This is a genomic window from Flammeovirga sp. SubArs3 (genome assembly GCF_947387565.1).
In the GTDB taxonomy this organism is placed as follows: domain Bacteria; phylum Bacteroidota; class Bacteroidia; order Cytophagales; family Flammeovirgaceae; genus Flammeovirga; species Flammeovirga agarivorans.
The window spans coordinates 230686-1153431 of sequence record NZ_CANDOA010000002.1; the positions used below are offsets into that span (position 1 = coordinate 230686).

Annotated in this window: 738 protein-coding genes, 4 tRNA genes, 3 pseudogenes and 1 riboswitch (2 of these 746 cut by a window edge); of the genes and pseudogenes, 405 read left to right on the forward strand and 340 right to left on the reverse strand. The window is 34.2% G+C overall.

Annotation, left to right across the window (positions count from 1 at the left end; translation table 11 throughout):
* The 6 genes from QL232_RS05485 to QL232_RS05510 all read left to right on the forward strand — a co-directional run.
* Positions 1-2749, forward strand: the 3' portion of a protein-coding gene (locus QL232_RS05485; protein WP_281613372.1) for a starch-binding protein. It extends 1250 nt beyond the left edge of the window; the window shows 2749 of its 3999 coding nt (coding positions 1251-3999); its start codon lies beyond the left edge, outside the window; its stop codon occupies positions 2747-2749.
* Positions 2750-2985: 236 nt separating this feature from the next.
* Complete coding sequence (locus QL232_RS05490) at positions 2986-3411, forward strand: HPP family protein (RefSeq protein ID WP_281613373.1); 426 nt, start codon at positions 2986-2988, stop codon at positions 3409-3411.
* Positions 3386-4606, forward strand: coding sequence for an NO-inducible flavohemoprotein (gene hmpA / locus QL232_RS05495; RefSeq protein ID WP_281613374.1), 1221 nt, complete (start codon positions 3386-3388; stop codon positions 4604-4606). The genes QL232_RS05490 and hmpA overlap by 26 nt, the downstream gene beginning before the upstream one ends.
* Positions 4607-4961: 355 nt before the next feature.
* Positions 4962-6599 carry a DUF6377 domain-containing protein gene (locus tag QL232_RS05500; protein ID WP_281613375.1) on the forward strand — a complete coding sequence of 546 codons (1638 nt, stop codon included), beginning with the start codon at positions 4962-4964 and terminating at the stop codon, positions 6597-6599.
* 277 nt (positions 6600-6876) lie between these two features.
* Positions 6877-9021: a glycoside hydrolase family 97 protein gene (locus QL232_RS05505; RefSeq protein WP_281613376.1), complete on the forward strand. Its 2145-nt coding sequence runs from the start codon at positions 6877-6879 to the stop codon at positions 9019-9021.
* Positions 9022-9240: 219 nt separating this feature from the next.
* On the forward strand, positions 9241-10011 hold the full coding sequence (locus QL232_RS05510) for a DUF2807 domain-containing protein (protein WP_281613377.1): 771 nt from the start codon (positions 9241-9243) through the stop codon (positions 10009-10011).
* Positions 10012-10582: 571 nt separating this feature from the next.
* Here the strand turns inward: QL232_RS05510 and QL232_RS05515 are convergent.
* On the reverse strand, positions 10583-11242 hold the full coding sequence (locus tag QL232_RS05515) for an HD domain-containing protein (protein WP_281613378.1): 660 nt from the start codon (positions 11240-11242) through the stop codon (positions 10583-10585).
* 43 nt (positions 11243-11285) lie between these two features.
* Here QL232_RS05515 and tpx point away from each other — a divergent pair, with 43 nt between their 5' ends.
* Positions 11286-11861 (forward strand): thiol peroxidase, encoded by a 576-nt coding sequence (gene tpx / locus QL232_RS05520; RefSeq protein WP_281613379.1) that lies wholly within the window; start codon positions 11286-11288, stop codon positions 11859-11861.
* Positions 11862-11993: 132 nt separating this feature from the next.
* Here tpx and QL232_RS05525 read toward each other — a convergent pair whose 3' ends face one another.
* Positions 11994-13328, reverse strand: coding sequence for a hemolysin family protein (locus QL232_RS05525; RefSeq protein ID WP_281613380.1), 1335 nt, complete (start codon positions 13326-13328; stop codon positions 11994-11996).
* A gap of 138 nt (positions 13329-13466) precedes the next feature.
* Between QL232_RS05525 and QL232_RS05530 the strand changes: the two genes are divergently transcribed.
* Positions 13467-14543, forward strand: coding sequence for a branched-chain amino acid aminotransferase (locus QL232_RS05530; RefSeq protein WP_281613381.1), 1077 nt, complete (start codon positions 13467-13469; stop codon positions 14541-14543).
* 108 nt (positions 14544-14651) lie between these two features.
* Here QL232_RS05530 and trmD read toward each other — a convergent pair whose 3' ends face one another.
* The gene (trmD, locus tag QL232_RS05535; RefSeq protein ID WP_281613382.1) at positions 14652-15386 is read right to left on the reverse strand and encodes a tRNA (guanosine(37)-N1)-methyltransferase TrmD; all 735 of its coding nucleotides are present in this window, start codon (positions 15384-15386) and stop codon (positions 14652-14654) included.
* 189 nt (positions 15387-15575) lie between these two features.
* On the opposite strand from trmD, the gene QL232_RS05540 reads away from it, so the two are divergent.
* The 9 genes from QL232_RS05540 (at position 15576) to QL232_RS05580 (ending at position 25116) form a co-directional block, all read left to right on the forward strand.
* On the forward strand, positions 15576-15710 hold the full coding sequence (locus QL232_RS05540) for a hypothetical protein (RefSeq protein WP_262889511.1): 135 nt from the start codon (positions 15576-15578) through the stop codon (positions 15708-15710).
* A gap of 286 nt (positions 15711-15996) precedes the next feature.
* Positions 15997-17130: a DNA polymerase III subunit delta gene (locus tag QL232_RS05545; protein ID WP_281613383.1), complete on the forward strand. Its 1134-nt coding sequence runs from the start codon at positions 15997-15999 to the stop codon at positions 17128-17130.
* Positions 17131-17312: 182 nt separating this feature from the next.
* Positions 17313-17990, forward strand: a complete 678-nt coding sequence (locus QL232_RS05550) for an ATP-dependent Clp protease proteolytic subunit (RefSeq protein ID WP_168880457.1) — start codon at positions 17313-17315, stop codon at positions 17988-17990.
* Positions 17991-18223: 233 nt separating this feature from the next.
* Positions 18224-19459 (forward strand): ATP-dependent Clp protease ATP-binding subunit ClpX, encoded by a 1236-nt coding sequence (gene clpX, locus QL232_RS05555; RefSeq protein WP_168880458.1) that lies wholly within the window; start codon positions 18224-18226, stop codon positions 19457-19459.
* A 93-nt stretch (positions 19460-19552) separates the two neighbouring features.
* Positions 19553-19882: a YbaB/EbfC family nucleoid-associated protein gene (locus QL232_RS05560; RefSeq protein ID WP_168880459.1), complete on the forward strand. Its 330-nt coding sequence runs from the start codon at positions 19553-19555 to the stop codon at positions 19880-19882.
* A gap of 65 nt (positions 19883-19947) precedes the next feature.
* Positions 19948-20982 (forward strand): glycosyltransferase family 2 protein, encoded by a 1035-nt coding sequence (locus QL232_RS05565; RefSeq protein WP_281613384.1) that lies wholly within the window; start codon positions 19948-19950, stop codon positions 20980-20982.
* A gap of 460 nt (positions 20983-21442) precedes the next feature.
* Entirely contained in the window at positions 21443-23245 is a 1803-nt protein-coding gene (locus QL232_RS05570) for a tetratricopeptide repeat protein (RefSeq protein WP_168880462.1), read from the forward strand.
* 305 nt (positions 23246-23550) lie between these two features.
* On the forward strand, positions 23551-24531 hold the full coding sequence (locus QL232_RS05575; RefSeq protein WP_168880463.1) for a pyruvate dehydrogenase complex E1 component subunit beta: 981 nt from the start codon (positions 23551-23553) through the stop codon (positions 24529-24531).
* Positions 24532-24651: 120 nt separating this feature from the next.
* A complete protein-coding gene (locus QL232_RS05580) occupies positions 24652-25116 on the forward strand; it encodes a GNAT family N-acetyltransferase (RefSeq protein ID WP_281613385.1) in 465 nt (154 codons plus the stop codon).
* A gap of 1 nt (position 25117) precedes the next feature.
* On the opposite strand, the gene truA is transcribed toward QL232_RS05580, so the two are convergent.
* The 4 genes from truA to QL232_RS05600 form a co-directional block, all read right to left on the reverse strand.
* Complete coding sequence (gene truA, locus QL232_RS05585) at positions 25118-25879, reverse strand: tRNA pseudouridine(38-40) synthase TruA (RefSeq protein WP_281613386.1); 762 nt, start codon at positions 25877-25879, stop codon at positions 25118-25120.
* A gap of 85 nt (positions 25880-25964) precedes the next feature.
* Positions 25965-26037 (reverse strand) — tRNA-Trp (locus QL232_RS05590).
* 205 nt (positions 26038-26242) lie between these two features.
* Positions 26243-27892 (reverse strand): Zn-dependent hydrolase, encoded by a 1650-nt coding sequence (locus QL232_RS05595; RefSeq protein WP_281613387.1) that lies wholly within the window; start codon positions 27890-27892, stop codon positions 26243-26245.
* A gap of 74 nt (positions 27893-27966) precedes the next feature.
* Entirely contained in the window at positions 27967-28758 is a 792-nt protein-coding gene (locus tag QL232_RS05600; RefSeq protein ID WP_281613388.1) for an endonuclease/exonuclease/phosphatase family protein, read from the reverse strand.
* Positions 28759-29288: 530 nt separating this feature from the next.
* Here QL232_RS05600 and ccoS point away from each other — a divergent pair.
* The 10 genes from ccoS to QL232_RS05650 all read left to right on the forward strand — a co-directional run bounded on the left by ccoS (position 29289) and on the right by QL232_RS05650 (position 39799).
* Positions 29289-29471 carry a cbb3-type cytochrome oxidase assembly protein CcoS gene (ccoS, locus tag QL232_RS05605; RefSeq protein ID WP_168880468.1) on the forward strand — a complete coding sequence of 61 codons (183 nt, stop codon included), beginning with the start codon at positions 29289-29291 and terminating at the stop codon, positions 29469-29471.
* Positions 29425-31587 (forward strand): cytochrome-c oxidase, cbb3-type subunit I, encoded by a 2163-nt coding sequence (gene ccoN, locus QL232_RS05610; RefSeq protein ID WP_281613389.1) that lies wholly within the window; start codon positions 29425-29427, stop codon positions 31585-31587. The genes ccoS and ccoN overlap by 47 nt, the downstream gene beginning before the upstream one ends.
* Positions 31588-31641: 54 nt before the next feature.
* Positions 31642-31842 carry a hypothetical protein gene (locus QL232_RS05615; protein ID WP_168880470.1) on the forward strand — a complete coding sequence of 67 codons (201 nt, stop codon included), beginning with the start codon at positions 31642-31644 and terminating at the stop codon, positions 31840-31842.
* 40 nt (positions 31843-31882) lie between these two features.
* Positions 31883-32071: a hypothetical protein gene (locus QL232_RS05620; RefSeq protein ID WP_281613390.1), complete on the forward strand. Its 189-nt coding sequence runs from the start codon at positions 31883-31885 to the stop codon at positions 32069-32071.
* Between the two features lie 35 nt (positions 32072-32106).
* Positions 32107-32988: a cbb3-type cytochrome c oxidase N-terminal domain-containing protein gene (locus QL232_RS05625; RefSeq protein ID WP_168880472.1), complete on the forward strand. Its 882-nt coding sequence runs from the start codon at positions 32107-32109 to the stop codon at positions 32986-32988.
* A gap of 124 nt (positions 32989-33112) precedes the next feature.
* A complete protein-coding gene (locus QL232_RS05630) occupies positions 33113-34726 on the forward strand; it encodes a 4Fe-4S dicluster domain-containing protein (RefSeq protein WP_281613391.1) in 1614 nt (537 codons plus the stop codon).
* A 17-nt stretch (positions 34727-34743) separates the two neighbouring features.
* The gene (locus QL232_RS05635; protein ID WP_168880474.1) at positions 34744-35184 is read left to right on the forward strand and encodes a FixH family protein; all 441 of its coding nucleotides are present in this window, start codon (positions 34744-34746) and stop codon (positions 35182-35184) included.
* Between the two features lie 33 nt (positions 35185-35217).
* On the forward strand, positions 35218-35928 hold the full coding sequence (locus QL232_RS05640; protein WP_281613392.1) for a sulfite exporter TauE/SafE family protein: 711 nt from the start codon (positions 35218-35220) through the stop codon (positions 35926-35928).
* A 146-nt stretch (positions 35929-36074) separates the two neighbouring features.
* Positions 36075-36284 carry a cysteine-rich CWC family protein gene (locus tag QL232_RS05645; protein WP_168880476.1) on the forward strand — a complete coding sequence of 70 codons (210 nt, stop codon included), beginning with the start codon at positions 36075-36077 and terminating at the stop codon, positions 36282-36284.
* A 383-nt stretch (positions 36285-36667) separates the two neighbouring features.
* Positions 36668-39799 (forward strand): M4 family metallopeptidase, encoded by a 3132-nt coding sequence (locus QL232_RS05650; RefSeq protein WP_281613393.1) that lies wholly within the window; start codon positions 36668-36670, stop codon positions 39797-39799.
* A 77-nt stretch (positions 39800-39876) separates the two neighbouring features.
* Here QL232_RS05650 and priA read toward each other — a convergent pair whose 3' ends face one another.
* The 3 genes from priA to QL232_RS05665 all read right to left on the reverse strand — a co-directional run bounded on the left by priA (position 39877) and on the right by QL232_RS05665 (position 44042).
* A complete protein-coding gene (gene priA / locus QL232_RS05655) occupies positions 39877-42360 on the reverse strand; it encodes a primosomal protein N' (protein WP_281613394.1) in 2484 nt (827 codons plus the stop codon).
* A 56-nt stretch (positions 42361-42416) separates the two neighbouring features.
* Positions 42417-43091 carry a tRNA (adenosine(37)-N6)-threonylcarbamoyltransferase complex dimerization subunit type 1 TsaB gene (gene tsaB, locus QL232_RS05660; protein ID WP_281613395.1) on the reverse strand — a complete coding sequence of 225 codons (675 nt, stop codon included), beginning with the start codon at positions 43089-43091 and terminating at the stop codon, positions 42417-42419.
* 183 nt (positions 43092-43274) lie between these two features.
* A complete protein-coding gene (locus QL232_RS05665) occupies positions 43275-44042 on the reverse strand; it encodes a peptidylprolyl isomerase (protein ID WP_168880480.1) in 768 nt (255 codons plus the stop codon).
* A 242-nt stretch (positions 44043-44284) separates the two neighbouring features.
* Here QL232_RS05665 and QL232_RS05670 point away from each other — a divergent pair, with 242 nt between their 5' ends.
* From QL232_RS05670 to QL232_RS05680, 3 genes are all read left to right on the forward strand, one after another.
* Positions 44285-47044, forward strand: a complete 2760-nt coding sequence (locus QL232_RS05670; RefSeq protein WP_168880481.1) for a TonB-dependent receptor — start codon at positions 44285-44287, stop codon at positions 47042-47044.
* A gap of 91 nt (positions 47045-47135) precedes the next feature.
* Positions 47136-48350 carry a hypothetical protein gene (locus QL232_RS05675; protein WP_281613396.1) on the forward strand — a complete coding sequence of 405 codons (1215 nt, stop codon included), beginning with the start codon at positions 47136-47138 and terminating at the stop codon, positions 48348-48350.
* A gap of 212 nt (positions 48351-48562) precedes the next feature.
* The gene (locus QL232_RS05680) at positions 48563-49138 is read left to right on the forward strand and encodes a hypothetical protein (RefSeq protein WP_281613397.1); all 576 of its coding nucleotides are present in this window, start codon (positions 48563-48565) and stop codon (positions 49136-49138) included.
* 52 nt (positions 49139-49190) lie between these two features.
* Here the strand turns inward: QL232_RS05680 and fabG are convergent, their stop codons facing one another.
* Positions 49191-49937 (reverse strand): 3-oxoacyl-[acyl-carrier-protein] reductase, encoded by a 747-nt coding sequence (fabG, locus tag QL232_RS05685; RefSeq protein WP_168880484.1) that lies wholly within the window; start codon positions 49935-49937, stop codon positions 49191-49193.
* Positions 49938-50140: 203 nt separating this feature from the next.
* On the opposite strand from fabG, the gene pepT reads away from it, so the two are divergent.
* Positions 50141-51367, forward strand: a complete 1227-nt coding sequence (gene pepT, locus QL232_RS05690) for a peptidase T (protein WP_281613398.1) — start codon at positions 50141-50143, stop codon at positions 51365-51367.
* Positions 51368-51419: 52 nt separating this feature from the next.
* Here the strand turns inward: pepT and QL232_RS05695 are convergent, their stop codons facing one another.
* Positions 51420-51677 (reverse strand): hypothetical protein, encoded by a 258-nt coding sequence (locus QL232_RS05695; RefSeq protein ID WP_168880486.1) that lies wholly within the window; start codon positions 51675-51677, stop codon positions 51420-51422.
* Positions 51678-51831: 154 nt separating this feature from the next.
* On the opposite strand from QL232_RS05695, the gene QL232_RS05700 reads away from it, so the two are divergent.
* Positions 51832-52215: an AAA family ATPase gene (locus tag QL232_RS05700; RefSeq protein ID WP_168880487.1), complete on the forward strand. Its 384-nt coding sequence runs from the start codon at positions 51832-51834 to the stop codon at positions 52213-52215.
* A gap of 13 nt (positions 52216-52228) precedes the next feature.
* On the opposite strand, the gene QL232_RS05705 is transcribed toward QL232_RS05700, so the two are convergent.
* Both QL232_RS05705 and QL232_RS05710 read right to left on the reverse strand, forming a co-directional pair.
* Positions 52229-53974 (reverse strand): DcaP family trimeric outer membrane transporter, encoded by a 1746-nt coding sequence (locus tag QL232_RS05705; protein WP_281613399.1) that lies wholly within the window; start codon positions 53972-53974, stop codon positions 52229-52231.
* 30 nt (positions 53975-54004) lie between these two features.
* A complete protein-coding gene (locus QL232_RS05710; RefSeq protein ID WP_281613400.1) occupies positions 54005-55759 on the reverse strand; it encodes a DcaP family trimeric outer membrane transporter in 1755 nt (584 codons plus the stop codon).
* A 141-nt stretch (positions 55760-55900) separates the two neighbouring features.
* Here QL232_RS05710 and QL232_RS05715 point away from each other — a divergent pair.
* From QL232_RS05715 to QL232_RS05730, 4 genes are all read left to right on the forward strand, one after another.
* Positions 55901-55973: transfer RNA gene (locus QL232_RS05715), tRNA-Arg, on the forward strand.
* A gap of 120 nt (positions 55974-56093) precedes the next feature.
* On the forward strand, positions 56094-56657 hold the full coding sequence (locus tag QL232_RS05720) for a Crp/Fnr family transcriptional regulator (protein ID WP_281613401.1): 564 nt from the start codon (positions 56094-56096) through the stop codon (positions 56655-56657).
* Between the two features lie 70 nt (positions 56658-56727).
* On the forward strand, positions 56728-58161 hold the full coding sequence (locus QL232_RS05725; RefSeq protein ID WP_281613402.1) for a hypothetical protein: 1434 nt from the start codon (positions 56728-56730) through the stop codon (positions 58159-58161).
* Between the two features lies 1 nt (position 58162).
* A complete protein-coding gene (locus tag QL232_RS05730) occupies positions 58163-58882 on the forward strand; it encodes a VOC family protein (protein WP_281613403.1) in 720 nt (239 codons plus the stop codon).
* Between the two features lie 85 nt (positions 58883-58967).
* Here QL232_RS05730 and QL232_RS05735 read toward each other — a convergent pair whose 3' ends face one another.
* Positions 58968-60350, reverse strand: a complete 1383-nt coding sequence (locus tag QL232_RS05735; RefSeq protein WP_281613404.1) for a hypothetical protein — start codon at positions 60348-60350, stop codon at positions 58968-58970.
* A gap of 255 nt (positions 60351-60605) precedes the next feature.
* On the opposite strand from QL232_RS05735, the gene QL232_RS05740 reads away from it, so the two are divergent.
* The 8 genes from QL232_RS05740 (at position 60606) to QL232_RS05775 (ending at position 67203) form a co-directional block, all read left to right on the forward strand.
* Complete coding sequence (locus QL232_RS05740; RefSeq protein ID WP_281613405.1) at positions 60606-61940, forward strand: caspase family protein; 1335 nt, start codon at positions 60606-60608, stop codon at positions 61938-61940.
* Between the two features lie 26 nt (positions 61941-61966).
* Positions 61967-62857, forward strand: a complete 891-nt coding sequence (locus QL232_RS05745; RefSeq protein ID WP_281613406.1) for a WYL domain-containing protein — start codon at positions 61967-61969, stop codon at positions 62855-62857.
* A 310-nt stretch (positions 62858-63167) separates the two neighbouring features.
* Positions 63168-63380 (forward strand): DUF6140 family protein, encoded by a 213-nt coding sequence (locus QL232_RS05750; RefSeq protein ID WP_281613407.1) that lies wholly within the window; start codon positions 63168-63170, stop codon positions 63378-63380.
* Positions 63381-63427: 47 nt separating this feature from the next.
* A complete protein-coding gene (locus QL232_RS05755) occupies positions 63428-64054 on the forward strand; it encodes an EcsC family protein (protein ID WP_281613408.1) in 627 nt (208 codons plus the stop codon).
* A 60-nt stretch (positions 64055-64114) separates the two neighbouring features.
* Positions 64115-64246: a hypothetical protein gene (locus tag QL232_RS05760; protein WP_281613409.1), complete on the forward strand. Its 132-nt coding sequence runs from the start codon at positions 64115-64117 to the stop codon at positions 64244-64246.
* 39 nt (positions 64247-64285) lie between these two features.
* The gene (locus tag QL232_RS05765; RefSeq protein ID WP_281613410.1) at positions 64286-66061 is read left to right on the forward strand and encodes an NERD domain-containing protein; all 1776 of its coding nucleotides are present in this window, start codon (positions 64286-64288) and stop codon (positions 66059-66061) included.
* Positions 66062-66640 carry a hypothetical protein gene (locus tag QL232_RS05770; RefSeq protein WP_281613411.1) on the forward strand — a complete coding sequence of 193 codons (579 nt, stop codon included), beginning with the start codon at positions 66062-66064 and terminating at the stop codon, positions 66638-66640. It begins immediately after the preceding gene.
* A 2-nt stretch (positions 66641-66642) separates the two neighbouring features.
* Complete coding sequence (locus QL232_RS05775) at positions 66643-67203, forward strand: hypothetical protein (protein WP_281613412.1); 561 nt, start codon at positions 66643-66645, stop codon at positions 67201-67203.
* Between the two features lie 9 nt (positions 67204-67212).
* Here the strand turns inward: QL232_RS05775 and QL232_RS05780 are convergent, their stop codons facing one another.
* The 7 genes from QL232_RS05780 to QL232_RS05810 all read right to left on the reverse strand — a co-directional run bounded on the left by QL232_RS05780 (position 67213) and on the right by QL232_RS05810 (position 74259).
* The gene (locus QL232_RS05780; protein WP_281613413.1) at positions 67213-67596 is read right to left on the reverse strand and encodes a hypothetical protein; all 384 of its coding nucleotides are present in this window, start codon (positions 67594-67596) and stop codon (positions 67213-67215) included.
* Between the two features lie 337 nt (positions 67597-67933).
* Positions 67934-68356, reverse strand: a complete 423-nt coding sequence (locus QL232_RS05785) for a hypothetical protein (protein WP_281613414.1) — start codon at positions 68354-68356, stop codon at positions 67934-67936.
* A gap of 185 nt (positions 68357-68541) precedes the next feature.
* On the reverse strand, positions 68542-69990 hold the full coding sequence (locus QL232_RS05790; protein WP_281613415.1) for a hypothetical protein: 1449 nt from the start codon (positions 69988-69990) through the stop codon (positions 68542-68544).
* A 101-nt stretch (positions 69991-70091) separates the two neighbouring features.
* Positions 70092-72194, reverse strand: coding sequence for a molybdopterin cofactor-binding domain-containing protein (locus QL232_RS05795; protein ID WP_281613416.1), 2103 nt, complete (start codon positions 72192-72194; stop codon positions 70092-70094).
* A 2-nt stretch (positions 72195-72196) separates the two neighbouring features.
* Complete coding sequence (locus tag QL232_RS05800) at positions 72197-72658, reverse strand: (2Fe-2S)-binding protein (protein WP_168880507.1); 462 nt, start codon at positions 72656-72658, stop codon at positions 72197-72199.
* A 19-nt stretch (positions 72659-72677) separates the two neighbouring features.
* Positions 72678-73259 (reverse strand): nucleotidyltransferase family protein, encoded by a 582-nt coding sequence (locus tag QL232_RS05805; RefSeq protein ID WP_281613417.1) that lies wholly within the window; start codon positions 73257-73259, stop codon positions 72678-72680.
* Complete coding sequence (locus QL232_RS05810) at positions 73252-74259, reverse strand: XdhC/CoxI family protein (RefSeq protein WP_281613418.1); 1008 nt, start codon at positions 74257-74259, stop codon at positions 73252-73254. The genes QL232_RS05805 and QL232_RS05810 overlap by 8 nt, the downstream gene beginning before the upstream one ends.
* A 165-nt stretch (positions 74260-74424) precedes the next feature.
* Here QL232_RS05810 and QL232_RS05815 point away from each other — a divergent pair, with 165 nt between their 5' ends.
* Positions 74425-75954 (forward strand): MFS transporter, encoded by a 1530-nt coding sequence (locus QL232_RS05815; protein WP_281613419.1) that lies wholly within the window; start codon positions 74425-74427, stop codon positions 75952-75954.
* Positions 75955-75985: 31 nt separating this feature from the next.
* Here QL232_RS05815 and QL232_RS05820 read toward each other — a convergent pair whose 3' ends face one another.
* A complete protein-coding gene (locus QL232_RS05820) occupies positions 75986-76378 on the reverse strand; it encodes a DoxX family protein (protein ID WP_281613420.1) in 393 nt (130 codons plus the stop codon).
* Between the two features lie 180 nt (positions 76379-76558).
* Here QL232_RS05820 and QL232_RS05825 point away from each other — a divergent pair, with 180 nt between their 5' ends.
* The 4 genes from QL232_RS05825 (at position 76559) to QL232_RS05840 (ending at position 80114) form a co-directional block, all read left to right on the forward strand.
* Positions 76559-77017, forward strand: a complete 459-nt coding sequence (locus tag QL232_RS05825; protein WP_168880512.1) for a MarR family transcriptional regulator — start codon at positions 76559-76561, stop codon at positions 77015-77017.
* Positions 77018-77176: 159 nt separating this feature from the next.
* Positions 77177-78349 (forward strand): PatB family C-S lyase, encoded by a 1173-nt coding sequence (locus tag QL232_RS05830; protein WP_281613421.1) that lies wholly within the window; start codon positions 77177-77179, stop codon positions 78347-78349.
* Between the two features lie 103 nt (positions 78350-78452).
* Positions 78453-79805, forward strand: a complete 1353-nt coding sequence (locus QL232_RS05835; protein ID WP_281613422.1) for an MATE family efflux transporter — start codon at positions 78453-78455, stop codon at positions 79803-79805.
* A 51-nt stretch (positions 79806-79856) separates the two neighbouring features.
* Complete coding sequence (locus QL232_RS05840; RefSeq protein ID WP_281613423.1) at positions 79857-80114, forward strand: hypothetical protein; 258 nt, start codon at positions 79857-79859, stop codon at positions 80112-80114.
* Positions 80115-80176: 62 nt separating this feature from the next.
* On the opposite strand, the gene QL232_RS05845 is transcribed toward QL232_RS05840, so the two are convergent.
* On the reverse strand, positions 80177-80746 hold the full coding sequence (locus QL232_RS05845; RefSeq protein ID WP_281613424.1) for an NAD(P)H-dependent oxidoreductase: 570 nt from the start codon (positions 80744-80746) through the stop codon (positions 80177-80179).
* 74 nt (positions 80747-80820) lie between these two features.
* On the reverse strand, positions 80821-81597 hold the full coding sequence (locus QL232_RS05850; protein WP_281613425.1) for a hypothetical protein: 777 nt from the start codon (positions 81595-81597) through the stop codon (positions 80821-80823).
* A 203-nt stretch (positions 81598-81800) separates the two neighbouring features.
* On the opposite strand from QL232_RS05850, the gene QL232_RS05855 reads away from it, so the two are divergent.
* Positions 81801-82541 (forward strand): hypothetical protein, encoded by a 741-nt coding sequence (locus QL232_RS05855; protein WP_281613426.1) that lies wholly within the window; start codon positions 81801-81803, stop codon positions 82539-82541.
* Positions 82499-84745: an NAD(P)-binding protein gene (locus QL232_RS05860; protein WP_281613427.1), complete on the forward strand. Its 2247-nt coding sequence runs from the start codon at positions 82499-82501 to the stop codon at positions 84743-84745. Before QL232_RS05855 ends, QL232_RS05860 begins: the two co-directional genes overlap by 43 nt.
* 63 nt (positions 84746-84808) lie before the next feature.
* Here QL232_RS05860 and QL232_RS05865 read toward each other — a convergent pair whose 3' ends face one another.
* The 10 genes from QL232_RS05865 to QL232_RS05910 all read right to left on the reverse strand — a co-directional run bounded on the left by QL232_RS05865 (position 84809) and on the right by QL232_RS05910 (position 95822).
* Positions 84809-84988, reverse strand: coding sequence for a hypothetical protein (locus tag QL232_RS05865; RefSeq protein ID WP_168880520.1), 180 nt, complete (start codon positions 84986-84988; stop codon positions 84809-84811).
* A 146-nt stretch (positions 84989-85134) separates the two neighbouring features.
* A complete protein-coding gene (locus tag QL232_RS05870) occupies positions 85135-85890 on the reverse strand; it encodes a class I SAM-dependent methyltransferase (protein ID WP_281613428.1) in 756 nt (251 codons plus the stop codon).
* Between the two features lie 113 nt (positions 85891-86003).
* Positions 86004-86327 (reverse strand): DUF6686 family protein, encoded by a 324-nt coding sequence (locus QL232_RS05875; RefSeq protein WP_168880522.1) that lies wholly within the window; start codon positions 86325-86327, stop codon positions 86004-86006.
* A gap of 137 nt (positions 86328-86464) precedes the next feature.
* On the reverse strand, positions 86465-87808 hold the full coding sequence (gene creD / locus QL232_RS05880; protein WP_281613429.1) for a cell envelope integrity protein CreD: 1344 nt from the start codon (positions 87806-87808) through the stop codon (positions 86465-86467).
* Between the two features lie 172 nt (positions 87809-87980).
* Positions 87981-89447, reverse strand: a complete 1467-nt coding sequence (locus QL232_RS05885) for a radical SAM protein (RefSeq protein ID WP_281613430.1) — start codon at positions 89445-89447, stop codon at positions 87981-87983.
* Positions 89448-89494: 47 nt separating this feature from the next.
* Positions 89495-89785, reverse strand: a complete 291-nt coding sequence (locus tag QL232_RS05890) for a transcriptional regulator (RefSeq protein ID WP_168880524.1) — start codon at positions 89783-89785, stop codon at positions 89495-89497.
* Positions 89782-90387, reverse strand: a complete 606-nt coding sequence (locus tag QL232_RS05895; RefSeq protein WP_281613431.1) for a hypothetical protein — start codon at positions 90385-90387, stop codon at positions 89782-89784. Before QL232_RS05895 ends, QL232_RS05890 begins: the two co-directional genes overlap by 4 nt.
* A 491-nt stretch (positions 90388-90878) precedes the next feature.
* Positions 90879-92054 (reverse strand): PepSY-associated TM helix domain-containing protein, encoded by a 1176-nt coding sequence (locus QL232_RS05900; RefSeq protein WP_281613432.1) that lies wholly within the window; start codon positions 92052-92054, stop codon positions 90879-90881.
* A 143-nt stretch (positions 92055-92197) separates the two neighbouring features.
* The gene (locus QL232_RS05905; RefSeq protein ID WP_281613433.1) at positions 92198-93490 is read right to left on the reverse strand and encodes a PepSY-associated TM helix domain-containing protein; all 1293 of its coding nucleotides are present in this window, start codon (positions 93488-93490) and stop codon (positions 92198-92200) included.
* Between the two features lie 4 nt (positions 93491-93494).
* Positions 93495-95822, reverse strand: a complete 2328-nt coding sequence (locus QL232_RS05910; RefSeq protein WP_281613434.1) for a TonB-dependent receptor — start codon at positions 95820-95822, stop codon at positions 93495-93497.
* Between the two features lie 365 nt (positions 95823-96187).
* Here QL232_RS05910 and QL232_RS05915 point away from each other — a divergent pair, with 365 nt between their 5' ends.
* From QL232_RS05915 to QL232_RS05945, 7 genes are all read left to right on the forward strand, one after another.
* Positions 96188-97711 carry an aspartate aminotransferase family protein gene (locus QL232_RS05915; RefSeq protein WP_281613435.1) on the forward strand — a complete coding sequence of 508 codons (1524 nt, stop codon included), beginning with the start codon at positions 96188-96190 and terminating at the stop codon, positions 97709-97711.
* Entirely contained in the window at positions 97711-99066 is a 1356-nt protein-coding gene (locus tag QL232_RS05920) for a SidA/IucD/PvdA family monooxygenase (RefSeq protein WP_281613436.1), read from the forward strand. The genes QL232_RS05915 and QL232_RS05920 overlap by 1 nt, the downstream gene beginning before the upstream one ends.
* A gap of 23 nt (positions 99067-99089) precedes the next feature.
* Positions 99090-100262: an MFS transporter gene (locus QL232_RS05925; protein ID WP_281613437.1), complete on the forward strand. Its 1173-nt coding sequence runs from the start codon at positions 99090-99092 to the stop codon at positions 100260-100262.
* Positions 100259-100846, forward strand: a complete 588-nt coding sequence (locus tag QL232_RS05930; RefSeq protein WP_168880532.1) for a GNAT family N-acetyltransferase — start codon at positions 100259-100261, stop codon at positions 100844-100846. The genes QL232_RS05925 and QL232_RS05930 overlap by 4 nt, the downstream gene beginning before the upstream one ends.
* Before the next feature lie 21 nt (positions 100847-100867).
* Complete coding sequence (locus tag QL232_RS05935) at positions 100868-102676, forward strand: IucA/IucC family siderophore biosynthesis protein (RefSeq protein WP_168880533.1); 1809 nt, start codon at positions 100868-100870, stop codon at positions 102674-102676.
* A gap of 3 nt (positions 102677-102679) precedes the next feature.
* Entirely contained in the window at positions 102680-103777 is a 1098-nt protein-coding gene (locus QL232_RS05940) for a heparan-alpha-glucosaminide N-acetyltransferase domain-containing protein (RefSeq protein ID WP_281613438.1), read from the forward strand.
* A 443-nt stretch (positions 103778-104220) separates the two neighbouring features.
* Positions 104221-104424, forward strand: a complete 204-nt coding sequence (locus tag QL232_RS05945) for a hypothetical protein (RefSeq protein WP_168880535.1) — start codon at positions 104221-104223, stop codon at positions 104422-104424.
* Between the two features lie 77 nt (positions 104425-104501).
* Here the strand turns inward: QL232_RS05945 and QL232_RS05950 are convergent, their stop codons facing one another.
* The 5 genes from QL232_RS05950 to QL232_RS05970 form a co-directional block, all read right to left on the reverse strand.
* Positions 104502-105641, reverse strand: coding sequence for a PepSY-associated TM helix domain-containing protein (locus QL232_RS05950; protein WP_281613439.1), 1140 nt, complete (start codon positions 105639-105641; stop codon positions 104502-104504).
* Between the two features lie 123 nt (positions 105642-105764).
* Positions 105765-107000, reverse strand: a complete 1236-nt coding sequence (locus QL232_RS05955; protein WP_281613440.1) for a DUF4374 domain-containing protein — start codon at positions 106998-107000, stop codon at positions 105765-105767.
* 25 nt (positions 107001-107025) lie between these two features.
* On the reverse strand, positions 107026-109359 hold the full coding sequence (locus QL232_RS05960; RefSeq protein ID WP_281613441.1) for a TonB-dependent receptor: 2334 nt from the start codon (positions 109357-109359) through the stop codon (positions 107026-107028).
* Positions 109360-109377: 18 nt separating this feature from the next.
* A complete protein-coding gene (locus tag QL232_RS05965; protein WP_281613442.1) occupies positions 109378-110340 on the reverse strand; it encodes a helix-turn-helix domain-containing protein in 963 nt (320 codons plus the stop codon).
* Between the two features lie 228 nt (positions 110341-110568).
* A complete protein-coding gene (locus tag QL232_RS05970) occupies positions 110569-111516 on the reverse strand; it encodes an AraC family transcriptional regulator (RefSeq protein WP_281613443.1) in 948 nt (315 codons plus the stop codon).
* A 261-nt stretch (positions 111517-111777) separates the two neighbouring features.
* Between QL232_RS05970 and QL232_RS05975 the strand changes: the two genes are divergently transcribed.
* From QL232_RS05975 to QL232_RS06000, 6 genes are all read left to right on the forward strand, one after another.
* Positions 111778-112728 (forward strand): CbiX/SirB N-terminal domain-containing protein, encoded by a 951-nt coding sequence (locus tag QL232_RS05975; RefSeq protein ID WP_168880541.1) that lies wholly within the window; start codon positions 111778-111780, stop codon positions 112726-112728.
* A gap of 81 nt (positions 112729-112809) precedes the next feature.
* Positions 112810-114237, forward strand: a complete 1428-nt coding sequence (locus tag QL232_RS05980; protein WP_281613444.1) for an FMN-binding protein — start codon at positions 112810-112812, stop codon at positions 114235-114237.
* Positions 114238-114249: 12 nt separating this feature from the next.
* The gene (locus QL232_RS05985) at positions 114250-116448 is read left to right on the forward strand and encodes a TonB-dependent receptor (RefSeq protein WP_281613445.1); all 2199 of its coding nucleotides are present in this window, start codon (positions 114250-114252) and stop codon (positions 116446-116448) included.
* Between the two features lie 51 nt (positions 116449-116499).
* A complete protein-coding gene (locus tag QL232_RS05990; RefSeq protein WP_281613446.1) occupies positions 116500-117231 on the forward strand; it encodes an HmuY family protein in 732 nt (243 codons plus the stop codon).
* Positions 117232-117369: 138 nt separating this feature from the next.
* A complete protein-coding gene (locus tag QL232_RS05995) occupies positions 117370-118248 on the forward strand; it encodes a ChaN family lipoprotein (protein ID WP_281613447.1) in 879 nt (292 codons plus the stop codon).
* A 247-nt stretch (positions 118249-118495) separates the two neighbouring features.
* Complete coding sequence (locus QL232_RS06000) at positions 118496-119344, forward strand: AraC family transcriptional regulator (RefSeq protein ID WP_281613448.1); 849 nt, start codon at positions 118496-118498, stop codon at positions 119342-119344.
* On the opposite strand, the gene QL232_RS06005 is transcribed toward QL232_RS06000, so the two are convergent.
* On the reverse strand, positions 119341-120168 hold the full coding sequence (locus QL232_RS06005; protein WP_281613449.1) for an alpha/beta hydrolase: 828 nt from the start codon (positions 120166-120168) through the stop codon (positions 119341-119343). The genes QL232_RS06000 and QL232_RS06005 overlap by 4 nt on opposite strands.
* A 242-nt stretch (positions 120169-120410) precedes the next feature.
* Between QL232_RS06005 and QL232_RS06010 the strand changes: the two genes are divergently transcribed.
* Positions 120411-122594 carry a hypothetical protein gene (locus QL232_RS06010; RefSeq protein ID WP_281613450.1) on the forward strand — a complete coding sequence of 728 codons (2184 nt, stop codon included), beginning with the start codon at positions 120411-120413 and terminating at the stop codon, positions 122592-122594.
* A gap of 387 nt (positions 122595-122981) precedes the next feature.
* Here QL232_RS06010 and QL232_RS06015 read toward each other — a convergent pair whose 3' ends face one another.
* The 3 genes from QL232_RS06015 to QL232_RS06025 all read right to left on the reverse strand — a co-directional run bounded on the left by QL232_RS06015 (position 122982) and on the right by QL232_RS06025 (position 126815).
* Entirely contained in the window at positions 122982-124043 is a 1062-nt protein-coding gene (locus tag QL232_RS06015; RefSeq protein WP_281613451.1) for a hypothetical protein, read from the reverse strand.
* 313 nt (positions 124044-124356) lie between these two features.
* Positions 124357-125361, reverse strand: coding sequence for a hypothetical protein (locus QL232_RS06020; protein ID WP_281613452.1), 1005 nt, complete (start codon positions 125359-125361; stop codon positions 124357-124359).
* Between the two features lie 896 nt (positions 125362-126257).
* On the reverse strand, positions 126258-126815 hold the full coding sequence (locus QL232_RS06025; protein ID WP_281613453.1) for an NAD(P)H-dependent oxidoreductase: 558 nt from the start codon (positions 126813-126815) through the stop codon (positions 126258-126260).
* Positions 126816-127041: 226 nt separating this feature from the next.
* Here QL232_RS06025 and QL232_RS06030 point away from each other — a divergent pair, with 226 nt between their 5' ends.
* A complete protein-coding gene (locus tag QL232_RS06030; RefSeq protein ID WP_281613454.1) occupies positions 127042-127632 on the forward strand; it encodes an SRPBCC family protein in 591 nt (196 codons plus the stop codon).
* Between the two features lie 86 nt (positions 127633-127718).
* Here the strand turns inward: QL232_RS06030 and QL232_RS06035 are convergent, their stop codons facing one another.
* Together QL232_RS06035 and QL232_RS06040 are read right to left on the reverse strand one after the other, a co-directional pair.
* The gene (locus QL232_RS06035) at positions 127719-128510 is read right to left on the reverse strand and encodes a T9SS type A sorting domain-containing protein (RefSeq protein ID WP_281613455.1); all 792 of its coding nucleotides are present in this window, start codon (positions 128508-128510) and stop codon (positions 127719-127721) included.
* A gap of 11 nt (positions 128511-128521) precedes the next feature.
* Positions 128522-130015 carry an SUMF1/EgtB/PvdO family nonheme iron enzyme gene (locus tag QL232_RS06040; protein ID WP_281613456.1) on the reverse strand — a complete coding sequence of 498 codons (1494 nt, stop codon included), beginning with the start codon at positions 130013-130015 and terminating at the stop codon, positions 128522-128524.
* 293 nt (positions 130016-130308) lie between these two features.
* Here QL232_RS06040 and QL232_RS06045 point away from each other — a divergent pair, with 293 nt between their 5' ends.
* Positions 130309-131484 (forward strand): BamA/TamA family outer membrane protein, encoded by a 1176-nt coding sequence (locus QL232_RS06045; RefSeq protein ID WP_281613457.1) that lies wholly within the window; start codon positions 130309-130311, stop codon positions 131482-131484.
* Between the two features lie 85 nt (positions 131485-131569).
* Here QL232_RS06045 and QL232_RS06050 read toward each other — a convergent pair whose 3' ends face one another.
* Positions 131570-137644 carry an Ig-like domain-containing protein gene (locus QL232_RS06050; protein ID WP_281613458.1) on the reverse strand — a complete coding sequence of 2025 codons (6075 nt, stop codon included), beginning with the start codon at positions 137642-137644 and terminating at the stop codon, positions 131570-131572.
* Between the two features lie 402 nt (positions 137645-138046).
* Between QL232_RS06050 and QL232_RS06055 the strand changes: the two genes are divergently transcribed.
* From QL232_RS06055 to fabV, 4 genes are all read left to right on the forward strand, one after another.
* A complete protein-coding gene (locus QL232_RS06055; protein ID WP_281613459.1) occupies positions 138047-138874 on the forward strand; it encodes a DUF2490 domain-containing protein in 828 nt (275 codons plus the stop codon).
* Positions 138875-139012: 138 nt separating this feature from the next.
* On the forward strand, positions 139013-141238 hold the full coding sequence (locus QL232_RS06060) for a helix-turn-helix domain-containing protein (protein WP_281613460.1): 2226 nt from the start codon (positions 139013-139015) through the stop codon (positions 141236-141238).
* Between the two features lie 240 nt (positions 141239-141478).
* Positions 141479-141691, forward strand: a complete 213-nt coding sequence (locus QL232_RS06065) for a hypothetical protein (RefSeq protein ID WP_168880559.1) — start codon at positions 141479-141481, stop codon at positions 141689-141691.
* A 232-nt stretch (positions 141692-141923) separates the two neighbouring features.
* Positions 141924-143111 carry an enoyl-ACP reductase FabV gene (gene fabV / locus QL232_RS06070; protein WP_168880560.1) on the forward strand — a complete coding sequence of 396 codons (1188 nt, stop codon included), beginning with the start codon at positions 141924-141926 and terminating at the stop codon, positions 143109-143111.
* Positions 143112-143185: 74 nt separating this feature from the next.
* Here fabV and QL232_RS06075 read toward each other — a convergent pair whose 3' ends face one another.
* From QL232_RS06075 to QL232_RS06090, 4 genes are all read right to left on the reverse strand, one after another.
* The gene (locus QL232_RS06075) at positions 143186-143647 is read right to left on the reverse strand and encodes a hemerythrin domain-containing protein (protein WP_281613461.1); all 462 of its coding nucleotides are present in this window, start codon (positions 143645-143647) and stop codon (positions 143186-143188) included.
* Between the two features lie 75 nt (positions 143648-143722).
* The gene (locus QL232_RS06080; protein WP_281613462.1) at positions 143723-145618 is read right to left on the reverse strand and encodes a carbohydrate porin; all 1896 of its coding nucleotides are present in this window, start codon (positions 145616-145618) and stop codon (positions 143723-143725) included.
* A gap of 220 nt (positions 145619-145838) precedes the next feature.
* Positions 145839-146333, reverse strand: a complete 495-nt coding sequence (locus tag QL232_RS06085) for a GNAT family N-acetyltransferase (RefSeq protein ID WP_281613463.1) — start codon at positions 146331-146333, stop codon at positions 145839-145841.
* Positions 146334-146370: 37 nt separating this feature from the next.
* A complete protein-coding gene (locus QL232_RS06090) occupies positions 146371-147621 on the reverse strand; it encodes a peptidoglycan DD-metalloendopeptidase family protein (RefSeq protein WP_281613464.1) in 1251 nt (416 codons plus the stop codon).
* Between the two features lie 686 nt (positions 147622-148307).
* On the opposite strand from QL232_RS06090, the gene QL232_RS06095 reads away from it, so the two are divergent.
* The 11 genes from QL232_RS06095 to QL232_RS06145 all read left to right on the forward strand — a co-directional run bounded on the left by QL232_RS06095 (position 148308) and on the right by QL232_RS06145 (position 172031).
* On the forward strand, positions 148308-157802 hold the full coding sequence (locus tag QL232_RS06095; protein WP_281613465.1) for a T9SS type A sorting domain-containing protein: 9495 nt from the start codon (positions 148308-148310) through the stop codon (positions 157800-157802).
* A 178-nt stretch (positions 157803-157980) separates the two neighbouring features.
* The gene (locus QL232_RS06100; protein ID WP_281613466.1) at positions 157981-161766 is read left to right on the forward strand and encodes a GEVED domain-containing protein; all 3786 of its coding nucleotides are present in this window, start codon (positions 157981-157983) and stop codon (positions 161764-161766) included.
* Positions 161767-161839: 73 nt separating this feature from the next.
* On the forward strand, positions 161840-163027 hold the full coding sequence (locus QL232_RS06105) for an SAM-dependent methyltransferase (RefSeq protein ID WP_281613467.1): 1188 nt from the start codon (positions 161840-161842) through the stop codon (positions 163025-163027).
* Positions 163028-163158: 131 nt separating this feature from the next.
* Complete coding sequence (hflX, locus tag QL232_RS06110) at positions 163159-164421, forward strand: GTPase HflX (RefSeq protein WP_168880568.1); 1263 nt, start codon at positions 163159-163161, stop codon at positions 164419-164421.
* Positions 164422-164625: 204 nt separating this feature from the next.
* Complete coding sequence (locus QL232_RS06115; protein ID WP_281613468.1) at positions 164626-165054, forward strand: nuclear transport factor 2 family protein; 429 nt, start codon at positions 164626-164628, stop codon at positions 165052-165054.
* 20 nt (positions 165055-165074) lie between these two features.
* Positions 165075-165803: a bacillithiol biosynthesis deacetylase BshB1 gene (gene bshB1 / locus QL232_RS06120; RefSeq protein WP_168880570.1), complete on the forward strand. Its 729-nt coding sequence runs from the start codon at positions 165075-165077 to the stop codon at positions 165801-165803.
* A 184-nt stretch (positions 165804-165987) separates the two neighbouring features.
* The gene (locus tag QL232_RS06125; protein ID WP_168880571.1) at positions 165988-166347 is read left to right on the forward strand and encodes a hypothetical protein; all 360 of its coding nucleotides are present in this window, start codon (positions 165988-165990) and stop codon (positions 166345-166347) included.
* A 92-nt stretch (positions 166348-166439) separates the two neighbouring features.
* On the forward strand, positions 166440-168047 hold the full coding sequence (locus QL232_RS06130; RefSeq protein ID WP_281613469.1) for a S1C family serine protease: 1608 nt from the start codon (positions 166440-166442) through the stop codon (positions 168045-168047).
* Between the two features lie 89 nt (positions 168048-168136).
* Positions 168137-169693 (forward strand): S1C family serine protease, encoded by a 1557-nt coding sequence (locus QL232_RS06135; protein WP_281613470.1) that lies wholly within the window; start codon positions 168137-168139, stop codon positions 169691-169693.
* A 164-nt stretch (positions 169694-169857) separates the two neighbouring features.
* Complete coding sequence (locus QL232_RS06140; RefSeq protein ID WP_281613471.1) at positions 169858-171618, forward strand: arylsulfatase; 1761 nt, start codon at positions 169858-169860, stop codon at positions 171616-171618.
* Positions 171619-171785: 167 nt separating this feature from the next.
* The gene (locus tag QL232_RS06145) at positions 171786-172031 is read left to right on the forward strand and encodes a hypothetical protein (protein ID WP_168880575.1); all 246 of its coding nucleotides are present in this window, start codon (positions 171786-171788) and stop codon (positions 172029-172031) included.
* Between the two features lie 111 nt (positions 172032-172142).
* On the opposite strand, the gene QL232_RS06150 is transcribed toward QL232_RS06145, so the two are convergent.
* From QL232_RS06150 to QL232_RS06205, 12 genes are all read right to left on the reverse strand, one after another.
* On the reverse strand, positions 172143-172673 hold the full coding sequence (locus QL232_RS06150; RefSeq protein ID WP_281613472.1) for a hypothetical protein: 531 nt from the start codon (positions 172671-172673) through the stop codon (positions 172143-172145).
* A 121-nt stretch (positions 172674-172794) separates the two neighbouring features.
* Positions 172795-173334 carry a hypothetical protein gene (locus tag QL232_RS06155; RefSeq protein WP_281613473.1) on the reverse strand — a complete coding sequence of 180 codons (540 nt, stop codon included), beginning with the start codon at positions 173332-173334 and terminating at the stop codon, positions 172795-172797.
* Between the two features lie 208 nt (positions 173335-173542).
* Positions 173543-174019: a hypothetical protein gene (locus QL232_RS06160; RefSeq protein ID WP_168880578.1), complete on the reverse strand. Its 477-nt coding sequence runs from the start codon at positions 174017-174019 to the stop codon at positions 173543-173545.
* A 250-nt stretch (positions 174020-174269) separates the two neighbouring features.
* Positions 174270-174794: a hypothetical protein gene (locus tag QL232_RS06165; RefSeq protein WP_281613474.1), complete on the reverse strand. Its 525-nt coding sequence runs from the start codon at positions 174792-174794 to the stop codon at positions 174270-174272.
* Positions 174795-174892: 98 nt separating this feature from the next.
* Complete coding sequence (locus QL232_RS06170) at positions 174893-175417, reverse strand: hypothetical protein (protein ID WP_168880580.1); 525 nt, start codon at positions 175415-175417, stop codon at positions 174893-174895.
* Positions 175418-175667: 250 nt separating this feature from the next.
* Positions 175668-176420, reverse strand: a complete 753-nt coding sequence (locus QL232_RS06175; protein ID WP_168880581.1) for an ATP-binding cassette domain-containing protein — start codon at positions 176418-176420, stop codon at positions 175668-175670.
* Positions 176421-176422: 2 nt separating this feature from the next.
* On the reverse strand, positions 176423-177154 hold the full coding sequence (locus QL232_RS06180; protein WP_168880582.1) for an ABC transporter permease: 732 nt from the start codon (positions 177152-177154) through the stop codon (positions 176423-176425).
* Between the two features lie 135 nt (positions 177155-177289).
* On the reverse strand, positions 177290-178267 hold the full coding sequence (locus QL232_RS06185; protein WP_281613475.1) for a calcium/sodium antiporter: 978 nt from the start codon (positions 178265-178267) through the stop codon (positions 177290-177292).
* Positions 178268-178357: 90 nt separating this feature from the next.
* The gene (upp, locus tag QL232_RS06190) at positions 178358-179011 is read right to left on the reverse strand and encodes a uracil phosphoribosyltransferase (RefSeq protein WP_281613476.1); all 654 of its coding nucleotides are present in this window, start codon (positions 179009-179011) and stop codon (positions 178358-178360) included.
* 410 nt (positions 179012-179421) lie between these two features.
* Positions 179422-179673, reverse strand: a complete 252-nt coding sequence (locus QL232_RS06195) for a hypothetical protein (protein ID WP_168880585.1) — start codon at positions 179671-179673, stop codon at positions 179422-179424.
* 4 nt (positions 179674-179677) lie between these two features.
* Entirely contained in the window at positions 179678-180226 is a 549-nt protein-coding gene (locus tag QL232_RS06200; RefSeq protein WP_281613477.1) for a redoxin domain-containing protein, read from the reverse strand.
* 1 nt (position 180227) lies between these two features.
* On the reverse strand, positions 180228-182384 hold the full coding sequence (locus QL232_RS06205) for a mechanosensitive ion channel family protein (RefSeq protein WP_281613478.1): 2157 nt from the start codon (positions 182382-182384) through the stop codon (positions 180228-180230).
* Between the two features lie 6 nt (positions 182385-182390).
* On the opposite strand from QL232_RS06205, the gene QL232_RS06210 reads away from it, so the two are divergent.
* The 4 genes from QL232_RS06210 to QL232_RS06225 all read left to right on the forward strand — a co-directional run bounded on the left by QL232_RS06210 (position 182391) and on the right by QL232_RS06225 (position 185938).
* Positions 182391-183365, forward strand: a complete 975-nt coding sequence (locus QL232_RS06210; protein WP_281613479.1) for a glycosyltransferase — start codon at positions 182391-182393, stop codon at positions 183363-183365.
* Between the two features lie 26 nt (positions 183366-183391).
* Positions 183392-184135, forward strand: a complete 744-nt coding sequence (locus tag QL232_RS06215) for a tetratricopeptide repeat protein (RefSeq protein WP_168880589.1) — start codon at positions 183392-183394, stop codon at positions 184133-184135.
* 12 nt (positions 184136-184147) lie between these two features.
* Positions 184148-185506, forward strand: coding sequence for a sigma-54 dependent transcriptional regulator (locus tag QL232_RS06220; protein ID WP_281613480.1), 1359 nt, complete (start codon positions 184148-184150; stop codon positions 185504-185506).
* An 87-nt stretch (positions 185507-185593) separates the two neighbouring features.
* Positions 185594-185938, forward strand: a complete 345-nt coding sequence (locus QL232_RS06225; RefSeq protein ID WP_281613481.1) for an Hpt domain-containing protein — start codon at positions 185594-185596, stop codon at positions 185936-185938.
* Positions 185939-185995: 57 nt separating this feature from the next.
* On the opposite strand, the gene QL232_RS06230 is transcribed toward QL232_RS06225, so the two are convergent.
* On the reverse strand, positions 185996-186937 hold the full coding sequence (locus QL232_RS06230) for a TM2 domain-containing protein (protein ID WP_281613482.1): 942 nt from the start codon (positions 186935-186937) through the stop codon (positions 185996-185998).
* Between the two features lie 106 nt (positions 186938-187043).
* On the reverse strand, positions 187044-188615 hold the full coding sequence (locus QL232_RS06235; protein ID WP_281613483.1) for a hypothetical protein: 1572 nt from the start codon (positions 188613-188615) through the stop codon (positions 187044-187046).
* A gap of 207 nt (positions 188616-188822) precedes the next feature.
* On the opposite strand from QL232_RS06235, the gene QL232_RS06240 reads away from it, so the two are divergent.
* Positions 188823-189977, forward strand: coding sequence for a 2-isopropylmalate synthase (locus QL232_RS06240; RefSeq protein ID WP_168880594.1), 1155 nt, complete (start codon positions 188823-188825; stop codon positions 189975-189977).
* 554 nt (positions 189978-190531) lie between these two features.
* Here QL232_RS06240 and QL232_RS06245 read toward each other — a convergent pair.
* Positions 190532-191281 (reverse strand): STAS/SEC14 domain-containing protein, encoded by a 750-nt coding sequence (locus QL232_RS06245; protein ID WP_281613484.1) that lies wholly within the window; start codon positions 191279-191281, stop codon positions 190532-190534.
* Between the two features lie 145 nt (positions 191282-191426).
* Here QL232_RS06245 and QL232_RS06250 point away from each other — a divergent pair, with 145 nt between their 5' ends.
* The 4 genes from QL232_RS06250 (at position 191427) to QL232_RS06265 (ending at position 194410) form a co-directional block, all read left to right on the forward strand.
* On the forward strand, positions 191427-192677 hold the full coding sequence (locus tag QL232_RS06250; protein ID WP_281613485.1) for an NAD(P)/FAD-dependent oxidoreductase: 1251 nt from the start codon (positions 191427-191429) through the stop codon (positions 192675-192677).
* A 51-nt stretch (positions 192678-192728) separates the two neighbouring features.
* The gene (locus QL232_RS06255) at positions 192729-193295 is read left to right on the forward strand and encodes a DUF2911 domain-containing protein (RefSeq protein WP_168880597.1); all 567 of its coding nucleotides are present in this window, start codon (positions 192729-192731) and stop codon (positions 193293-193295) included.
* Positions 193296-193500: 205 nt separating this feature from the next.
* Positions 193501-194148 carry a hypothetical protein gene (locus QL232_RS06260; RefSeq protein ID WP_168880598.1) on the forward strand — a complete coding sequence of 216 codons (648 nt, stop codon included), beginning with the start codon at positions 193501-193503 and terminating at the stop codon, positions 194146-194148.
* Between the two features lie 10 nt (positions 194149-194158).
* On the forward strand, positions 194159-194410 hold the full coding sequence (locus QL232_RS06265) for a hypothetical protein (protein ID WP_168880599.1): 252 nt from the start codon (positions 194159-194161) through the stop codon (positions 194408-194410).
* Positions 194411-194435: 25 nt separating this feature from the next.
* Here the strand turns inward: QL232_RS06265 and QL232_RS06270 are convergent, their stop codons facing one another.
* From QL232_RS06270 to QL232_RS06290, 5 genes are all read right to left on the reverse strand, one after another.
* A complete protein-coding gene (locus tag QL232_RS06270) occupies positions 194436-196574 on the reverse strand; it encodes a T9SS type A sorting domain-containing protein (protein ID WP_281613486.1) in 2139 nt (712 codons plus the stop codon).
* Between the two features lie 45 nt (positions 196575-196619).
* Positions 196620-196910 (reverse strand): ribbon-helix-helix domain-containing protein, encoded by a 291-nt coding sequence (locus QL232_RS06275; protein WP_281613487.1) that lies wholly within the window; start codon positions 196908-196910, stop codon positions 196620-196622.
* Positions 196911-196921: 11 nt separating this feature from the next.
* Positions 196922-197695 (reverse strand): AAA family ATPase, encoded by a 774-nt coding sequence (locus QL232_RS06280; protein WP_168880602.1) that lies wholly within the window; start codon positions 197693-197695, stop codon positions 196922-196924.
* A gap of 75 nt (positions 197696-197770) precedes the next feature.
* Positions 197771-198424, reverse strand: coding sequence for a TMEM175 family protein (locus tag QL232_RS06285; protein WP_317169929.1), 654 nt, complete (start codon positions 198422-198424; stop codon positions 197771-197773).
* Positions 198425-198449: 25 nt separating this feature from the next.
* Positions 198450-199058 (reverse strand): TetR/AcrR family transcriptional regulator, encoded by a 609-nt coding sequence (locus QL232_RS06290; RefSeq protein ID WP_168880604.1) that lies wholly within the window; start codon positions 199056-199058, stop codon positions 198450-198452.
* Positions 199059-199253: 195 nt separating this feature from the next.
* Here QL232_RS06290 and QL232_RS06295 point away from each other — a divergent pair, with 195 nt between their 5' ends.
* The 5 genes from QL232_RS06295 (at position 199254) to QL232_RS06315 (ending at position 202454) form a co-directional block, all read left to right on the forward strand.
* The gene (locus QL232_RS06295) at positions 199254-199889 is read left to right on the forward strand and encodes a DUF4251 domain-containing protein (protein ID WP_168880605.1); all 636 of its coding nucleotides are present in this window, start codon (positions 199254-199256) and stop codon (positions 199887-199889) included.
* Positions 199890-199905: 16 nt separating this feature from the next.
* Positions 199906-200637, forward strand: coding sequence for a gliding motility-associated ABC transporter permease subunit GldF (gldF, locus tag QL232_RS06300; protein ID WP_168880606.1), 732 nt, complete (start codon positions 199906-199908; stop codon positions 200635-200637).
* Between the two features lie 17 nt (positions 200638-200654).
* Entirely contained in the window at positions 200655-201635 is a 981-nt protein-coding gene (locus QL232_RS06305) for a polyprenyl synthetase family protein (protein WP_281613488.1), read from the forward strand.
* Between the two features lie 164 nt (positions 201636-201799).
* Entirely contained in the window at positions 201800-202099 is a 300-nt protein-coding gene (locus QL232_RS06310; RefSeq protein ID WP_281613489.1) for a hypothetical protein, read from the forward strand.
* A 67-nt stretch (positions 202100-202166) separates the two neighbouring features.
* Entirely contained in the window at positions 202167-202454 is a 288-nt protein-coding gene (locus QL232_RS06315; protein ID WP_168880609.1) for a hypothetical protein, read from the forward strand.
* Between the two features lie 114 nt (positions 202455-202568).
* On the opposite strand, the gene QL232_RS06320 is transcribed toward QL232_RS06315, so the two are convergent.
* The 5 genes from QL232_RS06320 to QL232_RS06340 form a co-directional block, all read right to left on the reverse strand.
* The gene (locus QL232_RS06320; RefSeq protein WP_168880610.1) at positions 202569-203168 is read right to left on the reverse strand and encodes a superoxide dismutase; all 600 of its coding nucleotides are present in this window, start codon (positions 203166-203168) and stop codon (positions 202569-202571) included.
* Between the two features lie 182 nt (positions 203169-203350).
* Positions 203351-203725: a n-acetylglutamate synthase gene (locus QL232_RS06325; RefSeq protein WP_168880611.1), complete on the reverse strand. Its 375-nt coding sequence runs from the start codon at positions 203723-203725 to the stop codon at positions 203351-203353.
* A 54-nt stretch (positions 203726-203779) separates the two neighbouring features.
* On the reverse strand, positions 203780-204841 hold the full coding sequence (locus QL232_RS06330) for a hypothetical protein (protein WP_281613490.1): 1062 nt from the start codon (positions 204839-204841) through the stop codon (positions 203780-203782).
* An 84-nt stretch (positions 204842-204925) separates the two neighbouring features.
* Complete coding sequence (locus QL232_RS06335) at positions 204926-207349, reverse strand: AAA family ATPase (RefSeq protein ID WP_168880613.1); 2424 nt, start codon at positions 207347-207349, stop codon at positions 204926-204928.
* Between the two features lie 214 nt (positions 207350-207563).
* On the reverse strand, positions 207564-207989 hold the full coding sequence (locus QL232_RS06340) for a (4Fe-4S)-binding protein (RefSeq protein ID WP_168880614.1): 426 nt from the start codon (positions 207987-207989) through the stop codon (positions 207564-207566).
* A gap of 153 nt (positions 207990-208142) precedes the next feature.
* Between QL232_RS06340 and QL232_RS06345 the strand changes: the two genes are divergently transcribed.
* Positions 208143-209594 carry a TIGR00341 family protein gene (locus tag QL232_RS06345; RefSeq protein WP_281613491.1) on the forward strand — a complete coding sequence of 484 codons (1452 nt, stop codon included), beginning with the start codon at positions 208143-208145 and terminating at the stop codon, positions 209592-209594.
* Positions 209595-209657: 63 nt separating this feature from the next.
* Here QL232_RS06345 and QL232_RS06350 read toward each other — a convergent pair whose 3' ends face one another.
* The 3 genes from QL232_RS06350 to QL232_RS06360 form a co-directional block, all read right to left on the reverse strand.
* Entirely contained in the window at positions 209658-210176 is a 519-nt protein-coding gene (locus tag QL232_RS06350; protein WP_168880616.1) for a hypothetical protein, read from the reverse strand.
* Between the two features lie 211 nt (positions 210177-210387).
* Positions 210388-211611 (reverse strand): solute carrier family 23 protein, encoded by a 1224-nt coding sequence (locus tag QL232_RS06355; RefSeq protein ID WP_281613492.1) that lies wholly within the window; start codon positions 211609-211611, stop codon positions 210388-210390.
* A gap of 197 nt (positions 211612-211808) precedes the next feature.
* Positions 211809-213080 carry a metallophosphoesterase gene (locus tag QL232_RS06360; protein ID WP_281613493.1) on the reverse strand — a complete coding sequence of 424 codons (1272 nt, stop codon included), beginning with the start codon at positions 213078-213080 and terminating at the stop codon, positions 211809-211811.
* A gap of 451 nt (positions 213081-213531) precedes the next feature.
* Between QL232_RS06360 and QL232_RS06365 the strand changes: the two genes are divergently transcribed.
* From QL232_RS06365 to QL232_RS06395, 7 genes are all read left to right on the forward strand, one after another.
* A complete protein-coding gene (locus QL232_RS06365) occupies positions 213532-216489 on the forward strand; it encodes a TonB-dependent receptor (protein ID WP_281613494.1) in 2958 nt (985 codons plus the stop codon).
* A 98-nt stretch (positions 216490-216587) separates the two neighbouring features.
* Positions 216588-218057: a RagB/SusD family nutrient uptake outer membrane protein gene (locus QL232_RS06370; RefSeq protein ID WP_281613495.1), complete on the forward strand. Its 1470-nt coding sequence runs from the start codon at positions 216588-216590 to the stop codon at positions 218055-218057.
* Positions 218058-218275: 218 nt separating this feature from the next.
* A complete protein-coding gene (locus tag QL232_RS06375) occupies positions 218276-219208 on the forward strand; it encodes a PKD domain-containing protein (RefSeq protein WP_281613496.1) in 933 nt (310 codons plus the stop codon).
* 67 nt (positions 219209-219275) lie between these two features.
* Positions 219276-221585, forward strand: a complete 2310-nt coding sequence (locus QL232_RS06380; protein ID WP_281613497.1) for a T9SS type A sorting domain-containing protein — start codon at positions 219276-219278, stop codon at positions 221583-221585.
* 191 nt (positions 221586-221776) lie between these two features.
* The gene (locus QL232_RS06385) at positions 221777-224347 is read left to right on the forward strand and encodes a glycoside hydrolase family 2 protein (RefSeq protein ID WP_281613498.1); all 2571 of its coding nucleotides are present in this window, start codon (positions 221777-221779) and stop codon (positions 224345-224347) included.
* Between the two features lie 96 nt (positions 224348-224443).
* The gene (locus QL232_RS06390) at positions 224444-225418 is read left to right on the forward strand and encodes an aldose 1-epimerase family protein (RefSeq protein WP_281613499.1); all 975 of its coding nucleotides are present in this window, start codon (positions 224444-224446) and stop codon (positions 225416-225418) included.
* Between the two features lie 38 nt (positions 225419-225456).
* On the forward strand, positions 225457-228303 hold the full coding sequence (locus tag QL232_RS06395) for a discoidin domain-containing protein (RefSeq protein ID WP_281613500.1): 2847 nt from the start codon (positions 225457-225459) through the stop codon (positions 228301-228303).
* Between the two features lie 75 nt (positions 228304-228378).
* On the opposite strand, the gene QL232_RS06400 is transcribed toward QL232_RS06395, so the two are convergent.
* Both QL232_RS06400 and QL232_RS06405 read right to left on the reverse strand, forming a co-directional pair.
* Complete coding sequence (locus tag QL232_RS06400) at positions 228379-230043, reverse strand: DUF6377 domain-containing protein (protein ID WP_281613501.1); 1665 nt, start codon at positions 230041-230043, stop codon at positions 228379-228381.
* An 85-nt stretch (positions 230044-230128) separates the two neighbouring features.
* Positions 230129-231190, reverse strand: coding sequence for a metal-dependent hydrolase (locus QL232_RS06405; protein ID WP_281613502.1), 1062 nt, complete (start codon positions 231188-231190; stop codon positions 230129-230131).
* Positions 231191-231409: 219 nt separating this feature from the next.
* Here QL232_RS06405 and QL232_RS06410 point away from each other — a divergent pair, with 219 nt between their 5' ends.
* Both QL232_RS06410 and QL232_RS06415 read left to right on the forward strand, forming a co-directional pair.
* Positions 231410-231616, forward strand: a complete 207-nt coding sequence (locus QL232_RS06410) for a hypothetical protein (RefSeq protein ID WP_281613503.1) — start codon at positions 231410-231412, stop codon at positions 231614-231616.
* 318 nt (positions 231617-231934) lie between these two features.
* Positions 231935-234418 carry a TonB-dependent receptor family protein gene (locus tag QL232_RS06415; protein WP_281613504.1) on the forward strand — a complete coding sequence of 828 codons (2484 nt, stop codon included), beginning with the start codon at positions 231935-231937 and terminating at the stop codon, positions 234416-234418.
* A 60-nt stretch (positions 234419-234478) separates the two neighbouring features.
* Here the strand turns inward: QL232_RS06415 and QL232_RS06420 are convergent, their stop codons facing one another.
* The gene (locus tag QL232_RS06420) at positions 234479-235267 is read right to left on the reverse strand and encodes an enoyl-CoA hydratase/isomerase family protein (RefSeq protein WP_281613505.1); all 789 of its coding nucleotides are present in this window, start codon (positions 235265-235267) and stop codon (positions 234479-234481) included.
* Positions 235268-235385: 118 nt separating this feature from the next.
* Between QL232_RS06420 and QL232_RS06425 the strand changes: the two genes are divergently transcribed.
* Positions 235386-237056 (forward strand): formate--tetrahydrofolate ligase, encoded by a 1671-nt coding sequence (locus QL232_RS06425; RefSeq protein ID WP_281613506.1) that lies wholly within the window; start codon positions 235386-235388, stop codon positions 237054-237056.
* A gap of 56 nt (positions 237057-237112) precedes the next feature.
* Here QL232_RS06425 and QL232_RS06430 read toward each other — a convergent pair whose 3' ends face one another.
* The 7 genes from QL232_RS06430 to QL232_RS06460 all read right to left on the reverse strand — a co-directional run bounded on the left by QL232_RS06430 (position 237113) and on the right by QL232_RS06460 (position 243467).
* A complete protein-coding gene (locus QL232_RS06430) occupies positions 237113-237730 on the reverse strand; it encodes a TerD family protein (RefSeq protein ID WP_168880631.1) in 618 nt (205 codons plus the stop codon).
* Between the two features lie 41 nt (positions 237731-237771).
* Entirely contained in the window at positions 237772-238338 is a 567-nt protein-coding gene (locus QL232_RS06435) for a TerD family protein (RefSeq protein WP_168880632.1), read from the reverse strand.
* 84 nt (positions 238339-238422) lie between these two features.
* Positions 238423-239163 (reverse strand): hypothetical protein, encoded by a 741-nt coding sequence (locus QL232_RS06440; protein WP_281613507.1) that lies wholly within the window; start codon positions 239161-239163, stop codon positions 238423-238425.
* Between the two features lie 28 nt (positions 239164-239191).
* Complete coding sequence (locus QL232_RS06445) at positions 239192-240001, reverse strand: patatin-like phospholipase family protein (RefSeq protein WP_281613508.1); 810 nt, start codon at positions 239999-240001, stop codon at positions 239192-239194.
* Positions 239985-241349, reverse strand: coding sequence for a 1-acyl-sn-glycerol-3-phosphate acyltransferase (locus tag QL232_RS06450; protein ID WP_281613509.1), 1365 nt, complete (start codon positions 241347-241349; stop codon positions 239985-239987). Before QL232_RS06450 ends, QL232_RS06445 begins: the two co-directional genes overlap by 17 nt.
* A gap of 12 nt (positions 241350-241361) precedes the next feature.
* Positions 241362-242201, reverse strand: a complete 840-nt coding sequence (locus tag QL232_RS06455) for an exonuclease domain-containing protein (RefSeq protein ID WP_281613510.1) — start codon at positions 242199-242201, stop codon at positions 241362-241364.
* Between the two features lie 159 nt (positions 242202-242360).
* Positions 242361-243467: a T9SS type A sorting domain-containing protein gene (locus tag QL232_RS06460; RefSeq protein ID WP_281613511.1), complete on the reverse strand. Its 1107-nt coding sequence runs from the start codon at positions 243465-243467 to the stop codon at positions 242361-242363.
* A 314-nt stretch (positions 243468-243781) separates the two neighbouring features.
* On the opposite strand from QL232_RS06460, the gene QL232_RS06465 reads away from it, so the two are divergent.
* Together QL232_RS06465 and QL232_RS06470 are read left to right on the forward strand one after the other, a co-directional pair.
* Entirely contained in the window at positions 243782-244036 is a 255-nt protein-coding gene (locus tag QL232_RS06465; RefSeq protein WP_168880637.1) for an autorepressor SdpR family transcription factor, read from the forward strand.
* A gap of 5 nt (positions 244037-244041) precedes the next feature.
* Entirely contained in the window at positions 244042-244698 is a 657-nt protein-coding gene (locus tag QL232_RS06470; protein ID WP_281613512.1) for an SdpI family protein, read from the forward strand.
* Between the two features lie 137 nt (positions 244699-244835).
* On the opposite strand, the gene cysS is transcribed toward QL232_RS06470, so the two are convergent.
* On the reverse strand, positions 244836-246341 hold the full coding sequence (cysS, locus tag QL232_RS06475) for a cysteine--tRNA ligase (protein WP_281613513.1): 1506 nt from the start codon (positions 246339-246341) through the stop codon (positions 244836-244838).
* 280 nt (positions 246342-246621) lie between these two features.
* On the opposite strand from cysS, the gene QL232_RS06480 reads away from it, so the two are divergent.
* Positions 246622-247314, forward strand: a complete 693-nt coding sequence (locus QL232_RS06480) for a diphthine--ammonia ligase (protein ID WP_281613514.1) — start codon at positions 246622-246624, stop codon at positions 247312-247314.
* 12 nt (positions 247315-247326) lie between these two features.
* Here the strand turns inward: QL232_RS06480 and QL232_RS06485 are convergent, their stop codons facing one another.
* Together QL232_RS06485 and QL232_RS06490 are read right to left on the reverse strand one after the other, a co-directional pair.
* Complete coding sequence (locus QL232_RS06485; protein WP_168880641.1) at positions 247327-248205, reverse strand: NAD(P)H-binding protein; 879 nt, start codon at positions 248203-248205, stop codon at positions 247327-247329.
* A 236-nt stretch (positions 248206-248441) separates the two neighbouring features.
* Positions 248442-251375 (reverse strand): FAD-binding and (Fe-S)-binding domain-containing protein, encoded by a 2934-nt coding sequence (locus tag QL232_RS06490; RefSeq protein WP_281613515.1) that lies wholly within the window; start codon positions 251373-251375, stop codon positions 248442-248444.
* 261 nt (positions 251376-251636) lie between these two features.
* On the opposite strand from QL232_RS06490, the gene QL232_RS06495 reads away from it, so the two are divergent.
* Complete coding sequence (locus QL232_RS06495) at positions 251637-252182, forward strand: hypothetical protein (protein ID WP_281613516.1); 546 nt, start codon at positions 251637-251639, stop codon at positions 252180-252182.
* 43 nt (positions 252183-252225) lie between these two features.
* On the opposite strand, the gene QL232_RS06500 is transcribed toward QL232_RS06495, so the two are convergent.
* A complete protein-coding gene (locus tag QL232_RS06500) occupies positions 252226-253170 on the reverse strand; it encodes a hydrogen peroxide-inducible genes activator (protein WP_168880644.1) in 945 nt (314 codons plus the stop codon).
* A gap of 299 nt (positions 253171-253469) precedes the next feature.
* Between QL232_RS06500 and QL232_RS06505 the strand changes: the two genes are divergently transcribed.
* From QL232_RS06505 to QL232_RS06520, 4 genes are all read left to right on the forward strand, one after another.
* On the forward strand, positions 253470-253880 hold the full coding sequence (locus tag QL232_RS06505) for a 6-carboxytetrahydropterin synthase (RefSeq protein ID WP_168880645.1): 411 nt from the start codon (positions 253470-253472) through the stop codon (positions 253878-253880).
* Entirely contained in the window at positions 253840-254571 is a 732-nt protein-coding gene (gene folE, locus QL232_RS06510; RefSeq protein ID WP_168880646.1) for a GTP cyclohydrolase I FolE, read from the forward strand. Before QL232_RS06505 ends, folE begins: the two co-directional genes overlap by 41 nt.
* A 160-nt stretch (positions 254572-254731) precedes the next feature.
* Positions 254732-255271: a hypothetical protein gene (locus QL232_RS06515; protein WP_168880647.1), complete on the forward strand. Its 540-nt coding sequence runs from the start codon at positions 254732-254734 to the stop codon at positions 255269-255271.
* 36 nt (positions 255272-255307) lie between these two features.
* A complete protein-coding gene (locus QL232_RS06520; protein ID WP_281613517.1) occupies positions 255308-255823 on the forward strand; it encodes a hypothetical protein in 516 nt (171 codons plus the stop codon).
* Positions 255824-256278: 455 nt separating this feature from the next.
* Here QL232_RS06520 and QL232_RS06525 read toward each other — a convergent pair whose 3' ends face one another.
* The 4 genes from QL232_RS06525 to QL232_RS06540 form a co-directional block, all read right to left on the reverse strand.
* Entirely contained in the window at positions 256279-257583 is a 1305-nt protein-coding gene (locus QL232_RS06525; protein WP_281613518.1) for a hypothetical protein, read from the reverse strand.
* A 52-nt stretch (positions 257584-257635) separates the two neighbouring features.
* Positions 257636-258838 carry a hypothetical protein gene (locus QL232_RS06530; protein ID WP_281613519.1) on the reverse strand — a complete coding sequence of 401 codons (1203 nt, stop codon included), beginning with the start codon at positions 258836-258838 and terminating at the stop codon, positions 257636-257638.
* A 56-nt stretch (positions 258839-258894) separates the two neighbouring features.
* On the reverse strand, positions 258895-259599 hold the full coding sequence (gene radC / locus QL232_RS06535) for a DNA repair protein RadC (protein WP_281613520.1): 705 nt from the start codon (positions 259597-259599) through the stop codon (positions 258895-258897).
* Positions 259600-259737: 138 nt separating this feature from the next.
* Positions 259738-260352 (reverse strand): hypothetical protein, encoded by a 615-nt coding sequence (locus tag QL232_RS06540; protein WP_168880658.1) that lies wholly within the window; start codon positions 260350-260352, stop codon positions 259738-259740.
* A gap of 1064 nt (positions 260353-261416) precedes the next feature.
* Between QL232_RS06540 and QL232_RS06545 the strand changes: the two genes are divergently transcribed.
* Positions 261417-262358, forward strand: coding sequence for an arginine deiminase-related protein (locus QL232_RS06545; protein WP_281613521.1), 942 nt, complete (start codon positions 261417-261419; stop codon positions 262356-262358).
* Here the strand turns inward: QL232_RS06545 and QL232_RS06550 are convergent.
* The 7 genes from QL232_RS06550 to QL232_RS06580 all read right to left on the reverse strand — a co-directional run bounded on the left by QL232_RS06550 (position 262331) and on the right by QL232_RS06580 (position 271993).
* Positions 262331-263605, reverse strand: coding sequence for a hypothetical protein (locus tag QL232_RS06550; RefSeq protein ID WP_281613522.1), 1275 nt, complete (start codon positions 263603-263605; stop codon positions 262331-262333). The genes QL232_RS06545 and QL232_RS06550 overlap by 28 nt on opposite strands.
* Positions 263606-263669: 64 nt before the next feature.
* Positions 263670-264629: a methylenetetrahydrofolate reductase [NAD(P)H] gene (gene metF / locus QL232_RS06555; RefSeq protein WP_281613523.1), complete on the reverse strand. Its 960-nt coding sequence runs from the start codon at positions 264627-264629 to the stop codon at positions 263670-263672.
* A 202-nt stretch (positions 264630-264831) separates the two neighbouring features.
* Complete coding sequence (locus QL232_RS06560) at positions 264832-265533, reverse strand: phosphatase (protein ID WP_281613524.1); 702 nt, start codon at positions 265531-265533, stop codon at positions 264832-264834.
* A gap of 9 nt (positions 265534-265542) precedes the next feature.
* Positions 265543-266559: a transaldolase family protein gene (locus QL232_RS06565; RefSeq protein ID WP_281613525.1), complete on the reverse strand. Its 1017-nt coding sequence runs from the start codon at positions 266557-266559 to the stop codon at positions 265543-265545.
* 51 nt (positions 266560-266610) lie between these two features.
* Complete coding sequence (gene kdsA, locus QL232_RS06570) at positions 266611-267444, reverse strand: 3-deoxy-8-phosphooctulonate synthase (protein ID WP_168880663.1); 834 nt, start codon at positions 267442-267444, stop codon at positions 266611-266613.
* A gap of 121 nt (positions 267445-267565) precedes the next feature.
* Positions 267566-268321, reverse strand: a complete 756-nt coding sequence (gene kdsB / locus QL232_RS06575) for a 3-deoxy-manno-octulosonate cytidylyltransferase (protein ID WP_168880664.1) — start codon at positions 268319-268321, stop codon at positions 267566-267568.
* 126 nt (positions 268322-268447) lie between these two features.
* Positions 268448-271993, reverse strand: coding sequence for a S8 family serine peptidase (locus tag QL232_RS06580; protein ID WP_281613526.1), 3546 nt, complete (start codon positions 271991-271993; stop codon positions 268448-268450).
* 399 nt (positions 271994-272392) lie between these two features.
* Between QL232_RS06580 and QL232_RS06585 the strand changes: the two genes are divergently transcribed.
* Positions 272393-273613 carry an Nramp family divalent metal transporter gene (locus QL232_RS06585; RefSeq protein ID WP_281613527.1) on the forward strand — a complete coding sequence of 407 codons (1221 nt, stop codon included), beginning with the start codon at positions 272393-272395 and terminating at the stop codon, positions 273611-273613.
* Positions 273614-273622: 9 nt separating this feature from the next.
* Positions 273623-274507: a cation diffusion facilitator family transporter gene (locus tag QL232_RS06590; RefSeq protein ID WP_281613528.1), complete on the forward strand. Its 885-nt coding sequence runs from the start codon at positions 273623-273625 to the stop codon at positions 274505-274507.
* On the opposite strand, the gene QL232_RS06595 is transcribed toward QL232_RS06590, so the two are convergent.
* Entirely contained in the window at positions 274504-275187 is a 684-nt protein-coding gene (locus tag QL232_RS06595) for a PD-(D/E)XK nuclease-like domain-containing protein (protein ID WP_281613529.1), read from the reverse strand. The two genes, QL232_RS06590 and QL232_RS06595, sit on opposite strands and share 4 nt — an antisense overlap.
* Positions 275188-275386: 199 nt before the next feature.
* On the opposite strand from QL232_RS06595, the gene QL232_RS06600 reads away from it, so the two are divergent.
* The gene (locus QL232_RS06600) at positions 275387-276454 is read left to right on the forward strand and encodes a hypothetical protein (protein WP_168880669.1); all 1068 of its coding nucleotides are present in this window, start codon (positions 275387-275389) and stop codon (positions 276452-276454) included.
* A 42-nt stretch (positions 276455-276496) separates the two neighbouring features.
* Here the strand turns inward: QL232_RS06600 and QL232_RS06605 are convergent, their stop codons facing one another.
* The 6 genes from QL232_RS06605 to QL232_RS06630 all read right to left on the reverse strand — a co-directional run bounded on the left by QL232_RS06605 (position 276497) and on the right by QL232_RS06630 (position 281420).
* Positions 276497-277018 (reverse strand): gliding motility lipoprotein GldH, encoded by a 522-nt coding sequence (locus QL232_RS06605; RefSeq protein ID WP_281613530.1) that lies wholly within the window; start codon positions 277016-277018, stop codon positions 276497-276499.
* Positions 277011-278468, reverse strand: coding sequence for a regulatory iron-sulfur-containing complex subunit RicT (ricT, locus tag QL232_RS06610; protein WP_281613531.1), 1458 nt, complete (start codon positions 278466-278468; stop codon positions 277011-277013). The genes QL232_RS06605 and ricT overlap by 8 nt, the downstream gene beginning before the upstream one ends.
* A gap of 147 nt (positions 278469-278615) precedes the next feature.
* Complete coding sequence (gene coaD / locus QL232_RS06615) at positions 278616-279080, reverse strand: pantetheine-phosphate adenylyltransferase (protein ID WP_168880672.1); 465 nt, start codon at positions 279078-279080, stop codon at positions 278616-278618.
* Positions 279077-279955, reverse strand: a complete 879-nt coding sequence (locus QL232_RS06620; RefSeq protein WP_168880673.1) for a DUF3822 family protein — start codon at positions 279953-279955, stop codon at positions 279077-279079. Before QL232_RS06620 ends, coaD begins: the two co-directional genes overlap by 4 nt.
* Positions 279956-279957: 2 nt before the next feature.
* Positions 279958-280569: a hypothetical protein gene (locus QL232_RS06625; protein ID WP_168880674.1), complete on the reverse strand. Its 612-nt coding sequence runs from the start codon at positions 280567-280569 to the stop codon at positions 279958-279960.
* A gap of 212 nt (positions 280570-280781) precedes the next feature.
* Positions 280782-281420 (reverse strand): peptidylprolyl isomerase, encoded by a 639-nt coding sequence (locus tag QL232_RS06630; RefSeq protein WP_281613532.1) that lies wholly within the window; start codon positions 281418-281420, stop codon positions 280782-280784.
* 36 nt (positions 281421-281456) lie between these two features.
* On the opposite strand from QL232_RS06630, the gene QL232_RS06635 reads away from it, so the two are divergent.
* Positions 281457-281891: a VanZ family protein gene (locus QL232_RS06635; protein WP_281613533.1), complete on the forward strand. Its 435-nt coding sequence runs from the start codon at positions 281457-281459 to the stop codon at positions 281889-281891.
* A 95-nt stretch (positions 281892-281986) separates the two neighbouring features.
* Here the strand turns inward: QL232_RS06635 and QL232_RS06640 are convergent, their stop codons facing one another.
* Positions 281987-283993: a hypothetical protein gene (locus QL232_RS06640; RefSeq protein WP_281613534.1), complete on the reverse strand. Its 2007-nt coding sequence runs from the start codon at positions 283991-283993 to the stop codon at positions 281987-281989.
* 441 nt (positions 283994-284434) lie between these two features.
* Here QL232_RS06640 and QL232_RS06645 point away from each other — a divergent pair, with 441 nt between their 5' ends.
* On the forward strand, positions 284435-287638 hold the full coding sequence (locus QL232_RS06645; RefSeq protein ID WP_281613535.1) for a SpoIIE family protein phosphatase: 3204 nt from the start codon (positions 284435-284437) through the stop codon (positions 287636-287638).
* Between the two features lie 3 nt (positions 287639-287641).
* On the opposite strand, the gene QL232_RS06650 is transcribed toward QL232_RS06645, so the two are convergent.
* From QL232_RS06650 to QL232_RS06665, 4 genes are all read right to left on the reverse strand, one after another.
* Complete coding sequence (locus tag QL232_RS06650; RefSeq protein WP_168880679.1) at positions 287642-287932, reverse strand: KTSC domain-containing protein; 291 nt, start codon at positions 287930-287932, stop codon at positions 287642-287644.
* 110 nt (positions 287933-288042) lie between these two features.
* The gene (gene rsgA, locus QL232_RS06655; protein WP_281613536.1) at positions 288043-289032 is read right to left on the reverse strand and encodes a ribosome small subunit-dependent GTPase A; all 990 of its coding nucleotides are present in this window, start codon (positions 289030-289032) and stop codon (positions 288043-288045) included.
* 109 nt (positions 289033-289141) lie between these two features.
* Positions 289142-290389 carry a glycosyltransferase N-terminal domain-containing protein gene (locus QL232_RS06660; RefSeq protein ID WP_281613537.1) on the reverse strand — a complete coding sequence of 416 codons (1248 nt, stop codon included), beginning with the start codon at positions 290387-290389 and terminating at the stop codon, positions 289142-289144.
* A 54-nt stretch (positions 290390-290443) separates the two neighbouring features.
* On the reverse strand, positions 290444-290956 hold the full coding sequence (locus tag QL232_RS06665) for an RNA polymerase sigma factor (protein ID WP_168880682.1): 513 nt from the start codon (positions 290954-290956) through the stop codon (positions 290444-290446).
* Positions 290957-291170: 214 nt separating this feature from the next.
* On the opposite strand from QL232_RS06665, the gene QL232_RS06670 reads away from it, so the two are divergent.
* From QL232_RS06670 to QL232_RS06695, 6 genes are all read left to right on the forward strand, one after another.
* Positions 291171-292052 carry a zinc dependent phospholipase C family protein gene (locus tag QL232_RS06670; protein ID WP_281613538.1) on the forward strand — a complete coding sequence of 294 codons (882 nt, stop codon included), beginning with the start codon at positions 291171-291173 and terminating at the stop codon, positions 292050-292052.
* A gap of 60 nt (positions 292053-292112) precedes the next feature.
* Positions 292113-293678, forward strand: coding sequence for an NFACT RNA binding domain-containing protein (locus tag QL232_RS06675; protein WP_281613539.1), 1566 nt, complete (start codon positions 292113-292115; stop codon positions 293676-293678).
* A gap of 75 nt (positions 293679-293753) precedes the next feature.
* Positions 293754-293981: a DUF3098 domain-containing protein gene (locus tag QL232_RS06680; RefSeq protein WP_168880685.1), complete on the forward strand. Its 228-nt coding sequence runs from the start codon at positions 293754-293756 to the stop codon at positions 293979-293981.
* Between the two features lie 35 nt (positions 293982-294016).
* On the forward strand, positions 294017-294832 hold the full coding sequence (locus QL232_RS06685) for an undecaprenyl-diphosphate phosphatase (RefSeq protein ID WP_168880686.1): 816 nt from the start codon (positions 294017-294019) through the stop codon (positions 294830-294832).
* Positions 294833-294853: 21 nt separating this feature from the next.
* Positions 294854-295558, forward strand: a complete 705-nt coding sequence (truB, locus tag QL232_RS06690) for a tRNA pseudouridine(55) synthase TruB (protein ID WP_281613540.1) — start codon at positions 294854-294856, stop codon at positions 295556-295558.
* 82 nt (positions 295559-295640) lie between these two features.
* Complete coding sequence (locus QL232_RS06695; RefSeq protein WP_281613541.1) at positions 295641-296582, forward strand: bifunctional riboflavin kinase/FAD synthetase; 942 nt, start codon at positions 295641-295643, stop codon at positions 296580-296582.
* A gap of 2 nt (positions 296583-296584) precedes the next feature.
* Here the strand turns inward: QL232_RS06695 and QL232_RS06700 are convergent, their stop codons facing one another.
* The 3 genes from QL232_RS06700 to QL232_RS06710 form a co-directional block, all read right to left on the reverse strand.
* Positions 296585-297967 (reverse strand): alpha/beta hydrolase, encoded by a 1383-nt coding sequence (locus QL232_RS06700; protein ID WP_281613542.1) that lies wholly within the window; start codon positions 297965-297967, stop codon positions 296585-296587.
* Positions 297968-298384: 417 nt separating this feature from the next.
* Complete coding sequence (gene dinB, locus QL232_RS06705; protein ID WP_348646731.1) at positions 298385-299467, reverse strand: DNA polymerase IV; 1083 nt, start codon at positions 299465-299467, stop codon at positions 298385-298387.
* A gap of 11 nt (positions 299468-299478) precedes the next feature.
* Positions 299479-300069, reverse strand: a complete 591-nt coding sequence (locus tag QL232_RS06710) for a hypothetical protein (RefSeq protein ID WP_281613543.1) — start codon at positions 300067-300069, stop codon at positions 299479-299481.
* Positions 300070-300482: 413 nt separating this feature from the next.
* Here QL232_RS06710 and QL232_RS06715 point away from each other — a divergent pair, with 413 nt between their 5' ends.
* The 3 genes from QL232_RS06715 (at position 300483) to QL232_RS06725 (ending at position 301661) form a co-directional block, all read left to right on the forward strand.
* Positions 300483-300776, forward strand: coding sequence for a hypothetical protein (locus tag QL232_RS06715; RefSeq protein WP_281613544.1), 294 nt, complete (start codon positions 300483-300485; stop codon positions 300774-300776).
* A gap of 111 nt (positions 300777-300887) precedes the next feature.
* Positions 300888-301115: a hypothetical protein gene (locus tag QL232_RS06720; protein ID WP_168880692.1), complete on the forward strand. Its 228-nt coding sequence runs from the start codon at positions 300888-300890 to the stop codon at positions 301113-301115.
* 192 nt (positions 301116-301307) lie between these two features.
* Positions 301308-301661 (forward strand): hypothetical protein, encoded by a 354-nt coding sequence (locus QL232_RS06725; protein ID WP_281613545.1) that lies wholly within the window; start codon positions 301308-301310, stop codon positions 301659-301661.
* Positions 301662-301715: 54 nt separating this feature from the next.
* On the opposite strand, the gene QL232_RS06730 is transcribed toward QL232_RS06725, so the two are convergent.
* Positions 301716-303932: a two-component regulator propeller domain-containing protein gene (locus QL232_RS06730; RefSeq protein ID WP_281613546.1), complete on the reverse strand. Its 2217-nt coding sequence runs from the start codon at positions 303930-303932 to the stop codon at positions 301716-301718.
* 180 nt (positions 303933-304112) lie between these two features.
* On the opposite strand from QL232_RS06730, the gene QL232_RS06735 reads away from it, so the two are divergent.
* Together QL232_RS06735 and QL232_RS06740 are read left to right on the forward strand one after the other, a co-directional pair.
* Positions 304113-305993 carry a glycoside hydrolase family 13 protein gene (locus tag QL232_RS06735; protein ID WP_281613547.1) on the forward strand — a complete coding sequence of 627 codons (1881 nt, stop codon included), beginning with the start codon at positions 304113-304115 and terminating at the stop codon, positions 305991-305993.
* 164 nt (positions 305994-306157) lie between these two features.
* Entirely contained in the window at positions 306158-306883 is a 726-nt protein-coding gene (locus QL232_RS06740) for a DUF2807 domain-containing protein (RefSeq protein WP_281613548.1), read from the forward strand.
* Between the two features lie 47 nt (positions 306884-306930).
* Here QL232_RS06740 and QL232_RS06745 read toward each other — a convergent pair whose 3' ends face one another.
* Positions 306931-307893, reverse strand: coding sequence for a response regulator transcription factor (locus QL232_RS06745; protein WP_281613549.1), 963 nt, complete (start codon positions 307891-307893; stop codon positions 306931-306933).
* Positions 307894-308075: 182 nt separating this feature from the next.
* On the opposite strand from QL232_RS06745, the gene QL232_RS06750 reads away from it, so the two are divergent.
* The 4 genes from QL232_RS06750 to QL232_RS06765 all read left to right on the forward strand — a co-directional run bounded on the left by QL232_RS06750 (position 308076) and on the right by QL232_RS06765 (position 312557).
* Positions 308076-308723: a CoA pyrophosphatase gene (locus QL232_RS06750; protein WP_281613550.1), complete on the forward strand. Its 648-nt coding sequence runs from the start codon at positions 308076-308078 to the stop codon at positions 308721-308723.
* 221 nt (positions 308724-308944) lie between these two features.
* Positions 308945-309940 (forward strand): AraC family transcriptional regulator, encoded by a 996-nt coding sequence (locus tag QL232_RS06755; protein WP_168880699.1) that lies wholly within the window; start codon positions 308945-308947, stop codon positions 309938-309940.
* A gap of 486 nt (positions 309941-310426) precedes the next feature.
* Entirely contained in the window at positions 310427-311422 is a 996-nt protein-coding gene (locus QL232_RS06760; RefSeq protein ID WP_281613551.1) for a helix-turn-helix domain-containing protein, read from the forward strand.
* Between the two features lie 145 nt (positions 311423-311567).
* Positions 311568-312557: an SDR family NAD(P)-dependent oxidoreductase gene (locus QL232_RS06765; protein ID WP_281613552.1), complete on the forward strand. Its 990-nt coding sequence runs from the start codon at positions 311568-311570 to the stop codon at positions 312555-312557.
* A gap of 119 nt (positions 312558-312676) precedes the next feature.
* On the opposite strand, the gene hemN is transcribed toward QL232_RS06765, so the two are convergent.
* Together hemN and QL232_RS06775 are read right to left on the reverse strand one after the other, a co-directional pair.
* Positions 312677-314041 carry an oxygen-independent coproporphyrinogen III oxidase gene (hemN, locus tag QL232_RS06770; RefSeq protein WP_281613553.1) on the reverse strand — a complete coding sequence of 455 codons (1365 nt, stop codon included), beginning with the start codon at positions 314039-314041 and terminating at the stop codon, positions 312677-312679.
* Positions 314042-314176: 135 nt separating this feature from the next.
* Positions 314177-314965: a PhzF family phenazine biosynthesis protein gene (locus tag QL232_RS06775; RefSeq protein ID WP_281613554.1), complete on the reverse strand. Its 789-nt coding sequence runs from the start codon at positions 314963-314965 to the stop codon at positions 314177-314179.
* A 219-nt stretch (positions 314966-315184) separates the two neighbouring features.
* Between QL232_RS06775 and QL232_RS06780 the strand changes: the two genes are divergently transcribed.
* Positions 315185-315673 (forward strand): DM13 domain-containing protein, encoded by a 489-nt coding sequence (locus QL232_RS06780; protein WP_281613555.1) that lies wholly within the window; start codon positions 315185-315187, stop codon positions 315671-315673.
* 51 nt (positions 315674-315724) lie between these two features.
* On the opposite strand, the gene feoB is transcribed toward QL232_RS06780, so the two are convergent.
* On the reverse strand, positions 315725-317836 hold the full coding sequence (feoB, locus tag QL232_RS06785) for a ferrous iron transport protein B (RefSeq protein ID WP_281613556.1): 2112 nt from the start codon (positions 317834-317836) through the stop codon (positions 315725-315727).
* A gap of 6 nt (positions 317837-317842) precedes the next feature.
* The gene (locus tag QL232_RS06790; RefSeq protein WP_168880706.1) at positions 317843-318067 is read right to left on the reverse strand and encodes a FeoA family protein; all 225 of its coding nucleotides are present in this window, start codon (positions 318065-318067) and stop codon (positions 317843-317845) included.
* A gap of 170 nt (positions 318068-318237) precedes the next feature.
* Here QL232_RS06790 and QL232_RS06795 point away from each other — a divergent pair, with 170 nt between their 5' ends.
* The gene (locus tag QL232_RS06795; RefSeq protein ID WP_281613557.1) at positions 318238-319164 is read left to right on the forward strand and encodes an alpha/beta fold hydrolase; all 927 of its coding nucleotides are present in this window, start codon (positions 318238-318240) and stop codon (positions 319162-319164) included.
* A 38-nt stretch (positions 319165-319202) separates the two neighbouring features.
* Here QL232_RS06795 and QL232_RS06800 read toward each other — a convergent pair.
* The 5 genes from QL232_RS06800 to QL232_RS06820 all read right to left on the reverse strand — a co-directional run bounded on the left by QL232_RS06800 (position 319203) and on the right by QL232_RS06820 (position 327251).
* Positions 319203-319276: transfer RNA gene (locus tag QL232_RS06800), tRNA-His, on the reverse strand.
* Positions 319277-319445: 169 nt separating this feature from the next.
* Positions 319446-321596: a glutamine synthetase III gene (locus QL232_RS06805; RefSeq protein ID WP_168880708.1), complete on the reverse strand. Its 2151-nt coding sequence runs from the start codon at positions 321594-321596 to the stop codon at positions 319446-319448.
* A gap of 290 nt (positions 321597-321886) precedes the next feature.
* Entirely contained in the window at positions 321887-323014 is a 1128-nt protein-coding gene (locus tag QL232_RS06810) for an outer membrane beta-barrel protein (RefSeq protein ID WP_281613558.1), read from the reverse strand.
* Positions 323015-323226: 212 nt separating this feature from the next.
* Positions 323227-324525: an ammonium transporter gene (amt, locus tag QL232_RS06815; protein WP_281613559.1), complete on the reverse strand. Its 1299-nt coding sequence runs from the start codon at positions 324523-324525 to the stop codon at positions 323227-323229.
* A 338-nt stretch (positions 324526-324863) separates the two neighbouring features.
* Complete coding sequence (locus QL232_RS06820; RefSeq protein WP_281613560.1) at positions 324864-327251, reverse strand: type IA DNA topoisomerase; 2388 nt, start codon at positions 327249-327251, stop codon at positions 324864-324866.
* 322 nt (positions 327252-327573) lie between these two features.
* On the opposite strand from QL232_RS06820, the gene QL232_RS06825 reads away from it, so the two are divergent.
* Entirely contained in the window at positions 327574-328386 is an 813-nt protein-coding gene (locus QL232_RS06825; RefSeq protein WP_281613561.1) for a hypothetical protein, read from the forward strand.
* 50 nt (positions 328387-328436) lie between these two features.
* Here the strand turns inward: QL232_RS06825 and QL232_RS06830 are convergent, their stop codons facing one another.
* On the reverse strand, positions 328437-328673 hold the full coding sequence (locus QL232_RS06830) for a hypothetical protein (RefSeq protein WP_211093177.1): 237 nt from the start codon (positions 328671-328673) through the stop codon (positions 328437-328439).
* 264 nt (positions 328674-328937) lie between these two features.
* Between QL232_RS06830 and QL232_RS06835 the strand changes: the two genes are divergently transcribed.
* From QL232_RS06835 to QL232_RS06845, 3 genes are all read left to right on the forward strand, one after another.
* A complete protein-coding gene (locus QL232_RS06835) occupies positions 328938-329621 on the forward strand; it encodes an ABC transporter ATP-binding protein (protein ID WP_168881222.1) in 684 nt (227 codons plus the stop codon).
* 6 nt (positions 329622-329627) lie between these two features.
* The gene (locus tag QL232_RS06840; protein WP_281613562.1) at positions 329628-332069 is read left to right on the forward strand and encodes an ABC transporter permease; all 2442 of its coding nucleotides are present in this window, start codon (positions 329628-329630) and stop codon (positions 332067-332069) included.
* A 116-nt stretch (positions 332070-332185) separates the two neighbouring features.
* Positions 332186-333523: a hypothetical protein gene (locus tag QL232_RS06845; protein ID WP_281613563.1), complete on the forward strand. Its 1338-nt coding sequence runs from the start codon at positions 332186-332188 to the stop codon at positions 333521-333523.
* 65 nt (positions 333524-333588) lie between these two features.
* Here the strand turns inward: QL232_RS06845 and QL232_RS06850 are convergent, their stop codons facing one another.
* Complete coding sequence (locus tag QL232_RS06850; protein WP_281613564.1) at positions 333589-336363, reverse strand: TonB-dependent receptor; 2775 nt, start codon at positions 336361-336363, stop codon at positions 333589-333591.
* A gap of 488 nt (positions 336364-336851) precedes the next feature.
* On the opposite strand from QL232_RS06850, the gene QL232_RS06855 reads away from it, so the two are divergent.
* Positions 336852-336980, forward strand: coding sequence for a hypothetical protein (locus tag QL232_RS06855; RefSeq protein WP_281613565.1), 129 nt, complete (start codon positions 336852-336854; stop codon positions 336978-336980).
* Between the two features lie 74 nt (positions 336981-337054).
* On the opposite strand, the gene QL232_RS06860 is transcribed toward QL232_RS06855, so the two are convergent.
* Both QL232_RS06860 and QL232_RS06865 read right to left on the reverse strand, forming a co-directional pair.
* Positions 337055-338353, reverse strand: coding sequence for a transglycosylase SLT domain-containing protein (locus QL232_RS06860; protein ID WP_168880717.1), 1299 nt, complete (start codon positions 338351-338353; stop codon positions 337055-337057).
* 164 nt (positions 338354-338517) lie between these two features.
* The gene (locus tag QL232_RS06865) at positions 338518-341475 is read right to left on the reverse strand and encodes an insulinase family protein (RefSeq protein ID WP_281613566.1); all 2958 of its coding nucleotides are present in this window, start codon (positions 341473-341475) and stop codon (positions 338518-338520) included.
* A 295-nt stretch (positions 341476-341770) separates the two neighbouring features.
* Between QL232_RS06865 and QL232_RS06870 the strand changes: the two genes are divergently transcribed.
* The 5 genes from QL232_RS06870 (at position 341771) to QL232_RS06890 (ending at position 346566) form a co-directional block, all read left to right on the forward strand.
* Positions 341771-342697, forward strand: a complete 927-nt coding sequence (locus QL232_RS06870) for a glutaminase (RefSeq protein ID WP_281613567.1) — start codon at positions 341771-341773, stop codon at positions 342695-342697.
* Positions 342698-342788: 91 nt separating this feature from the next.
* Positions 342789-343343, forward strand: a complete 555-nt coding sequence (locus tag QL232_RS06875; RefSeq protein WP_168880719.1) for a chromate transporter — start codon at positions 342789-342791, stop codon at positions 343341-343343.
* 1 nt (position 343344) lies between these two features.
* Positions 343345-343938, forward strand: a complete 594-nt coding sequence (locus QL232_RS06880) for a chromate transporter (RefSeq protein ID WP_281613568.1) — start codon at positions 343345-343347, stop codon at positions 343936-343938.
* A gap of 221 nt (positions 343939-344159) precedes the next feature.
* On the forward strand, positions 344160-346409 hold the full coding sequence (locus tag QL232_RS06885) for a DUF4493 domain-containing protein (RefSeq protein WP_281613569.1): 2250 nt from the start codon (positions 344160-344162) through the stop codon (positions 346407-346409).
* A complete protein-coding gene (locus tag QL232_RS06890) occupies positions 346396-346566 on the forward strand; it encodes a hypothetical protein (protein ID WP_168880722.1) in 171 nt (56 codons plus the stop codon). The genes QL232_RS06885 and QL232_RS06890 overlap by 14 nt, the downstream gene beginning before the upstream one ends.
* A gap of 105 nt (positions 346567-346671) precedes the next feature.
* Here the strand turns inward: QL232_RS06890 and QL232_RS06895 are convergent, their stop codons facing one another.
* From QL232_RS06895 to QL232_RS06950, 12 genes are all read right to left on the reverse strand, one after another.
* Positions 346672-347247 carry an outer membrane beta-barrel protein gene (locus tag QL232_RS06895; protein WP_281613570.1) on the reverse strand — a complete coding sequence of 192 codons (576 nt, stop codon included), beginning with the start codon at positions 347245-347247 and terminating at the stop codon, positions 346672-346674.
* A 113-nt stretch (positions 347248-347360) separates the two neighbouring features.
* Entirely contained in the window at positions 347361-348113 is a 753-nt protein-coding gene (locus QL232_RS06900; RefSeq protein WP_281613571.1) for a LytTR family DNA-binding domain-containing protein, read from the reverse strand.
* Complete coding sequence (locus QL232_RS06905) at positions 348094-349143, reverse strand: histidine kinase (RefSeq protein ID WP_281613572.1); 1050 nt, start codon at positions 349141-349143, stop codon at positions 348094-348096. Before QL232_RS06905 ends, QL232_RS06900 begins: the two co-directional genes overlap by 20 nt.
* Positions 349144-349257: 114 nt before the next feature.
* Positions 349258-350427, reverse strand: a complete 1170-nt coding sequence (locus QL232_RS06910) for a hypothetical protein (protein WP_281613573.1) — start codon at positions 350425-350427, stop codon at positions 349258-349260.
* A 61-nt stretch (positions 350428-350488) separates the two neighbouring features.
* Complete coding sequence (locus tag QL232_RS06915) at positions 350489-351160, reverse strand: ABC transporter ATP-binding protein (protein WP_168880727.1); 672 nt, start codon at positions 351158-351160, stop codon at positions 350489-350491.
* Between the two features lie 58 nt (positions 351161-351218).
* Positions 351219-352430, reverse strand: coding sequence for an FtsX-like permease family protein (locus QL232_RS06920; protein WP_281613574.1), 1212 nt, complete (start codon positions 352428-352430; stop codon positions 351219-351221).
* A gap of 12 nt (positions 352431-352442) precedes the next feature.
* A complete protein-coding gene (locus QL232_RS06925) occupies positions 352443-353660 on the reverse strand; it encodes an FtsX-like permease family protein (RefSeq protein WP_281613575.1) in 1218 nt (405 codons plus the stop codon).
* An 18-nt stretch (positions 353661-353678) separates the two neighbouring features.
* A complete protein-coding gene (locus tag QL232_RS06930; protein WP_281613576.1) occupies positions 353679-354446 on the reverse strand; it encodes an outer membrane lipoprotein-sorting protein in 768 nt (255 codons plus the stop codon).
* Between the two features lie 2 nt (positions 354447-354448).
* Complete coding sequence (locus QL232_RS06935) at positions 354449-355042, reverse strand: TetR/AcrR family transcriptional regulator (RefSeq protein ID WP_168880731.1); 594 nt, start codon at positions 355040-355042, stop codon at positions 354449-354451.
* 130 nt (positions 355043-355172) lie between these two features.
* Positions 355173-356267, reverse strand: a complete 1095-nt coding sequence (locus QL232_RS06940) for a hypothetical protein (protein ID WP_281613577.1) — start codon at positions 356265-356267, stop codon at positions 355173-355175.
* Between the two features lie 137 nt (positions 356268-356404).
* Positions 356405-357595 carry a hypothetical protein gene (locus QL232_RS06945; RefSeq protein ID WP_281613578.1) on the reverse strand — a complete coding sequence of 397 codons (1191 nt, stop codon included), beginning with the start codon at positions 357593-357595 and terminating at the stop codon, positions 356405-356407.
* A 207-nt stretch (positions 357596-357802) separates the two neighbouring features.
* Complete coding sequence (locus QL232_RS06950; protein ID WP_168880734.1) at positions 357803-358654, reverse strand: lysophospholipid acyltransferase family protein; 852 nt, start codon at positions 358652-358654, stop codon at positions 357803-357805.
* A gap of 402 nt (positions 358655-359056) precedes the next feature.
* Here QL232_RS06950 and rplU point away from each other — a divergent pair, with 402 nt between their 5' ends.
* The 12 genes and pseudogenes from rplU to QL232_RS07010 all read left to right on the forward strand — a co-directional run bounded on the left by rplU (position 359057) and on the right by QL232_RS07010 (position 372367).
* Positions 359057-359368: a 50S ribosomal protein L21 gene (gene rplU / locus QL232_RS06955; protein ID WP_168880735.1), complete on the forward strand. Its 312-nt coding sequence runs from the start codon at positions 359057-359059 to the stop codon at positions 359366-359368.
* Positions 359369-359405: 37 nt separating this feature from the next.
* Entirely contained in the window at positions 359406-359666 is a 261-nt protein-coding gene (rpmA, locus tag QL232_RS06960; protein ID WP_168880736.1) for a 50S ribosomal protein L27, read from the forward strand.
* Between the two features lie 233 nt (positions 359667-359899).
* Positions 359900-360088 (forward strand): annotated as a pseudogene (locus QL232_RS06965) (DnaA N-terminal domain-containing protein); the annotation flags it as partial.
* A 222-nt stretch (positions 360089-360310) separates the two neighbouring features.
* On the forward strand, positions 360311-361984 hold the full coding sequence (gene dnaA / locus QL232_RS06970) for a chromosomal replication initiator protein DnaA (RefSeq protein ID WP_281613901.1): 1674 nt from the start codon (positions 360311-360313) through the stop codon (positions 361982-361984).
* 93 nt (positions 361985-362077) lie between these two features.
* Complete coding sequence (locus tag QL232_RS06975; RefSeq protein ID WP_281613579.1) at positions 362078-364801, forward strand: hypothetical protein; 2724 nt, start codon at positions 362078-362080, stop codon at positions 364799-364801.
* Between the two features lie 97 nt (positions 364802-364898).
* A complete protein-coding gene (gene lptC, locus QL232_RS06980) occupies positions 364899-365447 on the forward strand; it encodes an LPS export ABC transporter periplasmic protein LptC (RefSeq protein ID WP_168880738.1) in 549 nt (182 codons plus the stop codon).
* Positions 365448-365462: 15 nt separating this feature from the next.
* Entirely contained in the window at positions 365463-365693 is a 231-nt protein-coding gene (locus tag QL232_RS06985) for a hypothetical protein (protein ID WP_281613580.1), read from the forward strand.
* Between the two features lie 203 nt (positions 365694-365896).
* A complete protein-coding gene (locus QL232_RS06990) occupies positions 365897-366664 on the forward strand; it encodes a hypothetical protein (protein ID WP_281613581.1) in 768 nt (255 codons plus the stop codon).
* Between the two features lie 157 nt (positions 366665-366821).
* Positions 366822-368918 carry a vWA domain-containing protein gene (locus QL232_RS06995; RefSeq protein WP_281613582.1) on the forward strand — a complete coding sequence of 699 codons (2097 nt, stop codon included), beginning with the start codon at positions 366822-366824 and terminating at the stop codon, positions 368916-368918.
* 348 nt (positions 368919-369266) lie between these two features.
* Positions 369267-370784 carry a TonB-dependent receptor gene (locus QL232_RS07000; RefSeq protein ID WP_281613583.1) on the forward strand — a complete coding sequence of 506 codons (1518 nt, stop codon included), beginning with the start codon at positions 369267-369269 and terminating at the stop codon, positions 370782-370784.
* Between the two features lie 157 nt (positions 370785-370941).
* Positions 370942-371517, forward strand: a complete 576-nt coding sequence (locus tag QL232_RS07005; protein ID WP_168880743.1) for a sigma-70 family RNA polymerase sigma factor — start codon at positions 370942-370944, stop codon at positions 371515-371517.
* 1 nt (position 371518) lies between these two features.
* A complete protein-coding gene (locus tag QL232_RS07010; protein ID WP_281613584.1) occupies positions 371519-372367 on the forward strand; it encodes a hypothetical protein in 849 nt (282 codons plus the stop codon).
* 3 nt (positions 372368-372370) lie between these two features.
* Here the strand turns inward: QL232_RS07010 and QL232_RS07015 are convergent, their stop codons facing one another.
* On the reverse strand, positions 372371-373993 hold the full coding sequence (locus tag QL232_RS07015; RefSeq protein WP_281613585.1) for a hypothetical protein: 1623 nt from the start codon (positions 373991-373993) through the stop codon (positions 372371-372373).
* Between the two features lie 157 nt (positions 373994-374150).
* Between QL232_RS07015 and QL232_RS07020 the strand changes: the two genes are divergently transcribed.
* Positions 374151-374621, forward strand: coding sequence for a hypothetical protein (locus QL232_RS07020; RefSeq protein WP_281613586.1), 471 nt, complete (start codon positions 374151-374153; stop codon positions 374619-374621).
* A gap of 682 nt (positions 374622-375303) precedes the next feature.
* Here QL232_RS07020 and typA read toward each other — a convergent pair.
* Positions 375304-377073 (reverse strand): translational GTPase TypA, encoded by a 1770-nt coding sequence (typA, locus tag QL232_RS07025; RefSeq protein WP_281613587.1) that lies wholly within the window; start codon positions 377071-377073, stop codon positions 375304-375306.
* A 278-nt stretch (positions 377074-377351) separates the two neighbouring features.
* Here typA and QL232_RS07030 point away from each other — a divergent pair, with 278 nt between their 5' ends.
* A complete protein-coding gene (locus QL232_RS07030) occupies positions 377352-377597 on the forward strand; it encodes a hypothetical protein (protein ID WP_168880748.1) in 246 nt (81 codons plus the stop codon).
* Between the two features lie 191 nt (positions 377598-377788).
* A complete protein-coding gene (locus QL232_RS07035) occupies positions 377789-378034 on the forward strand; it encodes a hypothetical protein (RefSeq protein ID WP_168880749.1) in 246 nt (81 codons plus the stop codon).
* A gap of 67 nt (positions 378035-378101) precedes the next feature.
* Here the strand turns inward: QL232_RS07035 and QL232_RS07040 are convergent, their stop codons facing one another.
* The 3 genes from QL232_RS07040 to purD all read right to left on the reverse strand — a co-directional run bounded on the left by QL232_RS07040 (position 378102) and on the right by purD (position 383900).
* Positions 378102-381335 (reverse strand): WG repeat-containing protein, encoded by a 3234-nt coding sequence (locus QL232_RS07040; protein WP_281613588.1) that lies wholly within the window; start codon positions 381333-381335, stop codon positions 378102-378104.
* An 88-nt stretch (positions 381336-381423) separates the two neighbouring features.
* Positions 381424-382542: a 5-(carboxyamino)imidazole ribonucleotide synthase gene (locus QL232_RS07045; RefSeq protein ID WP_281613589.1), complete on the reverse strand. Its 1119-nt coding sequence runs from the start codon at positions 382540-382542 to the stop codon at positions 381424-381426.
* 86 nt (positions 382543-382628) lie between these two features.
* Positions 382629-383900, reverse strand: coding sequence for a phosphoribosylamine--glycine ligase (gene purD / locus QL232_RS07050; protein WP_168880752.1), 1272 nt, complete (start codon positions 383898-383900; stop codon positions 382629-382631).
* A gap of 165 nt (positions 383901-384065) precedes the next feature.
* Between purD and QL232_RS07055 the strand changes: the two genes are divergently transcribed.
* The 5 genes from QL232_RS07055 to QL232_RS07075 all read left to right on the forward strand — a co-directional run bounded on the left by QL232_RS07055 (position 384066) and on the right by QL232_RS07075 (position 389007).
* Positions 384066-384962, forward strand: coding sequence for a DUF5675 family protein (locus tag QL232_RS07055; protein ID WP_281613590.1), 897 nt, complete (start codon positions 384066-384068; stop codon positions 384960-384962).
* A gap of 910 nt (positions 384963-385872) precedes the next feature.
* Positions 385873-386226, forward strand: coding sequence for a hypothetical protein (locus tag QL232_RS07060; protein ID WP_168880754.1), 354 nt, complete (start codon positions 385873-385875; stop codon positions 386224-386226).
* 437 nt (positions 386227-386663) lie between these two features.
* Positions 386664-386996, forward strand: a complete 333-nt coding sequence (locus QL232_RS07065; RefSeq protein WP_168880755.1) for a hypothetical protein — start codon at positions 386664-386666, stop codon at positions 386994-386996.
* 266 nt (positions 386997-387262) lie between these two features.
* A complete protein-coding gene (locus tag QL232_RS07070) occupies positions 387263-388189 on the forward strand; it encodes a hypothetical protein (protein ID WP_281613591.1) in 927 nt (308 codons plus the stop codon).
* A 155-nt stretch (positions 388190-388344) separates the two neighbouring features.
* Complete coding sequence (locus tag QL232_RS07075) at positions 388345-389007, forward strand: phosphatidylserine decarboxylase family protein (RefSeq protein ID WP_281613592.1); 663 nt, start codon at positions 388345-388347, stop codon at positions 389005-389007.
* Positions 389008-389066: 59 nt separating this feature from the next.
* Here QL232_RS07075 and QL232_RS07080 read toward each other — a convergent pair whose 3' ends face one another.
* The 3 genes from QL232_RS07080 to QL232_RS07090 form a co-directional block, all read right to left on the reverse strand.
* Positions 389067-389837 (reverse strand): MBL fold metallo-hydrolase, encoded by a 771-nt coding sequence (locus tag QL232_RS07080; RefSeq protein WP_281613593.1) that lies wholly within the window; start codon positions 389835-389837, stop codon positions 389067-389069.
* Between the two features lie 6 nt (positions 389838-389843).
* Complete coding sequence (locus QL232_RS07085; protein WP_281613594.1) at positions 389844-390134, reverse strand: hypothetical protein; 291 nt, start codon at positions 390132-390134, stop codon at positions 389844-389846.
* Positions 390135-390205: 71 nt separating this feature from the next.
* Positions 390206-390580, reverse strand: coding sequence for a response regulator (locus QL232_RS07090; RefSeq protein ID WP_168880760.1), 375 nt, complete (start codon positions 390578-390580; stop codon positions 390206-390208).
* Positions 390581-390851: 271 nt separating this feature from the next.
* Here QL232_RS07090 and QL232_RS07095 point away from each other — a divergent pair, with 271 nt between their 5' ends.
* The 7 genes from QL232_RS07095 (at position 390852) to ftsZ (ending at position 401057) form a co-directional block, all read left to right on the forward strand.
* A complete protein-coding gene (locus tag QL232_RS07095) occupies positions 390852-391382 on the forward strand; it encodes a DUF6702 family protein (protein WP_281613595.1) in 531 nt (176 codons plus the stop codon).
* Between the two features lie 169 nt (positions 391383-391551).
* Positions 391552-394482 (forward strand): gliding motility-associated C-terminal domain-containing protein, encoded by a 2931-nt coding sequence (locus tag QL232_RS07100; protein WP_281613596.1) that lies wholly within the window; start codon positions 391552-391554, stop codon positions 394480-394482.
* A gap of 129 nt (positions 394483-394611) precedes the next feature.
* Positions 394612-395730, forward strand: a complete 1119-nt coding sequence (murG, locus tag QL232_RS07105) for an undecaprenyldiphospho-muramoylpentapeptide beta-N-acetylglucosaminyltransferase (protein ID WP_168880763.1) — start codon at positions 394612-394614, stop codon at positions 395728-395730.
* A 1-nt stretch (position 395731) separates the two neighbouring features.
* Positions 395732-397105: a UDP-N-acetylmuramate--L-alanine ligase gene (gene murC / locus QL232_RS07110; protein WP_281613597.1), complete on the forward strand. Its 1374-nt coding sequence runs from the start codon at positions 395732-395734 to the stop codon at positions 397103-397105.
* A gap of 6 nt (positions 397106-397111) precedes the next feature.
* Positions 397112-397885 carry a hypothetical protein gene (locus QL232_RS07115; protein ID WP_168880765.1) on the forward strand — a complete coding sequence of 258 codons (774 nt, stop codon included), beginning with the start codon at positions 397112-397114 and terminating at the stop codon, positions 397883-397885.
* Positions 397886-398059: 174 nt separating this feature from the next.
* Entirely contained in the window at positions 398060-399409 is a 1350-nt protein-coding gene (gene ftsA / locus QL232_RS07120) for a cell division protein FtsA (RefSeq protein ID WP_168880766.1), read from the forward strand.
* Between the two features lie 196 nt (positions 399410-399605).
* Positions 399606-401057: a cell division protein FtsZ gene (gene ftsZ, locus QL232_RS07125; protein ID WP_281613598.1), complete on the forward strand. Its 1452-nt coding sequence runs from the start codon at positions 399606-399608 to the stop codon at positions 401055-401057.
* 61 nt (positions 401058-401118) lie between these two features.
* On the opposite strand, the gene QL232_RS07130 is transcribed toward ftsZ, so the two are convergent.
* Positions 401119-401973 (reverse strand): DMT family transporter, encoded by an 855-nt coding sequence (locus QL232_RS07130; RefSeq protein ID WP_281613599.1) that lies wholly within the window; start codon positions 401971-401973, stop codon positions 401119-401121.
* Between the two features lie 139 nt (positions 401974-402112).
* Between QL232_RS07130 and QL232_RS07135 the strand changes: the two genes are divergently transcribed.
* Complete coding sequence (locus QL232_RS07135; RefSeq protein WP_281613600.1) at positions 402113-404542, forward strand: heavy metal translocating P-type ATPase metal-binding domain-containing protein; 2430 nt, start codon at positions 402113-402115, stop codon at positions 404540-404542.
* Positions 404543-404606: 64 nt separating this feature from the next.
* Here the strand turns inward: QL232_RS07135 and QL232_RS07140 are convergent, their stop codons facing one another.
* Positions 404607-405293 (reverse strand): head GIN domain-containing protein, encoded by a 687-nt coding sequence (locus tag QL232_RS07140; RefSeq protein ID WP_168880770.1) that lies wholly within the window; start codon positions 405291-405293, stop codon positions 404607-404609.
* Between the two features lie 224 nt (positions 405294-405517).
* Between QL232_RS07140 and QL232_RS07145 the strand changes: the two genes are divergently transcribed.
* From QL232_RS07145 to QL232_RS07165, 5 genes are all read left to right on the forward strand, one after another.
* A complete protein-coding gene (locus tag QL232_RS07145; protein WP_281613601.1) occupies positions 405518-406852 on the forward strand; it encodes an ATP-dependent 6-phosphofructokinase in 1335 nt (444 codons plus the stop codon).
* Between the two features lie 84 nt (positions 406853-406936).
* Positions 406937-408124, forward strand: coding sequence for a BamA/TamA family outer membrane protein (locus QL232_RS07150; RefSeq protein WP_281613602.1), 1188 nt, complete (start codon positions 406937-406939; stop codon positions 408122-408124).
* A gap of 210 nt (positions 408125-408334) precedes the next feature.
* Positions 408335-409345, forward strand: coding sequence for a sugar phosphate nucleotidyltransferase (locus tag QL232_RS07155; protein ID WP_168880773.1), 1011 nt, complete (start codon positions 408335-408337; stop codon positions 409343-409345).
* Positions 409335-409919, forward strand: a complete 585-nt coding sequence (locus QL232_RS07160) for a class I SAM-dependent methyltransferase (RefSeq protein WP_281613603.1) — start codon at positions 409335-409337, stop codon at positions 409917-409919. Before QL232_RS07155 ends, QL232_RS07160 begins: the two co-directional genes overlap by 11 nt.
* Entirely contained in the window at positions 409912-410667 is a 756-nt protein-coding gene (locus QL232_RS07165; RefSeq protein WP_281613604.1) for an SDR family NAD(P)-dependent oxidoreductase, read from the forward strand. Before QL232_RS07160 ends, QL232_RS07165 begins: the two co-directional genes overlap by 8 nt.
* 44 nt (positions 410668-410711) lie before the next feature.
* Here QL232_RS07165 and QL232_RS07170 read toward each other — a convergent pair whose 3' ends face one another.
* A complete protein-coding gene (locus QL232_RS07170; RefSeq protein WP_168880776.1) occupies positions 410712-410921 on the reverse strand; it encodes a hypothetical protein in 210 nt (69 codons plus the stop codon).
* A 145-nt stretch (positions 410922-411066) separates the two neighbouring features.
* Between QL232_RS07170 and QL232_RS07175 the strand changes: the two genes are divergently transcribed.
* Positions 411067-412527, forward strand: coding sequence for a SpoIIE family protein phosphatase (locus tag QL232_RS07175; protein ID WP_281613605.1), 1461 nt, complete (start codon positions 411067-411069; stop codon positions 412525-412527).
* 64 nt (positions 412528-412591) lie between these two features.
* On the opposite strand, the gene QL232_RS07180 is transcribed toward QL232_RS07175, so the two are convergent.
* Positions 412592-413857, reverse strand: coding sequence for an adenylosuccinate synthase (locus tag QL232_RS07180; RefSeq protein ID WP_168880783.1), 1266 nt, complete (start codon positions 413855-413857; stop codon positions 412592-412594).
* A 51-nt stretch (positions 413858-413908) separates the two neighbouring features.
* Positions 413909-414265 (reverse strand): STAS domain-containing protein, encoded by a 357-nt coding sequence (locus QL232_RS07185; protein ID WP_168880784.1) that lies wholly within the window; start codon positions 414263-414265, stop codon positions 413909-413911.
* A 166-nt stretch (positions 414266-414431) separates the two neighbouring features.
* Between QL232_RS07185 and aroC the strand changes: the two genes are divergently transcribed.
* Together aroC and QL232_RS07195 are read left to right on the forward strand one after the other, a co-directional pair.
* Complete coding sequence (aroC, locus tag QL232_RS07190; RefSeq protein ID WP_281613606.1) at positions 414432-415523, forward strand: chorismate synthase; 1092 nt, start codon at positions 414432-414434, stop codon at positions 415521-415523.
* Positions 415524-415626: 103 nt separating this feature from the next.
* A complete protein-coding gene (locus QL232_RS07195; RefSeq protein ID WP_281613607.1) occupies positions 415627-416196 on the forward strand; it encodes a cytochrome b/b6 domain-containing protein in 570 nt (189 codons plus the stop codon).
* 66 nt (positions 416197-416262) lie between these two features.
* Here QL232_RS07195 and QL232_RS07200 read toward each other — a convergent pair whose 3' ends face one another.
* The 4 genes from QL232_RS07200 to fbaA all read right to left on the reverse strand — a co-directional run bounded on the left by QL232_RS07200 (position 416263) and on the right by fbaA (position 422745).
* Complete coding sequence (locus tag QL232_RS07200; protein ID WP_281613608.1) at positions 416263-417294, reverse strand: tyrosine-protein phosphatase; 1032 nt, start codon at positions 417292-417294, stop codon at positions 416263-416265.
* A gap of 85 nt (positions 417295-417379) precedes the next feature.
* The gene (locus QL232_RS07205) at positions 417380-420232 is read right to left on the reverse strand and encodes a TonB-dependent receptor (protein WP_281613609.1); all 2853 of its coding nucleotides are present in this window, start codon (positions 420230-420232) and stop codon (positions 417380-417382) included.
* 178 nt (positions 420233-420410) lie between these two features.
* Positions 420411-421499 carry an AraC family transcriptional regulator gene (locus QL232_RS07210; RefSeq protein WP_281613610.1) on the reverse strand — a complete coding sequence of 363 codons (1089 nt, stop codon included), beginning with the start codon at positions 421497-421499 and terminating at the stop codon, positions 420411-420413.
* A 160-nt stretch (positions 421500-421659) separates the two neighbouring features.
* Positions 421660-422745: a class II fructose-bisphosphate aldolase gene (gene fbaA / locus QL232_RS07215; protein ID WP_168880790.1), complete on the reverse strand. Its 1086-nt coding sequence runs from the start codon at positions 422743-422745 to the stop codon at positions 421660-421662.
* A 395-nt stretch (positions 422746-423140) separates the two neighbouring features.
* Between fbaA and accD the strand changes: the two genes are divergently transcribed.
* On the forward strand, positions 423141-423983 hold the full coding sequence (gene accD / locus QL232_RS07220) for an acetyl-CoA carboxylase, carboxyltransferase subunit beta (RefSeq protein WP_168880791.1): 843 nt from the start codon (positions 423141-423143) through the stop codon (positions 423981-423983).
* 157 nt (positions 423984-424140) lie between these two features.
* Positions 424141-425418, forward strand: coding sequence for a rod shape-determining protein RodA (gene rodA / locus QL232_RS07225; protein ID WP_281613611.1), 1278 nt, complete (start codon positions 424141-424143; stop codon positions 425416-425418).
* A gap of 65 nt (positions 425419-425483) precedes the next feature.
* Here the strand turns inward: rodA and QL232_RS07230 are convergent, their stop codons facing one another.
* The 3 genes from QL232_RS07230 to QL232_RS07240 form a co-directional block, all read right to left on the reverse strand.
* Positions 425484-427880: a patatin-like phospholipase family protein gene (locus tag QL232_RS07230; RefSeq protein WP_281613612.1), complete on the reverse strand. Its 2397-nt coding sequence runs from the start codon at positions 427878-427880 to the stop codon at positions 425484-425486.
* Positions 427881-427950: 70 nt separating this feature from the next.
* Positions 427951-429234 (reverse strand): methionine adenosyltransferase, encoded by a 1284-nt coding sequence (gene metK, locus QL232_RS07235; protein WP_281613613.1) that lies wholly within the window; start codon positions 429232-429234, stop codon positions 427951-427953.
* Positions 429235-429257: 23 nt separating this feature from the next.
* A complete protein-coding gene (locus QL232_RS07240) occupies positions 429258-429839 on the reverse strand; it encodes a hypothetical protein (RefSeq protein ID WP_281613614.1) in 582 nt (193 codons plus the stop codon).
* Positions 429840-430021: 182 nt separating this feature from the next.
* Positions 430022-430131: riboswitch (SAM riboswitch) on the reverse strand.
* 209 nt (positions 430132-430340) lie between these two features.
* On the opposite strand from QL232_RS07240, the gene QL232_RS07245 reads away from it, so the two are divergent.
* The 8 genes from QL232_RS07245 to QL232_RS07280 all read left to right on the forward strand — a co-directional run bounded on the left by QL232_RS07245 (position 430341) and on the right by QL232_RS07280 (position 441300).
* Complete coding sequence (locus QL232_RS07245) at positions 430341-432797, forward strand: TonB-dependent receptor (RefSeq protein WP_281613615.1); 2457 nt, start codon at positions 430341-430343, stop codon at positions 432795-432797.
* 87 nt (positions 432798-432884) lie between these two features.
* Positions 432885-433565 carry a response regulator transcription factor gene (locus QL232_RS07250; RefSeq protein ID WP_168880797.1) on the forward strand — a complete coding sequence of 227 codons (681 nt, stop codon included), beginning with the start codon at positions 432885-432887 and terminating at the stop codon, positions 433563-433565.
* Positions 433566-433569: 4 nt separating this feature from the next.
* Complete coding sequence (locus tag QL232_RS07255) at positions 433570-434847, forward strand: HAMP domain-containing sensor histidine kinase (RefSeq protein ID WP_168880798.1); 1278 nt, start codon at positions 433570-433572, stop codon at positions 434845-434847.
* 208 nt (positions 434848-435055) lie between these two features.
* Entirely contained in the window at positions 435056-436516 is a 1461-nt protein-coding gene (locus tag QL232_RS07260) for a M20 family peptidase (RefSeq protein WP_281613616.1), read from the forward strand.
* Between the two features lie 31 nt (positions 436517-436547).
* On the forward strand, positions 436548-438944 hold the full coding sequence (locus tag QL232_RS07265) for a DUF5686 family protein (RefSeq protein ID WP_281613617.1): 2397 nt from the start codon (positions 436548-436550) through the stop codon (positions 438942-438944).
* Positions 438945-439019: 75 nt separating this feature from the next.
* A complete protein-coding gene (locus QL232_RS07270) occupies positions 439020-439610 on the forward strand; it encodes a hypothetical protein (protein WP_281613618.1) in 591 nt (196 codons plus the stop codon).
* Positions 439611-439669: 59 nt separating this feature from the next.
* Positions 439670-440440 carry an MBL fold metallo-hydrolase gene (locus QL232_RS07275; protein ID WP_168880802.1) on the forward strand — a complete coding sequence of 257 codons (771 nt, stop codon included), beginning with the start codon at positions 439670-439672 and terminating at the stop codon, positions 440438-440440.
* Entirely contained in the window at positions 440437-441300 is an 864-nt protein-coding gene (locus QL232_RS07280; protein WP_281613619.1) for a DUF1295 domain-containing protein, read from the forward strand. The genes QL232_RS07275 and QL232_RS07280 overlap by 4 nt, the downstream gene beginning before the upstream one ends.
* A 66-nt stretch (positions 441301-441366) precedes the next feature.
* Here QL232_RS07280 and QL232_RS07285 read toward each other — a convergent pair whose 3' ends face one another.
* Both QL232_RS07285 and QL232_RS07290 read right to left on the reverse strand, forming a co-directional pair.
* On the reverse strand, positions 441367-441924 hold the full coding sequence (locus QL232_RS07285) for a hypothetical protein (RefSeq protein WP_168880804.1): 558 nt from the start codon (positions 441922-441924) through the stop codon (positions 441367-441369).
* 276 nt (positions 441925-442200) lie between these two features.
* On the reverse strand, positions 442201-443721 hold the full coding sequence (locus tag QL232_RS07290) for a CotH kinase family protein (protein ID WP_281613620.1): 1521 nt from the start codon (positions 443719-443721) through the stop codon (positions 442201-442203).
* Positions 443722-444207: 486 nt separating this feature from the next.
* Here QL232_RS07290 and gcvP point away from each other — a divergent pair, with 486 nt between their 5' ends.
* Positions 444208-447108 (forward strand): aminomethyl-transferring glycine dehydrogenase, encoded by a 2901-nt coding sequence (gene gcvP, locus QL232_RS07295; protein WP_281613621.1) that lies wholly within the window; start codon positions 444208-444210, stop codon positions 447106-447108.
* Between the two features lie 113 nt (positions 447109-447221).
* On the opposite strand, the gene QL232_RS07300 is transcribed toward gcvP, so the two are convergent.
* The 3 genes from QL232_RS07300 to QL232_RS07310 are packed head-to-tail and all read right to left on the reverse strand — an operon-like array spanning position 447222 to position 449501.
* Positions 447222-447650 carry a hypothetical protein gene (locus QL232_RS07300; RefSeq protein WP_281613622.1) on the reverse strand — a complete coding sequence of 143 codons (429 nt, stop codon included), beginning with the start codon at positions 447648-447650 and terminating at the stop codon, positions 447222-447224.
* Positions 447651-447661: 11 nt separating this feature from the next.
* The gene (locus tag QL232_RS07305) at positions 447662-448225 is read right to left on the reverse strand and encodes a GDYXXLXY domain-containing protein (RefSeq protein ID WP_281613623.1); all 564 of its coding nucleotides are present in this window, start codon (positions 448223-448225) and stop codon (positions 447662-447664) included.
* Complete coding sequence (locus QL232_RS07310; RefSeq protein ID WP_281613624.1) at positions 448218-449501, reverse strand: DUF2157 domain-containing protein; 1284 nt, start codon at positions 449499-449501, stop codon at positions 448218-448220. Before QL232_RS07310 ends, QL232_RS07305 begins: the two co-directional genes overlap by 8 nt.
* A gap of 377 nt (positions 449502-449878) precedes the next feature.
* Here QL232_RS07310 and QL232_RS07315 point away from each other — a divergent pair, with 377 nt between their 5' ends.
* Positions 449879-457990, forward strand: a complete 8112-nt coding sequence (locus QL232_RS07315) for a T9SS type A sorting domain-containing protein (RefSeq protein WP_281613625.1) — start codon at positions 449879-449881, stop codon at positions 457988-457990.
* Between the two features lie 78 nt (positions 457991-458068).
* Here QL232_RS07315 and QL232_RS07320 read toward each other — a convergent pair whose 3' ends face one another.
* Both QL232_RS07320 and QL232_RS07325 read right to left on the reverse strand, forming a co-directional pair.
* Positions 458069-458983, reverse strand: coding sequence for an alpha/beta hydrolase (locus QL232_RS07320; protein WP_281613626.1), 915 nt, complete (start codon positions 458981-458983; stop codon positions 458069-458071).
* Between the two features lie 84 nt (positions 458984-459067).
* Complete coding sequence (locus QL232_RS07325) at positions 459068-459616, reverse strand: YfiT family bacillithiol transferase (RefSeq protein ID WP_281613627.1); 549 nt, start codon at positions 459614-459616, stop codon at positions 459068-459070.
* A gap of 170 nt (positions 459617-459786) precedes the next feature.
* Here QL232_RS07325 and QL232_RS07330 point away from each other — a divergent pair, with 170 nt between their 5' ends.
* The 4 genes from QL232_RS07330 to QL232_RS07345 all read left to right on the forward strand — a co-directional run bounded on the left by QL232_RS07330 (position 459787) and on the right by QL232_RS07345 (position 463929).
* Positions 459787-461427: an ABC-F family ATP-binding cassette domain-containing protein gene (locus tag QL232_RS07330; protein ID WP_281613628.1), complete on the forward strand. Its 1641-nt coding sequence runs from the start codon at positions 459787-459789 to the stop codon at positions 461425-461427.
* A gap of 82 nt (positions 461428-461509) precedes the next feature.
* On the forward strand, positions 461510-461737 hold the full coding sequence (locus QL232_RS07335) for a hypothetical protein (protein WP_281613629.1): 228 nt from the start codon (positions 461510-461512) through the stop codon (positions 461735-461737).
* 102 nt (positions 461738-461839) lie between these two features.
* Entirely contained in the window at positions 461840-463210 is a 1371-nt protein-coding gene (locus QL232_RS07340) for a glutamate decarboxylase (RefSeq protein WP_281613630.1), read from the forward strand.
* A 74-nt stretch (positions 463211-463284) separates the two neighbouring features.
* Entirely contained in the window at positions 463285-463929 is a 645-nt protein-coding gene (locus QL232_RS07345; RefSeq protein ID WP_281613631.1) for a hypothetical protein, read from the forward strand.
* Between the two features lie 20 nt (positions 463930-463949).
* On the opposite strand, the gene QL232_RS07350 is transcribed toward QL232_RS07345, so the two are convergent.
* From QL232_RS07350 to QL232_RS07360, 3 genes are all read right to left on the reverse strand, one after another.
* Positions 463950-466238, reverse strand: a complete 2289-nt coding sequence (locus QL232_RS07350; protein WP_281613632.1) for an FdhF/YdeP family oxidoreductase — start codon at positions 466236-466238, stop codon at positions 463950-463952.
* Between the two features lie 69 nt (positions 466239-466307).
* Positions 466308-467105 (reverse strand): alpha/beta hydrolase-fold protein, encoded by a 798-nt coding sequence (locus QL232_RS07355; RefSeq protein WP_281613633.1) that lies wholly within the window; start codon positions 467103-467105, stop codon positions 466308-466310.
* The gene (locus QL232_RS07360) at positions 467105-468220 is read right to left on the reverse strand and encodes a Zn-dependent alcohol dehydrogenase (protein ID WP_281613634.1); all 1116 of its coding nucleotides are present in this window, start codon (positions 468218-468220) and stop codon (positions 467105-467107) included. The genes QL232_RS07355 and QL232_RS07360 overlap by 1 nt, the downstream gene beginning before the upstream one ends.
* 199 nt (positions 468221-468419) lie before the next feature.
* Here QL232_RS07360 and QL232_RS07365 point away from each other — a divergent pair, with 199 nt between their 5' ends.
* The 4 genes from QL232_RS07365 (at position 468420) to QL232_RS07380 (ending at position 472404) form a co-directional block, all read left to right on the forward strand.
* Entirely contained in the window at positions 468420-469265 is an 846-nt protein-coding gene (locus tag QL232_RS07365) for an AraC family transcriptional regulator (protein WP_168880819.1), read from the forward strand.
* A gap of 282 nt (positions 469266-469547) precedes the next feature.
* Positions 469548-470735: a cytochrome P450 gene (locus QL232_RS07370; RefSeq protein ID WP_281613635.1), complete on the forward strand. Its 1188-nt coding sequence runs from the start codon at positions 469548-469550 to the stop codon at positions 470733-470735.
* Positions 470736-470823: 88 nt separating this feature from the next.
* Positions 470824-471132, forward strand: a complete 309-nt coding sequence (locus QL232_RS07375) for a 2Fe-2S iron-sulfur cluster-binding protein (protein ID WP_281613636.1) — start codon at positions 470824-470826, stop codon at positions 471130-471132.
* Between the two features lie 9 nt (positions 471133-471141).
* Entirely contained in the window at positions 471142-472404 is a 1263-nt protein-coding gene (locus QL232_RS07380; RefSeq protein WP_281613637.1) for an FAD/NAD(P)-binding oxidoreductase, read from the forward strand.
* Between the two features lie 38 nt (positions 472405-472442).
* Here QL232_RS07380 and QL232_RS07385 read toward each other — a convergent pair whose 3' ends face one another.
* The 3 genes from QL232_RS07385 to QL232_RS07395 form a co-directional block, all read right to left on the reverse strand.
* Positions 472443-474338, reverse strand: a complete 1896-nt coding sequence (locus tag QL232_RS07385) for a M23 family metallopeptidase (RefSeq protein WP_281613638.1) — start codon at positions 474336-474338, stop codon at positions 472443-472445.
* A 129-nt stretch (positions 474339-474467) separates the two neighbouring features.
* Positions 474468-475295, reverse strand: a complete 828-nt coding sequence (locus tag QL232_RS07390) for an energy transducer TonB (RefSeq protein ID WP_168880824.1) — start codon at positions 475293-475295, stop codon at positions 474468-474470.
* A 227-nt stretch (positions 475296-475522) separates the two neighbouring features.
* Positions 475523-476602, reverse strand: a complete 1080-nt coding sequence (locus tag QL232_RS07395) for an aminotransferase class V-fold PLP-dependent enzyme (protein WP_281613639.1) — start codon at positions 476600-476602, stop codon at positions 475523-475525.
* 158 nt (positions 476603-476760) lie between these two features.
* On the opposite strand from QL232_RS07395, the gene QL232_RS07400 reads away from it, so the two are divergent.
* From QL232_RS07400 to QL232_RS07435, 8 genes are all read left to right on the forward strand, one after another.
* Positions 476761-477585 carry a queuosine precursor transporter gene (locus QL232_RS07400; protein ID WP_281613640.1) on the forward strand — a complete coding sequence of 275 codons (825 nt, stop codon included), beginning with the start codon at positions 476761-476763 and terminating at the stop codon, positions 477583-477585.
* A 161-nt stretch (positions 477586-477746) separates the two neighbouring features.
* On the forward strand, positions 477747-478091 hold the full coding sequence (locus tag QL232_RS07405; protein WP_281613641.1) for a hypothetical protein: 345 nt from the start codon (positions 477747-477749) through the stop codon (positions 478089-478091).
* 140 nt (positions 478092-478231) lie between these two features.
* The gene (locus QL232_RS07410; RefSeq protein ID WP_168880829.1) at positions 478232-479254 is read left to right on the forward strand and encodes a pseudouridine synthase; all 1023 of its coding nucleotides are present in this window, start codon (positions 478232-478234) and stop codon (positions 479252-479254) included.
* Between the two features lie 101 nt (positions 479255-479355).
* Entirely contained in the window at positions 479356-480699 is a 1344-nt protein-coding gene (locus QL232_RS07415) for an NAD(P)/FAD-dependent oxidoreductase (protein ID WP_281613642.1), read from the forward strand.
* Between the two features lie 162 nt (positions 480700-480861).
* Positions 480862-483663, forward strand: coding sequence for a phosphoenolpyruvate carboxylase (locus QL232_RS07420; RefSeq protein WP_168880832.1), 2802 nt, complete (start codon positions 480862-480864; stop codon positions 483661-483663).
* A gap of 126 nt (positions 483664-483789) precedes the next feature.
* Positions 483790-484626: a transporter gene (locus QL232_RS07425; RefSeq protein ID WP_281613643.1), complete on the forward strand. Its 837-nt coding sequence runs from the start codon at positions 483790-483792 to the stop codon at positions 484624-484626.
* Positions 484601-485293 carry a DNA alkylation repair protein gene (locus tag QL232_RS07430; RefSeq protein ID WP_281613644.1) on the forward strand — a complete coding sequence of 231 codons (693 nt, stop codon included), beginning with the start codon at positions 484601-484603 and terminating at the stop codon, positions 485291-485293. The genes QL232_RS07425 and QL232_RS07430 overlap by 26 nt, the downstream gene beginning before the upstream one ends.
* 60 nt (positions 485294-485353) lie before the next feature.
* Positions 485354-486037, forward strand: coding sequence for an energy transducer TonB (locus tag QL232_RS07435; RefSeq protein WP_281613645.1), 684 nt, complete (start codon positions 485354-485356; stop codon positions 486035-486037).
* On the opposite strand, the gene QL232_RS07440 is transcribed toward QL232_RS07435, so the two are convergent.
* From QL232_RS07440 to QL232_RS07500, 13 genes are all read right to left on the reverse strand, one after another.
* The gene (locus tag QL232_RS07440; RefSeq protein ID WP_281613646.1) at positions 486034-487125 is read right to left on the reverse strand and encodes a BamA/TamA family outer membrane protein; all 1092 of its coding nucleotides are present in this window, start codon (positions 487123-487125) and stop codon (positions 486034-486036) included. The two genes, QL232_RS07435 and QL232_RS07440, sit on opposite strands and share 4 nt — an antisense overlap.
* An 8-nt stretch (positions 487126-487133) precedes the next feature.
* Positions 487134-487706 carry a DNA-3-methyladenine glycosylase I gene (locus QL232_RS07445; protein ID WP_281613647.1) on the reverse strand — a complete coding sequence of 191 codons (573 nt, stop codon included), beginning with the start codon at positions 487704-487706 and terminating at the stop codon, positions 487134-487136.
* A gap of 70 nt (positions 487707-487776) precedes the next feature.
* On the reverse strand, positions 487777-489384 hold the full coding sequence (rny, locus tag QL232_RS07450; protein ID WP_281613648.1) for a ribonuclease Y: 1608 nt from the start codon (positions 489382-489384) through the stop codon (positions 487777-487779).
* Between the two features lie 95 nt (positions 489385-489479).
* Positions 489480-489767 carry a cell division protein ZapA gene (locus tag QL232_RS07455; RefSeq protein ID WP_281613649.1) on the reverse strand — a complete coding sequence of 96 codons (288 nt, stop codon included), beginning with the start codon at positions 489765-489767 and terminating at the stop codon, positions 489480-489482.
* A 170-nt stretch (positions 489768-489937) separates the two neighbouring features.
* Entirely contained in the window at positions 489938-490495 is a 558-nt protein-coding gene (locus QL232_RS07460; RefSeq protein WP_168880845.1) for a hypothetical protein, read from the reverse strand.
* Positions 490496-490558: 63 nt separating this feature from the next.
* Positions 490559-492985: a phenylalanine--tRNA ligase subunit beta gene (gene pheT, locus QL232_RS07465; RefSeq protein ID WP_281613650.1), complete on the reverse strand. Its 2427-nt coding sequence runs from the start codon at positions 492983-492985 to the stop codon at positions 490559-490561.
* A gap of 156 nt (positions 492986-493141) precedes the next feature.
* Positions 493142-494200, reverse strand: a complete 1059-nt coding sequence (locus tag QL232_RS07470) for a GAF domain-containing protein (protein ID WP_281613651.1) — start codon at positions 494198-494200, stop codon at positions 493142-493144.
* Between the two features lie 12 nt (positions 494201-494212).
* On the reverse strand, positions 494213-494800 hold the full coding sequence (locus tag QL232_RS07475; RefSeq protein ID WP_281613652.1) for a methyltransferase domain-containing protein: 588 nt from the start codon (positions 494798-494800) through the stop codon (positions 494213-494215).
* Between the two features lie 70 nt (positions 494801-494870).
* Entirely contained in the window at positions 494871-495464 is a 594-nt protein-coding gene (locus tag QL232_RS07480; RefSeq protein ID WP_168880853.1) for a glutathione peroxidase, read from the reverse strand.
* 99 nt (positions 495465-495563) lie between these two features.
* Complete coding sequence (locus QL232_RS07485) at positions 495564-495974, reverse strand: hypothetical protein (RefSeq protein WP_281613653.1); 411 nt, start codon at positions 495972-495974, stop codon at positions 495564-495566.
* Between the two features lie 13 nt (positions 495975-495987).
* Entirely contained in the window at positions 495988-496974 is a 987-nt protein-coding gene (locus tag QL232_RS07490) for a M28 family peptidase (protein ID WP_281613654.1), read from the reverse strand.
* A 22-nt stretch (positions 496975-496996) separates the two neighbouring features.
* Positions 496997-497716: a hypothetical protein gene (locus QL232_RS07495; protein WP_281613655.1), complete on the reverse strand. Its 720-nt coding sequence runs from the start codon at positions 497714-497716 to the stop codon at positions 496997-496999.
* A 73-nt stretch (positions 497717-497789) separates the two neighbouring features.
* Positions 497790-499607, reverse strand: coding sequence for a DUF885 domain-containing protein (locus QL232_RS07500; RefSeq protein WP_281613656.1), 1818 nt, complete (start codon positions 499605-499607; stop codon positions 497790-497792).
* A gap of 620 nt (positions 499608-500227) precedes the next feature.
* Between QL232_RS07500 and QL232_RS07505 the strand changes: the two genes are divergently transcribed.
* The 3 genes from QL232_RS07505 (at position 500228) to QL232_RS07515 (ending at position 505990) form a co-directional block, all read left to right on the forward strand.
* Positions 500228-502117, forward strand: coding sequence for a glycoside hydrolase family 36 protein (locus QL232_RS07505; RefSeq protein ID WP_281613657.1), 1890 nt, complete (start codon positions 500228-500230; stop codon positions 502115-502117).
* Positions 502118-502433: 316 nt separating this feature from the next.
* Positions 502434-505145 (forward strand): D-alanine--D-alanine ligase, encoded by a 2712-nt coding sequence (locus QL232_RS07510; RefSeq protein WP_348646725.1) that lies wholly within the window; start codon positions 502434-502436, stop codon positions 505143-505145.
* A gap of 2 nt (positions 505146-505147) precedes the next feature.
* Complete coding sequence (locus tag QL232_RS07515) at positions 505148-505990, forward strand: PASTA domain-containing protein (RefSeq protein WP_168880866.1); 843 nt, start codon at positions 505148-505150, stop codon at positions 505988-505990.
* A gap of 69 nt (positions 505991-506059) precedes the next feature.
* Here QL232_RS07515 and QL232_RS07520 read toward each other — a convergent pair whose 3' ends face one another.
* The 3 genes from QL232_RS07520 to folP all read right to left on the reverse strand — a co-directional run bounded on the left by QL232_RS07520 (position 506060) and on the right by folP (position 508786).
* The gene (locus QL232_RS07520) at positions 506060-506941 is read right to left on the reverse strand and encodes a hypothetical protein (protein WP_281613658.1); all 882 of its coding nucleotides are present in this window, start codon (positions 506939-506941) and stop codon (positions 506060-506062) included.
* 111 nt (positions 506942-507052) lie between these two features.
* Entirely contained in the window at positions 507053-507871 is an 819-nt protein-coding gene (gene cdaA / locus QL232_RS07525; protein ID WP_168880870.1) for a diadenylate cyclase CdaA, read from the reverse strand.
* 81 nt (positions 507872-507952) lie between these two features.
* Positions 507953-508786 carry a dihydropteroate synthase gene (gene folP / locus QL232_RS07530; RefSeq protein ID WP_281613659.1) on the reverse strand — a complete coding sequence of 278 codons (834 nt, stop codon included), beginning with the start codon at positions 508784-508786 and terminating at the stop codon, positions 507953-507955.
* A gap of 72 nt (positions 508787-508858) precedes the next feature.
* On the opposite strand from folP, the gene QL232_RS07535 reads away from it, so the two are divergent.
* From QL232_RS07535 to QL232_RS07550, 4 genes are all read left to right on the forward strand, one after another.
* Positions 508859-509407: a DUF1599 domain-containing protein gene (locus QL232_RS07535; protein WP_168880872.1), complete on the forward strand. Its 549-nt coding sequence runs from the start codon at positions 508859-508861 to the stop codon at positions 509405-509407.
* Between the two features lie 75 nt (positions 509408-509482).
* Positions 509483-510643 carry a BT_3928 family protein gene (locus tag QL232_RS07540; RefSeq protein WP_281613660.1) on the forward strand — a complete coding sequence of 387 codons (1161 nt, stop codon included), beginning with the start codon at positions 509483-509485 and terminating at the stop codon, positions 510641-510643.
* Positions 510644-510648: 5 nt separating this feature from the next.
* Positions 510649-511704: an ABC transporter permease gene (locus QL232_RS07545; protein WP_168880876.1), complete on the forward strand. Its 1056-nt coding sequence runs from the start codon at positions 510649-510651 to the stop codon at positions 511702-511704.
* Between the two features lie 10 nt (positions 511705-511714).
* On the forward strand, positions 511715-512221 hold the full coding sequence (locus tag QL232_RS07550) for a shikimate kinase (protein ID WP_281613661.1): 507 nt from the start codon (positions 511715-511717) through the stop codon (positions 512219-512221).
* A 45-nt stretch (positions 512222-512266) separates the two neighbouring features.
* On the opposite strand, the gene QL232_RS07555 is transcribed toward QL232_RS07550, so the two are convergent.
* Positions 512267-513133, reverse strand: coding sequence for a DUF3108 domain-containing protein (locus QL232_RS07555; RefSeq protein ID WP_281613662.1), 867 nt, complete (start codon positions 513131-513133; stop codon positions 512267-512269).
* A gap of 152 nt (positions 513134-513285) precedes the next feature.
* Between QL232_RS07555 and QL232_RS07560 the strand changes: the two genes are divergently transcribed.
* The 7 genes from QL232_RS07560 (at position 513286) to QL232_RS07590 (ending at position 518289) form a co-directional block, all read left to right on the forward strand.
* Positions 513286-514065 (forward strand): TatD family hydrolase, encoded by a 780-nt coding sequence (locus QL232_RS07560; protein ID WP_168880882.1) that lies wholly within the window; start codon positions 513286-513288, stop codon positions 514063-514065.
* A 7-nt stretch (positions 514066-514072) separates the two neighbouring features.
* Positions 514073-515158 carry an asparaginase gene (locus tag QL232_RS07565; protein WP_168880884.1) on the forward strand — a complete coding sequence of 362 codons (1086 nt, stop codon included), beginning with the start codon at positions 514073-514075 and terminating at the stop codon, positions 515156-515158.
* A 259-nt stretch (positions 515159-515417) separates the two neighbouring features.
* Positions 515418-516230 (forward strand): MotA/TolQ/ExbB proton channel family protein, encoded by an 813-nt coding sequence (locus tag QL232_RS07570; protein ID WP_281613663.1) that lies wholly within the window; start codon positions 515418-515420, stop codon positions 516228-516230.
* Between the two features lie 60 nt (positions 516231-516290).
* Positions 516291-516638: a hypothetical protein gene (locus tag QL232_RS07575; RefSeq protein ID WP_168880887.1), complete on the forward strand. Its 348-nt coding sequence runs from the start codon at positions 516291-516293 to the stop codon at positions 516636-516638.
* A gap of 2 nt (positions 516639-516640) precedes the next feature.
* Positions 516641-517189 (forward strand): biopolymer transporter ExbD, encoded by a 549-nt coding sequence (locus QL232_RS07580; RefSeq protein WP_168880889.1) that lies wholly within the window; start codon positions 516641-516643, stop codon positions 517187-517189.
* A gap of 55 nt (positions 517190-517244) precedes the next feature.
* Entirely contained in the window at positions 517245-517706 is a 462-nt protein-coding gene (locus tag QL232_RS07585; RefSeq protein WP_168880891.1) for a biopolymer transporter ExbD, read from the forward strand.
* Between the two features lie 70 nt (positions 517707-517776).
* Complete coding sequence (locus QL232_RS07590; protein WP_281613664.1) at positions 517777-518289, forward strand: NAD(P)H-dependent oxidoreductase; 513 nt, start codon at positions 517777-517779, stop codon at positions 518287-518289.
* Positions 518290-518321: 32 nt separating this feature from the next.
* On the opposite strand, the gene pulA is transcribed toward QL232_RS07590, so the two are convergent.
* Positions 518322-520346 carry a type I pullulanase gene (pulA, locus tag QL232_RS07595; RefSeq protein ID WP_281613665.1) on the reverse strand — a complete coding sequence of 675 codons (2025 nt, stop codon included), beginning with the start codon at positions 520344-520346 and terminating at the stop codon, positions 518322-518324.
* A gap of 712 nt (positions 520347-521058) precedes the next feature.
* Here pulA and QL232_RS07600 point away from each other — a divergent pair.
* The 10 genes from QL232_RS07600 to QL232_RS07645 all read left to right on the forward strand — a co-directional run bounded on the left by QL232_RS07600 (position 521059) and on the right by QL232_RS07645 (position 532691).
* The gene (locus QL232_RS07600) at positions 521059-521640 is read left to right on the forward strand and encodes a GNAT family N-acetyltransferase (protein ID WP_168880896.1); all 582 of its coding nucleotides are present in this window, start codon (positions 521059-521061) and stop codon (positions 521638-521640) included.
* Between the two features lie 29 nt (positions 521641-521669).
* Positions 521670-522881 carry an argininosuccinate synthase domain-containing protein gene (locus QL232_RS07605; protein WP_168880898.1) on the forward strand — a complete coding sequence of 404 codons (1212 nt, stop codon included), beginning with the start codon at positions 521670-521672 and terminating at the stop codon, positions 522879-522881.
* A gap of 125 nt (positions 522882-523006) precedes the next feature.
* On the forward strand, positions 523007-523996 hold the full coding sequence (gene argC, locus QL232_RS07610; RefSeq protein WP_168880900.1) for an N-acetyl-gamma-glutamyl-phosphate reductase: 990 nt from the start codon (positions 523007-523009) through the stop codon (positions 523994-523996).
* A gap of 24 nt (positions 523997-524020) precedes the next feature.
* Positions 524021-525160: an aminotransferase class III-fold pyridoxal phosphate-dependent enzyme gene (locus tag QL232_RS07615; RefSeq protein WP_168880902.1), complete on the forward strand. Its 1140-nt coding sequence runs from the start codon at positions 524021-524023 to the stop codon at positions 525158-525160.
* Positions 525161-525194: 34 nt separating this feature from the next.
* A complete protein-coding gene (locus QL232_RS07620) occupies positions 525195-526148 on the forward strand; it encodes an N-acetylornithine carbamoyltransferase (protein ID WP_281613666.1) in 954 nt (317 codons plus the stop codon).
* Positions 526149-526217: 69 nt separating this feature from the next.
* Positions 526218-526994 (forward strand): acetylglutamate kinase, encoded by a 777-nt coding sequence (gene argB, locus QL232_RS07625; RefSeq protein ID WP_168880904.1) that lies wholly within the window; start codon positions 526218-526220, stop codon positions 526992-526994.
* 150 nt (positions 526995-527144) lie between these two features.
* Positions 527145-528224, forward strand: coding sequence for a M20 family metallo-hydrolase (locus tag QL232_RS07630; RefSeq protein ID WP_281613667.1), 1080 nt, complete (start codon positions 527145-527147; stop codon positions 528222-528224).
* A gap of 88 nt (positions 528225-528312) precedes the next feature.
* Positions 528313-529608 (forward strand): argininosuccinate lyase, encoded by a 1296-nt coding sequence (gene argH / locus QL232_RS07635; RefSeq protein ID WP_281613668.1) that lies wholly within the window; start codon positions 528313-528315, stop codon positions 529606-529608.
* A 256-nt stretch (positions 529609-529864) separates the two neighbouring features.
* Positions 529865-531874: a TonB-dependent receptor gene (locus QL232_RS07640; RefSeq protein ID WP_281613669.1), complete on the forward strand. Its 2010-nt coding sequence runs from the start codon at positions 529865-529867 to the stop codon at positions 531872-531874.
* Between the two features lie 223 nt (positions 531875-532097).
* Positions 532098-532691, forward strand: coding sequence for a hypothetical protein (locus QL232_RS07645; RefSeq protein WP_168880908.1), 594 nt, complete (start codon positions 532098-532100; stop codon positions 532689-532691).
* 18 nt (positions 532692-532709) lie between these two features.
* On the opposite strand, the gene QL232_RS07650 is transcribed toward QL232_RS07645, so the two are convergent.
* The 3 genes from QL232_RS07650 to QL232_RS07660 are packed head-to-tail and all read right to left on the reverse strand — an operon-like array spanning position 532710 to position 534912.
* Complete coding sequence (locus tag QL232_RS07650) at positions 532710-533231, reverse strand: ATP-binding protein (protein WP_168880909.1); 522 nt, start codon at positions 533229-533231, stop codon at positions 532710-532712.
* Entirely contained in the window at positions 533200-533778 is a 579-nt protein-coding gene (gene pnuC, locus QL232_RS07655) for a nicotinamide riboside transporter PnuC (protein ID WP_281613670.1), read from the reverse strand. The genes QL232_RS07650 and pnuC overlap by 32 nt, the downstream gene beginning before the upstream one ends.
* 3 nt (positions 533779-533781) lie before the next feature.
* Entirely contained in the window at positions 533782-534912 is a 1131-nt protein-coding gene (locus QL232_RS07660; RefSeq protein ID WP_281613671.1) for a hypothetical protein, read from the reverse strand.
* Positions 534913-534941: 29 nt separating this feature from the next.
* Between QL232_RS07660 and QL232_RS07665 the strand changes: the two genes are divergently transcribed.
* Positions 534942-535949 (forward strand): AraC family transcriptional regulator, encoded by a 1008-nt coding sequence (locus QL232_RS07665; protein ID WP_281613672.1) that lies wholly within the window; start codon positions 534942-534944, stop codon positions 535947-535949.
* A gap of 304 nt (positions 535950-536253) precedes the next feature.
* On the opposite strand, the gene QL232_RS07670 is transcribed toward QL232_RS07665, so the two are convergent.
* The 4 genes from QL232_RS07670 to QL232_RS07685 all read right to left on the reverse strand — a co-directional run bounded on the left by QL232_RS07670 (position 536254) and on the right by QL232_RS07685 (position 539981).
* The gene (locus QL232_RS07670; RefSeq protein ID WP_281613673.1) at positions 536254-536403 is read right to left on the reverse strand and encodes a hypothetical protein; all 150 of its coding nucleotides are present in this window, start codon (positions 536401-536403) and stop codon (positions 536254-536256) included.
* Positions 536404-536488: 85 nt separating this feature from the next.
* Positions 536489-538408: an STN domain-containing protein gene (locus tag QL232_RS07675; protein ID WP_281613674.1), complete on the reverse strand. Its 1920-nt coding sequence runs from the start codon at positions 538406-538408 to the stop codon at positions 536489-536491.
* Positions 538409-539386 (reverse strand): FecR domain-containing protein, encoded by a 978-nt coding sequence (locus QL232_RS07680; protein ID WP_281613675.1) that lies wholly within the window; start codon positions 539384-539386, stop codon positions 538409-538411. It abuts the gene before it with no gap.
* Between the two features lie 46 nt (positions 539387-539432).
* Positions 539433-539981 (reverse strand): RNA polymerase sigma-70 factor, encoded by a 549-nt coding sequence (locus tag QL232_RS07685; protein WP_281613676.1) that lies wholly within the window; start codon positions 539979-539981, stop codon positions 539433-539435.
* Between the two features lie 128 nt (positions 539982-540109).
* On the opposite strand from QL232_RS07685, the gene QL232_RS07690 reads away from it, so the two are divergent.
* The 7 genes from QL232_RS07690 (at position 540110) to QL232_RS07720 (ending at position 544513) form a co-directional block, all read left to right on the forward strand.
* Positions 540110-540889 carry a hypothetical protein gene (locus tag QL232_RS07690; protein WP_281613677.1) on the forward strand — a complete coding sequence of 260 codons (780 nt, stop codon included), beginning with the start codon at positions 540110-540112 and terminating at the stop codon, positions 540887-540889.
* A gap of 116 nt (positions 540890-541005) precedes the next feature.
* Positions 541006-541359, forward strand: coding sequence for a 50S ribosomal protein L19 (gene rplS / locus QL232_RS07695; RefSeq protein WP_168880918.1), 354 nt, complete (start codon positions 541006-541008; stop codon positions 541357-541359).
* Between the two features lie 125 nt (positions 541360-541484).
* Positions 541485-542228 (forward strand): UDP-2,3-diacylglucosamine diphosphatase, encoded by a 744-nt coding sequence (locus QL232_RS07700; protein ID WP_168880919.1) that lies wholly within the window; start codon positions 541485-541487, stop codon positions 542226-542228.
* Positions 542194-543009 (forward strand): hypothetical protein, encoded by an 816-nt coding sequence (locus tag QL232_RS07705; RefSeq protein ID WP_281613678.1) that lies wholly within the window; start codon positions 542194-542196, stop codon positions 543007-543009. Before QL232_RS07700 ends, QL232_RS07705 begins: the two co-directional genes overlap by 35 nt.
* 2 nt (positions 543010-543011) lie before the next feature.
* Complete coding sequence (locus QL232_RS07710) at positions 543012-543500, forward strand: YkgJ family cysteine cluster protein (RefSeq protein WP_281613679.1); 489 nt, start codon at positions 543012-543014, stop codon at positions 543498-543500.
* A gap of 142 nt (positions 543501-543642) precedes the next feature.
* A complete protein-coding gene (locus QL232_RS07715; protein WP_168880922.1) occupies positions 543643-544029 on the forward strand; it encodes a hypothetical protein in 387 nt (128 codons plus the stop codon).
* A 115-nt stretch (positions 544030-544144) separates the two neighbouring features.
* Positions 544145-544513, forward strand: a complete 369-nt coding sequence (locus QL232_RS07720) for a hypothetical protein (RefSeq protein ID WP_281613680.1) — start codon at positions 544145-544147, stop codon at positions 544511-544513.
* 58 nt (positions 544514-544571) lie between these two features.
* Here the strand turns inward: QL232_RS07720 and QL232_RS07725 are convergent, their stop codons facing one another.
* From QL232_RS07725 to QL232_RS07740, 4 genes are all read right to left on the reverse strand, one after another.
* Positions 544572-545231 carry a hypothetical protein gene (locus QL232_RS07725; protein WP_281613681.1) on the reverse strand — a complete coding sequence of 220 codons (660 nt, stop codon included), beginning with the start codon at positions 545229-545231 and terminating at the stop codon, positions 544572-544574.
* Between the two features lie 127 nt (positions 545232-545358).
* Positions 545359-545934: a hypothetical protein gene (locus QL232_RS07730; RefSeq protein ID WP_281613682.1), complete on the reverse strand. Its 576-nt coding sequence runs from the start codon at positions 545932-545934 to the stop codon at positions 545359-545361.
* A gap of 237 nt (positions 545935-546171) precedes the next feature.
* A complete protein-coding gene (locus tag QL232_RS07735; protein WP_281613683.1) occupies positions 546172-546558 on the reverse strand; it encodes a hypothetical protein in 387 nt (128 codons plus the stop codon).
* A gap of 128 nt (positions 546559-546686) precedes the next feature.
* Positions 546687-547175, reverse strand: coding sequence for a thioredoxin family protein (locus QL232_RS07740; protein ID WP_281613684.1), 489 nt, complete (start codon positions 547173-547175; stop codon positions 546687-546689).
* A gap of 21 nt (positions 547176-547196) precedes the next feature.
* Between QL232_RS07740 and QL232_RS07745 the strand changes: the two genes are divergently transcribed.
* Positions 547197-547406: a YgjV family protein gene (locus QL232_RS07745; protein ID WP_281613685.1), complete on the forward strand. Its 210-nt coding sequence runs from the start codon at positions 547197-547199 to the stop codon at positions 547404-547406.
* Between the two features lie 2 nt (positions 547407-547408).
* Here QL232_RS07745 and QL232_RS07750 read toward each other — a convergent pair whose 3' ends face one another.
* Positions 547409-548854: an arginine deiminase family protein gene (locus QL232_RS07750; protein ID WP_281613686.1), complete on the reverse strand. Its 1446-nt coding sequence runs from the start codon at positions 548852-548854 to the stop codon at positions 547409-547411.
* Between the two features lie 583 nt (positions 548855-549437).
* Here QL232_RS07750 and pckA point away from each other — a divergent pair.
* Both pckA and QL232_RS07760 read left to right on the forward strand, forming a co-directional pair.
* A complete protein-coding gene (pckA, locus tag QL232_RS07755; protein WP_168880929.1) occupies positions 549438-551048 on the forward strand; it encodes a phosphoenolpyruvate carboxykinase (ATP) in 1611 nt (536 codons plus the stop codon).
* Positions 551049-551410: 362 nt separating this feature from the next.
* Positions 551411-552703 carry a porin gene (locus tag QL232_RS07760; protein ID WP_168880930.1) on the forward strand — a complete coding sequence of 431 codons (1293 nt, stop codon included), beginning with the start codon at positions 551411-551413 and terminating at the stop codon, positions 552701-552703.
* A 64-nt stretch (positions 552704-552767) separates the two neighbouring features.
* Here QL232_RS07760 and QL232_RS07765 read toward each other — a convergent pair whose 3' ends face one another.
* From QL232_RS07765 to QL232_RS07775, 3 genes are all read right to left on the reverse strand, one after another.
* On the reverse strand, positions 552768-553382 hold the full coding sequence (locus QL232_RS07765) for a hypothetical protein (protein ID WP_281613687.1): 615 nt from the start codon (positions 553380-553382) through the stop codon (positions 552768-552770).
* 127 nt (positions 553383-553509) lie between these two features.
* Positions 553510-557085: a M1 family aminopeptidase gene (locus tag QL232_RS07770; protein ID WP_281613688.1), complete on the reverse strand. Its 3576-nt coding sequence runs from the start codon at positions 557083-557085 to the stop codon at positions 553510-553512.
* A 16-nt stretch (positions 557086-557101) separates the two neighbouring features.
* Positions 557102-557986: an ABC transporter ATP-binding protein gene (locus QL232_RS07775; protein ID WP_168880933.1), complete on the reverse strand. Its 885-nt coding sequence runs from the start codon at positions 557984-557986 to the stop codon at positions 557102-557104.
* Between the two features lie 192 nt (positions 557987-558178).
* Here QL232_RS07775 and QL232_RS07780 point away from each other — a divergent pair, with 192 nt between their 5' ends.
* From QL232_RS07780 to QL232_RS07795, 4 genes are all read left to right on the forward strand, one after another.
* Positions 558179-559132 carry an aldo/keto reductase gene (locus tag QL232_RS07780; protein ID WP_281613689.1) on the forward strand — a complete coding sequence of 318 codons (954 nt, stop codon included), beginning with the start codon at positions 558179-558181 and terminating at the stop codon, positions 559130-559132.
* A 221-nt stretch (positions 559133-559353) separates the two neighbouring features.
* Entirely contained in the window at positions 559354-559734 is a 381-nt protein-coding gene (locus QL232_RS07785; RefSeq protein ID WP_168880935.1) for a hypothetical protein, read from the forward strand.
* A 12-nt stretch (positions 559735-559746) separates the two neighbouring features.
* A complete protein-coding gene (locus tag QL232_RS07790; protein WP_168880936.1) occupies positions 559747-560238 on the forward strand; it encodes a sigma-70 family RNA polymerase sigma factor in 492 nt (163 codons plus the stop codon).
* Entirely contained in the window at positions 560220-560855 is a 636-nt protein-coding gene (locus tag QL232_RS07795) for a hypothetical protein (RefSeq protein WP_281613690.1), read from the forward strand. The genes QL232_RS07790 and QL232_RS07795 overlap by 19 nt, the downstream gene beginning before the upstream one ends.
* Positions 560856-560898: 43 nt before the next feature.
* Here the strand turns inward: QL232_RS07795 and QL232_RS07800 are convergent, their stop codons facing one another.
* Positions 560899-562245, reverse strand: a complete 1347-nt coding sequence (locus QL232_RS07800) for a DEAD/DEAH box helicase (RefSeq protein WP_281613691.1) — start codon at positions 562243-562245, stop codon at positions 560899-560901.
* Between the two features lie 161 nt (positions 562246-562406).
* Here QL232_RS07800 and QL232_RS07805 point away from each other — a divergent pair, with 161 nt between their 5' ends.
* The 6 genes from QL232_RS07805 to QL232_RS07830 all read left to right on the forward strand — a co-directional run bounded on the left by QL232_RS07805 (position 562407) and on the right by QL232_RS07830 (position 567524).
* Positions 562407-563600 (forward strand): thioredoxin family protein, encoded by a 1194-nt coding sequence (locus QL232_RS07805; protein WP_281613692.1) that lies wholly within the window; start codon positions 562407-562409, stop codon positions 563598-563600.
* A gap of 11 nt (positions 563601-563611) precedes the next feature.
* Positions 563612-564145: a DUF1697 domain-containing protein gene (locus tag QL232_RS07810; protein WP_281613693.1), complete on the forward strand. Its 534-nt coding sequence runs from the start codon at positions 563612-563614 to the stop codon at positions 564143-564145.
* Positions 564146-564287: 142 nt separating this feature from the next.
* Positions 564288-564716 (forward strand): MarR family transcriptional regulator, encoded by a 429-nt coding sequence (locus QL232_RS07815; protein WP_281613694.1) that lies wholly within the window; start codon positions 564288-564290, stop codon positions 564714-564716.
* 1 nt (position 564717) lies between these two features.
* Positions 564718-565266: an NAD(P)H-dependent oxidoreductase gene (locus QL232_RS07820; protein ID WP_281613695.1), complete on the forward strand. Its 549-nt coding sequence runs from the start codon at positions 564718-564720 to the stop codon at positions 565264-565266.
* The gene (locus QL232_RS07825) at positions 565244-566062 is read left to right on the forward strand and encodes a pirin family protein (protein ID WP_281613696.1); all 819 of its coding nucleotides are present in this window, start codon (positions 565244-565246) and stop codon (positions 566060-566062) included. The genes QL232_RS07820 and QL232_RS07825 overlap by 23 nt, the downstream gene beginning before the upstream one ends.
* Positions 566063-566129: 67 nt before the next feature.
* The gene (locus QL232_RS07830) at positions 566130-567524 is read left to right on the forward strand and encodes an MATE family efflux transporter (RefSeq protein ID WP_281613697.1); all 1395 of its coding nucleotides are present in this window, start codon (positions 566130-566132) and stop codon (positions 567522-567524) included.
* Positions 567525-567571: 47 nt separating this feature from the next.
* Here the strand turns inward: QL232_RS07830 and QL232_RS07835 are convergent, their stop codons facing one another.
* Positions 567572-567973 (reverse strand): hypothetical protein, encoded by a 402-nt coding sequence (locus QL232_RS07835; RefSeq protein ID WP_281613698.1) that lies wholly within the window; start codon positions 567971-567973, stop codon positions 567572-567574.
* Positions 567974-568083: 110 nt separating this feature from the next.
* On the reverse strand, positions 568084-568668 hold the full coding sequence (locus QL232_RS07840) for a Crp/Fnr family transcriptional regulator (protein ID WP_168880946.1): 585 nt from the start codon (positions 568666-568668) through the stop codon (positions 568084-568086).
* 137 nt (positions 568669-568805) lie between these two features.
* Here QL232_RS07840 and QL232_RS07845 point away from each other — a divergent pair, with 137 nt between their 5' ends.
* Positions 568806-569672, forward strand: coding sequence for a lysophospholipid acyltransferase family protein (locus QL232_RS07845; protein WP_281613699.1), 867 nt, complete (start codon positions 568806-568808; stop codon positions 569670-569672).
* Between the two features lie 88 nt (positions 569673-569760).
* A complete protein-coding gene (locus QL232_RS07850; RefSeq protein WP_281613700.1) occupies positions 569761-570195 on the forward strand; it encodes a hypothetical protein in 435 nt (144 codons plus the stop codon).
* Here QL232_RS07850 and QL232_RS07855 read toward each other — a convergent pair.
* Entirely contained in the window at positions 570192-571535 is a 1344-nt protein-coding gene (locus QL232_RS07855) for a sulfatase-like hydrolase/transferase (protein ID WP_281613701.1), read from the reverse strand. The two genes, QL232_RS07850 and QL232_RS07855, sit on opposite strands and share 4 nt — an antisense overlap.
* A gap of 217 nt (positions 571536-571752) precedes the next feature.
* Here QL232_RS07855 and QL232_RS07860 point away from each other — a divergent pair, with 217 nt between their 5' ends.
* From QL232_RS07860 to QL232_RS07875, 4 genes are all read left to right on the forward strand, one after another.
* Positions 571753-572289 carry an FKBP-type peptidyl-prolyl cis-trans isomerase gene (locus QL232_RS07860; RefSeq protein WP_168880950.1) on the forward strand — a complete coding sequence of 179 codons (537 nt, stop codon included), beginning with the start codon at positions 571753-571755 and terminating at the stop codon, positions 572287-572289.
* Positions 572290-572415: 126 nt separating this feature from the next.
* Complete coding sequence (locus tag QL232_RS07865; protein ID WP_168880951.1) at positions 572416-572937, forward strand: FKBP-type peptidyl-prolyl cis-trans isomerase; 522 nt, start codon at positions 572416-572418, stop codon at positions 572935-572937.
* Position 572938: 1 nt separating this feature from the next.
* Positions 572939-573145 (forward strand): YwbE family protein, encoded by a 207-nt coding sequence (locus QL232_RS07870; protein ID WP_168880952.1) that lies wholly within the window; start codon positions 572939-572941, stop codon positions 573143-573145.
* Positions 573146-573230: 85 nt separating this feature from the next.
* Positions 573231-574517 carry a DEAD/DEAH box helicase gene (locus tag QL232_RS07875; protein ID WP_168880953.1) on the forward strand — a complete coding sequence of 429 codons (1287 nt, stop codon included), beginning with the start codon at positions 573231-573233 and terminating at the stop codon, positions 574515-574517.
* Between the two features lie 299 nt (positions 574518-574816).
* On the opposite strand, the gene hpt is transcribed toward QL232_RS07875, so the two are convergent.
* The gene (gene hpt, locus QL232_RS07880) at positions 574817-575362 is read right to left on the reverse strand and encodes a hypoxanthine phosphoribosyltransferase (RefSeq protein WP_168880954.1); all 546 of its coding nucleotides are present in this window, start codon (positions 575360-575362) and stop codon (positions 574817-574819) included.
* Between the two features lie 286 nt (positions 575363-575648).
* Here hpt and QL232_RS07885 point away from each other — a divergent pair, with 286 nt between their 5' ends.
* Genes QL232_RS07885 through QL232_RS07895 form a run of 3 tightly spaced genes read left to right on the forward strand, consistent with a single transcriptional unit; the run spans position 575649 to position 577743 of the window.
* Entirely contained in the window at positions 575649-576311 is a 663-nt protein-coding gene (locus tag QL232_RS07885; protein WP_281613702.1) for a hypothetical protein, read from the forward strand.
* Between the two features lie 17 nt (positions 576312-576328).
* Positions 576329-577183, forward strand: coding sequence for a hypothetical protein (locus tag QL232_RS07890; RefSeq protein WP_281613703.1), 855 nt, complete (start codon positions 576329-576331; stop codon positions 577181-577183).
* Between the two features lie 8 nt (positions 577184-577191).
* On the forward strand, positions 577192-577743 hold the full coding sequence (locus tag QL232_RS07895; RefSeq protein ID WP_281613704.1) for a hypothetical protein: 552 nt from the start codon (positions 577192-577194) through the stop codon (positions 577741-577743).
* Here the strand turns inward: QL232_RS07895 and QL232_RS07900 are convergent.
* The 7 genes and pseudogenes from QL232_RS07900 to QL232_RS07930 all read right to left on the reverse strand — a co-directional run bounded on the left by QL232_RS07900 (position 577740) and on the right by QL232_RS07930 (position 584688).
* Positions 577740-578627, reverse strand: a complete 888-nt coding sequence (locus QL232_RS07900) for a DUF4249 family protein (RefSeq protein ID WP_168880957.1) — start codon at positions 578625-578627, stop codon at positions 577740-577742. The genes QL232_RS07895 and QL232_RS07900 overlap by 4 nt on opposite strands.
* A gap of 8 nt (positions 578628-578635) precedes the next feature.
* Positions 578636-581278, reverse strand: a complete 2643-nt coding sequence (locus tag QL232_RS07905) for a TonB-dependent receptor (RefSeq protein ID WP_281613705.1) — start codon at positions 581276-581278, stop codon at positions 578636-578638.
* A gap of 37 nt (positions 581279-581315) precedes the next feature.
* Positions 581316-582839 (reverse strand): helix-turn-helix domain-containing protein, encoded by a 1524-nt coding sequence (locus tag QL232_RS07910; protein WP_348646726.1) that lies wholly within the window; start codon positions 582837-582839, stop codon positions 581316-581318.
* A gap of 347 nt (positions 582840-583186) precedes the next feature.
* Complete coding sequence (locus QL232_RS07915) at positions 583187-583537, reverse strand: hypothetical protein (protein WP_168880960.1); 351 nt, start codon at positions 583535-583537, stop codon at positions 583187-583189.
* 83 nt (positions 583538-583620) lie between these two features.
* A pseudogene (gene hisE, locus QL232_RS07920) lies at positions 583621-583881 on the reverse strand (phosphoribosyl-ATP diphosphatase); the annotation flags it as partial.
* 250 nt (positions 583882-584131) lie between these two features.
* On the reverse strand, positions 584132-584371 hold the full coding sequence (locus QL232_RS07925) for a hypothetical protein (RefSeq protein ID WP_281613706.1): 240 nt from the start codon (positions 584369-584371) through the stop codon (positions 584132-584134).
* Positions 584371-584688 carry a thioredoxin family protein gene (locus tag QL232_RS07930; protein WP_168880963.1) on the reverse strand — a complete coding sequence of 106 codons (318 nt, stop codon included), beginning with the start codon at positions 584686-584688 and terminating at the stop codon, positions 584371-584373. Before QL232_RS07930 ends, QL232_RS07925 begins: the two co-directional genes overlap by 1 nt.
* A 177-nt stretch (positions 584689-584865) precedes the next feature.
* Between QL232_RS07930 and QL232_RS07935 the strand changes: the two genes are divergently transcribed.
* From QL232_RS07935 to xerD, 3 genes are all read left to right on the forward strand, one after another.
* Positions 584866-585474 carry a hypothetical protein gene (locus tag QL232_RS07935; RefSeq protein ID WP_281613707.1) on the forward strand — a complete coding sequence of 203 codons (609 nt, stop codon included), beginning with the start codon at positions 584866-584868 and terminating at the stop codon, positions 585472-585474.
* A 91-nt stretch (positions 585475-585565) separates the two neighbouring features.
* Entirely contained in the window at positions 585566-585871 is a 306-nt protein-coding gene (locus tag QL232_RS07940; protein WP_168880965.1) for a hypothetical protein, read from the forward strand.
* Positions 585871-586776, forward strand: a complete 906-nt coding sequence (xerD, locus tag QL232_RS07945) for a site-specific tyrosine recombinase XerD (RefSeq protein ID WP_281613708.1) — start codon at positions 585871-585873, stop codon at positions 586774-586776. Before QL232_RS07940 ends, xerD begins: the two co-directional genes overlap by 1 nt.
* A 75-nt stretch (positions 586777-586851) precedes the next feature.
* On the opposite strand, the gene QL232_RS07950 is transcribed toward xerD, so the two are convergent.
* Positions 586852-587229 carry a DUF1987 domain-containing protein gene (locus QL232_RS07950; protein WP_168880967.1) on the reverse strand — a complete coding sequence of 126 codons (378 nt, stop codon included), beginning with the start codon at positions 587227-587229 and terminating at the stop codon, positions 586852-586854.
* Between the two features lie 11 nt (positions 587230-587240).
* Positions 587241-587798: a SiaB family protein kinase gene (locus QL232_RS07955; RefSeq protein ID WP_168880968.1), complete on the reverse strand. Its 558-nt coding sequence runs from the start codon at positions 587796-587798 to the stop codon at positions 587241-587243.
* 288 nt (positions 587799-588086) lie between these two features.
* On the opposite strand from QL232_RS07955, the gene QL232_RS07960 reads away from it, so the two are divergent.
* The 4 genes from QL232_RS07960 to QL232_RS07975 all read left to right on the forward strand — a co-directional run bounded on the left by QL232_RS07960 (position 588087) and on the right by QL232_RS07975 (position 592568).
* On the forward strand, positions 588087-589187 hold the full coding sequence (locus QL232_RS07960) for a DUF1573 domain-containing protein (RefSeq protein ID WP_168880969.1): 1101 nt from the start codon (positions 588087-588089) through the stop codon (positions 589185-589187).
* Between the two features lie 9 nt (positions 589188-589196).
* Positions 589197-590108 carry a hypothetical protein gene (locus QL232_RS07965; RefSeq protein WP_281613709.1) on the forward strand — a complete coding sequence of 304 codons (912 nt, stop codon included), beginning with the start codon at positions 589197-589199 and terminating at the stop codon, positions 590106-590108.
* A gap of 2 nt (positions 590109-590110) precedes the next feature.
* Positions 590111-590902, forward strand: a complete 792-nt coding sequence (murI, locus tag QL232_RS07970) for a glutamate racemase (protein ID WP_281613710.1) — start codon at positions 590111-590113, stop codon at positions 590900-590902.
* Positions 590903-591017: 115 nt separating this feature from the next.
* Positions 591018-592568, forward strand: coding sequence for a M20/M25/M40 family metallo-hydrolase (locus QL232_RS07975; RefSeq protein ID WP_281613711.1), 1551 nt, complete (start codon positions 591018-591020; stop codon positions 592566-592568).
* 82 nt (positions 592569-592650) lie between these two features.
* Here the strand turns inward: QL232_RS07975 and QL232_RS07980 are convergent, their stop codons facing one another.
* From QL232_RS07980 to QL232_RS07995, 4 genes are all read right to left on the reverse strand, one after another.
* Entirely contained in the window at positions 592651-593220 is a 570-nt protein-coding gene (locus QL232_RS07980) for a redoxin domain-containing protein (RefSeq protein ID WP_281613712.1), read from the reverse strand.
* Positions 593221-593258: 38 nt separating this feature from the next.
* Positions 593259-594167 (reverse strand): gliding motility-associated ABC transporter ATP-binding subunit GldA, encoded by a 909-nt coding sequence (gene gldA / locus QL232_RS07985; RefSeq protein WP_281613713.1) that lies wholly within the window; start codon positions 594165-594167, stop codon positions 593259-593261.
* A gap of 114 nt (positions 594168-594281) precedes the next feature.
* Positions 594282-595922 (reverse strand): FAD-binding oxidoreductase, encoded by a 1641-nt coding sequence (locus tag QL232_RS07990; protein ID WP_281613714.1) that lies wholly within the window; start codon positions 595920-595922, stop codon positions 594282-594284.
* 31 nt (positions 595923-595953) lie between these two features.
* Positions 595954-596223: a SelT/SelW/SelH family protein gene (locus tag QL232_RS07995; protein ID WP_168880976.1), complete on the reverse strand. Its 270-nt coding sequence runs from the start codon at positions 596221-596223 to the stop codon at positions 595954-595956.
* Between the two features lie 111 nt (positions 596224-596334).
* On the opposite strand from QL232_RS07995, the gene QL232_RS08000 reads away from it, so the two are divergent.
* Positions 596335-597402, forward strand: coding sequence for a lactonase family protein (locus QL232_RS08000; RefSeq protein ID WP_281613715.1), 1068 nt, complete (start codon positions 596335-596337; stop codon positions 597400-597402).
* Between the two features lie 68 nt (positions 597403-597470).
* Here QL232_RS08000 and QL232_RS08005 read toward each other — a convergent pair whose 3' ends face one another.
* Positions 597471-598472, reverse strand: coding sequence for an META domain-containing protein (locus QL232_RS08005; RefSeq protein WP_281613716.1), 1002 nt, complete (start codon positions 598470-598472; stop codon positions 597471-597473).
* Between the two features lie 233 nt (positions 598473-598705).
* On the opposite strand from QL232_RS08005, the gene QL232_RS08010 reads away from it, so the two are divergent.
* The 6 genes from QL232_RS08010 (at position 598706) to QL232_RS08035 (ending at position 603387) form a co-directional block, all read left to right on the forward strand.
* Positions 598706-599077 carry a hypothetical protein gene (locus tag QL232_RS08010; RefSeq protein ID WP_281613717.1) on the forward strand — a complete coding sequence of 124 codons (372 nt, stop codon included), beginning with the start codon at positions 598706-598708 and terminating at the stop codon, positions 599075-599077.
* A gap of 217 nt (positions 599078-599294) precedes the next feature.
* Positions 599295-600203 carry a PfkB family carbohydrate kinase gene (locus QL232_RS08015; RefSeq protein WP_281613718.1) on the forward strand — a complete coding sequence of 303 codons (909 nt, stop codon included), beginning with the start codon at positions 599295-599297 and terminating at the stop codon, positions 600201-600203.
* An 89-nt stretch (positions 600204-600292) separates the two neighbouring features.
* Positions 600293-600958 (forward strand): TatD family hydrolase, encoded by a 666-nt coding sequence (locus QL232_RS08020; protein WP_281613719.1) that lies wholly within the window; start codon positions 600293-600295, stop codon positions 600956-600958.
* 34 nt (positions 600959-600992) lie between these two features.
* The gene (locus tag QL232_RS08025) at positions 600993-601712 is read left to right on the forward strand and encodes a tRNA threonylcarbamoyladenosine dehydratase (RefSeq protein ID WP_211093191.1); all 720 of its coding nucleotides are present in this window, start codon (positions 600993-600995) and stop codon (positions 601710-601712) included.
* A 124-nt stretch (positions 601713-601836) separates the two neighbouring features.
* The gene (locus QL232_RS08030) at positions 601837-602430 is read left to right on the forward strand and encodes a 1-acyl-sn-glycerol-3-phosphate acyltransferase (protein WP_281613720.1); all 594 of its coding nucleotides are present in this window, start codon (positions 601837-601839) and stop codon (positions 602428-602430) included.
* A gap of 138 nt (positions 602431-602568) precedes the next feature.
* Entirely contained in the window at positions 602569-603387 is an 819-nt protein-coding gene (locus tag QL232_RS08035) for a serine O-acetyltransferase (RefSeq protein WP_168880983.1), read from the forward strand.
* 84 nt (positions 603388-603471) lie between these two features.
* Here QL232_RS08035 and QL232_RS08040 read toward each other — a convergent pair whose 3' ends face one another.
* The 3 genes from QL232_RS08040 to QL232_RS08050 form a co-directional block, all read right to left on the reverse strand.
* Positions 603472-604008, reverse strand: coding sequence for a hypothetical protein (locus QL232_RS08040; RefSeq protein ID WP_168880984.1), 537 nt, complete (start codon positions 604006-604008; stop codon positions 603472-603474).
* Between the two features lie 154 nt (positions 604009-604162).
* On the reverse strand, positions 604163-604993 hold the full coding sequence (locus QL232_RS08045) for a PspA/IM30 family protein (RefSeq protein ID WP_281613721.1): 831 nt from the start codon (positions 604991-604993) through the stop codon (positions 604163-604165).
* A 6-nt stretch (positions 604994-604999) separates the two neighbouring features.
* Positions 605000-605431: a J domain-containing protein gene (locus QL232_RS08050; RefSeq protein WP_168880986.1), complete on the reverse strand. Its 432-nt coding sequence runs from the start codon at positions 605429-605431 to the stop codon at positions 605000-605002.
* Between the two features lie 412 nt (positions 605432-605843).
* Between QL232_RS08050 and QL232_RS08055 the strand changes: the two genes are divergently transcribed.
* From QL232_RS08055 to QL232_RS08065, 3 genes are all read left to right on the forward strand, one after another.
* Entirely contained in the window at positions 605844-607541 is a 1698-nt protein-coding gene (locus QL232_RS08055) for an AMP-binding protein (protein ID WP_281613722.1), read from the forward strand.
* Between the two features lie 81 nt (positions 607542-607622).
* Positions 607623-608288, forward strand: coding sequence for a hypothetical protein (locus tag QL232_RS08060; protein ID WP_281613723.1), 666 nt, complete (start codon positions 607623-607625; stop codon positions 608286-608288).
* Positions 608285-608875 carry a phospholipid scramblase-related protein gene (locus QL232_RS08065; protein WP_168880989.1) on the forward strand — a complete coding sequence of 197 codons (591 nt, stop codon included), beginning with the start codon at positions 608285-608287 and terminating at the stop codon, positions 608873-608875. Before QL232_RS08060 ends, QL232_RS08065 begins: the two co-directional genes overlap by 4 nt.
* Here the strand turns inward: QL232_RS08065 and QL232_RS08070 are convergent, their stop codons facing one another.
* Complete coding sequence (locus tag QL232_RS08070; protein WP_281613724.1) at positions 608876-609778, reverse strand: RluA family pseudouridine synthase; 903 nt, start codon at positions 609776-609778, stop codon at positions 608876-608878.
* Between the two features lie 300 nt (positions 609779-610078).
* Between QL232_RS08070 and QL232_RS08075 the strand changes: the two genes are divergently transcribed.
* The 7 genes from QL232_RS08075 to QL232_RS08105 all read left to right on the forward strand — a co-directional run bounded on the left by QL232_RS08075 (position 610079) and on the right by QL232_RS08105 (position 616963).
* The gene (locus tag QL232_RS08075) at positions 610079-612094 is read left to right on the forward strand and encodes a T9SS type A sorting domain-containing protein (protein ID WP_281613725.1); all 2016 of its coding nucleotides are present in this window, start codon (positions 610079-610081) and stop codon (positions 612092-612094) included.
* Positions 612095-612127: 33 nt separating this feature from the next.
* Positions 612128-613165 carry a bifunctional diaminohydroxyphosphoribosylaminopyrimidine deaminase/5-amino-6-(5-phosphoribosylamino)uracil reductase RibD gene (gene ribD / locus QL232_RS08080; RefSeq protein WP_281613726.1) on the forward strand — a complete coding sequence of 346 codons (1038 nt, stop codon included), beginning with the start codon at positions 612128-612130 and terminating at the stop codon, positions 613163-613165.
* 12 nt (positions 613166-613177) lie between these two features.
* On the forward strand, positions 613178-613885 hold the full coding sequence (locus QL232_RS08085; protein ID WP_281613727.1) for a DNA alkylation repair protein: 708 nt from the start codon (positions 613178-613180) through the stop codon (positions 613883-613885).
* 23 nt (positions 613886-613908) lie between these two features.
* A complete protein-coding gene (locus QL232_RS08090) occupies positions 613909-615177 on the forward strand; it encodes a folylpolyglutamate synthase/dihydrofolate synthase family protein (protein WP_281613728.1) in 1269 nt (422 codons plus the stop codon).
* A gap of 254 nt (positions 615178-615431) precedes the next feature.
* Positions 615432-615788, forward strand: a complete 357-nt coding sequence (locus QL232_RS08095; RefSeq protein ID WP_281613729.1) for a hypothetical protein — start codon at positions 615432-615434, stop codon at positions 615786-615788.
* 8 nt (positions 615789-615796) lie between these two features.
* The gene (locus QL232_RS08100) at positions 615797-616132 is read left to right on the forward strand and encodes a hypothetical protein (RefSeq protein ID WP_281613730.1); all 336 of its coding nucleotides are present in this window, start codon (positions 615797-615799) and stop codon (positions 616130-616132) included.
* Positions 616133-616336: 204 nt separating this feature from the next.
* Positions 616337-616963, forward strand: coding sequence for a DUF4251 domain-containing protein (locus tag QL232_RS08105; RefSeq protein WP_168880996.1), 627 nt, complete (start codon positions 616337-616339; stop codon positions 616961-616963).
* 53 nt (positions 616964-617016) lie between these two features.
* On the opposite strand, the gene QL232_RS08110 is transcribed toward QL232_RS08105, so the two are convergent.
* On the reverse strand, positions 617017-618582 hold the full coding sequence (locus QL232_RS08110) for a PepSY domain-containing protein (RefSeq protein WP_281613731.1): 1566 nt from the start codon (positions 618580-618582) through the stop codon (positions 617017-617019).
* A gap of 364 nt (positions 618583-618946) precedes the next feature.
* Between QL232_RS08110 and QL232_RS08115 the strand changes: the two genes are divergently transcribed.
* Positions 618947-619393 carry an Rrf2 family transcriptional regulator gene (locus tag QL232_RS08115; protein ID WP_235958251.1) on the forward strand — a complete coding sequence of 149 codons (447 nt, stop codon included), beginning with the start codon at positions 618947-618949 and terminating at the stop codon, positions 619391-619393.
* Here the strand turns inward: QL232_RS08115 and QL232_RS08120 are convergent.
* On the reverse strand, positions 619390-619914 hold the full coding sequence (locus QL232_RS08120; protein ID WP_281613732.1) for a hypothetical protein: 525 nt from the start codon (positions 619912-619914) through the stop codon (positions 619390-619392). The two genes, QL232_RS08115 and QL232_RS08120, sit on opposite strands and share 4 nt — an antisense overlap.
* Positions 619915-619935: 21 nt before the next feature.
* Entirely contained in the window at positions 619936-623355 is a 3420-nt protein-coding gene (locus tag QL232_RS08125; protein ID WP_281613733.1) for an AAA domain-containing protein, read from the reverse strand.
* Positions 623356-623628: 273 nt separating this feature from the next.
* Between QL232_RS08125 and QL232_RS08130 the strand changes: the two genes are divergently transcribed.
* Both QL232_RS08130 and QL232_RS08135 read left to right on the forward strand, forming a co-directional pair.
* Positions 623629-625335 (forward strand): hypothetical protein, encoded by a 1707-nt coding sequence (locus tag QL232_RS08130; protein ID WP_281613734.1) that lies wholly within the window; start codon positions 623629-623631, stop codon positions 625333-625335.
* Between the two features lie 33 nt (positions 625336-625368).
* A complete protein-coding gene (locus tag QL232_RS08135; protein WP_281613735.1) occupies positions 625369-626769 on the forward strand; it encodes a DUF5723 family protein in 1401 nt (466 codons plus the stop codon).
* 60 nt (positions 626770-626829) lie between these two features.
* On the opposite strand, the gene QL232_RS08140 is transcribed toward QL232_RS08135, so the two are convergent.
* Together QL232_RS08140 and QL232_RS08145 are read right to left on the reverse strand one after the other, a co-directional pair.
* Positions 626830-628128 carry a pyridoxal phosphate-dependent aminotransferase gene (locus QL232_RS08140; RefSeq protein ID WP_281613736.1) on the reverse strand — a complete coding sequence of 433 codons (1299 nt, stop codon included), beginning with the start codon at positions 628126-628128 and terminating at the stop codon, positions 626830-626832.
* A 179-nt stretch (positions 628129-628307) separates the two neighbouring features.
* The gene (locus tag QL232_RS08145) at positions 628308-629762 is read right to left on the reverse strand and encodes a caspase family protein (RefSeq protein WP_281613737.1); all 1455 of its coding nucleotides are present in this window, start codon (positions 629760-629762) and stop codon (positions 628308-628310) included.
* Between the two features lie 149 nt (positions 629763-629911).
* On the opposite strand from QL232_RS08145, the gene ppk1 reads away from it, so the two are divergent.
* Together ppk1 and QL232_RS08155 are read left to right on the forward strand one after the other, a co-directional pair.
* Positions 629912-632032, forward strand: coding sequence for a polyphosphate kinase 1 (gene ppk1 / locus QL232_RS08150; protein ID WP_168881004.1), 2121 nt, complete (start codon positions 629912-629914; stop codon positions 632030-632032).
* A 98-nt stretch (positions 632033-632130) separates the two neighbouring features.
* Complete coding sequence (locus tag QL232_RS08155; protein ID WP_281613738.1) at positions 632131-632613, forward strand: regulatory protein RecX; 483 nt, start codon at positions 632131-632133, stop codon at positions 632611-632613.
* A gap of 1 nt (position 632614) precedes the next feature.
* Here the strand turns inward: QL232_RS08155 and QL232_RS08160 are convergent, their stop codons facing one another.
* Positions 632615-634645 carry a M13 family metallopeptidase gene (locus tag QL232_RS08160; RefSeq protein WP_281613739.1) on the reverse strand — a complete coding sequence of 677 codons (2031 nt, stop codon included), beginning with the start codon at positions 634643-634645 and terminating at the stop codon, positions 632615-632617.
* Positions 634646-634674: 29 nt separating this feature from the next.
* Entirely contained in the window at positions 634675-636009 is a 1335-nt protein-coding gene (locus QL232_RS08165; protein ID WP_281613740.1) for a hypothetical protein, read from the reverse strand.
* Between the two features lie 109 nt (positions 636010-636118).
* On the opposite strand from QL232_RS08165, the gene QL232_RS08170 reads away from it, so the two are divergent.
* The 3 genes from QL232_RS08170 (at position 636119) to QL232_RS08180 (ending at position 639267) form a co-directional block, all read left to right on the forward strand.
* Positions 636119-636994, forward strand: a complete 876-nt coding sequence (locus tag QL232_RS08170; RefSeq protein WP_281613741.1) for a prephenate dehydrogenase/arogenate dehydrogenase family protein — start codon at positions 636119-636121, stop codon at positions 636992-636994.
* 67 nt (positions 636995-637061) lie between these two features.
* The gene (locus QL232_RS08175; protein ID WP_281613742.1) at positions 637062-637823 is read left to right on the forward strand and encodes a tetratricopeptide repeat protein; all 762 of its coding nucleotides are present in this window, start codon (positions 637062-637064) and stop codon (positions 637821-637823) included.
* A gap of 253 nt (positions 637824-638076) precedes the next feature.
* Positions 638077-639267, forward strand: a complete 1191-nt coding sequence (locus QL232_RS08180) for an RluA family pseudouridine synthase (protein WP_235958252.1) — start codon at positions 638077-638079, stop codon at positions 639265-639267.
* Positions 639268-639348: 81 nt separating this feature from the next.
* On the opposite strand, the gene QL232_RS08185 is transcribed toward QL232_RS08180, so the two are convergent.
* A complete protein-coding gene (locus tag QL232_RS08185; protein ID WP_281613743.1) occupies positions 639349-639939 on the reverse strand; it encodes a YtfJ family protein in 591 nt (196 codons plus the stop codon).
* Positions 639940-640195: 256 nt separating this feature from the next.
* On the reverse strand, positions 640196-640402 hold the full coding sequence (locus tag QL232_RS08190) for a hypothetical protein (protein WP_168881011.1): 207 nt from the start codon (positions 640400-640402) through the stop codon (positions 640196-640198).
* Positions 640403-640661: 259 nt separating this feature from the next.
* Here QL232_RS08190 and QL232_RS08195 point away from each other — a divergent pair, with 259 nt between their 5' ends.
* The 5 genes from QL232_RS08195 to QL232_RS08215 all read left to right on the forward strand — a co-directional run bounded on the left by QL232_RS08195 (position 640662) and on the right by QL232_RS08215 (position 648936).
* Entirely contained in the window at positions 640662-641600 is a 939-nt protein-coding gene (locus tag QL232_RS08195) for an ATP-binding cassette domain-containing protein (RefSeq protein ID WP_168881012.1), read from the forward strand.
* Positions 641593-642897, forward strand: a complete 1305-nt coding sequence (locus QL232_RS08200) for an ABC transporter permease (RefSeq protein ID WP_168881013.1) — start codon at positions 641593-641595, stop codon at positions 642895-642897. The genes QL232_RS08195 and QL232_RS08200 overlap by 8 nt, the downstream gene beginning before the upstream one ends.
* A 153-nt stretch (positions 642898-643050) precedes the next feature.
* The gene (gene nqrF / locus QL232_RS08205; protein WP_168881014.1) at positions 643051-644361 is read left to right on the forward strand and encodes an NADH:ubiquinone reductase (Na(+)-transporting) subunit F; all 1311 of its coding nucleotides are present in this window, start codon (positions 643051-643053) and stop codon (positions 644359-644361) included.
* A 388-nt stretch (positions 644362-644749) separates the two neighbouring features.
* Entirely contained in the window at positions 644750-648211 is a 3462-nt protein-coding gene (locus tag QL232_RS08210; protein WP_281613744.1) for a CHAT domain-containing tetratricopeptide repeat protein, read from the forward strand.
* Positions 648212-648318: 107 nt separating this feature from the next.
* Entirely contained in the window at positions 648319-648936 is a 618-nt protein-coding gene (locus QL232_RS08215; RefSeq protein WP_281613745.1) for a hemolysin III family protein, read from the forward strand.
* Positions 648937-648979: 43 nt separating this feature from the next.
* Here the strand turns inward: QL232_RS08215 and QL232_RS08220 are convergent, their stop codons facing one another.
* The 6 genes from QL232_RS08220 to QL232_RS08245 all read right to left on the reverse strand — a co-directional run bounded on the left by QL232_RS08220 (position 648980) and on the right by QL232_RS08245 (position 656220).
* On the reverse strand, positions 648980-649543 hold the full coding sequence (locus QL232_RS08220; protein ID WP_281613746.1) for a hypothetical protein: 564 nt from the start codon (positions 649541-649543) through the stop codon (positions 648980-648982).
* Between the two features lie 118 nt (positions 649544-649661).
* The gene (locus QL232_RS08225) at positions 649662-651920 is read right to left on the reverse strand and encodes a SpoIIE family protein phosphatase (protein ID WP_281613747.1); all 2259 of its coding nucleotides are present in this window, start codon (positions 651918-651920) and stop codon (positions 649662-649664) included.
* A gap of 108 nt (positions 651921-652028) precedes the next feature.
* Positions 652029-652598 carry a hypothetical protein gene (locus QL232_RS08230; protein ID WP_281613748.1) on the reverse strand — a complete coding sequence of 190 codons (570 nt, stop codon included), beginning with the start codon at positions 652596-652598 and terminating at the stop codon, positions 652029-652031.
* 93 nt (positions 652599-652691) lie between these two features.
* Positions 652692-653627: a bifunctional methionine sulfoxide reductase B/A protein gene (locus QL232_RS08235; protein WP_281613749.1), complete on the reverse strand. Its 936-nt coding sequence runs from the start codon at positions 653625-653627 to the stop codon at positions 652692-652694.
* Between the two features lie 255 nt (positions 653628-653882).
* Positions 653883-654590, reverse strand: a complete 708-nt coding sequence (locus tag QL232_RS08240; protein WP_168881020.1) for a response regulator transcription factor — start codon at positions 654588-654590, stop codon at positions 653883-653885.
* Positions 654583-656220 (reverse strand): HAMP domain-containing sensor histidine kinase, encoded by a 1638-nt coding sequence (locus QL232_RS08245; protein WP_168881021.1) that lies wholly within the window; start codon positions 656218-656220, stop codon positions 654583-654585. The genes QL232_RS08240 and QL232_RS08245 overlap by 8 nt, the downstream gene beginning before the upstream one ends.
* Before the next feature lie 551 nt (positions 656221-656771).
* Between QL232_RS08245 and QL232_RS08250 the strand changes: the two genes are divergently transcribed.
* Positions 656772-656849: transfer RNA gene (locus QL232_RS08250), tRNA-OTHER, on the forward strand.
* A gap of 123 nt (positions 656850-656972) precedes the next feature.
* Here QL232_RS08250 and QL232_RS08255 read toward each other — a convergent pair.
* From QL232_RS08255 to QL232_RS08275, 5 genes are all read right to left on the reverse strand, one after another.
* On the reverse strand, positions 656973-657647 hold the full coding sequence (locus QL232_RS08255) for a DUF6515 family protein (RefSeq protein WP_281613750.1): 675 nt from the start codon (positions 657645-657647) through the stop codon (positions 656973-656975).
* Between the two features lie 153 nt (positions 657648-657800).
* Positions 657801-658511: an SDR family NAD(P)-dependent oxidoreductase gene (locus QL232_RS08260; protein ID WP_281613751.1), complete on the reverse strand. Its 711-nt coding sequence runs from the start codon at positions 658509-658511 to the stop codon at positions 657801-657803.
* 8 nt (positions 658512-658519) lie between these two features.
* Entirely contained in the window at positions 658520-659500 is a 981-nt protein-coding gene (locus QL232_RS08265; protein ID WP_281613752.1) for a YpdA family putative bacillithiol disulfide reductase, read from the reverse strand.
* Positions 659501-659502: 2 nt separating this feature from the next.
* Positions 659503-660612: a hypothetical protein gene (locus tag QL232_RS08270; protein ID WP_281613753.1), complete on the reverse strand. Its 1110-nt coding sequence runs from the start codon at positions 660610-660612 to the stop codon at positions 659503-659505.
* A 121-nt stretch (positions 660613-660733) separates the two neighbouring features.
* The gene (locus QL232_RS08275; protein ID WP_168881026.1) at positions 660734-662977 is read right to left on the reverse strand and encodes a UvrD-helicase domain-containing protein; all 2244 of its coding nucleotides are present in this window, start codon (positions 662975-662977) and stop codon (positions 660734-660736) included.
* A 296-nt stretch (positions 662978-663273) separates the two neighbouring features.
* Here QL232_RS08275 and QL232_RS08280 point away from each other — a divergent pair, with 296 nt between their 5' ends.
* The 14 genes from QL232_RS08280 (at position 663274) to QL232_RS08345 (ending at position 689802) form a co-directional block, all read left to right on the forward strand.
* Positions 663274-663846 carry a YqgE/AlgH family protein gene (locus QL232_RS08280; RefSeq protein ID WP_281613754.1) on the forward strand — a complete coding sequence of 191 codons (573 nt, stop codon included), beginning with the start codon at positions 663274-663276 and terminating at the stop codon, positions 663844-663846.
* A gap of 95 nt (positions 663847-663941) precedes the next feature.
* A complete protein-coding gene (locus QL232_RS08285) occupies positions 663942-665981 on the forward strand; it encodes a M3 family metallopeptidase (RefSeq protein ID WP_281613755.1) in 2040 nt (679 codons plus the stop codon).
* A gap of 81 nt (positions 665982-666062) precedes the next feature.
* A complete protein-coding gene (locus QL232_RS08290) occupies positions 666063-666389 on the forward strand; it encodes an iron-sulfur cluster assembly accessory protein (RefSeq protein ID WP_168881029.1) in 327 nt (108 codons plus the stop codon).
* 102 nt (positions 666390-666491) lie between these two features.
* Complete coding sequence (locus QL232_RS08295) at positions 666492-668396, forward strand: 7TM diverse intracellular signaling domain-containing protein (RefSeq protein ID WP_281613756.1); 1905 nt, start codon at positions 666492-666494, stop codon at positions 668394-668396.
* Positions 668397-668709: 313 nt separating this feature from the next.
* Entirely contained in the window at positions 668710-671832 is a 3123-nt protein-coding gene (locus QL232_RS08300; RefSeq protein WP_281613757.1) for a TonB-dependent receptor, read from the forward strand.
* A gap of 18 nt (positions 671833-671850) precedes the next feature.
* On the forward strand, positions 671851-673497 hold the full coding sequence (locus tag QL232_RS08305) for a RagB/SusD family nutrient uptake outer membrane protein (protein WP_281613758.1): 1647 nt from the start codon (positions 671851-671853) through the stop codon (positions 673495-673497).
* Positions 673498-673516: 19 nt separating this feature from the next.
* Positions 673517-675028: a PKD domain-containing protein gene (locus QL232_RS08310; RefSeq protein ID WP_281613759.1), complete on the forward strand. Its 1512-nt coding sequence runs from the start codon at positions 673517-673519 to the stop codon at positions 675026-675028.
* Between the two features lie 114 nt (positions 675029-675142).
* Complete coding sequence (locus QL232_RS08315) at positions 675143-677515, forward strand: glycoside hydrolase family 3 N-terminal domain-containing protein (protein WP_281613760.1); 2373 nt, start codon at positions 675143-675145, stop codon at positions 677513-677515.
* A 73-nt stretch (positions 677516-677588) separates the two neighbouring features.
* On the forward strand, positions 677589-678422 hold the full coding sequence (locus QL232_RS08320) for a glycoside hydrolase family 16 protein (protein WP_168881035.1): 834 nt from the start codon (positions 677589-677591) through the stop codon (positions 678420-678422).
* Positions 678423-678466: 44 nt separating this feature from the next.
* Positions 678467-680275, forward strand: a complete 1809-nt coding sequence (locus tag QL232_RS08325) for a family 16 glycosylhydrolase (RefSeq protein WP_281613761.1) — start codon at positions 678467-678469, stop codon at positions 680273-680275.
* A 410-nt stretch (positions 680276-680685) separates the two neighbouring features.
* Positions 680686-683799, forward strand: a complete 3114-nt coding sequence (locus QL232_RS08330) for a TonB-dependent receptor (RefSeq protein WP_281613762.1) — start codon at positions 680686-680688, stop codon at positions 683797-683799.
* Between the two features lie 11 nt (positions 683800-683810).
* On the forward strand, positions 683811-685463 hold the full coding sequence (locus QL232_RS08335) for a RagB/SusD family nutrient uptake outer membrane protein (RefSeq protein WP_281613763.1): 1653 nt from the start codon (positions 683811-683813) through the stop codon (positions 685461-685463).
* A gap of 92 nt (positions 685464-685555) precedes the next feature.
* On the forward strand, positions 685556-687907 hold the full coding sequence (locus QL232_RS08340; protein WP_281613764.1) for a glycoside hydrolase family 3 N-terminal domain-containing protein: 2352 nt from the start codon (positions 685556-685558) through the stop codon (positions 687905-687907).
* Positions 687908-688020: 113 nt separating this feature from the next.
* The gene (locus QL232_RS08345) at positions 688021-689802 is read left to right on the forward strand and encodes a histidine kinase dimerization/phosphoacceptor domain -containing protein (protein WP_281613765.1); all 1782 of its coding nucleotides are present in this window, start codon (positions 688021-688023) and stop codon (positions 689800-689802) included.
* 149 nt (positions 689803-689951) lie between these two features.
* Here QL232_RS08345 and infB read toward each other — a convergent pair whose 3' ends face one another.
* From infB to QL232_RS08370, 5 genes and pseudogenes are all read right to left on the reverse strand, one after another.
* Positions 689952-693188: a translation initiation factor IF-2 gene (gene infB / locus QL232_RS08350; RefSeq protein ID WP_281613766.1), complete on the reverse strand. Its 3237-nt coding sequence runs from the start codon at positions 693186-693188 to the stop codon at positions 689952-689954.
* A gap of 645 nt (positions 693189-693833) precedes the next feature.
* Positions 693834-695078, reverse strand: a pseudogene (gene nusA / locus QL232_RS08355) (transcription termination factor NusA); the annotation flags it as partial.
* Positions 695079-695117: 39 nt separating this feature from the next.
* The gene (locus tag QL232_RS08360) at positions 695118-695588 is read right to left on the reverse strand and encodes a ribosome maturation factor RimP (protein ID WP_168881043.1); all 471 of its coding nucleotides are present in this window, start codon (positions 695586-695588) and stop codon (positions 695118-695120) included.
* Between the two features lie 235 nt (positions 695589-695823).
* Complete coding sequence (locus QL232_RS08365; protein ID WP_281613767.1) at positions 695824-696468, reverse strand: cytochrome c; 645 nt, start codon at positions 696466-696468, stop codon at positions 695824-695826.
* 126 nt (positions 696469-696594) lie between these two features.
* Positions 696595-697716, reverse strand: coding sequence for an FAD-dependent oxidoreductase (locus QL232_RS08370; protein WP_281613768.1), 1122 nt, complete (start codon positions 697714-697716; stop codon positions 696595-696597).
* A gap of 114 nt (positions 697717-697830) precedes the next feature.
* Here QL232_RS08370 and QL232_RS08375 point away from each other — a divergent pair, with 114 nt between their 5' ends.
* Both QL232_RS08375 and QL232_RS08380 read left to right on the forward strand, forming a co-directional pair.
* On the forward strand, positions 697831-698406 hold the full coding sequence (locus tag QL232_RS08375; protein WP_281613769.1) for a TerD family protein: 576 nt from the start codon (positions 697831-697833) through the stop codon (positions 698404-698406).
* A 188-nt stretch (positions 698407-698594) separates the two neighbouring features.
* Positions 698595-699803 (forward strand): NAD(P)-dependent oxidoreductase, encoded by a 1209-nt coding sequence (locus QL232_RS08380; protein ID WP_281613770.1) that lies wholly within the window; start codon positions 698595-698597, stop codon positions 699801-699803.
* 55 nt (positions 699804-699858) lie between these two features.
* Here the strand turns inward: QL232_RS08380 and QL232_RS08385 are convergent, their stop codons facing one another.
* From QL232_RS08385 to QL232_RS08400, 4 genes are all read right to left on the reverse strand, one after another.
* The gene (locus QL232_RS08385) at positions 699859-701598 is read right to left on the reverse strand and encodes a glycoside hydrolase family 3 protein (protein WP_281613771.1); all 1740 of its coding nucleotides are present in this window, start codon (positions 701596-701598) and stop codon (positions 699859-699861) included.
* Positions 701599-701756: 158 nt separating this feature from the next.
* Complete coding sequence (locus tag QL232_RS08390; protein WP_281613772.1) at positions 701757-704135, reverse strand: glycoside hydrolase family 3 N-terminal domain-containing protein; 2379 nt, start codon at positions 704133-704135, stop codon at positions 701757-701759.
* Between the two features lie 93 nt (positions 704136-704228).
* Positions 704229-705866 (reverse strand): RagB/SusD family nutrient uptake outer membrane protein, encoded by a 1638-nt coding sequence (locus tag QL232_RS08395; protein ID WP_281613773.1) that lies wholly within the window; start codon positions 705864-705866, stop codon positions 704229-704231.
* 19 nt (positions 705867-705885) lie between these two features.
* Entirely contained in the window at positions 705886-709017 is a 3132-nt protein-coding gene (locus QL232_RS08400; protein ID WP_281613774.1) for a TonB-dependent receptor, read from the reverse strand.
* Between the two features lie 858 nt (positions 709018-709875).
* On the opposite strand from QL232_RS08400, the gene QL232_RS08405 reads away from it, so the two are divergent.
* The 10 genes from QL232_RS08405 (at position 709876) to QL232_RS08450 (ending at position 724419) form a co-directional block, all read left to right on the forward strand.
* Positions 709876-711510, forward strand: a complete 1635-nt coding sequence (locus QL232_RS08405; protein WP_281613775.1) for an MFS transporter — start codon at positions 709876-709878, stop codon at positions 711508-711510.
* 37 nt (positions 711511-711547) lie between these two features.
* Positions 711548-714031 (forward strand): hypothetical protein, encoded by a 2484-nt coding sequence (locus QL232_RS08410; RefSeq protein WP_281613776.1) that lies wholly within the window; start codon positions 711548-711550, stop codon positions 714029-714031.
* Positions 714032-714227: 196 nt separating this feature from the next.
* Positions 714228-715775, forward strand: a complete 1548-nt coding sequence (locus QL232_RS08415; protein WP_281613777.1) for an ammonium transporter — start codon at positions 714228-714230, stop codon at positions 715773-715775.
* 538 nt (positions 715776-716313) lie between these two features.
* Entirely contained in the window at positions 716314-716667 is a 354-nt protein-coding gene (locus QL232_RS08420) for a hypothetical protein (protein WP_168881054.1), read from the forward strand.
* 245 nt (positions 716668-716912) lie between these two features.
* Complete coding sequence (locus QL232_RS08425; protein WP_281613778.1) at positions 716913-718229, forward strand: alginate export family protein; 1317 nt, start codon at positions 716913-716915, stop codon at positions 718227-718229.
* An 83-nt stretch (positions 718230-718312) separates the two neighbouring features.
* Positions 718313-719716, forward strand: coding sequence for a CmpA/NrtA family ABC transporter substrate-binding protein (locus QL232_RS08430; RefSeq protein WP_168881056.1), 1404 nt, complete (start codon positions 718313-718315; stop codon positions 719714-719716).
* Between the two features lie 91 nt (positions 719717-719807).
* Positions 719808-720899 (forward strand): ABC transporter permease subunit, encoded by a 1092-nt coding sequence (locus QL232_RS08435; protein WP_168881057.1) that lies wholly within the window; start codon positions 719808-719810, stop codon positions 720897-720899.
* Positions 720900-720911: 12 nt separating this feature from the next.
* On the forward strand, positions 720912-721796 hold the full coding sequence (locus tag QL232_RS08440) for an ABC transporter ATP-binding protein (protein ID WP_168881058.1): 885 nt from the start codon (positions 720912-720914) through the stop codon (positions 721794-721796).
* Between the two features lie 52 nt (positions 721797-721848).
* Complete coding sequence (locus tag QL232_RS08445) at positions 721849-722673, forward strand: ABC transporter ATP-binding protein (protein WP_281613779.1); 825 nt, start codon at positions 721849-721851, stop codon at positions 722671-722673.
* An 81-nt stretch (positions 722674-722754) separates the two neighbouring features.
* Complete coding sequence (locus QL232_RS08450) at positions 722755-724419, forward strand: type IV pili methyl-accepting chemotaxis transducer N-terminal domain-containing protein (protein ID WP_281613780.1); 1665 nt, start codon at positions 722755-722757, stop codon at positions 724417-724419.
* Between the two features lie 103 nt (positions 724420-724522).
* Here the strand turns inward: QL232_RS08450 and QL232_RS08455 are convergent, their stop codons facing one another.
* The gene (locus QL232_RS08455; protein WP_281613781.1) at positions 724523-726049 is read right to left on the reverse strand and encodes an arylsulfatase; all 1527 of its coding nucleotides are present in this window, start codon (positions 726047-726049) and stop codon (positions 724523-724525) included.
* A 165-nt stretch (positions 726050-726214) separates the two neighbouring features.
* Positions 726215-727213: an aldo/keto reductase gene (locus tag QL232_RS08460; protein WP_281613782.1), complete on the reverse strand. Its 999-nt coding sequence runs from the start codon at positions 727211-727213 to the stop codon at positions 726215-726217.
* A 563-nt stretch (positions 727214-727776) separates the two neighbouring features.
* Between QL232_RS08460 and QL232_RS08465 the strand changes: the two genes are divergently transcribed.
* The 4 genes from QL232_RS08465 to QL232_RS08480 all read left to right on the forward strand — a co-directional run bounded on the left by QL232_RS08465 (position 727777) and on the right by QL232_RS08480 (position 737514).
* Positions 727777-728499, forward strand: a complete 723-nt coding sequence (locus QL232_RS08465) for a DUF1707 domain-containing protein (protein ID WP_281613783.1) — start codon at positions 727777-727779, stop codon at positions 728497-728499.
* A gap of 121 nt (positions 728500-728620) precedes the next feature.
* Complete coding sequence (locus tag QL232_RS08470; RefSeq protein WP_281613784.1) at positions 728621-734095, forward strand: Ig-like domain-containing protein; 5475 nt, start codon at positions 728621-728623, stop codon at positions 734093-734095.
* A 23-nt stretch (positions 734096-734118) separates the two neighbouring features.
* Positions 734119-735039: a type IX secretion system membrane protein PorP/SprF gene (locus QL232_RS08475; RefSeq protein ID WP_168881065.1), complete on the forward strand. Its 921-nt coding sequence runs from the start codon at positions 734119-734121 to the stop codon at positions 735037-735039.
* A 6-nt stretch (positions 735040-735045) separates the two neighbouring features.
* The gene (locus tag QL232_RS08480) at positions 735046-737514 is read left to right on the forward strand and encodes an OmpA family protein (protein WP_281613785.1); all 2469 of its coding nucleotides are present in this window, start codon (positions 735046-735048) and stop codon (positions 737512-737514) included.
* A 77-nt stretch (positions 737515-737591) separates the two neighbouring features.
* Here QL232_RS08480 and QL232_RS08485 read toward each other — a convergent pair whose 3' ends face one another.
* Together QL232_RS08485 and QL232_RS08490 are read right to left on the reverse strand one after the other, a co-directional pair.
* Positions 737592-741059 carry a CHAT domain-containing protein gene (locus QL232_RS08485; RefSeq protein ID WP_281613786.1) on the reverse strand — a complete coding sequence of 1156 codons (3468 nt, stop codon included), beginning with the start codon at positions 741057-741059 and terminating at the stop codon, positions 737592-737594.
* 126 nt (positions 741060-741185) lie between these two features.
* A complete protein-coding gene (locus QL232_RS08490) occupies positions 741186-745142 on the reverse strand; it encodes a two-component regulator propeller domain-containing protein (RefSeq protein WP_281613787.1) in 3957 nt (1318 codons plus the stop codon).
* A gap of 327 nt (positions 745143-745469) precedes the next feature.
* Between QL232_RS08490 and QL232_RS08495 the strand changes: the two genes are divergently transcribed.
* The 8 genes from QL232_RS08495 to QL232_RS08530 all read left to right on the forward strand — a co-directional run bounded on the left by QL232_RS08495 (position 745470) and on the right by QL232_RS08530 (position 761192).
* Complete coding sequence (locus QL232_RS08495; RefSeq protein WP_281613788.1) at positions 745470-747608, forward strand: SusF/SusE family outer membrane protein; 2139 nt, start codon at positions 745470-745472, stop codon at positions 747606-747608.
* 76 nt (positions 747609-747684) lie between these two features.
* A complete protein-coding gene (locus QL232_RS08500) occupies positions 747685-750693 on the forward strand; it encodes a TonB-dependent receptor (protein ID WP_281613789.1) in 3009 nt (1002 codons plus the stop codon).
* A gap of 23 nt (positions 750694-750716) precedes the next feature.
* Entirely contained in the window at positions 750717-752300 is a 1584-nt protein-coding gene (locus tag QL232_RS08505; RefSeq protein ID WP_281613790.1) for a RagB/SusD family nutrient uptake outer membrane protein, read from the forward strand.
* Positions 752301-752390: 90 nt separating this feature from the next.
* Positions 752391-755540 (forward strand): glycoside hydrolase family 2 TIM barrel-domain containing protein, encoded by a 3150-nt coding sequence (locus QL232_RS08510; protein ID WP_281613791.1) that lies wholly within the window; start codon positions 752391-752393, stop codon positions 755538-755540.
* A 72-nt stretch (positions 755541-755612) separates the two neighbouring features.
* Entirely contained in the window at positions 755613-757202 is a 1590-nt protein-coding gene (locus QL232_RS08515) for a glycoside hydrolase (RefSeq protein ID WP_281613792.1), read from the forward strand.
* A gap of 1 nt (position 757203) precedes the next feature.
* Positions 757204-758985, forward strand: a complete 1782-nt coding sequence (locus QL232_RS08520) for a GDSL-type esterase/lipase family protein (protein WP_281613793.1) — start codon at positions 757204-757206, stop codon at positions 758983-758985.
* Between the two features lie 111 nt (positions 758986-759096).
* On the forward strand, positions 759097-760293 hold the full coding sequence (locus QL232_RS08525; protein WP_281613794.1) for an acetylxylan esterase: 1197 nt from the start codon (positions 759097-759099) through the stop codon (positions 760291-760293).
* A gap of 2 nt (positions 760294-760295) precedes the next feature.
* Positions 760296-761192: an alpha/beta hydrolase gene (locus tag QL232_RS08530; protein ID WP_281613795.1), complete on the forward strand. Its 897-nt coding sequence runs from the start codon at positions 760296-760298 to the stop codon at positions 761190-761192.
* A gap of 84 nt (positions 761193-761276) precedes the next feature.
* Here QL232_RS08530 and QL232_RS08535 read toward each other — a convergent pair whose 3' ends face one another.
* Positions 761277-761642 carry a hypothetical protein gene (locus QL232_RS08535; RefSeq protein ID WP_281613796.1) on the reverse strand — a complete coding sequence of 122 codons (366 nt, stop codon included), beginning with the start codon at positions 761640-761642 and terminating at the stop codon, positions 761277-761279.
* Positions 761643-761913: 271 nt separating this feature from the next.
* Here QL232_RS08535 and QL232_RS08540 point away from each other — a divergent pair, with 271 nt between their 5' ends.
* The 12 genes from QL232_RS08540 to QL232_RS08595 all read left to right on the forward strand — a co-directional run bounded on the left by QL232_RS08540 (position 761914) and on the right by QL232_RS08595 (position 776566).
* Positions 761914-762834 (forward strand): hypothetical protein, encoded by a 921-nt coding sequence (locus tag QL232_RS08540; protein ID WP_281613797.1) that lies wholly within the window; start codon positions 761914-761916, stop codon positions 762832-762834.
* Positions 762835-762878: 44 nt separating this feature from the next.
* On the forward strand, positions 762879-763673 hold the full coding sequence (locus tag QL232_RS08545; RefSeq protein WP_281613798.1) for a thymidylate synthase: 795 nt from the start codon (positions 762879-762881) through the stop codon (positions 763671-763673).
* 124 nt (positions 763674-763797) lie between these two features.
* Positions 763798-764691 (forward strand): LD-carboxypeptidase, encoded by an 894-nt coding sequence (locus QL232_RS08550; RefSeq protein WP_281613799.1) that lies wholly within the window; start codon positions 763798-763800, stop codon positions 764689-764691.
* 132 nt (positions 764692-764823) lie between these two features.
* A complete protein-coding gene (locus QL232_RS08555; RefSeq protein WP_281613800.1) occupies positions 764824-765441 on the forward strand; it encodes a hypothetical protein in 618 nt (205 codons plus the stop codon).
* On the forward strand, positions 765441-766139 hold the full coding sequence (locus QL232_RS08560) for an SDR family NAD(P)-dependent oxidoreductase (protein ID WP_281613801.1): 699 nt from the start codon (positions 765441-765443) through the stop codon (positions 766137-766139). The genes QL232_RS08555 and QL232_RS08560 overlap by 1 nt, the downstream gene beginning before the upstream one ends.
* 502 nt (positions 766140-766641) lie before the next feature.
* Complete coding sequence (locus QL232_RS08565; protein WP_281613802.1) at positions 766642-769653, forward strand: TonB-dependent receptor; 3012 nt, start codon at positions 766642-766644, stop codon at positions 769651-769653.
* Positions 769654-769677: 24 nt separating this feature from the next.
* Positions 769678-771285 carry a RagB/SusD family nutrient uptake outer membrane protein gene (locus QL232_RS08570; protein ID WP_281613803.1) on the forward strand — a complete coding sequence of 536 codons (1608 nt, stop codon included), beginning with the start codon at positions 769678-769680 and terminating at the stop codon, positions 771283-771285.
* 71 nt (positions 771286-771356) lie between these two features.
* The gene (locus QL232_RS08575) at positions 771357-773360 is read left to right on the forward strand and encodes a SusF/SusE family outer membrane protein (RefSeq protein WP_281613804.1); all 2004 of its coding nucleotides are present in this window, start codon (positions 771357-771359) and stop codon (positions 773358-773360) included.
* Positions 773361-773442: 82 nt separating this feature from the next.
* Entirely contained in the window at positions 773443-773937 is a 495-nt protein-coding gene (locus QL232_RS08580) for a GNAT family N-acetyltransferase (protein ID WP_281613805.1), read from the forward strand.
* Between the two features lie 154 nt (positions 773938-774091).
* The gene (locus QL232_RS08585; protein WP_168881087.1) at positions 774092-774724 is read left to right on the forward strand and encodes a peroxiredoxin; all 633 of its coding nucleotides are present in this window, start codon (positions 774092-774094) and stop codon (positions 774722-774724) included.
* A 156-nt stretch (positions 774725-774880) separates the two neighbouring features.
* Positions 774881-775726: a hypothetical protein gene (locus QL232_RS08590; protein ID WP_281613806.1), complete on the forward strand. Its 846-nt coding sequence runs from the start codon at positions 774881-774883 to the stop codon at positions 775724-775726.
* A 345-nt stretch (positions 775727-776071) separates the two neighbouring features.
* Positions 776072-776566, forward strand: coding sequence for an Lrp/AsnC ligand binding domain-containing protein (locus QL232_RS08595; protein ID WP_168881089.1), 495 nt, complete (start codon positions 776072-776074; stop codon positions 776564-776566).
* A 93-nt stretch (positions 776567-776659) separates the two neighbouring features.
* Here the strand turns inward: QL232_RS08595 and QL232_RS08600 are convergent, their stop codons facing one another.
* The gene (locus QL232_RS08600; protein ID WP_281613807.1) at positions 776660-778369 is read right to left on the reverse strand and encodes a hypothetical protein; all 1710 of its coding nucleotides are present in this window, start codon (positions 778367-778369) and stop codon (positions 776660-776662) included.
* A gap of 4 nt (positions 778370-778373) precedes the next feature.
* Positions 778374-780941, reverse strand: a complete 2568-nt coding sequence (locus QL232_RS08605) for an AAA family ATPase (RefSeq protein ID WP_281613808.1) — start codon at positions 780939-780941, stop codon at positions 778374-778376.
* Positions 780942-781079: 138 nt separating this feature from the next.
* On the opposite strand from QL232_RS08605, the gene QL232_RS08610 reads away from it, so the two are divergent.
* The 3 genes from QL232_RS08610 to QL232_RS08620 are packed head-to-tail and all read left to right on the forward strand — an operon-like array spanning position 781080 to position 784229.
* Positions 781080-782456 carry a TIGR00366 family protein gene (locus QL232_RS08610; RefSeq protein WP_281613809.1) on the forward strand — a complete coding sequence of 459 codons (1377 nt, stop codon included), beginning with the start codon at positions 781080-781082 and terminating at the stop codon, positions 782454-782456.
* A complete protein-coding gene (locus QL232_RS08615; RefSeq protein ID WP_281613810.1) occupies positions 782450-783349 on the forward strand; it encodes a lysylphosphatidylglycerol synthase domain-containing protein in 900 nt (299 codons plus the stop codon). The genes QL232_RS08610 and QL232_RS08615 overlap by 7 nt, the downstream gene beginning before the upstream one ends.
* Positions 783350-783362: 13 nt before the next feature.
* Positions 783363-784229 (forward strand): histidinol-phosphatase, encoded by an 867-nt coding sequence (locus QL232_RS08620; protein ID WP_281613811.1) that lies wholly within the window; start codon positions 783363-783365, stop codon positions 784227-784229.
* Here QL232_RS08620 and QL232_RS08625 read toward each other — a convergent pair.
* The gene (locus QL232_RS08625; RefSeq protein ID WP_168881095.1) at positions 784219-784767 is read right to left on the reverse strand and encodes an NUDIX hydrolase; all 549 of its coding nucleotides are present in this window, start codon (positions 784765-784767) and stop codon (positions 784219-784221) included. The genes QL232_RS08620 and QL232_RS08625 overlap by 11 nt on opposite strands.
* A 253-nt stretch (positions 784768-785020) precedes the next feature.
* On the opposite strand from QL232_RS08625, the gene QL232_RS08630 reads away from it, so the two are divergent.
* From QL232_RS08630 to QL232_RS08645, 4 genes are all read left to right on the forward strand, one after another.
* Positions 785021-787297, forward strand: a complete 2277-nt coding sequence (locus QL232_RS08630; RefSeq protein ID WP_168881096.1) for an NADP-dependent malic enzyme — start codon at positions 785021-785023, stop codon at positions 787295-787297.
* Positions 787298-787491: 194 nt separating this feature from the next.
* On the forward strand, positions 787492-789609 hold the full coding sequence (locus tag QL232_RS08635) for a HEPN domain-containing protein (protein WP_281613812.1): 2118 nt from the start codon (positions 787492-787494) through the stop codon (positions 789607-789609).
* 82 nt (positions 789610-789691) lie between these two features.
* Positions 789692-790462: a uroporphyrinogen-III C-methyltransferase gene (cobA, locus tag QL232_RS08640; protein ID WP_168881098.1), complete on the forward strand. Its 771-nt coding sequence runs from the start codon at positions 789692-789694 to the stop codon at positions 790460-790462.
* 208 nt (positions 790463-790670) lie between these two features.
* Positions 790671-791249 carry a bifunctional precorrin-2 dehydrogenase/sirohydrochlorin ferrochelatase gene (locus QL232_RS08645; protein WP_168881099.1) on the forward strand — a complete coding sequence of 193 codons (579 nt, stop codon included), beginning with the start codon at positions 790671-790673 and terminating at the stop codon, positions 791247-791249.
* Between the two features lie 60 nt (positions 791250-791309).
* On the opposite strand, the gene QL232_RS08650 is transcribed toward QL232_RS08645, so the two are convergent.
* A complete protein-coding gene (locus tag QL232_RS08650) occupies positions 791310-792686 on the reverse strand; it encodes an alpha/beta fold hydrolase (RefSeq protein WP_281613813.1) in 1377 nt (458 codons plus the stop codon).
* 788 nt (positions 792687-793474) lie between these two features.
* A complete protein-coding gene (locus tag QL232_RS08655) occupies positions 793475-795460 on the reverse strand; it encodes a hypothetical protein (protein WP_281613814.1) in 1986 nt (661 codons plus the stop codon).
* A gap of 117 nt (positions 795461-795577) precedes the next feature.
* On the opposite strand from QL232_RS08655, the gene QL232_RS08660 reads away from it, so the two are divergent.
* Positions 795578-795967, forward strand: coding sequence for a response regulator (locus QL232_RS08660; RefSeq protein WP_281613815.1), 390 nt, complete (start codon positions 795578-795580; stop codon positions 795965-795967).
* Between the two features lie 32 nt (positions 795968-795999).
* Here QL232_RS08660 and QL232_RS08665 read toward each other — a convergent pair whose 3' ends face one another.
* Both QL232_RS08665 and QL232_RS08670 read right to left on the reverse strand, forming a co-directional pair.
* Positions 796000-796434: a BLUF domain-containing protein gene (locus tag QL232_RS08665; protein ID WP_281613816.1), complete on the reverse strand. Its 435-nt coding sequence runs from the start codon at positions 796432-796434 to the stop codon at positions 796000-796002.
* A complete protein-coding gene (locus tag QL232_RS08670) occupies positions 796431-800342 on the reverse strand; it encodes a CheR family methyltransferase (protein WP_281613817.1) in 3912 nt (1303 codons plus the stop codon). Before QL232_RS08670 ends, QL232_RS08665 begins: the two co-directional genes overlap by 4 nt.
* 153 nt (positions 800343-800495) lie before the next feature.
* On the opposite strand from QL232_RS08670, the gene QL232_RS08675 reads away from it, so the two are divergent.
* Positions 800496-801053, forward strand: a complete 558-nt coding sequence (locus QL232_RS08675; protein WP_168881105.1) for a hypothetical protein — start codon at positions 800496-800498, stop codon at positions 801051-801053.
* On the opposite strand, the gene pgeF is transcribed toward QL232_RS08675, so the two are convergent.
* The 5 genes from pgeF to QL232_RS08700 all read right to left on the reverse strand — a co-directional run bounded on the left by pgeF (position 801037) and on the right by QL232_RS08700 (position 805551).
* Complete coding sequence (gene pgeF / locus QL232_RS08680; protein ID WP_281613818.1) at positions 801037-801825, reverse strand: peptidoglycan editing factor PgeF; 789 nt, start codon at positions 801823-801825, stop codon at positions 801037-801039. The two genes, QL232_RS08675 and pgeF, sit on opposite strands and share 17 nt — an antisense overlap.
* A gap of 52 nt (positions 801826-801877) precedes the next feature.
* The gene (gene hisA, locus QL232_RS08685) at positions 801878-802612 is read right to left on the reverse strand and encodes a 1-(5-phosphoribosyl)-5-[(5-phosphoribosylamino)methylideneamino]imidazole-4-carboxamide isomerase (protein WP_281613819.1); all 735 of its coding nucleotides are present in this window, start codon (positions 802610-802612) and stop codon (positions 801878-801880) included.
* A 1-nt stretch (position 802613) separates the two neighbouring features.
* A complete protein-coding gene (hisH, locus tag QL232_RS08690; protein ID WP_281613820.1) occupies positions 802614-803201 on the reverse strand; it encodes an imidazole glycerol phosphate synthase subunit HisH in 588 nt (195 codons plus the stop codon).
* A 159-nt stretch (positions 803202-803360) separates the two neighbouring features.
* Positions 803361-805232, reverse strand: coding sequence for an alpha-amylase family protein (locus QL232_RS08695; RefSeq protein ID WP_281613821.1), 1872 nt, complete (start codon positions 805230-805232; stop codon positions 803361-803363).
* An 82-nt stretch (positions 805233-805314) separates the two neighbouring features.
* Positions 805315-805551, reverse strand: coding sequence for a hypothetical protein (locus QL232_RS08700; RefSeq protein WP_168881109.1), 237 nt, complete (start codon positions 805549-805551; stop codon positions 805315-805317).
* A gap of 277 nt (positions 805552-805828) precedes the next feature.
* On the opposite strand from QL232_RS08700, the gene QL232_RS08705 reads away from it, so the two are divergent.
* Positions 805829-806314, forward strand: a complete 486-nt coding sequence (locus tag QL232_RS08705) for a histidine phosphatase family protein (RefSeq protein WP_168881110.1) — start codon at positions 805829-805831, stop codon at positions 806312-806314.
* A gap of 2 nt (positions 806315-806316) precedes the next feature.
* Here the strand turns inward: QL232_RS08705 and QL232_RS08710 are convergent, their stop codons facing one another.
* Positions 806317-807093 carry a TIGR01458 family HAD-type hydrolase gene (locus tag QL232_RS08710; RefSeq protein ID WP_281613822.1) on the reverse strand — a complete coding sequence of 259 codons (777 nt, stop codon included), beginning with the start codon at positions 807091-807093 and terminating at the stop codon, positions 806317-806319.
* 216 nt (positions 807094-807309) lie between these two features.
* Here QL232_RS08710 and QL232_RS08715 point away from each other — a divergent pair, with 216 nt between their 5' ends.
* Both QL232_RS08715 and hisC read left to right on the forward strand, forming a co-directional pair.
* Positions 807310-808290 (forward strand): kelch repeat-containing protein, encoded by a 981-nt coding sequence (locus tag QL232_RS08715; RefSeq protein ID WP_281613823.1) that lies wholly within the window; start codon positions 807310-807312, stop codon positions 808288-808290.
* A gap of 35 nt (positions 808291-808325) precedes the next feature.
* Positions 808326-809387 (forward strand): histidinol-phosphate transaminase, encoded by a 1062-nt coding sequence (gene hisC / locus QL232_RS08720; protein ID WP_348646728.1) that lies wholly within the window; start codon positions 808326-808328, stop codon positions 809385-809387.
* 73 nt (positions 809388-809460) lie between these two features.
* Here the strand turns inward: hisC and QL232_RS08725 are convergent, their stop codons facing one another.
* The 5 genes from QL232_RS08725 to QL232_RS08745 are packed head-to-tail and all read right to left on the reverse strand — an operon-like array spanning position 809461 to position 813663.
* Positions 809461-810291 (reverse strand): aminotransferase class IV, encoded by an 831-nt coding sequence (locus QL232_RS08725; RefSeq protein ID WP_281613824.1) that lies wholly within the window; start codon positions 810289-810291, stop codon positions 809461-809463.
* A gap of 12 nt (positions 810292-810303) precedes the next feature.
* Positions 810304-810771: an SsrA-binding protein SmpB gene (gene smpB, locus QL232_RS08730; RefSeq protein ID WP_168881114.1), complete on the reverse strand. Its 468-nt coding sequence runs from the start codon at positions 810769-810771 to the stop codon at positions 810304-810306.
* A 2-nt stretch (positions 810772-810773) separates the two neighbouring features.
* Positions 810774-811490, reverse strand: coding sequence for a 2-phosphosulfolactate phosphatase (locus tag QL232_RS08735; RefSeq protein WP_281613825.1), 717 nt, complete (start codon positions 811488-811490; stop codon positions 810774-810776).
* 2 nt (positions 811491-811492) lie between these two features.
* The gene (locus QL232_RS08740; protein ID WP_168881116.1) at positions 811493-812344 is read right to left on the reverse strand and encodes a hydroxymethylglutaryl-CoA lyase; all 852 of its coding nucleotides are present in this window, start codon (positions 812342-812344) and stop codon (positions 811493-811495) included.
* An 8-nt stretch (positions 812345-812352) separates the two neighbouring features.
* The gene (locus tag QL232_RS08745; protein WP_281613826.1) at positions 812353-813663 is read right to left on the reverse strand and encodes an APC family permease; all 1311 of its coding nucleotides are present in this window, start codon (positions 813661-813663) and stop codon (positions 812353-812355) included.
* 150 nt (positions 813664-813813) lie between these two features.
* On the opposite strand from QL232_RS08745, the gene QL232_RS08750 reads away from it, so the two are divergent.
* Positions 813814-814626, forward strand: a complete 813-nt coding sequence (locus tag QL232_RS08750) for an alpha/beta hydrolase (protein ID WP_281613827.1) — start codon at positions 813814-813816, stop codon at positions 814624-814626.
* A gap of 96 nt (positions 814627-814722) precedes the next feature.
* Here QL232_RS08750 and gdhA read toward each other — a convergent pair whose 3' ends face one another.
* The 5 genes from gdhA to QL232_RS08775 are packed head-to-tail and all read right to left on the reverse strand — an operon-like array spanning position 814723 to position 820070.
* The gene (gdhA, locus tag QL232_RS08755) at positions 814723-816066 is read right to left on the reverse strand and encodes an NADP-specific glutamate dehydrogenase (RefSeq protein WP_281613828.1); all 1344 of its coding nucleotides are present in this window, start codon (positions 816064-816066) and stop codon (positions 814723-814725) included.
* Positions 816067-816112: 46 nt separating this feature from the next.
* Complete coding sequence (locus QL232_RS08760; RefSeq protein ID WP_168881120.1) at positions 816113-817339, reverse strand: PP2C family protein-serine/threonine phosphatase; 1227 nt, start codon at positions 817337-817339, stop codon at positions 816113-816115.
* A gap of 20 nt (positions 817340-817359) precedes the next feature.
* Complete coding sequence (locus tag QL232_RS08765) at positions 817360-818634, reverse strand: ABC transporter permease (protein ID WP_168881121.1); 1275 nt, start codon at positions 818632-818634, stop codon at positions 817360-817362.
* A 22-nt stretch (positions 818635-818656) separates the two neighbouring features.
* Entirely contained in the window at positions 818657-818911 is a 255-nt protein-coding gene (locus QL232_RS08770) for a hypothetical protein (protein ID WP_281613829.1), read from the reverse strand.
* 46 nt (positions 818912-818957) lie between these two features.
* Positions 818958-820070 (reverse strand): glycosyltransferase, encoded by a 1113-nt coding sequence (locus tag QL232_RS08775; protein WP_281613830.1) that lies wholly within the window; start codon positions 820068-820070, stop codon positions 818958-818960.
* A gap of 76 nt (positions 820071-820146) precedes the next feature.
* Here QL232_RS08775 and bcp point away from each other — a divergent pair, with 76 nt between their 5' ends.
* The 11 genes from bcp to QL232_RS08830 all read left to right on the forward strand — a co-directional run bounded on the left by bcp (position 820147) and on the right by QL232_RS08830 (position 831258).
* Positions 820147-820596, forward strand: a complete 450-nt coding sequence (bcp, locus tag QL232_RS08780; protein ID WP_281613831.1) for a thioredoxin-dependent thiol peroxidase — start codon at positions 820147-820149, stop codon at positions 820594-820596.
* A 69-nt stretch (positions 820597-820665) separates the two neighbouring features.
* Positions 820666-821508 (forward strand): transketolase, encoded by an 843-nt coding sequence (locus QL232_RS08785; RefSeq protein WP_168881125.1) that lies wholly within the window; start codon positions 820666-820668, stop codon positions 821506-821508.
* A gap of 213 nt (positions 821509-821721) precedes the next feature.
* Positions 821722-822849, forward strand: coding sequence for an ATP-binding protein (locus tag QL232_RS08790; protein WP_281613832.1), 1128 nt, complete (start codon positions 821722-821724; stop codon positions 822847-822849).
* A 153-nt stretch (positions 822850-823002) separates the two neighbouring features.
* Complete coding sequence (locus QL232_RS08795) at positions 823003-824019, forward strand: ABC transporter ATP-binding protein (RefSeq protein WP_281613833.1); 1017 nt, start codon at positions 823003-823005, stop codon at positions 824017-824019.
* A gap of 131 nt (positions 824020-824150) precedes the next feature.
* On the forward strand, positions 824151-825371 hold the full coding sequence (locus tag QL232_RS08800; protein WP_281613834.1) for a TlpA disulfide reductase family protein: 1221 nt from the start codon (positions 824151-824153) through the stop codon (positions 825369-825371).
* Positions 825372-825504: 133 nt separating this feature from the next.
* The gene (locus QL232_RS08805) at positions 825505-826107 is read left to right on the forward strand and encodes a ribonuclease HII (protein WP_281613835.1); all 603 of its coding nucleotides are present in this window, start codon (positions 825505-825507) and stop codon (positions 826105-826107) included.
* Complete coding sequence (locus tag QL232_RS08810) at positions 826104-826826, forward strand: carboxypeptidase-like regulatory domain-containing protein (protein WP_168881130.1); 723 nt, start codon at positions 826104-826106, stop codon at positions 826824-826826. The genes QL232_RS08805 and QL232_RS08810 overlap by 4 nt, the downstream gene beginning before the upstream one ends.
* 5 nt (positions 826827-826831) lie before the next feature.
* On the forward strand, positions 826832-827812 hold the full coding sequence (locus QL232_RS08815; protein WP_168881131.1) for a DUF2027 domain-containing protein: 981 nt from the start codon (positions 826832-826834) through the stop codon (positions 827810-827812).
* On the forward strand, positions 827812-828396 hold the full coding sequence (locus QL232_RS08820) for a hypothetical protein (RefSeq protein ID WP_281613836.1): 585 nt from the start codon (positions 827812-827814) through the stop codon (positions 828394-828396). Before QL232_RS08815 ends, QL232_RS08820 begins: the two co-directional genes overlap by 1 nt.
* A gap of 89 nt (positions 828397-828485) precedes the next feature.
* Complete coding sequence (mmuM, locus tag QL232_RS08825) at positions 828486-829385, forward strand: homocysteine S-methyltransferase (RefSeq protein WP_281613837.1); 900 nt, start codon at positions 828486-828488, stop codon at positions 829383-829385.
* Positions 829386-829611: 226 nt separating this feature from the next.
* Positions 829612-831258 carry an AMP-binding protein gene (locus QL232_RS08830; RefSeq protein ID WP_168881134.1) on the forward strand — a complete coding sequence of 549 codons (1647 nt, stop codon included), beginning with the start codon at positions 829612-829614 and terminating at the stop codon, positions 831256-831258.
* 415 nt (positions 831259-831673) lie between these two features.
* Here QL232_RS08830 and QL232_RS08835 read toward each other — a convergent pair whose 3' ends face one another.
* A complete protein-coding gene (locus QL232_RS08835; protein ID WP_168881135.1) occupies positions 831674-832240 on the reverse strand; it encodes a YceI family protein in 567 nt (188 codons plus the stop codon).
* 95 nt (positions 832241-832335) lie between these two features.
* The gene (locus QL232_RS08840; protein WP_281613838.1) at positions 832336-832503 is read right to left on the reverse strand and encodes a hypothetical protein; all 168 of its coding nucleotides are present in this window, start codon (positions 832501-832503) and stop codon (positions 832336-832338) included.
* A gap of 322 nt (positions 832504-832825) precedes the next feature.
* Between QL232_RS08840 and QL232_RS08845 the strand changes: the two genes are divergently transcribed.
* A complete protein-coding gene (locus QL232_RS08845) occupies positions 832826-834385 on the forward strand; it encodes an arylsulfatase (RefSeq protein ID WP_281613839.1) in 1560 nt (519 codons plus the stop codon).
* A 70-nt stretch (positions 834386-834455) separates the two neighbouring features.
* Here QL232_RS08845 and QL232_RS08850 read toward each other — a convergent pair whose 3' ends face one another.
* Positions 834456-835154: a DUF2490 domain-containing protein gene (locus QL232_RS08850; RefSeq protein WP_281613840.1), complete on the reverse strand. Its 699-nt coding sequence runs from the start codon at positions 835152-835154 to the stop codon at positions 834456-834458.
* Positions 835155-835978: 824 nt separating this feature from the next.
* On the opposite strand from QL232_RS08850, the gene QL232_RS08855 reads away from it, so the two are divergent.
* From QL232_RS08855 to QL232_RS08890, 8 genes are all read left to right on the forward strand, one after another.
* Positions 835979-836560, forward strand: a complete 582-nt coding sequence (locus QL232_RS08855) for a TetR/AcrR family transcriptional regulator (RefSeq protein ID WP_281613841.1) — start codon at positions 835979-835981, stop codon at positions 836558-836560.
* 16 nt (positions 836561-836576) lie between these two features.
* Positions 836577-837062 carry a DUF417 family protein gene (locus QL232_RS08860; RefSeq protein WP_168881140.1) on the forward strand — a complete coding sequence of 162 codons (486 nt, stop codon included), beginning with the start codon at positions 836577-836579 and terminating at the stop codon, positions 837060-837062.
* A 56-nt stretch (positions 837063-837118) separates the two neighbouring features.
* Positions 837119-837472: a carboxymuconolactone decarboxylase family protein gene (locus QL232_RS08865; RefSeq protein WP_281613842.1), complete on the forward strand. Its 354-nt coding sequence runs from the start codon at positions 837119-837121 to the stop codon at positions 837470-837472.
* A 160-nt stretch (positions 837473-837632) separates the two neighbouring features.
* Complete coding sequence (locus QL232_RS08870) at positions 837633-838991, forward strand: glutamine synthetase family protein (RefSeq protein ID WP_281613843.1); 1359 nt, start codon at positions 837633-837635, stop codon at positions 838989-838991.
* Positions 838992-838993: 2 nt separating this feature from the next.
* Entirely contained in the window at positions 838994-840154 is a 1161-nt protein-coding gene (locus QL232_RS08875; protein ID WP_281613844.1) for an iron-containing alcohol dehydrogenase, read from the forward strand.
* Entirely contained in the window at positions 840147-840887 is a 741-nt protein-coding gene (locus tag QL232_RS08880) for a gamma-glutamyl-gamma-aminobutyrate hydrolase family protein (protein ID WP_281613845.1), read from the forward strand. The genes QL232_RS08875 and QL232_RS08880 overlap by 8 nt, the downstream gene beginning before the upstream one ends.
* Before the next feature lies 1 nt (position 840888).
* The gene (locus QL232_RS08885; RefSeq protein WP_281613846.1) at positions 840889-842259 is read left to right on the forward strand and encodes an aldehyde dehydrogenase family protein; all 1371 of its coding nucleotides are present in this window, start codon (positions 840889-840891) and stop codon (positions 842257-842259) included.
* A gap of 30 nt (positions 842260-842289) precedes the next feature.
* A complete protein-coding gene (locus QL232_RS08890; RefSeq protein WP_281613847.1) occupies positions 842290-843471 on the forward strand; it encodes an OsmC family protein in 1182 nt (393 codons plus the stop codon).
* 43 nt (positions 843472-843514) lie between these two features.
* On the opposite strand, the gene QL232_RS08895 is transcribed toward QL232_RS08890, so the two are convergent.
* The 7 genes from QL232_RS08895 to gltX form a co-directional block, all read right to left on the reverse strand.
* Complete coding sequence (locus tag QL232_RS08895; RefSeq protein ID WP_281613848.1) at positions 843515-844159, reverse strand: hypothetical protein; 645 nt, start codon at positions 844157-844159, stop codon at positions 843515-843517.
* Between the two features lie 239 nt (positions 844160-844398).
* Entirely contained in the window at positions 844399-845028 is a 630-nt protein-coding gene (locus tag QL232_RS08900) for an NAD(P)H-dependent oxidoreductase (RefSeq protein ID WP_281613849.1), read from the reverse strand.
* A gap of 82 nt (positions 845029-845110) precedes the next feature.
* A complete protein-coding gene (locus tag QL232_RS08905) occupies positions 845111-846220 on the reverse strand; it encodes a DUF819 family protein (protein WP_281613850.1) in 1110 nt (369 codons plus the stop codon).
* A 115-nt stretch (positions 846221-846335) separates the two neighbouring features.
* Positions 846336-849176, reverse strand: coding sequence for a glycosyl hydrolase family 18 protein (locus QL232_RS08910; RefSeq protein WP_281613851.1), 2841 nt, complete (start codon positions 849174-849176; stop codon positions 846336-846338).
* A gap of 241 nt (positions 849177-849417) precedes the next feature.
* On the reverse strand, positions 849418-849600 hold the full coding sequence (locus QL232_RS08915) for a hypothetical protein (RefSeq protein ID WP_168881151.1): 183 nt from the start codon (positions 849598-849600) through the stop codon (positions 849418-849420).
* Between the two features lie 325 nt (positions 849601-849925).
* Positions 849926-851635, reverse strand: a complete 1710-nt coding sequence (locus QL232_RS08920; RefSeq protein WP_168881152.1) for a glutamine--tRNA ligase/YqeY domain fusion protein — start codon at positions 851633-851635, stop codon at positions 849926-849928.
* A 65-nt stretch (positions 851636-851700) separates the two neighbouring features.
* A complete protein-coding gene (gene gltX / locus QL232_RS08925; RefSeq protein ID WP_281613852.1) occupies positions 851701-853245 on the reverse strand; it encodes a glutamate--tRNA ligase in 1545 nt (514 codons plus the stop codon).
* Between the two features lie 283 nt (positions 853246-853528).
* Here gltX and QL232_RS08930 point away from each other — a divergent pair, with 283 nt between their 5' ends.
* Positions 853529-854167: a hypothetical protein gene (locus QL232_RS08930; protein ID WP_168881154.1), complete on the forward strand. Its 639-nt coding sequence runs from the start codon at positions 853529-853531 to the stop codon at positions 854165-854167.
* 72 nt (positions 854168-854239) lie between these two features.
* Here the strand turns inward: QL232_RS08930 and QL232_RS08935 are convergent, their stop codons facing one another.
* The gene (locus QL232_RS08935; protein ID WP_281613853.1) at positions 854240-855229 is read right to left on the reverse strand and encodes a beta-ketoacyl-ACP synthase III; all 990 of its coding nucleotides are present in this window, start codon (positions 855227-855229) and stop codon (positions 854240-854242) included.
* A gap of 245 nt (positions 855230-855474) precedes the next feature.
* Positions 855475-857931: an endopeptidase La gene (gene lon, locus QL232_RS08940; RefSeq protein WP_281613854.1), complete on the reverse strand. Its 2457-nt coding sequence runs from the start codon at positions 857929-857931 to the stop codon at positions 855475-855477.
* Between the two features lie 303 nt (positions 857932-858234).
* On the opposite strand from lon, the gene QL232_RS08945 reads away from it, so the two are divergent.
* Together QL232_RS08945 and rocD are read left to right on the forward strand one after the other, a co-directional pair.
* Positions 858235-860313 (forward strand): OmpA family protein, encoded by a 2079-nt coding sequence (locus QL232_RS08945; RefSeq protein WP_281613855.1) that lies wholly within the window; start codon positions 858235-858237, stop codon positions 860311-860313.
* Between the two features lie 125 nt (positions 860314-860438).
* Positions 860439-861680, forward strand: coding sequence for an ornithine--oxo-acid transaminase (gene rocD, locus QL232_RS08950; RefSeq protein WP_281613856.1), 1242 nt, complete (start codon positions 860439-860441; stop codon positions 861678-861680).
* Between the two features lie 116 nt (positions 861681-861796).
* On the opposite strand, the gene QL232_RS08955 is transcribed toward rocD, so the two are convergent.
* Complete coding sequence (locus tag QL232_RS08955; protein WP_281613857.1) at positions 861797-862528, reverse strand: SDR family oxidoreductase; 732 nt, start codon at positions 862526-862528, stop codon at positions 861797-861799.
* A 120-nt stretch (positions 862529-862648) separates the two neighbouring features.
* Here QL232_RS08955 and QL232_RS08960 point away from each other — a divergent pair, with 120 nt between their 5' ends.
* The gene (locus tag QL232_RS08960; protein WP_281613858.1) at positions 862649-863488 is read left to right on the forward strand and encodes a LysR family transcriptional regulator; all 840 of its coding nucleotides are present in this window, start codon (positions 862649-862651) and stop codon (positions 863486-863488) included.
* On the opposite strand, the gene QL232_RS08965 is transcribed toward QL232_RS08960, so the two are convergent.
* From QL232_RS08965 to QL232_RS08985, 5 genes are all read right to left on the reverse strand, one after another.
* Entirely contained in the window at positions 863485-863730 is a 246-nt protein-coding gene (locus QL232_RS08965; RefSeq protein ID WP_281613859.1) for a hypothetical protein, read from the reverse strand. The two genes, QL232_RS08960 and QL232_RS08965, sit on opposite strands and share 4 nt — an antisense overlap.
* A 118-nt stretch (positions 863731-863848) precedes the next feature.
* Positions 863849-864247: a hypothetical protein gene (locus QL232_RS08970; RefSeq protein WP_168881161.1), complete on the reverse strand. Its 399-nt coding sequence runs from the start codon at positions 864245-864247 to the stop codon at positions 863849-863851.
* A gap of 150 nt (positions 864248-864397) precedes the next feature.
* Positions 864398-866938, reverse strand: a complete 2541-nt coding sequence (locus QL232_RS08975; RefSeq protein ID WP_281613860.1) for a family 20 glycosylhydrolase — start codon at positions 866936-866938, stop codon at positions 864398-864400.
* A gap of 274 nt (positions 866939-867212) precedes the next feature.
* Positions 867213-867566 (reverse strand): hypothetical protein, encoded by a 354-nt coding sequence (locus tag QL232_RS08980; RefSeq protein ID WP_281613861.1) that lies wholly within the window; start codon positions 867564-867566, stop codon positions 867213-867215.
* 213 nt (positions 867567-867779) lie between these two features.
* Entirely contained in the window at positions 867780-869504 is a 1725-nt protein-coding gene (locus tag QL232_RS08985) for a phospho-sugar mutase (RefSeq protein ID WP_281613862.1), read from the reverse strand.
* A gap of 213 nt (positions 869505-869717) precedes the next feature.
* Here QL232_RS08985 and QL232_RS08990 point away from each other — a divergent pair, with 213 nt between their 5' ends.
* Both QL232_RS08990 and QL232_RS08995 read left to right on the forward strand, forming a co-directional pair.
* Positions 869718-870896, forward strand: a complete 1179-nt coding sequence (locus tag QL232_RS08990) for a DnaJ domain-containing protein (RefSeq protein WP_281613863.1) — start codon at positions 869718-869720, stop codon at positions 870894-870896.
* Positions 870897-871587: 691 nt separating this feature from the next.
* Positions 871588-873078, forward strand: a complete 1491-nt coding sequence (locus QL232_RS08995; RefSeq protein ID WP_281613864.1) for a hypothetical protein — start codon at positions 871588-871590, stop codon at positions 873076-873078.
* 42 nt (positions 873079-873120) lie between these two features.
* Here the strand turns inward: QL232_RS08995 and QL232_RS09000 are convergent, their stop codons facing one another.
* The 3 genes from QL232_RS09000 to QL232_RS09010 all read right to left on the reverse strand — a co-directional run bounded on the left by QL232_RS09000 (position 873121) and on the right by QL232_RS09010 (position 881009).
* Positions 873121-874944: an ABC transporter ATP-binding protein gene (locus QL232_RS09000; RefSeq protein WP_281613865.1), complete on the reverse strand. Its 1824-nt coding sequence runs from the start codon at positions 874942-874944 to the stop codon at positions 873121-873123.
* An 87-nt stretch (positions 874945-875031) separates the two neighbouring features.
* Complete coding sequence (locus tag QL232_RS09005; protein ID WP_281613866.1) at positions 875032-878661, reverse strand: SpoIIE family protein phosphatase; 3630 nt, start codon at positions 878659-878661, stop codon at positions 875032-875034.
* A gap of 194 nt (positions 878662-878855) precedes the next feature.
* Positions 878856-881009, reverse strand: coding sequence for an FUSC family membrane protein (locus QL232_RS09010; protein ID WP_281613867.1), 2154 nt, complete (start codon positions 881007-881009; stop codon positions 878856-878858).
* 307 nt (positions 881010-881316) lie between these two features.
* Here QL232_RS09010 and QL232_RS09015 point away from each other — a divergent pair, with 307 nt between their 5' ends.
* The 3 genes from QL232_RS09015 (at position 881317) to QL232_RS09025 (ending at position 884431) form a co-directional block, all read left to right on the forward strand.
* Positions 881317-881859: a DUF4625 domain-containing protein gene (locus QL232_RS09015; protein WP_281613868.1), complete on the forward strand. Its 543-nt coding sequence runs from the start codon at positions 881317-881319 to the stop codon at positions 881857-881859.
* A 169-nt stretch (positions 881860-882028) separates the two neighbouring features.
* Positions 882029-883486, forward strand: a complete 1458-nt coding sequence (locus tag QL232_RS09020; RefSeq protein ID WP_281613869.1) for an MBOAT family O-acyltransferase — start codon at positions 882029-882031, stop codon at positions 883484-883486.
* 6 nt (positions 883487-883492) lie between these two features.
* The gene (locus QL232_RS09025) at positions 883493-884431 is read left to right on the forward strand and encodes a hypothetical protein (RefSeq protein WP_281613870.1); all 939 of its coding nucleotides are present in this window, start codon (positions 883493-883495) and stop codon (positions 884429-884431) included.
* Here QL232_RS09025 and QL232_RS09030 read toward each other — a convergent pair.
* From QL232_RS09030 to QL232_RS09050, 5 genes are all read right to left on the reverse strand, one after another.
* Positions 884424-885440 (reverse strand): cytochrome c peroxidase, encoded by a 1017-nt coding sequence (locus tag QL232_RS09030; protein ID WP_281613871.1) that lies wholly within the window; start codon positions 885438-885440, stop codon positions 884424-884426. The genes QL232_RS09025 and QL232_RS09030 overlap by 8 nt on opposite strands.
* Positions 885416-886201, reverse strand: a complete 786-nt coding sequence (locus QL232_RS09035; protein WP_168881175.1) for an MbnP family protein — start codon at positions 886199-886201, stop codon at positions 885416-885418. Before QL232_RS09035 ends, QL232_RS09030 begins: the two co-directional genes overlap by 25 nt.
* Position 886202: 1 nt before the next feature.
* Entirely contained in the window at positions 886203-886739 is a 537-nt protein-coding gene (dcd, locus tag QL232_RS09040) for a dCTP deaminase (RefSeq protein WP_168881176.1), read from the reverse strand.
* A 207-nt stretch (positions 886740-886946) separates the two neighbouring features.
* A complete protein-coding gene (locus QL232_RS09045; protein WP_281613872.1) occupies positions 886947-888137 on the reverse strand; it encodes a class I SAM-dependent rRNA methyltransferase in 1191 nt (396 codons plus the stop codon).
* Between the two features lie 27 nt (positions 888138-888164).
* Positions 888165-888959 carry a glycosyltransferase family 2 protein gene (locus tag QL232_RS09050; protein ID WP_281613873.1) on the reverse strand — a complete coding sequence of 265 codons (795 nt, stop codon included), beginning with the start codon at positions 888957-888959 and terminating at the stop codon, positions 888165-888167.
* Between the two features lie 167 nt (positions 888960-889126).
* On the opposite strand from QL232_RS09050, the gene QL232_RS09055 reads away from it, so the two are divergent.
* Together QL232_RS09055 and argS are read left to right on the forward strand one after the other, a co-directional pair.
* Complete coding sequence (locus tag QL232_RS09055) at positions 889127-889306, forward strand: hypothetical protein (protein WP_168881179.1); 180 nt, start codon at positions 889127-889129, stop codon at positions 889304-889306.
* Positions 889307-889499: 193 nt separating this feature from the next.
* Entirely contained in the window at positions 889500-891416 is a 1917-nt protein-coding gene (gene argS / locus QL232_RS09060) for an arginine--tRNA ligase (protein ID WP_281613874.1), read from the forward strand.
* A 93-nt stretch (positions 891417-891509) separates the two neighbouring features.
* Here argS and yciA read toward each other — a convergent pair whose 3' ends face one another.
* On the reverse strand, positions 891510-891917 hold the full coding sequence (gene yciA, locus QL232_RS09065; protein ID WP_168881181.1) for an acyl-CoA thioester hydrolase YciA: 408 nt from the start codon (positions 891915-891917) through the stop codon (positions 891510-891512).
* 387 nt (positions 891918-892304) lie between these two features.
* Between yciA and QL232_RS09070 the strand changes: the two genes are divergently transcribed.
* The 4 genes from QL232_RS09070 to QL232_RS09085 all read left to right on the forward strand — a co-directional run bounded on the left by QL232_RS09070 (position 892305) and on the right by QL232_RS09085 (position 897418).
* Positions 892305-892649 carry an RNA-binding protein gene (locus QL232_RS09070; RefSeq protein ID WP_168881182.1) on the forward strand — a complete coding sequence of 115 codons (345 nt, stop codon included), beginning with the start codon at positions 892305-892307 and terminating at the stop codon, positions 892647-892649.
* 154 nt (positions 892650-892803) lie between these two features.
* Positions 892804-894492 (forward strand): mechanosensitive ion channel family protein, encoded by a 1689-nt coding sequence (locus tag QL232_RS09075; protein WP_281613875.1) that lies wholly within the window; start codon positions 892804-892806, stop codon positions 894490-894492.
* 146 nt (positions 894493-894638) lie between these two features.
* On the forward strand, positions 894639-896426 hold the full coding sequence (locus QL232_RS09080; protein WP_281613876.1) for a mechanosensitive ion channel family protein: 1788 nt from the start codon (positions 894639-894641) through the stop codon (positions 896424-896426).
* 2 nt (positions 896427-896428) lie between these two features.
* Positions 896429-897418, forward strand: coding sequence for a hypothetical protein (locus QL232_RS09085; protein ID WP_281613877.1), 990 nt, complete (start codon positions 896429-896431; stop codon positions 897416-897418).
* A gap of 116 nt (positions 897419-897534) precedes the next feature.
* Here the strand turns inward: QL232_RS09085 and QL232_RS09090 are convergent, their stop codons facing one another.
* Positions 897535-897708: a hypothetical protein gene (locus tag QL232_RS09090; protein ID WP_168881186.1), complete on the reverse strand. Its 174-nt coding sequence runs from the start codon at positions 897706-897708 to the stop codon at positions 897535-897537.
* Between the two features lie 216 nt (positions 897709-897924).
* Between QL232_RS09090 and hemB the strand changes: the two genes are divergently transcribed.
* The 3 genes from hemB (at position 897925) to QL232_RS09105 (ending at position 902047) form a co-directional block, all read left to right on the forward strand.
* A complete protein-coding gene (gene hemB / locus QL232_RS09095) occupies positions 897925-898899 on the forward strand; it encodes a porphobilinogen synthase (RefSeq protein ID WP_281613878.1) in 975 nt (324 codons plus the stop codon).
* 59 nt (positions 898900-898958) lie between these two features.
* Positions 898959-900596 carry a M61 family peptidase gene (locus QL232_RS09100; RefSeq protein ID WP_281613879.1) on the forward strand — a complete coding sequence of 546 codons (1638 nt, stop codon included), beginning with the start codon at positions 898959-898961 and terminating at the stop codon, positions 900594-900596.
* 134 nt (positions 900597-900730) lie between these two features.
* Positions 900731-902047: a hypothetical protein gene (locus tag QL232_RS09105; protein WP_281613880.1), complete on the forward strand. Its 1317-nt coding sequence runs from the start codon at positions 900731-900733 to the stop codon at positions 902045-902047.
* 541 nt (positions 902048-902588) lie between these two features.
* Here QL232_RS09105 and QL232_RS09110 read toward each other — a convergent pair.
* The 20 genes from QL232_RS09110 to rfbB form a co-directional block, all read right to left on the reverse strand.
* Complete coding sequence (locus tag QL232_RS09110) at positions 902589-903719, reverse strand: MraY family glycosyltransferase (RefSeq protein ID WP_168881191.1); 1131 nt, start codon at positions 903717-903719, stop codon at positions 902589-902591.
* Between the two features lie 155 nt (positions 903720-903874).
* Positions 903875-904819, reverse strand: coding sequence for a GDP-L-fucose synthase (locus QL232_RS09115; protein ID WP_281613881.1), 945 nt, complete (start codon positions 904817-904819; stop codon positions 903875-903877).
* Positions 904820-904908: 89 nt separating this feature from the next.
* Positions 904909-906021 (reverse strand): GDP-mannose 4,6-dehydratase, encoded by a 1113-nt coding sequence (gene gmd, locus QL232_RS09120; RefSeq protein WP_281613882.1) that lies wholly within the window; start codon positions 906019-906021, stop codon positions 904909-904911.
* A gap of 19 nt (positions 906022-906040) precedes the next feature.
* Positions 906041-906781, reverse strand: coding sequence for a glycosyltransferase family 2 protein (locus QL232_RS09125; protein WP_281613883.1), 741 nt, complete (start codon positions 906779-906781; stop codon positions 906041-906043).
* Between the two features lie 12 nt (positions 906782-906793).
* Positions 906794-907744, reverse strand: coding sequence for a UDP-glucuronic acid decarboxylase family protein (locus QL232_RS09130; protein WP_281613884.1), 951 nt, complete (start codon positions 907742-907744; stop codon positions 906794-906796).
* On the reverse strand, positions 907744-908301 hold the full coding sequence (locus tag QL232_RS09135; protein ID WP_281613885.1) for a WcaF family extracellular polysaccharide biosynthesis acetyltransferase: 558 nt from the start codon (positions 908299-908301) through the stop codon (positions 907744-907746). The genes QL232_RS09130 and QL232_RS09135 overlap by 1 nt, the downstream gene beginning before the upstream one ends.
* Before the next feature lie 4 nt (positions 908302-908305).
* Positions 908306-909424, reverse strand: a complete 1119-nt coding sequence (locus tag QL232_RS09140) for a glycosyltransferase (protein ID WP_281613886.1) — start codon at positions 909422-909424, stop codon at positions 908306-908308.
* On the reverse strand, positions 909417-910394 hold the full coding sequence (locus QL232_RS09145; protein ID WP_281613887.1) for a glycosyltransferase family 1 protein: 978 nt from the start codon (positions 910392-910394) through the stop codon (positions 909417-909419). Before QL232_RS09145 ends, QL232_RS09140 begins: the two co-directional genes overlap by 8 nt.
* The gene (locus QL232_RS09150) at positions 910391-911590 is read right to left on the reverse strand and encodes a hypothetical protein (RefSeq protein ID WP_281613888.1); all 1200 of its coding nucleotides are present in this window, start codon (positions 911588-911590) and stop codon (positions 910391-910393) included. The genes QL232_RS09145 and QL232_RS09150 overlap by 4 nt, the downstream gene beginning before the upstream one ends.
* A 234-nt stretch (positions 911591-911824) precedes the next feature.
* A complete protein-coding gene (locus QL232_RS09155) occupies positions 911825-912817 on the reverse strand; it encodes a glycosyltransferase (RefSeq protein WP_281613889.1) in 993 nt (330 codons plus the stop codon).
* Positions 912817-914061 (reverse strand): hypothetical protein, encoded by a 1245-nt coding sequence (locus QL232_RS09160; RefSeq protein ID WP_281613890.1) that lies wholly within the window; start codon positions 914059-914061, stop codon positions 912817-912819. Before QL232_RS09160 ends, QL232_RS09155 begins: the two co-directional genes overlap by 1 nt.
* Positions 914058-915197, reverse strand: a complete 1140-nt coding sequence (locus tag QL232_RS09165) for a glycosyltransferase family 4 protein (protein WP_281613891.1) — start codon at positions 915195-915197, stop codon at positions 914058-914060. Before QL232_RS09165 ends, QL232_RS09160 begins: the two co-directional genes overlap by 4 nt.
* Before the next feature lie 101 nt (positions 915198-915298).
* The gene (gene wecB / locus QL232_RS09170; RefSeq protein WP_281613892.1) at positions 915299-916429 is read right to left on the reverse strand and encodes a UDP-N-acetylglucosamine 2-epimerase (non-hydrolyzing); all 1131 of its coding nucleotides are present in this window, start codon (positions 916427-916429) and stop codon (positions 915299-915301) included.
* Between the two features lie 118 nt (positions 916430-916547).
* Positions 916548-917690, reverse strand: coding sequence for a glycosyltransferase (locus QL232_RS09175; protein ID WP_281613893.1), 1143 nt, complete (start codon positions 917688-917690; stop codon positions 916548-916550).
* Between the two features lie 76 nt (positions 917691-917766).
* On the reverse strand, positions 917767-918657 hold the full coding sequence (locus QL232_RS09180; RefSeq protein WP_348646730.1) for a glycosyltransferase: 891 nt from the start codon (positions 918655-918657) through the stop codon (positions 917767-917769).
* Between the two features lie 9 nt (positions 918658-918666).
* Positions 918667-919206: a hypothetical protein gene (locus QL232_RS09185; RefSeq protein WP_281613894.1), complete on the reverse strand. Its 540-nt coding sequence runs from the start codon at positions 919204-919206 to the stop codon at positions 918667-918669.
* Positions 919207-919214: 8 nt separating this feature from the next.
* Complete coding sequence (locus tag QL232_RS09190) at positions 919215-920294, reverse strand: DegT/DnrJ/EryC1/StrS family aminotransferase (RefSeq protein WP_281613895.1); 1080 nt, start codon at positions 920292-920294, stop codon at positions 919215-919217.
* 4 nt (positions 920295-920298) lie between these two features.
* Positions 920299-921756, reverse strand: coding sequence for a lipopolysaccharide biosynthesis protein (locus QL232_RS09195; protein WP_281613896.1), 1458 nt, complete (start codon positions 921754-921756; stop codon positions 920299-920301).
* A gap of 55 nt (positions 921757-921811) precedes the next feature.
* Positions 921812-922690 (reverse strand): glucose-1-phosphate thymidylyltransferase RfbA, encoded by an 879-nt coding sequence (gene rfbA, locus QL232_RS09200; RefSeq protein ID WP_281613897.1) that lies wholly within the window; start codon positions 922688-922690, stop codon positions 921812-921814.
* A gap of 4 nt (positions 922691-922694) precedes the next feature.
* On the reverse strand, positions 922695-922746 hold the 3' end of the coding sequence (gene rfbB, locus QL232_RS09205; protein ID WP_281613898.1) for a dTDP-glucose 4,6-dehydratase. It continues 998 nt past the right edge of the window; the window shows 52 of its 1050 coding nt (coding positions 999-1050); its start codon lies off the right edge, out of view — the gene reads right to left on this strand; the stop codon is at positions 922695-922697.

Genomic DNA, 922746 nt, shown 5'->3' on the forward strand with positions numbered 1-922746 from the left:
CGATTGGAATAAAAGGTATGGGGGAACAGATGAGAACCTTGCAGCATGTCTGAACTTTATGTTTACATGGAGAGGTATTCCTATTGTATACTATGGTACAGAAATGCGCTTTATGTCTGGAGCATATGCAGATATCCATGATGCAGAAGGAATCAAGAAGTCGATCAATGAAACAGGTAGAGCATATTATGGTAATGTAATGGACCAAGCGCCAAGTCATAAAATCTATCAACATATCAAAAAATTAAACGCTATGCGTAAAGCTATTCCTGCATTACAAAAAGGGGAATGGCGATGGAATGGCGATAACGGTGGAAATGGCGTAGGTTACGTTAGAGTTTACGGGGATAGTGAAGTAGCTGTAGGCTTAGCAAAAGACGGAGCAGCAACTTTCAACTTTACAGGCTTAACAAATGGCGTTTATAGAGATGCTGTTACAGGAGCAGAAGTTGTGGTCGCCAATGGAACTTTAAACTGTACTGTAGAGTCTGCTTCAGCAGCAGTATTTGTATTAAACGGCCCTGGTATGATTGGAGGAAATGGTTTAGGTTACTTCCAACCAGGTGTTGGTGGACCTTCGCTACCATTTGTAACCGCTTCCCCTGAACCAAAAAGGTATTTAGATCCTGTGAATGTATCACTTTCAGCAACATTGGGAGCAGGCGGACCTTACAGTATATATTATACAACAGATGGTAGTACTCCTACCACTTCATCACAAAAGTATACATCAACGATTGCTGTTACTGAGGATACAGAGATTAGAGCGTTAGCGATAGATAGCGATGGAAATACATCTTCAGTCACATCATTTAATTATAGAATTGGAGAAGTTCAGGGCTTAGAAGTGTACTTTAAAAAACCTTCTAATTGGGGGAATGTCAATGTACATTATTGGAGTGAAACCCCTGCAGGAGCTTTAGCACCTAGTAACTGGCCTGGACCAAGTATGGAACAATATGATGGAGATTGGTATAAATATGTATTTGAAGAAACCGAATCTGTAAATCTATTATTCAGTGATAACGGTTCAAATAAAACGGATGACTTGTCTAGAAGTAGTAATGGTTGGTTTGATGGCACTACATGGCATAACCAATGCCCAGATTGTGGACCTCAAACGGAACAACCTCCTGTTTTAAGTAGCTCTTTAAATGGAGCACAAGTATCATTATCGGCAACAAATAATGGAGTTATTTATTATACGTTAGATGGTACCAATCCTTCATCTACATCACAGCAGTATACCTCATCGATTACTTTAACTGGTGCAGAAGGAGAGACGATTATTTTAAAAGCCATAGCGATTAATTCTGCAGGCCAATCAGAGATAGAAATGATCTCTTATACTGTACCTGAAATTCCTGTAATAGAAGGAGGAATGACAGTATATTTTAAAACGGAATGTGCTAGTCCTGCGATTTACTTCTGGAATGTTGATGGGAATGATGCTACAACTTGGCCAGGAGAATCTATGTATGTTTCTTCGAAATACCCTGGTTTTTACGAATATACTATTGATGGTACTTGTACCAACTTGATTTTACTTTGTGATGGAAACAAAGTGACAGGTGATGAGATGAATATTTGTGGAGATGTTTGGTATGATAACGGTTGGATAGATGAACCAATCACCTCACCGGATGTCACTTCACCTACAGTAAATATTTCTCCAAGTGGAGCTGAATTTACAAATAGTGGCACTGTATCTATTTCGGCCTCTGATGATCGCCAAGGTTTACTAACTATATATTACACTACCGATGGAAGTACTCCAACTACAGCTTCTTTATCATCAACTCAAAATGTGAGTTTAACAGTTACTGAAAACACTACCGTTTCAGCAATAGCTGTAGATGAAGCAGGAAATAGTTCTGCAGTAAGCGTTGCGAACTTTACAGTAGTTGAGGTAGAACAACCAGTTGAAGGATTTACAGTTTATGTAAAAGGCTATTCTAATATCTACCATTGGAATGCATTCCCTTCAGGAAGTATAGCAAATGCGACTTGGCCAGGAGTATCTATGGCTCAAGAAGGAAATTGGTATAGCTTTACTTTCCCTGCTGAAGTAACATCTACAAGCCTAATATTCAATAATGGTAATGGAGACCAAACAGGAGATTTAACTAGAGGAAAAGATGGCTGGTATGAAAACGGTCAATGGTACGATAGTAATCCTGATTTTGGAGATCACCCTGTTCCAGGTCTAACAGTTCATTTCAAAACAGATTGGTCTAACGCTTCACTTCATTATTGGGGAGCTTCAGATGGATCAAGTTCAAATTGGCCTGGAGTTGCAATGTCAAACGATGGCAATGGATGGTTTAGTTACACTATTCCAAACATAATTTCTACGAACCTTTTATTCCATGATGGTAATGGAAATCAGACAGTGGATCTAACAAGAAGCCAAGAAGGTTGGTATATGAATGGTCAATGGTATGATACGGACCCTGAATTAAGTGGTAGTAGAGTGACTTCATCATTAGATTTGGAAAGAGATATCATGATCTATCCTACGCTTATTCAAAATAATTTTTATATCACTTTGCAACTGCCGACAGCTTCTGAAGTAGGAGTACAAATTATTAATCTTAGTGGTCAGGTGGTACATCCATATCAAGAGTTTAAAGTTTCATCAGGTATTCATAACCTAAAAGTATCAGATTTAAACTTGAAAGCAGGAATGTATCTTGTGAACCTAAAAGTAGGGGAACAGAAAACGGTACGTAAGCTGATCAAGCAATAATATGTTTTAAATAGTAGTTCAATATAGAATCGTAGATTCAATAACATTAGTCAGTCATTTATTTATATAAGTGGCTGGCTTTTATTTTCTGATATATATCAGGTTTTGGATAGAATATTAGCAAGAATTAAAGTATACCGCTCTTTCATCTTTGTACTGTAGGTAATCAGGAAAAGATGAAAAATTATAAAACAGCAATTCAATCAGGTACATATAGTTTTATCGGAATAAGCATTTTGGCTTTACTTAATTCATATTTTGATCAACAGTCTGTACTGCTAACAGGAGCTTTTGGTGCAACTGCTGTTTTATTGTTTGCAGCTAGTGATAGCCCTTTGGTAAAGAGAAAGAATATGTATTTAGGACATCTTTCTTCTGCATTTATTGGGGTCAGTAGTTATTCTCTTTTTTACTCAATTAGCCCACAAATAGCCGTTGCATTAGCGGTCGGTATATCAATCGGAGTGATGGTATTTTTCGATATCGTTCACCCTCCCGGAGGTGCTACCGCTTATATCGCAGTTTATGGAGGACAAAAAATTCACGCATTAGGGTATGGATATCTATTTTTTCCAGTCCTCATAGGAGTGATAATTCTTGATATAATTAAAACAATCCAACCAAATAAAAAACATTATGAGTATAAATCAGAAAACTATTGATATAGTAAAAGCAACAGCCCCTGTCATTCAAGAACATGGTGTTGCCATCACTTCACATTTCTATAAGTTGATGTTTCAACATAACCCTGAATTAAAAAACGTATTTAATATGGCTCATCAAGCCGAAGGTACTCAACCCAAAGTATTGGCAGGGGCAATATTGGGTTATGCGACTTATATCGATAATTTACCTATGTTATCGGCAGCAGTAGAGCGTATTGCTCAAAAGCATGCAAGTTTAAGTATTCAACCAGCTCAATATACTATTGTAGGAAAACACCTTATTCAAGCAATAAAAGATGTTTTAGGCGAAGCAGCTACTCCTGATATTATAGAAGCATGGACAGATGCTTACGGTATTTTAGCCAGTGTATTTGTAAAAAGAGAAGGAGATATTTACAATGAAAAAATCAGTGAAGATGGAGGCTGGGTAGGTTTCCGTGATTTTACTGTAACTAAAAAAATAGAAGAGTCAGACGAGATTACTTCTTTCTATTTACAGCCTGTTTCCGGACAATTATTACAATTTAATCCTGGCCAATATATTGCTGTAAAGTTAAAGGGTGAAGAACATAGCCATGTGAATATGAGAAACTACTCTCTAAGTGATGCCCCAGGAAAAGAGTATTATCGAATTTCAGTGAAAAGAGAAGTAGGACAGGGAGATAAACCCAATGGTATTGGTTCGAATTTTCTTCATGATCATGTATTGGAAGGTGATATCATAGAGGTGGGTATACCCGCTGGCGATTTTTATTTAAATGAGAAATCCAATAAAGATGTAGTTTTATTAAGTGGTGGAGTTGGAGTAACCCCAATGTTATCGATGTTGGAGCATTTAGTAGCTACTCATTCTACTCGAAAAATCAATTGGATCCATGCTGCAAAATCAAGTAAATCACATGCATTTAAAAGTGAGGTAAATGAGCTAACAAGAACACATTCCAATATCTCATCTACTTATATATATTCAGACAACTTACCTGAGGATAAAATGGAAAGAAAAGGATTGGTAGATGCAGCATTAATTGCAGAACTAGTAGAAAATTATTCTGAGGCAGAATATTATTTCTGTGGTCCAAAACCTTTTATGAAAGCAGTGCTAAATGCATTGACTGTATTGGGAGTAAAAGAGGGGCAAATCAATTTTGAGTTTTTTGGTCCATCAGAAGAATTAACAACAGTAGAACACTAATAATTGGATGAAATAGTGATTTTTTTATAGAAAACGGGTGTCATTTTATGAAGTGGCACTCGTTTTTTGTGTACTGACACGCTAGAAACGCAATTTCCCTCTATTATTGTTTAACAGTGAATATGGAAATGAAATAGATACGATTATTATTATTGACATTGTACTTTGGTTCAAAACGGACATTACGAACCTGGAGAAAAAAGTAATAAGGAGGTCTCACTGATACTCCATTATTAAGTAAAGTAAGAAAAACATTAATGAAGGTTAGCATAACCATTTGGAAAAAGAGATTCTATAAGGAGTCTCTTTTTTTGTGCCCTAAATTTTTAACTTTGTACTAGCAAATCGATACCATATGAATACTTTCAAATATATATTCTTTCTAGTTTTTGTTATCCTTTTAGGTCTTCCTGTAGTAGCTGATAATGAGTTTTCAAAACTCGATGAGTTACTAGAAGAAAGAGACGTTTACCTTCAAAAGAGAATTGAAAGTATTAAGCAGCTAAAAATTACATTACGTTCAGTAAAAAATAAAAAGGACCAGTTTGATGTATTATATCAGATAACCCAACAATATCTTCCATACAATTCGGATTCATCATTGACTTATGCTTTAAAAGTGGATGATATAGCGAAAGAGATAGAAGATAAAAACTATCAAATTAAAGCAGATATCGTACTTGCTCAGTCCTATGCTCTTGTGGGCTTATACCATGAAAGCATGATGATTTTGAATAGATATAAAGATGAAGACTCGTTAGGGAGCAATGTGATCGATTATTATTCTATCAATGCTCATCTGTATAATACTCTAACGCTATTAAATCTGGATGATAATATCACTAAAGTATATAGAAAACGATGGAGGTATTTTGAAAATGGTATCAAAAATACAGCATCTCCGAACAGTATTTCTTACTTATTGTCTAAAGCTGAGCTCCTAAAAGATGAAGGTAAGCTTAATGAAGCTATTGTAGTTCTAAATAAATTACTTTCAAGTGTACAACAAGATGATAGAATTTTTGCACCTACAGCTTATACACTAGGAGATACATACGGGCGATTGGGAGATGTGAATAAAAAGATACATTACCTAATTCTATCTACAGAATCAGATGTATTAAATGGAGTAAAAGAACATGCTTCATTAAGAGAACTTGCAGTAGAGTTATATAAGCTTGGAGAGATTAAAAGAGCTTATAAATACATAAAAATAGCCTTAGATGATGCATTAGAAAGTAATACGCAACTTAGACGCTATGAGGTACTTGAAATTCTGCCCTTAATCGATACTTCTTATCAAGCCAATAGAGATAAAGTAAGTCAGATCATGAGATGGTTTGTTACGGTAAGTTCTATTTTACTATTGATTACTTTTTCTTTATTGTTTTTCTTTTTGAAACAGAAGAAAAAGTTAGAGCATTCAAATCAGGAAGTGAGTGATAAAAACAGTCAGTTGAGTGAATTGAATGAAGAGCTACAAACCAATAAAGAGCAAGTAGAGGCTATCAATGATCAATTGCGCTCTTTTAATTTAAGACAAGAGGAGTCAATTACCAGGTATCTAAAACTATGTTCAATGTACATCGGGAAAATGGATGATTACAGAAGAACATTATTAAGGAAGGCCAACAAAAGCCCAAAAGAAGAAGTTTTGAAGCTTCTAAAATCTAAAGATGTTGTTGATACAGAATTGAAAGTTTTTTATAAAGATTTCGATGAATCCTTCTTGAAATTATATCCCCATTTTGTGGAAGATTATAATCAATTAATGATTGAAGATGCTCAGATTACTTTAAAGAAAAATGAACTTTTAAATACCGAACTTAGAGTATTTGCTTTAGTAAGGTTAGGCATTGAGGAAAGTTCTCAAATAGCGGAGTTCTTAAGGTATTCAATTACTACAATCTATAACTATCGAACAAAAGCAAGGAACAATGCTAAGGCAGGAAGAGACCAATTTGAAATAGAATTAATGAAGATAGGTGGATAAATGAAACTAAATCAAAGTGATAACAAAAAATACCATTTTACACTTATTTAATCTGTTTGCTATTGAATTTACCCCATGAAGTAGTGATGTTTGCCTTGTTTTTATAAAATATCAACTACTTTTTATGCTTTTTTTATATATATTAAAATGTTGTTATTCAGTATTTTGTGTTTTTAATTTAACTACTTTCTAACAACTTTGCCATTGTTGTGTGTAATCAATACACTAGTTTTGCAGTGTTGGAAATGAACAAACAATTAGACTTATTATTATAGATATGAAAAAGCAGATCATTACTTTACTAATTGCTGTCTTTGCAGTTTCATTCTTGAATGCTCAGACATTAAAGTCTCCAAGTGGAAACTTTACAATGGAGTTCAAGTTAGACGCTAAAGGAACACCTACTTATCAATTACAAATGGATGGTGAGCCTATCGTTAAAGAGAGTAAACTTGGTTTATCATTAATCAATGAAGATAATTTAATCGAAGGGTTCAAAGTTGTAGATACAGCAGAATCAACGTTCGATGAAACTTGGACACCAATCTGGGGTGAGTTCAAGGAAATTAGAAATCACTACAATGAATTATTAGTATCATTAGATCAAACATCTACGAACCGTAAAATGAACATTCGTTTCAGGTTGTTCGATGATGGTTTAGGTTTCCGTTATGAGTTTCCTGAACAATCTAGCTTAGTATACTTTGTCATTGAAGAAGAGCATACAGAGTTTGCGATGACTGGGGACCATAAAGCATGGTGGATTCCAGGTGATTACGATACTCAGGAGTATGACTATACTACTTCTAAGCTTTCTGAAATCAGAGGTTTAATGAAAAATGCATACACTGGAAACGTTTCTCAAGAAGGTTTCTCAGAAACAGGTGTTCAAACGTCATTAATGTTGAAATCAGATGATGGTATTTACATCAACCTTCATGAAGCTGCTTGTGTGGAATATTCTACAATGCACTTAGATTTAGATGATAAAACTTTTGTATTCGAATCGCACTTAACTCCAGACGCTCAAGGTGTAAAAGGTTATATGCAAGCACCTCGTTCTACTCCTTGGAGAACTGTAATTGCTAGCCGCAATGCAGGTGATATCTTATTATCAAGCATCACATTAAACTTAAATGAGCCAGTAGCTATCGAAGATACTTCATGGATTAAGCCAGTAAAATACATGGGTGTATGGTGGGAAATGATTACAGGTATGAGCTCTTGGGCTTACACTGATGATGTTCACTCAGTACATTTAGGTGTTACAGATTATTCTAAAACTAAGCCAAATGGCAAGCATGCAGCAAATACAGAGAATGTAAAAAGATATATTGACTTTGCTTCAGAGCATGGATTCGACGCTTTATTAGTAGAAGGTTGGAACGAAGGTTGGGAAGACTGGTTTGGTAAATCAAAAGACTATGTTTTCGACTTTGTAACTCCTTACCCTGATTTTGATGTTGAAGAAATCAGAGACTATGCAAAATCAAAAGGTATCAAAATGATGATGCACCATGAGACTTCAGGTTCAGTAAGAAACTACGAACGTCATATGGATCAAGCTTATCAGTTTATGGTAGATAATGGTTATAACTCAGTAAAATCTGGTTATGTAGGACCAATCTTACCAAGAGGTGAACACCACTACTCACAGTGGATCAATAACCACTACTTGCATGCCGTTAAAAAAGCCGCTGATTATAAAATCATGGTTAATGCACACGAAGCTGTACGTCCAACAGGTCTTTCAAGAACGTACCCTAACTTAATTGGTAACGAATCTGCAAGAGGTACAGAATATGAAGCGTTTGTAGGAAACAATGTAGATCATACTACGATTCTTCCATTTACAAGATTAATTGGTGGTCCTATGGATTACACTCCAGGTATCTTTGTAACAGATATCAGTGAGTACGATCCAAGCAGAACTTCTTATGTACGTACTACAATAGCTCGTCAATTGGCACTATATGTTACTATGTACTCTCCATTACAAATGGCTGCAGACCTTCCTCAGCATTATGAGAAGTTTATGGATGCTTTCCAATTCATTAAAGATGTTGCTATCGATTGGGATGAGACATTAGTATTGGAAGCTGAACCAGGTGACTTTATCACTTACGCTCGTAAAGAAAAAGGTTCTTCTAGCTGGTTTGTAGGTAGAACAAACGATGAAGAAAAGCGTACATCAAATATCAAATTTGATTTCTTAGACGCTGATAAAAAATATATCGCTACAGTATATAGCGATGCGAAAGATGCTCATTACAAAGACAATCCTCAAGCGTATGAGATTAAGAAATATGTAGTGACTTCTAAATCGAAATTATCTCAATTCTGTGCTCCAGGTGGTGGTTATGCAATCAGCATCGTAGAAGCAAAAGACAAAGCAGAATTAAAGGGATTGAAGAAATTATAAGAGACATTCATTTCATATAAAATTTTGTTTTAGTTACACTAAAATATAATACGATAAATTAGACGAAAGCCTAGAGGTACATACTTCTAGGCTTTTTTATTTTGTTGAAATTCAGAGAGATAATAAGATTTTGAAAGTTGTAATATTCGTTAAATAGATCATCTAACTACCTAAGTATTTACGTATTAGTGAATGTTTAACGATATAAGATTACGATTCATGAAAAATTTTTTAATTCTACTATTCTCATTTTTTGCATTGGTATCATGCAGAGATAAAGGTACCTATAATACATCCCCAATTCCTTACTTCAGTAAAGTGATAGTAAAAGACAATGTAAAATTAAGGTTAGCATACTCCGAACAACAAAAGTTTTTTGTTGAGGGCGATGATAGCTTATTTACAATTAATCATTCAGTGGAAGACGGGATATTAATTCTTGATAATTCAGGTAGTGAAGATATTGTTGTAGCCAATCTTGGTAGTGGCGAGTTAGATTCTATTGTTGTAGAAGGATCTGGAGAAATTGAGTTCACAAAACCTTTTGTTTTTTATAAAGGAAAATTGAATCTGGTACTTAAAGACAATGGAATTATGTATTCAGATTATATTATGGAAGGCCATGTTTTAAATGTGGAGATGAAGGATAAAACGGAATTGTCATTAAGAGACCTTGATATTGTTAACTTATATATTGATCAGAAAGATCAATCATTAGTAACTATGGAAGGCACTGCAGATAAACAGTATATATCTTTAAAAGACAAATCTCAATACAATGGTATTAATCCATTAGGAGAAGCTTTTGAACCAATAATAGGGAAAGTAATTGATATTGAAACGAACAATTCTGCAAATGCTTGGGTGAATGCAACTGATACTTTAAAGGCTCAGGCAAAAGATAAAAGCACCATTACATTTATTGAAAATGAAAAAACTGTAGTGAAGAAAAGTGGAGAGTCTATGTCTATTACAGCTACTAAAAAGTAGAGTCTAGAAAAAAAGCAATAAAAATAGCCTATGAAGAATCATAGGCTACATTGCTTTGTAATAGGGAAAGTTAGTCAATTTTGATGCTGAATCTCCAACTTCCTTTTTTACCACATTTTTTGTAAATACGTCGCTTAAATGCCTAAGTATATAGTCAGTATACTTTGGAAATACTTAAAAGTCGATTTTTAAGATAAACCTAAAAAGGAGAATGTAATTGGAATGATACTTTGCAAAGAGCCTAGTTATAACATCAAAAAATATTGTGGTCTGATACCGTAAAAAAAGTGTAACATTAGTTTATCGAATTTAATTTACGATTACAGATTATATTTTCAAAAATATAGTCGATCAGACTAGTGTATTTGTTAATATTATATCAAAATACTGCAGGTTTATGTTAAAATAGTGCTATTTTGATGTAAGGAAATTAACTTTTATGTAAAGAAAATTATCTCTATTACAGAAAAGTGATAAATGATTATTTTTTCTAATTTCCAGTATAATTAGAAAAAATAACCTTATAAAATCTCCTTGGTAAAAAACTAATCTTATTGATTTTTAAGATCTTCTATTTCTTTCCTTCCCATTCACCATAAAACTGTTGTAAGAAGTCTTCCATCACGCGATGACGCTGTTCAGCGACCCGTTTTGCAGTATTAGTATGCATCCTGTCTTTTAACAAAAGTAACTTCTCATAGAAATGTGCAATTGTCGATGACTCGTTTTTATGATAAGCATCAAAAGTATCATGCATTTCATAATTTTCTTCTGGATCATAAAGTAAGCGGTGTTTGCTGCCGCCATAAGCAAATGCTCTAGCAATACCGATGGCACCAATGGCATCTAATCGATCTGCATCTTGAACTACCTTACCTTCAATCGAAGGCATTTCGTCTTTTACTTTAGCTCCTTTAAATGATACTCTTTTAACAATGTCAGCTACCTTAGAAATAGTATCTTCATCTGCTCCTAAATCAGTTAGTAGTTGGGTCGCTTGTCTACTACCTTCTAGTAAATCACCATCATAAAACTTATGATCAGCGATATCATGTAATAATGCTGCAAGAGAGACAATATATGGGTCACAATCTTCTGTTTTCGCGATATTTTCAGCTGATTTCCAAACTCTATATATGTGGTGCCAATCATGGCCAGTACCTTCTCCTTGGAATTTATCTTCTATAAACTGCGCTGTTTTATTAACGATTTCTTGTTGAGTAGTATTCATTTATGGTAATGTTATATTAACTTGCTTATAGTGTGATTTAATAATGATTGATCAAAAGATTGATGTCTTTATTAAAGAAGCATCGAATATAAACTATTCTCAAAAAATTCTACTAATTCAAATGGCAGAAATTACATTAAAAGGAAACCCGATTCAAACGGTAGGAGAGTTACCAGCAGTAGGTACTCAGGCTCCTGATTTTACTCTTGTTAAAGCAGATTTATCTGAAGTTAGTCTTTCAGATTTAAAAGGAAAAAAAGTCATTTTAAATATCTTCCCAAGTGTAGATACAGGTACTTGTGCTATGTCTACAAGAACGTTCAATTCAAAAGCATCTTCTTTAGATAATACTGTTGTAGTATGTGTATCTAAAGATTTACCATTTGCTTTCGGACGTTTCTGTGGTGCTGAAGGTATTGAGGATGTAATTACAGGTTCTGCTTTCAGAGATACTTCTTTTGAAGATAGCTATGGATTAAAAGTAATTACTGGCCCATTGAAAGGCTTGTGTTCAAGATCTGTTGTTGTGATTGATGAAGAAGGTAAAGTAGTTTATACTGAGCAGGTGAAAGAAACTGTAGATGAACCAAATTATGAAGCAGCTATAGCAGCATTATAATCGTCCAAATCATCCAAATAAAAAGAGACCCTTCTGTGAAATTTGAGAGAGCTTGCACAGAGGGGTCTAATTTTTTTGTATTACTAATATAGGTATTTTAACATTGATTAACCTAATAAATGTCTGATTATTTTAATGGTCAAGAGCTTCATTCTCATCTTCATCTTCTTCATTCTCTGTTGAGAACTCTAATCTGACCATATCAATTCTAGCTCCATCCATGGTGACAATTGTGAAAATGAGGTCATCAATTTCAATAATATCATCTACCACTGGGATGTTTCTATGATGGTATAAAATAAATCCTCCTAAAGTATCGTACTCGCCTTCTTCTAAGTTCCAACCCTTCTTTTCATTCAACCAATCAATCTCATGTCGGGCAGTTAAAAGGAAAATATTATCTTCTTCCTCAAAGAAAGGTAAATCTTCCTCGTCATGTTCATCTTCAATTTCACCTACAATCTCTTCGGTAATATCTTCTAATGTAACAATACCGGCAGTTCCACCATATTCATCAATGATACATACCATACTTTTTTTCTCTTCCATCATAAAAGTCATGATCTCATCAGCTGCAGCGGTTTCAGGCCTTGAAGGCATGACATGAAGAATATCCTGAATCTCTTTAGGCTTTTTGAAAAGTTGTCTTGCATGGCAATATCCAACGATATCGTCTAGGTCTTCTTTATATATAGGTATTTTTGAATGACCGCTTTCAATAAAAAGTTTGGTCAATGCATCGATATCTTCTTCAATATCCAAAGCAACAATTTCTTTTCTAGGGATCATTACATCTCTAGCTCTGACCTCTTTAAACTCTAAAGCGTTTTCTAAGTATTTTTTATCAATAATATCTCTTTCATTATCATCGTCATCCTGAGAAGCGACATCTATGTCATTAATATATTGTCCGAGGTCAGTAAGGTTAAAAGTAGTTTCTTCCTCTTCGTCTTTAATTCCCATTAAATAACGAATAGTAAATTGTGATAGCTTTTCTACTGTCCAAGTGATAGGGTACATTAAAGAATAGATCACATTCATTGGTGGAGAAGCGATATTCAGGAACGTATCCGGATTAATCATGGTTAAGCTTTTAGGTAAAAACTCAGCGGTGATTAATACCACAACGGTAGAAATAACAGTTTGCGTTAATAGGACGGCGACTTCCAAAGAGTTCGGATCCAAAGCAGGTACATTTTGTAGATAAAAAGCCTGAAGAATTGGATCTAAAACATTGGATACAAATACACCATACATTACTAGTGCAGAAGTGTTACCAATTAGAATAGTGGTAATAAAAGTCGACTTATGTTCAAAGAATTTATTGATCAGTCGGCTTACCATTGAATTCTTTTGTCTTTGTACTTCGATGTGTAATCTGTTAGCAGATACGAAGGCAATTTCGGTTGCTGAAAAGAATGCCGAAAAAAGTAGACAAAGACTTATATATATTAGGTTTTCGTTCATATTCAGTTTGAATTTCTTACCAAATATCAAAAAAAGTAGTTTAGAGTTACACTATTTTTGAAAATATTCCTCACAATAGTACAAATGTATCTATATTTATGACACGTTTCACATCGCAAAAAAAGTTAGTGGATTAATATGAAAGATTTGGCTTTAGATATCAGAGTAGAAAAGGCTCAACAATCTCGCATAAATGAGGTTGATTTCAATAATATCACATTTGGTAAAACAATGTCTGACCACATGTTTGTGGCTGACTATCGCGATGGGAAATGGCAGGATCTAAGAATTGTACCTTACAATTCATTTAGTTTATCTCCTGCAACTTCTTCATTGCATTACGGGCAATCAATTTTTGAGGGATTAAAAGCATTCAGAAATGTTCAGAACCCAGAGGAAGTGCTAGTATTTCGTCCGCAAGAAAACGCCAAAAGACTAAATGTATCGGCAGAACGTATTTGTATGCCAAGTATTCCTGAAGAAATCGTCATGGCAGGTCTACACAAACTATTAGAAATCGATAAAGATTGGGTACCAAGTACTCCTGATAGTTCACTGTATATCCGTCCATTTATGTTTGCTACAGACGAGTTCCTAGGAATGCGCCCTTCGGAAACATATACTTTTGCTATCATTACTGCACCAGCAGGTGCGTACTATTCGAAAGCTTTAAATGTTAAGGTAGAAAAAGAATTTAGTAGAACAGCTCCAGGAGGAACAGGTTTCGCTAAAGTGGCAGGTAACTATGCTGCTTCTTTACTTCCTGCAAAATTAGCTGCACAACAAGGTTACGATCAGTTACTTTGGACTGATGCAAAAGAACACAAGTACATTGAGGAATCTGGTACAATGAACGTCATGTTTGATATTGATGGTACATTTGTAACAGCACCAACAATTCCAGTAGAAGATACAATTCTACGTTCTATTACTCGTTTAACAGTTATCGAACTGATTGAGGACATGGGACATAAAGTAGAAGAACGTCATATCTCTGTGGATGAAGTGATCGAGTCTATCAAAAATGGTAAAATGAGAGGTGCATTTGGTATTGGTACAGCCGTAACAATTGCTCCATTTGCAAAAATTGCCAATGATGGTGTCGATTATGAACTACCAGCAGATTATACATTCTCGACAGAGTTGAAAGCGAAATTCCAAGGTATCCAAAAAGGAGAAATTGAGGATACTAAAGGATGGACATATAAGATTTAATAAGATCTCTCATCAAAGAATGAAGTATATAGTTCGAGAGAGCTACTGCAACATTGATTCAAATAAAAAGAGCGATTATCCTAGTGGTAATCGCTCTTGTTGTTTATACTATTTCTTTTTTCCTTTTTTCTTTTTTGAGGTCTCCTCTGGGTGTGACTCTAAATATTTTTGCCAAAGATCGGGGCGTCTTTCCTGAGTTCTTTCCATAGATTGCTCTAATCTCCATTCATCAATCTTAGATTCATGACCTGATAATAGAATATCAGGGACTTTCTTTCCTTTCCAGTCTGCAGGTCTTGTATACACCGGTGGAGCCAAAAGACCATCTTGGAAAGAATCCGTTAATGCTGAAGTTTCATCACCTAATACCCCAGGAAGTAAACGGATAATTGCATCAGCAACTACTGCAGCAGCAAGTTCGCCACCTGATAAAACATAATCACCGATACTGATTTCTCTCGTAACAATTTCATCACGTATTCTCTGGTCGATACCTTTATAATGTCCACAAAGGATAATGATATTTTCACAAGAAATAGAAAGATGGTTGGCAATTTGTTGATTGAAAACTTCGCCATCAGGAGTCATATATATAACTTCCTGATACTCTCTTTCTTTTTTTAGATCATTGATAATATTAAAAATTGGTTCAGCCATAAGTACCATGCCGGCACCATGTCCGTATGCGTAATCATCAATATGTCCATGCTTATTGATGGAATATTCTCTTAGATCATGAACGTGAACCTCAGACAATGATCTGTCATTTGCTCTTTGTAAAATAGAGTGAGAAAATGGACTGTCTAATAATTTAGGAACACAAGAAATTATATCTATACGCATAAAAATTGTATCAATTGAAATATTTTAAATCGGCACAAAGATAAGCAGATTGAAGTAAAATGTGATTTTATAAAGGAATGATATTCACTTATATTGGATAACTTTTGATAAAGTTGTAAATAATTGTTAAGTTTACATTATAAGGAAGTCACGCTCCTTAGAAACAACACACGATTAACTTTTACTACCATGAAATATATAAAGATATTGTTATTGATTGGTTTTACAGTTTCTTTAATAGGATGTACGTCTTATAAGCATCATGTAAAGGCAGGATATAACCCTAACGATACTGATAATGTGTACCACTTAGTACACGAATAAAATATTCAAAGCTTTTTTAGTATGATATGAAATGATTTTACCCATAAAGATCTCATTGCTATAACATGAGATCTTTTTTTTTATGCCCATTTTTTGAGGATCCATCTTTTCCTATCAATTCACTTGTATATTTTTAAAGATGAATTAGTAAAAACAGCTTCTTGTTTTCTAAATGTTGTTTAAGCATCATCTATCTTTTTAAAAATCTCTTAGTTATTTATTACAGAATTTGTATTAAAGGTGGAAACATAGAATCTTTGCTGAAGATTCAACTAAACATAATTTCATGCTTTTCGCACAAGTACCTGGAGCTTCAGACGTAAAAAAGATTTTAATCCATGCCGCTCAGCAAAATAAGGTGGCACATGCACAACTTTTTATTGGAAAAGAAGGCGGTGTTCAGCTTGCATTGGCTCTGGCTTATGCGACTTATTTAAACTGTGAAAATCCCTCAGATGAAGATGCTTGTGGAGAATGTAGATCTTGTCGAAATGCAGAGAAATTAATGTACCCAGATTTACATTTCGTTGTTCCTACAGTACTTACTAAAAAAGTAACAAAAAGAGAGGATGCAACTTCTGAAAAGTTTCTTCCAGAATGGAGAACCTTTTTAAAGGAAGAGAATGGACTATATAAAAATGTAGCTGATTGGGTAGACTATATAGGCGGGGAGAATAAGCAAGCACTTATTACAAGACAAGAAAGTCGTCAGATTGTAAAAGCCTTATCCGTTAAAGCACATCAAAATGGTTTTAAGATAGTATTAGTATGGATGCCAGAACTAATGCAAGCCCCAGCAGCCAATGCAGTTCTAAAAATCTTAGAAGAACCGCCAGCAAAAACGTTGTTTTTTATGGTAACCAATGATCCAGAAAAACTAATTGTAACGATTTTGTCCCGCACACAAAAAATATATGTACCCTCACCTTCTGATCAAGATGCATTAGCTTTTTTGACACAGCAAGGAATTGAGGAGGAAAAAGCCAAAAGGGTAGCCTTCCTGTCTGATGGTAACATTAGAGAAGCCTTACGTATTGCTGCTGATGTTCCTGACCAGAGCGAGGATCTGTTTAAATCGTGGATGAGAGCATGTTTTAAGAGTAATTACACTGAGATTATCACCAAATGGTCGGAGGAGTTTAATAAACTTGGCAAAGAAGGTCAAAAAAGTTTCTTCAAATTTGGCTTAACTCTATTGAGAGAAGCCATGTTAATCAAGAATGAGGCAGACAACGTAGTTCGTCTAGATGAAGAGGCACATAATTTTGCGAAAAACTTTTCTACAGTACTTACAGACAAAAACTTACCAGCATTGGTCAATCATTTTAATGATGCTTTTTATTTCATCGAAAGAAACGGAAATCCCAAAATTATATTTGTGAGCCTATCTATCAAAGTTGGAAAAGCGTTCGGTAGATAATTCTCGAATTCCTAAGATTTTAAGCAAAAAAAAACGTATTCAAGGTAAAAAAGTTCTTTTCTCGTAAGCGTATTCTTTTATATTTGTATAGAGAACTAGATGAACAATCCCATTTGTCCCTTAACTGAAAAGATAAACAGGATCTAGTACTGATAAGCAGAAACTCAAAAAAATCATTACATATGAACTTTAAAGAAGAATTCAAGAAGTTTGCCTTGAAAGATCAAGGAATTTCAAGCTTGCACACTGATGCATTTATCAGTAGCATCGAAAATACAACACCTTACGTCATCGAAGAAAGAGATCGTAACTTTAGACAAATCGATGTGTTTTCTAGATTAATTGCCGACCGTATTATTTTTATGGGTACTCAGGTGGATGATCAAGTAGCAAATATTGTAGTTGCTCAGTTGTTATTCTTGGAGTCATTAGATGCGAAGAAAGACATTTTAATGTATATCAATAGCCCGGGTGGTTCAGTATATGCTGGTCTAGGTATGTATGATACAATGCAGTATGTACGTCCTGACGTGGCTACAATTTGTACAGGCTTGGCTGCATCTATGGGTGCGGTATTGTTAGCAGGTGGCGCAGCAGGTAAAAGAGCAGCACTTCCTCACTCAAGAATTATGATTCACCAACCATTAGGTGGTGCTCAAGGTCAGGCTTCTGATATCGAAATTACAGCAAGAGAGATCCAGAAATTAAAGAAAGAACTTTACGAAATTCTTTCAACACACACAGGTCAACCATACGACAAAGTATGGCAAGATTCTGATCGTGATTACTGGATGCGTGCACAGGAAGCTAAAGAGTATGGTTTAGTGGACGAAGTACTTGCTCGTAATAACCAAGGCTAATAATTCTCACTATTTTGGAGTTATGTAACAGTAATTTATCTTAAAATAGTGTAAATGATAAGGTTAGGGAGGGAAATGATTGTACATTTCCCTCTTATACATTGTATAAAAGTGTAATTAAATACGTAACTTGCACTTTCAACTATATATTGGAATTGTCTCATTGTGAGGCGATCAGAGAAGAGAAGAATTTTCTTCCAACTTTAAGAAGAAAAATAGGCAAGGAGAGATAAATGAAAGGTAATTTCTGTTCGTTTTGTGGCGCACCAAAAGATACGGTGGAATTAATGGTTTCTGGTCAGAACGCCCAAATATGTAATAACTGTATTGAGCAAGTTCATCAGATCTTGATGGAGGAAAGAAAGCCTCGCAAGAAAGATGCTGAAGCATCAAGCTTTGATCTGAAAACACCTGCAGAAATGAAAAAGCATCTTGATGAATATATTATTGGTCAAGATAAAGCAAAACGCGTATTATCTGTAGCAGTGTATAACCACTACAAGCGTTTAAACCAACAAGTAGATAATGATGATGTTGTGATTGAAAAATCAAATATTATCATGACAGGTAATACAGGTACGGGTAAAACGTTATTGGCTAAAACTTTAGCAAAGGCATTACAAGTTCCTTTCTGTATTGCAGATGCAACTGTAATTACTGAAGCAGGTTATGTGGGTGAAGATGTTGAAACAATTTTAACACGTTTACTACAAGCTGCAGATTACAATGTAGAGCAAGCAGAACGAGGTATCGTCTATATTGACGAAATAGATAAAATTGCTCGTAAATCTGATAACCCATCAATTACAAGAGATGTAAGTGGTGAGGGTGTTCAGCAGGCATTATTAAAATTATTAGAAGGATCTATCGTTAACGTTCCACCTCAAGGAGGTAGAAAGCATCCAGAACAAAAGCTTATTTCTGTCAATACAGAAAATATTTTGTTTATCTGTGGTGGTGCATTCGCAGGAATCGCAGATATGATTGCTTCTCGTTTAAATACACGTCCAATTGGTTTTGCTGGTAAAGAAAATGATCTACCAGAATTGGATAAAGAAGAATTACTAGAGTTTGTTACTGCGCAAGACCTAAAACGTTTTGGTATTATTCCAGAACTTATTGGTCGTTTACCATTGGTGACTTATTTGAAGCCATTGGATAAAGATGCACTTCGTAACATTCTTACGGAACCTAAAAATGCATTAACTAAGCAGTACAAAAAGCTATTTATGATGGAAAATATCGAGCTTGACTTCGCTGATGGAGCACTTGATTACATTGTAGAAAAAGCTTTAGAGTATGATCTTGGAGCAAGAGGTTTACGTTCTATCATGGAAGCGATTATGTTGGATGCAATGTATGAGATTCCTTCTAGTGATGAGAAAGTAGAGAAATTTACAGTGGATAGAGAATATGCTCAGCTAAAATTTGAAAGTTCTTCACACGCTAAGAACTTGAGAGTGGCTTAGTCTATCACTTTAAGATATTTAATAAACAAACAGCAAAACACTATTATTGTGCTTTGCTGTTTGTGTTTAACCACATCAATAAAAATAATCAAAATGGATTTCAGTAATATGTTTGGACAGTTAAAGCAAGTCCAAGAAAAATTAAAAGAAGCACAAGAAGAATTAGTAAATGTTAGAGCAGAGTCTGATGCCGGTGGAGGTATGGTACGCTGTGTTGCTAATGGAAAAAAACAAGTAATTAGCCTTGAAATTGATCCATTATTATGCAAAGAAGAAGATAGAGAAATGCTTCAAGATTTAGTGATTGCAGCTGTGAATAAAGCAATTGCTGAAGCAGATCAAAAAGGACAGGAACATTTAATGAAATCAACTAAAGGTATGATGCCGAATATTCCAGGGATGAACTTTGGAAATATGGGCTAACCAGAGAACAAGGAGTGTTAATTCTACTCCTTGTTTACTACTTCTTACTTCAAAAATCAATATATATGCTACCCTACGAACAAGTAGCGATCGTTATACTAAACTACAACGGTAAACACTTTTTAGAGAAATTTTTACAATCAGTTATTGATAGTAGCCAAGGAGCAAGAATTATTGTAGCAGACAATGCATCTACCGACGACTCTGTATCATGGTTAGAAGCAACTCACCCAACAATTGAAACCATTGTTTTAGATAAAAATTATGGTTTTACAGGAGGATATAACAGAGCGTTGTTTCAAATTGATGCAAAGTATTTTGTATTACTCAACTCAGACATTGAGGTTCCTTCTCAATGGCTCACTCCCTTACTTTCTTTGATGGAATCTGATGAATCCATTGCAGCATGTCAACCAAAAATAAAACTGTATTCTGATAAGAAATACTTTGAACATGCAGGAGCAGCTGGGGGATTTATGGATTACATGGGATACCCTTTTTGCAGAGGTAGAATCATGGATACGCTCGAAGAAGATTTAGGTCAATATGATGACACAAGAGAGATTTTTTGGGCAACGGGAGCCTGTTTATTTGTAAGGGCAGATCTATACAAAGAGTTTGGTGGTTTGGATGAACGTTTCTTTGCACATATGGAAGAGATAGATTTGTGTTGGAGACTGAAATCTTCTGGGTATTCAATAAAAACCGTTGGGAATAGTGAAGTATATCATGTTGGGGGAGGAACGTTAAGTAGAGATAACCCCAAGAAAACATACTTGAACTTTAGAAATGGTTTATTCTTACTCTTCAAAAACTTACCCACTTCAAAGTTATTCCCAGTTATCTTTTTCCGAATGGTTTTAGATGGAATAGCAGGATTAAGATTTTTATTTAAAGGAGAAACAGCTAATTTGTTCGCTGTTTTAAAGGCACATAGGGATTTCTACCTCGCTTTTCGCTATTTAATACGACAGAGAGGCAAAGTTCCTATAAAGAGTGTGAACTTTAACGAGGTATATAAACGTTTATTGGTTTCGGAATACTTTTTAAAAGGAAGACATAAATTCTCTCAACTACATGAGTTGAGGAACTTAAAATAGCTTCTCTCTAACATTAGAAGACTGACGTATGTATTTTCTGATGTTGATAAAAAAATGTAAGGAAAAGTAAAGAATTATGGGAGATCCGAAAGTGAAAAGTGATGCGTAAACAAAGTACAAACGTATACTGTTTGTGGAGATATGTAATTTATTTCCAATGTGATTGCACACACCAAACGCTTTCTTTTCGATGAACCTCTGTATCAATTTTGGTTTCATAGTCTTTAATTATGTTAATCATATGAAAATAAAAATTTACAGATATAGAACATACTTTCAAAATTGATTATCTTCGATTAATGAAAGTAAATATCCCTAAAATGCTAAATTTACTTTTGTTTACTTGCTTTTAGTAGATATAAATTCTAAAAAAAGTTAAGATTTGTACTGTGAATATGTAATTTGCCTAATTGACAGGTAAATTGCGAAATCTAGAAATAGAAAAATTTGGATGACGATTATGAACAAATACACTAGTGCTTTGTCTACTGTACTTGCAGCAGGCACATTATTCTTCACGAACTGCTCAAACGTAGACGTGAATCAAATGGCTGAAGAGCAAGGAATGACAATCAACCCATCGCCGTTAGAATTACACGGTGATTCTGTAGTCTTTGATATTGAGACTAAACTTCCTCCTAAGTTATTAAAGAAAGGTTACACTTACGACGTTGTTGTACAATACAACCCTAACGATGCTGAGCCAATTGAAGTTGGTGTTGTATCTTTCAACGGGGATGATTATGCTGATGCTCCAGAGGCAACTCCTGCATTAAGCGAGCGTATGGCGTTTGCTTACGAAGATAAGTTCGAAAGAGGTCAGTTAGAGTACTTAGGTCGTGCTACTAAAGTGAAAAACCAAAAAGTAAAAGAATCTAATGACGGTGCTTTTGCTGCTATGCCAAACGGTTTAGGTCAAGGTGTTATCACAACGGCTAAAAATTACCAACCTGTATTTATTGCTAACTATGCTGACCATGGTTACAATGATTCAGAGGAGTATATCCCAACTAATGTTGAGTTCTACTTCACTCAAGGTTCATCAGTATTACGTTCTTCTGAGAAGAGAGGTGATCAAGGTAAAGTGTTAACAGAGTATGTTTCTGCTAACAACCCTACAAGAACTGTAACTATTACAGGTTCTCACTCTCCTGAAGGTTCAACTGAGGCGAACACAAAATTAGCTAATAAGCGTCCAGAGGCTGTTGAGTCATACTACCAGTCTTTGATGAAAAAATATAAAGTTGAGGAAGATCAAGCTCCTCAATTCGTAACTAAGCCAGTAGTAGAAAATTGGTCTGCTTTCAAGGCTATCTTGAAAGATTCAGACAAGTTTACTGATGCTGAGAAAGATGAAATCATGTCTGTAGTTAACGGTTCAGGTGATTTCGTTTCTAAGCAATTAAAGTTACAATCTTTAGCTTCTTACAAGAAGTTATTCCGTTACGTATACCCACCATTACGTAATGCTAACTCTGAGATCTTACAGATCAAAGACAAGCTAGATCCAGAAGTTATCAAATCTCGTGCTGCTAGCATCGCTGATGGTCAAATGGCATTAGATTCGTTAACTACTCCTGAGTTATTATACGCTGCTCACTTCGCTACTGATTTAGACGCTAAAGTTAAAATCTACGAAGCTGCAATCAGAAAAGACGATTCTCCAATCGCTCATAACAACTTAGGTGCAACTTATTTCGCTCAAGCTAAAGCTGGTGGTGACGCTGCTGCATTAATTGACAAAGCAATTCCTCACTTCGAGACTGCTGCTAAGTCTAACAACATGCCAGAAGCTTACGCTAACTTAGCTGGTGCTAAATTAACAAAAGGTGACGTTGCTGGTGCTCAAGCGGATATCGCTAAAGCAAACTCCAGCAACCCATCAGTAGCTGCTACAGCAAACGCTGTAAAAGGTTATGTTGCTTTATCTGAAGGTGATTACGATGGTGCTATCCAGTACTTATCATCTGCAGGTGACGACGCTACTGTTGTTTATGACAAAGGTTTAGCTTACTTGTTGAAAGCTGAAAAATCAGGTGCTTCTGATTTCTCTCAAGCTTCTTCAGCATTCGGTGAGTCTATCTCTGCTCAAGACAACGCGTGGGCACACTATGGTTTAGCTATCGTTGCTGCAAGACAATCTAAAGCAGACGAAGCAATCAAAGAAATCAAAGCTGCTGGCGACTTGAAAACTAAAGCGGCTCAAGATCTTGAGTTCTTCGCTTTATGGGAAAATGCAGATTTCCAAGCTGCTACTAAGTAGTTTGTAAACATACAATCCTAACAAAAAGGACTTACTTCTTCGGAGGTAAGTCCTTTTTTATTTTATCTCTATTGTATTTTTAGATCGTTTAGAATATTGGAGCCAAAAATGCTTTCTTTTTATTGAAAAGTAGGCTTCCGATGAAGATTTTATAATTATCTATCGTCAATTATCAATTTTTAATGACGAATGTTCTTTTTTCCTCGAATCCTTTACCCTTAACTATTAAAAAATAGGGGAAAACTTATTATCTTGGCATCCGAAAACGAAAATACTGATATAATTAGCAGAACTTTTAATAAGTAATGAGAGAAATTCAATTCAGAGAGGCTCTTAGAGAGGCAATGCAAGAAGAGATGCGCCGTGATAAAGACGTATTTATCATGGGTGAGGAAGTTGCAGAGTACAATGGAGCATATAAAGTTACTCAAGGTATGTTGGACGAATTTGGTCCAGACCGTGTAATCGATACTCCAATTGCAGAGCTTGGTTTCGCTGGTATCGGCGTAGGTGCTGCAATGAATGGTATTCGTCCGATCGTAGAGTTCATGACATTTAACTTCTCATTGGTAGCTATTGACCAAATTATCAACAGTGCGGCAAAAATCTTGTCTATGTCTGGTGGTCAGTATTCAGCTCCAATGGTATTCCGTGGACCAACTGGTAATGCGGGTCAATTAGGTGCTCAGCACTCACAAAACTTTGAAAACTGGTATGCAAACACTCCAGGTCTTAAAGTTGTTGTACCATCTAATCCTTATGATGCAAAAGGTCTTTTAAAGGCTTCTATTAGAGATAACGATCCAGTTATCTTTATGGAATCTGAATTGATGTATGCTGACAAAGGTGAGGTACCTGAGAGCGAGTATATCATTCCTCTAGGTGTTGCTAACGTCATTCAGGAAGGTACTGACGTAACTTTAGTTTCTTTTGGTAAAATGGTTCACGTAATCACAAAAGCAGCTGAGCAGTTAGAAAAAGAAGGTATCTCTGTTGAAGTAATCGACTTACGTACTGTAAGACCAATCGATTATGAAGCAATCCTTAAATCAGTGAAGAAAACAAACCGTTTAGTAGTGGTAGAAGAAGCTTGGCCATTAGCGTCAATTTCATCAGAAATTTCTCACCACATCCAACTTCACGCATTTGATCACTTAGATTCTCCAGTAGTAAGAGTGGCTTCTAAAGATGTTCCACTTCCATATGCACCAACATTGATCGAAGAGATCTTACCAAATGTTGAGCGTACTGTAGATGCAGTGAAAAAGGTAATGTACAGAAAGTAATCTAGGTTATATACTTTAGGTTATCTAGAACATAGAAAAAGCCTCTTATATCAATTAAATTTGAGATAAGAGGCTTTATTCTTTTATAAAGCGGCTAAGAAACTAATAATATCTCTTGATATGACCACAATTAACCAATATACAATTCGATTAAATGATATAACGACCATAGATGAAGTAGATTTTCTTTGGAAGAAATTATATGCACATCATCATTTTCTAAGACACCAAATACATATTGAACCCTCAGATTCTGATTGGGTAAGACGAAAGAACAAGCTAAAGGATAAAGCTTGTGATCTAATCGTTTTAACTGTAAAGACAGAACTACAGCTCTTAGGGTATTTGATTGCTAGTGTACACAGGTTAGACCCTAGTGTTGGTGAAGTAGAATCACTTTATGTAGAAGAAGAGTATAGAGGAGAGGGACTTGGTACACAATTAATGCATGAGGCCATGAGTTGGTTCAATTATAAAAATGTAAAAGTCCGAAAATTAGCGGTGGGTATCGAAAATGAAACGGTTGTTGAATTTTATAGAAAGCAAGGTTTTATACCCAAGTCAATCATTTTAGAAATGGGATAGCTTAGTCATAGATTTCTCTAATAAATGTATCCTCAGGATAAATAACTTCTGATAAGAATAACCCTTGCCCAGGAGCTAAATATTTGGCAGCTCTCTTACGGTCTTTTAAGGCTAATGTTTCACGCATATAGTCGATCGACATTCTACCCATTCCTACTTCCATCATATTTCCAACAATGATACGTATCATGCCTCTAAGGAAGCGGTTGGCTGTGATATGAAACGATAAATTATTCCCTTCTTTTGTCCATGATGAAGACATAATATCACAAATGTGCGTATTTACATCTGCATGCATTTTTGAAAAAGCAGTAAAGTCTTCAAATTCTAATAATACCTTTGCAGCTTCTTGAAGTTTATCAAAATCGGGTTGTCTGAAATACTGCCAAATCAGTCCTTGTTTAAAAGGCGATTTTTCCAAAACGATATCGTATCTATAGCTTCTTTTGACAGCATCAAAACGAGCATGAGCATCTTTTTTTACTTCCCATAGGCTTTTTATGGCAATGTCATTGTTTAGGAATGAGTTGGCTCTATGTAGGAAGTTTTTGCCATTTAAATCCTCGTCAATATCAAATTGAGCGTATTGTTGGGCACAGTGTACGCCTGTATCTGTTCTACCACTTCCAATAGTATTGATTTCTGTTCGCAACAATTTGCTTAGTACAAAGTCTAAATCACCTTGAACTGTTTTGGCATTTGGTTGAACTTGCCATCCGTGGTAATTGGAACCTAAGTAGGCGATTTCTGCGAAATATCTCATAGGATAAGTGGATTAATTAGAACGAATACCAATTTAATTTTTTGATATAAAAAAACCGCAAAACCTCGAAAGATTTTGCGGTTAGCACGGGCAGTAGGATTCGAACCCACGACCTGCGGTTTTGGAGACCGTAACTCTACCAGCTGAGCTATGCCCGTGTGTCATTAAGACGTTGCAATATTAACGGGATTCTGATTTTAATCCAAATAATACTATGAAAAAAATAAACGATTAGTAGTAACCGATTCATTATGAGGAATAAAAAAACGGCGTTAATAGTGTCATTAACCCCGTTTTTTATGATTTCATCGTTTGATTTAAAGAAAATACTACTTCAGTCAAAATGATGATAAGTAATTTACTTTACAATCCTAAAACTTCAACACCTTGGTTAAAGATCACATCTGTAGGAATGTTAGCATCGTCAATTCTATCTAGGTCTTTTTGTAAATCGTAAGTGATTTTACCATGAGATTGTACTAACTCAGCGACCCCTTGGTAATCACCATTTCCTTGTAGTGTAAGGATTTTTGCTGAAAGGGCGTTCATCGCTTCTTCCATCTTCTCATAGTTTACCATGTAGTAACCTGAAGCCTCGTTATATTGGAAAGCACCATGTTCTTTAAAGAAATTGAAACGAATCATATTTGCTACACCATGAGCGGAAGCTGCACCGAAACGAACTGAACGGAAAATACCTGCTAAGAAAGTAGTATAATAATCTTCCATTTTACCATCGATCTCCCCTTTCTTATGTAATTGAGAAACCATATACAGGCCTAAAATATCAGCTTTACCTTCTTCTAATGCTGAAGCATGTTCTTTTAAAGCTTTACGAACTGTACCTCTGCCGTTGATAGTACCTTTGATACCTAAACCATGAGCAACTTCATGGAACATAGTATTTGCAAAGAATGCATCAAAAGTGATGTGTTGACGTTGAGATGGGTCAATCAAAACTTCTGAGATAGGTACAAGTATTTTTTCATACTTCGCTCTCATGGCATTTTTTAACTGAAGACGACGAGAACCTTTCTGTTCTTGTACACGCTCATCATTTGGTAAGTTGATAGCGATAGTCTTTGAGCCTGCATTACAATCTCCTGCATAATACACAACATCGTATGCATTCAGTTGAGAATCTGTACCCGGTAATTCTGTTTTATATTTGTTTTCTACAGGAAGACCTTTCTGTAATTCTGGTAAGAAAGAAGCAAACTTTTCTAGTTTCTTCGACCATTCCATATCCTTTATCAATACATACCCTTCAAAAGAGGTTTTATAGCCATAAAGTTTATCTTCGTAGTTTTCGATAGGACCCACTACAAAATCAATTGGGTTGGTTTTCATATCCATCCAAGCTAGATCAGATTGGAAATAATCGTTAGATAAGAACGCTTTTGCTCTTAACTCAAGATATTTTTTTAGCCCTGGATCTTTTGCTAATTGAGCACATTCTAAAAGTAATGAAGATGCTTTGTCAAGCTCTGCTTTATACTCTTTTGAGTAAGGTACTACTTTTAGTTCACCTCTAGAATCTCTGATCACAACAGTATATAAACTTGACTTCTCCTGATTTTGAAGTTTAGAGAACTCCTCCTTCGTCATATCTTTTGGATAGAAATTGGCTCCAATTGGTTTTGTGCCTACGCCATCAACAAAAGGACGGTTGTCTTGCAATCTATCCCAAGGTCCGTAGTTGACCTCAGCGTACCTTTTAAGTTCTGGCGTTTTTAATGACTCAATAAATGAGTTTTTGTCACCGTAGGCTTGTTTCCAGAAAATGTTGTCCATGATTTCACTTACCTGAATCATTTTCTTGATCATCTTCTTTTGGTTAGAAGATAACTTGGATAAATCTGCTGTTAGTGTGAAATCAGTGTAGTCTACCAAATGATCTACTTTTGGAACAGAAGCTACCTCTTGTTTCTCTCCATGTTGTTCTGAAGTTGCACATCCTGTAAAAAAGGACGCACCAAAAGCTAAACCTACTAATAGAGTAGTTTTCTTCATTGCTGTTATATGTTTTGTATTTATATGATTCTATTGAATACGCGAATATAAGGTGAAATCCTGTTTCTTAGATGTTATTCATAGGTGATTCTTGTTCTTATAGGGTAGTGATCAGATAATTTATTTTCTGAAAACACTTTGAAATCAATACTTTTCAATTGTGATGTGGAATGAAAAACTTGATCAATTCTAAAGGGTAAATCTCTTAAAGTATAGCCTAAACCTTGTCCAGCGTTATTAAATGAGTTAGTCAACTTTTTATTAATTAAACTATATCCGTAAGCAGAAGGAGGTTCATTAAAGTCTCCACAAACGATCACAGGATACGGACTATTGAGTATGTTCTGATATAAAAGATTGAATTGTTGTTCTCTTAATAAAGTACCTAAGTAGATCTTTTTTAATGTTTTTATTCCTTTATCTAAAATAGATGTATACTGGTTTTCTCCATTATCAAGAACGATTGATTGAAAATGACAGTTAAATACCCGGATCACTTTTTGAGAGTCGACTTTTATATCACAATAAATTATTCCATTGGTTTCTGAGCCACCTATTTCTTTAAAAGGAATAGCTGCTTGATGTATAATAGGATATTTTGAAAATATGCCAAGTCCAAAAGTTGCCTTGATATGGTTCGTTAAAAATGGGGGAGTGTAAGAATAATATCCTTTATCTTTCCCTAACCTTTTATTTGTTTGAAAGAGTGAGTTTTCTTTTTTGGTGATAGAGTCGCTATTATAATATTCTTGAAAACAATAAATATCTGTTTGATCTTTCTCTAACCATTGAATTAACTCCTTGGATTCTTTGTAGTCATGATTGAGATATTTATAAGTATTAAAAACAGATACATTATAACTCATGATACTGACCGATTGATCTAAATTTTTTGTGGAAGAAATGTTCCATGTTATGTCAGATTTCCATAACAGAATTATTGTATAGATACCTATAAAAATAAAGTATCCCTTTTGTTGTTGAGTGATTTCAATAAGACATACAACAAAAAGAAAAAGTAGTAAAATAGGTGTTCCTAATGCTAGAAATATAGAAAATGGGAATATACTAGTAGATACATTAGTTAGTAAGAGTAATATTAGAAGCAAAACGCCTGATAATCTTATCATTCGCCGCGAAAAAAAACTTGAATACCTGTTATTTGTCACCTTTTGAATCAATTTCATTTTTTAAATTACTAATGTATTACGGAAAGATAATTCAAATATGACATAAGTCATGTTTGAGGTGTATATATTTAATCCATTCATGTTTAAACACATATCAAAACATTGACTAAAGTCAGCTTTTTATGTTGATAACCGTCATGCACTGACCTTACAGTTGACAATTATCTTTGCGTAATATTAAAGGAACTCTTTTATTTTAAATATCTATGAGTGCAATCGTTGTATTGATCGGAATTAGTCTTATAGTAGCACTAACATTTCTGGCAGTTTTTATCTGGTCGGTGAAGTCCAATCAGTACGAGGATACGTACACTCCAAGCATCCGAATATTATTCGAAGAAGATGATCGACAAGGAACAGCAACACAAACCGGAAGCGACGAAAGCTAATTTAGAGCATTTCTCGTACGACAACGTAATTGTAAAGAATTTTGCAATTGCGACAATGTTTTGGGGGGTAGCCGGTATGGTCGTGGGACTATTAGTAGCTTTACAGCTTGCCAACCCTATTTTCAATTTTGATACGTCGTTTTTGACGTTCGGTAGACTTAGACCACTTCACACCAACGCCGTAATTTTCGCTTTTGTTGGTAATGGTATGTTTGCCGGTATCTATTATTCATTACCAAGATTGCTAAAAGCAAGAATGTACTCAGATCTTTTGGGTAAGATACATTTTTGGGGATGGCAATTAATCATTTTAGCCGCATTAATTACATTACCTTTAGGTTTTACTCAAGGTAAAGAATATGCAGAGTTAGAATGGCCAATTGATATTGCCATTGCAGTCATTTGGGTAGTTTTTGGTTTAAATATGATCATGACAATGATCAAGCGTCGTGAGCGCCACTTATATGTAGCTATCTGGTTCTATATTGCCACTTTTGTTACAGTAGCGGTACTTCACATTGTAAACAGTTTATCATTACCATTATCATTCTTTAATTCTTATTCTGTTTTTGCAGGTGTTCAAGATGCATTAGTACAGTGGTGGTACGGTCACAATGCCGTAGCATTCTTCTTAACCACACCTTATTTAGGTTTGATGTACTACTTCGTACCTAAAGCAGCAAACAGACCTGTTTATTCGTATAGACTTTCGATCATTCACTTCTGGTCATTGATCTTTATCTATATCTGGGCAGGACCTCACCACTTATTATATACAGCATTACCAGATTGGGCTCAATCTTTAGGTACAGTATTCTCAGTTATGTTGATTGCTCCATCTTGGGGTGGTATGTTGAACGGTTTACTTACACTTCGTGGTGTTTGGGACAAAGTTCGTACTGAGCCAGTATTGAAGTTTATGGTGGTTGCTCTTACTGCATATGGTATGGCAACATTTGAAGGTCCAATGCTTTCTTTCAAAAATGTTAATGCAATTACTCACTATACAGACTGGACAATTGCTCACGTTCACGTTGGTGCATTAGGTTGGAACGGTTTCTTAACATTCGGTATGTTATACTGGTTGTTCCCGAAAATGTACAGAACAAAATTACACTCATTGAAGTTGGCAAACGTTCACTTCTGGTTAGGTACATTAGGTATTGTATTCTATGTAGTACCAATGTATTGGGCAGGTCTAACACAATCATTAATGTGGAAAGACTTTACTCCAGAAGGATTCTTAAAGTACCCGAACTTCCTTGAAACAGTAACTCAGATTGTACCAATGTATATGCTTAGAGCATTGGGTGGTGCATTATATGTAATCGGTGCTTTAGTAGCAGTTTATAACTACTACATGACAGCTAAATCAGGTTCTTTACTAGAACAAGAAGAAGCTTCAGCTCCAGCATTACAAGGTTCTCACAAAGTAAAAAGATGGCATGAGTGGATTGAGGCTCGTCCGATCCAAATGACCATTTTATCAACAATTGCAATTTCAATTGGTGGTTTGGTAGAATTCTTACCTACTTATTTTGTAGAGTCAAATACTCCAACAATTACAACAGTAAAACCATATACTCCTTTAGAGTTAAAAGGTCGTGATATTTATATTAGAGAAGGCTGTTACTTATGTCACTCTCAAATGATTCGTCCTTTCCGTTCAGAAACTGAACGTTATGGTGACTACTCTAAATCAGGTGAATTTGTTTATGACCATCCATTCCAATGGGGTTCTAAACGTACTGGTCCAGACTTAGCAAGAGTGGGTGGTAAATATCCAGACTCGTGGCACTATAGCCATATGTTGGATCCAGGTTCAATGTCTCCTGGTTCAATTATGCCATCATACCCTTGGTTATTGGAAGACGAAATTTCTGTGGACGATGTTCCTGCTCAAATTAATTTGATGAGAAATTTAGGTGTTCCTTACGAAGAAGGATATGAGGACAAAGCATTAGCCGATTTAGAGAAACAAGCAAAATCTATCACAGAGAGCTTGTCTAAAGATGGTGCTGAATCTGCACCACATAAAGAAATCGTAGCCTTGATTGCTTACTTACAACGCTTAGGTGTTGATGCAAGTAAAGCATCAGAAGTTCCATTGAAATAATAATAAAGTAGTGACTTCTGCTTTGGTAGAAGTCACTCTTTTAAAAATATTGTTATGTATAAAGATGTACTTAGATCTATAGAAGATATCGAGATATTTCCAGTGATTGGTTTTATCATCTTTTTCACTTTTTTCATTGCTTGGAGTGTGTACGCATTTCGTATGAAAAAAGAATCTATTGCTGAATTATCCAGCTTGCCTTTAGATCTAGACGATGATACTGAAAATAATAACAGCACAAATGAATTTAAGTAAACTTTCGAGACACCTAATGACCCTAGTGATGACGCTGGGTATGATTCTGCTAAATGCACCGTCAACATTTGCTCAGTCATCAACAGAGAGCATGTTGCAATCAATGAATGCAAGTGAGTGGGCAATCACTTTACTAGGTTTTGCAATCGTCATTTTCTTTTTGATCTTCCTAGTATTGGCATTGGTGTTTTATACGGTTGTTGTTACAAAAAACCAGACAGATCAATAGCAGTTTTGCTTTGACTCTCAAAAATGAATTGAATCATGAAATCTGCAAATAAAAAAATATTAGCGTTAGCTGTACTAGCCCTGACAGGGCATTCTGCTTTTGCCGAAGGAGAACAGCTAATCTACGGCATAGATAACTTTGACGCATTAGTTTTTGCATTAGTAACAATCTTAGGATTATTATTCCTAGCGATTATGATTGTTGCTTTAGGGTTGTTGTTTGTAGTAAGACAAAGCCTTAAAACGTTACCAAAAACTGAGGAAGATATCGCTTTCGAAAAAGAAGGAGAAACAGGTTGGTGGCAGTTCTTCTGGCAGAAGATGAACGCTGCAAAACCATTGGCCTTGGAAGCAGACATCTTAATGGACCATAATTATGATGGTATCCAAGAATTAGATAACGATCTTCCACCTTGGTGGAAAGCCTTATTCTATATTTGTGTACTAAGTGGTTTTGTTTACTTAGGTGTTTATCACTGGTGGGCAGAAGACGATGGTGAACCAGTTTCCATTGCGGAGTATCACGCAGATGTAGAAAGAGCTGAGATTGCCAAGAAGGAATATCTTGCAACAATGGCCAATGCTATTGATGAAACAAATGTCGAAGCATCGACAGATGCAGGAGACTTAGCTGAAGGTAATACGCTGTTCCAAGCCAACTGTAAAGCATGTCATGGTGGAGCAGGTGAAGGTGGCGTTGGTCCAAACCTTACAGATGAGTATTGGTTACATGGTGGAGATATAGCAAGTATCTTCAAAACAATTAAATACGGTGTAACTGAAAAAGGTATGTTAGCTTGGGAATCGAAGTTAACACCTCAACAAATGCAACAAGTATCAAGCTATATTTTAAGCTTACAAGGAACAAATCCTCCAAACGGAAAAGCTCCTCAAGGTGAAAAAGTAGCTGCTGAATAAAACAATTAAATAGTGATAAGGGTAGTCTATATGATAGGTTACCCTTTTCACCTTATTTATATATTAATATATCATCATATATTGATGAAATACCTGAAAATCTGATTTCATTCCTTCATTAATCATGAGACAAGACCTGCATTCACAAGACCCAGATTCATTTAGAGACAGTATTTCGACTGTAGATGAGCATGGAAAAAGAGTTTGGCTATATCCTAAAAAGCCTAGTGGTAGGTATTATAATGCTCGTAAGTGGGTAGCATACATTCTGATCGCATTATTTTTTGTAGGTCCATTTGTTAAAATTGATGGGCAGCCTTTCTTTATGATGAATATCCTTGAGAGAAAATTTGTCATTTTAGGACAGCTATTTGTACCTCAGGATTTCTTTGTGTTTGTATTAATCATGATATCACTGATCATCTTTATTGTACTATTCACTGTAGTATATGGAAGAGTTTGGTGTGGATGGACTTGTCCTCAGACGGTATTTATGGAAATGGTTTTCCGTAGAATTGAATATTGGATTGAGGGGGATGCCAATCAGAAAAGAAAATTAGATAAGGGACCTTGGACAAAGGAGAAGTACCTTAAAAAGATATCGAAGCATACCATCTTCATTATTTTCTCATTAGCGATTGCTAACATGGTATTGGGCTATATTATTGGAGGAGATGAGTTGGTACAAATAGTATCTCATCGTCCAAAAGAAAATTGGCCTGTATTCTTGGCACATATTGGATTTGCTGCAGTATTCTATTTTGTCTTTGCAAGGTTTAGAGAACAAGCTTGTACCCAAGTGTGTCCTTATGGTCGATTGCAAGGAGTTTTCTTAGACAAAGATTCGATAGTTATTTCTTATGACCATGTAAGAGGTGAACCAAGAGGAAAACTGAAAAAGAAAAGAGCAGCTTCGCCTTCTGGATGTGGTGGTTGCGGTTCTGCAGAAAGAACAGAAACCAAAAAGATTGTTGGAAGAGCAAAACCAAAAAGAGCTCCACTTCCTGAAATAAAAGCACCAGATACTCAGGAGATTCCTAAACAGGAAGAAAAGAAAGAGGAAGTTCGTAAGATGACTTTAGAAGACGTTAATGCTTCTATCACAGAAGAACAGCCACAAGGAGATTGTATTGATTGTAAACTATGTGTTCATGTTTGTCCAACAGGTATTGATATTAGAAACGGTACTCAGTTAGAATGTGTCAATTGTACTGCATGTATTGATGCATGTGATGAAGTGATGGATAAAATTGATAAGCCAAGAGGCTTAATCCGTTTTGCTTCTGCCAATGACATTGAAAAAGGACAACCATTTAAGTTTACTACTAGAATAAAAGCATACACAGCAGTACTTTTAGTGTTAGTTGTTGCGGTAATGTATGCTTTAGTAGCTAGAAATGATATTGAAACAACTGTGCTTCGAGCGCCAGGTATGCTTTACCAAAAAGCAGAGAATGGAGACATTCGAAACCTGTATACCATTAATGTGATCAATAAATCAAGTTTTGATTATAATGACTTGAAAGTAGAATTAATTGATCCTGAAGGAAAGATCACTATCGCAGGTGGGCAGATGATTCTAAAACAAGGAGGTAAGCTAGATGGAGCCTTCTTTATAGATATTAACCCAAATGATCTTGATGGTATGAAAAACAAGATTAAATTAAGAATTATCAATGGAGATCAGGTATTGGATGAAGTGACAACCAATTTCTTGGGTCCCATTAAGAAGAAATAGATAAACTAAATAATACGATGAAATTAAATTGGGGTTGGGGAGTTGTGATCGCATTTGTGGTCTTCGGAACCTTTATCATTGCTATGGTAATAAAGATGTTTACTGTACCTGTAAATATGGTATCAAAAGACTATTATGCCGAAGAGCAATTGCATGAAATACATCAGAAACAAAAGGAAAATATCAATACCTTATCAGAAGCTCCTGTTCTTACCTTGAATATGGAGGATGGAAATATTGATGTTATTCTTCCACCAGAATTAAAAAGTGTAAAAGGTCAAATCAGGTTTTTTAGACCATCTGACAATAGATTAGATTTCAACGTTCCTTTAAAATTAAATGAAGATAATGCTCAATCTATTGATGCAAGTAGGATCATGAAAGGACGATGGATATTAAAAATGAGTTTTTCTGCCAATGGCAAAGAGTACTTATTTGAAAAAGCATTGGTGATTTAGTAATACTACTTATCATCTCATAATTAGCAACAAATGAACGAGTTATATATCACTGCATTAGGTATGGGTTTCGCTGGGAGTTTCCATTGCTTGGGAATGTGTGGGCCTATAGCTTTAGCGATTCAAGGAGGGAAATCTCAAGGACCTCAACAGATCTTTGATCGATTATTATATAATTTTGGACGAGCGACTACTTACACTTTATTAGGTGGGTTTGCAGGTTTATTAGGACAAGGACTCTCTTGGTTAGTTGGGTATCAGGTGTATTTAACAGCTTTTCTTGGAGTAATGATGTTGGCCTTTGGGGTATTTGCTGTAAACCCTGATAAGTTATTGAGCTTTATTCCTTTTTTAGGAGGGTGGTTTCAATTTGTAAGGAAACAACTCGGTAAATTCCTTAGAAATGCAAAGTGGTATAACTTCTTTTCCATTGGAATAATGAACGGTTTCTTGCCTTGTGGATTGGTATATATGGCTATGATAGCAGCATTATCTACAAGCAGCATTTCTGAAGGTATGAGTTATATGTTTATGTTTGGCTTAGGAACTATACCTATGATGTTTGCTGTTGCAGTTGCTGGTCAGTTTATCGAAACAAAAGTCAGAAATCAGGTACGTCGTATTTATCCAGTGCTGTTTTTAGCAATGGGAAGTTTACTGCTATTGAGAGCATATAATATTCACCAATCTTCTCAACAAATGACTGATAAGCCAATGGAAGAGGTAGAAATGAAGTGTCACTAATCTTCTTTTGATTTATCCTTTTTTAAAGGAAAGACTATAAGAAATTCCTAAAAAAATTGTATATTTATTAGAGGTAATAAATGATTATATTCTTAATAGACCTAAGCGGATTTACCGCATACTAACCATAAATTTATCTTTTCGTAATGCCAAAACACGAGATCAAAACTTGCCAGCGTTGTCAAAAAAACTTCGAATGTAAGGTAGGGAATATCACTCAATGCCAATGTTACGAAGTAAAAATGACTTACGAAGAAACGCAACGTATGCATCAAGAGTATGAAGAATGCTTATGTGCAGCATGTATGTTGGAATTACAAATCCAGTATAGAAAAGAAGAATTAGTTGATAAGTAAAAACCGAAACTTTATATATCTACCAAGCCATAGGAATCTTTATTCTTATGGCTTTTTCATTTTTTTTAAATTTTTTTTCGATTGTATAATCCCTAGTTTTCTTATGGAGAAAGTAGATAAGAAATAGGATTGACATGTCACAGAATAGTTAAATACGACCATTTAGAGTTATTATTTGTTTGAACATTTTTTAAATTTTGAATTATTGGATTATATCAATACCGTTGTGTTGTACCTACTCCTTGTTGGATAACAGGTAGTTGTTTTTATGAAATAACCTTCAATATATTTGTGCAGCTATTAATTGTTTGATCAATCTAATTACTAACACTTAAATAAGCCTCACGACAGGCACAAATCCAATTCAATAATTTAACTACAGAATGAAAACTCAACTACTCTCGGTGATTCTTATTGGAATCATCACGGTAAGCTCTTACGCTCAAGAACTTATCTCTTTCGATCAGTCCAATGGTCGAAAAACAATCTCCCTTCAACAAACAGAAAATGTATTACGACAGAAACTACAACTCAAAACCGCTACTAGTTTTCGACAAGTTGATACTAAAGTTGATGACCTTGGTATAAGTCACAGACGTTTTCAAGAATTCTATCAGAATGTAAAAGTAGAGTATGGAGGATATACTCTAAATTTTAAAGGAGAAAAGCCACTTTCTATCGTTCATCATGTAACTCCAATTGCCTTGGAGACTATTGAGCCTTCTATTTCTGAAGAGGAAGCTTTGTCGCTTGCAATTAAAAATGTTGGAGCTTCAAAATACATGTGGCAAATGCCAAATCAGGAACAAATGGCAAAGAAAATGACCAATGGAAAATTGGCGACCTTTTATCCAAAAGGAGAGCTTGTGATTGTTCCAAATTATGAAGCTACAGATAGAGAAACCCGCTTAAAACCTGTTCTAGCATATAAGTTTGACATTTATGCTGAGGAGCCAGTAAGCAGATCTTACATTTATGTGGATGTGAAAACCGGAGATATTGTACATATCAATCCAATAATTAAACATGCAGAGGTGAATGGATCATTGTCTACAAGATACTCAGGGTCAAGAGCATCAAAAACAGATTCATATAACGGAAGCTACCGATTAAGAGATTACACAAGAGGTAATGGTATCGAAACTTACGATATGAACACAGGTACTAATTACAACAGTGCTGTAGATTTTACAGACAATGATAACAATTGGTCATCAAGCGAATGGAACAATAGCCAAAAAGACAATGCAGCATTGGATGCTCATTGGGGTGCACAGATGACTTACGATTACTTTATTGCATCACATAATAGAAATAGTTGGGATGGTAATGGAGCAACCATAAAAAGTTATGTTCACTATGATAAAGCTTATGACAATGCATTTTGGAATGGATCGGTAATGACTTATGGAGATGGTAGTGATACATATTTTGATGCACTAACTTCTTTGGATGTTGCTGCCCATGAAATTGGACATGCAATCTGTGAAACAACTGCAAATCTAGTCTATCAAAGAGAATCGGGAGCTTTGAACGAAGGCTTTTCCGATATTTGGGCCGCTTGTGTTGAACAATATGCAGCTCCGGAAAAAGATATTTGGTTAATCGGAGAGGATATTGAACGAAGATCAACGAGTCAAGCTTTACGATCTATGAGTGATCCTAACAGCGAAGGACAACCGGATACTTATGGTGGATCTTATTGGAAGAATCCAAATTGTGGCACTCCAACTCAGAGTAATGATTATTGTGGAGTACATACAAATAGTGGAGTACTAAACCATTGGTTTTATATTCTTACCGTAGGAAAAACGGGATCTAATGATATCGGAAGTAGTTATTCTGTATCTGCTATAGGTATCGAAAAAGCAGCAAAAATAGCTTATAGAACAGAAGCTGTTTATCTATCTTCTACTTCCACTTTTGCAGATGCAAGAACTTTTTCGATACAATCTGCTATTGATTTATATGGGTCGGGTTCAAACGAAGTGGTTCAAACCACAAATGCTTGGTATGCTGTTGGAGTAGGTAGCGAGTACGGAACAATCGCATATTGTGCTTCAAAAGGTAATGATGCATCTTATGAGTGGATTGCCAATGTAACAGTGGCCGATCTTGTGAATACTACAGGTACAAATGGCGGATATAATGACTTTTCATCGTCTAAATCGGTATCATTAGCAGCAGGTAATTCCTATAATGTTTCGTTATCTCCAGGATTTTCGAATTCATCTTATGATGAGTATTGGAAAATATGGATAGATTTTAACGAAGACGGAGACTTTGAAGATGCCAATGAACTTGTTTTTGATGCAGGAAGTTTAAGTTCAACAACTGTAACAGGAAGTATTACAATTCCTGCTTCAGTAGGACCAGCATCAACAAAAATGAGAGTTTCGATGAAGTACAACGCAAGTCAGACTGTTTGTGAAACATTTGATTATGGTGAAGTAGAAGATTATGCGGTGGAAATCACAACCGGTTCTCCATTAGTTTGTGATGTACCTTCTAATGTATCGGTAAATAATACTACTTCTACAACAACAGATATTTCATGGTCTGCAGTATCAGCAGCGAATGATTATACATTAAGAATAAGAGAAAGTGGTGGAACTTGGAGTCAATATACTGCAACAAGTGAAACAGCTACATTAACTGGACTATCAGCGTCAACTAATTATGAGATACAAGTTTCTTCAAATTGTACTTCTGGTTCATCGTCGTTCTCGGCTACCAGTACATTTACAACAACAAGCGGTAATGGTGGTTCATTGAGTTACTGTGCTTCAAATGGAAATAACGATACTTATTTCTGGATTGACAATGTTTCTTTTGGTGGCTTAAATAATAGTACTAATAAAGATGCTGGTTATGGTGATTATACAAGTTTAGCTCCAGGAACGTTAACAAGAGGAGCAAGCGAAACCATAGATTTTAGTGCAGGATTCAGAGGTACGAGATATACTGTATATTGGTCAATATGGATTGATTACAATCAAGATGGAGATTTTGAAGATGCTAATGAGCTGTTTGTTCAAGGTTCTTCAAGTAGTGCAGGCAATTTAACGTCAACGCAGACAATACCAGCTACAGCGGTTCTTGGTACGACAAGGATGAGAGTAGCAATGAAGTACGGAGCAGTTTCCACACCATGTGAATCGTTTACGTATGGAGAGGTAGAAGATTATAGTGTAACCATTACTTCTGGAAGTACAATTAATGCTCCATTGGTATCCATAGGCCGAAAGTCTGTAGAAACTTTAGAAAGTGAATTGATGGTCCGAGACTTTAGTATTTATCCAAACCCAGCATCGTCGATGCTAACTATTAATGCGAGTTCATTTGTAGGGAATGGCACAATGAATATTTACAGTATAAACGGGAAAAATATTCTTACGATTCCTGTTACGGAGTCAAATACAAGATTACCACTTCAGCAATTAAAGAAGGGGATGTACTTGATCAAAATAAACAATGAACTTGAATCACAAACGAAGAAGTTTATTGTAGAATAACTGTCCTATAATGTTAGTAATTAGAAGATAATCAATAATATAGTGAAGCTACTCTAAGATTCTTGGAGTAGCTTTTTTTAATTAGGGTCAACATCAATCGTTACCCATACTCTTTTGAAGTTCTTTTCCTCTTTAAGTTGAAGAATGGCATGGTGTATATAATTCTTCGCTTTTTTAAGGTCAAAATTCTCTCTTTCCAATTTGATGAGAATTTCAGAAAGGAAATAGTTTCTAATCTTGTTAATATTAGGTTCTTGAGGTCCTAAGATCCGTTTTCTACCTAACCAGTTGACTAAACGGTTGCCTAACCATTGTGCAGATTCTTTAGTGAGTTCCTGTTTTTCACTCCTTATAGTTAATTTAATAAGTCGAGTGAATGGAGGGTAATGATATTGTTGTCGTTCTGCTATTTCTTTTCGGTAGAAATTACGGTAATCATGCCTCGCTACTTTAGCAAATAAGGTTTCATTTGGAGTAGTTGTTTGTAATATTACTGTTCCCTTTTCACCTCTTCGCCCAGCTCTTCCACTCACCTGAGTTAGAAGTTGAAAAGCACGTTCATGTGCTCTGAAATCTGGGAAATACAATAAGCGATCTGCATCTAATATTCCTACTACTCTTACATTACTAAAGTCTAAACCTTTAGTCACCATTTGTGTACCTACTAAGACATCGATATGACCGTGTTCGAAGTCTGTCAGAATCTGTTCATAACTATGTTTTCGTCTAGTGGTGTCTAAATCCAAACGTCCAACTCTTAAATCAGTGAGGTAATCTTTCAGTCCTTCTTCTACTTTTTGTGTTCCTAATCCGACAGTTTTAATTTCTGTACTACCACAGGAAACGCAAGTATTTGGTACATGTTCTTTATGACCGCAGTAATGGCATCTCAATTCATTTTTATAGATATGATATGTGAGATTTACATTACAACTTGGGCAAGTGGGAACCCAACTACATACATTACAAGTAACATAAGGGGAATAACCTCTTCTGTTTTGAAAAAGGATTGCCTGATGTCCCTCTTCGGTCGTTTGATGTAAAGTCTGAAGAAGATCATCAGAAAAATCATCCTTCATCTTCTTTTGCTTTCTTTTAGACTTTATATCAATAATTTTAATTTCTGGTAGTTGAGCATCACCATACCTTTCGCTTAATCCTGCGTAGGCATATTTTTGTTTGGCAGCAAGATAAAAGCTCTCTAGAGATGGAGTAGCAGAACCTAAAACTACTTTGGCATGATGAAAATGAGCCAAAACTAAAGCTAAATCACGTCCTTGATATCTTGGGGCTGGGTCATGTGCTTTATAGGATGAATCATGTTCTTCATCAACAATAATTAAGGAAAGATCTGAAAACGGTAAGAATAAAGAAGATCGAGTACCAACGACTACTTGAAAACGTCCTTCTTGAACACCTTTCCAAGTTTCAACTCTTTCATTATCCGAAAATTTTGAATGATAAATACCAAGTACATCACCAAAATAAACTTTTAGTCTTCTTACTAATTGAGAGGTTAAAGCAATTTCTGGAATCATAAAAAGGGCTTGTTCTCCATTCTGGATTACCCCTTGTATTAATTGTAAATAGATTTCAGTTTTGCCACTTCCTGTCACTCCATGTAAAAGACAAACATTTTTTTCTTCTAGCCCTTTTATTGTTTTTTGTAAGCATTCATTTTGTGCATCAGATAATTGTGGAGTGGGTTGCATCTTATCTGAAGCTGTTAATTCATAGCGAGGTATTTGACGCTCAAACTCTTCAAAAATGCCATTTTTTGTCATTGTACCCACAGAACTTGGAGATAATGCTCTTCCACTGTGGACAAAGTCTTTTTTTGCTACACCATGGTAGTTGCTTAAATGATCTTCATGTACAGGTACTAGCGTAAGGTATTTAAGCAGAGCATCTTCTTGTTTCGCTTTCTTGCCAAGTTGTTCGAAAAGTTGATCCAAAGCCTCTGGGTTTTCAGCGTATTGTTCAGTTAATCGAATACGTTTTTCCATCTTGGGCTTATACTTTTCTTTTATCTGCTCAATTAACAGAATTGCTTCTTTGGCAATAAGGTCTTTAATGGTTTTATATGGACTCTTTAGCTGGATGATATTCCCTACCTGAGTATATGGAATAGTCTGTTCCTTTTCTAAATGAGACAATAAAGTAAACTCCCGATCATTTAGTATCTCAAGATTATCTTGAATAATAAAATGTGGATGTAATTGTATATATGATTGACTACTGAGTTTTAACCCTGAAGGTAATGCTACATTTAAAACTTCACCAATAGTACACATATAGTAATCAGCGACCCATTTCCAAAGTTTTATTTGTGATGGGTTTACACTGGGTTCTACTTCCAATACCTCTAAAATAGGTTTGGGTTCGTACTTATCAGGATGTTTATCATGAATTTCAGAAACAATACCCGTATACATTTTTCTGTTTCCAAACTCAACCAGTACCCTGTGACCAACCACTATAGCCACATCCATCATTGGTGGGATACTATAGCAGAAACTTTTTGGTATAGGAACAGGAAGAATTACTTCAGCAAACTTCATATATAATGGTATTGACTAAAAATCGTAAAGAGATAGAAAAAGTGTAATACTAATTATTACAGTCTTTTTCTTGGAGTTGTTGCTTGGAACTCTTTTAGGTATTCAGGTTCCCAATAGGCAACATCTTTGAATTCCTCTTTTTGGAAACTTTCTAGTGCCAGTTCTCCTATATATTGTGCAGAAGGAACGATGTTTTTAATAATTTTGGACGGTTTGCTAGCCAATAACTCTTGACATTTATCTGCTCCATTTCCAAAATATACTAGTCTGCCAGAAATATCACTTAAACTATTTTCATCCATGATCATTGGCTGAGGGGCAAGAATTTCTTTCATATCAGCTGTAAATAATGCTGTGTATACTTCCATTCTTCTAGCATCAATCATAGGACAAATAATATCCTCCGATTCTGCATAATAAGAAACTTGCAATGCCATAGAAGCCAATGTACTTACTCCAATAAGAGGAATGTCTAAAGTATAGCATAATCCTTTTGCAGTAGCGGCTCCAATTCGAAGACCAGTATAAGAACCAGGTCCTTCTGAAACAGCAACAGCTTTTAAATCAGTCATTGCAATACCTGCGTTGTCAGTAATATTTTTGATCATTACAGAAAGGTATTCTGAGTGTGACTTATCAATATGCTGCTCATAATAAGACAACAATTCACCTTCTAATGTATGTAATGCTACTGAACAAACAGTAGTGGAGGTATCAATGCTTAAAATCATGGATGATTTAAGATTTAAAATTTATGATATAAGAGATCTCGACATCTCTAGGAATAGTACTGCAAAAGTAAAAATACTATTTCAGTTTGATCTTATCGGTTAACAAATAATTTGACACCCCAGTACAATGCGATAAATTATAATGGAGATAGGGGGTGACAAACCTTGTTTACTGATACTTATTTATTCAATAACTTTTGCATTAATAAATATAGGATCTAATGGCCATTCACCTTCAGTAGGAACAGCACAAATCTTATCTACTACATCCATTCCTTCTATTACTTCACCAAAAACAGTGTGTTGACCGTCTAAATGTGGATCGCCACCTATTGTTCTGTAGATATTTTTTTGCTCCTCTGTATATTCTAGACCATTTTCCTGTTCAGATGCTTGCAAGTCGCCTTCTGTTACCTCTCTTCCTTGAACAATAAAGAAATCGAAAGGTGTAGATTGTCGAGTAGGGTTGTTTTTATAAGCTCTAGCAGCTGAAAGTGCACCTCTCTTATGAAAAAAGCGTCTAGGATCAATTTCATTTGGAACATGATACTTCCCGACCTTTCTTTTCTTTACTCTAAAATCAGGTTCGTCAGAGTCTCCACCTTGAGCAATGAAATTAGGTACAACTCTATAAAATTGAGAATCGTTAAAGTACCCTTTCTTTGTTAGCAAGATAAAAGAGGCTCTGTGTTTCCATGTTTCTTTATAAAGCTTAAGCTTAATATTACCGTATTTGGTTTCGATCAATACAATTGTTTCTTGGTTTTCAGGACCATACCAGTCCAATACTTTCATAATATTGGTGTCATCTAACTTCGGTATTGTTCTGTTGACTTTAGTTTTCTTTTCGTACTCCTGTTTAGTGTATTTATTACTATTATTTTCATTACAAGAATATGCAATAAAACCAAGAATAAGTATGAATAATTTGAGTTTGAAATTTCTTAACATTGGCTGTCTGTATTAAAAAAGTTTACTCAAATGTATAGAATCGCAGAAAAATAACAATTCTTGAGGCGTGTATATTTTGTTTATAACGAATTTTTAGATTCTATGTAACATTGAGTTAACAGAAAACCTTTTTTAATTAACACCAAGTTTAAGATTTCTAAAATAATACAACATAGACCACTCCTACATTTGCAACGTGATTTGGTTAACACAGTTTTAGTATTTAAGAATTTAAACAAACAATGAAACAATTTTTCATTTCATTTACGCTAATTATTCTTTCAATCTCAGCCTTTGCTCAGAAGGGGCTTATCAAGGGTAACGTAAAAGACGCAGATACAGGTGAAGATGTAATCGGTGCGAGTGTTTCTTTATCAGGAACAACAACTGGTGCATCAACTGATATTTTTGGTAATTTCCAATTTAACGCTCCTGTAGGTAATTATACTTTAGTAGCTTCATTTATCGGTTACAAAAAAACAACTCAAGAAATTTCAGTAGTAGAAGGAGAAGAAGTTGTAGTTAACTTTTCTCTTCCTTTAGATGCACAAGAGCTTGAGGCTGTTGAAATCGTAGCGAAAGCAAATACAGAATCAGCAGGTGCTTTAATGGTAGAGCGTCAGAATTCTGATGTAATGATCCAAGCAATTGGTGCTGAAGAGATGTCAGTAAAAGGTATTTCAGATGCTGAAGACGCTGTAGCCAATGTAACAGGTGTTACTAAGGTAGAAAGTAGAGGTCTTTTCGTTAGAGGCTTAGGTGATAGGTATAACAACGCAACAGTTAATGGTTTAGTAGTTCCTTCTACAGACCCTAACAAAAAAGTAATTGACTTGGGATTGTTCTCAACAGACGTTGTTAGAAATATTGATATTAACAAAACATTTAATCCTTCTTTATATGGTGATTTTGCAGGTGCAACTGTAAATATTGTTACTAAAGACTATCCAGATGAAGGATTTTTCACAATAGGCTTATCAGGAGCTTATAACTCTATCGCTACTGGAAATGGTTTTAAAACGTTTGCAGATGGTGATATGGAAATGTTAGGTTTCTCAGGTAATGGTAGAGCTTTACCTACAGAAATGTACAATAGAGAAGTTCCTAACTCATATGACAACTCATTCTCACCAACATATAAAACGGCAGGTCCTAACATGAGCTTTAGTGCTGCAGGTGGTAACCTTTACGAATTTGGTGACGAAAGTGCTTTCGGTTTTATTGCATCCGCTTCATTTGATAACGAATATGAAATTAGAGAAGGTGTAAAAAGAACTTACAGAGCAGAAGGTACTACAATTAACAACTACGACTCAAAAGAATATATCTACTCTACAAACACAACTGCAATGGGTAATATGTTCTACAAGATCAACAATAAGAATCAGATCTCATTCAATAATATCTTCATCAATGAGTCAGCTAACAGCGTGTTAGACTTACAAGGTAAGCATGAAGAATTAGGTAGAGAAGAGCCGATCTTTAGAGAGCGTAATACTTATACTCAAAACACAGTAAATATTCATCAATTACTTGGTGATCATAAATTCGGCGAAAACGATCGCTTAACAGTATCATGGGGTGCTGGTTACTCTAAATCAAGATCACAAGAGCCTGATAGACGTCAGTTGACATACAGAGATCTTGAGTATGAAAATGGTGAATTTACAGGTAAACTATTCGCAAATGCTCCAGATGACTCTCATAGATTCTGGTCAGATATGAACGAGAATACTTGGTCAGCAAGAATCGGAGCAACTTACGGTCTTGGTGAGTACAATGAATACAATGATACTTACAGAAGTAATTTATCAGTAGGTTACAACGGATCATTCAAAGACAGAACATTCGAATGGTGGATGTCTACATTAAGTATCCAAGGTGTTCCTCCAAGAATCGATATTGATAACCCTCAAGAAGATCTAGATCAAAACTTTGCAGATGGTACTTTAACTTACAAGCCAATTGTTCGTTACGATACTAAATTTAATGCAGTGATGAATGTAAATGCATTCTACGCAGATTATGGTTATGAGATCGTTCCTGAAAAATTAAAAATGAATGTTGGAGCTCGTTTCGAGCAAGGTTACCAAGAAGTAGCTTACAAAGACGAAGGAACTACAGATCCTAATGCTCCAGACAATTTAAATATCAAAGAAACTAGTAATTTCTTACCATCATTAAGCTTCAAATACTCGCTTAATGAAAAGTCAAACATCCGTTTAGCTGCATCACAAACTCTTATTCGTCCAATGATGTCAGAGTTAATTCCTTTCCGTTTCACTTTTGCCAACGGTCAGAAGATTGTAGGTAACCCGAACTTGGAAAACTCAGATGTATTGAACTTCGATCTTAAGTATGAGATCTTCCCTAACTCAGGTGAATTATTCTCAGTAGGTGTATTTGCTAAGCAAATTGACAATACAATCGAGTTAGTAACAAAAGCGTCAGCGATTACAGAATTTACTTATGTAAACGCAGGTACTTCGCATGTTGCTGGTGTTGAAATCGAATTAAACAAAAGATTATCAAATATCTTCCAAAATGGAGGAGAGTGGTTATCTAGATCAAATGTTGGATTCAATACTACATTATTAACTTCACAAACAGACTTAAGCGGTTCTGCTGGTCAGTTTACAAACGAGCAAAGAGCAATGTACGGAGCATCTCCTTACATGGTGAATGCAAACGTATCACACGAAGCAAACATTTTTAGTGATAATGTAACTTCAATCTTCACTGTAACTTACAACACATTCGGTGATAGAATTGTAGCAGCAGGTTCACAAGGTGCTGGTGATATCTACGAAAGATCTTATGGAACACTAAACTTTGTTTGGAAGAATAAAATTGGTGAAAAAATCAGCTTAGACTTATCAGTGAAAAACATCTTAAACCCAGACATTACTCTTGAGCAAGAGTTCACAAACGGAACACAAGGTGTTGTTGAAACTTATAAGAAAGGAGTTGATGCTAAGTTAGGCTTCAAATACAGTTTTTAGCATAAAAAAAAAGAGGAAGTAAATGGAACTTACGACCTCTCCTTTAAAAATTAATATTTTAATTCTCGAGACAAATTTACAACTTTTAATTATGAAAAAGCAATTTAAAACAGCTGCATTTATCGCATTAGTTGGTTTATTCACAATATCATGTGATTCTGATGATGTAACAGGACCTATCGATGACAACATTAACGGAGATACTCCTGCAGATTCAACTGGTACAGATGATGATGCTAGACTTCAAGATCAAGCATTAGCAGCAGGTAAAATTGTATCGAATGGTGCAGGTACAGGTGCTGGTGATTTACCATCATGGGCAAAAGGTACTGATTACGCAGGTACTTCGGTTTCTGGTGATTTTGATTTAACAATCACTGCTGGAGATTTAGCTGACAATCAATTATCATGGTCAGGTAATGTTTCTATCTCAGGTGCTGTTAAAGTTCCAGCTGGTAAAACTTTAACTATTGCTGAAGGTACAGTAATTGAAGCACAAGCATCAGATTCATATTTAATGGTCTTACAAGATGCAAAAATTGACGCGCAAGGTACAGAGGAAAACATGATCGTTTTCACTTCTAAAGATAAAACTCCAGGTGCATGGGGTGGTTTATTACTTAACGGTAGAGCTACAATTAATAATGGCGATGCTAACGGTGAAGCTTCTCCAGAAGTTGATTCAAACGTTACTTATGGTGGTACAAACGATTCTGATGATTCAGGTATCTTAACTTTCGTAAGAGTTGAATTCTCTGGTTACAAATATGGTGATGAGTCAGAGCACAACGCATTTACTTTCTCAGGTGTAGGTTCAGGTACTGAATTATCAAACTTACAAGCTTTCAAAGGTACTGATGATGGCCTTGAGTGGTTCGGAGGTACTGTAAGTGGTGAGAACTTAGTTTCAGTTGGTTGTGAAGATGATTCATTTGACTGGGCACATGGTTACGTTGGTTCATTAACGAACTTATGGGTAATTCATGATGCTTCAAGATCTTTCGATAAAGGTTTTGAAATCGACAACAACTCTAAAAACAACTCAGCTGAGCCTTACACTAAAGCTACAGTTACTAACGTAACAGTTGAAGGTGTTGCTGGTGAAACTACTGCTTTCAGAGTTAGAGAAGGTGCTAAAGGTAACTTCATCAATGTAAAAGTTGTAAACGCTAAGAAAGGATTTGACGTTCACAATGATGTTACAATCAACAACGTAATGAACAACGAATTAACAGTATCTGCTTACACAGCTGAGTCTGTTGATACAGAAGTTGCTTATGTTGATGACTGTGAAACTTGTGAGTAAGTCATAGATGATATACAAAAAGGTATAGCATAATTACCCTAAGCTAATACTAAAAACTCGCAAAGACCAAATCAGTGAGTACCCTAGGTTAATAGAATTAGCCTAGGGTTTTTTATTGAATAATTTTACGGAATAATTGTATTTGGTAAGTAATAACTATCTGAAAAATAGTTGTTTATTGTGATGCAGTGAACGAATAGTTAAGTTATAGTATGAAGAATAACCAATACTATTACTTAATTATCATCACTATATTATTAACAACTACATCGATTAATGCACAGGTTTATCTTGGAATTAGTGGAGGAGCCTCACTTATTAATCAAAACGATATTGAATTTTGGCAGCAAAGATATGAAGTAGAAGGAGTGTCTACCACTCGTAAACTTTTTATTGGATATCAATTTAAATATTTAGGATTTGAGTTAGGCAACCGTTTCTTGGGGAATGTTTCAGAACAAACCGATTTATATGTTTTAAATGCTGATAAAAAGGGATGGGATTTTACCGGAATTGGACGTTATTCCTTTGGGAAGCTTTCGGCTTTTGTTAAAGCTGGAGTAGTGTTTCTTAGCCATCGAAACTACTATACTTTAATTTATGAAAATCATGTAAACACATACCTTAATAAGGTAAAATCTCAGGATGTATTATTGGGAGTGGGCAGTGATTTTAGTGTTACAAATTTTCTTGCTTTACGTTTAGAGTATGAAGGAATTATGTTACAAGAATCAAATAACTATCATTCCATTACGCTTGGTACATTATTTAAAATTCGTCATAAATAAAAAAAGGCTGTCTTTTTTACGAGACAGCCTTTTTTGATATATATAATAAAGATTAACTCTTCATTGCACCAGTCAACTGAATAGTTTGTCTAGTGATATATGTAGACATATCAGAAGCTAAGAATACGCAAAGATCTGCAACTTCCTCTGGCTTACCACCTCTTTTCATAGGGATATCAGCCAACCATTCGTCTTTAATTTTTTGATCTAAAGTAGCTGTCATTTCAGTTTCGATGAAACCTGGAGCAACAGCATTAACACGAATATTACGAGGAGCCAATTCTTTAGCTACTGACTGTGTGAAACCAATAATACCTGCTTTTGATGCAGCATAGTTTGCTTGACCAGCATTACCATAAACACCAACAACAGAACTCATATTAATGATTGAACCGCTACGTTGCTTTAAGAAAGTTCTAGTAGCTGCTTTAGTCATATTGAATACAGAGTTTAAGTTAACTCTGATTACATCATTGAATTGTTCTTCAGACATACGCATTAAAAGTGTATCTCTTGTAATACCTGCGTTGTTGATAAGCGCATCCAATGAATCGAAATCTGATGTGAAATCAGCAATTAATTTTTCAGCCGCTTCCATTTGAGATGCATCTGAACGGTAACCTCTAGCTTTGATGCCATAAGCCTCAAGCTCAGCTACTAATGCCTCACCTTTTTCTACACTTGAAAGGTAAGTGAAGCCTATATTTGCGCCATGCTCCGCGCAACGAATTGCGATTGCGCGTCCAATACCCTTAGACGCACCAGTAATCAAAACGTTTTTGCCTTCTAGCAGTTTCATGGTGTGTGTTTCTAGTTTATAGAATTAATTCAGTCCGCAAGATACAAAAAAGATATAATGAACAAGTTTTATTACCATTTATCATACGATTAATTACACTTTTTTTCCTGTTTTTAGAACAATGACATTTTCTAACAACTAAAACGAACAAGTATTCACTTTGAATTGTATCTTTGGTGCGGTAAAAATGAAATATTACTTCCATGGAAAAATTATTAGAGAGATTCTTAAGATACGTAAAAATTGATACTGAATCTGTTCCGGGTGTGGAGCAAATTCCGAGTACAAAAAAGCAGTTTGACTTAGCGAATTTGTTGGTTGAGGAATTGAAAGAAATAGGTTTAGAAGAGGTAACTATTGATGAGAATTGCTATGTGATGGCAACTTTACCATCGAACGTAGATAAAGAAGTTCCTACCATTGGTTTTGTAGCCCATGTAGACACAACTCCCGATCTTACAGGTAAAAATGTAAACCCTCAGGTATGGGAAAATTACGATGGAGAAGATATCGTTTTAAATAAAGAAAAAGGTATCGTTTTATCTACTGAAGAATTTCCAGAAATCAAGCAATATGTTGGTCAAACGATTGTTACCACTGATGGTACAACGCTTTTAGGAGCTGATGATAAAGCAGGTGTAGCTGAAATCATGACAGCCATGGATTACTTGGTGAAAAATCCTGAAATAAAGCATGGTAAAATCAGAATTTGCTTTACTCCAGATGAAGAAGTAGGTAAAGGTGCTGATCTATTTGATGTTGATAAATTCGGTGCAGAGTGGGCTTATACTATGGACGGTGGTCCAATGGGTGAGTTTGAATATGAAAACTTTAATGCAGCATATGCCGAGGTGACTTTCAGAGGGCAAAATGTACACCCAGGTACTGCAAAAGGTAAGATGGTGAACTCAATGAATATTGCGGCTAAGTTTGCAACAAAATTTCCAGATAGTGAGACACCAGAAACGACTGAAAAGTATGAGGGTTTCTATCACTTATTAACGATGACAGGTAGTGTAGAAGAATCGAAACTTCAATACATTATCAGAGATCATGATAGAACAATTTTTGAGGCAAGAAAAGACCATATGAAAGCACTTGTTGGTACATTCAGAAATGAATACGGTATGAATAGTGTTGAATTGAATATGGTAGATCAATATTACAATATGAAAGAAAAGGTAGAGCCTAACATGCATATTGTAGATCTTGCATTAGATGCAATGAAAGCCTTGGATATTGAGCCTGATGTGAAAGCAATTAGAGGCGGTACTGACGGTGCTCGTCTATCATTTATGGGATTGCCTTGTCCTAATATTTTTGCTGGTGGACATAACATGCATGCCCGTTATGAGTATGTTCCTGTTCCAACAATGAAAGCAGCAACGAAAGTAATTGTAAAAATTGCTGAGTTGGTAGCAACGAAGTAAAAGATATAATCAATCTTAAAACTACCTTTTTAATAGTATTGAAAAGGTAGTTTTATTTTAAGAACTTTTTCCAATCTATTTTAGGACAAAACGGTATTAGTTTGTCGTATTCAATGATCGATTCAATCTCGTTTTCTAATAAGTTATCTGTTTTATATTGTACCTGAATATAAGTCCCATCGTAATTGTATAGCTCATATTTTTTTCCTAATTGATTCATGGTACTCAGCAGGTCGGAAAAGTATTGTACAATCTCAGCCTTCTGTATCAGCGAGAGTTTATTGAAAGTGATGTGCTGGAGGTTGATCATATTTAAAAAGTATAGGTATTCGATTAAATTTGGTTCTGGGGTTGTCGTGGTTAGAGAAATCAAATAAAACAGAAATAACTGTCCATCAATATTCTCCAATTAAAGTTAAAGGTTATATTGATAAATAGTAAGAATTCAATGTTATTTTTTAGTTATGGGAAGATTACTACTATTGAGAGGATTACCGGGTTCAGGTAAAACAACATTAGCGGAATCGTTAGGAGGTTCTATTGAAGCAGATGATTTTATGTTGAATGAGAAAGGAGAATACGAGTTCAACCCATCTCAGCTCAGTAATGCACATAAAAAGTGTAAGGAAATGACAGAGTACTGTATGCGAAGAGGACAAGAGTTAGTGATTGTTTCGAATACTTTTACAACTGAGGATGAAATGATTCCGTATTTCGAATTAGCAGAAAAGTACCAATATATCGTTAGTACTCTGATTGTCGAAAACAGACATGGTAGTCGATCTACGCATAATGTTCCTCGTCAAAAAATGGATGAAATGGCCAAGAGATTTGATATACTTTTATAGTATTGTGACTCTCTTAAATATCATATCTCACATAAAATTGAAATCGTTGGGCATGTCCTTTTTGACCGTCTTTATTGAAACGTTGCCCTTGTACATAACTCCCTCCAACACGCATTCTATCAAACGGAAACCAGAAACCATTTAAGCTATTGTAATAACTTTTTTCGAAGGTTTCTCCGGGTTGAAAATCGGCATTGTCTATCCATGAAAATCCTGAGACAATATTCATCATAAACTTCTTTGTGAAGTAATGTTCCAATGCGATATATCCACCCATACTCAATGGAATATACAATTCACCGTTGGGATTGGGTACCGCGTCTAACTGATAATTAGAGAAGGCAGAAACATACCTTGTGATTCCTTTTCCTCCTAAAGCTTGCCAATAGATATGGTTGTTTTTATTGTATAGATTAAGGTTGACTTTTCCACTGACCATCATACCAAATCCAGGTTTTGTTACGATGTCTTCATTCATATTATAACTAGATATAAAACGAAGAATTGAGGCAATTTGCAATGAAGAGTGACGTAAAACGAACTTGTATCTTCCTGCAAAATCAGGGTACTTCTGTCTTCTGTCTATAGCGATGGAGTCTGTAAATGTCCTTGTTGGTGTTTCTATACTTACACCGAATTCATTTTCTGTATTACCAATTTTCTTTTCATATCTGATTAATCCTTGTCTTGTCGAAGAACCTGTACTTGGTCCTTCATTATCGACAGTTAATGGGGTAGTTGCAAGATCATTAAACGTGGACCACGTTTGTCCTACAGTTAAATATCCGTAGCTAACATAAGCATGTCGAAGTCGCATGTAATTTATTCCTGTTCCGCCTCCTGCAAAATCACCTTCTACATAGAAACGAATAAACCCTTCTTTGGTTTTTATACGAGAGGACATACCTATTCTTGATTGTCTTGCATCTAAGTGAAATCCGGGTTGTTTGTTACTGGCATCTCCCACAGGGATATTATAAGGAGCAAATCCTCCAACTCCTGTTAATCCGTTAAAGTCATATAATCCATTTAATTTTACATAACCACGAATTCCAAGTAGAGTAGTAGCTTTTTCTAAGTCTTGAGGGTGCTTATTATCAACAATTTTAGTGGAATCCACTTTTAGAAGTTTCGCTACTTGGATCACTTCATTGTGATGTTGCTCAACGACAACAGTATCTCTTTGGTGAAAAATAGGTTCAATATCAGCGATGATGACATCTTCTGTTTCTTCAATCTTGAGTATATTTTCACTGCTATCATGCAATACAATATTTCCCCAAAAGGGTAATGCTCCATCTCTATAGGCCCAAAAACCGTGTTCACCTTTTTTTAATGATAAACGTACTGCTTCGTAAGCTTTTAAAGGATAGGGAATAAGATCGATCTCAACAATAATGGATTCTCCGGTTTCATTTTCTACTCTTACCGAAGCTCCATCTCTATTTTCAGACCTTTTATTGGTGGTGTCTTCAAGTGTTGCTTTAGCTAGAGTATCAATTAATGTGATATCATTTTTATATACATATCCTCTTTTTCCTGAGATGTAATCCCAAGTTCTAATATAAGTTTCGGCAGAGTCTAAAGGCAAAGTAAGAATATCTCTTCCTTTTTCTAACCTCAGTAATGCAGGGCTATCGATGTAGGTAGATCCTTTTAAGTAGGTTGTGCGATCCACAGATGTTCGCATCCACTGTGCTTCAGCAACAAAGCTCAATAGGATTAGAAATAAAGTGAATATATTAGAAAATGATCGCATAAATCGAAAGATCAATAAAGTATTACAAAGTTAGATGTCGTATCTGATGTACATTTGAAAACGAGAAGCATAACCTCTTTCGTTATCCTTGTTTCTCCTCACACCATAAATGTAGCCAAGCCCCAATTGCATTCTATCAAAAGCAAACCAATAGCTATTGAAACTACCATAATAACTGCTTTGGTAGGCATTGTCTTCTTGCCAATTGGCTGTTTCTAACCATGTTACTCCTGCAGTAATATTACTAAATAGCTTTTTTGACCAATGATGTTCCAAAGAGAAATATCCACCTGCAGTCTGAGGAATAAATATATTTCCTTCTGGACTAAAAAATGCATCAAAATTATAGTTTCTAAACCCTCTGACATATCGACTAATCCCTTTTCCATAAATCCCTTGAAAATACAAGATGTTATCTTCATTGGCAGTGAGGTATTGTTTTCCACTTAGATTGATACCGTAGCCAACCTCACTGTTTACATTGTCATTTTTATTGGTGTAAGAAAGCAATCGAAACAATCCAGAAACTTGTAGGTGTCCATCAGCATAAGTCCATTTGTATCTTGAAACCACATCAGGAGCTAGTTGCCTTTGATCGATTGCTACAGAATCGGTAAATAAGATAGTTGGACTCTCTACAGCAACGGCAAAAACATTTTGGTTGTCACCTACTTTCTTTTCATATCTGATCATTCCTTGTCGGATAGCCACACTACTATTTGGGCCTTCTCGATCTACTGTTAAAGGAAGTGCTTCTAAGTTTGAGAAAGTCGTCCATGTTTGTCCTACTGTAAGATATCCGTATTCTGCATAGGCTTGTCGTAACCGGAAATACATTTGACTGGTATTTCCTCCAGCGAAATCACCTTCAATATATAAATTGAGATACCCCGTTTTTGCTTTTACTTTTGATGAGAACCCTAGTCTTGACTGTCTGGCCCCCATATAAAACCCTCTATCTTGTGTGTTCCTAACATCACCCACAGGTATTTCTACAGGAACAAAACGATCCACATCAGAAAGTCCATTAAAGTCAAATATTGAATTGAGTTTTACGTATCCTCTCAACCCTACAGTAGACTTTGCTTTTTCCAGATCTTGAGGGTGTTTATTGGTAACAATTCTTGCGGTATCAATTTTTACTTTAGGAGTGATATTTACCGTATCGACATGATGAAATTCCATCCGAACGGTATCTTGCATGCTATAGATTGGTTTTAATTCACTTACTAAAACATCTTCTTCGTTCGCAATTTTCAAAACATATTCAGCACTGTCTGCTAAACCAAGGTTTCCCCAAAAAGGGAAAGCACCATCTTTACTAATCCATATGCCATGATCTCCACTTTTTAGTCTTAGAGTGATCTCTTGATAAGGCATTAAAGCATAAGGAACTTGATCTATTTCAACATGTACATCTTGCTTTTCAGTATTTTCAATATGCAGCGTAGTACCACCTCTTTTTAATGAACCTTTCACTTCCAAGTTGGTGAGGTCTCCCTTAACCAAGGTATCAATAAGGGTGATATACTTATTGTAGGCATAGCCTCTTTTACCCGTTTGGTAGTCCCAAATACGTATATAGACATCATCTTTACTAATTGGAAGGGCTAAAAGACCGCGACCTTTTTCCATAGACATAATGATTCTGCTGTCTTTATCGGCATAATCTCTTAGGTAGACGTCCTGATTTACCTCAGCTCTCATCCATTGTGCATTAGTTTGCAGTGTAGAAAGAAAAAATAGTAAAAAGAGTAATGTATAGTTCTTAAAATCAAATGTCATTGATAACGAGAGTCTTTCTCAGAATAGAATATTAAACTTGAAGAAGTTTCAATTAAAAATACTTCATTTTCTTTAGAAATAGAAAATTTGATGGTTGTTACTATGTAAAGGAGGTAGTATATTCGCAAAACATAAAAATATGGCTCCATAGTACAACGGATGAGTACGTAAGCTTCCGGCGCTTAAGATCTGGGTTCGATTCCCGGTGGGGCTACATTTCACACCTTACTAAAACTGATTAAAATAATTCGATTCTTAATCAGTTTTTTTATATTCAAGCTCAATTACTAATTTGATTAGGCACTCATCATTTTCTTTAATATAACTACATTAAATGCTTACTCTTCTTCAAAAAATTGGACAAAAGACAGCGATTGATCAAGCACTGGAATTACGAATAAAAGAAGATTTTGTAAAGATTGAAACTCAAAAGTCTGAGATATTATTGGAGGTAAACCAGAGAGCAAAGTATCTGTATTATGTGGAGAAAGGTGTTTTGCACAATTTCTATTATCATGATGGTAGACAAGTAAGTTCGTGGTTTTATATCGAAGATATGTTTATTACGTCATGGTATAGCTTCTATACTCAGCAGCCAAGTTTTGAAAATATTGAAAGTTTGGAAGATTGCACTTTATATAGAATTAGCTATGAAGATTACCAAAAACTAATTTATGATTTTCCCACTTTTGGGAATTTTGCAAGGCTATTGTCAGAAGAAATCTTGTCAATTTTGGATCAGTTTTCTAAGAGTTGGTCATTTTTATCTGCAAAAGAGAAATATGAGATTTTAGAAGAGTACTTTCCAAAAATAGAACAGCGTATTAAATTAGGTCATATTGCCTCCTTCTTAGGTATATCACAAGAGACGCTAAGTAGGATTAGAGCAGGAAAATAAGATTTTGATCTATATCAAAAGATGTCCCAAAAGATTACTAGACATTTGTAGTTGAACATCAATTAAAACTATGAATCTAAATAAAATTATTATCTCTTCAGCTTCATTGCTTTTTATCATTATCGCTGCATGTAAAAGCGTTGAAACTTCATCTATTGATCCCGATATATCGATAGCTGATATATCTTATAATGGTACGATAAAGCAAATTATTAATAGCAACTGTATTGTATGTCATTCCGGTAAGCGACCTTCAGGAAACTTGTATCTAACCAATTATGAAAATGTGGTCAATGCAGTAAAGACAAGAGATCTTGTGAAACGCATCAATAATGAAGCTGATCCTATGCCAACAACGGGGTTAATCGAAAAGGAAGAACGGTTGGCTATTCAACATTGGGCAGAGAATGGTTTTCAGTTAGAAATTACAGATGCTGAGAAGGCACTAAATACTATTGATACTACCTCAACAGCTTTTGTAGCACCAGATTTACAAGCAATCAATATTGATGTAGAAGGGTTTGACTTTCTAGAAAAGATGCAAGGGCATTGGGTAGGAAAAATACATCTATTAGGCAGGGATATTCCATGGTTTGCTTTTGATTTTAGAGCAATAAATAGTTCACAAGTTCATGGACTTTTTGAAGGGGGAAGTATGGGTAACTTATTCAATACTTTCTTTGTCGCAGAGTATAAAGGCGAAAAAACAATTATGCTTAGAAATGGAGGAATTTTAGGTGGAATTTATCGAACCAGTTATTTTGTATTAACTGAAGTGGATAATAACGAGTATGTCTTTGTTGATGCTTATGGAGGAAAACAGATTATGTGGGTGAAAATCTCCTTTACTAAGGATACCATGAAGATGTTGACGTATACTAGCAAAATGGGATTGAAATCTCCAAGCAAGCACATTGAATTTGAAGGGAAAAGGGAACATCAGGATTTGGCAAACGATGCTGCTGCTAAATATAATTTTCCGAGTAAAGAGGTAGTGAAAAAGTTTCCAACAGGAATGCCTTTACAGGATTGGGGAGAGGCTTACCCTATCGTTACATCTGCTAGTTATATGATGGAAAACGAAAACTTTGATTACGCTTTATTGGGTGAAATGGCTGGAGATCCCATACAAATTTCGGATATAAAAAACATCGCATCCTTACAGCTGAAATTTAAAAGAAAAGACCTAAGTGCTGATAAAAATATTCAGGTGTATTTATCTAGAGTTCCGTTGACAAATAAGGATGGTTCGTTCAAATCTGTTTATGGGTATATTGAACAGACTGTTATGGATGAAGTACTCCTTTTCCCTGAAATTGATTATAGAGATCAGGAGTTTACTCTTACATATCTGCACCAAGGTAAATGTTATATCACTTTTGTGGTAGATAACAACGAAGATATGGTACCAAGCTCTGGAGATTATTATAGTGTGAGTAAAGAATTAAATCTTTCAGGCGCTTCTGTATTAAAAGTAGATAACATCACTAAAACTATCCAATAACATGCAACCCAATCATTTTATTTTTGCTGACTTATCGACGTATGATCCCAATAAGTCAATGGAATTCTATGCTTCTATTTTCAACTGGAAATTCAAAAACGAATATGATTACCAAACTGCCTATTTAGGGAACCAGCCTGTGATAGGGTTATATGAAACACCAGAGAAGTTTAAACAATTAAAGATGCCTCATTTTTGGATGTCCTATATCCAAGTAAATGATGTAGAAAAGACGGTATCTTTAGCTAGAACATTAGGAGGAATTATTGAGCTAGAACAAGAGTTGGATTATTTTGGTAAAGTTGCCTTAATTCGGGATCCACTGGGAGCAGGTTTTACAGTTTATGAAGGAAATTACTTAATGAATACTCGGACTAAGGCTAAAGAAAATACATTGGTATGGAATGAATTGCATGTCTCAGATGCGAAAAAAGTTCTTCCTTTTTATCAAGGTATTTTTAATTGGCAGCTTCATAAAATTAGTAATGATACTTATCATATTTTTGATGATAAGGAAAGACATATTGCTGATATATTGGAAGTACCCAACTTCTACAAAGGAAAGTACGAATATTGGGTATGTACTTTTGGGGTAAGAAGTTTGTCTAAAGTGAAACAACAGGTATTAGATCAAGGGGGCACAATAATCCACACCGAAGATCATCGAGTATTAGTAAGTGATGATTCAGGCGAAGCTTTTTTCTATTTGAAAGAGGTGTAGATCTATAATAAAAACTCCCCATACCCTTTATATTTTACAAAAAAGAGAAGGGGAGTTATTCAACTTTATTCCATGGGAAATGAACCTAAATTACAATGGCAGTAATGCTTTGTTTGGGTAGTGTGATTTTCTTCGTTTCTCCTTGAAGATGGATTCTAAAAGTAGAATCATTGTTGTCTGTATTCTGTATTAAAATTTTAATATTTCCGTCTTGGTCTTTTACCGTAATCATTGGCTTTTGACTATTCGAAGCTATACGAACATCTCCTGGCTTGATAAAATGACTGATGATATACATCGCATTATAGTCCGGATTGTATTGTATCGCCTTTGTTTCTCGATCGATATTTATTAATGAGTTTTGTGGCCATTCCCAACCACTCTCAGTTGTTTCGTTGAGTATCATATTCCAATAGCAAAAATTACTTACACCACTATTGATATATTGGGCAACTTCTTCTAAACGATGCTTTGCTTCTTCTGTACTATTTTTACCATTATAACAATGTCCTTCAGTATGAAACATCTTAAGCTGTGGTTTCATCTTAATGGCATCTGTGATGATAAAGGGAGAAGTATATTGAATACCCACACCTTCAAATTGGTCTACTTTTTCTAAAGTTAAAAGCTCAATTAAATCTAACTTTTCTGCCGTTCTAAAAGTACCAGCGTACACCTTAGTAGATATTTGTTCTTTCTTAAATAAAGGTAGAATATGGTCTGTAGTAAGCTCTTGCATTTGTGATGAAGGCATCACACAACTAGGGTATTTTGTATTGGCGTCATTTTCATTCTGTACACACATTCTATCAATAAAGATCCCTTCATTCTGATATTCCTGTAAGTACTTTGCAAAGTATCTGGCGTAAGCTTCATAGATTTTTTTATCTGCTTTTAGTGCGTTTTCTTGTTCTGTTAAGCCAGTAATAGAATTATTGATTTTCATCCATGCAGGAGGACTCCAAGGGGAAGCAAATAGGGTTAAATTAGGGTTGATTTTGAAAGCAGCTTTGAGATAAGGTAGAACATATTTCTGATCTCTTTCGATAGAAAATTCCTTCATTTTATAATCACCTTCTTTATTGGAATAGCTATAAGCATCTAAACCAAAATCACTAGAGCCAATTGCGGTACGGCAAAAAGTAAACCCTGCTTTATCAGAAGAAAAAAGCTGATCGATCACAACGTCTTGTTGCGTTTTGCTTAAGCTTAGTAATGCTTCTCCTCCAATTTCATTAAAAGCCCCACCTATACCTTCTATCACTTGATATTCAATTTCGGGGTATAAAGTAATTTCATGTCCCCATTTTACCTTTTGATCTTTTACTTCAACCGCTAATTCTTTTAGAGGTGATGCCTCACCTTTCTCTAGAGTAACAAACTGAACTTTTAATTGAGAAAGGTCCTGAGCGAATACAAAGTTTGATGCTAATAAGAAACTAATTAGAAGGAGACGTAAATTATTCATTTTGATCTTTCATTGATATTTTGTGAATGATCCTCGAATGTATTTAAAAAGTGAAAAGTAAATGGGGAAATAATTTTTTATCAATTAGTAGGAAGAATTTCTCCCCATATTTTCATAGGATTTCTTTCAATCCAAGGTTTATCACATCTTTTGATAAGATACTTTATGAAAGATGAAAAATGTGTTGATTCTATCCGTTCAATAAGTTTATTTTTGTGAAGGACTATATTAAAATAAACTTCATTCCATACTAAAGTGAAATTATTACAACTTACAATAATTCTGATCCCCTTTATGATTCTTACCTCATGTGGTTCTTCACAATCACAACAAGAGAAAACAGACTATATTTCTAGAGGATTAGAGATTAAAGACTTCGACTTAAAGCAAGCATCCGAAGGAAAGAAATATGCTCTTTTAATAGGAGAAGATAGTTTTGAGAATTTCCAAGATTTAAAGAACCCGTATAATGATGCATTTACTATAGGTAAGTTGTTAGAAGATAAATACGCCTATTCTGTTGAAATTTATCATGACTTAAAGTTCGAAGAAATAGCAGAAAAGGTAATTAGTTTTCAAGACAAACTAGGACCCAATGATCGTTTTATCTTTTATTTGGCAGGGCATGGAATTTTTGATGAAAAGGTATTTGGTGATGGCTTTATTGTGGCATCAGATTCAAAAACTTTGGAAGAAGATAAGAGTCGCTCAACTTTTATTGCTTATTCAAAAATGAGGAATATCCTAGACAACCTACCTGCAAAACATGTTCTTGTGATATTGGATGTCTGTTTTGGAGCCGCTTTTAATGAAGATTTTGGAAAGTATAGAACTATATATGAACCTAAAAAGTCTCAAGAGTATATTCAAGAAAAGCTGTCAATAACAACCAGAAAAGTAATTACTTCTGGAGGTCTTGAAGTCGTACCTGATGGATATTCCGGACATCATTCCCCTTTCGCTTCGTCACTAATAGCCTATTTAAATGATAACAGTTTACCGTATGTCAGTAGTCTGAATTTATATACTACTTTAGTAAAAGAGGTGTCAGGTGCTACTCCTAACATTGATGACTTTGGGGAAAATAAAAAGGGAAGCGATTTTATAATTGGTACACATATCAACTCTAATTTAACCGATCAATCTGAGAAGACTCATTCTTCAAGTTTAGAAAGAACACTAAGTGATGAAGTGTACGATATCTTATATGAAAGATATGCTTTGATTGAAACTTTAGTAGGTAGTTACGAAAGTTTTGAAAAGAGTAAGAAAACCGCAATGGACCTGGAGCAATTGGAGGCCAATAAGCAACATTATTGGAAAGAGTTACAAGAATGGAATCGTAAACATTCTTCTTTTGGTAGAAGGTTGAAAAGACAAACGGATACTTTACAATACGATAAGTATATTGACTTGAAGCAAGAGTTTAAAGAGTTAGCACAAGATATTAAAGCAACACATGATGCCTTAGAATCAAAAGATCCAGAAAAAATTTCTTCTGTCCGAACTTATGCGGATATCATTAAAGACTTGGAAGTAATGGGGTTTGATTTAGAAAAATATGCGGACACTATAGGTGGGAGTAAATAACTGAAGTAGTAGTTAAATATTGAATTATGAACCTGAAACATCAAAGGAATCTTTTCGAACTAGTCAACTTACTATCAAAAGAGGGTAGAAGGTACAATAGAAGAGAACTATGTAGAATTTTATCAATAGATAAACGTACACTGATCAATTATAAAAACGAATTGTTATCAGACTTTCATATTGAAGTAATTATCGATTCGAAGGATTACACTTATTCGATTTCTAAAGAGACTATGTTGGATAGTGATCTTTTTGGATGGATGGCTAGAGGTATCGAAAGTACAGTATTATCTAAGGCAGATAATAAGAAATTTCTTTTGTTAGATTCCTCCAATGATGATAAAAGTAATAATGTTCAATTTCTTCCTTTACTACTAGAAAGTTTACATCAATCCAAAGGTATTAAGTTTAAGTATCAAAAATTTAATTCTAATGAGAATAAAGAGGTAGAACTATTACCGTATTACATTAAACAGTATCAGCAGCGCTGGTATATTATAGGAGTAAAAAATGATCGATTAAACGAAAAAAATATTCGATGTTACGGATTAGACCGTATTGTGGGCTTAACCTTACAAGATGATTCTTTTAAGAGAAAACCAGAAATTGAAGCAGAGATGATCTATTTATATGAAAATGCCATTGGTATTTTCTCAAATGGTAATATTGAAACCGTTATACTTTCCTTCTCCAATAAAAAAGCTCCATATATCAAGAAAGTTCCATTACATCATTCCCAACAATTACTCCCTAAAAAAGACAACCCAAACTGGACTAATTTTCAATACCAATTAAGAATCAATGAAGATCTGATATATAGAATTCTTTATTACGGAAAAGAAGTGAAAGTGATTGAACCCGACATTTTAAAAACTCAAATAAAACAGCACTTAGAAGACTTCTTGAAAAATTATTAAGGTGTGAAATGTATTTTCGTACCCTTGGAAATACCTTTGTATTGTTGATAAATTAAGAAACTATCATTTATCAAATGAATTGATAGTGAGTAGAGTATCAAAAAGTAACTCTTCTTAATTTGCTACAATTAATAATTGTAAATCTTAGAATATTTTCAATATATAAAACATTGCAAATCAATTAATTAAAAATGAAACAGCTGTTTGTTTTGTTACTTAAATTCTATTTGAAGTAACAATGTAACTTATTTTATAGATTTACGATTATCAAATTATTATCATCGTCAACTATTAAAAATCAATTAAAGTTATGCCTGTCTTTACAGCTACATTAAAACACTCTGGAACTACCAATGGAGTGAGATACGAAAAAGGAATGTCTGTACAAGTGGTCTCTCAAACCACTTCCAATCCACTTACTGTAAACGGTGGAAAACCTGTCATCGATGCATTTATGCGTATGTATGGAATTGATATTAAAAAAGCTGGGTTGGTGAGCTCGGCGTATGTGGAGGTTAGATAATTAGAAATAAATATATCGTCTTATAAATAATTAAAACTATTAATATTATGGCAAAAGAAGCATTAAATCAAGGAATGATAATGAAGGCACTAGATTGGGGGTATGAAAAAGCTCTAGTTGGTGCTCCAGGTTTAGACTCTGCATACGAAATGGCAGAGAACTATATGTCAAATGGGTCAAGTATTGTTGATAATGCAAATGCATTAATACGTTGGCAAAATACAAAAGCTGGTACAAGTGGATTTCTGACTGGGTTAGGAGGTTTGTTAACACTACCTGTAGCAATTCCTGCAAATATTGCTTCTGTCATTTATGTTCAGATTAGAATGATTGCTGCAATTGCACATATGGGGGGACATGATATCAGAGATGATAAAGTAAAGTCAATGGTATATGTATGTATGACTGGAAATGCAGCAAAAGACATACTCAAAGACATTGGAATTCAATTCGGAAAGCAGTTTGCAAAATCAGCAATTAACAATATTTCAGGAAAAACTATTGTGGCAATAAATCAAAAAGTGGGATTCAGGTTATTAACAAAATTTGGAGAAAAAGGTATTGTCAATCTTGGTAAAGCTGTACCATTTTTAGGTGGTATAATTGGGGGAACTGTTGATGCAGTATCAACAAATGTTGTTGGTAATATTGCAAGAGATACGTTCATAAAGTAACAATTATTCTCTACTATGACACTAATAAATATTTAATAACTTCTATTTATAAAAATAAAAATGGCAAATTTTACAAAAAAAATAATTGATGAAGTAATAATAAAAGGTATGAAAGAAGGCCCAGGGCCAATTACTAAATCAATTTTCCAAATAGTTACAAAGGCGCTAGATGAAAAAAAAGGTAAAAAGTAAATTTTACTTGAAGCTTTCCTTTAACTTATCAACTACACAATGCCCCACATCTTCCCCCCAATTTACCTCGATCCCAACCTCGATAAAAAGCATTTTAATCCTAATAGATTAAATGCTGAGAAGTTAATCTATGATAGTCTTTTGAATCATCTTGATGATGAATACTATGTATTTCATTCTTACAGGTGGCAATCTTCATTTAAGAATAAATATAAAAATGGAGAGAATGACTTTATGGTTTTTCATCCTAAGAAAGGTATCTTAATTATTGAGGTAAAGGGGGGAGAAATGATTTATAAAGAAGGATCATTCTATCGCTTACTACATGGAGAAGAACATATTTTGGCAGGAGCAAAAGATCCACTTAATCAGGTGATGGATGCGAAGGCTGCTATGTTACGTATTTTTCAAGATCATTTTGAGAGTAATTTTATAGAAATGCCTATTACTTTTGCTCTTTGGTTTCCAAATAGTCAGTTTGATCAAGTTAATCGTCATTTACCTTTTAAGTCAATCCAGTTATTTGATCAAAAGACTTTGACATCTCCTCAAAAAGCAATTGAAAGTATTTTTGAAGATGAGAAAATCGAGATGAAGCTTTCAAAGAAGCAAGTTTTAGATGTATTACTTCCTGCACTTAACATTGTGTCATCGTTAAAATCTAATCAAGATCGCTTGGAACAGAAAATGATGATGTTGACAGAAACACAATCTCGTATTTTAGATTTTACGGAGTACGAACCTTATGCTGCAATTCGAGGGAAAGCAGGATCAGGTAAAACCGTTGTTGCTGAACAAAAAGTAAGACGGTTGGCTTCACAATACCCTAACGAGAAAATTCTATTTCTATGTTTTAATAGTGGTTTACAGCATTATCTGAATAATAAATATTCTGAGGAAGAAAGACAGTTCATCTCAGTATTGACCTATGACCAATTAGCAAAAAGAGCATTAGAAAGTTCTTTTGTTAAAAGAAATGCCACAAACTGGAGTGCAATTAGGGAGAAGTTTTATGAAACATTGATTGATGATATAGATGCTTTTGAATATCAACATATTATTATTGATGAAGCACAAGACTTTGAGGAAGAATGGATTGAATTGTTACAAGCAACAACACCAAAGCATCTGTATCTATTCTATGATCAAAACCAAGATATTTATTTATCTAAATCTGAAACTCCTAGCTGGCTGTTAGATATTGATTGCCGACTGTCATTAAATATCAACTGTCGCAATACAAAAGAGATTGCAAATTATTCTAATCGATTTATTAATAAAGAAAGAAATAAACATAGAATACAAACACTTGAAGAAGTTGAAAGTGGTATCAAACCCCAAACGGTTTTTATACAATCTATTGAAGAAGTTCATGAGTTTATTGAACAAAAAGCACAAGAATGGAATACAGCAGGTATTGATCCTCAAAAACATGCAAAAGTAGTTTCTGTTCATTCTTCACATGATGTAGATCAAGAGTATTCAGCGATTGTACCTCAATTGCAAAAAGTGAAAAATCCATCTGTATTAAAGGTAAAGAAGAATGATACGCAGACAGCTAATTTACCTTATACCACTGCGAGTAAAGTAAAAGGTTTAGAAGCGGATGCTGTTTTTATCACTGATGTGAGGTTAGAAAAATACCAAGATCCACAATACCTTAAAAGGATGTATGTCGCTTCGTCGCGAGCTAAGTTTGAACTCTATATTTTCGTATGGGACACAGATAAGGAAACGATGAAAAATGCATTGCAAACAATAGGAACTCCTGTTGGTAATGCATCAACTAAAAAGCAATTAGCAAAACTTATTTAAATGAGTGGTTTACATTATAAGACTTGGATCGGTGAACATTTCTCGCAGAAACGGATTTTTAATAAGAAGATATTAATATTAGGAGAATCCCATTATGCTGATGGTGCCGAAGACAAGACTGAGTTATTGATAAAAGAAACTATGTCTGGTAGATTTAAACATCCTTTCTACACAAAGCTAGTTTTATCTTTTCTTGAGGAAGAAAATGCAGCTCAATTATCTTTGGATAGGAAAGTGTTTTTTTGGCAATCTGTAGCATATAATAATTTTGTTCAAGACTATTTGGATCAGTCTCGACAAGCACCTTCACATGAAATGTGGGAGAGAGGTAGAAATGCATTTTATGAGTTACTAGAGCAAGTGAAACCTGATATTGTATTTGTGTGTGGTTATAGATTATGGGATCAATTACCGCATAAATTTAGAGTTGAAAGCGAGAAGATTGGATCTTTATTTACTATTACTTATCAGTATAAAGATATTTCAGCACAGTGTGTCAGAAGTAAGCATCCAAGTGCCAATTATAGTCCTGCTGCAGTTTACAGTAATCTTGAAAGTTTTCTTGGAAAGACAATTTAAAAATGAAGACAATAAAATACTTGCCCCTACTCCCCTTATTTTTCACCTCCTGCCTCAACATCTCAGACATTCAAAAAATTAATTCTGACGTTGAACTTTTAAAAGGACATGAAATTGTAGAGCAATTATTAGATTGTAATGATGGTGATGTAGAACAACTTGCTAGAATATTTTCTACTTCAGTACCGGTGATTCAACGGATACAAAACGAAGAATCTGAATTGACATTTTCGGCTGATCAGCAGTGGAAAGATGTACTTAAGAAAGTGAAAATTGAGGGGAGTGGAGTTTTCTATGATTTAGACCCTTATTACGAATCACGGACAAGGAAAGTACTTTATTATATCTATGAATTTTGGTGGATTTACCCTTTTTTATACCTAATTCCTCTTCTCTTTTTTAAAGAGTTTTTTACCCTAAATTTATTTGTAGGTTCTGTATTAAAGGATATAATTTTAATGATAATACTGTTATCTCTCAATTGGGTGTTTCCTTATGTGTCTCCTATTGATTTACAATCAAAGACTCATGATTTGAAAGTAGAACGCCTCCTTAAGAGATAGAAAGAAATACTAATTCCAAAGTTGATTCACTTCAGCAAGATTTAAAGCCCAGTGCTGATCATATATCTGGTCAGCATTTTCTTTTTCATTAGCAATTTCTTGTTGATGTACTTCGGCTTTTAACTCTAGGAGTTCTCCTACTTTTATTTTGGACTCTAGTCTTTTAATTAAAGCTTTTACAGCATGTAGAGACATATTATGTACCACTTGTCCATCGAATTCTAACTCCAGCCATAAAACTTCTTTCCTTTCGATATCCAATACACCAAAGAGCAATCCTTTTGTAAGATTGTTATCATTGATCTTTACTTGTTGTTGTACATGTGTAGGGTGATAGGCCACTCCACTTTTAGTTACTTTCATTGGGTGTTTGGCATCCATCCAACCTACCATTAAGTTGGGAGATAGATTACCAGTGGAATAACATATAAGTAAAATAAACGTATTTCGCTTCTTCCACTTTCTGTTGTGATAAATGTTTTTATTCTCTGAATGAACTCCTCTCTTACTACTTTTGTTAGCAGATGTATATTTTTATGCTTCATGATATGTATGTGCTTTCTTACTAATAGTTTAACTAATCGATCCCCAATAGGGTTGAAATAGTATTCGATATACATACTAAAGCACATAAGACTTTTTAATATTCTTTTAACAGCAATAAAAAAAGGCTTCAACAAACTGTTGAAACCCTTAAACATTCTACTATAAATTATATTTTTTGAGGATATTATTTCGCGATATAGATATCATCGGGATTAATATCCATTTTTTCTTTATCGATAGGCATTGTGATTGTTACTTCATATTTAGCATCATATTCGTATGCTTCTCTAGTACAATCTTTTAGCTCTACACCATACTCATTTAATAATGGAATGTATGCCTCAGATGCTGCAACTTCTGCATAATTTGCAAATTCAGGTTTACTAATAACATTAATCGTCATCACACCTCTTTTTGCATTGTATGAATAAGAGTAGATCACATCTGTAGTATTATCTTTATTAATATCTTGAACGACTGATTCAGATAAAAATGCTCTTCTTTCTTTTACATATTGTAATTTGCCAACTTCTGTTTCGATAGATTGGGCTTGAATTGAAAATAATGTAGCGAAGAATAATACTGATGTGATAATGAAATTTTTCATGGCTTATGTTTTTTGTAGTTTGATTTAATTTATTCAACGACAATTAGTTACATATAGCCATTTCTATTAATATTGATTAAGTAAACGAATGATAATTCCCCGAACTATTTATGAATTTTTATATATAAAAAAAGCCACACCTAGTAAGGTATGGCCAATAAAATCTTTAGGAGAGGTATTAAAAGTTATTTCAATTGTTTATTGATGTTTATGACTTGGTAAGGACTTGATATATAGGTACTATATTTTTGTCCTTCGATATTTAATTCTTTTTCAAAGTTGGCATAGAAGTCTACTGTTGTCCCTTTTTTGGGAAGCTTAATCTTAGTTGACCAAGTTCCGTCTGATTGTTGTGATAACATTTGAGCATTTTCCAATGGAAATAACTCTTTAATGTATCCCGTTGTGGAAGAAAATGGTCTGTCGAACATCCAAAATATTTGAACTGACTTCGCTACTTCTCCTGGAGCCATTGTAAAGGATATTTTTAAATACTTCTCCTGTTGATAGGTAGAGACAGAAGGGCGAGATAAAAAACTTTCTTGACTACCTAAGAAATGTTTCAAGATAAATGCATTTAAATTTTGTTGGTTTTTATCTGGTTGACGATCAAAGGGAATTTTATGACCATGACCTGAATTTCTTTGTAAATAAACTGGGATATGTTGGCAATCCTTATCTACCAGAGGAATATCATAGCAAACAAAATCATGAGTTCCAGGGTGAAACAAAAGATCAACATTTCTCTGATTTAATTGATCCATATTTTCTGCAATAAATACCTCTTTGTAGTATTGTTGTGCAAATTGTTCTAACTCTTTCCAAGTATGCCCTGCCGCAAGAGATTTCTCAATAAATGAAGGACCATAAAAACCACCTAAAAACCGATTCGACTTCTTGATTTGATGTTTTTCTAAATATTGTTCGTTTTCTTTTTCAGCCTTTTCAAATAAAGTTTTATCTCTCATTCGAATACCGGAGGTAGCATATGGTGAAACTCCTGCATGAACTGCAGTGATACGTTTGTCATGAATAACCGCAATAGAAGGGGAGGCTCCATTTTTAGAACCACCAGATATCAATACTTTTCCCTGTTCAAAATATTCTTTTTCATTATAAGCTGCAGTAATGGCTCTCATAAGTTGAGCGGGCCACCCGAAGTATTGTACAGTACTCTTGGGATCAAGTGTAGTAAAATAGTGTTGATCTATACGTTGTTCTAATGGTTTGTTATTCCAAGTAGATAATTTTTGTAATACAGTATGGACAATACCTACGTTATTTTTGATTAGTTCAATATCTGTAGGACGCTTAATGAGTGCATCTTTATGTATTTCGGGTAAACGGTGTCCACCAGTTAAATGAAAACCTTTGGCTTTCCCATTGACAGGTACAATAAATCGTACAGGAACTCTAAAGACTTCTCCTTTATAAAATTCACCGACATGTATTTCTATCAATTTTTGTTGGGTAGGAATTTTTCCTTCTACTAAATGCCAGTCTTCTATAATACGGGTATCTAATGTGGAGGGATCTAGAATGGCCTCCATGTCAAATAGTTTACTGTTTGAGAATTGCCCGTAGGCAGTATTAAAAAATATAAGTAGTAAGAATAAAATTGTTGTAGTCTTCATGATAGTTTTTCCATAGAATAATAAAGTATGTAATATAGAATATTTAAGGGAAGAACCGTATTCTATATTACATACTTATTTTTCATAGGTTATTCAGACTGTTAACTGTCAAAAAAAGGTTGTTTTAACCATCTTTTGCCAGTAGCCTTCTTAACTGCATTAGCAAATGCAGGACTAGAAGGAGGCATACCTGGTTCACCTAAACCTGTTGGAGCTTCATTACTATCTACGAAGAAAGTCTCCACTATTGGAGTATCCATCATTCTAATCAATTTATAGGTATCGAAGTTTTGTGATTGAGCAACACCATTTTTTATTGCCATATCACCATACATCGCGTGGCCGATTCCATCTATAATGGCACCTTCGATTTGGTTTTTCGCCCCTGATGTATTGATCACAATACCACAATCTACTGCTGCATATACCTTCTTAGCCACAGGTTTGTCGCCTTTCATTTCGATCTCACATACTTCTGCCACATAACTATTATGACTGTAGTAGCATGAAAAACCTTGAGAAATACCAGGTTTTGGTTTTCCCCAGTTTGACTTTTCTTTTACGAGTTGGATTGTATTCTGCATTCTCTCAGGATCGTAAGGAATCTTATCTTTTCCTTTTGCCTGTTCCAGTAATTCCATACGAAGGTCTATAGGATCTTTCTTTAGAGTAAGAGCTAAGTCATCCATAAAACACTCTGTAGCAAACCCTAAGAAGTTTGTGATAGGAGCTCTCCACCATAGAGTAGTTACATCAGCATCAACACTTTCAGATTCTGCTTTATAGTTCTCTATAGCACCAAATGGGAAGTACTTTGGTAATACCCATGACATTCCTCTATTGTTGACAATCGCTTCTTTAATATGGTAGCCTGTAACTTTACCATTTTTAATCGCTGCCTCAACTTTATATTTTACTTTTGGTCTATATTGACCAACACTCATATCATCTTCTCGTTGGTACATTAACTTTATAGGAGCCTTGGCTAAAGAAGAAACCATGGCAGTATCCTCAACAAAGTCAGTACTTAAACGCCTACCAAAGCCACCGCCCATACGAGTCATGTCCACACTAACGTCTTCCACTTCTTTGTTGAACATCTTTGCTACTGTTTTTGCAGAGCTTTCAGGAACTTGTGTAGGTCCAACTAAACGAATTTTCTCTCCTGTAACATCAGCAAAGAAATTCATCGGTTCCATTGTATTGTGTGGCAAGAAAGGAGCTTCATAAGTTCTTTCAAGCAGTTGGTCGGCTTTCGCCCTTGCCGATGCATAATTCCCCGTTTTAGAACGTACATCTAGCTTAGATTTTTTGAGAATTGCATCCATCTTCTTATCAAATACATCTGTGTCTTGAGAAGACTGGAGGTTATCCCATTGAATATCAAGTTTGGATTTACCTTGGAAAACGGCCCATGTATTTTTTCCTACGACAGCAATTTTGTTGTCAAAAGAAAAAATTTGTTCTACTCCTTGTACCTTCTTGGCTTCTGTATCATCAAAAGATTTTAGTGTAGCTCCAAAAGGAGGTCTAGCAATTGCGGCGTATTTCATTCCTTCCTCTCTATAGTCTACGCCATATAATGGCTGCCCTTTAAGGATAGGTTTGATATCTACATTTTTAACAGCTGTACCAATGAGTTTAAAATCTTTGGCATCCTTTAGTGGTGCATTTTCAGGTACAGGAAGCTTCACTGCTGCTTCTAGTACTTCACCATACTTAAGTTTATCACCATTGGCGTTTGTGATCACACCTTGTTCTGCTTTGCATGTTGAAACGTCCACTTTCCACTGCTGAGCAGCAGCAGTTAATAACATCATTTTAACACTAGCTCCTGCATTTCTTAAAGTAGGAAAAGTTTGTCGTATTGATTGGCTACCACCAGCTACCTGACGGTTGAAATCTTTACTTAATGGAGCTTGTTTTACGGTTACATTCTCCCAAGCAACATCCAACTCTTCAGCTACAATCATAGGCATTGCAGTTTTTACACCTTGACCGATTTCAGGGTTGGGAGAGTAGATAATCACATGGCCCGTTTTGGCCATTTCGATAAAAGCATTGAAGTGTTGGAAATCCAGGTCTTCGATAGACGTTGGCATTTTCGATTCTGCCTCACTAGTGCAGCCAACGCCAATTAGTAACCCTCCACTTGCCAGAAGAGAGAGTTTTAGGAAGTTTCTTCTGTTAATAGATTTACTCATGATTATTTAGACATTTTTTGGGCTGCAGTAGCAACTGCTTTTTCAATTCGATTATAAGAAGCACAACGGCAAATGTTACCATTCATGGCCATTCTAATTTCTTCAGAGGAAGGGTTAGGATTCTTCTTTAGTAATGCAGAAGCTGTCATCATCTGACCTCCTTGACAATACCCACATTGTGGTACATCTATTTCTTCCCATGCTTCTTGCACAGGATGATCACCATTTTCAGATAAACCTTCAATTGTGGTAATTTCTTTGTCTTCGGCCATAATAACCATCGTCTGACAGCTACGTTGTGCTACTCCGTCAATATGAACTGTACAAGCTCCACATTGACCGATGCCACAACCAAATTTTGTTCCTACTAATCCGAGTTCGTCTCGAAGCACCCATAATAATGGAGTGCCATCATCAACATCTAATTTGTAGTTTTTCTTGTTAATGTTCAGAGTAACTTCCATAATTCTTAAGCAAACTGCTTTATCGTATATTTAATAATTCCGTATAATTCTCTTCAGTATCCACATCAAAGAAAAGTTGTTCTGATGCTACAATATGAATACTCTTTTTATTTTCTCTTATGATACTTTTTGCTCCTTCATCTCCACTCAATTGTAATAACTGAGGAAATACCGACCGATCAAAAATAGCGGGTACTCCTTTTATATCTTGAAATTGACTGATGATAATATTTGTCTGATTACTGACCTTCCATAATGCTTCAAGGTGTGATTTAGAAACCAAAGGCATATCTGCTAAAACAACCATTATTTTTTGTACTTCAGGTAGCTTTTGGATGATTTGGTTGACCCCAAAAGAAATACTGGAACCTAAACCGTTTTGCCAATTTTTGTGATGTAGAGGTTGAGCGGCTGTTGAATCAATCACAGCATGAACCTGATCTTGGTATGCACCTGTTACCACAAATGTATGGGTGTTTGTTTTAGTGACTTTGTTGATACAATGCTCCAATAATGTATAGTCATTCCATACTAATAATTGTTTTGGGCGTTGTAATCGTTTACTACCTCCGGCTGCTAATATGAGTGTAGCTTTACACATGGGCAGGTATTTTAGAAGAGGTAGACATTGGTTGTTTATTTCTACAAACGGCAAGAATTTCTGCCATAATAGAAATACTGATTTCTTGAGGTGTAATAGCACCAATATCTAATCCGCATGGACTATGAATCTTATCAACAAATTCAACATCAATTGTTGGTAAGTACTCAAAAAGTTGGTTGATTAATTTTTCTTTTCTCCTTTTTGCACCTAAAACACCAAGATATGCGAAGGGTTTTGTGGATAACTTGAGTAAATACTTCAAATCTTTCACAAAACTGTGTGTCATAATCACAATGGCGGTTTGTTGATCTGTGGATAACTTTTCGATTTCATCTTCATTTAATCGAATCAACTCTTGGGCACCAGGAAAATCACTAACATCATGTTGACCATGAACACTATCAATAATGGTGACATTCCAACCTGTAATCGAAGCATATTGACAGAGTGTTTTACTATCATGTTCGGTACCAAAAATGTAGAGTTGAAATTCCGGCGATAATGTCTGAGAAAACTGTTGATAGTCTTCTGGATTAATCACAAAAGTAGGAGAGAATGTAGCTCCAAGATCAGTTGAAAACCGAGTGTGACTTTTTCCTTCTAGATGATTTTCATTGGAGTAATAACTTACCGTATGGAGTGAGAGACGTTTTTGAAGTATCAGGTTAAAATCCATCAAACTCTTTTTATCCACATAGAAGGGTTCAATTAATATTTGAAGTACTCCTTCGCAACCTAAACGAAAACGACCGTCGTATTCCATCATTTTCGCTTGTGATGTTTCAAAGACAGTTTTCGCTTGCTTTTTAATCTCGTTCTCCACACATCCACCACTAACAGCACCAATCATTTTTCCGTTTTCAAGCAAAAGCATACGTACACCGGGCTTACGATATGAAGAGCCATTGAGTGCAACGACAGAAACCAATACACATTTGATTTGCTGAAGCTGTGCTTGATAGGAAGTGTAGACGATGTCCTTTAGTTCATGTAACATTTAAATATGGTAAGTTGGGTGAGGTCGAATGTATTTAATGAAATGATTGACATTCCGCTGCTGTTGTTGTATCAAAAGTAGAAATAATACTACAGAGTTGGAATTTAGAATGATAATTAGTTCGACAAGTCGATAAATTTGACTCATTTTTAGTTAATTTCAGTTATGAATGCTCAGAATAACTCCTACTCAAAAACTCAAAAGTGGACACTTGTAGTGACTATCATTGCTTCTAGTTTGGCTTTTATTGATGCTACTGCTTTGAATGTTGCCCTGCCAGCGATCCAGAAAGACTTAGGAATGACTGGTACTCAATTACTTTGGGTGATTAATGGGTATATGCTTTTCTTGTCTTCACTATTAATGGTCGGAGGAGCTTTAGGAGATTTATATGGACGAAATAAGATATTTCAGATAGGGTTGGTCATCTTTGCTTTAGCCTCTTTGTCTTGTGGTTTTGCCGTAAACCCAATGCATTTATTACTGTCTAGAGCAGTACAAGGAATAGGAGGAGCATTATTGACACCAGGAAGTTTATCGATTTTAAGCGCACAGTTTGATGAAGACAACCGAGGTAGAGCATTTGGTCTATGGTCGATGTTTAGTGCACTAACTAGTATCTTAGGACCAATATTAGGTGGTTGGTTAGCTGAAATAGGGTGGTGGAGAGCGATCTTTTTCTTGAACACTCCTTTTGCTGTATTTATCCTATTAGTAATGAATTCAAGGATTCCTGAGAGTAGAAATACTCATGCAGAGAAATTGGATATTTATGGGGCCATTTTAGTGACCTTAGGATTAGCGGGAATTACTTATGGGTTTACAGAGTCCTCAAATTATGGCATTTTTGATCCAATGGTTCTTACATCAGTAACACTTGGAGTAATTGCCATGATTGGTTTTATTTTTTTAGAGAAACACAGCACCCATCCGATGATGCCATTGTCGTTATTTTCGTCAACGGTGTTTTCAGTAACCAATATTATTACTTTTCTGATCTATGCCGCTATGGGAGGAGCCTTGTTTTTCGTTCCTCTTAATCTGATTCAAATTCAAGGGTATTCGGGTATTGAGGCAGGGCTTTCTCTACTTCCTGTAATATTATGTATTGCGATTATCTCCCCATCAATGGGGAAAATTGTAGATAGATATGGTTTTAGAAATTCATTACTGATTGCTCCTATCATTACAGCATTGGGGTTTGCTGCGTTTGTATTAGCAGGAAAAACAGCAGGGCCTTCTGCTTACTTTTCAACTTATTTTGTTCCTTTTTTGCTGGTAGGTATCGGAATGGGAATTATTACAGCTCCACTTACTACTGCAGTTATGGGGGCTGTCGATGAGAAACATGTTGGTGTGGCGTCTGGAATTAATAATACAATTGCTAGAGCAGCGAATGTTTTGGCAGTAGCTTTTATGGGATCTTGGGGGCTAATTGCCTTTAAATCGAAAGTAAGTGATCAACTAAAAGATTCAGATCTTCATCAAGGACTAAAAGATAGAGTTCTTAGTGAGGCGTCTAATTTTACAGCAGCCAAAGCACCAGAATTTTTACAGCAATCGTTACAGCTTCAAATACAAGATATTTATCAACGTGCATTTTTATATTCATTTGATGAGGTGATGATAATTGCTTCCGTGATTACAGTTTTATCGACAGTAGCAACCTTGGTGGTCTATAGAAAAATAAAGTAAGAGGAAGAGTGGTGTAAAAACACCCCTCTTTTTATAATTGAACTACTGGGACTGAATTGTCATTTTTAGCTTCTTCTAATTGTGTATATAAGTAATATGAAGAAGTGATTAATAGGAATCCAACTAATGCGGCATAGTATTCATTATCATGAATATTAATATGAGCTCCAATAGCTAGCAAAGTATTGAATGTAAATCCTGCATAGGCCCATTCTGTAAGCTTCTTAGATAAATTTGCCCAAATAGCTACTAAGCCTAAAACCTTTGCTACAGCTAATGGATAGATGATAAATGTAGGAAAACCTAGTTTTACAAAAGCAGGTGCTGCTACTTCATCGTACTGGAAAATGTACATTGATGCACTCATAAGCATTAGTGCAGTAAAAAGGCCAGTGATGATGCGAAAGAGTAGTTTCTTATTCATAATATTTAATTTACTGGGGTATATTTTCCATGGAAAATATATTGATAAAAAAATGTTTTTCTGTTTTGATGACTCAAATGTATGTAAAATATTTTACATGGAAAATAATTATGTGGAAAATTTTATTATTTTTGATACTAAATGAAAGAATTACTTACTTTCGCATAGAAATAAGAGCATATGAAAACCATCGACGAAATAATAAAAACAAAATTCAAAGACGATAGACACCGTTTTATAGCCAATATGATGTATACGAGCAATTGGTTACAAAATAGTTTTGTAGATTTTTTAAAACCGTATGCATTGTCTCCTCAGCAATTCAATATTCTTAGAATATTAAGAGGTGCAAAAGAGAAGTGGGTAACAATGAACGATATCAAAGAGTTGATGATTGAAAAAGCCCCAAATGCAACGCGCCTTTCCGATAAATTGCTAGACAAAGGTTTGGTAGATAGGAAAAGAGCAGACCATGACCGTAGAGTGGTGTATTTATCAATTACTCCTGCAGGATTGGACCTATTGGCCGAAATTGATAAAGAAGAAAGTCATTTAGACAAATCGAACTTTGATAATATCACTGAAGAGGAAGCAAAAATTTGTAGCCATATTATTGATAAACTGAGGAACTCAGAATAATCAAAGCCAATTCATGTAATTCTTTTCTACTATTTTGAACGTATTCGATACGCTATTTTAAGTTAACTATAGCATATCAATTTTTTAGATATTCAGATGTGTCTTTTTCTAAAGTTTTGATACATCTAATAAAAAGAGTTCGACTTCAAAATAGATAAGATGATGAATTTAGATCAAAAACTTTCGGAATTGCCATTAATCAAAACAGACAAAACATTACAAAAGTCTTTATATGGCAGAGATGACCTTACCACCATGTGGGTTGCGGATATGGATTTTCAAGCAGATCCGTCGATCCAACGAGCATTAACAGAGCGAATTCAAAATGCTGGATTTGGTTATGAGTTCTTATCCTCGTCATTTAAAGAAGCTCAAAAAGCATATTATCAAAAGCAATATCATATAGATCTTAACCAAGAAGAGGTTTTATATAGCCCATCGATTCCTACAAGTATCTCAGTGATTATAGATCAACTGACCAAAGAAGGAGATGGAGTGATTATTCAGACACCTGTATTTTTTGAATTCAAGCAAATTCTTAAGAAGCAGAAACGAAATGCAGTGAGTAATTCTTTATTATATCAAGAAGGGCAATATCTGATCAATTTTGAAGACCTGGAAGAGAAAGCAAGCGATTCCAATAACAAAGTGCTCATCTTTACTAATCCTCATAACCCTGTAGGGAGAGTATGGACTGAAGCTGAAATTAAAAAGGTAATAGACATTTGTAAAAGAAATAATGTACTGATCATTTCAGATGAGATACATAAGGACATCATATTGTTTGATCATCATTTTACCTCATTATTAAAATACAAAGCGGAGTACGATAAAATTGTGATTGTGACTTCTGAAGGAAAAACATTCAACTTTGGAGGGATTTCAGACTCCATGGCTATTATTCCAAATGAGGAAATCAGGTCTACCATCCAAAAACAGTTTGATATACTTCATTTCGGTCGACCTAATGCATTGTCTCAAGTGGCTGTTGAAGCGGCGTATAGAAACTCCAAAAATTGGTTAGCCTCGTTAAAGTCAGCGATTGAAGAGAATTACCTATTGGTAAAAGAAACTTTAGTAAGTAATCAATCAAAAATTAAAGTCACCCCCTTAGAGGGAACATATCTACTATGGTTAGATTTTAGCGAATTATTTGATCACCCCAATACAATGTTTACAACAGTGACGAATCAGACTCAATTGGCTTTGAATGCTGGAAAATGGTTTGGTAGAGAAGGTGCATTATTTATGCGTATGAATATCGCTACTAGCAGAGAAAAGGTACAAGATGCCATCTCAAGATTAATCGAAATGGAGAAGTCTTTATCTTAATTATTAAGAATTATTGATTGAATACTCCCAAAATACTCATTGATTAAATGTGTCTTTTTGCTTCAACCACAGACTATATGGGTGAATAAAGAAGTGAAAAGTTATGAAAAAAGATCTTACTACAGGCCCCGTTAAAGATAGTATTGTTGGTTTAGTGATACCCATTGTATCATCTTCTCTGTTATTGTTTGCCTATAATTTCGCAGATATTTTATGGGTAGGTCAGCTGGGAAGCGATGCCATAGCCGCGGTAGGTACAATGGCCATTTTTCTGTCTTTTTGTTGGGCTATTATCTCAGTTTTCTTATTTGGGAGTAATATTATTGTATCTCAATCCATCGGAAAACAGAATAACAAGCAAGCCCAAGAACTGGCTCAACAGGCATTTATTGGAGTGATCGGATTAACTGCCATCATTCAAATTCTAATCTTCTGGCAGCATGAGAATATTATTTCCTTTTTTCAATTAAATAATCCTGTTGTAGAGAAAATGGCCAAAGCTTACCTTATTTGGTCAGGTGTTGAAATGATATTCTCATTTATGATTCAACAAATGACGAGCGTAAGCAATGCCAGAGGAGATGCCAAGACACCATTGAAAATTAACCTAATTGGGGTGGGACTAAATATTATTTTAGATCCCATTTTTATGTTTGGATTTGACTTAGGTGTTGAAGGAGCGGCGATTGCTACTTTTATCTCAAGGTTTATAGCATTTGTTCTTTTTTGGAGAAGATCTGGTATAGAGTTTTATGGCTGTAAATGTGTGTGGATATTTAATTTGAAAGACTATATCAACGTATTGAAGATTGGTTTTCCTCCTTCGATTCAAAGAGTGATGTTTACGTTGGTTGGAATTTTTATGGCTAGAATTGTTGCTCATTGGGGATCCGAAGCCATTGCTGCACAAAAAATTGGATTACAAATAGAATCGATGACCTTCATGTTGGTCAATGGTTTATCTGGAGCAATGTTGTCCTTCACAGGACAAAACTTTGGTGCTCAAAAATTTGAACGTATTCAGAAAGGGTATATTTCTACACTTCAGTTTGGGAGTATATTTGGTGTAGTTATGGGTGCTGTATTTTTCTTATTTCCTGAATTCTTTGTAAAGTGGTTTTTAAGCGATCCGAAAGCAGTGAACATTGCTGTGAGTTATTTACAAATTATCGGAATTTCTCAATTTCTGATGTGTATTGAGATGATTACTACTGGAGTAGTAAATGGTTTAGGCAAAACAGAAATTCCAGCTGCCATTAATGTGGTATTTACTGTAATTCGAGTTCCTATGGCTTACTTATTTGCCTATACATTGGATTTTGGAATCAACGGTGTTTGGCTATCTATAGCAATCAGCACTTTTTTGAGAGCGATTGCCATCACCATTGCTTATGTCCTGATCAAGAAAAAAATATTTATTTCCGAAAAAAAATCATTACAAACGGTGTCTTTTTAGAGAGTATTAATACTACAGTAGTGAATATAATATCAATAAAATTTATTTATCATGGACACTAAAATATTAAGTTATATCCGTCAAAATTTCGTAGGAGAATTATTACATGCAAGACATTTAATTGACCCTTTAGCCTTAGCCAGTGAAGACCAAGAATTGCTGTTAAATGGTGAAATTAAAGACCTTTTAAATATCGTAGTAGAGAATGGACAAGGAGCAAAGTTAAATTTATCAGAGAAAAGTATTAAAGAATTGAATAGAGCTTTCTCTACTTTGAGGGCCAATCAACCATCATGTACTTGTGGATAAAGAAAGAATAGATGAATTAGTAAAAAGCCTTCGTTTTTTAAGTGAAACGAAGGCTTTTTGATTTAGTAGACTTTTGCAATATCGGCGAGATAACCTTTACGAAGTTCATCAGGACCCATGGCAACATTTCCATAGAAATGAATGTCTGTATCTATACCACAGAATCCAAGTACACCATCATCAAAAACTCTCTTCAATGCTTTGTGCATATCTGTTTGTTGATAATATTCGTCTGGAGAACCATGGCAGACAAAAACCTTAGCAGATTTTCCTTTTAATTTCTGGTCAACACCTGTTTCTGTATATTGGAAAGCAAAACCGCTAGCATATACTCTATCGATATAACCTTTCATCATCGCAGGCATTTGTCCCCACCATAATGGAAATACCAGGCTGAAATGATCCGCCCAAGTAATTAATTCTTGTTGGGCTTTCACATCTGAAGGAGTATCACCTCCCATAAACATTCCCTGTATATCTGGAAATTGCATTACAGGATCAAATCCAATAGAGTACAAATCAACCACTTTTACTTCGTTGCCTGCTGCAGTACTGCTCTTTTCTATTTCATCGACAATGGCTTTAGTAAAACTCTCAGGGTTAAGGTGAGAATAAACGATTAAGTGTTTCAAGATGATATGTGTTTAAGTGATTAGCATATAAAAACTTCGTTACATCAACACTGCAAATACTTTTTTTCGTTCATTTATGAGGATAATTCTTCTAAAAGTTCAGTGTTTTCTTTCTTCTGAATAGGTTGATATTTTTTAGGCCACCATAACTTCCAATCGAAAGTAAGTTGAAATCCTCCTAAAATATTTTCTTGAATAGGTGGTATATCCAAAGTTTGTGATGGTAAACCTTCAATATCTTTTACTTGGATATTAACGGCAGCACCTTGAACACTTTTATCAATAACTTCATATCTAGCTGTCCAAAAAGTGGTTTCATTATTAATAATAGCTCCTGTATGCCATAGTTCACTAAGCTGTTTGCAGTAGGGAAAATCATCAATGGTTCCTACTTCACCAGTTGGGGTAGCAGTCATGGTTATGGTTTCAATATTTTCTCGAAAAACCTTATGACTAAGATATTTCATCTTCGAAAAATGCTGTATTTCTGAAGTACCCATAAATTTTCCAATCACTTTATTGAGGTGCCACATTACCTGTCCTCCAAAGACAATCAATAAACTATCAACATATAATATTGGAGAGGTTTGGTAATTAACAGAGGGATTGTCTTTAAAGTGAACAAAGGGAATCAATGGAATCATCTCTTTGTACTTCACTTTAAAAAATGAGAAAAAGATATGTATAACCTGTTCATTGAACATATAAATTACTGGATGATCGTCTCCAGAAGTATAGTTTTGTGATGTGAAATCTATAGTATCAGGGAGAAGTTTCCTCAGAATTTTTTTAGGAAGAGAAGTTGCCGCGAGAATAGCATCGCAATGTCCCCAAAGACTTGCTTTATTCATAGTTACAATAGCTTGTTAAATTTGATGTATCTTTATTAAGATGAAGATATTAAAACTTAATAATTATGTATTGTTTTAAGTAATATAATTTATATTTCTTTTTATTACCTTAGTGTATTAGCTATACTTTTAAATGCTATATTTTTTAGATCAACTATTGTAAACTCACTTTTTAAAGTAACTTTCTTTCAATCTTACGACTTATGTATTTTGTAAACTATTTTCTAGATTGGTACTTCAATGCTATTGATAATCTAGGCTACTCTCATCTTGTTCTTAATCTTTTTTTGGCAGGCTATTTAAGTTGGGTCACAGCCTACGTTTTTATTATTAAAGGTATTTACAAGAACAAAATCAATGAAATGCCACTCTTGGTGGGTCCCGCAAATCTTGTTTGGGAATTTATCTGGGGATATATATTCACCCCCGAATTAGGTGATGTTTTTATCTTAGGAATAAAGGTTTGGTTTATTCTCGATCTGATCATTAATGTTACGATGCTGAAATATGGGTACAAACAGTTTCCATTGGATAGTCTGAGAAAGAACTTTCGTTGGACTTACTTGGTATCATTAGTCTCATGGTTCTTTATTGTTTATTCTTTTGGTAAAGTAAATGATGACAATCCTTTAGGGATTACTTCTGCTTTAATGATTAATGTAGTGATGTCGGGCTTGTATATACATCAAATGCTTTTTAATCTAAATCTTAGAGGAAAAGGATTTTCATTTGTTGTAGCAGTTTTAAAGTGTATTGGAACATCGATTATTGTACTCGCTGCCTTTTTCCAATGGCCTGATGCCTATTTCTTACTCACTTTAGGAATCATATCCTTTGCTTTAGATATAGCATATATCATCCTTTTCAAAAACATTCAAACGAACTCAGACCAAGAACAATTATGGGAAAACCAAGAAGAATCGCTGTACTCGGTGGAGGCTTAAGTGCTATGACAACCGTTTACACATTAATGCAAGAACCCAATTGGAAAGAGAAGTATGATATTACTATTTACCAGTTAGGTTGGAGAATTGGTGGTAAAGGAGCAAGTGGAGTAAATCCTGAGGCAGGGTATAGAATTGAAGAACATGGCCTACACCTGTGGATGGGGTTTTATGAAAACGCTTTCCGTCTTATCAAGGATGTTTATAAAGGTTTGAATAGAGATAAAAGTGCTCCATTGTCTTCATTTGATAAAGCCTTTAGTCAACAGGATTATTTTATTTTTACAGAACAGGTAAAAGATAAATGGGTGGATTGGAAAGTACCCTTCCCTAAATTACCTGGAAAAGTGGGAGATGGAGAACTCCCTTCTGTCGAAAACGTTATCGCATCTATCTCTGATTTTGTGATTGACCTTTTTATCGAATGGCTAGAAGGCTACTTACTAGAAAATCAGAATAAGAAATGGACACAGAAAGTCATTGATCAACTTTTAAAAGTAGTGTTTTGGAAAGAGACTAGAGTCACTGCTTCGAAGAAAGATTTTATTAGTAAGCTGCGACAACGACTGAGTCGATTGGATGACGATATTATAGATAATGTTAGAAAGAATTTTATCAAAACGATTGATAGCAAGGAACTACAATATCGTCGAGAAGAAGAAATTGATTACGTTTTCACACACTGGGATAAATTAAAAAACTTTATCTGGAAAAACATAGGTAAAGCGACTCAACAGAATGATGTAGGACGAAGAGCTTGGATGGCAATCGACTTGGGTTTATCCTTGTTGAAAGGAATGGTCAAAGATCAGGTGATCACAATTAATAATGATGAATTACACTTCGATTTTGAGGCAATTAATGATATTGATTATGGTGAATGGCTTGAAAAGCATGGTGCAGATAGAACATTAACAGTAGGTTCTCCTATCGTTAGAAGTATGTACGACGGTCCCTTCTCTTTTCTAAAAGGTAACCCTGATGAACCCAATGTTGAAGCAGGAACCATTCTTAATATTTTCTTAAGGTTACTATTTACCTGCAAAGAAAGTGTGGTTTGGAGAATGAATGCAGGAATGGGAGATGTTATTTTCTCTCCATTTTATGAGGATTTGGTACAGAAGAAAAAAGATATATTTAAGTTTTTCCATGCAGTAAGAGATGTCTCTTTATCTGATGATAAGACCTCTATTGAACGAATAGTTTTAGGAAGACAGGTAACATTAAAAACGGATGAATATTCACCTTTGGTCAATGTTAAAGGATTAGATTGTTGGCCAAGTCGTCCACTTTATGATCAGATAGTAGACGAAGAAGCGGAGGAGCTAAAAGAAAAAAATATTCATTTAGAATCTTGTTGGACAGAATGGGAAGATAGAGAAACCATCATCTTAAAAAAGGGTGAAGATTTTGACGATGTTATCTTTGGGTTTTCTGTAGGAACGGTTCCGCATGTAGCAAAAGAGTTGTTAGACCACAGTGAAAAATGGTCGAAAATGATAGAGAGTATCAAAACTGTACAAACTCAAGCTTATCAATATTGGTTTAATCAATCTGCAGAGGAATTGGGTATCGAAGAGGATAAATTACAGTCAGCTTATGTAGAGCCTGTAGATACTTTTTGTGCGATGAATCAAGTCTTAGATAAAGAGGATTGGCCAACATCTCATGACCCCAAATATGTTGCTTATTCTTGTGGTGTATTTTCAGATGCTGAACATATTCCATCCTTTGATGACCATGATTTTCCGAGAAGAGAAAAATTAAGAGGATTAGAAAATTGTCGAGAATATATTGAAAAACACTTATCTCACTTAATTCCTTCATTATATGATGACGAGGGTAATTTTAATTGGGATGCTTTAGTGGATTTACAAGATCGAGTAGCGGAAGAGCGTATACATTCTATTTATACGAGAGTAAATATAGATCCTTCTGAAAGGTATGTTTTATCTGCGGTGAATTCTTCGAAATATAGAATCAAGACTAACGATACAGATTTTGAAAATTTATTCGTTACCGGAGATTGGATTCAGAATGGGATGAATGCAGGTTTTGTAGAAGGTGCGGTTACATCCGGTCTACTTACAGCCAAAGCCATATCAGACGAGCCTGAAAAGATACCGATCATCACTGATAATTGGTCCATCAAAAAGTTGGAAAAAGACCTTATCAAAAAACGAGAACTTGAAAAAATAGAATAGGGTAGATAAAAAAAAGAACCTAATCATGACTTTCTATAATAATAGCCATGATTAGGTTTTTATTTATTCTCCGAAATCATTTCCATAACCGGGATCTATGGTTGATGGAGAATTACCATAGCCTGCATCAACATTATAATTGGGGTTTTCATAACCAGGATCAACAGGTTCTACTTCTGAACTGTCATCACTACATGAAAATAACGTAATAGGGAATAAGATAATTAGCATAAACTTTTTCATAATTTTTTCTTTTGATGTAGTACAAAGGTCATGAAAAACACCGTTGGATGAATTGAACAATTATGCATAAAAGTTGAACCTCGGAATTTTATTTTCAAGTAGTTCTAAATGAAAAAAGAGGCTGAATTACTTCAGCCTCTCCTGTATTATTCTTTGACAGCAAAAACTCTAAGCCTTTTGTAGTCAGCATACCAGATACCGTCTTTTAGGAATTGAGCTTTTACATTTTCTTGTACTTCTGATTTTACTTCTTCTTGGATAGCCTCAGGAACTTCTTCAAAGAATGACTTACCAAACATACTTAGCCAATCTTTTACACCTGTTTGTTCATCTGCTAAGGCCGTTGGACGATCGTAGTGTTCGATACTTTTTATTCGAAACCCTACATCTTCTAAGATCTTTGCGTATTCTGCTACTGAAGGGAAAAACCATACTCTTTTTTGAGCTTGTGTAGTATACCCTCTCTTTAATAAGGAAGCGCGAAGTTGATCGACAATTGTGGCAACATTGTCTTTTCCACCCATTTCTATGACAAAGCGACCTTGAGGTTTTAATGCTTTATACATACATTCAGCTGCTTCTTGAGGCTGTAATACCCAATGTAGTGCAGCGTTTGAAAATACAGCATCAAATGATTCATCAAATGAAAAGTTGCTGGCATCTTTTACATAGAAGTCGATATCAGGATGTCTTTCTTTTGCATCCTCTATCATGCTTTCAGAGTAATCGAATCCGACAACATGTTGTGCTTTTTCTTTGATTTCAGCCGTTAGTTGCCCCGAGCCACAACCTACATCTAAAATGCTTTCATGTGGTTGAGGTGCTAATAATTCTAATAATGAGCTACCATAAGCATAGACGAATGCATGCTTATCATTGTAAAGTTGAGCGTTCCAGTTCATTTATATTTGGGTTTAGTGATGAACTGAAGGTAGTAAGTTAAGGGTGTTTTAAATAATTAACCTTTTCAATAATTACTATTTCAAAATAGGACTCGAACAACTAATCTTGAGTATTAGATTTGGCTCAAAATTTCCTCAGTATCTAGCATAAGCATCGACATTTGGCAACCAGTTCTTAATTGATCAAATTCTTGGTAGTCAAGACAGTAATTAATTTTCTTATCGTCCGTTTTTAATATAATTTTTGGACTCTCTCCTTCAAAATCATAAGCGTTTTCATCAAACTTTACAATTGATAGCTTATGAGTGTACTTCTTGAACTCTTTTACTGTAAAATTCATTAGAATGTTATTCAGTTGTAGACCAATTCTTTTACAGTCAATACATTGGCTAATCATTAAATCCTCGTCGTAGTATAAATCTTTTGTTCTGCACATATCTAATCCATTATTTTTATTTAGATCAAATATAAATAAGGAAATATTGAATTCATATTTACACCCAAAAATATTTTTACGAAAAAGGAAAAATCGCTTTTCAAACTATAATTCGAAAAGCGATTTAGTGAGTTGCACTATTGTTTAAAACTGATTTGGTACCAATCAATTTTTCTTGTAAAGAACATTGTTAACCCAAGTATTACAGTTAGGCCAACACTTCCCATTAATAGAGCATAATCTACCATTTGTAGGGTAATAAATAAGAAACTGAAGATACCATATAGGAATGTCATAAGCATTAGGGAGAGTTTCCATTTATGGAAAAGTGTAACCGAGTATAGCGAAATCATGGAAACAATGGCTACAGCAGAGATACCAAAAGCAATATTGAAACTACTGTGTTCAGAAATCGCGACCAATAAAGTATAGAAAAGGCACAAGGCAACTCCTACCATTGCATATTGTAATGGGTGAATCTGTGTTTTATTGACCACTTCTACTAAGAAGAAAATAAGAAATGTAAGTCCGATAGTAAGAATACCATACTTTGCTGACCGTAGTGACTTTTGATAATCATCTGCCTGTATTATTAGGTCTACACCAAAATCTGAATGATTAATGTTTTTAGAATAATCTACTCCTTTGGTAGTCCACATCTGAGGAAAGTTTCTGTTTAGTTTTAGTACTTTCCAACGGGCAATAAATCCATTTTCTGAAACTTCTCTAAAGTCAGGAAGAAATTCCCCAGTGAAGCTTGGAGCTGTATAAGGAGATTGAAGTTCGACTTCAGTAACGGCTCCTACAGGTAAGAAAGAGAGGTTTTTACTCCCTTGTAAGTCGATTTCAATATCGAAATGATATTCTTTCTGTTCCTGTGATACTTTTACAGGAATAGTAAAACCACTTGATGCTAATTGAGATAATTTAGTACCTGGGTTAGCTCTTTTATGAACATCATTCCAATTGGCTTTAATTTCTTCCTCAATCCCTTTTAAATCAGAAATACCAACTGTGATAAAAGCTTGGTCTAGTTCTCTCTTTTTTAGCCCCATAAAATTGGGATATTTCTTTAAATGAAATATTCCGGAAAGCTTCAACTTAGATCGATAGACAATTGCATCGTAGATACCTCTATGCAAGGTTTCTGATGTAAGGTTTCCATTGATCTTCAGGTGTTCAGGTAAAACATGCCAATATTCTGTATACTCCTGTTTGTTACCTTCTTTATCTGTTTTTACCATGGATAAAGGAATCGTAAGAATCGGACCTTTTATTTGTTGTTGCTCAGCCCATTTAGAAGAAACTTCTCTAGTGACACTATCTTTTAATTCTTCTCTTTCTTCAATGATAGATTGTATCATGACGGAAAGTAAAAGGAGCCATACCATAAGTATCCCAATAATTCCAATTTTTACCATTAAAGAACTTTGCGTCCATTTTTTTTCTTTTTTTACAGGTTTCTGCTGTTTATTTTCCATAATTTCTTTTTTTTTATAAAGTACTTTGAATTTCAAAGTGAGTAAATAAATTTTTTTAATTTCTGTTTAATAGTAGAGATATCTCTTGTTAGCTTTTGAGCAAACAAAAAGCAGAGAAGGTCTAATAAATAGATAGATAAGTGAAAGAATAATTTCATTTTCGATATCGTTTTTAGGAGACTTTATTGTGATGTCTCGATGATTTGATAATAGGTTTTGCTTTGGTTTTGATTGTCTTTTCTTTAGTTATAATGTGATCACTGATATCGTGTTTCGAAGTATAATTAACCTTAGACAATATTGATTCCAAAATAGGTAACATTGTATTCAAATTTTTAGATTTGATGATAAAATTCCAAAGTGGCTCAAATTTTTTCCAACCACCACTATACATAAAGTGCTTTAGTTTGTGTTTATGGGCATCATGACTCAAACTTCCTTTCAGAATATTAGACCAAGAGTAAAATTCTTTATAGGCCCAATCATAGCCATCTTTTAATTCTTGTGCAGTCAGTTTTTGGGTTTGATATACTACATTTCTAGTATCATATAGGTCCCAATTTTTGGTGATAATTCGACCACTTTTGTCCATATCCTCATATAGTTTTGTTCCTGGGTAAGGCGTTAGTACATGATAAGTAGATGTAGTGATACCATTTTTTACCCCCCAATCAACAGTTCTTTTAAAGACATCCTGGTCATCATCATCCAATCCAAATACGAAGCTTCCATTGATCATGATACCGAGGGAGTGTAAACGGTTAACAGCTTTGATATAATCTTTTTGTAAGTTTTGCTTTTTATTACTTTGCTTTAAGTTTTCTGGGGAAAAGGTTTCAAAGCCGACAAATAGACTTCTTAAGCCAGCATCAGCCGCTTTTTCTATAAGGTTTCCTCTAAGGATTGAATCTACAGTAGCTGCTCCTTGAAACACCCGATTCATTCCTTTCATCCCATCAAATAGTTCACTGGCAAATTTGGTATTTCCTAAAAGGTGATCATCTAAAAAATAAAGATGCTTTCCCGGTAGTCTATCTATCTCAGCTAAAGCATCGTCGACTTTTTGGGTATAAAATCCTTTTCCACCTTGGAAGAAGGCATCCTTGTAACAGAAATCACAATGATGTGGACATCCTCTAGTAACGACAATAGAGTTGGGAACTAAATAGCGACTTCTTTTAATCAGATCTCTTCTGATGGGAGGAACACCTACCAATGTTCTTATTGATGATGCATAACGTTTTAGTGGTTTTTTAGCTTTGAAATCTTTTAAGAATTGAGGGAATGTTTCTTCGGCAGGGCCAAGGAAAATAGTATCTGCATGGGGAGCTGCCTCTTCTGGTAAGGAAGTTACATGCAATCCGCCGAGTAGAACATAGGCACCTTTGGCTCGATAATGATCTGCAATTTGGTAAGCTCTATAGGCATTGGTAATGTATACCTGAATGATTACTAAATCAGGGTCATCATTAAGATTTAAGGTTTCAACATGTTGATCTTGTAAATCGATCTCATCATCAGGAGAGAGGTATGATGCAAGGGTAGCCAGTCCTAATGGAGGAAAAAGAGAGTATTTGATAGGTCTCCAAAAGGGGCTTTCAGCTTCTGCTAAAGCAGGTAAAATCATTTTAACTTTCATGTGTATTTAAAAGTACTTTGAATTACAAAGTAAGTGGATAAAATTTTTTATTTTAATAGGCTTTCGATGGCCTTAATGTGTTTGGTAAAGGCAGTTTTCCCCTCTTCCGTAGCCGAATATTTAGTATTTGGCTTTCGGTTAAGAAATTCTTTTCGAACGGATACAAACTCGCTTTTTTCAAGAGACTTTAAATGACTGGCAAGGTTTCCATCTGTAACACCCAGTAACTCTTTTAAGGAATTAAAATCTAAGTACTCGTTGACGACAAGAGCAGCCATAATTCCTAAGCGAACTTTATTTTCGAATGCTTTATTTAAGTCGTTTAATAGATTCTTCACTTTTTAGCATTAAAATACATATAGGTACCATAGACAATGTGTAATACACCAAAACCGATGGTCCAAAACCATAAACCATATCCAATAAATTGGGTAGCGAGTAGTCCTAGGATAATCTCAAGTATTCCCATTCCTCTAAGCTCAGATACTGAATATTTACTGGCATTGACTAAAGCAAGTCCATAAAAGATCAGAGTTAGAGGTGCAGCTAAACCTATAAAGCCTTTTTCGACTAAGCTTAAAGTAAGAACACCACCTGCCACTAAAGGAATCATCATATTAATAAGCAATCTCTTTGCCTGTAGATCCCATAGTGTTCGACCATTCTTTTTAGCTTCTCTAAAAGTGAAAAATAGAGCAGAACCCAAAGCAGCTAAGAGAGTAACTATTCCAATAACAACTAAAGCATCAATTTTCTTCTGCCCGATAATAGTTCTATCGTAGCCTATATTATAAAGTATATCATAAGCGAAATATGCACCTACTAATGCACAGAAACCAGCACTGATTCCAGAGAGCCCACTTAAGGATAGAAATCGCGAAGATCGATTCATGATATCCTTAATTTCTTTTAGGTCGTTGATGTATTCTTGTTCTTTCATAAAAAAGTACTTTGTAATTCAAAGTAAGTGATAATTTTTATCAGAAACAATTTTTCATAAAAAAACCTCTATTACTAAAATAATAGAGGTTTAAATTGAAATTAAGGTATGTTATATTTTAAATCTGCTAGTAATTATAAAGGAACGTTTCGTACATCTTCTATTGTAGTAATTGGGTTATTATATTTTTTAGTTGATATGATTTTCTTTTAATGTGAGGGATATTAAATAGAATGTGATCAACTGTGTTTGTTATTTTTATTTAGATCAAATATAAATAAGAGATTTTGAAATGAAATTACGAAAAGGGAAAAAATTCATTTATTCTTCAATAAAATCGGTTTTAAATAGTGATTACTAGGCTAAAGTGATAATAATTGGAACGTAGGTACTCAAAAAGAAAAGAACAGTATTTTTAAAGAATAAAAAAGTGGGATACCTCAAATCGAGATATCCCACTTTTTATTAAGGTTTCAGTTTAGAAAGTCACCTTAAACTTTCTCTGTATATTCTAATTGTTCTTGAGAAGCTTTTTTCTTTTTATAGTTTCTACCATACCACATAAGAAAGCCTGTAAGAGGTAAGGAAGCTACCACCAAACTGATAAAGAAAACGATGATTTTCCCAGGTAAGCCGAAGATTGTTCCCACATGGATATCATAATTCATTCGTAGTACCAAGTCAGAAAAATCAGCGTCAGCATAAGTACCATAAATGCTTTCTGTTGGAACTAGTTCAGCTGTAGCTTGATCATAGAATAGGTAATCAGCATCGTGGTATTGACCTTCTTCATATAATACTTCCACTAATATAGAGGCAGTATCAGCAGCTGGTAAATGAATTTCAATTTCTCTGTAATCGGGAAACTGTTCTTTAGTAATATCAAATACTTTATGAATACTATTATTAGGATCTTCTAATGATAAAGAGATTTCAGATGTATTATTGGGATGTAGGAAATATAAAGACTTTTCTCCACCAATTGCTTTGTATGTTAGGAAAGTGAACCAACCTAAGCCGATACATACACCTGTAAAGGCAATAAGAAACCCTAAAACTGAACTGTAGAAACCAACAACGCTATGAAGGTCATAATTTTTTCTTTTCCACTTTGTCTTTTCATTCCAGTCGAAAGAGAGACGTTGCTTTCTTTGTTTTTTAGAACTTGGCCACCATAAAACTATACCTGATATAATAATCATCAGAAATAATAAGGTACTGTAAGAGGTGATAGGTGTTCCGATATCTTCTGGAAGCCATAAACTTTGATGTCCTTTTAGCATAAAGGCAAAAAATCCAGAGAAGTGGTCTGTTACATGTAATACTTCTGCAGTATATGGGTTTAAATATACTGATCTGTAAAATTCATCAGGTGCAGCTTGATAAAAAATCACTTCAATGGCTTGTCCTTCTTGGCCATATGAAATACCATGGATGATATTTTCCGGAAATACTTTTAATGCAGCTTGCTTTGCTTGAATAGGAGAGATAAACGGTTGGTCTTGAACCGTAACTTGAGAGTAATCGTCTGTTAGATTTTTAAATTCATCATGGAATACCCATGCACAGCCAGTAATAGCTAGAATAAATACAACAAGGCCTGTTGTAAAGCCTAAATAGAGGTGTATTTTTCTAAAAGTTTTCTTGAGAGTTTTGTTATTTTTCATTGTGTGAAGTTGAACCAACTCATTATCAGAATGTAAAAAGTAAGTTGGAATGAAGTGATTAGTTTCTGGGAAAAATAAGCCTTATCGTTTGGGTAGTATTTAGTAAATGCGGTATTTTTTTATCGTTTTCGGAAATTTCTCAATTATTTTCTATTCTTATAAGATCGTATTGTTCGGTATATAAAGTAGATAAGAATAAAAACATAAAACATTGGAGAGGTAATATCACTTGTGGGAGTATTGGCTCCCCATGTTGTGCTACTGATAGCAATTAAAGTAAACAAACCGAGACAAAGTATTGTAAACACTCCAATGATATTTTTTGTAGTAAATTGTGGGAATTTTTGGATGCGTTTTTTCTCAGTTCTTTTGTAATAGATAAAAAAGCCAGAAATACTAAGGAAGCCTCCAATTAGGCCCATAAGGCAATAAAATACTTTAAGACCAATACCTAAAAAATCTCCAAAATGAAGAGCTTCTTGCATATAGAAAATATGACTTCCTAAACCAGTTTTTCGAATATCTAAAAGGTGTAATGGTGTTAAACTCGCTTTATCTAATACAATAAAGTTAGTTTGTCTTTCATAGGGTAGATATGGGATATCACCAAAAACACTAATACTTCTACTTCCATTGGAAGAAATGTTCATTCTTAGATTTTCTAGCTCCGGAAACTCTTGTTTAACAGTAGTAAGTACCTCTATAAAATCAATTGGAAAATGTATATCCTCTTCTGTTGATATAGGAAATTCTGAAGGCTGAAAAATACCTGGACGTTCACCAATTAATGGTTTTTGAATTTTTGGTTGAAGGCCAAGCCAAGCACCGGTTAAGGCAAGAATTAAATGCATCACAATAGTGGCAAGACCTATAAATTTATGTAAGTCTGCCCACTTTTGTCTACTTCTTTTGGTTCTAACTTTTCCAAACTTCTGCTTTTTTGTGAAGTCGAAATATAATGGAATACTGATGACAAGTGAGAGAAACATGCAAATCCCTGCCAATCCAACCCATTGTCTACCGTACAATCCTTCGAATAAACGAACATGTATATTTCTAATAAAAAAGGCTACTGTTTTATACATATCCCTTTCTCCTAAGACTTTACCAGTATAAGGATCAATGAATATTTCTTTGGCTACCCTATTATCATTTTCTTTTGTACTGAAAGAAACTTTCCAAGACCTATCCTTAGCAGGAGCGGGTTCTACTTTATAACTTTTGTGGTCTGGGTAATTGTTGAGTACTTTTTGTATATGATAATTGATATCTCCCATTTCTTCTTTAGGAGACACATAAAACAGATCAGTATTTAGCATATGATCTATTTCAATTTTAAAGACTGCAAGAGCACCCGTAAAACTTAGGATGCAGATAACTAGGCCAGTATATAAACCAAGCCAACTATGCCACATCCAAAGTTTTTTCTTATTCATTTGTCTAGAAAGTGTAGTTTAAGCCAATTGTATAATTTCTTGGAGCACCAGGGAAGACTCTGTCGTAGCTATAACCACCAACGTAGTATGTTTCATCAGTAAGGTTTTTCAGGTTGGCTGATATTCTGAATTTACCAATGTTGTAGTACACCGCCATGTCCCATAGCATGTAAGCATCTAACACCAATCCTTCAGTGTTGGTTAATCGATCACCTACATATTGACCTCCAAAGCCAAGGCCTAATCCTTTTAATGTCCCTTGTGAGAAGTCATATTTCGCCCAGAATCCAGCTTGGTTTTTCGGTGCATTTTCTTTTTGTCTACCGATTTCTGCAGGATTGTCAGACTCTGTAATTACCGCATCGTTATAAGCGTAATTCACAGTTAAACTTAAGTTTTTAGTTACTTGACCATTTACTTCAAATTCAAACCCTTTCGATTGTTCTTGTCCTCTTTGGATCAATTTATCAATATCGTTAGGGTCTTGTACTAAGATATTATTGACTGTAATCCAATAAACGGAAGTAGTTGCAGATAGTCGCCCATCGAAGAAATCTCCTTTAAGACCAGTTTCCCACATATTTGATTTTTTAGGATCAAAAGGACCTCCATTTTGTTCGGCATTTAAACCGAAGTCTTGTGGTTCAAACCCTTCAGTATATGTACCAAAAGCATTAATTGTTTTCGTGATTTCATAAGTAAGACCAAGTCTCGGTAAAAATGCAGTTTGATCTTTGGCTACCTGTTGTCCATTTTCTACGCGAATATCTTTATAGAATTCTTGTCTAACTCCTAATAATACATTCAGTTTTTTGTATTGTAGTTGCTCTTGTAAGTAGATACCTGTTGTATGGTTTTTAGTGTAAGCAGTAGTGCCTTTCTCTATTGTTCTCTTAGGGTCAAAGTCATAATCATTCGGATTACTATTGCCATATTGAGGGTTATCTAAGTCAAAATTGGGGACACCTTGTGCTTCGCCTCTTGCTTGTTTTTCGTATTTGTCATACACTTTTGCACTATAATCCATTCCAAACATTAAAGTGTGTTTCACTTTGCCAGTATTGAATTTAGATACAAAGTAATTGGTGATATTATCAGAATTCTCGTATTCATCTCTTTCCACATAACGCATTTCCAGAACGCTTGGAGAAATGTACTTTCCGTTTGTTCTGTGTTCGGCTAAATCAGATTGAGACCTGAACATTAAATATGATGAGTTGAAGGATAACCAATCATTAATCTTTTGATTCCACGAGAAAGTAATATAAAGATTATCATTATTTAAATGGTCACCCGGTTGTGATGTAGAAAGATTGATTGGTGTTTCGCTTAGGTCAGTACTACCTTCGTAATTAGGTTTACCTCTATCTAAAACAGTATTGTTTTTCATGTAGACCATATCTACATTAAAACGTGTTTTATCTGAAGGGACAAACGATAAGGAAGGTGCTACATAAAAGGATTCTCCGCCACTATTATCTCTGAAGGTATCTGTTGTCTGATAGCCTGTATTGAAACGGTAGAGAAGCTTTTCATTTTTAGTGAGTGGCCCCGTAATATCTACATTCGCTTTATAAGTATTAAAACTACCTCCCGAAATAGAAGCACTCCCTTGGGTAGTCGTTAATGGCTTTTTTGTTACGAAGTTGATGGTACCACCTGGACTTGCATTGGCAAATAATGCAGAGGCAGGACCTTTAATCACTTCTACTCTTTCATATAAACCAATAATAGGTTGAGTCCAAAAGTTGAAGGCAGTTTTTAACCCATTAACTAATTGACCATCTTGATTTCTATATCCTCTAACGGTATAATCATTATAGATTGTATATTGACTTACACCGGCTACATTTCTAACAACATCCCCTAAATAATAGGCTTGCTGATCTAGTATAAGTTCCTTAGTAACGGTTGATATTGATTGTGGGACATCTTTTATCAATGTACCCGTTCTTGTCGCACTAAATGTATACTCATTATTGTAGGATTGATCTTCAACACCAAGTATTTCTACTTGTTGAAGTTCTCTAGTATTTTCTTTGAGAATAAAGTGATGTTGAAGCTGGGCATTTTCAGTTACATTGATAGTAACCGAAGCTTTTTCATACCCTACAAAATGGGCCACTAATTGATGTTCTCCAACAGGTATATTTTCTAAGGTAAAGGTACCGTCTTCTGCAGTACTTTGACTTATTGTAGTATGCAAAATACCTACACTAACATTAGGTAGGGTATTTCCTTCTGTATCTTTAACTGAACCACTTATATTTTGCTGGGCAAATATAAGTAGGGGGGAAAGTGCTAATAATAGAGTTAACTTAAAATAGGTCATTAGAAATGTAATTGTCTTATTAATGATGCAAATATGTATATTATTTAGACTAATTATAAACAAAGAATACAATACTTTACTAACAATACTTAATCGATGAACCTATTTATTCTCATCAAAACCTAAGAGTATAACACATTCTTTTTCTATTAATATCTATTTGATTTTTTGATACTTATCTCAGAGTATTTGTGCTCTATCTTTTCTTTCGAAGTGTGGGTTACTTTAAAGTAGCAGTAGAGATATTTCCCATTATCATCATTTTTATACCCTTTTTCATAAATGATTTTATGGACTTACTGTTTAATTTTGAAATATTATTTAAAATTAGTCTAAATAAAAACTACACCACCAAACTACCTACTATGTTTCAAACGATAACAGATAAACCAGCTAAGGAAAAACAAATTGATTTATCATTTCTATTTTCTCAGCATGCAGAAAGTAGATTGAAATATATTCAAGACATTGGAAAAGCGACAGACAAAGTGTTAGGGTTCTTGGAAGAACGAACTAAACCTTTTAGTGGAATACAACCAGATGATCTACAACCATCTTTTGATAAGATAGATTTAAACGATGAACCACTACCGTTGGAAGAGGTATTAGATGAGCTGAAACATCTTTACCTCGACCATGCGGTAGCATTTCATTTACCAAAATATATTGCTCACCTAAATTGTCCTACAGTGATCCCCTCATTGGTAGGAGAGCAAATCTTATCTGCTGTAAACTCCTCGTTAGATACTTGGGATCAAAGTGCCGGAGGGACCTTGATTGAGCAAAAACTGATTCAATGGACAGCCAATCAAATTGGTTTCGAAAATGGAGATGGTGTATTTACCAGTGGAGGTACACAATCTAATTTGATGGCAGCTCTATTAATGAGAGATTCCTTCTCTTATGAACAATTAGGTTTCGATATCAATAAAAATGGAGTACCGAAAGAAAAACTGAAAATATTTAGCTCAGAACACAGTCACTTTAGCACAAAGAAAAGTGCTGCAATTTTAGGGTTAGGGCAGGATGCAGTAATCAGTATTCCTACGGATGAAGATTTTAAAATGAGAACTGATCTTTTGGAGTCTGCCATATTACAATGTATCTCACAAGGTGACTTTCCTATCGGAGTAGTGGCTACTGCGGGAACGACAGATTATGGAAGTATAGATCCTATTCATCTTATCGGAGATATCGCAGCAAGATACCAAATGTGGTTGCATGTTGATGCAGCTGTCGGTGGCGGCTTACTTCTTTCTGACGAATATAAGTATTTGTTAGATGGTATAGAAAAAGCAGATTCAGTAACGATAGATTATCATAAAACCTTCTTCCAAACGGTAAGCTGTAGTGCATTCGTAGTGAAGAACCCGAATGTGTTATCTCTGATTAGTCACCATGCAGATTATTTAAATCCTAAAGATCAGAAGGCAAATGGCTACCCGAACCAAGTAGATAAGTCGTTACAAACAACCAAAAGATTTGATGCATTAAAATTATGGTTGACTTTAAGAAATATGGGGAAAAGCCAGTTGGGGGCATATTATGATAAAACAATTTCATTGACAAAGATGGCAGCTGAGATGATAGAAGCTCACTCTTCTTTCGTATTGGTAAACCCTCCAAAATTAAATTGTCTTGTATTCAGGTTTGAGACATCACAACATGAGAATATCGATTGGAATACATTAAATAAAGATATTCGAAAAGCCTTATTTTATAATGGTGAAGCATTGGTTGCCGCCACAAAATATAAGGGAAATAACTACTTGAAATTTACGATTCTGAACCCATCCATGACTTCTGCCGACCTTAAGGAAATTTTAGGATTACTAGAAGGTTTAGGTTTGGAGTTAATCAAAAAATTAGAATATAAACTAGATAACTAATGGTAATCGATAAGAAAATATATGATATTATAGGAGTTGGTATTGGTCCTTTTAATTTAGGTTTAGCCTGCCTTACAGATCCTATTGAAGAGTTAGATGTATTATTTCTAGATAAGTCTGAAAGCTTTAATTGGCATCCTGGAATGTTGATGGAATATACAACGCTTCAAATTCCATTTATGGCAGACCTAGTTACTTTAGCAGATCCAACTAGCAAGTATTCCTTTTTAAATTATATTAAGCAGGAAGGAAGAATGTACTCTTTCTATATCAAAGAGAACTTCTTACTGTTACGTCAGGAGTACAACTACTATTGCCAATGGGTGGTAAGTCAATTATCAACTTTACAGTTTTCTACTGAAGTGACCACAATAGATTACGATGAGAAATTACAATTGTATAAAGTGACTTCACGACATACTAAAACTGATGTAATGGTGGAGTATTGGGCAAGGAAATTAGTCTTTGGTACAGGAGCAACCCCTTATGTTCCTGAAGCGGCACTTCCTATCCAAAATAAAGTAGTTCATACCTCAAAGTTTTTACATAATAAAGAAGAAATACAGCAGCAAAAATCGATTACGGTTTTAGGTAGTGGACAAAGTGCAGCAGAAGTATTTTATGATTTACTCTCAGAAATAGATGTTCATAACTATTCATTGAATTGGGTGACAAGGTCTTCTAGATTCTTCCCGATGGAGTACGGTAAGCTAACTTTAGAAATGACTTCTCCAGAATATGTTGATTACTTCTATCAGTTAGGAAAACAAAAAAGAAGAGAGCTTTTAGAAGAGCATAAACACTTGTACAAAGGGATTAATGAGGATCTTATTAATGAGATTTTTGATTTAATCTATAGTAAGAAACTTAATTACCCGGATGTGAATATCTCTCTAAGAACCAACTCAACATTGGTCAACTCTACTGTCGATAACGGTCAAGCAGTGCTTGCATTACATCAAGAAGAAGAGGAGAAATATTATAAGCATACTACAGATGTTGTATTGGCAGCCACTGGATATAAAGCGGTAACTCCTTCTTTTGTTAATGGGTTGAATAAGCATTTACGCTTTGATCAGCAAGGTAATTTTGCAGCTAGAAGAAACTATTCTATAGACCATAAAGGGACAGATGTTTTTGTGCAGAATGCAGAGTTACTAACTCACGGTTTTGTTACGCCTGACTTAGGAATGGGGGCTTACCGTAATTCATTTATTATTAAAGAGATTACAGGAAAAGAATACTACCCAATTGAGAAGAGAATCGCATTCCAACAATTTGCTGTAGGAGTCGATGAAGAAATCTCACATCCTAATGAAATTTTGAATAACACATTAGAAGAAGTGATGTTATGAAGCTGAAATACTTTTTAATAATAATGACGTTTATTGCTGTTGTCAGCGATACAATGTTGCACCCTTTTTATCCACAGTTTTTTATGGATAAATTCTTGGTCGAAAGACCAGAACATGTAGGGTATTATTTAGCAGCTTGTTGTCTGATTATTATGTTGGCATTTCCATTTTGGGCATGGGTCAATAAGAAGTATCATTTGTTTGATATCTTGATCATTACCCAATTGGTAGCCGCTGCATTATGTATTACCATATTTTGGGTCAGCAACATCTTCTTGTTTTGGACAATAGCATTAACCATGATCTTCTTTAAAGGGAGCTACTTATTAATGTACCCTTTTATCATGAAGATTGATGAACAGGAAAACCACACATCATCCATTAGTATTTTATCGGTTATCGTTCACTTGGGAGCTATTTTAGGAGCTTTTTTCGGTGGTGGAATGTTAGACTATGTAGATGCATCGTATGTCTTTTTCATTATGGCAGCAGGTGATCTGATTCAATTTGGTGTGTGTCTTTATCTAAAAAAGATACATGATACATCGACTGAAACAAGTGCAACGAAAGAAGACGAAAAAGAAGAAGAGTCGGCAAGTACTTGGGCTCCTCATGTATTAAAGATTGGTGGAATTACGATGGTGTTGTATTTCAGTACATTTTTAATTCGACCTTTTTTTGTAGAGTATTGGGAGGCAGTAACGCAAACTAATAGTAATCTAATGGGAGGGATGGTGTATTCTATTCCAGCATTTGTTGGAATAATGGCACTTATCTACAATCACTATGTTGCTAAAAAACAAAGTCCAGTAAAAGTTATTCTACCTTCTTTGGTATTAGGTTTTTGTGGTATTCTATTACAGGGGTCGGGTTTTAGTTTTAGTATTATCGTAGGGCGATTGATGTATGGATGGGCAGTATTTCAACTGTATGTTCAATTTGATGTTATCGCTTTCCAAAAGAGCATACCGGAAAACTATGCTTCTGATTACAGTAAAATTCACTTACTACAAAACATGGGTGTTTTAATGGCATCATTGGTATCAGGGTATAGTGTTGAGTTATTCTCATTGACAATGCCATTCTGGATTTCATCTGTCGGTTTTATTGTTGCAGGAGCCCTATTTGTGTTTTTCTTCAGAACTGAACTATTTAAAAAAGTAAAAACTAAAACGCTTAAATCTTTATCGGTATGATCATTCAAAAAGATCACCATGTAGAATGGTTAGAAAATGCGAAAACGCACATTTTACCAAAAGAAGGGTATGGAACATTTTCACTTAGGCCTTTTGATTTAGCAACTGATATTGACTTTTTACATGAGTGGGTCAATTTACCTTATGCTAAATACTGGCAATTGGAAAACTCTACAAAAGAAAAAGTAAAAGAGGTCTATGAGGAAATAGTCAATGAAACGAGTACGATTGTTTTTATTGGTCAGTTTGATAATGAACCTGCTTTTTTAGTGGAGTATTATAAAGCACAAGAGGATAGAATTGGAGAATACTACCCTGCTCAAGAAGGTGATTTTGGTTTTCACATTTTAGTGGGACCGTCCGATACTCCAAAGAAAGGTTTTACAACTAGTGTATTTAAAATGGTCATGGACTTTCTGTTCCAACAAGATCAAGTCACAAGAATAGTGGTAGAGCCAGATGTGGATAACGATAAAATCCATGTCTTAAATAAAAGAGCGGGTTTCCAATACGATAAGGTAATTACGCTACCAGAAAAGAAAGCACACCTGGCTTTTTGTACTCGAGAAGATTACCAATTATGATTCATCATTTTCCTTTTAATTATGACATCTGTAAATAATAGTTTTATGCTTTCACTAGAAGAAAAGGTGTGGCATAAAGTCAATCAATTATATATTAAAAAAGCCATTAGTGAGTTCTCTCATGAAAGGTTACTTTCTCCTGTGAGAATTGGGTTCGAAAACGATTGGGGAGTATATCAAATACTTTCTGATTCGTCTGAATATACCTATATTTTTAAAGCACAAGAGATGCAATTAGATCATTGGAAGATCGATGTGCCATCTATAGTGAAAAATAAGGGAGACGAACAACAAGAGCTGCTTCTAATGGATTTTGTATTGGAGTTTAAAGAACAACTTCAGATCCCTGAATCCATGTTGGAAACATATCTAGAAGAAATCTCATCAACATTGTATGGAGCTACTTATAAGTATAGTCAAAATACAACAACAGCAGATGAGTTATCAAAGGGGGATTTTCAGTTAATTGAAAAAAATATGATTGAAGGTCATCCTTGTTTCTTAGCTAATAATGGACGTATTGGTTTTGATGTAGAAGACTTTTCAAAATATGCACCTGAGGCTTCGAGTGGTTTCAAAATGTTATGGTTGGCAGGGCACAAAACATTGGCGACTTTCTCATCAATAGAAGGTCTTTCATTTGAAAAAGTGATGCATCAAGAAATTGGGAGCTTACAATTTGAACAGTTTCGTGATGAACTGAAAAGTAAAAATTTAAACCCAGATGATTACTTTTTCTTCCCTATGCATCCATGGCAATGGAATAACAAATTGTCTATCATTTTCTCTTCAGATATTGCTTCTAAACAATTGGTAGTATTGGGAGAAGGTAAAGATAAGTACCAGCCTCAACAGTCTATTCGAACTTTATACAATACAACTTCTACGGATAAGTATTATGTAAAAACAGCACTATCGATCCAGAATATGGGTTTTCTTAGAGGGTTGTCGCCTTATTATATGAAAGGTACTCCAACGATTACAACTTGGATCTCTAACTTTTTAAAAGATGACGAATACTTAAAGTCAAAAGGATTTAAAATGTTAGGCGAGGTGGCAACCTTAGGATATAAAAATCAATATTTCGAAAAGTTCGGTAGTAAAAGTGCATACAATAAAATGTGTGCTGTTTTATGGAGAGAATCTCCTCATCAATTCTTAGAGGAAAACCAGTCATTATCAACAATGGCTGCATTATTACATATTGATACAGAAGGAAACTCATTACTTAAAGCTTGGATTGATCGCTCCGAATTATCGGCTTGTGAGTGGATCATTAAATATTTGGATGCTTATTTAACTCCTTTATTGCATTGTTTCTATCAACATGATTTAGCGTTTATGCCACATGGCGAAAACTTAATTCTGAGGATGGAAAATAGTGTCCCTGTAAGTGTTTTTATGAAAGATATTACAGAAGAGGTAGTGTTATATGAACCAAAAGAGAATATGCCGGAAGAAGTTTCTCGATTAGTAGTGAAGACTACTGATGAGGTAAAGTCACTTACGATTTTCACAGACGTTTTTGATTGTTTCTTCCGCTTTGTAGCACAAATACTAGATGAACATTGTGATGTCTCTGAAGAACATTTTTGGGGATTAGTGGCACAATGTATTTACCAATACCAACAAGAGCATCCTGCACTCGAAGAGAAGTTTAAAGCCTCTGATCTATTTGCAGATGACTTTATTCTCTCTTGTTTAAACCGTTTACAATTACAAAATAATAAACAAATGGTTGACCTTTCAGATCCTGTAAATAGTCTACAGTTCATAGGTAGAATTAAAAATCCTATCGCACAATTTAAAATGTCAACTGTTGAAGTTTAGAAAATGAAAAAAAGATTAGAATCGATTGATTTTGTTAGAGGAATGAGTGTGTTACTACTCATTCCTTTACACTGTATGATGATGTACGCCACACTAGATACATGGCAGAATAGTGAATTAGGGCAATTTATGCAGTGGGTAGAAAAAGGATCTCCTGTGTTTATGGTAGTGATGGGCTTTTCTTTTGTATTTTCTAAAAGACAGAAGCCGTATGATTTACTATTAAGAGGGGTAAAAATATTAGGTATCGGTTACTTCTTGAACTTTCTTAAGTTCAATGTTCCTATGGTTTTGGGGTGGTTTCCAGAGAAACTAATTCTTGCCAACCATTTAAAGGTGGAAGAATTTCAAGAAAATATGCTTCATTTCTTCTTACTGGGTGATATTCTACAATTGGCTGGTTTCACATTATTGTTTATGGCTGTACTTTATAAACCATTAAAAAATAAGTGGAATATTCTGGCTACGGCACTACTGATTGTTCTTGTTGCTAAAGAATTAAGTGGTATTAGAATTGGTCATGGCTTTATCGATTATTTCTTAGATATCATGTGGGGAAATCAATACAATGTTTACTTCCCACTTTTCCCTTGGATGGCTTTTATTTTTATCGGAAGATTTATTGGAGAATTGTACTTGGAAGATAAATACAATACAAAGCGATTCTATAAAAAGGTATTAATATATAGTGGAGTATTGGTTGCAGTTGGCTATGGACTTTGCCTATATGATTATGAGTATCATTTCGGAGATTATTATCATTTAGGAGCTGGAGGAACACTTATGTTGATGGGACTTAATGTTTTCAATTTTTATTTAGGGCATATCGCTTCTCTTGTGATAAAAAGCAAAAAAATAAAAGCAGTAGTGAATTATGCAAGTAAGAATGTTACCGCTTTTTATATTCTTCAATGGGTCTTTATTGACTGGGGAATGGGGATTTTTGGATTTGCCAACTTAACACAAGTCCCAATTATGATGATTATTACTGTATATATTCTTCTCACATTTAGCGTTTTATTGGCAAGGGATTACGTTGCCAAAAAATCTAATACCTGGTTCAAATGGGTAGGTAATAAAGATGTAGCAAATGTGAATTAATTGATCTCTTTTAAATTTCTTAATTCATAATTATATATCTGAAAACGTAGTTATTAAGTCTATGTTTTTGTCCAAATTTGTATCGTGGGAATCGAAAAATATAAATACTAATTAGATGGAATATCCCAGAAACTATCCCTCAATTACAGTCTTAGAACTCGAATTATAGATGTATATAATTCATTTTAACAGATATCAATGGGGGTATAAAAAATTAACAATTATAGTGTCTTTGTTAGTTTGATATACTTCTTATTGAACGACAGTGTTATAAAAAAGCTACAGTAATTTGCTGTGGCTTTTTTTGTGTCTTTTTAATAAATAGTTGGATTATGAATAGATGTAGCAAAGAATTTTGTATTATAATTTTTTTAGTGATTACAAAAACATGAATATCAAGTCATAATAGTAAATTCCCATAAACTGATAAATAAAATAGTTGGATGAAACTTGGTGTAAAAGGATTTAATACAATCCTATTGGTAATTACTATTCTACTTACATGTTATGTCTTGATTGATTATATGATCGATGGCATTGTCTCTTATTCAACCATATTGGTTACTATTATAGTATTCTCAGTATTGGTTTTCCTAAAAGTGCTAAGAGGTGTATTGGTCAAATCGGACAAAAAAATGGTTGGTTAATTTTCAAAATTAAAGCATTACAAAAACTAAGAATGGTATAAAAAAAGGCAAGATGAATAATGTCATCTTGCCTTTTTTTATACGGTTTCAAGTATTTTTTTTGGTTTAGCTTTCTTCTTTTTTCTTCTACCTCTCCATAGTAAAAAGCCTGTGATTGGTAGACTACTACTTATCAGACTAATAAAAAACATAATTGTTTTCCCCACTATTCCGAATATTCCACCAGTATGAATATCATAATTGAGTCGGAGAATTTTTTCAGCTGGACTCGCATTTTTATACCTTCCTCTATATCCTGAATAATTAAGTTCTTTGCCTGAGTACTGATCAAAATACCTCCAATCAAGTTTACCATAGGTTCCATGTTCTGGAGAAGTATAAATAGTAATAATATCTTCTTTCTTGTTTGGAATGTATATCACACCTCCGATCATCTCAGGGCTATCATTAATGACACTTTCCCAAGCTATATCAATCGTTTTTTCGCTACTATCAACTGTTGGTCTAGATTTTAATTCATTTTTATCATCTAGTTTTTCACCTCCAGAGAGTAAAAAATATACTCCGGTTTCAAACCATGAAAATGACCACACTAAACCAGTAATTACAGTAAAAATGAGTATCCATGAAGCATAGAATCCTAGTACGCTATGTAGATCGTAGTTTTGTCGCCTCCATCTGGCATCCCACTTAATCTTAAACTTTTGTTTAATCGCTTTTTTTGATTTGTTTTTTGGCCACCATAAGATAATTCCACTTACGAGTAGACCACTAAAAAGTAATGTGCAAATACCTATGATTTCTTTACCATACGGTAATAGTAATGAGATGTGGATATATAAGATTATAGTGAAAAAGTCTTGTCTCAGGTTTTTTGTTTTTAATACCTCTCCTGTATACTGATCAATAAAAGTAAGGTAATAGTATTCTTTTCCTTCTTCAAAATGTAAGGCCATACTACTGTTTTGTGGTGATTCGTAGTAGACCCTCTGTACCAAAGTATTGGGTAGTGCTTCTTCTGCAATTTCCTTTATTTTTGATGGAGGTAAGCTATTGTCTAAGACGTTTTCTACAAAACGGTAGGGTTGTGTTATTTCTTGTATTTCATGCTCATATGCATAGATTGCTCCGGTTATGGAAACAATAAATACGACCAATCCAGATATTAACCCAACGATAAGATGGAGTTGACCAATTACTTTTTTTGTGGAAGTCATAGTGTAATGATATGTGATGTGTGGGAGGGAGGTATTAAATAGAAGACCTAAGTAGAAAAGAAATAGAGGTAGCATTATCAGAAACGTTACCTCTATTTTTTATTATTTCATCTAATCTTCAGTTTACTCAATTGGTAAATCGAAGATACCTTTTGCGTAATGACCAACGATCATAGCACCTTCAGTAGCCGAAGCTGTCTCAGGGTTGATTTCGTAAATATGTCCACCTTTATCATTAGAGATATTTACATATACTTTACCATCTTTAATTAAGTTGGCAAAGCCCCATCCTCCACCTGTTAATGGAATACCAGTTACAGGAGTTACTTCTTTTGTATTTAAGTCTGCAATCATGTAGCTTAAGTGTGCTTGATCTTCAGGTACATTTGGAGCATATGTAGACCAGTGTACTTCATCATGCATTACTACTCTTACCACCATTTTACCATTTCCAACATAAACAGCACTATTAATTTTGTAACCACCACTCGCTGCTTCAAAGTCAAAGAAGTAGCTCTCGTCAAAGTCAGTAGCCCCTGCATTAATTCTTAAGAAACCTGATGGTGTTGAAGGAGTTGGAAGGTAACCACAAGCTAAAGATGAAGTAGAGTAAGTATAGATATTACCATTTTCGTCTTCTTGCATAGCAGTTTCAGAAGTATAACGACCAATCTCAGATGTTCTATCATCTTTGATTAATTTTACAAATTCCATTGAAGGATAATCATATACGGCAATTTTTGCAGTGTCAGCCATAGGAGTTGCAAACGCTGGAACTACTTCACCAGTACCTGTTAAGAAGTAAGATATAAATAATTTATCACCTCTTTGGTATACACCTGTAGGGAAAGATACTAAGTCCAATTCTTGTCTCTCATCAATACGAGTATTTTTTCTATTACCAATAGAGATATCGTTTTTATCGATGACATAGATTGTTCTTTCTTCAAAACCAGCTCTTGGAGCACCCACTGCTATAAAAGTATCATCGTCTACATTGGTAGTTGCATAGATTCCCTGATCTGTAACTAATTGACCAGAAGAAACAAGACCACCGTTTTCACCCTGTAAGCTATAGGCAGTAATAATGTTGTCTGTAGAATATCCACCAGCAAATACCATATCGCCAGCTTTATAAAATGACATCCAAGTAGGTTGCTCAATACCGTTACCTACAGGAGAAATTTCACCTTCTGTTAATGATTCAGCAGTTAAAAGTACGTCAATGGCACTAACCGCTTCAATACCTACGACATAAGAAGTTTCTACAGCAGGTGTTGTAGAAGAAGATTCGTCACAAGAGGCAAAAGAGAAGAGTGCAGAACCTAGGAGAATAGATTTGATTAATTGATTTTTCATTTGAAAAATTGTTTGTTTTATAGAATTAATTCTGAATAAAATAGCGGGCCTTTATACTAAATGCACGCCCTGGCTTTTGTTGGTTTAGATTGTCGTAAACCTTTGCGTCAAAAATATTGGTACATAACAGAGATACATTATAACGCCCTTCTTTTAGGGTATAAGTAATGTCTATGTTATGGGTCAGTTGATTGGGAATAACAGATTTCGATTCTGAGGCAGCTAAGCTCGGCCATATCAAATAGAAATCATGTACGTATCTTGAAATCGTGGTGAATGTTAACGTCTGACGATTTGGAAGTACCTGTTTGTAACTCATCGTTAGGTTACCGAAAAGGTAGGGTTCATTTGGTAGTCGGTCTTTGTAAACCGCCGATTCAGGATCATTATTTCTAAGATTTAAATAAGTTCCTGCCAGACTTAAATTGAATACGTTATTGAACAAATAGTTTACAGTTAGGTCAATACCTTGTGCCAAAACCTTAGGATCATTGACATAGAAACTCCTGTTCATTCTTGGTTCAAATCGGATATAGTTTTTCGTATTTCTGATAAAACCATTGAGTTCAGTCTGAATACGGTTTCTACTCGGAGGAGTGCTCCATCGTAATCCTAAATTAAGGTTGTCACTTTCTTCTGGTAAAAGTTCCTGATTAGGGATTACATTTAATCCATCACCAAATAATTCATAAGATTCGGGAAAGCGGTAGGCTTTTTCATAAGAGGCTTTAAACTGAATCGTTCTTAGCTTATAGGTAGTGGCCAAGCCGTATCCTAAAGCATCATTATCATAATTGAAATCAGAAGATTCGGTACCTTGGTAGTTAGACTGTACAGCAAAAAGTTTGTAGAAATATTTCTTGCCAAATACGATCGTAGATAGTTTATCTTTAAAAGCAGAGTAGGTATACGAGGCACCAACTACCTGTTTCAATACATCATTAGGGTTGGAGAACTGTGTATTATTTTGTGGTTGATATTTATCCTCTCCCTGTAGTGTTAGCTTGTTTAATGAGTAGTTAACTGCTACACTATGATTGTTGGTAAGAACATATTCCCCATTGACATTGCCTAGAAGGTTTTTTTGATTTAAAGTGAAGTCAGACTTACGTCCCATTTCACCTGTTGTAGGATGGGCATCAGCTTCGTAATCACCAAACCAATCATATCTATTGGGACTGATATCAACACTGTTTTCTTCAGAATCTACATATACAAAATAACTATTGATGTTTAGGCCTTTTGTAAAAAGATCTTTTTTGTGATATGTGAAATTATAGATGAGTTTATCTTCTTGTCGAAATGCCTCTCCTACAGGAAATGCTGGAGTACCAGTAGCAAAAGGGTTTTGCTGAATTTCCTTATAATTTTCAGAATACAAAACGCCAAACATCAATTCATCAGCAAACTTTTTTCCCATAAGTCCTGCTTCAGCCCAAACCATTTTAGAATTGTAAGCATCATGAAAACGTCTAACTTCAGTTGGTTCATCGGCCAATTTTCCAGATTCGAAATCTAAAAGGTGTACATCAATTTTATAATCATTATCACTATGGTTAAGGAATGATTTTACCCTTGCTGTAAACCCTGTTTTATTATCATGAACCTGAGCGTTTAATGACGCTCTATGCGTATTGAAGTTACCATATGAGTAGGATGCATCAACATAATCAATCGGTTTTGTAGAAGTGACAATATTTACGGCACCACCCAATGCATCCGACGATAAGTGTATAGGAACGGCCCCCTTATACACTTCGATACCTTCGATTTGGTTGACAGGGAAGTTGTTTAAAGTAAGCGATGTACCAAAGTAATCCATAGGGATACCATTGATAAAAGTCCTAATTCTATTCCCTGAAAGACCATTTAATGAAAGAGAGAAGTTGGAACCTAATCCGCCATCTTGCCTGATATTTACACCGGAGATTCTTCCTAAAAGTTGACTAGCGTCTACGGTAGAATTTTTAAAGCCTTCTGTTTCAACAACCTCAACAGCATAAGCCGCTTCTCTTAATAACGTAGCTTCAGATTTCCCTAAAATGGTTACTTGTTCCAATTCAGTGGTGGATAGCTCAACTGAGATTTGAAGTGAAGTGTTTTTAGAGATACTAACACTCACCGTTTTTTCTTTGTATCCCAAGCAGTGCACAGTAACCTGATAATTACCTTTAGCAAGTTGGTCAATGACAAAGTTTCCATTTGTATCTGTTCTTGTTGCCTTTTCAGTTGGTTTTACCTGAACTGTGGCAAAAGGAACGGGCTTTTTTGAGCTGTCTAATACTTTTCCTTCCAGCGAAAATTGAGCATAAGAAGCCGTTACAGTAAATAGAATACTGATAAATAATATGAGTTTCATATGATAGATAATTCGTGTTTACAAGCACCTACTTCTGTACTGGTACGGAGTACATCCTATTGCTTTTTTGAAAGCATAAGAGAAATGAGAGGCATGTTGAAAACCAATTTGTTCAGTGATTTGACCAATAGGTAGTCTTGTTGTGCACAGAAGAGATTTGGCATGTTCTATTCTTTTCCTGTTGGCAAATTCAAAGATTGTTTCGTTTGTATATTTCTTGAAATACTTTTTTAAGTAAGACTCATTAATTCCTACTTCTTTGGATAGATCTGGAATAGAATATTGAACATGGATATTTTCCGTAATCAATTGCTTGATAAACTCCACTTTTGATTTAATAATGTGGTCGGGTTGTTCAATTTCTTGTAAGCGAATAATTTCAGAAAGAATGGCAACTACCTTTGAAGAGTAATAGAGAAACTTCCCTAAGTTATTCTGATGATGATCTAATATATCAAGAAGGATTTTATGGATTTTGAGATCCTTTTGAATGATGAAATTTGTATTTTTATTAAAGAGAGAGAATAAGGTCTCAGACAGTATTTTTGGCAACTGAAGGTGTTCAAAATAACCTTCATTAAATTCAATGACTAAAAGGTCTATCGTTTTAGAAAGTTTATTGATTTGTAATTCAAATTGCTGTTGATTAATCAATTCTCCTTCCAAGCTTCTTAATACCCTTTCAGTATTATTTACTTGATATTCAATTTGAAGGTCGCTTAAATTGAATACTAAGATTTTTTTATTTGGATTTAGTACTATAAAGCCATTTTCATCTGATAAGTATTCTTTTATGTTATACCTATTGATAGAAAACGACGATAGTAATATAGATTGATAAAAGCCTTTTACTTTGTCATTGTTCCAAGACTTTTCTTCTTCATAGACACCGTTATTTTTCGTATTAATATAATCTGAGTTGTTATTTAGATAATTAAAGTAAGACGAATTTTCGGGAGCTAGGAGAACATTTAGTTTCATTGTTGTGTTCTAAGAATTTGGAATAGTTTCATTTTTTGTTGTTTGTTAATGCTGAAGCAAATTTATATCTTATTTAGACTAATTTAAAATAACTTAAAACAATGAAATGTATATACTTGTGCTTTAATTGTCTGATAGTTAGTTTTTTATGAGTTATTTTTAGCTAATAGAAAGTGCCCTTTAATTTCTATTGTCGTAAATAATATTTCTGATTTCGATATTTTTCTTCTATTTCTGCTGAGATCTATACTGATTTGGAGTTAAACCTGTATTCTTTTTAAAGGCATAAGAAAAATGTGCAGCATGCTGATAGCCAACCTTTTCAGCGACACAAGAAACGGTACAATCTGTAGTAGTAAGTAAGTTTTTGGCTAATGAAATCCTTTTCTTTGTCGCATACTCAAAAATGGTTTCATCAAATGTTTCTTTGAAATACTTTTTTAGATAGGAAGTATTAATCCCAACCGATTTTGCTAAATCTGGAATAGAGTATTGTATATGAAGGTCCCGATCAATGATTTCTTTTACTTTTAAGACTTGATCTTCATACTGATTACCATTGTTATTGGATTGATGTAACACTTGGTCGGCAACTTCAGATAATACCTCGAAGATTTTCCCATTCAAATACATCAATTGACATACTCCTCTTTTGGTCGATGAGACCATTTCTTGTAAAAGGTGAATAGTATTGCCTTTTGTTTTAAATATGGGAGAAGGATTGTGTTGAAATAATGAAAGTATTACTTCTAACAATGAAGGGTGGAAAATACCTTGACTAAAATAAGAGGCTTCAAATTCGATAATAAGGAAATCACAAATATTACCTTTCTTAATAGTAAACTGATGGTTTAATTTAGAGAATAGGGTGCCTTCCTGAGGTTTTAAGTTAACCTCAGTGGATAAGTTTTTAATAGAAAGAGAGCTTGTCGAATTAAGATTAAAAACTATATTTTGATGATCACTTTTTAGAGTGAAATAAAATTCATCAAGAAAAATCTCTTGTATTTGACAGTGTGTGATGGTAAAATTAGTGAATGATATCTTTTGATATATACCATTTGCAAACTGCTTTTTCCACCCTCTTTTTGTTATTTGTAACCCAAAGTTATCTTGATTAGTCAGTATAGTACTATAATTGTCAATAACCTCTATGATATCGGTATTGGAGCTCATATCCTCCCTCAATTTTGTTGATGTATGTGATAACCTGAATTGGTAGTAGGTTGCAAAATTATATTTATTTAGATTGATTAAAAATAATACACAAGGGATTTTCACATTTTTTCTATTTTCGTAGAACTTTTCCTTTTTCGTAATAACATATTTTACAGATTTCTCTATTCGTAATAATCATTTCTTTTTTCGATAGTTTTTCCAATATAGTAACCTATACATTTGTGGTGTTATTTAGATTAATTTTAAATAAGTAGACAAATGAAACTTTTTTATTCGACAATAGTTACGATAATTCTTACTGTATTCATGACTTCATGTGGTACAGAAAAGAAACAAACTTCTAACGAAGCAGCCAATAGCACATCAGGCGAGAAAATTGGTGTTCTTTTGGTTAATCATGGATCTCATTCTGAAGGATGGAGAAAAATGTTGAAAGATATTGAGTTAGATGTACGTGATGACATCATGAAAAGTGGTGATATCGCTGAGGTACGTACTGCATTTATGGAGTATACAGAACCATCTATCGCAACTCAGATGAAAAAATTCGATGCAGAAAATTACGATAGAGTTATCGTTGTGCCTATCTTCTTAACAATCTCTTCTCATACAAGTAATGATATTCCTAACATTGTTGGTTTAGCGAATGATCCTAAAGTAAAAGAAGAACTAAAAGCAGAAGGCATTGAAACATATACTTCTAAGGCAAGAGTATTGGTTACTCCATTATTAGATTTCCCTACAGTATTAAAGAAAAATATTACAAGAAGAGCTAAAGCGTTGTCTAATGGTTCTGGTGATGAAGGTGTTGCTTTAATTGCTTATGGTGATGAAGAGTTTAACCAACAATGGGAAGAAATGGTAGAAGATATTGGTCGTTACCTAAAAGCACAGACAGGTATCGGTTCAATTTCATACGGATGGTGTGGTCACTTAGTAAGATACTCATCTGAACCAACGAAAAAAGCAATTGATCAGATCTTAGATTTAGAGGAAAGAGCCATTGTTATTCCAGTGTTAGTTGCTAATGATGAACATTTCCAAGGGGAAATTATTCAAAAAGGTGTTGACATGGTGGAAGATCAAAAACGCGTAGTTTATAAGCAAGATGCAATTCTTCCTGATGCTAACATTAATAAATGGGTAGTGAAAATTGTTGCTGAAACAGTAGCAGAGTTAAAAGGAACAAAAGAAGTAGCAGCTAAGTAGTTGCATTTTAATGATTGCTGATTGATGTATAAAGAACATCAGTCAGCAATTGTAAAACTTCAACGATCAATACGGGTTTCCATGCAGTTAAAGATAGACTATCGTAAATCAGGGATCACTCTACTAATATTTGGTGCATTTGCATACTTTGCAATTTATGGACCTTTAGATAGAGAAGATTTACATCAAAACATTTCTACAATTGAGAATGAACACTTTGCTCCAAAGTTAGTGGCAGATTTTGAAAGAAAAACCACTAAAGAAGCAGGTTTAATTTCTGAAGGGAAGAGTTATGTTTTGGGAGAGTATGGTTTAGTAAGAGCAATTCCTAAAAATGTAGTTAGAGAGGCAGGAATGATTTCTTTCTCTAATGACATGGGGGAATCACTTCATAACAAGGAGTGGGCGAATGATATGTCTGGTCGTTTAAAAGAAAAGTATGGAGACGATGCCGAAGTAGTAATAAAACTACATGGCGATTTATGTTATGCAGAAATATACCAAAGTGGAAGGTTACGATCATTGTACTTTGAAAATATGATGCATAATACTGTACAAGGATTTTCAGGCCCTATTTATATGGGTATAGAAAGTTCGTTAGGTGGTAGTGTGAGAGAAGTGTCTTACATTACATCTAAAGAGACAGAAAGCTATTTGCGAAAGGTACTTAGAAGTGGTTATTTAGATCAATATAAGGATTTAAATATAGGAGACTCAGACCATCAAATTGATGCAATATCTGGGGCGACGATCACAACAAAAGCAATGGCAGATGGAGTGACAGAAGCATTTCATGTTACAGCTCCTCAGGTCCTTGCTACTTACTACGATTTTGATGTCGATGCATTTGGAGTTAAAGCAGAGCTTACTTACTTGTGGATTGTTCACATCATTGTTATCACTGGAATTTTTGCTTTTGCGATGATTCCTCAAATAAAAAAGACTAAAAAGTCTAGACTAGCAGTTTCAATTTTTACGATGGCATATATAGGTTTTGGGATGAATAGCTCATTCACTTATATCACTTATTTAATGCCGTTTATGGGAACAGAAGTTTCTTTGTTCCTAACGATTTATGCCTTACTAACACTATTATCAGCTGTTTGGGGAAAAAATGCTTATTGTTCATATGTATGTCCTTTTGGTGCAGCACAGATGATCACTTTGAAATATTCTCCTTTCAAATCGAAGAAATTATTTATAACAAACAAACAAGCAGAATATATAAGGTACATCGTTACATTGGTCTTATTTGTAGGCTTTGTAATAGGATATAAAGAGTTTGGGAATTTTGAACTATTCCCAGATTTATTCAGTACCGAAATCTCATCTTATTGGTTTTATATCTCTCTCGCATTTATTGCTATATCTGTGAAGTACCCGATGCTGTGGTGTCGAGTAGCTTGCCCTACAGGTTGTGTATTGGATGCTGTAAAAAATGCTTCAGAAAAGAAAGTAAAACGAGGGCCAATTAAAAAGGCTCCGATGAAAAGACCTTTAAGAGCATAAACATTCTAGATAATGAAAATTACTACAACAATATTTCTTATTCTTCTCCCTCTATTTAGTTGGGCACAATCTCAATTAATTAAGATCGAGGTGATAGACAACGAGCAAAAACCTATGATTGGTGCTCATGTTTGTTTATTATCTTCTACAGGAGAAAGATCATATTATACTACAAACCAGGAAGGTAAAACAGAATTGAAAATTTCTGAACAAACCAAGTGTATAGTTTCTTATACTGGATTTAAGACAACAGAATTAGAATTATCTAAACCTGGAACTTATGCTGTAAAACTAAAACCAGACTTACTAATGTTGGATCAAGTGGTGAAGACAGCCAGTGTTGAACCTCAAAAAGTAGATGAATCAATTTACAAAATAGAAGTGATCAACGGTCCAACTCTTGAAAAAATGGGAGTGCAAACGATACAGGATGCCCTACGATTTCAACCAAATATCAACCTTCAACAAGATGGTGTTTTGGGTACTAGAATTATCATGCAAGGTTTAGAAGGTCAGCATGTAAAAATATTGATTGATGGAATGCCTGTAGTTGGTAGACAAGGAGGTAACATTGACTTATCACAGCTAGATGCAGCACAAATTGATCATATTGAAATTATCGAAGGGCCAATGTCTGTCGTTTATGGATCCAATGCATTAGCAGGTACGATAAATATTATCACCAAAGAAAACAAATACCATACGGTACAAGGTGTAGCAAAAGTATATGGTGAATCTGTAGGCTTAGTGAGTGGTGATGTGAACGTATCTGGTGTAAAGAAGAATCATAAATGGGGTATCAGTGGTGGTACTCGATTATTTAATGGCTTTGATCCGGATAAATCAACAAGATCCATGTCATTTAATCCAAAAGATCAGTACAACGCTGATGTATATTATGGATATAAGTTTTCAGGTTGGGATACAAAAGTGGGTGTTCGATTTGGTAGAGAAGATTTAACATTGGTGGGAGATTATACTTCGCCTACAAATCCAGTTAGAGCATTCGATTCGAATTATATTACAGATAGAATCACGTATTACGGTCAGTTCAATAAGCAGTTTAATAATGGTGATGCTTTTCAGGGTATGATATCATACAATACATATGATAGACACGGTCAGCAATACTTTGTAAAGATCAATGAAGGTACAGAAACACCACAAGGAGATCCATCGCATGATGCATTCCAAACATTAAATACTCGTCTTTCTTATGCAAAACAGGTAAATGATTGGTGGAAAGTAAATGCAGGCTATGAGTTAACAGACGAAACAGGTAGCGGTGATAAAATGGATGAAGGAGCAAGACTTACTGAAAATGCAATCTGGACAGATATGAATATGAAAATATCTGAAAGATGGGCTTTCCAGCCTGGAGCAAGATTTATCCATCATTCTCAGTTTGGAGCACCACTGATCTATTCTGCTCATGTGAAGTACGATGATAAATCATCTTGGGCAGGCCGATTGTCTTTTGCAAAAGGTTTTAGAGCACCTTCTTTAAAAGAAATGTACATGAATTTTGTGGACTCAAACCATGAAATCTATGGAAACCCGGACTTACAGGCTGAAACGTCTTACAGCTTAACGGGAAATATTAGTAAGAATTTAGAGTTATCGGAAAGTGCTTTAGTAAGGTTAGAAGCTTCTGCTTTTTATAACCACTTGAACGATGTTATTGAGTTGGCACAAGGAGAAGATGGAAGATCGTATATCTATACGAACGTTTCCCAGAAGAAAACTCAAGGTGGAACTTTTAAAGCCACTTATAATAACAATAACAAATTAAAGATTGATGCAGGAGTAACACTGACAGGAATAGGTTACGACTTGTACAATGAAGGAACTTTTGACTTTAGATATTCAATAGATCTTGTTTCATCTGTTTCCTACTTCTGGCCTCAATTTGATTTGTCAGCAAGATTAGATTACAAATACACAGGAGCAAGAGTTCAATTAACAGTTTCTGATGTTGATGCTCCGGTAGAGGAAGGAACAGTAGATGCTTACAACATGCTGAACTTCTCTTCAACAAAAAACTTCAAAAATAAAAAGTATGCTATAACGGCAGGGGTTAAAAATATTTTAGATGTAACAGATGTGACTAACACTACGAATGGTGGTGCACACTCTGGAGGTACATCGATGTTGATCGCTTGGGGAAGAACCTACTTTGTATCATTCAAAGTAGCCATCGGTAAACCATAATTCACAATAAGTTCTATTCAATTTTGAAACTTTTTCTTAAACAAAATAACAATGAAAAAACTAGTAACAATTCTTTCAGCTATCGCTCTACTTTCATCTTGTAACGAAGAATCTACTCCGGTAGTACCAGAAGATACTTCTTCTCATGATCTACAAGTTTCTCTTTATGGATTACCAGTAGTAACTATCGAAAAAGAACAATACCCAGGCGGACCAGTGACTGAGGTTGAGTTAGACTATAACCGTCAGGTATACATCGATCTTGATGCTGCTTCTGCGGATACGAATGCAGATACAACAGGTATCCACTGGAACGATGCAGGATATGTACAATTTGATATCCCAGGTGGTGTAGACACTGCTGAAGGTAGCGAAGGATGGGACATCGTGATGACTTATTATAACGGTTACACTTCTGATGGAGAAGATGGACAAGTTCCTTATTACATGACAGGTGGTTTAGTAAACAAAGGTACAGCTAAGGCACTTCGTTTAAACAAAGCAGAATTAGAAGAAGAAGGGCAAACTTTCGTAGCTTATAACGATGTTACTTTCGAAGATGCTTCTGCTTTAACATTATCATCAAGTGCTGATGCTATTGGTTCAGATTGGAAAGCGTTAGATTTCGAAACGTTCACTTACAAAATCGTTGAAGACCAATACTATATTGTAGAGTCATCAGAAGGTAAATTATACAAGCTTACATTTACAGATTTCTATAGCGAAGAGGATGGTACTAAGGGATTCCCTAAATTCAAGTTCCAACGTTTAATTGCTGAATAATTTCAATTGTCACTATATTCAGAATACCTCTGAGCATAAACCGTAGAACATTTATATTGTTCTGCGGTTTTTATATTAAATTACAATATGTTTTACGATGAGGCTTAGTTAAGTCTCCCTTCCATTTTAATATTACTGATGAAACAACTTCTTTTATCAACTATTCTTTTATTTACTTCGCTTATTGTGAACGCACAGTTGAAAGCATATCAGATCTTCGACAAAGAAGGAAAAGAAGTAACCTTTGAGGAAATGTCTAAAGCCTTAGAGCAATATGATGTTGTCTTTTTTGGTGAACTACACAATAACCCAATTGCCCATTGGTTACAATTTGAGTTATCGAAATCATTAGCAACAGCAAAGAATAATGAGATTATTTTTGGTGCTGAAATGTTTGAAAGAGATAACCAATTAGTTTTGAACGAATACCTTGAAGGTTATATCAAAGAAGCTACTCTTATTAAAGATGGAAAAGCTTGGGACAACTATAAAACAGACTATGCCCCATTAGTAGATTTTGCTAAAGAGATAAATGCTCCTTTTGTAGCGACAAATGTACCAAGAAGGTATGCAAGTATCGTTTCTAAAAAAGGTTTGGAAGAATTAGAAAAACTAGAAAAGTCAACCAAGAAACAATATATCGCTCCACTTCCAATAGAAGTGCCTTATGACTTACCTTCTTATAAAGAAATGGAAGACATGATGGCAGGGCATGGCATGAAAGGTAAAGCTAAAAACTTTGTAGCTGCACAAGCAATCAAAGATGCAACAATGGGTAACTCTATTGTGAAAGCTTTAAAAGATAATAAAGGAAAATCGATGCTTCATTTTAATGGTAATTTCCATTCTAAAAATCATGAAGGTACGGTTTGGTATGTAAAACATTACAATAAAAAAGTGACTTGTGGTGTCATCTCTTTTGTAGATCAAAGTGATTTATCGAAGGTGGAAGATATGAATAAAGGAGACAATGAGTTTACGATCGTATGTAATTTAAATATGACAAAAACATTCTAGTTCGTCTTACATATTGTGACTTGAGAGCCATTTTCTAAAAAGAAGATGGCTTTTTTCATACATGAAACTTTATTCTTCAGTGTATTTATTTAATTTAGTTTTTAGATAATCACACCACTTGTTGAAATGCGATGGCAGGATGCATTATATAAACTGTGATCGACATGGATACTTTCTACTGATATCAATTTTTAAATTAGTTAACCCCTAACTGTGATTATCCTTTCTTATTATTAATACAACTAGCATGAGTTTCGAACTTTTTCATTTTGACATTAACAGTAAACCGTCTATTGGAACAGCGATTTTTACACCTCCATTTAAAGCCAATTCTGCCTTTGTAGATGAAGCTAGGTTCGTAAAAATCATCAATGGAAATACCAACCTGTATGTACCGGATAACCATTTAAAGCTGAAATCTGGAGACCACTTTATTATGAAGTGCGATAACTTTGTGAATGTATGGGATAAAAACGCAGACGATTCCAAATCACAAGTTTTTGTGGCTCATTTTAATCCTGAAATTATTTCAACGATATATGATGATAATATACCGGAGAATTTTCAGCAGAATTCAAGCATAGAAAACAACGCAGTAGAAATGGTAGAAGCCAATATAATGTTGGATACATTTATCAATTCAATGCTTTTTTATTTTCAGAATAAAGAAATGATGACTGAAGAACTACTTAAGTTGAAAATGAGGGAGTTACTCTTGATTCTTATCAATTCTGATAAAAATGGAAAGATAAAGATGATGCTTAATAACCTTTTCAAAGCGAAAGAATATGATTTTAAGGAAATCATTCATGCTCATCTCTATGAAGATTTAAGTATTCAAGACCTCGCCTTTTTTACTGGTTTAAGTTTATCAACTTTCAAAAGGAAATTTAAGACCGTATTTAATACGAGTCCCAATCAATACATAAAAACCAAACGTTTGGCAAAAGCAGAAAATATGTTGAGAGTCACCAACGAAAGAATTTCTGACATTGCTTACGATTGTGGTTTCAATGATATAGGCTACTTTTCAAAGATGTTTAAGTCGGAGTATAACATTACACCCACAGATTTCAGAAAGAGTCTAGTCGTTTAAATCACTTCGGCTACTTTATGAGGAAATTCCAATGGAAGCAGATGACCACCTTCATAGATTTCTATGAGTTGAAGATGTGGGTTCAATTGCTTCCATTTTTTTCTGACTTTATCCGTTAGAAAAAGGGAAGGTTTACCCGCAATTACTTTAAAGGGTATTTCAACTTTTTTGATAGCGTTGTCTAAGTTTCTTGGTTTTCCATAATTATACATTTCCCAAACAGGATCATATAACAGTGTGTACGACTTGGATAAACTTCTTGATGCGAGTTGATATAATTGAGCATCATCAAATCTTTTATAACCTTTATTTTGTCTTAGATATTGGTAGTACTCATCAATATCATCCCATGTCTTTTTCTTCCCCTTTGTCGCCTTCATCGGTTTAATTCTTTTCTTGATAAACAGCGGCATAGGATTAAAGATCATTTGGATGGTTTTTGATACGCTACCAGGTTCAATAAGGATCAATTCTTTAAATAAATCGGGCCTTTTGATATAGGCTAAAAGAGTAGCAGTGGCTCCTTGAGAGTGCCCAATGCCAACAATAGGTGTAGTGTATTTTTGTTCTATAAACTGAATGAGATCGTCTGCATATAACATCCAGTCAATTTGTTTATTAGGTTGATAAATATCTTCCCAACATCCTCTAAAGTATAAACTACTTAATGCATATTTTTGAGATAAATCAGAAGTTAATTCATAGTAAACATCTGTAGGAAACCCATTAGCCCCATAAAAATGGGCAGGAACACCTTCTGTAGAGAATTCTTGATAATTTGCTTCTAATGAACCAAGTTGAATAGAGAGTAGCTTATTTTGCATTTTAGTGAATGTTTATTCATAAATATAAAAAAATAATTTTATTAGTTGTGTGGAACTATATTGTTAAAATCGTTGTTCAATTTGTTCAAATATTAAATAAGTGTTAAATTAACTTTTGTCAGTTTACCTACAATAAAAAGAAAATTATAACTCAAACTATTTAAAAATCAATTCAATCGAGACTGCTTTTTATTAATACTACTACTGACACAAAGCTATCTTTACCACTTTATTTTAACATTATGAATAAACTACTTTCTAGAGGTATACTATGCCTCTTGTTAATGGGATCACTCGCATGTCAAAAACAAATCAAAGAAACAGCTGTTTCGCCTGAACAGGAAGAAGTTTCTAGTAAAAGAATGCCGTTTTCGCAAAGAACATTCTTATGTGATAACAAAAACGGAATGGCATCAATTTTTGAAGTCGAATATGATTTCCAAGGTTTACAAGGTAATGCTACCTTACAACCCATCGTAAGTATTTCTGGTCATTCTCATATTGCAATTACTCCTGATAAAAAATGGGTGGTTGTTGTCGGGAATGGAAATGGGAAAATCACATTAGTACCAATTCGTGAAGATTATTCTACAGCACTGACATCTACAGATTTAGTAGTTTACAATCTAAATCGAAATGTAAGAATCACTCAAGTCGATTTCGATAGAGACGACCGTCTTTTTATCGCTGGAAGAGAATTTTTAGAGGTTGAATTACCTTCTGGTGTAGCTTGGGGAACATCAACTAGTTCATTACTTACCTTAAAAAAGTACAGGTCTTTCTCTAACACACCTGCAAATGGGGTGATGAATCCTATCGAAACTGTCAGTGAAGAAGAAGAGTATTATGACGATGATGCACTGTCTTCTACTCGTCCAAAATTTATCGGTGGAGACATTCTTTTCTCACAGAATAGTGAAGAAACTGATGGCTTCGAAACAGAAAGGTTGATCTCATTTACTCGACACAAAGATAGAGTGAATGGACAAAAATTAGCCAAAGCTATGGTCGTAGAAATGGGAACTTATGAGAACAATAGCGGAAAAGAAAAGTTCTATGTTTCTACCAAGAGATTATTCTCTTTACAAGGACAAAACAAAGTAACAGGTGCAGCATTAGTTGGTGATAATCATTTTATGGTTTCATCAAATGGAGCTACTTGGTTTAAGGTCTACAATTTTAATGGAGATGTAATTGCGAACCCTACAATCAATTTTCCTTTTGGAATGTCAAAATTAGCGAATGGAGACATGGCTTCTACACAAGATTTTGATAAAAATACTTTTAATCCAAAATCGGATAATAATAAGGAAATAACAGATCCAGGAAAAGATTATTATACCGAATGGAATGAAAATACGGGGGATAATAATCATAAATATGCTGAAGTGAAACTGTATCGTCCTGCTAGCGGAATGAGTAGAGATCCTCAGAACATGACCGAAGAGGAGTACAATGATTCTAGAGATTCTCGTCCGAATGCAGCCAATGCAGATATAGCAGATTACCGTAAAAATGCTGCGAAATTTGTATCACTGGGAGGTAACGGAGGTTACGTTTTAATGCGTTTTGAAAATGGTGTTGCTGTAAACAGTACGACTCATTTACAAGTAGTAGAAACTACTTGGGGTAGACCTGCCGAATTCACAACCATCGAAGATGCGTACGCTTCATACAAAGAAAAAGCATCCGTTTATGTTTTACCAGATGTTGATCAAAGATATTATACAGAAAATTTAGAAAACCATGCCGATTGGACTATGGTAGGTACGGCTTCCATTACCAATAATAAATTTGATATTAGTGGTGTAGCATCCGATAAAGTATATTGGGTGAAAATCGTAGATCATGCAGATACACAAACTCCAGACGGTTTTGATGTGAACTTTGTTGCTGCATACGATGCCGAACCTGAAATTTTAATACCATCTAGTATTAGCGGAGACTTGCCATGTGATATTACAGTGGATAGTTATGCTATTCGATCAGGAGATGATGATCCTTGTGATAAAGTAAGAAATGGCGAAGCCATGTATAGAATTCCTAACGCAAGCGAAGTGGTGTTAGGAAGTGTAAATATGTTTGATGCTACTCAGAGAGCATTCTTTGGAAGAAAATCTGGTCGAAGTGCTATAATAGGTGTTTTTGTAGCCAATATTGATGGAAAATTACATGCTTATGAAATTCATGATGATTGTTCTGTAAAAGGGATGAGACATTTTGAATGGGGTGGAGAAAATAAAAACGCATCTTTTGTTCCACTACCGATGAAAGCTGATAAATACGATATGTCTCAGGTAAGTAATACTTTTATAGAATGGGATGAGTATGACATTATCTATGAAATGGATGGACAAAGAGTAAGAGTACCATTTACAAAGAAACAAGAAAATAGAATTCGTTATTCCAATGCAAGGATAGATTAGTGCGATAAATCACAACAAAGGTGATTTATAGTTCAAACTTAGAGGGAAGTCTTATTGTTAGGCTTCCCTTTTACTTTTTGTGATGTGTAATACGTAATAATGTTGATAAGTTTGTTCAGTGTTATATGTAGAGCAAGTTGTCATTAGCATTATAGGATTTAATAAGGTATTACATCCAACAGTATGCTAAAGATCTTGTATTACACATAAAATAATAGGGACAAGAAAAGAGGTTACACTCAACATTGAGCAGTAACCTCTATTTCTGGATAAACAAAAACAATAATAAACCTATGTATAAAATGAAAAAGTGGTTGCTATATACCATGTAGAGAAAAATTCGCTACGGGTACCATTAATTGTTAAACTATTACTTACTGTTACAACTTAATTTTCTATTTCTATCACTTCGTCCTCTTCAGTTAATTCTTCAAAGTTGAATAGATCTGCACTCATAGTTTTAACAGCAGGTGTTAGTGATTCATCAATAACAATAGCAAACCCTTTTGCTACACCATTTGTAACTTGTAATGCATCCATATCCCAGGTATTGAAACCTCCATCAATTGGAACTTGTTCTCCTCCGGCGTCGATCATTCCACTTACATTAAACTCTGGTCCTCCAGAGAATATCCATTGATATTGTAAGCCATCTTCACCTGGCGTACCAGAATTTGATGAATTAATATCTTCTCCTGCTTGATTAACTTCATTAATCTTTAGAGTGAGAACGATATATGACCCTTCCTTGATCTCATCTGCATTTGTGTAATCTACCACAATAGCTTTGTCGACGACTACAGTATTATCCTGAATCATATTATCATCTTCATCATAAATTTTGATGTTTAGGAACATCTCATAAAATTCATTGGTATTTTCTAATACAGAACCAAAAGTAAAACGTCCACCATCAGGAGACATAATAAAATCATCTAATTCTGTAGTGGAGTTCACATCATGGTATTGAGGTTGTGAGGAGTAATCAATTAATGGGTTAAATGCATTTCTAGCATTTTCTATCTCTTCAATAATGTCAAAATTACTAGTGACATTAAGTCTTAATGACCTGAAACCTTTGGCATCATAACCATCACCAGGAGTATAGGTAGTTTCTTCTTCATATGTGGCTTGGAAGTATGTACTACCAAATGGAACATCAGTTAATGTTCCTGATCCATTTTCATCAACAGGGGCAGTCCATCCAGTGAAAGCAGAAAGTGAACTAACATCACCTCCAGTGCGCATGATAATATTATCGTAAGTAATAAATTGGTTGGTTGGTACCGCATTAGTAATACGGGCATTAGATACACCGTCAGCTCCAACAAATGCTTTAAGGTTTGTGGTTTCAACCGCTGGGGTTGGAGGAGCTGAATCATCATTTTGTGTATTACATGCTGCTGCAATTAAAATAATTGCAGCAGATGTTAAGAATGATTGTTTCATAATAGTCGAATTGAATTAGTTGTGGAAAAGACAGAGAAAATATTTTTTATGTATTGCTAAAATCTTAATTGATGTTCTGCTTCTTGATTAGTTTTGGGTAAAGAATAATTATATATGATGTAAATGAGAAATTTTGAAACCGATGATTACCGGCTAAAATTGAAATATAGGTAAAGATAATTGTATAAAAACCCAATCCTTTGGCATGTAAAAATTGGGTAAGAATCATAAACATTGACTTTTATAACACCAAAGGTTATCATAATGAAATAACCTTTGGTGTATTTAAAATTGCAATACAAATATTATTATTCTATTGGATCTCTATTACTTCAGTTTGTTCTTCAGTAAGTGGAGCAAAGTCGAAAGTAAGACCTGTGAATGTAGTAATTGTAGGAGTGAAACTTTCGTCAAATGTGATCGCTAAACCTTTAGCTATTCCATTTTCAGCCATTAGGGATTCTAAACCATATAGTCTCATTCCATTATGAGTAGATGGTTGTGCAGCATTAGGATCACCATCAAAGTGGAATCTATGCTCAATACCTCCATCAACTTTTTGGAAGTTTTGACCAGGAGTTACTTCAGCACTTACTTCCCAAATTCTAACATCAATAGAGACAAACGTATCATCAGTTAATTGTCTGTCTGAGAAGTCAATACCCCAGCCATAACGCATTGGATTGTATGCATAATCTGTCCATCCTCCTTGGTTGTAGATTACTGTTCCATCAGCTCTCTTAATTTGGAAATTTGCCTGCAAAGCATAGAATTTACCTGCTGCTTGATCTTCTAATGCAAGGCCTACTGTAATTCTACCTTGTTGTGCTACCATGCTAAATTCGTCCAACTCAGTTGTTGAGTTAACTTCTTGATTTTGTTCTCCAATGTAATCAACAAAAGGATTTCGTAATGCTCTTGCCTCGTTCATTGCATCCTCAGCAGAACTTCCATCTTCTGCTTTTACCATTGCTCTCCATTGGTTGTTTTGATTTCTTGGATCAATGTAAGTTGCTTCGAAATCTGTCACACCAAAAGGTACATCTGCTAAAGTACCACCTGTACTACCATCTGATGACGGTGGCGTCCAATTACTAGACCAATCCGCACCGTTTACGGTCATTGTTATTAGAGATTGATCAATCCATGTTAAGTTTTCAATACCAGCGATTCTGGCATTTGATAAGGCACTGTTCGATACATTTACCTGTAAATCTACCGATTCCGCAGCTGGGCTAGGAGTGTCTGTGTCTTCTGTAGAACAAGAAACCATCATTGTTGCAAGAAATGCAACTGCTAATAAAATTTGCTTTTTCATTTTAGTCGTAATGAATTAGTTGTGAATAAAAGGGTAAAGGATAATTTTTATCCAGATTGTATCTGTTTTTGGGGTTGACTATCTACATGGTCAATCAAAATATGTGCAAAGTGTTACAGAAAGATGTTGTGTAGGTATTTACCTACAAGAAAGATTGATCAATTTGATAACAAATAGACATATTTCAAGATAGCATGTACGATAAATAAAACTGTTGTCGATAATCAACGACAAAATAATGAATAGGTAAAGACTAATTTTCTACTTTTAAAATTTGATTAAGAAATAAATAATTTAACAATTTAGAACTAGTTCTGGGTAATAAGAATCAAAATTTAGTTGGGTAGATCTAGTGTTTCTATAAATTTGATACATGACAATATTCCTTAATAAAATTCAAAAACAATAATTTTGAATGTTAATAATATTTAATAGTTGTTTAACGAAATAATTGTAGAGTTCAACGTAAGTAGAGGTGTGTGAAGTTGATTTTATACCTTAAATCACTTGTTTTTCAATGTTTTTGTAAAAGTGTAATTTAGTACATTATAAATATTTAATCGTATGAAGTGACTAAATTTAGAATTTGTAGGACTTCAGATACATTTTTGAAAACAATACTTTAGAATTTAGATAGATAACAGAAGTGTGTAATGTTACTGTTAATTTTATTATTGAAATAATTATACAATTTAATATTGAATTGTATAAGTGAATTATGTACTATTTCATTAATTAATTGGTTGATTTTAATAATCACTTGTTGTGAATTCAAATGTAAATTATTGTACTATTTTTAGCTTGTGATACTGTAGGTGTAATCTCTATAAATACAAAAAAGCCGACTTAAAAAGCCGACTTTATATGATTAGTTGTCTACGTTTTGTTCGTATTATTTATTTATAAGAATTTATTTTTTCTAAAAGCCTCACTGAATATTCAGCAGCATTTTTTTCAACTTCTTCAGGAGAGTTGTAAACATCTTTAACATAAACACACCCAAAAGCATACATTGGTTTCTGGAATTCCATTTTAGTAAGGTAAGCAGTTTGCTCCATAGGGATCAAAAAGCGGTCTACTTTAAAATGATTTGAACCTAGTGGAGAATAAGCTTCTTCTTTTGCTCCAACTGTAAAGCTTAATTGGAAATTTTTGCCTTTCAATTTATCACCTCCCGCTCCATAAGCGAATCCATAGGTAAAAACATCATCAAACCACTTCTTTAAGATGGCAGGCATGTTATACCAATAAAATGGATATTGAAAAATTACATTATCACTCTCTAATAGGGCTTTTTGCTCTGCTTCAACATCAATCTTATAATCTGGATATAAAGCGTGAATATCTCTTACTTCTATGTTTTCAATATTTTTCTCTAATTCTGAAATAATCTTTTTGTTAGCAATAGAATGTTCAAAATTAGGGTGAGCAAGAATAACTAGAGTTTTTTTCATGATAAGTAGATTTTGATAAAAGGTCTTAATGAATTTTCACTTTCTTAACATAACGATCTCATAATCTTTAGGTTGTATCAATAGAATTAATGTACAATAATGACTTTAAATAAGTGTGAACCAATTTTCCTAACCTTTGAGCTTATCCTCCCAAAAGATCCAGCATGAAACGCCCACCTTTGTAATGTCATTAATTCAATAAAGAACATTACTAAAAAGAACACTCATGAAAACTCAATTTAAATTTATAACCTTTCTTTTCTTAACAGTTTTATCCATTCAAGTTATTGCTCAAGAGAAAAAGACACAGCATGTTGAAGTATCAAGAATAATAAATGCTCCAGTTGAAAGTGTTTGGAAAGTTGTAGGCGAAGAATTTGGTGAAATTCATAAATCACACCCCAAAATTGTAAGTTCAGATTATTTAAACGATAGCCCTACTCATGGATGTGAAGGTGCTGAAAGGGTTTGTAACCTGAATATGGATGGGTCTAAATACATTAAAGAGAAGCAAGTGGAATTTAACCCTGATCAACACAGCTTTAAAGTACAAATCACCAATAGTGGAACTTTACCATTAGATGCAGAATACTCTTTTGCTGAATATAAAGTGGAAAAAGTAGATGAGAATACGAGTAAACTAATTTTTACTTTCGACTATAGAACGAAGCCTGCTTTTATGGGAAGTCTTGCTAAAGGAAAATTTAAGAAACAATTATCTGATTATATGTTGGCAGTAGACCATTATGTAACTACAGGTGAAGAAGTGAATGCTGAAAACTTTAAAAACATCAAAAAGCAGCAACAGTCAAAATAAGAGAGAATAAATATACGAGTAGTTAGGTATATTACTGGATACCAATTTATCAAGAAAACTAGTTGTTGTTCAACTAGTTTTCTTTTTTATTGCTTAATGATTCTATAATTACTTTTCCCAATTTTAATAAGGTAAACACCGGGATGTAGGTTGTGGATATTCAATTGTACAAAGAAGTCGTTTTGTTGGACTACCTGTATTGAATTTGAGACGATTTTTCCTGACAAATCAACAAATGTGATTTGCTTTGCGATTATCCCTTCCTGTTCAATTGTTAAAACGTTTTGTGTTGGGTTTGGATAGATAGAAACTCTCGATGAGGCTTCTTGATTAAAAATGGCTAAGGGACCATAAGTAGAAGATTGACCATCAAAGTCGACTTGCCTCAATCGATAATATGATTTTCCTGATAAAGGTTTTGTGTCTCTTAAGGTATAGTTAATTTGATGTTGAGATTGACCCGCTCCCAATACGGTACCTACTTCGGTCCAAGATTTAGATCCTGCCTTCTGTTTTTCAATAACAAAATGATCATTATTTATTTCAGAAGCAGTAATCCATTGTAAAACCACAATATTGTCTTCTGTGATTTCAGCTTCAAAGGAAGCAAGTGTTATTGGTAAATCGGTTAACTCTTCTGCCGAATATATACCTACTTCAGCACCATGACCGTATCCTCCGGAGTAAATCTGATTGTTAATGGTATACAAAAACGAACCGTTGTTTTCTTGGTTACCACTTCCCAAATAAACGGTATTGTTTACCTCGTAAGTAATAGTGCCATTTCCACTACCATCACCACCAGAATAAATATCTTGAGAAAAACTTTGAAATGAACTCAAAAGAAGAGCATATAAAAAGATGATATTGTATTTCATAACTTTTACTTTTAAGGTGCTGTTCTTACTCCTCGTCCACCATGAACATTGATTCTACTTTCTGCTACTACCATATCGCTACGGTCTGTAGTCAATAATTTTGTGTCTTTTTGAATGAAAGAACCTCCACGGTTACCAATACCAGGATCTCCCGTACTACCAGGCCATGAAGGAAGATCCATGTATAATCCACCAGAACCAATCGTTCCATCTCCATGAGTACCATCAAAGGTTTCTCCGGCAGTAATAGCATCAATGACTCTCTCTTTAATATTTCCGGCTAATTCTAAAATGCCAAAATAGGATGCACCGGCGGTTGCTTTACTCGTATTATTTGTCTGTGCGGCAAACGCTCCAACTCTAATAGGTCCTTCTAAATTCCCATAAGTGTAACTACAAAGGGCATTACCTTTTGTGGCATCAAAAGTAGCATCTGTTACAGTTTCAGTTTCATCGGTACTTGTAAGCACATAGTCTGTGGCTTCAGTATCTGCAGTACCATCTTTTAGTTCTCTAGTTCCCCAAGGGAAGTTTCCAATAACGCTGGTACTTTCAAAACCTCTACAGGCTTTTTCATATTCCATTTCGGTCATCGGCCTTAAAGCAGCCCAATCCAAGTAAGTAGCAATGTCCGCCCATGAAAGAAAGTTACAAGCAACATGTGGAGTGCTACTGCTATAATCATCACCAGTAATACTTAAATTGTATCTGAACCGGTCGCCAGAAAATGATGATTTATATCTATTGTTTGGAGAACTGCAAGTATTCAAAAAGTCACAATACTGTCCTTGAGTAATCTCATATTTCATACAGTAAAAAGCTTGATAACCTTTAGGAAAACTTGCATTTACATTAGCAGTCGAACCATTTTTAGTAGTTAGACTAAATGATTTATTTTCTCCATCAATTGATAATATACTCGTAAAGAAGTTTTCTCCTCCACTATAATTCGCTCCCAACACATAAGTTCCTTCTGGTACATAGACCATTTCAATGGCAAATACCTTTATTTCTATAGCATTATTAATATCAACTCCGTTGTAACCGTAATCCCATTTCAGCCCTACATTACTATAATTAGCATTGTTACTACTTTGTGTTAATTCATTAGCAGAATATAGAAAAACACCATTAGAATAATTATCAATATCGGTGAAATCCAAAGCAGACGATATGTTGGCATTACTAGGTACTTGATGCCCATCTGTAATTCCAGTACCATTCACATAACTTAATGTACAGTGCTTCCAATCCCCTTCGTTTTCTCTGTACTTTGCAAAAATCCATGCAGCATCCCAGTTTGAAGGCCCAAAGGCTACTTTCCATGAGTTAGACCAAGAAAGATCAAATTCAATAACGGCAGTTTCCTCATCGATATCTTGAGATGTGATACTAATGTTACTAATTGATATATTATTCGCCTTAGTACCAAATGATAATAACAGACATCCAAAGGAGATAAAAACTACCTTTTTAAGGTGAGAGATTAGTGGTTTGTTGATCATCTTCATTTCATCGTTTGAATTAGCAATGCTGGTTAAAATGTTGTGTTTTCGTTGAATGTAAGTAGCAATTATTTTGGTTTAAATGCTTGTAAATGAATTCCTTTGGATAGATGGTCACCCATGAATGCACCAATTACAAACCTTTTCTGCTCTTCTGAACGCTATCGGTAATAAATCATGAATTAACTATTCGGTTAATGTGATCGTAATTTGATAACGTTTGATCAATATTTGATGCCAGTATTTATAACTCATATCGTTAATTATGTTGTAGTTTAAACAAAATATTCGCTATGAGTACTAAGAAATTTAATCTGATCGCTATTTTATTGATACTAACTTTATCCACAACAAAACTTTGGGCACAAGACCAAACAGGAGAAAAGCAGAAGAAAGAAATGACAAAGTTTAACGATGCCAATGAAAGAAAAGGGGTGAAGTTCAAAGTTATTCCAGGTCCTTTTTATGATCCTTCTATTAAGTATGGTATGTTTCTAGCTCCCATGCTCACCTATTATCCCTCTAAAGGAGACATGATATCTCCTGCTTCCACTACAGCTTTTTATGGAATTTACACTTCAAATAACTCTTATATAATAGGAATGAATAATGAACTATACTTAAAAGAGGATACATGGAGATTGAAACTTAGAGCAGGGTATGGAAACCTCAATAAAGATTTATCATTATATGGAGTAGATGAGAATGGACAATTGGATTATTCCCAAAAAACAGTTCAAGATGTTACTCAAGAAGTAAGGCAGTTAGAAACGTATGCGATGCATAAGGTAGTACCTAGTTTGTATATGGGACTTGGGTATACGTATAAAAGCTATGGATTTACAGGTAATACTCCAGAAGCTGTCGAAGCGTTGGAAAATAACGACATGAACGGAGCTTCAGTAAACCATGGCTTAGCATTAAAACTTGATTATGATACTAGAGACAATGTTCAGTTTCCCTATAAAGGATATTATATGAGTTATACGGGAACAGAGTTTTTCTCTGAAGGACAAAACAACAATGCCTATTTTAGTAATAACTTCAAAATGATGGGTTTCTGGTCACTAACTAAAAATCATAGACATATTATTGCTACCAAAGTTTATGGAAACATATTAGTAGGAGATGTCCAAAAGCAAGATTTTTCTATTTATGGTAGAATAAATGGTGATGTACAAAGAGGATATCAGTCGGGAACACATACCGATAAAAATGCATTAAATGTAGAGGTCGAATATCGATATACTTCGCCTTTATTAAATAATAAATTAGGGTTCATTGCTATGGTGGGTGATGGTAAAGTATTTGGATACTACAACAACTTTACAGATGCAGAACATTTACCTGTTGTCGCACTGGGTATTAGGTATGCAATATTACCTTATGAACGTATTAATATAAGGTTTGATACTACCTATGGTAAAGATGGAATGGTTTGGTATTTTGGTATAAGAGAAGCATTCTAATAAAAACAGAAAGGCTACTCCGAAACGGAGTAGCCTTTTTACTGTCTGTCCTTAAATAATTGTCTTCTATGTGTACCAATTATAATTATTGTTTAATCACCTTGATTTGACTAAACTGTTGTTCCCCTTGAATCTGAATAAAGTAGATACCAGATTTTAAAGATTGGAAGTCAACTTCAACATGATTGCCTTGATGCAATAATTGACGGATCAATTTACCTTCAATGTTGATGATATTGATGTTCTGATCTTGCTCAGGAAGATCTAATACAAGAATATCACTAACAGGGTTCGGGTAATAAGAAACTTTTACTAACTCATCTTCTAGACTTGTTACTTCAGCTTCCTCAATCACAATACTGATCGAAGCAGATGTTGTTGCTCCCTGATCGTCTGTTACAACTACTTCAACTTCATAAGTACCTGATGCATCAGGTGTCCAATCTAATTCGAATGGAGCTGCAGTAATTGTTTCTACTAATTCATCGTTTACAAATACCTCAACTTTCTCAATAGAACCATCAGTATCTGCTACATCCATCGTATAAGAAACCGTAGCTCCTAATGTGTAAGTTGTCGCTTCGTCTGATGTTGCTACTGAAATTGTTGGTGCAACGTTTTCTTCTTCACCAATACTGCTATCAACGATATTTATAACAGCTTGAGTTGTACCTGTAAGTTCGTCGTTATCTGTAGCTATCGCTTTTACTGTATATTCACCAACAGCATCACCTGTCCAGTTAAATGTATAAGGAGCTTCAGTAACTGTAGCAAGTAGTTCATCATTAACGTAGAAATCTACTTTGCTTACTGTACCATCTTCATCTTCTGCTGTCGCAGTGAAAGCAACTTCACTGTTTATTTCAAAAGAAGATTGATCATCTGTAGTTGATAAAGTAACTGTAGGTGCATTATCACTTACTTCTTCTGTAAGTTCAAAAGTCATTTTACCTAAATTAAAACCACCATCAATAAAATAGACTTTCATTACATGTTCCCCTTTCGTAAGTGATAAGCCCTCTACAGTTTTACTTTGCCAAGTATTCCATCCGCCTGTAGCATCTACAGAGATATTACCCGAAATATTAGTACCGTCTACTTCAATGTAGAATGGACCTCTACTTTCTGAGTTATCGGATGCATACCTGAATGAGAAGGAATAGATTCCTGATGTAGTAACCTCTACTGTATACCTTAACCATTCACCAGGACCTGTCCAACCAATAGTTGGCCCTTCATCTTCACCATACACAACATCTACAAATTCATCTTTTCTATAATCACCCTCGTTGTAAGCTACCAAGTCGAAGTAAGTGATGTTTTGTCCGTTACCGAATTCAAATACATCGTAATGACCAGACTCGATAGTACCAGGGATCTGTGCCGCTGTATCTCCGAATGGAGTAATATTACCAATAGAAACAGTTGTTTCTTCAGAAGTAACTGTGGTAGCATCATCAAAAGTTGCTGTTGCTTTGAAAGTGACATCGCCACTAACATCAGAAGTCCATTTTAAAGTATATGGAGCAGCAGAAACACTACCTACACTATTGTTATTGACAAAATACTCTACTGATGTAACTGTAGTACTACCATTTAGTACCTCAGCTGTTAGCGTAATATCTTGACCAATCACATAGCTTTTATCTTTATCTACACCTGCAACCTTTAACGTTGGTTCATCTCCTTCGTCATCATCTCCACAGCTTCCTACAGTAAATGTTTGAATATCTTCAATTGTATTTCTTTCACCACCTTCTGGGTGAGAGTAAGTGTAATAGAAAGATACTTCACTTCCAGCAGGAGCATTTAATTGGAATGGCTCGTTAGGTTTTGCATTGTAACCAGGGTATGCACCATCACCAGTTTTGTAGAATAAGATCAATACATTATCACCCATTCCATCAATTAATGGAATGAACGTCAGTGTTGGATTCTCAGCTTCTCCAGAGAATGAATAACTGAAGTGACCATTTGCCATTTCTGCTTCATAACATGAGTTGGCTGATGTACCTGTTACTTCTATTTCTTTTGAAGTTGCTGTTTTGTTATCATTATCTGTAACCACTGCAGTGATTACACTCTTACCTTTAACAACACTCCAATTAATAGAATAAGGAGCCTCAGTGTCTGTTCCAATAGAACTTTCACCTACAAAGAATTCGACTTGTGCTACTGAACCGTCAGTATCAGCAGCTGTAACTGAAATTGAAATATTAGTTCCCTCTTTGTATGAGGCTCCATGATTTGGTGTAACAATTTCGATTGTTGGAATTGTAGTGTCTACAGGCTCGCTGACACAGCTTCCAACAACGAAGGTATTCGGTGTAGCTGATGTATTTCTTTCTCCACCTTCAGGGTGTGAGTAAGTATAATAGAATGAGATTTCGCTTCCATTAGCAGCTGTAATTTGGAATGGTTCATTTGGCGTAGCATTGTAACCACCATATCCACCACCGTTGATAGAAAGGAATAAAATACAAGTTGGAGAACCCATTCCTGATTGATTAGGAATAAATGTTAGCGTAGGGTTTTCACTAGCGTCTGATAATTCAAAATCATAATCGCCATTATCACTTGTTCCAGAGCAAGAAGGTGCTTCTTGTGCTGTAATTGTGAATGTTTTACTTGTACTTGTTTTAGCATCATTATCTGTTGCTATAGCATAGATAGTGTAATCTTTTGCTTCCGTTGGAGTCCATGATAATTCGAATGGATCAGTTACAGATCCTACAGATTCATTATCTACAAAGAATTCTACAGAACTAACATCTCCATCAATATCAGAAGCTTCTGCAGCTAGCATGATTGAAGAATTAACAAAAACTATATCTCCATCTTTCGGAGCAGTTAATTGTACTGTTGGAGCAATTTTACCGTCAGCAGTAACAATTAATTTAATCACATCGCTGTTAGAATACTCACCATTGTCTACTGTTAGTTGAACAAGGTACTCACCTTCTACTAAGTTGCCTAAAGTAGGAGTAGATGTTGTTTCACCTTCAAATTCAATAACACTAGCACCATATACTTGAGTCCATACATAAGTCAATGAGTTGTTTCCTGGGTCTGAACTGTTAGAACCATCTAAGCTGAAGCTACCTGCAGAGATATCTACCACTTGGTCTTCACCTGCATCAGCTACAGGAACATCATAAGAAAGGTCTCCAGTACGACCGAAAGTCATTCTACCTAAGTTAAATTCACCACCTAGGAAAGACACTCTAAGAATATGTTGTCCTTGAGTAAGTTCTATATTGTTTACTGTTGCCGAAGCCCAAGTACCCCAACCTCCTGTTGTAGCTACTTCAATGTCTTCAGAAACTTTTTCATCATCAATTGACAAGTAGAAAGGACCACCGCCATTTCCATTTGCACTTGCATATCTGTAAGTGAAATCATACACACCTGCAGTTTCAACATTTACAGTATATTCCATCCATTCGCCACCAGCTGTCCATCCAACTGTAGCTCCTTCCGCTTCGTCTGCAACATTATCGATATACTCATCTTCTCTGTAGTTTCCTTCGTTATAGGCAGAAACATCAAAGTAAGTAATACCTTGGCCAAGGCCACCTTCGAACTGGTCAAAGTTACCAGCATCTATAGTACCTGGAATTACATTGATTTCGTTGTTAAAAGGAACTTGAAGACCTGCAACAACTGTAATGATGTTAGAAACATCTACAGCTTCATCAGTATGGATTTTTGCATAAAAACGATGCTCACCTGCTGAAAGTTGAGTAGCAGAAAAAGTAAATGGAGCAGTAGTTAGTTCACCAAGAAGATTACCGTTGTCGAAAAATTCAACTTTCGTAGGAGTTACTTCCTCAACAGTTAATGTAAGATCGATTGAGCCATTGACTGCAGCTTGTTCGAAGCTAGTTTCCAATAAACTCTCAATTTCAACATCTTTGTTTGTTACTGTTTGGCCAGCAGCTACTGCTAGTTCATAGCCATCAGAGAAAGTTACTGTGATTTCTGAAGTACCATAGTTGTGAGCAACGTATGTTTTTTCTCCATCATTGTTAAAAGTAACAGCCATAGGATGGTCTGCAGTAACAGAAACATCAATCTGACCAAGGGCGTTCATACTGTGTAACCAATAGTAGGTGTGTGAATCAGATACACCAAATTTTAATGGTCTGTTTGGATAGTCGTTGTATAACTCTAATGCTTTACTTGGATCAGAGAAAGATAAGTAGCCCCACATCACATCGTACCATAGATTTGGGTTCTCTACATTATTTAGCACATCAGTATTCTGGGTCATTTCATTCCATAATTTATCGACATAAGCGGTGTTGTGTCCCAAATACAGTGCGCCTCCATGAAGAGGGTAAAGTTCAATATTATATGATGCTGCAATGTCTGCTGTCCAGAATGTTCCATTGTCGTAGCTGTTACTCCAAACTCTTGATACTAAGCTATAAGCCTGATCATCTTTAAAGTTACGCTCGTTCATATCGAACCAATATTCTTCGACAGCCGTTTGTTCTGTTGTATATAAATAGATTCCTAGATCTCTAATTTCATCGTTGCCAGTAACCGATCCCCAGTGAATTAATGAAGAGTGGAACTGCATACTTTCTGACGTAGATTCTTGATCATTTCCTTGAGGGAAAGAAGCAAAACCATTTGCCCAACAGTGTCCTGCATATGGGCTAAAGTTTCTTAGGAATGGGAATAACTCGTCGTCTCTATTTGGAGAAGAAGCGTCTCTAACCAATAAGTCGATCATATCACCATATTGATCTGCCCATCCTGGCTCATATTGCTCTAAAAATGCTGCGGCATGGATAAAGTAACCCCAGTGGAAGTGGTGGTCATTTAAATTTGAGTCTTGACCATGACCGGCAGGGTAACCCAACATAGCACTCCAGTCTGTGTTGTAGTAGAATAAGAATGCTACCTCACCACTTTCTGCAGTTAACCAATCTTCTAATCTTGTCTTAATAGTAGTGATGATGTTATCTCTTACTTCAGTTTCGCCCATTAAGTCAGCTATTCTTGCATTTTGGATCAAACGGTTCATTGCTTGTCCTTCATTGTAAGAATCTGTCCAGTCTGATAAACCTTCATTTTCTAAAGATTTCACTTTTGACAATAATGCTGATACATCAAAAGATTCACTGTTGTTGTTGACATACGGTAATGTTGGAAGGATACCTCTAAATGTATTTTCAACTTGGAAAGTATTACCTTCAATCATTTTTAATTCACCTCTTACTGTAGTGTAAGCGATAGAACCTGGCGTTGTTGATGCATCTGAAAGATTAGCCCATTGGTGTGGAAGTAATCCTAAAAGCATATTTGTATCATCGCCTTCTTTAACTTCTGTAGTAACAGTAAAATCTGTCGTCAGTGTAGAAGCAGAAGCATCGTAATCCCATGCTACAGTAGTATTTGTAGGGAATACATAAGCATATTTTTGGAAATCAGCTGCAGTAGTTGCAACGTCAGAAGTAGACTGTGGTAGCATAACTGCTGACCAGTAATTTTGACCATTTAAAGATGATGAGTAAGTACTGCCATCTTGAGTCCAAGTACTACCAGTAGGTGCATAGATTACAAAATCAGCACCTTCTCTAGCATCTTGTACCATGATCATTTCATCAGAAACAGTTACTGTTCCGTGGTTGATAGTAATTGTTGCTACATCATCATCGCCTTTTGAGAAATAGACGAAGGGCATACCTATACCAGATGTAGCTTGTAGGTGGTGCGAACCATCATTCCAGTCTATAGTTACAGTCCAATCACTATGGTCTGCAACTGTAGCCTGAGATGCTGAAAGTCCGTCAACTCCTACAACGATTGGAAGTAAATCATCAAACACACCCCAAGAGATATAGCTCATCACTAAACCCTCGTTGGTGGTTTTCATAGAAATTGGATAATTGAATAAGTTAGAAGCGTGATCACTTTGTATTAAAGTGGACCACCAATCATTAGTTGGTACGGGTTTATCAACTGCGTTTCCGCTTAGTTGAGGTGTGCCCGTAGGGTAGCTGTTTCTCCCCGCTGCATCAGTTCCTGGATAGGAAGTAGTATAACTACCACTTCCAATGTTGGTTATTTGTGCGTATCCGGTGATATGAAGAGAAAGAGTCAATAAGGCTATTATTATAGCCGAATGAGACGTAATTTTAAATTTCATAAGACGGTTTTTGTGTAATAGTCATTACCCCTGGACGAGAGGTAAAATATGTTAGTGAATTGAGTATGTACTTCAATATTCTGTGCACAAAAAAAAGTTAGTAATACATCATTTCAGTTCATTAAATACGATTTCGTAAATCAGTTTTTGTGAGTTTGATCAAAACAAACATAAAAGATGTAATTGGAACTTGAAAATGAGGTGGTTACAGGGGTTATCACTTAAAAAAAATACGTATAAGTATCTGATTGTTAGTTGGTTTTGTTGGTTATGTAAATATTTTTAAATAACTGTAAATCATTTAAAAAAAAGATATTTAACATTGAATACTGAGTAAAATCACAAAATGTTACTTATTGAAAATCACAAAAGTGTCAAAAATACAGTTAAGTGTAGTTCGTTATGGAAGAGAATCAATCATTAACTGATCAGAATTTCTATCGAATTTTTTATAACTTCGCGCCACTAAAAAGAGATATTAATCCATTCATTGTCATGATAATTTTTAAGAAGTTACTTCTTAGTATTTGCTTTGTTTTATTTGCTGCTACATTAAGTTATTCACAAGAGAAATCCCCAGTGAACAAAGACGTAGTTAATCAACAATTATGGATGGATTTCTATATCAAGGTGCAGAAGAATGATCGCTTTAACTACTTGTTTGATTTTGGATATGAAACGATCTTTTTGGATAACTATTGGAACAAGATCTACCACGAGACTTCTGTTAATTACCAATTAAGTAATCGCTTTGATCTAAAAGGAGGAGTAGCTTTTTATTATCACTTTAACCAGGATATAGATAATCGCTTCGAATTAAGGCCTTGGCAAGCTATCGTATATAAGGTAGTAAAGAGGGAACGTATAAATATTGGTATCCAAACTAAAATTGAACAAAGGTTATCTTGGTTAATGGATAACAAAACATACAATTACGACTTTCGATTAAGAATGAAAGTTGCTGGTAGTGTAAAGTGTTTCAAGAATGACTTGGATTGGTATGTGCCATTTGTTGCAGAATACTTCTACCCTATAAAGGATAATATCCCAGAGGTCTTTCATAATGTAGCAAAAATTGGTGTTGGGATAGGAAAGAAGTTCAATGATAGGTGGAATGGTTCTTTTATGGCAAATTGGCAATATTCAAGATCAGGTCCACAAGATCAATATAAGGTATCAGACTTTGCCTATCAGTTTCAAGTGACAAGGTTGATTGATAAACGTAAGTAATCGATCTCCTGATGATAGTTTAAATATTTCACAATAAAGAGGTGGAAAACAGGATGCTTGTGTTTAATATTTCATCATTTTTTCTCAACTTGTGAAAAGTTATCGTTTTAATCTCATTTTAAAAACAGCAAACGATTCATGGAAGAATATTCATTACCTGAACTAGTTTCTCGCTATATCAACACAACCAATTGCAATGTATTCTTAACAGGAAAAGCAGGAACAGGTAAAACTACCTTACTAAAATCAATTAGAGAAAATACACATAAAAACGTACTAGTGGCTGCCCCAACAGGTATTGCTGCAATTAATGCTGGAGGGGTTACCGTACATTCCTTGTTTCAATTACCATTTGGTGCATATATACCGGATGAGAATTTTGAATTCAATGACAATGTTACCACTGTAGCACATATTAATACCCCAAAATCGATCTTTAAGGGTTTCAAAATGACTTCAAAGAAAAGGGCTTTGCTGAAGTCTATGGAGTTATTGGTGATTGATGAGGTAAGTATGCTGAGAGCAGATATGTTGGATGCTATCGATAAAATCTTGCGACATGTCCGTATCCGAAAAGATCTACCTTTTGGCGGTATTCAAGTATTATTTATTGGAGATATGTTACAGTTGCCTCCGGTAATTAAGAACGATGAATGGATGTATTTAAGGAATTATTATCAAAATGGTTATTTCTTTAATTCAATAGTATTAAGACAACATCCACCTATCCATATTGAGCTTCAGAAAGTATATCGACAATCCGATCCTACTTTTGTTAATATATTGAACCATTTCAGAGAGAACAAAGTGACTTCCAACGATGTGAAAGTGCTCAACTCTCATTATGACCCCGACTTTGAACAAACAGAAGGTGATGGGTACATTCATCTTACGACACATAATAAGGTAGCTGACGAGAAAAACCAGAAATGGTTGACTGAATTAAAGAGTACCACATTTACCTATTCTGCAGATGTTGAAGGAGGGTTTCCCGAAAGTCAATACCCTAATGCTGAAAATTTGAAGCTAAAGGAAGGGGCACAGGTTATGTTTATTAAAAATGACTATTCAGGAGAGAACAAGTACTTTAACGGTAAAATTGGAAAGATAACGAAATGTACTTCTAAAGATGTATGGGTAAAGTTTGATGATGGGACCCCGGAATTTAAAGTGGAAGATTATGAATGGGAGAACAAGAAGTATGTATTAAATAAGGAAACCAATGAAGTTGAAGAACAATTAATTGGTAGGTTTATACAATATCCGCTGAAATTAGCTTGGGCGATTACAGTACATAAGAGTCAAGGTTTAACATTCGATAAAGCTATTGTAGATGTAAATAGAGCATTTGCATCAGGACAAGTGTATGTGGCTTTATCAAGATTAACTTCTTTGGATGGATTGGTATTATCTTCTCCAATTAATGAGAGAGGTATTCCAATAGATCAATCGCTAAGTCATTTTACACAATCCAGTCAGTCTATTGAAGAATTGACTCCTCATTTAAAACTGGAAGCGCATCGATTTATCTATGATACTTTGCAATCAGCCTTTAATCTAAGCTTTTTGATTGAGCATTTAGAAGAACACTTGTCTACCTATGATAAGTTGGAGAACCTTTCTTCCAAGCAGACTTATAAGCCTTGGGCTAAGAAACTATTAGAAGAAATTCGTGAATTAAGAAAAGTAGGCGATGGATTTAGAAGGCAAGTTCATCAAATTATTACTGAAGAGAATGATGGGTATATCAACTTCTTGCATGAAAGAACACTTAAGGCACAAGGGTATTTTGATAAAGTTTTAAAGGAACATCATAAAAACGTTCAAGCACATTGGGATAAGCTTAAAACAGCAAGAGGTGTAATGGCTTACAGTAATGAAGTGAAAGAAGTGGCTTCTTACATCTATAATGTTGCTCAAAAAATGATTCGAGCAGAAAGGTTAGTGAAATCCTATATTGATAAAGCAGATTTAAAGAAAAATGGTATAGGGAAACCTAGTTTTGAGATCTCTGAACAGAAAGATGAGCCTGTTCAATTAGCTCCAAAACCTGAGAAAAAAGAAAAAAAGAAGTTCTCTCCTCATGTAGAAACATATATTTTATTTAGGAAGGGAAATGATGAAAAAGCAATTGCAAGGGAAATGGGGAAAACCGTTGGGACTGTTGAGACACACCTTGCAAAAAATATTGCACAAGGGAGAATTCAATTAAAAGAATTAGTTCCTTCTAAAACCCAAAGAGTTATAGAAAACGCGTTGGAAAAAACGAGAAGTAAATCGTTAAAAGCGATCAAAGAAGAAGTGGGAGCAAAGGCATCTTTTGCACAAATAAAGTACGTCATTGCAGCAATGGAAGCGATGTAAAAGCCTTTATTAATGATGTTTTTTATCTTATTAATCAGATAATTAATAGGATCTAAATTAGATTTTGTTGTTCTAATTTTAGTTCACAAACATTTGATTTTCGATCAATTTTGATAAATAATAGTTAATTGTACACTTTTTTAAGGTTGTTTTACAGTTTATTATTAAAATTCTTCGTTAATTGAATATATGACTACGAAAGACGGACATTATTATTACAACTAAAACATCATTGACATCATGGATATTTTAATTGCTATCACTCTACTGTTTCTTTTATGGAAACTGAGAAGAGTTATTTACAAGACAATGGCTTATTTGATGTATACACCTTATTACATTGTGACGAAAATTCATCAAAAAATTATGATGATGATGTACAAATTGGAACATCAAAAAGAGAATTTAAAAGATAGTCTAGCTGTGAGAAAACATGCATTCCATAAGGAATAAGAGCAACAACAAAAAGGAATCTCGGTGTGATAAAGCATCGGGATTTTTTTTGTTTTATACTTTTATACAGTCTCGATAAATTCCTAAAAGTCAATAAAAAAATTACAACTTCTTCTTACTTACTTCTTACTTCTTACTCTTTTTTTTACCTTTGTCCGTCTTAAAAGACATAACCATTTATTTAAAACGTCTTGGTGAACAAACAACAACGAGACATAAATAAGTATTAGAGATGATTATCGAACCTAAAACTAGAGGTTTTATCTGCTTGACAGCACACCCAACAGGATGTGAGCAAAATGTGATCAATCAGATTGAATATGTAAAATCTAAAGGAGCAATTGATGGTGCTAAGAAAGTATTAGTAATCGGCGCTTCTACAGGTTTTGGCTTAGCATCAAGAATTACAAGTGCATTCGGATGTGGAGCATCTACTATTGGTGTATTTTTAGAAAAAGCACCTTCAGCAGGTCGTCCAGCTTCTCCAGGTTGGTACAACAGTGCAGCGTTTGAAAAGCATGCTCATGAAGCAGGTTTATATGCTAAATCTATCAATGGTGACGCTTTCTCTAATGAGATCAAGCAACAAACTATTGATATGATCAAAGAAGATTTAGGTCAAGTTGACTTAGTAATCTACTCTTTAGCATCTCCAGTAAGAACTAATCCTAACACAGGAAAAAGACATAAATCAGTATTGAAGCCAATCGGTGATGTTTTCTCAAACAAAACTGTAGACTTCCATACAGGTAACGTTTCTGAAGTATCAATCCAACCAGCAACAGAAGATGATATCGCTAATACTGTTGAAGTAATGGGTGGTGAAGATTGGGAAATGTGGATCGATGCAATGAGAGAAGCAGGTGTTTTAGCAGAAGGAGCTGAAACTTATGCTTACTCTTATATCGGACCAAAATTAACTGAGCCAGTATACAGAAAAGGTACTATCGGTGCTGCAAAAGATCACTTAGAAGCAACAGCTCATAAGATCACTGAGAAGTTAGCAGATATGGGTGGTAAAGCAGTTGTTTCTGTAAACAAGGCCTTAGTGACTCAAGCGTCATCAGCTATTCCTGTAATTCCATTGTACATTTCTTTATTGTACAAAATAATGAAAGCGGATGGTATCCATGAAGGTTGTATCGAGCAAATCCAACGTTTATATGCAGACAGAATCTATTCTGGTGATATGAAATTGGACGAGAAAGGTAGAATCAGAATTGACGATTGGGAAATGCGTGACGATGTTCAAGCGAAAGTTGATGAGCTTTGGGCAATCGCTACAACTGAAAACTTATCAGAAATTGGTGATTTGAAAGGTTACTCTGATGACTTCTTCAACTTATTCGGTTTCAAAGTGGACGGTGTTGATTATGATGCAGACGTTAATGAAGTAGTTGAAATTCCTTCGTTAGCATAAAACATATATTCTTTTAAATAATACAAGCCAACTCGAATAACATCGGGTTGGCTTTTTTTATTTTATAGCTTGATTTAATTCTCCCAGAATTCAGGTTCAAAGGCATGTCCTTCTATTTCTGTTACTTCTACATTGAGGTCATTTCCAATGCCGAACAATTCCTTGTCAGATAGATTTTCTTCTAGCCAAGGAAATAGAATCCGCTCCTCAAATCTAATGTGATTATTGATGATCTGACTGAGAGCTAACCCTTGTTCGATAACATCAGTAGGCGTAATATTAATGTTCGTGATAATGTTACTAATGATATTATGATCGTTTAAAAATCTACGTTTGATTTTCTCATCATTAATTAAATAGGCTAGTGTATTTTCTTCTTCTGTAAAATGATTTCGAAGGTGATTTTCGTAATAATCATTGATGTACCGAACAGCAGTGAGCTGATCTGTATGATTAAGTTTCTTTAGACGATGGCAAAACACAAGTCCATGATGATGCTCATGAGATAATGGAATAAGGTTTTCGTTTCTTTTCATATACTTTATTGGGTAGGGTTTACTATAATTTACCGATTCTAAATCGAAATCTCAAGAGGTAATGATCAATAACTTTTACAATGCATACCTCAGTCTAAAAGAAAAGATGGCGACTGCACTTTTCTCTTGATTGTATACGGGGTTGATATATACTTGAACATCTGGAGAAATATTGACATGTTCCGTTAATTGCATATTGTAGTAAAGTTCTATACCTAATTGGCTTTCATCAATTTCAGGATCTACAGGTGCTCCAAGATCTACTCCAATTCCAATTTGATCATCTTTTACAATATTATAGGAGCAACCGGCCATGACCATATATCGCATAAGTGCTCCATCTCCTTGTGAGTAGGCTAATCTTGAAAATAGAGTTGTTTTATGAATAGAAGTAGAAGCAGAAAAACAAATCCCCTGGCTTTCATTCGAGATCAAATTACCTTCGCTATCAGTTCTTGCATCTTGATACCAATACGTAACATGGATATTCTCTCCATTAAGAAATGGAGTATGGGTATTCCAACCTAATTCAATCCAATATAAATATTCTCCTTTGGCAAAAGATTTAAAACTATTACTGATAAAGTTGGTTGGTTCTCCATTAGCATCATGGAAACCTCCGGCAACATAAGTGTTTTTAATAAGGTCTTTTGCTAGAAATGCACCACCAATTCCTTGGTTGGGAATCGCCATTGCAGGGTTATTAAAAAAAGCTTCACTCAGAAAACATTTGTAAGGGTTCAACAATGGAAAAAGATCAATAAAATCTCCTGGATCCATGATACCTAAAACAAATCCATATTTATTATTCTTGAAAGATTGCCTCCAATATAAGTTGGTTAATCCCCAACCCATATCTTTAAAACTTGCTGTACTTAGTGCAGACCCTGATTCATATCCTAAATGTCTCGGAGCAGTAGGTGTTAAGCTATGTCTATTTTCAATCTTAAAAATTAAGCCTCCTTGGGTGTCTTTGGTATTAACAGGTTCCCATGTACCAAAAAAGCGATATATTCCACTTGCCGCATTGGGTGAACCAGATTTTACATATGAAGAATGCTGTCCTAAAAACATATAATCCATTCCTATTGCTACATTATACTTTAGTTGAATGTATCTTTTGAAATCATAATAAGTGTCTAAAGGTTTATCCATGGGCTTTACATTTACCCAAGCATCTTTTTTCATGTCATCATTTAGAAGGTCAGCATCAACAGATTTAGAACCTCCTGTCATTTGTATTCTATCGTAGCCGGATTTTGTATTTTGTATATTTATTCTTTTTGACACTTGAACGGTATCAAGAAAGCTTCTCTTGTACATTGTAAACTCAGGATCATCTTTAAGGTCCATTAAATCTAATTCCATTTCAAGCATTTTATTTTCATTAAATTCTTGACCTACTTGTAGCATTAAATCGCTGCTGTCTGGAATATATATGTATCCATAGTCGGGGATAGTTTCTTTCTGAATGGCCCAGTATAAATATTCTCCTTCATCTAAAGTGATATTTTTCATTTCATCTGGAGCAAGGTTAACGGTGTCTTTGCCCAATTGAACCATCATACTATCTATTGTTGTATTCCTTATATATATAAAGGCACTATCATGGTTGGCATGTGTCGAATGTATATTCTTGATTATATTTTCAGCCTCCAATAAATTATTAATCGTAATGTCTTCAATTAATGCATAGCCTTTCTGATCAGATTCTATATCCCATACCTTTATAAACTTATCCTTGTGTTCCATATCAAAAACAAGAAGAAATTGTGCAGAATCAACAATGGTTAGGACATCAGATTTTACTGAAGGTAATAGATATACTTCTGTACTCTTATTGGTATTGGCGTTAAACCATTGAGCATTTGCTTCAGGTATATTACAACTGAAGTAAACAATAAATAATACCCATGGGGAGATATTATAACGGATAGTTTTTGAAAAATAGTTTTGTATGAGCGGTAACATGTTAATCTCTATCAATCATAGTATAATATAGCTGATAATAAGATATTTATTGAAGTGCACTTCAATAAAAATCGTAGTTAGTCTTTTCTTAAAATCAAGTATAATATACAAATCACAAATCAGTATTCGGATATCAAAAATAATGATTAATATCAAACAAAATAAATTAATTCTACTTTATTAACTGTATTTGATTTGGAGAGAGATGGTAGGTGTTTTTTTACGGAAGTATTTTTTCGTAACAGTTAAACACACCTTTTCTAAAAGTTACTTCACCAAGTTTTTGATATCCTATTTTCTCATACATCTTATTAGAAATGGGGTTTTCGATAAAGGCATCGAATCGGAGTGAAGTGAGTCCATTTTTAGTAGCAAGTTGTTCACCATAAGCTGTGATTTTCTTGGCTATTCCTTTCCCTTGAAACTTGGGGTCAACAGATAAGCGGTGCATGACTAAAAACTTATTAGTAGTGTTTAACCACTGGATATCATTGTACTCGATATCAAAATCTTGATTGAAAATGACATAACCCGCTAAATCATTATCTTCAAAGTAACCATAGGCGTTACTACTTTCCAGATCAGAAAGAATATCTTTTTCTGTTGGGTATTGCTCGTCCCATTGATCAATACCCATGCTTCTCATTTTAGAAATAACATTCTGAATTAATACCATAACAGTATTAAGGTGTTGGGAAGATAAGTTTTGTATCACTGCTTTTTAGGTTTAATTTGAATAGTAGGAGTTGATATTATTTGCTCATGATAAGATCCACTTTATCTAATTCTAATTTCAATGGCATAATTTGCTCTTGATAAGAAGTAATAAGAGAATCAGGTAAAGGTTCTGATGATGGTAACTCTTGTTTTCTTGAATCCACTTGTTTACCATTTTTCCAGAAACGATAACATAAATGAGGGCCTGAAGCAAGACCAGTTTTTCCTACATAACCAATTACGTCACCTTGAGTCACTCGCACACCTCTACGGATACCTTTCTTAATTTTATTCATGTGAAGGTATTGTGTGGTGTACACACTATTATGACGGATTTTTACATAGTTGCCATTGTACTTAGAATAAGTAGCCGCTATAATTTCACCATCTCCAACAGCATGAATCGGTGTACCAATTGGGGCGGCATAATCAGTTCCTAAGTGGGCTTTGTATCTTTTCTGAACTGGGTGATAACGACGTCGAGAAAAAGAAGAAGATATTCTTGAAAAATGTAAGGGTGCTTTTAAAAATTCTTTCCTTAAGCTATTTCCAAACTCATCAAAATATTCTTGTTTGCCGTTGTATTCATAATCAAAAGCATAATAGTCCTTTCCTAGATGTCGAAACATTGCAGCTTCAATATGGTCTATTCCTACAACAGAATCTTCCACCACTTTTTCAAAGAAAATGACTTTAAAACCATCTCCTTTTTGAATATGGAAGAAGTCAATTTGCCATGCGAAGACATCTGACAATAAGTTGACTAGTAAAGGTGACTCGTTTTGATCTGTTAATGTTTGGTATAAAGATGAAGTAATGTCTCCATGTACTTCTTTCTTCTGAAGTGTAACAGGTTTTTCCCCTTTATAGACTGTACAGCTGTCCTTAACATTGAAAACAACATAATTAATATCATCCTCCTCATAGATAAAGTAATCTACTCGGTTAGAGTCGGCTCCGAAAAGAAGTGTGTATTTCTGCCCATATTTTATTCTTCGAACATCAAACACACCTTTTGAGTTGTTGGCAAGTTTATAAATAGTGGAATAATCTATATCATACTTTGTCAAGACATCAGATAAATTCTGGTTTCTTCTAATCTTACCTTCTTTAACAACAAGGGTATCGATATTAATATTATAGAGATATTCTGAAGTATCCACTTCTACATAAATGGAGTCGGTAGTAAGTTGGTCATTTACTTCAGTATTATTATTTGAGGTCTCACAGCTCATCGCACCAAAAGTGATTAAGCCAGCAATGAAACCCTTGATTACATTCTTCATTATCAAAATTAAATCGGGAGGCTAAAATGTGAGTTTACATTCTAGCATATTATTGATATATCTGTAAAGCTAATAACCACATGCCTGCCCTACAATTAAACACCTAAAAATTGACAGACTATCACAACCTTTAACGCCAATTATTCTCAAGAACTACTGAAAACATTAACTGTGTACCCAATTATTATATTTTGTAATTAATTGAAAATCTGAAAAATAGATCTATTTTAAGATTAATTTGCATTATTTTATTACATGATGCTAAATGACATTGGAAAATTTAAACTTTATTAGAATTATGTCAGTTAATATTTATAAATTGCAATTATTACGAAATTGTTGAACCTGAAATTTTTGCTACTTCTACTTATAAAAGCGACATATAATAATTTGAATTAGTGTAATATATTTCAGCTATCTATCATTTCTACTTATAAAAAATACTTATTTATTAATAATTACATTTATGGTAAGACTATACTCAACGCTTACATGATAGTTCCTTGAACCTATTCAAAATCAAGACTTAATTTTAGGACTTTTCTTTCGCTACTTATATAATACTACAGTTTTAAACCCTGTAGTACGATCACTTATATATACTTATTTACAGCTTAATCTATTTCTACTGAATAGATAAATTATCGTTTATGCTTATATTTTCTACAAATCGATCACTAGCATACTTGTTGACAATCCTCTCATTATTATTCACTATATCAACAACTAATGCACAAGCACCTTCGGACGGAAGAGTGTATCACTTCGACCCTTCTTCATTGAGTGGAGATGTTTCTTCATGGAGCATTACAGGTGAAGGCGGAAATCCTAATCTAACATTCACTGGAGATGCAGGCTACAGACCTACCATCTTGAGTAATGGTGTTTCAGGAAACAAAACAATCCAGTTTAACAACTCTGATTACTTATACAGTACCACAGCACTTCCTGATATGAAGTCAGTGTACATTGTATTCAAAATTGATGGATTAAATGCTTCAGCTTCAACTTACCAAAATGTAAATCTTATTGGTGGTGGAAGTAAACAAGTAATTTTATCTGCAAAAGATTTTTCTTACTCAGCAGAAAGAGGTTTCCGATTCAATGTTACAGGAGGAGGACAAGGTTTTAAATACAGCCTTGATTTTAATGAAACTTACACTACTGGTACTTCAGCATCGGGAGATTCAGATCCTAAATGGAGTTATGGTACTTGGCACATCTTAGAATTAGAATTTACTAATGCAACAATTGCTGATTTAGATCTTGGTGATTACTCTAAAATCTTTATAGGTGCACTGCCATTTAACAATCATGGAGCAGTAGAAAATAATACTTTCCAAGGTGAAATTGCAGAGATTATTGTTTATGACAAAAAAGTAGATGATGTAATTGCTTCAGGTAACACACTGCATGAAGATGTTGAGACTTATCTAGATTCAAAATACAATCTTTATTCATCTAGAGTATGGTATACAACTACAGGTGGTGGATACAAAACATTTACTGATGCCAATTCTTGGACTACGAGTTCAAATGGTGTTGGTGGTACTAATGGTGTACCTTTACCTAACGATGAAATTCACATTTTAGGTGGACAAACAGTTACTGCTACAGCAGATAATTTATACTTCTCTAAGATGGTTGTTGAAGAAAACGGCATCTTGGATTTAGGAGAAACTACAGGGCACAACTTCCAAACAATACAAGGTTCTGGTACTATTACTTTAAAAACAAACGATATCCCATTAGGATATGGTTTGGACCCTACAGTTGGATTTTATTCTTATGATGCAGCAACTGGAAAAGGGGGTACTCTAAGATTTGAAGGAGGTAACGATATTGTATTAAATAGTGGATTTAACTACGAATTTGGTAACGTTGAAATAGATATCAACGGAAACAATTTTTATGCTCAAGACCTTGATATCAATGGTGATTTAAATATCGTCAGTGGCAATTTTGTCTTTGGTGATTTTTCTGGAGCAACATATGTAGAAACAGCTTCAACGCTGAATATTGGTCATTCATTATCTATTGCAACTAATGGTGGAATCGATACTCACGCTAACGATACACAAAGTCATATTATCAATATCAACAAAGACTTTTTAAATGAAGGAAATGTTGATGCTCCTAAATTATCATTAAGAGCTATTGATGAAGTAGATGAACAAAAATTCGAATTTAATGGGGCAACAGACATCTATCAAGTTTATGTTAACAAGGGGCTTACAAGTAGACTAAGTATCTCAGCGAATTCATCAGCGAACCTTACATTAGGTAATGATGGTAAAGGTTTAACCATTGTCGAAGGTATTTTAAATACTGGAGGTGGTATTCGTTATGATTTCAATAATGCCTCAAATAGTAGCTACTCTCATTCTCTTCCTGAAGCTGCAACTCTTGAAATTGGAGCAGGAAGTATTTTAACTATGAGTGGTGGATTTGTATTTTATGTATCAGGTAAGATTAATCTTGATGGAGGTATATTCGATATATATAACGATGGAGTGAACAACCCTACAATGGGTATCGTTTTAAGAGAATTATCACAATTGGAAGTAAACAGTGGTACGTTAAAGTCTACAGTGATTCGTCCAACGGTAGGTTCACTTTCAGCTATACACAGAGGTTCTATAAAACTATACGGTGGTACTACTCACCTTTATGGTACATCCCAAGCTTTTTATACGCTAGTATTACCTTTCTCAGATAACTCTTTCGAGATGTATGATGGAGCAGAGTTAAATATCTATGCAGAAAATGATAAAGGTATTCATATTGATGCTAACCCTGAAAACGTAAATGTAGAGGGTGGTGAAATCAATATCTTTACAACTGCAGGAAATAACTTTATTCTAAATTCATCAGCACCTCTTTATAATGTAAATACTTATGGAGATGGAACTGTAAAATTAGCAGAGGCTACCTATTCATGGAGTGGAAATAATGTAGTGACTCCCGCTAACGATTTATACATCAATGGATCATTAAACCTTGCTGCTAGTAAGTTGGACGGTAACAACAAAGACTTATACATCAAGAAAAACCTAATCCTATCAAAAGAAGAACCATTTGTATATACAGGTATTCAAAGAAATACAGGAACTAATCAAGCAAATTGGTTCCAATCTTCGGTAAATTGGATCAACTTTATTGGTAATGATGATTCAGAATTAAATGTTAATTATGCTGTAGCAAGTGATGTTAGTTTCGAAATAGGGAATGTGTCATTAGGTAATTTTAGAATCAATAAAGATACACAAGACAAGAAAGTAACATTAGTTGCCCATTCTAGTTTTGCTATTTCTGATGACACCGAAGCTACAATCGGATACCATGAAAATGAGTCTAACTTAATTGATTTTGAAGGAGACTTTGAATTACTTTCAGGTATTTTTGATCATAGAAATTATTCTGTTCGATTATTTAGAACAGGTGCTACAGTAAAGAACTTTGGTACATTTGGTATTTATGATGGAACAAAAACATTGTCGGATACTGAAGGTACTGCAGGTGTACAAGCCTTATTAAAGTTTAGAGAAGGTGATGTAACCATCGAAACAACCGACAACGCTGTATTTGGTAACGTTCGTATCTACCTTGAAGATCACACATTAAGTTTTACAAGTGATGTGAAATTTAATCGTGTACAATATGTTTCAGGTACTGTGGATTTACAGGATTATCAGTTAACTATCGATCGTTTTACATTTGGTACTGGGTACGTTTTAAATTGTCCAAGAGATGGGGATAATAATTTAATCAATGCAGGTTGTGAGGATGCTATTATTCCTCGTTTTGGTACTGGTACTTTAAAAAGAAGTAACTCAAATATCAAAACATATAATAACTTCTTTGTTACGAATGGTAAAGCTTCTAGTGGTGGCTTAAGATTAAAAGTAGATAATAACAGAACTGACTTTGAGTTTGTAAATATCCACGATAAGTTAACCAACAAAAAATATACAGCATCACATGATGATGACGCCATCTATATGGCCAACTCTCGTAGATATGGCGGTATAGCCCTTCACTTTCCGGTTGCTATAAGAGATGATAATTCAAATTATATCTATACACCTGCCAGTGTTGTTTTGACCAATGTAGATGATAATAATTCTGGTTATATTTCTGTATCACCGGCATTATCTCAATTACCTACTGCCAATCAAGATTCAAATGATGAATTATTAGGTGTTTATTGGAATGTAAAACGTTCTTCTTTTACAGAAGATGCGACTTTACCAACAGTAAGATGGTTCTTCGAAATCCCTAATGATTTTGGTTCAGGATTAAATCCATTTACTTCTAACTCTAATGACTTAACAGATTCTGAATTAGAAGATTTGGTTCCTGGTAAAGTATTAGACAACGATAGTTATATCAGACAAAACAATGCAAATGTATCTAGTACTTATGAGCGTATCAGTTTTGATGCTCCGGAAATAGATGCTAATGGCGATATTACCAACCCAACGGTAAGTGATATTAAAAGAGATATTATGCTAATGTCTAGATGGGATGGAAACTTAGCGTTTAATCCTCTAGATGTATACCAAGATAAACTAGTATTTGCATTCGAAGAAAATTACGATGGTTCTGATAGGTTTGTTTTAGAAAATGCAAACTACACAGTAGGTCATCCAACTCGTTTTGATGGTGCACCAAGAATTATGGTTTACCAAAATAAACTAGCATTAGATGGTGATGGTAAATATCAGTACAACTATGGTGCTGGGGAAGGGGATAACTCTTGGGATAACCCTTTAAACTGGTATGTTTTAGACGAGTCAAAATATGACGATGCTGATGCTTTAACTCCAATTGGAGCTGGTGGTCAGATTCCGACAAAAAATGATGTTGTAATTCTTGGTACTGAAGATTTTGATGCAACAGGAATTATCATCAATACAGGTAAAAGTACATTAACCTACAGTGAAGCAGAGTACGATAATGGACTAAATACTTACATTCAAAAAGATATTGAAGTAGCGGAATTAAAATTTGAGCACTCTGAAAGAAGACGAGGTAATATTGAAGTTTACGGTGGTGATCTGAAAATTGGTAAAGTAACAGGTGCAGGAGAGCTAGCACTAAACTTTGGTAAAGATGATGATCAAGATTATTTCGAGCCTAAATTGATAGGTGACTTTGGAGAGTGGACCAACAATCCGATTAGTATCTTAAAGTTGATGTTCCCTTTTAGGTTGAAAGGTACTTCAGGTGAAGAATCGATCACTACTTTAGCACATGCAGCAGATCATGGTGCAACAGCATTAACAAAAATGCCTCAATTGAATTTATCAAAACTTCCAATTGTAGAATTACATTCGGGAGCATGTTACTTTGACTATGACTTTGAAGCAGAAGCTATAGAAGTGAGATATAGAGGTACATTATATATCGATGGTGAAACTACAAATGGTAACATCACTTTAAATGACACCTTAAGAGTACATAATGATGGTGCTATTATCTTCGGTAAAGAAGGTAGTCATCCAAAAACAATCAATGCAGGTACTTTATTCTCATCACAGAGATCATCAGAAGGTGTACTTGAAAACCAGAACTATATATACATCGAGCAAGGGATAGCAACAACACCTGTTCATCATACCTTAAATGTTTCAAAGAATTTAAAAATCAATGATATTCTTTACTTTGATTTATATGGTGGAGGAATCAATGATAGTGATGGAGCAACAGATGCACAAGCTTCAAAAGTAACATTAAACTTTACTGGAGATGAAGATGCATCATTCGAGTATCCTGATGCAGAGCAAAGAGCATCGATTGAATTATATGATGTATCGTTTAATAGAGGTAAGTCAACAACTTTCACAATACAGGATCCATTCACTATTGCTAAAACAGCAGATGGAGACACAGAAGAAAAGCCTTTCCTAATCAATAGTGGTACTGTTGTATTAGAACCATCTTCTGCTTGGAATGTAGAACTAAATTCAGGAGGTGAAGAATATTATATTCCTTCTGATGCAGGTTTAATCGTAAAAAATAATGCGACAGTAACAATTTCTTCTACACATGCTACAACTGGTGGTATGTTATTAGATGGTCTATTGGAAGTAGATGGTGGTACTGTCGATTTTGATGAAGGTTCTTACAACTATATCAGTTATGGTATTTCTGGTAATGCCATGATTAATGTAAAAGCAGGTGAGTTTGTTGTCGGCGGACAAGTTCGTAGAGTATTGAACAACGATAAAGGAGCACTTCACTTCTATCAAAGTGGTGGTACATTTACTGTTGGTGGCCAGACTCTTCCTAGTAATTACAATCAAAAAGCAATATTTGAAATCGTTGATGATGGATCTATTAATTTAGATTTCACTTATGATGAGTCTAATCCTACAACTTCTTTTACGATCAAAGGATCTACTTCTTATGGAGCTAATGATGTTAGTTTATTACTAACACCAACTACACAATCATTAAGTAATTTCTATGAGAATGAAGACACAAGTTTACCTTCAAGAATTCTTATTGAAGGAGACAATTCATCAACATTCTCTATTCATTCAACTTTACCATTGGGTGATACAGAAGTGAAAAGTGGTACTGTAAAAGTACTGGAAGACGATTTGTATTTCAGTGGTGATCTATTAATCAACGCAGGAACTACTTTTGAACAAGGGATAAAAGACGTATGGTTCGATGAGAATATTTACAACTCAGGAACGTACGAGGCCGAAAACACAACGACTTATTTCAATAAAGCAACTCAATATTTATACGATAGAGATGCAGATGGATCTGCTTTGGGTGTTTATAATTTCGGAAACGTAAAAGTAACTCAAGAGACTTCAAAGTTAATTATTACTTATGCACAGACAGAAAATGGGCAAAATGGTATTTTAATTAATGGTAACCTTGAGCTAGGTGAAGGTGCTAGAATTGGCCCAAAAACGAATGATACTGGTTTAATACAATCTGATATCTATTTACTAGGTGATTTATTCTTATCTAACGGTACTATCAGTAATGATAATTCAGGTAATGGTAAATTATATATGGCGGGTACTTCGAATCAAATTATCAATTCTGAAGAGGGGACAATCTACAGTATGGTGATTGATAATACGAACCACGCTTCTTTAAAAGATCCAGATAATGAAGATCTATTCCTGACTTTGACAATCGAGAATTGCTTACAATTAAAAAGTGGTAATCTTCAGATTGATGAGAATACTTTAATTATTGAAGAAGGAGCATCTATTACAGGTGCAACGAATGCATCAACATTAAATGACTTCAGTAATACAAGTATGATCGAAGTAACGGATAGAAACCGTAACGGCGGTGTATATGTGATGTATGCTAAAACGGAAACAAAATCTTCGGTTGTTCCATTAGGTGTTGGTAGTAAGTTTACACCAATTGAATTGGACTTAACAACAGGAGCTACTACTGATAATTTTGGAGTTTCAATCAATGTATTGAACGAAATTCCAGTAAAATCTATAGAAGAAGGTTTAACGCAAGCTGATGCTAGAATTATTGATTTTGGTTGGTACATTAATATGGTGAAATCCAATTCTTCAAGATCAATAAGAGATATTCCGACAGGTGTTCAATTAAGTGTTAACCTACACTACAATGATGAAGATATTATCAATGGCGGTGATGAAACAACTTACCTTCCATCTGTAAATGTGGGGAATGCATTCTATGATTTCACTGTAAACGATGTTTATGAGAATGATAATTACGGTACAGTGTTAATTAATGCTGCATTGATGGCCAATATAAATGCGTTATTACCTGCCAACTTACAGGAATCGAAATTTGAGTCATTAATGGTAATAGGGCACCCAGATGATATTGCAGATCTAACACCTATTTTTAGAACGCAACCAAGACAAACAATGACTCAAGTTGACAATGATGGTTTAACTGAGTTGGCTTGGAATTCTACTTCTTCTTGGCAACGTTATGATTACTCTTTAGGTAGTTATGAAGCATTGCAACCTACCGACGATGTACCAGGTTTAGGTGCAATAGTTAGAGTAAGAAGAGGTACAGCAGTAGTATTAGATCAAGATGTTGAACTTTCTGAAATCACAATAGAAGATGAAAATACAACTTACTACGATGGTAAATTAATTATTGCAGCAGGTTCAGAAGGAGCAAGTTTAGGTAAAGTTGATGGTAAAGGTTTAATCATCATGAGAATCGAGAGATTGATCGATGATAACTGGTCAGAATTCTTAACACTAAATAATGGTGGTGTTATTATGGATATCACTGGTAATGCTACTTACACTGATGTAGAAAATAAAAATGGTGACGGTTCATATGCGAATGATTTTATCGAAGTAAATGCCGCTACCAATGTTGCAGGTATTAATGAGTTAACACTTGTAGCTCCAGACAATGGTTTAGGTGCAGAAACTTATCCTGTGTATACATTAAATAGTAACCTTACTATTGGAGATAAAGGTCTAACAGTAAATGATGGAACAACACTAATCATTGGTAATAATAATGAGGTGGAAGTGGAAGTGATGACGGATTTAACTTTAAAGAAAGATCCTGATATGGCTGAAAACAACCATGCGAGGTTATATATTAATGGTGGTTCTAAATTAGTTATTCATGGTAACTTTATTGCAGAAGCAGGTACTGTGATTAAAAGTTTCAATAGTAAATCGGGTGAAAAAGAATTTGTCTTTAAAAAGGATATTACTTTCGAATCGGGTGTAGTTCTAAGTGATAATGATTTAACATTTATCTTAGATGGTACTACTACTCAGCATGTACAGGTGGGTAATACGAAAGATATGCCGTTGAAAAAAGTAGTAGTGATGAACACATCTTCTGAAACTACTGAAGAGGCAATCCAATTACAAAGTAACTTATTTGTTGGTGAAGAATTAGATCTTACTGACGGTAAAATTGCTTCAAATGGTTTCTTGTTCCATAGAGGAGCAATTAACTATGATCCTGATGCGGTAGTGAACAAAGCTTTTGCTTCTTATATAACTGGTTTAGCACATTTCTTAGTAGAAGCAAACCATGAAGGAGCAACTTTCTTCCCTGTAGGTAACTTGGCTGATTTCCATCCAATTGGAGTAGGACAAATTGAGCAGAAAGACCCAGGTTTCTCACATAAAACAATTGATGCTGGACAATCTCATATTGTATGGCAAGTTGAATATGTAAGCGGTAAGAAAATAAAAGGCGATGGTTCGGATTTAGATTTACCTGCTGATATTAATACAGTATATACAGAAGGGCACTGGGAGTTAAACCCAATAACGGTTGGAGAAACATTAGCTCGTCAGTCTGAAGAATTTACAACTCACGTCAATTTTATATTTGATGGTAAACTGGATGGCTATGCAGCTGCAGAAGATGTAAGATTGTTATATCACACAGACGGTGCTGAAACTTGGGATTACTTACAATCAGGAGAGCCAGATTATCTACCTGCTGATGGTGTGATCCAATCTACTCCAATTACATTCTATGGTACTCGTCCAAGTGGAGGTGGTTCTAGATTAATGTCGAATGCAAGAACTTTATCTGAAGTGATTGGAAATCCAGGTAATGATAATAATATTATTTCGGTGTCCAATGCAGGTGATGACCTTCCTGTAGAGCTAGTATACTTCGAAGGCGAGCTTGCAGATAATGGTGTAACATTATCTTGGAGTACTGCTGCCGAATTAAATAATGAAGGTTTCTATATTGAAGTGTCAATTGATGGAAGAAACTACGAAGAAATCGCTTTTGTAGAAGGTCAAGGTAACTCAAATATTACGAACAATTATTCGTATATTCATGAAAGACCATATGGAGGTCAATCGTACTATAGATTAGTGCAAGTAGATTTTGATGGACAGTATGAGATCTTCGGACCTGTGGTAATCAACAACGAATCTGAAGATACGGAAACGGTCAATGAAGAATCAGTATTGATTTATCCAAACCCTAATAATGGCGATGTGGTGAATATTCAGTTCACTAATTTCGACCAAGAAGTACAAGTTGTATTAATGAACAACAATGGATTAACAATTGAGTCTATCACTCATAATCCATCAGAAGATCCTGAAGCTTCATTTGGTGTAAGGGATTTACCTTCTGGTATGTACTTAATTAAAGTGATCGATGCGAAGAAATCAGTCGTAAAAAAATTGATAATTCGCTAATTATATAAGCAGAGTGGGAAAGGCTATCACCAATTGGTGGTAGCCTTTTTGTTTTTTATTAAGTATTTATGATAAGATTCTAAGAAGTTGGTGAGGAAAATTTATGCTCTTGTGTTCTTTGTTTACATATTTGCCCCTTGGTATTACTAACGTATGCTATACATAATCTTATCACCCAATGATTAACTACCAGAAAGTAGCTATTTTGCTGCTATTCGCTTATTTGAATACTACTAATAATTTTCTCTTTGCTACTACTTGTTTACCCAAAACCAATGACACTAATGAATGGATTGATAAAATATCTATTGGTAACTACCAATTAGAACAATCTATGAGTAATGGTTTTGAGACTGTAGAGACGAGATTTACTTTTGATGCGTCAAAAGAGTATTCTATTACTTTAACTCCTGGTTTCCGAACAGCAATGATTCCGGAAGGCTGGGCCATATTTATCGATTTAAATCATGACAATGATTTTGACGATGATCATGAGGTATTACTAGAACTCTCACCAGAATCTGGTACGATAACCTCTGCTTTCCAATGGTATATTCCAGGTATGAAATCAGATACTTATACCGTTAGGATTGGTATGAAATACAATGATATTCCATTCTCCTGTTCTTTTGATGAAAAAGCGGATTATGTTGATTTCGTTGTTGATCTCCAAGCCCCTTCATTGCTGATTCCTCAAGAACATTACATCAGCGGTAATAGTATATCAGTTGCATTTGATGATGATATAGGTACCAATAAAGATGTCGTTCTTATTGATGAAAATAATCAAGAATATCATCAGCAAAGTTCTTCTGAAATAGTTACTTTTTCAGATTTACAACCTAATAAGGAGTATACTATAAAAGCTAAATCTTCTGATGAATTACTCTATTCAGTACCTTTTAAGATAAAAACACTAGCTACTAATTCTACCATTAAAATTGAGGATAAAGCATCTACTATTGTTTCCTCTCCAATCATTTTCTCTGACCCAAGTAGTTTAAACGAAACCTATAATAGTCGAGAAAAAAGAGTCCATAAGTTTAGTACATCAAATCCAGATGCAGTGGTCGGTATTGAAGTCAATTATTGTGAGCTACAAGCCAATAACGATTACTTAATAGCCTCTTCTGAAGAAGTGTTCTCAATCAAAAATCTAAACTTTTACCTGACAGGAGACGTTGCTAAAGGCAGAACATTTTTCTCTAATTCCTCTGAAGTATTTTTCACTTTTATGACCAATGCTTCTCAGAATTTTGAAGGTTTTGAAGTAGTTGTTTTTGAGGCATTACCCTTGGATCAAGAGTTTACTATTCTACCTGGAGATCACTTTGCTGAAATTGTTTTTGATAACAATGCAAACGATGTTTATACATTGGAATTACAAGATAATACAACGAAAGAGTTCTCCATTTATACGACTACATCTGATCATTATCTCATAGAAGGGTTATCAAAGTCACATACCTATAAAGTTAAGATTAGAAAGGATGGTTATGCATTTGGTACAGAAAAAACATTTGCAACTTTATCGTCAGCGCCTCAATTATTATATAAGGCGTCTTATACTGATCAAATAGAATTGTATTGGGAAGATGAAAGTGCTGAATATTATAAGGTAGAAGTCAAAAATGGTGAAGAAACCAATATTGAAGTCTTTTATTCTAATTATGTATCGGTAGAGGATTTAATTCCAAATACAGCGTATCAATTTAGAATTCGATCTAACAATTCAGCTTGGTCAGAATGGGTAGATATAAAAACATTAATGACTGATGTTTATGTGATGGAAGCACAACCTTTAACAGTAGATCAGTTAACACATACTGATCCACAAGGTTTAAATAGTTTTTACCATTCCAATCAACAAATTACTCAGCTTTTAAAACCAATTGATCAACAACATAAAGTGTCTTTTGATTTAGTTGATTTCTACCTAGAACCAGGAATCGATTATTTAGAGATTTACAATGGCGATACCGATGAACTGATTACAAGAATTTCAGGAGACTATTATCCAGTTGCACCTGTTGTAAGTACTCATGTATCAGGTGAGCTTAAATTGGTTTTCTACAGTGATGCATCAAATACTGGCGTTGGTTGGGTGGCAAATGCTTCATCCATTAGAAAAGCTCCAGAAGCACAAATTTTAGCCATAACTGATCAAAAAATACAGTTGTTATTTGATGGGAATAATGAGTCTCTACACTATAAACTGAAACAAAACGGTGAAATTGTAAAAGAAGGAACAACAGCTTCTGAGCAATTAAATATTACTGATTTGATTAGTTCTACAAACTATGAAGTGGTATTTATTTATGCAGACCATGTTGATCAATCGTCATTTAGATTTCAAACTAAAGGATCTGCTCCACTTCTTCAGTTGGCTAGAGTATACGATTCAAAAGCCTATTTTACCTTATCAGGTTTTGAAAGCCAAGATATGGTTACCATTTTAATTAATGATGAAGAACTGGTTTTTAATGCTACCGAAGAGTTGGAAATCGATAATTTAGAACCGTCAGAACTGTATACCATTGCTGCGAAATTTGGTGATTCAGAATATTCAGAAGAGATTCAGTTTAAAACAAGAGCAGAAGGGTTAAATGGGTATTTTCAGCTTCAACCAACAGAGTTTTTTAGTAAAGTAGGAGAAGTAGATTATGAAGTAAGTATAGATTTAGCTTATCATAATCTAGATTTTGATGCTCCTGTACTGTTAGATATGGAAATTGTAGGGATGTATGAAACGTATCAAATCTCAAATAATTCAATCTTGAGGGTGCTGCCACAATCCAATAATATTGTATCTGGAGTGATCACAAAAGAAATGTTGGAAGAGATTAGAGATATTCCATTAGGCATCAACGTAAAGATGAAAAATACTGATGGGAAAACGGTCTTTGATAATAATGGTGAGCCATTCTATTTGTCGTTTCCATTTAAAATTATGGCCGCCGCTTCAGTAAATCAAGGAGATGAATCTTTGAATTTAACAGTGAGTAATGCCTCGCAAGTACAAGAAGTAATTTTAGATGGAAAAAGTACGCCGTTTATCATTGAAGATGGAGTATTGTCATTGGATTTGCCCGAATGGTTGTCTCAAACAGATCATTATATTCGATTAGTCAACGACCAGTTTTATGATGACTTGTACTTTACAGTCGGAGGAGAAAGAGTACTTGATATTCCTACTCTAGCCATCACAAAGGATTCGACGGCTTTGTCTATCGCTTTTGATGATGTATTTGCTGCAGAAGGATATGAAATAAAATGTGTCAATCTTAATAATCAACGTTCTTCTTCATCAGTAATCTCCAATACAAACTTAACCATGGATGTTGAAGAAGCGACTAGCTATTCAATTGCTATTAGAGCTTTATTTGAAGACGAAATTACTTCGGAATGGAGTGAACCAACTACGGTTTATGTTAATAGAGTGACGTTTGAAAATCCTACTATTTCAATACTTCAGATAGTTGATAATGCGATTTCTTTTGAATGGAATAACATCGAAAATGCTGAATTTTATTCTGTTCAAGTAGAAGGAATCGATCAAATAACAGAGCTAGAAGCAGATATCACCTCTTTTGAATTATCTGATTTGACTCCTAATACTACTTACCGACTGGCGATTACTACTATATATGCCAATGATGAAAAGAAAGTAAATACTGACTATATCGAAGTAACTACAATTCCTGGAGTTTCAACCTTGGAAAATCAGTTAGCGGAAAATCTAGAAATTCATGGTACAGATCCATTGTTGAATACTCAAAAGCTGAGTTTCTCTAGAGACTTTTTAGAGACACCAACTTATTTTATCTATGATGCAAAAGGACATCTGATCGACAATGGAGCATTGACAGGAAAGGAGTTAATATATACACATTTACCTAATGGATATTATCACTTAATTTTGAAAGAAGGAGAAACAGTTCACCGTTTTCCATTCGTTCGTTAACTTTTGAATCTATTAAGAGCGATACTTTCAATCAATTCCGTACTTTTGCAGGGAAATTTGATTAATTAAGTATATGAGTCTCATTAACGTAGATAAGTTCGAACAACATTTAAAGGATAGTTTAAAGAATAACACTTTTGTAAAAATCACTTTATCGAATAAACGAGTAAAGGAAAATGACCTTAAATCTATTAATGGTAAATTGGTAGAACTAAAAAAAGGACTTCACCTTTCGTGTTTATATAGATACCCTACAAAAGATATTACTAAAAATTACCCTGTTGAAGAAGTGGTGGAAAAGGTGATGAAATACCTTGAAGAAAACTTCTATAATGCAGATTTATATACTGTTGAAGCAGATTATCACTTATTGATCTCTCCAAAGAATTCTGCAAAACTTAGAGTAAAAGCAGCGTCGACAAAAGAGAAACCAAAACTTCAACACGATAAGCAAAAGAACCGCCTTATTGGTACTAAAGACAATGTTTATTTACAAGAACTTGGCGTTACCACCAAAGAGTTTAAAGTAAAGAACAGTATGCAAGATAAATACCGTCAGCTTAATAAATATGTTGAGATTATAGATGGTATTTTGAAGAATGTAAAATTCGATGCATCCTACAATGTTGTGGACATGGGGGCAGGGAAAGGCTACTTGACTTTTGGTTTATACGATTATTTAACGAACGTAATTAAGCAAAAGCCACATGTTATCGGTGTGGAAATGCGTAAGGAGTTGGTCGAGAAATGTAATGGTATTGCGGAGCGTTCAAAATTTGATGACCTTGAGTTTGTCGAAGGAACTATTAAAGAAGCGGAACTTCCAGGGATTGATTTACTGATCGCTTTACATGCTTGTGATACTGCTACAGACGATGCGATTTATAGAGGAATTCAAGCACAGTCGAAAGTGATTGTATGTGCACCTTGTTGTCACAAACAAATCAGAAAACAAATTAATCCAGAAGACTCCTTAAGTAAGATTACACAGTTTGGTATTTTAAAAGAACGTCAGGCTGAATTATTAACGGATGGTATTCGAGCGTTAATAATGGAAGCTTACGGTTATAAAACAAAGGTTTTTGAGTTCATCACTACAGAACATACACCTAAAAATGTATTGGTCGTTGGTGTTCAAGAAGAGAAAAGAACAACTCCAAAACCTGAGGTAGTAGAGCAAATCAATGAAATAAAGCGTATTCATGGTATAACTTCTCATCATCTTGAAGAGTTGTTAGAGATGAACGCAACTATTTCGTAATTTCGTAAAGTACTTGTGTTGAGCTGAAATATTTTGTTTCTCTATTCCGCAAGTAACGATTTGATTACATATATATATAAAAGTGTTGAAAGTGAATATCACTTTTCGCCACATCAAAAAAATATAATTTCTTGAAAAAAGAATTTCATCATATAAAAGCAGAAAGTGATAAAGCACCAAGAGCCGTTTTGGTTGGTGTATCACTTAAAGATCAAAAGTTAGAAAAGGCAGAAGAATACTTAGACGAATTGGCATTCTTAGCTTCTACTTTAGGGATCGAAACCGTAAAAACTTTTATTCAACGTTTAGACCACCCCGACAAAAGAACTTTTGTAGGTAAAGGTAAGTTAGAGGAGATTCTAACTTTTGTAAAGGCGGAAGGAATTGATACAATCATTTTTGATGATGATTTATCTTCTGCTCATGCAAGAAACTTGGATAAGGAAATTGAGGATGTAATGATCATTGACCGTTCATTACTAATTCTTCAAATCTTTGCCATGCGCGCAAAGTCTGCACAGGCAAAAACTCAGGTAGAATTGGCACAATACCAATATATGTTGCCAAGACTGACCAACTTATGGACTCACCACTCTAGACAAAGAGGTGGTGTAGGTATGAAAGGTCCTGGTGAAACAGAATTGGAAACAGATAAGCGTATTATTCGTGACAAAATATCTTTGTTGCGAAAGAAATTAAAGAAAATCGAGACGCAGTCTGACTTACGAAGAAAAAACCGTGATCGTGAGGTTCGTGTAGCATTGGTAGGGTATACCAACGTAGGTAAATCTACGATTATGCGATTGCTAAGTAAAGCAGATGTATTCGCAGAAAATAAACTCTTTGCAACCGTAGACTCAACAGTAAGAAAGATAACAATGAACAATGTTCCTTTCTTGATGACAGATACTGTAGGATTTATTAGAAAGTTACCTACTACACTGATTGAATCTTTTAAATCTACTCTAGACGAAATTGTAGAGGCAGATATTTTGATTCATGTTGTGGATATCTCTCATGAATCTTTTGAAGAGCATATCGAAATAGTAAACAAAACATTATTGGAAATTAAAGCGACAGATAAACCTACATTGCTTGTTTTCAATAAAGTAGATAACTATGTGGATAGAGAGTATCCTCCATTTGAGGATCATCCTCCTGCAACTCTTGAAGAATGGAAGGAAAGCTACCTTGCAAAAGAATACAATCACATCTTCCTTTCTGCGATTAAGAAAGAAGGTGTTGATGAGTTAAAACGTAAGATCTTTGAATTGGTATCTGATAAATTCTACAAGATTTATCCTAATCACCACTCATTTGCTTATAACCAATTGTGGTTGGATAACGGTGGAGAATGGCCAATGCAAGAGAGTAGTTCAGACGAAGACGAATAGGAAAACATTATTCTCTTATTCTAGTTATACATTCAAGAAATGGAGATATATGAAAGTATGTCTCCATTTTTTATAGAAGAATGAAGTGGACTACATTCAAAGGAAAAGTATTTCTTAATGAAACTAGAAACACATAACTTCGACCTTTAATTTTATTGAATTACATATTGATAGAAGTAATACCATTTCAAATCAAAGCATCAGATGAAAAAACTTTTTTTACTACTTCTTATATTTTTATCCCTTCAAGGGTATTCTCAATCAAAAGACTCTGATTTACAGAAAATACAATCCATTTTAAATAAGCAGGAAAAAGCTTGGAATAGAGCAGACTTAGAAGGCTTTATGGATGGCTATTGGGAATCTGAAGATCTATTATTTATTGGAAAAAGTGGTGTAACCAATGGATGGCAAGCTACTTTGGATAATTATAAAAGATCATATCCGGATGCGAAAGCGATGGGTAAACTTCATTTTACGATTCTTAAAACAGAAAAATTATCAGATAATGTTGCCTTGGTAATAGGCAAGTGGCATTTGTCAAGAGAATCAAAAGACTTAGAAGGACATTTCTCCTTAACTTGGAAAAAAATCAATGGAAAATGGGTGATCATTGCTGATCATTCATCATAATCTATACCCTTAAGAAAATCATGAAATTAGATATATTAGTCATCGTTGCCCACCCTGATGATGCGGAATTAAGCTGCTCAGGTACATTAGTAAAAGCCATTCAACAAGGTAAAAAGGTTGGTATTGTAGACCTTACCAAAGGCGAAATGGGAACAAGAGGTACTCCTGAATTAAGAATGGAAGAGGCTGAAAAAGCATCCAAAATTATGGGGTTATCTGTTAGAGAAAACTTGGGGTTTGCAGATTTTTATTTCAAAAATGATGCGGAACATCAAAAGGAAGTCTCTCGTATTATTCGTAAATATCAACCGGATATTATTATCACAAATGCTGTAGAAGACCGCCACCCAGACCACGGAAAAGGAGCAAGGTTAGTTATTGATTCATGTTTTATGAGTGGATTGAGAAAGGTGGTTACTATAGAAAATGGTAAAGAGCAGGAGCCTTGGAGACCTAAAAATGTATTTCATGTAATCCAGTCTAATTATCTAACACCAGACTTTGTTGTAGATGTAACTGAGCAATGGGATGTGAAAGTAGAAGCAATAAAAGCTTTTGCTTCTCAGTTTTTTGTGGGGGATGCAGATGCGGCACCGGGTGAGCCTCAGACATTTATCTCTACGCCTCAATTTATGCAATTTTTAGAAGCGAGAGCCAGAGAATATGGTCAAAGAGTTGGGGCTCAGTTTGCTGAAGGCTTCATGAAATCAGCTCCAATTAAGGTAAATGACCTCTTTGACCTAGTTTAATAAAACAAAAAAACTGGACGTATTGTTTGAATTTTATGATAGTGTAAGTAGCTTATTTTTAGACTTTTATATAAAATGGTGTCGAAGATCACCAAAACTAAAGAGTTAAAAAGGTAAATTATATGTTACAAACCTATTAAAAATCACTACATTTGTAGGGTGAGATAATGCACTTATTATAATTATGCAACGTCTAGAATCTTCTATTAAGAACTTATTGATCCAGAACCGTGACAATAAAGCTTTAGCTAGCTTATGTCCTTATCATCGTCATAGGATTTCCACTTCTGTAGAAAAAGCAAAAGAGGAAGTTGCTGCGTTGTTTAAGGTTTTCGTTGATGGAGAATTGGATCGCTTTAAAAAGCAAATTCCTGAAGAATCTAAAGCTACAATCCGACAAATTGTAGAAGGATATGTAAATGAAGTGCTTGATTTACTTGAAAGACAAATGCTGGATGGTGGTCAACATTATTCTTCAGAAGAACTTATAAATGGATTGGTGAGAATTTTCCATGTGGAAGATTGTCCTGTATTTCATAAATAATATATTAATTTATATCTTAATGCCATAAACTTATTCTAATGAGTTTATGGCATTTTTTTTACTTCAAACTTCTTAATTTAAACTATTGTTGAATGAGAAAATTAATCTCTCTATTAGCTCTCTGTGGACTACTATTTGGCGGATGTGCGTCTATTCTAAATCCTAGGTTTCAAAAAGTTGCTATAAAAACAGCTAAGGGATCGAAACTTACAATTAATGGTGATACACCAAAAAAGAAAGACGGTAAGTATTATATCAAAAGAGGTAGAGATCCTCAGCAAATTGTGATTACTAAAGATGGTTATCAAGATGAATACCATGCTGTAGTAGCACACCGAAAATCACCTCTCTTTTTTGTGTCATTAGGTTTACCTCTTACTTATTTCATTAATCCCGTTGGAGGCATGTTCATATTTGGAGCTCTCTTTGATTATGGGCAGAAATCAATGAATTATGATAAGGCATATGATTTCTCGAAAATGAAACGCGACTTGTATGAGAAAGAAGACAACATCAAAGATGTTCGATTAAATCAGGTATCTGTTTCTGTTGATAAAAAGAAGTTGAATTATGATATTTTCTTCAATTATAAACAGTATCTAAAAGGCAAAAAATACTACTCAACGCACAATCCTAAAAAATCAATTAAGATTGAAAGAGAAGATATTGATATTGAGAATACTGTATTTACAGACATGCTCAACTCAATTTTACATGACAAAGGTTTTATCAATAAAGATAACAAAGCGCTAAATAGCTCTTACCTAAACAATGTTTATTTAAATGCTAACCTTGTTGAAATAGATGTAGACGTCATTAATAGTAACGCTAAACTGTCGAGTGGTAAGTTCTTGAATGCTACATTAAAAATTGAGTGGGAAATTTTAGATTACTACAAGAAACAAATTTATAAGAGAACAATTAAAGCGAATTCGGGACAAATTGTTATCCCTAATAATGGAGAAGATGCAGTGTCTGCAGCATTCTTTATTGCTTCAAGTGATGCGATTAGCAGATCTTTGATTCAGTTTATGAACTTTAAAGAAGTGAAAGAGCATATCAAAGTTTCTGAAGAGCAACTTAGAGAAAACAGCTTCCCAGTATTAAATATTCCTGTTGCTTCTCAGTATGTATCGACCATGAATGAAGCGATTAACTCTTCTGTGACGATTAAAAATGAAGACGGTCATGGTAGCGGGTTTATCATTTCAGAAAACGGATATATCATTACGAATTATCATGTTATTTCAGATGATTCGAAACCATTGGAAGTAGTAATGAATAACGGAGATACATTTACACCTGAAATCACTAGAGTAGATAAGGTTAATGATTTAGCGTTATTGAAAATTAACGCAGAAGGGTTAATTCCTTATAAAATCAGTGCGTCAGAAGAAATCGAAATTGCTAAAGAAATTTATGCAGTAGGTACTCCAACAGCCGAAGATTTAGGATCGACAGTTTCAAAAGGTATTATTTCTGGTATCCGAAAAAATAAGTCAGGTCAAAAAATATTACAGACTGATGCAAGTATTAATGGAGGTAACAGTGGGGGAGTAATATGTACTAAAGAAGGTTTGGCTTTAGGTGTAGTTTCTTCAAAACTAAGAGGATTAGGTATTGAAGGCGTAGCTTTTGGAATTCCGTCGTACCTTATTTTTGAGAAATTGAAAATCAACTACACTACTGTTGAAAAATAAATAAACCGTTTAAAAGGCTAGTCTTTATCTAAGGGCTAGCTTTTTAAGTTTTACCTTCTAGTAATTTTTTTTCAGGTAACTATTGTATCATGTATAAGATAATTATCACTCTATTAATTACTTCTATTCTCTTTAGCGGTTGTGCTACAATTTTGAATGGGAAGTATCAAAGAGTTAGAATTCAGACTGATAAGGGAGCCACTATTCTTGTCAATGGTGAAGAACCAAAAATCAAGAATGGAAAGGTTCATGTAAGTAGATCAAAAACACCACATCAATTAACGGTAACTAAAGAAGGATATCAAGACGAAAATAGAGTATTGATAGGTTATAAAAGACATCCTTTATATTATTTATCATGGGCTTTTGTCTTTTATATTTTGCCACCTGCTTTAGATAACGGGGATAAAGCTTTCAATTTTGATAAATCATATAGCGTTACTAAAATGAAAAGGGAGTTATATGAAAAAGGAAGTGAGTTAAAAGATGTACGATTAAATAAGGTTTCTGTAGATCTTGATAAGAGTGTACAAAATCAAAAGCTTTTCATTAAGTACAGAAACTATTTAAAAGGCGTAGAGAGTAATTATTACGACAAGTACTACGAAAAAGAAGATATTGATGTTGAAAATACAGTATTTTCAGATATACTGAATGTTACCCTTCATGATAAAGGATTTATCAACAAAGAAAATAAAGCACTGAATAATTCGTATTTAAATAATGCATATTTAAATGCTAATTTAGTAGCAATGGAAACTGAGCATGTAAAATCACATTATGGTTCAAATGTTGATTTTATCACAGTTAAATTTAAAATCGAATGGGAAATTTTAGATTACTATAAAAAAACTATTTACAAAAGAACAATATCTACAAAGTCAGATCAGTTTGTGGTAGGAAAAGTTGTAGATAGTCCTTCGGAAACAGGTTCTTTCAAAGCAATAAATACAACTATTGAAAAGTCTTTAGTTCAGTTTATGAACCTAAAAGAAGTGAAAGAGCACTTAAAGGTGACTACTGATATTAAAGAAGAAAGCTTTGCTTCATTATCAATCCCTTCAGCACCGAAATATGTTTCAAACATGAATCAAGCGGTAGATGCTTCCGTAACAATTAAGAATGAAAATGGTCATGGTAGTGGGTTTATCATCTCTGAAAATGGTTATATCATTACTAATTATCATGTAATTTCTGATAGTGGTAAAGATTATGAAGTAGTTTTAAATGATGGAAGGTCATTTAAGCATGAAATAATAAGAGTAGATAGGGTGAATGATTTGGCATTAATTAAAATTGAGGCAAAAGACTTGGTTCCATTCAAAGTGAGTAATACAAAAGAACATGCAATTGCTCAAGAGGTTTATGTCATTGGTACACCCACTGCTGATGACTTAAATTCAACGGTTTCTAAAGGTATTATTTCAGGTATTAGAGAAAATAAATCAGGTCAAACATTATTACAAACGGATGCCAGTATCAATGGTGGTAATAGTGGTGGAGTAATATGTACGAAACAAGGGATGGTTCTAGGGGTAGTATCATCAAAATTAAGTGGACTAGGGATTGAAGGTGTAGCTTTTGGTATTCCTTCACACTTAATTCATGAAAAATTACATCTTGATTTTGTTGAAGTAGATAATTAGTCCTCTGATAAAAATTATAAAGAAAACGGATAGTATTCTCTAATGGGTACTATCCGTTTTTTTATAGACTAGATTCAACTTTTATCCATTTTAGTTCAACTAAAGGTAGTTGAATATCAGATACTTTTGTGATAGAAAGATTATATCACAAAAATATTATTGAAATGAAAAAGCTACTTATAATTTCTTGTGTTGCAATAGTATTCTATTCTTGTGACACTCCTCAAAAAGTTACTTCAAATAATAATACTGAAAAACGTCCCAATATTTTATTAATCGTTGGAGATGATATTGCCTTTGGTGATTTGGCACCATATGGTTCTGAAATTAATACCCCTAATATGTCTAAGCTTGCCGATCATGGAGTAAGATTTACAAATTTTCATGCTTCTCCAGTTTGTTCTGTGACTAGAGGCATGCTATTGACAGGAAATAATAGTCATGAAATAGGGCTAGGTACTTTTGATTATGCTGTATATCCTGAATCTGTTGGGAAAAAAGGATATGAAGGATACCTCACCCATGATGCAGTAGCGATCTCAGAGTTATTGAATGATGCAGGCTACAATGTATATAAATCAGGGAAATGGCATTTGGGAAATGGCGAAGAAGGCGATTTACCTATGGAATGGGGATTTTCTAAAGAGTTTGGAATATTATCAGGAGGATCCAATCATTGGAATGATCGAGTGATGGTGCCAGATATGACTACTCCTAAAAATCAGAAATTGATAGAAGAGGGGAAGGTGCCAGGTGTTGATCGAGAAGAATGGTCTTTAAACGGACAACCTTATGCTCGTCCGGAAGGAATATATTCCAGTGAGTTGTATACCAATCAAATGATTCAATTCATTGAAGAAGATAGAAAATCAGGGAAACCTTGGTTCGCATATATGGCATTTACTACAGCACATTTTCCCGTACAGGCTCCTCAAGAGCTAGTAGGTAAATACTTTGAGTATTACTATGAAAAAGGTTATGAAGGTCTAAAGAAAGCAAGGTACGATCAGTTGTTATCACAAGGTATTTTATCACAAAATACTAATGAAGCACCTCAAAATGATTTAACAGAAGAGTGGTCGCAATTATCCGAGGGTGAAAAAAGAATGCAAGCTAAAATTATGGCGACTTATGCAGCCATGATAGAAGATCAGGATATTCGTACAGGTCAGATTATTGATTATCTGGAAAGTACTGATCAATTGGATAATACATTAATTATTTATTTAACAGATAACGGTCCGGAAGGTATGGATCCTAGTAATACTGAAGTAGGAAATGCTGTGTTTAACCAATGGATTGAAGCTAATTTTGATCAGTCTTTTGAGAATATTGGTCAAGCTAACTCAGCCCATACAATAGGCGTCTCTTGGGCGAATGCAACAACAGGTGGGTTGCAATGGTGGAAATGGTTTATTGGTGAAGGAGGAATTCGAGTTCCAATGATTATAGTACCGCCAAAAGCATTTACAGAAAACTATGAAAGAGCGGGAGAACTTTCAGATGCTGTAGTAAGTGTTAAAGATATTCCCATGACAATATTGGAATATGCAGGTATCGAACATCCACAAACAGAGTATAAAGGAAGGAAAATAATTTCTCCAAGTGGTATAACAATGAAACCATTTTTAGACCAGCAAACTGATGAAGTACGAACAGAAAAAGATTGGTATGCATTTGAGCTTTTTGGAAATAGTTACTTGATAAAAGGAGACTATAAAATCATCAAAGTTCGAACAGGAATGTTTGGTGACGGAGAATGGCATCTTTATAATATTGTTGAAGACCCTTCTGAAACGGTGCCTTTAGAAAAGTTAGAAAGAGAAAGATTTGCCTCAATGATTTCTCTGTATAAAAAATACTCATATGATCATAATGTTATCAATGTAGAGGCTTCTTGGAGTCCCTTTAAAGCTGCGAAATAAGGCTGTTTTTAGTGTTTTTGATGTTAATGATAAAGAAAAAATAGAGTATATAAAATAGTCATTGATCATATTTCTATCATTTATTTGATGAAATTATGGTCAATGATTTTTATTTAAACATAATTGTGTTTATATTTGAATCAAAGATCAACAAAACAATCAAACACATGAAAACAATACTACATGGTGTTCTAAGTGATGTACGATATGAGGGGCAGCAAGCAATGGCTATTCTTAAAACAGAAAATGGTCAAGATACTGTTTTATACCTTAGACCAATTGGTTTAAAAATTATACAAGGGTATGCTGAGAGATCTTTTACTGTTAGAGTAAAAGGGTGGAAAAGCCATGAAAGTATTGATGATGGTATTTATGTGACCAATTTAACCGGGTACTTAAAAGCATCAGCTTAAAAAAGAAAAAAGTAGTATTATATTCTTAGGGGATTAAGAATAATACATTCTATAGAAAAAGCGGCTCACTTTGTGTGACCGCTTTTCTTTTTTATAATCGTTATATAATTTCTATAGTCTGAATGTGACTCCAAACTGACCGCCAGAAACTGTACCTCCTCCAAATTGAAGGTTCAAGCCAATAAAGTCATTAATAAACCAGCGACCTCCAATTTGAATTCCACCACCGAAGCCGGTAGCATTGTCACTATATCCATAAAAACCAACATTGGCACCTGCATACACATCCCATTCAGAAGTGAGGTTCAATAATCTATTGAAGTGATAATTACCAATAGCAGATAATGTCCATGCACTATGGCTTTTGTCGTTGTTCCATTTGTTATGGTAAGAGAAAACACCACCTACTGAAATATCAGGGTGAAATCCATTGTATTCACCTCCAACATAAAATGGAATACCATGATTACTGAAACCGAATCCAGCATTGATAAACCAAGGATGACCAGTTGCATAACTTCCTCCTTTCTTTGAGTTGGAAGATGTCTGAGTACTATCATTACTTTGAGCATTTACAGTAATCGTTGCTAGTACAGAAAAAATAAAGACCAGAAATAATGATCTTAATTGTGAAGTTCTCATATCTAAATTGTTTGTATTGTTAATTATTTCCTGCAAGTATAAAAAGAAAGAGTAAATTTTGTTAGGACAAAAAAAATACCCCTTGAAAAGGAGTATTTATATAACATTTTTTTGTAAGTCATTATAGATTTAAGTGGACTCCAAACTGAAAACCATAGTTGGCATACCCACTAAAGAAAGGAAATGAGAAGGAGGCTTGTAGACCAACTTTTTCATTAAAGTGGAACTTCCCTCCAAAACCTATGGACATATTGAAAGCACTATAATTGTAATAGTTTTTCCAGTAATCATCAGGGTAACTATAAGCTTGGAAACCTGCGTCACCTTGTGCAAAGACATCCCATTGATTGTTGGTAATACCAAATGCCCTATCGGCATACCATCTAAACTTACAAGCGAAATAGAATGCACTCCAGCTATTTCCATTACTGTTCCACCATGTAATATCAACATTAGGACCTACAGTCCAATCTTGAGCCATATTGAATTCATAGTCTCCATGAAAGCCAATATTTCCGGCAAAAATTAACCCTAGGTTTAAATTATTGGGCCCCATATATCCTGAGCCACCACCTTTAGATTTTGCAGACTCTTGTGCCTGAAGATGTGTAGAGAACAAAAGTGCAATAGTCACAATCAAAAGCGATAATAGTTTTCGCATAATTCAATAAAATTGGTTTTTGAGTTTTTACAATCAACAATGTCAATAAAAACACTAAAAAAAGGTAGTAGAGAAATTAAAAGTTGGGAACGATGTTGAAATAATGAAACAAAAGATTGAAAAAAGGAAGAATGAAACAAAAAAAGGTTCTATCAACAAAGTGAAGTTGATAGAACCTTAAATATTTCAATTGCTTGAATGCCTAATATTATAATTGGAATGTTACACCAATTTGAGCACCTGAACCGATGATGGCTTGTAAACCAAATGAGTCACTGATGTGGAATTTACCACCGATACCAAGTCCCCACCATAAACCGTCAGGTCCGTTGATGTTAAAACCGATGTTACCGTTAGCAAATACATCCCATTTAGGGTGAGTAATTTTTAATACTCTATCAGCATACCATCTGAAACGGGCGCCAATAGCGAAAGCAGTATAATCTTTTCCTTCGTAGTTGTTCCAAGAGTTAAATTCAACTGATGGACCAACTGTAAAGTCTTGTGCTAAGTTAAATTCATAATCAGCACCTACTCCAAGGTAGTTACCAAAACCAGAAGTTAAACCAACGTTTAAAGTACCTGGACCTTTATAATCTGCAGATCCACCACCATTTTGAGCAAAGGCAGCTGTAGTTAAAGATAACAGTGCAAGCGTTAAGATAAGATTGAATAGTTTTTTCATAAAAAATGAGTTATAAGTTTAGAATCTAAATCGTAATATGAATTTATTATTTTCATTCATAACATAGTAAAAATATATAATCTCGTTAACAAAAACTAATCTTGAGATCATCTTAAATAAAGAATAGTTGATAACCTATTGAAAAATAATGTCAATTGGTTATTTATGGAGTAGAATAAAAGCAAAAAGGGCCTTTCTAAACGAATAGAAAAACCCTTCTTATTATAGTATATACCTGCAAAATGATGAATTATAGCCCGATTGAAACTCCAATTTGAGCCCCTGTTCCTATAATAGCATGTAAACCAATTTTTTCATTGAAATGATACTTTGTACCGATACCAATACCCCAATAAATAGGAGAAACTCCGCTGCCATGATGTTCGCCATAATAGTCCGCATTGGTAATACCGAAACCAATATCACCAGAAGCGAAAACATCCCATTTATTACTTGTAATACCTAAAACTCTGTCGGCATACCATCTAAAACGTACACCAAGACCAATTGTACTGTATTTAGCATATGAGTTACTATATCCATAATATGATGCAGCAGCTGCTAATGTAAAGTCCTGACCTAATTGAAGGAATTCATAGTCGGCCATAAATCCGGTACTATTATGATTGAAGCCAAAGCCTAAACCAACGTTTAAAGAACCTACCCCTTGGTAATGTCCTCCATTACTTGGAGTCGATGGATTATTTTGAGCTGTAACAAGGGTAGAAATAGTTAATCCTAATACAATTAATAGTGTCTGATAAATCTTTTTCATCTTTATAGTAGTTTTCTAAACTTAATTAATGATTGTTTTTGAGTAATGATGATTTCAACAAAGTAAATTGCATCATTTATAGATAGGTATTAGTTTAATTATAAACCAATTGAGACTCCAATTTGAGCTCCTGTGCCGATAATAGCATGTAAACCAATTTTTTCATTGAAATGATACTTTGTACCAATACCAATACCCCAATAGATTGGAGAAACACCACTACCATGATGTTCACCATAATAATCAGCATTAGTAATACCGAAGCCAATATCACCAGAGGCGAAAACATCCCATTTATTACTTGTGATACCTAATACCCTATCGGCGTACCATCTGAAACGAACACCAAGGCCAATTGTACTGTATTTAGCATATGAGTTGCTATATCCATAGTAAGATGCAGCAGCTGCTAATGTAAAATCCTGCCCTAATTGTAGAAATTCATAGTCGGCCATAAATCCCGTACTATTATGATTGAAGCCAAAACCTAAACCAACATTAAGTGATCCTACACCCTGATAGTGGCCTCCGTTACTAGGAGTAGATTGATTGTCTTGAGCAGTAGCGAATGTGGAAATAGTTAATCCTAATACAACTAATAGTGTTTGGTAAAACTTTTTCATCTTATTTATTTAATTGTTAAACAGTAGTAATATTTTTGTTTGATATCTTACAAAACGGGTTTTTGTGATTGGGGTTGAAAAAAATGAAAGAGATAATGTTAAAATATTAGAAATACGGTTTTTAATGGGAGATAGGATGTTGAAAAATTGATCTATGTTAATCAAATGGATGTATTACAAACAAAAAAGCAGATAAACTCATCAAGTCTACCTGCTTTTTCTATAATTATTACTTACTTGTTTCTATTTGTTACTTCATCCCTTTAAAGGTTCGAACTAATTTATTGGCAAATAAGAAGTCTTTTAATGCTTGTGGTTCGGCATCAAGAATATTTGTCTTATCACCTTCCCATACTTTTAAACCTTTATACATAAACATAATATATTCACCAATCTCCATTACAGAGTTCATGTCATGGGAGACAATTACGGTAGTAAGGTTGTATTCTTGAGTAATTTCATGAATTAACTGATCAATCATCCAAGCTGTCTGAGGATCAAGGCCAGAATTGGGTTCATCACAAAATAAATATTGTGAGTTCATGACAATGGCTCTAGCAATACCCACACGCTTTTGCATACCTCCGGAAATCTCTGATGGCATTTTATGGGCAGCATTTTCGAGACCAACTCTTTTTAGGTAGAAGTTTACTCTATCGTCTTTCTCACTTTCCGACATGTCAGAGTGGACATTAAGTGGGAAGCGAACGTTTTCAGCAACAGTTAACGAATCGAAGAGTGCAGAACCTTGAAAGAGCATTCCAATTTCACTACGAATTTTCTTTTGCTCTTTACGGTCTGATCTATGGAAATCTCTTTGATCATACAGTACTTCACCATCATCTGGAGAGAATAACCCTACAATAGTTTTTAACAGTACACTTTTACCTGTACCACTGGCACCAATAATCATATTAGTTCTTCCTTTTTCGAAAGTAGCACTAATGTCAGAAAGTACGGTTTTGCCTTCAAAAGACTTCTGTATATTCTTAATTTCAATCATGATTATCCCAGTAAAGTATCTGCTAAAATAAAATCGGCAGCTAAAATAGCAATACAAGAAGAAGTAACAGCATCTGTACTTGCTTTACCTACTTCTAATGCTCCACCTTTAACATTGTAACCTTTGAATGCAGCAATTGAAGTTACTATAAAACCAAATACGAATGATTTGATGATAGAAAATGGTACTTCAAATGGTACAAACTCTAACTGTATACCATATATATAGTCTTCGACAGGAGATAAGTTGCCAAATAGTGTGGCAAGCCAGCCTCCCCAGATACCTAAGGCACCAGCACAAATACACAATAATGGTAGCATAATCATGCCTGCAGCAATTTTAGGTAGTACTAAATAGGAAGCAGAGTTGATACCCATTACTTCTAGAGCATCTATTTGCTCTGTAATACGCATTGTCCCAATTCCACCAGCAATTTGAGAACCTACTTTACCTGCAAATACGATGGCAGATAGAGTCGGAGCCATTTCTAGGATCATCATTTCCCTAGTGGCCAACCCAATGATATATTTTGGAAGAAGTGGACTCACAATGTTATAAGCCATTTGTAGAGCGATTACCGCACCTACGAATAGAGAAACAAATCCAATTAAGAACAGTGAATTAATACCGATGTTGACACATTCTTGAAAAAATAGTCGGAGGTAGGTAGAAAAAGATTCCCTGTTTGTAAACATCCTTCCTAGAAAGATGAGGTATTCACCAAGCCTTCTCATTGTATATATGATATAAAAAATCTTTTGAGTTCAATTTCAATCAGTATACAAATATAAAGAAGTTCGTCACTTTACATAGATATTTTAAAAATTGACAGGCTATTAGTAGAAATATTAAGTTTTTATTATCGCAGCTTAGAAGATATGATAGATATAGTAGCCATAGAGTAATAATAGTAGGACACCTTTGTAACGATATAGACTGTGTCGGAAATACATCAAAGGAGTGGAAATAATTGCAATACTAATCATCCATAGAAAATCATATAATGAAATGTCGTTGACATGAATGGGAACAATTAGACTACTTGTACCTAAGACAAAAAGGATGTTGAGGATATTTGAGCCAATTAGATTTCCAAAAGCTAAATCAGTTTCTCGCTTAAATGCAGCCACGATAGAGGTCACTAATTCCGGTAAGCTTGTACCTAGTGCTAAAACAAAAATACCTACAGCTCTTTCACTCATACCTAATTGAGTAAGGCAAATAGATTTAGAGCCATTGATAAACCATTCTGCGCCAAATTTAAGTGAAATGATACCGGTTAGGATATACATGATGTCTTTGGTCCATAAAAGAACTTTGGGTTGTTCTCTCTCTTCTCTTTCATCTAATTGAAACTCTTCATCGGTTGTAGCCTGAAGATGCACATCATTTTTTGTCCTTTTCAATAAGAAGAAGATGTAGACAAAAAGTAATAGTAGAAAAACGATGCCTTCTATAGAACTAACTACACCATCACGAGAGAAAAGAAGGAAGGTTAGTGAGCAAACTATTACGGAGGGCCAATCAAATTTTAGTGCTGTTTTACTGACTTTAACTGGATAGATAATCGAAATACAACCTAATACCATGGCTAGGTTGCAGATATTGGACCCGACAACATTACCCAAGGCAAGATCTGCGTTGCCTTGTAATGCAGAATATAAACTAATAAAAAGTTCAGGAGATGATGTACCAAATGCCACTATTGTAAGCCCAACAATTATTGCAGGTACTTTACATCTAAGGGCAAAGCTAGTACTACCTTTTACTAAAAATTCACCTCCACCTATCAGAACGATGAGGCCTCCGATAAGTTCAAGTATGTTGATGATTAACTGGTTTTCCATAAAATGAAAAAAGAGCGTATAGATAGTTAACTTTTAAACGCTATACACTCTTTCTTTATTATATGATAAGTCTTATAATCACTGACTTAATTAAATCTTTTCTCCAAAGCATAAATCACCTGCATCTCCTAAGCCAGGAATAATGTAGGATTTACTGTTTAACTCAGGATCTATTGCACCAAGCCATAATGTACTAGGAACATTGATATTTTCTAAAATATAATCAACACCCGGTTGGCTAGCAATGGCAGCCATAATGTGTACATGCTTTGGTGTACCATTTTTCAATAAACCTTCAAGAGCTAATAAAAGAGATTTACCTGTTGCAAGCATAGGGTCAGCTAAGATCACTACTTTACCATCTAAGTTTCCAGAAGCAACATACTCCATATTGATTTCTACATCACTACCAGGAGAGTTTGAACGATAAGAGGCAATGAAACCACTGTCTGCATGATCAAAGACGTTCAGCACTCCTTGGTACATTGGTAAACCCGCTCTTAGAATAGTTGTTACCACTAATTCATCCGCAATAGTTCTAGAATGATCTACACCTAGTGGAGTAGTTACATCAATATCTTTATATTCTAGTGTTTTACTGATTTCATAACTAAGCAGTTCACCAACTCTTTCAAGATTTCTTCTGAACCTAGCTCTATCAGTTTGTACGTTTATATCTCTTAGTTCATTAATGTAGTTGGAGCCTACATTAGCTTCTTGGTTTAAAATAAATGTTTTTGACATCTTACTAATTAAAATATGATTTCATTTTCACCTCTGTCGAAAGCTAACAAACTTTTAATTTAGATGTTACTTTAGAACGTTAAAGGTTTTCAATTTCGATGATTTATTAAATTGATTATTAAAATACTGATTTCTGTAGTGTATTTTAAAGTAGGAGAGGCTATAAAATAAAAAAAGCAAACATCAAGAGATATTTGCCTTTTCCAACCAATTCAATTATTTAAACTTTATCTTTACGCTAAGAGTAAATACTCTCGCGGTTTATATCATGTTATGCCATCGTTTATGCCAATTTTAACCCAAACAATGTAACTGACTGATAAATAACGATTTAAATATTTTATTGATTTTTGGAGTGTGTTCGAATATGTACATAAAAACTAGGTAGTGTACGAATTACGTTCAAAATCTTACTCTAAATGCTTTTGTTTCGAAGATTCTCCACTATCTAAAGTCCTTTTAATGTCCCAGTCGGGTTCAGTGACAATAGTTTCTATATTTTCAATACGATTTCTCAGTCTTTCATTCTCTTTTTTAAGACTTTCCAGCTCCTGAGACATCTGTTTCGTAAACTTATTATTGTATTTTTTACCTCTTGTAACGATTGCGACGATTACTGCTGGCATTGCTATTGCCATCAGTGGAATTAATAACGGATCCATACTTTTATTTATATTTCATTGATTTTGCACCAGTTAAGAGCTTTTTTATCCCTTTATTTTCTTTAGGACTAGGTAGCTCTAAGCCTAATGTTTCCCCTCTTTTTGTAAAAACATAGTAAGAAGGAATATTATCTTGATTGAAGTGTTCGGAAACGAAACACTTTTCACATTTCGGTGATGTGTTCGGTAACTTATAGGTGTACCTGATGGTTTGTTCTGGTCTCACTCCATTTTCATTAATGAAACTTTCCCAATTATTTAATACATCAGCGACAACAAATAGGAAAGTCACATCCTTTCCCATAAATTCTTTTTGTAAATTTTTTATTTCATCAAAATCATCGAAAAAATCCTGACTCCAAGAAGCAGCAAAAATAACGAACAGTACTTTTCCTCTAAAATCGAGCATTTCTACATGCTTGCCTTCTTTGTTGATGAGATAAAAATCAGCCTTCTTGGAATACTCTTTAATTTCATTCTCCTGAGCATGACAAAATTCAAAAGAGAACAAGACCAATAGTGTTGAGACAATAATAGATCGAGATAACTTCATATTACATAAAACCGAAAGGCTTATTTCCAGATGTTTTTTGTGAAGCAGAGTTTAACGATGCTCCTTTATCGTCCATAAACATTAAATCCATACCATTTGGAGGTATAGCAAATTCTATATCTAGATCTCTTGCTGTCTTGATGATACTTCTAATTACTTCGTGTCTAAAGTGTAATTCGTCACCCCATGTTGGTGCTTCGAAGAAGATATAGAATAGGATATCGTAAGAGTATAAACCAATATTGTTCAGGTTAACCACATAGAAATCTTTTCTTGTATGTGGATGTTTTCTGATCATTTCTTTTAGTCTATCTACAAACTCATCGATTTGATCTGGCTTGGTGTCGTAGCTGATTCTTAAATACGTTTTATATCTTCTGAATACACGCATACCCATATTATCAATAGTGAAATCGGCCATTCTACTATTAGGAATAGAAACCACAGAGTTTTCAAATGTTCTGATACGCGTAGATCTTAAACCAATTTGTTCTATAGAACCACTCACTCCATCAGCTTTTACCCAATCGCCAATAACAAAAGGACGATCCATGAAAATCATGATTGAGCCAAATAAGTTCTTGATCGTATCTTGGGCAGCTAAGGCTACAGCAACACCACCAATAGATAAACCTGTCAGTAATCCTGAGATTTCATACCCCATGGCACTTACTGTAAATACGATGCCTATTAAAATGATGACCATCTTGGCAGTCATTCCAAAGAATGGAGCGAAACCTCTTTGTATCTGATCTTCATTTTCGTTTGCCTTTCTTAGCCAGAAAGCAACCCAAAGGTCTATAAGATTATAGAAGAATCGGACAACCTGGAATATGCTATAGACTTTCAGTACAATAATTAAGAATTGTAATTCCTGAATGGAAAGCTCCAAACTTGGAGAGATCAATTTGTACCAATAGCATATAATAATAAGGATACCCGAGCTAAACATATTACGGATATACCGTCTCTCTTCTCTGGATTGGGAGACGTACCCTAAGAATAGCATAATGATTCTAGAGACAAGGATAGCGGCTAGCCAAGCCCCCAAAAACATGACAGATAAACTAGTGACTTGCCAAAATTCGAGGCCGAATAATTCATTTCTTGCATAGTTGCCCAATGGTTTTCTAAGGATACTTCCTACAGTTTCTAAACCATCTGTACCAATAGGGAATACTTGCCTGTGTTTGTTCTCAATAAGCTGTATACTTGCCTCAGAGAACATCCATTTATCATTGTATTTTTCTAGATAGAAATCAGGTAATTGTCTATCAAGGACATAAATTTCTTTATTATGACGCGTAGTATCGCGGTAATCGGCTTCTTCAGGGATGTCTTCAATTTCAATCCATAATCCAAGACCATCATAAATTTGCTTTAACTTCATCGATAGAGTAATTCTATCTTCTAAAGAAAGCTGCTTTAGTGATTCAAGGGTTTTAGCGGCTAATTCAGGATGGTAATTATCATCTTGTTGAAAAACGAAGAAAGTAGTAACCGTTGCCTTAGGATTGCTAAGGTCAACTTTTGCTAATGGAGGTTTAACAATTGGTTTTTCTTCTACTGAAGGTTTTGTAGTGGGTTTGTTCTTGATGATCGGTTTTCCTGTAGAATCTTTCTCTACAACCTGAGTAGAATCTTTGGAATTCTCTTCTTCCGTATTTTCCTTCTTTGGTCTTTTCGGAGGCAATGCGGCAGGGTAATACCTTCTAAATACAGTATTGATTTCTCGAACAGATTTTGCTGAATATACCCAATTTGCATCTTCTCTGATCAAATAAATTTCAGGAATATCTTCAAATACAGTATAGATATAATCACCATCTTCATTGCGGTAATTTCTACGATTTGAAATTTCATCTAAGTCTAATCCACCATGTTTGTCATATATTTGTTTCAGTTTGATGGCTAGACCAATCTTTTGTTCAGTAGAATAATCGTCTCCACCTAATGTTTTGGCAGCAACTTCAGGATTATAAGCTCCAGAAGAAGGACTTAAAAAACCGATATGTGAAACAATTGTTCTATACGGTGATCTTGTACTAAATTTTAGATTAGAAAATTGAGCATAAGAAGTGGTACAAGCAAAAAGAAAAATAATGCTTAAAAGTACCGGTAACTTATTTTTACTATTTGAGTGCTTCAAAAAAATCATATATATATGACAAATACTCCTTTAGTGACAGTAATTTGTTTGAGTTATAATCAAGAAAAATTTGTTGAAAAGACGCTTTTGTCTATTAAACAACAAAACTATTCTAATATAGAAATAATTATTGTAGATGATGCAAGTAATGATGATTCTGTGAATGTAATCTTATCAACATTACAAAAATACGATATTACTGCAACATTCATTCAGCTAGAAGAAAACAAAGGAAATTGTAAGGCCTTTAACAAAGCATTATCTCTGTCCAAAGGAGAATATATAATTGACTTGGCTGCAGATGATATTCTTTTACCCAATAGAATTAAAGATGATGTAGGTAAGTTTCAACAATGTTCAGACGAGTTTGCAGCTGTTTTTTCTGATATATCTACTATTGATGAAAATGATAAGCTATTAGCACCTTCCTATTTTAAAAGAGATGCACAAGGAGCATTGCTATTAGATGTTATTGAAGGAGATGTTTATGAGAGAGTATTGAGTAATCCGCCTTTATTTTCTGCTCCAACAATTACTTTTAAAGCCAAATATCTCTTAGAGATAGGAGGATATGATGAAACGCTGGCATATGAAGATTTTGATATTTGGATTCGCTTGGCAAGGAAGTATAAGTTTGCATTCTACGATGAGATAAATACTCAAAAAAGAGAAGTAAGACACTCTTTAGGTAAACAGTTTTACAAAAAAAGAGGAAACCAACTATTAAGGTCAACCTTAAGAATATGTCTCAAAGCAAAAGATCTGAATAGGAACAGAAAAGAGGATTTATCATTGGCTAATTCTGTCCGTTATCATGCCCAATTAGCCTTTTTTACAAAAAACTATATCACAGCAAAAGCATTTTACTCTCTACTCTTTCAATTGGTTTCTCCTTCGTTAAGAGATAGATGTTTGTTGTTCTTTTTAAAAAATAAGGTGTCTCTAAGTAAGGTTTATAGTATCTTTTTATCAAAAAGAGGTAAGTCCTAAAATATTTTTTATTGTATTTTTGCATTATGAAGACCAAACAAATAAACTTATTTTTTATTTCCTTATTTTTAATCTTATCCGCTTGTGGACCATCATCGGAAGATTTAACCAATCAAGGGAAAAAGAAACTCTCCGAGAATAAATACAAAGAAGCAATTAGCTTATTTGATGCCGCTATTAAAAGTAACGTACAAAATATGGATGCCTACAATGCAAGAGGTTACGCCCATATGTCGTTAGAGGAATATAGCAAAGCACAAGATGATTTTACTGAAGCCATCAATATTTACATGAACACAGAAGAAGATGTACCGAATGCCTACAGATTCTACTACAATAGAGGAAATGTAAAACGTTTTCTTAGAGATCATGAAGGTGCAATTGTTGATTATACTCAGGCAATTCAATTGGATAATTCGATTTCAGATATTTATTTGAATAGAGGTTTAGAAAATGCTGAAATAAATGGTGTAGAAGCAGCCTTAAATGATTTTGATAAAGCGATTGCTCTATCACAAAGTTCAGATAAAAGGATATATTTACATAAAGCGAGAGTGTTGATTGCTGATCAACAATTTGAACAAGCTTTAAATGTTATTGGTAAAGCCATTGCTATTGATAAAGAATACGGAGAAGCATACTATTACAAAGCATTAGCCATGAGTGCCTTAAGAGGTGAGGCGGATGATGAAGTGTGTAATACTTTAGCTACTGCGGAAGCTTTCGGTTATTCCCTAGCCGCAGCTGAAATTCAAAAACACTGTAAATAATTATTTGCTTGTATGAGCAACTTTGAAAGTTTTAAAATATTTGCCCTGGAGGATAATGCTGTCTTCTCTAAAATGTTACACTACATTTTGTCTATGGATGACGAACATGAGGTAGTAATGTTTAAAGAAGGAAAAGACCTTCTGAATGCTTTAGACCAAAAGCCTTCTGTAATTACTATTGATTATACTTTACCTGATATGACAGGTGAGGAAGTGATTCAAAAGGTGACTTCTAGGCTTCCTGGAGTGCCAGTAATTGTTATTTCAGGGCAAACAGATGTCAAAACTGCAATTAAACTTTTTAAGTACGGCGCATACGACTATATCACCAAAGAAGAAGATATTCGAGAGCGACTCCTCAATGCTTTAAATAAAATAAAAACGAAGCAATCCTTAGAAGAGGAGGTGCAACACCTTAGAGAAGAATTATCACACAAGTACGAATTTGATAAATCGATTATTGGTAATAGTAATGCCATGAAAAAGGTTTTTCAGATGCTACATAAAACAGTGGATAATAATATTACTGTATCGATCACAGGAGAAACAGGTACAGGTAAAGAAGTTGTTGCCAAAGCGATTCACTACAATTCTACTCGAGCAAAAAAGCCATTTGTTGCTGTGAACATTGCTGCAATTCCAACTCCTTTGTTAGAGAGTGAGCTCTTTGGGCATGAGAAAGGTGCTTTTACAGGAGCAATTGCAAAACGAGTGGGAAAGTTTGAAGAAGCGAATGGAGGTACTATTTTCCTTGATGAAATTGGAGAAATGGATATCAGCCTTCAAGCAAAATTATTGAGGGTAATCCAAGAAAGAGAGGTTGTAAGAATTGGTGGAAGTAATGTGGTAAAGCTGGATGTAAGAATTATCACAGCGACCCATAGAGACTTGTCTAAAGAAATGAAAGCTAATCGCTTCAGAGAGGATTTATACTACCGTCTACTTGGTGTTCCAGTATATTTACCGCCATTAAGAGAAAGAGGTAATGATGTCATCTTGTTAGCCAAACACCTTTTACAAGAATTCTGTAATAGTAATGGAATGAATGCAATTTCATTATCAGCAGAAGCAAAACAATTGTTGATCGATTATCACTACCCTGGAAATATTAGAGAATTAAAAGCAATTATTGAATTAGCAGCAGTGATGTGTTCGGAAAATGAAATAAAAGCAGAAGATTTTCAGTTTTCAGGTTCGTCGGATGTTGAAGCCATTATGTCTAAAGAAATGACACTAAAGGAATATAATATTGAAATCATTCAAAGATTTATGAAACGATATGATGATAATGTGGCAAATGTGGCAAAAAAATTGGACATTGGTAAAGTAACCATCTACCGTTATCTAAAAGAGATGGAAACAAATAATTGATAAACTCAAGTTGAAGAACTTGATAAGTTAACTACAAATTATTTTTATACTACTTACATTTTACATTTAGTTTAGTGTGATTTTCAAATGGAAAAGACAAGAATAGATTTAAGTTATCTTGAAACTTTCGCAGGAGGCGATAATGCATTAATCTCCGAGATGATGGAGAGATTCATTATTGACGCACCTGAACAACTTTCTGAAATCAATACTGCTATCAACAACAACGACTGGAAAAATGCTTATAAGAGTTTACATAGTTTTAAATCTTCAGTAAACTTTATCGCCATCCAACCGATCAAAGATCTGGTTCTCTCTATGGAAAAAATGGCCAAAGAAGAGCATGATACTCATTTGTTGAGTGATCAATTCGCTTTATTGCAAACAGAATGTAACTTTTTGATTGATGAGATTAAAATCAATCTGTTATAGACTTCAAAAAACATTAATTTAAAAAACGGCTTCCTTTCAACAAGGAAGCCGTTTTTGTTATGCTTCAGCACCAGGTAGAATATCAACAAAGTGATGTTCGTCGGTATACTTTCCATAAAATGCAGAAAGTGTGCGTGGCGATATTTCTTCAATAGTTAAAACCACATCTCTTTCTTCATTAAGGTACAGCCAATTTTGTCTTCTAAATCCTTCTGTTACATCTCTCTGATCTGTTACATCAAAGATGTAACCTTTGTCACTTTCTTCTCTATAGAAACGATGACCTTTGAAATATAAAATATTTGGAGGGACCTGATGTGCTCTAACCTTTTCTTCTAATTCAGGATCAATTTGGAAGATATTGACTTTTTTAGAGAAAAAGATTTTTTTGAAAGATGAGCCATGCTTGAATTCAAAATAAGCTTCTTCAATTCCTGCATGAGCTTTGAAAATACGATAGGATTCTCCTTTATTATTATCAAACTGATCTTCTGCTAGTACTTGCCATGTTTGTCCATTATAGTCAAACAAGAAGCCTTTCTTAAGATGATCTAATGTGATAAAAGTAGGATCGAAGCTTGGTAAGTCTAATGCTTCAGGCTGACGGATAAGATCTCTAGAGTACGCATTGTTATTTCTAGCAGATCGCTGTGCATATTTATATTTATGTGCAATCATTCTAAAAGTTTCTCTAGCTACGCCTCTATTGAATTCTCGTACTTCTTCAGGTATGGTGATTAACATGATTAGCCACCAAATTCCAAGACCTCCGAAAGTAATCCAGAACAAAAACTGTTGTAACCATTTTCCTACGTACCCTAATGAAAAGGGAATAGGGGAGAATATATGAATAATGTACATCAGCAGAGTAGATCTATTGCTGGAGTTCATTTCTTCCATAAATTCATATTGGGCTTGTTCTGGTAATTGTGCAAGATCCTTAGCCATATCGTAGGGTAAGTATCTAGCGTAATCTTGTGGTATTATTAAATTTGACATCTAGTATAATTATTTATGATAGTTATGGCGTTGGTCGCCGATTTAGTTAATGTATGTAATTATTTTCAACGATAAAGAGTTAGTTGGGTTTCGAAAATAGGTGATTTTATTCTGGATATTCATCACCTATTTTTAAACGGGCTTTCTCCTGAATGACATCTTGCACCGTACGTTTCTCAATTTTCCCTTCTAACCAAGAAATAATATCAAAATACATAAATGGATATTTCTCAAAACGATCGCCTTCTAGTGGTAATAAAACTTCTTTTAATTGAATAAAAGCTTCCATTAGTTCTTGATCATTCATGTTTCTTGAAAGTTTTTTCAAGAATGCCATAATGTACTTCTGAAATTTGAAAAGATTGTCCTTTCTCAACATGAAGCGATAAGTTGACTTTACATAATAGTCTACCAAGTCTGTATTACCCATTTCATAATGACTAATAAGGTTGACAATTCTTGCAAAAACATGGACGTCTTCTCTTACATCCATTTCTAACGCATCAGAATTAATAATTCTATTTAGCCATCTTGATGAAAGTCTAAAATCACTGGCGCCGAAATAAAGACAAGCAATTTTATAATAGAGAATAAGTCTCGAGTGCTTATTCAGTTTTGTGATAAAGAACTCAATATTACTCAATAATGCGTTTAACCTTTGAATACCACCAGTAAAATCACCCAACATAAATAATCTATTGAACTCATGTATGTATGAGTATTTCAATAGTTTCATTTTAATGTTTTCACTCAGTTCAACTTTTTTCATTGTTCTTATTTTTCGAAACAATGATTTAGTATTCACAAAGTCTTTATACTGATTATTCTTGTATTGCCCATTCAACACGTTATTGATGGACGCAATATATAAATCCAATTTGGCAGGGATGATGTCTTGATTATTATGGAATATATTCAGGGCCTTTTCAGCATATTCTAAACCTGTATTGACATCATTAGTAAAATAATAAAAACCGACATATAAATCGTAAAGACTAAGCTTTTCATTGATAGAAAGTTTGTCCTCATCGATATTGAATATATCGCCTTTAACCAAACTCATAGCTTTGTTTAAGTCTTTCTGACTTTTGACATAACCCGTTTTTAGGTAGAAAGCATTAAGTGTTGCTGATATATTTGTAAATCGGTTGATAGTATTGATTCGGTCATTAGCGTCCTGTACTTCTTGGATCAACTTATTTACTCTACGTTGGTTGTGTTTATCCAAAGTATGAGACAGTAAACTCTTTTCCCATCGTAGAATTTCAAGAAGCAGCTCTAAATGATCACTCTTTTGTGCTTTCTTTTTACACTTTCGTAGAGTATCAGCACACTGATCGTATAATCCTCGATTATATAAAAGCTCGACATGATCAATCATTTCTCTAATCTCAGCATCTTCCATTTTTGTTAAATGAAATTGCCTTAAAGACTGAAGAATACGTTTGTATAAGTGAGCTTTGAGATTGGAGAATTGTGATGGTTTTAGCTCAGGTGTAGACGCTAGCAAAGCATCCTCATCGAAGACTTCTTGCTTATCGATAAGGTCAAACAAAAGCATAAACTTTTTGTTCGAATTAGTATTGGTTTCATTCGAGACCAGTTTAAAATAACGTTTCTCACTGCGAGACATCGACTTGATAAGCTGATATAAGTGATTTGATCTTTCTTTAGGCATCGTAATTATTCAATCCTTTTGTAATGCAATACTATCCATCAAAATTACATTTTATGAGGGATAAAAGTAAATTAAACATCGTAAAATGTATCTTTTTTAGTTTTTGATGCTTTTCATCACCATTTACATTTGAAATTACATTGCTTCTGCAATGAATGGTTTATTTCTAAATGATAATAAAACAAACACCTAAAAGTGTTTAAGCCTATGAACGATAAAGTTTTTATTTTCGACACGACATTACGAGATGGAGAGCAGGTACCAGGTTGCCGTTTGAATACTGAAGAGAAGTTAGTAATAGCTCGTGCACTCGAAGGTCTAGGCGTTGATATTATCGAAGCAGGTTTTCCAATTTCAAGTCCTGGTGACTTCGAAGCGGTAAATCGTATTGCTTCTGAAATACGAAATACAACTGTTTGCGGATTGACAAGAGCAGTTAAAAAAGACATTGAGGTGGCAGCTGAGGCTCTTAAGCCTGCAGCAAGACCTAGAATTCATACAGGTATTGGTACTTCTGACCAACATATTTTTACAAAACTAAGACTAGACAGAGATAGAGTCATTGAAAGAGGGGTTGAAGCTGTTAAGTTGGCAAAAACATTTGTAGAAGATGTCGAGTTCTATGCAGAAGATGCAGGTAGAACAGATAACGAATACTTGGCTCGAGTCATTGAGGCTGTCATTGCAGCCGGAGCTACAGTTGTGAATATTCCTGATACAACAGGATATTGTATTCCAGAAGAATATGGTGCGAAGATCAAATTCTTGAAAGAGAATGTGAAAAATATCGACAAAGCCATTATTTCGACTCACTGTCATAATGACCTTGGTATGGCTACAGCAAATTCATTATCAGGCGTAAGCAATGGTGCTCGTCAGATTGAATGTACTGTGAATGGTATTGGAGAAAGAGCCGGTAACACTTCTATGGAAGAAGTTGTTATGGCGATGAGAAAACATAATATGTTGAACTTCGATACAGCTATACATACTCAAAAAATTTACGAAATCAGCCGTTTGGTTTCTGATACAATGCGTATGCCTGTGCAACCTAACAAAGCAATTGTTGGTGACAATGCATTCTCACATTCATCAGGAATTCACCAAGACGGTGTGATCAAGAGCAGAGACAATTATGAAATCATCGACCCTGCTGAGGTAGGAGTTTCGGAATCATCAATTGTTTTAACTGCAAGAAGTGGTAGAGCTGCTTTATTCTATCGTATCCAAAAATTGGGGCACACATTAAGCCACGAAGCGTTAGAAGAAGCTTATCAAGAATTCTTGAAAATGGCAGATCGCCTTCAAACTGTTGAAGACGAACACCTTCAAGAGCTACTTCAAGCTGTGAAAGTTGCATAACAACTTCACAATGCCTACATTAGAATTTATGTTTATATGTGTTTATATATGGTTTAAAACCATTTATGGTTAGTATGTGGTAAGTGCGGCTTCCAGTTGGAGGCCGTTCTTTTTTTGTCTATACTTTTTTACCCCTTATTCCCTTCCTCAAAATCAATCAATTATCTCATTTTAGTCTCGGTGTTTGCTTTGTTCTGAAAACCTGCGTTTTCGCAGGTCATTTTATGGTGTAAAAAATTGATGTCTTGTGTATTATACCATAAGTATTGCCTAATAAACCCTCTACATTTGTAATGTACAATAAAGAAAAACAAAGTAAATTTTCATTTCATATCATAGGACAAATAAACATGTACTCAAAGACTATTAATGTTGTAAGAATAGTTTTCACACACACTAACCAAATCACAGTCTAGTTACAGACTTAGTATAACGTGTTGTAAAATACCAATTCAATTATTAATCATTCATTGAAAATTGTTCCAACATAAGTATTACCAAAAAAAATGACATCCGCTTAGATTAGGCGGATGTCATTATTATTTATATCTATTTTATTTTAAGTTTAACCAAGTCCTAGCTCTATCAGCATCTTCCAAAACGAAGTATTCAATATTCACACCTGGTGTGATGATATCACTAATTCTAGTAAGTAGGTCGCTCCATTGGTTGCTTTGGCCTATAAAGGCTATTTTATTGATCTTAGAGTAGTGTTTTAGGCCATTCTTAAGATCATTCCATAATGCAGAAATATTAGAGTACCCTTTAAAGTTGTCGAACTGTAAGTATAGGTTTATCTCAGATTTTGTATCTGCTTGATTGGAAAAATCTTGATCGATCATATAAACTTCTTGAGGGTTTATTTTACCGGAGAGCTTGTAAGCCAGGAAGTTATCATTACTGTCTGTGGCTAACTTTTTAATCGCAGGAGAGTACACTTCATCATCTTGTAATAACCAAACTAATGCCTGATCTCTCTCCGATATATTGAAGCATTTTATAGGGAATTCAGACATCATAAAGTCTGCAAAAGAGGATACACCTTGAAGCCATTCTATGTCAGAAACTATGGCAAATTTTTCAATATGTTTTTTCGCAGCAAACTTTTCCTTAATTATCATGAAAAAATCTTTGTAATGTTCTAATCCTCCGATCTTTGTGTATTCAGCAAGGACCCTAACTTTTCCATTTTTAGCTTTTTCTTCTACAGCATCAACAAAGCTTTCAAAACCTTTCGTATCAATTTCTCCATTTAATGTAATGCCGACAACTTGTGCTCCAAGTGAGTTATTTATGTGTATCATTTTTAATGTATTGTTTTTAAAGTGTAATCTATTTTTACTTATTATTCGTATACGGTATTTACAGTCATTATGGCTATAAAAAATCATTTTTTTATCATCAAGATTTTGGTATTTTCAACAGAGAATTATTAACCATACTGTAAATATGAATATCGCAATAATTGGAGGAGGAATTTCCGGGTTGTATACCGCGAGTATTTTAAAAGAACTAAACTATAATATAACTGTTTATGAAGCTTCAGACCGATTGGGAGGAAGAATTTATACTCATTCTAGAATAAAGAAAAAGTTTGTAGAATTAGGAGCGGCTGAAATTCATGGAATGAAGTCGGTGAATTATGAAATGCTCGACCACTTAGAACATAAAATTGAACCTATTGTTGGTAACGAATATGTTTGGTTTGAAAATAAACTTCATGATGTTGAAAAGAAAGAAGACTTTCCTGAAAGCGTCAATGGATTGTTTGCTTACTTTGGTAATATCAGTAACGAGACTTATGAAGGATCAGTGATGGCTTCTTTAAAGGAGAAGTCCTTGTACTCTTCAAAATTAAGGTACATCGTTGATGGAATTACCAGTGAATATTCTGCATCTGCTGAAAAATTGTATGCAAAATCTTTGGGAGAGGAAGAATGGAGATGGTCATCAGGATTCAGAAATTTCTTTTCTTATGGAAGATACAGTGATGCTATCGATTTTTTCAAAGATAAATTAGAAAACGAAATTCAGTTAAATACATCTATTGTTGATATTAATTATGCCGATGATGGTGTAACTCTTTTGACAAGAGGTGGGGAATCACACCATTTCGATAAAGTGATTGTTAGTACTTCTTTGGGTGTATTAAAAAAGGAGAAAATTAATTTCACACCACCAATGCCAGATGAAAAAAGAATCGCGATTCAGAAATTAGGCTTTGGTAAAGGACGTAAATTATTTATTGAGTTTGATAAACCTTTTTGGGAAGAAGATACAACAGAAATTTTAGGAGGGAAAAAATGTCCTATTTATTTAATACGACCAGCTCAACCTAATTGTATTTGTGCTTATATCATGGCAGATGCAGCCAAAGAGTTTAATCAACTAAGTGATGAAGATGTCGCTGAAATCCTTATTAATGAGTTGGACGAGATGTTTCCTGATCTAAATGTTCAGGCCTTATATGCGAATCACTACGGTAAAGATTGGACGTCAGACCCATATTTTCATGGTACATATTCTTATTCTCGTAAGGATTCTATTATCCATAGAGAGACACTGAAACAGCCAATAGAAGATAAAGTATTTTTTATTGGAGAGGCCTGCAATACCAGTGGTCATTCTGCGACGGTGCATGGAGCTATGGAAACAGGAGAGGAAGTGGTTAGAAAGTATTTTGATTCTAAAGTAGTATAGTTTTTGTATTAAGTAGTGGAAACAAAACTTTAATCACGAGAATATTATAGAATGAAGAAAGTATTAATTTATCTTCTTGTGTTTATTGGTGTCTTGTTAATCGGTGGTCTCATTTTTAGAGAAGTGATGATCACTCAAACCAAGAAACATAGTCCACAAGTAGAAGAAGTATATCATTCTAACGGAATAAACATCTCTATCAACTATTCATCTCCTTTTAAGAAAGGAAGAGTTATTTTTGGTAACCTTGTACCTTATGGACATGTTTGGAGAACAGGAGCTAATGAACCAACCACCTTTATGACGAATGTTCCCTTGGATATTCAAGGCCAACGTTTAGCACCAGGAAGGTATTCTATTTGGACAATTCCAGAATCGAAAGAATGGACGGTTATCTTCAATAAAAAGATAAATGATTGGGGAGTAAGTCTTGGCGGAAAGGCAAGTAGAAATCCTGATGATGATGTTTTGCAAGTCGTAGTTCCTACAGAACACCTTCGAAATGTAGTAGAGAGTTTTATGATTGATGTAAAAGCTGCTGAAGAATCTAATAAAATGTACTTGAGATTTGAGTGGGATAATGTAGGTGTACAGTTATTATTGAAAGAAGCAAAATAGCGTTTTCGCTCTGTTTTAGATAAAAATCAAAGCAATTGTTCAATTTTTTAGTTAATATTTGAATGATTGCTTTTTCTATTTTCTCTTTTTAGAAAGTATTGATTATATTATTTTGTGATTTACTTAAATTTGTAGTTCATACAGTAAGATCATTTTGTATTTTACTAAGTAAATCTTGACATTAAACCAACTAAGGAAAATCGACATGACAACGTCTAAAATTACGCTTGAAGAATATTTGGAAAATCACGAAGCTAAATTCATGAGGATACCAAGGTTTTTTCAAGAAGCATCTCGTGTACTAGGCACAATGTGGGAAGCATTGGAAGGTATCGAGGAGTTTCAGGAAAAAGGAAATCCCGAGCAAATTTTTATTACGTTATTCTATGTTGAAGAAGAAAAGAGTATTCTGATTCAGGAAACTCGTTTTGCAATGTCAATGATGTTCCCAATTCAAGTGGAAGACGGAGTACTTATCATTGATACGTTGGATTTAATTACTGCCTTAAGAAAGTTTGCGGAAAAGTTGCCAGTAGAAAGGGAACCTATTGCAGAAATTCTTGAATTTGTATTGTATTCGGGGTACTATGGATTTAAAAATTCAGAGGCTCGCACCTTAGCAAAATTAATTGTAGATGCTGCTTATCTAAGTGGTAAAGGGGATGTGGATGAAGATGAATTTTTCACTATAGTAGATACGCTGTATGCCCCTCCTCAACAGTTTTTCACTGATAAGTATATCGATCAGGAAATATTGGATATCATTGAGGTTCAGGATACAGTTTATAATTATTTACCTGCTGCTTTAATGATTTTAAGAAAACATTTAGTTCAGGACCAAAGACAACATTAAACCCATTTATATGTTAGAACTTTCGAAAAAAGAAAAGAACTTAAGTTTAACGATTGCTGATCATTTAATTAATGATCAAGGAATTAAGTCTGAAGATGAGATCGAAAACTTATCAGAAGAGTATTTAACGAATATCATTGTAGAAGTATCTGCTAACTATGAAGACCCTGTAAACGTATCAGAAGTGTTTTTGAAGACATTTAAAGGGATTTTAAAATTTGATGTAGCCTATTTACTTCGATCAAATCGCTGTTGTTCATAGTAATTTCTTTAGTGTATACTATCTATTACTGAACTATTATTTTGCTGACCTGTATTTGATTTTGATATATCTGTAAAATATATAAGCCTCTTTGCCAATGATCAGTTCTGATATTAATCGTCTGATTACTTTCTATTTCTATAGTTAACATTAACTGTCCTAGTTGATTATAGATACGACCGTTAACCAAAGTAGGGTATTCGTTTTTAATATTTATTTGTTGTGACGTGGGGTTAGGAAAAACCTTTAACTTCGAATAAACAGTTGGATTTTCAACAGCTGTTGGTTGATCATATTGCCCAATTTTGGCTAGATATAATCCTCCTCCTTCTGATCCTGTAATAAGGTAATCACCAAGTTGTGTACTCTTTAGTCTGTTGCCGTAAGTACGATCAATAAACTTTTCGTCATTAAAAAATGCTTTACTCTGATAAGTAGGGTTCTCTGATCTAAAGTTTTGCCATACTCTTGGGGTACCACTATCATCCCATACAAGTAAATCGTCACGTCCATCGTTATTGAGGTCACTGACAAAAGCAGATGGATATTTCCTTAAGATATTACCTTCAATATTTAAAAATGACTCTTCCTGAAGCTCGAAAGTACCAATGGTATTTTGATGATGGTATTCTAGAGCACCAGAAAATTTACCTAGTAATACATCAATTAGACCATCTTCATCAATATCTACGAAATAGGGTATATCTTCGGGCCTATGCTCAAATATCTTTTCAGGAGTAGTATTCGCTTCAAAATCATTTTCTAGTGAGAATAAATAAACCCCAGCTTGATTACTATTCGGAACTCTACCACTTATTGCCAATTGTGTTGTGTTTTTCCATTGAATAATCTGTGGAGAAATATCTAACATTCCCCATGCCTGAATATTTAAGAAGTTATCAGTGATCCATTGGAATTCAGGAGAGGTATTACTGCCTATATTTTTGTAATAAGAGATACCACCTCCAGAAGAGTTCCCTTCATTGTCAAAACTTATTCTATAACCAATTAATAAATCTAATTTTCCATCATTATCAACATCGTATGTGATAGGTCTACTTCGTTCTCCTAAATCAATTCCTGTATTTTGGATAAAGTTATCTTCTTGAAATGTCCATGTAGGTGAAGTAATAGTACCCGTATTTTTATACCTCCAAACGTATTTTGAAAAATCTGTTAGATCTCCTTCATTAGTATCAATATTTGGAGCGATAATCATATCTTCCAAGCCGTCATTATCTGTATCTACAAAGAATGCAGCAGGGAAATCAGGGAAACTTACAGGATGACTTTGCGGAAAAAATGTGATGGATTCATCAAAAGATGCATTCTCATTGGATCCTTTATTAGGTAAAGCGACTAGGTTGGTACAGCTTCTTTCCCCAATCAGCAAATCTAAATTGCCATTCCCATTAACATCATACATCGTAAGTGCTGAACCCAGGTGTTGAATTCGTTCATTTGAGGTGCAATTGTCGTCACCGAAGACATAGGTTGCACAGTCTCCACATTCTTGGAAGTCACCCCAATTATCTGTTCTTTTTCGAAAAGATGGAATACCTTCTTCAATACCTTGATTGATATGAGCTTCTATAGTACCGCCTAAACCAGGAACGAAAGTTAGAAAATCAATGAGACCATCTCCGTCAACATCGGCAAACGTAGGGGAGTCTGCCAAAGCAGAAGTAAGAGGTGTTGGTGACCCTGAAAATGTAGTGGTTTCTAATTGAGTGGGTAAATCACTAAAATTAAGCGTTGAAGATGAGCTATTATTTGGGTAAATGTAGATGCCATCTTCTTCTCCAATGATAAGGTCTTTTTTTCCATCATCATTGAAGTCTACTAATTGTATCCAGAATCGGATGTCTTGAGGGAATAAAACTTCATATTCAGGAGCATATTCCCATTGATTATTTTGAAACAGATAAGTACTGATTTTTCTTGTTGTACGATCAAAAAGTACTAAATCGTCTGTATTGTCTAGATTGAGATCTAAATTAAAGAATTGAGGTGCATTTATTCCTCCATTCCATGCGTTATTAAACGCAACGTTCTCTTTTATAACTTGGATATCAGATGTGTTGGTGAATCCGATATTCTGAGCATATATACCTTGTAAATTAAAATAAGTAAGGCAGATAAGGATTAAGAAGGTACGTTGCATTTAGTATTATCAAATAGGGTTACGTAATGATTATTAGTCTAACAATCATAAATCTACTTGAAAATCTAGGTAAAACGCAACTGCTTCTTTTAATATTTCTTCTTGTTTTCGGCCTTCTTTATCTGCAAGTGCCTTTATTTTATTTTTCTGCTCTTCAGAAAGAGCATCGAATAATGAAGTACTAACTTCGGAAGTTGTTGAAGCATTTAAGGGTTTAGAAGGGGTAGGTTCCACAATTGGAGCTTCCTTCTTTTCTTCTTTTTTAGGTGTTGAGTTAGATAATGGTGAACCTCCTAATAATGAATCCAACCCACCTGAGAAACTTTTCTTTGCCATATTTTCAATATTTAGGATGTAACTTTAGTAGTGGAACGTTCTGCAACTTCTTGTGCTAATGCCCAATAGTCTACCGCACCATTACTTTTAGGATTGTATCTGAAAATATTTGTTTGTTTAGAAGGAGCTTCAGCCAAAGCGACGTTGTCTCTAATCACAGTATTGAAAAGTGTATCTCCAAAATGTTTTTGAATTGCTTCTTTCACATTTCTATTTAAGATTTTTCTTTTATCAAATTGAGTAATGAAGACCCCTCCAATTTCTAAGTCTTGATTTAATCTTTGTTGCACTTTTTCAATTACTTCTAAAAGCTTTTTTAGGCCTTGAGTTGCCAAAAATTGCGCTTGTAATGGGAAGTAAACTTGATTAGAAGCAGTAAATGCATTTATCGTAAGTAGACCTAAACTTGGAGGACAATCAATTAATATAAAGTCAAATTGATCTTTCACCTTGTTTAAGTGATCTTTGAGAATAAATTCCCTACCTGCTTCCATACTTAATTCTAACTCAGCACCAGAAAGGTCTAGTTCTGCAGGAATTACAAATAAGTCCATCTCTAATTCATGCATGCTTTCTTCTGTAGTACAGAATCCTCGCAACAAAGTATATACCGATTTTTCAGGTTCGAATATCCCTAAAGACTGACTTAAATTTGCTTGAGGATCCATATCAACCATCAAAATACGCTTACCCATTTGATGTAGAGCGGCGCCTATATTGACAACAGAAGTAGTTTTTCCTACTCCTCCTTTATGATTACTTATAGAAATGACCTGTGCTGCCATTGTTAGTTGTGCTTTTAAAAAATTATGATGATAAACTCTATGTAGTAGTATTTACCTTAAAATATTTTTAAGCAATTAACGTGCACTATTTCGTTTTTCTGCCCATTTTGTTTGAAGCCAAAAGGCAATAGGAACTAATGTATAAGGAACTTGAGCATATTCGATAGCAACGTAGCCTAAAATTAAAGAGATGAAAGCCAAAAGCGGTTCCATCCATAGTCCTTCGCTTATTTCTTTATTGTCTAATGGATCAACAGGGTTTTTAAGCAGTCTATTATTAAAACTAACATGCTTCCAAGCTGAAAAAGAAAGTAGGCCGATAATTATTACATTAATACTGTATGCTGCAATTGCCACAAAATAATCAGGAAAAGCAGTCGCTAAACCGTTAGAAAATGGCAATAATGCTACAAATGCCAGCATTAATAAATCGAGCCACATATACACCGTATCTGCTCCTTTCATGAGTCTTGTCGTAACGGTATGCTTTAACCAGTATACCGCCAATAAAACAAAGGTAGAAAGGAAGATACCAAGTATAGGTAACTGATTAGAAAACGCAGAAAGTAGCTGTTTATTACTTTTTATATCTCCTACTTCTGGAAGATCTATTGCTAAAAGGAGCATAGTCATAGAAGTAGCAAAGATAATATCCGCTAATCGGGTAATTCTTGTTAACCAGCTTTTTGAAATAGTTTTGGGTTGGTAATCTTTTTTAAATACCATCATTTTAGAATGTTGTAGTTAATTATTTTTATGGCATAAGCATCTTTTCTAAGTATTCATCACAAAACTCTAAAATTCTCTTCTGAGTATGTTCATTGTAGTTGGATACTCCTTCAACAGTAGGTTTAATTATTATTCTTTCAGAACGGATGATATAGTCATTCAATGCATTCACTAAAAACGAAACAACTAGTTCTTCGTCTACATCAGCATTGTAGATGCCTTGCTTTTTACCCTCAACGATTTTATCTAAAAATAAGTTACTTACAATATTGGCAACTTCATCATTTTTTGTAATTACCTCTGCTCTAAGCTCCATCATCTCCTCTACGTTCATGATACGGGCTAAATCACGGTTCATTAAAGAAACTTTAAAAAACTTACGAAGTGCTAATTTTAAAAACTCTAACCCTTCATTCTCAGAGTTTTTAAGGCTTTCCACTACATTTTGAATCTGAGAAGAAAAGTCCGTAATAATCTCTTTTAATAATGCTTCTTTAGAACCAAAGTAGTAGTTAATCATCCCTTGGCTAACTTTGGCCGTTTGTGCTATTTCTCTTGTTGATGCACCATCAAAACCTCGTTGTGATATTAGTTTTGTTGCAACCTTTAAAACGTGTTCTCTGTTATTTTTCATATCCTTTAATTGATCGAATGATTAATAATTAATAAAGATAATCATCAATTCGAAAAAAAAAACATAAAATGTATATCAGAGATTGGAAAGATTTATATTTGTATATGAGATAGAGTAATCACGAATTAATACACTCAGAACACTTAAATGAAACTCTATTTGATTTTCAATTTTTTGAATCTAATTATGTTAACCATGAAAAACTGGATCTTACGTTCATTTACTTTCTTTGTTTTATTCTCATTTATTGGCCTTTCAAATTTTGCTACTGCTCAAGACACTAAACCTGAACAGGAACTTACTGAGAAAGAAAAGAAAAAACTTGCTCGTAAAAAGGCAAAAGAAGAAAGAAAGAAGGCAAAAGAATTAGCAAAACAACAAGCTCAGGCCGAAGAAAAAGCTCGTTTTGAGATGGCGAAGGCTGGAATGTTGTCACAGCAATTTGTGTTACAGGCAAATCAAGTGTACGATCGTTACGGAAATACTGCCCAAGTAACAAACAATATTAACTTTGTGAAGTTAGATGATGATAAATGTGTAGTTCAATTAGGCTTTGAAGGCATAGTTGGATACAATGGTGTTGGAGGTATCACTTTAGATGGTAAAATATCTGATTTGAAAGTAGAAGAAAATGATAATGGAAGCATCATGATGTCTTTCAATGTACAGGGGGCAATGATGCAAGCCGCCGTAAGAATAAATTTAAATGGTGCAGACAACTGGGCTGATGCAACAGTTCGTTCTCAAACGGAGAACATTGAAATCAGATTTAGAGGAAATATTCTTCCTACCAACTTGTCGTCTGTATACCAAGGAGCAACTCCTTATTAATTGATTTTTTTAAGCAATGTGGCAAATTTTTCAACGAGAAATAAGTAGTTTTTTTAGTGCCGTTTTAGGCTATTTGGTAATGGCTGTATTTTTAGTGATGATGGGGTTATTTGTTTGGGTTTTCCCTCAAACAAGTGTCTTAGAAGGAAGTTTTGCTTCTCTTGATTCACTCTTTAATATAGCTCCTTACATTTTTATGTTTTTACTACCTGCAATTACCATGAGAGGTATTGCAGAAGAGAAAAAAACAGGGACACTAGAATTACTTTTTACAAGACCTGTGACTGACTTTCAGATTGTTGGAGGGAAATTTTTATCTGCTTGGGCAACCGCTTTACTAGCTTTGTTACCGACAGTTATTTATTACTTTTCAGTTTATGAATTAGGGGCACCCAAAGGTAATATAGATACTGCAGGGGTTTTTGGTTCTTATATAGGTTTGGTATTTCTTGCTGGTGGGTTTGCTGCAATCGGTACTTTTGCTTCTTCCATTACATCGAGTCAGATTGTTTCGTTTATTGTTGCAGTAGTTATCTGCTTCGCTAGTTACGATGGTATTTCATCAATAGCTTCTATTCCTGCTCTAAGCGATTATGCTTACAGTATTGGTTTATGGGGTGTTGATTTTCATTATAGATCTTTAAGTAGAGGATTGGTTGATTCTAGAGACATCCTTTATTTTTGTAGTATGATTGTTGTGGCACTTAGCCTTGCAAAATTATCTTTAAGTAGTCGTCGCTGGGAATAGCGAACATCATTTTTTATATGGCATCATTTGATTTAAAAGAGGCAGCCCAGTTGCTGGCAGATGAACTTGAACAACAAAAATTCGGAGAGGCTCCGGAAACATTATATGCACCATTAAGGTATATCCTTTCGTTGGGCGGTAAGCGTCTTAGACCTGCTTTAACGCTGTTAGGTTGCTACCTTTTTGATGACGATTACAAAAAAGCAATAGATCCTGCTATTGGAGTAGAAGTGTTCCATAACTTTACTTTAATGCATGATGATATCATGGACGAAGCACCTCTTAGAAGAGGGAAGATGACAGTTCATGAAAAATGGAATTCTAATGTTGCTATTTTATCTGGCGATGTGATGTTTGTACGTTCGTATGAATATATCTCTAATGTTGAGGATAAGATATTAAGACAAGCATTAGCACTATTTAATAAGTGTGCAGCTGAAGTTTGCGAAGGACAGCAATTCGACATGGATTTCGAAGAGAGAGAAACTGTTGGAGAAGAAGAATATATCGAAATGATACGTTTAAAAACGGCCGTTTTGATAGGTTTCGCATTACGTTTAGGTGCCTTAATCGGTGGAGCTACAGACGAACAATCGAAAGTAGTTGAAGAATTTGGCGTTAACGTTGGATTAGGTTTCCAGCTTAAGGATGATATTCTTGATGTTTACGCAGATCAAGATAAGTTCGGTAAGCAAGTCGGAGGTGATATTATCTCTAACAAAAAGACATTAATGTTAATTAAGGCTTTAAAACAAGCGGAAGGTGCTGATGCTGTAGAACTTCAAAATTGGTTAGTAGCTAAAGATTTTGATAAAGAAGAAAAAGTAGCGGCTGTAACTGATATCTATAACAGATTAGGTATTAGAGAAATGGCGACAGAAAAATCCAATGAGTATTTTACAAAAGGATTTGCTGCTTTAGAAAACCTTGATGTACCTGAAGACAGAAAGAATCTGTTAAAAGAATTTGGTGTTTATCTCCAAAACCGAGATCATTAAATTTCAGGTATAATTTATAAAGTAAAAAAGCCATCCTTTCCTAGTGAAAGGGTGGCTTTTTGTCTTTTATTAATCAAGGTAATTAGTTCTATGCACATAGACTGCATTTCGGGTACATAAATTGCAAAAGTTATATTTTCCTTTTGTTTCACCAAACGTTTTATATGCAGAAAACGCACAAGTTGCACCAAGAGATTTTCGACCTTCTTATTCAAGAAGGATTAAAAGGAGATCAACTAGAAAAAGAAGTACAAAGCTTCATTATGAAAAACTTGGATTGGAAATTTATCGAGAAATTCGATTTAGAAAATCCAGATGCTCCCAAAGGAGGGATTCCGATACCTTTGAAAGAAGAGCTTTATGACAAAGTCAGAGCGAAACAATCAGAGTTGAACCGGATGAGAACTAATGAATCTGCACTTCGATTCCTCCATCGTAACTTTTTAAATTTGGATCAGAATTAACAGAGAGTGCCAAGTGCGGCACCCTACTTCGAAAATAAAATTTATGTGATATTAAAATGATTCTGATTTGAGAAAATTTATACCATTACATCAAACTATTTTAGAAGACTGTTTATTCATTTCTGAGAAAATTGAAAGCCTAAGGAAAACGAATTCAGCAATTCTTAGTCATTTTATTGATGAGGAAGCGATGAAAAATATGAAAGTTGACCCGAACAGGCCACAAAGAGTTCCTATTCGCAAGGAGATGGAAGGTGAATTTGTAAAACGATTAAACGAAATCCAATGTTTGGAAGGTAGGTTGGATGATCTGAAGTATTTACATCAGGCAATCTACAGTCCACACCAAAATTAGGAAATGAAAAGGCCCTGCTTCATTTGGAGTAGGGCCTTTTAAAACTAAAAAGCCTTGATCAGATTGCTCCGACCAAGGCTTTATATGATTACAACAAATGTTGATTATTGCGAACTATTTTGCAGCTGCAAAACGCTTAGCTACTTCTTCCCAGTTTACAACGTTCCAGAATGCAGAGATGTAATCTGGACGACGGTTTTGGTAGTTTAAGTAGTATGCATGCTCCCAAACGTCAAGGCCTAAGATTGGTGTTCCACCGCACTCACCTTTCATTAATGGGTTATCTTGGTTTGCAGTTGAGCAAACAGATACAGCACCATCTTTAACACATAACCAAGCCCAACCTGAACCGAAACGAGTAGCTGCAGCATTAGCAAATTCTTCTTTGAATTTGTCGAATGAACCAAATGCAGCGTCGATTGCAGAAGCTAACTCACCTGAAGGAGCACCACCACCGTTTGGTGAAAGGATTGTCCAGAATAAGTTGTGGTTATAGTATCCACCACCGTTATTTCTTACAGCACCTGATAAGTTGTCTGCAGATAATAAATCTTCGATAGATTTGTCAGCGTCAGCTGTACCCTCAATAGCACCGTTTAATTTTGCTGTGTATGCAGCGTGGTGTTTTGAGTGGTGAATTTCCATTGTACGAGCGTCGAAATGTGGCTCTAATGCGTCATAAGCATATGGAAGTTGAGGTAATTCGAATGCCATTTTTTTAAGTTTTATGTTTTAAGTATAATGTTTTAAAGTTGGATAAGCGATAAAAGCATTTTGATGAGCTAGATCACTTTTTAATCGCCATCGAATTTAGCTAATTCATCTTGAAAAGTGAATTATTCTTGAATGAAAAAATCTATACCCCTATAAATTTTATCAATGCACTATCCTTTAAACTAGAAAATAGGGTTCAAATTGTCTTTTTCGACCATTTCGATCAATTCAGAAGTACCTTTAGACAAATCACCAGATGTCCATTGCCACTCTTCCTTAAGGTGTAAAGTACCACTCTCATCTGTGAAAGGAGTAGATTTACAGAAGCCTGTCATGATCTCATGTTGAAGGTTCACATGTTGGTAGTTGAACTCTAAAGTACCATCATTTTTGATGACACCTGTAAGTGTACCCATTCTGATACTAGGTCCGTGGTAAGTAGCCCAAATGACATCACCGCCTTGTCGGTAATGAAAAAAAGTTTGTCCATCCACTTCACCATTGTCTGTATTGGAAATTGCTCTGAAACGTTTGTTGTGAAAATTAATCTTTTCCATAAGTGTTGTTAGTAATAATAAGTCTTGAGTGTTTTCAGAGCCGAATATACTATCTTATGCCGTTTTATTTCCTACTAGAATGGTATTTTTTAGTTCTCCTCCAATTGCTGAGTTATTTTGACTAGCCATTTTTAAAATATATCTAGCTTCTCTCAATCTTTGGTTTACAGCACCCCATACCGAACTTTTTGTTTCTGTTGGTGGTTCTTCCTGATAATACGACTGGAAGTCTTTCTGTTGATAGAAAATAGGGAATAACATCAAGTTGGTATTCTTACTTACTTGTTGTCTTCTCATGTAAGTAAAGGAATGGCCTGAATGTATCCATAGATAGTTTGTAAAGATATTTCTATCGTGATTTTTGTTACTTTCCGTTTTTACAACACAAACTTCAATCTCATAAGGACGTTTTAGTTTGTTTTTTAACTCCCATTCTAAATACTTTTTCATAGAAGCAGGTTTATCTCTTAACTCCACACCAATAAGTGTAAGCTGATAAACTTTTGATTCTAACTTTTCAGGTAAAAGGGAATTAAGCATTGGAATTAGGTTTTCATCCATCTCTCCAAGGTCTTTTAAAAGGTAATTATCAATAATGACCATAGAGTTATGTGGATGTCTGAATCGTTCCAATTGATTCCAGTTTTCGAAACGTTTTACCGCTCCTCTGTCTTTTGTGACATTATATAATGACCAATTGAACATAAAACCACCTTTCTGACGAATTCTATTCGCGTTCAAAGTAATTAAGCCCAATTGATTTTCTAGTTCCTCACACTCCGAGTTGCTTTTATCTAAGAAAAACATCGTTTGAGGCATGCTATTATTACTCACTTCTTCTAGGTTATCAAACGCATCTTTTTCACAGCGTAATGAAGAACCTCCAGAAGAAGCACTTTTCAACATCTTTTTGATATATGGGTTAGTTTTGCTCATCATAGACAATTCTGTCGGATCAACATCTAACCTTAAATCTGCTTGTTTGTTGATAAATGAATAGAAGTCCATCCATGATCGGCTCCATTCCATATCGTCTAATTCGTCTTCAATAGAAGGACGTTTAGAGAAGAAAGCAGTAAGTGAATTTATATTTGCGTAAGTCGTTATTCTTTCCATGGTCGTCGTGATTTGTAAGTAAGAAAAATGGAGGAAAATAGTAGAGTGTAGAAGTAGCCGAAAATCGTCAACCTCCAATAGTTACTACATCTGTTTTAAATGGAACAGTTCAATGGCAATGTTGTCCGCTTCATCAAAGAAGCCTTCTCCAAATTCATTGTCCAATTCTCCATCTTTCATGATGTTCAGCAGTTGTACTTGTGGTTTCCCTTCAGGTACACGCTCAGGGTTATATAAATAATATATTTTGGACTCATAAGGAGTGATTTTCCTTTTCGCTGTCCAGTATTGTAGCTTTCTGATGAGATATTCTGAGTGAGTCTCAATCAAAAAGTTTGTTTGATATCTGTAAGATGCATCAATAATTAAATCGGCCAATTTCGATTGCATTTTTGGATGCAGATTGGTCTCAGGTTCTTCAATTAATAATGATCTATGTTCATCTAAAGCAATTTTTAATAGGATAGGAAGCAGTTGTGATATACCATAACCTAAATCGGCTAAATCCAATTGGTGGCCTCTTTTGTTCGTAATGACTACATCATTTGCAATTCCTTTTACCGAGTTGATGGTAATATCATGACCGATTTCAAACTCTCTAATCCAGTGTTTTACAAAATCTTGCGCTTTTTGATCTGCATTTTTTGCAAATTCAAACAACAGCTGTGATAGTACACTAGACTCTGTGTGAAGCATAATACGTTTGGTACTTCCTCTTTGCGCTTCTAGTAATCCAAAGTTGAATAACTTACCACAAGATTTGAAGATATGTTTGATCCCTTGAACACCTTCTTCTAAGCATTTTAAGAATGAACCTCTTAATACTTTATCAACATCAATTTCATATAATTTATGGAATTCTTCTGATGTTAAAGGCAGTTCTGGTAAGTGGTCTAAATCCTCCAATGAGTTTTCAGCCGTTTGAACATTAAGAATTCTTCTGTCATTGTTGTCTAATAATGGAAGGTCTCTTAACAGGAATCCGAGAGAAGCGACTTTAAAACCACTTCCATCTTCTTTTCTCTCTGCTAAAAACTTCATAAGATCACCTCTTTTAAAGAGGTTCACTTTCTTTATTTTAGATTGATGTTCAGTCATGTAAGCATTGAGTCTAGATCCTAAAAGGGATACGACTTTTTTATGCATTACTTCTTGAAGCACTTCTAATTTATCATTGTCAGTGATTCCTGTTTTTTCAGAAAGCTTACGTTTATCGATACTGAAATTTTTACGAACAGGAGTATGGATATCCATATGAGAACCGTATTCATATAAATTATTGATATCGAAGAAGCTTGTGAAAACAGGGATTTCTCCATCTGTTTTAAAATAGTCTCCTCTGTGGTTGGCAGCTAATAGGTAGCTATTACCGTTTTCACTACCTACGTAATGAAGACTACCGTTACTTAATGGAGAATACAAAAGCTTTCTTTTTCCTGTAAATCTTTCTGAATAAGAAAGGCTGATATTACATAATTTTCCTTCTTGACTATCATAACTCAACTCTAAGAAAAGTCTTTCAGTAGTATTTACACCTACAGGCTTAAATGTATAGATAATACCATCATCCTGGATATTCAATAAGTCTTTTACCAAAGGAGACATTGGTATATCCATTTCTAGCCAAGAAACAACGGCAGACCTTAATTCTTCAACATCAGTGATGTTATTTTTTTCAATAAGATCTTTCCATCTTTGGTTATGCTTTTTTGTTTGCTCCTTACCTCTGGTAGGAGTTGGTTTTGCATCTGTTAAATGGTGAAGTTTTTTCACTCCAATAAGCTCATGAGCCCTATGTTTTGCATACCAAGCTTTTTTAATCAGATCGGCAAAAAATGCTCGATCGATATTACTTGGGATATTGAGGGCAACATCTACCGGAATTTCTAAATCTTGAAGTTTTAAAATTACCTTATTGGCTTCACCAAAAAGCATTTCAATATTTTCTACGGTAATTCTATGTTCAAAAGCGATGTTCAATAACTTATGAAGAATAGCTCTTATAGTAGAAGAATATTGGATTTCGCCAGATCTAGTTAATTTCTGAATATGGCGAATCATATCTTGTGACCTGTTGATCAACACACCTCTAAGAAAGTACATCCAATTTTTCCAATTGGGTATTTTCATTAAATCAGAAAATGTCTCTACATTTTTTAGGTCTGCAAATGCAATAGAGATATTTCTTTGGCCTAATTCAAATCTTTTGAACGGTGCAGTACCCGGCTGAGGAGCGAATTCCAACATAAATGTGATGGGCTTCTCAGGATCAGTATCATGATTTCTTGCTTTATCGATATTACCAAGGTTATGGTATGGACCTCTAAAGTCAAGTTCTTCTAATCGGTTTTTAGCACCATTATCCTGAAGCAATAGTAAAGCTTTAAACAACGAACTCTTTCCACTACTGTTTGTACCTGTAAGCACATTAATAGGGGAGAAATTAAAAGTCGTACGTTCTTTGAATACTCTAAAGTTTTCTAAGGTCAGGCTTTTGATATTGGCCATATGATGAGTTTATTAAATCAGTCCACAAAATGATACTATTCTCTTTTAGGATATCAGAATAGTAATTTAAAAGGAAGAAAGATTGATAATAAGTACAGCTTATTATTATAGTATTAGGTTCCTCTTGTTTGTGCAAATATAGAAGATTACCACTCTTTAAACAAGTGTTAATCTTCTGTAAGTGCAATATTTATCAATTACTTTAAAATTCTTTTTAATCCGCCTTAAATCCTGCTTTTACATGATTACCGTCACAATACGGTTTGTTATTGGAATGTCCACAACGACAAAGTGCTACTTGTTTATCTCCAAGGTTTTCTGTTTTTCCCGAAATTGTTATGTCAATATTTCCTTTAACGAGAACGGGACCATCTTTTAAAACATTGATTTCTACAGAAGGAGTAGTTGAAGTATCTGTCTCATCACTTTTCAATGACAATGCTCCAGAAGGACAATTTTTTACTGTCTTGATAATATCAAATGTTTCTCCATTAGACATGTTAACCCAAGGTCTATTAGATGGGTTAAACACATTGGGTAAAGCTTGAAAACATTTGGTAGAGTGGATACATAAATCAGGCTGCCAAAGTATTTCAATATCTCCATTAGAATAAGTACGGGTAGTGGGTTTATCGCTCATAGTGTGCTTTGCTTTGTGTTAAATAACAATAAATATCTTTAATTTGGGTATCGTAAAAATTTATTATACGTATGTGTCTTCATTAATTTACGTATAAAAATTTTCATAGCAAACTGATACTATAAACATTAATATATCCATAAGTTATTACCAATGAGTGAGAATAATGTATCGGGGTTTATGAGGTCTTTTAGGAAATTAGCTGTTGATACACTAAGTATAAGAGAAGGATCCGACCCCACTGCTACCATAGAGGGTATTAAAAAAGATATGACTTTTAAAGGTCCAGGAGCATGGATTTTGATTTTTTCAATCCTGATAGCTTCTATTGGCCTTAATGCAAATTCGACTGCTGTAATTATTGGAGCCATGCTTATTTCTCCACTAATGGGGCCAATCATCGCTGTGGGTACTGCTATTGGTATCAACGATCTGGAGATGATGAGAAGAGCATTCAAAAACTTAATGATTGCGGTTGTGATTAGTTTGATTACTTCAACAATTTACTTTTCCATCACTCCATTAAATGTCGAGCAATCTGAATTACTGGCGAGAACAAAACCCACCATATTAGATGTGTTTGTGGCTATTCTTGGCGGTTTCTCTGGTATTATTGCGGGTTCCAGAAGAGAGAAGAGTAATGTTATTCCAGGTGTGGCTATTGCAACAGCCTTGATGCCACCACTATGTACTGCAGGCTTTGGTTTGGCGAATGGAATGTATAATTATTTCTTTGGTGCCTTTTATCTATTTTTCATTAACTCTGTATTTATTACTTTGTCCACATACATTGTTGTTAAGTACCTGAGATTTCCGATGAAAAGTTTCATTGATAGACGTAAATACAGAAGGTATCAGTTTTTCTTTGGAGTATTTATCGCAGTTGTAATTATGCCATCTGCAGTGATATTCTATCAGATGATTCAAGAAACACGATTTAAGATTGCTTCCGAAAGGTTTATCACAGAAAACACCAAGTTTAAAGGCAGTGAATTAATTACTCAAAAAGTGGTGTATACTGATAGTATTTCAACCATCGATCTATATTATATGGGAAATAGAATATCAGATGATATGGAATTATTTCTTAATGATAAAACGAGAAGTTATGGTCTTGCAGCAAAAGATGATGATTTTTTCCCTCTAACAAAGAAAACCATTATTAAGATTCACCAGCAGGAAGGTGCTGAGTTTGGAGAAGGTGAAGCAACAAAAATGATGGAAGCATATACGAAAGATCTTCATATTCAATTACTCAAAGATGTATACACCAAAAATGAAGAGTTGATTGAAGATAAAGATGCCAAGATCAAGTTATTGGAAAAGAAAATTTATGATATGAGTAAAGTAAAAATCGATACTTTTCCGGTTCATCAATTATCTAGAGAAATACGATTACAATTTCCTGACGTAGAAAAATATGCTGTATCTAGAGTTCAGGTACAGACATGGGAAGGAGATTCTCTTATGGTAAATAACTTACCGGTCTTGTTGGTAGACTTGGGTAAGAAATCACATAAAAAAGAGAAAGAGTATATCGATCAGCTACAAACTTGGATTAGAGTGAGGCTAAATAATAAGGCAATAAAAGTGATGAAACTATAAACGTCTCATCACTTAACGAAAAGTATATAGATAGTTTAAATAGCACTGTAAGAAATTACGGTGCTAATTTTCTCCTAATAAATTCCTTTTTGTAGCCATCTGATTTAGCATATATTTCTTATCCGATTCACTTTTTACAATGTGATTAGTAATTGAAAACCGGTTCTGATAATCATTTAGCTCTACATGAGGCTTAATTTTTATCGTTGAAGGAAAATGCCAAACAGAGAAGTTGATCGAAAGGTATTTGATCATCTGGACGTCATCTTTGAGTTTATAAAAATGCTCAAAAATTTCAGGCTTGTTAAATAGATAAGCAAATTCTTTACTCATCCAATAATAGTAATCTGCCCAACTTTCGATAGGGTAGTACTCTTCGCCTGAAACGTAATAATCAAACACAAGATTGCTTTGTGATAAAGAATCACTTTTAATGCCTCTTCCTGTAATGTGTGGTGGAGGGCTTTTAGAGAACGCATTGTAGCTACTAAATTCGTTTGCTTGAATTTCTACATATTCTAAATCTTGAGAATACACAATATGAAGTACAAACAATAGTGCTAATGTTGGTAATAATCGCATGAGAAAAGAAATGTAAGTAATCTATAATAGAAAGTAGAGTATCTAAATATTGTAAAAAAATAGCAGAAATAATAGTAACTAATTATTTTTCATGTAGTTATATAAGAAATGTGATAAAAAAATCCTCAATTATTTCAATATGTAATAATTGAGGATTTCATTTTTTGCTAACTTCTAAAAACTAGGGGAGTTGATTGAAAATAGCTTCTAATTAAATATCTTTTGGTAGGACTTTATTTAATACAACACCGACTAAAGCAGCAATAGTTAAACCTGATACTGTGATACTATTGTAGACTGCAACTTCCTTTATACCAATGCCTAATACAAATATCAATGCGGCAATGATTAAGTTTCTAGAGTGATTGAAATCTAGTTTTGCAGAAATTAGAGTACGAACACCCACTGCGGCTATCATACCAAATAATATAATTGAGATACCACCCATTACAGGTACAGGTATTGTTTGAAGTATTGCACCGACTTTACCAATTAGGCTTAGTAAAATTGCGAATACAGCAGCAATACGTATTACTGAAGGGTCATAAACTTTTGTGACAGCAAGTACGCCAGTATTTTCACCGTATGTAGTGTTAGCAGGACCTCCGATGAGACCAGCAAAGATGGTTGCCAATCCATCTCCTAACATGGTTTTATGAATACCAGGTTTCTTTAAAAAGTTTTTTCCAACAACAGCACCGTTCGTTGTAATATCACCAATGTGTTCTATAAATACTACCAATGCAATTGGGGCAATAGCGAAGAAGCCTGACGTAGTAAAGTGAGGTATTGTTAAGACCTGATCTACTACTTCACCAGAGAAGCCAAACCAATGAGCTTCTTTTACTGCAGTAAAATCTACTAATCCCATAAAAGCGGCAGTAATATATCCTACAACTACAGAGATAAGAATAGGCATCATTCTGAAGAATGAATGTTGTACCATGGACGAAATGACCATTGTTGTAATGACCACAAGTGCAATGATTAAACTAGAGTTATCAAAGGCACCATCATTATAACCTACCATTTCTAAAGCTACGGGGCTTAGTCTTAAACCAATCACCATAATAGTAGGGCCTATAACAATAGGAGGGAAATAGGACTGTACTACTTTTACTCCAAATTTTTTAATGACGAAGGACATGATCACATATACAAGTCCGGCACCAATGATTCCGGCTTTAACTTCTGCGAGCCCTTCTTGTTTTAATACTAAACCAATAGCACCAATAAAAGCGAAAGAAGATCCCAAGAATACAGGGACAATTTTGTTAGTAACTTGATGGAAGATTAAAGTACCACACCCGGCTGCAAATAATGCGATTAATGGGTTTAAACCAGTAAGAAAAGGAACCAACACTGTTGCACCAAACATGGCGAGTACATGTTGAATACCCAAAAGATATTGCGTTTTGCCTGTTATTTTATCCATTTGATTGAGCTTTATGAAAATCGTACAAATCTATATCATTCCATCGCTACATTAAATGTCCAAAGTCAATATGTTGTAAATTGTTATGATATTTTTTTGTCAATAGCGGTAATGTTCAGCACAATAAAAAAGCACAATAATTAATTGAAATTATTGTGCTTTAATGTATATAACATCCTTTTTACAGGATATAATTCTTAAGCATTCTGTTGTTTTGAAGTCAAAATGATTTCAGTAATTTCTGGGTCCATACCGATACGACCAGCATATGCATGGTAACCAAACCCTCTGTTTACATACAACTTTTGTTTTCCTTTTTCATATAAACCAGCCCATCTAGGATATTTATATTGAACAGGACTCCATTTTATACCAGGTATTTCAATACCGAATTGCATACCATGTGTATGTCCTGCAAGCATTAAGTCCATGTCTTTATGATTTAAAACTTCAGCATCCCAATGTGATGGATCATGAGAAAGTAATACTTTAAAAGGAACATTTTCTAACCCTTGATTGGCTCTATTAATATCACCTAATTGAGGGAATGGTTTTAAGCCCCAGTTTTCAACTCCTACAATGGCGATTTTTTCACCATCTTTTTCTAATACTCTATTTTCGTTCAAAAGTAAATCAAACCCTATATCTCTATTGGCTTGTTTTACATTATCAAGATTTTGTTTTTTCTCTTCTCTAGAATTCCATTGTACATAATCTCCGTAATCGTGGTTACCAAGAATAGAATACATACCATGTTTTGCCTTTAGATTTTTGAAAACATCTATCCAACCCTCTGTTTCGGAAGCAAAGTTGTTCACTAAGTCACCAGTAAAGACAATAACATCTGGTTTTCTACTATTAATAAGTTCAACTGCTTTCGCAACAGATTCATGTCCTTTAGGAAAACTCCCAATATGTATATCAGAAATCTGAATAATTTTTAGACCTTCAAAAGCTGCAGGTAGATTGTCAAAACCTAATGTTTTTCTAATTACTCTAAAGTTGAACCTACCTTTTGTAAAGCCATAGGCAAATGCCCCCAGTGGTACAGTAGCTAAACCAGCTCCAACTAGAGTTAAGAATTTGGCCCTACTCATTCCATCACCAGCAAAGTTGGTTTTGGACCCGAAAACATTATGGTACACTTTCGAAGCTAAGTAGGTAATATCATCCGCCCCATGAAAAATATTGAAAACCAATTTTGTCATAAATGCCATTAAGATAAAGGCATTAATAGAGAAAATAATATTAGTGTATTCAGGAGCTCTAAACTTATCTGCATTTAGTGCTAGCCAGCCTACAGCGAAGTAAACGAGAAAATTGAAAAACCAGAATCCTCCAATGGATAATTGACGATAAATGGGTTTAATATTTTCAGTAATTAATTTAATGCCTTTAAAGGCGTATAGGTCAATAGCTAAAATTATGGAAATAAAGATCCCCATAAATATTAATACTCGACTATTCATTCTTTATAGTTGGTTAATTTGACATTTATCTTGTTTAAACAACTTTTATACTAAAGAAATATAACTGACAAATTGTCTGAATAGTTTTCCAATAAAGTAGAATATGAAAATTCTATCTTTATCATTTATCGAAGTCGAATAATTTATATTGACCACTATACCTAATTGATGAATTTGTGAGATGCCCCTCTTTTTCTTATCTGAAATTAACACAAAATCCCTTTTTTTTGAATGATAGTGATACACAGTGTGTCCACTTTTTACTGAAATTGAAATTCAAATAAATTGTTTATAATCAGTATTTTGTGTTGTTTTTGGTTCCACATATATCCACTTTTTTATTTTATAAGTGTAAAATTGATATTTAATCTATCTACATTTGAATCAGTTAATGACCGGTTTAAAATAAATAACAGAAGATCTTTTTTAACTATATGATTTAATATAAACTATGTTAGATTTTAAAATACCAAAAATAGGAGTGGGCATTTTAATAAGCTCTCTATTATTACTCTTTAATCAGACAATATATGCTCAACAATCTTCTCTATCTGGTAAAGTATCTGATAAAGAAGGGAATCCTATTCCAGGAGTAAGTATTATAATAAAGGGTACTAACAATGGAGTAATTACAGACTTTGACGGAGAATACAAAATAATGAACTATAAGCCTGGTGACATATTAGTTTATAGTTATGTAGGTATGCAAACGTTGGAAGAAAGTATAAACTCAAGAACAAGAATTGAAGTTGAATTATTGGAAGACTTAGTTCAACTAGAAGAACTCATTGTAGTAGGCTATGGAGCACAAGATAAAAAAGACATTACAGGTGCTGTCGGAATGGCAACAAGCGAAGATTTTGTAGATCGTCCAAATTCTCAAATTGGTAGTTTATTACAAGGGAAAGTAGCAGGTGTTCAGATTGCATCGTCATCTGGTAGCCCTTCTCAGCAATTAAGTTTAAGGATTAGAGGAACTAACTCTTTTACGGGTAGTAGTGAACCGTTATATGTAATTGACGGAGTGCCAACTACAGACACAAAGTCATTAAATCCTTCAGATATTGAAAGTATTACGGTATTAAAAGATGCCGCATCTGCTGCTATTTATGGTGCCCAAGGTGGTAATGGTGTTGTATTAATCACCACAAAGCAAGGAACGACTTCTGAAACAAGAGTGACATTAGATGCTTATGCAGGTATGTCTCAGGTGTGGAGAAAGTTAGATGTATTGGATGGTGCTCAATATAGAGACTTAATGACCGAAATGGGATATACAACAGATTGGAGTCAGTATAATGAAAATACCAATTGGCAAGATGAAATATTTCAGGATGGAGTTACTCAAAACTATCAGTTAGGGGTTTCAGGAAAGAATGGAGGAACTACTTACTACATGTCTGGAGGTTGGACTAGTATTGTAGGAGCAGTAAGAAGTTCTGAAATGCAAAGAGCCAATGTAAAAGTAAATCTAGATCAAGAAATATATAATTGGTTGAAAATTGGAACTCGATTGAATTATTCAGATTACAATGATGTATCTGTAAACGATAATTCTTCTAGTGACAGAGGAGGAGTTTTACTTGGTGCATTAAACACACCATCTGTGATAGGTATTTATAATCCTGATGGAACTTTTACAAGTAACCCTTTCCAGAATTGGGAAAACCCAATAGCAAGTACTGATGGTACAGATAGAAATTATAACAAGCAACGTTTTTTAGGTAATGCCTATGTAGAAGTAAAAATACTCAATGATTTAAAGTTTAGAAGTAATCTAGGCATAGAACAAAGTACAGGGAAATTTGAATCTTTCTTGGATCCATATAGAACAAGTTATGGTAGAGCTATTCAAGGTGAAGGAAATAGCAACATAGATCAATATAAATATCAAATTTTTGATAACCTTCTTACTTACAATAAGTCGATCAATAAGCATAATATTGAAGCGATGGTAGGTCATGTTTATCAGAAATTCTTGTGGAGTGAAAATAGAGTAACAACAAGAAACTTTGCAAGTGATAGAATAAAAACGGCGAATGGAGGATCTGAATTGGTAGAAGCGACAGCATTCGCTACAGAAAAAGCAAACCTTTCTTATATCAGTAGATTAAACTATGCTTTTGATGATAAATATCTATTAACTGCCAATTTTAGAGCAGATGGTTCTAGTGTCTTTGGTCCAAATAACCGTTGGGGGTATTTTCCTTCTGTATCTGTAGGTTGGAGGATAAGTGAAGAGGCTTTTTTACAAGAATCTGAAAAAATCAGCAATTTAAAATTGAGAATGGGCTGGGGTGTTGTTGGTAACGATAACGTTGGATCGTATGCGTACTTGGGCCGAGTAGGTTCAGGTGCAAATTATGTGATTGGCAACCAATTGTTACCTGGTACTTATCCTTCTACTATTGAAAATAAGGATTTGCAATGGGAACAATCAGAACAAAAGAACATAGGTTTAGACTTAGGGTTGTTTGAAGGAAGAGTGGAGTTGAATGTTGATGCTTATATCAAGAATACAAACCAATTGCTTATCGATGCACCACTTCCAACATCCTCAGGTTTTGAAAGTGCTATACAAAACCTTGGTGAGTTAGAAAATAAAGGTATGGAGTTTAACCTGACTACGGTTAATATCAATAAAAAAGGATGGGATTGGAGAACAAATTTCAATATATCATTCAATAGAAATAAAGTAGTAAGTCTTGAAGGAGGTGATAAATTTGGAGGTTATATCCATGATAGAGATAACGCCGGATTAGCAAGAGAAGGATATCCTTTGGGAACATTGTTTGGTTATGTATTCGATAAAGTAGACCCAGTAACTGGTAATGCAATGTACTTAACTAAAGATGGAGAAAGTACGGATAATCCATCAACGGAAGACCGAACAATTATTGGTGATGCAAATCCTGACTTCTTCTATGGGATGACTAATACAGTTACTTACAAAGGATTTAGCTTAACTGTATTCTTACAAGGAGCACAAGGAAAAGAGATGCTGAATGCTACTCGAATTGATTCTGAAAGTATGAATTCTCCAAGGAACCAATTGGCTATTGTTGAAAATAGATGGAAAAAACCAGGTGATTTTACAAACATACCTGCTTTTGAGAGAAACGGAGGAACAAATAATTCAAGAGTATCTACAAGGTTTATTGAAGATGGTTCATATTTAAGACTTAAGACACTATCACTGGCCTACAGTTTCCCAACTTTAGAAAACAGTAAATATGTGAAAGGGATGAAACTATATGTAACCGGTGAAAACCTATTTACAATTACAGATTATAGTGGTTTTGATCCAGAAGTAAATACTTATGGAGGAAGTAATCTTGCTATGGGTATTGATTATGGTACTTACCCTCAAACAAGAACTATTTTGGTAGGTCTAAACCTTACACTTTAGTGATATTAAAAAGAACTTTCAAGCCATTTTTTAACGTTGAGAAGTGCTCCAATTTTATCAAAATAGATGAAGCTTCTTCAATTAAATAGAAATCAAATATGAAAAATACATTAATAGGATTACTACTGATATTAGGGCTCACCCAATGCCATAGTTTGATAGATTTAGACCCTATTTCAGAAGAAACTCGAGATACAGCCTACGTAAAAGGGACTCAATTAGAAGCAGCATTAGTAGGTCTTTACAGCACATTTGCAAGCTCAGAATATTATATCTGGGATAAAATGAATATGCAGGATATGAGAGCTGATAATCACTATGCAGGAGGAGATACTCCAGACCTTTTTGCTATTGATGCCTTAAATATCACACCAACAAATAGCAGGTTATTTGAAATTTGGAAAAACTTATATGATGCAATTTCAAAAGCAAATAATTTAATAGAAAAAGCAGAACAGTTGGATGACCCTTCATTCTCAGAAGAACGTCTTTCACAAATTTCAGGAGAAGCTTATTTTCTTAGAGCATATCACTATTATAACCTGGTGAATATGTTTGGTGGAGTACCGTTAGTCACTGAATTTACTACTTCTGTAGATAACGAGAAGTTACAAGTAAAAAGAGCTACCGTAAAAGAAGTCTATGCTCAGATAATAAAAGATTTAGAAATTGCAATATCATTACTCCCGGATAGTTTTGGTAATGACAATAGTGTAAATAAAGCAAGAGCAACTTCAGGGGCAGCAAATGCAATGTTGGCTAAGGCTTATCTCCAAATGCCATCTCCGAATTATCAGAAGGCATTAGTATACATTAAGGCTGTAGAAGAAAGTACTGCAAATTATCAGCTAATTGATTATGGACATTTATTTGATGGAACACACCAAAATAATGCTGAATCTATTTTAGAAATACAGTTTATGGGACCTAATGCAGGCAGTTTTGGTCCTCAATTACTATTACCACCATCAATTTCTGGAGATACTTGGAGAAAGTTTTTAACACCTTCTCATGACTTAATTAATGCTTACAATGCAGAAAATGATAATGTAAGATTAAATGCTTCGGTATTGTTTGAAGCTGTAGATTGGTCTGATGAATATTGGGGAAATACTTCAGGAACTTCGATTCCATTCTCTTACAAATGGAAAAATGCTTCTGGTTGGCAAAGTTCAGACAATACTTACTTGTTACGATTTGCTGATATTGTATTATTAAAAGCGGAGGCATTAGCACACACAGGGGCATTAGTAGAAGCAGCAAATGAAGTGGATAAAATCCGAAGAAGAGTTGGACTTCAAGGGTTGACTAGTGATAAAAAATCTGATAAAGAATCTTTATTGCAGGCAATTTTAGATGAAAGACGATTAGAACTTGCTGCTGAAGGACACCGATGGGATGACTTGGTAAGATTTGGAAAAGTGGTTTCTACTATGAACAATTTAGTTGAAATAGATTTAAGAACAGGTGAAGCAGTAAACTATAATATGACAGAGAATAAGATTCTGCTTCCAATTCCTCAGCAAGAAATTGATCGAAACCCTAACTTGGATCAAAACCCAATGTAGACGGCAACCAATAGAAAAATTAATCAATCCTTTTTTAAAAAACTAAAGAGCTTTTACAAACGGGATAGATGAATACTATGGAGTGAGTTGATTACACTGATACACAATTTATTTTCTTTTTTCTTTCAAAAAGAGACTTGAAGCATACACCCTAATGATTAGAAAGTTGCTATCAAAGAATTAAGATTTTAATAGGGCAAACAACAACTAAAATAAAAATGAAGACAATGAATTATTTTGTAAAAATTAGTGCATATGCACTTTTATTAGGATCACTTTCATGTTCATCAGATGATACTGAAATGGAAGGACCAATGCCAGTGGCAAATTTCACATATGAGATATCTGAAGAAAATGACGGAACTGTAACCTTTACATCAAGTAGTGAAAACAAAGTAACTAGTGTTTGGGATTTTGGTGATGGTTCTGATATATCTCAAGAGGATCACCCCATCCACACTTATTTAGAAACAGGTACTTATGAAGTTTCTTTAACTGCTATCGGGGAAACTTCATCAGATATTATGGTGAAACAAGTCGATGTTGTTATTGAAGAAGACAATGGTGGTTTTGGTGATAACTTGGTAACATCTGGCGATATGACCGATGAAACTGCTTGGACACTAAGACAAGTATGGGCAGATGAAGGAAATGAAATATTACATGAATTTATAGATGAAACTTTTGTATTTGATATCCCTGAAGGTAATGAGTACTCATCTTCTTTCTTTTATCAAAAAGTAAGTGGTCTGGAAGCAGGAAAAACTTATCAGTTTAATGCTCATGTAAAAAGTTCTGGAACAAGTTCTGTTTGGTTTGAAGTACACTTTGGAAATGAAGACCCTGAGTCTGGAGCTTATGAAGGTGGTGCAAGAGTGTATATGTCAAGTTTTGGAGGAGAAGGTTCTACTTGTAGTGTTGATGCTTTTGATGGAGATATTAATGCCATTTCTCAAAATGGTTGTGCTAATCCAGATGAAAGCGAAAAACTAATTAATGCTGATGGTACATTTACTTTAACAGCTGAAGAGTTAACAGAAGACGGCTCAATTTACCTGGTATTTAAAGTAGGTTCAGGTTGGGGAACTGTTAACTTTGGTGATGAAGGAATAGCATTGGATGAAGTAAGTATCAAAGAGGTACTTGACTAAACAAAATAGTTAAAAGAAACTTGCCCAACTCGGTAACGAGTTGGGCAAAAACTAAAATTTAAATTAAATGCGTTTCGTACTTATTATTGTAGGCTTATTCTTGTCGTTAGCTCCAAAAGTACAAGCTCAACAAGAAGAGTTATTTTCAGATCAATTCACTTCTTTAAGAGAAGGTTGGAAACCTTTGTCTTTAAGTGGAGCCTCTGGAGAATTTAAGATAGAGAATAACTTACTAAAAGCCACTCCAGAGAATAACAATGGTATCTATGGAACATACTATCAAACACAATCTTTCGATGGCCACTTTTATGTTGATGTGGAAATTGTTGAAGATCAATCTGTAGGTTTAGTACTTCTTAGCGATAAAGAGGGTACACCAGATACAGATAATTATACAATGATGTATGTGACGACAGACGATGAAGGTCGTTCTGTAATAGAGATAAATGATAAACAAAACGGACAAGCGAATGTATTAGATAATACCAATAAAGTAAATAAAGAGCGTTACAAACAAACGCTTACAGGAACTACTTATTCTGTACCATTTACTTCTACAGCTAAAAAACTTAGAATTATACGACATGCTTCTGAACGTTTCTTCCATTTCTACTACGCAGTAGCAAAAGAAATTGAGGGAGAAACAGCAGAAAATTGGATGGAATTATCGCCATCAAAAGAATGGTTATCTGCTGATGCTCATTACTATGTGGGTTTAGTAGGGATTGAAGGAGAAGGTCAGTTTGATAAAGTAACAGTAACTAAAACACCACTAAATGATCGTAGTGATGTCAATACTGGTTTTAAAGCCACTTGGAGAGATTACAATTGGTCGGGTTATTTTGGAGATGCCTTGGTCATTACTTTTGGAAATGATTTCGAGGAATCTGCAAACGATAGAAAGTTCGTTTTCTGGGAACAATTAAATTATATTCCAGCATGGCATCTAAACAACGAAACGCAATATTCTTACGAGTTTGTAGAAACTTGGGGTGGTGGTTCTGAAGGATGTTTTGAACCTATGTCAGATCGATTATTACGCTACTCTAAAGTAGAATTGATTGAAGATAATGAGGTGAGAAAAGTGGTGCATTGGCACTATGTTTTAATGGATCCAGATTATAATGTTCCAGATTATCAAAACGGATCTGATATGCCGGAAGTGGACGAATATTATACCATTTATGCGGATGGATCTATCATTAGAGAAATTCAATATACGCCTAAGTTAGATACCAATTTTAGAAATTGGCATGAGTTAACTGAACCTATGGTGATTGCAGGAAATAACAATTGGCCAAAAGACCTATTGGAAAATCCTGCATTAACTACCTACACTATCTTTGATGATAAAAAGACAACTTATTCTTTAAGAGGAGATACTCATTTCACTCACGAAAACGCATTAGGTCCCACTGTTTTAATAGGTCATATTAAGGATGCACCAGATGTATTCAGTGCATTTTCTGATGATACCACTGTTCCAGAAACATACTCAGGGTATCAGTTAGATTATAAAATTGATTGGCACAACTTAAACCTCAATTTCGCCCATTGGCCTATTAATAAAGAACCGTACAGAGAGCCGCATAAATCTTGGGCCGATTGGAAAGAACAGATCGCTCATACCTCTTTGATTGGAATGGGTGTATATGGAGGTACTGATTGGAATGATAACTATCTAGAAAGAGAAAATGGTAGAAAGTATAGAAAGTGGTCGATGTTGGGAGGTCTTCTTTCAAAGAATTCTGTTGAAAAAGGAAAAGATTTAACCAATTCTTGGTTGTACTCAGGCTATGTGATATTGGCCAATGATTCAAGTAGATACATTGGCTATGAAAGAGACGATAAAACCTTTGAGTTTACAGCATTAGAAGAAAAAGCAGCTGCTTATTTTGATTTATCGCCTGATAAAAAATTGATTAACCCAGTATTTAAAATCAACAATTGGAGAGATCAAGAAGTATATATCAATTTAGATGGTAAGAATGTGGATCCTTCTGAATTTGTGATCGCAAAAGATGGTGATGCATTAATCTTATTACTAAAGAAAGAAATCAGTAAAAAAGCTGAAATCAGTATAACGAGCTCAGAACTAGAGGAAGTAGAACCTCCATTAAGTTCTGATGATATCGATCTGGGATTTAATATTCAAGTATATCCTAACCCAGTATCAGGAGATTTTTTTAGAATAGACGTTAGTGAAGAAAATGACTTTGAACTCAAATTGATGGATGCAAATGGGAAAGTGATTTTGCAAGACATAATGAGTTCTACAAGCAAAAAAGTTAGTACTGTTGGTTTGACAAAAGGCGTCTACATTCTGAAAATGCAAACAGATAAAATATTTATCACCAAAAGAATACTAGTACTATAATAGGTTGTATTCCTAAGTGTAAAGTTATGGTAAAGAGGAGTTGAAATAGGGCTCATGACAACTTCTCTTCCCGAGCTAGTTCACGAAAGTGATCCTGGAAGACAACACCCTAAACAATAGTATAAATAATAAGTATGCACCGATTTTTTGATAAGATAATTAGTGTAATACAATCAAAAGAGATTTCGATTATGAAAGCAAAATTCAATTTATTTTTCTCCATATTGATTTTATGGGGCTGTCATCTTACATCCGCAGATACGGTAGAGAAGATATTTTTACATCAAAATTGGGAATTTAAGCAACAAGGAAAAACCGATTGGTATCCTGCTAAAGTGCCTGGTTGTGTGCATTCAGATTTAATTGCCAATGAGTTGATCAAGGATCCTTTCCATAGAGTAAATGAGAAAGAAATTCAGTGGATAGGAGAGAAAGATTGGGAGTATAAATCAACTTTTAAGGTAGATCAAAAAGTATTAGATAAAGACAATGTTACTCTAAACTTTAAAGGGTTAGATACCTATGCAGATGTCTATTTAAACGATTTCAAAATCCTTTCAGCAGACAACATGCACAGAGAGTGGAAAAAGGATTGTAAGTCTGTATTGAAAGCAGGTGAGAATACATTGCGTATTCATTTCAAATCCGTTTTTAAAGAAAAAATGGAAGACTATTTAAATGCTCCATTTAAACTTCAAGCATGGCCAAACAACGATCAGAATTCTGAAATTTGGTTGAGTTTATATGCAAGAAAAGCTGGTTTTCACTTTGGATGGGACTGGGGGCCACGTTTAATTACTTCAGGTATTTGGCGTCCAGTGTACTTAGAAGTTTGGAACGATGTGAAGTTAGAAAGTGTACAAATTATCCAAGAAAACGTATCGAAAAAGTCGGCTGATATTACGTCTATTTTTGAATTAGAATCGACAAAAGATAATGCCACTGCAACGTTAGAGATTTCTTCTGAGGCTTTCTCAACAGTAAAGAAACAAGTGACATTAAAGGCGGGCATCAACAAGATTCCTGTGAACTTGAAAATGAAAAATCCTAAGCTTTGGTGGTCGAACGGATTGGGTGAACCTAACTTATATACTTTCGATTATAAAGTGACTTCTGGAAATAGTATCGATACAAAATCAATTACTACGGGTATCCGATCGATTCGAGTTTTAAGAGAAAAAGAGGAAGACGGGCAAAGCTTTACTGTAGAGTTAAATGGTGTTCCTGTATTTATGAAAGGTGCCAACTATATTCCTTTACATAATTTCCAAGATCAGGTAACAGAGGATAAATATCAGTATTACATTCAACAAGCAAAAGTATCGAACATGAACATGATTCGTGTTTGGGGTGGAGGTATTTACGAAGAAGATATTTTCTATGATTTATGTGATCAGAATGGACTTTTAGTATGGCAAGACATCATGTTTGCTTGTGGTATGTTCCCAAGAGATGAAGAATATTTGGCAAACGTAACCGAAGAAGTAAAAGACAATGTAAAGCGTTTAAGAAACCACCCAAGTATTGCACTTTGGAACGGTAACAACGAAAACGAAATCTCTTGGTATGGATGGGGTTGGAAAGATAAATACACAGAGGAAGAGCAAAAAATCTATGTAGCCAGCTTAGAAAACCTTTTCTATAAAGTGATTCCAGATGCGATCAACAGTATGGATGAAACACGTTATTATCATCCAACATCACCAAATACGGGATATAACGATATCTCTGAAAACTATGGCGATGTACACTTATGGGATACGAAAGGTGATGCTCCATTAACTATTTACGATGAGGTGGTTGGTCGATTCATGTCAGAATACGGATTCCAATCTTATCCAGAAATGGAATCCATCAAAAAGTTTACTGATGATTGGGAGAGAAATAAAACATCTGAAACAATGTTTGCACACAATAGAGCAAGACAAGATCAGACGAGAGACCCTAACTTCGGTAACCAAGCGATCGAGCGTAAAATGGGAACGTATTATGGTATTCCAGAAGACTTCGAAAACTATGTGTACCGCACTCAGATACTTCATGCAAAAGCTACTAAAATAGCTATCGAAGCACACCGTAGAAATATGCCTAACTGTATGGGAACGTTGTATTGGCAGTTGAACGATTGCTGGCCAGCAGTATCTTGGGCTACTATCGATTTCTATGGAAAATGGAAAGCACCTCAATACATGGTGAGAGATGTTTACGAAAACACTATCGCTCCAGTTATTGTAGAGAAAGACCAACTAAGAGTGTATATCGTTACCGATGAGTTGAAAGAACAGAAAGCACAGTTAATCGTAAGAATGCAGACGTTGGCAGGTAAAGAATTGATGAAAGAGAAATCGTCGATTACTATTGCTGCCAACACAAGCCAAGTGTACTTCGAAAAGAAAGTAGAAGAGCTTCTAAAAGGTGTAGATAAAAACAATGTAGTTCTTGATGTCTCTGTGATGAGTGGTGCAAAAGAATTAGCCAAGAATATTTTCCACTTTGCTCCAGAAAAAGATTTGAAATTACAATCGGGTGTAGTGAAGAGCGAAATCAAACAATCAAAAGACAAAACAATCATTACCCTTACAGCAAGCAGCTATGCTAAAAATGTATTCTTATCCTCACCAGGTGTAGATGGTCACTTTAGCAATAACTACTTCGATATTCTTCCTGGAGAAACAGTAGAAGTGGAGTTTACTGGAGCGGATAAAGCACCAAAAGGAATTTCTATAAAATCATTTGCAGATTTTACAGACGTAGTTAACTAACATACTAAGTGCCGAGGCCTTCACAGCAGGTCTCGGCTTTCTTACTTTTCATCATCGCCAGCTAACCCCAATTCAACAGTATAAATACAAATTGATATGAAAATAATTATTACTTCCCTACTACTTTTGAGTATCCTCTTTGGATGTGAAACTACAAAGACTTCCAACGATACCACCTCTATTTTTCAAGATACGCTACAATTAAAAAACGATTTCCTAACGGTTAAAGTCAAAACCTTTGGAGCAGAGTTGATCTCGATTCAATCCAATAAAGACCAGCAAGAATATTTATGGCAGGGCGATTCAATTTCGTGGCAAGATCACGCTATTGTTCAATTTCCTATTGTCTGCAATGTAAAAGATGATAAGTATACTTTTGAAGGAAAGGAATACGAAATAATGTCTCATGGCTTCGGAAGAGTGAGTCAATATACTGTGGATATCCTTTCGGATACCTCCGTGGTTTTAAGCATACAAAGTGATGAAAATACCAAGAAAATGTATCCTTTCGATTTTACGTATGCCGTATCCTATACTTTGACAAACAATAAGGTAAATGTGCGTTTTGATATCAAAAACACCGGGTCAAAAGAGATGTTTTACTCTTCGGGGTATCATCCTGGGTTTAATTGCCCACTAGATGCCGATGCTCAATTTTCAGACTATCAATTATCATTCGAAAAAGAAGAAACTATAGAGAGCCTCACTTTAGAAAAAGGAATGGTGATCGCTCAAAAAAGACCGTTTTTAAACGCTAATTCTAATTTCCCTCTTACTAAAAAAGCATTCGAGCAAGATGTGTTTATTCTAGAAAAACCATCTTCGAAAACAGTATCTATCAATAAAATTAACGCTACAGAGCAAGATAAATCGGTAGTACTCACTTTTGGCGATGTGCCTTATTTAGGCATTTGGTCACCTTCGAACGAGAGTCCGTTTGTCTGCATAGAACCTTGGTTTGGCTTGCCAGACGACGAAGGTGAACGCGTAGATTTTAATGCAAAAAAAGCAATACGACACTTACAGCCAAATGATAAATTTCAATGGGACTTTGCTATGGAGTTCCGTTAACAGCTACTTAAATCTTTTATAAATTAAAAACACGTGAAATGAAAAAACTTACTTTTTTAGTGTTCTGTCTATTGGGATGGAATACTTTATTTGCACAGGTAATGATTGATGAAAAATTCAATAACCTGAGTAATAATTGGAAAGCGGTGAATCTTTCTGGAGGAGGAAGTCACCAAGTTTCTAACGGACAATTAACGATTATTCCGAACAACAACTCTTGGTACGGAGTGTACAACAATCAAGCACTTTCGGGACACTTTTATATTGAAGTGGAATTTACAGCCGACGATAATGTTGGTTTAGCACTCTTCAAAAAAAATGGAAATAATGCAGACGTATCCAACTACTCGATGATTACCGTTGAGAACAATAGCGGTACACCTGTTGTACAAATTCGAGATAAACAAAACGGACAATCCGATGTCTTAGACAATACAGGTTGGGCCAATAAAAACTTGAGATACAAAAACACTTTGAATGCACAAACGCACTCAGTTCCGTTTACAAGCACCAACAAAAAGTTTAGAATCTTTAGACATGAAGGTGAGAAGTTTATTCACTTTTTCTATGAAGTAAAGAAGAACGTGGATGGACAGGAAGCTGTTGGTTGGCAAGAATTGGCACCATCGAAAGAATGGAATCAGTTAAGCGGCGAATTCTATTTGGGTTTAGTAGCATTAGGTGGATCAGCCACTTTTGATAATGCCTATGCAACCACAAAACCTAAAGTCGATAAAGACGATACTAATACAGGCTTTAGTGCTCAAAGAAGAGAGTTAAATTGGTCGGGTTATTTCGGAGAAGCATTAGTGGTTACTTTCGATAAGAATGATGCACCATTGACAGATGGTAAAAGAAAGTTTGTCTTCTGGAGTGAGCTTAATTATGTGCCTTCTTGGTATTTAGACGATAGTTTGATGTACACTTACGAGTTTGTGGAAACTTGGGGTGGAGGAAATCCGGGCTGTCATGAACCAATGTCGGATAGAATATTACGTTATTCGAATGTTACCTTAGATTATGATGGAGCCGATTACAAAATTGTACATTGGGAATATGCGTTAATCGATCCAGATTATAAATCACCAGACGATGGGCAGGGTACACAAATTCCATGGGTAGACGAATGGTATAAAATTTATCCTGATGGTACCATTTTGAGAAAAATTAGATACAAAGCGAAGTTGGATACCAACTTCAGAAATTGGCATGAGTTGACTGAATTTATCGTTATTTCTGGTCATACCACAGATCCATCAGAACATTTGAGTAATCCAAGTTTATCCATTTGGCCTATCAATGGAAATAGTCAGTCTTACCACCCAACAGGTCATGGAAATAACTATGAGCAATCGAATAATGATGCTACGTTAATCGGTATCCATTTTAAGGATCATCCAGATGTAGTTAGTGCTTTTAACGACAATGCTTCTAATCCAGAAACCTATGCAGGGGAAGGGATCACTTTCTATAAAACGTGGCACGATGCCTACTACCATATGTCGCATTGGCCGGTAAATAAGGAGCAATATTATACTGATGATTTTAAATCTCAGACGACTTGGAAAGAGCAAGTGAAACACGCATCATTAGGTGGAGCAGGTGTTTATGGTGGATCAAACTGGAATAACAATTATCAGATTGATACAGATGGAAGAAAATATAGAGAATGGATTTCCTATTTATCATTAAGCACAAAAGGTGATTTCGCCTCTAAAAAAGCCGATATCGAAGCATGGTTAACCGATACTTGGAATTGGGATCCGACGGGAACAACACCAGAACCTCCTGTCGATCCAACGCCTCCACCAACAGAAACAACTAATGTAGCATTAAATAAAAATGTGGTAACAAGCAGTGTTTCTCAAGGAAATCAAGGCAGCAATGCGGTTGATGGTGATGGAAGTACACGTTGGGAATCGAATCATTCCGATAATCAGTGGCTATATGTTGACTTAGGACAAACGTATTCCGTAAGCAGTGTAGAAATTGATTGGGAAGCAGCTTATTCTTCTTCTTATAAAATTGAGGTATCGAACAACGCCAATAATTGGACAGAAGTATACAGCACCTCATCTGCAAATGGAGGAACTGATGTGATTAACTTTACACCAACGAATGCACAATATGTTCGTTTATACGGACAGCAAAGAGCAACAAATTGGGGACATTCACTTTACGAATTTAGAGTGTTGGGAGAAGTACCTTCTGTAGTCGAACCGGTAGAATTAGCATACAATAAAAGCGTTACTACATCGAGTGTATCTCAAGGAAATCAAGGCAGTAATGCGGTTGATGGCGATGGAAACACACGTTGGGAATCGAACCATTCCGATAATGAGTGGTTGTATGTCGATTTGGGAGCATCATACGATTTAAGTAAAGTAGAAATCGATTGGGAAGCAGCCTATTCTTCTTCTTATAAAATTGAATTATCCAATGATGCAAGCAATTGGACAGAAGTCTATAGTACCTCTTCTGGAAACGGTGGATCAGAACAAATTACAATATCAGGAAGTGGTCGATATGTGAGATTATATGGACAACAAAGAGCCACAGGTTGGGGACATTCTCTGTATGAATTTAGAGTCTATGGAAATCCACTATCTGGAAGTAGAGTCCGTTCTTCAGCCTTACCATCTGATGTTGACTTTAAGGTATACCCCAACCCAGCATCAACTACACTGACTGTTGAAATGACGTTAGATAATTCATCCATTAATGTAGCAAAATTAATGAATTTCCAAGGGGTAATCGTACTCGAGGAAATTTTAGAAAATACCCTCACAGAGTTTAGAATCGATAATGTGCCAGAGGGAATGTATATTCTATTGATCGAAAAAAATGGAGAAATAGAAAACAGACAAAAGGTGATTATCAAATAGCTTTTTATTTATACTATTTGGCTTAAGTGTGGAAAGACTATCTCAATTTTGAGATAGTCTTTTTTGTATATTTCTTTACTTGAATGTACCAATTTCTCTCACATCATCTTCAAAATTATCCCTTACTTCTTTGGCTTTGTTTTTTACTTTCGCTCTGTAATTATAGATAGTATTTACAGAATAACGCAGTAAGTGGGCAATCTTAGAACTATCAGTTATACCAATACGGATGAGGGCAAAAATTCGAAGTTCTGTATTCAGCATTTGTCCTTTTTTAAGGGTGATGTGTTCATCATCTTTAAGGAGGCTGTTGAATTCCTCAACAAACTCAGGATAGATGTCTAAGAAGGCCTTATCAAATATAGAATAGAATTTATTGATCTCGATTTCTATATGTTCGTCGTTTTTAGAAATATTCAATAGTTCCTGATGTTTCTTAGCAACTACTAAACTTTTTACCATCAATCGATAATCATTTAGCTTGTCGATAAACTCAGAATAGATCTTGATAAAGTTACCGATATAAGCTTCCTTCACACTATTTGATTCTGAAATACGATTGTAGGAATTTTTTAGTTGTAACATCGTATTTTCTAACTGATCGTTTACCTCTTTTAATTGGGAATTGATATCTGTTAGTTCATTTCTTGCCTTGGCAATATTTTGTTTCTGACGGAACAAAGAAATCAAACTCAAGGCCAATATTATTGCAAGGATAGTGATGATCCCCATCACAAGGTATAAGCTCTTTTGCTGTTCTGTTTTCTTTAATTGAAATGCTTCTAGTATTAATGAAAACAACTTGGTTATTTCTGTAGATCTTACTTTTGAATTAAAGAAAATTGCATCTTCAAATGAGAATTTAATGTATTCATAGGCTTTATCTACCTTTTGTTCGTAATAGATAATTTTAGCCAATTTTGTTAGAGATATATTATCTTTTCTAGCGGCTTTAATATCAGAAATAGCCGAAATAATCAGGTATTTTTTCTCCTTTTCTCTCATTCTTGCCATTTCATAGATTAAGGCCCTTTGAAAAGTGACATATGAGAATTTTTCTGTTCCCATTTCGGCATCAGCCAAACGTACAGAATTAACAGCTAACGATTCTTTATATTTTTTCTGATCGAGTAATTCCCATTCTTTCGAGTAAAGGTATTCATCAGTTTGTTTTTCCAATAAGGCAATCAAAGAGTCAGTATAAAGCTTGTATTCATAGGCATAAGCTTTTCGAGCATCATAGGTAAATGAAAAGTAGTCCAAATCAGAATATACTTTTCGATAGCAGTTATAATATAGTTTAAGTAGTTCTTTGTTTAATTCAGAAGAATTAATTTTTAATAATAAATCCTCTGATTGTTTATAATGACCAGAAGACGCTAAACTATATGCCAGCTGTAGCCTTGTTTCGTTTATTAAAAGTTGATTATTAAGTGCTTTTGCAACTTTCTTATTATGTTCTATATACCTAAGTGTAGAATCAAAAGAATAGGCGGAGTATTCTTTAATGATTTTTTTATTGATTTGATAAAGTTGTTCATTCGAAAGATCACTTTCTTGTTTTAATTGCTTTAACTCATTGATCTTATTTTTTCTGATGTTGTCGTAATATTCCCTTTTTTGCATGTTTTGTTCTAAAGCAACAAGTAAGGAATCAATTTCTTTTTGATCAGCAAGAATGGTGAATGGTAAAAAAAATAATGATAGTAGTATTAATAGTATCTTATTTAAATATTTCATCTATTATCTAAAAAATGAGATGTAGATCTCTATGTATAATTCAAAAAGTATCATTTCTAATAAGATCAAAGATAACGTATTCTTACTATTTGACCGCTGAATCTCTATACTTTACACCATAAACTCTACTGAAATATTGCTTAAAGTAGTCCAATCCTTCAATTTTTTTATAACTCTTTTGTGTGAAGTGTTGTACATACTGACCAGAATGATGAGGATCTTCGGTTAAATTCATTTGATAAACAAACACAATTTTTCCTTCGCCTTTGCCTTTCCATCCATCAAAACTTCCAAAACGTAAATCGTTAATATTATATGTAGTATCATCTATTTTTTCTACAGTATAATACCCTTTAGTCACATAAAGAAGATCTTTTAGCTTTGGAGTTAACGCTACATTATTTAAGAGATCATGGTGTTTGGGAGAGGAGCTAAAAGTTATCTCTTCATCTTTATCAAAAACGGAATAGAACCCTGTATAATATTCATTTTCTGAGTTTACACTGGCAGACCATAGCCAAATATTCATCGGAGTGGTTTTCACAATCATGTCACTATATTGAATATTTTCTTCTTGTAATGCTTGTGTAAAAACATTCTTTGCTTTGTGTTGCATGACAAAACCTAATGCTAAATACGAAGTGCTAATGATTAAGCCAGCATAATTCAATTGTCTTCTGATTTTACTTCTTTTAGGTTTACATAATGACCATATCAGAAGTATCATAAAAGGCAATGTGTAATGTGGATCTACAACAAATACAGAATAAGTGGCAAACCCATAAGATGAAAATGGATATAAAAGTTGTGTGCCCCACGTAGTACATGTATCCAACATAGAGTGTGTTAGAAACCCTAAGAAAAATAACAAAGTCCAGTCTTTGAAAGTATCTTGATCTTTACCATAAATTCTATGCAGTAAATAGCCAAAAAGGGGTGAAGCCAGGATACAGAAAAGTAATGAGTGGGTGATACTTCTATGGAAAGTAAGTTCCCCGACGGTATCTAAAAAAGGATTAGCCAGAACATCTAAATCTGGGATGGTTCCTGCTATTGCTCCAAAAATACCTGCCCTAATTCCAATTTTTTTTCCTAGTACTGCTTCGCCAACCGATGCCCCTAATACTACTTGTGTTAGTGAGTCCATTTACACTTGTTAAACATTATTAAATTAAAGTCCTGATTTTCACATATAAAAAGATAACATGATGTACTTTTTTTATGGTCAAAATTTAGGAGGAATATTTGTTTTGCTAACGCTGTTGTTAGTTAAGTAAATTTTTTAAATAATCAATTTTCTTTTTCAATCATACTTAGTTCTTACTAGCAACTTAAATCAATTTTCAATCTAACTAATGCTATTATTATGAAATTTAGTCAATTCATCATCGCGACAATCTTTACTATCAGTGCATTCTCATGTGCACAAGAAGCCAAAAAAGAAGAAGTAAAAGAAGTAGAAACAGAGGTAGAGGTAGTTGAAGTGAAAGAAGAAGTTGTTGTTGAAAACGATTCTGCTACAGTGGTTGCAGAAGAAGTAGTCGTTGAAACAGAGGAAGTAAAATCTGAGTAATTATCATTACTAATAATCAAATGATAACACATCAAGTATTTTTTAATTTAAGGTTTATATAAGGGATACATACTTGATGTTGCTCAATGAAGAGAAGTCAGTAATTGACTTCTCTTTTTTTTGTTCTTTTTATAATGTGTGTGGTGTTAATCGAAGAACCAATTGATGTAAATGGAGGAAAAATCGCCGTTGGTTGAATAAATCCGAACTTTTATTGAATTTATTTTTTCTAAAGCTTTGAAAGGTAAATCTTTGCAGTAGAAAACATAACTTTCACGACCTAATTTATTTATAAAGCGCCTTATTCTATCAAGAGCAATGAAACTGAAGATATTAATCACATTATTAATCTTACCAACCCTAGTATTTTCACAAAGACCCGATGGTGGTAAAAATGGAAAAAATGGGCAACGTCCTAAAATTGGAACTGTTACCGGTAAAATTTCAGATGCAGATACTCAAGAGAACCTTGAATTTGTAACTGTTGCACTCTACGCTGTTAGAGACACGTCATTTATTACTGGAGCATCGTCCGATCAACAAGGTCGCTTTAAAGTGAGTGAGGTACCTGCAGGTAAAATGTTTGCAAAGATCTCTTTTATAGGATATGATGAATACATTTCAGAACCCTTTATTATAAAACCTGATCAAAAGGATAAGTTTCTTGGGAATATCACTTTACAATCTTCTGCTAAAAGTTTAGACGAAGTGACAGTAACTGCAGAGAGAGATGTAATGGAGTTAGGTATTGATAGAAAAACATTTAATGTGAGTCAGGACCTTAATTCGGTAGGAGGTTCTATGACTGATGCCTTAAAAAATATTCCTTCAATAGATGTTGATTCTGAAGGAACGTTAAGCCTTAGAGGTAGCGAAAATGTGACTATTTTTATTGATGGTAAACCTTCAAACTTAACCAGTTCTTCTGATGCTGATATATTGGATCAAATACCGGCGAGTTCTATTGAAAGAGTTGAAGTGATTACCAATCCATCTGCAAAGTATGATCCTGAAGGCACAAGTGGTATCATCAATATTATTTTAAAGAAAGATAGAAAAGGAGGGATTAATGGTAATGTTTCAGCTAGTGTAGGTAACAATAATAAATATAATCTTTCTGCAGGTGTGAATGCCAGAGTGAGTAAAGTAAATGTTTACGCAAATTATTCCGGCAGATACCAAGAGCGCTATGTAGATAAAACACAACATCAGAATAATCTTGATGCTAACGGTAATATCACCGACTATAACAATCAGACATCACATAGAGATGACCAGAGGTATTCTCACTTATTTAAAGGGGGAATAGATTACGATATCAATGATTACAATAATGTATACTTTTCTGCTACTTATAATACAGGATATAATAACAAAAATGAGCAGTTGAATTTGGATTATTTTAATGCTGATGGTTCGGTGATAGATAAAGTATATAGAGTCAACGAAACCAATAGAAATTCTGAAAATCAAGAATATAACTTTGGGTACCGAAAGACCTTTGTTAACCCAGGCCAAAGCTTGGATATCTCGGGACAATATTCTGATGGTTTAAGAACAACAGATGGTTTTTATACAGAGTATGATAACACAAATGGGTTAGTCTCTGACCCTATGTTTGAGCAACGCAATAATAGCCCTGAAAGAAATAAAATCTACTTAGGACAAATTGATTATGTACAACCTATTGGAGAGAAAGGAACCCTAGAAACGGGTTGGAGATCAACAGGGAGAGATATTGAAACAGACTTCTTTTCTGAAAGTATGAATGGTGGAATGTGGACTCCTGATGATTCCTTGAACAATAATTTTAACTACAGTGAACAAGTACATGCGTTGTATGTAATGTATCGACATGACTTTGGTAATTGGGGATTACAAGGTGGTTTAAGAGCGGAACAGGCGTATACAACATCTCAACTTGAAGATAATGCAGTAACCGAAGCACAGACAGTTCATAATGACTATTTTGCTTTATATCCGACATTACATATCGCCTATAAATTTTCTGATATGCGTGAAGCATCTATTGGTTATAGCCGTAGAGTAAATCGTCCAAGGGGTAGAACATTAAACCCATTTCCCGATTACTCAAACCCACAATCTCTGAGACAGGGTAACCCTTATCTACAGCCAGAATTTATTGATGCATTAGAAGCCACTTACCAGCATGGTTGGGAAAATATTACACTTACGGGTAGTCTTTATTATAGATATACACATGATGCCATTCAGAGGGTACAGTCTGCAAGACCAGATGGTGTGATGGTCATGACTTGGGATAATGTGGATAACTCACAAAGTTATGGAGCAGAAGCGATTGCCACATACAATATGACAAGTTGGTGGAAGTTTACAGGTAGTGCCAATGTTTATAATCTTATTATTTCTGGTGATGCTGGAGATTTAGATCTATCCAATCAAGCTTGGGCAATGACAGGTAAATTGATGTCATCAACTAATTTAACCAAGACGCTATCTTTACAAGTAACAGGAAGATTTAGCTCGAAAAGAGCAACAGCACAAGGATATATTGCTCCGATGGGAGGAGTAGATATGGCTGTTTCTCAAAAATTATTTAAAGGCAAAGGTACTTTACAAGCGAGGGTGACTGATGTATTCAATACTTATAAATTCAACGTTTATAGCGAAGGTATCGGATTTAATTCAGATATGACTTACGATTGGGAATCGAGAGTAGGCTATCTAACTTTCTCTTATAGATTTGGTCAGGCAGCGAAGAAACCAAAGAAAAAAGGGAAAAGCTCAAGTTCAGGAGACTCCATGGATATGATGGATTAATTTTATCAATGGATCAAAACAAAAAAAGCTCATGAGGAAAACCATGAGCTTTTTTTGTGACTATTCGTCCCATTGTAATTTTTCCTTATTTAAGAAGGAGGCAATACCTTTTTTACAGTCATCGGTAGCCCTTGCAGCAGCATTTGCTTTTACAGCTACATTGAGAGCATCTTCGATCGGTAAATGCCATGTGGTATGTATAAGATGTTTAGTATTTGCTTTGGCTTCCATGGAGGTTTCTTTAATTAACTTCTTAGCAAAAGCAACCACTTCATCTTCTAAATCTTCATCCGAACAAATACCGTTAATAAGACCATATTCTAACGCCTTATTTGCCATAATAATTTGTCCAGAAAGCAATAGTTGCATGGCTTTTCCTTCTCCTACTTTTCTAGTAAGAAAAATACTAACTATGGCAGGGATGAATCCTATTTTTACTTCAGAATAACTGAACTTTGTACTTTCTGATGCAAAAGCAAAATCGCATAAAGTAGCCAACCCACAACCACCGGCTATAGCAGCTCCATGTACTTGAGAGATGATTACTTTTGGAAAGGAGTAAATGCTTAGAAATAGCTCTTTTAAAGCTTCTGAATCTGCTAAGTTTTCCTCATAAGAAAACTTCTGAAGGTCTTGGATGTATTGTAAATCTGCTCCTGCACAAAATACTTTTCCTTCTCCTTTTAGGATGACAACTTGCACATAATCATCATTTTCTATTTCAGATAAGACCAATGTGAGTTCCTGAACCATCTGTGCATTAAGTGCATTTCTTTTTTCAGGACGGTTTAATTGAATTATACCAATACGTTCTGTTTTATTATAAATAATAGTTTGGTATTGAGACATGCGTTTAAGTAAGTTTATGGTGTATAAATGGTTAGCTGTTTATATCTACTAATATCAAAGTTTTAGAACCCTATTCAAAGAATAAAAATTAAAAACCTATCTAGGCACATACTTACATATGAAAACAGACATACAAATTGCTCGCGAAACCAAATTAAAAAGAATCAGTGAAATAGCGTCTTCAGTAGGAATTACTGATGAAAATTTAATCCCATATGGACATCATATGGCAAAAATTCCTTACTCAGCTATTGATGAAGAAAAGGTAAAAAAGAGTAAGCTAATTCTTGTTACTGCCATTACACCAACAAGGGCTGGAATCGGAAAAACGACAACCTCTGTAGGTTTAGCATTAGGCTTACAAAAAATAGGAAAGAACGCAATTCCTGCATTAAGAGAGCCTTCTTTAGGGGTTTGTTTTGGGATGAAAGGCGGGGCTGCCGGTGGTGGTCATGCTCAAGTTTTACCAATGGAAGACATCAACCTTCATTTTACCGGAGACTTTCATGCAGTGACCTCTGCTAATAATATGATTTCAGCATTGGTAGATAACCATCAACATTTTCATAGAGCAGAAGGCAAACATCTTAAAAATGTACTTTGGAGAAGAGTATTGGATGTAAATGATAGAAGTTTACGAAATATCGTTACGGGCCTTGGAGGGTTTGTCAATGGTGAAGTGGCTGAAGCGGGCTTTGATATCACTCCGGCTTCTGAATTAATGGCAATTCTTTGTCTTGCTAAAGACAGAGAGGATTTACAAGAAAGAGTAGGGAATATCTATTTAGGTTTTGATCATGATAATCAACCAGTATACGTTAGAGATCTAGGTATTGAGGGAGCTATTGCAGTATTAATGAAGGATGCGATTAACCCCAATTTAGTACAGACTACTGAAAATACGCCTGCATTTATTCATGGTGGACCTTTTGCAAATATCGCTCATGGTTGTAATTCAATATTAGCCACAAAAATGTGTATGTCTCATGCGGATTATACAATTACAGAAGCAGGATTTGGAGCTGATCTAGGAGCAGAAAAATTCTTTAATATCAAGTGTAGAAATGCTGGAATTAGTCCTGCACTAACAGTTATTGTTGCTACATCACAAGCATTAAAGTTACATGGTGGAGTTGCACTAGAAGATATTAAGGAACCAAATTTAGAAGGTCTAAAAGCAGGATTACCAAACCTTAAACGTCATATTGAAAATATGAAAGGATTTGGTCAAACTGTATTGGTAACTTTCAATCAATATGCATTTGATACAAAGGAAGAAATGACTTTTGTAGAAGGCTGGTGTAAAGAACAAGGAGTTGAGTTTGCCATCAATAACAGTTTTGTTGAAGGAGGAGAAGGTGCAGTAGACCTTGCGAATAAAGTAGTAGATTTAATCGAGAAAAAACCTTCTGGTCCATTGCAATTTACTTATGATTTGGAAGATAGTATCTATGATAAACTAGATAAGATTGCCAAAAATATCTATAAAGCAGATGGAATAAAATTGGACAACAAAGCAAGGTTAAAGCTAAAGAGAATTGAAAAGTACGGTTTAACAAACTTGCCGGTTTGTATTGCTAAAACACAAAGTTCGTTTACCGATAATGCGAAGATATTAAATGCACCAGAAGGAGGGTTCGATATTCATTTTGAAGATCTTATTATAAACTCTGGGGCTGGGTTCATTGTAGCTAGAGCGGGTAGTATTATGCGTATGCCAGGATTACCAAAAGTACCTCAGGCCAATCAAATCAGATTTGTAGATGGTGAAATTGAAGGGCTGTCTTAAATAAAAAAATCGCTAGTAATAAGTAGGAAATACTACTATTTACTAGCGATTTATCTTTATCCGAATTTTATCTGTAAATAGGTGATCGTCCCTTCAATATCCTTCGATTGGATCGGTTCTCCTAGTGCTTCAAACTTCCAGTTACCTTCAATCTTATACAGTCTACCCATAATCATTGAAACGTAGCCTGCATAATCCGGGTTAGATGCCATATTGAATGTGGCCAATACATCATTTTTTGTATACATTCTTACTTCTGCAAAAGGGATAGTGGCAAAATCTTGCTTTTTGTAAGAGTTAAGATATAAGAAAATCTGATCTACATCCGGTTGTACTTCATTAAGATGAATCTGAATGGTTTCGTTGTCTAAACCATCATCTTCCCCTGCATCACCCACTAAGTCATCTCCTGTATGTGTTACAGCACCGTCAGGCGATACAAGTTCATTGTAATAGACAGTATAAATTTCATTCATCTCTCTATCAAAAGCACTAATAGATGCATCTAAATCTACATTTACCTGATGGTTGATAAGTCCAAATAGTGCTTTACCTTGAATAGCTCCCCAGTTTACACCTACGCGTAGGTATTCTAGTTTACCGCCATCATCTTTTAACAAGGAAATTTTACTTCCTTTCTTTAGAGAGATTCCAGAACTTTTACTCAGTTCCATATGTTTTATTCAGTTTAAAAGTACAAGTTTAAAAAAGATATTTAGGTAGTATATTGATCTACATAACCTTGTAAACCAATTTTTGAGCCACTTCCAGAAGCAATGAAATTCCACTCGTTATTTACTCGTTTAAGCCTACCAAATTCCATATCAGTAAACTTATCGAAATTCTTTTTATCTAAGTCATAGCGACAAATTTCTCTGTGTGTGTCAATATCTACAATTCGAATATAAGCATTCTGAAGCATTCCAAAGTGGTGCCTCAATACTTCTGAATTATGAATGGTTACTACAAAGATAAGTTCGTCAATGACATCTGAAATTTTTGATAGATGAGCAAGAATCATTTCATCATCTCCATCACCCTTACCGGTTCTGTTATCTCCTGTGTGTTCAATACTTTGGTCAGGTGATTTTAGGTTATTAAAGAAAACGAAAAATTCATCAGCAGGGATCTTTCCTTTATTATTGATCATGAATACAGATGCATCCAAATCTAAGGTATTGCCTGGAATCAAATCCCAACCTAACCCTAACATAATTTTATCTAATGAGGAAGAATCTTTAGAAAGATTGAATTTACCGCCTTTTGAGAGGTTGATACCCATGAGTATAGTGAATTTTTGAAAATTAAGTTTGTTCTTTAAGAACGTCTTTACTATAAAGTTATTGTTTTATTATTGTTGTGTCAACTAATCTTTTCTATTAAAAAAGTCATCAATCTTTTTTTGCTTTTCCTTTTCAGCATCCGTGGTAAAGAAGTTGCTAAACTTGTTGCTACTCGTTTGATTATTAGGAGTATGGTGGTTCTGGAAAAACTGATTGATTTTCTCTTGTTTCTCTTGAATAGAATGTATAGTTGTAGGTTGTTGGGTAGAGAACGGATTGAAAATAGAATGAGTACTTTCTTTATTTTCAAGCGCTAACGTGATTTCCATATTTACAAGGTCATTGTCTTCTGACGTCGCATTGAGGGCATCCGTATAGATTTTATCTAAAAACTCCTCGACACTAAAAGATTCGATAGGGCAATCTTTGGGTAATAGAAGTAATTGTGTCGCTAAACTTTCTTTTTGATGATTGAGCCTAGATTGATCTTTTCGAACTCCTAATAACTCATTTTCAATAGTATGTGCTAGAGTTTCGTAGTTGGTGAGCTCATTTTGTAAGGTACTAACGTAAGCATTCAGATGAACAGCTCTTTCCTGATTGTTTTGTGTAAGTTGACCTTTTAATTCAAACAAAGATTTTTTTAACTCCTTATTTGTTGTTTGATATTGTTCTTTGAGGTTTTTCAGTTTTGAAATCAGTCGGAATTTTTGATCATCAAGACGAAGTCCTTGAAGTTCAAGCTTATCTTGAGCCTCAAGAAGTAATAGATTGGCAGTTTTGTTCTCTTTCTTAGAGCGATTTTTTTTAAAAGGTCTCCACATGTTAATCAGTGAAAATAACAGCAGTGTATTATTGCTGTAATTCTTTTCTCAGGTGAATCAATTCGTCGTGATGTTTTTCCGCTTCCTCATAACCGATTTCTACGATATCATACAATTTCTTAGAATCGGTGTCGAATGTGCTAAATTTAATCAAATCTTGAGGGAATATTGCTATATCACAGTCATTTAATTTCGCTAATTCGGCCTTGTCACCTTTTAAAGACATCGCTCTCAATGCAATTTGTTGTACATTTTGAAGTTCATCTTTTTCGTAAACGCGAATAGGAGAGACATATACTCCAATAATTTTTTCACATTGTTCTCTCAAAACATCTACCGGAAAATGGTTTAGGATACCACCATCACTGTAAATAGCACCATCAATTTCAACGGGAGCAAAAACAAAGGGATAGGCACTAGAGGCCAATACAGCTTCTGTAATAGACCCTGATGTGAAGACTTTTTCCTCGGCAGTTTGCATATTGGTTGCTACAACATAGAGATCTTTCTGTGTTTTGGAGAAGTCATCATGAGGAATCATTTTTTGAAGCTGATCTTTAAAAGATCGAGGGTCTACAATTCCTTTTACGCTAAAATTATTTCTAAAGAAACCTCTTGCCTTCCATTGAAATAAGTCCGTTTCATGAAAGAAATTATGCATCTGCGTTAATGGAGTGCCATAAGCATACATGGCAGCAACCATAGAGCCTGCACTAGTTCCTGCAATAGCATCAGGTACAATCCCCAACTCTTTTAAGTAAAATAAAACACCAATATGAGCTAACCCTTTAGCTCCTCCTCCAGACAGAACTAATCCTAGTTTATATTTTTTCTTCATCTTCAGTGGCTTCAATAATGGTATTAATATCGGAAATAATCCTTTCTCTTAAAGTAGCGATGGAGTTAAACTCATTCTTTTTATTGTATGACAAATATGCTAAGCGTACATCAGAAAATAGTTTCTTCTGTGTTTCATGCATAAAGAAAGATACATAAGTAAAGAAAGGGAAAAGTACTAGTAGCACAATTCTAACCCACCAAGACAATGGATAAAAGTAATGGATTACTCCAATAGTAATTAGGTAAGTAATACTAAAAAAGAAAGCCAAGAAGACAATCAAATTTGCTCCCCAAACTTCTACCTCTTTAGATGTTTTTTGAGCTAAAAACTTGCTAAACTTATAAGGAACATAATTAAATAACCAACTACTTACTTGGATAGGTAGTACAACAAGATGAAGCGCCATTCTTAGCAATAAAGTGATGGGAGCGGTCCAGCTTACTCTCGTTTTCCACAAACTGAAATCTTGTATTTTCCTTTTTTTAAGCTGATGATTGTAGTTTATAATGTTTTCTTTTAAAGCATTTAAAGTGGATTGATCTTTAGTATTTTGGATGATATGCTCGGCGGCAATCAATCTGTCAAAATACTTTTTTAATGAGTTTTTCCTAGACCATCCTTCTTTAGGCGTTTCATTATACATCACAACAGCATCTTTTATTAAATCCTCATGTGATGAATCTTCAATCGTAAAATATCGCTCAAGAATACGTTCTCTAATTGTTGTGGTGATTTCCTTAGCCACCAAGGATGGATTTTCCTTGAATTGTTCTTTGTATTGATGTACATCTATAGCAGGAGCTACATCAATGGAAACACTAGGGAAATAAGACGTAACATAAGTATAATTTAAGGCGACAGGTACGATATGAACACCTAGATTAAAATCATTCTCATTTTCAGCTTCTAAAGCGATTCTAGCTGTCCCCGTCTTTAATTCTCTTAGTTTTCTTTCCCAAATACTAGTGCCTTCAGAAAATATTAGGATACAATTGTTCTGCTCTAACGTTTTTATGCAATTGATAAACATGTCTTTATTGGAAAACTTTCCTCCCTTAGGGCCATCTTGTTTTCTAACTACAGGGATCATGTTCATTTTACCAAATAGCCATCTTTTAAATTTTGTATTGAAAACAGTTGATTTGGTAATAAAGTGTAGCGGTCTATTAAAAGAACAACCAAGTACCACAGCATCCACATACATAAGAGGATGTGTTACAGCAAAGATAATAGGTTTATTATCGGGAATATTTTCCCAACCGTTCTTCTCAATTTTGTAGAATACAAATTTCAGATACAAGTACTTGATTAAATTCTTTACAACAGAATATAATCCAAGGTTCATTTTTAATAGTATTTACTCTTCTAAGACTTCAAAAATTTCTTTGATGTCTTGCTCATTTAATTTTTGGATATGTTTGCCTTGTTGGTTGTACATATCCACTTTTTTTAGCTTACTAGGTCCAGGATCGCTCCCTACCAATACCATATTGGTCTGACCAGAAATATTCGTATTTATTTTTGCTCCTAGCCCTTTTAATTTATAAGCTAGTTCGTAGCGTTCCCATTGGTTAAAAAGTCCAGTAATGACTACTTTCTGTTTGTAGAAAGGACTCTCTGGATCTGCATTTTCAAAATCAGGCTTTAAGATATCTCCAGACAATTGAGTTCTGAATGGATTCGTACCTTTTTTCTTTTTAAATGGATTTTTTTCGAATACAGGTAATTCTCTTTCCCTGTGTAATTCTATATACAATTTAGCACATGCTTCTGCATCTGCCAAAGCATCATGGTGTTTTAACTCCCAACCAAAGGTATAGCAAACATCATCCAATGCTACTCCTGTTCTTTTGTAAGTACAGTCGTAGTCAAAAACGGGAACGTCAATATCGTATAATTCCAATGTTTGTTCTAATGCACTTACATCAAAACCAGCATTATGGGCAACAATCAACTGACCCTCAATGTATGGGATAATTTCATCCCAAACCTGATAGAAGCTAGGGGCATCTATTGTCATTTCTGGTGTAATACCATGTATAGATGTATTAAAAGAATGGTATCGATTATCTGGCGGACGAATTAATGATTCGTATCGGTCTACAATAACCCCATTTTTTACTTTTACTATACCTACCTGACAAATACTCCACCTAGCACCATGTGCCGTTTCAAAGTCGATTGCTGTAAATTCCATAAATAATTTCCAATGAGTCTGCAAAGAAAAAGATTTTGTGTGAATTATAACAATGACAATTGACAAGTTATAGATGTATTGTCGATAATGATTGATAATAATTGACAAAAAAAGAGCATTGATTTAATATCAATGCTCTTTTTTTACTGCTTCTACTCTTTAGTTTTTTATAAACCTTGTAGAGATTTTATTATTACCTGATTGTAAGGTCACAATATAATTTCCAGGAGTAATATGACTTAATTTTTGATCTAACTTATAGATAAATGATGAAGCTTCAATGGAGTTGCTATCTTGAAAAATCACTTTACCCATTTTATCAATAACCCAAATATTTAAATCATTCCCCTCATTTAAACCAGATACCATTAGGTTGATATCACTTACTGCTGGGTTAGGGTAGATAGTCGCTGTCATGTTAAATAACAAACCTTCAGGGTAAACAGATAAGGGCCCAAAGGTTTCTGTTTGACCATCAAAGTCAACTTGAACTAATTTGTAATACATACTATTATTTACAATATCAGTATCTGTGAAAGAGTAATATTGAGTGGTTGAAGAGTTACCAGCGGCTTCCACTTCTCCTATACTTACCCAATCCACTTTATTTATTGATTTCATCACTTCAAAATGACTTGCATTAACTTCTGAAGCTGTAGCCCATTCCAAAGTTACGTTCTCCTTATCTAAATTTGCTGTAAATGAGATTAACTCAACGGGTAAGTCGGCTTCCCACCCTGTTACTTCATAATTTAATATTGATCTTATATCAGGCTCTACAATATTAAGTGGTGTATCTCTTGTTCCATCTCCTGTAACAGTAATTCCACTACCAATTGAACCTCCAATGTAAGCTGGTGTGGCGTCAAAACCATTACCTGTATTAATATTACCTGTTCCAGTAACACTTCCCATTACGACGAAATATCCTTGGTTTTTGAAAGATGCATCTCCATGTACGATCACATCTCCTTCAACGATGAACAAAACACCTTGTTCAATTGATAGTTCAGTATTTGCTTCAATAATTAAATCTCCTGCAACTACAACATAATCTGAATTACTTTCATCATCAGAATCATATTTATAATCTAGTCTAACACTAAATGTGTGATTATTGCCATCAGAATTGTCAATGGTTACGTCACCAGAACTTTTGTGAATGCCATAATCATTTGATTTTATAGTGTAATCATCAGTGATGGAAGAACTTAAAAGGATTTCTGCGGCAAAAGAATTAAAACAGCTAGCTGTAAGTATAGCCATTATAAGTAGATATTTTCTCATAAGTAGAAATATTGAAGCAGTAAGAAAATGATTTAAATGAAGAAAACTTATTTACAAGTATACGGGGTGATTAAATAAATGTTAAGCCAAAATAGGTTTTTATAAAATTATTAATAAATGTTTCTTAGGATAATACAATAATGTAAAGAACTTATTGATATTCAAAATTGTTTACTAAAAAAATTAATTTGATGTAATGTTTGAGACTTTTTCATCTTTTTAGTCATGTAATAAATAGTATTTGTTTTATTAATTAGATATTTAGATATTTGTCTAAATATTTAAATTAATCTATGAATCAGATTTTCAAAGCATTAAATGATCAGACGAGAAGAGATATCATTGAAATGCTGAAAGAAAAAGATATGAATGCTGGTGAAATTGCTAATGCGTTTAATATTTCAAAACCGAGCATATCTCATCATTTAGATATACTTAAAAGAGCAGATCTTATTGTGGGGGTAAAGAAAGGTCAGTTTGTTGAATATTCTTTGAACACTACAATTGTGGAAGAGCTGCTTTCTTGGGTACTTACACTTAAAAAATAACTATCATGAAAACTCTAAAAAAAGACTTGCTATTGCTCTTAGTTGTTATTGCTCCTATGGCGTATACCGCTTTTATATGGGATAAATTACCAGAAAAAGTACCAATGCATTGGAATGTTTATGGAGAAGTAGATCGATATGGAGAAAGATCAGAATTAGCCGCATTAGTGGTGATATTACCATTGATCTCTTACTTATTATTTTTAGTAATACCCTATATAGATCCAAAGAAGAGAATTAAGGAAATGGGAGGGAAGTATAACTCTTTGAATTGGATTATTACAGGAACGATGTCATGGATTTCATTTATGATTATTTATCATGCAATCAATGAATCAACAAATCTTGGTAGTGGTATTTTTATAGGTATCGGAATTATGATTATGCTGCTCGGGAATTACTTCAAGACCATTAGGCCTAATTACTTTGTTGGAATTCGTACACCTTGGACCTTAGAAAGTGATCAGGTGTGGAAAGAAACTCATGCATTATCAGGTAAAATATGGATGGTAGGAGGAGTAGTTTTGATACTCACAGCTTTAATTCCTAATAAAATAATAAGCTTTGCTCTGTTTATGTTAACTATCGCAGTTATTGTAATTATCCCTTTTGTTTATTCTTACCGCAGATATAAAAAAGAAATGGAATTGAAGCATGAATAATTTAACAATTATGCACTTGTGATTTCATTATTCAGTTCATAGATTTGGCGATGTATTTTCACCTATACACAAAAAAACGAGTCCTAGAATATTAATTCCAGAACTCGTTTTTTATTTATTCCATTTTATGATAAAGACTAAGCTTCGTCATAAGACCATTCTACACCATTTTTAGTGTCTTTAGCTACTACACCCATGTCTTTTAACTGAGCGCGGATAGCATCCACTTTATCATAGTCTCGAACTTCTTTTGCTTTCGCATAATCTTGAAGAATATATTCTAAAGCACTGAAGAAATGATCAGGAGTTTCCTCTTTCAAGCCTAGTACATCCTCAATAAAGGTGATGTAATAAGAGATCATATCATTAAAAGCTTGTGCTCCTAATTGAGCAGCAGGAATATTACCCGCATGAACAGCATTGATTTTCTTTAATAAATTGAAAATACCCGCCATTGCTACTGCAGTATTAAAATCATCATTCATACCTCTATAAATAGAGTTGATAATGCTTTCAATATTTTTAGCCTGTTTTTCATTTACTTCCACAGATTCGTCAGCAGTATATTTCATACTTTTTGCTAAACGAAGACCGTTCATTACTTTTCTATATCCTTTGCGGGCAGCTTGAAGTGCCTCATTAGAGAAGTCTAAAGTACTACGGTATTGTGCTTGTAAAATAAAGAAACGGATAGTCATTGGTGAATAAGCTTCCTCTAGTAACTTATGTTTGCCTTCGAATAACTCTTCTAAAGTAATAAAGTTACCCAAAGACTTACCCATCTTCTGACCGTTGATCGTAATGAGGTTATTGTGTAACCAATACTTCGCAGGCTCTACATGATTACAAGCATTAGACTGAGCAATTTCAGCTTCGTGATGTGGGAACTTGAGGTCCATTCCGCCACCATGAATATCAAAATGATTTCCTAAATACTTAGCAGACATTGCAGAACATTCTAGATGCCACCCAGGGAAACCCTCAGACCATGGAGAATTCCAACGCATAATATGCTCTGGTTCAGCTTTTTTCCAAAGTGCAAAATCCACTTGGTTTTTCTTATCACTTACACCATCTAGGTTACGAGTTCCCTCTAGCATTTCATCGATATTTCTACCCGATAGAGCGCCGTACTCTTTGTCCTGATTGTATTTTACAACATCGAAATAGACCGATCCATTAGACTCATAAGCATACCCTGATTCCATGATTTTTTGAATCATTTCTATTTGCTCAATAATGTGGCCTGTAGCTCTTGGTTCGATACTAGGAGGAAGAACATTTAAAGCATCCATGTCTTTATGGTAACGATCAGTATAGTACTGTACCACTTCCATAGGCTCAATTTGTTCTAACTTTGCTTTTTTAGCGATTTTATCTTCACCTTCATCCGCATCACCTACCAAGTGTCCTACATCAGTAATATTACGAACATAGCGTACCTTAAGATCTTGGTGTTTTAAATATCTAAAGATCACATCAAAAGTAATGGCAGGACGGGCATGTCCTAGGTGTGCATCACCGTATACGGTAGGGCCACAGACATACATTCCTACGAAAGGAGGATTAAGAGGTTCAAAAAGCTCTTTCTTTCTTGAAAGTGTGTTATAAACTTTTAGTTTTTTTCTTAAATCTGGTTGCATGTTCGCAATTTTTATATGGTAAATTCTATTGGAATTGACACAAAGCTGTAAAGAAAGACTCAAACCGAGAGACCTCTTTTAAGTGTTTTCCAATAAAAAGTATAATTTCTAAAATTTAGGGAATGGTAATTTTTACTTGACATAAGGGGTCAAGTATTGATTTCTGAGAATCAACAACATCGTAATAAGATGATATATCTTGGGGTGATATTTAAGATGCTTTTCATAAATTACCGTCAATTTGATGATCAAAATTAGAAATAAATAATTGATATAGGAAATGAAAAGAGCACTATTTCAATGGAGTGGGGGAAAAGATTCGTCATTTGCATTGTTTAAGGCCATGAAAGAGTGGAATATCGAAGGATTATTCACATCATTATCAGCAGAATTCAAAAGAATAAGTATGCATGGTGTAAGAGAAGAACTGCTGGATTTACAGGCAGAATCTATCGGTTTGCCATTGCATAAAATGTTTTTAGAAGAAGATGCCACTCACGACACTTATGATAGAGAATTAGCGGTTCACCTTAAACCTTTTGTTAACGATGGAATCAAAGACCTTATTTTAGGTGATATCTATTTAGAAGATTTGCGAAAGTACAGAGAGGACCAAATGGGAGCAATTGGTTTAACATGTAATTTTCCATTATGGGGAGGCGATACTCATCAGTTGTTTAAAGATTTTGTAGATGCAGGCTTTAAAGCGGTAACAGTAGCTGTAAATGATGAGTTGGGTGATAAATTCATAGGAAGAACATTGGATATGGACTTTTATAATGAACTTCCTGACGGTGTAGATCCTTGTGGAGAAAAAGGAGAGTTTCATACCTTTGTTTACGATGGACCTATCTTTTCAAAACCTATTCCGTTTAAAATTGGTGATAAGTTGGTAAGAGAATACAATTACAAAGATGCGGACGGAAATCATATTCATTCCAAATTTCATTTTTGTGATTTAGAAATGAAATAATATCAAAAAAGCTTACAGTAATGTAAGCTTTTTTGTTTTCTCTTTTTCAGGCATCAACTCGGGGAGTTTTCTCATAATAAACTCACTTAATGTTCGAGGTGGTCGTCCTGTAATTTCTTCAAATTGATTAGTTGGCTTTACTTTTTTAGAAATTAAAATCAATGCAGGAAGAAAAAATAAAATCAATTTATCTTTCCAAGACTTTCCCCTTAAAGAGGTCGGTAACTTATTGCTATGTTCAATTTCAAAAGGTAGTGATGCGGTAAGTTTAGCCGTCACTTCCATAAAGTTTTTATTCTGAGGTCCAGTGATAGTTACAATCTCATTTTTAAACAATTGATGATCGCTCGCCGCCATTAATATCACTTTTGCAACATCTAAAGCATCAATCCAATTTAACTTGGTCTGATAGTTAGGAACAAACAATTTTTGGTCTTTTGTGATGTCACTTTTAAAGTAAGTAATCAGATTCTGCATAAATACCGTACTTCTGATTATACTATAGTTTAACTGACTTTCTTCTAGCATTTTTTCAACATTCCCAATAGGTAAATACCATGTTTTTTGGGCGTTAAAAATAGAAGACATCACTATTTTTTTAATGTTTGATAGTTCACAAGCTTTGATGAAGTTTTGATAGTGAATTTTATCAAATGAGCTGTAAGAATCTGGTACACACAGAAATACTACATCGATATCTTTTAAAGCATCTCGATAAGTAAAGGCTTGATGAAAGTCTAGTGTTCTAAACGTAACATCTTTATTGGAGATTACACTTCGCTGTCCAGTAAATACATTAAAGTCATCACTTCTGATGGCTCTATGCATTACCGAAGCACTAATGATACTCCTGGGGGCAGTAATTAGTATGTTCTGTTTTTCTATATCCATTCCAAAGAATCAAAGGCAGTATTTTTAATAGGTCCACAAAAGTAAAAAAGCAACACTGATACACTTGTGTTTATTAACGCATATAAACATCCTTTTTTTGTTCTTTTTGGTGAATAAATATCAATTGATCGTATATATATTGTTACCTATATAATGTTAATCAATAGGTTGGATTTAGAGCAAGAAAAAAGGCGATCAACTGACCGCCTTTCTATATAAATATATTTTGTATTCAATTATTTTATTGCGTCCAGGAGGATTTCTACTGGGTGCAGTGCCGTTCTTTCAGTACCATCTTTGATTTGGTGTCTACAACTTGTACCTGCAGCTGCAATGATTACGTCTTCAGGTTGCTGTCTTACAGTTGGGAACAGTACCAATTCACCTACTTGCATAGAGATTTCGTAGTGCTCTTTTTCGTAACCAAAAGATCCCGCCATACCACAACATCCAGACGGAATAATCTGAACTTTGTAGTTCTTCGGTAAGCTCAACATTTGCTTTCCTGTTACCTGAGTACCTGTTGCTTTTTGTTGACAGTGAGTATGTAGCTTAATCAACTTTTCCTCCTCTGTAAACTGGTCTGCAGTGATTCTTCCTGCTTTCATTTCTCTAGCAATAAACTCATCGATCATTAATGCGTTTTCAGCTAAATTCTTAGCATCATCTTTTTGATGAGTATGTACAATTGAAGGATATTCGTCTCTAAAAGTCATAATCGTAGAAGGCTCGATACCAATAAGTGGTGTCTCTTCTGTGATGTAGTCTTTTAGCATCTCGATATTTTTACAAGCTAAATCCTTAGCTTCTGTAAGGAAACCTTTTGAGATATATGTTCTACCACTATCAACATGTGGTTGCCAGTGTACTTCGTATCCAAGCTTTTCTAATAGCTCAATTGTTTTCAATCCAATTTCTGTATCGTTGAAGTTAGTAAACTCATCACAGAAAATGTAAACCATTTTCTTCTCAGATTTCTTCTGAGTTCTTTTCTTCAACCAGCTCTTGAAAGTGAATTTATGAACTTTTGGAACAGAACGTTCCTGAGCAAAACCAGTGATTGATTTGAAAATACTTCCTGTAAGTGGATTACTAATCATAAGATTAAATAAACCAGGAGTAAGCATTGCTAATTGTGTCAAATTAGGGAAATTAGCAATCAATTTCGCTCTTAAAGGAGCACCGTTTGCTTGGTAATATTGATGTAAGAACTCTGCCTTCAATTTTGCAATATCTACATTTGAAGGACACTCAGATTTACAGCCTTTACAAGATAAGCAAAGATCCATCACCTCATAAATTTCATCGTGGTTGAAACGATTGATTTCATAAGGAGCTCTTAAGTATTCTCTTAATATATTGGCTCTTGCTCTTGTTGTATTCTTTTCATTTCTAGTAGCCATGTACGAAGGGCACATGGTACCACCAGTTTTTTCTGTTTTACGGCAAGCTCCAGCACCATTACAGAACTCAGCGGCTCTAATGATACCTTGTTCGTATGAAAAGTCTAGTGTTGTTTTAATTTCTGGTGTTTCGATACCAGGCATAAAACGAAGACTCTCATTCATAGGAGGAGTATCGACAATTTTATTCGGATTGAAAATATTGTCATTATCCCAAGAACGTTTTACTCTTTCAATGAGTTTAAAGTTCTTTTCTCCTACCATGAATTCAATGAACTCACCTCTCAAACGACCATCGCCATGCTCACCACTAAGAGAACCTCTGTATTTCTTAACAAGTTTCGCAATCTCTTCGGCAATGGTTTTGAACATTTTATTCCCTTCTTCTACTTTCAAGTCAAGAATAGGGCGAAGGTGTAATTCTCCAGAACCAGCATGTGCATAATGCACACAAGTCAGGTTATATTTATCTAAAGTTTTATTGAATTCGGCAATAAACGCAGGTAAATCCTCTACATCTACAGCTGTATCTTCAATTACAGGAGCTGCTTTAGGATCACCGGGTACATTTGATAATAAACCAAGCCCAGCTTTTCTTAGGTCCCATACTCTTTTAACATCACTACCTTCTACTAATTTGTAGTAATGTCCCATACCTGCAGCTTTAAAAGCTTCTTCCAGTTCTTTGGCGACTTTTCTCATTTCCTCTTCAGAGTCTCTTGAGATTTCAGTTACCAATACTGCTGCAGGATCACCGTCTAAGAAAAAGCGGTTTTTACTATGTTCGATACTGTTTTTTGTACAATCAAGAACATATTTATCCATCAACTCAACCGCTGTTGGGTCAAATTTTAGTGAAATAAGGTTGGCTTTTAATGATTCGTCAATTGAATCAAATTGTGCACAAAGTACACCTTTATATTTTGGTGGTGTTGGGTTACAGTGAAGCTTAATTTCAGTAATGAATATTAAAGTTCCTTCTGACCCAGCAATCAATTCGCAGAAGTTAAAAGGCTTGCCATTCGAATCGAAAGGTTGCATTCTTGCTAATAGATCTATGGCATATCCTGTATTTCTTCTTGGAATTGAAGGTTTAGGAAATTCTTTTGCGATTTCTTCTCTTACTTCGGCAGGAGCAAGCATCTCCTGTACATCTTTGTAAAGACGTCCTTCAAGAGTATCTAATTTGGTTTTAGCTTCAAACTCTTCTTGAGTCACTTCTTTAAAGACAGCTTCTGAACCATCACTTAAAAAGCCTCGAACTTCTAATAAGTGATCTCTTGCACTTCCGTACTTTACAGAGTTAGATCCACATGAGTTATTTCCAACCATACCTCCTACCATTGCTCTATTGGCAGTAGAAGTTTCTGGTCCGAAGAATAAATCATAGTCTTTAAGATGTTTGTTTAACTCATCTCTAATCACACCTGGCTGTAACCTTACCCAGCCTTCTTCTTTATTTACTTCAAGAATGTTGGTAAATGTTCTCGATACGTCAACAACAATACCATGTCCCACTACCTGACCAGCAAGAGAAGTACCTGCTGTTCTAGGGATTAATGAAGTATTATTCTCGTTGGCAAACTGAATTAGTGTTTTAATGTCCTCTTCGTCTTGAGGAAATGCGACAGCCAAAGGCATCTCTCTGTAAGCAGAGGCATCCGTAGCATATAATGTCTTCATCACATCATCAAAATGTAGTTGACCTTTAAGAGCCATATTCAATTTTTGAAGATGTCTGTTGCTAATATTCACTTTTGCTGTCATTTGATATTAAATTTTGAATGTTTGGAACGATTCCTTATAAAAAATCTGTTAGTTCTGTTATTCTTTTACAAATATAATATTCGTTCAGTAAATATGTTTCACTGAGGGCGTTGAATTTATAAATCAATTTGAAAAACTAATTTTTTATGTTTGGCATTATTTTTCGATTTTTGTTATTATGTACATGAGTTCAATGAAACTCAACTTACAGTTTTAGTGTATACATTAATACGGAAGTACCTATTTTTTAATTGTATGAGTATGAATAATAGTCTATTTAAGTTAATTGCGACTGTTTGTGGCATGTGGATTTTATCCATGTCTTCTGCTCATGCTCAATATTATGACGATTCTCAAATGATTGAAGATCCGTTGGTGAAGCCTACGATTTGGGCAAAATTGAAACAAACACCCACGGATGAGCATTTATGGGAAATGTACTTTGGGAAGAATCTATTTGATATTACTCCAGAGGAATATCAGCTGTATGAAGTGCTGAAAAGTGATTTGATGAAAGTTGATCAAGGTTTTCAGAGCGAACAAGAGCAAGCTAGGATTAATAGAACTTTAGCACAGCAGGCAGTAACACAAAGTGACTACGAAAGTTGGACAAGGAATATCAGTTTGAATTTTGGACAGATAGAACTTTACTTTACAGAAAGGTTTAAATCATTAGGAAGTGAATATGTTCCTTATCATGAATTGTACCCTGACGATGAGTACAACTTAACAAAGTGGGTCGATGAGCATGAATCTCGTCTCGAAGAGTTAGAAGATCTTAATGCTATTAATAACGGAGATTATTAATACAAAAAGGGCAACTTTTAGAAAGAAAGTTGCCCTTTTTATTTTATCTCCATTCTACAACAGTACCTCTGTTTCTTGTCAACATTTCTTGAGGTACGCTATCTTTAATACTTGTTTCTAATGCATCAATTAAGCTTGCCTTTGCAAAGTTTCTTGCATGGATTAAACTCACTTCTCTCATTGGCCTTTCTTCTGCGAAAGTTCTTATTTGATCTTTTGCATCTTCGGGAAGAAGGTCTGTAGCCAGTTCTGGTAGTAACGTAAAGCCACCTTCTCGGTCTACTAGGCGAATGAGCGTTTCAAGTGAACCACTTTCATACGAAATAGGTAGGCTACTATTCATCTTATTTGTCCTTTGGTAAGAGCAAAGGTTAATCATCTGATCTCTAAAGCAATGCCCAGCGCTCAATAACCAAATATCGGGAGACGCAACATCATTAAGACTTACTTCTAATTGATTTTCAAATTTATAGGTAGGATTGGTATACACCATGATCTCCTCATAAAATAATGGACGCTCCGAAATTCCTGCTTCATTAATTGGAGTAACCAGCAATCCGACATCAATTAGGTCTTTATTCAACTGATGGATAATCTCTTCAGATTGTAATTCTTTTACAGTAAGCTGAAGGTTTGGGAACTTCCTTGAGATTTCACCAACAAATAAAGGTAGGAGGTATGGAGCCAACGTAGGAATTACTCCTAGTTTAAGTTCACCACTTATTTCCCCTTTATGTTGTAAAATGATATCATCAATCTTTTTGGATTCAGCTAATACTATCTTTCCTTGTTCAATTATTTTTTTACCAATTTCTGTGGGAATAATAGGTTGCTTTCCTCTATCAAAAATAACTACATCTAAGGTTTCTTCGAGCTTCTTAATTTGCATACTCAGTGTAGGTTGAGTGACAAAACAAGCATCGGCAGCTGCAGAAAAACTTTGATATTGATCTACAGCAATAATATATTCTATTTGTGTGATAGTCATTTGCTACGTAATTTGTGTGCACAAAAATACCAACTAAACACTTCGATGAAAAATTATAATTATTGTTTTAACTAAACAATTTATTTTTTCTACGGTTATGGTTATTGAAAGGGAGATTTTTAAAGTATAACAGAAGTATTATACGTTATTTTTATGTGTTGCAACATCATTTGTGATAATGTTCTTAAACTAATTTAGATTGTTTATAGATAATTGCTTCTTCTCTTGTAACTTTGTGAATTCCTTTTTGATACATAATTTTTCGTCGTATATCCTACAAGGAGATTACAAAAGATTTAATGAAAGTAACAGTATCAAGAACGGCACATTTTAATGCGGCACATCGTCTTCATAACCCGAATTTATCTGCAGAAGAAAATGCAAAGATCTTCGGTAAATGTAATAACCCGTATTATCATGGTCATAATTATAACCTCACCGTAAAAGTAACGGGAGAGATTGACCCTATCACAGGATATGTGATTGATATGAAAGTTCTTAGAGACATCATTCAAGAGCATGTTTTGGATAAATTTGATCATAAAAATTTAAACGAAGAGTTGGACGAGTTTTCTTCAATTAATCCAACAGCAGAAAATATTTGTGTTGTGATTTGGAAGATCTTGAAAGATCAGCTTGAAGATAAATTTGACCTAAAAGTAATTTTATATGAAACAGAACGGAACTTCGTTGAATACCCTTCAATCTGATTTGATTGAAAGAAATGGTATTGAGACATATAGAGAATCAGATATAGATGAAATTGGGGATAATCACATAGGAACGTCTTATGATACTCCTATGAAGAAAGATGCTTTTGAATTATCTGATGAAGAGAAGATCAAGAAAATTTCTTCTCACTTTAAGGAAATTATGGACGTTTTGGGATTAGACTTAACTGACGACAGTTTAAGAGGAACTCCAAATCGTGTAGCAAAAATGTATGTAAAAGAAATTTTCAGTGGCTTAAACCCTGAAAATAGACCAGATATTAAGTTATTCGATAATAAGTACAAGTACGATGAAATGTTAATTGAAAAGAACATTCATTTTTACTCTAACTGTGAGCATCACTTTGTACCTATTATTGGTTTTGCACATGTTGCTTATATCTCTAATGGTAAGGTAATCGGATTATCAAAAATCAATAGAATAGTGCAGCATTATGCTAAAAGACCTCAAGTACAAGAGCGTTTGACAGTACAAATTGCTGAAGACTTGAAGAAAACTTTAGGAACAGAAGATGTTGCAGTACTTATTGATGCAAAACACTTGTGCGTATCCATGAGAGGTATTGAAGATACTTACAGTGCAACTGTTACTTCTCATTTTTCTGGTAAGTTTAAGGAAGAAGCAACTCGCAAAGAGTTCTTAAGCCTTGTTCCGAAATCATCAGAATAAAATAGATTTCAAAAATATTCTAGGAAAGAGATGGATACTACTGTGTTCATCTCTTTTCTTTTTAAGGAAATACTTTTAATTTGTATTAGAGTATTTAAAGCAAACCCTTTTCAATGCTAGATACTGTCTATAAGCTATAAACCCTTCTCTTCATAAAAACATGAAAAAATATTTATTACTCCTTCCATTCTTATTCTTCTTTCATTTATCGAATGCTCAATTTCATTTCGGAATTGGTGGTGGTGGTAGTTGGGGAGTAGGCGACTTGTCTCCTTTTTCAAGTACAGGTTTTAATGCTTATATAGAACTTTCTCATGAATTTAATGATAAGATGGAGGCAGGGTTAATGGCAAATATCAATGGTTTTGTCGCTATCCCATTGGATGCATCATTATCACAGGCTTGGTATCAGGTGCCTATTATGGTAAATGGTAGATATCTATTGATTTCAAGAGATAAAGAAAAGCTATTTCACCCTTATGTACAAGCAGGTTTAGGTGCAGTTAAATCCTATTACCTGAAAGGTTCAGGCCCAAATTTAGATCCGGAATTAGTAGATGATTTCTGGAAATTTGGCTTTAGAGGTGGATTTGGGGCAAAAGTATATATGTTCAACTTACAAATTAACTATCTTTACGGAGGTAAATTTGATGAGTATGTTTTAGGAGGGATGGAATTAACCGTCGGATTATACTTCTAATATCAAACTCTATTTCTCTTTCATTCAACTTTATCCATGAAAAAACTAACACTAACTTTTTTCTTCATTCTAGGAGTTATTTTAACCAGCCAAGCCCAGTTTCGTATGGGGTTAGGCGGAGGCGTCACCAATTTGAACAATAAAAGTGAAAATGGTCAGACTATGGGAGCTTATTTCTTTTTAGCTCCTACCTATCAAATTCAACCAAAATTGGATCTTCTTTTTCAGGTAGATGTAGCACTAGATTTATCGGGAACAGAAGCAGATATGATGTATACATCTTTGATCCCTATAGTGAGATACTATCCATGGGAGTCGACTGTACGCCCGTTTATACATGGAGGTGTCGGTGCGTTTATTACCCCAGAAAAGACACTAGATTATGGAACTGTTATAGAGGATAAGAACTCAGTAGATTTTGGTGTAAAAGTGGGTTTTGGATTTCTATTCAAAGCAATCCTTGTGAGCTGTAATTACTCTTCTGCTTATACGACTTTTGTTGATTCTTCTTCTAAAGGATATGTAGATTTATCGGTAGGATTTAGATTTTAGACATAAAAAAAACAGGAGTCACAATGTAACACCTGTTTAATCCAATTTTCAGTTCAATATAAATAAGTCTTTATATTCTTATTCAATAGAAATTGATTTTGAATAAAATAATGGGTTAATATTATCTTGAGTCAATTTCTACGTTGTGAAACAAATTAGGATCTAACAGAAAAGAATGAGATAGTCGATACTTTTTCAAGCACTAATGCTATCTACAGTTTAATTTCACGCGTTATTTTTCAATTTGTTCACTTCATTTATACTTATTAAATAAAGAGTCATTCTAATGTGATAAGTCTATCTTAGAATGATTTTTTTATTGTTTCATTATAGTAATTGTAGCGATTCTTTTTGTGTATCGTTATTTCATTACAGTACACAGAATTATATAAAAGGCCACTCATTATTTGTATGAGTGGCCTTAATTTATGTTGTTGTACCATTCTGAAGTAATGTTATTCTTCTTCTACAACATTTACTTGACTATTTCTTATATCACCTCGACTCTTTGTTGCATAAATAATAACATTACCGGAATAGATTAATTTTTCTTTCTGTTTGACCTTCAAAATATAGGGACCGGCAGGGTAATGATGAACATCAAAAATAGCATTGCTTTCCTCAATATTTGGTTTAATATCCCAAACAGATTCATTTTCTGTATGATGTAGTTTGATGTCTAAATCATCAGTTTGATCCATCTCCATATTTATTGTAAGCTTATAATTGGTTGGATTGGGATCTACCTTAGCAATACCATATTCTTCTTTATCACCATGCTCAGCAAGTAGATGTCTCACCCATACAAATTCTTCATTGTCATTCTGAACCACTCTTAATCGATAATAAGTATCTTTTGAATCATTAAAACTAGAGTCTTGAAAATCGTAAGGCGTTACCTCTTTAGTATCTACACTTGCTTTTATCTGACCTAACTCTCTATAATTCTCTCCATCATTAGATTTTTCTAAAATAAAGTGAGAACTGTTTTTCTCGTTGGCTGTTTCCCAATATAAAAATGCTGTATTATCTTTTATTTCTATATCAAAAAAGTCAACAATAGTGGGTAAGGATAAACGATAGGGGGTAACCCATTTACAAAATTTATCAGTGCCGTCGCAACTATAGGTTACAATATTGGAGATGTCTCCAACAACATTATCCTTATATTTATTTTTTACGATAGTCTCACTTTGTACTCTAATATCAGCTTCATCTCCAATTCTAAGTGTTCCATCTTTACTGTAGAAATGAAGGTCTAAATATGTAGTAGAGATATGTCCATTGATTTCAGCATCATAATTATCAATTTTGATAAAAAGTTCATGAGCATCGATTGTTCCAATACGTTCTAAAGTGAACTCTCCTGATGAACAATGAATCATAGCTTTTTGTACGGTTAACTTTCCTTCTACTATGATGGCACTTTTGGGATTAACAAAAAGTTCTTCCGTAATAAAAAGTGAACCTTTGGATGTAATAGTAAATTCTGACCCAGCAGGGACATCTACATTTTTAACAGAAATATGATGAGACCTTGTATTAAAGTCGATAATGAAAAACTTTTCCTTTACAGAAATAAAACTTTCTTTATTGGGTACCACCTTTGGAGACCAATTATTCGGGTTTTCCCAATCATCAATAGAGGAATACCTTTCAAGTAAAGGTTTTACGTTATTATAGCTTTCGGCAAATGAAAAACTAATGGAGAATAAAAAGCCTATTAGATAAATAGAAGAAATAGTTAAGAGCTTTTTCATAGTTATTATTATGTCAGTAACTGCTTATTTTTTTAGAGATAGAGTGATACTTTTAGTGTTGAATAATTATCTCAGATTTATTTATAGCTTGTCCATGGTTGAAAATTTCTAAAACATATGCTCCAGAGGTATAATTACTTACATTGAACATGACTTTTTCATTTTGCATTGGATATAGTGGAATTAATTCATAGACACTACCACTTTCAACATGAATAATTTTAAAGGTAAATACATCGTTATCAAAATGATGTATGATAACACTTAATTGATAATCTGCTGGATCTGGGTAAATAGAAATAACTTCAACTTTATCACTATCGTTATGAAAGTTTACAACTGTGACCCAGCTTTCATTTTTACCATCAAAATCTGTTTGAGTTAACCTATAGTAAATTCGTCCGTTTTGTAAATCATCATCTACAAAAGAATAATCATTTAATGTAGCTGAGTTACCGGCTCCTTTTATATTGTCTGAGATTGTTTTGAAATTTCTACCATCATAAGATTTCTCAATTGTAAAATGGCTATTATTTTCCTCGGTTGCAGTACTCCACTGTAATTCTATTTCAGTATCGTTTACAAAACCTTCAAACGTAATAAGTTCAATAGGAAGGTTTTTAGATGCTTGAGAATTAGGGAATTGATCTTTTATGATTTGTTGTAAAGCTGCAGGAATTTGATCTTTATTTTGATTAGTAATTCTGACAGGTGGGTTATGTCCTTTATTACCAAAGAAATCTCCTGCCATTGCATTCATTTTAAGTCTGTCTCCAATATAATTATGAGTACCAGGGGTACCATTTATTTGATTTGAGATATGACGCCAACCATGACTACTTGAAGATCCATAAGCATTTACATATTCACCTAATACAGCTAAAGCAGCTTTAGTACCTCTAGCTTCGTATCTAGTATCATCATGAATATCCACATTTCCTCCTATAACGACGTTTCCAGAATTAACAATGCTTACTGGTGGTTTTTGATAAGAATTGTGAGGATTCCCTGAACTTGAGTTTCGAACACCCCAAATAACAACATTACCTTTTACAATTAATTCACCTCCGTCTTGTATCTCTACTTTATCTGGAGCATTGATTATTAAATTCCCATTAATTATAACAGATTCACCATTGTGTATAATAAAGTTTGAAGGACATTGATAATTTGCTTCATTTATTACTCTATCATTTGCATAAATTGTTGTTGAAAGTAGTAATAATAATAGATTGAGAATAGATGATTTATTCATTATTTTATTTTGAGTTATGTATTGTCTATATCAAAATAATAAAATAATCATGTTTTTCATAAAATTCCTTCATCTGCAAAACTAAAATAACTGTCATTTCCAAAGATGAGATGGTCGAGAAGTGGCATTTCTAAAAACTGAGCAGCATTCTTTACTTTTTTCGTTAATGATATATCGGCCTGACTAGGCTTGACATGTCCAGAAGGATGATTATGTGATAGAATAATAGAACAAGCCCCTTTTTCTAATGCTTTTTGAAAGATGATCTTAGGATCAGCTACAGTTCCTGTCATTCCACCCATAGAAATCTTTTCTAAGGCGATTACATTATTCGACCTGCTCATAAGGACTACCCAAAGTTCTTCATGGTTTAAATCCAATAAGTAAGGGGATAACAAAGCATAAATATCTTTAGAACAACTGATTTTAGGACGAGTTGGCTTATCAGCCTCTTTACGTCTACGACCTAGTTCAATAGCTGCAGTAATAGTTACTGCTTTAGCATCTCCAATACCTTCTATTTTCTTTAACTCTTTAATAGAAAGCTGAGCTAATTTGTTAAGATCATTCTCACAATAGTTTAGGAGGAGCTGTGCGACCGAAATTGCAGATAACTTAGGAGTTCCAGAACCGATAAGAAGAGCAATTAATTCGGCATCTGTAAGAGCCTGTCTGCCTTTTTGAAGAAGCTTCTCTCTAGGTCTATCTTCTTCCGCTAGGTTTTTAATACTTAAAGAAGTATCAGCATAGTTAGTTTTCATCGTTAAGCTAGTTAGATGTAGAAAGACACAATTTAATAGAAATCTATAAGCAAAAAAAGAGGTTGCCACTGAATGACAACCTCTCCCAATAAAGTATGAAATGAAATGAATTATTACTTATTATTTATTATGTCTTTATTAAAGTACTGAGAATGAATCAGTGTAAGCAACACCGTCGATTACCATCTCAGCAAAGTAAGTACCTTTTGGTAGCTCTGATAAGTCAAAACGTTTTACGTTTTTCGCACCAGCAACAAACTTAGTGTTGTAGATTTCGTCACCGTTATCAGCTTTAAGAGATAACTTTACAAAACCTTTAACATTGCTACCTACGATCATGTTTAATTGATCTTTTACTACAGATACTTTAAACTTTTGGTTTGAAGTAGCTAGTTGATAGTTCATCATTACTGCTGTTTTATTAGAAGTAATATAGAAGTCTCTAACCATCATTTTATCTTCAAACTGTAACTTAAAGTTATATTTTCCTTCAGGTAATGCTTTGAAATTAATGTCTTCTTTAACTTTTCCTGAAGCAATAACTGTTTTTGTCATAAATATTTTACCAGCTTCATTAGATATTGTGAAGTTAACTTCTTCTCCTTCTAAGTTATCTAATAATAATGTAGCTGAAGTTCCGTTTTCAGAAGTTTTAAAGAAATATGAAATTCCGTTAAATGGTAAATATAATTCTGAAGCGTAAGAACTAAATGTCAATAAGAAAGCAACGAATACTAATGTTAATTTTTTCATGATTTTTAAATTATATAATAATGATAATATGTTCTTCTTTATTTCCGTTCTCGTCATTGAGAACATTACAAAGGTGTGGTAAAAAATTCTTTCGTCAAAATGAATTTGAGTAAAATTTTATAAGTGTAAAATGCCTATTTAATTATTTATTATTCCGTTGTAAATACACTTATATGTTTTTTATTTTATAAGTGTAATCTGATCCCGTAGTATGATTTTGAATTATTGATGAATCATCGACTTATATTTTATAAGTGTACGGAGCAACACTTAAATGAATAAATTTTAAAATAAAATGTTAATGAAATACAATGAAATTATATTTTTAAAAATTATGTTGATTTATATCAAAAATAACCTCAATAAGTGTAAGATTTCCTATTTCTTATTTTGAATATAAATAAGTGAATAATTATTCGAAATATTGATTTATAGTCTCTTATGAATTTAATGTTAAGTGACTATTGATTAAATAAGAAGGGAATTGAATCTAGAATTTCTTTCAAATTAAATTCTATTACTTCAGAGGAATGTTGATAATTAGGTTTGAGTTGAGATATGAGTTGCTGAAAAAATGATATACAAAAAAGAGGTTGCCACTGAATGACAACCTCTCCCAATAAAGTATGAAATGAAATGAATTATTACTTATTTTTTACAGTCTTTTAAAACTGAAATATCTTTGATCATCTTTTAAAGATGAATTAATATCTATATAAACTCTCTGTCTGTTTAGATCAGAGAAACGTTTTTCTCTTTCGATATTACAAAGGTGCACTTTTATTTTATTCTGTCAAAATATTTTTAAACAAAATTTTATAAGTGTATATCAACACTTAATTAAAATAAATTTTGTATTAATCACACTTATTTAAAAAATATATATTAAGTGTAAACTTATCCTGTGTATTCATGTTTGTAAATTTGTGTATTCCATATCGTTTATTCTAAAAGGTTGATATTGACACTTTAAGAAAAAAAGTTCTATTTTTTTTGAAAAAAATTTTTATTCTTCCTTTTTCAATAAGTATAATTGACACCAAAGACACACTAACCGAACGAATATGCATGAAATCAATAACTCAGCATCTCACATTTTAATGGTGAGACCCGCTTCATTTGGTTTTAATGAAGACACTGCTGTCGATAATAAGTTTCAGAATATTGATGCTTTGAAGAACTTAGAAGACATAGAAGTCAAAGCATTAGCAGAGTTTGACCAATACGTACAAACATTAAGAGATAACAATATTGATGTTATCGTTGTAGATGATACTCCGGAACCATATACTCCAGATGCATTATTTCCAAACAATTGGTTTTCTACTCACACCGATGGAAAATTATATCTCTACCCTATGAAACCTTTAAATAGAAGGCTAGAAAAGAGAGAAGATGTTATAGAAATGTTGGATATGTGCTTTCATATTTCAGAAAAACTAGATTTATCTCATTTCGAGGATCAAGATATATTCTTGGAAGGTACAGGAAGTATTATTTTCGATAGAGTAAATAAAATAGGGTATGCTTGTGTATCACACAGAACGAATGAGCAATTATTTCATGATCATTTGGCTGAATTAGGGTATAAAGGAGTGCTATTTAATGCTGTTGATGATACTGATACTCCAATCTATCATACAAATGTGATGCTATCCATTGAGTCTGACTTTGTCGTAGTTTGCGGAGAATCTATCAAAGACGAAAAAGAAAAGAGCTATTTATTTGAGAGCTTTACCCAAAATGGTAAGGAGATTATAGATGTCTCGTTGGAGCAGATGAGAGCATTTACTTGCAATGTATTGGAAGTGACATCTCTAAAAGGAGATAAAGTGCTAACAATGTCTACTCAAGCATTTAACGCTTTTACCAATGAGCAGAGAGAAACAATGGAAAAATATGTCAAACTGCTACACTCTCCAATAACTACTATCGAAACGGTATGTGGAGGGGGAACAAGATGTATGATGGCAGAAATTTACCTTGATGAAAAGTTCTTTGTATGATGTATCTCAATACTACTCAAAGACAATTGAAACAGTAAAACTACAGCTCCAATTTTATATCGGTTAAGAGAACCATAATTGGGGCTGGCAATAGCAAGAACCCCTACAAATAGAATAATTATTATTGATATATACATAAACGTCCATAACAGCCATAGACGTTTTTTTATTATATCGTTTTTTAAGAGGAAATAAATCGATAATAAGTAACAACCAAGTACCAAGAAGTTCTCTATTTTGATGATTACATAAAAAATAGAACTCTCTGACGTGATTTTCGGAGAAGTAAAAGCTTTAATTATCGCTGTTGGTAATGATTGGATTAAGCCATTAATTGAATCATCGAACAGTGGTAAAAAAATAGCATGCCCTTCAGCCGATGCAGAATATAATTTCTGATAATTTAAATAGATAGTATGTACAATTTGATGATAATTCAGGTGATGATGTAAAAAGGGTAATGTCAGAATAACTAGAGTGATAAGAAAGCTAGGAAGTAATACCCACTTCCAGCTTTTTAATCTCATTTGATGTCGATACTTAAATACGATCATCATTGGTGACAAGGCAATAAAAAGAGCTCCGTAGTAGAATTTAATTTGAAAAAGAAGAAATAAGAAGATTACAGCTAATAACCAATTCCTTTTTTTGACTGTATTATGTGATAAGTAATCAATACAAATACTTAAAGTATAGAATAGAAAAGCCATAGATAGACATTCTTTGACAATACCACTACTCCACAGTGAAAATGAGGGTAACAAGAAAAAAGGAATAATTAAACTATACTTTAGTTTTGGATAGATTTGATAAACACTGTAGAGATATCTCCAGATACATATAAATGAGAAAAAGCTTAAATATAGACTTGTGACCCAATAATTTCCACCTGTTAAAAGACTTGCGAAACTTAATAGGATGGCAAAAATCGCAGTTGAGGCATTACTTTGAAGAAGCTTTGATTGAATTGCTTCGGGATATCGATAAGGTTTACTAAAGATATAATCTAGATAGTCTAATGGCTGGTTTATAGCAATTTCTCTCAAAGTATTGGCGTCTTTGAATATCCCAAAAGTATCACCTCCTCTATAATAAAAAGAATATAATAACCCGATAGCAATACCTAATAAGAGTTTTACTATCAGTAGGTATGGGTAATATTTAGATATTGAAGTACTGTGCTTTTGGTTGTTGGACCAATGCAGGAAAATAAAATAAAGTAAAAGTATACTGCTTAACCACTCCATAAAATAAAAAATGCAACAACTGGTGATACCAATTGTTGCATTAAGTTAGATATATTTTTAGATCCTAGAAAATTGCTTCGGCAATATCTTTTACTGAAGTAGATCTACCCATTGAGTAGAAGTGCATTCCAGGAACACCATATTCGATCAATTCTTTAGATTGTTGAATACCCCATTCGATACCCAATTTCTTGATTTCTTTATTATCCTTACACTTTTCAGCTTCTTTGATTAGTTCTTGAGGGAAATCAAGCTTAAAGATATTAGGTAATAGAGTTAACTGTTTCTTTGTAGTTAGCGGCTTAATACCAGGAATAATAGGTACAGTAATTCCTGCTGCTCTACATCTATCAACAAAATCAAAATACTTTTGGTTATCGAAGAACATTTGAGTAACGATATAATCAGCACCCAATTCAACTTTTTGTTTTAAGTATTTGATGTCTGTATCTAAGTTAGAAGCATCCATGTGTTTTTCAGGATAACCTGCAACACCTACTGAAAAACCTGTTTTAAAACCTGTGTTTTCACCGTACTTAAACTCACCATTGTTCATTGAAGTGATATGCTCTACTAAGTCAGAAGCATAGCCATAACCATCAGGATGTGGTGTAAAGGCCGCTTCACCTTTTGCAGCATCTCCTCTTAATGCAAGGATATTTTCAATGCCTAGGAAGTTTAACTCAATAAGGATATTTTCAGTTTCTTCCTTAGAAAAGCCACCACAAATAATATGTGGTACAGTATCTACATTGTATTTGTGCATAATTGCAGCACAAACGGCAACAGTACCTGGTCTATGACGTTGTACTGACTTTTCGAATAAGCCGTTAGGTAATTCTCTGTAGATGTATTCTTCTCTGTGATAGGTAACGTCCACAAAAGCAGGATTGAACTCCATTAGTGGATCAATAGCATCAAAAAGAGATTGGATACTTTTTCCTCTCACTGGAGGTAGTAATTCAAAAGAGAATAGCGTTTTTTTCTCTTCAGTAGCTTGCGTTAGACGATCTATTACTTTCAAAGGCTTAGTTATTTAAGGTTTGTTTGAAACATTAATCGGATAGCAAAGTTATTTTGATCCTAGCCTTTTTCCAATTTGTGGGCAATGAATTTTAGCTAATCGTCTCTTTTTGTTGATAAATTTTTAATATTTAGTATGTAGTATTCAATAATTAGTATTTTTTTAACTACTTAATTTAAAATACTACATACTAATTTATAATCTAGAGAGGGTTGCTTGGGTTGAAATCTCCACCTTCATTTTTGAAGTATTTGGTTTCAATTTCATTACGCATCTTGATATATTTTGCGTATTCTCCTTCAAAATCAACTCTTTTGTCGATGGTTTCATCAAAACGATCTAATAAACAAAGAGCTACTTCAGAGATTTCTCTAATAGCATTATTACTTCCAGAATTTCCTGTGATATAATCACAATGGCCATTCATTCTGCAATACTCAGTAAATAATGGACTTCCTGATCTTCCGACCATAAATCTACTGCCTACTTCTCTTGCTAGTGAGATATCTAAGATGTCATCAAAACAGAAAAGAATCTCTTCAGCTTTAACACCAGACATTTCATCAACTAAAGGAAGAACTTTTACTTTGTCTTTAACAAGGTAACATACAGCATCAAAATGTTCTCTTTTCGCCCATTTGAAAGCTGCTTCATTGTATTCTCCTGTAACAATTGCAGTGAAAGGGATTTCACCATGTTCCAAGAAGTAACCAAAACGGAGCATGTTTACACCCATTGAGTCTACTTCTGAGAATGGACTAGGCATAGCACCACCTTTAACACCTCCGTTAAATACGCCATCCCAATCAAAGATTAATCCTTTAACCTTCTTCAATTGCTGTATAAGAGAAGAGGAGGGTGTTACAAACACGCCTCCTCCTTCAATAAATAACTCTTCTCTCATAATTAGAGATTAGTATTTTACGATATCTTGAACGTCTAATAAACCGATAGCTTTACCGTCAAGTGTTACTACCAATTCATCAACTTGCTTTTCTTTGATAAGGTTTGATGCAGCGAATAATAATTCGTGAGCATCGATTGAGATAGGCTCTTTTAAACCTAATTCTTTTACTTGGATGTTAGAAACATCACCACCTTTTTCAGTTACTAAACGACGTAAGTCACCATCAGTAAAGATACCGATAGCAGCACCGTTAGCATCTACTACTGTAGCTGCACCAGTTTTGTTGTTAGTCATAACAACTAAAGCTTCAGCAACTGTAGACTCAGCAGTGATTGTAGGGTTAGCTTCAGCTAAAGCATCACCAACTCTAACAGTCATTAAACGAGTATCGTTTACGAACTGATCAGTACCGATTTTTGTGAAGTGGTTCTCAGTTAATTGAGACATGATCTTCCAAGGTACAGTAATTGTATGAACACCAGCTTCAACAGCATCACGTACATGTTGGATAGTACGAACTGATGAGAACATGATTTTAGTATTGTAACCGTAGTAGTTTACAGCTTCAACACAATCTTCAACTAATGATAAAGCATTGTGACCTTGATCTTGTAAACGACCTACAAGTGGACATACATAAGTTGCTCCAGCTTGCATAGCCATATAAGCTTGTTGTAAAGTGTATACAAGGTGAATGTTCACTTTGAAACCTTCTTTTACTAACATGCTACATGCTTTAAGACCTTCTTTAGAAACAGGTATTTTGTATACTGTTTTATCACGGTCTAAACCTAAAGCTTCTTGACGCTTAGCTTCAGCAACGATTTCTTCTGCTGTATCGCCTAAAGCTTCAATTTGAAGAACAGGTACAATTTTAGATAATTCAACAATAGTTCCGTCGATATCTGTGATACCGTGACGAGCCATGAATGTTGGAGTTGTTGTTAATCCCGTCATGAACGGAAGTTGATCAAATGAAGATTTGATCTCATTAATCTCTGCTGAATCTAAATATAATTCCATACTACTATTAAGTATATAATTTGCTAATTAATATCTACTTTGAAGAAGTAATTACTTGCGGTAACTAACTTCGATGTTGTGTAATTCAATAAGAGGTTTCATGAACTCTTCTAATTGATTTACATCTAATTGACTTGCAGCATCACAAAGTGCTTCTGATGGGCAAGGGTGAGTTTCGATAAATAAACCATCGATACCTGCAGCCACACCAGCTCTAGCCAATGTCCCTAAGTACTGACGAGCACCACCGTTTGGATCCGCAGAAGGGATACCATATTTACGGATAGAGTGAGTTACGTCGAATACTACAGGGTAACCAGTTTTTCTCATTTCATAGAATGAACGAGGGTCAACAATCAAATCATTGTAACCGAAAGAATAACCTCTCTCTGTTAAGATGATGTTTTTGTTACCAGTTGATTCAATTTTTTGAGCTGGCTTGATCATGTTCTCAGGAGCTAAGAACTGACCGTGTTTTATGTTCACTACTTTACCTGTTTCTGCTGCACCAACAACTAAGTCAGTTTGCATACATAAGTAAGCAGGGATTTGTAAGATGTCTAATACTTCAGCAGCAGGCTTCACTTGATCAGGGTAATGAATATCTGACACTAATGAGAAACCAAATTCGTCTTTGACTTTTTGCATAATGCGTAAGCCTTCCTCGATACCAGGACCTCTATAAAAATCTACAGAAGAACGGTTATCTTTCTGGAAAGAAGCCTTATAGATCATCGGAATGTTTAAACGTTCCGTAACTTCTTTTAATTTCTCTGCTGTTTTCATCATGATGCTCTCGTCCTCGATAACACAAGGTCCAGAGATCAAGAATAATTCGTCGGCACCACAGTTGATGTCACCAACTTTTACAATGTTTTTACTCATCTGTATTCTATTGCTTATTTATCAGATATTTGTCTCACAATGAAACTCAATTTCCAATGAGGCGCAATTTAGTTTTTTTTTGAAATAACGACCAATGATTAACGTTAGCTATTTGTAAATTTTAGACTAACTCTTGCATAATGTTTCTCACACGTTCCAAATCTTCTTTGGTATCAACAGGAATACTATCGTGTTCTGTAATACCTACTTTAATTTGATAACCATGCTCAATCCATCTTAGCTGTTCTAATGACTCTAATTTTTCTAAAGTCGTAGGAGCTAACGATGAGAACTTTTTCAAGGCATCATTAGTATAAGCGTACAATCCTAAGTGTTTGTAAAATGTAGTATACTGCATCCAATCCTTACGTTTTTTACCTCTTACGGTTGGGATAACAGCTCTACTGAAATACAAAGCGTTTTTATTGTGATCAAAAGTAACAAAAACTTCGCTTTCATTCTCTAAGTCTTCTGCATGAACTACAGGAGTTACGAGAGTAGCAAAGTTTGTTTCTTCATCAAAACTGTTTACTAATTCAGTTAGTGTCGATGGCTCCAATAATGGTTCGTCTCCTTGAATGTTGACTACTGCATCAAATTGACCATCAGTTTGTTTGTTGACAAGCTCAAGTGCTTCAAGACAACGAGTAGTACCATTTTCATGGTCTGCTGAAGTCATGATTACTTTTCCTCCGAAAGACTCTACTGCTTCTACAATACGCTTATCATCTGTAGCGATATAAACATCATCTAAGGCAGCTTTGGCTCTTTCATACACATGTTGGATCATAGGTTTTCCACAAATATCAGCCAATGGCTTACCCTCTAACCTAGATGACCCATAGCGTGCAGGAATAAGTCCTAAAAACTTTCGCATATTACTATAGTTGGTTCTTTTTCAATTAGTGTGCAAATGTACGACTTTGTTTTGACTATTAATCAAAACATTAACACTATAAATGATAGTTTCTTGCCTCTAGAACAATTATCTCATGAATAGATGTTAATGTATAGCAATTTTCCATGTATTGCTTCCTCCGTCTGCCTGTCCTTTCAAAATATAGGTGTGTGATGGGATATGTTTTGGTAGGTGAATTTCGTAAGTATTACCATTAATTTTATAGGGTAAACTTTCTTCGATTTTCACACCTTCAACCGTATAAAGGTCGAATTTCATTTTCCCAACATTCTTCACCGTAGAGATATTTACTTGGTGGTTGACGACAGGATTAGGATACACTATGCTATTTTCCAAGATAGAGACCACTGAGCTTGAAACATTGTCAACAGAAACTGCAATTTCTTTTGATATAATGTAGGTACAGCCAGATAAGTTACTAGCAAAGAGACGTAACTGATGAGTGCCTGCTTCTGTAAATGAAGGAGTAATACTTATGTCGTCAGTATCGCCAACTTTTTCGCCATCCATATACCATGACCATGTTCTCGCTTTATCAATTTGGGTAAATTCTGCAGTGATACTTCCTCCAATATGAGAGGTACTATCTGATAAGCTATAGTCGGTAATGACTTCATCTACTAAGATATCGACCTTAGTATAATCATTTTCACTAGTTAACTCTGCACAAGTAATATAGAAGAGTGTATCAGATGAGATATCTGTTAAGGTTAGTGTTTTGCCGCTATATAAAGGGGTTACTAATAGTTCATTATCATAAAAATTATAACTGTTACATCCAGCAGGAGCAATAATTACATTTGTATTCTTACAAACATTCATTGGGCTGGAAACAGATAATATAGGAATAGCATCTCCGGTTAATTGAATCAAGTCGCCATTATAAACATATCTACCTTGAGATTGTACATAATAATGATCGATACTATCAATTAAGATTTGGAAGATTCTTCCTCTAGAAATCAATTCAGCATTGCTATTCGAAGACTCTTTTTTGTAAAGAGCTAAAGAATCAAAGTTTGATGTATGGATGTCTACATATTCACCTTGATGAGCAATCTGATGGGCCACAACAGGAGATGGACTTTTCAGCCAATATTGTGCTGTAACTTCAGTACTATCTAACTGTGTGATTAGTTCATCATATGAATCTGCTACTGAAACAAGGAAACCTACTCTAACTTCTTCATTGATTTTTACACTTGGAAGACTGACACCGATTACTGAACTGACATTTGTTCCTGATGCACCATTACTAATATTAATCGTACCTATACCTGAAGTAAGTGACTGAATTTTTTCGGCATCTGAAAATCCATCACTGATATCTATATCACTAGTACCATCTTTTTGATCTAAACATTGTACGTGAACTTGCCCTTCATTAAGCAATCGAACGGCAGCATATCGAGTATCTCTTGCATGTTTGGCAATGATTGTTTGGGTTGTTGGATCATAAGAAATTTCACCACTATCTAAAGGGTAAGAAATACTAGATCCTTCAAAACTCATCATCCAATCGGTAAATAAACCAACTCTTACGGAATCGAATGTACCATTTCCTCTATTGGTGATTTTTAACTCAGTGAAAATAGATTTTTCTCTATCGATAATAAATCGACCAAACAATTTCTGATCAATTTCAATACCTATAGGTTGTTCAGCATCTTCATCTGCAAAAGAAGTATTGTATTGGTAGATTGGGTAATTTTCATCTACAGTTGGAGCATACTCTAAAGCGATAGGGGTCGTTCCAACAAAATCTGCACTTCTGATATCGCTTTCAGGGTTGGTATAGGTTGCATCCACTACTTTATTGTCGGCCACAACCATAAAGCCAGCCTGTCTTGTAATTTGATGGCTATTGTAATTAAGCCCATTTCTTGTACCTAAAGTACCTTCAGGCCTAAAGTAACCATAGAGGTAATTAAAGCTAATATATTGTTCTAAAGTGATATTTAGTTCAACATTTTGCCAATCATGGTAATTATTTGCATCATCATAGAAATCAAGTCTGAAGTAATGGTTGCTGTGTACAGACCCGGAAGGTTCTAGCTTAAATGTAAATGGGAAGCTACTATTGTTGGTGGTTTGTAACTCACTTAACTGACCTATCGAAATTTCATTCGAAATAGGTGTGAAATCATCACTGTAAGAAGAGATTTCTATTCTAAGATTGGAATTACCATTTAGTATATTTTGAAAGTCAAACCACACTTCCATCGTATCACCAGGAGTGATGGAAATATCGTCAGTGTTTAATTTACTCCATTTGATATTGCTAGCTCTAACAACGTGTATATTATCTCTTTGAGTAAGGGCTAGGTGTGCATCAACTATACCAAAACCTTGTAAATAGTTTAGGTTTTCATTTCCAGTTTCGCTGTAAAAAGTAGAGTCTGAAGTAAAGCGAATCAATTCAGCTACTTGCTTGGCTGTAAGGTCAGGGTAGTGTGCTCTTACTAGTCCTGCTATACCAGCAACAGTTGGACTGGCATATGAAGTTCCTCCTCCATTACCATAGCTATTGTCTTTATGTGGTGCCAATGAACCATCTGCTCCGGCAACATCAATTAAATAACCTCTTGTTCTATTTCTATTTACTCTATTTGCATCTACTCCAGTGACTGCTAGTACATTTTCATAACAAGCAGGGTAGTAGTCTGTAGGTACATTCCCATGTGTATTATTACCGGCTGCTGCAACAAACAAAATATCATATTCAGCATCTTCAGCATAGAAGCTGATAATTTCTTGGTAGGCAATTGATTTTGTACTGTTGCTTCCCCAAGACATATTGATAATTTTTACTCCGGGTTGTTCTGCCACATATACAAGACTACTTAATGCACTTCTTACAGTAGGCAAGTAAGTGGTATGAAAACCAGATCCTGTAGTACCAATGTTGTTGTCAGAACTAGCAGTACCATTTCCAGCTACTGTTGTACCATGGTCAGTACCTGTTAAATCATTCGAATTTTTAGTGAAGTTCCAGCCATGGAAGTCATCAATATATCCATTGTTATCATCATCGACTCCATCAAATCCATTAATTTCTGCTGTGTTTTCATAGAGGTTATCGGTAAGGTCTTCATGGTCCACTTGGAAACCACTATCATGAAGACCAATTACAACGGATGGGTTACCTCTGCTGATGTTCCAAGCTTCATAAAGGTTGTGTAATGAGATTGAAAATTGTTCTCCACTTCTTGGGTCATTTGGAATGTATTGAAGGTCATCCACAAAATCTTCTACTTCAACATATTCAACCAAAGGATGTTTTTTAAGTTCTATAATACTTTGTTCGACAGAAGCACCATCTTTCAAGTGGATCTCTAAGATGTCTGGTACCTCTCTTGGAAAAAAACGAGTATTTGAAAAAACAGAAGTTTTAGGCTGTAATAAATGCTTGTAGCTTGAAGGAGATAACATTTCTGCAGGGTAGTCTCTATCTTCAATATAAGTTCTTGACCAAGGCTGAAGTATGGAGGTAGAAGAACTTTTTAATTTTGCATAGATAACTTTCTTATTTCCTTTTGATTCTTGTGCCAGTGTATTGAATGCAGAAAGAATGAATAAAGGTATAAGTATAAGGTGATATATATATTTATGTATGTTGTTCCAACTCATGTTTCAAATAGATTTCAATACAGTTAAAAACGCTGGTCTCGTTTTCAGCCTGTCAACTACTACTAAAATAGTAAGTTCTTTAGAAGTAGCAGAATATAAAGTAGTTATCTATTAATCTGATACAGATTAGATTAAGTTTTATGATGATAGGGTTAAATCATTAATTGTAAGTTACAAAGATAGGTTATTCTCCTGTAACGATATAACTATCATCTAATGTAAAGATTTTTTGATTAAAGACATACCTTTTATTGAGCATAACTATCAATAAACTTTCACTATAAATAAAAGCACTTCATTTTTTATATTTTTCAATCATTTATTTATAGAGAGTATATTCAATTACCTCGTATATAAAAGCTACTATCAATCTAAGAGAAGTGATTCAATCTGTTCACTATGAATAAATTAAAAAATAAATTAAAGTACGTTGGCGCTGGTCTGCTTGTAACAGTCGGTTTTATTGATCCAGGAAACTGGGCAACAAATGTAGAAGCGGGTAGTACATATGGTTATTCCTTATTATGGGTAATTACATTGTCCACAATAATGTTGATTGTATTCCAGCATAATTCGGCTCATTTGGGTATTGCAAGTGGTTATTGTTTATCTGAATCTATAGGTAAATATATTCGTAAGCCATGGAAGCAAATTTGGATAATTTCAGCAATTGGTGCAGCAATTTGTACTGCTTTGGCAGAGCTTCTAGGTGGTGCAATAGCTTTACAGATGTTGTTTGATATACCAATCAAGGCAGGAGCAGTGATGACAGGTATTCTAGTGATTACTGCTCTATTTGGTAGATCTTATGAAAAAGTAGAAATATGGATTGTGGGTATGGTTTCGATCATAGGGTTTGGATTTATTGTAGAATTGAATTTAGTAGATGTGGATTGGACAGCGTCTGCAGTTTCTTCTGTTCTTCCAACAATACCAATGGGTTCCGGTGTTTTGATATTAGGCTTACTTGGTGCTGTTGTGATGCCTCATAATATGTTTTTACATTCTGATATTATACAGCAACAGCATTATTTCGATCAATCTGAGGTTGTCATCAAAAAGAAATTAAAATCGGAGTTTAAAGATACGATGCTTACCATGATTATCGGCTGGGTGATTAACTCTGCTATGATTATTGTTGCAGCGGCGGCTTTCTACAATCATGTTGAAGTCACCGACTTGGTACAAGCAGAAAAGTTATTGGAACCTATAGCCGGTAAAGCATCTTCAATCATTTTTGCTGTCGCCTTATTATTAGCAGGGGTTTCTTCTTCTGTGACTGCAGGTATGGCAGGTGGTACTATTTATTCTGGACTGTATCAAAAATCTTATGATAGTAATGATAAAGATTCAAGAATTGGGATTCTTATTACCATACTTGGTGGAGTAATTCTAATCTTTTTTATAGGAGACCCTTTTCAGGCTTTGATCTATTCACAAATGATGTTAAGCTTTCAGTTACCTATCACAATAATCTTATTGATATATCTAACTTCTTCAAAAAAGGTGATGGGTAAATTCATCAATAAAGGACTCGAAAAATATGCTCTTTATTTCTTTGCATCTGTTGTCATCTTTCTCAATGTTTTGATTCTCATTCTTCAATTTACAGGAAACTAAATCATACTTATGGAAAAGGAAATAGATAAAAAAAAGGAGACATTAAAAGCGAGTTTGTTTAGCATTATCGGTAATACGCTTTTGGCCGGGATTAAAGGTGCAGCTGGAGTTTTAGGGCATTCCTATGCTTTGATTGCCGATGCTATAGAATCAACAACTGATATCGTTTCTTCTATTATCGTATTGTTTGGTGTACAATATGCTCAGAAAAGCCCTGATGTAAAACACCCTTATGGTTATGGGAAAATAGAACCTGTGATGACCATTTTTATTGGTTTACTATTGGTTTTTTCTGGTTGCTTTATTGGGTATAATAGTATCGAAAATATAGTGTCGCCAGAAGTAGTGGTACCTGAAAAGTGGACGTTATTTGTTATAGGTCCTATTATTCTTTGGAAAGAATTGTCTTTTCAGTGGGTGATGAGGAAAGCGAAGAAAACTCAAAGTACTTCATTAAAAGCAGATGCTTGGCATCATAGAGCAGATGCAGTAACATCACTAACTGCTTTTATTGGCATCTCCATATCATTGTACTTTGGAGAAAGTTTCCATCATGCTGATAGCTATGCAGCATTGTTTGCAGCAGCGTTTATTTTATGGAATAGTTATAGGTTAATTAAACCAGCTGTGGATGAACTATTGGACAAACAAATCTACAATAGTGTGATAGACCATATTGGTCAGATTGCTAAACGCAATAAGCAAATAGATAATATGGAAAAATGCTTGGTGAGAAAATCAGGTATGTTCTATAGTATTGACCTACATATTAGAGTCAACCCAAGGTTTACAGTAAAAAAAGGCCATGAGATTGCTCATGAATTAAAGCATGAGATAATGAGTGAAATCCCCAATATCATTGATGTTTTAATCCATGTGGAGCCCACCTATTAGATTCTCTTTTTAAATGATCTAAGGTTTATCGCTTGTTCGATCAATTCAGGTGTGTCAGCTAATTTCTTTAATAAAATATCAGCTTTTTCTTTTCCAGTTTTTAAATAGGGGTCATCTTTTTCCCACTCCAATCGGAATAATCTACCTTTAGAAACTTTACTTACGCCAATAACTCTTGCAATTGGTGCCTCAAGTGGGATATTGTAAAAAGCGATTTGTCGATCAAAATCATTTCTTAATACTTGCTTTTCAAAAGCATCCCTCCATGTTCTTGAAGTAGTTTTTAAATCTACGACCACTTCGCCTTCAATAAACAAATCGGGCTTGGCTTTACATTCAAGTCCTGTGATGGGATCTTTCCAAAATACACATTTTTCAATTTGCACTTTAGGGTGTTCTAGAAGCTCCGAAAGCAATGGATAATTTAGTGCAGTTTTAGCGATTCTATCAATTCGTGATGCTTGTTTGTCTGGAACTCTTTTTCCCATTTGTTCCCATACATGAGGTTCAAGTATTGCGGCATGCAACATCGTACCTTCCCTTAATGCTTTTTTAGGGGTATGTGGTTGTTTACCCAATAGTAATAATTGAGCATTTTTAATATCTGTATTGGCTAAAGCAGGATGGTTTCTGTATTCTGCTTCTTCCATTTCTATAATTTCGTAGGGAACTGTTGACATATTTATGGAATGAATGAAACGCAAAGATGCATTACTAAAAAAAGACTATCAAGAAAGAGGTAGTCAATTCTGAGATTATTAGATTTCATTCATTATTTCCATAGAAATCTGATTTTATAAGGATTAAAAAATCCGTACTTTTAAGGTATCAAAAATTGAAAAAGAATAACTTTTATCTGCTTTATTCAAAGCGAAATATATGGCATTAATCAGTAAGAAAAAGGTTCCATATCCAGTAACTGAACCTCTAGAATACTTCTTAGATCAATATGATAGGGTGTCTCCTGTAAATATCAAATACGAAGATCTATGTCGTTTTAATAGTGCAATTCCATTATACGATTCCAATGGAGAAGATACACTGTGGATTACAGTATTCTACGCTCAAGAAGACATGGAGGAGCTGTATAAAACACTGAAAAAATTATATGCTTCATTAAGAGCCGATGGTAACCTTACAGTCATGGAACACCTTTTTATTGATAGGGTAGACATGTGTACGTATGGTAATACTAAGCCTTTTAGAATTAGAGTAGTTAACCGTATAAATGATAACTTCGACTACTTTTATGTGAAAGTAGCGGATGCATCACGTATTTACGGATTAGAGTTAGAAGATATCCTTTCTCCAAATAAAGTAAGTTACCTAGTTACTGATCAAACGCTTATTGAAGAGCATATTCCAGGTATACCAGGAGATATGTTTATCAATAGCTACTTGGAGGATGGTCATCAAAATAAAACCCGTTTAACGAAAGAATTTGTTAAGTTCAACGAACGTTGTTTTGTACAACTACTTGGAGATATGCACTCTTCGAACTGGGTAGTTTTAATGGTGCCGGATTTTGATGAAATTAACTATAGAATCCGACCAATTGACTTTGATCAGCAAAGTTATGAGGGAAGAAGAAATATATACATGCCTCAATTCTATCGTCAGAACAACTCTATATTAAAACTGATGATGGGTAAAATCTCTTGGGAGTCTGTACGACAGTATCAAGCAGAGGAACGTTTTATGATTGCGACAAGGGTGATGGGCTTTAGACATAGAGCAAAAGACATTCTAAAGACGATGCGTAAAGACATTATTGCTCCAAAAGAAAATGTGATGTCTCTTCGACAAGACCTGTCAGATCATTACAAAAGTTCTAGGTTCCTTAAGTGTGAGAATATGGGAGAGATAGTCACTGAGTCTATCGAGCATGTATTAAGAAGGCAAGATAAATACAAGGATATGTTTGATTTCCAATCTCCATATACTTAGAAATAAAAAAGGAGAGTACACTAATTGTACTCTCCTTTTTTTTTATTCTGCAATCTCAATACGATAACCTATTCCCATAATTCCTTCTAGTGAATCAGGTCTCATATAGTGACTAATATTCAATTGATAACTTCCTTCTTCAGGGAACTTCATTTTCTTTTTTAATAGCAGTGGATGATTATAAACTGCACCAGTACTGCTATTGCCTAAAGAGTTTTCTACTTCTCCAAAAGGTTCGCCTGTCTTCACTTCAAATAACTGAAAGTCCGACATTTTATTAGCGATTAAGGTATCAGCAGCCAATGAATCTGCAGAGGTTAATTGATACTTTAGGTAGATATTCTGAAAAGGATAATTCTCAGTATTTCTAACATAAGCGATCAAGTTATATGCTTGATTTTTGTCTTCAATATCAAATTGAAAGGAAGCGATAGAATCTACCGGCCAAATCTCTTGATTGTAATCTACATATTCTTCATTTACCCTATTGGCATCACAAGAGAATAACAATGAGGCAACGAAAAGGCTACAAACCAATTGAAATAAATGATTCAGCTTAGTCATTATTGTTAGGTCTTTTACGTCTTTTTCCTTTGAAATTTGGTTTGAAAGAACGCTTTTGTCCTTCTTTTTTAGGAGCATTCTTAGGGTTTGTATTCTGCTGTTTCTTTCCTTCAGGAGTTGCCCCTTGATTTTGTTTCTGTTGGCTTGACTTCTGATTCGGATTGTTTTTGGCAGAAGGATTATTTCCCTTTTTAGGTCCATTTTTAGCCTGCTGCTTTTGTGGTTGAGGAGCCTTAGGTCCCTTGTTTTGTGGTTGTCCACCTTTTTTGTTAGCAGGTTGATTTTTTGGTCCCTGTTTTTTCCTGTTGTCTTTTTGTTGAGGTTGTTGTTTTCCTCCTTTTTGATCACCGCCTTTTTTCTTGTTGCGTGATTTTTTAGGAGAGATAGGTTGCTTGTCAAGAATAGAACTTAATTTCTGTTCTTGTAAAGCAAGTGATTTATCCACATTGTCCTCTTCTAAAGTTTCAGGGAATTTTCCTTTAGCGTTCATCTTAGTGACTTCATCTACACGCTCTGTAGAGATGACATGCCATGTAGTTTCACCTTGGAAACTAAACCACATACGCTTACGGAAAATATCTACTTTTTGAAGTTGTGCTTCACCTTTTTGAGTTTGAAGATTTTTATCAATCATTGGAATATCTACCAATGCATCAATGTATGTTTCTAACTCGTAGTTTAGACAACATTTCAAACGTCCACATTGTCCAGATAACTTACTAGGGTTCAATGATAGGTTTTGATACCTAGCTGCTGATGTAGAAACACTCTTAAATTCAGTTAGCCATGTAGAGCAACATAACTCTCTACCACAAGAACCAATACCACCTAAACGGCTGGCTTCCTGACGTAAAGAAATCTGACGCATTTCTACTCGGATTTTAAACTCGCTGGCCAATACTTTAATCAGTTGACGGAAATCGACTCTGTCATCTGCAGAATAGTAAAATGTAGCTTTAGAATTGTCTGCTTGAAAATCAACATCAGACAATTTCATATCAAGATTTAAATCCTGAATGATTTCACGAGTTTTATAGAGAGTAGGTATCTCTCTATTTTTTACCATAGCTAACTTTTCCAAGTCTTTTGGAGTAGCATGGCGAAGAATTGATAAGATGTTTTCGTCGTCTTCAATTCCTTTTTTGATCATTTGTAGATGTACAAGGTCTCCTTGTAAACTAACATGACCAATATGATGACCGTTTCCTGTATCTACAACAAGAGGGTCTCCAGTATATATTTCAAGATGTTGGTCATTTTTGAAATAACCTTTTCTACCACCTTTGAATTTTATTTCTACTATATTAAAACGTTGCGATGACGGCAAATCCATGTCGCCAAGCCAATCAAAAGCGTTTAGTTTACTACATCCGCCCGAGCGGCAATCACCATTGCTTCCACAGCCTGTCGGCACTCCACACGCCACCGTTGAACACGATTGACATCCCATAATCTATATATTTATACTATCTGTCGATAGGTTCGGCAACCTAGCCTGAATGCAATTTAGCATTTAATCATTTAACAGCACCTTTCCCATGAAATTTATGTGGAAAAATGCTGTTAATATAAAATTTGATAGAGAAAGTAATCATTGTTACTCCTCGTCGTTTTTAAGTTCAAAAGGAACAAATTCTCCTACATCATGTCCAAATTTATGCAGTTCTCTGATAATGGACGAACTTAGATGTGAGTATTCAGGAGAAGTGTAAATAAAAATAGTGTCTAAGCCATTAATGTGTCTATTGGCTTGAGCAATACTATTTTCATATTCAAAGTCTGTTGTATTACGAAGACCTCTAAGTAATACATGGGCACCTAAGTCTTTAGCAACCTTAGCGGTAAGATCTTGGTAAAGTATAACTTTTATTTGAGGGTTATCACTGAAGTGTTCTTCAATTAGATCTTTCATTTTTTCGGCAGGGAAAAATCTCTTCTTTTTAGAGTTGTGACCTATGCCAATGATGATTTCATCAAAAAGTTGAGCACCTCGAAGTGCAATATCTTCATGCCCTTTTGTGAAAGGGTCAAAAGTTCCAGGGAAAAAAGCTATTCTTTTCATCGATTTAATTTCATATTACCAATAATGTCAACTGCTGAATATTCTTCAGGTTCTTGATCAAATTGGTAAGCAAAACGAACATCTGATGGTCTAGTACCTAAATGTACTTTACTAATAAATTGTCTTAAAGTTTTGATCGACTCATCATCATTTTTGATCTCTCCCCAAATATATAAGGGAACATCTTTGGCTGACAATTTCAGTTCATCAATAACAAAAAGTACGAAGTATAATAAATCTTGAGGTGTTTTGTATTTGAAGGTGTTTGCAAATTCAATGCTATTGTCCTCCTTACATTTAATCACCTGAAGCGTATTACTGTCAATATAACAGTGTATAGCATTGTTATCTTTTTCAATTGCTTCAATCATAAAGCTTTCTGAGCTATGATTATAAGTAATTTCAGAGTTACTATACATTTCTTTTAACCATTCTTCTAACTCGATAGGTACTGCAAACGTAATGTTGGCATCAAAAGGAGTAGAGTGGTTATAAACACGGTCTTTCTTTTTATTAAACTTAGAAGTCAGTGTTAATGCATTTTCTCCGGCTTCATTGTCTGAAATACCTGATGGTAAATAGGCGAATGTTGGTAAGGCAGAGATGATATGTACGTTTTTCCAAAACGCAGCATTCAAGAAAGAGTGTTTCTGCACAATATTATGCAGATTGACAATTAGAGCAGTAGTATTGAGTGCAGGATCATAGATATATGATTCCAGAGCAAGGCACTCATTGTTTTCGGCATCATATACCCCAATAGCCAAACAGCTTTGATGTATTCTCAAATGCAAGCTGTAATCAGCAAGTTGAGCAACATCAAAGCTGTCTGAATGTACGGAGTATCTGACTGATTCAAATAGCAGATCTTCCAATTTTATTCCCAGTTACCTGAAGTTGTAGCTTCACTTAATGAACCAAACTTAAGAAGTCTTCTTGTAGGAGATGCATTTGATTCTTTACGTTGTTTATCACGAGGGAATCTATCTACTACTTCGATAACAGCTACAGTAGCGTTACCCTTCTTAATTTTATCGGCAGAAAGTTCAAATTCTTTTCCATTTTTACCAGGGATTAATTTCAATTTAGCAGCACTAAAAGTACCGAAATCCTCCACTGGGAAAATTTTCTCTCTAACTTGGATAGCATCGATTGTGTCATATTCGATACGAACAGAGTCAGTACGAGTATAATATAAAGGATCATCCTTAGTACGAGCTTGGATAATTTCCTTTTTAGATACGTTGTACAATGAATCGTTATCAATGAACATTGCTAAAGTATCCCAAGAAGCTGTATATTCTTTGTATCGTTGGAAGTATGCTGTTTCAGCATCACGAATCATTTTTAAGCTTCTAATCACGTTTTTCTCAGAAACACGGATTTCTTCAGATTCTTTAATTGTGTCAAAAACACTGTGGTATAATGAATAACCCAGGAAAAGTACCACTGGGATCATTAAAAGTGTAAGTATTTTTGTTTTTGTCATTTCTCTAAGAGTTTGTTGTAATCTTGCTGCGAACTAAATACTATTTATAATCAAAATAAACGATATGATTTTAATAAATCATAATGACATTTTTATCAACATATCAATTTTGACCAAGGCAAATTTAATTAGAAAAGTGATAAAAAATAATTCCGTTAACCTAAAACTTGTTACGATAACGCGTTAAAATGACTTTTTTTTGCAAATAGTCTCTAAAAGTTATCTAAATCAAAAGTTTTAGCTATATCCCTCTTCTTTTGTTTAACAACTTTTATGTTTATTTCATATCTATTTAGGGGTTCTCCGTCATCATCGATCTCTAAATCAGCAATCTTTTCTACAACTTCCATTCCTTTGATAACTCTTCCAAAAACGGTATAACTGCCATCTAAATGATGTGCACCCTCTTTGGCTTCAACAATATAGAATTGGGAGCCACTCGAAGATTTACTTGGGTTGATTTCATCATTTTGTCGGGCAGCACCAACAGCACCATAATCGTGTACTAGCTCGTCTGTAAACTCACTGTTGATAGTATAGCCAGGGTTTCCAATGCCAATACGTGTGGAGTCTCCATCGGATCTAGTGTTAGGGTCACCACCTTGTATCATAAATCCTTTTAAAACTCTATGGAATGTTGTGCCATTATAAAAGCCTTCTTGAGCAAGTTTTAGAAAATTCTTTTTATGCTCAGGGGTTTTATCAGAAAGTAATAATACAATTTCTCCAAAATCAGAAGTGATAATGGCTAATTGGTCTTTTCCTCTTAGTTTTTTACTCTTTTGAGCAGCTACTTCAGAAAAACTGAAAAAACACAATAGAAGGGTGATATATAATGGGATAGAACGCATATTTTTGCGGCTTGATATGATTATACAAAATTTGTAATGACGAAAATAGAAAACAAGAACGGAATACTAAAAGATATTTTATTCTTCCTGCCTTCAATTATTTGGTTTGCAATGACAATCAAGTTGTTGTTGACTGTCGCTCCTGTGGATCCTGATAATTTTTTTTCAAAGATCCCTCATTTTGATAAAGTGGCTCACTTTGGAATTTTTGGAATATTTACAGCTTGCCTTATGTTTTCTTTTTGTGGGTCATCTATACTCAATGGGAATAAGAAAAAGATTATTCTAACCGTATTAAGTATAGTATTGGTTTGGGGAGCGGCTACTGAAGTTTTACAAGGCTTGTTGTTAGATGCTAGAGAAGGAGATGTATTTGACTTTTTTGCGGACGCTACAGGCGGATTTCTAGGAGTGTATTGTTATGATATTCTAAATAGATTAGTACCTATAGTTCCTATATATAACAGGTAATATTAACTAAAAACGGAAAAAGCCTATCACAACAAATAAGTATGTGATAGGCTTTTGTATTTTGAAAGAAAGGCTAGACCCTTCTTAGTTTTTCATTACAGTTGACAGTGGTCACCGTCACAGAATTTCTCAGCTTCAACATCTTGACCTTGACCCATCTCATCGAAGTTCAATGGTTTAATATGTTTGGCTAGCTCCTCATACTTGTCTTGTGAGATTTCTTCGTAAGGCATCTGAGGATATACTGTGTTACCTAATTCTAATTTTGGTAAGAATGAGATAGACTTCAAGTGGTATTGGAAGTAATTTAAGATTGGCTCAATCTGATTTGCTTCATCCTTCTTGAAAGTTACAGTTACTGAAACTTGGTTATCTGCCCAATAGCGTTGTAAGAATGCAGCAAGGTGTACTTGTTCCCAAATACCTACTTGGTTGACAGTCCTTACGTTTGGAATCTCTACCGGGATTGAAACTACCATTGTATCAGACTCTGAAACCGATGGTTCAACATGGTAATTCGCTGCGATACACTTCTCAATAAGAGGTGATTTTTTCGACAAACGAATACGTCTGATGTAGTGATTACTTTCTGGGTAGTGCATACCAGGTGTTACACCTGGAAGTAATGATACAGTACCAGAAGGTTTTACTGAAGTAGTTTTTACTGATGGAGTAACACATAACCACTCAGCATAAATTGTATCCCAATTTTGAATAGTTTTGTATCCTTCGTCACACCATTGTCTGAAAGTATCGATACCATGTTTTTCAACAAATTGAGCAATACCAGACATTGATGTACCAATACGACGGTTTCTTAATAATACCCTGTTGGTTTCAGGCCAGTGAGTATTCGTTAATGTTACCGTTTTAGCATATAAATAAGCGAACTTAAGAGTTCTTAAATAATCTTCTTTAGATGTAGCTCTAGTAGGGAATGTTTCTACTAAACAGCAAAGTTCGTAAGATTCTAGTGTTTGCTCAGCACAAGGGTTAGTACCCATAGATCTGTTGTCTTTGTTGTCTGGAGCATCACCCATACGACCAAACTTACGCATGTTGTCTAACCAGATATAACCTGGCTCACCATTTACAGCAGTTTGGTTTGCTACCTTACCGTAATCCATACCTACAGTAGAGAATACAGAGTTGTTAGAAGACCACCCGTATTCAGAACGGTGTGCTGAAGATCCTTCCATTTGTTGTGTTTCAGGATTCCAACGGTAGTCTTTTAGTTTTAAGTATTCTTCATCATCAGGATTACCAAATACAATCTCTGCAGATCTACGAACGTTACCAGCAACTACACAACAACCGATCATGTTCATGATATCTACAATATCAGTTACAGTGATTGTAGCACCTTCTGGTCTACCTGTAAACATTGTTCTAATTTGATCATGAAGTTTCATTAAAGGACCAGGTCCAGATGACATACCTCCGAATCCTTTGATCGGTAAACCTGCTTCTCTAATCTTAGAATAATCAAATTCTACGTTAACTCTTCCTGCGTGGAAAAATGAGTCTAGTAACATTCCTGTACTGTTTACCCAACCTTCACGAGAATCTGGAATTACATAAGTAACCTTGTCTTCGCTGCTTGGTTGATAAATTGTTACAGTACTTGCTCCTTTAGTATCAAAACCAACACCAACACCTAGCATTGACATATCCATTAAAAACTCAAATGGTTTTGTTGGATCCTCTGCCATTGTTTCAGTACTAACAAATGAACAGTTGTTTAATGCAGCAAAAAGATTTCTTTTGGTAGTTAGTTCCGAACCCATTGCCCATAGACCACGACCTGGAGGTAAGAATTTCATATTGAACATTCGGTCGTACATTTCTTGAGCAGAGAGCTGTGCTTTATTGTCATCCCATCCTAATTGGTACTTAAGGATGTGATTTTTTTGGATTGTATAAGTACCTTCAACAACACGCTTAACAGTTTCCCACCATACCTCGTTAGTTCCGTCATCTTTAAGGCGAGAATAAGTACGCATGTAAACTAGTTCACCCAAACCGTTGAATCCAAACGGCGGACGTACTGTTTTGTACTTGTCAAGAAAGCTGTCATTCAAGGCGAATTTATATGTCATCATTTTTTAGAAATGTTATAGTATATCAACACACACTGCCGATACACAAGGGTACTGGTATTTTTCTAGTTTTGTTTATCTATTTTTCAAAATCAAACCTTGTAATAATATAAGGAGATAATATTATTAATACAAGATGTATATGTCTGTTTTTTAATTGATTATAGACAAATAATTAAGGAGTAGAAATCCTTTAGATTAATAAAATATGTCTTACAATAAACTGTTTAGGTTATTAAATATTCTCATACATACTTTGTCATCCTACCCTACAAAATAAGTGATAGAATATATCAAAAACAATATTGCTTTTTAGGTAAAAATTTGCATGTAAAAAGGTCTCTTATATATAAAGTGAATTAAGTCTATGATTTATTATGATTTAAGTAAATGTTTGCTTAATTTTTTTCATTGAACTATTTCTCAAGAACCAGATTTTATTAAATGATTATCCAAAAGTTGCCAAAAATTTTTAGTTCAAAGCTACTAATTCAATTTTTTTTACTACTCTTTTTTGTAGGTCCAAAGGTGTCTACTTTTGGTCAATGGCATAAAGTGGAATATAACGAACTGAAAGGAATGCAGAACCCTTTGGTGAAGTCTATTACCAAAGATAGTCTTGGTTTTGTATGGGCTGCTACTGATGGCGGTGTGATTCGTTTTGATGGAAAAGAATTTCTTCAAATCAATGAAAATATTCCAAGTGAGTATATCAAGCACATATTTACCACCTCTACGGGAGTTACATTAGCCTCTTCAGATCTAGGTGTTTTTAAAATAAATACTACCGCATATCAACCAACAGTTGAAACAATATTGAAAGGAGATGTTTATGCTTCTGATTCTTTGTTATGGTATCCTAAGTATATTTATGAAAGTATTTCAAAGGATATTTGGGTTGCAGATAATCACTCTATAGTACAATTAGACTCTTCGTTAGCTGTTAAGAAAAGATACCAGTTTTTTGAAAAAGATATTCCTACAAATTTCCAAAGATCATTTTCCATTATAGAAGATAATATCTTAGGGTTGTATGTGCTTTCTGAGGCAGGGTATATCTATCATCTTAACAAAAGGACTTACGAATTTGAAGAGGTGATGTTATTGTCTGAATTGGATAGAGTAAACCATGCTTTTTTTGATGATGGTATAATCTATGTTTCAACACAGTCGGGCTTTTTAGCATTACAATTAAATAAGTCTGGAGATGAAATATTATCACAGAAGGTTTTAATTAATGAATTTGCTCCTTCTTGGGTAACCCCATTGTCAAATAATGAATGGTTGGCCAGTACATGGAATAAAGGGTTGTATTTGATTAATTCATCTACCAAAAAACTTACCTATACTAAAGTTGATTTGGTTGATCAAAAAGTAATCTCTTCTGTTTATGTAGATCCTAGTGGTGAAGTTTGGTTGTCTACAGATAATGGGATGATACTTTTGAGAGATCAATATTTTGAAGCTCCGTTTAGTGATCATACAGCAAACTATATACAGGATATTCAGGAAATGGACGGACAAATGGTTTTTTCTGATGGTCGCAAAGTATATTTCTGTAAGGAGGATCAGGTAGAATCAGAAATAGAGATCCCTTCTAATTATGGAATAGTTCTTAGAATTCAGAAAGTGAAAGGAAAATATTGGTTCTCAACAAATATTGGCTTTTTACTCGTGTATAATAGTCAACATAAGTTAGTGGATATTATAGATAGTTCTTTTGAAGGCGGTGCGATTTATAGCTTTCTGGAATTTAATGATGAAATATGGTATCTACAGGATCATGCAGGAGTTTATCGTCTAAATAAAAATAAGGAACCAATAAGTTACGGAAGAGAGAAGGGAGTGGAAAGTAAAATTAATATTTTACGAGTGATTGATGGTGAACTTTACGCAGGAGGTAATAGTGATGAAGGCTACCTTTTTAGATATAAACCAAGGATTGATCGTTTTAAAAATGTAAGCTATCCTTTGCTGTTCGATAAAAATATTGATGTTGGTGTAAACGATATTATTGTAGATAAGGATCAGTTTGTATTGGCTACTAATTTTGGTATTGCGAAAGTAGAGAAGGATACATTAATATTAATTGAACCTGAAAATTTACCTGTGGGTGAAGTGAAAGCGATCACAACAGACCCTAATTATAATGATGTACTTTGGATTTCTAATGCTAGAGGGATCGTTCGTCTGCAGAATTGGACAGATTATCTAATTTTTGATGAATTAGCAGGTTTACCTAGTAAAACGATGAGTTATCGTACGTTATTTATTCGTAAGAATGGACAGATTTGGGCAGGTACAGCCTCAGGTTTGGGAATCTCAGATAAACAGATAAAATTAAAGGCAACACCTAAACCTGTGTTTACTTATATCGGCAACGCTATTTTTATGTTCCTAGGGAAAGAAAACCCTGAAATATCTTCTTCTTCTTATATCGATTTCCAATTTGCCAGTTTGTCTTATCCAGGTAATCTTATTCAATACCAGTACCGATATAATAACGGTGATTGGTTGGATATTGGCTGGAATAACAAGCATATCATCTCAGGATTAGATATTGGAGAGTATGATCTAGAAGTAAAGGCAAAGCAAATTGGCGGATATGATTGGAGTGAACCTTCAAAGTTCCATTTCAACGTTACAGAAAAATGGTATAAAACAGTTTATGGGATTTTAGGGCTGATTTCTTTATTAGGAGGAATCGGTTTTGTTGCTTTTAAACTTTACGATGAAAAAGTACAATATGATAAGGAAGTACTGGAACAAATTGTAAAGGAAAGAACCAAACAAATCGAAAGTCAGAATAAAATTTTATCTAACAGAGAATTGATATTAAAGAAGCAGGTAGACAGGTTTAAGAAAGTCAACGATAAGCTTCAATACCAAAGAAATATCACGCATGAACGTTTACAATATGCTAAATCATTGCAGTCTGTTGTATTACCGTCTGCAGAAAAGCTAAATACATTTTTTAATGACTCGTTCCTGATCTTTAAGCCTAAAGAAGTGGTGTCTGGCGATTTCTATTGGGTGAAATCTTTTGATGAGAATGTGTTGTACTTAGTATTATCAGACTGTATTGGTCATGGTATGCCTGGAGCTATACAAGCTTTGATCGGTATGGAATCATTAGGTCAAATTATTGATTCTCCTAGAAAAAGAACCAATGAGATCTTAGAAGAGTTAGATGATAAACTCAGTGAAAAGTCTAGCGAAGATCCAACATTGGTAGGTATGGATATTATGATCTTAAGAATTGAGAAATTCAAAGAAAATGTAAATCTATGCTTCGCGGGAGCCAAAAGACCACTATTCTATTTTGAAAACAATGAATTCCACGAGGTCAAAGGAACCCGTAGGGCAATAGGTAACGAACCCAATCATGTAAAACAAAAAGGGTTTATCGAACATACCTTTATCATGCCATATGGAACACAATTGTACCTGACATCAAATGGCTATTACGACCAATTCAATAATGAGAAAAAACGTATTGGGATTGTGAAGTTTAGAAAATTGTTAGAAGAAGTAGCCATTGACCAATCTATGGAAGGTCAAAGAAAATGGTTACAAGATTATCTTGTAATGTGGAAGTCCTCTGCAGAACAGATAGACGATATCACTGTATTAGGAGTAAAAATATAAATTCTAATAAGGAACTTTTTTATTGTTTGAAAATAGGTTTGTGAAGAAACTGAAGAACGATGCTTGTTCTTTTTTGTATCTTTTCAATTCACGCAATAAAGCCCTTCCTTGAGATTTCGAAGTGATCACTAAATCAAACGAATCTTGAGGAAAGTTTTTATATGTAATTACTTTTCCCGCATGTTTTCCTCTTTTATAGGAAACTTGCAAATTATGTTCTTGTTTATCGTAGATTAGAAATTCTATCAACGATGATTTTTTAGGGATAATTTTTTCAACAAGTATTTCTCTCATGGTTTAGTAAATAAATGATAGTCGAGTAGGGAATAACTAATAGTTTATAGCGCGGACGTAAGCTTAATAAAAATAAGGTTTTTATGTCAAAAATACACATAAAAGTGTACTTATTTTCTGTTGTCGTCGCCCTCTAACATACTTAAATAGCTTAAATATCGTGATGTAGCTATTTTTCCTTCATCAACAAGTAGTCTTACATTACAGTTTGGTTCATGAGTATGGGTGCAATTGTGATATTTACAATCATGCATTGCTTCTCTGATTTCCGGAAAAAAGTGTCCGATTTCATTTTCCTCAATGCTCATAATACCTAATTCTTTAATTCCAGGAGTATCAATTAAATGCCCGTCATGTTTTTCTAATTCAAACATTTCGGCAAAAGTAGTCGTGTGTTTACCTTTCATTGCAAATAAAGATATCTCGTCTGTTTTTTGTTGCACATTTGATGCCAACTTATTCAGAAGAGTCGACTTACCGACACCTGAGTGTCCTACTAAAAGTGATGTTTTACCTTCGATAATTTCAGTTAATTCATCGAGGTTCTTGTCCTCTAATACTGAAATACGTAGACACTTATATCCTAGGGGTTCGTAAATTTGTTTGAGGTACTCTAAGTATTCGCGGTCCTCGTCTTCTAATAAATCATCTTTGTTAAAGACAATGTAAGTAGGCACATTGTATGATTCAGCAGCTACCAAAAAGCGGTCAATAAAGCCTAGCGAGGTTTTTGGAAGTGCTAAAGTTGCAATTAATATTGCTTGATCGATATTTGCTGCAATGATATGTCCATGCCATTTTTTTCTTGTAGACTGACGTAAAATAATGTTTTTACGATCCAGTATTTCATGGATAATAACAGTGTTTTCTACTTCATCTTCAAGAGAGTAGTGAACATAATCTCCTACAGCAACGGGGTTAGTTACTTTTAAACCTTTTAATTTCAGTTTACCTCTTAATCTACCTTTGTAAAACTTATGAGTATCGCGATCTTCAACAGAGTACCATAACCCAGTAGACTTTGTAATGATGCCAACCTTAAGGTCTGCTTGTGATACTTTTGGTGTACTCTTTTTCTTTTTTGATCCGCTTTTTTTCATCCGTTTTATTAAAGACTAACGATTTATATGAAGAGGTTTTCCTCCTAATTAAAATACAAAATTATTGAGTTAAACTGAATTTATAACAAACATAATAGGAATTAAATAATTACTGAAGTTGTTTTTTACAGTATGTGATGATTTTTTCAGTACTTCCTAGATTTTCTTGTACATAACCTTTTGTGATTTTACCTGATTTTTTTCTGAACTCAAGGTCAGATTTTAGTTTTTTGAATGTTGATAAACAGGAGTTTATGTCTGTAATGCTGAATGTGCCTTTACGTTTTACTAATTCAATAGCTTCATTAAACTTCTTGAATTCTTTACCAATAACGATTGGAATCCCAAATGTAGCTGGTTCAAGAATATTATGAAGTCCTTCTTTAAAAGCACCTCCTACAAAGGCAAAATCGGCAAATTGGTAAAGAGAAGACAGCATACCTACATTGTCAATAATGAATAGGTTTTTGTCAATTATGTTTTGTTCGGTTGCTTCAGAAAAAAGAATAGCTTTTCTAGTAGAAAAAGTATCTTTTATGTGATTAATTTTTTTATCTGAAATTTCATGCGGGGCAACGATAATTTTTATATCCTCCAATTCAGATGCGACAAGGCGTAATGCTTCAATATCTCTAGGCCAACTGCTTCCTACAACTAAAGTAGTAGCACCTTTAGAGAATTGCTCAGCTAATGGTATTTGTTTTGGATGATTACAAATCTCAGCTACCCTATCAAATCTAGTATCACCTGCAACCTCTTTATTATCAATGTTAATAGAAGATAGAAGGTCATAAGAATTTTGATCTTGTGTGAAGAAGTAATCAAATTGCTTCAACATATTTTGTTGAAACCCGTCTTTATTTTTAAAGAAAGCTTGATCTTTTCTGAATATTGTCGAGAAGGATACTATAGTTGCATTTATAGCTTTAAGCGCTTTTAAGTAATTGTGCCAAAATTCGTATTTGACAAAGAAGGCTATTTTTGGTTGAATAGCATCAACAAACCTTTTGGTATTCTGTGGTTTGTCGAGTGGTAGATAATATATAAAATCAGCGCTATCGTAATCTTTTTGTACTTCATACCCACTTGGTGAGAAGAAAGTCAATACGACTTTATGAGTTGGAAATTGTGTCTTATATTCTTCAATAACAGGACGGCCTTGCTCAAATTCGCCTAGGGATGCACAGTGAAACCATGCGACCGTACTGTTGTTATTTGCGAAATCAGATTCAACTTTTTCTAATAAATTTTTTCTTCCTTCGACAAATAATTTGGCTTTTGGATGTAAATAGGAAGCAAGTTTCATTGCTCCAGAAAACGCCGTTGTTCCGAGATTGTATAATGTTTCTTCCATCATACCGCAAAAGTACATCAAAAACTTTCTTTGTAATACTTTTTCTCGGGCTGCTAACTAATATTTGTCAGCGTAAATAGACAAAACTTGTTTTAACTCTTTTCTCGCTAAAAAGATTCTGTTTTTTACAGTACCAATTGGAATACTTAAACGATCTGAGATCTCGTGGTATTTAAAACCTCTAAAGTACATCATAAATGGCTCACTGTATGTGTCATCAAGATTTTCAATTGCCTCGTTGATGTCATCCATTGCAAATTTTGAGTAAGCAGAATTTTCATGCTTTACATTAGTGCTATTGATGAAATGTAAGTTGTCTGATGTGTCGATAAAAGTTTTTTGACGCGCTGATTTTTGGTAGTTCGTTAAGAACGTGTTTCTCATAATCGTAAACACCCACGCTTTCATGTTTGTACCTGCCATAAACTTGTCCTTATTCGAGAATGCTTTCAGCATAGTTTCTTGGATAAGGTCTTTTGCATTTGCTGAGTCTTTAGTCAATTTGATTGCAAATGGCTCTAGAGCTGGTATCAAATACTGTAGTTTGTGATTGAATTCTATAACTGTCATGATTGAAAAATGTTAAAGTGGTGTTTTGTTTAACTTTATTGCACTGTTGTTAAAACAAATTTAAGGTAAAAAATGATTCAAGGCAATATTTTGTTTAATAAAATTCAAAAACAGTTAAACAAAATTATTCATGAAGTTATATAAATATTAAAGTTTGGTGAGTTATTTGTTTGATTTTTAGCTGTTTATATATGAATTAACTGCTTTACGATTTATGTTTATTTTGTTTATTAATTCTCTCTTTTGGGGATTTTTTGGTCATCAAACAATTAACAGTCAGGCTACTATGTTATTACCTGATGAATTGTTTCTGTTTTTCAAAACTCATATTACTGATATTCAAAAAGGGGCGATACGCCCTGATCAAAGGAGAAGATTGTTAGATGAGGAAGGAGCAAAGCATTATATAGATGTTGAGCTTTACGATTCAATGTTTAAACAATCTCCTATTTATTTTGATGATGCATTAATCAAGTATTCTAATGATACTTTATTGAAAAGAGGAACTTCGCCTTGGAATATCTTTATGTATAAGCAGATGTTGACAAAGGCGTTTCAAGAAAAAGATCCCTATAAAGTCATTAAGTATGCTGCTGAGGTAGGACATTACTATGCAGATCTACATGTTCCATTACACACTACTGAAAATTATAATGGTCAACTCTCTAATCAATTGGGAATTCATGCCTTTTGGGAAACAGTTTTACCTGAGAGGTATTATGATGAGTACAGTTTGCAAACCCATGAACCAGAATACGTCACACATTTTATGGATACCTTATGGAGTGTGATGAATGAATCTCATGATTTAGTCGAGGTGGTGTTATCTGAGGAAAAACGTATTTCACAATTGTTGCCTAATCAGAGTAAATTAGTTTTGAGAAGGAGAGGGGCAAGTCTTCAACTTTTACCTACTGATGAATATGCTTTGTTATATCATGAAGCAGTAGGGGAAATGGTTTCGGACAGAATGAGTTTAGCAATACAAAGGATTGCAAACCTTTGGTTTACTTGCTGGGTAGATGCAGGACAACCTGATTTGATGGAATTACCTTATCAACCTCCGAAAAGAAAAAAGAAACATAAAGGAATCTAATATTATAGATAACACCTCAATTTTAATTATTTTCGTGGTCTTATTTATTCTTGAAATATCATGTTCAACAACTATTATTTTTTAAGACAACTCAGTCGTTCGTTAAAAGAACGTTTAGTGGGGATGACTTTAGGGGCTTGTTTTAGCCAAAGTAAAGACGAATTGATGATTGGCTTTTATAAAGGTGGTCGAGAACAATGGATCAGAGCTTCATTAATTCCAAATTTTAATCTACTTACGTTTCCTCTTGATTATCAGAGAAAGAAAGTGAATAGTATAGATCTTTTTAAAGATGCTATTGATGAAGAGGTGACTGATATTATACAATATGAAAATGAAAGAGCATTCCTAATTCAGCTTACATCAGGATGGGGATTGTTATTTAAAATGTATGGTAACAGATCAAATATTCTATTAACTCATGAAGGAGAAGTACATGCTGTTTTTCAGAAAAGACATATTGAAGATCAGAACATGGATATCTCTTCTTTGGATAGAGAATTAAATCAAACTAAAGAAGGATTTTTTGAAAATGGATTGAGAGGTAGTTTTCCTACTCTAGGCAGGGAAGTGCAAGGATATTTAGATACAAAAGGTTTTGAGGGACAGGATCAAGAAGCTCAATGGAACTTGTTGTCTTCGATGTTAAATAAGTTGGAACAACCTAATTATTATGTCGAAGAAAAAGACGATCAAGTACAGTTTCTTCTATTTAAATTGGACGATGCTACAACTTTATTTGAAACATCAGACCCAATTGAAGCCGCGAATGAATTTTATTTCCGTTTTTCAAAACGCTACTTTGTTGAAAGAGAAAAAGGTCCTTTAATCAAAGAGATTGATAAAAGATTAAAACAATCTAAAGGGTACTTGAAGAAGAATTACGCCAGGTATGAAGAACTAACTGAAAACGCCAGGTTTGAAGAAATTGCCAATATTATTATGGCTAATCTTCATGCAATTCCTCCAAGGACAAAAAAGGTGAAACTCTTTGACTTTTATAAAGATGAAGAAATTTCTGTAAAGCTGAATGAAACACTGACTCCACAGAAAAATGCTGAGACGTATTATCGTAAAGCCAAAAACCAGAAGCTTGAGGTAAAAAATCTTGAGGCAAATATTCAGCAGAAAGAAGGAGAAATGGAAGAGCTGAAAAAGCATAGAGATGCCTTGAATGATTTAGAGATGGTGCGCGAAATTCGTAAATACATCAAAACAAATAACCTTCAAAAGCTTCAAAAGAATGAGCCAGTTTTCCCTTTTAGAAAATTTGAATACAAAGGGTTTGAAATTTGGGTGGGTAAAAATGCCGTAAATAATGATTTACTAACTCAACGTTTTGCACATAAAAGAGACTTGTGGTTACATGCAAGAGATGTGGCAGGATCTCATGTTGTGGTGAAGTGGAAATCAAAACAGCCCAACTTCCCGGTAGATGTAATTGAAAAAGCAGCTTCAATCGCAGCATATTATTCTCAAAGAAAAACAGATACGCTTTGTCCTGTGATTTATACCCCTAAAAAATTTGTACGTAAACGAAAAGGAGATCCAGCAGGATTAGTAGTTGTGGATAAAGAAAAGGTGGTTTTAATAGAGCCAGCTCCTTTTTCAGAGACTTTAACTTAAAATTCCGCAGTATTTTTTCATATCCTGTAGAAGCGTTTAACTTTGTAAATTGAATTGTACTTAAAAGAAGATAAAATGAGTAACAAAAAAGAGCATTTGGCTTTCGGTAAAAAGAACTATATGTGGATGTTAATCGGCATCATTACTATTGCTGTTGGTTTCTTTATCATGTCATTAGAAGATAGTCCAATGGGCTTTGGAGCATTAGGCTTAACAGTTGGTCCTATTGTGATTATGACAGGGTTTGGTATTAACTTTTATGCTATTCTACTTAAGTCTCCTAAAACTACTACAGAAGATTAATCAACAACTTAATTATATTATCCTATAGCTAAAACATGAATATCTTTGAAGCAATTGTCTTGGGAATTATCCAAGGCCTAACGGAGTTTTTGCCTGTAAGTAGTAGTGGTCACTTAGAATTAGCAAAAGCAATATTCGGAAACCAAGATCTTGGAGCAGAAGAAAGTATGATGATGACTGTAATGCTACATTTTGCTACTGCATTATCTACATGTGTCATTTTTAGAAAAGATATTGGAGATATTCTAAAAGGTCTTTTTCAATTTAAATGGAATGAAGAGACTGAGTTTTCTGTAAAGATTGTATTATCTATGATACCTGCAGCATTTGTAGGTGTATTCTTAGATGATCAAATCGAAGCTTTTTTTGGAGGAGCAGTTCTTTTAGTAGGTTGTATGTTGTTGGTAACAGCAGTATTACTTTTACTAGCAGACAAAGCAAAAAATACAAGTAAAAGTGTTGGGTATAAAGAAGCTATTATTGTAGGTATTGCTCAAGCTATTGCTATTCTTCCTGGTATTTCTAGATCAGGAGCAACGATCTCTACTTCAGTACTTTTAGGTATTGATAGAGAAAAGTCTGCAAGATTCTCTTTCTTAATGGTAGTACCATTAATATTCGGTAAAATTGCAAAAGACTTATTAGATGCTAGACATGAAATTGCTGAAGGTACATTTCAATTAGGTTTAGAACCGACAATCATTGGAGCTGGATTTATTGCAGCATTTTTATCAGGCATGTTAGCTTGCCAATGGATGATTGCTCTAGTAAAGAAATCTAAGTTGCAATATTTTTCTATTTGGTGTGCATTAGTAGGGTCTATTGCCATCATCTATTCATTAATGAATTAATATTAACCGTTAAATCTGATCATGAAAGATTTTGATTTTGCTGCTGGTGAAACAGTATTGGTAGACAAACCACTTGAATGGACCTCATTTGGGGTAGTGAAGAAGTTGCGTTGGGAAATGAAAGTGAAAAAAGTGGGTCATGCCGGCACTTTAGATCCTTTGGCAACAGGTCTGTTAATTTTATGTACAGGAAAGAGTACTAAAACCATAGATCAGATTCAGGGTAAAATAAAAGAATATGAAGGGGAGATGGTCATTGGTCAAACTACTCCTTCGCATGATTTAGAAACTGAAGTAGACAGTGAAGAAGATATCTCTCATATCACTGAAGACGATATCTATAACTTACTACCAAAGTTTACCGGAAAAATCATGCAAGTACCTCCCATGCACTCTGCTATAAAAGTAGATGGTGTAAGAGTTTACAAACATGCTAGAAAAGGAAAAGAAGTAAAGATCGATCCAAGAGAAATTGAGATCAAAGAGTTAGAAATAACCAATATTGATTTTCCTAGAATTCAGTTCAGAATGGTATGTTCAAAAGGAACATATGTGAGAAGTTTCGTGAGAGATTTTGGTAAAGAATTGGGTGTTGGAGCATACATGTCTGCACTTCGTAGAACCAAAATAGGGGAATATTCTGTAGAAGATGCCAAGTCTGTAGATGAATGGATTGAAGTAATCCGAAATTGGAGAGAAAAGAAAGAAGCAGAAGATGAAAAGTAATTCATTTTTGCTTGAATAGATATTATATTTGGAGCATGTTTGATCAACTTCAGGCATGCTCCTACTTATTTAACAACTAATAATGAAAGTACATTACGGTATTGATAATTTTCAACCTCTAAAAAGAGCTACTGTAACCAGCGGAACATTTGATGGTGTACATTATGGGCATCAACAGATTTTATCGCACCTCAGAAAAACTGCTCAGGAAGACAATTCCGAAACCGTATTGATCACTTTTTGGCCTCACCCGAGGTTTACATTACAGCCTGAAGAAGCAAGGAAAAGCCTCAAGCTTATCACTAATTTAGAAGAAAAAATTGCTCTTTTAGAAAAGGAAAATATTGATCATCTCATCGTTTTGAAATTTGATAAAAACTTCTCACAAATGTCTTCTATGGACTTTGTTAGAAAGATTCTTATCGAGAAAATCAATACAACAAAATTGGTTATTGGGTATGATCATCGTTTCGGAAAAAACAGAGAAGGTGGCTTTGATTATTTAAAGGCAAATCAAAAAGATTTTGGCTTTGAAGTAGAAGAAATAACAAAGCAGGAAATTGAGAATGCTGCCGTAAGTTCTACAGCGATTAGAAATGCATTATTAGAAGAAGGAGATGTTGAAACAGCTGAAAAATATTTAGGCTATCATTATTCTTTCGAAGGTTCTGTAGTTGATGGAAATAAAATAGGACGTAAAATCGGCTTTCCAACGGCGAATATTTCATTAGCAGATTCGTTTAAGCTTTTACCAAAAATTGGTGTCTATGCTGTGAATATTTTCATAGAGGGTAAAAAGTACGACGGTATGATGAATATTGGAAAACGACCGACAGTAACCGAAGGAGTACAGAAAACGATTGAAGTTAATATTTTTGATTTTAATGAAGACATCTACTCCAAAAATGTCAATGTATCTTTAATTCATCGAATAAGATCCGAAATGAAATTTGATGGAGTAGATGCCTTAATAGAACAACTGAAGAAAGATAAAATAGAAGCAATTAAAATATTAACTACTTAATTTTATTTTTTCGTTTTTACTTCTTCTAAAATCCATTCACTTACCTTGTTCATAAATGTTGGGGAAAGTGTTTGATTTAATACTCCATACTCATTAGGTAATCCCGTTTCACATTCTTGGAATAAATGATTTAAGCCCTCAAGCTTTTCCGTTTTATAGTGCACATTACCCGCTTTTTTTAGACTGTTCTCAATACCTTCTAGATTCTCATCAGCAAATACCTGAAGATCCTTACTGCCATTTAAAGCATAAACAGGAGCTTTTACTTTCGATAAATAATTTTCGGGATTAGTTTTAATAAACTCGATAAACCAAGGGTTTGTAATGCTTTTAACTATTGAATTTACTTGTTGATCACTGATATTATTGTGATACTGATGTTTAAAGAAATCCGATAATTTATCTTGAAGTGGAACTTCATTATTGAGTATCATATCGTATGCTTTGTCAAAGATTTTCTGATTGGAAGCAACAATATTTTTAGGTACACCACTTATTATTTCAATTTTTTCCTTTTGATGAAGCATAAGGTCTTTACAAGGAATTCCAGGGGAAGCCATTAATACCATAAAATTGACTTTATCATTTTTGCTAGCCACCATGGATGCAACAATACCCCCTTCACTGTGGCCAATCAATCCAATGTGTGTAGGGTCTACATCATTTCTAAGTAATAAGTACTCAATAGCCGCTTCCACATCTGTAGCAAAGTCAGAAGTCGTTGCATTTTCAAAAGTTCCTTGAGAACCACCTACGCCTCGGTCGTCAAACCTCAATACTGCTATTCCTTTTTTAGTAAGTTCGTCTGCTAATACTAAAAAGGGTTTGTGACCTAAAATATTTTGATTTCTGTCTTGAGGTCCACTTCCCGAAATTAAAATGACTGTTGGGTATCTCTTTACATCAAATGGACGAGTGAAGGTACCAGACAACATGATCCCGTCTTTTTTATTATAAAACTCTATATTCCTAGAGAGGTATGTAAAAGGTGGACGAGGTTCTTGTGGTTTAGCTTCAGGAGTTTCTTCTTTTAAACTTTTTATTAGTGGCATTTTAAAAGATTGTCCTCCTTGTTTAAACGTTCCTTCAATATTTTCGTCGTCTATAACATTGCCTACATATTCTATTCCTAGGTTTGGAAGCTTGATAAATAAGAACGGCGATTCGTACCTGATTTCATGTATTGGAACACCTTTTACTTGTTGTGCAGGTATGTCCATAATTCCTTTTAAATTATTTCCTTGAGCAGATATCTTAAAGATGATATCTAGCTTACCATTTGGTAGTTCTAGTGTCCCTTTCCAAGGACCTGCTAAGTTTTGTCCAAAAGTGGGTAGACTAAATAAAAAGAATAGTAGTAGAAAAAAATAGTTGTTTTTATTCATAGGGAATTTTCGAAGTATAATATTTAATGTAATACTTAACCTAAGCTTATAATAAAAGTACCATTACTATGTGTTCTTAGCAAGAAAATGAAGATTATGAACGATTTTGTCATGTTTTCTTCATGTATAAAAATAGCCGATGTATGGAATGTTGTGAATAATTATTCAATGAATATCAGTTCATTAACAAAATTAAATAAAATTAAATGAATGTAAATTTCAAAGTAAATATTGTATTTATTAAATTTGTTTTAACATATGTAAATGAATCACGACATAATTATTTTTCAGGGCTTATGGTTCACCAACTAAAAAAGTTCATACTTGGCAATAGTTCATTTGGTTTAGGTTTATTAATTGGACTATTATTCGGCTATTTTCTAGCTTTCTTAATGGTAGGTTACTACCTAGGATAAGTTACCACAATTCTAATTGATGGGTACTGTTATCAATATCATCATCTTCATCAATTTCACTTAAGTTGCTAATACTTATTCCTAGCAATCGGATGTTTAACGATTGGGGATTAAGAGCTTCTAAAAGATAAATTGCTTCCTCTACTAAAAACTCTTTTGAAACAATACTCTTAAGAAATGTCTTACTTTTCGTATGCGTTTCGAAATCATGTTGTTTGATTTTTACAGTTAGGGTTTTTCCTCTCTTGTTACCTTTGATTATTCTTTGCCATAAGATGTCAGCAACATTAATAAGATGGGATTTCATTTTTTCAACATTTGCAATATCTTTTGAAAACGTTCTTTCTGCCCCAATAGATTTTCTTTCTCTATGTGGTTTAACTTTTCTATTATCGATACCTCTAACGATGTGATAATAGAACTTTCCCGTTTTACCAAAATTATCATTTAGGTGAGATATAGGCCATTCTTTTAGGTCCTTGCCTTTATAGATACCCAACTTTTTCATTTTTTCGGCAGTAACACTTCCAATACCATAGAATCTTTCAATAGGTAGTTGTTCTAAAAAAGCGGTAGCTTCCTCGGGAAGAATGACTGATAACCCATCAGGTTTATTGATGTCAGATGCTGTCTTCGCTAGAAATTTATTGTAAGAAACACCAGCACTTGCAGTAAGGTTAAGTGTATCGTTGATTTTTGCTCTTATTTCCTTTGCTATTTGGATGGCAGAAGAGATACCTTTTTTATTCTCAGTAACATCTAAATAGGCTTCATCCAAAGATAGAGGCTCAACTAAGTCTGTATATTCAAAGAAGATTTTTCTAATTTGAAAAGACACTTCTCGATAAACATTAAATCTAGATTTGGTAAAGATAATCTGTGGACATTTTCTGTAAGCTAAAGCTGAAGGCATAGCAGATCTTACCCCAAATTTTCTAGCTTCATAACTTGCGGCAGCAACAACACCTCTTTCTCTGCTACCTCCAACAGCCACAGGCTTTCCTCTTAAATGTGGAAAATCTCGTTGTTCAATTGAGGCAAAGAAGGCATCCATATCGATATGTATAATCTTCCTTTGGATAATTGCTAGATATGTTAATCAAAGAACTTTACATCATAACTTTTTGAGACAAATTCAATGGTTTCTATGTTTTCCATTTTGTTAGCAAATACTGACATCACAAAGAAAATATCAGCCATTGTATTTAAAAGATCTGTAATAAGCTTGTCAACTTTTACATCTTCAAATTTAGCTATCTTATAAGCCCATCGGGTAGAGTTTTTACTTTTTGATCGGCATAAATTTAGAATTCCTGCAAGTTCACATCCTATTGGAAGACTAAACATTTTTGTCTCTTCTTTTACTAAGGTTTGGTATTTATCATGTATAGCTATAGCTCTATCTACATCACTTTCTGTAACGGCGACATTTCCTCTAATAGAACCATTTAAATGATATGCCATCTCGCAAAGCCAAGTTAATTCTTTCAACATTTCTGGATATTTGGCAGCTTTAGAATAAGCATATCCAATATGACTGGCTAATGAATCAGTTTCAATTTCATAGTCACATTTAAAACTTGTCTCTTTTAGGTAAGGATAGCACATTCTCACCTTTTTAGTTGATTTATTTTTATCAGTAGTAGATGTTGTATCTATACTTTTTTCATCATTTATTTTTCCCATGGAACTAAATTAGACTATGCTATGGACTAATCAAAGACAATAAATGTTTAGGGAAAACTTAAATTTCTAGGGAATCACATTGAAGCTGAAATACTGGGTACTTCAATAATTATTATTTCTTAAAGTATGGTATCAAATAATAAAATGATCATACTAAAATCTTTCTTGGATTAGGCATACTATGCAGATTTTTGTACTCTATTAAGGTGTTTACTATTATTTTTTGACCTCATCAAGGAATTCTATGACCTGAATTCAGTAAAACCAATACAAGGTAACGGCGTATATCAAAATAGGTCAATTAATGATGATCTAACTGAATAACAGCTATGTTGTACTATGTACAGAGATGAAAACTTCTATCATCATCAAGATAATCAAACTAAACATCTTAGAAACTAAATAAATTAAAAATGAAGACATCTATAACTAAAACGGAACGAGCATTTCTTCGCTCAGAATACAAGAGATATTCAGACGAATTGAAAGATCAAATACGTTTAGATTCCACTTCAAATGACGGGATTAATGCTCAAGAGCAAAAAAAACAGATTATTGCTATTATCAAAAGAATTTTATCTACAGAAGTTCATAATGGTGAAGTAGATATATTAGCAGATTTATATATCGCTCAGAATGATGCTTACGGTCTAAATTCGATGATATTAGAAAAAACGTTCACTCAACAGCTTTTAAATTTGAACTAATAGATTTCAGTCGTATTACTTTTCTTATCTTAGATCAATTTATAGTAAATGTTTAATGTCCACCTTTGTAATGTAAACAATGAAATAAAAGTCTAATTAAACATTACAAAAATGAAAAGTTCAACATTCAATCGTATTATAGTTGCAGTAGCATTAATGATTACATCTACATTTACTTTAACAAGTTGTTCTGATGGTGGAGATGTAATTACTTCCGAACCAGTAGATCCCATTTACGGAAATACTCCAGCAGTAGATGACGATTTTGGTAATACACCTGAAATAGATGGAGATTATGGAAATACACCAACTCCAGTAGCTGAGCCTGTTTCAGAATAAAATAGAATAATTAATAGGGTTGTTTAAATATTATTTAACCACTTCAGAAATGGAGTGGTTTATTTTTTTATTGGTATTTATTTTCAAAAAATAGTTTAAATTCTATCATTGTTAATCCATATTAACCATCATTCTATTTATTTTCTTGACTATATCTTATTGATTTGTAGATATGTACTAAATCACTTAAGAATGAAAAAGTTATTAGCATTACTACCAATAAGCTTATTGATCTTTAGCTGTAATAAGGATGTAGAACCGATTGGAGGAAACTTTGATAAAGTATTAGAATCACCAGGTGGAGATACTCTAATGATTTATCATTCGGGTGGTTTCTTCGAAGGGTATATTATTTCATCGAAAGAATACTTGAAATCTGGATGGAATTATAATACTGAAACCAATGAAGGTACATACGTAGATGTATCAAAAGGCATGAGGTGGATAGATTGTAAACCGATGTTAGGGAGTTTTGATAATTTCCCTACTTATAATATTGAGGAATTAAAGGTTTCAAGTAAGGATTTTGTTTCCTGTGATTTCTAACAAAATGATATAAAAAAAGCTCAAGGAATTACCGTAATTCCTTGAGCTTTTTTCTTATCTGACAATGGCAAACTTACCGACATATTTTTCATTTCCATCATTATCTGTGGAGAATATAAAATAGACACCTGTTGCAGGCTTTTGACCGTTATTCAGTCTGAGATTCCAAGAAGTACTTCCTCCAAAAGATTGCCCATCCCAAACTAAATTACCTGCAGTATCAGTGATTTTTACACTAGCATCAGTAACCAGACCGGAAATAGTAAGTACTCCTTGATACTCGGGTCTTACTGGACTTGGAAATACTTTTACATTTTCAAACTTTCCTGAACTTGTGGTAGCATCTGATCGGTAAGAAATAATGCCTTCTTGTGTTCCAATAAATAATTCACCACTCACTGGTTGAATATCCATGGTAATAATATTATTAGAAAGTAATGGAGAGTTATCGGTGGTAAATTGTTGATACAATCTTCCTCCATCACTACTAAATAACCATAGGCCTCTGCCGGTTCCCAACCATTTACGATTACCTCCATCGATAGCAATGGCCTGTACTTTTTCACCTTTCAGTAATGGGAAACCATCGTATCGAGGTAGTGATACTGAAAATTCTCCGACTTCAGTAGGTGATGTACCAAAATACTCTGCTGTACCATCATCTGTTCCGATCCACATGCTTCCATTATTATCTAAACTAAGGCTCAAAGTGGTATTGCTAGGTAAGCCACCATTGGTTTGATCTGTGTCTAAAAACCTTGAGTCGCCATCCTTAAAAGTGAGTAGTCGTTGATTGCCCAATATCATCCATACATCACCTTGTAATGAATTTTCCATTTGTACTGCAGCACTACTTATATTACTATCTCTAAAGTGTTGCCACTCACCCGCAGGATCTCTAAAATGTAGCCACCCTTGTGTTGTTGTCCATAAATTTCCCCATTGATCTATGGCTAAACTATTGATGACAGCCTCAGTACGTCCCTCAACAAGAAAAGGGTCTTTGATAATTTCTGTTGTATGATCATCAATATGAAATGTCATAATACCATCACCTTGTGTAGCAAAATACACCTTTCTTTCTGCAGGCATAAAAGCTAACCCTAACATTGGAGCTGTTTGCGGAATTTCTTCTGCATTAGAACGTTCTAGAGAAGTATAGTTCGTCCACTGTCCGTCATTAAAAACAGAAAAACTACCAACACTTAGATTGTTATCTTCAGCTGGTGTTAAAAATATTTGATCTTCAGCATGAATGATTTCATGAGCTGTAGGGTAAAGGGGGCCGGCGGGAGCATAACTTTCTATGGTATTGTTATTTACCCTCACTAAACCGTTTATCTCATCTGCAATCCAAGCAATATTGTCTTCATCATCTAGGATTTGACGTGGAGAAGGAGACTTTTCATCTTCCCATGTAGATACATTGTCATTGGTGTCGATTACCTTGATATTATTTGAGGTTGGAAGTGTAATGTTTTCCCCCCATAAGTCTAATAAATAGACATCACTATCAAAATCTAAAATTACTTGAGTAGAAGAATTGGTTCTTTTCTTTACTTGACTATCGGCAAGATCTGTGAAATATAAACCATCTTCAGTATATAGTAGGGTCGTTATGTTATTAGGGGATGAGCTGACAACCGTTTCCCAATTATTAAAGTCTTGCTTATTTGTATCTTCATCATCGGCTACTCTTTTGATTCCTTCGGCTGAGGCTATATAAATTGAATCTTCCGAGAAACTAATATCATAGACAGCATTTTCGCTTCCGTTTTGACCGATAAAATCATATGTTTCTTCGATGACATAATCAGTTGTATTGATCTTAACTACCCCAAAAGAGGCACATACATACATAAACTGTTGTTCCATTCTTAACCCATAGAAAACCTTATCAGGATAATTTGAATTAAGTAATGTTCTCATGTTTACAATTTCACTTTCTGTGATGAAATCAATATTACCATTGCTATAGAGAACAACTAATTGGTCTGTCGGAGCAGCATAACCAAGAGTAAGAATATTTGTATCGCTAAGACCATCATCTTTTGTGATCGTAGAGATGATACCACTTTCCTTTTCATATGAAAACAAAGCATTTGTCGATGCAGAAAAAACTTCATTATCTGCTATTGCTACTGAATGTGCATTTGAGTAATTTAGGTGTGCACGCCAAGAATTAACAGGAATATCTTGTGCAAATAATGGAGATGAAAATATCTTAAGAATACTGAAGATGAAAAAATATAAATAGTTACGATTGTTCATGAAGTTCCATTTCGTTTAGACTTTCTAAGATAATAAGAACCTATTAGTAATGATGAAAAATTACATGAAAATGTAAAAAAATAAACAATTGCAATCGGTTTCGTTTCTTGAGCGTTTTTTATTCCACAGCAAACCGTTTAAGTTTGTTATCAACGAATTGATTATCACTTATCAAAACATATGAAATTATTAAAAACAGGTGTGGCTTTGTTATCTGCCGTTTTGATGGCTTCTACAGTCTCTGTTGCAGATCATGAAGTAAACCTACCCGAGAAAACCTCTGTCGTTAAAAAAGCAAAGAAACCCGTTGTAGATCTAGTAGAACCCGCATTCTGGTGGGCTGGAATGAAATCAGGTACTGTAATGTTAACTGTTCATGGTGAAAACATCGCAGCAGCAAAAGCAGCAATCGAAGGTGAGGGAATCAGTATTAAAGCTGTAAATTCTCTGGATAACCCTAATTATGTATTTATTGATTTAGATATCAAAGATGCTAAAGCAGGTTCTTACCCAATAACATTTACTGAAGGAAAAAAGAAAACGGTTTACAATTTCGAGTTAAAGGCAAGAAATTCAGAAACAAAAGCTCAAGGGCTTAACCAGTCTGATGTGATGTATTTGATTATGCCCGATCGATTTGTAAATGGAAACCCAGATAATGACTCTCAAGAATCATTAGTTCAAAAGGCAGATAGAAGTGATCGCGGTGGAAGACATGGTGGCGATATCGCTGGTGTTACTTCTAAGTTGGATTACCTAAATGACTTGGGTGTGACAACAGTATGGTTAACTCCATTTTTGGAGAATAATCAACCGGGTTGGTCATACCATGGGTACGCAATCACAGACTTCTACCATGCAGATGCTCGCCATGGTTCAAATGCAGAGTACAAAAACATGGTTACTCAAGCCCACTCTAAAGACATGAAAGTAGTGATGGACTTGGTATTTAACCATATTGGTAACGGTCACCTTTGGATGAAAGATCTTCCATCAGAAGACTGGATTCACCAATGGGAAGAGTTCACGAAAACAAACTATAAAGGAGAGGCATTATCAGATCCTAATGCATCTGATTATGACAAAAAGATCATGTCTAATGGTTGGTTTGATGGTCATATGCCTGACTTAAATCAAGATAATCCATATTTAGCAAAATACTTAATGCAAGCTTCTGTATGGTGGATTGAGTATGCAGGTATTGATGGTATTCGTATGGATACTTACCCATACAATAAGAAGGAAATGATGTCTGAATGGGTTTCATATGTATTGAATGAATACCCTGACTTTTATATCGTTGGTGAAACTTGGTTACCAGGTGCAACTTGGGAATCTTATTGGAAAGCCGGTGGTAAAAATAACGACGGTTTCGTTACTACATTAAAGTCAATTTCTGATTTTCCTGTATGGGACGCCGTTAATAGAACTTGGAGAAATGATTGGAGTATCACAGAAATCTACAAAACTTTGACAGAAGATTTCTTATATGATGATGCAAGCCAAAACAAAATTTTCTTAGATAATCATGATGTAGATAGAGCATTTGGTGTTTTCAAAAAAGATGTAGAAAACATGAAATTAGCTACAGCATTTTTATTAACTACAAGAGGTATTCCTCAAATTTTCTATGGTACAGAAATCCTAATGTCAAAAGGTGGAGACCATGGTGATTTAAGAGAAGATTTTCCAGGAGGATGGGAAGGTGACAAAAGAGATGCCTTTACTGAAGCAGGAAGATCAGAAGAAGAAAATGACTATTTCAACTATATGAGAACAATCCTACAGTGGAGAAGAAGTTCTGATGCAATTGAAAATGGTAAATTAAAGCATTGGGTGCCTTTTAATGAGGTTTATGCTTATGCTCGTTACTCGGACAAACAAACTGTTTTTGTAATCTTGAATAACAATAAAGAAGACCAGACATTTGATGTAAAACGCTTTGAGGAAGTTTTAAAAGGAAAGACTTCTGGTAAAGATATTATTTCAGGAAAAACAATCACTTTTGATGATAAGATGACTATCCCTGCTAAGACAGCATATATTATCGAACTGAAATAACATCAACGTTTTTGATAAACTAAAAAAGACTGTAATGGATATTGATTCTGTTACAGTCTTTTTTTGTCTAAATTTTATCATTCTTTTGCTTAATTGATTTTAATAAACATTGTTACCTATTGATTTCATTCTCATATTGTTTCATCAAATAAACGATCCATTGAATGAAACAAATTTTACTAATATTATCCCTGGCGGTATTGTTTTCTTGTAACAATGAAAGCAGTAATGAAGCTCCAAAATATCATAAAATCAGAATACAGAACGCCAATGTTGTTATCCAATATGGTGATTCTTTTGATTACGAATTGACTAATGCTGATCCTAATTTACAAATGTCTTATTTCGATAAAGTAATGCAAGTAAGTGGATCAAATAGTGGCGAAACGGACATTATCATATCGCTACCAGATTTAGATTCAGTGGGTATTGCAAGTAAAGGTAAATTGTCTTTTTCGGAAGGTTTTACTTCTTCAGCTCCATCACTTTTTATTTCTGGTATTGATGATACAAATATTTACGCCGAAAGTGAATTCAACATTGATACCTTATACTTGGATATCAGTAGTAGTAGCCAATTGTCATTTCATCAACTAAAAGCAGAAAAGTTAGCGATTGATGTAACAAGTAACGGTAATGCTAATATTGAAGGAATGGCCACTTACCAACAAATAAGAGCTTTCAATGGCGGGCACTTCAATATGCAAGCTTCTGAAGAAGGTTGGAAGGTCGAAAATCCTGTAATTGGTAATACAGTTTATGCTTATGTTGGAAGTGGTGGTACCGCATGGGTACAAGCTACAGATTATTTGGAGTCAACAAACGGAAATGTTTATTATAAAGGAGAACCAAAAGAAATAAAAGGTATTGTAGAAAACAAAGAAGAGTAATCTACATTACTTAAGATAAGCTATATCTTAGAACACCACAGTACCTGTTATTGTGGTGTTTTTGTTTTCTTATACTCTTTTGGTGTGATCCCAAAGTACTTTTTAAATACCGAAGTAAAGTGACTGGAGTTGGAAAACCCTAGGTCCATAGCAATCATGGACATTGTTTTGGAATGGTCATTAAGTAGCCGTTTGGCTTCTTCCAAGCGTACTTCCTGTTGAAATTTATAAATAGGTTGTTTAAAGAATGTTTTAAATAATAAGCGAAGTCTGCTTACACTCATTCCACATTCTTTCGCTAAATCATTGATGTTGATATTACTCCCTTTTTGCTCTATTATAATCTGTCTCGCTTTAAATAGACTTTGCATATTTAATGAGGAGTCCTGTTTTTCTTCTGCTTGTTTAGAAAAACGAGCCAAGGACAAAGTGATTAAATATTGAACGCAATTATGGATTAACTCATTTCTATAAAAAGGATCGTTTACCTCAAAAGCGCGAATAAGTGTTCCTAGCATCAGGTTGTCTAGATGGTCAAAGAGATGGAAAGTTTGCTCTTGTTCTAGCTTTTCTTTTAGAGGAGGAGATAATGATACAAGTTTATAAAAGGCATCTGGATGCATTTTTACTAATAATGCTTTAACAGGAATATGAGCCGGATGGAACCATTTCATTTTTTGTTTATTATCATTACTTAAAATTACACCTTTTAATTCAACAAACTCAGAAAAGTTTAAAGTGATGAATTGGTTAGAATTAGGCTTAGTTAAACCAAACAGAAAGTTGATATAACCTTTGTCATCCACTAAGGTAGTACCGTCTCCTTTTATTTCTTCTATTAGTTGAAAGTCAAATTCTAGAGCATACATTTCTTCAGAGAATAGATATCCTTGCAGAAAACCTTTTCCTAAGTGATTATCAAAACTAATACGTTGGTCGTTTATCTTGCCTTGAAAAATATTGTTCCAAAACTCAAGTAAATGATGAAGCTTTTGTTGATTTGTTGTCATGTGGATTCAAGATTATACTATGAAAATAATAATATTATCGTTGCCCTCATAAGAATTATTGCTATTGCCTTCTTAGAGGTAGTTTACCGTCACAAAATCCAGATCTTTTTCGTATCTTAAATAAAGTGCGAAGTTGAATATAGACTCATCATTTTTCTACATTAGAACATTAATTAATAAACATGAAATATACGCAAGGCATAGTAGATAACTGGCAATCAAAATTAAAGGAACAATTAGACGATCAATTACCCGGTAGGTTCGCTCATGATTTTATGTCTTCTACACAAAGACAACAAATCACACCACAAAAAATACCAGAAGGGGCAAGAAAAGCTGCTGTTTTAATTCTTATGAAAGAAGATGGAAATACTTGGAAGTTTCCCCTTATCCAAAGACCATCTTATGATGGAGTGCATAGTGGACAAATGGCTTTTCCCGGAGGAAAATATGATGACACTGATGAAGATATGATTTATACTGCCTTAAGAGAGTGTGAAGAAGAAATTGGTATTAAGGTAGAAAGGTCAGCCGTTTTAGGTACGTTATCAGATATCTATATACCACCTTCGAACATGCATGTAGTACCAGTAGTAGCGAAATACGATGAACGTTTTAAGTACGATATTGATACTTTTGAAGTAGCTAAAGTCGTAGAAACTACATTAAGTCAATTGCAAGATCCTGCCAATCACAAAGAGTATACTTTCAAGATGAGTAATGGTTTAATGTATAAAACTCCTTCTTTTGATGTAAACGGTCATACTGTTTGGGGAGCTACTGCTATGATATTAAGTGAGTTAATGATGGTTGTAGAACGCCTTTTTTAACAACATTTCTTTAATGAAGTGTAATGAATGTGAATACCTACCGAGTGTTTGTAACTCAAAAGGGGGTAGTAATCGTATTTTGATAGTATTAGATATATTTTTGATATTTTAAGACACTGTTAAACCCGTATATATAACTATCTATCGGAAATATATCGAAATATGATTACATCTTACCCGGCAGATTTATAAAAGAAATCATCATTACACTTTTAAATACTATGCAAAATAATCTATTAAATCAATCCCTACGTTTTTGGAAATTATTATTTCAAGGAAATATTGAAGGCAATACAATGAGATTTAATAATAACATTGGAAAAGGTATCGTACATGCTTACCATATTTCTGATGAGTTAGAAATGTTATTATTTGATTATACATTAAGAAAAGGGATTGAATTTAAATTTGACACTTTTGATGATAAAGAAGTATTAGAATATGTTCCGATCCTTTTCGGTGAACCTGTTGATAATAAATTAATGATTAACGAAGAGGATGGTTCTGTAGATAAAATTAATATTAATTCAATCGGTGCATTTTGTTCTAATTCGTATAGATCGTTAGGTTTAGATTATACAGAAAATATGGGCAAGCCATTACGTTTTATCTCAATAAGATTACGTAATGATGTTTTCCAAAAATATATTTCAAAGTCAGAAAATATTCGTTCTCTATTTAATTCAGAAAAAGAATACTTTATCTATGAGGAGTTTGATTCTAGTATGAAAGAGACTTTCAATAGATTATATGAAATTTCTGAAGATTCTGACTACGCTCTAGATCACTTCGAAGTTTATGCTAAATTTTTAGTGACATCGTTCTTCACAAAAGTGAATGATAGAAAGACAATTAGTAAATCCAATAAATACACTTACCATTTAGATCCTGTATATAAGGCCAAGGAAATCTTAAAGGATAAAGCCAATACAAAAATCACTATCGATGAGTTATCTAAAGAATGTGGATTAAGTGGTAGCCGTTTAAGAGCATTATTTAAAGAAACCTTCGGAATTACGATTCATCAATTCCAGCAAGATGAAAGATTGGAAACCTCTAGAAAAATGTTGTTGGAAGGAAATATGACAATCATGATGATTGCAATGGAATTAGGTTTCTCTAGTGCAAGTCATTTTACCATGGCATTTAAGAAACGATTTAATATCACTCCCAAAGAGTTTCAGAAAAAAGAATATGCAAGTAAACTTTCTGCATAGTTCATCAATTTTATATAAAGAGAAAGAGGTTGCCTTAACTATAAGACAACCTCTTTTTTCAATTTATCTTGCATAATCTAATAAGCAACATATATTTAAATCAATGATTGTTGCTCATGTAAAATTCATAATATAGTCTACTTTGTTATTTTTAATGTGTTTTTAAAGATTGAAAGTCTTTAGATTGTAGCTTTATGGGCATGTTATTATAGTTACTTCAACGAATTTCTTATAGTAGTGCCATTTTAAAAAACAGTTGATTTTTTTCGAAAAAAAACTTCGTAAACCATTTATTCCAAAACTGTTTAAAAACCTTAAATAGGATTTGCTTTTTCTTATAGATTTTAATCATTTTTTGTGATTATCCTTAATACATCCTCCGTAAAATAATAGAACAGTGTCTGGACACCATAGAGTAATACTAGATGTTTCTGACCTTATTTTTTTATACTAACCTATTTTTTATAACTAATTTTTTTGCACACTATGTTTAACGAGAGTTTAAATAATGCCTTACAAAAATGGGCCGAGTTATTAGGAGGAGCAGTGAATAACAATATTGTAACCATTAATAATGATAAAGCCATAGGAACAATAGAAGGCTTCACAATATCTGAGGATATGGATTTGTTGAGATATGATTTTACAATTCTGAAGCCTGTCCATTTAAAAGCATCTGGTAAAGAACCTTTTCAAGATTATGAAGTTCCTATTTATTTCGGGGAGCCCTTAAGTAAATCAATCAAAGTAATGAGTAATGAGGATGGTACGCTTACAAAAATGAATACCACTTCGATAGGTGGCTTTTCTTCTAACGCTTTCACCCACTTAGATTGTTCGAATGAAAATAATATCAATAAGCACATGAAGTTGATTTCTGTAAGGGTTAAGAACAATGCTTTTGAAAAGTATGTCAACTCAACAGAAAATATCAAAAAACTATTTGATACGTCTAAGCATTTCTTTGTATATGAGGAATTAGATTTAAGCATGAGAAACATCTTTAATAACCTTATGGATGTGGATATTTCAACTCCTTTTGCAAAAGAACATATAGAAATCTATGCTAAACACTTACTGGCGACATTCTTCTTAAGAATCGAAGAACGAAAGAATATTGAAGCCTCAAATACATATAACTTTCATGTCGAACCTGTTTTTAAAGCAAAACAGATATTGAATGATGTAAAAAATGAAAACCTTAATATCGATTACTTAGCAAGAGAATGTGGGTTAAGTGGTAGTAGATTAAGAGTGCTCTTTAAAGAAACTTTTGGTATTACGATTCATAAGTACCATCATGATATTCGCTTGGATGAGTCAAAGAAACTATTAATCGAAGGGCAAAAATCGATCATGATGATTGCTATGGATTTAGGTTTTGCAAGTGCAAGTCATTTTACCACTTCATTTAAAAAGAGATACAATACCACTCCGAAAGATTTTCAAAAGAGTATTTTTGGGAATAAAATATATGCATAAGAAATATAAAGGAAGTCGATTTTGACTTCCTTTTTTTGTGAACTTATTTTCCAATTCTTTGATCTTTTTCGCCAATTGATCCTTGTAGAAATCGACCACCTTTGTAATGTTCAGAAAATAAAAAACTATAAAACTCTTATCTACTATGGAAACATTACAACCTCAATCGCAATCAGTTCTTATCACCGGTGCAAATGGCGGAATGGGAAAAGAAACTACTAAACTGTTAGCTAAAAAAGGATACAACAGAATTGTTATGGCTTGTAGAACTGAAGGTAAAGCCGAAAAAGCCAAACAGGAAATAGCTACAGAAATTCAGCCATACAAAGTAGATGGTTTAGAAGTAACAGGAGGTTTTGATATGAACAATCCGGATGAAATTGAGAAAGCGGTAAATGCTTTACCTGCCAATAAACCTTTTGATGTGGTTTTTCTTCAGGCAGGGGGAGTTGTTTTTGGTAAAGATTTCGAGTTTATCAATTATAAAGGAAAGAAAATAGAAAGAACCATTTTCCAAAATACTCTTGGAGGTTACGTAACACTTTTTCATCTAAAAAGAAGAGGGTTATTGAAACCAAATGCCCGAGTGATATTTGCAGGAGGCGAAGGAGCAAGAGGAATTCCTGGGATGATTGAAAAACCTGAGTTTACTTCAGCACAACATCTAAATCAATATGTCTATGGCAATGTGAAATCAAAATATGTTGATATGAATGCCATGGGAGTAAGCAAGTACAGTTCTGCTATTTTAGTTCAGAAATTAGCGGAGTTATATAAGGATGAATTCCAAACGGTATGGTTTACACCTGGTTTAACGTATGGTACCAATGGTTTGGCTTCCAAGCCTGCCTTTGAACGTTTCATATTCGAAAAAATCGGTTTTGGAATTATGGCTTTCTTCGGGTTAGCTCAAAGCCCAGTGGCTGCTGCACAAAAATATGTCGATGCTATTGAAGGAAAATATGGAGAAAATGGAGATGTATTAGGAGCACCAGAGAAAAAAATGTTAGGCTCAATATCAGATCAAAAACCAATGAATAGTTCATTGACAAACCAAGCTTTGATAGATGAGTTTTACTCTATTGTGGTAGATACTTTTGGTGAAATTCCAAAGAAAGAGAAAGCTACTGCATAGCAAAGAGGTCGTTCCAGACAATTTAGATAGTTAAGAGTATAGAGTGATGAAGTTTATTGACTTCTCACTCTTTCTTTTTAATAAAAAAAGGCTAAATATTTCTACTTAGCCTTTTTAATTTATATCGTTGATGAGAAAATTCTTGATTGTGGTTTTGCAACCAACATTCTCGCATCTAGCGTCATGCAAATATTCCTTACAAAAGGTCTTCCTTTTTCTGTTACTTCTAAGGATCTATCGTTTATGATCACTAAACCATCTTTTTGCATTTCTTCTAGCTTTTCGTCTAGATTAGCAAATAGAGGTAATTGAGCGGTCATATCGTCCCATTCTGTTTCGAATTGACACATGATATTTAGAATATGCTTTCGTACCAATAAGTCTTCTTCAGATAAAACATGTCCTCGATAGATAGGTAATTTTCCTTCTTCGATTACCGCTTTATAATCTTCAACCTTTTTAATATTTTGAGCAAAAGAAGTCCAAGAATCTGAGATAGATGAACATCCAAGACCTACCATTAATTGAGTATATGTAGGTGCATAACCCATAAAATTACGGTGTAATGCTTTTTTATCAGCAGCGATTGCTAGCCCATCTGTTGGTAGTGCAAAGTGGTCCATACCAATTTCTACATAGCCAGCCTCTTCAAACATTTCTTTTCCTACTTCATACAATGCTCTTTTCTCTTCATTAGAAGGTAAATCTTCTTCTGAAAAACCACGTTGTCCAGGAGCAGTCCAAGGTACATGTGCGTAAGAATAGTAAGCAATTCTATCAGGTCTTAAAGCATTAGACTTTGCGATAGTATCTTTTACACATTCTAATTTTTGGAATGGCAATCCAAATACTAAATCAAAGTTGACAGAAGTATAACCAATTCTTCTTGCTTCATTGGTCACAAATTCTACTTGTTCGTAAGATTGAACTCTATTAATAGCCTTCTGAACAACTGGGTCAAAATCTTGAATTCCTAAGCTAATTCTTGTATATCCAACATCAAAAAGAGCTTGTAAATGTTCTACTGTTGTATTTACTGGGTTAGCTTCAAAACCCATCTCAGCATCTTCATGAAGTTCAGCAAATTCAAAAATTCCTTTCGTTAACCTTTGTAAGTTTTCTGGGCTAAAGAACGTTGGAGTTCCTCCCCCTAGATGAATTTCTTTGATTTTTGCTTTTTCCTCACCAAAAATAGAAACATACATTTTCCATTCTTTTAGTAAAGCATCGATATATGAATCTTCAACCGAGTGGTTGATTGTAATTCGTTTGTTACACCCACAGAAAGTACATAGCTTCTCACAATAAGGAAGGTGAATGTATATACTGATACCATCTTTTGCATTACTTGCTTTAAAAGCTTGAGCAACATGTTCAGACCATTGCTCTACAGTAGGGTCATTATCCCAATAGGGTACAGTAGGGTAGCTGGTGTATCTTGGTCCGGGAACGTTGTATTTTCGAATTAGTGTCTTATTATCCATAATCATTTTTACAGAGAAATTCAATCACAAAGGTAGTCATAGATAGAATTGAAAGTGAGGATTGTTGTCATCAGAATTGATTTTTTTATTAACAATATTCAACAGAAAATCCAGATTTCAATTCATCTGATTTTTCTAAACGAAAATCTCTCCTTTTAAATAAGTAACAGCTTTTCCTGATATCAATACTCTTTCTCCCTTGTCTACACAATGTAATACACCACCTCTTTTTGAAATTTGATGAGCAACCATGTGCTTTTTATTTAGCTTTTCGGACCAAAAAGGAATTAAAACAGTATGAGCTGATCCTGTAACAGGGTCTTCATTGATACCAATACCAGGGTGAAAAAATCTAGAAACAAAATCAACATTATCTCCTTTTGCTGTAGCGATAATACCTAAGTCTGGACTTTCTTTATTGATTAAATTGAAATCTGGAGTTAGAGAACGGACTTCTTTTTCAGAGTCTAATTCTGCAACTATAAACATACCTTGTTCATAACACTGTTGTACTGCTTGTCCTAATGCTTTCTCAATAAATAAAGGTTTAGTAATAGCACTGGCTTTCTGGCTTGGGAAATTCAACGTTAATCCATTCTCATTTTTTTCTACAATTAATTCACCACTTAAATGGGATTTAAAAACAACTTTATTGTCATTATATTCTGTATGTTCGAATAAGTAATGAGCAGCAGCTAGGGTAGCATGTCCACATAAACGGATTTCACTTTCGGGTGTAAACCATCTTATTTGATAGTGATCTTTATGAAAAACAAAGAAGACCGTTTCTGCTAAATTATTTTCCATTGCTATGTTTTGCATCAGCTTTTCATCGATCCAATTTTCAAGTGGAACAACAGCGGCAGGGTTACCTTTAAAAATTTTTTCACAAAAAGCATCAATTTGATAGATTGAAAGTGTCATGATTTTAATTTTAGTACGACTAATAAATTGAAAGTATATGTTTTATTATTTAATTACACTTAGAAAAGTGATATGATCAATATCAAAAGTATTTGTTTTCATTGCTAAAAAACAAAATTATAGTGGCTTAAGTTATATTACTTCAAAGTGTAATTTGTGATAAACAATTATTCGAATCAAGCAAAACAATACATTACCAAGCTTACAATTACTACTATCATGAAAAAAATAATTTTCTCAATCATTGTTCTTTCATTATGCTTTTCAACTTCTTGTTCAAAGAATGAAGAGCCTGAGCCTTTAGATTTATCTACATTAACTCCTCAAGATGGTGATGCCAACGCTAATGATGATGCGGAGGAAGATACTGAAACTGGGGATATGGATGAAAACATGGAAGAAGAAGAGACCGAAGGGTTAATGGGATCTTTTCAAGGAAGTGCCCATCCAACTTCAGGTGATGTGAAAATTGTCAACGACACCGTAATTATGTCAGATAATTTTAAATCTGATGATGGTCCAGATCTATACATTTACCTAGCACAAGATGTAAATGGAAACGGGTTTATTGATTTAGGGACCTTAAAAAGCACATCAGGAGTTCAAGAATACAGTGTTCCTGCTGGAGTAGATTACACCAAGAATAAATACGTTATGGTATGGTGTAAAAAGTTTAACGTACTCTTTGGCTATGCTGTAGTGGAATAAAAAAAGGGAAGTTTCAATTAGAAACTTCCCTTTTTTTTGAGCTGTATTAGACTAGAACATATGGTAAGCAATTAATGCACCTACATAAGCTAAACCACTCATATATATGAATTGAACAACAGGCCATTTCCAGCTTTTTGTTTCTCTTTTTACTACCGCTAATGTAGACATACATTGCATAGCAAATACATAGAAAATCATCAATGAGAAAGCAGTAGCTTTTGTAAATTCATGTTTTCCTGTAACTGGATCAACTGCAGTTGCAAGTCTTTTTCTTAATGGTGCAATATCATCACCGGCAGACCCAACACTATAAATAGTAGCCATTGTACCTACAAAAACTTCTCTTGCTGCAAATGATGTAACCAGTGCAATAGAGATTTTCCAATCATAACCTAGAGGAGCAAAGATTGGCTCAATACCTTTACCGATGATACCTACATAAGATGCTTCAATTTGTTTTGAAGCTACATAATCTTCAGTTTCTAATTGATTGAAGCCTTTAAATTCAGCTTCTTTTTCTGCAAGTTGAGTAGCTTCTTCAATATTATCTCCAGGACCATATGATGCTAAAGCCCATAGAACAATAGAAACAATCATAATCACTTTACCTGCTTCCATAACAAAAGTATTTACTTTTTCACTTACAGTTAATGCGACATTTTTCCAGTGAGGCATTTTATAAGAAGGTAATTCCATTGCAAGGAATGAAGGTGCATCTGCTTTCAATATTAACTTGAAAATAAAGCCAGCAATTAATGTAACTACTATACCCAATAGATATAAGCCCATAAATGCCAATCCTTGCAAGTTAAATACGCCCCATACCATTTCATCTGGTACAGCGAAGGCGACCAGAATTGCATAAACAGGAATACGGGCAGAACAAGAAATTAATGGCGTTACTAAAATAGTAATCATTCTTTCTTTCCAATTGCCAATTGCTCTAGCAGCCATTACAGCAGGAATTGCACAGGCCCCTCCAGAAATTAATGATACAATCGAACGTCCACTCATACCAAATTTGATCATCAATCGATCAAACATATACACTGCTCTAGACATATAACCAGACTCTTCCATTAATGAAATAAGGAAGAAAAGTATAGTAATTTGTGGAACAAAGACTAGCACTCCACCAAGACCTGCAAGTACACCGTCTAATACAAGATCCGTAAACCATCCTTCCGGCATGACACCTTTAAGGTATTCACCAATAGTAGCAATACTTTCATCAATGAAATCCATAGGAGCAGAAGCCCAAGAAAAGATAGACTGGAATACTAACATTAATAATCCGAAGAAAATTAATGGACCAAATACTTTGTGAGTAACAATTCTATCTAATTTATCACTAAAACTATCTTCCTCAGAAGCTTTTTCTTTTACAGCTTCTTGAGTCAGTGGTGTAATGAAGTTATAACGTTGAAGCGTTTCGTCAATCTGAAGTCGCATGTCTTTGAAGTCATGCTTTTCAGTAATATTCTTAATTTCCTCTTTGGAAGAAAGATCTATAAATGGTAACTGATCATAATGATGTGCCCAAAGCAATGCTTGGTAATCATTGATATTTTCATTTAGTTTTTTGATATCAATGATAGAAGCTTGTTCAACTGCACTAAAGTTGAAAGTTTTAATAGTAGATTCAGAAGAAGTACTAATTACATGTTGAACTTTCTCTTTTAACTCAACAATACCTTCTCCAGTTCGTCCATTGATTTTCACAACAGGAACTTTAAAAGCATTCTCAATTTTCTTTAAATCTAATTCAAACCCTTTTTTTTCAGCGATATCAGACATATTTAATCCCAAAACTGTTGGGATCCCGAGGTCCTTTACCTGAGATAATAATAATAGGTGTCTTTCAAGGTTTGTTGAATCAGCTATATATATAATTGCGTCGGGATAATCCTCAGAAGAAGGGTTAGCAAAAGTGTTGAGAACAACTCTTTCATCAGATGAAGTAGGATATAAACTGTAAGTACCAGGGAAATCAATTACGGTAGCTTTATGGTCGTTGTCTAATGAAGTGGTTCCGATTTTTTTATCAACCGTAACTCCTGGAAAGTTACCCACTTTCTGACGCAAACCTGTTAATTGATTAAATATAGAAGACTTTCCAACATTTGGATTGCCTAGTAGTGCTATGGTTTGTTTGTTCATGATTTCTTAGTCTATAGTAGCAAATACAGTTTTGGCTTCTTTTAAACCTAAAGCAAAAGACTGTTGTTCAGATTTGATATATAAAGCTCCTCCAAATGGTGCTTTCCTTAAAATCTGAAGCTTTTTACCTGGATATAAACCAAGTTCAATAAGTCTACTACCTACCACTTTATCTTTGAACTCACAGATTGTTCCAACCTTTCCGTGAGGTAATGTATCGATACTGACCATGTTTGTTATTCTAATCTCGAATGAAAGTCTTATTTAGACTTAATATTGATAGGCGAAGATACAATTCTGTTCTGAAATTTGGTAGTGAATATTTTTAATGAGGGGGAACTTGTTGACTTATTTATCAAATTTTCAATAAATTGAATGATTACTCACTAATAAATAATTAAATGACCTCTCCTCAAATAGACAACATCACAAAAGACGAACTTTATGTTTCTGTTGGATCAGACCAATTGTATGTGAAAAGGTATCGACATCAAAATGCCCAAGAAGCTATTTTAATGATTCATGGAAGTGTCGAAAGTGGGCGTATTTTTTATTCCAACTCAGATAAAGGAATTGCTCCATACCTCGCTCAGAAGGGGTTTGATGTATTCGTTGCTGATTTTAGAGGTAGGGGAAAAAGTACTCCCCCAGTTTCTTCAAAAAGTAAGAACAGACAAATTGATGCTATAGAAGAAGAAATACCAGCATTATTGAATAGAATTAAGCAGGAATATGATGCGAAGGTAAATATTCACATTGTTGCTCATTCTTGGGGCGGCGTATGGATGTTGGCACATTTAGCAAGACATCCAGAGTTAACAATAAAAAGTATGGTCTACTTGGCTGTTAAGAGAAGTATCTCAATAAAATCATTTAAGAAGTTTTTTGAAGTAGACCTTGTATGGAAATGGATATCTGGCTTAATCACAAATATTGTGGGTTACTTTCCTGCAAAAGAAATGAAGATTGGTGATGAAAATGAAAGTAAAGGTGTTTATCAAGATTGTAAATCCTGGGTATATTCTTTAGATAAGTGGGTAGATCCAACAGATGGTTTTGATTACCTGAAAGCGTTTGAAAAAAGATCAGATTTACCACCAACTTTATATTTAACGGGAAAGAAGGAATATTACTTGGGACATCAGCAAGATGTAAAAAGGTTGATGAAAGAAGTGAATAACACAAAAGACCAATTTATTTATTTGTCGAAGGATAATGGATATGCTTTAGATTATAACCATATAAATATCTGCACAGCAAAGGAAGCAATTGAAGACCATTTTCCCATCATAAACCTTTGGTTGAAACAACAAAAACTAGCACAATAAAAAAAGACTTATCATTTCTGATAAGTCTTTAAAAGTTGGGCGAACGATGGGATTCGAACCCACGGCCCCCGGAACCACAAACCGGTGCTCTAACCAACTGAGCTACGATCGCCATTTTTTTTGCGTTGCAAATATAATATGAAGAATTAAAAAAATGCAACAATTACCTAGATAAAAGTTGCATTTTTTTATAAATGACTTGTTTTCAGTGGGAAAAATGCCCTCATGACTCCAAAGAATCATGAGGTGTATAAACATCCCACATTATATTATATCCTTAATTACTTAAGGAATAACATTTCTGAGTATTTCGGTAATGGCCATTCAGCGTCATCAACGAATAATTCAAGACGGTCAACAGCTTCACGGATAGTGTCAAAGTATTTAGTTTTGATGCTATCACAGAACTCAACAGCTTGAGCATTTGTGTCCTCGATTTCAAGAACTCTATCACGCTCTAATACCATTGCAGCTACACCTTCTTTAGCAGTCTTCATGAAACCAGTTACTTCTTCGATAGTAGTAACGATTGCAGAAGCGTCTAAACCAAGATCTTTTAACTTAGCAGCCGAGTCAACTAATTTAGCAACATAGCTAGTAGCAGCAGGGATTACTTTGTTTAATACGATCTCTTCCATAGTCTTAGACTCGATATCGATCTTAGTAGAGTAGATCTCAGACCATACATCATGACGAGCTTCGATTTCTTTTTCGCTAAATACATTGTGCTTAGCGAAGATCTCTTTAGCTTCAGAAGAAATGAAGAAGTCTAATGCTCTTGGAGTATCTTTAACGTTAGAAAGACCTCTTGATTCAGCCTCATCTACCCACTCTTGAGAGTAACCGTCACCTTCGAAACGGATAGCTTCAGATTCTTTGATGTAAGAAACTAATACTTCTCTGATAGCAGCCTCTTTGTCAGTACCAGCACCAATCTTAGCGTCTACAGCAGCTTTGAATTGTGATAATTGCTCAGCAACGATCAAGTTCAATACTGTCATTGGAGTTGCAGTGTTTTGGTGTGAACCTACCGCTCTGAACTCAAACTTGTTACCTGTAAATGCAAATGGAGAAGTACGGTTACGGTCAGTGTTATCTAACTTAAGACCTGGGATCTTGTCGATACCTAACTCGATAAATGCTTCACCACCTTCTTGGTATACTAATTTACCTGATTCAGCAACTTCGTTTAAGAATTCAGTTAAAGTAGAACCTAAGAATACTGACATAATTGCTGGAGGAGCTTCGTTGGCACCTAAACGGTGATCGTTACCTGCAGAAGCAATTGATGCTCTTAATAAATCACCATACTGGTGAACAGCTTTGATAGTGTTTACTAAGAAAGTTAAGAAGTATAATGAACCTTCTGGTTGGAATAAGTTACGGCCTTTGTTAGTGATCAATGACCAGTTGTTATGCTTACCAGAACCGTTCAAGTTAGCAAATGGCTTTTCGTGTAATAATACAGCGAAGTTGTGCTCACCTGCAACTTTCTCCATAACGTCCATCATCAACAAGTTGTGATCTACACCAGTGTTGATTTCTTCGTATAATGGAGCTGCTTCGAATTGACCTGGTGCTACCTCGTTGTGACGAGTAGTAATAGGAATACCTAATTTATGGCATTGGAATTCGAAGTCTTTCATGAATGCTGCAACTCTTGGAGCAATTGAACCAAAGTAGTGGTCATCTAATTGTTGACCGTGTGGAGGTTTTGCACCAAATAATGTACGACCTGTGATATATAAATCAGGACGAGCAGCGTAAAATGCTTTGTCAACTAAGAAGTACTCTTGCTCACAACCTAATGAAGCAGAAATACTAGTTACACCATCCTCGAAGTAGTTACATACATCGATAGTTGCTTTATTGATTGCTTCTTGAGCTTTCAATAATGGTGTTTTATAATCTAATGTATCACCTGTGTATGAAACGAAGATAGTAGGGATACATAAAGTATTATTACTAATGAAAATAGGAGATGAAGGATCCCAACCTGTATAACCACGAGCTTGGTTAGTAGCTCTGATACCACCGTTAGGGAATGAAGATGCATCTGGCTCTTGTTGAGTTAACGTAGAACCTTTGAATGTTTCAATACCTTTAGTGTAATCAAAGAAAGAGTCATGTTTCTCAGCTGATGAACCAGTTAATGGTTGGAACCAGTGAGTGTGGTGAGTAACACCTTTAGAGATTGCCCAAGTAGCTACAGCAGATGCAACAGCATCAGCAGTAGCCTCATCGATTTTAGTACCATGTTTAACAGCTGATTCTACTTTCTTGTAAATAGCAGGTGCTAAAGATGCTTTCATTTGTGGAAGACCGAAACAATCTTCTCCGAAGTAATCAGAGATTCTGTTTGACGGAGTTTCTACATTTTTCGCGCTTCTAGATGAAGCTGTCTCTAAGGCGTTAAAACGAAGATTTGTCATTGTAATGTGAGATTAAAAAAACAAAAGCTTCGAACTTCTGATAAATACCGATAAACAAATAGATAAGTACATACAGTAGTTCGTTAGCTGAAGTTGTTAAATTGTTTATGTTGTAAATATGACTTAGATTTTCAAAAAAATCAAGAAAAAATGGGATTTAAGGGTGAATTTTCATGCAAACACCTTTAAACTTATGAATTTTTACAAAAAACAGGGTCTTTTTTAAATATAAAGCCGATCAAGGAGTGCTTGATCGGCTTCGTATATATAAATAGTATTGTTAGCTATTCTTAGAATGCATAAACAACTGCTAAAGTAGCTTGAGTAGCTGATTTAGAATCGAAGTTACCAGCAGCTTCAGCATCTTTGCTACCAAAGAAGATTTCTGAGTCAGCAGTATCGAATCTAAATTCAGGGATTACTGTCAATGGACCTAAAGCAACGTTACCAGTTAAAGTTACAGCGTTAACTGCACCGTCGAAGTCCTCAGTAGAGTTGTCAGCACCATATACTCTTGCGATATCTTTGAAGTATTCGTAACGAGCACCTAAAGCAAATGTTTCAGTTAAAGAGTATTGTAAGTAAGTTGCAACACCTGAGTATAATTGGTCAGCTTGTAAACCTAAGTCAGCATCTGTGTAAGCATCTTTCTTGTCAGCCCATGCAGCATTAACACCTAAGTAGAATGCATCTGATACTTGGTAACCTGCAGTTAAGTCAACAACAGTTCTTGTAGATGAAGAGAAACCGTTTAAGTAAACATCAAGACCGTCAACTGGAGCAACATATAATTGAGCACCAAAACCACTCATACCTAAGTTAGGAGCAGCATTGTATGAATCCCATTCGTTAGTAAAGATACCAACCATTAATGCAACTTTGTCAGAGAATGAGTAATCAAACTTAAGACCTGCATTTTGGAAAGGACCATTAGAGAATAAGTATGAAGTAGAGTAGTTGAAGTTTCCTGTTGGAGAAATTACTTCATAACCTACGAATGTACCCATGAAACCAGCAGTTGCTGATAATTTCTCAGATAATTGGTATGAAGCATATAAGTTTTGAATGTGGAAGTTACCGTCTCCGATTGATCCGTTAGATCTTGGACCGAATGATAAGTCAGCAACAAATGAAGCTTTACCTAATGTTTGTGATAAGATAACGTTAGCCATACCTAAGTTGATAGAGTTTTGACCTTCGTTAAAGCTTGTACCGATATTCATTGCGTCTGTTCCAGCGAAATCATAGTTATAGAATAAATCTACTGAACCAGAAATAGAAAGTTTGTTAGCTTCTTCTTCCGTTGTTTCTTCTACTGACTCTTCAGGGATAACTACTTCTTCAGTTTTATCTTGAGCCATAGCGAACGATCCTGCTACCAATAATGGTGCAACTAGGGAGAAAATCTTAGTTTTCATCTTGTAGAATAATTAAAATGAGGTGAATAATAATATGTTGGATTCATATACTTACTTCGCACACAAAGAAGTAACTATACGTTTTAACTTCGAGTAATAGTAGAAGTTATAAGAGTGAGATTGTTGTTTTACGACTTTTTGAAAGTCATATAACGGATATTTTTGAATTCAATTGGAGAGATTAAATAATCTCTCCAATTGATATATATTTCTTAGTTATCGAAAGTGATAGTATAACCACGGATACCATGCTCATGGCTATCAAGACCTTCGTTTTCATGCTCTTCAGATACTCTTACACCGATAGTGAATTTCAAGGCGAAGAATAAAGCTAATGAAGTTGTGAATGCTACTGCACCGTAAGCAGCTACACCTGTTAACTGAGTGATGAACTGATCGAAACCAGCTTTTTGTCCTAGAACACCAATTGCTAAAGTACCAATGATACCACAAGTTAAGTGAACTGAAACTGCACCAACACAATCATCAAGTTTTAATTTGTCCATACCAACAGCAGAGAATACTACGATAACACCACAAACTAATCCGATAAGGATTGATTCATTTGGTGACATTTGGTCAGCACCAGCAGTAATACCTACTAAACCAGCAAGGATACCGTTTAATACCATACCCAAGTCAAAACGCTTGAACATGATGTAACCACCTAACCATCCACCGATAGCACCTGCAGCTGCAGCTAAAGTTGTAGTTACTAATACTAATGAGATCGATTCAGCGTCAGCTGATAATACTGATCCACCGTTGAAACCAAACCATCCGAACCATAATAAGAATACACCGATTACAGCTAAAGGAACTGATGAACCTGGCTTGTCAACTACTTTACCGTTTACATATTTACCTTTACGAGCACCAATTGCGATGATACCAGCTAAAGCAGCCCATCCACCAACTGAGTGTACTACTGTAGATCCAGCGAAATCATAGAATCCCATTTGAGATAACCATCCGCCACCCCAGTGCCATGAACCTAGTACTGGATAAACGAAACCTACAAGGAAGAAAGTGAAGATAAAGTAAGCAGAAATCTTAATACGTTCAGCAACCGCTCCTGATACGATAGTCGCACAAGTTGCAGCGAACATTGCTTGGAATAAGAAGTCTGTCCAATAAGTGTAAGCACCACCTGCGTAACCTAAAGAAGTATAATCTGCAGGAAGGCTGATTCCCCAACCAGAGAAACCGAAAACACCGTTGAATTCGCCTGGGTACATTAAGTTGAAACCAAACCAAGCGTAAGAGATAATACCTACACTTAAATCCACTGTGTTTTTAAATAAGATGTTTACTGTGTTTTTAGCTTGAGTGAAACCCGCTTCAACACATGCAAAACCAAGTGCCATGATGAATACTAGCATTGTCGAAACTAGCATCCAAACGTTGCTTGTTGTTAGACTTACTGTTTGTAATTGCTCAGCTGTTACAGCCTGAGCGACTGATTCTGTTGCCAACGTTGCATCGGCAATTAGGTGAATAGATGAGAACATTGCAGTCAAAAATTAAAAATTATAAGATAGTGTCATATTCATTTTAAATGTGATGATATTCCGTTTAGTGAGGATCTTAGAGATCCCCAATAAACGGATCACTCACATCTATTAAGGAAGAGAAATAAAAAGATTGGAAGATTCTTTTGTACTTAACTCCCTTGATTTCATATTACAATTGTAGAGTCTCGTGTTAAGAATTGCAAATGTGAGGTTAAAAAAATACCCTGTTTTCCTTGAAATATATAATATTTTCAAAAAACAGGGTGTTTTTTTATGGAGATTGCAATGATTTTGTTTGAAAATTTGAATTAGTAGGATTAAAAATTAACCTTCAATTATTCAATTTGTAGTAATATTTGGAAGTTAGGGTCGAATTTTAACCTACCATCTGACTTTTTGCCACTTTTTTCGGTAAATCCCTTGATTTTTGGGGTGGATCCCTTTTGAATAAGAGATTTTAACTGATTTTTTGTAATTTTTTTACCGTAATTCTCAAAAGGTACCTTAAAATCACACCCATTTTTCCAATTTGAGCACCCAAAAGCAGATTTCCCCTCTAAAATTTGACCTTTTTGACATTTTGGACATATAAGAGGAGCTTCTAAGGTCTCCTTGAATTCAATTTTACTCTCATTATTTAATATAAGGTAGCCTTGTTTTGTTTTTCCATCAATTTTCAACCCTTTTAGTTCAGGTGTCCTACCTTTAATAATAAGAGATTCAATTTGCTTATCTGTTAACTTTTTATTCTCGTAGTCAAACTTAATGAGAAAATCACATGACTTGTCTTTAAACCCTAGACAGCCATATGCACTATTTCCTTTTATTACTTCCTTTGTTTTACACTTCGGACAGGTGAGGGATATTTTTTGTTCACTCTTCTTTTTCGTTTTTGGTTTCTTCGACACTAGACTTTCTGTTGGAGTCTGAATCTTGAAATTAGAGCGTACTGATTTTACATTTTGTACGACTTCAGTTACCATCTCTTTAATTTCATTCATAAAGAGATTAATTTCATAGGTGCCATCTTCTATCTGTCGTAATTTCTTTTCCCAAATACCAGTGAGTTCCGCAGATTTTAATAAATCATTTTGAATGGTAGCAATGAGGTCAAGTCCAGCTTGTGTAGGAATGATATTCTTGCGTTGCCTTTCTATATATTTTCTTCTGAAAAGAGTTTCAATAATATTGGCTCTAGTGGATGGTCTGCCAATACCGTTTTCTTTCATTGCTTTTCTTAATTCTTCATCGTCAATATTCTTTCCAGCTGTTTCCATCGCTCGTAATAAGGTAGCTTCCGTAAACAGTTTTGGTGGTTTTGTTTCTTTAGTTAATACTGAAGGAGTATGTGGCCCTGATTCCCCAACTTCAAAATTGGGGAGAGTTTGTTCTTCTTCTTCTCCTTTTTTCTTTTTCTTCTTTGCTTCTTCTTCTTCCTCCTTTTTATATAGTACCCTCCAACCCGGATCTAGAATTTCTCTTCCGGTAGCTTTAAACTCAGCCTTCTCTACTTTACCCATCACTTCCGTTTTTGCTACTTTACAGTCTGGGTAAAACGCAGCGATAAATCGAAGGGCTACTAAGTCGTAGACTGCAGCTTCTTGGGCATTCAAGTTCCGAGCTGCAATTTTGGTAGGAATTATGGCATGGTGATCGGTTACTTTCTGATCATTGAATATTTTCTTGGTTTTTCTGAAAGCAGATTTAAACAATGGAGCAGTTTCATTTTGGAACTTAGTTAATGCTCTCATTGTTGGTCCAATTTCAGGATACATATTATTAGGTAAATACGTTGTATCTACTCTCGGGTAGGTTAAGACCTTTTTTTCGTATAAGCTTTGAGCAATTTTTAAAGTTTGCTCAGCAGAAAAACTAAACTTTTTGTTACACTCTACTTGTAGAGAGGTCAGGTCAAATAAATAAGGAGGAGCTTCATTACCTTCTTTTCTATTGGCAGAAGTAATTTCAAAAGGCTTGTCTTTAATATAAGCTAATCCTTTATCTACAATTTCTTTTGATGTAAACTTTCCTTTTGTAGAATTAAAAGTAACATTTCGATATTTCGTTTTTAATTCCCAGTATTTTTCACTTTTGAAGTTTTGAATTTCTAAAAAGCGATTTGCAATAAGTGCAAGGGTAGGTGTTTGTACTCGACCAATAGAAAGTAATTGTTTATACCCACCAAATTTAATGGTGTATAATCTTGTAGCATTGATTCCTAATAGCCAATCTCCAATAGCTCTGGCACTACCTGCTGCATATAGTAAATCAAAGTCTTTTTCTTCTTGAAGTTTCTTGAATCCTTTTTTAATTGCCTCTTCAGTTAATGAAGAAATCCAAAGTCGTTTTACAGGTACTTTACATTTAGCTTGTCTAAGCACCCAACGTTGAATTAACTCCCCTTCTTGGCCGGCATCACCACAGTTGATCACTTCAGTAGCAGAATTTACCAAGGTTTCAATGACTTTGAACTGCTCTTTCGAACCACTATTATTAATGAGCTTGATAGCGAATTTAATAGGTATAATAGGAAGCGTGACAAGATCCCACCTTTTTAAGGTAGCATCATAGTCATGTGGTTCCTTTAGGGTACACAAGTGACCAAAGGTCCAAGTAACTTGATATCCATTTCCTTCAAAATACCCATTTCTCTTTTGAGTAGCTCCTAATACTTTAGCCAAATCCCTAGCAACACTAGGTTTCTCCGCGATACAAACTTTCATAATTCAAAAAATTCAAGAATCTAAAGATCTTAAAAATTGATGGAATCAAAAATGTATGAGATTATTTAAATACTTATTGAAAACTGAATGAAACGATTATATTTATAGTATTAACAAATGATAAGATTTAATTGAACGATTGATTAAACTTCATTTTACCTTATCCGTTAGTTAAATTATGAAGACCAAAATCTCTTCAAGAAATAAGAGAATAAGCTATTGATGAAACCTTTTTTGTCTTAAATTAAGTGTTACTTAATAAAATTCTCTTTAAATTATTTATTGAACACACTCGTTATAAAGCAATCAATCTAATTACACTATGAAAAAAAATAATTTAAGTTACCTGTTCGCTTTCTTATTGATGTTAATTTCTTCTGTATCATTTGCTCAAGAAGATAAGCAAATTGCAGAGCTGATTGAAAGAGTCATTGAAGCTAATAAGCATGCTAACAATAGTGTTGAGAAAATAAACAACATCACTGATATCTTCAGACCAGATGCCATCATTAATATCACTCGTATTGGTGTGGATGGTTCTAGAAATCATAATGTATTGAGAAAAGCGGATTATAAAGCTGTATTTGTCTCTCAATACCATCAAAATTTACATAGAGAATCAAACCTTAATATGCATGAGGTGAGAGTACAAGGAAATGTAGCAGTAGCATCTTTTTCTTTAGACTATACTATCATGGCTGATACAAAAAATAAAGTTGTATCTAAAGGGTATGAATCTATGGTAGCTACTCTTGTTCGTAGAAACGATAAATGGGGAGTACTAGAATTAAATATTACAGATATTGAAGAAGAACAATATCAAGGGAACTGTTCTTGTGAGTTGTACAAGAATCCTAATACTGGACAAGTAATTGCCAAAGTAGGAGCACCAAAAGGTGACAGATTTGAAAACGATCTTAATAACGTCTACAAGAGAAAGAAAGGAGGCGTAACCTACTTTATGGTAAAAGGAATTGTCTTTGAATGGAAAGATTTAAATAAAATTTGGACAGTAGATTCAACAATGAAGAGAATTGAACAGTTGGGACCTGCAAAAACAGATGATGATGCAATTATGTTAATCTTGCGTTATGTTTATAAGGACGAATGTTCGCAGATGAAATTATTACAATAAAAAATGCCTCAATTTGAGGCATTCAGAATATCTTTGGAGTGTAGCTTTTGCTATGCTCCTTTTTTATTGGGATTAGGTACGAACAAATGATCAGATAAGATATAATTGATATCTAAATTTTGTAACTGATTTGTGATATCGAAATACGTCTTGTTAAAGTCTTGATAACTTTTTGCAAAGAACTCGATTTCATAGTGAGGTCGATAGTCGATCACTCTGAAATTGTATTTTTCAATGATGTGATAGACCTGTTTTTTATTTTCGATAAGTAGTTTAAAGGTTAACATAATGGGTAGGTTTATGAGAAATGGGTTGTCAATAAATTTTCGTATCATAAGAATAATAAAGTTTTTTGAAAATGTGTTCATCTATCTAGAAATCTCAAAATAGAATAACCTTATTGTACAGTAATTCTGTGATCGATGAGTCCATTTTTGAACACAAATAAGAATTGTGTTTTTACCTTAACTCCCTGATGTTCTTAAAATCTGCAAAAATTGAATAGTTGTTGTAGGATATAGTTGTAATCATGAATTAATATGAATAAACCGATAATACAAATACAAAATATCAACAAGTCTTACAAAAGTGAAGACAATGAAACTCTTGCTCTTAATCATGTGACTTTGAATATACATGAGGGAGAATTTGTATGTATTATGGGGCCTTCTGGATGTGGTAAATCAACCTTATTAAATATTGCAGGATTACTAGATTTACCCTCGGAGGGAGAAGTGATTTTTCAAGGAGAAAATGTCGTTAATATCTCATCAAAAAAGAGAGCTCAGCTAAGAAGAAATTATATTGGTTTTGTATTTCAAAGCTTTAATCTAATAGATGATCTTACTGTTTATGAGAATATTGAGTTACCTTTAATTTACCAGCAAGTAGCACCTAACGAGCGAAAGTTTAGGGTAGAAAAAATCATGGATAAACTTCAAATTTCTCATAAAAAAAATGTATTTCCCACTCAAATTTCTGGTGGACTTCAACAAAGAGTAGCAGTAGCAAGAGCTGTAGTCTCACAACCCAAACTTATATTGGCAGATGAGCCAACCGGTAACTTAGACTCTGAAAGAGGACGAGAAGTAATGGAAATCCTTCAATCGTTAAATGACTTAGGAACTACTATCTTGATGGTAACCCACTCTACAGCAGCTTCAGATTATGCTAGTAGAATTATACATCTTTTTGATGGTCAGATTGTTACTGAAAATCTTCATAAAGGTAAATAAATAACAGTGTTAAGAAATTATATACTTATAGGCATACGTAACCTCCTCAAACATGGAGTGTATTCGGGTATCAACATCGTTGGTATGTCGATGGGTATAGCATTTTTTTCGTTATTATTTCTTTTAGTCAACTATGAAATGTCTTATGATGAATTCCATAAGGCATATGATAGAACGTATCGTATTGTCGAAATTATTGATACTGAGGATATAGGTGAACGATCTGCAAGTGTACCAATAGGTTTGGGACCAACTTTAAAGACACTTTATTCCAACTATGTAGATGCTTCTGTACGGTTTTTCAACCATCAGGCTTATTCTCATATGGTGTTTGCAAAGGACCGACAGTATAATGAAAAGCACCTATATTTTACCGAACCCGACTTTTTTAAAATATTTGATTTTCCTTTAATCGCTGGTGATCAATCAACGGCTTTAGAAGAGCCTCAAACAGCTATTGTAACTAAGGAAATTGCTCAAAAATACTTTGGAGATGAGGACCCCATCGGTAAAAAAATTCTATATGAAAACCGCTTCTATTTAACGATTACTGGTGTAATTGATAAAACAAACTACCCTTCTCACTTAGATTTTGAAATACTGGTCTCTTTTAGTACCCTTTTACTTACTGATCAGGAAATAATGCTGAGAGACCGTTGGGTATGGAACCCTTGCTGGACCTATGTTTTATTAAAGGAGGGAGTAAAACCAGAAGAGCTTGAAGCAGATTTTGAAGTACTCTACCAGGATAAATCTAAATTTCCTGATTATCTGAGAGATTATGTGCAGTTATATTTACAGCCTATTTGGGAAATACATTTATATTCTGACCTAGATTTTGAGATGTCGCCCAATGGAGATTATATGTATATCTATATATTCTCATCTATTGCCTTAATGGTACTTCTGATTGCCGCTATTAATTTTATGAACCTTTCTGCAGTACGTTATTCTACGAGAATGAGGGAGGTTGGAATTAGAAAGGCAATAGGAGCAGATCAAACAGAATTGATTTTTCAGTTCTTAGTAGAGGCGATTATATTAAGTATACTTTCCATGTTTGGAGCGGTAATGTTTATGGAACTCTTGTTTCCATTAATTTACCCTATGCTTGGTGATTCAGGTTTTATCTTAAGAGAGGTAGATACTCAAAAGCTTATTATTTTGATAGGCGGTAGTGGTATTTTTGTCGCAGCATTATCTAGCTTCTATCCATTATATTACTTATCTGGTTTTAAACCTATTGATGGATTACAGGAGTCTAAACGAATGGGTAGACAACAAAAAGGATTTAGAAAATGGAGTGTGATTGTACAATTCATTATTGCAATGTTTTTGTTGTTCAGTACTTATGTATCTAAGAGACAATTGGATTTCATGAGAGAATCTGATATTGGTTTTGATACTAAAGATGTCATGTTAATACCATTAGGTGAAGTTAGGTTTCAGTCCAATCAGATCTTTAAGCTGAAAAAGGAATTTTTAAATATATACGAAATAGAGGCCGTTACCGGAATTGATGAAATTATGGGCGTTTGGGTTCAAAATTACCCTATTTCATTCAAGGTAAAAGACAAAGTTTATCCTTCTTCTTTTTATGCAGGAGTGGTTACCAACCCAGAATTTTTTGATGTTTTTGATGTCAAAATAATTGCAAAAAATGATTTATATAATGACGGAGGATTATATAATAATCGTTATATTTATGTAAATGAAGCGTTTATGGACTTTATGGGCTACACTAGTCCAGAGGAGGCCTTGAATACTACATTTTGGAGTAAGAATGGATACAATAATAAAATAGCTGGTGTTGTTAAAGACTTTAACTACGAACCTGTACATAAACCAATTGAACCATTTGTAATAGACATCAATAATGTTTGGCGACTAAAAGGGAGCTATGCGATTAAGTTTTTAGCTTTAAAAATAAAATCAGGAGCCAATTGGACAGATGTTGAAAGAAAACTGGAAATCTTATGGTCTAAAGTGATTCCTTACCGATTGATGGATGTCTTTTCATTGAATGATAAAATTGAAGCATCCTACCAAAAAGAAGAACGATTAGCTAGGGTATCATTAATATTTTCGATCATCGGTGTAATTATAGCTAATATGGGACTTTTCGGGTTGTCTTCTTTTATTACTGTTCAGAGGAAAAAAGAAATAGCGATTAGGAAAGCTCTTGGAATGGAAAACATTCAGGCGATGCTATTATTATCTAAAGAATTTTTTACTCTCGTAGGAACTGCATGTTTGATTGCTTGGCCTACAGCTTATTTAGCAATGAGGTTGTGGTTAGAGAATTTTCCGAAAATTATAACCATTGATCTTGGAGCTTATATTTTTTCAGGTGGTGTTACTTTGGTATTAACTTTCCTAACAGTAAGTTATCATGTTGTAAAAGTTGGAATAAAGAGTCCTGTTGAGGATTTGAAGTCTGTTCAATAAATTTTAAAAGCAACTTTTGTAATATATTGATATTTAAAAAAGGTCACCACTTATATTTCTTATCTTAAGGGAAAGAATCCTACCTGTATTCAAAATTTTGTACGAACAATTTACTTGTGGAATTAAAATCTTTACGAGAACTATCGCAACCTGATTATCAAACTAGAGAAGATGATTTTTTTACTGAAATCTATAGAGAAGAAGACTTAAAAACATTATCGGACCAATTATTTTCTCTACTCACTATTACTGTAAGATACCAGCCATTTGATACAGTAATAGAAAGGATAAGGCAATCTCTGCCTTTGATGGGGTTTGATATGCCTAATGAAGGGCAGCAGCTACACAGAGACTTATCGTTACAACATTTGAGGCTTTTAGAAAATGTTGGAGAGCGAGATGTGAAAGAAGCCTTGAACTCATTGGAGGAATTACCTCTAGATGATACTTCCTACTATCTCAAAATTATTGCTCCTCTGATTCTCTGCCACCGAGTTAGTAACTGGGAGACCTATAAATGGGTCGCTTTGGAAATTGTGAATTATGCATTCGAAAATGGGAAGTCTGAAATTACTGCTTTTGGTTGTTTAGCCTTAGCAAGGTATATGATTACTCGATATGAAGATATCAGAATTGCTCATGAATATGCCAAGTTTGCCATTACTGAGATCATGAAGTCAGACGATGATCTTTTTATCAATAATTTTCACTCAGATTATGCTTTTACAATACTTCCGTGGATAGAAAAGACAGATGTTTGTCTTCAGCATATTAAAGATTACTTCAATTATGCTAAAAGATCAAATGATAATTTTTCTGTCAATCGAGATGTGAAAAGATATTATCAGTTACTTCTATTTAATGGTTATAATAAAGAAGAAGCTTTAAAGCTTACTTTCTCTGAGTTATCAGAAGGGAAAATCGAAATGTTCCCTCAAGTAGAGGAAGTGTTAGATTACTTTCAATTGGAAAAAATTACCGATCGTTCCAATCTTGAAAAAGTAATTATGGTGATAGACAGTGAGCCTGAAATGTATGAAGGTAATCTTTTACATCCTGCACTTCTATTGCTCAAAGCTGTGCAGATCAATAATGATCATGTTCAAGATGAGGGTTCTTTAAGGAAAATATTGGATCGATTTAAATATTGGGCAGGTTATTCTCCAGATATATTTAATGTTTGGGTAGCATTTGTTGAAGCAGAGTGGAGGTATTTCAAGAAAGAATATACAGTAGCTCAAGGTTTATATGATAAAGCACTTGACTTTGTTAATAGTAATAAGAATGACTTGAAATGCTTAATCGCATTAAGAAAGCTTGCTGTCTTTTATCAAGCGAAGGATAGTGGGATTGATACCAAGCAATTGTACCAGAATACTTTGGATATGTACACATCTTTTGGAAATACGAAAGCAATTGAAACATTGAAATCAAGATTTCAGATATCAGAATAAATAAAAAAGACCTAGAAACATCTAGGTCTTTTTTCATCTCTATATCTAAGTGTACCACCCAGTAATTATTTTGATAAATCAAATTTTAGCCCTAATTGTATTCTTGCATTGTAGTATTCACTTTGCATAGTGTACTCTTCAGAACCTTGATAGTATCTAAGTGGAGTGTTAAGAAGATTGTTGCCTTCAACATAAAGGCGTAGTTTTTCATTAAATGCATAAGACGCATTAGCATCTAAGAATAATTGCTGATCGTAATATCTGTCTTTGAAAGCCTCGTCTGATAATTCGTCTAAATAAGCAGCAGTGTAGTTTAAAGAAATTCTAAAGCTGAATTTTTGAGAATCAAATGACAATGAGCCGTTTACTGTATGAGGTGCAGTACCAGGTAAGGCTAATGTTTCATCCTCTCTTTCTTCAATACCTAAATCTTGAATTTCTGAATGAGTGTAAGTGTAGTTGGTGTATAAAGCAAATCCTTTTAATGCTCCCGTGAATGGATATTGGAATGCCACTTCAGTACCTAATAAGCTAGCTTTTGCACCGTTTCTAGGTTGAGAATATCTATCATAAACATTTCCGCTAGCAGGATCTTGGTAGTTTCTTGCTTGATAATCATAAATGAAATCATTCAATGTTTTTTGGAATACACCACCTGATAGAATACCTACATTTTCGAAATAATGTTCAGCCATAAAATCGAAGTTCATAGAAGTAGTAGGTTTTAAGTTGGGGTTACCTTCCGATAACTCATTGTCTTCTCTTGAAATTGATCTATAAGGTACCAAATCATAATACCTAGGTCTAGCCAAAGTATTTGTCCAAGCAGCTCTTAAGATAGTGTTCTCATTGATATTGTAACGTGCTTGAACGTTGGGTAAGAAGTTCGTATAGCTGTTAGTACCTTCAATTGTTTTAGTAGCTGAAGGATCAAAGTCTCCTTCTTCATTAAATTCAATTTGGTATCCTGTATAATCTACTTGAGTATTCTCGATACGAGCACCCACAATAAAGAACCATTTTGTACCAACACTTTGCTTTAACATGGCATATCCGGCAGAGATTTGTTCTTTCGCATTGTAATTGCCACCGAGGTATTCTTCAGGTAGATCTGTAGCTTCGAATAATGAAGTATTTGTTAGATTATATTGTCCTAATGCAGTAGCATCAGTAAAGTTACCAGATGTGTAATTTCCCGCTAAGAAAGGATCTCTTGTTTGGTCTTTCATCGGTTGCAAAGTCATATTTCCAAAAGGAGCTTCGTCTAGTGGAGCATATTCCATGTATCCATTATTTCTTGACTTTTCTTTACCTCTATATCTACCACCAATCTTGATAATACTTTTGTTCTTTGTGTTATTTAAAGGTATTTCAAGGTTGATTTTAGCATTTTTGTCAAGTTCTTCAGTGTACTGTTGCTCTTGTGTGATTTCTTTTAAATCGAAATCCCCGTACTGCATACCTGCACCGTTATCATTGATATTTGGTTGGCGAGTACTAGTCAAGTCTTGTGATAAGCCAACATCTTTTTGTCTCCAAGAAATATAACGTTCGTGAGGTCTTTCTTCTGAAGCCTTTGCAAGTGTACCAGACCAGTCTAATTTAAAACGGTTAGCAAGTAAATGCTCACCACCAAGAGTAACATTATATGTTCTTTGATCTTCTAGTCTTGTATTCTTATTGTTGTTATCATCAAGTCCTCCTTTCGTTTGTCTTCTGATCTCAGCAGTATAAGAGCCATCGTCGTTCATTTCGATGTCTTTGTATCTTAATCTGTATCTGTTTTCTCTATCATCTCTATGATTGTAAATACCACTCACATAAATTTTAGAGTTAGTACCTAGAGTATAATCTAATGTAGTTGATAATGATCTTCTAATTCTGTGAACATCATAAGTCCTCACCTGGAAGTCTGTCATATAAGGATTGTTTGCATCATCCCATTCTGCTTCAATATTATGAGAACCTAGTTGATGATCGAAGTATGAACCTGAAACGATCACACCTAACTTATCATCAAAAAATCTATTACCTAATACGATTGCTCCATTTAGCATAGGCTTTTCAGTAAGAAAGTTGTACCCAGTTCCTAAAGTTCCTGATACTCTTAAATTGGAAGGAGCTGAACGTAATACTAGGTTAGCAGAACCACCAATTGCATCGGCATCCATATCTGGAGTTAAAGTCTTACTTACCTCGATAGATTGAATCATATCAGCAGGAATTAAGTCTAACTGTACTGCTCTTGTTTCACCTTCTGCAGAAGGAACGCGCTCACCGTTGATAGTAATTGCACTTAAGTCTGGTGAAGTACCTCTGATAAGGCCAAATCTAGCTTCTCCTTGGTCGTATTGCATTGTAATACCAGGGACACGCTTTAACGCGTCTCCTACATTTGAATCTGGAAATTTACCTACTTGGTCAGCAGAGATTACGTTGACAATGTTGTTTGCATTTTTTTGTTGACCTAATGCTTTGGCCTGTCCTTGAAGGTTTGTTCCTAAAATGACTACTTCATCACCAAGTATAAAGTTTCCTTTCATCTGAATACGTTTCAGATCTAGTTCTTGTCCAGCAGCTAAGTCGATTGTTTCTTTATAAGTTTCGAAACCTAAATAAGAGATTTCAATTTCTTGTTTTCCTTCAGGTACATTAACCAGTATAAACTTACCATTGTTGTCAGAAATTGTTCCTAGGTAACTAAGGCCTTTTACTTGAACAGTTGCTCCAATTAAAGGAAGGTCTGATTCATCTAATAAAAGACCTGTAATTGATCCTTTTTGAGCATAGCTAAAGTTTGCTATAAGTAAAAAAATGATAGAAAATAAAGAGTGCTTCATGATTGAAAATTTATGATAGTTGTTTGTTTCTAAATCATGATGCAAAACAATAACTTATATATTATTTGATGTTTGTTGAACTATGAACGTTATTTTATATATGGATCGAAAGAGAATAGACAGTGTTAATTTAATGTCTCTTTATTAAATGGATTGATAACCCTATGTAAAGAAAAAGCCAATCTTAAGAAAAGAAAGGCTTTCAAATGCTTTAGTATAAAGGGCTTTTATACTTTTACTACTTAACAAAGGTCAAACAGCAGAACGTATTCTTAGTACGTTCAACATTTTTAGTTATTAAATCAACCGTATTTATTAATAGATGTCTGTATATATCCTTTATTATCAATTCTTTATTGTATTATTTTTATAATTATTACTTTATATGTCTTCAATAATTGATTTGTAGGGTTATTTATTGTCTTCCGATAAAAAAAACAATAGCTTGCAAATACAGTTGGTTTACATACATACTCATTTTATTATCTATGAAAAAAGCATTAGGAATGTCTCCTAAGGCGAATGTTACTATTAAAAAGAAATCTAATTACCTGGACAAACTGATCATTGCCCAATTAAAAGAAGACAAACGAGAACAATATAATAGGTCCAAGTAGTAACCTTTAGAGACAAAAAAAGCGATCCATTAAAGATTTACCCTTTAATGGATCGCTTATTTATATATCTACTATTAATTAAAGTATATCTTGTCGCCTTCTTTAGCATCATCGTCTTTCTTCAGTTCATTTAACTTAAGAAGAGCCTTACGATCAATACCATATTTTACAGCAAGATAAGTGATAGTCTCACCTTCTTGAAGTATGTGATAGGACTCAGGAATTGTTTTTGGAAGTGGTGCAAGATAATAGTGAGTATCTTTAATTAACTTATCCTTCTTTCCTTCGTAATTATACTTTCTGATTTTACCTTTAGAAATACCTACTGCAGTAGCTAGTTCTGTTTGTGTCATTTCTTCATGTAGTATTACAGCTTTTACACCATTTACTAAAGCATAATCAAACTTCTTGTTTGTAGATTCGTCTGCAATAGGTAACACAAATGGGAAGCTATCCTGAATAGTATCTGAATAGAATTGGAAGATCGCTTTTCTATCTCTAGTCTTCCTAGGTTTTGCATATGGAGTTAAGCGAGCAACCAATTGATTGATTTCATCTGGTTTCGATTCGATCATTACAGAATATACCTTGTCTTCTGGAATGTACGAACTAGTAAGCCAAGTATTATTTTTTGTAAGTGTTGTTTCAGGTTGTCCTGTAAATTGAGATACTTGTGATAAAGTATAACCATTAGTCGGGAACTCGATCATCACTACATGACCATCATCTAAACCTACTTTGTCTTTAAATGCAAAGTAGTGAGCAAGATAATGTAACACATAAGGGTGTGTTTTTTCATTAATAGTAACCTGGTTGTAGTAGTTTAAGTTATTAGACTTAATATAGTTTCTAGCACCACCTAAACCATCATGATATGAAATCATAGAGTAAAACCAGTTACCTAAGTAATAGTAGTTCTTTGAAAGGTAATCTGCTGCACCAATACTAGCAGAAACAACATTCTTACGCTCATCAATTTTATTATTGATTTTCATGCCTCTTTCTTCGGCTGTGAAATCCTTAAACTGCCAGAAACCTACAGCTGGAGGAGTTGCATTAGAAATCGCATTACCATTTAAAAGTGATTCTTGTAATGCTAAATATTTGAATTCACCAGGAACCCCTCTGGCTAATAATTCTCTTTCTATATATGGGAAGTAAGAATTACATCTTTCCAATAATTCGTTGTAGTGTTTAGGCGAACGAGTTAGGCTATTGTATTTCACCATAATCTTATCCATTCCACCTTGAGTAATCACAACTTTTGAACCTAGTAGTTCAAATGAAGAGGGTATTGCTACCGTAGTTTTTGCCTGAGAGGAGAAAACAGTAATTAGGCAAAGTAATAAGAAGTTAATAAATCTTGTTTTCATAGAATGTTGTCTATAAACTTTGAATAGTTTGTTTTGATGCATTGTAGATGAAAGGCCATCAAAACAGGATTAAAATATAAATATACTTTCTTTTTAAAGGATAAAAAAAGCCAAGTTCCCGAAAATTGAAGAACTTGGCTTAATATACTCGTTAAAAATATGAATTATTGGTGTTTGCCAACTCTAGGTTTGTTGTCAAATCCAAATAGGTCGTTCAATGATAACTCTTGAACTTTTCCATATTCTTTAAGTGTTTTCATATCTAATTTATCTTTGTCGCCTACAACACAAACATTGTAGTTCTGACCTTCGATAAATTCTTTGTGGAATGCCATTACATCATCTACAGTCATTGTCTGTATAGCAGTATAAACGTCTTTTCTTACGTCATGGTCGTCACCTCGTTTTAATGCTGTTTCATAATTAAATAGCACCGCAGACTTTGTGATACGCTCACTTTCTAATTGACTCAAGATAGCCTTTTTAGCAGCCTCAAATGATTTTTCATTCTTAGGAGGGTGATCCAATAAAGATTTCATACCTGCCATAGCTTCTTTTAGTTTATCAGATTGAGTTCCGATATAAGCTAAGGTGTAATCATTTTTATTCTTCTCTGATGCTACTCCGTATTTACTGAATACTGAATAAGCTAAACCTTGTGCTTCACGCATTTCTTGGAATACGATCGCATTCATACTTCCTCCAAAGTACTCGTTGAAGAGTGTAGCAGCAGCAACCCTTTTCGGATCATATTTATCTCCTTTTGCTAAGAAGATCACTTCTGCTTGTACCATATCATAATGTGACCAATATACTTTTGGTTGATCAACATCTTTGATAAAGAATTCTTTACGAGTAGGTACAGGACTAAGTTTCGCAGGAACCTTATGTTCTTTATTTAAAGTAGTCACTACTTTATCTAAAGATTCCGGTCCGTAATACAATACTCTATGTTTCGTTTTTGTAAGACTATGAATACGTTCAATCAACTCTTCTGGCTTAATCAGGTCAAGCTCTTTGTTTGATAAAGCATTGGTTAATGGGTTGTTTGCTCCATATAAACCATAATTCATCAAACCAGAGAAAAGGATTGCTCCTTTGTTTTTCTTAGTATCCTCACGACTTTTCTTCTCATTAGCGATCATATTTTTTAATACCATATCGTCAGCTTTGGCATTATTTAATAGATCTTCGAATAATTGAATTGCCGGAACCATCTGTTCAGTAAGACCATTCAATGAAACATATACTTGGTCAGCACTTGTATTTACATTAAAGCTGGCACCAAGTTTATAGAATTCTTGTTTGATCTGTGCAGAAGACATTTTATCAGTTCCTAAGAACTCTAAGTATTGAATGGCAGTACTTAGTTTAGGGTCTGTATCTTTTCCGACATTAATGATATAATAAAGTTCGAAAAGATCATTTTCTTCATTCTTTTTGTAGCGAACAGTAATATCACTGTTCATTTTATCTTCTTTGATATCTTTACTGTAATCCAAGAAAAGAGGAGATAATGCACCTGGCTTTTGAGCTGCAATTTTTTGGAAGAATGTAGATTCTTTACCTCTATTTAGTTCCACCTTAGTAATTGAAGGCTTCTCTACTTGCATCTTATTAGGGTCTTCTCCAACTCTCTTGTAAACAACTACATAGTTGTCCTTATAGCGTTCTTGAGCGAAAGCCATAATTTCTTCTTTTGTAATTGTCTGCATTACATCGATATCATCAATATAATTTGCCCAATCAATATTTCTTGTAAACGCCTGAACAAAGGCATCCGCTCTTGCAGAGTTGGACTCAAGCTTCTTAATTTCAGATTTTTTGAAGTCGTTGACGATGGCTTCTAATAACCAATCTTCGAAATCACCACTCTTTAATTTCTCAATTTCGCCAAGTAATAATTGTTGTGCTTGTTCCAAAGTCTGACCTTGACGAGGAATTGCATATAAAGTATGAACAGTGTAGTCATTGAATGGATAGACAAAACTAGATGCATTCAATACTTTTTGCTGTTGATTTAAGTCTAAGTCGATCAATCCCGCAGAGCTGTTTGCAAGGATCATATCACAAAGTTGTTCTTTAAGAAGGTCTCTTGAATCTGATTTTAAACCAGGCATTCTGTACCCCATAAATACCATCCCTGTTTGTGGACCGTAAACTTCCTTTACGATAGGCTTTGTGATAGGTTTTTCTTCCTCGTAAGTAAACTCAGGGATATCACCTGGTTTCCAATCACCAAAGTATTTATTAACCATTGCGATTGTTTTATCGGGATCTAAATCACCACTCAAACAAATTGCAATGTTATTTGGTCTATAATAGGTGTTGAAGTATTTCTTGATCTCTGTAATTGAAGGATTCTTTAAGTGGTCAATTGTACCAATTACAGTCTGTGTTCCATAAGGGTGATTAGGGAACATCGATGAGAACATAGCCTCAAATACTTTTCTCTGGTCGTTATCTAAAGATCTGTTTTTCTCTTCATAAACAGCCTCAAGTTCTGTATGGAATAAACGAGGAACGATTTCTTTAAATCGATCTGATTCAATTTCCATCCAACGTTCTAATTCATTGGCAGGGACATCGTTTACATACACAGTTCTATCATTAGTTGTGTAAGCATTTGTACCTGTGGCACCGATCATTCCAATCATTCTATCATATTCATTGGCGATAGAATATTTTGAGGCATCATTAGATACCTGATCGATCTTTTTATAATACTCAGCTCTTTCCCCAGCATCAGTTAATGTTCTGTAGTGTTCGAACATATTTTCGATACTATCTAAGTATACTTTCTCTGTGTCCCAATCTAGTGTTCCAAAATGAGAAGTACCTTTGAACATAATATGTTCTAAATAGTGTGCTAGGCCTGTAGCTGTAGCAGGGTCATTTTTACCACCAGCTTTAACAGCAATGTAAGTTTGTACTCTAGGTGCGTCTTTGTACTCAGACAGGTAAACTTTCAGACCATTTTTAAGAGTATAAATTCTAGTTTTTAGAGGATCATTTTTGACATATTCATAGTCAAATTCAGACGATTTTTGCGGGGCTGAACATCCTCCTGCAATCAGAGCACCAGCAATCAGAACTGATGCCACAGCAGATTTGTAAGTCATAATGGTTTTAAGATGATGATTAGTATAATTTAAATTAAGAGAAAAGTGTGTTTTACCGGTAATAATAATTTGACACTGATAGTTAGACACAGGTAAAACAATCTTCTTTAAATGTGAAATTAGCAATTATTTTAAAATATATAATAACATTAAAGAAAACAGACGTTAAGTAATCTTAATTTTCATTTTACCCATAATCCAATATTCAGTAAACAAGAACTTTTCACACAGAATAATTTCCTTTTATATTTTTTTGGTATATATGTGTTTATAACCATGAAACACACATACATCAATGAATCAAGCTATAGACTATCAAAGTATTATTAATGAGATCTATCGAGACCTAATGTTTGAAGAAGACTTCGGACAGATAGCGACTTATATTCCAGAACTAGCAAAAGTATCGCCTAACAAGTTTGGAGTTCATCTTTATACCCACGATGGTTTCAATTATTCAATAGGTGATGCAAGAGAAAAGTTCTCTATTCAAAGTATTTCAAAAGTCTTTTCCTTGTCAATTGCATTATCCTTGTTAGGACCAGCTTTGTGGAAAAGAGTAGGGGTAGAGCCTTCTGGTACAGCTTTTAATTCGATAGTTCAATTGGAATATGAAAAAGGGATACCTAGAAACCCTTTTATTAATCCTGGTGCAATTGTGGTTGCAGATCTATTGGTGACTTACCTCAAAGATACAAAGAAAGAATTTCTCGAATATATAAGAGCGCTTACAGGTGTAGATACCATTGATTATGATAAAGATGTAGCGAAGTCGGAACAACGTTCTGGTTATAAAAACTCTGCTCATGTAAACATGCTAAAGTCTTTTGGTAATATTAAAAATGATGTTGAAGAGGTGCTAGATTTTTATTATCATCAATGCTCTTTATCAATGACTTGTGAAGAATTAGGTAAAGCATTCCATAAGTTTTCGGATACAAATTCCGTTTTTTCCTATAATGGTATTCACCTTTCCCAAAGCCAGGTAAAAAGAATTAATGCTATCATGCTGATGTGTGGCTTTTACGATGAGTCCGGAGAATTTGCTTTTAAAGTGGGTTTACCAGGAAAGTCTGGAGTAGGAGGTGGGATTGTAGCAATACTGCCCAATAAGTATACGATTTCGGTTTGGAGTCCGAGGTTAAATAACAAAGGTAATTCGTATATGGGAGTTAGGTTTCTAAAACAATTCACAACACGCACTAATCAGTCAATATTTTAAAACCTAATAGTTATTAACCATATTGTGAGATCATTTTTTTTTAATTCTCAAGTCTTTAAACTTACGGCTTAATTTAAGCTAATTACTAAATATGATATATTTCCAACTATTTTATAGCTTCTTTAAAATAGGGTTATTCACTTTTGGAGGAGGTTATGCAATGGTGCCTTTATTAGAAAAAGAACTCATTGATAATAAGAAGTGGCTCACGAATGAAGAGCTGCTTGAGATTATGTCTATTGCACAGATGACGCCTGGAACTATTGCTATCAATGCTGCGACATTTGTTGGTTACAGAGAAAAAGGATTCCTCGGAGGGATTATGACGACTGCGGGAGTAATAGCTCCTTCATACCTTGTCATCACTATCATCTACCATTTATTTGATGAAACATTTGAACACCCTATTGCTCAAAAAGCATTTATGGGAGCAAGAGCTTGTATTGTGGCTTTAATAGGTCATTCAGTTTGGAAAATGTTCAAAGGTAGTGTGACTGATAAATATGGTTTAGGGATTTTTCTAATTGCATGCCTTTTACTTTTTGTTTTCCACATTCATCCAATATTATTAATTATCGTTGGTGCAATGTTAGGAGTAGGCTTATATGTTGCTTTACCAAAAGAAATGAAAAACTTATTGAAATAGTATGGAAGCATTATCATTAGAAGCAATTCAGGAGTATTTTGATCTATTTATTACGTTCTGTAAGATAGGTTTTTTCAGTTTTGGCGGTGGGTTAGCCATGGTACCATTATTTGTTGTAGAGTTTCAAAAACAAGGGTGGATGGAGCCAGATCAATTTTATAATGTACTATCCTTGGCACAGATGACCCCTGGAGCTATTGCAGTAAATTCGGCAACCTATGTGGGCAACCAAGCAGGGATAAGTGTAGGTGGTAGGTTGGGAGCGATTATCGGAGGTGTTTTTTCTACTTCTGGTTTAGCAACACCTTCTGTTGTATGTATAGTGGCATTATCTGAAATCTTGAAAAAGTTAAAACAAAATAAATGGAAGCAAGCCTTTTTCTTTGGTATCAAACCGGTAACGATTGCCTTGATTTTATTTGCAGGATGGAAGATTGCTGAAAGTACTTTCTTTGATATTGAGATAGATAAGGTTCACTATCCTAGCATTGTATTATGCATAATAGTTGCTGTTATCATAAAATTCTTTGATAAAAAAATACATCCTATTGCTTTAATTGCTGTAAGTTCAATTCTTGGAATAGTATTATTTTGATATAAACTAGCATAAAAATACTAATAATTGTCCCCTCATCTGACTTCTTTAAATTTTACCATTTATAAATCTATTCTCTTTTGTAAATTGTAAAAGCTTAATCTAGCCACAACAAACTGAATATGACTCCTCGACTAAAAAGCATCTGCTATTGGTTACTGCTATCCCTACTAACTTTTCTTGTTTCATGCGAAAAGGAAGAGCCTATACAACAGGGGACTATGACTATTTCTTTTGATCCACAAGAAGTAGCTAACATTGCTTTGTCTAATCTTTCTTTACAGATTTATGATGAGTCTGGAGAAAAACTAATCGAGAGTTACAATCGATATGCTGATATCCCTAAAGTGGTCACTCTTAATGAAGGGAAGTATACCGCTCTATTTTTCAATAATCAAAACTCAAATCAACCTAACTTTTATAATCCATTTTATTACAGTAGTGAGTCATTTACTGTATTACCCAATGAAAACTCTTTGGTATACTTTACATCGAAGCTGGAAACAAAGAAGATTAACATTCAATTGAGCCAAGATGTAGTAAACTTATATGAAGATGTTGTTATTGAGATTTCTGATGAATTCGGTACACTGTCTTTCTCAACAGATGAGATTAGAACAGGCTATTTTTTAGGTGAAGAATTTTATGTCAATATCATCTATAAAGACCAAGGTTTTGAGCGATTTAATGTAGATACTTTAAGGTCTATTAGTACTGAAGTGATTAACCAACTGGCAATTAAAAGAACCGGTGAAGATCAAAACTCAATGGTACTACCAGAGTATCAGCAAAAGTTTATGGACATTGGAGATGCACAGCCTGTAGGTAGTTTTTCTATTCTACCTTATGCGGTGAAAGGTATGGCAACAGAAATGCTTTTTACGGAAGATGAAAATGTGGAATATATCTCTTACGATTTTGGAAATGGAGCAGGTCTTATCGTTACATCTTCATTAAATGATCCCTTAAGTTATACTTACAATGCTGGTGGACTTTATTCGGTATCGCTAGTAATTGTAAATGGATATGCTAGAGATACGTTAGCAGCTCAACAAATAGAAGTCTTGCCTGCGGAAACTTTATTGTCGCAAGACGTTGTAGGCGATAAGAAAGTTTTTGTTGAGGTAGATGGTACCAATAATAAAGTAGACGAGTTTATCTACAATTTTGGAGATGGAAATATTATAATTTCTAATAATGATACTTTGACTCATCACTATGTTAATCATGGAAATTATAATATTGATGTTTCGATGAAAATTGATGAACAAGTATTACCGTTGGAAACGAAATCAATTGAAATCACTCCTGATTGTCAAGATGAACTGATTTTATTACTTGCTGGCGGTTGTGATAGTGAAGGGAAAACATGGAAGTTATCTGTTAGCGAAGGTGCAATAGGTATTGGAGATGAAGCTTCGGAATCATCAGACCTATATACAAGTAACAGTGGATATTTCATTGGTAATAACGTAGAAAATAGAAGTTTTGAAAATTCATTAGCTTCTCGATTTACATTTACAGCTACAAGTGAAGATCAATTTACAGTAGCAGTAAACGCAGATTACCAGATAAACCATTGGAGCTTGAGTGATTCTGAAGAAACAGTTGAGTTTGAAACTCTTTATTCGGGTCCGAAAGTATTTAATTTTAATTATACTGTTGATAACGGTAAAGATGTAATTTCATTTACTGATAATGGTTATTTAGCATATTATGAAGAGTACAACTCTTTACCAATAGTAAACTATGAAGTTGTTTCAATTTCTGAAACAGAACTCTATTTAAGATACTTGATAGAGTATGAAGGTTTGGTTAGTTATAGATACATTAAATATGTTCAAGAAGATGTAGTCGAAGAAGTTGAACTTGATACACCTTTAGAGGAAAGAAGCATTGATTTTCCTTTCAATAATAATTTAAATGGAACTGTTGGAGATGAGGAATTGTCCTTTCAAATCAAGAATATCGATGGAGAATTCGTTTTAAATCCAAATAACACACAAGAAAATGTGTTTTCTTATGGTAAAAATGATAATATTATTCATTATATTTATCTTCAACTAAATCACCGATTAGACCTTTCATCAAGAAACTCTTTTAGTCTGGATGTATATTTTCCCTCTACAAATGACTATCAAACTATTGGTCTTCATGAAGATTGGAGTGATACCGACGGAAGTTTAGACCCAGTCGTATCAATAAAACTTGGAAACTCCAAAAAAGGTGAATCATCTTGGGACACATATGCTGCTGTATCTCAAGTAGTAAATCAGTCTGATCAATGGGAAACGATCACTTTTACATTCTCTGAATTTGAAGTGACTGACAAGTCTACAGGAGAAGTCATTTATAATGATGTATCCGAAGCGACAGATTACGATCAGATAATTATTCAATTAGGCGGAGAAGGACATGCTCGGCCAGGCACATTTTTTATTAAAAACTTTACTTATTATGAAAGTCAATAAACTAACCATCATTTTAGCCGGATTGTTACTATCAATTGTAAGCGTAGGACTACTAAACGTTGGATCACACCCATCCATTCCAGTAATGATGTGTTTAGGAGGCGTAATTTCAGCCTTCTATTACTCGATGTATTATAATCATAAGTCGATTAATTAAAATAATCTCTATCTACTTTCTAAGTGGAGATAAACCTTAGAAAGTAGATAGAAAAACAAAAGACAGTTCATAGACTGCCTCCTGTTTATACTGTGGATTTATTCTTTACCAAATAAAATAACCTACACTCAATAGGTATTGATTGCTTTCAATACTGTTACTTCCAGTTATAATATTAGCTCCTCTTTGGTATTTTAGGTCGACTGTAAACTTCTTGATATCAGCACCAACACCTGCTTGCCAGCCCCAACCAAAATCATTTAATTCTAAATTACTGTCGAAATCCGCAAGGTTATCTCTAACGGTTTTTTGAGCAATTACACCCCCAAAGCCTCTTACAGCGATTTCTCCAAGGCTGAAACGAGCACCTAATAAAATAGGAACTTCCACTCTATTCGTAATTAATTCTTGCTCAACATCATTGTATGATAATGTGCTTCCAGCATTAGTATAATTTGCCTCAATTTGTGTATATATGGGTAGTACAGGAATATTTGCTCGTAACATTATACCTCCTTCCCAAGATTGTCTTGTATCTGTATTAATTCCATGATTACCACTGATTGAAAAATCAGACATGCCTACAGCAGTTTTAACACCAAAATTTAAGAGTTTGTCTTGTGCATTAGCAAATTGATAAAACGACAAAGAACACAGGATAATAAAAAAGATTTTTTTCATTTTGTAAGATGATTAATGATTAAAAATAGGTTCATTTAGGACGTAAAAAGCCAGGCCATAAATTATATGGCAGAAATTTTACTAGAAAATGATGATTTATATAATAAGCAGACTTATAAGTCTAGCCACTCTTTAAATGCTTTTACTCGGTCTCGACTAACAATGATCTCTTCATCAGGTGCATTTACCTCTACTTGCAATCTAGAATTGAACCATGTGTTGATCTTAGAAATACTATTTACATGAATGATGTATTTTCTGTTTACCCTAAAAAAAGTAGTAGGGTCAAGTTCAGTTTCCAAAGTGGTTATACTTTTGTCAACTGGGTATTTTCCATGATCAAACAGGTGTATAAAAGATAAACTGTCTTCATATTTGATGAATGCAATTTGTTCTATAGAAATACTTTTTAATTGATCTCCAATATTAATGAGAAACCTTTGTTTGTACTCCTTTTTATTCGTTGTACTTACATCTTTTAAAACCTTTTGATTGGAAGTCTGAAATAGGTTACCATAACTAATAAATTTGTCAATGACCCTTTTTATATCTTTTAAATCGTAAGGTTTTAGTACATAGTCGATACTATTTAGTTGAAAAGACTTTAAAGCATACTCACTGTAAGCGGTGGTAAAGATAATTGGTACATCCACATCAACAGTATCATAAATTTGGAAGCAATTACCATCACTTAATTCAATATCTTGAAAAATAAGGTCTGGAGCTTTGTTTTCCTGAAACCACTGAATACTATCTTCTACCGATTCAACCTTGTCAACGACATTTATTTGAGGATCATACTGTGTGATTAACTTTTCTAATCTTTGTGCAGTATGTATCTCGTCTTCAATGATCAAAACGTTCATAATTCGAATGGTTTAGGATAGGAAGTAAAATGCTAAATGTATCTTTAGTTTCTTTAATGTGAATATTTTCCTGAGCAATTAATAAATAACGTTGTCTGATATTTTCTAAACCTAACCCTGTGGAGTTTTCTTCTCCTGTTTCTTTTTTGTTTAGGTTATTGCTAACAATGATGTAGTTTCCTTCAATGCCAATAGTGATTTTTAATGGCTGTTTTTTGGATAACTTATTATGCTTAATCGCATTCTCAATTAAAGTTTGTAATGCTGTAGGTGGAATGTAAGTACTCTTAAAAGTTGGTTCATCTAAGTCTATCTGAAGATGAACAGCATCATTAAATCGTGTCTTGATAAGAAAAAAATAATCTTCAACGATATTCATTTCTGTAGACATTTCCACTAATGTATGTTGGTTTTGAGCGATAATATAACGTAAAGTCTTTGACAGTTTGATAATAAAGTCAGATGCTAAATTCTGATCAGTATGTACAATACTGGATAATACGCTTAGGCTGTTGAAAAGAAAGTGAGGTTCAATCTGTGCTTTTAATGCCATGTATTGAGATAACACTTTTTCCTTCTCTAACTCTTTAAATTGTAACTCTTGCTCTTTGTAATTAATGCTTTTTCTTAAATAAAGGTTGGTCATATAAATCATCATATAGATGATAGATAAGCCAAAGGTTAACTCTGGGTTGATAAAGCTTATTTCTTCCCAAAGGTGAGCATTATTATATATCGTTGCATCTCCCCACATATAGATATTATTGGAGATAAGTCCAATAGTGAGTGAATACAAAATATTTAAACCTATTTGTATACGAGTTTCTCCCGGGTAAATTCGTTTGTTAAGGTAACTAATAATATACCAGCAAAATAGCCAGAATGAAGTAAAGACCACTGTGAAAACAGCAGCTCTCTCATTCAAAGGGAAAAAGCCACTGAAACTTCTATCGAAGCCTTTTATGGTTAATTGTATTAAAAATACAATCAGTAGGCGAATGAAAAATTTCTGTAAAGGTGAAAACTTCATTGATTTTAATTTTTTTCAACACTACAAAGGTAAGTTACTGAAAAATCAAATCAGATGAATAATCTCTGAATTGTAGCATTTTCTGTTAAGCCGTAAAATTACACAGTTGAAATGTTAGAAACTCCATTTTAGTCTCCAGTTAATTTGAGAGCCGCCTTGGCCGTATTGAGAATCCTCTTCTCCAAAGAAGAACATACCAAAAACAAAAATTTCAAAATTGTCACTTAATGATGTCGTCGCATTACCACCAATATAATAAGAGCCATCATTACTATTAATAATACTATTTACACCTAACCTCGTTAAAGGGGTGAGCTGGTATTGCATTTCATTAAAAAAGGCAAATCGACCGAGTGAAAGTGTTTTAGGAGTTAATTGAAAGTTAGGGTCGATGGGACCGATAGCATCTGTAGCACCAGCACTATTGTAGATAGTTTCTGTATGTAAATACAATGAATTTTTGAAAGTATAGTCTAAAGATATATCCATTACAACAGAAGGTGATTCACCACTGTAATCAGGATAAAAGAATGTGCCTTCACCTTTAAAGCCTGCTCCTCCTATCTGCCCTTCCCAGCCCCAACCAAGGTTGTAGTTTTCTCTTACATAACCTGCAAGAAACTGGAAGTCATATTGCCATAAGTTTGTCTTAAACAGTGCTGCAGCATTGTAATACTCAAATTCATTGGAAGGAGAGAAGACGAATTCTATTGAACTTACCGGTCCTAGATAATTTCGGATTAGTATAGCATCAGCACCTGGTCTTTCTTCGTAGTCAAAGTCAAAAAATGAATAGGTGTTGAATAAGTCATTTGGGTTCCATACCATAGTCACTCCCCAGTTGATACGCTGTCTACCGACTCTTACTTGCCAATCTCCTGATGAATAGTCAAAATAAAAACGGTCAATTTGTGAGTTTAATACATATGAATTCCCATCTGTCCAATTATAAGACATATTGAATGCATATTGATCTTGACTAGCAAATTGCTGTGCATAATCTGGGACATATTGTGGACTTGCACCATACAATAATCGATTACGACCTTCTAATGCTAAAGTGATTTTATCTGAGGCATAATATTTAAAGTTTAAGCGATTGTGAAACAGGTTGTCAATAAACCACTCGTCATCAATGTCAGTGGGTAAACTTACTGTTTGCATAAATTTTAAGTAACCACTAGAGACAAAGTTTTCTTTGAATTTACTGGTTTTTACCTCATCATCTTGAGCAAAAAGTAGTGTTGGTAGTAAAAGTAAAAAAGGTAGTAAGCTTTTTTTCATTGTTGTAAGAGAAGTAGGCCAAGCACCCATAACTTAAGTCGTGGGTGCTTGGGTAGATATATTATTTAGCGTCAATAATTTTACCGTCATCAAATTGAATCACTCTTTTAGCTCTATCCATTACTCTTTGGTCATGAGTAGCGATCACAAAAGTGATATTTTCCTTTTCATTAAGGTGCCTCATGATATCTAAAAGGTCAGAAGTAGCTTTTGAATCAAGGTTGGCAGTAGGTTCATCTGCTAAAATCAATTTAGGTTTTGAAGCTAATGCTCTTGCAACAGCTACACGTTGTTGCTGACCACCTGAAAGTTTGGTAGGAAACTGCTTGCCTTTATCACCAATGCCAACAGCGTCTAATAACTCTTTAGAACGAGCAGCTCTTTCTGATTTTGGCTTTCCTTGCAATTCCATAATGAACTCTACATTTTCTTCTGCAGTGAGTACAGGCATCAAGGAGTAGTCTTGAAAAACAAATCCAATATGATCTCTACGGTAAGTAATCATATCAGCTGATGAACGATCATGAAGGTCAGTTCCATCAATTAAAACTTTACCTGATGTAGGTGTGTCTAATCCTCCTAGAATATTTAAGAAAGTTGTTTTTCCACAACCTGAAGGGCCAACAACAGCGGTAAACTCACCTTCTTCTATTTTTAAGTTCACATGATTTAAAGCGTGAACTGGAATTGTATCTGCGTTATATGTTTTGACTAAGTCTTTTATTTCGATCATCTTAGTATGAATTTAAATTTGGAAATAGAGTGATGCATTACTGCATTTTTTGATTTGATTATCCTTTGTATCTCACTGCTTCGGCAGGGTTTAATCGGATAGCTCTGAATGCAGGAGGTAAAGCAGAAACAATAGCTGTTACCAAGATCATAAAGAACAATGGAATGAAAGAATCAGGCATTAATGGATAGACCACATTGCTGAATCCTGCGATTGAACTTTCCGAATACTTTAGACCATGTTCACCATAATAGGTAATCAATCCTATTGATAATCCGGCACCAATTACACCTCCAATTAACGAGATATAAATTGTTTCTAAAACGATCATAGTAAACACTTTAGCTCTATTTAATCCTACAGCCATTAATACACCAAGCTCTCTAGATCTTTCCCAAATAGCCATTGTCATTGAGTTCAGAATACCGAAGCCTAAAGCGAAAAGTATGATACCCAAAATGATGTAACTGTTGGTATTACCAGTCTCCGCTAAGGCACTTAACTCTGGCATTATTTCCCTCCAAGTTTGAATGTTCAAGTCTTTTTTAGTGATTTCACTTTTAAGATGATCTCTTAAACCATTAGGTTTTGAGCCACCTTCAATTGATGTCATCGCTATTTCGTGAATAAACTTTTGCCCAGCATTTCTCCACATATCTTTGGATTGGGTAAAGACAACAGTCTTATCAAAATCGGGAGAACTCGTAGCAAAAATACCAGCTACTCTATAGGCAGTATTGACCATTTCATTATTAGGTCCCATATAGGCAATAACGATCTTCGAACGGATTTTTACCTTCAACTTTTTTGCTAAACTTTGCCCAATAACAATTTGATTTTTTCTTTTTCCTTTGAAATAATCTCCTTCAATAAGAAAAGATTGAATCTCTGTAACATCCTTTTCCTTATTGGGCTCCATGCCTATGATTTTGATTCCCTGACTATCGTTGGCAGATGAGGCCATACCATTGATAATAACTCTAGGAGAGCAACCTTTTGTCAATGAATCTTTTTCTGCAATTTTAACGATGGCCTGATAGTTAGGAATAGAATCTTTAAAGCTGTTGTTAACTTCAAATCCTGTTTTATGAATTTGTACGTGGGCTAAATCTGTGATCAAAGATTCTTGTACTTTCGATTCCATCATCCCTGTAATCAGGGCCATGGTGAATATCCCACCTAAAAGTCCAATAGCAATTGAGGCGATGAGGATACCACTTCTCATTTTGTTTCTCCAAACATTTCGCCACGATATTTTTGTAATCATCATTGTATTAAATGTTTAAGAGTGAATAGCTTCAACTGTTTTGATTCGAGATACATGAATCATAGGATAGATCGTACAGACGATCATGATAAAGGCCATCAATAGTGCTTGAGGCCAAATAATATCTAAACTTGCAGTAAATCTTAAGATAGGTTCCATTCCCATTTTAGCCATAGCATCACCTTTTGCACCATCGATGTGAATAGGGTGATTTTCCATGTACAATAGGATAGGGAAGCCAGCAACAATAGAAGAAACGATGCCTATTAAACCAATAAATAATGATTCTTGTAAAAGCATACTGTAGATTTTAGACTTCACCATACCTACTGCTGTAAGAATACCGAATTCTCTTTCCCTTTCGATTGTCATCATTAAAATGGTACTGAAAATTCCAAAAGCAATAACGATATATAAGATATAGATCATGATCTTTCCACCTTCACGGTCAGTGTTAATCATATTGACCATCTCAGGTGATAATTCGTCCCAGCTCATTACCTCAAATTTTGCTTTGTCAAGGCGGTCTCTCAGTTCAGTTACTGTTTGATCAATTTGTCTTGTGTCTTTGATATTTAGAATATATGCGTTCAGCATATTGGGAGCGGAAACAAAATATTGAACATTAGGCAAAGACATATATACTACTTGATTGTTCATTTGTGGGTTGGGGTGCTTAATAATCCCTTGAATTTTATATAATTCAGCGGCACTAGCTCCATGGTATCCTTGACCAAGTAAGGCGAGTGTATCATTCACAGAGATTCCTAAATACTTGGCTAAACCTTCTCCAATGATAATGTCTTTACTATCATTAGAAAGGTAAGTTCCCTTTACCATTTTTTGAGAAAGGCTACTTAATTGATCTTCACCTTCAGGTTCTGTACCCACTATCATTACACCTTTAGTAAGTGTGTCGGTAGCAGCCATTCCATAGGTTTCTAATCGACCAAAAACTCCTTTTACATTTTTATCTGATAGTATTTTGTCTCTAGTGTCTTTGGAATCTTCCATCAATTTATTGATAGATTTATCATTCCAATATCCTTCTTGATGTACTTGAGCATACCCCATATAGAATCTTGCAGCAGTATCAATCATCTGTCCATAAGATCCTTCTTGAAGGGAACGCATCAAGATCGCCAAGATAACAGCGAAGAAGATGGAAGAAATACTCGTAATTGTTCTACGCTTACTTCTCCAAAGATTTCGCCATGCAATTTTAGTAATCATGGTAATCGTTGCTTTAAATTATCTAACTCTTTTCATGTTTTGTTGTGTGAAGAAATTCTCGTTGATCTTCTGATTGTATTTCGCTTCATTATAGATCATCACAGTTTTCTTACCTTCTTCATCAGCGGGTACCATTTCCATTCTTGTAGGCATTGTTCTACCTCCCATTTCTTTCACATCAAAGCAGTTCAAAGTATTGACTAAGTACATATCTTCATCATAATTTTCTACTTTGATTTGGTTGTAAATGCCATCAGTTGTTACCCAGACTAATACCTTACCCCAAACAACAGCTGCATCTTCATGTGGAATCATTTCTATTTTATAGCACTCAAGCCCATGAACTGTTTCTTTGCCTAGTAATTTATGGCTGTAGTCTTTTACAACAGAAGCTCCTTTCATTAAATCATCATTGGTAAAGTCTGAGCCCATCCAAGCTTGAGACATCATAGAGGGAGAAATCTTAATAGTACGTTCAATACTTGGTGTCCATGACCACATCTCTTTGTAGCGTTTTAATGATGAGGAACCTTTATCTTTTGCAGGAGAAGTGACCAATACTAAGAAAAAGTCATCTGTGCCTTTAGACCATGATTTCATCTGCATGGTTCTTGTCCAATCCGGTCGGATAACTTTCATGGTCATATTGATATAGCTACTTTGTCCTCTCTGTTGCTCTTGCATTTTTGCAATAATCTCTGAAGCAGTTTCTTGTGCTACAATGGGGAAGGGGAAGGATACAAGATAAAATACTAGGGTTATTAATGCTGATGTTAATCGTTTCATAATTATTTAGTGGTGATTGATTTATATATTTGATCGTAAATTATTTCTAGTTTTTGATTTGGAGAATCATAGATGTTGGCAGAAGATAATAAGCCATGTCCTTCTGTACATGTTGTTATTAATAATGCTGTATTTTCTGGATCGACATCCTCTCTGATAATCCCTCTCTCTATTTCTTTTTTGATACAGTCACTAAGCTTTTGTTTGAATTTTTTAAAGTAATTCCTTGACATAGAGAGGATTTTCTCATCATTTCTGATAGAATAAAGCATATTGAGATACATTTCGAAGAAATTGTCATTCCCTTCATTTATCCTTTTGATTGCTTCATCGAACTGTTGTAAAATCATTGATAATGCATCTTTTAAGGACATGTCTTGTATGGGAAGTTTTACAACATTGTTAGACATGTCTTCCCAATAATAATGGATGCAAGTTGAGGTGAGCTCTTTCTTGTCTTTGAAATGATGGTAAAATGCACCTTTTGATAATCCCGAAGCTTTAATGACTTCATTAAGAGATACTTTATTAAGTCCTTTTTCTTCAAAAAGCTGTAGTGCTACAGTAATAATATGCGTTTTAGTGTCTTTTTCCATAGATAATATTCAATAGACCGACTGGTCGGTATGTGAATGTAGTAATATATTTTTTTAGAACAAAATCTTGTAAATAAAAAAGCCACTTCCTTTTCAAGAAGTGGCTTTTTTAATCAGAATATGATATTTATTAATTAAAAACTGGTACTGGCTCAGCTTTTAAAGATTCTGTATTAAAGTTGTTGATAATACTACCATCCTTACGAATTGTAATGTGATCTTTAGTACAGTTCACTTTGTATTCGTGTTTTTCTATTTGGATCGTGAAGTTATTATCATCTAATGCTTTGAAAGTATAGCCTTTATCTGATTTGAATTCAGATAATAGAACATCTTTATAGTAGATACCTACCCACTTTTTGTTGTGAGGCTTCACTTTAATGTCATGCTCATCTCTGAAGTTCTTAAGTGCATACTTTTTAGTATCATGTGATTGGAAGTACTTAGGGTCAATCTTAAATAAGTATTCACCGTCAAATGCCCAATCATGACCTTTTTTAATATCGTTTAGGTGAAGCCAAGAGTAATAATCATTCTTGATTGTATATTCCTCTTCTAATAACTGAGCTTCTTTAATAATTTCACTTGTTAAATCGTCTCTAGACTTAATATCCTCAACGTTAGACATGCTGTGTTTGTAGTGATTATACACTAAAAACTCTTCATATACAGTCATTTTGAATGTATTTGATTCAGCTTCTCCTTCTTCATCTTCTTCAACAACAGTAGTTGTTTCTTCGATTTTTACACCTCTTTCGTCCACAGGTACCACTTCGATAACATCTGGTTCTTCTTCAGGCTCAGGAGGAGTAATAGGTTGTTGGTCTACAACTACAACTTCTTCTTCTTTAGGTTCTGCTTCTTTAGCTCTAGCAACTCTTCTATCAAAAATTACAGGGTTTGTGTATTGAATATGTCGTAAAGTAACAGAAGAAAGAATTACGTTATCTTGTTTTACAGCAATATATCCTTTGTCTCCAGGTTTGTAGGGTAATTCTATAACATCACTTCTTTTATTAATATCAAAAGCAGTTCTATTGTTGTTGATGAAACTTACCAATTCAAGATTGTCGGTATTGGTAATGTTATCTACAAAAGCGTAATATTTGTTGTCTTGTTCTTTGATTAAAATAACACCATCCCATTCTTTAGAGCTGGAGTGAAATGCAAATGAAGACAAGAGTATTAGGCCTGTTAGTAGATTAATATACTTTTTGTAGTTCATTTTTGTATTTAGTAATTCAAATTGAATGAAATCTTTAAAGAATAAATAGTTTTACTGTTTAAAAAGTTAAAAACAAAAGTAATTAAAAAAAATAGATATTCAGTTATTTTACCTTTGTGCAAAGTAAAAATAAAGATCTAATGTTGGTAATAAAACTGATTCTCAGTTTTTATTGTCTTTTTATTAATTTTATGTAAAAGTTTCTCATTTTCTTTTACTATTAGATATTTATTATCTGAATATAAGGTGTATATATGCTCTCCTGTCTTGATTTTAAGCATATTGTCATTTCTCATTTGAATTGAATATGAGCTATTTGATTTAAAAGCAATGATCTCATGGTCTTCGAAATAGATTCCCAAAAGCTTTTTACTATGAGGTTTAATAAAGATTTTTTCATGTTTAAGAAAGTCTGTAACTGATGGTTCATCTTTGTATTTAATCTTGAAATAATTCTTTTTTATTTCAAATAAATACTCCCCGTCAAAGGCGTATTCAAGCTTTTTTCTTTTATGCTCAAGATGTAACCAACTATTGTGATCTTTCACCACATAATATTCTCCATCAAACATTTTGGCATCTTTTTTTAGAGATACCCCTTCTCTTGTAGGTTGTTTATTGTTCTTGTAGCTAGGGTAAAGTGAACTTTGAATAATCATTTCAAACTTAGAAATATTACTCTGTTTTTTCATTTTCTTAGCTCCTCTTGTAGCATAAAGCTTTGTTTCATCTTCATCAAGTATCTCAGTAGTAGATGATGCATACACAGCATTTGATCGTTTTAACTTTTTGCCAACGGGTTCTCTATCTTCTTTTAATGAGAAGCCTTGATTTGCCTTTGAAGCAAGCATAATATCTTCAGCTTCACTTCTTCTTGCTATCTGCTTGTAGGGTATTGTAGAATATTTTCGGGAAGTGAAAATATGACCAGATTTTTTATCCATTGAATTCATGATTGTCACCCTTGCTGATAAATAATATTTATTGGCCGACATGATATCATGTAATTTTACTGAAGAGACAATAAAACCAAGCTTTTTTACCATGATAAAGCCAGAGGCTTCTTTATCCTCTGTTATAGTTACAGTTAATGTTCTGCCATAATCTCTAACAGAATGTTTTATTGTTTTACCATTAATATTAGCTAAAATAATAAGGTCATCTATTTGTTCTGTTTTATCAATAAAAGCAGTGATTTGATTATCAGTTTTATTTGCCAATAATATTCCATCCCAAAAAGGACTTTTAGGGTTTACAGCTTTGACGTTAATGGATATAAGTAGTAACTGTGTTAATAGTAATATCTTTAATTGAATAGGTCTTTTCATTAGGTAAGAATCTCATTTATAGTACTTTATTAACGTGTGTTAGCTAAATTTTATTGCAAGATTGAATCGTTTTGTTAGTTACTCACAAGTTTATATCTGAATAGTTATATAATGCTAGGTTTTAAGGAGGATCATTTTATGGTGTAAGAAAAAAGGACTACTTGATATTATTACAAGTAATCCTTTCAATATTATAATTTTAAAGATCTATGCTGGATTAACGTTATCGAAGTTTGGCTTATCTCCAGGATTTTGTCCAATCTCATTAGTGATGATATCAACAATTTCTTGTACTGAAGCCTCTTGTGGAAACTGAATTGGCTGTTTGATTTTTACTTTCAATTTAGTACCACGCTTCTTGAATAATAATCCTTTCTTATCAAATGCTCTTCTAAAGCCATCAATCACTATTGGTACTACAATAGGGTTGTAACTTTTAATGATATTACCTGTACCTTTTCTTACTGGAGCATATGGACTAGTTGTACCTTGTGGGAAAGTAACTAACCAACCTTGATCTAATGCTTTCTTAATTTTAAGTGGAGCATTAATATCTGCAGATCTTTTAACGTCTTTACCTTGTGCCCTCCAAGAACGTTTAACAGTTACGGCACCAGCTAAAGAGAAAATCTTTGGAATAATACCGCTTTGTTTCATTGTTTCTTCCGCTGCAACATAATATGTATTCACTCTTGGACTTAACATATAAATAGGGAGAGGTGCTACACCTTTTTTAAAACCCCACTTTGCACTTGCGAAAATATGGTAGAAAGAAATAACGTCTGTATAATATGTTTGATGGTTGGAAACAAAAAGAACATTATTTTTAGGTAAGTCTTTTAATATTTCCATTCCTTCAACTTCTAAGTTGTTATGTAACTTAAGTCTTGGGTAAGTTAATGCTGCTAGTGTACCAATAAGCATTCTCTTTAAGAAAATGACATTACCAAAATTATCACGTCTTATTAATTGAAATTTTTTCTTTTTATTGGTATCCTGACTACTCGCTTCATCAAATACTTCTGTTATCTTCTTTGGATCTTTACTATTTTCTTTCATTATCAATATTATATATCTACCTGATAGTGTTGCTATTCAGACAGTGTTCTATTACATATACTCTATTTTTAAACGACTAGTTTAAAAGTTTAATAAAATTAGGATGAACACAAAAATACAAAATATTCTTCCGAAAGAAGTGTAATTATAATATAACTTTTCTGTGATTTTGTTAAGAGCTATATAATACTCTCTATTACAGAAGAGGTTATTCATTTATTTTCACGGAGAAATCTTAAGAATTATTTATTTTTACAAAAATGTCACTTTTGCTACTGAAAATGGCTTGTTTAAACTCTTTAAGGATTAAAGTTCAATGTTTTAGTAGATAAATGTTTGTCTATTCTAAAAAATAAAGTTACATTTGCAGGCATTTCGAGGGAAATTATAATCGAAGACACAATGTACGCAATTGTAGAAATAGCAGGTCAGCAATTCAAAGTTGAAGAAAATAAATACATCTACACGCATAAATTAAACTCTGAAGAGGGTGCTGCGGTAGAATTTGATAAAGTTCTTCTAGTTGATAACGCTGACAACGTATCAGTAGGAGCACCAACTGTAGAAGGTGCAAAAGTGACAGGTAAAGTACTTGGTCACGTGAAAGGCGAAAAAGTTATCGTCTTCAAAAAGAAGAGAAGAAAAGGATACAGAGTGAAGAACGGTCATAGACAACACTTCACAAAGGTTCTTATCGAAGGTATCTCTAACTAATTGATTTTAGAAATCGAATCCATAACGATAAAAAGACATGGCACACAAGAAAGGAGCGGGTAGCTCGAGAAACGGTAGAGAGTCGGAAAGTAAACGACTTGGTGTGAAAATTTTCGGTGGATCAGCAGCTAAAGCTGGTAATATCCTTGTTAGACAACGTGGTACTACTCACCACCCAGGTCAAAACGTAGGTATGGGAAAAGATCACACGTTATTTGCCCTAGTTGATGGAACTGTTGAGTTCAAAAAGAAAAGACTAGGTAGATCTTATATTTCAGTAGTTCCAACTGCTGAGTAATATACAAGGTCGATTATATTAAGAGGTTCAAACCTATCACTTAGGTTTGGGCCTTTTTTTGTCTGATTAAAAGTTTAAGATTCTTAAAAAGAATAATTGTGTTAAAGTACTGGGGATTTTGTAATTATTTTTATCTAATTATTGTTACAATTCTACCTAATTAAGTGCAAATACTTTACTTTCGCACAAAGTTTTTGAGTATCTTTAAGGTCTGAATTATTTTTTCGCAATAGATGGGAAAGGATTGTGTAACAGTTTGGCGAGAATGCCTAGATATTATTAAAGGAGAGATCTCTGCACAGAGTTTTCATACGTGGTTTGTTCCAATCAAACCCGTTAAACTGGAGCATAATGTCTTAACTATTGCGGTGCCTAGCCCTTTTTTTTACGAGTGGCTAGAAGAATACTATGTTCATGTCCTTAAAAAGGCAATTGATGCTGTACTAGGGCCACAAGGTAAGCTAGAATATTCTATTATGATGACTAGAAGACCTAAGAATGCTCCTTTCACATTACAGAGAGGAAATCAGCCTCAGCAAGAAAGAAACTTTTTTGATCAACAATACGGTAATTCGAATCAAGGACAAGGAAATTATACTCCACCTCCTGCACCGAATACAGGTATGGATCAACAGGATAATTACATGGGAAATAATAATCAACAATTTCCTCAGTATAATACACCTTCTCAACAACAAGACGGTGGACAAAATCCCTTTCAGCAACAGTCGCAGCAACAACAGCAACAGCCACAACAACCTCAGCAGCGTCCGGTAAACCTTAACCCTTACGCTAAAGAGAACAGAGAAGGAAATAGACCAAACTTCGGACAACAAGAAAATAGACCACCTCAGAACCCTTCAAATGATCAAAACGAATTTGGAGCGTCTGATCCTTATTTTCAACAATCTAATTTTGATCAGCAACAACAATACAATAGAGGAAATCAAAATCCTCCACAGCAAGGTCAAAATCCATGGTCAAATCAAAACCCTTCTTTAAACCAAGACAGTAATCCTACTCCGCCTCCGCAGGAACCAAGAGTTAATCCTTCTCAAAATGAGAACCTAGGCGGTGGACAGAGAAATTCATATCAAAACCCTCCTCAATACAGAAAGAGTAATTCTAATGAATTGCCTCAGTATAGAAATTCTCAACAGAGAAGACAAGAGGAGCAAAAGCAACAACCACAGCAACCTTCATATCCTTCACAACAAGGAACGAATATGGATGGTTTTGTAGATCATTTCAGGGTACCTCAAGCACAAGAAAGTAGCTATAGAGAATCTTTCTTGAATCCTACGTATACATTTGAAACTTTTATAGAGGGAGATTGTAATCGTTTGGCAAGGTCTGCAGGGATCGCTATTGCTAGAAAACCAGGCGCTACAGCTTTTAACCCTTTGGTGGTTTATGGTGGTGTTGGTTTAGGTAAAACTCACCTTGCTCAAGCAGTAGGTAACGAAGTAAAATTGAGTGACCCTTCTAAGTTTGTGTTGTATGTGTCTTCGGAACAGTTTACAACTCAATTTATTGAGGCATTGAAGAATAATAACGTTCAACAATTCACTAACTACTATCTACAAGTAGATGTGTTGATTGTTGATGATATTCAATTCCTTGCTAAGAAAGAAAAAACTCAAGAAAACTTCTTCCATATCTTCAACCGTTTACATCAAAATGGTAAACAGATAATCATGACATCTGATAGACCTCCAAGAAGCTTAGAAGGTTTAACAGACAGATTATTATCTCGTTTTAAATGGGGGTTAACGGCAGATATTCAGAAGCCTGATTTTGAAACTAGAGTAGCTATTGTAAAGCAAAAACTAATGTCTGAAGGAGTTAATGTTCCTGATGATGTAGTAGAGTACTTATCTTATAATATCGATTCGAACATTAGAGAGTTGGAAGGTACTTTGGTATCGTTAGTAGCCAACGCTTCGTTAATGCAAAGAGAAGTCGATTTAGATATGGCTAAGAATGCTTTATTGAATATTGTAAGAAATACTGAAAAAGAGATCACAATTGAATTTATTCAACAGATTGTATCAGAGTATTTTGGTATTTCAGTGGATGAATTAAAGTCTAAGACTCGTAAGAAAGATATTGCTCAAGCAAGACAAATTGCGATGTATTTCTCTAAGGAGTATACAAAAGAGCCATTGAAATCGATAGGTAACCAATTTGGTGGTCGTGATCATAGTACAGTAGTTCATGCAAGTAAAGCAGTAACAAAACGAACAGCTTCCGATGCACTTTATAATAGAATTCTAGAAGAACTTCTAGATCAGATGAATATAAAGAGTAAAGGCTAAACGTAACGATATACATAAGAATACGTGACAAAAAAAAGGCTTAGTATAAATGCAAAGCTTGGTCTCGTTCAAATTTTTGCCCTATTATTTATTTTGATAGGGTTTTATTTTATAGATGAAACGAGAAAAGCTGCTAACGAAACAGACATTTGGCATGTAGTAGCCAGTGAATCTATTGCTCTTGTTGAATTAGAAAATCCTCAGCAAGTGAAAAGTCTGATAGACTCTTCTGAAATGATTATTGCCTTAAAGGATCTAGAAGGAGGAGTTTCTACTTTAAAGACTTTAGACCAACTATTATTAATGTTGGATTCTGCTAAAGTCAACCCAATTCTTGGAACAAAACAAAAAGTCTATTTTTCTTTAAACTCTACCGGAAGCCAGCCCATTTCTTGGTCTGTGTATATTCCTACTGATGAGAGAGTTTATCTTGATCCCTTTACACAACTGACGTCATTACCTCAAAGTATTTCTACAAGACAGTATAAAGGGATGATTGTCCATGAGTATTACGTAAATGGAGAACTTCTAACCGTAGCTAAAATCAGAAACTTTATTGTTGCTTCGACAGATGCCTTATGGGTAGAAGAGGCAATAAGAAATAATGGAGAGAAATTTTACGACGAATACTATTTCAAAACACTTTCACAGAAGTTAAGTCAATACGATCAGCAAATAGAATTAGCTGAAGGTATTAATGTGTGGTTAAGGCCTAACTCAATCGCACATTGGTTTTCAAGAAAAAACACACCAAGTCTTTTACATCCTTTTCCAAGTATCGAAGAGTTTTCTTATGGTATGAGAATAAAAAGTGCTTCAGAGAATAGTAATGAAGTTCAAATTATTGCTCATAATGTATTACCAGAAAATGCCTTTAATGGATTTGTCAAAGCAGCGTTGACCTCTTCAATAGATGAAGTACATCCTTTAATGGTAGATGATATTGCATTTTATCAGAGATGGCATGTTAGTAATATCAATACTTTTATTGATGGAGCTGCTGATTACTCAGACCTTGTAAAAAAAGGCTATTTGGAGAGTGTACAAAAGAGGCTTCAAAAATCAGGATTCGATTTAAATAAATTATCTGATCAGATTAAGGGTGACATTGCTAAGGCAACAATTACTAATGTAAGTGGTAGTGCATGGCAACACTTGTATTTCATGCAATTGAAAAATAATGTTGAATTTGATATTGCATTAGGCGACCTAAGAAATGACTTTGATGATAAGTCATCACAAAAAGTAGAATTAATTGGAAGGAGTGGTTTTACTATTTATAGATTCCCTATTGGAGACGTTTCTGGCGGTTTAATGGGTGTGGAATTTCAAGATTCACATCAAGCCTCTTATCTTCTAAGATTTAACGATTTTATGGTTATCTGTGGAGATTTACCAACTTTATCACAGTGGTTAAATGATTGGCTAGTGAAAAGAAGGTGGGTGAAGCAACAACGATATAACGTATTAATCAATAAATTAAAAAATACTGAAGGCGAAGCATCTTTTGTAATGAATACAGAAACCTCTTGGCCTGCATTAAACTATCCACTTTCAAAAACATACCGAGATTATTTAAATAGACATCTCCAATTGTTTTTAAGCTTGAATTTCCAACTATGGAATATCAATAAAGATCAAATTGAATTATGTGGATTATTCAGTGGTCAGTTGAGAGAAGATAAAGCGAAGAAAATTGAAAAGGTATTAACGATTACAACAGGTGAAAAACTAGCAATGGCCCCAAGTATCTTTAAAGATGTAATGGGACAGCCAAAAGGGTTTACTTTAATCGATAAAGAGAACATCATAGAAACTTATTCTTTTGCAGGTGATACATTATTCTATCAGGAATTTGATTCAACGATATCTTCAGAACCGCAACTCATGTGGGATATGAATGGTGAAGCATCGGTATTTATTAGTTTAAAAAATAAGATTCTTCATCTATCAAGAAATACTTCGTACACAACTGGTTTTCCTGTAGAATTACCAATTTATTCACAAATCCAATATTTGAAGTGGTTGCCTTGGCATGCTAAAGGTAGTTCAGATATGATCCAGAATACAGATGGATTGGTACTGGCAACAGATACCTTAGGTAATATTTATGGGATCGACAAAAAGGGAGAATATAGAGGAAAGTGGTTACCTCAGAATACACTAGAACCTTTAATTATTCCACCTTATTTATTCCAGTCTGATGCAAAAAATTATGTAGTTACTTTATCGAAAACAGGTAAACTGATCATTTTTGATGCTGAAGGAAGATACATGAAAGGCTTCCCGATGTTATTTAAAAATATCGTTTCTCCACAGATTTTCGTTGTAGAGAATGCAAGCCTAGATGAGACTGTGATCACTTTTATTACTTTAATTGGTGATTTAGTGGAAGTGAACGGAAAAGGTGATTTAATCCGTAAAGAAGAGTTAGGAGATAGATCATCGGGGAGAACTTTTGATTTATTAATCGATGAGGCAAGAAAAAGGTCTTATATGATTTTGGATCAAAGACATGGGTTGGTGAAAGTAAAAGACAGTTCAGGACAGTTACTTTTCGAGAATCAATTTGAGGAAAAAGGAAAAGCAATAGGACAGTTTTTTGATTTTGGTATTGATGCGGAAGTAGTAGGAATTACTTTCCCATCATCACAAAAGACCTATTTGTATTATACCAATGGGAAAAAATTTGTAGAACAACCGATTAGGAATAATACTACCTTTAATATGTTCTATGACGCAGATATACAGAAATTTGTTTTGGTTTCATCTTTTGATAATAAGTCAGAAGTTTATCATCTTAATAGAAGAAATTAGTCTTAGAAAACTAAAATACTGTTAATCTGCATACAAAGATCAATCTTATGTATATTTTTGTAAGATCAAATGTTTTGACGTAAAAGAAAGACAAATAATGATTAAAAGAATATTTATTATCGCAATTGCTTCAATGACTTTATTTTCTTGTGGAAGCAAGACCAAAACTAAAAGAGAAGCAAGAATGATATCTTTAGGTGAAGATACACCTGATTTTACAGCATTTGATATTGAAACTCTTCATACTGAGGATGCTGTACCTCAAAATAAATTAAAAGCAAAAGTTCAGATGAGGTATAAAAATGGTAATGAAAGATATCCAAATGGTATCGATATCGTTACTTATGATACTGAAACTGGCGACGAATCATCACATTTAATTGCAGATAGTGCTATCTATACAGCTGATAGTACAATGTATACTGTATATTCAAATGTAGTTTTACAAGATTATAAGAAAGGTCAGATGTTGGAAACTGATACTTTACATTTCAATAAAGAAACTGGAGATATTTTTACAGATGATCATGTGAAAATTACAACAGAAGACGAGATCGTAACAGGTAAGGGTATGAGAGCCAATCAAAACAACCCCGAAGAATATGAAATCTTGGATATTGAAGGTTCAGTATACGTAGGCGACTAAGGTCAACTAAAAGATATGAAAAGTACAATATTGGTAGCACTTGGTGCTGCCTTTTTCATTATTGGGGTACACCAATCTTTTTACTATGGTATACCTCAGAGTTATTGGTTGTTTATGCTTTCAGGAGCATGCTTTTTACTTATCCAGTATTTTAAAAAGAAAGATGAAGAAAAGCAGAAAGCAGCCAAAAAAGACAAATACAACAAACAAAACACCCCAACAAAAAAGAAAAGAAAGAAAAAATGAACTTCTCAATCATAATTCGCGAGCTTAAATTTTTTGTGTTTTTTGTGATCGGATATTTACCTTTTTTCTTTGGGGTAATGTACGTCATTGAGGAAGAACCAAAATCATCTTACTTTTTTCAAGGGATGATAGTAGCGTTTATCGTTACTTATATTACAAGGTCAATCTTGTATATTATGAAGAATATGGAATAAGATAAGTCTATGAAAAAACTATTTTTCCTTCTTGTGGTGATGTCTTACTTTGGTGTGGAGGCGTTTGCTCAATATCAATCAAAAGAGCAGAATAATGCTGCATTTACAGTAGCTATGTCTGATTTAACAAGTAAGAATGTTTTGTTGTATACTGCTTGTTATAATGTTGATCGAGGAACAGAGTATCCATCAGAAGCTGAGTTTTCTAATGATGAATCATTGATTCAATTACTAACAAACGAAAAGGATCAAGGGGAAAAGTATCATATCTTATTGTCTAGAGGTGTTTCTATTGTTAATCGGCCTCTATATACCAACGAAGAAATCTTATCTACTGATATTCAACAAAAGAAGGATCAGGATTATGTGATTAGTCTTGAAGATGGAATTTACCATGCTTCAGGATCAGGATTCAACCCGTCTTATGATTACACTTTAGAAATTGTGGAAAAGGGTGAAAAAAGTCAGAATAGTCATGTAAATATTATGATTGGTGAGCTATCAGGTTTGGAAGTGGAAGGTAAAACGATACAACCTTCCAAGGCAGTGATAAAATATGCAACAGGCTTTTCTAAAGTGATGATGCAGAAAACAAATAAACTGACACGTCAAATAACATTTTATTACCCAATAGATGAAGAGAGAATGATAGTTCAATATTATGTATTGAGCTATGTAAATAATTTGCCACCGTCTTTTGTGGGAGGAGCAAAATTAATGGTAGATAAGGTAAAGAAAAGTGTTCTGTACGGTATGAATGCTTCAGAAGAATTATAATTTTTCTTCCTCATTAAATAAATCGTGAAAATAAATTGCATTCTGAGAGAATAGGGAGTAACTTCTATTGTTAGCAATACTATTGCTTTTTTAGTTTGTTTTTATAGCTAGATAATTAGGCTAATGATAAGACCTAATGCTAATCTTTACTAAATCCATGAATGGACTTTATATAGAATACTCTTGGTGGTGGTTGTTTTTTGGTGCACTAGCATGTGCTTTAATCACTTACTTTTTTTATACTCAGAAACAAATATGGAACCTTACTGTCAATAGAATTTTGATAGTATTAAGGTTTTCGGCTCTTGTCTTAATCTTATTTCTACTTTTGGATCCAATGTTCAAGAGTATACAGAGATATTATGAGAAACCCATCATGTCATTTATCATCGATGATTCTGAATCGATGATTGCAACAGTGTCTAAAGACAAGCTTCAAAGTTTAGTAAATGGTATTGTTGATGTTGCTAAAAAACTAGAATCAGACGGTTACGATACTAAATTCTATAATCTATCAGGTGATAAGATTGAGGAAGAAGATTTAGCTTCTTTGAACTTTGATGGTAAGGTGACAAACTTAAGTAAATCCATTCAAAAGTTAGAAGAAATCAATGAACATGAGAACTTGGCAGGTATCACATTAGTGACGGATGGTATCTTTAATCAAGGCTTTTCTCCTTTATATGTTCCATCCGTAGTTCCAGTTTACACAGTTGGAATCGGAGACACTATTCCACAAATTGATCTACAAGTAAAGGATGTATATGCTAATAGAATTGCATATATGGGGAATAAATTTCCAATTATAGCAGAAGTAGTAAATGAAGGCTTTTTAGGTAAAGTGGTAGAAGTTTCTTTAACGTCCAATGGAAAAATTCTAGATAGAAAAAGGTTTAAAATCTCAAATGAAAAAGGGTTTGAACAAATTGAATTTTTAGTAGAGGCTAAGAAGAAAGGATACCAAAAGTTTACAGTTTCTGTAAAAAGCCTAGATGGTGAATTCTCTAAAGAGAATAACTCTAAGTCAGTATATATTGAGGTCATAGAAGGAAAAGAAAAAATATTACTAATTGCAAATGCTCCACATCCAGACATTAAAGCTATTAGAGAGGGCGTAGAAAAGAATAAAAACTATGAGCTTCATGTTTATATTCCAGGGCTAAAACTTAACAACGGTTTGGGGTATGATAAGAAAGCAAAATATGACTTAGTTATCCTGCATGAGTTTCCAAATATTAAAAATAAAGCAGGGTTGCTTATCAAGAAATTTGTCAATGAACAAGTCCCCTTTTGGTATATCATAGGAGATGTTACCGATATCAATGCCTTTAACAAAATGAATAACCTATTGACAATTGAAGGGTATAGAGGGCAAAAAGATAAGGTGACAGTGGCGTTTAATGATACTTTCAAAGCATTTACTTTCCCAAAGGAGAAGAAGGACTTGATAACGAAAATGGCTCCTGTTGAAGTGCCTTTTGGTGAGTACAAACTAAAATCTGGTAATATTTTAATGTACCATCAAATTGGTAGTGTAAAAACGTCTAAACCTTTATTAGTTTTAGGAGAGACTGGGGATGTGAAATCTGCAGTTTTAACGGGTACTGGTTTATGGAAATGGCGACTTCAAGAAGGATTGTTAGATTCTGATGAAGGGGCAATTGATGAATTGATCAGTAAAGTGATCCAATATTTATCAACAAAAACAGATAAGAGAAGGTTTAGAGTAAATACTACGCAGCCAGAATATTCTGATATAGAAGATATTGTGATTGAAACGGAAGTGTATAATGATATTTATGAATCGATTTATGGTCAAACCATCGATCTAGTGATACAGAATGATAAAGGAGAGAAAATGTCATATACTTATTTGAACTCTGCTCCCTATTTCAAGTATCATTTATCAGATTTGACAGAAGGTGTGTATAAGTACACTGCATCAACAACTATAAATGGTAAAAAAGAATATTCAACAGGTAATTTCACAGTGAAAACTATGGAATTAGAAGCTTTAAATCCTACGGCAAACTTTGAGTTATTAAGAAGCATTGCAGATAAAACAGGAGGAGCTTTCTATGAATCGAATACCATTAATGAGATCTCTGATTTGGTATTATCTAATAAGTCAGCTCAAAGAATTCATGCTGAGGAAATGTATAAAGAAGTGGGCTCTTCTTATTGGATTCTTACACTATTATGCTTGTTATTGTTCTCAGAATGGGTGATTCGTAAGGTATTTGGAGGGTTTTAGGCTCATTGAAATATTAAATTTATAAAGGATAATATTCTTTATTAAAAAATAGGTGTTGATCATGATGAAAATTTGTGAATTCAGCACCTATTTTTTGCATTTATAATCATTAGTGTAAAAATTACATTATTTTCATAATCAATGCGAAAAAACATTTTATTAGAATAAATATCTTATACTTTTGTACAAAGAGCAAAGCGGTATTGATTTTGTTCATTGACCAAGTAACATACTAGAAAAGACCAAACTTAAACATTTGATTACTTATTTGATTTATAATGTAGTATAGTATTGGTTGGCTCTATTATATATTCACATACGCAAAACATAGAAGTACCTTAATTTATTATGGGATTCAACAAATTGACCACAAAGGAGAAAGCTTTAAAAATTAACCTTGATCCAACAATTTATGGTTCAATTGCAGAAATCGGAGCAGGTCAGGAAGTGGCTGCCAATTTCTTTAAAGCCGGAGCAGCTTCCGGAACAATTGCCAAAACGATGTCTGCCTACGATATGGCTTTTTCAGATGCTATTTATGGTCCAGAACCGGGCGGTAGGTACGTATGTCAAAGTAGAGTGGAAAGAATGCTTGCAAAGGAATTTAGTCTTTTGGGTGAGCGTCTACCACAAAGAGCTGATAAAACTTGCTTCTTTGCCTTTGCGGATACAATTGAACAGCTAAACTTTAATCGAACAAACCAGGGTCATGGATGGCTTGGTGTTCGTTTTCAGACAAAACCTAACGGAGGTGCGAATGAAGTTGTTTTACATGTTGAGTTAAAAGACAACGACCCTCTACTACAACAAGAAACTATTGGTATTCTAGGAGTTAACTTAATCTATGCATGTTTTTACATGACAGATAATGTAGATGACTTCTTAAGTTCATTAATGGATGAACTTAGTATCCATAAAATTATCGTCAACTTTATCCGAGTGACTGGTCCTGATTTCTTGGATGTTGATAACCGATTATTAAGTTTATTATTAGTTAAAAATGGTCTTGCAAAGACAACTATGTTCGGACCTGATGGTCAAGTTGCTTTACCACAAGACTTCCTATATAAGAAAAACATTTTAGTACTTAGAGGTCGATTTAGACCTATTACTAAGGTGAACATTGATATGATGGAACGTTCTTATGAGCACTTTAAGAATGATCCTGAAGTCGATGAAAATAACATCGTAACTGTAGCCGAGTTAACATTAGAAAACTTAAGAATATCCGAAGACCGTAAGAAAGATGAAAATGATTTCTTGGATAGAGTAGATATGTTATGTTCGTTAGGATATACAGTAATGATCTCGAAGTACCAAGAGTACTATCGTTTAACTAACTATTTATCTCGCTTTACAAGAGGTAGAAAAATTGGTGTAGCAGTTGGACTTTATAACTTAGAATACATCTTTACACCAAAGTATTATGATCATCTTAAAGGTGGAATTTTAGAAGCATTTGGTTTCTTATTCGGTAGAAATATTAAGCTTTATGTTTATCCATCATTAGCAAGAGAAAGTGCTAACGGAGCAGATGTATTAAGAAGTAAAGACATTAAATTGGAAGATGGAATTCACTCATTATTCCAAGCGATGGTCGATAACAATAAGATTGAAGACTTAAGCGATTGTAACATCAAAAACCTTCAAATTATTTCGGACAGAGTTCTTGAGTTGATCAAAGAAGGAAGTACCGAATGGGAGGTGATGGTTCCTCAGATTGTGGTAGAACAAGTAAAACAGTTCTGTTTATTCAATTATCCTTGCTCAGTTGAAAGGAAAAAGGAAATTGAACAATCTCGAAAAGAGTCTACAAGGAAAAGGCAATTAGAGATTATGAATAAAGGTGCAAGTGTAAAAATCTAAGCATCAGAGAAATATATTTCAAAAAAATGTCACCTTTTAAAATTTTAGAAGGTGACATTTTTTATTTAACGATATAATGAGATAAGGTCTTTTTATATCGTGGATTTTAAGTAATTTTATTAATATTGGATAGATTAAAAGTAACCTAAATCCTAGAATGTTGGAGCAAGAATATACCACGTCATTAAAATCACTATTAGAAGATCTAAAAGAGCACAGAGAATCTGCTTGGAAATATTTATATGTGAATTATCAAGCAATGATTGTAAACCTTGTCAAGAAAAACGGAGGAGACGAGGAAGCAGGAAAAGAAGTTTTCCAAAGTGTGATTATAGATCTGCATAATAACCTTGAAAAAGGTAGAGTGAGGGATGATTCCAATCTAAAAAATTACTTATATACCCTAGCATACAATCAATGGAGAGTTTTCCTTAGAAACAATAAAGGAAAAAATGACGAGCTGGAACATGATAATACACTCTTAGATGATAGTGTGAGCTTTGATGAAGAACAATACGAGTTATTCGATGAGATGTCTTCAATTATTAATCACCTTGGAACAAAATGCCAAGAACTAATACACTCAAAATATTCTAAGATAAAGTTATCGATGTCGGAAATAGCTGAACAACTTGGTTTTGCTAATGCAAGGTCAGCAACCTCCCAATTGAATAAATGTATGGAAAAGGCCAGAAAAGAAGCAGTAACGGTTCTGAAGTCAAAAGGGATGTAATATGGAAGAAAACAGAGATTATACAGCGTATATTGATGCTTATTTGGAAGGTAATTTATCAGGAGATGAATTGAAAGAGTTTGAAAATCAACTCAAAGAAAATGTTGATTTCGCTTTGGAAGTTAAGGCTCATCAAATTCTTATCAATACCGTTCAACAGAGATCTATTGAGGAAAAACTAAAAGCTTTTGAAGCGTCATTTATTCCTGATAAAACATCTTTAATAGATGCTTATTTGGGAAAAGAGCTAACAGAGGAATTACTTGAACTCGTCGAAAATAAGATAAGAGATGATGAGCAATTTAAAGATGAAATTGAAGCTCAGAAATTACTCATCGAACAAGTAAAAAGAGATTTCTTAAAAGGTAAACTAAAGACATTCGAGGACTCTTTGTCTGAAGAAAAAGAAGAGAAAACATCTCCTGTCTTTAAAGTAGAAAGACCACAGGAAGAAAAAAGCAAAGAAGTGAAGTTCTATACATCTAGGACTTTTGCTGCAGCAGCTTCCATCTGTGTTATCTTGTTAGCAGCTATTTTTATGCTAAAAGATTACGGTGACGAACCCACAAATACCATTGTTTCTACATATACTATAAAGGTAGAGAATATTAATGAAGGCCTTGGTTTTGCAGATGACGGAGAAAGTGAGGTTGAAGTAGAAGTGATAAAGAATAAAGAGTTGAAAGGATATTATGAGTTTGAAGACAAGACATTAAAAATTTATTCTTCTGAGAAAATATCTAATATAAAACTAGAGTTTGATGCAACATCAGATCCATCGTTTTTATTAAAATTAGATGGTAAAAAATATTTAATTGATTATACTTCAAAACCAACTCAATTGAAATAGTAATTAATCTAAAACTTCCCAACGGAACCAATTTACAAGTTTTTGGTCTTCGAAGGTGAATGCAATACGCCCCGTATCATAAGTTAAAATGGTATGGGGTTTATTGTTCCATCTAAAAGTAGGATAACCATAATATTCTGAAGATCTCACTTTAGCAATATTGTCTTTCACTTTAATTCCTTTTTGAGTAGTTAAAGGATAGTTGTCCATGGCTTCTAAAAGTTTGATTTCAGTGGTTTTGCCTCTAAAAATAAACATAGAATAATCATCTTGTTCACTATAGTATAGCATCGACCAATTGCCTAAATCTGTTTTATGGAATCTTTTATCGACTTCTAAATCTTTTGGTAATAGTTTTCTTATTTTCTCTTTATTGCTATTAATTACTATAGTTTCTTTTTCGATAGGGGTTTCTGTTGAAATATATTCTTCTACCCAAGCCATGAAGTTATCGAAATAAGAATTTTCTTTTTTTACCTCAGCATCTAATACTTTTTTATTGTAATTATTGATGTCACTATTTGTTGTGAGGTGTTGAAAGTATTTAGAAGCTTCTTCGTAATTTTCATTTAAAGCTTTACTAATTCCTTTCACCATGTATGCATTTTCAGAAATAGTCTTTCCTTCTAATTGTAATTCTGTCTCCAATTCAAAAATGGTCCCACTGGCAGCATCTTGATTCCCTTTTATGGAATAAGCACAGGCAAGGTTGATGTAACCCGTTTCATATAACGGATCAAGTTGGATGGCCTTTTTGAAGTTTTGTATGGCTAAGTCAATTTCACTAAAATTGAAATCTCTACTTCTTAAGTCAGTATTAGGTACTTTACGCTTTACTCGGACATCAAACTCAAAGGGGTAGATGTAGGGGTAGATCTCTTTAGACTGTACCTTATTCATGTATATTTTCAATTGACAAACCCCTAAGTTATTATAGATAAGTTTACTGGGGTAATGGTTTAAAATATACTCTAAACATTGGTAGGCTTCTTCATATTTACCAATAGCATAAAGCATTTGCCCTACTTTATATACATGAATAAATACATCAACTTCATTAATAGCTTTATTGATAATCTTTTTTCTCTGTTTTAATTCGGGGTAACCTTTTAAGTGACTGTCTCTGTGATATTCGTCGTAAATTTTATCAAGAATTTTTGCAAAGGTCTTTGGTGTATTAAAACCAGCGACGGCACCATAGAACAACCCAAATTTATCGGCATCATCTTCCAATTCGGTTTTGGAATGAGTAACATCTGTATCCGAAAGACCAAAAGATTGAATATGATCTTCATAATAGTGCCCTAGCTCATGCCCAATTATGCAAGCAAGTGCATTTAATGAATCACTACCAAGTGTAGCACATAAGTCATAGACTTTTTCATCTAAATAAATGAAATGTTGGCTTTCACCAGGGTAGTATTTTGCTACATACTTAGGTTCTATAGAGATCTTTAGTTGTGGAATAGGACGATTGTCTCCTTTAGTGAATGCAATTTTATGGAGAACATTATTCGCTTCTTGAAACTTATAATTTTCTTCCTCTAAAAATTGTGCATTAATAGTAGAGGTGATACAAAAAAATAAAAAGATAAAAAAAAGATATGGGCTGTTATACCTAAGCATGTTTACTAAAATCGTCTAATTATATACATCACAAAAATAAGAGATGGAAACGATTTTTATAGCATTACCAATAAAAGTTAACGCTTAGAAGTATTTGGTGACATTTTAAAGTGGGGGATATAACATAGTGAATCACAAAAAATAAAAAAACATTAAAATGAAATTCATCCATCTTCAATTGTCATTTGCATTACTTCTATTCATACAATTTAATACTTCTGCACAAGAATTCGATATTGAAATTTCAAAGCCTACTGTAATAAATGCTGATAATTACCTTGGCGATGCAGCAAGAATTCCTGGAGATATGATAGTGAAAAAAGAAACGCCGCTTTCATTTGAAGGAGAAGATCAAGACAAGTATACGGTTGTAGAGAAAGATTTGATATTAGAAGAGGGATCAATTTTAGTGTTAAATGAAAATACAAATTTAATCATTGAAGGTGAACTTATTATTCAAGGAGAAAATGTGATACTGGACATTGCACCTGGAGCTCACTTTTCGATACAAGGAGATATTTCAGGAAATGGTAAGGCTTACACTGTTGAGTCTCCTGTAATTTACACCAACGGAAACACAAGTAATAATATTCATAATGCTGAATATATTGTCTCTTACAGCAGATAATGAATGCTTTAGATAAATGTATAATATGTTAATTATTTTAAGAAAGTAAATTGAGAGAGAGTTTTTAGTAGGGTAAGCAGCTTGCACATTGTGAGCTGTTTATTTTTTTAGAAATATAATATAAAGATGAATGTTTGTTAATACTCGAGTAAAATATCAACAATTCAGAATAAGATGCGTATTATAATAATGTAAGTAGTTTACAAGGTGAAAGAAGAATGTCTTTCCAAGTATTACGAACACAAACAATCAATAATAATTACAATTGGTTGTTCAAAAAAGTCAAAAAGAATTTATGTAGATAAAAAGTAATAATTCATTTCATTTCATACTAAGTTGGAGAGGTAGTTACTAAATAGTAGTTACCTCTTTTTGTATTTACATGATTTTTTTTGGTGACATTTCTAAACTTCTGATATAAGTAAGTGAATAAAGAAAGAAATACTTATGTCTAGAAAATCAATACTCATTTTAAAGAAATTAAAAAGAAAACCTGTAATAGAACATGTTGTTGACATCTCTATTTACGGTATAATGATGATGAGTCTACTTGTTATGATTGACCTGGAAGTACGTTAGATATTACTCTTACAGACGGTTAATCCCAAAAAATTAATTTGATCTCATAAAAAAGGCCTTCAACCACTAGTGATTGAAGGCCTTATATTTTTATTGAAATATATTATTTCAATTTGATCTTACGCATACGGATGTTCTCAGGAGTTACCTCAACTAATTCATCTTCTCTGATGTATTCCATACATTCTTCTAAAGAGAATTGACGTTTAGGAGCAATCTTAGAGTTGTCATCAGAACCTGCAGCACGCATGTTCGTTAATTTCTTACCCTTGATTACGTTTACTCTCAAGTCCATTGGACGGTTAAATTCACCAATTACTTGACCTTCGTAGATATCCTCTGTAGGGTCTACAAAGAAAGTACCTCTATCTTGTAGCTTATCTAAAGAGTAAGCTGTAGGAGTACCTGTTTGGTCAGAAATGATAGCACCATTTGTCTTAGTAGTCATTTCACCTTTGAAAGGAGCATACTCATGGAAACGGTGAGTCATAATTGCTTCACCAGCAGTTGCAGTTAAGATGTTATTTCTTAAACCGATGATACCACGAGAAGGAATTTGGAACTCTAAGTGTTGCATGTCACCTTTTGGCTCCATGATTAATAATTCACCTTTACGTTGAGTTGCTAATTCAATAGCTTTACCAGAAACGCCTTCAGGAACGTCAATTACTAATGTTTCAATTGGTTCGTGCTTCACGCCATCAATCTCTTTGTATAATACTTGAGGTTGACCTACTTGAAGTTCGTAACCTTCACGACGCATTGTTTCAATCAATACAGCTAAGTGAAGAATACCTCGACCATAAACAATAAATCTATCTTCAGAATCTGTAGCTTCAATACGTAAAGCTAAGTTCTTCTCAGTTTCTTTGTATAAACGATCACGTAGGTGACGAGAAGTAACGAATTTACCCTCTTTACCGAAGAAAGGAGAGTTGTTAATCATAAACAACATACTCATTGTAGGCTCTTCGATAGCCATACGTGGAAGTGGTTCAGGGTTTTCTACTGTTGTGATTGTATCACCGATTTCGAAATCATCGATACCTACAATAGCACAAAGGTCGCCAGCTTGTACTTCAGAAACTTTTTTACGGCCTAAACCTTCGAAAGTTTGAAGTTCTTTGATGTGTACTTTTTTGATTGAACCATCAGCTTTAGCTAAACCAACAAAAGTTTTCTCTTTTAAAGTACCTCTTGTTAAACGACCGATAGCGATACGTCCAACGAAGTTAGAGAAGTCTAATGAAGTGATTTGTAACTGTGGATCACCTTGAGGTGATGGAGCTTCTGGTACAAGATCAATAATACCGTCTAATAAAGGAACGATAGAATCTGTCTCGTTTTTCCAGTCAGTACTCATCCAACCATTTTTAGAAGAACCATAGAATGTTGGGAACTCTAATTGTTCTTCCGTTGCATCCAAGTTGAAGAATAAATCAAATACCTGATCATGTACTTCGTCTGGGCGACAGTTTGGCTTATCAACTTTGTTGATCACCACGATAGGTTTTAATCCTAATGAAAGTGCTTTACCCAATACGAAACGAGTTTGAGGCATTGGGCCTTCAAACGCATCTACCAAAAGCAAAACAGAGTCAGCCATTTTTAATACACGCTCTACTTCTCCACCGAAGTCGGCGTGACCTGGAGTATCAATGATGTTAACTTTAACACCTTTATACTCGATAGCTACGTTTTTAGATAAAATTGTGATACCTCTTTCGCGCTCTAAGTCGTTGTTGTCAAGAATCAGTTCTCCTGTTTCTTGGTTTTCTCTAAACAACTGAGCTGCGTGCAGCATTTTATCTACTAATGTTGTTTTGCCATGATCGACGTGGGCGATGATAGCAATATTACGGATACTACTCATGATAATTTTAAATGAACCCCCAAAGATAAGAGAATGATTTGAGTTTAATAGCTTTCTATCAATGTTATTAATATCTATTGTTGATAAAGTGTAATTAATTGTTGTTCATACAATTAAATATTTACAAACAATTAACAATGGAAATTTGCGAAATCGGTTGCAGAGATTGATATTTGTATCATCAGAATAACCTAAAATAGTAGAACCCTTTCACTTACAGGGATTTATCTACTACCAAGTGACAAAAATTTAATAACCTTTATAAATAACCAAGTACTATGTCAAGCGAGACGAAATATTCGAAGTTCCTTATTGGAATGTGCCTCAACACTGGCCAATCTTTACAAGCAATTGCAAAAAACTTAGGTATTTACACTAACCGAGATGAAATCAATGCATTAGCAACAAAATTAGAAGCAGAAGGTCTTGTATCTAGAATCGAACGTACAGCAAAAGAAACGTATGTATCTCTTTCGAAAAAAGGTCAAACGTATGCTTCCACATTAATGGACTCTGCTATTTAATAGCTAGTTAGTTCTTTAAAAGATTTTATAGCACTCTGATATATTCAGAGTGCTTTTTTTTGCTCGATGTATAAATCCTTAATATATATCAATGGCTTTTTATTAATGCAACCGGTTGTGTAAATTTATACTAACCTAAAACAATTACTGAGATTCAGTATATTCTTATAATAACTAATACCAACACAGTCATGTCCAGAGAGATTAAATTTTCGAAATTCCTAATGGGATTATGCCTTAATACAGGCAGTACTTTCCAAGATGTAGCAAAAAAACTAGGTATCTGTGCCACTTCAGATGAGATTAATGTGTTAGCCGAACAAATGAAGCACCAAGGGTTGATCGGTGATGTTGAAAATCATGGATACGTCACAAAAGCAGATTTAACAGCAAAAGGTATTCAACAAGCTCAACACATGATGGAGTGGGCGAACTAAAAGAATTCACTTAATAACATAGCTTCAACTAAATGTATGCGGTCAAAAGTTTAATTTGACCGCTTTTTTATTGAATTAACTTACTACCACCATTTTGAAAAGAAATGATTTTTCCATTTGGTGTAGAAATAATACCTAATGTCCAGTCAGTTAGTTCTTTACCATCTTGATTAACCACTTTTTCCAATTGTTTAATATGAAAAGTAAATACTCCTTGATCATATTTTACCTTTTCAAATGTAATTGGGTTGAGGGGAGTTCCATCAAGTCCAATCATTCTCCAAGTACCATCATGGATTTTCTCGAAACCCATATCTTGTGATACATCACCCGTTAAAGAGACTACCTTACGCTTATTACCGTACTGCTCAAGATAATTTTCCATTTGAAACTTAGTGAATCTCTTTTTGGTTGTGGTCTTATTTATTTTTCTTGTAAGCTCCCAAATTTCACCAGTCTTCACAAAGGCTACACCGGCGTTATTGTATGGAGTAACCTCATCAAACTTCATCGCATAAGCAGCTATACCATTAGGTAAAATATGGCGTTGATAGCCTGTGCCTTTAACAATTCCTCTAATACCATTGTAATCATAGAGTTGTTCGTGGTCTTTAAGTTCTCCTACAGTTAACCCTTTCTTATTAATAATAAAATGATGATCAACTTCAGCTAGTTCACCTTTAAAGTCTAATGCTGTAGAGTACTTGATAGGTATGACTACTTTGCCATTTGTATCTATATATCCCCATTTATTTTTTGAGCATACTGCAGCTAAACCATTACTAAATTGTTTTGCATGGTTATAAGTAGGAGCAATAATCCATTTTCCTTTTTTATTGATATACCCGTACTTTCTCTCTTTAACATTCTTGCTGTCTTTTTGGGCGGGAGCCAAATCACCGGTAAAAGGACTAATCTTTTTGAATTCTAGCTTCACTAATATTTTTCCATTAGGATCTATAACACCCTGTAGTTTTGATTTTCCTTTTTTAGATACAATTGCATAATCACTACCAATGTGATGGTATTTGTAATCATCAATCTTTTTAAACGAAGGTTGAATTAGAGTAGCTTTTAAGTTTGCTATACCCCAAGTGCCATCATTAGAAATAGAAAAAGAAGATGTTGAATCTTTTAGAAATTTAATGTTTTCTGTCCCTTTTAAAGGAGATGACTTTTTATTAATAAATGATGAAAGAGTATCGCCGTCAGCATTAATTATCCCCCAAAGCTTATCTTTTTGAGCAATAAACCTTTGCTCATTAATCGGATAGAGTTGTTGGTAAACAAAAGGTGATTTGTGATTTCCTTGGTAGTCCAAGAGGCCTTTCTTACGGTTTATTGTACCGATAGATACACCGCTACTATCTTCTGCTATTTTGTAGAACGATTGGTCAATTGCACTGAATTCTTCTGGTAATACCTCATCGCCATGATAATCAACAAAATTGATGTACTTATCTTTTGTTTCAACCATAGCTACTCCTTTATGAAGTGTCCAGACCTCAGAAAAGCCATCTGCTTTTATATACTTTGGCTCTAAAACAGTTTCCCCTAGATAGTTGATGTACCCTACTAGTTCTCCCTTTTTAAGAATACCTAATCCTTCTTGTGTTTCCCATGCTCTTTCAAAACCAATGATTTCAGTGTAGACAGGCGGGATGATAACCGTACCGTCTTCTTTAATGTATCCTTGATATTTAAAACCAATGAGGGTTATTCGATCTACAGGGTTATAGATCGGTTTTCTTTGTAGTTTTGCTATACCATTTTTGAACGAAAGCATCTCATTCACCTTGATAGAAGGTTGGAATGCCCACTTTTTGGTTCTTAAATAACGACCCCATCTACCGTTTTCGAAAACATTAGCTCCTTTTTCGTCCAAGTAGATTTTTTCATATTTAAAATCTAAAATTTGATGCCCTGTTTTATCAAAAATTCCCCATCTGCCTGCAGTTCCAGGACCTTTTTTAACAGACATCCAGCCATTATTTAATTTTGAGACACCGTTGTATTCTATAGGAAGAATAATTTCTCCATTTACATCTATAGTCCCATATAGGTTATTTCTTTTTACGATAGCTTGTCCATCAGTGAAATCTGTGATTACTGAATAGATTGGTTTTACAACTACTTCAGCTTTATCATCGATCAAACCATATTTGTAATCTTTGGTACTAAACCAAGCTCTTTTTTCGTAGAAGTTACCAATGTTATTGAATGTATAGTCATTACCTTGAACAGTGGCTTGTCGCTTCACTATACCTTTTTTATTGATCAGTTTGTCCCATAATGTATCAACAGAAATTCTAGCCCATTCAGATGAATTGAAATCACTAAGAACAATCTCTTTGAAAGTATCATTAAAAAGGGTAGTTCCTTTGGTCATATCAATTAAGTAGTTCATGTACACATCTTCATTTTCCTGTCTTCGAGCAACGGATAGGTTAGAGGTAGGATCGTATTGAACGAAAAAGAATGATTTGCCACCCATGAGAATTTTACCATTGGGAGCAATTAAATATTTTTCATTTTGTACATCTACCCAGACAGGTTGTACAGGAGCATTGTTTTTTACTTTATTGATTTCAGCACTTAAATACAATTCCTTTTGGTAACGTTTATAGTCAGTGTCTTTGTTGAAGGATTTTTCATTGATAACCGTACCTGACTCCTCTATTGTGAACCATTGAACTAAAGGGCCGCCTTCAATTCTACATATGATATGATTATTATCTAAAAACTCAACGGATTTAAATTGAGGAGAAACCTGCTCTTCTCCCTTTAGGTTAAGAAAGCCTTTCTTATTATTACTTTCAGTGATATATATATGTTGCTTTTTTTGGATGTCATCGAATTTCGTAGAAATAATAACTTCTCCATTTTTGTTGATGAGACCTACTTTATTTTTATGGAATACCTTTAAATAAGAACCAAAAGGGGATATAGAATAATAGTTTTCTTTGGTCAGTTTTTCCTGGTTTTGATTGATTAATGAACATCCTTCACTATTCCAGATGACAAATAAGTTATGATCAAGAACTTCTAATCTTTCGTATACAGGAGGAATAATTTCTTTCCCTTTATTATCCATCAAACCTGTTTTATTATCAAAACCAAAACGGTAGAAAGATCCCTTTAGTATTGGAGTGATATATTGATATTTAGATGAGACAATTTCGGAATTATCTTCTGTGACTAACCCCCATTTTCCTTGGTCTGAAACAGGAATAAGTGATTGAGCAGTAATGTAAAAAGGGAAGATTAGTATATTTAGTAGTATTAGAAGTGGCTTCAACATAATATCGTGATTTTATATCATGAAAATAGTCGAAAGTCATGCCAAAGAAAAAGGGAGATGGACTTTTTATGGTCATCTCCCTTTTAATTTATGCAATCACTTTAAAGTGCTTCTTTACTAAATCAACTTTTTCTAAAAGTTGTTCTTTTGTTTCGGCAATTATGGTGATGTGTCCCATCTTTCTTTCAGGCTTTGTCATCTGCTTATCATACAAATGAATATATACTCCAGAGATAGAAAGAACTTCATCGACACCTTCATACTTTGCAACGCCAGTGTATCCTTTTTCACCAAGAACATTTACCATGGCTGATGGAGATCTTCTAGCAGTATCTCCTAAAGGTAAATTTGCTACCGCTCTAATATGTTGATCAAACTGAGAAGTAATATTTCCTTCAATTGTTTGATGACCAGAATTGTGCGTTCTTGGTGCAACTTCATTGACAATGACATTTCCTTCTTGATCTACGAAAAATTCGATGGCAAGTAATCCTATGAAATCTAATTTTTTCACAAGATCGATGGCAATTTCAGTCGCTTTATCTTCAATTTCTTTAGAAATGGTTGCTGGCGATAGAAGATAATCAACAAGATTACTTTCATGATAAACTACCTCAACAGCAGGGAAAGTATTGATCTCACCTTTTTCGTTTCTAGCAGCGATGATAGATATTTCCTTATCGATATCTACCATTTTTTCAAAAACTGATGGTCCGTCAAAACCTTTTTCAAAGTCAGCCTCAGTGCGCATCACTTGTACACCTCTACCATCGTAACCACCTTTACCAATTTTCATTACTGCAGGTAGTAAGTCTTTATGCTTTACCAACTCTTCTTTGTTTTCAACTAATACAAATGGAGATGTTGGAATGTTGTTTTCCTGATAGAATTGTTTTTGAACTCTTTTATCTTGTATAAGAGCAATATGTTCTGGTTTTGGGAAAACAGGAGTACCTTGTTTCTGAATCTCAAGAAGTGCATCAGTATTGACATTTTCAATTTCTATAGTAACAATGTCAACATCTTTTGCAAATTCTAGTATTGTGTCGTAATCATTTAAAGATCCAACAACAAATTCATGAGCAACTGCCTTACAAGGGGCATTTGGGTCTGGGTCTAATGTTTTGACATGAATGTTGAGATTCATCGCAGATTGAATCATCATACGTCCTAATTGACCACCACCTAAAACACCAATCTTTTTCATAGTGATAAGTAAAAATTGAAAGCCACCTAATTGCAATATTGTGTTGAACTAAGTGGCTTTGTAGTTTATATTATTGTCGTATCAAATTAAAGATCGAAACCAATATCAGAACGGAAGTACTTCTTGTCGAATTGTACTGTTTCTGCAGCTTTGAATGATTTAGCTAATGCTGATTTCATATCCTTACCTTTACCAGTCATTGCAATAACACGTCCGCCATCAGTGATAACTTCACCAAGTTCACTAAACGTAGTACCTGCATGGAAAGGAGTTACATCATCTAAATTATCTAATGCTGTGATTTCTTTACCTTTTTGATAAGCTTCAGGATATCCACCTGATACTAACATTACAGTAGTAGCAAAATCAGAGTCAATTTCTAAAGAAGCTTCGTCTAATCTTCCTTGAGCTGCAAGGTCTAATACTTCTAATAAGTCTGAATTGATTCTTGGAATAACAACTTCAGTTTCTGGGTCACCCATTCTTGCGTTATATTCGATAACGTATGGTTTGCCATCTACTTTAATTAATCCAAAGAATATAAAGCCTACATAATCAATTCCATCTTTTGCTAAACCATCAATAGTTGGTTTCACAATAGTCTTATCGATCTCTTGCATGAAGTCAGCATCAGCAAATGGTACTGGAGAAATAGCTCCCATACCACCAGTGTTAAGACCTGTATCACCTTCTCCAATTCTTTTGTAGTCTTTTGCTTCAGGTAAAGTAACATAGTTTTTACCATCAGTGATTACAAAAACAGAAAGTTCAATACCGTCTAAGAACTGTTCTACCAATACGGATTTACTTGCTTCACCGAATTGACCACTCAACATTTCTTTAAGGCTGTTTTTAGCTTCTTCAATGTTATCGATAATCAATACACCTTTACCAGCTGCTAAACCATCTGCTTTTAAAACATATGGAGGCTTTTGCATTTCTAAGAATGCATAACCACTTTCTAAAGTTTCTAAAGTAAATGTTTTAGATGCACCAGCAGGGATGTTATGACGCATCATGAACTTTTTAGAATAGTCTTTACTACCTTCTAATAAAGCACCTGCTTTTTTAGGACCAATAACTTTTACATGAGATAATTTATCATCCTCCGCAAAATAATCTGCAACACCTTCTACAAGTGGGGCTTCAGGACCAACAATAAGCATGTCGATACCTTCTTCCAAGACAAATTGACCTAGCTTTGAAAAATCAGTAACTGAAATACTGATGTTTTGAGCAACTTCTGCAGTTCCAGCATTACCTGGTGCAGCGTACAGTTTCGTGAGCTTTTCACTTTGGGAGATTTTCCACGCTAAAGTGTGCTCTCTCCCTCCGGAGCCAAGAATGAGTACTTTCATCTCTTGTTTCTTAGTTGTAAGTATGTCAAAAAATTTCTGCAAATATGCTAAAAAAAAAATCGATTTGATAGTCGTTGCTTGTTTTTCAGAGAGTTGATTTAATAATTCAGATATTTTAAGTTACTTATATAAGAGAATTCAATTAATTAACTTCAATCTAGGATAATGAAAGCAATTTTAAAACGTACCAAGTTCCTGGAATTGCAAACCCAAGGAAAATTTGAACTTTATAATAATGATGATGAATTGGTATTTTCATGTGATACATTGGAACTACCATGGAAAAACAATCAAAATAGAATTTCCTGTATTCCATTGGGAGAGTATAAAACAATTCCGAGAACACATGGAGCTTATGCCAATAGAGCTTTTCATGTACAAGAAAAAAATGGAGGTGAGGTGAAAGGAAGGAGTCACATTCTTATACATTCAGGAAATTTCTTTACAGATACTAAAGGGTGTATACTATTAGGTAGAGGATTTCATGATATTGCCTTAAAAACGAAAAAGAGGGAAATTCAAAAAGATGGAGTGATGGACCTGCTAAATTCAAGGCAGACAATCTCTGAATTATTAGAATTATCTGATGGGTTTGAATTATCTGTTCAAACCGAAGAAAAGGTAATAGAGAAAAAATCAAATTCTAGAATAAAGATTGACTTTATAAAAGAAGGTGAAATAGCCTATGTAAATGTAAAGTCAAAATTAAACCTTAGATCAGAGCCAAATACTGAAAGTCTTGTAATAGACCAATTGGTAGATGATACTCCATTATTAATAAAAGAAGATTTAGGAGAGTGGATGAAAGTCGCTACTTTAGGTGTTGAAGGTTGGTGTTTTGGTGAGTATATAAGTCTGATAGATAGTGATTTAGGTGTGGTTTCTGTAAATTCTGGAACTTTAAATATTAGAAGTGATTGCCATGTTAAGGCATCTAAAATTTTGGAAAAAGGCCTAAATAAAGAAGAAAAAGTGGAGATTTTAGAAAAAAGAGGAGACTGGTATCGAGTGAAAGCTAGAATAGAAGAAGGTTTTGTGTTTAACGAGTTTTTAATTAGATAAATTTTGGTATTCATCGAAAGATAAATATAAATTATCGTAGAAATGTAAATAACTTTAAATTAAAATTTGTTTAAGTGCAAAAAAAACACTTCTTTAGTGTTGTAGTCAAAAATAACAAAGCAAAAACATTCTCTTAAATAGAGAATCTAAAAATATTCGATTAGTTGGAAGTTTGTTTGTTAGTTTAGTTTTAGTGAAAAGAACCTGTGAAATTCGCAGGTTCTTTTTTTGTGTATGATAATTTGTTAATTATCTGATTTTATGTAAATTACAAGAACCTTACACCACGAACAACAATAACAGATAAATCAGACATGACAATTACTTCAACTAGAAAGCGCTTTTTTTCTGTTTTTCGACAACCATGTAAAAGCCACTACCATCGGTCCTTTAAAAAACAAGCAAATCCTCCAATCGAAAGATTAGAGATTTCGACTTCCAAGATGAACACAAAGTTTTATGAGTTTTATCTTCAACTAAGAAAAAGGAAAAAGCAAGTGTCATTTCAAGAATGTATCGACGAAATGTCACAAGAATTAAGGATTTCACCTCAAGAAATTCAATCAAGGATTCAGGTGAATCGATAATTATGTCAAATTAGAAAAAAACAGAAAGCAGTAATCTATATTATTAGGTTACTGCTTTTTTTTAGATAATTCTTAGAATAATAGATTGGATTTAGGAACTATTTCTGTCCTACATAAAAAGTTCCCTCTAGTTGAGAAAATACAGAAAATAGAAATTAATAATATAAGAATATAAAGTTTGTTATTGGATTATTTTTATATGTATCGTTTCAAAGGGGGGTAAATGTTGGACATTTGAAATATTTACAACTATTTGGAAACAGAAACAAAGACACAATGTCTTTTATCTTTTGTCTATCTGCTAAGTAAAAACCGTATTAATTATGATCTTATTACATCAAATTTCATTGGAAGGAGAATTGAAATATTCTGATATAAATACTCCAGTATTCTTGAAGGTATCTTATAAGAATAATCAAGTAAGATATGAAGTTGATGCTAATGGAGAATTATTAAACGAGGATGAAAGAAATACCTTATTAATAGTAGGAATAGATCAATTTGTTGAAACACGAGTTTACGAAACATTCTTGACATTTAGGTCAGAAGGTAATTCTGCTACAGTCCAAGATTACATTGATGCTTTAACAACAGAAATACCAGCAGACATGGTATATTCTAAATTGATGGACTTAGCGATCTTTAACGAAGAAAACTTAATGAGGGTAGCGTCTTAAAAATGTTATATTTTTTTATTACGTACTTCATTTCAAAAATATTTTCATAACCCAATTACTATCTTATATTTTTATTACTCTTATTACCTACAAAAAATTAGTTGGAAGTTTGTTTGTTAGTTTAGTTGAAAAAGAGCTTGTTGGTATGCAGGCTCTTTTTTTTGCATTTACTATTTAGCACTATACTTATTTGTTAAAAGGTCATGAACTTGTATTTTTTTACTACAAAACACGTTTAAAAGTATTGTTTGAGGGGTTGATTGGATTTAAAAAAGAATGTTGTTTATAATTTAAATAAGTAGTTTTTGTATTTTTCTAATAAAATGGAATTATTATATAAAAAATGTTTGCTTAACGCTTATCAAATTATTTGTTTGCAAACATCATATTATTAGTAAATATTACTTAATAACCTATCTCAAATAAACGTAACCTGTATGATTATCAAATACAACTTCAGAATTGAAGAAAATTCGTCCAAAACTTCTACTGTAGGTACTTTGAAAATTACAACTGATAAAGTTGCTTCACCTATCTATGAATTAGTATCAAATGCAGATGCTACTATCGAAATCAAAGACGTTTTAAAGCAATATTCTGAATCAAGAATTTTTGAAATTTTTAATCAGGCAAGAACTGAAAATACGTATTTAAGTTCTGATGATTATTTGGATATACTTAAAAATGAAGTTCCGGCTTCATTAGCACAAGATGTAATTAATGAAATGCAGTCTTTCATTGAATATGATAATGTAAGACAAGCATCATAAAAATATTAGATTAGTTGAAAGTTTGTTTGTTAGTTTAGTTTAAGAAGGAAAGAGTTTTCGAATTTCGAGGACTCTTTTTTTATTTTCTACCGTTAAATATCATTTTCTCTTACGTATATTTGAAACTTGATAAAAATTGCACAGTAGTTGTATACAACTAACAGATAATCTTCATTTTAAATTGTTCAGTTCTAATGTTATCCAAAATAACTAGAAATACTTTTACTTTTTTTGTTTTCTTTTTGCTGTTGTCTTCCTCGTCAGTAATGGGGCAGTATGCCAAATGGAAAGTGGGTTTTGGAGTACAATCTGAACAAATTTTTGCCAAAAATTGGAACAATACCTTATATCAATTCAACACAGAGAATGCTGTGAACATGCCTAAACTCGGTTGGGGTTGGGGGTTCAATTTTAATTCTGATTACGAAGTGATAGAAGGATTAGCAGTTGGTTTGAGGTATGGTATGTCAACTTACGATTCTAAAACAGATTATCTAGGAGAGCAAGTTAGTCTTACGACAAAGTTTCATGATATTTCAGTTTATGGTGATTTCTATATATTGAAATTTATTCCTAACTCTTTTTTACCACACATTAAAGAGAGTTTCTTTGTTAGGGTAGCACCTACTTATCATACTCTAAATGCGGAAACGATTTTTCCAGATTCTTTAAGGGTCTATCAATCTGAGAATATAACGATTGATTCAACTAGTTTTGTTGGCGTAGAAGGTTCTTCAGGGTTTGGTTTAAATCTTGGTGTGGGATATACTCAGTATGTTACTGATAGGATCAGTGTAACAGGAATGCTGAATATGGATTACAGCTTCGGACATAAAATTAATGGATTGTCTGATACTTATTTGGGAACAAATTACCCTTCAAGAGAAAGTGCTTTTGTTACAAGACTTTCTGCTGAAGTAAAAGTAGCGTATTCTATTAAACAAAAGTTGCCTTTATGTCCTATTAAATCATGTCACATTCAACAGGAACATAGGCATGCAGTGTTAGGAGGAGCGACGGTAAGAGGTAATAAGTATAGCTTAAGGCAAAACCAGAAATATGGAGATAAACATAGAGGACAGGTAGAGCCTAAGAAGAGGAAAAAGACAAAAACTGAGAGGCAACAAAAACGCATTCAGAATAAAGAAAAACGCAATCGTAAACGAATTAGGATATTCGGAGCCGGTCATTAATGAAAATTTACACCGGAATTGATTTTTTTATCATTGAAAAATTTTATTTTTGGGACAAATTAAATTTCCGGATACTTTGCCAAACAATTTTTGCGGAACACTAAGTTTGTTTTTAGAAGTATCGGGAACTAGTATTGTTCATTTTAAACACATTCATGACTATACATAAAGAAGGACATTCACTACTAATTAGCTTGTTAATTATTCTTGGGGTCCTAAACGCACCTTTGTACTACTATATACCACAATTTGGTATCTGGCATGGAATCGCATTAACTGTCAGTATAATATTTTATTTATTGATTCTACAGTTTTTCAGAAACCCTAACAGAACAATTCCACAAGGAGAAAATTTAGTTATTGCACCTGCAGATGGTAAAGTAGTAGTGATCGAGGAGACAGAAGAAAATGAATACTTTAAAGATAAAAGGATTCAGATTTCGATCTTTATGTCACCTTTGAATGTTCACTTAAGTAGAAATCCTATTTCTGGAGTATTGAAATATTTTAAATACCACCCAGGAAAATTTCTAGTAGCATGGCACCCAAAGTCAAGTACTGATAATGAGCGTACAACTTTAGTAACTGAAAACTCTAATGGTGTTCAGGTATTATTTAGACAAATTGCTGGAGCATTAGCAAGACGTATTCGTTGGTATGTGGATGAAGGGGATCAGGTGAATCAAGGTGAAGAATTTGGTTTCATTAAATTTGGATCAAGGATAGATGTTTTTCTACCATTAGATTCAAAAATCAATGTCACTTTAGAGCAGAAAACTAGAGGAGGAGAGACAATCATTGCAGAGTTACCTCAATAGTTATTGAAAGTATTAATTAAAAAAGCACTTCATATTCCTAAGTTTATGAAGTGCTTTTTTTATAACTCAATTATTAGTCCGTCTTCGGCTAATTTTACATGTTCTGGAAGTTCTTTTTGAGTGTCTGAATGTAATCCCATTTTATGCCCTATGTGTGTGAGATATGCTTTTTTAGGTGATAGTTCCTGAATAACCTCAAGTGCTTCTTCTAGATTGTAATGTGAAATATGCTCCTTCCTCTGTAGAGCATTAATTACTAAAACATCTAAATTCTTTAACTTACTCATTTGGTCACTGTCAATCTTATTTGCATCAGTGATGTATGCAAAGTTCTTGATCCTGTAACCCATTACAGGTAGTTTATAATGCCATACTTGTATTGGGTCAATCAATGTTTTCCCGATATAGAATTCTTGATCTTTTTTGATCTCATTTAAATTAACAGAAGGAACACCAGGGTATTTGTTTTCAGCAAAAACATAGCTAAACTCCTGCTTTAACTGTGAGAATACAGCATGTGTACCATAGAGTTCTATAGGTTTCATTCCGTTTAGAAAATAAAATCCTCTAATATCATCCATGCCTGCAGTGTGGTCTTTATGTTGGTGGGTAAAAACCAATCCGTCTAACTGGGTGATACGCTCTCTCAATACCTGTTGTCTAAAATCAGGTCCTGAATCTATGATAATGCTTTCACCTTCATCTGTTTGAATATGAATAGATGAACGTAATCGTTTGTTTCGGTAATCTAATGATCTACAGACTTCACATTTACACCCAATAATTGGTATACCTTGTGAGGTGCCAGTTCCTAAAAAAGTTATTCTCATGTCTTTTTAAATAGAAAAATCTTCGTCCGTAACCTGTTGGTAAAGGGAAACATTTTTTTCACTAAGCTGTGAGGTGTCAATATCAATTTCCTTCAAGATATCAATCATCGACTGTATTTTACCTTCTTGACTGTAAAATTTATTGATAATGGCCACTTTAGCATTTCTAATTAAGCAATACCCAGATTTGAAGCTACCTCTTTCATAACGAAGATTGTAGTCGGATTCTGCAAAAATATCTTCAAGTTTTGCTTGTAAGTGTTTCGTAGGTTTTAAAGTGCTTTTTGTATTTGACATAAAAAAACTGAATAAATTACTTTTGCAATGTAATGTATTCAGCTTAGATATTTTGATGACTGTGAAAAAAATTAATTATTAGTAACTTTATTCACTACGTTAACAAGGTTGTCAAAATTTAAAGGTTTAGGTAGGTACTCATTGATTCCAACAGCTTTGAAATCATCCATAGAGTAATTTTTTGCGTTTCCTGTAATTGCTACAATTGGAACATTTTTCTTTGTTTCATCATCTAACCCTCTAATTTTTTGGGCGCATTCCATACCATCCATAACAGGCATATTGATGTCAAGTAAAATGGCATCGTAATGACTTTTGGCTAATTTGTCTAGTACTTGTTGTCCGTTTTTTACAGAGATGATTTCATAGTTTTGGAATTGTAACACTTTTCTTGTGATATTTTGAATCACAGAACTGTCTTCAGCAACTAATATTTTTTTTCCCATTTGTGTAAATAGTTTCAGATAGATACAGAAATATAAACTTGGTGTAGTGTTAATCTGTGTATTTTAGTTTCGATTACTTATATAATTTTACAAACTAATAGTGAAAATTAAAAATATTCTGAAAGATTAAATGCGTAAAAATTATAAACTTCTTTTAGTAAAATACATTTCAAACTACATTGATAGAATTTTAACAATGAAGATCACTTGAAACTTATTTCTATTGTACTACCTATATTAAAATCGTAATGTTTTCTAAATTGCGAAAATCATGATCAAATTACATACAATGAATAAACTGATTATCCATTTTTCAATTTTTACTTTAATCCTAGGCTTAGTTGCATTTGCACATCCAATACATTTAAGTGTTTGTGAAATGAACTTCAATAAAGAATCAAAATCACTGGAAATTGCACAAAAGGTATTCTTTGATGATTTAGAAGATGGTGTGGAGCTAATAGGAGGTCCTAAGCTTAATTTATTTACCGAAAAAGAGCATCCTGATAGTGATTTATGGCTTAATAGATATTTTAATCAACACTTAAAAGTTCAAATTAATGGGAAACCTAAAGTGCTTATTTGGGTGGGTAGAGAAACGGATGCAAAGCAAGATATTCAAGCATTGTGGGTTTACATGGAAATCCCAGGTATTAAAAAAGTAAAGGAATTGACCATAGAAAATACTATACTCTATGATGTACATCATGATCAAAGAAACATGTTGCATCTAACTTGTAATGATACAAAAAAGAGCTGGTTGTTTGATTTTGAAAAAAATACAGAAACAATTCAATGGTAAACATTGACTTTAGGGTAAAATGCTTTGTATATTAAATAATAGAATTAAGCTATTTATGAACTAGAAATTTCTGATTGTTAGCTAAATGACTTCAAATCATCTTTTTTTCATAAATACCTTGAGTATTATAAAAATAGTAAATGACCTATTACTCCTCTAAGTAAACAATATGAGATTGCAAACATATAAACTATTCAGTGCTTTACTGACTCTTCTTTTATTGACAATTCTGGTGCCTGATGTGGTATATGCTACCCATATTAGAGCAGGTGACCTGACTATGAGAAGAAAGCCAAACGGTGGTGATAGAGAATACATTATAACGGCAATTCTATACAGAGACGTTACAGGTGTTAATGCTGGAGATGGTTTGATTGATTTTGGCGATGGATCAGATAATGCAATTGTGAAACCTCAGTCTTTGGGCTATACCGAAGATGGAGAAACAGAGATAATACAATATCAGGTAGAACATACTTTCCCTTCTGACGGTAATTATAAGGTAAGTTATTTTGAACGTAACAGAAACCCCGGTGTAAGAAATATGGAAATCTCTTCAGAGACTCCTTTTTACATTCAATCTGAATTTATGATTAACCCTGCTTTAGGATTGAATAGTTCGCCTGTACTTTTAATTCCTCCTGTAATTAAAGGAGCTATTGGTCAGAAATTTATTCATAATGCCGGAGCATATGACATTGATGGTGATAGTTTATCCTACCGATTAACCGTTTGTTTACAAGGTACTGATACACCGGTACAAAACTACCGTTTTCCAGATGATCCAAATGAAGATTGGTCTAAAGTGACAGAGCAATGTGAAACTCCTGCTGTTTTCTATATTGATGAGTCGACAGGAGATTTAACATGGGATGCACCTTTTGTAGCTGGTGAGTATAACGTTGCATTTTTTGTAGAAGAATGGAGAGATGGTATCCGAATAGGGGCAGTAAATAGAGATATGCAGGTCATTATTATCGATCCATTAAACTTAAGACCTATTATTGAAGGTCCTGCAGATACTTGTGTTATAGCAGGTGATCCTTTATTAAAAGAAATATTTGCCTACGATCAAGATAATGCACCGTGTTATAATTCAGATTCAACATTAGATTGGGGACCACATCCAATCAAATTAGAAATCTCACAGCAAAGTGATGAAATCGCAATACCTCCTTATGCTGACATGATTTTTACTCCTACTTATAGTGGTGTGAATAATTCAGAGGCAAGAGGGGATTTTAGTTGGACACCGCAATGTGCTGATATTAGACAAGAACCTTATAAGATTACTTTTGAAGCCAAAGATTTTCCAGATAAATCTAACACGCAATTAGGAACATTACAGAATTGGAATGTTAGAGTTTTAGGTCCAGCACCTACAGGTTTGGTAGCTGAACCTGCTTCTTCAACAGATCTATCCAATGGTAATACGTTTGTAAGTTTAACATGGGACCCTTACACTTGTGATGGTGCAGATGAAATTCATATTTACAGAAAGAAAGGATCTTTTGATTTTAATCCTGTCTGTGAAACCGGTTTACCATCATGGACTGGTTATGAGTATGTGAATTCAGTTGATGTATCAGAATCGTCATTTAGAGATTTTACTGTAGATCAAGGAGCAAATTATTGTTATAGAATTTATGCAACATTTAGATCTCCACAAGGAGGAGAAAGTATTGCCTCAGAAGAAGACTGTGCATTTATTCCAGATAGTCAATATATCGTACAAGTAGATGTAGAATCTACTGAAGAAGAAAATGGACAAATTAATTTAAAATGGACTGTACCAATGGATGTAACTCCGGGAAGAACTCCATATTATAATGTTTACAGAGGAGAGGGAATGGAGAAAATAGAATTTGATCAATATACTAAGATCAATACTAATCCATTAACTGATACTACCTTAGTTGACAACCTTCTAAATACTGTTGAAACAGAATATCATTACAGAATAGAGTTTTTAGAGGGAACTAGTTCTGATAATGCGGCACCTAGAGATACAACAACTTTAGCCTCTTATGTAAGATTATCATCTGATGCAGGTTTAGACTTTATTACTTTAAATTGGACAGGAAATGTACCATGGAACCTTACTCCAGATACTGTTATTGTAAATACAGACACATCTGCAGTATACCATAAAGTCTATCGTAAAATTGAAGGAGATGAAACAAGCTTTAGTTTATATGATAGTGTATTTACTCATTCAAATGGTTTAAGCTATACAGATAGAGGTACTGCAGATCTACCTTTGGATGATAGAAAACTGTATACCTATTATATAGAAACCATTGGTTCATTTGAGCATCCATCTATTGCAGAGCCTCTGATTAATAGAACACAAGAATTAACTGTGGAACTATTAGATACTATCCCTCCTTGTCCACCAATTTTGTCTCTTGCTAATTTGGAAGAAGGTTTCCCTATGGACAGTTGTGTTGTTGAACCAGAAACGGATGGGGAAAGATCTTGTCAGAAAGACCGTTTTGAAGTAGAGTTGACTTGGTTAAATGAGCAAGGTTCAAATTGTGATGATGACATTGTAAGCTATAATATCTATTATTCAAGAAGGACAGCAGTATCAAAGAACGATTTTGGAGCACCTGTAGCGACAATGGATCATCCAGAAGGAAGACCATTAACCATTCAGTTGTTGTATGAATTCCTTAATAGAGAATATGTTGAAGGTAGTTATGCAGTAACTGCAGTAGATGACTCAGGAAATGAAAGTGATCTGAGCAATATAATTATCCAAGATAATTGCCACTACTACGAGTTGCCGAATGCATTTAGTCCAAATGGTGACGGAATTAATGAGACTTTTATTCCAATGAGATGCCCTAGGTTTGTTAAGAGTATCAATTTTACGGTATTCAATCGTTGGGGAGTAGCTATATTCTCTTATAATTCTGATGAACATGATGGAGACATTGAGATCAATTGGAATGGTAAAACCGATTCAGGAAATGATGTCGAGCCTGGTAATTACTACTATAGAGGAGAAATGATGATTTATCGTCTTGAAGAAAGCGACGAGAAACAAGAAATAAAAGGTTCATTTGTGATTCTTAAGGGAAATGAATCTCAGTAAAATCTATTAATAAAAAAATAATTCTACTTTTGTAAAAGTATCCTCCAAAGGGATACTTTTACTGTTTGTTCAGAGTTATTTTTTTTAATTTTGAAACGTTATAACCCTTTTTTATATCAATAGATCACTATGAAATTGAAAGTCATCATTAGTGGTGGAGGAACTGGAGGTCATATCTATCCTGCTATAGCCATCGCCAATGCTATTAAAGAACAAAATAGCGAAGCAGAGATTTTATTTGTCGGTGCAGAAGGTAGAATGGAGATGGAAAAAGTACCTGAATCAGGTTACGAGATCATAGGTCTTCCTATAAGTGGTATCCAAAGGAGGTTGACGATACAAAATCTATATTTTCCATTTAAACTGATAAAAAGTTTATGGAAAGCTAGTAGTGTTGTACATGAATATAAACCCAATGTCGTTGTTGGAGTTGGTGGTTATGCTAGTGGTCCAATTATGTGGAGAGCACAATCGAATAAAATACCAACAGTAATTCAAGAGCAGAATGGTTATGCGGGTTTAACCAATAAAATTCTTGGAGGTAGAGCAAATAAGATATGCGTTGCCTATCCTGGAATGGAGTTTTACTTTCCTGAAAAGCTTATTGAATTTACAGGTAATCCAGTAAGACAAGATATCACAGATCTTGAAGAAAAGAAAAATGCAGCCTATCAAGAATGGAGCTTTTCTTCAGATAAAAAAACGGTATTTATTTTTGGTGGTAGTTTGGGCGCATTGACCTTAAATGAAAGTATGTCTGCAGGTGTAGACAAGTTACTGGAAAAAGGTATTCAGGTGATCTGGCAAACAGGTAAATATTACTTTGAGAAGTTCCATTCTCAATTTGGCGGTAGAGAGAAAGAGGGGTTACATGTTGTATCATTTATTAAAGATATGGCAGGTGTGTATGCTATTGCAGATGTAGTAGTAGGAAGAGCAGGAGCTCTTTCAATTTCTGAATTATGTTTGGCAGGGTTACCTACTATATTGGTTCCTTCTCCAAATGTAGCAGAAGATCACCAGACGAAAAATGCAATGGCATTGGTAAAAGAAAATGCGGCTATTTTAGTAAAAGATGTAGACGCTCGTTCTCAATTAATTGATGAGTTAATCACTTTGGTTGAGGATGAAGATTTGCAAAAATCATTATCTGAGAATATAACAAAACTTGGTAAGCCTAACGCTGCCAACGATATCGCATCTAAAGTTTTAGAGATTGCGGAAAAACATTACAAACGAATGAACTAATATGTTGCCTTCATATATATATTTTCTAGGAATAGGAGGAATTGGAATGAGTGCCTTAGCAAGGTGGTTTAATGCGAATGGTACTACTGTTACTGGGTATGATAAAACGGAAACAGAACTGACAAAAACATTAGAATCTGAGGGCATCCAAGTGATGTATAATGATAAAGTAGAAGCTTTACCCAAAGAACTTTTGACTTTGCCAAAGGATGATGTTTTAATCGTTTTTACACCAGCTATTCCTAGTTCTCATGAAGGCTTCCAATATTTGAAGTCAAATGGTTATACCATAAAAAAGAGAGCCGAAGTTTTAGGTATTATCACAAAAGCGAGCTTTACTATTGGTATTGCAGGTACGCATGGTAAAACAACTACCTCTTCGATGTTGTCTCATATCTTGAAAAGTGCAAATAAAAATGTGTCTGCATTTCTTGGAGGTATCGCTACCAACTATGGGACAAATATGCTGTTAGGTGATAGTTCAAAAGATGACCATATTGTTGTTGTTGAAGCTGACGAGTTCGATCGTTCTTTTTTACAGCTATCCCCAAATATTATTGGTATTACTAGTTGTGAAGCAGATCATTTAGATATTTATGGAACTGAAGATGCCGTTTTTGAGTCTTTTCAGGACTTTATTAATAAGCTACCAAATGACGGGAAACTTTTTTTAGAACATAAAATCAACAGATTAACTGCAAAAAAAGAAGTTTTATCTTATTTTTATGGTATAAACGATGGAAATGCCCAAGCTTCTAATTTAGAAGTGAAAAATGGTAGGTTCTATTTTGATGCTAAATTTCACGAAGGAACTGTTATAGAACAGGTTGCTTTACCTTTACCAGGATTCCATAATGTTGAAAATGCCTTGCTAGCAATGTCCATTGCATTGGAGGTAGGTTTAACGATAGAGGAAGTTAAAAACGGTATAGAGAGCTATAAAGGTGTAAAGAGACGATTTGAGAAATGGGTGGAAACAGAAAATAGTGTTTACGTTGACGACTATGCACATCACCCAACAGAAATAACGACATTTATCAACTCCTTAAAAGCTTTATATCCTACTGAAAAGATTACGGTTGTTTTTCAACCACACTTGTATTCAAGAACATCTGACTTTGCTGATGGTTTCGGAGAAGCTTTATCATTAGCGGATGAAATTTGGTTGTTGCCATTATATCCTGCTAGAGAAGAGTTTGTCGAAGGCGTAAATTCAGAAATGCTTTTAGGAAAGATCCTACATGATAACAAGAGGATTGTTCAGGATGAGGATTTGCTAAACGAAATAAAAGCATTTGATGGAAAAGTCATCGCTACTGTGGGTGCCGGTAACATCGATCGTTTTATCAGAGATATTGCTGATATTCTTTCTTAATTTAAGATGAGTAAAGAAAATAAGATACAACAATTTTTTAAGCAGAAGGGGGCCATTAGTCTCACTGTAGTTATTTTTTTAGTTTTATTGTCAATAGTCTTCACTGTAACAAGACCTAATATTGTCAATGAAGGTGAGATGATTATTAATGTCACAAATTATAATGCACCAAGGTTTGTTGAAGCTACAGAAGTAAAAGATGCAGTAGCAAAGATGAACTTAGACCGTACAGATCAAGGGATGTCAATTAAGGAAATTGAGAATTCTTTAAATGCCATTCAATTTGTACGAAATGCAGAAGTATCCCGTGATGTTAAAAATAATCTTGTGATTGATATTGAGCAAGATCGTCCAATTGCTAGGATTCTGACACCTAGTGGAAAATCTACTTATATCAATCAAGAAGGTAAGATGATTGGATTATCAAAAAAACATGCTGCTCGTGTGTTGCTGATAACTGGTGCGGGAGCAGAAAAATTAATGAGTCAAAACTATTGGGAAGATTCTTATTACACTTACCTATTGTTGGAGTTTGTCAATAAATTAAGTAATGATAGATTTTGGAATGCCCAAATAACCCAATTAGATATCAATAAGGACATGTCGATTATCGCTTATCCTCAAGTAGGTAAAGAGAGAATTGAATTTGGACAACCAACTGATTATCTAAAAAAACTTGGTAAATTAAAGTTATATTATAACACGATTGTTTCAACGAAAGGTTGGAACGTTTACAAGAATATTAAATTACAGTATGCAGGCCAAATAGTTTGTGATTAATGAATCTTTGATCAAATAAGTTGAATCAATTATACCATTATCAATTAAACGTTTTGAATATTTGCTTTTTTCGGAACATATTAAGAAATTTTGTTTTTTTAATAGGATTATAAAAATTACCATCACAGAAAGAAAGTAATACCCGCTTGTTACTCACAATAATTCACGTTGAATATGGAAGAAAAGATTATAGTAGGGCTTGATATTGGAACTACAAAGGTGTGTGCCGTTGTAGGAAAGATGAATGAATATAATCAATTAGAGATATTAGGATTAGGTCATGCAACATCTGAAGGTGTTCGTGATGGTACTGTTAGTAATATCGCTAAAACTACAGAGGCTATCGACCAGGCAATTACAGATGCCGAAAATGATTCTAATATTGAAATCAATGTTGTCAATGTTGGTGTAGCTGGAAAGCATATTAAAAGCTTCAGACAACATGGAAGTATCACACTACCTCATCAAGAAGATGAAATATCAGTAACAGATGTTGAGCGTCTGACTAATGATATGTATAGAGTGATTACAGAACCGGGAACAGAGATTATTCATGTTCTTCCATTGCATTATACTGTTGATAGTGAGGAGAAAATTAAAGATCCTGTGGGGATGGCTGGTGTGAAACTGGAAGCAGATTTCCATATCGTAACAGCCAATAGTAACTCCATTCGTAACATTAAAAAGTGTATTGAAAGAAGTAATCTTGAAATAGACCAAATGATGTTGGAGCCTTTGGCTTCTAGTATGGCGGTACTTACTGAAGAGGAAAAAGAAGCAGGTGTAGCAATTATTGATATCGGTGGAGGTACTACTGATATTGCAATTTTCTATGATGGTATTATCAGACATACTGCAGTAATTCCTTTCGGTGGTGATATTATTACTTCAGATATCAAACAAGGTTGTGCTGTGATGCAACATCAGGCAGAACTTCTAAAAGTGAAATTTGGTCAGTCTATGGCTGCAAATACTAAAGATTCTGAAGTAGTAGAAATTCCAGGAATCAATAATAGAACTCCAAAAGAGGTATCTATTAAGAACCTAGCCTATATCATTGAGGCAAGAATGGAGGAAATTATTGATTTAATTAAAGCAGAACTTAAAGATTCTGGATATATGGATAAGTTGGCTGGCGGTTTAGTATTAACTGGTGGTGGATCAAAACTTAGAAATATCCAGCATTTATTTGAATATAAGATTGGTTTGGATACTCGTATTGGTTATCCGACAGCTTTCTTAGGAAAATCAGATCGATCTGAAAAAGTGAAAGATCCAAAATTTGCTACAGCATTAGGCTTAGCATTGGCAGGGTTTAAAGCTTTAGATCAAAGAGAAGAAGATCGTCCAAGAAAAATGTATCAACAACCGATTCAAGACGAGAAAACAACTTCATATTCAGAAAGAACTAAAGTTGCAGATACTTCTGCTGCAAGAGGAAAGAACATTTTCTCAGATTTTCTACAAAAGGCAAAAGACCTTCTGATAGATGATTATGATGATACAGAAGATTATAAAGATTAATACTTTATTTTAAATAGTTCTAGGTTGAACTATAATTTTTGTGTATTTTCATATAGGAAAGATGATATTTTTTTTAAATACTTATTTAAAGAATGTAAATCTTTCAAATTATGCTATTATTTTAGCAAAAGTTTTAACAAAAGAGCAACATGGATTCCTTTTAACAGGATCCTAAATTTATAAATTTTTTGAGTCTATGACTGAAACGAGCTACGAGTTTGATATGTCTAGCAACTCTGCTGCCAATAAAATCATCAAAGTGGTTGGTGTTGGTGGAGGCGGTGGTAACGCCGTGCGACACATGTATGAACTAGGAATTCACGATGTGGATTTCTTTATCGCTAACACAGATAAACAGGCATTAGAGTCTAGTCCTGTACCTAATAAAGTACAATTAGGTTTAGAACTAACTTCAGGTCTTGGTGCGGGAGCAAAGCCAGAAATTGGCAGAGAGTCTGCATTAGAGACTAAAGATGATATTAAACAATTTCTTTCGAACGGTACTAAGATGGTGTTCATCACTGCCGGTATGGGTGGTGGAACAGGTACAGGTGCAGCTCCTGTTATCGCAGAAATTGCTCGTAGCTTGAACATTCTTACAGTAGGTATTGTTACAATGCCTTTTAGATTTGAAGGAAAACCAAAAGAAAGAAGAGCACTTCAAGGTATCGAAGAATTAAAAGAACACTGTGATACTGTTCTTGTTATTCTAAACGAGAAATTGAAAGAGGTTTACGGTAGATCTTCAATGAGAGAAGCATTTTCTCAAGCAGATAATGTTTTAGCTCGTGCTGCAAAATCTATTGCAGAGATTATCACTGTAGACGCATATATCAACGTCGATTTTGAAGATGTTAATACAGTAATGAGAGATGCGGGTACTGCCGTAATGGGCTCATCTATTGAGTCTGGTGAAGACCGTGCAATTAGAGCTACTGAAGCTGCAATTGCGTCTCCATTATTGAATAATACTGATATTACTAATGCGAAGTACATTTTACTAAGTTTAGTTGTAAGTGATTATGACAACTTAGATATGAGTGAACTTGAGCAGGTGACAAGTTATATTCAAGATAGAGCAGGTGAGGAAGCTGAAGTGATCTTTGGTGTAGCTAAAGACGAATCATTAGGCGATGCAATTAGCGTTACAGTTATTGCTACAGGTTTTGAAGAAGATAAAGATAAGTCACCTTCAGATTTTTTTAACAAAGGGGAGTCTGGTTTAGGAAATAAGACAAGTAGAATTTCTACTTCAATTCCTACAAAAACACCTGAACCAATCTCTACAAAGGAGGAAACTACTCCAGTTGTTGAAGAAAAATCTACAGAATCAGTTGAAGAAACTCCTGTAGCAGAAACTTCGGCGGCTCCCCAGGTTGAGGAAAAAGTAGAAGCAGAACCACAAAAAACGGTTTACTCACTTAATGATGAATATGAAGCAAGCTCTGCAGCATCAATATCTAATGATGATAATGTTGAAGAGACTGCAACACCAACATCACAAAACTTAAGTAGTTATAAAAAGTTTGACTCAATGAAAGAAATTTCAAACGATGAATTGAAAGATTTGAGAGACATTCCAGCTTACTTAAGAAGAGGAGTTAAATTGAATCCTACAAAAAATAATGAAGAAGATACAGAGGAATAATCTTATCTAATTCAAAAAAAGGGTTGATATCTACTAGATATCAACCCTTTTTAGTTTATGACTATTTTTGTAGTCTAGTTTTGTATATCAAATTTAATATTGTTCCTAGCATAACCAGGAGCATACCTAAGATTACTTCAATACTAAAGAATTCTCCAAAGAAGAATATACCATAAAGAGCTCCGTAAATCACACTTGTATAATTCATACTTGAAACTGTAGCCGCATCATCATCAGATTGATAGGCTTTAGTGAGTAGTATTTGGCCAATTTGAGATAAAATTCCAATACTTAGTAATGCTACCCAAGTCCACCCTGTTGGGGTAACCCAATCAAAATAACACCATAATCCTGTTATCGGTACTGCTACAAATGGGAAGTAAAAAACAACGACGACAGGATTTTCTTTACCTTTTAATTTTCCTATTACAGTATATGCAGCAGCAGAACCAATTGCTCCACAAATAGCAATAGCAAGGTAAAGCGGATCTACCCTTGGATCAAAACCCTTGATTAATACTACTCCAACTATACTTAAACTCATAAATAATAGCTGAGCGGGTTTAAGAGGTTGTTTCAAAAAGAGCATAGCAAAAATTGCTGTGAATAAAGGTGCTAAATTTTGCAATACTACAGCTGTAGCTAATGGTAGATTTTGAAAACTGGCAAAGACTAAAACAAGAGAAACAGTTCCAAAAAATCCTCTGAGAAATAACATCTTCTGATTGTTACCCCATAAGTAAACATCTGCTTTTTTGAGGGTAACATAACTTAATACTAAAGAGACTAAAGCCCTGAAAAAAACTACTTCTTGAGGTGGTATTTGAGGAATCGATTTGACGATTAACTGCATGGTTGTCATGACTAAAGCAGCTAATAACATTTGTTTGGCTCCTGTACCAATATGTAATTTCATGTATTTGTATCTTTCGCGTCTAATATTAATTGCAATGTTAACTGAATTTTCCTAATATTTTTGATCAACTGATAATTGTCAGTAATGAATTCAGAATTGCTAACGAAATTTGTAGCATCTCAGAATTATATCTATCTAAATGCACTCAGAAAAGAACATACAAACTTGTTACCACTGCGGAGAAGACTGTAAGGATGAATTAATAACCAATGATGAAGGTAAATCATTTTGCTGTAACGGCTGTAATATGGTTTATGAATTATTGCAAGAAAATAATTTATCAGATTACTATAAATTAAATAATCAGCCAGGAGTAAGACAAAAAGGAAAATCTCAAAGAGATAAGTTGGCTTACTTGGATGATGATACGATAAAAAAGAAGTTGATTGATTTTACAGATGGTGAAATTGCAAAACTTAGTTTTTATCTCCCTCAAATTCATTGCTCCTCATGTATTTGGTTATTAGAAAAGCTACCTGAATTGCATGGAGGTGTGCTGGAGTCTAAGGTGAATTTTTTGAAAAGAGAAATTTATGTAACCTTCTCAGAAGAAAAGATTTCATTAAGAGACCTAGTGATGCTCCTAATCAATTTAGGGTATGAACCATTAATTAATTTAGAGGATCTAGAGAAAAACAAGAAGAAGAAACAACGATCAGAACAAGAAAAGACTTTCTTTATTAAGTTAGGTGTTGTAGGATTCTGTTTTGGAAATATCATGATGCTGAGTTTTCCTGAATATTTGGGAATCACAGTAGAGGATCAAGAATTTATTGAGATTTTTGGCTACTTAAACCTAATATTAAGTTTGCCAGTATTCTTTTATGGTGCTAGAGATTATCTTACTTCAGCTTGGCAAGCGATCAAGCATAAAGGAGTAAATATTGATGTTCCTATTTCATTAGGTATTCTGGCCCTCTTTCTTAGAAGTGCTTTTGAAATACTATCTGATACTGGTGCAGGTTACCTTGATTCTTTAGGAGCGTTAATCTTTTTATTATTGATAGGAAAGTGGTTTCAACAGAAAACGTTCGACAACATTAGTTTTGAAAGAGATTATAAATCTTATTTCCCTATTGCAGTTACTAGAATAAAAAATGATGAGTTAGAGAATATTCCACTTTCAAAATTAGAAGTATACGATACGCTGCAGATTAAAAATGGAGAATTAATTCCTGCAGATGCTATTTTAAAAAGAGGGGATGCTCAAATTGATTATAGTTTTGTAACGGGCGAATCTAAACCTGTAGAAAAACAATCAGGTGATTTATTGTATGCAGGAGGTAAACAAACTGCAGGGGTTATTGAAGTAGAAGTAACAAAAGAAGTTTCTCAAAGCTATCTTACAAGACTCTGGAACGAGCATACTTTTACTAAGGAAAATGCAACCGATTTTCTACAATCGAAAACCAATGTGATAAGTAAGTGGTTTACTTTAGTCATCTTATTTGTAGCTGCAATTGCTGGTACATATTGGTGGAATGTTGATGGACCAACACATGCCGTAAATACATTTACAGCTGTTCTAATTATTGCTTGTCCATGTGCATTGGCATTAAACGCCCCTTTTGCTTTAGGTAATGCCATGAGAATAATGGCAAGGTTTGGTTTGTATGCGAAAGACACAAGAACCATCGAAAATATGGCTGCAATTGATCATTTAGTATTTGATAAAACAGGAACAATCACCTCCGCAAAAGAACAAGCAATCAATTTTGTAGGCAATACATTAACACAAGAACAATTAGATAAAGTCTATGCAGTAACATCCCAATCTACGCACCCTGTTTCGAGTAGAATCGCAAAATATTTAGCTAATGAAGCTCAAAAGGGAATTACAGTTTCCAATTTTAAAGAAGTAGAAGGAAACGGTATTGAAGGGACTGTTGATGGAGTTCTAGTACGTTTAGGGAAAGCTACATTTGTAGGAGCAGATTCATCTTCTAAAAAATCATTTCAGACGGTTTCTTATGTGAAAATAGGAGACGATATTTTAGGTCATTTTTCTTTAGCTCAATCTTTAAGAGGTGGAATCGACCAGCTTTTAATAGACTTGTCAGAGAAAAAATATGAGGTATCATTATTATCAGGAGACAATGCATCAGAAAAAGAAAAATTGTCGAAAATTTTCCCTCAAAATACTGAGATGAGGTTTGAACAATCTCCTCAAGATAAAATGAACTATATCGTCAATAATCAAGAGAAGCAGAAAAAAGTATTGATGATAGGTGATGGGTTGAACGATGCGGGAGCACTAAAACAATCTGATGTAGGTATAGCTGTTGCCGAAGATGCCCATCAATTCTCACCAGCTTGTGATGGAATTATTTCAGCAGAAAAAGTAAAAGATTTGAATATTTATATGAAGTTTTCAAAATCTGCAATGAAAATGGTTTATGTAGGTTTTGTAATTTCATTCTTATACAACATCGTAGGGCTTAGTTATGCTGTACAAGGAAATCTTTCACCGTTGATAGCAGCGATCCTAATGCCACTTAGTTCCATTTCAGTAGTATTAATTGGTATGCTAGGAACTACAATTGCCGGACGAGAATTTTTAAAGAAATAGAAAAAGGGCAATCATTTTTACGATGATTACCCTTTGTTTTTGACTTTTATCTTAGCCAAAAGAATTAATTGATTTTTTCGATATCACCAGAACCTGAAACTTTAATTTTAGTTTTCTCAGGGTCTCCTTTATATCTAATATCTCCTGATCCTGAAACTCTTGCGTTAATTTCCTCTGTCGCAAAACAATCAACATCGCCAGAACCACTTACAGAAATAGTGACAATTTTAGCTTCTAATTCTTTTGCATCGATATCTGCAGAACCACTTACACTAATAGAAAATTCGTCTACTTTTCCAGTTAAGTCTAATTCCCCAGAACCACTTAATGATGAAGTTAGAGCAGAACATTGAACATCTCCTTTAAAACTGCCTGATCCACTTCCTGATAAAGAAAGGTTAGACGTCTTAATCGTGTTTTGAGCTTCTATATCGCTAGAACCAGAGAAACTGATTTTTGTGATCTTTGAAGAATAAGTTAATGTTACTTTTGCATTAACGTTTCTCACTCCTTTTTTAGGTCGGATAGATAATCTATCACCACTTACCTCAGTGATCACATGTTCAAGTTTGGTATTCTTGTAAACCGTAATATCTGCTTGGTCTTTGTTTCCTGCCACTAAAACTACATCAATTGCACCCGAGATACCAATAACACTGAATGGTTTTAATTCTCTAGAAGATTGAGCAAGTGTAAATTGAACAGAAATAATAAGAGCTGTTAAAGTTGAAAGAATAAGTTTTAATTTCATTTTTTATTGTAGATTTGTGCCCGTGTATATATTTATAGCAATATCATTTTTTTAATATTGCGAACATTGTGCGAAACATTATTCACTAGTAAAGACAATGCGATTATTAAAAGGTTGCATATAATTCTAAATATCATAGAATAGGGTTACTTAGGTCATCCTTTTTTAAGATATAATTACTGTAATTCGTGTTTTGAAATTGATATCTAAAATTAGAACATCTCATGAACGACTTGAAAAGAGAAGACTTTGAGGTTAAGAAGCTTGGAAAAGCTACTATATTATCACCAATTTATAAGAACTACAAAGAAGCAGCACCAGACAAGGAATATATTGATGACTCTCGTAGAATTATTTATGATGCATCATTAGACGCTTTTAATTCTGCAAAATCTAGCGAAGAAGAACCTATCTCATTCTTAAAAGCAGGTGCAAGAAAGGACATCTACTTCGATCCGTCTAAAACAAAGGCAGCCATTGTTACTTGTGGAGGATTATGTCCTGGCATTAACAATGTAATCCGTGGTTTAGTAAACGGATTATATTATAGATATAACGTTAAAAATATTTGGGGTATTCAGTATGGATACCAAGGTTTTATCTCTGACTATGGTCATGAAATGGTAAAACTTACGCCAAATGTTGTAAAAGATATTCACTTATTCGGAGGAACTATCTTAGGATCTTCAAGAGGTCGCCAAGATATTTCTGCAATGGTAGATACATTAGAAAGAGAAAATATCAATATCTTATTCACTATTGGTGGAGACGGTACTCTTTCAGGTAACCATGTAATCCAACAAGAAATTGAGCGTCGTGGATTAAAAATTGCTACTGCGGGTATTCCAAAGACAATTGATAACGACGTTAACTTTATGACAAAAACTTTCGGTTTCGATACTGCATTTACTACTGCAGCATCAATCGTAAGAGATGCTCATAACGAAGCAACAGGTGCTTATAATGGTGTAGCAATAGTAAAATTAATGGGTCGTGACTCAGGTTTTATTGCTGCAAATGCCGCTTTAGCAATGCCAGATGTAAACTTCGTTCTTATTCCAGAATCTAAATTTGACATGTATGGTCCTAAAGGATTCTTAAATGAATTGAAGAAGCGTGTAGACGAACGTCATCATGCATTAGTGGTAGTTGCTGAAGGTGCCGGACAACATCTATTTGAAGAAGGTGATGAAGTACTTGATAAATCAGGTAATGTGAAGCATAAAGATATTGGTGTTTATCTTAAAGATGAGATCAATAAATTCTTTGCTAATGAAAATATGGAAGCGACAGTGAAATACATTGACCCTTCTTATATTATTCGTTCAGAAGTAGCTATTCCTGCAGACTCAGTATTCTGTAATGATCTTGCATTAAATGCAGTTCATGGTGCTATGGCAGGTTTCACAGATTTTGTAGTAGGTCGTTGGCATAACCAATTTACTTACTTACCAATTCCTGTAGCAACAGCTTCAAGAAAGAAAATTGATATTGATGGTCCATTATGGTGGTCTGTATTAGAGACTACAGGACAACCCATCAATATGTATAATGAATAATAGAATTTTCTATTAATTATAGAGAAAAGGTATCAGAAATGATACCTTTTTTTTATATTCATTATTATCCCAAAAGCCCAAAGCATGAAACTATCTATTACGTCTTTTCTATTATTACTATTTATAAATATTTCATTTTCAGCCTTTTCTCAGGATTCTACTGCTGTTCAAAAAAATCGGAACAAAGAAATGACAAAGTTCGATGCTGTTAAAGAGAGAAAAGGTGTGAAACTGAGAGTGATCCCAGGGCCTATGTATGACCCATCGATTAAATTCGGGCTTTTTGTAGCACCCATGTTGACGTATTATCCTTCAAAAGGAGATACAATTTCTCCGAACTCTATGACTTCAGTATATGGAATGTATACAACAAATAAATCATATATAGTTGGTTTTAATAATGAACTCTATTTAAAAGAAGATACTTGGAGAATTAGAGTGAGAGCCGGAGGAGGAGGCCTTAATAAAGAGTTGAGTTTATACGATTATTCAGAGGCTCCAGATGGCACTTTATACCCAGATACAACAAGATTAGTTGGAGCCGATGCCAAGCAAAAAGTCTTTCAGTTTGATTCCTATGTGATGAGAAGAGTGATTCCTCACCTTTATTTAGGTTTGGGGTACAATTATAAAAAAGTGGATTTTGAAGGCAATAACCCTGAATCGGATACATTAGTTGCTGTTAATGGATTAACTGAAAGCTCAGGAAATAGTGGTGTAGCGTATAAATTAGATTTTGATACCAGAGACAATGTTAATTATCCTTATAGTGGATATTTTGTGAGTTATACTGGCTATCAATATTTCGCATCAGACGGAAAAAACAATGAGTATTTAGCCAATATGATTGAGTTGATGGGGTTTTGGTCTTTAAACCCAACGCATCGATATATTATTGCAGCTAAAGTATATGGAAATATTTTAACGGGAAACCCAGAAAGAGCAAACTATTCTTATTATGGAAGAGTGAATGGAGATGTACAAAGAGGGTATCAATCAGGACGAAGAGTAGATAAAAATGCGTTGAATATAGAAGTCGAATTCAGGTACACTTCCCCATTCTTCGATAATAAGTTACGTTTTATGGGACTTTTAGGTAACGGTAAAGTTTATGGTGATTATAATGATTTCACTGATGCTGAATGGTTGCCTGTTGTTGGATTGGGAGTGAGATATACAATTTTACCTTATGCAAGGATTAATGTCCGTTTTGATACCACTTACAGTAAAGATGGATTTATATGGTACTTTGGTATTCGGGAAGCATTTTAATGAATATATACTTTGTGTATAGATACCTAATTTCTCAAATTTATGAAATATGATACTTTTCTTGATCAAGAATTAAATTTTTGAATAAATTCATCTACACATTTATCTATTTGGTTTTACCTTTATATTCAACTATAAAAAATAGTATTTATCTATATTATTTCGGAAGCACTTTATTGAATTAAGAACTACACCTAAGCAAGTCTCTATATGAAAGTATTAATCCCTGTCGCTGGAAGAGGGTCCAACCTTCGACCTTTAACAAATACACAACCTAAAGCGTTATTACCTGTTGCAGGAAAACCAATTATTGCACATATCATCGATAAATTTATTGATTCAGGGTTTGATGAATTTATCATTGTGATAGGGTATATGGGGGCTCGAATTGAATCTTTCATTCTTGACAATTACAAGGATACCAAAGTACATTTTGAGTTTGTTGTTCAGATTCCGAGAGAGGGTTCAGCACATGCGATTCTTGTAGCTCAGAAATTCTTTAAGGATGAGGATGAATTAATGTTGTGTTTAGGGGATTCAATTGTGAACCTGGATATGAAGCAGATGTTAGGTAATTCTAATTCTGTTGTAGGTGTACAAAAAGTGGATCAACCTGGAAAAGTAGGTGTTGCTGAAGTAAATCAAGAGAATATAGTTAAGAAGTTCGTAGAGCGACCAAAGATTCCTAAATCCAATTTAGGACTGGTGGGTATCTATAAAATAACAAACGTACCACTGTTATTAGAATCATTAAACTATGTAGTACAGAATAATATTACTTGTAATAATGAGTTTGTGATTACTGATGCCATCCAACATATGGTTGAGCAAGGGGAAGTATTCAATATTCAATTTGTAGAAAACTGGTATGACTGTGGAGCAAGGTTATCTTTATTAGAAGCAAATGCCACTTTATTAGCTAGACCTGGATTTGAAACAAATACGACTTCAGATTTAGATTGTGATAAATCGATTATCATTGAACCAGTAAAAATAGGGGAAAACGCTGTCATTAGAAATGCGATTATTGGCCCTAATGTAGTGATAGGAGATGAGGCTAGAATTGAAAATTGTATAGTGGCCAACTCAATTATTGGGGCATATACAAGTTTAAATGATCTGTTATTAAGAAATTCTTTAGTAGGACACGATTCTACTTTAAAAGGGATAGCACAAAGCTTAAATTTAGGAGACCATACAGAGATAAATTTTGGCAACTAACCAACAAAAAGGATGGGATGAATTCTATCAACATCCTGATGCATTTGGAGCACCTTACCCTGAACTAAATAATTTTTTAGAAAAATTAGAACAAAAGAGAGCTCTTTTGGATTTAGGTTGTGGACAAGGTAGAAATTCTTTGTTGGCTTTGAAGCTTGGCTTTCAAGTTACAGGAGTAGATTATTCAGCTATTGGAGTAGATACAATGGTTACGAAGAGTAATCATCAGATAGAAGGTGTTGTAGAAGATATCTATAATTACAATCCTTCAAATACTTTTCAGGTAATATTATTGGATGCAGTTATACACTGCCAAGAAGAAGATAGGGCCAAAGAAATAAATATGTTTAAGAAGCTACTTTCATCATTGGAAAATGAAGGATTTTTACTGATCATTACACACCAATGGGATATGAGAGAAACTTACCTTAAAGAAACCATTGAAAAAGAATTTCCTCAATTAAAATATCAATTCAATAAGCATTTAGAGCATTTCTATTTTCCTCCGTTAGCTGAAGAGGAACATATTATGGAAATGTCATTTATGTGTTTTAAATATCAAAAGAATGACTAAAACAGCATTAATTACAGGAGCAACTTCAGGAATAGGAAAAGCAACAGCAGAGATGTTTGCAGATCATGGAATCAATTTAGTGATCTGTGGAAGAAGACAGGAACGTTTAGACGAATTGAAAAATCAGTTATCAGAGAAAGTAAAAGTACATACTTTATCATTTGATGTGCGAGATAAGAAAGACGTTTTTGCCAAACTAGAAAGCTTGCCTCAAGACTTTTCTGTAATTGATATTTTAGTTAATAATGCAGGAAATGCTCATGGTTTAGCACCAATACAAGATGGTGATGTTGATGATTGGGATGCAATGATTGATATTAATGTCAAAGGATTACTATATGTTTCCAAAGCCATTATTGATCAAATGAAAGAACGAAAATCAGGGCATATCATCAATATAGGATCAATTGCAGGTAAAGATGTTTATCCTAATGGAAATGTATATAATGCTTCAAAATTTGCAGTGAATGCTTTAAATGAAGCAATGCGATATGATCTAAATGAGTTTGGTATTCGAGTAGGTGCAGTTCACCCAGGATTAGTGCATACTGAATTTTCTGAGGTGCGTTTTAAAGGTGATTCAGAAAAAGCAGAAAATGTATATAAGGGGTATACTCCATTATATGCGGAAGATATTGCTGATATAATCTACTTTATGGTATCAAGAAAGGGTTCTGTAAATATTGCAGATTTAGTGGTATACCCAACAGCTCAAGCATCAGCTACAATATTGAATAAGAAAGTTTAAGGCATAATTAAGCCCTATACTTTCGTGTAGGGCGGTAAACATTTCTAATAAAATAGACCTAAACCGTCTGTTCCTAATTCTTGTTTAAGGTCTTCCTTGAAATAAGCCTTGTATCCATCATTTTGTAGTGATAAGGCTTCTTCTTCATTTTGAGGTACAATTAATCTACCTTCCTCGCTTGAAAAGATTACTTCAGAATCTTTAAAAGTCTTAAAGGTATCGATTAACTCATCCTTAAGGTTCTTGATATTCATGATAGTAAAATTTTAGTCTAAAAAAGTTAGTGGGTACTATATTAAACATACTTTTTTAGGAAAAAGTTTCGTTATTGATGCATTACCAACAGAAGTATAACGACTATCCAATTATCGTAATAATAAACTACTTACAAACTGCTCTATGGTAAACCAACAAAAAATGAATGCTGATGATTTTTCTTTGTCTACTGATTTTTTGAAAGAAAATGAAAAGCAAAACCAATCTAGGTTTTTACTAATTACCTTATTTACAACATTAGGAATAAGTATTGTCTATCTCATTCTATCCGAATTAGTAATGAAATTTGATGTAGGAGTATACGTATGTGCTTACTTCATTGTAGTTCATGTATTACTGTTTCTACTACTAAAAATAAAAGCACCATATTATATCATAGGAAACCTTTTTGCCTTTCTTATTTTATCAGGACTAACGGTTATTGCGTTATACTCAGGAGGAATAACAGCTCCAGTTATTGCATGGTTTCTATGTGCGATTGTTAGTGCATTTTGGTATGCGAATAGGTTATCTGGAATCATTTGGGCGGTATTTACTGTATTAGATGTCTTAATTATTTTTCTTTTGGACTATCATGATATTGTTGTAAAAAATCTAATGCCAGATTCGTCATATGACTTTTACGCAGGAGTGATGTACACAGGGGTAATTGTGTATTACCTTATTGTTGTTTTCACTTATGAAAATTGGAAACAAAAAGCATCTGTTGCTTTAAATGATCAACATAAAACACTATTGTCTAATCACGAAGAATTGACTCAACAGAATGAGGAAATTATTGCTCAAAGAGAAATGCTTTCAGAGAAAACAGATCTTTTAGAAAATGTCAATAATAAATTGAATTCAAGTATTCGTTATGCGAGTAGGATACAACAGAGTTTACTGGAATCTGAAGAATATTTTAAAGAATTAGTTCAGGATGGTTTTATATTTTGGGAACCTAGAGATGTAGTAGGAGGAGACTTTTATTGGATGCATGATTATGGAAACGGTGTAAAAACAATTGCTTGTATTGATTGTACAGGTCATGGTGTACCGGGTGCATTTCTAACTATCATGGCCAATGATATTTTATCAGGGGCAGCTTCTCTATTAAAAATATCAGACCCAAGACACTTGTTGATTTACCTAAACCAGAATGTGGTAAAGCTGACAAGTAAGAATACTACCACCGTTGAGGATGGTATGGATGTTTCTATTATTAAGATTGATGATAGGAAACAAGAATTGGAGTTTGCCGGAGCAAAGCAAAATTTGTATTTGGTTAATGACTCGGGACTAACTGAATATAAGGGAGGTAAGTTTAGTATTGGAGGTCAATTAATCAAGGATAAAAGATTTGATTCTATTAAAGTCCCTTATCAAAAAGGAGATTGTATTTATCTTCAATCAGATGGGTATCAAGATCAGTTTGGAGGAGTTAAGAATACTAAGTTTTTAAAGAAAAAATATAAGCAACAATTGGCAAGTTTTGCAGGGTATACTATGCAAGAACAAAAAGAAAAATTAGCTGATAACTTTCTTCAGTGGAAAGAAAATGAAAAGCAGACAGATGATGTTCTTGTTATAGGTATTCAATTATAAACAAGAAGCCCTTTCAATTTTAGTTGAAAGGGCTTTATTTATATTCTTAATAGAAAAACTAAAACTATTTCATAATTGTTTCTTCACGATCTGGACCCATTGAAACCATTGTGATCGGTACACCAACGTACTCTTCAATAAATTTCACATAGTCTAATAACTCTTTAGGAAGTTGGTCAAAAGGAAGTTTTACATCTACCTCTTGGTTCCATCCTTTAAGTGTAGTATAGATAGGCTCTTTGATATCTTCTAAATCGTAGGGAACTTCTGTAGTTTTAGTACCATCTTTAAGAAGGTATTCAGTACAGATGCTGATTTCTTCAAACGTATTCATAACGTCTGCTTTCATCATAAATAATTCAGTAGCACCGTTAAGCATTACTGCATATTTAAGGATTGGTAAGTCTAACCAGCCACAACGACGACGACGACCAGTAGTAGCACCAAACTCATGTCCTAAGTTTTGAAGCTCTTCGCCAGTTTTGTCGAATAATTCTGTTGGGAAAGGACCAGAACCTACTCTAGTACAATATGCTTTGAAGATGCCGTAGATGTTCTTTTGAGCGTTTGGAGCAACACCTAAACCAGTAGAAGCACCAGCAGCAAAAGTATTCGAAGATGTAACAAATGGGTATGAACCAAAGTCAACATCTAATAAAGAACCTTGTGCACCTTCAGCTAAAACTTTCTTGCCCTCTTTTAATGCATCATTTACATAATACTCAGAGTTGACAAAGTTTAATGTTTTGATGTATTCAACTGCACTGAAGAATTCTTCTTCCATAGCAGGAAGTTGTTCAGAGAAGTCAAATTTGTAGAAATTCAGAATTTCAATATGCTTTGCCTTTAATGCTTCATATTTTTCTTTGAAGTTTTCAGCAAACAAATCACCAGTTCTTAAACCTACACGAGCAGATTTATCTTGGTATGTTGGGCCAATACCTTTTAAAGTAGATCCAATTTTCTGATCTCCTTTGCTTTGTTCATAAGCAGCGTCTAAAAGACGGTGAGAAGGGATGATCAAGTGAGTTTTCTTAGAAAGAAGGATTTTATCTTTTACAGAATAGCCAGACTCTTCTAATTTTTCGATTTCTTCGCGGAAAATACGAATATCAAGTACGACACCATTACCGATGATGTTTGATGTACCTTCTTGGAAAACACCTGAAGGAATTTGATGTAAAACGAACTTTTTACCATCGAACTCCAAAGTGTGTCCAGCGTTTGGTCCACCTTGAAAACGTGCTACGACATCATATTTTGGAGCAAGGACATCGACAACTTTGCCTTTTCCTTCATCTCCCCACTGCATACCTAAAAGAATATCCATCTTTAGAATGATATATATTTATTGTTATATATTAATTTCTCGTTATAATAATTAAGCGCTTTTCTTGGAAAGCCTTAAATTCTGAATAGCTTCACCTCTTCTTTCTGCTTTAGTGAATACCTTATCTAATTTTGTAATCTTAAGTAGTTTTGAAAGTTGCTCAGGCGAAGCGACAAGTAGCATTCTCCCTTTATGTTGAGATACGTCCGTATATAATCTCACCAGCATACTTAAACCACCGCTATTCATATGATTTACCTGAGCTGCATCTATAACAAAATCTCTTAATCCAGACTTTGTAAAGTTTTTAGCGTCCCTGATTAAATTTTTTTCTTCGGGGTGGCCTAAGAAGTCTCCAACTAACTTAACTCCTACGACTCCATCATAAATAAAGAAACTGTATTCCATATTTTTCAAGATTTTGGTGAAAAACCTCACAAATATAACTTGAAGATAGTTAGGAAACTGTACTCAAATCTATTTTTATTATAACTTCGGGGCGGAAAGTGTGTTTCTTTGGAATTTATAAGAAAAAAAGATCATATTTTTGGGGTTGAAACTAACAATATAGGTAATGAATACGTTTGGAAAAGCATTTCGAATCACAACTTTTGGAGAATCGCACGGTCGTGCTATCGGTGTAACAATAGATGGTTGTCCTGCAGGAGTAGCTTTTGACTTGGAAGAAGTTCAAAAAGAATTGGACAGAAGAAAGCCAGGTCAATCGAAAATTACTACTCAAAGAAAAGAAGCAGATAGTGTAGAAGTATTATCTGGAGTTTTTGAAGGAGTAACAACAGGTACACCTATATCTTTATTGATTTGGAATCAAGACCAAAGAAGTAAGGATTACTCTCATATTAAAGATGTTTTTAGACCATCTCATGCAGATTATACTTACCATACAAAATATGGAGTAAGAGATTATAGAGGTGGAGGAAGAAGCTCAGCTAGAGAAACAGCTGCAAGAGTAGCGGCAGGTGCAGTAGCAAAAGCATTCTTAAAAAACATGGGTATAGATTTTAATGCTTATGTTTCGGAAGTAGGAGATATCCGTGTTTCTGATGATTATTCTACTTTAGATTTTTCTGAAATTGAGAACAATATTGTAAGATGCCCAGACCCTGTAAAAGCAGAGGAAATGATCGAACTTATCGATGGTGTTCGTAAAGATCGCGATACAATTGGTGGTATTGTTTCTTGTGTTGTTTCAGGAGTTCCTGCTGGTTTAGGTGAGCCTGTATTTGATAGGTTAAATGCTGAACTAGGTAAAGCAATGCTTAGTATCAATGCTTGTAAAGGTTTTGAATACGGTAGTGGGTTTGAAGGAACTAAATTAAGGGGTTCTACTCACAATGATACATTCTACACTGATGCTGAAGGAAAAGTGAGAACAAAAACAAACTTATCTGGAGGTATCCAAGGTGGTATTTCAAATGGAGAAGATATTTACTTTAGAGTAGCGTTCAAACCTGTCGCAACGATTATGGTTGATCAAGACTCAATAGATAAAGAAGGAAATTCAGCAACAGTTTCAGGTAAAGGTCGTCATGATCCATGTGTGGTTCCAAGAGCAGTACCTATAGTTGAAGCAATGGCTGCATTGACAATTGCAGATATGGTGGTTCGATCGAATGGAAATCGATTGGATCAGTTTATGAAATAATTATCAGAGTCCTGATAATTAAAAAAAGCTTTGGAGATTAGATTCTCTAAAGCTTTTTTTTTCGCTTCAAATTGTTTTTCTTCATCCAAACTTTTTAATAATTATGACAAACAGCACTTTCTCAGCTCCACACCGAATTCTACATTGGTTGATAGCTTTCACTATGTTATTTCTTACTCTAACCATTTTTTTAAGGTTAGAATGGATGAACAAATATCTAATGAGTGATATCTTATTAGATCAACTGGCAAAAATTGATGTAAGTATCACAAAAGACCAATCGATTAAAATTGCTAAAGTCATTAGAGGACAAATGTGGCAATGGCATATTAATGCTGGATATCTTTTAATAGTATTATATGCTTGTAGATTAGGTTTAAACTTAAAAGAAAGAGGATTTAAGTTTACTACAATTACATCATCAACAGCTTCAGCAAAAGAGAAGTTTCAATGGTGGTTATATACTATTTTCTATATCTGTGTAGGAGGTAGTCTTTTAACTGGAATGTTTGTTATCAATGATATTGGTGATCATGAATTGATGGAGGATATCCACAAACTTTCATTGTATTATCTACTGAGCTTTATTGTTATTCACTTTGTTGGTGTTATTGCTGCAGAGTTAACTGATAATAAAAATATAGTATCTGAAATGATTAGTGGTAAAAACTAGTTGATTTTCAGGTTTAAACAAAAAACTCCCTACTTAATTATAAATAAATAAGTAGGGAGTTTTTTGTTAGTAAAGATATTTGCTTCTTAAGACGGAGATGTCTGCTTGTGATAACTCTAGTACATTTTCAAAGTATTGGTCGATACTACCATAATCTTTGATAATCTGATCAAACCCTGCTTGAAGCCATGTACGATCAACACCTAATAATTGTCTCATTATCTCTGGCTGTACACCCAAGAAAGAAATCTTTTTAATTAAGGATTCGTTTTTGCCATGTCTATAATGGTTCGAGAGTTCATATTCGTCATAGATAGTTTCAAGATCAACACCTAAAGCATAGAGAGTGAGTGCTGAACATAATCCAGTACGGTCTTTTCCTGCAGTACAATGGAAAACAATAGGCTCTTCTGTATTTATGAGAATATTAAAGTATTCTTTATATCGATGGGCCCATTTTTTTACAAAAAGACGATTCATTTCTAAAACTAAATTATCGATATCTTGTTGGGTTGTATTTTTATCCATAATCATAGTTTTAAATTCATCCATATTTCCGGGGTCTATGATCAAGTTGAACTCATTACCGTTCAATCTTTCAACAAACTTATCTGGGTTCTCTTCTTTTTCTTGTAATGAACGGAAATCAACTTTACTTTTTACATTTAACTCAGATAGCTTTTCCCATCCATATTTGTCTATTTCAGAAAAATCGTCACTTCTATAAATTGCACCCCATTTCACTTGGTGATTATCTTTAGTATATATTCCTCCGATATCTCTAAAATTTGGAGCACCATTAATAGAAAGGTTTCTTTCTGAAACCCAAACACTATCTTGTTCTGAAATAGCCAAAAAAATGCCTCTATGCGATGGATGAAAATCGAGATCAAAATGATCGACTAATCTTCCAACTTTAATATTTCTATGATAGATGTCCCATTCTTTATCACCAAAGTTCTCAAACTTATAGTTTCCATCATCTGTTCTTTGGACATAAATTTCTTCAAAAAGAGTACGCTCAGGAGTATCTTTTTGCACATGCTCATTACATGACATCATTATTAATGTTGAAATTAAAATAACTAACTTTTTCATTGGGATAATAAGGTTTGAAGTCTCCTTCTTTAAATTGTTCTTTGATGAAAGAAGGAGAAGTGTAATAATTAATATTAGATATACTTTATAGATTGTATCGAAGACCAATCTGTCCTCTGATACCATAGTACTCTACTTCTTCGGGACGATCAGGTGTGCCATGATAATACACTAATGGAGCATTAGTAAGATTATTAACTTCAGCATACATTTGGATTCGATTATTAATAGCATAACTACCAGAAGCATCTAGCATAAACATTTTGTCATACCATTGGTAATGGTTAGCACCAGCTTCTAGACGATATTCTGATATAAACGCTCCTTTGTAGTTGGCTGCTAGACGAAGCATTAAGCCATTGTGCTCATAATAAAGTGAGGCGTTGTATAAGTGCTTGGGTTGGTTTTTTAATGATTCATAAACTAATTCGTCTTCTGAAACAGGAATCTCAATTTCTGACGCTGTGTACGTATAGTTCATGTCAATACCGAAGCGAGAAGCGAATCCAGGTAAGAAGGTTAGACGTTTTGATAATACTAGCTCTAGACCGGCTAACCAACCACTATTAGAGTTTTCTGGGCGATAAAATGTAGTAAGAGTACCATCAACCATTCTCTGAGAGGCATTTGTATAAATGACATCATTTAGCTGTTTGAAAAATACGCCTGCTGATACTAAACCAATATCTTGAAAGAAATATTCACCCATTAAATCAATATTATGTGCATAAGTAGGGTTTAAATTCATGTTTCCCCCACTTACAGTCGGTAGTCCATTAGCCCCCATATTCGTTGAAGTAGAAGGGTTAAGTTGAGAGAAATTAGGTCTTGCAAAAGTTCTTGTATATGCAAAACGAATATTGGTTTGTTCATTGGCAGCATATTTTAAATGAGCCATTGGTAATAATGAATGGTAAGTATTTGATGGAGATACAGCTTTTAAGTTTCCATCATTATTCATTTCATAGCCATCCATTTGTATAAAAGTGTTTTCATACCTTACACCACCTACAAAAAGTAACTTGTTGTTTAACTGCCACTCACCCATGATATATGCAGCTGAAACATTCTCTTTAGCATAAGTATTGGCTAATAATAAATTATCAGTGTCTGTGAGATCAATAAAAGAGCCTTGAGCATCCTTCGAACCAATCCAAGCGGCAGTTTTATCCAATTCGTTCATAGTAATATGGGGTAAGAGGTTTTTAACATATGGTGCTCCTATTTCTTTTAAGAATTGATTTTTCTGTGGTAAAGTCTCTGTATTAAAAGATGAAAGAGGATATACTGTAGCATCTGGAATTCCAATACCTGCCATAGAAAGATATACAGCTTGTCCTGTGATCATTTGGTGTTCTTTTCTTCTGTGTTTACCTCCAAATTTTAATTTGAACTTATCATGTAATTGATTCTCAAGATTGAATTGATAATTCTGATCTGCTTCTCTTCCTTCAACACCAACCAATAATATCATATTTAAATTCATATGATCAGGATTTAATGGTATTTCATTGTGAGGTAAAATACGGTAAGATGGGTCTCCAACACCATTTGGGGAATCCATGGCTAAATATTTATACCCATCACTGGAACGTCCTCCATAGGTTACTCCATTTTGTCTAAAATAAGTGAAGGGTAAACCATAATCCATATACTCATTATTTAAAGGTGTTCCCATCAATGAGCCTGTTTCATAATAAGATCCTTTCCAGTCTAATTTCCAACCTTTGCCAAGATGGTGTTCCCCTTCAATTTCTCCACCAAAAAGATCTGTATTTGCTGCATTTCTCCTTGTTAGCATTTCAGCAGCATTATCATCAAAATGGAATGTATATTGTCTAGTTTGGTAGTCTTCTGACATTCTATTAAAAGTACCATTTATATAAATATGGTTTCTTTCATTGATTTTATAATCTGTTGCTAAGTAACCACCTGTAGTCACTCTTTGACCTCTATATTGTCTTAATTCCATATTATTGATGGAATAAGTAGGAGCTTCCTCAACCATATAGTTATAATTGATAATTTGATTATCCTGCGTTACACCTCTACTCCAAGATGAAGCAGATGCAATTACTCCTAATTTTCCATCAAGGAAACGCTTTTGAAAAATACCCGCGAAGTTATACCCTGGTTGATCTCCTTTTTCATTATATCCTGCTCCTAGATTGATATTTAATCCAAAGTCATCAGCTACTTTTCTTGTTTGAAGATTGATACTTCCACCGATGGCATCACCTTCCATATCAGGTGTTAGAGCTTTAGTTACAGTAGCATATTCAATCAATTCACTTGGGAAAACATCTAATCCAGTAGACCTGGTGCCACCGCTATACGTAGACCCAGCAGGAAGACGGCTACCATTGATCATCATCGAGTTCCATTCCATTGGAGTTCCTCTTACAATGGCCATTTGTCCTTCACCTCTATATCTAGTGATGGAAACACCAGGTACTCTTTGAAGAGCTTCAGCAGCATTTCTGTCTGGTAATTTTCCTACTTGGTCAGCAGCAATAACATTTCCTATCGTTAAGTTTTTTTGTTGTAAACCTAAAGCTCTTACTTGTGAAGGAAGGTATTGAGAAGTGATAATGACACTCTCTAGTTCTGTTGCATTTTCATCCAAATGTATCGTACCCAATTCAATATTACTTTCCTCTGTAATCAAGGCTGATTTGGTTACTTTTGAATAGCCAATAAATGAGAATTCAAAAGTTTGTTCGCCAGTGGGGATATTGTCTAAAAAGAATTTTCCAGATTGATCAGTAATTGTTCCTGTATTCGTTCCAACAAGTTTTATACTTACTCCTGGGAGAGGTCCTGTAGCATCTAATACAGTACCATAAATTGCACCTTTCCCTTGTGCATGGAGTAAGGAGTTTAGTCCAAAAATCATCACAATTAGTGATAAATAGTAAACTAGATCTTTCGATTTCATTTGTTTTTTCGTTTAAGTGAAGCCCAAATTTGTTGAGCAACGAAAAAAAAATCGACAATATGGATTGTCTTCCAATTAAATATAAAAACCGATTGTCTTTTATTTTGTAAGTTGTTGATATTTAGCTTTTAAGATGATTGTTGCTAAATTGTTAAGTAATAATTACCCCAATTTACTTTTATACATTAAGTGAGTTTTCTTTATGATTAGACTTAAATTGACTAGGTGTATTCCCAGTAGTTTTTTTGAAATAGGTATTAAAAGTAGCTTTGGTATTAAATCCACATTCGAAGGCTAAGTGTAATAATTTTCGACTCGGGTCTTCTTCAATTAATCGAATGGCTTCTTGTATTCTATATTCATTAATGAATTGATAAAAGTTTTTTTCTAGATGAATATTTAAAGCCTCTGAAAGATGATGTTTTGGGGTTTTACTTTGTTCGGCTAAATCAGATAATGATAGTTCATGATTTAGGTATAATCTATTTCGTTCCACAAACTGCGTGATTCTTTTGACAATAGCTTCTGCTTGATCTTTTGATAAGCTAGATCTTTCGTATTTTTTAGAACCTTCAATGGTGTGCTCTTCTTTAATTATTACTTCAGGAGACGATTCTATCTTTTGATTTTTTTTCCAGAGACTTACAGATTCTTTTAACGATAACTCATAACGTAGATATTGAATTGCAATTAATAGGAAAGTGATGTATGTAAAAGTTCTTAAGTAGGGGATAGGTATTATTTTAAAAAAGGCAGTTGTTATAATCAAGATTAAAATAGCAGAAAGAGGAATCATCCATTTGACAAATGCATTTGGGTATTTTTTTAATTGAACTAACCATAAAAAAATATACCCAAAATACCCTAAAATACTTGGAACCATCACCCATGAAATATATTGGAAATAATAATCCAGATAGATGATCTCTTTGTATATAATAGACATCACACCTATATATAAGTAAATAGTAAAACCAATAAAAAGAGGAATGAAATGAAGTTTCGAAAGTCTTTTTTTGTTATACAACATTTTAAGAAAATCGAGAATCAAAGGCCCATATGCAAAAGTGAAACATGTCGCGTAGTACTGAAACATATATTCATCCTTTAGAATTAAGAGGATGTAACTTTTTATGGAAAAGTGGATAGCTAAAAGGATTAACATAAGCATCATAGGTGATTTGTTGATTTTAAAGCTTCCTAAATCGAAAATTAGAAAAATTGATAATAGTGTCTGGAATAGACCAATAGCTAATAAAGTCTGCATGTTTTTTTATTTAGACTTGCAATCTACCTATGGAATGTAAATTCAGTTTTGCATTAACATTATCTATCGGTCAACTTTGTTGGATTACAAAAAAATGAAGTAAAAAAAATCCCCTTCTCATTACAAGAAGGGGATTCTTAATATTTAAAATCTTAAAGACTTAGTCTTCGAAGATGTTTACGTCATTCAAGTCAGCAAATGCTTGCTCTAAACGAGAAATCATTGACTCTTCAGAAACTCTTAACCACTTACGTGGGTCATAGTATTTCTTGTTTGGCTCATCAGCACCTTCTGGGTTACCGATTTGACCTTGTAAGTAGTCATGGTATTTAGCTTCGTAACCGCGGATACCATCCCAAGTAGCCCACTGAGTATCAGTATCGATGTTCATTTTGATTACACCGTAAGAGATACCTTCACGAATTTCTTCTAAAGAAGAACCAGAACCACCGTGGAATACGAATTTAACTGGCTTCTTAGATTCAGTACCATGCTTCTCAACGATATATTTTTGAGAATCATCTAAGATAGATGGAGTTAACTTCACGTTACCTGGCTTATATACACCGTGAACGTTACCGAAAGCTGCAGCTACTAAGAATTTATGGTCGATAGCACCTAATTGCTCATATGCGTAATCAACTTCTGAAGGTTGAGTGTAAAGACGAGAAGGATCAACGTCAGAGTTGTCAACACCATCTTCCTCACCACCAGTGATACCTAATTCGATTTCAAGAGTTTGACCCATTTTAGCCATACGCTCGAAGTATTTTTTAGAGATTTCCATGTTCTCCTCGATTGGCTCCTCTGAAAGGTCAATCATGTGAGAAGAGAATAATGGCTTACCAGTTTCAGCGAAGAACTTCTCAGAAGCATCTAATAAACCGTCAACCCATGGTAATAATTTTTTTGCACAGTGGTCAGTGTTTAAGATAACACGAGCACCATATTGTTCAGCCAATTCGTGAACGTGCTTAGCACCAGCGATAGCACCTGCAATTGCTGCAGCTTGACCTTCACCTTTAATGCCTTTACCAGCGTAGAAAGAAGCACCGCCGTTTGAGAATTGAATAATTACTGGCGCTTTAAGTTTTGCAGCAGTTTCCATAACAGCATTAACTGAGTTAGTACCTACACAGTTTACAGCTGGAAGAGCAAAACCTTTTTCAAGTGCGTATTGATAAACTTTTTCTACGTCCTCACCAGTGATTACACCTGGCTTGATATCATTAATGTTGAAAGACATAATTATAATTTGAATAATTTGTGATAGTGTCACACGTACATCTCGTGCGATCATTAGCGTCACAAATATACAACTTCATATTCTATCATGGTAGTGCAATTTTGGTGACTTTAGTAATGTTAATAGGTGTACTTTTGTCAATTTTTAATTTAATTTTTCACCATTTCAATAAGGTTATTAAATATTTATAATTATTTAGCTTTTACATTCTCTCTTGAAAAACAATACCTTGAACACAGTTTTTTTGATAAAATTCCGTAAAATCTCAATAAATTATTATGCAAACATACCTTTAAACTTTTTATCTGAATTCTTAATGAATATCTTTACGATCCAATTACGCATAAGTTTTATGTGTATTAATGTATAATTTCGATACAAGTTTAGTTTTTCCTATGGCTTGGTTTAAAAGAAAGGAACAGGGGATCCAAACCCCAACTTCAGAAAAGAAAGATTCACCAGACGGTCTTTGGTATAAAACAAACCAAGGCAAGATCATACATATGCAGGAGTTACGTGAGAACGCTTACGTTTGTCCTGATGATGAATTCCATGTACGTATTGGTTCAAAAGAATATTTTGAGATTATTTTTGATGATAACAAGTTTACAGAGTTAGATGAAAATATGACTTCTGGTAACCCATTATCATTTAAAGATAGCAAGTCGTACGAAGATAGAATTGCTGCTTCTCAGAAGAAATCTGATTTAAAAGATGCTTGTAGAACAGTATATGGTAAGGTAAATGATGTCGACTTAGTAGTAAGTTGTATGGACTTTAGCTTTATTGGCGGTTCTATGGGTTCTGTAGTAGGTGAAAAAATCGCAAGAGGAATTGACTACGCATTAGAAAACAAGTTACCATTCATGATGATTTCAAAATCTGGTGGTGCTCGTATGATGGAAGCAGGTTTCTCATTAATGCAAATGGCAAAAACATCTGCTAAATTAGCTTTATTAGAAGAAGCAGGTTTACCATATATCTCTTTATTAACAGACCCTACAACTGGTGGTGTAACAGCTTCTTATGCGATGTTGGGTGATATTAATATTGCTGAACCTGGTGCTTTAATTGGTTTTGCAGGTCCTCGTGTAATTAGAGAAACTATTGGTAAAGATTTACCAAAAGGATTCCAATCTGCAGAGTTCTTACAAGAGCATGGTTTTGTTGATATGATTGTCAACAGAAGAGAACTGAAGAGAAAATTAACGACTATCTTGAAGATGCTTCAAAATTAATCGTTAAAACTATTTATATTGAAGTCCTTAGAATTGCATAATACATTCTAAGGACTTTTTTTTGTAAAAACCTTTTTGTTCATGACTATCTTATCAATTTTAAGATAGTAGTACGAGCAGATTTGCTCAATTATCATATATCCCCTAAGAAAATAAAATGCGTCAGGTTACCGGAAGAAGAAATATAGACTGGTTAACAGTATTTCTTTACATCATCATGGTTATTGTTGGATGGTTGAATATTTATGCAGCTGTTTATCAACCAGATGCCCCTACAAGTATTTTTTCATTGAGTCTAAACTCTGGAAAACAATTAATGTGGATAGGAGGTGCCTCTCTGATAGCTTTCGTGATTATGATGGTTGACTTTAAGCTTTTTAGCACTTTAGCCTATCCTATATTTATAGTCACATTATTAGCATTATTAGGTGTTTTAGTAATTGGTCACTCTGCCGGGGGTAATACATCTTGGTTTAAAATAGGCTTTATTCGTATCCAGCCATCAGAATTTGCGAAGTATGCACTGGCATTAGCTTTAGCAAAATACATTGATGATCCAACTGTTCGTTTAGATAAATGGCGTTATTTGATAATGGCTTTTGTTATTATCCTTATTCCATTTTCACTAGTTATGTTACAGAAAGATACAGGATCAGCCATGGTATTTGCAGCATTTTTCTTCATGTTGTACAGAGAAGGGATGCCTGCATGGATTATGGTTTTAGGACTTTGGATGGTGTTTTTATTTGTCACAGCCTTAGTGTCTACCACTTTGGTGGCAGGTGGAATATTAGGGGGAATGGTAATTATTGCAGTCATCTATATTGTTTACAATAAGCGACCTAAATCCATGATATTTATTGTCGTCGGGATAGGAACTTTATCTTTCCTATTTACAGAAGGTATCGATTATATCCTTTACGACATCATGCGACCTCACCAAAGAAAAAGAATTGAAGTTTTGGTGAATCCTAATATTGATCCTTTGGGAGTAGGGTATCAAGTTACTCAATCGAAGATTGCCATTGGTTCTGGTGGTGTTGCTGGGAAAGGATTTCTAGAAGGGACTCAAACAAAATTCAACTTCGTTCCAGAGCAATCCACTGACTTTATTTTCTGTACGATTGGAGAAGAACATGGATGGATAGGTAGTTTGGTAACTATTGGACTTTTTGCCGCGTTAATTATTCGCTTAATTATGTTGGCAGAACGGCAAAAATCTAGATTTGCCAGAGTATATGGGTATTGTGTCTCCTGTGTATTCTTCATACACTTTATGATTAATATGGGAATGACAATAGGAATTTTTCCTGTAATTGGTATCCCGTTACCGTTCTTTAGTTATGGTGGTTCATCACTTTGGGCATTTACAATGATGCTATTTACATTTATCAAATTGGATAGTCATAGAACACAAATGCTAGCAAGAAACTAGTAGTTAAATATAAAAAAGAGGCTGTATTCTTATTGTAGAATACAGCCTCTTTTTTTGGAGTTAGGTTATTTTTCTAAAGCCTTCTCATGATATAAAAGAATACCAATATTGAATAAGAACATTAGATTGTAATCTTCTTCATTATAATGATTCACCGAAAAACTTATAGGACCGATTGGACTGGTATAAACGATAGAGCCAGCTAATGCATAATCCATAGTACTTGGTTCAAAGAAACTATTTTTTGTTGTATTCGGGAAAATAGTGCTGCTATTGGCGTACTTTACATCTGTAGTAAAGAAATGCCCCTCTAAAAACAAGTTCAGATTTGGTGTGAAAAAGCTCTTAATTAATTTGAGACCACCTGCAAAAAACCTTGGACCTCTAAACCCATGTGTAAATAAGGACCTAGAATCTAGTAACGGATAGTATGCAGGAGCATTGGCAAGGGAAGTCGTAGTAGTAATTGAAGCTTCATAATTTGACCAAAGTGCATGCCCACGAACACCTAAAGTAAACCATTTCATTGGGAAGTATTGTTCATACTGAGCTTGAATAGTATACCAATCTTGAGATGTTTTTCCTTGGTAAGGTTCATCTATATAGATATTAAAATCACTATCTCCCCAAATATATTTTCCAGAAACTTTAAAATGTCTACCCGTAGTTGCAAAAGTTTTTCTATTCAATGAATTGGCTTCCCAAGCTACACCGGTTGTCCAACCTTCTAGTTTTTGTGAACCAACTAGGTCAATACCGACTTGACTATTATTTGAATCGAGATCAATTAATACAATTTGATCATAGCTGTCTTTGTTCCAGAAATAGCCACCAAAGCCAATTAGTTTTGTCTTTCTACTTGTGGGAAATGATATTTTTCCGCCCGCGTAATTGTCAGCCCTATAAATAGATAGGTTTTCTTGAGGTTGAAAAATAAGTTCTTTGGCATTTCCATAATTCCACCTGTTAAGCACATATTCAGCACCTAGTGAAAAGGGAAGTTCTCTTGCATAAAGAGATTCTACTTCTGCTTTTATTGAGCTGTAAAAAGTACCTGCCATTGCTGATACTCTTACGGTATTTAATGACTTAGTAAATACGTTAAATTGCCCGTTGAGGTAAAATTGTCCAATACTCCTTGATGCAATATTACCACCAACACCTAGTTTAAACTTTTTATTAGGGGTTACATCGATCAATAAACTTGGTGTATTATCAATACTGTCATATAGAAACTCAGCATCAACATTAGAAAAGTAATTATTGGAAAGTAACATGCTATATCCATCATAAAGTTCATTGATAGACGATTGTTTACGTCTTTTAGGCTTTACAATGTTTCTTACAAAAACTCTTTGTCCAAAAGTTAGATTATCTCCTAACTCTACTCTTGTGATAATTTCTTCATCAGGATCAAAAAGAGCATCGAAGTTACTTTCTTTAGGTTTTACTTTTGGTTGATTATGTCCATAGAGATCAACGACAGAATCTATCATTGTTCTAGCATAACGATCACCAATCGCTAGAAGTGAATCAACAGGAGTAAAATCAGCAGCTGAATAATCATCGACAGGTACTCCAAGAAATATATCTCTATCAGGATCCAATTCTTTAGGATATACATTGTTCATAACGATGTACTTGAGGATATTTCCCTTAATTAATTCTTCATCATTTTCAGGGTATTTCGCAAGCATATCATGTGCCCCTAGGTTGACGGCAATAACCATATCAGGGTTAAACTCCTCTTTCATGACATCAACAGGGATATTATTATATATACCACCGTCATATAAATATTTTCCATCGATTTTAACAGGCCTAAAAACAAGAGGGACAGCCATCGAAGCTCTGACTGCTTTTTCTAATGGCCCATGATCAATTACAATAGCTTTTCTTTCAAATACATCTGCAGCTACAGCTCTAAAAGGAATATCTAAGTTGTCAAAGTCGTAATTTATTTCTTTGGATTTTTTATAGAGTCTTGCAGATAGATTATAGTTTAATAATCCATCCGGTACTATAGTCGGATTCCATGAGAAACCATAAATGGAGTCTAGTTCTATATTAAAATTGATCCATTCGGCACCTCTGGATTGTCGTCCAAAATAATATTGATCTTCAGTATTGACTTTACCGTTGACCCAATCTTGAAATTCAGGATCACTCAATATCGTAATCATTTCATCGGTAGTGTAACCTGCAGCATAAAATCCGCCAACAATAGCTCCCATCGATGTACCTGTAATATAGTCGATAGGGATTCCATATTCTTCCAATACTTTTATGACAGTGATATGAGCAATACCTTTTGCACCACCACCGCTTAGTACAAGTCCAACAGTTTTTCGGTTTTTAACTTCTTGTTTAAACTCTGAATGGTTATCGGTAATATTTTGTGCCCAACAGAAAAGAGATTGAAAACTAAAAATTAATATGAATAGTATTTGTAAAGTACGCATAATAAAAAAATCCTTGTTGATTTGAAATTACCAACAAGGATTCAGAAAAAATACTTTTTACATAAAAATATTAGATACCAAATGCAGATTTAATCTTATCTACATAGTCTAATTTTTCCCATGTAAAGAATTCTACTTCTTTATTTTCAAGTTTTGTTGTCGTTACTTTTTGACCATTGCTTTCTACAATATCTTTCACTTCAACTTCAACTTCTTTTTTATAAGGCTTTTGTCCCATATGACCGTAAGCAGCTGTTGGAGCAAAAATAGGGTTAGTTAATCCTAAGCGGTCAACAATAGCTTTAGGTCTCATATCGAAGATTTCTTCGATTTTCTTAGAGATTTCAGCATCAGTTAAATCAACTTTAGCAGTACCATAAGTCGTTACATTCAATGATACCGGGTGAGAAACACCAATTGCATAGGCAACTTGTACTAATGCTTCATCTGCGATACCTGCAGCTACTAAGTTTTTAGCGATATGTCTTGATGCATAAGCAGCAGATCTATCTACTTTCGAAGGATCTTTACCAGAAAAAGCACCACCACCGTGAGCACCTTTACCACCGTAAGTATCTACAATGATTTTACGACCAGTTAATCCAGCATCACCGTGAGGACCACCAATAACAAACTTACCTGTTGGGTTGATGTGGAAAATTGTATTCGCATCAATCAACTCTGCAGGGATAACTGTAGGGATAACATGCTTCTTCACATCTTCTGCGATTTGTGCTAATGCGTCATCGTCAGAAATTCCAGGGAACTCATCGTGTTGTGTTGAAACAACAATAGTATGAACTCTTAAAGGAGTATTGTCTTCATTATATTCGATGGTAACTTGAGCCTTAGCGTCAGGTCTTAAGTAACCGATTAATTCTGGTTCATGCTTACGGATTTCAGCTAATCTTTTCACTAAGCCATGAGAGAAAGCCAAAGCCATTGGCATATAGTCTTCAGTTTCAGTTGTCGCATAACCGAACATCATACCTTGGTCACCGGCACCTTGTTCTTTGTCGACACCTTCTCCAACATTTACACCTTGAGCGATGTCTGGAGATTGACTATGTAGAGCTACTTGTACACCACAAGAGTGTGCTGCGAAGTAGTAATCTTCTTTGTTATATCCGATTTTATCAATTGTTTCCCTTACAACGTCAGGGATTTCAACGTATGCTTTTGTAGTAACTTCACCTGCGATTACAGCTAATCCAGTAGTTACCATAGTTTCACAAGCCACGCGAGAGGCAGGGTCTTGCTTTAACATAGCATCTAGAATCGCGTCTGAAATTTGATCAGCGATTTTATCAGGATGTCCTTCTGAAACGGACTCGGATGTGAATAAATACGTCATATTTTATATTCTGTTCTTAGAATCTACTTGAATTTAACATCCCATTGTGTAATGAAGTCTACATTATCACTATTTGGGATTTTGCCTTTATATATGAGTTCGGTTGAGCCTAAACGCTCTATTTCGTATGATTTAACTGTTTTAATTTCTCGGTTTAACATCCAGTGAAAACTATAATTTGCAGAGTCGATATGCTGAGTCATAATCGTATTGGCATCCGAAGATGATGGCATATGTTCTGTAATAAGCGTTTTCCAATCGACATTTCGTATCCATTCGGCCTTTCTTTTTTTCATTTTCAAAAAAGTGTCCTCATTTTTTTTGGCTCTGTCCAATTTTGATAGTGCACTATTTAAGGCATGGATGTCAACAAAGGCGAACCTAATTCCTAATTTCCAATGTGTAGTATCGATCACTGATCTACTATCATACACACCGGGAACGTTATCAAGTTCTTCTGCAATGAGCATCAAAGGTTTCTTAAATTGACTGGGTTGGAAAATGCTATTGCCCTCTGCATTTTTATAAGCAGAAACAATATTTAGCAACTCTTTACTTTGTGAAAAATCAAACGTAAAAGAATAGTTTCCTTTTCCGTCTCCCATAATCTGAAGCTGCTCCTGTAATTCAAAGCAGCTAGTAAATACTGTTGATAAAATAATAATACAACAGTTGAGATAAATATTCCTAAAAGCCAATCAGTCTAAGATTAAATGTTAACCCAAGTACTTATCAATTTTAGACATTGTACTGATTGACAGTACTTAATGAAATTTTTCTGGAGATAAACTCATCTTTTCTCGAACACCTTCGAGTTGGGAGTTAGCACCTTGCTTTGAGGAGCGCAGGTTGCCAAGACTTCATTGGGCCCAATCCCTCTGCCTTTCTTGATAAGTAATGCGATGCAAATATAGATAATTGGTTTAAAGATCAATAGATTTCATGCTTTATTTTTTTTCAAATTTTATGAACACTGTAATCTAATATACTCACAAAGAGTGGAATAAATCGAATTTTTTTCAAAAAAAATAAAACTACAGTTTTCTTCAGATTTGCTACAGATTTGAAACCTACTTTTGTGATATCATTTAAATTCGACTCAATTCATGTTCAGAAAAACTTCCACATTAATCGCATTTATAACTTTCATTATTGTTTCAGCAGCATATGCCAACGACCCAATTAAAAAAGGTATTATTCTAGGTAAGGTAAAAGAAGCAGGTAGTAATGTACCTGTAGAATATGCTACTGTAAGTATTTTTGATCAAGCATCACATACACTTATTGGAGGAACAGTAACGAACCTTGAAGGTATGTTTGTTGTGAAAAATATTCCTGAAGGAATGTTTACTGTTGAAATCTCTTTTATCGGTTTTCAGAAGAATATTATTGATGGTGTTGAAATAGGTAAACCCAATTATAAAGCAAACTTAGGAGAAGTAGAGTTGTCTACAGATGCTGAAGTTTTAGACGCTGTTGAAGTAGTTGGTACTCAAAATTCTGTGACTTATGATATCGATAAGAAAGTAGTTAATGTAGGAACTCAGTTTGCCGCAATGTCAGGAACAGCAGTAGATATCTTAGAAAATATTCCTTCTGTAACTGTAGATGGTGATGGCAATGTGAGTTTAAGAGGCAGTTCTGGATTTACTGTTTTAATTGATGGTAGACCTTCAGTATTAGATGCTTCTGAAGCATTACAACAAATTCCTGCTAGTACAATTGAAAATATAGAGTTGATTACAAACCCTTCTGCAAAGTATGATCCCGATGGTACTGCTGGTATTATCAACATCATCACAAAGAAAAATAAGTTAGAAGGTGTAAATGGTGTAGCCAACTTTAATGTGGGTAGGTATGGAAGAATTGGTGGAGACTTCTTACTAAACTTCAGAAAGAAAAAATGGAACTACTATATCGGAGCTAATTACAATAAGAGACCAGGTCCAGGTAGCTATAAATCTGAACGTAGAACTACTACAAATGATACCACTTCTTATGTGATTTCTGATGGAGAAAGAGAACGTACTTTCGAAGTAATGGGTATTCAAGCGGGTGCTGAATATTCTATTTCGGATAATGATTTCATTAAACTATCTGGTAGAGTTGGTGATTTTAAAATGTATGGTGGGATGGATGCGAATTTCTATGAATACCAACAAATTGGAGGGAGTGACCAACCGATTAACGAGACGGAATATATTTCTAGTGAATATTGGCAAAGAGGTGGTTTATACTACAGTGCAAACTTAGCTTATCAACATAAATTCAAAGATAAAAAAGGACATACTTTAGATGCTATGGTAGATTATGGCGGTAGAGATATGACCGAGAGCTCAATCAATGAGTTGTATCCAAAAGATGCAAGCGGAGTGATTGCAGAAAACCCAACTTCAGGCCAGAGGTCTACAGAAATTGGCCCTGGAGGAAGATTAAGAGCTAAAATAGATTATACGTTGCCTATCGGAAAAACAGACAAGTTTGAAGCAGGATGGCAAACAAGATGGAACAAATCACAAGATATTAACGAGGTATATAATTATGATGTGTCGACTGGTGACTATGTCTTTGCACCAGACTATAGCTTTACTACCAACTACACGCAAACAATCCACTCGCTTTACGGTATGTATGCCGGTAAGGTAGGTAACTTTGGTTATCAGGGTGGATTGCGAGCGGAGTATACAGGCCGAAACATCAACCTTGAAGGAACTGAAGAGGACTATCCTGTTGATCAGTGGAATGTTTTCCCAACGATTCACCTATCTTATGGATTGCCGAAAGAAGACCAATTGATGTTGAGTTATTCTCGAAGAATTGAAAGACCAAGAGGATATTACTTAGAGCCTTTCGTTACTTGGCAAGATGCCTTTAACGTACGTAGAGGTAACCCAGCTTTATTACCAGAAAACATAGATTCATTTGATTTTGGTTATTTAAAAGGATTAGGAGAAAAAGCTACTTTATCTTTTGATGCTTACTATAGAATGACACAAAACAAAATTGAAAGAGTTCAGAGTGTTTGGTCTGAAGGTGTTATTTTACATACTTATGAAAACGTAGGAACTGATTACGCTTTAGGTTTTGAACTTTCATTAAACTATAACCCTGTAAAATGGTGGACCATTGATTTAATGGGCAACTTATATGATTACAGAGTAGAAGGTGAATTAGAAGGGCAGAGCTTTGATCGCCAAAGCTTAAACTGGAGTAGCCGTTTTAACAACACATTCAGATTAACAAAACAAACTCAATTGCAAATCAACAGTAGATATACTGGACCTACTGTAACTGCTCAAGGAGAAAATGAAGGGTACTATATGATGACTGCTGCTTTAAAGCACAATATGATGAAAAAGAAGTTGACCATAACAGCTTCAATGAACGATGTATTGGGTACTGCAGTAAGAAAAAGTACTTCAGAGGGTGTCGGTTTTAATAATTATACTGAAGATTTTAGATATGCTCAGTATTTTACTATGACATTCACTTATAGATTGAATAACTTTAAGCCATCGAGAAGAGGACCTTCAGGTGGTGGAGGTGGAATGGATGACTTCTAGAGACATCCTCTCCTGAATAAAAATATGCATTGAGTAGCCATAACTTGCAAAAAGTAATATGGCTACTCTTTATTGATATTAGTGATTATGAAACTGTTATTGATCGAAGACAATCATTTATTAGCTGAAGATATATTAGCCAACCTAAAAGATCAGAGTATCGGTGTAGAACATGTCTCTACTTTAACTGATGCTAGAGAAAAAATAGGTGTTTACGCCTATGATATCTTAGTGGTCGACTTAGGCTTACCTGACGGTAATGGTTTGGATGTAGTCAGGTTAATAAAAGAAGTAGATGCCAATGCAGGAGTATTAATCGTTACGGCAAGGGATAGTGTAGACGATAAAGTAACAGGTCTTGAATTAGGCGCTGATGATTACATCACAAAGCCCTTCCACATGGCCGAATTGATTGCAAGGGTTCGTTCATTATTCAGACGAAAAAAGTTAAAAGGGAGTAATGTTATTGAGGTAAATGAACTAAAAGTGGATATCTCTTTATCAACAGTTTCTATCAATGATCAAATCATAGAAATGACAAAAAAAGAATATGATTTATTATTGTACTTCCTTTATAACAGAGAGAAGATGCTGACAAAAGAAAATATAGCAGAACATCTCTGGGGAGATCATATTGATCAAGCCGATAGTTTTGATTTTATTTATACTCATATTAAGAACTTAAGAAAAAAGTTACAGAAGGGAGGAGCCAAAGATTATATCAAATCAGTCTATGGCATGGGGTATAAATTTTCTACTAGCAAATAAATCTATGCAAAGTAAAAGAACTTTTAATTTACTATCACGAATCACCTTCTTTTACCTCATTTTCACTTTTGTAGTATTTTATTTTAATGCTAAACTACTGACAAAAGAAGCGGATGAGTTTATCGATTCAGACTTAAATAGAAGATTTGGTTGGATTGAAGGAAGAGTGGAACATCACCTAAAAAAAGGTAGATCTATAGATTCACTTATCGGAGGTAGTGTATCCAATATTCAGGAGATTTCATCTCATTGTAAAAAGACGGATTATCCAATTACGGAAGATATCACTATTTATCATCCTGAAATTGAACGTAATTTAATTCATAGACGTAAAGTAGTCTTGGTTGAAGCTAATGGAAAATTTTACCGAGTATCTATGGATAAGGAAGTTCAAAATTACTATTACTTCCGAGATGATATTTTCGAATACCTAATCCCTTCTTTTATTGTACTCGTCATATTAATTGTAGCTTTTAATGTACTTCTACAAGGGTATTTCTTAAGACCTTTCAGAAGGATATTAGAAGCAATGCAAAACTTTAAAGTGGGAGGTTCAAAAGAAGTGGAGAAAGTATCTACAACAACCAAAGAGTTTGTAGATATGCAAGACTTGTTCACAAATATGATCGAAAGAATCGATGCGGATTATAACCACTTGAAAGAATATACAGAGGATGTAGCACATGAGATACAAACTCCATTGGCAATAATTCGTAATAAATCAGAGTCACTTTTATTTTCGGAAAAGCTTGAAGAAGAAGATGCAAAGATGATCAAAACGATTTATGATGAAGCGAACCATCTTTCAAAATTAGGTACGACTCTGAACCTGATTACTAAAATTGAGAATGGTGAATTTACAGATATCAAAACGCTGTATACCATTGAAGAAATTAGGAATCAGGTGGAGGCTGTAGAGGAATTAGCTCAGTTGAAATCGTTATCTATTGAGATGAAATTAGATGAAGAACATGCTCTAAATATAGATCCTTATCTGTTTGATATTATTCTTAAAAATTTATTGAAAAATGCCATCAGATATGGTACAGCTGAAGGGCCAATAAAGATTGAAACAACATCAACAGAGTTTCGCATAAGTAATTATGGAGCTCCTTTGAATATATCAAAAGATCAACTTTTTAAACGATTTGTAAAAGGGTCAGAAAGTGCTCAGTCTTTGGGCTTAGGTTTGGCTTTAGTGGCTAAGATATGCTCTGTTAGCGGACTGAAAATTTCGTACGGTTACGAAAGAAAGCAGCATGTATTTCTATTAAAAAAGTAGATATTACAATTATTTAAAATGATTACCTTATCTTTAGGAGTTAAAGATTAAAACCATAAAGATTTTACATACCAATTCGAATTATCCAACTTTCATTAAAAGCGTTGCTTCGGTAACGCTTTTTTATTTTATAAATACTTAAAAATTAATTACAACTTACTATCTTAATATCACCAAAAGAAAACTTTATAAACTCTACACTTCAAAAATGAAAAGGCTTTTAGGAATTATCCTCGGATCACTAGCTATCGCTTTAGTTTATATTCTTGCAAACTTATTGTTGTTCTCATCAAAACAATCTGACATAGAAAAAATTGCTCCGATTAAGGTGACCAATGCAGCACCCCAGCATTTATCTGATGCGATAAAAATCAAAACGATATCGTATGATGATCCAGCTATGATTGATACAGCATCATTTCATCAGTTTATAGAATTACTGTATGAAAAATACCCTGTAGCTTTTGGTAAGATGGAGCATACTTTTTTGGGTGGGATGACCATGCTATTCAAATGGCAGGGAAAAAGAACAGATTTGAAACCCATGATCTTAATGTCACATTATGATGTGGTTCCAGTACCGGAAGCAAATTTAAGTGAATGGAAAGAGCCACCATTTAGTGGATTAATTAAGAATGGAGAAATTTGGGGTAGAGGAGCAATTGATGATAAAGTGGGAGTGATTGGTATTATGGAAGCGGTAGAAATGCTTATTAGCTCAGGGTTTCAGCCAGATAGAACAGTGTATTTATCTTTTGGTCATGACGAAGAAGTAATGGGAGTTAATGGTGCAAAACAAGTTGCTCATTATCTTAAACAAAAAGGAGTGAAAGCTGAATTTGTTTTGGACGAAGGAGGTTATATTACCCAAGGCTTAGTTCCAGGAATGCAGAAAGATGTAGCTCTTATTGGTACTACAGAGAAGGGGTTTGTTACCTTAGAATTAAATGTTGATGTAGAAGGTGGACATGCTTCTATGCCTAAAAAAGAAACTGCTATAGATGTTTTAAGCAAAGCGATTGGTAAGGTTAATGAAAACCCTTTCCCTTCATATATTTCAAAACCACTCAATGATTTTATTGATTATGTTGGCCCAGAAATGCCGATAGGTTTTAGGACTGTTTTTGCAAACGCAACTCTATTAGAGCCGGTATTGATGGCGGTGTATGAAAAAGCTCCTTCATCAAATGCATTGGTGAGAACAACAGTTGCACCAACAATTATTGAGGCAGGAGAGAAGAATAATGTTTTACCTACCTATGCTAGAGCAGTTTTAAATATTCGAATCTTACCAGAAGAGTCAGTTAATTCTGTACATGAAGACCTAAAAGAAGTAATTGATGATGAACGAGTGAAGATCAAGATTCTCGAAAAATCTGAACCGGCATCAATTTCTAATCCTGACCATCCAACCTATGTGATGTTGGATAAATCTATCAAGCAGGTTTTTGGAGATATAGTAATTTCTCCTTATATCATGATTGCAGCTTCTGATTCTCGATATTTCTCAAAGGTGTCGGACCATATCTACAGATTTTGTCCATTTAAACTAAACAAGCAAAATATTAAATCTTTTCATGGTATCAATGAGAAAATAGGAGTGGAAGAATTTAAAGATTGTGTTCGTTTTTACCATCAGTTGATAAAGAATGGAGCAACAGAAATGTAGCCGTTCTCTAAGGCCTATTATAAAAATATAATTGAAAAACAGTTTAATTACCGTCGTATTATTGATCATAACCATCTCAGGATTGGCTCAAAACACTTCAACTTTTCGGGGAAAAGTAATCGAAGACAAATCATTGCGTCCAGTTGGTTTTGTAAATATCAATCTAGTTAATAATACAGATGGTACATCTACAGATGCTTTGGGTCGATTTTCAATTTCAGTCAATCAACAGGATATCATTGAACTATCTTGTTTGGGCTATTCAAATATGAAAATCAATTTAGATACAGTAGATCTAAGTACGGAAGTACTAATAAAGCTATCCAAAAGCGTCACAGAGTTAGAGGAAGTAGTAATTGGTCGAAAAGGGTATGAAAACCCAGCTTGGGAAATTATTCGCTTAGCAATGGCCAATGCAGATGATCATAATTACAAGAAAGCGAAAGATTTAAATTATCAATCTAAAATACTTACTCATATCTACATTGCGGATTTGGATTCCAATAATTTGGAACAACGTCTTGTTAATAAAGCAATGGATAGGATGGAAGCGATCAGTAAATTAGAAACTGATGATAAAGGAATGCCTATCATTCCAATTTATGCCTCCCATTCAGAACAAAATATCCACTATAATGGTTTGTCAGAAGACCGTGATATTACTAGTTATAAAGAGTCCTTCTTGGGACCAGATTTTGAAGACCAGTTCAAGCAAGGGTTGGATACAGAGAAGACCACGATCAATTTTTATCAACATTGGTTGCGATTTCTGAATTATGATTTTGTATCACCGCTAAACCCCACTTTCAAAAATTACTTTGACTTTGAATTAGTGACCTATGAAAAGGTAGATGAGGATTGGTGTTATAGAATCAATTACATTCCTAGAAGAGCCAATGATATGACTTTCGGTGGTACTGTTTGGATTACTGATGATGTAAAAGGTTTTGCTGTCAAAAAAATTACAGCGAATATCTCTAGAGAATCTCCTATTAACTTTATTGATAGTATCACTGTAGATCAAAAATTGGCTCCTTTGGATACTTCGCAAGTATGGGCACCTTACAACCAGAGAATTAGAATGTGGGTGGGAGGAAAACTTAATGAAAATTGGTCAAAATTTTTAGTGGATATAAAAACAGAAAATACATTTGAATCCACCCAAAAGATCCATTTTTCAGATGCAGATACTACCATTTTTGCAATGATAGACACTGTAAAGCAGATGCCTTCTGTAAAAGCAACATCTAAGGTAATCGATATGGTGGCTACAGGATATTACAGAATGGGAGGGTTCGGTTTTGGTTCCTTATTAGCATTATACGCTCAGAACAACATAGAAGATCATCATATTCAAGTAGGAGGAACAACCAATACCCAATGGTTTAAAAACTTTGTAGCAGGTGGGTATCTTGCATATGGAACAAAAGATGAAGAATGGAAATGGGGTATCTCTGGAAAATATGTTTTCAATGAAGAAAAATGGACTTATTTATATGCCAGAGCGCAACATTCATTACAACGATTAGGAGCTGGAATTACTTACCCTGGGCAACCTCCTTATTTATGGTTTCAGCAATTATGGGGCAATTATAGTTACCCTTATTACTTAGATGAATATAAAATTATAGGTAGTTCTTATGTTGCAGAAGGGATACAATTAAGAGGACAGTTTACTTATAAAGATGAAAATTACTTTACAGGGTCTACTACAGATTCTTTAATCTTTGATCATATAAGAACTGCTGAAGTTGGGGGTTCAATTATCTTTGATTTTGGTAAACGTTATGTTGCGAGTAGACATCTAAACAGATATGTTGCAGCAAACGGAAAGTATCCCACAATAACTTTATCTTATAATAGAGGTCTTCCTGATGTGTTGAATGTAACAGACAGTTATCATAAGGTGACTGCAAGTATGCAACATAGGTTTAAAATTGGGGCAATAGGACGTATGGATTATGTAGTGTCAGGAGGTTGGACACCTTCGACTGTACCCTTTCCATTATTGTTTGTTCATCGAGGAAATAACTTAAGGTATATCTATGACGGAAGTGCTTATAACCTGATGGATTTTGGTGAGTTTATGTCAGATAAATACGCTAGTTTAAGAGTATTTCATCATTTTGAAGGATTGTTTATGAATAGAATTCCATTGGTGAAAAAATGGAATGTGAAAACCTTTGTGGTAGGTAACTTATTGTGGGGAGGAGTATCTGATGAAAACCTAGAAAGAAATGTAAACCCGTGGGATGAAAATACCTCTTCTTTTGGAAGTTTAGATCCAAGTACACCATATGTAGAAGTTGGTGGAGGGATTGAAAATATATTTAGAATGGTAAAAGTTATGTTTATATACAGAGCGACATACCAAACAAATGAAAGTAGAAAGTATGGTGTTATGTTTGCGTTAACACCCGAGTTTTAGAATTGAAAATCAATTACATCTAATCAAAAAAATGTAACTTGATATATAATTACTAAAAACTAATTATAAATACTGATGCTATTTAAAAAACAACTTTCTCTCTTGTCAAAATCTGTAATCATTTACAGTGTTTTTAATTTAATACTCTTTGCATGTCAAAAAAATGTTGAGACCAGTACTTGTGTTGATGGAATGGATGAATACATTGTCTCGGTTGATGATATAAAGTTAACTGTTGGTCAACTTCAATTAGATGAAAATAAAGAGTATGCATTCACTGTAAATGAGGATGCCAATGCTGTAGAAATAGCACTAAACTTTAGTTCAGTTTTATCAGAAGTGAATGTCTTTAACTACACACATTCCTATTTTAATTCAGCAATTGCTTCTCCAGGCCCAAGATTTATTAATGAACAACAAATTGAAGATATTATCATTAGTTCAACAGACGGAAATGATTTAACCAATGAATTTGTAGTTCAATCTGATTATAACCCTGAAAGAGTAAATATCGCTGAAAGTCTTGTCTCAGAATATACACATTTCTATTTAGAAGGTGATCATGAAAGGTACTTTTACTTTATTCCTAATGAAGGTGTTTCTTTAGAAGGAGTGAAGTTTTCAATAGAACTCAGTGATGGGACATTCTATAAGTTTGATATTTAAAATCTAAACAAAGCTACCTTAGGATCGTTATCTTCTTAGAATCATAAAAGCTCTCAATAATGATCAACTTACAACGACTGAATATGGATAACTCTTGGTTTCTTGAGTTTGATGGGCTACGCATTTTAGTGGACCCATGGCTCGAAGGTACTGAGGTTGATTTTTTTACATGGTTTAATACACAGTGGCATAGAACTGCGCCAGTTCCTTATAATGAATTACCTGCCTTTGATGTGGTCTTGATAACTCAGAAATATCCAGACCATTTTCATCATCAAACATTAGAAAAGCTACAACCTAAGTTGGTAATCGGACCAGATAGTATTCAGAAGGATCTAATGAAACTGCTACCTAATACGGAGTTTCATGCATTAAACAAAAAACAGACAAAAGTAAATGTCAAGGGAATTGATGTCCATTTCTTGCCTACAAGAAGGTGGATAGATCCTATATATGATGCAATAGTCTTAAGCAATGGCAATGAAAGTGTTTACTTTATGACGCATGGTTTTACATTGGACCAAGCACATCAAGAGCAGTTGAAAGAAGTAGGAGATTGTTCATTATTAGTAACACCTTTTAATCTATACAAGTTACCTTTTTTCTTAGGAGGTGTAGTATCTCCAGGTATAAAAGGGGTCGAACATCTTTGTGAAACTATTCAACCTAAAGTTGTTGTTCCAACGCATGATGAAGATAAGTATGCTAAAGGCATAGTATCTAAATTTGCTAAAATTAAAAGAGCAACACCAAAAGAACTTAACAAATACACTTGGTTGAAAGACAGGTATCAAGCATTTTCTGACTATAAATTATCATCTATCTCATGAAACAAAAACAAAAAGATTTATTAGAAGTAACATTAATTTATTTAATAATAGGATTTGCGGGATTCTATACATATTTAGAGATAGATGTACGAGATACCGTACTTCGATTGTTAGTATCAGATCTTGTGATGACAGTAATTTGCTATATTTTTTCAGTGTTTAAAAAGAATAGTAGCACTTATGATGCTTATTGGTCTGTGATACCTTTTTATATGTTGATATTCTATTTCTATGATTTTTCGGGAGCATCTTGGGGTATACCACAATGGATTTGTGCTTTTGTAATTAGTGCGTGGTCATGGAGATTGACATTAAGTTGGGCAAGAGGTTGGCCCGGTTGGAATCATGAAGATTTCAGATATGTCAATTTTAGAAATCAGTTTGGAAAGTTTTTTCAACCTATTAATTTTTTAGCGATTCACTTATATCCAACGTTAATAGTTTTTGCAAGTATGTGGGGAGTGCTGTATGTATATAATGGAGCCACTTTAACAATACGGTATCTATTTTACCTTGGAGCTTTAACTTCTTTAATAGGAACAGGTTTTGAATATTTAGCAGATAATGAATTAGATAAATTTAGAAAGAGAGAAAACCCTAAAAAGGGAGATATTTTAAAAACTGGAATTTGGGCGAAGTCAAGAAACCCTAATTACTTAGGAGAAATGATGTTTTGGTTTGGTGTTGCAATGATGGGGGTGTCATTTTCTGCTCCATGGTATACAACATTAGGATCAATAGGAATGTGGGCCATGTTTATGTTTGCATCAATTCCATTAAAAGATAAACAAATGATGAAAAATCGCCCAGAGGCGTTTACTGAATATAAAAAGGAGGTATCAAGGGTACTTCCATTCTAATAAAAAAGGACTCCAAGAGAGTCCTTTTTTTGGTGTAAATGTTTTAATTGAGAGTAAATATGTGAGTTAAACGTTAATTTCAACTTCTGTATCAGATGTTTTTAAAACACCTAAAATAATTTCTATTGCTCCTAAAAAGGTCTTTTTTCTATCGGCAATATAGAATCTAAAAGGATTCTGTAATTTTTTATCCTTTGCTTCACTGACCATAAACTTATTTACAGCCATAGGAAACTTGAAAAACTTAGTGAGCTTTTTAGATTTGGTGCCAAATAAGTAATATTCAGCTTTTCCAAAATATCCATGGTAACCAATGGAAGCCCATAAGAATTTATTTAATAGAGATTTCTTGTAAGATTTATCGATCCATAAACATGTGATTTCAGTTACATTGTTATATGCAGTGAAATGCATCATTTTTTGTTGATCGTATTGATCTGTTAAATGTTGCGTGTATCTGTATGGATAGGTATTTCCGAATACATATCCTCCGCAGATTTCGTCTTTGTGAATAAGTAAGTATGTCGTGTTCTTTTTAAGATAGTCGATACTTAAGTCGGAATGATGACACTTTTGTAGAAAAACCGAGTAGTGATTTTCATTTATAGCTTTGATAATCTTCATGGTGGTGTTGTTTATTTAATCCTTAAATAATTAATTAGTTAGTGAACAGGAGATAGTCAGATAGTTCGTATCAGGTCATTAATGTTCGAAAAACACAATGTAACTGATAATCAACTAGGTTGTCAACTAACAGCCTGTTATCTCTTTAAAAAGTTAAACTAAACCTTTAAATAATGATTTATTAATTTTTCGGCCCTATGTATTTGAATAGGAGTGTTTTATCTCATTGGAATTTATGAGACTATATGAGAACTAGAAGTTTGTGAAATTGTTTTCTTAATTATTAATGATTACCTGTGGTAATCCAACCCAGCTTCCTTGTTTATTTTCAATTTCGGCAGAAAGAATATAAGTACCTTCAGAGAATTTATCATATTCAACCTTTATAGATTCCGATGGTGGGTAAACGAATCGCTTCACTGTTTGGCCTTCTTTATTTTGTACGGATACCATACAACTCTTATAAGAGACATCTTTCATTTTCATCATTACAACATTCTTCTTAGGATCAGGGTAAAACTTGACGGTTTCCACCCAATGTGAAAGTTGTTTTGGATCACTAGAAATCACTTGTTTTAAAGCAGTTCTACTTCTTTGTAGAATAAATTCTTTTAGTCCATAATCGATATGATTTCCTACACTATTTTCAAATGAATTGATAAAATCAAATGTAGTCCAGCCATGGTCTAGTGAATATTGATAATCATTTTCTACAAAAGGTAGAAGCATTTCTCTTTGCTTGTTGAGGTAAGGACTTAGTGTTGAAATATTAAAAGTTCTAAGAACAAACTTTTCAATAAATCGATTAAAGAGGTTTCTATATTTTGGCTGATCTAAAATTTTGTTGACTAGCACCCTAGCTTCGTAAGGTTCTCCCCATTGATTGATATCTCGACTAGCCCAATCGTACTGATCTGATATAAGATTAATACCGAATGTGTGATCAAATTGATAGGGGATATAAGACCATTTTCCTGTTTTATCATCAAAATAAAGGAAGAAGTTATCTTTATTGAAAGCATATCCGTCCCAATGTCCACATAGAATTTCGATCGCTAATGCTTTTACAAATTGTTCCACCTCAAAATGGGTTTCAACATAGTGTATCAGTTCTTTATGATGTAAAAGATTAATACTGTCTAAAAAGGATTGAAGATGTTCTCTGTGAAAGTCTTTACCTTGGCATAAAGGATACGTTTTTTCATCCAAATAACTATTAGGGTCATTGGTTAAATCTGCACCATAATTTCCCATATAGAGAATACCTTCATTACTCTTAAAATGATGGGTAAGAAAAGATGAATCTATCAGTTCAGACATTAGATAAACACCATGGTATTCACCATTAATAAACAACAAAGTATGTGCTGATCTAGGAGCAGGGATTCCTTCGTTAGACATTAACTGATACATTAACTTGGATCTAGATAATGTAGGATCCCCACTATTACTTTCAAGTTTTAACCCTTGAAGGTGACAGATAGACTTTTTTCCAAATGCAATTTCAAATGACTTTTTTAAAGAGTAGCGAGTATCTTTTCCTGATAAACCTACACAAATGCTGCTTATAGTATCTTTAATAGTTTTGCTTTCGAACGTCATAGAGCCAAAGAAACGAAGTTGTTTTTCTTCATTACCAACGGCTAATAGTTGTTGTAATTCTGCTGAATCTAATGTTATATCAATTCTACTTACTTCGTCTGGGTGGAAAAAAGAACATTCATGGCCTACTGTACATTGGGCATAAGAAAGAATTGTTATATATATAAGCAGTATTGTTAGTACAAACTTTTTCATTCGTTGTTACGAGTTCATTTCGTATTTTAAATATTTAGCTACACAAAATACATGGTTTAAGAAGTAGCATATACAATTTACTACTTAATTGGTTATCAGACAAAAAGAAATAGTAATTAAGGCAGTCAATTATGAAATATTTGAAGTAAGTATACCTGCATTAGGCACTGTTAAATTGTATGATTTATAGAATTATATATGAATAATTATTCATCAGAGAAGAAAAAGTAGTCATAATGATGTGGTTTTGTATAGAAATCAATAAAGCTACAATTTATCAAAACTGTAAAATCTGAAGAATAAACATTTTCGATAGAAATTAGTTGTTGTTTAAAGTTCTTTAAAAAAAATAATAAGTACTATCCACAAAATACTAACTATTACTATATTTGCGGTGCAAATGAATGGGAGGATACGGGAACAATTTACCATATCCTTGTTAACCATCGTAGGCCGAAATTTATTACCACAACACAACCATAGTCGATGAAGATTGATTTAAACAACTTCGAGAGATTTGAGGCAAGGCATAATGCGCCCAACCATACTCAAATTGAAGAGATGTTAGCCGCTTTAGGGGTATCAGATATTGATGAGCTCATTTCTCAAACTGTCCCTGAAAAGATTCGTCTAAAGAAACCTTTAGAGCTTCCTCAACCTCTTACTGAATACCAATTCCTTCGTCACTTCAAGACGATTGCAGATAAGAACAAAATTTACCGTTCTTACATTGGTATGGGATATTATAATACTATTACTCCTCCTGTAATTTTACGTAATATCATGGAAAACCCAGGCTGGTACACAGCATATACTCCTTACCAAGCAGAAATTGCACAAGGTCGTTTAGAGATGCTACTTAATTTCCAAACTATGGTCACTGACCTAACAGGTATGGAACTAGCCAATGCATCTTTACTTGACGAAGCTACAGCTGCAGGTGAAGTAGTTCATATGTTCTATGGTGCTAGAAAGGGAGCAAAAAAGAAGCAAGCCAATAAGTTCTTTGCTTCAAATACATGTCACCCTCAGACATTAGACTTATTAAAGACACGTTGTACTCCAATCGGGGTAGAGCTAGTAATTGGTGAAGTTGCTGATTTAGATGTGACAGATCCAACTTTATTTGGTGTACTTGTTCAGTATCCAGATACTAATGGTGGTATTACAGATTATACTGACTTTATTGCTGCAGCTCATGAAAATGGAGTATTGGTAGCAATGGCATCAGACCTTTTAGCACTAACAGTACTAAAAGAACCAGGCAAGATGGATGCTGATGCAGTAGTTGGTTCTGCTCAAAGATTTGGTGTGCCAATGGGTTATGGTGGACCTCATGCAGGTTTCCTTGCGACAAGAGATGCTTATAAGCGTCAGATCCCTGGTCGTATTATTGGTATTTCTAAGGACAAGGATGGTAACGAAGCTTACCGTATGGCCTTACAAACTCGTGAGCAACATATTAAGCGTGAGAGAGCAACGTCAAATATCTGTACAGCACAAGTGTTGTTAGGAGTGATGGCTTCTGCTTATGCAATATATCACGGACCAGAAGGGTTAAAAACAATTGCTTACCGTACTCATGGTATGGCAAACCTTCTGAAACAATCAGTAGAAAAGTTAGGTTTCGAAGTAGTTAATAACGGCTATTTTGATACTTTAAAAATAAACACAACAGCGCTTCAAGCTAAGGCAATCCGTTTATTAGCGGAAGAGAGATTGACAAACTTCCGTTACTTTGAAGATGGAAATATCGGTCTTTCTATGAACCAATCAACAGATGTATCACACATTGCTGATATTGTTGATTTAATTCAAGATGCTTTAGGTTTAAACGTTGCAGTTAATGTAGAAGCATTAGCTGAAAATATTGAAATTGCTGTTCCCGCAGAATTACAACGTGAGTCTGATTTCTTAACACATCCAGTATTTAATCAATACCATGCAGAGCATGAGATGTTACGTTACTTAAAACGTTTAGAGAATAAAGACCTTTCGTTAGTACATTCAATGATTTCATTAGGTTCATGTACTATGAAATTGAATGCAACAGCAGAGATGATTCCTGTAACTTGGCCTGAGTTTGGGCAGATGCACCCATTTGCGCCAAAAGAACAAGCACAAGGTTACCAAGAAATCTTTAAGGATCTTGAAGCATGGTTGTGTGAAATCACAGGTTTTGATGCTATGTCATTACAACCAAACTCTGGAGCAAACGGAGAATATGCTGGTCTTTTAACGATTAGAGCATACCATGAAGGTATTGGTGAAGGTCATAGAAATATAGCCATTATTCCATCGTCTGCTCATGGTACAAACCCTGCATCTGCTGTAATGGCAGGTATGAAGGTAGTTATCGTTAAATGTGATGAGGCAGGAAACATTGATGTGGAAGACTTGAAAGCAAAAGTTGAGAAGCATAGCAATGAATTGTCTTGTTTAATGATCACATACCCATCTACTCATGGTGTATTTGAAGAGTCTGTTGTAGAGATTTGTCAAATTATACATGATAATGGTGGTCGTGTTTACATGGATGGAGCAAATATGAATGCTCAGGTAGGTCTTACATCTCCAGCTAATATTGGTGCAGATGTTTGTCACTTGAACTTACACAAAACATTCTGTATTCCTCACGGTGGTGGTGGACCAGGTGTTGGCCCTATCGGTGTTGTTGCCGATCTAGCTCCATATTTACCAGGTCATGCTGTCATCGACAACAATGTAGGAGAAAAAGCTTCTACAGCCGTTGCTGCAGCACCTTGGGGATCTGCTAGTATTTTACCAATCTCTTATGCATACATCCGAATGATGGGAGGTGAAGGTTTAACAAATGCTACCAAAATAGCGATCTTGAATGCAAACTATATGCAATCGAGATTAAAAGATCACTACCCAGTTTTATATGTTGGAGCAAATGGACGTAATGCACATGAGATGATTGTGGATTGCCGTCAGTTTAAACCAGCAGGTATTGAAGTGGAAGATATTGCTAAACGTTTAATGGACTATGGTTACCATGCTCCAACAGTATCATTCCCAGTACCAGGAACATTAATGATCGAACCTACTGAATCAGAAAGCAAAACAGAATTAGATCAGTTCTGTGATGCGATGATTCAAATTCGTCAGGAAATTCAAGAAGTGATTGATGGACAAGCGGATGCTGTTGAGAATGTATTGAAGAATGCACCTCATACTCAAGCTCAAGTCATTACTGAAGAATGGTCTATGCCATATTCGAGAGAAAAAGCGGTATATCCTCTTCCTTACGTACAAGCAAATAAATTCTGGCCAACAGTACGTCGTATTGATAGTGCTTTCGGAGACAGAAACCTTGTATGTTCTTGTATTCCTGTAAGTGAATTCGAAGAAGCAGAAGCTTAAATAATATACTATTTAAGTACCTTTATAGACATAGACAAAAACCTCCAGTCACTGAAAGTGATGGAGGTTTTTTTATTAAATTAAACTAAAGTATAATCAAATAAATGACTTCATTATAAATTTGAATTGCTTTCTGAATCAATCACTCTTTGAATAAAATCGAACAACTTTTCTTTGTTTTCATCATTTTCATAGGTGAAGAAAGTTGAAATCTGATCTACATTTAATTCATGATTGAAATGTAAATCTTTTATATGATCAATTATCTGCTGACTTTGAATTTCTTTTTCTATGCCTCTCATCGTAGCATCAAGATCATTATTTAAAACTTTTTCTTTTTCTTCTTCTGAGAGGTCATTGGTAAGGTATGTTTTGTCTACATCCACAGAATCAATGAGGTCTTTTGATACTTTTCCAGTGCCGTTACAGTAGGCACATGTTCCGGGTAACCACCTTAATTCTTGTTTATGTCTTTTGATATCTTCATGATCAACATGCCCTTTACCTAAACATCTTGGGCATTCTACAAATGAGGTTTCCATAACTATATAGTTTACTTTGTGATAATATCTTTTACTGAACTTTCATTGATAATTACATCCTCTAATACACCTTTTCCATCTTTGATTTTTATTTTGGCATAGGTAATCAGAGTAGAATCTCTTGTAGCTTCATTATAAGCATTTTCGGCTTCTTTGGCTTTACTTTCTTCTAAATAGAATCGAGTAAATGGAATAACGAATTCAACATATTGAGCATCATTATATGGAATATAGTTAATTGAAGTTTGTAAGTAATCTACATTACCAGAAGGGATTTCTTTTGTAATACCATCATATCTAACAAAATCACTTTCGTCTTTATCGAGTAAAATATACACAGTTTGTCCTATACCCCAATCCTTTGTGTTTTCTACAGCAATTCTATTTTCCTCATACCATAACGTAATGTATTTACCTCTAAAAGGATCATAAGGGTCTATTGCAGCAGTTCTAAATTTATACATAGTTCCCACTTCTAATACTTTCTCATTTTGTAAAATGAATGTGGCAGGAACATACAATTGAATGATAGCGACAATAAAAAAAAGTGCAATAAAAATGAGTTTCTTATTCATGAGTTTGTTTCTTTTTAAGGATGAAATAGTTAGTTAAGAAAAAGCCAAGTCCACCTAGAACGAAAATAATTCCTTTGTAAACAAAACTAATATCAGTATCAAAGAACCTACAATAAATAAGTACAGCGATCATTAATAAACCATAGTTGATTTCCCAAAGCCTAACAGTTTGTCCTCCTTTAATAATGTGATATACTCCCAAGACAAAAATGAATAGGTTAATCAATAAAGTTGAAATAGCGGAGTAATATCCCAAAAAGAAAGTAGGGATAAATAAGATAAACAATAAAGGGAAAACACCTATATCTGAAAATGATTTTTTTCTGTTTTGGTATACAAATACTACTAAAGTCAAAGCAGTTAAAAGGATGATAGGAATAAATTCTTTTGCTGAATAAATAGTGATGATATTATCTCCTCTGAGGTCGTTCCAAATTATATCATCAAAACTTAAAATGAATAAGATAATAATAGATCCTATAACACTGATTACATGATAGGCGTTACTGATGATAGAATAAGGTTTGAAGTATTTCATTTCTCCTATCTGATACATCAATCCAAACAAGGTAAAGAAAGTGACAAACATTAATTCATTAATATCATGAGTGTCTATCATTAAGATTACAACTACGGAAATACAAATACTCCAGTTTAAGAAGGAGATATAATTATTGTTTCTATATATTTTTAATTGATAGATATAATAGGGTACTACCGTAGTAAATAAAATCCAATACCAATAGTGGTTTGAAATACCTAAATATTCCCAGTGCCTGTATTGAACACCAAATGCTGTAATACCTATAATAAATAAGATGGCAGCAATTGAAGACCTCATCACATAAATAAGTGGTAAGCTAAGTAGGGCCCAGGTAAATAGGAATGAAGTGAGGTTTCCATGATGGTGATAAATCTGACTTACTAAGGCAATGCAACTGCCAATAGCAAAGACTAAAAAAGTAGTTCCACCTTCTTTTAATACTGTATTACGGTTATTCGTAAAGAGTGAGTAACCACAGATTAATTGCCCTAATATCAATGGAATAAAGGCTAAGGTAGTTTGTGTACCTCTACTAAGCTGATCCCAATTATGTGCTATAATAAGGATGATACCAGATCCGACAAGTAGTGCCCCTAATATACCGAAGGCAGTGAGGACTCTATTGGTTTTAGAAGGGTTCCTATTTTGATAGTAAGCTTCTATATTCTCAGCAGTTTCTGAAGTGATTATTCCTGCCGTTTGTAGTTCTTTGAGTTCGTCAATTAGACTCATATTATTGTTTCAGTTAGTCGATGAATATACTAAAGATATAAATCGAAAGTTTATTAAAGCAGTAAAGGATAATATGTTTACGTTTATTTGCGATTTAAGTTTTATCATCAATCATAAATTGATTTCTCAGCGGTTTCATACTTTGTAAACGTTGTTATTTATTTTATGCATCTAACATTGTTAAATAGATTTCAATTTCTTTAAATTCTACAAAAATTGAAGATGATATTTATTAACAAATCTAAGATTTAGTATCACTATTTTTTTATTTAGTTTTGGTTACTAAGAGTTTAGGGCCTACAATCAAAGTTGATTCTTTATAAACCTAATCTACAAATACTTCTACTAACCTGTTTATTACAAAAAACTTTTCATTTATGAAAAAACTATACAAGCAACTATTATCTGTTTGTATGTTAGTTTGGCTAACAACTTCCTTCACTTTTGCGCAACAAACTTATTATACAATCAAATCTGGAGGGACTCTCAATTGGAATGATAATGCAAGTTGGACCTTTGATCCCAACTCTGTTAACGGTGGAGCCGGCATTCCTGGAGAGCATGATAATATCTACATCCATACAGGTGTAACGCTAAAAGTACCTGCAGATCTCAGTATCGTAAACTATGGTACAATAGATATCTCAATAGGAGGTACACTAAAATTTGAAAATGAGAAACAATTAAACTTCACTTCCATTAATGGTGCGGGTAATATTGAGATCAATAATACCAAACTCCCAAAAGCATCAAGTCATTCTACTCAATTGTTTTCAGATAGTTCGAAAGGGTATATCATATTCTATGGCTCAAATAATTTGAGTATTAAGAATAAAGTAGGATATATGTTTTCTAACCTTATCAAGAAAGGAAATGGTCAGTTAGAAATTGGAAAAAACAATTTTCAAGATTTTACCATTGAAGAGGGAACAGTTGTATTACCATTTTATACAAGAGCAATTGTAAAAGGAGATATTATAATAAAACCTGGTACATTCTTTTTGACGGATGATGACAGTGATAAAAATAAAGACTCCGCATTAGAAACCTATGGTAATTTCACAAATGAGGGGACAGTTGATATCAAAAACTGTAAGTATTATTTGTATGGAGAAAATGATCAGCAAGTTGTCTTGTCAACAGAAAATGGCGGTACAGTTGATCTAGAAAGGATTGTAATTGAAAAAAATAGCAAAAGCGATAAAGTTAGTTTCACTTCTTATCAAAACGATATTCTTACTCTACATGGTGTGAATAATGGGAAATTTTCTGGCACTGAAGGTGTATTGGAAGGGAAGTTCTCTTTTGCATTAGAGAAAGGTACTGCGATTATTGGTGAGAATATTCAATTGAATCTAGGAAATGGCGATGGAAACAGACCCTTACGTTCAGAATCGATTTTACATATCGATGGAGGCACAATTGAAAATGATAATAAATTTGCATTAACCGTTTATGGTCAGTTTAAAATTACAAAAGGAAACTATACTTCTTTAGGTAGTGAAGGGATAACATTAAGAGAAAGAGGAGAAGTCGTGATCAACGGAGGTCTTGTAAATATCAAGAAAATGAAGACTTCTAATCAGGGAGAAGACCATCAGGGGTCTTACACACAAACAGGTGGAATCTTAAATATTAAAGGCTTTGATGATAAGTACCAACCTTTCTCATTACCATATTCTTCTAACGTATTTAATATGAGTTCTGGTGGTTTGATTATTATTGATGGTACCGATAGTAATTCAGACAAAGGGCTTCTTATCAGATCATCTGATGGTAACTCTAAAGTAACTGGAGGTGAAATTAGATTGATCACTAAAGATAAACAAAAACTTGTAGTAGCATCTCAACCTTATCTGCCGACGTTAAATGTAACTGGTGATGGTGAAGTAGAAGTGTCTCCACTTTCATTTGATGGAGAAGCACCAACCCAATACCCATTAAGAATTGAAAAGGACCTAAAAATTGCAGCTGAACTATATGTAGGTACTCAAGATGTTATTATTGGAGAGCAATTACACATTTTGAAGAAAGATGCTTACCGATATAAGAGTAATGCCAATAGAGAGATCAGGGTTAACAATAACAGAACAATTTTTTCTGGTGATCGCAAAGGTTCAATTTTTATTGATTATCCAGCTTACAAAGAAAATTCAACTTCAGAAGAAGTTAACTTATACCATGTCGTTGTTGATAAGTCAGGTGCTGTAGGACAAGATTCTGTAGTTCTATTTGCTTCTGACCATGTGAAAGCAACAAAAATGCTTGCAGACTATATTGATGGTGACAAGGATGAGGAAAATGAATGTAACTTATTAAGAATTGGAGACACAGATTCGGATAATGTTGATGTAGGTACATTGGAAGTAAAAAGAGGTATTTTACACCAAAACGAATATTCTATCCGACTATTTTGTAATACATTTATTGGTAAAGATGGACAGTTAGGTGTTTTTGATGCAGAAAAAACTTCTTCCAATGCAATTGTAAAGTTCAGACCTAAAAACCAAGTCATTAATGTAGAAAAAGGAGCTAAGATAGGTAATGTCAAAATCAATGCAGAAAATAATACTATTGCTTTCGATGACGATATCTATATCCAAAGAATCTATTATAAACATGGTTTAGTTGATCTAAGAGAGAATAATATGAAAGTAGATCGTTTTGATCTACGATCTGACTTGGGATACGATGGCCTAAATAAAAACTTCTTTATTACGAATGGAAATGATTCAGATGGTGGCTTATCCATTCTTGTGCATGATGGAATGTACCATAGAACCGATAGTAAAAACATCATCATTGACCTTCCTATTGGTACAAGTTCTACAAACTATTCTCCTTTAAAACTACTACTAGAATCAAATACAACAGACTTAAATACAATCAATGATTATATTACTGTTAAGGCTGTAAATAAGAAACTTGCCACAGCAAAACCTGGTAGTGATAATGAAGATATGCTTCCGTTGTATTGGAAAGTAACTAGAGGAAATGATAAGATGCTTCCTCAGATGATTCTGAATGGTTACATTCAAACCAATTACACCATTGAATCAGATTGGGAAGCAGGTAAAGTTTTAGATTCAGATCAAATTATTGCTGATATCTATAAAGTGGCAAACTATGAAAGAAAATCAACACCAAATAAAATTACTGAAGATCTAAAAGGTTCAAACGACTTATATCTATATAAGAAGGACTACTTTATGCATAGAGTAGTATTTGATGGTCGTTGGGATAATGATAATACAAAAGAATATACAGAATTAGAAAATGCTAATTATACAATTGGTGTTGAACAATCATTTGTAGGATCACCAGAAGTTTTCTATTGGACGTTTAAAGGTAATGGTGTAGGGAATGCCGCCGCTCGATGGGATAATGCTGATAATTGGGTAGATGTTAATGGAAAAGGTATTTATGATCCGACAGGTAAAATTAGATGGTATCCTATTAAAAATGATATTGCGGTTTTTGATAAAAGTTTTGTGAATAACCCGACAACTCAATTAAATGATATCAGAGTACCTAATTATTTCTTAGGTAATGATGGAAAAGAAGATAAAACTAAACCATTTGTTGCTGAAGTAGCTGAAGTAGTTTTTGCAGACCCTGATCCAGAGTTTAGAGTGATTGTTCATGATATAGGAACTTTAAAAGCTAGAAATGTAAAAGGCCCTGGGCAAATTATTGTTCATTATGGTGTTACAGAATATGGTCATTTAGAAGGTGACTTTGGAGCTTGGGCAAAAGAAGATTCTTCAGTGTTTAATGCCAGAGTAGCAAACAGTGTAGCTACAGATGATATTGCTATTATTAGAGACCAAGATGCTATTAAAAGCTATCCTAAGTTTTATGTAAACGCAGAAGGGGCTAACAGATTTGCTCGTTTAGACTTCGATTTATCTGCTACAGAATTTAGAGTCATCAATAAAGCAAAAGTACTTATTGATGGAGCTGTAGAAAAAGGAGGTAATATGAATATCAAAAATGATATTTATGTTGGTAACTATGCGAAAGGACAATTGATGTTTTATGGGGGGCAGTTTGAAAAAGAAATAAAAGCTCGAAACATATTTATTGGTAACCCTAATAATAATGATGGAGCCAAAATCATCACAAGTGATAATAGTTACACTGGTAAAACAGAGCATAAGTTCTTTTTGCGAGGAGGTATATTACTTACGAAAACGAAAAATGGACTGAATAATATCAATGTTTCATTGATTGATAATAACACTTCAGTAAAAACTTATTTTGAAGGGACAGATAGAGGTTTTATTGATTCATATATCACGGAGAAAAACCCTATCAAAATGGGGGATATTGTTATCAATAAAGACTTTGTTACAGACTCAGTATTTTTCAATGCCGATATTGAATTTGTTCAGAACCGAGTAGCACCTAATAATGAAAAATCCTTTGTTTTAAATTCAGGTACTGTTATTCTAAATAACCCACTTCAGGTATTAGATGTAAATGCAGGAGGAGGAAACTTCGAAATCGCCAAAGAAGCAAAACTGATTATTCAAAATGGTGCTAAAGTAGTTACAACTTCTGACCATGAAACTGGTGGAGGTGTTGATTTACATGGAGGTTTATTTGTAAAAGGAGGTACAGCCGATTTTAGTGGAGGACTAAATGGTAATACACCGGTAATTTATAGTTCTAACGCTACTATTTACATAGAAAATACGGACTCAAATCAAAGTAAACTTCTTATTGGAGCACAACTAAGAACACCTTTCAACACTCAAAAAGGTATTTTAAATTATGTCCATAAAAGTGGTGTTGTAGAAATTGGAGGGCAAACCTTAAAAGGAGAGAACCTTCATCAAGCAGTTTTAGAATTAAATGATATAGAAAGTGTTTTCAATTTAGGTTTTAAATACGAAAAAGGAGTTAATGAATTAATCATTAGAGGTGGGAATAATACTGATAGAGTATTAATTGATATTTTCAACTTAACGCCAAATAATAACACTTTTGCTCATGATGCTAAAATTGTCATTGAAACAGAAGAAACAGCTCCAGTAAAGATTTATGCCAAAGATCTACCTTATTTATTCATTAATAAAGGTAAGATTGAATTAGATGAAAGAGCAACGAATACGAATATTCATTATGGTCTTGAAATAAATAACTTAGACGCTCAATTCAATCAAAAAGGAAAGGGATTAACATTAATCAACCCTTATAAAATTGTAAACAACAATATTTGGTCTACTGAAGGTGGAAACTTAACCATCATTGGAGATGATCATGTGGTTTATTCAGGTGCAAATAGTACACATGAAGCCATTAATAATTTGGTGATAAGTGTACCATCAATAAAGTTTGATCAGCCGTTTACTTCCAATTCATTACAGGTAAAAGGAAACTTGGATATTCAAGACCAATCTGAAGTAATTTTAAAAGGTACTGATTTATTATTTGATGGAAATCTGTTGTCTCTTGACGGGAAGATTTCTAGCAATACTAAGACGGAGAAAATATCATTCAATAAAGGGAGTGAGCAATTCATTAAAGCAAACAATGGACATATCGATTTCTTGTCTATGAATAATGATGTCACTTTATATGACGCAGATCAGTCATCATCTTTCTTTAAACTGACCTTACAAGAAAAGTTAGAGATATTGAATGGTGTACTTTATATCCAGGAGAATCAGCTTTGGTTAGGAAGAAATTTAGAGATCTCTTCAGGAACAAATAGTTTTGATGAAACTAGAATGATTGCTACAAGTGGTAATCAGAGAGATGGAGGTATTGTAAAAGCATTTAAAGGAACGATCGACGGAAATACTATTCCTTTGGGGGTGATCACTGGTAGTGATAGAAAATATACACCGTTATCATTTACAGCGTTATCTGGACACGAAAAGGTAGATCCAGATGCCTCTTTCAATATCAATGTTGCCATTCTTAACCAAGTATATCCAGGTTTAAAAGTGGAAGGACAGCCCGATGGTTATATTCATAGTTTGTTAGACTATACTTGGTTTATTAATTCTATTGATGATAATGGAGATATTTTACAATTACCAGATCATTTCAACTTAGCAGTAAATATGACCTATGATCAAGGTGATGTTATTACTAATGCTCCAATTACAGAAGATGATTACTTAACGGCTGAATTCTTTGAAAATGCTTTAAACTGGCAAGTGGGAAAAGGTGGAATAGATATTAATAATAACTATATCCAATTTATTCTCTCTGGAAATGTAATGAAAGTACTTAATAACAATGTTATTTCAGGAGTTTATTCAGCAGGGCATAGAGATGATATGAGTATCGGTATCACCGAATATTATACAGTAGCTGATGGTGATTGGAGTAATCATACGATCTGGGAGACATACCCATTAAAGGAGGGAAATAAGATTATTATTGATGGAGAGGAATATCCTACTTATGTAAAAGGTGATCCAGAACCATCTTCTCATGCACCTTCAAATGGTACTAACATTACGATTAATTCAGGCCATGTAGTGAATTATAATACACCAGGGCTATTCCTATCTAAAATGCAATTGGATGGTCACCTAAAGTTGTCACAAGCAGGGGCTCAAGGTGGATTCGGTTTTGTTTATGGAAATGGTACTATTGAATTGAATAAGACCTTGGCATTACCTGATGGCAACTGGGATGACTTTATGAAATCTGATGCTCAGGGAGGTATTGTAATGATGAACTTAGACCCTAATATGTATGGTATTGGTACTATCGATTATAAAGATGGAGTAAATGTAAACCTTGGTAGTTACCAACATATTAGAGGATTACAATTCAGCAATGCTGATATAAGCAAAAGCTTGGTCATGTATAATCTTAATTATTCCAATATCACAATAGGTGATGCAGGATTTACAATTGGAGATAATGCTAGAGTAAATATGGGAGGTACTGACCAAACTGTATTTACAATAAATGGAGAGACAAATATTGATGGGCACTTATCATTAACTAATGGTCCTAAAGCTTATTTCAATAAAGACCTTAATGTCAATACAACAGGGCACCTACAATTAGAAGGTGAGCTTTACTTGTCTGAAGATTTTAATGTGACTAGTGGTGGTACAATATCACATAGCTCAACATCGCTCACTGTATTTAATGGTGTAGATCTTCAATCTTTATCATTGGCAGGGCAATCTTTAAGAAGTATTCAAGTGGCAATGTCAGGAAGTACACCAATTCTTAATGTGGTTTCTGAATCAACAGTTGATAACCAAATTTTATTTACAACGGGTAAAATCAAATCATCAGGTAACTTAATTGTCAACAATCCAGAAGGAGTATTTAACTCAAGTGATGTCAGTTATATAATTGGAGAAACCTACTTCAAGTTAGGACAAACCTTTAATGCTGATATTATAATTTTCCCTATTGGTTCAGACAAATATTTCTACCCAATTGCAGTAGGGACAAGAACAGATGGGGCAGGACTAGGAAAAGATGTAATGTTCAAGGCTGACTTTACTGCCGACATTATAGATGAAGATGTAAATGTGAATGTCCCTGATATCGTAGATAGTAATGGACATAAACTAACGGCTATACAGAAAGATGGTACTTGGATTTTGGAACCTCAAGATCTAAAAGTAGGAGAGCAGATCGAGCTTTATGTATGGAAATATATTGGTAGAATCAAAAATGAATATGGTTCGGCTTTAGATGACCATGAAACTGATTTTAGAAACGTATTTATCGACGATGCTTCAGAATATCATGTCATTGGAGGTAATGTTAATGAAGTTCACGTTTCAAGAAATGGTATAAAACCAAACAGCACTATCTATTTTATTGGACAAGGTGTAGGGAAAAAAGCAACTATTAGCATAGCTTCTGCATCAAGTAGTGCTAGAACAACATCTACAGAGTATTCTAATGCTGGTTTCCAATGGGGATATGTAGGACATGTTTTCGATAAAGATTTACCTGTCGAATTAATTAGTTTCGATGCTGAAGTAACAGATCAGGAGCAAGTTTTCTTATCATGGTCAACTGCACAAGAACAAAACAATGAAGTGTTTGTTATCGAAAAATCTTCCAATAATAGAGATTGGGAGTATCTTGGAGAAGTAGAAGGGAAAGGTAATACAAATGTGAGAACAGATTATTTCTTTAAAGATAAGTCACCTTTCAAAGGGCAATCTTACTATAGATTAATTCAGTATGATTTTAATGGAGACTTTGAAGTATTTGGACCTGTAAAAGTGTCAATGAATACAGAAGAAGAAGCATTGGAAGTAAATGTATACCCAAATCCAGCATATGGAGAAACAGTGACTTTAGAGTTTTTAACGGAGGCAGATAAATATTTTGTAGAAGTATTAAATGCTTCTGGTAGAAGAGTCTATTTCAATGAATCGGACCATTTCAGACATGAAATAAATATCTCCCAATTCACTAGCGGGATGTATTTTATACGAGTGACAGAAGGCAGTCGACAAATTATCAAAAAGTTGATTTGTAAATAGATAGAACTTGTAAACATAAAAAAGCCCTTACTGAACTTAATAGTAAACAGTAAGGGCTTTTTTGATACTTTTGAGTGACTAATCCTTTTGAAGAATCAAACCTTCATTAATACCCCAATCGTAGAAACGATCTATCCACGAATCAGAAGGAGTATTTTTTGTTCTCATGCCAAAACCATGACCACCTCTTGCATACATATGAAGTTCGGTATTATATCCTGCTTTTCTCCAAGAAGTATATAATGCTATTGCACCCTCTGCAAGTTGAAGAGGATCATTAGTAGCACAGGCGATAAACATTGGTACACTATCTTTTGGAGCATTGGGTTGCACAGGCATCTGAATGGTCCAAGGATAAATGGGAGCAAAGAAGTTAGGACGATTTTTTTCTACACAATTGTAAGCAACGCCCATGGTAACTGCTCCACCTGCAGAGAATCCCATAAAGCCAATATGTTGGGGATCAATACCCAATTCAGAGGCATGCTCTCGGATATAAGTAACAGCATTTAACCCATCATCAATAGAGTGGGGAAGCATTTTCTGTACATCTGCATTAAATTTCTTTTTTCCCTCTGGTTTTAAGTGGCTAATTTCATCAACGGCATCTTTTCCTGTAGGAATCAACCTGTATTTTAATATTACAGCAGTGATACCTTTTTGAGTGAGAGATTTAGCTACATCAATACCTTCTGAAATAATACTATGTGCATATAATCCTCCACCAGGAGCAATAATTACCGCTGTCCCATTTTTCATCTTTTTAGAAGGTTCATATATCCAGATTTCAGGCTTTATCGTATTCGTAATGACTTCAGTATCCCAAATTTTAGAAAAGTACCTATTCTCTTTCGTTGAGTAAGTAACACCTTCCACAGGTGTGTATGGTAATGAGATGATTTTAGGGTGAAGGTCAGATTTCTTCTGAGCAAAAAGGTGAACTCCACTCATAAGTGTCACACAAGTGAGTAAAGTAATAATTGTTGATTTCATTTTATTTGTTTTGTCTAGAATTCTATGTTGAAGTAAATATCATTGTGAAAATATTAAATCACAATGATATTTATTGACTGAATCTTAATTGTACTTTCCTTCACTTTCTAAACCCTGACGGATATGGGCAAGATGATGTCGACAATGCCAATCGTAGACCATAATATTCTCACCTAAATTAAAGCGAGTACCATGTTCAGGATGTTCAAACTCCAAGAGTAAATCACTTTCAGTCAAACTCTTTAGAAGTGACGCCCATTTATTATGAAGTCCCTTAAGTAATAACAACGTATCACTTAAGTCATCACTTAAACTATCGTTTAATTCTGCCCAAAGGTGTTCATGATAAGGTCTGATATGAGGAATATCTTCAGTTAAAGCTAGTTTAAAGCGGATAATGCTATTCATATGAGAATCGGCACAATGATGTACGACCTGTTTTACCTTCCAACCATCTGGCCTGTATCTATAATTTAGAGCCTCATTTGATACCCCATTTAATGTACTTTCAAGTAATTGTGGGAATACTTCGATAGATTGTATTGCTGCTTCGATTTCTTGCTTCGAAGGATGCTTAATAACGGGACATTCACCAATTGGAAATTTTAATTGTTGTAAAGAGGTTGTTTGCATATTCTTAATAGTTTAGATGTTGAGAAACTAAGATAAGGTTAATTCTTTAAATAGCTGAAACAGCAAAAAGATGTAAATCCATAATATTCTGCTTAATTCTGATTTTTTAATTCTAAGGGTTTATCTATTTTATCAATTTAAATTAGCTTTGCAGCTTAACTATTTGATTTATGATTTCAGTTGATAATTTAAGTGTAGAGTTTAGTGGTGCAACACTATTCAGTGATGTGTCATTTGTGATAAACCCCAATGATAAAATCGCATTGATGGGGAAAAATGGAGCAGGAAAATCAACCATGATGAAAATTGTGGCTGGCGTTCAAAAGGCTACAAAAGGACATATTAGTGCTCCCAAAGATGCCGTAATTGCTTACTTACCTCAGCATTTATTAACTGAAGATAATTGTACTGTCTTTGAGGAAGCTTCTAAAGCATTCAAACAAATTTTTGAAATGCGAGATGAAATGGAAGAACTCAACAAACAGTTGGAGACGCGTACAGATTATGAATCTCCAGAGTACATGGGAATCATAGAAAAAGTAACGGATTTAGGAGAGAAATTTTATGCTCTTGAAGAAGTGAACTATGATGCTGAAGTAGAGAAAGCATTAAAAGGTTTAGGATTCAGACAAGAAGATCTACACCGCCAAACTAGTGAGTTTTCTGGAGGGTGGAGAATGCGTATTGAGTTGGCAAAAATACTTTTACAAAAGCCTGATCTTATACTACTGGATGAGCCAACAAACCACATTGATATTGAATCTGTGATTTGGCTGGAAGACTTTTTAGTAAATAAAGCGAACGCGGTAATGGTTATCTCCCATGATAGAGCCTTTATTGACAATATTACTAATAGAACCATTGAAGTGACAATGGGTCGTATCTATGATTATAAGGCCAACTACTCTAAGTATCTAGAATTAAGAGAAGATAGAAGGGCACATCAATTAAAAGCTTACCAAGAGCAGCAAAAGTTAATTGCAGATACAAAAGCCTTCATTGAGAGGTTTAGAGGTACATATTCTAAAACCAACCAAGTATCTTCTCGAGAAAGAATGCTTGAAAAATTGGATATTATCGAGATCGATGAGGTAGATACTTCAGCATTGAAGTTACGTTTTCTTCCAGCTCCAAGATCAGGCGAAGTAGCAGTGACAGTTACAGATGTATCAAAGTCATATGATACACAAACTGTTTTTAAATCTGCTAATATGTCTATTCGTAGAGGAGAGAAAGTAGCTTTTGTTGGTAGAAACGGTGAAGGAAAATCAACAATGATAAAAGCGATTTTGGAAGAAATTGGTGTTGATGCGGGAACTTGTGAATTGGGACATAATGTACAAGTAGGATACTTTGCCCAAAATCAAGCTTCATTGTTAGATCCTAAGTTGACTATTTTCCAAACGGTAGACGAAGTAGCTAAAGGAGATATCAGAAAACATATCAATAATATCCTTGGGCAGTTTATGTTTGGAGGAGAAGATGTTGATAAAAAAGTAGGTGTATTATCAGGTGGTGAGAAAACGAGACTTGCAATGGTTAAACTACTTTTAGAGCCTGTAAACTTATTGATACTTGATGAACCAACGAACCACTTGGATCTAAAATCAAAAGATGTTCTAAAAGAAGCATTAAAATCTTTTGATGGAACTTTGATTCTAGTTTCCCATGATAGAGATTTCCTTCAAGGATTATCAAATAAAGTATTCGAGTTTAAAGACCAAAGAGTGATTGAGCATTTCGAAACCATTGATGCTTACTTGGAAAGAAACAGAATAGAAAGTATTGCAGAGATTAACTTAAAAGGATAAGATATAAAAAAAGTAAGGAGGAAAGTCGGAGATGAAAAAATCCCTTTGCTTCTTACTTTTTCCTTATAACTTTACATATACTATGAGAAAAACAAACAAACGTATTTACGGAAAAAATATAAAATCTGAAGCTGCTGAATTAGTTGGGAAAAGTATTGATATCGTCATGAAGAATGATAGATGCTATAAAGGTGTCGTCACAAAAGTTTCTGAAGATGCATACTACCTAAAGGACGGCTTGGATGGAAAACACTCATTAAAGTATGAGGATATTGATGAAGTTATAGTCATTATTGATGCTCCTTATTAATATTTGGTAACTCAAGTGAATACGGTGTAACATATGTGATTAGGCTTCGTACATAAAATGAACTTAACACACTATGAAACACAATAGATCAATCTATTCACTATGATTACTAAAAAGAAAGCTAAATCTGCGAAAGGATCTACAATTAGAGGTATTCGCAATCAGGTTTCAGTACCAAAATATGAATTACCTGAAGGCCAAATGGAACCTAATGAGGCCTACAATATAATCCATGACGAATTAATGTTAGACGGTAATTCACGTCTAAATATGGCAACATTTGTGACTACATGGATGGAGCCAGAAGCAAAACAGTTAATGTCAGAAACGTTCGACAAGAACATGATTGACAAAGACGAGTATCCCCAAACGGCAATCATCGAAGAACGATGTGTCAATATCATATCAAGATTATTTAATGCTCCTGAAGACGGTGAAGCTTGTGGATCTTCTGCAATAGGTTCATCAGAGGCAGTTATGCTAGCAGGAATGGCTTTCAAACGAAATTGGAGAAATCGCCGAGAAGCAAAAGGCTTATCGACAGATAAACCTAATCTAGTATTAGGGTCCAATGTTCAGGTCGTTTGGGAAAAGTTCTGTAGATATTGGGATGTTGAGCCCAAGTATATCCCAATGAAAAAAGATAAATACGTCATCACAGCTGAAGAAGTACTAGATGTCGTTGATGAAAATACGATCGGTGTAGTTGCAATTTTAGGAACCACTTTTACAGGTGAATTTGAACCCATTGAAAAAATTCATGATGTACTTGTAGCCAATAATAAAAAAACGGGTTGGGAAACACCCCTTCATATTGATGCAGCATCTGGAGGGTTTGTAGCACCGTTTATTCACCCCGCTTTGAAATGGGATTTCCGCCTTCCAAATGTAAAATCTATTAATGTATCCGGTCACAAATACGGATTAGTATATCCTGGTGTTGGTTGGGTAATCTGGAGAGATAAAAAAGAATTACCAGAAGACCTTATTTTCCATGTGAATTACCTTGGTGGAGATATGCCAACTTTCACATTGAACTTTTCACGTCCAGGAAATCAAATTGTTGGACAGTACTATAACTTTATACGTTTAGGTAAGAAAGGGTATAGACAGATAATGAAAGATCTTCAAATGATCGCCATGAAATTGTCTGAGGGAATTAATAAAATAGGAGACTTCGAACTCTTGTCTGATGGTAGTGCGATTCCTGTTTTTGCTTTTTCTGTTAAAGAAGGTAGAAACTTTTCAGTGTTTGATATCTCAAGTAAATTAAGAGAAAGAGGTTGGTTGGTACCGGCTTATACAATGCCTGCTGATGTAGAAGATATTGCTGTATTAAGAATTGTAGTCAGAGAGGGCTTCAATAGTGATATGGCAGATATGCTATTACAGGATATTAAAAATGCAGTTGCCCATTTTAAATCAAGAGGCGATAGAGAAATGCGAACTTCAGGGTCAAGTTTTGCTCATTAATATCAAGATATATTCAGAGTAGGTCACTTGATCTACTCTGTTACTAACAAATCAATATACGACACACTTTCATCATGCATATTCATACTCACCCCTTAACATCCAGGAAGATGGTTACTTGGATGTCTGTATTATTTATGTTCGGAGCTTCCTGTTTTGCGATAGCATCCATTATGTTTCTTTTACCAAAACAAGATGCTGACTTTTGGAATAAGATCTATTTTGTAGGTTCAATACCCTTTACTTCAGCTGCTTTTCTTCAATTGTTAGATGCTACTAACCAAGAAGGTCAATCATGGAAGTTAATGGCATATAGGCCTCAAAATAGAGGCTATATGGCAGGGCTAACACAATGGTTAGGGACTATTCTATTTAATTTTAATACCTATGATGCAACCTTACAATTATCTTGGCTTCAAGATGATTTTGCAGTATGGACTCCAAATATGGTAGGTTCTATTTTATTCTTAATCTCAGGTTACATTCTATTAAAAGAGATTGGTTTTACTTATTCAATCAGTAATAAGAGTAATTTGAGTGTATGGATTAATATGTTAGGGTGTGTAACTTTCATGATATCTGCAGTAGCTTCTATTTATTTACCAATAGAATTGGGTGCTTGGGTAACGAATTTGGCCTTGGTTAATACTTTGGCTGGTGCTTTATGTTTCTTTACTTGTGCAGTATTGTCTTATCAAGAAGTACATAAAAAAGGGTAAGACAATGCTTACCCTTCAAATTATTTTTTTTCTAATGTCACCTTCACAGACTTACTAATTGGTGTGTTACTTATATCAGCAAATTGATCTATTGGAATCACAACATTAGCTTCTGGAAAGTATGAGGCTAAGTTACCTCTTGGAATATCATAAGGAATAATTAAAAAGTTTTTAGCTCTTCTTTCTGTATCATCATAATTACTTACAATATCCACAACATCAAATTTGTTGAGATTCATTTCTGCTGCTTGGTCTTTATTGATTAAAACCACTCTACGTTCATTATAAATTCCTCTATAACGGTCATCTAAACCATAAATAGTGGTATTATATTGATCATGAGTTCTTATTGTCATCATCAAAAATTCATCTTCTTTTAGTTGATGATCAGGTAATCGATTGATACTGAATTTAGCTGTACCTCCAGGTAATTGAGAAAAATCTCCTTTTCTCGCATGGTTTGGTAAATCAAATCCAGACTTTTTAGATCGTTCAGAATAATTGTCAAAGCCATTGAAAACTTGTGAAATTTTCTCTCTCACTAAGTCATAGTCTTTTCCAAGTGTATTCCAGTCTATAGTACTGTTTTCTTGAAAATAACTTTCAGCAATTCTAGATACAATCTCGGGTTCACTCATTAAAAATTCTGAAGCGGGCTTTAACCTTCCCTGAGAAGAATGCACTCTACCCATACTGTTTTCTACCGTAACAAAACGGTTTTGATCTTCCTCTGATCTACCGAGAGTAGGTAAAATCAATGAAGTTTTACCTGTAACCAAATGTGTACGATTTAATTTTGTACTGATAGATACTGTTAAGTTACAGTTTTGTAATGCTTCGGCGGTGTAGATCGTATCAGATGCGGCAGATAGGAAGTTACCGCCAAGTCCAATAAATACTTTTGCTAACCCATTATGCATAGCTTGAATACTATGGACAACATCTAACCCTTCTTTTGTCGGAGGAGTAAAATTGAATGTTTTTTGAAAACCATCATTTAATTTTTTCGATACATGATGGGTAATCCCTACTGTACGGTCTCCTTGTACATTACTATGGCCTCTTACTGGGCAAGTACCCGATCCTTTTTTACCAATACTCCCTTTTAATAGAAGAAGGTTTACACATTCCCGAATATTATCAACACCATTTTTATGTTGAGTTAAACCCATGGCCCAACAGATGATCACTCTTTTCTTTTGAGCAAGTAATGCTACTGTTTTGTCGATAAGCAGCGGATCTATACCTGTTTGCTTAAGTAATGTGTCTTCATCATAATTAGAGAGATCATTAATGAATTCGTCATACCCTGAGGTATTCTTTTTAATAAACTCATGATCAAAAATACCACCTTTTTCCGTCTCAATCTTAAGTAATCGTTTCATGATCAACTTAAGCAATGCAACATCTTGGTTGATATTTACTTGTAAGAAGATATCGGTGATGGCAGTACCACCTAAAACAACACCTTTTGCTTCTTGAGGATTTTTGAATCGTACTAAAGCAGCTTCTCTAAGCGGATTTACTGTGACAACTTTTCCTCCATTTGCTTTACACTTTTCTAAAGCAGATAACATTCTTGGGTGGTTTGTGCCTGGATTTTGACCGATTACCATGACCACTTCTGCATCCTCAAAATCGTTTAAGGTAACAGAACCCTTACCAATACCTAAGGTTTGGAAAAGGCCTGCTCCGCTAGACTCATGGCACATATTTGAACAATCAGGCATATTATTCGTTCCCATCGCTCTAGCAAATAGTCCATATAAAAAGGCAGCTTCGTTGCTTGATCTGCCAGAAGTATAAAATACAGCTTCGTTCGGATCATTTAACGCCTGAAGTTCTTTTCCGATAATTTTAAAAGCATCATCCCAAGAAATAGGTTCGTAATGTTCTTTACCCTCATATGCAACCATTGGATGAGTAATACGTCCACTTTTACCAATTTGAAAGTCCGTCCATTGAGACATTTCTGCAATGCTATGCTTTTTAAAAAAGTCTATATCTACTCTTTTATTTGTAGCTTCTTCTGCAATCGCTTTTACACCATTTTCACAAAATTCACCAAGATTTGAACGATGGTCGGGATCTGGCCATGCACAGCCAGGGCAATCAAAACCATCTTTTTGGTTCATCTTAGATAAAGTTTGGAATGACTTGGCCATTCCCATTTCTTTCATAGCATGACCCAATGCAATTTTAACGGCAGGGAGACCTGCTGCATAATCTTGAGGTTCTTCTAATGTGATATTAGTAAACTCACTAGGTCCTGTGATAGAAATATTACGTTTTTCAGAAGTTGCTTTCATAGTGTGTGTTTATGGTATTATCTCCATAAGATAATCAAAAAAGTAGCTTAAAAGTGGGAAGCTGTGAATTTATAGTCTATCAAAAAACTTTAAGGTATCTTCTAAATGCTCTTGCCAGTATTCCCATTGGTGTCCTCCTTCGAATTCTTCATATTCGTGTGGAATATTATTTACAGTTAAGTCTTTGTGTAATTGTCTGTTGTAAGAGATTAATTCATCTGAACTTCCACAATCAAAACGGAAAGGAGGCAAATGTTCTTTGTTATCCAATACTGCAGTAAAAACATCTTCATCTATACGATAAGCTTGCTTATAATTACTAATATCTTCCTCCACGAACAATTTCATCTGATCAATTTCTGTAATCGAGCTATGTCCTGTTACACCTGAGTATTGATGTCCATATTTTGCACCTATTCTTAGTGCACCAAAGCCTCCCATAGACAATCCTGATATAAATAATTTAGACGAAGCTGAAGCCTGAGGGATATTTTCTAATACCGCCTGTGGTACATCTTCGGCAATCCATTTTTCAAAATTATAATCATGATGCTGGTTGTAGGCAGAACCATCGCCCCATAATCCATCCGAAGGCATCGCCAAAATACATGGTTGTATCACCTTTTCGTCTATTAGTCTTTGGGTAGTAATATGAGCGGCACCCATAAAAGCCCAAATCCATGCACTACCATATACACCATGTAGTAAAGTGACAATAGGTAGATCTTTATGTTCTCCTTTGGGGACAAATACACAAATATCTCCTCTTCCTTGTAAGTTATCCGTTTTTACAGTGATAAAGCGTAGTCCATCCATTTCAAACTTTGGATTTGAAATTTCTGTAGTTCTAAATTTTGATGTTACCATTATTCAAATACAATTACTCCTTTAGCATTTTTACCATCAAGCATATCTCTAAATGCTTGCTCTAGATTTTCCAATGGATATGTTCTAGTGATCATTTGATCTAACATGAGGTCCCCTTTATTGTATAAATTAACAAGCTTAGGGAAATCTACTTCAGGTCTACAACCTCCATATAAAGGATTGATATAGATTTTATCCCATTCAAATAAGCGCATATCGATAGTAATTTCTTCTTCAATTCCACTTACTTGAATGGCTGTTCCTGCATTTTTAACCATAGCCAATGGAGCAGCTCCTAGTGCAGGAATAGCTGTACATTCAAAAGCGTAGTCGGCTCCTCTACCATCTGTTAATTCTTTTACAGATAACGCAGCATTTGCTAATCCTTTATCATTTTTATCGGCTAAGATGGTATGTGTTGCTCCAAATTTCGTAGCCATTTCTAAACGCTCTGGATTAATATCAATAGCAATGATTTTTGAAGCCCCAGAAATTCTAGCACCTTGAATAGCGTTAAGTCCAACACCTCCTGTTCCAATTACTACAGCAGATGATCCCGCTTGAAGTTTTGCAGAATTAACTACAGAGCCATATCCTGTCATTACCCCACAACTAATAATACTAGCCGAAGAAAATGGCATTTGACTGTCCAATTTTACACAAGCAACATCTTTTACTAAAGTGTATTCTGCTAGAGTACCAATATTAAATGATCTCTCTATAGCCTCTCCTTTAAAGGTTGTTCCTTCTAAATGTGCATGTCCCGGTGTATAACCATTACCTCCCGCAGTAACTGGAGAGTTTGTTTCACAGATATGTTGATTACCGTCCTGACATTGATGACAAGTCATACAAGGTGTTGCCCAATTGAGAATTACTTTGTCTCCAACTTTTACATTTTTGACACTTTTACCAACTTTTTCTACAATACCTGCTCCTTCATGCCCTAAAACAATAGGTTTTCCCCAAGTCAATGAATCATGATCAGTATGACAAAGTCCTGCAGCTTTAATTTTAACTAATACTTCATCATCTTTAGGATCTTCGACAGAAATAGTGTCAATTTTAAATCCGCCTTTACCATTACTAATAGCAGCTTTTGATAGTATCCCCATAGTGTTTTTGTTAATTAGATGTTTCTATAGCGTTCCAAAAAATGAGTGTGTTGTAATTATGTTGTACACTAACTCGATTACAAATGACGTAGCTTTTATTGTTGATCTTGTTCTTTATTTTGATGAAAAAGTTATTTATTTTGCAATCAACATTCTTTCTATACCTAAACTAATTACTATATACATTACTTTTTAAGCTATGAAAGCAATTTTAGAAAAGGTGATTACACAAGATGAATCTAATGTAAGAGCCTTTAAATACAGCAACAGACACTTTGAAACACCTTGGCATGTACATCCGGAATTTGAACTGACATATATTATAAATAGTGTAGGAAGTAGATACGTAGGAAATAATATCGCAGATTATCAACCGGGAGAGTTGGTACTATTGGGAGCAAATTTACCTCACTGTTGGAAAAATGATCAAGAACGTCCTGAACATGCTGAGTCATTAGTAATACAATGGCCTAAGGAACTTATCGATTCGGTAGCCCATTTTCATGATATCCAAGTTGCATTAAAGAATATTGAAAGAGGTATTCTTTTTCATCAACCGGAAAAAGTAAATGCTTTTGATAGAATGATGGAGATTATTAATGCCCAAGGATTAGAAAGACACCTTAAGTTTATTGAATTATTAGGACAACTTGGTTCTTTAGAGGATAAACAAATTTTAGCAGGAGCATCGTATTCTTATAACAATAATCACGAAACTAATACTAGGATAGAAGTAGTTCAGAATTATGTTGAAGAAAACTTCTCAAGAAAGATTAAATTATCAGAAATCGCAGCTGAACTAAACATGACTGAGCAATCTTTTTCAAGGTTCTTCAGTAAAGTGATGCAAAGACCTTTCTTCGTTTACCTTAATGAATACCGTATAAATAGGGTAAGTCGATTATTGTTAGAAACGGATATGCAAGTTGCAGAAATAGGTTATACTTGTGGATATGATAGTCTTCCTTTTTTCTATCAACAGTTTAAAAAGTTCAAAGGTTATTCACCTCTTGGTTTTAGAAAAATGTATAAGAAGATTGGATAATTTATTATCTATTATGTGTTGATTTTATATTCAAATAATATTTTATGTTAAAATACATTACTTTTTAATTAAAATAAAGAACCTTAAATGTGTTTCCACTCCCGACATTTGTAATGTAGGCGTTGCCCTCTTTTTTGAAATGAAGTGATCGTTTACTTTTTCTCTCTTAGTTCATCTCATAAAATTCAGAATTACCAAACTAAGCTTTGTGATATAGGTTTTTATGTCTGATGTTTTTTGAAAAAGCACCTTCACTAGTAAATACACACATTACTTTGAACTATGGAACACGTAACAAAAGATCAGAAAAAGACCAAGACAAGTGAATTTCCAGATCCATTTGAGCAAGCTAGAATTCAGAAAGGTTACAGCGATATTGAGGATCAGAATGACCCTGTAACGATGCTTTTACGTCTTAAGGATGTTAGAAAAACAGCACATAATTGGAAGACATTTATTTCTGGAGCAAAACCGGGAAGAATTGTCGTACCATCAGAAGTGGCTATTCGAGACATCAGACAAATTCCTTTTGAGGTAGATCCACCTGAACATACAGATTACCGAAACTTGGTAGAACCATGGTTTAAAAGACCATTAGAAGAGGAATATCAAGCAAAACTGAAAGATATTATTGACGAGTTAGTTGATGAAGTAGTCAATAAAGAAGATGTGGAAGTAGTAGCAGATTTCTCTTTGAAATTACAATCTAGAGCACTTACTCTATTACTCAATATTCCATATGAGGAGTCTGAAACATGGATTTCATGGGGTGTTCATGTTTTTAGAAGTGAAGACACTGCATTAGACGGAGATAAAGCAAACATTTTATACGATTACTTGGATGAACAAATCGATAAAGCCATAGAAAACCCAGGGAATGACCTTTATTCTATGTTATTATCTTCTGAAGTTAATGGTCAGAAAATGTCGAAGGAAGAGGTAAAAGGAGTGATGATTCTAACTTTTGCTGGCGGACGAGATACAGTGATTAATGCAGTCACAAATTCAATTTCATATTTCGCAGAAAATCCTAAAGCTCTAAAAAGAATACATGAGGAGCCTGAAATCATCACAAAGGCGGTAGAAGAATTAGTGCGTTATTTTTCTCCTTTAACACATATGGGTAGAGTAGTAACAGAGGATACCAAAGTTTGTGAACATGCTATCAAAAATGACTCTAGAGTATCTATGTGTTGGGCTTCAGCAAATAGAGATTCAGCGGTATTCGAAAAACCAAATGAAGTAGTGTTAGATAGAAAAATTAATCCTCATGTAGGGTTCGGTTTTAGTCATCACAATTGTTTGGGAGCAACTCATGCCCGTCAGATTTTGAAAGTACTATTAGGCTCATTGGCTGAGAAAGTAGGAGGTATTGAGATTAAAAATTATAAAGAAAATATCGAAGAATGGGGAGAGTTTAACCGTAAAGTTGGGTTTGATAATATTACCGTAAACTTCTCTGGAAAATAAATCTTATGGCGTCTCAATCGACGTTCTGTCTCAGAGGTCACAGCATAGCTGTGGCTTTCTTTCCAATCAATTTTAATAAGACACTATTATGGCAAAAATAACATTTATCACAAAAAATCAAGAAGAAATTATAGTAGAAGCAACGTCTGGTTCTGTTATGGAGTTGGCAGTAAAAAACAATGTAACTGGCATTGATGGAGATTGCGGAGGAGTTTGTTCATGTGCAACATGCCACGTTCAAGTTGACCCATCTCATGTTTCAAAAACCGGAGAAGCTAGTGAAATAGAACAAGATATGTTAGAGTTGGATGATGATGCTAATGAGTACAGCAGACTATGTTGCCAATTACAAATTACCGACGCTATGGACGGAGTAATCTTGAATGTGGTTAAATAATTTAGGTTGATGGAAACACAAAAAGACAGAGCATGTGTGATCATTGGAGGTAGTCATGCAGGAGTGAATGTAGCATTTTCTCTAAGGAAAGAAGGGTATAAAGGGAGTATTACCATCATAGATAAAGATCCTGTATTACCATATCACCGACCACCGTTATCAAAAACATATCTTACTTCAGACGATAATATTGAACAAAACTGTATTAAACCTCTAGAGAGTTATCAGAAAGAGAATATTCATCTGAAGCTAGATACTGAGGTGAAAACAGTGGATAAGCAGAAACAAAGTGTGACAACCTGTACCGGTGAAGAATTCAGTTATACTGAGTTGATATTAGCAACTGGAGCATCTCCAATTATTCCTAACATCGAAGGGATAGATCAATTGAATAACTGTTTTACGTTACGTAACGCAAATGATGTTACATCAATAAAAAATTATATAACTACCTCAGAGCGTAAAAGAGTTGTAATTATTGGTGGAGGGTATATAGGTTTGGAGATCGCAGCATCGTTAAAAAAGTTAGGAGCAAGTATTGTTGTTTTGGAAAGAGAGAACCGGATTTTAGCAAGGGTGACCTCCGAAGAAACATCATCTTATTTTCATGAATTACATAGCAATCATGGTGTGGATATTCTGACAAATAAATCGGTAGTATCGTTTACGGTAAGGGATGAAGATACTATCGTTCACTGTGAAGATGATTCTAACTTCTCTGCAGATATGATCATCTTAGGTGTTGGTGTAAAAGTGAATACTCACTTGGCAAACATGCTTAATCTCGAAGTGAAAAATGGTATATGTGTCAATCAGTTTACTGAAACTTCTGAGAAAAATATCTATGCTATTGGAGATTGCAGTTATCATTATAATCCACATTATGAGACTTCATTGAGATTAGAATCAGTTCAAAATGCAGTCGATCAAGCAAAAGTAGCGGCAGCAAAGATTTGTGATAACCCTTTTGCATACAACAGTATTCCTTGGTTTTGGTCTGATCAATTTGATACAAAATTACAAATTGTGGGTATATCTGGTGGATATACAGATAAGGTTATCAGAAAAGAAGAAGGAAATAAAGTATCGATTTGGTACTTTAAAAATGATGAACTCCTTTCTGTAGATGCGATTAATAATGCAAAAGCATATGTAATAGGAATGAAATGCATCAAGGAAAAGCTATATATCAATAAAGGAAATTTAAAAGATATAGATTTGCCTTTAAAACCTTCAAATATTATCGAGAAGGAATTATCTCCAATGAAATAAAATAATAAAGGCTACCTTGGATTAGGTAGCCTTTATTATTAAAAATCTTTTTCGAAGATGCTTTCATTACCAGCAGCATCAGTGATTATCATTTTAAAATGACCTTTAAATGGTTCGTTTTTATTCTTTAGTCGAGTAACTAACATATCTTTTTTAGCATCATATTCCAATAGGATAAATTGCCCATTCAATGTAGCAGAATATTTATGTATACCAGATTCCTCATCCTCAATTTTGAAACGTAATTGATTGGGCTGCCACTGTTTTAATAAAGTGATTTTAGGAGGTGTATCTTCTTTGTGAATCTCGAATGTACCTAACCTATTTGTTCTAAATGAAATGGTTTTTCCTTGCCAAGTTCCCCCAATATATTCTAAATCTCCTTTTCTTGTTCTTCGGAAAACAAATTGTTGATCTCCCAATAAGGTAGAATCTTTTACAGTGTAATCAATTGAAACCTTGCCATGTAAAGGTGCGTAATAATTACCTATAATTAATTGATTTTCTTTTTCTTCCATATTGAGGAAAAGGGTATCAAATAAGATATGATCATTTACTTCGATATTAGCAATTTGATCGAAGTATTTAAAATGAGCTCCTGAAGGAATCATATACTTTAAATGAGTAGCTTTTTTCTCTCCATTAACTGTATAAGCCCTTGGAATCCCTTTTCTTAAATCCCATAAGTAGTACTTAAGCTGACCTTTACTGTAAGCAAGTGGAACCTTTTCACTCCATAAAGGAAAATGTAAAGGGAGTTCCTTTTCACTCTGATTGGCTACACCTAAGATCAAGATATTTTCGTCTACTTTAAGAGTATCTTGTAGGATTACTTTGTTGGGTTGCTTTGGCTTTATATGATTACCTGAAATTGTAAATACTACTTGAGTTTCATTGTTGAAACTGTCCCATAGTCTAACAGTTATAGCATGTTTTTGTCCATCATTAATATTGAGGTGACCATTTAGCTGTTTATTAGGATAAATAGGTAAGTGATTCGCATCAAAGAAATAAAGACGTTGATACCTTCTTTTTTCCTGTAAGAATGCATAATAATCAGTAAACGTATTAATGTTAGCACTCATGTCGAATGGAATTCTATCAATTTCATGATGATAGATTAGTTCATCGCCATCATAAATTTTAATGGTGTTGATGCCATATTTATTGTAGGTTCCATCTGCTCGGTCATAAGTGTCAATTTCAATACCTACTGATCCAGTAGCGTAAAATGTCTGATTCAATCTATAGCGTCCATTTTTACCAACCGCATTTATTTTCTTGATTGAATATTCTCCATTAACTCTACTGTTAATAGAAAGTGGTTTTAATCGAATGGCTCTAACAGTTGGAGGAATATTGTCGACTACTTCATTGAAACCAAAGTGAACAGGATTTAATGGCCTCTCTTCTTTATCTCTTATTTCAAAATGAAGGTGAGGTGCAGATGAAGAGCCTGTATTTCCAGCGTATCCAATTAAATCACCCTTTTTGTAAACAAACTGATTTTCGGGTAGGTTTTCTAAATTGATTTCAAAAGTTTCTTTTTTGTATTGTTCATTTACAATAAAAGATTCTAATTCATCATTAAAACGTTGTTGGTGAGCATAAACCGAAGTTTGTCCATTTGGATGCATCATGTATAAAACACGACCATATCCGTAAGTAGATACTTTTATTCTAATAATATAGCCATCTTCAGCAGCATAAATTGGGTATCCTTCCACACCTCCAGTTTTGATATCCAAACCGCCATGGAAATGTGTAGTTCTTAGTTCTCCCATAGAACCCGCAAAGTAGTTCCGTTCTCCCGGACGTATGGGAAATTTATATCCTTTATAGTCATAATCCTCTTGTCCAAACGTTAGGAACGAAATAGAGAATATGAATAAGAAAAATAAGAATAAATGCTTGAAAGGATGTTGGTTATACATAAAATTAGAGCATATATAGTGTAGAAAACCAAAGCAGGCTTTTACTTAGAGCACAAAAATACAAACAATTGGATATAAAAAAACCGATGCCTGTATAGACATCGGTTCTTCTTAATATTTTGTCTGGGATTAACCTAACTTGAATGAGATAGGTAATACCATTCTTTGTTTTACTGCACGACCACGTTGCTTACCAGGCTTCCATTTTGGAGCTTTCTTTAAGACATTGATAGCTGCTTCATCACAACCAGCACCAATACCTCTAACAACTTTGATATCAGTTAATGATCCGTCTTTATCTACAACGAATTGAACATATACTTTACCTTCCACGCCCATACGCTTAGCTTGTGAAGGGTATTTCATGTTTTTACCAACCCACTTGTAGAATTTACCCATACCACCTGGGAAACCTGCAGGATCCTCTACGATTTCGAAGATTTCGTCAACTACTTCCTCAACTTCTTCTTCTTCAACCTCTGGAGCTTCTTCGATGACAGTTTCTTCATCGAATTCCTCAGGGATTTCGATTTCGATCTCATCTTCGATTTCTTCCTCATCAGGTACCTCTACGATAACTGGAGCAGTTACTTTTGGTGGTGGAGGTGGTTGTTGTTGAGTAACAGGAATATCTACCATTTCTTCTTCTTCAAATTCTAAAGAACCTAAGTCCATTAAAATTTGCTCATCATATGAAGGGAACTCCATTGCTACTAGTACAACTAGCATTGATAATGACATACCAATTAATCCAAATAATGAAGAGTATTTTGATACATCTACATCATTGTATTTTTTTACGAGGATGTTACCCTCTTTTCCTTCCTTTTTACCAGCAATAATATCAGAACCAGTTTTATTCATTATAAAACGGAAAATCTGAATAATTGCTAGGAAAGATAATGCCAACAGAGCTGCGACCCCTCCGGCACCTAATTTTCCTAAGATATCTACCATCTGAATACGAATTTAATGCTACGAATAATCCAAATCAAAATGTTATTCAGCGCCCGAAATTACAACTTGATATCATTAATTACAAAAAACTGTTTGTAAAGAACGGTTAAATAATTTCAAATTGAATATCACACGCTTCACATTTAGACCACAAAATAGTTATGTATATTCATTGGATGTTCAAATTTAACGGTTTTAACAGTTAATTATACTATTAATGTAGCTTCTCAATTGTTTTTGCATTTTTCTAGCCCTTGAAAGAAAGAAATCAACCTTTCAATATCTTCGTAGGAATGGGATGGAAAATTTGCAATTCTTAAAGAAGTGTCTTTCCATTTTCCATATCCATTACCTAAAGTAATTTCCTCTTTTAATGCTCTTTCTTTAATTAATGAGATTTGTTCTTTAGAACTAATGATTCCAATGACAGTCTCCGATTGTACCTTATTTGTATTGATCAGAAAATTATACCCTAACCTTTTTAATGCTTTCTTCAATTGAAGCATTTTTTTCTTGGTATGATTCTCTACAGATTTAATCTCTTTTCTATTACTCAATACTTTCTCTAAAAGGTATATTCCTAAAGTGTTAGGTGTGTGGGTCGTTTGTCGTTTCTGCTGATTATTATAAATCGAAAGTATGTTGTTATAATGGAAATCATTTGCATTAGCTTCTTGTAATGCTTTTGGCGACACAATCATAACACCTAATCCAGAAGGCAATCCAAAACACTTTTGTACTGAAGCATACCAAATATCTCCAGAGAGCCAATCTAAACGAACACCAGACATACTACTTGTTGCATCTATAAATAGAAGAGCATCTTTATATCGACTTCTTATTTTCTGAAAAGTTTTCTGATGAACTTTTGTTGTATTTGACGTTTCACAACTAGTTAAACACAATACATCAGCATTTTGAGCATCGATTTTCTTTAAGTGATTTAAACTGATACTTTTTTGAATGGAATATTCATGAGCAGTTACGTGTTGGTTTATTTTCTGATTGTACTGAAACCATTTTTGTCCAAATGATCCATTATATATATGTAAGAACTTTTTTCCTAAATAGGATTGAGCTGTAATTTCCCAACATTCGGTAGCACTAGAAGTAAATAAGACTTCATAATTTTTAGGTATATCCAATTGCTTTTTTATGGTTTTGATACAATTTTCCATCAAATCCATAAAAGGTTTACTTCTGTGATTATTGGACAAAATTCCCGATGCATGTGCTTCCATTAAATAGGAAGAAAGTTCCGGGTCAACTTTACTTGGACCGGGATAAAACGATAACATTTTTTTCATGCTTCAAAGGTAATTGAATTGGATAGATTGTTTATGAAATAATATACCGAACTCTTTTTTTAATTTTTGAAAACAAAAACGCCTTACAGTAATTACTATAAAGCAAAGGTTTGGTACAATATTGTTATGTTCTAATTTAACTCAATCGATAAGAATTTATGAACGTATTTATGGATCGAAGCCAACTGATAAACGAACGAAAGAGACAAACACTTTATGTGGCTCTTTGTGCTATATTTCTAACAAATGCTATAGTAGCAGAATTAGTTGGCCCTAAGATTTTTTCATTGGAAGCATTTATGGGTATTGCTCCGGCTCAATTAAAAATAATGGACGGTTTTGTCTTGGATTTTAATTTAACAGCAGGGGTTGTACTTTGGCCGGTAGTGTTTATTACTACAGATATAATTAATGAATATTTTGGCAAGAGAGGGGTAAAGAAAATCTCTTTTATTACTGCAGGACTTATTACCTATGTCTTTGTGGTAGTATTTTTTGTTACAAAACTTCCTCCCGCACAATTTTGGTTGGATTTGAATAGTACCGATTCTGCAGGCAACCCATTTAATATAGAAGAAGCCTTTGATAAGATATTTACTCAAGGAATGGGTATTATTATAGGATCTTTGGTCGCTTTCTTAATTGGTCAATTTCTTGATGCGCATACATTCCAGTGGCTAAGGAAACTGACAGGTAGTAAGCAGATTTGGGTAAGAGCAACTGGGTCGACTTTAATTTCACAACTAGTAGACTCTTTTGTAGTGTTAGGTGTGGCTTTTTATGTTTTTGGAAATTGGCCATTAAAACAAGTATTGGCCGTTGGTATTATCAATTACATCTATAAGTTTATTATTGCAGTTGGTATGACACCTTTATTATATGTATCCCATTATGTAATTGATAGCTATTTAGGAAAAGACTTTGCAGAACAAGTAGTAGAAGATGCAGCCAAGACTAATTTATTTGAGAAAAACTCCGATTAGTATTTTTAATGTATTAATCTGTCAAACTTTTCTCATTTAATTGACTAAATTTATTCTTACCTAGTTTTTATCAAAAAAGACAACTATCTATTAACAAAGTAAACATTGGTAGTATTGGGTATCACTTGCCAAAAATTAATTATCAAGAAAACAATTAGACTATGATTAACCATGTAGACTTTTCAGGACTTTATGATGTAGCAGATGGAGATGAGGATTTCTTAGTCTCTGTATTAATGGTAATAGAGAAGAACTTGAATGAATTTCCAAATCAACTACAAACTCATTTAGACGAGAACGATACAGTAGCTTTTGCTAAAAAGGCACACAAATTAAAATCAAGTACAGCCTACCTAAAACATAAGGATTTAGAAACCCTACTTTTGTTTATGGAAGATGGGAATGGTGTTGAAATAACGGTCTTACAGGATAAATTAGATACCTTTCAGCAAGTTGTAAAGGTGATTTTGGACGATGTTCAACAGAAAATCGATGAATTAGGGTAAATCTTTGATTTTGTTTTCATAAATAAGGTGTACAATATCAGAAAGTTCGCGAACTTTGTAATTGTTGGTTTGTGTTATGCAATACATAAACCTCTTTTACTGCCGTGTTGGCAGCATGTGTTACCTTCTAATAAAATTAGATGAAAAAGAATACTCCTAGAAAAGGAAAATCAAATACTAGTCCTTTCAAGAAGTTTATGAAAGAGAAACCAAAACGAGATGAGTTCCAAGAAAGAAGTTTTGGTGGACCTAAGAAAAGAATTTCCAAGAAGAGCGAGGAAAAACAAAAGCAGAGGAAAAACGAAAAGATTAAAAAGACAGCTTATAGCCCTTTCGAAAAAGGAACTCAAAAGCCTGTTTATGATATCAAGAAGGTAATGAAAGTTACCAAAGAGTTAAAAGAAGAAAAGCCTGAGGTTAAAAAAACTTCTGAAACTCGTTTAAATAAATACATCTCAAATGCAGGTGTATGTTCCCGTCGTGAGGCAGACCAATTGATTGCTGAAGGTAAAATCAAGATCAATGGTAAAGTGGTCACGGAAATGGGATACAAAGTAAAACCAAATGATAGAGTTGAATACGAAGGAAAACTACTGAAAAAAGAAAAGTATGTTTACGTATTATTAAACAAGCCAAAAGGTTTTATTACAACTACTAAAGACCCTCAAGAAAGAAAAACGGTAATGCAATTGGTGAAAAACGCTTGTGATGAGCGAATTTACCCTGTAGGCCGTTTGGATAGAAATACTACCGGACTTTTATTATTTACTAATGATGGTGAGTTTGCAACAAAAGTAGCACACCCTTCTAGTAATACACAAAAGATATATAGAGTAGAATTAAATAAGTCATTTAAAGAAGAACATGAAGAAAAACTTCGTGATCCAAACTTCGCTTTAGAAGATGGACCAATCTTTATGGATGGCTTGTCTATTAATGGTGACGATAGAAAAGAAATTGGTATTGAACTACACTCTGGAAAAAACAGAATTGTACGTCGTATCTTCGAGTCGTTTGGTTATCAGGTAGAAGTTCTGGATAGAACAGTGTTAGCAGGATTAACGAAAAAGGATCTACCAAGAGGTAAATGGAGATACCTTTCCGAAGATGAAATGATACAGTTAAAATACTTATCAGGACTAGATAAGAAAAAGAAAAAATAATTTAAAGAGGAAACAGAAATGTTTCCTCTTTTTGTTTTAATCAAGTGTAAAGTATGTTAATTTTATATCAATAATTATTTCAACACTTTTATGCTATTCATATGGTCCAAGCTACTTTAGATGTCCCTGACTTGCATATCCCAAGAGTCGTTATTATCGGTGGCGGCTTTGCAGGATTAGAACTTGTCAGATCATTAAAAAGTCAAGAGGTACAGGTAGTCTTGTTGGATAGAAATAACTATCATACATTTCAACCATTATTGTATCAAGTAGCTACAGCAGGCCTAGAACCGGATGCGATTGCATTCCCGATAAGAAAGCTTTTCCATAATTATGAAAACTTTTACTTTAGGTACTCTGTAGTTCAAGAAATTGACACCCAACAGAAAGAGGTAGTGACTAACTTAGGTAAATTAAAGTATGATTACTTAGTGGTCGCTTCAGGGTCAAGAACTAACTTTTTTGGTAATGAGAATATAAGGTATCACTCAATGCCATTAAAAACTGTTGTACAATCTCTTCAACTAAGAAGTTTATTACTCCAAAACTTCGAAAAAGCACTTCAAACTAAAGATCTAACAAAACGCGAAGCTTACATGAACTTTGTTATTGTAGGAGGAGGTCCTACAGGAGTGGAGTTAGCCGGTGCGTTATCAGAATTAAAGAACTATGTTTTACCTGTAGATTATCCAGAATTGGATGTTCGTAAAATGCAGGTTCACCTTGTAGATGCAGGTCCAAGAGTTTTAGCGGCGCTTTCAGAAGAATCTTCAGCATCTGCTGAGAGGTACTTAAAGAAACTTGGGGTTCACCTTCATTTCAATACATTAGTAAAAGACTATGATGGTACCACTGCGATTACAATTAAAGATGGAGAAGAAGGACAATTATTAGGTCGTAATCTGATCTGGTCTGCAGGGGTAGAAGGAAATGCTCCAAAGGGATTTGATGCCTCTAAAATTACTGAAAGAGGAAACCGAATCTTGGTGAATGAATTTAACCAAGTGGAAGGAGTACAAAATGTATTTGCTGTCGGTGACGTAGCATGTATGAAGCTAGAAGACTTTCCAAACGGACACCCCATGGTGGCTCCAGTTGCAATCCAACAAGCAACTTTGTTAGCCAAAAACCTGAAATGTTTAATAAATGGAAAAAGCTTAAAACCCTTTAAATACCAGAACAAAGGTAGTATGGCTACCGTTGGTAAAAACAAAGCTGTTGTTGAAATAGGTAAAACACGTTTTAAAGGGGTGTCTGCGTGGTTTATATGGATGTTTGTCCATATTTTATCATTAATTGGATTAAGAAACAAAGCGATTGTGTTTATTAATTGGTTTTGGAACTATTTGAACTACGATAGATCCAACCGATTGATTATAAGCAGATTTAGTAAAGAAGAAAGGAAAGAAAAAAGGGATAAAGGTAAAGCAGGAGTTGTGATTTAAAGGTAGTTATTGTTAGAACTATTTTTGAAATAAACAAATAAAACAATTATTTACTTTGATGATGTATATCTCATTTTTTTTTTAAATTTTATATTATTCTTGCATATAGAAATCGTAAACGAAAGAATTTATATTCTCATAATTTAAAATCTCATAATAACAATGTCTAAAGAAGCAGCAAAGGTAACTCCTCTAAGTGCTCTTGAAGTTGTCAAGAAACACTTAGGAAAACCTTACGAAGATTTAGAATTCTTACTGAAGTGCCTTCATGAAGTACTTATGGATAGTGGGGAGGAAGAAATGGCCAACGCTATTCCATGGATTAACGAACAAACTCCAGAGCTTAAGAAATTTGACGTAAAATATATGCAATTGTATTCTATCGTATTCCAATTATTGAATATGGTAGAGGTTAACGGTGCTGTACAGTCAAGACGTAAGAGCGAAGAAGATAAAGGCTTAGCAAGCGTAAAAGGTCTTTGGGGTGAACGTCTTAAGGCTTTAAAAGAGCAAGGTTATACTCAAGAGCAGATTGCTAAAATATTACCATCAGTAAAAGTTGAGCCAGTACTTACTGCTCACCCTACTGAGGCAAAAAGATCAACAGTTTTAGAGCACCATAGAACATTATACTTATTATTAGTACAAAGAGAAAACTCTATGTTTACTGGTATTGAGCAACGTTCTATCAATGCTAAAATTAAATTAATATTAGATACTCTTTGGAGAACTGGTGAAATCTATATTGAGAAGCCAGATATCGCATCAGAGAGAAGAAACGCAATTCACTACTTAACAAACGTATTCCCTGAGGTATTACCTATCTTAGATCAACGTTTCCAACAAGCTTGGGGTGAAGCAGGTTTCGATAAGAAATTCATCAATAAAGTAGATCATAGACCAAGAGTTTCATTTGGTAACTGGGTAGGTGGCGATAGAGATGGTCACCCAGGTGTAACAAATGAAGTAACGGCTGAAACATTAAGCATTTTAAGATTAAATGCATTTGTATTAATCCGTCGTTCATTATTCAGCTTGGTTAAAAAATTATCTATTGCATGTGATTTAGATCAGGTGCCAGAGGCTCTTCGTACTCGTATCTATGAGTTAGCGAAAGAACTTGGCGATGCTGGTAAAGATGCGTTAGAAAGAAACGTAGGTGAAGCATTCAGACAGTTTGTAAACCTATGTCTTGCTAAGCTTCCAGTAGAAGTAAAAAGAGAGCATGCTGTTGAATTATCAGAAAGCGAATTCAAATATACTTTTGCATCAGAACTAAAAGCAGATTTAGAGTTATTACAATCAGCTTTAGAAGAGTTTGGTGCAAAAAGAATGGCTTACTCTTACTTAAATGAATCTATTAGAGTATTAGATACTTTCGGTTTCCACTTAGCGAGATTGGATGTTCGTCAAAACTCTACATTCCATGACAATGCGATCGCTCAATTATTGAACGCATCATCTATGGACGGTGATTCATTCTTAACATGGTCTGAGGAGAAACGTTTGGCATTCATGAACAATGAATTGTTATCAAACAGACCTTTCACTCACCCATCTACAAAACTTCCTAAAGAAGCAGATGCTGTTACTTCTGTTTACAGAGTATTAGCTGAATATATCTCTGAATTTGGTACTGCTGGTATTGGTGCATTGATCGTGTCTATGACTAGATCTGTATCTGACCTTGTTGCAGTATACTTATTAGCGAGAGAGGCTGGTTTAATGGAGCAAACTCCAGAAGGTTTAGTTTGTAAACTTCCTGTAGTGCCATTATTCGAGACAATTGAGGACTTAGAAATTAGCCCTCAAGTGATGCAAAACTTCTTGGATCACCCAATCACTCGTCGTTCGTTAGAATACCAAAGAAAATTAAATGGTAAAGAGAGACCAGAACAAATGGTAATGGTTGGTTACTCTGACTCTAACAAAGATGGTGGTATCTTAGCTTCACAATGGTCACTTCACTTTGCAGAATCTAGATTATACGAAGTAGGTGAAAATAGAGGCATCGATATCAACTATTTCCACGGTAAAGGTGGTACAATTTCTCGTGGTGCAGGTCCTGCTCACTGGTTTATCCAAGCTTTACCTCACGGTGGTGTAAATGGTAACATGCGTTTAACTGAGCAAGGTGAAACAATTGAACAGAAGTACGCAAACAAAATGAACGCTTCATACAACATGGAGTTATTAATGGCGGGTACTATGGCCAATACTGTTACTGACCAATTAGGTAAGAAACCTGCTCACCCATTAGAGAAAGTAATCTCATGGTTAGCTTCTGAATCTAGAAACTTCTATGTTGATTTATTAGAAGATCCTAAGTTTATCAAGTTCTATGGTGAGGCTACTCCAATTGATGCAATTGAATCATCAAGAATCGGTTCTCGTCCAGCTCGTAGAACAGGTACAAGAACATTAGCCGATCTTAGAGCCATTCCTTGGGTATTCTCATGGAGCCAAGCTCGTTTCAACATGACATCTTGGTACGGTGTAGGTTATACATTAGAGAAACTTTCAAAAGAACGTCCTGAAGACTTCGCTCAATTGAAAGAAATGATCAACCATGATCCTCTAATTCGTTACGTATTCACTAACATCGATACTTCATTAGAAGCAACTGATGAGAAGATCATGAAAGAATACGCTGCAATGGTAACTGATAAAGATGTTAAAGAAGATATCTTAAATAAAATGTTATCAGAGCTAGCTAGAACTAGAAAAATGATGGATAGCTTATTGAAAACTTCTTTTGCTGAAAGAAGAGCTAACCACTATTACTCTAGCTTCTTAAGAGCTGAAGCATTGAACCCACTTCATAAACAACAAATTAAATTGTTGAAGAAATGGCGTAAAATGAAAGCTGATGAAAAGGCGAATCCAGAAGATGTAGAGGCAGTATTATTCCAATTACTGACTTCGATCAACGCAATTGCTGGTGCACTTAGAGCTACTGGTTGATACCAACGCTGTTACAGCTTTAGATATAATAATCCTTGTCCGTTTATTCGGGCAAGGATTTTCTTTTTTTGAGTAATTGGGTTTCATACAATAATTAATTAACTTCAGTGAAACTCAAAGACTCATATGAAACACTTCAATCTCGCATTCTTATTACTTTTTGCATTACCTTTTTATGCCCATGCCCAATACAGTGAAAGTATTACAACTGACAGACCTGGTTTAACTTTCTCTCCTTATACATTAGGCAAAAAAGTAGTACAGATTCAATCAGGATACAATATTTCAGGAACAGAATTTAAGGATATAGACTCTCAATCTAATGGGTGGTTATTTACAAACTTTCTAAGAGTAGGTTTATCAGAGCATTTTGATATTGAAGCCGTCATTGATTTACAAAGTGATAGAGTAAAAGTAAATAGTGTTGATGTCGATAGTTTACGTTTAAAAGGAATAAGTAATACTCAATTGGGTATTCGTTATAATTATACTAAAAATGATGGTTGGGTACCTGCTTTTGGTTTTCAGGGAAGATTACTGCTTAGAGCAGTTTCCAATGATTACAAAAGAGAAAAAGTAGGTATGGTTTTTAATTTTATGACAAGTAATCAGATTAATAGTTGGTTGTCGTATAATATGAATATCGGAGCCTACTTGCCGAATACCGGAAATAATGATTATACTTTACCTTCTACATTTAATTTTGGTATTACCATTAATGATAAATTCGGAACATTTGTTGAAATGTTTGGTAACCTAAACAACTTCAAGCCAGGAGTAGATACAGGTCTTTCTTATCTGGTATCCAATAATTTTATGTTGGATATAGGAGGAGGGATTACACCTACAAAAGATTCAAATACCTGGTTTACGGAAATAGGATTGTCATATAGATTTGATTGGAGAAATGGAACAGAAACAGATAATAGACCAAATAGTGAAATCATTAGAGCTTTTGATTGATGAAAAGAAAGTCGAAGCTCTTCCCAAATTTTTTAAAGCTTTTCCAGGAGGATATGGAGAAGGAGACCATTTCTTAGGAGTAACGGTGCCAAATATAAGATTAGTAGCAAAAGAAGCTTATCTATCATGTGATATAGATGTTATTCAGAAACTATTGACAAATAAATACCATGAAGTGAGAATGTGTGCTTTAATCATCATGCTCCATCATTATACCAAAAAACAGATACCTAAAGATCAAATTATTGAAACTTACATCAATCATTTAGATTATGTCAATAACTGGGATTTAGTAGATACCTCATGTTACAAACTTTTAGGAAGACATATTTATGATGGTAGGATGTCTTCAGATATATTATTTGAGTTAACAAAATCAGGCGAACTATGGAGAGAAAGGGTAAGTGTTGTGGCAACAATGTATTTCATCAAGAAGGATGATTATGATATTGCTTTCAAGTTATGTGAGTACCATTTAGGGCATCAACATGACCTTATGCATAAAGCAGTTGGTTGGATGTTAAAAGAAATAGGTAAGCGTAATGAAGAAGCTGAAATTAAATTTTTAGATGAGCATTATAAAAAAATGTCAAGAACAACTTTGAGGTATGCGATTGAAAAGATGGATGAACGGATAAGACAATCCTATTTGAAAGGTGAAATTTAAAGGAATAATACAATAAAATTTGATATTTATAGTTATAGAATTAAATACATCCTACATAAAATGAAATTTACTTACATCTATTTACTCCTCTTATTACCAATACTTTCTTTTGCTCAACATACCCCGGAAGAAATCTCAAAGGAGTATGTGGCCTATGCTTACGATTTACTAGAAAAAGAAGATTATGATCATGCATTAATTAAAACCGATGAAATCATCTCTTTATTGCCTAGAAGTACTGCTGAATTGCAATACATTAGAGCGCTTGCTCACCATCATTTGGATTTAGATATCGAAGCTCAAAAAGAAGTGGAAGATATGTACAACTATCCAATGACAGATGAACTCAAAATGCATGCTGATGAATTATCGCTTCTTCTAAAACATGAAATTGTAAAAGAAGAGGATACTGAAAAAGATTCCTCAGGAAAAGTCTACAAAATGGCAGAGGTAGGAGCGAGTTATCCTGGAGGGATGGGTGAGTTCTATAATTGGTTTCATGGAGCACTACATAGTCATGGTGTAGATAGAGAAGGACATGGTAGAATATATGTACAATTTGTTGTAAATATTTATGGCAATTTGGATGATGTAAAAATCATAAAAGGTGTAAGTGAAGGCATTGATCAACAAGTCTTGAAAATATTAGGGGATTGCCCGAAATGGATGGTAGCTGTGCAAAATGGAAAACCAGTAGAACAGAAAATTGTATTACCATTAAATTTAGAAGAGCACCCTTACTAGAAGGCTTCTCCAATTAGAAAGTAAAACCCATTGTCATTTTTACCCCATGCTGCATCTACACCAATATTGATATTGTATTGTTTAGAGGCTCTATATCTAATGCCTACACCTCCGGCTGGTAGAAATGGAATATCATTACCCTCTGAAAATACGGTTCCCATACCATAATAGAAGTTGGCTCCCCAATTTTTATAAAACCTCCATCTTAGTTCTGTTTGAGCTATATACAATTGTTCTCCACGATATTCTCCTTTATTGTAGCCTCTTAAATCTTGGAAACGAGTACCACCAAAACCCATAACATTTTCTTCTGAAAAGGGTACATCACCAAATAGAGTAGCAATATTTGCTTTAGAGGCTAAAATCATATTATCTCTGAATGAATGGAAATATGAGAACTCTCCATATAACCCAGTAAAAGTAGCGTCAGAGCCTATTCCATTAAAATAGGATAAAGAGTATACATTGGCATAAAAACCCTTTGTAGTAGAGAAAATATTATCTCTAGAGTCATAATCGAATGTAAGACCAATCCCTGAGGTTACAAACTCTCCGATATTGGCAAGTTCAAGGATAGCATTTAATGTATCGTTATCGAATGAGAAATTATTTATACCATAAGTGTAAATAGGTCCGAGAAATGCATTTTTGAAAACTTTTGTTGAAAAACTAGCCTGAACAGAAGAAACAGTATTTTGGTAAGGAACTATAGTAGAGGGAATATTTGGTAGTATATTATCTGTAAAAAACTGGAAATTTACTTCTGTCGTAAAGAATAATAATCGACTTCTGAACCTATCTTGAGAAAAGTAATTTTCTTGTAATAATGCCAACCACCATGTCGAGTTTTGAAAATACATGGCTTGCATAAAGGTCATGGATGGAGGTGAAATGGTATCGTTTTTATTTAACTTATAAAACGCTCCAATATTAGCACCACCACCCCAACCAAAGACTTTATTATTCGCAAGGTTAGGTATACCTAGTAATTGTAGGTTTTTTTCTTTTTTGGTAGAATCGCTTTCGGCTTTTTGCCCAAATACTGTGCAGGAGAAAATTAAAAGAAGAGAGAGGGTAATGGCTTTCATAATATGGGTTACAATAGTTCTTGGTGTCTAAAACAATCTGTAGTGTGATCATTGACTAATCCCGCAGCTTGCATAAAAGCGTAGCATATGGTACTACCGACAAACTTGAATCCTCGTTTTTTTAGATCTTTACTCATTGCATCACTAATGGGTGAAGTAGAAAGGACTTCATCTCTAGAAGTGACTTCGTTTTGAATAATTTTATGATCAACAAAGTTCCAAATGTATTTGCTAAAAGATCCAAATTCCTTTTGGACTATCAAATAAGCTTTTGCATTTGTAATGATAGCATTTACTTTTAGTTTATTTCGGATAATACCTTTGTCTTGAAGAAGTTCTTCTACCTTACTAGAATCATAATCTTTGATTTTAGAAGCATCAAACTTATCAAAAACTTCTCTGTACCTTTCTCTTTTTTTCAAGACTGTACTCCAACTTAAACCTGCTTGCATTCCTTCTAAGCAAAGCATTTCGAAAAGGTTCTGATCATCATATTCTGGAACTCCCCACTCCGTGTCATGGTATTCTGTGTCAAGTTCACTTATTAAACACCATGAACATCTTATTTTATCATCACTCATAAAAATAATTTACAAAAAAAGGTCGATCAAGTATATTGATCGACCTTTAAATATTGAATTAATACCTAAACTACTTGGCAAAGTGAACAGAGCGCGTTTCGCGAATAACTGTTACTTTAATTTGTCCAGGATATTGCATTTCTGTTTCGATTTTGTTGGCAATATCAAATGATAATTGTCCTGCTTCAGCATCTGGTACTTTTTCAGCATCAACCATCACTCTCAATTCTCTACCAGCTTGAATTGCATAACACTTATGAACTCCCTTAAAGCCCATTGCTAATCCTTCAAGTTCTTTTAGACGTTGGATGTATGATTCCATCATCTCTCTACGAGCACCTGGTCTAGAACCAGAGATAGCATCACATGCTTGAACGATAGGAGAGATAAGTGTTGTCATTTCAATCTCATCGTGGTGAGCACCAACAGCATTACAAACATCGGCAGATTCACCATATTTCTTCGCTAAGTTCATACCTAGAATAGCGTGAGGAACCTCAGGCTCTTCTGGCCAAACTTTACCAATATCGTGAAGTAAACCAGCTCTTTTGGCTACTTTAGCATTAAGACCTAATTCAGATGCTAAAGTACTCGCTAAGTTTGCAACTTCTCTAGAGTGTTGTAGTAAGTTCTGTCCGTAAGAAGAACGGAATCTCATTCTACCTACCAACTTAATTAATTCAGGGTGTAGACCATGAATACCTAAGTCGATCACTGTTCTTTCACCGATTTCGATAATTTCGTCTTCGATGTTCTTTCTTGTCTTCGCCACCACTTCCTCGATACGAGCAGGGTGAATACGACCGTCAGCTACTAATCTGTGTAATGAAACTCTTGCGATTTCTCTTCTTACAGGATCAAATCCTGAGATGATGATTGCTTCAGGAGTATCATCAACAATAATTTCAACACCAGTACTTGCTTCTAAAGCTCTAATGTTTCTACCTTCTCTACCAATAATTTTACCTTTCAATTCATCTGATTCAAGGTTAAATACTGATACACAGTTTTCGATGGCTTGTTCAGCAGCTGTTCTCTGAATAGTAGTAATTACTGTTTTACGAGCTTCTTTAGTTGCAGTCATTTTAGCCTCTTCCATGATATTTTTAATATGCATAGAGGCTTTTGTTCTTGCTTCGTCTTTTAAGGCTTCAACAAGTTGTTCACGAGCTTCTTCCGCTTTTAAGTTGGCTACTTTTTCAAGTTGTTCTACTTGTTTTAAGCGTAGTTGCTCTGCTTCTTCCTTAGCTCTAAAAGTAAGTTCTTTTTGCATAGCAAGCTCTTCGAAACGCTCTTCCATTTCTTTATCTTTCTTTTTGAAAGATTCAACTTGCTTAGCAATAACTGCTTCTTTTTGTTTTTGTTTTGCTTCTTGTTGTTTTAAACGATTTTCAAATTGTTTTAATTTGTTCTCATTTACGTTAAGCTGATTTCTTCTTTTTGCTGTTTCAGAATCAAAGTCTTGTTTCATTTTTAAGAACTTCTCTTTTGATTCGATCAGCTTTGTTCTTTTGATGCTTTCAGCTTCCTTCTTTGCATCTTGAACAATGTTTTGTGCTTTATCCTTTGCTTCTGTTTCCAGTCCCTTCAGCACTTTTTCTAGCAAAAATCTTCCGATGCCAATACCTGCGCCCAAACAGCCAACGGCTGTTAAAGCTATAATTATGGTTGTATCCATTTGTACGTACAGATGTCTGTGCGTAGTTCTTAAACTACAGTTTAAAATATATATATAAGCTAAAGGAAACTACCGTATCAGTGGAATGTGTTTATCTACTGTAAGATGTCGTCAAGTTGTTTGTTTAATGCTTTCAAACGATCATTTGTATTTTGTAACTCGTCTCTTTCTGTCATTGATTTTACAATCAAGTCGAAAGCAGTGATAGTTAGAAGATCCTTAATTTCTGCGTTTGGTAAAATGGCCTTTTTTTCCTCAAGAAGGTGATTCAACTGATCTGCAGCTTTAAGCAGCAGGTGTTCTTCAGTTTTGGTGGCTTTTACGTTGTATACTTTACCACAAAGTTTTAATTGTATACTTTCTTTAGGAGACCTTAATCCCATTCTACACTGCAAGTTTTTTTGGTTATTTACCTCGGGTAAGAGGCACAAATCTAATCGTTCGAATATATCTATTAAACCGTTTTGACTGACGATTTAAGTAAAATTCCCTTTATAAAAATAAATGTACTCTAAAAATTGGAATTTTTTGTGATTTAACGAAAAATGATGATTTATTTTTTAGATAATCGATCGATTTCTTCGTTTAAAAGTTCTATTTCTGTTGATAATTCCTCTTTTTCTGATATACAACGAGTATTTTCTGCTTTTAATGAGTTGTATTTTTCAGCCATTGCTCTCAACTGAACTACTTCATCCTTAAGCTTTTGATTTTCTTTAATCCACTCTCTTTTTTGTTGATTAAATATATCAATAGTTTCATCCTTTTCTTCAATAGATAATCGTAATTGATCGATATCTTGGTTTAAAAATTGGATGACAGATTGTTGTCCTTCAGTCAGTTGTTGTGCCTCATCCCTTTCTTGAAGAAGTTTCCCTTTTTCAAGCATCAGGTTATTGATTTGTTCATTCCCCTTTGCGATCAGTGATTGTAATTTATCACTATGTTCCTGAATCTCAATCTGATTATCAACTTGCATTTCTAGCACCTGTTGATTTTCTTGATAGTGAACCAGTTTTTGTTGAGCATCAGCATATAAAGCACTTAATGCAGTAACTTTTTCTACTAGAAGTTTTACTTCTTCGCTTAAATTGGGGATGATAGTTGACATACTTTCTTGGTGAAAAATACCTTCTCCTTCCTGTTCAACAAGAAGGAGAAGTAATAGTGGAAATTACTTACGAATTACCGCATTTAATTGTGTTTCGAAAGCTTTGATTAAGCCGTTCATTGCTTTATCAATAGCCTTATCATTTAATGTTTTATTCTCGTCTTGTAAGATGAAACTTACAGAGTACGATTTCAAACCTGCCGATAAGTGCTTACCTTCATACACATCAAATACGTTGATGTTTTTCAGTAATTTACGCTCAGTTTTTTGTGCAATTTCTTTAATTGAAGCAAAAGTCGCTTTTTTGTCTAATACTAAAGAAAGGTCTCTACGTACTTCAGGGAATTTTGGAATTTCCTTGAATTTGTAGTCAGCACTATACATTTTCACTAATGCAGACCAATCGATATCAGCATAGAAAACTTCTTGTTTTACTCCAGTAAGTTTTGCAGCTTTTGGATTAACCAAACCAACTGTAGCGATTACTTGTTTACGAGCTGTATATTGCAAGCCGTATGCCACAGTGTCATTGTTGATGTATTCAACAGAAACACCTTGGATGTTTAAACGGTCAAAAATCTTCTCCACCAAAGATGAAACTGTATGGAAATCAGATGCTGTAGCTTTTCTGATCCAAGATTCATCTGTAGAAGTACCAGAAACAAAAATTGATAAATGTTCTCTCTCTTCGTAACCACTTTCTTCTTTGTGGTATGTTTTACCGAATTCAAAAACACGTACATTCTTTTGTTGACGTCTGATGTTATGATTAATTACTTCTAGACCACTGAACATCATTGACTGACGCATCACATCTAAGTCTGCACTTAAGATATTTAAGATTTTCACATCTTTATCAGCGTCTAAATCACCAAGTTCAGTAGAGTACTTGCTTGTTGTTAAAGAGTTGGTCATGATTTCATGGCAACCTGAACCAGCAAGCATTTCAGTCACTTTTCTCTGAAGAATTTGCTTATCTTTCTTAGGGAATGAAGCTAAGAAATCTGCAGAAAGTGATTCACTTAATTCAACACTGTTGAAACCATAAATTCTTAAGATTTCTTCAATAATATCTGCTTCTCTTTGTACGTCTACTCTATATGGAGGAACTGAAACTTTAATAGTTTCTTCTGTTCTTTCTAAAATAGAAATATCTAAACCTTCAAGGATTGAAATTACTCTTTCTTGTGGAATTGCTTGTCCAATAAGACGATCAACGTTTTTGAATTTGACATCAATAACGAAGTTCTCAATAGCTTTAGGATAAACATCTACAATCTCAGATGAAATTTCACCACCTGCTAACTCCTTGATCAATGCTGCAGCATATTTTAATGCAGTAATCGTCATGTTAGGATCACAACCTCTTTCAAAACGGAATGAAGCATCAGTTTTGATTGAATGTTGCTGTGATGTTTTTCTAATTACATCTGGGTGGAAGTAAGCTGATTCTAAGAATACACTTGTAGTAGCATCATTTACACCAGATTCGATACCGCCGAATACACCAGCAATACACATGTTTTCTGATGCATTAGCAATCATCAAGTCATTTCCTTTTAATTTTCTTTTCTCCTCATCTAAAGTGATAAATTCTTCACCTTCAGTAGCAAATTTCACATTGATCTCGTTACCTACTTTAGCTAAATCGAAAGCATGTAAAGGCTGACCTAATTCATGTAAAACAAAGTTGGTAATATCCACAACATTATTAATTGGAGCTAAACCAATTGAAGTTAATCGTTGCTTCAACCACTTTGGAGATTCTTTTACAGTAATACCAGAAATAGTAATACCTGAATATCTTGGACAAGCGTCAGTATCTTGAACATTCACCTTTACAGGTGCATTGTTGTTATCTACTGCAAACTTGTTGAAAATTTCTTCTTGAGAAACGCTTTTAATTGGACGATCTAACAATACTTTCAAATCACGAGCTGCACCATAGTGAGATGATCCATCTACACGGTTAGGAGTAAGTCCGATCTCTAAAACGTTATCGTTTTCTAGGTTGAAATACTTTGCAGCGGGAGTACCATTTGGAAGATCTGTATCTAATACCATGATACCATCATGAGATGTACCAAGACCAATTTCGTCTTCAGCACAGATCATACCCATAGATACTTCACCTCTGATCTTACCTTTTTTAATTTTGAAGCTTTCTGTTGGTGATGGGAATAATTCAGCACCTACAGTGGCTACAATTACTTTTTGACCAGCAGCTACGTTAGGAGCACCACATACAATTTGTACAGGCTCTTCACCACCTAGATCAACTTTTGTTACCTTTAATTTATCAGCGTTTGAATGTTGCTCACATTCTAATACTTCACCAACAACCAATCCCTTTAGTCCGCCTTTTACTTCTTCTACTTCTTCAAGACCTTCTACTTCAAGGCCGGACATTGTTAATAGTTCATCAATTTCTTGAGGAGTTTTATCCTCTATATCCACAAGGCTACCTAGCCAATTTAAGGAGATTTTCATATATCGCTATTTTTGCCCACCGTGATAAAATCACAGTTATTTTTATTCTTTTTTACTTATCTAAAATGTTGAAAAATGAAAAGACACTTTTCAACGGCAAAAATAATAGGTTATTGCTAGAATCTGCAATAACCTATGCTTTGTTTAGTATTTATCTTAGAGTTGACCTCCTAATTTTTTAATTTCTTCGTTTTTTAACTCAATTTCACGTTCTAATTCTTCGATTCTTTGAGCTTTTTGATCTGAATTTTCTTTGAGCTCTTTGATTTGCTCTTTATAAGTCGATTCAGAGGTCCTCATTTTATCAAAAGCTTTCTTTAAGACTGCTTCGTTATGTTGCATCTTTACGTTGGTAGCTTCTAATTCTTTTTGCTTTCTGTGCATCTCCTCTTGAGTTGCTTGTAGCTCTTCAACATTTTGCCTCATCTCTTCTTCCTGAGCTCTCATTTGCTCTGCTTGAATTTGAGAATCTTCTAATAAGGACTTCATTCGGTCTGAGTTTCTTGTGGCTGCAATTGAAGAAGCAATTGTTTCCCCAAGTTTAATAACAAACTCTCTCTGATAGTCTGGCATTTCGTTTAGAGAAGCCAATTCGATAATGCCATAAACTTCTTCATTCATCATCATAGGAGCGATAAATAAATTGGTTGGCCTGGCCTTACCTAATCCACTTGTGATATTGATGTATTGCTCAGGAATTTCTTTCAAATACATTGGTTTTTTTTCAATAAAAACCTGACCTACTAACCCTTCTCGAGGTTTTACTGTCTTGTTGATGTATTTCTTTCGTTCATAAGCATAGGCAGAGATTAACTGAAGTTCTTTTCTTTCCTCAATGTTTTCATTGATCACAAATAAACCTCCTTGGGTTACCTTTAAATAGCGGACCAAACTGTTGATAATCTTATCACAAAGTTCTTCTAAATTACTCTGTGATGTTCTTAAAATATCAACGAAAGTGGTTAATCCATTTGAAACCCATTCTCTTTCTTTTTCTATGACTTTAAGTCGTTCTCTTTGAACCTTAACCTTATCAATAGCTTCTAGGAGAGGAGAGTTTTCAAGCTTTTCTAAAGAAGAAAGATCTTCTTCATTGAGTAAAGCATTTGTATAATTTAATGCCTCATTCAACTGATTATTGAGTTGCTTGTTCTCTTCTTTCAATTTTGCGTATTGATCAAGCCATAATATTTTAATGCCTATCTGTTTATTCATTATTGAGGTCAATTATTTCTTCCTAAGAATAAAAAATAACTCATTTCCTTGCCTAGGTGGTATACTATTATAGCAATCTTCCATTTGCTCAATGGTAAAATATTTACTGAATAATGGTTGGTATTCTTCTACAGAACCTCCAAAAGGAGGGCCATCCTGAGTTAAAGGAAATTTGAATAACAACCCAGCAAGTTTTCCTTGGCTATTTAAGAAACGATGCATTTCTTCAACATATTGTACTCTTAAATTAGGATTTAGAGCACAGAAAAAAGTTTGTTCAATGATTAGATCAAATTTTGTGCTAATAGAAGCATCAAAGAAGTTTTCACAGAACAAATGTTCTTTAGGGAAATCAGGGACTCTATCTAAAAAGCTATTAATAGGTTCTTCAGTAATATCAATGGCATAGACATTCTTGAAACCTTGATTCCATAGATATTCTAATTCATATCCATTTCCAACACCTGGTATTAAAATGTTGATAGATTTGTCTGTCAATTGATCTATATATTCTTTGATGGGTGTACTGGGGTAGCCAATATCCCAACCTGTATCATTGTCCTTGTAATGCTTTTTCCAATAATTCTTATTCAGTTCCATAATTTATAAAAATAAAAAACCTCTATACATATCTAAATATATATAGAGGTTAATGTAATGTCTTAATAGATTATTTAGCGATGGCTTTGATTACTTCATCATCTAAAGGTTTAATGTTGCTGTTGAAGAAATCTTTCAACTCACCTTTATCATTGATGTAATATTTACAGAAATTCCAGCTTGGAGCTTCATCATTCCATCCATTTTCACTCGGGTCAGATAACCATCTGTACAATGGAGATTGGTCATCGCCTTTTTTGACGTTCACTTTTTCCATCATTGTGAAAGTTACTCCGTAGTTTAATTTACAGAATTCAGCGATTTCTTTGTTGCCACCTGGCTCTTGGCCACCAAATTGGTTACATGGAAAACCTAAGACAACTAAATCGTCTTTATATTTTTCATGTAATTCTTGTAGTGCTTCGTATTGAGGAGTGTAACCACATTTAGATGCTGTGTTTACAATCAATATTTTTTTTCCTTTTAGTGTTTGAAAATCTAGTACTTCCCCGCTTAATGTTTTCATTTTGAAAGAATAAAAAGCAGATTCACGCTTTCTGAATTCATCATCATAAGTCGTTTCAGGACTTGTTTTGTGAACTTTGGTGCAAGCAAGTAATGCAATTGAGCTTATTATAGAGAATATGGTAATAAATTTTTTCATATCCGGTCAGTTTAATTAATCGTAGTTGAAATAAAGTAAGTGAACAGTAAATGTTAATAAGTTCTAATTTAAGAGAAAAATATAACTAATCAAAGATTTTTAAATTAAAAGCCACTTTTCTGCTTCAAGTATATCATCAAAATAGTTCAATTGGAAGGCTGTTTCGTCTTTTACGTTATCTAATGCTTCTTCAAAAGAAATTTGAGAGAATAAATCACTAGAAACGGCCCATCCCATTTTTCTTAGTTCTATCTTCTTGTGTATCTGTACGTTTCGTTCGTTGATCCACTCTTGTGTATCAGGTTTTATTTTGTAGTATGCTCGGATTGCATCTACTAAAATTAATTGAGGTGAAGTTTCTTCAATAATCTCAAAATATTTGTTCAATTCTTCTCTATAAAGTTTCTCTGATAGATTTATTGGAGTATTCCAAGAAGATTTTATAATATTATGGGTTTCATTATAGCTGATTTCTTGAAAATCACTTTTATATAACTGTTTATATTCCATAGTGGCTATATGTTTAACGTGTGATTTCTGTTATTGCAAAAAAAGTACCTTTTACTACTTCAGACATTTTTTGAAAGTTTAAAGTTTCCGGTAAGTCTGATTTTAAATGATAATGAGGGTTTCTAAAATAAGAGGTGTCTGTCACCATTAGTGCATTTTGCTTAAAATTCCAGTAGTTTCTATGATCTGAATTGGCTAACCCTCTAATTGATGAAGGAGCATTAATAGAATACGTTGGAACTTTTGAGGTGAGTTGTAGTCCTCTCTTGAACTTCTTAACGGTATTATGGTTATCTAAATTGCCGACTAATGCTATAAAATTGGCTTCTTTTGGATATAACATGTTTAAAGATGAAATCGGATAGCTTTGTGAATTTTTGCTATCATCAAAATATCCAATCATTTCAAGACATACCATTAACAACATATCAATGTTATCCTTATAATTTTTTTGAGCATGGATATAACTACCCATTCCTTTGGTGGTAAAGAATGGTCGCTCCTCATTGGCATAAGCAACCAGTTCAACACAAAAGTCAATGTTCGGATTATGTAGCTGTAATAATCGAGCAATCTCCAGTACCCCGGCAATGCCACTTGCATTGTCATCTGCTCCATGTTGGTCTCCAAAAGTGTCGTAATGTGCACCTACAACTACTCTTGGTAGGTTAGGATCACCATAAAACGCTATTAAATTGATGTATTTATCACCGGCGGCTTCAAATTCTTGAAGCTTCACTTCATAACCATATTCTTCAAATGTGGTATGTATATAATCTGTAGCTTCTTTTTGAGCTCCCTTGTTTTTGTAATTACGATACTCACTTGTTGAACATAAAGCTTCAACATGTTTTCTTAATAAGGTGTGATCTGGTGTAATTGTATTGGCTAACTCTTGATTGAATTTGGTATTAAAAGTGGGCATATATACCGTATATATACCAATTGATATTACAAGAAGAAATAGAATTAATAAAGATATTAAGAATGTTACTAGCATAGGTGTTTTATAAGTTAAGGGCTTAATCTGATTCTAACATATCAGACAATACCCCAAAGTCCATCAATTTTCTGTTGGTTAAAGAGAAAACCTTGCTGATTGTCTTTGGTGAATTAGCTTTTGCATGAGTAATTAGTTTCCCATTTTTATCGGTTTTCATTATTTCTAAAATAGCACCTTTTTGATAAAGTGGTATTTCCTGAGTACTAGTTTCTTGAATTATCATCCAAAAACCTTTTTTAAATCCATTATTTCTAAATTTTTTATCATTGGTCAAGTTAACCTTAGTAGCAACGGTATTGTTTTGAAAAATATAGTTAAAAGGTTTATCAAGTTTTTTGTCTTTTTTGAAGTGGTAGGAGGTGCTATCGTTTTGTATTTGATTGAAGTACGAAAAAGGTCCACATATAGCAAAAGGTTCTTCCTGAACTGTACAAAAAGTAATGATATTCTCTAAGTCTAAATCAAAAACCATTACTTCACTATCACTTTCCTTTTGTGACAATCCGAAATAGTTTCCTTGAATAGGAGTGTACAAATAGAAAGTTTTAATCTCTCCATTTTTGGTTTGCATAATTTCATATGCGTTATCAAAAGTATATTCCTGTTTGAAATTCTCCTTATCGGATTGTTGCTCTAAATATTCAGCAAATGAACTGATGAAATTAGGTGTTTGTGCAAATAGTTTAGAGGTAATAAGTAAACAGAAAATGATAATATTTAGATACTGACTTTTATTCATAAAAAAATGCTGTCTTATTTTTGTACTATATTCAAAAATAAGACAGCATTTCTTAAAAACTAAATATTCTCAATTAACGAGCATGTGATGTGCCGATATATTGGTTGACAAGTTTTTCTAAGGTAGATAATGGAAGTGGGCCATTACCTAATACTACTTCATGGAATTGTCTTATGTCAAAAGCATCTCCCATTTCCAATTGTGCTTTATCTCTTAATTCTTGGATTTTCATCATTCCTACCTTGTAAGCTGTAGCCTGTCCTGGCATAACAATATGGCGGTCGACCATTTTCTCACATTGGCCATATGCCGATGGCGTGTTGGTGGTATAATACTCAATAGCTTCTTCTCGGGTCCATCTTTTAGCATGAATACCGGTATCCACAACTAGACGACAAGCTCTCCAAAGTTCCATTGCTAAACGCCCAAAATTTGAATAAGGATCTTTATAGAATCCCATTTCTTTTGGAATCCACTCAGAATAAAGTCCCCATCCTTCGATGTAAGCTGTATAGTTTCCAGCTTTTCTGAATTCTGGAAGACTACTTAACTCTTGTGTTAATGCCAATTGCATATGGTGGCCAGGTATGCCTTCATGGAAAGCTAAGGCCTCCATTTCATAGATAGGCATTTGTTTAGTATCGTATAGATTTGCGTAATAGTATCCTGGTCTAGAACCATCTTTGGCTGGTTCATTATAAAATGCTTTACCAGCTGTTTTTTCTCTAAACTCTTCCACTCTTTTTACTTGAATAGGAGCTTTGGGTTTGGTGATAAATAATTCATCCAAACGATTTCTCATAGCATCTATGATAGAAGTGGCTTCTGCTAAATATTTTTCTTTTCCTTCGTTGGTATTGTCATAGTAAAACTGTGGAGAAGTTTTCATGAACTTAAAGAAGTCTTGAAGCGTTCCCTCAAAGCCAACTTCTGTTTTAATGGATTTCATCTCTTGATGAATACGTTCTACTTCAGATAATCCAATCAAATGAATTTCTTCAGCGGTTAAAGCTGTTGAAGTGATATTTTTAAGACAATAAGCATAAAATTCATCACCATCTTTTACTTTCCATACTCCAGCATCTTGATTAGCACCCTTTTGTTGTTTTTCAAGCTCATGAATCAGCTTTTTATAAGTAGGACCAAAATAATAGACCATTGCATGATCGAATTGATCAATTAATAATTGTCTTTCTGCATCTGGCAATTCCAGCGTTTGAACTTTAGTAACAAAATCTTCTTTTAATGGATGATTCTTTGTACTCTTTGTTAAAGGGTTACCCAAAATTAGATTTTGGCAATCACTAAGAACTTTTGCATATAAATACTTCGGAAGAGTGTATCCATGTTCTCTTGCAGTATTTGATAAGTCAAGTTGCTGTTGAATATAATCGGGTGTTTTCTTTACTCTTGAAATATAGTCTTCTGCATCTTTTTTAGTGGTGATACTATGAAAACCAATTAGAAATGATGGAATGTGGCTTTGTGCTCCATACATCTGATTAAAAGGGTACTGATAATTGTGGTAACGTTCACCTTCTAATGATAATTTAATTTCTTCTTGGAATAAAGAAAGGCTTAGTGCTCTATCACTAGATAATTTCATTTGCTCAAATCGGTGTGATTCTCGCAATGCTGTTTTTTTATCTTTAAATTCTTGATAAAACTTTTCTTGAGAATAGTCGTCCCATTCGTCTTTTAGACGTTTGTCCCCACGGAAAGTTAGAGATTCTGGACTTTGTTCTAAATTGGCAAGGAATACACTATCAAAAAATACATCCACTTTGATATTATCATTCTCAGTTAGATGTGTCTCTTTAGTATTTTGACAAGAAGTTAACCACCCAAAAAAAAGTAATACAGCTAGTCGAGTCGTATAGAAGTTGGTCATTTGATACAGTATAAAAAATTTAAATTTGAAATGGCAAGTTGGTATTTTTCTAATTGGTTTCCAATCAATTTGTTAAATAGCCGGCGTGAACATAAGAATAATGTCAATTTTGTTTTTTTTTGTGTTGTAAATGAGTGATTTAAGCTGTATTTATTGATGTGGTAGCACTTTCCTCTAATCATACAATTCACTTATACCTTCCATTACTAATGCTTATTTCTAAACAATCAAATGAAATATTTCTATTAAGTATAACCTGAATGATTACATACCTTTGATGAGTAATCCGGTTTATTTCATTCAATAAAAAAAGATCTGTCTTTTGATGGAGAAAAATATTGAAATTTCGATGGAATAGTCTCTTTATTTAGTATTTAGTCCATTAAATTTTACTTTGAAATATGTGGCTTATCTTAATTACTAAAGTAAGTAGAGTTATGTAGAATTTAGACTATCGACTCCTCATTGCCATCAACCGAGCACGATAAACCTTGTTGTCTAGTATATAAAAATAGGTGTAATAAGAAATGAGAAAAGAATTGAAAGATAAGGGATCATAACATCAATAAATTTACATCATCATTGTATTCGTATAAAACAAACATCAATTGATTAAAAGTATGAAGACTATTAAATTCTTATGTTTTGTGTTTATTACTTTGATTATTGCGGGGTGCAGTAATACAAAAAGTATTAAAGAGCAAAACGATGTAGTGAACACTTCACCTAAAGCAATTAAGTTTAGAGAACTATTAGAAAACTCACCTTCAGTAATAGAAGATAAGGAAGGGAAAATCATTGATGCTAAAAACTATACAATACAAAGAACTTGGGAAGGCAATGTTTGTAAGACTGTATTAAAGAATACAGGTAATGAAAATATCTTTCCCAAAGAGGTAATTCTTTTTTCATTAAATAAACATGGTATTAATCCTAATTCACCTGTTTATGGGGAGGGGTTTCAGATGTTACATCAAAACGGAGGAACGTTAGGACAGCATAAAAATATTGGATCAAACGCTGATAAATCACACTATAAATTGAAGGAGCTTAGAAACCTACCTACTGTTTATGGATTGTTGAATATCAATGTGGATGAAGAAGAAAACTTTATGTTGGGTTTTACTTCATGTAAAAAATTTATTGGACGTATTGCTTATAATCATGAGCAAATGCATGTGGCGATCGATGCAGAAGGTTTGAAGTTAGCACCAGGAGAAAGTTGGACACTTGAAGACTTTATTTTTATAGACGGTGAAAATCAAGGTGATTTATACGATCAGATGTCTGATGAGATTGTGAAAAATCACCCAGCTATGAAAAGTGAGACAATGCCCATTGGGTGGTGTTCATGGTATTGTTACAAAGAAGATATCACAGATGAAATCATGATGAAAAACCTAGATATCTTCGCGAAGAAAGTTCCTGAAATGGAATACATTCAGCTGGATGATGGTTACCAACCGTATATGGGAGATTGGTTAGATCCGAACCCTGCATATGGCGACGTTCGAAAAACTATTGATGGCATCGCGGCAAAGGGTTTTAAACCAGCTATTTGGGTGGCTCCATTTATTGCTCAAAAGGAATCTAGAGTGTTTAAAGAACATCCAGATTGGTTTGTAAAAGGAAAAGATGGGAAGCCTCTAAATTCTAAAACAGTAACGTTTGGTGGTTGGAGAGAAGGCCCATGGTATTGTTTGGATGGAACACACCCAGAGGTTCAAAAACACTTTACTCATATCTTTAAGACAATGCGTGAAGAATGGGGTGTAAATTATTTTAAGTTGGATGCGAATTATTGGGGAGCGATACAAGAGGGAGTTTTCTATGTTAAATCAGCTACACGAATTGAGGCTTATAGAAGAGGTATGGAAGCCATCTTAAAAGGTTGTGATGAGAACTCTGTAGTGTTAGGTTGTAATGCTCCAATTTGGCCCTCATTTGGTTTGGTTTCGGCACAACGAACGAGTGCAGATATCAACAGGAAGTGGGCAAACTTTAGAAAATTAGCTATTCAAAACCTAAGTCGTTGTTGGCAAAACGAAAAAATATGGGATGCAGACCCTGACTGTATTGTTCAGGTGGCAGATAGTCCTTTTAAAAGTGCTAAACCAACAGAAATAACAAAAGAGGAGTGGTTTTTCCATCTTACCTCTATCCATGCCGTAGGTGGTTTTGCGTTGAGCAGTGATAAAGCTGAATTAATGACAGATGAAGATTTTAGAATTCTAAAAAAACTATTTAAACCTACAGGTAAGGGAGCAAAATTTAAGAATACAAAATTGGAAGTAGGAGTCACTGACTTAGGTGATACACAATACTATTATGTATTCAATTGGACAGAAGAACCCATTGATATTGATGTAGATATTATAAAGAAAGGAAATTTGAAAGATTTCTGGACTGAAGAAGAAATAGGAACTGTAGAGGGAAAGTATTCAGTAAAACAATTGAAGCCTCATGCAGCAAAATTATTAGTAGCAACAAATGCTAAAAAAGCTATTTAATTTATAAAAACTAGGTACTAGTAATTTGTCAGTCAATTAATGTATGACTACTAGAATTAAACATTTTATACAAAAGTAATCTTATTAAATGATGAAAAGCTCAAAGATATTCTTTGGGCTTTTTATTTTCCTTCAACTTTTAACTTCTTCATTTATTTATTAAAAGGTAATTTGGTACTTTTATAAGTTGTTTTCAGTCAATAAATTTAAATACTGATTTGATTGTAAGGATTAAACAGCTTTATCTTCCAATTGTCTACTAAGTGATTGGTTGAACATAGCAAAAACCTAATTCTTTTTCCTAAATTTGCTCGTCATGATGAAAGTAGGGATTTTTTTTGGAGGTATTTCGCGAGAACGTGAAATCTCCTTTGCAGGTGGTAGAACAGTGTATGATAACCTAGATAAGCACTTGTTTGAGCCCGTACCAATATTTGTAGATAGTTTAGGCAACTTCATTCATTTGAAGTGGTCATATGTATATAAAGGAACAGTAAGAGATTTTTATCCCCCAGTACAAAGTATTCCTGAAGAATTATCAGGTTTCCAGATGTATGTAGAATCTCTTGGTAAACTTACAGAAAGTGAGGCTTCTGAAATGGCCTCAAAAGTGGGTCGAAAAGTGAATCCAAGTGACTTTTCTGATTTATTTGACTTTGCCTTTTTAGCACTTCATGGTCCATTTGGTGAAGATGGAAACTTACAAGGTTTATTGGAGTGGTATGGTATTCCTTATTCAGGAGCAGGGGTTCTTTCTTCTGCGATCGGTATTGATAAAATTACTCAGAAGAAATTATTTAAAGACTTAGGTTTAACCACTCCAGATTATGAAGTGATTGAGACTAAGGATTTAGAAGACGATATTATTGAAACTACTTACAAAAACTTAAAAGCCTCTTTAGGTATGCCTTTAGTGGTGAAAGCACCTCGTCAGGGGTCTTCATTAGGTGTAAGTATTGTAAAAGAAGATAATCTTGAGGCATTTAAGCATGCTGCAAAAAAATCATTATTTATTGAGGAAGTAAGCCAATCAGATTGGGTGTCACTTTCTGATGATGATAAGATGCGTTTTGTACATGATTTTGTAGATGTGAGATTAGGTATTGGACTTCCTGTTTATGTAAATGGACAAGAAGATCATATCATCTATAATCCAAAAGAACTATACGATCACCTATCATCATCTTTTGATAAAGAAGGTTTAGAGTCTGTAAGTTATCAGTCATTAGACGCGGAAGAGCGTTTACTTATCGAACAACATGTAAAAGGTAGAGAGTTTTCATGTATCGTTGTTGAAGACGAAGATGGAACTCCACTAGCATTGCCGCCTACGGAAATTGTTAGAGGTAATGAAGGTGTATTTGATTATCGTTCTAAGTACCTTCCTGGAATGAGTAGAAAGGTGACACCTATTGATCTGCCATTAGAAAAAGTACGCGAAATTCAATCAGATTGTGAGGATTTATATAAGAAATTACAGTTTGATGTATATGCTCGTATCGATGGTTTTGTGACAGAAGACGGGACAGTTTATCTAAATGACCCGAATACTACTTCTGGAATGATGCCTTCTTCATTCTTTTTCCATCAGGCCGCCGAAATAGGATTGAACCCTTCTCAGTTCTTAACTTTCATCATAAGAACATCTTTGGCTTGTCGTATCAGATCAGGAAAAAATACAGTTGTTACAAAGCCACTATTAAAAACACTAGATCAACAAATATCTCATTCTAATTCACTTCAACAGGAGTCTCTGAAAGTTGGTGTTATTATGGGAGGTTATTCTTCAGAACGCCATATTTCTGTTGAATCTGGTCGTAATATCTATGAAAAATTAGCATCATCACATAAGTATGAAGCTATTCCTATATTTCTTACTGGTGATCATGACAACCACGAGTTGTATGAATTGCCAGTTAATATCATGTTGAAGGACAATGCTGATGATATTAAATTAAAAGTAAATCAAGCATTAGCAGGTGAGAAGAATGCTATTCTAACGGAAGCTATTGAAAATGCGAAGCCTATTACAAATAAGTATGCCGCAGGAGCTTGTTTTGATCCTAAACCTTTAAATTATGATACGCTAAAAGAGCGTGTAGATGCAGTATTTATTGCGTTACATGGTCGACCTGGCGAAGATGGTGCGGTACAGAAACATCTTAATGAAAAGCATATTCCATATAATGGTTCTGATGTTGATAGTTCAGAAATTACAATTGATAAATATGTAACAACAGAGATTCTAGGTAAGAAAGATATTTTTGTTGCTGAACATATGTTGTTAGAAAAATCTATCTGGCAAGAAGATGCAAAAGCAGCCATAGATCAGGTAGAAAGTCGTTTTAAATTTCCTCTTATTGCAAAACCTGCCGATGACGGATGTTCTTCTGCAGTAATGATGATTAAGAAGAGAGAACAGTTGGAAAACTTTGCTCTAGCGATGTTTAGATCTGAAGAAGAGGTAAGTGAAGAACTTCGCCTTAAATTGGATTTAGATAAAAATGAAGAATTTCCAAGTAAACAACGCATCCTGATTGAAGAATTGATTAGTGCAAAAGATGCAGATCATTTCCTTGAGATTACAGGAGGTATGTTAACAAAGTGGCATGAAGATGGCACTCGTTCATATGAAGTTTTCGAACCATCAGAAGCATTAGCTAGTGGAGAAATCTTATCTCTTGAAGAAAAGTTTTTGGCAGGGGAAGGTCAAAATATAACACCTCCTCGTTTCTCTACGAATCCAGAAGAACAAAAATGGGTTTCTGATGCAGTAAGAAAGGATTTAGAAAAAGTAGCTAAAACATTAAATGTACAAGGGTATTGTAGAATTGATGCTTTTGTGAGAATTTGGAAAGAAGAGAAAAAGGTAGAAACTATTGTAATTGAAGTGAATTCACTTCCAGGTATGACACCTGCTACTTGTATTTTCCATCAGGCAGCAATTAATGGATATAAGCCTTTTGATTTTATTGATAGTATCTTAGATTACGGAATTAAACGAACTGAAGCTAATCTTAGCAAATAATAATGGATAAAGACAAGATTAAAAAAATCGTTTTTGGAGACTCTCCTTTATCACTTTTAATAAACTTAGTTTTAATAGCTGTTGCTTTTGTTGTTATACTATTTTTATTCTTTCAGGTGTACTTACCTTCTTCAACAAAGCATGCAGAGACGGTTACTGTACCTAAAGTAGATAGTATGTCATTAGTAGATGCTACAAAGCGTTTAGAGGCAGCAGGTTTACGAGTGGCTGTTTTTGATTCTGCTCCTGTGAATTATGATGCAGGATTACCTTACTTAACAGTTTTAGCCGCTACACCTAAGGCAGGTGAAAAGGTGAAGGATAATCGTAAAATCTATCTTACTGTTAATCCTGCTCAACCAGAAGCAATTACTTTAGATGACCTTTTAACTTCTTCGTTGAAAAATGCAGCTGAGGTGTTAAAGACGAAAGGAATTACTCCTGGTAAAGTAACTCGAGTGCCGGATCGTTATGAAGGTATTCTTGAGGTGCGATACAGAGGAACAATGATCCAGAAGTATGATAAAAAGAGAGGTAAGAAAATTCTTACCAAAAATAAAGTACATAGAGGAGGAAAAGTTGACATTGTTGTTGGTGATGGTCTTGGTAAACAAGATACTGAAGTTCCTAATTTAGTAGGAATGTCAGAAGGTGATGCTGAGTTTGCTCTATTTGGTCAAGGCTTAGGAAAAGGTAGAGTACAATATATCCCATATGATACTATTCCAGGTGTTGTAGTGAAACAATACCCTTCAGCAGAGAAAGATGAAGAAGGTAAATATCCTAGAATTAGATTTGGTCGAACGATAGATCTTTGGGTGTCTGAATTTACAGGCAAACAATAAACTATCATGTATATAGAAACAAAAAAGGGAGGCATCTACGCTTCCCTTTTTTTATTTTCTTGTTATATCTTACATATCAAAAATGATTTGAGTATCATGTAACTCAAGTTTGAGTTTCTTAATATCACTTTTACTGATTGGGTTACCAGATAAAACCAAAACATCCAACCCTTTTAATTGACTGATATCTTTAGGTAGCTTTTTGAATTGATTTAATGATAAATCAAGCACTTTTAAAGATTTAAGATGCTGAATATTTTTAGGCAAACTGTGCAATCTATTCCCTCTCAAATTGAGATAGGCTAAATGTGATAATGTTGTAATCTGATCAGGTAGTGACTTAATATTGTTATGGCTCAAGTTCAAGTCGTACAAATATGTACAGTTTTGTATAGATGAAGGGATATGTCGTAATTCATTGTGACCTATATCTAGGGAGAGTAAATATGAATTATTCCCTGTAATATTTTCTAGCTCAGAAATGTTATTATGGCTCAGGTTTAATGCAATGAGGTGAGGATATTCATGATATTGTTGAGAAATACTTTCAACACCTTGATTTGACATGTCGATGTTGTATATCTCCTCATTGGGTGAATTTATATGGTCAATACGAACTGCTTCATTGCGCCCTAAAGTGTATGCAGCCTCGATCGCATCATAATATTCATTATCAATAGCAGCAATAAAATCTAAACAGAAATTAGGGTTATAGTATCCCATTTTTTTACCCAGTTGACTTTTAGCAAGCCCTCTATGATAATATGCTGATCCAAGATCATCTTGAATACTAACAGCCATAGTAAAACTGGAAATGGCCTCTAAATAATTTTCATTATTGAATTGTTCAACACCTCTTTCTAAAAATGACTGAGGATCATTATTTAAGGGGTGAAAGGCAAAGAGGGTAAGTATTATTGGGATAATTGCGACTTTTATGAAAATCTTCATAACAGTAAAAATTAGGTATAACAAGTAAGTACTTAATTAAACTGTTATCCCGAAAAATTAGTTTTTGTTTTTTTGTCTGTTAAGTATGAAAACATACATGCATTGGAAGTGCTATGATTTCGGAGAATTATTCTCTTCATCATCAAGCATATAATTTCTGATTTTTCCTCTTAGTTCAATAGCAGAGATATTGTGGTCAATAACACCACCTTGGATAAATGACATCTGTCCAGTTTCTTCTGAAACAATTAATACTATACAGTTGGTGTTTTCAGTCATACCAATACCTGCTCTATGTCTAAGACCCATGGTTGCAGGAATGTTAGGGTTTTCAGAAACAGGAAGGATACATCTTGCCGCTTGGATTCTATTTTTGTAGATCAAACAAGCACCATCATGCATTGGGCTATTTTTGAAAAAGATGGATAATAGAAGTCTCTTTGAAATTTTTGCATCGACATAATCTCCTGTTTCAGCATAGAACTGTAAAGCATCATCTTTAGAAATAACAATAAGTGCACCTGTATTGGTACCACTCATATCTTTCATAGCATCAATGATAGAAGGGATATCTAAATCAATTTCAGTTTCTTTACTCTTGGTTTTGAAGAGTTGAAACAAAGGAAAATTTTTGAAATCAGTAGACTTCCCAATGATGAGTAAGAACTTTCGTATTTCCTGTTGGAAAAGGATGAAAGCTGCGATTACCCCAACATCAATAAACTGACTTAGAATCTCAGATAATAACTCCATGTCAGTAGCCTTTACCACCAAATAAGTGAGGTAAATTGAAAGTCCACCAACAAAGATTTTTAAAGCAACACTGCCTTTTATCAATTTATACATGTGAAACAACAACACCGATACCAATAGGATATCGAGGAAGTCCACAAAATTGATTTCTAAAAAGCCAACGCTGAATAATAACATTTATATTCGGTCTGAGATGTGATCACAAAAATCTAATATTCTATATACAAAAATAGACCCTTTCTTTAAAAAAGAAACTGTTTACGAGAGAAGTTTTACACATTCTACAGCTTGTTTCACATCATGTACTCTTAGAATGTTAGCTCCTTTCTGAATTGCAACAGTATTAATGACAGTTGTTCCATTTAGAGCATCTTGCGGAGTGATGTTTAACTTTTTGGTAATCATGGATTTACGAGAAACTCCAATAAGAAGTGGGCATTCTAAAGACTGTAAAAGATCTAACTCATGCAGTAACTCATAATTTTGCTCAAGTGTTTTGGCGAAACCAAAACCAGGGTCTAATATTAAATCACTACCTCCATCTTTAAGAAATTCATTTTTCTTTTCTGCAAAATGTCGAATGACCTCGTGTGTAACCCCACTTGGGTAATCAGTGAGTTGCTGCATCGTTTGAGGGTTTCCTCTCATATGCATCAAGATATAAGGAACATTTAGTTTTTTGACTGTATCAAACATTTTGTTGTCTAAACTTCCTCCAGATATATCATTAATAATACTAGCACCCGCCTGAATACTTTTTTCTGCTACTTCACTTCTAAATGTATCAATAGAGATAATAGCTTGAGGATATTTCTCCTTAATCGATTCGATAATGGGAATTACTCTTTCTAATTCCTCAAAAGTAGATACATGGTCTGCACCAGGTCTTGAAGAGTAACCACCGATATCTAGAAAAGTGGCACCATCTTTCAACATTTGGTCTGCTTGTGCAACTGCATCTTCGATATAAACTTTTCTACTGTGTGTATAAAATGAATCAGGAGTAGCATTTATGATACCCATGACTTTAGGAGTAGTTAATTCTAAAAGATTTCCAGAAATTTTAATTGAAAGGGGGGATGTTTTCATCATTTATTTTGATGTATCTATTAACTTTACGGCAAAGTTAGTTGAAAAAAATCACTAACAAAGTTAGAACAAGAAATGGCAGAGAAGACAGAACAAGAATTTAAGGCAGTGATTTCAAAATGTAGATCACTATTTGAAAAGAAAACGATTGATTACGGTACAGCTTGGAGAATATTACGATTATCTTCCATTACAGATCAAATCTATATCAAAGCAATGCGTATCCGCTCAATTCAAGAGAAAGGAACGCAAAAAATTGATGAGGATATTCTTGATGAATTCGTAGCGATTATCAATTATTGTTTGATGGCTTTAACTCAGCTAGAATTACTTGAAGACGAAAGAATGGAGTTGTCGGCAGAAGAAGTAATGAAGTATTACGATAAGCATGCTAACGAAACCATGAACTTAATGTTCAACAAGAACCATGATTATGGTGAAGCTTGGAGAATGATGAGAGTATCTAGTATCACTGATATTATTCTTATGAAATTACTTCGAGTGAAACAAATTGAAGGAAACGAAGGGAAAACTATTGTGTCTGAAGGAGTAGATGCTAATTATCAGGATATGATTAACTATTCGATATTTGCCTTGATTCTATCAGGTTTTGTATCAGAATAAATCCTATCTTTAGAAGACTTTTTTATTTAACGACTTTTTAGAACGACGAACAGCAACCTACTCAATAATAGACGAATGAGAGTTTTACAGAGAATTTTTGCCATACTTGTGGGATTAGTATTCATGGTGTCTGGATTTGTGAAAATCGACGACCCTATGGGTACTGCAATAAAATTTGAAGAATATTTCCATGTATTTGCAGATGATATGGCCGGAACAATAGGCTTTATGGAAGTGTTTTTCAATGAAATGGCACATTGGTCTTTGATATTGTCAGTACTTTTCTCGTCATTTGAATTTATCTTAGGTGTTGCTCTAGTTGTAAATTATAAACCTAGATTAATGCAGAAGGCTACATTAGCACTTTTAGTATTTTTCGGGTTCTTAACTTTTTATTCTGCATACTTTGATAAAGTAACAGATTGTGGATGCTTTGGAGATGCTATCAAATTCTCTCCTTGGGGATCTTTCACCAAAGACATCATTTTATTGGTGTTGCTTTTAGTGGCAATGGTCCTGACACCAAAAAAGAAAGCCTCTCAATTTGGAACTTATGGAGGAGATAGAAATTATACAAAAGATAAATCAAACCCAATGCAAGTATTAATGGTATGGTTGTCTATTTTCTTCTCTTTTGGTCTATGTTATTATGCTTTGGAACACTTACCTCCAATAGACTTCAGGCCATATCAGATAGGTGCAAATATTGAAGAAATGATGAAACCTCAGGCTCCATGTGTCAATGTTTATTACATGGAAAAAGATGGAGAGGAGAAGGTTTTTGAAACATATCCAACAGATCCTGCATGGAAATTTAAGAGGATGGAAATCTTAAATGAAGATGAGTGCAAACCACTTATTCCGGATTATTATATTTCCAATGAAAATGGAGATGATCTGACAGAAATCACAACAACAGGAACAAAGTTGTTGATAATTGTACAGAATGTATCTAAAATTAATTTTGAGGTGATGGAACCTATCAACAATTTAATTGCAGATGTTTCTATGAAAGACGTAAAAGCAGTTACGATAACAAGTGATGCTTCAGATTTTGAGAAATTCAGACATGATGTACAACTTGCTACTCCTTATTATTATGCAGATGCAACTGTCCTTAAAGCTATGATCCGTTCTAACCCAGGGGTGATCTTAGTAAAAGATGGTACAATTTTAGGAAAATGGCATTATAATGATACTCCAACTGTGGAGGAATTAACTACTCTTATTGATTAATATCTGTGCTTCAATTTATAATAAATAGATTCTTATACGGATTATTGGTAATCTGGGGTGTGATCACAGTAGTGTTCATGCTTTTTCATGCCCTTCCTGGCGATCCTGTAGACCTTATGTCCGGGCAGCATGCTGATTTAGAGACAAGAGAGCTTATCCGTCATGAATTAGGACTAGATAAACCGTTGATCGTTCAATATGGTAGATACTTAAGTGATTTATCCATTATTTCAATTGAAGAAAACACAGAAAAAGCCGCTAAAAAATATCATTACTTCAAAGTGATTGGAGGAGAAAACTATTGCTTAGTTTTTAAGCCACCCTATCTTAGGAAGTCGTTTCAAACGAATAAGAGGGTGGATGATATTCTTCTTGAAAGCCTCCCTGGTACATTTTGGCTGTCGTTGGCTGCAATCTTAATTGCTTCTATATTGGGTGTGTTTTTAGGAGTGGTGGCAGCATTAAACTATGGACAGAAAATAGACCATTTTATTATTAGTGGTTCTGTAGTATTTATATCCATGCCGTCTTTTGTATTAGCTATTCTAATGGCAATGATATTCGGTTATTACTTATCTGATATCACTCATTTGAGTATGACAGGATCATTATGGGTAAATGACCCTATTTATGGACGACAACTTCATCTGGAGAATATTATTTTACCTGCCATTACACTCGCTACAAGACCTTTAGCAATCATTGTACAACTGACAAGAAGTTCTATGCTAGATGTGATGTCTCAGGATTATGTGAGAACAGCAAAAGCTAAAGGAGCTGGGTTTGTAAGAGTCGTAACTGTACATACATTAAGAAATGCCTTAAATCCTGTAATCACAGCAGTTTCAGGTTGGCTAGCGACGATGTTAGCAGGTGCATTTTTTATTGAATATATTTTCAAGTGGAAAGGATTAGGTTTTAAAACGATTCAGGCGGTAGAGTATTTAGATCTTCCAGTAGTAATGGGATCTACAATATTTATCGCATTTGGTTTTGTTGTTGTTAATATCTTCGTGGATATTTTGTATGCTGTCCTAGATCCTAAAATTAGACTGACTTAGAAAAGTTATTATGCGTATTTATTTGGTAGGTATGCCAGGAAGTGGGAAATCTACATTAGCAAAAGAATTATCAGAACTCATATCTCTACCATTTTATGATATGGATTCTGAAATTGAAATAAGAGAAGAAGCTCCAATACCAACAATTTTTGAATTGAATGGTGAGGACTACTTTAGAAAAGTAGAACAAAAGGTCGTTCAGGAATTTAAACCGGATAATTCGATTATAGCAACGGGAGGAGGAGCACCTTGTTTTTTCAATAATATGGAAGTGCTAAATCGATTAGGAACTACTGTGTTTGTAGATATAGCACCATTAGAGCTGACAGAGAGAGTTTGGGAACAACATGGTTCAAGACCATTACTCGCTCAAGAATCTAAAGAAGAGATATTTCAAGCAATACAGGCTAAAAGGGAACAACGACTACCGTTTTATAATAAAGCTCAGATAATTATTAATGGAGGAGTTAAAACACCAAAAGAATTAGCAGAAGAGATTAAAGAAGCTTTATATTAAGAAAAAAGGCCTTCGTAGGATTTTAAATCTACGAAGGCCTTTTATTTATTTTACCTTTTTGAGCTTTTCTTTTAGTCCTTTATATCGAACAAGATCAACATTAACGGCTCCTACAATAAGTTCGGCCTGAATTTTTAATGGGATACGATTTACATCGTTAGATACCCAAAATTTAATAGGGTGAGTTCCAGAAAAAAGGTCATTCTCTGGCATAATTGGTGACATCACAAAGGAATCAATTCTTCCGAATTTTGTATAACACTTTTCCCTACCTAAATAAACAATGTCGAAATCATAAGCCTTATTTTCCCAGAAAGCATTCATTTTGATGGTATCTCCTTCACTCATTTTCTCATAATCAAGAGTTCTCAAGTAATAATATCCTGAAATAATATCATGAGTATTAGGCTTCATCTCAAAATGTTCATTTTTGATGTCTTCAGGTTTATCCTTCTTATACCAATGAGATTCAACTTTTCCGTTTTCTTGATCGAAATCTAATTTTTCAACTAGTGTATATCCACCTTCAACAATATCTCTGTTAAACTGAGCAGGAAATCTAGTATCTGTGCTAAAGTAACTTTGCCATAGGTCTCTTATTTTCATTGTCATACCGAAAATACCGATACTTCTACCTGTAACATCTACTTTATAACATTCCTGGTCGTTTACATTTTTTGTGTGTTTGTCTAGTTTTACAACAGCTTCACCTGCTTCAAACATAGCATAACCTGCAATATATGTTAGCATTTCTCCTTTTTGAAATTCGATGTTTTCTAAAACAGGAGGGTTTTCTAATTTTTTATTTTGAGTAGTATCAGAAGGGTTTTCAAATGAATTGAACCCAAAAAGGCCCATTCCAATAAAAATTGAAGCACAAGTTAATTTTATATTTTTTTTATTGAGTCTCATGGATTACTATGAATTACTTAATAATTAATTTCAATATTAGCCATTATTTTGGAATAAGGTGAAACCTATTGAAAAAATTAGATTTCAGTACTAGGACCAATTTCAATGAAGCTATTAGATTTGCGTGATTAACATTTAAAAAATTGATAAAAATGATAGACACTCACGCTCATATATATTCAGACAAATTTAAAGAAGATATCGACAATGTTTTAGCTTCAGCATTTGATAATGGACTGAAACATATATTAATGCCAAATATCGACCATACCTCTATAGACGGAATGTTGGCTTTGGAGGATAAATATTCTTCACAATGTTTGTCAATGATGGGTCTACATCCTTGCCATGTTGATAAAAATTTTGAAAAAGAATTATATATCGTTGAAGATTGGTTGAATAAGAGAAAGTTTGTTGCTGTTGGAGAAATGGGTCTAGACTTGTATTGGGATAAGACTTTTAAAGAACAACAAATTGAAGCTTTTAAGATTCAGGCAGAATTGGCAAAGAAACACCAACTACCTCTAGTTATTCATGCTAGAGACGCAATGACAGAAACGATAGAGTTATTAGAAGAATTAGCCTGTGATGAACTTTTTGGAGTCTTGCATTGCTTCACTGGTACTCTTGAGGAAGCGAACAGAATTATTGATGTAAACTTCAAACTTGGAATTGGTGGTGTTGTCACTTTTAAAAATGGAGGTCTGGATAAAGTAGTGCCACATGTGGATTTGAAACATATGGTATTAGAGACAGACAGCCCTTACTTAGCACCTAAACCATTTAGAGGGAAAAGAAACCAACCTTTGTATACTACTTATGTATGTGATAGGGTTGCTGACTTATTAGGCATAAGCGGAGCAGAAGTAGAAGAAGCTACTGACCGCAATGCATATGATTTATTTGACATAGAAAACTACCTTTCAAAATAATCCAGAAATGTCAACAAGAACTTACTTTAAAACTGTAAATATCAATTCTACAGGTCCTAACACTTCCGATACATCGATTCTTTTGATTTATACAGGAGGAACAATTGGTATGGATAGACACCCAGAAACAGGTAGTCTAATACCATTTGATTTCGAAAAAATTATTGATGCTGTTCCTGAGTTAAGAGCATTTGATTTTGAATTAACGGTCATTTCATTAGACCCATTAATTGATTCGTCAGATGTTACCTCACAGCATTGGGTACAGTTAGGAACTATTATAGAAGAGTTTTACGAAGACTTTGATGGCTTTGTAATTCTTCATGGTACAGATACTATGGCCTATACTGCTTCGGCATTAAGTTTTATGTTAGATGGAGTACATAAGCCTATCATACTTACAGGTTCTCAGTTACCGATTGGAGAGAAGAGGACAGATGCTAGAGAAAACTTAATGTCAGCTTTAGAAATAGCATCCGAGCGTCATGAATCGGGTGAGATGTTGGTTCAGGAGGTATGTATTTGTTTTAACAGTAAGTTATTAAGAGGTAACCGTTCTAAAAAGTCACAGAATTTTAATTTTACGGCATTCCGTTCCTATAATTATCCATCCTTAGCGGAAGCAGGAATTTTTATAGAATACAAACGAGACATGTTTTGGAAAGATCCGATCAATGGTCCGGTAAGGTCTATGAAAGAGATCAATGCCAATGTAATGTTATTGAAGATATTCCCTGGTATGCATAAAGAGATGATAGCTCATATGCTAAAACAACCTCAATTACAGGGAGTCATTCTAGAATCATATGGATCAGGAAACATTCCATCGTCTGGTTGGTTTATAGAGTTGATTGAAGAAATTGTAAAGAAAGGGGTTATTGTTGTCAATATTTCTCAGTGTACAGGTGGAACTGTAATGCAGGGACATTACGCTACAAGTGCCAAGCTGAATAAGATCGGTGTTTTGAGTGGGAAGGATATGACCACTGAAGCAGCCTTAACAAAGTTAATGTGTCTGTTAACAAAGTATAAAGATTCAGAAAGGGTTAAAGAGTTGATAGGCATACCTTTAAAAGGAGAATTGACACTATAAATTAACTAACTATAACATTTATTAGGTTTATTAGTGTCTTTTCAGCGTTTATAATTGAATAGGTCACTTGTATATCAATTTAATTATATTTTTCTTTGCGAGTCAGTAGTCGTTAAAAACTATCAAAAAAGATACTAATTCAAGTTTTAGTATTAACTTGCTCAACGATTACGGATGATAGTCAAACAAATTTATTATTACAGTATCGGTGAGTGGTTTGTTTTTATTTGACAAACTGCGATCTGAACGTTAGAGAGTTATGAAAAGAGTATTCGCGTTATTGATGTTTTTCTGTGCATTGACTTTAGGTATCGCACAGTCTTATGCGCAAGATGAAACAACTGAAGAAGCTACTACAGAACAAGTAGCTGAAGAGACAACATCTGCAGCAGTTACTGAAATTTCAGGTGACGAAGTAGCACAAGTTGAAGAATTATCTTTCACTCAAGCAGTGAAACAAAAATTCATCGAAGGTGGTTGGGAATTCATGGGAGCTGTATTGCTTACATTAATCCTTGGTTTAGCAATCGCTATCGAGCGTGTGATTACATTATCACTTTCAACTACAAACACTAAAAAATTATTAGTTAAAGTTGAAGAGGCTTTATCTAATGGTGGTGTTGAATCAGCTTTAGAAGTAACTAAAGCTACTCGTGGTCCAGTTGCTTCAATCTTCACGCAAGGTTTAATGAGAGCTTCTGAAGGTATCGAAATGGTTGAGAAATCAGTTGTTGCGTACGGTTCAGTAGAAATGGGTAAATTAGAAAGAGGTTTGCCTTGGATCTCATTATTTATCGCTATGGCACCAATGTTAGGTTTCATGGGTACGGTAATCGGTATGATCGGTGCATTCGACGCAATCGAAGCAGCTGGTGATATCTCTCCTTCGCTTGTAGCAGGTGGTATTAAAGTAGCCCTACTTACTACAGTAGCTGGTCTAATCGTAGGTGTAATTCTTCAAGTATTCTACAACTACTGTGTATCAACTATCGACGGTATCGTATTAGAAATGGAAGATGCTTCAGTTTCTTTAATCGATATCTTAGTGAAACACAAATTGTCTGCTAACTAGTAGACCCCTATTTACAAAAAGTAAATAGTAGATTGTAGAACTTAGAAATTTATTACGATTATGAACGGTGAAGCTATATTTACAGAATATTTGCTACCATTCACAGGTATATTGATCATTATTGCACTAGTTGCTACGGTAGTTGGTTTCTTAATGTCAATTGCTACTGATCCAAAATCAGCAATCACTGTATTAGGTACAGTTGCTGGGTTAGCAATTTTATTCTTTATTGGTTATTCAATGGCTGATAGTTCTGTTACAGCAAGAGAATTAAACGAGTTCGGAGTGAACGAAGATCTATCACAAAAAATTGGTGGTATCTTAAACATGACGTACTACTTATTCGGAATCTCAATCGTTGCGATTGTGATTGACGCTGTACAAAGAATCATTAAATCTATTGGATAGTTATGTTAAAGAAGAAGAAAAAAGAAACACCAGAAATTAATGGTGGAGCAATGGCGGATATCGCCTTCCTTTTGCTTATCTTCTTCTTGGTGGCAACAACAATTGCATCTGATAAAGGTGTGACAGTAATGTTACCTCCAAAGGCGGAGGATGTAGACGTAAAGGTAAAAACTCGTAACGTATTCAACATTCTTGTGAACTCACAAGATATGATGCTTGCACAGGAAGAACAAGTTGATCTTCCTAGGTTAAGAGAAATGGTTAAAGAGTTTGTTCTTAACAATGGTAAGAACAAAGATATGTCTGAATCACCGCAAAAGGCTATTATTTCATTAAAGACTGACCGTGGTACAACTTATGAGATGTACATCGGTGTAATTGATGAATTAAAGTATGCTTACGCAGAAATGCGTGCTTTATACTTGAAAATGCCTTTAGAAGATTATCAAGCATTAGATAAAGATAATCCTGCTCATAAAGAAAAGCTTCAAGATGCTAAAAAGGCAATCCCTTACAAAGTATCTGATGCGGAGCCTTCTGAGATAAAATAATTTGTAATCATCAAACGTCACCAATTTAGGTGGCGTTTGTACAAATACTTTGCAAATGGCAACGTTTAAGAAAAAAACAAAAACGAAGCAGGATATTCCTACTTCTGCCTTGCCAGATATCATCTTCATGCTATTGTTCTTCTTTATGATTTCGACGACTTTCCGTGAGTCTGAGTTATTAGTAAAGAACTCTTTGCCACAAGCATCTGAGTTAACAAAGCTTGAAAAGAAATCGCTAGTATCTTATATCTATATCGGTGAGCCTCAAGATTCGAAGAAATTCGGTTCTGAAGCACGTATTCAAGTTAACGATGTATTGATCGACGCTGATCAAATCGTTCAACATGTAATCACTGAGAAAGATAAGCTAGGTGAGGACGGTGATAAAATCACTATGTCACTTAAAATTGACAGAGAAGCAAAAATGGGTGTAATTTCAGACGTACGTCAGAAACTTAGAGATGCTAACGCTCTTAAAGTGAACTACGCTGCGAACAAGAGATTACGTTTCGAATAAGCAGATTCTGTTAAACATAAAAAGGTCAAGTCTAAATATAGGCTTGACCTTTTTTATTTTATATTCAAGTATGAAAGGTGTAATAATATTAGGCAGTGCCAATAGTAAAGGAAATACATACACATTACTGAAGACCATCAATAAGGACCTTAATTTTGATGTCGTTGATTTAAATGATTATAATATCCAGCCGTTTGATTACGAGTTTAAGAATCGAGAGGACGATTTTTATAACTTGATTTCAAAAATGATAGAGTATGACATTATAGTACTGGCAACTCCTGTGTATTGGTATACTATGAGTGGTATTTTAAAGATGTTTTTAGATCGTTTTTCTGACTGTTTAATGATCTATAAAGAAATAGGCCGTCAATTGAGGGGGAAATCGCTTTCAGTAATTAGTACAGGAAGTGACAATGTATTGAAAGAAGGGTTTTATATGCCTTTTGAAGAAACTGCTAAATATTTAGGTATGAGTTGGAAGGATGGAATTTACTTCTCATCTGACGAACTAAGTCAACTGGATAGCCATCATTCTAGAATACATTTGTATTGTGAAGCAATAAAAAAGGGTAACCAATAAATGATTACCCTCTAATATTATTTCTTGATATTTTACTCTTTGACCATTACTAAAGGTGCTACTCCGTTAACAACTAAGTTTGATGTAGTCTTTATTCCTTTAGAGTTAGCATTATTGCCATCAGCTAAGATCTTCCATTTTCCTTTTGTAAAAAACTTCGAGACATTTTTACTGCTTTTATTTGCATTATAAACGACTGCGATTTCCTTTGCGGAATCACCATTCGCATTACCAGAGATAGTATACGCAACTAATAAAGGATCTTTTGTATCAATAAATTTCAAATGTTTTTGAATCATTTCTGTAGAAGGCATTCTGAAAGCAGGGTGAGCTTTTCTGATCTCAATAAGTCCTTGATAGTACTCAAAAACATCTTTATGTTGAAATTTCCAGTTGTAATCTAATTTATTAAGAGCATCTGGCTTATTGTAAGAATTGTGTTCTCCTCCTTTTGTTCTCATCATTTCGGCTCCAGAATGAATAAACGGAATACCTTGTGATGTTAAAATAACAGTAGAAGTTAAACGATGCATTCTTTCTAGATCTTTCTCTGTAGCTTTTGGTTGAGATACTTTAAGCTTATCATATAAAGTATGATTATCATGACAAGAAACATATGTAACAGTTTGGGTTGGTTGTGGAGCCCATGCAGACTTGGAGTAATTTACTTTTGAGTAGTCTACTTGAGGATGTTGTGTAGAGGCTACAACACCGAACTTTATTGCCTCAACTAACTCTTTGTTTCCTTGTACAAAACCAATTTCATCATCATAAAAGACACTACCTTTTAATGCATCTCTGATATCATCTGAAAATGCAGCAACGCCATTCATTTTTGGAGTATTTGCTTTTAATGCTCTTTTGTCTTCTGGAAGTGGTGAATCTCCAGCATTCCAACCTTCGCCATAAATGATTATAGAAGGATCAACCTCGTCATGTAACCTTTTAGCTAACGCTGTCATCGTTTCTGTATCATGGATTCCCATTAAATCAAAACGGAACCCATCAAGGTGATATTCTTCGGCCCAATACAATACTGATTCAATCATGTATTTTCTCATCATTGCTCTTTCTGATGCAGTTTCATTACCACATGCAGAGGCATTTGAATACCCCCCTTCAGCATTTTGTCTATAGTAATATCCTGGAACTTCTAAAGAGAAGTTAGATTCATCACCTTGTGATGTGTGATTGTACACGACATCAAGTACTACTCTTATTCCTTTTTTATGGAAAGCTTGAACCATTTCCTTGAACTCCTTAATTCTAACAGCTCCATCATGTGGATTAGTAGAGTAAGAGCCTTCTGGAACATTATAGTTCTGAGGATCATACCCCCAGTTGTATTGTGGTTGATCCAATTTTGTTTCATCAACGGTTTTATAATCAAATGAAGGAAGTAAGTGAACATGAGTAACACCTAACTCTTCAATATGATCAATACCTGTTTTTAAGCCTTTATCACTAACGGTACCTGTTTCAGTAAGACCTTTGAACTTTCCTTTATTAGTAACACCTGAGTTTTCTGCAATTGTAATATCTCTTACATGGATTTCATATAAGATGGCATCCGTTAAGTTTTTTAATGGAGGTCTTTTGTCTTTGTCCCATCCTGTAGGATTAGTTGAGGCTAAATCAACAATTTGTCCTCTCATACCATTTGCACCAGTTGCTACAGTGTAAATGCCAGGTGTTTCATCAAATTCTTTACCACCGATTCTAACTTGATAGGTATAATATTTACCTAATAGATCTTCGTTGATTGAAATACTCCAAGTTCCTTTTTCAGTCGCTTCCATGTCAACTGTTTTGAATGGAGTTCCACCTAAGTCTTGATCATACAGTTTAAGCGTAACGGTAGAAGCGGTAGGTGACCACATCTTAAATGAAGTTTTCCCTTTTGTGTAGTCTACTCCAAGTTGACCATCAAATGCTGGATAATTGTTGTAAGATGAGGTATCAAAATCGTTGTGTCCATCCATATTTTTTTGTTGACATGCATTAAAAGCAAGTGTTCCTAAAGCAATGGTAAGGAACCAAAATCTAAAGTTCTTCATTTTCATATTTAGTACTGTGGATAATGAAATTGATGTATCAATATCTGAAAATCAGTAAATAAACTGAAAATAACAATGACCTATATTCGAATTATATTCTGCATACGGTTGCATAACTTATTTTAATTAAAGATTCAGCTTTATCCTCCTCAATTTTATTGATCTTGAGAAAATCTCAAGGTGTGATTGAGTACTTATTTTAGTCTCTAAAAAATGGCTTATAAAACTAAGTTTTTGATATGATGATAAGATCTATACTTAAGATTTTGTTGAATGATGTGAAAGAACAAAGTGTTCAAAATTTAACATCGAATATAGAGGTGTTCAAAATTTAACACTCTGTATTTTAAATTTTTCATTACAAAATTAAATTCATTAAAAAAGTACTAATAAAAGGCTGATTTGCTTGAATTTATCATTTTAAAATATCTACTTTGAATCATCGGAAAACAAAAATGAGTACACTTAATACATATATCGCCAATAAACATTTGGTACATACGAGCTTTAAAATTGTATGTAGTAATGAGTGTATATCTCCCCATTTTTATCGACGTAAAAAGCGATGTTCTCTCTGGTAATTCACTTCTAATTGATAGTATTTTACCAAGTTTTTTTCTTAAGTACAGACGTCAATAAAAAATAAACCACTATTTTCATTAATACCCCGATTTCGGGAACGAAAATGACAATTAAGAATACCATTCAAGAAATGAAACATATATCAACCTTCACTATAGTTGAGGCAAATATTGATGTGCATAAGGACTATGCTAAAGATATATGTGCTCAGATAGAGGAGTCGGCAAAAGCGAGAGGAACAGGTATTGCCAAAAGAAGCGTAGATTATATTGAAAATAAATTTATGGAGGGAAAAGGCATTATCGCTATTGCTGATGATGGAACTTTTGCCGGATTTTGTTATATTGAATCTTGGGGACACAACAAATATGTTGCTAATTCGGGTCTAATTGTAAATCCTCAATTCAGAGGAACAGGATTAGCAAAAGCAATTAAGAAGAAAGCTTTCCAACTTTCAAGAAAAAAATATCCATCTGCGAAATTATTTGGTCTGACTACCTCATTGCCTGTGATGCGAATTAATAGTGAATTAGGGTATAGACCTGTTACATTTTCTGAATTAACAGATGATGAGCAATTCTGGAAAGGATGTCAAAGTTGTGTCAACTATGATATTCTTCAACGTACAGAACGTAAACACTGTCTTTGTACAGGGATGATTTTTGATCCCAACGATCCAAGATACAAATCGACAGTAGAAGAAATAAACTAAAGAAATAAACAATAAAAGATTAAGAAGAGATGAGTAAGAAAGTGGTCTTAGCCTTCAGTGGTGGATTAGATACAACATATTGTGTGAAATATCTTTCAGAGGAGAGAGGGCTAGAGGTGCATACCGCTATCGTTCAAACAGGAGGTTTTTCTGATGATGAATTAAAAGAGATTGAGGAAAAAGCATACACTTTAGGTGTAAAGTCTCATATCACTTTAGATCAGACAGAAACTTTCTATGATCAATGTGTAAAATATTTAGTATTCGGTAACGCTTTACGTTACAATACATATCCTTTATCTGTAAGTGCAGAACGTGTATTCCAGGCATTAGCTATTGCTGAATATGCAAAGAGCATTGGTGCTGATAGTATCGCTCACGGTTCTACAGGTGCAGGTAATGACCAAATTCGTTTCGATATGGCATTTAAAATTATTTGCCCAGAAGCGGAAATTATTACACCAATTAGAGATAATCAATTATCTAGACAAGATGAGATTGATTTCTTAATTTCTAAAGGTGTAGATGGTGATTGGGCAAAATCAATGTACTCAATTAACCAAGGATTATGGGGTACTTCAGTAGGAGGTAAAGAAACTTTAGGTTCTCGTTATACACTTCCAGAAGAAGCTTATCCAACACAAGTGACGGAAACTATTCCTAAGAAAATCAGCCTTACTTTTGAAAAAGGTGAGTTAGTTGGTATCGATGGAAAAATATATGACAAACCAGTACATGCTATCCAAGAGTTGAACAAAATTGCTTCTCCTTTTGGTATTGGTAGAGATATCCATGTTGGTGATACGATTATTGGTATTAAAGGTAGAGTTGGTTTTGAAGCAGCTGCTCCTGTACTAACAATTAAAGCACACCACCTGTTAGAAAAGCATACGCTAACGAAATGGCAATTGTACTGGAAAGAGCAACTAGGTAACTACTACGGTATGTTGACTCATGAAGGACAATGGATTGATCCTGTGATGCGTAATATCGAGAAGTTCTTAGCAGATACTCAAGACCATGTATCAGGAGAAGTGTTTGTAACATTATATCCATACCGTTTTGAATTAGAAGGTATTGAGTCGAAATATGACTTGATGAATGACAAATTCGGAGCTTATGGTGAAATGAACAATGCTTGGACTGGTGAAGACGCTCGTGGTTTTGCGACAATCTTAGCAAATCAAAACATGATCTTCGGTAAAGTGAAAGAAGCTGCTGAAGAGACTGTTACTGAATAAAAGATTTTTAGGTTTTTAAACCTGATAACTTGAATTGGTATAACTACTAAGGGTGCAGATTACTTCTGCATCCTTTTTTACAGAAAAAAAACGAAACAAACTTACAATAACTAAAGATAAAGATCATGAAAATTGGAATCATTGGCGGTGCCGGTATGACTGGTGGAGAGCTATTAAGAGTCGTATTAAATCATCCTGAAATTGAAATTGCATACGTACATAGCCGCTCACAAGTAGGCAAACCATTATATGCTGTTCATAAAGATCTTTTTGGTGAAACTGATATTGTATTTACTGGAGAAATAGCAGACGCTGACGTTGTGTTCTTATGTTTAGGTCATGGTGAGTCTGTAAAGTTTTTAGAAGATAATACATTCGATCCTTCTACTGTAATTATAGATCTTAGTCAAGACTTTAGATTAGGTGAAGGCATCGTAGAAAATAGATCAATGAAGTTAGGTGATAGAGAATTTATCTACGGTCTTCCTGAACTTCAAAAAGAAGCAATAAAGTCTGCAAAAAATATCGCAAATCCGGGTTGTTTTGCAACAGCTATACAGATTGCTTTATTACCACTTGCAGCATCTCAAAAATTAAATGATGAAGTACACATTAGTGCAATCACAGGTTCTACAGGAGCGGGTGTAAAGCTAATGGCAAGTACAGCTTTTACATGGAGAACAAGCAATATCTCACATTATAAAGCATTCCAACATCAACATTTATTAGAGATCGGACAAAGCTTGAATCAATTGCAAGATGGATTCAATCATAAAATCAACTTTATTCCTTACAGAGGAAACTTTACGAGAGGAATTTTAGCTTCTTGTTATTTAAAGTCTGATTTGTCTCAAGAAGAAGCTGTAAAATTATTCAAAGATTATTATGCTGATGCTGCATTCACACATGTATTAGACGGTCCGTTAGACTTGAAACAAGTAGTGAATACCAACAGAGGTTTCATCAGTATCGAAAAGCATGATGATACTTTATTAGTGACGTCTGCAATTGATAATTTATTAAAAGGTGCAGTTGGTCAAGCAGTTCAGAATATGAACTTAATCTTTGGTTTAGATGAGAAAACAGGTCTAAACCTTAAACCAATGGCATTTTAATTTTCACCTTAAGAACAGAATAAAATGGCAAATTTATTTGATGTATATCCATTATTTAACATCGAGCCAGTTAAAGGTGAAGATGTTTGGATTTATGATAAAAACGATGAGAAATACCTAGATCTTTATGGCGGACATGCTGTAATTTCAATTGGACATACTCATCCTCACTATAAAGAAAAATTATCGAATCAGTTAGAAAACTTAGTATTCTATTCTAACTCTATTCAGAACCCTCTTCAAAAAGAATTGGCTGAAAAGTTAGGGGAAGCAAGTTGCTATACAGATTGGAACTTATTCTTATGTAATTCTGGAGCTGAAGCAAACGAAAATGCTTTTAAATTGGCTTCATTCTACAATAAGAAGACGAAAATTATCTCTTTTTCTAAAGGCTTTCATGGTAGAACATCATTGGCTGTAGCGACAACAGATAATAAAAATATTGTTGCTCCTGTTAACGCTGTACATGATACTTTGATCCTTCCTTTTAATGATGTTGAAGCATTGAAAAAAGCTTTTTCAGAGCATGAAATCTGTGCTGTTATCATTGAAGGAATCCAAGGTATTGGAGGTATCTATGAACCAACGGAAGAATTTATGAAAACGATCCGTTCATTGTGTGATGAGCAGAATGCAGTATTTATTGCTGATGAAATTCAATCAGGCTATGGACGTAGTGGTAAATTCTTTGCCCACCAATGGTACAATGTTGTTCCTGATGTGGTTACAATGGCCAAAGGTATGGGTAATGGCTTCCCAATTGGAGGTATTTTCATTGCCCCGAAATTCGAAGCTCACTATGGTATGTTGGGGACTACATTTGGTGGTAACCATTTAGCATGTGCAGCAGGTATTGCGGTATTGGATGTTTTAAAAAATGAAAACTTAATACCTCAATCCGTAGAAGTAGGAGAATGGTTGGTAAATCAACTGAAAGATAATCCTGCTATTAAGGAAATTAGAGGAAAAGGCTTGATGTTAGGTATTGAGCTAAATGAAGAAGTTGCCCCAATTCGTAAGAAGATCTTATTAGAGCATAAAATCTTTACAGGAGCTTCGTCAAACAAAAATACTATTCGTTTACTTCCTCCTTTAACTTTAACAAAAGAACAAGCTCAACTATTCGTTGATGCATTCGAGGCAGTAACAAAAGAATTGGCATAAAGAGACTTAAAGGTCTATTAGAAAATATAAAATCATGGAGAAATTTTTATCTGTAAACGATGTTCCAAATTTAGATGAACTCGTTAAAAGTGCATTAGAGATAAAAGCCAATCCTGTAGCTTACAGTGAAGTTGGTAAACATAAAATGTTGGGACTGATCTTTTTCAACCCAAGTTTAAGAACTAGACTTAGTACTCAACGCGCTGCTCGTCATTTAGGTATGGACGTGATGGTGATGAATATTGATAAAGAAGGTTGGAAAATTGAAACTCAAGATGGAGTAATCATGGATGGCGATAAAGCAGAGCATTTAAAAGATGCTGCAGCAGTAATTAGCCAATACTGTGATATCATTGGGGTAAGATCTTTTCCAAACTTAAATAGTAAAGAGGAAGACTATGCAGATGCAGTAATGAAAGACTTTGTGAAGTTCTCTCATTCTCCAATTGTAAGTTTAGAGTCTGCAACAAGGCATCCTTTACAATCTCTTGCTGATTTGGTGACAATTAGAGAGAATTCTAGTAAGCCAAAAAAGAAAGTAGTTTTAACTTGGGCACCACATCCAAGAGCTTTACCTCAAGCGGTACCAAATTCATTTGCTGAATGGATGAATGCTGCAGATGATGTTGAATTGGTAATCACAGCTCCAGAAGGATATGAATTAGATCCTGAATTTGCAGGTGATGCTACATTTACAACAAATCAAGATGAGGCGTTAAAAGATGCTGATTTTGTTTATGCTAAAAACTGGTCATCAACAAAAGAGTATGGTAAGGTAGTATGTACTGACAAATCTTGGGAAGTGACAGCAGAAAAAATGGCACTAACTAACGATGGTAAGTTTATGCACTGTTTGCCGATCCGTCGTAACGTTGTAGCTAGCGATGAAGTTTTGGATAGTGATAATTCATTAATCATTGCAGAAGCAAATAATAGAACTTTTGCCGCTGCAGCAGTTCTAAGAGCTATTTTAGAAAAAGATCAATAGATAAATAGCAAGGTCTGGAGTATTTTTATTCCAGACCTTGCTATTGTTATTATAAACAACAAACAAAGAATGAAAGTATCAGTAATTAAGGTAGGAGGAAATGTTATTAATGATGAACAAGCATTATCTTCTTTCTTAGAGCAGTTTTCAAATTTAGAAGGTGCGAAAGTTTTAGTACATGGCGGAGGTAAACTAGCTACAGCTATGGCTCAGCGTTTAGGGATCGAACCAAAAATGGTCGATGGCCGACGTATCACTGATGCAGATACTTTAGAAGTTGTTACTATGGTATATGGTGGTTTGGTTAACAAAAGAATTGTTGCTCAACTACAAGCTAAAGGAACCAACGCAATTGGATTAACAGGTGCTGATGGAAATATTATCGAAGCAGATAAGCGTACAGGCTGGGAAATTGATTTTGGTTTCGTAGGTGATGTTCGCAAGGCTAATGCAGCCCCAATTGCTAACTTATTGACACAAGGGATCACACCTGTAATTGCACCTTTAACACATGATGGAAAAGGACAATTATTAAATACTAATGCCGATACAATGGCACAAGCAGTAGCGGTGGCACTTGGTCAAGAAGGACATGAAGTTTCTTTAAGATACTGTTTTGAAAAGGCAGGAGTACTTTTAGATGTTAATGATGATGCATCATTAGTACCTGTACTTGATCCAAAAAAGTTTGAAGAGTTTAAAGCGGAAGGTATCGTAGCTGATGGTATGTTACCGAAGCTTAAAAACGCATTTGACGCTATTGAGGCATCTGTAACAGAAGTGTGGTTAGGAAAAGTAGAAGGGTTACTTGCTAATGATCCAATAGGCACAAAAATAATCGGCTAAATCACTAAGTCGTTTTATTTAACTTCATAAATTTAAGATGCATGTTGACCATTTGGAAAGCATGCATTTTCTTTAATTAATTGATTGTATTATTTTCGGTGAGGAGAAAAAAGATATCTTTACCGTGATTGTATAATACCAATACCAAATATGAAACATCAAGAACTTACTGAGAAAGCCATTGCATTATTAAAACAAATGATAGCTACTGAATCATTATCAAAAGATGAAGATGATGTCGCAGAAGTTGTTGCTAGGTTTTTCGTTGAAAATGAAGTAGAAGTTCATCAATATAAAAATAACCTTTGGGCACAAAATGTACATTTTGATCCAGCAAAGGAAACCATCTTATTGAATTCACACATTGATACAGTTAAGCCCAATAAAGATTGGACATTAGATCCATTTAATCCTATCGTAAAAGAGGGGAAATTATATGGATTAGGTAGCAATGATGCTGGTGGATGCTTAGTAAGTTTAATAGCTACATTCCTTTACTTTTATAAAAAGGAAAACTTGCCATTTAACTTAGTGATTTGTGCTTCTGCCGAAGAGGAGATTTCAGGAAGAGACGGAATTGCAGACGTTTGGGATCAATTACCTAACATCGATTTTGCAATTGTTGGTGAGCCTACATTAATGCAAATGGCTGTAGCAGAAAAAGGTTTGATGGTGTTGGATTGTATTGCTCATGGGGAATCAGGGCATGCAGCAAGAAATGAAGGTGTTAATGCATTGTATAAAGCGATCGAGGATATAGAATGGTTTAGAACATTTCATTTTCCAAAGACATCGAGTACATTAGGACCAATTAAAATGTCAGTAACTTGCATTGAGGCAGGAACTCAACATAATGTAGTTCCATCAGAATGTAAGTATGTAGTGGATGTTCGTACTACAGATGCATACTCAAACCTTGAAACATTAGAGATCATCAAGAAATATGTGAAAAGTACAGTAACACCTCGATCAACAAGATTAAACCCATCTGGTGCTCCTATGAACCATCCAGTTATTAAGGCAGGACTTCAGTTACAAAAAGAAACTTATGGTTCGCCAACATTGTCTGACCAGGCGCTAATGCCAATTCCATCATTAAAGATGGGACCGGGTGATTCTGCGAGATCACATACCGCCAATGAGTTTATCTTTGTAGATGAAATCGTAAAAGGTATTGAAGGGTATATAAAAGTACTTGAAGGAGCAAGTATCATTTACAATAACGAATAGTTAGGGTAACTTCGATTAAGGCTCAATTTTTAATAAAAAAAGAATCATTGAAGAGTAGCGATAAACTCTTATAATATAAAATATAGTTATGAAACTTTGGCAAAAATCCACTTACACAGTAAATGAAAAAGTTGATAAGTTTACAGTAGGTAAGGATAGAGAATTAGATATTTTACTAGCACCATATGATGTAAAAGGCTCAATGGCTCATGCAACAATGTTGGCAGAGGTAGGTCTTTTAACAGAAGAAGATAAGAATATGCTTTTAAAAGGTCTTCAAGAGATTTATGAAGAGATTGAAAAAGGTGATTTTGTCATTGAGGATGGTGTAGAAGATGTACATTCTCAAGTAGAGATGTTATTGACACAGCGTTATGGTGATGTAGGGAAAAGGCTACATTCAGGACGTTCAAGAAACGACCAAGTTTTACTAGATTTAAAATTGTATTTAAGAGATGCTATTAAAAATGTAGCAGCAAATACAAAAGATCTTTTTGATACATTAATCAAGAAGTCTGAAGAATTTAAAGATTACTTGATGCCTGGTTATACGCACATGCAAGTGGCTATGCCATCATCATTTGGTCTTTGGTTGGGAGCTTATGCAGAATCATTGGTAGATGATATGGTAATGCTTAAGGCTGCTTACGATATCACTGACAGAAACCCTCTGGGTTCTGCTGCAGGTTACGGTTCATCTTTCCCATTAAATAGAACAAGAACAACTGAGTTGATGGATTTCCAATCAATGGCAGTCAATGTTGTTTACGCACAAATGGGTAGAGGTAAAACGGAATATCACGTAGCCAATGCAATGGCTTCTGTAGCAGCTACAGTTGCAAAATTATCGATGGATGGTTGTATGTATGCCGGTGGTAACTTTGGTTTTATCAAGTTCCCTAATGAGTTTACAACGGGTTCGAGTATTATGCCTCATAAAAAGAACCCAGATGTATTGGAGTTAACTAGAGCAAGATGTAATCAGATTACTTCATTGCCTACCCAAATTATGGCAGTATTGAGTAATCTTCCTGTGGGATACCATAGAGATCTTCAGCAGATTAAAGAAATGTTGTTGCCAGCTTTTGAGATGTTAAACGATTGTCTTGAAATGACCAAGTTAATGTTCGAAAAGATGGAACCAACAAAAGATCTCCTTGAAGCTCCAATTTATGATTACCTATTCTCTGTTGAAGAAGTGAATAAGCTAGTATTACAGGGAATTCCATTCAGAGAGGCATATGTGATTGTTGGTGAAGGTATCGAAAAGGGAGAATACAATCCTGAAAGATCAGTTAATCATAACCATGAAGGTTCTATTGGTAATTTAGGAAACGATATTATCAAAAAACGTATGGAAGCGACATATTCATTTGAGGATTAATCATTTGAATTCCTATTAGAATATATTAGAGGCACTTTTCTTATTGGAAGGTGCCTTTTTTATGAATTTACAAAATCAGCAAATTGAAATAGAAGGATATAAATAGAAAATTATAACAATCATATTTTTTAAGTGAGTTGTTCGCTTAAATAATAGATAATGACTTTAAAAGTTCTTTTTTGATGTGTGTTTGTTGTTATTAAATAAATACCTTTGCGACCCTTTCATCTTTTATCATCAAAACACATTAATCAAATTGAAAAAATATTTACTCTTCCTTTCAATTTCTATTCTTTCTTCTGTAAATGTATTTTCCCAAAAAAGTATGTTCGATGAGGATAGTATTACTAACCTTGATGAAGTCATCATTTCATCGTCTTTTTTAGCAACAAAATATACTCCCGTTGCTTACGAGGATTTATTGGTTGAAGATATCTCTTTCAAAAATATCGGACAGGAACCTTCTTTTCTTCTGTCTGAAAGCCCTTCTATGACCGTTTATTCTGATGCGGGTGGATATCAAGGGTATTCTTATTTTAGATTAAGGGGAATTGATCAAAGTCGAATTAATTTCACCTTGGATGGTGTTCCTTTAAATGAACCTGAAGACCAAGGCTTTTATTTTGCAAATTTTGGAGATTTTCTCAACTCAGTAAGCTCTATGCAGATTCAAAGAGGAGTAGGGACAACTCAAAACGGTACAGCCAGTTATGGTGGTAGTATACAATTTGCTTCCGTCAACTTGTACGATTCTACTTATGCAAAGCTCGAAGGTGGATATGGTTCATTTAATAGTTATAGAATTGCAGGTGAATATAATTCTGGGGTTAAAAATGACAAAGCAATATATGTTAGAGCATCTCATTTAGCTTCTGATAATTATAAATATAATGCTGATAATAATTCTGTTTCAGGTTTTGTTAGTGCTGGTTTGTTTAAAGAAAAGTACGATTTGAGGTTTACGACTTTTGCAGGTAATCAGAAGAATGGTTTGGCTTGGGCAGGTGTATCACAAGAGTTGATCGATGAAGATCCTAGAACCAATGCTAACGTTAATGAAAGAGATAACTTTACACAAACGTTTTCTTCGTTATCAAATAAATGGTCGATTTCAGATCAGTCAACATTGAACACTAGTGTTTTTTATAGCTATGTTGATGGTAATTATGATTACAATTGGCTAGGCTATGATACTAACCCTGATACGCTCGACAACTATGCCTTTACCTCTAATTTTGTTGGGTTTTACTCTAATTATCAATATGAAACTGATCATTTGAAATGGACTACTGGAGTGTTGATGGATTGGTATGCTAGAGATCATGTTGGAACAAATACTTATGACCCGTCTTTATTTTATAAAAATACAGGCTACAAGAATGAAATAAGTGCTTTTACTAAAGCAATGTATCAGTTGGATAATTTCTATTTTTTTGTTGATTTACAATATCGATATGCATCATTTGATTATGAAGGTGATGTATCCTTTGAAAAATTAGAATGGAACTTTTTTAATCCTAAAGGTGGGGTGACATATAAGATTGATTCCTCTTGGGATGTATACTATAACATTGGAAAAACAGGTAGAGAACCCACAAGAAACGATATGTTTGGAGGTTGGGATAACTTGTTGGCAGACTCAACAGGAGCTCCTCAGATTGGAGGAACAGACCCAGAATATGTTGTAGATCAAGAATTTGGAGTTCGAGTATCAAAACAAAATTGGAATGCAAACCTAAATGGTTTCTATATGAGTTTTGATAATGAGTATATACTTGATGGTCAATTAGGGCCCAATGGTTTGCCTTTAACCAGTAATGTAGAAAGTAGTATTCGAACGGGAGTTGAGTTGGAAGTGACTTATCATTTAAACGAGCATTGGAAATTAAAGAATTCGACCTCTTATAATTACTCACAAGTGAAAGACCAAGGGGTGGAATTCAGTCAAATTTTGACACCAAATTGGATTGTAAATCAAGATATTCTGTATATGATTCAGCGCTTTGAAATAGGTGCTACTTTGAGGTATCAGAGTGAATCATATATTGATAATGCAAATGAAAATACTATCGATGGATACTTCTTACTAAATGCCAGAGCGTCATATATTCTCAATGATCATATACAAATTTCAGTTATTGGAAATAATTTAACGAATTCTTTCTATTATAATTATGGGTATGTAGATGTTTGGGATAATAACACAAATAAATACCTTGTAACAGCCCCTATTAATTTCTATGGAAACTTAACTGTTACATTCTAAGTAACTTAGAATATTGAAGCATGTAATGTTAAAAATTGGACATTACATGCTTTTTATTATACTTTTCAATGGTGTAAACAGAACGTTTTATCAAAAAACTGCTAAATTGCAGTACATTATATGTTATAACTATTTTTCTCTAACGATTTTTATCTTAATTTTGCAGCTGTGCATTAGTTTCAAACAGTTCAATCTATTTAAACTTACTTTAACTTAAATTACAATGAAAAAACTAACACTTTTAATGCTGACATGCATCTGTATGTTAGGTAATGTCGCGTATGCCCAAAGTGAAATAAATTTCTCACTAACACCCAAACGATCATCTATCGTAATTGATGTAGATGAAATCTACAGTAAGTCTATCACTTATCACTTGATAGATTCTAACAAAGTAGAGGTAGAGGCAAAAAACCTTACAGAAAAAGGTAAAAAGGTATTAAATTTTAAAGAAGTACCTGAGGGGAATTATGAATTAGAACTTCTATTCGAAAACAAAAAGATTGTAAAACAAATCAGAGTGGCTCCAAACAAAAAGATTTCATTTATATCTAATAAATGGGAGGCTCTAAATGCAGGATTTGTTATTAATATCAGAGGGAAGAAAATGGAAGTAAGAACCAACAATAACCTCGAAGAAGAATTTGAAATTATCTTTAGAGATATGATTGGTAAGGAAGTTTATAGAGAACACTTTACTGGAGGAATGAACAACGTAATGAATGTAGATTTATCTTCATTTGGTACGACAATGTTTATGATGGATCTAGAGGTAGGAGATGCTTTATATTCCGATATTGTATCAACAACAAAGTAAAAAAAGAGAGGTACTTGATTAGTCAGGTACCTCTTTTAGTATATCTGTAATTTTTTTTATCCTTTCGGAGAGGTTACCATTGATTAAATGATACCCACCATAGATATCTGTTAATTCTTTCTTGAAAATTTCTAGAATAGCCTTTCTATCTTCAGGATTGGGATGTTCTCTTTGTTCGTCATATTCCCAAGGGACATCAATATCGAGTAGAAATACAGCATCAAATTGTTGAGATGATAGATGTTCAATTACCCAAGGATCACAACGCTTGTATTTATATTCTGACCAAATCTTTATGACCTCTAACCCAGTATCACAAAAGAGAAACTGATGGGCTAATTCTAAGTTGATCTTTTGTATTTCTAACTGTCTCTCACCAATCTTTTTCAGATCAGATTCGATATACGGTCGATGTAAACGATCAATATAATCTCTTGCATACTCTTTTACCCAAAGAGTATCATATTGTTCTGCTAACGCAATGCAGATAGTACTTTTGCCTGTTGATTCAGGCCCTGTGATCAATATATTTTTCACCATATTCGGTTCTCCATTGATAATAACCCCATACAGCTAACAGAGTGTAAACAATAAATAGAAAGGAGGTTAGTTGAAACCCTTTGATGTAATACATATATACTGATATTGCATCGATCACTATCCAGTATAACCAATTAGAAACGATCTTTCTAGTTACCATAAAGGTGGCAATTATACTAAATACAGTTGTAAAAGAATCTACAAAAGGCAATGCAGCATCGGTATATTTTAATAACCCAGATGCAAGGATATAAATTCCAATACCTCCAATTATGAAAAGAATAAAGTGTGTTTTTAAAGACCATTCTGATAATTGTAATATTTCTTGATCTTTTCGTTTAAACTTCCACTGGTAAAATCCTACTACATTCATGATCAGGTAGAATATTTGTAAACCTGTTTCTGCATATAATTTTGCAGTAATGCATAAATACATATAAATAGATACAGATATAGTAGAAGCTGCCCAACACCAAATATTTTCTTTTATGGCTAAGACAGTAAAAGTTATACTAAAAATAACAGCAATTAGCTCTAAACTACTCATGGTCTAAATATAATTTTGAAGATAATTTTTTAGTGAAAGTTCATCTGGAAGTTCATTCAACAAATGCTGATACTGTTGAAATATTACCTTTTCATCATTTGCCATAGAATAGGCTTTTTTAGTGATGCCTCTTCCAGATACTCCTGCAAATATCTTATAAATATATTCATCCATTGGAGATGATAGTAAGTTAGCTTTTTCTTCCTCTAGTTTTGATAGCTGATTTTTTAGTATTTGATATAAGTGTTCGGCTTCAGATTCATTAAACTTTACATTTTCCTCTTTAAAATATTCTGTATAGAGGTTCAATAAAGTGATTAAATCATTTTCCTTTTTAGCAGTTGAAATAACGATCATTAAATCATGAAACTTATCCTTTTCATGTACATCTTGTGTTTTATCAGGGTGCAATTTTTTTGCCAATTGCTTATAAAGACTATTTACAGATGTATGTTTTATCTCAAGTGTATTTGTTTGATTGTCAATATTATGTTTCTCTTTTGAGTTGTGTGCGTTGTTAGCTTTATGAATTGCCTTTTTTAGTTGTTTTTGATAAAGGATAGGAGCAATTATTTGATCAAAATATTTTTTAACTTTTTCATCATTGGATAACATTTCTAGCCACTGTTCTTCAGAAAAATAAGATTCAATGTTTTCTAAATGATTTGATTTATACTGAAGATAGTTGAGTACCTCTTGTTTTCTTTCGTTCTTTTGTTGTGTTTTTGTCTTCTTTTTTGACTTCTTCTCATGTGCACTTTTATATTCTGGGATTAAATCTCTGAACCCCATTGTATCAATAAAAGGAGACTGAAGGGCATCGACCATAAGCTGATTAATAATAGCTTGAAAAACTTGACGTTGCTTACTACTTAATTTTGCATCTTTTTCGAGAAACAATAATTGTTCAATTAGTTTATATAACTCTTGGAACCGTTGCTTGTGTTCTTTTTCTACATATTCTTGGTATGCAGATTTCATATTCACTAAATCACTAGTAATTCTGTTATTTCTATTTTTAAGTTTCTGTACTTTTGCCCAAAGTATAGTAAGTTGATCAGTTAATGTTTTAGGATTTTTCTTGGGTTTTCCTTTCTTAATCTTATCAAATACTATTAATTTATCTTTACTCATATATTTTTGATGAAAATGATTCAGTACACATGACTTTAGACGAAGATAAGATATATAACATAGATCATGAATCGGAAAAGCCTTTTCCAGAACAATTAGCCGAATTAGTGAATGGCAAGTTTGATGGAAAAATGCTTACTGTAGATAATAAAATAGCTAAAGCCACTTATGAGTTCTTTACCGAATTAGACAATATTAAATTGGTGATTCATAAAAGTGAAATGCGATCCAAAGTTAACGTTAGGCATAATCCTATTCTCCAGAGTAATGATTTTGTATATCTAATGATGTTAAAAGAAGGGGAGATCACACATATCTATGAATCCGAAAATAACATTGAAGTTTTCGGACCCAAAAGACAGAGAGGTATAATGATTACCAACTTAAAATACCCGTTGATAAATCAGAGTGAAGCTACTGGATATTGTGAGTGGTTTACAATTTTGGTGAGGAAAACAACCTTAATTGATTTAATAGAAGGAGCAAAAAAAGAAGAGGTCAAGAAAATCATTAGTAGTAATGATCCATGGTTATTCTTTGAACCCTTTAACCTTGAAGTGGTAACGGCTTTGGAGAAAATATTTTCTGTTGAAGAAAAAGTGGCAAGGAAATTAAAAATCTATGGACAGTCACTGATTATTCTTGCTGAGACCATGAACTTACTAGGAAGTAGAAAATCAGAGGATACGAGTAGATTGAGTGTACATGATACAGCCAGGATGTTTGAGGTGAAAGAATACATTACTCAAGACCTTTCTGTAACTCCCAACCTAGAAGAAATTTGTAATGAGTTTGGTTTAAGCAGATCAAAATTGATCAGAGACTTCAAAGCTGAATTTGGCCGCCCTGTTTATAAATTTTATAACCATGTTAGGATGGAAGAGGCAAGAGTGATGCTTGTAGATAAAGGATTGAGTGTAACGGAAGTATCTCAAGAACTAGGCTTTAAAGGATTGTCAAAATTCTCAGATGCTTTTAAGAATTTCTATGGAATGTCACCGAAGACAATGGTAGAATTGAGTACAAAAATGGAGTAATAATTAAAAGTTATTCACAATGTGTGTTGGTTAGTTTATAGTTATTCACATTACCCTGTCATTAATGTTGATAACTATCAATCACAAGTGAATAATTAATTGAATATTATAATTCCTAACTAAAATATATAATTATTGGAATAAAATATTGTCATATTCTGATTGAATCATGTGAAAATACTCAAGTCTATTAACAATTCAAGAATTGATGAAATGTTGATAACTTTGATGAAAGCTTGTTGAAAACTAAAAATTCAAAAGAAAAACTCCTATTTATATTGATTTATAAACAGGAGTTTTTAGTTTATTCACATCCACACAATTTTATTTGTTTAAGGATAGAATGATATGTTTTGTTAAACTCTTCTTTTTCAATTTGTTGAATTTTAGAGAAGGCAGCTTTAAAGTAATCTACCTTTTTCTTTGATTGGAAGTAGTTGTTCTTGAAATGCATAGTAATTGATAAATAATTAAGTTTTATTTCCTTTCAATTAAAAGACACATCAAAACCAATTTCCCCCTATTCATTTATAATAATTTTAGAAATTTATTCTTAATGCCGCTTTAGCAGATATCCATAATATACTATTGTTGGTGTGATAGGTATAGAATGAAGGTGGGTCGAATGGTAGAGTATTATCATCGAAATTCAACTGATAATTTGCGGTAGGACCAATAACGAATGTAAAAGTTTTACCGATAGGTTGGGCATACATTAATGCCACACGAACATAGGAATCAGTAAACTGATCTTCTTCAATCTGATAGAAAGAATGTATTCCACCCTCAATATTGATTCTATTTCCAATAAATGTACCTACCCCTCCTCCAAAGGAAAGACCTTCATTTAAATTTTCTCTTTGGTTAAATTGGTAACCAAATTGATAGTAGTTGTAGAATCTCTTAGATCCTGATCTAAAAGCAAAATTGACAAAACTAAATTCATCTACACTATATTCTGCTGAGTGGTACCCGTCATCGTACCAAGAGAATAAACCGATTGGTATACTATTATTTCCTTTTTTGGCGTAGTTTACAAGCCCGATCTGTAAACCATTCATTTCTTCTGATCTATTATAAATACCAGCAATCTGAGTACCTTTCGTAGTATCGGATACAATATTGAATATTCCTGAAACTTGTGCTCCATTGATATTTTTACCGTAATTACTAATACCGGCTAATTGCATACCATTGATATTTTCTTTGGTACTACTTGTAATACCAGAAACTTGCATACCATTAATGGATTCTGCATAGTTGTAGATACCACTTAGCTGCATACCATGTACATTTGTTTTGGCTGCAGCTAAAATACCCCCAATTTGTAATCCATAAACATTTTTTCTGGTCATTGAAACAATACCACCAACATGCATTCCTAGTGTAGAATCTTTGGCCATATTAAAAATACCACCAACACTCAATCCATCCACTTTGTTCATGTTGTAGTTGGTAATGCCACCAATCTGAAAACCTTTAACATTACCACCGACAATATTGGCTAAACCACCAATCTGTACACCAGTTACTTTATATCTATTGATATTGACTAAACCACCAATTTCAATTCCTTCTACCCCAGCAGAATATCCCATAAAAGTATTTAATGATACCTTATTGACATATGATCCACCTAAGAAATTGGCATTACTTAGGAAAGGCACTAAAGTAAATTGGAACACTCTAGTCTCAGTTTGATCTAAGTTATTAGAGATGATGTCTACCTTTTTCGGAACAAATCTCTGAACAAAACCTAATGTATATGGGTTGGATCCATTCAAGGCTAAGTCATTATCAACAGGAGATGTAAAGTTATTATAAGGCGTTAAAGCGATATTGTATTTAATGAACTTTTCCTCCTTATCTGGGTCAAATTGTACCATGGTATCATAATACCCTCTACCTCTAAAGTAGACCCCTTTATTTAGGTATTCAACAGGAACATCTAGTTTATAGTAACCTAAGCTATCCGTTAATGTTAGCATCTTTCTTTGCTCGTCGTAGATAACTACATTTTCGATACCTTTGCCTGTTTTTTCATCAACGACCTGTCCCACTAAAGGGATATCTTCTTTTAATCGAGCTTGTTGTTGTGGTGTGAGCCTTCGTTTATCTTCCATAGGACGGATTGTTAAACTAAAAGCATCACGAATAATTATATGTGTATCACCTACTTGTTTAAAATCATAAGCACTACCAAACATTTCCAAAAGGATTTGTTCAATGGTAGTATTTTGTACTTTTAAGGAAATCAGTTGGTTGAAGTCAATAATACTTGGATTATAGGAAAAAGAAAATCCCCCTTTTTCACTTACTTTATCTAAAGCATCTTCCAAGGGGACTTTTTTAAACTCTATTGTTATAATTCTATCTAGGAGATCTCTTCTGGTATTTACTCCTGATACATTTTGTATAAGAATCAGAACAAAAATGCTTGATAATATATAGGATTTCATTTAGTCAATTAAGTATGCTTTGTCACCGGTTTTCTGAACTCTGATTCCTAAAGTGGCTTCTAACACTTCAAATACACTTTCGATTTTTTCATGATCAAAGCTACTTGTGACTTTATTCCTGTAAAGGTTTTCGTTTTTAACTTGAATGTCGACTTTATATGCTTTTGCAATAGCACTGATCACTTCATCAAAACTATCATTTTTGAAGTTGAGCTTCTGGTATTTCCAGAACATCTCATTGACAGTATTGATTTCTTTTTTCTTAGGTGTACTTGTGTCTAATGCAGCTATACCTTGAGTTCCTTTCTTTAGCAAAACATATTTATCTTCTTTTGAAGTGAGCTTTACCAAGCCCTCTGTTACAGTTACCTCAACTTTACCTGATGAGGTGTTGACATTAAACTTAGTGCCTAGAACAGTAACATCTCCATATTGGGTATGCACAATAAATGGCTGATTTTCATTGTGGGCTACTTCAAAATAAGCTTCTCCATCGAGTTCCATCTCTCTAGAATTTCCTTCAAAGGAGTTGACAGCCAATGTTGTCCCTGCATTCAATGTAATCAGTGACCCATCGGTTAAAGTATCTAGTTGAGGAACATCAACAGCAACGAATTTAGTCGTCTCAATTGGAGTGGCCTGCTGTCCAGAATACCATCGAATACCAAAGAATACTAAAACAATAGCAGCCACTCCCGCAGAGTATTTGTACCAAGGGGAGAAGTTGACCACTTTTGTGGTATTCTTTTCTTCTATCTGTTGGGACATCCGTTCCCAAGCCTTATCAACATTAACACTCACTGCCGGAACCTCAGTTTTTGCAGTAAGCATCCATACACTTTGTAATTCATCAAAGTATTGTTGATTTTTTACATCATTCTTAAGCCAAATTTCCACTTCTTCGTTTTCTTTCTCCGAAGTTTCACCGGTTAAAAATTTTGTAAGTAATATATCGTCAATTTGTGAAAAGTTTTCCATAATCAATTAGAAGACACTTACCATAGAGAATACCCCTATGGTGAAATCAGAAAATTTTAAAAAGAATGAAAATTAAAATGGAAATAAATGCAGAAAGCTCAGTTTTGAGGTATTTCAATGCACTAGACATTTGATTCTCAACTGTTTTTATACTGATGCTTAATTTTTCAGCGATCTCAGCATATTTTAATCCTTCAAACCTGCTCATCATAAATACCTCTTTCCTCTTGTCAGGAAGACTGTTTATTGCTTGATGAATTTTCTGATTTAGTTCTGAAGCTTCCATCACATCTGCCGATTGTATGGCTTCTTCTTCTAACACAGATTGATTATGTGATTTGTAATCTTCTTTCACTTGAAGGTGACGGATTACATTTAAACATTTATTCCTGATAGCTCTAAATAGATAAGCTTCTATTGAGGTATCAATATTTACTGATTCTCGATTTTCCCAAAGCTTGAAAAGTACATCATGTACTACATCTTCTGAAGCTTCAATATCTTTTAGAAAAGTATTGGCATAAGCACAGAGTCTTGGGTACTCTTCTCGAAAGAGTTTTTCAAATTTATCTTTTGTAATGATTTCTTGTATCAAGACGCTAACGATAGTTCATTTAATGCAATTATTCTTTCAAATACGGTTACTTCAAAGAATTTTATGCAATATAAGGATTAAGCAAAACATTATTTTTCTATTTTGAAGTACAATTTCAAAACAAGAGAATGGACTTTTCAGAAAACTTCAATCTACACGAGAGTATCAATACTTTTTCTTTATTATGGATCATTTTAGGAATCGCTACTTTTGTGATTTTATTTTATGGTAAAGTTACTGCCCCATTTGGTCGTCATACAAGATCTGACTGGGGGCCTGTGATCCCAAATTCTTTAGGATGGTTTATCATGGAAATCATTTCACCTATTGGGTTATGGTTAGGGTTTTATTTTGGTTCTGATGGCACTATGGAAACTTCTAACCAAGCATTTATTGGAATGCTATTATGGAGCATTCATTATTTGAATAGAACATTTATTTTCCCTTTAAGAATGCCCAATAAGAAAAAGAAGATGCCTTTGATTATTACCTTGTCTGCAATGCTGTTTAATTCTGTCAATGGAACTTTAAATGGATACTTTTTAGGGAGTGATTGGATCCTGCATTCTAACTACTTACTATTATTAGGTGGTTTATTATTTGTCTTGGGGATGAGTATCAATATTAAATCCGATAACATACTGTTGTCATTAAGAAAGCCTGGAGAAACCCACTACGTAATCCCTAGAGGTTTTTTATTTGATAAGGTAAGCACACCCAATTTATTTGGTGAAATTGTAGAATGGTTTGGTTTTATGTTGATCGTTCCGAGTTTTGGAAGCCTTAGCTTTTTATGTTGGACGTTAGCGAACTTAATTCCAAGAGCAAGAGACCATCACGAGTGGTATCTATCTCATTTTGACGACTATCCTAAAGAAAGAAAAGTAGTTTTTCCTTTGATTTATTAGAGTGAGTGATGGTTTTGTTCTTATTAACGAGGTATTTACTATTTCCTTTTTATTATAAAATTTAATTTTCTACCTTTGCATCTCGAAAATTTTTGTATTGATAAATTTATCACACAATGGATTTAATCAAAAAAGTTGAAAAGGATTTTTCATCCAACATGGAGAAACATCCCGCTTTCGGCGCTGGCGATACGGTAGACGTATACGTAAAAATTAAAGAGGGTAACAAGGAGCGTGTTCAAAAGTTCCAAGGTACAGTTATCCAACGTCGTAACAAAGGATCTTTAGGTGAAACTTTCACTGTACGTAAGATCTCTAACGGTATTGGTGTAGAGCGTATCTTCCCATTAAACTCACCAAACATCGACAAGATCGAGGTATTGAGAAGAGGTAAAGTAAGAAGAGCAAGATTATTCTACTTACGTGGTCGCTACGGTAAGGCTGCGAAAGTTAGAGAAAAAAGATTCTAAGAATCTGATCTTGGCTTCGCCGAATATCATACAAAGCCGACATTCTGTAATAGAGTGTCGGTTTTTTTATTTTATACTCTTAGATTTACACTTCAAAAGTCATTATAAACAATTCGTAAATTTCAATGTCCAAGAAAATATATTTTGCTTCCGATTTTCACTTAGGAACTCCATCTGAAGAAGAGAGTTTAAAAAGAGAAAAAAAGATCTGCCGTTGGTTAGACATGGCAGCAGAAGATGCTGAACATATATATTTATTAGGCGATTTATTTGACTTTTGGTTTGAATATCGTTTTGCAGTTCCTAAAGGCTTCTTACGTTTTCAGGGTAAGCTAGCTGAACTTGTAGATAAAGGAGTAAAGATTACCTTTTTTACTGGTAATCATGATATGTGGATGTTTGATTACTTTCCTAAAGAACTAGGAGTAGAAATAATCCGAGAGCCTATCGATGTAGAATGGTACGGTAAGACATTTCATATCGGGCATGGTGATGGACTTGGACCAGGCGATTATACCTATAAGTTTCTGAAAAAGGTATTTGCCAATAAAATGTGCCAGTGGCTTTTTGGTTTTTTACATCCAACCATTGGAATGGGAATCGCACAAAATTGGTCAAGACATTCTAGAGCTTCCGGTGCGGAGAAAGACCATGAGTTTCATGGAAAGGAGAAAGAGTGGATATGGATATATTGTCAAGAAGAACAAGCGAAAAAATATCGAGATTATTATATCTTTGGTCATAGGCATTTGCCTTTGGATCTTGAATTAGATCAAGGAGGTAGATATATTAATACTGGAGAATGGCTTTCTTATGACACATATGCAACTTTCGATGGAGAAAAATTGGAGTTACTTACTTATAAATAGTATCATTTGCTTTGTACTTGCCTCGTTTACTGTAAAGGGTCAGGAACTACTTTTTGAAGTTACTGTAGGTGAAGTGTCTTCTGTTGATATAGATCGTACAGGTAAAGTATATGTTGTAGACTCACAGGGTAATGTCACACAATACATAGGAAAGAAAGTGCATAGAAGGTATTCTCCGACTACTCCAGCAGAAATTCAGATAGATGCATGGCCAATGTTAAATACTACGGTATTTTCTCCAGATTGGCAGGGTATACAAATTTTAGGTCAGCAATTGACATTACAAAATGAGTATTTATTCGATCCTAGTTTAGTAGAATACGCATCTGTAGCTACGAATTCAACTGATGGAGGCATATGGCTGTATGATCAGCCTGCCTTTAGATTGAAAAAATATTATCCAGATCAAAATAATATTGGCTTGGATGTATCACTCGAACAAATTATCAACCAACCTTCTTGGAACCCAACTTGGATTAGAGAATATCAAAATAACTTATATGTTGTTGATGAATATCAAGGGCTATACGTGTTTGATCTGTTGGGGAATATTCTATTAGAACCATTTTATATCTCGAAATGTAGATCAATAGGGTTTACAGATAAGGAATTTTATTGGTTAAAAGGAGGGAAGCTCAAGTTTAAATCACTTTATGGAACAGAGGAAAGAGAGATAAATTTACCAGATAGAAAGGTGAATTTTGTTCTATACGATGCCACTCAAAAAAGAGTCTACTGTTTTATAAAAGATACGATGAAAGCTTATCAGTTAGTAAATTAATTATGGATTTATATCAGGATTGGCAAAAAAATGCCAAAGCAAAATTTAAAGAGCACAAAACATTTTTACAGAGACTAAAGAAACAGAAAAAAGGGAAACAGATTGATCAAATCGTTAACGATACGGATGAAGCTGCTTTTGAGACTTTTGACTGTCTTACTTGTGCGAATTGCTGTAAAACGATAAGCCCTGTAGTTACTGCAACAGATGTAAAGAGAATCGGAAAACACTTAAGAATGAAAGAAACAGAAGTGATTTCTGACTTTATGAAAGTGGATGCTGATGGTGATTATGTAATGAATAGACAACCATGTCCTTTTCTTGGAGCAGATAATTACTGTTCTATTTATGAGGCAAGGCCTAAAGCTTGTAGGGAGTATCCTTTAACACAGAATCAAGGGTTTAATCAACGCCCTGCACTACATGCTAGAAATACTTTAACTTGTCCTGTTGTATTCCATGTTGTGAAAGAATTGAAAAATAAACTATAAATATCTCGATTTAAGATAATGATGCTTAACAACTAAAACCTATTCCTCATCAATTATACATATTTGCGATATTACTTATTTTAATAACTTAATTAACATAGTGTGAGCAACACTATTAACAACCTATTATCAAACAATCAGAATGAGAAAAATTACCCTTACCCTAGGAATTCTACTTTCAACAATTTTATGTCATGCGGTAGATTTGGATAAAATCACTGATGAACATCTTTCAAGAGTAAAAGGAGTAGAGTACAACGAGACAAATGCTAAATCTTTTGTAGAGCAGTACATTGGTATATTTTCAGAAGGAAAATCGGATTACTTATTTCATACAGAAACAGAAGAATTAGTTGCTTTATTTAAAGGAGGAATCCAAAAAGCAAAAATGATTGAAGTTGTAAAAACTTCAGGTATGACTAACGTTTATTTCATGATCAATGATGTGATGATTCATACTTCATACAAAAACTCTACTGGAGAAATGTATATGTGTCGTTTTAAAAAAGACGGCATAGATATCAAATAACTTATAGTAGAAGAAAAACAAAAGGCCACTTTTTTATAAAAAAGTGGCCTTTTGTTTTAGGGGTTTTGCATAACATTTTCCCTTAGGTAGATAAAGAACAATAATTACTACGCAAATGAAAAAAGTTATCTTAATCTTATTCTATTGTATACTGATAGGATGTAATCAAAATAAGGAAGTAATTCCTGCTGACGAATATAAAACTTACGTAAGAAGTAATCTAAATGAAACTTTTAGACATGAAGTAAAAGTAAACATCACTAAGATGACTTTTGAAAGAAGAACTTCAGATGGAGACTTTTATAAAGGGAACATTTCTAAAGCAGCAAAAATATCATCTAATGAAGCACAGGATTATGTACTTCATATTAAACAAAAAAGACAATCTTGTGAGTATGATTGGATGGAAACAGATGAAACGGAGTTAATGGAATTTTCTTTCTTTAATGAAGTCGACGGTTTTACATTACAAGAATGCAACTAAATAAAAAAGGTGATTGCTACTACTGTAACAATCACCTTTTTTCAACTATTTCTATTTTCTAGAAGCCAAACACTACATCGAGTGTCGCTCCAAAAGTGGGTTCTCCGGTTTGAACATCTATACCTGGTGATAAAGTGAAACCTGTACTCCAATGGCTATTTAGTGAATAGGCTAAACCTGTTTGAACAATAACAGAACCGCTCCATTCTCTATGTGATCCATCTTCTACAGTATTATCGTAGTCATCAGGGTGTGTGATATCATCTACATCCACATCAATATAATGATCTCCTTCTTCATGGTGTGAATCGTGGTAACCAAATGTACCACCAATACCTACAAAAGTACCCCATCTTGAATGTCCGATAGGAATTTCTCTAACAACAACACTGGCAAAGTGCTTACCTGTAAATTCAACTGTACCTTGAAATTTTGTCAAATGGGCAAAATAAATAGATCCTGTGAACTCAAAGTAGCCACTATTGTTATAAGAAATCTCTAATTCATAACGATTATGATGAGACTTTTCACCATGTAATATATCTGGATTTGCCTCGATGTGCCCTTCCTGATGCTTCTCCTCTTTTGTTACAGTAAGATCTTCTTGTTCATCTTCTGTATAATCATGTCTTGTATTTTGTGCTATTGAACAAGTCCAAGCCGTAATACAAAGCAACGTGGTGAGAAATGACGTTTTTAAATTCAAAGCGTAAGACATAAGATTAGTAATTATTAGAGATCAGATTTATTATGGTATGTAAATCTGTCTACGCAATATTATGACTTATGTTCAGTATTAAACAATATAGTTTGAATATATTAAGAACGATTACAGTTTTTAACAACTAAAAACCAAATACAAGATCTAATGTCATCCCAAAATTAGGCTGATGTGTTTCTACATTGAAACCTGGAGATAAAGTAAATCCAGTACTCCAGTGTTTGTCTACAGAGTAAGCTAAGCCAGATTGGAAAATCACACTTCCTGTCCAATCTCTGTGTACAGAATCATGATCAGTTACATCAGGAGCATGCGGTGCACTAGTTGTTGTTGTACCATGTTCTTCACCTTCTTTTTCAAAACCAAAAGTAGATCCAACACCTACGAAAGTACCAAATTTAGAGTGCCCTAAAGGAATCTCTCTAACAAAGCATCCTGCGAAATGATGGCCTGTAAATTCTACTGTACCTTGGAATTTTGTTAGATGGGCAAAGTATACAGAGCTTGTAAATTCAAAATGATTTCCATTGTTATAAGATAGCTCTACTTCAAAATGGTTTTCATGATGTTCGCCTTCGATGATGCTTTTATCATGATCTTCTTTTTTCTTCTTTTTATCTATTCCTTCTGCAAGACAGTCGACAGTGAAAAAACATAGAAATAAGAATACGTTCGAAATGATAATTTTTTTAGTCAACACGGATATTCACACGTTTTGTTCATTTAATTTATTGATTCAAACTATCAAATTAAATAATAATATGTTTCATGTATTATTATTTATTAACAATAAGTGCATTGTGTTACGGTTAAAGCTGTTTTAAATCATCTTTTTTTGGTGATAGTCTTATAATAGTGAATAAAAAATCACTTAAATGGCTTGTTATAAGCGTTTTATAGACACTTTTGATTTTGTATTACTTTTTTTAGTTTTTTGTTAATTTGTAGTGGTAATCAACACATCCCATAAGACTGCTTGAGTAGTATCTACATGAGTAACAGATACCGTATTTTTTAAAGAAGCATATTGAAAATTTTCGGGGTTATCATATCTTTCAAGAGTTAGATTGCCTCTAAACTCAAAAGTATGATGTGTTATCATCACAGAATCGGCGGCTCTTGTAAGTAATTGTGTTCTGCCATATACGGGAGGTTCTAGTGGGTAACGATCTAAAACAATAACCCTAGCAGTAAGTGCTGTACACTTTTCCCAATTGAATTCAACCACTCCTTTTTTAAGAGGGTATGATTCTATAGGCTGACAGGCTACAATGATAAATGGTATAGCAATTATTAGAAGTGAAATTTGTAATATTCTTGTCATGAAAATATCGTTAAGTTTTCCCTTAAATTTAATGATTTAATTCGAAAAACTCTTTATTCTCTAATTGGAGGGTAATTGTACGGTATAAAAAAAGGGAATCATTATTGACTCCCTTCATGTTGGTACTTTTAGTTGTAATTTGCCGGATCTAAGGCTTTTGCCGTCCATCCTTTCAAGAACATCAATACTTTATTTTTATCATACCCTTTACCACTTTCTAAATAAGCAGAATTTTGGATGTGAAGTACTTTACCGCTACCATCGAGAATCACGAAGACTGGGTAGCCAAATCTATTAGGGTACCCTAAATATTCCATGGCTTTTTTGTTCTTGTTTTCTTTGCTCCAATTAACAAGAACAGTCTCATATTCATCTTCCATGATTTTAGAAATTTCTGCATCGTTATGAGAAAATTTTGCATATAGTTTACACCAACTACACCAATTTCCTCCTACTTTTACAAAAACATGTTTATTTGTTTTGCTTGCTTCTTTTATTGCTGTTTGAATATCTTTCATTGCATCAGCTTCGGGATCATACACCTCGTTTTGAGCGAATACATTAGAGACAATCAGTAGAAAAAATACAGTGATAGAAGTTTTGAATAGTTTCATCATTTTGTTTAATAAAATAAGAATATGAATTCTGAATATGTAGGTTATATCGCCTCAGCAATATTAATGCTTTCTTTTACTTTTAAGAAGGCAAATACCCTAAGAATAATCAACTCAATAGGATGTATTGTGTTTGTCATCTACGGTGTGATGATAGATGCTTGGCCGGTCATCATCTCTAATGGTTTTATTGCTTTGGTAAATGCCTACTATTTATTTCTTAGTAAGCAGTAAGTCTAGAGATGATCTCTAAGAATAGGCATACTCATACAATGAGAACCTCCTCTAGCTCTAGATAATTCTGCCGATGGTAGCAATATCAAAGTGTTGCTAATATCATCTGGATGTACCTCCTCTTTTATAAGTTGATCTAAAAGGTCTGCAGCTTTGATGACATTCATACCTTGTTTTTTGAAACCATTCGATGTTTTGTCATTTCGGTCATAACCAATCACAACTCCCTCTTTAAGAGCAAGAACATTGCAAGAGTCTGTCCACTGTTCTCTTCTGCCGTGTGGGAATTCATTATCACCTGAATAGATAAATTTGGTAGGAGATTCAGACTTTAAGTCATTAACACTGATGTCGTTTAATAGATCTTCTAGATAGTTAAAACGTATAGGGGTATTATAATCTTCTCCTTTTACATACTGTAGTATTTCTAATTCATTTTCACTTTTAGATCCACCTAAAGAAGAAATGAAATCTCCTTTTTCTTTCTTTAATCCTTCTTTAGAGAAAGAACCAAAAATGACCCACATATCTCTTTTCACTTGTGTGAAGGTAGTATCAATGTGCATATAGGCTCTTTTGGCAGGGATTTTTACTATTGTGACCTTCTCTACAATATTTCTATCATGCATTTCATGAATCACTTTACTTGCCGCATGGATTGAAGTTCTTTCACTAACACCGACAAGTAGGTGATTGGGTGCGACCATCATCACGTCCCCACCTTCTATAGTGACCAGTTTCTTTTCTTGTTCTTCTTCATCCAATAAGAAAAAATCTTCGGGATCAGTGATTTCAATAATTTTATCAGTGTAATTCTGGAACATGGAATGATTAAAGAAAATGTACTTCATTAAAATCGATTCCCTTGTTCTTGCTTTCTTCTTGGGTTTATTTAATAAGATATGATCATTAACTGTGATCCCTATATCTCTTGTGAATATTAAATTGGGAATAGGAGGAAAGATCATTCTTTTATCTGGAAGGATACCTGAGATTAATGTTCTTGCCAAAACAGATGATTCTAGCTCCATTAATTCTTCTTGTAACAGATAAGATGTTCCTTCATGAGCACAGACAGAGGCAATCATTCTTTGTCGAAGTTCTTTTTCATCCAAAAGAGAAGAAAGTAAGGCCTGTGGCTCTATCACTTTATCAGAATTGAAGTATTTTTCTTTATCGGGTTTATAAAAGTGTCGTTCATTTTCTGGTAAGTCAATTTTATGAATAACACTGTGAATTTTATTATAATCTAGAAAGTAGAGGAGAATCTTTAAATAAAGGTCGTATTCTTTTTTTCTCATGGTGTCTAGGTGAACGATATCTTCAAAAAGCCAATCTTGAGCTTTTGTCGGAATTACTTTACCTATCCCTTCATCTGGACTGTGAATTAATAGTCTTCTTAACGTACCTACTTCAGAGCTTACGTGAATGTCTTGATAATTTTCCATCGATTGATTTAAATAACATATGTGGTTAAATAAATTTAGCAAAAAAAGTGGAAGGATAATATAGATGTCTCATTATCTATGTTGTTACAGATCCAAAGAAGAAAGAAGAATCATGTTTTTCATGAAGAAGAAACCTATTATTTAATCCCAATAATTGACTTTTTTGAAGAGTTTTTAAAAAAATGAAATGAAAATTTTTGTTATATAAAGTGTAATATCTACATTTGAGGATCAATTCAAGTTCTTTTTAAAATTAAATTTCGTTATCAGAGTTCATGCTTTCATCGGAAGCATACAATCCATCTCAAATTAATTTATTGTAAACATCTGTAAAACAAATCGTTAATAAAGATTTGTTAATTGTCATTATATAATGATGATTAAATTTTTAGTTGTTATTGATAAAAGTCATTTTTACACTTATTACTTCGTAATAGGTTTGTATTGTGATCGGACACATCAACAACACAACACATAAAACCATTCCTATCACTCTTATACCACATTTTAAACAACACCGCCCCATAATGGGATTATTGTACTATTTCTAGAATTTTCCTAGGGGGACACAAATCACATTACGATGACAGAAACACACAAATTAGCCAGTAAACTTTTATCGGAATCTAAACAGGTGAGTAACGATTTATCGGTTGCTCAACTTGTCGCTGAAGCTATTAAAAATGGAGAGGGCGTATTGAGCTCAACAGGGGCTATCATGTGCGATACTGGAAAGTACACAGGTCGTTCACCACAGGATCGCTTTATTGTAGAAGACGACTACACTAAAGACAGAGTATGGTGGGGTAGCATTAATAAGCCTTTCCCTCAAGACAAATTTAATGGCTTGGCCAGTAAGATGGTCGATTACTTGTTAGACAACCAGAAATTATATGTAAATAACGTTTATGCTGGAGCCGATCCATCATATCGTATAAAGGTGAGAGTGGTAACCCCTCTTGCTTCTGTTTCTCACTTTGTAAATAACATGTTTATTGTACCATCAGATGAAGAGCTAAGATCATTTGGTGAGCCGGATTATGTTGTTTTACAAGCACCAGATTTTAATGCGAATCCAGACCTAGATGGAACGCGTCAAGGTAATTTCTCGATTCTGAATTTCGGTGAAAAAGCAGCCTTAGTAGGTGGATCAAGATATACAGGAGAGATCAAAAAAGGTATTTTCTCTGTATTAAATGCTTTACTTATTGATCAGGATGTTTTACCAATGCACTGTTCAGCAAATGAAAGCTTAGATGGAGAATCTGCTGTTTTCTTTGGTTTGTCAGGTACGGGTAAAACAACATTATCTGCTGATCCAGATAGAAATTTGATCGGAGATGATGAGCATGGCTGGTCTGCAAATGGCATCTATAACTTTGAAGGAGGTTGTTATGCTAAGACAATTGATCTTACAAGAAAGAATGAACCGGAAATTTGGGACGCGATCAAGTTTGGTGCTACACTAGAAAACACTCGTTTCTTCCCTGGTACATCAGTTGTGGATTATACGAATGTAGTTGTAACAGAAAACACAAGGGTTTCATATCCGATTGAGCATATTAGTAATGCTAAAATTCCATCGGTTTCAGAAACTCATCCTAAGAATATATTTTTCTTAACATGCGATGCATATGGTGTATTACCTGCTATTTCTAAGTTAACGAAAGAGCAAGCAATGTATCACTTTATGTCTGGATACACTGCAAAAGTTGCAGGTACTGAGGCAGGGATCACAGAGCCTACACCAACGTTCTCAGCATGTTTTGGAGCACCATTTATGCCATTACACCCTTCAGTATATGCAAAAAAACTAGGGGAGAAAATGACAGAACATAATACTAATATTTGGTTGATCAATACAGGATGGTCAAATGGACCATCAGACAAAGTTGGTCGTACTAAATTGAAGTATACAAGAGCAATGATTACTGCTGCCTTGGAAGGTAAGTTGGATCAGGTAGAGTTTGTTGAGCACCCAGTCTTTGGAGTACAAATTCCTACTGAAGTACCAAACGTACCAAAAGAAGCATTAGATGCTCGTCAATCTTGGATCGACAACGGTTTTAAAGGATACGATGAGACTGCAATGAAGTTGGCAGGTAAGTTTGTTGCGAATTTTAAGAAGTTTGAAGATGGTCTTGAAGATAAATCTATCTTACAAGGAGCACCATCTGTAGCTCAGAAAGTTTAAAGACGATATTATAATATGAGATTTTAAAAATAAATATCGATTTCATAAAGGGTTACTACATTTGTGGTAGCCCTTTTTTATGCACATAACACTTATCAATAGACTGATTGATTGGTGATTCTGAAAAAGTTTCATAATGTAAGGTTTTCTCACTTTTATTAAGAGATGTGTTACATAAATTCAATCTGATGAAGGAATAATGCTATTCTATGTAACACAAAAGACATCTTTCCTTCCTTTTATTTCTTTAATATTTCTTCAAGATGAACTGTATGTTAACTCTTTATTTTGATAGTAATAAAGTGGAAAACGACCTATATACTTGCAGCACAATTCGCATACGCATACTACAATAATTATCAATGAAAAATTCGCATATTCGTCTACTGGTTATAGCAGTAGGTCTTTTATTATCATGGGACAACTATGCCCAAGATAGCTTTGCAGCTGAGAACGAAGTATTGTTAGACTCCTCGACAACTTATTCACCTGAACAAGACGGTGAAGGACTTATTCAAAAATCATTACCAAAGAGCTGGACAGACCGTATCAAAGTGAGTGGTTATATTCAAGCTCGATATAATGGGTTGTTTGAAACAAACCCAGATTTAGAAGTGCCTCAAATGGATAAAAACTGGGGTGCAGATAAAGGTATTTCATTACGTCGTGTTCGTATGAAAGTGAGTGGTTGGTTATTGGATAACGTATATGTTTATTTACAAGCCGATTTTGCTCCTCCTGCTCCTACTTTAAGAGATGCTTATATGGATGTTTATTTTGATCATCATAAATCTACTTGGATTAGAGTAGGGCAAAGTAAAGTACCTTTCGGTTTTGAAAACATGCAATCTTCTCAATTCCGTATTCCTTTGGACCGTACAGATGCAATCAACTCAGCTTTACCTAACGAGCGTGATTTAATGGCTGTTTTATACCATACACCTCAAAAAGTTAGAAAAGTGTATGAGTTTATGAAAGAGAATAACTTAAAGCACTCTGGTAACTATGGTACATTTGCTTTAGGTGCTTATAATGGACAAAGTATTAATACTCAAGATAAAAATGAGAACTTGCATGTAGTAGCAAGAGCTTCATGGCCATTCCAGTTTTCAAACGATCAAATATTAGAAGTATCGGTACATGGTTATACAGGTCAATATGTTTTGCCTAATGTATCTGAAGGAATGCAAGCAGAAGTAGAAGAAGGTGGAGAAGTGAAACGAGTGTATGCTGATGGTATTAACTTTGATGATGCTAGAGTTGGTGCTACTGTAGTTTGGTATCCACAACCAATTGGTTTTCAGGCGGAATACAATTACGGTAGAGGTCCTGAATATGATGCTGTAGAAGATGTGATTAAAACACAAAACCTTGAAGGGTTTTATGCTATGCTATTTGCTAAACTACATTATTCGCATCATACATTTTTCCCATTTGTAAGATATATCAACTACGATGGTGGTAAAAAGTTTGAATTAGATGCAAGAAGTTATACTGTAAACGATTGGGAAATCGGTGTAGAGTGGCAACCAAACAGAGCGTTTGAATTTGTAGCTATGTACACTATTGCTGACCGTACGTATGTGGATCATGATAATCCTGTAAATGCACAAGCAGGTAACTTACTAAGACTTCAAATGCAAGTGAATTTCTAAGATAATTATTCTATCGATATATAAAGTCACACTTTCTTATCATAAAGAGAGTGTGACTTTTTTATTAAAAACGTTTTCCGATTGCAATAGCAAAACACATGGCGTCATAAACTCCGTGACCATTACTGGATTTAAATTCATAGGAGAACATCGGTGTTACATCCCATCCGCCTTCCCCTTTTATCGGGAATTCTTTTTCAATACTTGTTTTTACTACAAAGAAGTTTCTATTCTTTTCCATTTCAATACCTGGACCAATTCCAATAGCCCAAAGATGAGCAAACTCGTAATAAGCCATTAATGCTCCTACATATACATACTCCCTTTCTAACTCTTCCTCTTCATGACTTACTTCGATCACATAGTTCGATAATTCTAAATCATTTGAAATACCGATAGCAAATTTATGGGAGAACCAATATTCATAATCAAGACCAATAACAGGAATAATTAGTGTTCGTACTTCTGTATAATTATTAAACCCTTTAGGAATATATCCATGTCCCCAGATTAAGGCCACTCTATGGTGTTTTAATGATCCATGCGCTGCTTCTCTTCCATGTACTTTTTGTGATTTAGGAGATGAAGAGTCATGTTCTGAAGAAGGAGTTTCATATTGTGCAATAGCTTGAGTTGTCATCAGTAATAATAGACAGCAGAATGCTAAAAATTGTCTCATATTGATAGTGAATAAAAAGGGGATAAATGTTTTGATTACTAAAATAATTCAAAACATTTATCCCCATATAAATTTTAATATCAATCTTATTTAGAATCAATGATTCCTTTTAGAAGTTCAATGATTATTAGATATTAATTTTCTTGGTGTTGTCATCATATATTCTTTCAATCAACAATCTCTTAGGATCAATACTCGCTTTTTCAGCTTTTTGATCGAGTGTAAACTGAAGTTGAATTTTTGGTTGATTGACCTTAATACGTTCCGTATAGATTAATTCTTTTGCGTCTGCATCTGCAAAAAATCCAATATCTACCCAATCATCTAGTTGAGACTCTACTTCATTACCTAATGAGTCTGATTTTACCTTTCTCGCCTCGATATTAAGCGTATAAGTATATTGTGCTGAGTCTGTTTTCTGAACAATGACATCCGTTAAACGGTAATCGTATAGTGTGATCTCTTTAAACCAATCATCAACGATATATTGTAATGAATCAGGAACTTTACCAGATAGGTGGTTTAAGAAATCTATAGAAGTTGGATAAGGAGGTTCTTTGTACCTAAACTCCGATAGGAATTCTCTTAAAGCACTATTAACACTATCTTCACCAATATAATTTTGAAGTGCATACATTATTATAGAGCCCTTTCCGTAATGTATATACCCTTGATTTTCCACTTTATATAAAGGCATTTCTTTCTCCTTCTCTACCGTTCTTCCTCTTAGGTATCGGTTCATATTATATTTTAAGAAATCTTTCATCTTAATATCATCCGATTCTTGTTTCATTACCATTAAAGCAGAGTATTCAGCAAATGTTTCTGTAAGCATTGTACTTCCTTGAATATCGGCTCCAACCTCTTGATGTGCCCACCATTGATGAGCCATTTCATGTGCGATAACAGCATCAATAATATTGTTATCAGTTTCATTTTCTAAGTTGATGATAAAGCCGAATGCTTCAGAGTAAGGCATCGTTCCAGGGAAAGCCTGTGCAAACGTACTATATCTTGGAAATTCAATGATTCTAGCCTGTTTATGGAAATAAGGACCATAGTTTTCTGTATAATACTTTAATGACTTTTCTATTGCTGAAAGCATTCTGTCAACATTAACTTTGTGCTCATCAGTATAGTAAACTTCTAAGTCTATACCATTCCATGTTTTCTTGGCAATCTTATAATCAGCAGAAATGAATGAAGCAAAATATTGTGACGGGTGATCGACAACGTAAGTATAGTAATTACGTCCTGCTTCTTTCCAACTCTTAATCATCGAACCTGGAGCAATAGCCATTTGGTCGCCAGAAGTAGAGATGGTTGTCGAAATATTTACCCAATCAGAAACACCTTCTGAAAGGTAATTTTTATAACAAAGGTCATGATTGTTGTCTTCAGAAAGCTCTGGAGTTCTTTTTCTATAAGGAAGCCCATGTTCTTTACGTTTAAACTTATCTGCTAGCTCATACCTTTTACTATAGCCAATGATAGGTAACAATTCTAAGTTGTTGAAGAATGTACCATTTTCTACAATATTGAGATTAGCACTGTTATTATGGAAACCCTTAGAGATAAAATTAGATTTAATAATCATCTTCATTTCTTCGCCTACCTGTAACGGTTTGTAAAGAGAGATCTTTTTGAATCCAATTTCTTCATCATGAAAGACTTCTTTAGCTCCAGTAAGAATTAATTCAGTTTCCCAATTATCGTTCATAGTAAAGAAGATACTATCGATAGCTGTTTTTCCTTTATTAATTAATGTGATTTCATTGACTGAATATACATTTCGCTCATCCGGGAAAATGCTAATATTATAATTGATATCTGTAATTACAGGCTGATTGATTCCATCGTATTGTTTGTACTTTTTCTCATATTTTACCTGTAAATCTTCAGTTACATCACTGGTCTTATAGTCATTTAGAATTTGCGTATTGTAATAGATATTACCGGCTACAGCCAACCAAATGACGAATACCAAAGAAATTGCTCCCATGTAACTGGAGTCCATATTCTTTTTAATATTTAATACTCTTTCTTTAAATGTAGAAGCCGTTCCCCTTTGCCACATTAATGATGCAATCAACAACAACGCTAAGCCTAATAAGAACCAATAAAGATTAAACCAAAGAACACTTAGCACATTCGGGCCGAATCCATTCATATCAGAGTACTGGATAAATGGAGCACCTCCAATAATTAACATGTTGGAAGAAATATCCATAATATTCAGAATAATCGTTGAACCAAAAACGGCTAGAATAGATACTCCATAACCAATATATTTTTGGTCGATGACAACATGAATGAAAGAGAATATTAATGATAAAGCAATAAAAGAAGGTAACCTTGTCAATAGGAAGCTGATCAGGTATACATCAAGTTTAATGTTGAAATATCCATTACCTAATTGATATAAAACACCTACTACAGTAAGTAATCCGAACAGGATACTTACCATGATTACAATCGACAGAGTATTTGCTAGTAATGATAAGAAACTAGAGTGGGGAGTAGCATCAATTACTTCATTGATATGAGCATCTCTACTTTGCCATATTAATTCACCACTATAATACACTACTATAATCATAATGAAAATAGCAGAACTGTTGTCGATACTATCTAATATTTTATAGGTTACAGGGTAAGACTGCAAACCATAATATTCATAGCCTTCTAGAAGATCAGCGAAAATCATAATCAAGCTGAAAATGATCATGATTTTGAAAGTATTACTCTTAAAAATACTGATAAGGTTTACTCTCATAAAGCTGGCAAACTTTATCCAATCTGTGCTAGATGAAAATGCATAGGAAACTTTAGGTTTTGTAAAGGTAACCGATGTGTTTGTTTCTTTTTCTTTCTTCTCTTTTCTGACAGATTTCTTTGTCTCAAATGTAAATAGTGAGTAAAACAAATACACTAGACCAGTACTTATGCCTATCCAAATCAGTCGGTTTAAACCAATAGTACTTGAAATGGAAGGTAGAATTGTATTTTTCTCTGCGGGGGTAAAATACTTGCTTTCATACTTTACAGCACTATTGGCAAATAAATCGATCAGTGCTGCTACTTTTTCGTTGTCAAGGTCAGAGGCAAAAGATAAACCAAGAATATACCCCACAATGATAAGCATTGCTCCTACAAAGGAGATTGTTGTGTTTCTAAATTGTGATGCTAAACCAAAAATTATAGTACCAGCAATCAACATATTTGGGATAACAAGAACGAAGTAACTCCAAATAAATGCACTCCATGGAGTAACTCCCATCCTTTCAGCATCAATCCATCCGGCTAGAGGGCCAATAAAACTACCCAAAATACTTCCGATGTAAATCCCAAGAAATGGAATAGTAGACAATACTAGGGCACCCAGAAATCGACCAAAGAAATAATCAAATTTTTTGATAGGGGCAGAGAATAATATTTCATTAAACTCATTACTAAAGTCTCTCAATGCAGCATTATTAAAGAATGCTGCCGCGAACATGACTCCAAAAATTGAAAGGATTACACTGAATCCTAAAATGACTTGTGGAGCATTGGCATGTACATTTCCAATTGCTCCACCAATAATAACTTTATCAGAAGCTGTAGCACCAAAACATAATAGTGCTACTATACCGGTGAAAATATAGATCATGGGCTGTTTTAAAGCCCCTTTGATTTCTTTTGAAAAAAATTCAATAAACATTACAGAAAAAGAAAGATTAGTTAGTTACAAATTGTTGGGAAGTTTTTGTGAAGAATACATCTTCAAGGTCTGGCTCGACTTGTTTAAAACCATTACCAGGATCCACATTACTTAGCACATGGATAACAGTTTTTCCTGCTACCATTTTATCTGAAATAATTTCGTATTGATCTTTATAGTTAGCAAACTCATTTCTTGGGATCATTTTCTGCCATACAAGACCGTCAAGCTCACTGATTACATTTTCAGGAGACCCGTTGTAAACAATTTCTCCTTCTCTCATAATTGCCATGTCTGTACATAATTCACGTACGTCATCCACAATATGGGTAGAGAGGATCACAATAGCACTATCTCCCACATCTGCCAGTAAATTATGGAATCGATTTCTTTCTCCAGGGTCAAGACCGGCAGTAGGTTCATCCACGATAATCAGTTTTGGGTCGCCAATAAGTGCCTGAGCGATACCAATTCGCTGTTTCATACCGCCAGAAAAGCTTTTTACTGCCTTATTTCTTTTTTCGTATAAGTTTACCTTTTGGAGTAAATACCCAATAAGTTCTTTTCTTTCTTTTTTGTTAGTCACCCCTTTTAAAATGGCAAGGTGATCTAAAAGTTCTTGAGCCGTAATTCTTGGATAAACACCAAACTCTTGAGGTAAATAACCAAGTACTTGTCGTAATTGATCTTGATTTTCTAGGACATTTAGGCCATTAAGTTCAATAGTTCCGCTATCAGGTGATTGAAGTGTTGCAATAGTTCTCATTAGAGAGGATTTACCAGCTCCGTTTGGTCCTAATAATCCAAACATACCATTTTCAATTTCTAGGTTAATGTTTCTTAGAGCATGTACACCGTTGTTGTAGACCTTATTTAAGTCTTTAATAATTAGTTTAGCCATGGACGTGGATAGATATAGATTGAGTAAGTTTGATTTTTTATAAAAATAAAGAATACCTTTTTAAATTTAAAATCTGATTTAAAGACACTTACAAAGATTTATTAGTTGCATGACAAAATATAAAAACTTAGTTTTTTATTGGCCAAATATAAATCGTATATTAAATTAACAACCACATAAAACTATTACAACATGAGTAAGTCATTTAAATTAAACAATGGCAAAACTATCCCAAGTATTGGTCTAGGCACTTGGAAATCAAAACCAGGTGAAGTCTATGATGCAGTTAAGAAAGCAATTAAACTCGGATACAGACACATTGATTGTGCTGCGATCTATGAAAATGAACCAGAAGTAGGCAATGCTATTAAAGAATCTATTGAGCAAGGAATTGTAAAGCGAGAAGATCTTTTTATTACAGGTAAATTATGGAATGATTCTCATTTAAAAGAAGATGTTCCAAAAGCAATGGAGCAAACTCTTTCAGATTTAAAACTTGATTATCTTGACCTTTATCTCATTCATTGGCCAATTGCCTATAAAAAAGGAGTGAAGTTTACGCAGAAAAAAGAAGAATTCTTAACTTCTGAAGAGGCACCACTCTTAGAAACATGGCAAGCAATGGAAGCATTGGTTGAAAGTGGGAAAGCATTATCTATTGGTGTATCTAACTTTGGTGTATCCAACTTAGAACATATTCTTACAAATGCTAAAATTCCACCTGCAGTGAATCAGATAGAAATGCATCCTTTAAATCAACAAAGAACAATGATGGAGTATGCAGATGCACATGGAATTATTCTTACGGCATATTCACCTTTAGGTACAAAAGATAGTTTAACGGAAAAGGATGGAGTACATCCGCCTGTTCTTTTAGAAAATGAATTATTAAAAGAAATTGCAGATAAACATGGTGCTTCAACTGCACAGGTAATGTTGGCATGGGCAAATAGAAGAGAAACTGTTGCTATCCCTAAATCTGTTCATGAACACCGCTTAAAAGAAAATTTAGAATCTGAGAAGATACAATTAACCCCATGGGACTTAAGAGAAATAGCTCGCTTAAATGAAAAGTATAGATTTGTTGATGGAACAATCTTTACGGATGGAGGCAGCCCTTATACACTTGATTATCTTTGGGGATAATTAGAAAAATGAAAAAAGAATGCGATGACTACCTTGCTGATTATCAGGGTGGTCATTTTTTTGTTTCTGTTTTTTGAAAAAAAAGTAATTGATCTGTAATAAATCAATCACATTGGATACTAACTACTTGAGTTACAAAAAATCCTTCTATTAATAACTCCGGAGGATAGAGGATTTTCAACTCATCAATAAATTTTATTCTTCAATAACTAATTATTAAAATGAAGCTCTTAAATCAATTACACAAAGCACTTTTCTATAAATCAACAGCGAAAGAATCGTATATCTTTACTTCTCAAGATAAAGAATATCAGACTTTAGTAAGAAGTATTGCCGAAAAGTATGGGTTAAAAATTATGCACTCCGGAAAGAAAACTTTTAAACTTTTATTTCCAGGAAGCACATTTATAGGTAATTCTCAATTTGAGTCTTTTTTATGTGCAAACACTTATATAAAACTGAAATATGATGAGGAGAAAATTGATATTACATCTTTTGAAACTTTGATCTCTTGGTCCTCTGAAGAGAGAAAAATATTTGATAAAGTTATTCATATAAAATTGAATCAATTCTTAAGCTTTCTACAGACTGAAGTCAATTAAAATACCATCAATATGTCAATTGAATTTTATGAGGAGTATATAGAAAGTAATAAATCCATCATTTATAAAATTTGTAGGGCCTACACCAATTCATCAGCAGAATTTGATGATTATTTTCAGGAGGTTTGTCTACAACTTTGGAAATCGAAAGACAGTTATACACAACAATCTAAGTTGTCTACATGGGTTTATCGCGTAACTCTGAATACTTGTTTATCTATTCTCAAAAAGGAGAATAAAAAGGTAAAGGCTGTAGAGATCAATGAAAAGATAGATCACATAACTACAGATACATCCGAGAACCAAGAACGATTGGATTCTTTGTATACAGCGATCAAGGCTTTAAAAGAAGCTGATAGGGCAATAATTCTCCTCTATTTAGAAGACCATTCTTACAACGACATTGCTGAAATAATTGGTATTTCGGCATCTAATGTAGGAGTGAAAATCAATAGGATTAAGAAACAGTTAAAAGAAAATATGGTATGGAAGAGTTTGATCTAAAAGACATCTGGAATAAAGGACATCAAACAACTCCTGTTTTAGATGAAGTAAAACTAGCAGCTCAAAAGCAGAGAAAAAAATCGATTAGTTTGGTGGATACTATACTTCATAAGAGTAAGCTTGAATGGGTGATTGTAGGTGTTCTTTATACAGCCATAGGAATACCATTAATAATTAATGGGAGAATTCTTATAGTCATATTAGGGGTACTTCCAATGTTGTATTTCTTTGTTCTATCATTAAAGAATTATAAAAAAGTAAGGGCTTTTGATACTCAAAATACATTAGAATATCTCAAAAAAGTAGATAGTTTTATAGACAGGTCCTTACAGATTTATGCGAAACAACTAAAGGTATTAATCCCATACTCTTTGTTATTTGGAATGTATATCGCTTTGCAGAATATTATAGAAGAGGAAGGAGTTTCATTTTCAGAATTTTATTTTGAGCATGGAGGACAGATACAAATTATTGGTGTACTGATCTTTTTCATCATAATTTTTGTCCCATTCTGGCGATTTGCAACAAAAAGTACGCACAAGTTTATCGATAAATTTTACGGTAAAGAACTAAAAGGAATAAAATCGATGATCGAAGAACTACAGTCTGAGCAGTAAAAATAATCCCCACCTGATATCACACAAGTGGGGATTGTCTTTATTATTTCTTTCTGAATTTTCTTTTTAGTCGTCCTCTATTAACTGGCTTCGTCTTTTTAGGACCTCTGTGCACTTTCTTTGTTTGGTTCTCTGGATTGTTGATTCCTTGTTTTGTATGGAAGGCACCACCTCCACCTCTAGGAGTTTTGTGACGGACATCCTGCAAGTAATCTTTATCTGAGATTTTTGGTTTTTCCTCTTCAGAGAAAATTTGTGATACTGGCACTTCTTCAGGCATAGGTTCCAAAGGAATCGCTTTACCCATTAAAGTTTCAATCATCATTTGATATTCTTGCTCAGCTTCATTGATGAATGTTATGGCAAGACCTTTTTCATCAGCTCTACCTGTTCTACCAATACGGTGAATATATTCTTCCGGAATTTCAGGAGTATCAAAGTTGATGACATGGGTGATTCCTTTAATATCCAAACCTCTTGCAATAATATCTGTAGCAATTAAGATATTGAACTCACCATTTTCAAACTTCTCTAATGACCTGAAACGATAGTTCTGTGATTTGTTAGAGTGGATGATTCCTGTTTTTTCAGGAAACTTCTTCTCAATAGTTTCATGTAAACGGTCTGCGAGTTTTTTATTTCTTACGAAAACCAATGTACGTTCCATATTTGGTTCGTGATCCAATAGGTATTCGAGCATACTCACCTTGGTGTAGAAGTTCGGAACATGATAGGCCCTTTGAGTTACCTTATCAGCAGGAGTACCCGTTCTGGCTATTTCTACTTTTGTTGGTTGATTGAAGAAAGTTTCAATTAATTCAGCAACATCATCTGTAATTGTAGCAGAGAACATAATATTTTGTCGGCGATCGGGCATCAAGTCCATTAACCTTGTTAATTGTGGACGGAAACCTAAATCCAACATTTCATCTACTTCATCAATAACAAATTTCTGTAGTGATTTGAACTTTAAGACACCCGCTAAAGCTATATCCAAAACTCTACCTGGAGTTCCAACAAGAATGTCCAAACCCTCATGTACTTTTTGTTTTTGAGTGTTGATATTTGCACCTCCATACACACCTACAGTTCGAACAGACATGTATTTCGTTAATGCATTAATTTCCTCCACTACCTGTGCAACTAATTCTCTTGTTGGTACGACAATAAGAACTCTTGGATCATCTTGATTAGAGAATTTTAAATTTTGAAGTAGCGGTAGAAGATAGGCCATAGTTTTACCCGTACCTGTTTGGGCAATACCAATTATATCTTTACCTGAACCAATGACAGGGAATGCTTCTTTTTGAATAGGAGTAACGTTCACATATTCAAGGTCTTCGATAGCATTTCTAAGGAAATTATTAAGCTTTAATTCTTCGAATGTCACTTTCTTAAATGTTTAATTTTCCACAAAGGTAACTGTAGCCTCAATAAACACGAAATATCTAATAGATATATAACACACATTGACAGACTAATAATAAAAACTGTATATTGTAAGAACTAACGTTTAACAAGGACAACGCAACAAATTACTAACATTAGACAATGAAATATTTTATTCTTACTAGTTCAATACTTTTTCTGTTGAATACTGCATTTGGTCAATCTGTTAATTTCGAACGAGGGGATTGGGGAGAAATAATTTCTCAGGCAAAAGAAGACCACAAACTTATTTACGTTTCTTTATCTCCATCTTGGTGTGAATCCTGTAAGAGTTTTGATGAGGATGTGTACCACAACAAATTTGTAAGTGATTATTTTAATAGTCATTTTGTTTCTATTAAGAGAGATCTAGATGATCCTGTAGCAAAAGAATTTGTTTCAAAATATAAAGTTCGTTCATATCCTACTCACCTCTTTTTTGATCAAAAAGGAAATTTAGTGCACATGTTTAAAGGTGGAATGCCAGCCAATATTTTTTTAGACAAGAGTGAGGAAGTTCATGACCCTTCAAAACAAGTATTTACGCTAAAAAAGAGGATTAAAGACAATGAAAAGCTAACATATGAGGAATATTTAAATTATTGTATTGGTGTTTTTGATTTAGGTTTAGAAGATGATAGAACCACCGACCTATTTTTATCAAAACTCAATGCATCTTCTTTTAAGGACAAAAGAGTCGTGAATGTAATGAGTCACGCTTTATATCATTCAGATACGAATGCTTATGCTTTTGAGGTGTTTAAAAAGTACCATGAGCAAATTAAAGAGAACTTTCCACCTCAGACATTAAATTCTATCTATTCTAAAATCGGTCGTAATATTTTAGGAGCATCATTAAAAGAAAATAACTCATTGATGTTTGAAAAAGATATGTACACCTTAAAGAAATATATACCTGTTGAAAATGCAGCAGTTATCTTTTTTGAGTTATATCCGAAATTTTACCTTTCAATTGGTGAAGATGATAAGGCCTTTTATAGTATTCAAAATACTTTTCAAGAGGTGAAACACTATCAAACAAAAAAGATAGTCAACAGCTGTAATGATTGGGCATGGTATTTCTGTGAAAATTCAGAGGACAACGAGAGACTTCAGGCGGCTCTAAGTTGGGTGAATTATGGTTTATCTATGGCAGACTCTTATGATTTAATGGATACTCAAGCACATCTTTACTTTAAACTTGGTATGGTGGAATCATCAAGGTCTGTAGCAGAAAAAGTCTTAAAACATTATCAAAAAACGGGTAAAGATACTGCTCAAATAGCATTTCTAATGCAGCAAATTACTGTGCGATAAATACGATAAAAATGAAATATGTTTGTTTACTAAGAGGTATTAATGTTGGAGGGAAGCGAAAAATTCTCATGACTGACCTAAAAGAGTTAATCACGAAACTTGGCGTAAAAGAAGTAACCACTTATATACAATCTGGAAATGTTGTATTCAATTCAGGTACTGAACTCAATGAAAAAGAATTTGAGAATACTCTTCAACAAAAGATCAAAGAACAATATGATTTTGATGTTCCTGTGATGTTAATTAATGAAGTAGATTATAGAGATATTATTAGTAAGCAACCATTTAATCAAGATGATATCAATAAACTAAATGTTGGCTTCTTAGGTGATTTACCTTTAGATGAAAATATAACGCATTTGTCTGAAGTGGATGCAAAGGAAGATCGTTTTGAAGTGAAAAAAAAGGCTCTTTACTTATACTGTGAAGGAAAGTACCATCAAACGAAATTAACACATGCAATAATGGAAAGGAGACTAAAAGTGGATGTGACCGTAAGAAATTGGAAAACGGTATTGAAATTATATTCAATACTTGAAAGTTAAATACAGAGCTGCTTGAATAAGGCAGCTCTTTTTCATTAAACAGAAATCTATCTAAACTTTTTTATAAAAAAAGAACCGAATTATTTGGATACTTATAAAATTACTCTTACAATTGTATGTACATTAATCGTTTAAACAAATAATGATCAACAAAGAATATTATAAAGCCATTTTTGAAATCATAAAAACAGGACATTGGATTACAGATTCTGTGAGTCAAGCTTTGAAAGAAGATAAAATTACAGAACCACAATACAATGTTTTAAGAATATTAAAAGGGCAAAAAGGAAATCCAATTACTGTAAATGAAATACAGGAAAAAATGGTTCAACGCTCAAGTAACGTAACTCGAATCGTTGATAAATTATTGGATAAAGGGTTTGTCAATCGATCAGAATGTCCTACCAATAGAAGGAAAATGGACATTACAATTACTGATTTAGGTTTATTTGAATTAGATAAAATGAATAAAAAGGTAGAAGCTATTCATTTACCTTACAAGGATAACTTAACTGCTGAAGAAGCAAAAACATTAGAAATCTTAATTAAAAAACTTAAAGGAGAAAATTAAAATGAAAAAATTAGTCGTATTCGGAGCATCATCTTCAAAAGCATCAATCAATGAACAATTAGCCGTTTGGGCAGCTCAACAAGTTGAGGACGCAGAGTTGAAAGTATTAAAATTGAGCGATTATGAAATGCCAATTTATAGTATCGATAAAGAGGTAGCATCAGGTATTCCTCAAGAAGCGAAAGATTTTATCGAAGAGATTAATAATGCAGACGGAGTGGTGATCTCATTTGCAGAGCATAATGGTAATTTCACAGCAGCATATAAGAATATTTTTGATTGGGCCTCAAGAGCTACCCGTTCAGTGTATAATGATAAGCCTGTATTTGTCATGGCTACTTCACCAGGTCCAAGAGGAGGTTTAGGAGTATTAGGTATAGCAAGTGCTTCATTACCATATGCAGGAGCAAAAGTAACTGGTAACTTCTCTCTTCCTACTTTCCAAGATAATTTTTCAGAAGGTATCACAAATGAAGAGCTAAAAGAAAAGTTTGAATCTTCTTTTTCACTATTTAAAGATGTATTAAATGAAACGACAGTTAAAGCGTAACCAGCAAGGTCGAGGAGGGTTTCAATATATTGTAGACCCTCAGACAAGAAGAGATTTACAACCTTTTGTGTTTTTTGATGCAGGAGTGAGTAAACGAAATGATGAAGGGATGTTTTTCGGTATGCATCCACATTCAGGTATTGGTATTATCACCTACTTTGAAGGAGGAGATTTAGTACATCAAGACTCAGGTAATAACGATGATATCATTAAAAGTGGTGGAGTACAATGGATAAATGCCGGTAATGGAATTTTCCATGCAGAAGGATACAGAATGCCTAAAGGAGTCAATCCATTTGATTCTTGGGAATTAGCCATACATCAATTGTGGTTACAATTACCTCCTGAACTTGAGAATGGATCTACAGGATATTTGAACCTTCAACCAGAAAATATTCCACTAGTAGATAATGTCAAAGTCATCGCGGGTGAATATAAAGGAGTGAAATCAAACTTAGATATTCCTTTTGATATTACTTACTTGGATGTCTCATTAAAAGAAGGAGAAAAGTTTGTGTTAGAAACACCGTTAAACCAAACTCGTGGGTTTATCTTCTTAAGAAGTGGTGAAGCTTCAATTTACGAAGATGAATTAACCACAAATACTCTACATATTCTTGAGGAAAATGATGGAGAAATTGAAATCATTGCCAAAGAAACTACAAAGTTTGTTATAGGACTTACTGTTCCAACTGATCATAAAATGTTTTTGGGAGGAGGCTCGATCCATACAAATAAACTTTCTTTTGAAAGAGCTCAAGAAAATATACAAAACCTTTCTTCTACTGTTATTTAAAAAATTTTCACTGACTGTTGTATGTACAATAGTTGTATATATTACTCTGTAAATTAATCTTTCTATTATGAATGCGATCCTAAATGGTAAAGTATCAAATACTCTCACTAAAATGAGTTTACCAATAAGTGTTGGTATGTTGTCAACATTCCTCTTTCAAGTGATAGACACCTATTTTGTTGGGCAGTTAGGTGGAAATGCTTTAGCGGCACTTAGCTTTTCATCAGTATTGTATTTTATGATAGTTGGATTATTTATGGGGTTAGCCATAGGTGTTTCAACATTAGTAGGAAAATTAATTGGAGAGCAGAAAAATAAGATAGCGGAACATACAATCATTCTAGGCTTAGTGATTTGTTTGCTTTCCACTACTGTTTTGAGTGTTCTAGTTTTCTTGTTTAGTGATCAATTATTTAGTCTTTTAGGAGCTACTCCAGAGATTTTACCACTTGTTCAGCAATATCTAAATACATTATTGGTGGGATTGCCACTATTAACAACAGGTATTATGGCAGGTAGCTTATTAAGAGCTAATGGAAATTTAACAAAACCAGAAGTGATTATGGCTATAGCAGGTGTCATTAATTTAGTTCTTGATTACGGCTTTATCTTTGGTCATTTAAATCTACCGGAGTTAGGAATTCAAGGAGCGGCTTTAGCAACAGTGATTTCATGGGTGTTTATTATAGTAGGAATGACTGTTTTATTTATTCAAGATAAATTGATAAAGTTAAACTATAGTATAACTAGTATTTCTGTGAAAACGTTAACGAAAGACATTTTCAGTATTAGTATACCGATCACTATCAGTAATATTATATCTCCTTTCACACAAATGTTTATTACTTATGTATTGGCTACACATTCAGCTATGGCAGTTGCCGCATTTGGTGTTGCAGGCAGGGTAGAGATGTTGTCATTAATAGGTATTATGGGAGTAAGTACTGCAATTACACCCTTTATCGCTCAAAATCTTGGAGCAAAAAATACAGAACGTATAGATAAAGCGATTGTCTTTGGAGGTAAAGCAGCTTTTTACTTAGGCTTAATCGTTTTTATGATTTTATTTTCTTCTATTGGAAACATTGCACAACTCTTCAGTGAGGACCTTTCTGTAGTGAACTACTCAATTGATTATTTCAATTTTATATCGCTCTCTTATATATTTTATGGAATGTTTTTAGTAACAACAGCGATTCTGAATGGTTTACAAAACCCAGGGAAGTCAATGAAAATTATGTTGATCAAGACTTTTGTTTTCACATTCCCATTAGCGATTATCGGCAGTTATTTTTATGGTACAACAGGTGTATTTGTAGCGATTGGCCTAAGTAATATTTTAGGAGGAATCTATGCAATGTATATCATGAGACAAGTAATCAAATCATTAAATACCGACCTTAAGGATAAAAGTATTATTAATGATTATAAGAATGATTTTGTAAGTATCATTAGACACTAAAAAAGGCACCATAAAGGTGCCTTCTCGTTTATTTATTGGAGCGATTATTATTCTGCAAAATCTCTGTTATATGTACTTAAGAAGTAAGCACCATAGAGACAAATCATAGAGTCGAAAAATAACGCAAACTTATAAGTATCCATGACAACATGTGTTTGATTCATTAGGAATACAATAGTAATAATCATGTACAACTTTAATAGACAAACATAAATCGCAATGGGGATTCTGAAACCATTTTTAATCATAGATAACATCATTAGTACTCCTACAATTAATACAGTAAGGCCAATTTGTTCTGGGATTAAATGACTAGAAGCAGCCATTGATGTATCAATTCCATAAGGTAGTAAATGTTGCCTAAATGGTGATAAAACAGACATTAGGCCACTACAGAAAGTGATCAATCCTCCTATTCCGAAGAAGATCCTGACTTCCTTCTCGTTCATAAATTAATTTTTGGTTCAACAATAAGATCTGTAACTTTTTTGGGTAGACAAAAAATTACAAGCACAATAGTACGCTACTTTTTTGATTGAAAAATTGATGTAAGATAATTCTACGACCTTTTTGACATCTCCTTTCTAATTCTTGAAAGACTTTCTGTTGTTATTCCTAAATAAGAGGCTAAATGATAGTTTTTAACTGACATTTCAATGTTAGGATACGTTTCTATAAAACGTTCATAACGCTCTGTTGCATTTTGAGAAAGGTTTGCCAAGATCCTTTTTTGGTATCCAACAATTGAACCTTCCATTTTTGATCGATATAGTTTATTAAAGACAGGAATTTGAAAACATAACTTTTCAATATCTTCTCTATGAATGGCGAAAACGATAGAATCTTCAAGGCATTCTATGTTATAGATCGCTTTCGTTTGTGAGAAAAATGCTACCATATCGCTTATCCACCAATCATGCACCGCAAATTGAATGGTGTGTTCTTTTCCTTTTTCATCAATAAAATAGGTTCTAAGACAACCATCAACAACATACAAAAGAGTATCTACGTCTTGTCCGTTTAAAATAATTAGTTCTCCTTTTTTATAGTGTTTTTCATGGAAACAATTTCTAATGGCTTGTTTTTCAGTCTCTGTAAGGTAGAGGCTTTTGAAAACATCAAAAAAGAAAATATCGGTATTCATAGTTCTTAGATTAATGCAAAGTATATGGGTTACACTATATAAGTTAAGCATCATAATTTAAAAAATAAATTACTTTAAGAATAGTTTTGTTTGATTAGGTACATAAATTAATTTTGCTTGTCACTTTTTAGCATATTATGTTTTTTATACAACTATTATCAAAGATACCCTTTAGCTTATTGCATATTATCTCAACATTTTTAGCCTTTGTTACAGGAAAAATAATAAGGTACAGAAGAGATGTTGTTGCGGAAAATATTAAGATTGCCTTTCCTAAAAAATCAGGGGCAGAACGCAAAAAAATAGTAGATGGATTTTATACTAACTTATCTGATGTAGCACTAGAATCTATCAAATCACTATCCATGTCTAAGGAAGATATGAAGCAACATTTTAAGGTGAAAAACCCCGAAGTGTTTAATAAGTTTCATGATAAAAACCAGCCGGTTATTTTAATGTGTGGCCATGTCTGTAATTGGGAATGGCAAATGACTGGGTTTGCAGCCAACTTTGATTTTGGTTTTGGTGCGGTTTATAAACCATTAGAAGGAAAGTTTTCTGAACAACTGATGCAACAAATTAGAAGTAGGTTTGGTGGATATGTCGTCCCGATGGCCAATACAATGCGTCAGATTCTAGTGAGAAAAAAGAAAGGAGAGAACTTTGGATTTGGAATGGTGTCCGATCAATCACCTCCGGGTTATGATAGAAAAAGAATTTGGATTGATTTCTTTGGTAGACCGTCTGCATTCTTTGCAGGACCAGAAGTGATTACAGGTTCTATGAAAATTCCTGTCATTTATTCAAGAATTATTAGAACCGGTAGAAGCCAATATGAAGCAGAATTATTCGAAATCTATGATGGTGGAGAATATGAAAAAGGGTCTAATTTAGTATTGAAAAAATACGCTCAACTCGTAGAAGAAAATATAAAAGCTCAACCTTCTAATTGGTTATGGTCTCATAAGAGATGGAAATATACTAAAGAAGAAATGGGTGAATAACTAAAAAATCTCAAGTAGAAAAGTACTTGAGATTTTTTTATATTGAATGAATTAATCAAAGCCCTTTATCAAAACGATATCCATGATTATGAAAAACCTTTTATTCTTTGTCATCTTATTATCTTCCATTAGCTTTTGTAAGGCTCAGGAAATAACTGATTTTCCGTTAGGAAAGGAGTTTACAGAGGAAAAGGATATGATAAGAATGGACGTTGGTGGAATTGAAGGTACTTTGTTCGTCTATACTAATAAGAAGAAGCAAATTGTATCATTAGGTTTTGTACCTAGTTTAGATGGAACGAACCCCAATCGAGTGCATAAACAAGAATTTATGGGTTTCATTCAATACCTTCAAGTGGCCTATGGAATACAGTTTGAAAAAACGTATGAACGGACGAGAGGAAAAGAACATTTTACTGCTCGTACTGCAGATATGAAAATTGCAGTTACCATAGAAACATATAAAGATGACCTAACGCCAACGCCTATGACAATGATGATAAACAAAAGAGCTAAAAACTAATCAACTCTCCATTTATCAACTTGATTAAGCAAAGTAGCTTTTGCTGTTTCATGCTCAGTAGATAACCCTCTGTATTCATAATTTACAGTTTCATAGGCATCTTGTTCAAGATCATAGAACTTCTCTCTGCTGTAATAAATATATTTATAAGTTCCATCTGTAATAGCATAACCATCAGCTTCTTCAATAAAGTTATACTCTCTAGAATGTTCTAACTCGCTATATAATAGAGGAGCGAATGAAATACTCGTTGTACTACTTGCGGTACCATCACATAACTCTAAAATAGTACTATTTAAATCAATAGCATTTACCATTGCTTCTTCAGTACCAATTCTAACAGAAGGTCCACTCACAATTAATGGTGTATTGATCCCCCCTTGATGTAAACTACCTTTTACTTTACCTTTTTCATAAGGAGTTTGAGTTACTCTGTAATCTGTTCCATTGTCACCAATAAAGATGATAATTGTATTTTCTTTATCAGGGATATTCGATAATAGCCTTCCTATCTCTCGATCCATAGCTTCAATACTAGCCATAAAAAAGGGTAACGGATTGGATTCAATATCAGCTTCATTTAGTGTCCCTTGTTCATGTAAATCAGATGGAGGAATATGGAAAGGAGTGTGAGGAGCGGTAAATGCTAACCATAAAAACCAAGGGTTATTTTGATCATTTATCCAATCTATTGCAAGGTCAGTAAAGTGAGAAGTAACATAAGTATCCGTAATATTTTTAGAAGAACTGCCATTAAATGTAGTATAGTTGTAGTAATCTTCTACACCACTAATAAGTGTACCTTCATAATGATTAATTCCATAAGAGTCCATATCAACACTTGAGGTATTGCCAGATAAATGCCATTTACCAATTAATGCTGAGGAGTAATCCGTAGTACTTGAAAGACTTGAAAATAATGTGGTGTTTGATGATGATAAAGTCCTACCAGCTTCCAAAACACCATTCGAGGAACCATATTTTCCTGTGATGATTGCAGCTCTTGTCGGTGAACATGATGGAGCTACCCAATTATTATTAAAAATTAACCCATTCTGAGCTAATGAATCTAAAGTGGGCGTATTGGCAGAAATGATTCCTTCATCATAAAAACTTAAGGCATCCTTCCCTAAATCATCGGCAATGATTAGTAATACATTAGGATCAGTAGAAGGGGATTCAGGTGTTGATACAATAGTCGTATCTTCATCTACAATAGTGGTGTCAGGTTCAGAAAGTACTATTTCGTCCTCTATGATATCATCAATTTTTGAAGATGAGCAAGAGAAAAAAGTAGACAGTAATAGTGTTGTAATAATAAAGTTTTGCTTAGTAATCATAATTCATTCAGAAGTATCACACTCCAAATTGGAGAAGTTGAAAAAAGTAATCTAATTCAGTAAAGTAGTCGTCATACACTTTGTACTCAATTCTTTAAAGGAAAAATTAAGAACAGATCAATTAAAAAAGAAATCTTTCACAATAAATCTTTCTCAAATCACTTTTCTATATTTTAACAGGTTTATTTAATGTACCTTTGTCAAAAATTAAAGAACTATGAAAGCAGCAAAAGATAGCGTAGTCACTATTGCCTACAAATTATACGATGAAAATGCAGAAGGTGTATTACTTCAAGATGTTAGAGAAGATGATGCATTTGAGTTTTTATTTGGTTATATGGATGTACTTCCAGAATTTGAGGTAGAGTTAGAAGGAAAAGAGAAAGGACATACTTTTGAATTTTCTATCGCTAAGGATAAAGCATATGGAGATTACCAAGAACAAGCGGTAATTAAAATTCCTAAAGAAGTATTTAACATAGAAGATGAAGTAGATGAGGCAGAGATCTTAAAAGTAGGTAACGTATTACCTATGGTAGGTCCTGACGAAATGCCTATGGAAGGTGAAGTGAAAGAAGTAAACGATGATCATGTTGTAATGGACTTTAATCACCCTCTTGCTGGTAAAACATTATACTTCACTGGTGAAGTTTTAGATGTTAGAGCTGCTACTGAAGAAGAACTTCAAGAAGCAAAAGCTGCTGTAGAAAATTCAGATTTAGGCGGATTAGATTTTGATAATCTTCCACAATAATCATAGATTTTAGAAGTCGTTTGTACTTCATCATGATATAATATAACAAGCTTCCTAACGAATGAATGTATCGTATGGAAGCTTTGTTTTTCTACTAATCATCAAATATTAAGATAATTATTAGATATGGATAAGTTAAAAATAAAAGAAGGCTTGGTTGTAGCCTTAACATATAAATTATACGAAGGGAACGCTCAAGGTAAATTTATCGAAGAGGCAGACGCTTCAGAACCATTTTTATTTTTTGTAGGTTCTGGTGGAGTATTACCAAAATTCGAAGAAGCATTATTGGGTAAAGAGGAAGGGGATAACTTCCAAATCTCGTTACCATGTAATGATGCTTACGGAGAAGTTATTGAACAATACAGAGAGGTTAAGGTAGATAAAAATGCTTTTGGTTTTGCAGATAAAGAAGAGGAAGAAGCATTTTTACAATTAGGACATATTCTATCGGTTGCTGACCAAGATGGAGATGTTTATGATGGGAAGATCACAAAATTGAATAAGAAAGATGTGATTATGGACATGAACCATGAATTAGCAGGAATGGACCTGTTTTTCGATGGTAAAATTGTAGAAGTACGCCAACCAACAAAAGAAGAAACTGATTTTGATGGTGAAGGTGTGGAAATTATGCCATCAAAATAATATGGACGGTAAGAAAAGAAGTAACATAAAAATCGGTGGTCATGTGATGATCGTTCTAAAGGAAGATCAAAGAACAGGAGACCTTACCGAAGGTTTTGTTGAAAAAATTCTGACAAAATCATCTACTCACCCTCATGGTATTAAAGTTAAACTAGAGACGGGAGAAGTAGGGCGAGTAAAACAGATCCTTGAAGACGGAGAGTTTTAATAATTAATTATGAGTGAAGAAAGAATGGTGTCGATGGATTACTGATCATTATTCTTCACTATTCTAACAAATTCACGATTAAAAAATGAAATTCGAAAATTATAATATATCTGCTTCTCTAAAAAAGAGTATAGCAGAAAATGGATTTAAACGTCCTACAGATATTCAGTTCAAGTCCATACCTCCAATCTTAAAAGGTGAGGATGTATTAGCAATTGCACAGACGGGTACAGGAAAGACCGCTGCATTTGCAATTCCTGTTATGGAGTCTCTTTTACGAAATAAGCCCAAAGGAAAAAGTAAAAGGGTTATTCGTAGTGTTGTAATGGCTCCGACAAGAGAGTTGGCAGAACAGATTACTGAAGTTTTTACATCAATTGGTAAATACACAAAGCTGAATATCTTGTGTATTTATGGTGGTGTAGAACAGGATAATCAAATCAAGAAGTTAGAAGAAGGAGTCGATATTTTAATTGCAACTCCAGGTAGACTCTTTGATTTGAATCACCAAGGTTACATCAAACTAGATCGAGTAGAAGTCTTAGTACTAGATGAAGCCGATCACATGTTGGAGAAAGGTTTTATTAAAGACATCAAAGATGTTATCCGCCTTCTTCCTAAAAAGAGACAAACATTGTTTTTCTCAGCTACTATTGATGAAGCAATTAAAAAACTTGCTTATTCATTAGTTAGAAATGCGATTAGAATACAAATTTCTCCAAAAGATCCTGTTTCTAAGAATGTAAATCACGGTGTCGTTTCAGTTGAAATGGATGACAAAAGATTCTTCTTGGAAAGAATTGTCAAAGAGCACCCTGAAGACAAAATTCTTGTATTTGTTAGAACTCAAGTCAGAGCCGAAAGAGTACACAAGGCGATGGCGAGGGTAGATATAAAAACAGTAACAATACACGGAGGTAAAGATCAAAAAGAAAGATTTGAAGCTTTAAAGCTGTATAAATCTGGAGAGGTAAAAGTATTAATTGCTACAGACGTTTCTGCTAGAGGTATTGATATCCCTGGAGTCCAATATGTTATTAATTATGATTTACCTGATGATCCAGAAAACTATGTGCATAGAGTTGGACGTACAGGTCGTGGTACTCAAAAAGGTGATGCAATCGCATTTTGTGCGGAGAAGGAAAAAGAACTTTTGGACGCTATCGAGAACTTTACAGGTACTAAAATCGCTGTTTATGAAATGGACAGAGGAGAGTATGCAGGTATCGTAGGGCATTCTGAGGAAACATCTACTGACTGGAAAACAGTGATGCGAGAGATAGAAACAGATCAGAAAAACTACAAGGAAGCAAAAAAGAAAGCAAATAGGAAAAAAGAGAAAAAGAAGAAGGTAAAATCTTCGAAAAAATAAAAATCAAAACACTTAGACTTCTGTTTAGGTGTTTTTTTTATCTATAAAAATCGATAATGTTAAATATTAAACATTGTTGTGAATTTTATTATGTTTGAATTAAAACAATTTATTTTAAAGAGGTATATTTGTGTGAAGTTAGATGAATACGCTTAGTAGATAAGTGAAAAAATTAAGAGAGTTAAGTTCATGAAATACCTCTTTGGTACTGCCGGAGAGGTATTTTTGTATAGTATTGAAAAAAAAATCCTCACCATTTATTATATGATGAGGATTTTTATTTATCTGTATACTTTAGATTAAATATCTTTCAGTACTAAAATTTCTGGAATATTTCTACCATATCCGTCGTAATCCAATCCATAGCCTACAACAAATCTTGGATCGATTTCAAAACCAACATAATCAACGGTAATAGGAATTTTTAAAGCTTCAGGTTTAAACAATAAAGATACTACTTTAACTGAAGCAGGTTCCATACCTTCTAAGTCTTTGATCAAAGCTTGCATTGTACGACCTGTATCTACAATATCTTCAACAATGATAATGTGTTTGCCTTTTACTTGGTCAGCATTAAAGCCAATCAATTGCTTCACCTTACCAGTACTTTGAGTCCCTTCATAAGAAGCATATTTTACGAATGAGATCTCAAGTGGTGTTTTAATTTCTTTTACAAGATCTGAAGTGAACATAAACGCTCCGTTTAAAACACTTACCAAAAGAACATCTTTTCCTTCGTAATCATTAGTAAGTTGCTGACCTAACTCGCGGTTACGCTCTGCGATTTGCTCTTTGCTGATAAAAGGAACAAACTCTTTGTCTAATACTTTTGTGACTTCAGTCATGATTGAATATATGTATTATATATGAATTCTGTCTAGAATTTTAAAGTGCAAATATACACACTACTCTTTAATATTAATTGTGAGTATTTCTTAAAAGAATAGATTATTCTTATGTTTTGGAAAATTCAACCTTTTAAATCAAATTTATTAAGTGAATAATTAAAGAATAGAAATATTTTTAGGGTGAGAATGTCGATTTTTAGTGTCTTATATTCTCATTTTCAGTATTTTTAATTGAAAGGAAATACCATACTATTGTTTTTTTAACTAAACCCTTAACAAGAAAATGTCAGATCAAGAGAACCAAGGATTCTTCTCTAAGTTTGTTAATAATATTGAGGATTATATCAATAACCTAGTCACTTTAGATATTAAAACTGTGATAGGAGAGTACAGAGTAGAAGGAGAGAAAGATGAAATCATCAAGAAAGAAAATACTGATTTTAAATTGATGAATAGCCAAATTCATCTATTGAAAGGTGATATTACAACACATATTAGCAACGATCTACTACAAGATAAATATGCATGGGTAAGAGATTTTCACGCTCAAAAAGAGCAACATGGCCATCAGATTATCAACGATAATATTAAAGCTATTTTTAGCTTATATGAACTCTATCAAAAAACAAAAGGAGTGGATGTTCCTGAGGTAGATTTCTCAAGACAGAACCCTGCACAAGTATATGGAAATACGGCAGCGGCACAACCGGCTACTTATGCTGAAATTCCAATGCAGTTTGATCCAACAGCCACGGCAGCAGCAGCTCCAGCGATTGAATCTCCTAACTCAATGTATGATTACGATCAACCTGCAGCTATGGATCAAGTGGCAGCAGAGATGCCTGCTGAAGATGTTGAAGCAGAAGCTATTGATTTTGATGCACCAGCAGATGACTTTAATTCTGTTGCATCGGAAGATGAGGAGAACAAAGAAGAAAAAGAATAAGCTAAAATTACGTAACAATGGAGCAATCCTTAAAAGCATTAGCCAGTGAGTTATTGACTTTAGAAATCAATACTATTTTTAAAGAAAATACTACAGGAGCTAAGATGCCGGCAAACAAGCGTATTGCATTGTATGATATCATACAGAGGTATAGAAAAACTTTAATTGAATACGGAATTTGTGAAAAAGCAAATGGACAACCACCCTCATTGGATGGAGCAGGTAATCCCAAGTTTCTTTTAAGGTTTGTTGGAGCAGGGGAGTACTCATTTTATGAAGTGAAAAGAGCTGCTGTTCATGGAAAAGCTTATTATGAGAAGCTACAAACTCAGATGCAAACTCCTGAACAACTAGAAGAGTTAAAGAACCGAATACAAATGCTGTATCGTATCGAAAGGCAAAGTGCAGTAATGATGGGACTCTTCAAGGAACAGCGACATAAATTAGATATTGATAACAAGCAGGGAACTACTGGTTATGATGCAGAATTTAATGGGAAAGGATGTAATTCAGATTATGATCTATACCCTTCTCAGAAAGGATCTTTTGTCTGGAATAATGATATCTCTTTAGCTGAAATGAATAATGTTGATCCATTGGATCTCACTTCAGAGCAAGTGACTAACATTAGAAAAGCATGGGAGTTAGGAACACAGCAAGTATTATTACAAACTGTTGTTCAAATTGATGGTGATGTTACTTCTTATCTAACACCAAAATTTGTACACCTACCTAAGGATTTTAGAGATATGGTAATGAACTTTCATCAGAGTTCTACCAATGAAGCAACAGCACATTGGAGTTCTTTATTTAAGGTAGTAGCAGACCTAACAGGGAAAGCATTTTCATCGATATTTGGTGGTGGTAAATAATCATTATAATGACTAAAACACCAAAACTAGAAGAACAATTACAGACACTAAAAGCATCTAAGGAAGCTGCGGAATTATTATGGCATTCTTTTGAAGATGGAGGGATGACCATTGAAACACCTTTTACTTTAGGTCATAATTCTTATTCTTTTACGACTGTGATTCAGTTGGATGCAGATATCATAAATTACTTCCCGAACCTATGTAATGAAGATTTAAAGCTTTATCAACCTAAGTTATCAAATGTGATGAAAAAACATTGGTACGAAGTTGAATTTGCTTTTTTCAAATTATCCAACAATAAGAAACTGTGGAATTTGTTGTCTGATACAGTGGTTGTATTTATTAATGCGATCTCAGTAATTACAATGTTAGATGTTGAGAAACTAGAATCAGTTTCGGTGATGTTGATTCCATTGACTTATGTTTTCTTTAGAAAAAAAATTATAGAGCACATCTCACCACTAATTGTTCGTAGTGCTTTTTTTGTCTATAAAAAGTTTAAGCCTTTATTGGATAAAGTGATTAAGAATCAAAAAGCATCCATTATCAACAGCTAGTCGATCAAAACAGGTTCGTCTTCTACAAAAACTGAATCTGCAATAGGAATAATTTCAGAATCAGAGACACCTTCTACAGATAAGAAACCAATAGGATTTTCACCAACGACTGTACTTGCAAAATTAGTCGGTGGATTATCCACTGTTATACTCGTACCAGAAGCCTCAATTAAATTGTTTAATGACACATAGTAGTTGTAAGCACTTTGATCGAGGCTTTTTAGATGTACCTGAATAGTATCTTCTGTGGTGAAAGAGGTATATGGATATTCTACAAATACTTCCTTACCATCAATGCCTTGATCTGTACTTATCGGTACTCTGGCAGGTGTTAGAAGAATAAACTCACCATTGATTTTTTGTGATACCCTCCAACTATAATAATTATTTTCTTTCTCAGGGTCCAAAAAGTATATCCTTACATAGTAACGATCTTCGCTAGGCTCATATCTGAAGTTTACATCTTGTATAGGAACAACTGTAGGCATTCTCACTTGAGCTTGATAAAGTGTATCTTGTTCAAACTCTGAACCTGGTAAGAATACATTTAAAGTGTAAAATTGCTTAGGAACTAAAGTGACTTGACTCTGAGGAGTATAAAGTGCTCCGTAATCGAAAGTACCTGAATAGGTAAATGGAAATGTAGTATTACCAAAATTAGTAGCAAATAATACAACAGAGGCATTTTCAATCGCAGGGAAAGTTGTCGTATCATTAAACCCTAGCGAACGAGAAAGAATAACTCGAGAAATATATTCACTTTCAGATACATTAGCATCAATTACAGTTCTCTGAGGCCCCGATGGTAGGTTAAGTACAATGGGTTCCTCACAACTATAACAGAACGCTATTAGCAGTGAAAAAATGAATACGTATTTTCTCATTAGGTCTATTAAAACTTAAAGTTATAACTAAAGGACGGCAATATACTAAACAAATAGACTTTTACAGTTTCTAATTGCTCAGGATTACTTTTGCTACTTCTAAAAATATAAGAGTAAGTATTTTTACGAGCATACACATTGTAAATAGAGAAATTGAAACTACTCTCATTTTGTTTCTTCCTAGACATCTTACGATAAAAAGTAAGAGAAATATCTAAGTGATGTGTACTTGGAAGTCTTGCTGCGTTTCTTTCGCCATAAATAGGAACCACATATCCATCCTTAATGTATTTACCTTCAGGAGCGGTATAAGGGCGGCCAGAGGCATAATTCCAAACGGCCGAGAATTGTATCTGTGGTGATAACTGAAAGGACCCTAAAATATTGAATACATGACGTTGATCTTGATTGGTAGGGTACCAATTACCGTCATTAATCTCATCCACTTTCATAAATGAAAAGCTATAGGTATAAGCCATAGACCCTGTAAACTTTCCTTTTCTTTTTCTAAATAACGTCTCAAAGCCATAACTTTTACCGATACCTCCCACCACATCATTTTCTATTTGGTCGGTAACTAAATATCTGCCGTTGGGGTGAAACTCTAATATGTCTTTTGAATCTTTATAATATGCATCAAAAGAAAAATCGAAAACACCATCTTTTAACTTACTTAAGTAACCAATACTGTATTGATCATTAATAAGTGGTTTGATAAGTTTATTTGATGGGATCCAAACCCCAGCATTATTCGGTAAAGAGGATAAGGATAACTCTTGAGCATATTGAGCCATTCTATCATATGCAATCCTCAAAGAATGTTTTGGAGTGATAGCCACACTCATGGAAGCTCTAGGACTGAAGTTGTGGTAGCTATTATCAATATTAAAACCAGAATAAAAGACAGTGTCAACAACCGTATTAAGTGTTCCGGTTGATGTAAATGGAGTTAATTCATAAATATATTGTCTTCTGTTTCGGATATTATCAAACCTGGAATACCTACCTCCAATACCTAATTTTACTTTTTCATCAATATTCCATTCTATGTCAAAATAAGCAGCACTTTCAATTGCTGAAATATCCTGAGCATCTGTTGGAGTAACAATACTTTCAGGAGCATAAGGAGCAATGTCACCTTGATTATAAAGATGATAGATACTCTCAAGACCTGTTTTAAATGTGACATAGGGGGTGAAATAGTGCTCTAGATTATATTTCAATCCTATATCATCCAAAGTATAAGAAGTGATATAACTCGTTTCTGGTACTGTATTAATAATGTTGGATACACTATAGTGGGTATACCATAAAGTCATATTACTATATGTCTTAGGAGATAATAATGAGTTCCAAGTAATGTTGGCGGTATTATTACCCCACTCACTTGCAGAAACATCTTGAAAGGACAGCTTATCTCTACTAAAATAACCAGAAGTGGTAATCGTATTTTTACTATTAATTTGATACTTCACTTTGGCACTCAAATCATAGAAAACGATTGTATTTACACCATTTTCAGAATTAAGTTGAAATAGATCGGTATAAGGTCTTCTTCCTGAAATGATAAAAGATGCTTTGTCTTTTTTGATAGGACCTTCTATCGTTGCATTGGCAGAAATAGTTCCGATTCCACCAGATACATTAAATTTCTGGTTGTTACCCTCCCTTAAGTGAACATCAATAACAGAAGAACCTCTACCACCATATTGGGCAGGGATACCACTTTTATAGGTTGTCACATTTTTTAATGAATTGGTATTGAAGATGGAGTAAAAACCTAAACTGTGAGTAGCATTGTAAATAGGCACATTGTCAATTAAGAATAAATTCTGATCTGTTCCTCCTCCTCTAACAGATAGTTCACTACTTCCTTCATTCGCACTCTTAAATCCGGGCATTAGTTGTAGTGATTTGATCACATCGCCTTCGCCCAAAATCATTGGTAATTCTTTGGTAGCTTCTGGTGTAACATTAGTGATATTACTTAGTTGGAGAATACCCTCATAAATTTCAGAGTTACGAGAAATGACTAGAACTTCTCTCAGTTTGGTTTCCATGATTTTGAGTTGGACATTCAGCTTTACAGCCTGTTCGACCTTTACTAAAGTATCATATTCAAAGAACCCAAGTGATTTTACTTTAATACGGTAAGAGCCTATAGGGACAGAGAGGGAGTAAAAACCATCAAAGTTTGTCACTGTACCAATATTTAGGTCCTCAACAATTACTGTAGCTCCAATAATTGTCTCTTTGGTTCCTTTTTCTCTTACCACTCCATTAATGGGATATTTGGTCATACGACGTCCTTCTGGAGAATCTAAAGGGATACGATGTACTGAAATAACAACATCATTTCCTTCAATTCGATAACCCAAAAATCTTCCATCAAACATTAAGTTTAAGATGTCTGATAGTTTCGCCTGTTTACGTTGGAATGTGATTTTTTTTACCAATGGGATATTGTCATCACTATAGATGAAATTCACTCCACATTGATCGGTAATTTTTTGAATAGCTTCTGGGTAGGTGACTTCAAAAAAATTGAACTCATATACCTGATCTCCCTTATTTTGAGCATAAGTTACCTTTGCTCCTAAAAAAACGAAGCATAAAATGAGGAAGAAATATTTAACAGTATATGAGCTCAAGTATGTTAGACGTATTGTAATAGCTTATGTTAGCATACTAAGATACAACACCTTTTCCTAATATTGCTTCTAAAGCAGTAATTCTTTCTTTTTCTTTTCTGTGTTTTTTGAGTACCAAAGCATCAGAGGCTCTAACTGAACAATCTACAGATGGACAACGCTCACAAGTTTCGTTTACGAACTCCATACGTACTTTCTCAGATTGCCAAATGTTGGTCTTTTCTCTGAACTTATCATTCATTAAAAAGCCAATGGTAATACTCGTATCGATAGACTCATCCACTAATGGTAATGCTCTTGCTACACTAATACAAAAATACTCTTTTCCTGAAGTAATGTATTTCGAGATTTGAGCATCACAAATGTATTTATCATGCTTTCCTTCCGCTCTGTTTTTCTCCAAATCTTCAAAGATTTTTAAAGAGACCCAACGTCTACAGTAATGTTCAGATAGTACAGTACCATGCGGACTATGTAAACCATCTAAATGAAGCTCTTTTGTTAAAGAGTATACATTGCTTCCAGGTTTGTGATCTAATCTTAGGAAGAAAATTTTACTTAAACCAAAGTGTTTTGGAAGGATACTCATCATTCTATATAAGAATGTCTCAGGAGAAGTGTTGTGCTTAAGAATCAGCTCAATGAAATTATCAAAAGAGAAAGTACTACCTTCTAAAATCTTTTGGATATCTGCAATGATCCTCTCTTCTGGAACTAGAAGTGCTCCTGCAAAATACGTTGCCATGTAATCATTGAATAGCATATCAAATGATTTGACCTGCATCCAAGAATAGGTTTTAGAACGATCTGCTAATCCTAAAATATGGAAAGCAGCTTCTCTAGCATAAATAAAAGTCCTTCTTCTTTGGTTTAATTTCTTATTTAGAAGGAGAGTTTTAGAGTGATCTGTATCTGATTTCAGAATTGATCTAAAAGTATCTAAAGCTGGATGTTCACTAATAGAATTGTGATCCAAGTGATAACCACAAACTTGCTTTAAGTACTGTTCTAATTGTTCTTCAAGTGGTTCTCCATCTTTAATAAACTCTGCTCTAAACTCTTTTGCAGCTTTTTCAATATCTTCAAAATAATTATCGTGAATTTCCTGATAAGACCTTAATACAGAGAAATAAAAGTTTTCTACGGTAAGGTTATAATTTCTAGAAATTTCAACAATTGTATTAATAAAGGCTGAAAGTTTAGATGGAGCGTCAGACATTAACTCTAAGAGGTTTCTTGGCTCTAAACCAAAAACATCTAAAGGTAATTCCTGAAGAATATTTGAATTAAGAAGCTTGGAGATCGCACCTAATTTCTTAGAGATCTTTAAAGAAACAAGTTCATCGTATGAAACTCCTAATGCAGCAGCAAGAGCTGTGATTTTATTTCTTTTTGGGTATTTCTTTCCCTTCTCGATTTCATTGATGTATGAAACCGACATCTCCGCTCTTTTTGCTAACTCCGATAATGATAATTTTTGTTCTTGTCTATGCATACGGACTTTCAATCCGAATATAAGACGTATATTTTCCTCTAAAATCACAGGCAATGGATTTATCACACTTGGTTGAATGTTGACTGCATTTCGCAATCATGAATTAAATTTACATCAATTCATTTTTTGTACCCGCTTTATACAGATAATTTCTGCAAAATTAGGACGATTTTTATAAAAAATATAGCATTTTGCGAAAATTCGCTTTCATTTACTGTTTCGTTTACTTAATTTTGTATCATAGATTAGCGACTTAATTATGGCATAGCGATATGTCATTAAAAATAGTTCTACTTGCTAAAAGATACGCTAATAATCAGATATATAATTTTTCGTTTTCAAAAAAAGGCTACCTTTTCAAAAGGTAGCCTTTTTTCTATATATTACTTTCGTAAAGTTTTGTAAATCAAAGCTTATGAAGCAAAGAAGACAAAAAGGCCACTAATAAAGACTAATAAACCTGCTGCTGCTACGGTCGCTGTACCGTAAGCAACTAAGTCTTTTGCTAAATTACCTTTAGAAGGCAAAGAAGATACTCCATAATGTCGAGTAGAAAATGCTAGCCTTACTCTACGCTTTTTTTCTAAAGACCATGAAACCATTTGTGGACTCATTTCAATTACCAAATCAAAGTCATCCCTTAGTTCAGCATCAGACATCAATTGACGTAGGAATTTCTGACTTTCTAAGTGGGAAAGTTTACCATCGAAAAAGTTTTCAATGAGTTCAATGTTTTGGAAAGAAATGGATTCTAGGGTTTTCATGATGGTTACGTAGACAGTAGTGCTAATTTATTGATTCTAATCGAAACAATATAAGATAACAAAAAGCTACAGAACAATCTAATTTATTTGTGACGTTCTTCTAAAATCTTAGTAACGTCTTCTAAACTGTAACCTTTAGCTCTTAATAGTACAATATAATGATACATTAAATCTGCTGCTTCATTTAAGAATAAGTCTTCATTATCATCTTTAGCCTCAATCACTAATTCTACCGCTTCTTCTCCTACTTTTTGAGCTACTTTATTAATGCCTTTGGCAAATAAGCTGCTTGTGTAAGACGATTCTGAAGGATTATCGAATCTTTCCTTAATTGTTTGTTCTAGTGATTCTAGAAATTTAATAGACATTGTATTGTAATTTCGATTAATAATAATACTTGGGAATAAAGGTAATTGTTTCTATTCAAGTATGATATTTTTTGAACAAATAATTAATAATCTCGAAGGAAATACCACCTTAAATTAAAGTTTTGATAAAAGAGAATAAAAAAAGGCCCAACCTTATTAAAGATTGAGCCTTTTCGCTAGAAGTGATTAAATTTCTACAAACTAAAAAATAAATCACTAAAGATTGCTATGAAATAGAACCTCTCACCATTGAAGTGTAAGCTCTTAAAGCAACTTTAAAGTCTTCACCAGCATCTACTTTTTCTTTTATCCAGACTGCAGCAAATGCATGAGTAAGTTGTTCCCCTTCATCATCACCACCAATTTCAATAGTGGGTTGTTGTTCTTCAGCTAAAGCCTCTTCGGCAGCTTGAAGCTCTTCCAATGAGTAGGTTTCTACTAATTTTTTTATAACTGGTATTTTCATTATTTCAATTTTTCGATAAGTTCTACAACAGCATCTTCTTTAGACATTGGACCTCCTTCAACTAATTTACCATCTTTGAAAATGGCAAAAAATGGAAGGTTATTAACTCCTGCTAATGCTCTTGCTTCAGGACTTTCTTCTGCGTTTACATCAAGAAAAGCAATACCCTCAAAACGTTCATCACCTGAAAGTCTTTTAAATTTTGGTTTGAATAAACGACAGCTGCCACACCATCCTGCGAAATATTTTACTACAACTTTATCATTTTGAGATAATAACTCTTGGAAATTGCTATCATTTGCATCGATAACTGCCATGTTGATTCTTATTTTAAAGGGGTGATTAAAAAACTCTTAATATAAGGTAGTTGTACGTATAAACTTGAATATTGATTTCCTCCTTTCAATCTATTTTACAACCTTTGCAAAAATAATTATTATTAAACAAAATTGGGGTATTTTCTAAGGATACTTACAACGTAATTATAAAATTTTATGGGACTGAAAACACGCGTATTTGTTTCAGATGTAGATAATTTGGGAGACGGTAGATATTGTGCAGGAATGGGAGTGGAAATGATTGGTTTTCCTATCGAAGAGAGTCACCCACGCTATGTTTCAGCAGATAAATACAAAGAGATCGCAAGTTGGTTGGCAGGAATTAAATTTGCAGGCGAGGTGTACTCTTCAGCAGATGTAGACTTTGCTGCTTATGATGCTATCGAAACCATCGTTACTGACAACCCCGCTTTAGTTGATGACCTTTCTAACAAAGGAAAAACTTTAATGTACAAGATTGAAGTGACTTCTTTGGAAGAAACAGAACAACAAATGTCGATGTTGGAGCAAAAAGTAGATTTATTCCTATTAGAGTTTTCTGCTGATTTAACGGCACAGGATTATGCATCTATTCGTCAGTTAACAGAAGAATATAAAGTGATCATCGCTGGTGGCTTTAATGAAAATACTGTAAATAATTTACTGGATGAGGCGAAACCAGAAGGTATAGCTTTAAAAGGTGGTTCTGAGGTTGCTGTAGGTGTAAATACCTTTGATGGCCTAGTAGAAGTTTTAGAAGCTATTGAAACAGACGAGTGGGTTTAGTACTCTCGTTTGCATAAAGAAATAGATTACCAAAAATATTTATAGGGTGTTTTGAAAAAAACATCCTATTTTTATGTCTAAACAGTAGACTATGTATTTAGAAGCTTGGAATAAATTACGGGAACGTTTTGAAATTGAAGAACCTGACTTCAAAGCCGATTCATTTGGAGAAACAGCAGATAAATTATCAGAATATTTTGAACACCTATTACGTACTGACTCTTCAAGATTGATGAACGGTTTGTATAGAATTGATGTTCGAGAAGATCTCGTAAAAGAGGCTTTTGAACAAGGTAGTTTAACTGATATTGCAGATGCTTTGGCTCGTTTGGCTTTAAGAAGAGAATGGGAAAAGCAAAAAATGAGAGAACGTTGGTCTAATATGGACGATATTTAATGGATTGGAATACTTCAATAAAAGACTACTCTCTTTACTTGAGATTGGAAAGAGGAATGTCTGATAATACTCTGGAAGCATATATTCGGGATGTAAAGAAATTAAAAGACTTTCTATTACTGATAGAATCGACAGAGACACCTAATACTTTAACAAGAGATGACATCATGCAATTTATGATGTACTTGAATAAAGAATTCTTCTTGGCCACATCTTCTCAAGCTCGCATATTGTCTTCACTGAAATCATTTTTTTTATATCTCAACGAAACGGATCAGACAGAAAACAATCCAGTCGAACTGATAGAGGCTCCTCGTTTACCTAAAAAATTGCCAGATACTCTTGAAGTAGAAGAAATAGATAACTTAATAGCAGCAATAAACCACACTACTTATGAAGGGAGGAGAAATCATGCTATTATCGAAGTACTATATGGATGCGGACTAAGAGTTTCAGAATTAATCAACCTTACACTAGACTGCCTTTATTTTGAAGAAGGTTTTATTAAAGTTGTAGGCAAAGGAGATAAAGAGCGATTTGTGCCAATTGGTGAAGAAGCAATACATCAAGTGGACTTATACCTCCAAAACGATAGACATACTAAAACGCCAAAGAAAGGTTCAGAAAGTATACTCTTTCTTAATAGAAGAGGGGCTAAGCTTACTAGAGTTATGATTTTCACCATAGTGAAAAGGTTAGCAGAAGAAATCCAGTTGGGTAAAAATATTAGCCCTCATACATTTAGACATTCATTTGCCTCACATATGGTAGAGGGTGGAGCAGATCTTAGGGCTGTTCAAGAAATGCTAGGACATGAATCAATTACAACTACTGAGATCTATACGCATCTTAATAAAGATTATCTCCAACAAGTGGTGACAGAGTTTCATCCAAGAGTAAATTAGCAATAAAAAAAGGTTGCTTGAATTGTATATCATGCAACCTTGAATTTTTTTAGTAGTCCTACTAATATTAATCCTTTAATACGGAAGTAAATTAAATGAAAGCTCAACGTCATCAGCGTATTCTTCACCGCTTTCTAACATATCTACATCATTTTCTTCGTAATACCAATTGACAGTAACTTTACCTTCTTTGTCATTTTGGTAATCTTCTAACATTGTTAATATTTCAAGGAAACGTCTAGAAGATGAAGTATTAAAATAAGACATCTTAAAGTTTAATGTAATTTCCTTTCCTGGAGCTTCTAGGTAGTCTTCTAACCATGAGAAGATAGGGCCAAAAAACTCAGTAGTATACTCATGATACGATTCGCCTTCCAATTCTAAAACGCCTGTCTGAGCATTGAAATCAATTCTTGGAATATATGTGGATCCGTCAATATGGAAGTTTTCCATGCTATTTGATTTTAAAGTTCTTTATTAACTTTTACTGACAATATAAAAAATGACCTGGTCTCGTCGTAGTCTTTTATGTTTATTTCAATCGGGTTTCCGGACTTACGAACCATGTCTATAAAACCTAAGTTTGCACCAGGTTTCCCTTCTCGTTGTGGAGCTTTGCGTTGTTCTCTGTAAAATTGTTTCAATTTATCGGGAGACAACCCATTAATATAGTTTGCCCTTTCTATTAAAGGAGGAACTTCTGTTTTAATAATACAGTTACCTGATGTGATGATATAATGATCATCATCTTCAGCTATAGCTACAATTCCCACGCCAATATCTCTTCCATCCTTTTCAGAGTATTGTTTTTCTGCAGAATAATGGTGAATATTTTGAGCCATTTCAATAACAATGGCGAAAAGACGTTTAGCAATTACCCTACTTTCTGGAGTGTTCCTTAAACTCTTACCTATCAAAGCAAGTACGTCCTGAGAAAAAATACCTTGGAATGCCAAGGAGATTTTTCTAGCAGACAGTTGTTGCTTGAAAGTCTTAACACTAAAATGTTCCATATATGCCATAATTCTTCCGGCCTTAATGCTTAGTTCGTTTAAAAAATCTCTTTAACTAAAATCAGATAGCTAAAAAATTAGATAAAGTCTTGATTCTGTTATTGGACTGTAGTCCAATTATACTATTTTTTAATGAAAGTTTAATAACTATTCAAAACTTTAGTTACAACTTTTTTGCCACTTATTCAATAAACGCTAAAAAATGATTGTCAGTATATAAATGATCTTTTTATTTTTGTGTTTTAGCGAAGAAGTAGCTTAGTTAGATATATATAATTCAAGTAAATATAAGATAAGATGAAAGCAAAATTTAGTTCGGTACTGCTTTTAGTATTTTCAATTTTCTTTGGAATGTCCAATTCTTACGGACAAGGAAAGATTCAATTTGAAAAAACAGTGCATGACTTTGGGGATATCAATGAAGAAGATGGAGATGCAAAAGTAATCTTTGATTTTACAAATAATGGAAACAAACCTCTAAAATTAACTAGTGTAAAAGCAAGTTGTGGCTGTACTACTCCTAATTGGTCAACAGACCCGGTAGCTGCTGGTGGTAAGGGGTTTATAGAAGTAAGTTACTCTACAAAAAATAGACCTGGTACATTTAATAAAACGATTTCAGTAAGAACAGATGGTCAACCACAAGTATTGCTGTTAACGATAAAAGGAAATGTAATTCCAAGACCAAAAGGCCCTAAAGATTGGTATCCTATGGAAATTGGAAATGTTCGATTCAAGACAACTCACTTAGTATTTACAAATATCAAAAATACTGACAAAGATACGTTGAGTACAGTATTATATAATGAAGGAAAATCAGAAATCGCCATCAATTATAAGGATGCAAAGACACCGGACTATGTTAAAGTTTGGGGTTCTAAGGATAAATTAGCTTCCGAAGATACTGCAACGTTATATATAAGTTATGATGCAGCTTTGAAAGGGGATTATGGTTATTTATTTGAATATTTTCAATTACCAACATCAGATATTAAGCAACCCAAAAAGAGAATCAATATTAGTGCTCATGTCAAAGAAGACTTTAGTAATGTCTCAAAAGATCAATCGACTTGGCCAAAAGTAGAGTTCAATACTAAAAAGCATGAGTTTGGTGAAATGAAAGCATTGGATAAAAAATCTACTGCATTCAAAATTACAAATAAAGGAGGCAATGAGTTAATCATAAGAAAAGTAAAAGCTTCTTGCGGATGTACAGCGACAAAACCTCAAAAAACGCAATTGGCTCCGGGAGAAAGTACTACACTTGATGTTACTTTTACTGCCGGTAATTACAATAGGAAAGTAACAAAGTCGATCACAGTGATCACAAACGATCCTGATCATCCTGAAACTACGCTTCAAATTGAAGCAGATGTAAAAACAGCCGAAGAAAACTAAAAATAAACGATGACTAATAAACTAAAGGTCTTAATTGGAGTCAATATCATATTGGTGTCAGCCATAGTATTCTCTGTTTTTTCCGTTTTCCCTTTGCAAAGTAACGATGTAAAAGGAAAGCCCTTTTTCAACTTAGCGGACCTATCTCAAGTTAATCAATTTGACATTAATGGCCAGTCTATTGTTCGGTTAGAAGACGGTAGGTGGGTAATGAATGGTAAGGTAGATGTCTCACCTATATTTGTTGGACGTGTTTTTCAAGCAATGCAACAAACACAAATCATCGAGAACAAGAAAAGTATGCCAACGGACGGAAAAGATATTACTGTGTATGTCGCATCAACTCCGGTATTTACAGGGTCCATTGCTTCCGAAGGGGATGTAATGGCATATGGAAATAGAAATGGTGAAATCTTTAGTATTGAAATGCCAGGTCAGTTCTTAAACCTAGAAGAATTGTTTGATGCCAATGAAAAAGATTGGAGAGATAAAACAGTTTTTAGAACTTCTTGGAGAACATTGAAGAATTTTGAACTTACATATAATAGAAATCCAGAAAATGATGTTAATATAACATTCAAAGACCCTTTTTATTCTGTTCAAAATGTAAAAGCTTTAGATTCTGCTGCTGTTTATCAATTCGTAACTTCCTTACCAAGAGTTCAGGTAGATCAGTATGAGGTAAGAAATAGCTTCATAGAAGATACAGTTAAAAAGTATCGACCATTTTGTGAAATCATCATGGAAGATTTAGTCGCTGACTACAATGCAGAGGTATTTATTTATCCTTTTGATAATAAAGTATTTGCTTACTTCCCTAATTCTAATGAAGTAGGAACACTAAATACTAAAGTTGTACAAGACCTATTGGTATCTTGGCATTTCTTTGATGCTAATGACCCTAGAAAAAAAAATAGATAATAATGATAGGATTGTTTGATTCTGGTTACGGAGGGCTTTCAGTTTTTAGAGTACTAAAGGAAACTCTTCCTGATACTCCTTTGATCTATTATGCAGATCATGAGCATTGTCCATATGGTCAGAAATCAAAAGAATATTTGATCAATCGAGCGGAGAAAATCACAGAAGTTTTAATTGAACAAGGCGCTGAAATTATTGTTGTAGCTTGTAATACAGCAACAGCGGCAGCAATTGATCATTTAAGAAACAGCTACGATATTCCGTTTGTAGGAATGGAGCCTGCGATAAAACCTGCAGCATTATCTTCAATAACTAAAGCAGTGGGTGTTTTAGCCACTGAAGGTACTTTCTCTGGGAAACTATTTAATGAGACAAAAGAGAAATATGCAAAAGATATAAAAGTGGTTATCCAGCCTGGTACCGGTCTAGTAGAATTAGTGGAGGCACATAAAATGCATACTTATAAATCTTGGCAAGTACTTTACCCTCTATTAAAGAAAATGAAGGAAGAGAATGTAGATCAAATAGTTTTGGGATGTACACATTATCCATTTCTATTTGAAGATATACAGAAACTAGCAGGAGAACATGTTACATTAATTGACCCAGCACCAGCCGTAGCTAAACAGGTAGTAAGAATTAAAGAAACCATTCTTGATTTCCCCAAAAAAGGGAAAGCCCAATTTTACCAGTTTATTACCTCTCATGCCGATGTTAAAAACTTTAGAGCATCGGTATTAAAACTAGTTGACGTAAATGGCGATAACACCCTATTTGCTTACGATTGGTCTTAATGAAGATCACATACATTATTATTAACGTACAACAATTCCCATTCTGTCCCAAAATCGCGAATTTTAGAACATAACATTCATCATAAATATTGAAACTACTACCATTAAATCAATCATGAAAAAATCATTAATCACTGTATTTTTACTCAGTACCTTAAATGTATTTGCACAAACACCAAAAGATGAAGGACTAAAAGAGATTGAGGAATCAACCATTAATTCTACTTTAACATACCTTGCATCTGATTGGATGGAAGGAAGAGAGGCCGGCCGGCCGGGAGCTTACAGAGCTGCGGAATACATTGCTTCTATGTATGAGTTTATGGGATTAGAACCTGCAGGCGACACAGTGAATGGAAAACCTACATATTTTCAATCTTTTGATGTATTGGAATATAAAGCCGCAGATAAGCAACACCTTTCTATCGCAACTGAAAATGGTCAGGAATTTACTTTTGCCTATCATACAGACTTTGAGGTGAAAGCTGCTCCATCTTCTGTAAAAGGAAAAGGAAGGCTAGTTTTTGTTGGGTATGGAATAGAAGTGGATTCTTTAAACTACTCTGATTTTTACAAGAAAAATTATGAAGGTAAGGTTTGGGTACGATTAAAAGGAGCCCCAAAAAATGGTAAAGTAGGGAATGCTTTCAAGGATGAACCAGCAAAGCAAGTGCATAAATTGAAAGAAAAACTTGCTGAAAAGTATGGTGCATTAGCGATTATTGAAATTGATCCTTTTGGAGACTTGCCAAAAACATCTAGTAATTATCCGTTTAGAGATAATAGAAAATATTACGAAGGAGATCAACCGTTATCATCTTTTTATGATACAAGATTATATAGTCCAGTATCTGAAGCTAGCAAGATAGCACCAGTATTTATGGGTGGTGAATATATCACTGCGGTTTTGTTGAATATTAGTAGTGTAAATCAATACATCAAATCCTTAGAAAATAAAAAAATCTACTCACCACAACTAAAAGCTGTATCAGCTGAGTTTAAATCCAATGCTGTGGTAGAACGTAAAAGAGTAAGGAATGTTTTAGCACAAGTAACAGGTAGTATGCCTGATAGTATTGTGATGATTGGAGCACATTATGATCATTTAGGTAAAAGAGAAGGATATGTATGGAATGGTGCAGATGATAATGCTTCTGGAGTAGCCGCAGTATTAGGTATTGCAAAAGCAGTAAAGGCTACAGGTGTACAACCTAAGAAAACCATTTTATTTGCTTCTTGGACGGCAGAAGAGAAAGGATTACATGGTTCATTAAACTTCTTAAGAAACTATGTGAAAACTCAAGATATAAATATGTACCTCAACTTCGATATGATTGGTAGAAGAGGAGATTGGCATAGTAAGGATAATCAAGTAAGTTTTATCTATAATGCGGAGAACCCTGAAACATGGGAAATCAGTCAATCAAATATTGAGAAATATAGCCTTAACCTAGAGATGTTCGATGGTAAAACAAAGAGAGGTGAAGCCGGAGGATCTGATAATGTGAACTTTGATAATTTTGGAATTCCGTACTTCTGGTTCCATACAGGAGGACATGAAGATTACCACCAAGTTTCAGATCATTCGGAAAAAATAATGATGGATAAAGCAACTGAAATTACAAAATTAAGTTATTTGAGCATTTGGGATATTGCTAATGAGTAACAATATATGTAAATAAAAAATACAGGCACAAAGAGAATAAAACCATCTTTGTGCCTTTATTTTTTTAGTATATAATTAGAAATTATAGCGTATTTTCTTTTATCTGTTTTTCAAGATAATTCTTCATCCATTCTAAATGGTACTCTTCATTCATTGCTCCTGAAGTTTTATCTTTTAGGATCCCATTGACGTAATATAATTGAGTAGGAAAACCAACAATATTAAAATTATCGATTACATATGGCCTTTCTACACTAACAGTTTTATAACCAAATTCGCCATATTTAGTATAATAACTATGAATTAAATCTGAGCTGGATCTACAGATACTTACAAATTTAATATTTGAGTTATCAGAGAAATAGGATGATAATTCTTTCAGGTTCGGTTCTTCCATTTTACACCCTTTGCATCCTATAAACCAAAAGTTTAAGACAGTAATACCACTTTCCAGTTCTGAAATTGAAATTGTATTTCCATATATGTCTTTAAGGTTTTCCTTTATTGGGATTTTACTTCCTAATTCAGGACCCATAGGGTATTTACTTTTTTTCTTGTACTTAATCTCATAGTTATCACCATTCTTTTTCAATTGTTGAGCTGTAATTGATAGACTAGTAAGGAACAAAAAGACAAATAGATATAGCTTCATGATAGTTTTTGAATGAAATAGTAAATAATAGCTTTAAGTTATTGAGCCAATTGCTGGAAAATTTCTTCCATAGATTGCACTTGAGTATTCATCTCAATAATTGCTTGATTGTTGGAAGCAGTAGCTCTGAAGATATCACCTCTTAAATCAAGTTCATTGGAATAATGAACAATTACAGAGCGGTCTTCAATGATCTCTACTTTATCAACACCTTCAACTGCTTGTAAGAATTGAGCATCCGTAGGGTTTTCGAATTTAAGACTCAAGGATGTTTTTGGACCTAAATGTCTTAAGTTATCGACTTTGTCATTAGCGACCAAATCACCTTTTCTAATGATAACCACTCTATCGCATAGTGCTTGGACTTCTTGCATAATATGAGTAGAAAGCATCACTGTTTTATCTTTACTTACCTTTTTGATAAGTAAACGGATATCTTCTAGTTGAATAGGGTCTAATCCTGTTGTAGGCTCATCTAAGATTAATACCTCGGGGTCATGGATTAATGCCTGTGCTAAACCTACTCTCTGACGGTAACCTTTGGATAGGGCTCCAATTTTCTTTTTTCTTTCTCTAGTAAGACCAGTTAACTCGATCATTTCTTCGATCTTCTGTTTTTTTTGCTGGCCTTTTAGTTTGTATAAAGATGCAGAGTAGTCCAAGTATTCCCTAACATACATATCTAGGTATAAAGGGTTGTGTTCTGGTAAATACCCAACTCGTTTGCGTACTTCGATGGGATTCTCGACGACATCATAACCACAAACTTGAATACTACCTTCAGTTGGGGGAATATAGCATGTAGCTATTTTCATTGTAGTGGATTTCCCAGCACCATTGGGTCCAAGAAAACCAAGAATTTCACCAGGTTTTGCTTCGAAGCTTATATTGTTGACAGCTTTCTGTTCACCGTAAACTTTTGTTAGTTGATTTACTTTGATACTCATGGTGTAAAAATACAGTTTTTTTGTGTCGTGAGTTAAAGATGTATAGAATCCCGCATCATTTTAGGTGTTTTTTACACTTTTAATCTGAATGATATTGCGGGATCGCATACATGTTTATTGTATAAAAAGGCTTCCTGGATTCATGATATTATTGGGGTCGATCTCTTTTTTTATCGACTCCATCAAGTGATAAGACTGATCTCCTATCTTATTTTTTAACCAAGGAGCTAATGCTCTGCCAATTCCATAGTGATGTGATAAAGCTCCCTTGTTTTTCAAGATTGTCCCTATAAAACCTTTATGAAAATGTTCATAATCTTCTCTAGGAGACACTTTATCGGTAGGTGTAATTACTGAGAAATATAAATTGACACCATTTTCGTAGACATGTGAAATATTGGCCATACAGATAGTATTAGGTTTGGCTTTGATATAAGTTTTTACACTTTTCCAAAGTTGACCAAGGTCCTTCCAAGTCACTGAAGTTTCTAGAATATCAGTAATCAACCCTAAGTCCATCAGAGGATCTCTCATATATGCACTACTAAAACGAGTCTCTAACCATTTTTTTGCAAACTTATTTCCTAAATTTCGACCACCACTTTGAGCAGACACAGACTTAATTTTATTAATCACAAAAGATGTGTAATCTTCGTCTCCATCTACAGAAACATGCATAATACACCTTTCATTAGTTTTATACCCTAATGTTTTGATAGCTCTATCTGAGAATGAACCATTGTATCCATTTATTCTAAAGTCGATTTCGGTCTCTTCTGAGTCAGATAATCTAAAAAAATGAGGTTTTCCAAAACCACCTTGAATACAATTTCTCATGGCAAGGCATCCATCTTCAAAGTTCTTGAAAATTATAGATGTTGATTTTGAATGTTTTTGCTCATACTTTCTAATGCTGATCGTTACTTCAGAAATGACTCCTAATGTCCCTTCTGCTCCAATAAATAATGACATCACATCATACCCTTGAGAAGTCTTCGGGTAAATTTCATTAGAATATGTTCCTGTAGGAGTTACGACCTTTAGTCCTAAAACGATATCTTTGATCGTCCCGTAACCCGTAGATCCCAATCCTACGCCATTAGAACTGACCCAACCTCCAAGTGTTGAGAACTCAAAAGATTGAGGGAAGTGACCACATGTGTAACCTCTTTTATTGAGATAGTTTTCTAATTCTGGTCCGCTAATTCCCGCTTGAGCTGTAACCGTTAAGCTTTCCTCATCAATGGAAACAACCTTATTTAAGTGTTTATTGATATCAATGGCAATACCGCCATTATTGAAACCAATGTTTTTACTCATAGAAGATCTTAAACCATGAGGGATAACGGTTAATTTCCATTCCTGACATTTTTGAATAATTTCTTCTAACTGTTGGTGATCGTTAGGTGAAACAATAATATCTGGCGGATAGTGAACAATACCTTTTCGAAGACTGACGAGTTCACCATAATTTTTCCCTGCACTATGTTGTGCTCTTTCAAAATCTGATGTACCAATATTTTCAGCTCCTACAATTTCAGTAAAGGTTTTTACATAAGAAGGCAAGAGGTTGATTTCTTTTTCAACTTTTACTTCTTTTTCCCCTGGAAGAAAAGTAGGTAAAGTAACTTCAAGAGCAGGAATACCTGTGTAATCTTGAATTACTTTTTTAGTATTTTCATTTAATGAAGCTTCCACAGTCGGGTTCCCCCAACGTAGAACCTGTCTGTATGTTTGTCTAAAAGCAGATTTCATTTTCTACTATAAATGTCAATTACTGAATGTGTTACCTGTCGGAATGACCTAATGATCTATCTGGCTCAACAACATCTCTTATTTTTTGTTTTACTGCTTTTGGTTCAGGAAAACCCGATTCTTTTCTATCCCAAACAAGTTGGTCATTTACAGAAATTTTAAAAACGCCCCCATCAGTAGGGATCAAGCTTACTTCTGAAACTTGTTGGTGAAAAGTATAAAGTAACTCTTGAGTCATCCAAACAGCTCTAGGTGTCCATTGGCATAACGTACAATATTCGATTGTAATCTTAAATTTCATAAAAAGATGATGTTGTTAGTCGACAAATTGATCCTATCAATATAATATCCACAATTTAAAAAAATGTTTTCCTTATTTTTAAGTATTCTCAATTTTTTAATAAACGAAGAGATGAAGAAAAAACTAATGACAGTGTGTGCTATGCTTTTAGGTGTAAGCACGTATGCCCAAGACTTTTTAGTTGGAACTTATACGAAGGAAGGATCAGAAGGAATTTATAAAGTACATTTAGATGCAAAAAATGCGACACTTGAGATGAAAGGTGTTGCAGCAAAATCTGTTCAGCCATCTTATGTAGCTTATTCAAAAGATAGAAAATTTGCCGTAGCTGTGAATGAGACAGACGGTGGAGAGGTAAGCTTATTCACTGTTGATAAATCTACAGGTGACCTTACTTTTGTCAATAAGGTACCATCAGGAGGAGCCCATCCTTGCCATGTTTCACTAGATGGTAATAATACAGTCTTTGTAGCCAATTATTCAGGAGGTAATGTTGGGGTGTTCCAGATTAAAGATGGTTTACTGACACCTTTCCATCAATTGATTCAATATGAAGGTGAAGGACCAAATAAATCTCGTCAGGAGGCAGCTCATGCACATTTTGCAAATTATGATTCAAAGCTTAAAAAGACATTTACTGTAGATTTGGGGTCAGATAAAGTTCATATCTATAATGTAAAGGAAACAAAGCTTATGGAAGTACAGACATTAAGTACTCCTGCAGGTGGTGGGCCTCGTCATCTTGTTGCTCACGGTAATATATTGTATGTTCTTAATGAACTAGAGGGAAAGATTACGATCTATAATACCAATGAAGAAGGGCAATATAAAGAGCTGGCCAATGTATCTACATTACCAGAAGACTTTAAAGAGTATAATACATGTGCTGCTATTAAAATGTCTAAAGATGGAAAATTTTTATATGCCTCAAATAGAGGACATAATAGCATTGCAATTTTTAAAGTGGACAAAGGATCGGGATTAATTGCCAATATTGGCTATCAAGATGTGCAAGGTAAATCTCCGAGAGATTTTACATTATCTCCAAAAGAAGACTTTATTGTAGTTGCCAATCAAGATTCTAATAACCTTTCCTTATTTGAAAGAAATAAAAAAACAGGTTTACTCGAATTTAAAACTATTCTAGAAATGAGTATGCCCGTTAATGTAGTTTTCTAAACCAGAAAATGATAACAAAAAAGCCCAACCTTTTACAGTTGGGCTTTTTTTATTGAGTGGGTGAATAATTATTTTCTTTTTGCTTTAATTATTACTTGTTGTCCTGATAATAATTGCAACTCACCGTCTACAATTTTGTAGTTATCTACAAGATCCATTTTTGCAAAAAATGCTCCTTCAACATTATTGTCTTGACACATTTTTCTTGTGGCTGCTAATGGTCCCATTTTAATAGTAGTTGAATAAGCATCCATAGTTACTTTTCCATGAAAGTTATTACAGCTACCTGAACCGGAAATTTCACCTTTATTTGTAATGATAAAGTTAGGAATGTGCCCGTTGAAATCATCAACTCCTTCAATAAATGACACTTCCCAGTTTCTAAAGAAATTCATGTGGTTCACACCTTTTTTAGCAGTAACTAAAACTTCATCATCTTTCTTTAATGTCAATATATCATCAGAGATATCAAAAGCATTAAAGTTTTCTAATATTTTACCAAGTGCTCTTTCATTTTCAGCTACTTCTTCACAGAACATCATAGTAGACATAAATGGGCCTGACTTTATTGTTCCGTCTTCAGCATTGTATTCCATACTTCCACCTAGGCCGTTACAACCGGCAAAACCATTGATTCTGTTTTCTGAAGTATCAAAATTAATGTATGTGATTAATGGGTTAGTCTCTTTTTCATTTAAAGTGGTAATTACCCAAGTACCGTTTAATAGAGGGTATTTGTTTTCCGTTTTCTTCACTACTTTCACTAATTTATAATGTAATGATGAACCGTCTGCTGGAGGGTTGTCAACTTGAGAAACAGCTACATTTAAAACGTATTCATAGCCTTCTTCATAATCAAAACCTTCAATTGAACCGTAGAAATTACTCCATGTGGTAGCATCACCTTCTTTAATTTGTAAACATTCTTGAGGGCCAACACCAACACAATCAGCTTTTTGAGGACCAACTGTAATTGTTTTATGTTGTGCATTAGGTTGTTTTGATGTTGCGCATGCAGATACTAATGCAGCGAGGAGTAAAATGAAATTGTATTTAAGTATTTTAGTCATATAAACATGTAGTTTGTTCTGATATTGATTAACGAGTCTTTTAATTTTTTTGTTCGATCTTTTACTAAATCACATGATAAAAGTATGTAACTAGTTGATATTTAAAATATTACCTTGGGTTAATTTAAGTTAAAAATATCAGTTTTTACAAAACCAGAAAAAAATTATTATTTGAATTGTTCATTTCGTATTTTCAATTGTCTTTTAGAAAGAATTAGAATAGAGACGTGTGTATGACAATCAAATTGTTATTATTTAGGACATTACTATTATCTGCTGTGACTTTTCTTTGGGGTTGTGAAACGGATGAAGAATCAAAAGTAACTGCATGTAATAATGAATATATTTCCGCTCAGTTTTTAGAGTATCGAAATGTAGTAAGAACTGCAATTTCAGATAAAGACTGTGAGTTAATTCAGAATGAGTCTGAAGATATTTTAGACTTCTTAAATGAAAACTATAATTGCCTTGTGATCTATTTGGTATTAGATGAAAACAATAATATATCAAATGATGATGAAGCTATAGAACTTCTTGAAGAGGTGAAATTGGAGCTAGAAGCTTTGGAATATAGTTGTGATGTAGAAAACTTCCCAACTTTATAAATAGAATATTGTAAGGAGAAATCCGATTATTTAAAGTTATCAACAAGATTGATTAATATTAAGACTGTATTACCGTAAAGAGGTGGTACAGTCTTTCTTATTTTCAATGTTTTATGTTTAAATTTGTGAGCTTTTAGAAATTTTTATCAATGTTATGAATACAATGAGCAATTTTTCTAATCAACAATTGAAATACATTTAGACTTAAATAATAAAGATGAGTTTATTAACAGTAGGTTCAGTAGCTTTTGATGCTATCGAAACACCTTTCGGAAAAACAGATAAAATTATTGGTGGAGCTGGTACGTATATCACTATCTCTGCTTCTTTCTTCACGAAACCTGTAAAAGTAGTTGCAGTAGTAGGTGATGACTTTCCGAAAGAGTATATCAGTACATTAGAGCAGCAAGGTGTTGATACTGAGGGGTTACAGATCATAGAAGGTGAAAAAACTTTCTTCTGGGCTGGTAAATATCATAATGATATGAACTCTCGTGATACATTAGTTACTGAATTGAATGTTTTAGAACATTTTGACCCAATTGTTCCTGCTAACTACCAAGGTTCGGAATATGTAATGTTGGGTAACCTTTCTCCTCAAGTACAATCTACATTAATTGAGCGTTTAGAAAACAAACCAAAGTTAGTTGTATTAGATACAATGAACTTCTGGATGGATATCGCTTTAGAAGACCTGATGAAAACGATTTCTATGGTAGACGTATTGTCTATCAACGATGAAGAAGCTCGTCAATTATCTGGTGAATATTCTTTAAGAAAAGCAGCGAAGAAAATTATGGCTATGGGACCAAAGTACTTAATCATCAAGAAAGGTGAGCATGGTGCTTTATTATTCCATGAGGATAAGGTATTCTCTGCGCCAGCATTGCCATTGGAAGAAGTATTTGATCCAACAGGTGCTGGAGATACTTTTGCAGGTGGCTTTATTGGTTATTTGGCAAAAACAGATGATATCTCATTTGATAATATGAAAAAAGCAGTGATTTATGGTTCAGCAATGGCCTCTTTCTGTGTTGAGAAATTTGGTACAGAACGTTTATTAGAAATCACTGAAGCAGATTTAGAAGCAAGAGTAAAAGAATTTGAAGAGTTAACTAACTTCTAATATATTTTACTTTAAAATATGGAGGAACATTGCAATGCGGTGTTCCTTTTTTTATTTTCATTTTTTAAGTAAACCATAATTCAATTCGCTTGAAATATTTTAACGCTCATAGTCATTTTCCTCAAAATCATGATGAAGTATCTGTTTGGAATCAATTTATTCAACATTCTTTAGTAACAGATTCTTTACAACTTATTTCATCAGGAATTCACCCATGGCATATCAATGAAATAGATGTTGAGTGGTGTTTGCGACAGTTGGAAATAGATATTGATAAAATAGATGCTATTGGAGAATCAGGTTTGGATAGAGTAATTTCAACTCCATTTGAGCTACAAAAAGAGATATTTCTTGAGCATATTAAGTTATCTGAAAAGTATAATAAACCACTGATAATACATGCCGTTCGTACATATCCATATATTATTCAATTAAGAAAACAGGAAAAGTGTCTGCAGCCATGGATTGTACACGGTTTTACAGGAAATCTACAGTCCGGTTTACAACTTATAAAAAATGGATGTTATCTATCTTTCGGCAAAATGCTGATGAACGGACATAAAAAAACAGTAGAAACACTAAAGTGTATAGATCCAAAATATGCACTATTTGAGACTGATGACGATAAAAATCTTACTATTGAAGAATTGTATACTAAGGGTGCAGAAATTTTAACGATTGAAAAAGAGCAATTGAGAATAGAAAAAATGGAAATAGCCAAGGAGTTATTTCCCAAAATTGAAGGACTTCTTTAAATTTGCCCGTCAAAAAATATACTTAAACATTATTATGGGACACTGGCAGGAAAGAACAGAACTTTTAGTTGGACAAGAAGGACTTGATAAATTAGGTAATGCTCACGTATTAATCATTGGAGTAGGTGGTGTTGGTGGTTTTGCTGCTGAAGCTATTGCAAGAGCAGGTGTAGGTAAAATTACAATTGTTGATGGTGATACTGTAGAACAATCGAACAGGAACCGTCAAATTGCTGCTTTAATTAGTACAGACAATCAACCAAAAGCTTCTGTAATTGGTAATCGAATTAAAGATATTAACCCTAACGCTCAATTAGAGATTAGAGAGGAATATCTTGACGGTGAAAATATTGAGGCCTTACTGTCAGCACATCCATACGATTATGTTATTGAATGTATTGATACTCTACAGCCTAAGATTTCAGTGATTGAAACTGCCATTTCAAAGAAACTACGTATTATTAGTTCAATGGGTGCTGGTGGTAGAATGGACCCTACGCAAACGAAAGTATCTCGATTAAAAGATTCTTACAACTGTAACCTTGCCAAGATGATTCGTAAAAGAATCAAAGCAAAAAGCGTAAAGCGTAAGTTGAAAGTTGTGTTCTCACCAGAATTAATTGATAAGAGCAAAGTAAAAGAGGTGAATGGTGTGAAACATAAAAGATCTACGATAGGTACCATTTCATATATGCCAGCTGTTTTTGGTTTGACTTGTGCTTCGGTCGCAATTAGAGACATCGTAGAGAATTAAGAATAATTAGTAAAAAAACTTTTCGATTTTGTCACAAATACAAGACCAGCAATGTTTAACTAATGTATCTAGATACATTAGAAATACTAAACCATAAGCATCACGATATAAGTGATAAACTAGAATGATAAGATTAATTTTTCGATTCCTTTTTTGGTTCAACGGATGGAAAATCAAAGTGGACCATATCCCATTAGAAACCATGAAGCGTAGCGTTTTCTTGGCGGCTCCACATACTTCCAACTGGGATGCTGTTTATATGGTTTCAGCTATGCGTCAGATTGGTATTAAACTAAGGTTTGCAATTAAAAGAGAGTGGATACGTTTTCCTTTGAGTATTGCTATTAAACCTATGGGTGCCATTGGAATCGATAGAAGACCAAAAACCAAAGGAGCAGAACGTCTTAGTATGGTAGATGCTATGGCCAACTTGTTCGACGAGAATGAAGAGTTAGCATTAGTAATTCCTCCTGAAGGGTCGAGGTCATTAAGAACTGAATGGAAGTCGGGTTTCTATTATGTAGCCTTAAAAGCCAAAGTTCCTATCTTATTAGCATATTTAGATTTTGATAAAAAGATTGGGGGAGTAATTGAGGCATTTATGCCGACAGGAGATTTTGAAGCGGATATGAAACATATCACTGAAGCTTATAAAAAAGCTGCTCCAGCACCAAAGTTTCCTGCATTATTTTCTTTAGATCAAAGATATATCGACTAATTAATTCCATAGAAATAATTGTCTTTTGAGAAGTTACCTTATTAAAATGGGGTAACTTTTCTGTTTTTAGTAGAATAATTCTAATATTGTATAAACTAAGCTCATAACGAGAGAGGGGAAGGTTAACTTGAAAACACTATGGATAACATCAATAAAGATATCATCGCACAAATCAATGAATATAAATGCATGTTTCAGATGCCATCCAAAGCGAAGGCTGAGGAGTTTGTAGATGATTTATTTCGTTTTCTGTTTCCAGTAGTTTCTGGAGTAGAACAAGGATATTATGCAGCAGAATTGGCATTAATTCGATTAAAAGGAAAGTTACAAGAATTATTTTTGCCTATTCGTGATCAGTTTGAAATAGGTTGTACGAGTGCTACAGAGCGTTTTTTTGATGCCCTACCAAGTATCCATGCTCAGTTGATTAAGGATGCCCAAGCAATTTTTGAAGGAGATCCAGCTGCCAAGCATATTGAAGAAGTTATTTTAGCTTACCCAGGTTTCTTTGCTGTATTCGTACATCGATTAAGTCATCAACTTTACAATTGCCAAGTGCCGATTGTGCCTCGTTTATTTTCTGAGTATGCACATAGTAAAACCGGTATTGATATTCACCCGGGGGCAACAATTGGAAATAACTTTTGCATTGATCATGGTACAGGGATCGTTATAGGTGAAACTTGTATCATCGGTAATAATGTAAAGATTTACCAAGGAGTTACTTTAGGTGCGTTGAGCGTAAGTAAAGATTTAGCAAAAGTCAAAAGACACCCTACAATTGAAAACAATGTAGTGATCTATTCTGGAACGACAATTTTAGGAGGAGAAACTGTAATTGGCGAGCATGCTATTATTGGAGGAAATGTTTGGTTGACAGAAAGTGTTCCTGCATTTGCTAAAGTGTACAATACTGCATCTGTAAGTGTGCGTCATAAAAAGGAAAAAGCTCAATAAACAGAGTAAATTCTATATATAAAAGGAAAGGTATTGACCTAGAAATAGGGCAATACCTTTTTTTGTTAAGCAGTCGGATCTTTATTATCTATTACCACAGTATTCTAATTCACCAAGGGCATTGTTTAAGCCATCTACACCATTATTAAGGTGAGATATTGCTAGGTGAATATGGTCTATGGCATAGTTTAAATGAGAATGAATCTCGTCAACATCATCTGTATAGTGAGCCGTAGATAATGTACTGGTCACTTTTGTGAAACCATCTTTTGCTTCAGTGAAAGAGCCGTGTGCATTATGGGAATGACTGGATGCCACTTCACAATGATCGATAGCTTGTGATTTAGCACTATGTGTTTCATCTTTAGCATAATGAGCATTCCGCATAGCAGCTTCTACCTCTGTTTTCGCTCGGAACATGTTTTCTCGTATGCAATCAATAGAGTGACAATCGAAAGCCTCACTTATAAAATGGAGAGCTGTTTCAGCCCCTTCATGAGAGGATTGATAGTAATCGTAGGCTTCGTTGATGTCTGTGACAATCACATGATGTTGTGCAATTGAAAAATGAGTGCAGAAAATTAGAGCGAAGGTAGTTAAAGGAAGTAGTATTCTTTTCATAGGTTATTTGGTTTAATAGTAAAATAACAAAATGAAAGATGGTTTGGTGCCTTTTATTAGAATAATGCAATTTATTTGTTGCTATTTTTCTAAAGTTATTCTCTAAAAATGAGAGGTATTAAAAAAGCCACTTCTTTTGGAAGTGGCTTTATATTTATGATTTATTTTTTAACTGCTCTTTCAATTTATCTAATTCTGATTGTTCAGAAGAAGAGGATGGAGGAGCTTGTTGGCTAGTATCAGATTGTGATGAAGTATCTTGGTTTCCTTGTGCCAATCTTGCTTTTAATTTATTCAATTCATCAGAAGCTCCGATAGAAGGAGTACTTCCAGGTACAATCCCTAATGCCTGATCAATTTCAGAATCGACAGATTGATTGGCCAATTGTGCGATATCACTATATGAATCTGCCAATGCTTCTTTTTCTTCAACTTTTTGCTTCATTTTCTCTAAACGAGCAACAGTATTTGAAGAGTCTATATTTGATAACTGTTTGTTCAACTTAGCAGAGGCATCACTTACGGTAGCTCTTGCTCGTAAAGTCTTTAATTCATTTTCCCAATTAGAAATCTGTGACTTCAATTGCTGAACATTGCCTTCCATTTTTTTCAACATGCCACCATAATTATCAATATTCTTTTGATTAGCGGCTGCTCTTTGAGCATATTGTTGTTTTCTTTCTAACGCCTGTGTTGCTAAACGATCAGCTTCATCAGAATCTATTTGACCATTACTAGCTCTCTGAACTAATAACATTGCTTTTTGCTCAAAATCTTTTGCGTTTCTATTGTTCGCCTCAAACTCCTTCTTCTCACGAATAGTTAACGCTTTTACTTCGGCTAATCCTTGCATCGATTTAGAAAGATCAGCTTTCAAATCACGTATCCCTTGTTCCGTTTGTTTTATTGGGTTTTCTAATTTATCAAGAACTGAATGAGTTTCAGCTTCAACTATACCAAAAAGTCTTTTTAACCATCCAAACATATCTATCTATTTTTTATATTTTTTTTCAAAGTAATTGTAAGCCTCATTAATTTCCAAAGTAACCTTTTGGGCCATTTCCTGTTTCTTTGGATCGCTAGTATATAAATCAGGGTGATATACTTTTACAAGTCTTCTATATGATTTCTTAATTGTAGCAAAGTCATCACCTGGTTTAACTTCTAATGCATTGTAATGTTTTTCTTCTACAGTAGGTTCGGATTTTGGTGCTTGATATTGCTGTTGGTAAGTATCCTGATAGGAGTAGTCCTGGTAATCTGTATTTGTTGATTTATTTTCTTTTATGATCTCATCATAATATTTCTGCCATTCTTTTTTAAACCCATCATCATCTTGAAATAGGTTTTGAAAGACAGGATTACTTTCTATTTGATCATTAATTGTAGCTTTTAATATATTCTTAAAACGGTCTACTAACATCTTATTAATAATGATAATTTATTTTGACACTCTTTCTTTTAGTGACTAAAGATTTTCCTGATAGCTCAGTTTATCTAATAATACTAAAAATAATAAGGGTTTACTCTATTTCACGAAATAAATTGAAAAAAGATGTGCTTTTTCTAAATAAATTTAAAGTGAATGAATTTTCATTTATTTTTTGAGAATTATATTAGTACGTGTATATTGTACGATTATTAATTCAAAGTAATGTAAATCGCCTCAAACTTTAGATTCATTACGTAATTATTTAAACTTTAACTACTAAATTTGGTCTAGTACAAAAGTGCTTTATGTCCCTTTGTAAAGACAAAAATTATGAGTAGCTTTTTATTACTATTACTCTAAATTCACTGTGAACACTGAAAAAGTTTTTAAAAACAATATAGAAATGGAACAAAACCGCCCTTGGTATAAACATTACGCAGATTTTACTCCTCAGGAGATCAATCCTGATAACTACCAATCGTTGATCGCATTATTTGATGAATCGTTTAAGAAATTTGGAGATAAGATTGCCTATGAAAATATGGGGGGCAAGCTTACTTATAATGAAGTAAACAAGCAGTCAGAAAACTTTGCCTCATACTTACAAAATGTCTGTGGAATGCAAAAGGGAGACCGTATTGCTATTCAAATGCCTAACTGTCTTCAGTATCCAATTGCTATGATTGGTGCAATAAGAGCTGGAATGGTAGTGGTCAATACCAATCCATTATATACTGAAAGAGAAATGCTTCATCAGTTCACAGATGCTGAAATTAAGACAATAGTAATTGTAGCCAATTTTGCTGATAAATTACAAAATATAAAAGATAAGGTTCCAACGCTGAAGAATATCATCACAACTGAGCTGGGTGATTTATTAGCATTTCCAAAGAACTTGATAGTAAATGCAGTAGTTAAACACGTCAAGAAGATGGTGCCATCTTATGACTTACCTACAGCCATAAAATTCAAAAAGGTTTTAAAAGAAGGAGCAAACTTTTCTTACAGAAAGCCTACACTTACAGGTAAGGATAATGCTTTCTTACAATATACAGGAGGAACAACAGGGGTAGCTAAAGGAGCTATTCTTACACATAGAAATATTGTTGCCAACTTGGAACAATCGAATGCATGGTTACAAGGTGTTCTCAATGAAGGAGAGGAAATTGTAATCACAGCATTACCATTATATCACATCTTTGCACTTACAGTTAACTGTATGACAATGATGAAGATTGGGGCAAGAAATGTCTTGATCACAAACCCGAGGGATATGAATGGTTTTATCAAAGAGATTTCAGCCTATAAATTCTCGATCGTTACAGGTGTAAATACACTATTCAACGGCATGTTGAATCATAAAAAATTCCCTGATTTAGATTTCTCAGCACTAAAAGTAACCATTGGTGGTGGTATGGCGGTACAACAAGCTGTAGCCAAACGATGGGAAGAAGTGACAGGTTGTACTTTAGCTGAAGGCTATGGTTTAACAGAGACGTCTCCAGTAGTTTGTGTACATCGCCTAGATAGCCCTAAAATTGGTACTATCGGTCTTCCATATCCATCAACGGATGTGAAAATTATGGATGAAAGTGGAGTAGAAGTAGCCATCGGTGAGGTTGGTGAACTTTGTGTTAAAGGTCCACAAGTGATGAAAGGTTATTGGAAAAGAGAGAAAGAAACTGAAGAAACTTTCTTTGACAATGGTTGGTTGAGAACAGGAGATATTGCAACGATGGATCATCATGGATACTTCAAAATTGTAGATCGTAAGAAAGACATGATTCTTGTGTCTGGCTTCAATGTTTACCCTAATGAGGTAGAGGATGTATTAGTAATGCATGACGGTGTGCTTGAATGTGCAGTAATTGGAGTACCTGATGATAAGTCTACAGAAGCAGTAAAATGTTTTGTTGTGAAAAAAGATCAACATTTAACAGCGGAGGCTTTAAAAGATTTCTGTAAGCAAAACCTTGCAGGATATAAGGTGCCAAGACATTACGAATTCAGAACTGAATTGCCAAAAACCAATGTCGGAAAGATCTTAAGAAGAACGTTGAAAGAAGAGGAATTGGAACGTACAAAAAAGGCGTTACATTAATCTTTACTTTATAAGTATAATTGAAATGATAAAAAGTCATTCTACTTTTGGTAGAGTGACTTTTGTTTTAATATAGGTAGTATGGAAAACCAAAAAGAATGGGTGAGTATTAAAATGGACGCACCGTTTTATACTAATGGAAATCAATCGGAAGAAACTGAGCATCTTTGGTTTCTTTTTCATGGATACGGACAACTAGCAGAGCACTTTATGAGACGCTTTGATATCGTTGATCCAAAAAAACACCATGTAGTTGCATTACAAGGCTTATCTAGGTTCTATTTAGATAATAAGTATGAAAAAATTGGAGCTTCTTGGATGACTCGAATGGAAAGAGAAAAGGACATTATTCATCAGAAAAGATATATTGATGAAGTGTATTATGACCGTCTTTTCAATACTAAAGTATTTGATATAAAGAAAAACTTTTTTGCCTTCTCTCAAGGGGGAGCAACACTGATGCGATGGTTAAAAAATACTCAGCCAGAAGTGGATTCGATTGTCATGTGGGGAGCTGATTTTCCACATGAACTGAGTCCCGAAGACTTTTCTTTTCTAAATGAAGAAGTCAACCTCATTTATGTAATTGGAGAGAATGATCCTTTTCTTGAAATGATCAAGTTAGAAAGGATTAAAAAACTATTGAATGATTTAACTTGTAATACAGAAATTGTTACCTTTAAAGGAGGACATCATGTACACCGTGAGACACTTCAGAAAATAATAAACAAACTATATAGTAAATGAACTCACTCTTAAATAGAAATACGTTCTTTGTAAAAGAACATGTTGGGATGTTTAAAGCAGCGAACAACTACGACATCTACGATCCAGAAACCAATCAAATTATCCTTGAATGTAGAGAAGATAACCTAGGCTTTTTTACTAAAATCTTAAGATTTACAGATTATAAAACACTTACTCCATTTGAAGTGGAGATAAGAACACCACAAGGAGAAAAAGTACTAACAGTAAAGAGAGGAGTATCCCTTTGGCTATCAAAAGTTGAAGTATTCGATGAAAGAGATCAGTTAGTGGGATATTTCAAGCAAAGATTCTTCAGTATTGGAGGTAAATTCGAAGTTTTTGATCCAAATGATGTATCACTTTGTATGTTGAAAGGAAAGTGGACTAGTTGGGATTTCAGATTTGTTAAAGATGATTTCGAATTTGCTCATGTATCTAAAGAGTTTGCAGGTATCATGAAAGAAATGTTTACTACTGCAGATAACTATGCTTTAGAAATCAACCCAGAAGTACCAGAAAACCATCCATTACGATTATTAATACTTGGTGCAGTTATGTGTATCGATATGGTATTAAAAGAAAGGTAATTAATCGTTATTGTACTTGTTCCACATTTTTGTTTCACGCAGTAGAAGCTTCTCAAACTTTTCAGGTTGAGGAGCTTTTATTGTTTGGCGCTCCTCGTAGATAGGATGAATAAATGAAATCTCTACTGAAGATAGGAATAGTCCTTTGCCTTCAATGATATTTCCTTCTTCTCCATACTCTTTATCACCTACAATAGGGTGCCCGATGGACTGCATATGTCTTCTGAGCTGGTGTGTTCTTCCTGTATGCGGAGTTAATTCTACAATAGAAAGGTATTCAGATCTTAAAGAAGGAATATATGAAATACGGGAATATGAACTATGACAAGCTTTTTCATCTAACGGAATCTTTATATCACCTTCCTTTTCAATCTTTCCCATAACGACAGCATGGTACTTTTTCTTTATAGTTTTGTCTTCAAATTGTTGTCCGAGACTTATTCTAGCTTTTCTTGTTTTGGCAATCAGTAAAACACCCGATGTCGGAGCATCTAAACGATGGCAGGGTTTAGGCCAAGGCATCGCATCGATAACATCACTAGGCTGTAAATTATATTGTAAAGCGTTTTCAATGGTTTTAAACTGATTTCCACTAACAAGAATACCAGCAGGTTTATAGACTACAGCTAAGTATTCATCTTCAAAAAGTACTTTTAGCCCTAGTTTAAATTCTTTTGGAGGTGTAGCTTTTTCTTCAAGAATCTCTATGTTCTGTTGATCAATAGCCCACTCGGCTCCATTAATTGGGGTACCATCCAATAGGACACGTTTGTCTCTTAACGCTTTTTTTAAACCATTCCTTGAAGAGATGACATTACTATTTGATAATATGTAGTCAAATAAGCGTATAGGTTGATCACCTAATAACTGAATAATTATATTTTCAAGGATATTTTTTGCCATGGTAAATCAATGTGGATCTGAAAACAATATCACAAAACTAAGAACTAAATAGTATTTGATATCTTATAAAAATGAATTTATTACCGAATAATCATTTACAACTTCAGAATTGAATACAATAAAATTGTTATCAAAGTATTTTGTTTTATTGAAATAATACAACCAATTATGCTTTCAATGATGAAAAGTTAAGAATAAAGATGATTTTCGAGATTTTTTCCTTAGTAGACCCTACATCTTGGAACTTTTAAGTTTGAAATTTCCTGCATAGATTATTATTACCCAAAACAAGTGACTACTATGAAAAACCTAATTACCCATACGATTCTTATTGCATGCCTATTCTTTTGCCATACCACTAATGCATTAACTTATTATTCTACAGGTTCTGGAACTTTCCGTAGTGCTGATATGTGGTCGTTAACCACCTCTGGTGAATCCAAATTAACTATCGATTTTGATACAGACCAGTCTGCACATACGTTTGTTATTCAATCTGGAAATTCTATCCCTTTTCCTTCATTTGATACATCTATTGGAAATTTAATTGTTCAAGGTAACCTTAATTCTGCACCTACAGCAGGAGTAACATTTAATGTAGCTGATTTAATAGTTACGTCAGGAGGATTTGTATATCTAAATGGAAGTAAATCAATTAATTTTAATGTTGATAATGTTTTTATCAATGATGGTAGTTTCTTCTTCTTGAACAATACCTCTATAGTTTTCAACCAAGCTAATTCAACATCTTATTTCTTCAACAATTCAAGTTTTTTTAATATCGCAGCAGCAGTTATTTCGAGTAGTACTATCCTGAACTATAATTCTGCTGATAATGGAACCTTAGTTTTAAGAGCAGATGAAACAATATCTGAATTTTATAGCCAAACTATGGTAATCGAAACTGGTAAAAATATCTTAACTGTTAATGGTGACATGGGGACAGGAATTACTATTACTACAGGCAGTGATGCTACTCCAGCCAATAATGGTAGTATAGTCTTTTCAACCAATGCTACAGGTACATTTAGTATGACCAACCCAACAACAGATAAAATAAATAACCTTACCATTAATACAAGTGATACTGTCACCTTAGGTACAGGAGCTATTGTAGCAGGAACATTGTATTTAACGGATGGTTTTTTAAAAGCCACAAGAACATTATCTATCGAAGAAAATGCAACTATCGATGGGCAAGTGGTCAGCTCTAGTATTTCAAGTGCTGAAAGTGGAGGTAGTGCATCGTCTCATATTATTTGTAGTGGAAGTGGAAATGTTCGAAAAGCGTATGCAGCAAATGCCGCAGCCAACTTTTATTTAATGCCTGTAGGAGATGGTACGTCTATCCATGAAGCAGGAGTTTTAAAAGATGCTCTTTTTAAAGATGATGGTTTCACCGTTTCGGCTGCTTATTTCGATGATGCTTATTCTGATACCGATATTGAAACTAGTTTTGCCAATACTAACCCTGAAGTTTCATTAAGTACAAGGGAATACTACGATGTTAGTGTATCATCAACAGGTAGTTTATCAACGAACCCCTTTAAAGTATTAATTCCATTTGATGCCGGATCTGGTGTAACTGAGAATAAGATATCAACGTCATCTATTTATATGATGCATTATAATGGAGCAACTTGGGAGAGTTATGGTGTAGCAACCCATTTGGATCTTGGAGATTCTGAAGACAATGTTGGATATGTTTATGCCAATGCAGAATCCTTTAGTCCATTTACTTTCGGAGGAGATAATAGCAATCATGACCTACCAGTAGAATTAATCTCTTTATCAGCAAAAACACACGATAATGGATTAACGCTAGAATGGGAAACGGCTACAGAAATAAATAATGACTATTTCGAAATCGAGGCTTCTTCTGATGCTAGAAATTATCATGTATTGGGAAAGGTTTCAGGGCAAGGTAATTCCAATGTAAGTCACCAATATTCTTTTGAGGTGAATCAAGAGGATGCTAATGCGTATTATATTTATAGATTGAAGCAAGTAGACTTTGATGGAACATACAGTTACTCGGATATTGTGCAGGTAAAAGCTGTAGATCATCAAGGACTATCCGTAAATATTTATCCCAACCCTGTTCGAGATCAATTAAATTTAGAGTTCAATCACTTTAATACTTTAGATCAGGTAATAGAAGCAAAAGTATATAATAAACATGGTCAGTTAATCGAAACCTTAGACCTTGATCATCTAGAGTCAATTAATGTCAATCAATATACTTCTGGTATTTATATTCTTCATTTGAAAACAAAATCAGGAAAAAATCAACATCATCGTTTTTCTGTACTGTGATAGTTACCTAAATTCGCTGTAAAGAATATTAGGATGGAAGAGAAGTACATGCAGCGTGCTTTGCAATTAGCAAAGTTGGGAATCGGAAAAGTGAGCCCTAATCCTATGGTAGGAGCCGTTATCGTATATAATGATCAAATTATTGGAGAAGGGTATCATCAGCAATATGGAGAACCACATGCTGAGGTAAACGCTGTTGCATCAGTTAAGGAAGAAGATTTATCAAAGTTGTCATCATCGGAAATGTATGTGACACTCGAACCATGTAGCCATTACGGAAAAACACCTCCATGTGCTGATTTACTGGTTAAGCATAAGTTTAAAAAAGTAATAGTTTGTAATCTTGATCCTAACCCTTTGGTTGCCGGACGAGGAATCAAGAAACTGGAAGATGCTGGGATTGAAGTGAAAACAAAGTTCTTAGAGGATGAAGGTTTTGAGATCAATAAACGCTTTTTTAAAGCGATGACGTTACAACAACCCTATATTTTATTGAAATATGCTCAAACTGCTGATGGTTTTGTTGCTAGAGAAAACTTTGATTCAAAGTGGATTAGTAATCAATACTCCCGTCAGTTAGTGCATAAGATGAGAGCTGAAGAAGACGCGATTATGGTAGGTCGTAATACTGCTTTCTACGACAATCCTACATTAAATGTAAGAGATTGGGCAGGAAAAAACCCGTTAAGAGTTGTCATTGACAGACACTTGAAGCTACCTTCTTCTTATCATCTTTTTGATCAAAAAATTCCAACAGTAGTTTATACTTTAGAAGATAAAGAAGACATTGATAATGTCACTTATGTTCAATTAAAACAGGACACTTTTTTTGAAGAATTACTTCATGACTTGTTTCAACGAAAAGTACATTCATTAATTATTGAAGGTGGAAGTACAACACTAGACCAATTTATTGCTAAAGGTTTATGGGATGAAGCACATGTTTTTACATCATCATCGCAAAAATTTAAAAAGGGAATAGCCTCACCAACCTTACAGCATGCTGAAAAAGTGAGCCAACAAACTATTAAGGGTGACGATTATTCGATATATTATCATATTAAAGATTAAATCGTTGTCGGTATGAATAAGAATGAAGTGATGGATGCTTTATACCAATTTGGTAATGAAGGCACCAAATCCATTTATATTAATCATGGAGCAAAAGAACCTTTTTTTGGTGTAAAAGTAGGCGATCTTAAAAAGCTACAGAAAAAGATTAAGGTGAACCATCAGTTGGCTTTGGAACTTTATGCGACCGGCAACTCTGATGCTATGTATTTAGCAGGTATGATTGCAGATCCTAAAGTGATTACCAAAGAACAATTACAGGATTGGGTAAAAAATGCCTACTGGTACATGCTTAGTGATTATACCGTCTCTTCAGTTGCTGCAGCATCACCGCATGCTTGGGAGATTGGTTTGGAGTGGATTACATCATCAGAAGAATTTATTTGTAGTGCAGGATGGAATACTTTAACTGGTTACATCAGTATTAAAACGGATGAAGATATTGATCTAGAGAAAGTAGCATCGTTAATGGAACAAATAGGTGAAGATATTCATACTTCACAAAATAGAGTAAGATATAGTAAAAATGGATTTGTGATAGCTGTAGGTAGTTATATTTTACCGTTATCAGATTCAGCTTTAGAAGTGGGGCGTAAAATTGGCAAAGTGTCTGTTAATATGGGCAAGACAAGTTGTAAAGTACCCTTGGCTGAAGAATATATTACAAAGGTCCGCACTATGGATCGAGTAGGAAAAAAGAAGAAATCAACAAGATGTTAGTCTAACATCAAAGAATAATATCAATGACATATCAAGAGACTTTAGATTTTTTATTTGCACAACTTCCAATGTTTCAAAGGGAAGGAAAAAGTGCGTTTAAAAAGGATTTAACAAATACTATTGCATTATGTAAGGCATTAGGTCATCCTGAAAAGAAATTTAAATCAATCCATGTTGCAGGAACTAATGGTAAAGGTAGTTCATCTCATTTAACAGCATCTATCTTACAGGAAAGTGGGTTAAAAGTAGGGTTGTATACTTCTCCTCATTTAAAAAGTTTCACTGAAAGAATAAGAATAAACGGTTTAAATATCTCTGAGCAAAAAGTGATTGATTTTGTCGAGGAGATAAAACCTATCATTAAGGAAGTTCAACCTTCATTTTTTGAATTAACAGTAGCGATGGCTTTTGATCATTTTGCAAAAGAAGACGTAGACGTTGCTGTTATAGAAGTAGGATTGGGTGGTCGACTGGACTCTACCAATGTAATTTCTCCAGAAGCTTGTCTGATAACAAATATTGGTCTTGATCATATGGATATGTTAGGGACCACTTTAAGACAGATTAGTAAAGAAAAGGCAGGGATTATTAAATCAGAGACTCCCGTTGTTATCAGTCAAAAACAAGTAGAAACCTCTCCAATATTTTTAGAAGTAGCTCAAGAAAAAAATGCACCATTAATTTTTGCAGAAAATCATTTTTCATGGGATGCAGACAAACTTCTGAGAGATGGTAAAGAATATCTTCAAGATGTAGAAATTGGAGTGAAAGGTAATTATCAACGTCATAATGTAATTGGTGTAGTTGCATTAATGAAGGTTTTAAATGACCATCAGTTATTCAAGGTTACTTCTGATCAGATCTCGCTAGGGTTAAAAAAAGTAGTTGAGAATACAGGTTTAAAAGGTAGATGGCAAATACTACAACAGTCCCCTAAAGTCATTACAGATGTTGGGCACAATGAAGATGGATGGAAATTCGTTTTAGGACAAATTGCAGAAGAAACTTTTGAAAAACTACATATCGTTCTCGGTGTCGTAAAAGAGAAAGATCTGCCCAATATGCTATCCAAACTACCTTCGAATGCATATTACTATTACTGTAAACCCAATGTACCAAGGGGATTGGATGCCAAAATTCTAGAAGAAGAGGCTAAGAAACTAGGTTTGGAGGGAATTCTAGTAGACGATGTTAACCAAGCCATTCTAAAAGCAAAAGATCAGGCGAATGCTAATGATTTGATTTTCATAGGTGGTAGCACTTTTGTAGTGGCAGAAGTTAATGAATTGTAATTAAATCAGTTCGTTAAACATCTTTTAACGTATAAATGTATGCGAAAAGGATTCTAAGTAATAGATTTGCCTCGCAATTTAATGATAGTTGACTTGTAATTGGTTGATTATTATATGTTTAACCAACTTTTAATTATATGATTTGTAGAAATTTATTCTACATTTTGACTTTAGTTTCTACCTTATTTCTTTACTCATGTGATAAAAAAGCGATTGATGCTACTAAACACGATCTTGTGTTTGAAAAAATAATCATGAGCGAACCAGTACAGGTAGAAAGTGGTGAGATGATTCAGTTTATGGATTCAATGATCTTAAAATTGGATATCACAGGAAAAGAAGTTAAAGGAACGTTTGACTGGATTGTATCTGAAACAGACCGAAAAGAGGGGACATTAGTAGGAACAATTGAAAATGATTTGATAAAAGCAATATATTCTTATTCAGATCATGGTCTAACAGTAAAAGAAGAGAAATATATCAAAATCGAAGATGAATATGCTTATTTTAGAATAGGTGGAAAAATGAGATTAAAGGATGGAGTGTACATCTACACAAGTGATAATGATCTCAACTATGATTTTGGTTCAAAAATTCCAAGAAAATATTAAATGATAATATGAAGAAGAGAGGAACAGTATTTTGTTCCTCTTTTTTGTCTTCAGAAAACATTTGTACATTTGCGAGTAATCTAAATTATTATACCATGGATGAAAATATGATCGCAATGCAGTTTGCGAACGCAATAAATACTGCAGAAAGCGAAGCACAAATTGTTCAGATGATGCAAGGTGCTTTTACTATGTTACAAACAATGAATTTACCAGAAGAAAATATCAAAGATATAGCTGGTAAAGTTTCAACATTTTTAGAGACACTAGAAGTAGAGGCAGGTTCACAACCTGAAAAAAATAAAGCTCAGGCTGTAAAAACTCTTGCGGAACTTATTGGCTAGAACCGCAATTCAGAATATTATTAAGGGTATAGGGTAATTCAATTATCTTATACCCTTATTTTTTTGATCTATGGTAAGAAAGTGCTTGTTTAAACTCAAATTATTATTTTCTTAACGAAACGAGCGTCAATTTATCATTTTTTAAGTTGTCATCTACGTATTATTAATTGTCATCTTAATAAGAATAATTAAAAGGTTATCGATATGAAAAACAACATCACCCATCGTCAAATCATATTATTCATTGCAATGATATTAAGTTTCTCTTTTGCTTCGAATGCTTATACTTTTCAGGAGGATACAACACTTACCAAGAAAGAATTAAAGGCATTAAAAAAAGAACAAAAGAAAAAAGCGAAAGAGCAGAAAAAAGCAGAGCGTCAAGCTTTGGAAGAAATAGCACATAATGCAGCGGTTGTGGCCATAGATAGTCAGTCGTTTGTATTAGAAGCCAATCAATTATATGATAGAAGAGGACGAACAGTAAACGTACAATCCAATATTAACTTCCTTAAAGTAGAAGGAGATGTTGGAGTTTTACAAATTGGATCAGCTTACTTAATTGGTTGGAATGGTGTAGGAGGTATAACAGTTGATGGTCGAATTTCAGACTGGAAAGTAGAAAAGGATGAAAAGACCGGTAGAACTAAAGTTTCCTTCAACATTATGGGGACAACACTAACAGCAAGAGTTATTTATGATCTAGATGGATCTGGCAACTTTTGTAATGCAACAATAAATGGTGTCTTCAGTGCGGGACAGCTTAAAATGCGTGGCGTGTTAGTACCAAATAATCAGAGTAGAACATACGAAGGTATGATAAGATATTAATCCTACTTGGTAGGATGCCCAGAACAAACTCACTTATGTATAATGTTTACGTCCTATTTCCGTTTGGAAGTAGGACGTTTTGTATATAAAGATTTTAATTTCTTTCTTTTTCTATAAGCATATTCATAAACTCCACTGATAATAATAAATACAAAGAACAAGCTGACTATTGGTATAAATAAGATTCCCACTTTACCCAAGATGAAACCAAATAAACGTCCATTGTGCAGTTCAAACATATAGTTCCATAAAGGCATCTTGTATCCGTCGAGTAGTTCTTTTGGTATTGGAAAGAAGCTATTTTCATTTGGTGTATTTAATGTCAATAAACCCTGTTGGAAAGTTGAAATATATTGTATTCCGTTAGGAGATGTAAAGGCAGACATCACCATAAAGTCACTAGGTCTTTTCATAGTTTTATAATGAGGAGTCTTGTTACCATACAATAGGTCATAAGAATAGTTGTCTCCTTCTTTATAGTCGAAAAGACCATAAAAAGAACCAATTAAATAATGATGGTTCGGTAGGCTTTCAAAAACAGTAGCTCCCATCACGAAAATATTTACAGCCCATTCAGTTTTTACAAATGGTTTTTCTAAAGACCTCTTACCTTTATAAATTCCCTCAGTTGTATCGAGAATAAATTCATCATTTTCTGCATTGTAAGTAGCATTTCTGATACTATGGTACCATGGGTTTTCTAAAAGATAATTTGGTACTAGACTCACCGGCACTTTTCCATCAATTAGAGCTACCAATGCTGGTGGCCTCATGAAAAAACCAGTACCACCTATTACTAGCAAAAATAAACTTGTATAGACACCAATAACCGTATGGTTTTTAATCATCCATCCCATCCGTTGGTTAACCTTCTTCTTCGCTGTTTTATCGGTAGGCTTTCTTTTCTTTCTGAAAGTAATATATAGAGCACTTATACTTAAAAAAATCAGTATTGCTGATAGGATATCATAAAATACTCTCCCTCCAAAACCCCATAACCAACCGCTATGAAGAGCAAAAGTATATTGAATCAGATCCATAGTCTCCTTTTTATCTTTTAGGAGATGTTTTGGAGATAAACTTTTAGAAGAAGCCAATAAAGTAGTATATAAATGGGATTGTGAAAAGGCATACAATGTATCTTCCACAGCGATGAGTTTTACAAATTGTTGAGGTGTTGATTCAGGAGTCTTGATCTCAGTCCATAAATTTTTAGAAAGGTCTAATTTATAAACTCCCCCAAAAGTAGCAGCATATAAGATGTTGTGTTTTTTATCGAATAATAGATCATTTGTTTTTAGGTAGTAAGGAGCTGTTGTAAAACCATTATTCATTGCAGAATGAAAGGTTTTACCTCCATCTTTACTTTCCCATATACCAAACTTTCCACCTAAAAAGATATGGTTTTCATTGACAAAAATAGCATCATTAATTCCACCTCTATTCCAATTTTTTGGAACATAATCCTCTGGTAACCAATTGGTAGGAACTCCATAATTTGCAATCCAATTACTATGATTCAAAAGAATTCCAGAAATACTCATCCAGATGAGAATAATGGATATCCCAATACCAATGTATTTGTGCCATTTTTTGAAAAATGAATAGAGTTTTTTCATGAGATACTTCTTTCAGAATAAGCATAAAAGCCAAACTCATAGAAGCCTGGCTTTAAAGCTTAACTGTTCTACTATTTTATCTAAATAAAACACTAGACGATTGCGAAAAAAATATGTAATAGAGTGGAAACTCTGATAGAAAACGAAACAAATAAAAATATCTTAACCTGGTAGAAAGTAAGGAGATATTTATTTTTCACATTGTCTAATGCTGTATATTTTGTGAACATTCAAATATAGATAGGATCATTAAAAGATAAAAAGGTCTTTTATTCTTTTTCTTTAATAATTTTTAAGAGAGAAGGCTAAATATGATAATTATGGTGTAAATTAAGTGCTATAAATAAGAGAGCGTTTTTCAATTATGATGTTATCAAAAGCGTGTACATACGGTATTAGAGCGTTGATACTTGTGACACAGAAAAGTAATATTGGGAATAAGATAGGAGGTAAAGATGTCGCAAAACTGACAGATATGCCTGAGCAATTTGTTTTAAAAATACTTCAACAGTTAAGTAAAAAAGAGTTGATTGAATCTGTAAAAGGACCAAGAGGCGGTTTTTACATGAAAGAAGAGCAGCAAGAAGTTACTTTATATCAGGTAGTAAATGCCATTGATGGAGATCAGCTAATGACATCTTGTGGATTAGGTTTTGAGGAATGTTCTGATCTAAAACCATGTCCATTACACTCAAAATATAAATCTATTAAAACTGAGTTAGTGAAGATGTTACATAATACTACGATCAAGGAAATGAGTGATGATGTCTTAGAGGGTAACTCTTTTCTGAAAAATATTATTAAAGACTAGATATTTAAGCCAACATCATCTTTAGTTTTAAAACCAAAGAAAGCTTTAACTTCTTTTTTTACTAAGTTCTTTTGATAGAAGAAGTAATCTTTTGCTGCCACATATAAGATTTTATCTTTCTTAAATTGAGACCTTAATAAAAAAGCAAAACCAATATAAGGGATGGAAGCCCAATAAGCTTCAAATACAGTAATCTGGTCTTTAAGTCTGTACTTAATAAATAGTGCTTTTAAGGTAGCATTGCCTAAAAGAAAAAGTAATGGAGATATGGTTACCCAACTAAACTCTCCCTTAAAAAAAGAATATCCTAAAGCTCCTGGAAAAAGTAAGTTGTCGATCCAAACCGCTACAAAACTCCAAACAACAAGAACATATCCAACTCTGAGAATTTTGGATACTCCTTTTCCAAGACTACACTGGATTAGGTAGTCCATTTCTTCATTGGTATATTTTTTATTTCCTTGAACGAAACGGCAAAAATTATCTCTTGCACACTCGCAGGATTCATCAAAATCTTTCATAGGCTGATTGAATGGGAATTACTAAAATAACTCTTTATCATTTTCTATCCAACCTTTTTGCTCTCTGACCCAATCCATAAGGTTTTGATGGATGTAAGATCTAGATAAAATTGATGGAGAACCAAAGAAAAACATTTGTTGCTTTGCTCTAGTTATCGCAACATTTAGCTTACGATCTACACTACCATCCTCAGTCATTGATAGCATACTCTGCATCTGAAAAGGGGTGTTTGCACAAAAAGAAATGAGAATTACCTCTCTTTGACTTCCTTGGTATCGCTCTACAGTGTCAATACTTAAGGTGTTGGCCTCTTCCATACCTTCTTCTTCTAAAGCTTGTCGAATGGCAGCAATTTGGTTCCTGTAAGGGGCAATAATTCCCAAAGTTTTATCAATATCAAAGTACCCTTTTTGCTCTAAATATCTCTTTTTAGTTGCTACAGCTACTTTTGCAATTTTTCTTGCTTCTTCCATATTGATCTTGTCTGAAGTTTCAGACCCTAATTGAGCTGTAGGGAAAAACAATAATCTGTTTTCGCAAAGAAGTTTTTCTAATGGGGTATATTTTTCTTTGAGTTCCCAAACCATTTCATCACTCTGCCAAGGAAGAGGAACGGTAGTTAAATTGCCTTGGTAGAAGTGTTCGTTCGCAAAGTTGCCTAGTACTTGATGCATCCTTCCTTGATTTCTTAAACGGTCGTAAGCCCAATCCCATTTATTTTCTTGGCATAAGGAATAGATACGCTCAAAATAAGCGGTTCTTCTATCTCGAAGGTGAATATCTTTCAGTTTGTCATATTTAATTTCTGATAAAGAAGGGTCTTGTTGAGTGATGGCAGGAAGCTGTTTCTGATCTCCAATAAGAACAAATCGATTCACTTTGGTCAATAATTCCATTAATTGTGGCTCAAGTATTTGCGAGGCTTCATCAATTACTGCCATATCAAATTGCTTTAATGAAAATAGGGAGGAACGACCGGCAATAGATGCCAGTGTGGTGACAAAAATTCTATGTTGATCAATACCCTTTTTTAAGCTGTTTCTATTGTTCGATTCCTCTGCCATTTTATTCAATAGAGCGTTTCTCCATTGAGGTGAGCAGCTGTGCTCAGATCCAATTCTTAAGAACTTTCTACCATCTTCTAAAGGAGTTTCAATGGCTTCATCTAAGGCTTCACATATTTCATCCACAGCCCTATTGGTATAAGCAATAAATAAAATATTTCTAGTTGAGTCTGTTTTATGAAGAATATGAGCAAGGTTTTTTAGCATTCTAGAGGTTTTACCAGTACCTGGAGGGCCTACAACTAAGCAATAATCCTCTGTAGATATTGCTTTTGAAAGTGTGTTTAACTCAGTTTGATTTAAGTTTTTATCCTGAGCCAAATCAAGAACTTCTGAATGTGTATACATTTTATCTGGATAAGTTGGTGGCTTTAATCCCAATAGTATGTCTTTCTTTCCTTTATTTTCCCAAGTAATAAAATTGAAAATTCCTCTATACATCGCATTGAAAGAAGCTTCCATAAAATCTCCTTCCAAAGCCCATTTTGTATCCGTATCAAAAATTTCAGAATTACGTTGACGATGCCTTAGATGTACGTGAACAGCGTCTTTTGATATCATTGTGATGGTTCCTCGGTTAATCTGCCCTTTGGTTGCCACACTTTCTTTATTGTTTCTTGGATAGATTGTGACGATATCACCGACTCTGAAATTCACAAATGCATTGTCTTCATTCGTTCTCTTGAAAATTAGTTCGGGAGTTGGTTCGTTGACATTATTTTCAATGACTTCTAAATCAAAAAAGATTTTAAAGCTATCTTTCTTTGCATCAAAATCATCTAACCATAATGAAGCAGTACCCTGAGAAAAGATGGTGTCACCTACCTTTGCTAATTGATGCTCTTTGGCAATAAAGCTACAAAATGAGTATAAATAAGCCCTTTCTAGCTGAGAAGTAGCCTTCATTTTACGAATAAATGTATTCACATCTTCTTTTGTGAACTTAGCGGCAGTAGCAAAAGCCACCTCATTGATTTGTTGTAAAACCTCCCCAACGTCCTTTAAAGTTTCTGATTTAGCAAGAAGAAACTCATTCAATACCATTTCATTACGGGTATATAAAATAGCTTGCTCCATTTTAGAGGTATAAGTATCATACCTTAATGGAGCTTGTAAGGCCTTGGAATAAAAAATAAATGGATAGATAGATTGGCGTTCAGCATTAAATGCATCTTGGAGTATCATTTGATACATTAATGTTTGTACTGAATGATTTTTCCATAAGCCAGAATTCCCTAAACCAGCTTGTGGGGCAGTACCAGACTTTAGCTCGACAATTTTATATTCCTTGTTTTTTTGATCGATGTGCAATAAATCTAATCGGCCTTGTAACCCATATTTTGGAGAATAAAATGATGGTTCGATGACACACCCTTCTCTTACTATATTCTGCTGAATGAAGTTGTCATTAACAGTATGAAGGATATTTTTGAATTGAAACTCTGCATCTCGCATAAATCCCGTAAATCCTTCTTTCGTTTGTAAATCGGGTAAAGTGATATAATCTAGAGGATTTGATTTAAAAGTTTTGGTAAAAACATCTAAGAAATTTAGTTCATCTGTTGATGCAGAATGTATCGCTTCATCTAAAAAAAAATTGGCAACATTACCCAATAACATGGCTTTACTTGTATGAGTCGTTGAGAACTTTTTGAGTAGATGCATTAATGGAATACTTTGATGCATATTGAAAGATTCAGCAACAGCAGTTACATCGACAAGGTAATCTGGTTCTAATACAAAATGTGATGGGATTATAGTATCCTCGTCAAGTCTCGATGTAACCAAATGTAACTGGGCGCCTTCCCATAATTTTGATATAAAAGTAGTGTACACATCATTAACATGGGGAACACCATATTTTACTTTTACGGGAGCCTCATTTTCGATATCATCATCTTCAATACAATGAAGAATTTTATTATCATGATCTATTTTGATTACCTCAACACGAATTTCATCAATATAATTCTCCTTATTCTTCCTAGATTCTTCAATATCAGGAAGGGGAGGAAGTGCTTGATCTAATGCCTCAGGTATATCTTCTTTGTAAATAATTTTAACGGTTTCGGCTATTCCTCTAGCAGCAAAACTCACGTCATGTTTTGTAATCGTTTTTGTAGATTTTCTAGATTGTCTATCATTAATTCTAACCTTTTGTAACCTCCACGTAAGAACATTTGGTAGTTTTAGCTTTTGACCAATGAAAGCAATTCTAGAAAATAAACTAGACAAAAGAATTTTTTCCCCTTTCGTTTCTTCTTTACATAACCATTCTAGTAAATCTTTAATTCTATGGTGCTTTTGTTGGTATGTAAACTGTACATCCTGTAATGTCGAAGAAATATAATTGTAATAATCAGAAGCTTTAAGCATGATTTTTAGATCAAATTAATGTAAAAGGAATTCTCTAGTAAATTTAGGAATACTATACTTTTGTCATTTACTTTCAAAAAATAAACTCTTGTAAAAATAATACAGATAATTGTATTTTTTTTATAGATACATCTTGAGTTTTCATAAAATAGATTAACTTTGCTTAACAATATTGCCCTATCTTGAATCTTTCCTGTCGTTGAACCAAAATCAACTATTAAAAGATGTTTTTTTAAATAGGCAACTACAAACCTATGTGAACTATTTTTAAACATGAAAAAAAATAATCTCTCGAGCCGTAGTTTTTCTTCGGCTATTCTAATTACTTCTTTGATGCTATCTACTTCTTGTGGACCAGAAATTGATGAAATTGTGGTGCCACCAATAGAAGATTATTCCATCGGTATACCAATTCTTAATGGGGGTTTAGGCTTTTCTGATTTACTAACAGAAGAGCAAATGGAAGATGTGACTATTAATGGAGACACCATGTCTTTTAGTTTTTCGGATACTTTAGAAATCGCAACAACTGAAGACCTTGTTCAAGCTTTCGGAAGTAGTAGTACTGACGACTTTTTTAGTGTGGACTTTCCAGATCCGATTGACGGATTAGGAGGAAGTGTACCAATTCCTGCAGAAGGCGTTACTTTGCAGTTTGCTAAAGACGCAAGCGATTGTACACCGTCAGTTCTTCCTTGTATAGAACTTGCCAATGATGTTGCCGATGCGACCGTATCATATATTAGATATATGAGTGGTAACTTGGTGGTTGGTTACAATAGCCTTGGAGCTAATGAAACTTTTAATCTAGTGTTGTCAAATATTACAACATCATCCGGACAGTCTAGTATTTCTGCAACTGGTGTTAATGGTTTAGCTCAAATTGACCTTACTGGGGTTGAATTTGAAATGTCTGAAACACCTACTGTAACAATGAATGTAACTAATGCTTCAGGTACTCCTGTGGCAAGTGGTAATCTTTCTAGAATTACATTTTCTAGCGATAACGAAGCGGATAGAGTAAAACTATTCTTCCCTAACGGTATGGCGGATGCAGGGTTTGATATTCCTATAGAAGATATCGATACAGATTATCTATCGGATATCTTCCCAGAAGGAGCACAGTTGACATTTAGAGATCCAATGATTTCATTCGATTTTGATAATCCTTTAGGTACAGCAGTACAGTTCGATTTATCAGAAGCACAGAATGGAGGTGTTGTAGCTATTGTAGGAAGTGATGAAATACCTGTTTCATTTACTGAGTCAGCTGCAGATACTGGGAATGTAAGTAGTTGTTCTCAGATTATTGATGTTGTTCCTGCAACAGATTTTGAGCAGCCTTCAAATACACTTCGATACATGTGTGATGCAGGAAATATCTTAAGTCAAAGACCTACTATAGTTAGGTTTACGGGTGCAGCAACTTATGAGATCAACAATGGAGACGAAATTTTCTTCTCTAATAATGATAAAGTAACAGCAATTTTCTCTACTAAAATCCCAATCTATATGGGCTTTACAGGTATGAACTTTACAAGTGGTTCAGATCTGGATTTAGATTTTAGTTCAGAAATCGAAGAAATTAATACAGCTGTATTACGTTCACAAGTAAACAATGGGATTCCAATTGACGGTACATTGAAATTTGTCATGAAGGAATCTGAATTCGGTATTGCAACGGATTCAATCATTGTAAATGGTGGAGTGGAAGGTGCAAACCTTATTCAATCAGCTGAAGTAAATAGTGATGGTGTAGTGATTGGTGAATCTGAACAATACCTCGAAACGCCTTTAAATGAAGGACAAGTTCGAGCTCTATTGAATGCAGGTTACTTGGATATTTCATTTGGATTGAAAGCAGATGCTAATCCAGATACTGAAGTTCCGGAACCAGTTTTTATTTCAAATTCACAATCTATGGATATCAAGATGGGGATGCTACTTAACGGTACTATCAATTTTGAATCTGATAATTAATCCCATCTTTTTAAAACTACACTAGTATTAACTATGAAACTTAAAAAATATATATTACTCACTTTTTCTCTAATGGCTTTAGCACATTGGAGTTCGGCACAGCAGATAAATACATTGTATTTCATGAATAGTGTGCCACAAAACACAAAACTTAATCCAGGTAAACAATCTGAAGCAAAGTGGGCTGTAGCATTTCCTGTAACTAACATGGGACTGAATGTTTTCAATGGCGTTAGTTTGAATGATGTTACTTACAGAAGCAATGACTCGACCATTTTAGATATCGATGGTTTGTTAGATAAATTGGAAGATACTAACCGCCAGATGTCGATGTTAAACTCAGAAGTATTTGGCTTGTATTTCCAGAAATATAAGTGGGGTGTTAACCTGAGAGTGAATTACACTAACATTGAACACCTGACTTATTCAAAAGGATTGTTCAATACAGTATTAAAAGGACCTGCCTCTCAAGAAGTATTAGGTAATCCGCAACCATTAGAATCAGTAGCTAAGGTTTTTGGTTTTATGGATGTAGCGATTGGAGGTAATTATAGAATCAACGATAAATTAGTAGTGGGTATGACGGCTAAAGTATTGTTTGGTTCACACAATGTCAATGCAAAATTGAATGGTCAGATCTATCAAGACGATGAAGCAAACTTACCTTTAGTATTAAATGGTAATATTGAACTTGCTTCTAATGGCTTAGGTGATATTGTTGATGAAGAAGGTAGTGTAACTATCGATGGAGACAATATTGCAGAAGATATTGCTACATTTAAAAATGTAGGTTTTGCTATAGATTTAGGTGCTACTTACCAGTTTAGTGATAAACTATCTTTCGAAGCATCAGCTTTGAATTTAGGTACAATATTCTGGAAGGATGATACCAACTATAATTACAATGCTTCATTAGATTCTATCAATTATGATGGTATGGATCCTGTAAATTTAATCAATGGTAATGCTGATAATCCATTTCCTAGTATTGGAGATTCATTAAATTTTGTTGATGTAGCAGGCGAAGCACCAGGTAATACACCATTACCAACTATCGTAAACCTTGCGGCAACCTATGAATTTTGGGATAGAGCAACAGCTGGAGCGTTATTCTCTCAAATGTTTTACGAAGGAGAATATTATCCAAGTTTTACACTTTCTGCGGATAAGCAGTTTGGTAAATTCTTCGGCTTTGGCTTAAGTTATACAGCAGATAAATTCAATGCTTTTAACCTTGGTGGTATGATTTCAGTTGGCTTCCCAGGTTTACAAGTTTATGTGTTATCTGATAATATTTTGAGTGCTGCTATTCAATATGATAAAGCAAGAGCGGCTAACTTAAGGTTCGGTATTAACTTACCTTTTGGTGACGTAGAAAAAGACGATATGCCCAACTCTTTAAAAAAGAGAATGAGTAACAGAAGAAGACGATAAAATTAAAGGCCTGAATCTACTAAGATTCAGGCCTTTTTTATTTTTAATTCAATATCAAAACTAACTGCAATATTCAATTACAGCTTCTCTGATATGTGTGAATGTCTCTTTTAGAAGCTCTTCATTCTCTTCAAGAAGAGTTACTCTAAACCCTTCTAATTCCGAACAAAATGAAGATATAGGAACTACGCAAACCCCTTTAGCAGCCAATAAGTTGTAAACAAATTGTTTATCAAAAGGCATTTCTTCTTGAACCCATTCATCTCTCATTGCAGCAATTTTAGGATCATCAATTTTTAATGATTGTCCTGCTTTCAACATCCCTTTTTTGAAGATGATTGTATTGTAAAATGCACCATACGTTTTATTAAAAGTCAGTTGAGGTAAATCACCCAATAGACTAGCAATAATTTCAGCACGCTTTCCAATTGCATCATTCGCTTCTTTTCGATAAGGAAGGTAACGAGGGTCTTTCATTATTCTAGGGATAGCCATTTGAGGGAGTTTTGTAGAACATACCTCAATCATCTTAGCATTGTCTAATGTCTGGCACAATGCATTGAATTGTGGATCGCTTGAACGGTTATAATATTCCATCCAACCACATCGAGATCCTGGCCATGGAAATTCCTTAGAAATACCTTTTAAAGCTATACCAGGAACATCTCCAATATATTCAGCCAAAGTGATGGCTTTCGCTCCATTATAGGTCACATTTGCGTAAATCTCATCGGATACTAAGAACAAATTGAATTCTTTAGCAATCTCGACAAATCGATCTAGAATCTCCCTTGGATAAACCATACCTGTCGGGTTATCTGGGTTGATAATTAGAATACCTACAATATTAGGATTGTATTTGATCTTAAGATACAAATCGTCCATATCAGGATACCAATTGTTTTCTGGATCCAACTTGTAAGTAAGAGGCGTAGTGTTGGCGTGGGCGGCTTCGGCGGATGAGTGTGTTGAGTAAGCTGGTGAAGGACCAATAATTCTTGATGTAGGAACCAAGAACTGATATAATTTGGAAATGGCATCACCTAGGCCATTAAAAAAGAGAATGTCATTGGCGTCAATTTGAACACCATTTAATTCATTTGTTTTTTCTGCTAAGTATTCTCTCGTCTCAAGAACACCTTTAGAGTGACAGTACCCAAAAGTTTCGTTTTCATTGATCAGGCCACCAATAATCTCTCGCATCCATTCCGGCATACTACCGTTTTTCTGAATTGGATCACCGATGTTTTCCCAATAAATTCTTCTACCTTCTTTTTTGAGTAGGTCAGCCTTTTTTACAATTCCTCGGATTTCATAGCTAAGTTCATTAGCTCCATCCCTTAATAATTTTTGTCTCATCGCACAATTTAATCGTCGACATTACCCGCCAAAGTAATGAAGACTATTGAAAATATATTATATCCTACAAAATAGAATGCCCACAAGGTATTTACCTAAATTCTATTTTTGGATGATTGTCCTCAAAATTGGGAGTTCATTAGGAAAATATCAAAAAAGTTAACAACAAATTACAATATTCAATTTGAATATAGAGTTTTATTGAGATTTCCTATAGTTTCAGGTGTTTGTGTTCTGTTGTGTAGCCTTCTTGCCATATACGAAACTTCACTCGATAGATAGTTTTTCATTTCTTCTACCGTAATCTTTTTGTCTTTATTTTTATCTGCTGCTCCTTGGAGTCCTTTAAGGAAGAAATAGGTAAACATGGAATGGTAGTTTTCATCATACCAACTCGATACTTGTTCTGAGGCAGCAGAGCTAAAAATTACAGCCTTATCATCTTTTAATACTTTATTTTCTGTTTTGATAAATACTGGAGATATACTTTTTAATAACATTCCTCCGTCAGAAGAGCCACTGAAACAGGCATCGATCACCACGGTTAGTGATTTGTAGGGAACTTGCCCCAAATTTTCATAGAACGTAGAAAGTGCATATCCATTAAATTGGATCAAAGAAGGGTCTGTATCTACAGGTACAAAATATCCTTGTTGGGTTTCGGGATTGGGAGCACCATGGCCAGAGTAGTAAACAAAGACATCTGATGCATTGGGTTTGACATAATTAAAAAGCTTGCCTTTTCCATTACCTTTAATACCAAAAACAGCATTGAAATCAGCCTGAGTAGCATCCTCTAAATAAATGATATTGCCCTCTTGGAAACCATACATCTTTACTAGATATTCTTTCATAGTTTTAGCGTCATTGATTGCATAGTCTACTTTAGGAACATCATTGTGTCTATAGTTTTTATTACCAATGATCACAGCAACGGCGTCTTTATTTACTTTATCCCAAGAAGGAATGTCCTTGTCGACATCACTTAAAGGGTAGTTGTCCACAGTCTTTTCTTCTTTACTTTTTGATATTGGAACAACTACTTCATTCGTAGTAGTCGAAGTTGTTTTTTTCGGAGTTGCTGGAGCAATTGAAGGGATATTTAGTGTTGATAAATCAATATTCTTACCACTTGATTTTGCCCAATTGTATTCTTCTAAAAATGTGGAGAAATACGCATTCATTATTTCAGAAACAAAAGACTTGAGTTCATAAGAAAACCGAGTTGATGATGTCTTTTTGAAAGCTACAGTTGTATTTCCAGAGGTAGCATCTTTTACTAAAAGGTATAAATCTAAGTAATTGCCTTCTACAGTTTTATTGAATTTATAAGAAACATCAACATATACATTTTGCCACCTGCCTAATAGTAAATGCCTCAACTCTTTGTTGGATAAATCGCAAGAGTTTTTGGATTTGATTTCCATCATCGGTGCATAAGTATTAATGACATTAAACCCATTATATCGAAATACTTCTTCAATACTTTGTACTACTACTCTATTGTTATATAAAAAATAAGAATCACAGAAAGATTCATTCTCTTGTGTGTAGGGTAGAATAGCAATGCTTTTTTGAGCATTAATTTTTTGTGCTGATATAAGAATAAGAAGTAGTAGAATTAAGGATCTCATATTTATTCTGATTGCTGTTAATGAAGTTTTGGTTGAATCTTTTTTAAATTCCAATTAAATATGGAACTCTTAATATAATAAACCAATTAAAATTGTAATTTTGTATGGCAAATTAGTCTTCAACACAATCCATTAAAACTCAAAATTATATGGTCGCCCACGACAAGATCCAAGCTTTAATAAATAGTAGTAATTATATCTCAAGAGACCTATCATGGTTACAATTCAACTACAGAGTTTTGGCGCAAGCTCAGATGCCTTCTAGAACTGTATTTGAACGTCTTAAATTTTTAGCAATTACGGCTTCAAATTTTGATGAATTCTTTATGATTAGAGTTGGATCACTATATAATTATATTGATTTTGGAAAACGTCGTTTGGATTATTCTGGGTTAAGAGAAGATCAATTTAAAGAAAAACTCTACGCAGATATTCAAGAGTTTACTCAAGCACAATTTGAGTTAGTACAAAAAGAATTAGAGCCACAGTTTGAAGACAATGGTTTTAAGATCGCTAAAGTAAAAGACCTTAAGAGTTCGGAAAAGCAACAAGTGGGTGAGTATTTCAAAAAAATGGTATTCCCGATGTTAACACCAATGGTATATGACACATACCACGCTTTTCCTGTGTTGAATAATTTGCTGACTATTCTTGGGGTTGTTACTGTAAATAAAAAAGAAGAAACAGGAAATAGACGTAAAATATCTTTTGTTCAGATACCTAAGAATTTACCAAAGTTCTATCAAATTGAACGAGAAGATTATTGGGTTTTTGTTCCGATTGAAGATATTATTGAAGAGCATGTTTCTCAGCTTTTCAGAAACGTTGAGATTGAGTCTGTAGATATTTTCCGTATCACAAGAAATGGTGATTTTACATTAGACGAAAGTGATGATGTAGATACTGATTTCCTAAATGAGTTGAAAGCTAAACTTAGAACAAGGAAAACTGGTAGAGTGGTAAGAATGGAGATGTCTGCCAATCCAAATCCATTATTAAGAGAAACATTAATGGAGAAGTTTGATATCGCTGAGGATAACATTTTCCTTTCTCCAGTATTCTTAGACTTTACAAGATTGTGGCAAATTGTATCACACAAAGCTTTTGCTTATTTACAGCCACCATCTCCAAACTATGCTATACCTGTAGCATTGCAATCAATTAAAAAAGGAGATTCAGACAATATTTTCAACCGTCTGAAAAAACAAGATATACTTCTTCATCATCCATACAATAGTCCTGACCATATGTTAGAACTATTGGAAGCAGCTGCTGATGACCCTAAAGTAATGGCCATTAAAATGACGATTTATCGTTTGGCGAAAGACTCTAGGGTAACAAAAGCATTATTGAGAGCCGTTGAAAATGGTAAACAAGTTTCTGCTTTATTTGAGGTAAAAGCTCGTTTTGATGAAGAGAACAACCTGAATGAAGCCAAGAAATTGCAAGAGGCAGGGTGTTTTGTGATTTATGGTGTATCAGCCGTAAAGACGCATACCAAGTTGATGCTTGTAGTAAGAAATGAGTCTGAAAAGGTTAGAAGATATGTACATTTAGGTTCAGGTAACTATAATGAATCTACAGCAAAACTGTATACCGATATTGGATTAGTGACTACGAATGATGCTTATGGTGAGGATGTATCGGAGTTTTTCAATGCCATTACAGGACACTCTCAGCCGAAACGATATAATAAGTTACTTACAGCTCCTCGACAAATGAGAAAGGGCTTTATTGACTTAATAGAAAAAGAAGCGAAAAATGCTAAAGATGGTTTACCTGCAGGTATTGTGATTAAGGTAAACTCTCTACAGGATGATAAGATGATGGATGCTCTTTACTTGGCTTCTCAGGTAGGGGTGAAAATTCACCTTATCATTCGAGGAATTTGCTGTATTCGTCCTGGAAGAGAAGGTCTAAGTGAGAATATTACGGTGCGTTCGATAGTTGGAGACTATCTAGAGCATACAAGGTTGTTCTATTTCCATAATAATGGAGATCCTGTGGTATATGGTGGTTCTGCTGATGCGATGACAAGATCTTTCGATAGAAGAATTGAATCGCAGTTCGAAATTGTAGATCACTTATGTCGTCAAGAAGCAATTAATATCTTGGAGTATAACTTAAAGGATAATGTGAATAGCTTTATCATGAATGAGGACGGTACTTATTCTAAGATTACTCGAAAAGATGGTGAAAAAGCATTCGATATATTTAAAGAATTTTATCTAGTTACTCAGAAATCTGTCAATAAGGCTAAGCTTTTCTAGGTAAGCATCTACATAAGATTTTATTAAAGAAGCTAAATGTTCGGTTATCGGGCATTTAGCTTTTATTTTTACATGGATAATTCAAATTGATCAAGTAAATGGAATTCACTTTTAAACAGATATTACCAAAGATTGCAGCTTATTGTTCCTATCAAGATCGTTGTAAACAGGAGATTACCAACCGATTGTTGAAATGGGAATATCCAGAAGAGGATATAGAAGAGGTGTTGGCTTGGTTAAAGGATAATAAATTTTGGGATGAGTCTCGCTATGCAGCTTCTTTTGTGAGAGGTAAATTTAGAGGGAACAAGTGGGGGAAAAGGAAAATTTCTATGGCTTTATACCAAAAGGGAGTTGAGCAAAGTATCGGAAAGGAAGCCCTCAATACAGAAATCAAAGACGAAGAATATTATGAAATGGCATTAGAAATTGCCCGAAAAAAAGTGAATCAATTGATTGGGAAAAGTGATGAAAAACACATCATCAAGGGCAAAGCACTGCAATACTTGGCAGGGAAAGGCTTTGAATCAGAAGTATGCTTTAATGCCGTTGAAGATGTGTTGTATGAATTAGAGTTATAGTTTACCAAATAGAAACACGATCTTCTTTATTCCTCCACATGCCATCACTATCTTCTACATCAAATGCATTGTAAAAAGGAGTGAAATTTGAAAGAGGACCGTTAACTCTAAATTCTCCAGGTGAATGTGTTTCTGTTAAGAGTTTAGTTCTTAAAACTTGTACTCTTGTTTTAGATCTCCAGATCTTAGCCCAAGAGAGAAAGAAACGTTGTTCAGGAGTAAATCCATCTATTGTATTATCATGTTCTCCTTTACTTTTTTGAATATCACTAAAAGTAGCGTATGATAATGCCATTCCACTGATATCAGCAATGTTTTCGTTTAAAGTTAAATTTCCGTTGACAAATCTACCTGGTAGAGGTTCATAGCGATCATATTGTGCGATCAGACGATTTGTTCTTTGTTTAAAAGTATCGTAATCTTTTCTTGTCCACCAATTCTGAATTTCACCTTTGTCATTGTATTGCCTACCGATATCATCAAATCCATGGGTAATTTCATGAGCGATAACTGCACCGATCGCTCCATAGTTAATAGCATCATCTGCCTCAGGATAGAAAAATGGAGGTTGTAGAATCCCTGCAGTAATCACGAACTCATTATGTAAAGTATGATAGTAAGCATTTACCGTTTGAGGAGTGATAATCCATTTTTTTGCGACATTCTTATCTTTTAACTTTTTTATCTTTCGCTCAAATAACCATTTGTTTCCATTTGCGACATTTCTTAAATACGATGGTGTAATCTCAAAACTTTTATACGAAGGAAACTTATTGGGGTAGCCAACTTTAACACTCAACGCATCTAGTTTTTTTCTAGCGTAGGATAACGTAGTTGGATCCATCCATTCAATTTTACTTAAACGATCTTTTGCCGTATCCAATAGCTTTTTGATCATATCATTAGCTTTCTGCTTTTTCTCTTCAGAGAAATTTTTTTCGATATAAATCTCACCCACAGCAAAACCCATAGCTTTATTGGTAGCATCTAATACTCTTTGCCATTCTTCTGGCTTCGCCAAAAGACCATCTCTCTTCATACCAAAGTACCTGAAGTCTTCATCAACAAATTCGCTAGATAGGAATGGAGCAGAAAAGTGAATTAGTCGCCATTTTAAATATTGCTTTACTTTTTCTAATCCATTTTTAAGAATAATAGCATCTATACTTGAAAAGTAAGTCGTATTCGTCACAATAACGGTATCTGTATCAATTCCTAATTCTTTGAAGTAATCTTCCCAGATAAAAGTTTGGCAAATGTCCGTTAAACCTTTGATGGTATAGGGGTTGTAATACTTATCATTTTTATGAGTTTTAACGGAAAGGTTGTATTGTTCTGCAATATTTTCCTCTACGGTATAGGCTATTTTAGCATGTTTTAAAGCAGATTCTTCTTCTTCACCTAAAAGCATAAACATCTTTTTAATATGCTGTACATAATCAATTCTCATATTAATAGAATTGGAATCCTGCAAGGCATAAAAATCTGTATTATGTATGCTGATACCAGAAAGTTCTAAATAAACGGCTTGCTTTTGAGGCTGCTTTAGATCTTGAAATATGGTGGGTTTAAAGAAGGGGTTAATTTGATGTTTATGTAATTTTATGATTGCACTTTGTAGATCAAAAAAGGTTTTAATTTCATTGACCTGATCTAGTATTGGTTTTATAGGAGCCCCTTTTTCTTTTTCCCGTTTTTCTAAATCCATTCCAATACGGAAAAACTCAGCGGCTTTGTATTGGTTCGAACCCTTTTTGTAAGTATTTTTTTGATAAGCATCAGTCAGAAGGCCTTTAATGATGAGGTTGTTTTTAACCCTTAATTCGGTATAACTTCCCCAACTCCCTCGGTTTTTTGGTATATCTTCATGGTGCATCCACCCACCATTGGCATAGAGGTAGAAATTATCCTGAGGAGCAACTAAGGTATCCAAGTCGTTCCTGTTGATATAATTTGATGATGAATTTTCAGTTAATGATTGACACCCTAATAAAAAGGGAAGGTAACATAAGATAATAGCAAGCTTTTTCATAAGTTCTAATTTCAGAAAACTGAAAGAGCTTACAAAACAAGGCTTAAAGTTTTTCTGTAAAACCACTCACTAATTGCTTTCGCACAATCTCTTGCTGTAGCAAATGAATCGACAGTGATGTCTCTTAAATCGTTAGATGCTTGTAAAGTGAAGAGCTTTTGCTCAACATAATATGAGATATACATTGTTAAGTGTCGTCCTTCAATAGCCAATTCAATAAATCCATCAAATTTATTTCCATTAGAAAACATCTTTGTAAGATCTGTTTGAATCCCCTCATTTAATAATTGAGACTCTAGGGAATATAAATTTTGTTGTTGGATGATCGCTGAATTTCGAATACGCATCTGACACTTTTTCAATGCATGTGCAATTTCCATAGCATCTTCAGAGACAGCTAAGTCAGATTGATGGTGCCTTAATGTAAACATATAAGACTCCATTTCATGATCAAAAGCATAGTCTATGGTAATTTGGTGGAACCAAGGTGACTCCCACTCAAGGAATAAAGGAGAAGGTACAATACCGGAAACATCAAAAGTATTGTGCCATACATTGTAGAAGAAAGCTTCGTTTTGAACTACGTCTACTTCACTTTCTGTTATTTCTTCACTGATTTTTTGAACTTCATCCAGTTTACTTCTTAACAGTAAGTTCGTAGTTGTTTCTTCTTCAATGTGTTTCCAGGCTCTCCAAGTAAAGTCATTCCAAGAGAAATACTGTAGATTATTTAATCTCTTTTTATAATCAAATACAGAGTCTTCGTCTAATACGTATCCTGGGTAATAATACTTTTTATTACTCATTTGGGCATATTCGATCTCAAAAAGCATACTTGTAATCCCTAAAGATTGTTTGCTGTACTTTGGATCGAAAAGAGCAAGAATACTACAGATAGATTCTTCTCCAATATCAATAAATGAAATGGCAGCGAGATGATTACCATCTAAAATTTGAAGTTCCCATGTTTCGAATGGAGATTCATCATTTCCTTCTTCGAGGAAATAGTTTTTTAGAGTAGTAGGAGAGTTCGGAGATTGAAAGCGACCTTTATGCTCTGCGTACATTCTCTCTTTCTCATCAGTAATTTCTAATGGCTGAATTTTGACATTAAAATCTTTATTCTTTCGAATAAGTTTTCGTTGTGTCTTTGAAAAGGTGAAATTTTCTAGAGTTACTCGAATTGGGACAATAGAATACACATGCTCTCTGAAATAAATCATTTCATAGCGCGACATCATTGGTCCGTCACGAAACCAAGCCTCCTCTAAATACTCATCTAATGTGCTTCCTGTACACTCAACAGGCATAAAATAATCAAAAGTCATCGCCATTGTGCCACTTCCCGTTCTATCTACTCCCAAATAAAAAATGAAATACGTACTTTTGTCGCTCGATTGCAAAAAGTTTTGCCTTCGAGACTTCAAATTTGAAGTAAATTTATCGAATATAAAAAAACTAAGTGAGATAATAGTGGAACTCATCAAGCAAAAAATTGGAGTAGTCGGTGGTAGCCAAGGTTTAGGTAGCTGGATTGTAAAATATTTTCGTTCAAAAGGTGCGGATGCAAGGTTTTCTTCTAGGAAGGAAAACAGTGAGTTCGACTCTAACTTACAACTAGCTGATTGGGCTGATATTGTGGTGCTTGCAGTGCCTATTTCGGCGATGGCTAACGTGATGGAAGAAGTTTTTCCAGCGCTTGATGATAAGTATCTTATCGATGTTTGTTCGGTAAAAAAGTTTGTGATAGAAAAATATCAACAATTACGACAAGTTTACACAGAAGTTTTACCAAAATACTGTTCTATCCACCCAATGTTTAGTCATCGTATTAAAAGTTTTGATGGGAATGTGGTATTATTTAATCACAATGATGGAGCAGAAGATCTAGAAGATGCACTGAAAAAGTGCTTTTTAGAAGACGGTGGAGTTGTTAAAGATGTTCAATATATCAAGCATGACAAGCTGATGGGCCTTGTTCAGGGGCTAAATCACTTCAATGTCTTTGTTTCTGCGAAGACAATGGCGAGATTTGATGAAGATTTTGAAGATATTAAGAGCGTGGCATCACCTCCATATCGTATCTTTATCGTGTTTTATACAAGGTATGTTCTTCAGAACCCATTATTATATGCTGATATCCAGATGAGGAATGAATATGTATACGAAGTAGTTAGGATTTTCAGAGATGAAATGAACAGACTTTTCGATATTATTCAAACTCGTGATAGGGATCAATTTATGGAATACATAATGGAGATGCAGGGTTTCTTCGGACAAAATGAAGGTGATATTGAATTGTCATCACATCTGATGCAAAAATTAAGTCAGAAATTGGAAGAGAAATAGAACATCTGGGTATTTAATAAGTTAAATAAACAAAGAGGGGAGAAGGCACACTTCACGGATTAACAAAATGGAACAATATAGTCAGGCGATCGAACTCATCAAGAAAGGAGAGTTACAAGAAGCGATTTCTCATTTGAACAAAGTAATTGCACAGGATGATAAAAATGTGGGTGCATTTTACCATCGTTCAGTTGCTAGATACAAAATGAAGGCATTTGATGGAGCAATTGCAGATATCAACAAAGCAATAGATTTACAGCCTTTGAATGCTGATTTATTTGCACATAGAGGTATCATTCTTCATATGCAAAAGCATTCAAAAAGAGCCTTATTAGATTTTGATAAAGCACAGCAATTAGAGCCAGATAATCCATATAGATATTCAAGTAGAGCATTTATAAAGGCACATATTAAAGATGTGGAGGGAGCAATTGCTGACTATGAAAAGGCAATTGAATTAGATCCTGAAGATGCTATTGCTCATAATAACTTAGGAATTATCCATGAGCAACAAGGATACAAAGACAAAGCACAAGAGTCTTATGATAAATCAAATGCTTTAGTAGGTTACGAAGGGTTAAACCCAGAACGTTCTGATGTCTCAGACCTTTTAGACGAATGGAAAAAAGAGAAACAAGAGCAGGAAGAACATCAACGTAAACTGATTCAGGAAAGAGAAGTACTGCAAAAAATACAACAGGAAAATAATACTGAAAACGGTTATTGGGGTATTGTGAAAAGTGTTTTTACGAACAAAGCAGTTTTTAAAGAGTTCATTGATTTTATCAAAAACGGATTTAAGTTGCCTTCACAAAACGATAAATCATAAAGTCTTTTTCATATTTCGAAGAATCATTGTAAGAAATATTACATAAGTTGTAAGTATTGCGTACGCAGTGTTTTAGGAATTATAATTTTACATTATATTACCTATAGCTGTTATTCGTTATAAGTTTATCATTACTATTTAAATATTCTAATTCTACTGTTGATGATGCTGTCATTCAATAGAACATAGCTTAAATAAAAGCCTAATTAGGCTAAATTTCTCAAACCTATTATAAACTTGATACTTACTATACATGACTGAAAGAGATATGAGCGGGACAAGCAATTTTGTGAACAATGACGATTTAAACCATCATAATAAACAAAAGATGTTGGAAGACGAAAAAGAAAAAAAAGTCTCTTCAAAAGCAACAAATAATGAGGCCAATGACGGTTACTTTAGACCTGAAGATTTTAACCTAACGGAAGAAGATTTACTGTCAGAACGACAATTTGATGAGCTTCGAATTGAAGTTGATCCCAAACAAACTGCCTTAAGAATTGACAGATTCCTTGTGGATCGAATCCCTAATTTATCCCGTAATAGAATTCAAACAGGGTTAAAAGAAGGTCATTTTGTCGTTAATGGTTTACCGGTAAAACCTAACTACAAAGTAATGCCAGGTGATGTAGTAATGGTATTTATGCCAAAACCTAGATCACAAGAATTAGAGCCTCAAAATATTCCATTAGATATTGTATATGAAGATGAAGATCTTCTTATCGTCAATAAAAAACCTGGTATGGTTGTGCATCCAGGGTTTAACAATACATCTGGAACGTTAGTCAATGCATTGATCTATCATTTCAACGGATTACCTACTTCATTTAATGGTGAAGATAAACCGGGGTTGGTGCATAGAATCGATAAAGACACTTCTGGTCTTTTAGTAGTAGCAAAAAATGAAAATGCACTAACTCACTTGGCCAAACAGTTTTATGACCATACTATTGAACGTACCTACCAAGCAATTGTATGGGGTACTTTCCCAGAGGATAAAACGACAGGTACCATTGAGTCAATGATTGGTCGTTCAGATTCAGATAGAAGGATGTATACTGTTTTACCAGATGATACTACTAGAGGTAAACATGCTATTACACACTATAAAGAATTGAAAAACTTACGTTATGTGAGCTTAGTAGAGTGTAAATTGGAAACAGGTAGAACTCATCAGATACGTGTGCATATGAAACATTTAGGTCATCCTTTATTTTCAGATGCCATGTACGGTGGAGATAAAATCTTAAAAGGTGAACGTACTGGTAAGTATAAAACTTTTGTAGAGAATAACTTTAAACTCTGCCCAAGACAAGCATTACATGCTAAATCTTTAGGGTTTGAACATCCAGTGACAAAGAAATGGATGCAGTTTAACTCTGAGATACCTCAAGATATGCAAAAGCTTCTCAAACGTTGGGAAGATTATTTAAGATATAGTTAAAAAATAAGGCTGTCACAATTTTGCGACAGCCTATTTTTTTTTGATTGCAAAGGGTAATATAACTAAGTCTAGCAGGAATTATTATTTAGATAATTCAAACTGCTTCATTTCTTCTTCAGTGTATTTATGAGAAGTTGAAACATTGTTTCTGATTTCATTAATCACAAAATCAACTTCTTCTTCTGTCATTTCATCAGCTTTCCAGAACAGTACTGTACCTTCTGCATCTACTAATAAAATTGAGAATGCATTATTACAATCGCCTGTATTCCAAGCATCTTGAATAAATCTCTTTGGATCAGTAAGGATTAAAGCATCAGCTTCTTGCTTTGATCTCTTTCTTACCTGACGCGTCATAAAACGTATAACACTGTTAGGAAAAGGTGAATCTGCAAGGTTCACAATACCATAAGCTATATATTCATCTTCAGGGAATTTCCATTTTTTTACTTCTTCAATAAAGTATTCGTTCATTGAAGGTTTATCCGGATCTGGGTAAAAGATTAATGTAACTTTTTCTCCAATACCAGGTGTAACAGCAGGTTTATTATTTAAGTCTCTTATATCGACTTTCTCAATTTTGTCTCCTCTTTTTAATGTCTCTTGAGCATTAACAGACGTGGCAAAAAACGTAAATAGGGAGAGTATAGTAAGTTGATAAATAAGTTTCATAATGATTCTGTTTTTGAATGATATACTTTTTAGAACGGTACTCTTTTTTCTTGAGTTGGATCTATTCGTATTTGTTTACTATTCATTTAGGCAGTTATTATTTTATCCTTTTTTAATAATAACTGATATTGAATTAATTATATTTCACAGTAAAGTGATGGATAATCAGGGGGTTATCCCTTGTTTGTGCAATGTTTTTTAACAACAAAAAAAGACCTCTTTTATGTAAGAGGTCAATAGTTTATGAAATTTCGTTTTAAGGATTTTCTGAATTTACGTCGTTTTTCAATTTTTTGTCATACACTTTTCTGTTCAGAAATTCATTGAGTTGATCAATCGAGTAAGAGCTTTCTATTTCACCTGCACTGTTGATTTTAATATCAAAGCCTTCTAACTCTTGATTTACTTTAGGCTTAGCTGCGGTTCGCTGGAAACCATAGCGTGCTTTTAGGGATCTTAACATAGTAAGTAGTAATATTAGGTTTAACAAAACGTAGTTATCTCTGAAAAAATAGAGATTTAGATAGTAGCTAAAGATTCTCTCAATTGTCCGAGAATCCATTCATTTTTCTTTTAGATCTATATGTAATTTAGCTAATAATCACTAAATGAACTAGTTGATGTACACTATTTAGCCTCTTTGAAGAAAAAAACAAAAAAAACGATCAAATCCATTAAATTGCGTACTATAAAATCTTAATTAATTAATATCTACATCAAAATTGAACATACTAGAAGTAAACGGACTTTCTAAAAAGTATGCAAATCATACCGCTTTAAATAACATTTCTCTTAGTGTACCCAAACAATGTATCTATGGATTGTTAGGCCCAAATGGAGCCGGTAAAACTTCCTTAATACGATCAATCACTCAAATTATCACACCAGAAGAAGGTGAAATTCTTTTTAATGGTCAAGCATTAACTCCAGCTGATGTTTATAAGATGGGGTACCTGCCAGAAGAAAGAGGCCTTTATAAAAAGATGGGAGTAGCTGAGCAGATTCTATATTTTGCTCAGTTAAAAGGAATGTCTTCAAAAGAAGCAAAACAGAAAACAAAATATTGGTTAGATCGCTTAGAGTTAAAACCTTGGCATGCTCATAATGTCGAAGATCTTTCGAAAGGGATGCAGCAAAAGGTTCAATTTATCTCAACAGTTATCCATGAGCCTGAATTACTTATTTTAGATGAACCATTTTCGGGTTTTGATCCTGTGAATGCCCAATTAATTAGAGACGAGATATTAAGATTAAGAGAAGATGGTGCTACTATCATTCTTTCTACCCATAGAATGGAATCCGTAGAAGAATTATGTGATAGAATTGCTTTGATTAATAAGTCTGAGAAAGTAATTGAAGGGACTCAACTTGAAATCAAGAAAGCATACAGAAATAATCAGTTTGATCTTCTTACTACCGATCCAGTTGAAATTGTAACCACTCCACATGAACTTATTCATCCCACTCAACAGGAGTTGTATGGTTATAAACAAACTATTAGGTTGAAGGAGTGCTCTCCAAATCAGCTATTAGAAGAAGTAATAAAGAAAACTACTGTTCTTGGTATTCAAGAGAATATACCTAGTATGCATGATATCTTTATTGAGGCGGTTAAAAAAGGAAATGTAAAAGAATTAGTTAATTCAAATCAGGATGCATAAAGTATTACTCATAATCAAGAGAGAATATATTACAAGAGTTCGTAAGAAGTCGTTTATCATTATGTCGATATTAGGACCTTTAATGATTGCTACTTTTTACGGTGTGATTATTTGGGCCAGCATTTCTGATGGTGAACAAAAAGATATAGCCGTTTTAGACGAGTCTGGACTTTTTACAGAGTTGGTAAATGAAGAAACTGATTTGTTTAGGTTTGTCAGTATTTCAGGTGGATCAGATGTCGGGAAAAGCGAACTAAGTAGCGGAGATATCGATGGTTTTCTACATATACCAAGAGATTTTACAGCAGAACATGCCGATGGAGTGTTGCTCTATGAATCCAAAGGCCTTGGTGCTAAGGTTGTTTCTGAGTTAAAAAGAAAATTGTTAGAAAGAGTACGAGACTTAAGGTTACCGAAATTGGGTGTTACTCAAAAACAGATATTATCACTGGATCAGCCTGTTGAAATCAGAACTATAAGTTTGAATGAGGAAGGTGAAGAATCTAATAGTAATGTTGCTATTTCTACAGTTGTAGGTATCATTGGTGGGTTAATTATCTACTTTTTTGTCTTCATGTATTCTACAATGGTGATGAAAGGAGTATTGGAAGAGAAAACCAGTAGAGTGGTTGAAGTGATTGTTTCTTCTGTGAAACCCTTTCAATTAATGTTGGGTAAAATTATCGGTGTTGGTGCTGTTGGATTGACACAATTAGTTTTGTGGATCATTTTAGGTACTGTAACCATTACTCTTTTATCAAATTTTGTTGAAATTCCATATGAAGAAATCCAACAAGCAAACATGAATAATCCTCAAGCTGCTAATTTGGAGGTGGATGGTCTTTCAAAAGCATATTACATGATGCATGATTTTGATTTCTATTCTATCATCATGGTGTTTGTATACTACTTTATATTTGCCTACCTAATGTATGCGTCTTTATTTGCAGCTATTGGAGCAAGTGTGGATAATGAAACAGATACACAGCAGTTTATGTTGCCAGTGACAATGCCATTAATTTTAGCTATAGCATTGTCGGGTGGTATTGTTTCAGACCCTCAAGGGAGTTTGGCATTTTGGTTTTCTGTGATACCATTAACATCTCCAGTGGTGATGATTATTCGAATGCCATTCATTGGTTTTGGTGGAGAAGTGGTCTTATCAATGGTATTATTACTAGGAGGTTTTCTATTTAGTTTATGGATTGCTTCTAGAATTTACCGTATAGGGTTACTTACCTATGGTAAAAAGCCAACATACGGAGAAATTTTTAAGTGGCTATTGAGAAATGATTAAAGATAACATCAAATAAAATCTCAACATCTTTAAATATTTGGTTTTTGTCTTTTTTTTAAGGCATTTTTCCTTTTAAAAAGGGAAGATGCCTTTTATATTTGTAGCCAATTAAGGAAATGTTTAAAACACTTATCTTTCCACAAATTTTTACTTATGGAACTATCAGTAGTAGTACCTGCAGCGATTGTGGCCTTTACGGTCCTAATCCTGTTTTTGGTTTTTGTACTTCTGTTCGCTCAGATGAAGTTAGTCCAAAGTGGCGACGTTAAGATTGTACTTAACGGCGATGAATCTAATCCTGTAGTTGTTGCAGCGGGTTCAACACTTTTAACTACACTTTCAGCGCAAAAGATCTTTTTGCCTTCTGCGTGTGGTGGCGGTGGTACATGTGCGATGTGTAAATGTCGCGTTACAGACGGTGGTGGAGATGTTCTCCCTACCGAAGTAGGTCACTTATCTCGTGCCGAACAACATGAAAACGTTCGTCTTGCTTGTCAAGTTAAAGTTAAACAAGACATGCAAGTTCAAATACCAGAAGAAATCTTCGGAATTAAGAAATGGGAATGTGAAGTTGTATCTAATTACAACGTAGCATCTTTCATTAAAGAATTCGTAGTGAAGCTTCCTGAAGGTGAAACATTAGATTTTGAAGCTGGTGGTTATATCCAAATTGACGTACCTGAGGTAACAGTTAATTTTAAAGATATCGATATCACTGCTCACCCTCGTATGGGTAAGAAACCAGACGAATACCAACCAGAATGGGATAAATTCGGTCTTTGGGATCTTAAAATGGTTAACGATGAGGAGATCTTCAGAGCTTACTCAATGGCTAACCACCCTGCAGAAGGTAACATCGTCATGTTGAACATCCGTATCGCAACTCCACCTTGGGATAGAGCGAAAAACGGTTGGATGGATGTTAATCCAGGTATCTGTTCTTCTTATGTATTCTCACGTAAGCCAGGTGATAAAGTGACTGTTTCAGGTCCTTATGGTGAATTCTTCATCAAAGACACTGGTGCTGAAATGATTTACGTAGGTGGTGGTGCAGGTATGGCGCCAATGCGTTCACACTTATTCCACTTATTCCATACATTAAAAACTGACCGTAAGGTACAGTTCTGGTATGGTGGTCGTTCTCGTAGAGAATTATTCTACGAAGAAGATTTCAAGAAGATCGAGGAAGAATTCCCGAACTTCCGTTTCTATAAAGTATTGTCTGAGCCACTTCCAGAGGATAACTGGGTGCCTAAAAAAGACATGGATGATAGAGAAGGCGACGGTTTCGTTGGTTTCGTTCACCAAGCTCTTATCGACAACTACTTATCGAAACATGATGAGCCAGAGGAAATCGAATTCTACTTCTGTGGTCCTCCAATGATGAACGCAGCGGTAATTAAGATGACTGATGACTTCGGTGTACCGAAAGAGAATGTATTATTTGACGACTTCGGTGGTTAATCAATACATAAAATATATAAAAGAAGGCTGTTCGAAAGGACAGCCTTTTTTTGTATCTATCTTATAAAGAACTATTGATGATATTCAAAACATAGCATTGTCAATTGAAATGCTGTAGTTTACCCATTAGCTATTTTTAGGTATAGAAATATCGATTTCTATACACATTCGGCCTTAAAGTACAAATACGAACTACTTTTACTATTTTTTAAAGAAGTATATATTATTTAATAAATGTTTTAATAAGCTGTTTTTCTTGTTATTATATTATAAATTTGTAACTTAATTTAAGTATGCTTGCATACAATTAAACTCTCGAACATATTATATTATCCGACTACTGATTCTGTCTAGTCAATACCAACTTCTACCTAATAACATTAAAAGCATGATAAAATATATCTTCTGCTTTCTGCTTGTATTTAATTTGTTTGCTACCCCTAATGCTTCAGCTGTTAATGAGATTCCTTTAACATATGAAGAAATTACCCCAGACACCATTAAATTACTTCAAGAACAAGGAAAGCTTGTTGAAGCGAAAGAATTAGTTAATCGATGGTTAAAAGTAACTGAAAGCGAATATGGTGATGAATCCATTGAGATTGTCATTCCACTATTAATTGCTTCTGAATTGTCTATTATCCATTATGAGTACAAAGATGCGATCAAGCATTTAGAAAAATCCATTGCTGTAATGGATAAGTCTTCAGGATGGTTGTATCCTGATTATGCGATGGCTTTGAATTATTTGGCTTATTGTAAAGTAAGTATTGGAGATTCATTTGCAGCTTTTCCTCTTATAAATGAGGCTGAAATGATCTATTATAAGACTTTAACTCGCGAATACCCAGGTTATAATCTTTGTAATATCAATAGAGCTATCCTAAATAGAGAATTAGGTGAGTTTCAGAAAAGTGAAGATTATTTTAAGAAATCAATAGAATTTATTGAAAGTAGAGAAGACATTATTTCTCATTCAAAAGTAGATAATGTCATTACTATGGAGTGGTTGAATATTCAATTTGCCAAGTTATATACTGATTGGTATAAACCTGAAAAAGCATTGCCATTATTACAATCTGCTCAAAAATCATTAATAGAGAAAGATAGAAAAAATAGTCCCATTTACTCGACATTACTACAAGCTTTAGCAGAACATTGCTATATAAGTAATGATTATAAAATGTCATTTTCTTTCTATGAGCAGTTAATTGACCATAGAAGACAACATTTTGGAGAAACTCATTTAGCTACTATGCGAGCCTATTTAGGTTTGGGTAAGCTAATGGCTGATACTGGTTATCTAGACAAAGCTTTAAAATATTATGGTTTAGTTGATAAAACAGTCAGTAAACTGAAAGGGTATAACAACCTAAAAGCAGATTTATATTTAAGTATTGCTGATGTTTATTTACAAAAAGGTAAACCTTTAGAAATAGAGGATTACTTAGAAAAGGTAGAAATAGAGAAAACAACGGTTAGAGACCTTTATTTCTTCCACTTAAAAGTATTAGGAGACTATTATTTCTTAAAAGGTGATTACATCAATTCGGAATTAAAATTAATGGAATTGATATCATTGGTTCGTCAGGAAAAGGTATTTTATACGAAGTATTATAGCGAGGCGATCACGACACTTACAGACCTTTTTGTAACCTTAGGGAGAATCCAAAATGCCATAGGACTTTGTGATTCTGAAATAAGATTCCTTAAGAAAAGAGGAATGGAAGTAAGTATAGTGTATTTGGACTTAAAACTTACTTTATTAAATGCTCAATTAATTGAGAATATGATTAATGAGGAGCAAACAATGGAAAACATTGCAAGTATTGAAGATAGCCTAACTCGTTTTATTAATCCCAATCATCCTTTATTTATAAAATCAAATACCTTAAAAGGAGCAATCTCTAAAAGAAAAAAGGAATACAATGCTGCAGCTTCTTATTTTCATTTAGCCATAGATGTAGCTAACCGTCATGGTATTGATGAAATGCAGTACCAACGTATAAAAATTATTGATCAGGCAGGAGCGATGTTTATTGAGAAAAATGAACTGAGTAGTGCATTGGATGAATTTAGGGTTTTAAAGGGTAAGTTTTCTGAGGAATCTGTGTATTGGCCAGGATTTCTGGGTAGAGTTGCTTATGTGAAGGCATTATTGGGAGAATGGGAAGAAGCAAGAATGCTGGCAATTAAAGGAGTTGATATGCGCTTTGACCAATATGATACCCAATTAAACTTTAAAAGTGAAGATGAAAAAATAAACTATATCCATCATACCTCTGGAATTTTTAATTACTTCTTTAGCTTAATGATTAAAAGTGAGGGTTTTAAATCCCCGTTGATGGTAGAAAAATGTTATGACCTTCAACTTAATTACCGTAAGTATTTCTTAAAAGAAGCCGAGTTAAGAAAACGTAAGATTGAACAATTAGGTAAGTATAGAAGTAAGATGAACTTCCCTTATTATTATGAAGAATTGGATAAGCAAAAATCTAAACTTGCAACAGCCAATTTCTTCTCAATAAAAGAAAGGAATGATCTTCATATTGATACTTATATGCTAACAGATCGTATCAATAACCTTGAGAAGTCAATAGGTTTTGCAGCAAAAGCAAATAAAGACTCTTTGGATGTTGAAGGATATCTAAGTTGGAAAGATGTTCAGGCAAAATTAGAAGAAAATGAGGTAGCTGTTGAGATCATTAAACTGAAAAGTATTAACCCAACAGAAGAGTTTTATGTTGCAATTGCCGTATCCTCTGACTGTAAGACTCCTAAATTTATTCCAATTGGCAATGCGAAAATTATGGAGAATGATCTTTTCAGAGCTTATAACAAAGAAACGGCTCCTCGAACAAGGTCTCTAGTGTACAAGAAAAAGTCGGAAAAGACGGTGAATGCTTATGACTTTTATTGGAAGCCAATTCAGAAAGGTTTAAATGAGTTATCACCAACAATTGATAAAATCTACTTAAGTAAAGATGGTATTTATAATGCTATCAATCTTAATGTGCTTCATAATAAAGAAACAGATAAATTCTTAATCGAAGAAAAGGATATTCAATTGGTTATCAGTACTTCTGAAATTAATAAATCAGAATACCTGAATAACCTTAAGAACAATGAAATATGCCTGTTTGGCAACCCAATTTTTGAAGGAGAGGTAAGCGAACAAGCAACTCGTCAAGTAGAAGAATCTAGTGCTGACCAAGAGAAGTATAGTTTCTTCTTACCTAATTTACCTGGAACAAAAACAGAGTTGGAGAACACTGAAAAGCTTTTCAAAAGCAAGGATTGGAAAGTAAATACGTATTACCAAGCAAGAGCAACGGAAGGAAATATCAAGAAATTAAGTTCATCTCCAGCAATTATGCATATTGCTACACATGGTATCTACATGGATGAGATGATTAATCCAATTCTTGAAAATCAACTGCTAAAGTCCGGGTTATTCTTTACAGAAGTCAATTCTAATCAAGAAAAATCATTAGAAGATATCTATGCATCTGGTAATGATGGAATATTAACCGCTTATGAAGTGAAAGGGCTAAACCTTAAAAATACTTCATTATTGATATTATCAGCATGTCAGTCTGGTGTATCTGATATTTCTGATGGGGATGGTATTTCTGGATTACAGTATGCTTTTAGTATCGCGGGTGTAAAATCGATTATTATGAGTTTATGGAGTGTTGATGATATTGCAACACAGAAACTGATGAACGAATTTTATAATCAGTGGTTTTTAACGAATGATATTGATAAAGCTTTCAGAAATGCTCAATTACAATTAATGAAAGAATATAAGGATCCTTACTATTGGGGTGCTTTTGTGTTGGTTCATTAGAAAATTTCTTAAAAATCAGTCTTTTAACGAATTTTAATACACATAATCAGATTCTCTATTGTCTTTAATTATGTAAGTGAATGTTTATTCAATAATTAAACCTGATTATGCATATTATCACAAGAGACAAAGAGGAAATTTGGAACTCTATTACCCATGGACTTGGAGTGGTATTGAGTATAGTTGCTTTGATACTATTGCTTTTTAAAGCAGAATCAACAACTGAATATGTCGTTTACAGTGTATTTGGTGCAAGTATGGTCTCTTTATACTTTTCTTCAACGATGTATCATCTTGTAGCTGTTGAAAAAGTGAAATCATATTTGCAGCGTTTGGACCATAGCGGGATTTTTTTACTAATTGCGGGTACTTATACACCTTTTGCTTTTTTATCCTTAGAAAATGATGGAGGAGTAATATTAGGTATCATCGTATGGAGTGTCGCTTTAGTAGGGATGGTTTATAAACTATTCTTTAAAATGAAGTATGCTTGGTTATCGAATATCACTTACCTAGCGATGGGCTGGTTAGCTGTTTTTAAAATGGGGCAGTTACATTCTGAGTTGCAAGAAGGCTTTTGGTACTTAATTGCAGGCGGGGCCGCTTATTCCATTGGAGTTATCTTTTATATTTGGGAGAAATTACCCTATAACCATGTTATTTGGCATTTATTTGTGCTTTTAGGAAGCTTATTTATGTTTCTAAGCATTTACTTATATACTTAAACATAAAACCCCTTCTAAGTTAAATTAGAAAGGGTTTTATGTTTTATAAATCTGAATCAATCAGTGTTTTCTTTTTATCTACCATTTGTTGGTCTAAATCATCTCCATCTTCCATTCTAGGAGCAATATGTAATATCGCATGCCAGCGATGCCCTATTTCATCATGATAGATACCTAAAGAGTATACAGCGATCTGATTTTTTGAATCAATTTTCTTTTCCAACTTTTTATAGAATAGCCAAACATAATCCTCTGATTTTACTTCTGTCCAGCCATCAGATTCTTTAAAGGCACTTTCAATATGAACTAAACTATGTTTTATCGCCTCTATGTCTTCATTTTTAAAGATGATTTGTACCTTTTTTAACTTGTTATGTTCAAAGACAGGTAATAAAAAAGCATCTTCATCTAAGAAATTGATTCGATAATCACCATTTACATTTTTCTTAGTTTTAAGCGTTTCTAGTAAGTACTCTGAGACTTGATCTCCAGTCATCTCAGTGTAAATACCTTTGAATAATTTAATCTGTTTTGACTTATCTATTTCTTGTCCAAATCCGAAAAAAGATAATAGTAAAAAAGAAAGGAAAAGGTAGCTAGATCTCATTGTTATTGGTCTTACTTGGGTGAAATAATATACCCAATAAACTAAAAACAGTATTGATCTATAAGTAATGCAATCAATTATCTTTTTAAACTATAATGCTTTATTGATATTCTTTTATTTAGCTGATTTTAAAGCCCATAACTAGCACATCATCAATCTGTTTCTTGTCTTTTTTCCAATGTTCAAAAGTGTCGTCTAGGTGAGTGTTTTGTTCATTTAAAGAAAGGTGTGCTATTTCACAGAACTCAGCAATTAAGTGCTTTCTCATAAACTTCTTATTGTCCGGTCCGCCAAATTGATCCTGATAGCCATCTGAATAAATATAGAACATATCTCCAGGTTCAATAGTGATTTCATGTTTATTAAAACCAATCATTTTCTTACTACTTCGGTTTCCTCCAACATGCCTGTTGACACCTTTATAGATCATCGGCTGACGATCTCTAACTAATACCAATGGATTTTTAGCTCCTGCATATTGTAATGACTGTTGATCAGGAGAGATCACACAAAGTGCGATATCCATACCTTCTCTTGAATCATTATTTAACCCTTGATGTAGAGTTTCAGCGATGTATTGATCTAATTTAGTAAGTATTTTATCTGGAGAAATTGCTCCTTCTACATTGATTACTTGGTTTAATAATGCATTACCCAACATTGACATAAATGCACCTGGTATACCATGTCCAGTACAATCGATAGCAGCAATGATCGTATGTTCTTTTTCTTTTCCAACCCAATAGAAATCTCCAGAAACAATATCTCTTGGTTTGTATAATACAAAGTGCTTAGGTATGATATCATCTAATTGTTGGTTGGCAGGTAGCATAGCATTCTGTATTCTCCAGCCAGCAAGAATACTTTCATTGGTTTTTTTATTCTGAATTTGTAATGTGGATAGTGCGTTTTGTAGCTGATCTGCTGTAGTTTTTATTTCTACATTCTGCTCTGATATTTTTTCATTTTGTTGTGATAAAGCTCGGTTAACCTTTTTCTTATCATTTACGATTTTATATTGATATCCACCAATAGTACCGATAAAAATAACTAGAAGAACTAAGGAGATACCAATCCAATTTTGTTTAGAGATTAAAGCTTCTTGTAATTGATTTTTCTGCTCCAGCATGACTATTTTCTCTGTTGCTATTTTTTCTGTTTCAATGAGCAAGTGTCTAAGATATGATTTGTCATCTTCTAGGTTTTTCAACTTCTCTTTCTGTCGGTCCAAATAATCTTTTAATAACCTGGCAGCTTCTTCTTCATCCAATTGGTTGATAGAGTCTAGAAATGAATAATGCTGTTTGAGTTCAGATAGAGCATTTCTAAGATGTTCCAATTCTTCTTGATCAGGGTTTCCAAATAACTCTAACTCTTCTTTTACCGCTTGATTATATTGACTTAAAGATATTTCCCCTCTGTAATATTTTAGTGAGTTCTGATATGAAATAGCTTCCGCATAATATCGGTTGAAATTCAAAGGGTCATCTAAACTTCTATATTCTCCTGATAGGTACTCTTTTTCTTTATAAGGTTTTAATTGCTTTACAGCTTTCACAAAATAATTATAGGCATAGGTCATCTTATTTTCCTTCAGGTAGATACGGCCTAAATCAATGTTGCTAATACCTTCAAAAAATTGCTTCTTTCTTTTTTGAGAAGATTTGATGGCAGCAGAGAAATATTTTTTCGCTTTTTTACGCTCGCTGTTGGTATTTGAAGGAATATAAGTTTTACCAATACCAATTGTTGCAATTATATACAGATCTGTAAGTTGGTGCTCACTGGATAGCTTTTCTGCCTCCATGAAAAAGTGTTGAGCACTTTTAGGTTCGTCTAGATCTAAGTACATAAAGCCAATATTAATTAGCGAAATACCTTCATACTCCCACATTTTTAGAGTATGTGAGAGCTCTTGCGCCTTTGTGAAGATATCTTTGGCTTCTACAAAATTATGACTTGCTCTATAGGTGGCACCAAGATCAAGGTAAAGTTCTATCTTTCTGGCTTCTTCTAAATTCTTTTCGGCAATAATGATTGCCTTCTTATGGTAATCAATAGCTTGATCAAAAGTAGAAAACTCACGAAACAAAATGGCTTTGGTATTGTATGCTTGAAGAAGTGCGTTTTCATCATTAATCTTACGAGCAAGCTTGATAGCCTTATTAGCAAGCATCAATGGTTTGCTCTGATGATGAGGATTCTTCTTTTGTTCCATTAATGCTGTTGAAGTAAGAAAAGTAACCTTTTCTGTATCATCATTCATTAAATTCAATTGTTCATCACTTTGTTGTTGATGTGCATAAACAGAATTGATGATGAAAAATAACAGTATTAGTATAGATGTATTAGTCCTAAAATGTAATGTATTACCCAAGTTAGTTGATCTTTAAATGTATTTAGTCTGTTTAGAATCGATGGTTTCGTCGTAGTTAATTCATCAAAAAGTTTCTTACAAACTATGGTTTAATCTATTTTCAGATTACTAAGAACAAAGATGTAACCAATTTTTTATAAGCAGGTGTCCCACCCCCTCAGTAACCTCTGGATGGAATTGTACTCCATACCATGGTTTTTGCTTATGTTTCATACATTCATTATCACAACTATTGGATTCTGCTAACTTTATAAACCCATTGGGGAGAGAAACACTTTCACAGTGATCCTCATGAAAAAGAGCATTTTGATCTATACCATTAAATATCGGATCTTCTGGAACAAGCTGATGTATTGTTTCCTCAGCTCTAGCTTCTGTGGTTAAGGATACCTCTCCACCGTCAAGTAATCCTAACATCTGATGGCCAAAGCAAATCCCAAATACAGGAATATTAATATCTCTTAAGAAGGATAGTTTTTCTAGATATGGCTGGTTATCCACTTTGGAAAGTAGGATAGGTGCACCACTGATCAATATTTTTTTTGCTTGCTGGTAATGAATAGGAAGAAGTTCATCGAGTTTTCTAATCACCCAAGGTAAATTTTCAGCTTCAAGTATTTCAGCTATGTGTATTGTTTTTGTACTTCCACAATCAATGATTAAGTGATATTCTTCCATTTTCATATTCCTAGTTAAAAAATAAAGCAGCTGTATATTAATAAATACAGCTGCTTTTTGAAAGTCATTTGATGATAATGCTATTATAACTGGTTAAAATCTGTCGATCTTTATGTGACAATAAGGCTTCTTCTGATGTTTGAAATAATACATTTGATGGTATTCTTCTGCATCCCAGAAAGTATCTGCCATAGTTACTTTTGTAGCTACTTTAAATCCTTTTTCCTTTAATTCATTAATTAATTTCTCAGCGATGTCTTTTTGATATTGATTCATATAAAAGACTTCTGATCTATATTGTGTTCCTACATCTGGCCCCTGACGGTTCACTTGAGTAGGGTCATGTATTTCAAAGAATAACCTAGCTAACTCTTCATAAGAAACCTTGTTAGGGTCATAAGTAACTTTAAGTGCTTCCGCATGGCCGGTATCTGTGTAACATACTTCTTTATAGGAAGGGTTATTTTTCTTTCCTCCGGTATATCCAACAGAAGTAGAGGTAACACCAGGAAGTTCAGCAAAGAAGTATTCTACCCCCCAAAAGCAACCTCCTGCAAAGATGGCAACATTTTCTTCTTTCTTATCTGCTTCCGCTGTAGGTGTAAAGTTTAAAGAAACTGAATTGACACAATGTCTAACGTTTTTATCTGTTAGTCTTTCTCCTTCAAAAACATGCCCTAAGTGTGCATCACAATTGGCACATAATATCTCAGTTCTTCGACCGTCTTTATCTGTTTCTCTTTTAATGGCTCCTTCAATTTCATCATCAAAGGCAGGCCAACCACAGTGTGCATCAAATTTATCATCAGACTTATATAATGGAGCGTTACAACGCTTACATGTATATACACCGTCTTCAAAATGTTCATCATATATGCCTGTTCCCGGACGTTCAGTTCCTTTATTGACAATGACATATTTTTCGAAATCATTTAATGAATTCCAAGTAGATTTATCTTTCATATCTTGAGCTAATATTGATACCGAACTAATGAGTAGTAATATAAGTAATTTGATAAGTGTTTTCATAGGTGTAATGTTTTGTGATAATGTATTTTTATCTTAATAATGTTACAATTTTAAGGAAGTCTACATTATCCAAATGTGGCATAGTTCACATTTGTTTTAAATCCATTTGATTTTAACACTATTTATACCCTAAAGCATCAACCTAAATAACAGGTTGTAGGTGCAAACATCAATAAATAGATTTTTGATAAAATAAAAATGCCATGCTGAAAGAATCAACATGGCTTTAATATTTTTATTCAGAATAACAGAGGATTATTCTGCTCCTAATTCTACTAATTTGAAACCTTGACCGTGAACATTTACGATACGTAAATTATCGTCAGGTTTTAAGAATTTTCTAAGCTTTGTGATATAAACGTCCATACTTCTTGAGTTGAAGTAGTTATCGTCTAACCAAATTTTCTTTAATGCTAATGATCTGTCCATAATTTCATTTTTATGGATAGCCAATAAACGCAATAAAGCAGATTCTTTTGAAGTTAATCTTTGCTCAGAACCGTCTTCATTGTATTTCAACATTTGAGCGTTGAAATCGAATGTAAATTTACCAATTTCGAAAATAGTTTGTTTCTCTTTCGAATCAGTTTTACTTTTAGTTCTACGAAGAATAGAAGTAATACGCGCTAAAAGCTCTTCCATACTGAAAGGCTTTGTGATGTAATCATCAGCACCCACTTCAAATCCTCTAAGAGTATCTTCTTTCATTGACTTTGCAGTAAGGAAGAAGATAGGAATATCAACATCTGATTTACGGATACGTTCAGCTAATGTATAACCATCCATTTTAGGCATCATAACATCAAAAATACATAAGTCATGATCGCCGTCTTGGTAGGCTCTTAATGCTTCTTCCCCGTCTTGTGCACGAGTAACTTCAAAGTTTTTAACTTCTAAATACTCTGTTAATAACATTCCTAAATTAGGATCATCCTCTGCAAGTAAAATTCTAGTTTTATCCATTTTCAGATATTGGTAGTTGTATTATAAATTCACTTCCTTTGCCGAGCTCACTCTTGCATTTAATATTGCCTTTGTGTGCTTCGACGATATTTTTCACATAACTTAAACCTAAACCGAATCCTTTTACATTGTGTACATTTCCTGTAGGAACTCTGTAAAACTTATCGAAGATTTTACTGATATGTTCTTTTGGTATTCCTTGACCTTCATCTTTAATATGAATTTCCAAATTATCACCCTTTCTGATAGCTGAAAGGTCAATTTTTGGGGCGTCTGGGGAATACTTATTAGCATTATCTAACAAGTTAAAAATAATATTAGATAAATGTAACTCATCGCCTGTAACTTTTACATCTCCTGCAGCCCAATTGAAAGATAATTCACCGCCTCGATCTTCAATCTTAATTAATGTATTGTCGTAAGCCACTTGCATGGTCTTTTGGAGGTCTACATCAACCATTTTTAATTTAAAATCTCCTCGTTCAATTCTAGCAATTTGTAGAACTCTTTCTACTTGTCTGCTGAGACGCTGATTTTCATCTTTAATAACACCGAGATACCTTCCGGAAATACTTGGCATCTTCTGAACATCTGGATCCATTAGGGCTTCTGTGGCGAGGGCTACAGTAGCAATTGGTGTCTTTAGTTCGTGTGTCATGTTCGAAATAAAATCATTCGTTATTTCTGAAATACGTTTTTGCTCTATGATAGTTCGTGCTGCGAACACAAAAGTAAGAAGTGTTAACAAAATAAATCCTAAAGAGGAGAAGAGGACAAACCTCATTTTACTGATTAAAAACTTCCTTTCTTCAGGGAATTGCACAAACAAAGTGTTAGAATTATCAAAAACGTCTTTAGGGAAAAGCGTAATATGATACGCACTTGCAATTATAGTTGCATTACGTTCTACATTGCTACTCATAATAACGGTCTCCCGATCACCTTCCCTTTGTAACACGGCAAAATCATAATCAGTTCGTATACCTTTATGAATCATTTCCTGTTTTAGAAGGGAGTCCAGCATACCAAAATTTACTCTGTCTTGTAACATTGTATTTTCGGCTAGGATCATTTCAGAAACAACCTGATTCACTAAGTCTGTTTTCTTCATAATAAGATCCATAGCGATGTCTAATCGCTTTCTAGCAGTAGAATCTGAGGTGATATTACTAACTATATGCTTGTTTTCTGTAGAATCTGTGATACCGTACTTTGCACCTTCGATATCCGATAATACGGTTTTTGTTGCTGTACCTGTTTTTTTGATAACGGCCTTTTCTTGAACCTTATAAGCTATACCTTGTTTTGCTAACTTATCAGAACTGATTGTTTGACTGATATTTATGTTTTGCTTGCTTGTCCAGTAAGCCTGTTGTTTTACGGAGTCATATTTTACATTGACATCACTATTCGTGACAGAAATGTCATCCAGAAACCTTTTGGTCACTTGTAAAACTTCTTGTTGTTCTAAACGCTTAACAACATTGGTCAACAATTCTCCAATTTCTTGTTCAAAATGACTTTTTCTCTCCGAGATAGCTTCTTTAATCCAATAATATTGTAAAGATGCCAAGCCAAACATGGCGATACACATTAAAGTGATTATGGTAATGAGTCGTCTTCTAGTCATATTATTATATGATAGTATGTTGAGGTGCTAACATACCTTTTTTGTTTCAAGGTAAACAAAGTAGCTAAATAAAAACGAATAAAAAAAGCTTTGTTATTAGGCCTAAAGCCCATTTCTAACGCAGCTATTTATTGAAATACTCATTAAAAGTATTTTCACAAAGAAATAAAATGTTTTACAGTTTATTGACGATTTAACGTTTCTTATTTAAAGAATTTGTAAGTAATGCACTCAACACTGCGTACTTATATATGTATGTGAAAATTGATATAAAATTTTAAAAAAGATGTAGTAGGCCTTTAAATAGGCTTTAGCATTATTTCTAGCGGGATTTATTGAGGGGGAATTAAGAAAGAATTACATATCTTAAACATTTTTAAAACAGTGTTAAAATAGGGTAAGATTCTGTTTTTAAGTCTGTTAAACTCTTGGGTTGTCTTTGTTTAAACTTGTTAGCAATTCAACGGTCTAAATCGCTATGTATACTTTATACATATTTGTATAATTGTAAAAGAAACAATAACCAATGAAAGCAAATAATTGTTTTATCAGTGAAAATAGCTCAACGGTAGAGCGTAATCAAATTCATAAATATGATTAAGATATGGGTTCGACTCCCATTTTTTGCTCTCATAGTAGAAAGTAGCAATGAGAAATAGCGAAAAAGAAGGCTTGTTTTACGAGCCTTTTTTTTATTTTCTAATAATCCCCATTTCATTCTAATTAGTGTATGAAATGGGGATTTATTTTGCTTAATTCTTAGGAGTAGTTACCGCATAGTTTGATGTTCCATTTTGTTGAGGCATTGCTGAATACCAAATGCCATTGCATACATAATACGTTTCTCCGTTAACAATCTCAGTTTTAGTTCCTTCAGGTAATTGATTAACTACAGCTCCTTGTGGTGCAGTAATTACAGTATATTCTTTTCCATTGTTCTGATAATAGTTTCCTGCATAATAGTAATATGTTCTTCCTTCAATAATTAAGGTTACCGAACCTTTGGGTAAGCTTTTTATGGTAGACCCAATAGGTGCTGCTACTACTTTATATTTACCATTGGATTGTTTTTCGTAATACACGCCATTATCGCAATAGTAATCTTTTTTCTGGTTGTTTTCATCTATCGCATGTACAACAATTGCAGTTGCTGCAATAGTTGCTGCGGTATATCCAACAGGATGCCAATAAGGTCCCCAGACAGGAGCACCTACATATACAGGATGATAAACTGGATGTGCAACAAATGTAGGACCTGTATGTATAAAAGTAGGGCCAGTATGTACCACAGCCGTTGAATGATATGGATAAGCTCTTGTAACAGTTGCTCCTCTATGCAAATATACTTGTGCAGAAGAGGTATGACTAATACAAAACAGGCTAACTACTCCTAAAATTGTATGTATATTTTTTTTTAAGAATTGCATGGTTGATAAATTTTGATTGATACCAACACATACGGTTTGAAATAAGAAAAGAGTTAAGTAGTTTGTAGTTTTTTTTGAAATGTTTAATCTGTAACAGAAAATAAATTATTTACTGATAGAGAGTAATAAGAAATTGATATAAAAAAAGGAAGCTTAAAGCTTCCTTACATCTTGATAACTTCCTGAAGTGTGTTCAAGAAGTTTAGGTAAAATACTAGCAATGTTTTCTGCAGCTTCTTTTGGTTTTGGCATTACTTCAGTACCTCTCGCAGCTTTAAGTCGTTCCATACTAGGGAATTCCTCATGGTTTACTTTTTCACATAAGTAATCTTGCATGCCTGTATCGATTAATCCGGGTGCAAGTGCTGTATAATGTGTCTTTTGGTATTCAACAGCATACAGTTTAACCAACATGTTTAATGCTGCTTTGGAAAGCGAATAGCCAGACCAACCTTTGTTACCATTTACAGAAGCACCAGAAGAAATAGCGACCACCTGCTTTACATCTATACCCAAACCATATATTGTATCTAAAACTACTTTATTAGCCCATAGGTTAACATCCATAAGGTGTTTCATTTCCTCAATATTAGCGTCAGATATCCCTTTTATTTCACCTAAAAGGCCTGCGTTTAAAACTACGGTATCTACTTCTTTTACATCAGATAATAACTCTTTTAAACCACTTTCAATAGATTCAAAATTACCTAAATCAATATTTTGATGATGGTATAACTCTGCTCCTGTGAGATCATTGGGAGTGTTTCTACTTACACCATAAACTGTTGCTTTCTGATTTAAGAAGTATTCAACAAATCCATGACCGAGGCCTTTGCTACTTCCTGTAATTAATATATTTTTCATTCGTTTAGTTACTTCAGTTTCTTTGTAATATTATCATAAATATATTCGGCATGAACTCTTGAATTTTCTATAAACCATGAGTTGGTTTTCATACCTCCACAAACAACACCGGCTAGGTATACATTTTCCATATTGGTTTCATGTGTTTCCGCATTATATTCGGGTTGTTTGATTTGATCTTCTGATAGTTTTATACCAATACGTTGTAAAAAGTCGAAATTAGGTTGATAACCCGTCATGGCTAAAACAAAATCATTCTTTATTCTGATTTCTTTTTCCTCTAAATGACTGTAGAAGATAATCTCAGTTGATGTGATCTCTTTTACTTCACTTTGAAAATAACACTTGATGCTACCTTCTTTGATGCGGTTTTCAATATCAGGTTTAACCCAATATTTAACTCTGTCGTTTATTTCAGGTTCCCTAATGATAAGCGTTACATTAGCTCCTTTTCTGTAGGTTTCTAAGGCACAATCGATAGCAGAATTGGCACTACCAATAACTGCAACCTCAGTGAAGGAATACAGATGAGGGTCGTCGTAGTAATGCTTTACTTTTGGTAAATCCTCACCGGGTACATGCATTAAATTGGGGATGTCGTAAAAACCGGTAGCAACAGTCACAGTTTTAGTGAGGTATGTTCCTTTTGATGTTTTTACTTCATAAATAAGATCTTTTACAGAGTGGGGTTGTACATCTAAAACGGTTTCAAACAGATGCATATTTAGATCCCAAGTGGTTTGTACTCTGCGATAATATTCTAATGCTTCTCTTCTTACAGGTCGATGATTGTGAGAAACAAATGGAGCTCCTCCAATTTCCAACTTTTCCGATGTAGAAAAGAAGGTCATGTTGACAGGGTAATTATATAAAGAGTTGACTAAACATCCCTTTTCGATGATCAGATAATTCAGGTCCCTTTTTTTTGCCTCAATTCCACAGGCCATACCTATTGGACCTCCTCCAATAATAATGCTATCGTATATCATTTTTATTTCTTCTTAAGGCGAATAATTTCAATCTTTTGTTTTAACTGATTAAAGTACTCTTTGTTCTCAAAAATGGAGAAACCAAAATCGTTAATTGCTAAAGCTAAATCGATATGTTCTGTTTCAGTTAAGTCGTCGAAAGTGGCTGTTAATTGTGCTCTTTTACCATCTTTAAATGTTCCATATAATGTAATGGAAACAGAGTTGACAGTAGAATAAACAAGCCTTCCACAATGTTTATAGTGTTCTTGCATTACTTTGGAAGACATTAAGGGAGCTTCAACTGCTTTTTTCCATTCCTCAGCCATATCACCCCAAAAAATATCATTGCTTCTTTCATTGATCTTTTGCATCAGAAGGTTGTAATCTGATACGAGTCCCAGAGGAAGTCTGTCAGTAAGAAGAGCAGCATATTTTTTGTGTTTATCAGGCCTAAATTGAAAACTTGCTTTTACTAAACCTGTAGAGTCATGTGTTAAAGTATCGAACATCTGAAATGTATGTTGTCTAAACTCCTGTAGGTTTTCACTTTTTAGCTTATTGACAAAAGCATTTTCTTCTTCCTGATAGGGGTTGTGAGCATAGATGATAGCAGAAGACATAGGAAACAAAGCTGTAGTGTTATGCATATGAAAAGTTCGTACAGCTTGCTGAACAGAATCTATAGAAAGCAAACTCATTAAATAGTCACTGTTTGCATCTGTAGTAAAATTGATTAATCCGCTTACTACCTCTCTAATTCTTACTTTTTCCTTTAATAATTTTCGGTTGTGATGTAGGTAATCATGCCATATTTTCATCTTATTAGAATTGGCATCGAATTTTTCCAACTCATCTAATTTCACTCTTTCAGTAGGAGAGAAGTTACCATTATTTACCTGTCTAACATATTCAAGTACATAAATCCAATAAACTAGTCCACCCACTGTACTTAGTTCATCATCATTCCATTTTATTAAACGTCCAAAATTATCATTGTAGGTAAGGTGAAATTTATCAGGGTTTTCCTCCATAAACTCTAAGAAATAACTGGGAGGAGTAATTTCTTGGGCATGAGTTATCTTACTAATAAATAGACATCCAAAAAAAACGACAATTGATAATGTTCTCATAAGTTTGAGGTTCTCAATGTTAGGTAGTAAAGTGAATACTAAAAAATCCCACAGCGCTTAACTGTGGGATCAAGTGACTGTTTAAGTCTTAAATATAATCAATTTTTTAAGGCGAATTTTCTTATTCGTCTTCAAGTATCATCAATTTTGCGAATGTAAGAATCAATGTTTTCTTTCCTACTTCTTCAAAAGCAATAATAGCTCTGCGATCTAATCCTTCTTCTGAAAGTTTTTCAACAATGCCGTCACCAAACTTCATATGACGCACTTTAATTCCAGCAGCGAGATTATCTGTTTTCGAAGGAACAAAAGGACGGTCATCTTTTGGTTTAACAACTTTCTTAGTGAAATTCGATGGTTGCTGACGTAGAGATCTAAAGTTGGAGAAGCCAGGTACACTTCCTGGTCCTAAGTCTTCATTGATTGAACTTCTTCTCATACTGATATATTGAGGAGAAATTTCATCTATAAAGCGAGAGGGATCACACATAATCTGTTTACCAAAACGATATCTTTGCAATGCGTATGACATGTATAGCTTTTGCTTGGCTCTTGTGATGGCAACATAGAATAATCTTCTTTCCTCTTCTAGATCTTCTCTAGTCTCCAGCATCATTTGAGATGGGAAAAGGTTTTCTTCCATACCCACTAGATAGACATAATCATACTCCAAACCTTTAGACATATGAATGGTCATTAAGGTAATGGCATCACTTACGTCTTCCTTGTCTTGAGTGGTGATCAAAGAAATCTCTTCAAGGTAGGTAACAAGACTTTTATCTTCTTTCTCTGGATCATCTGTAAAACCCTGAATACCGTTAAGCAATTCTTGAAGGTTGTCATAACGGTTTTTTCCTTCTGGAGTTTTGTCTTCGTAAAGCTCTCTAAGAATACCAGAATTTTTGGCAATAAATGAGGCAGTTTCAAATGCATTCTTCTGTTCTGATTGCATTTGGAAAACCTTAATCATATTCGCGAAGTTCTCTACCTGAGTAGCTACCCTTCCGCCAAAAAATTGTCGAATATTTGATACAACATCCCAGATACCTAATTTATTTTCTGCCGCCTTCACAAATAAGTTGTTGACGGTAGTTGTTCCAATACCTCTTTTAGGGTAGTTGATGATACGCTTAAATGCTTCCTCATCCTTAGGGTTGGTCACAAACTTCAGATAAGCGATCATATCTTTGATCTCTTTTCTTTGGTAGAAAGAGAGACCTCCGAAAATCTGAGCTTTGATGGAGAGTTTAACTAAAGCTTCCTCCAATGCTCTTGATTGTGAGTTGGTACGGTATAAAATAGCGATATCACTAGCAGGGATATGATCTTTTATAATGGCTTGTTGAATACTCTGAGCAACAGATCTAGCTTCTTCTAAATCAGATGGAGAGCGAATAACTTCAATTCGATCACCAATAGCATTTTGTGTAAATGTATTTTTCTCTAGTTGATTTTTGTTGTGAGCAATTACCGAATTGGCTGCTTCAACAATAGTCTGTGTAGAACGATAATTTTGCTCTAGTTTGATGACTTTCAACTCAGGGTAATCTTTTTCAAAGTTCAGAATGTTTTGAATATTGGCCCCTCTAAATGCATAGATGGATTGTGCATCGTCTCCTACCACACAAATATTACGGTTTCTTGCCGCTAATTTTCTTGTGATATAATATTGAGAGATGTTGGTGTCTTGAAACTCATCAATCATGACGTATTTGAACTTATTTTGGTATTTGTTCAAAACATCTAAATGCTGATGAAGAAGTACATTGGTATTAAAGAGAAGATCATCGAAGTCCATGGCGTTGGCTCTAAAACAACGGATGGCATATTCTTTATAAATTTCAAAAATCTTAGGTCTACCGCTTGCCTCATCTTCTAGTCGAAGATCATTATTTTGTTCATAGGCTCTCCATGATACTAAGTTATTTTTGGCACTAGAAATTCTAGATAAAACAACATTAGGCTTATATAGCTTATCGTCTAAACGGAAGTCTTTTACGACCCCTTTTATGACCGATTTAGCATCTTCAGTATCATAGATGGTAAAATTGGATTGATAACCTAGTTTTTCGGCTTCAAAACGAAGGATACGAGCAAAAACAGAGTGGAAAGTACCCATCCATAAGTTTTTTGCATCATCACCAACAGCTTCAACAATACGCTCCTTCATTTCTCTAGAAGCCTTATTGGTAAAGGTCAATGAAAGTATATTGAAAGGCTCAACGCCATTATTGATCAAGTGAGCAATCTTATAGGTTAAAACTCTTGTTTTACCAGATCCAGCACCTGCAATAATCATCATTGGGCCGTCCATATTCACAACAGCTTCTCGCTGTGGTGGGTTTAATCCTTCTAAATAATCCATCTTAATATTTATGATCTCTTCATTCTGAAATGCTAATTTACAATCAATTTTGTTACTTTTTTAATCAATTTGGCATTTTTCGTTAAAAAGATGCACAAACAAAATTCAATTAAAAAAGTTCTCTATATCGTGACCTTTTATTAGGCTTTTTTATGAAAAGTATATTACAATTTCAATTTCTTGCTTATTTATTTTGGTTTATTGGATGATATTTAGAAATTATGAATGTAATGCAATCGCTTGAAAAAATTAATGCTTAAGATGTATTGAAAATTGTCTATCTAGACTTTACTGCTATGGATTTTACTATCAATTTTGGAAATAGACCCATCGGAAATGGTGATTTACTTATCTCAGAACCATTTATGAAAGATCGTAATTTTGAACGATCAGTGATCATTGTGTGTGAACATGATGAAGTGGAAGGGTCTTTTGGTCTAATTTTAAATAAACCTTCTTTAGTTACGATCGAGGAGGTGGAAAGTAGGCTTGAAATAGATAGCCCAATATACGTCGGAGGTCCAGTAGAACAGGATACATTACATTACATCCATAAATTTAAAGATGTGACTAACGCAATACCTCTAAAAGACGGTTTGTATTGGGGAGGGAATTATGATGAAATCAAAGAATTAAATCATAAAGGCCTACTTAATGCCAACAATTGTCGCTTCTTTATGGGATACGCCGGTTGGGAAGAAAAGCAGCTTAGAGGCGAGTTAAGAGAAGATTCTTGGGTAGTTTCGAATATGAAATTAAACAATATTCTTGATGAACCTGTTGATACGCTATGGCAACATGTTTTGTATAACATGGGTGGCAAATACAAAGTGTTTGCAAATGCACCTAAGAATATTAGAATGAACTAGATTTTTATCATATAGTATACGATATTGTGTAGCCTTTGACTCAGAGCAGTTGGAGGCTACAATTTTTTAGAACAAAACTTTACTTTACATATAGAATGCAAAATCCTTTATTAAAACCTTTTAATACACCGTTTGGAACGGCCCCTTTTACTGAAATCAAAGAAGAACACTTTCTACCAGCATTTGAACAAGCAATAGTTGAAGCAAAAGAAAATATTCAAAAAATTGAAAGCAGTACAGATGCACCAACTTTTGATAATACAATCGTTGCATTAGAGCACTGTTCTGATCTTTTAGGAAAAATAAGTAGTATCTTTTTTAATCTGAATTCAGCAGAAACAAATGATGAAATTCAGAAGATTGCTCAAGAAGTTTCTCCAAAATTAAGTGGGCTTCGTAATGATATTTTACTGAACGAAAAGTTATTTGATAAGGTAAAAGCTGTATACGATCAAAAAGAGCAGTTAACACTGTCTACTGAAGACAGTAAATTACTAGAAAAATCATATAGCGACTTTGCTCTAAATGGGGCAGCTTTAGATACAGAGAAAAAAGAACAGCTAAGAAATGTAGATCTTGAGCTATCAAAGTTATCTCTTACTTTTGGTGAACATGTATTGGCGGCAACAAATGCTTACGAAATGGTTGTCGACAATGAAGCTGATTTAAAAGGATTGCCTGATGCAATTAAAGAAGCAGCTAGCATGACGGCAAAAGAGAAAGGAAAAGAAGGTAAATGGGTATTTACATTACAATATCCTAGTTATATACCATTCATGACTTATGCGGAGAACCAAAGCTTAAGAGAAGAATTATTTAGAGCATTTGGTAGCCGTTGTTTTGATGGAGGTGATAATGATAACCAAGAAATTGTACAGAAATTAGTACGTCTACGTAATGAGAAAGCACAATTACTTGGCTTTGAAAATTATGCAGATTATGTTCTTGAGAAACGTATGGCTCCATCACCACAGGCTGTTGTTGATTTCTTAAATGATTTACAGCAAAAAGCTCGCCCTGCGGCAGAAAAAGAAGTAGAAGATGTGATTGCTTATGCAAAAGCAAATGGAGCAGAAGAAGTGCAACGTTGGGACTGGGCATTCTGGTCTGAGAAATTGAAAAAAGAACGTTTTGATATCGACGATGAGGCTTTAAAGCCATATTTCAAACTTGAAAATGTTTTGAACGGCGTTTTTGATGTATCTAATAAATTGTATGGATTAAATTTCAAGGAAAGAACGGATATTCAGAAATACCATGAAGATGTAATGACTTATGAAGTTACAGATGAAAATGGTCGCTTAATATCAGTCTTCTATGCAGACTTTTTCCCGAGAGAAGGAAAAAGAGGTGGAGCTTGGATGACTTCATTCAGAGGACAAAGCTTTGTAGAAGGTGAAGAGCAAAGACCACATGTATCTATTGTATGTAATTTCACTAAGCCAACAGAAACAAAGCCATCGTTACTTACTTTCAATGAAGTAACTACATTGTTCCATGAATTTGGTCATGCATTGCATGGAATGTTGGCAGAAGGGAAGTATGAAAGTTTAACAGGAACATCAGTTTATTGGGATTTTGTAGAATTACCATCACAGGTTCTTGAAAATTGGTGTTATGAAAGAGAAACATTAGACCTTTTTGCAAAACACTACGAAACAGGTGAAGCTATTCCTCAGGAAATGATTGATAAGATCAAAGCATCTTCAACTTTCTTAGAAGGATATCAAACATTGCGTCAAGTTAGCTTTGGTTTGTTAGATATGGGATACCATAGATTAGCAGATGGGGTAGTGGATAATGTTGCTGACTTTGAGAAGGAAGCCATGGACTCGACATCATTAAATGCGATGGCAAAAGTAGAAGGAGTTAACATGAGTGTAGCATTCTCTCATATTTTCCAGGGAGGATACGCCGCAGGATATTACTCATATAAATGGGCAGAAGTATTAGACGCAGATGCCTTTGAGTTATTTAAAGAAAAAGGAATTTTCGATAAAGCAACTGCAGATAGTTTCAAAGAAAATGTGCTTTCTAGAGGCGGAATCGAAGATCCAATGGTACTTTATAAGCGTTTTAGAGGTCAAGAACCAAAGGTAGATGCTTTATTAAGACGAGCAGGTCTTTTGAACTAGACAAAAAAATGTGCTACCTTTGTACTTATTACAAAAATTGTTTGAACAAATAAGAGCTAGCTCTTTTAAAAATAGATAATTATGATTCAAGTTTCAGATGCAGCGGCACAACGCATTATTGAATTAAGAGAAAAAGAAGGAAGAGGTGATGACCAAAATGTAAGAGTTTCTGTAAAAGGAGGCGGTTGCTCAGGTTTAATGTACGATCTTTCTTTCGATGCAGAAATAAAAGATACAGACGATATCTTTGAAGATAAAGGTGTGAAAATCTATGTAGACAAGAAAAGCTTACTTTATTTAGTAGGTACTACATTAGACTTTTCTGATGGTCTAAACGGCAAAGGTTTCCAATTTGTAAATCCAAATGCCTCTAGAACATGTGGATGTGGAGAAAGCTTCTCTATCTAATTCCCACCAGATACAAAATATTAATGAAAAAACTACTTCAGAAATGGAGTAGTTTTTTTATTTTTGTTGTGATACTACTAGCTTGAATTAAGGAAATTCCTGATGAAAATATTAAAAAGTAATTATTTAAACTTTATTATAATATTCTGGTTCTGTTTACCTATCGCTGCTTCAGCAAATGATAAATCACCGTTCTTAATAGAAGTTCCAGATTATGTTGACAAAATTTTTATTCCATCATCAAAAGTGATGGTATTAAAAGATAGAGACTCAAGATATACAATAGACCAAATTGTAAATAATAATACAAAAAACTTTATCCCTCTTCCCAAGGTGGATAACATTGTTCTATCTGAAGAATCTTATAGTTATTGGGTTAAAATCCAATTAGAAGGAGAAGCATTATCGAAAGACCGATGGTTTTTTGAAATTCCTGATAGTCATGTCGGTGAAATTATTGCCTATATGCAAGTTGGAAACGATCCTCCAGTTTTAATGGAAAAGGCAGGGTATGATCATATTTATACGACAAGAACATTTAGACACAAGAATATCATCTTTCCGATCGACCAATTAAACATTGGTGATAATAAAGAGGTAAAAGTATATTTAAAATACACTTCACTGTTTCTAAATGTATTGTTCTATAAGATTAGTAAGTCAGAAACATTTTTAGAGTATTCCAATACAGAATACTTAATGCTTGGGTTAAACTATGGTATTCTAGTTTGTTTAATTATTACCTCACTTCTACTATATATTACCATTAGAGACAAATCATTGATTTTCTTAATAGCATTCTTAATTGGTAGTATTTGTGTGGGCCTCACCGAAGATAATTTAGGAGCAGAATATCTATTTACCAATAAGCCCTTTCTGAATTATATTCTAATGAAGTACGCTGCTCCTGTGAGTATGCTAACGATTGTTTTCCTTGCTGTACAATTTTTAGAGATTAGAAAAGAAGCATTTAAACTCTATTTAGTAATTGTTGGTATTGCCTTATTGAATGCATTTTATTTCTTGATCTTTAAATCCATGAACGATGTGATTTGGAGAATGCCAACATTTCTATTGCCTTTCTTATTGATCTTTGGATTCATTTTAACGAAACTAAAAAGAGAAGGTGTTAAGGTGACCTACTTCTTTCTAGGATACATTGTGATTTTAGGAGGATTAATAACCCAAGTATTGAGAAGTTATGGGATTTTTATCTCTGACAACATCTTAGTAGTGTATGCCTACAATATGGGGTTACTTATAACAGGGTTATTCATGACGTTATCTCAAACTGAAAAATTTAAAATTTTAAAAGAAGAGAAAGAGGAAGCACAACAAGAACTAATTAAAGACCTCCAAATAAGAGAAAGAGTTATTGAAGAAAAAGTAGTTGAAAGAACCGAGAAAATTAAAGCCCAGAACGAGATCATTGAGTTGAAAAATAAAGAATTAGAGTGGGTGAACAATGAATTGAATAAACAAAGGGTTCAAATTCAAGACTTAAATAGCCAATTACAAATAGAAAATGAACAGTTACATGTAGATGTTGAACACTTAGAAAGTGCAAGGGTACTGATGCAGGAGGTAACCTTAGAAGAGTTTGAAAATATGTTCCCTACTGATGAAAGTTGCTATGATTATCTAGAGGAAATTAAGTGGAAAAACGGTTATAACTGTAAGAAATGCGGTAATGAGTTGTATGCAAAAGGTACAGGTCCTAATAGTAGACGATGTAAAAAGTGTAATTATAATGAATCAGTTACCTCAGGAACCTTATTTCATCGTCTACATTTCCCAATTAAGAAGGCCTTTTATATGGTATTTATAGTATACTCTAAAAAAGGAGACATCTCTTCTACTAAGATTGCTGAGCTTTTAGAGATGAGACAGAATACATGTTGGAAGTTTTCAAAGAAAATCAGAGAAGCAATGGATGTGAAAATTCATGAATTTGGTTCAGAAGAAGAACTAAAAAAGAAAGGATGGGAAGCATTGATTTTGGCTTAATTTGATTTTTTCTCTAATAAAACAAGAATGGATTTTACTATATAAATGTTAAAATCCATTTTTTTTAAATGATAGTGTTATTACTTGTTAACAATACACTTATTTGTTAACTTATTGATTATTAGTAGTATTTGTTGCTTTTTTTTAAGTGATAAATTTTTTGTTCACCCCAAAAACACAATTTGCTCTTGAAATATTTTCCTATGACATTTGAATTAGAAAACAACAGTTGACGTCCCTGTTTTTTACTAGCAAGAGAGATATCAAATTTTTTATCTCTACAATTTATTCATTTATCGTATCTGACTTTGAAATGAAATTTTATCTACAGTTAAAAAAGCAATTTACTCTACTGCTATGCATTGGCATGTTAATAACTGCTAATGTGGTGAATGCACAAGAGAGAGTAATTTCAGGCGTTGTAAAAGACGCAAGTGATCAATCTGTACTACCAGGTGTTAGCGTACAGATTAAAGGTACATCAACCGGTACTATTACCGATTTTGATGGTCATTTTAAATTATCATTAAACCCTCAAGCTGAAGTTGTAGTATTTTCTTACATTGGATATTCTCCACAAGAAATTACAATTGGAACCCAAACAGAATTTACAGTCAGCTTAGAGCAAGATGTTGAACAGTTAGAAGAAGTAATCGTTGTTGGTTACCAAGTCCAAAAGAAATCAGTTGTTACTGGTGCTATTGCTTCTGTTAAAGCTGACGACATCACGCAAACTCCTGTACAAAATGCAGCACAATCATTACAAGGTAAAACTCCAGGTGTTTTAGTAGCTCCTGTTTCTGGTCAGCCAGGTGCCGGTATTGATATTCGTGTTCGTGGTACAGGTTCAAATGGAAATAACACTCCATTATATGTTGTTGATGGTGTACAAATGGATAACATCAACTTCTTAAACCCAAATGATATTGAATCGATCGAAGTATTAAAAGATGCTGCCTCAGCAGCAATTTATGGATCGAGAGGTGCAAACGGTGTAGTTTTAGTATCTACTAAGAAAGGTAAAGCAGGTAGAACAATTGTTTCATATGATGGTTACTATGGTATCCAAGAAGCATGGAGACAAGCTCCCGTAATGAATGCAAGAGAATATATGACTTTCCATAACGAAGGTTCAATTAACGCTGGTGGTGCTCCTCGTTTTACTCAAGACGAAATTAACTCAAATACAGTTGATACAGATTGGCAAGACGAGATGTTTAAACAAGCGCCAATTCAAAGCCATACTGTACAAATGTCTGGTGGTACTGAATCATCACAATTCTTAGCTTCAGTAGGTTACTTTGGTCAACAAGGTATTGTAGCTCCAGAAAAATCAAATTTTGATAGATATTCAATTCGTTTGAATTCTTCACACAAGATTTCACAATACTTTAAGGCAGGATCAAACATCACTTTCTCAAGAGAAGAAAAAGAAGGTATCAATGAGCAAAACCAATTTGGTGGTGTTTTACAAAATGCATTGTTACATGATCCATTAACTCCAGTATGGGAAGATGATCCTACAAAAATCCAAGAATACGATACTTATGCAGTAAAACCTGCTAACAAAGATGGTCGTTACTATGGTATTTCAGAGCAAGGTTTAAGAGAGGTGGTTAACCCAATGGCTCGTATCAACAATACTTACTCTGATGACGCCTCAAATAAGTTTTTAGGTAATGTATTCTTAGAAGTAACACCAGGTATTAAAGGATTAAGATTTAAAACAGATTTCGGTGTAGATATCGGAAACTGGGGTAACAGAGGTTACAACCCAGAAGCTTATTACAATAATGTAAACCAAGTAGCTACTTCGGGAGTTAACCAAGCTGCAGGTTCTTACCTAGCCTTCCAATGGGAGAATGTATTAACATACGAAAAGAAGATTGGTGATCATAAAGTAGATGCCTTATTAGGTACTACAACAAGAAATGGTTCTGGTACTAGTGTAGGAGCTTCTAGAAATAACTTACAAATACCAGGATGGCAGTATGCATGGGTTTCAAACGGTGCAGATGATGAAACTCAGAAAGGTTACGGTGGTCAAGATTGGCAACATAGATTAGTATCTTTCTTTGGTAAAGTAGGTTATAACTATAAAGAAAAGTACTTAGTGTCTTTCACAGCTCGTTATGATGGTTCTTCTAACTTTGGGCCAAACAATAAATTCGGTTTCTTCCCTTCAGTTCAAGCAGGTTGGATTCTTTCACAAGAAGACTTCTTAAAGAATAATGATGTTGTTAACTTCTTGAAATTAAGAGGTTCATGGGGTAGAGTAGGTAACGAAAACATTGGTGCTTTCGGTTACTTAGAATTATTCGGACAAACTCCTTCATATCCTTTCGGAACAACTCAAGTAATGGTACCAGGTTATGCAATTACTTCAATGTCTAACCCTGATCTTAAGTGGGAGCAAGCACAAGAAGTTGATTTAGGTATTGATATGGGATTCTTGGATGACAAAGTTACAGCAACTGTAGATGTTTACTCAAGAGAGCGTCAAAACTTATTAGGAGTACTTCCTGTTCCAGGTTTCACTGGTGTTGGTGGTCCTAACTACAACTTAGGTACAGTTAGAAACCAAGGTATTGAAGCATCATTAACTTACTCGAAAAGAGATGGTGATTTCCACTTTGATGTGACTGTAAACGGTTCATACAACGATAACAAAGTAATGGAAGTAGCTAACGGAGATGGTAAAATTTACGGTCCTGGCTTATTCCAAACTGAAGGTCAATTAATGATGGAAGAAGGTTATTCACTTCCTTACTTCTACGGATTTAAAACTGATGGAATCTTCCAAAATCAAGGTGAGATCGATGCTCATGCAAATGAAGGAAGCCCAATCCAACCAGATGCTCAACCAGGTGATATTCGCTATGTTGATGTTAACGGAGATGGTGTAATTGATCAAAATGATAGAACGAACATTGGTTCACCGGTTCACTCATGGATGTACGGTTTAAATGTTAGAATGGATTACAAAGGTTTTGACTTCTCAATGTTCTGGCAAGGACAAGCAGGTGGTAGCTTAGTAAATGGTACATTAAGACCTGACTTAAGACAAGCAGAAAACTATCCATCACGTTACCTTAACCGTTGGACAGGTGAAGGAACAACAAATTCATTCCCTCGCTTTACTTACGACGATAGAAACCAAAACTTAACACGTATGAACGATATGGTTCATGTTGAAGATGCTTCATACTTACGTTTGAAAAACCTTCAAATTGGTTACACTCTACCACAAAAAGTAAGTAAGAAAGTAGGTATGAGTAAATTAAGAATGTATGTGTCTGGTAACAACTTACTGACATTTACAAACTATACTGGAATGGACCCAGAAGTTGCTCACGGTGGTGCATGGGTAGGTTATGACAATGGTTCATACCCTCAAGCAAGAGCTTACTTATTCGGTTTAAATGTAACGTTCTAATTCAATAATTGACTCAAAATGAAAATCAAAGATATATTAGTTGCAGGTAGCATTTTAGTAGGCGTTATGTCGACTACTTCATGTACTCAATACTTAGAATTGACACCAACAGATAAACAGTCTGCAGATACATTCTTCAAGACTTCTACAGAAGCGAAACAAGCTTTGGTTGGTATTTACGAAAAACTTCGTTCTGATTATAACGGTTATACAAACAGCGTTCAGTTTTTTGATATGGCCATGGGAGATGATTCATATGTAGGTGGGGATCCATCAGGTACAGATATGATTGAGTACCAACGTATTATGCGATTCTCAGCTCAAACAAACAACTATGCTGCTCAAGTAGCTTGGAATAAATGTTATGGTGGTATTCAAAGAGCTAACACTCTTTTAGCCAACTATGACAACATCGACTTTACAACTGCTGAAGAAGATATCAAAAACAACTATAAAGGTGAAGCTTTATTTTTAAGAGCACACTTTTACTTTGAGCTTGTACGTTTGTTTGAAAATATTCCAATGTATACAGAGCCATTAATTGGTGAGGCTTGGAAAGAACTAGAGCAATCTACTCCAGAAGCTGTTTATGCACAAATTGCACAAGACATGAATGACGCTGTTGCATTAATGGCAACAGAAGCTCCAGAAGGAGACGAAGGTAGATTAACAAAATATGCTGCAGAGGCTGAATTAGCTAAAGTATTTTTATTCTACACAGGTTATTACAATAAGACTACTTTACCAACTACATCAGGTGCAGAAATTACATCTGACCAAGTAGTAACAATGTTAGATGATGTTATCAATAATTCAGGAGCATCATTAGTCGCAGATTACGCAGACCTTTTCAACCAAAATGGTAACTATAACACAGAAGCTGTTTTTGAAATCGCTTTTGCAAATACAGGTTCAGGAGATTGGGGAGACTGGTCGTATGGTAATATGTTCTGCCAAGTAAATGGTCCTCGTGGCCATAACAGTGATATCTTAGTACAAGGTTGGGGTTTCAATTCGCCGTCTAGAGATTTAGAAACATCTTTTGAAGATGGTGATGCTAGAAAAGCAGCAACAATTGTTTATGCTAAAGATCTAATTGACGCAGCAGGTTCTACATACCAAGCAAACTACAATTTTACATCAATGCATGGCTTCAAATATACAACACATAAGTGGAACCAAGCAGATGTGAATGTAGAATTGAACTGGGCACAGAACTTCCAGTATATCCGTTTAGCAGATGTTTTATTAATGGCTGCTGAATTAACAGTAGATTCAAATAATAGCAAGGCTTCTGGGTATGTTAACCAGGTGCGTAATAGAGCAGGATTAGGTTCTATTTCAGTAGTTACTTTGGATAATATTAAACAAGAAAGAAGAGTTGAATTAGCACATGAAGGTCATCGTTACTTCGATGTGTTAAGATGGTCAAATGGTAATATGGCAAATGTGTCATCAGAGATTAATGTTTCTAATTATACATTAACTCCTCCAACTGAAACAGACGCTTCATACATTGATGATCAAGGTCAAAACTTAACTGGTGACGTAGGTAATGCTTCAGACTTCGAAATTACTTTTGATGAGTCTAAAAAAGGTTTCTTACCAATTCCACAAAGTGAGATTGACTTACATCCATTGTTAAAACAAAATGCGGGCTATTAATTCTTAAGATCTGATAATCATGAAACAAAATATATATTCATTATTCAGCTTTGTCATCCTTATTTGGATGGCAAGCTGTACAGAGGATGCACCTTCTTTAGGACCAAATCCAACAGCAGATGATGTTTCTTTTACAGCAACACCAACTGCAGAAAACCCTAATATCTATGAGTTTACGAATACAACACCAAACTCAATTGCTTACTGGTCATTTGGTACAGGAGCATCAGGAAAAGGTGATAATGTAACTGCAGAATATGCCGTACAAGGTGATTATGATGTTACGCTTTTAGTGATCACTGCAGATGGTCAAGCTGAATCTACAAAAACAATTACGATTGAGGATACTGACTTTTCTTTATTAGATAGAGAAGATTATAACTTCCTTACTGGTGGAGCAGATTCAATCAATGGTAAAAATTGGGTATTTGATAAAATGACTGTAGGCCACATGGGTATCGGTCCTGCAGATGGAGATAACTCTGATATTCCAGTATGGTGGGGTGCAGAACCATTACAAAAAGATGGTTTAGGTGCTTATGATGATGTCATCAACTTTAATCTTAATGGATTTAAGTACACATTAACTAACAATGGAGATACTTATGCAAAAGATTATATGGCTGATTGGTTTACATCAAGAGGTGGTTCTTTAGTACAAGACGCAGATGATCATACGTACTCTATCGCATTCGATGATCAAGCTACTTGGGCATGGTCTATCTCAGAAAGAGATGGTAAACAATATTTATCAGTTTCTGGAGATGCATTTCTTTCATGGCATGTAGGTGGTTCACAGGAATATGAGATCCAAACACTTAATGAAGATGAGATGTATTTAAGAACGATTGGAGATGATGGTAACGCTTGGTACTTCGGCTTCATTAGAGAAGGTTTTGAACGCCCTGTTACACCTCCAAAAGAAAAGCCATTAGAAGAAAATGATCTTTTTGATGATTTTGCAGGTTCTACAAACGTTACTTTTGTTACAGATCAAGCTTTAACTTTCACAACTGGTTTCCCTAATATTGATGAAAGTACTAACGATGCTACTTCAGTTGGTAAATACGAAAGAAATGTTGCTTCTGGTGATGAAGGATGGTGGCAAAACTACCAAGCAGAACTTCCAAACCGTATCGACTTGTCTACGAGACATGTATTTAAGATGAAAGTATACTTCTTACCTTCTAATGATTTCACAACTGTAACTCCAGCTGCTGAAACTCCAGAATGGTTAGGTGATGTTGCAATGACTCCTACAGTAGCACTTAGATTAGAGAATAGTTTAGATGGTGAAGCTTGGAGAACAAGAGCAGAAGTTGCTCATACAATTGGAGAGGATGATATGGGACATTGGGTTGAACTTACATTTGACTATTCAGGTGTGATGACTGATGCAAACAAAGATTGGAGTTACTCTGTACCTGCAATTGACAATACATTCTACGATAAAGTTATCATCCAAATTGGTGGAGAAGGACATACTCGTCCAGGCACATTCTACATTTCAGACTTTAGATTAGAAGAATAAATAGTAAATAGACAAATAGAAGAACGAAGAGAGGGAAAAAATACCTTTCCCTTTCTTCCTCTTTTAACGAGATAACTAAATAGGGAAAAGATCACTACTGCATTTTATAATAGCATGAAACATACTTGGAGAAAGGGATTAGCAACAGCAGCATTATGCTCTATTTTATTGGGATTCAACTCACCTGATGTAGACCCTGTACAAAGAAACAACATTGAAAATATCGTCAAAAGTAAGTTGTCTACTGAAGAGAAAGTAGATAAAATACTTAAAGAACTAACTTTAGAGGAGAAAGTAGGTCAAATGACACAGATTACTTTAGACGTTATCACCAAAGGAGAAAACGTTTTTGTAAGTGACGAACCACTAACTCTCGATCAAAAATTATTAGAAGAAGCGATTAAAAAATATAAAATCGGTTCGGTGCTTAATACTGCTAATAATAGAGCTAGAACTCCAGAAAAATGGAATGAAGTCATCACACAGATTCAAAAACTGGCGATGAAAGAAATTGGAGTACCCGTTCTTTATGGTGTAGATGCTATTCATGGTACTACATATACAGCAGGAGCAACTTTCTTCCCTCAACAAATTGGTATGGCTGCTACATGGAACCCTGACTTAAATAAACAAGGGTGTGCAGTAACAGCTTATGAAACAAGAGCGAGTTCAATTCCTTGGGACTTTTCACCTGTACTGGATATGGGTAGAAACCCGGCTTGGCCTCGTATCTGGGAGACATATGGTGAAGATGTGTATTTAACGTCCCAAATGGGAATAGCAGCGGTTGATGGTTACGAAGGAGTGAACAATGATTTATCAGATGAGACTAAAGTAGCTGCTTGTATCAAGCACTTTATTGGTTACGGTAGTGAAAAATCTGGTAAGGATAGAACTCCTTCTTATCTTCCAGAAGTGGAGTTAAGAGAGCATTATATGCCTTCATACAAGGCTGCAATTGATGCTGGCGCACATACTATCATGATCAATTCAGGAATCATTAATGGTACACCTGTACATGCTAGCTATAAACTCCTTACAGAATTATTAAAAGAAGAATTAGGTTTTAAAGGTCTAGTAGTAACAGACTGGGCAGATATTGAAAACCTTCACAATAGAGATAAAGTAGCAGATACACATAAAGAAGCTGTAAAACAGTCGATTAATGCTGGTATCGATATGTCTATGGTACCTTACAACTTCAAATTTGCTGATTATCTAATTGAATTAGTTCAAGAAGGTGAAGTGCCAATGTCTCGAATTGATGATGCTGTAAGAAGAATCTTAACTGTAAAAATGGAGTTGGGGTTATTCGAAAAACCAGCACCAAAAGTAAAAGAATACCCTGATTTTGGGAGCGAAAAGCATGAGAAAATTGCTTACAATGCAGCTTCAGAATCAATCACTTTATTAAAAAATAATAAAGATATTCTGCCACTTAAGGAAGGAACAAAGCTTTTGGTTACAGGACCAAATGCTAATTCTATGAGAACATTAAATGGCGGATGGACTTATTCATGGCAAGGAGAAAAAGTAGAGGAATTCGCTAAGGATTACAATACTATTTTAGAAGCCGTTGAAAATAAGTTTGGCAAAGAGAATGTAAAGTTTGCTGCTGGAGTGGAGTACAACCACGAAGGTCAGTATTATGAAGAGAAAAATATCGATATCGATGCAGCAGTAAAAGCGGCAGAAGGTACAGATGTGATTCTACTTTGCTTAGGAGAAAACACTTATACTGAAACTCCTGGTAACTTACATGATCTTTATATCTCTCAAAACCAAAGAAAACTTGCTGAAGCTTTAGCAAAAACAGGAAAGCCTGTAGTATTGGTATTGAATGAAGGTCGTCCTCGTTTGATTTCACAATTTGAATCAGACATGACTGCAGTAGTTCATACTTATCTTCCAGGAAACTTTGGTGGAGATGCATTAGCTGATATCTTATCGGGAGAGGTGAACCCATCGGGTAAATTACCTTATTCATATCCTATGTATCCTAACTCTTTAGGAACATACGATCATAAACCATCTGAAGCATCAGAAAAAATGGAAGGTATGTATGATTACAACTCATCACTTCCTTTACAATATGCCTTTGGACATGGATTAAGTTATACCACTTTCGATTACTCTGATATCACAATCTCAAAATCAGATATTGGACCAGACGAACAATTTACGGTTAAAGTAAAAGTAAAAAATACAGGAAATAGAGCAGGTAAGGAAGTAGTACAATTGTACTCTAAAGATTTATATGCATCTATCACACCTGATAATAAACGTCTTAGACGTTTTGAGAAGATAAATCTTGAAGCTGGTGAATCGCAAGAGGTGGTATTCACTCTAAAAGCTAGAGATTTAGCGTTTGTGGACGCGGATTTAAATTGGACTGTAGAAAAAGGCGAATTCAGATTCATGATCAATGATCAATCTGTTTCCCTTAACGTAAGTGAAACAAAGAAGTTTGATAAACTGTCGAACTAATTCACAAACTTTCTTTAAGTTAGAGGGGGGTATAACTTGGTTACCTCCCTTTTTTAAATCTAATCATTAAGGAATGAAACAACTTTTACTTCTTTTTTCACCTATTTTACTTTTTATCTCTTGTGAGAAACCTAAAGAGAATTCAACAACTCAAGCTACTGAATATTCATTAGTTTGGAGTGATGAGTTTAATGAAGGAACCATGCCTGATACTTCTAAATGGTCTTATGATATTGAAGGAAATAAATGGCAATGGGGAAATCAAGAGCTACAAGCCTATACTAAAGCTAGACCTAACAATATTAAAATCAGTGAGGGTAACCTGATTATCACTGCTGAAAAAGAAGAATTTTTAGACCCTGTATCCAATAAGAAATTTGATTATACCTCAACTAGACTAATTTCCAAAGGAAAAGGAGATTGGTTATACGGTAAGTTTGTTGTGAGAGCAAAGTTGCCTTCAGGTCGAGGAACTTGGCCAGCTATATGGATGCTTCCAACAGATTGGGAGTACGGTGATTGGCCTAAAAGTGGTGAGATCGATATTATGGAGCATGTAGGATACGAAAAAGATAGTATCTATGCATCAGCCCATACTGAGGCTTACCATCATTCTATTGGGACCAACAAAACAAAAAGTATCGCGATTACTGATGCAGAATCGAATTTCCATGAGTATATCGTTGAGTGGGGGCCTGAAGAATATAGTGTTTATGTAGATGATCAGAAGTACTTTACTTTTAAGAATGAACATAAAACCTATAAGCAATGGCCTTTTGATAAACGTTTTCATTTGCTTTTAAACATTGCTGTTGGCGGAATGTGGGGAGGAATGAAAGGTATAGATGAAAACATTTGGCCTCAATCTATGTATATAGATTATGTTAGAGTTTACCAGAAACAATAATGAACACTTTGTTTTGCTCTTCTTCTAATTATATGATTACAAACATGAAACAACTACTTTTTATATTCATTACTTTTTTCTCATTTCAACAAGCTTTTTCACAAGACGATTGTTATGAATTAGTATGGAATGATGAGTTCGATTATAATGGTGCTCCCGATTCGGAAAAATGGGGGTATGATATTGGTGGAAATGGTTGGGGTAATAACGAAGACCAATATTACACAGATAACCTATCTAATGCCCAGGTGACTGGAGGTAGACTATTGATTACTGCTAGAAAAGAATCATTTGGTGGAAAATCATATACTTCAGCAAGATTAATTTCTAAGGATAAAGGAGATTGGTTGTATGGTAAAGTAGTTGTAAGAGCAAAATTACCAAAAGGGCAGGGTACTTGGCCAGCTATTTGGATGTTACCAACCGATTGGGAATATGGTGGATGGCCATCAAGTGGTGAGATTGATATCATGGAACATGTTGGTTACGAAGAAAATGTAGTTCATGGTACAGTACATACGGAGGCCTATAACCATTCTTCAAATACACAAAAAGGCCAAAAGGTAACCATCAGTGATGCTACAACTGCATTTCATGATTATACATTAGAGTGGACAGAAGATAATATTACAATAGGATACGACGATCAGACATATTTTACATTTCCTAAAAGAGGAACATATAAAGAATGGCCTTTTGATAAGCGTTTCCACTTACTATTAAATATCGCTATGGGCGGTAATTGGGGTGGAGCAGGCGGACCTACTGATGATACAGCTTTACCAGCAACTATGGAAGTAGAATATGTGAGAGTGTATCAGAATACAGTAGGAGAACTTTCGATCTCAGGGGACAACGTTGTAGATAAAAATTCTGAGCAAACTTACTCGGTGAGTGGTTTGGATGGTACTGTAACTTGGACTTTACCAGAAGGAGCAACAATTACTTCTGATGACGCCACAGCTTCTACAATCACAGTTGAGTTTGGTGATAATGCAGTGGGTGGTGAAATCAAGGCTGCTGTTCAAGGAAATTGTAGTACTTATGATGTATCAGAAGACATTATTGTGGTACAAGGAGCACCATCAGAAGATGAAGCATTATTCCCATCATTGGATACAGATGTTTCTAATTGGTCTATCCCAGAAGATTTTACAGAGATATTCGAAGTATCTGCAGATGGAGACATGACTTTGGTGAAATTCGATGTGAGTGATCCATCAGAAAACCCTTATATCGATTATTATTTTTCTGAAGTTTATGATTTCAGTGGACACAATAACTTTAGCATTGCATTAAAGCTATCTTCATCTACTTTACCTGATGCGATGGGTATCTATTTACTAGATGCTAATCTTGATGAAATTGGAGGTGATCAATTACGATTATTGCCAAATGATGTAGAAGCAGACTGTAATGTAAGAACATATACACATCAATTCGAAAATACTTTAACGAGAGTTAGAGGTGTTAGAATGTATATTAATCATGGACTTTTTTCGGGTCCTAATACAGGAGGTTTATTGATTGGTGATATTAAAGTATCCAATCAAACACTTTCTAATGAGCAATTGTCAACCGATGGAGATTGTGGTATCTTGGATGAGATCATTTCAAGTACCAATGATACCCTTTCTTCTTTTTCTATATATCCAAATCCAGTAAAAAATGGTGAAACATTATACTTCGGAGAATTAGCAAATGCGAAATTGTATTCGACTATGGGAGTATTACAGTTCCAAACGGAGGAGGAAGTAGGTTCTATTACTATCAACCACCTTGAAAAAGGGTTTTATATTCTAGTATTAGAGCAGGAAGGATATTCTGTTAGTAAAAAGATTTTAATAGAATAAAGAAATAATAATAACCGATTCAACTATACCTAAGCCAAAGAGAATGTATAACGTTTTCTTTGGCTTTTTTTTGTTGTGAATTCTACACTAAAAATACTTTGGTTGCTCTGTTAATCTGTTAAACAATTTTAATTTCAATTTTTTTTTGAATGATTAGGAAACATTTTTTTTAATCGAGTAACAACGCATAAACATAACTGTAACAGTGTTTTGTGTTCTTTTTTTAATTGATAAATGATTGCGCAAACGATTGTGGAAGTTATTTTTTTACACTTAAACCTTGTAACATTGCAGAAGCAAACCAACCTCTTGTCTGCAGGCAATAAACTATTGGTGAACCTAATTTTTAATTTTTAGAATCCTCTATATGAGTTTTCGCACACAGTGTTTTACTAACAACGAAATTTTAAATGAAATTGAAAACATTACTTAGTAAACACTTCACCTTAACTTTGTTCGTATCGCTAATTTTCGGAGCAAACGTAATTGCACAAGAAAGAACGGTATCGGGTGTTGTTAAAGGTGCAAGTGATGGAATGCCTTTACCTGGCGTTAACGTATCAATCGAAGGTACAACTATCGGAACAATCACAGATTTTGACGGTAAATACTCATTAAATATCAAAGATGAAAAGACAAGTATTATCTTCTCATTTATTGGTTACAAATCACAAACTGTTGTAGTTGGTACTCAAGGTACAATCAATGTGACTCTTGAAGACGACTTAGAAGAATTAGAAGAAGTAATCGTAGTAGGTTACGGTGTTCAAAAGAAATCTGTAGTAACAGGTGCGATTGCATCAGTAAAGTCAGATGAAATTACAGAAACACCAATTACAAACGCTTCTCAAGCATTACAAGGTAGAACTCCAGGTGTATTAGTAACAAACACTTCAGGACAGCCAGGTGCTGGAATTGAAATCCGTGTTCGTGGTACAGGTTCTAACGGTGACAACTCTCCGTTATATGTAGTTGACGGAATGCAAGTTGATAACATTAACTTCTTGAATCCGAATGATATCGAATCTATGGAAGTACTAAAAGATGCAGCATCTTCTGCTATCTATGGTGCTCGTGGTGCGAACGGTGTTGTAATGATTACAACTAAAAAAGGTAAAGAAGGTAAAGCAAGAATTACTTATGATGGTTACTTTGGTATTCAAACAGCTGCAAGAACATCAGATTTGATGAATGCACAACAATACATGGAGTTCCATAACATGGGTGCTGCTAACGCAGGTTACGACCAACCATTCTCTGCAGCTGATATGGCTAATCCAAGAGCTGATACAGATTGGCAAGACGAAGCATTTGGTAATGCTCCAATTCAAAGTCATAACATCTCAACATCAGGTGGTTCAGAAAGCTCTACTTACTTAATGAGTTTCGGTTACTTAGGACAAGACGGTATTGTTGCTCCTGACAAGTCGAATTATGAGCGTTTCAACTTTAGATTAAACGGTACTCACAAATTATCGAAGTCTTTAACTGCTGGTGCTAACATGACGTACGTTCACGAAAAGCAAAGTGGTATCCAAGAAAACAATGCTTTTGGTGGTTCAATCCAAAACGTATTACTTCATGATCCATTAACTCCAGTATACGAAACTGATCCTAATAGAATTGCTGAGTTAGAGACTAAGAATGGTGCCGTAAAAAATAGCAATGGTCAATACTATGCAGTATCAGACCAAGACTTAAGAGAGATTGTAAACCCGTTAGCTCGTTTTGAGAATACTAATGACGAATCATTTACAAATAAATTAATTGGTAACGTATTCTTAGAATATAAGCCAGTAAACATCGAAGGATTACGTTTTAAGACTGACTTTGGTATCGATCAAGGTTCATGGTCAAACAGAAATTATACTCCAGAAGCTTACTACAACCCGAATAACACTGTAGCAACTTCATCAGTAAGCCAAAACATGAACAACTACATGACATGGCAATGGGAAAACGTAGCGATGTATGACCGTACTTTCAATGAGAAGCATCAAATTAATGGTGTTTTAGGTATGACTATGCGTCAATCAACAGGTATTGACATGTCAGGTTCAAGAGCTAACTTACAATTACCAGGATGGCATTATGGTTACTTAGGTAACGGTGCTGATGACAATAACCAAAAGTCAAATGGTGGAGCTTATGACCAGAGATTATTATCATACTTTGGTAGAGTAGGTTATACTTACGACAATAAGTACATGTTAAGTGCAACAATGCGTTATGATGGTTCTTCAAACTTTGGTCCTAACAACAAGTACGGTTTCTTCCCATCAGTTCAAGCAGGTTGGGTATTATCAAACGAAGATTTCTTATCTTCTTCAGAGACTATCAACTTCTTGAAACTTAGAGCAGCTTGGGGTCAGGTAGGTAACGATAAGATTGAAGCATTCGGTTATATGCAAGCAATTGCTCCTACATACGCTTATCCAATCGGACCTGATGGTAACCCTCAGCCTGGTTATGGTGTAGATAGAGCAGGTAACCCAGATTTGAAATGGGAAACAGCTCAAGAATTTAACTTTGGTTTAGATGCAGGTTTCTTCCAAGACATGTTAACAACGAATATCGATGTTTATTCAAGACAACGTAAAGACCTTTTAGGTTACCAACCAATTCCTGATTATGTAGGTATGCAAGACCCAATCACAAACATGGGTACTGTACAAAACAGAGGTATTGAAATGGCTTTAACTTACCAAAATAGAGAAGGTGAATTAAAGTACTCTTTCACAGGTAACTTTGCTTACAATGACAACAAAGTATTGGATGTAAACAATGAAGACGGTATCATTTACGGTCCTACAATGTTCCAAACTGATGGTCAATTAGTAATGATGGAAGGAGAGTCTTTACCAGTATACTATGGTTTTAAAACTGATGGTGTATTCCAATCTCAAGCTCAAGCAGATGCATACAACGAGATGTATGGTAAAAATGCAGTAGCAGGTGATATTCAATATGTAGACTCAAACGGTGACGGTGTAATTGACGCAAATGATAGAACAGCAATCGGTTCTCCAGTTCACAATTGGTCTTACGGTTTAACAATTAAGTTAGAATACAAAGGATTTGATTTCTCAATGTTCTGGCAAGGACAAGCAGGTGGTGAAATGATCAATGCTGCAATGCGTCCTGACTTAATGACTACACAAAACTACCCTACAAGATACCTTGATTCTTGGACACCTTCGAACCCGAATGCAAGCATGCCAAGATTCACTCACAACGATACAAACAAGAACTACACTTGGATGAACGATATGGTTCACTTAGAGGATGCTTCTTACCTACGTTTACAAAACATTCAAGTAGGTTATAACTTCAGTGACAAAGCTTGTGAGAAAATCGGTGTAGGTAGACTAAGAGTTTATGCTTCAGGTAACAACTTAGTGACTATCTCTGAATACTCAGGAATTAACCCTGAAAACGGTCACGGAGGTGTTTGGAGTGGTTACGACTTAGGTTCTTACCCTGTAGCAGCTTCTTACCTAGTTGGTCTTAATGTCACATTCTAATAATTGAAACAATGAATTTAAAACATATATTAATTGCAGGTGGTGTGGCATTATCATCAATGATGACTACATCATGTACAAAATTCTTGGAAGTTGATCCTACAAACAAAGTAGATGATTCAAATTTCTTCCAAACATCAACAGAAGCTTACCAAGCGTTGATGGGTATTTATTCTCAAGTAATCTTTGCTTACCCCTATTCTGTAGCCTTACAATCAGACGTTCTTTCGGATGATATGTATACTGGTGCTGCCAATATTGGTGACATGAGAGAATACCAAGAAATGGCTCGTTTCCAAACCACTACTACCAACCCTACAATCGCAAATGTATGGTCGAAGTGTTATACTGGTATTCAAAGAGCCAATACTTTATTAGTCAACTATGACTTAATTGAGTTTAAAGGAACAGAGGAAGAAGATAAGAAAAACTATAAAGGAGAAGCATTGTTCCTAAGAGGGCACTTCTACTTTGAATTACTTAGAAACTTCGAAAACGTACCATTAATCCTTGAACCTCTAGACGCTACAAACTGGAAAGGTGTAGAACAATCAGATCCAAGTGTAGTTTATGCTCAAGCAGCAAAAGATATGATGGATGGTATCGAGTTGATGGCTGAAAGAATTTCAGATGGTCAGCAAGGTCGTTTAGATAAATATGGAGCGAAGGCAGAATTGGTGAAAATGTTCATGTTCTATACAGGATACTATAACCAACAAACTATGCCTGTTGAAGGTGGTGCAGCCATTGATGCAAATCAAGCATTAACTATGGTAGATGATATCATCAATAACTCTGGTAGAATGTTGATTGAAAACTATGGCGATTTATACTCTCCAATTAGTGCAGATTTCAACCAAGAAGTATTATTTGAATTCCCTTATGTAGCTACAGGTTCTTACGATTGGGGTGGTAGCTTCAGAGGTAATTACCAATGTATTCAATCAGGTCCTCGTGATCGTGAAGCAAACCCAGGTACACCAATTTTAGCTGGTGGATGGGGTATAGGTATTCCTTCTCAAGAGCTATATGAAGCTTATATGGAAGAAGGTGATCTTGAAAGAATGCACGGTACTATCGTTCTTGCAGAAGAGTTGATCGATGCAGGTGGAGGATTAGGAGCAAGCTTTAATCACTCTGGTTTATTTACCAACAAGATTACTACACACACCTCTCGTTTCCCTGATGCTGGATCTAGAGAATTGAACTATAGTGTTAACTACCACTATATCCGTTTAGCAGATATCATGTTATTAGGTGCTGAGTTGGCTGTAGAATTGGGTCAAGATCCTAGTAAATACTTCAACCCAGTGAGAAAAAGAGCGAATCTTCAACCAAAGAGTGGTATCACTTTAGAGGATATCAAGAAAGAAAGAAGATTAGAGCTAGCATTGGAAGGTCATCGTTACTTTGATGTATTAAGATGGTCTAAAGGTGATATCAACTATGTAAACAACGAATTAAGTGTTACTTCATATACTCTAAGAGGTCCAAGAGTAGAAGGAGATGAATACTTAAACGGAACAGGTCAGAACCTTACTGGTGATATCGGAGCATCTGCAGACTTTATTGTCAACTTCGATAACTCTAAAAGAGGCTTTCAACCGATTCCTCAAACAGAACGAGACTTAAATCCATTGTTAAAACAAAATGCTGGTTACTAATCAGTAAGTTGTTGAGACAAACTAAATAAAAAACTGCCATTGCCTTTTGGTAGTGGTAGTTTTTAAATAAACAAACTTCAATACCTGAATAGATGAAGCAATATAAATTACTAATTATCGGCATTCTTTCTCTATTATTAACTTCACCATCAATTGCAAAAACTTCTGATTCGGAACGTCCAGATAAGAAGAAAGAAACAAGGGAAGAGAAAGTAGAGAAAATATTAAAAGAACTTACTTTAGAAGAGAAAGTAGGACAAATGACTCAAATCACATTAGATGTAATCACTGTAGGTGAAAATGCATATGTAAGTGATGAGCCATTAGCAGTAGATACTAAATTATTACAAGAAGCAATTAGAAAGTATAAAATTGGTTCGGTATTAAATACTGCAAACAACAGAGCTAGAACTCCTGAAAAGTGGAATGAAGTGATTTCCGCTATTCAAGATGAAGCCATGAAAGAAATTGGTATTCCTGTTTTATATGGAGTAGATGCCATCCATGGTACTACTTATACTGCAGAGGCAACTTTCTTCCCTCAACAAATTGGATTGGGGGCAACTTGGAACCCAGAGTTAACAAGAAGAGGAGCAGAAGTAACAGCATACGAAACTAGAGCAAGTTCAATTCCTTGGGATTTTTCACCAGTATTGGATATGGGGAGAAACCCTAGATGGCCACGTATTTGGGAAACTTATGGTGAGGATGTTTATTTAACATCTCAAATGGGTGCGGCAGCGATTAAAGGTTATGAAGGTGAGAACAATGACTTATCTGATGAAACTAGAGTTGCGGCTTGTATCAAGCACTTTATTGCTTATGGTGCTGAGAAATCAGGTAAAGATAGAACGCCAACTTATTTACCAGAAATTGAATTAAGAGAACATTACTTACCTTCTTATAAAGCAGCTATTGATGCAGGTGCTCATACAATCATGATCAATTCAGGTATCATTAATGGTGTTCCTGTTCATGCTAACTATGAGTTAATCACAAGACTATTAAAAGAAGAGTTAGGTTTTCAAGGTTTAGTGGTGACTGACTGGGCGGATATCGAAAATATTCACAACAGAGATAAAGTTGCTGAAACACACAAAGAGGCAGTAAAACTGGCTATCAATGCAGGGATCGATATGGCAATGGTTCCTTACAACTATAACTTCACTACAAACTTAATTGAGTTGGTAAAAGAAGGTGAGGTAAGCATAGAACGTATCGATGATGCTGTAAGAAGAATCTTATTGGTAAAAGAAGAGTTAGGTTTATTCAAAACTCCATACCCTAAAGTAAAAGATTACCCTAAGTTTGGTAGCGAAGAGTTTGAAAAAGATGCATACAAAGCAGCTGCGGAATCTATTACATTATTAGAAAATAACAACGATATATTACCTTTACCTAAAAATGCCAGAGTATTAGTAACTGGACCAAATGCCAATTCAATGCGTACATTAAATGGTGGCTGGTCATACTCTTGGCAAGGTGAGAAGGTTTATGAGTTTGCAGCTGAATACAATACTATCTTAGAGGCAGTTCAAAATAAGTTAGGAAAAGAGAATGTAAAATACGTTGCTGGTATTGAGTATAAAAACGATGGCCAGTACTATGAAGAGCAAAACATTGATATTGATGCTGCAGTAGCGGCAGCAAAAGATGTTGATTACATTTTACTTTGCATTGGTGAAAACACGTATACAGAATCACCAGGTAACTTGCATGACTTATATATTTCTCAAAACCAACGAAAGTTAGCAGAAGAGTTAGCTAAAACAGGTAAGCCTGTTGTGATGATTTTAAATGAAGGTCGTCCTCGTTTAGTATCACAATTTGTTGATAAAGCAGAAGCGGTATTACATGTATATTTACCAGGTAACTTTGGTGGAGATGCATTAGCAGATGTGTTAGTTGGTGATGTAAACCCTTCAGGTAAATTGCCATACTCATACCCGATGTATCCAAATGCTTTAGGTACTTATGATCATAAACCATCAGAAGCTCCAACAAAAATGGAAGGAATGTATGATTATGATTCATCAATGCCTTTACAATGGAGATTCGGTCATGGTCTAAGCTATACTTCTTTTGATTACGCAAACTTGACATTATCTTCAAATGAAATCAATGGAGAAGATACTTTTACAGTTTCTGTTGATGTCAAAAACACTGGAGAAGTGGTTGGTAAAGAAGTAGTACAACTTTATACATCGGATTTATATGCTTCTGTAACACCAGACAATAAGCGTTTAAGAAGATTCGAAAAAGTAGAGTTGAAGCCAGGTGAAACAAAAACGATTAAATTCACATTGTCTGGTAAAGATTTAGCTTTTGTAAGAGCTGATCTTAAAACAGCAGTAGAAAAAGGTGACTTTAAAGTGAAAATAGATAAGTTGTCAGCAGATCTTAAAGTGAAAAATACAGTTGTATTTGATAACAAAGAAATCTAGGCAAAGAAAATAATTATTTAAAAAAGGGGTTGAAATGAAGGTTTCAATCCCTTTTTTTTCATTTTAATTTATTCTCCATTACATTACGAGAACTAAACCTGTTACTTTTTGATATGAAAACTACAAACGTACTTCACTTACTATTACTGATTATATCGACAAGTTTGTCACTTAACGCTCAAACAAAGCATAAAGCTGACAGTCTAATTGCAGTCTTAAATGAAAAGGAATCGACTCTTTCAAAAGATTCGTTAGCGATCTATTATAACCGTATTGGTTATCATTTAAATAGTTTAGAGTCTATTCCCTATCTAGAAAAATCTATTCAACTTGCAGAAGAGTTAGAAGACTATGATCAAAAAAGTGTAGCGATTGAAAACCTAAGTAATATTCATAGAATACTAGGAAACAATTTGAGGGCTATAGAATTACTAAATGAAGCATCACAGATAAATATTAGGCTAGATAATAAGTATTATGAATGCTTGAACTATGCCCAATTGGCAGGGATCTATTATACCACTTATGAATATGAGGAGGCAATAAGGTATTATAAAAAAGCAATCAGAACCTTTCCTGAGAACAAGAAGAAACTTAATTACATATTTACGATCAATAATACGGGAGAATGTTATCGCCTATTAAAGCAATATGATAGTGCAAAGGTCTATTTAAACAGAGCAATAACACTTAATAAAGCAACAAAATCTGAAATTATTGATGGCTTTGCATATGGTAATCTAGGTATGGTACAGTTTGCTTTAGGTGAAAACGATATTGCAAAGACCAATCTGAAAAAAGGGGTAGTTAAACTCAAGAACAATGGAGATGATTTAAATGCAGAAATCTACAATGTAGAATTAATAAAATTGGATGAGAAAGAACATAGAACCGAAGGGTTAGAAACTAGGTACCTAACATCCTATAAAGTATTTAAAGAACTACAAGCGAAAGAACAGGTAAAAGAGCTTTCTAAAGAACTAGTAAGGTATTATAAAAATAAGGGGCAGTATAAAGATGCTTTATTTTTTGAGGAGGAAATGATCTTATACAAAGACTCATTGATTAATCTGGAGAGTTTAAGGAAACTAGAAGATGCAAAACATCAATTTGATTTGGATCGAGTAGCATTTGAGCTAGAATTATTAAAACAGAAAGATGCTTTAAAATCTTATGTTTCCATATGTGCAGCTGTAATTGCAATGATTTTTATTGCACTATCAGTTTATCTCTACTATGAATCCAAGCGAAGAAAAAAAACAAATCTGTTATTACAGCAGCAGAAAGATATTATTATGGAAAGGGAAGAAGAAAAAGCCCTTCTTCTAAAAGAACTGAATCATAGAGTGAAGAATAATCTTCAAATGATTTCTAGCTTATTGAATCTTCAAAGTAATCAATTAGGAGATCATCCTGCAGTAAAAGCGATAGACTCTGGAAGATTTAGAGTAGAGGCAATGTCATTGATCCATCAGAAATTATATCAGACTGATGCACATATAGATATTGATTTAAAAAATTACTTAGAAGATTTAGTCCTAAATCTAACTTTTAGTTTTGATGCTTCTTTACAGCCACAATTTGAAGTGGATGATATTCCATTACATATTGATAAAGCAATTCCATTAGGCTTAATAGTTAATGAATTGGTGACTAATGCAATGAAATATGCTTTTGAAGGAATCGACAATCCTCAGTTAATCATTAGTGTGAAGAAAGAATCTGAGCTATTAATCGTTAAAGTAATGGATAATGGTATCGGGTTGGAAAATAGCGTATCTAATGGAACTTCTTTTGGATTACATCTTGTCGATTCACTGGTAAAGCAATTAAATGGTACTTTAAGTAAAGATTCTTCTAAAGGAACTATAATTACTTTAATCATAAGTGTTTAGATTATGAGTTAATAGTATAAATAATTAAGGTCAAATTCTATGATAGTACTTGACCTTTTTCTTTCTATAAGAAATTGAAATATCATTTATAAAAAAAGACCACTTGCTGGCAACAAGCGGTCTTAATAGTATTACGAGTACGTGATGGATTATTTCAACGTACGTTTTGTTTCTGTGATTTCGAATGCTTCTACAACGTCACCAACTTTGATATCATTGTAGTTTGCGATGCTAAGACCACATTCGTAACCGAATTTCACTTCGTTTACATCGTCTTTGAAACGCTTAAGAGCACCGATTTCTCCGCCTTCAGTACCACCGTAAATAACAACACCTTCACGGATTAAGCGGATTTTAGAGTTACGCTTGATGTAACCATCTGTAACGTAACAACCTGCAACAGTACCCACTTTCGAGATTTTGAATACTTCACGAACCTCAACGTTACCAACAATTTTCTCTTCCGTATCTGGCTCAAGAAGACCCTCCATGGCAGCTTTAACATCATCGATAGCGTTATAGATTACTGAGTAATGACGTACTTCAATACCTTCTTTCTCAGCTAGCTTTCTTGCATTTGGAGTAGGACGAACTTGGAAACCAATGATCATCGTTGGGTTCTCCTTATCGGCAGCAGCTAATAGGATATCTGATTCAGTAAGGGCACCAACACCTTTGTGGATAATTCTTACTTCAACTTCGTCATTCGACAGTTTTAATAATGAATCTGATAATGCTTCCACTGAACCATCCACATCACCTTTGATGATTAAGTTCAATTGTTGTAACTCACCTTGAGCAAGACGCTTGAATAGGTCTAAGTTAGGACGTTGAGAAGCTCTTAAGCTTTGCTCACGCGATAACTGCTCACGCTTGTTAGCAATTTCTCTTGCTTCACGTTCTGTATCAAGTACATTCAGTTTATCACCTGCTTGAGGTGCACCTGAAAGACCTAGTACCTGAACTGGAGTAGAAGGACCAGCTTCTGCTACTCTGTGTCCTCTATGATCAAGCATTGCTTTCACTTTACCATAGTAACCACCAGCTAGCATTACATCACCAACTTTCATTGTACCAGCTTGTACTAATACAGTAGCTAAGTAACCACGACCTTTGTCTAATGATGCTTCAACTACAGTACCAACAGCGTTCTTATTAGGATTAGCTTTTAATTCTAATACTTCAGATTCTAGAAGTACACCTTCTAAAAGCTCATCGATACCCTGACCAAATTTCGCAGAGATTTCGAATGCTTGGTATTTACCACCCCAATCTTCAACAAGGATATTCATTGCTGAAAGTTGAGTTTTAATATTATCTACATTCGCATTTGGCTTATCTACCTTGTTAATCGCAATAACGATAGGTACTTCAGCTGATAATGCGTGGTTGATTGCTTCTTTTGTTTGAGGCATCACGTTATCATCGGCAGCTACAACGATAATTGCAACGTCAGTAACTTTTGCACCACGGGCACGCATCGCTGTAAAGGCTTCGTGACCTGGAGTATCTAAGAATGCAATTTTCTTACCTGTCTTAGTTGTTACATCGTATGCACCGATGTGCTGTGTGATACCACCTGCTTCACCATCAGCTACGTTTGCATCACGGATGTAGTCAAGTAATGACGTTTTACCGTGGTCAACGTGACCCATGATTGTTACAATTGGAGCTCTTTCAAGTAAGTCTTCTGGCTTATCTTCTTTTTCTAAAGGTGCATCTACTTCTTCTTCAGCAGAAGCAAATTTAGGTTCGAAGTTAAATTCAGCACAGATTAACTCAATTGTTTCTTTATCAAGACGTTGGTTGATGGATATAAACATACCACTGTTCATACACGTCATGATGATATCTGCAACAGGAACATCCATCATGTTTGCTAAGTCGTTTGTAGAAACGAACTCAGTAACCGTTAAGATATGTTGTTCAGCTGCTTCTCTTTGTAAACGTGCTTCTTGTTCAGCCTCACGCTTATTTTTCTTCGCTTGTTTGTGCTTACCACGAGTTGATTTAAAACCAGATTGGTTCAACTGTTGGTTCGCTCTCTTCATTCCTGATTGGATATCCTTTTCAGAAGGTTTACCCTTCTTCTTATTGCCTCCTTTCTTATTGCCTCCTTGTCCTCTTTGAGAAGTAGCGTCAGCATTACGGAATGTTTTTTCTTGGTTTCCGCCTTGGTTACCACCTTGGTTTCTGTTACCGCCTTGGCCGCCTTGGTTTCTGTTACCACCTTGACCGCCTTGGTTTCTGTTACCGCCTTGACCACCTTGGTTTCTGTTACCACCTTGACCGCCTTGGTTTCTGTTACCACCTTGGCCACCTTGGTTTCTGTTACCGCCTTGACCACCTTGGTTTCTGTTACCACCTTGGCCACCTTGGTTTCTATTACCGCCTTGGTTTCTATTGCCACCTTGGCCACCGCCTTGTTTAGCTCCAGATTCAGAATTTCCTACAGGAACTCTTTTCTTCTTACGTTGTTTCTTTTGGCCACCTTGGTCATCAGAAGAAGCAACAGGACGTTGTTTTTTCTTACGTCTGTTTTCAAAAGAAGAAAGATCGACTTTACCTACTACAGTAAGTCCTTTTAACTCGTCTGCCTTAGCACTGATAGCAGCGTCTTCCTTTTTAGCATCTGCAGAAGGCTGAGCTTCGTTAGCAGGGGCTTTGCTAGCTACCTTTTCGTCTTGCTTCGGTGCAGCTTTTTCTTTGTTTTCGTTCTTTTTCACTTTTTCAGTAGGTTGCTCAGGTTTTGGCTGAGCTTTTGGCTCTTCTTTCTTTGGAGTAGCTTTAGGCTGTTCTTGTTGAGCCGGTTTATTTGGCGTTTCTTTAGCCTTTGGAGGCGTAGAAACTTTGTTTTCTTGTTTCTTCGGAGCTGGTGCTTCTGGTTTTGGAGCAGGTTTTTCTGCTTTCTTTTCAGGAGCTTTGTTTGCTGGTTTTTGAGATTTAGCCTTTTGAGAATCTAAATCAATTTTTCCAACTACTTTTAAGCTAGGTCTTCCGCTGTACGATTCAGCTTTTTCTTCTTTCTTTTCTTCCTTTTTAGGTGCAGAAGGAGCAGACTCAGCTTTTTCATCAGGATTACTGTTTTTAATGATCAGATGATCCTCTTCCTTATCTGTTGTTTTTGGTCTGTTTGATTTTTTAGACTCAATAACTGTATTCCCTACTTTAGAAGAAATAGAGATTTGTGATGCCTCTTCTTTGTCTTGCATAGACTTGGCATTCATTTTCTTAAGCAAAGCAAATTGCTCTTCTGTGATCTTAGCATTTGGAGATGAAGATTCAATTTCAATGTTCTTCTTCTTCAGCTGCTCGATCAAGGTCGAGTGTCCTACGTTTAATTTTTTGGCCGCTTGGCCTAATCTGATCATCTTTTGATCTGCCATATAATCCTTTTCGTAATACTTTGTTCGTAACCTATTGCTATCACAGCAATTAATCAATAATAAGCTTAAAGCTTGACAAAGTGTTTTATGACGAACTTTACATATCAACACTTCTAGATTGCAAAGATATAAGTTACTTTCTTAAAACTTAAATTTAATTGCAAATCAAATCGACCTTTTTGCACTTATTATAGTTAATATTCCAATTTATAATACAAAAATAGAATTTTCAGCCCTCTTTCTGCTTACAAATTGTTGGAATAACATAATTGAAGGAGGTCATTTTTATTAATAACCTCCTTCAAAAAATATTTTTTATCTAAAAAACGGAGAATTTAGAGATTACTTTTTGATAGCAGCTAATACTTCATCAACTGTTTCTTCTTCTAAATCTGTTTTTTCGATCACTTCTTCTCTTGTTAAAGATGTTACATCGATAACTGTAGCTAAACCAACGTTTTTGAATTCATCGATAATCCACTCTTCAATAACGTTTTTGTATTGGTCAAGGCTTTCTGCGTTTTCTTTTGTATCCGCTTCTTCGTACTCTTCAATGTCATCAGAGTAGTCGATAAGATCTTCTAAATCTTCATCGTCTTGATTGGCATTGTTTTGAGTTCTACCGTTACCACCTTTTTGATCTTCCTCGAACTGTCTCTTCATCACTTCCATAATAGCGATGATAGTTTCTTCTTCAAGTTCAGTTCTACGCTCAAGCTCTGTAACAGTGTGGTCAAGAACGGCACCTGCAGTATCTAAACCAATACGCTTAAATTCATTTAACATCCAGTCATCAAACATATCGTTGAATTCCATTACATCATAGTCCATGTCGTCATCTTGACCTTCCATGATTTCTCTAAATACGTCGATTTCGTAACCAACTAATTTAGAGGCTAACTTGATGTTTTGGCCATTCTTACCAATAGCTAATGAAACTTGATCTTGAGGTAAAGTTACTTCAACACGCTTCTCTTCGTCATTGATTTTAATACCAGCAATATGAGCAGGGCTTAATGCTCTACGGATCATTAAGTCTAAGTTCTCAGTGTAGTTGATAACATCAATGTTTTCGTTTTGTAACTCACGTACGATAGAGTGAATACGAGAACCTCTCATACCTACACATGCACCTACAGGGTCAACTCTTTCGTCGAAAGATTCTACAGATACTTTTGCTCTTTCACCTGGCTCACGTACAATGTTTCTGATTGCGATTAAACCATCAAAAATTTCAGGTACTTCGTTTTCAAATAAAAGACGTAAGAATAAAGGAGAAGTACGAGACAATACAATTTTAGGGTTGTTATTGTTCATTTCTACTCTATCAATTACAGCGCGGATATGATCACCTTTTCTGTAACGGTCTTTAGGAATCATCTCGTTTCTTGGTAGAGATAATTCGTTGTTATCTTGGTCGATGATGATAAACTCTCTGTGTAAAGTTTGGTATACTTCACCCATGATTAATTCACCAACACGCTCTTTATATTGATCGAAAAGAACTTTCTTTTCTAAATCTTTTACTTTTTGAATTAGTGTCTGACGAGCAGTTTGAACCATTCTTCTACCGAAGAAATCAATTTCTACTGCTTCAGCTACTTCCTCGTCAACCTCGAAGTCTTCTTCGATTTTCTTTGCATCAGTTAAATGAATTTGAGTCTGAGCATCAAAGTCCTCAGCATCATCAGCGACAATTTGACGGTATCTCCAGATTTCTAAGTCACCAGCATCAACGTTAATAATTACGTCAAATGTAGCGTCATCGCCATATTGCTTACGAATCATTGTTTTGAATACATCCTCTAGGATTTTGATCATAGTAGGACGGTCAATGCCTTTCATTTTGGCAAATTCCTTAAACGATTCGATTAATTCTGAACTGTTCATATCTGCAAATGTTTTGTTGTTATGTTTTATGTGTAAAAATTAATTGAAAGAAACCTCAATTACCGTTTGTTCGATATCTGAGAAAGGAATTTCCATCTCTTTAATTTCTACTTTCTTTTTTCCTTTTTCTTTGATTTCAGCATCAATAATAATGCTTTCTTCATTGACTACTTTTAGCTTTCCAGTAAACTTAGTATCGTTTTTACGAGTTACTTTTACCTTACGATCAATATTTTTAACGTATTGACGGTGTAATTCAAGTGGTTCACCTACTCCTGCAGAAGTAACTTCAAAAGTATACTCATCTTTGATTAGCTCTCTTTCATCAAGCTCTCTACCTACAGCTCTTGAAACAGAAGTAACTTGTTCGATTGTTACTCCATTGTCTCCATCTAAAATGATGAGCACTTTTAAGCGTCGCATGCCTTTTGCTTCAATTTTCACAATGAAAGTTGATTCATCAGGTAAGTTTTGCTCAGCGATTTCTCTTATTTGTGCAGCTAAATCCATTATTTTTTCTTCAATTATTGAAATCTTTTCAGAAAACAACATCAAGCTTTTCTTAATGTGGAATGAATATCAATTATTTTTATTTGATAGTCAATGATTTAATGGTGATCATTTCCGTTTTTAAGAAAAAATGACAAACAAAAAAGGGAGACGATTTTCGCTCCCTTCTAGATGCTTTCCATGATGTTGTCACAAAGATAGAGATAACATCTAAAAATGCAATAAATTTTTTGTGCTACTTTCTTAGTGTTAACACATAATTAGCCAATGCCTCTAAATCTGAATCACTGATCTGAGTTTTGTTGTATTCTGGCATGTAAACACCTTTACCGTTTCTAACAACATTTTTAATACCGTCGAGATCTAATCCGCTTTCAGATAATTTTGCAGCACCGCTTCTTTGTGCATCACCGTTTGGTCCATGGCAACTTAAACAAGTTTTTCCATATACTTTTTGACCTTGTTTTTCTATTTCTGTTAGACCTTCTGAAGATACTTCTACAGCAGGTGCGTTAGTCATTGCTTTACGTTGCTTAGCTTTGTGCATTTCTGCCATTCCATAAGCCATTGTTAAGCATAATAATGAACCTAACATCATAATCTTGTTGCTCTTCTTTGTCGCAATTACTGCTAATGGAATAGAGGCCACCACTAAGCCGAATTTAATCCATAATGCAGTTGAGATGACAATATCCGAAGCGAATATCATATATAAGCCTGTAGCCAAAAATGAAAATGAAACAATCATTTCTGGTACTTTGATCACTTTACGAAACTTCTCGAATGACCCTTGATTTACAAAAAGTAAAATCGTCTTAATTAAGTAGATAAGGAAAAAAAGACTTACTACAATTCTGTGCGTTAAAATAACGTGTGACATTGCTGAAACTGAGATGTTTATTTGAACTAAAGTTTATTATTTGCGTGTTGATGAATGCTCTTTCATCTACTAATGCGTTGCAATATGCATCATAATTATTAAAACTTGAACATAATTAAATTGTTTTTACATGATGCCTGCTAATTGGGTTCCCACTTCAGAACCAATAGCAACTCCCATTCCTCCCATTCTAACTCCTATACCGATTCGATCTGATAATAATTTAACAATAGGAGCCTTTTGGTCCCCAAATCCCATAATTCCAGACCATCTCATATCTATTGTAAAATCATTTTTAGGTAGAATAACTTCTTTTAATAAAGATTCTAATTGCTGTTGAATATATGGAGTCGTTTGAAGAGATGTTGTAGTTTCTCCTTCATAATCGAGATGTCTGCCTCCACCAAAAAGGACACGATCCCCAACGTTTCTAAAATAATAGTAGCCTCGATCATAATGGAAAGTGCCTTTAAAAGGAAGATTTTGAATAGGTGAGGTTATTAAAACCTGACCTCTTCCTGGGTTGACGTTAAGTTGAGGTAATAGACGGTTGGTAAATCCATTGATACAAATACAAAGTTGTTCTGAATAAAAATCAACTTTTTGTAATTCATGATGTGCCTGTACAATGACTCTGTTTTCTTCATCATAGAAATCAATGACTTCTACCCCCGTTATAATTTCAATGTCTAATTGTCTTGCTTTACTTAAAAGACCTTTCATCATTTTTCCGGTATGGATTTGCCCTTCAAACTGATTAAAAAGTAATTGCTGTACATGGGCATTTGAAAACTTGAATGCTGCGATTTTATCACTCACGTTTAAAAAAACGGGTGCTTTAAAAATCGGTTCTAGTAACTTATTGACTTCTTGTAGTTGGTCTAAGTAATGTAATTGTTCTTTACTGATTAATTCATACCCACCGTATTGATGGTAATCAAATGGAAAGTTGGTCAACCGGTTCTTTAACTTTTCCAGTCCCTTGTACCTTTTCTCTACAGTACTTAAAATAATATCCTCACTATAATGCTGTAGATCGTCAATAATTTCGGTAAGGCTTCCAAAACAGGCAAAACCTGCATTTTTTGTACTTGCCCCAGTCGGGAAAATCCCTTTTTCTAAAATTAGGACTGATTTCGAAGGGTTTTTCTCTTTAAATTCAATAGCAGTGCTTAAGCCTACAATACCACTACCTGCAATAATCAAGTCGTATTGAATAAAGCTGTCTTTCTCCCAGAAGCTAATCATGTGTTTGTTTGGTATAGTAAATGTGTTGTTTAACTTTATTGTGGTTTATCTTTATGGTTGGTAGATAAATCGTTTCTACAAGTTACAAAAGATAGCGTAAACTTTACTGATTCTATGGCAACGAAGATTGTAAAAAAAGGCAAAGGAATAAAGTTACAGGAAGTAGCTGCAAATAAGCTTACTAAAGTGAAAGTAGGTTTAGGTTGGGAAGTACGAAAAGGCGGGCAACTCGACTTGGATGCTTCTGTTTTTATGTTGGGTAAAGATAAAAAACTACCTAGTGATGAATACTTTGTGTTTTATAACAACCTTCAGTCACCCGATGGAATGGTACGCCATAAAGGAGATAACAGAACTGGAGATGGGATTGGAGATGACGAAGAGATTTTACTTAACCTTCCATATATAAGTCCAATGGTACATGAATTACGTTTTGTGGTAAGCATTTATGATGCACAAGTTAGGAGACATAATTTCGGTAACCTTGAAGAAGCTTATATTAGAATGATCGACTTGGAAACAGGAGGAGAGATTCTTCATTATGATTTAGATGCAGAGTTTAGTGATGATACAGAAGTGGAGTTCGCTAAATTGGTAAGAGATGGTGACGGATGGCAGTTTGTACCTACTGAGTTGGGAACAAAAATAGGACTGCAAGGTTATGTAGATCGCTTTATTCCAGAGCTATAGAAACAGAGTGAAATTTTAATTTTATAGTGATTTATAACAAAAAGTTGACTTTTAGTTAAAAAAATATGTTACAATATTGGACTTCTTGTTGGGGGTCTTATAAATTATTTACATCTTCGCAGTCTATTACACCCACTGTCCTAAGACAAATTTTTAGAGGGAATTAACTGCAAATACAGCATATAAGCATGAAAGTCGGAATCATAAAAGAAGGCAAAATACCTGAAGACAAAAGAGTGGCTCTAACGCCTGCACAATGTGAGGAAGTTTTAGAGAAATACCCTGATGTTGAAATTTATGTTCAAAAAAGCCCAATTCGTTGTTACAAAGACGAGGAATATCAGGAAGCAGGTATTGCTGTGGTAGATAATGTAGATGATTGTGATATCCTTTTAGGAATCAAAGAAGTGCCAATTCCAGAATTGGTTGAAAACAAAAAATACTTCTTCTTCTCTCATACTATCAAAAAACAACCATATAACAGAGAATTATTAAGAGCAATCATGTCCAATAATATTGATATTATGGACTATGAAGTACTAACAAGAGAAGATGGATCAAGAGTTATTGCTTTTGGGCGTTTTGCTGGTTTAGTTGGTGCTTACAATGGTTTGTTAGCCTATGGTAAAAGAATGGGAACTTATGATTTAAAGCCCGCTCATCTTTGCCATGACTTAAATGAACTTTGGATCGAATGTAAAAAAGTGAAACTGCCACAAGACTATAAAATTGTTCTTACAGGTAGTGGTCGAGTAGCTAATGGTGCCGTAGAAACATTATTGGCCGCTGGAATTAAAAAGGTAAGCAGAGAAGACTTTATTAATGAATCTTTTGGTCAGCCTGTATTTGTGCAGTTAAGATCAAAAGACTACCATGTGAAGAAGGACAATACTCCTTTCGAAATCAAAGATTTTTATGCTAACCCAGGTGATTTTAACTCTACTTTTGGAGACTTTCTTCCTGTAGCAGACATGTTGGTTGCTGGTGCATTTTGGCACCCTGCTGCTCCAGTCTTGTTCACAAAAGAAGATATGAAGAAGGACGATTTTAAAATTAAAGTGATTGCCGATGTGACATGTGATATTGAAGGTTCTATTCCTTCTACTGTCCGTCCGTCTACAATTGCAGATCCTTTATATGATTTCAATCCTAAAACAGGTAAAGAGGAAGCCGCATTGTCTTCAAAAGATAACATTACTGTAATGGCAGTAGACAATTTGCCAAATGAATTGCCAAGGGATGCTTCTGAATCATTTGGTCGTCAGATGATTGATAATGTATTGGAAGATTTATTTATCGAAGATAAAGGGATTATTGAAAGAGCTACAATCACACATGGTAAGCAACTTACTCCTAAGTTTAGTTACTTACAGGATTATGTTGATGGCAAAGAATAATCAATATTGATATAACAAAAAAGGTTGCTGAAGAAGAGTCCTCAGCAACCTTTTTTTATTGAATAGATTTTACTTTTTGTGGCAGCACAGGTGAGTGCTCGTTCATGGTAATCTCTCCATTTATTGCTTTAGCAATAGCCCTCTGGCTGTATGGATCATTATTGTATACATTGATACGACCCCATATTTGTGGTAGGTATAAGATATTCTTATAAGGATCTCCAACACCAATAGATATTACCTTATTTCGTGGTAACATATTTGATGACCACATACTGAGTGCTTCATCGCCATTAAATAATAGTGAACCCCAAGGTGCATTAGGTTTTGAATGATATATGAATAGAATTTTATCATAAGTGTTGTTCACTTCTTGAAGTTTACCCGCATTTGCAAAATATGATAGACCAACTTTTTCATCTACTTTATATCCTCTTTCCTGAAGTTCATTTTTTAAAGTCTTGAATTTACTTTTGATAGTATTTTGACTTACGTAAACGAATAGTAGAGAAGGAGTTTCATCTGACTTAATTGGTAAGACATCATGTTTATTGGCGATAAGTGTGATGGCTTTATCCGCAATTTTTTGAGCAGTTTGCTTATTCTCCAATAAGGTAGTTTTAGTGATGTTTTTACATACTTGATAGTCTTTCTTAAATAATCCTTGCTGGGTTTTTATTCTCCAAACTCTTTGAACAGCATCATCTAGCCTATCCATGGTAATAATTCCTCTTTCTACTCTTGCGACAATAGTATCCATAGTTACTAAAGAGGGCCATAAAAGGATATCACACCCCGCAACAAAGCAGGCAACTTCAGTCTCTAATTGATTTGGGTAATAATTCGCGATCCCTGCCATATTGAGTGCGTCAGAAACAACGACTCCATTGAATCCCATCTCTTTCTTCAATAATCCTTGCAATAGTTCAGAAGAGAGTGTCGCAGGAAGGTATTCTCCATCTACTTGTTCTTTTTGATATGCTGGAAATGTAATATGGCCTGGCATAATTGCCTGTACACCTTCATTAATTACAGTCTGAAATACTTTACCATGTTCTTGATACCATTCATCCATAGAAAGCTGCATAGAAGAAGTTGCAAAATGTTGATTGATAACATCTGTTCCATCTCCTGGAAAGTGCTTCGCAGTAGCTACAACACCATTACTTTGGAGTCCATTAATTTGATGTGGTAGCACTTTAATGGCTACTTCTGTTTGGTCTCCAGTTGACCTTGAATTAGTTAAAAAATTAGAAGGATTAAGGTTAATATCTGCCACAGGGTTTAGTACCCAATTTATACCTAAACTTCTGGCTTCAGTAGCTAAAACTTTTCCAAATTGATGAGCTAATTCGGGTGACTGAGCTGCACCTAAAGACATTTCGCCAGGAAGGTATGTATATTCTTTAATTACTTCTCCAAGACCCGATTCAAAATCTTCTGAAAGTAACAAAGGGTATTTGCTATTTTCTTGTAGTTCTTTTGCTATAGATTGAAACTTTTCAGGTGAAGTACCAACACTCCAATTGGCAAGAAAGGAAGATCCAATAGGGTATTTGGATAGAAAAGTTTTAATACTTCCATTGCCGTATTTTTCAATGTCTTTTTCTGAATAATTAAAGCAGATCACTTGTCCTACTTTTTCTCTAATCGATAACTCTTTCCAGCTCTCATCTATTGGGAAGCTATATGCTTGGTTAGGAGTGATGTGGGTTGTTTGCTCTTTTTGGGGTAATGAAGAGCAACCTATCAATAGACTACTTGCTATTAAAAGGGTACTTTTAAAATAATTCATTCTCTTTACTTCTTAATTTGGTTGCTTGCTATGACCGATAATGTTCTCGGAGCAATTTATTAAATTCTTTAGTTATTAAATCTTAAATACATAAAAAGCATCACTCTTCTTAATACTCAAGAAAAGTGATGCTCTGATGGATAGGTGACTAAATCAATTTATAGAATTCCTTTATTAGAATTTTTAGGGAATTTGACTGTAGAAGTAACTTTTAAGTCTACTTCTTGATCACCAACATATAATTTGAAATCACCTTTTTCAGTAACATATTCCATATCCTGACCAATAAAAGCGAGATCTTTTCCAGATACTTTAAAAGTGATATCTTTTGTTTCTCCTGCTTTCAAATCAATCTTATCGAAACGTCTTAAACGAACTACATCTGGAGTGACTGATGCATATAAATCTTTAGAGAACAACTGAACTACTTCTTGTCCATCTCTTTTACCTGAGTTCTTCACTTTTACTGAAACCGTAAATGATTCATCACCAACTATCTCAGATTTAGATACTTTTAGGTTACTATAATCAAAGTCAGTATAACTTAAGCCGTAACCAAAAGGATATTGTATACTCGTAGAGCCAACGTAGTCATACATACCTTCCATTTTTTCTGAAGATTCAGAAGGCTTATGATCGTATGTAGTTAAAGCGTTAGGGTATTTAGGATAAGTGTAGGGAAGCTTACCAGATGGGTTTACTTCACCTACAAGAATATCAGCTAAAGCATCTCCACCAAAGTTACCAGGAAGGTAAGTATGGATTACACCTTTTGCTAAAGGTTCGATATTACTAATTAAGCGAGGGCGACCTTCATTCAATACCATAATGATAGGTTTTCCTGTTTTAGCTAATGCTTCTGTTAATGCTTCTTGGTTCTTAGAAATATATAAATCATCTAAGTTACCTGGAGCTTCAGTATATGTGTTTTCTCCTATACAAAGCACAATATAATCAACACCTTTTGCGGCATTTACTGCTTCTTGAATATTGATGTTTTGCTCTTCAAAGTATTGTCCATCGTTTACATATTCTAGGCCGGCAGCATATTTTACATTCGACTTTCCTAGCTTATTCTGAATTGACTTTAAGATCGTATTATACTTGTCTGTAAACTCATGAACTTTTTCACCTTGCCAAGAATATGACCAACCTCCATTTAACGTTCTCATCGAGTTGGCATTTGGTCCTGTTACCAGCACTTTTGCATTTTTAGGTAATGGAAGAATATTCTTGTTGTTTTTTAATAAAGTAATCGATTCAGAAGCAGCTTTGTAGGCAGCATCTTCATGTTTTTTACTACCAAAATCAGGGTAGTCTTTAATATCAGTATAAGGCTTGTCAAAAAGGTTTAAGGCTAATTTAACTTGAACGATACGCGTTACAGCATCGTCAATTCTCTCCATACTTACTTCTCCTTCATTTACCAATTCGATTAGGTTAGTAGTGAAGTTGTAATTGTAGGGAACCATTGCCATGTCGATACCTGCATTGATAGCAAGTTTTACTGCTTCTTTATGAGTGGCCGATACTTTGTCTCTATTGTGTATATTTTCGATATCAGCCCAGTCTGTTACTACGAGGCCTTTAAAACCAAGTTCTTCTTTTAATAAAGTTGTAAGAATTTTGTAGTTGGCATGGACAGGAATACCATTAATGATTCCTGAATTGATCATGATAGTATGAGAACCTGCATCGATCGCCGCTTTGTATGAAGGTAAGTAATGCTCTCTTAATTCGATTTCAGGTAAGTAGGTTGGCGTTCTGTCTTTCCCTGATTTTTCAGCACCATAGGCCACAAAGTGTTTGATACATGAGGCTACAGCATTTTTATTGGTTAAGTCGTTGTTTTTACCTTCATAGCCATCTACCGCAGCAGCACCCATTACTGAAGTGAGATATACATCCTCTCCATATGTTTCCCAAATTCTTGGCCATGCAGGGTTTCTGCCCATATCCAATACAGGTGAGAAAGTCCAAGGTATCGAACTTGCTCGAGTTTCATAAGCACAAATCTCAGAACCAATACGATTTAGTTCGGGATTCCAAGTGGCAGCCATACCGATTTGTTGAGGAAAAAATGTTGCTCCAGCCGTATAGGTAGTACCATGAATAGCATCAACACCATACAATAATGGAACACCAATTTCTGACATACTTTCTTTTTGAAGCATGGTAATTACTTCGTTCCACTTTTCTGGTGTTCTTGCTCTGTTGTTGGCTGTGTTTAATACTGAACCTACCTTATACTTTGCGATAGCCTCTTTTACTAATTTAGCATCCAACGATAATGGCTCATCACTTTCAAAAGCATTTTTACCTTTAGTGATCACATCTAATGTGATTTGAGTCATTTGTCCTACTTTTTCTTCCAATGTTAGTTTTTGGACAATTTGTCGGGCTTTTTCCTCGTTGCTCAAGTTACTTGAGGCAATTTTTTCGATGTTGTTGAAATCATTGGCAGTTGTTGGAGAGCAAGAATAAATACTTGCTGCCAATGCAATCATTGCTAATCCTCTGACTGTGTTCTTAATCATCTTTATTTAGTTTTAAATGAAATGTGTAAGTATCGAGAAGAGAAAAATTCCCTTCCCGATGACTTATATTTTATAGAAAGTGTTTTGTTACTTCTAGTATCCTTGATTCTGCTTCAGTTTATTATTTAAATCAAGCTCTCTTTGTGGTATTGGTAAGAATCCTCTTTTTGATGCATCGAAATTGATAATAAAATCATTTTCTACACCGACGTCTCCAGTCATATTTACTCCATTAATAATGTATTTTTCATCATCATGTGTTGGAGGAGTAAGTGTGTATGAAGGGACATCAAGTGTTTGTTTTGCATAATTTAATCCTCTTCGTAATACATCGAAGTATCTGTGACCTTCAAGTGCTAATTCCAAACGTCTTTCTAAATAGATAGCGTCTAAATCTACACTTGCTAAAGGCTGAAGACCTGCTCTGTTTCTTACCTGATTCACATATTGTAATGCTTTCGCATCATTTATTCCTAAGTTCAGTTCTGCTGCCATTAATAAAACATCAGCTAATCTGATATAATGGTAGTTCTGATCGTAGTTTAATTCTGGAGCACCTGCACCTGCATACCTATAAGCATGTGTCGTGTACTTGTTGACAAACATTCCTGTATAGTTGAAGTGTGCTTCCATACCATTGGCATTTGGAGCATCCAATAATTCTTTTGCATAGACGATTGTAGAAGATTTTCTAGTATCACCATCTTCGAATAATGCTTCTAATTGACGGGTAGGAGCACCAAAACCCCAACCTTGTGCTAATAAATCTGACGAGTGACCTCTAGGACCTGACATAATACATTGGTAGTTACCAAGTTTGTTGTGAGACCAATCTCCAGTTCCTGTATTGGCAAAACAGATTTCAAAAAGAACCTCCTTGTTGAAGTTGCCGTTTGCGTTGAATAAATCCGCATAATTTGCTGATAGGCTAGCACCTGAATTTTGAATGATATCTTCAGCCATTGCAATCGCATCAGCTTTAGTAAAAGGTTCATGATCTTCAACAGGCATTGCATCTTTTTGGTAATACCCTGTGTAGAATAAGAACATCTTAACTAGTTCAGCTTTTGCAGCATACTTTGTCAGACGACCAAGGTCACTATCTACATGACGTTCTGCCATAAGTGGGATGGCATTAATCATATTTGCTGCAGCGTATGCATAGCTCTCGTCTGGAGTAGCCTGTTCAATATCTTCCCAGTTATCACCACCTAATGTTTCTCTTACGATAGGTACGTTTTCAAATAGACGTAAGACTTCGAAGTAGTAATGTCCTCTTAGGAAAAGTGCCTCGCCTTCGATATGACTTTTTAACTCTTGCTCATTTGATTTGAACTCGATCTTATCGTAACCTTCTAATAAAGTAGTAGCTCTTTGGATACCTACGTAACATTTTTTCCATGTTTTCTCACCCTGTTGGCTTACTGCTCTAGCATCAAACCTTGCAGCTTGTTGCCATCCTAGCATATCATTTGAATTGGCTCCACCTGGATAAACATCATCTGACATTACATCAGCAGTCATTGCTTGAGGCATGGCTTGCCAATCCAAATTATCATTTCTCAGTAATTCATACGTTCCAATTAAAGCTTGCATAGCTTCAGTAGATGTTCTGAAGAAACTATCCTGATCTTGAGAATCTTTAGGAGTAATTTCGAGAAATTTGGAACAAGAGGTCATCGTCATAAATAATGAGAAGACGACGGTTATATATTTAATGTTTGTTTTCATTGTTGTTTGGTATTAGTTTTTAGAAAGTTACGTTTAGGCCTACTAAGAATGATCTAGCTTGAGGATATGAGCCAAGATCGAAACCTGATCCCATTGCACCACCATGTCCCATTTCAGGGTCAAGACCTGAGTAATCAGTAAATGTCAATAAGTTGTTTCCTGATACATACACTCTAAGTTTTTGCATTTGCATTTTCTGTGAGATATGTGCTGGCAGGGTATAACCAATCTGAACATTTTTTAGTCTTAGGTAAGATGCGTCCTCGATATGTACCATGTCATTCATCCACAGATAGTTGTTGTTTGTATCGTTGTGTGTGAATCTAGGCATGGTGTTACTTCCGTTTTCTGGAGTCCAGCTATTTAAATATCTCGTATTGTAGTTTTGATCAGATAGTAAATCTTGACGAGTCGCAGCATTCATCATTTTTCCTCCTGCTTGACCTTGCCAGAACATTGAGAAATCAAATCCTTTGTATTCAGCTCTTAAAGTGATACCATAGGTCCAATTATGAATCGGAGTACCAATGTCGGTTCTGTCATTTTCGTCGATTACACCATCGCCATTTGTATCAACATATCGGATATCACCTGGTTTGGCATTTGTACCAAACATCTCATTGTAAGCATTGGCCTGCTCTTGATTTTGAATTACACCGTCTGTTTTAAATCCGTAGAAGAATGGAAGTGAGTGCCCTACAGCCATAGCCATATTACCAACGGTGTTGTGAAGGCCATCACCGAAAATAAAACCATCAGTGTTGTTTACTTCTGTTACTTTGTTGTCGTTGTAGGCAACATTACCAGTGATAGAGTATTTGAAAGCACCTTCGTTGTTTTGGTAAGTAAGTGCGAGTTCAATACCTTGGTTTCTTACTGTACCTAAGTTGGTGATAGGATCTTCTTGACCTGTGTAATCAGGAACAGGCTTATTTCCTAAAAGGTCTTGTCTCTCTCTCGAATAGATGTCCACATTGGCTAAGAACATATCATTAAATAAACCTAAGTCGATACCAAAGTTAAACTCGGCAGCAGCTTCCCATCTTAAGTCTGGGTTAGCCATTCTAGTGATTCCATAACCCGGCATAGGTGTTCCGTTAGGTCCAAGTGGATAAGAAGGAGTTGGTCCAAAAGCAGAAAGGTACCCGAAAGGAGGAATGTTCTCATTACCCACTTTACCCCAAGAACCTCTTACTTTTAAGAAATTGATAGTTTCACTATGCTTTAAGAAATCTTCTTGAGTAAGAATCCATCCAGCTTGTACGGATGGGAAGAAACCAAATTGGTGATTAGGACCAAAATTCGAAGATCCATCATAACGTATTGTAGCACTCAATAGATACTTTTCTTTGTAATCATAACCCACTCTACCAAAGAATGACATTAATCTATGGTCGTAGAAGCCACCATTTGTTTTTTGTGAATTATCGTCAGAACCGTTTCCGATATAACCGTAGTCCCAACCTGGTAATTGTAGGTTGTTTCTACCACCCCACATATCAGTACCCGTACTTTGTCGCATGGTCATACCTGCTAGTGCAGAGAACTTATGATCTTCATTGATGGTCCACTCATACATCGCTGTATTTTCCCATTGCCAAGTACTATATTCTCCCATACTTTGGTTCACAGAACTTGTCGCTACTTGATTTACTGAGTTGTAATACGCTTCAGGTTGGTAACCTCTATTGGCCCAAGAACCGATATCCACACCAAAATCTGTTTTTAATGTTAATCCTTTAACTGCTACAGGTTTTACCTCAACAAAGGCATTACCAATAAACTTATTAGAAATATTATCTTCATAAGTGTTATGTAATCTTGCCATAGGGTTAACAATCTCTCTTAGTTGCTGATCAGAGATACCATAATATGCACCATTTTGCCCTGTTACTGGGTTGTATTGGTTAGGATTATATACTGGTGGAATTTGGTAAGTATCGTATTCGTCATTTTTATCATAGGCATATACTGGAGTTAATGGATCATGTAATAATGCATTCTGTATGGCTCCACCAAATTGTTCATTTTCATTAATGCCTGATCTTTCCTCTCTCACAAAAGTGGCATTTACACCTACCTTAACAGATTCTGAAACTTTATGTGATGAGTTTAAACGGAAAGTATATCTTTCAAATTGAGATTTTTCAGGAGCTACAATACCTTCTTGTCCGAAATACCCAAAACTAGCTAGGTAGTTAGATGTTTCTGTACCCCCAGAAGTCGAGATACTATGGTTTTGGATTGGTGCTGATTGAAAAATTTGATCTTGCCAATTTGTATCGTGCTTAGGATTGTTGATTTGATCACTAGAAAAAATAGCATCCCCACCAGAATTTATAGATCCTTGGTTATGTAAGGTCATGTACTGTTGAGCGTTCAAAAGTGGAGATTGTCTCCATGCATTTTGAATTCCATAATACCCGTCGTAAGTGACAGTAGACTTACCTGCTTTTCCTTTTTTAGTTGTGATCATTACTACACCATTGGCACCTCTTGAACCATAAATAGCTGAAGAAGCTGCATCCTTTAATACTTCCATCGACTCAATGTCATTTGGATTTAGGAAATTGATGTCGTCCACTTGCATTCCATCGACTACAAATAGAGGGCTGTTATTTCCGTTTGATCCAGTTCCACGAATCCTAATATCTACACCTGCACCTGGTTGTCCAGAAACGTTTGTAACCAGAACACCTGGTGTTCTACCTTGTAAAGACTGAGCTGCATTGCCGATAGGTGTTTCCGTTATCTCATCTGATTTAACTGATGCAATGGCTCCAGTAACTACAGATTTCTTTTGAACACCGTAACCAACAACTACAACTTCTTCTAGTTGTTCGACATCTTCTTCTAGTTGAATTTCAAAATTACTTCTAGACCCGATGTCTATAGTTTGTGTTTTATATCCGATGAATGACACTACTAATCTTTTGTGTCCTTCTGATATTCTTAAATTGAATTTTCCATCGAAGTCGGTAATAGATCCGATCTGAGTTCCTTCAATAGATACATTTACTCCCGGTAAAGGCATTTCATCCCTAGTGTCGACAATAGTTCCAGAGATAGTTCTTTCCTGTGCTAATACATTTATTGATGATAGGAGTACCATGGCAATAAATTGCATCAGTAGTATTGGTTTTACTTTCATAAAGTATTCTTGTAAGTGATTATTAGTTTTAGTTACATCTCATTTCAAATTCTGCAGATATTTTTAGCGAGATCGCGATGACACTGCAATGATAGAGAGAATAAGTGTATAAAAGCAATTACTCGAATAACTGTAAATCAAGGGCGTATCAATTAAAAAATAATTTTAAAGATTTGATTTAGAGTTGACTTCATGATTGTAAAAAATGTTACTAAAATGGATCTATCAGTTAAAAAAAATCCATTCTTAACAAGAATTACGATAAAGGTAGTAAAGTTTTGGGAATTTTAATAAAGTTTATCCTCGAACTAAAGAAAAATTCAGATAAAAGTGGATAGTTCTTAAAATAGTAAAAATAAAGCCACCAAATATCTCTATTTATAGACCCATTTTTTTGTTTTGAAGTTGTTTCTAGAAAGTGAAAGTTCTTGAATCTTTAAAAATGTATTAGTGAAGGAATCAATCGCGTCAATTTTTCTTTTAATAAAATTGTTATGAATAAATATTCATTTTTCAGCTTATTTATACCCAATAATTCTACAACTTTTTCTACTTTTTTTGATGGATAAAAACATCACGATTCAGTCACCTCCTAATTGTTATATTTTTTTACAACATTAACTCAAAATGCATACTACATTTTTACTACATTAACATAAAAATCGCTGTTTTTGATGTTGTTTAAGTACATTTTTCTATAATTTAGCATCACATTACTAAAATTGTTAGGTCTACATTTATTGGATAGTTTTAAATCGTTTGCCGGATTCATTTAGAGAAAGAATAAGTACTACTTTTTATTTCGCTTTAGATCTAATAATAGACGAAACTAACGCAACATATTATTGAAGAAGAGAAATGAATGAAAAAATATCTATTAAAGAAAAAATAGGTTATGCTCTGGGTGATGGAGCAGCAAATATCGCTTGGAGAGGTGTAGCTACTTTTTTGTTAATTTTTTACACTGATGTATTTGGGATTGCACCAGCAGCTGTAGGATTATTAATGTTTTTTGCTCGATCATTTGATGGAGTAAGTGATGTTTTTATGGGTATGGTTGGTGATCAAACAAAATCTAAGTACGGAAAGTTTAGGCCATGGATTTTATGGACGGCCATACCACTAGGAATGATTTTATCACTTCTGTTTACAACTCCTGATTTGTCAGACAGCGGTAAACTTATATATGCATACGTAACTTATATATTATTTACTTTAATTTATACGGCTAATAATATCCCATATGGAGCATTAATGGCAGTAATGACGGGTGATGATAAAGAACGTACAAGTATTGGTTCATATAGAATGGTAGGTGCTTTTGCAGGAGGAATGTTGGTTCAAGGTACCTTACTGTATTTAGTGACCACTTTTGGTAATGTGAACCCAACTATCGATATGGTAAGATTGTCTGAAGATACCGCCAAAGTAACTGTTTCTGCGGCTATTGACGTACCAAATGCCTATATCAAAACCAAAGATGGGATTGCAACTTTTAAGTGGGGAGGCGATAAAGATGACACTCCTACACAGAGTAAAAGTTTTAATTTAGAAGCAGATAAAGAATATACTTTTATAGTTAATGGAGAAAGAAATCTATCTACAGATAATATTTCTATCATTAACCAAAAAAAGGGATATAGCTATTCGATTTACTTAATGTCTGCTTTTCTAACGGGCTTTATGTTTATCACATTCTTTAGTACGAAAGAAAGAGTGAAAGCTCCTGTAGCCCAGAAAACAAACCTCAAGAAAGATTTTAGAGACTTAATACATAATAAGCCATGGCTGGTATTACTATGTATAGGGTTGCTATTCAATATATATAATGCCATAAAGCAAGGGATAGTAGTAATCTATTTTACTCATTATCTACATGACCAATTAATGGCGGCAACGTATATGGTTGGGTTAACATTAGTATCGATTCTAGGTGCAATGGTTACTGCTCCGATTAGTAAAAAGATGGGGAAGAAAAACTTATTTATCTCTGCACTAGTCTTTTCTGGAGTAATCAATGCTTTAATAGTACTGTGTAATAAATCTGATATCACCGGTATTTTTGTTCTGGGTATGTTGTCAGAATTTGCTGCAGCGATATTTCCAACTTTATTCTTTGCCATGTTAGGTGATGCAGCCGATTACTCAGAGTATAAGAATGGAAGAAGGGCAACGGGTCTTGTATATTCCGCTGGTTCATTTGCGACCAAATTTGGTGGTGGTATAGCTGCTTCAATAATTGGTTTTGTATTATCAATGTACAACTATGATGGGTTGGATTCCTCATCTATCCAAGGGGCAATACCTGGTATTATTATGTTGATGAGTTGGGTACCGTCATTGATTGCAGTATTAGCTGCAGCCTTGATGATGCTGTATCCATTGGATGATGATAAATTATCCGAAATCACAACAGAATTAAGTAACAGAAGAATTCAAGAAAAAAATCAAGCTTCCACTGATTTGTCATCAGAAGAATTAGTGAACGCATAACAAACTAAGAAATAATATAAATATTAAAGATACGATCATGAAATACGGTTTTTTTGATGATGCTAACAGAGAATATGTAATTACAGATCCCAAAACTCCATTTCCTTGGATAAACTATTTGGGTAATCATGACTTTTTCTCTCTTGTTTCAAATACAGCAGGTGGCTATTCTTTTTATAAAGATGCTAAGTTTAGAAGACTAAATAGATATAGATATAACAATGTACCAATGGATAATGGTGGTCGTTATTTTTATATCAATGATGGAGAAAATATTTGGTCTCCAGGATGGAAACCTGTCAAAACACCTTTAGATCATTACGAATGTCGTCATGGATTGAGTTATACGACAATCAAAGGTCAGAAAGCAGATATCGAAGCCGAAGTAACATTTTTTGTTCCATTAAATGCTTGGGCAGAGGTACAAAAAATGAAATTGACCAATAAAGGGAAAACTGAGAAGACTTTTAAACTTTTCTCTTATAATGAATGGTGTTTATGGAACGCTGAAGATGATCAAAATAACCTACAGCGTAATTTATCTACAGGAGAAGTAGAAATTGATGGAGCAACTTTATACCATAAAACAGAATATAAAGAACGTAGAAACCATTATGCTTTCTATCATCTGAATCAGGAAATTGATGGTTATGATACAGATAGAGAGTCTTTTATTGGTTTGTATAATGAATTCTCTAATCCTAGAGCAGTATTGGATGGAAAACCATCAAATTCAGAAGCTCATGGTTGGTCTCCAATAGCATCTCATTACAAAGAAATTACTTTAGCTCCGGGTGAGAGTACTGATTTGATCTTTATTCTTGGATATATTGAGAATGAAGAGGAGGAAAAATGGGAGAGTAAAGGAGTAATCAATAAAACAAAAGCAAAAGCTTTAATTGATCAATACAATACCGTTGAAAAAGTAGATGCGGCTTTAAAAGAATTGGCTGATTATTGGACGGAGTTACTTTCAGTCATCACATTGAACCACGCTGATGATAAACTTAACAGAATGGTCAATATCTGGAACCAATACCAATGTATGGTCACTTTCAATATGTCAAGATCTGCTTCTTTCTTTGAAGTAGGTATTGGTCGTGGTATGGGTTTTAGAGATTCAAATCAGGATCTAATTGGTTTTGTACATCAAGTTCCAGAAAGAGCGAGAGAGAGAATTATTGACATTGCTTCCACACAGTTCCCTGATGGTGGCTGTTATCATCAATATCAACCTTTAACAAAAAGAGGAAATGATGCTATTGGTGGTGGATTTAATGATGATCCAATGTGGTTGATCTTAGGTACGGTAAGTTATATCAAAGAATCTGGAGACTTCTCTATCTTAGATGAAATGGTACCTTTTGATAATGACCCTAGTCTAGCTCAAACGTTGTTTGATCACTTAACTATATCTTTCAATCATGTGATCAATAATCTAGGGCCAAATGGTTTACCATTGATAGGAAGAGCAGACTGGAATGATTGTCTCAACTTGAATTGTTTCTCTAAAGATCCAAACGAGTCGTTCCAAACTACGGAGAATAACACTGAAGGTTCTAAGGCAGAATCAGTAATGATTGCAGGTTTATTTGTAGTATACGGTACTGATTATGTTGCTCTTTGCCAAGAGTTAGGGAAGACTGAGGAAGCAGAAAGAGCACAGAATTGTGTAGATGCCATGAAAGAAGCTGTGAAGCAATTTGGCTGGGATGGTGAATGGTTCTTAAGAGCTTACGACTTCTACGGAAATAAAGTAGGTAGCGATGAAAATGAAGAGGGTAAAATCTTTATCGAATCTCAAGGTTGGTGCTCAATGGCCGAAATAGGTCTGGAAGAAGGAATGGTAGAAAAGGCATTGGATAGCGTAAAAGAACGTTTGGACACTCCATACGGTATTGTGCTTAATAACCCTGCCTTTACAGAATATAAAATCGAATACGGTGAGATTTCTACTTACCCGGCTGGGTATAAAGAGAATGCAGGTATCTTCTGTCATAATAACCCTTGGATTATGATTGGAGAGACAAAATTAGGTAGAGGAAACCAAGCATGGGAATACTTCAAACAGATTTGTCCTGCTTATCTAGAAGATATCCACGATTTACATAAAGTTGAACCGTATGTTTACTGCCAAATGATTGCAGGAAAAGATGCATATAAGCCAGGCGAAGGTAAAAACTCTTGGTTATCGGGTACAGCAGCATGGAATTTCTATACAGTAGTGCAACATATTTTAGGCGTTAGCCCTGAATATAAAGGACTAAAAGTCGATCCTTGTATTCCAAATGAATGGGATACCTATTCAATCAATAGGAAGTTTAGAGGTGGAGAATATGCAATTACAATTAGTAACCCTGACAAAGTAAGTAAAGGAGTAGCAAAATTAATTGTAAATGGCGAAGTGATTGAAGGGAACATCATCCCAGACTTAGGTGAAGGAAATCATAAAGTTGAGGTGATAATGGGAACTACTTCATTAGTAGATTCTGCCTCAGCTGAAGCAGTTGTTGCAGAGTAAATAAGTAATATAATATAATAATGAAAAAGCCTTCCTGAGCAATTGGGGAGTTTTTTTAGTATATATACGGGTCGTATTAAGTACATAAATCTATGTTTGTTATGTTTTTTAGATATTTTATACGTATTATTGCTTAATTTTTTACGCAAAACGTGTTTCATATTACTTTCACCAGACAACAAACTATTACTATAATATGATTAAACTATTCACCTTAATTCTAGGCATAATTATGCCCTCTCTTTGTTATGCCGTAGATTCAACGAACAACTCTCCATTGATAAATCAAGATACCTTGTGGGTATTAGTATGTGCGATTCTTGTATTTTTAATGCAAGCAGGATTTAAAACATTAGAGACTGGCTTAGTAAAGAAAGAACATAAAGCAGGTGTGGGAGCCAAAAACCTTTTAGATATGGTCGCCGGTATTATGGGCTTCTTTTTGATTGGTTATTCTTTTATGTTCGGAGAAAGTCTATGGGGATTTATTGGACTTGATACCAATTTAATGGTAGGGAATCATTTTACAAATGGAGACCTAAATATTAATGGTACCGTATTTTTCTTATTCCAAGTTGCCTTTGCAGGAACAGCTTTAACTATTGTTTCTGGAGCCATGTCAGGCAGAACAGGAGTTTTACCTTATTTTATAGGTTCTATAGTGACTGCAATTATTATTTATCCAATTTTTGGTCACTGGGCTTGGGGTAACCTATTATTTAGCAGTAACCATGCTTGGTTGGCAGAACTTGGTTTCCTTGATTTTGCTGGATCTACTGTTGTACATACACTAGGAGCAACTGTAGGTTTAGTAGGTATGATCTTAGTAGGACCAAGATTGGGCCGATTTGATAGAAAAGGAAAGGTCTTACCTATTAAAGTAGCTGATTATTCATACAGTATCCTTGGTGTAATGTTGCTTTGGGTAGGCTGGTGGGGCTTCAACGGAGGTAGTACATTAAAATTTGATGTTTCGGTATTCGAGATTATTTTAAATACTAACCTAGCCGCTGCAGGTGCTGGATTCTCAGCATTCTTAATGTGTTACTTTTTCCAAGATAGATCAGAGCTTATTGAAAAACTAATGGGCGGTGCACTTACAGGTTTAGTAGCCATTACCGCTTGTTGTAATATTGTGACTCCTTTAAATGCATTAATTATAGGATTGTTAGCAGGTATTATCCATAACCTTTCTTTCGATTTAATTCTACGAGTATTTAAATTAGATGATCCTGTAGGAGCAATTCCTGTTCATGGATTCGGAGGTATCTTTGGTACTCTAGCTGTAGCACTTTTTGGTAAGGAAGAATTATTAGTTCTACCAAGATGGGAACAATTATTAGTTCAAGCTATAGGTATTGAAGTGTGTATTGCTTTTACAGTAGTAATTGCATTTATCATGTTTAAATTGATAAAAGTAACTTATGGATTAAGAGTAGCACCTGAGCAAGAACTTGAAGGAATGCTTATCGGTAGAAATATGCCAGAAGAATTCTACCAAGAAGAAGGTGTTGTTAAAGTACAATATGTGTCGATGAAAGTGTCTGATAAAGGTTACAACTTAATTAACTTTAAAGACTTCGTTGCTTTTAATAAGCAATACCGTGAACAATTGATACAAGCGGAAAAAGTTAACTTTATCGATAGTAAGGGTAAAAAAGTGGACAATGCCACTGCTCTTAAACAATTGGCTATCCTTCTTAAGGAACCTTTAAAAGAAAATAATTTACCTAGCGTAGGGTAATCGTTATTCTTACCTATTAAATATAGAAAGTAGTGAAACACGAAATTAAGTATTAATAGACACTTAGTTTATATATATAATAAAGCCAGAGTTGAATTGAATGACTCTGGCTTTTTCTTATATAAAGAGAATCGAACCAATCTTTAACATATCCTGTTTTTTATATAGATATATATTCAAAGAATCTATTTTTGATATCAGAAAAGCGTATTCTTAAAGTAGCTTAATAGTAATAAAAGGTATATAACCCATAAGCATTTAAAGTTCTCATGATCCTCTTTTGATTACTTATATTGTTTTCACTAGTTAGATAAAACTAATAGGAAAAAACAGGCTCATTAGAAAAGTATAATTTTCTGAGTCAATCTTTATATTAAGCGAATTGAGAACTTTTAAATATGCCCCATTCACATAAATTTTAAATAAATACGTAACTAAAGTGTATTTTTAACGTTTAAAATTTACTATATTATTGTAAGAGAATTACAATTGAATTATTTTTGTAACCACACACATACTTATATAAACACTATCAGAAATGAGCCAGGTAAATACTGATATATTATCCACCCAACTTGATTTCAAGTGGAGTTTGAAGTTCAAAAGTGGTTTAGTACATGCTGCTACTTTTGCATTCAGAGTATTATCCAATGATCCTCTTGTTAGTAGAGTAAAAACAGAAAAAATTCATAGAGAGTTATTAACCAATAGCACATTCCGTAGAACATTTGGGATAGAAGATGTTAATCACGATGAATTAGTAGTTTATTCTACAAATATTAGTTCAAGTACTCAAGAATTAGATAGGAAGATGCATCAATTCCAGCGTTGGGTGAGGCAAGCTCAAAGAGATGCCAACATAATTATTGAAAAATTTTCACCAACTATTTAAAAAAAAGCAGAGATTACGTAGAAAATAATCTCTGCTTTTTTATTACGTATAAGTACTTAATTGTGTTGTAACTAACTGTTGTACAGTTTGTTTACTAAGTTGTACTGCAAAAACGCAGTTTTTGACATGATTTAAAAACATTTTTCCATCTGCTTAATTCCCTAAATAACTTTTAATAATCACTTTATGTTTGCGTAAGAACTAAGTAAAAATACTTATTTAACAACAACAAAGCGTAAGCAAAAATGAAAAAACTAATCTACACTATTGTATTGCTATTGTGTGCAGCGGTAACAGAAGTAACAGCACAAGAATTCAAGCTCTCAGCAGAAATCCGTCCAAGATCTGAACTAAGAAATGGTTTTAAGAAATTGAGAACAGATACTCAAGAACCAGCATTTTTTACAGAACAAAGATCTCGTTTAAATCTTGATTACAAATCTGATAACATTATCATGAGATTGTCATTACAAGATGTACGTTTATGGGGATCAACAAACCAAATTTATAAAACTGACCCTAACGCTTTAACTAATATCTCTGAAGCATGGGCACAGTACAATTTCAATGAGAAAATTGGTGTAAAAGTAGGTCGTCAAATCATTTCTTATGATAACCAAAGATTTTTAGGTGGTTTAGAATGGGCACAACAAGGTAGAAGACATGATGCTGCTTTATTTATCTATGATGATAAAGCTTCTAAATTCAAATTTCATGTAGGTCTTGCATTTAACCAAGCAGGTTTCGAACCAGGTAAACTTGTAGGTAATGATTATACAGGTGTAAATAACTATAAAGCAATGGAATACATCTGGGCGCACAAAGATTGGGAAACTGGTAAATTATCAGCTCTAGTATTCAACGATGCATTCCAATATGGATCAACTTCAGATAGTGTTTCTCAAAGACAAACTTTAGGTTTAGTAGGTAGCAAAAGCTTTGGTGGTTTAACAGTAGCAGGTGAAGGTTACTACCAAACAGGTACTTTAGGTATGGCAGATGTTAATGCTTACATGTTAGACTTAAACTTAACAGTTAAAACTAAAGTAACTCCAATTACATTAGGTTACCAAGTACTTTCAGGTGGTGATGCTGAGTCAGGTGAAATGAAAAACTTTGCTCCAGCTTACGGTACAAACCACAAGTTCAATGGTTTTATGGATTACTTCTATGTAGGTAACGCTCACAACGATAAGAAAGGTAATAGTGCAGGTCTTCAAGATATTTACTTAAATACTGCATTCAAAGTTGGTAAAGGTACATTCAAAGCTCAATTACACCAGTTTATCTCAGCAGTAGATATCTACAATACTGTTGAAGGATCTGATTCACAATTCGAAAAAGTATCATCAAACTTAGGTACTGAGATTGACTTAATCTACGCTAGATCGTTAGGTAAAGATGCTTCATTATTAGTTGGTTACTCACAAATGTTTGCTACTTCATCAATGGAAGTGTTAAAAGGTGGTAACGCTGACTTGATCAACAACTGGGCATTTGTAATGTTAACTTTCAAGCCGACACTATTCGTTTCAAAAGCAAAAAAAGAAGCTAATAACTAAACATATAGATTAATGATAATGGAGATCAGCCACTCCATTATCATTAACCAATCTTCTTTCAACAATCATCAAAAAATATACTCATGAAAAAGTTATTATCAAGATCACTTTCTACTGTAGTAGCGAGTGTGGCATTAGCTACAGTGATGTTTAGCTGTGGATCATCGAAAACATCGTCAGAAACACAATCAAACGTTACAGTATCAGCATCAAAGACAAAGCAGTTAGACATTGAAAAGCCACAGTTAACATTTGGTTTTATCAAGCTAACAGATATGGCACCTTTAGCCATCGCAAAAGAATTAGGTTACTTCGAAGATGAAGGGCTTTTCGTAACTATCGAAGCTCAATCTAACTGGAAAAACGTATTAGACAGAGTTATTGATGGTCAGTTAGACGGATCACACATGTTAGCAGGTCAGCCAATTGCTGCTGGTGCTGGTTTTGGTCGTCAAGCAGACTTAGTAACTTCTTTCTCAATGGACTTAAATGGTAATGGTATCACAGTATCTAATGATGTTTGGTCTAAAATGAAGCCAAATGTACCAAAAGATGCTGAAGGTAAGCCAGTACATCCAATTAAAGCAGACGCATTAGTACCTGTAATTAAGGAGTACAAAAACGAAGGAAAAGCATTCAAAATGGGTATGGTATTCCCTGTATCTACGCACAACTATGAGATTAGATATTGGTTAGCTGCAGCAGGTGTACACCCAGGTTACTATACAAAAGAAAATATTCAAGGTCAGGTAGATGCTGATGTATTACTTTCAGTAACACCTCCACCACAAATGCCAGCAACATTAGAAGCAGGTACAATCTTCGGTTATTGTGTAGGTGAGCCTTGGAACCAACAAGCGGTATTTAAAGGAATTGGTGTTCCAGTAACTACTAACTACGATATCTGGAAAAACAACCCTGAGAAAGTATTCGTAATGACGAAAGAGTTTACTGAAAAGTATCCTAACACAGCTACTGCTGTAACTAAAGCATTAATTAGAGCTGGTAAGTGGTTAGATGAGCCAGGAAACAGAGCGAAAGCTGTAGGTATTTTATCAATGCCAGAATATGTTGGTGCTGATTCAGTTGTAATTGCAAACTCAATGACTGGTACTTTCGAATTCGAAAAAGGAGACAAGCGTTCGATGCCTGACTTCAACGTATTCTTCCGTCATAACGCAACTTATCCTTTCTATTCTGATGGTGTGTGGTTCTTAACTCAAATGAGACGTTGGGGACAAATTCCAACAGCTAAATCAAAAGGTTGGTACGACGAAACAATCAAGAAAATTTACAGACCAGACATCTGGGAAAAAGCTGCAAAATTATTGGTTGAAGAAGGTCACTTATCTCAATCTGACATCCCACAAACAGATGGTTATAAAGCACCTACTAAAGATTTTATCGATGGTGTATCGTATGATGGAAAAGATCCAATCGGTTACATCAATAGCTTTAAAATTGGTAACAAAGACGGGGCAATGTAATTCAATCTATGAAGTATGAACGGTAGAAATATCGTTCATACTTCCACTAACAAATCAATTATCATCATATCAGTACAAACTAATTAAGATCATGAAAGAGAAAATTTTACATCTAACAGGCATTCAAGCTTTCTTAACCCCTTGGGTAAACATATTCAAAGGTGAAGAGACTAAAAAGAACATTAACGTACTTATAAAATCTTATTTATTTCCTTTACTATCTATTTTGCTATTTGTATTAGTATGGCATACAGGTTCAAGTTATCTGTATAACAAAGAAGCTACTGCAAGAATCGAGAAAGCAAGAGTAGAGCAAGGAGAAGCTGCAGCTTTAGAAATTCAAAATTGTATTTATTCAGGTGATATTAGCTGTCAGCCGAATACACTTCCTTCACCAACTAAAGTTTGGGAAGCATATCTTTCACTTTTAGCAGATCATAAGATCATCTCACAAAAGAAAGATGCTTTTGAAGTGAAAGTAGCTAAAACTAACGAAAAACGTATTGCAGAAGGAAAATCACCAATTACATATACAGGTCGTCCTTCATTTGTAGACCAAATTGGTACTAGTTTAAAAACGGTGTTTGCAGGTTTCTTATTAGCAGCATTTATTGCTATTCCTATCGGTATTATCATCGGTTTATCTGCAACATTAAGAACATCTTTTAACTGGTTGATTCAAATTTTAAAGCCAGTATCACCAGTAGTTTGGTTATTACTTGTATTCATGATTGTAAAGACATTAATGTCTGATTCTGATATGGATAAGTCGTTTATGATTTCATTTATCTCTGTAGGTTTATGTTCTATGTGGGCAACTTTGGTTAACACTTCTATGGGAGTTTCTACAGTAGATAAAGACTTTGTAAATGTAGCAAGAGTATTAAAGTTAAGCATCGGTCAAAATATATTTAAAGTAGTTCTTCCTTCATCATTACCAATGATTTTTACAGGATTAAGAATTACACTTTCGGTAGCATGGATGGTATTGATTGCTATTGAGTTATTAGCTCAGTCTCCAGGTTTAGGTTCATTTGTTTGGGAAGAATTCCAGAATGGTGCAAATGATTCCAATGCAAAAATCATCGTAGCCATGTTCGTAATCGGTCTAATTGGTTTCATGTTAGATAGAATTATGATGGTAATCCAAAAGATGATGTCGTTTAACAAAGATGTAGCTTAAAACGTAGGAGATATGGCATATTTAGAATTAAGAAACGTAAGCAAATCTTACGGAAGTGGAGATCAAAAAGTCGAAGTACTTAAAGATATAAATCTATCAATTGAAGAAGGTGAGTTTGTCGCTATTGTTGGATTCACTGGAAGCGGAAAAACTACTCTTATCAATTTAATCAACGGATTGGAATTCCCAGACAAAGGTGAGGTGCTTTTGGAAGGGAAGCCAATCACCGGACCAGGGCCTGATAGAGGCGTGGTTTTCCAGAACTACTCTCTATTACCTTGGTTAACAGTTTCTCAAAATGTAAAGTTAGCGATTGATGAGGTTTACCCATCTAAAAGCAAGGAGGAGAAGCAAGAGTTGATCAAAAAGTATGTAGCGATGGTACACTTATCGCATGCCATTGATAAAAAACCTGCTGAACTTTCAGGAGGTATGAGACAAAGGGTGTCAGTAGCAAGAGCATTAGCCATGAACCCTAAAATGTTATTAATGGATGAGCCTTTATCTGCATTAGATGCTTTGACAAGAGGTACACTACAAGAGGAGATTGTTAATATCTGGAGTGAAGATCGTAAAACATGTTTATTGATTACGAACGATGTGGATGAAGGTATTGTAATGGCAGACCGTATTATTCCATTAAATCCAGGTCCACAAGCTTCATTAGGTCCAACATTCTCAGTCAATTTAGCTCGCCCAAGAGTGGTAGCAGAGATCAATAAAATGGATGAGTATAAGCATTTAAGAAACGAAGTGCTTGAATACCTAATTGAGGTTGGTGCTTCTCGTAAATCACAAAAGACTACCTCTTATGAATTACCAGACTTAAAGCCAGTAATGCCTGGTCGAATCAAGTTTGGATTCAAGAAAGCAAAAGAAAAACTACAATACTTCTAATATCAATTTACATCAAACACAATCATTACATTACATCTAAAAAAATACAACTATGAGTTTAATTGCTAAAGATATTTTATCCCCAAAAAAAGAAATAATTGAAGATACTAGACCTGATATGTTGGTGTGTAGAGATATCGCTAAGATCTACCCAACTCCAAAAGGGGATTATACAGTATTATCAGATCTTCAATTAACCGTTAAAAAAGGAGAATTTATTTCTGTAATTGGTCATTCAGGGTGTGGTAAGTCTACCTTGTTGACAATGATTGCCGGTTTAAATGATATCAGCAAAGGACAAGTTTTTGTAGACGGTGATGAAGTAAGAGAAGCAGGCCCAGATAGAGCTGTAGTATTCCAGTCACCAAGTTTATTCCCATGGATGACAGCTTTGCAGAATGTAATGATTGGTGTAAAGCAAGTTTTTCCTCATGCATCCAAAAAGCAAAAACAAGACATTTGTAAGTACTACTTAGATAAAGTGGGCTTAGGAAATGATTTCGATAAAAGAGCATCGGAGTTGTCTCAAGGTATGCAACAAAGGGTAGGTATTGCAAGAGCATTTGCTTTAAAGCCTAAAGTATTGCTTTTAGATGAACCTTTCGGAATGTTAGATTCTTTAACTAGAGGTGAGCTACAAGATGTACTTCTTGAAGTATGGCAAAAAGAGCAGATTACAGCGATTATGATTACTCATGATGTGGATGAATCGATATTCTTAGCCGATAGAGTAATTATGATGACAAGTGGTCCATTTGCTAAGATCGGCGATGAATTAACGATTCCATTTGAACGTCCAAGAAATAGAAAAGATATCTTAGAGCATCCAGATTATTACCATTACAGAGGATATCTTATGGACTTCTTGAATCACTAAAACCACTTGTATCATGCCAGATTCTAAACTCTAAAGAGCATAAACATTACTCTGAAGTAACAAACTAAATTAACTAGCACAATGAGTAACACGAATTATCTAAAAAGTCCGAAGAAAAAACTTACAGCATCTTATATAATTGCACTTTCTCTTATAGCTTTCTTAAGTATATCAAGTCAAGTGATTATTAGAACTGTATTGAGCAAACAAGAAAAAGATGCCCGTGTGATTAACATATCTGGTAGACAAAGGATGTTGAGCCAGAAGATCAGTAAAATAGCTTTACAGCTAGAAAGAGCATCTTCTAATCGTCAGTATGCAAAGTTACAGGGAGAGTTTAAAAGTGTGATTGAGCTTTGGTCCTCATCACATTACGGTCTAAAAGAAAGGTCTCTAGAGTTGGATCTGGGAGGTGAAAATAGTGAGACGATCTCTAAAATGTTCGCAGAGATTACTCCAAATTTTGACCAAATGAAACAGGCAGCGGAAAATATCTTAGAAGAAAGTTCTCCTCAATATATTGATCCTTATGTTTCTGTGATTTTACAAAATGAAGCATCATTCCTTAGACAAATGAACATTATTACTTTCCAATATGATCATGAGTCTACCAGTAGAATTAAACAAGTAGAGACGATAGAAACAATTCTTTTAGTGATTACACTTCTTTCTATCTTCTTGGAAGCCAAATTTATCTTCAGACCAGCTGTAAAAGCGATAGATAAATACTTAAATGAAACGATCAGTAGAGGTTTAGCTTTAAGAGATGCTCATCAAAACTTATTGAATACAAATCAAGAAAAAGAGTCTGTCGAAAAGGAGCTTTATGAACAGCTAGAAAAGAATCACCAACTACAGATCAATATTAATAAGGATCTTGAATTGAAAATCAACGAACGAACAAGAGAAATTCAAGATCAAAAAGAAGAAATTGAACAACAAGCATCGAAACTGCAGAAGCAAAATGAAGTAGTTTCGAATGTAAATAGAAAGCTGACTGACAGTATTTCATATGCAAAAAAAGTACAGCATTCTATCTTAGGTCACCGTCAGAATATCATTAATGAATTTAAAGATGGATTTATTCTTAACCGTCCAAAAGATATTATTTCAGGTGATTTTTATTGGTTCTATCAAAAAGAAGATTTAAGGATTTTAGTAGCGGCCGATTGTACAGGGCATGGAGTTTCAGCGGCATTTATGACAATTATTGGCAATCTGTTGTTGAATGATATCGTTATCAACCAGCAAATACACTCTCCAAAAGAGATATTAAATTTCTTAGATATGGAATTGTATGCCTTGCTAAATCTGAAAAATGTAAACAAGATTTCTGATGGTATGGATTTAGGTTTAGTAGCCATCCATTCTGACCGTAGAGAAATTGAATTTGTTGGTGCGAAACGACCTTTGTATTTCGTAGGAAAAGATAACAAGATTGATAAGATACAAGGATCTAAATCTACTATTGGATATCATGCTAAAGATGTTCGTAAGCAGTTTGAGTCAAGTATTATAGATTATCAATCAGGAGATAGATTATACTTAACAAGTGATGGGTTCCAAGATCAGTTTGGAGGATCACAAGGAAGTAAGTTTTTACAAAAGAGATTAATTGAAGCCTTGAATAGAACAATCAACTATCCAATGGTGAAACAAAAGAAAGTTTTAGAGGGCGTATTTGAAAAATGGAAAGGTACTGCACCTCAAACTGATGATGTATTGATAGTGGGCGTTGAGTTATGATTCTCAATGTCAGTATTACCGATGTAATGATGAAAATTGATGTAAAGCAAGAAGGCGCCACAACTTTGTTGAGACGCCTTCTTTTTTATATTATGAATTTTTTCTAGTTCTGAGGTTTTGATTGTAAAGACTGTAATACTTTGTCTATACCTAATGATGAACCTTGAACAGGAGGGAACTCCTTAAATGTTGCCAAGAACTTAGCAGTATAGGCTTGAGCAGGAACAAATGTCCACATATTATCTGCAAACCAACGGATGTAAAGAGCAGACTTGTAAGATACCTCATAAGGATCAGCTCTTAAGTTAATTAAGATAGGCCATGATGGAGTTTTTCTGTAAGCAGTATTAATAGCTCCTTCCATGATAGAGAAATGTAACTTCCAATCATTGTAACGTAAAGCATTTAAATGACCACCTGCATCGAAATAGAAAATTTCTTTACGAGGATCTTCTTTTACTTGTCCTGTCCAGAAAGGCATCATGTTATACCCGTCTAGATGAACTTTAAAGTTTTTATCGCCTGCTTGGTGACCAGTTAATAACTTTTCTTTTACATCAGAAACACCTGCTGCTGCTAATAAAGTAGGCATCATGTCTTCATGCGAGTAAATGTTGTTATCAATTGTACCTGGTTTAATCACACCTGGCCAACGAATTGCACAAGGAACTCTGAAGCCACCTTCCCATGTAGTACCTTTTTCGCCAGCAAAAGGTGTAGTACCACCATCAGGCCATGTGAATTTTTCAGCACCATTATCTGTAGAATACATAATGATAGTGTCATCAATAATTCCAAGCTCTTCAAGTTTGGCTAAAACAACACCAATATTTTTATCATGCTCTACCATACCGTCAGGGTAGATACCGATACCAGTTACACCTTTTGATTCTTCTTTTAAGTGAGTCCAAACGTGCATACGAGTAGCCGATAGCCAAACAAAGAAAGGTTTGTCTGCTTTATGTGCTTTTTCGATAAACTCTAATGCAGCCCCTGTAAATTCATCATCTACAGTTTCCATTCTTTTACGAGTTAATGGTCCTGTATCTTGTACTCTACCATCAGCATATGAATGGATTACACCTCTTGGTCCAAACTTTTTGTGAAATTCTGGGTCCTTAGGGTAGTAATATGTTTCTGGTTCCTCTTCGGCATTTAAATGATAAAGGTTACCAAAGAATTCATCAAATCCATGGTTAGTAGGTAAGTGCATATCTTGGTCTCCAAGGTGATTCTTACCAAACTGTCCTGAAGTATAACCAAGGGGTTTAAGTAATTCAGCAATTGTAGGCTGATCTTCTCGTATACCTTGTTTTGAACCTGGCATTCCGATCGTTAAAAGTCCCGTTCTGAATGGGTGTTGACCTAAAATAAATGCCGCTCTACCAGCTGTACAAGATTGTTGTGCATACCAATCGGTAAACATAGCACCTTCATTAGCAATACGGTCAATATTAGGTGTTTGGTAGCCCATCATTCCGTGGTTGTATTTGCTGATGTTTGCCCAACCGACATCATCACCCCAAATTACTAGGATGTTTGGTTTTTTGTTTGAAGATTTCTTTTTCTTCTGAGCATAGTTTAATAATGGTATTGCAAAAAATGCAACGGCCAAGAGTAACTTTTTCATAAAGGGTTATGAATAGATTATTAAAAATTTGGATATATATGCCGTTTTTAAATGAGGTTTTGAGTTATTATTTAATTGGATTATCCTCTTTTGAAAACAGATTGATTCGTTGTTGTTAATATAAAGTTAGAAGAAAAAATAAAAAAAGGAACTAATCTGTAAAGATTAGTTCCACTCTAATGAGGATCTTTTTGCCCAATAATTTTCAGATTCTTCTACTAGTTCATCCAACATTTGGAAGTCCATTAAGTCTAGTTGTAACTGATTTCCTTTTAAATTAGCTTCCAACATTTCAAAGGTAGTCGCACCGCTCAGTGCTGTACTTACCCATGGTTGAGACAATACAAAAGCTAATGCAATGGCATCGATGCCTACATTGTGCTTTTGTGCAATAAGTTGAAGTTTCTGTTTAGCATCATTAAAGTCGCTTTCATTATTTCTTTCTGTGAGTCTGCCATTGGCAAATACCTCTTTAATTATGATTCCCCAACCTTGATAAGCGGCTTCTTCTAATAAGGTAGCAGCAGATCTTTCTAAGATATTATATGTGGCTTGTACAGATTGGAAGAGGTGTACACCGTCTTTTTGGATTCCTAAGGCTTTTTCTAAGGTTTCAGCTTGTTTTGTACCACTTAAAGAAAGGCCCACGACAGTGTTTTTTTCTTTAATATTCCACAATTGATCTAAAACTTCTTCATTATCGAGCACACCAGATTCTAATGTGGCAGAATGGATATGATAGATATTGAGTTGTTCTTGAAGAATATCAATACTTTCTCCCCACTGTTTCTTTAAAAGTTCTAGGTTGTGGTTTTTAACTTCATGATGTTGTGCAGTAACATTCCACTCTGCGGTATATTCATACCCCCATTTACTGCCTACTACACAATCGGTATGATGATTAGTTCTTAACCAATGATTCAAAAACTCTTCTGCCTTGCCATAGCTTCTTGCTGTGTCAAAATATGTAATACCAGCATTGGCCGCCGCAGTTAAAATATCACTGCTTCTGTTTTGCATGGCATCTATATTATAGTTTTCTTCTAAGTCTTTTCCATGACCTAAATTGATATATCCAGGTCTACCTAACGCAGCAAGGCCTAAACCAATTCGTGATACATATAAGTTTGTTTTCCCAAATGGGACAATAGAGATTTTACTCATAGATAATAAAAAGAGTAATAAAATATTTTTACCACTAAAGTGTCCATCATTTTCAATCTCACTTTAGCTTAAATTGTTTTTTCTTATCTATAAAGATACGATTTTACTCTATTAACAATAATTTATTTTTCAAGATTATTTATTATTTCTGTATTTATTACACTTATAAGGTGATTTGGATAAATTAAAACAGAAAGAATTTTAAAACTTTTTTAATAGAAGTGGAAAATCTTTGAAAAATAATAAAACGATGATTTTTTTCTCTAAAAAAATAGTTGAAAAAAAGTTTGTTCTTTAAAAGCGTAAAATATACATTTGATGTGACAAATCGAAACACTTACCACAACCATATATAAACATAAAATTATGAGAAATTTCACAATAGCAACTTTAGTGATCGTAGCGGGATTCGTGATCGCTTTTGCACTATCAATGTAGATATTATACCATATTAAAAACACATATTTTGCACTCACAAGCCTATTGATATTAATCAGTAGGCTTTTTTTGTATATTTATGCTAAATTAAATTTCTCTATTCAAATCTAACTTTCCATCACCGGATGAAACATAAATCACAATTTGGCTTACCCAAAAGGCGTAAAGAAGTAGTTTCAATATTAGAAAAAGCATTTATTGAAGGGAATTTAGATGAGCATGATTATGAAAACCGTTTAGAAATTGCAATGAATGCAGATCATGTTGAAATATTAGACGGATTACTCTCAGACTTTCCAGATCAGTATAAGAATAATACAAATGTAACTCCTTTAAAATCAGAAGTATCTAGAGGTATCTTACCGCAAGACCCAAATAAAATGTCGGTAACTGTTCTAGGTGAAAAACATTTGCATATAAGTACATCTCAATATGCACCGTCCAGAATGTTTACAATTTTAGGGGCATTAAAACTGTCTTTTGATAATAATGCTATGCGTAATTCTGTTTCGAATTATGAAATAGTGACGATGATTGGTGAAACTAAAGTGGACTTACGTTCAAAATGTTTAGAAGGTGCTGAGTTAAAAATCAGAATTGTAAAAGTAATAGGAGAAGTTGTTATTAAAGTAGCACCTGGAACACATGTGATCGACCAGACAAAAAAGATTCTTAGTGAGCATTCTTTTTCAAAGAAAAGCAAGAACTGGTCGAGTAAAATTTCTAAAGTATTTTCTAATAATAAAGCTGTGGTTACTCCATCAGTTAAGGAAAAAGTGAATTGTGTAGTTGTTTTAGAAGGGATTAGTTTGCTAGGGAGTATTACCGTTATAGAATACGATGAATAAAAGAATCATTGTAGAATAGCTATTATGAGTAAAAATTCACTTAAAATAATTAAAAAACTCATCATTTTTTTTAACTTTATTATGAACTGAATTTAATACTCCATAAAAACTATACTACTGTATGTGTCAATCATATAGAAGAACACTATTACTTTTAATAACCACATTTTTCCCATTACTATTAATTGCTCAATCTGAAATCTGTGATAACGGAATTGATGATGATGGTGATGGCCTTATTGATTGTTTTGATCCAGATTGTACCAATTTTCCGGGTTGTGACGGATTCTATTTTGGTAATGATTCTGCGACTTGTCAGGTGATTCCTCCAATTGTACCGAACTTTAATATTGTCCCCAAGTTCTCAACAGATCCCAATGTTGCTAAAATTGAGCAAAGGTCTGGTGTGATGGTTGCCGATCTTGATTTAGACAGTATTCCAGAACTTGTAGGAAAATCTATGCCCAAGGGTGAGCCAGGCTTTATTAATATATTTAGTGGGGCAGATGGTAAACTTTTACAGCAAATCACAGAAAAAGGAAATACGCATGCTTATACTCAAGTTGCCATAGGTGATGTTGACAAAAATAAGCTTGGAGATATCTTTGTTAATGAAGGCCGCGTAGTTAGACGTTATGAATATTTGTCTGACCGTTTCATTGCTGAATCCCTCCCTGCTAAAGTTGTTTCCAATATGCAAACTCCTCAACTTGCAGACTTTAATGGGGATGGTGTACCTGAAGTTTATTTAGGTAATTCGATTTTCAATGCTATCACTTTAGCAGAATTAATTGCTCCAGATTCTGCGAAGAATAGTGGTTCCTTCTCTTATAATATGAATTCCGAAGATGGGAATAAAATTGAAGATGCATACCCTTTAGCATATGATGTTTTTCGGCCTGGAGATAGTAATCCCAATGGGGGAACCTTTGGTAATGAAGTAGAAGGATTAGAATTAATCGCCGGAGGAAAAGTTTATGCTGTCGATATTGCAGGTGGTACACTTACTGAATTAGTGAGTTGTCCTTTACCCTCAGGTTATGATAATCATTACAGACCCGGTGATGGCTTTGTGAGCATAGGTGATTTTACTGGTAATAATAAACTAGAAGTGATTGTTGCTTCTAAGATTAATAATAAAGGGATTTCTATTTATCTATGGTCACCTTATACGCAGACCTATTTAGGAAATTATGTTTTTGAAAATTCTGATAAAATTGGTCGTTGTAATCTTGGAGACTTTGATAATGATGGAATGATTGAAGTTGGTACAGCAGGCAAAAATCAATATGTTGTTCTTGAATATGATGCAGGAACAAATGCATTAGTAGAGAAGTGGAAAAAACAGAAATTAGATGATGGCTCTCAGATGACTGGGTCTACATTATTTGATTTTGATGGTGATGGAAATATTGAAGTTGTTTATTCTGAAGAAGAAAACTTATTTATTTGGAGATGGGATGACGATAGTAACACTTTTATAGAAGTTTCAAAAGTAATCTCAAGAGCAGGAACAAGAACTGAATATCCTTTGGTTGCTGATGTGAATGCCGATGGACAAGCAGAGATTGTAATGTCAGCTCAAGATGTCAATGGCCCTGATTCTGACGCAAATGGATTTATACAAGTATGGGGATCTTATGATTCTCCTTGGGTTTCTTGTAGAAATCTCTGGAACCAACATGGCTATCATGTCACAAATATTAATGACGATTTAACGATACCTATTGCACCACAAGATAACTTTAATCCTTATTTTGAAGGTACTCTAAATTCTTTCTTGAGTCAGACGCCTTTTATTACGGATAGTTTAAATATCTCTTTTGCTACACCAGATTTAATTATCCCAGATATTGAAGCAGATTTATCAGATTGTGCTGACGGTTCAGATATTCCGATTTTTATCACCATTGAAAACCAAGGTGACTGGTCAGCTGCCTTAGGTACTCCGGTAACATTATATAATGGAGATCCTTACAGTAGTTCATCAGCTTCTGTAATTGATACGGTCTTATTAAGACAAACAATACAGCCAGGCGAATCTACAATTGTCAACGCTTTGGTTCCTCAAGATGGTACAAATACCATTGAACTGTATATCCTTGCAAACCACAATCCTTATGCTTTTGATGGATCTACTGTAGATGTTCCATTGCCGGCCGATACCGTTTATACTCCACTTTTGGAATGTGATTATTCCAATAACTTATCATTGAAGTTAGAAATCAATGGTTGTGTAATTCCTCCTACATTAGACTTGGACAACAATAATAGTTCAGGTATTGATGGAGCGGATTATAATGGTGTGTATTACAGAGGATCTTTAACATCTGGAGTTGTTGCTGATATAGATACGAAAGTGACACTTTTGGGGACGGACTTTATCTCTTATGCCGATATTTCATTAACGAAAATTGAAGCTACAGATTCCTTAATTGTCCGGGGGACTTTGCCGGGAAGTCTGACATGGAGTTATACCGATGAACAAAGGGTAATACGTATAGAAGGAGGAGGAACGAAGGCAGAGTTTGAAGAAGCCTTGAAATTAGTCTATTTTACCAACAATGATTTAACAGACTTTACTCAAAGAACGACTCAAACTATCTTAAGAGTTGAGACGACTTCTGTAAGTAGTAATACGGCGAATTCTTTTATCACTATAAAATCTAGACCAACTTCTCAGGATGAAACCATTACTATAGATGAAGATACCTACCATCAGTTTTCGGAATCTGATTTCTTATTTAACGATGAAGATGGAGATACTTTTGATGGGATTAGAGTCTCTTATCCATTAGACCCGTTGAATTTCCATGGACGATTGGTATATGATGGAGATACCCTTACTCCATATCAATTGACTTTGGGACATGAAATTCCTGATGTTACCTTATTAAGATATTATCCTATTGCAGATGAAAGCAATGACAATTATGATCCTTATTCTAGGTTTAATTTTAGAGTAAAAGATAATACAGGTATTGATTTAAATAACCATCATTCAATAAGGCATTTATATACTATTAATGTGACTCCTGTAAATGACCCGCCTATATCTAAGGACTCTACAGGTATTGCACCTTTAAATGTTGTTATTGACCAAGCAGTCGAGGACTTATTTTACTTTTCATCAGTAGATGCATCTGCTACTTATAAGTCAGTGATAATAAAAAGTCTTCCGGTGCATTCAGCAAATACGGTATTTCAAAGAGATAATGGAGGAGGTAGCTTTGTGGATATTGCTATCGATGATGAAATTCCTGTTGGAACTGATATTCGATATGAAGCAACTTCTATGGTTGGTACTGACCCTATCAACTATGATAGCATTCATTTTAAAGTGGTGGATAATCGAGATATCCAGAGTGTTGATGAGTATACTTTTACAGTAAGTTTATTAATTGATTTAGTCATTTTAGACTTTTATAAGATTGGGCAAAAAAATACAGACCTACCTTTCAATAGTGATGAATTCAATAATCATTATCACAACATTGTGCCAACAGATGCGATACAAAATGTAATTGTCAAATCATTACCTGCGAATGGAACACTAGTTTTTAATGGTTCAGACGTTACACTCAATCAAAGTATACCATTTTCTTCCATTGATCAACTACTCTTTAGGCCAGATACGTATTGGCATGGTCTAACTAGTTTTAATTATGCTGTAGAAGACGAAAATGGTGATATGTCTTCTGAAGATGCAAGAATATTTATTTTCATTGAAAACAATAGGCATAACCCAGTCGCTTTAGACGATTTCACAACAACAGTTGCCAATCAATCAATATTCGTTGATGCTTTAGTTAATGATACTGATGCTGATGGGGATTCCATTTACATCAGGAGAATTAATGCTACCTCACATGGTTCTGCATCTATTGTAGATGGGCAAGTTTATTTTGTTCCTGAAGACGGTTATGTAGGAAGTGATGTGAATGGAGGTAGAGTTAGCTATACGATTACTGATGGTATAGATGGAGAAAGTACAGCAATTATTAGTATCAATATTCTAAATGATGCTCCTACTGTAGGTGATTTATACTATGGTGGTTATGTTGGAGATACCATCCATTTCACTTATAATGATTTCAATGCAAGATTCTCTGATAGTCAGGATTTGGATAAGATTAAATTCATATCATTACCTTCTGAAGGGACAATCTACATGGAACCCTCAACACCGATTACTGTCGGTCAGGAAATTGATGCTGCAGATATAAGTTCACTCTATTATATAGATGACTTAAGAAACTTGGAGGTGTTAGAAAACTTCAATTGGAATGGTTCTGATGGAATACAATATGCAGATGTTGATGGAAACGTTCGTATCCAATTATATACAAAAACACATCCTCCAACAGCTATTGATGATCAAGCACAGACGTTTGATAATACTCCTGTTTTAATCGATGTATTGGACAATGATTTTGATCAAGATGGCGACAGCTTGATTGTGACAACAGCTTATATGGCTGAAAGAGAAGAGGAGAATGGAGTAGTAAAAATCATCAATAATCAAGTTGAGTTTACGCCGACAAGAGACTTTAGAGGCCTTACCTATGCAAGGTATTATATTACAGACGACAGAGACGGATACTCAGAAGCACTAATCAGAATTATAGTATCAGACTCCCCTGACTCACCAGAAGCAGAACCGTTTGAAAAATATGGACAAGTGAACGAAGATTTACCATTATCATTAGTTGATTTTGAAAATCATTATTCTGATCCAAATAATCTGGCATTGGATAGTGTTGGCATAGAGCAACTATCTAGAGATGGACAGATGTTTTTGGGAACGACTGCTGTGACTTTAGGGCAAAGGATCCATAGAAGTCAATTAGATCAGTTGTTGTATAGACCTAATACCGATTATGTTGGGGATGATCACATTTTATATAGTGTAAATAATGGTTCACATTGGAGTGGTACTTCTAGTCGAGTTATATTCCATATTGTGGAAAACCTAGATGATATTATACCTGTAGTAGTTGATATCAGTAAATCAGGAGATGAGAACCAAGATATTCCAATAACATTATCGGATTTCCAAAATGCATTTACCGACCCAATGGACTCAGCGATGGTATCCATTGTTGTATTAAGTCTTCCAGAAAATGGTGAACTAACTTATAATGGTGAACCTGTAGAGATAAATGAAACATTCTCAGTAGATAGTTTGGATCAGTTGATTTATACTCCTGATTTTGATTTTGCCGGTGATGATCAATTTGAATGGAATGCTACAAATGGAAGATTATATGCAGAAGAATCCGCTTTTGTATTAATTGATATTGGTCCTGAATTAGTGATTTATTCATCATTTACACCTAACAATGATGGAATAAATGACTATTGGCACATTAAGGATATTGAATTTTACCCTAATAATGAAGTGACGATTTATAACCGTTGGGGTAATGTTGTTTATAACTCAAATGGTTACAATAATGCTGACATAAGCTGGGATGGCACCAATAACGGAAATGGGGCTGGAAACAACGTATTGCCAGCAGCTACATATTTCTATAAAGTGGATTTAAAAGATGGTAGTCCTGTTCGTTCGGGATATGTAGTTCTTGCAAAATAACCTAAACCTAGAATACTCATTTTATGAAAACTATACATCAAATATTGTTGCTTTCAGTGGTGTTTATGGGAATTACGTTTACAGTTAATGCTCAGCAAAATACACTATACTCACAGTATATGTTTAACGGTATGACGATAAACCCAGCATATGCTGGTAGTCAGGGAGGAATCAATACATCATTAATTTACCGACAACATTGGACGGGTGTTGGAGGCTCTCCACATACGTCTACAATAGCGATAGATTCTCCTTTAGGCAATAAGCGATTGTCAGTTGGAGGATTGTTTTCGCAAGACAAAATTGGAGCAACAACCACACAAAATTTTAATGTAGTTGGGGCTTATCGTATTAATCTTGGTGAAGGGACTCTATCATTTGGATTACAAGGAGGTTTAAATAGTGTAGCTGTTAATTTTGCAGACCTTACCTCTCATGTACCAGACCCGTCTTTACCAAACGAAAGAGTAAGGAGGAATGCTCCGAATTTTGGAGGAGGTTTGTTCTATAATACGGACAATTACTATGTGGGATTTTCGGTGCCAAGGTTATTGAATTCAGACTTGGGAGATGCTAATTCGACCCTTGTGGTAGAAGAACAACGCTATTATTTTGTGACCGCAGGTTATGCATTTTTTATCAACCCTAATTTAGTATTGAAGCCCAATGCATTAATTAGAGTAACTGAAGGCGCACCGGTTCAAGCAGATATTAATGTAAATGCTTTATTGATGGAGTGGTTGTGGTTAGGAATGACCTACAGAACTCAAGAATCGGTTGGGTTTATCACAGAGCTCCAATTAAATAAGATATTTAGAATAGGTTATTCTTATGATTTAATCACTAACTCAGCATCAAACATTACCAATGGGTCGCATGAGTTCATGATCAATTTATTTTTCGAGAATAAAAAGAATAAAATCAAAACACCGAGATATTTCTAACAACGAATGAAAAAGTATATATACATAGTATTTCTGTTGATATCATCAATGACTTTAGGTCAGACAATGCAAAATCAAAAAGTTCAGAATATCGATGAAAGAAATGAAGAACGTTTTGAAAATATGGACTATGCATCCGCACTAAAGCATTATAAAAAGCAATATGAAAAGGAAACTGATTTAGAAAAAAAGCAAACGTATGCTATTCATGTTGCAGAGTGTCTTCAGAAACTAAATAAGCCACAGGAATCAGTTCAAGTTTTTCAGGAACTAGATAGTGCTGGAATTGAAATTTTAGGAGAGACAGCGGAGATTTATGCAGATGCGTTAAGTAATACCGGAGAGTATAAGGAAGCTAAAAAGTGGTACAAGGTAGCGTTTAATGAGCCAAATGGTCAGAACTCTGCAAGAATTTATGGAAAGATGAAAAACCTTTCAATGATTGATACTCTTCAGCTAGATAAGGACTTATTTCTTGTGAATAATGCTCCATTTAACTCCGAGAATGATGATTTTAGTCCATTGGTATATAATGGTGGAGTTGTCTTCGCCTCTAATCGCCCCAAAGGAACGGGTGCAAAAAAATATGCATGGGATGGTGGATCATTTCTGGACCTTTTCTATTACGATTCTACTGGAAACATTAAAAATTTCTCTAAGAAGATCAATAGTAAATTTCATGAAGCTTCCGCTGCTATAAGCCCTGATGGGAACATGATTGTATTTACAAGAAGCGATAAAAAAGAAAAAACGGAAGACAAGCAAAGTAATTTACAGTTAATGGTCTCATCTAAAAATCAAGACGGAACTTGGGGCAAACCTTCTGGTTTTTTATGGAACTCTGTAGATTTTTCTACAGGACACCCTGCTTTCTCAACAGATGGTAAAAGGCTTTATTTTGTGTCAGATAGACCTGAAGGTGTAGGAGGTGCTGATATTTACTATTCTGAGGTTTCAGACGGAGGGAAGTTTGGTTCTCCGGTGTTGATGGGTAAAGAAATTAATACAGTAGAGAATGAGGTGTTTCCTGTGATTATTAACGATAAACTATATTTCTCATCCAATGGTTGGGGAGGTTTAGGGGGATTGGATATTGTGATGCAAGACCTCAAGAATATACAGTCTAGACCAGTGCACTTAAAAGCTCCTATCAATTCTAGCTATGATGATTTCGGGGGTGCACAAATCGATATGAATACCTATTATATCTCTTCAAATAGAGCAACAACATCTTCATCAAATGAGAATGATAATATTTTAGAAATCAAAAAGAGCTTTTTCAAAGGAATTGTTATTGATAAGTTCACAAGGGAACCTATCGAAATGGCCGATGTTACTGTCTTAGGAAAAAGAGTAGCTATTTCAGATAGTGCTGGGTTATTTAAAGTGAGTTTTGAAGATTGGAATCAACAAGATATTATTGGTGGTAAAGATGGATACCAACCCGATTCAGTTTTAATCGAAGAGGCTGTGTCAAAAATCAGTACTGGAGAATTAATAGTTCTTGAATTATCCAGACCAATTATTGAAGGGATTGTATATGATTCTTTGTCTAAAGAACCATTAATAGCAAGAGTAACGATTGCAGAAAGGTCTACAGGAAAAAAAGTAGAAGTATTTACTGATTCAACAGGATATTATCGAATTCCTGTAATGGCAAACGAACATTATGATTTTCTTTCAGAGAGGCCAAGGTATTTTACTCGAAGACAAGCTGCCAATACAGGAGTTCAAGTAATTACAGAACGTAATATTGCAATGAATCCTATTGTAGGTCAGAGAGTAAGAATCTACTATGATTTTGATAAGTTTGATATTCGTTCAGATGCATCACATTCTTTAGATACTGTAGTTACGGTAATGAAGTATAATCCTACAATTACCATTGAGTTGTCTTCACACACAGATATCAGAGGTAGAGAATCTTATAATCAGAAGTTATCTGATGAAAGAGCAAAAGAGGCATTTGATTATGCAGTATCAAAAGGGATTTCTGCAGATCGTATGACGTATAAAGGATATGGTGAGACGATGCCGGTTATTGAGTGTAAAAACAAAAGGTGTTCTGAAGAGGAACATCAGATGAACAGAAGAACAGAGTTCTATGTGACCGGATATATTAATGAAAAAGGGTATTTCGGAGCCGATTATAACAAGTTCTATCCAGATTCATTATCGGAAGTATTAGTAGATAGTGATGGTGAACTGATGCGATCAACTCAGAATACGATTACAGGGATTTTTGAAAGTATGATAGGTGGTGTTGAAGGGTATGATGTTTTCGCTTATGATGACCAAAATAAACCTTTGGCAAAAGATAAGACGACTAAAGAAGGAGTCTTTAATTTAATTGTCCCTAATCAGTATAAATATAAAGTGGTGATAGAGAAAGAAGGTTTGGAAGTCACTCATCGATATATTAATCTCGAAGAGTTTGACGGAAAGAGTTCTTTTGATGTAGTCATTTATAAATAGAAATTATCAATAACAAAAAAGCCTAAGGTCTTATTTCTTAGGCTTTTTTGTTATTGAATGGTTTTCTGATAATATTTTTAGTTTATCAGTACAAATGCTCCCCAATAATAGGGGTTAGGATATTCTTTCTTTAAAGCCAATTGAGCATTTTTGAAAGCAATATCTTTGTTTTTTGTCTCAAACCATTGCTTGTAAAATTCATTCATCAATTTTTGAGTAGCTGCATCATCTACACTCCACAAACTCATGATAATTGAATTAACACCTGCGATGCTAAAAGCGTATTGAAGACCTGAGATACCATCTCCTGCAGAGATCTCAGATACACCAGTCTGACATGCTGATAAGATCAATAACTCTGTATTTTTAAGGTTTAGACCTTTCACTTCATAAGCAGTTAAGATACCATCATTACCAGAATCATAGATATCAGTCAGCTCTCTATTTTCTTTTTGTGAAACTTCAGTAAAGAACAACCCAGATTTTAATAGTGGATTATTCAAAATAGGAAACTGTAATTCATCCAAATAGAAACCATGAGTAGCCACATGCATAATGTAAGGTGAGGTTTTCATTCCTTTTATGTTCTCTTCAGTTGCTTGGAATTGTGATAAAGAAGTCACGTTCCATCCCTGTTTTTTGAACATTGTTTCAGCATTCTTTATTTCAGTGTCCGTACCTGGTAAGTTATTAAGGTAGAAATAATAGCCACCGTCAGAATCTGAAGTAGCTTCTTCTGTCACACCTCTGGATACACCTTCTCCTGAAGCACCATCATGTTGGAAAACGGGGTTGCCTACAAGAAGGATATCTTTGGATACTAACTTCTTTTGTGTCTTGGTTTTGATATCAGCTGTACTTATTACTAAATGAATATTTTCTTCTTCAATAATATGTTTACCCGTCGCAGAGTTCTTCATGATATTTAAGTTAATACCATTATAGATACCATCTTTACTTAGGTAAATTTTAGTAGTAGTGATATTTAGAGTGTCTAAAACCTTACGAATTGGCTTCCAGTAGTAATCGTATGGATTCACCTTTTTCTTGGGTTTATTCGTAGACATAACTAATGATCGGCTATGCGGTGTAGTCAGACGGTTATAGATCGCCAAAAGATCTGTTTCCATAAGTCTGGCGTTTCCAATAGGAACAAACTTAGGAGACTTCAGCTCTTTCGAAATAATGATAGCGGCATAGGATTCTTTTGCTTTATTGATATTCTTCAACTTGATAATTTCGATAGCCACTTCTCCTTCTTCAAGGCTTTTTTGTGTATCCTGCCATTTTATAGACTTTTTGATACCCAATGAATCTTGTTTGGTATTGGTGGCATATACCAACGATTTTTCAAGATTATTGATTCTGTCCGTAGTCATGTAGGTATCAATACCGAGTGCCTTTCTTTCTGACTTAGACATAAAGTTAACAGTGGCTAACTTCGACTTTAAATGCTTAAGGTTTTCTGCATAGTTCGTAAACATTACAGAGTTCCTATACTCATTTAATTGATCAATCTTATTCTTTCTCGTCATTGCTTCTTTTAAGAAGTACTTACGGTAGTTCGTATGAATATCGTAAGCCTTCGCTCTCATAAGAGGAGACTTTATGCCTCTTTCAGAAGCCATCATGCTGTAGAAGTAAACAAAAACCCCACTAGAGTAATGTATGAAGTTAATTTTCTCATCTTCACTTGTAAACTTCAATTGCTCATCATATTGTTTAAAACGAAGGTCTACTGCTTCCAATATCAGTTGTTCTGCTTCAGGCCATTTATTTTGAAGGGAATTGACATAAGCAATTCTGGCCATGATTCCAGGTTTGTAAATAGAGGTGTTGTCGAATGTATTGACTACCTTTTTATACTCGGCTAACGCAAGTTCGTACTTCTTCTGAGCGAGGTAAATATTCCCTTTGCAGTCAATGATCTCAATACGTTGGTATTCTTTTTCATCAATACCTTGTTTCTCTGCAAATTGATCTGCTTTTTCAAAGTACTCCAAAGCTAAATCAAACTCTCTATTTTTTAGGGCAGCTTTTCCAAGAATATTATTTCCTTTAATCAATAGGGTGTGATTAGGGTTTAAATTGAGGATAACACTATCAATAGACTGTTGAGTTTCTTGAACTATTAGGTTTATATCCTCATCACCTTCACTTAATTGAGCATTGAGTAGACTAAGTTTTACTTTAAAGTAACTCAAACCTCCCTGCATATTTCTTTTCTTGATGAATCGAAGCTCACTAGAACAGATATTTACAGCGTCATTAACCCTACCTAGAGTTACGAAAAGGGAGCCTAACACAGCAACGGCATCACTATAATGCCTAGTGAAGAATACTTTCTCTTGGCGAACAAGTGATATCAACTCCATTAGCTTTAACTCCGCAGAGATATAATCACCATTGATGAAATCTAATTCTCCTGCTACTTTTAAATAGAAGAAATCAAGATCCCTTTTGTTGTAATTATGCTCCTGAGATTTTGCAAGGTAATTGGTGGCATTTTTTGTATCACCTTTCATCATGTAGATATCTGCCAATTGGAGTAGAGATTCTACGTATACGTTGTTATCGCTATTGTTTACATCAAAGTTTGAAATAATTTTTTCATAGAAACTGATAGCATTCTTAAAGTAATTTTGTGCTTTTAGCGTATTGGCGATCTTAAAATAAGCGACTAAGGTGGCAGGGTGTTTTGGTCCTAGTGAAGCTTCTAACAACTCTTTACAATCATCGTAATGAGTATAAGCCATTCGGTATTCGTTCTTTAACAAGAAAACATCACCAATTTCGAGAAGCATATCAGTAAATAAGGGGCTTTTTTCGAGATGTTGTGCAATCAGCGAACTTTGAACTTCATCTAGAATTTTATTGGCCTTTTCAGGTTTAAACCATTTGGTGTACAGTTGAGCTTGGAGATTCTTAATCCATTCTATTTTCACAGTACTCTCCACTTTTGATTTCCCGAAGTTGGTATTGTAAGAAGATAGACTTCGATTAAAATACTCTTCACTTTTTTCAAACTCATTGAGATTGAGATGGATGATAGCCCTATTGATTATGCATAGGTTATAATCAGGATGTTGTTTGGTAAGCGTTTTGGTATAAATCATCTCCGATTCATTGACGATCGGAATTGCTTTATAAGTATCTCCCAAGCTTAATAAACAGTAGGCCTTGTAGTTTAAGGCAAGTCCATAATCTGGGTATAACCAGCCCGAAGAATTATCCATGATTTGGATACTCTCGTCTAGAAATGTTTGTGCGGTTTGATACTCTTCTCTTAGTATCGCTAGTTCTGAAGAAACAATAAGAGGAATTACTACTTCTACACTTTTGGATCCAAACTTACTTTTAACTTGTGAAACCCAGGCTTTCGACAGCTTCTTAGCATCAAGTAATTTACCTTGAAATTGGAGAGAATAGATAGAATCCGGGGTAATGATTCTTTCTGCTTCTTCTGCAATTGATAAATAGGTAAAGTTTAGGAATAAAGTAAGAAATAAGAATGCCCTTTTGACATTTTTATAGCTTAGCATCATTAGATATTCGTTGAAATGGAATTGAGTTAATAAGTGCAAAGATAGTGAATGATTACTTATTTATCATTAGGATGCTACTTTTTTCTTTTAATAATTAAACTTTACATGTGTAAGATGTATGAAGTGTTAGGAGTTTTCTTCTTTTTGCGTTTTGTACTCTTTTCGATACTGTGAAGGAGAAACATTGTACTTCTTCTTGAAACTCACTCTAAAGTACTTTGCATCAAGAAAACCTACTCTTAGCATTACTTCTGAAATAGGAAGGTTACTTTTTTCGAGTAATTTCTTAGCGTATTTAAGTCTGAAATTGCGGAGAAACTCAGTAGAAGACATTCCTGTTTGTTGTTTTATCTTTTTGTATAATGAAGACTGACTTAATCCCATTTCTTTCTGAATTTTCTGAACATTGAATTCAGGGTCAGCAAGGTGTTCTTCAATCAGGTTGGTAATCTTTTTGATTAATTGTTCATCTTCATTTAAAGGAACGACTTCTTTAGATTCCGATAGTACTTCTGCTCTGTATATATTTTTAAAATACTTTCTACTATTGATTAAGTTTTGTAAGTGAGTTTTAAGGATAGAAATGTGGAAAGGTTTAGAAATACACAAATCTGCACCAGCTTTTAATCCACTTACTTTAGTTTTTTCAGTAAGATTTGATGCGATTAAGATGGTAGGAATAATAGCCAGTTTAGCATCTTTCTTAAGCTTTTTAATCACTTCAATACCATTATTACCTTCTAAAGTGTGATCAATAATGATAATATCTACAGGGGTCTTACTTAAGAATCCCATCATGTCTAATGGGTTATCAAAAGTATGCAGGTGGTATTCGCTTAATATATTACTTAAAAAAGTGACAGCATCTTTATTGTCATCCAAAATCGCTATATGTTGATCTACTTTTATCACCTGTTCTGAAGTAGATTCGTAGATCTCAGAGTTAACAAACAAAGCACTACTTTCCTCAACATCCATCTTAATTTCTGATGTAGAATAACTCTCTTTATTGATTGGGAAACTAATTCTAATAAAATCGTTTCCTGTTTGAGGTAATTGAATACTTCCTTTATGTTTTTTGAGATAAAGTTCACTCATTGGAATACCTACAAGCGATGTTTTCCTTTTCGTCAAATCGATATGTTTTTGGTGCATATTGGTATTTAAAAGGTGAATATCGATATGACAAAGTTCCTGTAACTCTTTAAATTCAGTATCCAACATTATCATAATATGGTCTGAAGAGGAAGAATTTTGCAATACAGAAAGGAATAAAAAGTGTAATACAGTTTCGATCTTTTCTAGATCAAACCATCCTGAAACATCTTCTTCAGGTAGTTTTACTTCAATTTGAATACTTTGCTGTTGTGCCTGTAATTGGAAGGATTCCTTAAAGTTTAATAAAAATGTATTGAGATTGTATTGGTAAACTTCTAATTGTAATTCCCCTTCATCTTGGGTTTTATTAGTTAAGATAAATCGAAGGATATTATGCATTTTAGACGCATTAAAGAAAAGCATCTGCAACTGTTTTTTCAATTTTGAATTAGTGTTGCGTTTATCAAGAATCATGTTCTCTAATGGCATCAATAACTGATTAATAGGAGTATTCAGTTCATGAATGATATCCTTATAGACTTGCATGTTTTCTTGCTGTAGTTTATTCTGTTGAGCTTGAAGTTCTAATTGAGAATTAATTTTTGCTCTATTGTCAATAAACTTCTTCCAATAGTAAATCATCAGAATAAAAACTAAGACATAGATAAACTTCGCCCACCAAGTTCTCCAGATTGGAGGCTCTATCTGAATGGATAAAGAATAAGGAGTACTCCAAGGTCCGCCAGCTACTTTTGTGGCTATAAGTAGAGTGTAACTTCCTGGTGCCAGATTACTAAAACTTGCCACATTGTTTTTACCTACATTATTCCACTCCTTGTCCCATCCATGTAAATAGTATTTATACATTAAAGTTTCGGGGTGTTTATAGTCGATCCCTTGGTATTTTACAGAAAACTGATTTTGACTGTAGGATAAAACGATTTCATCAGTATCTGTTATACTATTGGTGAGAATTTGATTTTCCTGATGAGGAATAATTTTCTCATTCAATACTTTTAATTCAGTGAGTACAATGTTAGGGGAATATGTTTGAGGAATGATTTCACTAGGAGTGAAGTAATTTAGACCTCCTGCACCTCCAAAATAGATATCACCTCTTTTGGTCATAGCTTTGGAGCCATCCATAAAGTCGCTGGACTGTATGCCAACATCAATACTATGTTTGTTGACAATTTTTAATGGATAATCAAATTCTACAATACCATGGTTAGATGATAGCCATAGTTTTCCATTTTGATCTTGTTGTATAGCATGGATAATATTAGAAGTAAGTTCCTTGTGGTCCTTAAATTCTTCAAGTCTTTTTTCTTGGTAATGATAGGCAAGAAGTCCTTTGTCGTAGGTACCAATCCAAAGAATATCTTTTTCTTGATCAAACAAGAGATCAAAAATGATCTCAATATTTACAGGTAAGTTGATGGGTTGTAGAACTTTTGAATCAATGTTATAATTAAATAAACCACCATCATCGAAAGTACCCAACCATAACTTATTGCCTTTACTACAAATAGCTCTGATATCCATAGTTCTTGTTCTATCAATACTTACCGCTTTTTGTAAGTCTTCGTCATAGTAATGCAAACCACCTCTGTTCGTACCAAACCAAATTGTACCATTTTTATCTTCTCCAAATGATCTGATATCTTGGACTAGTAATCCCTGATCCATCCCAATACGTTGAAACCCATCTATTCGAGGTAAGTATAAATTGACACCACCATTATAAGTACCAAACCAAAAACGGTCTTTTGAATCTTTAAAAGCACTAATAATATTATTATCAGAGAGGGAGGTCGTATCGTTGGGTATATGAATATATCGATGAGATGTTTTGTATTTTGTATTGTATGTGGTGATGCCTTCTCCATCTGTTCCGGCCCAAATTGTTTGATTATCATCCACAATAATACCCCAAATGATATTACTTTGAAGTTCTGTTTTACCTAATAATTTGAAGGTATGAAACTGATCCTTTAATACATAAATTCCATTTCTTTGAGAGCCAATCCACAGGTTTTGTTGAGCATCTTCAAAGATACAGCGTATGGTGGTGCTACGATCTGAGATATCAATTCTTTCTAAATATTGGTTTTTTGAGGGAGTAATCTTCCATAAGCCATTTAGTTCAGTACCAACCCATATATTATTCTCACTATCCGTATGTAATGCAATAATCGGAGTATTAGAAAATGCTCTTTGGTGTACGCTGTAGATAGTTTTGTTTTTAGAGTCGTATTTAGAAATTCCTTTTTTTGTTCCAATCCAGATGTTTCCATCATGATCTTGCGTAAAACTATGAATCACTTTCGACGGTATTTGATTAATACCTCTACCTATAGGAAAGGTAGTGACATACTTATTGGATAAGTTGATGAGGTCAATACCAGCATCCTTAGTTCCTACCCATAATAATCCAGTTTTTTTATCGATTAAAATAGTTTCAATTAGGTTCGATGATAGAGGTAATGTTTTGCTGTCTTTATACCAATGCTCAATCACTTCATTATTATTATTGATGATATATAACCCAAAACCATTTACGGTAACTATCAAATTATTATTAGGTAGAACAGCGATATCTGAGATGTTTTTATTCGCTAATTCTCTAACAGGGTTTTCAATAATCTCTTTTTCTTGGTTAATTCTTCTTAGTCCTTTTGTTGTTCCTACCCAAATAGTCTTATTCTTATCAATTTCTAAAGTATTGACAAAATGTGAAGGAAGTTGATCTCTGTAAGAACCTTGTGCTGTATTAAAATTTTGGCCATCAAAGTTACTTAAACCGCTTTCTGTTCCCATCCAAATAAAGCCATGTTTGTCTTGTAGAATCTCATATACGGTATTGTGAGACAAACCATCTATGGATGTAAAGTTTTGAGCTTTGTTTTGCCCCTTAATATTTGAAGAAATAAGGAGTAGTGTGAGTAATATTCGAATGATAACGGTATTATTTATGGTAGGCATTGGAAGAATACTTTAAGGAAAATAGTTGGTGCTTCTTTCTTTTGCGTGAAATTAACACTTAAATTAATATCTTTACAGCAGGGTGAAATGAATATAATTACATTATTGATTAAGTTGTTGATTTATAGTATTTTAAAATTTATTTGAAAATATTTATTATTTAAATACCCCTTTTTGTTTAACCAGAAATGAATAGGGTGAAATGATTTGACCCTTCTATAAAATTATTTATTAGACCCTTATTTCTAATTCACTATTTCATATTTGTTATCGAAAGCAACAGTAAAAGGAAACTTTTTTGTGAACTATTAAATTTAGTATGAAATAATGATGACTAAACTTTACTATTACCTATTAGGACTATTACTTATTATATCAGTACAGTCTTGTAAGGAAAAAGAAATTAATGATCCAACTAATCCTCAAATCAACTTAGAGGAAGAGGTGGAGGCCTTTAGAGGAGAAACCATGCAAATTCAGGCAGTGGTAACTCATGAGATAGGTGTTAAAGCAGTGAGGTTGTATCAACCTGATTGGAGTTTGGACAGAACAATTAACCTTGAAGAGGAAGGTTCTCCAAAAGAATTCAATTTAGATTATATGTTTGCAGTACCCACAGATGCTGCCGACGAAGTGACTATTGAAATTACAGCAACAAGTGTAGGAGATAATACAACTACAGCTTCTCAGAAAGTAATGACAAAAGCTTCTGAAAGTATGTATTTGATGGCACACAATCTTGAAGGAAGAGATGCCAACTGGGGAGATCCATCAACAGCGATTAAGATGGAAAAGTCTTCAGATAACCCAAATGAATATTCAACTGTAGTCACTTTTATGAGCGGTGGAGGTTCAGATGCTTGGGGTAGTGTACTTGCAATTATTGGCCAAACTACTGGAGTTCTGCCTTTCAATGCGGTTGTCGACTTTGAAAATGTTCCTGAAAAATATAAGGATTCAGAATGGTGGGGAAGCGATAACAATTACGTACAAGAAAGTAATTACCCAGGTTATGTAAAGTTTGATGATGAAGCAGGCACAATGGAGTTTGACATGGTTACACAAGAAGATGCATCAACTCCAATAGTAGAAGAACCGGGTTTCTATAACTTACATCCGTTAGCCTTTTATGATAATGGTGGAAAATATGAGGTGAAGTTCAATAAAGAAACAATGAAATTAACGATTTCATTAACTGAAGCAGTAGAGCCTCCTGTAGAAGCAGACATGTATATTGTTGGTGGTGGCTTCCCGGAATCTGGTCAATGGTGGGATCCTTCTAACGGAATTCCAATGACATCAACTGAAGAAGGTGTATATACAAAAACAAATATTGAAATTGAAGCGGGTGCTGAAATGAAGTTTGTAGGACAAAGAGATTGGAGTCCTGATAATTTTGGTTGGATTGCTCAAAACGAAGAAGAGAATAATACTACAGATGAAACTCGAGCAATGCATAATGATCAAGGTTCTATCCCTTATCTATTTGAAGAAGCAGGATATTATGATATTGTATTTAATAAAAACAACCTAACAGTTACAATTACAAAAGTAGGTGATGTGGCTCCGCCAGAGTTCCCAATAGCAGAAGAATTATACATCATTGCTGGTGGTACACAAGAACTAGAAGACGGTTCATGGTATGATCCATCGCAAGCGTTACAAATGAACAAAGTAGCAGATGGAATTTTTGATGTAACACTAAACTTTAATGACTTAAGTGAAGATGATTGGGGAGTATATTTCTCTTTCGTTGGACAAACAGATGCTTATACACCGATCAATTTTGGATTAACAGGAGGTAATGATGATCCAACAGATAACGAAGTGTTTGATCTTACTAAACCAATTGAAGACCTGAACTACGAAAATATTGATAGTAAGCAGAGCTTTGTGTACTACTATAACAAGCCAGGTGAATACAAAATTACAGTCAACATTAATGATCAAACTGTATCGGTAGTTTCTACAACTGTTGAAACTTACTACCTAATGGGACATAACTTGGATGGCAGTAGTGCCAATTGGGGAGATCCATCGACAGCTATATTAATGACTCAATCCGAAAGTAATACGAACTTATTCTCTACTACAGTAACATTTATGGCTGATGGAGGAAATGACGCTTGGGGATCAGTTTTAGCTGTTATTGGTCAAAATACAGCGGTAACTCCTTTCAATGCTGTAGTAGATATAGCTTCAGTAGATCAAGCTCATCATGACAAAAGCTGGTGGTTGAATGGAAATACATATGAGCAAGGAAATAACTACCCTGGCTATGTAGTTTACGATAATTCATCAGACGAAATGATTTTTGATTTAGTTACTGATGCAGCTGCCACAACTCCAATCGTTCAAGAGCCTGAGTTTTATAATTTACAACCTCTAGCTTTCAATAACTCTCCAGGAACATATGTTGTTAGCTTCGACAAAGCAAGCATGACATTAACCTTGGAATTACAATAGAAAAATCCTTACTCCCAACAGGCTGCACTAGTTTGTTGGGAGACTAATAAAGCAAGACTTAACATCGAATACCGGAATGAAAAAACAATTATTATTACTTATCAGTCTGTTGTTCAGCCTAACAGTATGGGCACAAGAGCGTCAGATATCAGGTACAGTGACTTCATTGGGAGAGCCCTTAATTGGAGTGACTGTAGTAGTCAAGGGTTCAACAATAGGAACAACGACAAATTTTGAAGGTCAATACTCTTTAAAAGTAAATGAGGGAGCTGTACTACAGTTTTCTTACATCGGCTACACCACCAAAGAAATTACAATTACTACTCAATCTAAAATAGATATTGCATTGATTGAAGATGCAGAGCAATTAGAGGAAATTGTGGTAGTGGGATATGGTACTCAGAAGAAGAGTGAACTAACCTCAGCTATTTCTTCAGCAGACGGTGAAGATTTAAGAAAAATCTCTACTGGTGATGTTGTAACGTCACTTCAAGGTAGAGTAAGTGGTGTCCAGATTTCTCAGTCAGGTGCTGCTCCGGGTGAATCCCCAACAATTAATATTCGAGGTATTTCAACATTAAACGGTAACACACCACTATATGTAGTAGATGGAGCTCCAGTTGAAGATATTACATTCTTATCGCCAAAAGATATTGCTGATATTCAGGTATTGAAAGATGCTTCAGCATCAGCTATTTATGGATCAAGAGGTTCAAATGGTGTAATTATCGTTACGACAATTAAAGGTACTGAAGGTTCAATGAAAGTTAGTTTTGATGCTTCTGCAGGTGTTCAAAATATAGCGAAGAAACCAATGACTGCAGGTTCTGAAGAGTACCAACAAGCAAGATCGTTAATTGATCCAAACTACCAGTATGTAGAAAATGCTCCGAACTCGAATTGGTTTAATGAAATCCAGAACAATGGGGCTCCAATTCAAGATTACAGTGTGAATATTACTGGTGGTTCTGAAAAAATCAGATACAATATGAGTGGTAACTACTTCTCTCAAGAAGGGGTTTTACAGGGATATGACTATGAAAGATTCACAGGTAGATTTGGAGTAGACGTTCAATTAACGGATAAAATCACAGTGGGTCAAAGTGCTTCAATTACACCTTCTACAAATGTAAGTGGACCGGGATCTATGCCTTTTGATGCAGTACGTCTACGTCCAACGGATGCAGTATATAAACCGGAAGATGAAAGAGAAGGATTAAATGAATACAGTATTTATGCTCCTTCGTCTAACGATGTAGCCAACGTTGCGGGTAGGGTAGCAAGAAATGATTATTCTCAAAAGGAAAATAAAATCTTCTCAAATACTTACCTGAACTATGATATTATCGATGGTTTAACCTTCAAAACTCAATTTAGCTATTACTACACCACTTGGCGTTCAGATACGTTCTCACCAACCTATTACATCGGACCAAACGATCTAAACAATGTAACTAGAGCAGAGCGTAGACAGAACATTAGAAGTAATTATGTATGGAATAATACTTTAACCTATCAGAAAGTAATCAACAAACATAGTTTCTCTGTAATGTTGGGTACGGCTACCGAAAGACTAGTACATCAGACATTAGGAGCATCAGGACAAAACATTCCTTCAAATGCACCACATTTAAGATATCCAGAAGCTGCACAAGATGGTTATTTAGGCTGGGGTACCAAAGAGTGGAACTCTTTAGCTTCAGGTTTTGGTCGTTTCACTTATGCATATGATGATCGTTATTTTATGACTGCTAACTTCCGTATGGATGGTTCTTCTAGATTCCCTGAAAGTAATAAGTGGGCTGCGTTCCCATCGATTTCTGCTGGTTGGAATATTTCTAACGAAAGTTTTATGGAAGAGGCGACTTGGTTAAGTAACTTAAAAGTTAGAGGTGGTTGGGGTACTATTGGTAACCAAGCTATCAACGATGGAGCTTATACGACAACACTTTCAAACTATGACTATGTATTTGGTCCTGATGGTCAAAGATATCCAGGTCTTGCACCAGATGTGATTGGTAACAGTAACTTGATTTGGGAAACTGTGGAAGATAAAAACATAGGCGTAGACTTTGGTTTCTTGAATGGTAAAATCACAGGTTCGGTAGACTTTTTTGAGAGAAATACCAAAGACATGTTGATGCAGAAAAATGTTCCTCCTCATTTAGGTTACCCTGGCTATCCTGGTGAAATTTGGGCGAACGTTGGTAGTATGACAACCAAAGGTTGGGATGCTACAGTAGCTTATAACATTGATAAAAAAGATTGGAGTTTTGGAGCTGTATTAAACTTATCACAAGCAAGATCTACAGTTACTCAACTGGCCAACGAAGGTGAAGTGATTTGGGGAGGTAACTCACAAAGGGTAAATAACATGACTCGTACTGAAGTAGGTGGTACAGTAGCAGGTTTCTACGGCTATGTTCATGATGGCATCTTCCAAAATCAAACAGAAATCAACAGTCATGCAACAAAAGAAGGTCAACTAATTCAACCAAACGCTAAGCCAGGTGATATCCGGTTTAAAGATCTTGACGGTGATGGTCAAATCACAGATGCAGATAGAACATATATTGGGAATCCAGAGCCAGATTTGGTATTTGGCTTAACATTAAATGGAGCTTACAAAGGTTTTGATATTTCAATGACCTTCCAAGGAACATATGGAAATGATGTGATCAATGCTATGGCTCCTTATACTTACTCTGGTGATTTAGGAAACTCGAATGTTCAGGCAGGAGTAGTAAACAGATTTTGGTCGGGTGAAGGTTCAACCAACTTCTACCCAAGGTTAGCTGGAGAAAGTCAAACTGAAAACTTCCATAGATTCTCAAATTTATATATTCAAGACGGTTCATTCTTGAGATTACAGAACATACAAGTCGGATATACTTTCAGCAAATTAAAGAATGTAGATAGATTAAGAATATTTGCATCAGCTCAAAACCTATTTACAATAACAGGTTATGATGGAATGGACCCAGATGTATCGGGTGGCTATTGGGGAATCTTCGATAGAGGTATCGATTGGGGTGATTACCCTACACCAAGAACTTACATGATGGGATTAAACTTCACTTTCTAATCAATTCAAAAGAGCACAAAAGAATGAAAAAATTAGCAACATATATATTAGCAGGAGCCTTGGCATTCGGGACAGTAGGATGTAAAGACTTTCTTGAAAACCCAAGACAAGGGGTACAGAACTTAGACAACTTTTATAATACTGAAACAGAGATTACTCAAGGTTTAATGTCTGCTTACTTCTGGTTAAGTGGAGACGATTGGTGGTATAAAGATAACTTTCGTTTTGTAGGAGACATTTGCTCAGATGATGCCTTTGATGGTTATACAGATCAATTGAGCTTCACTTTACTCTCAAAATTTGATATCACACCACAAAACGAGTGGTTAGAGTACGAGTGGATTTATAGCTATAAAGGAATTTTCCATGCTAATATTGTCCTTGAAAAAACGGAAGGATCTCCAGTCGAAAATCAAGAATTTAAAGAACAAGTGATCGCTGAAGCAAAGGTACTTCGAGCTTATCAATACTTTGGTTTAGTAAGAAACTTCGGAGGCGTGATACTTTTAGAAAGACCTGCTTTAACTGATGAAGTTGCAGATGAGCAAGCTTCTTTGGGAAGAAGTACTGAAGCAGCCACGTGGGCATTTATTGAAAGAGACTTATTGGAAGCGATCGAAGTTTTACCAACTAGAGGCCTTCAAGATCCTAATGAAATTGGTAGAGTTACTAAAGGGACTGCACAGGCATTATTAGCCAAAGCATATTTATATCAACAGAAATATCAAGAAGCACTAGACCAAGCCAATGCGATTATTCAAGATGGCGATTATTCTTTGGTGCCAGATATAGAAGTTCTTTGGGATAACTCACAAAGAAACTCAGCAGAATCTGTTTTTGAGATTCAAACTTCAGGCGATATAACATTTGCGTTAGGAACATCATTCCCAACGGTAACAGGATCTAGATCTTCAAAGAATAGCCCTAGTTTTTACGGAGGTGTTGTTAATGGATGGGGATTCAATACTCCATCTTCTCACCTTGAAAATGCTTTTGAAGAGGGAGATGCCCGTAAAGGAATGACCATCATTAAGCATTTGGACTTATTGGATGCCGATGGTAATCCAGATCCAGATGAAGGAACTCCTTACTATGCATTTGCTGATAATGAAACTGATGGATCGAATGCATCTGGACGTATCAACAGAAAAATGTTTTTAAAACCATCAGCGCGTAATGACTGGTATGGAAATGATCCTTACCAATATAAAATTCTTAGATACGCAGATGTACTACTTATAGCTGCAGAATGTGAGGTAAGAGTAGGTGCTGCAGGTAGAGCGGCACAGCATGTTAACTTACTTCGAGAAAGAGCATTTGGCGATAACAGTCACAACTATACTTCGGTAACATTAGATGATGTATTAAACGAAAGAAGACTGGAGCTTGCGATGGAAGGCGAACGTTTTTATGATCTGAAAAGAACAGGGAGAATGACGCAAGCTATGACTGACTTTGTGAATTATAATATGAATAACAATACAGATTATGATGCTGGTAATGACAAAGGAACACTTTGGGATGAAAGCAAGCACATGTATTTTCCTATTCCACAAACACAAATAGACTTATCTAACGGGGCAGTAGAACAAAACCCTGGTTATTAATCTAAAATCAATAGTCAAGGTGGTTTTACTGCCTTGACTCCACTTTAATAAGCTTAACTAACTCAAATAGAATAGAGAAATAAAATCAATATGAAGAAGCTGATAACAATAGGAAGTCTTCTAATGGCATCTTTAGGAGTTTCTGCCCAACAAATAAATGATTGGGAGAACCCAAAGATGATCGCTCAGAATAAAGAAGAGGCAAGAGCCACTTTTACTTTATATAATTCTGAAACGGAGGCCCTAACGAATAATAAAGAAAATTCCGATAATACCTTATCACTCAACGGAACTTGGAAGTTTAACTGGGTTATTAAACCAGCAGATAGGCCAAAAGACTTTTTTAAAAAGGACTACAATACATCATCATGGAATGATATTGAAGTGCCTTCAAATTGGGAATTACAAGGTTTTGGAACTCCAATATATACGAATGTTGAGTATCCATTTACGCCGGTAGATCCCCCGAATATTCCACATGACGATAATCCGGTGGGCTCATATAAAAGAACATTCAATTTACCTGTAAACTTTGAAGGAAAGCAAGTGTTTGTACACTTTGCAGGAGTTCGTTCTGCGATGTATTTATGGGTAAATGGAGAAAAAGTAGGTTACTCTCAAGGATCAAAAACTCCTGCCGAATTTGATATCACAAGCTTTGTCAAAGAAGGTGAGAATCAGATTGCAGTAGAAGTTTATCGCTGGTCTGATGGTTCATACTTAGAAGATCAAGATATGTGGCGTTTAAGTGGTATTGATAGAGAGGTCTATTTATATGCTACACCTACATCATATGTAAAAGATTTTGAAGTAACATCAATACTAGATAAGTCATATAAACATGGTATGTTCTCTTTGGAAGTTGATATAGAAAATACAACAAAAGAGTCAGTAACAAATACCATTAAGGCAGTACTTTATGATAAAAACTTAAGAAAAGTACTTACAAAAAAATCAAAGATTCTATTACCTGCGATTTCATCAAAAACCACCAAGTTATCAGGAAAGCTGACTAATGTAAACAGATGGAGTGCTGAAGATCCTTACTTATACACTTTGGTATTAACACAAAAAGATAGCAAAGGGAAAGTAGTTTCGAGTACTTCATCTAAGGTGGGTTTTAGAACCGTTGAAATTAAAAATGCACAGCTGCATGTAAATGGTATGCCTGTATTGGTAAAAGGTGTCAACCTACATGAGCACCACCCAACAAGAGGGCATGCTAATACGGAAGAGATGATGTTGAAAGACATCGAAACGATGAAACGAAACAACATCAATGCAGTACGTTTGAGCCATTACCCCAATGATACTAGATGGTATGAACTTGCTGATGAATACGGTTTGTACCTTGTGGATGAAGCCAATATTGAATCACATGGTTTGGGGGCAGAACATCAAGGAACCTTTGATACACTTCGTCATACCGCATATAATCCAGATTGGTATGATGCTCACTTTGATAGAGTAAAATCAATGGTAGAAAGAGATAAAAACCATCCATCTGTAATTATCTGGTCTATGGGTAATGAATGTGGAAATGGTGAGACTTTCTTTAAGATTTATGATTGGTTAAAAGAGCGTGATAAAACAAGACCGGTTCAGTTTGAACAAGCGGGTGAGTTGAGAAATACGGATATCGTTTGCCCAATGTATCCATGGGTAGCGGACATGAAAAAGTATGCTGAGGCGACAGATAAAACAAGACCGTTTATTATGTGTGAGTATTCTCATGCCATGGGTAATTCGAATGGTAATTTTAAAGATCTGTGGGATATAGTAAGAAGCAAACCACATATGCAAGGTGGTTTTATTTGGGACTGGGTAGATCAAGGTATTCAGACGCATGATGAGAATGGAAATATGTACTGGGCATATGGAGGAGACTTCAATTCATATATGTACCCGAATCAAGAAAACTTCTGTTTAAATGGTTTAGTTGATCCAGACCGTAAGCCACATCCGGGATTATATGAGGTGAAATATGTACATCAAAATGTTCAGTTCAAAGCCAAAGATTTAGCGAATGGAATCATTACAGTCACTAACGAATTTGATTTTACTAACCTTTCAAACTATCATATGCGTTATGAGATTTTGAAAAATGGTAAGGTCATAAAATCGGCAAGCCATCCATTAAATATCGAACCACATCAGAGTAAAGATATTTTTGTTCAACTTCCAGAAATACCTCAAGAAAATGGTGTAGAGTATTTCTTAAACTTCAATGTGATTACAAAAGAGGCAACTAGAATGATTCCGAAGGGTCACTCTATTGCTCATGAGCAGTTTATGCTAGGAGAAGGGAAATTCTTTGCTAAAAAGGAAGAAAAAACAACCCTTCCTAAAGTTCAGAAAGAAGGTGATTGGATTGGTGTAAATGGTAAAGATTTCCAAGTGTGGATCTCTAAGTGGGGTGAAATTGCTGAGTGGACATTCAAAGGTCAGAAAATTATTAATGAAGCACCAAAACCTAGTTTCTGGAGAGCACCTGTTGATAACGATTTCGGAAACCATATGCAAAAAGAATCGAACGTATGGAGAATGGCACATAGAAACAAATCGGTGAAATCTATTGATGTGAAAGAAGAAGGGAATTCTGTTTTGGTTGATGTTGTCTATCATTTAAAGAATGTAGACGCAGACTATCACCTGACTTATGCAATTAATGGAGAAGGAGCCATTTCAGTAAGTGTTGCAATGGATATTGAAGGAAGAAAAGACCTACCAGAACTACCAAGATTTGGAATGAATATGATTCTTTCTAATGAGTATGATCAATTTACCTATTACGGTAGAGGACCTGTAGAAAATTACCAAGATAGAAATAATGCAACATTGGTTGGTATCTATGAGAGTACAGTAGCAGAGCAGTATCATGCTTACTTAAGACCTCAGGAAAACGGCAATAAAACGGATGTACGATGGTTGACTTTATTAAACGATAAAGGGTTTGGTTTAAGAGTCATCGGACAACAACCTTTGAGTGTTACGGCATTGCATAACCGTATCTCTGATTTTGATCCAGGCGAAGAAAAAAAGCAACGTCATATTAATGATATTTACCAACGAAATTTAGTATCACTAAACATTGACTTAAAGCAAAGAGGTGTAGGAGGTGACAATAGTTGGGGTTACCTGCCGCATGATGAATACCGATTGATGCCTGCGAAATATTCGTATGGATTTACAATGATGCCTTACCAAAAAGAAACCCAAAAAGCTGGTTTGGGTAAATAAGGCTTGAAGCTTCTTGATGGATAAATTTCATCAAGAAGCTTTTCTAAACTTAACGAACAAAATGTAATTATTATGAATCACTTTTACATCAGTTATATGAAATGGACGACAATAATTCTTTCCATTTGTTTAGGACTTACTTCTTGTTCTGAAGAAACAACAGGAAATGAAGATAAGACCTTGGAAGATACAGTATTGAGTATAGATTTAACACAAACGTATCAACAAATGGAAGGTTTTGGAGCTTCCGATGCATGGTCGGCACAATATGTTGGTAATTGGCCGGATGCGACAAAAAGTGCAATTGCTGACTTACTTTTTTCAACAGCCGTAGATGATGAAGGCAACCCTGAAGGTATTGGTCTTAATATATGGAGATTTAATATCGGAGCAGGTTCAAAAGCACAAGGAGCAGGAAGTGATATTAATGACCTTTGGAGAAGAACGGAAGGTTTTTTACAAGAAGATGGTACGTATGATTGGACACAACAATCAGGTCAGCGTTGGTTTCTTCAAGCAGCAAAACAAAGAGGAGTACAAAAGTTTATAGGCTTCTCTAATAGTGCTCCAGTACAAATGACAAAAAATGGTAAAGCCAATACTTCTGCAGCTCAACAGTCCAATTTAGATCCAAGCGAGTTTGAAAATTTTGCAGAGTTTTTAACTTATGTAACAGTCCAATTACAAACAGAAGGAATTACTTTGGATGAGTTAAGCCCTGTCAATGAAACACAATGGGATTGGGATAAAAGCTCCGAACAAGAAGGGTGCCCTTTTACTAACGAAGAGGTAGCCAACTTAGTAAGAAAATTAGATAGCAAACTAACTGAAAAAGGCCTGTCGACAAAAATTGAAATTACTGAGGCAGGGCAGATAGATTACCTCTACCAAAGTGGAACAAACCGCCCTGATAAAGACAATCAAATTGCTGAATTTTTTGGTAGTGGTTCCAATTATGTAGCTGATTTATCACATATGTCTGATTTTGTTGCAGGGCATAGCTACTGGACTACAGAACAATCTAATTTGGCTCCAATGAGAAAAGAATTATGGAGTAAGATTAAAGAGGTGAACCCTAACCTTAAATACAATATGTCTGAGTATTGTATTATGGGAGATAGCGAAGAAGGCATTGATGGTAATGGAAAAGACCTAAGTATTGACATGGGGTTGTATTTGGCTAGAGTGATGCATTATGACCTTACTGAAGCCAATGCATCTGCTTGGCAATGGTGGATTGCAATGAGTCCTTATGACTATAAAGATGGTTTGGTATACATTGATAAATCAGAGGTCAATGGTGGTTATCAAACATCTAAAATGCTGTATACTTTAGGAAACTACAGCCGATTTGTAAAAAATGGTATGCAGAGAGTTCATACTAATCAATTGTTCGGAAAAACGAATGATGATCCTTTTACCCAAAAAAGAATTATGGCCTCTGCTTATATGAATAATGATGAAGTGGTGGTGGTATTGGTGAATTATAATAACTATGAATATACAATTCAGTTTGATTTCGATGGGCAGTTAGCAAATAATGAGATGAAAATGTACCGCACATCTAGAAGCGAAGATTTATCATTTATAGGTACTCAGGAAGTAAGTCAAGACATTGTTGTGGCTCCACAATCGGTAACAACTTATGTGATAAAGAAATAATATGAGGATACTAAATTTTATCATACTGTTTTGTTTCTCAGTTGTAGGTTTTGGTCAATCTGTAATTCAACCCAATGATCATGCAATTCAGTATCGAGGGAGAGTAGAATTTTCGGACCCTTTAATTCCTCGTTTCAGTATGCCTTCGAGTAGTATTAAAATGAAGTTTTCTGGGACAACATTAAAAGGTACTTTTTCTGCTAAGAATTTTGATGGGAACGGTTTAAGTTACCTTTATGTGATACTTGATGGTAAAGCGAGCCCCTTTGAACGAAATGTTCTTGAAATCAAGACATCAAAACAAGAGTATACTATTCTTGAAGGACTAGAAAATAAGGAACATACCGTAGAACTTGTCAAGTTAAATGAATATTGGGGAATGATTGAGTTTCATGGCTTTGCTACTGACGGTAGTGGTGCATTAGCATTACCCAATAGAAAGTCTAGAATGATAGAGTTTTATGGAGATTCTAATCCATCGGGTTGGTCAGCTTGGAATGATAAAGATCAGGGAGGAGATGGTGAAGCAGGAGGGTATTTTACCTACCCTGGTTTTACAAGTAGAGCACTAGAGGCAGAGTTTACTAATTTTTCAGCGGGTGGTTTTGGAATTACTCCCAAGATGGGAGATCGAAACCTTACGGATTACTTTGAAAAGATTCATATCAAAACAGATAATGCAGTCACCAACCAATGGAATCCAGAAGAAAACTATCTAAATACTACTCCTGATGTGGTTGTTGTAAACCTTGGAGCTAATGATTATTGGTCAGGAGCAACAAAACAAATGCAGAAAAATGGATGGAAGAACTTTGTAGAAGATCAACTGAGAAAAGTATATCCAAAGGCACACATTGTTTTGGCCAATTCTGAAGGTTGGGCAGTAGGAGAGCCTACAGATTACATTGATGAAATGGTTGATCAGTTTCATGAATCAGGGGATAAAAATATATCTTATGTCAAATTTCCTTGGTTGTGGGGACAAGACCATGCGGTTGTAGGGGAACATGCAGGATTTGCACAAGTCTTAGTAGAACATATTTCTAAAGAGATGAATTGGAATATCTTAGATGATGCTGACTATAAACTGTACAACGCGTTTCCAATGAGCAATGAACTTTTAGGAAACAGATCCTTTGAAAGAAGTATTCTTACCCGTCCTGATGGTTGGAGAGCAGGGTCATTGCAAAGTACTGCAAAAACCATTGTTGAAAGTAGTAACGCAAAAGATGGAGAGGCGGTAGTAGAATGCTATGGAAATGGAGGTGTACACTATGCGGTAAAATCTCAAAATGGTATGCAATACAGTATATCAGTATGGGTAAAAGGTACGGGAAGTTCAAAACTTAGATATGCATTTAGGTCTCAAGGACAGGCTGTGATTACTGAGGAAACAAAAAGTTTTGAAGTAGGAACGGATTGGCAGAACATTTCAATCACCACTCAAAAGGCACCTCTAGACACTTGGCAAATTGATATTCAATTAGATGCTGAAGATGGTATTGTTCAATTTGATCTTATTGAAATGGAAGAAGAGAATGTGACATCCAACAGTAATATTCCAAAGAAGAAAATGGGTTTTCAAGTGTACCCTAACCCAGTACAACATACATTGTATATAGAAAGTATTGATTCCAATAATGAATATGTGATATTTAATGAAATGGGACAGCTGAAGCATCAAGGAAAAGAGTCATTTTTAGATGTGTCTTTGTGGAGTTCTGGGATGTATTTTCTGAAAAACCCTTTAAAATCTGAGACTTATAAAATCATCAAAAACTAGGTTCTAATTTTTAGAAAACTGATAGTAAAAACAATGAAAAGGTATTTTTGTACATTTTTTTTCTTAGCGTTTTGTTTGTGTCTGACTGCCCAAAATAAAGAATCTCTACAGGTGAGTTTAGTACCTTCAAATGATGGTTTTTTCCCAAATAGGGTATTACAACTCCATGCTGAGGTACTCAATAAAAATAGTGTAGATCAGGAGTTTACTATTAATTGGCAAATTACCAATGATGAAGGGGTAGTTCTAAGAGAAAAAGAGTTTCCTTATAAAGTAAAAGGCGACTCGGTAGTATGGGCTTATTGTCCAATTTATCGTTTTCAATCGGATGGATTTTTTGAAGTAAGGGCTATAGTACAAACAGCAGAAACATCACAAAAAATTAAAACAGTAGTTACTGTTAACCCCGAAAAGATTACTTCTCCTTTAAGGAAAACAGACGATTTTGATGCCTTTTGGAGCAATGCAAAAGACGAGTTATCTCAAGTCAATCCTGAATATAAAGTCAAAAAGATCAAAAGAGATAAATCTGCCAAAACACATTTGTATGAGGTAGAAATGAAAAGCATTGGTGGATTAACAGTAAGAGGTTGGTTAGAAGTCCCTAAAAAGAAAGGAGTATACCCAACATTACTGCAAGTGCCTGGCTATACTGTAAACCTTGAACCTGTGGATAAATATGATGATATGGTGATTTTCTCTTTCAATGTTAGAGATCATGGTAATAGCGACAATACAGGAGAAAGAAACTACAAGATGTGGGCAAGAGGGCTTGACAATCCAAAAGCATTCTACTACTATGGCATCTATTTGGACTGTCTAAGAGCGATGGATTTCTTAATGACAAGAGAAGAAGTGGATCAATCGAAGATTGCCGTATGGGGAGCCTCACAAGGGGGAGGCTTAGCATGGGTGACTGCTTCTCTAGATCAAAGAGTAAGTTTATGTATTGCTGATATACCATTTTTAACGGATTGGGAAAGGTATTTTAGTATTTCAAATTGGGAAGAAATTGATGAATGGATGGCTCATCATCCCAATGTTTCATGGGATGAAATATTAACGACATTAAGTTATTTTGATACAAAAAATATGGTCGATAAAATTCAGTGTCCAGTGTATATGGGAATTGGTATGCAAGATGAAGTATGTCCTCCCGCAACCAGCTTTGCAGCCTATAATCGAATTACAACTCCTAAAAAATATTTTATTGACCAGGATCAGGGACATTGGGTAAGTGATGAACGCTGGGAGGAACACTACCAAGAAGTGAGATCTTTTTTTAAAATGGATAAAGAGAACAAATAAACATGCAAAAGCAATTAATATTTTGGTTGATTCTACTCCTTTCAACATCACTTTACGGGCAAGAGGTGTATCCTTTATGGGAAAAAGTTGAAATACCATTTTATAAGGAAAATGACCTAAAAGAATATGAAAAGGAGGCTTATGGTACCCTCTGCGTTTTTGATATTACTCATCCTACAATTACCGTCTTTAAGGCAAAAGGAAAACACAAAACAGACAAAGCTGTGCTGATTATGCCTGGCGGAGGATATGGTTTAGTAGCCATGTATCATGAAGGGTATGATGTAGCCAAGAAGTTAGCAGAAAACGGAATTACTGCTGCAGTGTTAAAGTACCGTTTACCCAACCTTAAAAGCTGCACAGTACCAGAAAGTGTACCTTTAGCGGATGCAAGAAAGGGACTGTCTCTATTAAGAAGCTTTGCTGATAAATATTCCTTTGATGCGTCAAAAGTGGGAGTAATGGGCTTTTCTGCTGGAGCTCATTTAGCAACTGTTACTACACTATGGAAAAGTGAAGCGGAAGATGAAAACCCTAATTTTGCGGCATATATTTATGGGGTGACTCAGATGACAAAATTGAATATTGAATGGTTAGAAAATGACCTTTACCATAGAAAATTAACTGCTAGCGAAGTGGAAGAGAATACTCTTATGAACCTGGTAACAAAGGATACCCCACCAACGTTTTTAGTACATGCTTATGATGATGATATTTGCTTTATTGAAGAAACTACTGTTTATGCTGAAAAGATGAATAAAGTAGGAGCTGAAGTCGAGACACACATCTTTCCAAAAGGTGGTCATGGTTTTGGTTTAGGTCGAGCAAGTGATGGAACAGATCAGTGGAGTGATTTATTTATCAATTGGGTCAAGAGAATGAACAGAGGAATCAACTAGGATATTTAAAAAAGAAAAATGCCTCAAGTTATAAGTAAGCTTGAGGCATTTTTTATAGCGATTCTATATTTAATAGAAATGTAATTATTTCAAATATGAAGGAACTTTTACCATAGGTGTACCTACTTCTGCAAGGTTATACAGCCATGTTAGAGAAAAGCTTTTGGCTAAGTCTCTTTGGAATGGGTGAATGATATTAACGAAAGGCATATCTGGCTCAGAAACTAGTTCCATTACCTTACGCATAATCATAACATCTTCCGCACTTAATTTTGCTTCTTGAGCACCGACATGTGGGCAAAGTTTATCAAGAGCAGTTTGCGCTTTCTCTTTATGGTTTTCAATCAGCAATGACATATAATCAGAAATAAAACCAAACTTCATAGATTCTCGGAGACTGGTTTTAATCACAGATATAATATCTTGTTCTCTTTTTGATAGTGGTCTCATGGTAGTCGTTAAAAGTTATATAAGTTACCTGTTAATTAACACACACTTGTAAATGACAAAGTCATTCCGCGTCTAACATGCATTATATTGAAAATTTATGAAAAATGCATATTTATTAATGGTTATTTGCATTGGATTTCAATTATTATTGGAATATATTTAACGAACAAAATTGCTGTAGATAAATTGATGAGATTGAACGAATTAAAACTTCATTAGACCAATGCACGTTCAAACAAATAAGAAAACAATTAACCCATATAATACTACTATGAAACACTATCATGTTCTTAACGGAGACAGTAGCTTCCAGCTGTGGAAAACACAGGATTTTGGAGGTGATCCGATCATTTTTAGGGAAATGTTGGTCGAAGGAGATCAGCACCCATTACTGTGGAGCGAAGGTTTCTTCGATACAAGAAGAAAGTTCTTTTTAGTGAATTATAAGATCACTAACGAAGAGTATAATGCGATATCGTTTCATGAGCTTTCAAGACTTCAAGAGTTGCAATCAGCTCAAATGATCACCCTATGGTTTGAGAATGATCTCTTTTGTTACATCAACTTATTTGCTGTGTTGTCTTACATTAACTCGCTAGACAAAAAAGATGTTAAGGTGTCTTTAGTGTTAGGAGATCAGAAGAAGGGGTTAGGAGAATATAAACCTGAAGATTATCCATCACTCTATAATAATAGAGTAGATCTTAAACCTTCCGATATTCAGTATGCAGGTAATTTCTGGAAATATTATGTCAATGCTGATTTTGAAAATCTTATCCAATTAATTAAAAAGTCACCAAGCTGTTTTCCATATATTGATGACATCATGAAAGCATATATGGAGCAATTCCCTTGGTTAGAAACAGGCTTAAGTAAAATTGAACGTCGTATTTTAAAATTTTTATACGATGAACCATGTATAGAAAGGAAGCTTATTGGTAAGCTTTTAAGAAGACAATCAATTGAAGGTTTTGGAGACTTACAATACGAAAGGATCATCAAACAAATGAAAAAGGACTTACTAGAAGTCAATGAAGATGGATATCTTATTTTAACCTCTGAAGGGAAAAATATTCTTAGAGGTGTAAATCAATATAACGACCAAAATCTGTCTTACCAATACATTGGAGGGGCATTGAGAAGTGAATATTACTATGACCAAGAAAGTTGTTTTTTAATCGAAAGAAATTGACGTTATTTGTAGCCGATTTTTATAAGACAGACGATCACATCAACATGAAACAATACCACGATTTACTCAAACGTATTTTAGAAGAAGGAGCGGAGAAAGGAGATAGAACGGGTACAGGTACTAGATCTGTATTTGGTCATCAAATGCGTTTTGACCTTTCGGAAGGATTTCCTGTATTAACAACTAAAAAGCTTCACTTACGCTCAATCATTCATGAGTTATTGTGGTTTTTGAAAGGAGACACAAACGTCGCTTACCTTCAAGAAAATGGTGTGAGAATTTGGAACGAATGGGCAGATGAAAATGGTGAATTGGGACCAGTTTATGGGAAACAATGGAGATCATGGACCAATACAGATGGTGAAGTGATCGATCAAATTTCTTGGTTAATTAATGAGATCAAAACGAACCCTAACTCAAGACGTCTAGTGATTTCTGCTTGGAATGTTGGAGAACTTTCTAAAATGGCCTTAATGCCTTGTCATGCTCTTTTCCAATTCTATGTGGCAGATGGTAAACTATCTTGTCAGTTATATCAGAGAAGTGCAGATGTATTTTTAGGAGTACCGTTTAATATTGCTTCGTATGCCTTGCTTACTGTTATGATTGCACAAGTTTGTGATTTAGAACCAGGTGACTTTGTTCATACCTTAGGTGATGCTCACTTGTATAACAACCATATAGAACAAGCAGAGTTGCAATTGACAAGAGATTTTAGATCTCTACCAACCATGTCGATTAATCCTGAAATTAAAGATATTTTTGGTTTTAAATATGAAGATTTTAAACTAGAAGGATACGATCCTCATCCTCATATTAAAGCAGAAGTGTCAGTATAGATATAGAACAGAATAACATGTAAGCCTAGGTCACATTTCGATGATCTAGGCTTTTTTATTTCCCTTAACTATCACTAAATTTAATTACATAGATTTATACCTTATGAAAACTTAAATCAAGACTATGGGAATCTTACAAAGAGGAGATAAAGTTGCTGTTGTTGCTGCTTCTGGTGTAGTAAATATTGATGCGGTATTAGATGGAATAGAAGTACTGAGAGCTTGGGGGTTGATAGTGTCTGATGATCAACAGTGGGCAGCTGAATGGGGCTCATTGGCGGGTGCAGATAGTCGAAGAATAAGTCGTTTACAAGAAGCTTTGGACGATCCTGAAATTAAAGCAATATTTTTAGCTCGAGGTGGGTATGGATTAACTAGAATAATAGATAGAGTGGATTGGGCAAAGTTTATAGATCACCCTAAATGGGTAATAGGCTTTTCTGATGTAACTACTTTGCATACATGTATTAATAATATTGGGTTTGCGAGTATTCATGGACCAATGGTTGCCCAATTCAATAAGAAGGAGTTGGAAGTGAGTATTTCTCAATTAAAAGGAATGCTATTCTATGATGAGGTTCCTATGTTAAAAGGTGATATAAAAGAAGAGTATTCTGATAGGGAGATCACAGGAACAATGGTCGGTGGTAACCTATGTATGATTGCCGATCAGATAGGAACCTATTCAGAGTTGGATATTGAAGATAAAATTCTTTTCCTTGAAGAAGTTGGCGAAAAGCCTTATCAAGTTGACCGTATGATTACTCGCCTTAAAAGGAGTGGAGATCTAAATAAGGTAAAGGCAATTATTATGGGGCAGTTTTCTATGGTTCCTGATGAAGAAAGACCATTCCCATTAACTGTTAAACAAATTATTAAAGAAAAAGTAGATGTTCCTGTTATCACAGGAGTAACCTGCGGACATGAGTATCCTAATACGCCAATCATTTTAGGTGGGCAATACACAATTAAATGTATTGATGATAAGGCTTTAATCGAATATGCGAGCAACTTATAGAGTAAGGGTGTATTCGAGTTATTAATAAGGTTAATCTTATCTAAAAAGATAAACAAAAGCTTTGAGGTGTCACTCTTAGCTTTTTTTATCTTCTGAATAATCTACATCTTTGTTTAAACAAAAATTACGACAATGAAACTTATATATATAATGGACCCCCAATGCGGGTGGTGTTATGGTAATAGTGATAACATCAAAAAAGTTGTAGAAGCTTACCCTGAGTTGGATTTTGAACTTATGGTCGGAGGAATGTGGGTTGGTGAGCAAGCACCTGCAGGAGGAGAGGCTTTACATGGATTCATTCAAAAAAACTCTCCTGTAATGGAGAAGAAAACAGGGGCGTTGGTTTCTACAGAATTTTACGAGCTGACAAAGGATGAATCATATACTTTCTCTAGCTTTGAACCTTGTTTAGCGATCTCTTGGGTAAAGAAAAATGCTCCTGAAAAGACTTTGGAGTTTGCCTCGGAATTACAAAAAGCTCAATTCTATTTCGGTCAGCGTTTTGATGATTTTAAAACGTACATTGCCATTTTACAAAAACTGGACATAGATCCTCAACCATTTATGGATTCTTGGGGTAATGAAGAGAATCAGAAAGAGACGATCGAGGAAATCAATCAGTCAAGGAAAATGGCAGCAGGTTTTCCAAGCTTGTTTATTGATACTACAGCTACCATCGAAAAATTAGCTGCAGGGTACTTCGATGCCGATGAAATGATTGATCAAATTTATGCATTCACAGTATAATGAGTTTAGAAGGTAAAAAAGTGGTGATTACGGGTGGTACTTCTGGTATTGGCCGTTGCATTCTTTCGCAATTCTTGATGTCAAAAGCAGAGGTTGTTTTCTGCGGACAGGAAAAAGACCTTGTTGATGAGATCAATAAGACGACTTCAGCAAAAGGTATTGCAGTAGATCTAACATTACAGAATGATATTGATACTTTCTGCCAGTTTGTTGGTGAACAGTTAGAGAATGTTGATATTCTTATTAATAATGCCGGTTATGTAATTGTTGCACCATTAGAAGAACTATCCAGGCAAGACTTTGAGAAGATGTATGCAATCAATGTCATTGCACCTGCCATGATCACAAAATACTTTTTACCTCAATTTCGATCAAGAAAAGAAGGGGATATAATCAATATAGGAGCGACAGGTGGTGGATATGGTTTTCCTCAAGGAGCAGCTTATGCTTCTAGTAAAGCCGCTTTAGCTAATTTCTCGCAAACTTTGATAAAAGAAGTTCGTAAAGAAGGAATCAGAGTTTTTCATGTTGACCCTAGTTGGACGACTGGAACTAATAACAATAATAAAGGAGGGAAAATACCTTTGGATGAAGAACAACTCACAGCGGAGGATGTTGCATCAGCCGTTATAAGTCAGTTGTTGTTACCTCGGAGAAGTTTCATTCCCAATATGAGTATATGGGCAACGAATCCCTAACGAAAAAGGAGATGATTAATTCATCTCCTTTTTTTGTGTAATATCAATAATTTGTCGCAACCGATTGAAACACTTTTTTAATGATATTGTTCCTTTTTGATGACGTAAATCACTATAAAATGTTACATGATTAAAGTTCTTTTATGTTAAAATAGATTCGTATTTTATGATAATTTTAAGAATATCAACAACCGTTTGCTTTTGTTTTTTTAACTAAATAACACTGCTTTGATGGTTGTTGGTGAAGTTTTAAACATTTTTGGTAAAACAAATTTGTTAAAATTTGATCTTTAATTTACCAATAATTAAACTCTTATTTCTTTTTAAAGTGTTTATATTGCACTTGTATTTAAAGCGGAAATAAGTTGTATATTTTTTAACCATAAAAAATTTCAATTTTAAATAGTTAAACTTAATCTAAATAAGAAGTATAGAATTGATTTGATAGTTATTCTAACCTATTAATCGAAGCTAAATTTTTATTATCATTTTATTACTTATTATGATCAAACTTTTACCTCTAACAAAAGAGTCTTTTGTTGGTGCCCTGATCGTTATGTTCTCATTTTTCTTGAGCACTTCGGTAATTGCACAACAAAGAACTATTAAAGGAACAGTCGTAGATGAGACTGGAAGTCCTTTACCAGGTGTAGCAGTAGTTATTCAAGGTACTACACAAGGAACAACAACTGATTTTGACGGAAAATTTGCTATTGACCTTAATGAAACAGCTAAATTTTTAGAGTTTAGTTATATTGGTTATCAGAAAAAGGTAGCAGAGATTGGAACAACTACAAACTTCGATATCGCATTAGATGTTGATGCTGAGCAGTTGGAAGAAGTACTAGTAATTGGTTATGGTAGCACTACAAAAAAGGACGCTACTGGATCAGTTGAAGCAGTAACAGCAGATAGCTTTAACAAAGGTGCGATTAACTCACCTCAAGGTTTATTACAAGGTAAAGTAGCTGGTGTTCAAATCACAACAGGTGGTGGTGCTCCAGGTTCAGGATCAACTATTCGTATCCGTTCAGGTTCTTCATTATCAGCTTCTAACGATCCACTTATCGTTATTGATGGTGTACCAGTAGATTCTGAAGGTGTATCAGGTATGCGTAACCCATTAAACGCAATTAACCCTGCGGATATCGAGTCAATGACAGTATTAAAAGATGCTTCTGCAACTGCTATTTATGGTTCAAGAGCATCAAACGGTGTAATTATCATCACAACAAAGAAAGGTGCTACTAACGAGTCATCTATCAATGTAAACTACAATGGTTCAGTATCAATCAATACATTAAACGATCAAGTAGATGTATTATCAGCGGACCAATACAGACAAATGATGTCAGGTAGACCAGGTGAGCATTTATTAGGAGATGCGAATACTAACTGGCAAAGCGAAGTGATGAATACTTCAGTAAGTACTGACCACAACGTAGGTGTTTCAGGTAACGTAAAAGGATGGTTACCATATAGAGCTTCAGTAGGTTATACATTAGATAACGGTACTTTAGATGGTTCTTCAATGGATCGTACTACGATGAACTTAAACTTGTCACCGTCATTATTAGACGATCACTTAAAAATCAATGCCTCAGTAAAAGGTATGTTTGTGAATAACAAGTTTGGTAATACAGGTGCAATTGGTTCTGCAGTATCTTACGATCCTACGCAACCAGTATACGATGATAGATTCCCACAATATGGTGGATACCATACTTGGACAAACACAAGTGATCCAGCATCAGGTAGATCGGTAAATGCTCCTTCTAACCCAATGGCAATGGTACACCAAAACTCAAATACATCTAATGTAAACAGAAGTATTGGTAACGCACAGTTTGACTATAAAGTACACGGTTTCGAAGACCTTACTTTTAAAGTAAACGCTGGTTATGACTACTCATCTTCGAAAGGTGGTGTTTATGAAGGACTTGAGACTTCATGGAATGAAAACAACGGCCCTGCAGGTAGCGATGAGAAAGGTGGTTATGTATCTGATTACACTCAAACTAAACGTAACGAGTTATTGGATGTTTATGCGCAATACAATAAAGAAATTGGTAAGCATAAATTTGATGTAATGGGTGGTTACTCATGGCAACACTTCTACGAAGATGGTACTTCGGTAGAAAGCAACGCTTACGGTTATAAAACAAAAGATCAAACTTGGGCAACTGAGTACTACTTAGTTTCATTCTTTGGTAGAGCAAACTATACTTTCAATGAAAAGTATATGGCAACAGTTACAGTTCGTCAAGATGGTACATCTCGTTTCTCTCCAAATAACAGATGGGGTACTTTCCCTTCATTAGCTTTGGCTTGGAAAATTAAAGAAGAGCCTTGGATGCAAGGAGTTACTGCAGTATCTGACTTGAAATTAAGAGCAGGTGTAGGTGTTACTGGTCAGCAAAATATTGGTGCAGGTAACTACCCTTATATGCCAACTTATACAGTAGGTGATGCCAACTCAAAGTATGGTTTCTATAACCCAACTACAGGACAATGGGAGTACATCAATACTACTCGTCCAGAAGGTTATGACGAAAACATCAAGTGGGAAGAAACAATCACATACAACGCAGGTTTCGACTACGGATTATTCAACGATAGAGTAACAGGTTCATTAGAAGGTTACTACAGAGTAACAAACGACTTATTGAACGTTATTCCAGTACCAGGTGGTTCGAACTTAACAAACATGTTATTAACGAACGTAGGTTCAATGGAAAACAAAGGTGTTGAATTCTCTGTAAACACTAAAATTATCCAAAAGCAAGATATGCACTGGGACTTCGGTGTGAACATGACTTGGAACGATTCGAAAATTACAAAACTTACGTTAGTAGATGATCCTAACTATGAAGGTGTGAAAGTAGGTGGTATCGCAGGTGGTACTGGTGAAACTATCCAAATTCATAGAGAAGGTTACACTCCATATTCATTCTTAGTATATGAGCAAATCTATGACGATAATGGTAAACCAATTGAAGGTGCATATGTAGATAGAAACGGTGATGGTGTTATCGATGAAAAAGATAAGTACATCGCTGGTGATCCTATGGCCAACTTCTACTTAGGTTTCTCTACTCGTTTCATGTACAAAAACTGGGAATTCAGTATGTCAGCTCGTGCACAATTTGGTGCTCAGGTGTACAACAACGTAGATTCAAACAACTCTGCATATGACCAATTGTATGTATCAGCAAACAACAACACAAACAACGTGACTACTGATATTTACAACACAGGTTTCCAAACTAGACAGTTACACTCTGATTACTATATCCAAGATGCTAACTTCTTAAGAATAGATAACATCATGGTAGGTTATAACTTCAATAACTTATTCGGAGGTAAAACAAGTGCTCGTGTATTCGGTACAGTAAATAACCCTTGTGTATTCTCAAACTATAAAGGTGTTGACCCAGAGATTCAAGGTGGTATCGATAACAACATGTATCCACGTCCAACGACTTACATGTTAGGTTTCAACGTGAACTTCTAGTAACGACTTAAATAAGACATTAAGATGAATTTTAAATCAATCAAAAAATATATAGCAGTAGCATCAATTGCTGTTACTGCAGGATTCACTTCTTGTGTTCATCAGTTGGACACAGTGCCAGTAGATCCAAATGTTGATACTAAAGATAAAGTATACCAAAGTGTTGAAGATTATAATCAAGGTCTTGCAAAGTTATATGCTGGTTATGCAGTAACAGGACAACAAGGACCTGATGGTAACGGTGACCTTGGTGGTATTGACGAAGGTGCATCACAATACTTACGTAGATATTGGGAAGCACAAGAGTTGCCAACAGATGAAGCGATTAACTGTTGGGGTGACCCAGGTCAACCAGATATGTCTACAATGACTTGGTCAACAAACAACACGCTAAATGAAGCATTATATTACAGAATTATCTACCAAATCTCTTTAGCAAACCAATTCTTAAGAGATGCAGCAGATTCTGGTTTTGATCTAACAAGACAAAGAGCTGAGGCAAGATTCTTAAGAGCTTATTCTTACTGGCATGCTTTAGATTTATACGGTAATGGTGTACCTAAAGTAACTGAAGAAAATTCAGTAGGATCAGACTTACCTGAGCCTTGGGGAGCACAAGAAGGAAGAGAATTATTCGACTACTTAGTAGCTGAATTAGAGTCTATTCTTGATGATGCTAACGATGAGCACTTAGTTGATATCGGATCTAGCATGTTTGGTCAAGCAAACAAAGGTGTAGCACACATGTTATTGGCTAAGTTATACTTAAATGCTGAAGTGTATATCGGTGAGCCTCACTGGGAAGATGCTAAAAAGTATACAGATTTAGTTGTAAACAACTACATGATTTCTGATTCAGAGAAAAATGCTGTTTCTGCTTACCAATCATTATTCGTAATGGATAACTACGAAGAGTACAATGAGATCATCTTCTCAATTAACTACTTCGGTAACCAAACTCGTACTTGGGGTGGTATGACTTACCTAATCAATGCTGCGACTGGTGGTGATATGGATAGAGATATGATGGGTGCTCCAGGTTGGGGTGGTAACAGATCTATGACTTCATTACAAAAGTACTTTGATGGAGCTACAGATGAAAGATCATTATTCTTTGTACACACAGATGATAATGGTAATGAATTAACAGAAATTGTTGATTTCACTCAATTTGTTCAAGGTGTTCAGGTAACTAAATTCAGAAACGTAGATTCAAAAGGTAATCCTGGTGATGCTACTTTCGCAGAAACAAACTTCCCTGTATTCCGTGTAGCAGATGCATTATTAATGCAAACTGAGATTGAATGGAGAATGTACGGTTCAGCTAAGAATGATAACATCAGACTTTTATGGGAAAGAGCTGGTCGTCCGACGACTGCTGTTCCAACAGTAAGTGCTGAAGTATTATTGGCTGAAAGAGCAAGAGAATTATACTGGGAAGGACATAGACGTCAAGACCTTAGAAGATTCAATACTTTCACAAAAGGTACAGTTGTTCCAACATGGCCATACAAAGGTGCTCAAACAGCTCCAGGTGGTTTAACAACAGTAGCTGAAACTTATGAGGTATACCCAATTCCTTCATCAGAAATTGGAGCTAACCCTAATTTGACGCAAAACAAAGGATACTAGAAAAAATATCACAGCGGTATTTAATGCCGCTGTGTATGAAGATATTTCAAAAACTTTATACTAAAAAAGTAATGAAAAAAACATTATCAATCTTAATGATCTTCATGGCATTCTTTTCTTGCCGTGAGAGAGAGTTAACTCAAACTGGTAATCCAGAGGATTATGTAAGTCCTGAGTTTACAAAAGTTCCTGACACAGAAAAACTGTACGTATTTACAGAAGAAACTTCAGGAGATGCATTTGAAACATTGGAGTGGTCTGCTGCTGATTTTGGTGCTGCAACAGAATACAACTACCAAATTATAGCTTCAATTGAAGGATATGATGCAGAGTCAGTAGTAACGCTAGTAAGTGGTAGTGCTACTTCTGTTGAGATTTCTCAAAAAGAGTTGAATGATGCCATCATGTATATTACAGGTGCGTTATCAGAAGGTATGGTTACAGAAGAGAATGTAACATTAAATATTAAAGCATTTATCGGTGATTTCCCTACAGGTTCTGGTGTAGTATCTTCAGCTAAGCCTGCAAATGCTAATGTTTACCCTTATTTTACTCCTTCATTACCTGGTAACAGAATGTATGTTCGTGGTGATCACCAAGGTTGGACTGAAGGTGATGAAACAACAATTTTAGGTTCTGAAGAAGAGGAAGGTGGACCATATACTGGTTACATGTACTTAAATGAAAACTTTAAGGTGTCAACAGGTGCAACTTGGAACGGTGGTGATAACTACGGTCAAGATGGTGAGTGGGATAACCAAGGTAATGGTATCAAAACTGCAATTTCTACAGATGGAGGAGATATTAAAGTAACTCCAGGTCCTGGTTTCTACTTCATGAATACAAATGGATCTTCATCATTATTTATTGAGCAACTAGTATTCTCAGTGAAAGGTACTGCAGTTCCAAATGGTGAAATTGTAATGGACTATGATGCGACAAACCGTTACTTATATGCAAATGTAGACTTCGTAGATGGTTCATTTACTTTCTATGCTACAGATGAGCACAACTTTGGTAAAGGCGAGATGGATGGTATTACTGTAATTGGTGGTGAGCCAATTGAAGTAAAAGCAGGTAACAAAATGGTTATTCTTGACCTTAAAAACCCAGGTACGTATATCTACTACTACCAAGGTGCGATCGAAATTACTGCTCCAGTTCTTACTCCATTAACAACAACTGAGTATGTTCTTGCGAAAGAAGACAAAGATGAAGCAATTGAAGCTATTTCTTGGTCTGCAGCTGTATTTGGAGAAGAGGAACTTGATAAGTACCAGTTGTTATTAGGGTCACAAGTATTGTATGAAGGAACAGACTTAACAACTACTTTAACTGTAGCTGAATTAAATGCAGCAGCACTTAAAAATGGTGGTGAAGCAGGTAAATCTTTAGTTCACTCTTTACGAGTAGTGGCAATGTTTACTGAAGGTTCAAAACTAGAGTCTGAATTATTAGAATTGACAATCACTCCTTACTTGGCTTTCCAAGAGTACTTATATATGATTGGTGGTTACAACGGTTGGAGTTTTAATGAAGATGATGTTGTTAACCTAAAAGATCAAGAAGGTAATTACTCAGCATGGGTGTGGCTAGATCAAGCAGATGCTGATAATGGCTTTAAATTTACTACAGTAGATAACTGGAATGATGGTACTAACTATGGTTATGCTTCTGACAATAAATTATCAACTGATGGTGGAGCTGGTAATATTCCAGTAGGAGCTACAAACCATTATGATGTTAAAATGAATACTGAATCATTAACGTATGAATTAGTTCCATTAAAATGGGGATTAATTGGTGCAGCTACTCCAGGTGAGTGGGCTACTGATTCGGAAATGACATTAGATGAAGGTACTAAAACTTGGACTTGGACAGGAGATTTAACTCATGGTGAGTACAAGTTTAGAGCTAACAATGAATGGGCATATAACTTAGGTGCTTCAGACACTGATGGTGTTGTTGTTTTTGACGGACCAAATATGGTAAATGAAGACCCAGGTAACTATACTATTACGTTAACTTATGATGTTGATACTGATACATTCAGTATGACAAAAGTTCAGAACTAATAGTTATAGATAAAATATATAAGAAGCAACCTCAGAAATGGGGTTGCTTTTTTTTATTTTTGAGCCTAAATCAATTTCAATTATGATAAACATAACAAAAGCAACCACTAATCAACAACTCAAACAAATAGAGGTCTTGGCAAAGGAAATTTGGAATGAGCATTATGTCAAGATTATCGGGCAGGAACAAGTTGACTACATGTTGGACAAGTTTCAGTCTTTTTCTGCTATGGAAGTACAAGTAGAAAACGGATTGGAATATTATACCTTATCATTCAATAATAAACTGGCAGGGTATCTTGCTTTTAAAGAAGAAAGTGATCAATTGTTCCTTTCTAAAATTTATGTTTTAGCAGCTTTGAGAGGGAATAAAATTGCAAAACATGGAATGAACTACGTAGTTTCCCAAGCACAGCAAAGAGGTAAAGGGGGAATACGTCTAACCGTCAATAAATATAACGAGGGAGCGATAAAAGCCTATGCAAAAATGGGGTTTGAAAAAATAGATGATGTCGTTGCAGACATAGGAAAGGGCTATGTTATGGATGATTTTGTATTACTTAAGAAAATTGATTGATGTGGGTTTGCTAATTAACTCACGTTAAAAATCACTTAAAGTTATTTAATGAAAATGTCATCAAAAAAAGGTGATTTATCTTAGGATTTCACTTCCTAAACATTAGCTTTGTGTGATATTAAATTATATTCATTTAACTAAAACTTTAGTAGCTATGTCATTAGTGAACAAACCAGCTCCATTATTCACTGCAGGTGCTGTAATCAATGGTGAAGAGATCGTTGAAGACTTCTCATTAGAGCAATATATCGGTAAGAAGGAAGTAGTATTATTCTTCTACCCGAAAGACTTCACTTTCGTTTGTCCAACTGAAATCTTAGCATTCCAAGAATTATTACCAGAATTCGAGAAAAGAAACGTACAAGTAATTGGTGTTTCTACTGATACTGAAGAAACTCACTTAGCATGGTTATTAACACCAAAAGCTGAAGGTGGTATCGAAGGTGTTACTTACCCATTAGTAGCTGATGCTGCTAAAACTATTGCTATGAACTATGGCGTATTAGGTGGTGAGTATACTTTTGACGAAGATACTGCACAATGGTCTTTCGAAGGTGCTCCTATCGCATTAAGAGGTACTTTCTTAATTGACAAAGCTGGTAACGTTAGACACCAAGTAATTAATGATTTCCCTCTAGGTCGTAACATCGAAGATACGTTACGTATGGTAGATGCTTTACAATTCACTGAAAAGCATGGTGAAGTTTGTCCTGCAAACTGGGAAGAAGGTAAAGATTCAATGAAGCCAACTCGCGAAGGTGTAGCTGATTATTTATCAAATCACTAAGAAATATATTTATTTAGGATTAGAATTATCTTAAATTTGAGCTTCTCTCTATCTAATAGGGGGAAGCTTTTTTTATTGAGTTATAACAATACACTTTTTGTAGCGTTATATTGATATACGTAAATTTTATTGATTCAGTGATTAACTAACAACAAGATGGTTAAAACGATTTTACTAACAGTATTGGCATTCCTGTTAAATACTTACGTCTTTGCTCAGGATTATTATGTACTGCATTTATCTGGGAAAATAAAGGAGACATCATCACAAAGAAATTTAATCGTGGGCGATGTGTTAGCAGCAAATACTCAATTGACGTTTTTGACGGAGAATGCAAAAGCTGTGGTTATAAGCAAAGAAAAAGGACGTATGCTTCTTGATGGTTCTGAAGGTAAAAGAAATTATCAAGGTGAGTTTATTACGATGCTTCAAAATGTATTGATGCCTGTAGCGGCGAATGAAGGGCTAAGCACTAGAGCAGTTTTTAAAGAAAATAAAGACATTGTGGATCTTCAAGCGTATTTTGGTTCCGAGAAACTTCAAAGAGCAATCATAGGAGAGAAGTATACGTTAAACCTTAATCCGGAAGTCTTCAAAAAGAAAGGAGGAAGTACGTATATCTTTAAATATAAGATCGGAGACGAGGTGGTTAATAAAGTTATCAAAATCTACGATGGTCAGCTGACATTAGATAAAAAGGCATTATTTCCTGTAGGATATCATGACTTAGCAGAGAAAGGTACAAAAGCAGAATTCTTTTCGATGAATGTTATTTCTAAAAAGTCAGAGTTACTAGCTTCAACACACATCTGTTTTGTTAACGAAAAGGTATTACAAAAAGAAGTAAATACCATTATCAAAGGATATGGTATTGAAGGTGACGAAGCACAAATATTAGAGAAGGTCAATGATTATTTCATTCATCAATATGGAATTCCTTTTGAACAAGATTTAGAAGGTTGGTTATCTAAGAAAGGATATATCAACTCTTCTCAGAAATAATAGAACTTTACTTCAAGCCGAAGAAAAAAATGGTGAGTCTATAAATGTATAGGCTCACCATTTTTTTATAAAATGAAAAAGGTACGCGAAAAATTCACATACCTTTAACCTTAACCAATAAACAACACATAAAATAAACACATGCTTGAAGTCATGTGAGGACTCGAACCTCAAGATATCCCATAGATTTTTCTATTGATACACACTTTTTAATCGCTTTCGAAATACAAATTTACAGGATATTTCAAAAATTTGAAATCTTTTTAAATTTATTAATCCAACTTTTCAATAATTGTAATAAATTTGAGTAATTGATGAAGTTAATTTAAAAAAATCGCATAACTAATGGAAAAAATACCTGAAATTGATCATGTCGATATTAAAATTCTCTCAGAATTGTTGAAAGATGCGAAAACTCCTTACACAGAAATCGCTGAGAGAATCTTCGTTTCGGGCGGAACAGTTCATGTTCGTATGAAGAAAATGGAGAAGATGGGAATCGTAAAAGGTTCGACATTAGATCTAGATTTTTCTAAACTTGGTTACGACATCACTTCATTCTTGGGAATTTATTTAGAGAAAAGTAGTTTGTACGAACAAGTTTGTACAGAACTAGCAAAAATTCCTGAAATTTTGAACTTACATTATACTACAGGTGACTGGAGTATTTTTGTTAGATTAGCTTGTAGAGACACGAATCATTTAAGACAAGTCATTCAAGATAAGGTTCAAAGTATTGGAGGGATTACAAGAACAGAAACGTTTATATCATTAGAAGAAAAGTTCAATAGACCACTTGCATTCGACGAGATCGATATGATGGAAGAAACAGAAGAATAGTATTTTTCTGAAATGAATTATTTAATAGATTGACAAACTAATGTATTAATAAAAAAGCGAAGAAATATCTTAAATATTTCTTCGCTTTTTTATTTAGACTCCAACACTCCACTCTTTCATCATTTTCTTAATACATTGTTTGATGGGGTCATTACTCTCTGCATTGTTCATCACAATACCAATAATAGGGAGGAAGTGTTCATCATAATTCATGGTCCATACAGGCCTACCATAACAGGCGTTTGGACAAATAAGCCATAAGAAGTCTGGCTTTTGATGATCTCTCTTCTCTCCAATTACCCTAACACAAGTATAATATTTAAATGAGGCTTCTTTTAAGTCTTGTTCTAATACTGTTTTCGCCATCTTATACTTCGCATCAAGAATACCATATCGTAAGGATAGGTGAGGATCCATATACTCTACTACAAAGTCAGGAGTATAATAGAAACTGTCTCTGTGTGGCTTACCATGTAATACAAGGTGTGTATCTTTTGGTTCTCTGCCAATTTGAGGTTGGTATAAGAAATTCATCATCCATTTTCCTTTTACAGGGATAATAGAGATTCTTTTAGGAATAAATTCACCTTCCTCCACTTCATCTTCCTCAATACGTACATTGTAATCTTTGAAGCACTCTAGCAGGGCATCTTTTAGCTGGTAATACGTATACATCTCGTAAATTTGATCCAGGAAAGAAGTCTTCATAGAAGAAGCACTACTATCCGTATCAATTTTTAAGTTATATACCTGTAATAAGCTTAAGAAGATATTTGAGTACAAATTGACAGAACTAAACTGCTTCGTCAATTTAGGAGGATATACATTTGGTTTAGTATTCGGAAGAAGCTGTCTATATTTCCTCTCTACGCGATATAATCGAGTTTTGAGTTCATTGACATCTTCAATGGCTTGAGCATTGATAATAACTTGTGCTGATTCAAAAGTGGCATATCCATTACCATCTGCTTGAAAATAATTTTTCTGTTCATTAAGATGGTCGATATGAGTCAATAAATCATCAATTAACTTTCTTGCCCAATAGAAACCACCAAGAATACATTCGTTTTCGTAAGTGGCATATTCCATCTTAATCACAGGAGCATCAATACGATCAATAACAGTATACTGTCCATTAATCTCTATGGCATCAGGATGATCCTTTAAAGAATCGTCAAAGTATAACTCGTCAAGATGTTCTATCAGCCAGTCGATACTTTGATTATCAATATTTGCAGTGGCAAAATCTTGAATTTCTCTTTTTTGTACTGTGGAATACCTTGGACTATGTGCTAACTCTGGTAGCATGGCCTCCATGTTATTGATAAAAGCATCTAATGGAGACAGCCTAGTGATTGATAGTACATTGTTGTTCGGGGACCCATCCTCGAACTCTTCATCATCTTTGGTGAAGAGCTTCATGATCACAGACTTGTTCTTTTTATACAAGTAGGTGATCATACTTTCAGCATCCTCGCTACTAAGCTTGGAAGCATCTACTCTTACCTGAAATGATTCACTTCCACAAGATACCTTCACAACGCCCAATTGATTAGAGAAGTGTTGCCCTAACCCAATGGTGATTACTCCATTGTTGATGTCGTTCTTGACGAGAGAATCTTCAATCTCAACGCCATCAATACGTACTTGTACATCAACAGGAAGTTCAAAGTAGTGAAATTCAAGCTCATAAAAGTGGTGTTCCAATACAACGAGTAACCCGTCCATTGGAAGCACCTCTTCTCTTTCAGTATTGTAAGGTGGAGAACTGTCTTTTCGAATGTGAAAAATCTTGAACTCCATGATATTAACCGTCTATTGAGAAGTAATTATAGAAGTGATGATTGAATCCTTCTTTTCCTCCTCTTTCTAACATTTTTTGTAACGTCCATTCTGCGTGAGAATCTTTCAGACCAAAGCCTTTGACAATTTCTAACAAGGCTTTAATACCTTCACGTACTTCTGCACCTTGTAAATTGATTCTTGTAAAGATTCTTTGTGCTAAACAGTAATCTAATGGACGGAACTGCTCATTCATTGCCGAATGGGCGAGGTTACAATATTCAATTACAGATTTTCTAGTTCTTAAACTGATTTGTATCCCTAAGTTTCTTAATTCAATAGCAATTTGTTCAAAACGCTCTTCTAATTCAGAGTCAATAAACTCTAATTGGTCAGGAGCTAATTCTTGTTTGAAATCTTTCAAGTCAAAAAGTTTTCGAACAGTGTCAAAGCTGATTTCATAAGGCTCAGGCATAATAATCTCTGAGCTTATTAAAGGAGCATCGACTTTTGGTAAGTCCAAACGGATGATATGAGATCTATCTAATAATCTTGGAGAAATCTGTTCCGTTGTAGAATCAAGGTTTAGTGTACCTAAGAATCTAAGGTTGTTGGCATATTCAATCATCTCATTGTTACCTAATGAGATTTTTAAGCCATTATTCACTTGTGCTTTGGAATCTGTCAGCGAATAGAACGATGCCCAATAATGTTCAATTGGACTTAAGTTGGCTTCATCTAACAAACAGTACGCCATAGGAGCCTGTTGGTAATTCAACTTGATGAATTCACCATCCAATTGCTTTAGAAGATCATAAAGATCTGTATTTGCTCTTTGGAATCGTTTCGATAAAGGGTTGGCAAAACCAATTAGGTCCTTTTGTGATGACCAACCTCTTGCAACAGATATTTCAGAAAAACGCTCTTTTCTTGTGATAGATTGCATTAAGAATCTAGCTAAAGATGTTTTACCTGAACCTGGAGGGCCCCAAAGTAAGGATAGAGAATTCTGGTGCATCGCAATCAAGATATTTGCAATAAAGTGATCTGGATAGCTACGACCTAGTCTTCCTAAACGTTTATGGATCTTTTGAGATAGGTCCTTTAGCGAGTTGATTTGTGTTTCATTCTCAATAGAGTAGTCTCTAACAACAACTTCATCAGGTCCTAAAGCTTGACCATTTTGTTTATTTGAATTATTGAAAACATCGAAACTCATCTTTGTTTTCAATAGATTTTTCAAGGCTTTGTCGGCATCTTCTTGTGCTGTAGTAAACTCTTCCTTTAATGCAGAAATAGCTACTTCAAGATTATGCTTTTCACTCTTCGAGTTATCAATTTCTTCGTTTAATCGAGCAAGATTATCAAAAGTATGGGCTAATTCGATAGCTTCAGCTTTGTCCGAAAGTTCTTCTCTAACTTTGTCGAGTTTCTTAAGTCCTTCTTCAATTTCTTTATTGATGGCAGACTCTCTTTCTTTTTGAAGACTTTCTCTAATTTTTTGCTCGTTGGCTTTCAAATTATTGATTCCATCTTCAAGGTCTTGTCCTTCTTCTTGAAGTCGGGCAATGTTTTTACGAGATTTCTCTTTTTCTCTTTTTAGCTGAGCAATTTGATTATCAAGATCAAGCTTTTCAGTTTGTAAACCGTCTAAACTTGCCTTAAAGAAGTCATTTTCAGCAAGGGAAGTGATAAACTGTTGTAAGTAAGTCAGGTTTTCCTGAGGCTTAGAAAACAGTTTTTCTAAACGTTGATAACGCTCCTGAAAAGAGTGGATAGAATTATCCTTTGAAATAGCAGTCCATACTTTGTCTGCAATTTCTAATGACTGTTTCTTATTTAATTGTTCTTCTGCCCATTTAAATAAGTCTTGTCGGCTAATGAAATCTACAGTATCTACGATATTGTATTCTATATCATGTGTAGAGCGAATCAGTTTACGTTTTAAACCTTCTTCTGGCATATTAAATTCTAAAAATGCATCAGAAGGCAATTCGTAAGCTTCAACACTTTTACGAACACCTGTAGCAGATAATCTTACGGCTTTAGCTTCAGAGCTTGTTTTTACTCCCACAAAAGGCCCATAGATGAGTCCTTCTTTTGTTTGAGCAAAGAATTTTCTTTCCTGAGCAACATATATTTCATTAATAATGTCATAATACTGCTTATCAGGATGGAAAAGGTGAAGTTCAAAGTCTATTTCACCAGGGAAAATTTCTAAAAGTTGATCTTCAGATAAAGTACTTAAGCGATCAGCATGAGTGATATGTTTGGTTAAAGAATTCTCTTTATTGTAGGCATCATCATCCGTAAGCTGTTTATTTGGACGGACACCTTTAACTTTAATTAATTCTTCTAATTTGAAATCAGTCGTTAATGTGTATGGCGCACTTGCTAAAAATATAGTTTCGCCTAACTTGTTGATATCTAATTTAAACCATTCTTCACCATCAAAATAAAATAAAGGAATTATAAATTTTTTATGCTGCTTAAAATTCTGAGGGTGCTGAGCACCAACTATATAACTTTCTTCACCTAATGCTTTATAACTTTCATAATCATCAAAAATTTCGTCTAAATCTTTAATTTTCATTTTTAATATTTTAATTACATTTCGAAAATGATTAGGAAAAATAGTCAATAGTACGCATTAATAAAAGTGATTTTTTTTAGTTTGTTTAATATGTGTTGAATAAGTTTGTACACTATAGACCATAGCATGATTGTTTAAATGAAAAAACTTCCAGATACACTCGTTATCGCATCAAGTATTTTATTACTATTCATAGGATTAACTTGGATTATTCCATCAGGAGAATATAGTAGAGAACTCTTGAACGGCAGAAACGTTTTAGTCCCTGGTTCCTACCAGGAAGTACAGAGTTCACCTCAAGGGTTATCCGCTTTCTTTGAAGCACCACTAAAAGGTTTTATTTCTGCTGCAGAAATTATTGCATTTATCTTTATAGTAGGGGGAGCTTTCGGAATGATGAATACTACTGGTGCAATAGAAGCAGGGCTACAGAAGTTGGTGTCATTCAGTAATAAGCATGCGTTGTATAAACAGATTATTATTCCTTTAATTATTGTTGTTTTCTCTATTGCTGGGGCCACATTTGGGATGTCTGAAGAAGTTTTGGTCTTTATATTAATCACAATCCCTATGGCCAATGCAATGAAGCTTGATCCCATTGTTGGTGTTGCTATTCCTTTTGTTGGTGCCGGTGTTGGTTTTGCAGGAGCTATAAGTAACCCTTTTACAATTGGTATTGCTCAAGGGATTGCCGAAGTACCACTTTTTAGTGGTTGGGAATACAGAATTTTCATATGGTTTATCTTCACCACAATAGGTGTAGTGTATATCATGAGATATGTAAATTTAATCTCTTCTGATCCTCAAAAATCATTAATGAAATCACATATTAGTGATCAAATGAAATTGGATAATACCAAGGAGATTCCATTTACCATAAGAAGGTCATTAGTACTGATAATTTTTGCTTTAGGTATCATAATGCTTGTGGTCGGAGTGGCAAAATATGCCTGGTACATGATAGAAATTGGAGCCTTATTCTTCGGTATAGGTGTAATTTCAGCACTTATCTGTGGAATTCATGTGGATGAAATCAGTAATGGCTTTGTAAAGGGAGCGAAAGAAATGATGACGGCAGCATTGGTAGTGGCATTTTGTAAAGGTATTCTTATTGTTGCATCTGATGGGAAAATAATTGATACCGTATTACATGGTATTGCAGGTGTTGTTAATGGTTTACCAAAGGTGGCTTCCGTAGAAGCAATGTTCTTATTTCAGAGTGCTTTAAATACGTTCTTACCTTCAGGTTCTGGACAGGCAGCTTTAACTATGCCTATTATGGCTCCTTTAAGTGACTTATTAGGTATTTCAAGACAGTCTGCAGTTCTTGCTTTCCAATTTGGTGATGGTTTAACCAACTTAATTATCCCTACAAGTGGAGTGACAATGGGAGTGCTTTCTATAGCAAAAATCCCTTACGAAGTTTGGGTGAAATGGATGGGACCTCTTTTAGCAATCCTAATGTTTGCAGCTGCATTACTACTATTAGGGCCTGTGTACTTTAACATATGGTAAAGAAGAAACAGTTTAATATTTTCTTGAAAATCATTGCAGCCTTTTTAATACTAATTGCCTGCTATGAATTTTTTAATCGTTCACCTTGGGAGAAGATTACTTTAGAAAAAAAAGAATATATTCTTCTTGCAGGTCTATTAATGCCCTTCAATTGGCTGATGGAGGCGTATCGCTGGAGGTTATTAATCCAACCGTTAGTAAAGTTAAGTTATATTCAATCCCTGAAAGGTGTTCTGTCAGGCTTAGCTGGTTCTTTTTTAGCAGGCAGAACTATTGGAGGAACATTAGGACGGTATTGGTCCTTACCTCCTGAAGTAGATCGAAAGCAATCTATTGCAGCATTATTTGTAGGAAATTCTATACAGGGAGCTTTCACTTTTTTCTTTGGGGCTTTAGCATTGCTCATACTTTTTAAACACAAGATCCATTTACAATTACCTTTTAACCTATGGCATAGTTTACTAGCTTTCTTTTTATTTGTTGTGATAGGTTTTTTAGCTGTGAAAAAAGCCGACAGATTAAAAGTTATAGTTGAAAATTACCTACAAGTAGTCTTACGCTATTCGTTAGAAATTATTGCAAAAGTAACTTTAGGAGGGCTTTTTAGATATATTCTTTTCACAGCTCAATTTGTATTAGTGATTAAAGCTTTTGGAGTTGAGGAGTCGTGGGGATTGATGTTTTTACTCGTCCCTATCATTTATTTCATAAAAACGATGACACCATCATTAACGGGTGTCTTAGATCTTGGAGCAAGAGAGTTATCAGCATTATATATTTTTGAAGTGATGGATGCCAATACCAACGTAGCATTGATGGCAAGTCTTATTATTTGGGCAATTAATATTTTAATACCATCTTTAATAGGGCTTTCGGTGCGATGGAAGCTTTAAAAATAGATAACTCATGAAAACATATTGGACAAACTTTCACAGCCATACTTACTATTGTGATGGTAAATCTTCATTGGAAGATCATGTAATTGCAGCTATTGATCAGAATGTGAAATCATATGGTTTCTCTTCACATTCGCCAGTTCCATTTCCTACAACTTGGAATATGAAAAAAGAGAAATTAGAAAACTATCTACAAGACGCCAACCTGTTAATAGAAAAGTATAAAGGACAAATACAATTATATAAAAGTCTCGAAGTCGATTTTATTCCCAAAAAGAGTGGTCCTCATCAACATCCCCAACTAGATTATACAGTTGGTTCTGTACATTTTGTCGATCAATATGCAGACGGAACATATTGGGAAATTGATAATACCAAAACAATATTTCGAAAAGGGTTGAGAGAAATTTTCCATGATGATATTCAAGCTGCTATTCAAAAATACATTGATTTGAATGTAGAAATGATCACAACAGATAAACCTGATGTATTAGGGCATTTAGATAAGATAAAAATGCACAATCATACAGAAAAACTCTTTAGTGAAGAAGACAGCTGGTATCAAAAAATAATGATGGAATATGTTGAGGAAATTGAAAAATCAGGAGTAATTGTAGAAGTAAATACTCGAGGCCTTTACAAAGGGTGGGCCGATGATTTATACCCGAGTCCTTGGTTGTTGAAAGAATTGATACAACGAAATATCCCAATTGTCCTCAATTCAGACAGTCATGTACCCCACGAAATCACTAAAAAGTTTTCTGATACCGCAAAAATGTTGCAACAGTTAGGCCTTAAAAAATTATATGCTTTTTGGAATAATGAATGGCAACCGTTTGATTTTAATGAAGGTGGGCTTTATTTACCTAATGCTTAAAACGCTCTTCTTTCCATATGAATTTTCCAGAAAATGTTTCCGTTGCTTCAGGAAATTCAATTAATTTCTCCAATGTAAAAGTTGTAGATTCGAAGGCAATGTCTTCCCACGGAATATTATCAAGGTCATAAAATGCTACTTCTGTGCTTTCAGATGTAGGAGTAGCATAATCACTTTCTAAATCCACAAGGTAAAGCATGTATACTTGGTTAAATTGTGGTAATGAAAAGATAGTATGCAATCTTACGATTTTACCTTTGGCATGAGTTTCTTCATATAATTCTCTTAATGCACCTTCTTCTGGAGTTTCTCCACACTCTAAAAAACCAGCAGGTAAATTCCAGAATCCATAACGGGGTTCAATGGCTCTCTTTCCTAAAAGTACTTTTCCGTTATACATAGGAATACAACCCGCAATTACCCTGGGGTTTTGGTAATGTATTGTATTACAATCGGGGCAAACAAAACGCTCCTTATGGTCTCCCTCAGGAATAATAAATTGGAGTCTATCGCTGCCACAATTACTACAGAACTTCATGTTTTTTACAGTGTCTAGTTTGGTTCAAATAAGATATTTCAACTAAAATATGAAAATCTTAAGAGAAATTGATATTTAGCCCTTTTTTGAGAGTAGAAAGAACACTACTTTTGTGACAATTTAATCACTCAGTTTTATAACGTATACTTTTTCATAAAAATATACTGCCATTATCAACACATAGTAAACGGTAAATGATTTAATGTATAAAGTATACCTCCTTAAAGATCTTAAAGAACATAAATAATCAAGTATGTCTAAGAACGTCATCCGTAAGAAGGACGCTTTGGAATACCATGAGAATCCAATTCCTGGTAAAATTGAAGTAGTACCAACTAAGAAAACCAAAACACAAAGAGATTTATCATTAGCCTATTCTCCAGGTGTAGCAGATCCATGTTTGGAAATTGCTGAGAAACCTGAGGATGTTTATAAATATACAGCAAAAGGAAACCTTGTAGGTGTAATTTCTAACGGTACAGCCGTTTTAGGTCTTGGTGATATCGGACCAGAAGCCTCAAAACCTGTAATGGAGGGTAAAGGTGTACTTTTCAAAATTTTTGCTGGTATCGATGTTTTTGATATCGAAATTGATGCAAAAGACCCTAAGAAGTTTATCGAAGCAGTAAAAACATTAGAGCCTACGTTCGGTGGTATTAACCTTGAGGACATTAAAGCTCCAGATTGTTTTGAAATCGAGCAAACACTGAAGAAGGAAATGAATATCCCTGTAATGCATGATGATCAGCATGGTACAGCAATCATTTCTGGAGCGGCATTATTAAATGCAGCAGAGATTATTGGTAAAGATTTAAAAGACTTAAAAGTAGTTGTATCAGGAGCTGGAGCATCTGCAGTATCTTGTATTAATATCTTTTTTGAGCTTGGTGTCGACCGTAAAAACGCTATCGTATGTGATAGTAGAGGTGTAATCCGTTCTGATAGAGAAGGATTATCAGGTAACAAAAAAGATTTAGCTACTGATATTGATGTTCATAATTTAGAAGAGGCTTTAGTTGGTGCTGATGTATTCCTAGGCTTATCGAAAGGTAACTTGATGACTCCAGAGATGTTGAAGTCTATGGCAAAAGATCCTATCGTATTTGCTTTGGCCAACCCAACCCCTGAGATCGATTATGAATTGGCGATGAGCACAAGAAGTGATGTGATGATGGCAACAGGGCGATCAGATCATCCTAACCAAGTGAACAACGTTTTAGGTTTCCCATATATCTTTAGAGGAGCTCTAGATGTAAGAGCTACCGAGATTAATGAAGAGATGAAGTTGGCTTGTGTTAGAGCTATTGCAGATTTAGCCAAAGAGCCTGTTCCAGAAACAGTAACACAAGCATATAATGTGGATCGTTTGGTATTTGGAAAAGAATACTTTATTCCAAAACCACTTGATACTCGTCTTTTAACAACTGTAGCTCCTGCCGTTGCAAAAGCAGCCATGGAAACAGGTGTAGCTAGAGCAACTATCGATGATATGGAAGCTTACAAGGATGAGCTAATCCGTAGAATGGGTTCTGGTAATGATATCATGCGTCGTTTAAGTGTTAAAGCGAAAAACGAACGTAAGCGTATCGTATTTGCCGAAGCTGATAACCCACACATTCTTAGAGCTGCTCGTATTGCTATGGATGAAGGAATTATCGAACCAATCTTATTGGGTCGTAGATCAAGAATCAAAGCAATGATTGAAGCTTTAGAGTTGGATGAATTATTAAATGTACCAATCATTAACCCTCGTTCTGAGGAAAGTGATGCATACCGTTCTAAATACGCTCAATCTTTCTATGAAAGACGTCAGAGAATGGGAGCAACACTATATGAAGCGAATGACTTAATGAACAAAAGAAGTTATTATGCTGCTATGATGGTGGAGAAAGGAGATGCTGACGCATTAATCTCAGGTGCACATAGAAACTATATTTCATCTTTAGCTCCAGCACTTCGAGTAATCGGAACTGTAGATGATAAAGCAGTAGCAACAATGTATATGGTATTAACTAAGAAGGGACCATTATTCTTAGGTGATACAACAATGATTGAGAACCCTACTGTAAATGAGATTGTAGAAATTACAGAATCTGTAGTTTCAAGAGTGAAAGACTTCTTTAAAATTGATCCTCGAGTGGCATTGTTATCTTACGGTAACTTTGGTTCTTCTAAAAAAGGTATCGATTCGAATAAAATGAGTAAGGCTCGTCAAATCATCAAAGAGAGAAATCCAAACCTTCCTGTAGATGGTGATATCCAAGCGAACTTTGCATTAAATTCGGATATAACAAAAGAAAGTTTCCCATTCTCAGATTTAGCTGATGCACCAGCAAACGTTTTAATTTTCCCTAACCTTTCTTCTGCAAACATTGCATTGAAAATGGTAGAGCAATTGGCCGATGCTACTTCGGTAGGTCCAATTGTAATGGGCATGAAAAAACCTGCTCACGTTCTACAAATGGGAGCAAATGTGCAACAAATCTTAGATATGATTACTATTGCTAACTTGGATGCTCAACAGCAATAGAATATAAAAATTATAAAGAATAAGACTTTTTTTAGGGTGATTTGTAAAAAATCACCCTTTTTCTTTTTAAATCAATTAATTAATAATTAAAATTGCAATAAGATCATTTGTCAATGGTCTTTTTGTTTATGTTATTACTATAGTAATTCGATAGAGTAAAGGATAAAATAAATCATAACCACTGTCACGAAATCATGAGGAGTTTTAGAACTGAACTAGAGAACCCAACGGTTGAAAAAGATATTCTCGACTTAGAGAAGAAGATTAGACTTTTCCACGAGGGTCAGATAGACGACGATAAATTTAGAAGTTTGCGTCTAGCGAGAGGGGTATACGGACAGCGTCAGCCAGGTGTGCAGATGATTCGTATCAAAATCCCTTACGGTAAACTTACAGTCAGACAATTAGATAGAATATGTGCGGTATCGGATGAGTATTCAAACGGTAAATTACACATTACTACTAGACAAGATATTCAAATCCACTATGTAAGCTTGGACGATTCTCCAAAGCTATGGCATGAGTTGGAAAAAGATGAAGTAACACTTCGTGAGGCTTGTGGTAATACAGTACGTAATATCACAGCATCAGAGTTGGCAGGTATCGACCCAGCTGAACCATTTGATGTTACTCCATATGCTCACGCAGCATTCGAATATTTCTTACGTAACCCTATTTGTCAAGAAATGGGTCGTAAGTTTAAAATTGCGTTCTCATCATCTGTAGAAGATACTGCATTTGCTTTCATCCACGATGTTGGAGCAATTCCAGTTGTGAAAACAATTGATGGTGAAGAAAGAAGAGGTTTCAAAGTACTTATTGGTGGTGGTCTTGGAGCACAACCTCGTATGGCTGAAACTGCTTACGAATTCTTAGAAGAAGAAAAATTAATTCCATTCACTGAAGCTTTAGTACGTGTATTCGACCGTCATGGTGAGCGTAACCGTCGTATGAAAGCGAGAATGAAATTCTTACTTCAAGATATTGGTTTAGAAGAATTATTACGTTTAGCCGAAGAAGAGCGTTTAGCGTTAAAAAATAAAGAAATTTGGGTTGACCGTTCGAAAGTTGATCAAGTGATCCTACCTAAAGAAGTTTCAAATGTTGAGGTTTCTATTGAGGATCAAGATAAATTTGAGAAGTGGTCAAAAGCCAACGTATTTGAGCAAAAGCAGGAAGGTTTCTATGGCGTTCTTGTAAGATTGAAATTAGGTAATTTCGATACTACTATCGCAAGAAAACTAATTGATATCGTAAAAGATTATGCTGCAGACGATATTCGTTTAACAATTCGTCAAGGTATCTTATTAAAATACGTTCGTAAGGAAAACCTTAAGGCATTATTCAATGCTTTAAATGAGATCGGTTTTGCTGAGCCTGGTTATGATTCTACGGCTGATATTACTGCATGTCCAGGTACAGATACTTGTGTATTAGGTATCTCATCTTCTACAGGTATTGCAAGAGTATTAGGAGACTTAATCAAAGAAGAATATCCTGATTTACTTACTGAAGATACATTCAAAATTAAAATCTCAGGATGTCCAAACGCATGTGGTCAACATACGATCGCACAATTTGGTATTCATGGTTCATCATTAAGAAATAAAGCCAATAAAATGTTGTTGCCAGCAGCACAGATTTTATTAGGTGGTGGATTTGATGGTGAAAACAATCCTCATATTGCAGATAAAGTAATCAAGATTCCTAGTAAGAGAATTCAAGATGCTTTTAGAACTGTAGTAGACGACCATGAAGAAAATTCTACTGAAGGCGAATACTTTGTAGATTACTACAAGCGTCAAGGAAAAGATTACTTCTATGAGTTATTGAAGCATTTAGCAGACTTAGAGTCTCTTGAGCCTCAAGACTACTTAGATTGGTATACTGAAGAAGATAAATTCCAACTACATAAAGCTGTAGGTGAATGTGCGGGTGTAATTATTGACCTTGTACAAACACTAATTTTCGAAGCTGAAGAAAAAGTAGGTTGGGCAAACGAAGCTTTCGAAAACGGTTTATATGCTGATGCCGTTTATCATTCTTATGCCGCTTATGTAAGTGCTGCTAAAGCTTTACTTCTTGACAAGAAAGTGAAATTAAACTCTCAGATGACTGTGATTAGCAGATTTGCTGAACACTATGATGACCAGTTTAACTTTGCTGAAGGTTCTTTCGTTGATCATGTATTAAGAATCAATAAGCATGAACCAACTAAAGAGTTTGCTGAAGTATACTTCTCAGAAGTAAAAGTTTTCTTGAACGATATTGATAAAATCAGAAAACAAGATTTAGCTGCTGAAGAAGCATAATATATAAAAAGGTAAAAGCACAAGTAGTGTGTGATTTGTGCTTTTACCTCAACAATATTCTAAACTAAAAAGCATCGATCTCATGACAAAGACTATACAACCAGAATTGACATTAGTAGGAGCAGGAATTGGCGATCCAGATTTGATTACTATGAAAGGAATCAAAGCTTTACGCCGTGCGGACGTGGTTTTGTATGACGCTCTTGTTTGTGAAGAATTATTAGAATACGCACCTCAAGCGAAAAAAATATATGTTGGTAAAAGAGTTGGACAACACTCTTTTAAGCAAGAAGATATTAACCGTTTGATTGTTTCTAATGCCTTCGCAGGTGGTCATGTTGTTCGTTTAAAAGGTGGAGATCCTTTTGTTTTTGGCAGAGGTCATGAAGAAATGATTTATGCACAAAAACATGGAATTAGAGTGAATTTAGTTCCTGGAATTAGTAGTTCAGTAGCAGCTCCAGCCTTACAAGGTATTCCTGTTACAAGAAGAGGTGATAGCCAAAGCTTTTGGGTAATCACTGGAACAACTAAAGAAGGGGAAGTATCTAATGATATCGCTTTAGCAGCACAATCATCTGCAACAGTGATTATTTTGATGGGTACTAAAAAAATTGACCAAATTATGGATAGTTTTAAAGCTGCTGGAAAAGAAAATACTCCTGTAGCAATTATTCAGAATGCATCTACACCGGAAGAGAAAATTGGTTTAGGACAAGTACACAATATTGCAGAAGTAATGAGGGAAAAACAATTGGGTTCTCCAGCTGTTATTGTAGTTGGTGAAGTTGTAAAACACCACGCTGAATACCCTCAGACTCTATCAAAAGTTGTAGTTCATGCACTAGCATAGAAATTATTTTACAATCAGTGAGTACGTGGCGTTTGTGTGTTTTTTTGAATTTTCATCAAATTAGCATTCATTCGGTTAGTGGTTCAACAGATTTCGTTACGTACCACTGATGGTAAAAATAAATTCAGTTTGCACTATATTTATGAAGAATGATATGCTAAATATCATTCTTCAATTTTTTTACACCACTTCCTAAAAAAATACTCTTATGAATACAATGTTCCCAATTTTCTTGAAAATGTCTGAAATCACTACGCTTATCGTTGGTGGAGGGAATGTAGGACATGAGAAATTAGCAGCAATATTAAAAAATAGTCCGGATGCAGTAGTTACCGTTGTTTCTATTGAATTTGGAGAAGAACTGTTAGACCTAGCAAAAGATTTTCCTAGTGTGACATTGGAAAAAAGACCTTTTGAAATCAGTGATCTAGATGATCATCATATCTGTCTTTGTGCCACTGATGATTACGATTTACATGTTAAAATTCAGGAAGAGTGTAACAAAAGAAAGATGATCGTGAACGTAGCCGATACACCTCCATTATGTGATTTCTATTTAGGTTCTGTTGTCACAAAAGGAGATTTAAAGATTGGTATATCAACAAATGGAAAATCACCTACATTAGCTAAAAGAATGAGAGAGTTTTTAGAAGATGCACTTCCTAGTGAAACTCAATCCCTACTGGATAATTTGAAAGATATTAGAGATAAATTAACTGGAGACTTTCAAGATAAAGTGAAGCAGTTAAATGATATTACTCAAAAAGTTTTCGATAAGAAAGAATAAAAAAAGCACAACTGAGAAAATCAGTTGTGCTTTTTTTATGAGGCTGGAAAAAGGTATGAATTAATCCTTTTCCCATTCTACCAAGTTTCTCTTGCTACTTACAATACCATCTTCATCGACATATACGTAGTGACCATCAATAAAATCTACACCAGCTACTTCTGCATGGTAATGGATTTCAATTGTGTCTTCTTTTTCTTTCGCTTTTTTGGGATAAGCGTGTTTTGCTACGATTCCTGTTCTTAGCTTTGAAATAGTTTCATAGTGCCTGTAATTTGCGTTCGTAATAATTCCTTCCCATTCTTGGTGGAGTAGGGCAAAGGCTATCTCATCATCGATTAGGGCGTCATGTTCTTCTGCTTCCCAATCCACGATAAGGACTTTACCTTTTCCATTTTCTTCTTCAATTCGATCAAGAATAAGTTTTACACTATTAGTCTTATAACAAACTGCCCTTCCATAAAATGATTTCCGTCTACTTAGGCTTTGTAGATAGAAGGGACGGCCAATTTCTACTTCATCAGGGTAACGATCACATAGATTGGAAGTTTTAATTTTAGCACCATTATCAAAAGCTTCATTCTCCAAGAAATTAATGGTGTCTTCAACCGTTTTATCAGGAATTTCTTCCATGGGTATATGACCCACTCCTTTATACACAATAAGTGTTGAGTTAGGTAAGTTGAAATTAAAACGATATGCATTGGATAATGGAATCCATCGATCTTTTTCTCCCCAAAGAATAAGAGTTGGTGTTTCTAAGTCTTTTAGTCGGTCAGAATGATCTTGATGGCCACTTGTTGCTATATTTAAAAATGCTTCTTTATTCCCTTTCCTAGAAAACATCTCATGATACCTCGTCAATGTAGTTGGCTCAATACGTTTGGGGTCACCGTATGCATTTTTTAGGAAGAATTCATTAATTGTCTTAGGAGCCTTAACATATTCTGCTAACCCATGAAACATTTTAAATTCTTTGAGGATTGGGTTTTGAACAACTTTGTAAATAAGAGGAGTTGAATCTTTATCATTAAACCCTGCAGCATCTAATAGGACGAGCCTTCTTACTTGTTCTTTATAACGGTAAGCATATTCCCAAGCAAGCCATCCACCTAAAGATGAACCAACAAGATAAAACTTCTTAATATCTATTCTTTTGAAAAAGGTTTCCAAAAACTTTAAGTATATCTCTACAGAGTACGTTCGATCTGGCCTTGGGCCAGTTAAGCCAAAACCGGGTAAGTCTAAGCGTATTACCTTATATTTTTTAGAAAGTACTTCTGTCCATCGATCCCATGTATGTAGTGAGGCAAACGTTCCATGTAGTAATACTATTGGAAATCCTTCCCCTTCAATCTTATAATGAACTTTCATTTCATCGATATCTAAGAAATGGGATTGTTCATCTGTATATTTTTCAAAAAGGTCTATTGCCATGATTTTATTTTTCTCTCGTTTTTTTGTGTTAGATAAATTTAATCAAAAAAATGTAAGAGCATGAATATTCATTTATTGAAAATTCACCAAGTTAAACCCGTTGCATTAATTAAAAGAGCATTATTGAAGTAATATTGATGATTGTATCTGAAAATCACTGATTAAGAGATTATTCTAAACAAATTTAAACTATTTTGGTAACGATGTAACTTATGTAGTATGTTTACAGCATAGAAAATGAAAAAACAATTGCTACTGATCAATTAAAAATGAGAAAGAATTACTGTTATTATCAAAAATCACAATCAAGAAATTAGTTTACTTCTTTATACCGATTGAAGAAGTTTACACTCCAATTGATGGACGAATAAAGAGTTCCAAATAGTTGATTTGCCCACTTGCCTTGATATTTAACTGTAGGCTGTGATAGAATTAATATTGAAAATACAGGAACTCAATGTGGTGTGTAACTATAAGGTTTAATAACTCCAATTCAGTTTTTTTCGCATTCAAATAATCCAGGAGTATTTGCTCCTGGGTTTACTTCTCAAAATTTGATTGATTATTTGTGTTACAGTCTCATGACCTATTTTCTACTATTAAAGAAACAATAATTAGGTGTTAGTTAATTGTATATGATTCTTTACAAGTGAGCGACTAATAAGTGAAGTATGGATGTCAAAAAAGGCATACATCAAGTGTAGTGTAACTTTATTAGTTTGATTGAGTGTTATTACGTTAAGTTTTATTTGTCAATAGAGATATCTTTATGAGGTATCTCTATTTTTTTATTCAAAAGGTATAAACTTTGGTTTAGTTGGTCTAAAATCTTTTAGAGGTAATGTGATCTCAGTATATACATTAAACCCAATTTTAGAACCATTATTTACGGTATTGGGGTAGTATTTCATATCTGCAGCGATTGTGTTGAAAACAAGGTTCTCATTTCTTGTTCTTACTCCTAAACCGAATGCTGAGAAAATATTATCGGATGAGAAAGAAACATTGTCGTTATCTCTCATTAATCCTATTTCTGTTGTTTGATATATTGAGAACTTAAACCCATAAAAGTACCATGGAGTAAACCAAACATTTTCTTGTGCTATTTGAATTCTACTACTTCCTTTTTTAGTTAAAGGATTGATATTATAATCCGTGAAAAACTCGTTGTTTACAAAGTACAAATAATCACCTGGTACCATGTCTTGGCCTTGTGTCAAATCAACATAAAGAAACATTCTTAGGAAGTTCCGATTAATTGCGATAAGATTTGTAAAGTATTGGAAACGAACATTGACAATCTGCTGTTGGTATTTCGAATTGTAAAAAGTTCCGTAATTACCGTTGATTCTAAAATATCCAATGGGTGTAAATTGCCCAACATCTAAAGAGGCACCAATATAGGGCCGATTACCATAATACTCATTGTCTTCAAAGCCTGCAGTTACATCAAAGAGCCATCCATATGGAACGTCCTCCGTTCTACCAAAACCTTGTAAATAACTAAGTTTTCTATAATGCCTCTCATTTACTGTAATTGTCCCTATATAATGCGTCTTATCTTGGTAGTTATACAATGTATCAGCAGAGACGTCAGCAGGTCTGTCTTTAAATTTTAATTTGTCGATACCTGCACTAAAAGTAAGGTTTCTATTTTTTGACTTATTGAGTTGGATAGAATAACCTGCCCAAAAACCTAGGTAACTATAATGATGGGACTCCCAAAAGTTATCATAATTGACGGTGTCACCTAAATCCATAAAAGCACTATCAGAGGTTGCATAGCCATAGCGATCCCTGTTGTTGTGATAATCTAATTCTCCTGCCCATTTCGTAGCAGAAGTAATGAAATCTCTTTTGGTCGATACTTCATAGAGACTTCGATCATAACTGTCAACAAAAGATCCTTCAACATCTATAAAAGTACCTGATATATTACGGTAATTGTACTGTACGTCAAATCCTAATTTTCCTTTTGGAGAATCTGGTTGATAAATTCCTCCAATGGCAACATATTGACCCATACCAAGGAAATTGGAATTGTAAACACCAGCACCAAAATCATTTCGATTATAAGTACCACCGGTTACACCAATCGTCCATTGATCTTTCGTAACGACATAGATATCTATGAGGTTATTAGGCAATTCACAACCATAGATTTCAGCGTCCTTGATAAAGGGTAATGTACGGAGAATACGTTCACTTTCAGAAATTTCATTGTCAGAAATGAGATCACCTACATTGAAAATCAAGTTGTTGTCTATTACATATTCCTTGGTACGGTTATGAATCCCATTGGCATACCTAGTGACCTTCGTTGTGATAATTGGATACGGTTGCTGAACATCTCCACCGAATGGGGGAAGACGAATAAAGGTGATACTTCTAACAATTTTTTCATCAAAACACATTCCTGTGTTCAACAGATCTTCTTCTAATTCATCTGTTGTATCTGCAGCAGTATTGTTTACTAGTAGAAGGTTAGAAAGTTCCCTAGTTAAACGTCTTTTTCCTAGAATTTTCTGGAGGTTGTTATAAAACTCAGTAGAATGTTGTCGGGAAAGTGAATCTTCCTCAAACATACCTTTTGGTATAAAAACAACCGTATCTTTTTTGTATTTGTATACAGAGTCTCCAACAATAAAAGGAACATACGCTTTTACCTTTATTTTCTGTAAAGACGTACTATCTTCTGTTTGTGAAAATGAAACCTTTGATATTGTAAGGAATAAAAAAGTAATACAAATTAACCTTAGAGTCTCTCTACACATGAATTGAAATAGATACTATCCCCGCAATTTACTAAAATCTTATCTGTTATTTTTTAAAAGTGATTTAAAATACAAAGATGAAATTTGTATATTGTTAAAAAAACTCTAACTCTACTCATGAAGAAACAACTGATATTTATTGATGATGATGAGCTACTCATTGAAATAGCTAAAATCATACTAAATAGCCTGGAAGCACTAAAAGAAATACCCACACTATTTTTTAGAAGCGGTGATCACTTTTTAAGTGAACATAACTTTAAAGAAGATACCCACAAAAACATCTTATTCTTGGACCTTAATATGCCCGGTTTGGATGGCTGGCAAGTAGTAGATAAATTGGTAGAGTCTGGGAATATAAAGAATTACACGATCTATATGCTGAGTTCAAGTATTCACCCTATGGATAAAGAGAAGGCAGATAACAATCCCAACATAGCCGGATATATAGAAAAACCACTTTCTAAGTCTAAGGTGTTGGAAGTTACAGACTTAAAAAATGGTTAGTATGTTTTTAATGTACTTGACTAAACAATAGTTTAATTCGGTTTGTACATTACTTCAGCAATTTTCTCTAACATTCTGTTAATCTTTTCAATAGATTCATCTTTGGTGAAAAAACTATTGTTGATAGTAAAGAATGCTGTTTCTAATAATTCATGAAAACCAATTTCAATTAAATCATCAAAATCAATATATCTCATATTCCAATTCTCAAAAATTCGATCTGGTTTCTCGAAATACAACTCATTGATAAATGTATGTCGATCATCCTTCTTTAAGTTTTGAATTAATTGATCCAATTGACTTTTTGGGCCTTCAATATATTGTATAAAAATACCCTGCTTAAAAGTAAGGTATCCCGTAATTCTGTGTTCTTTATTCTTTCTAGAAGAATGTTCCTGTAGCTTAGTTAAGCTTTCGTGGTCAAATGGTTCTTTGCTTTCGCTGCTATATATATATCCGTGAATCATATCTTTTCTTTAGGTATCGTAATCATAAATTTAGTGCCTTGATTCACCGTAGAGTCTACAGCAATTGTACCTCCTGTAGCTTCAATTTGGTTTTTTGTAAGGAATAATCCTAAACCTCGGGCATCTTGGTTAGCATGGAATGTCTGGTACATACCAAATATTCTATGACTAAATTTATCTAAATCAATGCCAATTCCGTTATCCTTTATTTCAATAAATACGGAATGATCCTTTTCGTAAGCCTCAACTTCTATAATTGGGAGTCGCTCATTAGATCTATATTTAATAGCATTACTCATTAGGTTTAAGAAGATACTTTTCAGGTATTCTTCAGGGTAATTAATTCTTAAACCTCTTTCTATATCAAAGCTTACTAAAACACCATATTTATTGATCTGACCAGATAATACATCCATCACTTTCATCAATTCCTCTTTAATCAGCATGTCTTTACGTTCAAGACTAATATTTTGCTGTACTTTTATGGCATCTGATAAATTGTTGACTGTTTTTTCTAACTGATGAAGTGCTTTTCTAAATAGATCAATAAAGTTCTCTCTTTCTTCTGCACTCTTCTCATTCTCGTATAACTCCATAAGAGCTAATAAGTTTGAGAGAGGTGAACGAATGTTGTGAGAAGCGATGTAAGTATAACTCTCTAATTGCTCGTTTTGTAAGGCAAGGGTCTGTGTAGTTTTTTCTGCAATATTTACCGTTTCTTTCCATTGCATTTCTAGCGACTTACTATCACTAATATCAAATACAATGGCAAGCAGCATGGTTCTGTCTTTCTTTTCTAAAGTTTTATTGACTCCCTCGAACTTAAGGAAAAGAGTCTTTTTACTTTGAGTAATGAAACGAACGACTATACTAAATTTTTTCTGTTGAGTGATCTTGGCAAATTCACCTCTGTCTTCAGGGTGGATATGTTCGATGATATCATCAAGGCTGTAGTTGTGTTCTTGAGAATTAAACTCAAACCAGTTTAACAGAGTATCATTGATTTTTACAGACTTTTCAGCATTAGATTTCATCTTAAAAGTACCAAATTGATCTAAATCTGATAACTCAAGATATGTAGAAGCGAGTTGCTTTAGCTTCTTTCTATTTAATTCAGATTGAGTATTGTCTTTAATAGTACCATATAAGTGAGAAACTTTACCCTTGGTCATCTTAGCCATACATGTAAATTCAATAATATATCGCCCAACTGATAGGCTTATAGTAAAGCTACTACCGTCTTTTATACTATTATTGATTTTACGGGTAAACTCGGTTTTATGGTATTCAGATAATTGTTCTTCGAGACTTCTCCAGAAGAAGGTTTCATATGAATTGTAGTTGATGAATTTTTTAGCTTTTTCATCAATATGAAAACTGTTGTTGTCCTTTTGCCAACTCCAAGAATAAATCTGTTGATATTCATATAGTGCTTTAGTTCTTTCAATCACTTTACTATACAATTCAACATTTTTATTTAATTGAATAATAGGACTAAACTCACTTATTGGAATGAACGACAAGATGATGCCATCGCTCTTAGAATTATATGAACCAATCGGAGAAACTCTAAGTAAATAAGATAAGTTTTGTGCATTCTTAATTTCAATTTCCTGGATTTCTTTGCTCTTGATGGCTCGGTCAATAATAGAAATCAAACCATCTTCAATTTCAAAGAAAGTATTAAACTGAAGAATACTTCTACCAATATCTTCCTTTTCAATCCCGAAAAATTTGGAAGCATTAGGAGCAATCCTTCTAATCTTTAAGTCTTTATCCAAGTATAGACTGGCAATACCGGCTGACTGGAATAAGTTTAAAAAGTCATCATTAAGGATGGAAATCTCATCCAGTTTATCTTTATATTCTTGGTTAACCGTATAAAGTTCTTCGTTGACGGATTGTAACTCTTCATTACTACTTTGCAGTTCCTCATTTGAAGACATCAGTTCTTCATTGTTTACCTGATAATCTTCGTTGATCATTTCAATCTTCTTATTGGCTCTTTTTAGTTCCAAGTGAAGTTGTTTGATCTCATTTTTGAGGTTATTGATATTATTGTCTTGATCTATAATATCTTCTTCTTTGTCATCGTTACTGGTTGAGAATTCAATAATGATTAAGTTTTCGCCATCTGAAGTCCTCATCCTTCTGATAATAATATCAGATTGGTCCTGACTGTTGGCATTTATCTTTAACTTCTTCAGTCTTCTTGTATTACCATCAGCAATTACCTTTTTCACCTCTCTGATAATATCGATATAGATCTCGAATTCTAATGTTTCCTTAAGGACTAATTCAGATTTTGGAAACTTTAAGTATTTGCCTATATCATCAGTTGAAAAGATAATATTCTCATCTGTATCTAATACGATAAAAGAGTTACAGAAGTAGTTGATAAGCCCTCTTTCTAATTCTGAAAAATACTTGGTTGGTAGAGGGGCAACTTTTTCCGTTTTCTGGTCTGCTTTTTTTACTTTTTTATTGATTTTTGAAGTGTTATCCATATCAATAATTTTGAACTTTTCTTTAAGTCTGAAGAACTTTCTTTTTACGTTGATTTCTTCTAAATATTTATCAGAGAAGTTTTTCTCCGAAGGGCCTAGGAAGAGGAAACTTCCTTTGTTCATAGAAAACTTAATGGTATTCAGAATTTTATTCTGAGTTCTTTGATTAAGATATATCAATAAGTTTCTACAAGTAATTAGGTCTATATTTAAAAAAGGAGGGGTAGATAGAATATCATGTTGAACAAAAGTGATAATGCTTCTGATATCCTCTTTTACCTCATAATATTTACCATTGAAGTCAAAATACTTTTCTTGGTATTTCTTTGGCAGATGTTGTATTTCACTATCAGAGAAAAAGCCTTCAGATGCTCTGTGAATGGCATTTTCATTAATATCTGTAGCAAATATTTTTATGTCTTTAACTGCTGCATTATTACCTAACAGTTCTCTTACTAAAATTGCAATAGAGTAAGCCTCCTGACCAGTACTACAGCCGATAGACCAAATTCTAATAATATCTTTTGTGAGGATTTTTGGTAAAACAACCGCTTCTAAAAATTCCCATTCTTCAGGGTCTCTAAAGAATGTCGTCACACCAATCATAAAGCTATTACAAAGCTTTTTTACATCTTGTGGATGGTATTGAAGGTGATCGTAGTACTCTTTGATAGAATGAATGTCCTGGTATTCCATCATTTTCAAGATCCTTCTGTATAAAGTCTGACTTTTGTACAGATTGAAATCGATACCTTCATTCGTAGAAACTAAATCAATGATATCCTCAATATTTTTGATGGATTCTTCTGAGGAATTACCATTTTCAATAACTGTTAGATCACTTAAAAGATTTGACATTTCCTTTGTGCTTAAGATATAGTCCGGGTTTGCGGCTTGAATTGCAGAAAAAGGCATCCCATTGAATTTAGCTAAGTCTGGGTGTTGTACCATTGTGATACCACCATAGTCTTTGACAGCTTTCAAACCTTTAGATCCATCACTCCCGGTCCCTGAAAGGACTATTCCAATAGCTTTTTTCCCGATTTCTTTTGCAAGACTATCAAACAGTAAGTTGATAGGATAAGTTAGTGTCTTGTTTTTATCAGATCTTTCTGTAACTACAATTCTATTGTTCTTGATTTGAAGTGTAGTGTGGTTATTGATAAGATAAATATGGTTTCTGAGAATAGCGTGATCTTGGTTTACCTCTACGATTTTTAAATGAGTTACTTTTTCTAAAAGCTCACTCATTAAGCTTTTATGATCTTGAGATAGATGTTGAACAACAATAAAGCTTAAGTCATTGTCTGCGTGGTAATTGATGAAGAAATCTTTGATGGCTTCTAAGCCTCCAGCAGACGCTCCAATTCCTACAATGTACTTTGGTTGTTCAGTTATCATATCAGTTATCTAGTAAACCGGTTTAAATGCACAAAAACTAAAAATACACTTTGTAATACCTTTTACCTAAATTTATAAAGAAAGAATGTAAAAACTATATTGAATTGGTGATAAAATTTCCATTAATTTTGTCATCAAAATAATAACTAAACAATGAATGTAATTAGATCATTTTCTTTAGGTGTATTTTCTATTCTTGTTCTATTTTTTGGAGTAGGGTTATTCCTTCCTTCACATTATGAAGTAAATGAACAAGTACTGATACAATCTAAACCTTCCAAGATATTTTTTTATATAGATAATTTACAAAAGTGGGAAAAGTGGGCTTTTAAATTAGAAGATCCAGAGAGTAGAGTAGATCCACAGTTTTTAGGTCCAGAAGAAGGAGAAGGAGCAGTACATTCATGGTTTGGAAATGATGGATCAAAGGCACAATTGAAGATTTTATCTTCGAATCCTTATGATGAAATACAACTACAAATGATCACAAATGACGGGGCATTTATTTCTGATATAGTGTTCACACTAGAAGGAGGTGATCAAGGAACATTAGTTACTTGGAATGAGAAAGGTGATTTTGGATTTAATCCAATGGTGAGACTTGTAGCCTATATGTCTGACTATAACAAAAAAATAGCCACTCAATATCAAGTGGCTTTAGAAGAACTAAAACTAGTAGTTGAGTCTAGTAAAACTACCTCAATACAATAACTCCACCGAAACGCCCTGTTTCCATAGGAGCAGCTTTTCTTGCAGAGTAGAACCTATGATCTGTGTAAGTATCAAAAGGTAGAAATTGAATGTTTTCTGAAGGAATATTGAAAGCATTACACTGTGCCAGTTGAGCTGCTTCTATATTTAAAAATGCTTTGCCTTCAATTGGATGAGGTAAAATAACTTCATCTACAATTTCTGGATATGCATTTTTGAAAAGCTCAATAACATCTTCACCTATTTCATAAGATTCTTTTTTGATGGATGGCCCAAAACAAACAAGAATATCTTTTGCTTCCGATTCAAACTCATCAACCATTTTTTGTAGTGCTACAGAAAGAATTTTTAATTCAGTACCTTTCCAACCTGAATGTACAACACCAATGACCTGTTTTTGAGGGTCGAATAATATAATTGGAGTACAGTCTGCAGCCAAGGTTAATAAACCAATGTTTTTGACATTAGTAATAATACCATCGGTTTCAGGAAAAGGGTTTTCTTCTTCGATTAAAGAAGGTAAGTGCTCTTCTTTTACGACGGCAACTGTATTCGTGTGTTTTTGCTCTCCAACAAAAAGTCGTTCGCAACCGAGGATTTCTTTTACAATTTGTCTATTGGCTAAAACATCTTCTAATCTATCTTTATCGATGTTTCCCAAGTTTAAAGTATTGAATGGCGGTTGACTCATTCCACCTGTTCTGGTGGTTATAAAATGATTTATTTGGTGCTTATAGGGTTCAAGTAAATCGAATTGTAATTTGGGGATCATAGGCTTTTAATGGGGTAAACAGTGGCCATGATAGCCACTGTTATAAATATTTTTATTTGCTGTTGTGTGCGTAGATCTGTTCGATCGATATAGTGCCTTCATAAATGGCCTTACCTACAACAACAGATGGTATATTTGCTTCTTCTAAAGCGACTAAGTCTTCATATTTACTAACGCCTCCACTAGCAATTAATTCCATATTTGGGAATTGTGCTATAATTTCACGGTAGAGTTCAGTATTGGGACCTTGCATCATACCGTCTTTAGAAATGTCAGTGCAAAGTACTTTAGTAATTCCTTTAATAGTGTAATCTTGAAGATAATCAAAAAGTGGGACTTTCGAATCTTCTTGCCATCCACTAACAGCAATCATTTTATTTTTTGCATCTGCAGCAAGAATCATTCTTTCTGCACCAAACTTCTCAATCCATGAAGTAAACTTCTCTGGCTCTTTAACAGCAATACTGCCACATGTTACCATTTCAGCACCATGATCAAATACTTTTTGAAGGTCTTCGTCAGACTGGATACCTCCACCGAAGTCAACAACCAAAGAAGTATTGGAAACAATTCTGTCTAAAACACCATAGTTTACCACATGTTTCACTTTTGCTCCATCAAGATCAACTAAGTGTAGACGTTTAATTCCTGCATCTTCAAACTGCTTGGCAATGACTAAAGGATCGTCAGCGTAAACAGTTTTTTGAGCATAATCACCTTGTGATAATCTTACCAATTTACCATCAATTAGATCAATGGCAGGGATGATATCAAGTTTGTGAGACATGTTAGAAGTTTGTTATAAAGTTTTGTATGATTTTTTGTCCAACATCACCACTTTTCTCTGGGTGAAACTGTGCTGCAAAGAAATTATCCTTATGCAATGAGGCACTGTATGGATTAACATAATCTGTTACAGCAATAGTGTTTTCACAAAGTTCTGCAAAATAACTATGTACATAGTAAACATAATCATTCTCATGAATGCCTTTGTAAAGGTCTGTTTTTAGATTATGAATATTATTCCACCCCATATGAGGAACTTTCAAAATTTCACTTTGGAATTTCTTTACGTTGGTATCGAAAATTCCTAAGCAATCAGTATCCCTTTCTTCTGAATGATTACACATTAATTGAAGACCTAAACAAACACCTAAAGTCGGTTGTTTTAGGTCCTTAATTAATTGATCTAACTTACGTTCTTTCAAGTAATCCATTGCAGACTTTGCTTCTCCTACACCAGGAAAAATCACTTTGTCTGCTGATGTTATTTCTTCAGGATTGTCTGTTAGGATAGGATCAATTCCGATACGTTGTAATGCATAACGCACAGATTGAACGTTTCCTGCGTTGTATTTAATAATAGCAACTTTCATTCAACAGTTTTTTTGTTGGTGCTTGACAGCGTTTGATTTTACTTCAAAATTAAGATTCTTTCGACAGAATGAAAACACCATTGATAATTTTAATAAAAAAGGAGGGAATCAATGATAAATTTTCATCAATTCCCTCCCTTGTTAACGCAAATTGCCTAACTAAAATTCAATATAGTAAGCATCATTAGCTGGAATCGAAATACTAGTGCCGCTTTCATCAGCACTGTTTAAATCAAGCTTAATGTTTTTGCCAGATATTAAGTCTTTAGCATCAATCACCTCATTACCTTTTAATCCTATTGATTCTTGAACAATTGTAGGGATGATTACTTCTGTTGTAATCGCCTGATTCTCAAAATTGGCAACAACTAACACTCTTTGGTTTCCAACGTATCTGATAAAAGAATAAGTTTTTTCAGAGTTGTAACTAGAATTAGTATTATTGAATTGCTGAAGATCTATAAGTTTACCTTTTCGGATGGCAGCATCATTTGTAGATGCATGAAGGATTTGCTTGTATTTATTTCTTAAAGCTTTTTGAGCATCAGATAATTTTCCACCATCATATTTATGGTCATTGACCCACTTTTGATGTTCTGGAACACCCCAATAATCAAAAATGGTTGTTCTACCATCATCTCCACTAAAGCCAGACTCACCAGTACCAGGTTCACCTACTTCTTGTCCAAAATAGACCATTACCGGACCACTACCTAGTGCAGCACTAACTGCCATACCTGGAATACCTGGATAAGGGTTGTTAGAGAATTCTTTTGATGCAATACGTTGCTCATCATGGTTCTCTAAGAATCTTAACATATGGTTGTTGAACCCATCCATATCTTTCCAAACCTTAGTTAGGTGTGCAAGTGAAGAGCCAGGACGGTCTTCCATTACAGCTCTTAAAGTATCGTAAACTCCAACTTTATCATATAAATAATCGAATTTACCAGTGAAGATATAGTTGCGGTATTCTTTAGGATTATAGACTTCTGCAATAAATCTAATATTAGGATTAATAGCTTTAATTTGAGGAATCATCCAAGCCCAATATTCAACAGGGACCATTTCTGCCATATCACAGCGGAAACCGTCAACACCTTTTTCTGTCCAATATTTTAAGATAGCAAGTGTTTTTTTCCAAGTTGAAGGCACATCTCCATTAATATCAAACACTTTTTCGCCATTTCCAGATAGGTGATTGACACCATAATTTAAACGTACTGTTTCAAACCAGTCATTTACAGAAGGTGTATTAGTAACAGCTCCGTTACCAGATACCTTAGCTGGGTTTTCGTTGAACTTGCCGTCTGCAGTTGGGAATTTATCCCCACCTAATGGTACATACCCTGAAGGAACAACAAATGGTTTTCCAGGGATATAATAGAAATTGTTGTTGGCTTCAAAGCCTACTTTAGTATTGTCATCAGCTCCTAGGTCTACAACACCTTTAGGCTTTTTGTCGGAATGATATTTTCTCGCTACATGATTGGGAACAAAGTCAATGATTACTTTTAAACCATTTTTGTGTGTTCTTTCAATTAATGATTCAAACTCTTCTAAACGGTTGTTGACATTGTTGGATAAGTCTGGATTTACGTCATAGTAATCTTTAATGGCATAAGGAGACCCTGCTCTACCTTTTACGACATCGGCATCGTCAATATGGATTCCATATTTTCTATAATCAGTGATAACGGCATGTTCAATTACACCTGTATACCAAACATGAGTAGCTCCCAAGTCTTTGATGCCTTGAAGTGCATCGTCATTAATATCATCAAATTTTCCAACACCATTATCTTTCAGTGTACCCCAAAGTTTATTGGTAGAATTTGTGTTACCAAATAACCTTGTCATCATTTGGTAGATGATGATTTTATGATCTTGAATGTCTTCTGTGGAAGTAGAAATTTCGAATGTATGTTTCAATTTTTGTTCTTCTTGTTGCTGATTAGAGGAACAGTTTACGAATAAACTACCCATAAAAAGGTAAACGAATACACGTAAAAAGCTGTAGAATTTTGTCATTATTTACAATTTATGATAGGGTTAAAAAAAGCAAAACTCTTCCAAGTGTTTCTTAGAAGAGTTTGTTTGTGTTGTTAAAGCGTTATGATTTTTTGTTGTAAGGACGCTTTTCATTTAATTTTGTGGCTATTTTATACAAATCTACTTTTGATAAAATTGTATCATAAATTCCCTGGTGTTGATCTACTTTCTTAAGATCATCTTGCATTTGAACGGCAACTGTAAACGGGTTTGTGTCTTTCAGTTGTTTTTTCAAAACGTTTAGATAATCCTTATCTTTTTTGATCGCATTAAATACAATTTCTTCGATTTCGTTCATTACGAGATTGATTTAAAATTTAAAGTAAAATTGGAAAATATTCTATGCTATATTAATCAAAAAATGTCTTGAAAAAAAATTCTTGTTATACAATTTATTCTGCAAAAGTCATTTTATTTAAGCATGGATAGTAAGGAGAATAGATACATTGGTAGTAAAGGTTCAACTCAATTGATTAATGGCTGAAGATTGAGAGAAATGATTTCCTTTTTTCATAAAAAAATGATTAAATTCAATTCGAATTAAAAAGCAAGAATAATAACAATAAACCAGATCAATGAAGACACTATTACTAATAAGACATGCTGAAGCGGAATCACCCTATTTTGGAGTAGAAGATAAATTAAGAGTATTAACCCAACAAGGATATATGCAAGCCATGCATACCTCAAAAAGGATTAAATCTGGCACATATATACCTGAAATAGTATTTTATTCTGATGCAGAAAGAACTAAGGCAACCACTCAGGTATTGTTAGAACAATTGGAAATTCCTGAAGAGGCATCTTTCGCAGAATCAGACTTTTATGATGCTACTGTAGGTAGGCTATTAGATTTTGTCAATGAAAGAAGTGATGAAGCAGACTGCGTGGCTATCGTTGGACATAATCCAACATTGTCGTTTTTTGCGGAGTATTTAACTGGAGAGGAAATTAATTCACTGTCGCCTGCAGATGCTTTAGTCATTACATTTGATTTTGACTCTTGGGCACTTATTTCACAAGCGACAGGACAATCTTTGGTTAGATATACTGGTCGCTAATTTTAAGGTAATAGGTCTTTTAATTCATTGAAATCATTAACGATTATATCAGGCTGAATGATGGCATTCTTCGTTAATTCTTCTCTGTATTTTCCCGTTTTGACTTGTATAGCGGTGAGATTTGCTTCTTTTGCACCCTGAATATCACCAATAATGTCATCACCAATCATTAATAAGTTATTCGGAGATATATTGATTTTTTTTATTGCTGATTCATAGAATTCTTTTTGTGGTTTACCAATACAAATAGATTCCTTGGATGTGGCAAACTCTAATCCTTTAATGAAGGCTCCAATATCAATTCTAAGCCCATCAGAAGACTTCCAAAATTTTCCTTTGTGAAGCCCAATAATATCGCTTCCATTTAATATTTTATTGAACAATGAATTCATTAATTGATAATCCCAATTCTTACCAATATCTCCTACAATAATTGCTTCTGGGTTGTCAACATCTTTTTTTAAGTCTTTGTAGAATAATTCTTTTATCGAGTGCCCACCTAATACTTCTACCGTATTATACTTTTTTTCTTTTACATAATTCAATGCAGCTAAAGGAGGACTTAGAATTTCATCACTTGAGACAGGTATACCCATATTCGTTAATCGAACAAATAACTCATCAGAAGTTACTCCAGAAGTATTGGTAACAAACAGGAATTTATACCCTCTATTTTTTAATGTGTTGATACTTTCGATTACTCCATCAATGAGTTGAGAGTCATTGTATAATACGCCGTCAAGGTCGCATAATATACCTTGTATATCTTGAAGTTTCATGGTCAAAAAGGATAATTAATTTATTAGTTGAAATACATTTTTAAATCGTCGAATTAGCTAACAGGTAGTGGTTCCTACATAAGTAGTTTTTTCTCGGGTACCCTAATCATTGACTTTTGTCGCTATTTTTAACTAAACATAACACCTATTAGAACATACAAACAATGATAGTACTTACCTATGTATTACTTTTGTACTTAATAAAATTAAACTAGTATGAAGCTGTCATCTTCAAAATATCGGTTTTTCCTTTGTTTTGTTGGTGTTTTACTACAATCCTGTATCTCTGCAAATTTTAGAGAATATGAAAATGCTACTGTGAGGTTTATAAGATCTACACCTCTGCCACAGCCAAGAGCATATATGGGTTATTGTAGCAATGGGACATCAACGTTTGTAATAGGAGGGGAAAATAAATCGGGAGAAAACTTCGATAATATCTTACTATTTAATATAGATAGAGAAATATGGAGTGAGTTGACTCCTATACATATACGTGCTGAAAAGAATATTAATGCAACGACTGTCAACGGTTCAATGTTTCTATTGAATGGGAATGAAAGTAAACACGACGAAAATATTGACGACATAGATATCAACGTTAGAGAAGTCAACTTTAACGCACAAATACCATTTTTAAAAGACGTATCAGTAAATCCTCAACCTTTATACAAATCTGGGTTGGCGGTATCAAAGAATATCATCTATGCTTTTGGAGGGATGTTAGATGAAGATACCTATTCAAATACTTTATATTCCTTTAATCCGGAAAACAGTACTTGGAAGCAATTGGCAAGTATGCCAAAGCAAATGATTACTTATGGAGCAACTGTTGACGGAAAAATTTACACTTTTGGTGGTAGAAATGAAAAAGCAGTAGACGATATCTTTATGTATAATATAAAGGTGAATCGATGGGTGAAAGTGGGGAAATTACCAGAACCAATTGTCGACGCAGCTGTTACACAATACCGTCACTATATCATTCTTTTTAGTAACGAGCAGATTTTTATCTATGATACTTTAAAGGGTAGTTTGAAAAGATATCAAACAAATATTGGCAAGTTAAGAGGAATGGGAGCGACTATTTCTAAAGATAAATTGGTTATCTTTGGAGGTATCAAGCAAAATTCATCAGGAAAAGAACAATATTCATCAACAGTGTATGTATTAGGTATTGATAAACTGTTGAATTAGTGTGCTATTAATACTGTTTCAATTGCAATCCAACTATGGAAAAAATTACTACTGATATACAAAAATTAATTAGAAATCACATTAGAGAAATGGAACCCTATTCGTCTGCAAGAGATGAGTTCGAAGAAGTTTCAGATCAAAATGTATTTTTAGATGCCAATGAAAATCCATTTGGCACAGCTACAGGTGAGCCTTACAATAGGTATCCAGATCCATATCAAAGAGCAGTAAAGGAAAAGCTTTCGGTGCTTAAAGGTATTCCAACAGAAAATATTTTCTTGGGAAACGGAAGTGATGAGCCAATCGATTTGCTATTCAGAGCATTTGTTGAGCCTCAAAAGGAGAATGTTGTTATTCTTCCTCCTACTTATGGAATGTATCAAGTAAGTGCTGCATTAAATAATGTAGAATTAAGAAAAGTGGCTTTAACTTCAACATTAGATTTAGATGTTGAAGGTATATTAAATGCAGTTGATAATAATACTAAGATCATCTTTGTATGTTCTCCGAATAACCCTACAGGTAATGCAGTTTCATCGGATAAGATTATTCAATTATTAGAGCAATTTAAAGGTATTGTAGTGGTTGATGAGGCTTATATCGATTTTTCATCTGAGCCTAGTTTTATTGGAAAATTAGAGGAGTATGAAAACCTTGTTGTATTACAGACTTTCTCTAAAGCTTGGGGTATGGCAGGTCTAAGGTTAGGTATGATGTTCGCTAACAAACAGGTAGTAGATATCTTTAATGTTATCAAACCTCCATATAATATCAATCAACTGACACAAGAGAAAGCATTAGAGGCACTTGATAATGTTGATAAGGTAAAAGAGATGGTAGCTACTTTGCTTTCTGAACGTCAACGTTTAGAAAAAGAACTTAGTGAGATTTCAAGAGTGAAAAATATCTTCCCTTCTGATGCTAACTTTATTCTAATTCAAGTAGAAAATGCTACAGACGATTATAATAAATTGGTAGAGCAAGGGATCATAATTCGAAATAGAGCAAAAGTATTATTATGTGACGAGGGGCTGAGAATTTCTATAGGTACACCTGAAGAAAATAATCGATTCCTTGAAGCATTTAAAGCATTGTAATTAGAATTACTTGCAAAAAATAAGCCACTGAAAATCTTAATTTCAGTGGCTTATTTTTTATTTGAAGTGGAATTTAATAGTGGTAAACACTTTCAAATACCTGTCTCCAACCATTTTTACTTTTATAGACTGTTTCGCCAATAGATTTAATCGTACTAACACCAGTAACGTTGGTAGAGAGTACAGCATCAGCATCAGCAAGGTCTGCTTTTCTTGCAAGTACCCTTTTTACCTTGTACCCTTTATTTTCTAAATCAGCGATAATATTCTTGCGACTAATACCAGAAACACATCCCACAGAAACTTTCGGAGTAAATATTATATTGTCTTTTACCCAAAAGATATTTCCGCTAATAGTCTCAGCTATAAAGCCTTCTTGACTTAAAAGGATAACATCATCAAGAGACTTCTTTGTTTTTTCTATCCCTGCTAATGTATAAGTAAGAGAAGATAAGGTTTTACAAAACGAAACCGGTGAAGCTGCTACACAAACAGTTTCAGCAAAGTCTGTTTCTAAACCACATCGAGGAGGGGATGGAATATATTCATCAACAATTAATGCAAACTCACATTCTTTTGAAGTAGGGGTGTATAATCCACCTTCACCTCTCCAGAGCATCAGCTTTATTCTGCATTCTTCAGGTAAGTTATTTTTCTTTTTGAGTTGAAGAACTTGTTCGTTGATGTAGTCTGTAGTCAGAATATTCTCAGGAACTTCAAAAAGTAACTCTTTCGCACCTTTTGAAATTCTATCCAAATGATCTTGTAAAAAGCGGATGTTTCCATTGTTAGTGATCATGGTTTCAAAGATGCCATCACCATATTGTAAACCTCTATCTGTAATAGAAACTCCTGCTTTACTAGTTTTTATTATTTCATTATTTAGAAGGATATAACTCATCATCCTAGTAGTTTGTTAGTACCTTACTTTAGACATTTCCCTCGACTGGTCTTTTGCTTTTAAGTCCTGTCGTTTGTCATAAAGTTTTTTACCTCTAGCTAAAGCAACTTCAATTTTAGCTAAACCTCTGTCATTAATAAATAACTGAGTAGGAACAATTGTAAAACCGTTCTCTTTTACTTTTTTATCTAGTTTAGTTAGTTCTTTTCTAGTCAGTAAAAGTTTACGATCTGCTTTGGCTTCATGGTTATTATGACCTCCCATTTCATAGGGAGCAATATGCATACTTCTTACGATCAATTCATCACCTATAAAAAGACAGAATGCATCTTGCAAACTTACTTTTTGCATACGAATTGATTTGATCTCTGAACCTTTTAAAGCAACACCTGCTACGAATTTTTCAATAAACTCGTATTCATGTGACGCTTTTCGGTTCTTTATTTTAACCTTTTGTTTTATGTCTAGTTTTTTTCCTCCCATCACTAATTCTTCTTAATCGTAATTGCTTCTCCATTAAGGATAGGTAAGATACTACAATAATCCTCTTGTGCACAAAATGATAGATCAGATTTTGCTTTTAATCCGCTTAATCTTTTCGCGTGTGAAGCATAATTTTGTATTACGTCTGCCACCTTACCATTGGCTTGTTGGTATTGAGCTAATGCCATAAAGCTAGCATCGTCTGTTAACTTTGCTTGGTCTTGTAACCTATGAATTAAAGCACCAGCAAATAATGTGTCTTCTAAGCTAGGATTGCCTTTCCAGCCTGCACATATAATGACAATATCTTGGTTTTGTTCCTTGAGATATTCAGCAACAGTACCTACATTCAATAAAGCACCAATAATAACTTCTTTGGCAGTCTTCTTTGCTTCAGTAATAGCAACTGTTCCATTGGTAGTTGTCATGCAAATATCTTTACCATGATACTCTTCTTGCATATGCTCAAAAGGAGAGTTGCCAATTGTAAACTCTTCTACTTTTACACCACCTCGTTCACCGGCAGTGATAAAGCCCTTTTTTTGATATTCCAATGCTTCCTCTACTTTCATAACAGGAATAACACTATTCACACCAGCATTCAAACCGGCAACCATGCAAGAAGTGGCTCTTAAAACATCTGTAACTACGGCAATTTTGCCTTCTAATTGATGTAAAGATAATATTTCAGGTGTGAGACAAGTCTCAATTTTAATCATAACTAACCAATAAACTGTTGTCTGAATTCATTTGCTTTTTGCAATTCAAGTAAATTTAAGGTAGGAGTGATACCTTGGAAATCAGACAGTGCTTTAACTAAAGATTCTGTGGCAAGATTCCCTGTAAGGTCATCTTTTGCCATTGGACATCCCCCTAAGCCTCCTAAGGCAGAATCAATTCTTTTGCAACCTACATTCAAAGCGGTTTGAGCAAACTGATAAGCTTCAGACGGATGACAATGCAAATGTACACCCAATTCAGATTCTGACAATATTTTTGAGGCTTTTTCAAACAATACTTCAACATCTTTCACAGTTGCACTACCAATTGTATCAGCAAACGAAATAATTTTAACCCCCATATTGTGGAGTTTCTTCGCCATTTCTAAAACCATATCTGCATTACTGAACTCTTGGTAGGGATTTCCAAAGCTCATAGACAAGTATACAACAAATTGTTTTTGATGTGAGTGACAGAGCTTTAAAATGTAGGCCACCTCATCCAGCGCCTCATTGATAGATTTATTTGTGTTTCTACGCTGGAACGTCTCAGATACAGATAAAGGAAAACCTATATATGAAATCTCTTTATGTGAAATTGCTTCTTGTGCACCTCTAACATTAGCAACTATAGCTAATAATTTTGTAGCGGTGGTTGATAAGTCTAATTGAGATAATACTTCTTTGGTATCTCTCATTTGTGGAATTGCTTTTGGAGAAACAAAACTCCCAAAGTCTAAAGTGTGAAACCCTACTTTCAGTAACTTATTAATGTATTCGGCTTTAACGTTAGTAGGGATGAAGTCTGATAGTCCTTGCATTGCATCACGAGGACACTCAATGATGTTTACCATGTGTTTATTTATTGGTGATCAATTTTCTTTTTTAGGTGTTTTTTATAAAGCCATTCTCCAAGGAAACAAGTTCCAAAAATAGAGAAAGCGATGATAATGCCTGTTGCGTTTTCTTGAATTTGTTGAATGGTTAGTATGATGAAAGCGAGAATGCAACATATAAACCCAATGATTGTGATGGATTTATTAGCAAATATAGTTTTTCGTTTTTTAAAAGCTATGAAATTTACAATACCGAAAATTACAAGAAAGCCTGCAGAACCTGAAGTTGAAATACTTTCAAGATCGATTGTGTTCGCGATAACCAATGTAAAAATGGATATGATTAGTAACCCTAGAGGCTTACCCCATAATTGTTTGGTGAACTCTTCTGGTAACTCATGATATAATGCCACCTCATAATTCGTTCTACTTCCACCTAATAATGTTGCATTGATAGCAGAGAAAGTCGAAATCATTGCAGCAATTGATATAATGGTAAATCCAATTTGCCCAAATTTTGGTTTTGCAGCCTCTGCTAATGCATAGTCCTGAGCTTTTCCAATATCAGCAAAATCAAGAGACCCGACAGTAACAACAGCAATGGCAATGTAAAGGAGTATCACAAAAATAACCGAGTAGTAATAGGCCTTTGGTGTATTTTTCATTGGATGTTTTATGTCTGGAGCCGAGTTAGCAATTAACTCAAATCCTTCATATGCGACAAAAATAACCATTCCGCCGGCTATTAATTGTACAGGATTTTCCCAGTTTTGTGGTGAAAGCTGGATAAAATTGGGGTTCTCTGTAATTCCCCAAAAACCTGCTGCTACAAACGCCAATAGAATAATCAGTTTAATGATCACAGCAAAGGACTCAACTTCCCCTACGACTTTAATACTGTAGTAATTGATAAAGGTAGAAAACAGGATGATGGCTGATATGAAAATATGTTTATCTACAATATGATCTCCAGTGATATCAAACATTCCTGAGGCATAAGCCCCAAAGGCACTAGAGTATAATGATAGCATAATAATGTAACTTACCCAAAGCATATTATTTAGCCCACCACTTAAAACGGAATACCCAAAACCTTCATAAATAAAACGAACAGTGCCTCCTTCATCTGGATAGGCGACAGAAAGTTTTGCATAAGAATAGGCTGTCATTAAGGCAATACAACCTGCTACTAAGAATGATATCGGAACACCTCCTTTTGCTAATTCTACAGATAAACCAAGTACGGCAAAAATACCTCCACCGACCATTCCTCCAATACCAATTGAAACTGCGTCTTTTAAGCCTATTTGTTCTTTTTCTTCTTTCTTGTCAGTCATTTATTGAAGTTTTTTAGAAATGTTGATTATATAATATAAAGGAAATTGTCTATGAAATACAGAATTACTTTTCGATAAGGAATAAGTTCTTATTTAAGAAAAGTATTTTTTAATAATAGTTATATTTTAAAAACTAACTCAACTATTTCTATGTCATACTTAAAGGCTAATAACCAAGAAATTTACTTTGAAGACAGAGGGGAGAAAAGTGCTCCTGCTGTTATTTTTTTGCATGGTTTTCTTATGGATTGTACCATGTTTTTATCACAAATGGAAGCATTGGAAGATGAATACAGAGTGATAGGTATTGATGCAAGAGGATTCGGAAAGACACAATGGGATGGCAAATCATTTACACTATACGATACTGTGAATGATACTATTGCTGTGATGGATCATTTAGAGATTGAAAAAGCATCGATAGTTGGTATGTCTCAAGGAGGCTATGCTGCATTAAGAATGGCATTAAAAGCTCCGAATAGAGTTAATTCTCTAGTGTTAGTGAGCACATCAGGGCATCAAGACTCAAAAGAAGGAAAAGCGGGGTATTTAGAAGTGAGAGATACTTGGCAATCAGTGGGATTGGTACCTCCATTAAAAGAGGGGTTGATGACGGGTATTTTAGGACCTCAGGAAAAGTATAATGAATATTGGGACATGTGGTCTGATAAATGGGAAAGTAGGACTGCTGAACAAATCTTTCATGCCATGAACAACTTAATTGAGAGGGATGATATTCTTCATTTAATCGAAGAAATTAATATCCCATCTTATGTGATACATGGAGAGTTAGATAATGGAGTTCCTTTTGAACAAGGAGAATATTTAAGTAATCATTTACCCAATTGTAAGGGGCTATTGATTGTAGATGGAGCAGCTCATGCCGCTATTATGACAGATGCTAAAAAGATAAACCCAAGCTTGAAATCATTCTTGCATAAGACCAATATGGTGACTTTGTAAAGAGTAGAATTATGTAGTGTGAATAGTAAATTTGTGAAGTAAAAAAGGCCATCTATTTTCATAGATGGCCTAATTATTTATTCTTTAATAGAAAGATTAGATTACTCCGTACGCTAATAATGCATCAGCAACTTTAACAAAGCCACCAATATTAGCACCTTTTACATAATCTACCCATCCGTCTTCTTGACCGTATTTTACACACTTAGAGTGGATTTTCTTCATGATATCTTGAAGCTTCTCGTCCACTTCTTCAAAACTCCACTGTAAGCGCATAGAGTTTTGTGTCATCTCAAGACCAGAAATAGCAACACCACCAGCGTTGGCTGCTTTACCTGGACCATACATGATGTGATGTTTTTCAAATACCTTAATTGCACCAATTGTAGAAGGCATGTTCGCTCCTTCACAAACTAGAATACAACCATTTTTCATTAGAGTTTCAGCATCGTTTTCATCTAACTCATTTTGAGTTGCAGAAGGGAATGCTAAGTCAACTTTTACACTCCAAGGTCTCGCATCTGCTGTATATGTTGCAGAAGGATATTTTTTTGTGTATTCAGCTAATGAAGCTCTTTGAACATTTTTTAAATCTTGAATATGAGCAAGTCTCTCTTCGTTGATACCTTCTGGGTCATGTAAAAAACCGCCTCTATCAGACATTGTTACAACAGTTGCTCCTAATTGGATCAGCTTTTCAGCTGTATATTGTGCAACATTACCTGAACCTGAAACTGCAGCAATTTTACCTTTAAAGTCATCGTTACGTACAGCTAGCATTTCTCTTGCGAAATATACTGACCCATATCCAGTTGCTTCAGTTCTTGCATTTGAACCACCAAAAGCAAGGTTTTTTCCAGTAAGTACACCTGTAAATTCGTTTTTAATACGACGGTATTGACCGTACATATAACTAACTTCTCTACCGCCAACGCCAATATCGCCAGCAGGTACATCGGTGTCTTTACCAATATGTCTGTAAAGTTCTGTCATAAAAGCTTGACAGAATCTCATGATTTCTCCATCAGATTTTCCTTTAGGGTTAAAGTCTGAACCACCTTTAGCTCCACCCATCGGAAGTGTTGTTAATGAGTTCTTTAGTACTTGTTCGAACCCTAAGAATTTAAGTGTACCCAGAGTAACAGATTTGTCAAAACGTAATCCGCCTTTGTATGGACCAATAGCTCCGTTAAACTGAACACGATGTCCACGGTTAACACGAATGCTACCTTCATCATCTTGCCAAGTTACCCTAAAGCTGATTACTCTATCGGGTTCTGTCATACGCTCTAAGATTCTAGCGTCTAAATACTTTTGGTTTTCGTTGATGAAAGGAATTAATTTCTCAGCTACTTCTTCCACTGCTTGATGGAATTCAGGCTGCCCAGGGTTTCTTCTTACAAGACCCTGCATGAAGCTTTGTAATTCGAGCTTTTGCATTTAACTAATAATGGTTAGTAATAATTCTAATATATGTGTTTATTTCCTACTTTTTTGAAAGATCCACCTTACAAGATAATAAAGTTATATCATCTGCATAGGCTTGGTGACCTTTAAAAGTGTTTAATAGAGCGATCAAATTTTTGTGCATTTCTTTCTGCTGAAAATCGATATTAGCAGTAAGGAATTCCTCTAATTTGTCATCTCCTAGCTCTTCGTCCTCGTCATTGTAAGTCTCCGTAAAGCCATCTGTAAAGCCAAAAACGAAGAACTCTTGCAAGTTATTAATTTCTCCGACTTCTAAGAAAGGTAATTCAGAAAAAGAACCTAATATTGTCGTACCATCTTCTAACCTAGAGAATTTATTTTTATGGTATAGAAAAGGAGGGTTATGTCCAGCATTAATAAAACGGAGATTGGATGTCTCCATATCATATTCCATAAAGAAAGCAGTGATGAAATTTTCGCCTTCCGCACTTTCTAAAATCTGATAGTTAGCCTCATGTACTATACTTTCCAAATCAGTACCTCTTCTTGCCATTGCTCGAATTGTTCCTTGGAAATTGGACATCAAGATAGCTGCAGGTACACCTTTACCCGAAACGTCAGCAATAGACATTAAAAACTTGGTGTCTGATAATGGAATATAATCGTAGTAATCTCCTCCAATAGAGTGGTGAGGCATATAACTTGCATGTACCGAAACAGGAACATCATTCCCGTAAGGTAATTCTTTTGGGAAAAGCATTGTCTGAACATGAGAAGCAATTGTTAATTGTTTCTTCATTTCCTTTTGCTTTTCTTCTTTTCTAGCAAGCTTTTTATTTTCTATCGCTACAAGTATAATGTTACTTAAAGCTTCTGTAAAACCTTGGTCAATAAAGTCACTATGTTGATCTGCAGTACCTACTAGTGCATAAGCCAATACTTCATTTTTATGTTTGATTGGTATGATAGTATCAAATTTTTCAAATCCATCAGGATGATTGATAATATTTGTAGTACTGATATAATCTTTAAATGCTTTTGGGAAATTGACAGTTTCATCATGGTCATGCGAACCATAGTTCACAAACCTCTCAAATTCTTGTGATTCTTCATCGATGACAAACAGAATAAGATTGGTGATACTAGGGTTAGACGATAATGTAAGTTTGTAGATAGTATATAAATCCTCTTCAGATTTATTGGCGTTAATGGCACTTATAGTCTCAAAAAGAGATTCTAATTGCATTTCTTTTAGCATTAAGCGCTTTTGATCAGGATTCGCCATTGTTGTTAATATAAATTGTCTTAATTGTTCGAATTTGAATGTGGATCATAGGCATCACGTAACCCATTTCCAATCAAGTTAAAAGCCAAAACAGTAAGGCTAATAGCAAGACAAGGGAAAATAATAAGATGCCAATGTCCGGTAGGGGTTAATTCACTTAAACCCTCTTTAATCATTGTTCCCCAAGATGGCATAGTTGGAGGTCCTCCTAAACCTAGGAAACTTAATCCTGCTTCAATAAGGATCGCAGAAGCAAAATTTGATGCACATATTACAGCTAAAGGCCCCAAAATATTGGGTAAAATATGGTGCATAATGATTTTATAGTTGGAGAAGCCTAATGCTTTAGTTGCTTCGATATAGTCTTTCTGTTTTATAGAAAGAATTTGCCCTCTAACAACTCTTGCCACATCGACCCACATAGTAATACCAACTGCTACAAATGTGACCCATATATCTTCACTTTGGATGGCAAGGCGAACAGCAACTACTAACATAATAGCAGGAATTGACCATGTGATGGTCATCAACCACATTGCAATTCTATCAATCACTCCTCCAAAGTAACCTGAAGTAGCTCCTATTAAAATACCAATACTAAGTGAAATAATCAGGGAGATAAAACCGATGGTCAAGGATACCCTTGTGCCGAAGATTAGTCTACTAAGGACATCTCGACCAATTTTATCGGTACCCAAAACAAATGTGCGCATTTGCAGACATTTCTCATTGAACTCATTCAAAAGTTCTTGTTTACTGACGGTCCTAACATTCTGTAATCCATCTAGGTATATCACGTCATCTTTTCGAATGACATAATTGTGAGCCAAGTTAATACCAAGCTTTTGTGAAGGTGATGCATAAATTGATTTTACAACATCAATCAGTGGTAAACTTAATTCTAGGCGAGTGGTTGTATGTAAAGATCTTTTTTCCAAGCCAGGGTAGACGATAAAGAAAACGGAGTCTCTTTCAATTATTGGATCACCTACAATTGGAATATCTTGATAACGATTTTCTTCACCTTCTATAATTTTTTCAAAAACTGAAGGTGTAGGAATATGTATGTTTTTGCGTTGTTTTAAAACCTTCACTGTAAACATTGGAGGTTTCTTGGGTACTTCAAGTAAGCCGTCATTAGCGAAATGCGAATCATCGGGCATAATGAGATAACCCAACACTGCAACAAAGCTCAAAGCAATAATATATATTGTTGAAACTACAGCAGGTTTGTTTTTCTGAAATCTCTTTTTGATGAAGTGAGAAGGTGACTTATGTACTTCGTATATACTCATCTATGCGTTTTCGATCCGTTGGTTATTGAGCGTTGTGTGCGAATAAACCTTTTTTTGATGCCAAATAAAAAAAAGAAGTATAACGTTCTTCAAAATCATCCATAGTGATTTCTATTTCTTCTTCTGGGCTGTTAAAACATCTCACCCAACCTTTTTCAATAGTTGTTTTTAAGGTCAGTTTAAGTGATTCCTCACTCAAATTTGTTTCTTGCTTTAAGTTGTCAAAAGAAGTGACAAAATATAATTCATCAAGAACAAGGTATTCTTCTTCAGTCATAAAAAAATAATTCTGCTTTACTCACTCAAAAATAGTAAAAAGTCTATTAAACACTAAATTTTCTATCTTTCCATGTATAATTTGAGAAAGTAGCCATTAAACCAATAATAACGGCATATAAAGGATAGAAAATTGATATTATAGGCACAAGCCAAAGATTATTTTGATCTCCTTGCCATTTTAATATTCCTTTTAAGTAGTAAAGCTCTATTCCAATTCGAAGCATAAAAGTAACAAAAAAGAGCATTAAATTACCATTAAAAAAGAATGTTGAAGCTGCAGAAAGGTAAAAAAATAAATGAAATAGAAAAATAAAGATACTCGTTAGTTGTGGTCCTCTATTTTTATAGTGCTTCCACTTACTTGCCCAACGTACTCTCTGCTCAATGAATGTCTTAAGATTATTTGGTGGAGGTGTGTTGACAATGGATTCTTTATGCTTTAGAAAAATGATTTGATTTGGGTTGTTTCGAGCAAGCTGATGTAAGAAAAACTCATCGTCGCCAGTTGGAATATGCGCATGCTCTTTATAGTTGTTTTGTGATAAAAAAGCCTTTCTCTCAAAGCATAGGTTAGCCGCATTACACATATTGGCTCTCTTTCTGCGTATACTAGCAGCTCCTGTGATGATCAATGATGAAAATTCAACATTTAATATTTTTTCCCATAGAGAATTCCCATTTTGGAATCGTACAGGACCAGAAATCATTTTTGCACCAGTTAACCTATGAGCAGAGACAAACCGATTGACCCAATGTGGATGATGAAGGCAATCAGCATCTGTGGTGATAATCAGCTTTGTTTTTGCCTTTTCTACAGCAAGTCGTATAGCTTGCTTCTTTCCTGATAGTTTACTTGGGAGACGATAAATTTTGAATCTTTCAGATTCAAAAGACTGAAGTAGTGTATAAGATTGATCTGTGGAATGATCATCAACAATAATGAAATTTATATACTTGTAGGTTTGATTTTTTAAGGACTGAATAAGTTGAGGAATGTTTCTTTCCTCGTTTCTAACTGCAATGACGACAGTAACATCTGTTGAAGCACCTTCAATAGGTGTATCTAAATCATAAGGATAATTTCGGTTCCATCGTAATCTTAATTGAAGCAGTCCAAAAAAATAAATGATTACAAGAATAAAAAAGATATTTTCCAATAGATGTGTTTGTCTATGTTTGATGAAAGATGCAATATTGTAAAAGAAATTATTACATCATCTAAAAGCATTGAAAATGTCATTAGAAATAGGACAAAAAGCACCTGATTTTAAAAGTGTAGATCAGGATGGAAATGAGATTACTCTTTCTCAGTTTAAAGGGAAAAAAGTTGTTTTATACTTTTATCCAAAAGATATGACTCCTGGTTGTACAGCTCAAGCTTGTGATTTAAGGGACAATTATGAAAAACTTCTTGCTGAAGGATATGTAGTGCTTGGTGTAAGTACTGATTCTGCGGAAAGACACCAAAAATTTATCGCAAAACATGAACTTCCATTCCCTCTAATTGCTGATACTGACCACGTAGTACACGATTTATACGGTACTTGGCAATTGAAAAAAACATTCGGAAAAGAGTATATGGGGACAGTTAGAACCACTTTTGTAATCGATGAAGAAGGAAATTTAACGGACATTATAAAAAAGGTGAAGACTAAAGAGCATACTAATCAGATAATTAATTAAGTTTGCATTCGGAAAAAAATTAAGGAGAAATCCTTATCATACATAAAACAATAGCTTACGTCAAAAAAGATGGCAGAGATTGCAGAATTGAAAAGAGTAGCGTCCCAAGTGAGACGTGATATCGTTAGAATGGTTAACGCAGCAGGAAACGGTCACCCAGGTGGTGCACTAGGTTGTGCTGACTTATTTGTTGCTCTTTACTTCAAGCACATGGAACACAACAAAGAGTTCAAAATGGATGCTAAAGGTGAAGATGTTTTCTACCTTTCAAATGGTCATATTTCAGCTGTTTTTTACAGTACGTTGGCTAGAGCTGGGTATTTCCCTGTATCAGAGTTAGCTACTCACAGAAAAATCGATTCAAGATTACAAGGTCACCCGACTCCATATGAGCACTTAGAAGGTGTGCGTATGGCTTCAGGTTCATTGGGTCAAGGTCTTTCAGTAGCAGCGGGTACAGCGTTAACTAAAAAGCTTAACAACGATGACAAGTTAGTTTACTGTCTAATGGGTGATGGTGAGCAACAAGAAGGTCAAATTTGGGAAGCTGCAATGTATGCTGCTCATAACAAGATTGATAACTTAATTGGTGTGATCGATTACAATAACCGTCAAATTGATGGTGACGTATCAGACGTATTAAGCTTAATCGATATTGAAGCGAAGTACAAAGCGTTTGGTTGGGAAACTATCGTAGCTGATGGTAACGATATGGAAAAATTGGATGCCGCTATTACGAAAGCAAAAGAGCTTTCTGGAAATGGTAAGCCAATCATGATTATCATGAAAACTGAGATGGGCTTCCCTATCGACTTTATGGTAGGTACACACAAGTGGCATGGTGTTGCTCCAAATGCTGAGCAAACTGAGTCAGCTTTATCTCAATTAGAAGAGACTTTAGGTGATTACTAATCACAAAAAGCAATAAAATAAAAAGCCTGTCCTTTGCATTTGCAATCGACAGGCTTTTTTATTTTGTACTATTTATAGATTGAAAGTCAGTAGTTTATATTATTGTTCTTTGAAAAGATAATGTTGTAGTATTCAGATAATTATTAGTCAGCTGTTATAGATATTAGTATTATTATATAAACTAATAATTCTTACTAAACTGTAACGGTAACAATGAGTTTTGCTGAAAAGAGTCAGACATTGGAAAATGTGCTGACAAACCAATTCGATATATATTATAATACTTTTCCAGACATGTTAGTATCAATCAACCCATTTGATGCTAAAGTGGTAAAATGTAATGCAACCTTTGAGAGAATGATGGAGTACGAGAAAGGAGAAGGAAGCAATAAAAGTATTTATGAAATATATCACCCATCATGCCACTTACAAGTCTCTCAATTAGTCAATAAATTTGCTGAACAAGGATTTCTCCAAAATGAACGATTAAAACTGATCTCTAAACGAGGAAAAACGATTCCTGTGCTTCTAAGTTCTGAGGCGATTAGAAACGATAATGGAGAGATACTCTTTAGTAACTCTTGTCTTCGTGATATTTCTACGATCACAGATCTTGAAACTTCATTACAACAAGCGAATGAAGAACTTGAAGATAAAATTGACAAGCTAAAACAAAAGAATCAGGAATTAGAGCAATTTGCTTACATCGTATCGCATGATCTTAAAGAACCTGTGAGAAATATAGATGGAGTTCTAGACCTTGTTTATGAAGAGTGTGATGAAAAAAATGATCAACTCAATCAATATTATGAGTACATCAAAAGGAGTACAACGAGAATGAGTAAGTTGATTCATAGCATTCTTGATTTTAGTAAAATTGGTAAAAAAGGAAACTTCCAAATTGTGGATCTAAACAATATCATGAAGAATGTGCTTGATGATATGTGTTTAAGGATAGAAAATGAAAAAGTGAAAATTTACTGTCCAGAGTTGCCTGTAGTATATGGTTTTGAAATAGAGTTACATATGTTATTTCAAAACTTAATTTCCAATGCTATTAAATTTAAAAACCGGAGAAGATTGCCCGTCATTAAAATCGAAGTAGACGAACAAGAAGATTTTTGGCTGTTTCGTATTACTGATAATGGAATTGGAATAGAGAAAGGTCATGCAAAACGCATCTTTTCAATCTTTAAAAGAGTGCATACCAATATTGAAGGTACCGGAATAGGCCTAGCGGAATGTAAAAAGATTGTTGAGCTTCATAAAGGAAGAATATGGCTAGATCATAGTGATAAAAACGGAAGTGTATTCTGTTTTACACTTACAAAAAAATACTAATACTACTAATATTGCCCCGAATCAGATAAACTTGAATTACTATATTTAATCTTCATTTTATTAAATCCCCTTTAATTCTTCACCTTCGGGAGTTGTTGTTTACTTCCTTTAAAATAATTCGTTTATTTTTGCAGCAGAAAAACGAAGAATTATATGTCAAAAAAGAAAACTATTTTAAGAGTAGATGGCTTCAGTAAATCTTACGAAGAAGGAAAAATGGCTGTAGACCATCTTTCTTTTGATGTAAAGGAAGGTGAAGTATTTGCACTTATTGGACGAAGCGGGTGTGGAAAAACAACAACTTTAAAACTATTATCCGGACAAATGAGACCTGATGGCGGATCAGCTTATATCTTCGGAGAAAGAATTTTAGGTCCTCATGAAAGACTGTTAGCCGGTCATGATAAAATAGCATTAGTAGAGCAAGATTATAATTTATTTGATTATCAGACTGTTGCGGATAATATTAAATACCCAATTAGAAGATCAAGTAAAAAATATCAAGAATATAGATTAAACGAACTCTTAAGAATTTGCCAATTAGAAGACTATAAGGATGTACGTCCGAAAGAATTATCTGGTGGACAAAAACAAAGAGTAGCGATTGCAAGAGCGATTGCCGATGAACCTCCTGTGTTATTACTAGATGAACCATTTTCTCACTTAGACATGGCTCTGAGAAGTGATCTAAGAAGAATGGTGAAAAATATTGCAATAGAAGCAAATATCTCTGTTGTATTTGTTACACACGATACACATGATGCACTTTCTATGTCAGATAGAATTGGTGTGATGTCAGCAGGTCAACTTATTCAAATTGCTACACCTGAAGAAATCTACAAAAAACCATTAAACAGGTATGCTGCACATTTCTTCCCTCATTGTAATGTTCTTACTTCAGATCAATTAAAAGACCTTGATGTAAACGTTGAAAAGGGACATTATATGGCAAGGCCAGAATGGGTAAAGGTTGTGGATGCTGTTGAAGGAGCTCATGAAGCTACTTTAATACATATCGATTATTTTGGAAATGCGAGTTACGGAGAATGGAGAGTATCTGATAAGTGTCATATTTGGGTACATCATGATAGTTTCTCAACTTTCCAATTAGGAGAAAAAAGAAGCATTATTCTAAAAGACAACGTAGAGTGGTGGAAATTAGATGACTAGTTCCATTACGACCAAAAAATAACAAAAGATAAATAGAAAATTACAGGAACGTATTCCAACCTTTTTCCTGTAATTTTCTTCTATACTAGAGATAATCATACGCTAACTTATTCAATATTTAACCTAACAAAATGCATTTTATCAGACTACTATTAGTATCTATTTTCATAATTTCTATATCATGTTCAAACCCTACAAAAGAGGTGAAGGAGGAATTAAAAGTATCCAACTGGAGAGCTTTAATTGTTAATGATCATGGTAAGGAAGTACCTTTTTATCTTCAAGTGGAAGGGGAAGGCAAAGACCAAGTTTGGACAATCATTAATGGAGATGAAAGAATGAGGTTGGATGACAGTTATTATGAAAATGATTCATTGCATATACCATTATTGATCTATGAGGCAGAAATCATTGTAAAAGAAAGCGATACGACTTTAAAAGGTCAATTTTTAAGAAAAGGAGCTTACCGATTACCATTTATTGCAGAGAAAGGCAAAGCTCCTCGTTTTGTAGATTATGAGAAAGCAACGGTAAATTATACAGGAACTTATGCAGTGAAGTTGGGTGAGACCGATGCTATTGGTTTATTTAATCAAAGTGGAGATTACCTTACAGGGACATTCCTTACAGCAACTGGAGACTATAGATATTTGGAAGGCGAAGTAGATGGAAACAAGATGTTTTTATCATCGTTTGATGGAGTTCATATCTTAAGGTTTGAAGCAGAGTTGGAGGGAAATAGACTTCTAAATGGTAAAATGTGGTCAGGTCAGAAATCAACAAAAACTTGGCAAGGAATTAAAGATAATAGGGCAGAGTTACCTGACCCTAAAACCTTAACTCATCTAAAAGAAGGGTATGATAAGGTGAGTTTTACTTTCCAAAATGAAAAAGGAGACACGATTTCTTTAGATGATCCAAAATACCAAAACAAGGTAGTAGTGATACAAATTATGGGTTCATGGTGTCCAAACTGTCTGGATGAAAGTAAGTTTATGGCTCCTTTCTATGAAAAAATGAAGGATAAAGATTTTGAAGTGATTGGTTTGTCTTATGAAAGATCAGAAGATCCTGAAGTGGCATACAAACGCATTAATCGTATGAAACGTAAGTTGAATATAGGTTACGATATTTTATATGCAGGTACACCTTCTAAAGCTTCAGAATCTTTACCGATGTTAAATAAGATCATGTCTTTCCCAACATCGATTATCTTAGATAAAAAAGGAGAAGTAAGAGAAATACATACAGGTTTCTCTGGACCAAGTACAGGTCATTATTACGAAGAACATATTAGTGAGTTTACTTCTCTCGTCAATAACTTGTTGATGGAACATGAAACTTCTAAATAAATTAGAGATATAGGAGAACAAAAATCGAAGTAATACATAAGTGTAGGACTTCGATTTTTGTTTTTTAGTGAAAACTGAAATAAATGCAATTTCACTCCATGTATAATGTTTCTTTTTTAACGATATTTGCCCCATGTTAGCATCAAGTTTTACAGAAGATAAAATAGAAGCCGGATTAGATGAAGCAGGTAGAGGATGTTTGGCAGGGCCAGTAGTGGCGGCTGCAGTAATTCTACCAAGAGACTTTTCTCATCCAGATTTAAATGACTCCAAGAAACTATCTGCCAAAAAAAGAATGGAACTTCGAGAAGTAATTCTCAAAGAAGCCATAGATTATAAAGTAGTGGAGGTACAGGCAGAAGAAATAGATAAAATTAATATTTTACAAGCTTCATTTACCGCTATGCACAGATGTGTAGATGGGTTAAAAAAGAAGCCAGAATTATTATTGATCGATGGTAATCGTTTCAGGCCCTATAAAGGAATTGAACATGAATGTATCGTCAAAGGTGATGGAAAGTTTTTGAGTATAGCAGCAGCCTCGATTTTAGCAAAAACTCATAGAGATATGCTGATGGAGAAACTTTCTGAAGATTACCCACAGTATGGTTGGGAAAAAAATGCAGGTTACCCTACCAAAGCACACAGGGCAGCTATCGCAGAATTTGGAACAACGCCATGGCATAGAAATTCTTTTAAGTTGTTGCCAGAACAAAAGACAATAGACTTTTCATGAAAATAAGATCTCATATATACCTACTTCTACTTTTTTTATCTTTTGCATGTGAAAAACCTACTCCATATGGAGATTTATATGTACAGGTAAGAGATGAACAAGGTAAAGAAGTAGCCGGTGGTAATGTTATCCTTTATGGTAATGAAGAAGACTTCGTAGATCAGATAAATCCTATATCTGTACCTCAGCAAACAGATGAAAACGGATTAGCTTTTTTCCTTAATCTGGATTCAGGTACCTATTACGTAGCGGCTTCATATACTAATCAAGAAGAAGGCATTGAAAAGAACAATTTCTTAGTAAATACTTCAGTGAAAGTAGTTGCCACAGAAATTGGTTACAGGAACTCTATCACAGTAATTATATGGGATTCATTTATTACACATTTAACGGCTACAAACGGTAAAAAGTGGCAGGTGTATAAAATGATAGAGGTGACAACAGAAGAAGAAATAGAAGTACCAGAATGTATTCAGGACGATCAATGGGTATTTTATCGTAACGGTAATTTTGAATACCTAAGTGACTCACTGAACTGTGAAGAAGGCCAAGACGATAATTTTACAGGAAGTTTTGCTCCCGTAGGAAACGGTTCATATATCGTTATTCAAGACCTTGATGATCAGATTAGGTATGGATTATATATTATTTCTGTATCCTCTACACAAATGCTGGCTCAGTACGGGCCTCATTTAATGTATTTTAAAACAGTAAATTAAGAAAAATGAACATTGGAGATAAAGTAAGAAGTTTACATGACAACATGGATGGTATTGTTGTAGGCTTCAAGAAGAATAATATTATAGAAGTTGAGGTAGATGGTTTCAGAATGGATTTTGTTGAGGGAGACCTAGCCATTGTTTCTCAAGTAGAGTCTGATGAATTCGGAAGCGTTGAAGAAGAAGAAAGAGTGGTTGTTCCATCACAAAAGAAAAAGTTAAAAGCTAGACCTCAAGCAGCATTACCACTAATTTCAGAAAGAGGTTTATTTATTGCCTTTGTTCATCAAAATGATAAAATTTTAGATGTTTACGTTTGTAATAACTCAGATCTTACGATACCATTTGTACTTGGTACGGAAAGAAAAGGGGAATACAAAGGGGTGCATGCTGGAGTGCTAAATACAAGAACTCAATTAAAAGTAGATCAAGTATCATTACAGAATTTTGAAGAATGGCCAGCTTATGTTTTTCAATCTTTATTCTTTTATTCAGGTCCAAGTGTTAATCATGAACCATTAGTTAAAAAGTTAAGATTCAAAGCATCAACTTTCTTTAATAATAAAAAAGAAGTGCCTGGAATGAATGCAGATGGTTATGTATTTCAATTAGACGTTCAAGCGTTAACAGAAGTAGATGCATCAAAACTAAAAGATGGTATTCTTGATAAAAGTGCTGTAGTTGAAAAGGTAGAAAAAGTTGTTCAGAAGCCGGCATCAGAAATCGATTTACATGCTGAAGCATTAGGGTTAGACCCAAATATGGGAAACTCTACATTAAGCATGCAGATTCTTCATTTTGAAAAGGAATTAGATGCAGCTATTGTTACTGGAATGGATCATATCACTTTTATCCACGGTATCGGTAGTGGTAAATTAAAAAATGAGATCCAAAAAAGACTTTCTAAGCATAATGATGTGGATTATTATGAAGATGCCAGAAAGGAAAAATTTGGTTATGGGGCAACTTATGTGAAGCTAAAATAATGAATGTTAGATTAGTTATAGGAATTATTCTTACCGGAATTGCTCTAACACTTTATGGTGTTGGTAAGCCTAAACTGTCCAAAGAATCGGATTACCTCACAGAAGCATTACAAGGCTCTGAGAATAAATATATTGTTGAAGGAGTAGTCGCAGAGGATAACCCAACAGTGGTTGACTTTTTGGTATTAGCTTCTAAAGAAGAATTTACGGGTGCTGGAAAACACAATGGTTTTAAGTCTGTAGAAACGAAACTTCAACCTATTAAAGTGAAAACACCTAAAGGTATCGAAACTTTAATTTTTGAAGATGTTCCTTGGAGAGGAGAAGAAGTAGCTCATATTCTATTAGATGAGAAGACACAATCGAATGCACCAATACAATGGTTAGGTTTAAAAAAAGGGGTAAACATTATTGCCCTTGGAGAAAAATCTAATAGTGAGGTACATGTTAAGTACGCCTATGTTGGTACTTTGCCAGACTATCTTACTCTACTTGAAGAAGGAGGAACTTGGTTAACTTACATCTGTTTAGGCTTGGCAGTAATTGGTATTCCTCTATTGATTTGGGGGAGTGTAAAAAAATAAATAGTCACTTTTTCTTAGCCTTATTTAGATAGAGAAAAGAGAATGACTTAATTGTCCCTTTGTTAGTAAAATAATAAAGGGACTTTTTTATGGAGAAAAATACTTTACTGTTGGATGGTGGACTTTCTAATGCATTGGAAGACCTTGGATATGACCTGAATCATGAGTTATGGTCAGCAAAATTATTAATTGAAAACCCGCAAGCGATTATAGATGCTCATCTTTTGTATCTAGAAGCAGGGGCGGATATTATTATTACATCTAGTTATCAATCAACAATTGAAGGGTGGGAAAAGCAAGGTTATACTTATCAAGAAGCAATAGTGTTGTTGGAGAAGTCAACGACATTGGCTCTGGAAGCTCGAAAGGTATACCATCAAAAATATAGTAGCGATAAGCGAATTTGGATTGCAGGAAGCATTGGACCTTATGGAGCATATTTGGCAGATGGTAGCGAATACAGAGGAAATTATTCTTTATCTATTAAAGATCTAATTGAGTTTCACACCGAAAGAGTAAAGGTAATAGACCATACTAAAATAGATCTTTTAGCTTTTGAAACTATACCGAGTTTTGATGAGGTAAAAGCTATATCAAGCTTATTGTCAACAACACAGCATAAAGGATGGATTACGGTTTCCTGTAAAAATGAAAGAGAATTGAATGATGGAACACCTATCAAAGAGGTTGCGGAGTATTTAAGCAATCAAAAGAACTTATTTGGTTTCGGTGTGAACTGTACAAAACCTGAATTTATCAGTGAATTAATCCAAGATATTACTTCAACAACATTATCAACAAGAGTGATAGTTTATCCAAATGCAGGACTAGTTTATGATTCAAATGAGAAAAAATGGAGAGGAACTGCAGAACCTTTAGGCTGTGAATTTATGGCAAAACAATGGAAAAAAGCAGGAGCTAATGTAATAGGAGGGTGCTGTCAGATGGGGCCAGACCATATATCATCCATGAAAAAAGGATTAAGTTGAGAAATAATATCAAATTTCTAATAGAATTGAAGTGCTTAATATTTTTGTAAAACCATAGCCTAATTTTTGCCGTTTCAAAATTAAGATTTGTTAATATTGCAAAATATTTGCATTTTAAGGACTGCTTTATGTGATAGTTTGGTTTTGGATCATTAATTCAAATCAAACTTACTTTATTCTTAATTTGCATTACATCAACACTTTAAATTAGACACTCAATACAAGCATGAGTTTTATTTCGGCTTTAGACGCATTCCAAAAATGGGAGAAAAACACACCTAACCTTCCATTCCTTCATCAGAACATTCATGGTGAAAAACTTACAGTAACCTATCAAGAAGCAGGTGAACAAGCAAGAAAAATGGCATCTGCTATCAAAGGGCTTGGCATCGAAGAAGGTAGTCATGTTGCTATTCTATCTAAAAACTGTTCACACTGGATTATGGCAGATCTTGCTATTCTAATGGCAGGGTGTGTAAGTATTCCAATTTATCCTACTACCGATAAAGATACCATCAAGTTAATCTTAGAACACAGTGATTCAAAAGCAGTGTTTGTGGGTAAATTAGATGACTACGCTTCACAGAAAGAAGGAGTAGATGCAGTAGATATTCCTAGAATTGGAATTGAAATGCATGGTGTCAATGAACAATATGGATGGGATGAGTTGGTGAAAAAAAATCAACCATTACAAGAGGTGTTCAAACCTAAGTCGGATGATTTAATGACTATTCTTTATACATCTGGTACAACAGGTAACCCGAAAGGAGTGATGCATAAATATGGAAGTGTTGAATTTGCAGTAAAAGAATTTGAGCATCATTTTTCATTACCGAAAAACCCTAGGTTCTTTGCTTTCCTTTCATTAGCACACATTGCAGAAAGAGCAGCTTACGAATTTATTGGTTTATATTTAGGTGGTTCAATAGCATTCCCTGAGTCTATTGAAACATTCCCAGCAAACTTGGCAGAAGCGAAACCACACATGTTCTTTGCTGTACCAAGAATCTTCCAGAAATTCCAAGAAAGTATTCTTAAGAAGATGCCTCAGAATAGATTGGACTTTTTATTAAAGCTTCCAATTCTTAATTCTGTAATCAAGAAAAAAATTGTAGGTGCTCTTGGTTTACAAGAAGCAGTTTCTGTTATCTCTGGAGCCGCACCAATTTCTCCTGATTTACAGCATTGGTTTAAGAAATTAGACTTGGATGTAAACCAAGGTTACGGAATGTCTGAGGATGTATGTGTATCACATATGAACTTCCCTGGCCAAAATAAAATTGGAACAGTAGGACAAAAATATGATCATATCCAAACAAAGCTTTCAGGTGAAGGTGAAGTTTGTTTAAAGAGTGATTGTTTGACATTAGGTTACTACAAAGAACCAGAAAAGACTGCAGAGCTTTTTGATGAAGAAGGGTTCTTGAAAACAGGAGATCTAGGTGAATATGATCATGATGGTTATTTGTCTATTGTTGGTAGAGTAAAAGATCAATTCAAAACAGACAAAGGGAAATACATATCTCCAAACCATTTAGAACTTCCATTATCTGATAATCCAGATATTGAGCAAGTTTGTGTTGTAGGTACAGGAATTCCACAGCCAATTGCTTTGATAGTACCTTCTGAAACGGGGAAAGAGTTGTCTCAAGATGCATTAAGAGCATCAGTAGAGAGCTCATTAAACAGTCTTAACCCGACGTTGCCTAATTATGAGAAAATTGCAAAAGCAATTGTCATGAAAGAAGATTGGACAATCGATAACGGATTGTTAACGCCTACCTTGAAATTGAAGAGAAATAACCTCGAAAAAATACACCAACCATACTACAGTGAGTGGTTTAGTAAAAACGATACAGTTATTTTTGAATAAAATATTAGGTCTACAAATCATTTTGTAGACCTTTTTTTATGTGTTTATTCTGCTCCATAACCTATTGAGGAAGAATAATCTAAGTTTTTTTTTGAAAAAAATGAGTGCAGAGGTGACCTTTTATTTTTTCTGTTGTCTTTATAGTAGAATTTTTAATCGACACCTGTAACTATGAAACTATTATACTATCTCTCGATCTGTCTATTCTTTGGCTCGTGCAACTTTAAAGGTATCACTTTTGAGACCGAACAATCAAAACAAATCAAAGAACTTGAAGAGCAAATTCAATTACTCGAAATAAAAAAGGATTCTATTCAGAATAGTACGTCTTTTACTAGTTTGTACAAACAAAAAAACCGAACTATTGTTGTGCAATAGATCGGTTTCAGATGATTGATTTGGGTGTATGTATTCCCTATATTGTTTGTACTTTGAAATCGATATCAAACTCATCAGCAATTGCTTTGTCACCTAAGTTGTCAAAGAATGAGTCAGAACCATATTTTAAACCAAATTTAGTTCTATCAATTTTTAATTTTCCTTCTAAAGTATGCTTTTTACCTTCAGATTTTAATTTTGAATCAAAAGCAACTTCCTGAGTAACTCCTTTAATAGTTAAGTCACCTTTTAATTTGTGAACATCTCCATCAACAGCTACTTCTTTTAAAGTAAATGTTGCTGTAGGGTGCTTCTCAACATCAAAGAAATCAGCACTTTTTAAGTGACCATCTAATTTTTGTTGCCATTCACCTTGTAGGTCTAAAGAAGTCAATGATGTTAAATCAATAACGATAGTACCTTCTTTAACTACACCTTTCTTTACTTTTAATTCGCCACCTTTAACAGCCACAGTTCCATTGTGTTGTCCAGTTACTTTGTAACCTGTCCATTTTACCTCAGATTGATCTGGAGAGATTTTTTGAGCGAATGTAGATGCGAAAGCAAATAATAAAATACCAAGAGTAAGACTTAACTTTTTCATAATGTGTAAGTGTTTCGTTTAAATTTGTTTATGCAAACATATGTATAGAAAATATTTGTTCAAACAAATTACTGAATATTTTACAATTTTTAACACTATTCGTCATCATAGTGTTTTGTCACCTCTTTGCCTTTTATTGAAAACACTTTTGATACATTTACTTGTTCTTTTTTATGATTATCAGGGTTAATGCTTTGTGACTCGATTTCTGTAACATATTCTTGGTAACCCCAGCAGTTAGGACAGTCTTTATAAGAGCTCATAGTGATTATTGTTTAAAGTGTTATTATTAATTGATGCCTCAAAATTACGTTTTTTATCCTCTCTTGTAAAATCAATAATATTTATGTCACTATAATCTATTTCTATATAAATGACATTAATTGATACATTATTAGTTGTTTATGATTATTATTTCGATTTCTCTATTACTTTTTTTGATGTTTCTTTGTTAATCAATTTTAATAGTTTGATATAAAACAAAATTATATTTTTTACTTTGTTGTGTCGACAATGAGAGCAGGCTCAAAAAATACTATCAACGAATAGATACGCCTATTTAATAGGCCATAACATCAATTAATAATGAGAAAAGTTTTACTTATTTTATCGTTACTAACATTTGTTAGTGGTGCTACTTTTGCACAAAAATCAAAGAAAAATAAACGTCCGAACATTCTTGTAATCATGGGCGATGATGTTGGATATGGTAACATTTCAACATATAACAATGGCATGTTAGCTTACCAAACGCCAAATATTGATAGAATTGGTAAAGAAGGTGTGGTATTAACTTCTGAATATGCTCAACAATCATGTACTGCTGGTAGAGCTGCATTTATCACTGGTCAATCTCCATTAAGAACAGGTTTATCTACTATCGGTATGCCAGGTTCTAAAATTGGTATCCAAAAAGAAGATCCTACAATTGCTGAGATTCTTAAGCCACTTGGTTATACATCTGGTCAGTTTGGTAAAAACCACTTAGGTGATAGAGATGAATTCTTACCTACGAATCACGGTTTCGATGAATTCTTCGGTAACCTTTACCACTTAAATGCAGAAGAAGAGCCAGAAGATCCAGCATATCCTACAGATCCAGAGTTCAAGAAAAAATATGGACCAAGAGGTGTAATTCACTCGTATGCAGACGGACGTATCTCTGATACAGGTCCATTGAACAAGAAAAGAATGGAAACAGTAGATGCTGAATTCATGGATGCTTCAATCGAATTCATGGAGAAAGCTGTAAAAGACGACAAACCATTCTTCGTATGGTTCAACTCAACTCGTATGCACGTTTTCACTCACTTAACTGAGGAATCTAAAAAATTAGTTCATGATTACGGTTTATATGGAGCTGGTATGACTGAATTAGATAATCAAGTAGGTACATTATTATCAACTTTAGAGCGTTTAGGTGTTGAAGATAACACTATCGTAATCTTTACTACAGACAACGGTGTTGAGAAAATGACATGGCCTGACGGTGGTATCTCTCCATTCCGTGGTGAAAAAGGATCTACTTGGGAAGGTGGTGTAAGAGTACCTTTCGTAATCAAATACCCTAACGGTATCAAAGAAACTGGTCGTAAATTAAATGGTATTGTTTCTCATGAAGATATGATGCCTACATTATATGCCGCTGTAACAGGTAAAGATGACTTAAAAGAAACTTTAAAAACTGGTTACAAAGGTGAAGAGTCTACTTTTAAAGTACACTTAGACGGTTACAACCAATGGGATTACTTCACTGGTAAAGAGGAGAAATCAAGAAGAGATACTTTCTTCTATGTAGCTGACAACGGTATGATCCAAGCAATGCGTTGGAATGATTGGAAAATCCACTTCATCATCCAAGAAGGTGAAGGTCCTGATATGTGGTTCTCAGGTCACAGATTTGCATTATCATGGCCAAGAATTTATAACTTAGGTCAAGATCCATACGAAATGGCAGATCACTCTGGTATGTACTTAAAATGGTACGGACAGAAAATGTGGTTATTCGTTCCTGCAAAAGAAAAGTTAGGAGAATTCTTTATGTCATTCAAGTCGTTCCCTCCAAGACAACGTCCTGAATTATTATCTCCTGGTAAAATGCAAGAGATGTTATATCAAATGATGGATAGAACTCCTAAAAACTAGAAATAGTTGAAAGAATTTGAATAATGTTGATTTTATGCCCTTACACTATGCAAAGTGTAAGGGCATTTTTTTATTTTCTAAGATCAAAATCGATATATAAGCTAAATCTAAATACATTACTTGTCGCCGTTTGATTGTAGGTCCACATATGCCCGGCAGTGAAACTAGTTGTTTCATTAAACTTATATCCAATAGCATTGTATATCCTTAAATCTTCAAGACTATGAGTATGGTTATCTTGCATAAATAATTCTACCGATGGAGAAACAAAGAATGTACCTGGAGACATATGCTTATTATTAATAGGAATATATGCGTACAGTTTATATCTATACCTATTACTGTATTTTGTATAACCCACTTTATCTTCCCATCTATGCTCTATTCTCACCTGATGGTAAATTTTAGCTCTACCAATGTAATGATGATATAAATATTGATGCCAAATACGGTATTCCATTAATGTAGTCTGATCATAAGGATCCTGCTCACCATAACCAGTATCTTGATTAAACTTTCCGATAATTGCAGGCCCAACAACAATATCAAAATGATCGTTGACAAAATAATTCAGACCCATTCTGTTATAACTTTTATGAAGGTAGAAACCATTTCCTTCATCCGTATATCGAATATGGTGTTCACCGTAATATCCTAATTTATCGCTTATTCTGGCTTTTAAATATAATCCTCCCCATTGCCCATCATTTTGTGCATATATTGTTATAGACCCTAAGATTAGGATCAGTGTAATCAAAACTTTTTTCATGTTATTTAGATTTTTGCTTAGTAGATATTCCTTACAAGGCTCTGAAGTGATTTAACAATGAGCACAAGTATTATTTAGACAGACCTTTCCTGTAAGACTACAAGACCGGTTGTTGGTTGTGTACTTTGTTTATAAATCCTTGTAAGAATGATAAATTAATAGAAGTAGTATCAGTGTAGTAATTTTTAAATTGAGATTGTTTGGTTTACTAATTATTAGGTATATCTGTCAAAGACACACAACTGCTTATATCTAGCTTTTTAGAATGTCACCGCTTTTTTGAAAAAAAAATCACAAAAATTAAAATTCTCTGTTTTTTCTTCTTCTAACATCAAGCATAAACCGCAAAAACAGTATGTCATTAATCTTATTTTGAGTAGAATTTTTTTAATGTTTTTATATAAAATCTTATATATGTAATTATTGAGGTAGAATAGTTATTTTTCAATATCTGACCTTATGTAAGATGTGTTTTGTTGAGTATTTATTGTTATATTTACTCATAAACTATCCTACATCAGCTATTTAGGTAAATTAAACTTATGAAAAAGATAAACATATATTACACGATTTTATTGCTATCAGTTGTATCGGTAGTAGTGATTTCATATGTAGTGATTCCTCAGATAAACTTCTCAAAAGAAGCTGTTTTGATTTTTCAAGCGATTTGTATCGTTCTTTGCTTAACCATGCCTTTTAAGATTTATGACGAACGCCAAAAAGGTAGGAAAAAAGTTATTTGACCATGTTGTCAAAAATTTTTTAAATTAATTTTGACTTATCGGTCAACTAATTTACATTTGTAGTGTAATAATAAAAACACAATGGCAGGTAGACCAAAAATTTTTAATCAAGAGGAAGTATTAGATAAGACAATCAATCTTTTTTGGGAGAATGGTTATGAAGCAACTGGTACAACAGCTCTTCTAAAAGAAGTCAACTTAAACAAGGGCAGTTTATACCATACCTTTAAATCAAAAAAGCAGTTATTTCTAGCAGGGTTGAATCATATGGAAAGAAAAGCTTTGCAAGGGTTTGAAGAAGCTTTAACGAATAGTGAACAGCCTATAGAAGTTATTAGAGGATTGTTTCTTGGTATTGTTGATTCATCTTATGATGAAAACTGTAAAGGGTGTATTCTAGGAAATACGTTAATGGAATTTACAGGTAAAGATGATGAAGCAAAAGATGTAGCAGCGGGTTTCCTTAGAGAATTGGAATCACTGTTTGAAAAAACAATCACTCAAGAACAAGAAAAAGGAGTATTGACATCTACTGAAAAGGCATCTGATCTTGCTAAGTACTTGATTAACTTTTGGAACGGAATAAATATTTCTAGACGTATCTACACAGACAAACAAGAATTATTACAAATGATTAATTTTCACCTAAAAATCATCAAATAAACACTACACCATTATCATGAAAAACATTTCTAGACTAACCCAAAATGTCGGGATCGAAATTTCCCGATACGGACTCGTATTGATTTTACTTTGGTACGGTATCTTTAAATTTACCAATGCTGAAGCACAAGCGATTTTAGACCTTATCGAAAACAGTCCTTTGTTTAGTTGGATGTTGTCATTTATGACCATTCAGCAAGTATCTAATATGATTGGAACTGTTGAAATCATTACTGCAATAGCTATTGCTGCCAGACCATTCTCTCCTTGGGCAAGTGTAGTTGGAAGTTTTGTAGGAATCGTTACTTTTGTAGCCACATTATCATTTTTAGCCACAACTCCAGGGATGTTTAAATTAGTGGACGGTATGTATGTTCCAAACGGTTTTATACTTAAAGATCTACTACTTTTAGGTTTTTCTGTGTGGAGTTTCGGAGAATCATACGCTGCTTTAGAACAAAAACAATCAAAAGTAGTTGACACTAAATATCAATTCTCATAAAATTATTTTGTGGGAATACTTTTATCAAGGTAAATAAAAATAAGTATTAGAGATAAATGGATCTTCTCAAAGAATATAGAGACCGTAGAGCTGCTCAAAACGAGAAAGTGCTTGAGAATGCGGATAAAGTAATTAAACGTATCTATAGCTTGGATACCGTTACTTATCAAGATGGTGCGTTGGATGCAAAAACTAAAGAGATGATAGGTTTAACTACTTCTCTAGTTTTACGTTGTGATGACTGCGTAAAATACCACCTTGAGAAATGTATTGAGTTAGGATATACAAAAGAACAAGTAATAGAAGGAATGGCTGTAACAAACGTTGTTGGAGGAACAATAGTGATCCCACACTTAAGAAGAGCTGTTGAATATTTAGAAGCTTTGTTTGAAGAAAAAGAAAATCAATAATATTGTATCTATTGATATTAAGAAGAGGTATTCGTCATGAATGCCTCTTTTTTTTCTGCCTAAAAACTCTTAATTTATTACTATGATCGAAGTGATTGGATGAAAGACCATTACTTCTCTCAGCTGAAACTACAATAAAATCACCCAAAACTAACCCTAAATGACTAAACAAGAAGTAATAGATTTACTAGAAGATAGCAGGCACAATAAAGTAAAGGTAGCTATTGTTGATATCGACGGTGTTTTAAGAGGAAAGTACATGCATATCAAAAAGTTTATATCAGCTTTAGAATCTGGTTTTGGCTTTTGTGATGTTGTATTTGGTTGGGATATGGTCGATGAATCCTACGATAATGTTAAAGTTACAGGTTGGCATACAGGTTATCCGGACATGCCTGCAAGAATCGATGTGACAACATTCAGACAAATCCCATGGGAGAATGAAACTCCTTTTTTTCTAGCTGATTTTAGTCGAGAAAATAAAGACGAGGAAACTGTTGGTCCTAGAGCGTTATTGAAACGTATTCAGGCAAAAGCTTTAGAACTAGGCTTTTCACCAGTTTTTTCTCAAGAATTTGAATGGTTTAATTATCGTCAATCGTCATCAGAGCTTTACGAAAAAGATTTTAAGAAAGTAACACCTCTAACTGAAGGGATGTTTGGCTATTCAATTCTCCGATCTTCAGAGAATAGTGAGTTTTTTCATGACCTTTTTGATTTATTGGAAGACTTTAATATTCCATTAGAAGGACTACATACTGAGACTGGACCAGGTGTCTTTGAAGCTGCCATACAATATACCAATATCGTTGAAGCTGCAGATAGAGCGACTTTATTCAAAACATCAGTAAAAGAGATTGCTTATAAACATGGGGTGGTAGCTAGTTTTATGGCCAAACAAAATATGGAATTACCGGGGTGTAGTGGACATATCCATCAGAGTTTATGGGATGCTGAAGTAAAGAAAAACCTCTTCTTTGACGTTTCAAATAAAGATAATATTAGCAAAACAATGGAACATTATATGGCTGGTCAGTTGTTTTGCCTGCCTTTCATATTACCAATGCTTGCACCTACAATAAATAGTTATAAAAGACTTGTAGAAGGGGCGTGGGCTCCAACAACATTAACTTGGGCTGTTGATAATAGAACGACTGCTCTTAGAGCATTGCCACATGGAGAGAAGTCTTCAAGGTTAGAAACTAGAGTAGTGGGATCAGATGTTAATCCATATCTGGCAATGTCTGCTTGTTTAGCAGCAGGACTATACGGTATCGAAAACAAATTATCACTTGATACTCCTCAAACGATTGGCAATGGCTATAAAGAAACCCAGTATGGAACACTGCCCGCTAATCTTTGGGACGCGACGCAAGCAATGAAAAATCATGAACTACCAAAAGAACTATTTGGGGAAGAGTTTGTAGAACATTTCACCCTGTCTAGAGAATGGGAATGGAGAAGGTTTATGAATACAGTAACAGATTGGGAAACGAAACGTTATTTTGAAATCATATAATCATGTTAGATATACATTCTACTTATACCTATAATTTTCCTACAAAAATCCGTTTTGGTGTAGGGGTTATTAATGAACTTGGACCGTATCTAAAGGAAAACAATATATTCCGCCCCTTAATTGTTACAGATGCGATAATATCTGAACTTCCTTTTTTCTCTAAAGTGATTTCTGATCTTGAAAGACAAGGAATTTCTCCTTCTGTTTTTAATGAGATGCACAAAAATCCGGTAAAATCGGATGTGTTGAAAGGAAAAAAGAATTATCAGAATAGCATCAGTGATGGAGTCATCGGTATCGGAGGAGGCGTAGCCATGGATGTTGCTAGAGCAATTGCATTAAGTATCAATCATCACAGAGATTTATTTGATTACGATGATCTAATTGGTGGTGATAAATACGTAACAGAAGAGATACCGCATTTTATTACTATACCTACAACCGCTGGTACTGGTAGTGAAGTTGGTAGATCAGCAATAATCTCAGATGATATAACAAAACAGAAAAAGATACTATTTTCACCAAGTTTGTTAGCCAAAATAGTTTTTGCAGATCCAACCCTAACGTTAGATTTACCTGCTTTTGTAACAGCAGCAACAGGCATGGATGCAATTACTCATAATATTGAAGCTTACCTATCTCGAGGTTTTAATCCAATGTGTGATGGTATCGCTTTACAAGGACTGAAGTTGTTAGCACAATCCATCGTACAAGCTACCAAAGAACCCGATCTGTTTTCAAGGTCAAAGATGCTGATAGGTTCATTAATGGGAGCTGTAGCATTTCAAAAAGGACTAGGTATGGTGCATAGTATGGCTCATCCATTATCAAGTTTGTTAGACATGCATCATGGGCTTGCTAATGCTATTTGTTTACCAATTGGTATGGAATACAACTACGTTGGATTTGAAGGGAAATTCAATGTAATGGCATATACGATGGGGTTAGGAGGGAATCAAGGAAAAAACTTAGTGGATAGTGTAATGGTTCTCAATGAGCAATTGGGGTTACCGCAAAACTTATCTCAAGTTGGAGTGAAAGAGGAACATATTCCAGAGTTGGCTAGATTAGCTAAACAAGATTTCTGTTTACCATGTAATCCTAAGGAAGTTACAGAAGAGGACTTTGTTCAATTGTATAAAAAAGCATTATCGTATGATTAAGATCGGTATTACACCATGCTTCTTTTATCCAGATATGAGCCGATCTACATTTGGCCCGAAGTCATTGACATATGTGGAAAACAACATGATGGAATATGTCGCTCAAGAAGGGGTTTTGCCAATAGTAATTCCAGATATAGATAAAAAACTATTGAATAAGGTCTTGGATAAATTAGATGGAGTAATACTTCATGGAGGATCAGATGTAGCTCCTGAAACGTATGGAGAACAACCGATTGGCCCATGGTTGGGAGATGCATACAGAGATCAATTTGAACTCTACGTTATCGATTATATGATAAAAAAAGGGAAATCGATTTTTGGTATTTGTAGAGGTTTTCAATTATTGAATATCTATTACGGAGGTAGTCTTTACCAAGATACAATCACTCAAAGAGAAGGGGTGAAAGAGCATCGTTCTGCTGAAAAATATGATACGATTTATCATCCAATAAATATATTAGAAAACAACTTTCTAAAGGAAATCTATCCATCAGAAAAACAACAATTCGTCAATACTGTCCATCATCAATCTATTAAAAAATTAGGTGATGGACTTCAAATATGGGCAACTTCAGATGATGGTATTATTGAAGCATTTGGGGACCCAAATAAACCTAAAGGGAAAGTAATGGGTGTACAATGGCATCCAGAATTTTCAAAAACACTTGGAGACAAAATAATTAACCCACAGCCTTTATATAAGGCATTTCTAACTCACATATACGATTAACATGGATATATTTAACCCATCAAATGGAATGGTTATCGCGACCGTTCAAGAAGATACAAGAGATATTTTATCAGATAAGTTAGACCATTTAAGAATAGGGCAAAAGGCATGGGCTAAAATTTCTTTAGAAGAAAGGTTAGCAGTAATTGTCAAGTTTGGAGAATTGGTACAGGAGAACATTGAAGAATTAGCAAATACATTAACAGAAGAAACAGGAAAGCCAATTCAACAGTCTATCAATGAAATTAAGGGAGCAAATAATAGAATAGAACATTTAAAAAGAGATGCTCTGAAATATTTACAAGAAGAGATTATCGAAGATTTAGAAGGAACTTATGAAAAGATTGTTTACGAGCCTTTAGGGGTTGTTGCCAACATTTCAGCTTGGAATTTTCCATATAATGTAGGATATAATGTCTTCCTGTATGCTTTAGTTGCAGGTAATGCTGTAGCTTATAAACCATCAGAATTTGCAACTCTTACCGGACTAAAAATTCAAGAGTATTTATACAAAGCAGGTTTACCAGAAGATGTTTTTCATTGTATGATTGGAGGTCCCAAAGTAGGAGAGTTTATCCTCCAAAATGATCTTAATGGTTATTTCTTTACCGGATCATATAAAGTAGGGTTGCATGTAGCATTTAAAACTTTCCAAAAGCTTGTACCTATTCAATTAGAACTTGGAGGCAAAGATCCTTTATATGTTATGGATGATGTGCAAGATATACGTCAGGCGGCGATCAATGCGGCAGAAGGAGCTTTCTATAATAATGGTCAGAGTTGTTGTGCTGTGGAGAGAATTTATGTTCAGGAAAATATATATGATGAATTTGTAGATGCTTTTGTAGAGGAGGTTAAAAGTTATAAAGTGGGGGACCCTCAGGATAGGGAAACCTTTATAGGTCCATTAACACGAAAAGAGCAATTAACAGTGTTGGAAAAGCAAGTGGTTGATGCATTACATAAAGGAGCAAACCTACTGTTGGGAGGAAATCAACCTGAAGGCGAAGGTTATTACTTTTTGCCGACCATATTTAAAAATACAAATCATGATATGTTGATAATGAAAGAAGAATCTTTTGGTCCTGTGATTGGCATCCAAAAAGTATCTTCAGATGAAGAAGCCATTGAACTCATGTCTGATACTAATTATGGATTAACTGCTGCAGTTTTTTCTACGAGTAAGGAAAGAGCAGATAATATCTTATCACAGATGAATACAGGTACTGTATATTGGAATTGCTGTGATCGGGTAAGTCCTAATGTTCCTTGGTCAGGAAGAAAAAATTCAGGACTTGGGTCAACTTTATCTTCACAAGGAATACGTACCTTTACACAACCTAAAGCTTATCAGTGGAGAAACCCCACATGATTTGAAAAATAGATAACTCATTATAAAATTATGTCATCAACAATTATCAACTTCAATAATCGAAGTGGCGAAAGCATCACTGCGGGTTTATCGTTACCTGCAGATGAAAGACCAAAAGCATATGCAATTTTTGCACATTGTTTTAATTTAATTTCACATACAGCGGCTGTAGATAGTACAGTTAGAGCATTAAACCAAAAGGGAATTGCTGTATTTACCTTAGATTTTACAGGAGCAGATACTGATTTTCAATACCATGCAGCCTTGGAAGATTTATTAGATGCTGCAGAATATTTAGAGAAAAATTATAGATCACCTCAAATGATTATTGGTCACTCATTAGCAGGTTTGGCTAGTATATTAGTGGCTAATAGAATTGCGAGTATTGAGGCTGTAGTGACTATTAGTGCTATTGCAAAAGCAAAAAGCATCACAAAATTAGTAGAGAGAAAGAGAAAAGATTTAGCTGAGGTTACTTTGGGTGAAAATACTTTTGGAGTAAAAGAATCACTGATTGATCAATTAACATTCGCCAGTGTGAAGGAGGCAATTCATAAAATGAAACTTCCGATATTGGTATTTCATTCCCCTCAGGATAATATCGTTGATATTAATAATGCAGAGAAAATTTATAAGCTATCTTTTCACCCTAAGAGTTTTATTTCTTTAGATGGGGCTGATCACTTTCTTACCAATGTGGATAATGCTTATTATACAGGGGACATGATTGGTTCTTGGTCGGCAAGGTATGTGGAAATGGTGAAGGAAAACCCTTTAGTAACCCAACATCAAACGGCAGTGCGTATTGGTACAACAAAATACGTTACAGAAGTAAAAGCGGGGATACATCATCAAATTGCTGATGAACCTATTGAAGATGGAGGAAAAGACTTGGGTCCGAATCCATATCAATTTTTATTGGCAGGCCTAGGAGCATGTACTGCAATGACTTTACGTATGTATGCGAATCATAAGAAGTGGCCATTGGAAGAAGTGACTGTTCATTTAAATCATGAAAATGAATATTTGAAAGATGCGAATGAAACGAATAAAAGAACTGCTAAGCTGGATAAATTAGAAAGAGCAATTCAGGTGAAAGGGGACCTTACTGATCAACAAAGAGAAAGATTACTTGAAATTGCTAATAAGTGTCCGGTACATAGAACATTAGAAAATAATCCAATCATAACTACCAAGTGGGTAGAAGAGTAAAGCAAAAGCTCCAATAATTTTTAAAGTATTATTGGAGCTTTTTTTATAAATTATTTTTTGTGCTAGGTCCTCCACCAATTTGAAATACAAACTGAATATATGGACTAAAGTAGTTGATTGGAGTTGACACGATGTGATCTTCAAAACCATCATCTAATAGACTTTGCCAGTAGTCATCCCAACCTTGTGTCGGATCTGTTTTATTTCCTATGTTTTGGTTATTTAGGTAGTTCATTTGTGATGAACCATTGAAGTTGCATCCTAAGTTAATAGAACACTTAGTATTCAATGAGACAGCTGCTCCAATTCCTATGGTATATCCTAAGCCATTGTCTTGATTGGTAATAACTTCCTTATGTGGAGGAATATCTACTAGATTAAATCTGAAATCACTTATATTTTCAATTCTTCTCCACCCCACTTTAATGTCCAAATAGGGACGAATAAAAGAAGCCTTGAAAGGAGAAATTCTTGTAATCGCAGATATATTTAAAGAGTTGGAAGAAGACGAATGTTCGAAATGATTTTGTTGATCAACATGTTGTTGTCTGTCGATAACAGCGTAGTTAATATCAATGCCAATTAGAATAGGTGAGTTTTGTACTTGCTGTATAAAGTATGCTCCTAGTCCCCATTGGAAATTTTGTGATGTATAATTTGAGAATTGCCCAGTGCTTGAAACACCCATGGTAGAAATGCCCACTAAACTTTGAGAGTGTGTGGACTTTGAATAAAGGCAAGTTAGCAGTAATAGTATAAAATAAAATCTTTTCAAGGTGATAATAAAAATAGGTGTTCTTTATTAATACCATTACAAAGTTAATTATGGGTAAGTTTATAAAACAGAAAGAATCTTAATTTCACTGTAATGGTTCACCTAAAAATACAAAACTCCTACCAATTTCAAATGGTAGGAGTTTTTTAGTCTTATAATTTTACAACTACTTCGTTGATATCTTTTCTTACTTTCGCAAGATGTTGGTAGGCATCATCCTCTGCTCTATAACCGATTGGAAGAATAACTGTTGATTTTAAGCCATGCTTATCTAAGCCTAAAACTTCATCAAACTTCTCAGGAACAAATCCTTCCATAGGAGTAGAATCTACTCCTAATTGTGCACATGCAGCAAGTAGATTTCCTAAAACAATATAAGCTTGCTTACTTACCCAAACATCTTTAGCCTCTGCAGGAAGAGTATTTACCGTATTTAGCATCATACCTTTGTAATCTGCTAAAGCTTCTTCTGGTAATTCTCTTGTAGTGGCTACATTTTTTACAAAAGCTTCAACGTCTTCTGCAGTTAAGTCAGCATCTCTAGCAATAACAATTAGGTGAGAAGCATCTGCTACTTGTTGTTGTCCCCAAGCATGCTCTACTAATTTTTGTCTAAGTTCTGGAGTTTCTACTAATACTAATTTCCAAGGTTGTAAACCATATGATGAAGCAGATAGGTTACCAGCTTCTAAGATAGTATCTACTGTAGCTTGATCGATTTTTTTTGATGCATCAAATTTCTTTGTTGCATATCTCCAATTTAGTGATTCAATTAAGTCCATTTTGAGTTAAATATGTGTTTAAACAAATAATGTTGTAATGATAATTAAAAGTTTTGTGATCTTCAAGAAAAAATGGATTCTATCAGAACAATTTTCCAATTATTTCAGCAAATAATATTCCCCAATAATTAGCAACAGCATAACCTAAAGTTCCTGCTGTCATTCCTGATAAAATTACCTTTTTATTTTTTAATGAATTAGCGATTGGTCCAACAAAAGCAGGTCCATATAAACATGCTGTGGAAGTAATAATAAAAGTGTCAGTATCTATTTTGAAGATTTTTGCTAGAATTAGATGAATGATAATTCCTGTAAACATCACTACACCGGTGAAACCAATATATAGTGATCCACTATTTAATAGTTCTTGGAAATTGGAAAGGCTACCCAATCCAATACAAAAGAGTAGAACAAAATATTCCCCCACTAAAAAACTTCCTCTTATATTTCTAATTTTTTGATTGAATGAAACAGCTAAACTCACGGTAGTTACTCCAAGAATGATAAATATTTCATCCATTTTATCGAATAGCAAAATCGAAATACCAACACATACGCCTAATATGAGGAGTGTCACCCCAATACTATAGGCAATACTTTTTGGATTGGGGCCTTTTAATGCCTCCACCTTTTCAAGGTCATCACTTTCTTTACTTTCTGAAAAAGGAGGTAATATAAACCCAAATACTTTTTGAGCGATGGATAACAAGAATAGCATCCATAGCCCTCCAAGAACCATATCGGCAGTATTCATTAATATAAATGATTCATCATTAGCTTGTAAGGCTAGGCCTATAGCTGACATATTGGGTGTGCCTCCAATATATAATCCAATAGACATACCTGCCAACTTATTGATTTCATCTAATTGATTATTGAATAAAGTATAGGCAACTGTTGCCCCTATTGTAATAGCGATAAGACATAGCACAAATGAAAGTATAGTTTTTCTAGCTTCTACTGCCCATTTTTTTATATCTGATGATATTAATAAAAGACCTATTGATAAAGGCACAGCTGCTTCAACAAGTGATTTTGAAACTTGGGTATCAATTTCTATAAAAGAATTACCCATGATAATACCTGTTGCATAAGCAAGAATAACAGTACCAATTTTTTCAATCCAAGTAAATTTTCTAGCTCCAATAGTTAAGATAATAGGAGCGATTAGCATAACTAATGCTTGTATCATAGCTGTTAATTAATTTAGCGAAGACCAAAGGTAATAAATATTAGGAGGTGTTAAAACGAAAAAAAGTCACCTCAAGGAGGTAACTTTTTAAGATGATAAATGTGATATATTTTGATTACTTTCTAATAACTCTAAAGATTTTTTCTTGATCCTTAGTGTTAACTTTTATAAGAAAGAGTCCACTAGTTAAGTTTTGGGTGTCGATACTTAGTGTGTAATTTCCGCTATTTGTATATTCGTTAACTTTGTGTTCTAAAATATTTCCTTGTACATCATATACATAGAAATCGATAAAGTCATTCTCTTGAAGTGTAACATCGAATTTCAAATCATGATGGAAAGGGTTCGGATAAGCATTGCCGATATTGCTGGTAAGTTGTGAGGCTAATCCTTTTTTAACCAACTTTCTTGAATTTGAAGCACCAAAGAAAGAATCATACGATGCCGCATATTCATAAGCTGTTGTTTTATCCCAGTTGATTGACCATGTCATCATTCCTCTTAACTCTGGGTAACCTTCACTTTTTACTAAGGTATAATCGCCTCCAAATGAAACACCATTGACCAAATAGTTTAGTGCTTTTTGAACTTCAGCTGGTGCAGTATAACCTCCGGCAGGAGCAGCTGGCTTATTGGCAGGTAAACCAATAGCAACTTGATCTTCTCTAAAGGCAGGGAAGAAACCAGCTACACTTTTCGTTTCAAATCCTTGTAAAAGCATTTCTGTCATTGCGACAATAAAGTCTGCTGAACCTTGAGTGTAGGCTTTTCCATCTAAAGCACCTAGAGAACCTGTGTTATAAAGCTGCACATGAACATAATCTAATTGATCTCTTAGTGTATGTAATATTGGTAAATAACCACCCCAAGAACCACCATATGCAGTCTGACCTCCTTGTACATAAGCTGTTTCTGGTGCAGATGTTAGTAAGAATGAAGGACCAAAGTGAGCTTTTATTGCTTGCATACCTTCAATAAAATTGAGTACTCTTGGAGTAGTTGGGTTTCTGAAATCATTGTCACCTGCATCTAATGTAAGTGATGAACCTTCTAAGTCAATATCCACTCCATCGAAACCGTAAGTTTCACAAAGACCAATCATAGATGTTACAAACTTCTGTTGTTCTTCTTCATTATCTAAATGAACAACTCCATTTGCTCCTCCAAGAGATAGTAATATCTTCTTACCTAAGCTTTGTAGGTATTGTACGTCTTGTTTAAATTCCGCTCTTGAAACATCACTTGGTTCATTTTGGAAGTTATTGATATCAATTGGGTCAAAGATCATAGTGTTGTCAATATCTCTAATCTTTGGTTCTGCAAATGCAATACAAATCACATTGTAACGATCGTCGACATCTTTTAATCGGATATAAGGTACACTCGCTAAATCCCAGTTGTGCCAGTATCCAACTAATACTTTATCTGTAAACGCTAAGTTCTCTTGGATCGTAATAGAAGAACTAACACTTGTTGTAAGATTTTCATTATCTGTTACAGTAATTGAAATGGAGTAATTTCCGAAACCAGAAGGTGTCCATGATGCAGTTGAAGTAGTAAAAGTTTGACCATCTACTTCAATTAAGTAACCTGTAATTGATCCATCAATATCAGAAGCATTTACTTCAATATTCACAGGACTTAATGACGTCTGTTTTATGATACTACCATCAGCAGGACTGAATGATGTAATTACAGGGTTTTGTGGTCCTGTTGGTTCTTCAACAGTTAAAGTAAAACTATTGCTTGATGATTTTTTTCCATCATTTGCATTTACTGTAACATTATAACTTCCATATGTAGCTGGCGTCCATTCTGCAGTGAAATTAGCGTTGTTTTGTACAGCTGCTAATGTCTTACCATCAATTTCGAATGTAGCAGAGATAGGGTCATTTTCGTTGTCAATAATACTAGCCGTTAGTTGAACAGGAATTAGACCTATGCTAGATTGGTTACTAACAGATATAACTGGTGCTTCATTAGTATCAACACATGGACCCAAAGGTTTCCAGAAATGATCCGCTTCACCAGGAGTTACATTATAAAGGTTATCATATAATGCTTCATATAAATCTCCATTGTAAACCACTACATCTCCGATACTGTATACTGTTGGGTAAGAAGCATATTCATTTGCACTACAGCCACTATCTACTTTTTCTTCTACTGTAACAACTACAGATGAAGTAGCTGTTAAACCATCATTGTCAGTAACAGAGGCGTTAATAGTGTAAGAACCAAAAGCAGAAGGTGTCCACTCAGCATTGGATGTAGTAAATGTTTGTCCATCTACTTCAATACTTTGTGAAGTAATTGTGCCATCTACATCAGAAGCACTGATAGAGATTGAAATTGAAGAAAGTATAGTTTGTTGAATTACTTCTTGATCTGAAGGAGAATTAATACTAACTGTAGGAGCTACAGGTTGATTAGATGTGATAATTACATCAACTGAGGTCGAAGAAGTACTTCCTTGGTCATCTGTAGCAGTAGCAGTAATTGTAAATGTTCCAGCGCTAGAAGGAGTCCAAGCTGCAGTTTCATTATTAAATGAATTTCCATCAACACTAATTGATACTGAAGCAATAGTACCATCATTATCTGAGGAAGTGGTATTGATCTGTATCGAAGAAGTTTCCTCTAATATAAATGATGCGTTGTTCGAAGGAGATGTAATTGAAATACTTGGAGCCTGATTAGCATCACAAACGCCAAGCTCTTCCCAAGGTCCCCACTGTGAACCTGGTGTATCTCCTTTAGTCCACCATTTGTTACGGTATAGGACACCATTATAAACAACCTGTGTGCCATTAGTTGCATACGTGGCAGTATTATCCCAAGTAGGTATACCATCACATGTTGAAATTGTAGTAGCGTTTTCGTAAGGTGTTGCCCATCCGAATGAAAAGGACATAAAAAGGCACACCGTCACTAAGAGTAAATGTCTTAACCTCATAACTAGTTTTAAGTGTTGTTTTGTAAAAAATATATGTCACGTTTGTCTGACTGAAGGTTTTACAATCAACGTACTTAAAAACTATAAATGCGAACTTTTAAGGGGTGCAATTAGTGGTACAAGACCATAAAGCAAGGGGTACAAAGTCTAAGATGAGAATAGATGGCTAGGGTACAGGGAATTGAAAATAGTAGTTTTTTGTATTCTAAAAGGTAATAGATAGGGGTACAAAGGTATATTTTTATTCCATTTCAAGCTTTCTTCTCTGAATAAACATCCTCAAAGCATTTACTTTATTGTAAATCGCTTTTTTCTTCACCTCAAGCTTCTCAATACTTGTCTCTATCTCCTTACTGGAGGCGATGTTAGAATTGATTTGCTCAACTAGTGAATCAACATTATTTTTTGAATGTTGTTCTTTCATAGTTCTACAGTAATTTATTTTGACATGATGATCAATTACAAATAACGGTGGTTTATTTCAATTTGGGTATTAATAAAGGGTAATGCTTGTTAATCATAATGTAATAAAATTAAATTTGATGACGGTCGTCATCAAAAAATACATTAAAATATTATTTAAGTGAAAAAGTTGAATTATTAACATTTAAATCGGTTGCGCTATGTTTGGTAATCTATGTAATCATAAGAAAATAGAATCGAATATTTTCAACTAGAAAATTTTTTTAATAAAAAAGGCTGCTCTATATTTGAATAGAACAGCCCAATATTTAAACTCTTATTTGGAGTTACTTTTTCTTTGCCCAAGAATCTTTCAATCCTACAGTTTTATTAAAGATCATGTTATCTGTTGTAGATTCTTGATCTAAAATAAAGTAACCTAAGCGTTGGAATTGGAAGTTATCTCCTGCATTATTTTCTTTTAATGAAGGCTCTACTTTACATCCTTCAATTACTTGTAAAGAATCTGGGTTTAAGAAAGTTTTGAAATCAATACTTTCTTTTGTTTCAGGGTCCTTACGAGCATCAGGAGCTTCATCAGAGAATAAACGATCATATAGGTTTACTTTCGCATCAATGGCATGCTCAGCTGATACCCAGTGCAAAGTACCTTTTACTTTACGTTTCGATTCTTCTGTACCACTTCCAGATCTTGATAGAGGGTCATATGTACAGTGAATTTCTGTAATATTCCCATCCGCATCTTTTACGCAGCTTTCTCCTTTGATGATATAAGCATTCTTTAAACGTACTTCTTTACCTAAAGTAAGTCTGAAGAATTTACGATTAGCAGATTCTTTAAAGTCTTCTCTCTCGATGTAAAGTTCTTTAGAGAATGGTAACTGACGAGAACCTGAATTTTCATCTTCAGGATTATTCTCAGCCTCTAGCCATTCTGTTTTCCCTTCTTCGTAATTATCAATTACAAGTTTAATCGGGTCTAAAACAGCCATTACTCTTGGAGCAGTCTTGTTAAGGTCTTCACGAACAGCAAACTCAAGCAATGACACATCAATGACATTATCACGCTTAGTAATACCTACTGTTTCAGCAAAGTTTCTGATAGAAGCAGGTGTATAACCTCTTCTTCTTAAACCAGAAATTGTTGGCATCCTTGGATCGTCCCATCCGTTAACTACACCTTCTTCAACTAATTGTAATAGTTTACGCTTAGACATTACAGTGTAGTTCAAGTTTAATCTTGAAAATTCTGTTTGTTCTGGACGAATACGATCAGAAGTGGCAATTTGATCTAAGAACCAGTTATAAAGAGGTCTGTGAACTTCAAACTCTGTAGTACATAATGAGTTTGTAATACCTTCAATATAATCAGATTGACCATGAGCCCAATCGTACATAGGATAGATACACCATTTATCACCTGTTCTGTGGTGAGCTTTTTTGATGATTCTATATAAGAATGGGTCACGTAGGTGCATGTTAGAATTGGCCATATCGATTTTTGCTCTAAGTACTCTTGAGCCTTCCTCAAATTTGCCTTCCTTCATACCTTCGAACAACTCCAAGTTTTCTTCTACAGAACGATCTCTAAATGGAGAGTTTGTACCAGGAGTAGTAGGAGTACCTTTTTGCGAAGCAATTACATCAGCAGTTTGATCATCAACATAGGCTTTACCATCCTTGATAAGTTGGATTGCCCAATCGTATAATTGATCAAAGTAATCGGATGTGAATTTAGGCTCACCTGCCCATTCATAGCCTAACCATTCAATATCTTTCTTAATTGCATCAACATATTCTTGGTCTTCTTTTGTTGGGTTGGTATCATCAAAACGTAAGTTTGTGCCAGCACCTTCAAAATCTTTTGAAAGACCAAAGTTTAAACAAATAGACTTGGCATGACCAATATGAAGATAGCCATTTGGTTCAGGTGGAAAACGGAATAATAATTTCCCTCCATTTTTACCTGATTTTAACTCATCAGTGATTTTCTCACGGATAAAGTCTAATCTTTTCTCTGATTTATTTTCTTCCATCACTACAATGAAATTAAAGATCACAATTAAGATAGCTTGATGCTACCTTAATTAGTGATATGTAATTAATTATTTTCTTTTAATTTGTTGATTGCTTCAACAGCAATTTTAATTCGGTTGGCCACTTCTTTTGGACCAAGAATCTCTTGCATAATCATTAGATCAGGACCTCCGCCTTTTCCAGATAATGCAACACGAAGAGCAGGCATTACTTTACCAAGCGGCATTTCGTGTTTCTCTAAGATTCCCATAAATGCATCTTTTGCTTCATCAGCAGTAAATGCATCTTTGCTTTCTAAGCTTTCTGCATAATCAAGAAGTACGCTTACACCCTCAGGTTTCCACTTTTTCTTGACAGTTTTAGCATCATATTCTGTTGGTATTTCGTAGAAGAAACGACCATCTCTCCAAATCTCATGAGGGAATGTAACACGCTCTTTTAATTGATTCGCAACTAAAGCCGCTTTCTCAGGAGTAGACTCAACACCATCAGCTTTCATATCAGCTAATAAGTAAGACGCTAATTCTTCATCTGATTTTTCTTTAAGGTATTGTTGGTTATACCATTTTGCCTTATCGATATCAAAACGAGTACCTGCTTTTGTTACTCTTTCCATTGTGAACTCATCAATAAGTTCTTGCATGGTGAAGAATTCTCTTTCATCACCAGGGTTCCAGCCTAAGAAAGCTAAGAAGTTGATGAAAGCATCATTTAAGTAACCATCTTGTTTAAAGCCTCTTGAGATTTCACCAGAAGCAGGGTCTTTCCATTCTAATGGGAATACAGCAAAGCCCATTTTATCACCATCACGTTTACTTAGCTTACCATTACCATCAGGTTTTAATAATAGAGGTAAGTGAGCAAAGCGAGGCATAGTATCTTCCCAACCTAAATATCTATAAAGTAAAACATGTAAAGGTGCAGAAGGTAACCACTCTTCACCTCTAATAACATGTGTAATACCCATTAAATGATCATCAACAACATTTGCCAAGTGATATGTAGGCATGCCGTCAGATTTCATTAAGATTTTATCATCGATCGTATGAGAATGTACCATTACCCAACCACGAACCATATCGTTTAAACGGATTTCTTCTTTACGAGGAACCTTTAAACGAATAACATAAGGATCGCCATTTTCGATACGTTGTTTTACCTCATCAGCACTTAGTGTTAATGAGTTGGTCATTTGCATACGCGTCATAGAGTTATACTGTGGTGTATTTACTCTTGCTTGCTTTAAGCGTTCGCGCATTGCTTCTAACTCTTCTGGAGTATCAAATGCATAATAAGCAAGGTCGTTTTGTACTAATTTCTCAGCGTATTCCTTGTAAGTTTCTTTACGCTCAGACTGTCGATAAGGTCCACATTCTCCAGGTTTCCAAGGAGCCTCATCGGCAATAATACCTGCCCACTCTAAGCTTTCCTTAATATAATTTTCAGCACCTTCCACAAAACGAGTCTGGTCTGTATCTTCGATACGTACTAAGAAATCGCCACCATTGTGTTTAGCGAATAAATAATTAAATAAGGCTGTACGGACACCTCCAATATGAAGAGGTCCGGTTGGGCTCGGAGCAAAACGTACTCTTACTTTATTTTCCATTTTATATGTGTAAAAATTTTTATTTTTCTTAGTCTGCAAACTTAATCAAATCATTCAATAAAAGTTTATGATAATACTGCGAACTTTTAAGAATATGGACGGATTTAAGATCATTATAGAATCTTTTTATTTCCTGTAGGATGAAATCATTGGAAATTGTATATTTAATTTCCCTTTTATCCGTTATCCTAATCAACTATTTATTCACAGTCAGCTATCGACAGTGATAAGGAATCAAACGTAATTTTAATAACCACAAACAATTATTCTCTGATTTATTTATATGGGACATATTTTCGACCGACTTGTTTCAGAAGTGAAAGCTTTGCAGCAATCTTCTGCCCAATTTCATATTGAAGACTCATTTACTAGTATAGCCAACTTCTTGATGAACGATGTTGTTTTAAGAGCAGGAATAAACAATTATAGATTAGTAGAAATAGAGTTTTATTATTTCAGTGATCAACATCAAGATCCTTATGTACATAAACACGAAGCTCAAAAAACTTTAGGTAGGTGGTACATTCATGGAGCTGGCCTTGATATTACTTTTGGTACTATGGACTTCTATGGAGGAATCTTAATCCGAGGAGTACAAAGAAGAGGAGATAAGCAATTTATAAGTGGTCCACTGAATGTTGCCTCAGAAGTGATTCATCATTTAGGAGGAGTAGAAGATCAAGAGATTCATTTCGGTTTAAAAGAATATGATTTACCTCAAGAACAAATCGCATCGTCAAGGCGAGTGGGGCTTAATCCAAGAAAAAATGATGGAGAGCTGTATGTTAATCGCCCTTATAGATATATTAGTTGCATAAGTTCTAAACACCCATTTAAGCAGAAAAAACAAGTAGCCTTAGATCTAAATGGAAATATGCCAAAAGAAGAAGTGAATAAGATCTTTGGGTATAAAATCGTTTAGTAGATAGGTAAGTATCATTATAAAAAAAGATGACCCTTTTGAGAGTCATCTTTTTTATGAGGTGAATATCGATTAATTAGCATCATATGCCCACTTAAGATAGATAGCTCCCCAAGTGAAACCACCACCAAAAGCAGCCAATACTAAATTGTCTCCTTTCTTAAATTTTTTCTCGAAATCCCAAAGGCATAAAGGAATAGTAGCACCCGTTGTGTTTCCATATTTCTCAATATTGATACAAACTTTGTCACTTTCCACACCCATTCTTTTGGCTGTAGCATCGATGATACGTAAGTTGGCTTGATGCGGTACCAAGTAGGCCACATCTTCGGCGGTTAAGCTATTACGCTCCATAATACTTGCAGCTGCAGAAGACATGTTAGTCACAGCATGCTTAAAAACGGACTTGCCATCTTGATGGAAATAATGTCCTTCTTCAGTCACCACTTCTTTAGTGAATGGGTATGCTGACCCTCTTTTCACATGTAGTAGCTCTTTTCCGGACCCATCAGAATGCATTACTGTGTCAATAACTCCAAATTCCTCGCTAGGTTCAATCAATACTGCAGCGGCACCATCACCAAAAAGAATACAAGAATTTCTATCCTTATAATCAATCACTGACGACATTTTATCAGCACCAACAACTACGATTTTTTTATAGTTGCCTGATTTGATAAAGTTAGATGCCATTTCTAGAGCATAAATAAAACCCGAACAAGCTGCTGAAATATCAAAGCTCATCGCTTTGCTTCCGATTGCATCACATACCAAATTCGCTGTAGAGATAAATCCCATATCAGGTGTCGAAGTGGCACAAATGACTAAATCGATTTCAGAACCACTAATTCCAGCTTTCTCTAAAAGAGAGTTAACGGCGTGAGTTGCTAATGTTGAAGTTCCTTTAGTCTGGTCTTTTAAGATACGTCTTTCTTTGATACCGGTGCGGGTCGTAATCCATTCGTCACTTGTTTCCACTAATTTTTCCAAATCGTGGTTTGTCAGTTTGTCTTCAGGTACCCATCCGGCAACAGCTGTTATTGCAGCGTATATAGGACTCATATCTTGGTAACTTTTATGATAATTGTGTGTAAATACTTGGTGTAATTGAGTAATACGTAAAGCAATACCCTATTAATTCGGTACAAAACAAATAAAATTATCTGATTAACAAAAATCTAGATTTATTTAGGGAGATAAATTTAGAAATTATAATTAATAGGGGGCTTTTTTGCCATTAATAAAAAAGGTACAAAGTAGAATATTCTAAATTGTACCTTTTGAAGAATTATTAAAAACAATGTAAACTACGCCTTTGGAAGGTCAAAGTTGATAGGATCTTCCACTTTTGTTTTTAATAATGCGATGTCTAATACTTCTTTTGCATCTTTAACAAAATGAAGCTTAAGACCTTCTGTATATTTTGAAGGGATGTCTTTAACATCTCTTTCGTTTCTTTCAGAGAAAATAATCTCCTTAATACCAGCTCGTTTTGCTGCTAATAATTTTTCTTTGATACCACCTACAGGAAGAACTTTACCTCTTAATGTGATCTCTCCAGTCATTGCAATCTTCGCTTTCACTTTTCTTTGTGTGAAGATTGAAACCATTGAAGTTAGCATTGTAATACCTGCAGAGGGGCCATCTTTTGGTACAGCACCTGCAGGAACGTGGATGTGTAAATCGTAATTTTCGAAGATTCTGTAGTCGATACCAAACTTATCAGCATGTGCTTTTAGCCATGAGAAAGCAGTAGTAGCCGACTCCTTCATAACATCGCCAAGTTGACCAGAAAGTGTTAATCTTCCTTTTCCACGGTTAAGTGAACTTTCAATAAATAGAATTTCACCACCTACTTGTGTCCATGCTAAACCGGTAACAACACCAGCGTATTCATTATCAGAATAAGTTTCTCTTTCAAATACAGGAGCACCTAAATACTCAATAATTTGATCAGGACCAATGCTCTTTTGGTACTCTTCTTCTAAAGCTACAGACTTTGCAACTTTACGAACGACAGAACCGATAGTTCTTTCAAGTCCACGAACACCAGATTCTCTAGTGTAATTCTCAATTAAGAACTTAAGCCCTTTAGCAGAAAACGTGAAATCTTTCGCTTTTAAACCATGCTCCGTTCTTTGCTTAGGAATTAAATGCTTTTTAGCAATTTCTTCTTTTTCTTCAAAAGTATAACCAGTAATCTCAATGATTTCCATACGGTCTCTTAAAGCAGGTTGTATGGTATCTAATGAGTTTGCCGTTGCGATAAACAACACTTTAGAAAGGTCATATTCCACTTCTAAATAGTTATCTACAAACGTACTGTTTTGCTCTGGGTCTAGTACTTCCAAGAATGCAGAAGAAGGATCTCCTCTAAAGTCGCTGCCAATCTTATCAATCTCATCCAAAATAAATACAGGGTTCGATACTCCTGCTTTTTTAATACTTTGGAGAATTTTACCAGGCATAGCTCCTACATAAGTTTTTCTGTGACCTCTGATCTCAGTTTCATCATGTAAACCACCTAATGAAATACGGTTGTATTCTCTACCTAAAGATTTGGCAATTGACTTACCTAATGAAGTTTTACCAACACCCGGAGGGCCATATAAACATAAGATAGGACCTTTAATATCTTTCTTAAGTTTTAATACAGCTAAATATTCTAAAATACGCTCTTTTACTTTCTCTAGGCCTTGGTGGTCTTTATCAAGAATTTTTTGAGCATTCTTTAAATCAAAGTGATCTTCAGTAACTGCATCCCATGGTAAATCCAATAAGAATTCACAGTAATTCATCAATACTGCGAAATCAGCAGCGGCAGGGTTTGAACGCTGAAGTTTTGCTAATTCTTTGAAGAAATGTTCTTTGATATTTTCAGGCCATTGCTTTTTCTCAGCTTTTGCCTTCATTTCAGCGATTTCTTCATCAGGACCATCTACTCCAAGTTCAGTTTGAAGTACCTTCATTTGCTGACGCAAATAGTAGTCTCTTTGCTGTTGATCAATGTCAAAATTGGTTTTACCCGCGATTTCGTTTTTGATCTCTAAAAGACTAATTTCTTTTTGCATCAACTTAAGTAGTTTTTCCACTTTAAGTTTACCATTTGATACTTTAAGTATCTTCATCTTTTCATTTACATCTGAATTGATGTTGGTAGCAATAAAGTTGGCTAGAAACTCAAGTCCTTGAATATTTTCTAAAGCATGTGATGCTTCTTGAGGGATATCTCTATTTAAACTTAAGATTTGATAAGCAACATCTTTTAATGAAGACTCTAAAGCAATCTCTTCGTTCTTTTTGATCTTAGAGAAATCTTCTTCAATAACTTCAACAGTTGCTTTCATATAAGGCTCTTCAGCAGTTACCTCTTTTAAAGAGATTTTCTTTCTACTCTGAGCAATAATGGTTGAATTACCATCTGGCAATTCTAATATTTTTACAATCTGTACAAGAGTACCAAATTTGTGCATGTCTTTAGCAGAAGGATCTTCTACTGAAGCATCTTTCTGAGCAATACAAGCAATGAATTTCTTATTTTCGTAAGCTTCAGTGACTAATTTGGAAGACTTTTCTCTACCGATTGTAATTGGTATTAAGACATTAGGAAACAATACCATATTGCGTAAAGGCAATACGGGTACATCAATTTCGCTAATGTCATCTAAATTATATTTATCCTCTTCTCCAGAAATAACAGAGATGATGGCGTCATTATTTATATTAGATAATAGCCCTTGGGCTAATGTGTCTTTTGTTCTCATATTGAGTTTGTCTGATCTATTTTGAAATAACAAAAAGCTATTTCAGTCCATTTTTAGTTACAATAATGTACCCAAATTCAGAAAACTGACATATTTTCATGAATTACTGACAAACATGACAGAATTGTGGTTTAATCTTTGTAAATACATCTTGGATGAATTTTCGGTACGTTTTTATATTTTTTTTCAAGTATTAACGTTGTTTTTTATAGAAGAGATCATCTTTTTTCAATCTTATTCATTCTTTTCATGAATTTGATCGAAAATTTTATACTTGTTTCTTTTGAGACTGTAAAATAAACTATGAATATCATCTTCAAAAAAGAAGGCCTATATATACTATTACTCTTAACTATCATTCTTTCTGCTCCTGTTTTCGGACAAAAAAAGAAATCAAGAAAGGAAAAGAAGAAAACAGAACAAGAACAATCACAGCCTGAAAGCGGTTTAAGTCTAACAGATTTTAAACCGACTAAGATTAATAGTGTCGTAAAATTACCTGGACTTAAGTTCCCCAATATTAATAGGGTGAAATACTTCAGGGATGGTGGAATGTTGGCTCAAATCTCAAGACTTGAAAGAAATAAGCAGTGGGATGAATACAGAACAGTGCTGTATAAATATGTGACTTCTTTTGGTATTGAAAACTTCCTTCAAAAAGAGGATATGGATCTGATGTGGAGACTTGCCAATGTGTCAGAATACCTCGGAGATAGAGCTTTAGCGAAAGAAACTTACCGATTAGTACTTAGACATTATAGAGGAGATGTAACAAAAGCAATTCAGCATTATGAGGAATTAGCCCTTTTTGATAAACCCCTTTATGCCAATATAGAAGACTATTATAGATTAGTAGAAAAAAGAGCACTAATCGATACACTCACTCCTCCTGAAGATGTTCTTATCGATATGGGCCCGGAAGTGAATTCACAATTTTCGGATTATGGAATGACACTTGGTGGTGAAAATGAAAGCGAACTTCTTTTCACTAGTAACCGAAGTGGAAGAGATACGTCTGCTTTTAATCAGCAGTTTAATCCAAAACATGCTAACGAAGATATTTATATCTCACATAAGACTGATTTTGATATGTGGGGTATAGCTGAACCTTTCGAAGAAATCAATACAAATTATAATGAAGGTTCTCCTTATCTATCTAAAGATGGGAATACACTTTATTTTATTCGTTGTATGACTCCTGATGGATATGGCGATTGTGATATCTATTATTCTAAAAAACAGGAAGATGGAACTTGGGGAGAAGCTGTAAATATTGGCAACAAAATTAATTCATACGCTTGGGATTCTCACCCATCACTATCAATAACTGAAGATACATTATACTTTGCTTCTGACCGTAAAGGCGGATTTGGTAATAGTGATATTTACTTTAGTGTGAAAGATAGTAATGGACAGTGGGGGAAAGCTAGAAATATTGGTCCTTTTATAAATTCTAGGGGTAGTGAGATTAGTCCTCACCCACATGCAAAATACCCAGTGCTTTATTTCTCCTCATCTATAGGAGTAGTAAGTTTTGGTGGTTTTGATATTTATAAATCATTTATCATTGATGGTGAGTTCTCAGAACCAAAAAATGTAGGTCCCTTGGTAAACGGACCTGGTGATGAATATTATTTTGCCATCGACGCTGCCGCCAAGCAATTGTATTATGCGAAATCTCCGGTAAAAGGAAGCCCAAACTTAGACCTTCAGTCATTCCCATTACCAATGGAAGCGAAACCTAACAATACAGTAAGGTTTTCCGGTAGGGTGGTAGAACCAACAACAGGTGAAGTTTTTAAAGGGGTAGTTACTATTATCGATTTATCAGATAGAGTCGAAGTAGCACCAAAGAAAATTCGAGATGACGGATCATTCGACTTTGAATTAGTAAATGAGAAAAAATATTTATTAGTAATTGAAGGAGATAATTTCTTCCAAATTGAGGAAATCTTCTTCGTTGAAGGTGATAAACACGTACAAATTCCTGCTATTTCAGTGAATAGCTCATTATCTTTTGCTTCAATTGATTTTGATCCAGGAAGTGCAACACTAAAACCAGAGATGGAGAACAATCTACACTTAGTGATAGAGTTTTTAGTGAAGCATATTAATTACCGATTAGTGGTCACAGGCCACACCGATTCAGATGGTAAATCTGAAGATAATTTAAAGCTATCTAAAGCAAGGGCCGAATCTATCAAAGAGTTTATCATTAACTATGGTGAGTTGGATGATAATAGAGTAATTGCTGATGGTAAGGGAGATAACGATCCTATTGTTGTTCATCCTGAAACTGAAGAAGAAAAACGACTCAATAGAAGAGTAGAATTCAAGATCTTCTTAGACGAATACCGCATTTCAGTACCGGTAAATGACTAATATAAAGTTTGATATGGTTCCTTAATTTTTTGGAAACTTGCTTCTAACAAAGCATATTTGAGGAAGGATGAAAATCTGAACATATAGACATATAATAATCATATACTAATCGACTGTTAAAATTTATGGAAAATGTAATGGCTATTTCTTCGCAAGAAGCAATGGAACTAGAGAAAAAGTATGGGGCAAACAACTATGCTCCAATTCCAGTAGTTCTATCGAAAGGCGAAGGGGTTTTTGTATGGGATATTGAAGGAAAAAGGTATTACGATTTTCTTTCTGCTTACTCTGCAGTAAACCAAGGACACGTACACCCACGTATTTTAAAAGTCATGATCGAACAAGCATCGAAATTGACTCTAACTTCAAGAGCTTTTTATTCTGACCAATTAGGTCTTGCTGAGAAAATGCTTTGCGAAACTTTCGGTTTTGAAAGAGCTATCTTGATGAATACAGGTGCAGAAGGTAATGAAACAGCTATTAAATTAGCTCGTAAGTGGGGATATGAGAAAAAAGGTATCCCAGCAAATGAGGCGATTATTGTAGGTGTAGAGAAAAACTTCCATGGAAGAACAACTACAATCATTTCAGCATCTACTGACCCTGTTGCTACAACTAACTTTGGTCCGTTTATGCCAGGATTCGAAATCGTACCTTACAATGACTTAAAAGCATTGGAAGAAGTATTGAAAAATCCTAACGTAGCAGGTTTATGGTTAGAGCCAATTCAGGGAGAAGCGGGTGTTTATGTTCCTGAAGATGGATATTTAAAAGCAGCTCAGGAGTTGTGTAAAAAATACAATGTTTTATTCATGGTGGATGAAGTTCAAACAGGTGTGGGTAGAACAGGTAAACTGTTAGCTTCAGACTATGATGAAATTACTCCAGATATGGTGATCCTTGGAAAAGCAATTTCTGGTGGTTTCTATCCAGTTTCTGCTGTACTTACATCATCAGAAGTGATGGATGTATTCAATCCAGGTGAACACGGTTCTACTTACGGTGGTAATCCTCTAGGTTGTGCAGTTATGATGGAAGCATTAACTGTATTGAAAGAGGAGAAAATGATGGAGAACGCGTTTAGATTAGGTGAGATCTTTAGACAAAAAATGTCTGACTTATGTGAGAAGACAGATCTTTTAACAGGAGTTAGAGGTAAAGGTCTTTTAAACGCTCTTCTAGTAAACGATACTGAGGAGTCTTCTACGGCTACTCAAATCTGTTATAAATTGAAAGACCATGGTTTATTAGCCAAACCAACTCATGGTAATATTATTCGTTTTGCCCCTCCTTTAGTTATTACCGAAGAGCAATTAAACGAATGTGTAGATATCATTACTGAAGTGGTTTTAAACTTTAGTAAATAGTAGAATTAAGTTCATTATTACTTAGTTCTGAATAGAAAAAGGAGTAGTCCATTTGTTTGGGCTACTCCTTTTTATTTGTCTGATTTTTTCTTTTAGATATTTAGTTGATTTCAATACTAAGGTTGTTGTTTCGTTGCAGCAATAACAATTTCTCTAACATTAACTCCTTGTGGCTGATTGAAAGCATACCAAATCGCATTTGCAATATCTTCGGGTTTTAAAACACCACCCATCTCTTCTTTCCAAGACTCATAACCATCTTTAATATCTTGGTTGGTTGTGTGTGATAACAATTCAGTTTCTACAGCACCAGGGGCAATAGTAACCATTCTTACGTTGTCTAATGCCGCTTCTTCTCTTGCATTTTCTGTGATTGCATGAACGCCGAATTTAGTACCACAATAAGCAGCATGATTACCAAAAGTTTTTCTACCAGCAATAGAACTTACGTTAATAATAGTTCCACTTTTTCTAGCTCTCATTTGAGGTAACACAATTTGCATCCCGTTCAATACACCCATAATGTTTACATCAAACATTGTTTTCCACTCTTGAGGGTTTTGAACAGCAATATCACCTAACAGCATAACCCCTGCATTATTTATAATGGCCTCCGCTTCTCCAAATTTACCTTCTGCTTCTCTTACTGCAGTAAGAAAGGCTTTATGATCTGTTACGTCTACTTTTTTACATAGCGTATTTGGAAGATCTAGTGCCTCAATTTTTTCAACTCTTCGTCCGATAAGTAATAAAGGAAATCCGTTTTCAGAAAATAACTTTGCAGTTGCAGCTCCAATGCCTGAACTAGCACCAGTAATAATAACAAGTCCTTTTTTTGATGATTCCATAATGAGATCTATTAGATTTATTTATGATTATAATTTATGCTTTTTATGTGGTTACAAAGGTATTTTCCTTGATTCTTACATCAAAATACTATTTTTGTATAGTTATTATAAGAAATAATTATGGATGAAAGATTGCTTAGGTTTTTTGTAGCAGTTTATGAAGAGAAAAACCTTTCTAGAGCAGCAGAAAAGTGTTTTGTTTCTCAGCCCAATATCTCTAATGGAATTAAAACTTTAGAAGAATTATTAAATAAGGAATTATTTATCAGACACAAGAAAGGTGTAACTGTAAAGGAAGAAGGTCATTTGTTGTATCCAATTGCTAAACGTATTCTAGGGGAGTTAAATGCTTTACCGGAGATGTTCCAGAAAAGTGAATTTACCCAAAAAGTAGTGATTGGGGTAGCTGATAGTTTACCCCAGGAATTAAAGAAGCAATTTTTCAGAAAAATAACCGAAGAAGTATCTAATATTGAATGGGATATTCGTCCTATGGATAGATCATGTGAAATAAACTTATTAGTGAGGGAATGGAAGTTTGAAGAACATCTCTTTTTGCCTCTTTGGAAAGAAGATTATGTACTTTGTATTCCTGATAATCATCCACTTTGTGAGAAGGAATTGATCGAAATAACAGATTTAGAAGGAGTGCCTTTTATCCATTGTCCTCCCTGTGAAGCACATCAACAAAGTCTCTCAATACTTAATGATCTAGGAGGGAAGTGGAAAACAGTAGCGAATTGTGCTACAAAAAATGATGTACTTACTTTATTGATAGCTGGTTTGGGAATTACCTTTTTACCGGAGTCTTTTGTAAAAGAATGGGATGGATTTCAAATCAAATCGTATAATGGTCCTATGTCTTACAGAGAGGTTGGCTTATCTTATCCAAAAGATAGTCTTAGTAACCCTGCAATAGCCTCAATAATAAGTATTTTCTCTAATCAGGATGGACTCTAATTACTAGAATGTTTTCTTTTTTGAAACAGCGAAACTAATGAAACAAAAGCCCATACCCCTTCTAATACAATAAATGGGATGTAATTCATGAGTACGGAAGCAGTACATGCTAAAGATGCACCAAAGAAATTAAGGAGCTTAAAAGTAAGACTATCCTTGTCTAAAGTTCCTGTAATATTAAGAACATAGGCCAGTAAGATTTGAAAAACACCTATTGATCCTATCCAGTCTGTTAAATTCATATTAAATAGTTTTTGGTCGCTTAAAGTTGATGAGTAAGTTAATCAAAATGTATAAAAAAACGTTCTCTAATTACTTCTTATAAATTAGAGAACGTTTCGATTAAAGGTATACCTGATATTACAATACTTCGTTACCTTCTTCGTCTACAGGATAAGGGATGTAAACAAAGTTGACAAACTCATCATCGATAACGAATAAGCAACAAAACTCTTCAGGATTTTTATATGACTTTTTGAACTCTTCGTATTTTTCTACTAGGATCAATTCTTTTTGTAAAAATTCTTCAGCATAAGAAACACCATAGTTCCATTCTAAGAACTCTTTTTGTTGAGGACCAACAATATGTTGCCCAACTTGTAATGCTTCTTTAGAAACAGGGAATATCGGGTATTTAGAGAAGTTTCGTTTTCTCACTTGATAAGAAGCTTCTTTTAATACTGAATACACTTTAATAAAATCTTTAGTGATAGTACCTAAGTATTTTCCTTGACTATTTAATTCCGGAGTATTTTGCATAATAATCTTAATATTTAATACAAAGGTCTAAATCTCATAACAGATTACAAAGTCTTATTAATGAATCTTACCAAATTGAAAATATAAAAGGCCGTCTTTTTCGGACGGCCTAATATAATCGTTTGTTGAAAGCTAGTTAGTCTAGTTTAATTATAGTGTTTTTTTCGGAAGAATAGTAGTAGGTGAAACTGTAATCACTCTACTCTTATTACCATATTTATCGAAAGCTGCGAACTGCATAGGTTTGTCTAACTTGACTGCATGTGTATATTCTGGTGAATTCTCATCTAAAGATTCTTCAGAAGAAGCATAGCGAATGGTTAATCCAGGGTAAGCAATATTAGCTTCCACTTCGCCCTTGTTTACTTGAAGACCTACAGGAGGAATTCTATAATTTCTGCCCCAAGATGCTAATCTGTTCATGTCTCGTTGACCAACAGTATTGGCAAAAACATTCCACTTTGCATCTAGGTTTTTCTCAATTGCTTTTCCAGTTTCATTTCCTTTTACAACTGAAGGAACCCAAGCTCTATGTGCCAATGCAATTAGTTTAGGATAGATCATGTATTCTAATCTATCGCTAGATTTTAGAGTTTCAGACCACATTGCACCTTGAATACCTTTAATATGTGAAAGCCCTTTCTTTGTAAGCTTCTCTTTATCTTTTAATTCTTCAACAGTTACTTTTCCACCTGTTCTTAATTTATGATCAATTGAGAAGAAGTGAGTAGGCAAATAATTGAAGACATTTCTTGTGTCGTTATAATCACCCCAGTAAAATCCTGGCTCGTCCACTTCCTTAGTGTATGCCATGTCTAAGTATAAGCTTGATACTGATGTTAGAATCACATCGTAACCTTCATTGGCTCTTTTGTAACCGAAATCTTCCGTTCCTGTTCCCCAAGAGTTGTCCCAAGCATTAAGTGTAAGGTTGTTTGGAGACATCCCTTCAGCATGGTGAAGAATATCATCCCAAAGTTGAAGTTTTACATTATTCTTCTTCGCTAAGTTGGCAACTCTAACAGCATAATATCCTTTTAGAGCTTCAATATCTTTTAGCTTGTTTTCTTTCATGAATTCAGCACAAAGTGGTGATTTCTCCCAAACACCATGTGCTACTTCATCACCACCAAAGTGAATAGTTTGTAAAGGAACACCAGCCTTTTTATATAACTTTTGGAATTCTAGTACTAAAGCATCCATAAAGTTGTAAGAAGATTCCTGACAAGGACAAATAGTGTTATCATCAAATCCTTGAACTGAAGAATATTCTGATTTGTCATTAGGGTCATTCAATAAGAATTCATTTGCCTCAGCATCTGATTTGCCTTCTTTCTTAAGCTTTTCAGCTCTGTAAGCCATTGCGTTGATAGCAATTCTAGCATGACCTGGCATATCTACTTCAGGAATAACTTCAATATTTCTAGCCTGAGCGTATTGAAGTATTTCGATATAATCTTGAGTAGTATAATAACCGTTTGAAACACCTTCTGTTCCTTTTGGACCAGATCCATAAGATGGAATAGTAGCATATGGTGAGTCTGGATGCTTTCTTGATGAACCAATCTCTATTAACTCAGGAAATCTTTCTAATTCAATTCTCCAACCTTCATCGTCTGTAATATGGAAGTGTAATGTATTCATCTTATAGAATCCCATTATATCCAATAAATGAAGGATAGTTTCTTTTGTTTGGAAATTTCTTGCAACATCAATCATGAAACCTCTATATCCAAAACGTGGAGCATCTTGAATTCTAGTCTCAGTAACGATTGATGATTCTCCTTTTACAGGGAAAAGTGCTCTTAACGATTGGATACCGTAAACAATACCTTTTGAAGAGCCAAGAATTTGAACACCATTCTTAGAAATATTTAAAGTATATGCCTCATCACTGTTAGAGAAGCTTGCTTTTTTATTACTAAGAACTATTGAAGTAGCTGTACCAGTTGCTTTTTCAACAACTTTTAAATCTTTGTTGAAAGCTTCTTTATAGTATGCTTTTAATAATTGTGCTTGCTTTTGTGTAGATGCATCAGCAACAATTTCAGTGAATTGTGCTAAATCTACTTTGCCTTTCCCATCACTAACTTTTAATGGAGTAGGGATGATTTTACTCTTTGTATTTAGAGTAATCTTAGATAATTGTTTGTTTTTATCATATCTGATAAACTCATTTTCAATTTCATAAGTATCATCATCAGACATTTTTGCCATTTCAGGAGTCATTAAACCACAAGAAACAGATGGCTCATAAAATTCTTTTTTTCCTTCTTTATCAAAAATAAAGTAGAAACCATTCGCTTGGTCTGAGTATTTGATTACTGGACTATTGGTATATAGATCTAATACAAGGCTATCTCCTTTAGTAAGGCCTTGGAATTTATCTGAAGGTGTGATCTCAAAGAAATCACCGTTAATTCTTTTAATGATTACCTCGTCGCCAATTGCATTGATGTTAACTTGCGTACATGGCTTGTTATTGAAATAAAGTGCCCAGCCTTTTTTGTTAAGGTCTATCCCCCCTATGTTTTTGATTGTCAATGTTGCCAAAGACTCATGTTGCTCATTTGCTTCGTTAGCTTTTTGTTGCCAGTGAATGGCAATGTCCTTTTTGGTACTGTCTTTTGAACCCATGCAAGATGCAAGTCCAATAAGAAGTAGAGGTAGATATGTAAATAATTTGTTCATAATATATATGTAGATCGAATCTTAGTCGAGTTTAATTATATCGATATACATGCAATCTACTTTTTGATAAGTGTATAATGAAAACTTTTAGCTGAGAGACATATTTTTCCGGCTAAACGACATCAATATTCTGTTTAGTGTCGAAAATGCACTATATACTTAAAAGGTCTATTGGTTTTGAAAAGTTCAACCCGTTTTAGTTTATTAAGATGGTCTTAGTTTTCTCAGTAAAATTTAATTCATGTATCAAAATTAAAGGTTTATGGAATGCGTTTTATTGAGGTTTATCATCTAAAAGGTAGTTTAACAAATATATAGTATACCTTACTGGGAAGATGATAAATATAAATAACAGGGTGAAAATGGCGTAAAAGGTTGAGTTCTTTACGGAATGATTATCCTGTAAATCATCATGTAGATCTATCAAACCTGAATGCCGCATAAAGCTATATTGTTGTATTATTTCTTCATCATTAATCAATTCTTCATTTGTAGAAAATTTTGCATTGGTTACAATTTTTGGTTTTTCGGTGGAGAAATAGCCTTTTTCAAAAGGTATCAAACCTATGAGCAAGAACATTATAGTAAGTGTGATATACTGTAGCTCTCGAAATATAAAGTTATTCATTGTATAAGCTTTTGTTAGTTATTACATCACGTTATTGTATTGTTATTATTTAAAACGGAGTCACAACAATTAGGTTGGAAGGATCGACAATGAATTAATATATTTTGGTCTTTTATAAAGCAATTTTAAAAAGACACATTGTTAAAGATTAATTTTAACAAAAAAAGCCCTTCCAATCTGGAAGGGCTTCATTTATTGATGCTAAACTATTACTTAGTTCAGTTTCATGTCTTCAATAATCTTCGCTACTCTTTCTTCTAAGGCAGCATCTGCAGAATCAAACTCATCCGCTGATGCAATAGAAGTGTTTACACTAAAGTAGAACTTGATTTTAGGTTCTGTACCAGAAGGTCTAGCAGAAATCTTTGTTCCGTCCTCTAAGATAAACTGTAATACATTCGATTTCGGAAGGTTGATAACTGACTTCTCACCAGACGTAAGGTCTGTAGTTTCAGAAGATTGGTAATCTCTCATCTCAAGAACTGTAGATCCGTTAATTGTTGCAGGAGGGTTAGCTCTAAGATCTTTCATCATTTGAGCAATCTCTTCCGCACCAGACATACCTTTCTTAGTGATTGAGATTAATTTCTCTTTGAAGTACCCATGCTCTACATAGATGTCGATAAGTTGATCAAACATAGACTTACCTTCATTTTTGTAGTAAGCAGCCATCTCACAAATCATTGAAGAAGCAGCGATGGCGTCTTTGTCTCTAACAGAATCACCAATTAGGTACCCGTAAGATTCTTCACCACCTACGATAAAGTTTTCTTTACCTTCTTTCTCCTTGATTACTTCTGCGATGTATTTGAATCCAGTCAATACATTGTAGCAAGGCATTCCGTTTGCTTTTGCAAAACGATCGATAAGATCTGTAGTTACAATTGTTTTACAAACGAAATCATTTGGCTGTGCTTTACCTGCTTTCTTACGAGCAGAGATAACATAGTTAAATAATAAAGCAGCTGTTTGGTTACCATTTAGTAATGTCCACTCTCCTTTATGGTTTTTGATAGCAATACCTACACGGTCAGCATCAGGGTCAGTACCTAAAAGAATATCAGCATCAATTTCTTTAGCTTTTGTTAAAGCCATGCTCAATGCTTCAGATTCTTCAGGGTTTGGATAAACAACAGTAGGGAAGTTACCATCTACTACTGCTTGCTCCTCAATAATATGTACATTTTCAAACCCTAATCTCTCTAAGATTCTCGGTACCATTGTGATACCTGTACCATGGATAGAAGTGAAAACGATTTTAAGATCTTTTTGAGCTTTAATTGCTTCTGGTGAAACAGCTAAACCTTCAAGCATTTTTAAGTAAGGTTCATCAACTTCTGCGTTGATTTTTATAACCTTACCTTCTCCACCTTCCCATTTAACATCATCAACGCTAGCGATCTTACGGACCTCAGCAACGATATTTCCATCGTGTGGAGGAACTACCTGACCACCATCAGCCCAATAAGCTTTAAAGCCATTATACTCTTTCGGGTTATGTGAAGCAGTTAGTACAATACCAGTGTGGCAACCTAATTCTCTGATTGCAAAGGATAATTCAGGTGTAGCTCTTAATTCGTCAAATAAATAAACTGTGAATCCATTTGCTGCTAGTACGTTTGCTGCTACTTCTGCGAAAAACGAACTGTTATTTCTACAATCGTAGGCAATAGCGGCTTTTGGAGATTCGTTCACTTGGGACTTTACATAGTTTGCAAGACCTTGAGTTGCCATACCAACTGTGTATTTGTTCATACGGTTAGTACCAACACCCATGATGCCTCTTAAACCACCAGTACCGAATTCAAGTGATTTGTAAAAACTTTCGTTTAGTTCTTGTGGGTCTTCAGCCTGTAATCTCTTAATTTCTGCTTTTGTTTCCTCGTCATATGAGCCTTCCAGCCACTCAGAAACTTTTTGGTTAATTACTTGATCCATTTTGCTGTTTTAAATAGTATTTGTTGTCAATTAATCGTCTGCAAATTAACGTATAAAATTGAGTAGATAACGCTGATATAAATCAATTTTTATTAAAACGGTCTTATTTTTTCTTTATTAAAATAAAAAACATTTAATAATTGGATGAATTGTATATAATAGAAGTATACCACCCGAATCAATCGGTTGCATTATTCATCACAAAAGCTATCTATGATATCTTATTATGACATATTAGAAATACCTGAAAACGCTACCAAAAAAGAAATTAAAGCTGCTTATAAACGGATGGCTAAAAAGTATCATCCAGATAAAAATCAAGAAAATGATAAAGCCTCGGAAGTTTTCAAATTGGTTGTAAATGCCTATGAAAATTTGATGAATGACTATCAAAGAGAATTATATGATAATTGGTTGAAGTATCAGCAAGAAATACAAACAAGTTCAACAGAAGAAGAATTTGAAGAGGAAGATACTGAGCCAATTATAAGTACTGTACAACAGCAAAAAGAAGAGGATAAAGAGATTTTAAAATGGGCTTCAGTTGGAGCTGCTGTCTTTTTTGTGATTGTATTGTCATCAATATTCGCCAATCAGTATATAAAACATAAAAACATCCAAGAACAATTAGAAAGTGAACAAAAAGCAATTTCTACAGTATTAAACTATTCTGAAAAAGGGCAGTATGGTAAAGCATTGATAGCTGCTAGAAACATTGAAAATACTTTACAAATCTTATCTGATAGGGGAGATATCCTCTACGATAGTTTAATGCAAGAGGTTGATGATGCATCACTCTACTTTTTTCAAAACAAAGAATACTATCAAGTCATCCGGCTATTGGAAGAGGTAGAAAAGGAAATAGGAAAAGGGATGCCTCAAGAACTTTATTGGCGTTTAGCGGTCTCTCAATTTAATACTCAGAAATACGAAAAATCTATTTATACGTTTAATCAGTTAATAGAAAAAAATAAGTTTGATTTTAAGGCACATATGGGTTTGGCAGAAGTGTATTCCACAGGTTTAAATGAACCAGAAAATGCCATTAATGTATTATCCGGTGCGGCTTTACTGACGAATGATTATTACAAGGATACTTACGGTGGAGCTTATGCTGTTGTTTTGGAAGCGAAAGATGTTCCTGAAGATCACTTTAGTATATATATCTTAAGAGCAAGACTATTAAGAACATTAGGTAGACATGAAGAGGTAGTGAGAGATTGTAGGTGGGCAAGTAGACTGAGACCTGAGGATTATAGGGCCTACTATATGTTGGGAGAAAGCTTGTTGGCCTTGGGTAGAAATGGAGAAGCATGTAGTGCATTTGAAGATGCTTCCAATTTAGGGCATATGGCTTCCAGCATCCGAAAAGACGAAATTTGTATGAAATAAAAAAACCTTTGCATGTTGAAACATACAAAGGTTTATCATGAGTTTTACTCACTTATGTATTCCTTATTTCTAGTTAGGGAATAACTTGGTGCGGATGTCCTCAATTCTCATTAGTAATTCAGAATCCGGCTTAGGATATTCATTTTCTAGCTGAACAGGCTCTGCACTTCTGCTCGGTCCATAGATACGCTTACTGTTTAAGTTAACGCCTGGGTTAGGAGCATGGTTATGCTGACCGAAACACGAGGTTAAAGTCGCTAAAAGAGCAAGAACGCTACTATAAATAAAAAACTTTTTCATAAAACTTGATAGTGTTTGTTTGACTTAATGCGCATAGTCAAAGGCAAAATTAAGTATTCAAAGTAGAATCACAAGGTTTAACCCGATAAAAATCATACTCTTTAATTGAGATAGCTTATTTAATAGTCAAAGTACTTTGTTAAATAAAAAAATGTTGTGAATAGCATGAAATTTCACAGTCTGATATTCACTAATTCTTTATTCTGATGGATGAAATTTTTAACTGAAAAAAGATAAATGCACGTTATTTGCTTAAATTTATATGATTTATTGAAGATGTTGAAAGGTAGAAATTTAGATTTCTGATAAATATGATCTAAATTCTGTGTTTCAAATATATTTGACACTATCTTTAAAGATAATGTAGAGATCCTTTGACAAAAGTTTTGACATGAACAAAAAGCCAAATCTAGCTGCAATAGAAATATACTCTGAAAAAGTTGCTGATGCTATATGCGACGATTTCTTTTCTGAAAATGATTATATAACTGGAATTCAAATCACAAAGCTTACAGAGATTGAAAGTGTAAATCTGTTTGTTTTAAAGAGAATATTTGAAAACTGGCAAAAAGAAGCGATCAGAATTCAAAGTCCTTATTTTGATTATTCTTCCGAGGCAGTTCGTTCATCGTTATCACATTTAATGAATGCACTGTCAAAGAACATTCATATCTCAAAAATTCATTTTCTTCCATTACTTCAGAAAGCAGTTAGAGATGTTTTAATTCTTACTTTCTCTCCTGATATATTTTTTGAAGAGTTTTTTGGTGTTCAAGGGATGAAAATTCCTTTGAAAAATTACTTGATTCCAATGTTTGGGTATATCAAGATTCATCCAAAACTTACAAAGGAAATACAAGATGCAATAGAAGAAGAGGCAGGGATCAATATCAAAAGAACTGAAGCAATTAATATTGCTAATAATATTATTCGTAAACATCCAGAACTACAAGATAGCCCTAAAGAAATTGTGGCATCATTTAATGAAATTGTTCCTGTAGGTCTGTTTGAGTTACACCCTTCATACTTAGATGAAGCTCCTTCTGAGGATTTAATCCCAGAAACTAAATCTGAGATTGAAGAGACTCCTAAAGTGGATATAGAAACTTTCTCTTCAACAGTGGTGAATATTGATGACACCATTAACGAAACTATTGAAGAGAAAGAAGAAGTAGAGGAGGAGTCTCCTGTTCAGGAGGAAACTCTTGAAAACAAAACAGAGGTAGATACAAATGAGGTGACTTTCGAAACACCAACTTTTGAAGAGCCTACGTTTGAATCTGAAGTGGTGACGGAAGAGGAAGCGGTGGTTGAATCAGAGCCAGAATCTGAATCGATGGATGACTTAATAGCAGGTTCTTTAGAAAGCTTCTCTGAAGATGAAGTGAAAGAGGATAATCTTGATGATTTTATCGGCGGTATAGAAGAAATTAGTTTTGACTCAGAACCTGAGATTGAAGAAAAAGTAGAAGAGCCTGCACCTGTAGTTGATGAAACTCCAGAAACAGAAGTAAAAGAAGAAGTGACAGCAGTTGTTTCTGAGTCTGAAGTAGTGCAAGAAGATGTTACTTCAAAAATATTAGAAGCACATGTTGCAGATGAAGAGCCTCAGAACTTATTACAAAAGCTTCAAGGGGATGCAGCTGCATCTGAAAATAATATCAAGGACTCCATTAATATCAACCAAAAGTTCTTGTTCCAAAAAGAATTATTTGGTGGAAACCCAGATGTTATGAACTTGGCAGTTGAAAGATTAGATGCTTGTGAAGATTATACATCTGCGATTAGTTTGATAAAATCTGACTATGCAGTTAAATACGAGTGGGACTTTACTTCTGAAGCTGTTGTTAGTTTTATCTCTTTAGTGGATAACAAGTTCTAGAAATAAAGTATATGTCTAAAAAAATCCCTAGTCATTTAATGGCTAGGGATTTTTTTGATACCTCATTTTTCGTTTCAACATGTTTTGTTTGATCTTACTGAAATCAGCTTCAGGAATAGCTTTTATCAGCTTCCTAGTAATATCAGCTTGAGGATCTTTATAAATATCAGAAGATAATCCCCATTCTTTAATTTCTCCTTTTTCCATAACGATAATTCGGTCTGCGATAAATTTCACTACAGCCAAGTCGTGGGAGATAAATATATAGGTAAGATTAAACTTCTCTTTTAGATCTTGTAATAAATTGAGTACAATGGCTTGTACAGAAACATCCAAAGCAGAAACAGATTCATCACAGATAATGAATTTCGGATTTGTTGCTAAGGCTCTTGCGATACAAATACGTTGTCTTTGCCCACCAGAGAATTCATGAGGGTATCGATTCATATAACTCGCAGAAAGACCAACAGTTTCTAGTAATCGAATAGCTTCTTTCTTTCTAGTTGTATCATCAGAATAGATATTATGTACCTTCATTGGTTCCATCAGAGCTTGCCCGATGGTAAGCCTTGGATTTAGAGAAGTATAAGGATTCTGGAAAATAATCTGAATATCGCTTCTTAAGTTGTTTAGCTCTTTTTTCGAGATATCCAATAAGTTTCTTCCTTCAAAAATCACTTCTCCAGAAGTGGGAGAGATCAATTGAAGGATACTCCTTCCAAGTGTTGTTTTTCCACAACCAGAAGGACCTACTAAACCTAAAGTTTCTCCTTCGTGAACAACAAAAGACACATCATCTACAGCAGTGTAAGTTTTTGTGACTTTACCCCAAGCATTTCTTTGAGTAACAAACTCTGTTGTTAGGTTTTTTACTTTTAAGATTGGAGTCTTATCCATAACGGATTTCTGTCTATCCACAACTACTTTCTCATCTTGGGCATTCATCATTAACGCTTGTCCTACAGATAAGAATCGAGCTTTAGAGTGACTGCGGTTATGCTTGTCTTCTAAGAAATCGTTTAAAGTTGGAAGTCTTTTTAACTCAATATCCATCCTTGGTCTACAAGCTAGTAAACCTTTTGTATAAGAATGTTGAGGATTAGTAAAAACTTCTAGTACTGTACCATGTTCTACTACTTTTCCTTTTCGCATAACAACAATACGATCAGCCATTTGAGCGACGATAGAAAGGTCATGTGAAATGAAAATAGTAGATGTATTACGAGTCTCTTTAAATTTCTCAAAGAGATCTAATATTCCTTTTTGAGAGGTGACATCAAGTGCAGTTGTAGGTTCATCTGCAATCAGAAGGCTTGGGTTACAAGCAAGAGCAATAGCAATCAATACCCTCTGTTTCTGTCCTCCTGATAATTGGTGAGGATAGGAATGGAAAACTTTATCAGGGTTTTTTAATTGACATGTAGCGAACGTTTCTAATGCGATTTTTTTAGCTTCTTTTCTATTCACATTTTCATGGATTAGTAAAGTTTCAACTAATTGATAACCACATGTTAAAGCGGGGTTAAGAGAACTCATTGGGTCTTGAAAAATCATTCCAATTTCATGTCCTCTAATGTCTCTAATATTCTTTTTAGATATTTCCAGTAGATTAATACTCCCATAGTTAGGAGAGTGAAAAATAATTTCACCTTTATCAATCTTACTGTTTTTACCTAATAGCTGAAGCATAGACATCGCAGTTACGGATTTCCCGGAACCTGATTCACCTACAATACCTAACGTTTCTCCTTTTCGCAATACAAAACTAATGTCTTTTACAGCTGGTGCGGAGCCTCTTTCCTCGTGATTAAAGGATATGGATAGGTTTTTTACCTCAAGTAGTATATCAGAGTTGTTTTCGCTCATGCTTTAATTAAAAAATCTATTGGCGATAAAGTTATAAATAAAAATAAATACAATGCCCACTTTTTGATTTTATTCTCTTTTATAACCCTAAAACTCTATGCCAATTACTGTAATATCATCCCTTTGGGGGATAGTTTTTTGATGGACATCTAATGCAGCTTCAATTAAATCGCCTAAGTCTTCAATAGGTTGGTCAATATGTTGACGGACAAACTTCTCGAAATAGCGACGACCAAACTTATCGTTTTTCTCGTTGTTCTGATCAAGGATACCATCAGTAAGCATTAACATGGCGTCTCCTTCTTCTAAAACAATTTTGTTACATTCAAATTCTCGGCCGACTCTTTGTTTACCTCCAATGGATTTTTTACTACCTCTATGTCTTTCTAGAACTCCATATTTTCTTCTGATGATATAGATGTCACTTTTCGCACCTGCAAATAAAATTTCAGGATTACCCTCTTTATTGGTATATAATTTACATAAGGCGATATCCATCCCGTCATTAATAGAGTTTTCTTGTTGGCGTAAGTAGGCAATAATTCTTTGATTTAACATCTCTAAAATAATGGCAGGGTCTTGTGATAGACGTTTGTCGAGAACTTCTTGAAGAATCGTTTTGCCTATCATAGACATTAATGCTCCTGGTACACCATGTCCTGTACAGTCTACGCAAGCAAAAAACTGATGTGTTTCTTGATGTATATCTTTCACTTCGCCGAACCAATAAAAGTCACCACTAACAATATCTTTTGGCCTGTATAAGGTGAAGAATTTTTTGAATTTACTCTCTAATAAATCCATTGGCGGAAGAATGGCATATTGAATGGTCTGAGCGGCTCTTAAACTATTAGTGATTTTCACATTCTGATCATTCACTTGAGTCATGGCATTATCCAGCTCTTCTTTAACCAATTCTACTTTTTGTTTTTGTAAGTAAGTTCTTCGAATAATCATCATTAACCCCACAATCAATAAGAACAAACCGAAGATCGATACTCCATACATCAACGCTTCTTTTTGATACTTTTCGTGAGCCAACTGGTTATTTTCTTTGAACTGAGACATCCGTTGTTCTTTCTGCTCTAATTTATTTCTTAACACATTGATCATGGATAGCATTGAACTATCCTGAGCAGTGAACACAGAATCCTTTACTTGCGTTAATTTGTCCTCCAAACGGGTTAATTCTGATCTTAGAGAATCAATTTCATATTGAGCAATTAGTTCTTTGTTTTCTGTTTTTTCGTAAACACTCAAGAAGTCATTTCTGATCGACAACTCTTCTCTTCTTTGTTCGATAGATTTAATGCTACTAGGATCAGCGGCTGCAGAAACTTCAATATTTTCTACTGGCTCTTCCTCGACTTTAACCGTCATGGTAAGTGTTCTTTGTAGAGGATCAAAGCTTCTTCTTAATACTTCATAGGAATGAATAAGTACAAGACTTTTTGAAGCTTCAAATTCATTGAATGTCATTCCCACTTTCATAGAAGTGTAGCCTCTATCATTTGTAGAAGTGAATTTACCATCTACTAAAATTAAAGCATTAGGAATAAGGTTGCCATTTTGATCTTGTACTCTAAAGCCAACATTGGAAATAGTCTGTTGGTTAGAAACTTTCATTTCAATGTATTGAGAAAGCTCTCTTCTTTCTTGAGCAAAACTTTTTAAAGTTCTACCAGGTACAGTCACTTCAAAGTTTCTTTTCAATCGAACTCCAATTGGAAAAGTAATAGTGAATGAACCATCAGACTTTGTATTGGTACTAAAAAGTTTGTTGTGTACTAAAATATGGATTGACTTATTGGGAATTGGTTGTCCGTCTTCGTTGTAAACAATCCCTTCCAAAACATCCTGAAGCTTTTCTCTAATAGTGATATGAAGAATACCGTCTTCTAAGTACCAAGACTCTAACTCCATGTCTTCTTTGGCAATAGAAACATGTCTAGGGTATTTGAAAATACCTAGTTCGCGTTTAATGTTATAAGAAAACTTACCATTTTTATCAGAGATATAAGTTTTATTATTGACTGTCACATTTACGCCTTCAACTGGGAAACCGTTTCTTGTCACATTTCCGATAATCTTATTTTCGTTAATGGGTTTGTTGACTGTCATATCTACGCCTTGTTTTAAACCTAACTGAGGGTTGAAATCAAAACTGTTATGAACAGTAACGGAAATTGTTGTTGGAGCCTGTGCATCTACAATACCATCTTCAATATCTTTTTCTTTTAGAACGTAGAAATGGTTCTCCTCATTTTTATTGTTTCGTACACCTATTTTAATCGCATAGGTACCTTCATGAAAAATATTGGAATTCTTCTCTACGGTAATAATGAAGTTATTGTCAAGATCTGCTAATAATGAATATTTTCCTTTTTCGTCGGTAATGGTCTCATAAATGTTAGACTCCGATTGTAACCTAACATTAGCATTAATAAAAGGGGTACCATCATTTTGTAAAACAAGGCCATTGATTCTTACTTTATTAAAGAAAAATACTTGGTATATGTCTAATTGACCAACACTATTTGTTCTTGCAGAAGAAAAGTAACCCAATTTCCCATACATACTGAAATATATATCGTCAGAAGTAGAATTAATGGGATGCCCTAAATTTTGTGGAGTAGTCCATTCTCTTTTGATAGAATCATACACAGATCTGAAAATGTCATAACCACCCATAGAATTGTGACCTTGTGATGAAAAGAATAATTCTCCGTCATCACTTAGGAATGGAGAATCCTCATCGTATGGAGTGTTGAGTTCCTTTAATGGTATTGGTTCTTTCCATTGTTTCTTTTTCGGGTTCCATGTAGTTTGGTAAAGATCTAAGTCTTCATGATGCCCATGACCTCTAGATGCATAGATCAAAGTTTGATGATCTTTACTGATGTAAGCATGGGTTTCTTGAGCAACCGTATTTACTCCTTTAAGCGGTACTTCAGGTCCCCACTCACCATTACTTAATGTTCTGGTATATAAATTTCCATCACGGTATAATATAGCCTTGGTATCTTCATCGTACAATTGTACTGTAGCATCATGCCCATCAGAAGATAACTCTTGAACGCTAATAGGTGTCGCCCAATCATCATTCTCGTCCATATAGGCTTTGTAGATCTTCTCCAAATAATCAACATCTGTTTTCTTATCAGGTAGTTCAGCTACGCGAGTAAATAAAAATGATTGATGATCTTTAGTTAGTGTTATACTATGTTCATTGGCAGGAGTGTTTACAATACCTCCCAAATGTCTTACAATAACATTGGTACCACTTTTTAAGATCTTCTTAGCGTGTTTAATTCGATTCTTTAGGTAATTGATGTCCTCAATTCCATTTGGATATAAAGATGCTTGATATAGAGCATCTTCTGCTAAGGTTAATTTTGTGAGATACAAATACCCTTCAGCTAAATAATAATAATAATCCGAGGTTTGAGCAGACGCAGATTTCTTAATACTCTTTAGTAAGTCCACACCTTTTCCAGACTGATTTGTTTTGATATAACAAACCGCCAAGCTGTAAATATAAGACTCGTTGGTTGGATCCATTTTTACTAATGGTTCCATGTAACTTAATGCTTCTGAATAATGATGCTCTTCGTAGGCCTTTTTTGCTAACCTTTCAAAGTTTTTATTTTCTTGAGCAATCACAACAAAAGTAAAGAGTAACAGCAGGGTAGTATATATTAGTTTTTGTAAGAACATTAAATAGTTTTGGTAGCAAGCTATAATTGAAATATGAGTTAACGGACGTAGCACTAAAAATTTGAAAATTGTTTAGCTTACCATCTACAATTATAAACAATTTACATATAAGTAAAAATATATGATATTGAAATAGTTCAATAATGTAAGAAATATAAGGGTTATTGTAGTAATCTTTCCAAATAATTAGATTTTTAGCCCAAAATTAGCTCATTTGCATAATTACCCATAAACTTCACATTTTTCGAAATTCTCATAAACTGATTAGTAATCAAGACATAATCTGACAAGATTTTAATGAGGTGAGATTCCTTGATATTATTACTCAATTCTTCTTCTCTGTCTTTTTTGATTTGCTCGGTTTCTTCTATCAACATTGTTAAGTGATCTGATAAATTGGGAATGATTTCGATAGGCTTCTGCTGCTCAATTCCTTCAATAATACTATTTAGTTGTTGTTGTATGTCTTTTATAAAGTTCTGTAAATCAGGTATTGGGTGTTTTTTGGAGAGTCGTTCAGCATTTGAGGCAAGGGTGGCAGTGTGAGCAAATAGCATTCTACTTGCTGCAATAAATTCATATAAACTACTACTGGGAACTTGGTTATTCTTTGGGTCATTCAGCATAATTTGGAAGCTGACGGCAAGATTGGCATTGGCAAGTTGTGCTTTCTTTCTAGCCAATTTGTAGTTGTGTTCATCTAATTCTGAGTACCCAGTATAGACTGTTGCGACCTCTGAAAAATAGGAACAAGCAGAACGAGTGGCTTCAATAATTTTGTTATTTATCTTCTTGATTTCAAATTCTGGATAAATGAAAATACTAGTCAGAAACGCAATTATTCCACCTAAAGCGGTATCTATAACCCTGTAAAGTGCAATTTTTTCTGTAAATGGAACAGAAAGTGAGATCATTAATAGGATAAAAGGAGTCAGTAACATCATCCCTAATCTATAGTCTTTACTTAGGGTTGAAAATGTACCCACACCAAAAATCAGTAAGAAAATAATATATATATGTGAAGCATTAAATGCTTTTAAAAGGATGGCAGAAATGATGATTCCAAACGTTGTTCCTATAATTCGTTGTAGCATACGCTGCTTTGTGATGGCAAACGAAGGCTTTAAAATTACAGATATAGAAAGCCATACCCAGTAACCTCTGTCTAAGTCTAAAAAGTTGGCAACAACATACCCAAGGAGCATGGCAATAGAAATACGAATTGCATGTCTAAAGTGACTAGAATTAATCGTCAAATGGTCTTTTAAAGTACCTTGATCTGTAGAAGTAATAAAATTGGGTAATATTAAACCATTTGCAAAACCCTTATTATTGTCGTTCTTAAGGTCTGTATAAGTAGCTGTTTCACTAATGGTGCGATCAATTCTGTTGAAATTCCGAATAATATTTTTGACCTCAGCAAAGACATCAATAGGTATTACTCTGTATTGATCATCTCTAAGTGATTCAAAAATATCTTGTACTTCTTTAAAATCATCTAAATGTCTAGGTATTTCTCCAGTTGGCTTACGTTTGGTGATATGCTTCCCGAGGTATGCCAAATTATTTCCCATATCATTAAAAATGGAAGACATCTTTGGTAGTAGGGGAGTATCCTTAAATTGTTTGGAAAGTTCTTGATAAGAATAATGGGTAGCAGATGCCTTTTCAAAAATATCTGTGGAGGCTCTTAAAAGTAGTATTAAAGATCGTCCTAATGGAGTGGCACCCTGTAAAGCTGATCGTTGTGTGAGTAACAACGTTCTTACTTCTTCTTGTTTATGGTCAATTTGAGTTTGCAATTGAAACAACTTGTTCTGTGCATCATTAGAAATATCACCATTAAACAGAGAGGCTTTTATTTTGAAGTACTGAGACATCAAGACATAGCATTCTCCTAATAGCTTTTCGATGCTTGCATAGGGGCGGATTTGCCAAAGTACCAGTGAATTTAAACTATACCATAATCCTCCTGCTAAAAGATAAAGAGCTAGCGAAGGAAGGTCACTTATTGGCTCTCCAAAACCAACACCTAAACTTATGGCAATAAGTACACTATTACCAATCATTGTCGCTCGGTTACCAAAAATGCTAATAATTGCAGAGGCAAAAGAAATGATTGTTAGGTATAATACCGCGATGATTGGCCATTGTATGCATATTGCCATTCCGATAGCGGCAATAGTATTGAGGAAGGATCCTCCAATAAGTCCTTTTGCTTTCTCAGACCATGTACCAGGGGAATCTGATAAACCAACACATAAAGCACCAATAGCAACAATGGTTCCTGTACCAATTCTTTGAAATAGTAGACCAATGACAAGCGGGAGAACGATACTCCAAGTCATTCTTAGTCCATTAGAAAAATTTATGCTGCGTAAGTAAGTACTAATATGGTTCATATATGGTATTGATAAAGCAGAACAAAAGTACAAAAGTATTCTGCCTTTAAGATTTACTAAAATGAAAAATTGTTAATAATCTTGATGAATTTTACAGCTATTTAATATAGTGAATCTTAATCATTTAGCTTACAGTATTTTATAGTTATAGATCCTTAAAATCAATCAATGAATATTTTTGCGATAAAGTTGCAAAAGCAAAATAATTGATCGTAATTGCGACCATATTGCAAGAACATCAAATTTACAAACAATGAAATTCGTTAATTTATTAGCAATCTTATCTATCCTAGCATTTGCATCATGTAACAATGAGACAGAATCAAATCCAAAGCCTGTAATAAGTGATTTAACAGTATCTTCAGAACATGACCATGGTGACCATGCACGAGTAAGCGATGAAGAAACAGTACTTGAGCCAGGTGGAGAAGCTATTGTAGAAGCTCATCTAACAGGAACAGCTTTGAGTTATGTTCAAGTTGATATACATTTTGGAGGAGATCATGATCATAGTCACTCAAGAATGCTGGCAGCTGAAGATTCTGCTTGGACACAAGTTATAACTTATTATTTTGGTAAATCTCAAGATGAGTTAGGAGAAAATGAAATAGCCTTAGATCCTACAAATCCAGCTGAATATCATTTTGATCAACATATTGATGTTCCAGAAACTTTAGGAGGATTACCAGTAAGAGAAGGTGATTACCACTTTGTAATGCATTTAGTTGATTTAGATACTCAAGAAGCAGAGCCACAGTATGTTACTGTAGAAATTCACGAAGATCATGATCACTAAAATTTACTAGTGATTTAAAAGATATAGAAAAGCCTTTCTGCATTTTAGATGTAGAAAGGCTTTTTTCGTCAACGAATCTTAAATAAAGTAACGGTGTTCACTAAAGTGTCGTTAGGAAAATAGATTTAATACAATCAATTTTTTTATTTCGATTTTTTAGAAATCTGTTATGATTTTCAACTCGCTAGAATTTGCTATTTTCTTACCCATAGTATTTCTCCTTTATTGGTTCGTACTCAATAAGAATTTAAAGCTTCAGAATTTATTTATCGTAATTGTCAGCTATATATTTTATGGTTGGTGGGATTGGCGATTTTTGTTTTTAATTGCCTTTAGTTCATTAGTGGATTTCTTTATTGGAGTCCAGCTTTCTAAAACGGATACTCCAAAACTTAGAAAATTATTGATGGGCATTAGCTTGTCAGTCAATTTAGGCTTTCTAGGTTTCTTCAAGTACTTCAATTTCTTTATTGATAGTTTCGCATCAACTTTTACATTTTTTGGAATACCGTTTTCTCCGACCCATTTAAATATTTTATTGCCTGTAGGGATTAGCTTCTATACTTTCCAAACGTTAAGTTACTCTATAGATGTTTATCGAAGACAGCTTGAGCCTACAAAGGATATTATAGCATTTCTTGCTTTTGTGAGTTTCTTCCCACAATTAGTAGCTGGCCCTATTGAGAGAGCAACGCATTTATTGCCACAATTCTATAAGAAACGAGAGTTCAATTATGCGTTATCAGTAGATGGATTAAAACAAATTTTATGGGGATTAGCTAAGAAAATTATTATTGCGGATAATGCTGCAGAATTTGCCAATCTTATTTTTAATAACGCCGATCAATATCCTGGTAGTGTTAAGTTGATAGGTGCAATATTCTTCTCATTACAGATTTATGGTGACTTCTCAGGGTATTCAGATATCGCAATTGGTACTTCCAAGTTATTCGGATTTGACCTAATGCAAAACTTTGCTTTTCCTTATTTTTCTAGAGATATCGCAGAGTTCTGGAGAAGGTGGCATATTTCTTTAAACACATGGTTTAGAGATTATTTATACATTCCCTTAGGTGGAAGTAGAGGTGGGTTATCTAAGAAAGTCAGAAATACCTTTATTATTTTCTTGGTCAGTGGCTTCTGGCATGGTGCAAATTGGACCTTTATTGTATGGGGAGGATTAAATGCATTATACTTTTTACCTCTTTTACTAGCGAAAAAGAATAGAAATAATATTGGAGTTGTTGCTGAAGATAGAGTATTACCCAATGCTCAAGAAGTTTTCCAGATGCTTAGAACATACTTGTTAGTAGTATTAGCATGGATTTTCTTTAGAGCTGAAAGTGTTCCTCATGCCATATCGTTTATAGATGGAATCTTCTCTACTTCTTTCTTTACTTTTCCATCGGCTACTTTCTTTTCAGGTCAGAATTTATCCATCTATACAATGGTGGCGTGTATTATCGTATTCTTTGTGATTGAATGGGCCGGTAGAAGAAATACCTATGCAATTCAGCATTTCAATTTAGGTCACGTGACCGTAAAGTGGAGTTTCTACTATTCTTTAATCTTCTGTATTTTCCTATTTATGGGGAATGAGCAAGACTTTATCTATTTCCAATTTTAACCCATTATGAAACTATTTAGCTTAAAAGTATTTCTTTTTCTATTACCCATTTTTATCATGATGTTTTCAGAAGAGTATATGTTAAGACGTATTCCTAATGATTACACAAAAAAAAGAGAGGTGATGTTGGATAAAGAACAGGAGTTTCAAGTATTGTCACTTGGAAGCTCTCATACATATTATGGGGTTGATCCTCAATACTTCGATTTAGCCACTTTTAATGCAAGTCATATTTCTCAATCTGTGGATGTTGATTACTTACTTGTTCATGAGTATTTAAAAAATAAGAAATCGATTAAATATGTCACATTACCGATCGACTATCAGTCACTTTTTAGAAGGTTGAGTAAAGGCTCTACAAACTGGAGAATGAAAAACTATGTATTGTATTATGATCTAGCAGAGGTCGATAACTTTAAGAACAACTTTGAAATTATGAACTTTAATTACAAAGTATCTTTAAGCAGACTCTTTAATTATTATGTAAGAGGGAAAGATGAAGTCACGTCAGACCAAAAAGGTTTTGCTCACATTCATGTTTCCAATAAAAGTGACCTTCAATTAGAAGAAGAGTTGAGAACTTCAGCAATCAAAACAGCAAAACGCCATACAGCGGCTTCTGATGAACATTTCGAATATAATACACAGGTGTTAAGAGATTTAGCTAAAGAATTAAAAAAACAGGATATCACTTTAGTATTGTATACTTCTCCATGTCATTCTTCTTATGTAGAATTATTGGATGAAAACCAGTTGTCTAAAACAATAGACTTTGCTAACTCATTTGCAGGTGAATATGATAATATCCATTATGTCAATTACCTTCAAAACCCAATTTTTAAAACAAGAGATTTTAGTGATTCAGACCATTTAAACGAGGAAGGAGCACATAAATTATCAGTATTATTAAATCAGGAAATCAATAAGCTGGAAAAAGCTATATAATATCGGTTTGTAAAAATGAAGTATCCATTAGGGTCCATAAAAAGGCTTTAATGGATTTTTTATCATGCTCTTTTAATGGAATGCCATTAATCAATGTGGAGTCTGTTGATTTTGAAATCAATATGCCTTTCTCGTAATGCTCAAACACATCTTCAATGTCTTTAAATCTACCATCATGCATATACGGAGCAGAAGCAAAGATATTTCTAAGGGTAGGGGTTTTATATTTTCCCATGTCTTCCTCTTTTAATGTAATTCTAGCTCTACCTTGAAATAAACCCTCTAATGTGTCAGAGAAGACGGTGTCTAACCCATTATTATGGTAATCAAAGTCTGTAAAGAAAGGAGGAGTATGGCAACTACTACAATGGTTATTAAAAGCAATATGACCTTCTTTTTCTAATGGAGTAAATTGGTATTTCCCTTGTAAATGTAAATCATAGTTGCTTTGATTACTGATAAGTGACCGGCAATATTGTGCTAGCGCTCTAACCAAATGAGCACTTTTAATTTCTTGTATCCCATAGGCAGAAGTAAACCTCTCTTTGTATTCTTGTGATGCATTCAAATAGTTTACCACCTCTTTTAAATCAGCAGACATTTCATCTTCATGTAGTAGTGGTCCATAAATTAAAGATTCAATGTTTTTGGCACCACCTTCCCAAAACCACCCTTTGGCCCAAGCTATATTGATTAATGGGGGAGTGTTTCTATGTAGTTTCTTCCCTGAAGCCCCGTTGTGGCTAACTGTTACATTCTCTCCAAAATTATAGGCTGAAAGATGGCAAGTACTACATGAAATGTTTTTTCCCTTGGATAGGTTCGTATCATGAAAAAGCAGCTTTCCAAGAGCTACACGATCTTTTCTCATAGAATTCCTCTCAGGAGCAGGGATATTTTCATATGAAATGACAGAAGCTTGTGATTTACTCTTTTCAGAGGAATCACAAGCTTCAAATATTAAGCTACAAATGGAGAGGAGAATTACTGTGCAATAATATCTTTCCATACGAACATTTGAGCATAATTGTCGGCGATTTTTTGTGTATTAGGACCAAACATTGTGTCTTGGTCTGTATCATCATTTAGGTCAATGAAATTAGTTTTTCTTTGATCTTCCGGTAAACCATATTCTGATTTATCACCAAAGACAAAATCTACATTAACATCTAATTCTATAACAATATTGGGAGTACTACCAAGGTTTAATTCTTCGTCACTAAACTTTACAGTTCTATAATTAGCATCACCTCCGATATGGTAGGTTAAGCCTTTTGTCGCTACACTATCTACTAAGTGTATGCCTTCAAGAAGCATAAATTTATATCCTGTATTCCAGTTCCAAGCCATTCCATTGGCAGGGTCTAGATCGCCCACTTGGTCTGTATTGTAATTGGCGGCATTGTCCACACCTACAGAAAATTGGAGCTCAGAATATGCTTGATTAGGTAATCCTGTAATTACAATAGAAGTATCGCTTTGTTCAATAACTTCTAATAAGTGATAACTGTCTTTTACCTTATAGAAATTAGTACCTGATGTATCTCTTAAAGTAATATTAGAAATGTACATCCTGAAATCACTAAGTGTATAGTTTTGACCTAGTGCATTGATGTATTGTCTGTTGTATTCTAGTGGAGCCCTATCATGTAAGAAGTTGAATTGTATGGTAATAGCACCTGTACCATCAACATCAAAGTTTTCCTTGTATGTATCACAAGAGGTTAAAAAAATAAGGCTAAAAAATAAGAGTAATAACGTATTCTTCATTTTAGAATTTCTTTTTGTACATCATAGATTCCACAGGTTTCATGGTTCTATTAATGTATTTTGCGTCTTTCTTGAAGTGATAAAAATTTTGAATATCTCCATCAACCTTTAAATAAAAAAGTTGACCAATTGGCATGTTTTTATAAACCTTTACAGGCTGTGCGACACTGATTTCTAGTGTCCATGTATTACAGAATCCGACATCTCCGGCTCTTGAGTTAGCATTGATGCTGATCCCCAATCTACCAACACTCGATAAACCTTCTAAAAAGGCTACATGTGCCAGTGTTTCTGTATACTCTTTGGTAACGCCCAAATAAATTTTACCAGGATGTAAGATAAACCCTTCATCAGGAATCTCAAAAGTATCAATCTCATTATGCATTTTAGCATCTAGAACATCACTTTTGTACATCGCCAAGTGACGACCCAAATGAACATCATAAGAATTGGTACCCAATGATTCTTGGTCAAAAGGTTCAATCAAGATATTTCCGCTCTCGATTTCCTGTAAAATTTGTGAGTCTGAAAGAACCATCTTTTAAATTAAAAATCTGGAATAAGATAAAATTAGCAATAAATATTGAAGAATTAAGATTTATGAGTTAAGATTTAAAATTTCTTTTTCTATTGATTTCTAAGGGTTCAAAATCAGATAAATGATGAAACCAATATGCTTCTCCAGAAGTAGTTACACAGTATTTTTATGTAAGGAATTTTAAATCTTAACCCATTCTAATATATCCTATTCAACATATAAGACCAAACCTTTCAAATATTCATTTTCTGGGTAGAAAATATTAATAGGATGGCAGTTTGGTTGAGTAGTCTGATGAAGAATTCTTACATTTCTATGTGCTTCAGCAGCTGCTTGGAATACTATTTTACGGAATAACTCTTTATCAATCTTTTGAGAACAAGAGAAGGTGAAAATGATACCGCCTTTTTTGATTTTTCTTAATGCTTTAAGGTTAAGTTGCTTATACCCTCTAGCAGCTTGAGTAATCACTTTGGCTGATTTGGCAAATGCCGGAGGATCAAGGATGACAACATCATAATCATTAGAATCCATCTTGTTGAGATGCTCAAATACATCCGAACAGAATCCTTGGTGATTTCCGTTCTCCCCATTAGTAAATCCGTTGAGTGTTGCATTTTCATCACAAAGATCTATAGCAGGCTGTGATGCATCAACAGAGTGTACTAATTTGGCTCCAGCCTTTAATGCATACATAGAAAACCCTCCACTGTAAGAGAAAGTATTCAATACTTTAGCATCCTTTGAGTATTTTCCTACAAGTGCTCTAGCATCTCTTTGATCTAAGAAAAAGCCCGTCTTTTGACCTGTTTCAACATCTACCCAGAATTTCACTCCATTTTCTATTACTTCAACTTTTGGAGATCCCTGCTTTTCGGTTAACCAACCTTTTGGCGTTTCAACGTTTTCTAAACGCTTAGATATTTCTTTCGATTTGTTGTAGATACGCTCAAATCCAAGGTTTTGAATGGCTTTTACAATCATAGGAGCAATTCTATCCACCCCTTTGATAAGGATTTGAACAGAAACCAAGTCATTGTATACATCTGCGATTAATCCTGGGAAGAAATCACCTTCACCATGAATTAGACGATAACAATTTGTTTCTTCAGAGATCACATGTGCTTGACGCATAGCATAAGCACTAGCAATTTTCTCATTCCAATACTCTTGAGTGGTAGGGTCTATAGGTCTTCTTGTATAATCAAATACTCTACAAACAATTTGATTACCTGGGGCATAAAATCCATACCCTAATAACTTTTCCCCTGTAACGATTTCGACGATATCACCATCGTTCAGGTTTTCTGGCATTTTTGCAACAGCACCCGAATAGATCCATGGGTGACGGTTGTCTAAGGCCTTTAGTTTATTTTTCTTTATGTATATTTTTTCCATATCTAAGTTAAGTAAGAGGTAAAGAGGTTATTTTACTTTCCCTCCAGTAATTTGATTTTTCCATTTCATCAATAATTCAAAAGTCTTTGCCCCTAATAGCTTTCTTGGGATGTTGACAATTTTTTCATACTGTATGAGTTTCTTGTAAAAATCATCTACTTCAGGAGTATTCATATGTTCCTTCACAATGGCCCAAGTTTCTAACTTGGAAGGAATAGAACTAGTTTCGGAAAGACCACCAGCTGCATATTTAGCAACATAAGTATCTACATGCTGAAACTTTCTCTTTTCTATCCATCGATTGAAAATAAAATGGAAATCTGCTGAGATTCTCCAATCTTCCCATTGGAATGGATACTCAAGAAGTAATTCTCTCTTCACAAAAAGTGATTGATGGCTACAAACCATCCCTTTCCAAAGGTGATCAACAGGGAAAGCTTGCTTGACTTTAGAAAACTGATCATAAACTACTTCATGGTTGCCATAAAGTAGTTCAGTTCCGTCCTCTAGTTGGGCAAATACTTTGGATACTGTTTCATGATCAAAGAAGTAGTCTCCAGCGTTCATAAAAATCACCCAATCTCCTGTAGCTAATTGCGTCCCTTTATTCATTGCGTCATAGATTCCCTTGTCATTCTCGGAAACAAAAATATCAATGTCATTTTTGTATTTCGAAATGATTTCAGGTGTCTTGTCAGAAGAATTACCATCAACAACTATATATTCTAGTTCTGGATAATCTTGTGCAATAACACTTTTTAGTGTGGGCTCAATTTCTAGCTCACAGTTAAAAGAAATGGTTATAACGCTTACTTTTTGCATAGCTGCAAAGATATATAGGTATTCTGATCTTTTTATATAAATGAAGATGATTTACTATGTATTTACGATTCATAACTAAATAATATTTAATGGGTGTAGTACTTCTTCAAAGTATAGTCGTTTAAACAATTAAAATAACTTCACTTATTTTTTTAATGTTATCTACTATGAAAAAAATAATCATATTATTAGCTGTCCTTACGTTGTTAGTAGTTGATGGAGAATCGATGTATTTTTTCATCCATTCAACATCAAATATTGAAGGTTTCCTAAGTTTGTTGATAGTAGGAACGATAACAACCGCCGCCTACCTATCCTTACCATTATTTAAACCTCACAGAGATTAATAGGCTTATCCTAAAGTAGAAATGATTCATTTGCTTTACGCAGTTGTAGATTTTTACGGATATGTAAGTGTTTCGCATTAATAATTCTAATCCAAGCAAGATTTCTTAACAGTGAATTGAGAAATCTTACGGCATTATTATTAATTTTGTCGACTGTCGAAAAAGACAATATTTTTATCATCAAAAATATACAATGGAGCAACAAATTATAAATGGTATAGCGGAAGCAGTAAAGTCTCTTTATGATGTAGATTTAGACTCTTCACGTATTACACTTCAGCCAACAAAAAAAGAATTCGAAGGATCTTTAACTTTTGTGACTTTTGGTCTTACAAAACAATTGGGCAAAAATCCTGTAGAAATTGGTGAAGCGATAGGTAACTACTTAAAAGAAAATGTAGCTGCTGTTGCGGACTTCAATATTGTAAAGGGATTCTTAAACTTGGTCATTAGTGATACTGTTTGGGTATCGACATTAGCAGAACTTTCTACATCAGAAAATTTTGGTCGTGTTGCTCGTAATGGCGAAAAAGTGATGGTAGAATATTCTTCACCAAACACAAACAAGCCATTACACTTAGGTCACTTAAGAAATAACTTTTTAGGACATTCTGTATCATTAATTTTAGATGCCGCAGGTTATGATGTACAGAAAGTGAACCTTGTAAATGATAGAGGTATTCATATCTGTAAATCAATGTTGGCCTATGTGAAGTTTGGTAATGGAGAAGAGCCTTCTGCAACATTAAAGGGTGATAAGCTTGTAGGTAATTACTATGTGAAGTTTGATAAAGCTTACAAGGCTGAAATTGCTCAATTAATAGAAGATAAAAAAGCAGATTATGCTTCCATTGCATCTGTAGAAGATTTAAAGGAATTAAAGAAATCTATTGAAGCAAAAGGAGCATCTAAGAAAAATAAAATTCCTTTAACGGATGAGGAGAAAGTTCAAATTAAAGACATCAAAGCTTTATTTGAATTTGCTGAAAAAAATGCACCACTGCTTTTAGAAGCGCAAGAAATGTTGCGTAAGTGGGAAGCAGGTGATGAAGAAACAGTAGCTCTTTGGAAGAAAATGAATGGATGGGTGTACGACGGATTTGCTCAATCATATAAAATGATGGGTGTTGAATTCGATAATGTATACTATGAGTCTGAAACTTATTTATTAGGTAAAGATATCGTTCAGGAAGGCCTTGATAAAGGAGTCTTCTTCAAAAAAGAAAACGGTTCCGTTTGGATCGACCTTAAGAAAGAGAAATTAGATGAGAAACTTGTTTTAAGAGGAGATGGTACTGCTGTGTATATGACACAGGATATGGGTACTGCTGATCTGAAATACAAGGATTTCGGAATGAATAAATCGGTATATGTAGTTGGTAACGAACAAGATTATCACTTCAAAGTACTGAAAGCGATCATGAAGCACTTAGGCCGCTCTTATGCAGATGGTATCTATCACTTATCATATGGTATGGTAGAGTTACCTGAAGGTAAAATGAAATCTCGTGAGGGTACTGTCGTTGATGCAGACGATTTGATCCAAGAGATGATTGATACAGCTGAAGAGCGTACGAAAGAATCAGGAAAAATTGATGGATTTACTGAAGACGAAGCAAAAGTATTATTCCAACAATTAGCATTGGGTGCATTGAAGTACTACTTATTAAAAGTAGATCCTAAGAAAACAATGCTGTTTAATCCTAAAGAGTCAATTGACTTCCAAGGTGATACCGGTGTTTATATTCAATACAACCATGCTAAGATCCAAGCTTTATTAAGAAGAGCAGATAAAGATGGTATCGATTACTCTGCTGCAGCTTTTAATGGTTTGACAGAGTTGTCAGAAGCAGAAGCCGATCTAGTAGCTTTATTAGGTAAGTTGAATGATAAAATTGTTGAAGCGGCAGACTCGTATGCTCCGTCAATTATCGCAAACTATGCTTATGATGTAGCTAAGCAGTATTCTAAAGTTTATTCTGAATCTCCAATCTTCAATGAAGAAGACAGCCAGAAGAAAGCATTTAGAATTGCATTATCGAAACAATCAGCAGAGGCGATTAATAAATCATTAGGATTAATTGGTGTTCAGTCTCCAAATAGAATGTAATTAGAGAGTAGTTATAACTACTTATAAATAGAAAGAGTGATCAATAATTTATTTTATGATCACTCTTTTTTTATAAGCTATTTGCTCATATTTCTAGTTACTATTCGGAATAGCTTTAGGTTGTTTGTTATCGTCGATACTAACGTAAACAAACATTCCTTCCGTTACCATATAACTATGTGTGAAATCATGTCCTTTTAATAAAGGCTTAGCCCATACTTCTAGATGAATTTTCATCGATGTTCTTCCCAGTTTTACAACTTCTCCATAAACACAGACAGCATCACCTACTGCTACAGGCTTGTGGAAAGTCATGCCATCAACAGCGACCGTTACAGTACGGCCTAAGGCAGTTTCTTTAGCTAAGATTCCTCCAGCAATATCCATTTGTGACATAATCCACCCACCAAAGATATCTCCATTGGCATTAGTGTCGGCTGGCATAGCAAGTGTCCTTAATAATAGTTCTCCTTTTGGTTGTGGTTGTTTTTCTTGTTCCATAAGTGTATAAAAAGTTTGGTAATAATAGAAGAGGTAAAAAATAATACGCACACTATAAATCAATTCTAAAAGTCCTCTTCAAAGTAATAGTGAATAATAATATCAGTAAGCTATAAATTTTTTAACGTTCGGTCATTATTTCTTATTGTGAATTTTATGTAAATAACTGATCATCCGAACATTATTTATTACTTAATTATGTTAAAATTATATTTTTTTTATGAACAAAACTAGCAAATCCAATAATTCTATGTACCTTTCATCTGAGATTTGATATTGATAAGAATAAATTTATTAAACTTATCGTTTTTGAATGAATTTTTTGGATTGACTTCGATTAGGTATTTCATCTCAGTGTTTTTTATTTATTAATTTTCTTTTACTAAGATGAATATCTTTGTAGCTAAGTTAAACTACGAAACTCAAGAAGATAGCTTGAGAACGTTGTTTGAAAGCTTTGGCGAAGTTGCCTCAGCAAAAATTATTTTTGATCGTGAAACAGAGCGTTCAAAAGGTTTCGGTTTTGTTGAAATGCCTAACGATGAGGAAGGTATGAACGCAATCAACCAATTAAACGAATCTGAATTAGACGGTAGAACAATTGTTGTTAAAGAGGCTCGTCCTAGAGAAAACAACGGTGGTGGCCGTGGTGGATTCAACCGTGGTGGTGGCGGATATAACCGTGGTGGCGGTTATGGCGGAAACCAAGGCGGTGGATACGGTAGATATTAATTTCAAACATCTTTTATAGATGTTGTTGCAATAAATATTAAAGTTCCTATAAAACGTAGTAACAAACAGTTACTACGTTTTTTTTATGCCTAAATTTTCTTAGCTTATTGAAAACCTAATTACCCAAAAGACCTAATTTGACTACTTATTAAAAATGAGATTACCCATTATAATCATTCTATATCTCATCTCTTGTACTATTTTTTGTTCTGCTCAACCACACCCCAATAAAACAAAAGTTCTTCAAGAAATAGAGAGTTTAATTGTTGCTGATTCATTACATAGAAAATATCTGCAAGAACAGATTAAGCAATTACATCAAATTATTAATGAAGAAGATGAAATAGGAGAGGTATCTTATGGTATTCCTGTTGTACCATTTAATGATACAATCTTCTTTGTCCACCATAAAGAGGAGCTTTCAGCTTATGATCGAGCCCATCATATCGAAGACTCAATAAGGTTTATCGTTGAGCACCACCTGTTTTTATTGGATACTGTGGTTATAACTGAATTTGATGATAACTACCAATTACTTTTCGACGGTAAGATTATCCATACAATAGATTCTATTGATGCCAAAAGGATGCGTTCATCTCGTTTGAAGTTAGCAAGAATAAGACAAAAGGCGATCAATAAGACCTTACACAATCAAATTTATGGTCAGGGTAAAGATGCAGGAATATATGCCTTAATAGGTTTAGTCATATTGTTTGTACTCATTTTTGTGATTAATAAAGTATACAAAGTATTGTATGAAAAGGTGTCCCATAGAAAGTGGTTGTCTTACGATTGGTTAAAGAGTATCTCATTATTTACAGAAGAAGATCAAGTAAAACTATTCCGTTATTTATTACTGGGTGTAAAATACGGATTGATATTAATGTTGATCTATTTGTATTTGCCAATTGTTGGGCAATTTTCTCCTCCACTAAAAGATATTTCCAATAGGCTATTAAGTTATGTTCTTTCACCAATCAACGATATAATTTTATCAATTTTAGTCTTCTTACCGAACTTGATGAAGATTATCATCACGATACTATTTTTTGTTTACCTACTTAAATTCATTCAACTGTTTGCTGATGCTGTGAAAGAAGAACGTATTGTTATCAATGGGTTTTACCCTGATTGGGTACCTCCAACGATGAAAATCATACGTTTCTTATTGTATACCTTTATGGTCATCATCATATTTCCATTACTGCCTGGGGCAAATTCCAATGAGTTCAAAGGGATTTCTGTATTTGTAGGTATCCTATTATCTATTGGGTCAAGTACAATCATTACCAATTGGATTTCAGGAATAGTGATCACTTACATGAGGCGTTTTAAGATAGGTGACTGGGTAAAAGCAGGAGATGTAATCGGTGAAGTAGTTGAACGCTCTTTGTTTGTAACAAGATTAAGATCATCGAAAAATGAAGTGATCACAATACCCAATAGTAAGATTTCGGAAGCTCAGACCATCAATTATTCTCAACCTATACATAAATACAAACTTATAGTACACACATCAGTGACTTTTGGTTATGAAGTACCTTGGAGAAAAGTACATCAACTTTTAAAAGAAGCCGCAGCAAAGACAAACTTCTTATTGAAAAGAGATAAGACACCTTTTGTATTACAGAAATCACTGGATGATTTTTATGTGACATACCAACTAAATGCTTATACTCGTCACCCTGAAAAAATGTTTGCGATTTATTCTCAATTACATCAAAACATACAAGATATTTTTAGTAGAGAAGATATAGAAGTGATGTCTCCTCATTATAGAGCCAATAGAGAAGACAATGAACGTACCGTACCTCCCTCTGATCAAATGTTAGACGATGATTAGAACAATAGAGAATTGTAAAAAAGCTTTTTAATTTATTCCTTCTATCAATTTTATGTATATTGATAGAAGGAATTTTTTATTGTCAATACATTATTGTTTGATAATAATTTCCTATTCCTTTAAAGACTAGATGACCTCTATTAGCAATGAAACTTATTATAGCCCTAACTTTCTTATTAACAAGTGCATTCTCGTATGCCCAAAATAGAACTGTCAATGAAGAGAAAGCTGAAATTTACAAAGAAATACAAAGTCTGATTGTCGCAGATTCTGTTTACAGATCCTATTTAAAAGAACAAATTAAAAGGTTGGATGGAATGGTTGCTTCCAATAAAAAAGAAGAACCACAAATGGTACTCAATGGTATACCTGTAAAACCTTTTGGTGACACTTTATTCTTTGTACATCGAAAAGGACATATATCAGCTTATAATAGAGCGAAGGCAATCAGTGATTCTTTGGTAAACATTGCAACACATCACTTATTTTTAATTGATACGGTGGAGTTAATAGAAATTGAAGATCATTATCAATTGGTCTTTAATAATAATGTGATCCATACTATAGACTCAATGGACGCAAAACTCATGCAATCATCAAGAATCCAGATTGCAAAAAAGCGTCAGAAGAAACTCAATGAAGCCTTGCATAATAAAGTGTACGGTCAGGGTAAAGATGCAGGATTATATGCTTTAGTAGGTTTGATTGTTCTATGTATTTTTATCATCATCATAAACAAGGCGTATCTATTTGCTTTAAATAAAGTAATCAATAAGAACTGGTTTAAGAATATTTGGGTAAAAAATGTCCGTATTCTTACGGAAGAAAATCAACTGAAGTTTATTAAGTATTTAATGATGGCGATTCGGCTTTCACTAATCTTTACCCTGATTTATTTATATCTACCTATTGTAGGCCAGTTTTCACCACCTTTACAAGATATATCAGATCGTTTACTAAGCTATGTGATTGATCCTGTTAAAGATATTATTAAATCGGCATTAGGGTTTCTTCCTAACTTGCTTAAGATTATCATCATTTTAGCCTTTTTCCATTACCTTATAGAGTTTATTAAGATCTTTGCTGATGCTATTAAAAGCGAACGATTAAAACTTCCAGGGTTTTACCCTGACTGGGTTCAACCCACCATGAAGATCATCAAATTTATGTTGTATACTTTTATGGTGATAATGGTTTTCCCACTTTTACCTGGGGCAGAATCCAATGAATTTAAAGGGATTTCAGTCTTTGTTGGTGTGCTACTGTCTATTGGTTCAACTTCAGTAATTACTAACGCAATTTCGGGTATCGTAATTACGTATATGAGAAGGTTTAATATTGGAGATTGGATAAAAGCAGGAGATATAATGGGAGAAGTAGTTGAGCGTTCATTGTTTGTGACAAGGTTGCGTACATCAAAAAATGAAATTGTGACCATACCAAATAGTAAGATCTCCGAATCACAAACTATTAATTATTCTCAACCTATTAATCGATATAAATTAATCATTCATACCACAGTAACAATTGGTTATGATGTTCCATGGAGAAAAGTCCATGGAATGTTAAAAGAAGCAGCAGAATTGACCGATGGTTTATTGGCTGGAGAAATTCCTTTCGTTTTACAGACATCTTTAGATGATTTTTATGTAAGTTACCAATTGAATGCATATACCAAGCAGCCAGAGAAAATGGCTAGGATCTACTCTCGATTACATCAAAATATTCAGGATATTTTCAGTAGAGAAGATGTTGAGATTATGTCGCCACATTATAGAGCCAATAGAGCAGATGATGAAATTACTATTCCTGATTTTGCACTTATGCAGGACCAGAAAAAAAATAAGGCTCCAAAACAAGATGTGGATGATAATACTCCAGGTATTAATGATGCACCAGAAGAACAACCTCCTGAAGATAATGATGATAAATAATTATGCAGAATGTATTACGTATTATAAAATTACCCTACTTAATATTTAGTTTCTTATACTCGCTCTTTAACCAAATACTTTTTATAAGAAAATATGTCAATCCTATTCTTCTTGAATTTGAAGATTGTCATGATAACTCACTCCAACCAAAGGATTTTGAGAAAATACGAAAGTATTATGGGGTATCTATTACCGGAATTTTTGGAGCCTCATTGTGTAAACTTAGAGGACAAAAAATGCTTTTTGAAGAACGATACACAAGTACTTTTCAAGCTTCCATAACAGGTTTAGTCGATGATTACTATGATGAACATGGAATGACTTTGGAGCGAATGAGGGAGTTTTTTGTAACACCTGACGAAGTAACACCTAAAAACCAAGCAGAATTATTAGGTATACAACTCTACAAAGAAAGTATTAAATATGTCAATGATTTTAATGCATTGGTGCCATTCCTTGATAATGTTAATCAGGCACAATCTGATAGTATGCAACAAGTAGAGACCAAAATGGATTTTCTACAATTGAAAATGCTAACCTTATATAAGGGTGGAAGTTCTTTTCTTTATTTTAGATCCGCTTTCAGGCATCCTTTTAAGAAGAACGAAGAAAAGGCCCTGTACTTATTAGGAGGAATTACACAACTGTCTAACGATATCTTTGATGTATACAAAGACCGAGAAAATGGTGTGCAAACATTATTAACTATCACGAAAGACATTAGAATGGTGAAAGACCTCTATAAAAAATGGATCAAAGAGTTTGAAGACTTATTTATCTGTTTGGATTATTCTCCTGGCAATATTCAATCCTTCCTCCAATTATACCACTTGGGAGTATTTTCTAGATGTTTTGTATGTTTAGATCAATTGATTTCACTTCAGGAAAAATCTGAAGGGGTGTTTGAATTACAAGATTATTCTAGAGAAGAATTAATCTGTGATATGGAACAATATTCTAACCTTACAAAGAGTATAAAATATTCAATATAGTATTATAGGATATAGAATAAAGGAATAAGATCATGTTCTATGTAAGTAAAGTTTATGCTTTACATTACATAACGAAATATCCTATACCTATTACTCTATATCCTATTTTATTATGATTAGCTATTTTTTAATAAAGGATAAACGCCAATTGTAGCTGAAACCATCATTACTGAGGCAATACAGGCCATAATTGTACCTACTGTAGTATCTGCGTTAATTGCTGAATCGATGACTCCATAGTCCAAAGCAAGAAATGCAACGGGAACTAGGAAAAGCAAGAACTTTTTCATGGTTGTTGTGTTTGTTAATAGATAAATTAAAAGATGTTTTGTCAATTAGGAACGACAGAATGTATATAACTTACTGTAGTTCTTATTTTTATATACGTAAAAGAATCGATGTTACTTAGTGGGATTAACAAATGCTAAGCAAAATTGTAGAACCTTGACATTCACTCTCTTGATAAATCAAAAACTAACCGATAAATTCGTTCAAAATCAGAAAATATGTTAACAAGAAGACCACGTAGAAATAGAAAATCAGAGGGCATTCGCTCAATGGTAAAAGAAACTATCTTAACGGTAGATGATTTTATTTTTCCTTTGTTCTTAATCGAAGGAGAAAATCACAAAGAAGAAGTTGTTTCAATGCCTGGTATCTACAGGTATACATTAGATCTACTTATGAATGAGATTGGGGAGTGCTTGGATCTAGGAATCAAATCTTTCTGTCTATTCCCTTCACTTGGTGATGACAAAAAAGACAGTATGGCAACCGAAGGTCATAATCCTGAAGGCCTTTACCAAGTTGCTTTAAGTTCTATTAAAGAGAAATACCCAGAAGCTGTTCTGATGACTGATGTAGCTATGGATCCTTATAGTTCGGATGGTCATGACGGTATCGTTAGAGATGGTGAAATCATTAATGACGAAACGTTAGAAGTATTGGGTAAGATGGCATTGGTACAAGCAAAAGCAGGTGCTGATATTATTGGCCCTTCTGATATGATGGACGGTAGAATCGGTTACATCAGAGAAGTCTTAGACGACAATGGGTATACTGATGTTTCCATCATGTCTTATTCAGCTAAGTATGCTTCGGCTTTCTATGGCCCATTCCGTGATGCACTAGATTCTGCACCAAAGTTTGGTGATAAGAAAACATATCAAATGGACCCTGCTAATGTAAAAGAAGCATTAATTGAGGCAGAGTTAGATTTTGTTGAAGGAGCAGATTTCTTAATGGTTAAACCTGCTTTATCCTACTTAGATGTTATCAAGACATTATCAGAGAATTTTGATGTTCCAATTACAGCATATAATGTTTCTGGAGAATATGCAATGTTAAAAGCAGCAGCTCAGAACGGATGGTTGGAAAATGACAAGACCATGATTGAAATGTTATTGAGTATCAAACGAGCAGGAGCATCTGCGATCTTAACTTATTTCGCAAAAGAAGCAGCTGTACTTTTAAAAAAATAGAAATAGGTAGTTAGTGGTTATGAAATACTAATCGCTAACTACTAACTAAAACCAAATACATGAAATTCCATATCTCCCCTTCACCTTTACACCCTTATTTTTTAGACTTCAAGATCTCATTTGTCTGTAAAACTGATGATACATTGATAAAGCTTCCATTATGGAGACCTGGTCGTTACCAAGTGCAGACTTTCGCAAAAAATATTAGAAACATCGGGGCAGAAAGTAATGGTAAGGCATTTAAAGTACGAAATGTTAGTAGAAATACTTGGAGTGTACTTGGAAGCAAGGAAGGAGATGAGATAATACTTCACTATGAATACTATGCTCGCCATCAAGATGCTGGAGGCACTTGGGTAAGTAATGATTTTTGGTTAATAAATGGAATAGGTTGTGGTATGCTTCCTGAGGGACTTGACCAGGAAGAAATTGATGTTATTATTGACTTTCCAGTAAACTTTGAAGTAGCAACTGCAGCGATTAAAAAAGCCGATAGTTACCATTTTTCTAATTTTGAAGAATGGACTGAAACTCCTTTTATGGCAGGGTCAAAAATGCACCATCAATCTTTTGTGATGGAAGATTCAACGTTTCATATTTGGTTACATGGAAATATTCAACCAGACTGGACACAAATTGTTACCGACTTCAAGAAATTCACTCAAGTACAATTAGATATCTTTGGTGGTTTCCCTCATTCAGAGTTTCATTATTTATGCCTAATTCCATCATTTAGACATTATCATGGAGTAGAACATCCAACAAGTACTGTGATCACTTTGGGACCCGCTACAGATTTTAATGATACAACTTTCTATGAAAATCTTTTAGGGATTTCCTCTCATGAGTTGTTCCATGTATGGAATATCAAAGGTATTCGTCCAAAAGAACTAAAACCGTACCCTTTATTTGAAGAAGTTTATTTTGATACTGGTTATGTAGCAGAAGGTGTTACGACCTATTTTGGAGATGAAATACTCTATCGTTCAGGAGCATACTCTAAAGAGCAATATAAAAATGAATTGAATAAGCTACTTACAAGGCATTTCGAAAATCAAGGACGTTATGCTTTATCAGTAGCAGATTCATCTTTAGAATTATGGACTGATGGTTATGAAAAAGGAATTCCTGCTCGAAAGACAAGTATTTATGTAAAAGGAGCTGTTGCCGCATTAATTCTTGATAGTATGATCAAAACAAAATTTGATGATCAGAAATCATTAGATGATGTAATGAAATTAATGTGGGAACGTTTTGGAGAGAATTCTTTGGGTTATACATCAGAAGATTACAAAGCCATTGCAGAAGAAGTTTTTGAGGCATCTCTAGACGAATATTTTAATAATGTAATCTTTGGAACGGATCTTTTAGAAGATAAAGTACAAGAGGCTTTACATCATCTTGGGTGGGAAACAGAAGTCAATTTCCCAAAAGAAGCACTTGCTAAATATTATGGTTTAAAAGTAGATACTAAAGGTATTATTGTAGATACTGCAGCTAGAAAAACAAGCCAGGATCTTGTGGAAGGAGATAAGATTATTTCAATAAATGATATTGTTGGCTCTGTAGATAGTTACCAAAAAATGGCATCACAAAATGACGTATTAAAAGTTATTTACGAAAGAGATAGCCAAATTTTTACAAAAGAGTTATATAAAAAGAAAGAGTTGTACTTTGCTAAGATTAATGTAACCTAAGTGAACTGAATAGTGTAATTAATAATCAATAAGTTTAAACAGAGGTACAAACTTGTTATCTTTACGTTTGGATAAACTAATTTTTTTAAATAAGATTTTTAGGTCATCTCTTTTTTCTAATTAGGGTTATTGATATGAAAAAACTATTATTACCATTTTTATTGCTCGGCTTTTCAACTACTTTATTCGCTCAAGAGAAAAACGCCGTAGAACTATTTTTTAAGAATGCTGAAAAATTTAGAATGGCAAAGGATTATTTACGAGCAATCGTTGAATATGAACAAGCTATAGCCATTGCAGATACATCAGCAAAAGTACATTATTGGAAAGGCGTATGTAACCTATTGGTACAAGACAGTGCAAAAGCTGTTGCCGATTGGAATAGAGCATTAGCACTAAATAAAAGCTATATGCCAGCATATTCAGCCATTTCAAAAGTATATCAAGGGAGCAAAGAATACGATAAATACAAAGCGAATGTAAATGCTTGGTTGACGGAAGAAAAAGATCCATTTAAGCAAGTGAATTTATGCTTAGAAACGGCTAATTTCTTTACAGCTGAAGAGATGTATGAAGATGCTCATATGTATACTAAAGAAGGGTTAAAGATTTCTCCAAATAATGTAGAAATCCTTTACTTGGATGCTAAAACATCGAATAAGATAGGGAAACATCACGAAGCCATCAAAGTAATTGATCAGATACTAACTCAGTTTTCTGAAAATGCTCCAAAGCCTCAGGTGGCAAAATATTATTATGAAAAAGGTATAGCATTGTATGCTTTAGAGGATTACGATAAAGCGATGCCTGTATTAGAATTTGCCAATGTTGGTCCTTATAAGCCATTAGTAACAAAGCTAAAACCAGATTACTACTTTGCTGTAGCTAGTGCTTACGAAGATATCTATGAGTTTAGCAAAGCAAAATCATTGCTAGATAAGGCAATGAAAATTGATAAAAAATATATCAAAGCAAATATTTTACTAGCTGATATTATTGTTAAAGAAGAACACCATCATAAAGGGATCCACCTTTTTGAATTAGGGTTAAAAGACTATGTAGGAAATGAAAAAATTTACCTTAAAGCCTATATTGAGTTTATTGATATCCTCTTATGTTCTAAGAAATATGATGAAGCATTAAAATACGCTAACGAGTGCTTGAAGAACTTTAAAGGAGTAAGAGAAGTAATGTTCCATAAGGTAGTAGCATTACATAAATTAAGTAGGAGAGAAGAGGCAATTGAAGTTGGGTTAGATTTGATGTCAGATTCAAATATTACACCTCAAGAGTTTGTGAAATATTCTCTTTTAATGGGACATGTTTATGGAATAGAAAATCCAATAAAATGTAAGCAATCTCTTCAGGATGCTAGAAAAGGACCATACTACCCTGTAGCATCTTATTCGCTAGAATATTACGCTAAGGTGCAAAATGATAATGCGCTATAAGCAATACAAAGATATATACAAGAATAGGGGATATCTCAATACACTGAGGTATCCCTTTTTGTTACAATTATACAAACGGGGGAGGTGTACTTTACTCAGAGTGTAATATGAAAAGAATAAAAAACACCCCGCACATTTCTATACGAGGTGAAATAACGTTTTGAATTAGATCTTAGAACTCTTTCATTCTAATAAGACCCGATATAAGAAAATGTGTGATAAATAGTTTTCGCATTATTAATCATCCATCTTCATTTGAGTTAGTTTTTTTTAAATAGTTAGTAAACTTATGATTCGTTAAGCACAAGTATCTTACAGATGGAAAATAATTGCGTTTAATTATAATGTAATGTTAACAACTTTAAATATTGATTCAAAGTGTATTGAGAAATAAATGGGTGTTAGTATGTAAATTTAGATGATTGATAAAATGAAGGGGTTTAATTGTGAAATTTGTAATGAATTATAAACTAGTTAGAAAAAAAGAAGTCACTTATTTTCTAGTAATAAATGACTTCTATTTATGAAAAAATGTTAATTATCATCCAATTTTTTCAACTTTAAATTGACTCTTCTCCATGGCTCTTTTCTTTTCTCTAAGTTTAAGTAATTTTCCTTCTTTATGATGTTTGAAGTAATTGACTCTAAGTTTAAGAGCTAATGGAACAAAATATAATGATGTTATAATAACACAAAGTAGTAATAGGTCATTAACATATAAATTAGCAACCAATGTCGTTGTAAGGAACAATATTGATGCAAAAATAATTATTGCACTTGAAGCTGCATGTGATAAACCTGTTCTAATTAGGATATGATGTATATGTTTTTTATCAGGTGAGAAAGGTGATCTGCCTTCAAATACTCTAATTGTAAAAATTCTTAGAGTATCAATAAAAGGGTAAATAAATAAAGCAATAGCTACGCTGATAGGATCTTGTATCTTGTAAATATTTGAAGTGGCTAATTGATGGTCAACATTGATAAATAATATGAGAGAAACAGAAATAAAGAAACCTAGTAATAAAGCTCCTGTGTCTCCCATGAAGATACTAGCCTTACCCCAATTGTAATATAAGAATCCAATACAACCACCAAACATCGATATCATTAACACAGCTAAAGAATGTTCACCAATTAAATAAAACCATCCTCCAAGACATAATGATATTAAAGCTGCAATACCTCCAGATAAACCATTAATACCATCGATTAAGTTAAAGGCATTAGTCAATGCTATAATCACAAAAATAGAAAAGGCATAACTCAACCATTGAGGAAAGTATATTTGTGGAACTAGAGTGTATAATGAGTCTATATGTATATCACCTAATACAACAACTACTGTAGATGCCATAATTTGTATATATAACTTATTCTTTGGACTCATTTCTAACATATCATCTCTAACACCCATAAAGAAAATAAGAATGATACCAAAGAACATGTACCTGAGTTCTGAAGCAACTTGGGCTGGCATCCAAAGACAACAACTTAAAATAAATGCAAGAAAAATACCTACTCCACCCATAGCTGGTATAAGCTCAGTATGAACCTTTCTACCACCTATATCATCAAAAACATTTCGTTTAGAAATAACTTTTCTGACTTCAGGAACAGCAATTAATGCAATAGTAAGTGAGGTTAAAAATGCTAATAAAATTCGAAGCATAATAATTTAAGTTGTTTGTTTAATGAGAACAAGCATCAAGCCAAAATATCAATATTTATTGAAAAAGAATCTTAAGGCAAAGATAGTTATTTGTTAGTAAGTATTTGTCATTAATAAAAAATAAAGCACTTAATTTTTATTAAGTGCTTTATTTTTTAGCGTTCAGCAAGAACATCTACGTTTTTGATAAAGTCTTGATAGGTAAGTGATATTCCTTCTTTTAATTCTACTTTATGTTTCCAACCCGCTTGATGTAATTTAGAAACATCCATTAGCTTTCTTGGTGTACCATCGGGTTTTGAAGAGTCCCAAACTAATTCACCTTCGAATCCTACAACTTCCTTTATAGTTTCAGCTAATTCTTTAATGCTTAAATCTACGCCTGTTCCTACATTTACAAATTGTTTTCCATCATAGTTTTGCATCAAGTAAAAACATGCTTCAGCTAGATCATCTACAAACATAAACTCTCTTAAAGGAGATCCTGAACCCCAAACTTCAACTGTTGGAGCATTATTCACTTTTGCTTCATGAAACTTCCTTAAAAGGGCCGGTAAAACATGAGAATTTTTAGGGTGATAGTTATCATTATAGCCATACAAGTTTGTAGGCATTGCTGAAATAAAGTTACAGCCATATTGATCTCTATAGGCTTCACACATTTTTATGCCAGAGATCTTTGCTATTGCATACGGTTCATTAGTAGGCTCTAATGTGTCAGTAAGTAAATATTCTTCTTTTAATGGTTGAGGAGCCATTTTAGGATAGATACATGACGAACCTAAAAACATTAACTTCTTTACTTTATGAACATAACTTTGATGGATTACATTATTTTGGATCATCAGATTTTCATAAAGAAATTGTCCTCTATAAACATTATTAGCAAGTATACCACCTACTTTAGCGGCTGCTAAAAAAACATAATCAGGCTTTTCTTGCTCAAAAAATGATGCAACAGCTTGCTGATCAGTGAGGTTTAATTCTGAGGATGTTTTTGTGACAATATTAGAAAATCCTTCTTTATTTAATTTTCTAACAATTGCAGAGCCTACCATCCCTCTATGGCCAGCTACATATATTTTTGATTTCTTTTCCATGATGTCTTTACTCTTTAAGCGTTCTAAATCATCAAAAGCTCACGAAATAATCCATGAGCTTTTGATGATATCATAAATATAATGATATTTTATTCGTATTGATTTAGAATATCATGTCCACCTTCCTTCAAGTATTTATCCTTCTTAAATAACTTAAGATCAGATTGCATCATATCTTTCACTAACCCGTCTAAATCAAACTCTAATTCCCAACCTAATTTTTCCTTAGATTTAGTTGGGTCACCAATCAATAGATCTACTTCAGTAGGGCGGAAGTATTGAGGGTCAACCTTTAATACAACTTGTCCAACTTCAACTTGATATTCAGGGTTGTTACATGACTTAATTTTTGCAATCTCTTCAACGCCTTCCCCTTCAAATTGTAATTCAATACCAACTTCAGCAAATGACATCTTTACAAAGTCTCGTATAGTAGTTGTTACACCAGTGGCAATAACAAAGTCTTCTGCTTTATCCTGTTGTAGGATTAACCACATTGCTTTAACATAATCTTTTGCATGTCCCCAATCTCTTTTTGAGTTTAAGTTACCAAGATAAAGAGTATCTTGAAGACCTAAAGCAATTTTTGAAACAGCTCTAGTAATTTTACGCGTAACAAAAGTTTCCCCACGAATAGGAGATTCATGATTAAATAAAATACCATTACAAGCATACATATTATAAGCTTCACGGTAATTTACAGTAATCCAATAGCCGTACATTTTAGCTACTGCGTATGGAGAACGAGGATAGAAAGGAGTAGTTTCTTTTTGAGGTACCTCTTGTACCATACCGTATAATTCAGAAGTTGAGGCTTGGTAAATCCTTGTTTTTTCAGTTAAACCTAATAATCTAACAGCTTCCAAAATCCTAAGAGTTCCTAATCCATCAACATTACCAACATATTCTGGAGTGTCAAAACTTACACGCACATGAGACATTGCTCCTAAGTTGTAAATTTCATCAGGCTGAACCTCTTGGATGATACGCGTTAAGTTCATTGAATCAGTAAGGTCACCATAATGTAATTTTAATTTTACATTTTCTTCATGGGGATCTTGATATAAATGATCAATTCTGTCTGTATTAAACAAAGATGAACGACGTTTGATACCATGTACTTCGTAACCTTTTTCCAGTAATAGTTCTGTCAAATATGCACCATCTTGTCCTGTGATGCCTGTAATTAATGCTTTTTTCACTTTGTTTAAAATTTATGATTTAAAAAAACTGAGTAACTTTTGATAGATTTTTTAATATAAGAGTTGATAGCCCCCCTACATTATTATTGTTTAAGGCCCAATAATCTTCTTTTAATTTCTTCCAAATAGCCTTAATATTTTGATTGCTTGCTCCCCCAATTCTCATTTTTACCATTGTAACAGGCATATAAGTTGATGATATCTTGTATTTACCAAAATATCGGAGAATTAACTCATAATCTGCTGCTATTCTTAAGTTAGTATTATAGAGACCATATTTTTTATAACACTCATTTTTTAAATACAATGTTGGGTGTGGTGGCATCCACCCTTTACTTAACTTGCTAAAGGTGAAATCAGAGCTTATCCAATTCCTAATAATTTTATAGGGGTTATCAGCATTTACATAATGTAAATCTCCATATACTGCATCTACTTTATTTCTTTTAAAAGTTTCAACTAACTGGCTAATAACATAAGTTGATGCGAAAAAGTCATCAGAATGCATAAACCCTACTACATCACCAGTAGCATGTTTAATTCCTTTATTTAGAGCATCATAAATCCCTTTGTCAGGCTCTGAAATAAATGTGTCAATTCTTTTTCCATATGACGATACCATGTCAACAGTGCCATCTGTCGAACCTCCATCGACAATAATATATTCGATATTTGAGTAATCCTGAGATAACACAGAATTGATTGTTTGTTGGAGTGTTTCTTTATTATTATATGAAGCTGTTATTATAGAAACTTTCATAAAAAAATAGATTTATACTGTAAGTTGAGTTTCAACTTTTTCTTTAAAATATTCTAAAGTTCTTTTAAGTCCTTCTTCTCGTCCTACTCTAGGCTCCCAATTTAAAATTTCTTTAGCTCTGGTAATATCAGGACGACGTTGTTTAGGATCATCTTTAGGTAAGTCTTGATAAATAACTTTACTTCCCGAATTGGTAAGTGAAACAATTTCTTCGGCAAATTCTTTTATGGTAATTTCTTGTGGATTACCAATGTTAATAGGTTGATGTTCATTAGATAAAGTAAGTTTGAAAATACCATTTACTAAGTCATCGACATAACAGAAAGACCTTGTTTGTGAGCCATCACCGAAAACAGTGATATCTTCACCTCTAAGTGCCTGTGACATAAATGCTGGTAATGCTCTACCATCATTTAATCGCATTCGAGGACCGTATGTATTGAAAATTCTTACCATACCTGTATTTACGCCGTGGAAGGTATGATACCCCATTGTAATGGCTTCTTGAAAACGTTTTGCTTCATCATATACACCTCTTGGCCCAATTGGATTTACATTACCCCAATAACTTTCAGGTTGAGGGTGTACATTTGGATCTCCGTATACTTCAGAAGTAGAAGCAATAATAAACCTTGCATTTTTTACTCTTGCTAAACCTAATAGGTTATATGGTGCCAATGAACCCACTTTTAGGGTTTGTATTGGCATTTCCAAATAGTCTATTGGGGAGGCAGGAGAGGCAAAATGTAATATATAATCAAGGTCTCCAGAAACGTGAACAAATTTTGTAACATCATGATGAACGAATTCAAAGTTCTTATTTCCAAAAAGGTGAGAGATATTTTCTTCGCTACCTGTTAAGAAGTTATCCATGCCGATAACATAGTAACCTTCTGATAAAAACTTATCACATAAATGTGATCCTAAGAAGCCTGCAGCTCCTGTGATTAATACTCTTTTCATTATTGATTTATTAAACGTTTCCTGATTTTTACTGCAGGATTTCCTTGATATATACTATATTTCTCTAAGTCTTTATTTGCTACAGAATTTACAGCTAAAATAGAATGACTTCTGAGAGTAACACCTGGGCATACTACCGATTTAGCTCCTACCCATGTACCTTCTTCTAATGAAATAGGACCTATGATGAGGTCAAAAGTAGATCTTTTATAGTTATGATTTCCACAAAGTAATAATGCACCTTGAGAAATACATACATTATCTTTAATAACTACTTCAGCAAGGTTGTCAATCCAAACATTTTCTCCAATCCATACGTCATTACCAATCGTTAACTTCCATGGGAATTTAATATTTACTGATGGCTTAATCATTACCCCATTACCTACTTGAGCACCAAAAAGACGTAAGATTATGACTTTAATACTAGAAATTGGGTTGTATGAGTTTTTTAGAAAGAGTAAATTACAGAAATACCACAAAACTTCAATAAACTTATTCTTCCCTCTGTGAAAATTTGAATTTTTAAAGTTTTTTAATTGAACTTTTACTGACATATTTTTAGTTAAAAAGGTCTAAATATTTTTCTCTAAAATGAGCTGATTCGATGAAATTACAAGCTAATGTTCTTGCACTTTCTTTCCGTGTTAGCCATTGTTTATTTGTTTCGTGTGCTAATTTTAAAAGAGTATTTTCCCATATTGAAGTTTCGAGATCCAATGTATAACCGGCATTACCTAAATTTTGCCATGGGGTGTTTTTACTAATGCAAATTGGAATACCGTTACCAAGAGCTTCAAATATAGCATGACCAAAATTTTCACCAAAAGTAGGTAGTATAAAAAGATCATAAGATTGTAATTTTAGATCAACTTCCTGGGGAGTTATGCTACCGTTAAAATTAACTTTAATATTGGCAGGAAGATTAGAAATTGCTCTTTTTAGTTCATAATAATATTCACTTTCTTTAATTGGACCGAATATATCATAAGTAATATTTAATTTTAAATTTTTTAAACTATTGATAATAAGAATATGATTTTTTTTTCTAGCGATAAGACTAATAGTGATAAGTTTTAACCTATCATTTTCCTTTTTATTACTTGTAAGTTTGTTGCTTAGCCTAGGAATATTTGATATAATATCGACCTTTTTACCTTTTCCTATATATTTTTCTATGTCTTCCTTTTCAACTTTATCAGTAGCATGCCAAGAAATATTTTTCTTTTTAAAAAAAGGTCGTAAAATTGCCAAGTATAGTTTTTTTTTAGTGCTTTTTAGAGCTAAGGCACCTTTTTGTAACATTCCTCTAGGAGCAACAATTACTTTTTTCTTTAAAAATATAGCAGCCATTAAGGGATAAATAGTATATACAAGAGAAAATATTCCTTGAATGTATATAATATCAGCTGAGCTTTTTTTAATTAAACTATAAATTATTTTATATTTTTGAAAGTTTTTATCAGCATAAAATACTCTGCTTTTATGTTCAAATTCTACCCATTGGTTTTTTTTTATATTTAATTTTTTTCCATCAAGGTCATAGCAAGTGGTATAAATAAAAAAATCAACATCATTTTCTAATAACTGTACTAAGTTAGTACATGATTGTATTGGTCCACCTGCTTTAAAAGCAGGTGAAAAAAAATCATAAGAAAGAAATACTTTAGGTTTATACATTTTCTATTTCTTTATATAGGTTTTCATATTGTTTTGCAATGGCATGTATATCATATCTTAAGACATTTTCTTTTCCTTTTATGATAAGTTCTTCTTGTAGCATAGGAGAATTTATTATTTTAATAATACATTCTCTAATATTCTTAATAGAATATGGGTCAACCAATAGAGCACCTTCTCCTGTAATATCTTTCATTGGAGATAAATTACTTGTAATAACAGGGATACCAATTGCTTGAGCTTCTAAAATAGGCATACCAAAACCTTCATATGTTGAAGGAAAACAAAGAAGGTTGGATGTATTGTATAGTTCTAATACTTTGTTGTATGGTAAATTATAAAAGTTATTTATGTTTAATTTCAATGAATTAACTAACTTTTGTTGGTTATCAGATAATTTACCTATTAAATTAATTTCTAAATCAAGCTCTTTTACACTTTCAAAAATACGTTCTATGTTTTTATTCTCCTTTGTTCCAATAATTAACAGAGTAAAAGTTTTCTTTTTTTTTATAAAATTACTCCTACATAATTCTAAATCAATAGGATTAGGTATCACAATAATTTTCTCTTGTGCCCAAGGGATAATTTCTAGAACTTCTTTTTTTGTAAATTCGGAGATAACTGTGATTTTCTTAACATAAAGAGAAGGAATCCAAAACCAAAAAATTTTAATTAAGGTTTTTTTTATGAAATTCCCTTTAATAATAGAGTATACATCATGAATTGTTAAAATAGTTTTTTTGCCTAATGCAGGTATGATATAATGTATGTCACCTGTAACATGATTTAAAGTATTTTTAAATTTTAAACAAAATAAGAAGTTAAGAATAATAGCTTTAATAGAAGCTCCATTATAAGGTAACTCAACCGTATTAATTTCAGAATAGTTGATAGATATAGTTAGTTTTTGAAAGAGCTCTTCTATACTAAATGCTGAATTACTTTTTTTTCTAAATATTAGATTCATGTATTTGAAAGTTTAAATTTATTAATAAAAAATAATAAAAAATAAACAAATAATATTGATTTAATTAAATGGTTTAAAACTACGACTAATTCAGTTTCAGCTTTTATAACTTGTAAAAAAACTAATGGTAGAAGAAATACCCAAAGGGGATTTTTTAATGTGAATATTCTTATTTTATTCCAAATGAAACTAAGAAAAAAAGCCCAAAGTATTAGGGATAATATACCACCAAACTCACCAAAATTCGCGTAAAATTCACCTACAATACTTAGACCCATTGAAGTAGATTCACCTAATTGTAATCCAGTATATTTCATGAAGTTTTCTCTACCTCCAGCTATCTTTTTATTGGGGTTGAAAATTCTTGGTATCAAAGACGAAGTTATAGCATCATATATAGTACTACCATTTGCATAAGGTTGATTACTTGGTACATTATTCATTATAGCAGAAATAATCCAACCTTGGTTTAATCTAATATTTAAACCTTGAATATTTTCTTGGTCATCATAAAAACCGGTGTTGATTTTAGAACTAAAAACATCAATAAATAGCGAGATTTTATTGCCTGAATAACCATTCCATACGAGTTGCCGATAGTTTGATTTAACAGTTTGTATTATTATACCTAATAATATTCCTAAAATAATTATAGATAATTTAACTTTTAATGAAGGTCTAACTTTTACACACCAAAATATGAAATAAAAGATACTCCATAATATTAATTCATGGAACATCGCGGATGATAAAGCATGAATAACTAAATACCATATTATTCCTAATGCAGTTAATTTACTTCTTTTAGTTTCTGAAAAAATAAGAATTAATATTCCTACAAATTTTAATTGAGAAAATAAAAATATAACAAATTTCAAAGAATTAGGTACTACAAGTTTAAGGAAATCACTTAAAATGCCTATTATTATAAATTGAAACCCTAATTTAAGATACGGTCTGACATTAAAATTGATTTTAACTTCTTTTCTCAGTTTTAATAGAACAATTCCAAAAAAAAATACTGATGGTACAATAAATGACATATATCTATACTCATCTATGTACATGTGATATTTATAATGTCTAAATGAAGATAGATAACTATTTATTGGTCCAATTATCCATTGTAAACAACAAATTAATAAAAGTAGTTCAAGAATTGGTATTGATTTACCTAATTCTGTTATAAATTTCACAATAATAATTATTGTGAAAATCAAACCAAATATTGAAAATATATTCATTAATAAAAATTTAAAGAAGATTGATAAAAACCAACTTTTAAAGAGTATATTTATAATTTAATTTTGTGGAATATGAATTAACAACTGTCGTGATTATTATTTTTTAATATTATACTCTTATATATAAGAGTATAAGAAAGGTGATTTAAATTTTAAAATAAATTAATATTTGAATGATGTTAAGTATTATAGATTTTCAATTATTGTTTTTATCCGATTATTATAAACATGAGTGTCTGATTTGATTTTTTCTGAAAATAAATCGACTTCTTTTTGAATTTTATTAATATCTCGATTGACTTCGTAATAAGTGTTTATAATATCAGAAGAATTTTTGAAATAATAAATTCCTGTTTGGTTATTGAAAATTTCACGAACTTCATGACTGTCTTCATGAATCATAATTCCAGCTGCTGCAGGTATCTCAAATGTTCTCATATTATTAGAACCTATATTTTGTTCTCTTAATATATTAATGTTAAGCTTAGAATTACTAATAACCTTTAGGTATTCACTTTCATTTACTTGTGGGTGTATCGTTACATTTTTGATAGTTGGCCAACCAAAACCAAAAACATCTATTTTGATATTACCTTCAACTTTTTCTGCTAAATCAATTATTTGTTTAACACGTTTTTTATCAGAGTTACCAACAAACGTAATATCATAAATGTAATTATTAAGTTTTACTGGATATATTATTTGGGGATCTACTGCAAAAGGTAGATATAAAACTTTTTTAATTCCTTTTTGTTTGATCTTTTTAATTAAATTCTTTGACCAAATAAAATAACTATCATAATACGGTAATGACTTTTCTATATTATCTTTACATGATTGTTTATTAAAAGGATCATCAGGATTAAACCCTGAAATATTTACATCTTCTTGACTGATTTTTTTTAATATATTTTCATGTAAATCAGTTCCTTTGAAAATAAAGACATGAGTTGACTGATTTTTTTTAATACTTTTGATAAGTTTTTTATTCTGATATTTAAAAAATAATTTATTAATAAGAAAAATAGAAAATATTTTATTTAAATAACGATTGTTTGTTAAATTTTTAAATTCAAAAACAGAGAGATCGATCCCTTCTGCCAAAAATTCACGTAAAAAAGTTTCACCTAGACCTGTATAACTTTTTCTGTAATTTTGATATATGTATGTTAATTTCATTATTTTGTAGTTAATATATATACTTGTCTTTTTCCAGAGTGTGCACTATCTATACATACTAAGTCTCCATTATTATTAAACCTAGGGTGTAAGTCACATTTTAAATCAGAATCAATAAACTTATCCGGAACATTAAATTGCCCTAAAATTGTTTTCTCATTTTTTTTAATATCAAATAGCATTAGTGTTTGAATTTTATTCTCATCTGGATATGTATCGTTAACAAATATATGTTTTTTATTTGGGTGAAACATTGGGTGTCCATCTGATGTAATTAGATCTTTTCCAATAGTTCTTGTTTCTTTAGGTTCACTAGATAGGTTATAAATTTTATAAACTTCTTTAGTTATTTTACTTTTTAAGCTTGGTTTTAACTTTCTAATCAATTTTATAGTTTGTTTTGCAATTGGTAATGAAAAAATATTCTTTTTGTTCATTGTATTCAGAAATGATTTCGATGGTCGAGACCAAACCATAATATTCTCATTATCTATCCAATCAAAATGACTAAACTTTCCTTCCCCTATTAAATCATATTTCTTAGTTTCTATACTATAAACAAATAGTTTTGAATACAATGCTCCTTCTTTAGTATGAAACCTTTCAAAAAAACAAAATTTTGTGGCATTATGATTAAATGTTGCATGTGTGAAGAATCTATTTGCCGTATCATTTTTGGTTTTTAATTCAACAAATTCCTCAAATGAAAATAACATTTCTATTTTTTGAGAATCTAAATTCACAAGAAATATACCATCATCTTTAGGTGTTTTTTGATCAATTGAAAAGATATTATTAAATATTCCACTAACATAACCATATCCTTTCCAATACTTACCTAATCGATGAAAGTTATAAGTTAATGCCTTTTTACCGTCAAATGATATTGAGTAGATAGGAAATGGAAGATTGTATGAATCTTCTGTGTCATAATCATAAATTGTACAAATAAGTTTATTATCTTTTGAGGAGTTATATATTATCTTATTTGTATTGGGAAGCCATTGTAAACGAGATCCCTGTTGCCAATTCCAACAGTTTGTTTTTCCAACTACTTTTTCAATATTGGTTTTTGGGCACCAAATTACAATTTCAATATAATCATCTTTTGTTCTAATTTTGATGTCATCTTTTTCTGTTCTGTGTAGAGCAAGCAAGTTGTTTTCAGAATTCCATGGTGAGATATCATGAAACCCTACAAAATGAGCTTTTTGATTGTCAGTAGAATATATTATATTATTCATATATTAAGTGCATTTTTTATTTGTTTTACAATTTTATCAGGAGTGTAATCTTTAATGGCATTATAACCATTAGTTTTCATACATTCTAAGTCTGTTAAATTATTAGTTAATGATTGTAGCTGATGTTGTAAATTATTAGCATTATTAAAATCAAAAACATAGCCACTTTTTGCTTTTAAAACTAATTCAGGATACGAACCAACCCGGTTACTAGCTAATATTGCACATTTAAAATTTAATGCCTCATTTACAACCAAACCCCAAGTTTCTCCAAATTTAGATGGTAGACAAAGTATGTCAGCAATTTGATAAACTTCATGAATCTCTGATTGATTTATAAATCCAGCAAAATGTGTATTTGAATTAGCATCCGTTATTAATTTATCCTTTAAGTTACCATCCCCTACAAAAAGAAGACTCCATTTAGCTAAATTTAGATTGTTAAATGCTCTTTGTAAAATTAAAGGTTGTTTTTTTGAGATTAGCTTCCCACAGAATAGAATTACTTTGTGGTCTACAGGTATATTATATTTTTTTTTTAAAATATAATCATATGACTTATTATGATTATACTTCTCTTGTAAAAGTGCATTGTTTACGATATGTGGAGCAAATAATAATTTGTTGTCAGGAACATCATAAGTCTTATAATAATTATGATTTAATTCGCCAATGTATAAAAAATTATTTATAGTCTTAAAGAAAAATTTAAGCAATAATCTTTTGTGCAATTTAGGCTTATCAAATACATATGAAATATTACGAAGAATTATTTTTTTTCTTCGTAAGAAAGCTATTAGAATGCCTAAAAAATGCGTTAAATAACCGAATCCATGAAAATATACGGCATCATATTTATCAAAAGCAAGTGTTTTGATGATTTTTGGATTAAATATTGAGCCAAAATTCCCTAGAAAAAATAAAGGTTTATTTTCAAAGAATTTATGTTTATACCCATCAGTTAAAGGAATATCCCATTTAAAACTTATTCCAAAATCCTTGTCAAATGAGTTATTTTGACCATGATTTGTGCAAAATAAAACTTCACTATCTAATTTAGATTCTTTTTCTAGTTCTCTCCATATTGGTGCATGATACTGAATAGGATGTGAGACAACAACAATTATTTTTTTCATTTTTGACTTAATCATATTATAATTTAAAATGAAGAAAAATTTATAAGCAATAAACTCATTTATATTGTGAAATGATTCGTTGTGGAACTAAATACAAATGACTATGTTAAAAAATCAATAGTTTGACTAATTATTTTTTTACATGCTTCACCATCTCCATAAGGATTTGATGACTTACTCATATCAAAATAATATTTTTTGTTTGTTAATAACAAGCTTACTTCATCTACTATTCGGTCACAATTTGCACCAACCAACTTAACTGTTCCAGCTTCTACGGCTTCTGGTCTCTCTGTTGTATCTCGCATAACTAAAACAGGTACCCCTAGGCTAGGAGCTTCTTCTTGTACTCCTCCTGAGTCTGTTAAGATTAAATATGAAGCTGACATAATATTTACAAATTCCGGGTATGAGAAAGGGGATGTCAGAGTTATATTATTAACCTGAGATAGATATTTGAATACGACATCTTTAACATTTGGATTTAGATGTACTGGAAATACAATATGTACTTGTTCATGTCTATTAGCAATAGTTTTTAATGCCTTACAAATACTTATAAAACCTTCACCTATGTTTTCTCTCCGATGTCCTGTAACAAGAATGATTTTTTTATCTTTTAGTGATTTTAATTTTAAACCATTATCGAAAGTAAGTTCATTATTTGATTTTAATTTATTTTTTGTTAGAAATAATGCATCAATTACAGTGTTTCCAGTTACAAAAATTTTTGACTTTTCTGTATTTTCTTTAATTAAAGATTTCTTTGCATTTTCTGTTGGGGCAAAATGTAAATTTGCCAAAACACCATTTATTTTTCTGTTTGCTTCTTCGGGGAATGGAGATAATAAATTATTTGTTCTTAGGCCTGCTTCAATGTGTGCAATTTTAATTTGATGATAAAAAGCAACAAGTGATGAAACCATTGAAGTTGTTGTGTCACCATGTACATATATTAAATCAGGTTTATTATTTAAGAAAAGCTTGTCTAGTCCTAAAATGATTTTTTGACTTAAGCTTGACAAAGTTTGGTTTTTTGTCATTACATTTAGTTCAAAGTCAACTTTAATCTTGAAGAATGTAAATACTTGTTTTAGCATTTCTTTATGTTGTCCAGTAGAAACAACTTTACAAATGAAGTTCTCATTTTTATTCAATTGTATAATTAAAGGTGCCATTTTAATTGCTTCAGGTCTTGTACCTAGGATAACAAAAACTGTAAATTTTTTCATGATTATTTTAAATTTTAACTAGCATATTCTATTAAAAAAATAGTATAAACAATCTTTAACTAAAGACTTGTACTTCTATTGTTTTTTTTAATCAAAATACATAAGCTCAAAAAATATTTTATAATAATTTGTTAATATTGTCAATTAAGCCCTGCTCAAATAAGTTGAAAGAAAAATTTAATTTGAACATTTTTTGTACATCATTATGGGATATCTCATTAAGTTTTCTAAATCCTTTACAGAATTGTATATTATCATCCATTTTGATTAGTTCTCCTAGATTTTCTTTATCTTTATATACATCAACTAATCCTGTCAACTGATGACCTAAAACAGGTATTCCATAAGACCAAAATTCATATAACTTATTTGGTGCACAATATTCGAAATTTTCGCTGGTATTTTTATAAAGAACCAAGCCTATATCTATTCTTCTGTAATAAGCATCGAGTTCACTATGGTTTATAAAACCAGTAACAGTAACATTTTTCCCTTTATAGTTTAATAGAAATTCTTCAATCTCTTTCGTAGAGTTTCCAATAAATAAAAAATGAAAATTTTCATTTAATTCGAACATCTTTTTTATCGCAATAAGGAATTCAGGTAAATAATCATTACCGCCTCCTAATCTTCCAACATGTGCAACTATTGTTACGTCTTGTGGTATATCATTTAAAACTAAAGCTTTATTTTGCTTCATTTCTTTGACATCACAAGTATTAGGTAAAATATAAAATGGTGCTTCTGTTAAAAGCATCTTTTTATAAAAAAGACATTTTCTGTTTTTTTCAGGAAATATGAATAAATCAGTTTTTTTTACCTTCTTTTTGAAGTATTTTAAAAGTAATATACTTACATAGTCTAGTTTTTTTTCTTCAATGACTTCAAATTGATGATATACAAATTTACTTTTTCGAGAAAACCCTAATTCACTCATGAAGAACAAAACACTTAAGATTTGAAAATCTGGAGTGTAATATATATGTTTATCATTTTGAAAACTTGAAAAAATAAACTTAAATATTATGTACAAATACTTATAAAACTTTATTAAAGTAGTTTGTTTTCTAAAGGCGTTGTAATCTTCAAAATTGTAGTAATGATCTATTTGAAGATTTTTAATGTCATCATAGTACTTATTATTTTTACCAAAAAACATTTCACATAACTCAATATTTTTGTTGCTTTTTGATAAAGCATTTATTATTTTTTTAAAAACTGGAATGCCTTGTGTTGTACTAATACTTAAAATTTTAATCATGTTTTTGTAGTTTATTTATATCAAAACTTTTTCAAGTGAATAGCGGATGTTCAATGATATAAAATATATATTATTTCTATATTTTATTTTTAAATTTATATAAAAATAATTTAGGTTCTTTCAGACATAGAATTATTATATTTATTATAAATGAATATTTTTTCCTTTTAAGTTGAGATATATAAAAATTCCAACTTACTTCGTTTATCTTGTGTGATATGATCTTCTTTAAATTTGGTTGGAATTCGAGTAAGTATTCGAAATGTTTTGTAGTAGCTTTATAAAGTGTTGGAGAAAGGGGTTTTCTAGTAACACTATTTTCTTGAAGTCGATAAACAGCCATATTTTCTTCTAGACAAAAAGCTTTGCCGTACTGAAGTAGTGATAGCCATAATATTATATCCCCATGTATTACTCTATTATCTAACAATGGCTTAAAGACACCATTGTTATTATTTTTAAAAACAACAGAGGCTGTAGGTACAATAAAATTTTCTAATATTTCTTTAGAATTGTATTCTTTCTGTCTTAATAAATCATGACTAGTTCCATTTAATGGATTACCATCTAATATGCGTTGAACTTTATGAAAACAAATTGAATATTTATCATTTAATGTGAGAAAGTCAATCTGTTTTTGCAATTTTAGTGAGTCAGTCCAATAATCATCTCCTTCGCATAGGGCAATATATTTACCTTTACATGCTTTTAATGTTTTTATAAAGTTTGCCATCATTCCTAAGTTACCTTCAAACGGTAGTAGTTCTATTAACTCAGGATATTTGTTTTTATATTCTTCACAAATTTTTCTTGTATTATCGCTGCTTCCATCTTCACCTATCACTAATCGAATTGGAAAGGTCGTTTTTTGCATTATAATACCTTCAATTGCTTCTGCAATATACATCTCATGGTTGTAAGTAATCATACAAATTGAGACCATAAGTGTTGTTGACTCAAAGTTCATTGCAAATCGTTATAAAGGTAGATATTTGATTAAATCGTTCTTCCTTACTTTTAAATAAGTGGCAGGAATTCCAACATGTATTCCCCATGCTTGCAAATCTTTGTTTACTAAACTCAAAGCTCCAGTTACTGCTCCTTCATTAAGAGTAACACAGGGTAAAATGACAGTATTGGCACCAGCATGAGAAAAACGTTTAAAAGTTACTAGACCTCCTGTTACGTTTGAGTATTCTAACGGTACCATCGGACTTATCAAGTATAAACCACTAAAATCATCGCTTGCACTAAAAACTGTGCATCGAGGTGATAAACCAGTAAAGTCTTCCATCACAATACCCATTTTACCATATAAAGCTGAATATGCAGAAATATGAATATAATTACCTAAAGTAATTTTACCAGATAAAATACAAAAATCGTCAATCCTGACATTATTACCGATACTTATAGTTTCAGGACTATATATAGATACTTTATCAGATATTTGAACATTTTCTCCATAACTTTTGAGCCCAAGACCTTTTAGTTGTTTTCTTGTTAAAAATGACATGATTTAGGTTAATATTTTAAAGTTCTAATAATTAATCTACATATTAAATCTATTTCACTTGCTGTTAAATTGTAATATAAAGGTAAGCAAAGTATCCTAGTACAAATGTTATCACAAACTGGTGTTTCTGATTTTTCAACATATGGTAGTGTAGACAAACTAGGATAAAAGTAACGTCGTGGAAATATTTCGTGTTTCTCTAACTCGTTTTTTACTTTAAGACATATAGCTTCATTTTTAAAGATTATAGGATAGTAGCTATAGTTATAAATAGTGTCTCCGGGGATTTCAGGCCGCATAAGCTCTTTTTTCAATAACCATGAATCATATCTTTTACTATCTTTTTCTCTTTTAAGAATAATATTATCCAAATAAGGTAAATTGGCTAACCCCATAGCAGAATGTAATTCTGAATTTTTTCCATTGATACCAATACCATAGAACTTTTCTGAGCCATTGTGTCCAAAATTACGCATGTGAGCTAAGGTTTTTAATACTTTGGCTTGTTTAGTGACAATTGCTCCACCTTCTATGGTATGAAATAGCTTGGTTGCATGTGTACTCAAAGTAGATATATCTCCATATGATAAAAGACTTTTTCCGTTATAGATTGTTCCAAAAGCATGTGCTGCATCATAAATTACTTTTAATTTATATTTTTTTGCTATTTTCTCTATAGCTTTTACATCACAGGGAATGCCATATACATGAGTAGCAATTATTGCAGTAGTGTTTTTTGTGATTTTATTTTCAATTGAAATAGGGTCAATATTCATCGTTTTCGGATCAATATCAGCATAAACAGGCTTACAATTCTCCCAAACTATTGCAGAACTTGTAGCCACGTATGAAAAAGGAGTTGTAATGATTTCACCCTTTAACTTCAATGCTTTTATTGCAAGTTGTAGGGCAATTGTACCATTGTTAACAAAAAGTAAATGATCAATTTTTAATTTTTCTTTTAAAGCTAATTCTAGTTCATTAACACAAGGGCCATTATTGGTTAGCCAGTTTCGTTTCCAAATATCATTAACATATTTCTGATATTCCTCTATAGGTGGTAAAAATGGTTTGGTAACGGGGATCATATAATTAACGTTTTAAGTGTTTTTTAATATTTAATTTATTCAATTCATTAAGTATAAAACTTAAACCTTTTACCTTCAATAGATAACTAATTCCGATAAAAAATATTGAATAAGAAGAACCCAATATTAATAGATCAATGAAATTATTAAAACCCAAGTATTCTTTTAAAGAAAATATAGCTCCACCTATTACTATAGATATTACTAAATAAGGTAAAGTTCTTTTGTAAAACCACCACTGAGTTACATTTATTTCACAAGAGGCATAAAAAATATTTGTTGCTACTGCCAATGCAGAAGCAATAATATAGGCTTTTAGGTAGGTTTCAAGCCCTTCTGTAAAAGCAAAGATGAAAGCAACCCCAAAGAATACTTTCTTGATGATTTCTAGGTAAAAAAAATCCTTCGAGTTTCCTTTTGCAGATAATACATTGACAAGGACAGCACTTAAAGGATAAACATATGCAGTTAATATTAATAATCTGAAAATAGGGATTGAAGGCGACCATTTTTCTCCAAATAAAAAAAGAATGAGATTGTCACCAGTCACAAATAATAAGCCGCTCAAGAAAAAAGCTAAAAAGCTTACTAAATGATATGTTTTGGAGACAGTATCCTTAAAGCGTATTTCATTATCTTGAATAATACTTAGAGCAGGTAGCATAACGCTCATAATACTACTTGAAGAATATTCAACAACATATTGGTTTAATGATCTAGCTCTAAAAAAGAAACCAAGGATTTTCTCAGAAAATAATTTGCCAATTATTAAGGTGTCTAATTGTCTAAATGTTGTATCTAACATACTGGAAAAGAACATTTTTAAACCAAAAGACCAAAGTTCTTTTAATGCCTTCCAAGAGAATATTAATTTTGGTCGCCACTTAGCCCTTATAAATAAATAACAATTATTAAATATTGGATTCAGTAGTGCTTGAACTACTAAACTCCAAACTCCATAACCAGAAAAAGCTAATGTTACTCCTATTATACCACTAATACTAGCAGCAATAATATTACCTTGTGTAGGAATATCATATTGTAGTTGCTTGCGAAGTCGCATTCTGATTACATTTCCAAATGATTGGAGAATGAAAATTGGGGACATGGCTTTAGTGATAATAATAAGCTCTTTATTATCATAAAAATTCCCAACGAATGGTGCTGATATAAACAGAATAATTGCTAAGAGGATTCCAATAGTTACATTAAAGAAAAAAACAGAGCCATAGTGTTTGTCTGTTACTTCTTTACGTTGAATAAGTGCAACACCAAGTCCCATATCCATCATACTAATTGAAATGGAAATAATTACATTCACCAAGGCCAAAAGTCCAAAGTCTTCAGGAGTTAATAGTCGAGCTAAAAATATAGAAATAATAAACCCAACAGACTGTCGAGTCATTTTGCCAATAAAATCCCAAGCAAATGCAATAGTACTTTGTTTCTTTAGTGATGACATTAATTGTGGTTATATATACCTTTAATATTATTAGAAAATTCTATAGAACAATGGATTAATCTGATTTTGATAACTTGTGCAAATACTTTCCATAACTTGTTTTTATTAATTGTTTAGAAAGTTTTAGGACTTGTTCTTTGTTGATAAAGCCTTGTTCAAAAGCTATTTCTTCTAAACATGCCACTTTTAACCCTTGTCTTTTTTCTATGGTTTGAATAAAACTACTGGCTTCAATTAATGAGTCGTGTGTACCAGTATCTAACCATGCATAACCTCTTCCCATCAATTCAACCTTAAGTTCTTTATTATCTAAAAAGACCTCGTTAACACTTGTGATTTCTAGTTCACCACGTTCTGAAGGTTTAATTTCATGAGCAATTTTTACTACATCATTTGTATAAAAGTATAACCCGACAACTGCGTAATTTGATTTTGGGGTAGTTGGTTTCTCTTCAATACTAATTACTTCCCCATTTTCATTAAACTCAGCAACACCATAGCGTTCAGGATCGTTCACGTAGTATCCAAATACGGTTGATTTACGTTGAGTTGTTACATTGTCTTTTGCTTTATGTAATAACTCAGTCATGCCATGACCATAAAATATATTATCACCTAAAACTAAGCATACGTCATCATTTCCAATAAAGTCTTTACCCAAAATAAATGCTTGTGCTAACCCATCAGGAGAAGGTTGTTCTATGTATGAAAAACTCATACCTAACTCTTCACCGGTACCCAAAAGCTTCTGGAAATTTGGTAAATCATGAGGCGTAGAGATGATTAAGATTTCTTTTATTCCTGCAAGCATTAGAACAGATACAGGATAATATATCATTGGCTTATCATAAATAGGCATTAATTGTTTAGAAACTCCCTTTGTAATAGGGTATAATCTAGTGCCTGAACCGCCTGCAAGTACAATTCCTTTCATGATGTTATTTTTGATATTGTAATTCGTAGTATTTTTGATAGTTACCAGATGTTACA

What these genes read in the sequence shown, in the direction of transcription:
- QL232_RS07725 (WP_281613681.1), bottom strand. Translation starts at nt 545,231, where the DNA reads ATGTCTTACGCTTTGAATTTAAAAACGTCATTTCTCACCACGTTGCTT.
- QL232_RS08265 (WP_281613752.1), bottom strand. Translation starts at nt 659,500, where the DNA reads ATGATATACGATAGCATTATTATTGGAGGAGGTCCAATAGGTATGGCC.
- QL232_RS06860 (WP_168880717.1), bottom strand. Translation starts at nt 338,353, where the DNA reads ATGAAAACAAGATTTATTAACTTCTTATTACTTTGCCTAATTACTGTT.
- QL232_RS08870 (WP_281613843.1), top strand. Translation starts at nt 837,633, where the DNA reads ATGACTAAACAAGAAGTAATAGATTTACTAGAAGATAGCAGGCACAAT.
- QL232_RS08715 (WP_281613823.1), top strand. Translation starts at nt 807,310, where the DNA reads ATGAAGCTGTCATCTTCAAAATATCGGTTTTTCCTTTGTTTTGTTGGT.
- QL232_RS08110 (WP_281613731.1), bottom strand. Translation starts at nt 618,582, where the DNA reads ATGAAAAAACTCTATTCATTTTTCAAAAAATGGCACAAATACATTGGT.
- QL232_RS07175 (WP_281613605.1), top strand. Translation starts at nt 411,067, where the DNA reads ATGGTAAACCAACAAAAAATGAATGCTGATGATTTTTCTTTGTCTACT.
- QL232_RS06255 (WP_168880597.1), top strand. Translation starts at nt 192,729, where the DNA reads ATGAAGAAAGTATTAATTTATCTTCTTGTGTTTATTGGTGTCTTGTTA.
- QL232_RS08185 (WP_281613743.1), bottom strand. Translation starts at nt 639,939, where the DNA reads ATGAAACTTATTTATCAACTTACTATACTCTCCCTATTTACGTTTTTT.
- pgeF (WP_281613818.1), bottom strand. Translation starts at nt 801,825, where the DNA reads ATGATCCCCAAATTACAATTCGATTTACTTGAACCCTATAAGCACCAA.
- QL232_RS07810 (WP_281613693.1), top strand. Translation starts at nt 563,612, where the DNA reads ATGAAATATGTTTGTTTACTAAGAGGTATTAATGTTGGAGGGAAGCGA.
- QL232_RS06905 (WP_281613572.1), bottom strand. Translation starts at nt 349,143, where the DNA reads ATGAAGTTTTCACCTTTACAGAAATTTTTCATTCGCCTACTGATTGTA.
- rplS (WP_168880918.1), top strand. Translation starts at nt 541,006, where the DNA reads ATGGATTTAATCAAAAAAGTTGAAAAGGATTTTTCATCCAACATGGAG.
- QL232_RS07390 (WP_168880824.1), bottom strand. Translation starts at nt 475,295, where the DNA reads ATGGTAGATATCTTAGGAAAATTAGGTGCCGGAGGGGTCGCAGCTCTG.
- QL232_RS08855 (WP_281613841.1), top strand. Translation starts at nt 835,979, where the DNA reads ATGGCAGGTAGACCAAAAATTTTTAATCAAGAGGAAGTATTAGATAAG.
- QL232_RS06580 (WP_281613526.1), bottom strand. Translation starts at nt 271,993, where the DNA reads ATGAGTTGGAACAACATACATAAATATATATATCACCTTATACTTATA.
- QL232_RS08760 (WP_168881120.1), bottom strand. Translation starts at nt 817,339, where the DNA reads ATGGCGAATCCTGATCAAAAGCGCTTAATGCTAAAAGAAATGCAATTA.
- QL232_RS07805 (WP_281613692.1), top strand. Translation starts at nt 562,407, where the DNA reads ATGAAATATTTTATTCTTACTAGTTCAATACTTTTTCTGTTGAATACT.
- folP (WP_281613659.1), bottom strand. Translation starts at nt 508,786, where the DNA reads ATGATGAAAACATCCCCCCTTTCAATTAAAATTTCTGGAAATCTTTTA.
- QL232_RS07245 (WP_281613615.1), top strand. Translation starts at nt 430,341, where the DNA reads ATGTTCAGAAAAACTTCCACATTAATCGCATTTATAACTTTCATTATT.
- QL232_RS07980 (WP_281613712.1), bottom strand. Translation starts at nt 593,220, where the DNA reads ATGAAGCTATATCTATTTGTCTTTTTGTTCCTTACTAGTCTATCAATT.
- ftsA (WP_168880766.1), top strand. Translation starts at nt 398,060, where the DNA reads ATGGAAGAAAAGATTATAGTAGGGCTTGATATTGGAACTACAAAGGTG.
- QL232_RS07330 (WP_281613628.1), top strand. Translation starts at nt 459,787, where the DNA reads ATGATTTCAGTTGATAATTTAAGTGTAGAGTTTAGTGGTGCAACACTA.
- QL232_RS06235 (WP_281613483.1), bottom strand. Translation starts at nt 188,615, where the DNA reads ATGCCTAAAGAAAGATCAAATCACTTATATCAGCTTATCAAGTCGATG.
- QL232_RS06075 (WP_281613461.1), bottom strand. Translation starts at nt 143,647, where the DNA reads ATGAAAAGAAACGAAAACCTTATTCCATTATCTCATGAGCATCATCAT.
- QL232_RS07020 (WP_281613586.1), top strand. Translation starts at nt 374,151, where the DNA reads ATGAAATTCATCCATCTTCAATTGTCATTTGCATTACTTCTATTCATA.
- wecB (WP_281613892.1), bottom strand. Translation starts at nt 916,429, where the DNA reads ATGAAAAAATTTACAGTTTTTGTTATCCTAGGTACAAGACCTGAAGCA.
- QL232_RS08200 (WP_168881013.1), top strand. Translation starts at nt 641,593, where the DNA reads ATGCATAAAGTATTACTCATAATCAAGAGAGAATATATTACAAGAGTT.
- QL232_RS06525 (WP_281613518.1), bottom strand. Translation starts at nt 257,583, where the DNA reads ATGAAAAAGCTCTTAACTATTTCTTCTATTTATCTAATAGGCTTTTTA.
- QL232_RS06380 (WP_281613497.1), top strand. Translation starts at nt 219,276, where the DNA reads ATGCGTTTCGTACTTATTATTGTAGGCTTATTCTTGTCGTTAGCTCCA.
- QL232_RS08215 (WP_281613745.1), top strand. Translation starts at nt 648,319, where the DNA reads ATGCATATTATCACAAGAGACAAAGAGGAAATTTGGAACTCTATTACC.
- QL232_RS06635 (WP_281613533.1), top strand. Translation starts at nt 281,457, where the DNA reads ATGACGAAAATAGAAAACAAGAACGGAATACTAAAAGATATTTTATTC.
- QL232_RS06130 (WP_281613469.1), top strand. Translation starts at nt 166,440, where the DNA reads ATGAGAAAATTAATCTCTCTATTAGCTCTCTGTGGACTACTATTTGGC.
- QL232_RS08145 (WP_281613737.1), bottom strand. Translation starts at nt 629,762, where the DNA reads ATGAGATCCTTAATTCTACTACTTCTTATTCTTATATCAGCACAAAAA.
- QL232_RS05645 (WP_168880476.1), top strand. Translation starts at nt 36,075, where the DNA reads ATGCCAAAACACGAGATCAAAACTTGCCAGCGTTGTCAAAAAAACTTC.
- QL232_RS07560 (WP_168880882.1), top strand. Translation starts at nt 513,286, where the DNA reads ATGATAGACACTCACGCTCATATATATTCAGACAAATTTAAAGAAGAT.
- QL232_RS07935 (WP_281613707.1), top strand. Translation starts at nt 584,866, where the DNA reads ATGGGACTGAAAACACGCGTATTTGTTTCAGATGTAGATAATTTGGGA.
- dcd (WP_168881176.1), bottom strand. Translation starts at nt 886,739, where the DNA reads ATGGTTCTTTCAGACTCACAAATTTTACAGGAAATCGAGAGCGGAAAT.
- QL232_RS06225 (WP_281613481.1), top strand. Translation starts at nt 185,594, where the DNA reads ATGGAAAAGACAAGAATAGATTTAAGTTATCTTGAAACTTTCGCAGGA.
- QL232_RS07155 (WP_168880773.1), top strand. Translation starts at nt 408,335, where the DNA reads ATGAAAGTATTAATCCCTGTCGCTGGAAGAGGGTCCAACCTTCGACCT.
- QL232_RS08890 (WP_281613847.1), top strand. Translation starts at nt 842,290, where the DNA reads ATGTCATCAACAATTATCAACTTCAATAATCGAAGTGGCGAAAGCATC.
- QL232_RS06205 (WP_281613478.1), bottom strand. Translation starts at nt 182,384, where the DNA reads ATGATTTTTTTGAAGCACTCAAATAGTAAAAATAAGTTACCGGTACTT.
- QL232_RS07435 (WP_281613645.1), top strand. Translation starts at nt 485,354, where the DNA reads ATGAAATTTACTTACATCTATTTACTCCTCTTATTACCAATACTTTCT.
- QL232_RS08830 (WP_168881134.1), top strand. Translation starts at nt 829,612, where the DNA reads ATGAGTTTTATTTCGGCTTTAGACGCATTCCAAAAATGGGAGAAAAAC.
- QL232_RS08905 (WP_281613850.1), bottom strand. Translation starts at nt 846,220, where the DNA reads ATGATACAAGCATTAGTTATGCTAATCGCTCCTATTATCTTAACTATT.
- QL232_RS05870 (WP_281613428.1), bottom strand. Translation starts at nt 85,890, where the DNA reads ATGAACTGGAACGCTCAACTTTACAATGATAAGCATGCATTCGTCTAT.
- rocD (WP_281613856.1), top strand. Translation starts at nt 860,439, where the DNA reads ATGGAAAATGTAATGGCTATTTCTTCGCAAGAAGCAATGGAACTAGAG.
- QL232_RS05835 (WP_281613422.1), top strand. Translation starts at nt 78,453, where the DNA reads ATGAAAAAAGATCTTACTACAGGCCCCGTTAAAGATAGTATTGTTGGT.
- QL232_RS06925 (WP_281613575.1), bottom strand. Translation starts at nt 353,660, where the DNA reads ATGATTACTAAAATTGCATGGCGAAATCTTTGGAGAAGTAAGCGTAGA.
- QL232_RS08750 (WP_281613827.1), top strand. Translation starts at nt 813,814, where the DNA reads ATGTCATACTTAAAGGCTAATAACCAAGAAATTTACTTTGAAGACAGA.
- QL232_RS06465 (WP_168880637.1), top strand. Translation starts at nt 243,782, where the DNA reads ATGAATCAGATTTTCAAAGCATTAAATGATCAGACGAGAAGAGATATC.
- hpt (WP_168880954.1), bottom strand. Translation starts at nt 575,362, where the DNA reads ATGACTGAAGTCACAAAAGTATTAGACAAAGAGTTTGTTCCTTTTATC.
- QL232_RS07055 (WP_281613590.1), top strand. Translation starts at nt 384,066, where the DNA reads ATGAAAGCAATTTTAAAACGTACCAAGTTCCTGGAATTGCAAACCCAA.
- QL232_RS06885 (WP_281613569.1), top strand. Translation starts at nt 344,160, where the DNA reads ATGACTATTTCTTTTGATCCACAAGAAGTAGCTAACATTGCTTTGTCT.
- QL232_RS07460 (WP_168880845.1), bottom strand. Translation starts at nt 490,495, where the DNA reads ATGTCAACTATCATCCCCAATTTAAGCGAAGAAGTAAAACTTCTAGTA.
- yciA (WP_168881181.1), bottom strand. Translation starts at nt 891,917, where the DNA reads ATGGAACAAGAAAAACAACCACAACCAAAAGGAGAACTATTATTAAGG.
- QL232_RS06760 (WP_281613551.1), top strand. Translation starts at nt 310,427, where the DNA reads ATGTTTAACGAGAGTTTAAATAATGCCTTACAAAAATGGGCCGAGTTA.
- pheT (WP_281613650.1), bottom strand. Translation starts at nt 492,985, where the DNA reads ATGAAAATCTCCTTAAATTGGCTAGGTAGCCTTGTGGATATAGAGGAT.
- QL232_RS08335 (WP_281613763.1), top strand. Translation starts at nt 683,811, where the DNA reads ATGAATTTAAAACATATATTAATTGCAGGTGGTGTGGCATTATCATCA.
- QL232_RS07305 (WP_281613623.1), bottom strand. Translation starts at nt 448,225, where the DNA reads ATGAATAAGAAACTCATTTTTATTGCACTTTTTTTTATTGTCGCTATC.
- QL232_RS08765 (WP_168881121.1), bottom strand. Translation starts at nt 818,634, where the DNA reads ATGAGTATATACGAAGTACATAAGTCACCTTCTCACTTCATCAAAAAG.
- QL232_RS06865 (WP_281613566.1), bottom strand. Translation starts at nt 341,475, where the DNA reads ATGACTTACAAATCTGCTGTGGCATCAGTTCTGATTGCTGGTGCTCTG.
- QL232_RS09130 (WP_281613884.1), bottom strand. Translation starts at nt 907,744, where the DNA reads ATGAAAAGAGTATTAATCACAGGAGCTGCAGGCTTCTTAGGATCACAT.
- fbaA (WP_168880790.1), bottom strand. Translation starts at nt 422,745, where the DNA reads ATGTCTTTCAACATTAATGATATCAAGCCAGGTGTAATCACTGGTGAG.
- QL232_RS07570 (WP_281613663.1), top strand. Translation starts at nt 515,418, where the DNA reads ATGAAAAGAGTATTCGCGTTATTGATGTTTTTCTGTGCATTGACTTTA.
- metK (WP_281613613.1), bottom strand. Translation starts at nt 429,234, where the DNA reads ATGACGTATTTATTCACATCCGAGTCCGTTTCAGAAGGACATCCTGAT.
- QL232_RS09080 (WP_281613876.1), top strand. Translation starts at nt 894,639, where the DNA reads ATGAAACTTATTATAGCCCTAACTTTCTTATTAACAAGTGCATTCTCG.
- QL232_RS06755 (WP_168880699.1), top strand. Translation starts at nt 308,945, where the DNA reads ATGCAAAATAATCTATTAAATCAATCCCTACGTTTTTGGAAATTATTA.
- QL232_RS08600 (WP_281613807.1), bottom strand. Translation starts at nt 778,369, where the DNA reads ATGGAGTTCAAGATTTTTCACATTCGAAAAGACAGTTCTCCACCTTAC.
- QL232_RS09145 (WP_281613887.1), bottom strand. Translation starts at nt 910,394, where the DNA reads ATGAATCTAATATTTAGAAAAAAAAGTAATTCAGCATTTAGTATAGAA.
- QL232_RS08645 (WP_168881099.1), top strand. Translation starts at nt 790,671, where the DNA reads ATGAATACAATGTTCCCAATTTTCTTGAAAATGTCTGAAATCACTACG.
- QL232_RS08015 (WP_281613718.1), top strand. Translation starts at nt 599,295, where the DNA reads ATGAGTTTATTAACAGTAGGTTCAGTAGCTTTTGATGCTATCGAAACA.
- QL232_RS05780 (WP_281613413.1), bottom strand. Translation starts at nt 67,596, where the DNA reads ATGGTAGGTTGGATGGATGCCAAACACCCAATGAAAGTAACTAAAAGT.
- QL232_RS05945 (WP_168880535.1), top strand. Translation starts at nt 104,221, where the DNA reads ATGAAACTTGGTGTAAAAGGATTTAATACAATCCTATTGGTAATTACT.
- QL232_RS06560 (WP_281613524.1), bottom strand. Translation starts at nt 265,533, where the DNA reads ATGAGAGAAGAGTTATTTATTGAAGGAGGAGGCGTGTTTGTAACACCC.
- nqrF (WP_168881014.1), top strand. Translation starts at nt 643,051, where the DNA reads ATGGAACTATCAGTAGTAGTACCTGCAGCGATTGTGGCCTTTACGGTC.
- ccoN (WP_281613389.1), top strand. Translation starts at nt 29,425, where the DNA reads ATGATCGACAAGGAACAGCAACACAAACCGGAAGCGACGAAAGCTAAT.
- QL232_RS07325 (WP_281613627.1), bottom strand. Translation starts at nt 459,616, where the DNA reads ATGCAAACAACCTCTTTACAACAATTAAAATTTCCAATTGGTGAATGT.
- QL232_RS06695 (WP_281613541.1), top strand. Translation starts at nt 295,641, where the DNA reads ATGAAAGTACATTACGGTATTGATAATTTTCAACCTCTAAAAAGAGCT.
- QL232_RS07405 (WP_281613641.1), top strand. Translation starts at nt 477,747, where the DNA reads ATGATTAACCATGTAGACTTTTCAGGACTTTATGATGTAGCAGATGGA.
- QL232_RS05710 (WP_281613400.1), bottom strand. Translation starts at nt 55,759, where the DNA reads ATGACATTTGATTTTAAGAACTATACATTACTCTTTTTACTATTTTTT.
- QL232_RS08945 (WP_281613855.1), top strand. Translation starts at nt 858,235, where the DNA reads ATGAATATCATCTTCAAAAAAGAAGGCCTATATATACTATTACTCTTA.
- QL232_RS08115 (WP_235958251.1), top strand. Translation starts at nt 618,947, where the DNA reads ATGATGTTATCAAAAGCGTGTACATACGGTATTAGAGCGTTGATACTT.
- QL232_RS05975 (WP_168880541.1), top strand. Translation starts at nt 111,778, where the DNA reads ATGAAACTTTTTTATTCGACAATAGTTACGATAATTCTTACTGTATTC.
- QL232_RS07535 (WP_168880872.1), top strand. Translation starts at nt 508,859, where the DNA reads ATGGCAGAGAAGACAGAACAAGAATTTAAGGCAGTGATTTCAAAATGT.
- QL232_RS06915 (WP_168880727.1), bottom strand. Translation starts at nt 351,160, where the DNA reads ATGATCGAAATAAAAGACTTAGTCAAAACATATAACGCAGATACAATT.
- QL232_RS07400 (WP_281613640.1), top strand. Translation starts at nt 476,761, where the DNA reads ATGAACGTATTTATGGATCGAAGCCAACTGATAAACGAACGAAAGAGA.
- QL232_RS06425 (WP_281613506.1), top strand. Translation starts at nt 235,386, where the DNA reads ATGAAAACAGACATACAAATTGCTCGCGAAACCAAATTAAAAAGAATC.
- QL232_RS08560 (WP_281613801.1), top strand. Translation starts at nt 765,441, where the DNA reads ATGAGTTTAGAAGGTAAAAAAGTGGTGATTACGGGTGGTACTTCTGGT.
- QL232_RS06540 (WP_168880658.1), bottom strand. Translation starts at nt 260,352, where the DNA reads ATGAAAAAATTAACATTAGTATTCGTTGCTTTCTTATTGACATTTAGT.
- QL232_RS07600 (WP_168880896.1), top strand. Translation starts at nt 521,059, where the DNA reads ATGAAACATATATCAACCTTCACTATAGTTGAGGCAAATATTGATGTG.
- QL232_RS08880 (WP_281613845.1), top strand. Translation starts at nt 840,147, where the DNA reads ATGATTAAGATCGGTATTACACCATGCTTCTTTTATCCAGATATGAGC.
- QL232_RS05695 (WP_168880486.1), bottom strand. Translation starts at nt 51,677, where the DNA reads ATGATCAACCTCCAGCACATCACTTTCAATAAACTCTCGCTGATACAG.
- QL232_RS09190 (WP_281613895.1), bottom strand. Translation starts at nt 920,294, where the DNA reads ATGATCCCCGTTACCAAACCATTTTTACCACCTATAGAGGAATATCAG.
- QL232_RS06480 (WP_281613514.1), top strand. Translation starts at nt 246,622, where the DNA reads ATGAAAAGAGCACTATTTCAATGGAGTGGGGGAAAAGATTCGTCATTT.
- QL232_RS07540 (WP_281613660.1), top strand. Translation starts at nt 509,483, where the DNA reads ATGAGAGTTTTACAGAGAATTTTTGCCATACTTGTGGGATTAGTATTC.
- QL232_RS06340 (WP_168880614.1), bottom strand. Translation starts at nt 207,989, where the DNA reads ATGAGCGATAAACCCACTACCCGTACTTATTCTAATGGAGATATTGAA.
- hisA (WP_281613819.1), bottom strand. Translation starts at nt 802,612, where the DNA reads ATGTCTCACAAACTTGATATCATCCCTGCCATTGATCTAATTGATGGT.
- QL232_RS07475 (WP_281613652.1), bottom strand. Translation starts at nt 494,800, where the DNA reads ATGGAACTGAATAAGAATTATTGGAAAAAGCATTACAAGGACAATGAT.
- QL232_RS07820 (WP_281613695.1), top strand. Translation starts at nt 564,718, where the DNA reads ATGAAAAAATTAGTCGTATTCGGAGCATCATCTTCAAAAGCATCAATC.
- QL232_RS06505 (WP_168880645.1), top strand. Translation starts at nt 253,470, where the DNA reads ATGAAAGTAACAGTATCAAGAACGGCACATTTTAATGCGGCACATCGT.
- QL232_RS07675 (WP_281613674.1), bottom strand. Translation starts at nt 538,408, where the DNA reads ATGAAATCCTATATATTATCAAGCATTTTTGTTCTGATTCTTATACAA.
- QL232_RS06215 (WP_168880589.1), top strand. Translation starts at nt 183,392, where the DNA reads ATGAAGACCAAACAAATAAACTTATTTTTTATTTCCTTATTTTTAATC.
- QL232_RS07170 (WP_168880776.1), bottom strand. Translation starts at nt 410,921, where the DNA reads ATGAATATCAAGAACCTTAAGGATGAGTTAATCGATACCTTTAAGACT.
- QL232_RS06065 (WP_168880559.1), top strand. Translation starts at nt 141,479, where the DNA reads ATGGATATTTTAATTGCTATCACTCTACTGTTTCTTTTATGGAAACTG.
- QL232_RS06630 (WP_281613532.1), bottom strand. Translation starts at nt 281,420, where the DNA reads ATGCGTTCTATCCCATTATATATCACCCTTCTATTGTGTTTTTTCAGT.
- QL232_RS07830 (WP_281613697.1), top strand. Translation starts at nt 566,130, where the DNA reads ATGAATGCGATCCTAAATGGTAAAGTATCAAATACTCTCACTAAAATG.
- QL232_RS09075 (WP_281613875.1), top strand. Translation starts at nt 892,804, where the DNA reads ATGAGATTACCCATTATAATCATTCTATATCTCATCTCTTGTACTATT.
- QL232_RS08160 (WP_281613739.1), bottom strand. Translation starts at nt 634,645, where the DNA reads ATGAAAAAGCTTGCTATTATCTTATGTTACCTTCCCTTTTTATTAGGG.
- QL232_RS05640 (WP_281613392.1), top strand. Translation starts at nt 35,218, where the DNA reads ATGAACGAGTTATATATCACTGCATTAGGTATGGGTTTCGCTGGGAGT.
- QL232_RS06210 (WP_281613479.1), top strand. Translation starts at nt 182,391, where the DNA reads ATGACAAATACTCCTTTAGTGACAGTAATTTGTTTGAGTTATAATCAA.
- QL232_RS05850 (WP_281613425.1), bottom strand. Translation starts at nt 81,597, where the DNA reads ATGAATAAAGCAAGTCTTTGGGGACATTGCGATGCTATTCTCGCGGCA.
- QL232_RS08315 (WP_281613760.1), top strand. Translation starts at nt 675,143, where the DNA reads ATGAAACATACTTGGAGAAAGGGATTAGCAACAGCAGCATTATGCTCT.
- QL232_RS09015 (WP_281613868.1), top strand. Translation starts at nt 881,317, where the DNA reads ATGAAATTCGTTAATTTATTAGCAATCTTATCTATCCTAGCATTTGCA.
- QL232_RS07285 (WP_168880804.1), bottom strand. Translation starts at nt 441,924, where the DNA reads ATGAAGATTATCAAAGCTATAAATGAAAATCACTACTCGGTTTTTCTA.
- feoB (WP_281613556.1), bottom strand. Translation starts at nt 317,836, where the DNA reads ATGAACAAACAAACCATAGCACTACTAGGCAATCCAAATGTTGGAAAG.
- QL232_RS07965 (WP_281613709.1), top strand. Translation starts at nt 589,197, where the DNA reads ATGACTAATAAACTAAAGGTCTTAATTGGAGTCAATATCATATTGGTG.
- QL232_RS07380 (WP_281613637.1), top strand. Translation starts at nt 471,142, where the DNA reads ATGGAAACACAAAAAGACAGAGCATGTGTGATCATTGGAGGTAGTCAT.
- QL232_RS07780 (WP_281613689.1), top strand. Translation starts at nt 558,179, where the DNA reads ATGAGTAAGTCATTTAAATTAAACAATGGCAAAACTATCCCAAGTATT.
- QL232_RS08030 (WP_281613720.1), top strand. Translation starts at nt 601,837, where the DNA reads ATGATAAGATTAATTTTTCGATTCCTTTTTTGGTTCAACGGATGGAAA.
- QL232_RS08340 (WP_281613764.1), top strand. Translation starts at nt 685,556, where the DNA reads ATGAAGCAATATAAATTACTAATTATCGGCATTCTTTCTCTATTATTA.
- QL232_RS06945 (WP_281613578.1), bottom strand. Translation starts at nt 357,595, where the DNA reads ATGAAAAGACCTATTCAATTAAAGATATTACTATTAACACAGTTACTA.
- QL232_RS07095 (WP_281613595.1), top strand. Translation starts at nt 390,852, where the DNA reads ATGATCAAATTACATACAATGAATAAACTGATTATCCATTTTTCAATT.
- QL232_RS08425 (WP_281613778.1), top strand. Translation starts at nt 716,913, where the DNA reads ATGAAAAAACTAATCTACACTATTGTATTGCTATTGTGTGCAGCGGTA.
- QL232_RS07650 (WP_168880909.1), bottom strand. Translation starts at nt 533,231, where the DNA reads ATGGTGAAAAATATATTGATCACAGGGCCTGAATCAACAGGCAAAAGT.
- QL232_RS05565 (WP_281613384.1), top strand. Translation starts at nt 19,948, where the DNA reads ATGCTACCCTACGAACAAGTAGCGATCGTTATACTAAACTACAACGGT.
- QL232_RS08085 (WP_281613727.1), top strand. Translation starts at nt 613,178, where the DNA reads ATGAATAAGAATGAAGTGATGGATGCTTTATACCAATTTGGTAATGAA.
- QL232_RS06995 (WP_281613582.1), top strand. Translation starts at nt 366,822, where the DNA reads ATGAATGGACTTTATATAGAATACTCTTGGTGGTGGTTGTTTTTTGGT.
- QL232_RS08275 (WP_168881026.1), bottom strand. Translation starts at nt 662,977, where the DNA reads ATGGATTATTTAGAAGGATTAAACCCACCACAGCGAGAAGCTGTTGTG.
- QL232_RS07680 (WP_281613675.1), bottom strand. Translation starts at nt 539,386, where the DNA reads ATGGAAAACTTTTCACAAATTGACGATATATTACTTACAAAATTTTTA.
- QL232_RS07480 (WP_168880853.1), bottom strand. Translation starts at nt 495,464, where the DNA reads ATGAAAAAATTTATTACCATATTCTCTATAATAAGCTCAATTGCATTA.
- QL232_RS06890 (WP_168880722.1), top strand. Translation starts at nt 346,396, where the DNA reads ATGAAAGTCAATAAACTAACCATCATTTTAGCCGGATTGTTACTATCA.
- QL232_RS07145 (WP_281613601.1), top strand. Translation starts at nt 405,518, where the DNA reads ATGAACGACTTGAAAAGAGAAGACTTTGAGGTTAAGAAGCTTGGAAAA.
- QL232_RS07890 (WP_281613703.1), top strand. Translation starts at nt 576,329, where the DNA reads ATGGAGCAATCCTTAAAAGCATTAGCCAGTGAGTTATTGACTTTAGAA.
- QL232_RS07090 (WP_168880760.1), bottom strand. Translation starts at nt 390,580, where the DNA reads ATGGGAAAAAAAATATTAGTTGCTGAAGACAGTTCTGTGATTCAAAAT.
- QL232_RS06230 (WP_281613482.1), bottom strand. Translation starts at nt 186,937, where the DNA reads ATGTCAAATTTAATAATACCACAAGATTACGCTAGATACTTACCCTAC.
- QL232_RS06390 (WP_281613499.1), top strand. Translation starts at nt 224,444, where the DNA reads ATGAAAATAATTATTACTTCCCTACTACTTTTGAGTATCCTCTTTGGA.
- QL232_RS07495 (WP_281613655.1), bottom strand. Translation starts at nt 497,716, where the DNA reads ATGAATAAAAGTCAGTATCTAAATATTATCATTTTCTGTTTACTTATT.
- QL232_RS08065 (WP_168880989.1), top strand. Translation starts at nt 608,285, where the DNA reads ATGAACTCACTCTTAAATAGAAATACGTTCTTTGTAAAAGAACATGTT.
- QL232_RS05735 (WP_281613404.1), bottom strand. Translation starts at nt 60,350, where the DNA reads ATGAATAATTTACGTCTCCTTCTAATTAGTTTCTTATTAGCATCAAAC.
- QL232_RS08980 (WP_281613861.1), bottom strand. Translation starts at nt 867,566, where the DNA reads ATGAATAACTTTATATTTCGAGAGCTACAGTATATCACACTTACTATA.
- QL232_RS06165 (WP_281613474.1), bottom strand. Translation starts at nt 174,794, where the DNA reads ATGAAAAAGATTTATCAGACACTATTAATTGTATTAGGATTAACTATT.
- QL232_RS08920 (WP_168881152.1), bottom strand. Translation starts at nt 851,635, where the DNA reads ATGGAAGAAAATAAATCAGAGAAAAGATTAGACTTTATCCGTGAGAAA.
- QL232_RS06935 (WP_168880731.1), bottom strand. Translation starts at nt 355,042, where the DNA reads ATGGAAAAAGACACTAAAACGCATATTATTACTGTAGCACTACAGCTT.
- QL232_RS08875 (WP_281613844.1), top strand. Translation starts at nt 838,994, where the DNA reads ATGTTAGATATACATTCTACTTATACCTATAATTTTCCTACAAAAATC.
- QL232_RS08090 (WP_281613728.1), top strand. Translation starts at nt 613,909, where the DNA reads ATGACATATCAAGAGACTTTAGATTTTTTATTTGCACAACTTCCAATG.
- QL232_RS08010 (WP_281613717.1), top strand. Translation starts at nt 598,706, where the DNA reads ATGACAATCAAATTGTTATTATTTAGGACATTACTATTATCTGCTGTG.
- ppk1 (WP_168881004.1), top strand. Translation starts at nt 629,912, where the DNA reads ATGGTCGCCCACGACAAGATCCAAGCTTTAATAAATAGTAGTAATTAT.
- QL232_RS08810 (WP_168881130.1), top strand. Translation starts at nt 826,104, where the DNA reads ATGAAAATAAGATCTCATATATACCTACTTCTACTTTTTTTATCTTTT.
- truB (WP_281613540.1), top strand. Translation starts at nt 294,854, where the DNA reads ATGAAAGATTTTGATTTTGCTGCTGGTGAAACAGTATTGGTAGACAAA.
- QL232_RS07955 (WP_168880968.1), bottom strand. Translation starts at nt 587,798, where the DNA reads ATGGCATATATGGAACATTTTAGTGTTAAGACTTTCAAGCAACAACTG.
- QL232_RS08360 (WP_168881043.1), bottom strand. Translation starts at nt 695,588, where the DNA reads ATGGATTTAGCTGCACAAATAAGAGAAATCGCTGAGCAAAACTTACCT.
- QL232_RS05530 (WP_281613381.1), top strand. Translation starts at nt 13,467, where the DNA reads ATGAAAGATTTGGCTTTAGATATCAGAGTAGAAAAGGCTCAACAATCT.
- QL232_RS06775 (WP_281613554.1), bottom strand. Translation starts at nt 314,965, where the DNA reads ATGACACTTTCAATCTATCAAATTGATGCTTTTTGTGAAAAAATTTTT.
- QL232_RS09160 (WP_281613890.1), bottom strand. Translation starts at nt 914,061, where the DNA reads ATGAATAATATAATATATTCTACTGACAATCAAAAAGCTCATTTTGTA.
- QL232_RS06055 (WP_281613459.1), top strand. Translation starts at nt 138,047, where the DNA reads ATGGAAGAGAATCAATCATTAACTGATCAGAATTTCTATCGAATTTTT.
- QL232_RS08910 (WP_281613851.1), bottom strand. Translation starts at nt 849,176, where the DNA reads ATGAGGTTAAGACATTTACTCTTAGTGACGGTGTGCCTTTTTATGTCC.
- rplU (WP_168880735.1), top strand. Translation starts at nt 359,057, where the DNA reads ATGTACGCAATTGTAGAAATAGCAGGTCAGCAATTCAAAGTTGAAGAA.
- QL232_RS08440 (WP_168881058.1), top strand. Translation starts at nt 720,912, where the DNA reads ATGGCATATTTAGAATTAAGAAACGTAAGCAAATCTTACGGAAGTGGA.
- QL232_RS08190 (WP_168881011.1), bottom strand. Translation starts at nt 640,402, where the DNA reads ATGTTAAGATCCCTAAAAGCACGCTATGGTTTCCAGCGAACCGCAGCT.
- QL232_RS08960 (WP_281613858.1), top strand. Translation starts at nt 862,649, where the DNA reads ATGGATGAAAGATTGCTTAGGTTTTTTGTAGCAGTTTATGAAGAGAAA.
- QL232_RS07895 (WP_281613704.1), top strand. Translation starts at nt 577,192, where the DNA reads ATGACTAAAACACCAAAACTAGAAGAACAATTACAGACACTAAAAGCA.
- QL232_RS07660 (WP_281613671.1), bottom strand. Translation starts at nt 534,912, where the DNA reads ATGAGTAAAGATAAATTAATAGTATTTGATAAGATTAAGAAAGGAAAA.
- QL232_RS05990 (WP_281613446.1), top strand. Translation starts at nt 116,500, where the DNA reads ATGAAAAAACTAGTAACAATTCTTTCAGCTATCGCTCTACTTTCATCT.
- QL232_RS08885 (WP_281613846.1), top strand. Translation starts at nt 840,889, where the DNA reads ATGGATATATTTAACCCATCAAATGGAATGGTTATCGCGACCGTTCAA.
- QL232_RS08415 (WP_281613777.1), top strand. Translation starts at nt 714,228, where the DNA reads ATGATTAAACTATTCACCTTAATTCTAGGCATAATTATGCCCTCTCTT.
- QL232_RS08625 (WP_168881095.1), bottom strand. Translation starts at nt 784,767, where the DNA reads ATGAAGTTCTGTAGTAATTGTGGCAGCGATAGACTCCAATTTATTATT.
- QL232_RS08835 (WP_168881135.1), bottom strand. Translation starts at nt 832,240, where the DNA reads ATGAAAAAGTTAAGTCTTACTCTTGGTATTTTATTATTTGCTTTCGCA.
- QL232_RS06585 (WP_281613527.1), top strand. Translation starts at nt 272,393, where the DNA reads ATGAATAAATTAAAAAATAAATTAAAGTACGTTGGCGCTGGTCTGCTT.
- QL232_RS06665 (WP_168880682.1), bottom strand. Translation starts at nt 290,956, where the DNA reads ATGACAGTTATAGAATTCAATCACAAACTACAGTATTTGATACCAGCT.
- QL232_RS07565 (WP_168880884.1), top strand. Translation starts at nt 514,073, where the DNA reads ATGTCAACAAGAACTTACTTTAAAACTGTAAATATCAATTCTACAGGT.
- QL232_RS06880 (WP_281613568.1), top strand. Translation starts at nt 343,345, where the DNA reads ATGGAAGCATTATCATTAGAAGCAATTCAGGAGTATTTTGATCTATTT.
- typA (WP_281613587.1), bottom strand. Translation starts at nt 377,073, where the DNA reads ATGAGTAGTATCCGTAATATTGCTATCATCGCCCACGTCGATCATGGC.
- QL232_RS07770 (WP_281613688.1), bottom strand. Translation starts at nt 557,085, where the DNA reads ATGTTTATTGAATTTTTTTCAAAAGAAATCAAAGGGGCTTTAAAACAG.
- truA (WP_281613386.1), bottom strand. Translation starts at nt 25,879, where the DNA reads ATGAGATATTTCGCAGAAATCGCCTACTTAGGTTCCAATTACCACGGA.
- QL232_RS08370 (WP_281613768.1), bottom strand. Translation starts at nt 697,716, where the DNA reads ATGATTAGCTTCTGGGAGAAAGACAGCTTTATTCAATACGACTTGATT.
- QL232_RS08605 (WP_281613808.1), bottom strand. Translation starts at nt 780,941, where the DNA reads ATGAAAATTAAAGATTTAGACGAAATTTTTGATGATTATGAAAGTTAT.
- QL232_RS08050 (WP_168880986.1), bottom strand. Translation starts at nt 605,431, where the DNA reads ATGTTAGTAGACCGTTTTAAGAATATATTAAAAGCTACAATTAATGAT.
- QL232_RS09180 (WP_348646730.1), bottom strand. Translation starts at nt 918,657, where the DNA reads ATGAACTTTGAGTCAACAACACTTATGGTCTCAATTTGTATGATTACT.
- QL232_RS08320 (WP_168881035.1), top strand. Translation starts at nt 677,589, where the DNA reads ATGAAACAACTTTTACTTCTTTTTTCACCTATTTTACTTTTTATCTCT.
- QL232_RS06550 (WP_281613522.1), bottom strand. Translation starts at nt 263,605, where the DNA reads ATGGAGTGGTTAAGCAGTATACTTTTACTTTATTTTATTTTCCTGCAT.
- QL232_RS07665 (WP_281613672.1), top strand. Translation starts at nt 534,942, where the DNA reads ATGACTTTAGACGAAGATAAGATATATAACATAGATCATGAATCGGAA.
- QL232_RS07795 (WP_281613690.1), top strand. Translation starts at nt 560,220, where the DNA reads ATGGAAGAGTTTGATCTAAAAGACATCTGGAATAAAGGACATCAAACA.
- QL232_RS05815 (WP_281613419.1), top strand. Translation starts at nt 74,425, where the DNA reads ATGAATGCTCAGAATAACTCCTACTCAAAAACTCAAAAGTGGACACTT.
- QL232_RS08820 (WP_281613836.1), top strand. Translation starts at nt 827,812, where the DNA reads ATGAATGTTAGATTAGTTATAGGAATTATTCTTACCGGAATTGCTCTA.
- QL232_RS06220 (WP_281613480.1), top strand. Translation starts at nt 184,148, where the DNA reads ATGAGCAACTTTGAAAGTTTTAAAATATTTGCCCTGGAGGATAATGCT.
- QL232_RS08790 (WP_281613832.1), top strand. Translation starts at nt 821,722, where the DNA reads ATGAGTTTTGCTGAAAAGAGTCAGACATTGGAAAATGTGCTGACAAAC.
- QL232_RS08805 (WP_281613835.1), top strand. Translation starts at nt 825,505, where the DNA reads ATGTTAGCATCAAGTTTTACAGAAGATAAAATAGAAGCCGGATTAGAT.
- QL232_RS08745 (WP_281613826.1), bottom strand. Translation starts at nt 813,663, where the DNA reads ATGACTGACAAGAAAGAAGAAAAAGAACAAATAGGCTTAAAAGACGCA.
- QL232_RS06795 (WP_281613557.1), top strand. Translation starts at nt 318,238, where the DNA reads ATGACCTCTCCTCAAATAGACAACATCACAAAAGACGAACTTTATGTT.
- hemN (WP_281613553.1), bottom strand. Translation starts at nt 314,041, where the DNA reads ATGGATAATAAGACACTAATTCGAAAATACAACGTTCCCGGACCAAGA.
- QL232_RS07035 (WP_168880749.1), top strand. Translation starts at nt 377,789, where the DNA reads ATGTCCAGAGAGATTAAATTTTCGAAATTCCTAATGGGATTATGCCTT.
- QL232_RS06855 (WP_281613565.1), top strand. Translation starts at nt 336,852, where the DNA reads ATGAAAAAAGCATTAGGAATGTCTCCTAAGGCGAATGTTACTATTAAA.
- QL232_RS09045 (WP_281613872.1), bottom strand. Translation starts at nt 888,137, where the DNA reads ATGGAAAAAATATACATAAAGAAAAATAAACTAAAGGCCTTAGACAAC.
- QL232_RS07085 (WP_281613594.1), bottom strand. Translation starts at nt 390,134, where the DNA reads ATGTCAAATACAAAAAGCACTTTAAAACCTACGAAACACTTACAAGCA.
- QL232_RS05950 (WP_281613439.1), bottom strand. Translation starts at nt 105,641, where the DNA reads ATGACTTCCACAAAAAAAGTAATTGGTCAACTCCATCTTATCGTTGGG.
- QL232_RS06565 (WP_281613525.1), bottom strand. Translation starts at nt 266,559, where the DNA reads ATGGAATTATATTTAGATTCAGCAGAGATTAATGAGATCAAATCTTCA.
- QL232_RS06125 (WP_168880571.1), top strand. Translation starts at nt 165,988, where the DNA reads ATGCAACGTCTAGAATCTTCTATTAAGAACTTATTGATCCAGAACCGT.
- QL232_RS08710 (WP_281613822.1), bottom strand. Translation starts at nt 807,093, where the DNA reads ATGAAACTTCAAGATATACAAGGTATATTATGCGACCTTGACGGCGTA.
- QL232_RS06460 (WP_281613511.1), bottom strand. Translation starts at nt 243,467, where the DNA reads ATGGCTATACTTACAGCTAGCTGTTTTAATTCTTTTGCCGCAGAAATC.
- QL232_RS08585 (WP_168881087.1), top strand. Translation starts at nt 774,092, where the DNA reads ATGTCATTAGTGAACAAACCAGCTCCATTATTCACTGCAGGTGCTGTA.
- QL232_RS08795 (WP_281613833.1), top strand. Translation starts at nt 823,003, where the DNA reads ATGTCAAAAAAGAAAACTATTTTAAGAGTAGATGGCTTCAGTAAATCT.
- QL232_RS07580 (WP_168880889.1), top strand. Translation starts at nt 516,641, where the DNA reads ATGTTAAAGAAGAAGAAAAAAGAAACACCAGAAATTAATGGTGGAGCA.
- QL232_RS05970 (WP_281613443.1), bottom strand. Translation starts at nt 111,516, where the DNA reads ATGAGCTCCAATACCGATATCATAGAGGTTATTGACAATTATAGTACT.
- gltX (WP_281613852.1), bottom strand. Translation starts at nt 853,245, where the DNA reads ATGGAAAATAAAGTAAGAGTACGTTTTGCTCCGAGCCCAACCGGACCT.
- QL232_RS07620 (WP_281613666.1), top strand. Translation starts at nt 525,195, where the DNA reads ATGGAGAAATTTTTATCTGTAAACGATGTTCCAAATTTAGATGAACTC.
- QL232_RS06105 (WP_281613467.1), top strand. Translation starts at nt 161,840, where the DNA reads ATGAGTCTCATTAACGTAGATAAGTTCGAACAACATTTAAAGGATAGT.
- QL232_RS05575 (WP_168880463.1), top strand. Translation starts at nt 23,551, where the DNA reads ATGAGAGAAATTCAATTCAGAGAGGCTCTTAGAGAGGCAATGCAAGAA.
- QL232_RS06325 (WP_168880611.1), bottom strand. Translation starts at nt 203,725, where the DNA reads ATGGAAAAGATTAATTTTCACAACAAACGTTTCAGAGCAATTTCCAAT.
- QL232_RS06640 (WP_281613534.1), bottom strand. Translation starts at nt 283,993, where the DNA reads ATGATGACATATAAATTCGCCTTGAATGACAGCTTTCTTGACAAGTAC.
- QL232_RS06870 (WP_281613567.1), top strand. Translation starts at nt 341,771, where the DNA reads ATGAATCAAGCTATAGACTATCAAAGTATTATTAATGAGATCTATCGA.
- QL232_RS05525 (WP_281613380.1), bottom strand. Translation starts at nt 13,328, where the DNA reads ATGAACGAAAACCTAATATATATAAGTCTTTGTCTACTTTTTTCGGCA.
- QL232_RS06310 (WP_281613489.1), top strand. Translation starts at nt 201,800, where the DNA reads ATGCAGAAAACGCACAAGTTGCACCAAGAGATTTTCGACCTTCTTATT.
- QL232_RS08040 (WP_168880984.1), bottom strand. Translation starts at nt 604,008, where the DNA reads ATGAAAAGAATACTACTTCCTTTAACTACCTTCGCTCTAATTTTCTGC.
- mmuM (WP_281613837.1), top strand. Translation starts at nt 828,486, where the DNA reads ATGGAGAAAAATACTTTACTGTTGGATGGTGGACTTTCTAATGCATTG.
- QL232_RS05630 (WP_281613391.1), top strand. Translation starts at nt 33,113, where the DNA reads ATGAGACAAGACCTGCATTCACAAGACCCAGATTCATTTAGAGACAGT.
- QL232_RS07615 (WP_168880902.1), top strand. Translation starts at nt 524,021, where the DNA reads ATGGCAAATTTATTTGATGTATATCCATTATTTAACATCGAGCCAGTT.
- QL232_RS06780 (WP_281613555.1), top strand. Translation starts at nt 315,185, where the DNA reads ATGAAAAAAATAATTTTCTCAATCATTGTTCTTTCATTATGCTTTTCA.
- infB (WP_281613766.1), bottom strand. Translation starts at nt 693,188, where the DNA reads ATGGCAGATCAAAAGATGATCAGATTAGGCCAAGCGGCCAAAAAATTA.
- QL232_RS06500 (WP_168880644.1), bottom strand. Translation starts at nt 253,170, where the DNA reads ATGACTATCACACAAATAGAATATATTATTGCTGTAGATCAATATCAA.
- QL232_RS06005 (WP_281613449.1), bottom strand. Translation starts at nt 120,168, where the DNA reads ATGCAAAATAAGCTACTCTCTATTCAACTTGGTTCATTAGAAGCAAAT.
- QL232_RS06195 (WP_168880585.1), bottom strand. Translation starts at nt 179,673, where the DNA reads ATGGATCCGTTATTAATTCCACTGATGGCAATAGCAATGCCAGCAGTA.
- QL232_RS06850 (WP_281613564.1), bottom strand. Translation starts at nt 336,363, where the DNA reads ATGAAGCACTCTTTATTTTCTATCATTTTTTTACTTATAGCAAACTTT.
- QL232_RS09195 (WP_281613896.1), bottom strand. Translation starts at nt 921,756, where the DNA reads ATGTCATCACTAAAGAAACAAAGTACTATTGCATTTGCTTGGGATTTT.
- QL232_RS05980 (WP_281613444.1), top strand. Translation starts at nt 112,810, where the DNA reads ATGCAGTTAAAGATAGACTATCGTAAATCAGGGATCACTCTACTAATA.
- QL232_RS08460 (WP_281613782.1), bottom strand. Translation starts at nt 727,213, where the DNA reads ATGAGTAAAATCTCTATTGTCCCATTTGGGAAAACAAACTTATATGTA.
- gcvP (WP_281613621.1), top strand. Translation starts at nt 444,208, where the DNA reads ATGAAGATTGATTTAAACAACTTCGAGAGATTTGAGGCAAGGCATAAT.
- hemB (WP_281613878.1), top strand. Translation starts at nt 897,925, where the DNA reads ATGTTAACAAGAAGACCACGTAGAAATAGAAAATCAGAGGGCATTCGC.
- QL232_RS07825 (WP_281613696.1), top strand. Translation starts at nt 565,244, where the DNA reads ATGAAACGACAGTTAAAGCGTAACCAGCAAGGTCGAGGAGGGTTTCAA.
- QL232_RS06660 (WP_281613537.1), bottom strand. Translation starts at nt 290,389, where the DNA reads ATGATGGAAGAAACATTATACAATCTCGGAACAACGGCGTTTTCTGGA.
- QL232_RS05765 (WP_281613410.1), top strand. Translation starts at nt 64,286, where the DNA reads ATGCCCCACATCTTCCCCCCAATTTACCTCGATCCCAACCTCGATAAA.
- QL232_RS07180 (WP_168880783.1), bottom strand. Translation starts at nt 413,857, where the DNA reads ATGGATATTCTTTTAGGTATGCAGTGGGGAGATGAAGGAAAAGGCAAA.
- QL232_RS05665 (WP_168880480.1), bottom strand. Translation starts at nt 44,042, where the DNA reads ATGTTAAGAAATTTCAAACTCAAATTATTCATACTTATTCTTGGTTTT.
- QL232_RS05865 (WP_168880520.1), bottom strand. Translation starts at nt 84,988, where the DNA reads ATGAAAAAGTTTATGCTAATTATCTTATTCCCTATTACGTTATTTTCA.
- QL232_RS09000 (WP_281613865.1), bottom strand. Translation starts at nt 874,944, where the DNA reads ATGAGCGAAAACAACTCTGATATACTACTTGAGGTAAAAAACCTATCC.
- QL232_RS07355 (WP_281613633.1), bottom strand. Translation starts at nt 467,105, where the DNA reads ATGGTAACATCAAAATTTAGAACTACAGAAATTTCAAATCCAAAGTTT.
- QL232_RS07075 (WP_281613592.1), top strand. Translation starts at nt 388,345, where the DNA reads ATGACTATACATAAAGAAGGACATTCACTACTAATTAGCTTGTTAATT.
- pnuC (WP_281613670.1), bottom strand. Translation starts at nt 533,778, where the DNA reads ATGAGTAGTTTAGAGCTAATTGCTGTTATTTTTAGTATAACTTTTACT.
- QL232_RS07005 (WP_168880743.1), top strand. Translation starts at nt 370,942, where the DNA reads ATGTTGGAGCAAGAATATACCACGTCATTAAAATCACTATTAGAAGAT.
- QL232_RS05895 (WP_281613431.1), bottom strand. Translation starts at nt 90,387, where the DNA reads ATGAAAGAACAAGAATACATCAACGACCTAAAAGAAATTAAGGATATC.
- QL232_RS08995 (WP_281613864.1), top strand. Translation starts at nt 871,588, where the DNA reads ATGAACAAAAAGCCAAATCTAGCTGCAATAGAAATATACTCTGAAAAA.
- QL232_RS07335 (WP_281613629.1), top strand. Translation starts at nt 461,510, where the DNA reads ATGAGAAAAACAAACAAACGTATTTACGGAAAAAATATAAAATCTGAA.
- QL232_RS05760 (WP_281613409.1), top strand. Translation starts at nt 64,115, where the DNA reads ATGGCAAATTTTACAAAAAAAATAATTGATGAAGTAATAATAAAAGGT.
- QL232_RS07185 (WP_168880784.1), bottom strand. Translation starts at nt 414,265, where the DNA reads ATGGAATACAGTTTCTTTATTTATGATGGAGTCGTAGGAGTTAAGTTA.
- rfbA (WP_281613897.1), bottom strand. Translation starts at nt 922,690, where the DNA reads ATGAAAGGAATTGTACTTGCAGGCGGTTCAGGCACTAGATTATACCCT.
- QL232_RS08390 (WP_281613772.1), bottom strand. Translation starts at nt 704,135, where the DNA reads ATGATTAAGAACACAGTCAGAGGATTAGCAATGATTGCATTGGCAGCA.
- QL232_RS07855 (WP_281613701.1), bottom strand. Translation starts at nt 571,535, where the DNA reads ATGATTACTAAGCAAAACTTTATTATTACAACACTATTACTGTCTACT.
- QL232_RS06430 (WP_168880631.1), bottom strand. Translation starts at nt 237,730, where the DNA reads ATGGAACTGAGTAAAAGTTCTGGAATCTCTCTAAAGAAAGGAAGTAAA.
- QL232_RS08670 (WP_281613817.1), bottom strand. Translation starts at nt 800,342, where the DNA reads ATGATAACTGAACAACCAAAGTACATTGTAGGAATTGGAGCGTCTGCT.
- QL232_RS07065 (WP_168880755.1), top strand. Translation starts at nt 386,664, where the DNA reads ATGATTATCAAATACAACTTCAGAATTGAAGAAAATTCGTCCAAAACT.
- bcp (WP_281613831.1), top strand. Translation starts at nt 820,147, where the DNA reads ATGTCATTAGAAATAGGACAAAAAGCACCTGATTTTAAAAGTGTAGAT.
- QL232_RS08400 (WP_281613774.1), bottom strand. Translation starts at nt 709,017, where the DNA reads ATGAAAGTAAAACCAATACTACTGATGCAATTTATTGCCATGGTACTC.
- QL232_RS05790 (WP_281613415.1), bottom strand. Translation starts at nt 69,990, where the DNA reads ATGAAGACTACAACAATTTTATTCTTACTACTTATATTTTTTAATACT.
- QL232_RS08235 (WP_281613749.1), bottom strand. Translation starts at nt 653,627, where the DNA reads ATGAAAACACTTATCAAATTACTTATATTACTACTCATTAGTTCGGTA.
- QL232_RS07015 (WP_281613585.1), bottom strand. Translation starts at nt 373,993, where the DNA reads ATGCTTAGGTATAACAGCCCATATCTTTTTTTTATCTTTTTATTTTTT.
- QL232_RS06650 (WP_168880679.1), bottom strand. Translation starts at nt 287,932, where the DNA reads ATGAGAGAAATACTTGTTGAAAAAATTATCCCTAAAAAATCATCGTTG.
- QL232_RS08545 (WP_281613798.1), top strand. Translation starts at nt 762,879, where the DNA reads ATGAAACAATACCACGATTTACTCAAACGTATTTTAGAAGAAGGAGCG.
- QL232_RS07315 (WP_281613625.1), top strand. Translation starts at nt 449,879, where the DNA reads ATGAAAAAACTATACAAGCAACTATTATCTGTTTGTATGTTAGTTTGG.
- QL232_RS08530 (WP_281613795.1), top strand. Translation starts at nt 760,296, where the DNA reads ATGCAAAAGCAATTAATATTTTGGTTGATTCTACTCCTTTCAACATCA.
- fabV (WP_168880560.1), top strand. Translation starts at nt 141,924, where the DNA reads ATGATTATCGAACCTAAAACTAGAGGTTTTATCTGCTTGACAGCACAC.
- QL232_RS05550 (WP_168880457.1), top strand. Translation starts at nt 17,313, where the DNA reads ATGAACTTTAAAGAAGAATTCAAGAAGTTTGCCTTGAAAGATCAAGGA.
- QL232_RS05730 (WP_281613403.1), top strand. Translation starts at nt 58,163, where the DNA reads ATGCAACCCAATCATTTTATTTTTGCTGACTTATCGACGTATGATCCC.
- QL232_RS08100 (WP_281613730.1), top strand. Translation starts at nt 615,797, where the DNA reads ATGAAGAAGAGAGGAACAGTATTTTGTTCCTCTTTTTTGTCTTCAGAA.
- QL232_RS08245 (WP_168881021.1), bottom strand. Translation starts at nt 656,220, where the DNA reads ATGACTAGAAGACGACTCATTACCATAATCACTTTAATGTGTATCGCC.
- QL232_RS06160 (WP_168880578.1), bottom strand. Translation starts at nt 174,019, where the DNA reads ATGAAAAAACTATTCAATCTTATCTTAACGCTTGCACTGTTATCTTTA.
- QL232_RS07415 (WP_281613642.1), top strand. Translation starts at nt 479,356, where the DNA reads ATGGTCCAAGCTACTTTAGATGTCCCTGACTTGCATATCCCAAGAGTC.
- QL232_RS08650 (WP_281613813.1), bottom strand. Translation starts at nt 792,686, where the DNA reads ATGGCAATAGACCTTTTTGAAAAATATACAGATGAACAATCCCATTTC.
- QL232_RS07930 (WP_168880963.1), bottom strand. Translation starts at nt 584,688, where the DNA reads ATGGCAGTTATCGATGCAAATGATAGCAATTTCCAAGAGTTATTATCT.
- QL232_RS06395 (WP_281613500.1), top strand. Translation starts at nt 225,457, where the DNA reads ATGAAAAAACTTACTTTTTTAGTGTTCTGTCTATTGGGATGGAATACT.
- upp (WP_281613476.1), bottom strand. Translation starts at nt 179,011, where the DNA reads ATGTCAAAAACATTTATTTTAAACCAAGAAGCTAATGTAGGCTCCAAC.
- QL232_RS05820 (WP_281613420.1), bottom strand. Translation starts at nt 76,378, where the DNA reads ATGAATAAGAAACTACTCTTTCGCATCATCACTGGCCTTTTTACTGCA.
- QL232_RS08770 (WP_281613829.1), bottom strand. Translation starts at nt 818,911, where the DNA reads ATGACTGAAGAAGAATACCTTGTTCTTGATGAATTATATTTTGTCACT.
- pulA (WP_281613665.1), bottom strand. Translation starts at nt 520,346, where the DNA reads ATGAAGAACTTTAGATTTTGGTTCCTTACCATTGCTTTAGGAACACTT.
- QL232_RS05985 (WP_281613445.1), top strand. Translation starts at nt 114,250, where the DNA reads ATGAAAATTACTACAACAATATTTCTTATTCTTCTCCCTCTATTTAGT.
- QL232_RS05670 (WP_168880481.1), top strand. Translation starts at nt 44,285, where the DNA reads ATGAAACAATTTTTCATTTCATTTACGCTAATTATTCTTTCAATCTCA.
- QL232_RS07100 (WP_281613596.1), top strand. Translation starts at nt 391,552, where the DNA reads ATGAGATTGCAAACATATAAACTATTCAGTGCTTTACTGACTCTTCTT.
- QL232_RS08140 (WP_281613736.1), bottom strand. Translation starts at nt 628,128, where the DNA reads ATGAGACAAAAATTATTAAGGGATGGAGCTAATGAACTTAGCTATGAA.
- QL232_RS07605 (WP_168880898.1), top strand. Translation starts at nt 521,670, where the DNA reads ATGAGTAAGAAAGTGGTCTTAGCCTTCAGTGGTGGATTAGATACAACA.
- QL232_RS08125 (WP_281613733.1), bottom strand. Translation starts at nt 623,355, where the DNA reads ATGCTTAAAGCTTCTGATTATTACAATTATATTTCTTCGACATTACAG.
- QL232_RS05770 (WP_281613411.1), top strand. Translation starts at nt 66,062, where the DNA reads ATGAGTGGTTTACATTATAAGACTTGGATCGGTGAACATTTCTCGCAG.
- QL232_RS06900 (WP_281613571.1), bottom strand. Translation starts at nt 348,113, where the DNA reads ATGAACGTTTTGATCATTGAAGACGAGATACATACTGCACAAAGATTA.
- QL232_RS08325 (WP_281613761.1), top strand. Translation starts at nt 678,467, where the DNA reads ATGAAACAACTACTTTTTATATTCATTACTTTTTTCTCATTTCAACAA.
- QL232_RS07130 (WP_281613599.1), bottom strand. Translation starts at nt 401,973, where the DNA reads ATGAAATTACATATTGGTACAGGAGCCAAACAAATGTTATTAGCTGCT.
- QL232_RS08470 (WP_281613784.1), top strand. Translation starts at nt 728,621, where the DNA reads ATGTGTCAATCATATAGAAGAACACTATTACTTTTAATAACCACATTT.
- QL232_RS08365 (WP_281613767.1), bottom strand. Translation starts at nt 696,468, where the DNA reads ATGTCACACGTTATTTTAACGCACAGAATTGTAGTAAGTCTTTTTTTC.
- QL232_RS09090 (WP_168881186.1), bottom strand. Translation starts at nt 897,708, where the DNA reads ATGAAAAAGTTCTTGCTTTTCCTAGTTCCCGTTGCATTTCTTGCTTTG.
- QL232_RS06605 (WP_281613530.1), bottom strand. Translation starts at nt 277,018, where the DNA reads ATGACTAAGCTGAATCATTTATTTCAATTGGTTTGTAGCCTTTTCGTT.
- QL232_RS06595 (WP_281613529.1), bottom strand. Translation starts at nt 275,187, where the DNA reads ATGTCAACAGTTCCCTACGAAATTATAGAAATGGAAGAAGCAGAATAC.
- QL232_RS08840 (WP_281613838.1), bottom strand. Translation starts at nt 832,503, where the DNA reads ATGAGCTCTTATAAAGACTGTCCTAACTGCTGGGGTTACCAAGAATAT.
- QL232_RS08410 (WP_281613776.1), top strand. Translation starts at nt 711,548, where the DNA reads ATGAAATACGGTTTTTTTGATGATGCTAACAGAGAATATGTAATTACA.
- QL232_RS07445 (WP_281613647.1), bottom strand. Translation starts at nt 487,706, where the DNA reads ATGAGTGATGATAAAATAAGATGTTCATGGTGTTTAATAAGTGAACTT.
- QL232_RS06145 (WP_168880575.1), top strand. Translation starts at nt 171,786, where the DNA reads ATGAAAACAATACTACATGGTGTTCTAAGTGATGTACGATATGAGGGG.
- QL232_RS07785 (WP_168880935.1), top strand. Translation starts at nt 559,354, where the DNA reads ATGAAGCTCTTAAATCAATTACACAAAGCACTTTTCTATAAATCAACA.
- QL232_RS07080 (WP_281613593.1), bottom strand. Translation starts at nt 389,837, where the DNA reads ATGAGAATAACTTTTTTAGGAACTGGCACCTCACAAGGTATACCAATT.
- QL232_RS07505 (WP_281613657.1), top strand. Translation starts at nt 500,228, where the DNA reads ATGAAGACTATTAAATTCTTATGTTTTGTGTTTATTACTTTGATTATT.
- bshB1 (WP_168880570.1), top strand. Translation starts at nt 165,075, where the DNA reads ATGAAATTAGATATATTAGTCATCGTTGCCCACCCTGATGATGCGGAA.
- QL232_RS06140 (WP_281613471.1), top strand. Translation starts at nt 169,858, where the DNA reads ATGAAAAAGCTACTTATAATTTCTTGTGTTGCAATAGTATTCTATTCT.
- QL232_RS06765 (WP_281613552.1), top strand. Translation starts at nt 311,568, where the DNA reads ATGGAAACATTACAACCTCAATCGCAATCAGTTCTTATCACCGGTGCA.
- QL232_RS06810 (WP_281613558.1), bottom strand. Translation starts at nt 323,014, where the DNA reads ATGAAAACTAAGATTTTCTCCCTAGTTGCACCATTATTGGTAGCAGGA.
- QL232_RS07845 (WP_281613699.1), top strand. Translation starts at nt 568,806, where the DNA reads ATGTTTTTTATACAACTATTATCAAAGATACCCTTTAGCTTATTGCAT.
- QL232_RS07500 (WP_281613656.1), bottom strand. Translation starts at nt 499,607, where the DNA reads ATGACCAACTTCTATACGACTCGACTAGCTGTATTACTTTTTTTTGGG.
- QL232_RS05995 (WP_281613447.1), top strand. Translation starts at nt 117,370, where the DNA reads ATGAAACAACTTCTTTTATCAACTATTCTTTTATTTACTTCGCTTATT.
- QL232_RS07550 (WP_281613661.1), top strand. Translation starts at nt 511,715, where the DNA reads ATGCGTATTTATTTGGTAGGTATGCCAGGAAGTGGGAAATCTACATTA.
- QL232_RS05595 (WP_281613387.1), bottom strand. Translation starts at nt 27,892, where the DNA reads ATGAAGAAAACTACTCTATTAGTAGGTTTAGCTTTTGGTGCGTCCTTT.
- QL232_RS07270 (WP_281613618.1), top strand. Translation starts at nt 439,020, where the DNA reads ATGCTATTTAAAAAACAACTTTCTCTCTTGTCAAAATCTGTAATCATT.
- QL232_RS06720 (WP_168880692.1), top strand. Translation starts at nt 300,888, where the DNA reads ATGAAAAGTTCAACATTCAATCGTATTATAGTTGCAGTAGCATTAATG.
- QL232_RS08310 (WP_281613759.1), top strand. Translation starts at nt 673,517, where the DNA reads ATGAAACAAAATATATATTCATTATTCAGCTTTGTCATCCTTATTTGG.
- QL232_RS07735 (WP_281613683.1), bottom strand. Translation starts at nt 546,558, where the DNA reads ATGACAAGAATATTACAAATTTCACTTCTAATAATTGCTATACCATTT.
- QL232_RS06985 (WP_281613580.1), top strand. Translation starts at nt 365,463, where the DNA reads ATGAAAAGTACAATATTGGTAGCACTTGGTGCTGCCTTTTTCATTATT.
- QL232_RS07280 (WP_281613619.1), top strand. Translation starts at nt 440,437, where the DNA reads ATGAAACAAAAACAAAAAGATTTATTAGAAGTAACATTAATTTATTTA.
- QL232_RS07030 (WP_168880748.1), top strand. Translation starts at nt 377,352, where the DNA reads ATGTCAAGCGAGACGAAATATTCGAAGTTCCTTATTGGAATGTGCCTC.
- QL232_RS08240 (WP_168881020.1), bottom strand. Translation starts at nt 654,590, where the DNA reads ATGGATAAAACTAGAATTTTACTTGCAGAGGATGATCCTAATTTAGGA.
- QL232_RS08465 (WP_281613783.1), top strand. Translation starts at nt 727,777, where the DNA reads ATGAAACATAAATCACAATTTGGCTTACCCAAAAGGCGTAAAGAAGTA.
- QL232_RS08860 (WP_168881140.1), top strand. Translation starts at nt 836,577, where the DNA reads ATGAAAAACATTTCTAGACTAACCCAAAATGTCGGGATCGAAATTTCC.
- QL232_RS06790 (WP_168880706.1), bottom strand. Translation starts at nt 318,067, where the DNA reads ATGGTCAGTATCGATACATTACCTCACGGAAAGGTTGGAACAATCTGT.
- QL232_RS06830 (WP_211093177.1), bottom strand. Translation starts at nt 328,673, where the DNA reads ATGTTAACCTTTAAACTACTTATCGAAAATAAAAAACAGGTCTATCAC.
- QL232_RS05960 (WP_281613441.1), bottom strand. Translation starts at nt 109,359, where the DNA reads ATGAAACTCATATTATTTATCAGTATTCTATTTACTGTAACGGCTTCT.
- QL232_RS07165 (WP_281613604.1), top strand. Translation starts at nt 409,912, where the DNA reads ATGACTAAAACAGCATTAATTACAGGAGCAACTTCAGGAATAGGAAAA.
- QL232_RS08635 (WP_281613812.1), top strand. Translation starts at nt 787,492, where the DNA reads ATGAGGAGTTTTAGAACTGAACTAGAGAACCCAACGGTTGAAAAAGAT.
- tpx (WP_281613379.1), top strand. Translation starts at nt 11,286, where the DNA reads ATGATTGATCAAAAGATTGATGTCTTTATTAAAGAAGCATCGAATATA.
- QL232_RS05705 (WP_281613399.1), bottom strand. Translation starts at nt 53,974, where the DNA reads ATGCGATCATTTTCTAATATATTCACTTTATTTCTAATCCTATTGAGC.
- QL232_RS05805 (WP_281613417.1), bottom strand. Translation starts at nt 73,259, where the DNA reads ATGTGTAAAGCTACACTCATATTAGCAGCCGGAGGTAGTAAACGATTA.
- QL232_RS07870 (WP_168880952.1), top strand. Translation starts at nt 572,939, where the DNA reads ATGGACGGTAAGAAAAGAAGTAACATAAAAATCGGTGGTCATGTGATG.
- QL232_RS06275 (WP_281613487.1), bottom strand. Translation starts at nt 196,910, where the DNA reads ATGGCAAAGAAAAGTTTCTCAGGTGGGTTGGATTCATTATTAGGAGGT.
- QL232_RS06305 (WP_281613488.1), top strand. Translation starts at nt 200,655, where the DNA reads ATGGCATCATTTGATTTAAAAGAGGCAGCCCAGTTGCTGGCAGATGAA.
- QL232_RS07440 (WP_281613646.1), bottom strand. Translation starts at nt 487,125, where the DNA reads ATGAAAGCCATTACCCTCTCTCTTCTTTTAATTTTCTCCTGCACAGTA.
- QL232_RS06020 (WP_281613452.1), bottom strand. Translation starts at nt 125,361, where the DNA reads ATGAAAAAGCAAATTTTATTAGCAGTTGCATTTCTTGCAACAATGATG.
- QL232_RS07420 (WP_168880832.1), top strand. Translation starts at nt 480,862, where the DNA reads ATGTCTAAAGAAGCAGCAAAGGTAACTCCTCTAAGTGCTCTTGAAGTT.
- QL232_RS07385 (WP_281613638.1), bottom strand. Translation starts at nt 474,338, where the DNA reads ATGTATAACCAACATCCTTTCAAGCATTTATTCTTATTTTTCTTATTC.
- QL232_RS08290 (WP_168881029.1), top strand. Translation starts at nt 666,063, where the DNA reads ATGATTCAAGTTTCAGATGCAGCGGCACAACGCATTATTGAATTAAGA.
- QL232_RS05860 (WP_281613427.1), top strand. Translation starts at nt 82,499, where the DNA reads ATGGGAAAACCAAGAAGAATCGCTGTACTCGGTGGAGGCTTAAGTGCT.
- QL232_RS08490 (WP_281613787.1), bottom strand. Translation starts at nt 745,142, where the DNA reads ATGCCTACCATAAATAATACCGTTATCATTCGAATATTACTCACACTA.
- QL232_RS05580 (WP_281613385.1), top strand. Translation starts at nt 24,652, where the DNA reads ATGACCACAATTAACCAATATACAATTCGATTAAATGATATAACGACC.
- QL232_RS08000 (WP_281613715.1), top strand. Translation starts at nt 596,335, where the DNA reads ATGAAGAAAAAACTAATGACAGTGTGTGCTATGCTTTTAGGTGTAAGC.
- QL232_RS08375 (WP_281613769.1), top strand. Translation starts at nt 697,831, where the DNA reads ATGGCAACGAAGATTGTAAAAAAAGGCAAAGGAATAAAGTTACAGGAA.
- QL232_RS08450 (WP_281613780.1), top strand. Translation starts at nt 722,755, where the DNA reads ATGAGTAACACGAATTATCTAAAAAGTCCGAAGAAAAAACTTACAGCA.
- QL232_RS07240 (WP_281613614.1), bottom strand. Translation starts at nt 429,839, where the DNA reads ATGGGAGACGGAAAAGGAAACTATTCTTTTACGTTTGATTTTTCACAA.
- QL232_RS07960 (WP_168880969.1), top strand. Translation starts at nt 588,087, where the DNA reads ATGAAAGCAAAATTTAGTTCGGTACTGCTTTTAGTATTTTCAATTTTC.
- QL232_RS08385 (WP_281613771.1), bottom strand. Translation starts at nt 701,598, where the DNA reads ATGAATTATTTTAAAAGTACCCTTTTAATAGCAAGTAGTCTATTGATA.
- QL232_RS08865 (WP_281613842.1), top strand. Translation starts at nt 837,119, where the DNA reads ATGGATCTTCTCAAAGAATATAGAGACCGTAGAGCTGCTCAAAACGAG.
- cobA (WP_168881098.1), top strand. Translation starts at nt 789,692, where the DNA reads ATGACAAAGACTATACAACCAGAATTGACATTAGTAGGAGCAGGAATT.
- QL232_RS08480 (WP_281613785.1), top strand. Translation starts at nt 735,046, where the DNA reads ATGAAAAAGTATATATACATAGTATTTCTGTTGATATCATCAATGACT.
- murC (WP_281613597.1), top strand. Translation starts at nt 395,732, where the DNA reads ATGTTGCCTTCATATATATATTTTCTAGGAATAGGAGGAATTGGAATG.
- QL232_RS06895 (WP_281613570.1), bottom strand. Translation starts at nt 347,247, where the DNA reads ATGAAAAAAATCTTTTTTATTATCCTGTGTTCTTTGTCGTTTTATCAA.
- QL232_RS08180 (WP_235958252.1), top strand. Translation starts at nt 638,077, where the DNA reads ATGACTGAAAGAGATATGAGCGGGACAAGCAATTTTGTGAACAATGAC.
- QL232_RS07470 (WP_281613651.1), bottom strand. Translation starts at nt 494,200, where the DNA reads ATGAATAAACAGATAGGCATTAAAATATTATGGCTTGATCAATACGCA.
- QL232_RS08005 (WP_281613716.1), bottom strand. Translation starts at nt 598,472, where the DNA reads ATGACTAAAATACTTAAATACAATTTCATTTTACTCCTCGCTGCATTA.
- QL232_RS08070 (WP_281613724.1), bottom strand. Translation starts at nt 609,778, where the DNA reads ATGGCAAAAAATATCCTTGAAAATATAATTATTCAGTTATTAGGTGAT.
- QL232_RS07250 (WP_168880797.1), top strand. Translation starts at nt 432,885, where the DNA reads ATGAAACTGTTATTGATCGAAGACAATCATTTATTAGCTGAAGATATA.
- QL232_RS06750 (WP_281613550.1), top strand. Translation starts at nt 308,076, where the DNA reads ATGAAATATACGCAAGGCATAGTAGATAACTGGCAATCAAAATTAAAG.
- QL232_RS05680 (WP_281613397.1), top strand. Translation starts at nt 48,563, where the DNA reads ATGAAGAATAACCAATACTATTACTTAATTATCATCACTATATTATTA.
- QL232_RS07370 (WP_281613635.1), top strand. Translation starts at nt 469,548, where the DNA reads ATGGAACACGTAACAAAAGATCAGAAAAAGACCAAGACAAGTGAATTT.
- QL232_RS05545 (WP_281613383.1), top strand. Translation starts at nt 15,997, where the DNA reads ATGCTTTTCGCACAAGTACCTGGAGCTTCAGACGTAAAAAAGATTTTA.
- QL232_RS07840 (WP_168880946.1), bottom strand. Translation starts at nt 568,668, where the DNA reads ATGAATACCGATATTTTCTTTTTTGATGTTTTCAAAAGCCTCTACCTT.
- QL232_RS06990 (WP_281613581.1), top strand. Translation starts at nt 365,897, where the DNA reads ATGAAAAAACTATTTTTCCTTCTTGTGGTGATGTCTTACTTTGGTGTG.
- QL232_RS07340 (WP_281613630.1), top strand. Translation starts at nt 461,840, where the DNA reads ATGATTACTAAAAAGAAAGCTAAATCTGCGAAAGGATCTACAATTAGA.
- QL232_RS07715 (WP_168880922.1), top strand. Translation starts at nt 543,643, where the DNA reads ATGAGAAAAATTACCCTTACCCTAGGAATTCTACTTTCAACAATTTTA.
- QL232_RS08220 (WP_281613746.1), bottom strand. Translation starts at nt 649,543, where the DNA reads ATGAGATCTAGCTACCTTTTCCTTTCTTTTTTACTATTATCTTTTTTC.
- QL232_RS06335 (WP_168880613.1), bottom strand. Translation starts at nt 207,349, where the DNA reads ATGGCCAATATCAAAAGCCTGACCTTAGAAAACTTTAGAGTATTCAAA.
- QL232_RS08395 (WP_281613773.1), bottom strand. Translation starts at nt 705,866, where the DNA reads ATGAAAACAAACATTAAATATATAACCGTCGTCTTCTCATTATTTATG.
- QL232_RS09010 (WP_281613867.1), bottom strand. Translation starts at nt 881,009, where the DNA reads ATGACTTGGAGTATCGTTCTCCCGCTTGTCATTGGTCTACTATTTCAA.
- hisH (WP_281613820.1), bottom strand. Translation starts at nt 803,201, where the DNA reads ATGAAAGTTGCTATTATTAAATACAACGCAGGAAACGTTCAATCTGTG.
- QL232_RS07255 (WP_168880798.1), top strand. Translation starts at nt 433,570, where the DNA reads ATGCAAAGTAAAAGAACTTTTAATTTACTATCACGAATCACCTTCTTT.
- QL232_RS07010 (WP_281613584.1), top strand. Translation starts at nt 371,519, where the DNA reads ATGGAAGAAAACAGAGATTATACAGCGTATATTGATGCTTATTTGGAA.
- clpX (WP_168880458.1), top strand. Translation starts at nt 18,224, where the DNA reads ATGAAAGGTAATTTCTGTTCGTTTTGTGGCGCACCAAAAGATACGGTG.
- QL232_RS06685 (WP_168880686.1), top strand. Translation starts at nt 294,017, where the DNA reads ATGAATATCTTTGAAGCAATTGTCTTGGGAATTATCCAAGGCCTAACG.
- QL232_RS08665 (WP_281613816.1), bottom strand. Translation starts at nt 796,434, where the DNA reads ATGATTCACGGATATATATATAGCAGCGAAAGCAAAGAACCATTTGAC.
- QL232_RS05800 (WP_168880507.1), bottom strand. Translation starts at nt 72,658, where the DNA reads ATGGAAGTTACTCTGAACATTAACAAGAAAAACTACAAATTAGATGTT.
- QL232_RS06010 (WP_281613450.1), top strand. Translation starts at nt 120,411, where the DNA reads ATGAATAAACTACTTTCTAGAGGTATACTATGCCTCTTGTTAATGGGA.
- QL232_RS05650 (WP_281613393.1), top strand. Translation starts at nt 36,668, where the DNA reads ATGAAAACTCAACTACTCTCGGTGATTCTTATTGGAATCATCACGGTA.
- QL232_RS07885 (WP_281613702.1), top strand. Translation starts at nt 575,649, where the DNA reads ATGTCAGATCAAGAGAACCAAGGATTCTTCTCTAAGTTTGTTAATAAT.
- QL232_RS06645 (WP_281613535.1), top strand. Translation starts at nt 284,435, where the DNA reads ATGATTATCCAAAAGTTGCCAAAAATTTTTAGTTCAAAGCTACTAATT.
- QL232_RS08965 (WP_281613859.1), bottom strand. Translation starts at nt 863,730, where the DNA reads ATGAATTTAACAGACTGGATAGGATCAATAGGTGTTTTTCAAATCTTA.
- priA (WP_281613394.1), bottom strand. Translation starts at nt 42,360, where the DNA reads ATGAAGTTTGCTGAAGTAATTCTTCCTGTTCCTATACCAAAAAGTTTC.
- QL232_RS08515 (WP_281613792.1), top strand. Translation starts at nt 755,613, where the DNA reads ATGAATCACTTTTACATCAGTTATATGAAATGGACGACAATAATTCTT.
- kdsB (WP_168880664.1), bottom strand. Translation starts at nt 268,321, where the DNA reads ATGCGAAAGTTTTTAGGACTTATTCCTGCACGCTATGGGTCATCTAGG.
- dnaA (WP_281613901.1), top strand. Translation starts at nt 360,311, where the DNA reads ATGGGAAATAATAATCAACAATTTCCTCAGTATAATACACCTTCTCAA.
- QL232_RS06400 (WP_281613501.1), bottom strand. Translation starts at nt 230,043, where the DNA reads ATGAAATATTTAAATAAGATACTATTAATACTACTATCATTATTTTTT.
- rpmA (WP_168880736.1), top strand. Translation starts at nt 359,406, where the DNA reads ATGGCACACAAGAAAGGAGCGGGTAGCTCGAGAAACGGTAGAGAGTCG.
- QL232_RS06265 (WP_168880599.1), top strand. Translation starts at nt 194,159, where the DNA reads ATGTTAGAACTTTCGAAAAAAGAAAAGAACTTAAGTTTAACGATTGCT.
- QL232_RS08990 (WP_281613863.1), top strand. Translation starts at nt 869,718, where the DNA reads ATGATATCTTATTATGACATATTAGAAATACCTGAAAACGCTACCAAA.
- QL232_RS05560 (WP_168880459.1), top strand. Translation starts at nt 19,553, where the DNA reads ATGGATTTCAGTAATATGTTTGGACAGTTAAAGCAAGTCCAAGAAAAA.
- QL232_RS08540 (WP_281613797.1), top strand. Translation starts at nt 761,914, where the DNA reads ATGAAACACTATCATGTTCTTAACGGAGACAGTAGCTTCCAGCTGTGG.
- QL232_RS07490 (WP_281613654.1), bottom strand. Translation starts at nt 496,974, where the DNA reads ATGCTAGTAACATTCTTAATATCTTTATTAATTCTATTTCTTCTTGTA.
- QL232_RS08345 (WP_281613765.1), top strand. Translation starts at nt 688,021, where the DNA reads ATGAAAACTACAAACGTACTTCACTTACTATTACTGATTATATCGACA.
- smpB (WP_168881114.1), bottom strand. Translation starts at nt 810,771, where the DNA reads ATGGGAGGAAAAAAACTAGACATAAAACAAAAGGTTAAAATAAAGAAC.
- cdaA (WP_168880870.1), bottom strand. Translation starts at nt 507,871, where the DNA reads ATGTTATTATTCAGCGTTGGCTTTTTAGAAATCAATTTTGTGGACTTC.
- QL232_RS05875 (WP_168880522.1), bottom strand. Translation starts at nt 86,327, where the DNA reads ATGTGCAGAACAAAAGATTTATACTACGACGAGGATTTAATGATTAGC.
- QL232_RS06370 (WP_281613495.1), top strand. Translation starts at nt 216,588, where the DNA reads ATGAAAAATACATTAATAGGATTACTACTGATATTAGGGCTCACCCAA.
- QL232_RS06950 (WP_168880734.1), bottom strand. Translation starts at nt 358,654, where the DNA reads ATGAAAGAAAATAGTAAAGATCCAAAGAAGATAACAGAAGTATTTGAT.
- QL232_RS08725 (WP_281613824.1), bottom strand. Translation starts at nt 810,291, where the DNA reads ATGATGAGTTATATCCTTCTAAATAATGAAATAATAAAAACTAGTAAA.
- QL232_RS06805 (WP_168880708.1), bottom strand. Translation starts at nt 321,596, where the DNA reads ATGACAAATCTTCGTTTTAACGCCTTAGAGACAGCTTCATCTAGAAGC.
- QL232_RS06170 (WP_168880580.1), bottom strand. Translation starts at nt 175,417, where the DNA reads ATGAAAAAGTTTTACCAAACACTATTAGTTGTATTAGGATTAACTATT.
- tsaB (WP_281613395.1), bottom strand. Translation starts at nt 43,091, where the DNA reads ATGATTTTAAGCATTGATACCTCCACTACTGTTTGTTCAGTAGCATTA.
- QL232_RS07070 (WP_281613591.1), top strand. Translation starts at nt 387,263, where the DNA reads ATGGGGCAGTATGCCAAATGGAAAGTGGGTTTTGGAGTACAATCTGAA.
- QL232_RS08430 (WP_168881056.1), top strand. Translation starts at nt 718,313, where the DNA reads ATGAAAAAGTTATTATCAAGATCACTTTCTACTGTAGTAGCGAGTGTG.
- QL232_RS08975 (WP_281613860.1), bottom strand. Translation starts at nt 866,938, where the DNA reads ATGAACAAATTATTTACATATCTACCTCTACTTCTTATTGGACTTGCA.
- QL232_RS07995 (WP_168880976.1), bottom strand. Translation starts at nt 596,223, where the DNA reads ATGAAATTTAAGATTACAATCGAATATTGTACGTTATGCCAATGGACA.
- amt (WP_281613559.1), bottom strand. Translation starts at nt 324,525, where the DNA reads ATGTTCTCATCTATTCACCTAATTGCCGATGCAACGTTGGCAACAGAA.
- QL232_RS06825 (WP_281613561.1), top strand. Translation starts at nt 327,574, where the DNA reads ATGAAAAAAAATAATTTAAGTTACCTGTTCGCTTTCTTATTGATGTTA.
- QL232_RS06035 (WP_281613455.1), bottom strand. Translation starts at nt 128,510, where the DNA reads ATGAAATACAATATCATCTTTTTATATGCTCTTCTTTTGAGTTCATTT.
- argS (WP_281613874.1), top strand. Translation starts at nt 889,500, where the DNA reads ATGGAGCAACAAATTATAAATGGTATAGCGGAAGCAGTAAAGTCTCTT.
- QL232_RS08135 (WP_281613735.1), top strand. Translation starts at nt 625,369, where the DNA reads ATGAAACTTAAAAAATATATATTACTCACTTTTTCTCTAATGGCTTTA.
- QL232_RS08895 (WP_281613848.1), bottom strand. Translation starts at nt 844,159, where the DNA reads ATGGGTGTTTCAAGCACTGGGCAATTCTCAAATTATACATCACAAAAT.
- QL232_RS08405 (WP_281613775.1), top strand. Translation starts at nt 709,876, where the DNA reads ATGAATGAAAAAATATCTATTAAAGAAAAAATAGGTTATGCTCTGGGT.
- QL232_RS07860 (WP_168880950.1), top strand. Translation starts at nt 571,753, where the DNA reads ATGAAAGCAGCAAAAGATAGCGTAGTCACTATTGCCTACAAATTATAC.
- xerD (WP_281613708.1), top strand. Translation starts at nt 585,871, where the DNA reads ATGGATTGGAATACTTCAATAAAAGACTACTCTCTTTACTTGAGATTG.
- ccoS (WP_168880468.1), top strand. Translation starts at nt 29,289, where the DNA reads ATGAGTGCAATCGTTGTATTGATCGGAATTAGTCTTATAGTAGCACTA.
- QL232_RS06715 (WP_281613544.1), top strand. Translation starts at nt 300,483, where the DNA reads ATGAAGACATCTATAACTAAAACGGAACGAGCATTTCTTCGCTCAGAA.
- QL232_RS08970 (WP_168881161.1), bottom strand. Translation starts at nt 864,247, where the DNA reads ATGCAAAATACTCCGGAATTAAATAGTCAAGGAAAATACTTAGGTACT.
- QL232_RS06670 (WP_281613538.1), top strand. Translation starts at nt 291,171, where the DNA reads ATGTTTATTTTGTTTATTAATTCTCTCTTTTGGGGATTTTTTGGTCAT.
- QL232_RS06590 (WP_281613528.1), top strand. Translation starts at nt 273,623, where the DNA reads ATGGAAAAGGAAATAGATAAAAAAAAGGAGACATTAAAAGCGAGTTTG.
- QL232_RS06455 (WP_281613510.1), bottom strand. Translation starts at nt 242,201, where the DNA reads ATGGAATTTACAGCAATCGACTTTGAAACGGCACATGGTGCTAGGTGG.
- QL232_RS06150 (WP_281613472.1), bottom strand. Translation starts at nt 172,673, where the DNA reads ATGAGAACTTCACAATTAAGATCATTATTTCTGGTCTTTATTTTTTCT.
- QL232_RS09110 (WP_168881191.1), bottom strand. Translation starts at nt 903,719, where the DNA reads ATGCTTCGAATTTTATTAGCATTTTTAACCTCACTTACTATTGCATTA.
- QL232_RS08485 (WP_281613786.1), bottom strand. Translation starts at nt 741,059, where the DNA reads ATGATGCTAAGCTATAAAAATGTCAAAAGGGCATTCTTATTTCTTACT.
- QL232_RS06725 (WP_281613545.1), top strand. Translation starts at nt 301,308, where the DNA reads ATGAAAAAGTTATTAGCATTACTACCAATAAGCTTATTGATCTTTAGC.
- QL232_RS05625 (WP_168880472.1), top strand. Translation starts at nt 32,107, where the DNA reads ATGAAATCTGCAAATAAAAAAATATTAGCGTTAGCTGTACTAGCCCTG.
- QL232_RS08930 (WP_168881154.1), top strand. Translation starts at nt 853,529, where the DNA reads ATGGGACATATTTTCGACCGACTTGTTTCAGAAGTGAAAGCTTTGCAG.
- QL232_RS05915 (WP_281613435.1), top strand. Translation starts at nt 96,188, where the DNA reads ATGTTTCAAACGATAACAGATAAACCAGCTAAGGAAAAACAAATTGAT.
- QL232_RS06350 (WP_168880616.1), bottom strand. Translation starts at nt 210,176, where the DNA reads ATGCGATTATTACCAACATTAGCACTATTGTTTGTACTTCATATTGTG.
- QL232_RS07000 (WP_281613583.1), top strand. Translation starts at nt 369,267, where the DNA reads ATGGGATTCAACAAATTGACCACAAAGGAGAAAGCTTTAAAAATTAAC.
- QL232_RS08025 (WP_211093191.1), top strand. Translation starts at nt 600,993, where the DNA reads ATGGGACACTGGCAGGAAAGAACAGAACTTTTAGTTGGACAAGAAGGA.
- QL232_RS08700 (WP_168881109.1), bottom strand. Translation starts at nt 805,551, where the DNA reads ATGAACGAAATCGAAGAAATTGTATTTAATGCGATCAAAAAAGATAAG.
- QL232_RS05930 (WP_168880532.1), top strand. Translation starts at nt 100,259, where the DNA reads ATGATCATTCAAAAAGATCACCATGTAGAATGGTTAGAAAATGCGAAA.
- QL232_RS05515 (WP_281613378.1), bottom strand. Translation starts at nt 11,242, where the DNA reads ATGAATACTACTCAACAAGAAATCGTTAATAAAACAGCGCAGTTTATA.
- QL232_RS09005 (WP_281613866.1), bottom strand. Translation starts at nt 878,661, where the DNA reads ATGTTCTTACAAAAACTAATATATACTACCCTGCTGTTACTCTTTACT.
- QL232_RS08570 (WP_281613803.1), top strand. Translation starts at nt 769,678, where the DNA reads ATGAATTTTAAATCAATCAAAAAATATATAGCAGTAGCATCAATTGCT.
- QL232_RS06015 (WP_281613451.1), bottom strand. Translation starts at nt 124,043, where the DNA reads ATGAAACAATCATTCTTAACATCTGCTGCAATTATTTTAATTGCAGCA.
- QL232_RS08500 (WP_281613789.1), top strand. Translation starts at nt 747,685, where the DNA reads ATGAAAAAACAATTATTATTACTTATCAGTCTGTTGTTCAGCCTAACA.
- ribD (WP_281613726.1), top strand. Translation starts at nt 612,128, where the DNA reads ATGGAAGAGAAGTACATGCAGCGTGCTTTGCAATTAGCAAAGTTGGGA.
- QL232_RS06700 (WP_281613542.1), bottom strand. Translation starts at nt 297,967, where the DNA reads ATGAATAAAAACAACTATTTTTTTCTACTACTATTCTTTTTATTTAGT.
- QL232_RS05755 (WP_281613408.1), top strand. Translation starts at nt 63,428, where the DNA reads ATGGCAAAAGAAGCATTAAATCAAGGAATGATAATGAAGGCACTAGAT.
- QL232_RS08060 (WP_281613723.1), top strand. Translation starts at nt 607,623, where the DNA reads ATGGAAAACCAAAAAGAATGGGTGAGTATTAAAATGGACGCACCGTTT.
- QL232_RS07320 (WP_281613626.1), bottom strand. Translation starts at nt 458,983, where the DNA reads ATGAAATCAACAATTATTACTTTACTCACTTGTGTGACACTTATGAGT.
- QL232_RS06045 (WP_281613457.1), top strand. Translation starts at nt 130,309, where the DNA reads ATGAGTACTAAGAAATTTAATCTGATCGCTATTTTATTGATACTAACT.
- QL232_RS08595 (WP_168881089.1), top strand. Translation starts at nt 776,072, where the DNA reads ATGGAAAAAATACCTGAAATTGATCATGTCGATATTAAAATTCTCTCA.
- QL232_RS05615 (WP_168880470.1), top strand. Translation starts at nt 31,642, where the DNA reads ATGTATAAAGATGTACTTAGATCTATAGAAGATATCGAGATATTTCCA.
- QL232_RS08630 (WP_168881096.1), top strand. Translation starts at nt 785,021, where the DNA reads ATGTCTAAGAACGTCATCCGTAAGAAGGACGCTTTGGAATACCATGAG.
- QL232_RS08610 (WP_281613809.1), top strand. Translation starts at nt 781,080, where the DNA reads ATGAAAAAACTTCCAGATACACTCGTTATCGCATCAAGTATTTTATTA.
- gldF (WP_168880606.1), top strand. Translation starts at nt 199,906, where the DNA reads ATGTGGCAAATTTTTCAACGAGAAATAAGTAGTTTTTTTAGTGCCGTT.
- QL232_RS06710 (WP_281613543.1), bottom strand. Translation starts at nt 300,069, where the DNA reads ATGGGAAAAATAAATGATGAAAAAAGTATAGATACAACATCTACTACT.
- QL232_RS06135 (WP_281613470.1), top strand. Translation starts at nt 168,137, where the DNA reads ATGTATAAGATAATTATCACTCTATTAATTACTTCTATTCTCTTTAGC.
- QL232_RS06930 (WP_281613576.1), bottom strand. Translation starts at nt 354,446, where the DNA reads ATGAAACGATTAACATCAGCATTAATAACCCTAGTATTTTATCTTGTA.
- QL232_RS09030 (WP_281613871.1), bottom strand. Translation starts at nt 885,440, where the DNA reads ATGGAAAGATATTATTGCACAGTAATTCTCCTCTCCATTTGTAGCTTA.
- QL232_RS07485 (WP_281613653.1), bottom strand. Translation starts at nt 495,974, where the DNA reads ATGGAATATAAACAGTTATATAAAAGTGATTTTCAAGAAATCAGCTAT.
- QL232_RS09135 (WP_281613885.1), bottom strand. Translation starts at nt 908,301, where the DNA reads ATGTCAGTAAAAGTTCAATTAAAAAACTTTAAAAATTCAAATTTTCAC.
- QL232_RS08655 (WP_281613814.1), bottom strand. Translation starts at nt 795,460, where the DNA reads ATGTGTAGAGAGACTCTAAGGTTAATTTGTATTACTTTTTTATTCCTT.
- QL232_RS06420 (WP_281613505.1), bottom strand. Translation starts at nt 235,267, where the DNA reads ATGTCTCAATACCAAACTATTATTTATAATAAAACAGAACGTATTGGT.
- QL232_RS05510 (WP_281613377.1), top strand. Translation starts at nt 9,241, where the DNA reads ATGAAAAATTTTTTAATTCTACTATTCTCATTTTTTGCATTGGTATCA.
- QL232_RS05955 (WP_281613440.1), bottom strand. Translation starts at nt 107,000, where the DNA reads ATGAAAAATCAATTAATCAAATCTATTCTCCTAGGTTCTGCACTCTTC.
- QL232_RS07365 (WP_168880819.1), top strand. Translation starts at nt 468,420, where the DNA reads ATGAAAGCAATTTTAGAAAAGGTGATTACACAAGATGAATCTAATGTA.
- QL232_RS08615 (WP_281613810.1), top strand. Translation starts at nt 782,450, where the DNA reads ATGGTAAAGAAGAAACAGTTTAATATTTTCTTGAAAATCATTGCAGCC.
- QL232_RS06680 (WP_168880685.1), top strand. Translation starts at nt 293,754, where the DNA reads ATGAGTAACAAAAAAGAGCATTTGGCTTTCGGTAAAAAGAACTATATG.
- QL232_RS05910 (WP_281613434.1), bottom strand. Translation starts at nt 95,822, where the DNA reads ATGACCTATTTTAAGTTAACTCTATTATTAGCACTTTCCCCCCTACTT.
- QL232_RS05925 (WP_281613437.1), top strand. Translation starts at nt 99,090, where the DNA reads ATGACGTTTATTGCTGTTGTCAGCGATACAATGTTGCACCCTTTTTAT.
- radC (WP_281613520.1), bottom strand. Translation starts at nt 259,599, where the DNA reads ATGAAAACTAACTATGCTGATACTTCTTTAAGTATTAAAAACCTAGCG.
- QL232_RS07345 (WP_281613631.1), top strand. Translation starts at nt 463,285, where the DNA reads ATGCATATTCATACTCACCCCTTAACATCCAGGAAGATGGTTACTTGG.
- QL232_RS07425 (WP_281613643.1), top strand. Translation starts at nt 483,790, where the DNA reads ATGAAACACTTCAATCTCGCATTCTTATTACTTTTTGCATTACCTTTT.
- trmD (WP_281613382.1), bottom strand. Translation starts at nt 15,386, where the DNA reads ATGCGTATAGATATAATTTCTTGTGTTCCTAAATTATTAGACAGTCCA.
- QL232_RS05750 (WP_281613407.1), top strand. Translation starts at nt 63,168, where the DNA reads ATGCCTGTCTTTACAGCTACATTAAAACACTCTGGAACTACCAATGGA.
- QL232_RS07140 (WP_168880770.1), bottom strand. Translation starts at nt 405,293, where the DNA reads ATGAAATTAAAACTTATTCTTTCAACTTTAACAGCTCTTATTATTTCT.
- QL232_RS08955 (WP_281613857.1), bottom strand. Translation starts at nt 862,528, where the DNA reads ATGGAATCATCAAAAAAAGGACTTGTTATTATTACTGGTGCTAGTTCA.
- QL232_RS06820 (WP_281613560.1), bottom strand. Translation starts at nt 327,251, where the DNA reads ATGAAAGTTTGTATCGCGGAGAAACCTAGTGTTGCTAGGGATTTGGCT.
- QL232_RS06050 (WP_281613458.1), bottom strand. Translation starts at nt 137,644, where the DNA reads ATGAAATTTAAAATTACGTCTCATTCGGCTATAATAATAGCCTTATTG.
- QL232_RS07275 (WP_168880802.1), top strand. Translation starts at nt 439,670, where the DNA reads ATGATCAACTTACAACGACTGAATATGGATAACTCTTGGTTTCTTGAG.
- gdhA (WP_281613828.1), bottom strand. Translation starts at nt 816,066, where the DNA reads ATGCAAAAGCTCGAATTACAAAGCTTCATGCAGGGTCTTGTAAGAAGA.
- QL232_RS05940 (WP_281613438.1), top strand. Translation starts at nt 102,680, where the DNA reads ATGAAAAAAAGATTAGAATCGATTGATTTTGTTAGAGGAATGAGTGTG.
- QL232_RS08505 (WP_281613790.1), top strand. Translation starts at nt 750,717, where the DNA reads ATGAAAAAATTAGCAACATATATATTAGCAGGAGCCTTGGCATTCGGG.
- QL232_RS08850 (WP_281613840.1), bottom strand. Translation starts at nt 835,154, where the DNA reads ATGAAAAAAGTTTTGATTACACTGATCCTAATCTTAGGGTCTATAACA.
- QL232_RS07670 (WP_281613673.1), bottom strand. Translation starts at nt 536,403, where the DNA reads ATGCATTTCAAGAACAACTACTTCCAATCAAAGAAAAAGGTAGATTAC.
- QL232_RS08845 (WP_281613839.1), top strand. Translation starts at nt 832,826, where the DNA reads ATGAGAAAAGTTTTACTTATTTTATCGTTACTAACATTTGTTAGTGGT.
- fabG (WP_168880484.1), bottom strand. Translation starts at nt 49,937, where the DNA reads ATGAAACTGCTAGAAGGCAAAAACGTTTTGATTACTGGTGCGTCTAAG.
- QL232_RS05720 (WP_281613401.1), top strand. Translation starts at nt 56,094, where the DNA reads ATGCTTACTCTTCTTCAAAAAATTGGACAAAAGACAGCGATTGATCAA.
- QL232_RS07150 (WP_281613602.1), top strand. Translation starts at nt 406,937, where the DNA reads ATGAAACTATCTATTACGTCTTTTCTATTATTACTATTTATAAATATT.
- murG (WP_168880763.1), top strand. Translation starts at nt 394,612, where the DNA reads ATGAAATTGAAAGTCATCATTAGTGGTGGAGGAACTGGAGGTCATATC.
- QL232_RS08130 (WP_281613734.1), top strand. Translation starts at nt 623,629, where the DNA reads ATGAAAAAAAATAATCTCTCGAGCCGTAGTTTTTCTTCGGCTATTCTA.
- QL232_RS08260 (WP_281613751.1), bottom strand. Translation starts at nt 658,511, where the DNA reads ATGAAAAATATATTAATTACAGGAAGTAGCAAAGGCCTCGGTCATGGA.
- QL232_RS06025 (WP_281613453.1), bottom strand. Translation starts at nt 126,815, where the DNA reads ATGAAAAAAACTCTAGTTATTCTTGCTCACCCTAATTTTGAACATTCT.
- QL232_RS07135 (WP_281613600.1), top strand. Translation starts at nt 402,113, where the DNA reads ATGCACTCAGAAAAGAACATACAAACTTGTTACCACTGCGGAGAAGAC.
- QL232_RS08785 (WP_168881125.1), top strand. Translation starts at nt 820,666, where the DNA reads ATGGCAGAGATTGCAGAATTGAAAAGAGTAGCGTCCCAAGTGAGACGT.
- QL232_RS08705 (WP_168881110.1), top strand. Translation starts at nt 805,829, where the DNA reads ATGAAGACACTATTACTAATAAGACATGCTGAAGCGGAATCACCCTAT.
- QL232_RS09175 (WP_281613893.1), bottom strand. Translation starts at nt 917,690, where the DNA reads ATGATTAAAATTTTAAGTATTAGTACAACACAAGGCATTCCAGTTTTT.
- QL232_RS07950 (WP_168880967.1), bottom strand. Translation starts at nt 587,229, where the DNA reads ATGGAAAACTTCCATATTGACGGATCCACATATATTCCAAGAATTGAT.
- QL232_RS09155 (WP_281613889.1), bottom strand. Translation starts at nt 912,817, where the DNA reads ATGAAATTAACATACATATATCAAAATTACAGAAAAAGTTATACAGGT.
- QL232_RS06270 (WP_281613486.1), bottom strand. Translation starts at nt 196,574, where the DNA reads ATGCAACGTACCTTCTTAATCCTTATCTGCCTTACTTATTTTAATTTA.
- cysS (WP_281613513.1), bottom strand. Translation starts at nt 246,341, where the DNA reads ATGCAACCAGATTTAAGAAAAAAACTAAAAGTTTATAACACACTTTCA.
- QL232_RS06250 (WP_281613485.1), top strand. Translation starts at nt 191,427, where the DNA reads ATGAATATCGCAATAATTGGAGGAGGAATTTCCGGGTTGTATACCGCG.
- QL232_RS05500 (WP_281613375.1), top strand. Translation starts at nt 4,962, where the DNA reads ATGAATACTTTCAAATATATATTCTTTCTAGTTTTTGTTATCCTTTTA.
- QL232_RS08495 (WP_281613788.1), top strand. Translation starts at nt 745,470, where the DNA reads ATGATGACTAAACTTTACTATTACCTATTAGGACTATTACTTATTATA.
- QL232_RS05775 (WP_281613412.1), top strand. Translation starts at nt 66,643, where the DNA reads ATGAAGACAATAAAATACTTGCCCCTACTCCCCTTATTTTTCACCTCC.
- QL232_RS05785 (WP_281613414.1), bottom strand. Translation starts at nt 68,356, where the DNA reads ATGAAAAATTTCATTATCACATCAGTATTATTCTTCGCTACATTATTT.
- QL232_RS06080 (WP_281613462.1), bottom strand. Translation starts at nt 145,618, where the DNA reads ATGTTACCGCTCATACAAAACTATTTTTCAAAAACTATCCGTTATAAT.
- QL232_RS07850 (WP_281613700.1), top strand. Translation starts at nt 569,761, where the DNA reads ATGAAAAACCTTTTATTCTTTGTCATCTTATTATCTTCCATTAGCTTT.
- QL232_RS08305 (WP_281613758.1), top strand. Translation starts at nt 671,851, where the DNA reads ATGAAAATCAAAGATATATTAGTTGCAGGTAGCATTTTAGTAGGCGTT.
- ricT (WP_281613531.1), bottom strand. Translation starts at nt 278,468, where the DNA reads ATGGGATGTCAATCGTGTTCAACGGTGGCGTGTGGAGTGCCGACAGGC.
- QL232_RS06405 (WP_281613502.1), bottom strand. Translation starts at nt 231,190, where the DNA reads ATGGACTCACTAACACAAGTAGTATTAGGGGCATCGGTTGGCGAAGCA.
- QL232_RS07375 (WP_281613636.1), top strand. Translation starts at nt 470,824, where the DNA reads ATGGCAAAAATAACATTTATCACAAAAAATCAAGAAGAAATTATAGTA.
- QL232_RS07765 (WP_281613687.1), bottom strand. Translation starts at nt 553,382, where the DNA reads ATGAGACAATTTTTAGCATTCTGCTGTCTATTATTACTGATGACAACT.
- QL232_RS05825 (WP_168880512.1), top strand. Translation starts at nt 76,559, where the DNA reads ATGAAAACCATCGACGAAATAATAAAAACAAAATTCAAAGACGATAGA.
- QL232_RS06385 (WP_281613498.1), top strand. Translation starts at nt 221,777, where the DNA reads ATGAAAGCAAAATTCAATTTATTTTTCTCCATATTGATTTTATGGGGC.
- QL232_RS07915 (WP_168880960.1), bottom strand. Translation starts at nt 583,537, where the DNA reads ATGAAAACCCTAGAATCCATTTCTTTCCAAAACATTGAACTCATTGAA.
- QL232_RS05745 (WP_281613406.1), top strand. Translation starts at nt 61,967, where the DNA reads ATGAACCTGAAACATCAAAGGAATCTTTTCGAACTAGTCAACTTACTA.
- creD (WP_281613429.1), bottom strand. Translation starts at nt 87,808, where the DNA reads ATGGAAAATAAACAGCAGAAACCTGTAAAAAAAGAAAAAAAATGGACG.
- QL232_RS07585 (WP_168880891.1), top strand. Translation starts at nt 517,245, where the DNA reads ATGGCAACGTTTAAGAAAAAAACAAAAACGAAGCAGGATATTCCTACT.
- QL232_RS05635 (WP_168880474.1), top strand. Translation starts at nt 34,744, where the DNA reads ATGAAATTAAATTGGGGTTGGGGAGTTGTGATCGCATTTGTGGTCTTC.
- QL232_RS06180 (WP_168880582.1), bottom strand. Translation starts at nt 177,154, where the DNA reads ATGAGAAGGCTTGGTGAATACCTCATCTTTCTAGGAAGGATGTTTACA.
- QL232_RS08620 (WP_281613811.1), top strand. Translation starts at nt 783,363, where the DNA reads ATGAAAACATATTGGACAAACTTTCACAGCCATACTTACTATTGTGAT.
- QL232_RS08740 (WP_168881116.1), bottom strand. Translation starts at nt 812,344, where the DNA reads ATGGTAAACATCATTGAGTGTCCTCGTGATGCAATGCAAGGACTATCA.
- QL232_RS06600 (WP_168880669.1), top strand. Translation starts at nt 275,387, where the DNA reads ATGGCATTAATCAGTAAGAAAAAGGTTCCATATCCAGTAACTGAACCT.
- QL232_RS08815 (WP_168881131.1), top strand. Translation starts at nt 826,832, where the DNA reads ATGAACATTGGAGATAAAGTAAGAAGTTTACATGACAACATGGATGGT.
- QL232_RS08155 (WP_281613738.1), top strand. Translation starts at nt 632,131, where the DNA reads ATGGAATTCACTTTTAAACAGATATTACCAAAGATTGCAGCTTATTGT.
- QL232_RS06155 (WP_281613473.1), bottom strand. Translation starts at nt 173,334, where the DNA reads ATGCGAAAACTATTATCGCTTTTGATTGTGACTATTGCACTTTTGTTC.
- QL232_RS08445 (WP_281613779.1), top strand. Translation starts at nt 721,849, where the DNA reads ATGAGTTTAATTGCTAAAGATATTTTATCCCCAAAAAAAGAAATAATT.
- QL232_RS09055 (WP_168881179.1), top strand. Translation starts at nt 889,127, where the DNA reads ATGAAAAAAATAATCATATTATTAGCTGTCCTTACGTTGTTAGTAGTT.
- QL232_RS07115 (WP_168880765.1), top strand. Translation starts at nt 397,112, where the DNA reads ATGAGTAAAGAAAATAAGATACAACAATTTTTTAAGCAGAAGGGGGCC.
- QL232_RS06365 (WP_281613494.1), top strand. Translation starts at nt 213,532, where the DNA reads ATGTTAGATTTTAAAATACCAAAAATAGGAGTGGGCATTTTAATAAGC.
- QL232_RS06040 (WP_281613456.1), bottom strand. Translation starts at nt 130,015, where the DNA reads ATGATCAACAAACCACTAATCTCTCACCTTAAAAAGGTAGTTTTTATC.
- QL232_RS08035 (WP_168880983.1), top strand. Translation starts at nt 602,569, where the DNA reads ATGGATAACATCAATAAAGATATCATCGCACAAATCAATGAATATAAA.
- QL232_RS09020 (WP_281613869.1), top strand. Translation starts at nt 882,029, where the DNA reads ATGATTTTCAACTCGCTAGAATTTGCTATTTTCTTACCCATAGTATTT.
- QL232_RS09050 (WP_281613873.1), bottom strand. Translation starts at nt 888,959, where the DNA reads ATGCAAAAAGTAAGCGTTATAACCATTTCTTTTAACTGTGAGCTAGAA.
- QL232_RS07290 (WP_281613620.1), bottom strand. Translation starts at nt 443,721, where the DNA reads ATGAAAAAGTTTGTACTAACAATACTGCTTATATATATAACAATTCTT.
- QL232_RS07745 (WP_281613685.1), top strand. Translation starts at nt 547,197, where the DNA reads ATGAATTCTGAATATGTAGGTTATATCGCCTCAGCAATATTAATGCTT.
- QL232_RS08055 (WP_281613722.1), top strand. Translation starts at nt 605,844, where the DNA reads ATGGAACAAAACCGCCCTTGGTATAAACATTACGCAGATTTTACTCCT.
- QL232_RS07900 (WP_168880957.1), bottom strand. Translation starts at nt 578,627, where the DNA reads ATGAGAAAATACGTATTCATTTTTTCACTGCTAATAGCGTTCTGTTAT.
- QL232_RS06435 (WP_168880632.1), bottom strand. Translation starts at nt 238,338, where the DNA reads ATGGGTATCAACCTCTCAAAAGGCGGTAAATTCAATCTTTCTAAAGAT.
- aroC (WP_281613606.1), top strand. Translation starts at nt 414,432, where the DNA reads ATGAATACGTTTGGAAAAGCATTTCGAATCACAACTTTTGGAGAATCG.
- QL232_RS08230 (WP_281613748.1), bottom strand. Translation starts at nt 652,598, where the DNA reads ATGGAAGAATATCACTTAATCATTGATTGTGGAAGTACAAAAACAATA.
- QL232_RS07510 (WP_348646725.1), top strand. Translation starts at nt 502,434, where the DNA reads ATGATGAAAGTAGGGATTTTTTTTGGAGGTATTTCGCGAGAACGTGAA.
- QL232_RS08575 (WP_281613804.1), top strand. Translation starts at nt 771,357, where the DNA reads ATGAAAAAAACATTATCAATCTTAATGATCTTCATGGCATTCTTTTCT.
- lon (WP_281613854.1), bottom strand. Translation starts at nt 857,931, where the DNA reads ATGAGAACAAAAGACACATTAGCCCAAGGGCTATTATCTAATATAAAT.
- QL232_RS05905 (WP_281613433.1), bottom strand. Translation starts at nt 93,490, where the DNA reads ATGAATAAGAAAAAACTTTGGATGTGGCATAGTTGGCTTGGTTTATAT.
- QL232_RS09035 (WP_168881175.1), bottom strand. Translation starts at nt 886,201, where the DNA reads ATGAAGAATACGTTATTACTCTTATTTTTTAGCCTTATTTTTTTAACC.
- murI (WP_281613710.1), top strand. Translation starts at nt 590,111, where the DNA reads ATGATAGGATTGTTTGATTCTGGTTACGGAGGGCTTTCAGTTTTTAGA.
- QL232_RS06330 (WP_281613490.1), bottom strand. Translation starts at nt 204,841, where the DNA reads ATGGAAAGAATAACGACTTACGCAAATATAAATTCACTTACTGCTTTC.
- QL232_RS07555 (WP_281613662.1), bottom strand. Translation starts at nt 513,133, where the DNA reads ATGAGACTCAATAAAAAAAATATAAAATTAACTTGTGCTTCAATTTTT.
- QL232_RS06200 (WP_281613477.1), bottom strand. Translation starts at nt 180,226, where the DNA reads ATGAAGTTATCTCGATCTATTATTGTCTCAACACTATTGGTCTTGTTC.
- QL232_RS06520 (WP_281613517.1), top strand. Translation starts at nt 255,308, where the DNA reads ATGAAAAAACTAACACTAACTTTTTTCTTCATTCTAGGAGTTATTTTA.
- QL232_RS05795 (WP_281613416.1), bottom strand. Translation starts at nt 72,194, where the DNA reads ATGAGTAAATCTATTAACAGAAGAAACTTCCTAAAACTCTCTCTTCTG.
- QL232_RS07310 (WP_281613624.1), bottom strand. Translation starts at nt 449,501, where the DNA reads ATGAGTCTAATTGACGAACTCAAAGAACTACAAACGGCAGGAATAATC.
- QL232_RS06490 (WP_281613515.1), bottom strand. Translation starts at nt 251,375, where the DNA reads ATGACAGCAAAAGTGAATATTAGCAACAGACATCTTCAAAAATTGAAT.
- QL232_RS07060 (WP_168880754.1), top strand. Translation starts at nt 385,873, where the DNA reads ATGATCTTATTACATCAAATTTCATTGGAAGGAGAATTGAAATATTCT.
- QL232_RS05700 (WP_168880487.1), top strand. Translation starts at nt 51,832, where the DNA reads ATGGGAAGATTACTACTATTGAGAGGATTACCGGGTTCAGGTAAAACA.
- accD (WP_168880791.1), top strand. Translation starts at nt 423,141, where the DNA reads ATGGCTTGGTTTAAAAGAAAGGAACAGGGGATCCAAACCCCAACTTCA.
- QL232_RS08550 (WP_281613799.1), top strand. Translation starts at nt 763,798, where the DNA reads ATGGGAATCTTACAAAGAGGAGATAAAGTTGCTGTTGTTGCTGCTTCT.
- argB (WP_168880904.1), top strand. Translation starts at nt 526,218, where the DNA reads ATGAAAGTATCAGTAATTAAGGTAGGAGGAAATGTTATTAATGATGAA.
- QL232_RS05855 (WP_281613426.1), top strand. Translation starts at nt 81,801, where the DNA reads ATGTATTTTGTAAACTATTTTCTAGATTGGTACTTCAATGCTATTGAT.
- QL232_RS09025 (WP_281613870.1), top strand. Translation starts at nt 883,493, where the DNA reads ATGAAACTATTTAGCTTAAAAGTATTTCTTTTTCTATTACCCATTTTT.
- QL232_RS05675 (WP_281613396.1), top strand. Translation starts at nt 47,136, where the DNA reads ATGAAAAAGCAATTTAAAACAGCTGCATTTATCGCATTAGTTGGTTTA.
- QL232_RS09100 (WP_281613879.1), top strand. Translation starts at nt 898,959, where the DNA reads ATGAAATTCCATATCTCCCCTTCACCTTTACACCCTTATTTTTTAGAC.
- QL232_RS07645 (WP_168880908.1), top strand. Translation starts at nt 532,098, where the DNA reads ATGAAAAAACTAACACTTTTAATGCTGACATGCATCTGTATGTTAGGT.
- QL232_RS06740 (WP_281613548.1), top strand. Translation starts at nt 306,158, where the DNA reads ATGAAACAAATTTTACTAATATTATCCCTGGCGGTATTGTTTTCTTGT.
- QL232_RS07925 (WP_281613706.1), bottom strand. Translation starts at nt 584,371, where the DNA reads ATGAAAATACCAGTTATAAAAAAATTAGTAGAAACCTACTCATTGGAA.
- QL232_RS07395 (WP_281613639.1), bottom strand. Translation starts at nt 476,602, where the DNA reads ATGAAAAAAATGTTATCGTTTTATCCCGGTCCAAGTAAAGTTGACCCG.
- QL232_RS08120 (WP_281613732.1), bottom strand. Translation starts at nt 619,914, where the DNA reads ATGAAAGATTTTGATGAATCCTGCGAGTGTGCAAGAGATAATTTTTGC.
- rsgA (WP_281613536.1), bottom strand. Translation starts at nt 289,032, where the DNA reads ATGAAAAAAAGCGGATCAAAAAAGAAAAAGAGTACACCAAAAGTATCA.
- QL232_RS06345 (WP_281613491.1), top strand. Translation starts at nt 208,143, where the DNA reads ATGAGTGAGAATAATGTATCGGGGTTTATGAGGTCTTTTAGGAAATTA.
- QL232_RS08380 (WP_281613770.1), top strand. Translation starts at nt 698,595, where the DNA reads ATGAAAGTCGGAATCATAAAAGAAGGCAAAATACCTGAAGACAAAAGA.
- QL232_RS06495 (WP_281613516.1), top strand. Translation starts at nt 251,637, where the DNA reads ATGAATAATAGTCTATTTAAGTTAATTGCGACTGTTTGTGGCATGTGG.
- QL232_RS06090 (WP_281613464.1), bottom strand. Translation starts at nt 147,621, where the DNA reads ATGAAGAATGTAATCAAGGGTTTCATTGCTGGCTTAATCACTTTTGGT.
- QL232_RS07350 (WP_281613632.1), bottom strand. Translation starts at nt 466,238, where the DNA reads ATGAAAGCAACTTCTGAAAAACGTAATATTTCTATCACAGGACCTAGT.
- QL232_RS06920 (WP_281613574.1), bottom strand. Translation starts at nt 352,430, where the DNA reads ATGATGATTACAAAAATATCGTGGCGAAATGTTTGGAGAAACAAAATG.
- QL232_RS07520 (WP_281613658.1), bottom strand. Translation starts at nt 506,941, where the DNA reads ATGAAGATTTTCATAAAAGTCGCAATTATCCCAATAATACTTACCCTC.
- QL232_RS08900 (WP_281613849.1), bottom strand. Translation starts at nt 845,028, where the DNA reads ATGGACTTAATTGAATCACTAAATTGGAGATATGCAACAAAGAAATTT.
- QL232_RS06360 (WP_281613493.1), bottom strand. Translation starts at nt 213,080, where the DNA reads ATGAATAGTCGAGTATTAATATTTATGGGGATCTTTATTTCCATAATT.
- QL232_RS08255 (WP_281613750.1), bottom strand. Translation starts at nt 657,647, where the DNA reads ATGCAATTCTTAAAAAAAAATATACATACAATTTTAGGAGTAGTTAGC.
- QL232_RS06115 (WP_281613468.1), top strand. Translation starts at nt 164,626, where the DNA reads ATGAAAAAACTTTTTTTACTACTTCTTATATTTTTATCCCTTCAAGGG.
- QL232_RS05540 (WP_262889511.1), top strand. Translation starts at nt 15,576, where the DNA reads ATGAAATATATAAAGATATTGTTATTGATTGGTTTTACAGTTTCTTTA.
- QL232_RS07705 (WP_281613678.1), top strand. Translation starts at nt 542,194, where the DNA reads ATGGAGAAAAATTGGAGTTACTTACTTATAAATAGTATCATTTGCTTT.
- QL232_RS08695 (WP_281613821.1), bottom strand. Translation starts at nt 805,232, where the DNA reads ATGACAAAATTCTACAGCTTTTTACGTGTATTCGTTTACCTTTTTATG.
- QL232_RS08455 (WP_281613781.1), bottom strand. Translation starts at nt 726,049, where the DNA reads ATGAAAAAGTTACTCTTGGCCGTTGCATTTTTTGCAATACCATTATTA.
- QL232_RS06530 (WP_281613519.1), bottom strand. Translation starts at nt 258,838, where the DNA reads ATGAATAAATCATCTATTCTCAATCTATTATTATTACTACTTTCAACA.
- QL232_RS06910 (WP_281613573.1), bottom strand. Translation starts at nt 350,427, where the DNA reads ATGAAAAAAAGCTTACTACCTTTTTTACTTTTACTACCAACACTACTT.
- argC (WP_168880900.1), top strand. Translation starts at nt 523,007, where the DNA reads ATGAAAATTGGAATCATTGGCGGTGCCGGTATGACTGGTGGAGAGCTA.
- QL232_RS06285 (WP_317169929.1), bottom strand. Translation starts at nt 198,424, where the DNA reads ATGATGGTATTTAAAAAAGATTACCAACCCAAAACTATTTCAAAAAGC.
- QL232_RS09165 (WP_281613891.1), bottom strand. Translation starts at nt 915,197, where the DNA reads ATGAAAAAAATAATTGTTGTTGTCTCACATCCTATTCAGTATCATGCA.
- QL232_RS06730 (WP_281613546.1), bottom strand. Translation starts at nt 303,932, where the DNA reads ATGAACAATCGTAACTATTTATATTTTTTCATCTTCAGTATTCTTAAG.
- QL232_RS08660 (WP_281613815.1), top strand. Translation starts at nt 795,578, where the DNA reads ATGAAGAAACAACTGATATTTATTGATGATGATGAGCTACTCATTGAA.
- hmpA (WP_281613374.1), top strand. Translation starts at nt 3,386, where the DNA reads ATGAGTATAAATCAGAAAACTATTGATATAGTAAAAGCAACAGCCCCT.
- QL232_RS06295 (WP_168880605.1), top strand. Translation starts at nt 199,254, where the DNA reads ATGAAAAACTGGATCTTACGTTCATTTACTTTCTTTGTTTTATTCTCA.
- QL232_RS05830 (WP_281613421.1), top strand. Translation starts at nt 77,177, where the DNA reads ATGATGAATTTAGATCAAAAACTTTCGGAATTGCCATTAATCAAAACA.
- QL232_RS09125 (WP_281613883.1), bottom strand. Translation starts at nt 906,781, where the DNA reads ATGAAAGTTTCTATAATAACAGCTTCATATAATAATAAAGAAACACTC.
- hisC (WP_348646728.1), top strand. Translation starts at nt 808,326, where the DNA reads ATGGAAAAAATTACTACTGATATACAAAAATTAATTAGAAATCACATT.
- QL232_RS07940 (WP_168880965.1), top strand. Translation starts at nt 585,566, where the DNA reads ATGTATTTAGAAGCTTGGAATAAATTACGGGAACGTTTTGAAATTGAA.
- coaD (WP_168880672.1), bottom strand. Translation starts at nt 279,080, where the DNA reads ATGAAAAGAATAGCTTTTTTCCCTGGAACTTTTGACCCTTTCACAAAA.
- QL232_RS08045 (WP_281613721.1), bottom strand. Translation starts at nt 604,993, where the DNA reads ATGTTTGGATGGTTAAAAAGACTTTTTGGTATAGTTGAAGCTGAAACT.
- QL232_RS06355 (WP_281613492.1), bottom strand. Translation starts at nt 211,611, where the DNA reads ATGGATAAAATAACAGGCAAAACGCAATATCTTTTGGGTATTCAACAT.
- QL232_RS07630 (WP_281613667.1), top strand. Translation starts at nt 527,145, where the DNA reads ATGAAACATCAAGAACTTACTGAGAAAGCCATTGCATTATTAAAACAA.
- QL232_RS07410 (WP_168880829.1), top strand. Translation starts at nt 478,232, where the DNA reads ATGAAAAAGAATACTCCTAGAAAAGGAAAATCAAATACTAGTCCTTTC.
- QL232_RS06545 (WP_281613521.1), top strand. Translation starts at nt 261,417, where the DNA reads ATGCATGAAATCAATAACTCAGCATCTCACATTTTAATGGTGAGACCC.
- QL232_RS05725 (WP_281613402.1), top strand. Translation starts at nt 56,728, where the DNA reads ATGAATCTAAATAAAATTATTATCTCTTCAGCTTCATTGCTTTTTATC.
- QL232_RS06290 (WP_168880604.1), bottom strand. Translation starts at nt 199,058, where the DNA reads ATGAAAAATAACAGAGAACACGTTTTAAAGGTTGCAACAAAACTAATA.
- QL232_RS07515 (WP_168880866.1), top strand. Translation starts at nt 505,148, where the DNA reads ATGGATAAAGACAAGATTAAAAAAATCGTTTTTGGAGACTCTCCTTTA.
- QL232_RS06625 (WP_168880674.1), bottom strand. Translation starts at nt 280,569, where the DNA reads ATGACAAAAACAAAAATACTTACACTTTTAATGATCCCAGTGGTACTT.
- QL232_RS08985 (WP_281613862.1), bottom strand. Translation starts at nt 869,504, where the DNA reads ATGGATCAAGTAATTAACCAAAAAGTTTCTGAGTGGCTGGAAGGCTCA.
- QL232_RS07210 (WP_281613610.1), bottom strand. Translation starts at nt 421,499, where the DNA reads ATGCAGACTTTATTAGCTATTGGTCTATTCCAGACACTATTATCAATT.
- QL232_RS08565 (WP_281613802.1), top strand. Translation starts at nt 766,642, where the DNA reads ATGATCAAACTTTTACCTCTAACAAAAGAGTCTTTTGTTGGTGCCCTG.
- QL232_RS05900 (WP_281613432.1), bottom strand. Translation starts at nt 92,054, where the DNA reads ATGAAAAATAACAAAACTCTCAAGAAAACTTTTAGAAAAATACACCTC.
- QL232_RS09105 (WP_281613880.1), top strand. Translation starts at nt 900,731, where the DNA reads ATGAAAAAACTATTATTACCATTTTTATTGCTCGGCTTTTCAACTACT.
- QL232_RS07710 (WP_281613679.1), top strand. Translation starts at nt 543,012, where the DNA reads ATGGATTTATATCAGGATTGGCAAAAAAATGCCAAAGCAAAATTTAAA.
- QL232_RS08915 (WP_168881151.1), bottom strand. Translation starts at nt 849,600, where the DNA reads ATGAAAGAACAACATTCAAAAAATAATGTTGATTCACTAGTTGAGCAA.
- QL232_RS06000 (WP_281613448.1), top strand. Translation starts at nt 118,496, where the DNA reads ATGAGTTTCGAACTTTTTCATTTTGACATTAACAGTAAACCGTCTATT.
- QL232_RS07300 (WP_281613622.1), bottom strand. Translation starts at nt 447,650, where the DNA reads ATGGAAACCTCATTTGTAGAATGCCCAAGATGTTTAGGTAAAGGGCAT.
- QL232_RS06415 (WP_281613504.1), top strand. Translation starts at nt 231,935, where the DNA reads ATGAAACTGAAGATATTAATCACATTATTAATCTTACCAACCCTAGTA.
- QL232_RS07990 (WP_281613714.1), bottom strand. Translation starts at nt 595,922, where the DNA reads ATGAAATCTGCTTTTAGACAAACATACAGACAGGTTCTACGTTGGGGG.
- QL232_RS06940 (WP_281613577.1), bottom strand. Translation starts at nt 356,267, where the DNA reads ATGAACTACAAAAAGTATATTAATCTACTAACAGGCCTAATACTCTTG.
- QL232_RS06875 (WP_168880719.1), top strand. Translation starts at nt 342,789, where the DNA reads ATGATATATTTCCAACTATTTTATAGCTTCTTTAAAATAGGGTTATTC.
- QL232_RS08420 (WP_168881054.1), top strand. Translation starts at nt 716,314, where the DNA reads ATGAGCCAGGTAAATACTGATATATTATCCACCCAACTTGATTTCAAG.
- QL232_RS08295 (WP_281613756.1), top strand. Translation starts at nt 666,492, where the DNA reads ATGAAAATATTAAAAAGTAATTATTTAAACTTTATTATAATATTCTGG.
- QL232_RS06030 (WP_281613454.1), top strand. Translation starts at nt 127,042, where the DNA reads ATGAAAACTCAATTTAAATTTATAACCTTTCTTTTCTTAACAGTTTTA.
- QL232_RS06100 (WP_281613466.1), top strand. Translation starts at nt 157,981, where the DNA reads ATGATTAACTACCAGAAAGTAGCTATTTTGCTGCTATTCGCTTATTTG.
- QL232_RS05570 (WP_168880462.1), top strand. Translation starts at nt 21,443, where the DNA reads ATGAACAAATACACTAGTGCTTTGTCTACTGTACTTGCAGCAGGCACA.
- QL232_RS06240 (WP_168880594.1), top strand. Translation starts at nt 188,823, where the DNA reads ATGAACGATAAAGTTTTTATTTTCGACACGACATTACGAGATGGAGAG.
- QL232_RS08935 (WP_281613853.1), bottom strand. Translation starts at nt 855,229, where the DNA reads ATGAGTCCTATATACGCTGCAATAACAGCTGTTGCCGGATGGGTACCT.
- QL232_RS06445 (WP_281613508.1), bottom strand. Translation starts at nt 240,001, where the DNA reads ATGAAGAAAAAATATAAACTAGGATTAGTTCTGTCTGGAGGAGGAGCT.
- QL232_RS07200 (WP_281613608.1), bottom strand. Translation starts at nt 417,294, where the DNA reads ATGAAAAAGTTAGTTATTTTAATTTCAACATTAATAATGATGTCATGT.
- QL232_RS06060 (WP_281613460.1), top strand. Translation starts at nt 139,013, where the DNA reads ATGGAAGAATATTCATTACCTGAACTAGTTTCTCGCTATATCAACACA.
- QL232_RS05840 (WP_281613423.1), top strand. Translation starts at nt 79,857, where the DNA reads ATGGACACTAAAATATTAAGTTATATCCGTCAAAATTTCGTAGGAGAA.
- QL232_RS07875 (WP_168880953.1), top strand. Translation starts at nt 573,231, where the DNA reads ATGAAATTCGAAAATTATAATATATCTGCTTCTCTAAAAAAGAGTATA.
- purD (WP_168880752.1), bottom strand. Translation starts at nt 383,900, where the DNA reads ATGAAAGTACTCATTCTTGGCTCCGGAGGGAGAGAGCACACTTTAGCG.
- QL232_RS06245 (WP_281613484.1), bottom strand. Translation starts at nt 191,281, where the DNA reads ATGATACACATAAATAACTCACTTGGAGCACAAGTTGTCGGCATTACA.
- QL232_RS06675 (WP_281613539.1), top strand. Translation starts at nt 292,113, where the DNA reads ATGTTCAACAACTATTATTTTTTAAGACAACTCAGTCGTTCGTTAAAA.
- QL232_RS05935 (WP_168880533.1), top strand. Translation starts at nt 100,868, where the DNA reads ATGACATCTGTAAATAATAGTTTTATGCTTTCACTAGAAGAAAAGGTG.
- QL232_RS06185 (WP_281613475.1), bottom strand. Translation starts at nt 178,267, where the DNA reads ATGGAAAACCAGTTAATCATCAACATACTTGAACTTATCGGAGGCCTC.
- QL232_RS07740 (WP_281613684.1), bottom strand. Translation starts at nt 547,175, where the DNA reads ATGATGAAACTATTCAAAACTTCTATCACTGTATTTTTTCTACTGATT.
- QL232_RS08435 (WP_168881057.1), top strand. Translation starts at nt 719,808, where the DNA reads ATGAAAGAGAAAATTTTACATCTAACAGGCATTCAAGCTTTCTTAACC.
- QL232_RS09085 (WP_281613877.1), top strand. Translation starts at nt 896,429, where the DNA reads ATGCAGAATGTATTACGTATTATAAAATTACCCTACTTAATATTTAGT.
- QL232_RS09140 (WP_281613886.1), bottom strand. Translation starts at nt 909,424, where the DNA reads ATGTATAAACCTAAAGTATTTCTTTCTTATGATTTTTTTTCACCTGCT.
- QL232_RS08510 (WP_281613791.1), top strand. Translation starts at nt 752,391, where the DNA reads ATGAAGAAGCTGATAACAATAGGAAGTCTTCTAATGGCATCTTTAGGA.
- QL232_RS08075 (WP_281613725.1), top strand. Translation starts at nt 610,079, where the DNA reads ATGAAAAACCTAATTACCCATACGATTCTTATTGCATGCCTATTCTTT.
- QL232_RS06515 (WP_168880647.1), top strand. Translation starts at nt 254,732, where the DNA reads ATGAAAAAATATTTATTACTCCTTCCATTCTTATTCTTCTTTCATTTA.
- QL232_RS06280 (WP_168880602.1), bottom strand. Translation starts at nt 197,695, where the DNA reads ATGGCAGCACAGGTCATTTCTATAAGTAATCATAAAGGAGGAGTAGGA.
- QL232_RS07760 (WP_168880930.1), top strand. Translation starts at nt 551,411, where the DNA reads ATGAAAAATTCGCATATTCGTCTACTGGTTATAGCAGTAGGTCTTTTA.
- pckA (WP_168880929.1), top strand. Translation starts at nt 549,438, where the DNA reads ATGACAGAAACACACAAATTAGCCAGTAAACTTTTATCGGAATCTAAA.
- QL232_RS07040 (WP_281613588.1), bottom strand. Translation starts at nt 381,335, where the DNA reads ATGTTGAAGCCACTTCTAATACTACTAAATATACTAATCTTCCCTTTT.
- gldA (WP_281613713.1), bottom strand. Translation starts at nt 594,167, where the DNA reads ATGAGTATCAAAGTAAATCAACTAACAAAAGTTTACGGTGAACAGAAA.
- QL232_RS08555 (WP_281613800.1), top strand. Translation starts at nt 764,824, where the DNA reads ATGAAACTTATATATATAATGGACCCCCAATGCGGGTGGTGTTATGGT.
- rny (WP_281613648.1), bottom strand. Translation starts at nt 489,384, where the DNA reads ATGGATACAACCATAATTATAGCTTTAACAGCCGTTGGCTGTTTGGGC.
- QL232_RS09115 (WP_281613881.1), bottom strand. Translation starts at nt 904,819, where the DNA reads ATGGAAAAGAAATCAAAAATATATGTAGCTGGCCATAGAGGGATGGTA.
- QL232_RS06375 (WP_281613496.1), top strand. Translation starts at nt 218,276, where the DNA reads ATGAAGACAATGAATTATTTTGTAAAAATTAGTGCATATGCACTTTTA.
- QL232_RS08330 (WP_281613762.1), top strand. Translation starts at nt 680,686, where the DNA reads ATGAAATTGAAAACATTACTTAGTAAACACTTCACCTTAACTTTGTTC.
- QL232_RS07260 (WP_281613616.1), top strand. Translation starts at nt 435,056, where the DNA reads ATGAAAAGGCTTTTAGGAATTATCCTCGGATCACTAGCTATCGCTTTA.
- QL232_RS06175 (WP_168880581.1), bottom strand. Translation starts at nt 176,420, where the DNA reads ATGATTGAAATTAAGAATATACAGAAGTCTTTTGAAGGCAAAACCGTA.
- QL232_RS07455 (WP_281613649.1), bottom strand. Translation starts at nt 489,767, where the DNA reads ATGGGATTAAGGTCTCCTAAAGAAAGTATACAATTAAAACTTTGTGGT.
- QL232_RS06470 (WP_281613512.1), top strand. Translation starts at nt 244,042, where the DNA reads ATGAAAACTCTAAAAAAAGACTTGCTATTGCTCTTAGTTGTTATTGCT.
- QL232_RS08735 (WP_281613825.1), bottom strand. Translation starts at nt 811,490, where the DNA reads ATGATTAAAATTGAGACTTGTCTCACACCTGAAATATTATCTTTACAT.
- QL232_RS06410 (WP_281613503.1), top strand. Translation starts at nt 231,410, where the DNA reads ATGAAATTTAGTCAATTCATCATCGCGACAATCTTTACTATCAGTGCA.
- QL232_RS07865 (WP_168880951.1), top strand. Translation starts at nt 572,416, where the DNA reads ATGGATAAGTTAAAAATAAAAGAAGGCTTGGTTGTAGCCTTAACATAT.
- QL232_RS07360 (WP_281613634.1), bottom strand. Translation starts at nt 468,220, where the DNA reads ATGGGGATACTATCAAAAGCTGCTATTAGTAATGGTAAAGGCGGATTT.
- QL232_RS08175 (WP_281613742.1), top strand. Translation starts at nt 637,062, where the DNA reads ATGGAACAATATAGTCAGGCGATCGAACTCATCAAGAAAGGAGAGTTA.
- QL232_RS07690 (WP_281613677.1), top strand. Translation starts at nt 540,110, where the DNA reads ATGGACTTTTCAGAAAACTTCAATCTACACGAGAGTATCAATACTTTT.
- QL232_RS08280 (WP_281613754.1), top strand. Translation starts at nt 663,274, where the DNA reads ATGGATTTTACTATCAATTTTGGAAATAGACCCATCGGAAATGGTGAT.
- QL232_RS06320 (WP_168880610.1), bottom strand. Translation starts at nt 203,168, where the DNA reads ATGGCATTCGAATTACCTCAACTTCCATATGCTTATGACGCATTAGAG.
- QL232_RS05810 (WP_281613418.1), bottom strand. Translation starts at nt 74,259, where the DNA reads ATGTTACATGAACTAAAGGACATCGTCTACACTTCCTATCAAGCACAG.
- QL232_RS08675 (WP_168881105.1), top strand. Translation starts at nt 800,496, where the DNA reads ATGAATGTAATTAGATCATTTTCTTTAGGTGTATTTTCTATTCTTGTT.
- QL232_RS05885 (WP_281613430.1), bottom strand. Translation starts at nt 89,447, where the DNA reads ATGAAAGTTAAAATGATTTTACCTGCTTTAGCAGAAGCTGAAAGCCCC.
- QL232_RS08520 (WP_281613793.1), top strand. Translation starts at nt 757,204, where the DNA reads ATGAGGATACTAAATTTTATCATACTGTTTTGTTTCTCAGTTGTAGGT.
- QL232_RS08800 (WP_281613834.1), top strand. Translation starts at nt 824,151, where the DNA reads ATGCATTTTATCAGACTACTATTAGTATCTATTTTCATAATTTCTATA.
- QL232_RS08270 (WP_281613753.1), bottom strand. Translation starts at nt 660,612, where the DNA reads ATGAGAACATTATCAATTGTCGTTTTTTTTGGATGTCTATTTATTAGT.
- QL232_RS07205 (WP_281613609.1), bottom strand. Translation starts at nt 420,232, where the DNA reads ATGAAATCGAAAGATCTAGTTTACTATTTATCACTAATTGTGATGATT.
- QL232_RS09070 (WP_168881182.1), top strand. Translation starts at nt 892,305, where the DNA reads ATGAATATCTTTGTAGCTAAGTTAAACTACGAAACTCAAGAAGATAGC.
- QL232_RS07045 (WP_281613589.1), bottom strand. Translation starts at nt 382,542, where the DNA reads ATGAAAAAGATTGGTGTTTTAGGTGGTGGTCAATTAGGACGTATGATG.
- QL232_RS06450 (WP_281613509.1), bottom strand. Translation starts at nt 241,349, where the DNA reads ATGAACCTTGGATTATATTCTGTTGTAAAGAATTTAATCAAGTACTTG.
- QL232_RS07575 (WP_168880887.1), top strand. Translation starts at nt 516,291, where the DNA reads ATGAACGGTGAAGCTATATTTACAGAATATTTGCTACCATTCACAGGT.
- QL232_RS07720 (WP_281613680.1), top strand. Translation starts at nt 544,145, where the DNA reads ATGAAAAAAGTTATCTTAATCTTATTCTATTGTATACTGATAGGATGT.
- QL232_RS07230 (WP_281613612.1), bottom strand. Translation starts at nt 427,880, where the DNA reads ATGCGTACTTTACAAATACTATTCATATTAATTTTTAGTTTTCAATCT.
- QL232_RS08105 (WP_168880996.1), top strand. Translation starts at nt 616,337, where the DNA reads ATGAAAAACAACATCACCCATCGTCAAATCATATTATTCATTGCAATG.
- QL232_RS08300 (WP_281613757.1), top strand. Translation starts at nt 668,710, where the DNA reads ATGAAATTTTATCTACAGTTAAAAAAGCAATTTACTCTACTGCTATGC.
- QL232_RS07750 (WP_281613686.1), bottom strand. Translation starts at nt 548,854, where the DNA reads ATGGAAAATTATCAAGACATTCACGTAAGCTCTGAAGTAGGTACGTTA.
- QL232_RS05920 (WP_281613436.1), top strand. Translation starts at nt 97,711, where the DNA reads ATGGTAATCGATAAGAAAATATATGATATTATAGGAGTTGGTATTGGT.
- QL232_RS08535 (WP_281613796.1), bottom strand. Translation starts at nt 761,642, where the DNA reads ATGAGACCACTATCAAAAAGAGAACAAGATATTATATCTGTGATTAAA.
- QL232_RS05620 (WP_281613390.1), top strand. Translation starts at nt 31,883, where the DNA reads ATGATTCTGCTAAATGCACCGTCAACATTTGCTCAGTCATCAACAGAG.
- QL232_RS07590 (WP_281613664.1), top strand. Translation starts at nt 517,777, where the DNA reads ATGAAAGGTGTAATAATATTAGGCAGTGCCAATAGTAAAGGAAATACA.
- QL232_RS07195 (WP_281613607.1), top strand. Translation starts at nt 415,627, where the DNA reads ATGACAAACAGCACTTTCTCAGCTCCACACCGAATTCTACATTGGTTG.
- QL232_RS06260 (WP_168880598.1), top strand. Translation starts at nt 193,501, where the DNA reads ATGACAACGTCTAAAATTACGCTTGAAGAATATTTGGAAAATCACGAA.
- QL232_RS08210 (WP_281613744.1), top strand. Translation starts at nt 644,750, where the DNA reads ATGATAAAATATATCTTCTGCTTTCTGCTTGTATTTAATTTGTTTGCT.
- QL232_RS05505 (WP_281613376.1), top strand. Translation starts at nt 6,877, where the DNA reads ATGAAAAAGCAGATCATTACTTTACTAATTGCTGTCTTTGCAGTTTCA.
- QL232_RS09185 (WP_281613894.1), bottom strand. Translation starts at nt 919,206, where the DNA reads ATGTCATTTTTAACAAGAAAACAACTAAAAGGTCTTGGGCTCAAAAGT.
- QL232_RS06735 (WP_281613547.1), top strand. Translation starts at nt 304,113, where the DNA reads ATGAAATTATTAAAAACAGGTGTGGCTTTGTTATCTGCCGTTTTGATG.
- QL232_RS08285 (WP_281613755.1), top strand. Translation starts at nt 663,942, where the DNA reads ATGCAAAATCCTTTATTAAAACCTTTTAATACACCGTTTGGAACGGCC.
- QL232_RS08590 (WP_281613806.1), top strand. Translation starts at nt 774,881, where the DNA reads ATGGTTAAAACGATTTTACTAACAGTATTGGCATTCCTGTTAAATACT.
- QL232_RS07975 (WP_281613711.1), top strand. Translation starts at nt 591,018, where the DNA reads ATGAAAAAATCATTAATCACTGTATTTTTACTCAGTACCTTAAATGTA.
- kdsA (WP_168880663.1), bottom strand. Translation starts at nt 267,444, where the DNA reads ATGAGTAAAAACATTGTAAAAGTTGGTGACATCAACTGTGGTGCCGAC.
- QL232_RS05965 (WP_281613442.1), bottom strand. Translation starts at nt 110,340, where the DNA reads ATGAAACTAAATGTTCTCCTAGCTCCCGAAAATTCGTCTTACTTTAAT.
- QL232_RS07815 (WP_281613694.1), top strand. Translation starts at nt 564,288, where the DNA reads ATGATCAACAAAGAATATTATAAAGCCATTTTTGAAATCATAAAAACA.
- QL232_RS06440 (WP_281613507.1), bottom strand. Translation starts at nt 239,163, where the DNA reads ATGTGGAGACCTTTTAAAAAAAATCGCTCTAAGAAAGAGAACAAAACT.
- ftsZ (WP_281613598.1), top strand. Translation starts at nt 399,606, where the DNA reads ATGACTGAAACGAGCTACGAGTTTGATATGTCTAGCAACTCTGCTGCC.
- QL232_RS08475 (WP_168881065.1), top strand. Translation starts at nt 734,119, where the DNA reads ATGAAAACTATACATCAAATATTGTTGCTTTCAGTGGTGTTTATGGGA.
- rodA (WP_281613611.1), top strand. Translation starts at nt 424,141, where the DNA reads ATGCGTCAGGTTACCGGAAGAAGAAATATAGACTGGTTAACAGTATTT.
- QL232_RS08580 (WP_281613805.1), top strand. Translation starts at nt 773,443, where the DNA reads ATGATAAACATAACAAAAGCAACCACTAATCAACAACTCAAACAAATA.
- QL232_RS06745 (WP_281613549.1), bottom strand. Translation starts at nt 307,893, where the DNA reads ATGACAACAAATCAACAAAAGCTTCATCATTTACTTGAGTTTTGGAAC.
- QL232_RS07790 (WP_168880936.1), top strand. Translation starts at nt 559,747, where the DNA reads ATGTCAATTGAATTTTATGAGGAGTATATAGAAAGTAATAAATCCATC.
- lptC (WP_168880738.1), top strand. Translation starts at nt 364,899, where the DNA reads ATGATTAAAAGAATATTTATTATCGCAATTGCTTCAATGACTTTATTT.
- pepT (WP_281613398.1), top strand. Translation starts at nt 50,141, where the DNA reads ATGGAAAAATTATTAGAGAGATTCTTAAGATACGTAAAAATTGATACT.
- QL232_RS07775 (WP_168880933.1), bottom strand. Translation starts at nt 557,986, where the DNA reads ATGGCTAAACTAATTATTAAAGACTTAAATAAGGTCTACAACAACGGT.
- QL232_RS07835 (WP_281613698.1), bottom strand. Translation starts at nt 567,973, where the DNA reads ATGAACGAGAAGGAAGTCAGGATCTTCTTCGGAATAGGAGGATTGATC.
- QL232_RS05600 (WP_281613388.1), bottom strand. Translation starts at nt 28,758, where the DNA reads ATGAGTTATAATGTATCTGTTTTTAATACTTATAAATATCTCAATCAT.
- QL232_RS06485 (WP_168880641.1), bottom strand. Translation starts at nt 248,205, where the DNA reads ATGGATATAGAAAAACAGAACATACTAATTACTGCCCCCAGGAGTATC.
- QL232_RS08095 (WP_281613729.1), top strand. Translation starts at nt 615,432, where the DNA reads ATGAGCGAACCAGTACAGGTAGAAAGTGGTGAGATGATTCAGTTTATG.
- argH (WP_281613668.1), top strand. Translation starts at nt 528,313, where the DNA reads ATGAAACTTTGGCAAAAATCCACTTACACAGTAAATGAAAAAGTTGAT.
- folE (WP_168880646.1), top strand. Translation starts at nt 253,840, where the DNA reads ATGAAACAGAACGGAACTTCGTTGAATACCCTTCAATCTGATTTGATT.
- QL232_RS07700 (WP_168880919.1), top strand. Translation starts at nt 541,485, where the DNA reads ATGTCCAAGAAAATATATTTTGCTTCCGATTTTCACTTAGGAACTCCA.